This window comes from Ralstonia sp. R-29 (assembly GCF_049913345.1).
GTDB lineage: Bacteria > Pseudomonadota > Gammaproteobacteria > Burkholderiales > Burkholderiaceae > Ralstonia.
This window is the reverse complement of the sequence record NZ_CP184377.1, coordinates 1819591-2731212: the sequence shown is the minus strand read 5'-3', so window position 1 is coordinate 2731212 and position 911622 is coordinate 1819591. Positions and strand designations below refer to the sequence as shown.

The window sequence follows — 911622 nt, the reverse complement described above, 5'->3', positions numbered from 1 at the left end:
CCAGCCAGGATCGTCACCGCAGCCCGCTGCTGCTGGCCTGCGTGGAGGACTACCTAGCCGGCAAGCGTTATCCGCTCGAGGTCATCCACACGCACGCCAGCGTGTACGGCTTGGGAGTGGAGCAATGAGCAAGAAGCGCGTGGTCGTCGGCATGTCTGGCGGCGTGGATTCCTCCGTCACGGCATGGATGCTCAAGCAGCAGGGCTACGACGTCGTCGGTCTGTTCATGAAGAACTGGGAAGACGATGACGACAGCGAATACTGCTCGACCCGGCAGGACTGGATCGACGTGGTGTCGGTGGCCGACCTGATCGGCGTGGACGTGGAAGCCGTCAACTTTGCTGCCGAATACAAGGACCGCGTATTTGCGGACTTCCTGCGCGAATACTCGGCCGGCCGCACACCCAACCCAGACGTGCTCTGCAACGCCGAGATCAAGTTCAAGGCCTTCCTCGACCACGCGATGGCGCTGGGGGCGGACACGATCGCCACCGGCCACTACGCCCGCGTGCGCGAAGTCGATGGCCGTTTCGAGCTGCTCAAGGCGTTCGACCACACGAAAGATCAGAGCTACTTCCTGCACCGGCTGAATCAGTCGCAGCTCTCGCGCACGCTGTTTCCGCTGGGCGAGATTCCGAAGACGAAAGTGCGGGAGATTGCAGCCGAGATCGGCCTGCCGAATGCCAAGAAGAAGGATTCCACCGGCATCTGCTTCATTGGCGAGCGGCCGTTCCGCGACTTCCTGAACCGTTACCTGCCGACTAAGCCCGGCCCGATCAAGACGCCCGACGGCAAGACCATCGGTGAGCACATTGGTTTGGCGTTCTACACGCTGGGACAGCGCAAGGGCATCGGCATCGGCGGCAGCCGCGATGGCAACGGCGATGCGTGGTACGTGGCGCGCAAGGACATGGCGGCCAACACGCTGTACGTGGTGCAGGGCCATGACCACCCATGGCTGTTGGCGCATACCGTGCACGCCGAGGACCTCAGCTGGGTCGCCGGCCATGCGCCGGCCGAAGGCACACAGATCGGCGCCAAGACCCGCTACCGCCAAGCCGATGCGCCATGTACCGTCGCGCGTGCTACCGATGGCGCGCTCACGCTGACCTTCCCCGAGGCGCAGTGGGCCGTCACGCCCGGCCAATCCGCCGTGCTGTACGACGGTGAGATCTGCCTGGGTGGTGGGATTATTTCTGCGGCTGAGCCCGCCATCGTCGAAAAAGCCGTCGCCTGACCGGTTTTCGCAACACTGCGTTGTGACGGCTGCGGCGGTGGCGGCGGTCGTTTAAGCTTGCGCCCTGTTTTGTCTTCCACAGGGTTTGTCATGCTGCCACGTCGCTACTGGGCCTTTGCGGGCGTTGTGCTGTTGTTTGCCGTCACCGCTGGGTTTGCAGCGGTGGGGCGCCTGCACTGGGTCTGTGCGGTCATTCCGGGCCTGTTCGTGATCCTGGGCGTGCACGACATCACGCAGACGCGCCATTCGGTGCTGCGTAACTATCCGCTCTGGGGGCACTTCCGCTTCCTGTTCGAATTCATCCGCCCGGAAATCCGCCAGTACTTCGTCGAGGACGACACCGACGAGCGCCCTTACTCGCGCGCCCAGCGCAGCATCGTCTACCAGCGCGCCAAGGGCGAAGTCGATAGCCGCCCATTCGGCACCGAAGTCGACGTGAAGGTGGCGGGCCACGAGTGGATCGGCCACTCGCTCGCGCCATCGCGTATTGCCTCGTCGGACTTCCGCGTGACGGTGGGCGAGGGCCGCGCTCAGCCGTATTCGATGTCGGTGTTCAACATCTCGGCGATGAGCTTTGGGGCGCTGTCGGGCAACGCCATTCGCGCGCTCAACCGCGGCGCGAAGCTCGGCAACTTCATCCATGACACGGGCGAGGGTTCGATCTCGCCGTACCACCGCGAAGAGGGCGGCGACCTGATCTGGGAAGTCGCCTCAGGTTATTTCGGCTGCCGCGATGCCAATGGCCGCTTTGACCCGGACAAATTTGCCGAGCAGGCGCGCAACCCGCAGGTGAAGATGATCGAGGTGAAGCTGTCGCAGGGCGCCAAGCCGGGGCACGGTGGGGTCTTGCCGGCCGCGAAGGTGACGCCCGAGATTGCTGCCACGCGCGGCATTCCGATCGGGCAGGACTGCATCTCGCCGGCCGCGCATTCGGAATTCAATTCCCCGCTGGGGTTGCTGCAGTTTGTGGACCGCTTGCGCACGTTGTCTGGCGGCAAGCCCACTGGTTTCAAGCTGTGCATCGGCCACCCGTGGGAGTTCTTCGGCATCGTCAAGGCGATGCTCGAGTCGGGCATCCTGCCGGACTTCATCGTCGTGGATGGGGCGGAAGGCGGCACGGGCGCGGCGCCGCTGGAGTTTACCGACCACGTCGGCACGCCGCTGCAGGAAGGGCTGCTGCTGGTGCACAACACGCTGGTCGGTACCAACCTGCGCGACAAGATCAAGATCGGTGCGTCGGGCAAGATCGTCACGGCGTTTGACGTGGCCCGCACGCTGGCGATGGGCGCCGACTGGTGCAACGCCGCACGCGGCTTCATGTTTGCGCTGGGCTGCATCCAGGCCCAGAAGTGCCATACCGACCGCTGCCCGACCGGCGTGGCCACGCAAGACCCGTCTCGCCAGAAGGCGCTGGTGGTGCCCGACAAGGCTGAGCGCGTGCACCAGTATCACAAGCACACGCTGCATGCGCTGCTGGAGTTGACGCAGGCGGCCGGCCTGCAGCATCCGGCGGATTTCCGCGCGCACCACATCGTGCGGCGCGTGTCGGGTAACGAGGTGCAGTTGCTTTCCGCGTTGCTGAAGTACCTGGAGCCCGGCGATCTGCTGGCCGGGCGCTATCGTTATCAGCTGTACGAGCGGTATTGGCCGATGGCCCAGGCCGACCGGTTTGAGCCGGTGGCCGTCTAGCGGAAGGGGATTACTGCGGCTGGGTTTCGATGAAGCTCGGCCGCTTTTCCATGCGCGCGTAGAACGTCGCCAGGTTGGCGTGACGTTCGCGCCAGTCGATCTGCGGCTGGCGGAAATCCAGATAGGCAAGTGCACAACCGACAGCGATGTCGGCCAGTGTCAGGTGGTTGCCGTTGCACCACATCTTGTCGGCCAGGCCCTGCGACATGGCTTTCAGCGCGTTGTGGATCTTGTGGTTCTGGCGCGCGAGCCAAGTTTCGCTGCGCTGCTCGGGCGTGCGCTGCGTGTGTTCAATGCGCAGCATGAGCGCGGCGTCGAGCAGGCCGTCGGCCAGCGCTTCCCAGCAGCGCACTTCCACACGCTCGCGGCCCGAGGGCGGAATTAGCCGCGCCACGGGCGACAGCGTGTCGGCATACTCGGCAATCACGCGCGAGTCGAACAGGGCGCCACCATCGTCCATCACCAAGCAGGGCACTTTGCCCAGCGGGTTGAACTGGTGGATCTGCGTGTCGGCGCTCCAGACGTCTTCCAGCACGAACTGGTAGTCGATTTTCTTTTCGGCCAGGACCACGCGCACCTTGCGGGTGTACGGGCTGGCGTGCGATCCGATCAGTTTCATAGGCATGTCATGTTGGAGGCCGAAGTATAGCTGCGCGCTCTTTCGCGTGCGCTGGGCGGCGCTTCCACCAAACGGAGGCTTGCCTTCCATGGTTAATCTGGCCAGATTGGCCATGGAAAGCAGGTGCCGGATGGTAAAATCGCGCGTTTACCGGGTGCGTGCCGGGTGCGCATGTGCACCTTGGTTCAACGCTCGATGCAGCGTCCGGGTTGTCCGGATTGAGTTTCCCTTCACATTTTTTCCCGCCTGCCATGTCGTCGCTTTCTGCCCTGACCGCCCTGTCTCCCATCGATGGCCGCTACGCTGCCAAGGCCGATCCGCTGCGTGAGTGGCTGTCCGAAGCCGCTTTCATGCGCAATCGCGTGAAGGTGGAGGTGCACTGGCTGATCGCCCTGTCGCAGGCCGGCCTGGCGGAAATCCCGCGTTTCTCGGCGGCTGCCGAAGGCGCGCTGCTGGCCCTGGTCGAGAACTTTGCCGAGGCAGACGCTGCCCGTATCAAGGAAATCGAAGCCGTCACCAACCACGACGTGAAGGCCGTCGAGTACTGGATGAAGGAGCGCGTGAAGGGCAACGCCGAGCTGGAAGCCGCCAGCGAGTTCATCCACTTCGCCTGCACCTCGGAAGACATCAACAACACCTCGCACGGCATGATGCTCAAGGGCGCGCGCGACACGGTCATCGTGCCGACGCTGCGTCGTGTGCAGGCCCGCCTGGTGGAACTGGCCCACGCCAACGCCGATGTGCCGATGCTCTCGCGCACGCATGGCCAGCCGGCTTCCCCCACCACGCTGGGCAAGGAAATGGCCAACGTGGCAGCCCGCTTGGACCGCGCCATCCGCCGCATCGAAGCGGTCGAGCTGCTGGGCAAGATGAACGGCGCGGTGGGCAACTACAACGCGCATCTGTCGGCGTATCCGTCGCTGGACTGGGAAGCCTTCTCGAAGAATGTGATCGAAAGCCGCCTCGGCCTGACGTTCAACCCGTACACCATCCAGATCGAGCCGCACGACTACATGGCCGAGCTGTTCGATGCCGTGGCGCGCGCCAACACGATCATCCTGGACTTGGACCGCGACGTCTGGGGTTACATCTCGCAGGGCTACTTCAAGCAGAAGACCAAGGCCGGCGAGATCGGCTCGTCGACCATGCCGCACAAGGTCAACCCGATCGACTTCGAAAACTCCGAGGGCAACGTCGGCCTGGCCAACGCGGTGCTGCGCCACCTGTCGGAAAAGCTGCCGGTCTCGCGCTGGCAGCGTGACCTGACGGATTCGACCGTGCTGCGCAACATCGGCGTGGCGTTCGGCTACAGCCTGCTGGCGTACGATGCCTGCCTGCGCGGCCTGGGCAAGCTGGAAACCAACCCGTCGCGTCTGGCGGAAGACCTGGACGCCTGCTGGGAAGTCCTGGCCGAGCCGGTGCAGACCGTCATGCGCCGCTACGGTATTGCCAACCCGTACGAGCAGTTGAAGGAACTGACGCGCGGCAAGGGCATCTCGCGCGAGGCGCTGCGTGACTTCATCGGCACCCTGGCGATTCCCGAAGACGCCCGCAAGTTGCTGCTGGACATGACCCCCGGCAGCTATATCGGCAAGGCAGACGAACTGGCGCGCCGGATCACCGCCCAGTAATCGTTTCGAAAATTTGGTGGCTGCACCAAAAAACGGCCCCCTCCGTAGCGCTACGGAGGGGGCTGTTTTGCTATGTGCGCTCGGTAGAATGAGCCGCCTTGTTATGTCAGCGGCTTCGCCAAGTTCATCAAGAAATTTGAATTTCTCGATGAACTTGGGGCGGTCCTGCGCGATCTGATCAGGCAAATAATGCACAATCGTTTGGCGCTGCAGTCCTCACCGACAACGCGCGCCTTCTTCACCGAGGAAACCGATGTCCCACGCTGCTCAATCGAATTTCGCCGTGCGCCGCGCCGCTGATGACGGCGCCTATGGCAAGCCTGCCATCGCGTTGCACTGGATCATTGCGCTGCTGATCTTCGCAGCGTTCGGGCTGGGTCTGTACATGACCGACATTCCGGGCTTTACGCCCACCAAGCTGAAGCTGTACTCGTATCACAAGTGGATCGGCATCACGGTGCTGATCTTCGCGGTGCTGCGCGTCCTGTGGCGCCTGACGCATCCGGCGCCGGGTCCGGTGGCGGGCATGCCGAAGTGGCAGCACAAAGCGGCCGAAGGCGCGCATCTGGCGCTGTATCTGCTGATCCTGGCGGTGCCGCTCACGGGGTACCTGCTGAGCGTGGCGGCCGGTATCAAGGTCGTCTACCTTGGCGTGTGGGAGCTGCCCATGCCGTTCGACAAGAGCGACGCGCTCAAGGACATCTTTGCGATGGCGCACGAATGGTTGAACTGGACCATGGCGACCATCGTCGTGCTGCACATCCTGGCCGCGCTCAAACACCACATCATCGATCGTGACGGCACGCTGCGTCGCATGCTGCCTTTCTTGCGCTGAATTCCTTCGGTGATTCGCGCTCCCCTGATTTTCAAATGCACCGGTGTGTGCCGGTGCACCTTGCTTCTCCATCCTGACCAAGACTGCCGGCACCGCCCGGCCTGAACGAAGGAGTCTGACGATGAAACGTTTCGTGCGCCCCCGCGCGATTGCCCTGGTTGCCGCTGGCGCGCTGTCGATTGCGGCGCTGTCGGCGTCGGTTTCCGCTTTTGCCCAGGTGGATGCTGCCAAGAGCAGCGTCACGGCCACCGGCAAGCAGCTCGGCGTGCCGATGGACATCAAGTTCGGCAAGTTCGACGCCACCGTGAACTACAACCCGGCCAACGTGGCGGCGTCCACGGCCAAGGTGGACATCGACATCAACAGCGTCGATGTGGGCGACAAGGCCTACAACGACGAACTGAAGAAGAAAGACTGGTTTGACGCCGCCAAGTACCCCAAGGCAACGTTCGTATCGTCGGCATTCAAGCCGGGCGCCAATGGCAAGGTGGACGTGGTCGGCAAGCTGACCATCAAGGGCGTGACGCAAGACATCACCGCGCCGGTCACCTTCAAGCAGGACGGTGCCAATCAGGTGTTTGAAGGCGCGCTGCCCATCAAGCGCAATGCATTCAAGGTCGGCGACGGCGAGTGGAAGGACACCTCCGTTGTTGCCGATGACGTGACGATCAAGTTCCGCGTCGTCATTGCCAAGAAGTAATCCAAGTTTTTCCTCCCCTTTATTTGCTGCTTTTCTCCGCAGGAGTTCTCATGAAATTGCGTTCCCTCGTTGCCGCCCTGTCTGCTGTTGCCGCCACCGCTGCATTTGCTGCCCCCGCCACGTACCAACTGGACCCGAGCCACACGTACCCGAGCTTTGAAGCCGACCACATGGGTGGTCTGTCGAAATGGCGCGGCAAGTTCGAGAAGTCGAGCGGTACCGTCACGCTGGATCGCGAAGCCAAGAAGGGCACGATTGATGTGACCGTGCAGACCGACAGCGTCGACTTCGGCCATGCCAAGATGAACGAGCACGCCAAGAGCGCCGAGATTTTCGACGTGGCCAAGTACCCGACCGCCACGTTCAAGGGCAACTTCACCAAGTTCAAGGGCGACGTGCCGACCGAAGCCGAAGGCCAACTCACGCTGCATGGCGTGACCAAGCCGGCCAAGCTGGAAATCGACGCATTCAAGTGCATGCCGCATCCGATGATGAAGGTCGAGGTGTGCGGTGCTGACGCTGAGATGAAGTTCAACCGCGCCGATTTCGGCATCGACTTCGGCAAGGCCTACGGCTTCAACATGGAAACCAAGCTGAAGATCCAAGTCGAAGGTCTGAAGCAGGACACCAGCGTCGCCAAGCAATAAGCGCGTACGCAACCAACAAAAAACCCCGCAAAGTTTCGCGGGGTTTTTTGTTGCCTGACGGCCGGAGCAGGGCGCTCAGACCTGCGCGCCGAAGTTCGGATCGTCTTCCTTCGGGCCACCGGCCTTCTTGTCGGACTTGACCAGATCTTCGCGCTTGACGCCCAGCCACATGCACAGCGCGGCTGCCACGAACACCGACGAGTAGATACCGAACAGGATACCGATCGTCAGCGCCAGGGCGAAGTAGTGCAGCGTCGGGCCGCCGAACACCAGCATCGACAGCACCATCATTTCGGTCGAGCCGTGGGTGATGATCGTGCGCGAGATGGTGCTGGTGATTGCGTGGTCGATCACCTCGTGCGTGTTCATCTTGCGGTACTTGCGGAACGCCTCACGGATCCGGTCGAAGATCACGACCGATTCGTTGACCGAGTAGCCGAGCACCGCCAGCACCCCCGCCAGCACCGACAGCGAGAACTCCCACTGGAAGAAGGCGAAGAAGCCCAGGATGATCACCACGTCGTGCAGGTTGGCGATCACGCCCGCCACGGCAAATTTCCACTCGAAGCGGATCGACAGGTAGATCACGATGCCGATCACCACGAACAGCAGCGCGAGCAGGCCGTCGGTGGCGAGCTCCTTGCCGACCTGCGGGCCGACGAACTCAACGCGCTGCAGCTTGGCATCGGGGTTGGCGGCGTTCAGGGCCGTCATCACCTGCTGGCTTTGCACGGCCGAGGCGATGGGCTTGCCGTCCGGGCCGTTCTTGAGCGGCAGGCGGATCATCACGTCGCGCGAGGTGCCGAAGTTCTGCACCTGGGCGTCGGCATAGCCGAGCTTTTCAACGTCGCCGCGGATCTTCGGCAGATCGGCGGGCTGGGTGTAGGCAACTTCCATCACCGTACCGCCGGTGAATTCCACCGACAGGTGCAGCCCCTTGTGGAACAGGAAGAAGACAGCGGCGATAAACGTCAGGAACGACAGCGCGTTGAGGATCAACGCGTGCTTCATGAACGGAATGTCGCGGCGGATGCGGAAAAACTCCATGGTCTGCCCTTTGTGGCGACCGCCCCATCGTGTCGGGGGCGGTGCCGGTTATGCGAGATTCAGTGTTGGGTGGGCCGTGCTTACTTGGCCGGCGTTTGCGGCGTGCCGGTATTGCCCGGCTTCCACACCTGCCCGATGGCAACGCTCTGCAGCTTCTTCTTGCGGCCGTACCAGAGGTTCACGAGGCCACGGTTGAAGAACACCGCCGAGAACATCGAGGTGCCGATCCCCAGGCAGTGCACGATCGCAAAGCCGCGCACTGGGCCCGAGCCGAAGGCGATCAGCGCCAGGCCGGCGATGAGCGTCGTCACGTTCGAGTCCAGGATGGTCGCCCACGCGCGGTCGAAACCGGCGGCGATGGCCATCTGCGGCGACGCGCCGTTACGCAGTTCTTCACGCACGCGCTCGTTGATCAGCACGTTGGCGTCAATCGCCATACCGAGCGCCAGCGCAATAGCAGCGATACCGGGCAGCGTGAGCGTGGCCTGCAGCATGGAGAGCAGGGCGATCAGCAGGAACACGTTGACGCCCAGCGCCGCCACCGAGAACGCACCGAACAGCATGTAGTACAGCACCATGAACACCGAGATGGCCAGGAAGCCGTACAGCGCCGAATCGAAGCCTTTCTTGATGTTGTCGGCACCCAGCGACGGGCCGATGGTGCGCTCTTCGATGATCTCCATCGGCGCCGCCAAGGAGCCTGCGCGCAGCAGCAGCGCCAGGTCCGATGCCGCTTCGGTGGAGCCCATGCCGGTGATCTGGAAGCGCGAGCCCAGTTCAGACTGGATGGTCGCCACCGTCAGCACTTCGCCCTTGCCCTTCTCGAACAGCACGATGCCCATGCGCTTGCCGATGTTGTCGCGCGAGACATCGCGCAGCATGCGGCCGCCCTGGCCGTCGAGCGTGATGTCGACCGACGAGTTGTGGTTCTGGTCGAAGCCCGCCGAGGCGCTGGTGATGCGGTCACCCGTAAAGATCACCTGCTTCTGCAGCAGCACCGGGGCGCTGCGGCCTTGCGTGAAGAGCTCGTCGCCCAACGGCACCGGATCGCCGGCACGCGGCGCGAGCGGTGCGTTCGGGTCAGCCAAGCGGGCTTCCAGCGTGGCAGTGCGGCCGATGATGTCCTTGGCCTTGGCGGTGTCCTGGACGCCGGGCAACTGCACGACGATGCGATCCGGGCCTTGCTGCTGGATCACCGGCTCAGCCACGCCGAGTTCATTCACCCGGTTGTGCAGCGTGACGATGTTCTGCTTGACCGCGTTGTCCTGCACTTCCTTCATCGCAGCGGCGGTGAAGGTGCCGGTGAGCGTGGCGCCGTCGGCCGTTTTGTCGACGGTGTAGGCCAGTTCGCGGGTCGAGTCGGACAGCAGGCTGCGGGCGCGGTCAGCGTCGTCAGCGCTGCTGAACTTGATGGTGATGGTGTTGCCGGCGCGGTCGATGCCGCTGTGGCGGATGTTCTTGTCACGCAGTTGCGTGCGGATGTCGCCGGCCAGCGAGTCGAGCTTCTTCGTCACTGCGCCGTTCATGTCGACCTGCAGCAGGAAGTGCACGCCACCGCGCAAATCCAGGCCCAGGAACATTGGCTTGGCAAAAAGCGGCGCGCCGCTCAGCCAGCGCGGCGAACCCGGCAGCAGGTTCAGCGCAACGATGTAGGTCGGATCGGTCTGGTCGGTGTTCAGGCCGCGGGCCAGGACGTCCTTGGCCTTGAGCTGCGTGTCGGTATCGGCAAAGCGCACGCGCACGCTGGCGGAGGTGCCGTTGTTGTCGAAGAACACGCCATTGGGCTGGATGCTGGCTGCGGCCAGCAGGCTTTCGACCTGCTTCTGGACGTTCAGGTCGACCTTGACGGTGGCCTTGCCCGAGGACACCTGCACGGCAGGCGCCTCACCGAAGAAGTTCGGCAGCGTATAGAGGAACCCGATGGCAAGCGCCACCAGGATCACAAGGTATTTCCAGAGCGGATAGCGATTCATCTTGGAAAGGCAATGAGGCGACGCCGAGGGGCGCGGGCGCGGATTCTTAGAATAGGCGCTGCCTGGGGTTCCGGCGCCAGCGCAATCGTGCGCGGCGCCGGGATGGGCCGATTACAGCGCCTTGAGCGTGCCCTTGGGCAGCACGGTCGAGACGGCGCTCTTCTGGACGGTGATTTCGGTGTTGGCGGAGACTTCCACGGTGACGTACTGCTCGGCCACCTTGGTCACCTTGCCCAGGATGCCGCCTGCGGTGACGACTTCGTCGCCCTTGGCCAGGGCTTCGAGCATCGCCTTGGTTTCTTTCTGGCGCTTCATCTGCGGGCGGATCATGATGAACCACAGCACCACAAACATCAGGATGATGGGCAGGAAGCTCATCAGGCCGCCTGCAGCACCACCTGTCGGTGCGGTTTGCGCGTAAGCGTCGGAAATGAGGAACACGTCAGAACTCCGTAATGGTTCGTCAATCGGTCAAAAATCGGACCGGACATTCTACCATTGCGGTGCCCCGGCAAATGGGCGCGCCGGGCGCCCTGTGGCGCGAGGTTAAAGGGCGCCGCGTGCGCGATCCGCAGCAAAGCGCGCCTGGAATGCCGCAAAGCCGTGCGACTCAATGGCGGCGCGCATTTCGGCCATCAATTCCAGGTAGTAATACAGGTTGTGAATGGTGTTCAGGCGGGCGCCCAGGATCTCGCCCACGCGCTGCAGGTGGTGCAGGTAGGCGCGCGAGAAGTTGCTGCAGGTGTAGCAGCCGCAGGTCTCGTCCAGCGGGCGCGGATCGTTGCGGTGCACGGCGTTCTTGATCTTGATGTCGCCAAAACGGGTGAACAGCCAGCCGTTGCGCGCGTTGCGGGTCGGCATCACGCAGTCGAACATGTCGATGCCGGCGGCGACGCCTGCAACCAGGTCTTCCGGCGTGCCCACGCCCATCAGGTAGTGCGGCTTGTTCGCAGGCAGTCGCGGCGCCACATGCTGCAGCACGCGCATCATGTCTTCCTTCGGCTCGCCGACCGACAGGCCGCCGATGGCGTAGCCGCCAAAGCCTTCGCCACCCGCATCGGCATCAATCGCCTGCAGCCCGGCCAGCGACTCGTCGCGCAGGTTTTCGAACATGCCGCCCTGCACGATGGCGAACAGCGCGTTGGGGTTGTTCTCACGCGCGAACTCGTTGCGCGAGCGTTGCGCCCAGCGCAGGCTCATGCGCATCGAGGCGGCGGCTTCAGCCTCCGTGGCGGGGCGATCGCCGATCTTGTACGGCGTGCACTCGTCGAACTGCATGACGATGTCGGAGTTCAGCCGGCGCTGGATCTGCATGGAGATCTCGGGCGACAGGAACAGCTTGTCGCCGTTGATGGGCGAGGCGAATGTCACGCCTTCTTCGGTGATCTTGCGCAGATCGCCCAGCGAAAACACCTGAAAACCACCGGAATCGGTCAGGATGGGCTTATCCCAGCCGTTGAAGCCGTGCAGGCCCTTGTGCGCATCCATCACATCCAGCCCCGGGCGCAGCCATAGGTGGAAAGTGTTGCCGAGGATGATCTGCGCGCCGATGTCCTTCAGCTCCGCCGGCGACATCGCCTTGACCGCGCCATACGTGCCCACCGGCATGAAGATGGGCGTTTCCACCACGCCGTGGTTCAGGGTCATGCGGCCGCGCCGGGCGAGGCCATCGGTGGTGAGGAGTTCGTACTTGAGCATGATCAGGCGGAAATGGAGTCTGGTTCGGCGCGCGTGAGGAACATGGCGTCGCCGTAACTGAAGAAGCGGTAGCGCTGGGCAATGGCGTGCCGGTAGGCGGCGCGGATGGCCTCCGTGCCCGCAAACGCCGACACCAGCATCAGCAGCGTCGACTTGGGCAGGTGGAAGTTGGTCACCAGCGCGTCGACCAGGCGGAAGCGGTAGCCGGGGGTGATGAAGATGTCGGTGTCGCCGCTGCCGACGTGGATCGTGCCATCGGCTTGCGCCGCCGATTCCAGCGCACGCATCGACGTGGTGCCCACGGCGATGACGCGTCCGCCTGCTGCGCGCGTGGCGCGAATGGCGTCCGCCAGCGCGGGCGTGATTTCGTACCACTCGCTGTGCATGCGGTGCTCGGCGATGTTTTCCACGCGCACCGGCTGGAACGTGCCTGCGCCCACGTGCAGCGTCAGGAAGCCAAGCTGGATGCCCATGGCGTCCAGCTTGGCGAACAGCGCATCGTCGAAATGCAGGCCGGCCGTGGGTGCCGCGACGGCGCCCGGGTTGCGCGCATAGACGGTCTGGTAGCGCGTTTCGTCAAAGCTGTCGGGGTCGTGCTCGATGTACGGCGGCAGGGGCAGGCGGCCGTATTGCTCGATCAGGTCCAGCGCCGGTTGCGGGAAGCGCAGCGTGAAGAACGGCTCGGCGCGCGGGCCGACCGTCACATCAAACGCGTCGGCCAGGCGCAGCGTGGTGCCCTCGACAGGCGACTTGCTGGAGCGGATCTGCGCCAGCACCGTGTGCTCGTCCAGCAGGCGCTCGACCAGCACCTCGACCTTGCCGCCGCTGGCCTTGTGGCCGAAGAAGCGCGCCTTGATGACGCGCGTGTCGTTGAAGACGAGCAGGTCGCCGGGGCGCAGGTAATCCACCAGATCGGCGAACTGGCGGTCGTCAAAATGCACGCCATCGTCCGCGCGGCGGACAGCCAGCAGGCGGCTCGCGGTGCGGTCGGGCAGGGCGGTTTGCGCGATCAGCTCGGGCGGCAGATCGAAATCGAAATCAGACAGCGTCAGCATGAATGGGGCGCGGTTGAAGAATCGCGCCAAGTGAAGAGAGCGGCGCCGGTACAATCGGGCGACTCGCAAAGTTCGCCATTGTAAACGTCCTGTGCCGCCCCGCGCCCGCTCCGCCGCCGATACTGCTTCTCTGCCCGACGCTGATACTGCGCCGGCAGCCCAGCCAAAACGCGCAGCCACAGCGGACAAGCCGGCCAAGACCGCGCGCCCGGCCGACAAACTCGCCAAGCTGGGCCTGCACCGCGATGTCGACCTCGTCCTGCATCTGCCGATGCGCTATGAGGACGAAACCACGCTCCTGACCATTGCCGAAGCTACCGCTCGCGCCAACACCGGCTGGGCGGCGCAGGTGGAAGGCACCGTCACCTGCAACGAAGTGGCGTTTCGGCCGCGCCGGCAGCTAGTCGTGCATATCGCTGACGACTCCGGCGAACTCGTGCTGCGCTTCCTCAATTTCTACGGCAGCCAGGTCAAGCAGATGGCCGAAGGCGTGCGCCTGCGTGTGCGCGGCGAGGTGCGCGGCGGTTTTTTCGGCGCGGAGATGGTCCACCCTACCGTGCGCGCCGTGGCGGAGGACGAACCGCTGCCCGATCGGCTGACGCCGGTGTATTCGACCGTGGCGGGCGTGCCGCAGGCGTATCTGCGCAAGGCGATTCTGAACACGCTCACGCGCACGCCGCTGCCGGAAACGCTGCCGAACAGCCTCATCAACGGGCCGCTGGCGCCGCTCAAGCTGATGGCCCCGGCCGAAGCGGTGCAAGTGCTGCACCAGCCCACGCCTGATGTGGACGAACACAGCCTCGTCGAGCGCACGCACCCCGCGTGGCTGCGCATCAAGTTTGATGAGCTGCTATCGCAACAACTCTCGCTCAAGCGTGCGCAGGCCGCGCGCCGCATGCGCAATGCGCCCGTGCTGCGCGACGGTGGCGAGGACGGCCTGCTCGCGCGCTTCATGGCTGCGCTGCCGTTCAAGCTGACGGGTGCGCAGGCCCGCGTATGGGACGAGATCCGCGCCGATCTCGCGCACCCGTACCCGATGCAGCGGTTGCTGCAGGGCGACGTGGGTAGCGGCAAGACCGTCATCGCCGCACTGGCTGCGTGCCAGGCCATCGACGCTGGCTGGCAGGCCGCGCTGATGGCACCGACGGAACTGCTGGCCGAGCAGCATTACCGCAAGCTATCCGCATGGCTTGGGCCGTTGGGTGTGGATATCGTCTGGCTGGCCGGCAGCCTCAAGCGCAAGCAGAAGGACGAGGCGGCGGCGCGCGTGGCGGCCGGAACGGCGCAGCTCGTGATTGGTACACATGCGCTGATTCAGGATGCGGTCACGTTCGCGCGCCTCGGCCTGGCCGTGGTGGACGAACAGCACCGCTTTGGCGTGGCGCAGCGCCTCGCTCTGCGTGGCAAGGCGAGCAATGGCGATGCACCGGTCACCGCCAACGCGCAGGTGCCGCACCAACTGATGATGTCCGCCACGCCGATCCCGCGCACGCTGGCGATGACGTACTACGCCGATCTCGACGTCTCGGCCATCGACGAATTGCCGCCCGGCCGCACACCCATCGTCACGCGCCTGGTGAACGACGCGCGCCGCGACGAGGTGATTGAGCGCATCTACGCTGCCGCGCGCGAGGGGCGGCAGGTCTACTGGGTTTGCCCGCTCATTGAAGAGAGTGAGGCGCTGCAATTGCAGACCGCCGTGGAAACGTTCGAGACCCTGTCGCAAAGTCTGGAAGGGCTGAAGGTCGGTCTCGTGCACGGCCGCCTGCCTTCCGCCGAGAAGGCCGCCGTGATGAGCGCCTTCGCCGGTGGGGAGTTGCACGTGCTGGTGGCCACTACCGTCATCGAAGTGGGGGTGGACGTGCCCAATGCCTCGCTGATGGTGATCGAACACGCCGAGCGTTTCGGCCTCGCGCAGTTGCATCAGTTGCGCGGGCGGGTGGGGCGCGGCACGGCGGAATCGGTGTGCGTGCTGCTGTATCAGGCGCCGCTGTCGCCCACGGCCAAGCAGCGCCTGCAGACCATGCGCGAGACCACCGATGGCTTCGAGATCGCGCGGCGCGATCTAGAGATTCGCGGCCCGGGTGAATTCCTCGGCGCCCGGCAATCGGGCGAGGCCATGCTGCGCTTTGCTGATCTGAACCACGATGCGTGGCTCGTCGAGTTTGCCCAGGGCGCGGCGGACACCATGCTGGCGCGCTTTCCTGAGGCCGTGGAATCGCACCTCAAGCGCTGGCTTGGCGAGCGGGAGCACTACCTGCGGGTTTGATCGGCGCGCCGCGCTGCACGCCAGCGATAGTGCAGCCTGCTCACCGATTGGCCTCGATGTATTCCTATTTCGGCATCAAGGACCGGCCGGCGTACAGCGCCAGCAAGGGCGGCATTGCGCAGCTCACACGCTCGCTTGCGCAGGCATGGGCAGATCGGGGAATCCGCGTCAACGCGGTCGCGCCCGGCTGGATTGCCACGCCGCTCAGTGGTGGACTGATGGCCGACGCGCAGGCCTCCCAGCGCATCCTGGATCGCACCCCGCTGGCCCGGTGGGGCACAGCCGACGAAGTGGCAAACGTGATCCTGTTTCTATGTTCCGGCGCCGCATCGTTTGTGACAGGGGCGGTGGTACCGGTGGATGGCGGGTATTCGACGGTCTAGTGGCGCCGATCTGATCGCGGAAAAACTGTGGATCGGATCGATGCTCCGCCGGCCCAAGCGGGGAGCGTTCAGCAAGCGGTGTCGTCATAGCGAAGTAAATTAGAAAAAACGACCCGCTAGATTGAATAAATAGCGAAGTAGCTTGTGATGGTCATGGGTCGCCCTTCTTCTCTGCGCTGCGTCGTTGCCAAACCACTTAGGCGCACAGGCAAAAGCGTGGTAGCCCTATATGGTCAACAGGTCGCCTCAATTCAGTAACGACGCCATCAGAGCAGGGGCCTGCGCCTACGGCGTAGCAGCCGCTAGCGATATCGCTTACCACGCCAGTTCAGGCTCAGGACGAAATCGTCAACTCATGTATGGGACTGTGTCGGGAGATGCGGAGACATCTCTACACACGATGGCCCCACGTTCACGGCTGACGCGCATTGCTCGCCAACCCCACTTCATGCACGAAGCTGAACAACTCGGCTTCGCTTTTCGCGCCGAGCTTGCGCATTGCGTTGATCTTTTGCGCGCTGACAGTCTGCTTGGTGCGATGAAGCCGCGTTGCTATCTCATTGATTGACAAGCCGTTCAAGTACAGACGTAGCACTTCGGTTTCGCGCTTGGTCAGGTTGTGAGACGGCGGCGAACTCTTTCGATCGACTGCCGCTGCGCTCAGCGACGTCGCCACGGGCGATGCAGTGAAGTAAGACGCTCCGGAGTGGACGGCGTGAATTGCAGAGATGAGATGCCCAATATCACCGCCTTTGTCGAGAACGGCACTAATGCCCATCCGTTTCATTTCCCCGATCAATATAGCGTTACTGATGACCGTCACTACAATTACCTTCAAGTCGGGGTAACGCCGGCGCAGAAACGACAACATGGCTAGGCCATCACCAAATTCACCGCCGGGCATTGAGTAGTCCGTGACAAGAATGTCGCATGGAGAGTGCGCCAGAATCTCGTTGATTTCTCCGGAGTTTCGGGCCACGCCGATAATGTCCAGCGTATAGATCGGGCTCAGGGTATATTGAAGGCCGGCGATTACTGCAGGGTGATCATCCGCCAGAATCAGTTTGATTTTCATGTTGATGCGACAGCCAAGATCGTTTGGCTGAAATCAGAATTGATAATGAGGACAATGTAGCGGCCGGTGTTCTAAGCCGTAATCTGACTTGTCTTGAGCACCTGAAAATCTCATCTGACTAGTCATATTTTTGGCATCGCCACCAACAGACGGCGTCAGTAGCCCCAGATTGCGGTTGAGCGATCACGTGCCGAACCGGAGCGGAATAGGATGCGTGGCACATCCAATCGCGAGAACGAGGAAGGCGAGACGGGGCGTGCTAGCAGGCGCGTGAGAAAGCCACCAACACGAGGAAAAGAATGGGGGCGAAGGGCGCTACGGAAGGTCGAATCGGTGCGAGAACGAGTTCATTTGACCGGTTGGTCGCCGTGTCCCGCCTGAAGCATGAGTTCCCACTGCGCGACCAGAGATTTGCGACCGGCGGGCGATGCCATCAGGAATTCGTTCATTTGGTTAATGAATCGCCGCTGATTGGGTTCGTTTAAACGTGCGAACTCCATCAGGACGCATTGGGCTACGAGATAATGCTGCTTTGCCATGAGTTCCTCTCCTAGAGCACGCGCATTAGCCGTCACTGTGTGAACTCGTTTCAACAATAGGAATCACGCATTCCGGCTGACGAGTGCCATATCGGTTCAGTTGGATTGACTGAAGGCACTGTAGGTCAATGCAGCGTGCTGTTCTATTTGACGGGTCTCAAATAGCGGGCGCGTAGGGAAAACTCAGGATGATCTTTTTGCAAGACACATCTGTCGCGCGCTTAATGCGTATCGAGTTTTTTGGGTTCAGTTGCGGTCGCGATCCCAATCTCTGCCGCGTACTGGCTCAGGTCAACATCGTTCTTGGCGCCCAGCTTCTTCATCGCGTTGAGCCGTTGCGCACTGACCGTCTGTTTTGTGCGGTTCAGTTGCTTGGCGATCTCGTCGTTCGACATGCCCGTCAGATACAGACGCAGCACCTCAATTTCCTTGACGGTCAACGTTTTGGCCTTTTCGGCAAAGTCAGGCGCGGGCGCGTCGGCGGTTTCCATGTCGGCGCGAAGCTTGGGCGAGAAAACGAAATCGCCGCCGTAGTACGTGCGCCGGATTGCGTCAACGAGGTGCTCCATTGCATCCGCCTTGTTCAACATGCCGTTGATGCCCATGGTCGACAGCTTTTGCGCAATCGCCGCGTTGCTCATGGTTGCGAAGACGAGAATCTTCAACTCCGGATAGGTCCGCCGCACGATCGACAGCATGTTCACACCATCGCCAAACTTGCCGCCAGGCATGGCGTAGTCGGTAACGAGCACATCGCAAGGCGTGCAGGCAAGCTTCTCCATCAACTCAGTTGAGTCATACGCTTCACCAATGACCTGGAGGTCGCTGCTGTAGCTGGCCAGTACCACCTTGAGCCCGGCAAGCAAGGCAGGGTGATCATCGGCAAGGAGGAGGCGGATGGGCATGGTGTTTGAGGTCGTCGTGGGCGGGAATCCATACTTTTTCAAGAATTTACCGTAACCGACGTTGCCCGGGAACCTTCCATAAACGCAATCTCCCGGCGGGTCGGAAAGTCCGTACCAGTGCGACAGACAGGTAATCTTGCGCTACGCGCCCATGTTGGCCAAGGGACCACGGGAGTGATGCGGCGTTCCGGCTCGTTGGAAAATGCACTCTCATCTAGCCCCGGTACGCGTGGACTGCGCGTGTAGACCCTCGGCCCGCCGCTTTCACCTTTGATTGACGATTGACGCCATGCCCCAACCCTTGCAGCGCAACGTACTCGGAAGGTTTCGCCGCTATCAGCGCATGTTGATGTATGGCGGTGCGGCCGTGATCACGGCCGTCGCCTTGGTTGCATTCGCCGCGCAGTCGATGGCTTCGCTGCGAGCGTATGTGGTGGGGGGGTACCGTGATCTCGGGTACGAGATGCAGCGTACGTCCAACTTCAACGCGCAGTCAGCGACGTTCATCCACAGCTACATTCTGAACGCCGAGCTGAATTGGCAGCGCGGTGAAACCGCCGACGCCAAGCTCGTGGCGCAGTTTCATGAGGCCGGCGGGCTGCTGCGCATTCAACCCGAGCCGGGCACGATGTCCGTTCTGTTTATCGGGCGTGATGGCACCAAGATTGACGATGCAGAACTGGGTCGCTACATCCGGCTCGTGCAGCAGGGGGCCTCCGCATTGGCCATTGCCGCGGCGGGCACCCATGGTCAACTGAATGCCTACCTGTTCAGCCCGGATCGCCGGCTACTGGTGTTGCCGATTGGAAGCCCGGAGACTGATGCCAACGTTGCATCGGCGCTCAAGCATCGCGAGGCACTGTTTGATGCACTGACGACCGTGGGTGGGGCACCGTTGATCCCGCCGGACGCACCGTTGCGCGCGCCGGGGCCTATGCAACACCCGTTGTACTGGCTGCTGCCATATGACAGCGCGCTGACTGTTGATTTGCACCGAATCCTGACCCACCCGAGGTAGGTTTTTGCATCGAATGTTGACCCACGTATAGAACACTGTCCCGCTCGGCAACGAGCGGGAGATCGGAGTGATCGACGTGGCCATACTGAGCATCATTCGACGCTGGCATCTTCGCGACCAGATCCCGCTGCGCGAGATCGCCAGACGCCTGGGCATCTCCAGGAACACGGTCAGGCGCTATCTGCGCGCTGACACCACGGCACCGGCCTATCCTGCACGGCAGAGTCCGAGCAAGCTCGACGGCCATGCCGCCAAGCTCTCCGCTTGGCTCAAGACCGAGGCCAACAAGCCACGCAAGCAACGGCGCACACTCAAGCAGATCCACACTGATCTGTGTGCCTTGGGCTTCACCGGCTCCTACGATCGCGTTGCCGCATTCGCTCGCCGCTGGCGCCAGGAGCAACAGGAGCAAGCCCGCACGTCGGGGCGAGGCACCTTTATCCCACTGCGCTTCGCAGAGGGTGAGGCCTTCCAGTTCGACTGGAGCGAGGACTGGGCGGTCATCGCCGGCGAGCGCACCAAGCTGCAAGTGGCTCAGTTCAAGCTCAGCCACAGCCGCGCATTCTTCCTGCGCGCGTATCTGCTGCAGACCCACGAGATGCTGTTCGATGCCCATCACCACGCCTTTGTGGCCTGGGGCGGTATCCCGCGTCGCGGCATCTACGACAACATGAAGACCGCCGTGGATCGCGTGCGCCTGGGCAAGTTGCGTGACGTCAACTTGCGCTTCAGCACCATGGTCAGCCACTACCTGTTCGACGCCGAGTTCTGTAACCCGGCCTCGGGCTGGGAGAAGGGGCAGATAGAGAAGAACGTGCAGGACAGCCGTCACCGCATCTGGCAACGCATCCCTGCATTCGGCTCTCTGGCGGCACTTAATGACTGGCTGGCCGACCAGTGCGTACGGCTGTGGCAGCAGACCCGCCATCCTGAGCTGGACATGACCCTCTGGGAGGCCTGGTCGCTGGAGCGGCCACACCTGATGCCCGTGGGGCAGCCGTTCGATGGCTTTGTGGAGCACACCAAGCGCGTCTCACCAACCTGCCTGGTGACCTTCGAGCGCAACCGCTACAGCGTACCGGCGTCGTTTGCCAACCGGCCCATCAGTCTGCGCGTCTATGCCAATCGGCTCGTGTTCGTGGCCGAAGGCCAGGTGATTGCCGAGCACGTGCGGCACATCGACCGTAGCCATCTTCCGGGGCGCACAATCTATGACTGGCACCACTACCTCGCGGTGCTGCAGCGTAAGCCCGGTGCGCTGCGTAACGGCGCACCGTTCGCCGAACTGCCAGAGGGCTTCCGACGCCTGCAATCCACACTGCTCAAACGCCCTGGTGGCGATCGCGAGATGGTCGAGATCCTGGCGCTGGTGCTGTTGCACGACGAACAGGCCGTACTCACTGCGGTGGAGCTCGCACTGGAGGCGGGTGCCCCGTCCAAGCAAACCATCCTGAACATCCTCAGCCGCCTCCTGGAAGGCGAGCCCGTGGCACCGATCACCTCACCACAGGCACTGGCGCTGCACGTCGAACCGCAGGCCAACGTCGGCCGCTACGACAGCTTGCGAGATCGGGAGGTGCATCATGCAGCATGAAGTCATGTTGGAGATGCTCAAGTCGTTGAAGCTGCACGGCATGGCACAAGCGCTGGGCGACCTGGCGGCGCAGGACTCGCCGGCCTACCAGTCGGCCGTGGCCATCCTGTCGCGTCTGCTCAAGGCCGAGCTCACCGAGCGCGAGGTGCGCTCGCTGGCCTATCAGATGAAGGTGGCGCGCTTCCCAGCCTACCGAGACCTGACCGGCTTCGACTTCAGTTGCAGCGGGGCCAACGAAGCACTGGTGCGGCAGCTTCACCGCTGCGAGTTCCTCGAGTCGGCGCACAACATCGTGCTGGTCGGCGGCCCAGGTACGGGCAAGACCCATCTCGGCACCGCCATCGGCGTGCAGGCCGTGGAGCACCATCACCGTCGAGTGCGCTTCTTCTCGACCGTGGAGCTCGTCAACGCGTTGGAACTGGAGAAGGTCTCAGGCAAGCCGGGACACCTGGCCACGCGACTCATGTATGCCGACCTGGTGATCCTCGATGAGCTGGGCTATCTGCCGTTCAGCCAGACCGGCGGCGCATTGCTGTTCCACCTGATCAGCAAGCTCTACGAGCGCACCAGCCTCGTCATCACCACCAACCTGAGCTTCGGCGAATGGTCCAGCGTCTTCGGGGACGCCAAGATGACCACCGCGCTATTGGATCGCCTCACGCACCACTGCCACATTGTTGAAACCGGCAACGATAGCTATCGTTTCAAGCACAGCACCACCCAGCCCAAGAAGGAGAAACGCACCGCCAAACAACCCGCACAAAGCGACACCTAACAGCCTTTGGGGTGGGTCAGTTTTCGATGCAAATCCTGGGTCAGGATTCGGTGCAAATCAACACCCCGACCTAGCTGTCGGGACAGCACGGCCTCGAATCCCGCGCTGGGGGAGCATTTCCCCGAGGTTTGTCGCATCGCCAACCCCTCGCGCTCTGCACACATTGAAGGTGGATCACCCACTGCGCTCCTGTGCAAAAGCGCCATTTTCTGACCCGTCAAATATCGCCATTGGCCTCGCATTCATAGACTGCATGTGTCGGGAACAGATGCGAATACGAATGCGAATGCACTGCCCGGTGACGTGTCACTTCGACCCGTTCTTCATCAACCAACGGTAAGGACTCATATCATGAAAAAAACGATCTTCGCTCTCGCCGCAATCGGTGTTGGTGCCCTGGGCCAAGCAGCCTACGCTGCCGACGGCACGATCAACATCACCGGCAACATTGTTGGCACCACTTGCACCATCAACGGTGGCAAGACCAACGTTGACGTCGCACTGCCGCCGGTGTCGACCACCGCACTGGCTGCTGCCGGTCAAACTGCGGGTTCCACGCCGTTCCGCATCGCCCTGACCAACTGCTCCGCTGACCAGAAGGTGTCGACTCACTTCGAGGCAGGCCCGACCGTGAACCAAGAGACCGGCCGTCTGATTGTTGACGCTGGCGGCGCAAAGAACGTGGAAATCGGCCTGCTGAACGACGCGCACCAACCGATCGTGGCAGGTGCCGCACACGCTTCGCAAAACTCGCAAGAAGTCGACATCGTGGGTGGCGTCGCCAACCTCGACTACTTCGCACGCTACGAAGCCACGGGCGTTGCAGGCGCCGGTGCAGCGAACTCGCGCGTTCAGTACACGCTGGTGTACCAATAAATACGCATCGGGCCAGTGATCGCCTTCAATGGGTAGTTGCTGGCTGTGCGTAGCTTCTCAAGCCGTTTCGTCGGTGCGAGAGACGGCTTCTGAAGATACGCATCCAACAAAAATACTCTTCACGGAGGTCTCACATGAAACCACTGGTTCGCAAAATGATGGCGCTGGCCGTGCTGACCGCAGGCGTCTTTGCTGCACACGCACAGGCAAGCGTGGTAATTGCCGGCACCCGGGTCATCTTTCCCGCTCAAGAGCGCGAAGTGACGGTTCGCTTGACCAACGATGGGAAAACGCCCGCCCTGGTACAGACCTGGGTGGATAACGGCGAGGCAAACGAGACGCCGGAGAAGATCAGCACACCGTTCCTGCTGTCGCCGCCGCTCTTCCGCCTGGACCCGAGCAAGGGGCAGACGCTGCGCCTGGTCTACACCAAGGAGCCGCTGGCGCAGGACAAGGAAAGCTTGTTCTGGCTCAACGTTCTGGAGGTGCCGCCCAAGGGTGCAGCCGAGGACGATGCCAACAAGCTGCAGATCGCTTTCCGCACACGCATCAAGGTGATCTTCCGCCCGCAGGGCCTGACGGGCAGCGCGGATGAGGCCCCGGAAAAGGTGCGCTGGGAAATCGTGCGCGATGGAAATGAGTATGTGTTGAAAGGGACCAACTCCACGCCGTACATCGTGAATCTCGGCACGCTGTCACTCAAGTCTGGCGGCAAAACGTACGACGCTGGCGCTGGCCATATCAAGCCCGGAGAGACCGCGTCATTTGCTGTGAAGGAACTGCATTCCGCCCCGGCCACGGGTTCGGAGGTGGAATACCACAGCATTAACGACTGGGGCGGCAGCGTAGCCGGCAAGCAACCAGTCGCTGCGCAAGATCATTGAGCTGCGTGTTCAACGAATCCGGGTTCCCTTAGTTTTCAGTCAACGCCTGCCTTCAACGGCAGCCGGTTTGAAAAGCAAATGTGGCAACGGTGCCATCCGCTGCAGATGTCGTAGCGGTTGATTTTCCGAATGCATCAACGGTTGATACAGGGCATCAGCGTTCTGCGCCAACCATCCTGATGACGTGATCTGCCTTACCGAAAGCACCCCAGCTTTCGGGTAGGCGAGATCCGCCTCGATTCTCCAATCCGGTTGCCAAAGCACACGCTACTGAATGCGGATCGCGCATTCAGCAGGGGGACTGCTGCCCGGCGTTATGAACGCAACGATTACTGAAATTCTTCTTGGTTGATCCACGATGAAAACTACGCGTATAACAACCAAACAAGGCCGCAGCCTCGACCTTCAGCTCAAGCCGCTGAGTGCCTTGGTGCTGAGCGTGATCGGCATGTACGCCCACGCAGAGAATGCGGCTGCAGATTCCGCTGCGCCTGAGCGCACGACGCTGGCCGCCGTTGAGTTTGAAGGCGGCTTCCTGATGAACGGTGGCCATGGCGGTATTGATGTCTCCCGCTTCGAGCAAGCCAACCCCGTTCTGCCCGGCACCTACACCGTAGACGTGTACGTCAACCAGGACCGCGTTGGCCGTGTGGACGTGCCGTTCGCATCGGTCTCGGCCCGCACCAATGCACAACCAATCTTCGATAAGGCGCTGCTGCAACGCATCGGCATCGATTTCGGCAAGCTGTCGCCGGAAGTTTCAGCAAAGCTCGCCGAAGGTCAGAGCGGTCTGTTGATCGGCGAAGCCGTTGAGAGCGCAACCAGCACGTTCGAGTTCGGCGACCAGCGGCTCGACCTGAGCATTCCGCAGGCCGCGCTGAGCCGCAGTGCGCGCGGCTATGTCAGCCCCGAATTCTGGGATTCCGGCGTCAATGTCGGCATGCTGGGCTACAACTTCAACCTGTACCACTCCAAGGTCTCGGGGCTGAGCAACTCCAGCACGCAGGGCTACCTAGGTCTCAATGGTGGCGTCAATGTTGGCGATTGGCACTTCCGCCACGACGGCTCGTACACCTTCGACTCGCAGGGTAACCGCAAGTACCAGGACATCGCCACGTATGCGCAGCGCGATCTGACCTCGCTGTCGTCCCAACTGACGATTGGCGAGACCTACACCAGCGGCGAGCTGTTCGACTCGACACCGTTCCGCGGCGTGCGAGTTGCAAGTGACGATCGCATGCTGCCCGAGTCGCTGCAGGGCTACGCGCCGACCGTACGCGGTATTGCCAACACCAACGCGCGTGTCACGATCCGGCAGAGCAACGTCATCATTTACGAAACGACGGTTGCGCCGGGCGCGTTTGAGATTACCGACCTGTACGCCACCGGCTACGGCGGCGATCTGCAGGTCTCCGTGCAGGAGTCCGACGGCAGCACGCATTCGTTCTCGGTGCCGTACGCTGCGGTGCCGCTGTCGCTGCGCCCGGGCGTGAACCGCTTCAGCGCGGTGGGTGGCACGGTGCGTGACCAGCAGTTGTCCAAAAACCCGGTGTTTGTTCAGGGTACGTGGCAACGCGGTTTCACCAACCTGTTCACGGGCTACGCAGGTGTTACGGCTGCACAAGGCTATGCGTCTGGCCTGGTGGGTGGTGCGTTCAACACGGAAATCGGGGCGATAGGCCTGGACATCACCCAGTCGACCTTGTCGCTGGGTGGTGGGCATCTGACCGGCTCCAGCGTGCGCGCGAGCTACGCCAAGAACCTCCCCGCCACCGGCACCAACATCGCCGTGGCCGCCTATCGCTACTCCACGGGCGGCTTCTTCGGGCTGAACGAGGCTATGACCGCGCGCTACGCCGATGGCGCGCAGGCATCCGCCGGCAACATGACACGCACGCGCAATCGCGCGTCGATCACACTCAGCCAGCAGTTGGGCGAGCGCCGGGGGCAGATCAACATTACCGGTTCTACCGCCGATTACTGGAACCGTGGCGGCACGGATTTGAACTACGCCGTTGCCTACGCTAACACGTATAAGAACATCGGCTACAACCTCTCGGTCATGCGCCAGCGCAATGCCCTGGGCAAGATGGATACGGTGTTCTACGCGGGTGTCAGCATTCCGCTGGGCAAGACGAATCCGGTCAGCGTTGCGGCGAATTTCTCGCGCGATACCGATGGCCGCTCGCAAGCCCAGACCACGCTGTCCGGCGCCATCGGCACGGACAAAAACCTGTCCTATGGCGTGACCGCCAACCACGCTTCCGGCGGGGTCGGGAACAACGTCACCAGCGGCAGTGCAAACATGCTCTACCGAGTCCCGGTGGGTGAGTTGTCGGGCAGCATCGGCGGCGGTACGGGGTACTCGCAGGGCTCCATTGGCGTGCGCGGCGCAGTGGTGGCGCACCCGGGCGGTATCACGCTGTCGCAACCGCTGTCCGAGACCTTCGGCATTGTCGAAGCGTCCGATGCAGAGAGCGCACGCGTGCTCAGCGCGTCTGGCGTGCGTGTGAACAGCCAGGGCTATGCGGTGGTGCCGTACCTGACGCCGTATCGCATGAACAGTGTTGAGCTGGACCCCAAGGGCCTGTCCACCGACGTGGAGCTGCAAGTCACCAGCCAGCAGGTGGCACCGCGTGCCGGTTCGGCCGTGCTGCTGAAGTACGCCACCGTGTCGGGCCGCTCGGCGGTGCTGGAGGTGGAACAGGCCAATGGGCAGCCGCTGCCGTTTGGCGCCACCGTGGTGGATGCGCAAGGCAAGGAAGTGGGTGTGGTGGCCCAGGCCAGCCGCATCTTTGCGCGCGGCTTGCAAGAGCAAGGGGCCTTGAGCGTGAAATGGGGCGATGGCGCGGCCGAGCGTTGCGACATCGACTACACGCTGCCGGCGCGCGGCAAGGGCTACAAGGCCGATACGTATCAACAAGTCCAGACGCGCTGCAAGGCGCCGATGGTGTCTACTACTTTTGATAAGGCGCGCCACTCATGAAACCGATTCGTATGCTGATACCTGGAGTTGCCGTAACTCTGGGCGCGATGTCGTTGGACGCTATGGCGGCGTGCACGATGACCCCGACTGGCGGCAGCCCATCGTCCGCTCCGCTGGTTCTCCATTTGCCCGCCTTCGATTCAGGCGCATTCGATCCGACCGTCCCGAATGGCCAAGTGCTTGCGACTCGGAAGGTGTCACTCGCTGCGGTTGGAGGAAAGATGCACTGCCCCGGCGGCATCGGGCAGATGTCCTACCGTGGCACGACCGGGGCTGCCGGTGGCGCCTTCAGTACCTACCCAACATCGATTGCCGGTGTGGGCATTCGGTTTAAGTTCACGCCGCCAACATCTATCCTCGGCTATTGGCCCCGGTCGTACAACTACGGCGGCGCAGTCAATACATCTGTCAGTACGGGGGTCAGTGTCGTGGTTGACCTAGTCAAAACCGGCCCGATTACCGCGGGGGGAAGTATCACCGGCGAGGTTGCGGGGTGGTTTGCGCAGAACGACACCAGTCAGCTAACTTCCATCGTGGTTGATGGGGCAATTATCGTGCAACCAAAAGTGCCCACCTGCACAGTGAGCACGCCATCTGTGCAGGTGCCAATGGGGGCAATTTCCACCCGAACCTTTACAGGGCTGGGCTCATCCTCTGGCGCACAGGCGTTCAATATCGGTTTGCAGTGCTCAGGTGGTGATCCCAATACGTCAACCAATGCCTATGTCACGCTGACTGACGCTACCAATCCGACCAACACATCGCAAGTGTTGTCACTGACGCCCACTTCGCAGGCAAGCGGTGTTGGTGTGCAGATCTTGAATGGCACCACCGTGCTTGGCTATGGCCCCGACTCCGCTGCACCGGGCAATACGAATCAGTGGTATGCCGGAAATATCGCGGTAGGGACGAGCAGATTCACCATCCCGCTCAGTGCGCGGTATGTGCAAACAGGTGCCACCGTCACGCCGGGCACGGCCAACGCGCAGGCAACGTTCACGATGAGCTATCAGTAATCACGCTCAATCCATGAGCGGATGACCGTTCTGCGCAGTCATTCGCGCCAACGGTAGATGTACGCATTGGCGCCGGCGAAGTATCGAGGCGCAACGAACGCGGGGCAGGCATGGGGCCGTTGCATCCGCGTGCGCCGCGTAGGGGTTGTGCGACGCATCCTTCTCTATGCTGAAAAAATCCATAGAAATGACCTTGCCACGCGGCTTTCCTGCAAAGCTGTATCCGTCACAGCTTCGATATTTTCTAACCCACTTCGCTAATTTCAAATTTCCTTCGCTACGCCAACACATGGTGTTGTTCGCGAAGTCCAAGCAACATCCCACGTCATAAGGTAAAATCTATCGATACCCCAAAGCCGATTGATTGCCATGACGCTCACCGAACTCAAGTACATCGTTGCTGTTGCGCGCGAACGCCACTTCGGGCGTGCTGCCGAAGCCTGCTTCGTTTCACAGCCGACGCTGTCGGTCGCCATCAAAAAGCTGGAAGACGAACTGGCCGTGCAGATCTTCGAGCGCGGTGCCTCGGAAGTGAGCGTTACGCCGGTGGGCGAGCAGATTGTCACCCAGGCGCAGCGGGTGCTCGAGCAGACCATGGCGATCCGTGAGATTGCCAAGCAGGGCATGGATCCGCTGGCAGGGCCGCTCCGGCTGGGGGTGATCTACACCATCGGGCCGTATCTGCTGCCCGCACTGGTCAAGCAGATGATCGATTCCGTTCCGCAGATGCCGCTGATGTTGCAGGAGAACTTCACCGTGCGGCTGGTGGAGCTGCTCAAGCAGGGCGAGATCGACTGCGCGATCATGGCCGAGCCATTTCCCGAAGCCGGCTTGATGACCGTGCCGCTGTATGACGAACCCTTCGTGGTAGCGGTGCCGCGCGGCCACGAGTTGTCCAAGGTCGACGCGGTGGACCCGGAAGCGCTCAAGCAGCAGACCATGCTGTTGCTCGGCAACGGCCATTGCTTCCGCGACCACGTGCTGGGCGTTTGCCCGGAACTGTCGCGCTTCTCGCAGAATGCCGACGGCATCCAGAAGACGTTTGAAGGCTCGTCGTTGGAAACGATCCGCCATATGGTGGCCAGCGGCGTGGGCATTACCGTGCTGCCGCGCACCTCGGTGCCGAATATGCAGCCCGCCGCGACCGATCTGCTGACCTACGTGCCGTTCCAGGAGCCGGTGCCCGACCGCCGCGTCGTGCTGGCTTGGCGCAAGAGCTTCACCCGCATCGCCGCCATCGAGGCGGTGGCCAAGGCCGTCGCGCAATGCGACCTGCCGGGCATCAAGCCGCTGCCTTTCACGCCGCTCATTCACTGAGCCGTCCCTTCCCGCCCATGTGGGGAATTGTTACGCATCAAGCATAGTTATTCCCTACTGCTGCAATTTAATCAATAAATTTCCTTTATTGATCTTCCATCCATAAACTTGGTGTTCGGGTGATGCCTGAACCATGCTTTCCCCTGGAGGCGGTGATCAGGCACGTGGCTCGCCGAGTCGCCCGCAAGCAATACGGCGCGTGACGCAAGCCAAGCAACGCGCGGATTCTCAGGAGAAAAAATCATGGCGATGGTGCGGAGGTTTGTTTCGGAATGGCAGGCCTTTGCGGGCGCGGTAGAGGCGTCGCGCACTGAGGTGCCGACCCTGGCCGGTATGCCTGGCAGCGCGGCCGACAGCCGAGGCACGCGCACTGCAGAGCATGCTCGCCTGCAACGCAAGTGGATGCGCAAGCAGATCGGTCTGGCCATCGTGGCTGCCGGCGCCATGATCGTGTTTTTGCATGGCATGGTGCAGCTGACGGCGTGATGCTCGTCATGACCAAGTGACATACTCGGAACTTGTCGCGCTGGCGGCAACCGAACCACGTGCTTAAAGCAAACGCGCATGTTCGGTTTTTCCACACCACTCTCTTTCAGGGGAATCCAGATGGCTAAAAAGAATGGCGGCGCAGCGGCCGCAGCCCAGATCAACATCGGTATTGCCGACAAGGACCGCAAGAAGATCGCCGAAGGCCTGTCGCGCCTGCTGGCCGATACGTATTCGCTTTACCTGAAGACGCACTATTTCCACTGGAACGTCACCGGCCCGATGTTCAACACGCTGCATCTGATGTTCGAGACGCAATACAACGAGCTGTGGAGCGCTGTGGACCCGGTGGCAGAACGCATTCGCGCGCTGGGCTATCCGGCCCCGGGTTCGTATTCCGAGTTTGCCAAGCTGTCGTCGATTCCGGAATCGAATGGCATTCCCGAGGCGATGGACATGGTGCGCGAGCTGGTGGCCGGCCACGAGGCTGTCACGCGCACCGCCCGCAGCCTGTTCCCGGACGTCGACAAGGCTGCCGACGAGCCGACGGCAGACCTGCTCACCCAACGCATGGACATCCACGAAAAGACGGCGTGGATGCTGCGCTCGCTGCTGGCGTAAGACCGCCTGGCAGTCGTTCCGCCACCTGATGGCAAATGGCTCGACAGCAGCAAACTCTTCCCCGCTTGGCGCGTGTTGTATTGCCGGCGGGGCCGCATCAACCCCATGACCTCAAGAGAACACAATGACTTCTGAAGCCAAATGCCCGTTTTCCGGCCATGCGCAAGCTGCTCCCCATGCCTTCGGTGGCGGTACGTCCAACAAGGACTGGTGGCCTAATCAACTGCGCGTTGATCTGCTGAACCAGCATTCTGAAAAGTCCGATCCGCTCGGCAAGAACTTCAATTACCGCGAGGCCTTCAAGTCGATCGACTATGACGCGCTCAAGGCCGACCTGCGCAAGCTGATGACGGATTCGCAGGACTGGTGGCCGGCCGACTTCGGCCACTACGGCCCGCAGTTCATCCGCATGGCGTGGCACGCCGCCGGCACGTACCGCACGGGCGACGGCCGTGGTGGCGCTGGCCGTGGCCAGCAACGTTTCGCGCCGCTCAATTCGTGGCCCGACAACGTCAACATCGACAAGTCGCGCCGCCTGCTGTGGCCGATCAAGCAGAAGTACGGTCAAGCCATCTCGTGGGCTGACCTGCTGATCCTGACCGGCAACGTGGCACTCGAAACCATGGGCTTCCGCACGTTCGGCTTTGCCGGCGGCCGTGAAGATACGTGGGAACCGGACAACGACGTCTACTGGGGCAACGAGACCAAGTGGTTGGATGCCACCCGCTACACGGGCGAACGCAACCTCGCGAACCCGCTCGCTGCCGTGCAGATGGGCCTGATCTACGTGAACCCGGAAGGCCCGGAGCATGGCCACGGTGATCCGCTTGCCGCGGCCAAGGACATCCGCGAAACCTTCGCCCGCATGGCGATGGACGATGAGGAAACCGTGGCGCTCATCGCCGGTGGCCACACCTTCGGTAAGACCCATGGCGCCGGCCCCGCCAGCCACGTGGGCGCGGATGTTGAAGGCGCACCGATCGAGGCGCAGGGCCTGGGCTGGGCAAGCACCTTCGGCTCCGGCAAGGGCGCTGATGCAATCGGCAGCGGGCTGGAAGTCACCTGGACGCAGACGCCTGCGCAATGGAGCAATTACTTCTTCGAGAACCTGTTCAAGTACGAATGGGTGCAAGAGAAGAGCCCCGCTGGCGCGCTGCAATGGGTGGCAAAGGACGCCGAGGCGATCATCCCTGGCCCCGCCGCGGATTCGCCCAAGCGCAAGCCGACCATGCTGACGACCGACCTGTCGCTGCGCTTCGACCCGGTCTACGAGAAGATCTCGCGCCGCTTCCTGGACAACCCGCAGGCGTTTGCCGAGGCTTTCGCACGTGCCTGGTTCAAGCTGACGCACCGCGACCTGGGTCCGAAGTCGCGCTACGTGGGCCCGGAAGTGCCGCGTGAGGACCTGATCTGGCAAGACCCGCTGCCGGCCGCAACGCACAAGCCAACCGAAGCGGATATCGCCGATCTCAAGGCGAAGATTGCCGCCTCGGGCCTGTCGGCATCGGAATTGGTTGCGGTGGCCTGGGCTTCGGCGTCGACCTTCCGCGGTTCGGACAAGCGTGGTGGCGCCAACGGTGCGCGCATCCGCCTGGCACCGCAGAACGATTGGGCGGTCAACCAAGCCGTGGCAGGCACGCTGGCCAAGCTGGAAGCCATCCAGAAGGCCTCGGGCAAGGCATCGCTGGCCGACGTGATCGTGCTGGCGGGCAGCGTGGGCATTGAGCTGGCGGCCAAGGCTGCGGGCAAGAGCATCACCGTGCCGTTCACGCCGGGCCGTGTCGACGCCACGCAAGAGCAGACCGACGCAGCATCGTTCGGGCCGCTCGAGCCGGTGGCCGACGGCTTCCGCAACTATCAGAAGACGCAGTTTGCGGTGCCGGCCGAAGTGCTGTTGATCGACAAAGCACAGTTGCTCACGCTCACCGCGCCGGAGCTGACCGTGCTGATTGGCGGCCTGCACGCCATCAACATCAACGCCGATGGCAGCCAGCACGGCATTCTGACCGCCACGCCGGGCGCGCTGACGAACGACTTCTTCGTCAACCTGCTCGACATGAGCACCGAATGGAAGCCGGCCGGCGACATCTATGAAGGCGTCGACCGCAAGACGGGCGAGAAGAAGTGGACCGGCACGCGTGTTGACCTGGTCTTCGGCTCCAACTCGATCCTGCGCGCGCTGGCCGAGGTGTACGGCAGCGCAGACGGCAAGGACCGCTTCATCAGCGAGTTCGTGGCTGCGTGGGTCAAGGTGATGAACCTGGACCGTTTCGATCTGGCTGCGTAACGTACTTTCGGCCGGACTAAAATGGCGCCTTGCCTCGTGCAGGCGCCATTTTTCTTTTGGTGATTCCCATGCAGTCGTCCGCCGCCCAACCCAGCCGTCTTGTGCTCTATGCGCGCCTCATGCGCATGGACAAACCAATCGGCACGGTGCTGCTGCTGTGGCCGACGCTGTGGGCGTTGTGGATGGCGGCCGATGGGCATCCACCGGTTTCCTTCGTGTTGATTTTCGCGGTCGGCACGTTTCTCATGCGTTCAGCCGGCTGCGCTGTCAACGACTGGGCCGACCGGGATTTCGACAAGCACGTCAAACGTACCAAGGAGCGGCCGATCACCGCCGGCTTGATCGCCCCATGGGAGGCGCTGGCCGTGGCGGCTGTGCTGTCCATCATCGCCTTCACGCTGATCCTGCCGCTCAATGCGTTGACCAAGTGGATGTCGGTTGCCGCCATTGTGATTGCTGGCACGTATCCGTTCTTCAAGCGCTTCTTTGCGATTCCGCAGGCGTATCTGGGGATTGCGTTTGGCTTTGGTATTCCGATGGCGTACGCGGCGGTACAGGATCAGGTGCCCGTGCTGGCGTGGCTGATGCTCATCGGCAATGTGTTCTGGGCCATTGCGTATGACACCGCCTATGCGATGGTGGATCGGGATGATGATCTGCTCATCGGCATCAAGACTTCTGCCATTACCTTCGGCCGCTTTGATGTGGCGGCGATCATGCTGTGCTATGTGGCGTTCTTCGGGATCATGGCGTGGGCGGGCCATGTGATGGGGCTCGGGGTGGCGTATTGGATCGGGTTTGCTGCGGCTGTGGCGTTGGCGCTTTGGTATTACCCGATGCTGCGGACGCGGGATCGGATGAAATGCTTTTTTGTGTTCCGGCATAACAATTGGCTGGGGGCTTGTTTGTTTGCTGGGGTGGCGGTGGCTTACTTGATGCGGTGAGTTGGTTTTTATTGGCCCGGTGGTCCATCCCTTGTTTCATCCCCTGCCGGGGCTGAGTCACTTTCTTTGGTCTTGCCCAAAGAAAGTAACCAAAGAAATGCGCGCCCGAGATGGCGACACCCCCTTGAATTTTTGTGACCGTGCGGGGAAGGAGGCAAACTCGCTTCGCTCAGACAGGCCTCCTTCCTTTATCCGCCCGCTCACAAAAATTCAAGGCGCCATCTAGGGCAGAACGTCAAAAGACAAAAAACAAAGGCCAACCCGTCGTGAGGTTGGCCTTGTCGTTTGGGCTGGTACCCAGAGGGTTTGGTTTTTTTCCTTTGACTTTCCTGCCCTATGCGGCGCCTTGAATTTCTGTTGCAAGGAGGAAAAAGGAAGGGAAACTGTCTGAGCGAAGCGAGTTTTTCCCTTCCCCTCCTTGCGACATAAATTCAAGGGGAAGTCGCCGCATCGGGCGCGCCTTTCTTTTGCTTACTTTTCTTTGGAAGACAAAGAAAAGTGAGTCGGCCCCGGCAGGGGACGATACCGGGGATGGACCACTCAGCTTCAATCCTGCCCGAATTCTTCACCCATCTCTTTACCGCGCGCGGCGGCAGCATGCATGGCACGTACAAACGCGGCCTTGATGCCAGCGCCCTCCATCGAAGTCAGCGCTGCGTAGGTCGTCCCGCCCTTGGACGTCACGCGCTCGCGCAATACCTCAACCGGCTCGGTCGACTGGCCCGCCAGCGTGGCCGCGCCAATAAACGTTTCCACGGCCAGCGTGCGGCCGTCTTCCGCTGACAAGCCCAGTTCCTGCGCCGCCTGCTGCATCGCCTCGATGAAATAGAAAACGTAGGCGGGGCCGCTGCCCGAGATGGCCGTCACGGCGTCAATCTGTGCCTCGGCAGGCACCCAAACGCTCTTGCCGACAGCATTGGCGATGGCGCTGGCCGTGGCGCGATCCGCTTCAGACAGGCCGGCGTTGGCCGCCAAACCTGTCATGCCCAAGCCCGACAGCGCGGGCGTATTCGGCATCGCCCGCACGACACGTGCGTGTCCATTCAGCCAGCGCGACAGATCCTGAATGCGGATGCCCGCCGCCACTGACAGCACCAGGCTGTTACCCAGATGCGGCGCCAGTTGTGCGCACACCTCGCGCATCTGCTGCGGCTTGACGGCCAGGACGATCACGTCGCGGTCGGCCAATTCAGCGCCGGGTGCGGCGGCTGCGCGGGCGCCCCAGGTTTGCTCCGCGCGCGCACGGGCCGCTTCGGTTGGGTCTACCACCACGATGTTGGCGCCGTGCGCACCCTTGGCGATCAGGCCGCCGATGAGGGCCGCCGCCATGTTGCCGCCGCCGATGAAGCCGAGTTTCAGAGTGTCGAGCATGAGAGTGGGGGTGTGAGAGAAAACAGGAATTCAGGCGGGTGCGTTGGCATAGTGCCGCGCGCCAAAGATGGCGCTGCCGACGCGCACAATGGTGGCGCCTTCGGCAATCGCGTCTTCCAGATCGGCGGACATGCCCATCGATAGCGTATCGAGCGGGATGCCGGCCTCGCGCAGTTGATCGGCCAGGGTTCGCAGATCCGCGAAGGGCTTGCGCTGGGCGACAGGGTCATCGCTGGGTTCGGGCACGGCCATCAGGCCGCGCAACTGTAGGCGGGGCAGGGCCGCCACGGCGCGTGCCACGGCAAGCACCTCGTCGAAGTCGGGCAGCAGCCCGTGCTTGCTGGCCTGGCGGCTGATGTTGATTTCCAGGCAGACCTGCAAGGGCGGCAGGCTTTCAGGGCGCTGGGCCGACAGGCGTTCAGCAATTTTGAGCCGGTCGACGCTATGCACCCAATCAAAGCGCTCGGCTACGGCACGCGTCTTATTGCTCTGCAGCGGGCCGATGAAATGCCAGCCGATTGGATCAGCGCTGGTGCGCAGATCGGCCAGCGCGTCGATCTTGGCAATGCCTTCCTGCACGTAGTTTTCGCCGAAAAGGCGTTGCCCAGCGGCGTGGGCGGCGCGCACGGCATCGGCATCGAAGGTCTTGGAAACGGCCAGCAATGTGACACCGGCAGCATCGCGCGAAGCCAGTGTGCAGGCCGTTGTGATCCGTTGACGCACGGCTTGCAAGTTGGCGGCGATTACAGACATAATCCGGCGACGTTTGTTACAAATAAACAAGGCTGCGGCACGTTGTCAACAACGGCTGGCAGCCCCCGGGATGCGCCATTGCGACGCCTGGGCGACATAAAAAAAGTCGGGGGTCATTATAAGATGGACATCGCGCAGCTTCTGGCCTTCTCGGCCAAGAACAAGGCGTCGGACTTGCACTTGTCGGCCGGCTTGCCGCCGATGATCCGGATCCACGGCGATATGCGCCGGATCAACGTGCCGCCGCTCACGCACCAAGACGTGCACGCCATGGTGTACGACATCATGAGCGACGGGCAGCGCAAGGTCTACGAAGAAAACCTGGAAGTCGACTTCTCGTTTGAGATCCCGGGGCTTTCGCGTTTCCGGGTCAACGCGTTCAACCAGAACCGCGGCGCTTCGGCCGTGTTCCGGACGATTCCGTCGAAGGTGCTCTCGCTGGATGACCTGAAGGCGCCGGCTGTGTTTGCCGACTTGGCGATGAAGCCGCGCGGTCTGGTGCTCGTCACGGGCCCGACCGGTTCGGGCAAGTCGACCACGCTGGCCGCGATGGTGAACCACCGCAACGAAAACGACATGGGCCACATCCTCACGGTGGAGGACCCGATCGAATTCGTGCACGAATCCAAGAAAAGCCTGATCAACCAGCGCGAGCTGGGGCCGCACACGCACTCGTTCGCCAACGCGCTGAAGTCGGCACTGCGTGAAGATCCGGACGTGGTCCTGGTCGGCGAATTGCGTGACCTGGAAACCATTCGTCTGGCACTTACCGCGGCGGAAACCGGCCACTTGGTGTTCGGCACGCTGCACACCAGCTCGGCTGCCAAGACCATCGACCGGGTCGTCGACGTGTTCCCGTCGGATGAGAAAGAGATGGTCCGGACCATGCTTTCCGAATCGCTGGAAGCCGTGATCTCCCAGACGCTGCTCAAGACACGCGACGGCTCGGGTCGGATTGCAGCGCACGAGATCATGATCGCCACGCCAGCCATCCGGCACTTGGTGCGCGAGAATAAGATCTCGCAGATGTACTCGATGATGCAGACCAGCAGCGGCATGGGCATGCAGACGCTCGACCAGTGCCTGGCAGAGCTCATCAAGCGCTCGGCGATCAACTACGCGGATGCGCGCGCCATCGCCAAGAACCCGGACGCGTTCGCGAACTGACACTGACGCGCTAACCGACGACGGTTGGCGCGCAATCCATTTCTTCAGGAGGGGCACGCCATGCTGGACCGCGAAGCCGCCACCAAATACATCCACGAACTCTTGCAGTTGATGGTGAACAGCCGTGGCTCGGACTTGTTCATCACCTCCGACTTTCCGCCCGCCATCAAGGTGGACGGCAAGGTCACGCCGATCTCGCAGCAGCCGCTGAACGCAGGGCAGGCGCTGGGCTTGGTCAAGTCGATCATGAACGACAAGCAGTTGCGCGAGTTCGAAGAGAGCTCTGAGTGCAACTTCGCCATTACGGCGCCGGGGGCGGGGCGCTTCCGCGTGTCGGCGTTCATGCAGCAGGGCCGCGCTGGCATGGTGCTGCGGACCATCAATTCGAAGATCCCCACGCTGGGCGAGTTGGATCTGCCGCCGATCCTCAACGAGATCGTGATGAGCAAGCGCGGGCTGGTGATCATGGTCGGCGCCACGGGCTCGGGCAAGTCGACCTCGCTGGCGGCGATGGTGGGCCATCGCAACGCGAATTCATACGGCCACATCATCACGATTGAAGACCCGGTGGAATACGTGCACACGCACCAGAACTGCGTAGTGACGCAGCGCGAGGTGGGCGTGGATACCGAGTCGTGGCACGTGGCGTTGAAGAACACGCTGCGCCAGGCGCCGGACGTGATCCTGATCGGCGAAATCCGGGATCGCGACACGATGGAATACGCCATCCAGTACGCGGAAACCGGCCACCTGTGCCTGGCTACGCTGCACGCCAACAGCTCGAACCAGGCCATCGACCGGATCATCAACTTCTTCCCCGAGGAGCGGCGTCAGCAGTTGTTGATCGACCTGTCATTGAACCTGCGCGCGATGATTGCGCAGCGCCTGTTGCCGCGCAAAGGCAAGAAGGGGCGCGTGCCTGCGGTGGAGATCATGCTCGGCACGCCTTTGGTGCAGGACCTCATCTTCAAGGGCGAGGTGCACGAGTTGAAGGAGGTCATGAAGAAATCCCGCGAGCAGGGGATGATCTCGTTCGACCAAGCGCTGTTCGAGTTGTACGAGGCAGACAAGATCACCTACGAAGATGCGCTGCGCAACGCCGACTCGCTGAACGATCTGCGCCTGCAGATCAAGCTGCACAGCAAGCGCGGTGGCCAGACCGATCTGTCGGCCGGCACCGAACACCTCAATGTGGTCTGATGTGCGCGATGTGATGCGCCAAAACAACTACACCATTTGAGGTAATTTGCGGCGCATAACGTTTGCGCCGCTTCCCGAATCCCCCACGCTTCATCTCCATTCCTTAATATTTGCTGAGAATTGCCGTATAAACCGGCGGGCGCGTCTGTGCAGTCACTTGATGGACGCGCTACAAAACGATAAGCAACAGCAAATCCGGGTGGGTGAACAACGTGGCAAGCAAGCCTGTATGCGAGCGGGGCGAGCGCGCGCCTGTGGCGCGGGGTTTTACGCTGATCGAGGTCATGATCACGGTGGCGATCGTGGCCATTCTGACGGCCATCGCCTATCCCTCGTACGTCAGTTACATCGTGCGCTCCAACCGTGCGGCGGCCGAGTCCTACATGCAGGAAGTGGCTGCGGCACAAGAGCGCTTCCTGCTCGACAACCGGGCCTATGCGTCTGACCTCGCGACGTTGCAATACGCCAGCAACGTGCCGGCCAACGTTGCGCCCAACTACACGTTCTTGCTAAGCGCCAGCAGCACGCCGCCTTCCTACCAGCTCACCGCCAGCCCGCAGGGTGCGCAACTCGCGAACGACACCGCGTGCGGCAAGCTCACCCTGACGAACACCGGTGCCAAGAGCGCCACCGGCACGGCGTCGAACTGCTGGAAGTGAGCCATGGACATGTCGCGCAAACCGCATCGCCCAGCCGAGTCGCTCTGTCGGGGCTTCACGCTCACGGAACTGATGGTCACGCTGGCCATTCTGGCCATCCTCGTGGTGGTGGCCGTGCCGTCCTTTTCGAGCCTGATCGCCACGCAGGCCACGCGCAACGCCTCGTTCGATCTGTCCTCGGCGATGGCGCTGGCACGCAGCGAGGCCGTCAAGCAGAACACCACGGCCACGGTTTCCACCCTTTCCACCACCAGCACCTGGGCGACCGGCTGGGTGCTGACCGTGAACAGCGCCGTCGTGCGCACGTTCGGGCCCTACAACGGCGTCACCATCACGCCCAGCAGCGGCAACACGCTGGCTTTCGGCAACGATGGCCGGCCCACCGCGGGCACGGCCACCTTCCAGGTCACGCCGAGCGGGCAAGGGCAGTCCATCTCGCCGGCGTGCGTGCAGGTGGGCGGCACCGGCCGGGTCGCCATTGTGCCGGGAGCGTGCTCATGAGGCCCGCTATGCGCTTGCATCGTCGTGCGCAACAACGCGGCACCACGCTGATCGAGATCCTCATCTCGGTGGTGATTCTGCTGGTGGCCCTGCTGGGCGCGGCCGGCATGATGGCGCGCTCCAACCAGTCGGAGATGGAGTCGTACCAACGTGAACAGGCGTTGACCCTGCTGCAGGACATGACGGCGCGGCTTAACGCCAACCGGCAGGCCGCCGTGTGCTATGCCGTGGCCGGCGCGACCACCACGGCGGGCAATGGCGGCATGTCCGCACCCACCTGTGCAACGGGCACGGCTGCCCAGCAAGCCACCGTCGCGGCAGACCTGGCTGCGTGGAACACGGCCTTGCTCGGCACCGCAGAGAGCACCGCCAGCGGCACCATCGCCGTGGGCGCCATGATCGGCGCGCGCGGCTGCATTGAAGCGGTGGACACCACCAATCAGATCTACCGCATCACCGTGGCGTGGCAGGGCTTGGTCAAGACGACGGCGTCGTCGTTGCCATGTGGCAGCGGCAGCTTTGGCAATGAAGCCTACCGCCGTGCTATCAGCGTGCAGGTCCGCATGGGGGTGCTGTCATGAGGCGGATGCACGGCACGCTACGCCGGCAGCGCGGCATCTCGCTGATCGAGCTGATGGTCGGCATGACGCTGGGTCTGCTGCTGCTGGCGGCGCTGTCCAGCCTGTATGCATCGACCTCGCAGTCGCGCGTGCAACTGGGCAACAGCGCCACCCAGATCGAGAACGGCCGCTACGCGCTCGACGTCATCAATCAGGAAGTCGGGCTGGCGGGTTACCTCGGCGGTTTGAACCTGCGCGGTACGTCGGCGATCTCCACCCCAGACGTCTGCTCAATGGCCACCAATGCGCTGGGCTTTAGCAACAGCCCGGCGACCGTGCCGGTGGCCATCTATGGCTACGCAGCGGGCAGCAACCCGGCAACGTGCCTGCCCAATCTGTCGAGCAACTCCGAAATTCTAGTGGTGCGGCGCGTGTCCACTACCGCGGCGACGCTCGCCACTATGGCGGCCGGGCAGGCGTATCTGCAGGATTCCTTCTGCACGACAGATGCCGCGCCGTTCGTGTTCAGCAGCACCGCCACGGACTTCACGTTGAACGACAAGACCTGCAGCAACAAGGCTGAACTCCGCCAAGCGAGCGTGCGGGCTTTCTACATCGCCACGTGCGACCTGTGCAATGGCAGCGACAACGGCGTCCTCACGCTCAAGGTGGCGGAGCTGTCCGGCGGCGCCATGCAGGTGAAGTCCATCGCCCAGGGCATCCAGGACGTGCATTTCGCGTATGGCGTGGATGTGGATGGCAACGGCTCGCCCGATTGCTATGTCGCTGACCCCGGTGTCGACAACAACGCGATCTGCAACAACGTGGGCGGCTACAACTGGACCACGTCTGCCACCAACAACTGGAACAACGTCACGGCCGTGCGCGTGAACGTGCTCGCCAGCACGCTCAAGCCATCACCCGGCTGGACGGATAACCGGACCTATGACCTGGGGCGCGGCAACAACGTCAAGTCCGGCCCCTTCAACGACGGCTACAAACGACATGTCTACGCGGAAGTGGCGCGGGCAGTCAATGTGGCCGGCCCTCGGGAGTAAGCCATGCGGCGCTTAGTGGTACGCCAATCGGCACGCCGGTCAGCACGTCAGTCAGGCGTGACCCTCGTCGTCACGCTGATCTTCCTGGCGATCTTCATGGCCGTGGTTGTGATGATCATGAATTCGAGCGTCATCAACACCAAGATCGCCGCCAACCAGCAGTACGGCGTAGAGGCGCGCGGTGCTGCGCAGCAGGGCATCGAGCAGGTCATCAGCCAGGACTTCACGGCCAACCCCGTCGCCACCAGCGTGCCGGTGGATGTGAACGGCGACGGCAAGCCCGACTACACGGCGCAAGTGGCCGCGCCTCAATGCCTGGCAACCAAACAGATTGCCGATACGCAACTGACGACCGACCCCACCAACGCCAACTACGCCGCGGATTCCTCATGCTTCAGCGGCGTCAACAACAACTCGGACACCGGCATCCTGACCACCGCCGGCACGCCCGGCGGCATGTCGAACTGCAGCGCAACGCAGTGGGACGTGGCCGCCAGCGTCAACGATGCCAACGCGACGAGCGTCAGCACCACGCTGCACCAAGGTGTTGCCGTGCGCGTCTTGACCGGTACCGCCTGCCCCTAAGCCTGACCGCTACACAGCCAGGAAGAATCACCATGCGCTCCATTGCCCAACGACTTGCCCTGACCGCCGCAGCCGCACTCGCGCTTGTGCTCGGCGCCGCTCAGCCAGCGGGCGCCGAAGACATCGACTTGTACACCGGCCTGCAGCAGAACGCCGGCAAGCCCAACGTGCTGATCGTCTTTGACGATGGCGCCAACTCCGACGCCAATGCCAGCTTTACGTGCAATGCCACGGGTCTGACCGTTGCCAACCCGACAAAGAGCTCCGGTGCGGAACAGTGCGCACTCTATGGCGCCGCACAGTCGATCGCGAACAACGCAGCACTGCTGGGCAACGTCAACCTCGGCCTGATGATGTTCGACCCGAAGAGCCCGGGCGGGTTGTTTACGTTTCCGAGCGCGAACCCAAAGTCGTCGCAGACGCTGCAGTTGATGGACGGTGCTGGCGTGACCAGCTTTTTGTCCTACATGCAGAACCAGTTCCCCAACGACTTGAACGGCAACAACGTGCAGACCTCCGGCGCCATGCAAGAGGCCTGGGCGTTCTATGCCGGCTACAAGAACACGGGGGTGACGGGGCTGTCGGGCACCAAGTACACGTCGCCCATCACCAATCCGTGCCAGCGCAATTTCGTCATCTACATCGGCAACGCCACCAACAGCGGCCACCCCGCCGAGAGCGACACGCAGATGTACAACGCGCTGGCCGCCGCCGTACCCACACCCACATCGGCACAGCTCTCGCAGATTGCGATCAACAGCAAGTACGCGGGCAACTGGGGCGATGAGTGGGCGCGCTACATGTACCAGAGCGACCTGCAGGGCACGGCCAACACGGCCAACCCGCAGAACATCATCACCTACGCCATCACGGTGACGGACGGCAAGAACCAGGACTACGTCGACTTCGACAACAGCATGGCCACGAATGGCGGCGGCAAGGCCTATACCGTCCAGTTGGGGGACGTGCAGGCACTGCAAGATGCATTGCTGTCGATCCTGAATGAAATCCAGGCCGTGAACAGCGTGTTTGCGTCGGTCAGCTTGCCGGCCGCCGTGAATACGCAAGGCCAGTTCCTGAACCAGGTCTATATCGGCATGTTCCGCCCCGATGCCAGCGCCTCACCGCGCTGGATGGGGAACCTCAAGCAGTACCAGGTTGGGTACGACACGAACGGCAACCTCCAACTGGTGGATGCGGTCGGCAAAGCTGCGCTCAGCAATGCGGGCACCGGTTTCATGTCGCCCAATGCCGTCAGCTTCTGGACGGCGGACCCGCCGCTCTCGTTCAGTTCAAGCGGGTATGGCAGCAGCCTCACCAACTGGCCGGCCAAGGGCTTCTGGCAGAACAGTCCATCCAGTAAGGGGTGGGCATTCGATTCGCCCGACGGCGAGGTCGTGGAGAAGGGCGGTGCCGGCGAAATGCTGCGTGCGCAATTCCTGACCAGCCAAGCCGGCCGCACGCTGCTGACTTGCAACGGTGTGGGCACGTGCCCCACCACCAAGGCCATGCCGACTTTCGACACGGCCAACACTTGGCTGGCTGGCACGTCAGGGTTGAACGCCATCAATTCATACAACGGTACCAACGGCGCCCCCACCATTACATCGAGCGAGCAAACCAACTTCATCAACTGGGTGCGCGGTCGCGATGTCTTTGCGCTGGACGGCTCTACCGTAGCCGGGCAGGAAGCGGAGACGGGGCCTGGCTCGCCTGTGACGATTCGGCCGTCGATCCATGGTGACGTGCTGCATTCGCGTCCGGTGGTGGTGAACTACGGTGGCACCACGGGCGTCGTGGTGTATTACGGCGCCAACGACGGGGTCTTCCACGCCATCAACGGTAACCAGACCATGGGTATCAACGGCGTGCGCCCGGGTGGAGAGCTTTGGGGCTTCATTCCGCCCGAGTTCATCGGCAAGCTGAGCCGCCTGTATGCCAACTCGCCGGAAGTGAAGCTTTCCACCACGCCAAACGGCATTACGCCCACGCCCACCCCGCGTGACGACTTCTTCGACGGCAGTACGACCGTCATGCAAGACCAGCGCAACGCGAGCAGCCCGCGCACGATCATCTACCTGACCGCACGGCGCGGTGGCAGCCTCGTCTACGCGATGGACGTGACGGACCCGCTCAACCCGCGCTATCTGTGGTCGCGCAGCAATAGCGATATTCCGGAACTGGGGCAGACGTGGTCCAAGCCGCGCCTGATGCGTGCGGCGGGCTACGCCAATCCGCTGCTGATCATGGGGGCCGGCTATGACGCGGCCTCCGAAGACAGCGACCCGGCGCCCGGCACCGACACGATGGGCCGCGGCATTGTGGTGCTCGATGCCTATACCGGCACGCCGGTGTGGAGCGCACTGGCCAACTGCGCTGGCGTGGCGGGTGTGTGCGTCAAGAACAGCGGCCTGACCCGTTCGATCGCCTCCGATGTCACGGTGGTCGACCGCACCGGCAGCGGCTATATCCAGATGGCCTATGTGGGCGATGTGGGCGGCAACATTTGGCGCGTGGACTTCCAGCCCACCGCCGGCAATGCCCCCGCCAACTGGACGCTGACGCTGTTCGCCACGCTGGGCGGGGCAGCCAATACCAACAACGCGCGCAAGTTCTTCTACGCGCCCGATGTGGTGCCAACGTCTGGCTTCAACGCCGTCATGGCGGGTACGGGCGACCGTGAGCACCCGCTGTATTCGGCGTCTTCTGCGCCCGGCACGGCCTACAACGTGGTCAACCGGTTCTACATGCTCAAGGACCCGAACCTCGGTGCCATGCCCGCAAGCTGGACGCCGTTGACCGAGGCGAACCTCGTCGACGCCACCTCCACGGCCTACACCGGGCTCGGTTCGGGTTTCTACATCACGCTGCCCAACCCCGGAGAGAAGGTCGTGAACGCGCCGCTCACGGTGGCTGGTTACACCACGTTCGGTACCAATACCCCTGCGGTTCCCAGTGCTGGCGCGTGCTATCCGAACCTGGGCATCGCCCGCACCTACTCGGTCAGCTTCCTGACGGGCGCGGGCCAGAACCCCAATCGGTCGGTGGTGCTCGATGGCGGTGGTTTCCCGCCTTCCTCCGTGTATGGCGTGGTGCTGGTCAACAACGGTAGTGGCACGTCGTCGGTGCCGGTGTGCTTTGGCTGCGGTAACCAAAGCGGAACGGGCGGCGGTGGTTCTGCGCTGGCGCCGGTCAAGGTCACCCCGACCGGCCTTGGTAAGCGCAAGCGCACCTTCTGGTACTCCAACTCCGACAAGTAGCGTCTCCAACGGCCCGCCCAGCGCGGGCCGCTACAATTCGAGCCACGCGCGGAGCGCCCCTGTTTCCGCCGACACCCGGAGAGCGCCATGAGCAACGTCTACGCATTCGAAGCCGATTCCCTGACGGGCCAGCGCGTGCCGTTGTCGCAGTACAAAGGCAAGGTCCTGCTGATCGTGAATACGGCGAGCAAGTGCGGGTTCACGCCGCAGTACGCCGGGCTGGAGGCCGTGTACAAACAGCTACACGACAAGGGCCTGGAAGTGCTCGGTTTTCCGTGCAACCAGTTCGGCAAGCAGGAGCCGGGTGGCGCGGACGAGATCGGCGCGTTCTGCGAGAGGAATTACGGCGTGTCGTTCCCGATGTTCGACAAGATCGACGTGAATGGCGCGAACGCACACCCGCTCTACAAGTGGCTGACCGCTGAGAAGCCCGGCGTGCTCGGCATCGGCGCCATCAAATGGAACTTCACCAAGTTCCTGCTGCGCCGCGACGGCACGGTCTACAAGCGCTATGCGCCGCTAACCAAGCCAGAGGAAATCGCCAGCGATATTGAAACGCTGCTGGCAGAGCCCGATCCTGTCGCCGCCAACTGAGCCCTGAAGGCGTCCTGGCGGGGCGCAAAAGGCGAAGCCCTGGGAGTTTGACGATTCAAACCGTCGCGAATCCCGGGTTGCATCGACCCAACAAGTGACGATTACGCATCGGGGGAGGGCTATTGACACTGGTTGGCCGCATCCTCCATGATTGCGAGCGTTAAGGCTTGAAGCCGTATCTGCCGATATCACAGGCAGAAGAATCAAAAGAACGTAATCGGGTAATCGGGAATGGCGCATCTTTCACGAAGATGCGTTTGTCGTTTCAAGCAGCCGGGGGGCTATATGCACAGGGTCAAAGTCACGCCTTCGCCGTCGATCATTCTGCGGCGGTACTGACATGTCCGCGCCGCTCTGCTCCAACGCAAGCGTGCCGCGTAACTCCGATGTAGCAGGTCCCTCTTCAGCGAGAAGAGGGCGGCTGCGTCCGGCAATTGCGCGCGCTTCGGGGTTCACGCTGGTCGAACTCATGATCACGGTAGCTATCGTGGCCATCCTTGGCATGATTGCGTATCCCAGTTATACGGACTACGTCATGCGTGGCAAGCTGGCCAACGTGACGAACATGCTCGCGGGTATTCGCGCGCAGATGGAGCAGTATTACCAAGACAATCGCACCTACGCCGCAGTCGGGACGTTCACTCCACCCTGTCAGGCGATTTCGGCTGTGGCCGAGTTTTCGTTGGCTTGCAACATCACGAATAACGGTAATAGCTACGCGATGATTGCCACGGGCTCCGGAACAACGACCGGCTTCACCTACACAGTCAATGAAGCAAACGTTCAGGCGACGACTGCGGCCCCCCGCGGCTGGAACACTTCCACGACCTGTTGGGTAACCAAACGGGGCCAGTCGTGCTGATGGGCGTCGGCGCTCAGCGCCGCGGCTTCACGCTGGTCGAATTGCTCGTCACAGTTTCCCTGTTTGGCCTTCTGGCGGTCTTGGCGGCGCCCAGTTTTTCGAGCTGGATTCAGGATGCGCAGGTGCGCACTGCGGCCGAGTCTCTGCAGAACGGACTACGCGTGGCACAAGCCGAAGCCACACGCCGCCATCGACAAGTGGCGTTCGTGCTGACCAACAGTGCGCCAGCCGCCGGTGCAGCAGCAGTGACTGCCGGAGCGGCAGCACAAGTCAGTGGCAAGTACTGGGTCGTGACGGTCATCGCGAACCCGCTTGCCAATAAGCTCAACAACACGACCGCGACGCCGGTCGACGGCACGGACGTCAATACCAACCTGATGGTTCAAAGCGGTGCGCTGGGTGCGACTGCGCCCAACGCGCAGGTTAGCGTCGCGCCGCAGCAGGCTGCGATCTGCTTCAATTCATTGGGTCGGCTAACCACGCTGAATGACGGCACGTACAACTGCACTGTTCCTGCCGCCGGCACGGTGACTTACACCATCACGAACAGCCGGTTCCCGTCTGCGCGGGCGCTGAATGTGAACGTGAGCCTTGGCGGATTGATCCGTGTGTGCGATCCGAATAAGTCTCTATCGCAAGGTAGTCCAGATGCGTGCGCATAACCCCGCTTCGAACAGGGCCAGGCGCAACCGACGATCGGAGAGCGGAATGACGCTCGTCGAGGTGCTGATTGCGATGTTGCTGCTGACTGTGGCGTTGATGGCCATGGTGATGGCACAGGTCCGGGCCTCGCAGGTGTCGCTGGATGCCGAGGACCGCAATCGGGCGGCTCTGCTCGCCAATGAGCTCGCGAGCATGATGTGGCAAAACCACACGATCAATTTGCCCGCCTCATCAGTCGCCGCGTGGCAAACGATGGTGGGCACCAACGTGAGCTACCGGAGCGCCACCGCATCGAGCCCGGTAGGCAGCGGGCTGGGCGGTCTGCCCAATGGTACGGGGACGGTTGCCGTCGATAACACGACCAATATCGCGACGATCACCGTCACGTGGCAGGCGCCGTCTCACGGTGTTAACGCGACCGCCGGTATGAGCAGTACGAGCAAGTACGTGACGCAGGTGGTGCTGCCGTGATCGCCAGAACTTCAACCAAGCGGCCCTTGCGCGCCGCTCGCCAGACCGGTCTCAGCCTGATTGAGCTGATGGTGGCGTTGGTCGTCAGCATGGTCATCGTGGGTGCGGTGTTTGGCCTGATGAGTGTGTCGGAAGGGCGCAAGCGCACCACGATGTCGGTCAACGACATTAACCAAAGCGGCGTGTTCGCCCTGTACCAGTTGGATAAGGCGATTCGCAGTGCGGGGTCGGGCTATTCGCAGAACTGGCCGCTGACCTATGGCTGCCGCCTCAATGTCTATTTATCCGGGAACAAGGACCAGATCCTCCCGTTGCCGACCAGGGTTCCCGCGCCGTTTGACAAGCTTGCGACGCAGTTGGGCGGGTTCCGGTTGGCCCCGCTCTTGATCGTGCAGAACGGCACGCCGCTGACCGCAGGAAGTTCTGACGCGATCATCACGATGGCGGGCAATGCCGGCTATGGCGAGATTCCGACTGAGTTTTCCAATACGGCGCCGACGGTTTCCGGAAGCGTGGTGAACCTCAGCCTGATCAACACCATGACCTTCAACGCGGGCAACCTCGTGCTCGTGGCGGACCGCAATAACACGGCGGGCAACGTACAGCCCTGCTATATCGGGCAGGTGCAGGCCGGCTTTACTGGCAGCGTGGCAGTACAACTGCCGCTGGCCGGTGCCTATGATGCATCAGTGGGCCTGGATGGCAACGCGGGTAGCGTCTCGGCAACAGGCGTGGCTATGAACCTCGGCAATGTCGGCGGGGGCAACTTGCCGGCCTTTGGCGTGTATGGGGTAGGCGCCAATAACACCTTGATGTTCTACGACCTGCTGCAATCGGGGGGCAACGGTTATAACGCAATCCCGCTTGCCGACGGCGTGATGGAAATGCATGCCCTGTACGGCATCGATCCGAACAACACCGGCAACGTCAGCTGGCAAGCCCCGACGGGCGCATTCGACGCGGCAACGCTGTCCAACGGCTCGCAGACCGCGGCGGCCAATCTCTATGCGATCAAGGCGGTGCGGATTGCCTTGATCCTGCGGACGTCGTTGCCGGAGCGCGCACAGCAACTGGTTGGGAATGCCAGCGCCGCCACTGCAACGGGCGTGGTCAGCCCCGGGCCGCTTGTGCTGTTTGCCGATGTGCCGGGGCTGACCTACACCCGGAAGCTCCAGGGCGACGAGCAAAACTATCGTTACCGCGTCTTGGAAACCACGATTCCCTTGCGCAACACGTTGCTGCAGCGCTGACGATGCCGACCAAACCAAATATTCGTCCGGGTCGCTCCTTGCGCATTAGGTTGCGCCGGCGTCAGTCGGGCATTGTTCTGCTGATTGCACTGATTGCCGTGGTCATTTTGGCCATTGGTACCGTCGCGCTGTTCCGCTCGTCCGATGCCGCGCTGTTCAATGCGGGCAATCTCGCGTTCAAGCGGGATATGACCAACCGTGGTGAGTTGGGCATTGTTGCCGCCAAGGCAGCTCTAACAAGCGGTGCGCTCAATTCGGAGTCCGTGCGCCAGAGCGACCAGGCGGCGAGCGGCTACTACGCGACGATGCAGACCACGGACAAGCACGGTGTTCCAGACAACCTGGTCGAATTGGCAACCGCAGTCCTCAATACGAAGATCAATGGCGGCGACGGCATCACGATCTACTACATGATCGACCGGCTCTGTACCGCGACAGGCTCGACCGACCCATCCAACGCTTGCGTGGTGAGTTCGATCGGCTCGGCCAAGGGCGGGACGGTGCTGCCGTATCGCGGCCAGGCCCAGCCGCCTTCGGTGCCTGTCTACCGCATCAGCGTGCGGGTCGATGGGCCGCGCAATAGCCAGACCTTCCTCCAGACCACTGTTTCTCTCTGAGTTGCTGAACTGCCATGCACCCCACTCGTGACCGAGGTTGGAAGGCCAGCGCTTCGCGGAGCCCTTCCGTTATGACTTTCCTGCGCAGCTTGCTTGCAAGCGCCTTGTTGTTGCCTGCGATGCTGGTGTCGGCAGCGCAAACCGATCTGGCAGATCAGCCGCTGTTCAGCTCCGTGTCGGTGCCGGGCAATCTGCTGCTCTCGCTGTCGGTGGAATATCCGACTGCCAACAGCATTGCGTACGTCAGCAGCTATACGGCGGGCGTCAAGTATCTGGGCTACTTCGATCCGCTCAAGTGCTACACCTATCAGTACGACGCCAACACCGATGCGAATAACTATTTCGTGCCGGCGGCCGCAGCGGATAGCAATCTCCAGTGTGCTACCGGCAAGAGCTACTGGGCCGGCGCGTTCCTGAACTGGGCGGCGATGCAAACCATCGATCCGTTTCGATGGGCGCTGACGGGCGGCTACCGCGTCACGGATACGGCATCGCTGACCGTGCTTGAGAAGGCCTGGGCGTCTGGCCAGGGTGGCTCGGGTGAAACGCCCAACCGCACCATCAGCAGCAGTGTGGCGTCAATTACGCCGTTCAATTGGGGCAGTCTCAGTGTGCGCATCTACGGCGCCGGCAACAAGCTGTACTTCACCCAAAGCGGCAATCTGGATTCGGGCACCGTCAACACCTACAGTTCCGGCACGTCGCAAGACTCTTCCAAGGTGTGGTCGGTCTATGTGCGCGTGAAGGTGTGCGACCCATCGCAACTGGAGACCAACTGCACGAAGTACGGCAGCAACTACAAGCCGGAAGGGCTGATGCAGCAGTACTCGCAGCGCATCCGCTTTGGCGCGTTCGGTTACCTCAACGACTCCAACATCATGCGCGATGGCGGCGTGCTGCGCGCGCGGATGAAGTTCATCGGCCCCACCAAGCCTGTTCCAGGACAGAACCCCACGTCTAATACGGTGGCCGAATGGAGCGCGACGGACGGCACGATGGTGACCAATCCCGACACTTCGGATGCCACGGCAACCGGTGTGACCAACAGCGGGGTCATGAACTACCTCAACAAGTTCGGCTCGAGCTCCAAGAACTATAAGACGTATGACCCCGTTGGCGAGCTGTACTACGCGGGCATCCGGTACTACAAGAACCTCGGCAACGTGGCCAGCTATTCGTCCAATGCCACGACAGCCCAGGTGGACGGCTTCCCGGTCATCCAGACATGGGATGACCCCATCCAGTATTCCTGCCAGAAGAACTACATCCTTGGCATTGGCGACGTCAACACCCACGCGGATGCCAATCTGCCGGGCAGTACGATCGCCAACACCGCGTATGAGCCTGCGATGCCTTCGGAGGTGACAAGCGATACCACGGTCAACGTGGATTCCGCGACCACCCTCGTTGGCAAGATGGAGGGCATCGCCAGCCTCAACACGAAGTCGACGTCGGGCGACAACAACTCCTTCCTGATGGCCGGGCTTGCCTACGATTCCCACGTGCGTGACATCCGCCCGAACGACTTCAAGGACAGCCTGGGTAACAAGTCCAAGATCCAGACCATTGCCACCTATTGGCTGGATGTGCAGGAGTACCAGCAGTACAAGTATCAGAACCAGTTCTGGCTGGCTGCAAAGTACGGCGGCTTCAGTGTCCCGAGCAACTACAGCACCAGCAACACCACTGCGCTGGCGCAGTCGCTGTGGAATGCGAGCGGCAACACGGACCCGAACGGCAAGCCGATGCCGGACAACTACTATCTGGCAGGTCAGGCTGACCTGATGGTGAACGGCCTGAATTCCGCGTTCCAGAACATCTCCAACGATATTCAGGCAGCCACCACGGCGCTGGCGGTCTCTTCCGCCAACGTGAGCCTGACCGGCAATATTGGCTATTCGGCTTCCTACAATTCCTCGACCTGGACCGGGGATGTTTCGGGTAATTCGCTGAGTTTTGATCCCAAGACCGGGCTGCCCACGCAGACTCAGGCATGGTCCGCGCAGGCAAAGCTGGGCAATCAATCGAGTACGTCACGCCTGATTGCCACCAGCAATAGCGTTGGGACTGCGCAAGGTGTGCCTTTCCGATTCGCGAATCTGACGACGACCAATCAAGGCGCACTCAGCAATTCGGCCGTGAAGAACTGGAACAACCAGGACTTCCTGAATTACCTGCGCGGAGACCAGACCAACGAAGGCACGAGCGGCAAGGCGGTCTATCGCCCGCGTGCCTTCTTGTTGGGGGATATTGTTGGCTCGAAGGTGGATGCCGTGGGCCCGCCCATTGCCGTGCTGTCCAGCGCGACGAACCCGGATTACGCAACGTTCAAGAGCACCTATGTCAACCGTAAGCCGGTCGTCTACGTCGGCGCGAACGACGGCATGATGCACGCGTTCGACGGCACGGTTGGCAACACCACTAGCGGCAACGAACTGTTTGCCTATGTGCCGAGCTTCCTCTACCAAGGGCCGTGCACGTCGGGCACGTGCACGCCGACGGCCAACGGTCTGGCATCGCTGGGTCTGACGGGCACGAACTTCGTCCACCATGCCATGGTGGATGCCACGCCGCAGGCATTCGATATCGACCTGGCGCGTGCAGGGAACACCAACTGGAAAACCGTAACCACATCGAACTGGCGCACGATGCTGATCGGTGGTCTGGGCAAGGGCGGCAAGGGCTACTACGCACTCGACATTACCGACCCCACGACGATCACCACCGAAACCGCCCTGGCCGGCAAGGTGATGTGGGAATTCGGCGGCCCCTCCTCCAACGCATCGCAAGGCACCCTGGGCTTCACCTATGGTGACCCGATCGTCGCGAAGACCAAGAAGTACGGCTGGATCGTTGCAGTGCCCTCGGGTTACAACAACGCCGATGGCGTGGGGCGGCTCTTCATCCTGAACCCGACGAACGGCGCCTTGCTGGAGTCGATTTCGACGGGCGTCGGTTCCGCAAGCTCGCCCTCGGGCCTGGCCTATGCGTCTGCCTATGTGGCCGACTACACCGACAACACGACGGACTCGATCTACGCGGGCGACCTGCTGGGCAACGTCTGGCGTTTTGATCTCACGGGCACCCCCTCGTCCTATCCGGCACCGACCAAGATTGCGCAGCTGACCGACCCGAGCGGCAATGCGCAGCCTGTCACCACGCCGCCTCTGATCGAGATCCAGCCGAACTCGCTCAAGCGCTACGTCATGGTGGGAACGGGTCGACTGCTCGGCAGTACCGACATCGCCAGCACCCAGACGCAGAGCTTCTACGTCATCTATGACGGCGTGGTGCAGCGCTTTAACAGCAGCACCGATCTGCCGAGCGGTGTCACGTTCCCTATCCAGCGCAGCAATCTGAATGCGGACACGAACCTGTTGAAGGGCATCGGTAGCGCGCCGGCGTCGGTCATGGGCTATTACATCGACCTCGGCCAGTCGTCCAACGGCGTGGCGGAGCGCGTGAACGTGGCGCCGGTGTCGAACTTCGGTACGGTGTCGTTTGCCGCCAACTTGCCCAACGGTGACGCCTGCAACCCGTCCGGCAGCAACCGCGTGTTCTCGCTGGACATCGGCACTGGCATCAGCCGCGTGGTCAATAGCACGGGCGTGCTGCAGCCGTACTACACCGGTGGCGGCCTGGTGGTGGATCTGTCCTACCTGAACGTCAATGGCTCTGTGCGCCTGGAGGCGGGTACCGACAACAGCGCAATCAATTCCGTGCCGTTGGTGCCGACGGTGGTGCAGGCGATCCGCCAGATCAACTGGCGCGAAGTCCCCACGGCGGACTGACGGCGACTGAAACGGTAACTGGACGATGAAGGCGCCGCGCCCACGCGTGGCGCCAACGCCCAACAAGGGATCGGCTGGATGAAGCGCCTCTGGATCGTCTGCACCGTTGCTGCGGTGGGCCACTTGGCCCTCCTGCATGCTGCGGGCTTGTGGACGCCGCTGACGGTGCGGAACAACCAGCCCGCCGATCTCCGGCTGGTATGGGTCGCCCCTCCAATGCCTTCCACGGGGGAGGCCGCGATCGGCAACGGTCAACCCAGCACGGGTTCGCAACCGACGCCCACGCCGCCGGAGCCTTCCGGCATCCCACAGAAACCCAGCTTGCCCACCGAGGCGCGCCTTCCGCAGGAAGGGGCGACGCCCGGGATTCCCCGTTCCGAAGACATCGATGGCGTCCGCTTCTACACCTCAACGGAAGTAGACCGGCAGGCCTTGCCCGCAAGTGCGTTGGAGCTGCTGGACGTGATGACCTTGGTGACAGACGCGTCGCCCATGATGGTGCGCGTGTATATCGACCGGGATGGCACCGTTGCGCGTGCCGAAATCGTCAGCGCAAGTGACGCAAATCACGCTGCCGCAGCCAGGCTCGCCCTGATCCTTATGGAGACACGCTTCGTTCCCGCCAAGCGGTTGGGTGCGGATGTGGCCGCGGTGCGGGAACTGCAATTCCAGATCGAGCCTTCTGGTCAGGGCAGCCGGCCCGCGTTGGCGTCCTGACCTACCAGCTATCTGACGAGCCACCGCCGCCGCTGGAACCCCCATCGCCGGAATAGCTGCCGCTGTCGCTCGAATAGCTGGAGTCCGAACCGGAGCTGTAGCTGCCACTGCTGCCACTGCGGTCGCGCTCGGTCTCCCAGACATAGGCGGCCGAGGTGTTGTCGTAATCGGATCCGGAACGTTGCTGCCGTCTTGGTCGACGAGTTGCTTTGCTAGCGGCTTTGCGCTTCGGTGCAGCAGGGGCGGAGGGCGACAACCGGTGCCATTTATTCCACGTATGCCAGAGGGCGGCGCTGATTGCGCCACTCGTCAGCACGGTCATCGGCAAGGCGAGCAGCCAACTGGTCCACTCGTCCCCGTCGATGTTGCCGGCCAGCATGGTGCACAGGACCGCAATGGTGGGCAGCAGCCAGATCCAGCGCGATGGGCGCGCTGCCAGAGCAGGGCCAGCGCCAACACCCATGAGGATGGCCATCAGCAGCGCGAACGCTTCGTAGGAGAGATGCCCCGCTGGCACAGTCCGGGTGGGCGTCGGAACCGGCGGTGCATCACTGACGATGATGGGGGCACCCGAGCCCGGCACCAGCTCGATCAGTGCATCGACGGCGCGCTCAATGCCGTCTTGGAAATCTCCTCGGCGAAAGGCCGGTGCCATGATGTCCCGGTTGATATGGCTGGCTTTGAGATCGGTAATGCTGCCTTCCAGGCCGTAGCCCACTTCAATCCGCATCTTGTGGTCTTGCTTGGCGACCACCAGCAGCACGCCGTCGTCCACGCCGCGCCGGCCGAGCTTCCACGCCTCAAACACACGCACGGCATAGGCTTCGATGGGATCGGGCTGGGTGCTGTCCAGAATGAGTACGGCAATCTGCGCGCCGGTACGTTCTTGCAGGATGGCCAGCTTGCGTTCGACCCGCGTGCTCACGCTGCCGTCGAGCGTCCCCGTCAGGTCCGTCACGCGGCGGGCCAGTGCCGGCACCGGCTGCTGCGTTTGCGCTAGGCCGGGCGCGGCGGCGAAGACTGCCGCCAGCGCGCCAAGCAGCCACATCAAAAACGGCAGCCACACGGCAGCGCTGGCGCGCGGATAAGGCGCGTTGGGTGAACGGTGCATCGGTAGCCCGGTTAGTCGGATGCGCCCCGCACCTTGCGCATGAAATCCGCCAGCGAACGCTCGGCGGATTCGGCAAAGTGGCGCTCCAGAATGTCGACCTTGACGCAGCGATCGAGGCGGAAGGTGCGGTAGTCCTGGCGGTGCTCGCACCAGGCGGCCACGAGCCACACCTGTCCCCAGAAGAACAGCCCCAGCGGCTGGATGCAGCGCTCGGTCAGTTGGCCCTGCGCATCGCGGTAAGCGAGCCGCGCAACGGCGTGGCGGCCAAGCGCGGCATGCAGCGTGTCAAACACCTGCTTGACCTCGTTGCCCATGCCGTAGCCCGGCGCGAAGATGCGCGTGGTCTCGGCTTCGGAGCGGCGCTCGGCGGGCAGGGCGCCCATCAGTTTCTCCAGCGCCGCTTCAACGGAGCCAGCCATGGTGCCGCCGCTCCACGCCTTGATCATCCGCGCGCCGGCCACCAGTGCTTCCACTTCGTCGGGCGTGAACATCAGCGGCGCGAGGTCGTAGCCGGCACGCATGCGGTAGCCGATGCCCGCTTCGCCTTCGATCGGCACGCCCGAGACGGACAGATCGCGGATGTCGCGATACACCGTGCGTTCGGACACGCCAAGGCGGTCGGCCAGCATCGCCGCCGTGGTCAGACGGCGGCCTCGCAGGATCTGGGCAATCTGGAACAGGCGGTCGGCGCGGCGGGTCATGCGCGGCATTGTAGTGGGCTTCGGGCCCGGTGCAATGCGCGCCATGGTTTGACCCCCGCAATTACCTGATAGCCCTACGCCCCGAAGGGCGTCAGCTCGCGTTGCGGGTGGATATCCACCACATCCACCTGCTCGCCACGGCGCAGCATGCGCTTGCCCAGCCGGGGGAAATCGGCAATCTCGATATTCAGATGCTCGCCGCCGCACAGGTAGAGCAGATCGTCCTTGCCGCAGTTGCGCAGGTGGTGCGCCACGCCCACGGGAAAGGCCATGAAATCGCCCGCGCGCACGGTGAAGATGCTGTCGTCGATCTCGGCCTGCGCCTCGCCCGAGAGGATGTAGATCCATTCCTCTTCGCGCTGGTGCGAGTGATAGACGAACGACTCCTTGCCCGGCGGCACGCGCGCAAAATTCACGCCGGTGCGCTTGAGCCCGAGCAGCCGGCCCATCATGGTGCCGTGGATTTCCGACAGGCTGTTCCAGGGGTGTGAAAACGACTGCGTGCGCGCAGCAATATCCGCGGCGCGCATGAGATACGGGGACTGACTCGGCATGGTGTTTTTCTCTGTCTCGTAGGGAAGACCGGCACCCGCGTACCGGTCTTTGGGGCGCTTACTGTTGCAGTAGGTACGCCTGGGTCTTGGCATCGGGCTCGTGCAGGCCGACGCGGTTGCCTTCGGTATCGACGATGTGGGCGATGCGGCCCATGTTGTCGGGCAGCGTCATCGGGCCGAACACGCATTGGCCGCCGCTGCCGTTCACGCGCTCGAGCACGGCATCCAGGTTGGGCGCATTCAGGTAGACCACGCTGCCCTTGTCGGATGGGGCAAAGCCCTCGCCCTTGACCAGCGCGCCGTGAATCGTCGTCTCACCCGCCGGGAACACGCCCATGGTCAGGTCGCCCATGTCTTCCTGCTTGAGCTGCGTGTCGAAGACGTTCTCGTAGAACTTCACCGCACGCGGGAAATCGTTGGCGGGGATTTCAAACCAGTTGATGACGCTTGCCATGATGTTCGCTCCGATCAGTGGCGCAGGCGGTTGGGGGATGCCGTTGCCGGTTAAGGTGGAGCGATTCTGGCGGGGGGCTCCTGACAGCGTTCTGTCAGGAGCATTCAGGAGGCGAGCTTGCGACGTGCGCGGCGGCCCCGTTCATGCACACCGGAACGCCGAGAACGCCAGTCTGAGCCCCGTGAATGCACAAAAAAGCAGCGTTCATGACAATCCAAGGCTCGATAACGACAGTCTGAGGCTCGTTATTGCATAAAAAAGCAGCATTGATGAGTGTCAGAGGGGCGTGAACGACAGTCTAAGGTTCGTTAATGCATAAAAAAGCGGCATTGACGAGTGTTGGAGGGTCGTGAATGACAGTCTGAGGCTCGCTATTGCTCAAAAAAGCAGCATTAACGTCTGTCGGAGGGACGTGAATGTCGGTCAGCGGCGCGTGAATGCGCAAAAAAGCGGCATCCGCGAGGGGCAGCGCGGCGTGAGCGCGGGTGTGGCGTTCGGCCACGCCCACGACATCCGCGTGGGCGTGGCTTGGCCGTGCGTGCATTCAGTGCGGAATCCAGCCCGCCAGCAACGGCACGAGTATCGCCGTCAGCACACCGTTCAGCCCCATGCCCAGGGCCGAGAAGGCGCCCGCTTCCGGGTTGACCTGGAACGCGCGCGCCGTGCCGATGCCATGCGCTGCAATGCCGGTCGCAAAGCCGCGCACGCTGTACTCGCGAATGCGCAGCAGGTTCAGCAGCCGCGTGGTGGTGGTTGCGCCCACGATGCCGGTTATCAGCACCAGCACCGCCGTGATCGTCGGTGCGCCGCCGATCTTCTCCGAGATGCCCATGGCGATCGGGATGGTCACGGATTTCGGCGCCATCGATCGCAGCGTTTCCGGCGATGCGCCCAGCAGCCAAGCAATGCCCACTGCTGACACCACCGCCACGACCGACCCCGCCAGCAGCCCGATCATCAGCGGGATCGCATGTCGGCGCAGCTTCGCCCATTGCTGATACAGCGGTACCGCCAGCGCCACCGTCGCGGGGCCGAGCAGGAAGTGCACGAACTGCGCGCCATCGAAGTAGGTCTTGTACGGCGTATGCGTCACTGTCAGGAGCGTGCCCAGGATGACCACCGCAATCAGCAGCGGATTGACCACGGGGTTGAAGCCGCTGCGTTCGTGAAGGCGCACGCCGATCAGGTAGGCGATGAGCGTGGCGGTCAGGCCCAGCAGCGGGCTGGCGGCCAGGTAGACCCAGAGCTGGTGCAGGTTGGGTGCCATCGTGTTCATGGGGCGAGCTCCTCGTTGGCTTCGCCCTGGTCGCCCATACGGCGCATCAGTGCGCGCGTGACGAGTGCGCCTGCCGCAATCGACAGCCAAGTCGACACGACGGTCGCCACCACGATCGGCAGCCATTCCTGCCCGATGCGGTTCAGTTGCGTCATCACGCCGACGCCCGCGGGCACGAACAGGATGGTCAGGTGCCGCAGCAACTCGCTGACAGTGCCCTGCATGACCTCAAGCACACGGCCCTTGTCCACCAGCAGGTAGATGACCAGCAGCACCATGCCGATCACCGGACCGGGCACCGGCAGGTGCAGCGAATACGTCAACAGCTCCCCCACCGACTGGAACGTCAACAGGATCGCGAAGGTTTGCAGCATGGGATCTCCGAAACAAATGAGGCGGGTCGTCTGAACGTCAGGCCAGCATGCGGTCGACCAATTCGATCCAGTGCTCGACGGGCGTGTCGGTGCCGCTCTGCAGATGCGTCACGCAGCCGATGTTGGCGGTGACGATGCGCTCGGGCTGAACAGCTAGGAGGTTGCGCAGCTTGTCGTCACGCAGGCGGTAGGCGAGTTCGGGCTGCAACACCGAATATGTGCCTGCCGAGCCGCAGCACAGGTGGCTATCGGCGCAGAGCTTGACGTCCACGCCCAGCGAGCCGAGCAGCGTTTCCACCGCGCCGCGAATCTGCTGGCCATGCTGCAGCGTGCAGGGCGGGTGCCATGCCACGCGCGGGCGCTGTGCTTCGGGTTTGGCTTTCTGCACAAGCTCGGCAGAGAACGCCGGCAGTACCTCGCACAGGTCGCGCGTCATGGCCGACACGCGCGCGGCACGCTCGGCATAGGCGGGGTCGTCGCGCAGCAGGTGGCCGTATTCCTTGACCATCGCGCCGCAGCCAGAAGCCGTCATGACGATGGCCTCGGCGCCAGCTTCGATATGCGGCCACCACGCATCGATGTTGGCGCGCATGTTGCCGAGGCCGCCCACGTGGTCGTTCATGTGATAGCGGATGGCACCGCAGCAGCCGGCACGGTCTGCGCTGATGAGGTGCACGCCCAGCTTGTCGAACACACGTGCCGTGGCCGCATTGATGTTGGGCGACATGGCCGGCTGCACGCAGCCTTCGAGCAGCAGCATCTTGCGGGCGTGCGCGGTGCTGGGCCGCACACCGGCATGCGGTTGTCTGGCTGGGACCTTATTGCGCAGCACCGGCGGCAACAGCCCGCGCACCGCTTGCCCAACCTTGAGCGCGGGGCCGAACAGCGCGGGCCGCGTCAGGCTCTCGCGCAGCACCCAGCGCACGGCGCGCTCGCCCAGCGGCCGCGATTCGCCTTTCGCATCGAGTTGGTCGTCGACGATCTTGCGGCCGATCTCCACCAGGCGGCCGTAGGTCACGCCAGACGGGCAGGTCGATTCGCAGTTGCGGCAGGTCAGGCAGCGGTCCAGGTGCAGGCGCGTGGCCTGGCCGGCGGGCTGGCCCTCCAGCACCTGCTTCATCAGGTAGATGCGCCCGCGCGGGCCATCCAGCTCGTCGCCGAGCAATTGATAGGTCGGGCAAGTGGCCGTGCAGAAGCCGCAGTGCACGCACTTTTGCACGATGCTTTGGGCTTCTTCGCCGTCGGGGGTGTTGCGCAGGAACGCCGCGAGCGTGATTTGCATGATGAGCGTGCGTTAGAAGTCAGCGTACAGACGGCCGGGGTTGAAGATGCCGTGCGGGTCGAAGCTGTCCTTCAGGCGCTTGTGCACGGCCATCAGCGGCGCGGCGACGGGCGTGAAGATGTCGCTGACGCGGTCGCCATTGCGGAACAGCGTGGCGTGGCCGCCGGCCTTGTGGGCGGCATCGCGGACTGTGTCGGCGGGTGTGCTGGCGGTGTCGATCCACCAGCGTTGTCCACCACCCCATTCGACGAGTTGTTCATCAGCCGAGGCGTGGCCGAATGTCAGCGGCGGCGTAGCCGGGGGCAGGGCGATGCGCCATAGCGGCAGGCTGCCTTGCAGGGCGCGCGCAAAGAACGCATGCGATTGCTCACGCAGGTCGCGCCAGAACGCGGCAGCTTGCGCATCGTCGACACGCTCGCCGCCGAGCTTGGTGATGGCGGCGCGCACCGCCGCATCGGCACCGCTCAGACGCACCCACAGCGCACCGTCGATCCACGCAGACGCGGCAATCGGCAGCGGCTGGCCGCCCCAGCGGTTGAGCGTGTCGATGGCCTCGGCTTGCGGCATCGCAAAGCGCAGCGTCGCATCGCAGAACGGCATCGGCAGCACCTTCAACGACACCTGCACGACGAGGCCCAACGTACCGAGCGCGCCTGCCATCAAACGCGAGACGTCGTAACCGGCCACGTTCTTCATCACCTGGCCGCCGAAGTTGAGCATGTCGCCACGGCCATCCATGACCACGGCGCCGAGCACGAAGTCGCGCAGCGCGCCCACCGATTGCCGTCGTGGGCCCGACAGGCCGGACGCAAACGCACCGCCTACGGTGGCCAGCTTGCCGTTCGCAGCAAAGTGCGGCGGCTCGAAGGCGAGCATCTGCTTGTGCTCGGCCAGTGCGGCTTCGATCTCGACGAGCGGCGTGCCGCTGCGCGCGGTGATGACGAGTTCCGCGCAGTCGTAATCGACGATGCCGGACCACTCGCGTGTGTCGAGCACGGTGCCATTCGGCGCTGGTGCGCGGCCATAGAAATCTTTCGTGCCGCCGCCGCGCAGGGTCAGCGGTGTGCGGCTGTCGGCGGCCTGCGCAATGGCGTCGCGAAAGCGCGCGAGCGTGGGGGAAAGCGTGGTGTCTGGCGTGGTTGACATGTCGAATGTCCGGGCACTGCAGCTCACTGGCTGCTGGCGGTTTCCGTGGAAAGGGGCGGCAGCTTGGTCGCGCAGCGCTTGCAGAAGACGGCGTCGGTGTCGTGGCCTTCGGTGGCGCAGTGCGTGCAGGCGCGCGTCTTGGGCGAGCGCTCGCGCATGGTGTTCACCAGTTCCGCGCCGATGATGCCGGTGGGGAACGCGATGATGCTGTAGCCGAGCAGGATGGTCATCGACGTGATGAACTGGCCCAGCGGCGTCTTCGGCACCAAGTCGCCGAAGCCGGTGGTGGTGAGCGTGACCACCGCCCAGTACATGCTGACCGGAATGCTGGTGAAGCCATGCTGCGGCCCTTCCACCACGTACATCACCGTGCCCAGGATGATCGTGATGATGAATACCGTACCCAGGAACACGAAGATCTTGCGCCGAGCGTTGACCAGCGCGCGCAGCAGCACCTGCGCTTCTTCAAAGTAGATCGTGAGCTTGAGCACCCGGAACACGCGCAGCAAGCGCAGCAGGCGCACGTCCACCAGATACGCCATTTCCGGCGCAAAGACGGCCAGCCACGTCGGCAGAATCGACACGAAATCGATCACGCCGTAGAAGCTCAGCACATAGCGCCAAGGCTTGCGCACCACCAGAATGCGCATGACGTACTCGGCGGTGAACAGCAGCGTGAACAGCCATTCGAGCACCGTGAACAAAGCGCCGGCGCGGTCGTGGACGCTGGGCAGGCTGTCGAGCATCACCACCGCCACGCTGGCGACGATGGCGAGCAGCAGGACCTCGTCGAAGCGTCGGCCCGCACGGGTCTCGGCCTCGAAGATGATGATGTACCAGCGGCGGCGCCACCCGTCGTCTTCGGGTTTGCCGAGGTATTCGCCCAGGCGCGCGTTGTGGGCGTGCCAGCGGTATCGGTCGGGGCGGGATGGGTTCTGGCTCATGGCAGGCTGGGGCGGGCTCAGAAGCGCGGCAGATCGGGATGCGGCAGCAGGCCGTTGCGCACGTGCAGCTTGCCGTATTCGGCGCAGCGCGCGAGCGTGGGGATGGCCTTGTCGGGGTTCAGCAGACGCGCCGGGTCGAAGGCGGCCTTCACGCTCAGGAAGGCATCGCGCTCTTCAGTCGAAAACTGCACGCACATCGAGCTGAGCTTTTCCACGCCCACCCCGTGTTCGCCGGTGACGGTGCCGCCCAGTTCCACGCACGTTTCCAAGATGTCCGAGCCGAACAGTTCAGCGCGGTGCCATTCGTCCTGGTCTTCGCCGTTGAAGAGGATGAGCGGGTGCATGTTGCCGTCGCCCGCGTGGAACACGTTGATGCAGCGCAGGGCGTACTTCTGCTCCATCTGCTGAATGCGCCGCAGCAGCGTGCCGATGTGCTTGCGCGGGATGGTGCCGTCCATGCAGTAGTAGTCGGGCGAGATGCGCCCCGCCGCCGGGAAGGCGTTCTTGCGCCCGCTCCAGAACTTCAGCCGTTCGGCTTCGCTTTGCGACACCTGGATGCGCGTGGCGCCCGAGGCGCGCAGCACCTCGCTCATGCGCGCGATTTCTTCGGCCACCTCTTCGGGCGTGCCGTCGGATTCGCACAGCAGGATGGCGGCGGCGTTCAAGTCATAGCCGGCGCAGACGAATTCTTCGACAGCCGCTGTGGCCGGCTTGTCCATCATCTCCAGTCCGGCCGGGATGATGCCCGCGGCAATCACATCAGCCACGGCGTTGCCGCCGGCCTCCACGTCATCGAAGCTCGCCATGATCACTTGCGCCAACTGCGGCTTGGGGATCAGGCGCACGGTCACTTCCGTCACCACGGCCAGCATGCCTTCGGAGCCGATCACGGTGGCCAGCAGGTCCAGCCCGGGGGCGTCGGGCGCCTCGCTGCCGAATTCGACCACCTCGCCGTCCATCATCACGGCGCGCACGCGCAGCACGTTGTGCACGGTCAGGCCGTACTTGAGGCAGTGCACGCCGCCCGAGTTCTCGTTCACGTTGCCGCCAATCGTGCAGGCGATCTGCGACGACGGATCGGGCGCGTAATACAGCCCATGCGGGTTGGCGGCTTCCGAGATGGCGAGGTTGCGCACACCCGGCTGCACGACGGCGGTACGCGTGGTCGGATCGACCTTGAGGATGCGCTTGAACTTGGCCAGCGACAGCACCAGCCCACCCGGCGTGGGCATCGCACCGCCCGACAGGCTCGTCCCCGCGCCGCGCGGCACCACGGGCACGCCCATGCGGTGGCACACGCGCAGGATTTCGACGACCTGCGCCTCGGTGTCTGGCAGCACCACGGCGAGCGGCACCTGCCGGTAGGCGGCGAGGCCGTCGCATTCGTACGGAGTGGTGTCTTCGCGCTTCCAGAGCAGGGCCTCGTCGGGGACGATCTGCGACAGCGCGGCGGTCAACTCGGCCTGCAGGGCAGACTGATCGCGGGTGGAGGAGGGCAGCGGCGCGTTCATGGGGTGTCTCGCATGGTGGTGCCCGGCGGCGAGGCCGGGACGTAGAACACTATAGTTGCAGCGGCAGACCTGCGGCGCCTAGAGGCGGTTGCCATCAATGTAGGGCCGGGATTGCAGGATGACGATGTCGTTGCCAACGACCGCCCACTCGATGTCCTGTTCCTTGCCACCCAAAGCTTGCTTGGCCTTGTTCCCCACCGCAGCCAGCCGCGCGATCAATGCATCGGTCAGCACCTGGCGCGACCCGGTGAGCGACACTTCGCGCACGCCGCCGTTGGTCTCGGCCACCAGTTGGGTGTCTTCCTCGGAATGGCTCAGCACTTGCACCGCCTTGGACCAGCTCGAGTACATAACCTGCTCGGCTTGCCGCTTGCCTTCCACCACGCGGATGCCGAGGCCACGTTTGGCGGAGATATAGCTGATATGGCGGCGGCCTGCGTCAAACGGGTCGCGGGTGATCATCACGCCGGAGCTATCCGACGGTGCGGTCACTTGCACCAGCACCGCCATCGACACGGCATCCTGACCCAACCCCGCCGCTTGCCGCGCTTCGTACGCCTCGAAGTTGTAGACCGATGCCCAGACGGTCTGCACCGCATGGACCAGCGCATCGAATTGCGTCACGTTGGGCACGGTGGTGTACAGCCCCGCACCGCTGAAGCCTGGCAGGTCTTCCGAGTTGGACGAGCTGCGCACGAAGACGCCGCGACCGTGCAACTGGTTCTCCCATTGCGTTTGCAGGGCGTGCACCAGTGCGGCGTCGGGCGGGGCATCGGCAATTTCCGCACGCAGCGTGGCGAGCGCCTCCTTGCGTACCGCCGCATCTGTGGCGAAGCCCGGGCGTTGCTGCAACGTGGCGAGCCGCTGCGGTATGTGCAGCCGCTGCATGGCGGCCTGGAATTGCGAGAACGGAATGCAGAAACCATCCGGCACGCTGGCGGCGGGCGGCAGGGCGGATTTGAGGGTGCCGAGGTTGGCGGCCTTGCTGCCGCAATAACGGCTGCTCTGGGCGCGCAGTGCCGACAACGGTTTGAGGCTGGTGACAGACAGGTCAGGCCTGGGCAATGTGCGCGATGTCTGTGACGCTGGCTTGGGCGCGACGGCTGCGGGGCGGTCGGTCGGGTGCACCTGGTAGTCGTTGGCGCTGACATCCAACGTCACCCACTGCCCGTCGTATTGCCGCAGCGTCGCCTGCGCATCGCGCACGTAGGCATTCGGAATGTGCCAGCCCTTGGCCAGCAGGTTCGCGTGTGACAGCAGGGTAGAGGGCCGCTGCGTAATCAGACCCGCGATGGGAGGCAGGGAAATCGGCACCTCGTCCAGCACCACGATGTCTTGCGGCGAGAGGTCCATGGCCTGCTCGACCGAGGCGATGATGCGCAGCCGCCCTTGTGCGCGGCCTGTGTTCAACGGCAGGAAGGATTGTTCGCGCAGCAGTGCCTCCTGCGTGACGAAGGGCACGTTGGCGGATTGCGCAGTCTGCTCGTGCAGCGTGGAGTTCGACTTGAAGCGAATCGCATCGTAGAACGAAGCGTGCACGGCCTTGTCGGCCCGCAGCAGCATCGCCGGGGTGAGCTTGTCGCCCTCCCAAAACTCGTAGGTGTAGCCCGGCAGGTTCTGTTGCCAACTCAGGGTGCCGAACAGGAAGCGCCGCTGCGGGCTGGTGTATTGCGCGTTGAGCGTAGCCTTGTCCCACTTTGCAATGCGCTTGTCCTGCTGCACGAAGCGGTCGTGCAGCACGTAGCGCGGCGTGTTGATGTAGTCGATTCGGCCGCCGTTTTGCAGGTCAATCACGAACAGCACATGCGGCATTTCCAGTGGTGTGCCGCGGTTGTAGACCCGCGCCAACTGCATGAAATCATCACGGCTACGGATGTTCGACAGCGAGGCGGGGCCCTTCTTGCTCCGCATGTCGTCCACGGGCGAGCTCTGGCGTGCTTCGTAAGCGGACGGCTTGCGCGCGATCTGCGCGAGGGCGGCTTGATCATTCGCCACGGCCAGAAACAGCGCGCACAGCGCCATGCGAGAGACGGGGGTGTGCCGGGGGCGGCGAGGTGTACGGGTTGGATTCACGGTGTGTTGCTGGAAACAAGCGGTGCTGCAGGCCCAAGGCCAACTGCACCACCCAGGGTGCCGCACGGCGGCTGTCCTGAGCGTTGGGGTGGGAGGCACTATAGCGCCGCTACAGCGCTGCGCGCCGGGTGAAGGACTTTTGCGGCGATGAATTTGGCTCGCCCAAACGGCCAATCGCGTTCATCGCGGTGCAGCAAGGCTGCGATTGCCGAGGGCGGACCTTCAAGCTCCGCGATTGACGCTTCCACTGCCGACGGCGGAGCTCAAAGCTCCGACTTCCACACTAAAAGTTTCGAATCTGGAGCTCAAGTGCTCCGGCTGCGGAGGTCAAACGGTCAGCGTTGATGAAAAAAGCAGCAACGCCGGAGCAAAAAGAGTCGGGCTTTGGACCTCCGAGGTGCAACGTCGGACCCTCGAGGTCTGGCGCTGCTGCTTTTTGCATCAACGTCGGAGGTCGAGAGGTCCGACGTCGGTACTAAAAGTTTCGAATCCGGAGGTTTGAGGTGCGATGGCCCGCCACAGCGCGGGCGGGTTACCAATCCAGCCCGAGCAGCCAGTCCACAAAATGCTGCGCCTCGGGCTTCATCGGCGCCTGCTCGCGCTGGACGATGTAATAAGCATGCGGCGACGTCGACTCAATATCCAGCAGCCGCACAATCTGCCCCGAGGCCAGCCAGTTGCGCGCCATGGCCTGACGCACGAGCGCCACGCCCTGGTTGGACGCCACCGCCTCCAGCATCAGGCCGATGTCATTGAAGAGCGAGCCGGTAGCGGGCTCCGGTGCATCCAGCCCAGCGGCTTCGAACCACGGGCGCCACGGCTCCAGCGGGCTGCGCAGCAGCGTGAGGTTCAGCAGTTGCGAGGCTTCGGTGATGGTGTTGCCGCTGATCTGCTCGAAGTAACCGCGCCCGCACGCCGGAAACACCGGCTCGTTGAGCAGCAGCGTGGTCTTCAGGTCCGGATAGCGGCCGGTGCCATAGCGGATTTCCACATCGGTGTCCTCGGCCTTCACGTCGAGGAAGGGGATGGAGAGATGCAGCTCGACGTCGATGTGCGGATACAGCGCGTTGAACTCGGGGATGCGCGGCACCAGGTGCTGGCGCCCGAACGTGGGCGGAATCGCCACGCGCAGCCGTGCGCGCTGCTTGCTGAATTCGGGCCGCGCCAGTTCGTGCAGGGTCTTGAGCGCATCCTGCACGCTGCGCAGGTAGCGCGTGCCGGCAGCCGTCAATCGCAGCGCCGTGCCGGTGCGCACGAACAGGTCTTCGCCCCAGAGTTCTTCCAGGTTCTTGATGCGGTGGGACACCGCGCTGGGCGTGACCGACAGCTCTTCGGCTGCACGCGCGAAGCTCGCATGGCGCGCCCCCGCCTCAAAGGCAATCAGCAGATGCAGCGGAGGAACGCGCTTGAAGACGGAGGACATGCGGAGTCTGTCGCTTACAGGTGGAAGATCTTGCCGGGGTTCAGGATGTGCTTCGGGTCCAGCGCCTGTTTGACGCTGCGCATCAGGTCGATGGCATCGTTGCCGTGCTCGGCGATGAGGAAGTCCATCTTGTGCAGGCCGACGCCGTGTTCGCCCGTGCAGGTGCCGTCCATGGCAATCGCGCGCGCGACGATGCGCTGGTTGATGCGCTCGGCTTCTTCCAGTTCCTCCGGCTTGTTCGGGTCGATCAGCAGCGCGACGTGGAAGTTGCCGTCGCCCACGTGGCCGACGATGGGGGCGGGCAGACGCAACGCGCTGGCGAGCAGGTCTTTCTCGGTTTCCACCACGCATTCGGCCAGGCGCGAGATCGGCACGCACACGTCGGTGGTGACGGCGCGGCAGCCCGGCTTGAGCTGCAGGAACGCGAAGTACGCGTTGTGTCGGGCGTTCCACAGGCGGCTGCGGTCTTCGGGGCGTGTTGCCCATTCGAAGCCTTGGCCTTTATGTTCAGCGGCGATCTGCTGGACGGTCTCGGCCTGTTCCTGCACGCCATGCTCCGAGCCGTGAAACTCGAAGAACAGCGTCGGCATCTCGGGCAGCGTCAGCTTGTCATACTGGTTGATCGCGCGGATGGCGAGCGCGTCGACAAACTCCACGCGCGCAATCGGCACGCCCATCTGGATGGTGTCGATCACGGCCGACACCGCGTCGCCCATGCTCGGGAAGGCGCACACCGCGGCGGACACCGCTTCCGGTTGCGGATACAGCTTCAGCGTGATCTCGGTGATGACGCCCAGCGTCCCCTCGCTGCCGATGAACAGGCGCGTCAGGTCATAGCCCGCCGACGATTTGCGCGCGCGGTTGGCCGTCTTGATGATGCGGCCGTCGGCGGTCACCACCGTCAGGTTCAGCACGTTCTCGCGCATCGTGCCGTAACGCACGGCGTTGGTGCCGGAGGCACGCGTGGCACACATGCCGCCGATGGATGCATCGGCACCCGGGTCGATCGGGAAGAACAGGCCCGTCTCACGGATCTCGGTGTTGAGCTGCTTGCGCGTGACGCCCGGCTCGACCGTTACGGTCAGGTCTTCGGGGTGAACGGCCAGCACATGGTTCATCTGCGAGAGATCGAGGCTCACGCCGCCGGCCACGGCCAGCAAGTGGCCTTCGAGCGACGAGCCGGCGCCGTACGGAATCAGCGGAATTTCGTGCTCAAAGCAGAGCTTGGCGACGGCGGCGACTTCGTCGGTGGTCTGCGCGAAGACGACGGCATCGGGCAGCATCGGGTCGTAGGCGGATTCGTCGCGGCCGTGGTGGGCACGCACGGCTTCGGTGGTGGAGACGCGGTCGCCGAAGCGGGCACGCAGCGCATCGAGCATGGCCGGCGGAATCGGCTTGCGCACCAATCCGGGATGGGGGAGTGGGTGGTTCATGGTGTCTCGCGGTGTTGTGCGGCTCTGGCTGGCCTGAACGGTAATTCTAACGCCGGGGCCTTCCGCGGCTTGCGATAATGCGGGCATCCACCCTAGGAGACCCACCGTGGGCAACCGCTTATCCAAGATCGCCACGCGCACTGGCGACGACGGCACCACCGGCCTCGGCGACGGCAGCCGCACCGCAAAGGACAGCCTGCGCATCGCTGCGATTGGCGATGTTGATGAACTCAACTCGCACATCGGCGTGCTGCTGACGGAAACGCTGCCCGATGGCGTGCGCGCGGCGCTCACGGCCATCCAGCACGACCTGTTCGACTTGGGTGGCGAGCTGTGCATCCCGGGCTACACGATGGTCACCACCGCGCACGTGCTGCGGCTGGACCAATGGCTGGCCGATTACAACGACGATCTTCCCCGGCTGGCCGAATTCATCCTGCCCGGCGGCAGTCGCGCGGCGGCGCAGGCGCACATCTGCCGCACCGTCGCGCGCCGGGCCGAGCGCAGCATCGTCGCGCTCGGCCGTGCAGAGACAATTGGCGAGGCACCGCGCCAGTACGTCAATCGGCTGTCGGACCTGCTGTTTGTGCTGGCCCGTGTGCTGAATCGCGTGGACGGCGGCACGGATGTTTTGTGGAAGCGCGAAGAGCACAAGCCCGCGTAATCCGCATCAGCGCATCAAAACAAAACGGCCCGGTTGTGTACTGGGCCGTTTGCTTTGCAGAGAGAGTGAATCAGTTCACGCTCGTCGGCGTGGTCGTGCTCTGTGCCACGGCAGTCAGCCCGGCCAATTGCCCCGGCGTGGTGATGGTCAGCGCCTGCGACGGCGTCGGTGCCGGGAAACCGCCTTCGGCCAGTGCTTCCTTGATCGTGCGGTTGGTGTCGAAGTAGACCTGCCAATAGTTGTCGTTATGCGTGTATGGGCGCACGGCCAGCACTGGGCCGACGAGGTTGAATTCCAGAATCTCCACGTCGACGGCCGGATCGGTCAGTACGTTCGGGATGGCGGCGATCTTTTCCTTGAGCAGCGCGATGGCGGCGCGGTGGTCGGCGCTGCCGGCCAGCTGTGCCTTCAGCTCGACACGGCGGAAGGGGTTGGACGTGTAGTTCTGGATTGTGTCGGCGAAGATCTTGCCGTTGCCAACGATGGTGACGACGTTGTCCGGCGTGTTGAGCGAGGTGGCAAACAGGCCAATCTCCTTCACGGTGCCGGTGATGCCGCCGACCGTGACGAAGTCGCCCACCTTGAACGGCCGCAGCACGATCAGGAACGCGCCCGCCGCGAAGTTCGACAGCAGTCCCGACCAAGCCATGCCGATGGCCACGCCGGCCGCCGCAATCAACGCAGCAAACGTCGTCGTCTGGATGCCGAAGTAGCCCAGGATGCCGATCACCAGCAGCACGTTCAGCGTGACGGTGATGATCGAGCCGACATAGCGCAGCACAGTCGGGTCGACCTTCTGCCGGCCCAACGAGCGTTCCACCATGCGGACCGCGAAGTTGATCAGCCAGCGGCCGACCACCCAGAAGACGATGGCTGCGAGGATCTTCATGCCGACGTCGGCGGCGTACTGCTCCACGATCGCCTGGTACTTGCTTGCGGTGTTGACGGCGGTGTCCGCCAGAGTCTCTGCTGCCATGGTTGCCTCCGGGAGGTGAGCAGGGGAATTCCCTACGATATGCCAAAGACAACGCACTTGTGTGACTTTGATACGTTCTGCTCACATTTGTTATACATCCGGCGGCTCTGGCGACGCCCCACAAAAAAGGACGCCCGCAGGCGTCCTCTTCAAATCACTTCAGCGCAGATCAGTTGCCGCTGCCCGCCACCAAACGGCGCTTGCGCACGGCATCCGCCAGCGTTTCCAGCACCTTCACCGAATCGTCCCAGCCGATGCAGGCGTCGGTCACGCTCTGGCCGTAGGCGAGGTCGGACACCGGCGTGCCCTGCACGTGGTCCTGGCGACCGGCATTGATGTGCGACTCCACCATCACCCCGACGATGCGGTTGTCGCCAGCAGCCATCTGGCGGCCGATGTCTTCGCACACCGGGATCTGGTTCTCGTGCTTCTTGCTGCTGTTGGCGTGCGAGGCGTCGATCATCAGGCGTGCGGCCAGGCCCGACTTGGAGATGGCGTCGCAAGCTTCCTGCACGCTGGCGGCGTCGTAGTTGGGCGCCTTGCCGCCGCGCAGGATGATGTGGCAATCCTCGTTGCCTGCCGTCGACACAATCGCCGAGTGGCCGCCCTTGGTGACCGACAGGAAGTGGTGTGGCTGCGATGCGGCCTTGATGGCGTCCACGGCGATCTTCACGTTGCCGTCGGTGCCGTTCTTGAAGCCGACCGGGCAAGACAGGCCGGACGCCAGTTCCCGGTGCACTTGCGATTCCGTCGTGCGCGCACCGATGGCGCCCCAGCTCACCAAGTCAGCGATGTACTGCGGGCTGATCATGTCGAGGTATTCGGTGCCGGCGGGCAGGCCGAGCTCGTTGATGTTCATCAGCACCTCACGTGCGGTGCGCAGGCCGTCGTTGATCTTGAAGCTGCCGTCCATGTACGGATCGTTGATCAGGCCCTTCCAGCCGACCGTGGTGCGCGGCTTTTCGAAGTACACGCGCATGACGATTTCCAGCTCGTTCTTGAAGCGCTCACGCTGCTCGACCAGGCGGCGGGCGTAGTCCAGCGCGGCCTTGGTGTCGTGGATGGAGCAGGGGCCGATGATGACGATCAGGCGGTCATCCATGCCGTGCAGGATGCGGTGCATGGCGTTGCGGCTCTGATAGATCAGCTCCGACACGGTGTCGCTGCACGGGAATTCGCGAATCAGGTGCGCCGGCGGCGTCAGCTCTTTGAGTTCGCGAATGCGCAAATCATCGGTGTTCTTCGGCATGGAAAGCTCCTGGGGTGTCTCGTTGTATTGGAAGTATTGGAAACGTCTACTGTGTTCGGGCCATGTTTCGCGTCGGTGCCGAGGTGGGGCAAGTGACAGGGCGAAAAAAAACCGCCAGGGTTGCTGGCGGTTTTCGGTATCTGCTGGGTGCTTTATTTTTGCTGCAAGCGCCCCTCTCCTTCCGCCAGCGGTGCGAGATGCCAAAAGTAAAAGTAAAAAAACTTGGCGAAGGACATGGAGAGAAAGCTCAGTACTGCAACAAAAATCAGGGAAGCGCGGGTGACAAAACTACCGCGCCGCACCAATCGAACCGTCTTTATAGCTGCTTTTTCTGAGTGCCGCAAGCGCGGAGTTTCCGGGGCTGCGGCGCCAAAACGACGATTCCGACGCGGATCAAACCGTGCCGCCCACCGTCATGTTCTCCATGCGCAGGGTCGGCTGGCCGACGCCCACCGGCACGCTCTGGCCCTCCTTGCCGCACACGCCGATGCCCGAATCCAGGCGCATGTCGTTGCCGATCATGGTCACGTGCTTGAGCGATTCCGGGCCGCTGCCGACCAGCGTCGCGCCCTTGACCGGCGCGGTGATCTTGCCGTCTTCGATCAGGTAGGCCTCGCTGGCGGAGAACACGAACTTGCCGTTGGTGATGTCGACCTGGCCGCCGCCGAAGTTGACCGCATACAGACCCTTCTTGACGCTGGCGATGATCTCCTGCGGGTCCTTGTCGCCGCCGAGCATGTAGGTGTTGGTCATGCGCGGCATCGGCAGGGCGGCGTAGCTCTCGCGGCGGGCGTTGCCGGTCACCGGCATCTTCATCAGGCGCGCGTTGAGCGTGTCCTGCATGTAGCCGGTGAGGATGCCGTCTTCGATGAGCGTGTTGCACTGCGTGGGGTTGCCCTCGTCGTCGAGGTTGAGCGAGCCGCGACGGTTGGCGAGTGTGCCGTCGTCCACCACGGTGACGCCCTTGGCCGCCACGCGTTCGCCCATGCGGCCGGAGAAGGCGGACGAGCCCTTGCGGTTGAAGTCGCCTTCCAGGCCGTGGCCGATGGCTTCGTGCAGCAGCACGCCGGGCCAGCCCGGGCCAAGCACGACGGTCATGGTGCCGGCCGGTGCCGGCTTGGCTTCCAGATTGACGAGTGCGGAGGAGACCGCCTCGTCCACGTATTCGCGCAGCAGATCATCGGTGAAGTAGCCGTAGGCATAGCGGCCGCCGCCGCCGGAGCTGCCCATTTCGCGGCGCCCGTTCTGCTCGGCGATGACGGTGACGGAGATGCGCACCAGCGGGCGCACGTCCGCAGCGATCACGCCGTCGCTGCGTGCCACCAGCATCACGTCGTATTCACCGGCCAAGCCGGCCATGACCTGCACCACGCGCGGGTCTTTGGCGCGGGCGAGCTTTTCGATGCGTTCAAGCAGGGCGACCTTTTCGGTGGCCGTCATTGAATCGAGCGGGTCGTTCGGCGCATACAGCGAGTGGCCGCTCGGGCCACTGACCAGGCTGTTCGCCACCTTCACGCGACCGGAGCCGGCCTTGCCGATGGTGCGCGTGGCGCCGGCGGCCTGCATCAGCGCGGGCAGGCTGATGTCATCCGAATAGGCAAATGCGGTGCGGTCGCCTGAGACGGCGCGCACGCCAACGCCCTGATCGATGCTGAAGCTGCCGGATTTGACGATGCCTTCTTCCAGGCTCCACGCTTCGTTGCGGGTGTACTGGAAATAGAGGTCGGCATAGTCGACGCGGTGCGTGAAGATGTCGGCCAGCGCGCGTTGCAGGTGCGCTTCATCGAGGCCGTACGGGTCGAGCAGCACGCGGCGCGCGATGGACAGATTCTGGATGGCGATGTCGCCTGCGTTCATGGTGAGTTCTCGCAAAGAAATTCGGTTGGCTTACATCACACGGTGTTTGAGTGCTGGCAGATCGCGGCGCACCTGCGCCAGGCGCGCCGGGTCCATATCGCCGACGGCCACGCCTTCGCCTTCGGGCACGGAGGCAATGATCTCGCCCCACGGGTCGACCAGCATGGAATGGCCCCAGGTGCGGCGGCCGTTTTCATGGTGCCCGCCCTGTGCGGCGGCGAGCACGTAACACTGATTCTCGATGGCGCGGGCACGCAGCAGGATTTCCCAGTGCGCGGCGCCCGTCACGTAGGTGAAGGCCGCCGGCATCAGAATCAAGTTCAGGTTGCCTTGGGCCGACAGCGCGCGGTACAGCTCCGGAAAGCGCAGGTCGTAGCACACCGACAGGCCCACGCGCCCGCAGGGTGCACCGAAGGCGACCGGCGTGGCGCCCGGCTCGATGGTGCGGGCCTCGTCGTAGCGCTCTTCACCGCGCACGAAGTTGAACAGGTGGATCTTGTCGTAGCGTGCGACGCGCATGCCGGCCGGGTTGAACGCGAGCGACGTATTGCGCACGCGTTGTTCGTCTTCGCACCACATCGGCAGCGTGCCGCCGACGAGCCACAGCTTGTGGCGGCGTGCGGCATCGGCGAGGAACGTTTGGATCGGGCCATCCTCATCGTTCTCGCGGATGGCGACCTTATCGCTGTCCTTGCGGCCCATCTTGCAGAAGTACTCGGGCAGCAGCGCGAGTTGTGCGCCCTGCGCGGCAGCTTCGGCGAGCAGAGCGTCGGCGCGCGCCAAATTGGCATCCACTTCGATGCCTGACACGGTCTGGATGGCGGCGACGCGAAAAGGTGCGGCAAAAGGCGCATCCGAGCCGGAGGGGGTGGAAGCGGACGTCACAGTCGTGGTGGTCGTGGAAGTCATGGCGCCTATTTTGCCGAGGTTTGCGGTGCGCTGCCTGAATTGCTGCTGGACGCGATCTTTTCAATCTTCGGATCGGCCCAGCTGCCGGTGACGTGGTACTGCGTGGCAAATGCCTTCGACAACTGGTCGCCCAAGACGAGCTGCGCCGCCAGCGTGCCGAGCCCAATGGCGGGGTTGATGAACGCCGCCGCCAACGATGCGGAGGTGGCATCGACCTTGGGCGTGACCTTGACGTGCAGATCCTGCGTTTCCTCGAGGATGTTGGCCGAGCCCTGCATCGCCACCTGGAACTGCGGGCCCTTGACGGCGAAGTCTTCCGTGCGTGCGACGCCGCCGGCGATCGTGCCGGTGGCGGTCACACTGTCGAACGGCGTGCCGCGCCCCGTGGCGCTGCGCAGGTCGGTGGCGAAATGCAGCAGCCCTTGCAGGCTCAGCACGCCAGCCAGCTTGGCGAGGCCCGGATCGACCGGCAGGAACTGGCCACGCTCCAGGTTCAACGCCATGCGGCCGTTGAGGGTGGGGGTGTCGATCGACATAGGCGAGCCACGCCAGACCACGCGGCCTTCGAGCTTGCCCTTGGCACCATCGAGCACCTTGGCGAAGCCCATTTTTTGCAGCAGTTCGCCGGAGTCGCGCAGGTCCAGGTGGAAGTCGAGCAGCGTACGGCGCTCGGGGTCATCACCCCCGCCGCGCAGCCGGCGCGGGATGCGCCACGTGCCCTGCGCGGTGAGCGTGGCGGCCGGCTGCTCAATCTTGAGCGTTTCCAGCGTCCACACGGGTGCGCCATCGTTGATCTGGCTGCGCGCCTTGATTTCCAGCTTGCCGAGCGTCTTGCCGCGCAGGTCGAACTTGTCGGCAACGAGGTCGAGCGACGGGATTTCCTGCGAGCTGCTGGCCAGGGATTCGGTCAGCGCGCTTTCTTCCTTCGCGTCGGGGATGCTCATACGCGACAGGCGCATCGTTAGTTCCCCGAAGGGCACGGCGGCGCTTTCGGCATGCCAGCGTGTGTTGCCGGCGATCTCGCGCGATTCGATGGTCGATTGCCAGTTGGCGCCATCGCGCGTGGCGTCGATGCGCACGGCGTTGAAGTCGCGGCCCAGCATGTGCAGTATTTGCGCCCGCGCGTTCAGGCGGTTGGGCAGATACGCGTTGTGGCTGGCGTTCGCGCTGGCCGCGGCGTGTTCGGAGGCGATCTGGCTGGCGTTCTTGTCGGCCGAGGGCGCGGCGAAGACCTGGCGCCACGCGTCGATGTCCAACTGATCCAGCGCGAGGTTGGCCTGCACACCGTCGGTCGGTTGCGGCACGGGTTGGCGCACGCCGATGCCACCGCGCAACACCTCCACGCCGTTGCCATTGCTGCGTTGCTCGTAACGGGCGCTGACGATGTTGCCGATCTGCAGCGTCACTTCGTCGAGCGCGTTGTTGGCGGCCAGCGGCTGCATTTCAAAGCGCACCGGCAGCGGCTGCCCGGCGGCCTTGTTGAGCGGAGCGGGCAGGCGTACGGTCATCGGCGTGAGGTCGGACTGCACCTGGATGATCGGTCGATGCTGCTTGACGCCGATGGTGGCGCTGTACGGCGCGCTGCCCTCCAGCGCACGGGCAATCGCGGCGATGGGGCTACCTTCTGGCGTCGTTTCACGCAGGCCCTGGGCCGAGGCAGTGCCCGCGACCTGGATGCGGATCGTGCCATCCGGTGCGGTGCCGCCGGTCGGGCGGATTTCACCGCCGGCAAAGCGGGCGCGCAGGTTGTTGAAGCCGATGCCCTTCTGCGTGAAGGTGAGGGCGCCCGTCACGTCGGTCAGCGGCGGCGCTTGCGAAAGCAGGGTGACGTCATTGCGCAGGAAGGTGACGCTGCCCTGCGCGCGGGTGTTGTGCATTTCATGCAGCGGCAGGTCCAGCTTGAGCGCCAGCGTGGCATTGCCCTGCGCACGCGCATCCTTGGTGAAGTGGCCGATCCACCCGCCGATGGGACTGGCTTCGAGGTATTGCAGGAAGCCTTGCGTCGGACCATCACCGCGGCCTTCGATGGTCAGCAGCGGCGAGTGGTCGCCCATGTCGGGCAGGTTGCCGTTCACATCCTGCAGGTCCACGCCCATCACCTTGGCGTGCGCCACCTTGAATGCCAGTGAAGCCTTGTCAAAGATGACTGTGCCATCGATGTTGGTAAACGCAGGCCATTCGCCGGGATGCGTCGGCACAGAACCGGGTGCGTTATGCGCCGTTTCGGGCGGGGCAGACTGGTACGTCACATCCTGGATCGGCACTTCGACGCGGAAGGCGCCCTTATGCGGCGCCCGGAATGGGAATTCCAGCAGATCGCCCGACAGCGTGAAGCTGACGTTGCTGGCTGTGCCGCTTTGCAGCGCACCGGTCAGATAGTCGCGCAGATGCTGTCCGATGGACAGCGGCAGATAACGTGGCACGCGCGGTACGTTGGCGTGCTCGAGCGTGCCGGTCAGATCGATGGTGCCGACATGGCTCGTGTTGGGGGCGTGACGATAGTTGCCGCTGATGCGTGCCGACAGGTCGGCATTGGAGAACGCCAGGTTGTCGCTGGTGACGACCAACTCCTGCTTGCGATACGTCCAGTTAAAGGTGCCTTGCAGGCGGTCCAGGGGGACGCGCGGTTCCGCAAAGGTGCCGGGCAGTAGCAGGGCGGCGTCGGTGGAGTCGATGCGCAGGGTGCCGCGTTGGGTGCCTTTCTCATCTGAGAACACGGCATTGCCGGAGAGGTTTTCTACCCCCGGCACCGCGGACTCGGGGTGATGACCGGGCGGTACGGCCGGCAGTGCGCCCGGCCCAAACGACACCTGTCGTAGCGTCGCGCGGCCGGTCAGGTGCACCGGCGCCGGCGCGTTCGGGCGCCAGCGGGACACATCGCGCTGCCAATTGATGTCGAGATCGTCCAGCCGGCCGGCGGGCTGCTTGGCGCGCAGCGGCTCCAGCACGCCGGCGGGCAGCGGCAACGTGGTGGCGATGCCGCGCACGTCGGCCAGGTCCATGGTGGCGGCCTTGATCTGCAGATAGCGCAGGGCCTCGTGGCTATCCAGCGCCCAGCCTACGGTGACGTTGCGCAGCCCGCGCGGCGTGCCGGCGGGATTGAGCGGCGTGACGATACCAGGGCCGGCCAGCTCGGGCGTGGGCGGCTGGACGGCTTGCGTGGATGGGTTCAGTGGTTGCCAGAGCAGGGTGTCGACGCGCAGGGTGTGCTCACCGGTGCTCGCGCGCTGGTGCGTGGCCAGCACTTGCAGGCTGCGCAACTGCAGCGGGTCGAGGTCCTTGCGGACCTGCAGGTCCAGTTCCTGCCCTGTCAGGCGCGCCTGGCTGCGCGTGAAGACGCCATCGGCAAACTCCACCGAGCCGTCGGACGACAGCGTGCCGCTGTTGGCGGACGCCAGCACCGGCACATAACGCTGTGCGGCGGCCAGTTGCAGCGTATTGACCTGCCAGTTGGCCTGGCCGTGCCAGTGCTGCCAATCGCCTGGGCGGGCCAGCAGGTCGTGGCGGAAATCGGCGTGCAGCTTGATGGGGCCGTTGAACAGCGTGGGTGACGTGCCGCTGGCGTCCAGCCGGTGGCGGGTCGGGCCGCTGCGCAACTGGATGCGCACATTGCCCAGCGCCACCTCGGGCAGTTTCTGCTGCTCGTCGAGCCAGCGCACCGCGCCCTCGCGCACATCGATGTCGCCCTGGGAGAGCAGTTGGTCCAGGAAGCCGCTGTCGCCGCTGGTGTTGGCCGACAACGGCATGCCCGCTACCAGCAGTGCGCCCTCGGCACTGCGGCGGACCAGCACGTCGGCGCGATTGGCGTGCAGTACGGCAAACGTGATCTCCATGCGCGGCAAGGAGCGCCACGACAGCCGCGCCTGTACGTCCTGCACGGCGAAAGTGTGGCGCCCCGCAGTGTCACGGGCATCGATGCGTTGTGCGCGGAAGGCCGGATGCCAGCCTTCCCAGTAGGTTTCCAGCGAGCCGATGCTGACCGTGGCGTGCAGTGCGCTGGAGGCCTCGCGCTCCATCCACTCGCGCGCCAGGCTCACACGCGGCCACAACACAAAGCGCACCAGCAGCATGCCGAAGATGGCCAGCACGGCCAGCACCGCCAGTGTTTTCCACAGCAGGCGCCATAGCTTGCGCCAGATCGGGGCACGCACCACAGCCGCGACACCGCCACCAATAGCGCCCACCAATCGCACGAGCCACGCCCACGCAGCCGGACCGGCCGCGCGCATGCCGGTCGGGCGGGATGACAGGGTACTGGTGTGTCCGCCGTCGGACTTCGGCGATTCTGGGGGCTGGGGCGGGCGAGGCATGACCGGGATTATCCGATATTCGTGACGCGGCGCCACATCAACAAGGGTTGCGGCGGCCGCTGCAGAAGCGCCAAGCACGTGCGATACCCGCGAAAGTCTGTGACCGCCGACCGGCTTGGCGGGCATTTCAGCGAGAATGAGCGCTTCCTGTTGTTATCCCCGCTGTTGACCCGATGGTTCGCATGACTGATTCCGCCTTGTCTGCCCAGCCGTTTCTGCAAGCGCCGGCCCGTGCGCCGGAAACCTCCGCCCCCGCCCTGCCGTTTGCGCTGGCGTATTCACGTTATGTCCAGCGCCTTGCACACGCGCGCGAAGGTTGGGCCGCGCGTGCCCAGGCTGCCGCTGCAGGTGTGATCGACGTGGCGTGGCTGTCCGCGCGCTTTACCGAACTGTTCGATACCACCGCCGTGGACCTGGAGCCCGCCCTCAAGCGCGCCTTGCGGCTGCTGCGCAACGAGGTGTTTGCCGGACTGGTCGAGCGCGATCTGACGGGCGCAGCCACGCTCGACGAAGTGACGGGCACCATGACCGACCTGGCCGAATTCGCGGTGCGCGCGGCCATTTCCGTGATCGGCCGGGAGCTGGAAACGCTACATGGCCAGCCGATCGGGCAATCCTCGGGTGAGGTGCAGGAGCTGGTGGTGGTCGGCATGGGCAAGCTTGGCGGGCGCGAGCTTAACGTCTCGTCCGACATCGACCTGATCTTCCTCTACGACGACGATGGCGATACGCAAGGCGGCCCACGCCCGCTGTCCAACCACGAATACTTCACCAAGCTCGGCCGGCGGCTGATCAACGTCCTGGCCGATGTGACGGAAGACGGCTACGTCTTTCGCGTCGACATGCGTTTGCGCCCGAATGGCGACGCGGGGCCGCTGGTGTGCAGCCTGGGCATGCTGGAGGAGTACTTTGTCGTGCAGGGCCGGGAGTGGGAGCGCTATGCCTGGATCAAGGGCCGCGTCATCACCGACCCGACCAGTCCCCACGCAGCGCGCGTGATCCAACAACTGGAACGTGTGACGACGCCGTTCGTGTTCCGCCGCTATCTGGATTACGGCGTGATTGCCGCGATTCGCGCGCTGCACGCGCAGATTCGTAGCGAGGCGGCCAAGCGTAGCAATAGCGCCATTCGCCAGCATGGCCCCAGCGATGGCCAGGTGCATGCGCGTTCGCCGAACATCAAGCTCGGCCGTGGCGGCATCCGCGAGATCGAGTTCGTCGCGCAGGTGTTTCAGCTGATTCGCGGCGGACAGGATTTTGCGTTGCGCGTGCGGCCCACGCTCGAGGTGCTGCGCGCTGCAGCCGAACGCGGCCTGATCGGCGACGACGTGGTGGCGCGGCTGACCGAGGCGTATCGCTTTCTGCGCCAGCTTGAGCACCGCCTGCAATACATCGAAGACGCGCAGACGCATAACCTGCCGGGCTCGCCCGAAGACCAGCATCGCGTGGCGCGCATGATGGGCTTTGACGACTACGCCGCGCTGGTCGCCAAGCTGGAGGCGTATCAGGAAGAAGTTGCGCAGCAGTTCGAGCAGACCTTCTCGGACAAGCAAGACAGCCAGCCGCCGTGTGCGTCGATCTGGCATGCCGATCTGCTCGACGATGAGCACACCGAAGCCGCCCACGCGCAACTGGCGGACCTCGGCTATGCCGACCCCCACAGCGTACTGGAACGCCTGCGCGCCACGCGCAATTCGCCGCGCTACCGGGCGTTGTCGGAAGTGAGCCGCCAGCGGTTCGACCTGCTGATCAACCGCGCGCTCGACCACGCCGCACGGCAGACCGATGCGGATGTCACCATCGCGCGCTTTCTCGATTTCTTTGATGCGATCAGCCGACGCGCGTCGTACCTCTCCCTGCTGAGCGAATACCCGCAGGCCATGGAGCGCGTGGCACACACGCTGCACGCATCGCGCTGGGCGGCGGACTACCTCACGCGCCATCCGCAACTGCTGGATGAGCTGCTCGATATGGAGGCGCTGTCGGCCGAGCCCGATTGGCCCGCCTTCCGCGAGCGCGTGCGCGAACGCCTGCATGCAGCGGAAGACCACGTCGAAATGCAGATGGACATCCTGCGCCAGGAGCACCATGCGGAGACCTTCCGCGTGCTGCTGCTGGACTTGCAGGGGCTGCTGAGCGTGGAGCACATCAGCGATCGTCTGTCGGATCTGGCTGACGCCGTGCTCGACCTGACGCTGGAGACGGTGTGGAAGCAGGTCGGCACGCGCCATCGTGAGGTGCCGCGTTTTGCGGTCGTCGCCTATGGGCGCCTGGGTGGCAAGGAACTCGGTTATGCGTCGGACCTCGACATCATCTTTCTCTACGACGATGACGACGAACGCGCGCCGGAAATCTATGCGTCATTCGCGCGCAAGCTGATTACTTGGTTGACCAGCCACACCGCCGCCGGCACGTTGTTCGACGTGGATACGCGCCTGCGCCCGAACGGTGCGGCTGGGCTGATGGTCACGCACTTTGAGGCCTTCCGCCGCTACCAGATGCGCGAGGGCGACAACGCCGCGTGGGTATGGGAGCACCAGGCGCTCACGCGCGCACGCTTCTGTGCGGGCGATGCGGACATCGGCGAACGCTTTGAAGCGCTGCGGACCGCCGTGCTGCGGCAAGTGCGCGAAGCGGGCCCCCTGCGCGAGGAGATCGTGGCGATGCGCGAGCGTGTGTCGGAGGGCCATGCAAATCCGACGCAGTTGTTCGACCTCAAGCACGATCGCGGCGGCATGGTGGATATCGAATTCACCGTGCAGTTTCTGGTGCTGCTGCACAGCGCGGTGCATGCCGAACTCACCCGCAACAAAGGCAACATCGCGCTGCTGCACATGGCCGCCGAGCTGGGTTTGATCGACCCCACGCGCGCTGCGCAGGTGGCGGATGCCTACCGGGATTTCCGTGCACGGCAACACAAGCTGCGTTTGGATGGGCAATCCGCTGCGCGCGTCCCCGCCGGCACCTGTGCGCATGAAACCGCTCAGGTGCGCGCGTTGTGGGAACAGGTGTTTGGAGCCGCGCCAGCGCAATGAGGGTGCATCGTCAGACCTTGCAGACGTGGGGCGCATGCGCGGGTGTTGCTGCGCTGTCGGCGGTGTTTTCCTTCGTGCCGTGGCTCCATGCCGTGGGGTTGTATCAGCGTGATGCGGTGCGTGCGGGGCAATGGTGGCGCCTCGTTACGGCCATGTGGGTCCACCTCGATATGTGGCACTGGCTGGGCGACGGGATGGCGGCTGCGGGGCTGATCTTGCTGCTGGCGCGCGTGCTGCAGCCACAGGCCATCGTGGGCGTGCTGGTGGCGTGTGGTGTGCTGGTGCAGATCGTTTTGCTGAATCAGCCTGCAGTGCAGTGGTATGGCGGCCTTTCCGGCGCGCTGCACGGGCTGGCCGCGTGGGGTGGCCTACGGTTGCTACAGCCTGCGGCTGACGCGGACGAGGATCGCCTCTCACGCTGGATTGGCGTGGCGTTATGCGTGGGCGTGCTGGGGAAGGTGTGGCTGGAGCAGTCGTGGCTGTCGCCCATCGTCTATGACCCGCACTGGGGTTTTGGCGTGGTGCGCATCGCCCATGCCGTTGGCGCGGTGAGCGGGCTACTGATCTGGGTACTGGGGGAGTGGCGCGCTCGCGGTAAGCGGGTGCGTATGTGAGCAGCCGGGTGCCGGAACGGTAGGGCGGGGAGAACGCCCGCCCGCGCCCAAGAAAGGCGCGGGCTGAGAGAAACAACAGGCTTACTTCACACGACGCCGACGGCTAGCCAGGCCAGCAGCCAGCAGCAATGCTGCGCCGCCCAGGCCGATCGCGCCGCCACCGCCGCCGCTGCTGGAGGTGGTTGCTGGCGTGGTGGTGCCGGTGCTGCCGCCCGTTGCTGCAGCGGTGACTGTCACGTTGGCAGTATCCGTGGCAGTCGCGCCGGTGTTGCTGGTCAGCGTTACCGTGAAGGCGTAGGTGCCAGCGGTCGACGGCGTGAATGTTGCGGTGTAATTGCCGTTGCTATCGGGCCCTGCAGTGGTGAGGCTGACGGACGGCCCGGACGTCTGCGTCCACTGCACGCTCGCGATGGTATTGACGAGGCCTGCATTGCCGCTCGCCGTAAGCGTGACCGCGTTGTTTGCGGTCACCGTGCTTGCCGACGTCGAGGCGTGCACAATCGGATTGCCCTTCGCCAGCGCAACGGCGGCGCCCGCGTCCAGCATGCCGGCTCCGCAGACTCCCGCATGCGTCGCGCAGTACGTGCCGGCCGGGAACGGACGTGCCGACTGCTGGAGGACGGTGGCAATCTGAGCCGGCGTCAGCGCACTGTTGACCGATAGCATCAGCGCCGCGACGCCTGCCACGTGCGGCGTGGCCATCGAGGTGCCGCCTTCGGCGGTGTAATCGTCGGTGGTGGCCGTGGTTGCGCCGTCGTTCGTCAGCGACGGTACCAGTGCCCCCAGACCGCTGACCACCGAACCGTTGCCACCGCCAGGCGCACTCAGCGTCGTGCCGGTGCCGACGTTGGCGTAGCTTGCCCTGTCGCCTTCGAAGGTGTGCGCCGTGACGGCAATGGTGCCTGCGCAGTTGGCCGGTGTACCAATGGTCGTCGCGTTGCCATCATTGCCGGTTGCCACCACGATGGCAGCCCCGCGAGCGCGCGCTGCCGAGATGGCGTTTTGCGTCGGGGTATCGCAGCTGCCGACGCCGCCCAGACTCATGTTGACGACCTTGGCGGGGGCCGTGTTGACCGTGGTAACGCCAGAGACGATGCCACCCGTGGCCCAGGTCAGCGCATCGATGATGTCGGAGCTTGAGCCACCGCATTTCCCCAGTACGCGTGCCATCAACAGGCTGACGCCCGGGGCAATACCGGCGACACCTGTGCTGTTGTGTTGCGCGATGAGTTGGCCGGTGACAAACGTGCCGTGCCACGAGCTGTTGGAAGGCGACAGGCCCCCGCACATCGTCGGGTTGTTGGTGATATCCGTGCTGGTGACCCAGTCACCCGGATCGGTCGGGTCGCTGCTACGTCCGGCGCCGCCTTTGTTATTGACGAAGGGGTTCGTGACAAAGTCGTAGCCCTGCTTGATCCGTGCCCCAGACAGGTCAGCGTGGCCGGGAAGAATGCCGGTATCCAGTACGGCAACGTTGACGCTGCTCGAACCCTTCGTCGTGTCCCAGGCGGTGGTCACGTTGGCACCACCCGTCGTTGGCGCACCGTTGGCTGATGCACCGCCGCTGACCGTGACGACATTGGTGACCGTGCCGGTTTTGGGCAGCAGGTTCCATTGGAGTGGGAAGAACTGATCGGACGGCGTGGAAGCCGCGTGCCAGATCCGGTCAGGCGACACATATTCAAATTGACCGCTGGCTTCCATGCGCTGTGCCACGGCTTGAGCGTCAGACACCGACATGGTTTGCGGCAGCGTCACCACGTGGGCACCGCCAGACATGGCGCGCTTATACGTCATCGGCAACTGCGCAGCGGCCGACCAGCGTTGCACTGTCGCGACATCTACGCGCACGGCCGTTCCGGCCGATTGCAGCTCGTACGTGCCGCTGGCGCCACTCTTTTCCTTGACGATCAACTGCGACACCCATTGCGTTTGGGCGCCAACGTTTGCTGCCTGACCGACGGCGAGCGCCGGCACAGCGTGATACGAAACCAGTCCGAGCACGACCAGCGCGCGGACCATCCCCCCCGGGACAATCGCCTTCATTTGAAAAGTCCTATTGTTGTAACAAAAAGAGGCGAAATTATCTCAATATTGACGACGTGGCACGACAAAAAAAGAACTAAATACGGAATTGAAAATTTCTTACAACTTCACAAACGCCGATGCGATGGGGGGTTAGGGGATGCAACCCCACGCTTGAGGGATGCAACGTGAAAGGGCCGGCAGTCGCTTAACGGGCGCTGCGCCCAAGCCGATGCGCGAGGCCCGCTGCAAGCAATAGCGCCGCATAGGCGAGTCCGATTGACCCACCGCCACCCTCGCCGCCCGATGAAGCTCCGGTGCCTGCTCCTGTCTCCGTCCCTGGCGGGGTGGGGGCTTCTGCTACGGTCACGCTGACGGTGTCGGTCGCTGTGGCGCCTGCGCTGTTGGTCAGCGCAACGCTGAAGCTGTAGATCCCGGCAGCGGTTGGCGTGAAGGTGGCCGTGCTCGTGCCGTTGGCGTCGGGCGGGGAAGTTGTCAACGCTACGGGATTGCCCGCTGTTTGGGCCCAAACCAGATTACCCGCGCTTTGCGTGTAGCCAGGGCCGCTGACGGCGATCAGCGAGACGTTGGTATTGAGGGAGACGCTCAAAACCGATGCGCCGACGTGCACGGTCGGCTGGCCCTGCGTCTGCGCGATGGCAGAACCGGCATCGAGCATGCCCGCGCCGCACACGCCCGGGTGCGTGGCGCAGTAGGTGCCTGCTGGGAACGGACGGGCCGATTGCTTGAGGATCGCGGTGATGTTGTCAGGTGTGAGCGCCGGCTGGATCGACAGCATGAGCGCCGCCACGGCCGACACGTGCGGTGTGGCCATGGATGTGCCGATATCGTTGGCATACCGGTCGCCGCTGGGCGAGGCGACGGGCCCGTTGGTGCCCGTGTTGGACAGCGACACGATCCCAGTGCCCACGCCACGAATGACCGTCCCCACGCCGCCGCCCGGCGCGCTGATTGCCGTTTGCGTGCCCACGTTGGCATACCAGGCGCTGTCGCCCTCCACCGTATGCGCGGTCACGGCGATGGCGCCCGTGCAGTTGGCGGGCGAATCGACCGGCCCCGATTCATTGCCGGCAGCCACGACGATGGTGGCGCCCAGCGCTCGCGCCGTGTTGATGGCCGCCTGCTCGCTGCGGGAGCACGCCCCTGTGCCACCCAGGCTCATGCTGATGACCTTGGCCGGCGTCGGGTTGTTGGCCAGACGCGGGACGGTGCCGCCGGCCAGCCAGGTCATCGCGTCCATGATGTCGGAGGTGGCGCCACCGCACTTGCCCAGCGCCCGCGCCATCTGCACGCGCACGCCCGGCGCGATGCCCGCAATGCCGATGCTGTTGTGTTGCGCCGCAATCTGGCCGGCCACGAACGTGCCGTGCCAGCTGCTGTTGCTCTGACTGCCGCACAGCGTGGGAAACGATGCAGCATCGCTGTCGCTGACCCAGTCGCCGGGGTCCGATGGGTCGTAGTTGGCGGCGCTATTGTTGGCGCCGTTATTGACGAAGCCACTTGGGATGGCATTGCCGGTTTTCGGGTCGGTCAGGCCGGTCATCGCGCTGCTGCGTATGAAGTTGTAGCCCGGACCAAAGTTCACGCCCGCAAAGTCCGCGTGGTCGGCGCGGATGCCCGTGTCCACGATGCCGATGCCGACCGTCGGTGTGCCCGTGGTCGTGTCCCAGGCGGTGGTCACGTTGGCACCACCCGCAGCAGCAGCCGGGGGCAGCAGGTTCCATTGCCGGCTGAAGAGCGGATCGCCGGCCATGGCCATCGGCCGCAGGATGCGGTCTGGCGACACGTAATCAAATTGACCGCTGGCTTCCATGCGCTGCGCCACCGTTTGCGCGTCGTCCAGCGTCATCGCCTGGGGCAGCGTCACCACGTGGGCCCCGCCGGACATGGGGCGCTGGTACGTCACCGGCAACTGCGCCGCGGCAGACCAGCGTTGCACCGCAGCCGCGCCCGCATATTCGGACTGCCGCTGCAATATGCCGCTGGCCGCCGGTTTTTCCTTGACGATGAGTTGCGTGACCCACTGCAACTGGGTATTGAACGTCGCCGATTTCTCCGCCGCGAATATCGGTGTGGCCGAATACGATGCCAGTCCGAGTGCTGTCAGTGCGTGAACAAAACCCCGTGTGACCGATTTTTCCATAGGATTTTCCCTATTTTTTTGTTGATTAACGTCACGTAATTGTTGGGGTACATCGGCACTCCTCTTGCCTAAATGAATTAGGTAGAAACCTGGGTATGAATCAGACAAGGCTCGGCGCGAGCCCGAAAACCTCGGCTCGGAGAGAAACAGCGGGCAGGGAAAATCAGACGCCCGCACCGGGCGGTGCGGGCAGGCGGGAAAGGATGTCAGTCGCGGCGACGTCGTTGGCCGGCCAACCCGGCGCCCAGCAACAATGCGGCCACGGCCAGCGGCATTGCGCCACCGCCACCGCCGCCGCTGCTGCCGGAGCCGGTGGACGTACCCGAACCGGATGTGCCACTGCCGATGCCAGCGGGCGTGGTGCGCTGTGCATAGCCGACGGCCCCTGCCGTATCCAGCAGTCCGGCACCGCAGATGCCGCTGTTGACGGCGCAATACGTGCCGCTCGGGTGCGGGCGCGCCGTTGTTTGCAGGCCGGCGAGGATCTGGGCGTTGGACAACTGCGGCTGCACGCTCAGCATGAGCGCAATCGTGCCGGCCACCTCGGGCGTGGAGAAGCTCGTGCCCGCGACCTGCTTGACGACGTAGTTGCCGAGCGTCTGCGCACCGTCATTCGAGTCAGCCTGGATCACGGAAGGCGTTTCGGCGCAGGTTGACGAGTTTGTGCCCGTGATGACCTTGGAGTTGCCGCAGCCCCCACCCGGCGCAGACAGTGCGACTTGCGATCCGACATTGGCGTAGCTGGCGTTTTCGCCGCTATCCACGTGGGCGGTCACGGCGATGGCACCGGTGCAATTGGCGGGCGCATCCACGGTTTGCGCGGCTTCGTTGCCAGCGGCCGCTACCACGACAGTGCCGAGCGCTGCCAGCCGGTTCACCGCATCCTGCTCAGCCGCGGAACACGAACTCGTGCTGCCCAGGCTCACGTTCACCACACGCGCTGGGTTGCTGTTGGTGGGCACGCCAGACACGGCGATGCCGCCCGCCCAGAGCATGCCGTCCACCGTATCGGACAGCAGCGCGCCGCACTTGCCGGACACGCGTACCGGCACGAACTGGGTGTTCCAGCCCACGCCAGCGATGGAGAGCCCGTTGTTGGTGCCGGCCGCCAGCACACTGCTGACCTCGGTGCCGTGCCAGCTGCTGTTGCCGACATCGCTGCTGGTGCAGCCGGGAATGCTGGACCACTGCGTGCTGGTGACGCCGTCCCCCAGGTCATGTGCGTCCGTGCCACGGCCAGACGAATTGCCCGCGCGTGCCGGGTCGGAGATGAAGTTGTAGCCGGGCAGGATCTTGCCCGACAGATCGGGGTGATCGGTATAACCCGTGTCCACTACCGCGACCACGATGTTCGAACCCTGCGTGATGCTCCAGGCCGATGCCACGTTGATCCCGCCCGGCACGACCGTCGGCGAGGCCAGGTTGTTCTGCGAGGCAAACAGCGGATCGTTGGGGACGGTGTTGGGGTGCAGGATGCGATCCGGCACCGCATAGGCCACGCGCGCGTCTTGCGCGATCTTGGCGGCGGCGGCTTCAATGCTGGCTGAATCGGTCAGGCCGGTGCGCATGAGTTGGGCATCGGTGGCCAGCGTGCGCTTGACCTGCAGCGTGCTCCCCGCCGCTTGTGCGATCGACAGCAACCGGTTGTTCGCTTCCGTGGCCGACAACGTCTTGCGCGTGCCGCTGGTGTCGTCGCGCCATTTGATGATCAGGTCGCCTGTGTATTGCGCTTGCGCCGTGGCAGCGTTGGCGGGCAGGGCGCCAAGCAACCCGGTGGCACAGGCCATGCTCGCGCCTGCGCGGAGCCAGAACTTCAACCGGAAGAGGGAGGAGGGGGTCATCAATGCGTGCTCCGAAGCGTCTTGCTGAGATGAGAAACGTCGTCAGGATGTGATCGTTGACAAGACGTTACACAAAAGCAACGTTAGCACGCAGCTTGCCCATTTGTGATGACGGGAGGCGCCTAAGGCATGGAGGAAGGCCTCAGGCGCGTGAATCGGAGACTGCAGATGCAGCGCAGCAGACTGCTGCCGGGCGCCTGAGACGCCCCATTGTTCACAGTGTGGAGGGACGCGCCCCCTGCGATGGAGGCGCGGAAGGGCGAAGGCTTATCGCTGAATGCGCATCACGCGATCGGCATCTGCCGAGGCGATGCCCGGTGCAGCGCGCAATGCCGCGATGGCGCCATCCAGCGTGGCCGAGGCATCGCCAGAGCTGGCCCGCACCACCCAGAAGCCGCCGGACATCGGCCGCACGACAGTAAAGGCCAGGCGCGGCGTGGCGCGTGCGCCTGCAGCATCCAGCACGTTTTGCACCGTGGTCGACGAAGTCGTCGGCGTGCTCAGACCGATGATGATGTCGCCCAGGTTTTGTGCAGCCGACACGGACGCGGGTGGCTGCGTGTTGGCGGAGGCGGGGTCCATGGCAGGCGGCTGGCCCGGGTCAATGGCGGGAACCGACTTGCACGCGGCCAGCAGGCACAGGCCGAGCGTTGCAGCCAGTGCGGGCTTGGCCAGCGCTAGCAGGGATCGGTGTTGGGCAGCCGGACGGGCCATGAAATTCTCCTTGGATTCGGGTGAAGGCAGCTGCGTCAGGCAGCGCCGGAATGCAGTATGGAATGCGACACGAAGCGGCCAACGCGCTTTGACCGCTCTGATGGGTATAGGCGATCACTGCGCCACGCGCCGTGTTTTCCGTGCAGACGGAGCGGGAGCCGGCTGTGCGCGGCCTGCGGCGAGCATTTCGTCCGCATGGCGCCGCGTGGTGTCGGTGAGCGACGCGCCGCCCAGCATGCGGGCGATCTCGTCCACGCGGCCGGTGGCGTCCAGCACCAGCAGGTCGGAGCGCGTGCTGCCAGCCACGGTCTGCTTGGCGACTTGAATGTGGTGATTGGCCAGTGCGGCCACCTGCGGCAGGTGGGTCACGCACAGCACTTGGCGACGCGTGCCGAGTTCGCGCAGGCGCCGGCCAACGACTTCTGCCACGGCGCCGCCGATGCCGGAATCGACCTCGTCAAAGATCAGCGTGGGGGTCGGGCTGGCCTCGCTGGCGATCACGGAGATGGCCAGGCTGATCCGCGCCAGCTCGCCGCCCGAGGCGACTTTCGCCAACGGACGTGGCGACACGCCCGCATGCCCGGCGACGAGGAATTCGACTTGCTCGAGCCCCGCCGCGCCACCGTGCTCCAACGCATGCAGCGCAATGTCGAAACGCCCGCCGGCCATCGACAGGCCTTGCATGGCGCCCGTCACGGCTTCGGCCAGTTCGCGCGCCGCTTTGGCGCGGGCGCGTGACAGCGTCTGCGCGATGTCGACATACGCCGCACGGGTTTGCGCTTCCTGCGCCTGCAGCGCCTCCAGATCGGACGCCGCCTGCAGCGCGGCCAGTTGCGCCTGGCGCTCGGCCAGTTCAGCCGGCAGCGTTTCGGGCGCGACACGGTATTTGCGCGCCATGGTGTGCAGCGCCTGCATGCGCGCATCGACTTCGGCCAGGCGGTCCGGGTCCAGCTCCGCACGGTCCGCATAGCGGGCGAGCGAGTGCACGGCTTCCTGGATCTGCACCTCGGCCGGTTCGAGCGCGGCCAACACATCGGCCAGTGCCGGGTCGATCTCAGCCAGCTCGCGCAGCGTATGCAGCGTGGCGCCCAGTTGGGTCAGCACGGCGCCTTCGGATTCCGACAGGCCATCCAGCGCCGCGCGCGTGCCTTCGATCAGGCTGGCGGCGTGCGACAGGCGGTGGTGCTCGGCCTGTACGTCTTCCCACTCGCCGGGCTGGGGCCCGAGCTTCTGCAGTTCGTTGACCTGCCATTCGATGCGCTCGCGTTCGAGCTGTGCCTCACGCGATTGCTGCTCGGCGGCTTCGCGTAGGCGCACCACGGCCTGCCAGGCGCGATAACGCTCGCCGACGGCGCGTACGTCGTCTTCGAGGCCGGCGTGGGCGTCAAGCAGGCTACGCTGCGCATCCGTCTTGAGCAGCAGTTGATGCGCGTGCTGGCCGTGGATGTCGACCAGTTGCTCCCCCACCTCGCGCAGTTGCGCCAGCGTGACGGCGGCCCCGTTGATGAAGGCCTTGCTGCGGCCAGCGGCATCGACCGTACGGCGCAGCAGGATGACGCCTTCATCATCGTGCAGTTCGTGGGCTTCCAGCCACGCGGCCACGTGCGGATGGACGTCGAATTCGGCGGTGATGTCGGCCCGTGGCGCGCCTTCGCGCACGACGGCCGCATCTGCGCGCTCGCCCAGCGTGAGCGCCAGGGCGTCGATCAGGATGGACTTGCCCGCGCCCGTCTCGCCCGTGAAGACGGTAAAGCCGTCGGCCAGATCGAGGTCGAGCGCGTGAACGATGACGAAATCGCGGATGGTGAGGCTGCGCAGCATGGAAGCGGTGAGCGTGGAGTTTTAGAGCGTGCCCATGATCCGTAGCGAGCGGCCCGAGGTTGGCGTGACGCATTTGCCAGATTCGGCAGCCGCATATGGGTACGGCGAGCATCGCAACGTCAAGATCGGGGCGCGCAGTAGGATCATGGGCAGGTTCTTAAAGACGGTTGTCTTCGGTCGGATATTCGTGCCAGTGCAGCTTTTTGCGCAGCGTGGCGTAGTAGCTGTAACCAACCGGGTGCAGCAGATGCACGGTGCGCTCCGAGCGGCGCACGACAATGCGGTCGCCCGGCAGCAGCGACGTGAGCGACTGCATATCGAAGTTGACGCTGGCGTCGCGCCCGCTGGTGACCTGGATGACGACTTCCGCGTCGTGCGGAATGACGATCGGCCGGTTGGACAGCGAGTGCGGCGCGATGGGCACCAGCACAAAGCCCGAGAGCGCCGGATGCAGGATCGGTCCGCCGGCGGACAGCGCATACGCCGTCGACCCGGTGGGTGTGGACACGATCAAGCCGTCCGAACGCTGGTTGTACATGAAGAAGCCATCCACCGACACCGCCAGCTCGACCATGCCCGAAATGCCCGAGCGGTTGACCACCACGTCGTTGAATGCGAGGGCGGAGAAGATGACATCGTCGTCGCGCACCACCTGGGCTTGCAGGAGCGTGCGCGTTTCCGATTCGTACTGACCGGCCAGCATGGCGGGCAGCACGTTGTGCACGTCGTCGAACGGGATGTCGGTCATGAAGCCGAGCCGCCCATGGTTGACGCCGATCACGGGCACGTTTGCGCCGGCCAGATGGCGGCCGATCCCCAGCAGCGTGCCGTCACCGCCGAGCACCACGGCCACGTCGGCCTGCCGTGCCATGTCTTCGGGTGGCAGCGCCGGGTAATCCTGGACGCCGATATTGAGCGCCGTTTCGCGCTCGAACACGATATCGCGCCCGCTGGCGGCGATGCACGACGCCAGCTCCATGAGCGGGCCGGCAATGTTGGCGGCCGAATACCGGCCCACCAGCGCGACCGTCTTGAACGGCGAGGCGGGCGAACCGGGCACAGCCGGTGAACTGGGCGAACCGGAGGGGGCGGCGGGAGCTTGCGGGGCCACGGCAGATGGGGAAATCGACATGCGCGCATTACACCATATCGATATGACCCCCGCCACGTTTGACCGTGTTTGACGAGAAACGCCCACATCACCCGTAGGTTGGCGCTGATTTTGCGTAAAATTGAAGAATCATGGACAAGCGCGCCACCATCCTCCTCAAGACCCTGATCGAACGGTACATCGCCGAGGGGCAGCCTGTCGGCTCGCGCACCTTGTCGAAGTATTCGGGGCTCGATCTGTCGCCGGCCACCATCCGGAATGTGATGTCCGATCTGGAGGAGATGGGCTTTATCGCCAGCCCGCACACTTCGGCCGGGCGCATCCCGACGCCGCGCGGCTACCGCCTCTTCGTCGATACGATGCTGACCGCCAGCCCGCTGGATATGCTCAGCACGCACGACCGCATGGCGCAGCAGATGGTGGGTGCGATTGCCGAGCAGGTGCGCACGCAACTGGCGTCGCACGGGTCAGAGTCATCCCAGCGGGTGATAGCGGCGGCGGCGCAGACGCTGTCCAACCTGTCGCAGTTTGCCGGCGTGGTGATGACGCCGCGCCGCTCGCACGCCTTCCGACAGATTGAATTCCTGCGGCTGTCGGAAAACCGCATCCTGCTGATCGTCGTCACGCCCGAGGGCGACGTGCAGAACCGCATCATCTATACCGATACGCCCTACACCCCGTCGCAGCTGGTGGAGGCGGCCAACTACATCAACGCACATTACGGCGGCCTGACGTTCGATGCCGTGCGTGAGCGTCTGCGCGGTGAGCTGTCTGCATTGCAGGCCGACATGACCTCCCTGATGCAGGCGGCCGTGGAAGCCGGCAGCAGCGCCGTGTCGGACGAAGAGCCAGTCGTCATTTCCGGGGAGCGCAAGCTCCTGGATGTGGAAGACCTATCGTCGTCCATGGACAAGCTGCGCCGCCTGTTCGCCGTGTTCGAGCAGAAGACCGGCCTGCTGCAGCTGCTGGACGTCTCCAGCCGCGCCGAGGGTGTGCAGATCTTCATCGGCGGCGAAAGCAGCCTCGTGCCGCACGAAGACATGGCAGTCATCACCGCGCCGTACGAGGTGGACGGCAAGATCGTCGGCACGCTGGGTGTGATCGGGCCGATGCGCATGGCGTATGAGCGCGTGATTCCGATCGTGGACATCACCGCCAAGTTGCTATCCAGCACGCTCAGCCAATATTGATCTGCCGAGTTTAGGTCTGCATCTGGGCTGCATAAGCTCAGCCGATTTTCTTCGACGACAGCCCAGCCTGCCGTCTCACACAATCGACTCCGGCGCATGTGCGCGTTCTTCTTCTGCCGGAGTCTTTCATGGCTGGTTTCTCCATCCCCCGTTTGTTGGCTGCAGCATTGTCTGCGGCTGTTTCGCTTGCCTTGTTCGGTGCCGCCCCCGCACGCGCGGCGGACCGCGAAGTCGTCATCGCGTATCAGGACATGGTGCTGCCCTGGCGCTACGCCCAGGCCACCGGCGAGGTCGAGCGCGCCACCGGCTACAAGGTGACCTACCGCCAACTCGCCAGCGGTGCCGATGTGGTGCGCGCCATTGCATCGGGCTCGGTGCAGATTGGTGAAGCGGGGTCGAGCCCGATTGCGGCCGGTGTGTCGCAGGGTGTGGACCTGTCGCTGTTCTGGATTCTCGACAACATCAACGATGCGGAAGCGCTGGTCGCCCGCAACGGGAGCGGCGTGTCACGCGTGGCCGATTTGAAGGGCAAGACGCTCGGCGTGCCCTATGTGTCGACCTCGCATTTCCATGCGCTGGTGGCGTTGCAGCAGGCGGGGCTCGATCCGCGTGATGTGAAGGTCGTCAACCTGCGCCCGCAGGAGTTGTCGGCCGCGTGGGACCGGGGCGACGTCGATGCCGCGTTCATCTGGGACCCGGTGCTCGCCAAGGTGAAGAAGAACGGCACGGTGCTGACCACCTCGGGCAAGATCGCCGCCGCTACGGGTAAGTCGACGTTTGATGGCTTCGTGGCCGATCGCAAGTTTGCGCGTGACCATGCGGAGTTCATCGCCAAGTTTGTCGAGGTGCTGGCCAAGGCCGACGCGGCTTACCGCGACAACAAGGCTGCGTGGACGGTGACCTCGCCGCAGGTGGCGGCGGTGGCCAAGACCTCTGGCGCGACGGCGGCGGATGTGCCGGCAAGCCTGGCGCTGTATGCCTTCCCGGATGCAGCGGAGCAGGCGTCCAAGCGCTGGCTGGGTGGCGGTGCGCAGTCGGGCGCCGCGCAATCGCTGCTGGCCACGGCGCAGTTCCTGAAGACGCAGGGCACGATCCAGGCGGTGCTGCCGGATTACGGCGCGACCATCGATTCGCGCTTTGTGCAGCGTGTGGCCGGCGGCGCCAAGGCCGTGGCAACGGCAGCGCGATGAGCTGCATTGAAGTCCGCGGCCTGCGCGTCGACTACACCGATGCGCGTGGCCGTACCACCCAAGCGTTGGGCGGCGTGGACCTGTCGATCCACGCCGGTGAGTTTGTTGTCGCCCTGGGTGCCTCGGGGTGCGGCAAGACCACGCTGCTGAATTGTCTGGCCGGTTTTGTTGCGCCAACGTCTGGGCAGATCCTGCTCGACGAACGCGAAGTCGACGGCCCCGGCGCAGAGCGCGGTGTGGTCTTCCAGCGCTATGGCCTGATGCCGTGGCTGAACGTGCGCGACAACGTGGCCCTCGGTCTCAAGCTGCGCGGGGGCGATCGCAAGACGCGGCATGCACGCGCGCTGGAATTGCTGCGATTGGTCGGGCTGGAGGCGCATGCCACGTCGCCGGTGTACGCGCTATCCGGCGGCATGCAGCAGCGCGTCGGCATCGCACGTGCGCTGGCGACCGAACCGCGCGTGTTGCTGATGGACGAGCCGATGGGCGCGCTCGACGCTTTCACGCGCGAGACCATGCAGACGCTGGTGCTGGACGTCTGGCAGCGCACTGGCACCACGGTCTTCTTCATCACGCACGACGTGGAAGAGGCGTTGTTCCTCGCGACGCGGCTGGTGGTGATGTCGCCATCGCCGGGGCGCATCGTGCAGACGTTCGATCTGCCGTTCTCTCGGCAGGCGCTGGCGGGCGGCGATGCACGTGCGGTGAAGTCGTCACCGGAATTCATTGCGTGGCGCGAGCGTGTGCTGGCGCTGATCCACCACGCGCCTGAGGAACTGGCGGCATGAGCGCGATCGAGACAGCGGCCATCAGCGGCCCACCCGTTGACGCAGCGGTGCCTACGGCAATACCCCAACGCAAGCTGCGCGGTTACCGCTTGCCGGGCGAAGGCAATGCGGTCGGCCTGAGCGTGCTCTCGGTGAGCGCGCTGCTTTTGCTGTGGTGGGCTGCCACCACGTTCCACTGGATACCGCCGCTGTTTTTGCCTTCGCCGCAAGCGGTGGGGCTGGCGTTTCTCGACGCCTGGCACGGCAACATCCAAGGCGGTCAGCCGCTGGCTGCGCATCTTGGCTGGAGCGCGTTGCGCGTGTTTGGCGCGTTCGCGCTTGCGGCGGTCACGGCTGTCCCGGTGGGTTTGGCGATGGGCGTATCGCGCACCGCGCGTGGCCTGCTGGATCCGCCTATCGAGTTTTATCGTCCGTTGCCGCCGCTGGCCTATCTGCCGCTCGTGGTCATCTGGCTGGGCATTGATGAGCGCGCCAAGATCGTCGTCATCTATCTCGCCTGCTTCGCCCCGATTGCGATGGCCGCACGTGCCGGCGTGCGCAGTGCCACGCGCGAGCAGATCAACGCCGCCTACGCGCTCGGCGCGAGTTTTGCGCAGGTCGTGCGACACGTGATTCTGCCGTCGGCTCTGCCAGAAATCCTCACCGGCCTGCGCATCGCCATCGGCTTTGGCTGGACCACGCTGGTGGCGGCGGAGATGGTGGCTGCCACGGTGGGGCTCGGGCAGATGGTGCTCAACGCGTCGAGCTTTCTGCGCACCGACATCGTGGTGATGGGCATTGTGCTGATCGGCGCGATTGCTTGGGCGTTTGACCTTGCCATGCGCGCAATCGAAGCACGCGTGGTGCCTTGGAAGGGCCGCAGCTAGCGCGCCTCAGAAACTCCCCGTGAACTGATACCGCCCGCCCGGGTGCCACATGGTCGCCACCGAGGCGACCTGCCCCTGCGACAGCGTCTTCCGTCGCAACATCAGGCACGGCTCGCGCACGTCCATGTGCAGCATCTCGGCGATTTCGCGCGGGGGCAGGCGGGCCTCGATGCCGTATTCCACGCCCTGCAACGGGGCGGCGCGCATCAGATACGCGTTTGGCGTGGTCTGCGTGAAATCCTGCTCCATGTATTCGGGCGCCAGCGCGGCGTTGACCCAGCGGTCTTCCAGCTGGATCGGCAGGTCGTTCTCAAAATGCACGATCAGGGAATGGAACAGCGTGCGGCCGACCGGCACGTCAAACATGGCGGCCATGGCATCGGCGGCGCGTGCACGTTCGAGCCGGTGCAGTTCTGCGCGGTGCTTGTGGCCGCGGGCGGCAATTTCCTCGGCGATGTTGCGGATCGCCACCAGCGTCGCCTGGTACTTTTGCTGCGCAACGAACGTTCCCAAGCCCTGCACACGCGTGAGGATCTGCTCGGCGGTCAGCTCGCGCAGCGCGCGGTTGACCGTCATGCGCGACACGCCAAAGGTCTGCGCCAGCGTGGTCTCCCCCGGAATCATCTCGCCTTCCTGCCATTCGCCGCTGCCGATGCGCGCGAGGATGTCTTCCTTGATGCGCTGGAAGGCGGGCGTGGAATCGGGTGCAGGCTGAGTCATGGCGAATCGGTGGTGCGCAAACGGTGGTTCAGGGTTTACCGGAGTGTATCGGATGGTTGCGGAACTTGTATATACAACTTAGAATCTTTCGAATCTACTTGTAGAGACAAGAGCGCACGCGGCGGAGGGATCGCCAGCCAAGCGCCTCGTAATGCACTGATCGCACCAGAGGAGACCCTTCATGCAGGCTGCTGCCCCCCGTCGTTCTGCTTTTCGCTTGTCGTTTCTATCGCGCGCTGCCGTGGCGCTGGCCTTCGGTGCCGGTGCACTGGCGGCGCACGCCGAACTCCGTATCGGCCTGAATGTGCCGCGCACCGGGTTTGCGGCGGCCGATGGGCAATCCGCGCTGGAAGGCGCGCAACTGGCCGTGGCGCGTGCCAATGCGGCAGGCGGCGTGGCCAACCAGAAGATCGAACTGGTGGTGATCGACGATCAGGCTTCGCCCAAGGAGGCCGCGCCGGCTGCTACCAAGCTGGTGCAGAAGGAAAAAGTGGTGGCCGCTGTGTCGGGCTCGTACTCGGGGTCGACGCGCGCTGCTGCGCCGATCTTCCAGCGGGCCGGCGTGCCGTATGTGACGGCGTATGCGATTCACCCCGACATCACGCTGGCTGGCGACTACATGTTCCGCGTGGCCGCGATGGGCGAAGTGCAAGGCCGCGCCGGTGCCAAGCTCGTGCACGACCTGGGCAAGAAGCGCGTGGCGCTCGTCACCATGAAGAATGACTTCGGCCAGGCGCTGTCGGCGGGCTTCAAGGAAGCGGCACCCAAGTTCGGCATCACGCTGGCCGGTGAATACGAATACGGCCTGCAGGACCGCCAGTTCGGCCCGCTCGTCACCAAGCTCAAGGCGGACAACCCGGATGTGATCTACGCCTCGGGCTACTACTTCACGGCCGGCCCGCTGGTCAGCCAGCTGCGCGCGGCCGGCATCACAGCGCCGGTGATCGGCCAGGAAGGCTACGACTCCGACAAGTTCATGGAGATTGCCGGTGCGGCAGCCGAAGGCACGCTGGTGACCACGTCGCTCGATCGGGATTCCGCATCGCCTGTCACGCAGGCGTTTCTGGCGGACTTCCGCAAAGCCACCGGCCACGGCGCCGACATGGTCGCCGCCGGTGCCTACACCGCCACCAACGTGCTGATCGACGGCCTGCGCAAGACGGGCGGCAAGGGCGGCGTTGCGCTGCGCGATGCGCTGGCCACGGGCACGTTCGACACGCCCATCGGCAAGCTCAGCTTCAATGATCTGCACGAGGTGAAGAAAGACATCCAGGTGCAGGTGGTGAAGGACAAGGCTTTCCACCGCCACTCGGTCATCTCCGATGCCACGCTGCTGGCGCCGCCCACCAAGGTGGCTTCCAAGTAAGCACGGACCCACGGAGAAGGAGTAGCCATGTTGTGGCTTGAATTGGTGGCGCAAGGGCTTGTGCAGGGCAGCCTCTATGCGCTGATCGCGTTGGGGCTGACGCTCGTGTATGGCCTCTTGCGTGTGTTGCACGTGGCGCATGCCGCGTTGTTCACGCTGGGCGCCTATGCGGGCGTGCTGGTGTGCAACAGCACCGGCAGCCTGCTGCTGGGCTTTGCCGTGGCGATGCTGGTGGCGGGCGCTGCCGGCGTGCTGATGTATCGCGTGGCCTATCAACCGCTGATGGGGCAGCCGCCGTATGTGGCGCTCATTGCGTCCATCGGCTTGTACATCGCTTCGGAAGAGATCTTCCGCATCGTGTTCGGTGCGACGGGCATCTCGTTTGCCGATGCACCGCTGCAAGGCCAGGTGCCGTTGTTCGGCGGGCTGCAGTTCAAGCAGGCCGAACTGCTGGCGATGGTGGGGGCGGTGGTCATCATCACCGTGCTGGCGGTGCTGCAGACGCGCACCCGGATCGGCGTGGCGTGCCGCGCGACGGTGTCCGATCCGCAGATGGCGGAGTCGTTCGGCATCTCGTTGCGCAAGGTGCGTGACCTGAACTTCTTCGTCGGCTCTGCGCTGGCGGGGTTTGCGGGCGTGGCCGTGGCGCTGCTCAACAACCTGGTCGAACCGACCATGGGCAGCGTGCCGTCGTACAAGGCGCTGGCCATCATCGTGCTGGGTGGGTTGGGCTCGGTGCCCGGTACGTTGGCCGCCGCGCTGGTGCTGGGCGTGGTGGAGTCGTTCGGCACGATCTACATCGGCCAGTTCCTGGACCGCAATGCGATTGCCTTCGCGTTCCTGATCCTGGTGCTGATGGTGCGGCCGCAAGGCTTGTTCGCCCGTCGTTAAGGAGAGCCACATGGATTACGAAATCTCCCTGTTGACGACGATGGGCATCGCCATCCTCTTTGCCCTGTCGCTCAACCTGATCGCCGGCTTCTGCGGGCAGATCAGCCTTGGGCACGCCGCATTCCTCGGCATTGGCGCGTACACCACGGCACTGCTGGCCAAGGCGGGCATGCCGATCTTCGCGACGTTGCCGATTGCCATGTTGGTGACCGGCTGCGTGGGCGTGATTGTGGGCCTCGCCAGCTTGCGCGTGCGGGCGGACTTTCTCGCCATCACCACCATGGGCGTCGGCTTTCTGTTTGTCGGCATCGTGCGCCAGCAGGAATGGCTGGGCGGCGAGATGGGCATCGCCGCCATCCCCGAAGCCGGTGTGTCGAAGTTCGCCTTCATGGCGATTGTGCTGGCGCTGTGCGTGGCCGTGGCGGCGCTCAGCTTCTACATCCGCCGCGCCTGGATGGGCCGCGTGTTCGGCGGCATTGCGGAAGACGAAGACACCATGCGCGTGCTCGGCATTGACGTGCCGCGCTACAAGCTGGTGGCGTTCGCCATCGGCACGGCGCTCGCCGGTCTGGCGGGTGGGCTGTACGCCGCCAACCTCGGCTTCATCAGCGTGGATAGCTTCGGCTTTGTCGACTCCGTGACCGTGCTGTCGATGGTCGTGGTGGGCGGCATTGGCTCAGTGGCGGGCGTGACGATCGCGGCGGCGGTGTTGTCGGCGCTGCCGGCATGGTTCGATTTCATCGGCGACTACAAGCTGCTTGTTTACGGTGGCCTGCTGTTCCTGATGATGCGTTTTGCGCCGGGCGGCATGGCGGCCATTGCCACGCGCGTCTTCCGTGCAGGCGGCACCGCGCGCAACAGCGCTTCTCCGGCAGCCGTGAAGGGAGGGCAGCAGGCATGAGCACGCAACTGCTTTCCATCGACAACGTGACCGTGCGCTTCGGCGGCCTGACCGCCATCGACGGTGTGTCCTTCAACGTGCAAGCGGGCGAACTGCTGGGCCTGATCGGCCCGAACGGCGCGGGCAAGACGACCATGCTGCGCTCGATGACGGGCGTGGTACGCATCAGTGACGGCAATGTGTCGCTCGACGGCGAATCGCTGAATGGTCTGCCGGTGCACAAGCGTATCCGGCGCGGGCTGTCGCTCTCGCAGCAGTTGGTGAAGCCGCTGCGTGCGATGTCCGTGCTCGACAACGTGGCGCTGGCTGCAGGTTCGACGAAGACGGCGTCACCGCTGCGTGCGCTGATGAACGTCTCGCGTGATGCTGAATTGGCGGCGGCGCGTGAAGCGCTGGAGCGCGTCGGTATCGCCCACGTGGCGGACCAGGCACCGGCCATCCAGCCGCTGGGCATTCTCAAGCGCCTGGAAATGGCGCGTGCACTGGCGCTGCAACCACGTGCGCTGTTGCTCGACGAACCGCTGGCCGGTCTCAACTCGCGCGAGGCCCGCGCATTGGCCGACACCATCGCCGAAGTCAACCGCCAAGGCGTGACCATCGTGCTGATCGAACACAACCTGGGTGAAGTCATGCGCATCTGCAGCCGCCTGGTCGTGCTCGACAACGGCCGCAAGATTGCGGAAGGCGCCCCGCGCGCCGTGATGGACGATCCCGCCGTACGCGCTGCCTATCTCGGTGGTGACGCGATCTCCGCCAAAGCCGCAGACAACCCCACCCCGGAGGCCGCCCATGCTTGAGCTGCACAACCTGTCTTGCGGCTATGGCCCGTTCCAGGCCGTGCACGAGCTCTCGCTCACGCTGCGCCCGGGCACCATCACCGGTCTGCTGGGGCCGAACGGCGCGGGCAAGTCATCCACGCTGATGAGCGTGGCGGGCCATGTGGGCGTGCAGGGCGGGCACATACGCTTCGATGGCATCGATATCGCCACGCTGCCGCCCACCGAGCGTGTGCGCCGTGGCATTGCCATCGCGCCGGAAGGCCGCCGGCTGTTCAAAGAGCTGACGGTGCTCGACAACCTGCGCGTGGGTGGCGTGATCCAGCCTGCTGCCAACTTTGCGCACGACCGCGACTACGTGCTCTCGCTGTTCCCTCGGCTGGGCGAACGCCTGCACTCGCTGGCCGGCAATCTCTCTGGCGGTGAGCAGCAGATGCTCGCCATCGGCCGCGCGCTGATGACGCGCCCGCGCCTGGTGATGATCGATGAACTGTCACTGGGTCTCATGCCCAAGGTGATCGACCTCTGCTACCAGGCGCTGCGCCGCCTGCGTGAAGACGGCATGACCATCCTGCTGGTGGAGCAGAACACCGAACGCGCACTGGCCGTGGCCGACGACATCTGCGTGCTCGAATCCGGCCGCGCCGTCTGGCAGGGCAGCGCCGCCGATGCCGCGAATGACCCCATGCTTGCTCAAGCTTATTTAGGGCTGCACTGAGCGCACTGCGCCATGCACCTCGTTGAACGAAGGAGACTGAAATGAACGCCATGACCGACGCCACCCACCTGACGGATTTGACTGCGGACCCCCGCTACGACGCCTCGCGCGAAATCCGCGCCCCGCGTGGCACCGAGCTGCACTGCAAGAGCTGGCTGACCGAAGCCGCCTACCGCATGCTGCAGAACAACCTCGACCCGGATGTCGCTGAGAACCCGAAGCACCTCGTCGTGTACGGTGGCATTGGCCGCGCGGCACGCGACTGGGCCTGCTTCGACAAGATCCTGGAAACGCTGCGCGAGCTGAACGACGACGAATCGCTGCTGGTGCAATCCGGCAAGCCGGTCGGCGTGTTCAAGACGCACCCGGATGCGCCGCGCGTGCTGATCGCCAATTCGAACCTCGTCCCGAAGTGGGCGAACTGGGAACACTTCAACGAGCTGGACCGCAAGGGCTTGTTCATGTACGGCCAAATGACGGCTGGTAGCTGGATCTACATCGGCAGCCAGGGCATTGTGCAAGGCACGTATGAGACGTTTGCCGAAGCCGGCCGCCAACATTACGACGGTAAGTTGGCCGGCAAGTGGATCCTGACCGCCGGCTTGGGCGGCATGGGCGGCGCGCAGCCGCTGGCCGCCACGCTGGCGGGTGCCGTGTCGCTGAACATCGAGTGCCAGCAATCGAGCATCGACTTCCGCCTGCGTACGCGTTACCTCGACAAGCAAGCGAAGGACATCGACGACGCATTCAACCTGATCCGCCACCATTGCGAGCGCGGCGAGGCCGTGTCGATCGGCCTGCTGGGCAATGCCGCGGAAATCTTGCCGGAGCTGGTCAAGCGTGCCCGCGCTGGCGGCCTGAAGCCGGATCTGGTGACCGACCAGACCTCGGCCCATGATCTGGTCAACGGCTACCTGCCGGTGGGCTGGACGGTCGAGCAATGGCGTGCTGCGCAACGCGATCCGTCGCAGCACGCCCGCCTGTCCGACGAGGCCGCCAAGTCGTGCGCCGTGCACGTGCAAGCCATGCTCGACTTCCAAGCGATGGGCATCCCGACCGTTGATTACGGCAACAACATCCGCCAGGTCGCGTTCGACCAGGGGGTGAAGAATGCCTTCGACTTCCCGGGCTTTGTGCCGGCGTATATCCGCCCGCTGTTCTGCGAGGGCAAGGGCCCGTTCCGCTGGGTGGCGCTGTCGGGCGATCCGGAAGACATCTACAAGACCGACGCCAAGATCAAGGAACTCTTCCCGCACAACACGCACGTGCATCGCTGGCTCGACATGGCGCGTGACCGCATCGCCTTCCAAGGCCTGCCCGCGCGCATCTGCTGGCTGGGCCTGGGCGAGCGTCACCTCGCCGGCCTGGCTTTCAACGAGATGGTCAAGAACGGCGAGCTGAAGGCCCCGATCGTGATCGGCCGCGATCACCTCGACACCGGCTCCGTCGCCAGCCCCAACCGCGAAACCGAAGCCATGCGCGACGGCACCGACGCCGTGTCGGACTGGCCGCTGCTCAATGCGCTGCTCAACACGGCTGGCGGCGCGACGTGGGTGTCGCTGCACCACGGCGGCGGCGTCGGTATGGGCTACTCGCAGCACTCGGGCGTGGTGATTGTGGCGGACGGCACGGAAGCCGCTGCCAAGCGCCTGGGCCGTGTGCTCGTCAACGATTCGGGCTCCGGCGTGATGCGCCATGCCGATGCCGGCTATGAGACCGCCATCGCCTGCGCCAAGCGCAATGGTTTGAACCTGCCGATGATCGGCTAAGCAATGAATGGATCGCCTCCGCGCGGGCGGAGGCGACAATGCAACACTCGCTTTTCACTACGATAAGAATCATGAGCACGCCTACCACTCTCACGCTGCAACCCGGCGCGATGACCTTTGATGATCTGCGCCGTGTCTGGCTCGCCCCCACGCCCGTTACGTTGTCGGGCGACTGCGCTGCCGCCATCGAGGCGTCGGCCGCCACCGTGCAAGCCATCGTCGCCAAGGGCGACCCCGCTTACGGCATCAACACCGGGTTCGGCCTGCTGGCCAAAACGCAGATCCCCACGCACGAGCTGGAGCGCCTGCAACGCAACCTGATCCTGTCGCACGCCGTCGGCACGGGCGAAGACGTGAGCGACAGCGTTGCGCGCCTCGTGCTGCTGATGAAGGCCGCGAGCCTTGCACGCGGTTATTCGGGCGTGCGCCGTGTCGTGATCGACACGCTGCTGGCACTGCTGAACGCGGGCATCACGCCGTGCATTCCGTCCAAGGGTTCGGTGGGCGCTTCGGGCGATCTGGCACCGCTGGCGCACATGACGCTGGCCCTGCTGGGCGAAGGCGATGTGCGCGTGAACGGCGTGCGTACCCCGGCACGTCAAGCACTGGCCGCCGCAGGCATCGAACCGATCGCCCTGGCCGCCAAGGAAGGCCTGGCGCTCATCAACGGCACGCAAGTGTCGACCGCGCTGGCACTGAATGGCCTGTTCCTGGCCGAGCGTCTGCTGAAGGCTGCCACCGTGGCCGGTGCACTGTCGGTCGATGCGGCCAAAGGCAGCGATGCGCCGTTCGATCCGCGCGTGCACACCGTGCGTGGTCAACCTGGGCAGATCGCTACTGCTGCCGTGTACCGCAACCTGCTGGCCGGCAGCGCGATCCGCCAGTCGCACCTGGTGGGCGACAAGCGCGTGCAAGATCCGTACAGCCTGCGCTGCCAGCCGCAAGTCATGGGCGCGTGCTTCGACCTGATTCGCCAAGCCGGCGCCACGCTGCTCACCGAAGCCAACGCCGTGACCGACAACCCGCTGGTCTACGCTGAAGCCGGTGAAGTGATCTCGGGCGGCAACTTCCACGCTGAGCCGGTGGCCTTCGCTGCCGACATGCTGGCGCTGGCGATTGCCGAAATCGGCGCGCTGTCCGAGCGCCGCATCGCGCTGCTGATCGACTCCACGCTGTCGGGCCTGCCGCCGTTCCTGGTCGAGCAACCGGGCCTGAATTCCGGCTTCATGATTGCGCACGTGACGGCCGCCGCGCTGGCCTCGGAAAACAAGACGTTCGCCCACCCGGCCAGCGTCGACAGCCTGCCGACTTCCGCTAACCAGGAAGACCACGTCAGCATGGCGACCTTCGCGGGCCGACGCCTGCAGGACATGGCGGACAACACCGCCACCATCGTCGGCATTGAAGCGCTGGCGGCCGCGCAAGGCGTGGATTTCCACAAACCACTGGCCACGTCCGACACGCTGGCGCATGCGCATGGCTGCATCCGCGCGCGCGTGGCGTATTACGGCGAGGATCGTCTGTTTGCCCCCGACATCGAAGCGGCCCGCCGCCTCGTGCTCGACGGCCAACTCGGCGATTCGTGCCGCGAGCACGTGGCCGCACTCTCACTCAACTGATCCATGCTCGTTCAAGCAGAACAGAACGTCTGGCAAGGCCGCGTCGACGCGGAAGAGGGCCCGCTGGGCCTGCGTTGGCACCAGACGGTGCGCCGTATCGATGCCGAAGATGCCGGCGCGCCGCTCGCCAATACCGTTGCGCTGGCCGGTTTTGCCTGCGATGCGGGTGTCGCCCGCAACCACGGGCGCACCGGCGCGCAAGCGGGCCCGAATGCCATTCGCAAGATGCTCGCCAACTTGCCCGCGCGTGCCGGCCGCGTGGTCGTCGATGCAGGCGATGTGAAGTGCCAGGGTGATGCGCTGGAAACGGCGCAGAGCGAGTTGTCCGGCGTGCTGCACGATCTGCTGGATCGTGGCGCGTTTCCGATTGCGCTCGGCGGTGGGCATGAAATCGCGTGGGCATCGTTCAGCGGCTTGGCGCGGCATCTGGCAGCGAAATCCGATCGGCCTCCGCGCATCGGCATCCTTAACCTCGATGCGCATTTCGATTTGCGCGCGGGCGAACGCGGCAGCTCCGGCACACCGTTCCGCCAGATCGCCGAAGACTGCGCGCGGCGCGGCTGGCCGTTCCATTACGCCTGCCTGGGCGTGAGCACCTACGCCAACACCGAAGCGCTGTTCGCCCGCGCCCGCCAACTCGGCGTGCGCTGGATGCACGACGACGAGATGGACATCACGCAACTCGCCCACGTGCTGCAGGTGGTGGACGTGTTCCTGAGCCAGGTTGACCACGTGTATCTGACGATGTGCCTGGACGTGCTGCCGGCCAGCATCGCCCCCGGCGTGAGCGCACCGTCCGCACGCGGCGTGTCGATGGACGTGATCGAGCCCATCGTCGATCGCGTGATCACCTCGGGCAAGCTTTGCCTAGCGGATGTGGCGGAGCTGAACCCGTCACTCGACATCGACAACCACACGGCGCGTGTCGCCGCCCGCTTGGTTGCGCGCGTGGCCGATGGCATTGGCCTGCAAGCCACGGAAGGAGCCGCACATGACTGATCCGGCCAACCTGCACTGGGATGCACTTTGGACCAACATCCACCTCGCCACGCTGGCGGCCGATGCCGACGGCTACGGTGAAATCCGCGACGGCGCCATCGCCGTCAAAGATGGGCGCATCGCGTGGCTCGGGTACCGCGCAGCTTTGCCCGCCAACGCCCGCGCCGAGCGCGAACATGACGGCGGGGGCGCCTGGCTCACGCCTGGCCTGATCGACTGCCACACGCATCTCGTCTACGCGGGCAACCGCAGCAACGAATTCGAAGCGCGTCTGAATGGTGTGCCTTACGAAGAGATCGCGCGATCGGGCGGTGGCATTGTCTCCACCGTGCGCGCCACGCGTGCGGCCAGCGAAGACGCGTTGGCCGAAGCCAGCCTGCCGCGCCTGAACGCGCTGCGCGCCGAAGGTGTGACCACCGTGGAGATCAAGTCCGGCTACGGCCTCGATCTGGAAACCGAGCGCCGCATGCTGCGCGTCGCGCGTCGCTTCGGCCAGACGTTGCCGGTGCGTGTGCGCACGACCTTCCTCGGCGCGCACGCCGTGCCGCCTGAGTTCGCCGGCCGCGCCGATGACTACATCGACCACCTCTGCACCGACGTGCTGCCTGTGCTCGCAGCCGAGGGCCTCGTCGATGCGGTGGACGCTTTCTGCGAGACCATCGGTTTCTCGCCCGCGCAGACGGCCCGCATGTTCGACGCCGCGCAGCGCCTCGGCCTCCCGGTCAAGCTGCATGCGGAGCAGCTCTCCGACCAGGGTGGTGCGGCGCTGGTGGCGCGCTACGGCGGTCTCTCTGCCGACCACCTCGAATGCCTGACCGCTGAGGGCATTGCCGCCATGGCGCAAGCCGGTACCGTCGCGGTGCTGCTGCCCGGCGCGTTCTACTGCCTGCGGGAAACGCGCCTGCCGCCGATGGCCGCCCTGCGCGCCGCCGGTGTGCCGATGGCCGTATCGACCGACTCCAACCCCGGCACTTCGCCGCTCACGTCGCTGCTGCTGGCGATGAACATGGCGTGCACGCTGTTCCGCCTGACACCGCTCGAAGCGCTGATGGGTGCCACGCGCCACGCCGCCGCCGCGCTCGGCCTGTCCGGCACCTGCGGCGTGCTCGCCCCCGGCTGCGCGGCGGATTTCGCCCTGTGGCGCATTGAGCGACCTGCGGATCTCGCGTACGCAATGGGGCTCAACCCCTGCGCGGGCGTGGTCAAGGACGGGGTGTTGGTGTAAGGGCAGATCCGCTCAACGCTGCGCAAGTTTGCACGGCGTTGAGCGTTTAGGAGCGGCGATCATTCAGCGTCGCGTCGTCTGCGATGCCGAGGCGCGCGCGTCCCCGGGCTTCTTCTTCAGCTTTTCCTGCTCCGCAATGCCATTGCGGACCCGAGCGAGCGCCGCATTGACGTCGGCATCCGGCTTGGTCAACGCACCGTCAATTTGCTGGTATTTCGCCAGCGCTGCGTCGAGGCGACCACTGACCTCATCGCACACCGCCAGGTTGTACTGAAGCGCAAAGCTGGATGGGTTGGCGCGCGCAAGATCAGCCCACTGCGTGCACGCGCGATCCAGCCTTCCCGCATTCGCAAACTCCAAACTGCCCTTGAAGGACTCGACAGACTGCGGGTTGAGCCCGTCCGTACTGCTCTGGAATTTCACAAGCACATTCCTTTCGTACGGCGCCACATCTTCCCGCGCCTGTCGGAATGCATCGGCTGCGGCCTTGGTCACCAGAACCTGTTCAGAATCGTCGGTTGCCTGGTCGTCGCACCGGTACGAGCTGGCCAAACCGATCTTGGTGTCACTGTAGACAACGGTGCCACGCGCCACCTCAACGAGTCGCGGGGTCAATTCAAAGCGGGCGGTTTTCGTCGTGCAGCGAACCTGTGTGGTGTAGCACTTCTTGTCTTTGGGGCAGACGGAGCGAGGTTCGGTGGAGTATTTGTATGCGACCGGAGCAATGATGGCCGCACCGCCGTACAGCGCTTCAGCACCGGTGAGGCGTCCAATCTTCGAGGCCGTACGAGGATCCACCAGTCCGGTGCGCTGCAGCGCGAGTTCTCCGATGACGTTCAGCAACTGCGTCCGATCGACGATCGTGAAATACGGCTTCTGCTCGTACCTTACCGAAGCGAGCATGCTTTCGAAGTCGATGGTGGCCTTCGCGCCGCCGTCTCCGTCAAACGGCAGCACAGCGACACGGCGATACTTTGCCGCATCGGTTTTCGCCGCAAATTGCACGGACACAGGCGCAGTGTTGCTCGCACATCCGAGTAGCACCAACGGTGTCATCAGCGCAAGCATGCGCGCGATTTTTGTTGCTCCCATAAATCACCTTATTTTTGTGTGTGTCGAATGCCATGGTCGATGGCGTGGTGCATTGCTCCCTCATCGCGCGGGGGAGCCTTCTTATCCTAGAAGGCGGTGAGGCCGCCGTCACTTTCGCGGCGAGTGTAGCCGACGCTGTGGCAAGCGTTGAGCCGATCGAGCGCGCATTGCCGGACAAGCCGTACGCAATACTGCCGCTCGTATAATCGACCGGTCTATCGCGAACCCGCGCCCAATGCCCTTTTTGCCCGAACCCTTGTTCCAGCACGGCCAGCCCGATCGCACCGCGATTCTGCTCGTCAACCTCGGCACGCCCGACGGCACCTCGCCGCGCGAGGTCGGCCGCTACCTGCGCCAGTTTCTATCTGACTCGCGCGTGGTAGAAATTCCGCGGGCAGCGTGGTGGTTCATTCTCAACGTGTTGGTCGTGCCGCTGCGCTCGCGGGCATCGGCGCACAAATACGAAAGCATCTGGCTGCGCGAGGCCAACATGACGGGCTCGCCGTTGCTGGTTTACAGCGAGCGCCAGGCGCATGCTCTGCAGCAGTTGCTGAATGCGCAAGGGCACGACATCGTCGTCGCGTGTGCGATGCGCTACGGCAATCCGTCGATTCCGTCCGTGATGCAGGCGCTGCGCAAGCAGGGCGTTGAGCGCATCCTCGTGCTGCCGATGTATCCGCAGTATTCCGGCACCACCACCGCTACGGCGTTCGACGAGGTCTTCCGCGTGTTGAGCGAGATGCGCAATCAGCCGGAACTGCGGCTGGTGAAGCATTTCCACGACGACCCGGCTTATATCAACGCGCTGCATCAGCAAGTGGGGGCGTACTGGGCGCAGCATGGCGCGCCGGACTTTGCGCGCGGCGACAAGCTGTTGCTGTCATTCCATGGCGTGCCACGCCGCACGTTGGAACTGGGCGATCCGTACCACTGCGAATGCCTGAAGACCGGCCGCCTGCTGGGCGAGGCGCTCGGCCTACAGCCGGGGCAGTACCTCGTCACGTTTCAGTCGCGCTTCGGCCGCGCCGAATGGCTGCAGCCGTACACCGCGCCCACGCTTGAAGAACTCGGTCGCGTGGGCACCAACCGCGTCGACGTGTTTTGCCCAGGTTTCCCCGCTGATTGCCTGGAAACGCTGGAAGAAATTGCCATGGAAGGGCAGTCGACCTTCCGCGTCGCCGGCGGCAAGGATTTCCACTACATCCCGTGCCTGAACGACAACGAAGCGTGGATCGCCGGCATCGCCGACATTGCGTTGGCGCATCTGCAGGGCTGGCCGCTCAAGCTCACGCATCCGCACGTGCTCGAAGCCAGCCGCACGCGTGCGCAGAGCAAGGGGGCGGCAGCGTGAAGGTGAGTACCGATACCGCAGGCCGCGTGCGCATCGACAAATGGCTGTGGGCCGCGCGCTTCTTCAAGACGCGCTCGCAGGCGACGGACGCCGTTGAGCGTGGCCGCGTACAGATCAACGACCAACCCGTCCGCCCGGCCAAGGATGTGAAGATTGGTGACCGCGTGCGTGTGCACGCGCATGAACAACAGTGGGAATTGCAGGTGTTGGCGCTGGCGGAAGTGCGCGGGCCCGCGTCGGTTGCGCAAACGCTCTACGCCGAAACGGAAGCCAGCCGCTTAAAACGCGAGGAAGATGCCGACCGCCGCCGGCTATACCGCGAGCCCGCCACGCAAATCGCCGGCCGCCCGACCAAGCGGGATCGTCGTCGCATCGACAAATTGGGCGACTGACCCAAAGTGTGTGCTAACTTGATAGCCCGAGCCCGCGCGGTAACTGCATCTGCGCGGGTCTGCTGATGTAGTGCTTGAAGATGGCCTTGCCGCTGCCGTACTCCGTATAACGCGGTGTGACGGCGCCGGAGAGGCAGATGAACGTTGTGGCTGCTGTCAGAGTCAACAACAGGAGCACGGTCAGAACGGGCAGCTTGTTATGCATGGTACGAACCCTCAAAGAAGCTCGCGCCCCCCAGATTTTTCTTGCATCATAGGCGGCCAATTGAGGCCCCGCAATTGCTGTGCCGTGGCAATCAGATGAAACTTGTAACGCGATATTTCGTGATGCATGGTGCACAGTTGCCGCGCATCCTGCGCCCTTGAAAGGCGCGCCAAATGCCCCATATCGGGGAGAAATTGTTTGTGAAAATCCAGCGGATCGGTGCGCGGCACATGTTGTGCGTCGAGTACGCCGATCCCCTTATTCAGCGCTATGAAACACACTTCGGAAACCTCATCGCAACCGGATATGCAAGCCGCCCAGCCGAACCCGTCGTCTGCCGGTCAAGCCGCCAACGCTTATTCGAGTCAGGCCCAGCGCGCCAGCGCCGATGCCCAGGCCATCGCCGGTGATGAAGCCGCCGTGGCGGAAGCCGTGGCCGACGTGGACGCCGCCGAACTGCGCCGCCAACTGGAAGCCGCCGAAGAGAAGGCGCGCCAGAACTACGAAAACTGGGCTCGCGCCACGGCTGAAGGCGAAAACATCCGCCGCCGTGCGCAGGACGACGTGGCCAAGGCGCACAAGTTCGCCATCGAAGGCTTTGCCGAATACCTGTTGCCGGTCATGGACAGCCTGCAAGCCGCCCTGGCCGACACGTCGGGCGATGCCGCCAAGTTGCGCGAAGGTGTCGAGCTCACGCTCAAGCAGCTCTACGCTGCGTTCGAGAAGGGCCGTGTGACCGAACTGAACCCGGTGGGCGAGAAGTTCGATCCGCATCGCCATCAGGCCATTTCGATGGTGCCGGCCGATCAGGAAGCCAACACCGTGGTGGCCGTGCTTCAGCGTGGCTACACGCTGGCCGACCGCGTGCTGCGCCCGGCCCTGGTGACGGTCGCCGCGCCCAAGTAAGTCGATACGTCGCATGATCCAGAACACCATCACCTCGCAGGCAGCACCTGCCGCGATCCCGGTCGACAAGACCGCGTTCGCGGCGTTCGGCATGCGCGAGGTGAATGGCGAGACCATCGACGCGGCCATTGCGGCGGCGGGCGATGCGCTCGTCTGCGTGTTCTTCTGGGGCGAGGATTGCTTCAACTGCGAGATGGCCAAGCAGGCCATGCTCGCGCAGCCGGCGCCCGTGCGCGAGCTCGGGCTGCACTGGCTGCATGCCAATGTCTATGAACATTCGGAGCTCGGCCAGCGGTTTGGGCTGCATGGCGTTCCAGTGTTCCTGTTTTTTCATCGTGGCAAGAAGCTCGGCCGGGCGACCGGCTGGCATGGCCACGCGCAGTTTGCCGCCGCTGTTGCCAATGCGCGCAACAAGCTGGCCGGCAAGCCACTGGTCTGAGGCCGCATTCGCGATGACGCTTGTGCCGATGGCTGCGGCCTTCCTCTTTTCTTCGTCTTCCCGTGCCGTGCGCCCCAAGCGCGGCGCGCACGCTCAGTCGCGCGCCGCTCAGGCGATGATCGCGACCCTTGCCGCCGCCCGGCGGTCGTCATAGTGCCCTAGCGGCACCTTGCCGCCGGGCTCGCACCACCTTCATCTGCAGTTCCAGATCCGTATCACTGCCGGCCGGCGTTTGCGCCCGCTGGTGTTCTTGCCGCTGCATTGCGTTGGCCCGGAAGGCCATCGGCAGCGGTTTTACCTAGTGTTGAACACAGACCCGTAGGAGATCGACATGTCCAAACCAGCCGCCATCTACCTGACCGAGCTCGACCTCACCCGCTTGGAAAACGCCGCCGCCCGCGCCGGCAACAGCTCCCCGCTGGCAGATCTGGTCGATGACCTGATTGCCCGTGCCAATGTGGTGCCGGGCAACAAGATCCCCGCCGATGTGGTGACGATGAATTCGGTGGTGCGCGTCGTTGACGATGCGGGCGCTGAGCAGGAGTGGACGCTCGTCTACCCCGAAGACGCCAATGTGGCCTCTGCCAAGCTGTCGGTGCTTTCGCCGATGGGCGCGGCGCTGTTGGGCGCGCGCGCGGGCAAATCGGTCAAGTACTCAGCGCCCAATGGTGCCCAGCATTCTCTGCGGATCGAGCGTGTCGCTTTCCAGCCCGAGGCCAGCGGCCAGCACACGCTGTAAGCCGCCGCCCCGTTGGGCCTTAGCGCGAGAGGCTGTACCCGACACGCAACTGCGAGCCCAGCTTGTGGTTGTAGTCGAGCAGGCTCTCGCCGTAGCCGGTGAAGTACTGGATGAACAGGTAGCCGGCCGTGCCGGTGAAGATGCGGCTCATCGGGTAGCTGAGCTGCGCATCGACGCTGCCATAGGCCTTGCGTGTGCCCTTGCGCAGCGTGGTGGCCAGCTCCCAGCCATTGGGGGCGCCGTACGAGACGCGGAAGTCGCCAAAACCCCGGTAATGCGCGATGTCGGTATTGCCGGTACGCGTGAGATAGGCGTACAGCTTGGGCTCGAACTTCCAGTGGTAGTCGTTCAGGTCGCCAAAGTGGAAGGTTGGGCGCACGAAGACGGTGTTGATGGCGCGTGAGGCGTCGCCGTCTCGGCCGTTCGATTCGTGCTCGATGCCGCCCGCGAACGATAGCCGGGTGAGTGCGCCGCCCCGGATACCCGTGTCGGGCCGGTAATAGAACACGCTCGGCCGGTAGTTCGTATCGCGGAACGGTGCCGATTCCTTGCCCAGATCCCATAACGAGAACTGCGTATAGCCGAAATACAGGTTATCCAGCAGCGCAGCCGATGCCGGGTTCTCGGGCTGGAAGAGTCGGAACTTGAAACTCAACTGAAATTTGACGTTCAGGCCTTCGTGCGCGCCGACGGCGGCGAACATCGGCTCGTGGAACGTCAGCCGTGCGGTCTCCTCCGCCGGCCGAAGCGGCTCGCCTGTCCCGGCCACCGTCACGGTCGCAGGCGAGGCAACGTTTGCTTCCGTAGCCTGCGTAGTCGAGTTGGCGCCCAGGGCACCGCCCGGGCGGGCGCCATTGGCGGCGGCGTTACGGGCTGCGCCCGCCGGTGCGCCCTCGGCGGCGACTTGCCCCGCATCGGCGCCCCGTACCAGCGTCACGAGCACAGGCGCCACATCCAGGTCCGGCGCATCGATCCGGACCGTGCCGCGCAGCACCTCAGGTAGCGTGCCGACATAGGCGACGGTCCGGACTTGGCCCGGACGCAGATGTAGCGTTTCCGCTCCGGTGTCATGTCGATTTAGCAGCACTTCTACCGGGCCCTGTAGGTCGGCGGTAGCGGTGAGGCGCAAGTGGGTTGGCACCGTGTAGCTGCGCTGGGCGGTATCCCCCGAGACGACGAGGGTCAGTGTGAACGGCTGGTTGGCGTCGACGCGGCGGGCGGGTTGAAGCAGGGCGACGGCGGCATTGGCAGAGGGTACGGCGCATGCGGCAAGCACAGCGGCGCCAAGAACGGCTCGGATGGGGGGGAATGGCATGGGTACGAAGGCCACCGGGTTTCGGCGAATGGCAATGCGGGCAAGGGTACCATCCCGCCCTTTGAGGCCCGCCTGGCCCCTCCAGGGCGTTCAAAACGGCCGTTTTTGCCCGGGAGCGCACGTTTTCGGGTGCTTTCCCCAGAAAAACCGGCCAAAATGCTCAACTTTTCAAAAATCGGCCTTGAAAAGCCGGGCGGCACTCCCACATCCGAGCCAAGTTTGTATTTCAGTGCAGTCCTGACACCAGATTCGAGGAGTAAGACATGGGCAAAATCATCGGTATCGACCTGGGTACCACCAACAGCTGCGTTGCCATCATGGAGGGCAACACCCCCAAGGTGATCGAGAACGCCGAAGGCGCGCGCACCACCCCGTCGATCATCGCCTACATGGAAGACGGCGAAATCCTGGTCGGCGCCCCGGCCAAGCGCCAGGCGGTGACCAACCCGAAGAACACGCTGTACGCCGTCAAGCGCCTGATCGGCCGCAAGTTTGAAGAGAAGGAAGTCCAGAAGGACATCGGCCTGATGCCGTACACCATCACCAAGGCCGACAACGGCGACGCTTGGGTGGAAGTGCGCGGCCAGAAGCTCGCCCCGCCGCAAATTTCGGCGGAAACCCTGCGCAAGATGAAGAAGACCGCCGAGGACTACCTGGGCGAGGAAGTGACCGAAGCCGTGATCACGGTGCCGGCGTACTTCAACGATTCGCAGCGCCAAGCCACGAAGGACGCTGGCCGCATCGCCGGTCTGGACGTCAAGCGCATCATCAACGAGCCGACCGCGGCTGCGCTGGCTTTCGGCCTGGACAAGAACGAGAAGGGCGACCGCAAGATCGCCGTGTATGACCTCGGCGGCGGTACGTTCGACATCTCGATCATCGAGATTGCCGACGTGGACGGCGAGAAGCAGTTCGAAGTGCTGTCGACCAACGGCGATACGTTCCTGGGCGGCGAAGACTTCGACCAGCGCATCATCGATTACATCATCGGCGAGTTCAAGAAAGAGCAGGGCGTTGATCTGAGCAAGGACGTGCTCGCGCTGCAACGTCTGAAGGAAGCCGCTGAAAAGGCCAAGATCGAGCTGTCGAGCACGCAACAGACCGAAATCAACCTGCCGTACATCACGGCGGATGCCTCGGGTCCGAAGCACTTGAACCTGAAGATCACGCGCGCCAAGTTGGAAGCGCTGGTTGAAGACCTGATCGCCCGTACGATCGATCCGTGCCGCACCGCCATCAAGGATGCCGGCGTGAAGGTGTCGGACATCCATGACGTGATCCTGGTCGGCGGCATGACGCGTATGCCGAAGGTGCAGGAGAAGGTGAAGGAGTTCTTCGGCAAGGAAGCCCGCAAGGACGTGAACCCGGACGAGGCCGTCGCCGTGGGCGCCGCCATCCAGGGTCAGGTGCTGGGCGGTGACCGTACTGACGTGCTGCTGCTGGACGTGACGCCGCTGTCGCTGGGCATCGAAACGCTGGGTGGCGTGATGACCAAGATGATCGGCAAGAACACGACCATCCCGACCAAGTTCTCGCAGACGTTCTCGACCGCTGACGACAACCAGCCGGCGGTGACGATCAAGGTCTACCAGGGCGAGCGCGAGATGGCCTCCGGCAACAAGATGCTGGGCGAATTCAACCTGGAAGGCATTCCGCCGGCACCCCGCGGCACGCCGCAGATTGAAGTGTCGTTCGACATCGACGCCAACGGCATTCTGCACGTGGGCGCCAAGGACAAGGCGACCGGCAAGGAAAACAAGATCACGATCAAGGCAAGCTCCGGCCTGTCGGAAGCCGAGATCGAGCGCATGGTGAAGGACGCCGAGGCCAACGCCGAGGAAGACAAGAAGCTGCGCGAACTGGTCGACTCCCGTAACCAGGGCGAAGCGCTGGTGCACTCGACCAAGAAGGCACTGGGCGAGTACGGCGACAAGCTGGAAGCCGGCGAGAAGGACAAGATCGACGCTGCGATCAAGGAACTGGAAGAAGCCTTGAAGGGCACTGACAAGGCCGCGATCGACGCCAAGACCGAAGCGCTGGCAACCGCCTCGCAGAAGCTGGGCGAGAAGGTCTATGCCGACATGCAAGCCAAGGGCGAAGCCGGTGGTGCTGAGCAAGCCGCTGGCGCGCAGGCAGGCGCAGGTGCTCACGCTGGGCAAGGCGCACCGCACGACGATAACGTCGTCGACGCCGAGTTCAAGGAAGTGAACGACAAGAAGTAAGCCCCGAGTCCGCTGCGGCGGACTTGAGGTCTCGCCGGGCGGTGGTTATCGGAGTGCGGATTTCGCCACCGATGCCACGCTCGGCTTTTTTGCTATTCGACACGCAGTAAAAAACAGGCGACGAGTTAAGCCACCATGGCAAAACGTGATTACTACGAAGTGCTCGGGGTGGGCAAAAACGCGAGCGACGACGAAATCAAGAAGGCCTATCGCAAGCTCGCGATGAAGTACCACCCGGACCGCAATCCGGACAGCAAGGAAGCGGAAGAGAAGTTCAAGGAGGCCAAAGAGGCTTACGAGATGCTCTCCGATGCCGACAAGAAAGCCGCCTATGACCAGTACGGCCACGCGGGTGTTGATCCTAACGCTGGCTTTGGTGCGGGTGGTGCTGGCTTTGGCGGCGGCTTTGCAGAAGCCTTTGGCGACATCTTTGGCGACATCTTTGGTCAGGCACAGGGCCAGGGTGGCCGTCGTGGCGGCGGCCCGCAGATGTACCGCGGTGCAGACCTGCGCTACAGCATGGAGATCACGCTGGAGCAGGCCGCGCACGGCTATGACACGCAGATCCGCGTGCCGCACTGGGACGAGTGCGACCACTGTCACGGCAAGGGTGCTGAGCCCGGCTCCAGCGTGGAGACCTGCCCGACCTGCCATGGCGCCGGCCAGGTGCGTGTGTCGCAGGGCTTCTTCACGATGCAGCAGACCTGCCCGAAGTGCCACGGCAGCGGCAAGTACATTCCCAAGCCGTGTACCAAGTGCCACGGCCAGGGCAAGCTGAAGAGCCAGAAGACGCTGGAAGTGAAGATTCCGGCCGGCATCGACGAAGGCATGCGTATCCGCTCGTCGGGCAATGGCGAGCCGGGCATCAACGGCGGCCCCCCGGGCGACCTGTATGTGGAAATCCACATCAAGCCGCACTCGGTGTTCGAACGCGATGGCGACGATCTGCACTGCCAGATGCCGATTTCGTTCGCGACGGCCTGTATTGGCGGCGACATCGAAGTGCCGACGCTGGGTGGCCGTGCCTCGTTCACGGTGCCTGAAGGCACGCAGGCCGGCAAGACGTTCCGCCTGCGCGGCAAGGGCATCAAGGGTGTGCGTTCGGGCTATGCGGGCGATCTCTATGTGCACGTCAACATCGAGACGCCGGTCAAGCTGACCGAGCACCAGAAGGACCTGCTCAAGCAGTTCGACAAGTCCGTGCACGAAGGCGGCTCGCGGCACAGCCCGCAAGAGCAGTCGTGGATGGATAAGGTGAAGAACTTCTTCTCCTCATAAGCACAGCACTACCGCAGTTACCGGGGGACATCGTCATGCAGTTGCCGCAAGCCGGCGCGCCGTTTGCGCTGCTGGACGATGCCACCTCGGGCGGCGCACCGTGTTCGCGCTGGTACACCGGTTACGCCGGTGAATTCTTCCGGCCCGCTGGCGTGCTGGACGGCTTGGATGACGATCTTCGTGCTGCGTGGCACGAGGGTTTGCATGCGCTGATCGTCGCGCCGTATGAGTTTGGCGGGCCGTTGGTCGGTCTGCCGGCTTCCACGGAAGTTTCTTCTGCATTACCTGGCCACGATGGCCGCTTGCGCGTGCTGCTGTTTCGCTCGATGCAGGTGCTGTCTCCGGTCGAGATCGATGCGCTGTTCGATGCGTGGCCAGAAGCGGCCGGCGCGGCCGGTCTGTTCGACTGTGCCGCCAGCGTCGATCACGCCACCTATACCCACTCCATCGCGCGCATCCACGACTGGATTGCGGCGGGCGACACTTACGAAGTCAACTACACCTACCGCCTGCGCATGAGCGCGTTCGGCGCGCCGGCCGCGCTGTATCGGCGCTTGCGCGCGCGTCAGCCGGTGCCGTACGGTGCACTCATCGGGTTGCCGGAGGGCGGGGCGATTCTGTCGTGTTCGCCGGAGCTGTTTTTCTCGCACCACGCTGGCAAGCTGGTCGCGCGGCCGATGAAGGGCACTGCGTCTGGCACCGGCGACGTCGAAGTCGACGAGGCCCGTGCCATCGCCCTGGCTGCCGACGAAAAGAACCGTGCCGAGAACCTCATGATCGTCGACCTGCTGCGTAATGACTTGGGCCGCCTCGCGCGGCCGGGTTCGGTGCGCGTGCCGGCGCTGTTCGAGGTGACGCCGTTCGGCAGCGTGCTGCAGATGACGTCGACCGTGGAGGCGGAGATTCCGCCAGCTACCGGCCTGGCCGATTGCCTGCGCGCGTTGTTCCCGTGTGGCTCCATTACCGGCGCGCCCAAGCGGCGCACGATGGAGATCATCGATGCACTGGAGCCAGAGCCACGTGGCCTATACACTGGCGCGATCGGGTGGATCGACGCACCCACTGACGATCGCGCGATGGGCAATGCGTGCTTCTCCGTGGCGATCCGCACGCTGGTCTTGAGTGCACCCGGCACGGACGGCCTGCGCAAAGGCGAACTCGGCATCGGCTCGGGCATCGTGCATGACAGCGTCGCCGACGAGGAATACGCCGAATGCCAGTTGAAGGCGCGTTTCGTGACGGCGCTTGATCCTGGCTTGTCGCTGTTCGAAACCATGCGGGCCACGCGCGATGGTGTGCCGCTGCTGGATCGTCATCTGGCGCGCTTGGAGCGTTCGGCACGTGCATTCGGTTTCCCATTCGAGCGCGCAATGATGGTCGCCGAGGTCGCGCGCGCATGCGCGCCATTGCAAGGTGCGGACGATTTCCGCATGCGTCTATCGCTGGAGCGTGATGGCAAGTTCAGCGTGACGGCCGCGCCGCTACCGCCGTTGCAGGCGCCAGTCAGCCTGCGCGTCGCGCCGCAATCACGCGAGGCCGCGCACAGCCTGCCAAGCCACAAGACGAATCTGCGCGCCGCTTACGACGCCGCCTGGCAAGCCGCCGAGCGCGAGGGCGCGTTCGATGCCGTGTTCTTCAATGCGAACGGCACGCTGGCCGAAGGTGGGCGTTCCACGGTGCTGGTGAAGCTCGATGGCGCGTGGTGGACGCCGCCGTTGTCTGCGGGTGTCTTGCCCGGCGTGATGCGCGGCGTGTTGCTTGACGATGCGATGCCCTGGCTGGGCGGGCCGCTGCGCGAACGCGTCCTCACGCGCGCGGATGTCGCTCGCGCGGAAGCCATCGCAATCTGTAATGCCCTACGCGGCGTGGTGCCCGCGCATTTCGAGCCGCCCTTGGCCGTCGACGTGTTCTAGCTTCCACCGCGCGACGCCGGGCAGGTTGATGAGCTCGCGGTCGTGGCAGACCATCAGCAGGGCGCGGCCCTCGGCTGCCAGTTCGCCCACCAGCGCGATCACCTGTTCGCGCGCGGCACCGTCCAGATTCGAGGTGGGCTCATCGAGTAGCAGTACGTCTGTTCGCAGTGCGCGCGCCCGGGCCAGCGCCAGGCGCTGCGTTTCGCCGCCGGACAACCGTTCCGGCGGCACATCTACCACGTGCTCTAGACCGGCCCACTGGATGGCGTCGTCGACACGCGCAAGCGCTTCCGCATGCGCCACACGGTGTGGCCCTGTGGTCAGCCCATAGGCGAGATTCGCGCGTACCGACGTACGGAAGAGATACGGGTGCTGATGCACATAGGTCAGCCGTGCCCGTAGCTCAGCCGGATACGGTGATAGCGATTGACGGCCGTGTCCGAAGTCGACCGTGGCCCCATTGGCCGGCGCCAGCCCAGCCAGCATGCGCAGCAGTGTGGTCTTGCCCACGCCGTTGGCGCCGGTAATGACGATCGCGTGGCCGGCTGAGAGCGCCAGGCGTGGAATGTCGAACAGCGCGCGCGTGCCATGCTGGCAGCGCAGACTTTCAAACACCATCATCGGCTGCGAGGGCGTCATGCGCTTTCCCTCCGATAGGTTCCGGCGCCTTGCAGCCACGCGAGCACGAGGTTGACGAGCAGCGCCAGCACGATCAGCACGATGCCCAGCGCAATGCCCTGTGCGAACTCGCCCTTGCTGGTTTCCAGCGCAATCGCCGTGGTCATGGTGCGGGTGATGCCCTCGATGTTGCCGCCGACCATCAACGCAGAGCCCACCTCAGCGATGACGCGGCCGAAGCCCGCCACCACGGCCGCCATCAAGCCGAATCGCAGTTCACGGAACACCGTCAGCAGCAGGCGAATGCGGCCGGCACCGAGCACGCGGGCCGTTTCAGCGAGTCGCGGGTCAGCGCGTTCGAGCGTGGTCAGCGCAAACGCAACGATGACCGGCAGGCCAAGCACTGCTTGCCCGAGGATCATCCCGCCCTGCGTGAACAGCAGCCCGAAGCCGCCCAGCGGCCCCTGGCGAGAGAGCAGCAGGTACAGCAGCAGCCCGATCAGCACGGTGGGAAAGGACAGCGATGCCTGCGCCAGTACCACCAACGCGCGTCGCCCCACAAAGCGGTGCATGGCGATGCCATAAGCGATGAGCAAGCCCGGCGGCGCCGCCAGCAGCAACCCGGCAATCGCGACCTTCAACGACACCCAGACGATCGTCCACAGCGCCGTGTCGCCGCTGGCGAGCAGGGCGAAGGCGTCGACGGTGGCCGACCAGATTTCCATGTGGGCGCGGCTTAGGCGAAGGTGTGTTCTGGGCCGGGGAACGTGCCGTCCTTGACGGCGGCAACATACGCGGCGACAGCGCCGTCGATGGTGGTCTGCCCGTCCATGAAGTTGCGTACAAACTTGGGCCGGTGGCCGGGGAACACGCCCAGCATGTCGTGCATGACGAGCACTTGGCCCGAGCATTCCAGCCCGGCGCCGATGCCGATGGTGGGAATCGCCAGCAGACGCGTCACCTCGCCGGCCAGCGCGGCAGGAATCGCTTCCATAACGACGAGTTGCGCGCCAGCATCCTGCACGGCCAGCGCGTCGAGCTTCAACTGCTTGGCCGCTTCATCGCCGCGGCCTTGCACCTTGAAGCCGCCAAAGGCATGCACCGACTGCGGCGTGAGGCCGATGTGCGCACACACCGGAATGCTGCGTTCAACGAGGAACTTGATCGTGGGCGCCAACCACACACCGCCTTCGAGCTTCACCATTTGCGCGCCGGCCTGCATCACGCGCACCGCGCTGTGGAAGGCCTGCTCAGGCGTGCCGTATGTGCCGAAGGGCAGGTCTGAAACGAGCAACGCCTTATCGATGCCGCGCGACACGCATTCGGTGTGGTAGACGATGTGTTCCAGTGTGACCGGCAGCGTGGTCTTCTGTCCTTGCATCACGTTGCCGAGCGAATCGCCGACGAGCAGCACATCGGCGCCGTTGCGATCCATCAGGGCGGCGAAGCTGGCGTCGTAAGCGGTGAGCATGGCGATGCGCTCGCCGGCGGCGCGCATGGCCTGCAGCGACGTCACCGTAACGGCCTTGCGGTTCGATTCCTGGAGATAGCTCATGGACTGGTGTTCCGTGGGGCATCGTGACAGCCCACGCAGACCATGCGGTGCGTCGGCGATTGGCTTATCGCGTTGCCAGCTTGATGAATTCCTTGGGCCCGCGCATTGCGTCGATGCGGGTGAGCAAGGTGCGGAAATCGTCGTCGTTGCCCGCGGGGTCGAAGGCCGCTGTGTCGACGATCAGCGTCGGTGCGGCATCGTAATACAGAAACAGCTCGCCGTATGCGGCGCAGATGCGTTGCAGGTATTCGGCGTCGATGCCCGTTTCGTAAGGAACGGCGCGCTTGGCAATGCGCGGCAGCAGGTCTTCGGCGCGCGCCTGCAGGCAGATGACGAGGTCGATGCGCTGCTGCGGCAGGGCCAGCGCATTCGCCATCGCGTCGTACAGCGCGAGTTCATCGGCCGGCAGCGTCAATTGGGCGAACAGGCGATCGCGCGGCAGGAAGCTGTCAGCGACGATGCGTTCGCCCGTGAGCGTCGCCTTGTGCCACGCCTTTAAGCGCTCTGCACGCTGCAGCAGGAAGCGCAATTGCACCGGCAGCGCATAGCGCGCCGGGTCTTGGTAGAAGCGGGCGAGGAAGGTGTTGTCGTTCGGTGTTTCGAACGATGTGGCGGCACGCAGATGGTCGGCCAAGCGCCGGGCCAGCGCGGTCTTGCCCACGCCGATCGGGCCTTCAACGACGATGCGGCGCAGGTGATCAAGAGCCATCAGTAGAGGTGGTGCGTCAGGTGCAGAGAATCAGAGAGTCAGGCGGCGGGCTGCTTGGCGCGCATGCATTGGCACATCGTGGTCTTCTCGATGCGCTGGTCGGCCACGCCGGGCAGCAGTTCGGCCACTGCGCCGATGCCAGGGATCACGAGATCGGGCGCCAGCTCATGCAGCGGCAGCAGGGTGAAGGCACGTTGGCCCACGCGCGGATGCGGCACCGTCAACTCAGGTGAGGTGAGGACGTGGTCGCCGTAGAGCAGCAGGTCCAGGTCGAGCGTGCGCGGTGCGTTGTGGAACGGTCGCTCGCGGCCGAACTGGTCTTCGATGTGGTGACAGATGCGCAGCAGTTGGTCTGCCGTGAACGGCGTCTCGATGCACACGACGGCATTGATGTAGTCGTCGCCGCTCGATTCCACCGGTGCGCTGCGATACAGGCTCGATTTGCCCGTGACGGTGATGCCGACCTGCTGCGCGAGGCAGACCACGGCGTCTTTCACTGCCTGGCGTGCGTCGCCCAGGTTGGCGCCGATGCCGATGTACGCCACTGTCTTCACGTTTCCTCCGAACTTCCCGGATTGACGTCAACGACTGTATCCGATTTCGCCGGACCGCGTCGGCGGCGACGGCGCTTGCCCGCGCTGCTGGTGCCGCTGGTGCCGCTGGTGCCGGTATTGCCGATATTGCTGGCGCTGGCGGGGGCGTGCTTGGCCTGCGCCATGAGGGCGTCGCGGGTTTCGCCGTCGCCGTTCTGGAAGTTGGTCCACCAGTCGGCGAGCTCTTGCGGCAATTCGCCCGAGGCGCAGCGCAGGACGAGGAAGTCATATCCGGCGCGGAAGCGCGGCGATTCCAGCAAGCGATACGGCATGCGGCCCGAGCGCTTTTCAAAGCGCGGCTGCATGCTCCAGATTTCTTTCATGTCCGACGTGAAGCGGCGCTGGATGGCGAGCTGCTCGGTCTGGCGATCCAGCACTTCGTCCATCGCGGTGTGCAGCGCGGGGATGAGCGGCTCGCCGGCCGAGCGGCGGCGGTTCCAGTGTTCGACCACGTGGTGCCACAGCAGCGAGGCAAACAGGAAGCCCGGCGATACCGGCTTGCCGGCCTTGACGCGGTCGTCCGTGTTGTCGAGCGCAAGTTGCACGAAGCGCTGACCCATCGGCTGCTCCAGCGCCACATCCAGCAGCGGCAGCAGGCCGCGGTGCAGGCCGGCCTTGCGCAGCTCCTGCAGCGATGCCCAGGCGTGGCCCGACATCAGCAGCTTGAGCATCTCGTCGAACAGGCGGGCGGCCGGCACGTTGTGGATCAGCGGGCCCAGTTCGGCAATCGGCGCGCGCGTGTCGGGGTCGATGTCGAAGCCGGTCTTGGCCGCAAAGCGCACCACGCGCAGCATGCGGACCGGGTCTTCGCGGTAGCGCGTGAGCGGGTCGCCGATCATGCGCAGCGTGCGTGCGCGCATGTCTTCCATGCCGTGATGGTAGTCATGCACGGTTTCGTCGGCGGGGTTGTAGTACATCGCGTTGACGGTGAAGTCGCGGCGGGTGGCGTCTTCGGCTTGGGTGCCCCAGACGTTGTCGCGCAGCACGCGGCCGCTGGCATCCACAGCGTGCGTGTGGTGGTCAAGCTCGGTGCGCTTGACGCGCTTGCCGGCGGGCACCTGTTCGGCGTCCACCGCATCAACGAGCGCGCGGAAGGTCGAGACTTCGATGATTTCCTGATCGCGCCCGCCGTAGAACGTCACATGCACGATCTGAAAGCGCCGGCCGATGATGCGCGAGCGGCGGAACAGCGCCTGCACCTGCTCGGGCGTGGCATTGGTCGCCACATCAAAGTCTTTCGGCTTGATGCCCAGCAGCAGGTCGCGCACGGCGCCGCCCACGATGAAGGCGTCATACCCAGCTTCCTGCAGCGCAGACGTGACCTTGACGGCGTTGCGCGAGAGCAGCGTCGAGTCGATGCCGTGCTCTTCCACGCTCCACACGCGCGCCTGACGGGGCACGCCGCCGGCAGATTTGGTGCGCGGCTTTGGCGGCTTCGACGTTCTAGGCGCCCTGGGGGTGCGGGGTTTTTTGGCGGGGGCGGTGCCGGGCTCGACAGTCGAGGCGGGTTCTGCAGCGGTCTTCTTGCCCAGCAGACGATTGATGAGTTTCTTGATCACGCCGCGCCTTGCTCAGAAGATGTCCATGATGCGCCAGTTGCGCGCGGCTGCGAGATTGCGCAGCGTGTCATCGGGGTTGGTGGCGACGGGGTCGGTCACTTCCTCCAGCAGCGGCACATCGTTGGCCGAATCGCTGTAGAAGGTGCTGCGCTCGAAGTCGCTCCAGCCGCGGCCCATGTTGGCGAGCCACTCGTGCACGCGCGCAACCTTGCCTTCGCGGAAGCTCGGTGTGCCGAACACATCGCCGGTGAAGGCGCTGTCGGGTGTGCCGTCGGCGGTGGCCGGTTCGGTGGCGATGAGGTGATCGATGCCGAAAGCCTTGGCAATCGGCCGCGTGACGAAGCTGTTGGTGGCCGTGACCACGCAGCACAGGTCGCCCGCATCCAGGTGCTTGTAGACCAGCGCCTGCGCCTGCGGGGTGATCTTCGGCAGGATCACGTCGTGCATGAATTCAGCGTGCCACTGGGCCAGCGTGTCGCGCGAGTGCGCGGCCAGCGGTGCCAGCGCAAAGCGCAGGAAGGCGTGGATATCCAGCGTGCCGGCTTTGTAGTCGGCATAGAACTGATCGTTCTTGCGCTGGTATTCGGCTTCATCCACCACGCCGCGGCGGATGAGGAAACGCCCCCACTCGTGGTCGCTGTCGGTGGGGATGAGGGTGTGATCGAGGTCAAAGAGGGCCAGATTCATGGGGCGCGATTTTACCCGAAGGTGATGTCACCTGATGTCGCCACCCCGGCGGCCCTCCGGCTCACTTGATCGGCGCGAGCATTTCGCGCACAAGCGGCAGGGTGACGGCGCGCTTGCGGGCGAGCGAGTAGGTGTCGAGGGCGTCCAGCAAAGCCATCAGGCTCGGCATGTCGCGATAGGAGTGCGTGACAAGCCACTGGGGTACGTCGGCGGAGAGCTGCATGCCGCGCTCGCGGGCGGCTTGGCGCAGGGCTTCGACCTTGTCAGCGTCGGACAGTGGGCGCAGCCAGTAGACCAGCCCCCAGCCCAGGCGAGTGCGCAGGTCTTCCCGCAGCGGCATCGACATGGGGGCGGCTGCCCCGGCGATGGCGATGGCGGCATGCGGGTGCGCGCGCACTTCATTGACGAGATTGAACACGGCCACCTGCGCCCATTCGTCCAGGCCTTCGGCGTCGTCGATGGTCCAGACGGTGACTTCCGGGTCGAATTCGTAGGCCTCGAGCGGGGCATCGGGGGCCAGCGTGCGGACTTCGTAGCCGCCGGCCTCCGCCTGCGCACAGATGGCTTGCAGCAAATGGCTGCGCCCGCTGCCTTCTTCGCCCCACAGGTAGACGAGGCGGTCGGTGGCGGTGCCGTCTACCACCTGCGGAACCAGGGCGCGCAGGCGCAGCAACGCCTCTTCGTTGCCAGCGGCGACGAAGTTGTCGAAGGTCGGGGCCGGAGGCGCGCCGAGTTCGAGCGGTAGCTGTTCTGGTTGGGCCATGAAGCGTTAGGTGGCGGGTGAGTCGCAGTTGGCTCGCAGTTGGGTTACTCGCGGTAGAGCCTGCTGTTCAGATAAAGGTGCCGGATCTGCCGCAAACCGACCAGTAGTACGGCACTGATCGGCAGGGCCAGCAGGATACCGAAAAATCCGAACAATTGGCCAAAAGCCAGCAAGGCAAGGATGACCGCCAGTGGGTGCAGGCCAATACGCTCGCCCACCAGGCGCGGCGTCAGGTAGAAGCCTTCGAGCACTTGGCCGATGCCGTAGACCACGGCCACGGCCAGCAAGCCATAGAGATTGCCAAACTGCAGCAGTGCCGCGAGCACCGCCAGCGTCAGGCCAATGCCGAAGCCGATGTACGGGATAAACACGGCCAGCCCCGTAAAGATACCGACCGGCAGCGCCACGTCAAAGCCCGCTAGCGCCAGGCCAGAGGCGTAATACACCGCCAGCACCAGCATGACGATGACTTGCCCGCGCAGGTATTGCGACAGCAGGCCGTCGGTTTCGGCTGCCAGCTCGCGCGTCTTGGCCAACCAGCGGCGCGGCACGGCGGTTTCCAGTCGGCGCATGAGCATGTTCCAGTCCATCAGCAGGTAGAACATCACGATCGGCACCAAAAAGGCGATGGCCAGCACCTGCAGCGCCGCAGAGCCCGACACACGCAGATAGGCCAGCGCAGTGGACATCACATCCTCCGGGCCGGCAGCCAATTGGTCGGTCAACAGGCGCCGCAGGCCCGGGAAGTCGAAACGCACATGCACGCCCAGTTCCGCCAGCTTGGGAGACGCCACCGCATTGAGTTTCGCCAGCATGCCGGGCAATTGATCGCGAATGGCGGGAATCTCTTTTTGCAACACCGCCAGCACCAGCAGCGCCAGCGCCACGCCCACCACCGTCAGCAGCAGGATCATCAGGAACACCGCCAGCACGCGCGGCACGCGGTGGCGTTGCAGCCATTCCACTCCGGGGTGCAGGATGTACGACAGGATGAACGCGCAGACGAAGGGTGTGAGCGTTGGCGCCAGCAACTTGAGCAGCGCCAGGAAAATGACCGCCACGGCGATCCAAGCCAGCGTGCGCTTGGTTTCCTGCGTGAGCAACGGGGCGTTCATGGGTGGTGAGGGTTCCGATGGCGGGTGGGGGAGTCGGAAAAGCAGCCATCGGGGTGGCCGCATCCGGTAAAATCGCGATTTTACTGGACCGGCGGGTCCGAATTTTGTGCCGTCCCGCTGTGCGCCACCGGATTTCTTCTATTTACACGACTGTATGAGCGCTTCCGAAACCCCATCCGCAGGCCTGTCTTACCGCGACGCAGGCGTCGACATCGAGGCGGGTGACGCCCTGGTTGACCGCATCAAGCCGTTTGCCAAGCGCACCATGCGCGAAGGCGTGCTGGGCGGCATCGGCGGCTTCGGCGCGCTGTTCGAGCTGTCCAAGAAGTACCAGGAGCCGGTGCTGGTGTCCGGCACCGACGGCGTGGGCACCAAGCTGAAGCTGGCGTTTGCCCTGAACCGCCACGACACCGTCGGCCAGGATCTGGTCGCCATGAGCGTGAACGACATCCTGGTACAGGGCGCGGAGCCGCTGTTCTTCCTGGATTACTTTGCCTGCGGCAAGCTGGACGTCGACACCGCCGCCACCGTGGTCAAGGGCATCGCCCAGGGCTGCGAACTGGCCGGCTGCGCGCTGATCGGTGGTGAGACCGCCGAAATGCCGAGCATGTACCCGGACGGCGAATACGATCTGGCCGGCTTTGCCGTCGGCGCGGTTGAAAAGCGCAAGATCATCGACGGCACGACCATTGCCGAGGGCGATGTGGTGCTGGGCTTGGCTTCGTCGGGTGCGCATTCGAACGGCTACTCGCTGGTGCGCAAGATCATCGAGGTGTCGCGCCCGGACCTGAACGCCGATTTCCACGGCCAGCGCCTGCAGGACGCCATCATGGCGCCGACGCGCATCTACGTGAAGCCGCTGCTGTCGCTGATCGAGAAGCTGACCGTCAAGGGCATGGCGCACATCACCGGCGGTGGCCTGACCGAAAACGTGCCGCGCGTGCTGCAAGACAACCTGACCGCCGTGCTGCACAAGAGTGCTTGGACGCTGCCGCCGCTGTTCCAGTGGCTGCAGAAGGCCGGCAACGTGGCCGATGACGAAATGCACCGCGTGTTCAACTGCGGTATCGGCATGGTGGTGATCGTGTCGGCGGCCGATGCACCGGCAGCCATCGCCCACCTGAAGGACGCGGGCGAGACGGTCTACCAGATCGGCGAGATCCGCGCCCGCCAAGCTGGCGAAGCGCAGACGATCGTGGTCTGATGCGGAGTTCGCACCAACAAAAAACCGCCGATGACTTCGGCGGTTTTTTTATGCGCGGCGTTTGGCCGGCGGTTATTTCAGCGGCACGTATTCGCCCGTGGCGGGGTCGTCTTTCTGCACGGCACCGGTGGCTTTGTCGATCAGCAAGGTGACCACGCGTGGGGCGGTGTTCGGATCGCCGCCGCAGGACTGGGTATGGTTCTCCAGCACCTCAACGCTGTAATGCGTGTCGTCTGGCTGATCGGGCAGGAAGGAGAGGCACTCCTGCGGCAGGCTGGTCAGCTTGTACTTATCGATGGCGGCACGGGCGAGGTTGGTCGCCTTGGCATGTTCAGCTTCACTGAGGGCCGGGGTGCTGGCGGCCGGTGCGCTGGCCGTGGCGGGTGCGGACGCCGGCGCCTGGGCAGCGGGCTTCGGTGCCTCGCCAGATCGGTTGCAGCTGGCCAGTGCGAGGGCTGCGAGCGCTGCTATAAGCAGAGGGCGAATCATGGTGCGGACTCGATGTGCAGAGAGATCGCCACTGTACTCGCAACCCCCGCTTACGACTGCGCTTCGCGCTCCAACAACACACGCTTGCGTTCCACACCCCAGCGATAGCCCGAGGTGTTGCCGTCGCGCCGAATCACCCGATGGCACGGGATGGCCACGGCAATGTGGTTTGCCGCACAGGCCTGTGCCACCGCTCGTACCGCCTTGGGCGCCCCAATGCGCGCGGCAATCTCGGTATAGCTGGTCGTGCTGCCGGGCGGTACTTCGCGCAGGGCTTGCCACACGCGCTCCTGGAAGGCGGTGCCGCGCACGTCCAGCGGCAAATCCAGGCCAAGGGACGGCGCTTCAACGAATCCGACCACCTTGGCCACCAAGTCTTCAAAGCACGCATCGCCGCCGATGAGTTCGGCCTTGCGGAAGGTGTCCTGCAGATCGCGCACGAGGGCGTCGGGGTCGTCGCCCATCAGGATCGCGCAGATGCCGCGGTCGCTCTGCGCCACCAGGATCGAACCGAGCGAGCATTCGCCTACAGCAAAGCGGATCGTCGTCTGTGCACCGCCCGCGCGGTAGCGGCTGGGCGTCATGCCGAGCACGTTGTCTGAGGCTTCGTAGAAGCGGCTGCTGGCGTTGAAGCCGGCATCGTAGATGGCTTCGGTGACGGAGCTACCACGTCCAAGCTGCGTGCGCAGTTTGCGGGCGCGGTGTGCCGCAGCGTAGACCCTGGGCGTGAGACCGGTCACGCTCTTGAACAGGCGGTGAAAGTGATACGGGCTCAGGCCGGCTTCTTCAGCCAGCACATCGAGCGTGGGAGGCGTTTCTGCAGCCTCAATGCGGCGGCAGGCCGCGGCCACCAGCGCGGCTTGCTGCGTGCGTGCGGTGGTCTGGTCGGGGCTGGCGCGGCGGCTGGGACGATAGCCTGCGGCTTCCGCATCGGTGGGTGTGTCGAAGAACTCGACGTTCTCCGGGCGCGGCAGACGCGACGGGCTGCTCGGCTGGCAATACACGCCGGTGGTCTTGACGGCGTAGACGAACTGGCCGTCGGCGGACGGGTCACGTGCCAGCACGCGGGCCCAGCGTGGGTCGTGTTCGGTGGCGAGGGTGGGAGCGATCTTGGCGGACATGTGCATGGCATCAGTCGGTGAACATCAATGCCTGTACTGTAGGTGCGCCCCTGCGTCGGGACACTCCGGGGCTTGCGGTCAAATTCGGGGCGATGGCCATGTCACTTGCTTGGCATCCGCCACAAATACCATGCGGCGATGGTGCGATAGGGGCTCCACGCGCGGCCGATTTCGATCATCTGCTTGCGCGTCGGTGCGGTTTCCATGCGCTTGAGGCGGCGGTAGCCATCACGCACGCCGAAGTCGTCGGCGGGCAGGATGTCGGAGCGCTCCAGGGTGTAGATCAGCAGCATCTCGACCGTCCAGCGGCCGACGCCACGCAGCATTGTGAGCCGATCGATGAGCGCTTCGTCGGTCATGGCGATCGCTTGCTCGTGCGCTGGAACGATGCCCTCGAGCGTCGCTTGTGCAATGCCGCGAATGGTCGCCAGCTTGGTCGCCGAGAAACCGCAGCTGCGCAGGGCAATCTCGTCGGTCGCAAGGACCTGCTCGGGCGCGGGAAAGCTGACGCCGGGATACAGCCCCAGGAAGCGGCCGAGGATGGCGTCGCCCGCCTTGGCGTGCAGTTGCTGGTAGGCGATGGCACGCACCAGCGCTTCGTAGGGTTCGCGGGCGGGTTTGGCGGCGTGGCGGCACGGGCCGATGCTGGCAATGTGGCGCGCCCAATCGTCGTCGAGCGATGAAAGGAAATCGGCGGCCTGCCGGTAGGCGTGCTCGGACAGATCGGCAGCGATGGTCGTCATGTCAACCGGCCTTGCGGAAGGTAAGGTTGATGCGCTGGCTGCCCAGTAGCGGATGCGGATGGTCTTTGAGCGGCGCGACGCCGTGATAGCGCAGGCGGTCCGGGCCGCCCCAGATCACCACGTCGCCGTGGAAAAGGGGTATGCGCTGGGTCTTGTCGGCACGCCTGTGGCCGCCCCATAGGAACATCGCTGGCATGCCGAGCGAGACGGAGACGATCGGTGCGCCGTAGTCTTGCTCGTCTTTGTCTTGATGCAGCGACAGGCGCGCGCCGGGCGCGTAGCGGTTGATGAGGCAGGCGTCGGGCGTGAAGCCAGGGAAGCCGGCTTCGGCGGCGGCGTTGTGGGCGAGGCGCAAGAACACGTCGGGCAGCGGTGGCCACGGGATGCCAGTCAGCGGGTCATGCGTGGCGTAGCGGTAGCCGCGGCGGTCGGATGTCCAGCCCAGCGTGCCGCAGTTGGTGAGCGCCACGGACATCTCAAAGCCGCCCGGCGTGACCATGTGCCGAAACGCCGCTTGCTGTGCGATGGCGTCTACGGCGGCGAGCAACGCGGGCGCATCGGGCAACGCGAAGCCACGCAGCACGAACGCCGCCTCGCCGAGCACGATGCGTGCGTCGTCGGTGGGTACGTGGTCGGCAAACAGATCGCCGGTTGTCATGGTCACGTGGCTACAGCGCATCGTGGAAGATGATGCCGACAGTATGCCGCCGGCCCGAGCGCAGACGGCTGACGCCGTGGCGCATGTTCACCCGGTACGCGCCGCGTGCGCCCTGTACGGGGCGATGGTGCACCGCAAAGACCACCGCATCGCCTTTGCGCAATGGCACCACCTCGGGCCGCGATTGCATGCGCGGGCGCTGCTCGGTCATGACAAATTCGCCGCCGGTGAAGTCGACGCCGGGTTCCGACAGCAGGACGGCGACCTGCAGCGGAAAGACGTGCTCGCCATAGAGATCCTGATGGAGGCAGTTGTAGTCGCCGGGGCCGTATTGCAGGATCAGCGGGGTGGGGCGCAACTGGCCGGCTTCGTGGCAGCGGTGCAGGAAATCGGCGTGCTTGGGTGGATAGCGTACGTCGATGTCCATTGTCTGGTTCCAGCGGTTGGCGATGGTTGCCAGCGGTGGGTAGAGCGACGTGCGCAACTGCGCGATCAGGTCCGGCAGCGGATAGGCGAAGTACTGGTATTCGCCGCGGCCGAAGCCGTGGCGCTCCATCACCACGCGTGAGCGGTAGAGGCGCTCTTGCGGGTACAGCGCGGCCAGTGCGTGGCAGGCGTCGTGCGTGAGCAGGCCTGGCAGCACGGCGCTGCCGACGTCGTTGAGGGCGTCTTCAACGACATGCCAGTCGATGCCAGCGAGGTTGGGGTGCTGCTCCGTGCCTGTTAGCACGGTGGCGGTGGAAGGCGGCATATCCGTTCTGTCTGAAGAAGTCCGATATGCCAAGCCTACGCTCACAGCAGTGCGCGGGGCACTCCGGAGCTTGCGGTCAAATTCAGCCTTACGCGGCCAGGGCTGGCGGCATGGGAATGGCAGCCAATTTGGTCAATGCATCGCCCGTGGTGCGGCAGATGCGCCACTCGGGCAGCACATCCGCGCCCATGGCTTCATAGAAGGCGATCGACGGCGCATTCCAGTCGAGTACGCTCCACTCGAAGCGGCCGCAGTCGCGCTCCTGCGCCAAGCGCGCGAGGTGGATCAGCAGCGCCTTGCCGATGCCCAGGCCGCGATATTCCGGCTCCACGAACAGGTCTTCCAGATACAGGCCCGGCTTGCACAGGAACGTCGAGAAGTTGTGGAAGAACAGCGCAAAACCCACGGCGCGGCCGTCGACTTCTGCCAGCACGGCTTCGCAATACGGGCGCGGACCGAACAGCATCGTGGCCAGCGCCTCGGGCGTGGTCTGCACGAGGTGCGTGAGCTTTTCGTATTCGGCCAGTGCGGAGATCAGGCGAACCAGCGCAGCGCAGTCATCCGGCGTGGCGGGGCGCAGCGTGAAGGTGGTGGCGGTGTCGATCGTCGTCATTGCTGTGATTGGGATTGCAGTGAGATTTGGACCAGGCGCGCAACCTGGTCGACGTAATCGGGCGCGAGGCAATCGACCACGTGCCGCTCTGGCGTGCTGCGCAGCCACGTGATCTGGCGCTTGCAGAGCTGGCGCGTGGCGGCGATGCCTTGCTCGCGTAGCGTCGCCATGTCGATCTCGCCGTCGAGATAGGCCCACGCTTGACGATAGCCCACGCAGCGGATGGATGGCAGCGTGGGCGATAGGTCGCCGCGTTTGCGAAGCGTCTCCACTTCGTCCAGCAGTCCGCCCGCCAGCATCGCATCGAAGCGCTGCGCGATGCGTGCATGCAGCACGAGACGATCTGATGGCTCTAGCGCAATCGTCAGGTAAGGCGCAGCGGCTTCGTGCTGCTGGAACGCATTCGCACCGACCTCGCGCGCCAGCAGCGCCGACATCGGTTGGCCCGTGAGTCGATACAACTCGAGCGCGCGCTGGATGCGCTGCGCATCGGTCGTATGCAGCCGCGCGGCGGTGACGGGGTCGACCAGCGCGAGCTTGGCATGCAGCGCCGGCCAGCCGTCACGCGCGGCCTCGGCGTCGATCTCCGCACGGATGGCCGGATCGGCGCCAGGTAGATCGGACAGGCCCTGCGTGAGTGCCTTGTAATACAGCATCGTGCCGCCGACGATGAGCGGCAACTTGCCGCGCGCGCGGATGGCGTCGATCAGCGCGTTCGCATCGTTCGCAAACTGCGCAGCGGAATACGCATCGAGCGGATCGATGATGTCGATCAGGTGATGCGGCGCGATGGCCTGTTCTTCCGCGCTGGGCTTGGCGGTGCCGATGTCCATGCCGCGATACACCAGCGCGGAATCCATGCTGATGATCTCGACCGGCCAGCGCTCCGCCAGCTTCAATGCGGCAGCGGTTTTGCCGGACGCGGTGGGGCCAAGCAGGCAGATGGCGCGGGGCGCGCTTGCGAAAGACTCGGTCATCACAAACTCACTGGCCGCGCAGGAACAGACGGTCGAGGTCGGCCACCGTCAACTGAATCCACGTGGGCCGGCCGTGGTTGCACTGGTCCGCGCGTTCGGTGGCTTCCATCTGGCGCAGCAGCGCGTTCATCTCGTCGATGTTCAAGCGGCGGTTGGCGCGCACGGCGGAGTGGCAGGCCAGCGTGGCGAGCAGCTCGTTCTGGCGCTCGGCCAATACGCGCGAGCCACCATAGGCCTGCAGATCGCGCAGCACGTCGCGGGCGAGGGCCTGGGCATCCGCCTTTTGCAGCAGCGTTGGCACGGAGCGGACCGCCAGCGTGGTTGGCGACACGGCGGAGATGTCGAAGCCCAGCAGCGTGAGCGTGTCGCGGAATTCCTCTGCGGTGCCGATCTCCACCGGGCTGACGGCAAACGTGACCGGAATCAGTAGCGGTTGCACTTCCACGCGTTTGGCTTCGAGCGCGGTCTTGAGCTGCTCGTAGAGGATGCGCTCGTGCGCGGCGTGCATGTCGACGAGCACCATGCCGCGCGCGTTCTGTGCCAGCACGTAGATGCCGTGCAGTTGGGCGATGGCGAAGCCGAGCGGGTGCGCGTCGTCGTCATCGGTTTGCGGCGCGACGACGGGTTCTGCGATGGCGGTCGGGGCCTCGGCGGTTGCGGAGCTGCCGTCGAACAACGTCGAGGCGCTCGGCACATCCGCCATCCACGCTGGGCGTGATGAGGGCATCGGGGTACTGTCGCCACGCATCATCGACAGATATTGCCCGCGCGGCTGCTCGATCCCGAGTGACGTTTGCCGTGCGGCCATCTGGTTGATCCATCGCGTGGTGTTGTCTGCAGGCGAGGGCGCCGTCGTGACACCAGCAACCTCTGGCGCGTCGGCGATGTCGGTGCGCAGGCTGTCGCCCTGTTCACCAGCGTGGCGGGACAGCGCGCGCTGGATTGCGTGATAGACGAACTGGTGCACGGCGCGGCTGTCGCGGAAGCGCACCTCGATCTTGGACGGGTGCACGTTCACGTCCACGGCTTCGGGCGGCAGGTCCAGGCACAACACGTAGGCAGGGAAGCGGTCGCCGTGCAGCACGTCTTCATAGGCGCTGCGCACGGCGTGCGTAAGCAGGCGGTCGCGCACGAAGCGGCCGTTGACGTAGAAGAACTGGTGATCGGCCCGGCCGCGCGAGGCGGTCGGCAGGCCGGCAAAGCCAAAGATGCGCAGCTCGCCGGCTTCTTCTTCAAAGGGCAGGCGCGCGCGGGCAAATTCGGTGCCGAGCACGGCGGCGGTGCGCGAGTCGGCCTGCGTCGCATTCCAATGTTCGAGCGGCTTGCCGTTGTGATGCACGGAGATGGCCACATCGGGGCGTGCCAGCGCCGTGCGACGAATCACTTCCATGCAGTGACCCAGTTCGGTCTGCTCGGTCTTGAGGAATTTGCGGCGCGCCGGCGTATTGAAATACAGGTGTTGCACATCGACGGTCGTGCCGACACCGCCCGAAGCTGGCTGCACGCGCCCGCTTTGCGCGACGATTTGCGTGGCGTGGGCGTCATGGACAGTGCGCGAGGTGAGCGTCAGTTCCGCCACCGAGGCAATCGAAGCCAGTGCCTCGCCGCGAAAGCCCAGCGTTGCCACCGATTCCAGCTCTTCCAGCGAGCCGATCTTGCTGGTCGCATGCCGCATCAGCGCGACGGGCAGTTCGTCGGCCGGAATACCGCTGCCGTTGTCGGTGATGGCGATGCGCCGCACGCCGCCTTCTTCCAGCTTGATCTGGAGGTGCGTGGCGCCAGCATCCAGCGCGTTTTCCAGCAGTTCCTTGACCACGGACGCCGGCCGCTCCACGACCTCGCCGGCCGCGATCTGGCTGATCAGCTGGTCGGGGAGCGGGCGGATGGGACGGCGGGAGGCGGCGGAATCGAGGGCGGAATTCATCGCGGCATTATAAATGTCACACCCTGCGCGGCGTACCGATGCAAGCCCCACCAACGGCTAGGGGAAATCTAAGTGGCATCCGGTATCATTCCCCGCTCGCTTAGGGGGATGGTTTGGATATCGTGATGCAACTGGTCGACATCGTGCTGCATGTCGACAAATCGCTGGGCCTGCTGATTCAGCAGTATGGCGCGTGGGTGTACGTGCTGCTGTTCGCTATCGTGTTTGCCGAGACCGGCCTCGTGGTGCTGCCCTTCCTGCCGGGCGATACGCTGCTCTTCATTGCCGGCGCCATGTGCGCGACCGGCCAGATGGATCCCTGGCTGCTGACCGTACTGCTGGTGATTGCCGCAGTGACGGGTAACACCGTCAACTATTTCGTTGGCGCGTGGATCGGCCCCAAGGTATTCGACGGTCACATCCGCTTCCTCGATCACCAAGCGCTGATGAAGACGCACGGCTTCTATGAACGCCACGGCGGCAAGACGCTGGTGATGGCGCGTTTCATCCCGGTGGTGCGCACGTTCGCGCCGTTCGTGGCCGGTGTGTCGAAGATGACGTTCGCCAAGTTTCAGCTCTTCAACATGATCGGCGCCGTGCTGTGGGTCGGTCTGCTGGTGGCTTCGGGCGTGTTCTTCGGCAATCTGCCGATGGTGCGTGACCATCTGAACACCATCGTGTTGATCGGCCTGGGCGCAGCGATTGTGCCCCTGATGCTGGGCGGGCTGTGGAAGCTGCTCAAGCGCCGTCGTGGCGCCGTGGTGCAGAAGTAAGCGTTAGTTGAGGTTCTTGCTCATGGCGCGCAGCGTTGGCATGCGCTCCTTGAGCTTGGCCGTATCGGCCGCATCGGGCCGGGCGTCCACATAGGCTTCCAGGTCTTCCAGCGCGGGCCGGAAGCATTCCAGATTGGCATAGGCCAGCCCGCGGTCGCGCACCTCTTCAATCGAATCCGGCAGCAGAATCACCAGCCTTTGCTGCACCGCCAGCAAGCGTTGCCAGCGCGATTCCTGCAAGTAGATCGCCTTCAGATTGCGCAGCATGCGCGCGATGATCTCGCGGTGCGTGGCCACCTGCAGGAACACCCCGAGCGGCACCGAGTTCGGGTCTTCGATGCCTTCCTTTTCCAGGTACGGGTCGAGCATGTCCTGCAATTCTTCCTTCGACAGTGTCTGCCCGGTCAGCGGATCGAGCACGACCTCGCCCGCCGGAATGCTCATGCGCACCAGAAAGTGATTCGGGAAGGACACCCCTTTGAGCGGCAAGCCGATCTGCTGGCCGATCTCCATCAGCAGCACCGCCAATGAAATCGGGATGCCGCGCCGGCTCTGCAGCACCGCGTTCAGGTAGGAGTTCTCGGGGTCGTAGTAATCGTTGGCGTTGGGGCCGAAGCCCAGCTCGCGATAGAAGAACTGATTGAGCAAGCGCAAGCGCTGGATGGCCGGCGTGCCCTCGGCGATGCGGTTCTTGATGCGCGCGACCAGCACATCGATGGCGGCTAGCTCGCTTTGCAGGTCCAAGTCCGGATACGCATCCTGCGCAATCGACAGGGCGGTTTCGGTGAGGGGGATGCTGTCGTCGTCCGCAACTAAAGCCGAAAAATAATCGAGGACTTTTGTCGTCATCAGATGGCCTTTTTTCGGAACGTGGAGAACTTCAACCCAGTCAGCCACAGTGTACCGAAATAGACCACCGCGCACAGGACCAGGCTTGCCCCGAGCAGTGCAATGCGCACAAGCGGCTTGGCGCCCAGTCCCACCCAATCAAAATTGTGCGCAAGCCATAGCAGCAGACTCGCCAGCAACAGTACGGCCGACGTCACCTGTGCCAGAAACAGCCCCCAGCCTGGCAGCGGGTGGTAGTAGCCGCGACGGCGCAGGCCAAAGAACAGCAGCGCGGCATTGATCGTTGCGCCAAAGCTGATCGACAGCGCCAGTCCCGCATGCCCGAACACGGGCACGAAGACATAGTTGGAAAGCTGCGTTGCCGCCAGCACCACCAGCGCAATCTTCACCGGCGTGCGGATGTCCTGCCGCGCATAGAAGCCTGGCGCCAGAATCTTGATGACGATCAGCCCGATCAGCCCCACGCCGTAGGAAACCAGCGCCTGGCGCGTCATCTCGACGTCGATGCCGGTGAACTTGCCGTAGTGGAACAGCGCGGCCGTGAGCGGCGCACCGAACACGAATAGCCCCACCGCCGACGGCACCGCCAGCAGCACCGTCAGCCGCAGGCCCCAGTCCAGCAACGAGGAATACTCTTCGCGGTTGTTGTCCGCACTCGCCTTCGACAGGCTCGGCAGCAGGATCGTCCCGAGCGCCACGCCCAGCAGCGCGGTCGGGAACTCCATCAGCCGGTCCGCATAGTTCAGCCACGACACGCTGCCCGTCGGCAGGCGCGAGGCAATGTTGGTATTGATGATCAGGCTGATCTGCGCGACCGACACCGACAGCGTGGCCGGCAGCATCTGCTTGAGCACGCGCCGCACGCCGGGGTGATGCCACGCCGCCCGCACGTTGAACGACACGCGCGGCAGCATCCCGACCTTGCGCAGCGACGGAATCTGAATAGCGAGCTGCAGGATGCCGCCCACCACCACGGCATAGGCTTGCGCGTAGATGGGCGTGGCCAGGAACGGCGCCACGAACAGCGCCGCCACGATGAACGAGAGGTTCAGCAGCACCGGCGTGAACGCCGGCACCGCAAACTGCCGCCACGTATTCAAGATGCCCGAGGCCAGCGCCACCAGCGACACCAGCCCGATGTACGGAAACATCACCCGCGTCATGAAGATCGCCGAGATGTACGCCTGGCTCTCATGCTCCTTGAAGCCGGTTGCGACAGCCGTGACGATCAGCGGCGCGCCAATCACGCCCAGCGCCGAGATGACGACCAGGAACCACGTCATCACCGTGGCCACCGAATCGACCAGAGCACGCGTCTCGGCTTCGCCTTGGCGGTTCTTGAACTCACCCAGGATCGGTACGAAAGCCTGCGAGAACGCGCCCTCGGCCGAGAGCCGGCGCAGCAGGTTGGGAATGCGGAAGGCGACGTTGAAGGCGTCGGTGTAGACCGAGGCGCCGAAGGCACGGGCGATCAGCGTTTCGCGGATGAGCCCGGTGATGCGCGAGAGCATCGTCAGGCCGCTGATCGTGGCGAGGGTTTTGAGGAGATTCAAGATGAATGTGTGGTGGGGCGCCGCGCCGACCGGTTCTGCGGCGATGGCGGTCTGACCGTCGATAGCGAATTCGGGTTCGCGCAGGCGCGCGCAATTGGGGCCGTATTATAGGGACCGGCTTGCTGCGTGCCTAAAAGTGCGGCAAAAGCCGCAATCCGCTGTCATTCAGACGATTTCACAACACGGTTTGCATTGAGTGCGGAAGTCTGCGTATAATTGCCGTCTTTCACCAATTTGCGCGCTTCGGCCTTCCGTGTCTCCCGGGGCGCTTGCTACCGTTTCTTCAGGGATTTTTCCATGGCAAACACCGCACAAGCACGCAAGCGCGCACGCCAAGCCGTCGTTCAGAACGCTCACAACTCGGCTCTGCGCTCGCGTCTGCGTACCGCAATCAAGGGCGTCCGCAAGGCTGTGGCCGCTGGCGACAAGACCGCTGCTGCTGCTGCTTTCAAGACGGCTCAAAGCACGATCGACAGCATCGCTGACAAGAAGATCGTCCACAAGAACAAGGCTGCACGCGCTAAGTCGCGTCTGTCCGCTGCCATCAAGGCAATGGCTGCCTAAGTTCGGGTGATGCCGGCCTAGCCGGCATGGCGCGACACGTAACGTTGCGCTCCGACGATAAAAAAGCCCGTCTTCGGACGGGCTTTTTGCATTCTGCGCGCCGATATCGTCATCGGTTCAGCGCGCGGGGGTCGTGTGTTTCAGCTTTTTGCGGAGGCGCCGCCTTCCGGCAGGATGCAGGCTTCTACGAGTTGCAGATTGTTGTCGTGCGCGAAGTTCAGGACGAAGTCCAACGCCTTGGGTTCGATCTCGCGCAGGCGCTCATCGACGAACACGCTGCGGATGCCGCCCGACATGACGGGGCGCACGTAAGGGGAGTAGGTGAAGCGCGGGTCCCCGGTATCACCGGCGGGGCGGAACTGCGCCATGACACCGCACAGCCGATCGGCCCAGTCGCTCGGGCGGAAGGTCTTTCCGTCGCGGGTGACACCCTGAATGAAGAATTGGCGGGGGTTGGCGGCCATGGACTGCGTGGGGCTGTGGAGATTTGCAAACGACTTCGACCGAGCGGGTGCCGCAACGTTCGAACGGGGTGCACTTGTGGTGCGGATGATGCGCTTGCCCGGTTGCCGATTCATGAACCCGACGGGCCGACTTGTCGTGCCAGTTTGCGGGGGATCGGGGCATCCAGAGCAGCCAGTATTATATCTTATATAAGACTTTCATCGGCCTTTCACCGGTGCCTCGGCGGGGTCGGTGTGGCAGCGGGGCCGCCAGGGTGCGGAACTCGCCAAATGAGTGGCGATCCCGTATGATGGACTGAATCTTCAACAGACAAGGCGGCTAGGGCGACGTGCCACGGGATGTTTCCGGTGCGTCATCTGCGGGCCGCCTTCGTTGTTTTATGAACCCACCAAGCTCGATCAAGCACTATCTGCAGTTCAAGGACTTTTCGCTGGAAGAGTACGAGTACCTGCTGGACCGTTCCAAGATCCTCAAGGCCAAGTTCAAGAACTACGAGACGTGGCACCCGCTGCACGACCGCACGCTGGCCATGATCTTTGAGAAGAATTCCACGCGAACGCGCCTGTCGTTCGAAGCCGGCATCCACCAGCTCGGCGGCCACGCGGTCTTCCTCAACACGCGCGATTCACAGCTGGGGCGCGGTGAGCCGATTGAAGACGCGGCCCAGGTCATCTCCCGCATGACCGACATCATCATGATCCGCACCTTCGGGCAGGAGATCATCGAGCGCTTTGCCGCGCATTCGCGCGTGCCGGTCATCAACGGGCTGACCAACGAATACCACCCGTGTCAGGTGCTGGCCGACATCTTCACCTTTATCGAGCACCGCGGCCCGATCAAGGGCAAGACTGTCACCTGGGTGGGCGATGCCAACAACATGGCGTACACGTGGATCCAGGCGGCCGAGATTCTCGGCTTCCGCTTCCATTTCTCCGCGCCGAAGGGCTATCAGTTGGATCCGGCCATGGTGGCCGATTCCAGCCTGCCGTTCGTGCACGTGTTCGAAAGCCCGCTCGAGGCTTGCGACGGTGCCCACTTGGTGACCACCGACGTGTGGACCAGCATGGGCTACGAAGCCGAGAACGAAGCCCGCAAGAAGGCCTTTGGCGACTGGATGGTCACCGAGGCGATGATGCAGCGTGCGCAACCCGATGCGCTGTTCATGCACTGCCTGCCGGCACACCGCGGCGAGGAAGTCGAAGCGGCCGTCATCGACGGCAAGCAAAGCGTGGTGTGGGATGAGGCGGAAAACCGCCTGCACGTGCAGAAGGCGCTGATGGAATACCTGCTCTGCGGGCGGTACTAAGCCGCTACTGAGCTGAAGCCATATAAAAAGGCCGCTCCGATTGACGTCGGAGCGGCTTTTTTGCTTTGAAGCGGCAGGCAGTTACTTCTTGCCGCCGTCGAGCTGAGGCAGTGCGTTGCTGGTGCCCAGCGACAGCAGGCCGGCCTTGGAGTAGATGGCCAGCTTGTCGCGCGTGTCCATCAGGTCCAGGTTGCGCATGGTCAACTGGCCGATGCGGTCAGCCGGGCTGAACGGTGCGTCTTCGACCTTTTCCATCGACAGGCGCTCAGGCGCATACGTCAGGTTGGCCGACTCGGTGTTCAGGATCGAGTAGTCGTTGCCGCGGCGCAGTTCCAGCGTCACGGTGCCGGTCACGGCGCGGGCCACCCAGCGCTGGGCAGTTTCGCGCAGCATGATGGCTTGCGGGTCGAACCAGCGGCCTTGGTACAGCAGACGGCCCAGGCGCAGGCCGTTGATGCGGTACTGCTCGATGGTGTCTTCGTTGTGGATGCCGGTGACCAGGCGCTCGTAGGCGATGTGCAGCAGCGCCATGCCCGGGGCTTCGTAGATGCCGCGGCTCTTGGCTTCGATGATGCGGTTTTCGATCTGGTCGCTCATGCCCAGGCCGTGGCGGCCGCCGATGCAGTTCAGCTCCAGGAACATCTCGACCGGATCGGCGATTTCCTTGCCGTTGACGGCGACCGGGCGGCCTTCGTCGAAGGTGACCGACACTTCCTCGGCCTTCACTTCGACTTCCGGCTTCCAGAACGCCACGCCCATGATCGGGTTGACGATGCGGATGCCGCTGTTCAGATGCTCCAGATCCTTGGCCTCGTGGGTGGCGCCCAGCATGTTGCTGTCGGTCGAGTAGGCCTTTTCGGCGCTCATCTTGTAGCCGAAACCTTCCTTGGTCATGAAGGCGGACATTTCAGCGCGGCCACCCAGCTCGTCGATGAAGGTCTGGTCCAGCCAGGGCTTGTAGATCTTCAGCGCCGGGTTGGTCAGCAGGCCGTAGCGGTAGAAGCGCTCGATGTCGTTGCCCTTGAAGGTCGAGCCGTCACCCCAGATGTTGACGTCGTCTTCCTTCATGGCGGCGACCAACATGGTGCCGGTCACGGCGCGGCCCAGCGGCGTGGTGTTGAAGTAGGTGATGCCGCCAGTGCTGATGTGGAAGGCGCCGGCCTGGATGGCGGCGATGCCTTCATTGGCCAGCTGCGGGCGGCAGTCGATCAGGCGGGCCTTCTCTGCGCCGTACTCCATCGCCTTGCGCGGGATGGCATCGTAGTCTTCCTCGTCGGGCTGGCCGAGATTGGCGGTGTAGGCATAGGGCAGGGCACCCTTGTTCTTCATCCAGCGCAGGGCCGCACTGGTGTCGAGGCCGCCGGAGAAGGCAATGCCGACCTTCTGGCCGACGGGAACGTGTTGCAGGATGGTTTCCATAGTCTTTCTCTTCAAATGATCGCTGGCGGCTGACGGTTAGGCGTAGTGGCAGATGTAGTGATACGCCTCGGTCACGCGGATATCGAACTTCGAGTTGGCCGGGACGTGGAAGCTTTCACCGGCGGCGGAGGTTTTCCACTCGTCGGTACCGTCGAGCTTGTATTCGCAGGAGCCGCCCACGCATTCCATGATTTCGGCGGCGCCCGTGCCGAACGTCAGCGTGGCCGGCAGCACCACGCCCACGGACTTCTTGGTGCCGTCGGGCAGGGTAAAGCTGTGGCTGACGCACTTGCCGTCAAAGTACACATTGGCCTTGGTGGTGAGGCGGACGCCGTCAAAGGTTTCGGTGGTCATGGAGTGAAAAGGCGGAATGCAAAAAGCCGTGGTCTGGGGTCGAATCCGCCATTTTAGGGCATGATCCGGCCAGCGCCACGGGGGCGCCTGAATCTGGGGGAAAAAGCATGCGGAAGCTGGACGGCAAGCACATCAACCTCGCGCTGCAGGGCGGCGGCGCGCATGGGGCATTCACCTGGGGTGTGCTCGACGCGCTGCTCGAAGACGGGCGACTGTCGTATGAAGGCATCACGGGCACCAGTGCCGGTTCAATGAACGCGGTGGTGATGCTCGACGGCCTGCTCGAAGGCGGCCCCGAGCGGGCACGCGAGAAGCTGCATGCGTTCTGGTTGGCGGTGTCGACGGCCGGCTCGCCGCTCTCGGCGATGGGCGAGAACGCCAAGACGTTGTTTTCCGGCAAGCCGCTGTTTCCCGATAGCTGGCCGGTGACGGACTGGATGCGCCTATGGGATAACTGGATCAGCGCCACCGCCCAGGGCGCCCACTACAACCCGCTGCGCGATCTGCTCGCCCAGCACGTCGATTTCGACCGGCTGCGCGCCTGCGAAAGCACCAAGTTGTTCCTGGCGGCCACCGACGTCAACACCGGCAACGTGCGCGTGTTCAACACGCCCGAGATCGATGCCGAAACCGTGCTCGCCTCCGCCTGCCTGCCATACCTGTACCCGGCCATCGAGATCCACCGCCACCACTACTGGGACGGCGGCTACATGGGTAACCCGGTGCTGTTCCCGTTCTTCTACGAGACCAAGACGCAGGACATCCTGCTCGTGCACGTGAACCCGATCGTGCGCAAGGAGGTGCCCGACCAGCCGCACGAGGTGATGGAGCGCCTGAACGAGATCACCTTCAACGCGTCCTTGCTGCGCGAGATGCGCGCCATCGCCTTCGTGCAGAAGCTGATTGCGGAGGACTGGCTCAAGCCCGAATACCGCGATCGCCTGAAATACATCTACCTGCACGCCATCCGCGCCGACAAGCCGCTGGGCGATCTATCGTCATCGACCAAGCTGGTGACGGACTGGAGCTTCCTGACCATGCTCAAGGAGCGCGGCCGGCACGAGGGCAAGGCGTGGCTGCGCAAGCATTTCGACGATGTCGGCAAGCAGGGCACCGTCGACATCCAGAAGGAATACCTGCGCGGCGAGGAGATTTAAGCGATCAGATGACGACGGGTTCCGGTTCGATGCGCACGCCAAAGCGCGCATGGACCGCGTCCTGAATCTCGCGCGCCAGCGTCATCAACTGCACGGCACTGCCGCCGCCTCGGTGCACCAGCACCAGCGCCTGCTTTTCATAGACGCCCACCGCGCCACTCTGGCGGCCCTTGAAGCCGCATTGGTCGATCAGCCAGCCGGCGGCCAGCTTGTACGTGCCATCCGGCTGCACATAACCCACCAGATTCGGGAAACGCTCGGCCAGCGCATCGCGCGTGGCGGCATCGACGATGGGGTTCTTGAAGAAGCTGCCCGCGTTGCCGATCTCAGCCGGGTCGGGCAGCTTGCGGCGGCGGATGGTGACCACCGCGTCGAAGATGTTCTGCGCCGTCGGTGTGGCGATGTTCTGTGCGGCCAGCTCGCGCGCGAGTTCTGCGTAGTGCGTGTTGGGCTGCCAGTCGACGGGCAGGGCGAACGTCACCTCGGTGATGATGTAGCGATCGGCGCCGGCGCGCTTGAAGAGGCTGTCGCGGTAGCCGAAGGCGCAGTCGGCGGCGGTGAGGGTGACGAACTCGCCGGCATGGCGGTCGTAGGCGCGTAGCGACTGGAAGCGGTCTTTGATCTCCACGCCGTACGCGCCGATGTTTTGGATGGGCGCCGCGCCGACGGTACCGGGGATCAGTGCCAGGTTTTCCAGCCCAGGCAAGCCATTGGCGACGGTATGCGCGACAAGGCCGTGCCACGCCTCACCGCCGCCGGCGGTGACGGTGTGGACCTCGCGGCCATCGATCGTCGCCCGGCCGGTGGTGATGCCCGGGATCTCCATCAGCAGGACGAGGCCGTCAAAGTCACGCGTGAGCACGACGTTGCTGCCGCCGCCCAGCACCAGCACGGGCAGGCCGGGTTGATCTCGTACGCGCGGGTCGGCCAGCGCGGCGGGAATGTCCTCCGGCGTGCGCACGTGTGCCGCATAGCGCGCGGTGGCCTCAAAACGGAACGTGTTGTGCCGGCCTAGGGGATAATGCGTGTCGAGCAACGCCATGGCGCCAAATCTTCTGGGAAAGCCCGGATTATAGAAGCCATGGCGCACGCGGCACCCGCAGGAAGCTGCCGCAGCAACCCGAATTCAAGTCTGCAAGGAGAACACGATGCCGTCGTTTGACGTGGTATGCGAAGCCAACATGGTGGAAGTGAAGAACGCCGTGGAACAGGCCAACAAAGAGATTTCGACGCGATTCGACTTCAAGGGCTCGGACTCGCGCGTCGAGCACAAGGAGCAGGAACTGACGCTGTTTGCCGACGATGATTTCAAAATCGGTCAGGTGAACGACGTGCTGATGAACAAGCTCGCCAAGCGCAACGTCGACGTGCGCTTCCTGGACTACCAGGACAAGCAAAAGATCGGCGGCGACAAGATGAAGCAGGTCGTCAAGATCAAGAAGGGCGTGTCGGGCGACCTGGCCAAGAAGATCGTCAAGACGATCAAGGACAGCAAGATCAAGGTCCAGGCCAGCATCCAGGGTGACGCGGTGCGCGTGACCGGCGCCAAGCGCGACGACCTGCAAAGCGTGATCGCCATGCTGCGCAAGGACGTGAGCGACACGCCGCTGGATTTCAACAACTTCCGCGACTGATCGGCCGGCCACCGGTTGTTCCAAGCAAAACGCCCCGCACGAGCGGGGCGTTTGCATTGGCGCGGACCGATTTACTGCGACAGCTTGGTCACCTTCAACTCCGGATCGGCAGCAATGGCGGCTTGCGAGAACGGCAGCCGGTTCCAGCGCTTGGCCGAGAACTCACGCATCTGGTCGAACGCATGCGGCGAGGCCGGGTCGCTCGATTCCCCGTAGGTGAGCAGCGCGTCGGCCACCGGGCCCTGGTCGTCAAACGTGACGGTCTGGATGTAGCTGGTGCCGAAGTACACCTGCAGCCCCTTCGGCCCGATCGGCGTGCTTTGCAGCTTGTTGAGCACGCCTTCGTACTCCTCGCCGCCGTGCAGGGCGATGTCGCCGCCAAGTGCGTGTGCCGCCTGCACGGTACCCAACGGGGCATCCAGCGCAAAGCCGGCGGTGCGTACCGCGCCCACGGCGTCCTTCAGCGCTTTGAACACAGCCGTGCGCACGGTGGCATCGCTCATGCGCAAGCCGCGCGGCGTGTAGATCGGCTCAACCGGGTTGAAGTCGACGGCGTAGACATGCGGGATGTCCTTGGCGCGCATCCAGAACTCGCGGAACAGGTGGCCGGCGCGGGCGTCGACGTTGCTGGTGAGGTTCCATTGCGCGAGCGCTGCGCAGCCGTCGCGCACATCAGCATCGACGTTGGGCGTGGCTTTGCACGCGGCCAGCAGATCGTCGCGCACGAGGTGGCCGGCGAGGTTGGCATCGCGGAAGATCATCGCCTGCAGGTTCGGCAGGTTGACCTTGTTGCCCGGCAGGCCGTCGGTGCCGTTCAAGCGGCGTTCGATCTCGATGATGCCGATGCGGGTGCGCAGGCGCTGCGGCACGTCGATCGAGCCCATCACCGGCGAGAAGCCGGTCAGCTTCTGCGCCGGGTTGGTCAGCCAGGAGCTGTCGTTGCTGTTGGCGACGTAGTCATCGCGCTCCAGCACCGGCATGCGGGCGGGCGCCACCAGACCGGGCACGGGCGATGCCGGATCGACCTGCCAGTCGCACGCGCTGCGCGAGCCGTCGAGCAGCACCAGCCCCACGCCGTGGAACAGCTTGTCCGCCAGTGGCGAGGGGGCGCAGCGCTTGAGCGCATCGGCGGAAACATCCGGCGTGGTGGACACATCCGCAAACAGCGCGCGGCCGTTGCGGTCGGTGGCAATCGTGTTGACCCAGGGGATGCCGAGGTTGCCGATCGCCTGGCGGATACCCGCCACGTCCTTCGCCTGCGCAATGTGCAGCCACGTGTCGATGGAGCGCGTGTTGTTGCGGTTGACGTCGCGCAGCGTGTAGGCCTTCTGCGAGGTCCACGGCATGCCGCCTGCGGGCATCGACAGCACGGGGCCGTACACGGTGTTGTAGAAGGTGTGCGTGCGGCGCTCGATGCGGCCGTCGGGCAGCTTCACGTCAAACGCCACGGTGCGCGTGGTCATCTTGTGCGGCTTGCCGTCGATGAGGTAGGTGGTCGGGTCGCCCTCGGCCAGCTTCAGCTCGAACAGCGTGAAGCGGCGGCCAGTGGAGACGGTGTGCGTCCACGCCACGTCCTTGTTGAAGCCGATGCTGACGACGGGGAAGGCGGCAATTGATGCGCCCATCACGTCCAGCTTGCCGGGCACGGTCACGTGGACTTGGTAGAAGCGGTTGGTGGTCGTCCACGGAAAGTGCGGGTTGCCGAGCAGCACGCCGCGGCCGTTGTCGGTGGCGGCTTTGCCGAAGGCCCAGCCGTTGGAGCCGATCGGCATGTCGCGCAGTTGCAGGTCGCGGTCGAGCGCGGCGGTATCGACGGCATGCGGCGCGATCTTCGGAACAGCCTTCGACACCGGCGCACCGCCCGGCGGCTGTGCAGCAACGATGCTCGCCAACATGGCGCCTGCGCTGGCCTGGATGGCCTTCTCTTCGCCCATCCGCATCATGTCGGCCAGCGTAAGCGGCCGCACCCAGGCGGCGTTGCGGCAGGCGGCGGGGCGATTGGCGGCCGGCGTGTCCTTCAGATAGCGGTTGTAGCCGGCGATGTAGCCGCGCAGCAGTTCGCGCGCTTCGGGCGACATCTGTGCGTAGCCTGCTCGCAGGCCCGCCTCGTCGAACGCGCTTTTGAAGAACGCATCGGATTGCGTGTTCGGGATCGGCTTGAACGACACGGTGACGGTGCCTTCCGGCCCGAACGTCTTCGAACGCTCACCGTTGACGGTGACCACCTGATCAGCCAGCAGGCAGACGTTGTCCTGCGCATAGGCATAGGCCATGCCGAAGCCGAGGCTGGCGTAGTCGTTGGCGCGGACGTGCGGAATGCCGAAGCGGGTGCGGCTGATCTCGGCCGAGAGGCCGGTGTCCGAAGGCGTGGCCCAGCCACTGTCGGTGCTTGCGCAACCGGCCAATGCCGCAAGCGCGGCCATGGCGAGCGTGCCGCGCAGTGCGAATCCCTGCGTGAATTGCTGCATCGTGCGTCGTCTCCTGATCGTTGTTCTGTGATGGGGCCGCGTCTGTGCGCAGCCACCGTCGCATCCTCAATCGGACGGGTCTGAACTGAAAGAGGTATTCCCGCCAGAGTTGGGGTTAATCCCGCCACGTGGATTGGTGCCCATGCCTATACTGCGGCATGCCAAACATCGACCTGCTGACCTTTCCCGACGCCGGTTTTTCCGCGCTCGCCACCGCCGCCGACACGCTGGGCGCGGCGAATGCGTTGGCCTCCATGCAAGCCAGCAAGCGCGCCGACATCGCCAAGATGTCGGTGTTCGGCTGGCGACTCGTCGCGCGGGATCCGGCGCGTTGGCAGGCCGCCGCTGAAACGCTGGTCTGCCGCTGCGAGGCACTGCCGGCGCACGATGCGGAACTCGGTGATGCGCTGATCGTGCCGCCGCTGCATTTCGACCACATCGGCACGATGGAACAGCGCCTGGCGCTGCTGGAGGCGGAGCGCACCACGATCCGCCGCTATCTGGAGGCGGGGCGGTTGGTCGCCTCGTCATTCACGGGTGTGGCCATGCTGGCCGATGTGCTGCCGCCCGGCCAACGGCTGACGGTGACGTGGCTGATTGCTGGCTGGGTGCAGGGCAATTTCCCGCAGTTGAAGGTGGTGCCGGCGCAAGCCATCGTCAGCAGTGGCAACGTGATTACCGCGCGGGCGATGGAGCACGGCGTGGCGCTCATGCACCGCGTGGTGGGGCGGCTGGCGGATGCCAAGCTCGCGCGCACGTTGGGCAATGCGGTGCTTGATCACCCGTCACGCGGCGAGGCCATCGGCATCTGGCTGCGCAGCAAGCCGGCCATTCGCGACAGCGTGGTGCTGCGCGCGCGGCGCTACCTGCAGCAGCATCTGCACGAACCGTTTGATCTGGGGAAGCTCGCCGCCGCCGCTTCCACCAGCGAGCGCACGCTGCTGCGGCATTTCACGAAGACGGTGGGGATGTCGCCGTTGCAATTGCTGCACCGGCTGCGCGTGGAGCGCGCGTGTCACCTGCTGGAAGTTAGCATGCTGAGCCTGACGGCGATTGCCGAGCAGTGCGGCTATCAGGACATGTCCGCCTTCCGGCGGTTGATGCGGCGGCATACTGGGCTGCCGCCGGGGGAACATCGGCGCGCGCATTCGGTGCGCGCCGAGTTGCGCAATTAAGCGGCTTTCTTTTTCTCGCCGATGCGGCTTTCCTTGCCGGCGAGCAGCTTGGCGATATTGGCGCGGTGGCGTGCGATCAGCAGCACGGCCATCAGCGCAACCGCACCGGCAATCCAGTCGAAGCTGAACATCAGCACGTAGAAGAACGGCGCGAACACCGCCGACACCAGCGCCGCGAGCGACGAGTAGCGGAAGAACACGGCGATGATGATCCAGGTGGCCAGCGTCGCCAGCCCCAGCCACACGTTCAGCGCCAGCAGAATGCCGGCCGCGGTCGCTACGCCCTTGCCACCGGCAAAGCGGTGGAACACCGGATACAGGTGGCCGAGGAACACGGCGGTCACCACCAGCGCAATGCCAACCTCATCCACGCCAAAGCGCGGTGCCAGCAGTTGCGCCAGCCACACCGCCAGCCAGCCCTTAGCGGCATCACCCAGCAACGTGAGGATGGCCGCCTTCTTGTTGCCCGAGCGCAGCACGTTGGTGGCGCCGGGGTTGCCCGAGCCGTAGGTGCGCGGGTCTGCCAAGCCCATGATGCGGCTCACGACCACGGCAAACGAGACGGAGCCGATCAGGTAAGCGGCCACGGCAAAAATGACGGTTGCGACGACAGGGGACATAGCGGTTCTGTGAAATCAGGCTGCGCGATTGTAGCGTGGGCGGGTAGGGTGCCTAAGGGTGCCCCAGCCGCCGGGGCCGTTTCAATCGGGGTTTGCACAGTGGACGGGCTGCGCGTTCAGCACCGTGGTCAGCACGCTGGGCGCAATGCTCACCAGAAAGCCGCGCCGCCCGCCATTGATGTAGATGCGCTCCAGCTCCAGCACGGTCGCTTCCACATACACCGGCATCGCCTTGCGCACGCCAAACGGCGACGTGCCGCCGACCAGGTAACCGCTGTGCCGCTGCGCCACCTCGGGCTTGCACGGCTGCACGCTTTTGCGGCCGGTCTGGCGCGCGAGGTTCTTGGTGGAGACCGAGCAATCGCCATGCATCAGCACGATCAGCGGCTTGGCGTGCTCGTCTTCCATCACCAGCGTCTTGATGACGGCGTGCTCGTTCACACCGAGCTGGCGCGACGATTCGGTCGTGCCACCCTTGTCGACATAGTCGTAGGTGTGTTCGGTAAAGGCGACGCCGTGCGCCTTGAGGAACTGCGTGGCGGGCGTTTCAGAAACGTGTTTGGACTTGCTCATGGGCAAAAGGAAACAACGCTATCCGCGCGGATGGTGCTGCGCATGCAGCGTGCGCAGGCGCTCGCGCGCGACATGGGTGTAGATCTGCGTGGTGGAAATATCGGCGTGGCCGAGCAGCATCTGCACCACGCGCAAGTCTGCGCCGTGGTTGAGCAGATGCGTAGCGAACGCGTGCCGCAGCGTGTGCGGAGAGAGCGGTGCGTGAATGTCGGCGAGCAACGCGTAGCGTTTGATGAGGTACCAGAACGCCTGGCGCGTCATGCCGTCGCCGCGCGCGGTGACGAACAGGGCGTCAGCCGTGCGCTCGCCCAAGAGCGCGGTGCGGCCATCACGCAGATAGCGCCGCAGCCAGTCGCCCGCCTCGGCGCCGAACGGCACCAGCCGATCCTTGCCGCCCTTGCCGCCGATCACGCGCACCACGCCTTCGTTCAGGCCGACTTCCACCGTCTTCAATCCAACGATCTCCGACACGCGCAAGCCGCTCGCATACATCAGCTCGATCATGGCGCGGTCGCGTAGGCCGAGTGGCGTGTCGACATCGGGGGCGTTGATGAGCGCCTCGACCTGCGCTTCGGACAGCGTCTTCGGATAGCGCGGCGGTTGCTTGGCCGTGGGCAGCAGGCGCGACGGATCAGTGGTCACCACGTGTTCGCGCATCGCCCACACGAAGAAGCGCTTGAACACGGTGCGACGCCGGTTGGCGGTCGAGGCGCGGCTCTCGGCATGGCGTGCGGCGAAGTAATCGGCGAGGTCGCCGTCTTCGGTTTCAGCGATGGACTTGTTGCGCTCGGCCAGCCAGTGCGCGTAGAGCGTCAGGTCGCGTCGGTACGCATCGAGCGTGTTGCGGGCGAGGCCGTCCTCCAACCACAGTGCGTCGCAGAAGCGCTGGATGGCGTCTGCGCTTTGCGGGGGCAGGGCGGGGGCGTCGGCGTCTTTCAGTGCAGCCTTTCTCATATCAGCATCACGCCTTCGTGGCGCAGCAGCCAGTGCTTGATGTTCATCAGGTAGCCATCGGTGTGGTGTGCGAATCCGCCGATGCCCGATGCGCTCACCACGCGGTGGCAGGGGATGAGGATCGGAAACCAATTGTCGCCGCACGCCTGCCCCACCGCGCGCGGCACGCTGCCGATCTGGCGGGCGATGGTGCCGTAGGTGATGACGCTGCCGCACGGGATGGCGCGGATGGCGTTCCACACGCGGTGCTGGAAGTCCGTGCCGGCGGGCGCGAGCGGGATGTCGAACGTGGCCCTGGCGTTGCCGTAGTACGCATCGAGTTGGCGGGCCAGCTTGGCGATCAACGCGTCCGACGAATCGATGGTGGGCGTGCTCTCCGGCAGGTAGACGAGCTCACGCAGGGCGCCACCGGCCACGCGCACGCCCAGCTTGCCGAAGGGCGCGGCGAGAACGGCATCAAACGGGGAGGGCATGACAGAGTCCGGCGCGGAAAAACGATCCCGAGAATCTAGCATGCCGCCGGCGCCGGGCTCTGTCGGGAGAATGCTCAGGTGCCGAGCAATCCGCTCTTCAGATCGCGGTCGACGGGGTAATTGCCGATGAAGATGCTGAGCACGGCCTGGTAGAAATCTTCGCCAGGGATGGGCTTGGCGCGTGCCACGCCGTTGATACTGATGGTGGTGCCGGCTTCGGGCGCGTAGTCGAAGTTGATGGTGTCACCACGCTTGGTCGAGCCGATCTGGCGCATCGCGTCTTCCAGTTGCGTCAGACGGTCGGCCAGCTTTTGCATCTGGATTTCGGTCTGATTGCGATGGATGCCATCGTTCAGTGCGCGGATGAAGGTGTCGGCGCCCACGTCGCGCAGCGGATGGATCTGCAACCGCTTCGGCCCCTTCATGCCGAGGATGACCGCGGCGTTCTTGGCGCGCTCAGGCAGGTACAGCCCTGCCACGTAGCCCTTGATGACGAACACCGCGCGCAGCCCCGTGCCGTTGAGCAGCAGCTCGCGGCCAGCCACGCGGGCGGCATCGTCGAATGGCACGCCCTCGATGCTCACCGTGGCCCATGCCGGTGCCATGCTCGCCGCGCACAGCGCAGCCCCCATCACGCCGTTGCGCCACGCGCGTCGCACGAGAGGTAGGCGACCAGAAGCGCGGGCACGCACCACAGAAAGCAGTGCGCGGCGGAAATCAGCAAGAGCGGAGAACATCGAAGTGGAGGGTTTTTGAACAGCCTCTATTTTGTCGATGTTTTATCTGCAAACAATTGGTATCTGCCCGGATGCGAAACCGTTTGCATACCGCGTGGTATCAAGGTTTGCGTCAACACGCGTTAACAGTGGAATCCGGCATTTGTGTTAAGCGCGACATTGTCTGGCTTTTAAAACATTTGCGATTGGGTTTGCCGCGCAGGCATTAAAACGGCAAAGGATGGAGTGGCACTGTCAGGTCGCCAGTGCCCAAACCACGTGCTCCCGCACGAGTTCAGAAGCGTCTTCTGCCCGCGTCTGCAAGGCAGCGGTGACTTGTGTGCGAGCTGGTTCAGGCAACGGCCCGCGCAGCGCATTGCCCAGGGCCACTGCCAGGTTGCGCAGCCAGCGTTCATGCCCGATACGGCGGATTGGGCTGCCTTCAAGCCGCTGGTTGAATTCCGCTTCGGTCCAGTTGAACAACTCGATCAGGGAAGCAGCATCCAACCCATTGCGTACATCGAAGTCCGGCAGATTGGCCGGCACCGCAAACTTGTTCCACGGGCAGATGAGCTGGCAGTCGTCGCAGCCGTAGACGTGGTTGCCCATCGCAGCCCGCAACTCGACGGGGATGCTGCCCTTGTGTTCGATGGTGAGGTACGAGATGCAACGGCGCGCGTCCACCACATACGGCGCGACGATGGCCTGCGTGGGGCACACGTCGATGCAGCGTGTGCAGTTGCCGCAGTGCGGCTCCACGGGCGGGTCCACGGGCAGGGCCAGGTCGATCAGGATTTCGCCGAGGAAGAACATCGAGCCGGCATCGCGATCAAGCAGCAGCGTATGTTTGCCGCGCCAGCCCAGGCCGCCGTTGGTGGCGAGCGCCACTTCCAGCACCGGCGCGGAATCGGTGAACACGCGAAAGCCGTACGGCCCCGCGACACCGGCAATCTTCTCTGCGAGCTTCTGCAAGCGCTGGCGCAAGACCTTGTGATAGTCCCGGCCACGCGCATAGAGCGAGATGGTGGCGTCTTCCGGGCGGCGCAGGCGGTCCCACTCGATGGCGCGCCAGTCACCGCCCGCAGGTTGCGCCCCCGTGCCATGTGGCAGATACGGCATCCGCGCGACGATGGCGCGTACCGTTCCGGCAACAAGTTCGGCCGGGCGCGCGCGGAGCATGCCATGGTTCGCCATATAATCCATGTCACCGTGAAACCCCTGCGCAAGCCACGTCTGGAGCCCTTCTTCCGCGTGCGAGAGGTCGACATCGGCGATGCGGATGGCATCGAAACCGAGTTCGGCACCCCAGGAGCGGATCTGCGCCACCAGCGCGAGCATGCCGGCTTCATCGGCTGGCAAGCGCGCATCCAGGTTCGTTTCGAGTGAGGACGTGGGGGTGGCGGACATGCCCAAATTGTACGCAATGCCCACCGTGCTCCCTGCTCTCATTCGCCTGCCATGCCCTCTGTTTTGACCCCGCCGCTCGCCGAGCGCACCGTGACGCTCGGCGACGAGGCGGCCACGTCGGCCTTTGGCGCGGCGCTTGCGCAGGCCGTGCTGGCGCTGGGTCCGCGGCCCGTGCAGGTGCAACTCTCGGGCGATCTGGGCGCGGGCAAGACCACGCTTTCGCGCGCCATCCTGCGTGGCTTCGGCCATTCCGGCCGCGTGCGCAGCCCGACCTATACGTTGGTCGAACCCTACGAGGTTGCTGGAACCACTGGCACGCAGAAGGTCTATCACTTTGACCTGTACCGTTTTGCCGATCCGGAAGAATGGACCGATGCGGGCTTCCGCGATTGCTTTGCCGAACCCGCGCTGTGCCTGGTCGAGTGGCCGGAGAAGGCCCAGGCGTTGCTCGGCACGCCCGACCTGCATGTCGCTTTATCGGTCGACGTTGTGCACGAAACCTACGATGACGGCGTTGAGCATGCACCGCGTCTTGCGCATCTGAGTGCCCACACGCAGACCGGCCTTCAACTTCTACAGTCGCTGTAACCGCTGCCCCATGCTGATCAAGCATTTGCCGACCGACCAACCGGATGATCCCAACCTGCCGAGCCAGGCGCGCCGGCAATGGCTCGCGCGCATGGCAAAAGCCGGCGCGGGCACCGTCATCCTGAGCCTGGCCGGCCCGCAGCTTGCGCGCGGCGCCAACATCGTGGCGGTGCGTGTGTGGCCGGCCGAGGACTACACGCGCGTGACCATCGAATCCGATGTCGCGCTCAAGGCCACGCACCAGCTCATCACCGATCCGGACCGCTTGATGGTCGACATCGATGGGCTGGAGCTGAACCCGACGCTGCGCGAGTTGGTCGCCAAGATCACGCCGAATGATCCGTACATCCGTCAGGTGCGGGTGGGCCAGAACCGGCCCAGCGTGGTGCGCTTGGTGTTTGATCTGAAGGAGAGCGTCAACCCGCAGGTGTTCACGCTGCTGCCGATTGCGGGTTATCGCAACCGGCTCGTGTTTGATCTGTATCCGACCAATCCGCCCGACCCGCTGATGCAGCTCGTGCAGGCCACCGAAGGCAAGCAGCAGCGCTTTGCGGCCTCGGGTGGCACGCCGATGCCGACACCGGCGGAAGACGACGACCCGATCGCCGCATTGGCCCGCCGTGACAGCAGTGCGTCGAGCCCCGCCGCGCCGCCTGCAACGGCAACGACAGCGGAGTCGCGCCCAACGCTCGCCAACCGCACGCCACCACGCAAGACGCCGCCGACCACGTCAGCGAATCCACCCTCGACGCTCGCCAACGCGCCGAATACCCCGCCGCTGGACGTCGTGCCCGAGCCGCCTGTGTCGCGCACGCCATCCGGTGGCCCGCGCATGCGCCGGCTGCTGACGGTCGCCATCGACCCCGGTCATGGCGGCGAAGACCCGGGCGCCACGGGCGGTGCTGGCACGCACGAGAAGGACGTGGTGCTGTCGATCGCCCGCATGCTCAAGGCCAAGATCGACGCTCAGCCCAACATGCGCGCCATGATGACGCGCGATTCAGACTACTTCGTCCCGCTGGGCGTGCGTGTGCAGAAGGCGCGGCGCGTGCAGGCTGATTTGTTCGTCTCCATTCACGCCGATGCGTTTGTCACCCCAGAAGCGCGTGGTGCCTCGGTGTTCGTGCTGTCCGATCGAGGGGCGTCGAGCGCGCAAGCCAAGTGGCTCGCCAACAAGGAAAACGCGGCGGACATGATCGGTGGCGCGAACCTCGGCTCCAAGGATGCGCAGGTCACGCGCGTGCTGCTGGATCTGTCGACCACCGCGCAGATCGGCGACAGCATGAAGGTCGGCCGCGCCGTGCTGGAGCAGATTGGTGGCATCAATCGGCTACACAAGGGGCAGGTGGAGCAGGCCGGGTTTGCGGTGCTCAAGGCGCCGGACATTCCCTCGATCCTCGTCGAGACGGCCTTCATTTCCAACCCGGAAGAAGAGGCCAAGCTCAACGACCTGGGCCACCAGAACCAATTGGCCGACGCCATCCTGCGCGGCATCCGCGCGTACTTCGCCAAGAACCCGCCGCTGTCTCACAACCCCGGCGTTTGATAGCCCTACGCTGATCAAGCCGTGCGTCGTGCCGGTGCCCCTTCCTGGACCTTGGCATCGGCCTCGGCATGTGCGACGCGATCTGCATACTTGCGCGCCAGCGCCGAGCACACGATCAACTGCAACTGGTGGTAGATCATGGTGGGCAGCACGATCAGGCCCAGCGCGGGGTTACCGGCAAACAGAATCTTTGCCATCGGGATGCCGTTGGCGAGGCTCTTCTTGGAACCGCAGAACACGGCGGTCACCTCATCCGCCAGCGCAAAGCCGGCACGCCGCGACAGCCACGTCGTCGCGCCCAGCACCACGAACAGCAGCGCGCCGCTCATGATGGCCACGGCCACGATGGTCTCCCACGGGTACTTCGACCACACGCCAGCGTGCGTGGAATCGGCAAACGAGTTGAAGACAATCAGCAGGATCACCACGCGGTCGACCTTGTTGATGATGGTCTTGTACTTGTTGATGAGGCCGCCAATGGCCGGGCGCAGCAACTGACCGAGCACGAATGGCAGCAGCAATTGCTCGGCCACGCCCAGCAGCGCTTTACCCACCGACAGATCCGCACCCGACGCGTGAATCACGAAGCTCATCAGCAGCGGCGTGGCGATCATGCCGATCAGCCCCGAGATGGTCGCGTTGAAGATGGCGGCCGGCACGTTGCCCTTGGCCATCGCCGTCATCGCCACGGAAGACGACACCGTGGACGGCAGCGCGCACAGGTAGAACACCCCCAGCAGCAGCTCGGCGGGGATGAACGGCTTGCACGCAAACAGAATCGCCGCGCCGATCAGCGGGAACAGGATGAAGGTGCAGCTCTGCACGAACAGGTGCAGGCGCCAGTTGCGCGCGCCCTCGATGATCTTCTCGCGAGAGAGCGCCGCGCCGTGCAGGAAGAACACCAGCGATACGCCAAGAATGGTGACGACGTCCAGATGCAGCGGGCCATCGCTTGCGCCCAGCGCGGGAAAGAACAGGGCCAGCAGCACCATGACCAGCATGGCCTGGATGAACCCATCAATGCGGGAGAGCAGCGGAATCTTCATGTGCAAGTGCCATCACCATGACGCGATAGCGGAAGAAAATGCGGGGAAGGCGTTATTGCACAGCATCGGCATCTAGAATACAAATGCATTGATCGAATCAATTCATACGGTGGTGGCATGAATGTGACGCTGCGGCAGTTGCGGGTGTTTCTGGCGGTAGCACGTGCGCACAGCTTCAGTCGTGCCGGCGACACGATCGGGCTGACGCAGCCCGCAGTGAGTCGGTCGATCTCGGAGCTGGAAGGCGAACTGGGTCTCAAGCTGCTCGACCGCACCACGCGCGAGGTCGTCCTGACGGAGGTCGGGCGCTCGCTGGCCACCGCGCTTGATCGCCTGATTGCCGATCTGGACGATACGCTGCATCAAGCGCGCCAGGTGGGGGAGCAACGACGGGGGCGGGTGGTGGTGGCATCAAGCCCGACCGTATCGACGCGCCTGATGCCCGTGTACGTGGCCGAGTGCGTGACGCGCTACCCGGACATCCGCATGATCGTGCGCGACTCGGTGCAGGTCGACACGCTGCAACTCATTCGTACCGGCGGGGCGGATTTTGGCGTGGTGGTGGAGCCGCTCGATACCGAGGGCCTATGGACGGAGCCCGTATTGACGGACCCGTTCTGCCTGGTCTGTCGCCGCGACCATCCGTTCGCCCAGCGCAGCAGCGTGCGCTGGAAAGACCTGCATCGCACCGCAGTCGTGCTGCTCGATCACGCTTCAGGCAGCCGACCGCTCATCGATCGCATCTTCCTGCGCCATGGCGTGCATCCTGATGTGGCGCAGGAGATGGGCCATAGCAGCGCCGTGTTCGGCATGGTGGAGGCTGGCATCGGCGCGGGTGTCGTGCCATCGCTGTCGTTGCCGCTGCCATCGTCGTCGCCCTTGGTGGCGGTGCCGCTCACGCCCAAGGAAACGCGCGCCATTGTGCTGGCGCGCCGGCAGGACCGATCGCTCTCGCCGGCGGCCGAGGCGGCGTGGCAGATGATTCGTCGGATGGCGTTGCCTACCACCTAATGGCCGCCTGATCGCGCCGCTTACTTCGGCTGCATGCGGATGGCGCCATCCAGGCGGATGGTTTCGCCATTGAGCATCGGGTTCTCGACGATCGCGCGCGCGAGTTGCGCATACTCCGCCGGCTTACCCAGGCGCGGCGGGAAGGGCACCATCTTGCCCAGCGCGTCCTGCACTTCCGGCGGCATGCCCAGCAGCATCGGCGTCTCGAAGATGCCCGGCGCAATCGTCATTACGCGGATGCCGTCACGCGACAGGTCACGCGCAATCGCCAGCGTCATGGCCACCACGCCGCCCTTGGACGCCGCATAGGCCGCTTGGCCGATCTGCCCGTCAAACGCTGCTACCGATGCCGTGTTGATGATCACGCCGCGCTCGCCACCGGCGTTGGGCGCGTTGCCGGCCATGGCCGTCGCGGCCAGACGGATCATGTTGAACGTGCCGATCAGGTTGATATTGATCACGCGTGCGAACTGGTCCAACGGATGCGGCCCCGTCTTGCCCACCGTGCGCGAGGCGGTGGCGATGCCTGCGCAGTTCACTAGCCCACGCAGCGTGCCCAGCGATGTAGCGGCCTCCACCACGGCTTGCCCGTCGGCCTCAGAGGTGACGTCACAGCGCACGAAGCGGCCGCCCAGTTCCTGCGCCAGCGCGGTGCCGGCGGCTTCGTTCAGATCGGCAATCACCACCTTGCCGCCGGCTTCCGCCAATGTGCGCGCGGTACCAGCCCCCAATCCCGACGCACCGCCGGTGATGATGAATACCTGGTCGCGAATCTCCATGCCGTGTCTCCTTGTGTGTGGTCTGCGAGTTACTTGACGTTTACGTCAACGTCATATGTTAGCGCGAAGCGGCCGGAGACCGGGCAAAAAAAATGGCGCCTCATAATCGAGGCGCCATTTTTCCTAGCGGGTCTGTTGCGGAGTTTGCTCAGTCCTGCAGGGCACCGAACACACGAGCAGTGATCTCGTCGACATTGCCCACGCCGCTGATCTTGCGGTACTTCGGCGGTGCTACCTTGGCGGCGCTATTGCCGTTGGCCGCCCACTGCGAGTAGTAGTCCACCAGCGGACGCGTCTGGTTTTCATACACGTCCAGGCGCTTGCGCACGGTTTCTTCCTTGTCGTCGTCGCGCTGGATCAGCGGTTCGCCGGTTTCGTCATCCACGCCTTCGGTCTTGGGCGGGTTGTACTTGACGTGGTAGGTGCGGCCCGAAGCCACATGCACGCGGCGGCCGCTCATGCGCTCGATAATGGCGTCGAACGGCACGTCGATTTCCAGCACATAGTCGATCGCCACGGCGGCATCCTTCATGGCTTCGGCTTGCGGGATGGTGCGCGGGAAACCATCGAACAGGTAGCCGTTCTTGCAGTCTGGCTGTTGCAGGCGGTCTTTCACCAGGCCGATGATGATGTCGTCCGACACTAGGCCGCCGGCGTCCATGACCTTTTTCGCTTCGATACCCAGCGGGGTGCCGGCCTTGACGGCTGCGCGCAGCATGTCGCCGGTGGAGATCTGCGGAATACCGAACTTCTCGCAGATGAATTTGGCTTGCGTACCTTTGCCGGCGCCGGGCGCGCCCAACAGAATCAACCGCATGGTGACGAGTTCCTCAAGTTTTCAATCTTGTCGCGCGATCAAGCAGCGTGAAGCGCGTTGGGAATCGGTCCGAGCGGGCGGATTCCCAATACGCCTGAATGCGCGCCTGAATGCAGGCTTCTGGCGACACAATCGACGCAAACAGGCAGCCTAGCGGGCGAAGTTGACGCCAGCCTTACCGGGACACTGAATGGAAGAGGCGCCCGCCGAACGGCAGCACCCCATGGCTCGATTTGTCTCCCTGCTGCCGCTGTCTCGCCTTGCGTGGGCGAAGGCATGCGACCTGTCGTTTGCACGATTACGTCTTCGCGATTATGCCACGGCGCTGGCGGGGTTTTAGCGCCGGGGCGGCAAAGTTCAGAGAAATCGCGGGCTCAGGGGCCGTCCTGGGCGAGCAATTCGGCCCAGGCGGCGCGCACGCGGGCGAGGTCTTCGGGCGTGTCGACACCGGCGGCGGGGGCGTCATCGGTGGTCAGCACGGCGATGCGCTCACCGTGCCACATCGCGCGCAACTGCTCGAGCTGCTCGGTCTGTTCGATCGGTGCGGCGGCCAGTTGCGGGAAGCGGCGCAGGAAACCGGCGCGATACGCGTAGATGCCGATATGGCGCAGCATGGGCATGGCCGGCAGCGGGCGTTCCACCACGGAACGCGCCATCACGGCAGGCGTCCAGGTGTCGCGGGCCCAGGGCAACGGCGCGCGGGAGAACAGCAAGGCGCGGTCTGCCGCATCGAGCACGACCTTGACGACGTTCGGGTTGAACACGTCAGCGGGGTCGTGGATGGGGTGGGCCGCAGTGGCAATAGCGCAGTCCGGGTGGTCGCGCAGGTGGGCGGCCACGTTGTCGATCAGCGTCGGGGCGATCAGCGGTTCATCGCCTTGCACGTTGACGACGATGGCGTCGTCGGGCAGCCCGAGCACGGTGGCGACTTCGGCCAGGCGGTCGGTGCCGGAGGCGTGGTCGGCGCGCGTGAGCACGGCTTCGACGTGGTGCTGCATACAGGCGTCGGCAACCGACGCGGCATCGGTGGCGACCACCACGCGCGCGGCAGACGACTGGTGCGCGCGTTCAGCCACGCGCACCACCATCGGCTTGCCGTCGATGTCGGCCAGCGGTTTGTTGGGCAGCCGCGTGGACGCCAGCCGCGCGGGAATGACAGCGATGAACGGCGCGTGCGACATGGTGATCAACCTTGATGCATCAGGCCGGATCGACCGGCGTACCTTCCACGGTCTGGCGGGCTTCATCGGCCAGCATGACGGGGATGCCGTCGCGGATCGGATAGGCCAGCTTGTCGACGTGGCAGATCAGTTCGTTGTTGGCGCGGTCGTGTTGCAGCGTGCCCTTGCACAGCGGGCAGACGAGGATTTCGAGCAGGCGATTGTCCATGGCGGTAGAGGCTCCGTGGCGGCTGCTCAGAGGGCAGGGCAGCGCGCCGGTACAGCGGATGGGGTGGCGTTATTGTGCGCCGGCTTTGGCGGTGGCGCGATCGGCCAGGGCGCGTACGCGCTGGCAGACCTGTTCGACCAGTGCCGGGTCGACCACCGGTGTGGTCGGCACCACCCAGATGCGCGGGTCGTCGAGATGGCCGCATTTTACGGCATCCTTTTCGGTGATCAGGATCACCTCGGCGTGGCTGTCGGCGAACGGGTTGTCGGTGAAATCGTAGTGGTCAGGCAGCGGCAGGGTGCTCGGCTTGAGCCCGGCGGCGCGCAGCGAGGCGAAGAAGCGCTCGGGGTTGCCGATGCCGGCAGCAGCCAGCAATTGCTCGCCTTCCACGCGGGCGAATTGCGCGAGCGGGCGGCGCAACGCTGGGTCGGCCAGGTTGTACGCGTCCTGCAATTCGAGGTGCATGCCGAAGATGTTCGGGCGATCCGGCGTGGCGCGGTAGTGCGGGTCGTTGATGAGTGTGGCGTCGCGCTTGCGGGTCATCGGCTCGCGCAGGGGGCCGGCGGGCAGCAGGAAACCGTTGCCGCCCATGCGGGCGTCGAACACGATGATCTCGATGTCGCGGCGCAGGCGGTAGTGCTGCAGACCGTCGTCGCAGACGATCACGTTGCAGCCGGGATGCGAGGCCAGCAGCGTCTGCGCGCACAGCACGCGGTCGGGGAAGACCCACACGGGCAAGTCGGTGGCGCGGGCGATGAGCAGGGGTTCATCGCCAACGTCTTCTGCGCGGGAGTGCTCGCGCACGGGGCGCGGATGCTTCAGTTGCGCACCGTAGCCGCGCGAGACGATGCCCGGGCGCAGACCGGCTTCGGCCAGTGCGGACGCCAGCGCAATCACGGCGGGCGTCTTGCCGGCACCGCCGACGGTGACGTTGCCGATGACGACCACCGGCATCGGCAGCCGTACCGAGCGCAGCCAGCCCATACGAAACAGCAACCGGCGCAGCGCGCTCACGCCGCCAAACACCCACGACAGCGGCCACATCACCCATGCAAACCAGCCGCGTTGCTGCCATTGGCGGGTGACGAAGCTGGCGAGGCGATGCTGGGCGACGGGCATGCAGTGTGGGTAGTGAGTTAGAGACCGTTGCAAAATGAAGCGAAGCAGTTCTGACGGTTCAGTCCCGACGCAGACAGTACACAAGGTACGGCAAGGCGGGGCTGGGCCGTCAGAATCATTTTTCAGCGGTCTCTTAGCGGGCGTTACCGGTTTGTGTAGCAAAGGTCAGGTGCGACAGCCCGGCCACGCGCGCGGCTTCCATGACATTGACCACGGCCTGGTGCGCGGCTTGCGCATCGGCGTTGACGATGACGATGGGCTCGCGGCCACCGGCCTTGTCCGCCGCAGCGTGCAGGGCATCGGCGAGGCTGGTCACGTCACGGGTGTCGAGCACCTGCTTGTCGACCGAGTAGACGCCGTTGGCGGTGATGGACACGACGATCTGGCCCGGGCGCTCGGTGGCTTTCTCGGCCTCGGCGGTGGGCAGGTTGACCTTCAGTTCGGTGTAACGGGAATACGTGGTCGTGATCATCAGGAAGATGAGGATCACGAGCAGCACGTCGATCAGCGGGATCAGGTTGATCTCCGGCTCTTCGCGGGCACGGCGCGGGCGGAAGCGCATGGCGGTTTTCTGTCAGCGTTGCCCGGATCAGCCGCGCCGCGGCGGCAGGATCGCGTCGAGGTACGTGGTGGACAGATGCTCCAGCTCGACCACGTAGTTATCGACCACGCCACGGAAGTAGCGCCAGAAGATCAGCGTCGGGATGGCCACAACCAGGCCCAGCGCGGTGTTGTACAGCGCGACGGAGATCCCGTGCGCAAGCGCCTGCGGGTTCGTGCCGGCGGCGGTCTGGCTGCCGAAAATCTCGATCATGCCGACCACGGTGCCGAACAGGCCCATCAGCGGCGCCACCGAGGCAATCGTGCCGAGCGCGTTCAGATAGCGCTCCAGGCGGTGGGCAACGTTCTGGCCGGCTTCTTCCACGACTTCCTTAGCGGCGTCGCGCGTGGTGTTGGGATGCAGCACCACGTGGCGCAGCGCGGCGGCCAGCAGGCGGCCCAGCGGCGAGCCCTGCTCCAGCGTGTTCACCACTTCCGGCGTGGCTTTGCGCTGGTGCGCGACGGCCAGCGCCTCGTCATACACCTTGGGCGGAATGATCTTGTTGCGTTGCAGGGCGACGAAGCGTTCGATGATGAGCGCGAGCGCGAGCACCGAGGCAATCAACAGCGGCCAGATCGGCCAGCCGGCGGCTTGAATGATGGAAAACACTGGACAACCCGTTTTGTCGTTGTGGAAGAAGTGCGGTGGTGGGCGTAATGCTAGCCCGGCCGCTGTTCGTGCCGATCGCGTCCCCGAACGCGGTCCGTTGCGGCAAAAACAGGCAGCACTCTAGCGCGTCGGGTCAGCCTCGGCAACACGATGGCGTACCGGGGCAACGTATGGGGCAACGTGTGGAACGATCGTCAAGGCGTTGTCACGAGCAATGTCGGCCCCACAATCCACAGCCGGGCGGGACAGTCTTGTGGACGGGTTGTGGACATTGCCCGGACAAGCACGCTAAGTCATTGATAGCAAAGGGACTTGCCGGTCTCGCCTAAAAAATGGGCACGCCACCTGAATAGGGGTGATTCGGTGAAAAACGCCGCCGGGCCACGGTTTGCGACCGAGTAATCCACACGCAAGGCGGACAGTCTTGTGGATCGATTGTGGACAGAGTCCGAACAAGCTAGCTAAGTCTTTGATTTTTAAGGTCTCTATCGGGGCTGCTTAAAAAGCGGGCAATGGGCCTTTCCGGCACCGACTTTGCGGAAAAACGCGGTGTAGTGCGGTTTGCAGCCCCATAATCCACATCCGGCCGGGACAGTCTTGTGGACGGGCTGTGGACATTGCCCGGACAAGCACATTAAGTGGTTGATTCAAAAGGATGTTTGATGTGCTGCTTAAATAATGAGCAGAACGGTTTTCCGCGGATAACCGATGTGCGAGGCTGTTGACGCCCGCGTGGGTGGGCGGCGATTTATCCACCGCGCCGACGTCACTTTGCGGTTTTCCAGCATGGCTGTGGATAACTTTGTGAACATCCTTGGGGCGCATGCGCTAAATGCTTGACGCACAACGAAATTACTTACGCTGCTGAAATTTTGACAAAGGCGGTTTCTTCAACAGAATCAAAGGGTTGCATGAAAATGCCGAGAGCGCGTCACGCGGGCGCTGTCAAGCTTGACAAGGGCGTTATGCTGTGGACAGGTCGCCGGCCCGTCGCTAACCGTCTCCCTCATTCAAGGTAGAAGTTGCCTCGGGGCCCCTTTGCTTGCGCCGCTTTCATCACCTATGACCACGCCGCCATCTTCCCGCCGTCCGTTCTGGATGGACGCTCCCGCTCCAACGCCCGCGCCATCGGCCAGCCCGGCGCCGACCCCATCTGCACCGAGCCGGGGCGGGCAGGATGTGTTGACCGTCACCGAGGTCAACCGACGCATTGCCGGGCTGCTCGAGCGCAACTTTCCGCTGGGCTGGGTGCGCGGAGAAATTTCCAACTTCACGCGGGCGGCCAGCGGCCATTGGTATTTCTCGCTCAAGGATGCGGGCGCGCAGATCCGCTGCGTGATGTTCAAGGGCCGCAACCAGTACGCCGATTTCACCCCGCGCGAAGGCGAAGCGGTGGAGGTGCGGGCCTTGGTCACGATGTACGAGGCGCGCGGCGAGTTGCAACTGAGCGTGGAAGGCATTCGCCGTGCCGGCCTGGGCAACCTGTATGAGGCCTTCCTGCGGCTGAAGGCCGCGCTCGAGGCCCAGGGGTTATTCGACGCCGACCGCAAGCGGCCCCTGCCGCGCCATCCGCGTGCGATTGGCGTGGTGACATCGTTGCAGGCTGCGGCCTTGCGCGATGTGCTGACCACGCTGCGCCGGCGTGCGCCGCATGTGCCGGTGGTGGTCTATCCCGTGCCGGTGCAGGGTGTTGGCGCGTCCGAGCGCATCGCGGCGATGCTGGAACGGGTCAATGCCCGGGCAGAGGTCGACGTCGTTATCCTGTGCAGGGGCGGTGGGAGCATTGAAGACCTGTGGGCGTTCAACGAAGAGCCGGTCGCCAGGGCCGTGGCAGCTTCCCAGATTCCCATCGTGGCGGGCGTTGGACATGAAACGGACGTCACCATCGTCGATTTTGTGGCCGACGTGCGGGCGCCCACGCCAACCGGTGCTGCGGAACTCGTCAGCCCCGACCGCGCCCGCATGCTGCGCGATGTGGGGCGCGACTGGGATGCGCTCTCCGCGCAGTTCCGCCGCCAGCTGGATCGCCGCGCCCAGACTGTCGATTGGCTCGCACGCCGTCTGCGCAGCCCGCAGGCGCAGATGCGCGAACGCCGCACACAGCTGTCGCATCTGGAAGGGCGCCTGCGCTTTGCTCTGACGGGGCGCGTGCAGCGCGCCGAGCATGTGCAGCGGCTGCTGAGCATGCGCCTGAGTGCAGCCCGCCCCGACATTACGCAGGAACGCGTTGACCTGGAACGCACCGAGGCCGCGCTGGCACGCGCCATGCGTGACACCTTGGCTCGCGCGCACGATCGCCTGGCACGCCAGCACACCGGCCTGGAGCTGCTGGCACCGCAACGCACCCTGGAGCGCGGCTATGCGGTTCTACTCGATGCCCGCGGCCACGCGATCCGCGATCCGAACGCACTGCACGCGCGTGCGCGTATCGAGGCCCGGCTGGCGCAAGGCACGGTCGACATCGAAATCGCCCAGGCGCAGCCCAAGCTCGATATGTGACCAGCGCATGACCATGGTACGAATCGGATCGATTCCGCACCTGTTTCACGGGTATTCCGACTATTTGGCGTGCGGTTTGCGCCGGTTTTGCAACTCTCCTACAATCGTCGCTCCCGAGTCACGCAACCCCATACACAACCCACAGAAGGGAAAATCCACATGGCCCACACGCTCCCCCCGCTGCCGTACGCACTCGACGCCCTGGCGCCGACCATCTCCAAGGAAACGCTGGAGTTCCACTACGGCAAGCACCACCAGACCTACGTCACGAACCTGAACAACCTGATCCCGGGTACCGAGTTCGAAAACCTGAGCCTGGAAGACATCGTCAAGAAGTCCTCAGGCGGCATCTTCAACAACGCCGCACAGGTGTGGAACCACACGTTCTACTGGAACGGCCTGAAGCCGAACGGCGGCGGTGCTCCGACCGGCGCGCTGGCTGACGCCATCAACGCCAAGTGGGGCAGCTTCGACAAGTTCAAGGAAGAGTTCACCAAGACGGCCGTTGGCACCTTCGGTTCGGGCTGGGCCTGGCTGGTGAAGAAGGCCGACGGCTCGCTGGACCTGGTGTCCACCTCGAACGCCGCCACGCCGCTGACCACCGACGCCAAGCCGCTGCTGACCTGCGACGTGTGGGAACACGCTTACTACATCGACTACCGCAACGCGCGTCCGAAGTACGTCGAGGCGTTCTGGACGCTGGTGAACTGGGACTTCGTTGCAGCAAACTTCGCCTAAAGCGAATCGCTCCGGCGACCCAAGAAAAAACCTCCGCACTGCGGAGGTTTTTTTATGCGCGCACGCTGCCCAACATGTCGTGCAACTCGTGACTCATCATCGCCAGAAAGACCACCAAGCCGATGTAGTACACCGTGTAGGTCAGGCGCGACTCGTTGGAGATGCTGTAGTAGGCACGGTTTTCCGGGGCATGCGGGTCGTAGTGCCAGGCCTTTATCAACTGCGGCACGGCCAGCACCGCAATCAGGATCAAGATCGGGCTCGGCCGCCAAATGAACAAAGCGACCAGCACCGGCACGCCCAGAAACCAGATCCGCGGCGACAGCACCGCCGTGATGCGCCCGCCATCAAACGGCGAGAGCGGGATCAGGTTGAACAGGTTCAGGAAGCAGCCGGCGTAGGCCAGGGCGAGGAGCAACTGGCTGTCGGTGTAGCGTGCGAGGCCGTAGCAGAGCATGGCGCCCACCGTACCGGCCACCGGCCCGGCGAGCCCGATGTGGGCTTCGGTCTCGACATCCATCGGCTGCTCTTTCAGGTCGATCCACGCCCCGACGAATGGGATGAAGGTGGGTGCACCCACCGCCAGCCCGCGTTGGCGCGCGGCCATGAAGTGCCCCATCTCGTGGATGAACAGCAGCACCACGAAGCCCACCGCATAGCGCCAGCCGAACACAAAGGCATACGCCGCCACCGACAGCAGCATCGTGCCGCCGGTGGTCAGCAGTTTGCCGAATTTCAGCCCCGAGAACAGCAGGATCAGCAGTTTGGCCATGATGTTCGCGTCAGGCGCTCGGCTTGCGCTTGAAGAACTTGGCGATGGCCGCACCAAAACCCGCCACCGCCAGGATTGCTATCTTGGCGAACTTGGCCAAGAACGCGGCAATCACGGCAAACAGGCCCAGCTTCTTGACGGCAATACCACCCACCAGCGCGGCCAGACCGTACTCCGCGATCTTGTCAGTCTTCGAGTTGAAATCTGCATAGCGTTTGCCGTCCTTGAAGTCGAGATCGGCCAGCAGCTTTTGGACGGCGGGCTTGTCAGCGTTGACGTGGTCGCCGGCGGTGATCAGGTTCAGGCTGATGTAGCCGTCGCGGCCCAGCGCGTAGGTGTTGTAGTTGACCGAGCCCGGATCGTTGGCGGGCTGCCCCTGCGAGCGCGCCGCCATCGACCAGATCAGGCGGTGCGTAGCGGCATCGTAGTGCGGGCGCTCGACCCAGCCCTGGATCTCCAGCGCGGGGATGCCACGCTTGGCGCGCTCTTCGTTGGCGGCGGCGGTGCCTTCCTTGAGCGACTTGAACAGATCGTCGACGTTCCAGTCCTTGGCATCGTCATCCTTGATGTAGCCGGAGGCTTCGTACTTGGCAACGACCATCCATTCCTCGTCGTCGCTGGTGGGCATGACGAGGCCGAGCATGTCGGGGTTGTTGCTGTTGCCCATGGCGTGCATGAGCTGGCCGGCAGCCGGCTGCGGAATGAAGACCTCGTCCTTGCCGATCTTGAGCGTGGCTTGGTCGCGCAGCTCGATCGACGTCGGGCCGACCTTCGAGGCCGCCTTGGCGGCCGCCCAGGCCTGCTTCATTTCCTGTTCCGGATTGCTGGCCTGTTGCGCGTACGCGGCCGAGACACCCATGAACGACACGCAAGCAAGCGCGCCTGCGCAGGCACGCAGTGCGCCCTGAAACCCCATTCCCATGTGCTTCTCCTGAAGACTTTTTGTGTGTTGATTGGCTCGATGCTTCTACTGTTTTGGCAGTCGCTAAGCGGTCTGCAAGCTGGGCCGAAGCATAGCGGGCGCAGGGGCCTGGGCTGTTAATGGGCGTTAATGAAGTTGTGTGGATTACGGTTGAAGACCCATCTGCCGCAGCAGCGTCTGGTTGTCTTCCAGGTGCCAGTTTTCGGCGATCTTGCCGTCGGCAATGCGGTACAGATCGAAGGCCTGGAAGTCGATCGGCTGGTTCTGGCCATGGGTGCGGCCGAACTCACCCGTGAAGTGTCCGCGGAAGCGCAGGTGTACCGTCACGCGGTCTGCGGCGACGACCATGTCTTCAATCTCCACGCGCATGTCGGGCACGGCCGCGCGGAAGGCCTTGGACGCATCCAGCGGCCCCTGCGCACCCTGCACACGCCCAGCCGGCAGCGTGCGATCGGCAAAGTTGGGCGACAGCGCGGCGGTGGCGTAGCGCGCATCGCCCGTGTGCCAGAAGGTGGCGTAGCGACGTGCGGCCAGCACGGCGGCGGCGGCTTGCGGCGTGTCGGGCGCGGCCAGGTGGTCGGGGTGAATGAGGTCTGCGTCGTCGTCGGCGGCCCATGTCGGGAGTGAGATCAGCGCAGACACCAGCGCCAAGGCGGCAGCAGTCAACGGGGCGGGGCGAGCAAACATGGTGGATTCCGGTGAGTTGTGATGCGCAGCACTGTAGATAGCTTCCAGGGCACGATAAACGGCCTTTGCGTCGATCCGGTTTCAATTGCGGTTTGATGATCCCGGTTTGACGGTGGGTGGGCATGCCCGACGCTCACGCAAACGCAATGCCGCGCACGTGATACCCGATATGCCGTATTCGGCGGCGGTCAGATGACCCGCGCCACGCCGGCTTTTTCTAGACTGCCGCATCACCACATCCACAGTCAGGAAAACGGGAGGGGAGACGATGGACCTGAGCCATATCCTGTCGCGCACCGAGCGCGGCGTGCAGGAGCTGCAGACACGCAGCGGGCAACTGACGCATCGGCAGCGCGCCATGCTGCTGCTGGTCAACGGCGCGCGGCCTGCGGCGGAGATCCTCGCGCAGTTGCGCAGCGCCGGCCCCGATGAAGACGACCTGCGCCATCTGCTGACCGAGGGCTACGTGGTGGCACGGGCCCCGGCGATTGCGGCGCCGCCCAAGCCAAAGCCCGTCCCGCCAGCGCCGGTGGTGGCGCGCCATACCCGGCAGGCGTCGATTGCCGATTGGCGCTTGAGCCAGGCGGGCGCGTTCTCCGCGCTGCAGCGCTATCTCGCCGAAGGGCCAGAGGCGCCGGCCGATTTTCTCAACGGCCTCGCGGCACCCTTGTACGCCGCGCTGGCGACCTGCCGCAGCGAGGCTTCGGCGCACGCCGTGGTTGCATTCCTTGAGGCGCGCCTCGATGCAGAAGGCAACAATGTGATCGAATCGTCCTAAGTGTAAATACTGAATTTCGACGTTTTTCTCATAACTTGGGAATGATGCGTTGATGTAGTGAGAAAACCGTCGCATCCTCCGTCGCACTTGCTGATTCCACGCCACGGAGTGTTTTGCGATGACCGCGTCCGGTTCCGCCCCGCTTGCAGCCCAGCCCGCCGCCGCGACCAGCGGTTCGGACCGCGTGCTGATGGTGCTGGCCACCATCGCGCGCCACGGGCGTCCGGTGGCGGCGCGTGAGCTGGTCGAACTGACCGGTTTGCCGCAGAGCACGCTGTACCGCCAGGTGGCGATGCTCAAGCGCTGGGGCTTCGTGCTCGAAGCCGCCGGCACCTATGCGCCGGGGCCGATCAGCCTGCAACTCGCGCTGGGTTTCGATCATGCCTCGCACCTGGTGCAGGAGGCGCGCATCGGCATGGCCAAGCTGGTCGCCGAGTCGGGCGAATCGGTCGGGCTGGTGGTGGCCGTCAAGGACCAGGCCGTGTGCCTGGAGATGGTCGAAAGCCAGCAATCGCTGCGGTGCTCGTTCGAGAAGGGGCGCGGCGTACCGCTGCTGGCCGGCGCCTCGGCCAAATCGTTGCTCGCATTCATGCCGCCCACGGCCGCGCGCGCCATCCTCGCTGACTTGCTGGCCGTCGATCCGGACCACCAAGCGCAACTGCAATCTGAACTCGCTGAGATCCGCGCTGCGGGCTACGCGCTGTCCGAAGGGGAAGTCGACCCGGGCGTGTGGGGCGTGAGCGCGCCGGTGTTCCGCATGCCCGGCCATGCGCTTGGCTCCATTACGTTGATGGCGCCGGCCACGCGCGTGCGCGGCAAGGAGCAGCGCCTGATCGACATGACTCTCGCTGCGGCCAGGTCCATTTCCGCACGGCTACAGGACATCTGAGGCTTCGTCTTTTTTTCTCACCCCACAGGCATACAAGGAGACCACTCATGGGGAATCGCCGTCGTTTCATGCATTCGATGCTGGCTGGTGCCGTGGCGCTGTCTGCTGCGGCGTCTTTCGGGCCAGTTGCTCACGCTGCGGGGGAGCCGCTGCGTGTGGCCACCGATGCCACCTTCGCGCCGATGGAGTTTGTCGAAAACGGCAAGCACACCGGCTTTGATATCGACCTGATCGAAGCGCTCGCGCGCACCATGGGCCGCCCGGTCGAATGGACCGACATCGACTTCAAGGGGCTCGTGCCGGGTTTGATCTCGCGCCGCTTCGACGTGGCCATCTCGGGCATCTACATCACGCCCGAGCGCAAGAAGGTGGTGGACTTTACCGAGCCGTATTACCACGGCGGCCTGGTGGCGATGGTCAAGCAGGGCAACACCGCCATCAAGACGCCTGCGGACCTTGCCGGCAAGAAGGTGAGCGTGCAGGTGGGCACCAAGTCGGTCAACTACCTGAAGGAAAACTACCCGCAGGTCGAGCGCGTGGAAGTCGAGAAGAACGAGCAGATGTTCAACCTCGTCGAGATCGGCCGCGCTGATGCGGCGGTCACAGGGCGCCCCGCTGCTGCGTACTACGTGAAGATGCGCCCCGGCCTGCGTCTGGTCGAACCCGCGCTGACGACCGAGGAATACGGTATCGCCGTGCGCCGTGACCAGCCCGAACTGACCAAGGCGCTGAACGCCGCACTCGCCAAGATCAAGGCCGACGGCACGTACGACCAGATCCTCAAGAAGTGGTTTGGCGCTGCCGCCAAGTAACGACGACCGGACACACTGATGGAATTGGATTTTTCTCCTGTCTGGGCGGGATGGGCCGACATCCCCCACGGGGCGCTTGTCACCGTGGAGGTGACGGCCGCCGCGCTGGTGCTGGGCTGCGTGCTCGGCTTGCTGGTCGGCATTGGCCGGCTGAACCCGCGCCGGCGCTTCATCTACGGCATCTGCACGGTGTATGTGACGTTCATCCGTGGCACGCCGCTGCTGGTGCAGCTCTTCCTGCTGTTCTTCGGGCTGCCGCAGTTCGACATCCTGTTGCCGGCTTTCGTATGCGGCGTGCTGGGGCTGGGCGTGTATTCGGGCGCCTATGTGTCGGAGATCGTGCGCGGTGCGATCCAATCGGTCGATCGCGGGCAGATGGAAGCGGCGCGCTCGATCGGCATGTCGTCGGCGCAGGCGATGCGCGCGATCATCCTGCCGCAGGCCGTGGTGCGGATGATCCCGCCGTTGGGCAACGAGTTCATCGCGCTGATCAAGAACTCCGCGCTGGTGTCGCTGCTCACGATCCACGACCTGATGCATGAGGGGCAGAAGATCATCAGCGTGTCGTATCGCTCGCTGGAGGTGTATCTGGCGATTGCGCTGGTGTATCTGGTGCTCACGAGCGCCGCGAGCTATCTGCTGCATCGCCTTGAACGCAACATCCGTGCGGGAGGCATGGTGCAATGAACGTGAACCCGCAAACACTCAAATCCGCACTGGATGTTCCCACGATCCAGATCCGCGGGCTGACCAAATCGTACGGCGATCACACTGTGCTCAAGGGCATCGACTTTGAAGTCGACGCCTCGCAGGTGGTGGTGGTGATCGGCCCCAGCGGCTCGGGCAAGAGCACGTTCCTGCGCTGCTGCAACGGGTTGGAAGTGCCCGAGGGCGGCACCATCGACATCTGCGGCAAGCGGCTGATCGACAACGGCACGATGCTGCCCGAGAGCGACCTGAACCACCTGCGTCAGCAGGTCGGCATGGTGTTCCAGTCGTTCAACCTGTTTCCGCATCTTTCGGTGCTGCACAACGTCACCATCGGCCCGCGCATGCTGCGCGGCAAGTCGAAGCACGAAGCCGAAACCGAAGCGCGTGAGCTGCTGCAGAAGGTGGGATTGGCACACAAGGCTGATGCGATGCCCGCGAGCCTCTCCGGCGGCCAGAAGCAGCGTGTGGCGATTGCCCGCGCGCTGGCGATGCAGCCGAAGGTGATGCTGTTCGACGAGCCCACGTCCGCGCTCGACCCCGAACTCGTCGGCGAGGTGTTGCAGGTGATGAAGCTGCTCGCCAAGGAAGGCATGACGATGCTGGTCGTCACGCACGAGATGGGCTTTGCGCGCGAAGTGGCCGACGTGGTGGTGGTGATGGACGGCGGCGGCATCGTCGAGGCCGGTCCACCGTCGGTCATCTTCGGTGAGCCCAAGGAAGCGCGTACGCGTTCGTTTCTGCAAGCCGTGCTCACGCGCTCATGACGACGATGTTCGATGCTTCCATCTGGCAAGGCCGTAACGACACGGGCGAGCGCGGCGACGTCACGCGCCTGTTCCAGATCGTGCAGCCGGCCGGTGCGATGAACCTGTCGGGCGCGCCCGCCGTGCTCGGCTTTGCCTGCGATGCGGGCGTGGTGCGCAACCACGGCCGCGCCGGTGCCGCGCAAGGCCCGCGAGAGATTCGCCGTGCGCTGGCCAACGTGCCTGCGCACGGCCTCACGCAACTGGCCGACGCTGGCGACGTAACGTGCGATGACGGCGACCTAGAACGCGCGCAGACCGCACTCGGCAAAGCGGTCTTCCGCCTGCTCGATGCCGGTGCGCGACCGGTCGTGCTCGGCGGTGGTCACGAAGTGGCGTTCGGCACCTATCAGGGGCTGCGCCAGCACTGGCAGAAGCAGGGCTGGCGAGGGCGCCTGGCCGTCGTCAATTTCGACGCGCATTTCGACCTGCGTACGAGCCGTCCCGGCAACTCCGGCACGCCGTTCGACCAGATCGCTGAAGACTGCGCCGCGCACGGCATCGACCTGACGTATTGCTGCCTGGGCGTGAGCCGCCTGTCCAACACGCCCGCACTGTTCGACCGGGCCGACGCACTGCACGCGCATTACGTGGAAGACACCCACGTGCATGAGCGCCACCTCGATGCACGCATGGCGGATTTGACCACTTGGCTGGCCGATGTGGAGCACGTCTATCTGACCATCGACATGGATGTGCTCGCGGCGGCCGTGGCGCCCGGCGTGTCCGCGCCCGCTGCCTACGGCATCACGCTGCCCGTGCTCGAAACGCTGGTGCAGCACGTGTGCGCCACGGGCAAGGTGCGCGTGACGGACATCGCAGAAACTAACCCCGCATACGACCAGGACCGCCGCACCGTACGTGTGGCGGCACGCTTGGCCTATCACTTGTTGCGACGCGCATGAAGCTGATTCCTGCTAGCGCTATGCGCCGCATGCCGTGGAAGAACGGCGGCGGCGTCACCACCGAAATCGCCATCGCCCCCGCAGGCGCCACGCTCGACAACTTCGACTGGCGCATCAGCACCGCGCAGGTGGAGGCTGCCGGGCCGTTCTCGCGCTTTGCCGGCATCGACCGCTCGCTGGCGGTGATCGCAGGCGGGCGGCTGACGATGCATCGCGCCGATGCCGATGCTTTAACGCTCGCTCCCGGCGAGGCACCCGCGCGCTTCCCTGGTGAAGCGGAAGTCCACGCGACGCTCGATGCGCCGTTGTCGGATTTCAATGTGATGACGCGGCGCGACACGTGGTCGCATCACAGCGAGGCGATTGCACTGGCGGCCGGCGAGCGACGCGCGTTGCCGTGCGCGCATCCGGGCATGCAGTGGCTGGTGTATTGCGTGCAGGGCCTGCTGTCGATCGGCGCCAACGACGTGGTGCAGGGTGCCGCCGGCTGGCTCGATGCACCCGATGATTCCGATACGCTAGTCGCGCGAGTCGGCTCCGTCGGTTACCTCGTCGGTTTGTGGCCAGTGGCCTGACCTGCGCCAGATCAAGCACACCAAAAGAAAAGGGACCCCGTAGGGTCCCTTGCAAGTCTCCCGGCTCCGCACGTATGCGGGGCGCGGCAGAAGACTCTTACTTCTTCTTGTTCACGGCGTCCTTGAAGCCCTTGCCAGCCGTGAACTTCACGGTCTTGGTTGCCGGGATCTTGATGGCTTCGCCGGTGCGCGGGTTGCGGCCGGTGCGTGCTGCACGCTTGCCCGACGAGAACGAACCGAAGCCAACCAGCGTGATGGTGCCGCCCTTGGCGACGGTCTTCTTGATGTTGTCCAGCGCGGAGTTCAGCGCGCGCTCTGCGGCGGCGTTGCTCAGTTCAGCGTCTTTCGCAATGGCGGCTACGAGTTCGGATTTGGTCGTCATGTCAGTTCCCCACTTCAGGTTTGTTGGACAGCGTTGTACTGCGACCCGTTTTATATCACCGTTGCAGAAGGTTGCACATCCCCTACCTGCAAGGGTTTGCGGGCCGTTGCTCGCAACCGACACTTGTCCTGCCTAGGTTTGCGGGCGGCTATCCGGGAAAAACCTGATACCGACAGGGTTTGTTTGCATTTCAGTCAGTCTTTCACGCACCGAAAACGCGCAGACGGCGCCCCCAAGAACACGCGCGCCAGCCGCCGTACACTGTCCTTTTCCGATCCGCGCCAACCTCACGGAGACCATCATGTCGAGTTCGCAAGCGCCTGTCGCACAAGGCTCGGAGGTGCAGGACGATGCCGCGGAGCCGCCGGGCGGGCCCGCTGTGCTGGTGGCGGGAGCCAATGGATTGGTGGGGCGTGCGGTCGTGCGCCGCCTGGTGGCGCAGACTTGGGCGAGCTGCGTGACGGCACTGGTCAGGCGGCCGGGGGCTTTGGCATCGGGGCAGGCGATGCCGGGTCGGTTGCGTGAGTGCGTAGTCGATTTCGAGCGGCTGGACGCGCCTGAAGCGCAGGGTGCGCTGGCGGCTGACATCGTGATCTGCGCGTTGGGCACGACCATCCGGCAGGCGGGTTCGCAGGCGGCGTTCCGGCGCGTGGACGTGGACTATCCGGCGGAACTGGCGCGTCGTGCGTTTGCGGCAGGCGCCCATCATTTCCTGCTGGTGACGGCGCTCGGGGCGGACACGCATTCGAGCGTGTTCTACAACCGCTGCAAGGGGGAAGCAGAGGCCGCGATCCTGTCGGTCGGCTTTCCGTCCGTCACGATCGTGCGGCCCTCGTTGATGCTGGGCCCGCGTGCGGAGCGCCGCCCCGCAGAACGTGTTGCACAAAATCTATCGAAGATACTCGGCTGGATGGTGCCGGCCACCTGGCGGCCCGTGTCTGCGGAGTCGGTGGCGGCGGCGCTAGTCAACGCGGCCCGCGTGGATGCGCCGGGTGTGCGCGTACTGGAGAACGCAGCGTTGCTGGCCTCCAAAGACGAACGGCCGGTGGGTTGAGCCACCGGCCGTGATCACCGCATCGGGTTCAATTGATTACTTCTCGATCGGCTTGCCTGTGCGATCGTGCATCAGCGACAGCGCAAACACGCTGATGACGGCCGCCACCATCACGTAGTACGACGGCGCCAGCTTGCTGCCCGTGCTGGCAATCAGCCACGTCACGATCAGCGGCGCAAAGCCGCCGAAGATCGTCACCGCCAGGTTGTACGAAATCGACAGGCCGGTGGAGCGCACGGCAGTCGGGAACTGCTCGGCCAGCACGGCCGGTGCGGGCCCCGTGAATGCCGCCAGCAGCACGCCCAGGATCACCTGCACCTGCAGCAGCGTCTGCACGCTCGGGCTGACGTTCAACCAGTGGAAGAGCGGGTACGCCACGGCGGCAATCACCAGCGCCACCGTGCCGAGCATGCGCTTGCGGCCAACGCGGTCCGACAGCGTGCCCATGAGCGGGCACAACACCAGGATGATCGCGCCGCACAGCGCGGTGGACTGGAACGTTGCGCCCAGCGGCAAGCCGAGCTGCTGCTTGGCGTACGTCGGCATGTAGAACACCAGCGTGTACGTGCAGACCGTCCACAGGATGGTCACGCCCAAGCCGCCAAGCACCTCGCGCGGATGATCGCGAAACACCTGCGACAGCGGCGCCAGGCGCGATTCTTTTGCTGCCTTTGCCTTCTGCGCTTCAAACGCGGGCGGCTCGTGCAGGTGCGAGCGGATGTACATACCCACCGGGCCGATCAGCAGGCCGAACAGGAACGGAATGCGCCAGCCCCAGGCGTCGATCTGCTCGGGCGTGAAGCTGTTGGTGACGATCGCGCCCATGGCCGCGCCGAGCATGAACGAAATGCCCTGGCTGGCCTGCTGCCAGCTAGCGAAGTAGCCGCGCTTTTCATCCGGCGCGTATTCGATGAGGAACGCCGTGGCGCCGCCCACTTCACCGCCGGCCGAGAAGCCCTGGATCAGCCGCGCGATCACGATCAGGATGGGTGCGCCGATACCGATCTGCGCATACGTGGGGGCGAGCCCGATGATGGCCGTGCCCAGCGCCATCAGCAGGATGGTGAGCGTGAGCGCCGCCTTGCGGCCCACGCGATCGGCATAGACGCCGAGCACCACCGCGCCGACCGGTCGCATGAAGAACCCCACGCCAAACGTGGCGACCGTCAGCATGAACGAGGTGAAATCATTGCCAGTGGGGAAGAACAGCTTGGCGATGATGACGGCAAAGAAGCTGTAGACCGTAAAGTCGAACCATTCGAGGCCGTTGCCGATGGTGGCGGCGATGATGGCCTTGCGTCGGGTGGCGGCAGAGATGGCCGGTGCCGGTGCACGATTGCCCTGGGCGGGCGCCGTCGTGGCTTCGGTGGCTTGCATGGATGTGTCCTCCAGTGTGTGTGTGTGTGTGGGCATCGCCAGCCGCGTTCTCTCTCCCCCGCGCGACAGGCGAAGCGGCCATGGTAAGTGATCCGGCAATGATTCACAGCGCACCGGTATACGAAGTCCTTGGAATTGAACACCTCCAACATGGTCGAACGCATATCCGACTATCCATATGCATTCAACGGAGCACATCATGAACCCGACACCGCAACCGGCGCGCCGTTCAGCGGCAACCTTCGCGCCCGCTCTGGCCCTCTGCGCGGCGACGTTGCTGGCCGGCTGCGTGGTCGCGCCTTACTACGACGCCTATGGCAATCCGATCGCACCTGCGGCGGTGGCACCCGTGGCCGCGTATCCGGTCTACCCGGCCTATCCCTACGATCCGTATGCCTACTACGGTCCGGCCGTGTATCCGGCGCCGGTGTACGGCAGCGTGTGGATTGGTGGGGGCGGGTGCTGGGGCTGTCACCGCGGTTGGGGCGGGCGGGGATGGAGTGGCCGAGGTTGGGGACACGGTGGCTGGGGGCACCATCACTGAACGCGCGCCACTCATCGCCAACGTGACGCAAAGGCCCGCCGGGCGCGGTTGAAACGCCAATTCCGCCGTCAGTTCAATACGCGTGATTGCGTAACGGAATCTGCTGCATCGCGACATACAATCCCTCGCTCATAAAACCAAAACAATGTGCGAGGAGATTGTCGATGTCCGTCATCGTCGTGCTGGCCGCGCTGGCATTCCTGATGTTTGCCGCGTATCGCGGTTACAGCGTCATCCTGTTTGCACCGCTGGCTGCCCTGGGCGCGGTGCTCCTGACCGATCCATCTGCCGTGGCGCCGGTCTTTGCCGGCATCTTCATGGAGAAGATGGTCGGCTTCGTCAAACTGTATTTCCCGGTGTTCCTGCTCGGTGCCGTGTTCGGCAAGGTGATCGAGCTGTCGGGGTTCTCGCGCTCGATCGTGGCGTCGGTCATCCGTGTGGTGGGGGCCAAGCGCGCGATGCTGTCCATCGTGCTGGTGTGCGCGTTGCTCACTTACGGTGGCGTGTCGCTGTTCGTGGTGGTGTTTGCGGTGTACCCGTTTGCGGCGGAGATGTTCCGTCAGGGCAACATCCCCAAGCGCCTGATTCCGGGCACGATTGCGCTGGGTGCATTCTCGTTCACGATGGATTCGCTGCCCGGTACGCCGCAGATCCAGAACATCATCCCGACCACGTTCTTCCACACCACGTCGTGGGCTGCGCCCTGGCTGGGCACGATCGGCGCGCTGTTCATCATCGTGGTGGGCATGTCGTATCTGGAGTGGCGCCGCCGCGTGGCCGCACGCAATGGCCACGGTTACGACCACGGCCTGACCAAGCTCGTCAACGAACCTGAAACCGCCGAGGGCGGCAAGCTCGCGCACCCGCTCGTCGCGCTGCTGCCGCTCGTGCTGGTGGGGGTGATGAACCTGCTGTTCACGCGCTGGATCCCGACGTGGTACGGCAAGGTCGTCACCGTCGCGCTGCCGGGTCTGCCCAAGCCGCTGACGGTGGAAGCCGACAAGATGACGGCGATCTGGGCCGTGGAAGCGGCACTCCTGATCGGCATCATCGTAGTGATTGTGTTTGGCTTCCGTGCGGTGAAGGATCGCTTTGCTGAGGGCAGCAAGTCGGCCGTGGCCGGTGCATTGCTGGCGGCCATGAATACCGCGTCGGAATACGGCTTCGGCGGCGTCATCGCTGCGCTGCCGGGCTTCCTGGTGCTGGCTGGAGGCTTGCGTGCGATTCCGAATCCGCTCGTCAATGAAGCGGTGACGGTCAGCACGCTCGCGGGCATCACCGGCTCCGCGTCGGGCGGCATGAGCATTGCGCTCGCGGCGATGGCCGATCAGTTTGTGCAAGCCGCGCAGGCCACGGGCATTCCGATGGAAGTGCTGCACCGCGTGGCGTCGATGGCGTCGGGCGGCATGGATACGCTGCCGCACAACGGCGCCGTCATCACGCTGCTGGCGGTGACGGGCCTGACGCACCGCGAGGCGTATCGCGACGTGTTCTGCGTCACCATCATCAAGACGCTGGCAGTGTTCTTTGTGATTGCCGTGTTCTACGCGACCGGCATCGTGTGATACCACCGTTGCTGCAACAAAAAAGCCACCGAACTTCGGTGGCTTTTTTACTGGTGCGCAGCGTAATTGGTCGATCGGCCTCTTACTGGCCGTTCACCGCTTCGGAACTGCGGTCACGGCAAACGCGCTGCGCTTCGCCGACCAGCGAGTCGCATTGGTTGGCGCGACGTGACCAGAAGGCGCGGTCTGACGATGTCTGCGCGCTGTCCTTGCCCTTGCGATGTGTGACGTGCTTGTCGACCCACTTGTCGGTCTTCACATGCGCGCGGTGCACTTTCTGCTTGAGCGTCCCCGGCGTCGCCTGCGGCTGGGCGCCGCTGGTGCTGTTGTGATAGCCGGGGTTCTCGGCCGCATCGGCGTTGCGCTGGACTTGCGTGCGCGGGCCTTCCATGGGGCTGTCGACCCCCGTCACGGCGCTGTGATCCTTCTGCTGTGCGTGCGCGGGCGCCACACCGATCCACGCACAGGCGGCCACGGCGATGAGGGAGGCTAGCGTCGACATCTTGCGTGCTTGCATACTCGTTCTCCTTGTTGTGAACGGGAGCGGACTCCACGACACGCATGCGACGTGCCATCGAGGCGCTCGCCCCGAACGTCACAATAGGAAAGCGGCCATCCGGCCAACAGTAGGACGTTGGCGGAACCGGCTGTCGGACAAACGCCGTCAATGTGCCAACAACGCGGTGCCGCTTAGAGCCGCTAACAAAACTGTCCTGGCTAGGCGTGCCGACGCAGACAGTACAAGTAGTACCGAATGTTCGTCACTGCGGGATGCGCAACGACGCCAGGGCGGTCTTGTTAACGGCTCTCAGGCGCGCAAGAACAGCCAGACCGTCAGCACGATACCGACGATGACGACGAAGCCGCGCAGCACCTTCTCGGGCAACCGATGCAGCAGCCACGCGCCGGCGAATCCGCCCGCGATGCCGCCGATTCCCAGCGCCAGCACGGCCGCCCAGTTCACCTGCGGCGAAAACGCGAACACCGCCACGGCGGAGGCATTCATCGTCATGGCGAGCACGTTCTTGGTGGCGCCTGCCATGCGCACCTGCTGGCCCGCCACGGTGAGCGCGGCCAGCATCAGAAAGCCGATGCCGCCGCCGAAGTACCCGCCGTAAATGGCAATCGCAAACTGGATCGTCGCCAACGTGGTGGTCGACATGCCGGCCGCTGCGTGCAGCGGTTTGCGCCGGAAGCTGCCCCACGCAAACACGCTCGTCGCAAACAGCACGAGATACGGCACCAGCCTGGCAAAGAACGACGGCGGCGTCGCCAGTAGCAACAGCGCCCCGAGCACGCCCCCGATGAGGCTGATGACGATGAGCTGCTTGAGCGAGAGGTGGTGCTCGCCGGCATCCACGCCGCCGGCCAGTTTGCGCCCGGCAATCGACGAGGTGATCTGACTGGGAAACAGCGCGATGGTCGACGTCATGTTGGCTGCCAGCGGGTTCAGCCCCGCCAGCAGCAGCGCCGGAAACGTGATGAACGACCCGCCGCCCGCGAGGGCATTCTGCGCGCCGGCATAGACGCCGGCCGCTGCGACGAGCAGGGCGGTGGAAAACGAAAGCGTGGTCATGGGGAGGTGGCAGGTGCGGCGCGGCTGGAAACACCGCGCATGGTAATGGAACGCCCCGCCCCGCGCTTGCTACCGGAGTGGGGTGCCACTGCGCCGGCGCAGCCACCACTCCACCGCCTCGAATGCGCCCTGCACGAGCAACGCCAGCACCGCCGCGGGGATGGCGCCCGCCAGCAGCGTTGCACTGTCGTTGAGCGCCAGCCCCGTCGCGATGCGCTCGCCATAGCCGCCCGCACCGATGAACGCGGCGATGGTCGCCGTGCCCACGCTGATGACGGCGGCTGTCTTGATGCCGGCGAGGACAACGGGCAGCGCCAGCGGCAAGTCCACCACGCGTGTGCGCTGCGCGGGCGTGAAGCCGAGCGCGAGCGCCGCATCGCGCAAGCCATTGGGCACCTGTTCCAGGCCGACGATGGTGTTGCGCACAATGGGCAGCAGCGCGTACAGCGCCAGTGTAATTAGCGCGGGCACCACCCCGATCGACCCGACGATGGGGATGAGCATTGCCAGCAGGGCCAGCGATGGAATGGTCTGCAGCACGCCCACCACCGCGAGAATCGGCTGCTTGATCGGCCGCCGCGCGGCAAGGAGCCCTAGCGGTACACCGAGTAGCACGGCCACGCCGGTCGAAATGCCCACCAGTGCAAGATGCCGCTGCGTGAGTCGCCACAGACCCTCGGTGAGTTGCAAGAGCAAGGCGTGGCCCGGCGCGGCGGTCGGTGCATTGCCACGCCCCGTCAGAAAATGCCGTGCGACTTGCGAGAAGGATTGCCCTTCCAGTTCCACCGCTGCGTTCATCCCCACCATGTCATCGCGCTGGATGCGCCCAGTCAGTGTGGTGATGGCCTGCCATTGCGCGGCATGTTTTTGCGGTATGTCGGCGCGGTACAGCAGCACGGCGTCGTAGCGCGGGAAGACGTGGTCGGGGTCGTCCAGCACGCGCAGATGTTCGCGGCGGATCTTGGCGTCGGTGGAGTAGATGTCGATCCCGTCGACCTGATTGGCGCGCAACGCATCGTAGGCGACGCCGTGGTCCAGACCCGTGGGGCGCTGCGGCAGCTTGTAGCGGCTGGCAATCGCCGGCCAGCCATCGGCACGACCGAGGAACTCGTGCGACAGGCCCAGGCGCAGTGCCGGGTGTGCGGCCAGGTCCGCCAGCGTGCGGATGTGGTCGCGCTCTGCATCAGCCTCGCGCAAGGCGAGTGCATAGGTGTCTTCGAAACCCAGCGGTACGCCGACCGCCAGCCCAAGGGGCGCGAGCGCCCGGTTGACGTCCGCCAGCAGCGCGGCCTGGTTCGGGTTGGCGGCTTGTTCGGCCGGCAAGTGCAGGATTTCGGCGGCGATGGTGCCGAGGTAGTCCGGGTAGACGTCGATGCTGCCGTTCTTCAACGCCGCAAAGACGATGGCGGTATTGCCCAGCCCCGGCACGTGTTCGGCGGGGGCGTGCGGGCTTGCCGTCTGCGTGAGGATTTCACCCAGCACGTACGACTCGGTAAAGCGCTTGGAACCGATGCGGAGCGGCGGTTCTGCGAATGCCGATGCGGTGCACATCAGCCAGCCCAGCGCGATCCCGATGAGGAGGCGCCGGGTGAAGGCACTACGGATCAGTCGCCGTGTATCCAAAGGTCGTTGAGGTCGGTCAGGCCCCAGTCGCGGGGTTCTTCTCTTGAGACGATCTGGTCGCCGGTCTGCGCCAGGTCGATCAGCTCGGGCGCAATCCGCGTGCCCGAGCTGATGGAGAAGAATACCTTGACCGTGGGCGTGAGCAATGCCCCGGGCACGTGTTGCATGACCACCGCCAGCCGCCCGGACTTGAGCCGCACCAGCGAGCCGACCGGATAAATGCCCACGCTTTTGACGAAGGCGTTGAACACCGCCGGGTCGAAATGGTTGCCGCGCCAGTCCACCATGCGCTGCACGGCGTAGGCGGCTTCCCACGCTTTCTTGTACGGGCGGTCGGAGGTGACCGCGTCATACACATCGCAGATCGCGCCCATGCGGGCAAAGAGCGAAATGCCTTCGCCGGCCAGTTTGTGCGGATAGCCGGTGCCATCCATGCGTTCATGGTGGTGCAGGCACACGTCGAGCGCGATGTCGCACATGTCGGAGTCGCCCACCAGAATGTCGTGACCGGCCTGCGGGTGTACGACCACGCTGCGGAATTCATCGGCGGTGAGCGCGCCGGGCTTGTTCAGCACCTCGGGCGGAATGGCGATCTTGCCGATGTCATGCAGGAGCCCCGCCAAGCCTGCGTCGCGCACTTCGTCGTCTGACAGGCCCAGCTGGCGGCCGAGCGACACCATCAACGCGCACACGGCCACGGAATGCAGGAAGGTGTAGCGGTCTTTCGCTTTCAGGCGAACCAGGCTCACCAGCGCGCTCGGGTGGCGGTCGACCGAGCCGGAGATGGCTTCCACCAGCGGCAGCGCATCACGCGCCTCGATGATGCGGCCCATACGCGCATCGGCAAACATGGTCTGCACGGCCAGCTCGGCTTTGCTGATCAGGCGCGCGGCGCGGCGCATCTCTTCCGCATAGGTGACGGGGCGCGGGGCGATGGCCGCTTCGGCCGAGGTCGGCGGCGGCGCGGGGGGCTCGGGTGCGGCGGGTGCAGCCTGGGCGGCGGCCACGTCGGTGCCACGCGCGGTGTCGATCCACACCTCGCGGACGCCGCTGGCCCGGATGCGTTGCAGTTGAGTGGCATCTTCCACGCGAAAGCGGGCCCGCCAGAACGGGTGTTCCAGCCAGGAGCCGACAAATTCGTCCAGGTACATGCCCACCCGCAGGTGTTCGATGGCGATGCGCTTGCGCATGTTGTTGGGGGTTACATCCACACAGTCCAGATTCACGGCCGGCAAGAGTGCGCAAGGAGACGCTGCCGTGCCAATGGGTGCCTTCCCTTTTATCGGACGACAGCGCACGGGTCTTGAGGGGAAATCGTGAAGACTCACACTGCGAAGCCCTTTCGGGGGCAGTGGGTACGGCGCGGACAAAAAAACAGGCGGCCGGTAAGGGCCGCCTCGGGAAGCCGTTACCGGCGCCAAATGGCGCGCGGCAGCGGGGAGGGAGACTGAATCAGTCGGGGGAAGACAGAAGCGTGATGCGCTTATTGACCGTCGGTGAATGGGTCAGCCTTGCCGACCAGGGCGCCGTCCGTGTACGGGTCAGCCTTGCGGAGTTGGCCGTCGGTGTACGGATCAGCCTTGCGCAGGGCGCCATCGGTGTAGGCGTCGGCCTTGCGCGCGCCGTCGGTGTACGGGTCAGCCTTGGTCACGGCTTGGCCATTGGTGTACGGGTCCTTGCTTTGCACGCCGGCAGCAAAGGCGGGAACGGCGGCAACAGCGATCAACGAGGCGAGAATCAGGTTCTTGGTTTTCATGATGAGCTCCACAGTCGGGGGGTGAGCGTTACTGCCTGGGCGGGTCCGCTGCAGTGCGGTAACGCGATGGCATAAGCTTAGTCGTTGCTTGGTGAGGGAAAAAGCAGTTCTCTTAAACTCTTTGTTCAAAAAATAAGAACAATAGTGACCTTCCAAGCACCCTCATCGCCACATAAGTCATTGATCTGACACGAAAATATGGGATGCGGGATAACCCTAATGCGAAACGTCAGATGAGCGGCGCTGAAAAAAATTCCGCGCGAGCGGGCTGCCGATTGTTGCGTTGCATTACAAGCATGGGGATTTCCCCAGCCTCCGGTCGGACGCCTTAGCGCTAAACATTCCGCGGCAATGGTCGTTGTTGCAGGTACGGGCGGCGTTTTCCGCCCCTCTGCAGCAAGAAGGAAGGCCATCATGCCCATCAACACCGCTTCCATCGCCCGTTTTGAAGTTGACGGCGTCGCCTACCAGGCGCGTCTGTTTGCCATGCCATTCCACGTGCCGGAAAACGGCCGCGTGCGCGCGCATGCGCTGGGCCGGCCGGAGATGCCCTTTGGCGGCGTGCATGTATTGGCCAAGTGGCTGGAAGAACGGGTGCTGCCGGAAGGCGTGGGTCTGGTGATGGCCGATCGCCTTTTCTCGCATGGCGCGGTGGACCAATGGTCGGGTGCCGATGGCGCGCGCGCGGCCAAGGTGCTGTCACAGGTGGCGCTGGGCGCCAAGAGCAGTCACCGGCTGTGGCGCAACACCGCGGCCGGCGGGTTTCGGGATGAGACGGCGTTTTTCCTGGGCGCCGCGTTCGTACAGACCGACGCCGCTGTCGACGACATTCGCCTGCTGGGCGATCTGATTCCCGCGCAGGAGTGGGCAAGCGTGGCCGATGCCGCATCGACCATGATGGGCCTGCACCTGTATCGGCCCGACGAGCCGGAAACGCTGGTCAACTGCGCGCTGCTGGCGCCGTCCTGGACGGAAGCTGCTGTGGAACGCGCCGACGGCTATCGCGCGCTTACGCTGCTGCATTCCTTTACTGAAGATGACGAGGAGATCCACGTCGACATCGAACTGCTGCCGCCGGGCCAGGTCGTGTTGCAGGTGGAATCGTGCTCGACACGCTTCTCAGCGCGGTTTGACCCGGAACTGCTGGGCCGCGATATGACCGATGCGCTGTTGCGCGACGCGCTCGCGTTGCAGCACGGCGAGCGCGCCAATCTTCACTGAGGCAGGCGCCTACTTCGCGGGCGCATTCCACGGATACGCCAGCCACGCATCAAAGCGCTTGGCGAATTCACCGCTCTCCATGGTTTGCCGCAGCCACTGGTCGACAAAGTTCTTGAACACCACGTCGCGCGGCAGCAGGTAGGCCTTCTCCGAGAAATCGAACGGCGCCTCCGGGTGTACCGCACACAGTTCGGGGTGCAGCTTCTGCTGTAGCTTGGTCTCCACCGCGTCGGTCATCATCAGGTCGGCGCGGCCCGCCACGATCTCGTTGAAGATCGTCACGTTGTCCGGATACACGCGGATCTGCGCCTGCTTCAGATTCGCACGCGCGAACTTCTCGTTGGTGCCGCCCGGGTTGACCACCGCACGCACGTTCGGCTGATCAATCTGCGCGAGCGTCTGGAACTTGCTCTGGTTTTCGCAGCGTGTGATCGGCGTTTTGCCGTCGCGCTGATACGGAACCGAATAGAACGCCTTCTTTTGGCGGTCCAGCGTCACCGACACACCGCTCATGGCGATGTCGTAGCGGTCGGCGGCGAAGTCCTGCATCAGCGTCGACCAGGTGGTCGGCACCACTTCCAGCTTCACGCCCAGCGCCTTGGCCAGGCTTTCGCCCATCTCCACGTCCAGACCGATGAAGCGGCCGTCAGCCGGGTTCTTGTAGCTGAAGGGTTTGTAGTCGCCGGTGGTGCCGACGCGCAACGTGCCGCGCGCGATGATCTCGTCGAGCCGGTTGGTGGTTTGTGCCAGCGCAGGCACGGTCAGGGCTGTACACAGTGCAAACGCACCGGCACGGACGAAGCGATTCAACATGAGATTCCCCATCGAGAAAATGAAAAAGGCGCGGTCGCTGTAGCGCCGCGCCAGGACTTGATGCAGGTCTATTGGCCTGATGCTTTGTTCCACTGCAGCGCGTTGAGCACGGCCAGCGACATCGCCGTCACGCCCGTCTTGATGGACGGCTCCGGCACCGGCGCGAACAGCGGCGAATGATTGGTCGGCAGCGGCTTGGCGCCCGGCTTGAGCGAGGCAAAGAACGTCTGCGGGTCGTTCACGCCGATGAAGAAGAACATCGACGGAATGCCCGCGTCAACAAACGCCGAGAAATCCTCGCTGGCCGTAATCGGCGGCACGCGCAGCACGCGGTCGTTGCCGAAAGCGGCCTTGAACATCGCCTCGGTGCGCGCGACCACGGTCGGGTCGTTGTTGACCGCCTTGCCGCCCTCCGTGATCTTGATCTCGGCGTCCGGCGCGCCCGACATCTCCGTGACGGCCTTGGCTGTGCGGCGAATGCCGTCGAGCATCTTCTGACGCACCACCGGCTTGTATGAGCGGATCGTCCCGCGCAGCAGCACGCTGTCGGGGATGATGTTCTCGGCGCTGCCGCCCTGGATGGCGCCGATGCTGACCACGCCAAATTCCTGCGGGTCTTTCTCGCGGCTGATCACGCTTTGCAGATCGACCACGAAGCGCGCGGCCATCATCACCGGGTCGATGGTCTTGTCGGGCGCCGAGCCGTGGCCGCCGCGGCCCTTGAAGGTGATTTCCAGTCCGTCGGAGTTGGACGTGACCGGGCCGCTATTGAAGACGATCGAACCATACGGCCCCGGGCCCGTATGCAGCGCAAACGCATAGTCGGGTTTGGGGAAGCGCTTGAAGAAGCCGTCGTCGATCATCGCTTGCGCGCCGCCGACCACTTCCTCGGCCGGCTGGGCCACGAAGACCAGCGTGCCGTGCCAGCGGTCCTTGAGCGACACCAGCGTCTTGGCGGTGCCGACCCACGACGCCATGTGCACATCGTGCCCGCAGCTGTGCGCCACGCCGACGTCTTCGCCGCGCCATTTGGTGTGCACGTGGCTGGCGTAGGGCAGGCCAGTCTTTTCTTCCATCGGCAGCGCGTCGAGCTCGGTGCGCACCAGGATCGTCGGGCCTGCGCCGTTGCGATACACCGCCACCACGCCGGTCTTGCCTACGTGCTCCGTCACCTCAAAGCCGATCTTGCGCATCGTCTCGGCCAACTTGGCGGCGGTGCGCGTTTCCTCGAACGCCAGTTCTGGGTGCGCGTGAATGTCTTTGTAGAGCGTATCGAGCTGGCCATATTCCGCATTGACTGCGGCATCCACCGCCGGCTTGATCTGCCCGACGTCAATGCTGCTGGCGGCCGGCGTTTGCGCCAGGGCCGGAACGGCAACACCTGCCATCAGCCAGGCCAGCGCGGTGCGCTTGAAACGAGTGGGGCGAAGGGTCATGAGGTCTCCTGCTTTCTGCGGCGTGATGGGCGGCGTGATGGGTGTTCGATACGGCATCGTTGCTTCGTCAACCGTCCTGATTATGCAGTCGCATACACGCCTGCGCACCCCGGGGCAGCCCGAATAGGCAGAGGACGTGGCGCACCACGATGCCACGAGAGTTGGCACCGGCCCTATGCTTGCCTAGACTGAGTCGGGTGTGCCGCTCTCAGGAATCGCAACTCGAAATGACGCCGACGATGTGCCTTCAGCTCTCGTTTCGCGATGCCCCGCCTGGAGAGACGGCGATTCGCGCGGCCCTGGAAGCCGCGCAGCGGGTGCTTGAGTTTAGCGGCGTCGCGCCGCGCGAGGCCTTTGCCGCCTATCAGGCATTCGCCAGCGGGGCGGGGAGCCCCGATGTCCTGGCGTTGGCGTTCGCCCGTGCCGAAGCCGAGGCGATGGATACGCTGGCCGCGCACGGCTATGCGCGCTACGGCACGGTCAGCTTGGCGGCGCTGTAGGTCTCGCTGTAAATCTCAATTAGCCTGCTTCAGATCTCTGCGGTTTTCCCGCCTAGCCGACGCGCCGTCTCCGACACGTGGCGGTGGATGCGCGCGAGAAAATCGATCTCAGCCGCCCGCGTGGGCGAATGCCCCAGGGCTTGCGACAGATGCGTCGCCACGAACGACGACTGCGGCGCCAGCATGCTGATCAGGCGCAGCAGTTCGCGGCGGGCCTGCGCGGCGTCGTAGCCGAGGTGGTCCGCCAGCGCGAGCAGCGCATCCTGGTCAATGGCGTCGTAGCGCGCCTGCGCATCGGCGGGCAACGCATCGGCATCCCACTCCTTGGCGTAGACGGCGGCGCAGAACAGATGATCGTGCGCGGCCAAGCGAATGCCGTCGGGCCCGATGTGGAAATGCAGCGTACCTGCAGACGCATTGCGCCCGCCAATCAGCAGACAGAACACCATCCAGCGGAAAAGCGATGCCGTGGCGGCCGTCGGGTCGGCGCAGAGGCGCGCGCATTGGGCGACTTGTTCGACAGTGATCGGCAAGAAACGGTGCTTGGGCGAGAGCCCGAGCAATTGCACAGCGGAGACGACGTAGCGCGCTTGCACCAGTGCGGTGTCGTCGCTCTTGCAGCGCAGCGTGCGATCCAGCCGCTGCACCACGGCCGCGGTTTCCGGAAACTGCCGCAAGCCCAGGAATGGCGTCTCCAGCCCGATGCTGCGGCCGAGCAGCGTGGCCCAACAGTGATTGATGGTGGCGTACGGAAGCTGAGCGCCTTCGCCCAGATCCAGCCGCACAAAATGGCTCGATTGTGCGGCGGTGGCCGGTGCAGAAAACCGGCCCAGCCACATGGAGACCGGCAGGCCGTTGGAGGCCAGGAAGGGCAGGCGGATCTCGTCCGAATCGGGCGCGGCTTGTGGCATGCCGTAGTGGGCACGCGGTTCGGCCACGCGCAGCGCCGTCGGCCGGCTCGGACGTCCAACGCTTTGCTGGAACTGCAGCACGACATCGCGTTCGGACAAACCATCCGCGCGGCCGTTGTAAGGCTTGAGGCCCGTCGGCACCAACGACAGCGGGCCGTCCAAGTTGGGCGCGGCCTGGGCGAGATGCTCCAGTGCGGCAGCCGCGGTCTTGGGCACCTCGCGCGTGGCTTCTGGCAGCAGGTATTCAAAGAAGTAGCGCACCGGCTGCGCCTTCGCCGTATCGACGATGGTGCCGGCTGCGCGCGGCAGGTGCGGGCTCAGATCAAAGCCCTGCGAGGATGCCTGCCATCGGGTGTCGTATTCGAACGCCCAGCCGCTGCGACCGCACGACAGTTGGCCGATCAGGTGTTTGTTCAGGTAGATGTCCAGCATGCGCGTATCCAACGTATTTGATGGAGCGTGCTTGGTCGGCCGTGCTGCGGAGGACCCGCCAGCAATCGGAAATCATCGATACGCAGATGCACCGCGGAGATTTCTTTGCACGCCCCTCATCGACCGAGGCCCGAGCATAACAAAGAAAATCTGCTAAACCACCCGGGAAAGATGTTTTCAATGATGCAGATTTCTGAAATCCGATTATCAGATTGCTAATATCAAGTGCGTTCGAGCTGATGTTTGAATTTTCTATTTCAGGATTGAAAGTATTTAAAATCGCCCATCAAACCTTGTGGTGGCGCCATGGAAAGAACTACCTGCGGCGAGCGATCGACGAGAATTTATTGCAATGCAACGATTTATCGCATTCTTGTGGGCAAATTGTCGCGCTGCACGAACTGGTGCCAAAGTGCGCCGACAATGTGCAGGTCGACCCCTGAAATACACGGCATTACCAATAAACTCGTGCGCGGATTTAAGCGTCGACTTCAGGCTCGGGTTTTCCACGACGAGTCGGGTTGTCCGACAGAATGGCGGGCGTTGTGGCCATCGGGGGATGGCGATCTCTGATGGGGTGAGATTTGCCTCGACTCGGTGGCCGGCAACGCTTGCAATCAGCGGCCCGAACGCAACAGCGGATCTTTCTCGTTGGCAGTGCCGTTTGCGTTGGCCTTCTTGCGCGACGCCAGCACGCCGGTCGATAGCGACGTGCCGAGCAGGATCACCGCGCAGCCGATCACCATGTTCAGCGTCAACTGTTCAGCCAGGAACAGGATGCCCCACAGCACGCCAAACACGGGGATCAGGAACGTGACGGAAGCCGCGCGTGTCGGCCCGACATGGGCGATGAGCCGGAAGAACAGGATGTACGCAACGCCCGTGCAAGCGATACCCAGGGCAATGACGTGGAACCAGACATCGCCGGTGGGCGTTTGCGCGGGCCATAGCCAGATGGCCAGCGGTGTCAGCACGATCGTGGCCGCCAACTGGCAGCCCGTTGCGGTGGCCAGCGGCGGTACGCCGGTGAGGTGGCGCTTGGTATAGCTGGCAGCCAGCCCGTACAGCACAGTCGCCCCGAGTGCTGCCGCCACCGCCAAGCCGCCCTGTTTAGCGTCGATGACGGACGAACCGCCCACCAGCACGATCACCCCCACGAACCCGATCGCCAGCCCCAGCACGCGCCATGACGACAGCCGATCACCCAGCCACAGGAAGGTGACGATAGCAGTGAACAGCGGTGTGGCCGCGTTGAGCACTGACGTAAAGCCCGCCGTGAGCGTGAGCTCCGCATAGGCAAACAAACAGAAGGGAATGGCCGAGTTGAGCACCCCTACGGCCAGCAGATGTGGCCAATGCGTCCACAGCGCCCCAAGCCCGCCGCGCCAGGCCAGCACCGGCACCAGAAAGCACGATGCGATGCCCACGCGCAGCGCAATCAGCGCCACGGGCCCGAACTGCGGCGCGGCTACGCGCATGAACAGGAAGGAGCCGCCCCACAAAGCGGCAAGCGTCAGGAGTTCGACCACATCGGAGCGGCGCATGAAGGTTGTCTCGTTGGCGTGTGTGAGTGTTGTGTGAGCGTGATGTGCGCGCATTGTCCGCGCGATTGGCATTTCATGCAGGCGTGAGCGCCAGCGTGCCTTGGCGAGCATCAGCCGGCATCGGCAGGCGTGCGCCAACGTGCGCGGGGTGGCCCTCAATGCGCAGCAGTGCGGCTTTGCGTGGCAGGCCGCCGGCGTATCCGGTGAGCGCGCCATCGGCACCCACCACGCGGTGGCATGGGATGGCGATGGAGATCGGGTTGCGGCCCACGGCGGTGCCCACCGCGCGCGCATGTTCCCGCGTGAGACCGAGGCGCGCTGTGATCTGGCCGTAGGTCGTGCGCTCGCCGAAGGCGATCTCGCACAGCAGGCGCCACACGTCTTGCTGAAACGGCGTGCCTGTAGGCGCCATCGGCACATCGAACACCTGCAGCCGGCCAGCAAAGTACGCCTCGAACTGCGCCTGCGCTTCACGGATGACCGGCACGCTGGCACCGGACGACATGCGCGCAGCATCCACGGGAATCGTCTTCTGCCCGGTGAAGAATGCGCCGGTCAGGTGGGTGTCATTGGCGATCAACAGCAGGTCGCCAAGCGGGCAGGGGACGGTGTGGCGGTACATGGTCGTCAGTCCGATGGGGTGGTCGCGAGCACGTCCTCGCGGTGCCAGAGGTGCATGGCGGCGTAGGCGCGCCAGGGGGCCCATGGTTCTGCGCGCTCGACCATGGCGCGGCGCGTTGGCAACGTACCGTCGCCGTTGGCCAGGCGCTTGCGCAGCACGTAATCGCCAAACGGAAATGCGTTGGGCCAGCCCAGCGCGCGCATGGCAACGTATTGCGCCGTCCATTCGCCAACGCCGGGCAGCGCTTGCAATGCGGTCAGCGTGGGGCCGAGCGGCACGAGGGGTTCAAGCTGCAGGCGGCCGCTGTCCATGGCGCGGGCGAGTTCCACCACGGCGGCGGCGCGGCTGGCTTGCAGGCCGGTCTGTGTGGATAGGGTGTGTGGGTCGATTTGCGCCAGCGCGGCGGCGGACGGAAACGCTATCGACAGCTTCGGCCGGCTGCCATGCGGCTGCGTCAGTGGCGTGCCGTACGTCGCGGTCATGCGCGCGAGAATGCGCCGCGCTTGCGCGAGCGAGATCACCTGCCCGGCAATGGCCCGCACGGCAATCTCAAAACCATCCACGGCGCCGGGCACGCGCAAGCCCGGTGTTTCAGCGGCGAGTGGGCCGAGGTGGGCGTCCACCAAGTCGGGCCGACAGTCGAGATCGAACAGCCGGCGCGCGCGGGCCAGCACGGGCGGCATGGCGTGCAGCAGGCTGGGCGACAGCGTGAGCGCCACCGCATGGCGCTGCGGCACGTCGCGCGCATGCAGCCAGCCGGTGTGCCGCACACCGCCATAGTCCACGGTGAGGGTGCGGGCGTAGCTGTCGGCATCCACCACCTCCACGCCGTCGATGGCACGGGCACGCAGAAAATCGAGCAACGCATGCCATGCGAAAGGCGGCCGATAGCCCAGCATGAGCGTGGGGCCGTCTTCGTAGCGCGCGGCGGTCGTGCGTGTGCGCAAACGCGACGGCGCAAAGCCATAGTGCTCGGCGAATCCACTGTTCAGGCGCCGCACGCTGCCAAAACCGGCGGCAAAGGCGATCTCGCCGACTGGCATGGCGGTGTCCGTCAGCAACTGCTTGGCCAGCAGCAAGCGCTGCGTTTGCGCGTATTCGACCGGCGACACATCGAACTCTGCGCGGAAGATGCGGCGCAGATGGCGGTCGGTCACGCCCACCGCAGCGGCCAATGCAGCCAGGTCGTGTTCCTGCAGAAAGCCCTCGTCGATCATGCGGGCGGCTGCGCGTGCCAGGTTGGAAGACATCTCCGCCAGGCTGTGCCCGGGCGCCAGCTCCGGTCGGCAGCGCAGGCAGGGCCGAAAGCCCGCGCGCTCGGCGGCGGCGGGTGTCGCAAAGAAGCGGCAATTTTTCTGCTGCGGCGTGCGAACAGCACAAACGGGCCGGCAATATACGCCGGTGGATGTCACGCCGACGAAGAACCAGCCATCAAAGCGCCGGTCGCGCGATTGCACCGCGTGGTAGCAGGCGTCGTGGTCGAGTTGCATGGTGGTGATCCGATGACTTGGCAGCTAGTCTAGCCCTGACAGGCGGGGTGCGTTCGCCGGAAACGGACATCTCCCTCGGTGCTGGAAAAACGAACACGCGGTCGGTACACCGGCACAATGCGAGCACAACAACACCTCGGGAGACTCGCATGTCAAAGACCATCGTCATCACCGGCGGCAGCCGGGGCATCGGCCGCGCCACGGCGGTGCTGTGCGCGCAACGCGGCTGGTCTGTCGCGCTGCAATATCGCGGCAACCGGCAGGCGGCGGAAGAGACGGTGGCCCTCGTCGAACAGGCTGGCGGCCACGCACTCGCGGTGCAGGGTGACGTGTCCAACGACGAGGATGTGATCGCGCTGTTCGAGGCGGCAGCCGGACGTTTTGGCGCGCTGCACGGGGTGGTCAACAACGCCGGCATCGTCGCCGAAGCGCAGGACGTGGCCGACATGACCACGTACCGCCTCCGCACCATGTTCGAGACCAATGTGTTGGGAGCCTTCTTGGTAGCGCGCGAGGCGGCGCGGCGGTTGTCCACGTCGCGCGGCGGGGTGGGTGGTTCGCTTGTGAATGTGTCGTCGGCGGCATCGCGGCTGGGGTCGCCGCACGAATACGTGGACTACGCAGCCTCCAAGGGTGCTGTCGATACCATGACGCTGGGCCTGGCGCGCGAACTAGCCCGCGATGGCGTACGCGTGAACGCCGTCCGCCCCGGCCTGATCGAGACCGACATCCATGCCTCGGGCGGCCAGCCCGATCGCGCGCAACGGCTGGGCGCCAGCACGCCCATAGGCCGGCCCGGCACGCCGACAGAAGTGGCCGAATCGATCGTCTGGCTGCTGTCCGACGCAGCGTCTTATGTAACAGGCGCATTACTGGATTGCAGCGGCGGCCGCTGACGGCTGCACGGACATCTCCGCAAGAAGGCCGAGCCCTAAAAATGGCGTGCCAGGCGGCACGCCCTTTTTTATTGCGGACTTAAGCGTCCGCGCCGGCGCGGAAGGTATCGCACTGGCGGATGTCGCCGGCGTCGAAGCCCTGGCGGAACCAGTGCATGCGTTGTTCCGATGAACCGTGCGTGAAGGCATCGGGTGTGACGCTGCGGCCGGCGTTGCGCTGCAGGGTGTCGTCGCCGATGGCGTGCGCGGCGGTGAGCGCCTGTTCCAGATCCCCCCGCTCGAGCAGCCCGCGCTGCTGTGCGTAGTGGCCCCACACGCCGGCCAGGCAATCAGCCTGCAACTCCAGCTTGACCGACAGCGCGTTGGACGCCGCCTGCGATTTGCCGGCCTGTGCGCGGCTGACTTTCTCCGACACGCCCAGCAGGTTTTGCACGTGGTGCCCGACTTCGTGCGCGACGACATACGCGGCGGCAAAGTCGCCCGGCGCGCCAAAGCGGCGGCGCAGTTCATCGAAGAAGCCGAGGTCCAGATAGACCTTGGTATCGGCCGGGCAGTAGAACGGGCCCACCGCCGAGGTGGCATCTCCGCAACCCGAGCGGATGCCCGCGCGGAACAGCACCAGCTTGGGCGGCTGATACGCGCGGCCGGCCTGCTTGAACAGTTGCGACCATGTGTCTTCCGTGTCGCCCAGCACGTGCGAGACCAATTGCTTGCTGCGATCGTTGTCCGTCTCGCCGGTGGGACGGGCGGGTGCGTGCTGCGCGGAGGGTGCCGGCGCGTTCTGCGACACCTGCATCACCATGCCGAGGATTTCCAGCGGGTTCTTGCCCATCAGCAGGCCGACGACCGCCACGATGGCAATGCCGCCAATGCCCAGCCGCATGCCGCCGCCGCCAAAGCCGCCGCCACCCGAGGACGCGCGTTCATCCTCGACGTTATTACTTTCGCGCATGTCATCCCAACGCACGTGTTTCTCCTTGATGCCCTGGCCCCGGCGTTACACCCGGTAAACTGTGCAAAGTCTACCTGCCTTGCAGGCTGGCGGGGGTGCGGGGCGCGGCCGGAATCGTCTGCGTTTTTTCGGGAACGTAGCACTGGCAAGGGTTTGCAGCGGTTTGTGGCGTTGCACAAAGTCCGGCAGGAAATTTGCTAACCAAAGCTGCTCATCCCAACGCCGCGCTGTCACGCGCGTGTCACGCGGCGATTTTCGAATCACGATCGGCAGCGCACCACGCTGCCGACTGAACGACCCGAGTGTTCGCCATGCGCTTGCCTGCTTCGATTACCGCTCAAGCTCCAGATACTGCACAGACACCGCCGCTCGCTTCCACACATGTCGACCCGACTGAGGTTTCCGACGTGCAGAGCCAGCCCCCCGCAGCCGAACGCAAGCCCTGGTGGGCACGTGTGCCGGCTGCCATCGTGGGCAGCGCGTTCACCAACGTGGCAGCGGCTCTGATTGCCGTGACGGGGGCCGTGTACGTGGGGATGTATCACGCGCCTTGGGTGAAGAGCCTTGCGAACCACACCCCCACGGCGGAGCAGGCGGGCGATGCAATGGGTGTTGCGGTGGCCGCGGCACCTGCCAGTGCGGCGCCATCGGCTTCCGCGACACCTTCGGCCTCCGCGGTAACGGCGGCAACGGTCGCTCAGTCGGAGCCCGCGCAACCGGCGTCACCTGAGCGCGTGGCCGCGGCGCGCGATCGCATGGAGCAGCGCATTTATTCCCAGGTGCCCGCCCGTGCACGCACGGTGGCCGGAAGCGAAACCATGAACGATGAGGCACCCGCACTCGAAGGCGATGGCCGCGCAAGCCGGGGCACGCGTCGCCACCATCGCGGCGTCCGTCATGGTGGGCATGGTGCGCCGTGGAATGCGGCCTGGTACAAGGGCGCGTGATTGATCGAGGTTACTGCGGGCAAAAAAATGCCCTGATCGCGTCAGGGCATGTGATACGTATTTTTGAGCCAGCCGCTTAGTTGGCGTCGCCGCCTTCTCGCAACTGGACGAACTCCGATTCCACCGTGTAAGGCCGCGCAGCCTGGATATCGCGCGTGTTCTTCTGCACGGCAATCGCGCCAAACAGCGCCAGATCAACACATCAGGGAACGCGGTGAGCGTTCCGGGTGGCAGCGATCCTGATGGCGGAGACAACGTCTGTTCGTTAAATATTGGTAATGGAGCACATCATGCTGGCCGCGCCGCCGTGCGATGGCGCAGCGCGATGAGGGTGAGCGAAACACCGCTCACCACGGCCGCCGTCAGCACGTAGTAGCTCGGTGCCAGCGTATCGCCCGTGGTGTGGATCAGCCACGTGACGATGAACGGCGCGAACCCGCCGAACAGCGTCACGCCCAGGCTGTAGCCGAGCGACAGCCCGGTCGAGCGCACGCGCGTGGGGAAGATCTCCGACATCAGCGCGGGCATTGGGCCGGAATACGCCGCCTTGAAGATGCCCGACACCGCTTGCAGTGCGAGGAGTGCACCGATGCTCGGATGCGCACGCAGCAGGGCAAACATGGGGTAGATCAGCAGGATCATCAGCACCGATGTGGTGAGCATGATGCGGATGCGGCCGATGCGATCTGACAGCGCGCCAAACAGCGGCGAGAGCAGAAACTGCAGCCCGCCATTGAGCACCACCACCCCAAACGACTGCGCCGCCGGCAAGTGCAATTGCTTGACGGCGTACGTCGGCATGTAGAGCTGCAGCACGTACACCGACACGGTGGACTGCGCCACCACGCCCACAGCCAGCAGCAGGTTGGTCCACTGCGCCTTGAATGACGCTTGCGGATCGATCGTCGTCTTCTTCTGCTCGGCGACAAACTCCGGCGTTTCGTCTAGGTGCCGGCGGATGTAGAAACCGACCGGGCCGACCAGCAGACCAAAGAAGAACGGCAAGCGCCAGCCCCAGCTCTCCAGTTCCGAGGGGAACAATGTGGCCGTGAGCAGTGCGCCAAGCCCGGCTGCCAGGATGGTCGCAATGCCTTGGCTGGCGAACTGCCAACTCGCGTAATAGCCGCGACCGCGTTTGCTGTGCTCCACCATGAATGCGGTGGCGCTACCGAACTCGCCGCCCACCGCAAAGCCCTGGACCAGGCGTGCAAGCAAGATGGTGATGGGCGCGACGATGCCAATCTGCTGATAGCTCGGCATGACGGCAATCGTCAGCGTGCCGACGATCATCAACAGGATCGACAGCGTCAGTGCCGCCTTGCGCCCCTTCCTGTCTGCATACATGCCGAGCACGATGGCACCCACCGGCCGCGTGATGAACGACACGCCAAAGCTGCCCACCGCAAACAGCAACGATACCCACTCGTCATCCGCCGGAAAGAACAGCTTGCCGATCACGGACGCAAAGAAGCCGTAGACGAGAAAGTCGTACCACTCCAGCGCATTGCCGATCGACGACGAAATGACGATGCGGCGCGCGTGGGCAGACGTGAGTGGCGAGTGTGTTGGCGCGGCTGCACTCGCCGCAAGCGGGGCGGTCATGGTGAGGTTTCCTTTGGTGCTGGCCGGGTTCGTTTTTATGGAAGCTGCAGCACGCTGCCCGCCCGGTCCTGCGGGGCGGCGTGCTGGGGTACTGGGTTTAGAAGCCCACGGCGTGCCCGTCGCGGCGGCTGTCGCTGGCGGCCACGTAGCCGTGGTCGGCGTCGTCTGACAGGCGCCAGATGAACTGGCCCGAGCCGAAATCCATATACGGGTCGGCCACCGATTTGAGTTTGTGCCCGCGCGCTTCCAGCGCGGCCACGGTGTCCGCGTTCATCGTCGCTTCCACGTCGAGCGTGAAATCGCGGTTGACCTTCCAGCGTGGCGCGTCGCATGCAGCCTGCGGCTGCTGGTTGTAATCGAGCATGCGCACGAGCGTTTGCAGATGGCCTTGCGGCTGCATGTCGCCGCCCATCACGCCAAAGCTCATCTGCGGCTGGCCGTCCTTGGTGAGGAACGCCGGGATGATGGTGTGGAACGGCCGCTTGCCGCCTTCCACCACGTTGGCCGAGCGCGCATCCATCGAGAAGCCGAAACCGCGGTTCTGCAAGCTGATGCCGGTGCCAGGCACCACCACGCCCGAGCCGAAGCCCATGTAGTTGGACTGGATGAACGAGACCATCATGCCGTTCTCGTCCGCCGCCGTCAGGTACACCGTGCCGCCCGCGCGCGGCATGCCGAAGGTCGGCACCTGTGCGCGGCCCATGTCGATCAGCTTGGCGCGTGCATCGAGGTACGCATCGTCGAGCATCTGCTCGGGCGTGACTTCCATGCTGCGCGGGTCGGCCACGTATTTGTAGAGATCGGCAAACGCCAGCTTCATCGCTTCGATCTGCAGGTGCTGCGAATCGGCGGAGTCGAGGGGCAGGGCGCCGAGGTCGAAGCGGTCAAGAATGCCCAGCGCGATGAGCGCGGCGATGCCCTGGCCATTCGGCGGAATCTCGTGCAGGTCATAGCCGCGGTAGCGCTTGTTGACCGGCTTGACCCACTCGGGGCGATAGTCGCGCAGGTCTTGCGCGGTCATGCCGCCGCCGCATTCACGCGAATACGCGGCGATGCGCTCGGCGAGTTCGCCTTCATAGAAATCGCGCCCGTTGGTCTGGCCGATGCGGCGCAGCGTGGTGGCGGCATCCGGCAGCTGGAATTTTTCGCTCACCTGCGGCGCACGGCCATGCGGCATGAAGGCCTGCGCATAGCCCGGTTGATTCTGCAAATCAGGAATCGCTGCCGCCCACTTGTGCGCAACGATGGGCGCGATGGTGTGGCCGCGTTCGGCAATCTCGGCGGCGGGTTCGAGCACGTCGGCAAATGGCAGCTTGCCGAAGCGCGTATGCAAAGCAGCCCACGCGGACACCGCACCGGGCACCGTCACAGCATCCCAGCCGCGCGTGGGGCGCTTCGGGTTGCCGTTGGCGTCTTCGCCGTACTTGTTGCGGAAGTAATCCAGGTTCCACGCCTGCGGCGCCGTGCCGGAGGCGTTCAGGCCGTGCAGCTGTTTGCCGTCCCACAGGATGGCAAACGCGTCGCTGCCGAGGCCGCACGACACGGGCTCGACGATGGTCAACATGGCCGCCGCCGCGATGGCCGCATCTACGGCGCTGCCGCCGGCCAACAGCATGCGTAATCCGGCCTGCGCGGCCAGTGGATGCGAAGTCGATACCACGTTGCGCGCAAACAGCGGAATGCGCACGGTCGGGTAGGGGTTCTGCCAATCGAAACGGTGGGACATGGTGCGCAAAGCGGGATGGTTTGACGATTGATTATTTGCGGTGCGATGAATTTAATAAAGTTAAAATTCATTTGATATTGCTTAAGAAAATCTTGAGGATCAGCGCGTGAGCACCGTCCGCTTTCTCCGCACCTTCGTCGCCGTGGCGCGACACGGTTCGCTCGCCGCCGCAGCCGAGCGCGTGGCGCTCACGCAGGCCGCCGTAAGCCTGCAGATGCGCGCGTTGGAAGCGGAGTTGCGCCGCGATCTGTTCGATCGCTCCGGGCGCACCGTTACGCTCAATGCGCACGGCCGTGCGTTGCTGCCGCAAGCCGAACATCTGCTCGCCCTGTACGACGCCATGCGCATCGGCGATGAACCACAGACGGAGCTGTCCGGCGCGGTGGCCATCGGGGCAGTGGTGTCGGTGATGGGTTCGCTGGCGCACGCGGTGGCGGGGCTCAAGCAGGTGCACAAGGGGCTCGACGTCAAGCTCATCACCGGCAAGTCGGGTGAACTGGCCGAGCAGGTAGAGGCGGGCGAGCTGGATGGCGCGCTGGTGGTCGAGCACCTGGAGCGGTTGCCGGCCAACCTCGCGTGGCATCCGCTGTACACCGAGCCGTTGGTGGTCGTGGCCGGCCGCAACACGCGCGGCCGTGCAGAAGAGGTTTTGCGCACGCACCCCTTCCTGCGATTCGACCGCGCGGTGCGCACCGGCGCGCTCATCGACCGCGCCTTGCGCAAGACGCACATGGCGGTCAACGAGTTCATCGAAGTGAATTCGATCGAGGCGATTGTCGAGCTGGTGCGCCAGCAGGTGGGGGTGACGCTGGTGCCACGCCTGCGCCGCGCCAGTTGGGAGAGCGACCCCGCGCTGCGTGTGCTGCCCATGCCGCCGCGGACGCCCGTGCGCGCCGTCGGCATGATCGAGCGGAAAGAGCACGTGCGGCACGGTGTGATTCAGGCGGTACTCGATGCGCTCGAAACCACACTTGGCAAATCCAGCGCCTAGACTGCTATCACCGAAACCCGCCCTGGAGGCCGCAAATGGACGCGTTCATCGAACGTTGGCGCAACGAGCTGATGCTGCTCGCCCGCATCTTCATGATGGTGCTGTTCGTGATGTCCGGATGGGCCAAGCTGACGGGCTTTCAGGGCACCGTCGGCTACATGGCCAGTACGGGAGCGCCCATGCCGACCGTGGCAGCCGCTGTTGCCGTGGTCATGGAATTTGGGGTGGGCATCGCCTTGCTGATCGGCTTCTGGACGCGGCCGCTGGCGCTGTTGTTGGCGTTGTTCGTGCTCGGCACGTCGTTCATTGCTCACAGCTACTGGAGCATGGAAGGCGCCATGGAAGCCGCCAATAAAATCCAGTTCTATAAGAACCTGACCATCATGGGCGGGCTGTTCTTGCTGGCCGCCGTGGGGCCGGGCAAGTACGCGGTGCAGAAGTCGTAGCGCGCACGGCTTAGCGCAGCGACCGCTGCACCAGCACTAACACGGCAAACACGCCACACGCCACGGCAAACCAGCTGAAGAGTTGCGTGCCGGCCAACAGCGTCGCCTGCCGATCAATCTCGGCCGACAGGCTCGCCAACCGTTCGGGGGTGAGCGGGTTGGCGGCTTGCAGGTCTGACGTGAAGCGTGTGACATGCGCCACGATCAGCGAGCGCGATTCCGCCTGCTGGGTCTGCAGCGACACCGCCGCCAGCCCGGTGCCCACGGCAGTCGCAAATTGCCGCGCGATGTTCTTCATCTGATAGCCGTGCGCGAAGTCTTCGCGGTCCAGGTCGAGGTAGGTCATCATCGCCACCTGGATCATCACCGCGCCCGGCGTCATCCCTTCCAAGATCGACACGGGGAAGAACGCGTAGTCCGGCGCGCCCGGCATCAGGCTCGTGCCCAGCAACAGCGCTGCCGCTGCGTACACGCCAAAGCCGATGGCGATGAAGCGGCGCTTGCGGAAGAAGAACGGCAGCCACACCGTCATCGCCACGGCCACCACCATCGAGACCGCACCGCTGATCATGAGGAACAGCGTAGTCGTGCGGAACGTGAAGCCGAGTCCGCCCTGCGACACCGCCGGCCACAAGTAAGACCAATACCCACTCATCAGGTAATAGACGCCGTAGAAGCCGATGCCCCACAGGTAACGGCGGCCGTTCAGGCGCGATAAGTCGAGCCACGGATCGGGGTGCGTGCGCAGGCGATGGATGGCGAGCAACAGCGACGCCGTGCCGCCCAGCAGCAACAGCGGGATCGCCGGCGAGGCGGTCAGCCGGTTGTAACGCAGCTCCGACAGCCCCATCAGGAACGACAGCGCACCGAGGGCCATGGCGCCCACGCCGATCCAGTCCCACTGGGCATCCACCGGCGGCGCCTCATGCGGGCGCCGTGCGGCGCGCGTGCGTGGCTGGTGATGCTCCGGCGGCAGGAAGAACATGGCAAACCATGCGATGACGGCAAGCCCGAGTTCCAGCCAGAAGATCACGCGCCACTCGCTGTATTCGAGCACCTCAGCACAGATCCACGGCGCAATCGTCGTCAGCCCGAACAGGCCGACGCTGAACATCAGCATGGGCGGGATGCGCTCGTCGGGCTCGGTGGTGAGCTGCACCAGAATGCGCGAGGCCGAGAAGAGCCCACCCGCGCCCAGGCCCTGAATGGTCCGGCCAATGACGAGCTCGCCGATGTTGTTGGACTGCGCACAGACCACGCAGCCGATGCCGAACAGCACGATGCCCACCAGCGAGAACATCCGGTAGCCCACGTGCGCGGCGATGCGCCCGATGGCGAGATTGGCCACCACTGCCGCCACGGCATAGGCGGTGACGGCGTACAGATACGCATCCGGGCTCGCATGCACACCACCCTGGATATGCTGACCCGCCACGGCCATCATCTGCGAAGAGACGAAATCGAGCCCCGTGGACAGGCCCACCGCCAAGCCGAAAGCGTGAATGCGAGCGGACGAAAAATGTGGGAACGCCCGCAGAGAAGCAGGCCTGAGGATTTGCAGCGACATGTGGCCGAGCATAAACTTGCCCGCCAGCCGGATAAACGGCCAACTCTAGGAACACTGTCCAGTCATGCGAACAATGGAGTGGAACGACTGGGAGACCTTCTGCCGCGTGGTGGAGGCTGGCAGCTTCACCGCTGCTGCCGAGGCGCTGGGCATCCCCAAATCGACCGCCAGCGCTGCTGTGTCGCGGCTGGAAGCGACGCTCGGCGTGCGGCTCATGACCCGCACCACGCGCCAGTTGCGCCTGACCGAAGCGGGCTCGCACTTCTACGACGACATCGCGCCACTGTTCGAGCGCCTGCGTGAAGTGCACGCCGACACCACCGCCGCCAGCGAGACCGTGGCCGGCACGCTGCGCATCGCCGCACCGTACGAGGTGGGCGCCCAGCACCTCACCGAGCCGGTGTGCCGCACGCTGGAGAAATATCCCCATCTGCAGATCCAGGTGCACATCTCGTGGGAGCAGCCCGATCTGCTCGCCAGCGGCTACGACATCGTCTTCGTGATGGTGGATCAGGTGCTGCCGGATTCATCACTGGTGGCGCGCCGTGTGGTGATGATCCCGCGCGCGTTGTACGCCTCGCCGACCTTGCTGGCGGAACGTCCGCCGCTCAAGACGCCGGCAGACCTGGTGGGCTGGCCGTGCCTCTCCGGCCCCGACGATGCGAGCTGGGCCTTTCGCCCCGCTGGGGAGCCGACTGCCGAGCCGATCGAAATCCCCATCCAGCCGCGCCTGCAGACGTTGAACGCCGAGATGCGTGCCCGCGCCGCCGTGCGTGGCCTGGGTGTGGCGCGCATGGCCCGTTCCGTGGGCGATGCGGAGGTCGCCACGGGTCGTCTCGTTCGTGTATTGCCGGATTTTGAGTTGACCGCGCTGCGCGTCTACGCACTCATGCCCGCGCGCAAGCTTGTGCCGCGCAAGGTGCGCGTCTTTCTGGACGCCCTGGAGGCGGAGGGCGCATCCGCCACACCGGCCCCTACCTAGCCGAAGAGCGGCGCCCAGTGTCACAATCGGCGCTTACCCATTCGGATTGTGAGGACCGGCGGCCATGCGCCTGCGCCAGATCGAAGTCTTCCGTGCCGTGATGCTCGTGGGCACCGTCAGCGAGGCGGCGCGCATGCTGAATGTGTCGCAACCCGTGGTGACGCGCGTGTTGCAGCACACGGAGTTGCAGCTCGGCTTCCGCCTGTTCGATCGCACCAAGGGCCGACTGCAGCCCACCGCCGAGGCGTTCGAGCTGTTTTCTGAGGTGGAGCGCTTGTACCAAGAGGTCGAGCGCGTGCGCCGTGTGTCCGCAAATCTGCGTCACAAGGGGGCAGGGCGATTGCGCGTGGCGGCCACGCCCAGCCTGGCGCCCAGCATCCTCGCGCCCGCCGTGCGGCGCTTCTCGCAGCGTCATCCCGATACGCTGGTGCGCGTGTTCACGCACCACACGGCGGAGATCGTGCAGGGGTTGCTCTCGCAGGACATTGATGTCGGCTTTGCATTCGCACCGCCTGTGCATCCCGCAATTTCCACCACGCCGGTGGCGCAGGGGCGCATCCTGCTGGCGGCGCCGCGTGCGTGGGTCGGCGGCAAGGCGGATGGACGCGCGCTGCACAAGCTCGTCGCCGAGAAGCCGTTCATCGGGCTGGAAGATCAGATCTCGCTCGGCTCGCTGGTGGGGCAGACGCTCGCACGCGGCGGACTGGCCCCGCAGTCGACGCTGGAGGTGCAAACGTACTCGCTGGCGCGCTCGCTGGTGGAGGAATCGCTGGGCGTGACGATGCTCGATCAGTTCACGGCAGCCACTGGCAGCATGGAACGCATCGCGCTGTTTGCGCTGGAGCCCGCGCAGACATTCGATGTGCGCGCCATGCGGGCCGAGCATCACGCGCCGTCATCGTTGGCGGATGCGCTCGTGCAGTGCTTCGCGGAAGCTGCGCGCGCGCTGTCCGATGAGCTACCGCAGCGCCTGGAGCCGACACCGTTCGTGCTCAAGCCCACGGAACCCGATCGCGACGCAGCCGACTAACCGGCTTCCACCGATTTCCCGAGGAGACCGATCCATGCGTCGTTTCGCAACCGCAGTGATGTTCGGTGCAGCGCTGTGCGCCGGTGTATTCAGCGGCATCGCCACCGCGCAGCAATCATCGCAATCGCCCGTGCCCGGAATGTCGACCGACGATCTGAATACCGCGCTCGACTTTGCCAAGGCTGGCCTGAACAAGGCAATCGACCAGGCGCGCGCGTATTCCGCGTTGCCGATTAAAGACCCACACGATGTGCGCTACACGTGCGAGGGCGGCAAGACGCTTCTCGTGAAATACATGACGGTGGGGGACTCGCCGCTCGCGTCCATCGTGCTGGATGGCAAGACGCTTGTCTTCGCCAACGTGATGGCCGCGTCCGGTGCGCGCTATGCGTCGGGTCAGTATGTGTGGTGGACGAAGGGCCCCACCGGCTTCCTAGTCGATGAGACCCTGCCCAGCCATCGCAATCAGCTTTACCGTGATTGCAATGAGGCCACGAGCGGCCGTCCTTAAACTTCCAGCAGATCGCGCCCGACGATGATCTCGCCCTTGAAGTGCGGGCGCACGGCATCGAGCCACACTGAATCTTCCAGGAACGGATAGCCGCCCGGCACGAAGTGCGACAGCACCAGCGTTTTCACCTTGGCTTCGGTGGCGATGCGGCCGACGTCTTCGGTGGAGGTGTGGCTTGCCAGCAGATGCTCGCGCAGCGTCTTGGCGTTGCGCTCGGTGGAAAGCAGCTTGTCGAGCGAGGGCAGATGCATGACCTCATGCACCAGCACGTCAGCGCCATAGGCCAGGCGCACGAGGTTTTCGCTCGGCGCCGTATCGCCGGAGATAACGATGGAGCGGTCGGCCGCATCAAACCGGTACGCAAATGCCGGCGACACCGGCGGGTGTTTCACCAGCGCGCTCGTTACCTTCACGTTGGCGTCTTGCATGACCAGTCCGCCCTCGGTGATCTCGTGCGGGTGGAGCATTGGCGCCAGGGGCGGGCGGCCTTCGTCGGCGATGCGGGTGCGGATGTCGTAGTCGTACAGTTCGAGGAACTTGGTCGTCATGGCGGCCAGCGGGGGCGGGCCCCAGGCGTCGACGGGGCCCACCAGATCCGTGCCCCAGGCGAGCAGCATCAGGGCGCCGTAATCTGCGTTGTGGTCCGAATGCTGGTGCGTGATGAAGACGTGGCGGATGTCCTTGAGCTTGAGGCCGGCCATCACGTACTGGCGGGCGACGCCGTTGCCGCAATCGACTACGTATGACACCCCGTTGATGACGATGACCTGCGCTGGCGCCGAGCGGTTCTTCTTGGGGGTTGGCCCGCCGCCGGTGCCCAGCAGGATCAACCGCGTGCCTTTGGGCGCATCAGCGGCCGAGGCTGCCAACGGCCAGCCCGCGGACGCAGCGCCCGCACCCACGGCCAGCGCGCCAGCCTGCCGCATCCAGCGGCGACGGTTGTTGTCGAAAGCGTGCATGCGGCGATCCCCTCTCTGTTGTTGTCTGTGTTGGCTTGTTAGCGAGGCAGGCCGCCCACCTTCATGCCGGGCTTGATCCCCTTGCGCGCAAACCAGCCTTTGTTCATCTCCAGCGCATAGCTGCCGGCCTTGGTCGGGCAATGGTTGTCTTCGGTCTGCGGCTTCATCTCGGCAATGTCGGAGATGGTGCCGTCGTCGGTGATGAAGGCGATCGACAGCGGCAGATCGGTGTTCTTCATCCAGAAGCAGTGTCCGGCGGACTCATCGAACACAAACAGCATGCCGGTGGTGTCGGGCATCGTCTTGCGGAACATCAGGCCGGTTTCGCGTGTTTGCGGGGTGGCGGCCACTTCGGCTTTGACCTTGTACATGCCGATGGTCAGGTCGGCGACGGGCAGCCCAACGTTGGGGCCGGTGGGGGTTTGCGCAAGCACGCCCGAGGCGGCTGCGGCCAGCGAGAGCGCGGCAAAAATGCGGGACAGGGTGGTCATGGCGCGATTGGTGTCGGAAAACGAAACGCTCCATGATCGACACTCGGCCCGCCGCCGTCAATGAGACGGCGCCGAAGGGCGGAACGAAGTTGTTACCGCGTGTTTGCGGTGCGGATTGGCGCCTTGGGCGCGTGTGCGGAGCGTGCCTTGTCCGCCACCGGGTCCGGCATTAGCGCCACATACCGCGCATCGGTGAGCGTGCGCAGGAAGGCGACGATGTCGTCGATTTCGTCTTCCGTGAGCGCGGGCGCGGTGCCGGGGCGGCGGTTCATCGGTACGGCGTTCACGTTGATGTTGCCTTGGTACTTGGTGGGCACGTCATCGAAGCGCTTGCCACCGGGGTACCACTGCGCCGGGTCGGTCGAACGCGTGGCATAGAAGGCGACCGTGTCGCGCAGCGTATGGAACACGCCGTTGTGCATGAAGGTCTGGCGCACGGCCACGTTGCGCAGCCCCGCCGTGCGGAAGTAGCCGCACCACTGATCGGGCTCGGGCCACTTGAGTTTGTGAGCGGTCTGGCACAGGCCGACGTCGAAGTGCTTGGCGTCCTTGTTGGCGGGCAGCAGCGGATTGCGCGGCACGGCAATGGCGTCGTAGCCGAAATCGGTGAAGAGCGAGCGCTCGGGCCGCGACGAGGATTCCACCATCAGGTGGCATGACGCGCAGTTGCCCTTGTCCGGGTTACGGAACAGGGCGAGTCCGCGCATCTCGGCAGGGGAGAGCGGCGTGCGCTTGCGCAAGAAATCATCAAAGCGCGAGCTGAACGGCGCCATCTCGTCGCTCTGGAAATAGGCCTCCAGCGCCTTGCCGAGGGCGCCGATAAGACGCTCAGGATCGCGCACCGCATCGGCACCAAACTGCTTTGTCAGCGCTTGACCGAGGTCGGTACCGGCGACCTTGCGGTGCAGCGTCTGCGGCGAGCGGTTGCCCATCTCATCCGGATTGAACAGGGGGCCGCTGATCTGTTCCGGGATGGAACCGGCGCGGCCATCGGCAAAAAAGCCGCCGAACGGCGACGGAAAGCTCGCGTCGTCGTCTTGGAAGAAATAGCGATGCGGGACGTACCGCAGATACAGCAGCGACGGCGCATTGCGCGCCGCCCCGTGCCCGGGGCGGCTGCCAGCCGGTACGCCGATGCGCAGCGCCTCGCCCTTGAGCGTGGGCGCAAAGGCGCGGCCCGGATCGTGGCACGCCGCGCACGACGTACCTTGCGGTTCCGACAGGCGCGGGTCAAAGAACACCCGCTTGCCGAGCGCGACGAGGTTCGGATCTGGCTTGAACGATGTCGATTCAGTGGGTGGCGGCACGGCGTCCAATTTGGGCGTCATGCCGATCGATTCAGCCACCGCCGCACTCGAGAAGAGCGCGGCGGCAACGAGCAACGTGGAACGCAGGCGCTTCAAGGTGCAACGAAGCCCGTCTTGTCGCACACCAGGCTCGTGCCGTTTTGCGTGCAGGTGGTCAGCAGCTTGCCGGCCACGGTGTACGCCTTGAACAGCCAGCCCTTGGCCGGTGCCGGCTGACGATCCATCACCATGAAGCCGAACGAGTTGTTGTGCGAGATGCTGCCAACCGTCACGCCCGAGGCCGGGCTGATGGCCGGGAACGGATCGGGCAGCGCCACGTCGAGCGAATCGCCCGCATTGCCCGCCACGATGGTTGCCGGATGGTTGCTGGTGAAGTTGATGGCCTGGAAGTCATGCACGTGGCCATGCAGCGCCACCTGCACGCCCGGCGGGTAATAGGCTGTGGCGTTCAGGCTGTTCATGACCGACAGCAGCGCGGCGTTGCCGCCCAGCGGCGTGCTGCCCGCGATGGGCACGAAGCCCAGGATCGGGTGGTGGTTGGTGAAGATCGACATCACGCCCGGTTTGGCGGCCAGCGTGCCCACCGTGGCGAACTGCTTCTGGTAGGTCTGGAACCACGGGTCGGTGGTCGCCAGTGCCGTCGTGCCGGCCTTGGCTGAATCGAACACGATGACCTGCGTGTCGTTGCCGATGGCCACGGCATACGGGTCCGAGGCGTTGGCGGCGGTGTCGTTGGTCGGGTCGTCGCACGAGCGGGTGGCGGAGTAGGGACGCGGGTCCAGGAAGCGGTACCAGCCCTGGCCGGCGCGCGCGCATTCTTCGTGGTTGCCGCGCACCAGCACCCAAGGGGCGGCGGCCATCAGCGGGGCGGCGGGCTGGAACAGGTCCGCCTGCCACGTATCCCAGCCGTAGCCCCACGGGCTGCCCTGGCAGCCGGCCACGTCGGGCGGGCAGGCGTTTTCTCGATAGTGGTAGTCACCCACGTGCAGGACGAGATCCGGGTTCATCGCCGCAGCCGTGGTGGCCGCATTGGCGAATGGCCACGACAGCGGGTCGTTACACGATTGGAACGTGTTGCTCGACTTCTTCATCCGGCAGCCGGTGTCCGCCAGGATCACCACGCGCTGCGGGTTGGCCTTCGGCAGCGGCAGTACGCGCGAGCCGATCGACGCAGCCTTGGCGGTCGATGCCACCGTCGCCTCGCAGGCATTCACGGGGAAGGCGGAAGCTTTCGAATCGCTGGCGGCGCTGGCCGTGGTGCGCTGTGCGGGCGTGCCGGCCGCCACGCGCAGGCTCATGCGTGTGGCGGTGCCGTCCACCGTCAGCAGTGGGCAGACGGAGTTGTCGGCGAGGGAGGCGCTGTTTGTATACGTGGTGACGGCGCGCACGACCGTCTGGTTGCTGTCCCCGATTTCTACCCAGGCCGCCTGGATGTTGGCGTCAGCCGTGGCCGCGTCGGACGGTGTAGCGGTCGACGTGGTCGTCGAGTCGGACGATGAACCGCCGCAACCTGCAATCACGGCGGCGGCAGCCAGCGCGGCAAGAGAGAGCATCGTGAGCACGGTGCGCTTGCGGCCCACCGGAGCGAACATCGATCGGAAATCCATTGCGCCATCCCTGTTTCTTGTTGTGAGGAAGGCGCAAGGTACCCAAAGCAGATGGCGCTATTTTGACAGCCCCGCCCGACGGCTCGGGATTGGGCAAAACGCGGGCAAAAAAAAAGCAGATGCATAAGCATCTGCTTTTTCTGGTTCGGCCGAGCCGCGAGGGCCCGGCAGAAACACAAGCTTACTGCTTGGCAGCGTCAGCAGCCGGAGCCGAAGCGTCAGCAGCCTTCTTAGCTGCCTTCTTGTGGTGGTGCTTCTTGGCCTTCTTGGCCTTCGGTGCAGCCTTTTCAGCAGCAGCCGGAGCAGCTGCGTCAGCAGCCGGGGCGGAGGCTTGAGCGAACACACCGGTGGCGAACAGGCCGGCGATCAGAGCAGCGATCAGCTTCTTCATGGTGAATCCTTTTATAGATCAGTGAGTTAACCAACGACCCGCTAAATGAGTCATCTGCAATAACGCAGGCAGTTACAGCCGCGTTGACACGTTGTGCTGAAATTTTTGAGGTCGTATTGCGAGGGGGCATCGGCGTGTGGTGGATGGTGCGCTGCGCAAAAAAGGTGCCTGCCACCCTGATGTTTAAGACGGGTCTGATTGGACGCGCACCCAAGGGCCTTGAGAATGCGAGCGGACTTCGTTTTACCTCTGCCTCAAGCCCCACCGTGTCGCCCCCTCCGCTGTCGCATCCCCTCAAGCCTGCGCGTTTTCGTCGTCGCGATGTTTTTCTTGGCGGCGGCGCGTTGCTGGCGCTCGCCGTGGCGGCAGGGCTACGTCGCCCCGTCGAGGGGCCTGCCTCAAGCCTGGACGACTTCATGCTGGTCTCGCAGACGGTCTCCGGCATGACGCTGGACCGTCAAGTTGGTCTGCACTGTTTCGCCGCGCTCTACCAATCCGACATCCGCTTCGTGGATCACATCCGTACGCTCGCCTGGCTGGTGCGCCATTACCCCGAATTGGACGGGGCTGGCATCGCGGGGCTACTCCAAGCTGACAACCATGCGGAATTGCGCGCCGCCCTCGGCCGCTTGGTCGATGCCTGGACCACTCAAGTGGGCGCCACGCCTGCGCTGGCCGACGCCCGTGCACAGATCGAACGCCGCGCCGACGCAGACCTGCCGAGCACCTGATCCGCCGTTTTCACCATGCGCAGGACTATGGCGGATGGTGAAATTTTCCGGCATAATGCGGAATTCACTCTTGTGTCTTATATAAGAGTTGAAGTTTGTGCGGTGCATCGTGAGAGTGTCATCGCGCACCGTTAGAATCACCAGTTCATTGCAGTGCGCCGCACCGGTCAACCCAGGGCGGCGCATTGTGCTGTCAACCTCATCGTCCACCCGCTCACCTGCGGTTTGCACTGGAGTCGTCCATGTATCAACACATCAAGGTCCCGGCCGGCGAGAAGATCACCGTCAACCAAGACTTCTCCCTGAACGTCCCCGACAACCCCATCATTCCTTACATCGAGGGCGACGGCACCGGCTTCGACATCACCCCGGTGATGATCAAGGTGGTGGACGCAGCAGTTGAGAAGGCCTACGCCGGCAAGCGCAAGATCTCGTGGATGGAAATCTACGCTGGCGAGAAGTCGACCAAGGTGTACGGCCCGGACGTGTGGCTGCCGGAAGAAACCCTGCAAGTCCTGAAGGACTACGTGGTGTCCATCAAGGGCCCGCTGACGACGCCGGTGGGCGGCGGTATCCGTTCGCTGAACGTGGCGCTGCGCCAAGAGCTGGACCTGTACGTCTGCCTGCGCCCGGTGCGCTACTTCAAGGGCGTGCCTTCGCCGGTGAAAGAGCCGGAGAAGACCGACATGGTGATCTTCCGTGAGAACTCGGAAGACATCTACGCCGGCATCGAATTCGAAGCCCAGAGCGACAAGGCCAAGAAGCTGATCAAGATTCTGCAGGACGAGTTCGGCGTCAAGAAGATCCGCTTCCCGGAAACGTCGGGCATCGGCGTCAAGCCGGTTTCGCGCGAAGGCACCGAGCGCCTGGTGCGCAAGGCCATCCAGTACGCGATTGACAACGACAAGCCGTCGGTCACGATCGTGCACAAGGGCAACATCATGAAGTTCACGGAAGGTGGTTTCCGTGACTGGGCCTACGCGCTGGCACAGAAGGAATTCGGCGCCGAGCTGATCGACGGTGGCCCGTGGTGCAAGTTCAAGAACCCGAAGACGGGCAAGGAAATCATCGTCAAGGACGCGATTGCTGATGCCTTCCTGCAGCAGATCCTGCTGCGTCCGGCCGAGTACTCGGTCGTGGCGACGCTGAACCTGAACGGCGACTACATCTCCGACGCCCTGGCTGCACAAGTTGGCGGTATCGGTATCGCCCCGGGCGCGAACCTGAGCGACTCCGTTGCCATGTTCGAAGCCACCCACGGTACGGCTCCGAAGTACGCTGGCAAGGACTACGTGAACCCGGGTTCCGAAATCCTGTCGGCCGAAATGATGCTGCGCCACATGGGCTGGACGGAAGCCGCTGACCTGATCATCTCGTCGATCGAGAAGTCGATCCTGTCGAAGAAGGTCACGTATGACTTCGCCCGCCTGCTGGAAGGCGCGACCCAAGTGTCGTGCTCGGGCTTCGGTCAGGTGATGATCGACAACATGTAAGCACGTCGCTCGCGGCTTCGGCCGTGAGGGATGTGAAAAACCCCGGCAGCTTCGGCTGGCCGGGGTTTTTTGTTGCTCAGCGCTCGGCGGTTGGCAACTTCCCGACGTCTACGTCTTGGCGTCGCCGCCCAAGGTGGGCCAGGGTCTTCCGGTCTGCACAACGTCCACCAGCGCCTGTGAGGCTGCGGAATGGGTGCGCCCCTTCAGGCTGGCCATGTAGACCCCGTCACGAATCGATGGCGTGGTCAACGGGGTGAAATGTGTTTGCCGGGGGTCCAGCGTGCGCGCGACGTGGGAAGGGCAGATCGCCACACCGAGCGCGGCTTGGGCCAGCCCCAGGGCCGTTCCGATATAGCCGACTTCGTATTCGGGCGCCTGCGTGACGCCCGCGTTCAGCAAGGCCTGCGAGACCAATTGCCGAAAGGCGCTGTCACGGCTGAGCAGAATCAGCGGCTCTTGCGCGAGTTCACGCCATCGCACCTGTCGACGCTGTGCCAGGCGGTGTTCGCGGTGCACGACCACGCCGACGCGGCTGCCTTCGATGAGCGTGAGCGCGATATCGTCATCCACGGCCCCGAAGTTGCCGATGGCGAGATCGGCTTCGCCCCGGCGGACGCTCTCGAGGTTGGCGGCGGCCAATCCATCTTTGACTTGCACACGCAGCCCGGGATACTGCGCGCGCATGGCAGCGCAAACGCCCGGCATAAACCCTGCCGCCAGCATTGGCGTGACCGCCACGGTCACGATGCCCTTCCGCTTGAGCCCCAGATCACGTACCGAACCCAGGCCACTTTCCAGATCGCGCAACACGCGTTGGGCGACGGGTAATAGATCGCGGCCGGCAGCGGTGATGTTCACGCTGCGTGTGGTGCGGTCAAACAAACGCGCGTCCACTTCGCTCTCCAACTCGCGCACGAGTGCACTCAGGGCGGATTGCGTCAGGTGCATCTGCTTGGCCGCTGCGGTAAAGCTTTCTGTCTCGGACAGCACGACGAAGGCTTGTAGCTGGCGCAGCGTGACGTTGGCGCGTGTCCAAGTGGAGGCTGTGAATGCGCCTGTTGCGGGGTTCGATGGAAGACCGCTCATAAGATGAGGCATCAGTTGATGACCAGAGAGACGCGACGATACCTCAATGGCCCGCCGAGCCGGCCTTTCGGGTGTGCGCCGCATTGATAAAGCCAGGTGCTGAATCGATGAGAAAAATGCGTTTGTGGGTCGGAGGAAGTGCCGGTCAAATGGCGACATCCTTTGCTCTGCCCCATGCGATCGATGCCATCTCGCCGCACACCACCGCCGCTACGCGTTGCCCTGATCGGCCGGGGCACCATTGGATCGGCGTTACGCGAGGCGCTGCGGGGCATCCCCGAGCAAGCCATGATTTGCGGGACGTTGGTGCGGACAGCGTCGGCAGCGGACGACGGCTACTGCACGTCACTGGACGCACTCCTGGAGCGCCAGCCTGACGTGGTGGTGGAGTGTGCCGGCCATCAGGCGGTGGACGCCTACGCCGAGCAAGTCCTGAAGGCGGGACATGACATGCTGCTGGTGTCTGCGGGCGCGCTGGCAGATGCCGCACGGTACGCCCGGCTGCGTGTGGCGGTGGAGCACAGCGGCAGCCAGTTGCTGGTGGCATCTGGCGCGGTCGGTGGGCTCGATATTTTGACCGCCGCGCGCCGTGCTGGCCTGCACCGGGTCCACTATCGCTCGCGCAAGCCGCCGGCGGCCTGGCAGGGCACGTCGGCTGAAGACCATGTCAACCTGAGCGCATTGACAGCACCCCACGCGTTCTTCCACGGGTCGGCTCGGGCTGCGGCGCTGCAGTACCCCAAGAACGCGAATGTGGCCGCCACGATTGCGTTGGCCACCCTCGGTTTCGACGAGACCCAGGTGGAGCTGATGGCAGACCCCGGGGTGGACTGCAACGTGCACGAAATTCTGGCGGACGGCGTCAGCGGGCGCATCAGCTTTCGCATCGAAGGACGGGCAGCGCCCGGCAACCCAAAAACCTCCATGGTGACGGCCCATAGTCTGGTCAACACACTCCTGACCCGCACCGGTGCATTATTGGTTTGAGTTTGGGTATTAATAAAGATTAATAATAAAACCTATCTGCATATTTTTATGTGTAGGGCAGTGATATATCGGATGATGCAACGCCGTGCGTATTGATGTGAGAATGCAGATATTAAAATTATTCAGTTGCAGTCACCCTGTTTGATAAGGCAAATTTCGGCCCCCGATCCCGATTAAGCAAGGCACTCCCGAATATTGAAATGGGGCATGTCTCGCAGATGATCGTTGTGTGGAAAGGGTTTGTAGGGCGATCCCACGCTGATGGCGGTCCGCCTTTTCCTTGAGATTCGCCGCTGGCCATCCGCTGCGGCCACATTCTCAAAAATAATCAATTATCCCGATAAGCGTATCCCAGGTGATTTTCACCTTGGGAGGCCGATATTTATCTACTCAGGACGAATTCATCCTATGAAATTCGATGTACTGGTCGTTGGCGAAGGGTTGGCTGCACTCACGATGTTGCTGCATTTGCCGCCTACGCTGAAAGTCGGCGTGATTTCCCGCAACAAGCATGACGAGCCGTCGAGCTACTGGGCGCAAGGCGGGATCTCGGCGGTGTTTTCCCTGGACGACGACCACGAGAAACACGTTCAGGACACCCTGGCAGCTGGCGACGGCCTGTGCGATGAAGTCGCCGTGCGCGAGATTGTGGGCGAGGGTACCAGCGTGCTGACATGGCTCATTGACCAAGGTGTGCCCTTCACGCGCGAAGACGGCGAAATCCATTTGACGCGAGAGGGCGGACACAGCGCGCGCCGCGTTGCGCATGTCGACGACATGACCGGGCGCGGCATCATGCGCACCCTGCAGGCCAAAGTTGCGCTGCTGCCGAATGTCACCTGGATTCGCCAGTGTGAAGTGGTGGAGGTGATCTCGAATGGCGAGGCGGTCAGTGGTGTGGTGGCCGAAAGCCTGGTGGATGGCGACGTCACGGTGTTCAGCGCGCCGATCGTCGTGCTGGGGACCGGCGGACTCACCGGGCTGTACCAATACGCCACCAACCCGCACGCCAGCAAGGGCGAGGCGATCGCCATGGCGTGGAGGGCAGGGGCATCGGTCGAGAACCTGGAATTCGTTCAGTTCCACCCGACCGCGTTCCAGTTTGAGGGCCGCGTCATCAGCCTGATTACAGAAGCGGTTCGCGGTGAAGGCGGGCTGCTGTACAACGTGGCCAACGAACGCTTCATGCCGCGCTACTCCAGCCAACTGGAGCTTGCACCGCGCGATATCGTGGCGCGCGCCATCTACTCCGAAATGCAGGCGCATGGTGCGTCCTACGTCTGGCTCGACATCACGCATCAGGGCAAGGATTTTGTCGAGCAGCATTTCCCCAATCTGGTGGAGATCACGAAAGCCTACGGCTGCGATCTCGCCACGCACCGCGTTCCGGTGTCACCTGCGGCGCACTACACCTGCGGCGGCGTGGCGGCGGACGTCCGCGGACGAACCAGCGTCAAAGGGCTGTATGCCATCGGTGAGGTCTCGAACTCCGGTCTGCACGGGGCCAACCGGCTGGCCAGCAATTCGCTGCTGGAATGCGTGGTCATGGGCAAGGCGTGTGCTGAGGCCGTCAGTGGCGAGGTCGGTCCGACCACCCGCGCGCATGTCGCGCTGCCGACGGTGATCGAGACCCCGTTCCAGCCGAACTTGCTGTCGGAATTGCGCTGCATTCTTTGGAATCACGCCGGCATTGTGCGAAGCGACGCAGGCATTGCGCGTGGCGTGCAGAACATCGAGCGCCTGAACGACAACCCGCCGAGCGTCCTGCCGTACGGCCAGGCATTGCGTGCCCGCAACATTTACGACGCCGCTCACCTGATCTTGCGCAGCGCCGCGCTCCGCAAGGAATCGCGCGGCGGGCATTTCAATACCGACCACCCTGCAAAAGCCGCGCCGCAGACGACCCGGATCGACGGTGAATGTCTGAACTTCTGGGCACACCGCGAAGACTCGGCCAGCGAGGCCCAACTCGCTACCGCCTGACTCGCCTGACAACCCGCGAGGGGAGGCCGCTGCGCGGCTTTCTCCTCCATTCCATTTGCGGTGCATTTCTATGCTATTTGGCTTTTTCTTGTTGGCCGGCGGGGTCGCTGGCTTCTTTGCGGGCATGTTTGGCATTGGCGGCGGCGCGATCGTCATCCCGATCCTTGTGCACGTGTATCGCTCCAACGGCATGGAGATGACCGAAGCGATTCGTCTGGCCTTCGGTACATCGCTCGCGACGATGGCGTTTACGGGGCTGTCTTCCTTCTTGAGCCACAGCAAACGCGGCAACGTCGACTATGCGTGGCTTAAAAAGCTGGCGGTGCCGGCGGGTATCGGTGCGTTGGTGGGTGGCCTGATTGCCTCTCGCGTACCAGGTGGTTGGCTGGCGCTCGGGCTGTCGCTGATGCTGGGCTACTTCGGCATCAAGCTCCTGGTGCAGAGGAGTGACGCGATTGCCGTGTGGCCGTGGCTGGAAAAGCTGCGCTACGTCGCGGGCTTCTTCTCTGGCCTGACGTATTCGCTGGCCGGCATGGGCGGCGCCTCCGTGGTCACGTTCTATTTGACGAAGGTCGGGCTGTCGCTACGCACGGCGATTGGCACCGCAACCGGTGTGTTGCTGCCCACGTCGGTGGGAGCCATCATCGGCTTTGGGCTGACGGCCGGCATGCCGCACGACTGGCGCTGGGGCTACATCGATTTGCGTGCGCTCATTGCGCTGAGCGTGTGTTCGGTCATCGCCTCGAAACTGGGCGTCAAGACGGCAGCCCGGATGCCGATCGCCCTGCTGAGAAAAGGCTTTGGCTTTTTCATGTTTGCGCTGGCAGGCAAAACGTTGCTGGCGACGATGGTCTGAACGATCGACCGCCCGCGGCTCTGGCCGTGATGGACGACAAAACCCCGGCAGCTTCGGCTGGCCGGGGTTTTTTGTGCGCCGCGATCGACAATTCACTCGGAAAAAGCGTTTGTCAGTCACTTCAGCCCTGACTAGACTGGTTTTTCATGTGACTTCATGTGACTTTTTGGCCGCCCAATCGATTGCCCGACCTGTGAGCCCCAACGACCGCCGACTCGTCCGCCATTTGCTCATCGTCGTCACCCTTAAGGTGGCGGTGTTGGCTGCGCTGTGGTGGGTGTTCGTGCGGGACGTCCGCGTGCCGGTCGATGCCGAGCGGGCCGCTGATCGTCTTGGCGTGACACCACCAGCGCAGGGAGGGCATCCGTGATATCCGAGCATTTGGTCGATCTATCCAGGCTGCAGTTTGCGGCCACGGCGCTGTACCACTTCCTGTTCGTGCCGCTCACGCTGGGCATAGTCTGGCTGCTGGTGATCATGGAAAGCGTCTACGTGATGACCGACAAGGTCGTCTGGAAGGACATGACGCGCTTCTGGGGCAAGCTGTTCGGTATCAACTTTGCCCTGGGTGTGACGACGGGTATCACGCTCGAATTCCAGTTCGGTACCAACTGGGCGTACTACTCGCACTACGTGGGCGACATCTTCGGCGCGCCGCTGGCCATTGAAGGGTTGATGGCGTTCTTCCTGGAATCCACCTTCATCGGCCTGTTCTTCTTTGGGTGGGATCGCCTGTCCAAGACGCAGCACCTGCTGGTGACGACGCTCATGGCGATCGGCACCAACCTCTCCGCGCTGTGGATCCTGATCGCCAATGGCTGGATGCAGAACCCGGTGGGCGCCGACTTCAACTGGCAGACCATGCGCATGGAGATGTCGGATTTCTGGGCGGTGGTCTTCAACCCCGTGGCGCAAGCGAAGTTTGTGCACACCGTGTCGGCCGGTTACGTGACCGGCGCGATGTTCGTGCTGTCGATTTCGAGCTGGTATCTGCTGCGCGGGCGCGATGTGGAGTTTGCGCGCCGCAGCTTCCGCGTGGCCGCGGCGTTCGGCTTGGCCAGTGTCTGCTCGGTGATCGTGCTGGGCGATGAATCCGGCTACACCGTGGGCGAAGCCCAGGAAACCAAGATGGCCACCATCGAGGCCATGTGGGAGACCGAGCCCGCGCCGGCCAGCTTCAATGTGATCGCGTCCATCAACGAGCGTGAGCAGAAGAACAACTGGGCCGTCGAGATCCCATGGGTGATGGGCCTGATCGGTACGCGCTCGGTGTCCAAGCAGATTCCGGGCATTCATGAGATCAAGAAACGCAACCGAGGCCGCATTCTGAGCGGCATCGAGGCCGTGGCGGCGCTGGAAACCCTGCGCAAGCATCCGGACGACGCGCCGGCACATCAGACGTTGCAGATCCATCAGCAAGACCTGGGCTTCGGCCTGCTGCTCAAGAAGTACGTGGCCGACGTGCGGCAGGCTACGCCCGAGATGATCGACAAGGCGGTCAACGACACCGTGCCGCGCGTGTGGCCGATGTTCTGGAGCTTCCGCGTCATGGTCGGGCTGGGCTTTCTGATGCTGGCGCTGTTTGGGCTGTCGTTCTGGAGCACGCTGCGGCCGCAGCGCAAGGCGCCGGCCTGGTTGCTGCGCTGGGCGCTGTGGATGCTGCCCGCGCCGTGGATTGCTGCAGAACTCGGCTGGGTGGTGGCGGAGTATGGCCGTCAGCCCTGGACGATCTACGGCGTGCTGCCCACGCACCTGAGCGTATCGACGCTGTCCGAGGCCAGCCTCTACGGCTCGCTGGCAGGCTTCATCGGTTTCTACACGCTGCTGCTGATCGCCGAGATGTACCTGATGGTGAAGTTCGCCCGTCAGGGCCCCGGCAGCCTTGGCACTGGGCGCTATCAGTTCGAACCCACCCACGCTTGAGGAGGACGACATGCTCGACTATCCAACCCTCAAGGTCATCTGGTGGCTGCTCATCGGCGTGTTGCTGATCGGCTTTGCCATCATGGACGGACACGACATGGGCGTCGGCACGCTGCTGCCCTTTGTCGGCAAGACCGACGATGAGCGCCGCGTTGCCATCAACACCATCGCCCCGCACTGGGACGGCAACCAGGTCTGGTTCATCACCGGCGGTGGCGCGATCTTCGCGGCGTGGCCATTGGTGTATGCCACGGCATTCAGCGGCTTCTACTGGGCGATGCTGGCGGTACTGTGGGCGCTGTTCTTCCGGCCCGTCGGGTTTGACTACCGCAGCAAGATCCACAACGCCACGTGGCGCAAAGCGTGGGACGTGGGGCTCTTCATCGGGGGCGCGGTGCCGCCGCTGATCTTTGGCGTGGCGTTCGGCAATCTGCTGCAGGGCGTGCCGTTCCATTTCGACAGCTTCATGGTGGTGACGTACACCGGCACGTTCTGGCAACTGCTAAACCCGTTTGCCATCCTCACGGGCGTGGTGTCGAGCGCGATGATCACCATGCACGGCGGCATCTACCTGGCGCACCGCACCGAGGGCCTCATCCAGCAACGCGCCATCCGCGCTGCAACCGGGGCCGCCATCGTGGCAGTGGTGGCCTTCATCGCGGCCGGCGCGTGGTTGCGCTGGGGTGGCATCGAGGGCTATGTCATCAGCTCGGCCATCGACCCGGCCGGGGTGTCGAACCCGATGGCGAAGACGGTGGTGCGCGCCGCTGGCGCGTGGTGGCACAACTATCAAGTGCAGCCGCTGCTGTGGTTGCTGCCGATCATCGGCGTGGTGGGTGCGCTGCTGGCGGTGCGGCTGGCACGGGCAGGGCGTACGTTGGTGGCATTCGTGCTGTCGTCGCTGTCGCTGGTGGGCATCATCGCCACGGCAGGGGCGTCGATGTTCCCGTTCGTCCTGCCGTCCTCCAGCATGCCGGCCGCGAGCCTGACCGTGTGGGACAGCGTGTCCAGCCACTTCACGCTGGGTCTCATGTTCTGGGCGGCGCTGATCTTCACGCCCATCGTGTTGGCTTACACCAGCTGGTGCTACCGCGTCATGCGCGGCAAGGTGACGGTCGCCCATATCCGGGCCAACGAGCATTCGGTCTACTGACCCAGGGAGGACATGACATGTGGTACTTCACTTGGGTTCTGGGCGTCGGCTTTGCAGTGTTGCTGGCCGTGCTGAATGCGATGTGGGGCGAGGTGAGCGATGCCCGCGCAGCCGGCACCACCGCCGACGAGGACCGCGCGTGAGCCCCGCAGACAAGCCGCGCTTGCACCCGGCCAGCCTGGCTGCCGGGTTGCTCGTCATGGCGGTGGGCACGGTCTATCCGTACATCGCAGCCAACCGCGCGGGGCACGCCGATCACACGCTCGCCATGCTGCTGTTCTGGGCGATGAGCGCAGGGCTGGTACGCGGCGTGGGGTTTGTTCCCCAGCACAAGGTGTGGCGCGTGGTGTTTTCCGGGTGGTCTTGCGCGCTGGCCTTGGCGCTGTTCGGGCTCCTGCGCGCGTTCGGATGATGCGCTAGCGTGGCAGCCGCGTCGTCCGGGCGGCTGGCGATTCAGACGCGCGGCCGCGCAACGCATCGCGCAGATGCCGCACACCGCGCCATAGCTTGGGCAACAGCCACACCGACACCAGCAGCAATAGCCCCAGCACCACCAGAAACGCGACGGGCAGGAAAAACGCCATCAGCAAACCACTGGTGGCCGCCACGTCTTCACTGAACGACGCCACCCAGTTCGAGAACGGCTCGGGCGATGTATTGATCAGCGCACGGGTGCCCGCCTTCGTGGCATGTGCGGTTCCAGCCAGCGTGCCGCCAATCAGCCCAGCCGCCACCATCCACTGCGGATCAAGCTGGCCGAACGCCGCTGCCGCCAGAATGGCGCCCGCCGGCACGCGAATGACCGTCTGGATGCCGTCCCACACCGAGTCAAAGCCCGGAATCTTGTCTGCCAGAAATTCCGCCACGGCCAGTACGCCGGCCAAGCCGATCACCCACCACGATTCCAGCATCTGCAAGCCCGGCGGCAAATGCAGCCAGCCCGCGCGTCCCAGCATGCCGGCGGCAAACACGGCCAGATAGAGGCGAAATCCGCTGGTCCAGGACAAACCTGCGGCCAGCGCAGCGGTTTCAAGCATGCGGTTCCTTGGCGAGCTTCCCGTAGTGATTCACCGTAGTGCAATCCGCACGGAAATGACATGTTGCGTGCGGTGAGATGTCGCCGTCATTGTCCTGCGCCAGGGCAACAAAAAACCCGGCATGTCGCCGGGTTTTTTGCATTTGGGCACCGCCGCCGAAGACAGGGTGCCCTACAACACCAATCAGGCAGCCTGGATATTGGTGGCCTGCTTGCCCTTCGGGCCCTGCGTCACTTCAAACTGCACGCGCTGACCTTCCTTGAGCGTCTTGAAGCCGGCCATCTGGATCGCCGAGAAGTGTGCGAACAACTCTTCGCCACCTTCGTCAGGCGAGATGAAGCCGAAACCCTTGGCGTCGTTGAACCACTTAACCGTACCAATTGCCATGAAAACCCCTCCGTGGAAACACAAGTCCGAGCCGGGAAGGTTTGCCTGTCGTGGCAGTGGCAGAGCGGTACCGCAGCGATCGCCAAGCCGCGCCTGGGGCACGACAAAAGGCGCGGTCGGAACCGCGCCTCCAGCGATTGGTCTTCTTGTGGCAAAACGCCACAACCTGGAGCGGTTGTCGATCTGTCGTCGACTGGTGTGAGGCCTCCCGGGCTCACCATTCATGAGGCGCGATGCCAACGGTTTGCGGGGCAGTGGCGCGCACATGTTGAATTCGATTGTTCGAGGAAAGTCACAGACTGTCAAGGCTGCCGAAGGTGGGTTTGTGGCGAAAAACGGTCAGTTTTTGAAGAGGTTTTGCTCGAAATCGGCCGGATCGTCCCTATTTGCGGAAAACGGTTGAACGCGCGATGTGCCGATACCCCCTTGATCGCCCTGGGCGCGTGTCTTGCGCCCAGCAGCAGGCAGATCGGCATGCGTTCGTCCAAACCGTTTGTAGACCTTGAACTCGGCGTTATTTCCCCAAATTGCGAATGCGAAAGGAGTGGTTAGAATAAGACCATGGCAATCCGGCAAGCGACCACTCCACAACACGATGCAGGCACCGTCCTGGAGCGGAAAGAGCAAGCGCTCAAACCGCCCGCGATGTACAAGGTGCTACTGCTCAACGACGACTACACCCCGATGGAATTCGTCGTGATGATCCTTCAGCAATATTTCAGCAAAGACCGGGAGACTGCCACGCAGATCATGCTGACTGTGCATCGGGAAGGTAGGGGCGTGTGCGGTATCTACACCCGGGATATCGCCGCGACGAAAGTGGAATTAGTATCAACCCATGCACGGCAAGCGGGTCACCCGCTGCAGTGCGTGATGGAGGAAGCATGATCGCGCAAGAACTGGAAGTCAGCCTGCACATGGCGTTTGTTGAAGCCCGCCAGGCTCGCCACGAATTCATTACGGTGGAGCACCTGCTGCTTGCGCTGCTGGACAACCCGACGGCCGCGGAGGTGCTGCGCGCCTGCGCCGCCAACATCGAAGACCTCCGCACGCATCTGAAGAACTTCATCGCCGACAACACCCCGGTGGTGCCCGGCACGGACGAGGTGGACACGCAACCCACGCTGGGCTTCCAGCGTGTGATCCAGCGCGCCATCATGCACGTGCAGTCCACCTCCAACGGCAAGAAAGAGGTGACGGGCGCGAACGTGCTGGTCGCCATCTTCGGCGAGAAGGATTCGCACGCGGTGTACTACCTCCAGCAACAGGGCGTGACCCGGTTGGACGTCGTCAACTTCATCAGTCACGGCATCCGCAAGGATCAGGCAGAACCGGCCAAGCACGGTGACGCCAACCCCGAAGGCGAAGCTGGCGACGGCAAGGAAAGCCCGCTGGAGCAGTTCACCCAGAACCTGAATGCGCTGGCCAAGGCAGGCAAGATCGATCCGCTGATCGGCCGCGAGCAGGAAGTCGAGCGCGTGGTGCAGGTGCTGTGCCGCCGTCGCAAGAACAACCCGCTGCTGGTCGGCGAGGCGGGTGTCGGCAAGACGGCCATCGCGGAAGGCCTGGCATGGCGCATCACCAAGGGCGAAGTGCCGGACATCCTTGCGAAGTCCGTCGTCTACTCGCTGGACATGGGCGCGTTGCTGGCCGGTACCAAGTACCGCGGTGACTTTGAACAACGCCTGAAGGGCGTGCTGAAGTCGCTCAAGGACAACCCCAACGCGATCCTGTTCATCGACGAGATCCACACGTTGATCGGTGCGGGCGCTGCTTCGGGCGGCACGCTGGACGCGAGCAACCTGCTCAAGCCGGCGCTGTCCTCAGGTGCGCTCAAGTGCATCGGCGCGACCACGTTCACGGAATACCGCGGCATCTTCGAGAAAGACGCAGCGCTGTCCCGCCGCTTCCAGAAGATCGACGTGGTGGAGCCGTCCGTAGACCAGACCGTGCAGATTCTGCGTGGGCTGAAGTCGCGCTTTGAAGAGCACCACGGCGTGAAGTACGCATCGTCGGCGCTGACCGCTGCGGCGGAACTGTCGGCACGCTTCATCACCGACCGCCACCTGCCGGACAAGGCGATCGACGTGATCGATGAAGCGGGTGCGGCGCAACGCATCCTGCCGAAGTCGAAGCAGAAGAAGACGATCGGCAAGAGCGAGATCGAAGACATCGTCTCGCGCATCGCCCGCGTCCCACCGCAAAGCGTGTCGCAGGATGATCGCAGCAAGCTGCAGACGCTGGAGCGCGATTTGAAGTCGGTCGTGTTCGGGCAGGACCCGGCCATCGACGCGCTGGCTTCGGCCATCAAGATGTCGCGTGCCGGCCTGGGCAAGACGGACAAGCCGATCGGCTCGTTCCTGTTCAGCGGCCCGACCGGCGTGGGCAAGACGGAAGTCGCCAAGCAGCTCGCTTTCATCCTCGGCATCGAGCTGATCCGCTTCGACATGTCGGAGTACATGGAGCGCCACGCGGTGAGCCGGCTGATCGGCGCGCCTCCGGGCTACGTGGGCTTCGACCAGGGCGGCTTGCTGACGGAGGCCGTGACCAAGAAGCCGCACTGCGTGCTGCTGCTGGATGAAATCGAGAAGGCGCACCCGGACATCTTCAACATCCTGCTGCAGGTGATGGACCACGGCGCGCTGACGGACAACAACGGCCGCAAGGCGGATTTCCGCAACGTGATCATTGTCATGACGACCAACGCGGGCGCCGAGACGATGAACAAGGCGACCATCGGCTTCACCACGACGCGCGAACAGGGCGACGAGATGGCCGACATCAAGCGCATGTTCACGCCGGAGTTCCGCAACCGTCTGGATGCGACCATCAGCTTCCGCTCGCTGGATGAGGAAATCATCATGCGCGTGGTGGACAAGTTCCTCATGCAGTTGGAAGAGCAGTTGCACGAGAAGAAGGTGGACGCCATCTTCACCGAGAAGCTGCGCCGCTTCCTGGCGAAGAAGGGCTTCGACCCGCTGATGGGTGCACGCCCGATGCAGCGCCTGATCCAGGACATGATCCGCAAGGCGCTGGCCGACGAGTTGCTGTTCGGCAAGCTCACCAACGGCGGCAAGGTGATCGTGGATCTGGACGATGCCGATGCGGTGAAGCTGGAGTTCTCCGAGAACGAAGCGCCGCCGGCACCTGCACAGGAAGAAGCGGAAGCCTGACGAGTCTGTCGCTCCAAACAAAACGGCCCGGAACTTATCCCGGGCCGTTTTTTATTGCGTAGACGCTACTTAGTGGCGGCCAGTGCTGCCGAAGCCACCGGCACCGCGCTCGCTCTCGGCAAAGTCGTCGACGATGTTCAGCTCGGCTTGCACCACCGGCACGATCACGAGCTGCGCAAGGCGCTCCATCGGGTTGAGCACGAAGGCTGTGTTGCCGCGGTTCCACGTGCTGACCATGAGCTGACCCTGGTAATCCGAATCGATCAGGCCGACCAGGTTGCCCAGCACGATGCCGTGTTTGTGGCCCATGCCAGAGCGCGGCAGGATCAACGCCGCGTAACCCGGATCAGCCAGGTGGATGGCCATGCCGGTCGGGATCAGGTGCGTGGTGCCGGGCTCAATGGTGAGCGGGGCGTCGACGCAGGCGCGCAGGTCCAGCCCGGCGCTGCCGGTGGTGGCGTACTGCGGTAGCTGTTCGTGCAGGCGGGCGTCGAGGATCTTGACGTCGAGTTTCATGCGGGGCAGGCCGAAGATGGATTGGCTGAGGTGACGGAAGCCGGAGATGGTAGCGCAAACGCCTCGGCCAGCAGCTCGTACGAGCGCATGCGGGCCTTGTAGCTGGGCGCGACGGTCAGCACGATCAGTTCGTCGGCGACGAAGCGTTCCTTGAGCGCGTGCATTTGGTCGGCGATCGATTCCGGTGTGCCGATGATGCTGCGCGGGCGCTCGCGCATGACGATGGCTTGGTCGCGCTCGGTGTAGACGTGCGCTTCGCCTTGTTCGACGGTCGGGATCGGGCCGTTCGCGCCGAGCGCCATTTGCACGCGGCGCAGGTCGACGGCGGCTTCATAGCGGCGGGCTTCCGCGTCCGTATCGGCTGCAATCACGAAGATGGCAGCGGCGCTGTATGGGCGCGCGTCGAAGCCGGGTTCAAAGTCCGTGCGGTATTGCTGCGCGACGATGTGGCCGACGTGCGGGTTGATGAAGTGCGCGAACGCGAAGCGGATGCCGAGACGTGCCGCCAATGCGCCGCCAAAATCGCTGGAGCCGAGCACCCACAGTTCCGGCTTCGTATCGATCTCGGGTTGCAGGAGGACGCCGTAGGCCGGGTGGTCGGACGGCAGCGTGCCGGTCAGGTGCCAGATCAATTCCTGCACCTGCTGCGGGAAGATGTCGCCGCGGTTGTAGTCGCCCATGGCGACGGCTTGCGCGGTGCGCATGTCGCCGCCGGGTGCGCGACCGACGCCCAGGTCGATGCGGTTCGGGAACAGCGCCTCCAGCAAACGGAACTGCTCGGCCAGCTTGAACGGGCTGTAGTAGGGCAGCATCACGCCGCCGGAGCCCACGCGCAGGTGCTGCGTGGCGCTCGCCACGCGGGCAATCATCACTTCCGGCGCAGGGTTGCTGACGCCGCGCAGGCCGTGGTGCTCGGCGCACCAGTAGCGCGTGTAGCCGAGGGAATCGGCGAGCTGTGCCAGGTCGACCGTCGCGGCAATCGCGTCGCGCGCGCTGTGGCCGTAGATGACCGGGCTTTGGTCGAGAACGGATAGGCGGATTGGTGCGCTCATGGCCGCGCTCCGTGCACGCGGTCGGCGATGGCGGCGACGATCTGCCGCGCGAGCGTCAGCTTGTCAGCGCGCGGCAGGTGGGTGATGCCCTTGGCGTCGAACAGCGCGACTTCGTTGTCGTCGCGGCCGAAGGTTTTCTGACCGAGATTGCCGACCAGCAGCGGAATGCCTTTCTTCTGGCGCTTGGCTTCGCCAAATTCTTCGAGCCGCTCGGTCTCGGCCGCAAAGCCCACGCAGAACGGTGCGTTCGGGCGGCGAGCAACACCAGCCAGGATGTCCGGGTTCTGCGTGAATGTCAGGGCCGGTACGTCGGAGTCGTTCTGCTTCTTGAGTTTGTTCTCGGCGGCTTGCGCGACACGCCAGTCGGCCACGGCGGCCACGGCGATGAAGATGTCGTTCTTGCTCGCATCCAGTTCACGCATCACCGTGTCGTGCATCTGCTGGGCGGTCTGCACGTCGATACGCAATACGCCTGCGGGCGTGTTCTGGTGACAGGGTCCAGCGACCAGCGTGACTTCCGCACCGGCCTGCGATGCGGCACGCGCCAGCGCAAAGCCCATCTTGCCGCTCGATAGATTCGTGATGCCGCGTACTGGGTCGATCGGCTCGAAGGTCGGGCCGGCCGTCAGCAGCACGCGGTGGCCGCGCAGCAGCTTGGGTTGGAAGAAGCCAATGAGCCGCTCGACGATGTCTTCCGGCTCCAGCATGCGGCCGTCGCCGACTTCGCCGCAGGCCTGATCGCCGGCGTCGGGGCCGAGCAGGGTGACGTCATCGGCGCGCAGTTGGGCGGCGTTGCGCTGCGTGGCAGGCGCGGCCCACATCTGCCGGTTCATGGCGGGGGCGACCAGCAGCGGGCAATCGCGCGCGATGCACAGCGTGGAGAGCAGATCGTCGGCCATGCCATGCGCAAGCTTGGCGAGGAAATCCGTCGATGCCGGGGCGATGACGATGGCGTCGGCCTCACGCGAGAGGTCGATGTGCGCCATGTTATTGCCGATGCGGTTGTCCCATTCCGACGTGAAGACCGGGCGGCCCGAAAGCGCCTGCATCGTCACCGGCGTGATGAAGTGCGTGGCGGCGTCGGTCATGACCACCTGCACGGTGGCGCCGGCCTTGGTCAGCAGCCGCACCAGTTCGGCCGACTTGTAGCACGCGATGCCGCCGGTCAGGCCGAGCACGAAATGTTTGCCTTGCAGTTCCATAAGTGTCCGCCCGGGATGGCGGTTGATGCGGGAAGTGTGGCGATGATACCGGCTTGGCCTCCGGCGCGTTCACACGAGGCTCAAAGCCCTGATGGCGACGTGTAAAGCTCCAACGATGGGGTTCAGAGCTCCGACATTGCTGAAAAAAGCAGCATCGTCGGACCTCCATCGCCTCAACGTTGATGAAAAAAGCGGCAGCGATGGAGCACTGAGCATCATCGATGCTGAAAAAAGCATCAACGGTGGAGCCTGAGGGGTCCGGCGACGCCCCTTTTAGGTGCATGCGCGGGGCTCGGAGGTCCGTTGATGAAGCTCAGAGCCTCGACGATGAAGGTCAGCGGTCCGGCGACGGCTCTTTTGGGGCCGCGTGTGGGCTAAATCCGGTCGACCGCCGCGCAGGCAAAACAAAACCCTCGCGCCAGGCGAGGGTTTGTCGGGGTGGCGAGCGATCGGTTATCGCCGCACGCGCCGCAGCTCATCCACAATCAGCAGCACCGCACCGATGGAGATGCCGCAGTCCGCCACGTTGAAAGCTGGCCAGTGGTAGTTGTGCAGGTAGATATCCAGGAAGTCCACCACGTGGCCGTAGATGACGCGGTCGATCACGTTGCCCAGCGCGCCGCCCAGAATGAGCGCCAGCGCGAAGCAGAACATCTTCTGTCCGCTGTGCCGCTTGAGCAGCCAGATGATGAACACCGCCGCCGCCACGCCCAGGCCTGTGAAGAACCAGCGCTGCCATCCGCCCGCTGCCGCGAGGAACGAGAACGCCGCGCCCCGGTTATAGGCCAGCACGAGGTTGAAGAACCCGGTGATGGGGCGCGATTCGCCGTAGGTGAAGGTCTTGAGGATGGCGACCTTAGTCAACTGGTCCAGCAGGATCCAGATGACGGCCAGGCCCAGCCACGGGCCCAGCCCATGGCCACCGCCACCGCTCTTCTTCAACCCGACCGATTTGCTCTTGCCGTTGTTACGCGTCGCCATTTATGCCGCGCTCCGTTGTTCACCGGCGCCGAACAGATTGTCGGTGCAGCGCTTGCAGAGGGTCGGGTGGGCGTGGTCGTGGCCGACGTCAGCGCGGTAGTGCCAGCAGCGTTCGCACTTGGCGTGCGTTGACGGCACCACGCTGATGAGCAGATCGCCGCCCTCCGGCGCGCGTTCCAGCTTGGCGGCCGACGTGATCAGCACAAAGCGGAGGTCGTCGCCCAGGCTCGCCAGCGCGTCGTACACCGTGTCACCGGCGGAGACCGTCACTTCCGCCTGCAGCGACGAGCCGATCTTGCCGTCGACGCGCAGCGTTTCCAGTTGCTTGGTCACTTCGCCGCGCACGTTGCGGATGGCGGCCCACTTCTCCAGCAGCGCGCTGGCGCCTTGCGGCATCGGGGCGTCGTAGTAGGTGCTGGTGAAGATGGTGTCGGTGTGCTCGGTGCCGTGCGCGAACACCTGCCACGCTTCTTCGGCCGTGAACGACAGGAACGGCGCCATCCAGTGCAGCATCGCCTGGGTGATGTGATACAGCGCGTTCTGAGCCGAGCGGCGCGCCACGGAATCCGGCGCCGTGGTGTACAGGCGGTCCTTCAGCACGTCGAGGTAGAAGCCGCCCAGGTCTTCCGAGCAGAACGTCTGCAGCTTGGCGACCACCGGGTGGAATTCGTACACGTCGTAGTGCGACAGCACTTCCTTCTGCAGCGCGTCCGTCATCGCCACGGCGTAGCGGTCGATTTCGAGCCATTGCTCGGTCGGCAGCGTGTGCTTGGCGTGGTCGTAATCCGTCAGGTTGGCGAGCAGGAAGCGCAGCGTGTTGCGGATGCGGCGATAGCTTTCCACCACGCGCTTGAGGATCTCATCCGAGATGGCGAGTTCGCCCGAGTAGTCGGTCGAGGCCACCCACAGGCGGATGATCTCGGCGCCCATCTTGTTGGCGATTTCCTGCGGCGCGATCGTGTTGCCGATCGACTTGGACATCTTGCGGCCTTCACCATCCACCGTGAAGCCGTGCGTGAGCAGGCCCTTGTATGGCGGTTTGCCATACAGCATCGAGGCGGTCAGCAGCGACGAGTGGAACCAGCCGCGGTGCTGGTCCGAGCCTTCCAGGTACAGATCGGCCAGGCGGCCATCGGGCAGCTCGGCCGAGGCGTCATATAGATCGGCCGCGTGCGAGCCGCGGATGACGTGCCAGTGCGTGGTGCCCGAGTCGAACCACACGTCGAGCGTGTCGCGGTTCTTCTCGTACATGTCGGCTTCATCGCCGAGCAGCTCGCGCGGGTCGAGCGACTGCCAGGCTTCGATGCCGCTCTTTTCGATGCGCTGGGCGACTTGCTCCAGCAGCTCGGGCGTGCGCGGGTGCAGCGCGCCGGTTTCCCTGTGCACGAAGAAGGCCATCGGCACGCCCCATTGGCGCTGGCGCGAGAGCGTCCAGTCCGGGCGGTTGGCGATCATGTTGTGCAGGCGCTGCTTGCCCCACGACGGGTAGAACGCGGTGGCGTCGATGCCGGCCAGCGCCGTCTCACGCAGCGTGGCATTGCCGTCGTTGGGCTGCACGTCCATCCCCGCGAACCACTGCGAGGTGGCGCGGTAGATGATCGGTGTCTTGTGGCGCCAGCAGTGCATGTAGCTGTGCGGGTGCTTGTGTGCGTCGAATAGGTTGCCCGAGTCGCGCAGCACTTCGACGATCTTCGGATTGGCATCCCAGATCATCTGGCCGCCGAACAGCGGCAGCGTGGATGCGTACACGCCGTTGCCCATCACCGGGTTGATGATGTCGGCGTCGACCATGCCGTGCGACTTGCACGACTGGAAGTCTTCCACGCCGTATGCGGGCGCGGAGTGGACGATGCCCGTGCCGGTGTCAGTGGTCACATAGTCGCCCAGGTAGACCGGCGAGGTGCGGTCATAGCCCGCGTCCATCTTGGCGAGCGGGTGGTGGAAGCGCACGCCCGAGAGCGCCGCACCTTCGCACGTGGCCAGCACGGTGCCTTCGAGCTTCCAGCTCTGCAGGCAGGCCTCGACGCGCTCCTTGGCGACGATCACGAGGCCGCGCGTCGTATCGACCAGCGCGTATTCGATTTCCGGGTGCAGGTTCAGCGCCTGGTTGGAGGGGATCGTCCATGGCGTGGTGGTCCAGATCACGATCCAGCCCGGCTTGGCCTTGAGCACATCGGCGCCCACGTGGAAGGCGCTGGCCAGTGCGTCGATATCCGCAAACGGGAAGCCGACGTCGATCGACAGGTCGGTGCGGTCTGCGTATTCGACTTCGGCTTCCGCCAGCGCCGAGCCGCAATCAAAGCACCAGTTGACCGGCTTCAGGCCGCGGAAGACGTAGCCCTTTTCCAGGATCTTGCCCAGCGCCCGGACCTCATCCGCCTCGTTGCGGAAGTTCATGGTCAGGTACGGATCGGCCCAATCGCCCAGCACGCCCAAGCGCTCGAAGTCCACCTTCTGGCGGGCGATCTGGCCGGTGGCGTAGGCGCGCGCCTTCTCTTGCACTTCCTTGACGGGCAAGCCCTTGCCGAACTGCTTTTCGATCTGGATCTCGATCGGCATGCCGTGGCAATCCCAGCCCGGCACGTAGACGGCATCAAGCCCGGTCAGGCCGCGCGCCTTGATCACCATATCCTTGAGGATCTTGTTGACCGCGTGGCCGATGTGCAGGTCGCCGTTGGCGTATGGCGGGCCGTCGTGCAGGATGAACTTCTTCGCGCCCTTGCGCGCGGCGCGGATGGTCTTGTAGAGCTGCTTGTCCTGCCATTGCTTGACCCATTGCGGCTCGCGCTTGGGCAGATCGCCGCGCATGGGGAAGGGGGTGTCCAGCAGGTTGACCGGGTACTTGCTCTTCTCCGGCGTGGGCTTTTTGGACTTCGGGGAATCGGACATGGTGTGATGTGGGGCAGATTCGGGCAAATCGGATCGGGGCAGCGCGCCTATCAGGGCAGGGCGCGTGCGCGGCGTAGCTTTCGGGCGGCGAGTGCGTCAGCCGCCTACTGAATTCGGTCGGTAGCTGAGGTGGCGGAATTGGCAAACTGCGCGCGCCGCAGGGCTGGCGATTCGCCGTCGGCAGGCACAGCCAGGCCGAAGAAATGGCGCGCGTCGATGCAGTCCTGCGCGATGGCATCTTTCAGCGCATCGAGCGAATCGAAGCGGGCCTCGTCGCGCAGCTTCTTCATGAATTCCACGCGGACCAGCTTGCCGTAGACGCTGGCGTGGTAATCGAAGATATGCACTTCCAGCAGCACGCGGCCGGAATCATCCACGGTCGGGCGCACGCCGATGCTGGCGACGGCCGGCAGCGGTTTCTCGGCCAGCCCGTGCACCTGCACGACAAAGATGCCCGATACCGCTGGCTTTTTATGCGAGATGCGCAGGTTCAGCGTCGGGAAGCCCAGCGAGCGGCCGAGCTTCTGCCCGTGCACCACATGCCCGCTGATCGCGTAACCGTGGCCGAGCAAGCGGCGCGCGTGTTCCAGGTCACCAGCGGCCAGCGCCTCGCGCACGGCCGAGCTGGAGATGCGGATGCCGGATTCCGACACCGAGCCCATCTGCTCGACCTCGAAGCCGAACTGGGCGCCCGCTGCCTGCAGATAGGTAAAGTCGCCCGCGCGCTTGGCGCCGAAGCGGAAATCATCGCCCACCAGCAGCCAGCGCGTGTGCAGGCCGTCGACCAGCACGTTGCGCACGAACTCGTCCGGCGTCTGGCCGGCGAAATGCGCGTTGAAGTGCTCCACGACGATGCGATCGACGCCCTGTTTGCGCAGGCTTTCGAGCTTGTCGCGCAGCAGTGCGATGCGGGTGGGGGCGCGGTCCGGCATGAAGAATTCGCGCGGATGCGGCTCGAACGTCATGACCGTGAGCGGCAGCCCGCGTGCGTCGGCCGCCGCGCGTGCACGGGCCAGCAGAGACTGGTGCCCGCGGTGCACGCCGTCGAAGTTGCCGATGGTCAGCGCGCAGGGCGCGCGACTTTCGGCGTTGGGCAGGCCGCGAAAGACTTTCACGAGAGACGTTGGTGTCGAGAAAAAGGAAACGCTTGGATGCCGGATCGGGCCCGTTCGCCGCGAAAATCCAGCAAAACGCACATTATATAAGGGATTGCCCCAGCGCCTGCGCGCCTCAAGGTGTTGCGTAATTGCCCGAAGAATGTGTTCGATTGTGACGGGCTTGCGGCACAATCCGTTATTCCCTCTCTTCTTGTCGACCCTTGAACGCCCCGTTGCGCATTTTCTTCGCCAAGTTTGGGCTCGCCAGCCGCGCACCGCTTGAACTGGACGCCCGAGCCAAGCTGCTCGCGGCCGTGCATCGCGGCGCGCCCATGGGGATCGCCGCGTCGGTGGTGCTGCCCGCCCTGACGGTCGCCGCGTTCTGGGGCGCCCCCAACCGGCTGGTGCTGCTGGGCTGGTGCCTGATCATGCTGTGCCTGACGGCGTCAGGCCTGCGCTTCTATTTTGGTTACCGCTACGACCTGACCCGCATGACGCTGGCCGCGCACACCCGCAAGTGGTGGACGAGCATGCACGTCATGTCGGCAGTGGGCGGGGTGGCGTGGGGGTGCTCGGCGGGGCTCTATCTGATGTCGCCGTCGCTGGAGTTCAGCAGCCTACTGATGATCGTGATCATCGGCGTGGCGGCGGCGGCGGTGCTGTCGCAGGCGCCGGTGCCATCAAGCCTGCTGATTCTGGGGACGGGCATTCTGGCGCCGCACTTTGCGCTGGCGGAACAGGCATTTCCAGGGCACGGGCTGTACTTGCGCGGCGCGCTACTGTTCTTTGCAGCGCTGCTGACGCGGCACGCCGTGAACATCCACAACACGCTGGTGCGCGAAATCCAGCTGGAAAACGAGAGCCGCCAGCTGGCGCGCCGCTATCAGGACGAAAAGCAGCGCGCGCTGTCGGCATCGGAAGAAAAATCGCGCTTTCTGGCCGCCGCCAGCCACGACTTGCGCCAGCCGGTACACGCGATCGTGCTGCTGGTGGAGGCGCTGCGGGCGCGCAATCAGTCCGAGTCGCTGGCGCCGCTGGTGGAGCAGCTTGCCTCGGGCGCGGCCACGATCGATCTGCTGTTCCGCTCGCTGCTGGATCTGTCGAAGCTGGAGAGCCGCAAGACCTCGCCGACGCTGGAGCCGGTCGATCTTGGCGAGGTCATCACCGAGGTGGTCCAGCAGTTCATGCCGGATGCGCGCGCCAAGGGGCTGACGCTCACGTCACGCATTCCGCCGCTGCCGGTGTTCGGCATGGCCGAACCGGTGCTGCTGCGCCGGGCGCTGTTCAACCTGCTGCAGAACGCACTGCGCTACACCGAGCGTGGTGGCGTGATGGTGGCGCTGCGCGTGCGCCAGAAGTACCTGCGCATCGAGGTGTGGGACACCGGCATTGGTATTGCGCCCGAGCATCAGAAGGACATCTTCTCGACGTACTACCAGGTCGAAAACCCCGAGCGCGACCCGAGTCAGGGGCTGGGGCTGGGCCTGTCGATCTACAAGGAATGTGTGCGCCTGCTGCGCGGCACGTTTGGCGTGCGTTCGGTGCCGGGTCGCGGCTCGATGTTCTGGATGGCGCTGCGCCCCGTGCCCGCCGACATCAAAGCGCCGCTCGCTGCGGAGCCGCGCGCGCAGCAGAAGCGCGCGGTGCTCGATCAGCCGCGCTTCTCGGGCGTGGTGCTGGTGGTGGATGACGACGCGCAGATCCGCAAGGCGTGGCACGCACTGCTGGAAGCCTGGGGCGTGGAAGTGCACAGCGCCGCCGACGGCACCGCCGCCGAGCAACTGCTGTCGAAGGGCTTGCGCCCGCAGATTATCTTCTGCGATCTGCGCCTGCCTGGGAAGGAAGACGGTTTGCAGCTGCTGGAGCGCTGGCAGGTGAGCCACCCCGATGCTCATGCCGTGCTGCTGACCGGCGATCGCAACTCCGAAGCCCTGGCCCGCGCCGAAGAAGCCGGCTACCTGCTGCTCGCCAAGCCGATGGACCCGAACATGTTGCGCGTGCTGCTCAAGCGCTGGCTGCGCGGCCGCGCAGCCGAACCGCAGATCGCGTACTAGGCGAACAGACCCTAGATCAGGCGGCGCCCGTCAGGCGGAAGCGCTCCATGCGCGAAATGATCTGGATGCGCGTGCGTACGCCCAGCCGCTGCAGAATCGCCGAGACGTGTTCCTTGACGGTGTTTTCCGTCAGGCCCAGTTGGCGCGCGATGGATTTGTTCGGCAGGCCTTCCAGCAGCAGTGCCAGCACCGAGCCCTGACGCGGCGTCAGGCCCAGTTCGGCCGGCGTGATGGGGATACCGTGCGAGGCGTTGCCCTTGCCGTTGATGCCGCCCAGATCGTCTTCCGATGGGAACGACGTATCACCGCCGAAGATGCCGGCAACCGCCTTGGAAAACGCGTGCGCATCGGCGTGCTTGCCAATGAAGCCGATGGCGCCCAGGGCCTGGGCCTTGGCGACAACCTCGGGTGTGTTTTCGGCCGACATGAAGGCAAAGCGCGCTTCAGGCAGCTTGCTGCGCAGTTCGCGCATGGCATCGAAGCCGGTGCAGTCCGACAGCCAGACATCCAGTAGCACGACATCCGGGCGGACGCCGTCATCCACCAGCGCCAGCGCTTGGCGCCGGCCAATGGCCGCATGCACCTGAACTTCCGGCAAAGCTTGTGCAAGAAAGGTGGTCGTGCCAGACAAGGCGAGAGGGTGGTCGTCAACCACCAGCAGGCTACGCAGCGAGCTCGTCATTCTTATTCCCCGGTGAGGGCATTGCCCTCTTGTTGTTGTACGCGTGCCGACCCGGCGCGGGCGGTGGCGTTTCGGGCCGGGTTTGCCACCCCTGCACCGATTTGCCGTCACGGTTACCGTCCACGCGATGTTGCGGCGCACGATGAAACGAGGCGCAATGCGCGTCGGACCACCGCTGGCCGCCCTCCCGACCCCTGGGGCGCGGACAATTATGGTGTCGAGATTATCAGAGCGCGGCATCGCTCGCCAACGTTCGACCGCGCGTTTGTGCTGGTGCGGCAAGGTTTTTGCTGTTGCGCGTCGGCTAAATACCACGCTGTCGGCAAAGCCGCCTGCGAGGCCGCCGCGCGGGCGTCACTCCGCGCTGCACACCCGATTTTCATGGGGGAGTGCGGCGCACTTGATAAAATGCCGCGATGAAAAATATCGTCATTCTCATTTCCGGGCGGGGCTCCAACATGGAAGCCATCGTCCGAGCCTGTCAGGCCGAAGGCTGGCCAAGCCGCATTGCTGCTGTCATTTCTAATCGGCCCGATGCGGCCGGACTTGAATTTGCCGCCTCGCACGGCATTGCCACCGCGGTGGTTGACCACAAGGCGTTTCCTGATCGCGACAGTTTTGATGCTGCGCTGGCGCAAGCCATCGACGGCTTCTCGCCGGACCTAGTGGTGCTGGCCGGCTTCATGCGCATCCTCACGCCGGGCTTCGTCAAGCACTACGACGGGCGCATGCTGAATATCCATCCGTCGCTGCTGCCGTGCTTCCCAGGGCTGCATACGCATGAGCAGGCGCTGGCCATGGGCGTGAAAGTGCACGGAGCGACGGTCCATTTCGTGACCGCCGAGCTGGACCACGGCCCGATCGTGCTACAAGCCGCCATCGAAGTCCGCCAGGACGACACGCCCAAGACGCTCGCCGCACGCCTGTTGACGCAGGAACACGTGATCTATCCGCGTGCCGTGCGCTGGTTCGTGGAAGGGCGCCTGACCGTTGAGCAAGGCGTGGTGCGCGTGTCTCCGGATGCGTCGCAGCTTGTGATTGGCGCAGACGCGCGGGAGGCAGCATGAGTCAGGATCGTCAGCGCCCGCGCAATGGCGGCGGCAACAACAAGCGTTCGGGTTCCGGTGGTGGCGGTTGGTATCGCGCGCCGCAGGGCAAACCGGCGCAACGCAGCGCCCCGCGTCCTCGCACGGGCGTGCACGGCAGCCATTTCGAGCATCTGGACAAGGTGCTCGCGCGCCTGCTGCACTTTGCCGCGCCGGCCGACATGGTCGTCAGCCAGTACTTCCGCGAGCACCACGAACTTGGCCACCGCGAGCGCGGCATCATCGCCGAGGCGGCCTTTGCCGTCTTGCGCCGTAAGACCGAATTCGGCCAGTTTGCCGAGAGCGGTACGGGCCCCGCGCGTCGCCGCCTGGTGCTGCTTGGCCTGCTGCAGACTGCGGGCCGCGAGGCCATCGCGCCGTTTCTGAGCCCCGCTGAAGCCGAGTGGCTGGACCGCTGGGAACTGCGTGACCGCGCTGCCTTGGCGCCGCGTGTGCGCGCCAATTTGCCGGATTGGCTGTTTGATGCGCTCGTCGCGCAGCACGGCGCCGACTTTACCGAGGCGCTGGCGCAGGCTTGGTTGACGCCGGCTCCGCTGGACCTGCGCGTCAACACGCTCAAGGGCGATCGTGAGGCGGTGCTGGCGACGCTGGCAGAGGCCGGCATTGAGGGCGCTGCAGCGCCGCTGTCGCCAGTGGGCATTCGCCTGGCTGGCAAGCCCGCGCTGAACAAGCTGGAGATCTTCACCAACGGTACGGTCGAGGTGCAGGACGAGGGCAGCCAACTGCTGTGCCAATTGCTGGCGCCGAAGCGCGGCGAGATGGTGGTCGATTTTTGCGCTGGCGCGGGCGGCAAGACGCTGGCGATTGGCGCGGCGATGCGCTCGACGGGGCGCTTGTACGCCTTTGACGTGTCGGAAAAGCGTCTGTCGAACCTGGGTCCGCGCCTGGCGCGCAGCGGTTTGTCGAACGTGCATCCGAGCCGCATCGACAGTGAGCACGATGCCAAGGTCAAGCGACTGGCCGGCAAGATCGACCGCGTGCTGGTCGACGCGCCTTGCAGCGGCCTGGGCACGCTGCGCCGCAATCCGGACCTGAAGTGGCGCCAATCCGCGCAAGCGGTGGAAGAGATGTCGGCCAAGCAGCAGTCGATCCTCGCGTCTGCGGCGCGGCTGCTGAAGCCGGGTGGCCGTCTCGTCTATGCAACCTGCAGCGTGCTTGCGCGCGAGAACCAGCAGGTGGTGGAGCAGTTCCTGGCTGCGCACGAAGACTTCGCGCTCGTGCCCGCTGGTGAGGTGCTGGCGGCGCAGAAGATTGCGCTCGACATGGGGCCGTATCTGGAGCTGTATCCGCAGGTACATCAGACCGACGGCTTCTTCGCCGCCGTGCTGGAGCGCCGCGCATGATGGTGCGCCGATGGGGTTGGCTGCTGATTGCCGTGTTGGCATTCAGTGCCGGCGGAGTCGCCCAGGCGCGCAATGCACCGCCAGTGCTGCCGGCCAAGGGTACGGTACAGGCCGCGTTCACGCCGGACGACGATATCGAAGGCCTGCTGGCCGATGCCATTGACGAGGCGCGCGAGCAAGTGCTCGTGCAGGCGTATCTGCTGTCGAACAAGGCCATCGTGCGCGCGCTGCTGGCGGCGCATCAGCGCGGCGTGGATGTGCGTGTGCTGGCCGACCGCGAGCAGATGATGCGCGCCAACGGCAGTCGCGTGCCCGAGATCGCCAACGCGGGCATTCCGGTCTGGCTGGAGGTGCGCTACAAGAACGCGCACAACAAGGTCATCGTGATCGACGCGCGGGGTGCGCACCCGGTCTTGGTGACAGGCAGCTTCAACTTCACGCAGACCGCGCAGCGCGGCAACGCCGAAAACGTGCTGATCGTGCGGGGCGATGCTGACCTCGCGCAGCGCTACGCCGCCAACTGGCAGAAGCACGTGGGCGACGCGTTGCCCTACCGATCGCAATAGGAATGCAATAACCGGTCGCTCCAATGGACGGATTGCCGTTGAACCTGAACCACATCGCGCTGGGCCACATGATCGGTGACATCGTCGCCGACCTTGGTGGCCCGCGCTTCATCTGGCAGCTGGGCGTGCTCGTGTTGCTGCTGGGCGTTGCGTGGCTGCTCGCTGGGCCGATCGCGCGGCGCCTGCATGCCCGTCATGTCAACGACACGTTTGCGCTGCGCTTTGCGTGGTCGAGCCTGGAGCGCGCGATGTTCCCGCTGATCGGCTGGCTGCTAGTGCTGGGCGCGCGCTATGCGCTGGTGGGCACCATGCCGATCAGCGTGTTCCGGCTGGCGGCGGTGCCGCTGTTTGGCCTGGCGATGCTGTACCTCGCGTTTTATGTGCTCCGGCGCGTGCTGTCCGCCAACGGCGAGTTGCACGGCATGCTGGTGCTGGTCGAACGCGTGCTGACCACGCTGATGTGGATTGGCATGGTGCTCTACGTGCTCGGCGTGCTGGGCGATGTGGTCGATTACCTAGACGGCATTCGCTTTGCCGTGGGCGGCAAGCAGAAGATCAGTCTGGCAGCCATGCTGATGGGCGTGGTGTGGATTCTGCTCACCGTGCTGGTGGCGATGTGGTTCGGCTCGTGGCTGGACAATCGCATTACGCGCGCCGCGGCGCTCGATGCCAATCTCAAGGTCGTGCTCTCGCGCGTGGCCAAGGCGATGCTGCTGCTGATTTCGCTGCTGTTGAGCCTGTCGCTGGTGGGTATCGACCTGACGGTGCTGTCGGTGTTTGGCGGCGCGCTGGGCGTGGGCCTCGGTTTGGGCCTGCAGAAGATCGCCAGCAACTACGTGTCGGGCTTCATCATTCTGCTCGAGCGCTCGCTCAAGCTGGGCGACCAGATCACGGTCAGCTCCTACACCGGCATCGTCACGCAAATCCGCACGCGCTACACCGTGGTCCGCAACGGGGATGGCGATACGCTGGTGCCGAACGAGCTGATGGTCGCGCAGGCGGTGCAGAACCATAACGAACGCGGCACCGTGCGGGTGGCTGTGCGCGTGCAGGCGTCGTATGCGGCCGACCCGGAAGGCGTGCTCGCGTTGCTGGTGCAATGCGCCGAAGGTGTTCCGCGCGTGCTGGCCGAGCCGGCGCCCGCTGCGTTCATGGTGCTGTTTGCCGACAGCGGCATCGAGTATGAATTGGGTGTGTGGATCGCTGATCCCCACAACGGCAAGCTGGGCGTGCAATCTGAGTTGAACCGGGCGATTTATCGTCGCTTTAAGGCGGCGGGGATCGACATTCCGTATCCGCAGCGCGAGGTGCGGATGCTGGCGCCGGTCACGGTTCAGCAGGATGCGTCAGGTGATGCTGACGCCGCTTCCGACCGTGCTTCCGCGCCGGCCTAACATAGGTCGGCCGGGAACGGTGCTCGCTTGTTCTGGGTCAAATTGGCGGTTTTCCCCCATGGATTAGAGGGGGTATTCGGTTAGAATGCTAGCTTCTCCCACGAAGGATGAGACGGCGCCGTCGCAAAGGCTTTTGGCTTGTGACAAAGTGCCGCGAATGGCTTGCATTGCGCAGGGCGGAGGTCATATGACCGGCACGGCTTCAGGGCCGCCGATGTGACGCGCAAGCCGGGTGCCGACACGTTCGATGCCCGATTCCCCGCCAAAGACGACCCCGCTGTTGCATGCATGTGACAGCGGATGGCCTGACGAGGCAGCATTGTCCCTCCCGACCTAGGCTGCTTCCATCACCCCCGAGTTGACCACGGAGAGCACTTTGATCGACTCCATTCTGAATTTCCTTGCCAACGGCACCCTCGACTGGGCGTGGTGGCAAATCCTGATTTTCACGCTGGTGGTGACCCACATCACCATCGCCAGCGTCACGATTTTCCTGCACCGGTGCCAGGCGCACCGAGCACTGGATCTGCACCCGATTCCCGCGCATTTCTTCCGTTTCTGGCTGTGGCTGACGACCGGCATGGTCACGCGTGAATGGACCGCCATCCACCGCAAGCACCACGCCAAGTGCGAAACCGAAGAGGATCCGCACAGCCCGCAGACCCGCGGCATCCGCAAGGTGCTGTTCGAGGGCGCTGAGTTGTACCGCGCCGAGGCGAAGAACCAAGAGACCATCCAGAAGTTCAGCCACGGCACGCCGGACGACTGGATCGAACACAACCTGTACTCCAAGTTCACGTGGCAGGGCGTTGGCTTGATGCTGATTCTGGACGTGCTGATGTTCGGTGCGCTGGGTCTGACGGTGTGGGCGGTGCAGATGCTGTGGATCCCGATCCACGCTGCCGGCATCATCAACGGCCTGGGTCACTACTGGGGCTACCGCAACTTCGATTGTGAAGACGCGTCGACCAACGTGTCGCCGTGGGGCATCATCATCGGCGGTGAAGAGTTGCACAACAATCACCATACGTACGCGACGTCGGCCAAGTTCTCGGTCAAGTGGTACGAGTTCGACATCGGTTGGGGCTACATCCGCGCGCTGGAAATCGTGGGCTTGGCCAAGGTGAAGAAGGTGGCGCCCAAGGCCCGTTTTGTTGATGCCAAGCCGGTTGACCAGAACACGCTGGAAGCCATCATCGCCAACCGTTATGACGTGATGGCGCGTTACGCCAAGGCCGTCAAGACCGCTTACCGCGAGGAACTGGCCAAGCTGAAGGCCTCGCGGGATACGGAATACCGTGCGCTGAAGCCGGCCCGCAAGTGGTTCCATCGCGACGAGGCCAAGCTGGGCGCACCGCAGCGCGAGCAGCTCTCGCAAATCGTGTCGGACCACTCGTCGCTGCACACGTTCGTGGAAATGCGCCGCGAGCTGGGTGCCCTGTGGAGCCGCTCGAATGCCACGCGCGAGCAACTGCTGCACCAACTGCAGGACTGGTGCAAGCGCGCTGAGGAAAGCGGCATTCATGCCCTGCAGGAATTTGCCGTGCGCCTGCGCCGCTACGCCTGATTTTTCTGTTTCATAGATGAAGCCCCGCTCCGCAGCGGGGCTTTTCTTTTGGGTAAACTGCCCCAATTCACATTTTTAACAGGTCGCGACAACGTATCGCGGCACGAGTCCTCCTCACACACCGTCCAGTTTCATTGCCGCGCCAGCTTTTCTGACGCTCTAATGGCATGAAGGGACGGGGAGACCACCATGGAAACCCACATCAAGACGGTTGAATTTGAGCGCCCGGATATGCTTGCTGAGGCGCAGTCCGGCGCAAGTTGCGTTGCCCACGCCTGGGCAAAGGTGCCGCCCGTGCTGTCGCGCGAGGAACGCGATGAGCTGAAGGCGCGCATCAAGCGCCTGCTCAAGGAACGCGAGGCCGTGCTGGTCGCGCATTACTACGTTGATGCCGACCTGCAAGACCTGGCCGAAGAGACCGGCGGCTGCGTGTCGGATTCGCTGGAGATGGCGCGTTTCGGCCGCGACCATTCGGCCAAGACGCTGGTGGTGGCGGGCGTGCGCTTCATGGGCGAGACGGCCAAGATACTGAGCCCCGAAAAGACTGTGCTGATGCCCGATCTGGACGCAACGTGCTCGCTCGACCTGGGCTGCCCGCCGGACGAATTCGCGGCGTTCTGCGATGCACACCCGGATCGCACCGTGGTCGTCTATGCCAATACCAGCGCCGCTGTGAAGGCGCGGGCGGATTGGATGGTGACGTCGTCCATCGGCTTGAAGATCGTGCAGCACCTGCATGCGCAGGGGAAGAAGATCCTGTGGGCGCCGGATCGGCACCTTGGCAGCTATATCCAGAAGCAGACCGGCGCAGACATGCTGATGTGGCAGGGCTCGTGTCTGGTGCACGACGAGTTCAAGGGCGTGGAGCTCGACCTGCTGCGCGCGGAACATCCGAACGCGAAGATCCTCGTGCATCCGGAATCGCCGGAATCGGTGGTGGCGCAGGCGGATGTGGTTGGCTCAACGTCGCAGTTGATCGCGGCGGCGCAGTCCCTGTCGGCCAACGAGTTCATCGTGGCGACGGACAACGGCATCCTGCACAAGATGCGTATGGCCGCGCCAGGTAAGCGTTTCATCGAGGCCCCGACGGCCGGTAACAGCGCCACCTGCAAGAGCTGCGCGCACTGCCCGTGGATGGCGATGAACGCGCTGACCAATCTGGCCGAGGTGCTGGAAACCGGCCGCAACGAAATTCACGTTGACCCGGCCATTGGCAAACAAGCCGTGGTCTGCATTGACCGCATGCTCGACTTTGCCGCGCAGGAGAAGGCCGCGGTTCGCCCCCAAGGGGATTTGGCCGCCAATGCGCAACTCTTTCAAGGAATCGGCCCGGCATGACGGCGACTCACATCAACCCGAGCGCCACGCAGGCGATTTTTGACAGCTTTGGTCCCGCGCTGCGCGAGGCGCTGGCAGCGAACGTAGCCGCTGCGATTGCCGAGGATGTCGGCACGGGCGACCGTACCGGCTTGCTGATCCCCGCCGACTGCCATGCACGTGCGCGCGTGATCGTGCGCGAGAACGCCGTGCTCTGCGGCACGCCGTGGTTTGACGCTTGCATGCGCGCCGTTGACCCGGCGCTGCGCGTGACGTGGCGCCAGCAAGAGGGCGATCGCATGGCGCCCGACTCCGTGGTGTGCGAGATCGAAGGTCCGGCTCGGTCGCTGCTGACGGCGGAGCGCCCGTCGCTGAATTTTCTGCAACTGCTGTCCGGCGTAGCGACGACCACGTCGCGCTATGCCGAGGTCATTGCCGGTACGCGCGCCCGCGTGCTCGACACGCGTAAGACGCTGCCCGGTCTGCGCCTCGCGCAGAAGTACGCCGTGCGCATCGGTGGCGGCGAGAACCAGCGCCTGGCGCTATACGACGGCATCCTGATCAAGGAAAACCACATCGCTGCAGCGGGTGGCGTGACCGCGGCGCTGCGTGCGGCGCAAGCGCTGAATGCCGGCGTGACGATTCAGGTTGAGGTGGAAACGCTGGCGCAGTTGGATGAAGCGCTGGCAGCAGGCGCCACGTCCGTGCTGCTCGACAACTTCGAGCCGCCCGCCATGCGCGAAGCCGTGCGCGTGACCGCCGGCCGTGCCTTGCTGGAGGTGTCCGGCGGCGTGAACATCGACACGATCCGCGCGTTTGCCGAGACGGGTGTGGACCGCATCTCCGTCGGCGCGCTCACGAAGGACGTGCGCGCAACCGACTATTCGCTGCGGATCATTGAATAAAGCCTAGCGTTTGCGCGCAATCTGCCGATGGGTCGGCTGCATGACCGTCGGCAGTGCCTTGGGCAGCGTCTCGGGATAGTCGCGCGAGAAATGCAGCCCACGGCTTTCATGCCGTGACAGCGCGCTGTCGACAATGAGCGAGGCCGCCTCGACCAGGTTGCGCAGCTCCAGCAAGTCGTGCGTCACGCGGAAGTTGGCGTAGTACTCGGTAATCTCCTCGCGCAGCAGGGCGATACGGTGCTGCGCGCGCTCCAGCCGCTTGTTCGTGCGCACGATGCCGACGTAGTTCCACATCATGCGGCGCAGTTCGTCCCAGTTGTGCGAGACGACGACTTCCTCATCCGCATCGGTCACGCGGCTCTCATCCCAAGCGGGAATCTGAACTGAAGTCGGCTGCGATTGCGGCTGCGCGAGGATATCTTCCGCGGCGCCGCGCCCGATCACCATGCATTCCAGCAGCGAGTTGCTCGCTAGGCGGTTGGCGCCGTGCAGGCCCGTGTAGGCCGTCTCGCCCACGGCGTACAGGCCGGCAATGTCCGTGCGACCGAGGTGGTCCGTCACCACGCCGCCGCACGTGTAGTGCGCCGCCGGCACCACCGGAATCGGCTCGCGGGTGATGTCGATGCCCAGTTCCATGCAGCGCGCCAGAATCGTCGGGAAGTGCTCCTTCAGGAATTCCGGGCTCTGGTGGCTGATATCTAGGTACACACAATCCAGGCCGCGCTTCTTCATCTCGAAGTCGATGGCGCGGGCGACGATGTCGCGCGGGGCCAACTCGGCGCGTTCATCATGCGCGGGCATGAAGCGCGTGCCATCGGGCAGGATCAGCTTGCCGCCTTCGCCGCGTACGGCTTCGGTAATCAGGAACGATTTGGCGAACGGGTGATACAGGCAGGTCGGGTGGAACTGGATGAACTCCATGTTCGCCACGCGGCAGCCCGCACGCCACGCCATGGCAATACCATCGCCGCTGGCTGTGTCCGGATTCGTCGTATAGAGGTAGACCTTGCCCGCGCCGCCCGTGGCCATCACGGTCTGGCTGGCAGTGAGTGTCTTGACGTGGCCCGACGCAACGTCGAGCACATACAAACCGTGGCAGCGCATGCCGGGCAGACCCAGCTTCGCATCGGTAATCAGGTCGATTGCGAAATGGTCTTCCAGCAGCGTGATGTTCGGGTGATTGCGCACCTTTTCCACCAGCGTCGTCACCACGGCATGGCCGGTGGCATCCGCTGCGTGGATGATGCGGCGATGGCGGTGGCCGCCTTCGCGCGTCAGGTGGAAACCGAGTTCCGCCTGTTCATCGCGCGTAAAGGGCACGCCGTGGCCAATCAGCCATTCGATCGCCTCGCGTCCGTTCTCGACGATGTAACGCGTGGCCGCTTCATCGCACAGGCCCGCGCCGGCGATGAGCGTGTCGTCGACGTGCTCATCATGGCTGTCGCCGGAATCGAGCACGGCGGCAATGCCGCCCTGCGCCCAATCGCTGGCGCCTTCCGGCAAGCTGCGTTTGCTGATGACGACCACACTGCGGTGATCGGCGAGGTGCAGGGCGACGGTCAGGCCCGCCAGACCGCTGCCGACGACGGCAACATCGAAATTCATGGAAGACGCGAGAGTCTGAGCAGACGCGGCTGCTGGCTAGCACAGTCGCGTGTCAATCGGAAACATCGGAAAGAGAAGCAGTGTACACCGCAGCCCTCGCCGAATGACAGGCAACAAAAAACCCGCCTGGAAGCGGGTTTCTGTTGTCGGTCATGCCGACGGAAACAAGACGCGTAATCGCGAGGATTACTTGATCTTGGTTTCCTTGTAAGCGACGTGCTTGCGGGCGACGGGATCGAACTTCATGATCTCCATCTTTTCCGGCTTGGTGCGCTTGTTCTTGGTGGTCGTGTAGAAATGACCCGTACCTGCGGTCGATTCCAGCTTGATCTTGTCGCGTCCGCCTTTGCTGGCCATGATTTAACTCCTAATTAGACTTCGCCGCGTGCGCGCAGGTCCACGAGCACTTCGTCGATGCCTTTTTTATCGATCAGGCGCAGACCGGCGTTCGAGACGCGCAGGCTCACCCAGCGGTTTTCGGATTCAACCCAGAAGCGACGGTTCTGCAGGTTCGGCAGAAAACGGCGCTTGGTCTTGTTGTTTGCGTGGGAAACGTTATTGCCGACCATCGGCGCTTTCCCGGTCACTTGACAGACGCGTGCCATGGAGCACTCCTAACTAAATTCGTTGGCTACAGTTTGCGACCGGGCGCTGGGACCAAAACCAAGCGCAGCGCCACTGTAGAGGTGGGACTTCAGCGAAACGCGGATTATACACACAAAACTGCTGGCAAATCAACGAGATCGATCGATTGCCGTTGGGCGCCACGCGATGCGGCGTCGGCGCTACATCTTGCCGTGTTCCAGAAAGCCATACACCGTGGTACGCCCGACGATCATGTGATCCAGCACCATCACGTCCAGCAGGGCCAGCGCGCGGCATAGCTCACGGGTCAGGGTGATGTCGGATTCGCTGGGCTCGGCGTGGCCCGTGGGGTGGTTGTGCGCGAGGATGACGGCGGCAGCATTGTGATGCAAGGCGCGTTTGGCGATCTCACGTGGGTAGACGCGGGCTTCCGTCAGCGTGCCGCGGAACAGTTCCTCCCACGCGATCAGGCGATGCCGTACATCTAGAAAGAGACAGGCGAACACCTCGTGCGGGCGGTGGCCGAGGGTCAGGCGCAGGAAATCCTTCACGCTTTGTGGGGATTCGAAGGTCTGGCCGTGGGTGATGTCTTCTTTGAGGGCGCGGCGAGCGACCTCCAGCAGTGCGTGCAATTGCGCGTATTTGGCGGGCCCCATGCCGTTGATCGACGAAAACTCCTGCTGGGACGCGTGGCACAGCCGCCCCAGCGAGCCAAAGTGCGTCAACAGCTCGCGCGCGAGGTCGACCGCGCTTTTGCCGGGCATGCCGACCCGCAGGAAGATGGCCAGCAGCTCCGCATCGGAGAGCGCGCCAGGGCCGTGGGCGAGCAGTTTTTCACGGGGCCGCTCGTGGGCGGGCCAGTCGACGATTGCCATAAGGGGGAACGAGGATGGAAAAGCCCTATAGATATAGATGTGCGGCAGGCGCCGCGCCTGCGGCCGCCGGAAGGGCTGACGTACAATAACGGGTTACTTTTTGGTCAAGCAGGTTGAGCGTGCAAAATTTGGTGAACGAGGCGTCCACGGCGACGTCAGGCGATGCAGGCAAGGTGGTTGGCCCGGATTCTTTTCTGACGCTGCACTACCGCATCGCGCTGGAAAACGACACGGATATCGTGACGACCTTCGGCGAAAAGCCGGCCACGCTGCTGCTGGGCCAGGGCCAGATGGCGCCCACGCTGGAGCAGGCGCTGCTCGGTATGCGTGAGGGCGAGCGCACGACGTTCCGCCTGGCGCCCGAGCATGCGTTCGGACCGCGCAATCCGGAGCTGCTGCAGCGCGTGTCGCTGGCCACGCTGCGCGAGAACTCTTCGTTTGAAGAGGATTACCAGCCGGGCGATCTGGTCGAATTCAACGCGCCTAGCGGCGGCAAGTACGCCGGCGTACTCAAGGAAGTCGGTGAGACCTCCGCGCTGTTCGATTTCAACCACCCGCTGGCCGGCCAGACCATCGTGTTTGAAGTCCAGCTGATCGGCATTCTGTAATGAGCAACGCTGTGACCGCCCCCATCGATCCTGTTACCCAAGCCGACGCCGAAGTCCTGCTGGCGCAGCCGCGAGGCTTTTGCGCCGGCGTGGATCGCGCCATCGAGATTGTCGAGCGCGCGCTCGAGCTGTTTGGCGCGCCGATCTATGTACGCCACGAGATCGTGCACAACGCCTACGTGGTGAGCGATCTGCGTAACAAAGGCGCGGTGTTCGTGCAGGAGTTGGATGATGTGCCGGTGGGCGGCACGGTCATCTTCAGTGCGCACGGCGTGTCGCGTGCGGTGCGCGAGGCGGCTGAGGCGCGCGGATTGCGCGTGTTCGATGCGACGTGCCCGCTGGTGACGAAGGTGCACGTTGAAGTGTCGAAAATGCGTGCGCAGGGCTTCGAGATCATCATGATCGGCCACAAGGGGCATCCCGAGGTGGAAGGCACGATGGGCCAGGCCAACGACGGCATGCTGCTGGTGGAGTCCGTTGACGATGTCACGCATCTCGTGGTGAAGGACCCGACCCGCCTGGCGTATGTCACGCAGACCACGCTGTCGGTGGATGAGACGCAAGAGATCGTGGCGGCCATCAAGGCGCGCTTCCCGGCGGTGCACGAGCCGAAGAAGCAGGACATCTGCTATGCCACGCAGAATCGCCAGGACGCGGTGAAGTTCATGGCGCCGCAAGTGGAAGTGGTGATCGTGGTCGGCAGCCCGAATAGTTCCAACTCCAACCGGCTGCGCGAACTGGCCGAGAAGCTGGGGGTGCCTGCCTATATGGTAGATACGCCGGAACAGGTGAAACCCGAATGGTTGGCCGGCAAACGGCGTGTCGGCCTGACGGCGGGCGCCTCGGCGCCGGAAGAGCTGGCTCAGTCGATTGTCGACCGGCTCAAGGCATTGGGCGCGCGTACGGTGCGCCCGCTGGACGGCATTCAGGAAAACATGTCCTTCCCTCTACCGAGGGGACTTCAAACCAATTGAACGCCTTTATGTAAATGCCCACTTAACAGTGGGAAAGAAGTGCACAAAGACAGTGCGCCCTAATGCGGTGCATAAAGCGCTTTTCGATAGCCAACGGCCACTCAAACCAGAGTGGCCGTTTCATTTTGTGCATTGCAAAAACGGCTTCAACGCCCGCGAAGCCTTGATTTACCGTGCATATCTCCCGCCAAGCCGCATGGCTCCGGGGTTTTCCCTAGTCTGGCACGCTTCTTGTTATGACCTTTCGCCTATCGCGAATGCCTGCGCGAAATGACGCCTGTTTGGGCATTGGGGAAAGCCCGTAAAACGGCGTAATTACGGTAAAAATCGTTGTTGCGACGCGTATTGCATCCGCAAAAAAAGGGGATACAATTCGCGCGTTTCAAATTGAAACAATTCGGCGCAGGGGGAGCGGCCGGGAGGCAGGACGCTCTTCTTGCTCTTGCGAGATCTAGGAGATCACTCATGCAAATTAAGTTTGCCAAAGTTCTGCCGCTTGCGGCTGCCGTGGCACTCGTAGCAGCTTGCGGTAAGAACGAGGAAAAGCCCGCAGACCAAGCTGCTGCACCTGCAGCAACGTCGGCTCCGGCCGCCGCTGCCGGTGGTGGCGAGACCGTCGTCAAGATCGGTCATGCTGCACCGCTCACGGGCGGGATTGCCCACCTTGGCAAAGACAACGAAAACGGCGCACGTCTGGCCGTTGAAGAGGCCAACAAGGAAGGCCTGACCATCGACGGCAAGAAGATCAAGCTGGAACTGGTCGGTGAAGACGATGCGGGCGACCCGAAGACTGGCACTGCCGTGGCGCAGAAGCTGGTCGACGAGAAGGTTGTCGCCGTTGTTGGCCACCTGAACTCGGGCGTTTCGATCCCGGCCTCGAAGATCTACAGCGATGCAGGCATCGTGCAGATCTCGCCGTCGTCGACCAACCCCGACTACACCAAGCAAGGCTTCAAGACGACCTACCGCGTGGTTGCGACCGACGCGCAGCAAGGTCCGGCACTGGCGAACTACGCTGCCAAGACCCTGGGCGCCAAGACCGTGGCCATCGTTGACGATGCCACCGCCTACGGTAAGGGCCTGGCCGACGAGTTCGAGAAGACCGCGAAGGCCGGCGGCGTGAACGTCGTGGCACGTGAAGCCACCAACGACAAGGCGACCGACTTCAAGGCCATTCTGACCAAGATCAAGGGCAAGAAGCCGGACGTGATCATGTACGGCGGCATGGATGCCACCGGCGGTCCGTTCGCCAAGCAGGCCAAGGAACTGGGCATCACGGCCAAGATCGTTGGCGGCGACGGCGTGTGTACCGACAAGGTTGCTGAACTGGCTGGCGACGCCATCGACAACATCGTCTGCTCGGAAGCAGGCCTGGCACTGTCGAAGATGGAGAAGGGCGCAGACTTCGAGAAGAAGTACCAAGCGCGCTTCAACACGCCGGTGCAGATCTACGCACCGTTCACGTATGACGCCGTCAACGTGATCATCGATGCGATGAAGCGTGCCAACTCGACCGATGCTGCCAAGATCCTGGCTGCCATGCCGGCAACCAACTACAACGGCGTGATCGGCAACATCGCGTTCGATGCCAAGGGTGACCTGAAGGAAGGTTCGATCACCCTGTACAACTACAAGGACAAGAAGAAGAGCGTTCTTGACGTTGTGAAGATGTAATCGAAGGGTTACCGCCCTAAAAACGGCACCGCGCCTACCCTAGCGGTGCCGTTTTTTATAGCCTCGCCAGTTACACAAGGCCCTCACCATGGGCGCGTTCGGCAGGCCGCTTACCAGCAACCTCACCTTACCCATCCGATTGATCGCATACCTTGCGGGCACGCCACAGCGTCGTCTACAACAAAGCAAGGCATAGCAGGAGCTGTTCTCATGGATATCTTTATCCAGCAGATCGTGAACGGTCTGGTGCTCGGCAGCATTTACGCGCTGATCGCACTTGGCTACACCATGGTCTACGGTATTCTCGGCATCATCAACTTCGCCCACGGCGATGTCCTGATGGTCGGTGCAATGTCCGCGTTGACCGCCATCAACTTCCTACAAAAATACTTTCCCAATCTGCCTGACTGGCTCACGCTCGTCTTCGCACTGCTGTTTGCCATGCCGGTTTGCGCCATCGTGGCTTACACCATTGAACGGGTCGCTTACCGGCCGCTGCGCAATGCGCCGCGTCTGGCGCCGCTGATCACCGCCATTGGCGTGTCGATCGTGCTGCAGACCCTGGCCATGATGATCTGGTCGCGCAACCCGCTGACCTTCCCGCAGTTGCTGCCTTCGAGCCCGATTGATATCGGCTCCACGGGCGCGACCATCACGGGCAAGGAAATCGTCATCATCCTGGTGTCGATCCTGGTGATGGTTGGGCTGATCCTGCTGGTCAACCGCACCAAGCTCGGCCGCGCCATGCGCGCCACCGCCGAGAACCAGCGTGTGGCAGGCCTGATGGGCGTGAACCCCAACTTCGTGATCTCCGCCACGTTCATGATCGGTGCTGCCATGGCAGCGGTCGCGGGCGTGATGATGGCGACCAACTACGGCAATGCCCACTTCTACATGGGCTTCATCCCTGGCCTGAAGGCGTTTACCGCTGCAGTGCTGGGCGGCATCGGCAACCTGGCGGGCGCCATGGTTGGCGGCATGCTGCTGGGCCTGATCGAAGCACTGGGTGCCGGTTATATCGGTGACTTGACTGGCGGTGTGTTCGGTTCGAACTACCAAGATGTGTTCGCATTCATCGTGCTGATTGGCGTGCTGCTGTTCCGTCCGTCCGGCATCATGGGTGAACGCGTTGCGGACCGCGCATAAGAAAGGGGAGCGCCATGACAGAAACTGCAACCGAATTCAAGGCTCCGAAGAAGACGCGCGCTGCGCTCTACGGCTTCCTGATTCTGGCCCTGTTCGCACCGTTCATCGTCGGTGCCGCAGGTGGTAACTACTGGGTGCGCGTGCTCGACTTCGCGCTGCTCTACATCATGCTGGCCCTGGGCCTGAACATCGTGGTGGGCTTTGCCGGCCTGCTCGATCTGGGCTACATCGCGTTCTATGCGGTGGGGGCGTACATGATGGGGCTGCTGGGTTCGCCGCATCTGACCAACCAGTTCGAGTGGATTCATCAACTGTTCCCCAACGGGCTGCACCTCATCGTCTGGTGGGTGATTCCGCTGGGCGCGGGTCTGGCGGCGTTGTTCGGCATCCTGCTGGGTGCGCCGACGCTGAAGCTGCGTGGCGACTACCTCGCCATCGTGACGCTGGGCTTTGGTGAAATCATCCGCATCTTCATGAACAACCTCGACCGCCCGGTGAACATCACCAACGGTCCGAAGGGCATCAACCTGATCGAGCCGGTCAAGATCCTCGGGTTTGACTTCTCGAAGCGCCACGACTTTTTCGGCATCCGCTTCGACTCGGTCTACATGTACTACTACCTGTTCGTGCTGCTGGCCGCGATCATCATCATCGTGTGTCTGCGCCTGCAGAACTCGCGTATCGGTCGTGCATGGGTTGCCATCCGTGAAGATGAAATCGCTGCCAAGGCGATGGGCATCAACACCCGCAACGTGAAGCTGCTGGCCTTTGCCATGGGCGCATCGTTCGGTGGCGTGTCGGGGGCGATGTTCGCGTCGTTCCAGGGCTTCGTGTCGCCGGAATCGTTCGTGCTGTGGGAGTCGATCTACATCCTGGCGATCGTGGTGCTGGGCGGCATGGGCCATATCCCGGGCGTGATCCTGGGCGGCATTCTGCTGGTGGGCTTCCAGGAGCTGCTGCGTGCCCTGGCCGAGCCGATCCAGAACAAGCTGTTCGGCCATGTGATCGTGGAAGCGGAAGTGCTGCGTCAGTTGCTCTTCGGCCTGGCGATGGTGGTGGTGATGCTGTATCGCCCCGCGGGCCTGTGGCCCTCGCCGCGCAAGGAAGACCGTCCGCAGAAGGCGCGGGTCGGTGGGTTGTCCCGCATCTGATTGGAGGCACGCAACATGAGCAACAACAACGTCCTCCTCTCGATCCGAGGAGTGAGCAAGCGTTTCGGCGGCCTGCAGGCATTGTCCGACGTGAACCTGGAGATCCGCGAAGGCGAGATCTACGGCTTGATCGGCCCGAACGGCGCCGGCAAGACCACGTTCTTCAACGTCATCACGGGCCTGTACACGCCGGACGCCGGTGACTTCGTGCTGGGTGGCATCCCCTACCAGCCGACCGCCGTGCACGAAGTGGCCAAGGCCGGTATCGCACGCACGTTCCAGAACATCCGTCTGTTCGGCGACATGACCGCGGCGGAAAACGTCATGGTCGGCCGCCACGTGCGTACCAAGGCCGGCCTGCTCGGCGCGGTGTTCCGCACCAAGGCTGCGCGTGAGGAAGAGGCGTCCATCGAAGACTGGGCGCACGACCTGCTGGAGTACGTCGGCATCGGCAAGTACGCCAACTACACGGCGCGCAACCTGTCGTACGGTCACCAGCGTCGTCTGGAAATCGCCCGCGCCCTGGCCACGCAGCCCAAGCTGCTGGCCCTGGACGAACCGGCTGCCGGCATGAACGCCACGGAAAAAGTGGAACTCCGTGGCCTGCTGGACAAGATCCGTTCCGACGGCAAGACCATCCTGCTGATCGAACACGACGTGAAGCTGGTGATGGGCCTGTGCAACCGCTTGACCGTGCTCGACTACGGCAAGGTGATCGCACAAGGTCTGCCGCAGGAAGTGCAGAGCAACCCGGCCGTGATCGAGGCCTACCTCGGCGCATCGGCGCACTGATGCAGAGGAACGGAACAATGAAACCAGTGATGTTGAAGATCGACAGTCTGAAGGTCGCTTACGGCGGCATCCAGGCAGTCAAGGGCGTGGATCTGGAGATCCGCGAAGGCGAGCTCGTTACGCTGATCGGTGCCAACGGTGCCGGCAAGACGACCACCATGAAGGCCATCACCGGCCTGCAAGGCTGGGCGGGCGGCGACGTGCAGTATCTGGGCAAGTCCATCAAGGGCGTGCCGAGCTACAACCTGCTCAAGCAGGGCTTGGCGATGGTGCCGGAAGGCCGCGGCGTGTTCGCGCGCATGACCATCACCGAAAACCTGCAGATGGGCGCCTTCACGCGCAACGATGATGCGCAGATCAAGGTCGATATCGAACGCATGTTCGGCATCTTCCCGCGCCTCAAAGAGCGTGCCAACCAGCTGGCCGGCACGATGTCGGGCGGTGAGCAGCAGATGCTGGCCATGGCGCGCGCGCTGATGAGCCAACCGAAGCTGCTGCTGCTGGACGAACCGTCGATGGGTCTCTCGCCGATCATGGTGGAGAAGATCTTCGAGGTCGTGCGCGACATCTCGGCGCAAGGCGTGACCGTGCTGCTCGTCGAGCAGAACGCGCGCTTGGCACTGCAGGCAGCACACCGCGGCTACGTGATGGACTCCGGTCTCATCACCATGAGCGGCGAAGCCAAGCAGATGCTGGACGATCCGAAGGTGCGTGCCGCTTACTTGGGTGAATGAGTGGGCGAATAAGCTCCATCAAGCGTCATGAGAAAGCCCCGCAGTTGCGGGGCTTTTTCTTTGCGCATGACCAACGTCTCAGGCAGTTGCCGCTGTGTAGATGTTCGGTCGATGCAGTTGCATGAAGCCGACGCCATCGGGTACATCGGTAAAGCCATGCTTGCGATAGAGCCAGTTAGCACCCGTGGTGACCAGCACCGTGCGGCGCAGGGTCTGCAGTTCCGGATGCTCACGCAGAAACTCCATCAGCGCGTGCGAGACACCCTTGCCGCGCCATTCCGGCAGCACAAACACATCGCAGAGATAGCCAAACGTTGCGCGATCGGTGACGACGCGTGCGAAGCCCACGAGATCCCCATGCGAGCCATCGTCTAGGCGATAGGCGGCGAAGCACAGCGAGTTGGCGATCGATCGGTCGAACACTTCGCGCGGCAGACCGCGAGCCCAAAATGTTTCCTGCGAGAGAAAGCAGTAGATTTGGTCCAGCGGGAGCCACGCGGAATCATCCGACAAAACGATCCCCGTGGCCGGAACTGCAAGCGTCACGGCCATGGCAAACCTCGAGGTGGAAACAGCGGTGGAGCGGTGAAGGGCGACGCATTGCGCGCCGCCCTGGTGTGATGCGATGAAGCTTAGGCGTGCGCCTTGAGCAGCGTGCGCAGCATGCCGATCATCGTGTCGATTTCTTCGGTCGTCACGTTCAGCGCGGGCATGAAGCGCAGGATGTTCGGGCGCGGCGCGTTGAGCAGCAGGCCCGTCGGGTTCATCTCGCGTGCGGCTTCCACCAGTTGGCCGCCGATGTCCTTGCCGAGCAGCAGGGCGCGCAGCAGACCGTTACCGCGCTCGCCCGCCAAGCCGAATTCTTCCGACAGTTGCAGCAGTTGCTTGCGCAGATAGGCGCCGCGTTCTTCCACGCCGGCCAGGAAGCCGGGGGCCAGCAGTTGCTCGATCACCGAGCAGCCGACGGCCGTCATCAGGGGGTTGCCGTTGTAGGTGCCGCCCTGGTCGCCGGCTTCGAAGCTGGCGACTTCATCCGTGCACAGCAGCGCCGACAGCGGCACGCCACCACCGATGCCCTTGCCCAGCGTCATGATGTCCGGCTCGATGTTCGAGAGCTGGTAGGCGAAGAGGGTGCCGCAACGGCCGCAGCCCGCCTGCACTTCGTCAACAATCAGCAGGATCTTATGCTTCTTGGTGAGTGCGCGCAGTTGCTGCATGAACTCCGGCGTGGCCGGCAGCACGCCGCCTTCGCCTTGCACCGGCTCGAGCATCACGCCGACGGTGTCATCGGTGATCAGCGCTTCCACCGAAGCGATGTCATTCAGGATCGCCTTCGGGAAGCCCGGCACCTGCGGCGCGAAGATGGTGTCCCAGCCGGCCTTGCCCGACGCGCTCATGGTCGCGAGCGTGCGGCCGTGGAAGCTGTGGTCGAACGTGATGATCTGGAACGCGCCGTTCTTATGCTTCTTGCCCCACTTGCGCGCGAGCTTGATGGCGCCTTCATTGGCTTCTGCACCGCTGTTGGCGAAGAACACCTTGTCGAAGCAGCTGTGCGCGGTCAGCAGGCCGGCCAGCTTGGCCATCGGCTCGTTGTAAAAGGCCGGGCTCGGGTTGATGAGCTTTTTGGCCTGCGCGTTGAGCGCTTCGATCATGCCGTCGTTCGAATGGCCCAGGCAGTTGACGGCCCAGCCTTGCACGAAGTCCAGATATCGCTTGCCGTTGTGGTCCGTCAGCCACGAGCCCTTGCCTTCGGTGAAGACGATTTCGGGCCGGTTGGTGATGTACATCAGGGACTGGACGGGGTAGTCAGCAAACGCCATGGCAAAGCTCCAGAAAAAGGCGGCAGGAAGATGAAAAAGCGGAAAAACGCGAGTTGGAAAAAGACAAAGGCCACGGGGGTTGCCCCGTGGCCTTGTGATCGTCGAATCCTGTGAACCCGATATGCAATCAGCAGACAGCCGCGCGGCTTCCCGGAGGGAGCAACGTACGGCGGCGTCGGAGGTGCAGGGCTTGGTTCATAAGGCGCAAGAATAAGACGGATGCCAAGTCAAGTCAAAACGAAATTTTGACGCGCTTTGGATTTGTGCAACGTCAGCCTCAGCCCCCGACGGGGTGCAGATCCGCCTCCGAGGTGAAGGAATCGGCAAAGAACGCGTCCGGGTGCATCTTGCACTGCGCGGCAAAGTCCGCGCGGGCCGAGTTGATCACCACCGGCGCGCCGCAGGCATACACCTCGTGGTTCGACAGATCGGGGTGGTCGGCCATCACCGCCTGGTGGACGAAGCCGGTGCGGCCGGTCCAGGCGTCTTCGGGCAGGGCGTCGGAGACCACCGGCACGTACGTGAAGCCGGGGATCGTGCGCGCCCATTCTTCCGCCTTGGCGTGCATGTACAGGTCTTGCGGGCGGCGGCCGCCCCAGTACAGCGTCATCGGGCGCGTGCTGCCGATGAACTGGGCATGCTCGACGATGGCCTTGATGGGCGCGAAACCCGTGCCCGAGGCCAGCAGGATGATCGGCTTGTCCGATTCTTCACGCAGGAAGAAGCTGCCCAGCGGCCCTTCGAAGCGCAGGATGTCGCGTTCCTTCATGGCCGGCGCGCCTTCCTTGGCCCCGAACACGTAATCGGTGAACGCGCCACCCGGCATGTGACGGATGTGTAGCTCGATCGGGCCTTCTTCGTGCGGCGGGTTGGCGATCGAGTAGCTGCGGCGCTTGCCGTCGCGCAGGATGAATTCGACGTACTGGCCGGCCAGGAATTGCATACGCTCGGTGGCAGGCAGTTGCAGCTTGACGATGGCGACGTCCGGCGCGGCCTTTTCCAGCGACGCAACGCGGCACGGGATCTTCTTGATGGGCACATCGCCGGCGCCTTGCACTTCGCGCACTTCAATGGTGATGTCGGTGGCGGGCGTGGCGCAGCAGAACAGTGCGCGGCCTTCGGTCGCTTCCTGGGCGGACAGTGCGTTGGGCGAGTGGTTGCCCTGCACGATAGAGCCTTCGCGCACGTGGCCCTTGCACGAGCCGCATGCGCCGTTCTTGCAGCCGTACGGCAGGCCGATGCCCTGGCGCAGCGCCGCTGCAAGGATGGTCTCGCCGTCTTCGGCCTGGAACTGCCGGCCGCTGGGCAGCACGTTGATCTGATAAGCCATACTACAATTCCGAATATGTTGAAAAGAGTGTCTGGTCGCGTTGCTGCGTCACGTCCGATGGTGAATCTGTCAGTCGCCCCGCCATCCAAATCTGCCAAATCGACGCGGAGCCTGGGGCTTCCGCGCGTGCTGATCGTCGGCTGCGGCGATGTTGGGCAACGCTGCCTGACGATACTGCGCACGCGTTTCCGCGTCTTTGCCGTCACCTCGCGCGAGGCGGGGCGTGCAGCGTTGCGAGAAGCCGGTGCCGTGCCCGTGGTTGCCAATCTGGACGATGCCGCTTCGCTGCGCCGCTTGGCAGGCTTAAGCCCGCGCGTGCTGCATCTCGCACCGCCGCCGACGGTCGGCAACGATGACCCGCGTACCGCCGCATTGCTGCACAAGCTGGCGCGTCCGGCTCAACTGCCCCGAGCCACAAAACGTCGCATTTTACCCGAGCGGGCGGGCAGGTCTGGTCGCTTGACGGGCCGCTTGAAAACCCGCCTCCAAGCGCATGCGTTTGTGTATGCCAGCACCAGCGGTGTGTACGGCGATGCGGGCGGCGCCTGGGTCGACGAATCCCGCCCGGTGAACCCCACTACCGCACGCGCCCAGCGCCGCGTAGCCGCCGAACGCCGCGTGCGCTGGTTTGGCGCGAGCGGCGGCTGGCGCACGTCGATTGTGCGTATCCCCGGCATCTATGCGGCCGAGCGCTTGCCTGTTGCTCGGCTGGAGCGGGGTACGCCCGCTTTGCGCGCGGAAGACGATGTCTACACCAACCACATCCACGCCGATGATCTGGCGCGCGCGTTGATTGCCGCGCTGTTCCGTGGGCGGTCGCAACGCATCGTGCACGCCAGCGATGCGTCGGAGCTGCGCATGGGCGATTACTTCGATGCCGTGGCCGATGCGCGTGGCTTGCAGCGTCCGCCGCGTATTTCGCGGGCGGAAGCCGTTGCGCAGATCGAGCCATCGCTGCTGTCGTTCATGAGTGAATCCCGTCGGCTGCGCAACACACGGTTGACGCGCGAGCTGCGCGTGGCGCTGCGCTATCCGACCGTGGCAGATTTTCTGCGTTACGAGCCTTGAGATGAACGCGCCTGCATCGCACACACCGTCTCTCGCGCCCGCCAAGCGTGCGCGCGCCGTGCGGCTAGCCCTCGTGCTGGCGGGCGCGGCGATCGGGGTGGCACTGTGCTGGTTTGCCGCCAATACGGTGGCGGGGGTAATGGGGGCGCACGATGTACGGCAGATGGTCGAGACGCGGCGCCAGCTGGCGGCGCAAGTGGCCGAGGGCATGTCCAGCCAGATCACCGCCGATGTGGCGCTGCTGCGGGCGGTTCCGCAAACGCTTGCGCAAATCGACACCGTCCCGCGGGCCGTGGCGCGTGTCGACACGCGACGCTGGAGCCTGATGGACCAGGGCTCGCGCGCCAAAGAGGCGATGTCGCACCAGGAGGTGATCGACAGCAGCGCATTCCTCAGTACGACCGCGGGCAACCTCGGGCTCGATTACGTGTGGGTGATCGACCAGCGCGGCTATGTGGTAATGGCCAATAACGCGGGCCGTGCTGATTCGTTCCTGGGCGTGCAGTCGAGCATGCAGTCCTATATCAAGGAGGCCATGCTGGGCGGCCTGGGCGAGCAATTCACCGTTGGGCGAGTGACGGGGGTGCCGGGCCTGTTCTTTGCCGCACCGGTGTATGACGACGGAGGCTATCTCGTGGCCGTCATGGCCACCAAAGTGAGCCTGACACGCCTGCAGCATTGGGTGTCACATCCGACATCGCTGGTGACGGATCAAAATGGGCTGATCATCCTATCGACCGATGCGTCTCTGGTAGGCAAGGCCTGGCCGGGCGCGCGCCTGCAGAGCATGAGTCCGAGCGATCGCTACAACGCGTATCAGCGCGTCGATTTCGATACATGGCCGTATCTGCCGACAGCCCAAGCGCAGCGCAACGTGCCGGAATGGGTGCCAGCCGAGGTGCGCGATGCGCTGGTGTGGCGCGAGGGCAGTGCGATGCCTTCGCTCACGATCTCGCGCAGCGCCAGTGCGGATCTCACCGTCATGGTAGTAGAGCCGCTGCCCGCCTGGGGCCAGCACATGGCGACGCATGATCGCAACCGTACGATCGCGTTTGTGTTGTTCGTGAGCGTGTTGCTGACCTTTGTGTTGGGGGTGTGGTCCTTGGCACGCGAGCGGCAGCATCACCGCCTGCAGCGCCACCTGAACCAGCGGTTGCAGCGTACCAATAGCGCGCTCGCCAACGAGGCGCACTTCGATCATCTGACTGGCGTGCTGACACGGCGTCGCTTTCTGGCGCTGTTCGACACGGCGCTCATGCGCTCCCACAACCGCAACGAGCCGCTTGTGCTGGTGCTGGCCGATCTGGACCACTTCAAGCGGATCAACGACACGTGGGGCCACGCGGTGGGTGACCTCGCGCTGCAGCGCTTCGCATCGCTGGCGACAAGCGTGCTACGCAGCAGCGACCTAGTGGGCCGGCTGGGCGGGGAGGAGTTCGCCATCGTCATGGGCCGCACCACGCTGGAGGCCGCCGCCGAAGCGGTGGAGCGCCTACGGGCCGCTGTGGCCGAATCCGACGAGACGTTCCCTACCGGGCTGACGATGACCGTCAGCATGGGCATGACCGCCTGCCGGCCGGGCGATACGGCTTCAGAGATGCTCAAGCGCGCCGATCTGGCGCTGTATCGGGCCAAGGAAAGCGGGCGCAACCGGCATGTCGCAGGGTGAGCTAGCGTACTCGGCCCGCACGCCGACGACGTAGTGCCAACTGCGTGCGCGCGCCGGATAACGGCACACGACGAAAGCGCTCGCGGCGCTGCTCCTCATCAAAGAACGCCAGCGACGGCTTGACCAAGTCGCTGCGCGAGACAATGCCCACCAGTTGCCGCGATTGCGAATCGGCCACCACCGGTAGCCGTTCCAACCCATGCACCGCCAGGCGCGTGGCGACGATGCGGCAGGTCTCGCCCGGGAGCGCCATCACCGGGGCGTTGGTGCCAAAGAGTTCCGCAGTGGTGAGCGCGCCGCGCGCTTGGCCGGCTAGCAAGGCATCGCGGTCGAGCATGCCGATGAGCGCGCCGCCACGCACCACAGGAAAAGCGCGATGGGCCTGCATTGGGCCGAATCGCTCGGCCAGGACGTCGGCCACGGACGCCGCGGCGTCAATGGTTTGCACCGCACGCGTCATCACTTCATCGACGGCGTGGCGTTCCAGCGGATCGACGGCGTATTCGCGGTAGATGTGGAAACCGCGCCGCGCGATCTTCTCGGTCATGATCGAGCGCGGCATGGTCAACACCACAAAGCCATAGGACACCGCAACGGCCAACAGGATCGGAAGCAGGGCGTTGACATCATGCGTGAGCCCGAACGCGAACACGATGGCGGTGAGCGGGGCGCCCAGCACGCCGGCCAGCATGGCCGCCATGCACACCAGCGGCCACAGGCCTGGATCCCCACCCGGCAGCACGGGGCCGATCAGCGCGCCCAGGCCCGCACCCATCATCAAAAGCGGCGCCAAGACGCCGCCCGAAGTGCCCGAGCCCAGCGCGATGACCCAGATGATGGCTTTGACCACCAGCAGCGCCAGCGCCACGCGAATGGCCAGATGGTTGTGCAGGAGATCGCCGATGACGTCGTAGCCGACCCCCAGTGCACGCGGCTCGAAATAGCCGCCAATGCCGACGGCCAATCCGCCGATGGCCGGCCACCACATCCAGTGGATCGGCAGGCGGCCGAACAGGTCTTCCGTTTTGTACAGCGCCATCGACAGCGAGCGCGCCAGCGCGCCGCAGAGCAAGCCGGCGATCACGCAGGAGCCGAGCGCGGGGAGGGCAGCCGGTGCGGTCTCCAGCGGGAAGATCGGGCCGGCCTCTAGCACCAGTACGCGCAGGAAACCCGCCACCGCGCACGCGACCGCCACGGGCAACATGCTGCGCGGGCGCCATTCAAACAGCAGCAGCTCCACGGCCAGCAGTAGCGCGGCCACCGGCGTGCCGAACACGGCGGTCATGCCCGCCGTGGCGCCGGCCACCAGCAGCGTCTTGCGCTCGGCCGCCGTCAGCTTGAAGAACTGCGCCAGCAGCGAGCCGATCGCACCGCCCGTCATGATGATCGGCCCTTCGGCGCCGAAGGGTCCGCCGCTGCCGATCACGATGCCCGACGACAGCGGCTTGAGCACCGCCACCTTGGGCGACATCTTGCTCTTGCCGAAGAGGATGGCTTCGATGGCCTCGGGGATGCCGTGGCCGCGAATCTTTTCCGAGCCGAAACGCGCCATCAGCCCGACGATCAACCCACCGATGACGGGCACCACGATCACCCACAGCCCGAGCGTGTTGGTGGACGCAGAGCGGTCGGTCAGCGACAGCGTCTGGAAGAAGAGCAGATTCGTGAAGAAGCGGATCAGGTTGAGCAGCACCACGGCCGCCAGCGTGGCAAATGCCGCAATCACCACAGCCAGCGCGCAGGTGCGGAACAGCGTGGTATCGGTCGCAAAGTCGCGCCGGTGTCCAAGGGTTTGCATGGCGGGCTACGGATCGAGATGGGGAATCTTGAAGGCGCGACTGAAGGCCGCCAGCTCGCTCTGGTGCAGCGCGGCCAGCAGGGCGACGAGGCGATCGCCCTTTTTTGTAAGGTGGACTTCCACCTGCCGCGCGTCGGCATCGCTGGGACGGCGCTCGACCAGGTCGATTTCTTCGCAACGCGTGACAAGCGCCGCCGTGCCGTGTGGCGCGGCTTGCAGGCGTTCGGCCAATTCACCCACGGTGGCCCATTCGCGGCCGGCAAACCCCTTGATGTGCAGCAGCAACTGATATTGCAGCGGCGTGATCCCCTTGGACTGGATCAGGTTTTCAGATGCGCGCAGAAAGCGGCGCAGGTGGTAGCGGAAATCGGACAGGGTCTCGAAATCCTGCTTGGACAGCAGACGTGGAGGGGCGGACGACATGCGATTTTGCTGTGACAGGTTTTTGCGGAATATATCATAACGTGACATATTCAGGCGTGCCTGTCGCCCGGGCAATCGTGGTGTCAGCCTGATTGGGCCGCTTGCGAAAGCCTTGCGCTAGCTTGAGTGGGTTGTGTGTTGCTCGGCAACGGCCTCTGGCACGGCACATTCTGCGGGCGCGCCGCAGTAGGGGCACCGGGGGGCATCGGCGTCCACCGGGATGGACTGTTCTGGTTGCGCGGGTTGCTGTTGTTGCCGATGGCGCTCCAGTGCGCTGGCCACCAGTTCCGCCCCCATGATGCCGGTGGGGAACGCGATGATGCCGTAGCCCAGCAGGATCGCGCATGAGGTGATCAGCCTGCCGAGCCCAGTCTGCGGTGTCAGGTCGCCGTAGCCGGTGGTGCTCATCGTCACGGCCGCCCAGTACACGCCCACGGGAATGCTGGTGATGCCGTTTTCCGGGCCCTCCACCAGGTAGATGACCGTGCCCAGAATGACCACCAGCACGAACATCCCGCCAATGAACACGAAGATCTTGCGCCGCGCCCGCGTGATCGCCCGGATCAGCATCTGGCCTTCTTCCAGATAGATCGACAGCCCCAGCAAGCGGAACACCCGCAGCAGCCGCAGCGAGCGCACGTCGATCAACGCATGCAGCCCGGGGAAGAAGAACGCGAGGTACGTCGGCAGGATGGAAACCAGATCGACAATGCCGAAGAAGCTGCGCGCATAGGTGACGGGCTTGGGCGCCGTCAACAGTCGGAACAGGTATTCGGCCGTGAACAGCAGCGTGAACGCCCATTCGGCCACGTACAGCGCGTTGCCGTACCGATCGTGCAGGTCTTTCACGCTGTCGGCCATCACGACCAGCACGCTGGCGACGATCAGGGCGAGCACGGTGATGTCCAGCGTGCGCTGGAACTTGGCGGGGCTTACGGCGTCGCCGGCGGCGTGGCGCCATCTGCTCAGGGATTGTCGGATCCGCGTTTTCATGCGGGCGAGTCTACAAAGCAGGGTGGGCCACGCCTATGGGATCGGTCCGATTTGGCCGCGTGCGCCCGGTGACCGTGAATGCGCTTCGTTGGTCAGCGCTGAAAGCGTTGTTGCAGCGCGTCTTTGAGGCGCGCGGCGGTGAGTTCACCCATGTGGGAGTCCACCAGCTTGCCTTGTGCATCAAAGAAGAGCGTGGTCGGGAGGCCGCGCGAGCCAAAGGTTTGCAGCGATTCAGACAATGGGTCGAGCAGCACGTGGTCGAACGCCAGGCCTTTTTGCTGGAGAAAGTGCGTGACCGTGGAAGCCTGCTCGCCCTGGTTGACCATCAGGAAGACAACGCCGGGATAGTCGCGCTGAGCCTGCGCGAGCACGGGCATTTCGCGTTGGCAGGGCGGGCACCAGGTCGCCCACAGGTTCAGAACGACGGGTTTGCCGATGTAGTGGCCAACCGATGCGGATGCGCCGTCCATGCTCTCCAGTTGCAGTGCCGAGAGTGACGGCGTGGCGCGCTTCAGCACCGCCAATGTGGCTTGCGCACCCGTCCATGCCAGCATGCCAGCCGCAATACCGATCAAGGCGGGGCGCCTCAACGCGTGTGCACGGCGCGACCTCCAAAGAACAAAGGCGAGGGCCACCGGCAGTCCGGCCCACCAGTCGAATCCGCCATCGGCAATGGCCACGATGGATGCGGGCGTAGCGACGTACTCCGGCAGCCAGCGGACCACGTAGCCGATGCGCGCCGCCACCAGGCCCACCAGCAGCGCATCCAGTACCAGGCCGGCGGCTGCCGTGCGCGGCGCATGGCGATGCAGCCCGCGCGCCACGAGCCACGCAATCAACGCTGCCAGCGCCACGATGACCATGTGGACAGAGAAGGGGCCGATGCTTGTCATGGAGAATCCGCGGTCAGAGAGAAGAACGGCATGCTAGACCGGCATCGCGTGGCGGTGGTTTCCGTGCGTGACCAAAAAGAAAAAAGCCGCTCCGAAGAGCGGCTGTGGCGCGAACAGGCGTGGTTCGTCAGTCGTCGAGCTGCGACAGGTCGCGCACCGCGCCCTTGTCGGCCGACATGACCAGCTTGGCATACGCCTTGAGCGCCGCCGACACCTTGCGCGGACGTGCCTTCGCAGGCTTCCAGCCCTTGGCGTTCTGCTCTTCGCGGCGACGCGCCAGTTCTTCATCCGACACCAGCACGTTGATCGTGCGATTCGGGATGTCGATGCGGATCTTGTCGCCGTTGCGCACCAGACCGATAGCGCCGCCCGCAGCCGCTTCCGGCGAGCAGTGGCCGATCGACAGGCCCGACGTACCACCCGAGAAACGGCCGTCCGTCAGCAGTGCACAGGCTTTGCCCAGGCCCTTCGACTTGATGTAGCTCGTCGGGTAGAGCATCTCCTGCATGCCGGGGCCACCCTTCGGGCCTTCGTAGCGCACGACCACCACGTCGCCAGCCTTGACCTTGTCGGCGAGGATGTTCTCCACCGCTTCGTCTTGCGATTCGGTCACGTGCGCCGTGCCTTCGAAGACGAGGATGCTCTCGTCCACGCCGGCGGTTTTCACCACGCAGCCGTCCAGCGCGATGTTGCCCCGCAGCACGGCCAGACCGCCTTCCTGCGAGAACGCATGGTCGTTCGAGCGGATGCAGCCTTCAGCGCGGTCCAGGTCCAGGCTCGGCCAGCGCGTGTTTTGGCTGAATGCCACCTGCGTGGGGATGCCAGCCGGGCCCGCACGGTAGAACGTCTGCACAGCTTCGTCCGAGGTGCGGACGATGTCCCACTGGTCGAGCGCGTCCTTCATCGTGGGGGTGTGCACGGTCGGCACGTCGGTGTGCAGCTTGCCGGCGCGATCCAGCTCGCCCAGGATGGCCATGATGCCGCCCGCGCGGTGCACGTCTTCGATGTGGTACTTGTTCGTGTTCGGCGCGACCTTGCACAGCTGCGGCACGACGCGCGAGAGGCGGTCGATGTCGGCCATCGTGAAGTCGATCTCGGCTTCCTGTGCGATGGCCAGCAGGTGCAGGATCGTGTTGGTCGAGCCGCCCATGGCGATGTCGAGCGTCATGGCGTTCTCGAACGCCTTGAAGCCGACCGAGCGCGGCAGCACGCTTTCGTCGTCCTGCTCGTAGTACTGGCGGGCCAGTTCCACGATGCGACTGCCAGCGCGCTTGAAGAGCTGTTCGCGGTCTGCGTGCGTGGCGACCACGGTGCCGTTGCCCGGCAGCGACAGGCCCAGCGCTTCGGTCAGGCAGTTCATCGAGTTGGCCGTGAACATGCCCGAGCACGAACCGCAGGTCGGGCACGCCGAGCGCTCGACTTCGGCCACTTCCGCGTCGGAATACTTGCTGTCGGCGGCAATCACCATCGCGTCGATCAGGTCGAGCTTCTTGATCTCGATGGCCTTGGTGACGGGGTTGGCAAGCTTGGTCTTGCCGGCTTCCATCGGGCCGCCCGACACGAAGATCACCGGGATGTTCAGGCGCATGGCGGCCATCAGCATGCCCGGGGTGATCTTGTCGCAGTTGGAGATGCAGACCATGGCATCGGCGCAGTGCGCGTTGACCATGTATTCGACCGAGTCGGCAATGATGTCGCGGCTGGGCAGCGAATACAGCATGCCGTCGTGGCCCATGGCGATGCCGTCATCCACGGCAATCGTGTTGAATTCCTTGGCGACGCCACCGGCGGCTTCGATCTCACGCGCGACGAGCTGGCCGAGGTCCTTCAGGTGCACGTGGCCGGGCACGAACTGGGTGAACGAGTTGACGACCGCAATGATCGGCTTCTGAAAGTCTTCGTCTTTCATGCCGGTGGCGCGCCACAGCGAGCGCGCACCTGCCATGTTGCGGCCGGCGGTGGAGGTTTTGGAACGGTAGGTGGGCATGGTGGGGTGCTGAAGAAGGTTCAAAACTGAACGGGCCACGCGGATACAGGCCCTCGCGCGCCGGTGCGAACAACCTCTTGAGCCACGCCCGGGCAAAACGTCATTATCCCACGGCTAGGGAGGAGCGTTGTGGGTGGGCGCCCGATGCACATCCAAATGCGCGCCCAATGAAAAAGCCGCTTCTGCGTGAACAGAAGCGGCTTGGAATCTGGTGCCCGGGGCCGGAATCGAACCGGCACGCCTTGCGGCGGGGGATTTTGAGTCCCCTGCGTCTACCAATTTCACCACCCGGGCAGGTGCGATGAGCCGGCAATTATGCCAGAAGTCTGGCAGACCTCACAAGGCGGGCTCAGCCGATGGGTCAATCCAGTCAATCCGGCTTCCGTTCGTTCTGCAGCTCGAGCACGCGCAGCAGCGACGCCGTGTCGTCATACCCCCAGCCGTTGGCGACCAGCGTGTTGAGCTGAGACGCCACCAGCTCCATCGCCGGCATCTGTAGGCCGAGCTCGTGGGCAATCTCGCGCACGAGGCCGAAATCCTTGTCGTGCAGGCGCGCTTCGATACCGGCGGCAAAGTTGCGCTCGGCCATCTTCGGGCCTTCCATATCGAGCATCTTGCTGCCCGCAAAGCCCGGCCCGATGGCCGCTAGCACGCGTGACGGGTCGGTGCCCTGCGCGCGCGCAAACAGCATGGCTTCGGCAATGCCCTGGATGTTGATGACCTGCACGATCTGGTTGCACGCCTTCGCCACCTGGCCCGAACCGTGGCCACCGATGTGCGTGATGGTGGTGCCAAGCAGTTGCAGCAGCGGGCGTACGCGTTCCAGCACTTCCGGCTTGCCGCCCACCATGATCGACAGCGTGGCCTTCTGCGCGCCCATGGTGCCGCCGGAGACGGGCGCATCCAGGAATTCCAGTCCAGCCGCTTCCAGCTCGACCGCAATGCGGCGCGTCGCTGCGGGGGAGATCGTGCTGTGGTCGATACACACCGCGCCACGGGGGGCGCCGTGGATCACGCCATCCGGCCCCAATAGCACGCCCTCCACATCAGCCGTGGAGGTGACGTTGGTAAAGATGACCTCGGCGTCGCGCGCGGCTTCTGCAGGCGTGTTGACCGGCTCGGCGCCGATGGCGCGTGCGTTGTCCGCGGCTTCGGGGCGACGCACGTAAGCGCGCACGGTGTGGCCGGCGGCGATCAGGTGCTGGACCATCGGCGTGCCCATGTTGCCGAGGCCGATGAAGGCAATGCGTGTCATGGCGGGTGTCTCGTTGTCTCTTTACTTTGGGCCGGCGTAAGCAAAGCGGCCGTTCCTGATGATGCCCATCACGCGCGAGCGTTGGTCGAAGCCCTGGTGATCCTGGGCATTCAGGTTCAGCACGCCGTTGGGCACCGTCAGGTTCTGGGTGGTTTCGAGCGCATCGCGCAGGGCGGCACGGAAGGCAGGGGTGCCGGGCTTGGCACCGGTTTTCAGCGCACGGGCCGTGGCGTTGTCGAGCAGTTGATAAGCGCCCCAGGCGTCACCGGCAAATTGCGTGACGGTGTTCGCGCCGTACTTGGCTTCGTAGCGGTCAGCAAATTCCACGGCGACCTTGCGCACCGGATGGCTGGCCGGCAACTCGCGCGCCACCACCACCGGGCCGGTCGGGAAGAGCGTGCCTTCCACATCCTTGCCGCCCACCTTCAGGAACTCGGTGCTGGCGATGCCGTGCGTCTGATAAATGCGGCCCTTGTAGCCGCGCTCGACCAGCGTGCGCTGGGGCAGGGCGGCGGGCGTACCGGCGCCGGCAATCAGGATGGCGTCGGGTTTGGCCGCCATCAGCTTGAGCGCCTGGCCCGTCACGCTGGTGTCCGTGCGCGCAAAGCGCTCGTTGGCGACGACCTTCAGCTTGCGCACCTCGGCCAGCTTCGAGAATTCACGCCACCAGCTTTCGCCATAGGCATCCGTAAAGCCGATAAAGCCGACGGTGTGCACGCCGTTGTCCGCCATGTGCTGCGTGACCAGCGTGGCCATCTGCGAATCGTTTTGCGGCATCTTGAATGCCCAGCGGCGCTTGGCATCCTGTGGCTCGACGATGGATGCCGACGCGGCCAGCGTGATCATCGGCGTTTGCCCTTCGGCCACGGCATCGAGCGAGGCCAGCGCCGTCGGCACGATCGTCGGGCCGACGATCACGTCCACCTTGTCTTCGGCGATCAGCTTGCGCACGTTGCGCACGGCCATCGAGGGGTCGGACGCATCGTCCAGGATGGTGATTTGTGCGCGCTGGCCGCCAATCGTGGCGGGCCACATCTGCACAGTGTTCTTGCTCGGGATGCCGATGGCGGCAGCGGGGCCGGTGGTCGACAGCACCACGCCCACCCGAATATCGGCGTGGGCGGGCAGGGCGAGGGCGGCAGCGCTGGCAAACAGCGCCAAGCCGCACAGCAGGCGACGTCGGGTCGTCATGAAAGCTCCGGGAAGTTCGGCAAGTTACAGGCGAATCACAGCTCGTAAGCTTCGTGATCGCCGGACATGAGTTGCTCGACCAGCTTGCGCGTGAGCGTGGGCGCAAACAGTTCGATGAAGGTGTAGACGAAGCCACGCAAGTACGCGCCCTGCTTGATGCCCAGATGCGTGACGTTGGTGCCGAACAGGTGCCCGGCCGGAATCGCGCGCAGGTTGCGGTCGCGCTCGGCGTCAAACGCCACGCCGGCCACGATGCCCACGCCCAGACCGACCTCCACGTAGGTCTTGATGACGTCGGCATCGATGGCTTCCAGCACGATGTCCGGCTTGATCTGGCGCAGCTCGAAGGCGTGGTCGATCTTGGGCCGACCGGCAAAGTGCTGGTCGTACGTGATGATCGGGTAACCCTTCAGGTCTTCCAGCGTCAGATGCTGGCGCGAGAGAAGCGGGTGATCAGGAGGCGTAACCACCACGTGCTGCCACTGGTAGCCCGGGATCGAGATCAGGTCCTTCACATGCGACATGCCCTCGGTGGCGATGGCGATGTCGGCCTGGTCATGCAGCACCATCTCGGCAATCTGGGCGGGCGTGCCCTGCTGAATAGACAGGCGCACCTTGGGGTACTTGCGGGTGAACTCGGCAATCGCCTTGGGCAACGCGTAGCGCGCCTGCGTGTGCGTGGTGGCGATGGTGAAGTTGCCCTGGTCCTGCGCGGCGTAGTCCTTGCCGACGCGTTTCAGCGTCTCCACCTCTTCCAACACGCGCTCGACCGAGGCCAGAATGCGCCGCCCAGGCTCCGTGAGGCCCCGGATACGCTTGCCGTGCCGTGTGAAGATGTCGACACCCAGCTCTTCCTCCAGCTCGATAATGGCTTTGGAGACGCCGGGTTGTGATGTATAGAGCGCTTTTGCCGCTTCGGTCAGGTTGAATTTCTGCCGCACGGCCTCGCGAACGAAGCGAAATTGGTGAAGGTTCATGGCTGGCGATCGGATGCAAGAAAAGCGAGCGATCAGATCGTTACTTATAACCGAGCCCATATAAACAAACAATTTTTTATTGGTTTGCGATATGAGGCGGCGTCATTACGATGCTCGAACTCCGTGATAACACGCCCTCACTGCCCCTTTTCTCCTGCGCTATGACGCTTGCCTATACGGTTTCCGGTTTGCTGGTCGGCCTGTTGGTCGGCTTGACGGGCGTGGGCGGCGGTTCGCTGATGACCCCGCTGCTGACGCTGATGTTCGGCTTCTCGCCGGCCACCGCAGTGGGTACTGACTTGGCATTTGCGTCGCTGACCAAGGGCGTCGGCACGATTGCCCATCGCAGCCACGGCCATGTCCGCTGGGACATCGTCAAGCGGCTCTGCTTGGGCAGCCTGCCCGCCGCGCTGGTGACGGTGCTGGTGCTCAAGAGCGTGGGCACCCTCGATGCGGAGTGGATGCACATCATTCGCGTGACGATTGGCGTGTCGGTCATTCTGACGGTGATTTCGCTGTTGTTCCGCCAGCGCGTGCTGGGCTGGCTGGCCCGCAACCCGCGCTATCGCCTGCAAGGCGCGGCACTGGCCGCGGCCACGGTGTTCGTCGGCGTGGTGCTGGGCGTGCTGGTGACCGTGTCGTCCATCGGCGCGGGTGCCGTGGGCGCGACGCTCATTCTGATCCTGTACCCCGAATTGAAAAGCGCCGAAGTGGCCGGCACCGACATCGCCTACGCCGTGCCGCTGACCGCTGTTGCGGGCCTGGGCCATATGTACCTGGGCACGATCGACTGGAACCTGCTGCTGTCGCTGCTGGTGGGCTCCATCCCGGGTATCTGGCTGGGTGCGCGCCTGTCCAAGAATCTGCCGGAACGTCTGGTGCGCGGCGCGCTTGCCGCCACGCTGACGATCACGGCCATCAAGCTGGTGTCGTGATGCGGGACGCTATGCCGATCCGGTCCATGCCGACCCTGCTTGGTTGTTGCTGCTGTCGTTGAATCGACGGCAACAGCCACACAAAGAACCGTTTCCCCCAAATTGAATCGCACGCCGGCACAGACCGGATTGGACTGAACAGTCATGTACCAATACGACGCTTACGATCACCGCCTTGTCGCCGACCGCGTTGAGCAGTTCCGCGACCAGGTGCGCCGCCGTATCTCGGGCGAACTGACGGAAGAAGAATTCCTGCCGCTGCGTTTGCAGAATGGTCTGTACTACCAGCGCCACGCCTACATGCTGCGCGTGGCGATTCCCTACGGCCACCTGCGCGCCAACCAGATGCGCATGCTCAGCCACATCGCCGCCGAGCACGATCGCGGCTACGGCCACTTCAGCACGCGCCAGAACATCCAGTACAACTGGATCAAGCTCGAAGAAGTGCCGGACATCCTAAGCAAGCTGGCCTCGGTGGAAATGCACGCCATTCAGACGTCGGGCAACTGCATCCGCAACATCACGACCGACCAGTTTGCGGGCGTGGCGCCGGATGAGGTGATCGATGCGCGCCCGCTGGCGGAAATCCTGCGCCAGTGGTCGACGTTCATCCCCGAATTCGCCTTCCTGCCGCGCAAGTTCAAGATTGCCGTGTCGGCCTCGCGCGAAGATCGCGCTGTGACGCAACTGCACGACATCGGCGTCTACGCGTATGAGAAGGACGGTCAGACGCTGCTGCGCATCCTGGCCGGCGGCGGCATGGGCCGTACCCCGATCCTGGGCGCGATCATCAAGGAAGACCTGCCGTGGCGGCACCTGCTGTCGTACATCGAAGCCGCCGTGCGCGTGTACAACCGCTACGGCCGCCGCGACAACAAGTACAAGGCGCGCATCAAGATTCTCGTGAAGGCCATCGGCGCGGAAGAATTTGCCCGCCAGGTGGAAGAAGAGTGGCAGCACATCAAGGACGGTCCGTCGACTATCACGCAGGCCGAGTTCGACCGCGTGGCGCAGTTCTTTGCGCCGCCCGCGTATGAAAAGCTGGCCGACACCGATGCTGGCTATGAGAAGGCCCTGCTGGAGAACAAGGCGTTCGCGCGCTGGGTGAGCCGCAACGTGCATCCGCACCGCGTGCCGGGCTATGCCGCTGTCACGCTGTCGCTGAAGCCGGGCGCGGCACTGCCGCCGGGCGATGCGACGGCCGAGCAGATGGCATTGGTGGCTGACTGGTCCGAGCGCTTCGGCTACGGCGAACTGCGCGTGGCGCACGAGCAGAACTTGATCCTGCCGGACGTGAAGAAGCACGATCTGTTCGACCTGTGGCAACTGGCCAAGGAACACGGCATGGCCACCGCCAACATCGGCCTGCTGACCGACATCATCGCGTGCCCGGGCGGCGATTTCTGCTCGCTGGCCAACGCCAAGTCGATCCCCATCGCACAGGCGATTCAAGCGCGTTTCGATGACCTCGATTACGTGCACGACCTGGGCGAGCTGTCGCTCAACATCTCGGGTTGCATCAACTCGTGCGGCCATCACCACGTCGGCAACATCGGCATCCTGGGTGTCGATAAGCACGAAGAAGAGTGGTATCAGGTGTCGCTGGGCGGCGCGCAGGGCAACGACTCGGCGATCGGCAAGATCATCGGCCCGTCGTTCAAGGCAGAAGAGATGCCCGACGTGATCGAACGCATCATCGATACCTTCGTCGCCAACCGCACGGAAGACGAACGCTTCATCGACACCTACAACCGCATCGGCATGGCCCCGTTCAAGGAACGTGTCTACGCCCGTGAAGAAGCCTAATGCCGAGGGAAACGAACATGAGCAAGATCATCAAGCTGCAAAACGGTGCCCCCCAGATCGTGGCTGACGACTGGACGGTGCTGCGTGCACCCGAAGGTGGTGAGCTGACGCAAGCCGATGTGGATGCCGCCACGCACGCCATCGTGCCGCTGGCCTTCTGGCAAGCCAATCGCGACGCGCTGCTGACGCGCGCCCGCGCCGGCACGCTGGCCGTGTGGCTGGCCCCGGATGACGAGCCGTTTGCGTTGGAGGCCGATCTGCCGAACCTGTCGCTGGTGGCGGTGGATTTCCCCGTCTTCCGCGATGGCCGTGGCTACAGCACGGCGTTCCTGCTGCGCCAACGCCTGGGCTTCACGCGTGAGCTGCGCGCCATCGGCGACGTGCTGCGTGACCAACTGGACTTCATGCGCCGTTGCGGTTTCGACGCCTACGCCGTGCGCGCCGACAAGAACATCGAGGATGCCCTGAATGGCTTCGGCGAAATCAGCGTGCGGTACCAGGGCGCTGTCGATGAGCCGCGTCCGCTGTTCCGCCGCGAGCGTGCGTCTGAGGCGAGCGCAGCATGAGCGATACGCAAGACATCGTCGTGTCTGAAGTGCCGGTGTCCGCAATCGGGCGCCCGGTGCTGTGGACGCGTCCGGTCTACACCGGCACGGCCGAAGCCCTGGCTGCGAAGGAAGCCGCGTTGTTCGAGCGCCTGGCCGAGATTGCCGCCAAGCACGGCGTGGCGAAGTTCGCCACCAGCCTGGCCGCCGAAGATATGGTCGTGACTGACGCGATCCTGCGCAGCCCCGAAGCCGTGCGTGCGCATCTGCCGATCTTCACGCTGCAGACGGGTCGCCTGCACGCCGAAACGCTGGCGATGCTCGACCGCATCCGCGAGCACTACGGTTATGCGATCGAGCAGTACACGCCGGACGCCCGCGCAGTGGAAGCCTACGTGCGTGACAACGGCCTGAACGCGTTCTACGACAGCATCGAACTGCGCAAGGCCTGCTGCAACATCCGCAAGGTGGTGCCGCTGAATCGAGCACTGAAGGATGCCGACGCATGGCTCACCGGCCAGCGCCGCGAGCAGGCCGTCACCCGTGCCGATCTGCCGTTTGCCGAAGACGACGATGCTCGCGGCATCGCCAAGTACAACCCGCTGTTCGACTGGTCCGAGGCTGAAGTCTGGGCCTACCTCGAACAGCACAACGTGCCCACCAACGCGCTGCACGACAAGGGCTATCCCAGCATTGGCTGCGAGCCCTGCACGCGCGCGGTGCGCGCTGGTGAAGATGTGCGCGCCGGCCGCTGGTGGTGGGAATCGCGCGATAGCAAAGAATGCGGTTTGCATGCGACCAACGTGTCGCAAAAGAGCTAAGGAAAGGAACATGGGAGTCATGAGCGAAATCCCCGGCACGGCACTGACGCCCGTGCAGAACGAGCACCTCGACTGGCTGGAAGCCGAGTCGATCTACATCATCCGCGAGGTGGTGGCCGAATGCCGCAACCCGGCGCTGCTGTTCTCGGGCGGCAAGGATTCGATCGTCATGCTGCACCTGGCGCTCAAGGCCTTCCGACTGGGCGATCGCAAGATCGAACTGCCGTTCCCGCTGGTGCATATCGACACGGGCCACAACTACCCGGAAGTGATCCAGTTCCGCGATCAGCGCGTGGCTGAACTGGGCGCGCGTCTGGTGGTTGGCCATGTGGAAGATTCCATCAAGCGCGGCACGGTCCGCCTGCGTAAGGAAACGGATTCGCGTAACGCTGCGCAAGCCGTCACGCTGCTCGAGACGATTGAATCGCACGGCTTTGACGCCCTGATGGGCGGCGCCCGCCGCGATGAAGAGAAGGCGCGCGCCAAGGAGCGCATCTTCTCGTTCCGCGACGAATTCGGTCAGTGGGATCCGAAGGCTCAGCGCCCGGAACTCTGGAGTCTGTACAACGCCCGCATGGCGCAAGGCGAACAGATGCGCGTGTTCCCCATCTCCAACTGGACGGAACTCGACGTGTGGCAGTACATCGCCCGCGAAAACCTCGCCTTGCCGCCGATCTACTACGCGCATCAACGTGAAGTTGTGCGCAAGAACGGCCTGCTGGTGCCGGTCACGCCGATCACGCCCAAGGCCGATGGCGACGAAAGCGAAATCCTGTCGGTGCGCTTCCGCACCGTGGGCGACATCAGCTGCACGTGCCCGGTGGCGAGCACCGCTGCCACGCCGGCTGAGATCATCGCCGAGACGGCCATCACCGAGATCACCGAACGCGGCGCCACGCGCATGGACGACCAGACGAGCGAAGCCTCGATGGAAAAGCGCAAGAAGGAAGGGTATTTCTGATCATGAGCAACCAAACATCGCACCAAGGGCTGCTGCGCTTCATCACCGCTGGTTCCGTCGACGACGGCAAGAGCACGTTGATCGGTCGTCTGCTGTACGACAGCAAGGCCGTGCTGACCGACCAGTTGCAAGCATTGACCCGTGCCAAGAACAAGCGCACCGCCGGTGAAGACATCGACTTCTCGCTGCTGACCGACGGCCTGGAAGCCGAGCGCGAGCAGGGCATCACGATCGACGTGGCGTACCGCTATTTCTCGACCGCGCGCCGCAAGTTCATCATTGCCGACACGCCGGGCCACGAGCAGTACACGCGCAACATGGTGACGGGCGCCTCGACCGCGCACGCCGCCATCATCCTGATCGACGCCACGCGCGTGACGACCGTGGATGGCAAGGCGCAATTGCTGGCCCAGACCAAGCGCCATTCGGCCATCGTCAAGCTGCTGGAGCTGCAGCACGTGATCGTGGCCGTCAACAAGATGGACCTGGTTGACTACAGCGAAGCGCGCTTCAACGAAATTCGCACCGCTTACGATGCGCTGGCCGCACAGCTGGGCCTGAAGGATGTGCGTTACGTACCGGTGTCCGCCTTGCGCGGTGACAACATCGTGCATGCCTCCGAAGCCATGCCGTGGTACCAAGGCGAGCCGCTGCTGGCGTTGCTGGAAGACCTGAAGGTGGAAGAGACGGCGCCGACCGGCGACGACGCACTGCGCTTCCCGGTACAACTCGTGGCGCGCCAGGATGGCTCGCAGGCCGATGACTTCCGTGGCTACATGGGCCGCGTGGAAGCCGGCACCGTGCGCGTCGGCCAAGCCGTGCGCGTGCTGCCCGCCAACCGCGAAACGACTGTTGCTGAAGTGCTGACGCCCAATGGCGCAGCCGATTCCGCCGGCCCCGGCGAGACCATCACCGTGCGCCTGGCGGACGATGTGGACATCTCGCGCGGCGATACCATCGTCGCCGCCCCGACGACTGCCGCCAACGCCGCCAAGAAGCTGCACGCCGATCTCTGCTGGTTCGACGAACACGAGCTGAACCCGGCTCGCAAGTACGTGCTCAAGCACACGACCGCCACCGTGTTCGCACGTGTGTCGGAAGTCGAGCGCGTGCTGGACGTGCATACGCTGTCGCACGAAACCGGCCGCAAGCAGATCGCGCTGAACGACATCGGTACGGTCAACATCAGCCTGCAGAAGCCGATCGTCTGCGATGCGTACGGCGACAACCCGGCCACCGGCGCGTTCATCCTGGTGGACGAAGCGACGCACCATACGGTGGCGGCAGGCATGATCCGTGCATTTTCCTAAAGTAAATGGGGTGCCGCATGTTACAAACTCGTCTGCGCCCCGCAGGAAAAAAGCAAAGGAAGCTAGGCAAATGGAAGCGAAGACCCCCAAAACCCTCGGCCGCGTGAGCCTGATTGGTGCCGGCCCTGGCGCCGCAGACCTCATCACGGTGCGTGGCGCACGGTTGTTGGGCGAAGCCGAGGTCGTGCTGCACGACGCATTGGTCTCGCCCGAGGTCTTCCAGTATTGCCCGCAGGCCGTGCTGATTGCCGTCGGCAAGCGGTGCGGCAAGCGCTCGACCGCGCAGCGCTTCATCAACCGCCAGCTCGTCGATCTGGCGACCAAGTACCAGCGCGTGGTGCGTCTCAAGGGTGGTGACCCGATGCTGTTCGGCCGTGCCGATGAGGAATTGCAAGCGCTCGAGCAAGCCGGCATTGACTACGAAGTCGTGCCGGGCATCACTGCGGCGCTGGCAGCAGCATCCGCGATTCGCCAGCCGCTGACCAAGCGCGGCGTGGCCCGCAGCGTGGCGTTCGTCACCCAAGCCAAGGCGGCCGATCCAGACACACCGCAGCCCGAGGGTGTGACGCCCGAAGCTGCCGCACAGGCCGATTCGCTCGTCTATTACATGGGCCGCGACCAGGCCGCCTCCATTGCGGCTGACCTGATCGCCCGTGGCCGTGCGCCTTCCACGCCTGCGTGGGTGGTCGAGGCAGCCACCACGCCCGAGCAACGTTCGGCGCGCTTCACGCTGCAGCAGATGGCCGATGGCGCGGCGGCCGAGTGGATTAACCCGGATCACCCGAGCCTGTTGATGATCGGCGATGCATTTGCCGCCCGGGCCACGGCAACGGCACCGGACGTGCCCGCCAGCGAGCGCCACGTCCTGGCCGCCTGAGCGCGGTTCAAAACGCCAGCGCCAGCTTTCCAAAGACGTTCCCAGCTTCCATCATGCGGAACGCCTCCGGTGCGTTCTGCCAAGGCAGCACCTGATCGACGATCGGGTGCAAGCCGTTCACCGCCAGCGCCCGGTTCATCGCTTCGAACGACGCCCGCGAGCCGACCGACGCAGGCCGGATCACCGCCTTGCGCGCAAAGATCTCCAACGGACTCACGCTGCCTTCGCGCCCGGCCAGATAGCCGACTAGGTGGATCTGCCCGCCCACGCGCAGCGCCTTCAACGAGCGCTGTAGCGTCCCGCCACCACCCACTTCGATGACGTGATCGACGCCGCGGCCATCCGTGCGCGCGAGCACGGCTTCGTGCCAGTCAGGCGTGGTGCGGTAGTTAATCGTGTCGGATGCGGGCACGCCCAGCGTCTGCACGCGTTCCAACTTTGCATCGCTGCTCGACAGCACGAGAGGGCGCGCCCCGGCCATCAGCGCAAACTGCACCGCGAACATCGACACACCGCCCGTGCCTTGCACGAGCACGGTCTCGCCCGGCTGCAGGCTGCCCGCTTCGATCAGGCAATGCCACGCGGTTAGGCCGGCGCAGGGCAGGGTGGCGGCTTCGGCGTCGCTCAGGTGGGGCGGCACGACCACCGCGCCACCCGCGTCGAGGCGCATGGTGTCCGCCAGCCACCCGTCGATGGGGCCGCCGAGCATGCGGCGCGTATCGGCGTTGCAGAAATCGCCGCCATCCCAGCGCTGCCAGAACGTGCCGGCGACACGGTCGCCAAGGCGCACGCGCGTGACGTTTCGGCCGACGTCAACCACCTCGCCCACGCCGTCCGACAGCGGAATCAGCGGTAACGGAAAGCGTGTGAAAAACGTGCCGGAGACGATCTCCAGGTCGCGGTAATTGAGCGACGCGGCGCGGGTGCGCACGATGATTTCGTCGGGGCCGGGCGTGGGGTCGTCGCGCTCGACGGTGCGCAGGGCGTCGATGCCGTAGCCGTCGGTCAATGCCAAAGCTTTCATGGTGTTCTCGCGGTGGGAGTGAAGGAAAACGCAAGGCGAAAGGCCTATGGCGATACTGTGGCGCGTCACTTAATATGAATCCAATTCAATTTGTTCAGGCCGAACATAACAATTGGGAATGTCGTCATGCTGGAGGAAATGCGTACCTTCGTGCTGTTGGCGCAGACCGGCTCGATTGCCCGTGTGGCTGAGCGCCTGCCGCTCACGCAGCCAGCCGTCACCAAGCAGATTCAGCGGCTGGAGCGCGCGCTCGATACCGTGTTGTTTGATCGACGCGTCAAGCCGTTCCGGCTCACGGCGGAAGGCGAGGCAGTGCTGGCACGCTGCCGCACCATCGTTGGCGAGTTCGAAGCGCTACGGGGCAGCGTGCGCGCCAGCGGTGAACCTGAAGGCGTGCTGCGCGTAGGTGTGAGCCACGCGGTGGGCGATGCCCGGTTTGCGCGGCTGCTGTCGGGGGTGCGGGAGCGCTATCCGGCCGTGTCATTCCGGCTGAGCTGCGAATGGGGTGGTGTGCTGCGCGAGCGCCTCAAACGCGCCGAACTCGATGTGGCGCTATGGCTGGCGCCGTCCGGTGCGCGAGGTCACCACACGGATGCGGACATCCGCGTCATCGGTACCGAACCCGTCGGCCTGATTGCCGCGCCGGCGCGTAAGCTGCCGCACGCGCTGTCGATGGCGCAGGTGCGGGACGAGGCCTGGGTGCTCAACCCCGCCGGCTGCGAGATGCGGGCCTGGCTGCTGGGCCGTTACGAGGCCGATCGCCTGACGCCAAACGTGGCCGCCGAGGTGCAATCCGTGCCGTTGCAGCACGCGTTGGTGGCCGAGGGTTTTGGATTGGGGTTTGCGCCTGTGCGGCTGATTGGCGCCCAGATTGCCGAGGGGGCGCTGTCCCTGCATCGGCTGGCATCGGCGCCGGCCGAGTGGGATGTCTGCGTTCAACGTGCCCCGTCGCTTGGCCGTTTGGCGCGGGTAGTGGATGCACTCGAGACGGCGCTGTCCACTGAAGGCGCTGTGGCGCGTTAATCACCTCATCCCATCTTCCGAATGCCCCTGCGATGCCGCACATCATCATTGAATACACCGCCAATGTCGAAGCGGATGCGCGCATTCCGGAGCTGATGCGCGTGGTCAATGACGTCCTCATCGGCCATGCGAATGCGTTTCCCATCGGCGGCATCCGCACGCGTGCTTTGCGGCTGGAGCACTATCGGATGGCCGACGGCGCGGAAGACGACGCGTTCATCCACGTGACGTTCCGCATCAAGGCGGGCCGGCCCAAAGCGGTGACAGGGCCGGTCTGTGCGGAGATGTTCGGGGCCATGCGTGCACATCTCGCAGACGTGTTCGCGCGCCGCTACCTCGGGCTGACGCTGGAGCTGGTGGAGTTCGATACCCACGGCTTTCACGTCGAGAACAACGTGCACGCGCGTTTTGCACGCGTCGCCGAGCCGCAGTAAGAGATCGCTCAGCCGAGCTGGCGCACGCAGTAACCGGCGATGGCGTCGAGCACGGCATCGTCCTCGCCCACGGCATCTGCGCAGCGGATGGAGAGGGAGGGGTGAGCCTGCGCACACTGCGCAACCAGTGCGGGCAGATCGCGCCGCAAATGGCCGCCCTGGCCGAAGAACACGGGTATGACGGTGACGCTTTGCGCGCCACCGGCGGCCAGATCGTCAATCGTGCCCGGCAGATCGGGCATCATCAATTCGAGAAAGGCGAGGCGGACGTCGACGCCCGGTTGCTGAGCAGAGAGCCGCTCTTTCAAGCGATCAAACGGCTCGCGCCAGCGGGCATCACGCGCGCCGTGCGCAAACAGAACGAGCGCGCGCGTAGCCATCAGTGGCGCTCCACCCAGCGCAGCGATACCAGTGCGAGCGCGAGATACAAGGCGCCCGGCACGATCGCGGTAAAGATGGCCGGCCACGTATTGAGCAGGCCCACGTGCGAGAACAGGTTGTTCACCAACTGGAACGACAGACCCAGCATGATGCCGCCGAACACCTTCAGGCCGACCGCGCCGGCACGCGCATGCAGATACGCAAAGGGCAGGGCCAGCGCCATCATCACCAGCACGGTGAAGGGGTAGACCACCTTCTTCCACAGGGCGATCTCGTAGCGCTGCGTGTCCTGCTTGTTGTCGCGCAGGTGGCGGATGTACTGGAACAGGTCGAGCGTGGCCATGCGGTCAGGCGTCACCATCAGCACGGAGAGGATCTGCGGCGTGAGCTCGGAGCGCATCTCCTGTTGCGGCAGCTTGACCTGCTCGCCACGGAAATCGGGGGCCAGTGCATCGGGTGCGCCCGGCACGGCCTGGACCGTGTCTTGCGGCGTCACCGAGCCGGCTTTGCGCGGGAACTCGATAAAGTGCGTTTCGGTAACGTCGCTCAATTGCCAGTTCTGGTGCCCTTGATAGCGCGCTTGCTGCGCCACGCGAATCGAACTCAGCCGGTAGTCCGCATCGAATTCATAGATGCGCAGGCCTTTGATGGACTGATCCGGCTGCAGGCTGCCCACGTTGACGAAACGCGTGACTTCGCCGCCGCTGCCGTCCGCCTTGGCGGGGCCACGGTCCTTCACCCACACGCCCGAGCGGAACCCCGCCGACACCGTCGCGCCCAGCGCTTCCAGGCGAACCTTCTGCGCGTATTCCTCCGCCTTGGGGCCGATGAATTCACCGAAGATGTACGTCACCAGTGCCAGCGGCAGCGCAATCTTGAACAGCGACAGCAGCGCACGCTTGGTGTCGAGCCCTGCTACGCGGAAGATCGTGAACTCCGACTGGCTCGCCATCTGCGAGAACACGTAGATGGCGCTGATGAGCGCTGCCACCGGAATCACTTCATACACGCGCGTCGGCGCTTGCAGCATCACGTGGAAGAAGGCGATCAGCGTGGTGTAGCGTCCGACCACCGAGCCCAACTCACCCAGCATGTCGAAGAAGATGAACAGCGCCAGCACCGCAAACAGGATGAAGACGAACACGCCGTAGATCTGGCGCGCGAAGTACTTCTCGTAGACCGGCATCTTCATCACGCACCCGCCTTGGTTTGTGCCGATCGGGGCGCAAAGCCCAGCAGGGCGAAGATGCCCTTCAGGCCCGCTGCGCTGTAATGGCGGAAGCGGAACAGCAGCATCGCGCAGATGAAGGCCGCCAAGTGGATGGGCCACCAGGCCATGAAGACGTTCATCTTGCCCTGCGAGACCCACGCCTGCGACAGGTTCAGCAGGTTCGAATACGTCAGGTAGATCAGTACGGCAAAGATCATGGGCGTGTAACGACCCAGACGCGGGTTGACGTAGGCCAGCGGAATGGCGATCAGCACGAAGTTCAGCGCCAGCAGCGGCAGGCCGATGCGCCAGACCAGTTCGCCGAGGTTTTCGGGCGTCGGGTTGCTGAGCAGGTCCGCCGTCGAGCGGCTCTTGGTCGGCAGGTTGGCGTCGGTCTGTGGCGGCTTGTTGGCCACCTTGACACCGTATTTGTCGAATTCGACGATGCGGTAGTCGAGCTTGCCGGGCGTGCCTTCATAGCGGCGGCCCTTGTCGAGCACCACGAAGCGGTCACCGTTGGGCGTGGTCGTGAACTCGCCCGTCTTGGCCAGCGCTACGCCGATCTTGTCCTGTTCCGCGTTGGCGACGAACAGGTTGCGGGCGTGCTTCATGCCGTTATCGACGCCCTCGATGAACAGCACGTAGTTGCCGTGCGCGGGCTCGATGAAGCGGCCGGCGGAGATCATCGACAGCACATCGCGCTGCTCGAAGCGGTCACGGAACAGCGCGCTCTGCTGGTTGGCCCACGGCCAGCCGAACAGCGCCAGCAGCGCCACCAGCACGATGAACGGCAGCGAAAAGCGCAGCACCGGGCGGATGAAATCCGTCAGGCTGATACCGGAGGTGAACCACACCACCATCTCGGAATCCTTGTACCAGCGCGTGAGCACCAGCAGCACCGAGATGAACAGCGTGGCGCACAAGAGAATCGCAAGATAGCCCAGCGAGGCCAGGCCGATGAGGAGCAGGACGTCGTTCGGGTTGGCTTCGCCGTTGGCAGCCATGCCGAGAATGCGGATCACCAGAGTGGTCAGCATGAACGTCAGCAGCACGAGGAAGACGGCGCCGGCGGTGAAGGACAGCTCGCGTCGCAGGGCTTGTTCGAAAATCATGCGGATGCTGGAAGGGTGGGCGAGGTCTAGACCCAGGTTGGGACCGCAGTTGGGACGATAGGTGCCCCATCTGGGTTCCATCGGAGCCCCCGCGCAAAATCGCGGATAATGTGGGCTTTCGTTGACTCGCCTCATAGAGAGAAGCGCGATGGAATTTAGCACAAAAGCCCTGGACTGGGCCAAAGCGGGCGCCCTGGCGGCCAAGAGCGATTGCCTCGTGATCGGTCTGTTCGAGTCGCAGACCCTGGCCGGCGCCGCCAAGGCGCTGGACGTGGCCACCAAGGGCCTGGTCACCCGCCTGATCAAGCTGGGCGACTTTGAAGGCAAGCGCGGCACGTCGCTGCTGCTGCACGAAGTGGCCGGCGTGGGCGCCGCCCGCGTGCTGCTGGTCGGCCTCGGCAAGGAAGCCGACTTCACCGACCGCGCCTACGCCGAAGCCGTGCGCACCGCACTGCGCGCGCTGGCCGGCACCAAAGCCGCCAACGTGACGTGGACGCTCACGGAGCACGCTGCGCGCGACAAGGACACCGCCTGGGCCGTGCTGACCGCCGTCACGCTCATCCGCGAAACCAGCTACCGCTTCATCGAGCGCCACCCAGAACTCAAGAGCAAGCGCGACAAGAACGGCGCCTCCAGCAGCCTGCGCAAGGTCGTGCTGGCCGTGCCGGCGGCGGACGCCAAAGCCGCCAGCGTGGCCGCCGCGCGCGGCACCGCCATCGCCAACGGCATGGACCTGACGCGTGACCTGGGCAACCTGCCGTCCAACATTTGCACGCCGACGTACCTGGCCAACACCGCCCGCAAGATCGCCAAGGATTTCAAGCTGAAGGTCGAGGTGCTCGGCCGCAAGCAGATCGAAGCCCTGAAGATGGGCGCCTTCCTGGCCGTGACCAAGGGCAGCGAAGAGCCGCCGCAGTTCATCGTGCTGCGCTACGAAGGTGGCCCCGCCAAGCAGGCGCCGGTGGTGCTGGTCGGCAAGGGCATCACGTTTGATACGGGTGGCATCTCGCTCAAGCCCGGCGAGGGCATGGACGAGATGAAGTACGACATGTGCGGCGCGGCCTCGGTGCTGGGCACGCTGCGTGCCGTGGCCGAGATGGGTCTCAAGCAGAACGTCATCGCCGTGGTGCCGACCTGCGAGAACATGCCCAGCGGCATCGCTACCAAGCCGGGCGACGTGGTCACCAGCATGTCGGGCCAGACCATCGAGATTCTGAACACCGACGCCGAAGGCCGCCTGATCCTGTGCGACGCGCTGACCTACGTGGAGCGCTTCAAGCCGGCCGTGGTGATCGACGTGGCAACGCTCACGGGCGCCTGCATCATCGCGCTCGGCCACATCAACACGGGCATGTACGCCCGCAGCGATGCACTGGCGGATGCGTTGACCGCCGCGGGCAAGCAATCGCTCGACACCGCCTGGCGCATGCCGCTGGACGAGGAGTACCAGGAGCAGCTCAAGTCCAACTTTGCCGACATGGGCAATATCGGCGGCCGCCCGGCCGGCAGCGTAACGGCCGCCTGCTTCCTGGCGCGCTTTACCGAGAAGTACGACTGGGCCCACCTAGACATCGCTGGTACCGCCTGGAAGAGCGGCGCGGCCAAGGGCGCCACGGGCCGCCCGGTGCCGCTGCTGACGCGCTTCCTGATGGACCGCGGTTGATCAATCCGAGGCGAAGCACCGTATGACCCGCGTCGATTTCCACAGCAACGTGCCCGGCAAGCTGGCCTACGCCTGCCGGCTCGTGCGCAAGGCTTACGGCGCGGGCCAGAAAGTGATCGTGGTGGGCGATCCAGCGGCGCTGCAAGCGTTCGACACGCAGTTGTGGACCTTCAGTCAGCTCGATTTCCTGCCGCACTGTGGCCTGCGGCAGCCGCTGGCTGACCAGACCCCCATCCTGCTGGCCGACGTTTCCGAGCCGCTGGACGACGCCCCGCATCACGACATCCTCGTCAATCTGTCGAGCGAGCCGCCGCCGCTGTTTGCGCGCTTCGAGCGGCTGATCGAAATTGTCGGTGACGACGATGCAGACCGCGCCGCCGCAAGAGACCGCTTCCGCTTCTACCGCGATCGGGGCTATCCGATCCAACACCACGACGTGGGGCGCGCATGAACGATCCCAAATCGCACGCGGACAACAACATCCCCGTTCTGACGGAAATCGTCGACCTGGATGACACCACGCCGGTGGCCGCGCCGGTTGCAACGCCGGCTGCGCATGCACAATCTGCCGATGGGGTTCCGCCCCCGCTGCGCGAGCAGGGCCTGGCGCCAACTTCCGCCATGCCGCCCGCCGGCACCGATGCCGCGCGCGTCATGGGCCACGTGATGTGGCGCTTCCAAACCGAATGGCCGGCGCTGATTGAAACGCAATGCCGCGAGGCGCTGGAGTCGCGCCTGTCGCTGCTGACCGAGCAACTGGCGGCGGACCTCACCCGCACGCTGGAAGCACGCTTGATGGAGTGGCTTGGCGCCGCGCTGGAAGACGCGCTCTCGACGCACCGGCACACGCCGCAGCGCTGACACCATTCCCGGCTATCATGCCGCGCACAGCGGCGGGGATGCCTCCACGCGCACCGTGATGCAACCTGCCGCGGAGCGTCGTGGTCTACCTCCAACGCGCTACGCCGACCCGGTCATCGGGCACGAACACTTAACCTGACCCCCGGATTCATGCTCATCCATCCGCAATTTGACCCTGTCGCCCTGCATCTCGGGCCGCTCGCCATCCGCTGGTACGGCCTGATGTATCTGGCGGCATTCATCATGTTCCTGTGGTTCGGCCGGCTGCGCACGCGCCAGTCGCACATCGCCGCCGAAGGTTGGACCAGCCGCGATCTCGACGACATGCTGTTCTACGGCGTGCTCGGTGTGATCCTGGGCGGGCGCTTGGGTTACGTGCTGTTTTACAAGGCCGATTGGTACTTCGCCCACCCGCTCGACATCTTCAAGGTGTGGGAGGGCGGCATGGCCTTCCACGGCGGCTTCCTCGGGGTGGTCATTGCGATGATGGTGTATGCGCGCATGCGTGGCCGCTCGTGGATGCAGGTGACGGACTTCATCGCGCCGATGGTGCCGTGCGGCCTCGCAGCGGGGCGCCTGGGCAACTTCATCAACGGCGAGCTGTGGGGGCGTGTGTCATCGCCCAACCTGCCGTGGGCCGTGATGTTCCCGCAGGCCCAGGGCGAAGATCGCGAGTGGCTGCTTTCGCATGCGCAGCAGGCGGTCACGAGTGGTGTGCAGGCCGTGTTCGACCAGTACCACATGCTGCCGCGCCATCCGTCGCAGCTCTACCAGTTCGCGGGCGAGGGCGTACTGTTCTTCATCCTGCTGTGGCTGTATGCGCGCAAGCCTCGGCCGATGGGCGCGGTGTCGGGTGCGTTTCTGCTCGGCTACGGCGTGTTCCGCTTCGCCGCTGAATTTGCGCGCGAGCCGGACAACTTCCTCGGCCTGCTCGCGGCAAACCTGTCGATGGGCCAGTGGCTGTCTCTACCGATGATCCTGGCGGGTATTGCGATGCTGGTGTGGGCTTACCGACGCGCCCGTCGTGACGGCACAAACGCGCAGGCACACGCCTGACGCGGCATCGATGCAAAGAAAAAGCCACCGAACTTCGGTGGCTTTTTTCATGAGCGCGTGGCCGCTTATTTGAGCATTTGCACTGCGCCGGACACTGTCACCGTCACTTGTGCTTTGCCGCCTTCGATGGGCACCGGTGCCGAATCAAACGACGCTGGCGCCGCTGCCATCCGCGCCATCATCGGGCGTGGGCCCGGGTTGTTGCTGCCCTCGCTCACGTGTACGTCGCGGATCGTATAGCTCGTGTAGCCGAACAGCTTGGTGGTCGCCAGCGCCTTGTCGCGGAAGGCGCTTACCGCCTGGTCGATCAGCTTGGCTTCTGCTGCAGTGCGTGCCTCGCGCGAGAGCGTGAAGTTGACGTTCTGCACCTGCATCTGGTTGGCCAGTTGGCCCGCCAGCTTGGAGGCCGCCGCAAAGTCCTTCGACGTGATGCGCACTTCAGCGCGGCCGCGCCAGACGCTGATCTTGCCGTTGCGATCGGTGTTCGGATAGATGTTGAAGCCGCCCGTTTCCGCCTGTACCCCCGACGTGCGCTTGGCCTGCGAGATGACATCGTCCGCCTTGCGCGACAGCGCGGTGGAGATCGCACCCGGGTCCGCGCCTTCCTGCTCGGCACCCAGCGTGAGGGTGACGGTGTCGGTGGGCACTTCTGCCACGGCCTGCGCGTCCAGCGACAGTACGCCTGAATGCGCGCCCGAATGGTTCGTCTCCGGTGCGGCTTGTGCGAAAGCAGTCGTCATCATTGCAGTCCCCAAAATAGTTGCGGCCAAGACGGACTTCATTGTGTTCTCCCAGAAAAGCAATGTGATGCGTCTGACCGGCGCCTAGGCGCATCGTTCATCACGTTTGTAACAAAACCCATCGCGAGTGGGCGATTCACTCAGGATCGCGCATCAATTTGGTGGTGATGTAGCGCCATTGCGCTGGCGTGACCGGCGTGATCGACAAGCGGTTGCCGCGCTGGAGTACCGTCATGTCGGCGAGCGGCTCCTGCGCGCGCAGTGTGGGCAGGTCGATCAGCGCGCATTTGCGCACGAACTTCACGTCGACGAGCATCCAGCGCGGCGCTTCAGGCTTGGATGCTGGATCGTGATAGTGGCTCTTGGCGTCGAACTGGGTGGGGTCGGGGTAGCTGGTGGAGCAAACTTCCGCCAGCCCCGCGATGCCCGGTTGCGGACATGAGGAGTGATAGAACAGCACGCCGTCGCCGATACGCATGCGGTCGCGCATGAAGTTGCGCGCTTGATAATTGCGCACTCCGGTCCAGGGAAGGGTGCCTTCGGTTTGCAGCGTATCGATGCTGGCCTCGTCGGGCTCGGACTTCATCAACCAGTATTGGGCGGCCATCGGGAGGGGCGTACGGGCGGCGACGGAAGTGACGGTGTGCGCAGCATAGCAACACCGCTAGGGCCTTGCCATTGGCGACGCGGCCAACGCGGACACGCCGGCAGCGCGCAAAGAAAAAGGCGGTAGCGCACGTACATGCACTACCGCCTTTGTTGGGTCCCCACCTTGGCCGCTAGACCCGCATCCTGAACCCAAGTGAGGTTCAGAGTGGCAGCGGAAGCCGCATTTTGGGTACATCACCGGCACAGGGAGCACACGACTTGCGTCGCACGCTATGCGCTGGAAGACGCGCTCGCCCACACGGCATATCCCGCACCAAGCAAATGCTTATCGGTTCAAGGAATTAATGGCCATGGCGAACCAGGCAGGGAAACTGTCAGACGCATCACCACGAGGGGCCATGATGATGCGTCTGAGAGATTCATTGCAGGCAACCGGTTTGCTGACCCTGTAGCCGCTAAAGCCTTATGCTGTAAGGGTTTGCGGGAGCTGGCCGGTAGCCATTGGGTGACACTATACACCCCTTCGCATCCGAACCCAAGCCCGGATGCGATCCGGTTACAAAGACGTTGTGTTGCGTCAATTGACGGGTGAAAGGCCGCTTAAATGGCTTCTCCGTACTGACGCAGGGCCTCGTCGGCGCGGGCGTTCAGTTCGACCAGTTTGGCGCGGATGGAGTCGATCGGCAGGGCGGCATCGGAGGCGGCCTGGCGCTGCATCGAGAGCAGGTCCGATGCGATGCTGATGGCGGCCATGACGGCGATGCGCTCGATGCCCTTGGTGTTCGAGCCGTTCTTGATGCGCGTCATCTGGTTGTCGACCATGGCGGCGGCTTCACGCAGCGCGGCTTCGTTGTCGGCAGAGACGGCAAACTTGTAGGCCTGCCCGGCGATGTTCACTTCAATTTGCTTGCTGCTCATGCTCAGGACTCCGAGTGCGGGGCGGGGGCGGGCGTCGCGTCTTCGGCGCCGGCGGCCTGGCCGAGGAGGTCAAGCTGGCGGGCATCGGTGGCCGTGGGCAGCTTGTCGAGAATCGATTGGATGCGCAGTTGCGCTTCTTCGATCTTGGCATTGAGCACGCTGCGATCGGCGACCATGGCGTCGCGTTCGGTCTTGGAGACTTCGGCTTCTGCGGTCAGCCGCTCGACTTCTGCGCGCAGGCGCTGGTTCTCGGCGGCAAGCGCATCGGCGTGACGGAGCACGCGCGCGAACTTGTCGGCAAGGTGTTCGAGTTCGTTCAGCATTGGGTGTCAATCAGAATCGAGTGGGGGGATTTTAGCCGATCGTTGCTGTTGCGCCTGTCCTCCATATGGATGCGCGAAGCCAGGCGGCAAAGGGGTGACGGGATAAACACAACGCGCGGCCGGGCTGTTGGGTGGACCTTTTCCGGTAAACTGCCCGGCGTCCTGGTGCTCGCAGCACCATCTGCAGTTAAACGGGAAGCAGGGAGCGCCCACCCTAAGTGACGCGCCAACCTGCGCTGCCCCCGCAACGGTAAGCGAATGTCGCGTGTGCCCGCCATCTCTCGCAAGAAGAGGAGGGCGCCGCGCGGATTGTCCAGACAGCCACTGTTTCCTCGGGAATGGGAAGGCGGACAGGCCGCTTCGCCAGCCCGGATACCGGCCAGGACGGTGGATCTCAACGAACCAGTCCACGATCCTACTGCGCGGCCCGATCTTGGCCCTGCGATGCTCGCCGCACTCATGTACGGCTGCGCTTCTCGGGCCAATCTCGGACCGCTCGCGACGGATCATGAACCGGTTCTGAGCCGATGTGTGACCTGGGAGGGAACCGCATCGAGATCCTGCTGCCAACGACCTGCGGGGGAACGGGTCCGGCTGATGCTTCTTTCTTTTCAACATGAGCTTGATAACAAAGCGGCCACTCTGGAAGACCCAGACGGCCACGCGCGCGCTTGCCAGCGCGCTGACGGGGGTTCTGGCGGGTGCGGTTGCACCTGCCCTGGCACAAACCAACACCCAGACGGCAGCCACGCCGGTGGGTGAACTCAATCCGACGGTGGTGACGGCGTCACGGAGCGAGCAGCGCTTGTCCGACGCGCTGCCGCACACCACGGTCATCAGCCGTGCGGACATCGAGCGTTCGCAACCACCCGATGCCGTAACGCTGTTGCGCCGCGAGGCCGGCGTCGAGATTGCGCAGAGCGGCGGCCCGGGCGCGACCGCCAGCCTCTTCATGCGCGGCGCAAATTCCAACCAAACGCTGATTCTGATTGACGGCGTGCGCGTGAGTTCCGGTACGCTGGGCACTACGCAGATCGCGCAGCTGATGGCCGACCAGATCGACCATATCGAGATCGTGCGCGGTAACGTGTCGGCGCTCTATGGCTCGGACGCGATCGGTGGTGTGGTGCAGATCTTCACGCGCAACGGCCGTGGGCATGCGCCGCTGGCCAATGCGGAGATTGAGTATGGTGCGCGCAACACGAAGCGTGCACAGGCGGGCATCAGCGGCTCGCTGGGCGAGGGCGGCGATACGTCGTTTGCGGTGTCGGTGTCGGAACTCAAGACGACAGGCTTCTCGAGCATCAACCCACAGCAGGCGCCCAAGGCCAACCCGAACGACAACTACTACACGAACAAGAGCGTGTCGGCGCAGTTGTCGCATCGGTTCTCTGCGGACTGGCAGGCGGGGCTGACGTACTTCCAGACTTGGGGTGACGTCAGCTACGACAACGCCGGCTTCGGGAGCAAGCAGACCGACATCAACATCGCGCACAACCAAGTGCGTTCGATGTCGGCCTACGTGGATGGCAAGATCTCGCAGGATTGGAAGACGCGCCTGACGCTCTCGCAAGGCGACGACAAGAACCTCAACTTTAAGAACACGGTACAGAACGGGCGCTTCAACACGCGCACCCAGCAGGCGAGCTGGCAGAACGATTGGGCGTTCATGCCCGAACAGTTGCTTAAGATGGGCCTGGAGCTCGCGCAGACCAATATCGACAGTGATGCGTATGACGCGCCATCGCGCCGTGTCGACTCGGGCTACGTGGGCTACGAGGGCAAGTTTGGTCCGCACCAGTTGCAGTTGAACCTGCGCCGTGACCGCTACTCGGATTTCGGCAGCGCCAACAGCTATTACGCGGGTTACGGCTTCGCATTCACCCCGCAGTGGAAGGCCGTGGCGAGCCTGAGCAACGCGTTCCGTGCGCCAACGTTCAACGATCTGTACTTCCCCAACTACGGCAACCCGAACGTGCAGCCTGAGAAAGCACGCTCGGTGGAAGGGGGCGTGGAATACAGCGGCGCGATCGGCTTGGTACGTATGACGGTGTTCGAGACCGACTACAGCAACCTCATTACCTCGCAGTGTGATGCTGCGTTCAACTGCACCGCCGCTAACGTGAACCGCGCGCGGGTGAACGGGCTGGAAACCTCGTACCGCGGTGCGATCTATGGCGTGGATGTGCGTGCCAGCTTTACCATGCAGAACCCGCAGGACTTGTCGGCCACGCCGAACCAGGTGCTGCCGCGCCGTGCGCGGCACTTCGGTAGCGTGTATCTGGGCAAGACCTTCGGGTCGTTCTCCGCGGGTGCGGAATGGAACGCGAGCGGCGATCGGCGCGATTCGTCGTTCTCGTCCAACGTGATGGGCGGTTATGGCACGGTGAATCTGATGGGTCGTTATCAAATCACGCCGGATTGGGCGCTGTCGGCGCGCTTAGAGAACCTGTTCAACAAGAGCTACCAGACGGCCTATAGCTACAACACACCGTCGCGTGGGGTGTTCTTCACGCTGTCGTGGCAACAGCACGAACCGAAACGATGAGCACACCTGCACTGCCCGCACGCGGCTTTGCCTGGCGACTGTGGTCGCTGCTGGCGCTCGCGTGCGTGGTGGTGCTGGTGGCATCGTTGATGCTCGGCAGCGTGAGGTTGTCGCCCGCCGAGGTCTGGCGGGCTTTGGTTGGCGGTGGTGATGGCTTGGCTGCAGGCATCGTCACCGAGTTGCGCCTGCCGCGTGCAGGTGCCGCCTTTGCTGCTGGCGGGCTGCTGGCCTTTGCGGGGGCGTTGATGCAGATGCTGTTGCGCAATCCGCTGGCCGATCCGTATGTGCTGGGGGTGTCCGGCGGCGGGGCGGTGGCGGCGCTTACGGCGATGCTGTTTTCGCTGCCGTGGTGGGGCGTGCAAGCCAGCGCTGGTGCGGGGGCATTGCTGTCGATGGCGCTGGTGGCCGCGTTGGCGCGTCAGCACCTGTGGCGCGGCGAGCCGGGCGAGGCGAACGCACGTTTGCTGCTGGGCGGCGTGGTAATGGCCTCTGGCTGGGTCGGGTTGATTACGTTGATTTTGACCGTTGCGCCTGAGAACAAGCTGCGCGGCATGATTTTCTGGATGGTCGGCGACCTCGGTGGCGCCGATCGTTATGTGGGTGCGTTGGTTGCGCTCGCTGCAGCGGTGGCCGTGGTGCTGCCGCATGCGCGTGATCTGAACGTGCTGCTGACGGGCGAGACGCGCGCCCGCGCCCTGGGCGTGCCCGTGGCGCGCGTGCGGGCGTTGATCTACGTGGTCGCCTCGCTGTGCACTGCGGTGGCGGTAACGATTGCCGGCTCCGTCGCCTTTGTCGGCCTGCTGGTGCCGCACATGGTGCGCCTGGCGTGGACGCGCGACGTGCGCATCCACCTGCCTGCCACGGCGATGGCGGGCGGCGGTCTGCTGATGCTCGCGGACCTGATCGCCCGCACGCTGATGGCCCCGACGCAACTGCCCGTGGGCGTGATCACCACCATGCTGGGCGTGCCGACGTTTCTCTACCTGCTGATGCGGAGTGGGCGATGAGCTGGCTGCGCCGTGTGCCCACGCCCGACGTATTCGCGCACATGGACGCGCCGCCTGAACTCGCGCTGCATGATCTGCGTGTCACCGTGGATGGGCGAGTGTTGATTGAGCGCTTGTCGATGACGGCTACTGCCGGCCAGCTCTGGTGCGTTGTCGGCCCAAACGGCGCGGGCAAATCGACGTGGCTTTCCGTGCTGGCAGGCCTGCGCGCGCCGGATGGCGGCAGCGTCACGCTCGACGGCATGCCGCTTGCCGACTGGCCCGCGTTGCCGATGGCCCGCCGGCGGGCGTTCTTGCCGCAGACGCTGCATGACACCTTCCCGATCACCGTGGTCGACGCGGTGATGACGGGCCGCCACCCGCACCTCGCGCGCTGGGAGTGGGAGGGCGATGCCGATGCACACGCTGTTGATGCAGCACTGTCCGCGCTGCAGTTGCAGTCGCTGGCCCAGCGTGACGTACGCACGCTCTCCGGCGGCGAGCGCCAGCGCGTGGCCATGGCGGCCGTGGTGGCGCAGGATGCGCGCGTGCTGTTGCTCGACGAGCCCGTCGCACACCTCGACTTGCATCAACAGATTGCCGTGCTCCGCCTGCTGCGTGAAGGCTGTCGCAAGCACGGCTGGCTGGTGGTGCTGACGGTGCACGATTTGAATCTGGCGCATCGCTTCGGCACGCATGCCTTGTTGATGGACGGCGAAGGCCACACGATTGCTGGCCCCGCCGCCAATGTACTCACGCCCGAACACTGCGCGCGCGTGCTACGCACGCCCATTGTCGAGGTGGCGGACGGCCACCGCACGGCGCTGATTCCGGATGATCCCGATGACGATGTCTGACATGCAAATCCCTTCCTTTGATCCGACGCTGAACACCCGCTTGCGGGCGATTGTGGATAGCAAGACCAAACCGCTGGGTGCGCTGGGCCGGCTGGAAGCGCTGGCGGTGCAGATCGGCCTGATCCAAAACACCGAATCGCCGGTGCTCACGCGCCCGGCCACGGTGGTCTTTGCCGCAGACCACGGCATCGCGCACGCGGGGGTGAGCGCTTATCCGCAGGCGGTGACCGCACAGATGGTGCTCAACTTCATCGCAGGCGGCGCGGCCATCAACGTGTTCTGTCGTCAGCATGGGTTTGCGCTGGAAGTGGTGAACGCCGGCGTGGCGGCACCACTGTGGACGCCCGATACGCCGGGCCTGGTCGATGCGCCCATCGGCCCCGGCACACGCAACTTTGCCGAGCAGCCCGCCATGACCGCCGACGAGCGCGACCGTGCCATGGCACTCGGCGCGCAACGTGTGGCCCACCACGCGGGGCGGGGCACCAACGTCATCGCGCTGGGCGAAATGGGCATCGCCAACACGGCTGCCGCCGCGTGCCTGATGGCGCGTTTGTGCGAGCTGCCGGTAGCGCAATGCGTTGGACGCGGCACAGGGTTGGATGATGACGGCGTGGCCCACAAGCGCGCCGTGCTGGAGGCTGCGCTGGCCAAACATGCCGACGCGCGCGCGCCGCTGGACGTGCTGGCCTGCGTTGGCGGGTTCGAAATCGCGGCGATGGTGGGCGCAGTGATTGAGGCAGCGCAGCGGCGCATGGTCATCCTCGTCGATGGGTTTATTGCGACGGCGGCGGTCCTGGTGGCAGCGCGTGTGGCGCCCGATGTGCTGCGCTTCTGCGTGTTCGGTCACGCGTCGGATGAGCGCGGGCATCGTGCGCTGCTGGAGGTGCTGGATGCGCGGCCGCTGCTGTCGTTGTCATTGCGTTTGGGCGAGGGGACCGGCGCGGTACTTGCGTATCCGCTCGTCGTGTCGGCGGTGGCATTCCTGCGCGAGATGGCGACGTTTGCCAGCGCAGGCGTGAGCGAGCGCTCGGCGTCATGAGCGCCCTGCGAGAGCACTGGCAGGCGTTGTGGACGGCGGTCGGGTATTTCACCCGCATCCCCGTACCGGCGTCGGTGGGGTTCTCGCAAGCGGGTTTGAATCGCGCGGCGCGTTACTTTCCGTTGATCGGCTGGCTGGTCGGGACGGGGGCCGCTGCGGTGTATTGGCTGGTGTCGCACACGGCGCCGGCGGCGGGCGTGGCGGTGGCCGTGTCGATGGTGGCTACGCTGTTGTTGACGGGCGCCTTCCACGAAGATGGCCTGGCCGATTGCGCCGATGGTTTTGGCGGCGGCTACACGCCCGAAGACCGGCTGCGCATCATGCACGACTCGCGCATCGGCGCGTTCGGGGCCATTGCGGTGTGTATGACGCTGCTGCTCAAATGGCAACTGCTGACGGCGATGGCGCCGCACGGGTTGGCGATCCTCGCCGCGATGGTGGCGGCCCATGCCGCGAGCCGCGCCGCCGCTGTCAGCTATTTGCTCACGCACGATTACGTGCGCGCTGAGGGCAAGGCCAAGCCCGTCGCACAACGCATGCGTTGGAGCGATGCGCTGTGGGCGGGTGTCTTCGGCGTCGCGCCGTTGTTGTGGTTTGGGTGGGTGTGCGCGGTGCTTGTCGTTATCGGACTGATCATCGCGCGCTGGCTCCTGGGCCGGTACTTCGTGCGCCGCATTGGCGGCATCACGGGCGATTGCCTGGGGATGGCGCAGCAAGTGTTCGAGTTGCTGATTCTGTGGGGGCTGTTGGCATGGATTTCATCCTGATCCGCCACGCGCGGCCCGCCATGACGGCCGGCCTCTGCTATGGCCGCACCGATCTGCCGTTGGAGGAGCCGATGGACCCGCATCCCTCGGCCATCGTCGACAAACTCAGCGCGCATCCGCCACACCGTTTGCTGGCCAGCCCGCTGCAACGCAGTCACCTGACGGCGCAGGCGATCGCGCAGGCGGCCGAATTGCCACCGATCGAGATCGAGGCACAATTGATGGAGCTCGATTTCGGCACCTGGGAAGGCTGCCAGTGGGACGACATCCCCCGCGCAGAAATCGACCGCTGGGCGCGTGACCTCGTGCATGGCAATCCGCATGGCGGGGAATCGGCAGCGGAGTTGCTGGCTCGCGTGACGACGTGGGCGGATGCCGTGGCAAGCGCGCCCGCGCCCGACTCGTGCGTCTGGGCGGTGACGCATGCAGGGTGCATGCGCGCGTTGGCAGCGTATTGGTTGCAGCGCCCGCTGGCGGAGACGCTGCAATGGCCGCTGCAATGGGGCGGGGCCTGCGGCTTTCGCGTGCAGCCGGGCGGCGTGCCGGTCTTGCTGTTCTGGAACCGTTGATGCGGATGCGGATCGGTTAGTGGCGCGCCGCGTTCGCGGCTTGCGTGCCCAGGCGGCGCGTGCGTGCCAGTTCCAGGTCTTCACACAACTGCGCGGCAGCATCGACGAGGCGCGGGCCGAAGCGGTTCATCAGATCGCCATTGATGCTGAACAAGTTGCCGCGCTGCACGGCCAGCAGGCGCGGCCAGCGCTTCCACCCGTCGAGCGTGTCGATGGGGCGATTGCCTTGCGTGGCGCCCATGCTGGCCGTCAGCAACACTTCGGGGTTGGCGGCAATGACGGCCTCGGTCGACACGGTGGGCACCAGCAGCGGCTCGCTGGCGAACACATTGCGCCCACCGCACAGGGCAAGCATGTCCGAGAAGATGTGCTGGCCGTTGAGCGTCATCAGCGGCTGTTCCCAAACCTGATAGAACACCGACACTGGCGGCCGGCTCGCATAACGATTGCGCAGCGTGTCAACGCGTTGGCGGAATTGCTGGGCGGCGTCGTGGGCGCTGGCGCGGGTGTCGAGCAGCGTGCCGAGCGCCTCAATCGAGCGGGGAATATCGCCCATGCGATGCGGCTCAGAGAAGAACAGCGGAATGCCCAGCGCGCGCAGACGATCAATCTGCTTTTGCGCATTCCCGTGGCGCCAGACCACGACGAGATCGGGCTTGAGGGCGGCAATACGCTCCAGGTCGAGCGAGCGGTTGTCACCCACGTGGGGAATGTCGCGCGCGGGCGGCGGGTAGTCGCTGTAGCTCACGGTACCGACGATGCGCGCGCCGCCGCCCGCTGCAAACAGCAACTCAGTTGCGTGCGGCGCCAGGCTAACAATGCGCTGTGCCGGGCGTTGGAGCGTGACGGTGGCACCGCTGTCATCGTTGACGGAAATGGCGGCAAGCGCCGGTGCCGTAGCGAGCAACGCAGCCAAGCCAAGCGCGGCCACATGGCCGGCAAGACGGGAAAGACGGACGATCATCAAGGGGACGGTCAAACGGAATGCGACAGCGATGCTAACGCATCGCCAAGGCGTTGCCATCCGGGTTCATCCGCAGGCAAACCGAAGCGCAGTCCGGCCATGGGGGCATCGAAGCGGCGCGTCCAGACGCCCCGGCGCGCCAGGCTTGCGTGCAGCGTGGGTGCGTGTGCTGTGGGTGCCCAGGCAAAGAGCGGCGTCGCGGCGTTCGGCAGACCGTGGCGATCCAGCAACGTGTGCAGCCTCGCGCCCTCGCACTGCAGGCGATGGCGGGTTGCCGCCTGCCAGGCAGTATCCGCCAGGGCTGCGCGTACGACGGCGCGAGCGGGGCCGTTGACGGTCCAGTGCCCCAACGCATCACGCAGCGCCGCCAGCACATCGGGCGCCCCCAGCACGAAGCCGATGCGGGCGCCGGCCAGCCCATAGAACTTGCCGATCGAGCGCAGCACGACAAGCCCGGGCGTGCCCGCCAAAGGCGCAAGCGTTGGGCCCGTGTCGAAGGCCTCGACGAACGCTTCGTCCACGATCAACGTGCCACCGCGCGCGTGCAGGCGCGCATGCCAGTCGCGCAATCGCTCGGCCGGTAACAGGCGCGCAGTCGGGTTGTTCGGGTTGACGACGACGAGGTGGCGGACGTTGTCAGGCAGGTCGCCCAAGAAGGCGGATTCGGGCAACGGCACAACATCGTGCCCGGCGCGTGCAAAGGCGGGCGCGTATTCGCTGTAGCCGACTTGCGCCACGCCGACGCGGCCGTGCGGCAACAGGGCCGGCAGTGCACGAATGGCCGCCTGCGAGCCCGCAACGGCCAGCACGGCGCGCGCATCGCTCACGCCGTAGTGCGTGGCAGCCTGTGCCTCCAAGCCATCGTCTTCGGGCAAGCGCAGCCATGCGTCCGAGGGAATCGGCGGGACGGGATAGCCGCGCGGGTTGATACCGGTCGACAAATCCAGCCAGCCACCGGCAGGTTCCCCATATAGCGCGCGCGCGGTCGCAAGATTGCCGCCATGGACGATGCCGCTCATGGCAAGCCCCGTACGATGGCCGCGGCGAGCATCAGCACACCGAGCCACAGCCACAACGTGCGTGACACCAGCGTCAGCGCGCGGGTGATGTCTTCCGCGATTGCGGGTTCGCCGGTGCCCAATACGGGGCGCGCTTCGTCCACGCCTTCATAGCGCGCCGTGCCGCCCAGCCGCACACGCAAACTGCCCGCACCGGCGGCCATGACGGGGCCGGCATTCGGGCTGGACCATTGCGGCGCCTGCCTGCGCCAGCAGCGCAGTGCATCGGCAGTTTGGCCAAGTAGGGCATAGCTCATCGCCGTTAGTCGCGCGGGAACCCAGTTGAGAACGTCGTCGATGCGCGCTGCCGCCCAGCCGAAACCGGTGAAGCGCGCATTGCGGTACCCCCACATCGCGTCGAGCGTGTTGGCGAGCCGGTACAGCACCACGCCTGGCGCGCCGGCCACGACCAGCCAGAACAGTGGTGCGAAGATGGCGTCGCTGCCGTTTTCCAGTGCGGATTCCACGGCGGCGCGGGCGATGGGTTCATCGGTTGCCTGTGAGAGATCGCGTGAGACGATGCGTGAAGCGAGGGCGCGCGCGCGGGGCAAATCCGCATCACGCAGCGCATGTGCAATCGGCGCGATGTGGTCGTGCAGGCTGCGCGCGCCGATGGCGAAATACAGTGCGATGGCGTCGAGCGCGACCACCAACCATGGGGAGGCGCTCCACACCGAGACGAGAAGCCATACCGCCAGCAACACGAACGGCAACACGGTGATCGCCCACGCCGTCAGCCCGATGAGGCGCGACCACGCCAGCGCGCCAGGCCGGCGGTTCATGGCGCGTTCCACGGCGATGGCGACGCGACCGAAGCAGACTAGGGGATGCCAGCGCGGGACTTCGCCGAACATCCGATCGAGCAGCACACCCGCCAGCGCGGCCAGCGCCACGAGTGGCCATCCTAAGTCGAACACCCCGCCCAGACTCACGATGCCGTGCCGAGCGCCGGCCCTTTGACCACCATTGGGATGCCGGCCACGAGCAAGTGCACATTGTCGGCCAGCGCGGCCAGGCGCTGGTTCAAGCGGCCGAGTTCATCGACATAGAAGCGCGTGATGGCGCCCATCGGCACCACGCCCAGGCCGATCTCGTTGCTCACGAGGATGACCTCGCCGGGCAGGAGCGGCAGCGCGGTCAGGAGCGCGTCGATTTCAGCCGTCCACGCTTCAGGCGGCGTGATAAGACCGGTTTCCGGATATTCGTGATGCCCGGAGAAGAGCAGGTTGTTGAGCCACAGCGTGATGCAGTCCACCAGCACGCAGCCCCCGTGCTGCGCGTGCGTGTACAGCGCCTCGGCCAGGCGCGCGGGTTCTTCAACCAGGGCCCAGTGCTCGGGGCGACGTGCACGGTGCAGGGCCACGCGCAACTGCATCTCTTCATCGCCCTCGCGCGCGGTGGCGATGTACGTGACCGGCCCGGCGCACTGCAGGGCGAGTTGTTCAGCGTGGTGGCTTTTGCCCGAGCGGGCACCACCGAGGACGAGTGTGAGACGGCGTGACATCCCGCTATTTTAGCCGTGAGCCGATGGTCTCGAATGCGATAATCCGCGCATGTCGAAGCCTCCGTTTTCTGTGCCGGCGCCCACGTGGCGGGGCACGCTGATGATCCAGGGCACCACGTCCGACGCCGGCAAGAGCACGGTGGTCGCCGGGTTGTGCCGCGTCGCGCATCGCGCCGGTGTACGCGTGGCCCCGTTCAAGCCGCAGAACATGGCGCTCAACAGCGCCGTCACCGCAGATGGCGGAGAGATCGGCCGTGCGCAGGCGTTGCAGGCGCAGGCCGCCGGCCTTGCGCCCACGGTCGACATGAACCCCGTGCTGCTCAAGCCCAACAGCGACACCGGCGCACAGGTCATCATCCACGGCCAGCCGCGCTGCGACCTGAATGCGCGTGCGTATCACGCCTACAAGCCGACCGCCATGGCTGCCGTGCTGGAGTCGCACACGCGCCTGCGCGCGCAATACGACCTCGTGCTCGTCGAAGGCGCCGGCAGCCCGGCCGAGATCAACCTGCGCGACCGCGACATCGCCAACATGGGCTTTGCGGAAGCGGTGGATTGCCCGGTGGTGCTCGTCGCGGACATTGATCGGGGTGGTGTCTTTGCTCACCTCGTGGGCACGCTCGCCTGCCTGTCGGACAGCGAACGCGCGCGCGTGTCCGGCTTCATCATCAACCGGTTTCGCGGCGACATTTCGCTGCTGACGCCGGGGCTCGACTGGCTGACCGCGCAGACAGGCAAGCCGGTGTTGGGGGTGCTGCCCTATCTGCAGGGCTTGCATCTCGACGCGGAAGACGCTGTGCAGACATCGCAGCGCGCTGCTGCAGGCGACGCGCTGCGCGTGGTCATTCCGGTGTTGCCGCGCGTGTCCAACCACACCGATTTCGACGCGCTGCGCGCACACCCGCAAGTGGACGTCCGCTTGATCGGCCCCGGCCAGCCGATTCCGCCTGCCGACCTCATCATCCTGCCCGGCAGCAAGAGCGTGCAGGCGGACCTTGCCTGGCTGCGCGCCAACGGCTGGGAAGCGGCCATCGCGCGGCACCTGCGTTATGGCGGCAAGCTGATCGGCATTTGCGGTGGCATGCAGATGCTCGGGCGCCGCCTGCACGATCCGCAGGGCCTGGAGGGCGCACCCGGCAGCATCGATGGCCTCGGCTATCTGGACTTCGAGACCACGCTGGAAGCCGCCAAGCAACTGCGTCAGGTGCGCGGCAAATTAGCGGAAGGCGGCGCAGCCATCCACGGCTATGAAATCCACATGGGCGTGACCGATGGACCCGCGCTCGCGCGGCCGGCTGTGCTGGTGGACGATGGCCGTGCGGATGGCGCCATCTCCGCCGATGGGCAAATTCTTGCCACCTACCTGCACGGGCTGTTCGATGCGCCTGAAGCTTGCCGCGCATTGCTTGCCTGGGCCGGCGTGGCGGATGCTCGGGCGCAGGACTACGCCGCCCTGCGCGAAGCCTCGCTCGAACGCCTGGCGGACATGTGCGAGGCGCACCTTGACCTCACCGCGCTGTTCGGCGCACTGCCACGTGCGGGCTGAGCCATAATTACTGGATGGATAGAATCGTCGAGTGATGAATTCGACACACGGTTCAGCGATCGCGCGATGTGGACAAGGAGGCAGGCATGCCGGTGGCCGTTGTAGCGAATCCGAAGGGCGGGGTGGGCAAAACCACGTTGGCGACCAATCTGGCCGGCTACTTTGCCGCGCAGGACCACGCCGTCATGTTGGGCGATACCGATCGCCAGCAGTCCTCCCGGGAGTGGCTGGCCTTGCGGCCCGAGACCGCCAAGCCCATCCGCACGTGGGAAATCAACGCCGACCACATCGCCAAGCCGCCCAAGGGCACCACGCACGTGGTGCTCGACACGCCGGCCGGGCTGCACGGCTGGCGGCTGACCGACCTCATCAAACTGTCGGACCACGTGATCGTGCCGCTGCAGCCGTCGATGTTCGACATCCTTGCTACGCAGACCTTCCTGCGCAAACTGGCCGATGAGAAGCCCATCCGTCACGGCGACGTCAAGCTGGGCGTGGTCGGCATGCGTGTGGACATGCGCACCCGCGCCGCAGAACAACTGCAGCGCTTCGTGCAGGGGTTGGAGGTGCCGATCCTCGGTTATCTGCGCGACACCCAGAACTACGTGCAATTGGCCGCGCATGGCCTGACGCTGTGGGACGTGGCGCCATCACGCGTGGCAAAGGACGTGGAGCAGTGGGGCGGCATCCTCGATTGGTTGGGGGATGCGCCTCCGCAAACCGTGCCAGCCGAGACGTCGGCGGCCGCATGAAAAAAGCCCGGCAATTGCCGGGCTTTGTCGTTGGGCGATGCCTCGCTCAAATCTCGAGGTTATCGATCAGGCGCGTTTTGCCGAGCTTGGCGGCGGTCAGCACCACCAGCGGCTCGCCTGCGGCGATGTTGTCCGGGGTCGGCACTTGCAGGTCGGAGCGGCGGCGCACTGCCACGTAGTCCGGCTGCCAGCCGCGGCCACGCAGATAGTCCATTGCCTTGTTGGTCACCTCTTCGTGCGAGGCTTGGCCTTGGAGCACGGTCTCCAGCACGTCCTGGCGGACCTGGTGCAGCGTGCGGTACAGCTCAGGCGCCTCGGCGCGTTCATCGCTGGAGAGATAGGCGTTGCGCGACGACAGCGCCAGGCCATCTTCCGCGCGCACCGTCTCCGCCGGGATGATGTCAACCGGCAGTGCAAACTGATGGGCCATGCGGCGCACGATCATCAACTGCTGGTAGTCCTTCTTGCCGAACACCGCCACGCGCGGCTGCACGCAGCAGAACAGCTTCATCACCACTGTGCACACGCCCTTGAAGAAGCCGGGGCGGAATTCGCCTTCAAGCGTGTCGCCCAGGTCGTGCGGCGGCTCGACGCGGTATTCCTGCGGCTCGGGGTACATGTCGCGCTCGGTGGGTGCGAACAGCACGTACACGCCTTCCTTCTGCAGCTTTTCGATGTCGTCTTGCAGGGTGCGCGGGTATTTATCGAAGTCTTCGTTCGGGCCGAACTGCAGGCGGTTCACGAAGATGGATGCCACCACCGGGTCGCCATGCTGGCGCGCCAGGCGCATCAGGCTGAGGTGGCCCTCATGCAGGTTGCCCATGGTCGGCACGAAGGCGACGCGATTCTGGCCGCGCAGCTGGTCGCGCAGTTCCTGGATGGACGAGATGACTTTCATGCAGTGTGGTGGTGAGCTAACGCCTAATGTCGGCCAATGACGTAGGCCGAATTACGTCGGTGAATAGGCAAGGCGCACGTAGATGGGCGCGTACGGTTCGGCCTGGGTGATCTCGAGCAGCGATTCGCGCGAGAGCTCCAGCATGGCGACAAAGTTGACCACCACGATGGGCGCGCCCTTGCCCGACTGGATCGCTTCTTCAAACAGCTCGGTGAACTCCATGAACCGCGCGTGCTGCAGCTTGCGCAGGATCTGGCTCATGTGCTCGCGCACGGACAGTTCCTCGCGCGAGATCTTGTGGTGCTGCGTAAGTTTGGCCCGGCGCAGCACGTCGGCCCACGCCACGCGTAGGTCGTCGGAATTGACGTCGGGGTAGCGCGGCGCGAGGCTCTGCTCGATGTAGACCTGTGCGCGCAGGAAGTCGCGGCCGAGCTGCGGCAGCGTATCGAGCTTCTGCGCGGCGAGTTTCATCTGCTCGTATTCGAGCAGGCGGCGCACCAGTTCGGCGCGCGGGTCTTCGGGTTCTTCGCCGGAGTCGGTCTTCTTGACCGGCAGCAGCATGCGCGACTTGATCTCGATCAGCATAGCCGCCATCAGCAGGTATTCGGCAGCCAGCTCCAGGTTGGTCGCGCGGATCTGCTCGATGTAGGCCAGGTACTGCCGCGTGACCTGCGCCAGCGGAATGTCCAGCACATTGAAGTTCTGGCGGCGGATCAGATACAGCAGCAAATCCAGCGGGCCTTCAAACGCTTCGAGAAAGACCTCGAGCGCGTCGGGCGGGATGTACAGATCCTGCGGGAGCTTGAACAGCGGCTCGCCATAGAGCCGTGCAAAGGCGAGGCCGTCGACCTGCGCGGGCGTGGAGTCCTGATCGGGCCCCACGCTGGGCAGCTCGACGGGCAGCGGCAGCTTGTCCTGCGCGGTGGTGGTCATGCGGCGATGCGCCTGGGAACCCGTTGGCCGATCAGTCCAGCGAGTAGACGTACGGCTTTTGCGGCACGCGGGCGGTCTTGGCGCGTGCGCGCTCTTCCAGGTCGATCGGGTCCTTGTCCCACAGCAGGGCACGACCTTGGCGCTGTTGCGTTTCCAGGTCGGGCTTCTGGGTCTTGAGTTCTTCCAGGAACTGGGTGATCTCGGACTTGTACAGGGCCATGGCAGTCGGTGAGGTTGGGTGATCTTGCCCGCACGGGAACGTTCCGGGCGGAAAACAGCGCATTTTACCGTATTGGCCGACGGGCACGGCCCCTGCGAAGGCATTCGGATTGGTCTGAAAGGACCTCTCTGTTGCATTTGCCTGGGCACCCGTCAGGACCGGTATGGTCAAATACGGCTTCTTTCCGACTCAGCCGGCCCACGGGGCGGCGCCACGCTTGCCACGATGATTGGCCCCCAGCGACCATCGCGACCGTCACGTTTTCCCCGTTCCGTCTTGCATGCGGCCACACTCGCTGCCGGCTGCGCGCTGGCGCTCGTCTGCGCGCCGGCGAGCGCGGAGTATGACGTCAAGATCGAGGCGCCCAAGGCCATCCGCGACTTGCTGGAGCGCCATCTTGATCTGTCGCGCTACAAAGACCGCAAGGACATCACCGAAGATCAGCTCCAGTACATGGTCGAAACGATTGGCGACCAGGTCACCAAGCTGACAGCGACCGAGGGCTACTTTGTGCCCAAGGCCACCGCGAAAATCGAAGGCCCGCCGGACCACCATGTGATCAACGTGAAGGTCGAGCCCGGCCCGCGCACCACCATCGATAACGTGGCGCTGGACTTTACGGGCGCCATTACGCAAGACCCTAAGCGCATCGACGAACTGAAGAAAGCGTGGGGCCTTTCGCATGGCACGGCCTTCCGCCAGGCGGGCTGGGACAAGGCCAAGGACGACAGCCTGGCGGCGCTGCAGAGCAAACGCTATTACGCGGCCAAGCAGACGGATTCCCAGGCGCGTATCGACCCCGACGAGAGCAAGGCTGATCTCTCCGTTGCTTACGATAGCGGCCCGGCGTACACGCTGGGGCCGCTGGACGTGCAGGGTTTGTCGCGTTATCCGCGTGGCATCATCGACCATGTCAACCCGCTGCGCGTGGGCGAGGATTATTCCGCCGACCGGTTGCAGGCGTTGCAGGCGGCCATTCAGGGTCAGCCGTATTTCTCCAACGCGATTGTTGATCTGGGCGACGATCCGAAGACCCCGGTCAACGCACCGGTGCGCGTGCGCGTGCGGGAGTACCCGCCCAACCGCATCACCAGCGGCGTAGGTTATGGCACCGACACGGGTGCCTCGCTCGAAGGGCGTTATCAGTACCTGAACCTGTTCAACAAGGCCTGGGTGCTGGACACGCAGGCGCGTATCGAACAGCGCCGCCAATACCTGTTCAGCAGCGTGACCTTGCCGCCAGATGACAGGCAATACGTCAACAGCATCTACGGCAGCATGGACCGCACCGACACCTCGGGCACCGACACGCGCAGCTACCGCTCCGGCTTCAAACAGACGCGTGTGCGCGGCATCTATGAGACGTCGTTCACGGTCGACTTCTACTACGACGACTTGCGCCCCGACGGCGCCGAGCGTCAGTTGAGCAAGGCGCTGGTGCCCGGCTTTGCCTGGACCCGCCGCGATGTGGACGACCCGCTGTTCCCGCGCCGTGGCAACATCATCACCACGCAGATCGGAGCGGCGGTCAAGGGCGTGCTGACGGACCAATCGTTCGTGCGTTCGTACAGCCGCATTCGCCAGTTCGTGCCGGTGGGGCAGCGTGACATCTTTGTCGCGCGGGGCGAATTGGGTGCCGTCATCACGTCGGGCCCCGGTGATGGCGTGCCAGCCACGCTGCGCTTTCGTACGGGCGGTACGCAATCGGTGCGCGGCTACGACTTCCAGAGCATCGGTAACGATGTCAACGGCAGCACGTTGCCGGCCAAGTTTCTCGTCACTGGCGGGTTGGAATATCAGCGCTGGTTCCTGCCGCAGTGGGGCGCCGCCGTGTTTTGGGATACCGGCACGGCCACCGACAACTGGACGCAGCGCCGCTGGTTCAACGGTGTCGGCGCTGGCGTGCGCTGGAAAAGCCCCGTGGGGCCGATCCAGGTGGATCTGGCCTATGGCATCCAGCAGAAGCAGTTCCGGCCGAGCGTATCGCTGGGCATCGCGTTCTGAGCATGACGATGACCGACTCGCAAACGCCAGATCCCAAGCAGCCCGAAGCACCACGTCCCACGCAGCGCTGGGGCCGCCGCACGCTGCGGTGGTTCGGAGGCTTTGTCGCTCTTGTCCTGGTGATCGTGCTGGCACTGGCCGGCTGGCTCGTCTGGGCTATCCATTCTCAGATGGGCACGGCGCAGTTGTGGTCGCTTGCCACGCGTTTCGGTCACGCCTATGTGTCCGGCAAGCTGGAAGGCGGCACGGTGCGCGAGGGCTTGTCGCTGCGTGATCTGCACGTGCGCGCGGGCAGCACGGAAGTGCGTATCGACCATGTGGAAGGCCGCTGGGCCATCACGCGCGGCCCGTGGCATGCGCACTTCGCGTATCTGCGCGCCGGCAATGTCGACGTAATCCTGCATCCGACGCCTCCGTCGCCGCCGAGTGGCCCGCCGGACTCGCTGGTGCTGCCGCTGGCACTGGATGTGGATCGACTGGCCGTGGATCGGCTCGCCATCCGCGAGGGCGCATCCACCACTGAACTAAAGGCGATTGCCGGCAGCGTGCATACCGATGGCACGCACCACAACGTGCTGCTCGACGGCATGGAAACGCCCGCCGGCAAGTTGGCCGCGACGCTGCACATGACGGGCACGCGGCCGTATCCGCTCACCGGCGCAGCCACACTGGCCACGCAGTTTGAGGCGAATGGCCAGAAGCAGGATGCATCGGTGTCGGCGCAATTGTCGGGCTCGTTGGAAGCGCTGCATATCGATGCCACCGGTACGGGCGCCAAGCTGACCGCGCAGGCACAGATTGACGCCACGCCGTTCGGCGCGCTGCCGCTGTCGCGCGCCGTTGTATCGGCGGAGCACGTGAATCCGCGTGCGTTTGCACCGGGTGCGCCCGAAGCGTCGCTGTCCATCCACGCGGATCTGCGTCCGGACGACAAGGCCAAGACGCTGACGGTGGCGGGCCCCATCCAGATCGATAACGCGCAGCCTGGCACGCTCGGCAAGCAGAAGCTGCCGCTCCAGTCTCTGCGCGCGCAAGTGCGGTTGAATGAAGACGATCAGCAGCTCACCGGGCTGGACGTGCGCCTGCTCGGCGGTGCGCAGCTGAGCGGCAGCGCGGACGTCAAGAAGGGCCACGGCACGTTGCGTGTCGATGTGCGCCAGCTGGATCTGCAAGCACTGCATGCCTCGCTGGAGAAGACGAAGCTCGCCGGCCCCATCACCGTGGATTTTGCGGGCGGCACCCAGCACGTGGCGCTCGATCTGGCCGGCGGCGATATGCGCGCACAGGCGGAAGCGGTGCTCGATGCGACGCAGGTGGCGGTGGAGAGCGCGCAGGTGTCGCTCGGCCGCTCGCGGCTGACGTTGGCCGGCATGCTCAAGCATGACGACGCGCAGTCGTTCGCCTTCAAGGGCAATCTGGCGGAGTTCGACCCGTCGCGGCTGGCGAAGGTGGCCAAGGGCCGCATCAATGCAGAGTTTGATGCGCGCGGCACGCTGGCGGAGCCCGTTGATGCGGCCATCAAGTTTGCCGTACGCGACAGCGATTACGCCGGTCTGCCCATGACCGGCGACGGCAATGTCCACCTGCTTGGTGAACGCCTGTTGCCCAGCGATGCCAAGCTGGATGTGGCCGGCAACAAGGCCAGTCTGCGTGGCAGCTTCGGCGCGGCGGGCGATCGCTTGCATGTCGAGGTCGATGCGCCGCAGCTTGCGCGCCTGCAGCTTGGCGTGAGCGGGGCACTCAGCCTGTCCGGCGATGTGTCCGGCACGATCAAGCGGCCGCAGGTGGATGCTACGTTCCGCGCCAACCAGCTCGCCTATCAGGGCAACAAGATCGAACTGGCAAATGGCCGTGCGCAAATGCGCGATGGCATCGACGGCCCGTTGCAGTTCGAACTGACCGCGCAACGCGTGACGGGGCCGAGCCTGTCGCTGCGCGAGGTGCACGCCACGCTGGACGGTACGCGACGCGCCCACCGCTTCCGTGCCGATGCCGACGGCAATGTGCGCAACCAGCCGTTCAAGTTCGCGCTGGCAGGCGACGGTGCCCTCACGTCCGGGAACGGCGGCGATGCGTGGGACGGCACGATCTCGACCCTGTCCGCGCAAGGCGCGCCCAATCTGCAATTGAAGGCGCCGGTGCGGGTGTCGGTGGCGCCCGGTCGTCTGGTGGTTGGCCGCACGGACCTGACGCTGGATCAGACACCCATCCACATCGAACGGGTCGAATCGAACCAGGGCCACCTGCGTAGCGCCGGCCGGTTCGACGGTTTGCAGATCTCGCGCGTGCTGGAGCTGGTGCGCACGTGGACGGGCCAGTCACCGCCTGTGCGCACGGATCTCGTCATCGACGGTCAGTGGGATCTTGACCTCGGCAGCACGGCGACCGGCACCGTCCACATTGCGCGGCGCAGCGGCGATCTGTCGATCAACGCCGGGCGCGGCTTTACTCCACTGGGGCTAACCGAAGCCACGGTGGACGTGCGCGGCGAAGGCATGCGCCTGGCGCTGCGCGGCACCGTGCAATCTACGCGCGTAGGCAATGCCTATCTCGACGCGGGTATCGGATTGACGCGCGATGCCGCACCGGGCGCGTTGGCGTTGACATCGCCGGCCTCGCCACTGAGCGGCGGGTTGACGATCAGCCTGCCGCACCTCAAGGGCATTGGCGATCTGCTCGGGCCGGACGTGGCGACGGAAGGCCAACTTGCGGCGAGCTTGACCTTTGCTGGCACGGTGGGTGCGCCCAAGGTGAGCGGCTTCCTGACCGGTCAGGACATCGAAGTCGCGCTGTACGACCAGGGTATCCGCCTGACCGGCGGTCTTGTGCGCGTGGCGCTGGACCAGAACGTGGTCGACCTGCAGCAGGTGGTGTTCCACGGCGGAGAGGGCACCGTGCGGGCGCAGGGTCGTGTGCAGCTTGGCGAGGCGAATCCGAACCTGGCCGGCACCATCGTCGCGGACAAGCTCCAGCTGTTTGCTGATCCGGACCGCACGCTCGTACTGTCTGGCCAAGCGCGCATTGCCAACGACAACGACCGCGTGGCCATCACCGGCAAGTTCAAGGTGGACCGTGGCCTGTTCGATTTGCCCAAGGATGGCGCGCCAGCTCTGGGTGACGACGTGGTCATCGTCCGCCGTGCCGATGCTGCACGCAACCAGGCTGAACGTGGCGTCAAGCGCGAAGAAAAGCCCGCCGGCCGCTTCAGCCCGGTCGTCGATGTCGATGTGGATTTTGGCGACAACTTCCGCTTCAAGGGCGCCGGCGCAGACCTGTCGCTGGGCGGCCAGATGCACGTGCACAGCGAGCCGCTGGTGCCTCTGCGCGGCACCGGCACGATCTTCGTGCGCCAGGGCAGCACCTACGAAGCCTTCGGCCGCAAGTTGGCGATCGACCAAGGCGTGCTGAACTTCATCGGGCCGATCAACAACCCATCGTTCAATATCATCGCCATGCGCCGCAACCAGGAGGTCGAGGCCGGCGTGCAGGTGACCGGCACCGTGCGCCAGCCGCGCGTGAAGCTGGTCTCCGAGCCCAATGTGCCCGACGAAGACAAGCTTTCGTGGTTGATGTTCGGCTACAGCGCGTCGAATGCGGGCCTGGGCCAACAGCAGGCGATGTCCGGCGCGGCGCTGGGCCTGCTGGGTAACGTGGCGGGCAAGAACGTGGCGCGGCGCTTCGGGTTGGATGAATTCTCGATCGGTGCGTCCACCTCGGGCCTGACCGATCCGCAGGTGGTGAGCCTGGGCAAGGCGATTTCGGAAAGCATTTCGGTGGGCTATGAGCAGAGCCTGTCCACCGCCGATTCCATCGTCAAGCTGACGTGGCAGTTCTCGCGGCGGTGGTCGGTTGTCGCGCGCGGCGGCACGATCAACGGGGCGTCGGTGCTGTTCAACAAGCGTTGGTAATTGGGCTACCCGGCTGCCAGGATGGCGACGGATAGACGTTTCGAACGAGAGGGTTCCATGCCGCATCATCGTCAACTCGCACAAGTGGGAGTCACCGTGGGCATTCTGGCGTCATTGCTGGGGTTGTTCGGCTGCGATCAGCAGAAGGTCGATGAGGCCGTCGGCAAGGTTGGCGACGCGGCCAAGCGGGCGTGGCAATCGGCCAAGCCGGACAACCTGCTGTTCAAGGGCATCGTGGCCGGGCAATCGACCGAGGACGATGTGAAGGCCACCGCCGGCCAGCCCGAGATGATCTGGGAGAACGAAGGTGGCACACGACAGCTGGAGTATCCGCGCGGGCCGGAAGGGACTTCAACGTGGATGGTGACAATCGGCCCCGACGGTCGTGTACAGAAAATCGATCAGGTGCTGACTGCCGAGAACTTCGGCCGCGTGCGTGCTGGGCAGACCAAGGACGACATCCGCCGGATGCTGGGGAAGCCGGGCAAGGTCGAGGCATTCAAGCTGAAGCAGGAAGAGGTCTGGGGCTACAAGTGGATGGAAAGCCCGACCGAGAAGGCGTTCTTCAATGTCCACTTTGGGCCGGATGGCCGGGTAACGACGACGTCGCGTAGCGATAACCGGCTGAATGGAGCCTGACCGCGTACCGACCGCGTGATGCGTCAACAGACAAAGGCCAACCCCATGGGGTTGGCCTCGTTGCTTCTGGCGTGTGTTCAGCGCATCAACGCACGCGCATCCCCGGCACCGCTCCGGAATGCGGTTCAAGGATGTACAAGCCCGGCTGCGCCTTTTCATCCGCCGCCGAAGCCGCTAGCACCATCCCCTCCGACATCCCGAACTTCATCTTGCGCGGCGCGAGGTTGGCCACCATCACGGTCAGCTTGCCCACGAGGTCTTCCGGCGCATATGCGGATTGAATGCCCGAGAACACGTTGCGCGTCTGACCTTCACCCACATCCAGCGTGAGTTGCAGCAGCTTGTTCGAGCCCTCCACGCGCTGGCAGGCCACGATCTTGGCGACACGCAGGTCGATCTTCGCGAAGTCGTCGATGGTGATTGTCTCGGCCATCGGCTCGATCGCGGCAGCGCCGTTGGCGGCGGCGACGGGAGCATCGGCTGTGGCCTGCAGCGACTGACGATTCGCCTCAACCAGCGCATCCACCTGCTTCTTGTCCACGCGCGTCATCAGGTGCGAGTAAGGCTGGATCGGCTTGGCCGACGACAGTGCCGAATCAATCGCACGCCAGGTCAGCGGCTCGACGTTCAGGAAGGCTTCGATGCGCTCGACCGTGGTCGGCAGAATCGGCTTGAGGTACACGGCCAGCAGGCGGAAGGCCTCCAGCGCGATCGAGCACGCGGCGTGCAGCTTTTCGCGGTTGGCTTCGTCCTTGGCCAGGTCCCACGGCTTTTCCGTGTCGACGAAGGCGTTGACGGCATCGGCCAGTTCCATCACGGCACGCAGCGCCTTGCTGTATTCGCGCTTCTCGTACAGATCCGCAATCTGCGGGGCGGCTTCGCGCAGTTGCACCATCAGCGGATGGCCGAGCGCGGCGTCGTTCACGCGACCCTCGAAGCGCTTGACCAGGAAGCCCGCCGAGCGGCTGGCGATGTTGACGAACTTGCCAACCAGGTCGCTGTTCACGCGGGCGATGAAGTCGTCCAGGTTCAGGTCCAGATCTTCCATCGTCGCGTTCAGCTTGGCGGCGAAGTAGTAGCGCAGCCATTCCGGGTTCAGGCCCGTGTCGATGTAGCTTTGCGCGGTGATGAAGGTGCCGCGCGACTTGCTCATCTTGGCGCCGTCCACGGTCAGGAAGCCGTGCGCGAACACGTTGGTCGGCGTGCGGTGGCCCGAGAACTTGAGCATGGCCGGCCAGAACAGCGTGTGGAAGTACAGGATGTCCTTCCCGATGAAGTGGTACTGCTCGGTGGTGGAGTGTTCGTTGGTCCACGCATCGAAGTCGAGGCCAAGCTTGCCGCAGAGGTTCTTGAAGCTCGCGTAGTAGCCGACCGGTGCATCCAGCCACACATAGAAGTACTTGCCCGGCGCGCCCGGGATCTCGAAGCCGAAGTACGGCGCATCACGCGAGATGTCCCAGTCCGACAGCTTGGCTTCGCCATCGTCGCCCAGCCATTCGCGCATCTTGTTGGTGGCTTCCGGCTGGGCCAGGTCGGCGACCCATTCGCGCAGGAAGGTTTCGCAGCGCGGGTCCGACAGCTTGAAGAAGTAGTGTTCCGACGACTTGCGCACCGGCGTCGCGCCCGACACCACGGAGTATGGGTTCTTCAGGTCGGTCGGCTGGTAGGTCGCGCCGCACACTTCGCACGAGTCGCCGTACTGGTCTTTCGCGCCGCACTTCGGGCACTCGCCCTTGATGAAGCGGTCCGGCAGGAACATCTCCTTGACCGGGTCGAAGAATTGCTCGACCTCGCGCACGTCGATCAGGCCGTTTTCCTTGAGCTGGAGGTAAATGCGCTGCGACAGCTCCTTGTTCTCGTCAGAGTCGGTGCTGTAGTAGTTGTCGAAGGAGACGAGGAAGTTGTCGAAATCGCGCTTGTGCTCCGTCCAGACACGTTCAATGAGCTGGCGCGGGGTCAGGCCTTCCTTTTCTGCGCGCAGCATGACGGGCGTGCCGTGGGTGTCGTCGGCGCCCACGTAGTAGGTCTCATGCCCGCGCATGCGTTGGAAGCGCACCCAGATATCGGTCTGGATGTACTCGACCAAGTGGCCGATGTGTATCGGGCCATTGGCATAGGGCAGGGCGGAAGTGACGAGGATGCGACGTTCGGACATGGGCAGGCCAGAAAGGTGCGGGCGGGCCGCAAAACGAGGGCGGCGCGCGGAGAAACGCGTATTTTAGCGCGCCCGGCGGCGTGAGGCCGGTCACAAGTGAATGCCAGGGCGTGGCGGGCAGAACCCATGCGGCACGTTGCCGCACGTTTCGCGAGACAAAAAAAAGCGCCGGTCTGAGCCGGCGCAGCTTTCCACAACGGAAAAGGAGGAGAAATCAGGCGCCGCCCGGGAGGTCAGCCATGCATCGCGAGCCAGCAACGTATGGCAAGCGGCACCCGTTTTTTATGACTGGTCACCCCTGAATTGGTTTCAAATAAATTTCGACGCGGCGATTTTGTGCGCGGCCGGCCTCGGTGCCATTGTCGGCAACAGGCTGCGTCTGGCCGCGGCCCTCGGCGGAGAGGCGGTTGCGGGCGACGCCGCGGTCGGTCAGGTAGCTGGCCACGCTTTGGGCGCGCTTCTGCGACAAGGTCATGTTGTAATTCGGGTTGCCCGTGCTGTCCGTGTGGCCGACCACGTTGGCAGCCAGTTCCGGATGCTGCGTGAGCGTCTGCGCCACGCTATCCAGCGGACCACGGAATGACGGCTTGATCACCGCGCTATCGGTATCGAACGACACCTGGCTCGGGATGTTCAGCTTGAGCGAACCATCGGGCTGTTCGGTGATCTGCGTGCCGGTACCAGCCGTGTCGCCGCTCAGCTTTGACTTGATCGCGCCCCAGTTGTAGCCGGCCGCCGCGCCCGTGGCCGCGCCAATCGCACCGCCAATGGCTGCGCCCTTGCCGTTACCGACCAGCGCACCGATGCCGGCACCCACGGCCGCGCCGACGCCCGTGCCGATGGCGGTCTGGTTCTGCTGCTCGGTGGCGCAGCCGGCCGCCAACAGGGCGATGAGCGAGACGGAAATAAGCTTGGCTTTCATAATTTCTCCAAAATAACGGGTCGGTTCTTGTCTGGTTTGCCGATGGCCGGCGGCCTGACGGTTCTTGGGGGGAATCGGGCGAATGTCGCGCCGGCAAAATACAATAGCAAATCAGCACATAGAGTGGCGGATGCATTGCAAAGTTCACGCGGCGCCGCTGATGGGCCGTCCCCTGACCCGTAGTAGACGCATAGATTTCTGGAGCCAATGTTGAGCGTAACCATCGAACAGATCACCGAAGCCCTGCGCGGCGTGGTGGATCCCAATACCGAGCGCGACCTTGTGTCGTCCAAATCGGTGCGCAATATCCGGGTCGATGGCGGCGAGGTGTCGCTCGACGTGGAACTCGGCTACCCCGCCAAGAGCCAGTTCGAGCCGATCCGCAAGCTGGTGATCGGCGCCCTGCGCCAGGTGCAAGGTGTCGAAAATGTGAGCGTGCAGGTGTCGATGAAGATCGTCGCGCACGCGGTGCAGCGCGGCGTGCACCTGATGCCGAATGTGAAGAACATCATCGCCGTGGCGTCGGGCAAGGGTGGCGTGGGCAAGTCGACCACCGCCGTGAACCTGGCGCTGGCGCTGGCCGCGGAAGGCGCCAACGTCGGCATTCTCGACGCCGACATCTACGGCCCGAGCCAGCCGATGATGCTGGGCATCCAGGGCCAGCCCGAGTCGGCCGACGGCAAGACGATGGAGCCGATGGAAGGCCACGGCATCCAGGCCAACTCGATCGGTTTCCTGATCGAGCAGGACAACCCGATGGTCTGGCGCGGCCCGATGGTCACCTCCGCGCTGGAGCAACTGCTCAAGCAGACCAACTGGCGCGACCTAGACTACCTCATCGTCGACATGCCGCCGGGCACGGGCGATATCCAACTCACGCTGTCGCAGAAGGTGCCCGTGACGGGCGCGGTGATCGTCACCACGCCGCAGGATATCGCGCTGCTCGACGCCAAGAAGGGCCTGAAGATGTTCGAGAAGGTGGGCATTCCCATCATCGGCGTGGTTGAGAACATGGCGGTGTACTGCTGCCCGAACTGCGGCCATACGGAGCACATCTTCGGCGCGGGCGGCGGCCAAAAGATGTGCGAACAGTACGGCGTGCCGTTCCTGGGCAGCCTGCCGCTGAATCTCTCCATCCGCGAGCAGGCCGATTCGGGCCGCCCGACCGTGGTGGCCGACCCGGACGGTGCGATTGCCGGTGTCTACAAGCAGATTGCGCGCCGCGTTGCCATTGCCGTCGCCGAGAAGGCGAAGGACATGACGAGCAAGTTCCCGTCGATCGTCGTGCAGAACACGTAAGCCATGGACACCAACACCACCGAGCCGCTGCCGACCGAGCGCCCGTCCGTACGGATGGCGGTGGTGTTGTGCCGCAGGCCGACGGCCAACCGCTGGCAGCCGTTCCAGTGGCGGCTGGAGGCGGTGGTGCCGGATCTGGGCGAATACGGCAGCGCACCGCGCTGTCTCGATCGCTCGGACACTGAAGAGCGCTGGCTCACGCCCGGTTTCGACGTCACGCTGTTCCGCGACGAGGCCGAGGGCTACTACCTGAACGTGACCTCTGCCGCGCCCTGCTGGTTTGTGCTCTGGCGATTGGGCGAGGCCGGCACGGCTGACGAGGGCAGGGCGATTCCGCATACGGTTTCGCTTAGCTACAACGAGGCCGGCCGCTGGCTCGACGGCGGCGAGACGGTCGAAAACGTGCCCTTGGACGCCGCCGCACTCGAGTGGCTGCAGGCGTACGTGGCCGAGAACTACCGGCCCGAGCCGAAGAAACGGCGCCGGCCCGAGTCGTTCCTGCCGCCGGAAGAGCGCGCGAAGTTCTGAGCGAGGCTGCCGTGAGCGACGAATCTTTCCTCTCGCGCTGGTCGCGCCGCAAGTCGGCGGAACGGCGCGGCGAGCCTGAGCCGGAGGCGCCGCCGCCTGTCGAAGTCGCGCCGGTTGCCGCGCCCGAGCTTGCGCCGTCCGAACCTGTAGCCGAGGCGCCTCCGCCGCTCACGCTGGAAGATACCGCCAAGCTGACGCCTGCCGACGATTTCTCCCCATTTGTCGCGCAAGGCGTGGACGAGACCGTCAAGCGTGCCGCACTCAAGAAGCTCTTCGCCGACCCGCATTTCAATGTGATGGACGGGCTCGATACGTATATCGACGATTACTCCCAGCCCGACCCGATTCCCCCCGACATGCTGCGCGAGCTGCGCCATGCGGCGAGTTTGCGGCTGTTCGAACCGTTGGATGAAGATGTGGCGGAAAGGGCGGCTTTCGAACCCGACACCGAGGCAGCACCTACCGGGGCAGGCGAGACGCCGCCCGAGTCCGCCGAGCCGCCCGTGGTCGATGACACCGCCCAGGCAACCCCGCATGGCGGCCCTAAGCCGCCGTCCGTAGAATAACTAAGAGGACCGCGCGGCTACGAGCCGGGCGGCCGTGTCCCCACAGCCCGTGCGACAGACGCGGGTGCTTACGCAAGATTCCATGCCCACGCTGGTCTGCAGTTGCAATCACACCATGCCGCTTGATGCCGATGCATTGAGCGACGCCCTGCGTGCGTCCGACGCCGCCATCGACGTGCCGGGCAAGACGCACCATCTGCTCTGCCGCCGCGAGATCGGCGCCTTTACCCAGGCGCTGGACGGCACGGAAGACGTCATCGTCGCCTGCACGCAAGAGAAGGCGCTGTTTGCTGAGGTGGCCGCGCAGCAGGAGGGCGTGACCGCGCCGATCCACTTCGTCAATGTGCGCGAGACGGGCGGTTGGTCGGCGGGTGCCAAGCGGGATGCGCGCGGTTTCCATGCCAAGACGGCGGCGCTGCTGGCCGTGGCAGGGCTCCCAGCGCCGGAGCCGGTGCCGGTGGTGGACTACCGCTCCGATGGCAACTTGCTGATCGTCGGCCCGGCCGAGCGCGTGATGCCGTGGGCCGAACGTCTGGCCGGCCAACTGAGCGTGACTGTGCTCGCCACCGGCCGTGATCGCGCCATCGGGCCGCTGTCGGTGCCCATGGAACGCCGCTGGCCCGTCCACGCCGGCGAACTGGCGGAGGTGAAGGGCTGGCTCGGCGCGTTCGAGGTGCAGTGGCGCAACAGCAATCCGATCGACCTGGACCGCTGCACGCACTGCAACGCCTGCATCGATGTGTGCCCCGAAGACGCCATCGACGCGCTCTATCAGATCGACCTGGACCGTTGCCGCGACCACCGCGCCTGCGTGAAAGCCTGCGGCGAAGCGATGGCCATCGACTTTGGCCGCGTGGATGTGCCTCAGACGCTGTCCGGCCAGTTCGACTTGATCTTTGATCTGAACGACACACCCGTCTTCCCGCAGCACCAGCCGCCGCAGGGCTACTTCCACGCCGGTGCGAACGCCGGCAAGCAGTTGACTGCCTCATTGGCGCTGCTGCAGATGGTGGGTGAGTTCGAGAAGCCCAAGTTCTTCCAGTACAAGGAATCGATCTGCGCGCACGGGCGCAATGGCCAGGTGGGCTGCGATGCGTGCGTGCAGGTGTGCTCGGCGTCGGCGATCTCGTCGCAGTGGAAGGACGGGCGCGGCAGCGTGCAGGTCACGCCCAATCTGTGCGTGGGCTGCGGCGCGTGCACGACGGCGTGTCCGACGGGTGCCATCACCTATGCCTACCCGAGCGCGCCGTACCAGGGGCGCAAGCTCAAGACGTTGCTGAATACGTATGCGTCGGCGGGCGGGCGTGATGCCGTGGTCCTGCTGCACAACGGGGAGCGCGGTCGTGCGTTGATCGAGCAACTGGGCCACGCCGCGCGCATCGGCAAGGCGCAGGGCGTGCCGGTGAATGTGCTGCCGGTCGAGATATTTCACGCCGCATCAACGGGTCTGGACTTGTGGCTTTCGGCACTTGCATATGGGGCCGCGCGCATCGCCATCCTGCTCACCGAAGACGACGCGCCACAGTACCGCGCCATGCTCGCCGAGCAGGTGGCCGTGGCGCAGGCGGTGCTTGAGGGGCTTGGCGAGCCAGCGGATTCGCCGGCCGTGGTGCTGATCGATGCGGCCGATGCCGCTGGGCTGGACGCTCGCCTGAATGCCGCCGATGTGTCGGGCCCGCTGCGCGGTTTCCGCCGCGACATGCCGACTGCGACCTTCGCGGTGGCGGCGGCCAAGCGGGAGACGCTGGATTTCGCGCTGGATCATCTCGCGCGTCACGCCAAGGTCGCCGAAGCCGTCATCCCGCTACCGGCCGGCGCGCCGTTTGGCGCCATCACTGTGAATCGCGAACGCTGCACGCTCTGCATGGCCTGCGTAGGCGCATGCCCCTCGCAGGCGTTGCGCGACCAGGCTGAGCGGCCCGTGCTGTCCATGATCGAGCGCAATTGCGTCCAATGCGGCCTGTGCGAAACCACGTGCCCGGAAGATGCCATCGCCCTGGTGCCGCGTTTGAATCTATCTGAGCAAGCGCGTCAGCCCGTCACGCTCAACGAAACGCAGCCGTTTCACTGCGTGCGCTGCAACAAGCCGTTTGGGACCGCACAGATGGTGACCACGATGCTGGCCAAGCTCGGTGGGCACCCGGCGTTCTTCGGCGCCGCGGCCGAGCGCCTGAAGATGTGCGGCGACTGTCGCGTGATCGACATGATGGAGCGCGGCGAACGCCCCGGCTCCACACACTGAACCGAACGAACCCGATGACCGACGCCCAGCCTTTGCAGTTTCAGCCCGCCGCCACGCCTGCCGACAGCGCCGAGGATCTCGCCCGTGCCGATCTGTACGGCCTGCTGGCGACGCTGTTCTTCCACGCGGCGGACGCCGATTTGCTGCAGCGCATTGCCGCCGCCCCGCAAGACCCGGCGGGCGACGCGGACGCTGACCCAGCCGATGCGCAGGCCGCCGCCAGTAGCGCTCTCACCCAGGCCTGGCGTCGCCTGGTCGCCCGCGCCGGCCAGACCACGGCGGAACAAGCCGACGACGAGTACACCGAACTCTTCATCGGCGTCGGCAAGCCCGAAGTCTTCCTGTACGGCTCGTACTACCAAGCCGGCTTCCTGAACGAGAAGCCGCTCGTGACACTGCGCGACGACTTGCGCCGCTACGGCCTTGAACGCGCCGAGGGCATCACCGAAACCGAAGACCACCTCGCCACGCTGTGCGAGGTCATGCGCTACCTCATCGCCGGGGATGACACTGCCGTCGCCCACACTCAAGAGCAGCGCGCCTTCTTCCAGCGCCATCTGGCGCCCTGGGTCGACACCGCGTGCGATGCTGTATTGCAGCATCCGCGCGCCCGGTTTTATGCCGACGTGGCGGGTTTGGCGAAAGCCTTCTTTGAAGTCGAGCGGCTCGCGCTCGAACTGGCGTGACGGTACGTCAGACGATTGCCTAAGAAATAAGCACTCGCTCAAGAACGAGACCCCGCCCGCGTCACCACGGGGTGGGGCAACTTGTGTCGATTGAAAAAATTCATCGGCAAATCGTCAGGAAAACCCGGGGGTGAGGGTGTTTCGGCATGGTTTTCCCCTGCCGTTACTTCTAAAATGTGTCGAATATTTCCTATTACATTCGGTCATCGGTTTGACTGAGCCGGGGAGCATCGACATGCCCAATCCGAACGCCGCGAACACCGCGAACGCCGTCCCTCACGCCCAACTCCAGTCGGAATCCGCTGAGTCCGCCCCCACGCGCCGCCGCTTCCTGATGGGCGCTGCGGTGGCGGCTGCGGCAGCCGGCACGGCCGCTACGGCAAGCCATCTGGCGCAGACGCCAGCCGCTTCCGTGGTGCCGCAGGCCGAGCCCGCCGACGATGGCGCCACCGGCTACCGCCTGACCGAACACATTCGCAAGTACTACAAGACGACGTGGATCTGACGCGGCTGCCCACGCAGCCGTGCTCGCCATCTCACGCACCCCACATCTTCAGGTGACCCCATGCTTCTGACCCGCAAACCGGCGGTACAGGACACGAAAGCCACATCGGCCCGCCGCCAGAGCGCGTCGTCGCTGGCCGGTAGTCTGGCGCGCAGCCTGGCCGGCACTGTGCCGACCATGGATCGCCGGACCTTCCTCAAGCGCTCCGGCATTGGCGTCGGCGCAGGGCTGGCAGCTACGCAGCTCTCCCTGGTGAAGAAATCCGTCGTGGGTGAGGCGCAGGCCGCCGAGGGCAAAGGCGACATCGTTGTACGCCGCACGGTGTGCTCGCACTGCTCTGTCGGCTGCTCGGTGGATGCCGTGGTGCAGAACGGCGTGTGGGTGCGCCAGGAACCGGTGTTCGATTCCCCCATCAACATGGGGGCGCACTGTGCCAAGGGCGCTGCCCTGCGGGAACACGGCCACGGCGAATATCGCCTCAAGACGCCGATGAAACTCGTCGACGGCCGCTACCAGCGCATCAGCTGGGAGCAGGCGCTCAACGAGATCGTTGCCAAGATGAAGACGATCCGTCAGGAGACCGGGCCGGATTCGTTCTTCTTCGTCGGCTCGTCCAAGCACAGCAACGAGCAGGCGTACCTGCTGCGCAAGTGGGTGTCGTTCTTCGGCACCAACAATTGCGACCACCAGGCGCGCATCTGCCACAGCACCACCGTGGCCGGCGTGGCCAACACGTGGGGCTACGGCGCGATGACGAATTCGTACAACGACATGCAGAACGCCAAGTGCGCGTTGTACATCGGCTCGAACGCGGCGGAAGCGCACCCGGTGTCGATGCTGCATCTGCTGCATGCCAAGGAAACCGGCTGCAAGGTCATCGTGGTCGACCCGCGTTACACGCGCACGGCGGCCAAGTCTGACGAATACGTGCGCATCCGCTCGGGCACCGACATCGCGTTCCTGTTCGGCGTGCTGTACCACATCTTCAAGAACGGCTGGGAAGACAAGCAGTACATCCACGACCGCGTCTACGGCATGGACAAGGTGCGCGAGGAAGTGCTCGCCAAGTGGACGCCGGACAAGGTCGAAGAGGTGTGCGGCGTGCCCGAGGCACAGGTGCACAAGGTCGCCGAGATGATGGCGATGAACCGCCCGAGCACGCTGGTGTGGTGCATGGGCCAGACGCAGCACACCATCGGCAACGCCATCGTGCGTGCGTCGTGCATCGTGCAACTGGCGCTGGGCAACATCGGCAAGTCTGGCGGTGGCGCCAACATCTTCCGCGGCCACGACAACGTGCAGGGCGCGACGGACGTTGGCCCGAACCCCGATTCGCTGCCGGGCTATTACGGTCTGGCCACCGGCGCGTGGAAGCATTTCGCCAAGGTGTGGGACGTTGATTACGACTGGATCAAGGGCCGCTTCGCCTCGCAGGCGATGATGGAAAAATCCGGCACCACCGTCTCGCGCTGGGCCGATGCGGTGCTCGAAAAGAATGACCTGATCGACCAGGACAACAACGTCCGCGCCGTCTTCTACTGGGGCCACGCACCGAATTCGCAGACGCGCGGGATGGACATGAAGCGCGCGCTCGACAAACTCGACTTGTTGGTGGTGGTGGACCCGTATCCGTCGGCCACGGCTGCGATGGCCAACATGCCCGCCGCTGACGGCACCCCGCCGAATCCGAATCGCGCCGTCTACCTGTTGCCAGCCGCCACGCAGTTCGAAACGTCGGGCTCGTGCACGGCGTCCAACCGCTCGCTGCAATGGCGCGAGAAGGTGATTGAGCCGCTGTTCGAATCGCAGCCCGACCACGTCATCATGCAAGCCTTTGCCGATCGCCTCGGCTTCGGCAACGAGTTGAGCAAGGGTTGCAAGATCACTGAATACAAGCGCGCCGGCATGACCTGGCGCGAGCCGGAGATCGAATCGATCCTGCGCGAGATCAACCGCGGCAACTGGACCATCGGCTACACCGGCCAATCGCCAGAACGCCTGAAGGCCCACATGCGCAACATGCACTTGTTTGATGTGCGCACGCTGCGCTGCAAGGGTGGCAAGGACCCGGAAACCGGCTACGACCTCACCGGGGACTATTTCGGCCTGCCGTGGCCGTGCTACGGCACGCCGGAGTTGAAGCACCCCGGCTCGCCCAACCTGTACGACACCAGCAAGCACGTGATGGAAGGTGGCGGGAACTTCCGCGCCAACTTTGGCGTGGAGCGCGACGGCGTGAGCCTGCTGGCTGAAGATGGATCGCATTCGCTGGGCGCGGATCTGACCACCGGCTACCCCGAGTTCGACCACGTCTTCCTTAAGAAACTCGGCTGGTGGGATGACCTGACCGACGCGGAGAAGAAGGCCGCCGAAGGCAAGAACTGGAAGACTGATCTGTCCGGCGGTATCCAGCGCGTGGCGATGAAGCACGGTTGCCATCCGTTCGGCAATGCCAAGGCGCGCGCCATCGTGTGGAACTTCCCCGACGGGATTCCCCAGCACCGCGAGCCACTGTATTCCACGCGGCCTGACATGGTCGCCAAGTACCCCACGCACGACGACAAGAAGGCCTTCTGGCGCCTGCCCACGCTGTACAAGACGGTGCAGCAGCGCAATATCGAGAACAAGGTCTACGAGAAATTCCCGATCATCCTGACCTCTGGCCGCCTTGTGGAGTACGAGGGCGGTGGTGAGGAAACGCGCTCCAACCCGTGGCTGGCCGAGCTGCAGCAGGAGAACTTCGTCGAGATCAACCCGAAGGCTGCATCGGACCGGGGCATCCGCCACAACGACTTCGTCTGGGTCAAGACGCCGACCGGCGCCCAGATCAAGGTGCGCGCGCTGGTGACGGAGCGCGTGGGTGTCGACCACGCCTTCATCCCGTTCCACTTCTCGGGCTGGTGGCAGGGCAAGGACCTGCTCGACTACTACCCGGAAGGCGCCCACCCGATCGTGCGCGGCGAGGCCGTCAACACGGCCACCACCTACGGCTACGACGCGGTGACGATGATGCAGGAAACGAAAACGACGGTCTGCCAGATCGAGCGGTTCGCTTAAAGGAACGGGGAGATCAACATGGCACGCATGAAATTCATCTGTGACAGCGAGCGCTGCATCGAATGCAACGCCTGCGCCACGGCCTGCAAGAACGAGAACGAGGTGCCCTGGGGCGTGAACCGGCGCCGCGTGGTCACCATCAACGACGGCATGATCGGCGCAGAGAAATCCATCTCCGTGGCGTGCATGCACTGCTCGGATGCGCCGTGCATGGCGGTCTGCCCGGTCGATTGCTTCTACCGCACCGAAGACGGCGTGGTGCTGCATGACAAGGACGTCTGCATCGGCTGCGGTTACTGCTCGTATGCGTGCCCGTTCGGCGCGCCGCAGTTCCCGAGCCAGGGCACCTTCGGCGTGCGCGGCAAGATGGACAAGTGCACGTTCTGCTCCGGCGGCCCCGAGAAGAATGGCAGCGAAGAGGAGTTCGAGAAATACGGCCGCAACCGTCTTGCCGAAGGCAAGCTGCCGCTGTGCGCGGAAATGTGCTCGACCAAGGCGCTGCTCGGCGGCGATGGCGATGTGATTTCCGACATTTTGCGTAACCGCGTGATGAAGCGGGGGAAGGGCGCGGAGTTGTTCGGGTGGGGCACGGCGTATGGTGGTGCGGGCGGTGCGCAGGGCAAGGGTGGCCAGGCAGCGCCGGCTACACCCGCGGCGCCTGGTGCACCTTCGGCGCCTGCTTCGACTCCGGGAGCGCAGTCATGAGCCCGCGCACAATTTCGACCAGCTTGTTGATCGCCCTGGGCGCCGTGTTGTTGCTCGGCGCTTGTGGTGAGCGTTCGCAAACTGCAATGGCCTCGCACCGCAAAGACGACACGCCGGCTTACAAGGGCGCAGAGGGCGACCCGTTCATGGCGAAGAACTGGACTCCCGGTGACCGCACGAGCTGGCAGAACCAGATCCGCGCACGCGGCCAGTACCAGAACGAGTACAACAAGACGCCGTGACGCCATGACACGTACGAGCGGAGGTTCGTCCATGAGCGCTTCCTGGAAACACGTTGTGATGGCGGCGCTGCTTGGTGGCGCGGCCATGCTCGCCAGCGCGCAGCAGCCGGCCAGCGCACCAGCCACCAAGGCGCAGCCCGTCAATCCGGCTGTGCAGCCGGCGCAGCCGTTCTCCAACATCGTCTCGGAGAATGTGTTTGACGTGCAGAAGCGCGACCTCGCCAAGGAGGCGCAGGACCAGAAGGCGCGCCGCGTCGGGCAACCGGGCAACAACGCGCCCGTCTGGCGCGAGGTCAATTCCGACCAAGCCCATTACGCCAGCATCCCCGGTCTGGAAGCCGGCGTGCTGATCCAGCGCACCGGCCAGAAATGGCGTCTGTTCCGCAACGGCGTCATTACCGTGTGGGGCGGCTGGCTGGTGGTGCTCGTGCCGCTGGCCATCCTCGGCTTCTTCCTGTGGAAGGGCCCGATCCGCCTGAAGGAGGCGCCCACCGGCCGCAAGATCGAACGCTTCACCCCCACCGAGCGCTACGTGCACTGGACCATGGCGATCTCGTTCGTCACGCTGGGCGTGTCGGGCATCGCCATGCTGTGGGGCAAGCATTTTCTGCTACCGCTGATGGGTCATCAGTTGTTCGGCTGGCTGACGTATGTGCTGAAGAATCTGCACAACCTCGTCGGGCCGCTGTTCACGGTCAGCATCATCGTGGCGTTTGTGATGTGGGTGCGGGACAACCTTCCGCGTGCCATCGACCTGCAATGGCTTCTCAAAGGGGGCGGTCTGTTGGGTGGCGCGCATGAGCCGCCATCCCACCGGTTCAACGCCGGCGAGAAGCTGTGGTTCTGGGGCGGTCTCGTCCTCTTTGGGCTGATCCTGTCGGCGTCGGGCTGGGTGCTGGATCGCATCGTTCCAGGCGTGGATTACTACCGCAGCACGATGCAACTGGCTGAGATCATCCACGCGATTGCGGCGGTGGGCATGATCTGCATGGCGCTGGGCCATATCTACATGGGCACGATCGGCATGGAAGGCGCCTACCGCGCCATGCGCGAGGGCTACGTCGATGAGGCCTGGGCCAAGGAGCACCACGAACTCTGGTACGACGATATCCAGGCCGGCAAGATTCCGGCCCAGCGCTCTCAGCCGCCCGCACCCCGCACCCCCAGTGAACAACCTGCCAAGCCCTGACGTCATGGATTCAAGGAACCTCACCATGCATGCACTTGCGATGACGCGCGCCGCGGGTATGACGCTTGCTGCCGCATTGACCCTGACGAGCGGGCTGGCGATGGCCAAACTGCCGGCACCGACCCCCGAGCAACAAGCCCAGGCCGACCTGACCAAGGCCAAGGCTGCCTGGAGCGACAAGGTGGCCGCATACCAGTTGTGCAAAGCGCAGGACAAGGCTGCGGCCGCCTACCAAGCGGGCGGTAAAGGCGCGCATACGCAACCAAGTGCGCAGTGCGTGGATCCAGGCCCGTTCGCGGCGCCGGCACCGGCCGCGAAAGGCTGAGCTGGTGCTGATGTTGCGCATTCATCATCCGGCAGTACAATCGTCCGCTCCCCGAGTGAACCCTGACTGGAGGTGATACATGAAGCAACTTGCGATTGGACTCGCCGTGATCGGCCTGATGGCCGGCTGCGCATCGAATACCACGTCGACGGCCAAGGCGGCTAGCGCAGGCGACGGGGCCATGGCGGCTTCGGCCGTGCTGGCACCCAAGAGCGGCAGCACCGTGCAAGGCAGCGTGAAGCTCGTGCAGCAAGGCGACAATCGGGTTGCCATGGCGGTGGACATTTCCGGCTTGCCCGCCAACGGCATGTTCGGTTTCCACGTGCACGAGAAGGGCGACTGCTCCTCGGCTGACGCCATGAGCGCAGGCGGCCACTTCAATCCGACCAGCCAACAGCATGGTGACCCGCGCGCTGGTGCGCACCACGCTGGCGATATCCCGATGCTGCAATCCGACGCCAACGGCAAAGCCGTCGGCTCGATCGTTCTTTCCGGCGTGACGCTGTCGCCTGGGCCCACCAGCCTGGTCGGTCATGCGCTCGTCGTCCACGCTGGCAAGGACGACTACGTCACCCAGCCCACCGGCAATTCCGGCGGGCGCGTCGCCTGTGGCGTGATCGTGGCGAACTGATCGTCCGCACGCAGTACCTGCCCCGACCGACGGCTAGGGCAGGTACCCGCCACATGCATATGCGCACGCTTGCCGTGCGCATTTTTGTTTGAATGAAGAGATCGATGCCGCTGCGCCCTGAACTGACCAACGCTTCCGTTCCCCTGCTCGATGAAGTTGAAGTCCTCGACGAGCTGGGCCGCGCGCGCGCCGTCTACATCCCCGGCGAACGGCCGCTCACGGTCTATCTCGACAAGCGCGAACTCGTCACGCTGATGACGCTGGGCGGCGCACCCGAAGCCCTGGTGCTCGGCTACTTGCGCAATCAGCGCCTGGTCGGCAGCGTCGAAGACATCGCCTCCATCCAGGTCGACTGGGAAACCGAATCCGCCGCTGTCACCACGCGCGCGGGCATTGCCGATCTGGACGAGAAGACCGCGCGCCGCACCGTGACCACCGGTTGCGGGCAGGGCACCGTGTTTGGCTCGCTGATGGACGAGATCGATGCCATCCACTTGCCGCCCGAAGCACGCATGACGCAGACCACGCTGTACCGCGTGGTTGACACCATCCGCCTGCAGCAATCGATCTACAAGCAGGCGGGCTCGGTACACGGTTGCGCGCTGTTCGATGCGCAAGGCGAGCTGCTGCACTTCATCGAAGACGTGGGCCGCCATAACGCCGTCGACGCTATCGCCGGCCGCATGTGGCTCGACGGCATGGGCGGCGGCGACAAGATCTTCTACACCACCGGCCGCCTGACCTCCGAGATGGTCATCAAGGGCGCGCAGATGGGCATTCCGTTTCTGCTCTCGCGCTCGGGCGTGACGCAGATGGGCTACCAAATGGCCCAGCGCGTCAATTTGAGTCTGTTTGCGCGGTGCACTGGGCGGCACTTTTTGCTCTACACCGGGCGCGAACGCTTTATCGCCGAGCCAGAGATGACCGGTGTGGTCGGTCCGCGCGGTGATCTGCCTAAGGTGGCGGCGCAGTGATAACTAGGAGCAACGTCTCCGAACCAAACGTCAATGCCCCCGGCTCGCCTGAAGCGCCGTTGCCGAACGCGCTGGTGACCGTGGCGCAGGTGACGCAGATTCGCCAGCAACTGCCGTGGCTGAGCCTCTGCCTGGCGCTGCTGGGCATGCTGCCGTCCGCGACTTTGTTGTCACGCTTCGCCTCTGCCGGCCCGTCGGCGCATTGGCGCGGTTATGTGGACACAGGTATTGCGCTTTGGAGGGCGATCGCGCTGTTGGGCGTGGGTTGCTACCTGGGCATGTACTTTGGGCCGAGGCTCCAGCGGCGCCTGCAAGCGTGGGTCGGCACCGCGCCGATCGATGCCCCGATGCGTGTGCGAGTGGATTCCGCGGGCGTCCTGATTGAGGGACTTGCCAGCATTCCGTGGTCGAGCGTCCGGCGCCACGAAGTGGCGGAAGCGGAGGGCGACTCGGTGCCTGGCTCGGAAGCCGTTCTGGATCTGGACTCGACGGAGCGCGGGCGGATACGGTTGGGTCTGGATGCTCAGGCAGTGGAGCCCCTGCTGGCCCGCTACTACCAAGACCCTTACGCCGTGCCGTGGCGCCTCGACAAGTAAAACGGGCTGACGGGCGGTGCCTGAAAACCGTTGGGAACGGCCGACGCCGTCATGGGTTTTCCGTCACGGGTTTGGGAGTACAATCCGCGTTCCAAAACCGGGCCAAAGATCGACCGCCTGGCCGGCATGACCAAATGGGGACAGTTTTCGCACCGCGAAGCCTGCCCCCATTTGTTCATCCAAGGTATCTGGACGCTCCATGAGCATCAAATCCGACAAGTGGATCCGCCGCATGGCCGAGCAGCACGGCATGATCGAGCCGTTCGAGCCCGGTCAGGTGCGCGAATCCGAAGGGCGCCGCATCGTCTCCTACGGCACGTCGAGCTACGGCTACGACATCCGCTGCGCCAACGAATTCAAGATCTTCACCAACATCAACAGCACCATCGTCGACCCCAAGAACTTCGACGAGAAGTCGTTTGTCGACTTCAAGGGCGATGTGTGCATCATCCCGCCGAACTCGTTCGCGCTGGCCCGCACGATGGAGTACTTCCGCATCCCGCGCACGGTGTTGACCGTGTGTCTGGGCAAGAGCACGTACGCGCGCTGCGGGATCATCGTCAACGTGACGCCGTTCGAGCCCGAGTGGGAAGGCTACGTGACGCTGGAGTTCTCCAACACCACGCCGCTGCCCGCCAAGATCTACGCCGGCGAAGGCTGCGCGCAGGTGCTGTTCTTCGAGAGCGACGAGGAGTGCGAAACCTCGTACAAGGACCGTGGCGGCAAGTACCAGGGCCAGCACGGCGTGACGCTGCCCAAGACCTAGTTTTTGTAGTCCGTTTCCGAGTTTCCGGAGCGGTGTCTTCTATTTCATCTGTCAAGGAACCACGATGAAATTCCGCTTTCCCGTCATCATCATCGACGAGGACTTCCGCTCCGAGAACGTCTCCGGGTCGGGCATTCGCGCGCTGGCCCAGGCCATCGAGCAAGAGGGCATGGAGGTCACGGGCCTCACCAGCTATGGTGACCTGACCTCGTTCGCGCAGCAGTCGAGCCGCGCGTCGACCTTCATCGTCTCGATCGACGACGACGAATTCATCAACCCGGACAACGACAAGCCGGAACCGGAAGCGGTCGAAAACCTGCGCAGCTTCGTCGCTGAAGTGCGCCGCCGCAACGCCGACATTCCCATCTTTCTGTACGGTGAGACGCGCACCTCGCGCCACCTGCCGAACGACGTGCTGCGCGAGCTGCACGGCTTCATCCACATGTTCGAGGACACGCCGGAGTTCGTGGCCCGACACATCATTCGTGAAGCGCGCAACTACCTCGATTCGCTGCCGCCGCCGTTCTTCAAGGCGCTGATCGACTACGCACAGGACAGCTCGTATTCGTGGCACTGCCCGGGGCACTCGGGTGGCGTGGCGTTCCTGAAGAGCCCGGTGGGCCAGGTGTTCCACCAGTTCTTTGGCGAGAACATGCTGCGCGCTGACGTCTGCAACGCGGTGGAAGAACTTGGCCAACTGCTTGACCACACGGGGCCGGTGGCTGCGTCGGAGCGCAACGCTGCGCGCATCTTCGGCTCGGACCACATGTTCTTCGTGACGAACGGCACGTCCACGTCGAACAAGATGGTGTGGCACGCCAACGTGGCGCCCGGCGACATCGTCGTGGTGGACCGCAACTGCCACAAGTCGATCCTGCACGCGATCATGATGACGGGCGCGATTCCCGTGTTCCTGATGCCGACGCGCAACCACTTCGGCATCATCGGCCCGATCCCGAAGAGCGAGTTCGAGCCGGAGACGATCGCCAAGAAGATCGCCGATCACCCGTTCGCCAGCCAGGCCAAGAACAAGAAGCCGCGCATCCTGACCATCACGCAGGGCACGTACGACGGCGTGCTGTACAACGCCGAGATGATCAAGAACATGCTGTCGACGGAAATCGACACGCTGCACTTTGACGAAGCGTGGCTGCCGCACGCGTCGTTCCACCCGTTCTACGAGAACATGCACGCCATCGGCCACGGCCGCGCGCGCAGCAAGGACGCACTGGTGTTCGCCACGCAGTCCACGCACAAGCTGCTGGCCGGCTTGTCGCAGGCCTCGCAGATCCTCGTGCAGGATTCCGAGACGCGCAAGCTCGATACGTACCGCTTCAACGAGGCGTATCTGATGCACACGTCGACCAGCCCGCAGTACTCGATCATCGCCTCGTGCGACGTGGCCGCCGCGATGATGGAAGCGCCGGGCGGTACCGCGCTGGTGGAAGAGAGCATTGCCGAAGCACTGGACTTCCGCCGCGCCATGCGCAAGGTGGAGCAGGAGTACGTCGGCACGAATGGCGGTAACGGGCGCGGCGATGACTGGTGGTTCAAGGTCTGGGGCCCGAACGACCTGTCCGACGAAGGCATCGAAGACCGCGAAGCGTGGATGCTCAAGGCCAACGAGCGCTGGCACGGCTTTGGCAACCTGGCCGAAGACTTCAATCTGCTCGACCCGATCAAGGCCACCATCATCACCCCAGGCCTGGACGTGGACGGCAAGTTCAGCGATTCGGGCATCCCGGCTGCCATCGTCACGCGCTACCTGGCCGAGCACGGCATCATCGTCGAGAAGACCGGCCTGTACTCATTCTTCATCATGTTCACCATCGGCATCACAAAGGGCCGCTGGAACTCGATGGTGACCGAGCTGCAGCAGTTCAAGGACGACTACGACAACAACCAGCCGCTGTGGCGCGTGTTGCCGGAGTTCGTGCGCCAGTATCCGCAGTACGAGCGCATCGGTCTGCGCGAGCTGTGCGACAGCATCCACAGCGTCTACCAGGCCAACGACGTGGCCCGCGTGACGACCGAGATGTACCTGTCTAACATGGAACCGGCGATGAAGCCGTCGGACGCGTGGGCCAAGATGGCCCACCGCGAAACCGAGCGCGTGGCGATCGACGAGCTGGAAGGCCGCATCACCGCCATCCTGCTGACGCCGTACCCGCCGGGCATTCCGCTGCTGATTCCGGGCGAGCGCTTCAACAAGACGATCGTGCAGTACCTGCAGTTCGCACGTGAGTTCAACAAGCTGTTCCCGGGCTTCGAGACGGACATCCACGGGTTGGTGGAAGAAGAGGTCGATGGCCAGATGGGGTACTTCGTCGACTGCGTGCGCTGACGTTCAGCTGCACAAAAACAAAAACGCCGCGCAGAGATTGCGCGGCGTTTTTGTTGGGCGCGTGCAAACGCGATGGCAATCAGAAGAACGCCTGAATACCCGTCTGCGCACGGCCGAGGATCAGCGCGTGGATATCGTGCGTGCCTTCGTACGTGTTCACCACTTCCAGGTTGACCACGTGGCGGATCACACCGAATTCATCCGAGATGCCGTTGCCGCCAAGCATGTCGCGCGCCACACGGGCGATGTCGAGCGACTTGCCGCACGAGTTGCGCTTCATGATCGAGGTGATTTCCACGGCGGCCGTGCCTTCGTCCTTCATGCGCCCCAGGCGCAGGCAGCCTTGCAGGCCGAGCGTGATTTCGGTCTGCATGTCGGCCAGCTTCTTCTGGATGAGCTGGTTGGCAGCGAGTGGGCGGCCGAACTGCTTACGGTCCAGCACGTACTGGCGCGCGCGGTGCCAGCAGTCTTCCGCCGCACCCAGCGCACCCCACGCGATGCCATAGCGCGCCGAGTTCAGGCACGTGAACGGCCCCTTCAGGCCACGCACGCCGGGCATCAGGTTCTCTTCCGGCACGAACACTTCGTCCAGCACGATTTCGCCGGTAATCGAGGTGCGCAGGCCGACCTTGCCGTGGATGGCCGGCGCGCTCAGGCCCTTCCAGCCCTTCTCCAGTATGAAGCCGCGGATCTCGTCTTCGCCGTTGTCGTTTGGCAGCTTGGCCCACACGACAAACACATCGGCGATGGGCGAGTTGGTGATCCACATCTTCGAGCCCGACAGCGAGTAGCCGCCGTCGACCTTCTTGGCACGCGTGATCATCGAGGCCGGGTCGGAGCCGTGGTTTGGCTCGGTCAGGCCGAAGCAGCCGATCCACTCGCCGGTGGCCAGCTTGGGCAAGTACTTCTGCTTCTGCGCTTCGCTGCCGAATTCGTAGATCGGCACCATCACCAGCGACGACTGCACGCTCATCATCGAGCGGTAGCCCGAATCCACACGTTCCACTTCACGCGCGATCAGGCCGTAGCTGACGTAGTTCAGGCCTGGGCCGCCGTACTGCTCAGGAATCGTCGGGCCCAGCAGGCCCAGTTCGCCCATCTCACGGAAGATCGACGCATCGGTCTTCTCATGCCGGAACGACTCCAGCACGCGTGGCAGCAGCTTGTCCTGGCAGTACGACGCGGCGGCGTCGCGCACCATGCGCTCGTCGTCGGTCAGTTGTTGGTCGAGCAGCAGCGGGTCGGCCCAGTTGAAGGCATTGCGAGCAGTCACAGCAGTCGTCTCCGAGTCTTTTTTGTTCCGATATACGGAACACAGTTTCGAAATTTAGAGCTATGATAGCCCAATCGCCGATGATTTCCAGCCGTTTTTCACGATGAGCACGACACGTCTCCCCGACCCCGAGTTCGACGCCTCGCCCGCTGAGTCGAGCGACCCGAACTTCGTCACGGCACTCGCACGCGGGCTGGAACTGCTACGCGCCTTCCGCCCCGGTGACACGCTGCTCGGCAACCAGGAATTCGTGCGCCGCACGGGCTTTCCCAAAGCCACGGTCAGCCGATTGGCGGGCACGCTCGTCTCCCTCAGCTACCTGCGTTACGACGAGGCGCTCGGCAAATACGGGCTCGACGCCGGCGTGCTGGCGCTCGGCTTCGCGTACCTCGCCTCGAGCGACGTCATCCAGCTCGCGCGCCCGCACATGAGCGCGTTTGCGCAGAAGTACGGCGTGTCGATCTCGCTGGGCAAGCGCGACCGGCTGGACATGGTCTATTTGGAGACGATTCGCCACGACAGCCCGTCGATGAGCGGCTCGTCGGGTTTGGGCGTGGGCTCGCGGTTGTCGTTGCTGTCGAGTTCGATGGGGCGGGCGTATCTGGCCTCCTTATCCCCTGCAAAGCGGGAGCGCCTCTACGAGGCACTGCGCACGCAACAGCCCGCGCAATGGGCTACGGAAGGTGCGGCAGCAGACGATGCCGTGAAAGCCGGCGTGCGCGACGGCTATGCCGTATCGCTGCGCGACTGGCATCCGGCCATCCATGCGTGTGCCGTCGCGTTCCTCGTGCCGAGTCAGCGTGAACCGTATGTGGTGAGCTGCAGCGCGCCGTACGCGGTGGCCGATGTCGAGCGCATCCGAGACGAACTGGCGCCCGCGCTGCGCGAGTTTGCGGCGCGGCTCGGCAAGGTGGTCGAGCCAGCCATGTAGGCCCCGAGCGATCTAGCGGAGATCGCTCCAACGACAGCACGGGCACCGCGACGGTTTGGCCGTTGATGCCCTAGATGGCGCCTTGAATTTCTGTTGCAGAGAGGGAGTGCAGGCGTGTCTGAGCGAAGCGAGTTGCCTGCACTCCCTCTCTGCGACATAAATTCAAGGAATGGGTCGCCATCTCGGGCGCGCCTTTCTTTGCTTACTTTCTTTGGCAAGACAAAGAAAGTGAGTCAGCCCCGGCAGGGGATGAAACGAGGGATGGTCCACCAACCCCAATCACAAGTCAGTCCGCAACTTCCAAAGCTCCGGAAACAGCACCACATCCAACATCTTCCGCAGATAGCCCACACCTTCAGTGCCGCCGGTCCCGCGCTTAAAGCCAATCACCCGCTCCACCGTAGTCACATGCCGGAACCGCCATTGCCGGAACGCATCTTCCAGATCAACAAACTTCTCAGCCAGCTCATACAACTCCCAGTGGTGCGTAGGGTCGCGATAGACCTCCAACCAAGCCGCTTCCACTGATGCGTTGTAAGTCACCGGCCGCGACCAATCCCGTTCCACGCAATCCGCATCAAACGCAAAGCCATGCCGCGCCATGTAGCGCACGGCTTCGTCATACAGCGACGGTGTTTCCAGCGCCGTTTTGACCTGCTCGTAATGCTCAGGCCGATGCGCATGCGGCTTCAACATCGCCGCGTTCTTGTTGCCGAGAATGAACTCAATCTCGCGGTACTGATACGACTGAAAGCCCGACGACTGCCCCAGGTGCGGCCGCATGGCCGAGTACTCTGGCGGCGTCATCGTGGCGAGCACGTTCCACGCCTGTACAAGCTGATCCATGATGCGCGACACGCGCGCCAGCATCTTGAACGCCGGCGGCAGGTTGTCGTTGCGCACGCAGTCACGCGCGGCACGCAGCTCATGCAACATCAGCTTCATCCACAGCTCGGTGGTCTGGTGCTGCACGATGAACAGCATCTCGTTGTGATCCGGCGAACGCGGGTGCTGTGCGTTCAGGATCTGGTCGAGCGCGAGGTAGTCCCCATAGCTCATCGACTTCGAGAAATCGAGCTGCGCGTCGTGCCAGCCTTCGCCTTGGTTGCCGTGCATGGGGCAGCCGGATGCTGCGGGTTGATTCGGATTCGACATCTCAGGTCACCAGCGTACGTTCGTTGAATTGGGCCGATTGCCACGCGCCGGTTTCCAGCACGTCGCGCAGGATTTCCACGGCATCCCACACATCGGCAAAGCTTGTGTACAGCGGCGTGAAGCCGAAGCGCATGATCTTTGGCTCGCGGTAGTCACCGATCACGCCGCGCGCGATCAGTGCCTGCACCACGGCATAACCGTTCGGGTGTTCGTAGCTGACGTGGCTGCCGCGCACCGCGTGGTCACGCGGCGTGGCCAGCGTGAGCGGGAAGCCCGCGCAGCGCGTTTCCACCAGCGTGATGAAAAGATTGGTCAGCGCGAGCGACTTGGCGCGCAGTTCGGTCATCGAGGTCTGCGCAAAGATGTCGAGCCCGCATTCGACCATCGCCATCGATGTGATCGGCTGCGTGCCGCAAAGAAAACGGCCGATGCCCGCGCCAGCGTCGTAGCGCGATTCCATCGCGAACGGCCGTGCGTGGCCCCACCAGCCTGACAGGGGCTGCCAGAAGCGCTCACGCAGAGCTGGCGTTACCCACACGAAGGCCGGCGAGCCGGGGCCACCGTTCAGGTACTTGTATGTGCAGCCGATGGCGTAATCGGCGCCGCCTGCGTGCAAATCCACCGGCACGGCGCCAGCCGAGTGCGCCAGGTCCCAGATCGCCAGCGCGCCATGCTTGTGCGCCAGCGCCGAGACGGCGGCCATGTCGTACATGTGCCCGCTCTTGTAGTTCACGTGCGTGAGCATCGTCACGGCAACGTCGTCACCCAGCGCGCCGTCCAGTTCGTCGGGCGAATCGATCAGGCGCAGCTTGTAGCCGTCACGCAGCAAGTCGGCCAGGCCTTCGGCGATGTACAGGTCGGTCGGAAAGTTGTGTGTTTCCGAGACGATGATCTTGCGATTCGGCGCGTCTTCACGCTGCACGCGGATCGCAGCAGCCAGCACCTTGAACAGGTTGATCGACGTAGTGTCGGTAACGACCACTTCGTCCTCGCGTGCGCCGATCAGCGGGGCAAGCTTGTTGCCCAGGCGGCGCGGTAGTTCAAACCAGCCGGCCGAATTCCAACTGCGGATCAGGCCGTCGCCCCATTCATTGGCGACCACTTCCTGCGCGCGAGCCAGCGCAGCTTTGGGGCGGGCGCCGAGCGAATTGCCGTCCAGGTAGATCACGCCGTCGGGCAGCGCAAAGGCGTCACGCAGCGGGGCGATCGGGTCAGCCGCGTCACGTTCGAGACAGGAGTTGCGGGTCAAGGTCATGGTGAGTGTGGGGCGATGAATGCGTGGGTGTTCTGTGGATCAGGGCAGACTGCGTAGCACGGCGCGCACGGGGCTCGCATCGAGCGTGGCGAACTTCAGCGGTAGGGCGATCAGTTCGTAGTCACCGGCCGGCACGGCGTCGAGCACCAGCCCTTCGAGGATGGCGAGGCCGTGTTTGCCGACGGCGTGATGCGCGTCCATGGTCTTGGAGGTCTGCGGGTCGAGCGAGGCAGTGTCGACGCCGATCAGCTTGACGCCGTGCGAGGCCAGCAATTCGATGGTTTCAGGCGCGACGGCGGCGAAGTGGTCGTCCCACGCGGTCTGCGGCATCTGTGCGTACGTGCGCAGCAGCACGCGGGGCGGCGTGTCAGCGAGCGCATCACGCACGTGTTCCGGCTCGACGCGGGTGACGCCCACGCAATGGATGACGCGGCAGGGGCCAAGGTAGGCATCCAGCGGCACTTGCCCGATGGCAGCGCCGTCCGCGTGATAGTGCAGCGGCGCATCGGCATGCGCGCCCGTGTGCGGCGACAGCGTGATGCGCCCGACGTTGACCGGGCAGTCACCTTCGAGCTTCCACGCAATTTCCTGCGAAAAGGGCGTGTCGCCGGGCCAGGTGGGCGTGGCGGCGGAAAGGGCGGGGCTGATGTCCCACAAAGTGCGTTCCAAGGCGGCTCCGAGGCAGAAAACGCGGGTGAAAAAGCGTGAATCCGTGCCGAAATGATAGGGAAATCCACGCGCAATGGGTTTGCATATTCGTGCGTGCAGTTTCGTTGGATTCGCATAAAATTCAACGTATTAAAAAAATCACGCAAAGAACCACGATAGATGCAACTCGATACCACCGATCTGCGCATTCTCCAGGTCTTGCAGGAGGACGGCCGCATTAGCAACCAGGACCTGGCCGAGCGTGTGGCGCTGTCACCGTCGGCTTGCCTGCGGCGCGTGCGGATGCTGGAAGAGGGCGGCGCCATCACCGGTTACCGGGCGCAACTGGGCCGGGCAGCGCTGGGGCTGGAGCTGGAGGCGATCGTGCAGGTGTCGATGCGGCAGGACGTGACTGGTTGGCACGAGACCTTCATGGCCGCCGTGCAGAGTTGGCCCGAGATCGTGGCCGCCTACATCATCACCGGGGATTGCAACTACATCCTGCGCGTGCAGGCGCCCACGCTGCAGCACTACTCGGAGTTCATCATCGAGCGGCTGTACAAGACGCCGGGCGTGATGGACATCCGCTCGAACATCGTCCTGCGCACGATCAAGGACCGCGAAGGCGGGCTGGCGCTGCTGATGGAATCGCGCGGTGTGCGGCCGTTGGAGGGAGGGAAAGGCGGAGCAGGCGCCGCGAAGCGCCCGAAGGGGACAAGCTAGTCGATCGCCTTGAGTGACGAAAATGCGCCGCGATGGAATAGCAGCGGTGCGCCGTCCGGATCGACCACGCCGCAGCGCTCCACCTCGCCCACGAAGATGACGTGGTCGCCTTCGTCGTAGCGGCTGCGGTTATGGCACTCGAACCACGCCAGCGACTGCGCGAGGATCGGCAGGCCCGTCGGGCTGAGCGCGTAATCGACGTTGGCAAAGCGGTCGCCCTTGAGCGTGGCGAAGCGCTTGCACAAATCCAACTGATCAGCGGACAGGATGTTGATGACGTAGTGCGAGCCGCTGTGGAACAGCGGAAACGAGTTCGCCTGCGTGCCGAGGCTCCAGAGCACCAGGGGTGGGTCCAACGACACCGAATTGAACGAGCTGGCCGTCACGCCGACGAACGCCGGCTTGCCATGACCACCTTCCGCGCGCGTGGTGACCACGGTCACGCCGGTGGCAAACTGAGACAGCGCGTGCCGGAAATGCGCAGCGTCAAAATCAGGCGGGGTGGCGCTGCTCTGTTGACGTCGATGTGCCGACGGCTTGCGCGCAGAAGATTCGCTGTCGCGCGCATCCATGGGAATGGCTCCGTGTTGATCCATGCAAACGACCGAAAGTAATGCCCCAATTGTAACGGACGCCCGATAGCCGCGCGGAGGTAGGGTTTTGCGTGATGCCGTGCACACATGGCCGCGCGCATGCCCACGCCTGTGTCAGGATAAGCGCCCTTGGCCGACCAATGGCATCCCATCCAACCCAGCAGGAGAAACAGAATGACTGAACAACGTGCTCTCGAGACCGCCGTCCTGGGCGGAGGCTGCTTCTGGTGCCTGGAGGCCGTGTTCCAGCAGGTGCAGGGCGTGCGCAGCGTCGTGTCTGGCTATGCCGGCGGCCACGTCGATCACCCCAGCTACCGTGCTGTCTGCAACGGCGATACGGGCCACGCTGAAGTGGTGGCCGTGCAGTTTGACCCGGCGGTGATTTCGTATCGCGAGATTCTCGACATCTTTTTCGCCATTCACGATCCGACGACGCCAAACCGCCAGGGCAACGATGTCGGCCCGCAATACCGGTCCGCCATCTTTGCGCAAACGCCCGAGCAATTGGCGACGGCCCGCACGGCCATCGACGAACTCGGCGGCAGCGACGTCTTCGAAGCGCCCATCGTGACCGAGCTGGTGGACGCCGCGGACGGCAAGGTGACGTTCTGGCGCGCTGAGGATGAGCACCAGAACTACTTCCGCGATCACCCGGCGCAGGGCTATTGCGCGTTCGTCATTTCGCCCAAGGTGGCGAAGTTCCGCAAGCAGTTCGCGCACCGCTTGCAGGGCTGAGGGCGGAAATCGAGGCTACGCTGCGTCGGCCGGCAGGCGCGCGGCAATGGCCTCGGCCAGCTTAATGCACGACAGCGGGGACGATCCTTCCGCCTTGTTGCTGACCAGGATCGTCACCTTGCGCCCGGCAGCGAGCGCGGCCACGGCCATGTCGGCCAGCGTGTCGCGCGAGAACGGGTCTTCATCGACGAGCTTGTTGAACGGCTTGTACGCCGCTTCGGCTTGCGCGTAGCGATAGCGGCTGTTCAGGTTCCATCGCACCACTAGCGGGCCGCCCGCGCCCTCATCCAGCAGCGCAACGGCAGCAGCTTGCCGATCCGCTGCGGGCATCCGCTCATGCAATCCCACGCAATAGCGCACGCCGGCTGCGCGCAGCATCTTGATGAAGCGTGGTGTGAGCAGCGCCGCATCCCGCAGTTCCACTGCATACACGGCATCGGGATTCAATTGCGGATCAAGCGGCGGCAACGCGGTCAGGAAGGCTTCAAGCCGCTCCACAAAGCCAGTGGCATCCTCCGCCAGCGCGCCGAGCGGTGAGAGCTGAAACACCAGCGGCCCGCACCGCACGCCCAGCCCGCGCGTGGCCGGGTCGACAAAATCGCGGATGGCAAATTCGGCGTTCAAGAAGGCGGGGTTGGCCATGCGGCCGCGGCCATCCGACTCACGGATCCAGGCATCGCACACGGCGGACGTTGCCTTGATGGCAAAGCGGAAGTCTTCCGGCACGCTGGCCGCGTAGGCCACGTAATCGGCCAGCGGAATCGGCGAATAGAAGCCACGATCAATGCTGACCGTGCGCAGCAGCGGATGCTGGGCATAGGCCGCCAACCCTTTGCGCGCGAGCATGGAATCGGAATACTCGCCCGCATACACCAGCCCATCCCAGCCGGGATACGACCACGACGATGTGCCAATGCGCAATCCAGGCGCCCCGCGCAGCAGACGCTGCGCAAGCGCTGTCACCTCGGGCGCGACCGTGGCCGGCTGCACGCCTTGTCGCGCAGGGGAACGCTTGGGTTTGGCGGCAGGTTTGGCCGCTGAGTCCGTCGGTTCGGCTGCCGCCGTGTCATTGAGCGCGGGCGGCGTGCCGAACAGATCGTCGATGGGTGGTGTGGTGGTCAAGCAATCAATCGTAGATATAGCGGCGCGACCACGGAATCGATGTCGCCGACTTGCCAGCCTTTTGCAGCACGGTCTGGAAGATCGAGATCTCGTCGGCATCGAAGGCGTGCGCACAACCGGCCAGGTAGACGCGCCAGATGCGATACTTCTTCTCGCCGACCATGTTGCGGATGGTCTCGCCGTTGGCTTCGAACCGCTCGGCCCAGTGCTCGAGCGTGCGCGCATAGTGGCGGCGCAGGCTTTCAACGTCAAGCGCCTCCAGGCCGCCTTGCTGCGCGGCTGAGAGCGCCAGCGAGATGTGCGGCAGCTCGCCCTGCGGGAAGACGTAGCGATCAATGAAATCGCCGCCGCCCAAGGCCGTTTCACCCCCGGCCGGGTCGGAAGAGGTGATGCCGTGGTTCATGGCGACACCGTCATCGGCGAGTAGATCATGCATGCGGCGGAAATAGCCCGGCAGGTTCTTGCGCCCGACGTGTTCGAACATGCCGACGCTGGTGATGCGGTCGAACTGGCCGCTGAGGTCGCGGTAATCCTGGATGCGGATTTCGATCTGGTCTTCCAGGCCGGCCGCCTTGACGCGTTCACGTGCCAGGTCGTACTGGTTTTGCGACAGCGTCACGCCCAGGCAGCGCGCGCCATACTTCTGCGCGGCACGCAGCACTAGCGCACCCCAGCCGCACCCGATGTCGAGCAGCGTCTGTCCGGGTTGCAGGCGGATCTTGGTGAGGATGTGGTCGATCTTCTTGAGCTGCGCCTCGTCGAGTGTCTCGTTGCCGCTTTCGAAGTAGGCGCACGAGTAGACCATGTTCTGGTCCAGCCACAGCTTGTAGAAATCGTTGGAGACGTCGTAGTGGTACTGGATTGACTCCTTGTCGCCTTCCTTGGTGTGGGAGAAGTGGCGTACCACGCGGGCCAGCGCATTGCCGCTCTTGGCGGCCGCCGCAGAAGCCAGCCCGTAGCTCACGCTGATGATGTCGGCCAGCTTGCCTTCCAGGTCGATCTTTTCCTGGACGTACGCTTCGCCAAGGTTGTTGAGTGTGGGGGAGAGCAGCAGCGGCAGGGCGCTGGCTTCACGCACCGTGAGGGTGACGCGCGGCTGGTCGAAACGGCCCAGCTCGTACTGGTCACCATTCCATAACCGCAGGCGTATCGGGAGGTTTGCGGACTCGCGGATGTCGTGAATCCACTGTTCGAGCTTGCGGTCAATCGCCTGTTGGAAAAACATGTCGACGCCTCCCGGATGTGCACGGTTTCGGGGCGGCCATCGGATTGCCGCCCGAACGGATCACATTAGCTTACGACAAACTTTCCCATTGTGCTGTGCGGGTCTTACAGGCGCTGGCCGCGTCAGTCCGCTGGCAGCAAGCGCCATGCCGGGCATGCCGCAATGCGCAATAACGCGTTGCGCTCAGCCGTTCGGGTGGGTGTCAGGGCGCGAGGCGGACGATCTGCCAGGTGCCATCGGCCTGTTTGCGATATTCCAGCCGATCGTGCAGCCGCGACGGGCGGCCTTGCCAGAATTCCAGCCGCTCGGGCAGCAGCCGGTAGCCGCCCCAGTGCGGCGGGCGGGGCGGGGCGTCGCCGAAACGCTGCTTGTATTCGGCCTCGCGGGCTTCCAGCGTGGCGCGGTCCGGCACTTCGCTGCTTTGTTCCGAGGCCCACGCGCCCAGGCGCGAGCCGAGCGGGCGCGAGTGGTAGTAGGCGTCGCTTTCCGCCTCGCTCACCTTTTCGACGATGCCCTGAACGCGCACTTGCCGCTCCAGCCCGATCCAGTGGAACAGCAGCGCAGCGCGCGGGTTGGCGGCGAGCTCTTCGCCCTTGTGGCTGGCGTAGTTGGTGAAGAAGGTGAAGCCGCGCTCGTCCAGATTCTTGAGCAGGACGATGCGGACGGATGGCTGGCCGTGCGCATCGACCGTAGCCAGCGACATGGCATTGACCTCCGCCACCTCGGCCTTCAGGGCTTCGTCAAACCAGCGGCGGAACTGGCGCAAGGGGTTGGCGTCCACGTCGGCAATGTCGAGCGAGGCGCGGGCGTATTCGGTGCGGATATCGGCAATGGAAGTCATATGCGGCAAGGGAGCAACATGCGAACGGGCCGAGTATAGACAAACACGGCCCGCCGCCCTTTGCGCGCACGCAAGGGGCTGGCACGTTTCGCGCTTCGGCTGCGGTTCTGGCGCTCCGTTGCGTGCCGCCTATATTGGCTAGTCAAGGGCCGCACGGCAGACGGCGGCCCAGACGGTAGCCCGATTCCCCCCGCAGAAGTTTCAACAGGATGTCGAAATGGCCCCCCATTCCCATTCTCCTGACACCCCCGACACCCCGGCCGGCCTGACGCGCCGCCAGTGGCTGCAGGGCACGCTGGCGTTGGCTGCGGCCGGGCTGGTGGGCTCGCAGGTGCTGCACGCGGTGGCCCAGGCGCCCGGTGAATCGCTGGATGCGTTCATGGCGTTGTCACAGGCGCTGACGGCGCGGCCTGCGCTGGATCGCGCTGTCGGCACGCGGCTGTTGGCGGCGCTGGGCAAATCAAGTGCGGACTTTGCCGCGCAATTGAGGCCGCTGGCGCAGGCACTGTCGGCGGGCGCGTTGTCGGATGCGCAGCAGAAGACGGCGCTGCAGATTCTGGAAGCGTGGTACATGGGCGTGGTCGACGGCAACGTTGTCACGTACGAGCAGGCGCTGATGTACGGCGTGGTGTCCGACACGCTGGTCATCCGCACGTATTGCCCCAACCAGCCGGGCTTCTGGGCTGCGCCACCTGTCGAGAGGCAAGCCTGATGCCTGATACCCAACAAGCCGCCCAACAGGCGGATATCGTGGTGGTGGGCTCCGGCGTGGCCGGGGCACTCGTGGCGTACGAGCTGGCCCGCGCCGGCAAGTCGGTGCTGATGCTCGAAGCCGGGCCGCGCCTGCCGCGCTGGGAGATTGTCGAGCGCTTCCGCAACCAGGCCGACAAGATGGACTTCATGGCGCCGTATCCGTCCACGTCTTGGGCGCCGCATCCGGAGTACGGCCCGCCCAACGATTACCTGATCCTGAAGGGCGAGCACAAGTTCAACTCGCAATACATCCGCGCGGTGGGCGGCACGACGTGGCACTGGGCGGCCTCCACCTGGCGCTTTCTGCCGAACGATTTCAAGCTGCGCAGCGTGTACGGCATCGCGCGGGATTGGCCGATTCAGTACCAGGACATTGAGCGCTACTACGGCCTGGCCGAAGAGGCGCTCGGCGTATGGGGGCCGAACGACGAGGAATTGGGCTCACCGCGCAGCCAGCCGTATCCGATGGCGCCGCTGCCGCTCTCCTTCAACGAGCGCACGATCAAGGAAGCGCTCAACGCGCACGACGCGAGCTTCCACGTGGTGACGGAACCGGTGGCCCGCAACAGCCGCCCGTACGACGGCCGCCCCACCTGCTGCGGTAACAACAACTGCATGCCGATCTGCCCGATCGGCGCGATGTACAACGGCATCTTTCACGTCGAGAAAGCGGAGCAGGCCGGCGCGCGGTTGATCGAAAACGCCGTGGTCTTCAAGCTCGAAGTCGGCCCCAACAAGCGCATCGTGGCGGCACGCTACAAGGACGCGAAAGGCGCCGAGCACCGCGTGGAAGGCAAGTGGTTTGTGCTGGCCGCCAACGGCATCGAAACGCCCAAGCTGATGCTGATGTCGACCAGCCAGGATTTCCCCAAGGGCGTGGGCAACAGCTCGGACATGGTTGGCCGCAACCTGATGGACCACCCCGGCACCGGTGTGAGTTTCTATGCCGACCGCAAGCTGTGGCCGGGGCGCGGGCCGCAGGAGATGACCTCGTTGATCGGTTTTCGCGATGGGCTGTTCCGCGCCACACAGGCGGGCAAGAAGCTGCACCTGTCGAACATCTCACGCATCGAGCAGGAGACCGCGCGCATCTTCAAGGAAGGCAAGCTGATCAAGCCGGCGGAGCTGGATGCGCGCATCCGTGACCAAGCCGCGCGCTACGTGCAGTTCGACAGCTTTCACGAGATCCTGCCGCTGCCAGAAAACCGCATCGTGCCGAGCGCGACGGAGGTGGATGCCATCGGCATTCCGCGCCCGGAGATCACGTATCACATCGACGATTACGTCAAACGCAGCGCGGTCCACACGCGTGAGGTGTATGCCACGGCGGCCCAGGTGCTGGGCGGCACCAATGTCGAGTTTCACGACGATTTCGCGCCCAACAACCACATCACCGGCGCCACCATCATGGGTGCGGACCCAAAGGATTCCGTGGTCGACAAAGACTGCCGCACGTTCGACCATCCGAACCTGTTTATCAGCAGCAGCTCGACCATGCCGACAGTGGGCACCGTCAACGTGACGCTGACCATCGCGGCGCTCGCGCTGCGCATTGCTGACCAACTGAAGAAGGAGGCGTGAGATGAAAGCAGTCGCCTCCTTTTCGTTGCTGTTGCTCACGGGGCTGGTGGGCAACGCGTGGGCCAAGGACACACCGGCCGACGCCGCGCAGATCAAGCGGGGCGAATACCTCGCCATTGCCGCGGATTGCGCAGCGTGCCACACCGCGCCGGGCGGCAAACCATTCGCGGGAGGGTTGCCGATGCAGATCCCGATGCTGGGCACCATCTACAGCAGCAACATCACGCCCGATGAGAAGACCGGCATCGGCAAATGGACCTACGAAGAATTCGAGCGCGCCGTCCGCAAGGGCGTGGACGATGACGGCGACAACCTGTATCCGGCCATGCCGTATCCGTCGTACGTGAAGATCAACGATGCGGACATGCGCGACTTGTATGCGTACTTCCGCAACGGCGTAACAGCGGTCGAACACCGTCGGCCGAAGAGCACCATCCGCTGGCCGTTGAACATGCGCTGGCCGCTCAAGCTGTGGAACCTGATCTTCCTCAAGACTGAACCGTATGTGCCCAAGGCCGACAAGTCACCGACGTGGAATCGCGGCGCGTATCTGACGCAGGGCCTCGCCCACTGCGGCACGTGCCACACGCCACGCGGTTTCGCCATGCAGGAGAAGGCGCTGGACGAGCGCGGCAAGGGCTACTTGGCCGGCTCCACGTTGGCGGGTTGGACGGCGTTCAACATCACGTCTGACCCGACCAGCGGTATCGGCGCCTGGAAGCCCGAACAGCTCGTGCAATATCTGCGCACAGGCAGCGTGCCGGGCGTGGCACAAGCCGCAGGGCCAATGGGCGAAGCGATCCAGCACAGCTTTTCGCGCATGACGATGCAGGATGTCGCCTCCATCGCCGAATACCTGCGTACCGTGCCTGCGGTGAGCAATAACCTCGAACGTGCGCGCCAGGACTGGGGCAAGCCCGCCACCGATGTCACCGCGCTGCGCGGCAAGCCGATCGAAACCACCATCGATGCCGCGCGCCTGTACCTCGGCAACTGCGCGACGTGCCACCAGGCGGATGGCCGCGGTACGCCGGATGGCTACTACCCGCCACTGCTGCACAACTCTGCCGTTGGCGCGCGGGATTCGACCAACCTCGTGCAGGTGATTCTGTTTGGTATCGAGCGCAAGGCCGGCGACAAGCACATCGGCATGCCGGCATTTGGGCGGCAGCTCTCCGATGCGCAACTCGCCGCGCTCACCAACTACGTGACGCGGCAGTTTGGCGACCCCGCCACGCCGCAGATGACGGCGGAGGCGATTGCGAAGCGGCGGTCAGCGAAATAGGAAACCGGCAGGTGCTCAACCGCCGGTCGTCATCGAGTCGCGCGCAGGAAGCGACGGCCGCGCGGTAGGGGCGGGAGAGGCAGAAGGCGGGGCAGGCTGCGTTGTTTTGAGATCGCCTTCCGGCGTGCGCCCGGGCTTGCTGCTGCGATATGTCTTGCCCGGTGGCGGCGCGGTGGGGCGTTGCCGCACGTCGGCGAGCAGCTTGCCGCAAGCACTGTCCGGTGCGGGCTTGAGTTCCAGCACCGGCAACACCGCTGCCACCGGCGCGGCAAACGCCAGCGCCACGGCGCCACCGGCACGCAGCGCCACCACGGCCGGGTTGATCGACACATCCGGATGCTTGTAGGTGCCCTTCACATACAGCGGCGTGCGCAGTGACAACACGCGCAGCCCCTTCGAGTCCGGGTGGATGGTGAAGTCCAGCGCCTCTTGCTTGAAGCTCGTCGCGCCCGTCACGTCAATGACGGCATCCTGCGTGTCCACCACAAACGTGCGTGCCTGCGCCAGCCCGTTGCTCACGGCAAAGTCGCCCGCCGCGCAGTTGATGGTGACCTGCTTGTCGCCGAAGAGCTTGGTGAGGATCACGTTCCCCACATTCAGCCCCATGGCTTCGAGGAGGAACTTGCTGATCGTGCCTTGTTCGACGAGGATCTTCATCTCGCCGTTGGACGCGCCGAGCAGCGCAGCCACCGAGTTGCCGGTGGCGGTCAGCCGCGCGTCGCTGTTGATCTCGCCCACGCTGGCGCGCATCGTTTCCGCCTTCGGGAACAACTGCTTGAGCTTGAAGTGCCGCGCCGCCAGCGCTGCACGCGCCTGCATCGGCGTGGCGCGGCCGTCGAGTTGAATGTTGGAGGTAAGCGTGCCGCCCGCAATGCCGAAGTTGAGCGGGTCGAGCGTGAGCACCGCGTCCTGCAGCTTGACGTGCGTGACGAGGTGGTTGATTGGCAGCTCGGCGGTTTGGACGATGCGCTCGCCGGTAAACTTCACGTTGGCGTCGATGGCGTTCCAGCGGTTGGTGCGGAAGGGCTCGACCGGCAGTACCTTGTCGGCGGGCTGGCGCACGGCCTTTTCGTCGGCCTCCGCGCCGGGGTCGGCACGTCTTGCCTTGCTGGCGTTGGAGTCCGCACCGATGATCGGGGCCAAGTCGGTAAACAGCAGTTGGTGCGAGACCAGCTCGCCAGTTAACAGCGGGCGAGGCTCGCGCATCGCGAAGGTGAGCGATCCGCTCAGGTCGGAGCTGCCCACGCGGCCAGTGAACTTCTCGTAGCGCCAGCTTGAGCCCTGTTTGCGCAGCTCGCCGATGAGGCGGCCGCGTGTGTCGAAGGGCGGCGTATCGGGCAACACCACGCCGGTCAGCGGATACAGGTGCGCCATGCTCGCGCCCGAGAGATGCAGGCGCAGGTCCAGCGCGGTTAGGCTAGCCGGGTTGGTGAGCGTGCCCGCCAGGTCAATGCGCGTTTTGCCGACGGTCACGTCAGCCTGCAGTGGGTAGGGCCGGCCGGCATCCTGCAAGCGCAGCACGCCGCCAGCCTTGCCACTGCCGGTGATAGCTGCGTTGTTGTATGTGCCCTTGACCGTCCAGGCGATGCCGTAAGGTTGCTGCGGATCAGGCGCGACCGGCGCCTTGGCGGCCGCATTGGAGGCTGTGGGGCCGGAAGTGGTAGGCACCTGGGCAGGTTGCTCGTCGCTCTTGATGACGGTGCCGTTGGCCGCGGTGTACAGCGTCTGGTTATCCACCGTGTCTACGGTGGCGGCCAGGTGGATGCGCTTGATGTCATCGTCCAACGCCAGCGCGCCCTTGCTGAAAGCGATTTCCTGCAGCTCCAGCTTCCAGTCGGACGGCTTCTTGTCTGGGCCCTCATTGCCAGTCAGGTCGAACGTCCAGTTGTTGCGGTTCTGCTTGTCGCGCTCCAGCGCAATGGCGGGCGTGTCCAGCGTCACGCTGGGGATGACGATGCGATGCGCCAGCAGCGGCAACGCCTCCAGCACAAATGTGAGTTGGTGGATCGTCGCCACGTGCGGCTGCTTGGTCCAGTCCGGGTTGCCGACCGTGATGTCGTTGGCTATCAGCCGAGGCCACGGCACAAACGCACGCCAGCCCGATTCGCCCTGCGGTTTCTTCCACGTGAGCATCAAGTCGCCGTTGATGGCGAAGGGGCGGCCGAGCGCTTGCGAGACGCGATCGTTCAGATAGGGCTTGGCGCGGTTCCAGTCGAACGTCAGCACAAAGATGACCGCCGCCGCCACGATGACGATGGGTGTGATGACCAGTCCGAGGGCGAGCTTGCCGGGTGTACGCATCGTTTTCTTGTCGGTATGAGCACAAAATCGGACTGCGCGCATTGTTATATAGTTCGGCGCAACCACGATTTCATTGTGTCATGAGCCAAGTAGCAATCAGCGCGCCCGCGCATCCGCCCGTCCTCGATGATGAATACGCCCGCCGGTTTGGCGGTGTCGCGCGCCTCTATGGTCCGCAGGCGCTGGAGCGGTTTGCGGCGGCGCACGTTTGCGTGATCGGCATCGGCGGCGTGGGCTCGTGGGTCGCTGAGGCACTTGCGCGCTGCGGTATCGGCAAGATGACGCTGATCGACCTCGATCACATTGCCGTCTCCAACACCAACCGCCAAATCCACGCGCTCGGTGACGCCTATGGCATGGCCAAGGTCGATGCCATGGCTGAGCGCATCCTGCAGATCAATCCGCGCGCGGAGATCAGCCGCATTGACGACTTCGTGACGGTGGAAAACGTCGAGGCACTGCTCGGCCACGCGTTCGACTACGTGATCGACGCCATCGATGCGGTGAAGGTGAAGACCGCCATCCTCGCGTTCTGCAAGCACACCGGCAAGCGCGTGGTGACATGCGGCGCTGCCGGCGGGCAACTGGACCCGACGCGCATTCGCGTGACCGATCTCGCGCGCACGATTCAAGACCCGCTGCTCGCCAAGGTGCGCGGCAATCTGCGCCGTCAGCACGGCTTCTCGAAAAACCCGAAAGCCAAGTTCGGTATCGATGCTGTGTTCTCGGATGAGCCGCTGCGTTACCCGGAACCGGAGCAGCAGGCCTGCGCCGTTGCGCTGCCCGTCGAGTCGAGCCACGCCGGCATCGACGACCTGGCTGCGGCGGGTGAGATCGAAGTGGTCAACGCCCCGCCGGCGCCGCAACCCACGCAAGGGCCGCAGGGCTTGGCTTGCGCGGGCTTCGGGTCATCCGTGTGCGTAACGGCAGTGTTCGGGATGGTGGCAGCGTCCACGGCGCTGCGCGCGATCGCCGCCGTGTAACAAACCACGCGCGTAACAACTCGGCTCCGCGCGTTATCGCGGGATGAACTGGTCCAGCTTCTCGCGAATCTTGTCGGCGTAGACCCTCGACCATTCCTCGCGCGGCTGCTTGTGATCGAAGACCACAAACGCCGGCATGACGGACACGCCGTACCGGTCTGCCGTGCCCTGGTTCTCGTCAAAATCCATCGTGACGAAGGTGGCGCGCCCCGCGTAGCTCGATTCCATTTTTTCGAGACTGGCGACTGCGCACTGGCTCGGGTGGCTCCACTCCGCGGCAAAGCACACCACCACGGGCTTGCTTTGCGAGGCATCGATCACGTCGGATTGAAATGAGGCATCGTTGACGATCTTCATGGGCACTCCTACTGGGGGGCGCCCGCGCAACGAAGGCCTGCGGGCAGGGCCACTCTGACTCTAGGCAGGGCCAGCCCGATCGACAACCCGCGCTTATTCGACGTGCGCGATGTTGCCCACGGGGTTGCCAATCTGGGCCAAGTACGTCGTCATCATCCGGTCCATCACATCCACATGCTGGGCGAACCACGCGGGCAGTTCTGCCACCAGGCGGCGGCCTAGTTCCATTTCACCTGCAGCGGCGCGCTTGCGCACTTCGCGGCAGAGCGCCAGCACGTTCTCGTGTTCGCCACGATGGCAATGGCGCGGGGGAAATTCCACGGCGTCCATCCAGCCGTTCTCGTCGGCAAAGTGCACGTCGGTGTGCGCGATAAAGGCATCGAGCTCGGCGATGAAGTTGTCGTCTGACGCGTCGGCCACGGCGTTGAGCAGCGCGCAGAACTCAGCGTGGTTGGCGTCAGTGGCGGCGTCTCCGAGCTGGAGCGCCTCGGACCATTCGATCACGGGCATGGCGGGGCGAGAATGAGGTGGACGAGGCTGCCAGCTTAGCGACGGCCGGCTCGCCCCGGTTTGATGCGGGGCAAACGGATCAGTCGGGATCAGCCGGCACTCGGCGCGGGATGCTGCTGTAGCACTTCCACGGCGCGCGCATAGAGCGCCGCAGACGGCGCATAGCCGCGCCCGATCTGATACAGCGTGCCGCCTTGTTCAGCCAGCAGGCTGGGAAAGCCGTTGATGCCCCAGCGACGCGACAGGCGGAAGTCTTCGCGGGTTTCGTTGCGCAGCGCTTCCGTGTCGAACGTCGCATCGAAGTGTGCTGCTTCCACACCGTGAGCGAGGGCGACTTCGCGCAACACGTCGGCCTGCGTGGTGTCGCGGCCCTCTGCGTAGAACGCGTGCTGGATGGCGTGGAAGAGGGTGAGCACGCGCTCGTCGTCTTCACCCCAATGCTCGCGTGCAAGCACGGTGGCGCGGCACGCAGGCTCGGTGTCGTAGACAAAGCCCTCGCGGCGCATGGCCACGTCGGGCGACTGGTCGAACGGCATGCCGCTGCGTTCGGCCACGGCGTGCCAGTGGTGCAGGATTTCATCGCGCTTGTCGGCGGCCAGGGGCTCGCGCTGGCCGGGGCGCAGGCCGCCCGTGATGAGCGTCACGGGCACCGGCGCGCCGAGCGTATCGCTCAAGCGCTGACGCAAATCTGCAAGCTGCGGGCCGAAGCCGTAGCACCAAGAGCACATTGGGTCGGCAACGTAGATCAAGCGCATCGTCGTTCTCAGTTCAGTTTGGAGGCGAGTTGCCGACGCCAGTGCGACACCGCTTGCGGCATGTCGCGCATCATGTCGAACACCGACACCATGGTCTTGCGCGCGATGTCATCGCGGAAGGTGCGGTCACGCTCCACGATGGCGAGGAGCTGTTCGAGTGCGGCTTCGTATTGCTGGCTGGCGATGTACTGCTGGGCCAGGTCCAGGCGGGCCTGCAGGTTGTCCGGTTCGGCTTCCACCAGCGAGCGCAGGGCGTCGGCGTCGGGTAGCGCGTCGGCGCGTTCGGAGGCGTTCAGGCGGGTTTGCAGCGGGGCGTAGCGTTCGTCCTGCGGGGCCTTGGGCGACAGCAGTGCGAACTCGCCTTGCGCGGCCCGCACGTCGCCACTGTCCAACAGCAGGTGGGCCAACGCAAAGCGCGCAGCATCCAAGCCCGGATCCAGCGCCAGGGCGTTCTGGAATGCCTCGCATGCGTCTTCGATTGCGCCCGCTTGCTGCGCCGCCAGCCCCTGACGGTAGGCGATGTCCGCCGGCTGCGGAATCACGCGGTCCAGGAATGCGCGGAGCTGCCCCTCGGGCAGCACGCCCACGAACTGGTCGACCGGCTTGCCATCCACAAATGCCACCACGTACGGAATGCTGCGTACATGGAACTGCGCGGAAAGCTCGGGGTTGTCATCCGAGTTGACCTTGGCGAGCTTCCACTTGCCGGCATATTCGGTTTCGAGTTTTTCCAGCATCGGGCCCAGCGTGCGGCATGGGCCACACCAGGGCGCCCAAAAATCCACCAGCACGGGGACTTGGCGAGAGGTTTCGATCACTTCCTGCGCGAAATCTTGCGAGGTGACGTCGCTCATCGTCGGGTTTCTCCTAGGAAAAAAGCCGCCGGCAGTGCATGCCGGCGCGGTCTTGTCCCATTCTACTTGGGGGCATCCGCGGCCGTTTTCATGCCCGCCGAAATAACTGTCCTGACAACGGTTGAAAATAGAACGATCGTTCGGATACCATCCGGTAAAAACAACAGACAGATTCACGGAGACATGGCATGACACGACCGCACTTCCAGTTCTGGCCCCGGCGTTTGCCGCACAACATCCACTCGCCGCAAACGAGCCTTTGGTACAACCTGGAAGTGTCTGCCCGACGCTATCCGGACAAGGACGCGATCATCTTCTACGGTCGGCACACGACCTTCCGCGAGCTACACGACGATGCACTGGCCGTGGCGGGCTGGCTGCAGCAAGTGGCCGGCGTGCAGAAGGGCGACCGTGTGCTGCTGTACATGCAGAACTGCCCGCAGTTCATGGCCGCGTATTACGGCATCCTGCGCGCCGACGCGGTCGTCGTGCCGGTCAACCCGATGAACCGGCCGGAAGAGTTCAAGCACTACATCACCGATGCGGGCGCGGCCACGGTCATTTGCAGCGCCGACCTGGCTGTCAACGTGACGGCCGCCAACGCCGATCTGCCCGAAGCGCAGCGCACGAAGCATCTGCTGGTCACGTCTTACGCCGACGCACTGCCGGCTACCTATGAATACCCGGAAGACGCGCCGCCTGCGTGGATCACAGCAGAGCATCCAGCCCAGCCCGGTGCGGTGGCGTGGAAGGGCGTGCTGGCCCAGCGCCTGCAACCCGGCCCGCATACGGCGGGGCCCGACGATCTGGCCGTGATGCCCTACACCTCCGGCACCACCGGGTTCCCGAAGGGCTGCATGCATCCGCACCGCACCGTCATGCACAACATTGTCGGTGGGTCGTTGTGGTCGGGGGGGACGATGGAGGGCGTGAGCCTGTCGATCATCCCGCTGTTCCATGTGACCGGCATGCAGTACGGCATGAACGCGCCGATCTACATGGGCTCTACCGTAGTGATGTTGCCCCGTTGGGATCGTGAAGTTGCCGGGCGGCTGATCTCGCGCTACAAGATCACGCACTGGACGAACATCCCGACCATGGTGATCGACTTCCTGGCGAGCCCCCAGTTGGCGGAGTTCGACCTGTCGAGCCTGACCTACATCGGCGGCGGTGGCGCGGCGATGCCGCAGGCCGTGGCAGAGCGCTTGTTGAAGGATTTCAACCTGGCCTATCAGGAAGGCTACGGCCTGTCGGAAACGATCGCACCCACGCACAGCAACCCGGCCGACCGGGCGAAGCAGCAGTGCCTGGGCATTCCCGTGTTCAACACCGATGCGCGCATCGTCGATCCGCAGACGCTGCAGGAGCTGCCGATTGGCGAGGTGGGTGAGATCATCGTCAGCGGCCCGCAGGTGTTTCTGGGCTACTGGGGCAAGCCGCAAGCCAGCGCCGAGGTCTTCATCGAGTTCGAGGGCAAGCAGTTCTTCCGCACCGGCGACCTCGGCAAGATGGACGAAGACGGCTACTTCTTCCTCACGGACCGCCTGAAACGCATGATCAACGCGTCGGGCTTCAAGGTGTGGCCAGCCGAGGTGGAGAGCCTGCTGTACAAACACCCGGACGTGCAGGAGGCCTGCATCATCGGCACGCGCGATGCGTATCGCGGCGAGTCGGTCAAGGCGGTGGTCGTGCTCAAGGCGCATGCCAAGGGCAAGACCACGGAAGACGACATCATCCACTGGGCGCGCGACAACATGGCCGCCTACAAGTACCCGCGCGTGGTGGAGTTCGTGGATGCGCTGCCCAAGTCCGGTACGGGCAAGGTGATGTGGCGCACTCTGCAGGAGCAGGAAAACGCCAGGAACGAAGCCGCCGAGAAGCCGGCAGCCGCATAAGAGAAAGGGGCCCGAGTGGCCCCTTTTTCAATGTCCGCGCGCTTTGAAAAGCAGCGCGCCGATGCCGTGGAAACCGCGTTGGCGCGCATGCCGCATCGGCGTCATGCCGCCTCGGTCGGGCAGGTTGGGGTCGGCGCCGCCGTCGAGCAGCAGTTGCACGGTCTTCTCGTACTTCTCGCTGCCGTCGCCCAGGGCCACGGCTTCGATCAGGGCGGTCAGGCCCAGGTTGTTGGTCGCATCGGGTGGCACGCCGGCTTTGACGAGTTCGTTCACGACTTCCACATAGCCGCGGTGTGCGGCGGGGATGAGCGCGGTGTCGCCATCGGCGTTGGTGGCGCGCACGTTGGCGCCGTGGGAGAGCGCCAGGCGTACGGTTTCCGCATCGCCTTGGGCGGCGGCGAGCAGGAAGGCGCTGTTCTGCGCGTTGTCCTGCAGGTTGACGTCGGCGCCAGCCTGGATCAGCAGGCGCGCGGCGGCACCCATGTGCGCGGCCACGGCGGCGATCAGCGCGGTGCGGCCGTCGGCATCGCGCGCTTTGAGGTTGGCGCCATCGGCCAGCAGCGCCTGGATGGCCATGGTGTTGCCGGTCTGCGCGGCCACGATGAGGTCGCGGTCGCGCGTGGCGGGGTTGCTTCGGTGGCTTGGCTGCGTAACAGGCGCTGCGCCAGGGCTGGCTTTGGCACTGGAGCCCGCCGCCACACGCAGTATCGGCAGATGTTGCTCCTGCCACGCGTTGGCCATGTCGCCCACGGCCAGCGCCAGCCCGAGCATGACGCCGATGAGCTGGTTGATCGCAGGATGCGGGGCGAGGAGCATGGTGGGCGCGCGCTCAGGCGCTCAGGTAGGGATCGGGCAGCGGCGCGTTGTCCGTTGCAGCGGAAGGCGCGTTGGCGGCGTCCATGGCTTGCAGCCGTGTCCACAGACGGTCTAGGTACGCATCGTGCAGCCCGTTGCTGGCCAGCCCGATCAGCGTGCGCTGCAGATATTCACGTGCCGGGCCGTATAGCCCGACGGCCTCGCGCAGGCAGCCGACCACGCGTTCGTCGGGCAGGCGGCCGGCATAGGCCTCGTGCGCGCGGTTCATGACGAAGGCCAGCGCGTAGACGCGGCGCCCGTTGATCTCGGTCGGCAGCCAGCGCGGCAGGTAGGCGCCGGTCAGCATCTCGCGGCGCCACAGCACGCGGAATTCATGCTCGGCATGCTCGCGCGGCACGCGAAAGGCCACGCCCCGGCAACTGCCGCCACGGTCCAGGCCGAGCACCAGCCCCGGGTTGTCCCAGGTGCCACGATTGATGCGGGAGTAAAGGTAGAAGCCGCGGTGATACCCGTGCACCGTGGCGGGGGCCGCCTCGGTGTGGAAAATCATCGGGTTCCAGATGAGCGAGCCGTAGCCGAACACCCAGGCGTCCTGGCACTCGCAGGGCGCAGCCGACAACCGCGCGAGCGTCGATGCAAGCGACGCTTCCAGCGCAGCCTCGGTCAGCAACGACGACGCGACGGGCGAATCACCCAGGGCGGCGCGCAACCGGTTCTGTTCGAGATCCTCTCGGGTGACGGCCATGTCGCAAGCATAGAGCAATCGTTACGAGTGGTCACGCGGGCAGGCGGCCGATGGCGCGGAAACAGTGCGTTGCGAGGCTTGGGGGCGTCTGACTATGGCGCGGCCGCAACGGTGGAGTCTGTGCAGCCGGAAACTTGGAGGCGGGGGAACGGAATTGAACCGTCTTATACGGCTTTGCAAGCCGCAGCATTGACCACTCTGCCACCCCGCCAGGGGAGGGGGGCTTGCGACGCATCGTGTGACGTATCGCAAGCCGGGTGCGGATTCTAGCGCAGGATCAGACTTCCAGCAGATCGACTTCGAAAAGCAATGTTGCGTTCGGGGGGATCACGCCGCCGGCGCCGCGTGCGCCGTAACCCAGGGCCGCCGGGATGATCAGCTTGCGCGTGCCGCCGACCTTCATGCCTTGCACGCCTTCATCCCAGCCCTTGATGACCATGCCGCCGCCCAAGTGGAAGGCGAACGGGTCGTTGCGGTCCTTGCTGGAGTCGAATTTCTTGCCGACTTCGCCCGAGTCGTTGTCATACAGCCAGCCGGTGTAATGCACGGTGACGTACCGGCCGGCCGTGGCCTCGGCGCCGTCGCCGACGACGACGTCTTCATATTGCAGACCGCTTGCAGTGGTTTCGATGGTCATGGTGAGCCTCGTGGGTAATGACGGGGTGAGAGACAAACTCAGGCTTGTGCGGCCTTGAGCGTTTCGAGCTGGACGTGGACGTTGTCCGCGTCGTTGGCGATCCAGATGTCGCCGTCCTGGATGGTGACTTGCAGACGCATGGTGCGTTCCACCATGGCGGCCAGCGCGGCGACGGTGTCCGCCGCCACTTCGTACACCGACACGTTGGCAAAGCGTGTGATCTTGGTCTCGGTCTGTTGCCACCACACGCGGCTGGCGTTGCCGCTATACGTATACACGGCGACCTGCTCGGCGCGGTTGCTGGCCTTGCGGATGCGGGTTTCGTCGGGGTTGCCGAGGTCGATCCACAGCTCGATGGCGTCGGTCAGGTCGCGCTGCCAGAGTTCGGGTTCATCAGGCTCGGACAGGCCGCGCGTGAAAGCGAGCGATTCGCTGGCGTGGCGGGCAAAGGCGAGCACGCGCACCATCATGCGTTCGTCGTTCTCGCTGGGGTGGCGGGCGACGGTCAGCGCGTGGCTGGCGTAGTAGTGGCGATCCATGTCGGCGATCTGCAGATCGACCTTGTAGATCGTGGATTTCAGGGCCATGCGGGTGGTCGGCTGGTTGGCCGGCAGAAGGGCCGTTTTCGGCAAAGCGCGCATTGTCGCACGGGCGGATGACGCGTTTGTCATGACGCTCTGCAGTTTGGTGCATTCCCAATGGCCCCCGTTTGCGGTATACGCAAGCGGTGCATGCGTTTCCGGCCATGTCGGGTCGCCGGAAGCGCAGGGGGTATGCACGACTCTTTCCTATCCCAACAGGACAATCAGAACGATGCGTTGGATATTCGGAATCGTGGGTCTCGTGATCGGGGCCCTGGGCGGTGGCGTTGTCGGCGCGTTTTTTGGGGCGCTGATCGGTGTCGGACTGGCTTCGCTGATCTTGCATATGGACAAGCGGGCCAGTTCGCAATGGGCCAGCCCGCCCACCGGGGGTGAGACTGCCGAGCAAGCTTCGGCAACTGTGCCGGGAACCGCCACGATGCAGGAACGCGTGGCGCGGCTGGAGCACGAGGTGTCGCTGCTGCGCTGGCAGATCGCAGAAATCAGGGGCGGAGCGTTTGCTGCGCCGGCCCCTGTGGAGGAGGCCGCCGAGCCAGCGCCGGCTGTGGTGGAGGCGTTGCCCGCGGTGGAAGCGCCTGCGGTATCGGTGCCGACCGCGCCCGTGGCGGTTCCGCAGCCCACTCCACAGCCAGTTCCGCAGCCGACGGCAGCCCCGGTGTTGGAACCGTATGAGCCCGACTGGGTCGAGCGCGCGGTGGGTGCCGCCCGCGACTGGCTGCTGGGCGGCAACAGCGTGGTGCGGGTCGGCATCCTGATCTTGTTCTTCGGCGTGGCCTTCCTGCTCAAGTACGCGGCGGACAACAGCCTGCTGCCGGTGGAATTTCGCCTGGCGGGTGTGGCGGTCGGGGCCATTGTGCTGCTGGGCATCGGGTGGCGCCTGCGCGAGAAGCGCCCCGGCTACGCGCTTGTGCTGCAGGGTGGCGGGGTCGGCGTGCTGTATCTGACGGTGTTTGCGGCCACGCGCATGGTGCCGTTGCTTTCGCCGGGGATGGCGTTTCCGCTGCTGGTGCTGATCTGCGCGTTGGCAGCAGGCCTGGCGGTCAAGCAGAACGCACCGGCATTGGCGTTCACCGGCAGTGCGGGCGGCTTTCTCGCGCCGATCCTGATCTCCACGGGGCAGGGCAGCCATGTGGCGCTGTTCAGCTATTACGCGCTGCTCAATGCGGGCATCTTCGCCATTGCGTGGTTCCGCGCGTGGCGGGCGCTGAATCTGCTCGGCTTCGTCTTCACGTTTGGCATTGCCACCGCGTGGGGCGTGTTGCGCTATCAGCCCGCGCTGCTGGCCAGCACCGAGCCGTTCCTCATCCTGTTCTTCCTGATGTATGTGGGGATTGCGCTGCTGTATGCGCTGCGTCGTCACGTCAGCCTCAAGCACTACGTGGATGGCACGTTGGTGTTCGGCACACCGCTGGTGGCGATGGGGTTGCAGGCCGGGCTGGTGCACCACATTCCATTCGCCGTGGCCTGGAGTGCTGCGGCGCTGGCCGCGTTCTATCTGGCGATCGCGGCGTGGCTGACGCCCAGGCGCGCAAGCCTTGGCCTGCTGTACGAATCGATGTTCGCGCTGGGCGTGATCTTCATCACGCTGGCGATTCCGCTTGCCTTCGACGGCCGCACCACCAGCGCCGTGTGGGCGTTGGAAGGCGCCGCCGTGGTGTGGCTGGGTGTGCGCCAACAGCGTCGTGTGGCGCTGGCGGCGGGCTTGCTGCTGCAGTTGGCGGCGGGGGTGGCCTTTGCTGTCGATGCGGTGTTCGATTGGGCGCCGGCCGGCGGCTGGGTGGTTCTGAACAGCCGCTATATCGGCGGGTTGCTCATCGCGCTGGCGGGCGTGTTCAGTGGCTGGCGGCTGCACGGTAAGGCCGAGGCCCGCGCTTGGCTGAAAGCTGCGCCGGTCCTGGGCATCGCGGCCGCCGTGTGGGGTTTGCTGTGGTGGCTCGGCAGTGGCAGTGCAGAGATTGACCGCTGGGCCTGGCGTGCCGCCACCAAGGCAGTCGACCGGCCCGACATTCCGCTGTACGCCGCGTTTGCCGTGCTGACGGCGTGGGCAGCGCACGCCCTGCGTCGCAAGCTCGATTGGGCGCTGGCGGAGTGGCCCGCTTTGGCGTTGTCGCCAGTGCTCGCCTTGGTCGCGCTTGCGGCAATCGAGCACTGGCGTCCGTCGCCGCTGGCCGGCTGGGGCGGGTTGGTGTGGATTGCATCGATCGTGCTGGCCTTCGTGCTGCTGCGTCGCCAAGAGTCCGATGTGAAAGATGCCATCCTGGCGCCGCTGCACACCGTGCTGTTCTGGCTGATCTGCGGCGTGCTGGCCACCGAGGGCTACTGGCGCCTGGATGCCTACGTGCCCGAAGGCACGTGGAGCTTCGCCGCGTGGGCCTATGCGTATGGCGCGCTGCTCGCACTGTTGGCCGGGGTGGGCTGGCGCATCCGCTGGCCGATTGCTCGTTTTGAGCGCGCTTATCTCTTGTGGGGCGCAGCCCCGCTGGCCGCGCTGCTGTGGCTGTGGAGCTTGGCGAGTGCGGGCAGCGACGGCAATGCCGCACCGCTGTTCTACCTGCCGATCCTCAATCCGCTGGATGTGGCGCAGCTGCTGGTGTTCCTCTCCATCGCGCTGTGGATGCGCCGCGTGGCGTTGCAGAAGCTCGTGCCGGAGCCCATGGTGATCGGCTACGCAATCGGCGCGACGCTGTTCATCTGGGCCAATGCCGTGTTGCTGCGCACGCTGCACCACTGGGCGCACGTGCCGTACACGCTCGATGACCTGGGTGACTCGATGCTGGTGCAGGCGTCGCTGTCGATGTTCTGGACGGTGCTGGCGCTGGCGGTGATGGTGGTCGCCACGCGGCGTGCGAGCCGCGCGCTGTGGTTCACGGGCGGCGCATTGCTGGGCGTGACGGTGGTCAAGTTGTTCCTGTTCGACCTGTCGCGCGTGACCGGCGTCGAACGCATTGTTTCGTTCATCGCCATTGGCGTGCTGTTGCTGTTGATCGGCTACCTGTCGCCGCTGCCGCCCAAGTCCCAGGGCGAGGCAGAGACCGAGAGCGAATCCAAGGAGGTTGTGTGAAGAAGCTTGTTTTAGCGATGGCCGCGGCGTCGTTGCTTTGCGCGCCGGCCTGGGCTGAGCGCTTTGCGTTGACGGGCACGCCCGGTGCTGCGTACTACGCCGTCACGCTCAATGAAGACGTCTACGCCCATGCGCACGAGGCCAGCCTGGCGGACTTGCGCATCCTGAATGGCGACGGCGAGCCTGTGCCATTCACCATCGATATCCCGCGTGACCCGGCGCCGCAGGCCCGCACGCTGCAAGACGTGCACTGGTTCACCACGCCCATCGACGATGCGCAGCAGCCGACCGCCGCCGGTGTGGTACTCGGCCCCGATGGCGTGCTGCGCGCGACGGGTGCTGCGCCCGCACAGGCCGCTGCGCGCGCGTGGCTGGTGGATTTGAGCCAGCTCCGCGATACGGTGACGGCGCTGGTGGTCGGCCTGCCGACGGCTGAGTACCAGAGCGGCGTGACCGTGCAAGCCAGCGATGACTTGCAACACTGGAGCCCCGTCGCCCAAGCGACGTTGTTTCGGCTATCCAACCAGGGCAGCCTGCTCGTGCAGGACCGCATCGAGTTCACCGGCTTGCACGCGAAGTACCTGCGTCTGACGTGGCAAGGCAAGCCGCCCGCGCCCGAAAGCGTGCGTGCAGAGCTGGCTGCGGGCGCGCCCGCATTGGCCGCCGATAGCGCGATCCAGTGGCGCACCGGTCTGGCGCCGGTACAGACGCCGGCTGCGGGCGACTATCAATTCGACACCGGGGGCGTGTTCCCCGTTGAACGCTTGAAGATCCGCCTGCCGCAGCCCAACACCGTCGCGCAGGCCACCGTGTATGCGCGTGCCGATGCGCAGGCACCCTGGCGGCCGGTGACGTCTGCGCGCTTGTTCCGTTTGGCCGGTGCCGGTAGTCAAGGCGAGCAGGAAAACGCGGCCATCGTCGTGCCCGCCAGCGGCGAGCGCTACTGGCGCTTGCAGGTCGACACGCGTGCCGGTGGCCTGGGAGCCGGCGCGCCGCAACTGTCGATCGGCTGGCGCCCCGCCACCGTGACGTACGCGGCGCGCGGTAATGTGCCCTTCGTGCTGGCGGTGGGGGAGGTGGCGCGCAGCAGCCCGATCGCGCGGGCGGACTTGCTTGCCGGCGCGTCCCCGGCGGTCGCGCCCGCACAACTCGGCACGATGAGCGACTCCCCGGCGGATGCGCTCACGGCAGAACCGCCAGGCGGCCGGACACGCCAATGGGTGCTGTGGGGCGCGCTGCTGGCTGCAGTGGCCGTGCTGGGCGGCATGGCGTGGCGATTGTTCAGGGCGTCAGCACCGCCGGCAGACACATCGCACTGAAGCAGGGAAGCTCAAAAAAAAACGGCGCCACCAGAGCGCCGTTTTTTTTTTGAGTGAGACGTCGTATCAATGCACGAACGCCGGCTGCACAAAGAGTGCGATGGTGATGGCGAACCCGACCGTCCACACCGCCGAGCGCAGCGGCGGCCAGTCCGCCAGATAGCAGACCGTGTACACCGCCCGCGCGGCCACGAAGCCGATGGCCAGCCAGTTGACGCGATCCACCGGGCTGCCGCCCAGAATGGCCACTAGCACCGCCACCGCAAAGAACGGGAACACCTCGAGGTGGTTGCTGTGGGCACCATTGGCGCGTCGGGCGAGGCCGGTCAGGTTGGCCGACCATTCGCGCGGGTTATGGTTGTCGCGCTTCGGCCCCGAAGCACGCGCGATACCCATGCAAACATAGGGCAGCACGGCGGCAATCAGAACGCACCAGAGGGCGATCGGCATAGTCAGTTTCCTAGGCGAGAGTCTGGGTGCCGAACCGTAGCACAGGCCGCGCGTTCAAACACTCCCCCAAACGCTACTCGGCCCCGTGCACGGCGATGCGGATATCGCCCAGCATGACCACCTGGCCCGAGCGGATCTTGGCGGTCTTGCGCAGCTCCGGTTCGCCGTCGACGGTAACGGCGCCATCGGCAACGACCGCCTTGCCGGCGCCGCCGCTATCCACCACGCCAGTGAGCTTGAGCAGCTTGTGCAGCTCGATGTAGTCGGTGGTCAGGGCGAAATCGATATTGGGCATAAATGAACTACGTAGCTTATTGAGGCGTGGCTTCCACGCTGATGTCGAGGTCGACGCGGTCGCCCACCTCAGGCAGGAAGCGCGTCATGCCAAAGGCGCTGCGGGCAATGGCGAGATGGAAGTCGCCGCCGCACACGTGGCGCGTGCTGCCGGGCATTTTCTCGTCGCCGCAGCTGAAGCGGCGCACGTCCAGGCGCACAGGTTGCGTCACGCCATGCAGCGTCAGCTTGGCCTCGATGGCGACGAGCTTGCCGCCTTCCACGACAAAGCGGTCGCTACGCAGGCGGATGATGGGAAACTGCGCCGCATCGAGAAATTGCTCGGATTTCAGCACGCCATCCAGCACCCGCAGGCGCGTGTTGATGGAAGCGGCATCGACGGTGAAATCGAGGCCGCCTTGGCTGCTGGCTTCATTGAAATCGATGGCGCCGTCGATCTTGTCGAAGCGGCCACGCACTGTGGTGCGATCGAAATGCGATGCGCCAAAGTAGACGGATGTGTGCGTCAAGTCCGGCGCAAATGGCGCGGCCACGGCGGGGAGGGCGGACGCGGTGAGTGCGCCCGCCAGCAATAGAATCCATGCACGCATGGTGCCTCCTTGATGAGGCCCACGCGCGCATGGGCCTGTGCTTACTTACCCCAGCTGTCCTTCAGGCCGACCACGCGGTTGAACACGGGCTTGCCCGGTTGCGAGTCGATACGGTCGGCGACGAAGTAGCCGTGGCGCTCGAACTGGAAGCGGTCTTCCGGCTTGGCCGTTGCCAGCGTGGGCTCCAGGTAGGCCTTCACGATCTTCTTGGAGTCCGGGTTCAGGGCATCCAGGAAGTTCTTGTCGCCCGAGTCCGGCTGCGGGTCGCTGAACAGGCGGTCGTACAGGCGCACTTCGGCTTCCAGTGCGTGTGCAGCGCTCACCCAATGGATGTTGCCCTTCACCTTCACGCTGTCAGCACCCGGCGTGCCACTCTTCGTGTCCGGGATGATGTTGGCGTGCACGGCGGTGATGTTGCCGTCGGCATCCTTATCGCAGCTGGTGCACTCGATCACATAGCCGTAGCGCAGGCGCACCTTGTTGCCCGGGAAGAGGCGGAAGTAGCCCTTGGGCGGCGTCTCGGTAAAGTCTTCGCGCTCGATCCATAGCTCACGCGTGAGCGGGAATTCGCGGCGGCCCAGTTCCGGTTGCTTCGGGTGCACGGGGGCGGAGCACGGCTCGTTGAAATCTGCCGGCACGTTGTCGAGCACGAGCTTGACCGGGTCCAGCACAGCCACCGAGCGCGGCGCACGCGCATCGAGGTCGTCGCGCACGGCGCCTTCCAGGATGCTCATGTCGATCCAGCTGTCGGCCTTCGACACGCCCACGCGCTCGCAGAACAGTTGGATCGATTCCGGCGTGTAGCCGCGGCGGCGGATGCCCACCAGCGTCGGCATGCGCGGGTCGTCCCAGCCGTCGACGCGCTTTTCATTTACCAGTTGCAGTAGCTTGCGCTTGCTGGTGATGGCGTAGGTCAGGTGTAGACGCGCGAATTCGTACTGATGCGGCAGCGTTGCGGGCAGGGCGCCGGCATCGCGCAGGTGGTCGAGCACCCAGTCATACAGCGGGCGGTTGTTTTCGAACTCCAGCGTGCACAGCGAATGCGTGATGTTCTCCAGCGCATCCGAAATGCAATGCGTGAAGTCGTACATCGGGTAGATGCACCATGCGTCGCCGGTGCGGTGGTGATGCGCGTGGCGAATGCGGTACAGCACCGGATCGCGCATCACGATGTTCGGCGCAGCCATGTCGATCTTGGCACGCAGGACGAGCTCGCCGTCCTTGTACTTGCCGGCGCGCATGTCGCGGAACAACGCGAGGTTCTCGTCCACCGAGCGGTCGCGATACGGCGACGGCGTGCCAGGCCGGGTGAAGTCACCACGGTTGGCGGCGATCTGCTCGGCGCTCTGGCTGTCGACGTAGGCCACGCCGCGCTGGATCAGCACTTCGGCAAAGCCGTAGAGCTGCTCGAAGTAGTCGCTGGCGTAGTAGAGGTGCTCGCCGCCTTCGTCGCTCCACGAATAGCCGAGCCAGTGCACGGCGTCGATGATGGAGTTGACGTATTCGGTGTCTTCCTTGACGGGGTTGGTGTCGTCAAAGCGCAGGTGGCAGCGGCCGTTGTAGTCCTTGGCCATGCCGAAGTTCACCCAGATGCTCTTGGCGTGGCCGATGTGCAGGTAGCCGTTGGGCTCGGGCGGGAAGCGCGTGACGACGGGCGGAATCGGCTGGCCGGCGGCGTCCTTGCGGTTGGCGTAGGTGCCTTGTGCGAGGTCGCCATCAATGATCTGGCGCAGGAAGTTGGACGTGGGGGCGGCGTTCGCCCCGGTAGCGTTGTCTTGGCTCATGGGAGTGCGTGATTCGGCAATCCCGGGATTTTACCGTGCCCGGCGGTCGGCGCCTGTGGTGGCCTATCGACGCTGGGCCAGACCGTCCAGCGCTTGTGCGCGCAACAGCTCATTCGGGGCGGTGAAGGTCTGCTGGCGCAACTGGGCGATCTGGGCGGCGCGGTCGGCGGCCGACAGGCCAGTAAAGGCGTTGATGCGGTCGCGTTCGCGGGCGTAGGCGTCGTAGCGGGCGCGCCAGTCGGCTTCTTCGCGGTTGCCCTGGATCAGGCGGTCGGCCACCACGGCGTCCACGCCCTGGGCGGACAGCCGCTGGCGGATCTGCGCATCGCTCAGGCCCTGTTTGAGCCAGGCGTCCATGTCGTTGGCGAGCTTGGCCGGGGCGGAGGCGTCGCGGCGGGCTTGCTGCACGGCCGGGGGCAGGTTGGCGTCGATGGCCGCGATGCGGGCAGCGCGCTGGTCTGGGGTGAGCGATGTATCGGTCATCACGGCCAGACGTTCGAGCTCGGCAGCGTCCACCGCATCCGCATCGCCGTACCAGGCTTGGGCGACTTCCATGCCGAGGACCTGGCGACGCAGCGCGGCGCGGGTGGCGAGCTGTTGACGCAGCGTGGCGATCATCTCCGGGCGTTGCCGAAGCTGCGAGAGGGTCGGCTTGCTGCGTTCCACATCGCCTTGTGCGGCCAGTGCTTTGCGATACGCGAGATAGCGTTGCAGCAGCGATTGCGCCTCGTCCAGCGCGGGCGATACCAGTTTTGCGCGCAAATGCGCTTCGGCCATCGACATGCGCTGCGCTTCAGACAGCGAAGCCGGCACGTCAAGGAAGTAATCGAACACCGCGCGGTTGGCGGCTTCGATGACGAGGTGGCCACGCGCATCGACGTGCAAGCCGTCGGGCGCCTGCGTGTCGGCCAGTTCCGGCGCCGCCGCCGTGGCCGCCGGTTGCGTGGCGCCGACACTGCCGATGGAGGCGCCGCGGGCGGAGGCGGGCGCCTCTGCCGTGGGCGCCGGTGCACTGCCTGACACGTGCCACCAGAAGACGCCGCCCGCCGCCGCCATGGCGACCAGCACCGCAGCGATGAACGTCATGGGTTGCATGGGCGACGCGCGGGTCTTCATGGCGGCGGGGCGCTTATAGGCCGGCTTGCTTCAACCGATTGGCCTGCGTGCGGATGACGGCCACCGGGTCCGCTGCGCCCCAGCCGATCAGGCCAAGCAACTGGTTCACCTCGTCCAGATGGTTCCACGCGTAGTCGGTCGACAGCACCTGCCCGAACTTCGCGCTGCATACCGAGACCAGCCCATCGTTGGTGCCCGAGCCGCGCGCCTGCATGACGCCGCCGCTGAACACCAGCACGGGGTCGAACACGTCGAGGAGGTTGGTGGCGGTGGAGCGGCCCGTCCACGAATACAGTTTTTGCACGTTGCCGTTGCGCACGTCAGTGCCGCTGCCGGTATTGCAGCCGCTGGCCAGGCCCGCACTCGGGAACGCCTTGTTGAAATCGGCCGCCCCCGCCGTCGACAGGACATGCAGTGCGGCAAAGCCGTCCTGCGGGTTGCTGGCACCGTTGAACCAGCCGAGCACCGAGCCGAAGATGTCCGCGCCCAGGCTCACCAGCGCCTGGAACGGCTGCGGTGTGCTCTCCACAAAGTCCGCAAACTCCGAGCCCTTGTGCGGGGTGCCGATGGTGGTGACAGAAGCCACGAGGTTCGGCACCACGGCCGCTGCATAGCGCGAGGTCAGCCCACCCTGGCTGTGCCCGATCAGGTTGACCTTGGCCGCGCCGGTGGTGGCCAGCACGGTGCGGATCTGGCTGATGAGCTGCTCGCCGCGCACGGTTTCATCGTTGAAGGCAGACACATCGGCCACGTAGACGTTGGCACCGTTGGCGCGCAGGTCTTCGGGGATCTGATACCAGTAGTCCACCACGCCGAGGAACTTGCTGGTGCCCGACAGGCCATGCACCAGCACGATCGGATACTGGGTGGCGGCATAGGTGCTGGCGGCCTGGGCCGGCGCGACCGCGCCCAAGGCGAGGGCGGACGTGGCTAAGATGGCGGCGGCCGCGTGCGTGCGCAAAAAGCCGCGCACCGCGCGGACCACGGAAGTGTCTGACATTCGGTTGTCTCCTGGACATTGGATGGATGGTCGACCTCTGTGGGTCGATCGCCCTCCGTTATCCGAAGCGACGCATCGGGCGTCAACCGAAGTGGAAGTTAGGCTCTAATGCTGCAACGCCGCGTGCGCAAAGCAAAACCGGAGGGCAAGCCTCCGGTTGATTGGTGTGCGACGCAGCAAGGTCTTACTCTTCGTGGAACGCCTCCTCGCGCTTTTTTCGGATGGCCGGCAACACCACGAGCAGCATCAGGACCGCCGCCGCTATCAACAGCCCTAGCGACAGCGGCCGCGTAACGAACGTCGAGAAATCCCCGCGCGAAAACTGCAGCGCGCGGCGGAAGTTCTCTTCCATCATCGGGCCGAGCACAAAGCCGAGCAGCATCGGCGCGGGCTCGCAGCGCAGCTTCACGAACACGTAGCCGATCAGCCCGAAGAGCGCCGTTTGAAACACGTCGAACGTGGTGTTCGAGACCGAATACACGCCAATGCAGCAGAACACCAGGATGGCCGGATACAGAAAGCGATAGGGCACCTTCAGCAGCCGCACCCACATGCCGATCATCGGCAGGTTCAGCACGATCAGCATCAGGTTGCCGATCCACATGGAAGCAACGAGCCCCCAGAACAGCGCCGGGTTGCTGGTCATCACCTGCGGGCCGGGCTGGATGTTGTGGATGGTCATGGCGCTCACCATCAGCGCCATCACCGCGTTGGGCGGAATGCCCAGCGTGAGCAGCGGGATGAACGAGGTCTGCGCCGCCGCGTTGTTGGCGGACTCCGGGCCGGCCACACCTTCAATGGCGCCCTTGCCGAATTCGTGGGCGTATTTCGACGCCTTCTTTTCCAGCGAATACGACGCGAACGACGCCAGCGTGGCGCCGCCACCCGGCAGGATGCCCAGGGCCGAGCCCAGCGCCGTACCGCGCAGCACGGCTGGGATCATGCGCCGGAAGTCTTCGCGGCTGGGCCAGAGATTGCGCACATGGTTGACGAAGGTTTCGCGGTGCTCCTTCTGCTCCAGGTTGACGATGATCTCGGCAAAGCCGAACAGGCCCATCGCCACGGAGACAAAGCTCAACCCATCCGCCAGCTCCGGCACGTCAAACGAATAGCGCGCTACGCCTGAGTTGACGTCGGTGCCAACCAGACCCAGCAATACGCCCAGCACGATCATCGCCAGCGCCTTGGGCAACGACCCCGAGGCCAGCACGACCGCGCCAACCAGGCCCAGCACCATGAGCGAGAAGTACTCCGCCGCGCCAAAGTGGAAGGCGAGTTCCGACAGCGGCTTGGCGAACGCCGCCAGGATGACCGTGGCGACGCAGCCCGCGAAGAACGAGCCGAGGCCCGCGGTGGCCAGCGCCACGCCAGCACGGCCCCGACGCGCCATCTGATAGCCATCGATGGTGGTGACCACGGACGACGATTCCCCTGGCAGGTTGACCAGGATGGCCGTGGTGGACCCGCCGTACTGGGCGCCGTAGTAAATGCCGGCCAGCATGATGAGCGCGGCCACGGGCGGCAGGGCGTAGGTGGTCGGCAGCAGCATCGCGATGGTCGCGATGGGGCCGATGCCCGGCAACACGCCGATCAACGTACCGAAGATGCAGCCGATCAGCGCGTAGATCAGGTTCTGCAGGGACAGCGCCGTGGAGAAGCCCAGCGCAAGATTGGCAAAGAGATCCATCGCGTGCGCCTTAACCGATGAAGGCGGGCCAGAGCGGAATCTGCAGATTCAGCAGCCACACGAACGTGCCCCAGCCGATGAGCACCATGACACCCGCAGTCGCCAGGGCCCCGCGCCAGCCGAACTCGTGGCTCGCCAGGCTGGAGACCACCACCAGCGCCACCACCGAGAGCACCAGCCCGAGCGGCTGCAGCAACAGCCCGAATAGCACCACCGAGCCGAGAATCCACAGCAGCGTCTTCACATCCAAACGCGGAATGCGATCCGCCACGCCCTTGCGCGACAGCGATTGCACCAGCACGACCACGCCCAGCAGCACCAGCACGAGGCCCAGCCAGAACGGAAAGTAGCCGGGGCCCATGCTGCTGGCCGTGCCCATGCGGTAGTTGCGCGCCAGGATGGCAAACGCCGCGCCCGCGACGATGAACATCAGGCCGGACGCAAAGTCCTGATGGCTGCGGATGAGGGGGCGGTTGTGTGGCGCGTTCTGCAAAACGGTTCTCCTGGGGCGCGAATTACATTCCGCGCATTACAACCCGCGCATTACAACCCAATCCCGCGCGCCATCAACACCGCTGCCAGCGGAATGAAGACGATCAGGTGCGATTCGATCATCACCCAGCGGCGCGTCTTGGCGATTTCCGAGGGCGGGGGCACGAAGTCGGGCAGCGTCTTGGCCTGCTTCTTCCAGCGCAGGATCGTCACTGTCGGCATGATCGACAGCAGCCCCACCAGGATGAACAAGCCGACTTTGACGTGGAACACCGGGTTGTGAAGATAGAACCCATAGCCCTTGGCGCCATAGGCCAGGCGCAGCCCGCCGGTGACGAGTACCGCCAGCGCAGCAAAGCCGTACACCGCGTCATAGCGCACCAAACGTTGGCGGATTTCAGGCGTCATGCCGGGGCGCAGCACCACGGCCTCGGCGGTGAGGAAGACGATCAGCGTGAAGATCGAGATGTAATGCAGGTAAGCCAGCAACGCATCAAGCCACATGTTGACCTCGTAGGGGTGGGGGAAGGGTTGGCGGGTTCAGATCACGCCGCGCGTGCGCAGCGCTTCGATCTGTTCGGCGTTCAGGTCGAGCACGTCGCGCAGCACGGCTTCCGTATGTTCGCCAAGCAGCGGCGGGTGGCTGGCAGCCTTGGGCGGCGTGGCGCTCATCTTCACTGGGCTGCCGACCAGCTTGACGGTGCCGGCACTCGGGTGGGGCAGGTCGACGCGCAGGCCGCGTGCTTGCACCTGTTCGTTGTCGAACACCTCGTGGAGATCGTTGATCGGGCCGCAGGGCACGCCGGCGGCTTCGAGCTTGTCGATCCATTCGCCCTTGCTGAAGCGCTTGACCATCTCGGCCAGGATCGGCACCAGCACATCGCGGTTGGCCACGCGCTGCGGGTTGGTGGCGAAACGCGAATCGTCGGCCAGTTCGGGCATGCCGCCGGCATCGACAAAGCGACGGAACTGCCCGTCATTGCCCACTGCGACGATGATCCAGCCATTCGATGCCTGGAACGTCTGGTACGGCACGATGTTCGGATGCGCGTTGCCCCAGCGCTTGGGTGCCTGGCCGCTCGCCAGGTAGTTGGTGTTCATGTTGGCCAGCATGGCGACCTGCACGTCAAGCAGCGCCATGTCGATGTATTGGCCTTCGCCGGTGCGGTCCCGGTGCGCGAGTGCGGCCAGCACGGCGACCGTGGAATACATGCCGGTCATCAGATCCGAGATGGCGACGCCGGCCTTCTGCGGGCCGCCGCCGGGCAGGTCGTCGCGCTCGCCGGTCAGGCTCATGAAGCCGCCCATGCCTTGCACGATGAAGTCGTAGCCGGCGCGCGCGGCGTAAGGGCCGGTCTGGCCGAAACCGGTGATGGAGCAGTAGATCAGGTCCGGTTTGACGGCCTTTAGCGATTCATAGTCGAGCCCATACTTCTTGAGCTGGCCGACCTTGTAGTTCTCCAGCACCACATCGGCATGCGCGGCGAGCTTGCGGACGATGTCCTGGCCCTCGGGCGTGCTGATGTCGACGGTGATCGAGCGCTTGTTGCGGTTGGCGGCCAGGTAATAGGCGGCTTCGGCGGTGTCTTGCCCGGCTTCGTCTTTGAGCCACGGCGGGCCCCAGGTGCGGGTGTCGTCGCCGGCGCCGGGGCGTTCCACCTTGATGACGTCGGCGCCGAAATCGGCGAGGTTCTGCGCGCACCACGGGCCGGCGAGCACGCGCGTGAGATCGAGAACACGGAGATGGCTGAGAGCGCCCATGGATAACGAATCTGCACAATCGGAACGGGTGCACTCTACACCACGCCTCGGGGTCCCTCTAACCCCATGCGACGAATGGGCGCGAATAGGGCACGAACCCCGTATAATCAACGGTTTGCACTAATCCAAGGCGCTCCGGAGCCATCGCTCCCGGGCGCAATGCTGACTCCGGCACCCCGCGACATGAAAGCCTCCGATATCCGCCAAAAATTCCTGACCTTCTTTGAGGGCAAGGGCCACACCGTGGTGCGCTCCTCGCCGCTGGTGCCGGGCAATGACCCGACGCTGCTGTTCACCAACTCCGGCATGGTGCAGTTCAAGGACGTCTTTCTCGGTACCGACAAGCGCCCGTACGTGCGTGCGGCCTCTGTGCAGCGCTGCCTGCGCGCCGGCGGCAAGCACAACGATCTGGAAAATGTCGGCTACACCGCGCGTCACCACACGTTCTTCGAGATGCTCGGCAACTGGTCGTTCGGCGACTACTTCAAGCTCGACGCCATCACCTGGGCGTGGGAACTGCTGACCAAGGAATACAAGCTGCCGGCCGACAAGCTGTGGGCCACCGTCTACCAGACCGACGATGAGGCCTACGACATCTGGACCAAGGTGATCGGCCTGCCGCCCGAGCGCGTCGTGCGCATCGGCGACAACAAGGGCGCGCCGTACGCCTCCGACAATTTCTGGCAGATGGCCGAAACCGGCCCGTGCGGCCCGTGCTCGGAAATCTTCTACGACCACGGCCCGGACGTGTGGGGCGGCCCCCCGGGAAGCCCGGAAGCCGACGGCGACCGCTACATCGAGATCTGGAACAACGTGTTCATGCAGTTCGACCGCCAGCTCGATCCGGCTACCGGCGAATACACGCTGACTCCGCTGCCCGCGCCCTGTGTGGACACCGGCATGGGCATGGAGCGCCTGGCTGCCATCCTGCAGCACGTGCACAGCAACTACGAGATCGACCTGTTCCAGGCGCTCATCGCTGCCGCCGCGCGTGAGACCAACACCAAGGATCTGTCGAACAACTCGCTGCGCGTGATTGCGGACCACATCCGCGCGTGCTCGTTCCTGATCGTCGACGGCGTGATCCCGGGCAATGAAGGCCGCGGCTACGTGCTGCGCCGGATCATCCGCCGCGCCATCCGCCATGGCTACAAGCTGGGTTGCCGCACGCCGTTCTTCCACAAGCTGGTGGACGACCTCGTCGCGCAGATGGGCGAGGCCTATCCGGAACTGCGCGACGCGCGCGACCGCGTGGTCGAGGTGCTGCGCACGGAAGAAACGCGCTTCTTCGAGACCATCGAGCACGGCATGTCGATCCTCGACGCCGCGCTGGGCGAACTGAAGACGTCGGGCGCCAAGATGCTCGACGGCGAACTCGCCTTCAAGCTGCACGACACCTACGGTTTCCCGCTGGACCTGACGCAAGACGTCTGCCGGGAGAACGACGTGATCGTCGACGAAGCCGCCTTTGACGCCGCCATGAACCGCCAGCGCGAGCAGGCACGCGCCGCCGGCAAGTTCAAGCTGGCTGCCGGCACGCTCGACTACACCGGCGACAAGACCACCTTCCACGGCTACGACCAGCTCGTACGCGACACCGCGCGCGTGACGGCGCTGTTTGTCGACGGCGCGTCGGTCAAGGAAATGCACCCGGGCCAGACCGGCGTGGTGGTGCTGGACCACACACCGTTCTATGCCGAATCGGGCGGTCAGGTGGGCGACCAAGGCACGCTCAAGGCTGCCACCGTCTGGTTTGACGTGGCCGACACGCTCAAGGTGCAGCCGGAAGTCTTCGGCCACCACGGCGAGTTGCGCACCGGCGTGCTGAAGGTTGGCGATGCCGTGGCCGCGGAAGTGGACGCTGTGCGCCGTGCACGCACCATGCGCAACCATTCGGCCACCCACCTGATGCACAAGGCGCTGCGCGAAGTGCTGGGCAGCCACGTGCAGCAGAAGGGCTCGCTGGTCGATGCCGACAAGACGCGTTTCGACTTCTCGCACAACGCGCCGATGACGCCGCTGCAGATCCGCGAAGTGGAAGCACGCGTCAACGCCGAAATTTTCGCCAACGCCGCCACCAGCGCCCAACTCATGGGCTTTGACGATGCGGTCAAGAACGGTGCGATGGCCCTCTTCGGCGAGAAGTACGGCGACGAAGTGCGCGTGCTGTCGATCGGCACGTCGAAGGAACTGTGCGGCGGCACCCACGTGGCGCGCACCGGTGACATCGGCCTGTTCAAGATCGTGGGCGAATCGGGTGTGGCAGCAGGTATTCGCCGCGTGGAAGCCATCACCGGTGACAACGTGCTGCACTACCTGCAGACGCTCGACACACGCATCAACGAAGCCGCTGCCGCACTGCGTGCGCAGCCGTCGGAGCTGACGCAGCGTATCGGCCAGGTACAGGATCAGGTCAAGACGCTGGAGAAGGAACTGGAGCGCCTGAAGTCGAAGCTGGCCGCCAGCCAGGGCGACGAATTGGTGAGCCAGGCCGTGGACGTGGCCGGTATCAAGGTGCTGGCCGCCAAGCTCGACGGTGCCGATGCCAAGACGCTGCGCGAGACCATGGACAAGCTCAAGGACAAGCTGCAGACCGCCGCCATCGTGCTGGGCAGCGTGAGCGACGGCAAGGTCGCGCTGATTGCGGGCGTGACGGCTGACGCCACGGCCAAGGTCAAGGCCGGCGAGCTGGTCAACTTTGTCGCCCAGCAGGTTGGCGGCAAGGGCGGTGGCCGCCCGGACATGGCCCAGGCTGGCGGTACCGAGCCGGAGAAGCTGCCGCAAGCGCTGGCCGGTGTGGCCGCATGGGTGCAGCAGAAGGTGTGATGTTGTAACGCTTTCAATCGGATGCGCTGAACGGCGCGCGTTCCCGGCAACGGGGCGCGCGCCGTTTTGTTTTGGGGCTCAACCGGAGGTACAGCGCACGCGAAGGTGACTTGTATAGGGCGACAAAGCAAGTTGTGGTGCTGATGGCAGGGAGTGGAGGGCGGTTGTGCCATCGCCTATACCGGGGAAACGCAGCCGCTTCTGTCGTGATTGCGTGCCTCCGTGATAACTGGCAGGCAACTTGCATCGGTTGCGCGCGCTGTTCCCCGCAGCGCTGGTGTACCCATCCCTATCCCCAAATCCGAGGAGAACCATGAGCGTCCTATCCGAGAAGGTCGACGCTGTGCCGCCCGAGCCATCGGCCTCGCGGCGCAGCAAACGATTGCTACGGGCGATCGCTGCCGGTGTATTGGTGGCGGCCGGCATTGGCGCGTCGACGCAGCCTGTGGCGCAACTCGCGCCCGAGTCGCACGCACGCAAGGTCAAGGTGCTGATCATCAGCATGTTTGCGCCCGAGGCGCAGCCGTGGATCGACAAGCTGGGCCTCACGCAAGACGTGCCAGTGCCGGGCCTGTCGGTCGACTACCCGAACGTGCACTGCAACGCCAACGATGTCTGCCAGCTCACCACCGGCATGGGCAAGGCGAATGCCGCGTCGTCGGTGTCGGCGCTGATCTACAGCGGACAGTTTGACCTGCAGCGCACGTACTTCCTGGTGGCGGGCATTGCCGGGATCGATCCGTCGCAAGGCACATTGGGCTCGGCTGCGTGGGCGCGTTACCTAGTGGACAGCGACCTCGCCTGGGAGATCGATGCGCGCGAGGTGCCCGCCAACTGGCCCAACGGTTTCATCGGCATCAACACGCAAGGGCCGGGGCAAAAGCCGCCGCTGGACTACAAGACGGAGGTCTTCCGCGTGAACGAGGCGCTGCTGCAGCAAGCGCTGGCGCTCTCAAAGAACGCGGTGCTGGATGACAACGCCACCGCGCGCGCCTATCGCGCCAATTACCCGAGCGCCCCGGCCAACCAGCCGCCCAAGGTCGTGCAGTGTGATACGGCTGCCGGCAATACCTACTGGCACGGCGCCAAGCTGGGCGAGCGCGAAGCCGCGTGGGTGAAGCTGCTGACTGACGGCCAGGGCACCTACTGCACCACGCAGCAGGAAGACAACGCCACGTTTGAAGCGCTCACGCGTGGGTCCAAGGCTGGCTTGCTCGATCTGCAGCGCGTGGCCGTGCTGCGCACTGCGTCGAACTTTGATCGACCGTATCCGGGGCAGACGCCGTATGACTCGCTGGTCAACAGCAACTCGGGCGGGTTCGTGCCGTCGCTCAACAACCTCTATCTGGCGGGCGGTCCGCTGGTCAACGAGATCGTCACGCGCTGGAGCGTGTGGAAACACGGAGTGCCCTCGCCATGATCGATTCCCGACTCAAGATGCCCATGCCTCGTTTGCGTACGATCGCCAAGCTGTGCGCCGTGGGCGCGGCAGCACTCACGTTGAACAGTTGCGCGTATGACGGCGTGAAAGTCATCGTCATCAACATGTTCCAGGGCGAAGCCCAGCCCTTTATTGACCGCTATGACCTGAAGGAGAAGGTCGCAATCTCTGGCCTGTCGCCCGACGCGCCCAACATGCTGTGCAACTACGACGGCATCTGCCAGGTGACCACGGGCATGGGTTACGCGAATGCGGCGTCCACCATCTCTGCGCTGCTGTATCGCAGCAAGCTCGACCTGACACACACCTACTTCGTCATCGCCGGCATTGCGGGCATCGACCCGGGGCAGGGGACATTGGGCTCGGCGGCGTGGGCACGCTATGCGGTGGACTACGGTTTGTCGCACGAGATCGACGCACGTGAAATGCCCGCCGGCTGGCCGTACGGCTACTTCGGCATCGGCACCAAGGGCCCGGGCGAGAAGCCGCCGATGGACTACCGCACCGAGGTGTTCCAGCTGAACGAGACGCTGTTGCAGCGCGCCTTTACGTTGTCGAAATCCGCCACGCTGGAAGACAGCCCCGAGGCCGTCGCCTTCCGCAAGAACTACGCATACGCGCCGGCCAACCAGCCGCCCGCGGTCATCCAGTGCGATGTGGCTTCCGCCGACACATGGTGGGCCGGCCGCAACCTGGGTCAGCGCGCACGTGACTGGGTGAAGACGATGACCGACAACAAGGGCACCTACTGCACCACCGCGCAGGAGGACAACGCCACGCTGGAAGTGCTCACGCGCGGCGCCCGTGCGGGCAAGGTGGATTTCAGCCGCGTGGCGCTGCTGCGCTCGGGGTCTGACTTTGACCGCCCCTACGATGGCCAGACCGCTTCCGATGGCCTCATCAACTACGCGCAGCAGGGCGGTTTCGTGCCGGCCACGCACAACCTCGTCAACGCGGCCAAGCCGTTGCTGGACGACATCGTGAACCGCTGGCCGCAATGGAAGCAGGGGGTGCCAGCGAATTGAAATTGACGATCTAACCGTTGCTTACATCACACTTCAATGTTTATAATGCGAATCATTCTCATTTGATGGGTGGCGCAGGTATCTAGCCTGATCGCTGGCCATCGCTTCTACCGGGCGAGCCAGCGGGTTTTCACCTGCCAGCCAATGGATCGACGCGCTGTGTTGTATTGCGGCGCATTTTTCTTTTCCCAGCGCATTGCCGCGCGCCCGGTTTCGCCAATCCTGATTGATCCGTTGCCTGCGATGACCTGCCGTCTCGTGGCCCGCGCATTGTCCTGCGCGCTTGCCGCCATTCCTCTCGCCGTTTCCACGTTGGCCCGCGCTGACGAAGTCCAACCCGCCGCCGACCTCGCCAAGGTCGACCTGGACGAAACCACCGTCACCGCGCGCAGCCAACGCGGCTTTGCAGCCACCACGGCCGAGGTAGGCGCGTTTCGCGGCATGGCCCTGCGCGACATCCCTGCCACGGTGAACGTGGTGACGCGCGAGGCGCTGGATGCGCAACAGGACGCGTCACTGTTTGACGCGCTTCGTAACACGGCGGGCGTCACGCGCCAGCAGCTTTCCGGCGAAACCTTCGACAACCTTGCCATCCGAGGCGTCACGCTGGAAAACCGCACCAACTTCCGCTTCAACGGCTCGATGCCGATTCCGGCGCTCACGGCCATTCCGCTGGAAGACAAGGAACGTGTGGAGGTGCTCAAGGGCGTGTCGGCGCTGTACTACGGCTACACCACGCCGGGCGGCGTCGTGAACCTCGTCACCAAGCGCGCGGGCAATACGCCCGTCACTACGCTGGGCATGCAGATCGACGGCAACGGCACGGCCATCGGCACCGTTGACGTGGGCCGCCGCTTCGGTGAAGACAACCAGTACGGCATCCGCTTCAACGCGGCCGGCGGTTCGCTGCAATCGCCCACGAGCGGCATCGACGGCACGCGCCAACTGGCTGCTGTGGCGCTCGACTGGAAGGTCAACAGCCGCCTGAACCTGAAGGCCGATGTGGAGTACTCGCGCAAGGTCGTCACCGAGCAATCCGTGGTGACGTTGCCAGCCGCCAGGAACGGCGTGATTGCCCTGCCTGCAATGCCGGACCCGACCAAGCGCATCGCGCCCGGCTGGGCCGACTTTGACGGCAACAACACCAACGCATTGCTGCGCGCCGACTACGCGCTCAACGATGCGTGGCTGCTGACGGTGGAAGGCGGCATGTCGGAGACCGCACGCTCGCGGGCATTCTCGGAATTTCGCCTGACGAACCCGGTGACGGGCGCGGGCACGCTGTCCGGCCAACGCCAGAGCGGCCGCTGGAACACCAGCCACGTGCGCGCCGACATCAACGGCACCGAGAAGACGGGCTGGATCACGCACGACCTGACCTTTGGTGTGGCGCGTTCTGACATGCGCCAGGCGGCGGTGTATTCCGATCGTTTTAGCGGTGCGCAGAACCTGTACAACCCGGTCGACCTCGGCTGGCTGCCCACCACCGGCACCGGCTTTACCGCCGAGCAACGCGCCGTCGACACGGGCGTCTACGCGATGGACCGCATGACCTTGTCGGAGCACTGGCAGGTGATCGCCGGCCTGCGCTACACGCGTTACACCAGCGAGCAAGCGCCCAACCGCTACGAAGCCAGCAAGACCACGCCGCTGGGCGCGGTCATCTACAAGTTCACGCCGACGTTGTCAGCGTATGCGTCGTACGCGCAAGGCCTGGAAGCCGGGGCACGCGCACCGAATACCGCCGCCAACGCCAACGTGGCGATGCCGCCCGCATTGAGTGAACAGAAGGAAGTGGGCGTGCGTTACGAAACCCCAGCCGGCACGCAACTCGCCGCCGCCGTGTACGACATCGACCGCGCCGCGAGCTATACCAACGACGCGAACCTCTTTGTGCAAGACGGCCGCGAGCGCATCCGCGGTGTCGAGTTGACAGCGCAAGGCCGCGTCACCAAAGACCTGTCGCTACTCGCTTCTGCCGGTTGGACAGATGCCAAGTTCCGCGGCGTTGGAAACGGCCTCGACGGCAAGACACCCGAGAACACACCACGCAGCACCGCCAGCCTCTTCGCGGAATACACGCTGCCGATGCTGCGCTCGGTGTCGCTCAACGCTGGCGCCTACTACCTCGGTCCACGCCCGGTGAATGATGCCAACCAAGCCGAGCTCGGCGGCACCACGCTCTTCAGCGCCGGCGTGCGCTACGTCACGCGCCTCTCGGGCAAACGCACCACGCTGCAATTGAACGTCGACAACCTGACCGACAAGCGCTACTGGGCAGGGGCGGGTAACAACCGCCTGTCGATGGGCGCCCCGCGTCTGTTCAAGCTAGCCATGAAGATCGACCTGTGATTGCAGGGCGGGGCAGGGCAGTGCAACGCGCTAACCGTCGCGCTAACACTCGCATGGAGATGGTGTGGCCTTTGACGTTCCTGCCCTATGCGGCGCCTTGAATTTTTGTGAGCGGGCGGAAAAAGGAAGGAGGCTTGTCTGAGCGAAGCGAGTTTGCCTCCTTCCCCGCACGGTCACGGAAATTCAAGGAGTCTTTCGCCGCATCGGGCGCGCCTTTCTTTGCTTACTTTCTTTGGCAAGACAAAGAAAGTGAGTCAGCCCCGGCAGGGGATGAAACAAGGGATGCACCACTAACGCTCAACCGAAACACTAACCCTTCTTCAAAGCCCCCAACACCTCCATCGGCAACGGAAACACAATCGTAGAACTCTTATCCCCCGCAATCTGCGTCAACGTCTGCAGATAGCGCAGCTGAATCGCCTCAGGCTGCTGCGCCAGCATCCGCGCCGCCTCCAGCAGCTTCTCCGAAGCCTGCAGTTCCCCTTCAGCATGAATCACCTTGGCCCGCCGCTCGCGCTCGGCTTCAGCCTGCCGCGCAATCGCCCGGACCATCGATTCATTCAAGTCGACATGCTTGATCTCCACATTGGCAATCTTGATTCCCCACGGGTCGGTCTGAATGTCGAGCACCTTCTGAATATCAAGGTTCAGTTTCTCGCGCTCCGCCAGCATCTCATCCAATTCGTGCTTACCGAGAATCGCCCGCAGCGTGGTCTGCGCAAGCTGGCTGGTCGCTTCCAGAAAATTGGCGACTTGAATAATCGCGCGCTCCGGATCGACCACCCGGAAGTACACCACCGCATTCACCTTGACCGACACGTTGTCGTGCGAGATCACATCCTGCGGCGGCACGTCCATCACCACGGTGCGCAGGTCCACGCGAACCATCTGCTGAATAGCCGGCACGATCAGCACCAGCCCTGGTCCCTTCACACGCCAGAACCGGCCGAGCAGAAACACCACCCCGCGCTCGTACTCACGCAGCACCCGAAACGACGAGATGACCAGCAGCACAGCCAGAAAGATCAGGCCGCCTGCGCTGAAAAATCCGTAGACCATGTTGTTTCTCCTTATGCGGAAGCCGCCACGGGTTCGGCGGGTTCCACCAGCAGCGTCAAGCCATGTCGCGCGACCACGCGAACCTGATCGCCACGCGCCATGCCAGCGTCGCAGCGCACACGCCAGCGTTCGCCGTGGATGCGCGCCCAGCCGTCGCTGTCGGCATCGACGCCCGATGTATCGACGTCAACCACTTCACCCGTCATGCCGATGAGCGTGTCGCCGCCCGTGACCATCGGCCGGCGTCGCGCACGCACCGCCAGGCTGGAGACCGCCAGCACGACGGTCAGGCTCACAAAGGCCAGCCCGATGATGAGCGGCAGCGGCACACCAAAGCCGGGCGTTTGCGTATCGATCAACATGACCGCGCCAAGCACGAACGCCACGATGCCGCCTACGCCCAGCGCGCCAAACGTCGGCAGAAACGCCTCGGCCACCATGCAGCCCAGGCCTAGCGCAATCAGCGCCAGCCCCGCGTAGTTGATCGGCAGCATCTGCAGCCCATACAGCGCCACCAGAATGCACATCGCGCCCAGGATGCCGGGCACCACCATCCCCGGCGTCGAGAACTCGAAGATCAGCGCATACACGCCCACTGTCAGCAGCAACAGCGCGAGGCTCGGGTCCGTAATGACGCCGAGGAAGTGGTTGCGCCAGTCGGGCTCCAACACAAGGGTTGGTGCGCTAGCCGTGTGCAGCGTGACGAGACCGGCAGACGTACGCAGCGCGCGCCCCTCCACTTGCTTGAGCAGGTCGGGGATGTCGCTGGCGATGAGGTCGATCACGTGCAGGTTCGCGGCTTCGGGCGCGTCCAGGCTGACGGCCTCGCGGACGGCGCGTTCGGCCCAGTCGGCGTTGCGGCCACGCAGTTGCGCGAGGCCGCGGATGTACGCCGCCGCGTCGTGCATCTGCTTGCGGGCGAGGGTCTCTTCGTTGCTGGACGATGCAGCGGGGGCGCTGGCCGGTTTGGCTGCATCCCCCGGACTTGGCGGACTGGGCGCATGCCCACCGATGCCAATGGACACCGGCGACGCCGCGCCCAGATTGGTGGCTGGCGCCATCGCGGCAATGTGGCAGGCGTAGAGGATGTACGTGCCGGCGCTTGCCGCCCGTGCACCACCCGGCGCCACATAGCCTGCGACCGGCACCGGCGAGGCAAGGATCGCCTGGATGATTTGCCGCATCGACGCATCCAACCCGCCGGGCGTATCCATCTGCAGCACGACAAGTTGTGCGCCTTGCTCGCGCGCCTGCTGCAACCCGTGGACGACATAGGCCGCGCTGGCCGGCCCGATGGCGCCGTTGAGCGGCAGCACCACCACCGGCGCGGCTGCCATGGCAAGGCTGCTCCACGCGGCAATGATGATTGCCGCTAGCCTGCCCACCCATTGCCGCGTCCACTCTGACACCGTTGACGGTCGCATAGGCGCCTCCGTCGTACTTGCCGCGCTTGACAGATTAGACCGGCGGCGCGGTCCACGTGCTCCATTCAGTTTAGGCAGCAATGGCCTCGCTGATGGGCGTACCTGCCTCGGCATGCGGTTCGCGCAGCACCTGCAGCAGCGCTTGCAGGGCGGGGCCGGTCATGTCGCGGTGCCAGGCCAGCACGGTGTCGACGCGGCCCGGTTTGCCGAGCGCGTGCACGCTGATCTCCGGCGCATTGGTGTACAGCTCCAACACCGAGCGCGGCACCAGCGCCACCCCAATGCCCGCCGCCGCACACGCGATGATGGCGTGGTACGAACCCAGCTCCAGCACGCGCGACGGCACCACGCCGTCGGCAGCGAACCAGTCTTCGATCAATTGCCGATACGCGCAGCCGGGTTCGAAACCAAGGAGGGCGGCGGTTTGCACGTCAGTGGCGCGGCGGATGGGCGGATGCGCGCGGTGGGCGATCAGTACCAACTCTTCGGCAAAGGCGGGCAACGTGGTCATCGCCGCGCGCGTGTTGGCCAGGCAGGCGGTTTCGGCCACGAATGCGCAGTCCACCTCGAAGTTCGATAGCGCTTGAAGCGACTGGCGCGTGGTCATCGTCACCAGTTCAAGCTGTACGCGCGGCCAGCGCTGGTGCAGCGTGGCCAGCAGGGTAGGCAGGCGGCTGGCGGCGGTGCTTTCCATCGAGGCGATGCGCAAGCGCCCATGCGGCTCGCTCGGCTGCACGGCCTGCCGCGCTTCGGACGCCAGTCGGAGGATGTCGTCGGCGTAGGTCAGCAGCGTCTGGCCGGCGGGGGTGAGCACCATGCGTTTGCTCTCGCGCACGAACAGCTGCACGCCGAGCGAGGCCTCCAACTGGCGGATGCGCGTCGTCACGTTCGACTGCACGCGGTTCAACTGCTGCGCCGCACGTGTGACGCCGCCTTCGCGCACTACCGTGCGGAAAATCTCGAGCGAGGCCAGATCCATGATGTATCTCAAATGCTAATGGGTTCGTTCAATATAATTCATTTTTCATGATGATCGGTGCTGCGTACGATGCAGTACCGATGCCGTCATCCCGAGCTATTCCATGGAGCACACCCTGTCGTCGCCCTCGACCTTTGCCGCTGCGCAGCACCAGCGCGCCACCGCCTGGCGCGTGGCGATCGCGGGCATGGTGGCGCTGTCGGTGGCGATGGGCATCGGTCGTTTCGCCTTTACGCCGATCCTGCCGATGATGCTGCGCGACGGCAGCCTGACGCTCGCGCAGGGGAGTTGGCTGGCCACCGGCAACTACCTGGGCTATTTCGTGGGTGCGCTGGCCTGCATGGCGTTGCGCGGCGACGCGGCGCGTTTCATTCGTATTGGTCTGGCAGCGACGGTCTTGCTTACGGCAGGGATGGGCGTGCTGCAAGGCCAGCCCGCGTGGCTCGCGCTGCGCTTTGCGGCCGGCATGATCAGCGCGTTGGTCTTCGTGTTCACCGCGGGCTGGTGTCTGCACAAGCTGACCGAACTTGGGCATGCGGCGCTGGGCGGCATCATCTTTTGCGGGCCGGGGCTGGGGATTGCCCTTCCAGGCCTGGCGGCCAGCGGCATGGTGGCGTTGGGCTGGCATGCGACATCGGCGTGGCTGGCGTTCGGTGCGCTGTCGGCGCTGCTCTCGGCTGCGGTGTGGCCAACCATCCGGCCGCAAGCCCGCTCGCATATTGGGCCCGCACGGACCACATCTGGCGCGACGCCCGGCCTGGATGTATCTACCACGGCCATCACGCTCGCCTATGGCCTGGCCGGTTTCGGCTACATCATCACCGCGACGTTCCTGCCGGTGATTGCGCGCAAGGTGCTGCCAGCCGGGTCCATCTGGCCCGATCTGTTCTGGCCGATGTTCGGCGCGGGCGTGGCACTCGGCGCATTTCTTTCCACGCGGATCAGCCTTGCACGCGACAACCGCGCGCTGCTGGCCACCGCGTATGCCATGCAGGCGGTTGCCGTGACAGTGAGCATCGTCTTGCCGACAGTGGCGGGGCTGGCGCTCTCCAGTACGCTGCTCGGTCTGCCATTCACTGCCATCACGCTGTTCGCCATGCGCGAGGCGCGTCGCCTGTGGCCGCATGCCGCGCCGCGTCTGATGGGTTTGATGACGGCGGCATACGGTATCGGTCAGATCGTGGGGCCGCCGCTGGCAAACCGGCTGTTTGCGGCCACGGGCGGCTTCAATGCCTCGCTGGCGGTGGCGGCGGTGTCGCTGGTGGTGGGCGTGGCGATCTTCATCGCCGTCAAGCGTGTTTCCCCCATACGTGCGTGATGGACACCATGTAGCGCGCGTGGCTACACGATCGGCACGCACGTTCTAGAATGCCTCCTCCATTGGAGGAGCCCCATGTCTTTTGCCCTGCGCCCCGGCGCTGTCGTGCCCGGGGGCGAGATCAGCGAGGCCGAGCGCGCCGTGCGTGTCGACTTGGCAGCCGCCTATCGTCTGGCCGCGCTCAACGGCTGGGATGACCTGATCTACACGCATCTCTCGGCCACCGTACCGGGCGAGCCGGACCACTTCCTCATCAACGCCTTTGGCTTGTCGTTCGACGAGATCACCGCATCCAACCTGGTGAAGATCAACGGTGCGGGCCAGCTCGTCGGCAATTGGCCCGATGCCGTCACGCGTCCGTCCGTCAACGTGACGGGCTTTGCGCTGCACGCTGCCGTGCACGCCGCGCGGCCCGATGCGCATTGCGTGATCCACCTGCACAACACGGCGGGCATTGCCGTGTCCGCGCAGACGCACGGGTTGCTGCCGCTGTCGCAGCATGCGCTGCGTTTTCACAAGCGCATCGCGTATCACGACTACGAGGGCCTCGCCTTTACGCGGGAAGAGGGCATGCGCCTGACCGCATCGCTTGGGGCCCAGTTCGCTATGCTGCTGCGCAACCACGGCACACTCACCATCGGGCGCACCGTGGCCGAAGCGCACGTGCTGATGGCCACCCTCATCAAGGCGTGCGAAATCCAGATCCAGGCGCTGACGGCCGGCGAGGTTGTCTCGCCCACACCGCAAGTGGCCGACCGCGCTGCCGAACAACTCGAAGACGGTGGCGCCATCGAGGGTGTGATGGAGTGGCCAGCCCTGTTGCGCAAACTGGATAAAATCGACGCTTCCTATCGAGACTGACGACCGGAGACCCCATGCCGACTTTCCATATCGAGATGTTCGAAGGCCGTACCGTCGAGCAAAAGAAGAAGCTCGTTGAAGAAGTGACGCGCGTGACCTGCGAAACCCTCGGCTGTGCCCCGGGCGCGGTCGACATCATCATTGCCGAGGTCAAGCGCGAGAACTGGGCCACCGGTGGCGTGTTGTGGTCTGAGCAGAAATAATTCGCACGCTTATCCCATGCCTGCCGCCATGCAACACTTCGCCTCCGACAACTATGCGGGCTTCTGCCCGGAATCGCTGAAGTACTTCCTGGAAGCCAACGGCAGCGGCCACGAGCCCGCGTATGGCGATGATTCCTGGACGCAGCGCGTGTGCGATCGCATCCGTGACCTGTTCGAGACCGACTGCGAAGTCTTCTTCGTCTTCAACGGCACGGCGGCCAATTCGCTGGCGCTGTCATCGCTGTGCCAGTCGTACCACTCGGTTATCTGCCACGAGCTCGCGCATATCGAGACGGACGAATGCGGTGGCCCCGAGTTTTTCTCCAACGGCTCCAAGCTGCTGACCGCCAAGGGCGAGAACGGCAAACTCACGCCCGACGCAGTGGAAGCGTTGGTCACGCGCCGCACGGATATCCACTACCCCAAGCCCAAGGTTGTGTCGCTTACGCAGTCGACGGAAGTGGGCACGGTCTACACGGTGGAAGAAGTGCGCGCGATTGCGGCAATCGCCAAGCGCCGCCAGTTGCGTGTACACATGGACGGCGCGCGCTTCGCTAACGCGGTGGCGTCGCTCGGCGTACATCCCTCGGAAATCACCTGGCGCGCAGGCGTGGACGTGCTCTGCTTCGGCGGCACGAAGAATGGTCTGCCGGTGGGCGAGGCGGTCGTCTTCTTTGACCGCCGTCTGGCTGAGGACTTTGCCTATCGCGTCAAGCAAGCGGGGCAACTCGCTTCCAAGATGCGCTTCATCTCCGCGCCGTGGCTCGGTTTGCTGGAGAACGACGTGTGGTTGCGCAATGCGCGCCACGGCAACGCGATGGCGCAGTTGCTGCATTCGCGCATCCTCGATGTGCCCGGCGTGCGCATCATGTTCCCGACCGAATCCAACGCGGTGTTTGCCGAGTTGCCGCTGCCTGCCATCGAAGCGCTGCGTGCGCGTGGCTGGAAGTTCTACACGTTCATCGGTGCGGGCGGTTGCCGCCTGATGTGTTCGTGGGACGTGCAGCCCGAAACGGTGGAAGCCTTCGCCGCCGACATCCGGCTTGCGTGCGAGCAAGCCGCCTGATTCAACGTCGTCAACCCGCTGACCTCATCACCATGAGCTTCGACTACCGCTTTTGCCCGCAATGCGCCACGCCGCTTGTCGAGCAACACAACGCCGGCCGCCTGCGCATCGCATGCCCGGCACCGGACTGCGGCTTCGTCCACTGGAACAACCCGTTGCCGGTGCTGGCGGCGGTGGTGGAGTATCGCGGACAGATGTTCCTGGCGCGCAATGCGCAGTGGCCCGAAGGCATGTTCGCGCTTGTCACCGGCTTCATGGAGCGCGATGAGACGCCGGAAGAAGGCATCGCGCGCGAGCTGAAGGAAGAGACGAATCTCGATGCGCAGTCGATCTCATTGATCGGCGTGTACGAGTTCATCCGCAAGAACGAACTGATCATCGCGTACCACGTGGTGGCCGATGGCGAGATTGCGCTGTCGGAAGAGCTGGCCGAATACCGCCTGAAGCCGTTCGACAAGGTGCGCCCGTGGCCTGCGGGCACCGGTTATGCCGTGGCGGATTTCCTGACGGCACGCGGCTTGCCGGTCAGCTACATCGACATTCGCACCGGCGAACCCGCCGAGCCGCAGCCGCGTCAGTGGCAGCCGACGCGGCTCGTTACAATAGCTGAATGATTCACGTGGGCGGCACGCTGCTGCTCACCCGCACCACAGAGGAAGACATGGAGTTCCAGAAGGAAGTTGACGCGCGTGGCCTGAACTGCCCGCTGCCCATCCTGCGCACGAAGAAGGCGCTTGCCGACATGCAAAGCGGCGACGTGCTCAAGATTCTCGCCACCGACCCGGGCGCAACGCGCGACTTCCAGGCGTTCGCCAAACAGACCGGCAACGAACTGCTGGAGCACAGCGAGCACGATAAGGTTTTCACGTTCTACATGCGCCGTCGCTAAACGCGCAGCGCACAAAAACACTGCGGGGCGATCCGGACCACTTGCCGGATCGCCCCGCAGTCGTTTGGAGCGCGGGTTTGTGCTTTGTTGGCGTTACTTGCGTGCTTCCATCGCCATGCGCAGCGCTAGGCCGGTCAGCACCGAGCCCATCAAATAGCGTTGCATCGACAGCCAGCTCGGCTTGCGTGACAGGAGCGCGGCAATGCTGCCGGCCGTGGCGGCGATCATGGAATTGACCGTCACGCTCACGCAGATCTGCGTGATGCCGAGGCAAACCGACTGCACCAGCACGCTGCCGTGGTTGCCTTGTACCGGCTCGATGAACTGCGGCAGCAGCGACAGATACAGCACTGCCACCTTCGGGTTGAGCATGCTGGTCAGCAAGCCCATGGTGTACAGCTTGCGCGGGCTATCCACCGGCAGCTCACGCACCTGGAATGGCGCGCGACCACCCGGGCGCACCGCCTGCCAGGCGAGGTACAGCAGATAGATCGCGCCACCGAAGCGCAGCGCATCGTAGGCAAACGGCACCGCCATCAGCAGTGCCGTGATACCGAATGCGGCGCAGAGCATGTAGAAGACGAAGCCCGTCGCGATGCCTGCCAGCGAGATCAACCCCGCATTGCGCCCCTGGCAGATCGAACGCGAGATCAGATAGATCATGTTCGGGCCGGGCGTGAGCACCATGCCGAGTGCGACCAGGGCGAAGGTAAGCAGGTTGGTGAAGGTGGGCATGGTGGAGCGTGCAAACGAGAGGAAGAGCTTGCAGGCTAGCACCCGCCACGAATCGACCAACAGGTACAGAAATTCAGAAAATTGACCGATTCTGTATCGGTCCTTGCCGCGTGGTTAGCGCACCAGCGTGACCGGCACGGGCGACAAGCGGATCAATCGATTCGATAGCCGCGCCGCCATGAAGGAGCCCATGGGCGTGCGTCCGGCCGTGCCCATCACGATCATGTCGCACTGGTTGGCGGCCGCGGCTTGCGCAATCGTTTCTGCCACCGGGCCGATCTTGATCTGGGCGACGTAGGGTGCGTCGGCATCATCAAGGATGTAACGGGCCGGGCGCAGGGCGTCTTCACCGCTTTGTTCTTCGAGTTTTCGCAAAGTCTCCAGGCAGTGGTAGGCGCTGGCGCGGCCCATCTCGATTGGAGTTTGCACGTTGAGCAACACGATGTCGGATGCACAGTGGTCGCGGTAGAGAAACGCCGCATGGCGCACGGCGTCCAGCGCGTGTTGTGAGCCATTGACGGGGACCAGAAGCTTGAGCATTGCGGGTTCCTTGAACGGTGGATGTGCGGCGGCGGGTTAGGTCGGGTTCGCCCGCGCTTGCCGGGAGTGGCTTCGTTATACGGATCGCCGCACAAAGATGCTGTAAAGAGATCACGCGCCATATAAAAAGCGCGTAAATGGGGCGCAACGGAAGGGCAAGGCACGCAGGGGCCAACTGGCGAATGGCGCACAAATCTTCCGTTACATCCTTAACCGCATTGGTGACAGCCCTGGCGGGTCGTTGGGCCTAGACTGCAAGCGAGGTCTGGCATGGACCGGACGCTTCATGGGAGAACATCAATGCAGAAAGCCAAGATCCTGACGTCGCTGATGCTGGCCATTTCGGCACTTGTGCCGCTGGCCGGCCACGCACAAGACCGCGACCGTGATCACCGCTGGGACCGCGAGCGCCACGACGAGCGCGTCGACATGGACCGCCGCGCCGATCGCATGGAGTATCACCGCTGGAATCGCGGCGAGCGTATTCCGCCGGAATACCGCGATCGCCAATACATGATCGACAACTGGCGCGAGCACCGGCTCGCACCGCCGCCGCGCGGTTACCATTGGGTCGGCGTGGGCGGCGACTACTACCTGGTCCGCCCGGATGGGTTCGTCTTTAACGTGACGATTGGCGGATAGCACTGCGGCCGTTGCGCAAAAGAACACCCGCGATTGCGAAGGCATCGCGGGTTTTTTGTAAGCGGCGCGCCGTCAGCGCAAGAATGCGGAGCAGCACAAGCATGAATGAAGAGAACAACGGCAGCACAGCAACCATGCCACGACGGGTCAGCCGCTTTCTGCTGACGGCGCTGTCGCTGATGGCGGGTTTGCACCTTTACATCGGTTGGCGCCTGCTGCCCGATCTGGGCCTGGGCGTCGCGGGGTGGACTGCGGGCGTGGTGTTTTTGTGCGTATCGGCTTTGATGATTCCGTTTGGCATGGCGGCACGCTTTGTCGTGCGATCGACCGAACTGGCAGATCGCATCCATTGGCTGGGCGCGTTGCTGATGGGGCTGTTCTCATCACTGCTGGTGTTGACGCTGCTGCGAGACATCGCGCTGCTTCTGACGCCCGCGTCGTGGCGCCATGGCTTGACGCTAGCGGTGCCGGCGCTGGCCGCATTCGTGACGCTCGTGGGCTATGTCAACGCACGGCGCATTCCCCGTGTTGCGCATGTGGCGGTGCCGATCGACGGGCTACCGGAGCCGCTGCACGGCTTCACCATCGCGCAGATCACCGATCTGCACGTCGGGCCGACGATCAAGCAGTCGTATGTTGCTGGTGTGGTTGAGCGGCTTAACAGCCTGGGCCCGGACTTGATTGCGGTTACGGGAGACTTGGTGGATGGGGACGTGGAAGTGCTGCGGTCCCATATTGGGCCACTGGCCGATATGCGCGCACGCCATGGCGTGTTTGCGGTGACAGGCAACCACGAGTACTACTCCGGCGTGGCGCAGTGGGTGCCGGAGTTTGAGCGTCTTGGCATGCGGGTGCTGATGAATGAGCACGCTGTGCTCGAGCACGAAGGCGCGGTATTCGTCGTAGCCGGTGTGACCGATTTCAGCGCAGGAAAATTCGATGCGTCCCAGGCCAGTGACCCGGCTCGGGCGCTGTCGGGCTCACCGGGCGGCGTGGTGCCGGCGATTCTGCTCGCGCACCAGCCGCGCAGCGCGCCTGCGGCGGAAGAGGCTGGCTTTCACCTGCAGCTTTCCGGGCACACGCATGGCGGTCAGTTCTGGCCGTGGAGCCTGTTTGTGCCGCTGCAGCAGCCTTTCACTGCAGGCCTGCATAAGCTCGGGCGGCTGTGGGTCTACACCAGCCGCGGTACCGGCTATTGGGGGCCCCCCAAGCGATTCGGCGCGCCGTCGGAAATCACGCTGCTGCGGCTGGAAAAGGCAGCGCAATGACGGCCGGCGTGGCCCTAGCGGGGATGGGCGTGGGTGCGCGGTTCATCTTCTGCCGACACGGCTTCTTCCAATGACGCCCACAAGTCCTGCATCGTCGGGTTGGTATTCGATACCGCGCGATAGGAGCGAATCTCCAGTTGCGTGCTCCATTCATCGCCACCCGCGCGCACCAGTCGGCCGGCTTCGATCTCGTCGCGAACCGCGCTGAAGGGTAGCCACGCCACACCGTAGCCTTCCACGACCATCTTCATCAGCAGCATCGCCATGTCGGCCTCGTAGCAACTGCGCAGGTGGTGGGGGCGATCCGCGCTATTCAGGATCATGTCGACCACGCGGCCCATGAACGTGGTTGCGGTGTAGGCGAGATAGGGCAGCGGTGCGGCGGCAGAGCCGGGCAGGGCGAACAGCGGTGCGCCGCGCAGGCCCGGCGCGGACACGGGGATGAAGTCTTCACGGCCCAGGGTCAGGCTCGCAAATTTGTCGCGATCCAGCAGGATCGGCGCCAGCGGATGGTGGTAGCCGATCATCAGGTCGCAACTGCCTTCGGCCAGCGCGATGACCGCGTCATGCACATTGGCGGCCACCACGCGAGCGTTGAAGTCGCCGGTTCGCTGATGAAATTGCTGGAGCCATTTCGGCAGAAATGTGAGCGAGAGCGTGTGCCCGGCCACAATCTGGATCGAGCGCCCCGGCATCTTCGCTTCGAGCCGCAGGTGAGAGCGCAGGTCCGTCAGCGCTTCAACCGATTCCTTGCTCTGCTCGCAGAACCGCTTGCCGGCAGGGGTGAGTTCGATCGGGTAGGTGCCGCGATCCACCAGCTCCACGCCCACCCATTCCTCCAGCGATTTCACCCGGCGGGACAACGCTGACTGCGTGACGAAGCGCAATTCCGATGCCCTGGAGAAACTGCGCGTCTGCTCGATGGCGAGGAGGTCTTCGATCCACTTGAGTTGCATAAAGAACGCTCGGAAAGGCGAAGGAAGCCCCTAGCTTATCGTCGGATCGGGTGCATTTCCATAACTATGCGAAAGTGGAATGACTTCAGCGCGCATCCTCATCAAGTTATTTGTTTTGCGCTCCTAGAATCCGAATGCGCCAAGGAGGCGCATGGACGAGGAAGGCGATGGCTATTCAAGAAAAGGTAAAGGGGGCGCGGCGCGAGCACGACTTGTTGGGGTACCGCGAGGTCCCTGCCGAGGCGTATTACGGCATTCATACGCTCAGGGCGCTGGAGAATTTTCCGATTTCGGGAGACCCGATCTCGAAATATCCGGAGCTGATCGTCGCGTTGGTCGACATCAAAGAGGCCGCCGCGCTGGCCAACCATGAGCTTGGTTTGCTCGACGACATCCGCTGCCAGGCGATCGTCGCTGCGTGCAAGGCCATTCGGGCCGGCCAGCATGCCGACCAGTTCGCGGTGGATCTGATCCAAGGCGGTGCGGGCACGTCGACCAACATGAACGCCAACGAGGTCGTATGCAACAAGGCGCTCGATCTGCTCGGCCACCCGCGCGGCACGTACGAGGTCTTGCACCCGAACGAGCACGTCAACATGAGCCAGTCGACCAACGACGTGTACCCCACGGCGCTGAAGATGGCGACGTATCGCAGCGCGCAGCGCCTGCTCGAGCAGATGGCGTTGCTCGAAGCGTCGTTCGAGCGCAAGTCGGCGGAGTTCCGAAGCTTTCTGAAAGTCGGCCGCACGCAGCTTCAAGACGCGGTGCCCATGACGCTTGGGCAGGAGTTCGGCACGTACGCGGTCATGCTGGGCGAAGACCGCCAGCGGCTCGGTGAAGCGCTGCCGTTGATTTGCGAAATCAACCTGGGTGCCACGGCGATTGGCACTGGCATCAACGCGCATCCGGACTATGCGGTGCTGGTGCGTAAGCATCTGTGCGCGGTCAGCGGTTTGCCCTTGCATACCGCGCCTTACCTAATTGAGGCCACGCAGGATTGCGGTGCGTTCGTGCAGCTCTCGGGTGTGCTCAAGCGCATTGCGGTGAAACTGTCGAAGGTGTGCAACGACTTGCGCCTGCTCTCCAGCGGGCCGCGCGCGGGGTTTGGTGAAATCAACCTGCCGCCCATGCAAGCCGGCTCCAGCATCATGCCTGGCAAGGTCAACCCGGTGATTCCGGAAGTCGTGAACCAGGTGGCGTTCGAAGTCATCGGCAACGACATGACCATCACCATGGCCGCCGAGGCGGGGCAACTGCAGCTCAACGCGTTCGAGCCGATCATCGCGTACTCGCTGTTCCGCAGCATCAGCCACCTGACGCAGGCCTGCGCCACGCTGGACGAAAAGTGCGTGCGCGGTATCACGGCCAATCAGGACCATATGCGCGACGTGCTCGACCGGTCGATCGTGCTGGTCACGGCGCTCAACCCGTACATCGGCTATGCCAACTCGACGGAAGTCGCGCGCGAGGCGCTGGAGACCGGCCGCAAGGTCGCGGACATCGTGCTTGAGCGTGGCCTGCTTTCCGCCGCGGCTTTGGCGGAGATCCTGCGCCCCGAGGTGCTGACCGCACCGCGTGCACCGATCACGCTCAACCAATAAATAACACCGGAACGCATCGACGTTCCGGAACACATCACCCACAGGTGGAGGACAACATGAATACAAAGAAACTGACCACGCAGATCGTGGTCGCCATGGTGGCGGGCGTTGCCGTCGGCTGGCTCTGTCATGCGGTTGCCAAGGACGCGCAAGCCGCAAAGGACATCGCCAGCTACTTCGGCATCGTCACGGACATCTTTCTGCGCATGATCAAGATGATCATTGCGCCGCTGGTTTTCGCCACGCTCGTGGGCGGTCTGGCGAGCATGTCGGACGGCAAGGCGGTGGGGCGCATCGGGCTGAAGGCCATGGTGTGGTTTGTGTCGGCTTCGGCGATTTCGCTGGCGCTGGGCATGCTGCTCGTCAACGTCTTCCAGCCGGGCGCGCATTTGAACCTGGCGTTGCCCGACGTGGCTGCCGCCACCAATTTGAAGACGGGTGATTTCAGCCTGAAGGGATTCTTCACCCACGTGTTTCCGAAGAGCATCTTCGAGGCGATGGGCAACAACGAGATCCTGCAGATTCTCGTGTTCTCGCTGTTCTTTGGCGCGGCGCTGGCTTACGTGAAGGGCACCGGCAAGTCGACCATCGTCAGCTGCATCGAAGAGCTGACCAAGGTGATGTTCCGCATGACCGACTATGTGATGCGCTTTGCACCGGTGGGCGTGTTTGCCGCCATGGCTGCCTCGATTACCGTTGAGGGCATCGGCGTGCTGGTCAGCTACGGCAAGCTGGTCGGCGAGTTCTACCTCGGCCTGGCCATCCTGTGGGTCATCCTGTTTGGCGTGGGCTACCTGTTCCTCGGCCGGGGCACGGGCCGCTTGGCCAAGCTGATCCGCGAGCCGATCCTGCTGGCGTTCTCGACTGCGAGCAGCGAGTCTGCCTACCCCAAAACGATTACCGCGCTGGAGCGCTTTGGTGTGTCCAAGCGCGTGTCGAGCTTCGTGTTGCCGCTGGGTTATTCGTTCAATCTGGATGGGTCGATGATGTACCAGGCCTTTGCGGTGATGTTCATTGCGCAGGCCTACAACATCGAACTGAGCTTCACGCAGCAGTTGACCATCCTTCTGGTGCTGATGGTGACGAGCAAGGGCATGGCCGGTGTTGCGCGTGCGTCGCTGGTGGTTGTGGCGGCAACATTGCCGATGTTCCACCTGCCGGAGGCGGGCCTGCTGCTCATCATCGGCATTGACCAGTTCTTCGACATGGGCCGCACGGCGACGAACGTGGTCGGCAACAGCATCGCCACTGCGGTGGTCGCCAAGCTGGAGAATGAAACTTCGCCCGTGACCGACGTGGATGGCACGCAGGCTGAGCCGGCCATCCACCCGGCGTCCATCGTGTAGGCTGAATGAGATCGCGCCAACATCGGCCAGGACAACGATCCATCCCACAGCATGCAAGACCTCACTTTCGGAATCATCGGCGGCCTCGGCACGCTTGCCGGGGCAGACCTCTTCCTCAAGCTCGTGAAGAGCCGCGCCGTCATGGCGGATCAGGGCCGCTACCACTTTCTGTTCGAGCAGCACCCGTTTCGCGATGTGACGTTGCCGCTCACGCGCGATGTGAGCATGACGGGTCGCAAGCTCTATGTGTTCAAGACCTGCCAGTCTTTCGAGGCGAGGAAGGTCGACGCGGTGCTGATGCCGTGTTTTGCCTCGCATACGTTTCGCGAAGAGCTGCAGGCGGAGCTGTCCGTGCGCATCGTCAACATGATGGATGCGCTGGCACGCGCGCTGGACGATGCATTACCGAATGGCGGCAAGATCGGCGTTCTGGCGTCGGACTATGTGCGCCACGCGCGCCTGTTTGAAGGTCGGTTTGGCGAGCGTTTCGAGATCGTGTATCCGACCGAGGCGATGCAAGCCAAGCTCATGGACGCCGTGTACGGGGCGGACGGCATTCGCGCGGGCAACACCGAAGGGCTTGGCCTGGAATACGTGCATCAGGCATGTCAGGAGTTGGTGGAGGCGGGCGCTGCCATGATTGTCCCGGGCATGACCGAGCTGTCGCTGGTGGCCCCTGCGCTGCAACGGCGCGGCATCGCGATCATCGACGTCAACCAGGCCTACGCAGACTACGCCACATCGTTGGTGGATGGGCGTGTCGATGTGGCGTTCAAGCTCGGCATCGTTGGTGGAGTGGGGCCGGCCGCCACCGTGGATTTCATGGGTAAGGTCGTCAAGAACACCAAGGCAGCCAAGGACCAGGACCACATCAAGATGGTCGTGGAGCAGAACCCGCAAATTCCAGATCGAACCGCGAACCTGCTGCGCCAGGAGGCCGACCCGACCGTCGCGCTGTACGCGACCTGCAAGCGGCTGGAATCCGAAGGCGCCAACGCTATCGCCATCCCGTGCAACACGGCGCATGCGTATGTGGAGCGCATCCAGTCACATCTCTCGGTGCCCATCGTCAACATGCTGACCGAGACGGTGCGGCACATCGTTGCCAAGTACGGGCAGGGCACCAGGGTCGGCTTGCTGGCCACCTCCGGCACAGTGGAAAGCCGCGTGTATCACGATGTGGCAGCCGGGCAACTGGAGCTCATCGCGCCCGAGCCGGTGTTCCAGGCGCAGGTGATGGAGGCGATCTACGGTGCTGAGGGCGTGAAGGCAGGTCACACGGAAGGCCGCTGTGCCGAGCAATTGCGTGCTGCTATCGCGCACTTGCAGCATCGCGGTGCCCAGGTGCAGATACTCGGTTGCACGGAGCTGCCACTGATCTTTGCGCAGACGGATGCGTTTCCGGTGGAGGGTGCTACCGTCGCGCTAGTCGATCCGACGGATGTTCTGGCCAAGCGGTGTGTGGCGCTGGCCCAGCCCTCCAGGGCATGACCAAGAGGATGAGCAAGAAAAAACCCGCGACGCTTTCGCAGTCGCGGGTTTTTTTGCTTCGGAATGCTGGTGGAGCCGGCGGGAATCGAACCCCGGTCCATGCGCCCGCAAAACCATACAGAGCAACGTTTTCTGAGTTTCGCCATTTGCTGCGTGTACTCTACGTGTACTTTTAGGCTTGGCGGGTGGCGCGCCCCTGGCTCCAGTCATTGGCGAACCGATACGCGTTGGTCTGGTTCTCGGGTATCCATTTGCCGTAGTGGCGGAAGATCATTTCAACGTCCACATGGCCCATCTGACCAGCTAGCCACCACGCGTTTTCGCCGGCCGACAGCAGCGTCGAGGCGTACGTGTGCCGCGTCTGGTACGGGTTCCGGTATCGCACGCCGGCGCGCTTCAAGATGTACACCCAGCAGGTCTTGCGGATTTGCCCATCGGTTTCCCAAGGTTGACCAGTACGCGGGTTGTGGAACACCCGCTTGCCTTCCAGCAGCGTGTACGCCTTTTGCGCTTCCAGCGCCGCGCGCGCGAGCGGCAGCAGGATGACGTCCCGTGTACCTGCCTCGGTCTTTGTTTCCTTCTCAGTCTTCACTACGACCGCGCGCTGCACGCGCACAAAGCCGTTGATCCAGTCGATGTCGCCCCATTCCAAGGCGATCAGCTCAGAGGTGCGCAACCCTGACCAAAAAGCGAATTGGAAGAGGTTCTTGGCCTGGCCTTCTGCGGCGGCCAGGATCGCTTCTTTCTCGGCGGTATCGAACGGGTCCGGCTCGTAGGCGGACTTCTTGGTCGTGCGGCTCAAGAGCTTCTTGAGCGCGATTTGATCCAGCGGGTTGCGCGGTATCAGCTCATCGTTGACGGCATCGTCCAGCGTGGAGCGGAAGACAGACAGGATGTTGCGAGCTGTCTTCGCCGTGACGCCCAACGAGGCGACCCACTCACGCAGCACGGATGGGGCGAGCTGAGCAACCGGCGTGGTATCGAACTCGGTCAGCAGCCTGCCGTTGATGATCTTGGCGTAGCCGTCTGCTGTCGATGGCGACATTTGACCGTTGGCCACGGCCAACTCGTAGGCCTTCAGTTGGCCGCGTAGCAGGTCGCCCACCGTCTTCTTTGTCACGACGTGGCCGAACAGCCTGGCGCGCGGCGAGTCGGGGAAATAGTCCCCGTACTTGAATGAATCGTTCGCGATGCGGCGCTGAATCTCGGCGCGCAGGCCCTCGGCAAATTTGATGTTGGGGCCGGTGGGCTCAAGCCGCAGGCTCTCGCGGCACCGCACCCCCTTGTAGACAAAGAAAATCTGCAGCGACTTGACGTTCGCGTGTTCGCGGATCGTTACCCCGCGCGCAGGGCGCTTACTGTCGCCCGATCCCCTTGTTCCACCCATTTATCTACCGCTTCCGTGTTGATCCACAAGTTGCCGTCTGCGGCGACTTTGCAGTGAACGCCGTCCAGCCAGCTCCCTTTCTTCCGCTTTGCGTGCACTGCCGCCGAGGTGTCGCCGGACAGCTCACAGTACTTCTTCAGCTTTACCCACTTCACCGGGCACCTCCGTTGTAGCCGATTTCTTTCGCTCGCGTGGGGACCACACGCAGCGCAACTCGTGGATCCGTGGATGCCCACTCTTCGTCGCATAAGTCATTGATCGCAAAGGCTTTCCATTCCACGGATTTCCACGGGTTGGTCCTTTCCGATCTGTGGAATCCGTGGATGAAAAAATAGGCAGGGGTCCGAACCCGTGGAAAAACGCCCTCAACCCGTGGATACCCTTGCGCGCGCCCTGCCTGCTTCCTTCCCTGTTCTTTCTTCTTCTCTTTCAATGATTTAGAGAGAGAGAAAGAAGGGGCGGCGGGGCGAACGGCCGAAACGCGACCTGTGGAGAAATGGCCGTAACCTGTGGAAAAGCGCCCCCAACCTGTGGACGGCATCGCTTCCAGAATCAATGACTTAGCGGGACCGAGGGTCGATTTCCACGGGTTTTCTGCGCTGCCCGTGTCCCTCCATTGAAAAAACCTATGCGCGCCCCTTGCTTCCAGCGCCTGGCCGAAGGCTCCCGGCCGGCTCTCTCTCGAAGGGGGTACGGGGGAGACAGCAACCAGGTCGCCGCCGGCGCCGTACCTCGTCACCTGCAGGACGCTGCCGCACGGCACGCCGTGGGCGCCAGACAAAGCCACAACGCGGCCGCAGGCCGGCAGACTGAAGTGCGCCAGGGCGCAGTTGACGAAGCGGCCTGCGGCCGCATGGAACGGGGAAGGCACGGTGGCCAGCGTGATGGCGTCAGGCATGGACATGGGCATCCTCCCGAACCGCGACCGACAGGCCGTAGCCCGCCAGGCGAGTGAGCGAAATCGGCGTCAGGTGCGCCACGCGACGGCTGAAGATGGTGCGCTCGACTTCCTTCTCGCCCGCGACCACGCCGGCACCATAGAGCTGCTTCTTGAACACGCGGTCGGACTTCACCGGCAGGCTGTTCCACTTCTCGCGCAGCGGGTTGCTGTGCGCGATGTGGTCCATGATGTGGCTGGTGCGCAGCAGGATGCAGCGCTCGCCCTCCACGGTGTCAAAGGCGTGCGGGAACGAGAACTTGCCGGCGTCCACTTCCGACAGCGCGGTCTCCATGATCCACACCCAGGGCTCGCGGTCGGCGCTGGTCTCGGCGATGTGCGTGTTCATCTCGGCCAGCAGGTCGTTGATGAAGTTGCCGGTGCTGTGGTGGACGCCAGCGAACTCCGCCAGGTAGTACCAGGCCGTCATGACCGCCGCATAGTTGGTCAGCATGCGCCTGGCGCCCTCGTCCTGGCCCGAGGCCCGGGCCATGCGCGTGCAGTAGGCGTGGATCTTCCGGTACTCGGCCAAGACAACGGCCTTGTCCAGGCTGGCCAGGAACTGCAGCCACTGCTTGACGGGGAAGCGTGGCAGGTCGTCGGGCATGATCGGCCCCTTCTTGCCGGTGAGCGTAGTGCGCACCAGCTTGCCGAGCAGGCTGCGCACGGGCACGTCTTCACCGGCCAGCATCACAGGCGCGCTGATGAGGTATTCCGTCATGTCGGTGCCGCGCTTGGTGACGGTGTACTGATAGTTCTCCTGCAGCAGGCCCACGGCCTTGTCGATGATCTCCTGCCGGCGGGCGGACAGCTCTTCCCAGCCCACCGGGTGGCTGGTGTGCGACACGCTGGTGAGCAGGCGGAACTCGGTCTGCAGGCTCTGGCCCGAAAACATCGTGAAGGCCAGAGCGCGCTCCAGGCGCTTGATGAGCGTCGATTTGCCCGCGCCCTTGTCGGCCTGCACCGTCATGTGCGGCCAGAAGCCCAACAATGCCTTCAGGTGGCCACCGAGCGCCCACACCAGGGGGATGGTGGCGGCGTTCTGCTTAAACGTCGCCTGGAAAGCCTCCAGCACCGTGCGGGCGTCCTGCTTCGGGCCGCTGGGGAAGGTGAGGTTGTGATACGGGCACTGCTTCTCTGGCTCAGTGAAATAGCAGTCCGGCCCCTCGTTGACGATCAGCCGGCCATCGCGCCAGGCCAGGCCCACGAAGTTGGCCGCATCGCGTGCGCCGAGGTCGGCCGTGCGCTCCAGGATGTTGACCATGCGCTTGAACGGCGCCGGCGCCCAGATCGGGCCGAACTTGCCCCACAGGTCGGTGTTGTGGAGCTGGTCGTCCATCATCACGCGGCGGATCAGCTTCGCGCCGTGGCGCGGCGCCTGCACGGACACCGCGAAGTACACCGTGGGCGACTGGTCGGGATCGCCCGTCATGGTCGACGTGGCGCTGGCCACCGACACGCGGCTGATCGACGCAACGCGAAAGCCGCAGAGGTCGGTGTACACCGGCGTTTCCACGTCGCCCTCGCCTTGGCGGTCCATCTTGGTGATGTAGCTGGTGAAATCCGTCTTCACACGGAAGCGCCAGTACTGCGCAAAGTCATGCGCCGGCAGGTAGACGCGCGGCCGGCCGCGACGCGTCTCGTCGCCCGCCATGCCGGCGATGATCCACGGCTCGAACTTGTCCAGTGCCCGGGCAAGCCGCTCGGCGCCGTGCTCTTGCAGGTAGTCGTTCACGTCGTTGATCGACTCGGCCGACGTTTTGTCGTCGTTCAGCCCACGCACCCACTCGGTTTGGTCGACCAGCATGGCGCTGATGTTCAACGCGGTCAGACGTTCGTACAGCACCCATGCGGCCTCTGGGCCGGGGCGTTGGCCAGCGCGCGGGTGCCCGCTCTCGAACGGCGCATCGTTGTCCATGCAGATGACGCACTGCTTGCCCTGCAGGAACGAGAAGTCGATGCCGTCGACGTTGGACAGGCCGCGCAGGGCAAACGCTGCTGCGCCTGGCAGATTGCACGTGTCGATCGACAGCGCGTTGATGGCGGACTCGACCAGGAACACGCGTCGGGCACGCGCCAGGCGTGCGGGGTCTGAGGTCCAGCCGTGCCCGGTTTTCTCGCCCTGGCTCTGCGTCTTGACGTTGCCGTTCTGCACCGGGTCCAGGTAGCGCATGTCGACGGCCACCACCTGGCTGGTGTTGAGCGACTTGACAATGAAGGCAGCTGCAGGCCCGCCGTGGCCGACCGAGCCGGCAGGCACCGTCGAGCTGGTCCAGGCGTTGTAGCCAAGCGTGCGGGCTCGGAAGGCGGCGTCAATGGCCGCATCGGAAATGCCGCGGCCCTTCAGGTACTCACGCGCATGCTCGCGGTCGGCGTGGCAGCGATCGGCGATGTACTCGGCCTTGGACTTCTCGCGGCGTTCCTGCTGGCCCGTGGGCACGTCACGCGGAATGGCGTAGGCGTCGTGCAGCCACTTCACCGCCTCCGACACATCGCAGCCGTGCGTCAGCATCACCAGGTCGATGCAGGAGCCGCCTTCGCCCGAGCTGTGGTCTTTCCAGCCCGTGCCGTGCGTGGGATGGTTGACAAAGATGGACAAGGACGGCGTCTTGTCTGCGTGCAGCGGTGAGTGATAGAGCGCCTTGTCGCCGCCCGGGCCGCGCTTGATGCCCAGGCGCTCGGCCAGGTCATGCAGGTCGATGCGTTGTTTCAGTTCTTCGATCGAGGCCATTGAATGAAGCGTTCCTCTTGGTATTTCAGAATTCAGTTGTCAGCGCGCCGGAAGGCGTGATGAGCATCACGTCCACCGGAAAGTCGTAGCAACTCATGCACTCGTGGGCGCCCGTGAGAGTCGACGCATAGTCCTCAATGCGCTGGAACAAGGTTCCGGGGTTGGAGACCACAGCAAAGCGTGCGGCTGGTGGGTGCGATGGGCGCCTTTGGCAAAGGATTTCTGCGCTCATGCCGTCACCGGTCGAAACTGAAGCACCCACACATAAGGGTTGTCTTCCCATGCACCGGCGCCGTTCAGGCTGTTCCAGAGCCACCGGTAATGCTCTCGTGGCGTAGCGTGGTAGGGGTAGCCGGGGATCGATCCATGGCCGCCCGCGCAGCCTTCGGCCAGACAGTCCAGCTCGCTGATGTCCTGCAGGCGCTCTTCATGCAGGCTGGTGATTTCCAGCGTGATGCGAGACGCCGCACGTGGCATGTGGATGCTTGGTCGCCACTGGCGGCGAATGCCATCAGGTGACCGCTCCAGATTCGGCCCTAGAGGATCGTCCAAGTAGTCAGCGCGATAGAACGTCTCGCAGCCGGGCTCATATGGCCCGTATGGGTGGTTGCTGTGCTGCCACGTTTCTCGGACCCACAGCCGGTCGCCCGGCAGGCCATAGAAGCAGCGACGGGTCTCGTGAGCCACCAAGCAACCTTCCCCATCGGAGTCGTACTTGATACTGATGATGTCGGACTCCTTGATGAGCCTGCGCGTCTGCGTTTTTCGACCGTGAAGAATGGCGCGCACCATGTCGCCGGAAAACAAGATCGGGCGCTCCTTGTGATTGCTCTCTTTGTTCTCTTTCATCGTGTTGGCGGCACGCATCACAGCACCTCCGGCCATGTCGACTGCGCTGCTGGGCCTTCCTCCCACGCGGTGCCGTTCCAACGAGCAAACCGTATGAGCTGCTGGTGGTAGTAGTCCCGGCCCTGGACATTCCAGACCGGCACGGGAACGCCACGCAGCCAGCGGAGAATGATTTCGCGGCCGATGTGCTCCACCAGCACGCCGGCGTCGTGGTCGGCGTGGGGTGCCGGGTTGACCTGGGCGATGTGCCAGAGCGCCGCGATGTATTCGTCGCTATAGCTCTGCAGGCGGTCGGTATCGATGTTGAAGGTGATGGCTGTTTTCATAGTCTTGTCTCGATGAAGGTCAGTCGTCCAGGTCGCCGGCGGCGCGGCGTTTGAAATCGATTCGGGCGGCGGCGTAGGCGAGGGGCAAGCGCGGCGGCAGTTGCGGCCACTGCCTTGCGTACCGGCGCCGACAGCGCCTCAAAGGGCACCGACAAACGCAGGTAGCGGTGCGCCCACCGCTCGTCGTCTTCTGTGATGACGGGCCTAGCCATGGCGGGCGCCCATCACGAAGCCACGCCACACGCCGTGGCCGTAGCAGACTGTGAAGAAGAGGCTGGCGGTGAACATGCCGGGCTCGCCTGTGACGTGGGTCAGGTACAGCCAGGCCGGCTGGCCGAGGAGGCCCACCAGGGCGCCCCAGCGCTGCGTGTGCGGGGCGTAGTTCAGCAAGGCGATCGACACCAACGCCGTGGCGAGCATCCAGAGGTTGACGAGTGCAAGCATCACGCGGCCCTCCGTGCAGGGCGGGCAGACGCGCCACGCGGATCAACGCCGCGCCGGCCAAGTACCAGGAGCAGTGCATCGATGCTTGAGCGGGCGAGGACGAGGAAGCGCTGGCGCACGCCGGTGGTGCTGGTGACGCGGACCACGAAAGCAAGTACGGGCTGTTGCATAGCGGTGACTCCAAAACGCCGCAGTGCGGCAAATTCAAGGCAAAAGGAGTCCCCCGCGCCTAAAGAGGCGCGAAAACAAACGCGGGGGACGGGATTGGGCTAGGCCGTCAGTCGGTCAGCAGATCGAGCTGGTGGGGGTTCTGCGGTAGCCGGGTTGTTCTGCCTACCGGCACGAACACCATCGGGTTCGGGTTGAGGCTGGGCACGATCTGGTGGGTGATCGATGCCAGGACGCGGCAGGTGAGACCGCAAAAAATGTTCGGGCACTGGAGGTATTCCTCGCCCGACAGCAGGGACAGCGGCCGGCTGGTACGCGTCACCATGCGCGTCTTGCAGTGGGGGCAGTAAAACCTCATTGCGTGTTCCTCCCGCATTCACCCAGGCCCTGACGCGCGCACTCGCACGACATGCCGACTTCACCGAGAGTCGCCACGGCATCCAGGTACTTACAGGTGACGAGGATGTAGCCCACGGCACGGACGAGGATGTCCATCTTGTCGATGGTGATGCCCTGGTCGCCATTCAGGAAGCGACTCATGGCTGCGTTGTCCCAGCCGACTGCCTGGGCCACTTCCTGGCGCTTCGGCCCTGACAGTGCGCGGCGCAATGCATGCTCGATCAGTTGAGGTGGTCGCATAGCTCAGTCCTCCGCAATCGAAGTTGTGTGACGTTGCGTGACAGCAGGCGTAGGCTGTTTCTCGCCAGCGGCCATCCCGCGAAGGATCAGGATGCGAGCCATGGCAGAGCGAGTGAGGTGTTCGCGTTCGGCATGCGCATCAACAGCCAACAGTTCTGCTGACATGAGGGCCGTATAGATGCGCTCCTTTGAGCAACCTCTTGGAGCCCGCTTTCGCGGGAGGGATGGCATACCCATGGCGATATACTTTTCCGAGTTAGTGATGCACTACGGCGCAAGTATGGTACAGAAAACTGATACGGTCAACGATGAAAGCACAGAAAAAAGAACTCTCATCGGTGCTCGTCTAAAAGAAGAGCGCGAGCGCCTGGGCTTCTCTCAGCCGGCATTCGCTGCCATCGGTGGAGCATCAAAAGGCTCCCAACTCGCATGGGAAAAGGGCACTGCAACGCCCAACGCGGAGTTCCTGCTTGAAGTGGCACGGGTCGGCGTGGACGTGTTGTACGTCGTCACTGGCCGTCGCAATTTGGCTGAGTCGTTACCCGAAGAAGAAATGGTGCTGGCGGGTTATCGCAAGCTTGACGCACGCGGCCGCGCCGGTGTCCTGGCACTCATAGGCGGCATGCAGTCCCAAGGTGGAACTTCGATCAAGGTGCAGGGCAGTGTCGGCCAGTATGTCGATGGGCCTATCAACACACCGTTCACGATCGACATGAGCAAGGGGAAGAAGAAGCGGTAACAACGAGCGATGCGCGTACGCGCGACATCGCCGACAGCACAGGCAGTAAGGAGGCCCGCCCAAAGCACCAAAAACCGGCGGGCCTTTTCAATTGGGGAGCGTTCTTGCAGAAGGTGTTTAACGCCCGGCCACGGGGCGGTCTATGACAACAACAGATGCAAGAGAAGCAAATTTCAGTTCAGGGGGATGCAGGTCAGGTTGTTGCTGGCGATGCCACGCACGACGGCGCAACAGCCAACAACCAGATGCGCAACGTGATCAACATTCACCACCACGGCTCTGCCGTGAACGATGCCAGGTCCCTCACGATGCAAGGTCGTATGAATCGGCCGGCGCCATGCCCGAGCTGCGCCGCCACACAGCAACACCATGCGCGTCTGCGCCAATGGTTGATCGCCACGGGCGCGTTAGCGCTGGTGGCTTGTACCGTCGCCGGCTATGCGGCGATAGCTGGCGGACAAGCTCCAGACCTAGCACAGACGATGCAGGGCAGCTTGTGTCACTACGAGGGCAAGGCGCATTCACCAGGTGGTGTTGCTCGCATGGCAGACAGCCAGCTCTACGTCTGCGCGCCGCCGGCGGAAGGAGGTGTTGCCTCCTGGGAGCCTGCCGAGGAAGCGGCCAAGCGTCGCAACGCAAGTTCGTGATACGCGGGTTCCAGCTCGCACCCAATCCACTTTAGGCCTGCCTCCTTCGCAGCAACGAGGAACGTGCCAGAGCCGGCAAACGGGTCGCACACGATGCCACCTGACTGCACCAGGCGAACGACTTCGCGGGCCATGCCGATCGGCTTTTCGGTCATATGCTGCTTGGGGAAAGCCAAGCGATCAGGGAACACGCCGGGCAGGTACACACCGGCGTTCGGCAGCATTGGGCCCTTCGTTGCCCACACTAGGAACTCCGCTTGTTGCGAGAAGCCGCCGGCACGCGGCCGCGCGCGCCCCGGTGTCTTATCCCACACGGCTACCCCACGCCAAATGTAGCCGGCGCTTTGAATGGCATCGGTCAGGCTCGGCAGTTGCCGCCAGTCAGTGAAGCACGCGAGGTAGCCGCCGTCTTTCGTTGCTCGGTAGGCCTCGGCAAGCCAGGTCATGCACCAGAACGTCCAAGAGCGCTGGTCCTTGTTGTCGTGCGAGAAGGTTGGGTATTTGTCGCGGCTTGCGTTGACGTACTTTTGTCCTGGCGCCTGCGTGCGCGCCCCGCTGTGTAGGCCACCTGACGAATACGGCGGATCGGTGAACACAAGGTCGATGCTGGCGTCGGGCAGGGCACGCAAAACGGTGATGGCGTCAGCGCGGTGAAGGTGGTTGAGCTGCGCGTGGGCGCGAGCGGTCGTGCTCATGGGTGGGGTCTCCACTGTACGAAGCTCGACGGCTCTCTGGTGCGGGGCTCTCGGCCCTCAGAACGTTGAATGTCCCGCAGCGCGGGCACTTGATGGAGAGGCGCAGATACTGTCCTGCGCCGAGCTTGCGGAAACACTGTCCGCATCGGATGTCCTGCATGTACTACGTCCTGCTTACAACGAGGCGGCAGAGTAGCCGCGCGCGCGCCAGATTTCACGTCTGGCGTGTTGTAGAGGCAGGTTCGACAACGGTGTGCAAGCGTTTGCGTGATGCAGGCTTAGACCGATTTCCTTGAAATGCCGGTGCCATCCCCCTCTATTGATGGATTCAACCGCCTGCCAAATCAACAATACTGAATTCACGCAGGGTTGCCCGGTTCTCTCCTGTCACCCGCGTTTGAGACGCCAATGAAGGGGGGGCGTCTGCGCCCGGTGTGCAGGGCGCTTTTTTTTGCGCGCGCAAAACGTTATCAGCCCGCTACGCTGCTTCTTCCAGTTTGTCCGGCTTGATCTCTAGCTCAAGCGAGGTCGTGAATCCGTTGGTATTGAGCCGATGGATCACGCGACCAACGCTCCATTCCGTGTTGTCGATCTGTGGCTTCCAGCCCTTCAGCTTCGCATGCAGAGAAGGGAACAGCTCGGCCCGGCCGTGCGCCAGCGTAATGCTGAAAGTCGCCACGCCGCGCTGAATCTTCCGCCACTCGCCACGGGCGCCGCGCTCTGCGTTTGCCTTCGATGCATACGTGTGGCGCAACACCTTCACGTTTTCCGGGTTGGGACTGGTCTCAACCGTATTACGCGCCTTCTGGCCCTTGGGCGCCGGCTTTTCTTTGCTGACGGTAGCGTTGGAAGCGTCGATGATGACCTCGCCGCGCACGCCGGCGCGCGTGTCCTGGTAGTAGGCCTTCACGCCGTTGTAGTTCTCGGTGTCCGCAACAAGGAAACGGTGCTTGTCCCCCGATGCACGAGTGATGCTGACCGTGGGCAGCACCAGGCCGGAACCGCTCGTCGGCTCGCCCGCCGGAATGAAGAGCAGCGTGCCATTTTTCACGGTGGCGATGGCGTCGAACTCTTTCGCCAGGCGCGATAGAAAGTTCGCGTCCGACTCGCCGGTCTGGTCAACGTGGGCAATGACATGGTCGGAGAGCGTCTTGCCTACCAGCCACCGAAGCCGGTTGCGCAGTGCGATCGCCTGCACAACCTGGCTAAGCGTCTTGCCCACGTAGGAGTTCTCACGACGCGTGGTAAGGCCTCCGTCCATCTCCGCACTGCGCGCGCGGATGGTGAGCCGATCCGGCGGCCCAGTGTGCTCGAGCTCGTCCACCTTGTACGTGCCCTTATCGACCACGCCCGAATGCGCCCAGCCGAGAGCCAGCGACAACCGTACCCCTTTCTCGGGCAGGTTCAGCTTGCCGTCCGTGTCGTCGAGCTCGATGTCGAGCTGGTCCGCCTCAAAGCCGCAGTTGTCGGTGAGCGTGAGCTCGATCAGCCGATCCCGGAAGCGGCGGGTGACGTCCTTGTTGCCGACCTTCAGGCGATAGATGGGGCGCGGCTCTCGGCCGGCGGTCAACAACTCTTCAATCACAGCAGCGCCTTGGTGACCGTCGAGAGAACCTTGGACAGCAGGCCGTCGTCCACGCGCGTCAGCTTGACCGTGAAGTCACACACGCGCGCCTTGCCGTCCTGGAAGAACACGGACTTCTTCGTGTCCAGGCTGTCGATGACGAACTGGCCGTAGTAGCGGCCGGTGCCCTCGATGAGCGTGTAGGAGTCGCCCGTGTCGCCCATGAGCTCCAGCACGGCGAGCGTCAGGTCGCCGCCCGTCAGCTCGGGCATGAGCTTGCCCGACAGCGTGATGGTTTCATCGTCCGGCCCGATGAACTGGTGCGACGGCCGGCGGCCGACGCGGCTGTTGCCGGGGTGGCGCCAGCCAACCTGGCGTTGAAACTCGGAATAGGGGGCCGTGTCCAGGCTGAACACGAACAGGCCCAGTGCCATCATCATGGTCAGTCCCTGTCGGTGTAGCGCGAGCGCGCACGCGCCGCGTTCTGGTTGTCGATCTTGCGCAGCTCGTCTTGCACCGCGCGGGCGATTGCCTGCGGATCGGCGCCGGCGGCCGGGTAGATGTTGATGGTGATGGGCGCCGCTGCTGCAGGCGCCGCGGTTGCTCCGCCGCTGCTCGTGGTGAGCGCCGGGCGGGTGTCGAACGACACCGGCGCGGCGATCGCGGGGGCACTGCCGATCGCAATGCCAGCGCCCATGCCGGCGAGCTTCGATGCCATGCGCTGCACGGTGCCCAGCGGGCCGCCCTCGCCATCGGCAAGACCCTCCTGCAGGCCGGCCATGGTGAAGCCGCCCAGCTCGGCAAAGACACGGCTTGGCGAGTGAATGCCAAGCTTTTCCTTGAAGAGCCCGATGGTGCGATCCGCTACGCCGCTCACAGCATCCACAACCCAGCCGATGGCGCCTTTGATGCCGTTGGCCAAGCCCTGAATCATGTTCGTGCCGAACTCGGTGAACTTGGTCGGCATGTCGATCCCGAACCACTGCAGCACCGTGGCAAATGCAGCGTGGAAGAGCCCCAGCGGTGACCAGTTGAGCAACAGCGCGCCCACGCCGAGGATGCCGCCGTTGAATGCCTCCTTCACCTGGCCCCACAGGCTCAGGAAGAACCCCTTGATGGGCTCCCAGTATTCGTAGATCAGGTAGGCCGCGACGGCGATTGCCGTTACCGCCAGGCCGATGGGATTCATCAGCAAGGCGCGGCCCAGCAAGCCGACCGCGCGCATGACCCACGTGAAGGCGGTCCCCAGGCCCTGCAGAACGCCCGACAGCATGCCGCCAGCGCCACCCACGCCTCCCATCACGAGGGATAGCATTGCGAACGGCCCCAGCACAGAGGCGATGGCGAGCATGATGGGGCCGAGAATCAGCAGGGCAGCGGCTAACACACCGACGCCGATAGCCATGGCCTTGGCAACGCCGGGGTTCTCCTGCATGAACTTCGTCACGCGGTCGGCCGCCTTCGCAACCCACTCCAGGGCGCCGGCGTACAGCGGCAGGACCTTCTCGCCGATCTCCTTCTGCAGGTCGCGGACTTTGGCGAGCGTTTCCGCTTCCTTGCCCTGCGGCAGCTCCTTTGCGCGTGCGTCGAGCTGGTCGATGCTGTCGGCGCCCTGATTGAGGCGCATGTTCTTGTGAATCTGGTCACGCTGCAGGTACATCTGCGACATCAGGCCGGACGCCGTCCGGTTGGAGAAGATGCCGCCGATGGCGTCCAGCACCTCGTCGCGGCCGGTAATGCCTTTCTCCGCCAGCGTGGGCAGCAGCACCGTTTCCATCCACTCGAATTGGCTCCGGCGGAACACGTCCGCGCCCTTGAGCGCGCCGGGGTCCATGAACGAGATTTGGCCGGCCTTGTCCTCTTTGACCTTGCTGCGGTCGGCAATGAGGCCCAGTCGGTCCAGGTTGCCCAGCGTGCGCTTGGTCGTCTTGCCCTGGTACAGGTTCTGGTACGCGCTCATCATCGCGGTGCCGACCGTATTGCCGCCCATTTCCTGCACCAGCGGTTCCAGCGCGTAGTAGAAGGACTCGTTCTCCATGCCCTTGGCGGCCAGGCCACCGCGCTTGATGACCTGCAGCCACTGGTCGGACTGCACGCGGCCACCGGTAGCGGTAATGACCCGCTGCACCATGTCGGCCTGCTTCTTGAACTCTTCGGGGCTGGAGAGGCCGCCACGCAGCTCCACGACTTTGAGCAGGTCCAGGAACATGCGTTCGTTGTCTTCGCCCTGTGCCTGGCCGAACACGGCCTTGTTGGCGAATTTCATCTTGGCGAGGGTGGGCAGCACCATCTCTGCATGGTGGGCGTCGGCAAACACGCTCAGTGCGTCGCGCATGAGCTCGGCCTTCTCGACCTGGCTCACGCCGTACGCCTTCATCTGCCTGGCGAACTCGATGGATTCCTTGGTCGCGGCATCGCCCAGGCCGAGCGCGCCCATGCGGGCTTTCTCCAGCTCGTAGTGCTTCGATTCGCCGAGGCCCTTCCAGATGGGAGCGCCGGTGGCCATGCCGGCGACCGACGCGCCTGCGCCGGCGGCGGCCAGGCTGCCGGCGCGAGCGCGGATCCTGTCTGCGGTCTGCTGGGCACCGGCTTGCGCGCGTGCACGTGCGTTGTGTGCCTTGAGGCGGGCGTCCTGTTCGGCCAGGGCGCGCGAGGCGTCCCTGGTGGCCGTCCGCAGTTGTTCCTGGTACTGCGCCATGGTCTGTGTGCCGCGCCCGGCGTCCTGCAGGCCTTGGCGCACTTCCACGAGCTGGGCACGCTGCGCCTGGAATTTCCGGGTCAGCCGTTCAGCCTCTGCCGTCGCCTTGCCAAGGTTTTGCGTCAGCCTGGCGCTGGGCGACTCGGCCGCCTGCATCGCCTGGGTGAGGCGACCAACACGCTCGCGGGCCTCACGCAGCGCCGTAACGGTCTCGCGGATGCCGCCGCGCAGCTTGCTAAACTGCTCGGTCAGGCCTTGCGCGCGCTCAAGCGCCTTCATGTGGTCGCGCGTGGCTTTCATCGAGCGGGCCAGCTCGTTGTTGGTCTTCAGCAAGCTGCGGAACGGGCGCGTGGCCCGGTCCACAGCCTGCAGAACGACCTCCAGGCGCAGGCGTCGCGCATCGCTCATTCCTGCGCCTCGCTACGCTCGCGGGCGCGCTCGCGCCATTCCATCAGCTCCATGACGCCCATGGCGTATAGCTCCTCCAGGCGGAAACCGAAAATCACTGCAACGTCGGCTGCGGCGTCTTCGATTCGGTCGGGTAGCCGTCCTCCTTGGCTTCCTTCGGCAGCAAAAAACTCGTCACCTCGCTGGCGAGCTTCACCAAGTCGGCCGGATCCAGCTTGCTCACATCCGCTGTGGTCAGTGTCGGGTGGGTGATGCGCGGGAGCACCGTGTGCAGTGCCGTCACATCCATGCGCATCAGGTCCATGAGGCTCACACCGCGCAGCTCGCCGGAGCCCGGCTTGCGTACGGTGATGACGTCGATCATCTGTTCGCCGCGCTTGATCGGCGAGTCCAGGGTGATGGTGGTGTTCATTTGTTCCATGGTGGTTTTGGCTGTGAGAAGACATGGGAGGCCCTTGTGGGGCGAGCGACCCGCAGCAGGCGGGCCGTGATGCGATTACCGGTGTCAGAGGCCGATGGCTTTGCGCTGCGCGGCCAGGCGGTCTTTGCCGAACACGCGCTCGATGAAGTTCACGTGGTCAATTTCGATCCACTCTTCGCCGTTGACGGTCAGCTTGTAGTAGGTCAGTGCCGACTTGACCTTGAACGGGTCCTTGCTGCCCGCCTTGCCCTTGCCGAAGGTGATTTCGGTGTGACGGCCGCGCACGACGATTTCGACCGAGTCGATTTCGCTGGAGTCTTCGCGCTGATAGGCACCGGCAAAGCGCAGCATCGCGCCATCGACGGTGGTCGTGCCGTACTGCTGCAGGATTTCGCGCATCAAGCCGCCGTACGTGGTTTCCAGCTCGAGCTTGTCGTTGCCAAGGTCGATTTCGACGGGGCCGTTCATGCCGCCGGCGCGGTATTCCTCCACCTTGCGCGTGAGCTTGGGCAGGTCGATTTCTTCCACCTCGCCGGCGTGCGACACGCCATCGGCGAAGACGTTGAAGTGCTTGAGGATGCGGGGAAGTGCCATGTTCGTTCCTTGTCAGATGGGTTGGCGCTGGCCGCTCAAGCCGCCTTCACGGCGTCGGCGAACTGCATCAGGTAGCGGTCGGTGATGCGCTGGCGGAAGGTGAGGTCTTCCAGCGGCGGCACCGGCGTGTAGTCGTAGTCAATGGCCAACTTGCCGGCCTTGAGCGTGTCCTTGTCATTGGCGGTCGGGTCGTACCAGGCCTCGCCGCCAAGCAGATAGCCGTTGCGCACCATGTTGCGCAGCTTCGCGTTGATCTGCTCCAGGATGTCGCGCACGAGAGAGGGCGTCATCGGCTTGTCGATGGCCCACATGTGCGCCTCCGCCATCGTGTCGGCCAGCACCTGGGCCGTGCGTGTGTAGTTCTCGAAGGCGTACAGCTTGTCGCTGCTGCAGGTGCGTGAGCCCCAGAAGCGGAAGCCGTCTTGGCGGATCAGCGTGGTCACGTCGTGCGCGTTGAGATAGCCGGCATCGGTGGCCGGGTTCTGCAGGTCCCAGTACACGTCGCGCGACAGGCCGGTTACCCCATTGACCGGCACGTTGGAGAGCGTTTTGTGCCAGCCGGTCTCGTTGTCGATCTTGGCGCGCAGGCCCACGGCGCGGGCGGTGGCCCACAGCGTCTGCTCGGCGTTGGAGGCGGTGTTCCAGCCGACGAACTCAGGCCACAGCACCATGAGCTCGCGCGCGGCGAAGTTCTGCCGGTACGTGGCGGTCTCTTCCTTGGTGGCGCAGCCGGTCGCGTTCACATAGGCGAAGGCGCGCAGCTTCTGCGCGATGCTGACCAGCTCGGTGGCTACCGGCAGTGTGTCGAGGCCTGGCACCGCGAGGATGCGCGGCGTGACGCCGAGCTGGTTGCGTGCGGCCAGCAGGGCTTTGAGGCCGGTGAAGCGGCCTTCGGCCGTGGTGGTGCCGATGATGTTGGTGTTGGTCTCGCCCTCGGCCTTGCCCTCGGCGACGCGCACGACGACGGTCAGCGGGCTGGTTTGGTCGGCAATGGCTTGCAGCGTGCGCGCCAACGTGCCCTTGGTGCCGGCGCGGCCGATTGCGGCCTGCACGTTGGTCAGCAGAACCGGTTTGTTCAGTGGGAAGGTGGCGATGTCCGCATCATCGGCCGTGCACACGACACCGACCACGGCGGTCTCGATGGTGCGAATGGGGCGGGTGCCTTCGTTGATTTCAACGACGCGTACGCCGTGGTGATAGTCGCTTGGCATGCAGTCTCCAGCAGGTGGATGGGTGTACCTGCAGGATGCTGTGCACGCGCGCGAAAGTCGCGCTGGAACTGTTGTGCAGCGGGCGGCCACAACAACCGCCCGCGCGGAACCTACTCAGTGAGGGACGCCGGCATCTCAGGCCATTCGACGGCATCTGGAAAGCCGGCCTGTTGGGGCACGTCGCGCAGGGCTTTGCGATATCGACGTGCTGCCGAGAGTTTCTCGGTGTCCTCCGCATCCTCCGCCTTCATCACCAGGCGGTCGGCCTCGGCCAGCAGGGCATCCCGCTTGGTGCGCATCTCGGCGCCAAGTACGTGGCGGGTCGCGGCCTCGCCGTGCACGGACCAGAGGCGGGCGATGTCGTCATCGGTGGGCTTGGGTGGATCGGTTGGTATCCACTCCGGAATCCATGCGGGGCCGATCTGTTCCAGCGTGGTGCTGTCCACCGGGTGCGAGACCCAGTAGTCCCGCCAGCGGGCCAGCGTTGGGTAGGCCTGTGCAAGAACATACGCCAGGTGTTCCACGGTCATCATCGGTCAGACTCCTTATTGATTGCGCATCCAGTCGCCATACACGGTGATGGCGTTTGCGGTGCCATTGCCCGGCCCCGTTAGGCCCACGACAACCCATGGGTGAGGAAGTACCGGGTTGCCGGAGATCACTCCGAACGATTGCGTGGCTCCGGCACGTTGGCATTGCGCCCCGACGGCGGCTTTGCCGTTGTTCAGGTTGGTGAGGTAGGTGGACAGCCATTGCCCGGCCCACGGCATGTACACGTTGCCGTCGCCCGACAGGGCGCCGCCGGCGCCGACATACAACATGCCTTGAATAGCGATGTCGCCGTTGCCGTTAAAGGTGAAAGCATTTGCCCGGCCGCCAACGTGCATCGACAGCACAGGGACAGAGCCATTGCTGCCGCCGGCATAACAATCGATCGCCGCCAAATGCCTGGCGCCCCATTGGGTCCAGCGCAGGCCCATGTACGCCGCCTGGTTGTTCGGGCAGTCGATCTGCAGCGCAGGGGCGCGCGTGGCCGACCATTCGCCATGTGAGCCGCCAATGCTGTCCGCACCGACCGGCGAAACCGTGAGTGCTGTGCGGCCGTAACCAGCGCTGAAATTGAAGCCCTTGTTGGCGTTGAGCGGTCCACCTTCGGCCGTCAGCGGATTGACCAGGTTCTTTGTGTCGTACGGCGTGGCCCCGTTGAACGTGGGGCGAGCGGTAAAGCTCGCCTGACCGCTCGCGTAGTTGATGACCAGCGGCGTGTCTTTGTGGCTGCCGTCAGCGTTGTACGTGTTGAAGACCAGGTTGCCCGATGCGCTGACCGCGTACAGGCGCCAGGCCGGCGAATCGCCGCCGAACTCCAAGAAGCCCTTTCCGTCGTTGTTGTAGGCAGGGAGGCTGACGTTGGTTCGCGTCTTGAAGCCGTTGCCCGTGACGCTGCCGGCCAGGGCTGCATTCCCAGAACCATCGACCTGGAGCATTCGCAGGTAGGTGGAGAAGTCGCCGGCGGCGGCAGTATTGCGATCGAGCACGAAGCTGCGGCCAGCAGCCACCATCCGGAAACGCCCCGCCGTCACAGGTTCTACCGCGTCGGTGAACTGCAGCTCGCCCGCCGGGCCTTTCACGTTGACGGGACCGGTGACATCGCCGCCGCTGGATGGCACTGCCGCTTCGGCTGTTTTGAGGGCACGGGCGGCCGTGTCCTTGGCGTCCTTGACTGCCGCCGGCGTGGCGTAGCGCTCGTCGGCCTGGCCGAGGGGGACGGCATGCTCGACGGCCGCAGCGCTTGCCACCGCGAAGGCCTGTTTGTTGGACCCGGCCAGGTCGGCTTTCTTGGTGAGCTGTGCGGCGAGCTTCTTGGGGGTCACGGCCTTGGCGTCGTCTTTGCCGGCCACGACTTCCGGATCGGTGGCGAGCTGCACGATGCCTGTACGGCTCTCCGTGCTCGTCCGGGCGGCCAGCGCAGCAGGCGTGACCGCGCGCAGCTTGTCGGTGCCATCCTGCGTTTCCTGGTCGGTGGCCAGCTCCACCACGCCCACGCGTTCAGTGGTCGCTGGCGGGTTCGTGAAGTTGGTCTCGCCAACGGTGAGCGCCGTCACGTCCAGCGACTTGAACACCACGTCGACGGCCAGCAGCAGGATGGCCACTGGCGACTTCTCCATGATGGGCGCAGCCTGGCAGTACGTGCCGAGCAGCACGCCGTTATCCAGATAGAGCCCAAAGCCGTACAGCTTGAACTGGTCGGCGCCATCGTCTCGGATCGTGACGTGGATGGTGTCCGGGGCGATGTTCTCGCCGGCGATGGTGGAGACCCGCTTGAGCTCGCTCGGCAGTACCTGGAGGGCTGGGGAGAAGTCGAACGGTGCGGTTGCAAAGCCGACCTGTACGACCTTGCGCGCGTTGGTGCCGGTGTGGTCGCCAGCAATGAGCGCCGCGCGGCCGGCGTCGGTGATATTGAGGGTCGTTCCTGCCATGTCAGGCGTCCGTGAGTGAGAGGCGAACAAAGAGGGCAGGGCGGATCGCTACGGCAACGCCGAGTCCCCCCCGCCGGTTAAACCCTTGGGTGAAGGTGTAGTGGGCACGCACCGGCTTCGTGCGGTCGATCTCGGCCACGATGTCCGCCACAAAATCGGCTGTTGATGGGATGTCGTCGCGCTCGCTCACCGTCATCACCAGCTCGAAGGTGTGCGGCGGCCCCTTCGGCTCGATCTGCCACCACTCGCGCAGCGCGATGTTGGCGCCGAAGGACGCCACGACCTCGCGCACCGCAGCGGCCGTGCCCTTCTTGCGAGCGATCGAAATGGCCGCGCGCACACGGGCACGCTTGACCTGGTCGGGCCAGTAGTCCTTCCAGGCGTCGATTCCCAGGTGCCACGCCAGCCACGGCAGCAGGTGCGCGGGGATCGTGTCCGGATCAATCAGCGAGCGCAGCGGCAGCGGTAGATCGCTGATGGTGCCCGCCACGGCCGTGGCGTTGCGCTCCAGCTCTGTGGCGTTGGGTGGCAACAGGCTACGCACGCTGGGCTCCCGATTTGACGTCGACGCCAATGCAATAGGGGGCTTGGGTCAGATCGGCGCGAATGTCGTCTGCGGGGTACTGCAGGTCCACGCGCTCGACGCCTGCCACGTGCAACGCAGCATCCAGGCCCGAGCGGGCCACCACGCGGCCCAGGCGGTGGCAGACCTCCACGTAGATCGCCAGGCGCCTGCGCGCTTCGGCCACCACGACGCTGGAATCGGGGCCAGGGAAGAGGTGGAGAATCGCCACAACGTCATAGGGCAGGATCGCCGCCGATTGCACCGTCACGAAGTCCGTCAGGGGACGGACGTCATCTGAACGCAGGGCGGCCTCGACCTTCGCCAACAGGTCAGCCGGGGCCGTACCGTCGCCCTCGCGCGAAAGGACCGTGACACAGACCTCGCCAGGCGTGGGGCTGGTGGCCGAGGCGTCCAGCACGCGGCCGTCTGCATCACGCGCATGCGAGCGGTAGGCACCCTCCGGGCCGGCGACAGAGAACGACTGCGGCGCGAGCTGCACGCGCTGGCGCAGGTCGGCATCGCTCTCCATCATGGCCGGCGTGCCGGCGATCGGGTCTGCGGGCTTGATGACCAGGCGGAACACGCCGAATAGCGCCGCAATGTGCTCCAGGTCTGCACCCTGCGCATAGGCCAGCATCACCGCGCGTGCGGCCTCATTGATGCGCTGGCGCAGCAACAGCTCGCGGTACGCCGATTCCTCCAGGAACTTGGTCAGCGGTTCGGATTCGAGCGCCAGCACGGCGGCCACATCGGCCTGCTTGTCAGCGGGGTAGCGTGCGACAAGCGCCGCCTTGCGCTGGGCAAGGATGGTCTCGTAGTCCAATGCCTCCACCACGTTCGGCGGCGGCAGTTGCGACAGGTCGATGAGAGCGCCCATGGTCAACCTCCCAGCGGGATGCTGAGCGCACCCAATGACTCGCGGCGCGGCCCGTCGATTCGCTCGGCTTCCACATCGAGCACGGGCTTACCGCCGGCATCGATCCAGAAGCGCACGGAGCTCACGCGCACGCGCGGCTCCCAGCGCACGATCGCCGTTACGGCCGCCGACATGGTGCGCAGGCGTGTGGCTGGGTTCAGCGGCTGGTCGATGAGGTCAGGCACCTGCGAGCCATAGTCGCGGCGCATGACACGCGAACCGATGGGTGTGGACAGGATGTCGCGCATCGACTGTGCGATATGCGCGGCGCTCTCTAGCGCGCGGCCGGTGGTGGCGTTCATACCGGTCATCGCGTGCCCTCGGTCCAGGCGTCGCCGGGCTTGATGCCACCGTGGCCGTGGTTGTCGAGCACGACGCCGTTGGACGACAGCTTGCCGCCCTGGTGGGTGACGTCGCCCTTGATGACGTTGCCGTTGTCGCCGCCCTGGCCGGCAATGCCGTTCATGAACGAGAGCAAGCCTTTGACCGTCACCGAGCCATCGAAGGTGGTGTCCGGGCACTTCACCAGCACGCTGGTGGCGGCCTCCAGGAATACTGTCTTGACGCCCTGGACGCTGAGCATGCCGGCGCTGTGGTCGTACTTCACCAGCGCGCCATCTGGGTACAGCGTGAGGGTTTCGTTCGGCGCGTGGCTGGGCACATCGTTGGCGTCCGATGGGATGGCGCACAAGACGATGCCGTTGGCCGGGTCACCGCTCGGGCACAGCAACACAACCTGTTCGCCTTTGCTGGGCGGGTTCCAGGTGCGGGTGCCGCCGGCGCGACGCTCGCACCAGGGCAACCAGGTAGTGGTGATACCGCCGGCGGAGACACGAACGGCCGGCGGCGCGCTGTGGCGCACGTCGGCCACGGTGCCGATGCGGATTAGGTTTTCGAGGAGGCGGGCGAGTTCTGCGAGGTCCATGCCTGCAGAGTGCCGTGCGCGCGCGTGTGGGTCACGCTGTGGTTGTTGTAGTGCTGTGAGCTACAACACCAAAGATCAGACTTCAGCCGCGAGGGCTAGTCTGCAGCATTGATGAGACGTGCCAACTCGGAGGTTCGAATTCTAGCCGCGATGTTCGCGTCGGTAAGGGTCCAAAGATCGTGTTGAGTAGCGCGACTGAATCGAGTCGGTTGGTCCGCAACGTCCATTTGCATGGTGGTGGCGGCCCACACACCAAGACATCTTCCGTCCTTCACCGCCTTTTGAAAGTAGCTGCGATGGCGATCAATGAAGGCGAGGTTGAACGAATGCAACATGCTCATGCCTTCTTCTGCGTTCTCGACTCGCAGAATTCGTCCACCAGGTATCAGGTCATCAAGATTGAAGGCGACCATACCGACGCCGGAATATGGCTTTAGTTGAGCGAGTCCTTTTGAGAATTGCTTCTCAACCGACTCCTCCGAATAGACCTTCTTGCATGCGATGCCGACGTCTCCGAGCATGTCAGGGAGGGGGATTTCAAGGTCGGGAGGGTCCTTGAAAGTCGTGGTCACCCCTCGAAGTCGAAGAAACTCCCGCAACGACAATTCCCACAAGGCGTCTTTGCCCTGCGAGGAATGGCGTTGCGAAAGACGCATATCGCTTTTTGCTATCCGGCGAATTGCTTGATGCGAACCACGCTCGTCAATCGCCCCGAGGATTGCGTCCGCTATCCACGCTGCCTCGTCTGTCGCGCAGAGTGTCAAGACGTCCTCGCTGTCGTCTTGTGCGATCCAAGCTCTGTTGAGCCGGTCCGCCTTGGCGAACAGTTGGCTCAATGCGCTATTTGGCTTGATCGTCAATCCGATGTCGGCAAGAGCACGCCGGCATGCGTCGATGCGAGCTGCGATCTCTGCATACGTGGAAACACGATCAGAGTGCGAAACGTCGCGAAGCCGGAGGAGGGAGGGAATCGAGAGAGTTGCCATTGGCGTCCTGATCAACCGCTGCTTTGCATGCCACCTCATTGCATTTGAATAGCTTCTAAGCACCCAGTTCCGATGTCTGTGCACCGGCACGGTTGTATGCGGCACAAGTGTCTGCAAATGGGCACCGGAAGCGATCGTCTTTATCGAACCAATTGCGGGCAATGCAGGTGCCACTATCGAAGGTGATCGGTGGCGTAGATGGCAGTTTTCTCATGTAGATGCGGCTGGAGAAGATGCCGCAGACTTCGTCGACGACCTGGGGCTTGAGCTGTCCGTTCAGATGGGTGAAAACCTGGGTCAGGAACGCATCAACGCTCTTGCACAGGCTGATTGCATGCTCAATGACATGGTCAATGACGAGAGGCTTCCCCGCTTTCTCGATGTCATTGTGCATGTAGTAAATTTCCTTGGTTGCCCGGTCGATATGGCAAGTCCCAATGTTGCGGTGGGTGAGCGCATCTCTAAGGAACAGCAGGTCGGCGTACCACTCCGCGTCAAGAATTGCTCGTCTAAGTGGCGCGGGAAAATCGGTACTGATCGTCCCCTCAGTGACAGCGCGAAACAGTTTGCGGGTCGATTTTGTCGGCATGCCTTTGCAGCCTTGATTCGTTGCAACAATGACGAACCGGGCGCAGTCAATCGAGGAGTACAGCTCGGTAAAGACTTCCTCGATCACCGCCGAAAATTCCTCGGCATTCACCGCAGGGGTGTAGCCCTGCGTATTTATCTGGTGAAGATCAATCTCCAGCTGTGGCGCCAGTCTGCCTGCCAAACTGAGCAAAACGTGCGCTTTACGGAAATGGCTGGTCACTCCTCGCAAGGCCTTCTCGTCCTCCGACTTCAATTGATACGTACCGGCGTAGAACTTCTTGAAGTAGTCGACTTCTTTCCATTGTTCCGGTGCAAACGTACGGAGAAATACTGTGGGGGGAGCGATACTCATAGCGCACCATGGCTGATCTCTGTGTGGGCGATCTTAGACGACAAGTTGAGCTAGCACCAATTCAGTGAGCGCCCCTACATCGCCATCATCGAAACCCAGCAGTTCGCGCTCGGGATACTTGGTCATCAAGCCATTCTTGCTAACTCGATCGCGGAGCCCGAAGTGGTGGACTGTCGCGATGCGCAACGCGGTGCCGGCGAAGGTGATGGCGGCCACGTTTGGGTCTGTCTCGATGCGCATGTAACGCGCCATCCGCAGACGCGTGAACATCTTGCGACGGATGCCACCGCGCTTGTGCCGCAGTTGCGGCTTGCGCGGCTCGTATGGCGTGCCGTCCGGGTTGCGCTGCGCGGCAATGCGCGCTGACTGCCGGCGGCGCAGCTCCACGGCAACTTCCCGCGCCAGCGCCCGGCGCTGCGGCGCTTCCAGCTTGGCAAGCAATCCGGCCAGGTAGGCGTCGAGCTCGTGTAGACCGCTCACGCAGGCCTCCAGGTCGCCGGGTCGTCGTTCTCGTTGATCGGCTCGGGGTGGTGCTCCACCTGGTAGCCGTGGCCTGCCACGGTCACCGTGACCCGTTCCGTGAGCTGCAGCTTGATGGAGATGTCGACCGCCTCATGGCTGAGGATCTCCGCCTCAAACTTGAAAGCATCCAGCCGCTTGTCTGGGTCGGTGAAGGCGTCGGGCTGGTTGGTGCGCAGCCAGGCCAGGGTGGGCACGACGATCGTGTCGGAGCTGTGCGGGTAGTCAGTGACAATCAGCGTGAGCGTGTACTGATACTCGAACCCCAGCGAGCGCGCGCCGGTTCCGACCACGCGGCCCTCATCCACAAACACGTGCAGCGCGTCCGGGTGGGCGGCCAGGTGCGGCACGGCCACCGTCAACGCCTCGCGCAGGCTGGTGGCCTTCATCATGGCGCGGTACCCTCACCAATGATCGTCACGCCCTGGTCGCGCAACGCCTGCTGCAGCGTGCTCAATTGCTCGCTGTTGGCGTGGCTGTCGGTGTAGTTGCCGGTGACGGTGCTGGCGACGGCAGAGAGCGCAATGCCCGAGGCGGCCGCATCAACATCTCCGGCACCTGAATCTGGCACTGTGCCGGCGGCTGCGGCGTCGTGCAGGCGCACAAAGCCGCGAGGAACGACACAGGCAGCGTCAGCTTGAGCAGGGACATAACGGGGCACCTCCTTGATGATCGTGTCGCCCTTGAGGCGGATAACGCGCTCACGGTCCACGTACTGCGTGACGGTGACTGTTGCGGCCTTGGCGTTCCGAAGTTGGTCGTGCAGTTTCTCGTTAGCGTCTTCGGCCTCTTCAGCTCGCGCAACGGCTGAGTTGTACTGGTGGCCCACCCACAACCCGATGAGCGTGCCCAGCAGCGCCAGCAACGGTAGGACGCGGTTCATGCCGCCACCTGTTCGTCGGCCTGGTAGCGCTCGAATGCCCGCTCCATCTTCACATCGTGCAGGTTGGTCTTGTAGGCCGGGCCGTTGTAGCCGGCAGAGAACGCGGCCCACTTCCTGCCGGCGAGCGCCTTCTGCAGCGCAGGATCCGCAGCAATGAAACGCACGAACGCCTCGAGCTGCGCGGCCTCGCTGGTCCGCATGGCCGTAGCGAACTCCTGCACATCGCGGTACTCCAGGCGTCGGGCGTGGTAACCCATGATCTGGAACAGGCCCCAGCTCGCGGACGAGAGGGCGCAGGTTTCGTCAATCTGGATGGCTTGGGCCAGGCGCATGTACTCGCCGGCCTTGCCGACATAACCGCCGCGGACCTTGTTGACCACGTTCGGAAACTGGAGCGCCAGCGCGTCGGCGTCCTTGCCGGCCTTCTTGAGCTGGTCGTACATCACGTGACGCTCAAACAGGATCACCGGCCGGCCATCAGCCAGGAAGCCGCTGCCGAGACTTTCTACCTCGTTGACGGCGCGCACAGCGGCCAGGGGCACCTTGAGCGTATCTGCCGCCGCTTGCAGGTCGGCAGCCGTCAAGTGGCGCGGGCTGCGTAAGCCAGACTGCAGAGCGGCCACCGTCTTGGGGCCGGCGATGCCATCGACTACCAGGCCAAAGCGCTGTTGCACGGCGCGCACGGCTGCTGCTGTGTCGGGGCAGTAGACGCACGAATCAGGGGCGTTGAAGCCGGCGGCGATCAGCAGGCGCTGCAGCTCGTGCACCTCCGCCCCAATCATGCCTTCACGCAGGATGCTCACGTAGACCTCCGGAGAAAACGGACAAACCGGGACTGGTCGGGGCCGCCCATGCGGAAGAGCTCGACCACGTTGCCGCGCACGGCAAAGACTGCGATACACAGCACAGCGGTGATGCCGTTCTGTGCTGCCAAGGCCCAGTCGTAGCGGCCGAACAGCACGCCAATCGTGACGGCACCAGTCAGCACAACCAGGCAGTAGGCCAGGCGTGCGGCCCACGGGCGATGCGCGGCGCCGTCACGCTTGAACAGCAGCAGGCGCAGGGCGATGAGCGCGCAGAGCGCCGCCTGCACGATGAACAGAGCTTTCATGGTTGGTTGCCTCCCTTGTCGCCGTTGCCCGGCATGCCCTTGAAGATCGCGCCCAGGCGGTCGCCGTTGTCGGCCAGGCGGATGAGCGCCAGCAGCAGCTTCACCACGACGGCGGACGCCACCAGCGCGCCCACGGCCTGGCTGACTTCGGTGTTGGTGGGCAGTGCTTTGGCGATCAGCGCGGCGGCCAGCGGTGCCGACAGCAGGCCGGCCACGATCGACGCAACCAGGAAGCCCAGCTTCTTCACGGTGCCGAGCTCGCCGCTGTTCAGCACGAACACGGCCGCGCCAGCGAACGCACCAAGCACGGCGCCCGGGTCGACGCCAGGCAGAAAGATGGACAGCGCGCCGACGCTCGTCACAGCGAGCGTGGCGGTGGTGCTGGTGGAAATGGGTTCAGCCATAGGGGTTCCTTGGGTTCAGTCCCAGAGCTGGACCATGGGCACGGCCGGCTGCGGGGAAATGTCGGGCATGTCGAGCTCGGTGCCATGCGGCAGGACCGGCCCGAGGTCGGCAATGCCCGGGTTGGCCAACAGGACGGCTTCGGTGACGCCTGCCGTGCGGCCGTAGACCCGCAGGCAGATGGCGTCCACGGTGTCACCCTGGAGGGCCCGTAAGCGCATCAGATGAGCTCCACGGTCGTGCGGGCGACGCCCATCAGGTCACTGATCGCCCAGCGCGCGTCGCGGCGCAGATCGTCCACGCCCAGGTTCTCCGCGTCGGCCTTTCGGTCGCCGGCGGCCGTGGCGTCGATGGTTCGGTACCGCTCGATCAGCCAGGCGGCCGCCATGCAGTGGACCGCGCGGTGGTAGCGGTGCAGGTGTGCGCTCTTGCCGTCGATCTTCGGCGCCGGCACATCGGCCAGGGTCAACCGGCCGAATGCCACTTGCGCCGTCTTCCAGGCCTCCAGCTCGGCATTGACCGAGATGACAGCTTCCACCAGCGAAGCGCGCAGGCGTTGCGGCGTGACGGTGCCATCCAGGCGCATGGCCGCGTATGCCTGGTCGACGTCGATATTGGGGAAGAAACCGTCGTTGATGACAGGCGCGCCGCCAGGCTGTGCCGGCGCGGGTACGGGTGCGGCTGCAATGAAAGAAGACATGGGTTCAGTTGGCTGGGAGGCGGTGGACGGGGCGAGACTTCGCGGCACGCCGGAAGACTGCCCCGTGCCGCCTGATGCGCGGGGTCACGCTCGGTGTCAGCGCTTCCCGTCGCCCTCCTGGGCGCCGGGCGGGGCTGCGTTCTTGATCTCGCGCTCGATGCGCTCGATGTCCTTCTTCACGCCGGATTTGTCGTGCAGCTCCAGCGCGCGGCGGAGGTGCGCAAGCGCCTGTGTCTGCAGCTCGCGGAAGGTGGCCGCGTCCATGCCGGTGCCAGCCTGGCTGATCGCATAGCCCAGAGCCTTGTGCAGCTTGGCGCGTACCTCGTCGGGCATGTCTTCATCGCTCACCAGGGCTTCCAGCTCCACCAGCGCGCCCACATCTTCTGGGCGAATTGCATCGGGCGCCTTGAGCACCAGGTTCGCGAACTCTTCCGCGATCAGGCATGCCGTCGTCCGCTGGTACTGATCCGGCATGGACAGCTTGTGGCGGATGGCATAGGCGGCCATGGGCAGGGCAGCAGCGAAGTCGCCCGCGTCGATGTGCCAGACCATGACGGTCATGAAGACTTCGTCTTGCACGCCGCTGTCGGCCTCCAAGACGCCGGCCACCCAGGCGGCGTACTCGGGCAGCATCTTGCGTTTGGCCTCGGCCTTGCGCTCGACTGACTGCACTTGCTTGAGCGCGCGCTTGTGCTCGCCGAGCTGCGCGAGCATGAGCTCGTAGCCCGTTGCGTGTCGCAGCGGGTTGGCGTCCTGCTGGGCCTGCGCCGCGAGGGCGGCGGAGGCCCGCAAGAAATGGTTGCGGGCCGGGCTGCTCATTACGCGGCCAACGTGATGTTCTCGACCAGCGCGGCGCAGCCGAGTTCTTCCAGCACGTAGTCGTCGTTGCTCGACTCGTAGTTCTCAATGCGATCGCGCTTGGCGTTGTCCACGATCGTGCGACGGCGGCTGCCTTCCTGGAAGTAGATCGAGAGGTTGTCCAGACGCGTCACCAACAGACCATTGGCCGGGAAGTAGGGGACGCGTACCGCCGGCAGATTGCCGATGCGCTTCTGGCTGACGATCATGTCGACGGCCATTGCGTCGGTGGGGCGGTTCGTCTGGTTGATGATGGGGAAGTACTTGTCGGCCAACAACTGGCGACCGCACACCACAACCAGCTCCGGATCTTCGGCGTACCACGGGTCAATCATGTGGTTCGTCACGTCGTAGACCAGGGCGTCCAGATTGGCGTAGTCGCCGCCCGCGCCACCGATGACGATCTTCCCGGCGGTCTTGCCGTCCTTCATGACGCGCTGCGGCGCCTGCTCGCGCATCTCCTGCAGCCAACCCTTGTTGACGTCCTGCAGCATCGGATTGGCGGCACGGTCGGAAGTCGGTGCGCGCTTCACCCCGTGGAAGCCGATCATGATGCGGTCCAGTGCCTGGCGCCGAATGATGGCGTCGCGGATGCGCGTCTGGAAGTCCGGGAATTTGGCCCAAGCGTCCAGCTTCGTGTAGGTGATGTGGGTGTCCGAGTTGGTCTGGTCGCAGCGATAGCGGCGGCCATCCAGCGTGGAGATGTCCGATGTCTGACGGTCCTGCTTGGTCGTGTCGGTCGTGCTTGCCACCGGCCCCGAGACGCCCAGGCCGACTTTCTCGCCTTCTTGCTCGGTCACACCGTGGATGTTGATCTTCTGCAGGAACTCGCTCGATTCCTGGATCTTGTCTTCCAGGCGTTGTTGCACGGTCGGCTCGACCGAAAACTTCACGTCGACGCGGTCGACGCCGTTCAGCTTGGCGACTTCGGCCGTATAGGCGTCGAAGAGGCGGCGGGTGTTGTTACGCATGTGATGACTCCGGTGTGTGGTCTTGGGGTGGTGCGGGGTCCGGTGGCCGGATCAGCAGTCAGTCTTGATGGCGGCCGCGCTGTCGCCGCCTGTGGCCGGCGGGCGCGAGGTGAAGGCCTGCGTGCTCTCCAGGCCGCCCTTCAAGGTGTTGAAGGCCTGGTCGCGCTGCTCGCCTTGCGTCTTGAGTGCGGCGAGTTGGTCGTTGATGCTCTTGAAGCCGGTGACAACCTGTTCGCCCATGGTCTGCACCTGTGCGGCGACAGTCTGAATCGCTTCCTCTGTGTCAGCGAAGCGCGCTTCGGTGTTGGCGTCTGTCTTGTCCTGCTTGGTGAACAGTCGCTTGATCGACTCGGCGAACCCGTTGGGCTGAGTCACGGCGGAGTAGGCGGTGGCCGGTGCCGGTGAGAAGTCCCAATCCACTTCCACCGCTTCGGTGATTAGGTTGCCGGGGCTCTGCTTGCGGGCGGCCAGTGGGTTCACCTTGGCGGTAGCGCTGAACTGGAGCACTTCACAGCCCAGGCTGGCGGGGTTGTCTGTGACAGCCAGTCCGACGAGGTACGCCTCGTTTGTGTCGGCAAACTGCGGCTGAATCTCCATCGATGAGTAGATTTTCTGGCGGGCCTTGGTGAGGGCCACCAAATCGGAGGTTGGGTCGAGCTGTGCGAACAGGGCAAGCTTCTTCTTGCCAGCCAGATCGATCTCTTCAGTCTTCAGCGCGATCACGTCGCCGTATGCCTTGAATGGGCCGTCCGGCGTGTATCCACGGATGTGTTCCATGTTGATGCGCGCGCCGTATACCTTCGGGTCGTAGTTCTTCGCCATCTGCAGGAGGTCTGCGCGTTCAATAACGCGGCCGTCGCTCGTCGCGCCTTCGGTCGCAATGCGGAAAAACTTGTCGGTCTTTACGGCCATGGGTTCCTCTGTGGTCAGTGGTTCGGTGGTGATGCCATCTTCTGCGCTGGGGGTCGCGCGGACAACGCGTTGATGTTGTGGAAACCCGCGCCACAACAGGCGCCGCGTGGCACGCGCGCGCGCGGCCGGTAGCGTTGCGGCATGACTACGCTGCCGCCCATTGCCTCCCTCACGATCGACCCGGAAAAGGACCCGCGACGCATCGCACGTACCCTGTACTGGCAGGGCTATCGCGTCGCGCGCATCGCCGAAATGCTCGGCGTCAAGGCGGTAACGATCCACAGTTGGAAGCGCCGCGACGGGTGGGCGGACACGACACCTGATGAGCGCGTTGCGTTGACGATCGAAGAGCGCTTGATGCGCCTGGTGGCGAAGGAGCAGAAGGAAGGGCGCGACTTCAAAGAGATCGACCTGCTGAACCGTCAGCTCAACAGCGTGGCGCGGCGCGAGCGCTACCGCGACGGCGGCAACGAGACCGACCTCAACCCGAAGGTGGCGAATCGCAACGCGGGGCCACGCAAGAAGGCCGAGCGTAATGCCGTCAGCCCGGATGAGCAGAGGCAGCTCGTTGAGGCCTTCCGCGATTCATTGTTCGGCTATCAGGAGGTGTGGCACCGCGCCGGCCAGGCAGAGCGGATCCGCAACATCCTCAAGTCGCGGCAGATCGGCGCGACTTGGTACTTCGCACGTGAAGCCTTCATTGATGCGCTGACGACGGGGCGCAATCAGATTTTTCTTTCGGCCAGCAAGGCGCAGGCGCACGTCTTCAAGCAATACATGGTGCAGTTCGCCAAGGACGCTGCCGGCGTGGAGCTGAAAGGCGACCCGATGGTGTTGCCCAATGGCGCCACGCTGTACTTCCTGGGCACGAACGCGCGCACCGCGCAGAGCTACCACGGCAACCTGTATTTCGACGAGTACTTCTGGGTGCCGCGCTTCCAGGAGCTGCGTAAGGTCGCCTCCGGCATGGCGATCCACAAGCACTGGCGGCAGACGTATTTTTCGACGCCCTCCAGCCTGGCGCACGAGGCCTACCCGTTCTGGTCAGGGACGCTGTTCAATCGCGGCAAGCCGAAGGACAAGCAGATCAAGATCGACGTGAGCCACGCCGCGTTGCGCGATGGCATGCGCTGCGCAGACGGCCAGTGGCGACAGATCGTGACGGTGGAGGACGCGCTGCGCGGCGGCTGCAACCTGTTCGACCTCGATCAGTTGCTTCGCGAATACAGCGACCTCGACTACGCCAACTTGCTCATGTGCGAGTTTGTGGACGACACGGCGTCGGTCTTCCCGCTCTCGATGCTCATGCGCGGGATGGTTGATAGCTGGGAGGTGTGGCCGGACTTCCGGCCGTTCGCGCCGCGCCCATTCGGTGCGCGCGAGGTGTGGGTCGGCTATGACCCGAACGGTGGGGGCGGCGACAGCGCCGCGCTGGTGGTGGTCGCGCCGCCGGCGGTCGCGGGCGGAAAGTTCCGCGTCCTCGAGCGCCACCAGTTCCGTGGCATCGACTACGAAGAGCAGGCCACGGCCATCCTGCGCGTGTGCGAGCGATACAACGTTGCCTTCATCGGCATCGACCGCACCGGCATTGGCGACGCCGTGTACCAGCTCGTCACGAAGTCGCGGCCGGACGCGCGTGGCTACACGTACTCGGTGGAGGTGAAGATCCGCCTCGTGCTGAAGGCCTTCGATGTCATCAGCAAAGGCCGCCTGGAATTCGACGCCGGCTGGACCGACTTTGCCGCGTCCTTCATGTCCATCAAGAAAACCGTCACCGCTTCCGGTGGCCGCGTCACCTACCAGGCGGGCCGATCGGAAGAGACCAGCCACGCTGATATGGCGTGGGCCTGCATGCATGCGCTTTCGCACGAACCACTCGAAGGCGCCACATCCACCAATTCAAGCATCCTGGAGTTCTCATGAGTCGAAACAAGAATCGCCGCGGCGCTGGCGCCAACACGGCACACGTCCGGAATGCCAAGGCGCGGGCATCGGAAGCGCGACACACCGATCGCGCTCCTCGGGCCGAGGCGTTTTCGTTTGGCGACCCGATAGAAGTGCTCGACCGCCGCGAGCTGTTGGACTACGTGGAGTGTATGCGGGTGGGCAAGTGGTTCGAGCCGCCGATGCCGCTCGATGGCCTAGCGCGCTCGTTCCGCGCGGCCGCGCACCACAGCTCCGCCATCTTCGTGAAGCGCAACATCCTAGTGAGCACGTTCGTTCCGCACCTGCTGCTGTCGCGCCAAGCCTTTGAACGGTTCGTGCTCGACTGGCAGGTGTTCGGAAACGCGTACCTGGAGAACCGCGTCAGCCGGGCCGGCACCAGCACGGGGCTGCAGCCGGCGTTGGCCAAGTACATGCGGCGAGGGCTGGATCTTTCGACCTACTACTTCGTGCAGAACTGGCAGCAGCCGCATGAGTTCGCACCCGGCACCATCTTTCACCTGCAGGAGCCGGACATCAACCAGGAGGTGTACGGCTTGCCGGAATACCTCTCGGCGCTCAACGCCACGTGGCTGAATGAATCTGCCACGCTGTTTCGTCGGCGCTATTACAAGAACGGATCGCACGCGGGCTTCATCCTGTACATGACCGACGCGGCGCACAGCCAGGACGATGTGAACAAGCTGCGTGAGGCGATGAAGAGCGCGAAGGGGCCGGGCAATTTCCGCAACCTGTTCATGTACGCGCCCAACGGCAAGAAGGACGGGATTCAACTCTTGCCGGTGTCGGAGGTGGCCGCGAAAGACGAGTTCTGGAACATCAAGAACGTGACGCGCGACGACCAGCTTGCCGCACACCGAGTGCCGCCGCAACTCATGGGGATCATTCCGTCGAACACCGGCGGCTTCGGGGACGTGGAGAAGGCAGCCAAGGTGTTTGCGCGCAATGAGGTGAAGCCGCTACAGGACCGGTTGCTGGCAATCAACGATTGGGTGGGGGAGGAGGTGGTGCGATTTGCACCGTACACGCTGGACGGGACTCAGCCCGCCGCAGCGTGAGCTCTTCAAGGGCCGGACTCTAGTACGCCTTGACCTCGACAATCTTTGCGCTGGCCACGTCCCTGTATGGCGACATGGCTTCGAAGCGCCACGACTGCCCGGGTTCGAGCGCCGTTGTGCTCGCCATGGTAATGCCCAGTTGTGAGCCTGCGGCATCAAGGAGCGCAAAGGTGATGAAGATTTGGCGAGTCTTCTGGCCGGTTTTGTTGTGCAGGACGCCTTGCACTGCCGGGAGGCCTGCCGGAGTCATGACCAGCGTCATGTCCGTAACGGGAAGGTTGGCAACCTGTGCGTGCGCGCTGCAGAGCGACGTTGCTGCTGCAATGGCCACGATGGCGTGTTGATAACGCATGTCCTATTCCTTTAGAAAGGGGTGAGGGGAACAATGGATCGCTGTTCGCCGTGACAGGCTCAAAAATCTGCGTAGCGCTGACCGCGAGCGGCGGAGAGGGTTTAGCGAATCTCGGGCGGAACGGTCAGGTGTCTCTTTCCCAAAAATAGCCGCCTACGATTGGCGAATCCGCTCGATTATTTGCTCAGGATGCGCAATCAAGAAGGGTTCGCCGAGCGTTTCGATCATGCTTTCATGGAGATGCTGCCTAGCATCCTCTCTACCAATCACGAGCGAGTTCTCGCCTGGCCAATAGAGCGCGGAGTGCGTTGCCTGAAGAATCATCAGCAACGACTCATAGAACCGAATGTTGCCCGCTGGGCCTGCAGCCATGAATCCGCCAGTCCGCTCACCAGTTGCGTCCACCGAGATATACAAGTCCGAACTATCCTGCACCAACACGGGGTATTCACGTCCATCCATAACGATGGTTTTCGGCATGTCTGGAGGCTGCTCGGCTTCATACTCCACTCGCCAGAATAAAGAGCCGTCTGCACTAACCTCCCGAAGCTTGATTGCCGCACCGAACGCCGATTCCAACAAGGACATCGGGATCAGTTCAGCAGGCTCGCCACGGTCATAGCTGTTGAGAAAAACTTCAAAGCCCATGGTCACAAGTCCATGAGACGAGGCAGCAGGTCTTGGTCCACTAGGCGGACCTCGATCTTGTTTGCGATCGCCACGTGCTCGGGATTGTCGGACGAGAACGGCTCGTCTGCCACGCTCACGATGATGGTGCCGGTCTGCTTCTTCTTCTCGCCGAGCACCGGGATCAGCGCGCCGGCTTCGGGCACTTCCTGCGCCGTCAGCACTTGCGGTAAGTACAGCATCCAGCCAACGCCTGGGCGATCCGGGAACACCTGCTGCATGGTGCCGTACTTGTAGGGATGGACCTCAAGAGTCATCGCAGGCCAGATTTCCAGAAGGCTCAAGACAAGCGGTAACACGAGTTCTTTGTTGCTGAATGAGTCTATGCGTTTGGTGCTCAGATTGAACGTACAGCGGAACGGCTTCGATGCCGTGGTGAGCGAACTCGTAAAGAGCGCTCCTCCAGTTCCCTCGGTGCCATTCCATACAGCTGCCTCACGCCATCCTGGTAACTCCTTTTCTTGATTCTGTGCTTTCAAGATAGACACTGCGGCTTGCGTTGGGCCCGTCTCATCGAATGCCTTGTTAAGGAGGGAGTGCTCCGGAGTATCGGCAGGCGGGTACCAACCGTGGAGTGGGAGGCCAAGCGGCTCGAGCAACTTGGCAACTCGCCACAGATCTTGGAGTTGCTGTGACTCTGTCGGCAGCACTTGCTGGTCAAGACGGAACGTTGATGTGATTTCCATGGTTACGGCTGGAGTAGAGTGGCAGCCACTACGCCCTCGCGGCCGAAACGCCGCGTGAAATAGCGATACGACAGGGGTTGCATGAAATACCAGTTCAATCGCGTCGGTGAGCTGGCAATCACGATGGCGGTTTGTGCCTGGGCTTGCCGAACAATTTTGCGATCACCGCCGCTGAGGCGGAAGAAGAATTTCGGTTCTCCGTCCTCCGGGTCAAAGAATTGGTCGTAGAGCGCCTTTGCTTCCTGCAGTAAGCACTGTGACGAGCGGAAGCCGTCGAAGTCCACGCCACCGAAATTCCACTCAGTGTACGGCGCAAAGCCGGTGATGCGCGCTTGGTAGGCGCGCGATACGTCAGACATGTTCCACCTGCGTGTTACCAGGGTTCCCTTGTCCGGCGGGCAGTCTTTGCACTTTTCCTTCGTCTTCGTTTTGGTCTGCGCCTCAGTCTGCGAGATGGGTGCGGTGCGAGCCTCGTCCGCTTCTTCTTTGCGCTTGCGCACCTCGTCAATGGCGGCGCCGCCGGCGACTGTGAGGCCTAGGGCGACCAAGAGGCGCGTTAGCGCCGCCTCAATGAGTACGGGCGCGGCGGCGACCATCAGAGGCCTCCTTCGAGTTTCTTTCGCAAAACAGCCTCCAAATCATCAAATCTTTGCTCGGGCGTTGCGCCCGGTTTGGCCAGATACGTTTCGATGACGGGATCGGTCACAAGGGTCGGCGCGTCGGCTGCCATGTACATCAGCCAGACAATGTGCGGCGTTGAGGTGAACCCAATGCGCTCCGCATAGTCGTGCGCGGCCTGCATGCGGCCTAGGATCGCCTCTCGGCCCGGGGCTCTCACCAACTCCGGCCGCTTGGCGAGAAATTGGTCACACACCGCACCGACAAACTGGCGGGCGTCGAGCGCCTGCAGCGCTTGCCATTGGTTTTCATCAAGCGTCAGCACGAGCCCTCCCAATGTGGACGCGTTCGCCATTGCGCAGTAGGTGCCATTCGTGAATGTGGGCGAAGAAGGTTTCGCGTTGCTCCGGGTTCAACACAGTGACCAGCTCAGCGAGTACGCGCGGATCCCAGAAACGCACCAGGGCGATGCGCCCGTCAGGCAGCCGGGCGTCGAGTTGCAATTGCAGCAGTTGCGCCAAGCCATGCTGGTCAGCCTCAGAAATGAGCCAAGTTACTGAAGGCGCTTCCCGTTCCAGGCGCGCAAGGTCCGCTGTGACGCCATCGCCCACGGCTTCGACATCCACCAGCCACGGCCCCGCGTGTGCGAGAGCGCTGTCAGGTGTGCCATGGAAGAGGGAGGCGAAGCCGTGCCGGCTGTCCAGGCGTTCACCACGATGTGTCTCGTATTGCAGGCCGTCGACCAAGCCATACAGGCGCAAGGCCGGATTGCGCGTTTGCAGTTGCGCCAGGCGCTCAGCAACGTCCAGCGTCATCGTTAGCCCCGCATCACGGTAGAGCTGCCGCTGGCGGCAGCCTTCATCAGGCATTCCAGGCAGACGCCGGAGGTGGTCGGTGCCGCGATGCTGGCGGCCTGGGCCGCCAATTCGCCGGTGTGGCTGGCACTTTCACTTCCCGACACCATATCGCTCGCCGTTCCAAGCGACTGGCTGGCGAGCAGGTGTGCCCCGCACGCGGTCTTATCCATGTGGCGGACGTAGGTGTTGCCCGCTCCGTCGATCACGATGCTGCTGCTTTTGAGGATAGGGAAGGTGCCTTTGCACTTCGGGCAAACCGTCATGTCGCCTGAGCGCGCCATGGCCTTCCCATACATGGTGGAAGTTATGTCGCCAGTGACGACGGTGCCGCCGTGGGAGGTCTTGTCTCCCACGACGATAAAGGGCTTACCTGCGGACATGGATTCCCTCAGTTGTGCGTGTTGCACCTGCCACTACTGGGCCGGGCGCGACATGCTAGCGGGCGTTGGTTCCGCTGGCTGCTGAAAGAATTTGAAATCTGATTTGAACAAGCTTCAGGCGGGCGTCACATTCATGTGGCGTCGCGGTGTGTGTAGTACACCGGCAGCTTGTCGCTCAAGATCGCGTCGGACGCCTCCAGGTCCCTCGCGTCGGGATTCAACCAGGCATCAATGTTTTCCGGCTTGATCGCGATGGGGCAGCGGTCGTGGCCGGCTTCGGAAATCTCTGGCGGCGGATCGTCGGTGATGATGGCAAAGGACAGCAGGTCTTTTTCTCCCGGCTTCGTCCATCGGGACCACAAGCATGCGACGAGCATGGTCTGCGGTGGCTCGGGCCGGAATTCCAGCACGACGCTTTTGCCTTCTGGCCCAGCAACATTCTCAAAGAAGGCATCCACCAGCACGAGGCCGTGCGTGTGGCCGTATTGGCCCTTCCAGAAGCCGCGCAGGTTGTCTCGGCGGGCGTTGTAGGTGCGTGGGAACTGTGTGTCGTAGAACGCCGGTTTGCCGGCGGGGCGGCATTGGTAGCGCATCGGCTTGACGACGCGCCGACCATTCTCCATGACCATGACGGGTGCGTACCAGCCGGGGAAGATGCGCGCGTCGCGCGGCGTGATTTCCTTGCTGTTCAGCTCTTCCAGCTTGCCCTTGATCCACGCGATCTTGTTGGTAGCGATCCGCGCGTCTTCGGAGGCCTTCTTGGTCGCCTTAACTGCAAGGGCTTGCTGGGCATTCTCCAGGCGTTCTGTTTGCTTCGCCAACTCCTGCAGCAGCTCGAGTTCGTCGGCCGCCATGCGGGCACGTATCACTTCGGCAATCTTGCGCTCCTCGTCGGTCTCGGGTGATTCGAGGAAGGGCGCGGTCAGAGCTTTGGGGACCCGCATCTTCGGATTGTCGAAGTACGCGACCACCATCCGCGTGAATTCGTCCAACGACATGATGGCGCCGTACTCGTGGACGAAGCGTCGATAGTCGGCCTCGATTTGGGCGGAGTAGCACATGGGCGCAGGCCTCCCGGATGGGCTGTCTCATCATACGCCGGGCGACAGTTCACCATTGGCCGCCAGGTGGTCTGCGCCCATTGATCTTCGCAATCATTTCGGACAGCCAATGCTCCTGCTGCAACGACCTGCGCAAATCGAAAAGTGCAGCGCCGAGGGGGTTATCCGGGTAGACGAAATGCTGTTCGACATCCACGCGCCAAGCGTGATAGGCCACGTCGTGGAGCGCGCGGATCTCCCATAGGAGGCGCGTCACGGTCTCGTTGTCACGATTCTCTTCGGCAAGCTGATGGAGCTCGCCAAGCGACAGCGCGGCAAAGCGCTCACGAATTGGTTTCGACATCGGCACGCCGTCATGGTTTGCGCGCGCGCCGCGCTGCGCGCTCGTGATGCTCCGACACGTCGCCGGCGGCGAGGCGGTCACGGTAGGCCTGCCGCTCAGCAAGGTCTTCCTGGAACCACGTTTCGGCCTCCAGCTCGCGGTGTAACGCTGCAGTTGCCATTCCGAACACGTCGGTTCGATTGCCTGGCCCCGCTGCTTCCGCTACCTGGTACGCGCGGCGGACGATCACCTGGAGCGCGCGTACTTCGACAAGCAGCCGATGCACGACGGGATCGGCGCCGTATCGGTCGCTGATCCGCCGGAGCTGCTCCCGCGAGAGGGCCGGGTATTGGATGCGGAGGGGGTAGGGCATGGCGTGATCACTGTATATGCATACAGTATCTGAGCCACCGGCAAGTCCGTCAACGTAGACATTGCAGACGTGGCTCAGACTGCACCTGCGGCCCTATGAGCGCTTTGCGGACGCACCTAGCACGGGCGCTGTCCGGCGTGCGTTCGTCGCTCTGTGGCCCATTTGGGCGGCGGGAGGGCCATCGGCGCGGGGTGGTGGGGGTGCTCTCCGGGGCTCAAAACGGCCCAGCGCGCGCGGTTGGGACCCCGCCTCACCTGCGCGCTTCATTGAGTGGTTTTTATGCAGGTGCATGGAAGCGCTGAAACGGCTCGCAGCAAGGCGCGGCAGGGTGTCCGGTACCCTGGGAGAATTATGCGGATTTATGCATTCAGCCTGTGCAATTGCTAGACTCCAGCTGCAGCATTTGGCGGGGGGGAGAAGATGAAGGGAGTAGTTTTGGCTTTGTCGCTTGCATGCATTGCAAATATGGCTCTTGCATCGAACTGGACGCCAATCGGAGAAAGTAAGTTTGAGCGAGTGGAAGTCGAAAGAGACTCGATGCGACGAGACGGATCTCATGTGCAAGTGTGGGTCCGCGAGATCTTTGTCTCGCCGCGTAACGGTCCTGCTGGAAAACCCTTCGACACCCTGATGTATCGGCAGTCCATCGACTGCATGCAAGGGACCACCACGGTTTCGACCATGACTTGGAATTTGAATGGAAACCTAGTGGAGAGCCGGAACCAATCGGATAGCTTCGACATCGTTCCAGACAGTGTTCCAGAATTCGTTGAGCATGCAGTCTGTCCAACGAAGTGAGCAGGGTGCCCTATCAGGGCGCGGCCCCATGGTGTCGCTCTGCGTGCACTCCACGTGTACTTTGCGTGGACTTTCAAGGGCCATGGGAGACCATCAACGACAACACCGCACAAATGAAAAACGGGCCCGAAGGCCCGTCAAATCAACAGCTTAGATTGTCTTTCGTAATCTTTGGTACTGCGGTGTATTGGTGGAGCCGGCGGGAATCGAACCCGCGTCCGCAAGCCCTCCACAGAGAGTTCTACATACTTAGTTCTGTCATTTGATTTAACCGCCGCATCGCGGACGAACACGCTCTACGACGGCGATTCACTAGGTTTTCGTCTCTAGGCCCGTGACTCACCTAAAGCTTATCTGACGTAAATGACCTCGCTGGTCTTGCGACCCTAGCCCGTCAGCGAGCCAGTGCGAGGACGGCGGCCCTTAGGCTGCCAGTGCGTAACGTTCGTCGTTAGCAGTTATTGCATTCCCATTGATTAACGAGGTGACGGGTCCTCGGTATGCCCTCACTGCTTCGCAACCCACGTCGAAACCAGGTCGGCCCCAGTAAAGAAGAGAAGATTATCCCATAGATGGGCTACTTCAGCGAGAAATCAACCCGTGTCGTCTTGCCCTTGTCCTTGATGCCTTCGGCCGTGAGCTTGGGCGCCACCACGAAGAGACGGCCCGGGTCCACACGTTCGGCCAGCGCCACATGCACGGCGTTGGCACGGCGCTGGGCCAGCTCGCGCAGGTCCGCATCGGTCACTTGCACGTTGGTCTCCATCAGCTTGCGCATCTCATCCGGCGGGAGCGATTTCGCCAGGCCGATTACGTTGCGCGGCTTGGGGAACTTGGCGGCCTTGTAAGCGCGTTCAAGGTACTTATTCTCCTCTTCGGGCTTGACGGTGGTGTCGGCCTCGGCGGCGTCACCTGCGTCCTTGAGCTTCTGTTCGCGGATCTGGCGGTTCACGGCTTCGCGGCGCAGGCCGTCGCGGTCGAATTCCGGGTCGACGCGGCCGACGATGTCGAGCTTGAGCGACGGACGATCCTTCAGCGCGGTGGCCAGCTTGTCGAGCTTGGCGACCGATGCCTGGCTGATGTTTGACGTGCCGGGGTCGAACTCGATGTAGCCGAGTTCTTCGCCACCGCCGCCGAATGCGCTGGCTAGCAGCGAGAACGGCGCCGTCACTGCACGCGCGATCAGGTTGACGAACGCACGCAGGATCACCCCGCCGATGCTGAATTGCGGATCATCGAGCGAGCCCGACACCGGCACGCGCACGTCGATCTCGCCGCGCGAGTTTTTGAGCAGCGCCACCGCCAGGCGCACCGGCAGGTTGGTCGCGTCCTTGCTCTCTACACGGTCACCGAAGGTGAGCTGGTCAATGAAGATGTGGTTGTCGGCCGTCAGCTTGCCGCCGTCCAGCAGGTAGTGCAGGTCCATCGTCAGCTTGCCCTTGGTGATCGGGTAGCCGGCGTATTTGGCGGAGTAGGGCGTGAGGTTGGTCAGCTCCACGCCGTCGGCCTTGGCGGTCAGGTCTACAAAGGCCGTGGGCGCGAGCGGGTTGACCTTGCCGTGGATGTCGACCGGCGCCGTGCCGTCGACGCTGCCGCGTAGCGTGACGTCCGCGGGCGGCTGGTTGGCAGCGGTGCTGATCGTGCCGACGTTGCCCCCGATGGCCGTCAGGTTGGCGGTGTAGTTCGGTTTGACGAAGTTGTCGGTGAAGCGGATGTTGCCGTCCTGCAGCGTGATGGCGTCGATGCGCAGATCGGCGCCGCCGGCCTTGGGCGCCGGTGGGTTGGAGACAACGGCCGAGGCCGGCGTGCCTGCCGGCGCGGAAGCGGCCACGGGCGCGGCAGGTGTAGAAGCCGATGCTGGTTCAGCCTGCGTCAGCGAACGGCGTTCCTCTTCCGGTTTCACGCGGATGTCCTGCAGGTTCAGGCGACCGTTCGGATTGATGATGACCCGTGCGTAGAACGTCGAGAGCGCCACTGCGCCCACGCGCACGTGCGGCGTGTTGCCGTCGTAGTTGGCTTGGATGCGGTTGAGCGCGAGTGAGCGCCAGCGCAGGAAGTCGTCTGAGCTCACGCGGTCCTGCAAGCGAACGTTGCCCAGCGTGGCGTTGCCCTGGTAGTTGACCGTCAGCGCCTTGCCCTGATTGAGCACGAGGCGTCCGTCCATCGTCAGCAGCGCGCTGGTGATCGACGCATTCAGCGACTTGTCGAGATACGGATCGAAGCCCGCCAGCGACAGGTTCTGCGAGTTCACCCGCAGGTCGGCCTTGAGCGGTTGCGGCACGACATCGCCGCGCACGTCGAGCTTGCCCTTGCTGCCAAGCCCCGCGCTGATCTGCACGTTGACCGGCTTGCCGAGGTCGCTCGAGGCGTTCTGGACGACCACGTTCAACGGTTCGACACGCACCTTCACCGGATGCGCGTTGGTCTGGTCTTCAAAGCCGACGGCGCTGTTGTCCAGTTTCAGCGTCTGCACGGTCACGGCCCATGGCTTTTCTGCCGGCGCGTTGGCTTTGGCCGGCGGTGCGACGGGTTTGGTCGCAGCCGGTTGGGGGCCGTCGAGCAACGTTAGCGTGGTGGTGCCGTCTTTCTTGCGCAGCGCGTCGACCTGGAGCCCGTCAGCGCGTACTTCGTTCAGGGCGATGGTGCGAGTGGCCAGGTCGAAGCTCTTCACGTCAGCGCGCAGTACCTTGGCGCGCAGCGCGGTGTCTTTGCCGGATGCCGGTGCCATCGATACGTCGGCGAGGGCTGCCGTCAGCGGCTCTGCGCGGACGTTGAATTTGTCCGGGCCGAAGTCGAGCGCGACCTTGCCGTCCGCCGACAGCGCCCCGTTCTGCAATTGCGGCGCGCCGGCCTGTCGCAGATACGGGCCGATACCAGCCAACTTCACGCCGTCGAGTTTCAACTCCAGTTCGCCGTTGTTCTTCTCCAGCGACGTGTTGCCTTTGACATTCAGCGTGCCACCCTGGGCGAGCTTGGCGCCCACATCAAATGTGCTGGGTGCGCCAATCGTGCGCACGGCCACATCGCCGTGGAGGTCTTCCAGCGTCAGATCGGCGGCCGGTTGCGTGGTGGCATCGCGCCAGTGGATGCTGCTGTTGGCGAGTTGGAGCTTGCTGACCGCTACGTCCAGCGGCTTCGGTTTTGCAGCGGGTGCCGGCTCCGGTTTGGCGGGTTTCGCTTCAGCTGGTGCAGGTTTGCCACCCAACTGTGCAAAGTTGATGGCGCCATCCGCACCACGCGCGGCATCGACGCGCACACCGTCGAGCGTCAGCGCATCGAGGTGGAAGACGTTGTCGAGCGGGCGCACGTCGACGAGCGTCGCGCGCACTTGCTTGGCGGCGACCAGCGGTGCCTTCTTGGCGTCGGTCACTTCCAGGTTGTCCAGGCCAGCGGTGCCATGCACGCGCAGCACTGGGGCGCCGGTCTTGGGTTTCTGGAAGTCGATCGTCAGGTCGGTTGTCAGCTTGCCTTGCGGCACGGTCACCGGCAGCGGGCCGGGCACGTAGCCGAGGTAACGGGGCAACTCTAGGCCGTCGATCTTGATGTTCAGGTTCGATTCCAGCGAATCGGCAAACGGCTTCGTCTTGCCGGCAAAGTGCAGCGGTGCGCCGTCAATGGTCGCTGCCAGCAGCGGCTGCACAAAGATGTCCACATCCGCCGGCAGGCTCGCGAGGAAGGGCACGCCAATCTGCAGCCCCTCCACCTTGTGCTGCGCGCCGAGCGGCTGGTCGACAAAGTCGATGGCACCGTTGGTCAGTTGCAGGTTGGCGAACACAAAGCGCGCCGGCTCGGTGGACTTCGGCTTGGGCGGGTTCTCCGGCTGGCTCAGCTTGTCGACGATGTCGGAGAAGTTGAAGCGCTGTTCGGCGGTGCGCACGAGGTGCACGCGGGGCGCGTCGATGCTTAATTCTTCGATGACGGGTGCGCGGCGGAAGATCGAGCTCCACGATGCATTGACGTGCAGATGGCCCACATCGACGAACGGCGTTTTGCCGTCGCGCTCGGCAATGTGGAGCTGATCCGCATCCACCCGCAGCGTGTATGGGTTGATGCTGATCTTGCCGACAGACACCGGCCGATCCAGCAGTTTGCTGAGCTGGGTTTCCGCCAGATGATGCAGCAACGGCGGCCCACCGAACGCGCCCAGCAGCCCAAACACCACTAGAAAGATCAGTACGCCCAGCCCGATGCGTTTGGTGCGCCGTGAGGTGCCGACCTGTGTTGCCGCTCCACGCACGCGTTCAAGTCGTGTACGCCAGCCGCTGGTGTTCGATGGCAGATCAGGACGCGAATCGGAGGAGGTGCTCATGCTGGTGTCAGTCCGGCCACGGCGTGGCGTGCTTCGTCAGTCGGTCGACCGCCGTGTCCTGGGGAGGAGGCGGCGGTCATGAAAGGTGCCGGGCATAGGCCCGGGAGTCCCGCTTAGGTGCGCTGCGATTCGAGCAGCAGCGGAATCAGCTCGGTGGCACTCGCGATCAGTGCATCGGCCTGCCACTCAACGGGCGACGGTCCATTACCACAATAGCCGTAACTGGCCGCAATGGTAGGCATGCCAGCGGCGCGGCCGGCTTCGATATCGCGCAGGTCGTCGCCCACGTAGACGATTTGCCGTGCGTCGATCCCAATCGATTCGGCCGCATGCAGCAGCGGAGCGGGGTGGGGTTTGGCATGCGGCGTAGTGTCGCCCGCGACCACGCAGGCTGGCGGTACCGGGAACGTCAGTTGTGCCACGAGGGGAACGGTCAGCCGCCCCGATTTATTGGTGACGATGCCCCACGGGATACCGGCCCGGCCGAGTTCGGCGAGCACGTCATGCATGCCCGGAAACAGCCGCGTGTGCACGCAGATGTCGGCTTCATAGTTGGCCAGAAAGGCCAGCCGCAACGATTCGAATTCCGCATCCCCCGGCCCCACGCCGAAGGCAACGCCAATCAGCCCACGCGCACCGTGTGAGGCGACCGGGCGAAAGGCCTCGTAGGCCAGCGGTTCGAGGCCACGGTCGGTACGGACCTTGTTGGCTGCCGCGGCCAGGTCCGGCGCGGTGTCGGCCAGCGTGCCATCCAGATCGAACAGCACCGCGCCCAGCGGATTCGGAAACTTGCCGGCCGTCATGTGTTATCGGGGCGGCGCGTGGCCATCAGGTAGTTGACGCTGGTGTCGTTCGTGAGCGCGTAGCGGCCGGTGATCGGGTTGTATTCGAGACCGCGCATCTGTTGCGGCTCCAACCTCGCCGTGCGGATAAAGCCGGCGAGCTCTGACGGGCGGATGAACTTGGCGTAGTCATGCGTACCGCGCGGCAGCATGTTCAGCACGTATTCCGCACCAATCACCGCCAGTAGATACGCCTTCGCGTTGCGGTGGATGGTCGAAAAAAACACATAACCGCCCGGCTTCACCAACGTCGCGCAAGCGCGCACAACCGATGCCGGATCCGGCACATGTTCGAGCATCTCCATGCAAGTCACCACGTCAAAGCTGGCCGGCTCGCGGGCCGCCAGCGCTTCTGCAGCGATCTCTTCGTATTCGACCGCCACGCCGGCTTCCAGGCTGTGGAGATCGGCCACCCGCAATGCTTTGCGTGACAGATCGATGCCTTTGACGCTGGCCCCGGCACGCGCCATGCTCTCCGAGAGGATGCCCCCGCCGCAGCCGATGTCGACGACGCGCTTGCCCGCCACCGGCGCGATCGACTGGATCCAGTCAAGCCGCAGCGGGTTGATTTCGTGGAGGGGTTTGAACTCGCTGTTCGGGTCCCACCAGCGGTGGGCGAGTTCACTGAATTTTTCGAGTTCGCCGGGATCGGCGTTCGCGTGAGTGGTGGTCATGTTGCGCTGCGCCTGGGCGGTTCGGCTAGGTGAGGAAATGTACCAAAAAGCACCGTCCCCACCAAATGACGCACACCAGGAAAAAGGTTTCACATTGAAACAGAGGTGAACAAACGCGCATGCGCTTTCTCCAACTGTCACCCTTCCTTCAAGGAGAGATCATGAAATCCAAACAAATTCTGGCGGGACTCGGGATTGTGGGCCTGACGGTGCTGGCTGGTTGCGCCGCGCCAGGTTATGGCGGCGGATATGGCGGTGGCGGGTATGCTCCGCCGCCGGCCTATGGTGGCCAGCCGCAGCAGCAGCCGGGCGCATTGTACGGTCGGGTGGAGTCGATCCAGCCGATGCAGGTGCCAGCCAATAGCCCGGGCATCCTGGGCACGATCATTGGTGGTGTGGCGGGCGGTATTTTGGGCCATCAAGTGGGCGGCGGTACGGGTAACACAGTCGCGACCATCGGTGGCGCGGCACTCGGTGCCTACGCAGGTAACCAGGTCGAGCAGCGGGCGGGTGCCGGCGGGCAGACGGTGTATCGCATCAGCGTGCGCCTGGATGATGGCCGCGTAGCCACCGTCACGCAAAAGAACCCGAACAACCTCCGCGTTGGTGATCGCGCCATGGTCGCCAACGATCAGGCGACGCCGTCCTACTAATAGAGATAGAGCAGGTAGAAGTCCGAGCGGTGGCGCATGCGCGTCACCGCCTTTTTGCAGCCTCGCATGTCGGCGAGCTAAGCAACGCATCGGCGCCCGACACGCGGGCAAAAAAAAGCCCAGCGAAAGCTGGGCTTTTTCTTTGGCAGGAACCGAATTACTTCTTGGTGCCGACCACTTCCACGTCCACGCGGCGGTTCGGTTGCTGGCAGGCGATTTGTGCCTTGCGAGCGCCCTTGCACGACTTCGGATCCACCTTCAGCTGGCGCTTGCCCTTGCCTTCCGTGTACACGCGGTTGGCTTCGATGCCCTTGCTGACCAGGTAGCCCTTGACGGCTTCAGCACGACGGACCGACAGGCGGTCGTTGTACTTGTCCGAACCGAACGAGTCGGTGTGGCCAACGGCGATCACGACTTCCAGGTTGATGCCTTGCAGCTTCGAGACCAGGTCGTCCAGCTTGGCCTTGCCTTCCGGCTTCAGCACAGCCTTGTCGAAGTCGAACAGCGTGTCAGCAGCGAACGTGACCTTCTCGCTGGTCGGGGCAACCGGCGTCGGAGCCGTCGGCGTAGCAGCCGTCGGAGCAGCTGCCGGAGCCAGTGCGCCATCGCACTGAGCGTTGGCCGTTGCCGGCGTCCAGAAGCCATTGCGCCAGCACAGTTCGTTCGTGCCGTTCTTCCAGACCCACTCGCTCGTGCCGTTACCCCAGTTGTCGTTGACGGCCTTCTTTTCGTAGGGCACCGACTGAGCGTAAGCGGACGCAGCCATGGCTACCGCAGCTGCAGCGAACGCGAGCTTGGCAAATTTTTTCATATTTCTCCTCTCAGGATGAGATCACCGCAGAAGACTGCGAGCAGATGGGACGAAAACAAGTCATACATTCTTCGGAGTGTAGCATCCTCGATGTAGCGAATTCGCCACTTCGAACAATGTCTGCCTCTTCGCTGGGGGATTGTGCCACAAGCACGCACTCCTAAAAAGCAAATATAAGCGATTCGAACGGGGCACCACGGCCTTGTGGTGTGTACGCAACAAGGCAGCAAACGGCTCGCAAACCCTTATGGGGATTGGGTCGGCGGTTTTGGTCTCCTTCGCAGGGAACGTGCCCGGGTTGAGCATGCGCCGCACGTCTGTGTGAGGGGAGGGGGCTTGCGGCATGGTAAAATGTTCTGTTATTCGCGCAACCGCAGCGCCTTGTAGTGCTCACGATCGTGGTCACTGCCGGGCCTCCCACCGTTCGCCCAATGGATCAATTCGCCAAAGAGACACTCCCGGTATCGCTCGAAGAGGAAATGCGCAGTTCGTACCTCGCTTACGCCATGAGCGTGATCGTGGGCCGCGCCCTTCCAGATGTACGGGATGGTCTCAAACCGGTGCATCGTCGTGCGCTCTACTCGATGCACGAGCTGAACAATGATTGGAACCGTCCCTATAAGAAGTCCGCACGTATCGTCGGGGATGTGATCGGTAAGTATCACCCCCACGGCGACACTGCTGTATACGACACTATCGTGCGGATGGCGCAGAACTTCTCGCTGCGCTACATGCTGGTCGACGGGCAAGGTAACTTTGGCTCGGTCGACGGCGACAACGCCGCAGCCATGCGGTACACCGAAATCCGCCTGTCGAAGATCGCCCACGAACTGCTGGCCGACCTCGACAAGGAAACCGTCAATTTCGAGCCGAACTACGATGGCAGCGAAAGCGAGCCCTCGGTCCTCCCGGCGCGCATTCCGAACCTGTTGGTCAACGGTTCGTCCGGCATCGCGGTCGGTATGGCGACCAACATTCCGCCGCATAATCTGAACGAAATTGTCGACGGTTGCCTGCATCTGCTGCGTAATCCGGACGCAACGGTGGATGAGCTGATCGAGTTGATCCCCGCGCCGGACTTCCCGACCGCCGGCATCATCTACGGTATCTCGGGCGTGCGTGAGGGTTACCGCACCGGTCGTGGCCGGGTGGTGATGCGCGCCAAAACGCACTTCGAGGATATCGACCGCGGCCAGCGCCAAGCGATCATCGTCGACGAGCTGCCCTATCAAGTTAACAAGCGCACGCTGCTCGAGCGCATCGCCGAGCTGGTGACGGAGAAGCGCATCGAGGGCATCTCGGACATTCGCGACGAGTCGGACAAGTCCGGCATGCGCGTGGTGATCGAACTCAAGCGCGGTGAAGTGCCGGAGGTTGTGCTCAACAACCTCTATAAGAATACGCAGCTGCAGGATACGTTCGGCATGAACATGGTTGCGCTGGTCGACGGCCAGCCGCGCCTGCTGAACCTGCGTCAGATGCTGGAGTGCTTCCTGCTGCACCGCCGCGAGGTGGTGACACGTCGCACGGTGTTCGATCTGCGCAAGGCGCGCGAGCGTGGTCACATCCTGGAAGGCCTGGCCGTAGCGCTGGCCAACATCGACGAGTTCATCGCCATCATCAAGGCTGCACCGACCCCGCCGGTCGCTAAGGCTGAACTGATGAGCCGTAGCTGGGATTCCGGTCTGGTGCGTGAAATGTTGTCGCGTGCCGAAGGTGAAACCGCGGGCGGGCGTGACGCCTATCGCCCGGAAGGTCTGCTGCCCGCATTTGGCATGCAAGGCGATGGCTTGTACAAGCTGTCGGACACGCAGGCGCAGGAAATTCTGCAGATGCGCCTGCAACGCCTCACCGGGCTGGAGCAGGACAAGATCGTTCAGGAATACCGCGAAGTCATGGCGCAGATCGCCGATCTGCTGGACATCCTGGCGCGCCCGGAGCGCATTACTGCGATCATCGTCGAGGAACTTACCGCCATCCGCGCGGAATTCGGCGATGGGCGTCGCTCGCAGATCGAGCACAATGCCACGGAGTTGGATACAGAAGACCTCATTACGCCGCAAGATCTGGTGGTGACGTTGTCCCACAGCGGCTATATGAAGAGCCAGCCGATTTCCGAGTACCGTGCGCAGAAGCGCGGTGGCCGTGGCAAGCAAGCCGCCGCGACGAAGGAAGATGACTGGATCGACACGCTGTTTGTCGCCAACACGCACGATTACATCCTCTGCTTCTCGAATCGCGGCCGTCTGTACTGGCTGAAGGTGTGGGAAGTGCCGGCTGGCAGCCGCAACTCGCGTGGCCGCCCGATCGTGAATATGTTCCCGCTGTCGCCGGGCGAGAAGATCAACGTGATCCTGCCGGTCAAGCAGTTCGACGAGCAGCATTTCGTGTTCATGACCACCTCCAAGGGTACGGTCAAGAAGACGGCGCTGACCGATTTCTCGAACCCGCGTAAGGCCGGCATCATCGCCGTGGATCTGGACGAGGGCGACTTCCTGATTGGCGCCGCCATTACCGATGGCCAGCACGACGTGATGCTGTTCTCGGATGCAGGCAAGGCCGTGCGCTTTGATGAGAACGATGTGCGTCCGATGGGTCGCCAGGCGCGCGGCGTGCGCGGCATGAACCTGGAAGAGGGTCAGCAGGTGATCGCCATGCTGGTGGCGCCGGCTGAGACGGAAGCCGAAGGCGAGGGCGCGCAGACAAGCATCGGCAGCGTGCTGACCGCCACCGAAAATGGCTACGGCAAGCGTACGCCGATCTCCGAGTACACCCGTCATGGTCGCGGCACCAAGGGCATGATCGCGATCCAGACCTCCGAGCGTAACGGCAAGGTGGTGGCTGCCGCCCTGGTGGCGCCGGAAGACGAAATCATGCTGATCACGACCGGCGGCGTGCTGATCCGCACGCGTGTGGACGAGATCCGCGAAATGGGCCGCGCGACGCAGGGCGTGACGCTCATCTCGGTGGGCGAGGGCAACAAGCTGTCCGGGCTGCAGCGCGTGGTGGAGTCCGATGCAGAAGGGTCTGAGAGTGTCGAGGACGCTGATGCGGCAGAGGCTGCGCCCGACGCGGACGCACAGTCGGATGACAGCAGCGAGACATAATTAGAAACATCTTTTGCTTGCCGCAGAGCGCAGTTCTGTCATGATGCCGGACCTGTGCGCGGCAAGGGATTGGAACTTTTACATCACCCGCCCGGCCCAACGGCAACGCTTATCTTAAGGGAGCAACAATGCACAAGAGTCTCAAACTGAAACATCTGATCGTGGTGGCCGGCTTCGCTCCGCTGTTTGCTTTCGCCCAAGCTGGCGATGCCGACAAGACGGCAGCCATCAAGGACCTGCTGACGACGATGAACGTCGACGCAGCGATCAAGGGTCAGGGTGAAGTGCTGGCTAATGGCGCCAAGCAGGAAGCCCCGCTGGTGCTGGAGCAGGCTCTGGTCGAAAACAAGACCCTGAACGACAAGCAAAAGCAGGCTGCCGTTGAAAAGCTGAAGAAGAACGGCGCTGTGCAACGTATGACTGACGGTGCTGGCAAGGACTTCGATACCGATGCGTTCCGCAAGGATGCTCTGCAAGCCCACTATGACTCGCTGGGTAAGGTCTACACCACGCAACAAATCAAGGATCTGACGGCATTCCTGAAGACGCCGAGCGGCCAAGCCTTCATGCAGAATCAAGGCAAGGCCATGCAAGACGTGTGGGGCAGTGTGATGCAAAAGTATGGTCCGCAAGTCGGCAAGAAGATGCGCGACATGGCTGACAAGGAAGTTTCCGCGGCTTCGAAGTAATTGACTGACATAGGTGGACGATTGGGGCGCAATCCCCGTCGCGCCGCCAGTTGGTAGATAATGGCTGTTTGGGTTTGCGCCCAGACAGCCATTTTCTTTTGTCCTTCGCCCCATGAACCAAGCGGATCGAGCTCTCCAAGCCAGCCACGCGCGCGTGTACAACTTTTCGGCAGGTCCGGCGGTGCTGCCGGCCGAAGTGCTGGAACAGGCGAAAAAGGAGATGCTCTCCTGGCATGGCAGCGGCATGAGCGTGATGGAAATGAGCCATCGCGGCCGCGAGTTCGAAAGCATCTTGGCCGCAGCCTTTGGTGATCTGCGCGAGTTGCTGGCGGTGCCCGAGAACTACGAGATCCTGTTCCTCCAGGGTGGTGCCATCGCCGAGAACGCCATCGTGCCGCTGAACCTGATGCGCCGGCTGTCGGTGGATGCGCCGAAGGCCGACTACGTCGTTACCGGCACGTGGTCGGTGAAGTCGCAGCAGGAAGCGCGCAAGTACGGCGACGTGAATATCGCCGCCACCAGCGAGGCCGAGCGGTTCCACAAGATTCCCGATGTGTCGACGTGGCAGTTGTCGAGCGATGCGGCCTACGTGCACTTGTGCACGAACGAGACGATCGTCGGGGTGGAATATCAAGAGACACCGGATATCGGCCAATCGCACGGGCGCGTGGTGGTGGCCGACGTGTCGAGCCACATCCTCTCGCGACCGATCGACTGGAACGGTTACCAGGTCCTGTATGGCGGCGCGCAAAAGAATATCGGCCCCGCTGGCCTGACCATTGCCATCGTGCGCAAGGATTTGCTGGGCCATGCGCACCCGCTGTGCCCATCGGCGTTCAACTGGCGCCTCGTGGCCGAGAACGGCTCGATGTACAACACGCCGCCCACCTACGCCATCTATATCGCCGGGCTCGTGTTTCAGTGGATCAAGCGCCAGGGCGGCGTTGAGGCGCTGGAGACGCGCAACATCATCAAGTCGAAGATGCTGTATGACTTCATCGACGCCAGCAGCTTCTATCGTAACGAAATCGATCCGACCTGCCGTTCGCGCATGAACGTGCCGTTCTTCCTCAACGACGAATCCCGTAACGAGGCGTTCCTCACGCAGGCGCGCGAACGCGGGTTGGTGCAACTCAAGGGCCACAAGTCCGTGGGCGGCATGCGGGCGAGCATCTATAACGCGATGCCGCTGGAAGGTGTGGAAGCGCTGGTCGACTTCATGCGCGAGTTTGAGCGGGCCTCCGCTTAAGCTGCACGTCAAACCACGGCAGAACATTGCGCGAAGCGCCCGCTTCGCGCGGCAATTTGCAATCCGTTGCCGAACCCGATTCTTACAATGACCAGTCAGTCAGACGATACGAAACAAAACAAGGACGCCGCATTGTCGGCGGAGTTGGCACCGTTGCGCACGCAGATCGATGCCATCGATAGCCAACTGCTGACCTTGCTCTCGGACCGCGCCAAGGTGGCGCAGGAAGTGGGTGAGGTGAAGAAGCGCTATTCGTCGCCGGCGTTCCGGCCGGACCGTGAGCTGCAGGTCATCCGCAAGATGCAATCGAGCAACGCGGGTCCGCTGCACGACGAGAGCATCGCCGCGATCTGGCGTGAGGTGATGTCCGCCTGTCGCGGCCTGGAGCAGGCGCTGCGCATCGGTTATCTCGGCCCGGCGGGCACGTTCTCGGAACAGGCGGTGATCGCGCATTTTGGCCACGAGATTCAGCCGGTGCCGTGCCCGAGTATCGACGAGGTGTTTCGTGCGGCGGAGTCAGGCTCGGTCGATTGCGGCGTGGTGCCGGTCGAGAATTCGACGGAAGGCGTGGTCTCGCGCACGCTGGATCTGTTCTTGCAGACGTCGCTGAAGATCAGCGGCGAGATTGCGCTGCGGGTGCACCACAACCTGCTGCACAAGACGGGCGACATGTCGCAGGTGAAGGTGGTGTGCGCTCACGCGCAGGCCTTGGCGCAGTGCCAGCGCTGGCTGAACACGCACTATCCGCATCTGGCGCGCGAAGCGGTGTCGAGCAACGCCGAGGCCGCGCGCATGGCAGGTGAAGACGAGACGGTTGCGGCGTTGGCTAGCGTGCAGGCAGCCAACCGCTACGGTTTGCATGTGGTGCGCGCCAACGTGGAAGACGATCCGCACAATCGCACGCGTTTCGTCGTCATCGGCAACTACGAAACCGAGCCGAGCGGGCGCGATCACACCTCGCTGATCCTGTCGGTGCCGAATGAGGCCGGTGCGGTCTACAAACTGTTGGCGCCGCTGGCGGACAACGGCGTGTCGATGTGCCGCTTCGAGTCGCGGCCGGCACGCAGCGGCGCGTGGGAGTACTACTTCTACGTCGACGTGGAAGGCCATCAGCGTGACCCGCAGGTGGCGCGGGCGCTGGAAAAGCTGCGTCATGACGCAGCGTATTTCAAAGTGCTGGGGTCGTACCCCTCGGCACACTAGCGGGAACGAGGCAAACCGGCGCTGGTTTGCAGCGCTCCCGAGGGATTCAGAAGCGCGCCTCGCATGGGCGGGGCGCCGATACCAAAGGAGCACCCGATGTCTTTGCAGTTCGGCCCTGAGTATGTCCGCGCCATCGCCCCCTATGTGGCCGGCAAGCCGATTTCCGAAGTGGCACGCGAGTTCGGCCTGGATGCGGCGCGCATCATCAAGCTCGCATCCAACGAAAACCCGCTGGGCATGCCGCAATCGGCCAAGAACGCGATGGCCGCTGCGATTGACGAACTGGCGCGCTACCCCGATGCCAACGGTTTCAGCCTGAAGGCTGCGCTGCATGCCAAGTTTGGCGTGCCCGAAACGTGGATCACGCTCGGCAACGGCAGCAACGACATTCTCGAACTCGCAGCACGCGCGCTTGTGGAACCCGGGCAGGGCGTGATGTACGCGGAGCATTCGTTTGCCGTGTATGCGCTGGCAGCGCAGGAAGTAGGCGCGCGCGCCATTGAAGTGCCGGCCCGCGACTATGGCCACGATCTTGATGCGATGGCTGCCGCTATCACGCCGGACACGCGCCTGATCTACATCGCCAATCCGAACAATCCCACTGGCACGTTCCTGTCGGCCGACGAGATTGCCGGGTTCCTGGCCAAGGTGCCGCCGACCGTGGTCGTGGTGCTGGACGAGGCGTACAACGAATTCCTGAAGCCCGAGCAGCAATACGACTCGACGGCCTGGGTGCGTCAGTATCCGAACCTGCTGGTGTCGCGTACGTTCTCCAAGGCGTACGGGCTGGCCGGTTTACGCGTGGGCTACGGCATTGCGCAGCCGCAATTGACCGATCTGCTCAACCGCATTCGTCAGCCGTTCAACGTCAACAGCTTGGCGCAAGCTGCAGCCGTTGCTGCGCTCAATGACGCGGAATTCCTACGTCAATCGGCGGAACTGAATGCCGCTGGCTATGCGCAATTGACCGAGGCGTTCGATCGTCTGGGCCTGGAGTACGTGCCGTCCTCGGGCAACTTCGTGCTGGTGCGCGTGGGCGACGACAATAGCGCCGGTGCGCGCGTGAACGTTGCGCTGCTTAAGCAGGGCGTCATCGTGCGTCCGGTCGGCAACTATGGTCTGCCGCAGTGGCTGCGCATCAGCATTGGATTGCGCGAAGAGAACGCCACGTTTATTGAGGCGCTGGAAGTGGCGCTGGCGCAGGAAAAAGCCGCCGCGTAACTTCTGTTGCGCCCCCCGCGCGGGCATCGGGCACCGCGCACATCGGGCTACAATGCCGCTTTGCTTTTTTTCTGGCAGGGCGGTGTTGTGGCCTCTTCTTTTTCCAGTTCCCGGTTGGTGATTGTCGGCGTTGGCCTGATCGGCGGTTCGCTGGCACTGGCGTTGCGCCGTGCGGGTGTGGTCGGGCATATCGTTGGCGTCGGGCGTTCGGCCGCGTCGCTGGAAGCAGCGATCCGCCTGGGCGTGATCGACGAGGCGCTGCCGATGGAAGAAGCCGTGCGGGGCGCCGACATGGTCGTGCTCTGCGCGCCGGTGGCGCAGACGCTGCCGCTGCTGCTCGCCATGCAGCCGCACCTGGGCCCGGACACCATCGTCACGGATGCCGGCAGCACCAAGTCCGACGTCATCATGGCTGCCAAAACGGCCCTGGGCGACCAGGTTAGTCAGTTCGTGCCGGCGCATCCGATTGCCGGCCGCGAGTTGAACGGCGTGGAAGCCGCGCTGGCGGATCTCTACGTCGGCAAGAAGACTGTGCTGTGCCCGCTGCAGGAAAACCGCCGCAGCGATGTCGCCCGTGTGCAGGCGATGTGGGAAGCGGCTGGTGCGTATTGCCACATCATGTCGGCCGTGCAGCACGACGCGGTGTTTGCTGCTGTCAGCCATCTGCCGCATGTGCTGTCGTATGCGCTGGTCGCGCAGATCATCAATGCCGAAGACGCCGACCTTAAGCTGGATTTCGCCGGCGGCGGCTTCCGTGATTTCACGCGCATCGCTGCTTCGTCGCCCGAGATGTGGCGCGATATCTGCCTGTCGAACCGCGAGGCATTGCTGCGCGAATTGAACACCTACGAAGCCGTCATCGGTCGCCTGAAAGCGATGATTGCCGAGCGCGACGGCGCGGCGCTGGAACGCGTGTTCCGCCGCGCCAGCGACGCGCGTCTGGCCTGGCCGCAGCGCGTGGCATCAGGAAATGGCGCCGACACGCAACCCGAATAACGTTTGTTTTGAACTCACTGGATTCATGGAACATCTCGACGTCGGTCCGCTGAAGACGGCGCGCGGCACCATCAAGCTGCCGGGCTCGAAGAGCATCTCCAATCGCGTGCTGCTGCTGGCTGCGCTCGCGCAGGGCGAAACCGTTGTGCGCGAACTGCTGGATTCTGACGACACGCGCGTCATGCTGGCTGCACTCGACAAGCTCGGCGTCTCGGTCGAGCGCCTGGGCGAGAATGATTACCGCGTCGTCGGCACGGGCGGCCGTTTCCCGAGCAAGTCCGCGGATTTGTTCATGGGCAACGCCGGTACCGCCATCCGCCCGTTGACTGCGGCGCTCGCCCTGCAAGGCGGTGAGTACACGCTGCACGGCGTGCCGCGCATGCACGAGCGGCCGATTGGCGATCTGGTCGACGGCCTGCGCCAAGTCGGTGCGCGCATTGACTACACCGGCAACGAGGGTTACCCCCCGCTGGCGATCCACGCCGCCTCCGTCAAGATCGACGCGCCGATCCGCGTGCGCGGCGACGTGTCGAGCCAGTTCCTGACCGCGCTGCTGATGGCCTTGCCGCTGGTGGAGTCCGCCGGCACTGTCACGATCGAAGTCGTCGGCGAGTTGATCTCCAAGCCCTACATCGAGATCACGCTGAATCTGATGGCGCGCTTTGGCGTGCAGGTCGAGCGTGACGGCTGGGCATCGTTCACCGTGCCGACGGGCGTGGCGTACAAAGCGCCGGGCGAGATTTTCGTGGAAGGCGATGCCTCGTCTGCTTCGTACTTCCTGGCTGCGGGCGCGCTTGGTGGCGGGCCGGTCCGCGTGGAGGGCGTCGGCATGTCGAGCATTCAGGGCGACGTCCGTTTTGCCGACGCGCTCAACCGCATGGGGGCCAACGTCATGGCCGGCGACAACTGGATCGAAGTCCGTGGCGTCGAGCGCGACGACGGCAAGCTCCACGCAGTCGAGTTGGATTGCAACCACATCCCCGATGCGGCGATGACGCTGGCCGTGGCCGCGTTGTTTGCCGACGGCACCACGACGCTCACCAACATCGCCAGTTGGCGCGTCAAGGAAACCGACCGCCTGAGCGCGATGGCGACCGAACTGCGCAAGCTCGGCGCCGAAGTGGAAGAGGGCGCCGACTACATCCGCGTGACGCCCCCATCGCAATGGACCCCGCCCGCTGGCGGCATCGACACCTACGACGATCACCGCATGGCGATGGCGTTTTCGCTTGCCGCGTTTGGCCCGGTGCCGGTGCGGATCAACGACCCGCGCTGCGTCGCCAAGACGTTCCCCGAATATTTCACGGCGTTCGGCAGTATCGCTGCTTGAAACGCAATTAACCGACAGCATTTCATCATGTCCGACACCGCTGCTTCCACGCCGTACCCGGTCATCACCATCGACGGCCCGACCGCATCCGGCAAGGGCACGGTCGCGCACCAGGTTGCCGATTTGCTCGGCTTCCACCTGTTGGACAGCGGATCGTTGTACCGCTTGGTGGCGCTCGTCAGCATGCGCGAGAACGTCGATGATCACGACGTCGCCAGTCTCGTCCGCATCGCCAGCGAACTGGATGTGCGCTTCAAGGCAGATCACATCTGGCTCAAGGGCGAAGATGTGAGCTTGGCGTTACGTCATGAGTCGGTGGGTAACCAGGCTTCCGCGATTGCGGTGCACGGCGCGGTGCGCGAGGCGTTGCATGCACGTCAGCGCGCGTTCTTGGAAGCACCCGGCCTCGTGGCTGACGGCCGCGACATGGGCACGGTGGTTTTCCCCGAAGCGGTGCTCAAGGTGTTCCTCACGGCAAGCGTGCAGGCACGCGCCGAGCGGCGCTATAAACAATTGATTGCAAAGGGTTTTTCTGCTACAGTGGAAAGTCTTTCGCAGGACTTGGAAGCGCGTGATTTGCGGGATCGCACCCGCAGTGTCGCGCCGCTGCGTCCGGCGCAAGATGCGCGGCAACTGGATTCGTCCGACATGTCGGTCGATGAAGTGGTTGCGCAGGTACTGGACTGGTACCGGCAGGTGCAGGGCGCCAACAAGGCGAGCTGACCCGGCTGAATTGGTCCGATCGGTGCCGGTGGCATGTTGCTGCTGGCGGTTGTTCAACTCGTAACCCCGCATGCGCGTGTCTTCGCCAATTCGTCATTGAGCGAACGCTCTGCGAGGCATGTTCTGCGGATGCCTATTTTTTATGTCCCAAATTAACGAATCTTTTGCCGCCCTGTTCGAAGAGTCGATCGCCAAGTCCAATATGAAGGCTGGCGAAGTGATCTCTGCGGAAGTTGTGCGTATTGACCACAACTTCGTCGTTGTGAACGCGGGCCTGAAGTCTGAAGCATTTGTTCCGGTCGAAGAATTCCTGAACGACCAGGGCGAGCTGGAAGTGCAAGTCGGCGACTACGTTTCGGTCGCAATCGACGCACTGGAAAACGGCTACGGCGACACCATCCTGTCGCGCGACAAGGCCAAGCGCCTGGCTTCGTGGCTGAACCTTGAGAAGGCACTGGAATCCGGCGAGATCATCTCCGGTACCGTGACCGGCAAGGTGAAGGGCGGCCTGACCGTCATGGTCAACGGTATTCGTGCATTCCTCCCGGGTTCGCTCGTCGACGTGCGTCCGATCAAGGACACCACGCCGTACGAAGGCAAGACCCTCGAATTCAAGGTCATCAAGCTGGACCGCAAGCGCAACAACGTTGTGCTGTCGCGCCGTGCCGTGGTTGAAGCCACGCTGGGCGAAGAGCGTCAGAAGCTGATGGAAACGCTCAAGGAAGGCGCGATCGTCAACGGTATCGTCAAGAACATCACCGACTACGGCGCGTTCGTGGATCTGGGTGGCATCGACGGTCTGCTGCACATCACCGACCTGGCATGGCGTCGTGTGCGTCACCCGAGCGAAGTGCTGTCGGTTGGCCAGGAAATCACCGCCAAGATCCTCAAGTTCGACCAAGAGAAGAACCGCGTCTCGCTGGGCGTGAAGCAGCTGGGCGAAGATCCGTGGGTCGGCATCTCGCGTCGTTACCCGCAAGGCACCCGCCTGTTCGGCAAGGTGACCAACCTGACCGACTACGGCGCGTTCGTTGAGATCGAAGCCGGCATCGAAGGTCTGGTGCACGTGTCGGAAATGGACTGGACCAACAAGAACGTGGCTCCGTCGAAGGTTGTCCAGCTGGGCGACGAAGTGGAAGTCATGGTTCTGGATATCGACGAAGACAAGCGTCGTATCAGCCTGGGCATGAAGCAGTGCAAGGCCAACCCGTGGGACGATTTCGGCCGTAACCACAAGAAGGGCGACAAGCTGTCGGGTCAGATCAAGTCGATCACCGACTTCGGCGTGTTCATCGGTCTGCCGGGCGGCATCGACGGCCTGGTGCATCTGTCGGACCTGTCGTGGCAAGAAACCGGCGAAGAAGCCGTTCGCAAGTACAAGAAGGGCGACGAGGTGGAAGCCGTTGTGCTGGCCATCGACATCGACAAGGAACGCATCTCGCTGGGTATCAAGCAACTGTCGGGCGACCCGTTCAACAACTTCGTGTCGACCAACGACAAGGGTTCGATCGTGAATGTCACGATCAAGACCGTTGATCCGAAGGGCGCCGTGGTGCAACTGGCTGACGACGTGGAAGGCTACCTGCGTGCCTCGGAAATCTCGAGCGACCGCGTGGAAGATGCCCGCAACGTGCTGAAGGAAGGCGAACAGATGACCGCGATGATCGTCAACATCGATCGCAAGTCGCGCAACATCAACGTCTCCATCAAGGCGAAGGACAGCGCTGACCAACAAGAAGCGATGCAGAAGTTCTCGGCGGATACCGGCACGGCTGGTACCACGAACCTCGGCGCGCTGCTGAAGGCCAAGCTGAACGAAACCAACCAGTAAGCATCCACCGGGTCGACCCTACAGAACGACGAGGACGCGCGCACGATGCCCATGACCAAGTCCGAACTCGTGGAAAAGCTGGCCGCCCGCTTTCCGCAGCTGTTGCTGCGGGATGCGGACATCGCGGTCAAGACGATCCTGGATGCGATGTCCGACGCCCTGGCGGACGGCCATCGCATCGAGATCCGCGGATTCGGCAGCTTCGGTTTGAATCGTCGTCCGCCCCGTGTCGGTCGCAACCCCAAGTCTGGCGAGAAGGTGCTGGTCCCCGAAAAGCGGGTGCCGCATTTCAAGGCAGGCAAGGAGTTGCGCGAACGGGTTGACCGCAGTCTGGAGCGACAAGGTGAACTCTCTTCGGAGGGCGAGCCAGCGGTGTCGCTGACGGCAGTGAAGGCTGCTCGACAGGCTGACAGCAATCGCCAAGCCGCTGCATTTTCGGCGGACACGGCAGTGCCGCTGGTCATGTCGCGGTGAGCCTTGGTTGCAAAGAGGTTTCAGAAACGCCCCGGTTTGCCGGGGCGTTTTTTTATTGGCGCAGCCCGCGTGCGTACGCGCTCGTGCGTGGCTGGCTGACAGATGAATCCGCTACAATGCGGCACAACCCGGCATTCGCACGCTCAGTCGCTGCACCGCCGTCCGCTTCCGAATCCGCATGAAATTTCTCGTCTGGGTCATCCGCATCCTGTTGTTTGTGCTGCTCTTTGTGCTGGCACTGCATAACACGGCGGAAGTCTCGCTGGTGCTGCCGTTTGGCGTGACTTGGCGCGCGCCGTTGATCTTGATTGCGCTGGTCTTTTTCGCTGCTGGCATCCTGCTGGCCATGTTGGCGATGGCGCCGCGTGTGATGCGGCATCGCTTTACCGCAAGCCGCCTGCGTCGCCAGATCGGCCGTATGAAAAAGGCTGAAGAGACGGTGACACCGGCTGAAGTGTCTGGCCCCGTCGTTGCCGATTCCCCGTATCACGTTCCCGGCCCCAAGGTCTGACGCATGGATTTTGATCTCTGGTGGCTGTTGGCCATCCCCCTGGTGTTTGGCTTGGGCTGGGTGGCTGCCCGCCTTGATGCTCGCCAGTTGCGCACCGAGCAGTCCTCGCTGCCGCGCTCGTATTTCAAGGGGCTGAACTTCCTGCTCAACGAGCAGCCCGATAAGGCGATCGACGCCTTCATCGAAGTCGCACGCCTGGATCCGGAAACCACTGAACTGCACTTTGCACTGGGCAGCCTGTTTCGCCGCCGTGGCGAGACCGAGCGAGCAATCCGGGTGCACCAGAACCTCGTCAACCGCCCCGACTTGCCGGCCAACGAGCGTGATCACGCGCTGTACGAGCTGGGGCAAGACTTTCTGCGTGCAGGCTTGCTGGACCGTGCGGAAGAGTCCCTGCGCATGCTGATGGAAGGCGCGTTTGCAGAGCCGGCCAAGCGCGTGCTGCTGGAGCTGTACGAAATCGAGAAGGAGTGGGGCAAGGCCATCGACGCGGCCCGCGAGCTGCAGGCACTGCAAGGCAAGGATTATTCCGTGCAGGTCGCGCAGTTCTGCTGTGAGTTGGCCCAGGAAAAGCTGCAACGCAAGGATGTGGCGACTGCGGTGGAATGGCTTGAACGTGCGCTGCATGAGAACCCCAAAAACGTGCGCGCCACCATCCAACTCGGCGATGTGGCGCAGGGTCAGGGCGATGTTGAAGGCGCCATCAAGCGCTGGCGCAGCATCGAGCAGCAGAATCCGTCATTCCTGCCGCTGGTGGCTGAGCGGCTGATGAAGGCGTATGTGCAACTTGGCCGAGCGGCTGAGGGGCTCGCATGGCTGCGCTCCAAGATGGATGCGCGCCTGGGCCCTGAATTGCTCGATACGGTCTACAAATACGAGTTGGATGTGCACGGCATTGATGATGCCGTGGCATTGATGCGTGAGCAGATCCGCCGCCAGCCCTCGTTGATGGCGTTGACGCGGCTGGTGGAGGCCGAGGCATCGCGCGCATCGGAGGCGGTGGGTCATGAAGCGCCGGCGACCGCAGATGTGGCCGAGAGTGCGCTGGCCGATCCGGTGGAAGCGGGCAGCAACGCCGACATCCAGCGCGCGCAGGATCTCGGCGCCATCCGCGATCTGCTGCAAAGCCGCACCCGCAATCTGGCGCGCTATACGTGCCAGGAGTGCGGCTTCCGCGCGCGCCTGTTCTATTGGCAGTGCCCCGGCTGCAACCGCTGGGAAACCTACGCGCCGCGCCGCACCGAGACACTCGGCGGCAGCGGTGGGGCCAGCATGTAATTCAGTCCGGTGCGGCTTGCTTTCGTGCTCCGCGCCGGCGCTTTTTCAATCATTGAAGTGTTCGTATGAAAATCACCATCATCGGTAGTGGCTATGTCGGTCTGGTTACCGGCGCCTGTCTGGCGGAACTGGGCAACGACGTGTTCTGCCTCGACGTCGACCAGAAGAAGATCGACCTGCTCAACGCCGGCGGCGTGCCCATCTACGAGCCTGGCCTGAAGGAACTGATCGAGCGCAACCGCACCGCGGGGCGCATCCAATTCTCGACCGATGTGGCGGCCAGCGTGGCACACGGCGACGTGCAGTTCATCGCCGTCGGCACGCCGCCCGATGAAGACGGCTCGGCGGACCTCAAGTACGTGCTGGCCGCGGCACGCAACATCGCCCAGCACATGACGAGCTTCAAGGTGATCGTCGACAAGTCGACGGTGCCGGTTGGGACGGGTGACAAGGTGCGCGATGCCGTGAGTGAAGTGCTGGCAACGCGCGGCAAGTCCGACGTCGGTTTCTCGGTGGTGTCGAACCCCGAGTTCCTGAAGGAAGGCGCGGCGGTGGACGACTTCATGCGCCCGGACCGCATCGTGCTCGGCACGTATGGTGACGCCGACGGCCTGAAGGCCAAGGCGATGATGCGCACGCTCTATGCACCGTTCAATCGCAACCACGAACGCACCTTCTACATGGACGTGCGCTCGGCCGAGTTCACCAAGTACGCCGCCAACTCGATGCTGGCCACGCGTATTTCGTTCATGAACGAGATGGCCAACCTCGCCGACAAAGTGGGCGCCGATATCGAACTCGTGCGCCTAGGTATCGGCTCCGACCCGCGCATCGGCTACAGCTTCCTCTACGCCGGTACCGGCTACGGCGGCTCGTGTTTCCCGAAGGACGTGCAGGCGCTGGTGCGCACCGCGCAGGAATACGGTCAGACACTGCACGTGCTGGAGGCAGTCGAGGCCGTCAACGACAAGCAGAAGGAAGTGCTGGTCGCCAAGATCGAAGACCGCATGGGCGCGGACCTGACCGGCCGCACGTTCGCGATCTGGGGTCTGGCCTTCAAGCCGAACACTGACGACATGCGCGAGGCGCCGAGCCGCATCCTCATCGCGGCACTGCTCTCGCGCGGCGCACGCGTGCAGGTGTATGACCCGGTTGCGATGGAAGAGGCGCGTCACGCATTGGCGCTCGATCTTTCTGCCGAACAGTTGGAACGTGTGACGTTCTGTGCAGGTCAGATGGACGCGCTCAAGAACGCCGACGCGCTGGTCATCGTGACCGAGTGGAAGGCGTTCCGCAGCCCGGACTTCAATGCCGTGAAAGCGCTGCTGAAGACGCCGATGGTGTTCGACGGCCGCAATCTGTTCGAGCCGCAAGCCATGCGCGATGCGGGCTTTGAATACCAGGCCATCGGGCGCTCCACTCAATCGTAATCGCTGTGACCTCGGCTGCTGCCGACACCCTAGACTCATGACTACGTCCGCTTCCGAACAGATCCACGCCGCCCGCATTCTCGTGGTTGGCGACATGATGCTCGACCGCTACTGGTTTGGCGACGTCGATCGGATTTCGCCGGAAGCGCCGGTGCCTGTCGTGCAGATCAAGCGCCAGGATGAGCGCCTGGGCGGCGCCGCCAACGTGGCACGCAACGTCGCGGCGCTCGGTGCGCAGGCCGGCATGCTCGGCGTGATTGGCGACGATGAACCCGGCCGCAGCATCGAAACGCTGCTTGGTGAGAGCCGCGTCACTGGCCATCTGCATCGCGATCCGGCCGTCAACACGACGATCAAGCTGCGCGTGCTGGCGCGTCAGCAGCAGTTGATCCGCGTCGATTTTGAGAACGCGCCCACGCATGAAGTGCTGATGTCGGTGCTCGATCGTTTCGGCGCGCTGGTGCTGCAGCACGACGTGGTGGTGCTGTCCGACTACGGCAAGGGCGGCCTCACGCACGTGGGCAAGATGATTGAGGCCGCGCGCCAAGCAGGCCGCCGCGTGCTGGTTGACCCGAAGGGCGACGACTACTCGCGCTACAAGGGCGCGACCATGATCACGCCCAACCGTGCGGAAATGCGTCAGGTGGTCGGCACGTGGAAATCGGAGCAGGACCTCACCATCCGCGCACAGAATCTGCGTCGCGAACTGCAGCTCGAAGCGCTGCTGCTCACGCGCTCAGAAGAGGGCATGACGCTCTACACCGAACACGAAGTCCTGCATGTATCGGCACAGGCGCGCGAGGTGTTCGACGTGTCGGGCGCAGGCGACACCGTCATCGCGACGCTGGCCACAATGCTGGGCGCAGGCGCCAACATCAAGGAAGCCGTGCAGTACGCCAACCGCGCGGGCGGCATCGTGGTCGGCAAGCTGGGCACGGCCGTCGTTACTCACGCAGAACTTTTCTCTCAAGCATCATGACCATCATCGTTACCGGCGCAGCGGGTTTCATTGGCGCCAACATCGTCAAGGGCCTGAACGCGCGCGGCGAGACCGACATCATCGCCGTCGACAACCTCACGCGCGCCGACAAGTTCAAGAACATCGTCGACTGCCAGATCAGCGATTACCTGGACAAGACCGAATTCGTCGAACGCTTTGCACGCGGCGATTTCGGCAAGGTCCGCGCGATCTTCCACGAAGGTGCCTGCTCCGACACCATGGAGACCGACGGCCGCTACATGATGGACAACAACTACCGCTACACGCTGGCGGTGATGCGCGCGTGCCTGGACCAGGGCGTGCAGTTCCTCTATGCGTCGTCAGCGGCCACGTATGGTGCGTCGGAAACCTTCCGCGAGGAGCCCGAGTTCGAGCGCCCACTCAACGTGTACGGCTACTCCAAGCTGCTGTTCGACCAGGTCGTGCGTCGCGTCATGCCGACGGCGCTGTCGCAGATCGTCGGTTTCCGCTACTTCAACGTGTACGGCCCGCGCGAGCAACACAAGGGACGCATGGCGTCCGTGGCGTTTCACAACTTCAACCAGTTCCGCGCGGAAGGCACGGTCAAACTGTTCGGCGAGTACAACGGCTACCCGCAGGGCGGCCAGATGCGTGACTTCGTGTCGGTGGAAGACGTGGTGAAGGTCAACCTGTTCTTCTTCGACAACCCGGACAAGTCGGGCATCTTCAACCTCGGCACCGGTCGTGCGCAGCCGTTCAACGACATCGCCACCACGGTGGTGAATACGCTGCGTGGGGCGGAAGGCAAGCCGGTGCTCTCCACCGAAGAGCTGGCACAGGAAGGCCTGATCGAATACGTGAAGTTCCCGGATGCGCTGCGCGGCAAGTACCAGTGCTTTACGCAAGCCGATCAATCGCGCCTGCGCGAGGCGGGTTATACGGCGCCGTTCCTGACAGTGCAGGAAGGCGTCGAGCGCTACTGCCAGTGGTTGCTGAAACAACCGGCTTGATCTGCCGCTCGATCAGACAGCGCGTCACTTTTTGTGCGCACGCAGCAGCATCTTTGCGATGCTCTTTAAGATGATCTGAAACCGTCACCTCGTGTGGCGGTTTTCTTTTCTCTTACCCCAAAATATCTGGAGGAGCCTATGTTGAAGAAGCTGTTGGCCGCTGCGTTGATGTCGTTGTCCATGCTGTCGGTTTCATGGGCAGCGGTGGATGCAAATACGGCAGACCAAGCTGCATTGGAGACCTTGTCGGGCGTTGGCCCCAAGCGTTCCAAGACCATCATCGAAGAGCGCACCAAGAACGGCCCCTATAAGGACGCCGCCGACTTCAAGGCACGCGTGCCGGGCATTGGCGACAAGACGCTCGCCAAGCTGGAAAACGCTGGCCTGACGTTCGGTGCGGTGGCACCCGCACCTGCACCGGCAGCCGCCAAGAAGGACAGCAAAGACGCGAAGAAGAAATAAGCGCCGCATTTTCTGACCGCCGCAACGCCCCGCCCATGCGGGGCGTTTTGCCATGCGCGGGGCAGGGTTGTCCTGCTGCATTACAATGGTTCGATTCCATTCCCTACGCACCATGGCTTATCCCACCATTGAAGACACCATCGGCAATACGCCGCTGGTGCAGCTCCAGCGCATTCCTGGCGAAGCCAATGCGCGACGCGGCAACGTCATCCTCGGCAAGCTGGAAGGCAACAACCCGGCTGGCTCGGTCAAGGATCGTCCCGCGCTGTCCATGATCAAGCACGCGGAAGCACGCGGCCGCATCAAGCCGGGCGATACGCTCATCGAGGCCACGTCGGGCAATACCGGCATTGCGCTGGCCATGACGGCTGCCATCCGCGGCTACAAGATGGTGCTGATCATGCCGGAAGACCTGTCGGTGGAGCGCCGTCAGAGCATGGCCGCCTATGGCGCGGAGATCATCCTCACCCCCGTTAAGGGCGGCATGGAATACGCGCGGGACTTGGCTGATGCGATGGAGAAGGAAGGCAAGGGCGTCATCCTCGACCAGTTTGCCAACCCAGACAACCCGCTCTCGCACTACGAGACCACCGGCCCCGAGCTGTGGCAGCAGACCGAGGGACGCATTACGCATTTCGTTTCGGCGATGGGCACGACGGGCACCATCACCGGCGTTTCGCGCTTCCTGAAAGAGAAGAACGCGGCCATCCAGATCGTCGGCGCGCAGCCGGAGGAGGGCTCGCGCATTCCGGGCATTCGCAAGTGGCCGGAAGCGTATATGCCGAAGATCTACGATCCGAAGTTTATTGATCGCACCGAACCCGTGAGCCAGTCTGACGCCGAACACATGGCACGTCGCATGGCGCGCGAAGAGGGCATCTTCTGCGGTATCTCGGCAGCCGGTGCACTGTGTGTGGCGCTGCGGATTGCGGAAGAAGTCGAGAACGCGACGATCGTGTTCGTGGTGTGCGATCGTGGCGATCGCTACTTGTCGACGGGTGTGTTCCCGGCCTGATGACTCACCACGTCGCATAAAAAAGCGCAGCCGAAGCTGCGCTTTTTCTTTGCCCGGATGCTGGCGTTCAACCGCGCATCGCTTGTCGTACGGCCTGGCCGAGTTCGTACACCGCCGCTGCATAGAAGAAGCTGCGGTTATAGCGCGTGAGCACGTAGAAGTTGCGCAGGCCGACGCGGTATTCGGTCGGCTGGCCGGGTGTGGGCAGGTCGATCATCAGCACCTCGGTTTCCTGCTCGCGAGCGGTATCCACGCCGGGTGCCAGCGCCAGCCCAGCACGCGTGAGCTTGGACAGCGTCATGCGCGGATACGGTTGACCATCGGCCGCTGCAGCCGCAATGCCCTGGCTGTCCGCATCGCCGGCGATGTTCCACATCACCGGGCGGTTCGGCTCCCAACCGTGCATCTGCAGGAAGTGCGCGACGCTGCCGATGGCGTCCACCGCGCTGTTGCGCAGGTCGATGTGGCCATCCTTGTCATAGTCCACCGCGTATTCGCGAATGCTGGTCGGCATGAACTGCGGAATGCCCACCGCGCCGGCATATGAACCCAGCACCGAAAACGCATCCGTGCCCGTGTCGCGGCACCAGAGCAGGTAGTCCTTGAGCTGGTTGCGGAACATCGTGCTGCGGTCTTCGCGGTTGGGCGTGTCGGGGTAGTCGAAGGCAAGCGTGGACAGCGCGTCCATCACGCGGAAGTTGCCCATGTCGCGACCGTAGATGGTCTCCACGCCCAGGATGCCGACGATCACATCGGCCGGCACGCCAAATTCGGTCTCGGCACGGCGCAGCGTGTCGCCGTATTGCTGCCAGAACTGCACGCCCGCGTTGATGCGAATGGGCTCGATGAAACGGCCGCGATAAGCGGTCCAGCTCCGGCGTGCAGGTGTGGCCGGCGGCAGGATCAGCCGGGCAACGGTGGCGGAGTACGCCGTACCCGCAAACAGCGCATCGAGCGATGCACGATCGAAGTTGTACTTGCCGACCAACTCGTTGACGAAGGCCTGCGTCTGCGGATTGTTGCGGTAGCGATCCGGGTCGATCTCTTCTTCATGCACGGCAACGCGGCGCTTGGGCGACTTGCTCGCTTTCTTGGCCGCCAGCGACAGCGCCGGGAAAGACAGTGCGGAAAGCGCGGCACCCGCCATCAGGGCGCGCAATACGGGACGACGGGAAGAGGGCGATTGGCTCATGGGCAGGCTTCAAACAGGATCGGGGCATTGTAGCGGATGGCTCTGGTGGATCGCCCCGTCGTGCGGCGTTGTCGCGCACCCGTGCTAACGTAGCGGCTGGAGACACCGAAGCACCCGGATCACAACACCAACATGGCGACCGGCCTCTACACGCATCCCGAATTCCTCCGGCACGAGATGGGCCCGCACCATCCCGAATGTCCGGACCGCCTGCGCGCGATCGAAGATCAGCTCATCGCCAGCCGCATCGACCAATTGCTCGTGCCGTGCGAGGCGCGGCCTGCCACCGAGGCGCAATTGTGCCGCGTGCACCGCCCCGAGTACCTGCGCGAGTTGGTATCCAGCGTACCGATTGCCGGCTACATGCCGATCGACCCCGATACCTCGATGAACCCGCACACCTACATGGCCGCTGTGCTGGCGGCAGGTGCGGCGGTGGATGCGACGGACAGGGTCATTGCCGGCGAACTGGAAAACGCCTTCTGCAGCGTGCGCCCGCCTGGCCACCATGCCGAGCCCGGCCGCGCGATGGGCTTTTGCTTCTTCAACAACGTGGCCGTGGCCGCGCGCCATGCGCTGGAACACCACGGCCTGCAGCGCGTGGCGATCATCGACTTTGACGTGCACCACGGCAATGGCACCGAAGCGGCCTTCCGCGACGAGCCCCGCGTGATGATGTGCAGCATCTTCCAGCACCCGTTCTATCCGTATTCCGGCACGGAAGCGGTGGCGGCCAACATGGTCAACATTCCGCTGCCCGCCTATACGAATGGCCTGACGGTGCGTGAGGTGGTGGAAACGATCTGGCTGCCGCGCCTGGAAGCGTTCAAGCCGGAGATGTTGTTCATCTCCGCCGGCTTTGACGCGCACCGTGAAGATGATCTCGGCCAGATGGGCCTGGTCGAAGCCGACTACGCCTGGATCACACAGCAGCTCATGCAGCTGGCGCGCGTGCACGCCAAAGGCCGCATCGTCAGCTGCCTGGAGGGTGGCTACAATCTCAGCGCTCTCGGCCGCAGCGTGGTTGCGCACGTGAAGGCGCTGGCCGAGCTTTAGGCGATGGACGCCAACGATTCATCAATGTCATTCGTAAAAGTAATAAAGACATCGTTAAAGAATCGTTCCTCGCATGTAGTGGCTGCCTTACACTAGCGCCTCATTCAAATAAGAAAGAGACGGCAACGGCCTGGTTTCGCGGCGGTTGCCGTTTTTGTATGGACTCATGATCGAACTCAAGGGGATCTCGCAGCACTTCCGGGGGGCGGGCGGCGCCGACGTCCACGCGCTGCGCGACGTTGACCTCACCATCGAGCGTGGTGAAGTCTTCGGCATCATCGGCCGTAGCGGCGCGGGCAAGAGCACGCTGGTCCGCGTCATCAACCTGCTGAACAAGCCGACCGCCGGCACCGTCACGGTGGCGGGGCAGGAACTCACCGCACTCAACGCCGACGGTTTGCGCCAGGCGCGCCGCAAGATCGGCATGATCTTCCAGCACTTCAACCTGCTGACGTCGCGCACGGTGTATGACAACGTGGCCCTACCGCTGGAATTGGCCGGCACCTCGCGCGAGCGCATCCGCGAGATTGTGCTGCCGCTGCTGGACCTGGTTGGCCTGTCCGCGTTCAAGGACCGCTATCCGGCGCAACTTTCGGGCGGGCAGAAGCAACGCGTTGGTATTGCGCGCGCGCTTGCGAGCCAGCCGGAAGTGTTGCTCTGTGATGAGGCAACCTCCGCGCTGGACCCGGAGACGACGCGCTCCATCCTCGACCTCCTGCGCAAAATCAACCGCGAGCTGGGCCTGACCATCGTGCTGATCACGCACCAGATGGAAGTCATCAAGCAAGTCTGCGATCGCGTGGCGGTGCTCGATGCCGGTCGCGTGGTCGAACTCGGCCGCGTGATCGACGTGTTCCTGCAGCCGCATCACGACGTGACGCGCGCGCTGATCGGCGAGGTCATCTCGCAAGAACTGCCGCCGTCGGTACTGGCGCGGGTTGAAAGCCGCTTGGTTGCCCGCGAACACGGCGGACGCGACCACCTGTTCCGACTCGCCTTTACCGGCGAGGGTGTGGACCAACCCGTGCTGGCGCAAGCCGTCCGCACTTACGGCTTCGACTTCAACATCCTGCACGGCCATATCGACGAGATTCAGGGCCAGGCCTTCGGCTCGCTGGCGATCCTGGCCACGGGTGAAACGGCTGACATCAACAACGCGATGCACTTCCTGCGCGAGCAAGGCGTGGTGGTCGAGGAGATCAATCATGTGGTCTGACCTGACCGATCTGTTTCTGCCGGCCTTCTGGGAAACGCTGGCGATGGTGGGCGTGTCCGGCGGTATTGGGGCGCTCTTTGGCGTGCCGCTGGGTGTGCTGCTGTATTTGACGGCCTCGGGTGGCGTGCTGTCGGCGCCGGTGTTCAATCGCGTCGCTGGCTTGATCGTCAACGCCGTGCGCTCGGTGCCGTTCATCATTCTGCTGGTGGCGGTGATTCCGTTCACGCGCCTGCTGGCGGGCTCGTCCATCGGCACGGCCGCGGCCATCGTGCCGTTGACGATTGCGGCGATTCCGTTCATCGCGCGCCTGGTGGAAACCGCCCTGCGTGAAGTGGATCGCGGCCTGATCGAAGCCGCCCAATCGATGGGCGCGACCACCGGCCAACTTGTCTACAAGGTGCTGCTGCCCGAGGCGATGCCCGGCATCCTGGCTGGCCTGACGATCACCTTCGTCAGCCTGGTCGGCTACTCGGCGATGGCGGGCACCATTGGTGGCGGCGGCCTGGGCGATCTGGGCATCCGCTACGGTTATCAGCGCTATGAATCGGACATCATGCTGGCGGTCGTCGTCATCCTGATCGTCTTTGTGCAAGCGGTGCAATCCACGGGCGATTGGCTCGTGCGCCGCCTGAGCCATCGTTAAAGGAGACGCCGCAAAACTACTGCGCGTCCCGATCTTGGCGCTGCGATGCTCACCGTACTTACGTACGGTTGCGCTTCTCGCACCAACCTCGGCACGCTCGCTACGTTTTGCGACGCCTCCTTCATCAATTCACAGACAAGGGGAACACAATGAATCGTCGTCAACTGCTGCAATGGTCCGCGAGCCTGGGTGCTGCGCTGGCACTGGCAACCGGCGCCGCAATGGCGCAGAGCAAGCCGATCAAGATCGGCGTGACCGCCGGCCCGCACGCCGAGATCATGGAAGAAGTGAAGAAGGTCGCCGAGAAAGACGGCCTGAAGCTCCAGATCGTCGAATTCAACGACTACATCCAGCCGAACGCCGCCCTGGCCTCCGGTGATCTGGACGCTAACAGCTACCAGCATCAGCCGTATCTGGACGACCAGATCGCCACGCGCGGCTACAAGTTTGTGAGCGTTGGCCAGACCATCACCTTCCCGATGGGCGTCTACTCGAAGAAGATCAAGTCGCTCAAGGAATTGAAGGATGGCGCGCGCTTCGGCCTGCCGAACGATCCGACCAACGGCGGCCGCGCGCTGTTGCTGCTGCAGTCGCAGGGCGTGATCAAGCTCAAGCCGAACGCCGGCTTCAAGGCTACGCCGCGCGATGTGGCGGAGAATCCGAAGAAGCTGAAGTTCGTCGAACTGGACGCCGCCCAACTGCCGCGCTCGCTGGACGATCTGGATGCCGCCGCGATCAACGGCAACTACGCCGAGAAGGCTGGCCTGGACCCGACCAAGGACGGCATCGCCATCGAAAGCCCGAAGGGCCCGTATGCCAACGTGCTGGCCGTGCGTGCAGCCGACAAGGATCAACCCTGGGTTGCCAAGCTCGTGAAGGCGTATCATTCCGACGCGGTCAAGGCCTTCGTGAAGACGAAGTACAAGGACGCCGTGATTGTGGCTTGGTAACCACTTTGTGATCGCTTGGGCGATCCGATAGAGGGCTCTACCAAACAGATTGCCGGACGTTTTACTGGCGTCCGGCAATTTTTCACGGTTAAAATAGCACGACCGTTCGGAAATTTAACGCGGCCGACCGGCCCCCCTTATAATGGCCGGCGTTTTGCAAAATCGTCTTATCAATTAGTGGAGTGAGCGCATGAAAGTCCTGGTCGCAGTCAAGCGCGTGATCGATTACAACGTGAAGGCTCGCGTGAAGGCCGACGGCAGCGGTGTCGATCTGGCCAACGTCAAGATGAGCATGAACCCGTTCGACGAGATCGCCGTGGAAGAGGCGGTTCGTTTGAAGGAAGCGGGTGTGGCTACCGAAGTGATCGCCGTGTCGTGCGGCGTGACGCAGTGCCAGGAAACCCTGCGCACCGCCATGGCCATCGGCGCCGATCGCGGCATCCTGGTCGAGACCACCGAAGAACTGCAGCCGCTGGCTGTCGCCAAGCTGCTCAAGGCGCTGGTCGACAAGGAACAGCCGCAGCTGATCATCCTGGGCAAGCAGGCGATTGACGACGATGCCAACCAGACCGGCCAGATGCTGGCTGCGCTGGCCGGCCTGCCGCAAGCCACGTTTGCCTCGAAGGTGCAGGTTGCCGACGGCAAGGCCTCGGTCACCCGTGAAGTGGACGGCGGTCTGGAAACCCTGTCGGTCAAGCTGCCGGCCGTGGTCACCACCGACCTGCGCCTGAACGAGCCGCGCTACGTGACGCTGCCGAACATCATGAAGGCGAAGAAGAAGCAGCTCGACACGGTCAAGCCGGAAGACCTGGGCGTAGACGTTGCGCCGCGCCTGAAGACGCTGAAGGTGGTTGAGCCCGCCAAGCGCAGCGCCGGCGTGATGGTGCCCGATGTGGCCACGCTGGTGTCCAAGCTCAAAACGGAAGCCAAGGTGCTGTAAGCGGTTGTTCCGCAACGCACGCAACTTCAAGCACACCGAACAGGCAGATCAAGATGACCGCACTCGTTATTGCTGAACACGACAACCAATCCATCAAGGCCGCGACGCTGAACACCGTGACGGCCGCCGCCCAATGCGGCGGCGATGTCCATGTGCTGGTGGCCGGCGCTGGCTGCGGCGCAGCCGCCCAGGCCGCTGCGCAGATCGCCGGCGTGACCAAGGTGCTGGTGGCCGACGCCCCCCAGTTTGCCGATGGCCTGGCCGAAAACGTCGCCGAGCAGGCCCTGGCCATTGCCGGCAACTACAGCCACATCCTGGCGCCCGCCACCGCCTACGGCAAGAACATCCTGCCGCGCGTGGCCGCCAAGCTGGACGTGGCCCAACTGTCCGACATCACCAAGGTCGACAGCCCCGACACCTTCGAGCGCCCGATCTACGCCGGCAACGCGATCGCCACCGTGCAATCGGCCGACAAGGTGAAGGTGATCACCGTGCGCGGTACGGCGTTCGACCCGGCTGCCGCCACCGGTGGCTCGGCCGCAACCGAAGCCCTGACTGCCGTGGCTGACGCTGGCATCTCGCAATTCGTCTCGCGTGAAGTGACGAAGAGCGACCGCCCGGAATTGACTGCCGCCAAGATCATCGTGTCGGGTGGCCGTGGCGTGGGCTCGGGCGAGAACTACACCAAGGTGCTGACGCCGCTGGCCGACAAGCTGGGTGCTGCACTGGGTGCCTCGCGCGCCGCAGTGGACGCCGGCTTCGTGCCGAACGACTATCAGGTCGGCCAGACCGGCAAGATCGTCGCGCCGCAGCTGTACATCGCCGTCGGTATCTCGGGCGCGATCCAGCACTTGGCCGGCATGAAGGATTCCAAGGTGATCGTGGCGATCAACAAGGATCCGGAAGCGCCGATCTTCCAGGTGGCCGACTACGGCCTAGTGGGCGATCTGAACACCGTGGTGCCGGAGCTGGTGAGCGCACTGGGCTGATCGAACCACGCGATGCGTCTGATGTAAGGCGCATCGCAATGCCCCACGCAAAGCCGTTTCCGACCCGTTTGGAAACGGCTTTTTTATACGTGAGCGCCATCAGAAGAGCGCGTCATGCGCCACCCGCCGACGCCCTGTCCTGATCGCGCTTAACAAGAGTTGGAGAGAGACATGACCTATCAAGCCCCCGTCAAGGACATGCTGTTCGTGATGAACGAACTCGCAGGCCTGGACAACGTCGCCAAGCTGCCCGGCTTTGAAGACGCCACTGCCGATACCGCGCAGGCTGTGCTGGAAGAAAGCGCGCGCTTTACCGGTGAAGTGGTCGCGCCGCTCAATGTGGAAGGCGACCGCAACCCCAGCAGTTGGAAGGACGGTGTCGTCACAGCTACACCTGGTTTCAAGGAAGCCTTCGCGCAGTTCGGCCAGGGCGGCTGGCAGGGCGTGCAGCACCCGCTGGAATACGGCGGCCAGGGCCTGCCGAAGCTGATCGCCACAGCGTGCATCGAGATGCTGAACGCGGCCAACCTGTCGTTCGCGCTGTGCCCGCTGCTGACCGACGGTGCCATCGAGGCACTGCTCACCGCCGGCACAGAAGAGCAAAAGCAACTGTTCGTGCCCAAGCTCATCTCCGGCGAATGGACCGGCACGATGAACCTGACCGAGCCGCAAGCCGGTTCCGACCTGGCACTCGTGCGCACGCGCGCCGAGCCGGTGGGCGACGGCACGTTCAAGATCTTCGGCACGAAGATCTTCATCACGTGGGGCGAGCACGACATGGCCGAAAACATCGTCCACCTCGTGCTGGCGCGTACGCCGGGTGCGCCGGAGGGCGTGAAAGGCATCTCGCTGTTCGTGGTGCCGAAGTTCATGGTCAATGCAGACGGCTCGCTGGGCGCGCGCAATGACGCGCATTGCGTGTCGATCGAACACAAGCTCGGCATCAAGGCGAGCCCGACGGCCGTGCTGCAATTCGGCGACAACGGCGGTGCGATCGGTACGCTGGTCGGCGAGGAAAACCGCGGGCTGGAATACATGTTCATCATGATGAACGCCGCGCGCTATGCGGTGGGCATGCAGGGCATCGGTGTGTCGGAGCGCGCGTACCAGAAGGCCGTGGCGTATGCGCGCGAGCGTGTGCAGAGCCGCCCCGTGGATGGCTCGGCCGCCAAGGCGGTGCCGATCATTCATCACCCGGATGTGAAGCGCATGCTGCTGACGATGCGCGCCATGACGGAAGGCGCTCGCGCGCTGGCCTATGTGGCCGCTGCCGCATGCGATGCCGGCCATCACGCTGCCGATGACGCTGCACGCAAGCAGAACGAAGCGCTGTACGAATTCCTCGTGCCGATCGTGAAGGGCTGGAGCACCGAGATGTCGATCGACGTGACGAGCCTCGGTGTGCAGGTGCACGGCGGCATGGGCTTCATCGAAGAGACGGGCGCTGCGCAGTACTACCGTGATGCGCGCATTCTGCCGATCTACGAAGGCACGACGGCGATCCAGGCGAACGACCTGATCGGCCGCAAGACGGTGCGTGATGGTGGTGCCGTCGCGCTGGGCATCTGCGCTGAGATTGCCAAGGTGGAAGCCGCGCTCGCCGCCAAGGGCGGTGCGCATTGCGAAGCGATGCGTGCACGTCTGGCCGCGGGCCGCGAGGCAATGGAATCGGTGGTGCGCTTTGTGGTCGCGCAGACCAAGGCGCAGCCGAACGCCGTGTTCGCGGGCAGCGTGCCGTATCTGCGCCTGTGCGGCATCGTGCTGTCGGGCTGGCAGATGGCGCGTGCGCTGCTGGTGGCCATCGATCGTGAGAGCGAAGACCCGAACTTCTACGGTGCGAAGATCGCCACGGCGCGCGTGTTTGCCGACGTGCTGCTCACGCAGGCGCCTAGCATTGCACAGAGCGTGCTGAGCGGCGGCGAGACCATCGGTGCGGTGCCGGAAGTGCAGTTCTAAGCGGTACGTGTGAACGTCAGAAAGGGAGGCTTCGGCCTCCCTTTTTTGCTGGCGCAACGCAAATCAGACCGGCGTGATGGTGAGGTGCAACGGTGGATCTGGCCGCAGCGTGACGTTCATCACTGGGCGCGGTGCAGGCATGCCGTCTGGCGCGGACAACTTGAAGCGCTGCAATAGCATCGCGGCAATCACCGTCATCTCCGACATGGCCAGATGTTGTCCGAGGCAGACGCGCGGGCCAGTGCCGAAAGGAAGGTATGCGCCACGCGGCACCTCCGGCGCCTCGTCGGCAAAACGTTCGGGGCGGAATGCCAACGGCTCGGGAAACCAGCGCGAGTCGTGGTGCATCAACTGCACCGGAATCAGGAACATGGTGCGCGCTGGTAATTGCCATGCGCCCAGGGCGATGGGCTGCGTGCTCCGGCGGCTGATGAGCACTGGCGCCGCAGGGTAGAGGCGCAGTGTCTCTTTGAGTGTCTGCGTGAGGTAGGGCAGTGAGCCCAGCGTGTCGGCGCTCGGTGCGTGGCCTTGGAGGGCTCGCTGGACTTCTTCGCGCGCAAGCGCCTGCGCGGCCGGATTGGCCGCCATGCACCAAGCCCACCAGATCAGCGTGGCCGCGGTGGTTTCATGTCCTGCAAGGAACGCGGTCATGCATTCGTCGCGCACGGCGTGCAGGGGCCATGCCGCGGGGTCGTCCGAGTGGAGTTGCAGCAGGCGCGTTAGCAGGTCGTTAGGCCGGGCATCTCGCGGCAGGGCCAATCGCGCTTGCAGGTGGCGATCGATCAAGCCATGCAGCGCCGTGAGGGCGCGCCTCTTCGCGCGCTTCCAGGGCACCCAGTCCGGCAAGCTTGCGGGCCAGTAGAACTCGGCATTGGCGGCGGCTCCGACCACGCGGACGGCTTGCTCCGCAATACGGGCCTCGTCGCCGATTTCGCTGGAGAACATCATCCGTGTGATGACGTCCATGGTCAGTGATGTGATCGCGCTCTCGATGGGCCAGCGCGCATCGCGTTTCGGCCACTGCGCGAGCGTCTTGCCGGTGGCGGCGGCAATGGTGGGCACGAAGGCCTGCACGGCCTTGGGCGTGAAGCTCGGTTGCAGGGCATGCCGCTTGCCACGCCAGGCGTCGCCCTCGGCAATCAGCACGCTGTGCCCATGCAACTGCGCGAACACGCGGATGCCGCGCTCCCAGCGGACGAGGGCATCGTGATGCGTCACCAATAGCTCACGCACGAGCGCTGGGTCGGTCACGACGATCTCGTGTTCGGGCCAGAAACGCAGATGCACCACGTCGCCGAAGTCGCGCTGCCACGTCGCCAATGACCCCAGCAAGTCGCGCGACATGCGAGCGAGCAGGCTCCAGCCGGTCAGCCCGGCAGATGGCCCGGGTGGCCACACGCCCGGCGGATGGAGGGTGGTGGCGGGCGAGGGTGTCGTCCCGTGGAAGGGACATTGGCTGGATGAGGTCGAGTCCATTCGGGCCTCCAGATGCGTCTTGGGATGGCTGGTATTGTTCGCCTGCTGGCGCGGCCTGTCTTGAACGCAAACGACATCGACACCACCCGCACGCCTGCCTATACTGCGCCGCCATGGCTGCCCCTTTCGACTGTCCCGATCCCCTTACGCGAGCGCCGCTTGCGACGCGTGACGGCTGCGTGCCGGCCTCGCGGTTGTATCTTGCGCCGCCTGCTTTGCAGGGCGCCATCGTGGCGATTCTCTGCCGCGATACACGGGGTTTTGCGCTCACCGATGCGCAGCGCCTGACGCATTTCCCGGCTTCGCCGATGGTGTCGCTGTCGTGGTATCAGGGCTGCAACGGTGGGCTTGTCGAGCGCACCGAAAGCGGCGCGCAATGGCGCTCGTTTGGCGCGGCGGCCGTGCTGTCGGGCAGCCAATCCCAGCCGACGGTGAGTTGGGCCCCCACCACAGGGCGTGGCGGCATGGTGTGCTTTACGGCGGATGTTGCGCAGACCTTGTTCGGTATCGACGTGGCTGCGGCAGCCGATCGCTTTGTCGACGCTGATGCCGCACTGGGCACGACGTGGCGGCCGTTGTTGGATGCGTTGCTCGATACCCAGGACGATGCGGCTGCGCTAGCTGTGCTGGAGCAGCATCTTGCCCCGCGCTGGCACGCCATTGCGGGGCAGGGCGCCGTGATGTCGACGCTGCGCCGAGCGGGCCGTCATTGGGTGGAGCGTCTTGCATGGCAGGCGCATGAGTGGCGACGCACCCATAGTCCGCGCCAGGTGGAGCGGCGCATCAAGTCGTTCAGCGGACGGTCTTTACGCGAGTGGCAAGCACTGGTGAAAACCGAGGGCGCTTACTTTGCGGCGATGGATCGGCACGCCGCCGGCTTGCCGTTCGACTGGGCCAGGCTGGCCCAGGATGAGGGCTTTGCCGACCAGGCGCATTTCAGCCGCACGGCCAAACGCATCACGGGCTTCTCGCCCGGCGAGTTCGCCGAGCGCTTTGTCGAAGACGAAGCGTTCTGGGCGTACCGGTTGTGGGTTTGAGCACGAAAAAAAGAAAGGGAGGCTAAGCCTCCCTTCTTTGTTGATGCTGTGTCGTCGGCGATCAGGCCAGTGCAGGCTTGCCCGCCGGTGCTGGCGTACCGCCCATGTAGCGATACACCGACAGATCATCCGCGCGAATCGCCGGCGAGCGGCCCGACACCAGATCCGACAGCAGCTTGCCCGAGCCGCACGCCATGGTCCAGCCCAGCGTGCCATGACCCGTGTTGAGCCACAGGCCGCGCACCGGCGTTTGGCCGACGATCGGCGTGCCGTCCGGCGTCATCGGGCGCAGGCCGGTCCAGAACGATGCGCGCGACACATCGCCCGCACCCGGGAACAGATCGTTGACCACGAACTCCAGCGTCTTGCGCTTGCCCGGGTCCAGGCGCTTGTCGTAGCCGACGATCTGCGCCATGCCGCCCACGCGGATGCGGTCGTCAAAGCGCGTCACGGCCACCTTGTAGGTTTCGTCCAGGATGGTGGAGACCGGGCTCTTTTCAGCATCCGTCATCGGCACGGTGATCGAGAAACCCTTGAGCGGATACACCGGCACGTTCACCAGGTTCTTCAGGAACGGCGTGCTGTAGCTGCCCAGCGCCACGACCACGAGGTCGGCTTCCATCGGTTGGCCATCGACCAGCGCGCCCCGCACCGCGTCATTCTTGAAGATCAGGCTGTTGATCGTGCTGTTGAAACGGAAGCGCACGCCCAACTGCTCGGCCATCGCGGCCAAGCGCGTGGTGAAGAGCTGGCAATCGCCCGTTTCGTCATTGGGTAGGCGCAGGCCGCCAGCCAGCTTGTGGCGGGTGGCGGCCAGGCCTGGTTCACTGCGCACGAGGTCTTCGCGCGAAAGCAGTTCGTAGGGCACGCCGGCGCGCTCGAGCACGGCGATGTCGTTCGCGGCGCCGTCGAGCTGTTGCTGGGTGCGGAAGATTTGCAGCGTGCCTTGCTGGCGGCCTTCGTAGGCGATGCCGGTGTCGGCGCGCAGCTCGCGGATGCAGTCGCGGCTGTATTCAGCCAGACGGACCATGCGTTCCTTGTTTTGCGCATAGCTGGCAGCGTCGCAGTTGCGCAGCATCTGCCACATCCACTTGAGCTGGAACAGCGTGCCATCGGGGCGGATGCTGAGCGGCGCGTGCTCCTGGAACATCCACTTGATGGCCTTGAGCGGCACGCCCGGCGCGGCCCACGGCGATGCATAGCCCGGCGAGATCTGGCCTGCGTTGGCAAAGCTGGTCTCCAGCGCCGGGCCCGCTTCGCGGTCGACGACGGTGACTTCATGGCCGGCGCGAGCGAGGTAATAGGCGCTGGTTACGCCGATCACGCCACTGCCAAGAACGAGCACGCGCATGGTGATACTCCCCGGGGATGCATATACGATAGATGTCGCTATCGTATTCGTACCTAACCAGTCATTGTTTCTGTATATTTCATGAAAACAGGAACAACTGTGGTTTTGGAGCGTTTTGCCTCATGCGGACCCAACGCAAGCCCGTCCGAGCCCTCGATAAGCTCGACCGCCGCATCCTCGACCTGCTGCAGAAGGATGGGCGGCTCTCCATGAAAGACCTGTCGGATGCGGTCGGACTGACCATCACGCCATGCATCGAGCGCGTCAAACGCCTGGAGCGCGAGGGCTTCATCCTTGGCTACTACGCGCGGCTGAATCCGGCCATGCTGGGGGCCTCATTGCTGGTGTTCGTGGAAATCAGCCTGGGCAGCAAGGCCGGCAACATGTTCGAGCAGTTCCGGCGCGAGGTGCTGCGCATTCCGGAGGTGCTGGAGTGTCATCTCGTCTCGGGCGATTTTGATTACCTCATCAAGGCGCGCATCCGCGAGATGAGCGAATACCGGCGCCTGCTGGGCGACATCCTGCTGCAGCTGCCGGGCGCCGTGCAGTCCAAGAGCTACATCGTGATGGAAGAGATCAAGGAGACGCTCGCCATCGACGTGACGGAAGAGGGGGCGTGACGTAACCCTGTCACGGAAGCGCCTTACGCTGGCCGGCATGTCCATCCCGTATGTCGATGCCATGTCCGACCAGCCCATCTTCAAGCCGACCCGCCGCACGCTCATCAAAGGTCTTGTTTCCGCCAGCGGCACCGCGCTGCTGGGCTCGCGCATCGGTGACGTACTGGCGCAGGGTGTCGCGCCAGCCGCGGTGACCGCCGAGCGTTTGCGCCCACAACTGCCCGGCGGCGTGATGAGCGGTGACATCACCGCCGACAGCGCCATCGTTTGGAGTCGCACCGATCGCCCGGCGCGCATGATCGTCGAATATTCGACCGATGCCGCCTTCAAGAAAGTCGTACGCCGTGTCGGCCCGGCAGCCACCGAAGCCAGTGGTTTCACCGCACGTGTCGACCTCGCGGGGTTGCCTGACGGTGCCGACCTGTTCTATCGGGTGCGCTTCCAGGATTCGGTCCACGACAAGGCGTTCAGCCAGCCCGTCACCGGTCGCTTCCGCTCGGCACCGGTGCAGGCCAATCGCCCGATCTGCTTCGTCTTCTCCGGCGACGAGGCCGGCCAAGGCTGGGGCATCAACGAGCGCTTTGGCGGCTATCGCCTGTACGAAGCGATGCGCCGCGAATCGCCCGACTTCTTCATCCACTCCGGCGACCAGATCTACGCCGATGGCCCGATCCAGGCCGAAGTGAAGCTGCCCGATGGCTCGCTGTGGACCAACCTCGTCACCGAAGCGAAGTCGCACGTCGCGCAAACGCTCGACGATTACCGCGGCGCCTTTGCGTACAACCAGCTCGACAAGAACAAGCGCCGCTTTGCTGCCGAAGTGCCATTCCTCGTGCAGTGGGACGACCACGAAGTGCGCAACAACTGGTACCCCGGCCAACAGATCGGCCCCGAGGAAAAGCGATACCAGGAGCGCAGCGCATCGGTGCTGGCAGCGCGCGCGAAGCAGGCGATGTTCGAATACAACCCGTTCCGCTTCAACCCGATCGACCCCGAGCAGATCTACCGCGCATTCCAGTACGGCCCGCTGCTCGACGTGTTCATGCTGGATGAGCGCAGCTATCGCGGCCGCAACTCGCCCAACCGCCAGGCCACGCTGGATGCCGATTCCGCCTTCCTCGGCCCGAAACAGACAGCGTGGCTCAAGCAATCGCTAAAGCAGTCGAAGGCCACGTGGAAGGTGATTGCGAGCGACATGCCGATCTCGCTGGTCGTGCCAGATCTGAACCCCGACGTGCCCAAGGGCACCTACGAAGCGTGGGCGAATGCCGATGACGGCGCGCCGTCCGGCCGCGAGCTAGAGCTGGCCGAGATCCTGCGTTTCATCAAGCAGGAGAACATTCAGAACGTGGTGTGGGTGACGGCCGATGTGCACTACGCGCAGGCTACGTACTACCACCCGTCGCGCGCGAAGTTCACGGAGTTCAAGCCGTTCTGGGAATTCGTCGGCGGCCCGATCAACGCGGGCACGTTCGGGCCAAACGAGGTCGACCAGACCTTCGGGCCGGATGTGCGTTACGTCAGCATCCCGAAGGACAATCCGCAGAACCAATCACCCGCCGCGCTGCAGCAGTACTATGGCCGCGCGAAGATCGATCCTGCCACGCGCACGATGCATGTGTCGCTGCACGATCTCGATGGCAAATCGCTCTGGGAAGTGAAGCTCGATCCGGAGGCGTAGCCCGCGTCACTCACAGCGGAGCAAGGGCGGATGCGATACGATCAGCAAGCCCCCGCATCTGATCCGTTCCGCTGTGTCCGACATGTCCGACCGCCACGTTCCTCGCAAGGGACGCGGCGCCACCTCTAACCTGCAAGGCCGTTTTGAACGCGATGAACGCTCACGCGTCGATGACGGCTGGCAACCGCTTGTCGGGCAGCTTGATCCCGACGACGCACCGCCGCGCATTGAGACCACCGTCTCCGTCGAACGCGCGCGCTCCATCCTGAGCCACAACCAATCGCCGGACATTCCGTTTGGTGTGTCGCTCAATCCATATCGCGGTTGCGAGCATGGGTGCGTGTACTGCTTTGCGCGACCCACGCATGCGTATCTGGAGCTATCGCCGGGCTTGGATTTCGAGACCAAGCTGTTCGCCAAAGCCAACGCTGCGGAAGTGTTGCGCGAAACGTTCGCCAAGCCCAGCTACCGCTGCGAGGCGATTGCGCTGGGCGTGAACACCGACGCCTATCAGCCCATCGAGCGAGAACTGCGCATTACGCGTGATGTGCTGCAGGTGCTGCACGATTGCGATCACCCGGTCGGGCTGATCACCAAGTCCTCATTGATCGAGCGCGACATTGATCTGCTCGCGCCGATGGCCGCCAAGAACCTCGTCGTCGCCGCCGTGACCATCACGACGTTGGACGCTGATCTCGCGCGCAAGCTCGAGCCGCGCGCTGCCACGCCATCGCGCCGCTTGCGCACGATTCGCACATTGGCTGAAGCGGGTATTCCCGTGGGCGTGAGCGTCGCCCCGATGATTCCCTTCATCACCGACGATCACATGGAGCAGATCCTGGAAGCGGCGCGCGGGGCAGGGGCCACCTACGCGAGCTACATCGTGCTGCGCCTGCCGAATGAGCTGAACGCCGTGTTCCAGGATTGGCTGATGGCGCATTTCCCCGACCGCGCGCAACGCGTGATGAACCGCATCCGCGATCTGCACGGCGGGCAAGACTACAAGGCGGATTTCGCCACGCGCATGCGCGGCACGGGCATCTGGGCAGACCTACTACGGCAGCGCTTCTATAAGGCGGCCGACAAGCTCGGCTTCCACTACCACCGCTACAACGAACTGGTGCTCGACACGTCGCAGTTCAAGCCGCCGGCACGTGCAGTCAAGCCAAGAAAGCCCGTTGACGATCGGCAGGGCAGTTTGTTTTGACGGCGGATTACTGCGATAGCTCTTTCGCTGCCTGCACCTGCGTCTCGAAGTAGGTCTGGAACGTGATGGCGAGGCCGGCCATCAACAGGCCGGTGCCGATCATCAGCGTGAGGATTGTCAGCAGAACGACCGGCCAGCCTGAGCGCGTGGGCGTGCCGTCTGCATTGAATTGCGCATCCCATTTGTCGTCAGGGCGTAGGCCATACACCAGTGCCGATAGAAACCCCGCCAGCACCGACGCCCCGCCGATAATCGCGCAGGCCCAGCCCGGCACACTCGCCCGTTGGGTGGACCACAACAGCGCCACGCCAATCGCCCCGAGCACCATCGCAAACACCTGCGACCACGCCCAGAAGTCGCGTCCGCCTTTGAGATAGAAACGATGCGCGCCCACGCTTCCGAACAGGAAGGCGAGCAGCACGGTCAGCAGTTTGGATTTTTTCTGGAGAGCGGTCGTAGACATGGCAGGCGGAGAACACACGGCAACACAACACAGCGCCGCGCATTCTACGCCCAACATCATCCGCGACGCGGCCAGATGGCGGCGTCGGGAACGCGTCCTAAAGACGCATCAGCAGTTCGGGGAATTGGCCGTCAGTTCGGTCGGACGCGCGCAGCGTTGAGAGTCGCCTGCGGCGGGTGGGGTAGGGTCACTAAATCGGCACCAGACGCGGAGCGGACACGCTCGTCGACGCCATCAAATCTTGCAGCAGTTGGGGCGCGCGTTGGCGCAGGCTCACCTCACCATAGAGCAGGTGAGCAAGCATCAGCATGAAGGCAGAGGTCCATATCAGACCGAGGATCAGCCGCACATGGCGGTGGAGTAAGGACAGCATAGGGGCACCTATTGTCGTTGTGATGGGTGTGATGAATGGCGCACTGCAAACGTGTGTCATTCATCGTCCAATACGACAGAGGCGCCCGCCGGCAAGTTCCGGGATGTGAAATGCGGGGCGGAGAATCAGCCCCGGCGCGAGCCGCGCCAGTTGCCGCCTTGATCGCCGTTACCGCGTTCCTGGCGGAAGCGTTCCTGCTGCTGCCAGTCGCCGCGGCCACCGCTCTCGTGCGGTTGCACGCGGCCGTTCAAGCGGTCATCGGCGCGGGCACGCGCTTCCATGCGTTCCATCTGCTCGCGGATGCGTGCAGCCTGCTCGCCACGGGAATCCACGAAGAAGATTTGCGCTACCGCTCGGGGTGCGCGCGGTGCGGCCTCGGTGGCTTGCGTCCACGCGGGCATGACGGATTGTGCAAAGGCAGCGGCGGCCTGACGCGCCGATGCGTTGGCAGCCACAGCGCCCGCAGAGGCGACGATCAGAACACCCGCAGCCAAGGGGCGAAGCAATGCGCGGATCGGCATGGCTATCTCCTATCGGGCGAGGGTTCGAAAGCGCCACGCGCCGCTGGCTGATATGCGAAAAAGAGGTCGGCAGCGCGTGTTCATGCCTGTCAATGTAAGGCTTCACTCAGCAGGCATCCACTGTCCGAACGTTACCCATGTAACGAGATGTTTCCCGCACGCGTTGCCCAGGCGGCAGGCGTCGTGCGCGTCATTTTCCGGTGTAGCGGATGCGATACACGGCCCCCGCTTCGTCGTCGGAAACAAGCAGGCTGCCGTCGGGCGCAACAAGTACATCGGCGGGGCGGCCCCACGCGCGCTCCCCTTGCAACCAGCCATATACGAACGGTTCCTGCCTAGTGACGTTGCCGGTCGCATCCAGTACGAGACGCACGACGCGGTAGCCGACCTTGGACGATCGATTCCACGAGCCATGCTCTGCGATGAAGATGTTGTTGCGATACGCCGCCGGAAAACTGCTGCCCGTGTAGAAGCGCATGCCCAGCGCTGCCACATGCGCCCCCAGCTTGGCAACGGGCGGTACGTATTGGCTGCACGGGTGTCCCGCGCCGAACTCCGGGTCCGGGATGTCGCCCGCATGGCAGAACGGATAGCCGAAATGCGGGTTGGGTTTGCTGATGCGGTTGAGCTCGTCGTCGGGCACGTCGTCGCCCATCAGGTCACGCCCGTTGTCGGTGAACCACAACTCGTGCGTGATGGGGTGCCAGTCGAAGCCCACGGTATTGCGGATGCCGCGTGCAACGAGCGCCAGGCCGCTGCCGTCGGCGTTCATGCGCATGAGGTTGGCGTAACGGTTCTCGTCAAGATGGCAGACATTGCACGGCGCCCCCACTGGCACATACAGCTTGCCATCTGGTCCGAATGCGATGAATTTCCAGCCGTGATGCGTTTCGGTCGGCAGCTTGTCGTTGACGACGATAGGCTCAGGCGGATTGTCGAGTCGCCTGTCGATGCCATCGAGCCGTACCACGCGCGACACGGCCGACACGTAGAGATTGCCGTCGTGCCAAGCTACGCCCACCGGCAGCTGCAACCCTGAAGCCACCACGTGCACGCGTGCGCCGGGTGCTTGTAATGGCAACGCGTACACCTTGCCCGCCCGGCTGCCGACATACAGGATGCCGGCCGGGGAGAGCGCCATTTCACGTGCTGCAGGCATCGCATCCGTCAGCACCTCGACCTGAAAGCCCGGCGGTACGCGCAACGTGTCGATGGGTAGCTTGGCCTGTGCAGGCAGCGCCACTGCAAGCCAAGCCGCAAGCACAAACGCCTCGCCAATATGCCGGGCAAGCCATGTGCGCCAGCCGCGCTGCCGCCGGGTTGTAGCTAAGTGTTTGTTTGGTCTGGAAAATTGGGCTATACTTGCGTGTTTCTCTGTACGCATACCCAGTTTTTCAAGGAAAAGATCCATGGTCGTGATCCGTCTGGCCCGCGGTGGCTCCAAGAAGCGCCCGTTCTTCAACATCGTTGCGACTGACTCGCGTAACCGCCGTGATGGCCGTTTCATCGAGCGCGTCGGTTTCTACAACCCGCTCGCCGGTGAAGGCGAAGAAGGTCTGCGCATCGTGCAAGACCGCCTGACCTACTGGGAAGGCGTGGGCGCGCAGCTGTCGCCGACGGTCGCCCGTCTGGTGAAGCAAGGCGCCAAGAAGGCAGCCGCCTAAGTTTTAGCATGCGTCGATCGTCGGTGCCGTCCGAGCACATTCTGCTGTGACGCGCGCTGCATCGACACGGCCTGGTCCCGTGGCAGTGGCAACGCAAGCGACCTCGCAAAAGGTCGCCGAACGCTTGCAGGCCATGCGTCCAGGCACGGGCGCCAACCCCGCGCTCCCCGATGACCTCATCGAGGTGGGTTACGTGGGTGGTGCCTACGGTATTCGTGGTTGGATCAAGGTCCAGCCGCACGGCGACGCAGATGCGCTGCTGAATGCCAAGGTTTGGTGGCTCAAGCCAGCAACCGGTGCACTGGCAACGTCAACGGACTGGCGGGTGTTTCCCGTCGATACGTCCCGCGAGCATAGCGGCACGGTGGTGGCAGGTTCGCCTGCTGCGCCCGACCGCAATGTTGCCGAGGCGCTGCGCGGATGTGTCGTGTGGGTCAGCCGAGCCGACTTTCCCGAGCCGGATGATGACGAGTTCTACTGGGTCGATCTGATCGGCGCCACGGTCGTCAACGAGCAACAGGAAACGCTGGGCACGGTGGCCGGCCTGATCGACAACGGCGCGCATCAGATTCTGCGCATCGTTGATGAGGGCGGGGTCGAGCGGCTCGTGCCGTTTGTCGAGGTTTACGTGAAGTCGGTGGATGTGGCTGGCAAGCGCATCGTCGTCGACTGGGGTCTGGATTACTGAACATGCGGCCGGAGAATTCGGCGATGCAGTTCGATGTCATCTCGTTGTTTCCGGACATGTTCCGGGCGCTGACGGACTGGGGCATCACCAGCCGCGCAGCCAAACAGCAGGTGTACACGTTGCGCACCTGGAACCCACGCGACTTCACGACGGACAATTACCGTACCGTGGACGACCGGCCTTACGGCGGCGGCCCCGGCATGGTGATGCTGGCTAAGCCACTGGACGCTGCACTGGATGCCATTGCCGAGGCGCAAGCCCCGGCAGCGTCGCATGTGGTGCTGTTGTCGCCGCAAGGCAAGCCGCTCACGCACAAGCGGGTGATGGAGTTGGCGCAACTGCCGGCGCTCACGCTGCTGTGCGGACGCTACGAGGCGATTGATCAGCGCTTGGTCGATCGCCGGGTGGATGAGGAAATCAGCCTTGGCGATTTCGTCCTCTCCGGTGGCGAGATTGCGGCGATGGCCATCATCGACGCGGTTGTGCGCCAGTTGCCCGGCGTGTTGGGTGATGCGCAGTCGGCGGTGCAAGACAGTTTCGTCAATGGCTTGCTGGATTGCCCACACTACACGCGCCCGGAAGAGTACGAAGGTGTGCGTGTGCCCGATGTGCTGCTGGGCGGCCACCACGCCGAGATTGAAAAATGGCGCCGCCAGCAGGCGCTGTTGAATACCATGCGCAAGCGGCCCGATCTGATCGATGCCGCGCGCGAGCAAGGTTTGTTGTCCCGCAGCGATGAGGTCTTCCTCGCTGCCGCGGCGATAACGGCAAAGGGGTCGGAAGCTTCCACACCGGAAGCCTCGGCCAAGTGATGTTCCCATCCTCTACCGGGGCCGCGATCAATCGATCAGGCAAAACGCCGGCATGATGGTCAAGGAGAAAAAGATGAATCTCATCGAGCAAATCGAGCAGGAAGAAATCAAGCGCCTGACGGCCAACAAGACGATCCCCCCGTTCGCCCCTGGCGACACTGTGATCGTCAACGTGAACGTCGTTGAAGGCAACCGCAAGCGTGTGCAGGCGTATGAAGGCGTCGTGATTGCCAAGCGCAATCGTGGCCTGAATTCGTCGTTCATCGTTCGCAAGATCTCTTCGGGTGAAGGCGTGGAGCGTACGTTCCAGCTGTACTCGCCGCTGCTGGCCAGCATCGAAGTGAAGCGTCGCGGTGATGTGCGCCGTGCGAAGCTGTACTACCTGCGCGAGCGCTCGGGCAAGTCGGCTCGCATCAAGGAGAAGCTGACCTTCAAGCGCAAGGAAGCCGCTGCGGAGTAATCTGCGCGCGTTGCGAAAAGGCACCTTCGGGTGCCTTTTTTCTCTTTTGCGGTGGAAGATTGCCCTCACGTGTCGTTAGTAACGCTATGCATCTTCCACTGACGATCATTCCATTCTTGCCCCATGCGCCGTCCCGTGTTCGACCCTGAGCAGTTGCCGGTGTTGCCGTCGTCAACACCGCTGCCGGCGCTTGAGGTTTCGCGGTTGACGGCCGATTTCGTGCGCGAACGCTTGCGTACGCAACCTGCGTGGGAGCCGGAACATACTGACGAATCCCGCCTGATCGACGCATCGCTCAAGCTGCGCGAAGCGGCCGTGCTGGTGCCGTTGGTGCAGCGCGAGGTGGGTCTGGCGGTGCTGCTGACCCAACGCAATGCGTCGCTCAGCCAGCATGCCGGTCAGGTCAGCTTCCCGGGCGGCGGGCGTGAGGCGGTCGATTCCGATGTGGTTGCCACCGCGCTGCGCGAGACGGTGGAGGAGGTCGGCATTGGCCCGGAATTCATCGAGGTCGTCGGCCGACTGCCTGACTACATCACCGGAACTGGTTTTCACGTGAGCCCCGTTGTCGGGCTCCTTTCCCCCGATTTCACGCTCAACCCGGACCCGAGCGAAGTGGCCGAGGTGTTCGAGGTGCCGCTCGCTTTCCTGATGGATCCGGCCAACCACGAAGTGCGCGAGCTTCGCTGGGAAGACCGCGTGCGGCGTTTCTATGCGATGCCGTATCGGAAGTCCGATGGCGGCTACCACTTCATCTGGGGCGCGACGGCGGGCATGCTGCGCAACCTTTATCACTTGCTGGCAGCGTAGCGCGCAAGGCACGGTGCGCTGTGACGCGCACGCCGTGTGCTATCGTCATGCACATCGCATTCACGGCGTGAAACGCGCCTCGCAACACCCTTCCCATGACCTTTTTCTCCGTACTCTGCGCGCTCATCCTCGAGCAATTCCGTGCGCTCAGCCGGGATAACCCGATCTACGATGTTGTGCGCGTGCTGGCTGCACGGGCCGAAGAATGGTTCGATACCGGCCATCGCCGCGATGCTGTGCTCGCTTGGTGCGTGGTCACGCTGCCGGCTGTGTTGGTTGTGGCGCTGGTGCACTACCTGCTCTCGTCGATCAGCCTGGGGCTCGCGTTTTTGTGGAACGTGCTGATGGTGTACCTGACGCTCGGGTTCCGCCAGTTCAGCCACTATTTCACGGACATCCACGAGGCGCTGCGCAGCGACGACATCGTCACCGCACGGCTGCTGCTCAATGAGTGGTCGGGGCGCGACACGACCGACATGCCCGTCAACGAGGTCGTTCGCCACACGCTCGAATGCGCGATCGTGGCGGCGCATCGTCACGTGTTTGGCGTGTTCTTCTGGTTCTTGGTGCCGATGGGTCCGGCGGGCGTCGTGCTCTACCGCGGTGCCGAATATCTGGCGCGCCATTGGAGCGATACATCGACGGAGCGCAGTCCGGCACTGGGCCTGTTTTCGCGTCAGGCGTTCTTCGTCATCGACTACGTTCCTGCGCGGTTGACCGCGATCGGCTTCGCCATCGTCGGCAACTTCGAGGATGCCGTCTACGCCTGGCGCAATCGCGCGGCCAAGTGGAGCGATGAAGTGAACGGCATCCTGCTGGCCGCTGGTGGCGGTGCGCTGGGCGTACGCCTGGGCACGCCGATCGCGCAGCGTGATTCCGCAGAGAGCATTGCCGATGAGGACGGCGCCTATCCGATGGAAGTCGGGCAGGAGCCCAATGTGCGCACGCTGCAGTCGGCGGTCGGCCTAGTGTGGCGCGCCGTGGTGCTGTGGATGCTGCTGCTGGCGATGCTGTCGATCGCCGTGTGGCTGGGTTGAGACGGCAGCGCGTCTGGTTCTAAAGGCTCAGGCCGCATCTTCGCGGTCTTTGCCGCAGCGCCAACACTGGGCGAACTGCGGCTCATGCAGCTCTTCACAATGGGCGCAGCGCCAAGCAGGGCCGCTTGGCGGATGACGCGCCTGATCGAGCAGCGCTTGCGCCTGCGCTTCCTGCGCCGGGTTCAACAACCAGACCTGCGCCGCGCAATCTTGTGGCGGAACATCCCCCGCCACGCTGCTTAGATAGATGTTGCGCAGCTCGGTACGGATGCCAGCAGCCGACAGCACGTTCTGCCAGTGTGCTGCCATGCCAAGCGATGGACTGCTGATCAACAGTTTCATCCCAGCCTCCCCGAACTTCGTTTCCCCGTTACCAGGGCTTCTGCTGCTCTGATTCGTGCAACAACTGCGCGTAGAGCTGATGCCGGCGCGGATCGATCTTGCCGTCGGCCATGGCTCCCAGGATGCCACAGCCGGGTTCCTGGAGATGGCGGCAGTTATAAAAGCGGCATTCGGTCAAGCGCGGGCGGAATTCAGGGAAAGCGCGTTCCAACATGCCTTCGCTCAGGTGGTGCAGGCCGAATTCCTGGAACCCCGGCGAGTCGATCAGCACGCCGCCCTGGCCCCATTCAACAGGCAGGTGATAGAGCCGAGTGAACGTGGTCGTGTGCTTGCCGGAGTCGAGCTTTTCAGAGATCTCGCGCGTTTGCGCATCCACCCCGGGGATCAGCAGATTCAGCAGCGACGATTTGCCCATGCCAGATTGCCCAATCAGGATCGACGCACGCCCAGCCACGTGGGGCTCCAACGTGGCATGCGCGGCTTCCGGCGCGCCATGCACCGTCAATTCGACGATCGTGTAGCCAAGCTCCCGGTACAGTGCCAGCCGCGAGCGGGCCGTCTCCAAGCGTGCGGTCAGGTCGATCTTGTTGAGCAGGATCAGCGGTGTGATGCCGAGCGATTCTGCGGCCACCAGTGCGCGGCCGAGCAGGTCTTCGGAGAAGCTCGGCTCGGTGCCAAGCATGATGATGACCTGGTCGAGGTTGGCCGCGAGCATCTTCGACTTGAACTGATCGGAGCGGTAGAGCAGGTTGCGGCGCTCATCCACTCGTACGACCACACCTTGATCTACTGCGGTGGCTTCAAAAACGACCCGATCGCCGACGGCGCATTCGCTGCGCTTGCCGCGCGGGAAGCATTGCAGAAAGCCGCCGCCTTCGCGTTCAACCAGATAGTGCCGGCCGTGGGCGGCGATCACGAGCCCGTGTTCGCCCGCAGGAGCCTTCTTCGGGGTGCGGCCCGGTTTGCTGTGCAGGTTGTTGCCCATCAGGCGCTAGCCTGCACAAGGCGTGCGACACGCTGCGACGCTGTCGGGTGCGAGTAGTAGAACGTCGAGTAGACCGGGTCTGGCGTGAGCGTCGAGGCGTTGTCCTGGAAGAGCTTCACCAGCGCCGAGACGAGTTGCTTGGCGTCCGCATGCTCGGCGGCAAAGGCATCGGCTTCGTATTCATCCTTGCGCGAGGACAGGCTTGCCAGCGGCGAGACGAAGAACGTGAACACCGGCAGCACCAGGAAGAACAGCATCAGCGCGAGCGCGTGATTGTCGGAGAGCAGGTTGGGCGCCACGCCCAGGCCCAGGTAGAACCACGTGCGTGTCATCAGCCAGCCGAGCAGCGCCAGCGCGCCCAGGCTCAATACGAACGTCACGGCGATGCGCTTGGTGATGTGGTGGCGCTTGAAGTGGCCCAACTCGTGCGCGAGCACCGCCTCCATCTCCGATGGGTTCAGCCGCTCGAGCAATGTGTCGAAGAAGACGATGCGCTTGGTTGCGCCAAAACCGCTGAAATAGGCATTGCCGTGCGCGCTGCGGCGGCTGCCGTCCATGACGAACAGGCCCTTGCTGGCAAAGCCGCAGCGTTTGAGCAGGCTCTCGATGCGCGCGCGCATTTCCTCGTCCTGCAGCGGGGTGAACTTGTTGAAGAGCGGCGCGATGACGTTCGGGTAGATCGCCTGCACAAACAGCATGAACGCCATCCAGACGATCCAGGTATAGAGCCACCAGTACGTGCCCATCTTGTTCATGAGCCAGAGCACAGCCAGCAATAGCGGCAAACCAAGCACGGTGCCGATGGCCATCCCCTTGAGGTTGTCGGCCAGCCAAAGCTTCCACGTCATGCGGTTGAAGCCGAAGCGCTCTTCGACCACGAACTGCGCATACAGCGAGAACGGCAGTTCGATGACGCTGCTGAGGACGATGACTGACACGATGAGCGCTACGCCATACGCATAGCCCGGCCCGAACACACCCAGCCAGGCCTGGTTGATCCAGTTCAGCCCACCGAACAGCGTGAGCGCGATCAGTAGGGCGGCCTGAACCGGTACTTCCAGCATCGCCAGGCGGGTGCGGGCGATGGTGTAGTCGGCGGCCTTGCGGTGCATGTCCAGCGTGATGGATTCGGCAAATTGCGCGGGAACGGCATCACGGTGGCGCGCCACGTGACGGATCTGCCGCGCGGCCAGCCACAGCCGTGTGGCGGACATCAATACAAGGGCAAGCAGGAAGACGACAGTAAAGGCGGGCATGTGGGGAAACACCTATCAGATATGCGAAAATTATAGCCTTCAGTCATTTTCTCAAGGCATTCCGTGAGTACTTCTGCACCCCAGCCAGCCGCATCGTCCGCGACCCCCAGCCGTGTTGCCGCCAAGAGCGATAACAACCTGGTCTGGCTCGACATGGAGATGACCGGCTTGAGCCCCGAGAACGATCGCATCATCGAAGTGGCCGTGGTGGTGACGGATTCGGAGCTGAACATCGTGGCGGAAGGCCCCGTGCTGGTGATCCATCAGTCCGACGAACTGCTGGACGGCATGGATGCCTGGAACAAGGGCACGCATGGCCGCTCGGGGCTGATCGACAAGGTCAAGGCGTCGACCACCACGGAAGCCGAAGCCGAAGCGGAACTGCTGGCCTTCCTCAAGAAGTGGGTGCCGAAGAGCAAGTCGCCGATGTGCGGCAACTCCATTTGCCAGGACCGCCGCTTCATGGCGCGCTACATGCCCAAGCTGGAGGAGTATTTCCACTACCGCAACCTGGACGTCTCCACGCTCAAGGAGCTGTGCAAGCGCTGGCAGCCGGCGATTGCCAAGGGCTTTACCAAGCACCAGCGGCACACCGCCCATGCGGACATCATCGAGTCCATCGAAGAGCTGCGTTACTACCGCGAGCACTTCATCCGCGACGAGCGGCAGGCACCGGAGGCCGAAGCATTGGCCTCCTCGGTCGCTCCCTAAGCCTGCAACGGCTTGGCACGGACAGCGTGCTTGGGCCGCCAGACTTTGACCACGCTGTCGTTTGTTTCGACATACGGGCCGCCGATCAGGTCGATGCAGTAGGGCACGGCTGCAAAGATGCCCGGCACCGTGGCGCGGCCTTCCACATCCTTCAGGCCTTCCAGCGTTTCCTTGATGGCACGCGGTTGGCCCGGCAGGTTGATGATCAGCGCCGCCCGTGACGGTGTTTCACGGATCACCGCCACCTGACGCGACAAGATCGCTGTCGGTACGAAATGCAGGCTGATTTGGCGCATCTGCTCGCCGAAGCCGGGCATTTCCTTGGTGGCGACCGCCAGCGTGGCTTCGGGTGTCACGTCACGGCGGGTCGGGCCGGTGCCACCTGTGGTGAGCACCAGATCGCAGCCAGCATGGTCGACCAGGTCGATCAGCGTTTCGGCAATCGTTGCCTGGTCATCTGGAATCAGCCGTTCCACCCCTTGCCACGGCGACGACAGCGCGGCGCCAAACCAGTCGCGCAGCGCCGGAATCCCTTCATCCTGATACGTCCCTGCCGAGGCGCGGTCCGAAATCGACACAAAGCCGACGATCAGCTCGTCAGCGTGGCGGCGGGTGAGTGGAGCGGAGGCGGTCATGCTTCGTCGTCTTCGGCTTCGGGTTGGTCGGCGTCGTCGTCCTCACGGTCGTTGCCTTCCAGGGCGTGTTTAACCATCTGGAAAATTTCGCGCGACGACTTGGGCGGCTTGGCGAGCTGTGCTTCCTTGCGCGCGTTGCGCACCAGCGTGCGCAGGGCCTGCACGTCGGTGTCCGGGTGGGCGGCGATGAACTCGGTGATGGCGTCGTCACTTGCGATCAGGCGGTCGCGCCAGCGCTCGATGGCGTGCAGGCGCGCCGTTTCGGCCTTGGAGGCGCCAACGAAGGTGGCCAGTACGCGGCGGATGGCTTCGACTTCTTCGTCGGTCAGGGCGCGCATCAGCTTGCCGATGTACTGCATCTGGCGGCGCTTGCCTTCGTGGGCAGTGGTGCGCTTGGCTTCGCGCAGGGCGTCCACCAGCTTTTCGGGCAGCGGTACCTTGGCGAGTTTGTCCTTGGGCAGCGCTTCCAGGGCGGTGCCCAGGTCTTGCAGGGCGTTGACCTCGCGCTTGCGCTGCGATTTGCTCTTGGGCGTATCCGGATCGTCCTCGTCGCCAATGTCCAGGCGCACGACGGGTTGCAGATACGTTGGGTTGTGTCGGGATGCTCGGCTCATGGCGCGCATTGTATCTTGCTATGATGGGCGCTTCCGCCCACTTGTGCCAAAATCGCGGCCCGTTTTCCCCCTTCCTCGCCTATGTCTCAAACGCTCGATTCCAAGACTGCCCCCGTGTTTGCCTACCGCCGCGAACAGCTCGAAGAGATGGCCACCGATGTGTTGCGCATTGCACGCGAACTCGGCGCTACCGACGCCGCGACGGAAATCTCCGAAGGCCAGGGCCTGTCGGTCACGGTGCGCAAGGGCGAGATCGAGACCATCGAGCAGAACCGCGACAAGATCGTCGGCGTGACGGTCATGCTGGGCAAGAAACGCGGCAACGCCAGCACGTCGGATTTCTCGCCGGCGGCATTGCGCTCCACGGTTGAGGCCGCATACAACATCGCCCGTTTTACGGCCGATGACGACGCTGCCGGCCTGGCCGAAGAAGAACTGCTGGAGAAGCATCCGCGTGACATGCAGCTCTATCACCCGTGGATGATCGATGCCGAGGAGGCTGTCGAAATCGCCCGCGCCGCAGAAGCCGCCGCCTTTGCCGTGAGCCCGAAGATTCGCAACAGCGATGGCTCGAGCATTTCCGCCCAGCATTCGCATTTCGTCCTGGCCACGTCCCGCGGGTTCATGGGCGGCTATCCGTATTCCCGGCACTTCATTTCGGCCGCGCCGATTGCTGGGTCGGGCGCGCATATGCAGCGCGACGACTGGTATTCGTCCAAGCGTTCGCCCAAGGATTTGGCCGCGCCGGAGGCCATCGGCAAGTACGCAGCGGAACGTGCGCTGGCACGTCTGGGTGCACGGCGCCTGACCACGCGCAAGTGCCCGGTGCTGTTCGAGGCGCCGCTGGCGGCAGGCTTGCTGGGTGCGTTCGTGCAAGCGGTGTCGGGTGGTGCGCTGTATCGCAAGTCGACGTTCCTGCTCGATACGCTGGGCAAGGAAGTGTTCGCGCCGCACGTGCAGATCAAGGAAGATCCGCACGTTCCGGGCGGCATGGGCAGCGCGCCGTTCGACGAAGAAGGCGTGCGTACGCAGCGCCGCGATGTGGTGAAGAACGGCGTGGTCGAGGGCTACTTCCTGTCGACGTATTCCGCACGCAAGCTCGGCATGCAGACCACCGGTAACGCGGGTGGCTCGCACAATCTGACGCTGTTCTCCGACAAGACGAAGCCGGAAGACGACTTCGCCGGCATGCTGCGCCGTATGGGCACGGGCCTGCTGGTGACCGAACTGATGGGCCAGGGCGTGAACTACGTGACGGGCGACTATTCGCGCGGCGCGTCGGGCTACTGGGTCGAGAACGGCGTGATCCAGTATCCGGTGGAGGAGATCACCATCGCCGGGAACCTGCGCGACATGTTCCGCCAGATCGTGGCCATTGGCGCGGATGCGCTGGTGCGCGGTACGAAGGAAACCGGCTCGATCCTGATCGAGCAGATGACGATTGCCGGCGAATAAACTGCCGCAGCCGAAATGAAAAACGCGCTCGAAACTGAGCGCGTTTTTTGTTGCCTGCGGTGGGTTACTGCTCGTCCGAAGGCGGACGTTCATACGTGACGAAGGCGTAGTCGAAATCGTTGGGCGCGGCCGCATGATGCGTCTCGCGCGCGACTTCGTGCCAGACCTTCGGATCCAACTCCGGGAAGTGCGCATCGCCCTCGAAATCCGCGTCGATCTCGGTGACGATCAGGCGATCCGCACTCGGCAAGGCATCCGCATACAACTGTGCGCCACCGATCAGGAAGATCTGCTCAACACCGACACACAGGCGTTGCGCATCTTCCAGCGAATACGCGATCTCGCAGCCCGGCAGTTCCAGCTTGGCATTACGCGTGACGACGATGTTGCGGCGGCCCGGCAGCGGTCGGCCGATCGAATCGTACGTCTTGCGCCCCATCACGATGGGCGCGCCCATGGTGGTGCGCTTGAAGTGTGCGAGGTCTTCGGGCAGGCGCCAGGGCAGCGTGTTGTCGCGGCCGATCACGCCGTTGCGGGCGCGGGCGACGATAAGCGTGAGGATCGTCATACGTTTATACGGCCACCGGTGCTTTGATCGCAGCGTGGCTCTGGTAGCCGACGATCTCGAAGTCTTCGTACTGGTAGTCGAAGATGCTCTCCGGCTTGCGCTTGATGAGCAGCTTCGGCAGCGGTAGCGGTTCGCGTGCGAGTTGCGTCTCCACCTGTTCGAAGTGGTTGTTGTAGAGATGGCAGTCGCCGCCGGTCCAGACGAAGTCGCCCACATCCAGGCCGGTCTGCTGCGCCACCATATGTACGAGCAGCGCGTAGCTGGCGATGTTGAACGGCACACCGAGGAAGATGTCGGCGCTGCGCTGGTAGAGCTGGCACGACAGCTTGCCGTCAGCCACGTAGAACTGGAAGAACGCGTGGCAGGGTGGCAGCTTCATGCGCGGGATGTCGGCCACGTTCCAGGCCGAGACGATCAGCCGGCGTGAATCGGGGTCGCGCTTGATCTGCGCGATGAGTTCGGCAATCTGGTCGATGTGTTCGCCGTTGGGCGTCGGCCAGGAGCGCCATTGGGACCCGTAAACCGGGCCCAGTTCGCCGTCGGCATCGGCCCATTCGTCCCAGATGGTCACGCCGTTGTCCTGCAGCCAGCGCACGTTGGTCGAGCCCTGGAGGAACCACAGCAGTTCATAGACGATGGACTTGATGTGGACCTTCTTGGTCGTCACCAGCGGAAAGCCCTCCTGCAGGTTGAAGCGCATCTGGTGGCCGAACACGGAGCGCGTGCCGGTGCCGGTGCGGTCGGCTTTGTCGGTGCCATGTTCGTAGACATGGCGCATCAGGTCGAGATAGGGCTGCATTGCGGCTCGGCGGCGTCTAACGACGATCTAAAAAAGATTGAGCCGCATTGTAACTTGGCCGGCGCGGCCCCGACTGTACCGGCAGTGTCCGGAAACTGGCCTGGTCGAACGGGCAGCCCAGTTGGGGTGACGGACTGCCGAATTGTCGATGTTCCGAGGCATCGCAGGCGGGCAAGATGAGGCCATTACTTCTCACTGTCTGCTGGAGACCGTCATGCTGTCTACCCACCCCGTTTCACTCGACCGCGCTGCCGAATTGCGCCGTCTGCGCGCGGCCGCTGAGGTCGTTCATGCGGTGGTGGCTCCCACACCGCAGTACGATTGGCCACTGCTCTCGCGGGCGCTGGCCGCGTCAGTGTGGGTGAAGCACGAGAATCACACCGAAGTGGGCGCCTTCAAGATGCGTGGCGGTCTGACCTATCTGCACGCGCTGCGTCGCCGTGAACCGCTGCTGTCCGGTGTGATTGCAGCGACACGCGGCAACCATGGTCAGTCGATCGCCTTGGCGGCACGCCGGTGCGGCATGACGGCCACGATCGTCGTGCCACACGGCAACAGCACGGAAAAGAACGCCGCCATGCGGGCGCTCGGCGCCGAACTGATCGAAGCGGGCAACGATTTCCAGGCAAGCCGTGAATTGGCCGAACAATTGGCCGCCGACCGTGGCTTGCACTTTGTGCCCTCGTACCACGAGGACCTGGTTGCCGGGGTGGCGAGCTACTGGCTGGAGTTTTTTGAAGCGACGCCGCTGGACGTGGTCTACGTGCCGATCGGCATGGGCTCGGGTATCAGCGCAGCCGTGCAGGTGCGCGATGCGTTGGGGTTGTCGACGCAGATTGTTGGTGTCGTGTCAGCGCACGCACGATGCTATGAACTCGCGTTCGCGAGTGGCGCTGTGGTGTCGGCGCCCGTGTCGACGCTGTTGGCCGATGGGCTGGCTTGCCGTACGCCGGATGCGGAGGCACTGGAGGTGATCCGTGCCGGCGTCGATGAGATTGTCGCGGTGACAGACGATGAGGTCGCGGAAGCCATCCGCTTGTATTTTTCGACCACGCACAACGTGGCGGAAGGCGCTGCTGCCGCGGCCCTGGCGGGTGCATGGCAGCAGCGCGAGCGGATTGCCGGCTTGCGCGTGGGTTTGCCGCTGACCGGCGGCAACATCGACCGTGCCTTGCTAGCGCGGGTTCTCGCCGGTCAGTCGTTTCAGGCTTAGGCCTGCTGTGCCTGCTCCTGGCGGCGACGCTGCACCAACCAGCCGCCGCCCAGCACCACCACGAATACCAGGGCATACACGGCCCACTTCAGCGGCTGCTGCTCAGCAAAGAAGGCCTTGAGGACGGGCTCGGCCACGATCATGTGTGCCGCCGTGTAAGCCAGCACCGCAGCGCCGCCGTAGATGATGACGGGAAAGCGTTCAATCAGGCGCAACACCACGCCGCTGCCCCACACTACAACCGGCACGCTGATCAGCAGACCCAGCACCACCAGCAGGAAGCTGCCGTGCGAGGCGCCGGCAATGGCGAGCACGTTGTCGATGCCCATGACAGCGTCGGCGATGATGATGGTTTTCATTGCGCCCATGAGCGTGGTGCTGCCGGCTCCGTGTTCGCCGTCGTCCTGGCCGTCGTCGGCCAGCAGCTTCCAGGCAATCCACACCAGCGCCAGACCGCCCACCAGCATCAGGCCGGGGATCTTCAGCAGCCATACGACCGCTAGCGTCATCAAGGCACGCACGACAATCGCGCCGGCTGCCCCCCAGAGGATGGCCTTCTTCTGCAGCTCGGGCGGCAGGTTGCGCGCGGCCAGCGCGATGAGGATGGCGTTATCGCCCGCCAGCACAAGGTCGATCACGATGATCGATGCCAGCGCTGCCGCAAACTGCATGGTGAAAATGTCAGACAACCATTCCATGGTGGCTCCAGGTCAAAACAACAATAAAAACCGGTTGACCGAATTGCATGGAATGCTGGGGCGAGACGCTTTGCAGACCATGAAATCCGGTTGCAAAGGTCTTGCTCGACACAAACAGGTTGGGAACCTGCTGAGCCGACACGACCGGAGGCGATTTTTTGCCTCGTCTTGACGATCGTGCCTGGGGCTGAAGAACCCCCGAGCTACTCCCCTTTGAGGAAGCCCGTATTGTAACGCAACAGATTCATGTTGCGCTGCAAAAATGCGACGTCGGCGTTGCAAAGCGATCTGCGTGCTTTTTTCAGCGGCAGTGCCGATTTTTACGCTCGCCGACATGCAACGTTGCCGCGTTCTCGGGTGAAAGAACGGTGGCGCTGTCACAAGGCGGCGTCTACGCTGCAATTTTGCCGGTGCCGTCCAGTGCACTGGACGCGCGGAGCCCCTTGGCACATTTCTCGCTGCCAGCGGCCCTCATGACCATGCAACACCGTGCCGTTCCACCCAGGGGAGAGACCATGCAGGCCACCAAGCCGTCCGCCGATGCCTATGCCCGCCGCGCGCTGGCCAGGTTGATCCAGCCGCAGCCGACCGTCGACGCCGTCGGCGCAGGGCTGACCTTCTACCAGCTCTTTACCGAAGATGATGCGGCGCTGCGTGCCGAGGCCGAGGCGGGCTTGCTCGGGCCTGTTGCGAGCGTGAGCCCCAAATTTTTCTACGATGCGCTGGGCTCGCGCCTGTTTGAAGCGATTACCGATCTGCCTGAGTACTATCCGACGCGTACCGAGGCTGCCATCTTCAGCCTGCACGCCGCAGAAATTGCCTTGCGTGTCGGGCGCGGCGCCACGCTTATCGACCTGGGCGCCGGTAATTGTGAGAAGGCGGCGCGCTTGTTCCGTACGCTCGCGCCATCGCGCTACGTGGCGATTGATATCTCGGCCGATTTCCTGCGCGATACGTTGCGTGCATTGGCGCGCCAGCATCCGCAGTTGCCGATGGTGGGCATCGGGGCCGATCTGTGTGCACCGCTGGTGTTGCCCGATGCGGTGGGTGATGGCCGACGCGTGTGGTTTTACCCCGGTTCGAGCCTGGGCAATTTCACGCCGGAAGAGGCGCGGGCCTTTCTCTCTCGGCTTCATGACGCGTCCGCGCCGGGCGATAGCGTGCTGATCGGCATCGATCTCATCAAGGACGCCCGGCGGCTCGAAGCCGCATATGATGACCCGCTTGGCGTAACGGCAGCGTTCAACCTCAACGTGCTGCGCAATCTGAATCGCCTGCTCGGGGCAAACTTCGACGTGCGCGATTGGCGACATGTCGCGCTGTACCGCGTCGACGCTCACCGTATCGAGATGCATCTGGAAGCCCGGGGCGATGTCACGGTGCGCTGGGGCAAACGAACTCGCGCCTTTGCCGCCGGCGAGCGCCTGCACACCGAGAACTCCGTCAAATACGACTTGCCAAGCCTGCAGGCGCTGTTTGCTGACGCCGGCTTCGAAGACTTGCACGCCTGGACAGATGCGGGCGGCGACTTTGCCGTCTGCCATGCCAGTGTCGGCCGGTAGCGCGCGAGCGCGATGATCCGGAGGCAGGGAGGGGCGGTGCGATAATGAACCGATCCCTGCCCGAGGTGTGCCGCGATGGCTGAATTCTTCATGCTCCCCGATCCGACCTTTATCGGATCACTTTCTGACTGGACCGACGGCCGGCGCCTGCCACGCCAGGGCATTGCACACAGCCTGGTCGACGCGCGCAACCGCACGCTGGCGTTGCTCGCCGCGTTTGGCGATACGCAGCGCGGTTGGCAGATCGAACGTGTCGAACACCACGCGCCACCGCTCTGGACGCTCGGGCAGCTTGCCTGGTTTGCGGAGTTCTGGTGCCTGCGCGAGCCACGCCGCGTCAAGAACGAAACCATCGAAGACGGCACTGGCGCGGAGTGGGCCGTGCCGCGCTGGCAAGCCACGCTGCCCGCCGCGCTCGATGGCGCAGACAGCTTCTTCGACATGGACCGCATGCCGCCCGACGCCTGCTGGGAGCTGACGCTGCCCGGCATTGCGCTGATCAAGCAATACGCGCACGACGTGCTTGACCGCGTGCTGCGCAAGCTGGCCACGCTCGGCACCGATGATGACGCAGCCCTGGAGCCGTTCCGCTGGGCCGTCTTTCATGAAGACCTACGTGCCGAACATCTCCACGGTTTGCTGCAGATGCTTGGCTTGCAGCCCGCAGGGCAACCGCCACTGGCTGCCGTAGCGGTTCCCGCCGCGCAGACACTCTCGCTGCCCGGTGGCCGCTTCCAGATGGGCTGGCCGGATGCGGATGGTTTCTTCTTCGACAATGAGCGCCCGCCGTATCGCACGTACGTGCCGGCCTTCGAGATCGACGCGCAGCCCGTCACCAACGCTCAATACCTGGAGTTCATCGAAGACCGTGGCTACGACCATCCGCAATGGTGGTCGCCAGCCGGTATGGAGTGGCTGATGATGCAGGAGCGGTCTGCGCCGCTGGGCTGGCAGCGTAGTCTGGACGAAGGGGCCACGCGCACATGGCAGGCGCTGCGTTACGGCGAGGCCCGCACGCTCAACCGCGATGAACCCGTGCGCCACGTCAGCCTGTACGAGGCGCAGGCATGGTGCCGCTGGGCAGGTCGGCGCCTGCCGACCGAAGACGAATGGGAACTGGCGGCCGTGCAGGGCCGCGCCGGTTTTCATTGGGGCCAAGTGTGGGAGTGGACCGCGTCGCCGTTCAAGCCCTATCCCGATTTCACGCCCGGGGCACCTCATGGGCGCGTGGCGCGCTTGTCGGTGCCGCACTTCATGACGATGCAGTCGGTGCGCGGCGCTGCTGCCCACACACCGCAACGTGCACGGCACGTTCGCTTTCGGGGCTTTCTGCTGCCGGAACGCGATGATGTTTTTGTCGGCTTTCGAACGTGTGCGCTTTGAGATCGCGTTTGGCACAGGCAAAAGAAAAGGTCCCCGGAGGGACCTTTTTTATTGGGGCGATGCGTTCAGTCGATCAACGATCGAAGTCGCGCGAACGGCCCTTGCTGCCGTAGCTGTCGCGGTTACCGTCGCGATTGCCATAGCTACTGTTGCTTCGGCGGGCGGCGCCATTGCCGTTGTCGTTGCCAAAGCGGCTGCCACCATTGTTGTCGCCAAAGCGACGCGGTGCGGCTTCGCGGTTGCCGAAGCCCTCGCGGTTGCCGTCACGGTTGCCATAGCCGCCACCGTTGCCGCCGGTGCTGTTGCCGTAGCCACGGTTGCCGTCTTGCGTGCGGGCCGGGCGCTGCTGCCAGTCGCCACGGTTTTGCTGGCCCTGGCCGTACGACTGACGCGGGGCGCGGTCGTCGCGGCTCCATTCACGTTGGCCACCTTGGTAGCCGCCGCCGTTGCCGTTGCGGTCATCGCGGCGCGGGGCGAAGCCTTCGCGGTCGCCGCCGAAGCTGCGCTGGAAGCGGCCTTCGCTGTTGCCGCCATTGCCACCGTTACCGCCTTGGCGTGCGCCGTAACCTTCGCGCTGGCCGCGGTAGCCGCCGCCATTGCCGCCACCGTTTCCACGGTAGCCGCCACGGTCACCACCGGCACGCGGGCCGCCGGTGCGCGGCTTGGGCGAGCGCTTCGGCTCCAGGCCTTCCACCACGGAGGCGTCGATGCGGCGATCCACGAAGCGCTCGATGCGGCGCCATTGGAACGTGTCGTTGTGGTTCACCAGGTTGATGGCGATACCGCTACGGCCGGCACGGCCCGTACGGCCGATACGGTGCACATAGTCTTCGGCTTGCTTGGGCAGGTCGAAGTTGACCACGTGCGTGATGTCCGGCACGTCGATACCGCGGGCGGCCACATCGGTGGCCACCAGCACGCGCAGCTGGCCGCGGCGCAGGGCCGTCAGCGTGCGGTTGCGCGCGCCTTGGTGCATGTCGCCGTGCAGCGCGCCAGCGGAGAAGCCGTGCTCGGTTAGGCGATCAGCCAGCGAGTCGGCGTCACGCTTGGTCGCCGTGAAGACGATCGCTTGCTTGAGCGATGCATCGCGCAGCAGGTGGTCGAGCAGTTGCTGCTTGTGCGAGACGTCGTCGGTGAAGTGCAGGCGCTCTTCGATGTTGCTCTGGTCAATCTTGGCGGCAGCGATTTCGATACGTTGCGGGTCGCGCATCATGCGCTCGGCCAGTTGTTCGATGCGGCGGTCCATGGTGGCCGAGAACATCAGCATCTGACGCGTTGCGGGCGTCGCACCGACGATGGCTTCGATGTCGTCAGCGAAACCCATGTCTAGCATGCGGTCGGCTTCATCGAACACCAGCATGTTCAGCGCCGACAGGTCGATGCGGCCCGAATCAATGTGGTCGAGCAGGCGGCCCGGCGTGGCGATGATGATGTCCGGCATGCGTGCCAGCATGTCGAGCTGCTTCGGGTAGGGCATGCCGCCCAGGATGCTCGCGCAGACGATACGGCGCATATGGCGGCCATATTGCGACGCGGCGGTCGTCACCTGCAGGGCGAGTTCACGCGTGGGCGTGAGCACCAGCAGCGACGGCTTGGCCGGGGCCGGGCGGGGGCGGCGGCCCTTCATGCGTTGCGGCGGACCGTCCATGCGCGGGCGTTGCGGCTCGGGCTGCTCGCTGATGCGCTGGATGGCCGGCAGCATGAAGGCTGCGGTCTTGCCCGAGCCGGTTTGGCTCGTGACCAGCAGGTCACTGCCTGCCAGCGCGGCCGGAATGGCTTGCGCCTGCACCGGCGTCGGGTTGGTGTAGTTCACTTCGCCCAGCGCGCGGACGATGCGTTCGTCCAGGCCCAGCGCGGCAAAGGCGCTGGCACGGGTCGCGGCGTCGGCGATGAGGTTGTCGGAATTCGGGGTAATCGTGGTTTCAGCGTGCGCAATAGCGCCGCTGCCGTCTTGAGGCTGCGTCATGTCGAATAGCTTTTAAGTAAGGCTGCCGCGCCAACCGCATCAATGGATGCGAACGGCGGAAATGGGATACGGCGACCGGTTAATCACGGGCGTCGGCGCCAATCGGATAAGGCCGGTTCGACAGACGGGCTGCAGAACGGACAGGCGGGGGAGTGGGCCGGCCTCAAGCTGAATGTGAGTCACATGGATCAGCGAGGTGGGGCGGCGGTCCCTTCGGCGTGATGTGAATCCACGCGGGAGATCGGAGACGATGCCAAGCACAGTGGCAATCGGCTGCGCATGCACTCAGGGCAGTAAGCAGCCAAGTTGCGGACTATAGCACGATTTTTTGCAGTGCGTCAAAGGAATATTGCGACGGTTGCCGGATCGGATGCGCGGCCTATACTCGAAACACCGGCCACCTACGGCCGCTAAGGGGCGGATGATGGAATTCCCGATGGCCTTCTCCAACCTGTACCTGTTGCTCGCCGTCTGCGTGGCGGGCGTGATCGGACTGGCGTCCGCGCCACTGGTGATCCGAGGTGCGCGGGTAGGGATCCGCGTGCTGCTGACGATCATCGGGGTGCTGATCGGGCTGCTCCTGCTCGAAGCGCTGCCGGTGTTGACCTAGGGTTGACCCAGACTGGCCCGGGGCCATCCGCAACCATAGGCCCGCCCGCTGGTGGCGGGCCTCGTCGTTTCTGCGGCCGCAAAAAACAAAAGCCAGGCGATCTGCCTGGCTTTGTTGCCTGTGTGTGGTCCCGCCGACAGGAATCGAACCTGTATCTCACGCTTAGGAGGCGCGTGCACTATCCATTGTGCTACGGCGAGTGACCTACCCGAGTGACGCGCAAGGCCGCCCGAGCGAGCGGCGATTCTACGCAATTTGCGCGACCAAGACCAGACAACCCCGGGGGTACCTCCTGTGCATGAAAGGACGATGACGCCCCAGATTCTGTGGGCAATGTCCCACGCTCGACCCTTGGTTTCTCCAGCGCAAACGCTAAATAAAACGAACGATCGGCGAAAGAAACAGATTTAAGTATTACGAACTTTGCGCAAATGTTCACCGAAGTTATGCTTCTCGCCCAATCCAGACTTCCCTGAGCGACGAACATGCTGACATCCGAAGAGCGGGACGATCCGTGGACGGTGGAGCCGTCGTTGGAGAGCGTGCTCCCTAGGCAGCGGCACGGCACCGTTGCCCGGCCCATCTACTTTCGGCACACCGACACGCCTGACGGCCACGTCATCAAACAATTCCCCGACGGCTCGCGTCAGCTCGTGCGCTTTGTCGGTTTGGAAGAGCAGGTCGTTAAGCACTTCCTGTAACCCGGCGCATACGCGCCGCGCATTGCCGTGGTGGCATGTCTGTCACTGCAATGTTGTGTCTTTCGGCGATGCACTGAGATGGTGAACGCACTATCATTCGCGATTATTTAAGTCAGTGCGTGATTCGTGTATGAGCAGTCTGCAACCGGGGTTTGTGCCCACCCAACCTGTACCGCGTGAGCCATTTGCGGCAGATGAAGCCGCGCCTGTGACAGCGCCGACCATTGACATGGTCGTGCCATGGCCGGTGCGTGAGTGGGCGCCTGCCGTGACGCTCAACGAAGCCGCTGCGATGCGCACTGCGCTGGAGCGCGGCAACGTGCTGCATTTTCCGGCGTTGGATTTTCCCCTCAATGCACGCGAGCAGCGCTTTCTCGACGCACGCTGGTCTGACGGCAAAACGAAGAACATCAATCTGCGCGCCAATGACACGTCGGTGCGCGGTGCTGTCGGCGCGCCGGCCGATCTGCGTGACTTGGCAGCGTTGATCCGCCGTTATGCCGATGCGGCAGAGCGTCTCGTGCTGACGCTATTTCCCGATTACGGCCCGCACCTCAAGCGCGCCGGCACCTCCCTGCGCCCCGCAGAGATTGCCGGGCGCCCGGTGAGTTGGCGCAAGGACGATACGCGCTTGCACGTCGATGCATTTCCGTCGAATCCGCTGCATGGTCAGCGGCTGTTGCGCGTGTTTCACAACGTTGATTCGGATGCTTCGCGTGTCTGGCGCGTTGGCGAGCCGTTTGCGGACTTTGCCCAACGCTTTGTGCCCAAGACGCGCGGCATGCTGCCGGGTCAGTCGTGGCTGATGCACAAGCTGCGCATCACCAAGCGCCCGCGTTCGGAATATGACCATCGCATGCTGCAATTGCATGATCTGGCCAAGGCCGATCTGCACTATCAGCAAAGCGCCCCGCAGCAGATGTTCGAGTTTGCACCTGGCGCAACGTGGGTGGTTTTCAGCGACCAGGCATTGCACGCAGCCATGCGTGGCCGCGCGATGATGGAGCAGACCTTCTATCTGGACCCGGTAGCGATTGCCGATCGCACGCATTCGCCCGAAGCGGTGCTTTCGCGCATGCTCGGCAAGCCGATGCTGCCGTCGCAGCGTTGAAACGCGCATCCATAAAAAACGCCTCCTGGTATGGCGGCGTGGACGGCTCACACGGCTTCGTTCAGTCTGCGACCTTGTCGCTCGGATACTTGAACGAATCGCGCAGCAGGAAGTTCATCGGAATGTCGAGCTTTGCGCCCTTGGGCGGAATCGGCTGCTGGAACCATTTCTTGTAGAGCTTATCGGCTTCGTAGTCGAGGATAACGTTTGTCATCGCGCGATCGACAAGCCGCTTGAACTCCGTGTCGTCCTTGCTGAGCATGATCGCGTACGGCTCGACCGTCAGCATGTCGCCAACGACGGCGTAGTCGCCCGGGTTCCTGGCGTTGGCGCGAAAGCCGTAGAGCAGCACGTCGTCCATTGCAAAGGCATCGGCTTTGCCGCTCTCAACCATGGCAAGGGCTTCGGCGTGGTCTTTCGCTTCGAGAATCTTCATGCCCAGCACGCGGGCATCGTTCACCTTGCGCAGTTCGGTGATATTGGTGGTGCCTTTGGTGGACACCACGGTTTTGCCGCGCAAATCGTCCCACTTGTGGATACCCGAAGACGTTTTCACGATCATCCGGCTGCCGGCGATGTAGTGCGGGATGGTGAATGCCACTTTTTCGCGGCGCTCGCGGGTGTTGGTAGTCGAGCCGCATTCGAGTTCGGCCTTGCCCTCGGCGATGGTCGGAATCCGCGAAGACGACGTGACCATGACGTACTGCACTTTGAGGTCTGGCCGCTTCAACTCCGTGCGCAGCTTGTCGACCACGCGCAGACACAGGTCGACGGCATAGCCGATGGGTTTTTTGTCGGCATCGTAGAACGAGAAGGGCACGGAGCTTTCGCGGTGTGCGATGCGGATGACGCCCGTGTCGCGGATGCGGTCGAGCACCGGTGTGGAAGACGCCAGTGCTGCGCTGGGCGCAAGCGTGGACAGCGAGACAGAAAGCAGCGCGGCGCAAGGCAGCGTGCGCTTGAAGTACAGCATGGTTGTATCCCCCGGAAAGAAAAATGGCGGCCCGCCTTATCGTTATGCCCGGCTCATGGCCGGAGGGCCTGCCGCATGATAAGACGCGATGGCGCAACGTGCTGGCCCCGCTTTTGTAGTGTTGTAAGCAGGCAGCAAGGCCGATTGAACCCTCTAGAAGCCGAGCTTGAGACGGTCGCCCCGTTATGGTGCGCAGCGCGCACATCGTGTGTAAAAACTGCTCGCCAGCGGGGACGCTCGACACGCTCGCGGTGCGCCATGCGCATGCTTGACGCGGCATGCGTTGTTGCGGTGCAAACCCGCATAGTGCTTGGCGTTGCGGAAAGAAACCGGCGTTTTTCCCTACCGGGTTTGTCCTGACTGCCCGAGAGTGGAAAGGGGCGCTATGCTCCGCCCATGTCTTGTTCGCAAGGCATCGAGGAGAGACTCTTCCGGCCCGCCGAAAGCGGGCCGTTTTCTTTGGTGCGTTCGCTTCCTAACGTTGGTCGGGCAGCACGTTGCCAGGCAGGGGCGACTGCCTCGGCCAGGTCGAGAACGCGAAGATCCACAGCGCAATCAAATTCACCAGCGGCACAACCACCAGCAGTGCCCACCATTGAGAGAAGCCGGTGCGCAGCAAGATCTGCCGCACCGGAATGCCTGCCACGATCAGGATGATCAACAGCCCGAACAGTCCGCGCATGGGTGCCCCCTGGCTTGATGTGGATGGGCGCCGCGCAAAAGGGCACGCGGCGGCACAAGCGTTATAGCACCCGCGCAGGCAAGCGCAATGGCGGCGGCCGTACAATACGCGCCTTCCGGCCCCATCCGGCCCGCACCCTTTTCACTCCAGCATGGCCCTGTTTTCCATTACCGATGCACAACTGGCGTTCGGCCACGTGGCGCTGCTCGACCATACCGATTTCTCGCTGGAAGCTGGCGAGCGCGTCGGCCTGATCGGCCGCAACGGCACCGGCAAGTCTTCGCTGTTGAAGATCGTCGCTGGCACGACGGCGCCTGACGACGGCCTGATCGCGCGCCAGAGCGGCGTCACCTCCGCCTACGTACCGCAAGAGCCCGTGTTCGACCCCGACCAGACCGTGGCCCAAGCCGTGGCGATGGGCGTGCCGCATGCTGCTGGCCTGCTGGCGGAATACGAAGCGCTCGTCGCGTCGATGGGGGAATCCCACGACGAAGAGGCGCTGCACAAGCTGCATGCCCTGCAGGCGCAACTCGACGCGGCGGATGCGTGGCAACTGCACACGCGCGTGGAAACCACCATCGCGCAACTTGGCCTGCAGCCCGGTGCGCGCATCGGTTCGCTCTCAGGCGGGCTGACCAAGCGCGTAGCGCTGGCGCAGGCGCTGGTGGGCGCGCCCGACATCCTGCTGCTGGACGAGCCGACCAACCACCTCGACTACGACTCCATCCGCTGGCTCGAAGACCTGCTGCTCGCCTTCCGCGGCAGCGTGCTGTTCATCACGCACGATCGCGCGTTCCTCGACCGCGTTGCCACGCGCATCATCGAGCTGGATCGCGGCAAGCTGCGTTCGTACCCCGGCAACTTCACCGCGTATCAGGAGCGCAAGGCGCAGCAACTTGAGGCCGAAGCGCTGGAAAACGCCCGCTTCGACAAGTTGCTCGCGCAGGAAGAAGTGTGGATCCGCAAGGGCGTGGAAGCGCGCCGCACGCGCAGCGTCGGCCGTGTTGCGCGGCTGGAGCAGATGCGTGTGGAGCGCCAGGCACGTCGCGAGGTGCAGGGCAACGTGAAGCTTGAGGTCTCGCAGGGCGACCGCTCCGGCAAGATCGTCGCCGAGTTGACGGACGTGACCAAGCGCTACGGCGACAAAACGGTGGTCGACAACTTCACTGCGACCATCATGCGCGGCGATAAGGTCGGCATCCTGGGGGCCAACGGTGTCGGCAAGACCACACTGCTCAAGCTGATCCTCGGCGAACTGGCGCCGGATTCGGGCACGGTGCGCAACGGCACCAATCTGCAGGTCGCGTATTTCGACCAGATGCGCGCGCAGTTGGACCTCAACCGCTCGTTGGCCGACACCATCAGCCCGGGCAGCGACTGGATCGAAGTCAACGGCCAGCGCAAGCACGTGATGAGCTACCTGGGCGACTTCCTCTTCGCACCCGAGCGTGCGCGCTCGCCGGTGGCGTCGCTGTCGGGCGGCGAGCGCAACCGGCTGCTGCTGGCGCGTCTGTTCGCACGTCCGGCCAACGTGCTCGTGCTGGACGAACCGACCAACGATCTGGACATCGACACGCTGGAACTGCTGGAAGAACTGCTGCAGGAATACAGCGGCACGGTGTTCCTGGTCTCGCACGATCGTGCTTTCGTCGACAACGTCGTCACCTCGGTGATCGCGGCCGAAGGCGAGGGCCGCTGGCGCGAATATGTGGGCGGGTTCTCGGACTGGCAGACGCAATCGGCACGTTCGGCGCAACTTGCGCAGGCCGCCAAGCCTGTCGCCGAGGAGAAGAAGCTCGAGGCGGCCAAGCCACGCGAGCGCGCCACGGTCAAGCTCAGCTACAAGGAGCAACGCGAGCTGGATGCGCTGCCTGCCACCATCGAGGCGCTGGAGACCGAGCAGAAGCAGGTCGGCGCCGAGCTGGAAGACGGCACGATCTATGGCCGCGACCCGGAGCGCGCCCAGAAGCTGGCCGAGCGCCACGAAGCCATCGAGCTGGAACTGCTGGAAGCGCTTGAGCGCTGGGAAGCACTCGAAGGCAAGCGTGCCGGTACGGCCTGATCGTCCGGACCCCCTCAATATGTCAACGGGATGTCGGTCATGCGCCGCATCCCGGAACTGACAATCCCTCCGCATTGTTCAAGACAGCTTCCTTTACAATGCGCGCTGCATTCCCGGTGCCTGTGGACAGACCCAGGCCTGGTCAGTTTTTCCGCCTTCCATGAGCAAAACCTCCCAATACAGCGAATCGTCGATCAAGGTCCTCAAGGGCCTGGAACCGGTCAAGCAACGACCGGGCATGTACACGCGCACCGACAACCCGCTGCACATCGTGCAGGAAGTCATCGACAACGCCGCTGACGAGGCGTTGGGTGGCTTCGGCAAGTTGATTGCGCTGACGCTGCACAAGGACGGCAGCGTCAGCGTGGAAGACGAGGCGCGCGGCATTCCTGTCGGCATTCACCCGGAAGAGGGTGTGTCGGTGGTCGAGATCGTCTTCACGCGCCTGCATGCGGGCGGCAAGTTCGACAAGGGCCGCGGCGGCGCGTACGCGTTCTCCGGCGGCCTGCACGGCGTGGGCGTGTCGGTCACGAACGCGCTGTCGACGCGGCTGGAGGTGACGGTCTGGCGCGATGGCCAGGTGTCGACGCTCACGTTCTCCGGCGGTGACGTCATCGAGCCGCTCGCCACCCGCAAGGCCGAGCGCGGCGAGAAGAAGAACGGCACCCGCGTGCGCGTGTGGCCGGACGCCAAGTATTTCGATTCCGAGAACATCCCCCAGGCTGAGCTGCAGCGTTTGCTGCGCAGCAAGGCCGTGCTGCTGCCGGGCGTGAAAGTCACGCTCACGCAGGAAAAAACCGGCGAGACGATCGAATGGCAATACGACCAGGGCCTGCGTGGCTACCTGGTCGAATCGCTTGCACAGGGCAGCGGCGCCGAGCCGGTGATCCCACTGTTTGAAGGCGAGCACTTTGCCGACCCCGACAAGCCCGGCGAAGAAGGCTTTGCCTTCGGCGAAGGCGCATCGTGGGTGGTGGCGTGGACGGAAGAGGGCTCGCCGGTGCGCGAGTCGTACGTCAACCTGATCCCGACGCCGGCCGGCGGCACGCACGAATCCGGCTTGCGCGAAGGCCTGTTCCAGGCCGTCAAGAGCTTCGTCGAGATGCACGCGCTGCTGCCCAAGGGCGTCAAGCTGATGCCCGAAGATGTGTTTGCGCGTGCCTCGTTCGTGCTGTCGGCCAAGGTGCTGGACCCGCAGTTCCAGGGCCAGATCAAGGAACGCCTGAACAGCCGCGACGCGGTGCGCCTCGTCTCCACGTTCAGCCGCCCCACGTTGGAGCTGTGGCTGAACCAGCACGTCGAGCACGGCAAGAAGTTGGCCGAACTCGTGATCAAGCAGGCGCAGGCGCGTACGCGCGCGGCGCAGAAAGTCGAGAAGAAGAAGGGCTCCGGCGTGGCCGTGCTGCCCGGCAAGCTGACCGACTGCGAATCGGACGACATCACCCGCAACGAACTCTTCCTGGTGGAAGGTGACTCCGCCGGCGGCTCGGCCAAGATGGGCCGCGACAAGGAATACCAGGCCATCCTGCCGCTGCGCGGCAAGGTGTTGAACACGTGGGAAACCGAGCGCGACCGCCTGTTTGCCAACAACGAAGTGCACGACATCGCGGTCGCCATCGGTGTCGACCCGCACGGGCCGACCGACACGGTTGACCTGTCCGGCCTGCGCTACGGCAAGATCTGCATCCTGTCCGATGCTGACGTGGACGGTGCGCACATCCAGGTGCTCTTGCTCACGTTGTTCTTCAAGCACTTCCCGCAATTGATCGACCGCGGGAATGTATGCGTGGCGCGCCCGCCGCTGTATCGTGTCGATGCGCCAGCGCGCGGCAAGAAGCCCGCGCAGAAACTCTACGCGCTGGACGACGGCGAACTCGAAGCCATTGAAGACAAGCTGCGCAAGGACGGCGTGAAGGAAGGCGCCTGGCAGATCTCCCGCTTCAAGGGCCTGGGCGAAATGAGCGCCGAGCAGCTCTGGGAAACCACCATGAACCCCGACACGCGCCGTCTGCTGCCCGTGGCACTGGGCGCGCTGGATCAGGACCAGACCATCAACATGATGAATATGCTGATGGGCAAGGGCGAAGCCGGCGCACGCCGCACGTGGCTGGAAGCGCGCGGCAACGAAGTCGAAGCCGACATCTGACATCCAACCGATCACGATGAAACTGTTCCGACGTTCCGCTTATGTGTTCACGGCGCTGGCCTTGCTGGCCAGCCAGCCGGCGCGCGCGGACGTCTACGGCTACATCGACGAGAACGGTCTCGCGCATTTCGCTTCCGAACGCGTGGATGATCGCTACGTGCTCTTCATGAAGGGCGCCGCCGTAGCTGGCAAGGCCGACAAGGCAGACGAGAAGGCCGACACCGCCATCGCGCTGCCCGCTACTGAACTGCCCGACGCGGACGCCTACCTCAACGCCAGCAAGCGTGATGCGCTCGACAACGCCGGCATGCGTCAGCGCCTCGTGCGCGCGGTGCTGCAGCACCCGAACGTGCCGACGGTCGAGCCGCTGATCCGCCAGGCGGCCAGCAAGCACGGCATCGACCCTGCACTGGTGAAAGCGGTGATTGCCGCCGAATCCGGTTTCAACCCGCAGGCCGTGTCGCCCAAGGGCGCGATCGGGCTGATGCAGGTGATTCCGGATACCGGCGCGCGCTACGGCGTGACCGGCGACGCGCGCCGTACGGCCGCGCAGAAACTAGCCGACCCGAAGATCAACATCACCACCGGCGTGCGTTATCTGAGCGACCTGCTGCGCATGTTCTCGGGCAACCTTGAACTTGTGCTGGCCGCCTACAACGCGGGCGAGGGCGCGGTGCAGAAGCACGGCAACGACATTCCGCCCTACGCCGAAACGCAGAACTACGTGAAGACGGTGTTGCAGTTCTATCGCTACTACAACCCGGTTGCGGCTGTGCCCGGCTTGATGAACGTGAGCGCCAACGGCGTCATGGCCACGCGCAAGCCTGGCCGCACGGGCCGGCCGGCGCGTATCGAACTCGTGCTGGACCCGGCCACCGGCGTGGCCACCAACATCCCCCAACATTGATCCTGGCGGCGCCGCCATGTTGAAGTGCGCCGCTTTCGCTTGAGCCTCCATGGAACAACAAGACATCCTCTTCGACCCTAGCGAGCCGGCCGAAGCGCTCACGCTTGGCGCCTATGCCGAGCGCGCCTACCTCGACTACGCCATCAGCGTGGTCAAGGGCCGCGCACTGCCCGAGGTGGCCGACGGCCAGAAGCCGGTGCAGCGCCGCATCCTGTTTGCGATGCACGAGATGGGCCTGCGCGCCGATGCCAAGCCGGTCAAGTCGGCGCGTGTGGTGGGCGACGTGCTCGGTAAATACCACCCGCACGGTGATCAATCCGCATACGACGCGCTGGTGCGCCTGGCGCAGGATTTCTCGCTGCGTTACCCGCTGATCGACGGCCAGGGCAACTTCGGCTCGCGCGATGGCGACGGTGCTGCGGCGATGCGTTACACGGAAGCGCGCCTGACGCCGATCTCGCGCTTGCTGCTCGAAGAACTGGACCAGGGCACGGTCGATTTCGTCCCGAACTACGACGGTTCGATGGACGAGCCGAAGCTGCTGCCCGCGCGCTTGCCGTTCGTGCTGCTCAACGGCGCATCGGGCATCGCGGTGGGCATGGCCACCGAAATCCCGTCGCACAACCTGCGCGAAGTGGCAAACGCTGCTGTGGCGCTCATCCGCGACGACAAACTCACCAGTACCGACCTGATGCAGCACATGCCGGGGCCGGACTTTCCGGGCGGCGGGCAGATCATTTCGTCGGCGGCGGACATCGCGCAGGTGTACGAAACCGGACGCGGCAGCCTGAAAGTGCGCGCGCGCTGGAAGATCGAAGAACTCGCACGCGGCCAGTGGCAACTGGTGGTCAACGAACTGCCACCCAACACCTCGTCGCAGAAGGTGCTGGAAGAGATTGAAGAGCTGACCAACCCGAAGGTGCGTACCGGCAAGAAGTCGCTGTCGCCGGATCAGCTCACCATGAAGCAGACCATGCTCGGCCTGCTGGACGCGGTGCGCGATGAGTCGGGCAAGGATGCGCCGGTGCGCCTGGTGTTCGAGCCCAAGAGCAAGAACATCGACCAGCAGGAATTTGCCAACGCGCTGTTGGCGCACACGTCGCTGGAGTCGGGCGCCGCCATCAACCTGGTGATGATCGGCACGGATGGCCGGCCGCGCCAGAAGGGCTTGCGCGACATCCTCGTTGAATGGATTCAGTACCGCTTCGCCACGGTCACGCGCCGCACGCGCCACCGCCTGGGCAAGGTGGAAGACCGCATCCACATCCTCGAAGGCCGGCAGATGGTGCTGCTGCGCATCGAGGACGTGATCCGCATCATCCGCGAGAGCGACGAGCCGAAGGCCGCGCTGATCCAGGTCTTCAATCTGAGCGACCGCCAGGCGGAAGACATCCTGGAAATCCGCCTGCGCCAACTCGCACGCCTGGAAGCCATCAAGATCGAGCAGGAGCTGAAGAACCTGCGCGAAGAACAGTCCGATCTCGACGTGCTGCTGAAGTCCGAGACCATGATGCGCCGTCGCATCATCAAGGAGATCGAGACCGACGCGAAGCAATACGGCGACGACCGCCGCACCTTCATCCAGGAAGAGCGCCGTGCCGCCGCCGAGGTGAAGGTGGTCGACGAGCCGGTGACGGTGATCGTTTCGCAGAAGGGCTGGGTGCGTACGCGTCAGGGCCACGGCCACGATGCCACGCAGTTCGGTTTCAAGGCGGGCGATACGCTGTATGACACCTTTGAATGCCGCACGACGGATGCGCTGCTGATCTTCGGCACGCGCGACGACAAGGGCACGGGCCGCGTCTACTCGGTCGCCGTGGCCAACCTGCCGGGCGGCCGTGGCGACGGTGTGCCGCTCACCACGCTGATCGAACTCGCCCCGGGCACGCATATTGCCCACACGTTCGCCGGCCATGCCGAGCAGAACCTGGTGATCTCCACGCGCGGCGGCAACGGCTTCCTGGCCAAGGTGGGCGACATGGTCGGCCGCCAGAAGGCGGGCAAGGCGTTCCTGACGCTGGATGAGGGCGACCAACCGAACAAGCCTGCGCCGGCGCCTGCCGATGCCTATGGCGTGGCCTGTCTGTCGGAGGGCGGGCGCATGCTGCTGTTCCAGATTAGCGAGCTGAAGACGCTCGCCAGCGGTGGCCGTGGCGTGATCCTGATGGAGCTGGAGAAGAACGAAACGCTGCTGCAGGCGCTGGCCTTCGGTGCGGCCGGCTTCGTGCTTTCGGGCACTGGCCCGCGTGGCGGCAAGGCAGTCGAACAGACCATGACGACCCGCGCGCAAGAGGCCTACGCCAGCAAGCGTGCACGCAAGGGCAAGACGCTCGAGCCCAAGCTGCGTGACGCGAAGCTCTCGCTGACCAAGCCCGCACCCGAAGCCGCCTGATCCGATGCGCGACCCGCACGCCGAGCCTGAAGCCGTTGCAGACGCAAAGGCCAACGTTCCATCGTGCCGCACCCTCTTCACCGAGTTTGCGCGCATGGGCCTATCGGGCTTTGGCGGCGTGTTGCCGTTTGCGCGTGCCGGCATTGTCGACCGCAACGGGTGGCTGTCCAACGCCGAGTTTGCTGAACTGCTGAGCCTTGGGCAGGTGCTGCCCGGCCCGAACGTCGTCAATCTCTCAGTGATGCTCGGCTACCGCTACCACGGCGTGCGCGGCGCGGCTGCGGCGATGGGTGGCCTGGTGATGGTGCCCGCCGTGCTGCTGTTGCTGATCGTGCTGGTGTACGACCACTTCAGCGCGCTGGCTTTTACGCAGAACCTGCTCAAGGGCATGGCGGCCGTGGCGGCGGGGCTAGTGCTTTCAACCGCGGTCAAACTGGCGCAAGGGCAGTCGCGCACGTGGCGCGCTGTCGGCATTGGCCTGGCGGTGTTCCTCACGATTGGCGTGCTGCAGTGGCCGTTGCTACCGGTCATGCTGGTGCTGATTCCGCTCGCGCTGGTGCTGGAGTGGAGGGCCATGCGATGACGTATCTCACCACCGTCTTCGATCTCTTCTGGCACTTCCTCGTGCTGTCGTTTCTGGCCATTGGCGGAGCCAGCTCGACGTTGCCGGACATGCACCGTTTCCTGGTCGACACGCGTCACTACATGACGAGCGAGCAGTTGAGCGCCATGTACGCCATCTCGCAGGCGGCTCCCGGGCCGAACGTGCTCTTCGTTGAGTTGTTTGGCTGGCAGGCAGCCGGGCTGGGTGGGGCGATTGCCTCGCTGGTGGGTATCTGCGGGCCGTCGTGCGTGATTGCCGCGGTGATCGCGCGGGTGATGGATCGCAAGCCCGATGCGCGATGGATTGCGCTGGTGCGGCGGGGGCTGGCGCCGCTCACCATCGGGCTGATGTTCGCCACCGGGTGGGTGCTTGCGCGTGGGGCTGATAACAGTGTTGGCACGATTGCGTTGACGGTGGCGACCGTCCTCGCTTGTACTTTTACGCGGGTGCATCCGCTGGCGCTGGTAGGGATTGGGGCGTTGGTGGGGGGGATGGGGTGGGTTTGATTTGCTCAAGGTGTGGGTTTTTGCCTTGGTGGTTCATCCCTTGTTTCATTCCCTGCCGGGACGGCCTTGTTGGTCCATCTCCGTTTCACCCTCTGCCGGGGGCGACTCACTTTCTTTGTCTTGCCAAAGAAAGTAAGCAAAGAAAGGCGCGCCCGAGATGGCGACTTCCCCTTGAATTTATGTCACCGGGCGGAGACGGGGAAAACTCGCTGCGCTCAGACAGTTCCCCGTCTTTTTTCCGCCCGCTGACAGAAATTCAAGGCGCCATCAAGGGCAGGAACGTCAAAGGCCAAACCGACGGGACACTCGTGCGAGCGCCAGGGCGAAAGGGGTACGCATAGCGCCGCCCTCAATGGCGACGAAGTGGCGCGCTGGCAATCGAGGGTTTGCTTTTCCCTGCCCTATGCGGCGCCTTGAATTTCTGTTGCAAGGAGGAAAAAGAGGGGAGGCTTGTCTGAGCGCAGCGAGTTTGCCTCCTCTCCCTCCTTGCGACATAAATTCAAGGAGTGTGTCGCCGCATCGGGCGCGCCTTTCTTTGCTTACTTTCTTTGGCAAGACAAAGAAAGTGAGTCAGCCCCGGCAGGGGATGAAACAGGGGATGGACCGCCAAGGCCAAAACAAAAGGTCATTCCTACCCAATCCCCCCTCAATCCACCCCCACAAACCCCCCCGTCTGATGCGCCCACAACCGCGCATACAGCCCACCCTGCGCCAGCAGCTCAGCGTGCGTGCCGCTCTCAACAATCCGCCCACCATCCAGCACCACCAGCCGGTCCATCCGGGCAATGGTCGACAGTCGATGCGCAATCGCAATCACCGTCTTGCCCTGCATCAGCGTTTCCAGGCTTTCCTGAATCGCGGCTTCGACTTCCGAGTCGAGTGCTGAGGTGGCTTCGTCCAGAATGAGGATCGGCGCATCCTTGAGCAGCACCCGCGCAATGGCAATGCGCTGGCGCTGACCACCCGAAAGCTTCACCCCGCGTTCGCCCACCAATGCATCAAAGCCATGCCGGCCTTGTGCATCCGACAAGTGCGGAATAAATCCATCCGCCCGCGCGCGGCGCACAGCTTCCATCAATTCGGCCTCGCTGCTATCGGGTTTGCCGTAGCGCAGGTTGTCGCGAATCGAGCGGTGCAGCAGCGACGTATCCTGCGTGACCATGCCGATCTGCTCGCGCAGGCTTTCCTGCGTGACGGCGGCAATGTCCTGGCCGTCCACCAGAATCCGGCCGCGCTCGACGTCGTACAGGCGCAGCAGCAAGTTGACCAGCGTCGATTTGCCTGCACCCGACGGGCCCACTAGGCCAATGCGTTCACCGGGGCGGACCACGAGGTCCAACCCTTCGATGACACCGCCGCCCTTGCCGTAGTGGAAGCCCACCTGTTCGAACCGCACCTCGCCTTGGCTGACATGCAACGGCTTGGCATCCGGCCGGTCGGTCACGGTACGCGGCACGGCAATCGTCTGCATGCCGTCCTGCACCTGCCCGACGTTTTCAAAGATGCCGTTGACCACCCACATGATCCAGCTCGACATGTTGTTGATGCGGATCACCAGGCCCGTGGTCAGGGCGATGGTGCCGGCGCTGACGCGGCCTTGGCTCCATAGCCACAGGGCCAGCGCTGACGTGCTGACGATCAACAGGCCGTTCAGGGTGATGATGGTGAAATCCATGGCGCTGATCATGCGCCCGGACAACTGCGTCTTCTCGGTCTGATCGGCCATGGCATCGCGCGCATACGCTTCTTCCAGCTGCGTGTGGGCGAACAGTTTTAGCGTGGTGATATTGGTGTAACCGTCCACAATGCGACCCATCAGCTGCGAGCGCGATTCCGTGGCGATGACCGAACGTGCCTTGACGCGCGGTACGAAGTACGACGTGGCGGCCACATAGCACACGATCCACAGCAGCAGCGGCACCATCAGGCGCCAGTCCGCCTGCGCAAACAGCACCAGCGCGCTGACGGCGTAGATCACCACGTGCCAGAGTGCTTCCACCGTCTGTACTGCTGAGTCTCGCAGCGAGAAGCCCGTCTGCATGATCCGCTGTGCGATACGGCCCGCAAAGTCGTTCTGGAAAAACGCCAGGCTTTGCTTGAGCACGTAGCGGTGGTTTTGCCAGCGGATCAGGTTCGACAGGTTCGGGTTGATGACCTGATGCACGAGCGCATCGTGCAGGCCGAAGATGATCGGGCGGGCGATCAGCGCCACGAACGCCATCCACAGCAACTCATTGCGGTGGCGCGCGAAGAAATCCGCGCTTGGCGTGCTCTGTGCAAGATCGACCAGCCGGCCCAGGAAGTCGAACAGCGCGACTTCGATCAGCGAGCCCAACAGTCCTACCACCAGCAGGAACACGAAGATGCCGCGCACCTCGCGCAGGTAATAGGCATAGAAGCGCCAGACGCCGGACGGTGGCTGGCTGTCAGGCAGGGGGTGAAACGGGTCGACGAGCTTTTCGAGGCGGCGCAATGGCATGGGGCACGGCGAACCGGGCGGGGCGGTGCCTCGGAGCGGGACGCGCAAAAAGGCGGGAGGAGGCATGATACGCGCCCGCTGCCACCCTTGCCTGACACAGGGTGGCAGTCAGGCCGACCCGATGGGCCGCCGGCTTGGGCACCGGCGAGCCCTTCATGGCAAAGGCTGTTACACCACGTCGCCGTCGTCGTCGTCCGTCTTTTGCTGTGGCACCTGCGGGCTGCTGGCCGCCAACATAGAAGCGGAGTCGCTGTCTGCCTGCGTGGGGTCTTGCCCCGCAGGGGATTGCGCGGGATCTTCCAGTCGACTCTTCAGGCCGGCGAGATAGTTTTCCGCATAGCCTTGTGCCTGCGATACCGCCATGTCCATGCCGGCATTGATGGCCTTCTCGGCGATGATCTTGGTGATGCCTTCCTTCATCGCCAGCCGAACCTCGGGGCCGCCGATGTTGCCGATGGCGGCGGCGGCCAGATTGAGGCCCGCTTCCTCCAGCGCTTTCTTCACGTTGCCGCCGCTGACCATCGTATGCAGGATGTTGCAGCCTTGAGACTCGGCTTCCAACGCCGTGGATGCCGCGTCCGCCAGTTCGCCCACGCCGGGAATGAAACTCAGCGCGCCAACCGCCATGGATGCCCAATCCAGCAGCTTGCCTTCGACCTTGAGTGCTTCGTCGATCGCGTGCATCAGGAAACCGCCGTTGTGCTTGGGCGACTTGATCTCGGGCTGGTCAGCAGTGCCCATCAGCATGCAGGCGACCGCATTCTTGTCGGCGTCGGTTTTGGGCGTATGGATCTGCGGCTTCTGAACCGTCTGGTTGGCTTGCGACAGGTTGCCGTAGAACTTCTGGAAGTCGCGGCCCGCGATATTGCCGGAGTCGACCGTATGGCCACCGCCGAAATCGAAGAAGCCGTGGTGCGTCTTGTAACCCGTGATGGCGTTATTCAGCAGGCTGAACAACACCGGGTCTTGCTGCAGATGGGTCGCTGCCTGGCGGACATTCGCGTCGAGTTGCTTGTTGTTCGCCATGCTCGCCAGCTTGTCGCGCGTGAGGTCGCCATCGCCGAAGAACGCTTGCTGGCTGCCGTTCATCGTCTTGAGCGTATTCAACTCGCTCTGCGTCAGGCTCATGGACGACGACGCGGCCTGCAAGAAGTCTTCCTTCTTGACTTCGCCGCCACCGGTCAGGCGGTTCCAGGCGTCCTGATGATCGAGAAAGTACTGTGCTGCGGCAATGACTTGCGGTGGCGTCTTGCCGGTCTTGGCATCGCCATCCACGATCTGCTGGAACTCGTCCTGCCCGAGCTTTTTGGTCAGGTTGTCGGAATACTTGTAGAGCTCGCGCAGGGCATCGCTTTCCGTCATGACGGAGGGCTGGCCATTCGCGTTGCCGTCCGAAGGGATGTAGTTCTGCTCGAAGCTCTTGGCCTGCTGCTCGTTGAACGCGCTGACCTGCGCGTGCTCGGCAGTGAAGGCATCCAGGTCATTGGCCTTGATCTTGCCGCCGCAACGGCCGTCGCCTTGCGATCCGATAGCGATGAACAAACGCTGGTCTTGCGCCAGCCCCTGCAGCGCCGCTTTCAAATCGGGCGGCGTGGACGGGTCGTTGATCTTGTCCTGAAGGCCATCCCAACTGAGCGGGCACTGGTCCTTGTGCCGATCCAGAACCGACACGATTTGCACCTCCGTCTGGCTCAGCGTGCCGCCGTTCCAGGTCACGGTGGATTGCTGCGACTGAGCCTGCTGTGGCTGAGCCTGCTCAGGCGCTGCCGAGTTGGGCGGCGTCGCCACATGCCGGTTGCCGCTGTTTTGCGTGACATCGTCGTCGTCATCGTCGTCATCGTTTTCGTTGCTGAGCGATGCGGCCAGCTTCGCGCTGATGCCTTGGTAGAGGCTCAGCTGTGTCGGGTCGGACGGGCTTTGCGGGTTGGGGGTGCCTCCAATGCCGGCAAAGGACGCCGCGGTGTCCAGTGCAGCATTGGCGTAGTCGCCTAGCGAGGCGTGCTTCGCTTCGCGGCTGGCGGTATTGGATGAGGGCATATGAACTGACATACCTGCTCCTGTTTGAAGGGTGGGCGAGTGGTTCAAGGGCGTGCTGGCTGCGCAAAACAGCCCGAAGAGCGGGGATGCAGTCGATCCGGCTAAGCAGCCACCGGGATGCGGCCGCAACCCAGGGCAGCGCTCGGACTGGGGCGTGAGCGTGCTCGGCGTCCGGCAGCGTCAGCCCCGGTCGGGCCGCATCACGGTGTTATCCAAAAGCCGCCAGAGTGCGAGCCTAGTGGTGCCCCGCCGGACGCGATGGAGGCTGAAGCGAAAACGTGTCGAGGCTGGCGAACCGGCCGCTCCACATATCCATCGCACCATGAAAAAAGCCGCTCGGTGGAGCGGCTTGTTCGTGCGTTGAAGCGTTGGAGGTCAGTGCACCACCATCCGCGTGAATGGCTCCACGTAGGCCTGCAGGGTGATCATCAGCCCCACCAGGAAGGCCAGCGCGATTGAGTGGAAGAACACGTAGCGCAGGATGTCGCCTTCGTGGCCGTACCACTTGGTGGCGGTGGAGGCCACCACGATGGACTGCGCGTCGATCATCTTGCCCATCACGCCGCCCGAGCTGTTGGCCGCCGACATGAGGATCGGCGACAGGCCAAGCTGCTCGGCGGTGGTCTTCTGCAGGCCGCCGAACAGCACGTTCGATGCCGTATCCGACCCCGTGAGCGCCACGCCCAGCCAGCCCAGCATGGTGCCGAACAGCGGATACAGCACGCCGGTGTGCGCAAAGGCGAGGCCCAGCGTGGCGTCCAGTCCCGAGTAGCGGGTCAGGTAGCCGATGCCGAACATCGCGCAGATGGTCAGCAGCGAATAGCGCGTGAGCTTGATGGTGTTCCAGTATTCCTTCGCCATGCGCGGCAGCGAGTAGCCCATCAGCAGGCCGCCCACGATGGCCGAGACCAGAATGCCGGTACCCGCCATCGACAGCACGTTGAAGTTGAACACCGCGCCTTCGGCAATCACCTTGGGCACCACCGGCGGGCCCTTGAGCACCATTTTGTCCAGCCCCGGGATGGCGAACTTGAACGCCCACAGGCCGTCGGCAAAGGCCTTGAACTGCGGCACGCCCCAGATGAACACGAACACGGTCAGGATCACCCAGGGCAGCCAGGCTTGCGCGCGGCTGATCTTGCCGTCGGTGCCCGTGGTGGCTTGGCGCGCTTCTGCGGCGGCTTCGGGGTCGACGCGGGAGTTGTCTTCGCGGTTGCGCAGGGCGGTGGACGTCCAGATCATCTTGGGCTTCCACACCTTGAGGAACAGTGTGAGCGAACCCATCGACACCAGCGCGGCAATCACGTCCACCAGCCAGGGGCCGTGGAAGTTCGACACCAGGAACTGCGGAATGGCGAACGACACGCCGGCCACCAGGATCGCCGGCCAGATCTGCAGCATGCCGCGGAAGCCCGCAAACGCCCAGATCAGCCAGAACGGCACCAGCACCGAGAAGAACGGCAACTGGCGGCCGACCATGGCCGAGAGCTGCAGCAAGTCCAGCCCCGTCACCGAGGCCAGCCCGATGAGCGGCGCACCCAGCGCACCATAGGCCACCGGCGCGGTGTTGGCGATCAGCGCCAGGCCCGATGCCGCCAGCGGTGAAAAGCCCAGCCCGATTAGGATGGCGCCCGTCACCGCCACCGGCGTGCCGAAACCCGCCGCGCCTTCAAAAAACGCGCCAAAGCTGAACGCCACCAGCAGCAGTTGCAGGCGGCGGTCTTCGGTAATGCCGGAAATGGAACTCTGCAAGACCTTGAATGAGCCGTTCAAGGTGGTGAGCCGGTGCAGGAAGATGATGTTGAGGACGATCCAGCCGATCGGGAACAGGCCCGAGACGATGCCCAGCCCCGCCGCCTTGCCCGCCATCGCAGCCGGCATGCCGAAGATGAAGGCGGCGATGCCCACCCCGACAATCAACGCGAGGCCCGCTGCCAAGTGGGCCTGCATATGAAAGAACGCCAGCGAACACAGCAGCACGGCTACCGGTACCCCGGCCGCAATGGTTGACCACACGGCACTGCCGAGCGGGTCATAGACTTGATTCCACATCTTGGTCTCCTCCTGTTTGGGCGTTTCAGTTCTTCTCGATACCGAACGTCTTCTGTCGCCCCTTTTCTTTTAAGAGGCAACCGCGGATTGTAGGAACAAGCGTGTCCGGGTCTGGGCAATATTCTGTCACTTTCGCCCTGAAAAGTATTCATCGGCGCCCGTGCCTGCTGCGATGCGGTGCAGGCAATTGCACCGGGTAAATCCCGGTTGTGGAATCATTGCGCCTGCAACTTCGCCCCTAACCAGAATCGTCCCTCACGCCATGGCTTTCCAGACGGGCTCTTTGATTCGCCGCCACGGGTCTCGGCTGGTCGCCGCCGTGCTCCTGCTTGCCGCACTGTCGCCCGCCCATGGCCAGGGCGTGGCACCCGGCCAACCGGGAGCGGAGCCGGCGCGGCCGCGCATCGGCCTGGTGCTGTCGGGTGGCGGAGCGCGCGGCTATGCGCATATCGGCGTGTTGAAGATGCTGGAGCGCATGCGCATTCCCGTGGACGTGATTGCCGCCACCAGCATGGGCGCGGTGGTGGGTGGGCTGTACGCCAGCGGCCTGCGTGCGGATGAGCTTGAGCAGAAGCTTTCGCAGGTGGATTTGAGCGACATCGCGTTTGACCGCAACGAGCGCGCCAAGCTGCCGCAATCGCTGCGCGAGGACGATTTCCAGTATCCGATCGGGCTGTCCGCCGGCTATGGCGAGGGCAAGTTCAAGCTGCCCACGGGGCTGGTGCAGGGCAACCGGCTGCTGGCACTGCTCAAGAACTGGACGGCCCGCTGGCCCGACAACACCGATTTCGCGCGGCTGCCGATTCCGTTCAAGGCCATGGCGACCGACCTGGCCACGGGCGATGGGGTGATCCTCGACCATGGCTCGCTGCCGCTGGCGATGCGCGCCAGCATGGCGGTGCCGGGCCTGTTCGCACCCATCGAGGTGGACGGGCGCACGCTGGTGGATGGCGGGCTGGTGAGCAACCTGCCGGTGCAATTGGCGCGCGACATGGGCGCAGACATCATCATCGCCGTCAACATCGGCACGGACTTGCAGCGGCCGGAAGACCTGGCCTCGCCAGCGGCGGTGACGCAGCAGATGATCACCATCCTTGTCGGCCAGAACGTGCGTGCGCAGAAGGCGTTGCTGCGCGGCCGCGACGTGTTGATTGAGCCGGAGTTGAAGGATTTGTCGCTCACCGACTTTGCCAAGGGCGCGCAGGGAGTGCGGGAGGGCGAGCGTGCTGCACAGGGCGTGGAAGCCAAGCTGGCGGGGCTGTCGCTCTCGCCGCAGGCCTATGCCGCCTATGTCTCGGATCGGGCCACACAGGCGTCGCAGGGCACGCTTGCGCAGGGCACGCGCATCGACGCCATTGACGTGACCACCAGCGGCCGCGTGCCCGTGGCGCGCGTGCGCCAACTGCTGAACGTGCACGAGGGCGATGCATACGACGTCGAGGCGCTCAACCGTGACCTCTCTGCCCTGGCTACCACCGGCGACTTTGAAACCGTCACGCAGCGGCTGGTCGACGAGAACGGCGTGCACACGCTCAAGATCGACGCGCATGAAAAATCGTGGGGCAACCAGTTCTTCCTGTTCGGGCTGGGCATGTCGACCAACTTCGACGGGCGCGGCGCGTTCAACGTCAACCTGGGGCACCGGTATCCGTGGCTCACGCAGAGCGGGCTGGAGTGGCGCAACGACATCGTGCTGGGCAGCAACCGGGCCAGTCTCCACACCGAACTGCGCCAGCCGCTGTGGCAGGCGCGCGGCTTCTACGTCGCACCGTATGCCGAATATTCGCGCCGCCGCTCGGATCTCTATTTCGACGACGAAGCACCCACCCGCGACGCCAAGCCGTTCAATGCCGTGACCATCGAGACCGCGCGGGCGGGTGTGGATCTGGGCGTTCCCCTGGGCCGCAAGGGTGAATTGCGCCTGGGCGTGAACTACGTGAGCAAGACCGCCACGTTCAACTACCTGTCGTTGGAGACGGACGCGTCGGGCACTCCCGTCGGTGCGTTTGACTTGCCGACCCTGCGCGCGCAGCAGCCCGCCTTCCGCGCGCAGCTGACGGTGGACCAGCTTGACGATGCGCTCTTCCCACGCCGGGGCTACTACCTCTTCAGCAGCGTGGAGACAGGCTTCGGCTCGCTGGAGAAGAAGTACAACACCGCACAGGCGAAGGGCCTGTGGGCGACCAGCTACGGACGCCACACTTTCAATGTGGCGCTGGAGGGTGCAGGGCAGTTTGGCGCCAACAGCCCGACACGAGAGAACGGCGGCAACAGCGGCAGTGGCGCCAACGAGGGGTTCTTTCTGGGCGGTTTCCAGCACCTGTCGGCGTATGCGCAAGACCAGTTCAACGGGCAGTACCTGCTGTACGGTCGGCTCACGTATCTCTACGACTTGCGCATCGACGATCTGCTCGGCCTGCGCGCGCCGGTATTCGGCGCCAGCGCGGAGGCGGGGAATGTCTGGCAGTTGCGCAACAACTTCGGCAGTGGCGGCTACCTGAAGAGCGGCAGCCTGTTCGTGGGCGGCAACAGCCCGATCGGGCCGCTGTACTTCGGTTTTGCGGTGGCGCCGCAGGGCGTGTGGAACGTCTATCTGCAGCTGGGCCGCGTGTTCTGAGCGAACGCTGCCACGTGGCATTGCCGGCCGCGATGGCGGGGGTGCGTCGCCGGCCGGGGTGGTCGTAAGGCCTTGATCAGATTGGGAAATCGATCGGTCAGGTTGCGGCAAACGTGCGTGCTAGCCTTGCGCTCCGTTTGTTCAAGACCTCGAGCGCGGTCGCGCCCAGCCCCCTTCCCATGATGTTCTCGCTGTTGTCCCACCGTCTTCGCTCGTCCCGATGGCTGTTGTGCGCGTGCGCGCTGGCGGCGTTGCAAGCCTGTGGCAAGTCGTCAGACCACGCCGCCAAGCCCGATGGCCCGCCGGAAGTCGAATTTGCCGTGGCGCAGCGTTCCGATGCGCCGCTGGTGACCGAGCTGCCCGGCCGCATCGAGCCGTATCGCACGGCGGAAGTGCGTGCGCGCGTGGATGGCATCGTGCTCAAGCGCGCGTACGAAGAGGGGCAGGTGGTTAAGGAGGGGCAAGTGCTGTTCCGTATCGATCCGGCACCGCTCAAGGCCCAGGTGGATGCGGCACAAGGCGCGCTGGCGCGTGCGCAGGCCCAGGCGGCCATCGCACATGACAAAGCCGCGCGCTACAAAGGCCTGGCCGCCACACGCGCGGTAAGCGAACTCGAATACGCCGAAGCGCAAGCCACCGAGCGACAGGCGGCGGCCGATGTCGTCTCCGCCCGCGCTGCGCTGGAGACCGCGCAACTGCGCCTCGGTTACGCCACGGTCACGGCGCCCATCGGCGGCCGTTCGCGTCGTGCGCAGGTCACCGAAGGCGCGCTGGTCAAGGAAGGCGCTGCCACGCCGCTCACCACTGTTGAGCAGGTCGACCCCATCTACGTCGACTTCGCGCAACCCGCCGCTGAAGTGCTCGCCCTGCAGCGTGCGCTGAAGACGGGGCAGGCGTCCGCGCTGTCCGGCCAGGACATCGGCGTGCAGGTGATCCTGAGCGACGGTGTTGCGTATGAGCGCCCGGGCCGGCTGCTGTTCTCCGACTTGGTGGTCGATCGCGCGACAGACAACGTGTCCATGCGCGCTGTGCTGCCCAACCCGGATGGCCTGCTGCTGCCCGGCATGTACGTGCGTGTGAAGCTATCCCACGCCGTGCAGCAGGGCGCGGTGACGATCCCGAAGAGCGCGTTGCAGCGGGATCGCCATGGTGCGTCGGTATTCGTGGTGAAGGCAGACAACACGCTGGCCGCCCAGCCCGTTACGGCGCAAACGCTGGCCGGCGATCAATGGCGGGTGACGAGCGGCCTGGCCGGCGGTGAACGCGTCGCCATCCCCGGCATGCAGACGCTGGAGGCGGGTATGGCCATCAAGCCCATCGAAACGAAGCCAAGCAAGGGCTGACCATGGCACGTTTCTTTATCGACCGCCCGGTCTTTGCCTGGGTGATTGCGCTGGTCATCATTCTGGCCGGCCTGCTTGCGCTGCCGCGCCTGCCGGTGGCGCAGTACCCGACCATCGCGCCGCCCAACGTCAGCATTTCGGCCAACTATCCGGGCGCTTCCGCACGCACGGTGCAGAGTGCCGTCACGGCCATCATCGAGCGCGAGATGAACGGCGCGCCGGGGCTGCTGTACATGTCGTCGTCGTCGGATGCGGCGGGCAATGTGTCGATCAACCTCGCGTTCAAACAGGGCACCAGCCCGGACCTGGCCGCGGTGGAGGTGCAGAACCGCCTGAAGATCGTCGAGGAGCGCCTGCCCGAAGTGGTCCGACGCAACGGCATCCGCATCGAGAAGGCCGCCGAGGATTACATGATGTACCTGTCGTTGGCGGCGGATAGCGGCCGCTTCGACGGCATCGACCTTGGCGATCTGGCGTCGTCCGACCTCATCCCGCAACTGCGCCGCGTGCCCGGCGTCGGCACTGCGCAATTGTTCGACGCCGAATACGCCATGCGCATCTGGCCCGATGCGGACAAGCTCACCGCGCTCGGCCTCACGCCCGGTGATCTGAGCGACGCCGTGCGCCGCTACAACGCGCGCATTACCGTGGGCGAGATCGGCAGCGGGGCGGTGCCGGGCAGCGCGGCCATCAACGCGAGCGTGACCGGCGACGATGGGCTGACCACGCCCGATGCGTTCGGGCAGATTCCGCTACGCGCGGACGCACAAGGCCGCATGGTGCTGCTGCGCGACGTGGCGCGCGTGGAGTTGGGCGGCAGCGATTACCTCTACCTGTCGCGCATGAACGGCAAGCCGGCGACGACCATCGGCATCAAGCTCGCGCCGGGTGCCAACGCTGTCGGCGTGGCCAAGCGGGTACGCGCGGTGCTGGACCAGGCGCAGACGCATTTCCCGCCGGGCGTGCGCTACGAGGTGGCGTACGACAGCTCACGCTTTGTCGGCATCGCGATCGAGCAGGTGGTGAAGACGCTGCTCGAAGCCGTGGTGCTGGTGTTCCTGGTGATGATGCTGTTCATGCAGAACCTGCGCGCGACGCTCATCCCCACGCTGGTGGTGCCGATCGCATTGCTGGGCACGTTTGCGGTGATGTTGCCGATGGGCTTCTCCATCAACGTGCTGACGTTGTTCGGCCTGGTGCTGGCCATCGGCATCTTGGTCGATGACGCCATTGTGGTGGTGGAGAATGTCGAGCGTGTGATGCATGACGAAGGGCTGTCGCCGCGCGAGGCGACGGCCAAGGCGATGCGGCAGATCAGTGGGGCGATTGTCGGCATCTCGCTGGTGCTGACGGCGGTGTTCGTACCGATGGCCTTCTTTGGCGGTGCGGTGGGCAACATCTACCGGCAGTTTTCGTTGTCGCTGGTGGTGTCGATGGTGTTCTCGGCGTTTCTGGCGCTGACGTTGACGCCGGCCTTGTGCGCCACGTTGCTCAAGCCTGTTCAGCCGGGCCACGGCACGGAGCGCAAGGGGTTCTTCGGGGCGTTCAACCGGGGTTTTGGGCGCCTCACGACGCGCTACCAGGGCGGCGTGGCCCGGCTGCTGAATCGCACAGGCCGTGCGCTTGTCGCATACGGGGCGGTCATCGGTGTGGTGGTGTTGCTGTTCACGCAGCTGCCGACCGCCTTTCTGCCGGAAGAGGACACGGGCCAGTTCATGACCATCGTTCAGTTGCCCGCCGGTGCCACGCAGGCGCAAACGCTCGACATCGTGCGTCAGGCCGAGCAGTACTACATGACGAACGAACCCGCTGTGGCTTCCACGCTCGCCATTACCGGCTTCAGCCTGTATGGCAACGGGCAGAACGCAGCCATGCTGTTCCTCACGCTCAAGGATTGGACGCAACGCAAGGGTGTTGAACAGCACGTCGATGCCGTGGTGGGGCGCGCCAATGCCGCGTTTAGCAAGATCAAGGACGCCACGGTCATGGCGATGAACTCGCCCGCGCTGCCCGAACTCGGCAGCAAGCCCGGATTTGACCTCCGCCTGCAGGATCGCGGCAGCGCCGGCTACGAGCGCTTGGCGCAGGCGCGTGACCACATGCTCGCGGAGGCGGCGAAGCATCCGGCGCTGTCGGAGGTCACGTTCGCCGGCCAGGGCGACGCGCCACAGATCCTGATCGATGTGGATCGCAAAAAGGCGCTGTCGATGGGCGTGGCCATTGACGACATCAACCGCACGCTGGCGGTGATGTTCGGCTCCGACTACGCGGGCGATTTCGTCTACCGCAACCAGGTGCGCCGCGTGATCGTGCAGGCCGAGGGCAAGCAGCGCGTGTTGGTCGAGCAGCTTGGCCGCATGCACGTGCGCAATGCTGCGGGCGGCATGGTGCCGCTCTCCGCTTTTACCACCGCAACGTGGACCGTCGGGCCGCTCAAGCTGGACCGCTACAACGGTTTTCCGTCGATGACGATCACCGGTTCGCCCGCGCCCGACCACAGCTCCGGCGAGGCCATGGCTGCGATGGAATCGATCGCACGCGGGCTACCCGACGGCTTTGGCTATGAGTGGACCGGCCAGTCGTTTGAGGAGCGCTTGTCAGGGGCACAGGCGCCTGCGCTGTTTGCGCTGTCGATCCTAGTCGTGTTTCTGTGCCTGGCGGCGCTGTATGAGAGCTGGTCGATTCCATTGGCCGTGCTGCTGGTGGTGCCGCTGGGGGTGCTCGGTGCGCTGCTGGGGGCCACGCTGCGCTTCCTGCCGAATGACATCTACTTCAAGGTCGGCCTGATTGCGACGATCGGCCTGTCGGCCAAGAACGCGATCCTGATCATCGAAGTCGCCAAGGACTTGCATGCGCAGGGCGTGGGGCTGATCGACGCCACGCTGGAAGCCGCACGCCTGCGCTTCCGGCCGATCGTGATGACGTCGTTGGCGTTTGCCTTTGGTGTGGTTCCGCTGGCCATGGCGAGCGGTGCTGCGTCGGCCAGCCAGCGCGCGATCGGCACCGGTGTGCTGGGCGGCATCATCACGGCGACCGTGCTGGCGGTGTTTCTGGTGCCGGTGTTCTTTGTGGTGGTGCGGCGCGTGTTCAAGGCCAGCGAGCGGCAGCGCAAGCTGGACGCCGCGCATGAGCACGAGGCAGCGGGGCCTGCTGCCTGATCTGCCGCTTGATCTACCGATCAATCGGCAATGGCGGGGCTCTTGCGCTTGACCGTTGCCGGATCGAATCCGAAGAAACCCAGCACCTCGGCCGCGACCTGATCGCGGTCGTTGTCCACGCAGATCATGTGGTAGCTGTTTTCCAGCACCACGGTACGTGCGTTGGGTAGGGTGGCTTGCAGTGTGTCGGCCGAACGCAGGCTGGTGAGTTCGTCTTCCCGGGCGTGGATCACCAGCGTGTGGCAATGCGTTTGCGGCGCGGCGGCATGCGCCCACGCGCGCAGCCGATCTACCTCGCGAATGCACGTGAGCGGCACCCACGGGTAGTGGAAGCTGTCGCCACGGGCGAGCTTGGCCTTGATGATCCGTCGGAGCAACGGGTTCTTGATGCCGAATGGCTCGTCTTCTTCCACACGCATGCGCGCAGCCATGCCGGGGACGCGATACACCACGTGACGCAGCGCTCGATACCAGGGTGTCGACCAGCCGTCGACGTACATGGGCGTGGCCAGCAGCGCGAGCTTGCCGGGCGCGTGGTCCACGCCGTGCCGCACGCGCTGCGCCAGCACCAGTGCCAACAGTGAACCCATGCACATGCCGGCGATGTGCACGGTGTCGTGTTCGGCGATGAGCTGGTGATACGTTTGCGCGAGCGTTTCAAGCCACGCCTCGGCAGGCGTGCCAATCAAGTCTTCCGGGTGCGTGCCGTGGCCGGGCAGGGTGGGCGCGTACGTGACCGCGCCGGCATTGCGCAGCGCCTTTTGCAGCACGCCCAGGTCATAGGCCGTGCCGCCCAGGCCGTGGATCAGCAGCACGGCGGTGCTGCCGTGCAGAGTGGATGTCACAGCGCGGTCTCGACCGACCACGTCCCGGCCACCAACGCCGTGTTGCCCATGGCATCCGTGAGTGGCCCGCCCGTATCGACGACGGTGTGCAACGTGCCATCCCGTGCGGTGATGCGCAGTGTCTGGCGACGCGCGGGCGTCGAGGCTTCGTCGTCGAGCGAGGTTGCCCCCAGCCAGCGCGCCCGCAGCGCGTCGTGGTCATCGGGGTGCACGAGCTGCAGCACGGTCGATACGGAAGCCATGCTCTCTGGCGCATGCCCGAAGGCGAGGACCACATCGCCGCCCCACTCGATACGGCCACTGGCCGGGTCAATGGTGTAGACGAGCTGGCTCGATGCCGCGAGCGCCAGTTCCACGCGGTTCTGCCATTGCGCGCTTTGTTCGTGCAGTTGCTCGCGCGTGGTTTTGAGCGCGCTCACCAGCAGCACCAGCAGCGCGGCAATGCCCAGGTACAACTGCGCTTCCAGCAGCGACTGGCCGTAGTGGCGATCGAGCACGGCGAACGGTCCGTCGCCTTCGGCGGTTTGCATGAGCGCCACCAGTGTCAGCAGCAAGACCGCCATCGAACCACCGCGGCCACCCCACAACAGCGCCACCACCACGGCAAAGAACAGGGGCACATAGGTCAGCGCAAAGCCGACGCCACTGCCGAATTTGGTGACGCTGTTGCCGTCGAAGATCGCGTACGCCGACAGCGCCAGCGCAACGAACGCTGCCAACCCGAGCAGGAAATCGGCGCGGTCCGTGCCGCCCGAGCGAAACGCGCGAAAGCGCGACCATGCCGCCAGCACCGGCGTGACGATCAGCACGCCCAGGAAGTCCGAAGCGCCCCAGATGCGGAACACGTGCCCAAAGGCGCCGCCCTGCGACCACGCAAACCAGGCCGCCCCAAACAGCGCCCCGGAGACCGCACTGATGGCGCCGGCCACCAACATCGCCCGCACGAAGTACAAGCCTTCGAGCGGTACCCGTGCCAGTCGCACCAGGGCCACGGCCAGCGCCGCGCTGCCTGCCTCGTCGAGCACGAACAGCATGGCGTGCGCCGGGTTGGTGCGCTCGATGGCGGCCAGCGCCAGTTGCGCCACGGCAAACGCAGCGCCCAGCCCCGCCCATTCCCGGTAGGACCGCAGCATGAACGCGGCCATGGCCACGCCCGCCGGCAGCCAGACATACCCCGTCATGTCGACAGGCCCGTTCAGGCGGTGTGACACGATGGCGGCAACCAGGTAGAGCGCGCCCCACAGGAGGGTGGCGACGGTGGTGGAAGCTTTCTGGAATGGCATTCGAGGTTCCCTCGATCGAAACAAAAAACCGCGCCGGTGGCATGCACCGTGCGCGGTTGAGGATGCTACCGCAGGTGGGTTGGGCGGAGGCTTACACCACCGGCAACGCCAGCACTTCCTGCGCCGCCCGCCGATCCCGCAGTTGGGTCATCCAGCGTTCAAGGTTGGGGCGTGCGGGGCGGTCGATCGGCAGACCCAGCCAGCGGTGCGTGGCGCAGCCGCAGGCGATGTCTGCCATGGTGAAGCGCTGGCCGGCGACGTAGGGTTGCTTGGCTAACACCGCATCGAGGATGGCGGTGGTACGTTCCGCTGCCTTGCGCGAGCGCTCGATCAGCGCGGCGTCGCGCTGGTCTTCCGGCGTGCGTACGAGCTGCAGGAATGCATCCACCATCGAGGGGCTGTACGTCGTGGTCTGCCAATCCATCCAGCGGTCGGCGTCGGCGCGTTCATGCAGTTCGAGCGGATAGAGGTTGCCCGGGCCATAACGTGCCGACAGATACCGCACGATGGCGTTGGATTCCCACAGCACGAAGCGCGTATCGCCGGAATCGTTCAGGCCGTCTTCGATGACGGGGATCATGCCGTTCGGGTTCATCGCCAGGAATTCCGGCGTATTGACGCCCCCGAAGGCGCCGCCGACGTCGATACGCTCATGGTCCAGCGATAGCTCACGCGCGCACCAGACCACTTTCTGCACGTTGACCGAAGAGAGTCTTCCCCAGATCCGCAACATCGACGACGGCTCCTTTCTTGATTGAGTGACGTACTGACTTGATTTAGGCAGCCTTGGGCGTGAGCGCTGCAATTTCCGCGCCTAGCAGTTCGCCCAGCACGGTGATGCCTTGTTCGATGCGCTCCGGCGGGACGGTCACAAAGGCCAGGCGCAGCGTATTGCGGCGCGGCGCATTGGCGTAGAACGGCGCGCCCGGCACGAATGCCACGTTGCGCGCGACGGCCTTTTCAAGCAGCGCCATCGTGTCGATGCCTTCCGGCACTTCCACCCAGATGAACATGCCGCCTTCCGGACGGTTCCAGTGCACGCCGGCCGGCATGTGGCGCTTGAGCGAATCGAGCATCGCTTCGCACTGCTTGCCGTAGAGGTCACGGATGGTCGGGATGTGCGTGTCGAGCAGCCCCGTCTTCAGCACTTCGTACGCCACGCGCTGCGTGAAGCTCGGCGTGTGCAGGTCGGCAGCCTGCTTGGCCTGCACGAGTTTGAAGTGGATAGGCTCGGGCGCAATGATGTAGCCCAGGCGCATGCCCGGTGCCAGGATCTTCGAGAACGAGCCCATGTAGACCACGCCGTCCGGATTGAGCGAGCGCAGCGAGGGCAGTTGATCGCCGGTGTAGCTCAGTTCGCCGTACGGATCGTCTTCCACCAGCAGCACGCCGAGTTCCTTTGCGCGGGCCACCAGGGCTTGGCGGCGGTCCAGCGGCAGGCGGCGGCCAGTCGGATTCTGGAAGTTCGGAATGGTGTAGAAGAAGCGCGCGCCGGCGGTCAACTCGGGCGTGAGCGCTTCGGGTAGCAGGCCCTTGTCGTCGCTGGGCACCGATGCGTAGGCCGGCTCGAACAGCGAGAACGATTGCAGCGCACCGAGGTAGCTGGGCGTTTCGACCATCACCTTGCTTTGCGGGTCGATGAAGATCTTGCCCAGCAGGTCCAGGCCCTGTTGCGAGCCCGTCGTGATCAGCACGCGCGACGCCGTGGTGCCATGACGCTGGGCGATCCATTCACGCAGGCCCGACAGTCCTTCGGTCGGGCCGTACTGCAAGGCCGCCTGCGGGTTGTCCGCAAACATGCGGGCGCACGCCGCCTGAATCGCCTCGACCGGGAAGGTGACCGGCGAAGGCAGGCCGCCGGCAAACGAAATCACCTCGGGGCGTTCGGTGATCTTCAGGATTTCCCGGATCGCCGAGCTGGTCAGTTTTTGCGCACGGCTGGAGAAGGTGCAGGCGGTGTGGTCCATGGTGTGGTCCTAGTGTTGCGCGGCGCCCACCTCGTGAGCGGGCGCCACAGGTGGGCAAAACGAAAAGAATAGCAGGGGATGCCCCGGCGTTGCACGGGCAGTGCGGGGCAAATGCGGGCTTTAAGCGACTTCTGCAATCAGCTCGATCTCGACGCAGGCGCCCAGCGGAACCTGCGCGACGCCGAAGGCGCTGCGGGCGTGCTTGCCGGCGTCGCCAAACACTTCGGCCAGCAGTTCCGATGCGCCGTTGGTCACTAGGTGCTGCTCGGTGAACTCCTGCGTGGAATTGACCAGGCTCATGACCTTGACGATGCGCTTGACGCGGGCGAGGTCGCCGCCTAGGTGGGTGTTCAGCGTGGCCATCAGGTCGATGGCGATGCTGCGTGCGGCGGCCTTGCCTTCTTCTGTGGTCATGTCCGCACCGAGCTTGCCGACCCAGGGCTTGCCGTCTTTCTTGGCAATGTGGCCCGACAGGAAGACCAGGTTGCCGGTTTGCGCGGCCATGACGTAGGCAGCGGCGGGCGCGCCGGCAGCGGGCAGTTCGATGCCGAGTTGCTTGAGCTTGGCCTGGGCGTCGTGCGAAGCGGTCATGAAAACTCCTTGGTGTGTTGGGGTGAGACGGAGAGATGACGCTAGCGGCGCACCGAAGTCCGCCGGCCGATGCCGACCACGGCAATCACTGCCAGCGCAAACAGCACGGTAGCCACGTCGAGCGACTCGCCCAACAACAGCCAGCCGCCGATCAGCGTCATGAAAGGTTGCAGCAATTGTATCTGGCCGACCCGTGCCACACCGCCCGCGGCTAGGCCCGAATACCAGAACAGGAAGCCGATGAACATGGAGAAGGCTGACACGTAAGCCATTCCGATCCAGGCGCGGGACGACGCGTGCGCCAGTGCTTCGGCCTGATGCGTTGACGGCAGCCACGCCAGCGCGCCCACCATCGGCAACAGCACCGGCAGCGAGACGACCAGCGCCCAGGCAATCGTCTGCGTGCCGCCCAGTTCGCGGGCGAGCCGGCCGCCGGTCGCATAGCCGAGAGCGCCCGTCACCATGGCGGCGAAGAGCAGCCAGTCCGCCCGGTGCAGGGTGCCGGCACCTCGCAGCAGCGCAAACGAGACGACGAGCACGCTGCCCACCACCGCGCACAGCCAGAACCCCGTCGATGGCCGCTCGCGCCCGAACCACGCGGCAAAGATGGCAGTCGCCAGTGGCAGCAGGCCGGTGATGATGGCGCCATGCGCGGCCGGCACATCGCGCATTGCCAGCGATGAGAACAGCGGAAAGCCGACCACCACGCCCATCGCCGTGACAGCGAGTTGCCACCATTGGGCGCCGCGCGGCCGTTTGGCGGCGGAGAACGCGCCGGTGGCCGCCAAGAGACCGAGTGCCAGCACACTCGCCAGCACCGCGCGCGCCAATGCGACGAAGGTGGCATCCAGCTCGGCGACAGCCATGCGCGTGAATGGCAGCGTCTGGCTGAAGATGGCCACGCCAATGAAGCCGAGCAGCAAGCCGCGGCGTTCGGCGTGGTCAGGCGTGTGGTGCAGGGGCAGGGTGGCGGATTTGTTCATGGGGCGCGTGCGTTCAATCGGCAAACGCCACCGCCACGCGGCGGTTCTGGCGGCTCTTTTTCTCGATCTTGGTGACGACCACGCGGCCGATTTCGCCGGTGGCGCGCACGTGGGTACCGCCGCAGGGTTGGCGGTCGATGCCGTCGATATGGATGATGCGGATGGCCGACGCGCCCGCCGGCGGCGCAGCGCCGATGGTGCGCACGAGTTCCGGCTGCGCTGCCAGCTCTTCCGGCGTAATCAGGTCGATGCGCACCGGCGTATTGCGGCCGATGAGCTCGTTGAGTTGCGTGGTGAGCGTGTCGCGGTCGAGCGTCGATTCGGGCAGGTCGAAATCGATGCGGCCCGAATCCGGCGAGATGCCGCAGCCCGTGACCGGCACCGGGATCAGCGAGCCCAACAGGTGCAGGCACGTATGCAAGCGCATCAGCCGGTGGCGGCGCTCCCAGTCGATGGAAGCGGTGACGGGCGTGCCGGGGATGAGTCGGCTCACGTCCGCGCCCTCAGCCGGCACGTGCAGCACGGTCTGCCGATCGGAGCTGTAGACGGTGTCGGCAATCGCGATAGTTTGGCCGTCGCCCAGCGCGAGGGTGCCGGTGTCGCCGGCCTGGCCGCCGCTGCGGGCGTAGAACACCGTGGCGTCCAGTTCGATGCCCTCCGGGTGTACGGCAACAACGGTGGCGTCGCAGGTGGTGCGGTAGGCGTCTTCGTCGAAGCGTTTGAGCGTTGGCATGGCGGGGTCTCCGATTCGCTGGGGGCGGATTTCTGACCTTGATCGTACCGAAGTGTGTCTGTACAGTACCTGTACACTTTGTCGTGGCGCTTTCTGTACAGTTTTCGGTTCCTCCTTGCCCACCTTGTCATGACCGCTTCCTCCCAAATCGTCAGCCTGGATGCCCGGCGAGCGGCTGCCCGCCCGGCGGCAGAGCAGTTGCCCGACCCGATCCCCTCGGCGCAGATGACGCTGGTGGATCAGCTGACCGAGTGGGCACGCATGCGCATCGACGAGCGTGTTTTCCGAGCCGGCATGCGCATGCCGTCGATCCGGCAATTGGCGCAGGAGAAAAGCATTTCGCGCTTCACCGTGGTGGAGGCGTACGAGCGGCTGGTGGCGCAGGGGTATCTGGAATCGCGCCGCGGCTCGGGTTTCTATGTGAAGGAGCGCCAAACGCCGCTGCCCGAGGAGCCCGCCCCGCCGCTGCAGGCAGTCGGGCGCAAGATCGACGTGACCTGGCTGTTGCGCAACATGTTTCTGTCGGCCGAGCCGCGCAAGTCGCCGGGCATCGGCTTTCTGCCCAACGGCTGGCTGGACGGAGAGTTGATCGCCAACGCCTTGCGCACGCTGGGCCGCCAGAACGGCAACCAGTTTCTGGCGCCGGGTTTGCCGCAGGGCTTCTTGCCGCTGCGCCAGCAGTTGCAGACGCGTCTGGCGGAATTGGAGATTGGCGCGCGCCCTGAGCAGATTGTCGTGACCTCGGGCATCACCTCATCGCTGGACTTGATTGCGCGTCAGTACGTGCAGCCCGGCGATACGGTCCTGGTGGGCGATCCAGCATGGTTCCTGATGTTCGGCCGCTTTGCCGCGCAGGGCGCACAGGTGATTGGCGTGCCGTACACCACGGAAGGGCCGGACCTGGTTGCGCTGGAGGGCTTGGTGCAGGTGCGCCGGCCCAAGCTGCTGATCATCAACTCGATCCTGCATAACCCGACGGGCACGTCGCTCTCCGCCGCAAAGGCGTTCCAGTTGTTGAGGCTGGCCGAGCAGTACGGCTTTCTGATTGTCGAAGACGATATTTATGGCGACCTCGCGCCGCCCGGGCACCAGGGCACGCGCCTGGCAAGCCTCGACCAGTTGCGCCGGGTGATCTACCTGAGCAGCTTTTCCAAGACGCTCGCGATCAACTTGCGCGTGGGGTTTATCGCCTGCCACCCGGAGTTGGCCAAGAATCTGACCGACGGCAAGCTGCTGGCGGGCCTGACCACGCCCGAGATCAACGAGCGCGTGCTGTACAAGATCCTCACCGAAGGCCAGTACCGAAAGCATGTCGACCGGGTGCGCGGCCGCTTGGACCGCGCTCGGGATGGCGTTCAGCGCAATCTGGAACGCATGGGCCTGAAGCTGTTTGCCCAGCAGGGCGCAGGCATGTTCCTCTGGGCGGATACCGGGCAGGATGCCAACGCCATCACCCGGGCGGGGCACGAGCAGGGCTACGTGTTTGCCCCGGGGAGCCTGTTCTCGCCGTCGCAGATGCCGTCCACGTGGATGCGCTTCAACATCGCCACCAGCACGGACCCCGACATGCTCCGCTTCTTGGCCGAGCAGCTCGATCGCGGGGCTTGAAAACCGAGCCATCCGCCTTATCTAGCCTCACAAATTCATGCGGGCGCACGCGCAAGGTGTAGCCCGCTTCTCTTTCCACTTTTCTGACTTTTTACGCACACCATGAGCGCACCGCACGAGAAGATGGCTTTCCAGGCAGAAGTGAAGCAGCTTCTGCATCTGATGATCCACTCGCTGTACAGCAACAAGGAAATCTTCCTGCGGGAGTTGGTTTCCAATGCGTCGGATGCGGTGGACAAGCTGCGCTTCGAAGGCATCGCCGATCCGTCGCTACTCGAAGGCGGCGGTGAGCTGGGTATCCGTATCGGCTTCGATGCCGCCGCGCGCACCATCACGATTGCCGACAACGGCATCGGCATGAGCCGCGACGAGGCCATCCGCAACCTCGGCACCATCGCCCGCTCGGGCACGCGCGAGTTCTTCAGCCAGCTCTCGGGCGATCAGCAGAAGGACGCCGCCCTCATCGGCCAGTTTGGCGTGGGCTTCTACTCGGCCTTCATCGTGGCCGACCGCGTGGCCGTGGAATCGCGCCGCGCCGGCGTGGCCGCCAATGAAGGCGTGCGCTGGGAAAGCACCGGCGACGGCGAATTCACCGTCGACACCATCGAGCGTGCCGAACGCGGCACCACCATCACGCTGCACCTGCGCGAGGGCGAGGACGATTTTCTCTCCGCCTGGCGCATCAAGTCGGTCGTGCAGAAGTATTCGGACCACATCTCTCTGCCGATCCAGATGCGCAAGGAAACGTGGGACGAAGAGAAGAAGGCGATGGTCCCCCAGGACGAATGGGAAACCATCAACCAAGGCAGCGCCCTGTGGGCCCGCCCGCGCGCCGACGTGACCGACGAGCAGTACATCGCCTTCTACCAGCACATCGCGCACGAAAACGGCAAGCCGCTGGCCTGGACGCACAACCGCGTGGAAGGTCGCAGCGAGTACACGCAGCTGCTGTACCTCCCGACCAACGCGCCGTTTGACCTGTGGGACCGCGAGCGCCGCAGCGGTCTGAAGCTGTACGTCAAGCGCGTGTTCATCATGGACGACGCCGAGCAACTGCTACCGGGCTACCTGCGCTTCGTGAAGGGCGTGATCGACTCGGCCGATCTGCCGCTGAACGTGTCGCGCGAAATCCTGCAGGAAAGTCGCGATGTGAAGGCCATCCGCGAGGGCTCGACCAAGCGCGTGCTCGGCATGCTCGAATCGATGGCCGAGTCGGATGACGCCGCCGAGAAGGAAAAGTACGCCACCTTCTGGCAGCACTTCGGCCAGGTGCTCAAGGAAGGCATCGGCGAAGACCACGCCAACAAGGACCGCATCGCCAAGCTGCTGCGCTTTGCCTCTACGCACAACGAAGACAGCGCCCAGACCGTCTCGCTGACGGACTACATCGGCCGCATGAAGGAAGGCCAGGACAAGATCTACTACGTGACCGCCGAGAACTGGACGGCCGCCAAGTCGAGCCCGCACCTGGAAATCTTCCGCAAGAAGGGCGTGGAAGTGCTGCTGCTGACCGACCGCGTGGACGAGTGGATGCTCTCGTTCCTGCACGACTTCGAAGAGAAGGAACTGGTGTCGGTCGCGCGTGGCGATCTGGACCTGGGCGCCATGGAAGACGAAGCCGAGAAGGCCGAGCACGCCAAGGTGGAAGGCGAGTTCAAGGCGCTGGTCGAGCGTGCGAAAGCGGTGCTGACTGACAAGGCCAAGGACGTGCGCATCACGCATCGCTTGACGGATTCGCCGTCGTGCCTGGTGGCGGACGAGGGCGATATCAGCGGCACGCTGGCACGCCTGCTCAAGCAGGCTGGTCAGCAAGCGCCTGATAGCAAGCCGGTGCTGGAGCTGAACCCGACGCATCCGCTGGTGCGCAAGCTCGCATTGCTAGAAACCGTCACGAGCAGCGAGACGGATCGCGCTGCGTTTGAAGATCGTCTGCACGTGCTGTTCGATCAGGCTCTGCTGGCTGAAGGCGGCTCGCTGACGGACCCGGCGACCTACGTGCAACGCGTGAACCGTCTGCTGGCCTAACGACCAACGTGACGCTCAAGCGATGCTTCCCACCCGTGGTCGACGCGCATACACGCGTGTTGATCCTGGGCAGCCTCCCCGGCGAAGCATCGCTTGCGCAAGCGCAGTACTACGCCTACAAGCACAACAAGTTTTGGGAGCTTGTTGGCGACGTCATCGGCGAGGACCTGCGTGGCATGCAATATGCCGCGCGGTTGCAAACGCTGCTGGCGCATCACGTTGGATTGTGGGACGTGGTGGCCGAAGCCAAGCGCGAGGGCAGTCTGGACAGCAAGATCAAAGACCACGCCGGCAATGATTTGGTGGGCTTAATCGAATCGCTACCGAAGCTGTCTGTGATTGCTTTCAATGGTGGGACTGCTGAACGCATTGGTATAACGGCGCTCGGGCAGCATGGTGATCGGCATCACATCCTGCGGCTTCCTTCCAGTAGTCCGGCGTATACGGTTCCGTACTCCGAAAAGCTGCGCGTTTGGCGGCAACTGCGGTCATGGCTGGATATGCCTGACTGACAGCGTCTGGGCGAATACAGCCAAGGCAGCAAGCCCAGCGCGGCGGCGGCTTCTCGTTCTTGTCGTCCGACCGCGGACTGCGCCCGCGTCTTTTCCATCCCGTACCCAATCAGCTTGGTGCGCGACTGCACTGCATGTCCCATCGGTATGTCTTGCCCTCGATGTTTGCCCCTTCACTCGAAGCATGTGGACGGGTTGGAACGGCGTTTGCTCCTGGGTCATCACAGTCCCCTAGGAACCTCACCTGAGTGCCCTGGGAAGACTGATCACCCAAAAGATGGAGGACCACATGAGGAAGACAACTTCAATCAGTGCACTTGCATTTGTCATCGCCAGCGTTCTGGCCGGCTGTACTGCCGCCGGTAGCGGAACGGGTTCGGCTGCAGGCTCAGGGAGTGTGACGCCTGGGGGCTCGATGTCTCAACCGGGATATGGGACTGGCACAAGCTCAAGCGGCAGCGCGAGCGGGGCAGCTACTGGGTCCAGCAGTACGGCGCCACGCTAAGCGAAACGACGTTTGCACAACTGTCCATCGACGGGCCCCCACGTACTTATAAAGCGGGGCCCGGTTTTTTTGCGGGCATAGTCGACACGTGAGCTGTGGCTGACTGCCACGCAATGCCGACCATCGCCTCTGTGTGACACGCGCGAACAGGTACGCGCCATGCTGCCCATTGTGCCTACTGCCAACCTATTCGGCAGGACGAGGAGGCGAGATGGCAACCTGGACTGGAAGCTGGCGGAACCAATACGGCTCCGTCGTGACGTTGAACGAAGAAGGTAACCGCCTGTCCGGCACATTCCGGACCGCGCTGCATGACAGCGGTTTCTTTGGACGGGACTACGAGGTGGTCGGAACGTGCCATGGCGATTGCATTGCGTTTGCGTTCGCCGGGTCGACGCCCAAGGGCGACATGGTGTGCGCGTTCACAGGCGTATTGCGCGAGGGCAAGATGCAGACCGTCTGGCACGTTGTGTCGGACAAGCAGGCGTGGCCGCATGCGGTCGTGACTAACGCAGACACCTTCGAGCGTATCCCCGGGTAGGGTAGGTAGGTCGGCGATTCGGGGTTCCGATGCTCGTGTTGCTGGCGTGGCACGCGCCGGTCCTCAGTGAACGCTGATAGCGCTTCGTGCCCCTTGCTCCGCTGTGGATGCATCGAGCGGCGATCTGACCCTCCGCCTACACTGTGCGCTGCGCGCCAACGCGCAACGCCAGGCAAGTACCGCCGGCCACATCCATTACACAAGGAGCGCTTTTCACATGACCACCCCGTCGATGTACGAATTTCTGGTGCCCACCGTCAACCGCATGCTCGGCAACCTGACCGCGCTGCTGGACAAGGCTGCCGCGCATGCCGAAGCCAAGAAATTCGACCCGGCCAATCTGCTGAACGCGCGTCTGGCGCCCGACATGCATTCGTTCACGCGACAGGTGCAGATTGTGTGCGATATGGCCAAGGGTGGCGCCGCACGCCTGTCGGGCACCGAGGTGCCGTCGTATGCCGACACGGAGGCGTCCATTGATGAGCTGAAGGCGCGTATCGCCAAGACGCTGGCGTTCGTCAACAGCATCGACGCGGCGGCCTTTTCCGGCAGCGAAGATCGTCAGGTCACGCTCAAGAGCCCCACGCGCGAACTGCAGTTCAATGGACTCGACTACCTGCGCAGCTTCGTGCTGCCGAACTTCTATTTCCATATCACCACGGCCTACGCGCTGCTGCGGCATAACGGCGTGGAGATCGGCAAGCAGGACTATCTCGGCCGCGCCTGAATGCGGCAGCCCTGGCTCGCGCGGGCCCGAAGGGCTGCGCGCGTGTCACAATCGCGCCCGTGGCCGGCACGGGGGGTGTCGGCGCTGTCTGTTATCGGGCCTTAACATGCCGTTTCTTGGAATCGGGTTTCACGTCATCGTCGCGCTGTTCTTTGCCGTGCACGTCGTGCGCAGCAACCAGAACATGTACTGGCTGTTCATCCTCTTTGCCTTCCCGCTGTTTGGCAGCGTGGTGTATTTTTTCGCGATCTACTTGCCGGAGATGCGCCACTCGCGTGGTGCCCGCGTTGCTAGCCGCGCCGTCACGCAACTGATCGACCCCAAGCGTGCCGTGCGAGAAGCGCGCAACGACTTCGACCGTGCGCCGACCGTGCAACACCGCCTTCGCCTGGGCGAAGCCTTGCTGGAAGCCGGCGATGCCAAGGAAGCGCGCGAGCACTTCGAGCAGGCCGCGACCGGCCCCTTTGCTGGCGACCCGGCCGTGTTGTTGGGCTTGGCCCGCGCGCAGTTCGCCACCGGCGATGCAGCGCTCACCAAGAGCACGCTCGACACCCTGTTCGAAGCGCACCGCGTGACGCGTCAGCAGCCCGATCCGACATTGCTGTACGCCCGCGCGCTGGCCGCGACGAACGCACCCAACACCCGCGAGGCCTTCGAGCAGGCCCTGACGTGCGCCAACGATGCCGCCGCCCGCTGCCTGTTCGGCGAATGGCTGCTCGCCCAGAACAACGACGCCGACAAACAGCGCGCCCAGGCCCTGTTTGAAGAGATCCTGCGCGATGCCAAACACTGGACGCGCTACGCCAAAGACCACAATCGCGAATGGCTGCAGCGCGCGCAAGCTGCCCAATCGTCTTCCCGTTGATCCGCCTGAATCGTTTTATGACGCTGTTGAAACGCAAATCCATCGAGGCAGTGGCCTCGCGCCGCCCGGCCCGCGCCAAGCGCGAAGACCGCCTGGACCACGATGACGAACCGAAGCGCATGGCGCCGCGCTTTGCCCCGGTCACGTTCTCTGAACTGGCTGGCGTGCGCTATCTGCACTTTGGCACCGAGTGGGTGCAGGGTGCCATGCGCCTGTCCAAGCCCGACGCCATCGAGCTGGAGTACGCCCGGCAGATGATGGCGTGGCTGCTGTTTCTTGACCCGGCTTCGCGGCCGGATTTCCATGTCGTGCAGCTTGGGCTGGGCGCAGCGGCGCTCACCAAGTTCTGCCACCGCCAACTCGCGCCCGCGCAGGTGACTGCGGTGGAGTTGAATCCCTCGGTCATCGTCGCGGCACACAGCATGTTCAACATGCCGTTCAACGATGCGCGCCTGAACGTGTTGGAGCAGGACGCCTACGATTGGGTGATGGATGCCAACCACCATGGCACTGTCGATGCGTTGCAGATCGACCTGTACGACGCCACGGCGCGTGGGCCGGTGCTGGATACGCCCGCGTTCTACAAGGCCTGCCGGCAGGTGCTGCGCTCACCGGGTGTGATGACCATCAACCTGTTTGGTGACCACACCAGCTTCCCGCGCAATATCGAGCGGATTTGCGATGCGTTTGATAACCGCGTGCTGGTCTTCCCCGAAGTCCATGACGGGAATGTGATTGCGCTGGCGTTCAATGGGCCGCCCCTGCAGGTGAGTTGGGAGGCCGTGCAGGAACGTGCTGCTGCGCTGCAGGCTTCGCTTAAGTTGCCGACTAAGGGGTGGGTTGAGGGGTTGCGTAACGCTAATGCTGGTCAAGAGGACGCGCTGGCGATTTGATTTTTTGTTGGTGGTCCATCCCCGGTATCGTCCCCTGCCGGGGCCGACTCACTTTTCTTTGTCTTGCCAAAGAAAAGTAAGCAAAAGAAAGGCGCGCCCGAGATGGCGACAGACTCCTTGAATTTGCGTAACCGTGCGGAGGCCGGGAAAACTCGCTTCGCTCAGACAGTTCCCGGTCTTTTTTCCGCCTGCTTACGAAAATTCAAGGCGCCATCAAGGGCTCAACGTCAAAAGAAAAAGGCCAACCCATCGTGAGGTTGGCCTTGTCGTTTGGGCTGGTGCCCCGAGGGTTTGGCTTTTGTCCTTTGACTTTCCTGCCCTATGCGGCGCCTTGAATTTCTGTTGCAAGGAGGAAAAAGAGGGGAGGCTTGTCTGAGCGCAGCGAGTTTGCCTCCCCTCCCTCCTTGCGACAGAAATTCAAGGAGGTTGTCGCCGCATCGGGCGCGCCTTTCTTTGCTTACTTTCTTTGGCAAGACAAAGAAAGTGAGTCAGCCCCGGCAGGGGATGAAACAAGGGATGGACCACCAAGGCCCAAACCCCAAATCACAGCCCATCACTTCGACAGCAGTCGCATCGCCGATTCCAACCCAGCAATCGTCACCGGATACATCCGCGTCTTCACGATCTGGTTGATAACCGAGATGGACTGCCGGTACTCCCACAAGCCCTCCGGCTCCGGGTTGAGCCAGACAAACTTCGGAAACTGCTCAATCAACCGCTTAAGCCACACCGCACCGGCCTCAGCGTTGTTGTATTCCACCGAGCCCCCGGCCTGCAGAATCTCGTACGGGCTCATCGTCGCATCGCCCACAAAGATCAGCTTGTAGTCGGGCGGGTACTTGCGGATGACGTCCCACGTGGAGAAGCGCTCCGCATGGCGGCGCCGGTTGTTCTTCCACAAATGCTCGTACACGCAGTTGTGGAAGTAGTAGTACTCCAGGTGCTTGAACTCGGTCTTGGCCGCAGAGAACAGCTCTTCCACGCGCTTGATGTGGTCGTCCATCGAGCCGCCTACGTCCATCAGCATCAGCACCTTGACGTTGTTGTGCCGCTCGGGGCGCATCTTGATGTCGAGCAGGCCGGCGTTGGCGGCGGTGGAGTGGATGGTGTCGTCCAGGTCCAGTTCGATATCTGCGCCATCACGCGCGAACTTGCGCAGGCGGCGCAGCGCGACCTTGATGTTGCGCGTGCCGAGTTCGACGGTGTCGTCGTAATCCTTGTAGGCGCGCGCTTCCCACACCTTGACCGCCGTGCGGTTGCCCTTGGATGGCCCGCCGATGCGGATTCCCTCAGGGTTGTAGCCGCCGTGCCCGAACGGTGACGTGCCGCCGGTGCCGATCCACTTGTTGCCGCCTTCGTGGCGCTCGTGCTGCTCGTTCAGCAGTTCCTTCAGCCGCTCCATCAGCTTGTCGAGGCCGCCCATGGCTTCGATCTTCGCTTTCTCTTCCGGCGAGAGTTCACGCTCGAGCTTCTTGGTGAGCCAGTCCAACGGAATGTCCGCACGCCAGTCGACTGCGCCTTCCACGCCCTTGAAGTACGCGCCGAAGGCCTGGTCGAATTTGTCGAAGTGCTTTTCGTCCTTCACCAGCGTCATGCGCGCCAGGAAGTAGAACTCGTCGAGTGACGGTGCGATGACCTGCTGCTTGAGCCCTTCGAGCAGCGTCAGGTATTCCTTGACCGAGACCGGCAGCTTGGCGTGCCGCAGGGTAAAGAAGAAATCGATGAGCATGGGGATCCTCCGGCGTTCAGCCGCGCGGCTGCTCCAGCTTGTATTGCAGATGGCGTTTCACGGTCAGCCATTCCGATTCGATGATCGAGAACACCACCGTGTCGCGGAAGCTGCCGTCGGGCATGCGCTGGTGATTGCGCAGCACGCCGTCTTGCTTGGCGCCCAGGCGGGCAATGGCGGCGCGGCTTTGGTGGTTCATCCAGTGCGTGCGGAATTCCACGGCAATGCAGCGCAGTGTCTCGAACGCATGCGTAAGCAGCAGCAACTTGCATTCGGTGTTGATGGCCGTGCGCTGCACCGATTTGGCATACCACGTGTGGCCGATTTCCAGCCGGCGGTTGGCCTCATCCACGTTGAAGAAGCGTGTGGCGCCGACCACCTTGCCGGGTTGCCCGTCGCGCATCTCGCGCACGACGAAGGGCATGGCACCCAGGCGCTCGCGCATGTCCAGCGCAGTGGCCAGCCAGTCGACGGTCTTATCTGGCGAAGGTACGGAGGTGTACCAGAGCTTCCACAAATCGCCGTCGGCGGCTGCGGCGCGGACTTCGTCCACGTGTTCGGCGCCGAGCGGCTCCAGCCAGGCGTGCTGGCCCGACAGCGTGACGGGTTCGATCAGGCGTGACATGTTGCGGCCCAGCTCAGCGGTTGGCGCGGTTCATGAAGACCAGGCGCTCGAACAGATGCACGTCCTGCTCGTTCTTGAGCAGCGCGCCGTGCAGCGGCGGAATGGCCGCGTTCTTGTCCTGGCTGCGCAGCGATTCCGGCGGAATGTCTTCAGCCAGCAGCAGCTTGAGCCAGTCGATCAGCTCGGAGGTCGAGGGCTTCTTCTTCAGCCCCGGCAGGTTGCGCATCTCGTAGAACGCGTCCAGCGCGGCCTTGACCAGCGCCGGCTTGATGCCCGGGTAGTGCACATCCACGATGGCTTGCATCGTTTCCGCATCCGGAAACTTGATGTAGTGGAAGAAGCAGCGGCGCAGAAAGGCGTCGGGCAGCTCCTTCTCGTTGTTCGACGTGATGATGACCAGCGGGCGGTGTTTGGCGCGGATGGTTTCGCGCGTCTCGTACACGTAGAACTCCATGCGATCCAGCTCGCGCAGCAGGTCGTTCGGGAATTCGATGTCGGCCTTGTCGATCTCGTCGATCAGCAGCACGACGGGCTGGTTCGCCTCAAACGCCTGCCACAGCACGCCCTTGACGATGTAGTTGCGGATGTCGTGGACTCGTTGGCTACTTTCCTTGTCGCCCAGTTGCGAATCGCGCAAGCGCGAGACGGCATCGTACTCGTACAGGCCTTGCTGCGCCTTGGTGGTGGATTTGACGTGCCATTGCAGCAGCGGCATGCCCAGCGCGGCGGCCACTTCCTCGGCCAGCATGGTCTTGCCCGTACCCGGCTCGCCCTTGATGAGCAGCGGGCGCTGCAACGTCATCGATGCGTTGACGGCGAGCTTGAGGTCATCGGTGGCGACGTACTGTTCGGAGCCTTCGAAGCGCGCACGCTGGCCGGATGCGGCAGGCGAGGTAGTGGTGTTCATCGTCAAGCCTACTGAGCGGTAAAAGATTGGGAAACGGCCAGTATAAGAGCATTTGGCCGTTTGCCGCCGGGCGCTGGGGGCGTGCTTATTGGGCGTGCCGGGCGCGCCATTCCCCGCTGTCAAGTCACGGGACCCCTAACTGGACTGAGAAAAAAACCGTGCGTTACAATGCGCCGGTTTGACGCACCTCAAACGACCGTCTTATGGCTAGAGTCAGCAGACCGCAGCCAGCAGCCGGTCAAGGCGCCCAAAGAGACAGCCAGCAGACAGTGAGGCGGGCAGGGCGGGCAGGATTCTGAAACTCCACGCTTAAGAACGAGATGAAAAAGATCCTCACCATGGTGGCCGCATTGGGCGCATTGGGCGCATTGGGCGCATTAGGCGCGCTGGCCGCCGCCAACACCGCCACCGCAGCCGACGTTCAGGGCAACGCGGCCGCTGCCGAAAACAAGGTCGCCATGTGCATCGGCTGCCATGCCATTCCGGACTACAAGACGTCGTTCCCCGAGGTGTATCGCGTGCCCTATCTGGGTGGCCAGAACGCCAAGTACATCGAAAGCGCGCTGCATGCGTATCAGAAGGGTGATCGCAAGCATCCGACCATGCGCGCCATCGCTGGCTCGTTGAACGATCAGGACATCGCCAACCTCGCTGCGTACTACTCGCAGCAGACGGCCGCGACCCAGAACAACCCCCAGAAGTGACGAGGACGAATATGAAAAAGATCTCGCTTGGTTTGGGCGTGTTGATGCTGGCTGCCGCTGTTTCGGCGCAAGCCGCTGATCTGGAAAAGGGCAAGCAACTGGTGGAGAAGGGCGGCTGCGTGGCTTGCCATGGTGCCGGCCTGAATGCGCCCATCTCGCCGGACTATCCGAAGCTCGCCGGCCAGCATGGTGATTACATCTACCACGCACTGCTGGCCTATCAGACCAGCAACAACCCGCTGATGGGCCGCAGCAACGCCATCATGGCGGGTCAAGTGAATGCCAATCCTTCCAAGAACGACAAAGACGGCAAGCCGCACCCGTTCACGCAGGCAGAGTTGAAGGACATGGCTGCTTACATCGAATCGCTGCCGGGTTCGCTGGTGCTCAAGAAGTAATCGGGCAATCCGCAGGCAAAGAAAAACCGCTCTTCGGAGCGGTTTTTTATTGGCGGATGCGGTTGCTTAACGGGCGGTGGCGCGTTTGCGCACACATTCGATGTAGGCCTCGCCATTCGGCGGCAGACCGGTGCGCTGCGCCGTCCACAGCATCTGGCCAAGGCACTCCATCACCTGATGCTGGGCTTCGTGCGGAGAATCCAGCCGCTGAGCCAGCGCTTCATACGCAGCACGGATGCCGCGCGGCTGGTCCACCGACACCTGTTCGCTGATCGACAGATGCATCGACAAGTGCAGGAACGGGTTGCTCTGGCCGCTCTCGGGCGTGTAGTCATGGGCGAGGGCTTCGTCGCCGGCTTCCAGGGTGTCGTGGTATTCGGGATGCTGCTGCATCCAGTCGACCGCCATGGCTTCGAGCGGCGTGAGGATTTCAGCCTGACGGTGCTTGCGCCAGGCGCCGCAAAAGAATTGGCGAACTTCGTCGCGGGAGGGATTGAACATGATCCCGCTATTGTACTGGCGTGCCCCGCTGCGTGCCGGTGCGACGCCAACGCTACAATGGCCGTCCACACCGCAGACGGCACGCCCACCATCAATGCCGCACACCATGAGACCACTCGCCGATTCCCCTCTCGCTGCACGCGCGGCCGACAAGCTGCTCGGCGTGCTGCTGATTGCCGTGTCCGCCGCGTCATTTGGCGCGATGGCTATCTTCACGCACTACGCCTATGCGAGCGGTGCCAATGTGGTGGGCCTGTTGATGGTGCGTTTCGTCATCGCAGCCGCGGCGCTGATGGTGGTGATGCGCGTGCGCCGCATCGGTATCCCGCCGTGGTCGCGTGTGGCGGGGCTGGCGGCGATGGGCGGCATTGGCTATGCCGGGCAGTCGTTCACGTTTTTCTCCGCGCTGAACTACGCTCCGGCCAGCTTAGTGGCGCTGCTGCTGTATCTGTATCCAATGTTCGTGACGGTGCTGGCGGCCATCTTCCTGCGTGAACGATTGACCGCGACGGCCATCATCGCGCTCGTGCTGTGCTCGGTTGGCGCTGGGCTGACGGTGGGCGGCGCGGGCCTGACGGGCGGCAGCCTGCTTGGCATTGCGCTGGGCGTGACGTCGGCGGTGATCTACTCGATCTACATCACGGTGGGTGCACGGGTGACGCGCGGGCTCGATCCGCTGGCGTGTACGACGGTCATCTGCACTGCGGCGGCCGTGGTGTACACGGGCATGGCGCTGGTCGGCGCGCCTGCACATCTGCCCGGCACGTTCGGCGGGTGGGCGGCGGCCGTGGCGATTGCCGGTCTGTCGACGGTGGTGGCCATCCTGACGTTCTTTGCCGGGCTGCAGAAGCTGGGCGCGGCGCAGGCGTCGATGCTGTCGACGCTGGAGCCCGTGGTGACCGTGCTGCTGGCGGCGTTGCTGCTGGGCGAATCGATTGCACCCATGCAGATGACGGGCGGCGTGCTGATCCTAGTGGGCGTGCTGTGGCTCACGCGTGCAGATGCCAAGCCTGCCGGCCATGGGTCAGAAGACATGGCCTGACGCCGGCGCGATGTCCAAACAAAAACCGCCCGACCAGGCCTGAACCCGGTCGGGCGGTTTGCGTTTCAGCCTTCAGGCGATTACTTCTTCGGCCCGCTCGGCAGGCGTTGCAGGCTCTGCACCCGCATCAGCGCCGGACGATCCGCCAACACGCCATCGTAGAACGACGCCAGGTCACCCTTGAGCGCGGTGCGCGACGCATCGTTCAGATAGATCATGTGGCCCGAAGGGTAATTCTTGATCGTCAGGTTCTTCGCCTTGATGGTCGGGTCGAGCGGCATCTGCGCCAGCGTCAGCTCGCTCTGGTGGAACGGCGTGACGGCGTCGAAGTAGCCACTGGCCTGCAGCACCTTCAGGTCGGGGTTCAGGCTCATCGTCGAGGCCAGGTCGCCGGCGGTGTACAGCGTGTTGCCGCCGCCCTTGTTGGCACCCGTCGGGTCGATGTGGCTGAAGTCCCAGTTGTTGAACACGGCGTCGTTCAGGTCCACGAACGACGAGGTCGACGTGTACTTGAGCTGGGTGTTCAGGTAGCTGTTCCACAGCACCGTGTACACGCCGCCGATGTTGGAGATCGACGGATCGTTGCTACCCGAATTCGGCAGGATGAACGGTGCGATGCCTTTGCCCGTGTAGTTGGCGCGGCCGTCATACTGGCCGATCTGGATGCCCGGGTTCAGCGTCAGGAAGAACGTGTACGGCGGGTTGTTGTTCTGCGATGGCACGTTGCCCAGCGCCGCCGGATTGCCGAACGTCTGGATCAGCGAGAGCGGATCGGTGCCGATGTACGAGCCCATCGTCTGCGCCGTCGCCAGGTTCAGGTTCAGGCGCACGTTGACGAAGCCGCCGTCCGCTGCGCTCGGTGCCTGTGCCAGCGGTGCGAGCGTGTTGTCCGCGTAGTCGCGCGCCTGGGCCATATAGCTGTCGAGATCGGCGGGCGGCGGGTTCACCGTCGTCTTCTTCCAGTACCACGCGTCTGCAGCGAGCGTCGGGAAGGTGCCGACGGCCGAGAGCGCATTCGCATAGTCGAGGATCGACGACTGCAGCGTGATGCCGTTCAGCTCGATGCCGTCTTCATGCAGCACCCACGACACCACCGCACTGCGCGCCGTGCCATACGACTCGCCGAACAGGAACTTGGGCGAGTTCCAGCGCGAGTACTTGGTCAGGTAGCGCTGGATGAAGCGGTCGATCGAGCGTGCGTCCTGATCCACGCCCCAGAAGTCCTTGTTCTTGGCCGGTGCAATGGCGGCCGAATACCCGGTGCCGACCGGGTTGATGAACACCAGGTCGGATCGGTCGAGCAGGCTGTCGGGGTTGTCGGGCAGCTTGTACGGTGCAGGCGGCGTGAAGTTCGGGAACGACGACTGCAGCCGCTTCGGCCCAAACGAACCCAGCAGCAGGAACACCGACGACGAACCCGGGCCGCCGTTATAGAAGAACGTAACCGGGCGCGGCTTGGACGGGTCGGGATTGTCCTGCGTGTAGGCCACGTAGAACATCGTCGCGTTGGACTGCGAGGTGACCGGGTCGATGGTCGTCAGGTGGCCGGCGGTGGCGGTGTAGGCGATGCTCTTGCCGCCGATGGTGACTGTGTGGTGCGTGATGGCAGCGTTTTCGCCCGGATCGGCAGCGAGCGCGTCGTTGGGGCCGGTGCCGTAGACGTTCGGGTCCACATAAGGCTGGTCGGGCGGCACGGCGGCCGTGACCGGTTGCGTGGTCGCGTTGCCCGCGTTGGCGGCAACGCCGCTGGGGCTGGCGCTGGCGGATGAGTCTCCACCGCCGCAACCCGCCAGCAGCACGGCGGACAACGCCGCTGCCACAAACGATGCGCCCATGGCTCTGGGCAAACCTGCAAAATCACTGGTCGATAACCTGGATTTCTTCATGGCGATAATGGCCTTTTTCAGGGTGACGAACGCCATCACTTAAAACGGATGGTTTTAAGTGGGCTCCATATCCGGATTGCGTTTTGTAATTTCTATCCGGCGCAAAGCGGATATTCTGGTTTCCCGTATATTGATGGGAAATTAATGCAATGATTTTCGATTGGGCAAGGCTTCTCCCTGAAACTCATCAGAGTCTCAAAACAAAGCATTCCATAGAGTCAATACGCAGGCGCGTTTGCGCAAAGTTGATTGCTGCTATGCGAAAACGTTAGCGCGAATATGTCCGTCGCTTCATTTAAATGAAAGCGCCGGCCGAACGTCTCCAGACCTCGGGTAATTCAACGACGAACCAAAAAGTAGTTCGTAAGGAAACCGTTGTAAAGGTCTGTTTTTCGTCGCATGCGGCTGGCTGGTAAAAAAGACATTCGTGATTCTGTTCGGTGTTATCAAAAGGCGATTAACTACAAGCCGCGCATGTCATTTTTCACCGCCTTAACGATGGGATCGCCCCATCTTGGTGCCCGAACGGGGCCTGCGGAGCGCGGCACAGCGCATTACAATGCGCTCCTCAACTCTTCCTGGAGCGCCTAGCAATGCCCATGCTTGAACCGTCCGTGCTGGACCAACTGTTCCACGCAGCCCGCACTCACAACGTGTGGCTGGACAAGCCGGTCGACGACGAACTGCTGCACACCCTGTATGACACCGTGAAGTACGGCCCGACCGCCGCCAACAGCACGCCGGCGCGCTTCGTGTTCGTCAAGAGTGCGGCTGCCAAGGAGCGCCTGGTGCCGTGCATGTCGGCCGGCAACCAAGAGAAGACGCGCCTGGCACCCGTGACCGTGATCGTGGCGTACGACACGCAGTTCCACGAGCAACTGCCCAAGCTGTTCCCGCACACCGATGCGCGCTCCTGGTACGCCGGTGACCAGGCCAAGATCAACGCCGCCGCGCTGATGAACAGCTCGCTGCAAGGCGGCTATCTCGTGATCGCCGCACGTGCGCTGGGCCTGGACTGCGGCCCGATGGCCGGTTTCGACGCCGACAAGGTCAACGCAACGTTCTTCGCCGATGGCCAGTGGAAGGTCAACTTCATCATGAACATCGGCTACGGCGATGCGGAGAAGCTGCACCCGCGCAACCCGCGCCTGTCGTTTGAAGAGGCGTGCAAGATCGCCTGATCGACAGCGATCGTGCAAAGAAGAAACGGGGGATGTTGAGTCCCCCGCTTTTTTTTATTCCTTCGGCGCTGGCGTCTTCGGTTTGAATTCGCACAGCGGCTCGATCGCGCAGTGCCAGCATTCAGGCTTGCGCGCTTTGCACACGTAGCGCCCGTGCAGGATCAGCCAGTGGTGGGCGTCTTGGCGGAATTCTTCGGGCACCACCTTTAGCAGTTTCAGCTCGACTTCCAGCACGTTCTTGCCGGGTGCCAGCCCGGTGCGGTTGGCCACGCGAAAGATATGCGTATCCACCGCAATCGTCGGTACGCCAAAGGCCGTGTTCATCACCACGTTCGCCGTTTTGCGGCCCACGCCGGGCAGGGATTCCAGCGCGGCCTGGTCGCGTGGCACCTCGCCGCCGTACTGGTCGAGCAGGATGCGGCACGTCTGCAGGATGTGCTTGCCCTTGGTGCGGTACAGGCCGATGGTCTTGATGTATTCCGTCAGGCCTTCCTCGCCCAAGGCCAGTATCTTGGCCGGTGTATTGGCCACCGGAAACAGCTTGCGCGTGGCCTTGTTCACGCCCACGTCCGTTGCTTGCGCCGACAGCAGCACCGCAATCAGCAACTCGAACGGCGTGGTGTATTCCAGCTCGGTGGTTGGCGTCGGGTTGTTCTCGCGCAGGGTCTCGAAGATGGCGTGGCGCTTGGCGGGATTCATCGTCGGGGCGTTAGGTGTGGTCGGCGTCGGGTTTGGCGCGGTGCTCGATCTGCTCAGCGATGCGCTTGCGGCGGGCCTCGGCTTCGTCGATCTGCGCTTGCACGTCGGCCGGCACATCGGTCACGTTACGCGGACCTTGCCCGCGCGCCGCCATCTCGGCCTGCTTCTGGCGTGCGCGTTCGATGGCGGCCTGGATGATCGCCTTCTTGCGCGCTTGTGCTGCCAGTTCTGCTTCATCAGCGGGCTGCTCCGCGCTCACGGCAGCCAGCTTGGCGGCGGCCTTGGCGGCGAGGCGGGCTTCGTTCTCGGCCTGCTCGCGCTTGAGGCGCGCGTTGCGGAAGACGTAGCGGTCGCGGGCGATGTCGGCTTGTTCCTGGCTCCACGCGTTCCACCCCGTGCGGTCGCCCGTGACGGGCACCATGTCGATGCAATCGACGGGGCAGGGCGCAACGCACAGGTCGCAGCCCGTGCACCAGTCTTCGAGCACCACGTGCATCGCCTTGGGCGCGCCGACGATGGCGTCGACCGGGCAAGCCTGGATGCATAGCGTGCAGCCGATGCAGCGTTGCGGATCGATGACGGCGATTGCGCGCGCTTGTTCGACGCCGTTGGCTGGGTCGAGCGGCAGCAGTTCACCTGTGCGGCCGAGCGCATCGGACAGGCGGCGGATGCCCTCCACGCCGCCCGGGGGGCAGCGGTTGGGCAGCGCTTCGCCGTTGGCCATGGCCTCAGCGTAGGGGCGGCAGCCGTTGTAGCCGCACTTGGTGCACTGGGTTTGCGGCAGGAGGTTTTCGAGCCGGTCGGCTAAGGAAACCACGATGGGACTTGTCGTTTGAATAGCCCGCCATTATCGCCGATTTGCCGGGCGCGCAAGGGGTGCATGCCCTGACGCCGCTTGCGCCAAGTCACCCGTTGACCATGTGACATAATTCTTTCGTTCTAAACGGACCGACGTGCCATGTCGTCTTACCCCGCCGCGCCGTTCTCCGACGTCGAAGCCATCGACTCCCCCAGCGATCCCGCCACGCCACGCGTACGCCGCGATCCGGCCGGCACGCGCCGCCGCATCCTCGCAGCGGCGCTCGAGGAGTTCTCGCGTGGCGGCTTTGCCGGTGCCCGCGTCGACGCCATTGCCAAGCGCGCGGAGACCAACGAGCGCATGCTGTATTACTACTACGGCAGCAAGGAGAAGCTCTTCCTCACCGTGCTCGAGCACATGTATTTCCGCTTCAAGCAGGCGGAGGAACAGGTGCAGATCGAGTCATCCGACCCGCGCGAAGCCGTCATCCAGCTCGCGCGTTTCGTCTGGGATTTCTATTACGAAAATCCCGAGTTCATCCGCCTGCTCAACAGCGAGAACCTGCACGAGGCACGGCATTTGAAGACCTCGCCGCACCTGGGCGAACTGGTCAATCCGGTCATCGATGTGCTGCGCGGCGTGGTCGAGCGCGGGCAACGTAGCGGCGTTTTCAGCGAAGATGTCGACGTGTCCCGGTTGTATCTGACGATTTCAGCGCTGGGGTATTACGTGCTGTCCAACCGCTACACCATCAGCGCGGTGGTGGGCCGCGACATCGCCTCGGCGGATGAGCACGAGGCCTTCGCGCAGTTGCACATCAAGATGCTGTTGGCCTATCTGGAGCGGCCAAAAGGCTGATCTGCGCGCCACTGCAAACAAAAAAGCCTCGCGATCTGCGAGGCTTTTTCGTGGGTACGTCCTAGTGCGTCTGGCTTAGGCGACGGCCTTGATGCGCGGCGTGTTCTGGTCGTACTGGCGGATGAAGTCGCGCAGTTGCGGATAGACCTGCTCGCGCCAGCGGCGGCCAGAGAAGATGCCGTAGTGGCCGCACTTGGGCGCCGTCAGATGCTGTTTGCGCGCTTTCGGGATGCCGGAGCACAGCTCATGCGCGGCTTCGGTCTGGCCACTGCCGGAAATGTCGTCCAGCTCGCCCTCAATGGTGAACAGCGCCGTGTTCTTGATGTCCTGCGGGCGCACCGGCTTGCCTTCGATCACCCACGTGCCATTGGCTAGGTGGAATTCCTGGAATACGTCACGGATGGTTTCCAGGTAGTAATCGGCGGCCATGTCGAGCACGGCGTTGTACTCATCGTAGAAACGCACGTGGGCTTCAGCGTCTTCCGTGTCGCCTTCGATCAGGTTCAGGTAGTAGTCGTAGTGCGACGACAGGTGGCGGTCCGGGTTCATGGCGACGAAGCCGGCATGCTGCAGGAAGCCCGGATACACCTTGCGGCCGTGGCCCGGGTAGTTGGCCGGCACCGTGTAGATCACGTTGGTCTCGAACCAGCTATGCGACTTGTTGGTCGCCAGCGAGTTGACGGCGGTCGGACTCTTACGCGCATCGATCGGGCCGCCCATCATGGTCATGGTGCGCGGCGTCTTTTCGCCGTCCGAGGCCATCAGCGAGATGGCGGCCAGCACCGGCACGGTCGGCTGGCACACCGAAATCACGTGCAGCTTCTCGGCGCCAATGTGGTTGATGAACTCGCGGATGTAGTTGATGTAGTCCGACAGGTGGAACGCGCCTTCTTCCAGCGGCACCATGCGGGCGTCGATCCAGTCGGTCACGTACACCTTGTGGTCCTGCAGCAGCGTGCGGACGGTGTCGCGCAGCAGCGTGGAGTGGTGGCCCGACAGCGGGGCGCACACCAACACCACGGGCTCGTCCTTGAGCAGCTTGATGGTCTCGGCGTCGTCGGCGTAGCGCTTGAAGCGGATCAGGCGGCAGAACGGCTTTTCGATGATGGTCTGCTCGACGATCGGGATGTCGCGGCCGTTGGATTTGACGGAGCGGATGCCGAATTCCGGCTTCTCGTATTCCTTGCCTAGGCGATACAGCAGTTCGTAGCCTGCGGCGTAGCGTTGCGCGCCGGGCACCATGGACAGCGGGCTGAGCGGGTTGGTGAAAGTCTTGGCGGTCGCTTGAGCCCAGGCCGTCATCGGGCTGAGCAGGGCGCGCTGGAATTCGTGGAGCTGGTAAAGCATGGCTGGACCGGTCTGTGGTGGCGAGGGCAAACGCAAACGATTATGCGCTCAGGTGTATGTTACTGCGATGCAGCACAAACCCTGATAACAGAGTGTTGCGCGGCTTATATGATGCGCCCGTGTCAGTTGCCCTCTATCCAGCAAAAAAGCGGCCGAAGCCGCTTTTCTTTTTGCAATTGCGCCTACCGCGTGGCGCTTGCAGCACCTTACAGCACGTCGGCGATGGCGTTCACTACGGCGTCGATGTTGTGCGTGTTCAGCGCGGCCACGCAGATGCGGCCCGTCGACACAGCGTAGATGCCGTGCTCGTTACGCAGGCGATCCACTTGTGCCGAGGTCAGGCCCGAGTACGAGAACATGCCGCGCTGCGCCTTCACGAACGAAAAGTCGGTCTTCACGCCCTTGGCAGCCAGCTTGTCGACCAGCGCATTGCGCATCGACTTGATGCGGTCGCGCATTTCGCCCAGTTCCTGCTCCCACATGGCGCGCAGTTCGGGGCTGTTCAGCACCGTGGCGACCACCGTGCCGCCGTGCGTGGGCGGGTTGGAGTAGTTGGTGCGGATCACGCGCTTGACTTGCGACAGCACGCGGGTGGCTTCGTCCTTGCTGGTCGTCACGATCGACAGGGCGCCGACGCGCTCGCCGTACAGGGAGAACGACTTCGAGAACGAGCTCGACACGAAGAACGGCAGGCCCGATTCCGCAAACAGTTGCACGGCCAGGCCGTCTTGTTGGATGCCGTCGGCAAAGCCTTGGTAGGCCATGTCGAGGAACGGGATCAGATTCTTGGCCTTGATGACTTCGACGACCTGCTTCCACTGGTCGGCAGTCATGTCCACGCCGGTCGGGTTGTGGCAGCAAGCGTGCAGCACGATGATGGTGTTCGCTGCGTAGCTGTTCAGCGAATCCAGCAGGCCAGCGAAGTTCAGGCCGTGCGACGGGGCATCGTAGTACGCGTAGTTGACGACTTCGAAGCCAGCCGATTCGAACAGCGCGCGGTGGTTTTCCCAGCTCGGGTCGGAAATGGCGACCTTGGCGTTCGGGTACAGGCGCTTGAGGAAGTCGGCGCCGATCTTCAGTGCGCCGGTGCCGCCCAGGGCTTGCGCCGTGACTACGCGGCCTTCGGAGATGAGCGCAGAATCCGCACCGAACAGCAGCTTCTGCACGGCCTGGTCGTAGGCGGCAATGCCTTCGATGGGCAGGTAGCCGCGCGGAGCGACAGTCGCCAGGCGAGCCTTTTCGGCTTCCTGCACGGCGCGCAGCACCGGAATTTTCCCTTCGTCGGTGAAGTACACGCCCACGCCCAGATTCACTTTGGTGCTGCGGGTATCGGCGTTGAAAGCTTCATTCAGGCCCAGGATGGGGTCGCGCGGGGCCAGTTCGACGGCGGAGAAAAGCGACATGAGATGTGTCTCGATCGGTTGGTTCGGAATTCGGTGGAGTGCTGCAGGCGGTGCGCCGCAAGCGGTCGGCAGGGCTGCCGACGCCGAATGCATGAAGCGGGCACAAGACCGAATTGTACCGAATACAGGCTCTAATCGCCCGAAAAATCCTTGCAGAACAGGGGCATAAAGCGATTTGGTGGGCGGTACAGATGCGGCATTCCAGACCTCCAAACGATTGCCAGAGCGGCACGCTACACTAGACGATTGGTTGCAATTGCCGCCGCCGCCCTCATTTGCTGGGGACGTGCGAGTCACTTTGTCGACTTCCTGCGCTGCCATCCACCCCCGCCGCCATGACCGATCTGAGCCAAGTCCCCCATCAGCACGACAACTCGCACGACGAGTCGAAATTCGTGACGTTCGAGGGCTCGCCGTTCCAGTTGTACCAGCCGTATCCGCCGGCCGGCGACCAGCCCGAGGCCATCCGCCAGCTCGTCGAGAACATTGAAGACGGCCTGTCGTACCAGACCCTGCTGGGCGTCACGGGCTCGGGCAAGACCTACACCATGGCCAATGTGATCGCCCGGGTGGGGCGCCCGGCCATCGTGTTTGCGCCCAACAAGACGCTGGCGGCGCAGCTGTATTCGGAGTTCCGCGACTTCTTCCCGCGCAACGCGGTCGAATACTTTGTCTCGTACTACGACTACTACCAGCCTGAGGCCTATGTGCCGCAGCGCGATCTCTTTATCGAGAAGGATTCGTCGATCAACGAGCACATCGAGCAGATGCGGTTGTCGGCTACGAAGAGCCTGCTGGAGCGCCGCGACGTGGTGATCGTGGCCACCGTGTCGGCCATCTACGGTATCGGTAACCCGAGCGAATACCACCAGATGATCCTGACGCTGCGCGCGGGCGACAAGGTCAGCCAGCGCGACGTGATCGCGCGCCTGATCGCCATGCAATACACGCGCAACGAGACGGATTTCCAGCGCGGCACGTTCCGCGTGCGCGGCGACACGGTCGACATCTTCCCCGCTGAACACGCCGAGATGGCCGTGCGCCTGGAGCTGTTCGACGACGAGGTCGAATCGCTGCAACTGTTCGACCCGCTCACCGGGCGCGTGCGACAGAAGATTCCGCGTTTCACCGTCTACCCGTCCAGCCACTACGTGACGCCGCGCGAGACCGTGTTGAAGGCCATCGAGACCATCAAGGTGGAACTGCGTGAGCGGCTCGATTTCTTCTACAAGGAAAACAAGCTGGTGGAAGCGCAGCGGCTGGAACAGCGCACGCGCTTTGATCTGGAGATGCTGCAGGAGCTCGGCTTCTGCAAGGGCATTGAGAACTACTCGCGGCATCTGTCTGGCGCGGCACCGGGCGAGGCGCCGCCGACGCTGGTCGACTACCTGCCGCCCGATGCGTTGATGTTCCTGGACGAATCGCACGTGCTGATCGGCCAGCTCAACGGCATGTACAACGGCGACCGCGCGCGCAAGGAAACGCTAGCCGAATACGGCTTCCGCCTGCCTTCCGCGCTCGATAACCGGCCGCTCAAGTTCGCCGAGTTCGAGACCAAGATGCGGCAGGTCACGTTCGTGTCCGCCACGCCGGGCGACTACGAAAAGAGAACCGCCGGTACCGAGGTGGTCGAGCAAGTCGTGCGCCCCACGGGCCTGGTCGATCCGACCATTGAAGTGCGTCCGGCCACGACGCAGGTCGACGATCTGCTCTCCGAGATCCACCTGCGCGTGGAAGCGGGCGAGCGCGTGCTCGTCACCACGCTGACCAAGCGCATGGCCGAGCAGCTGACCGAGTTCTTGTCGGAAAACGGCGTCAAGGTCCGCTACCTGCATTCGGACATCGACACCGTGGAGCGCGTGGAGATCATCCGCGACCTGCGCCTAGGCACGTTCGATGTGCTGGTCGGCATCAACCTGCTGCGCGAGGGCTTGGATATTCCCGAGGTGTCGCTGGTGGCGATTCTGGATGCGGACAAGGAAGGCTTCCTGCGCGCCGAGCGCTCGCTGATCCAAACCATCGGCCGTGCGGCGCGGAACGTGAACGGCACCGCCATCCTCTACGCCGACCGCATCACGGATTCGATGAAGAAGGCCATTGGCGAAACCGAGCGCCGCCGCGCCAAGCAGATCGCGCATAACGAGGCGCATGGCATCACGCCGCGCGGGGTGGTCAAGCGCATCAAGGACATCATCGACGGCGTGTACAACGTCGACGATGCGCGCGCCGAGCTCAAGGCCGCGCAAGAGGCCGCCAAGTACGAAGACATGAGCGAGAAGCAGGCGTCCAAGGAAATCAAACGCCTCGAGAAACAGATGCTCGACCACGCCAAGAACCTCGAATTCGAAAAGGCGGCGCAGGTGCGCGATCAACTGGCCAAGCTCAAGTCGCAGCTCTTCGGGGCGAGCGGCGAAGACCACATCGTTCCGGCCGCCTGAATTTCGCGACCGCATGGGTTGTCGGATACCCGCCGCGCTGCTGCGAAGCCGTCGGCGGGTTGTCGTTGACACAATTTCAGATCAAATTCAGGCGCAGCGCGTCGCCTGATTGGGGAACCGGCACGTTAAGTCGCCATCGGCACACACGTGCCTGTCATCAAGGGAGTTTGATGTTCAAATTTTTGCTGAATCCGTGGCGCAAATGGCGCGCTTCCCGACACGCCAGTCACCAGCTCGACGCCATCCTGGCGCAGTTCGAACCCACGCGCAGCCTGGCCGAGCGCAATGAATGGCTGATCGAACTGGCCTACTGGCTGCGCCGCGCGGATAGGCCTGAGGGGGCGACCTCTGAGTCCTGGCGCTACGCGCGTCTGCGCTATCTGTTGCAGGTGCTGGAAAACAACCCGACGCTGGCGGCCCGCGTTGGGCAGACGCTGCGCACCATCGTGCAGGACAACGACCCGGTGTCGCTGCTGTGCGATACGGGGCTCTCTTCGCGTTCCGGTTTCTGGGGTGAATTGATTGATCGCTGGCAGGCGCGTTTCCTGCCGCCCGCACCGAACGAGCCCCAGTTGGCCGCGTTGTTCGCGCTGCTGTTTGTCGGCCCGTACGACGCTGCCTGGGTCGATGGCATGGACGATGAACTGGTGACGCGTCTGCATGCGCTGTTCCGCGCCGGCTTGAACGATGCCGATGAACTCGCCGGCCAGACGCGGCTGGAGCGCAGCCTGGGCATCGGCATCCAGATCCTGATCAGCCAGGTGCGGGCGGCGGGGCTGTCACGCGCGATCCGCAGCCGCATGGACCATGGCGACGTGACCGAATTGCCGTTCTACCGGCTGGCGGATGCGGCCAATGCCATTTTTCTGGAGCGCCCCGACGAGGCGCCTGCCCGGCCCGAACAGTTCGCGCAGCAACTCAACTATTTCCGCGCGGTGCTGGATCAATGTCGCACGGCTACGGCCAGCGTCTACCAGCACCTGGATGAGAATGGCGTGTCGGTCGAAGTGGTGTTCCAGGTGGAGCGGATGAAGGCGTGGCTGGGCCGCATTGATCTGCTGCTGACCGCCTGGGCCGATACGCGCGCCACGCGCCGCTTCACCCATCTGACGGCGGAACTCGTGTCCGCCAGCCAGCACCGCCGCAGCGTGGGGTATCTGGTGCGCGCCACGTTTGCCGACCTTGCGCGCAAGGTGGTCGAGCGTTCTGCCGAGAGCGGCGAGCACTACATCACCCGCGACGGCAAGGAATACGGTGCGATGGTGAAGGCGGCGGCCGGCGGCGGCGTCATCACGGCCGCCACGGTGTACATCAAGTTCTTCATTGCCGGGGCGCACCTGTCGCGTTTTACCGAGGGCTTCTTTGCGTCGATCAACTACGCGGTCAGCTTTCTCGGCATCCACTTTGCGCACTTCACGCTGGCCACCAAGCAGCCGGCCATGACGGCGCCCGCGCTGGCGCATCGGCTGGACCAAGTCGGCCGCCCCGAGGGCCTGGAGCGCTTCGTGGACGATACCGTTGCCATGATCCGCACCAACGCGGCGGCGATCTTCGGCAACCTCGTGGCGGTGGCGCCCGTGGCGTTTGTGGTGCAGTGGCTGGCGGGGCGGTTCTTCCACGCGAACCTGATTTCGCCCGAGAAGGCGGTCGCGACCATCGATTCGTTTTCCATCCTTGGGCCGACGCCGCTGTATGCGATTTTCACGGGCGTGCTGCTGTGGGCGTCGAGCCTTGCCGCCGGCTGGGCCGACAACTGGTTCGCGCTGCACCGCGTGCACGACGTGATTGCCTTCCACCGGCGCCTGCGCTTCATGGTGGGCACGCGCGGCGCGCAGCGTATTGCCGGGTTCTGGAAGCGCAACCTGTCGGGCATCGTGGCCAACGTCTCGCTGGGGTTCATGCTCGGGCTGGGTCCGGAGATCGTCTCGTTCTTCGGGCCGCACGTGGAGGTGCGCCACGTCACGCTGTCGACCGGCGCGGTTGCCACCGCCGTGGGCGTGCTGGGGCCGGCCGTCATGCATACGGCGCCGTTCTGGCTGGCCGTGGCCGGCATTGCGCTGATGGGCGTGCTGAATGTGCTGGTGTCGTTTGCGCTGGCGTTCAACATGGCGATGCGCTCGCGCAATCTGCGTGGGCTGGATCGCAAGCGCATTACCGGGGCGGTGTGGCGGCGCATTCTGCGTGACCCGCTGTGCCTGCTGGTGCCGCGCCCGGCGACCGAGGCCACGCCGCCCGGCAGCAGCACACCGGCCTGAGTACGTGCGGTACGTCGCTCCAGTGCGCCGGTGCTGGAGCGCTGAACCTCGCCGCTGAGGTTCTGAACCGCAATGTCGGAGCAAAAAGAGACACCTATGGCGTTCAGAACCCCAACGATGCCCCTAAAAGATGGGCTCGCGAGGGTTTGAGGGCCGGCATCGGTGTTCGGAGCCCCGGCGTCGGAGCTTGAAGGTCCGACCGTGAGGTTGCCGAGGTCCAGGCTTGCACCTAATAGGTGCGGTCCTGAGCGATTGAGGTCCGCTTTCGAGGTTCGGGACGTCGACGTCGGAGTTCAGAGGCTCGTCGGTCCTGCTTAAAGACTCGATGCGATGCACCGATCCGGACCATGCATGCGCTTCGGAGGTCCATCGATGGTGTTCGGCGCTCCGTTGCCGGGGTTCGGAGCCCCAAGGCTGGAGTTCTGAACCCCACGACCGTGCTAGCTCGGCTGTGCGGCCAGCACCGCGATTTCGCTGCGGAAGGGGATGGACGGTTGCGCGCCCAGCCGCGTGACGGAGACCGCTGCCGCCGCCTGCCCAAACTGGATGGCGGCATCGGCTGATGCGCCTTCGGCCAGTGCCGTGGCCAGCGCGCCGACGAACGTGTCGCCGGCGGCGGTGGTGTCCACGGCCTGCGCGCTGGGGGCGGGCAGCAACAGTCGCGTGGCGGCATCGGCATAGGCAATGCCGCGTGCGCCCAGGGTGATGATCACGTGTCGGGCGCCTTGTGCGTGCAGGTCCGTGGCGGCATCCAGCGCGGCTTCCGGGGAGTCGACCGGGCGGGCAGTCAGCAGCGCCGCTTCGGTTTCATTCGGGATCAGGTAATCGCAGGCGGCCAGCCATGGCGTGGGCAACGGGCCGAGGGCCGGCGCCGGGTTCAGGATGACCGTCTTGCCCAGCCGCCGGCCGAGTTTGAGCGCGCATTCCACCGCGTCGGGTGGGGATTCCAATTGGCAGACGATGACGCGGGCCCGCTCGAACGCGGCGCGCTGCGCTTCGACCATGGTGGGCGTGAGCAGCTCGTTGGCTCCCGCCACGATGACGATGGTGTTCTGTCCACTGTCGGCCACCGTGACGCAGGCGATGCCGGTGGTGACGCCGGCGTGGGCGGACACCATCGCGGTATCCACGCCTTCACGGCGCAGGCCATCGCGCAGGGCGATGCCGTGCGCATCGTCGCCCACGCAGCCGAGCATGGCGACACGGCCCCCCAGGCGGGCCGCAGCCACGGCCTGGTTGGCGCCTTTGCCACCCGGGATGGTCTCCAGAGCCGGGCTCGCAACCGTTTGCCCAGGCGACGGCAAACGAGGTGTGCGGATGACCAAATCCATGTTGAGACTGCCGACGATGAGCACGTCGGCAGCCGCGTGGGCGAGAGAGGCGGAAGGGCGCTTGGCCACCATGGCGGGACTACGTTAAGAGAGCAGGAATGGGTTGGACCAGGTTGGGTGTCACGCAGCGCGGGCAGGGCGTGCCGGCTCAGCGGTCGACTCGCGCAGCGACAACCGCGGTGGCAGCACGATGCGGCGGGGCTTGCGTTCATCCACCGGATGGCGCATGGCGGCGTCGGTCAGCTGTTGCAGCAGGGTTTGCGCGGTGGTTTCGCCAAGCTGACGGATCGACTGGCCCACGGTGGATAGCGCCGGATAGACGTAGCGGCTCAACTCGATGTCGTCAAAGCCGATGATCGACAGCGCCTTCGGCACGGGAATCCCCAGCTCGGCAGCGGCACGCAGCGCGCCAATGCCCATCAGGTCGTTGCTGGCGAAGATGGCGGTCGGCTGTTCGCCTTCGGTTAGCAGTTGGCGCGCAGCGCGGTAACCGCCCGGGCTGGTGAAGTCGCCTTCCGCCACGCGGGCAGAGCCCTCCGGCACGCCGGCTTCGCGCAAGGCACGGTGAAAGCCCGCCAGACGGCCTGCCGTCACGCTCAGGTCCGCAGGCCCGCTGATGCACGCAATGCGTCGGTGGCCGAGTTCCAGCAGGTGCTGGGTGGCCATATGGGCGCCTTCTTCGTGGTCGACCTGCACTTGATCGGCCTGGATGCCTTCGGTCGGGCGGTCAACCATCACCACGGGCAGAAAGGATTCGCCTAGCGCGTCGATGAGCGCAGTGTCGGGCCCGGCGCTGCTGACGATGATGCCGTCCACGCGTTTTTCCATCAGCACGCGCAGGTAGTCGCGCTGCTTGCGCGGGTCGTCGTCGGAGTTACACAGGATGACGCTGTAGCCGGCAGCGGCGCACACGTCTTCAATGCCGCGCGCTAGCTCCGCAAAGTAGGGGTTGGTGGCCGTGGGCACCAGCACGCCGATGGTGCGCGTGGTGCGGTGCTTGAGCGAGCGCGCCACGGCGCTGGGCACGTAGCGCGTGGCGCGGATGGCCTCTTCCACGCGCTTGCGCGTTTCTGCGTTCACAGGGCGCGTGTTGTTGATGACATGCGAGACGGTGGTGAACGAAACCCCCGCCAACGCTGCGACGTCCTTGATCGTTGCCATGTTGAAGCTCCCTGTGTCGTTCTAATGTGTGGTGACCCGGTTGCGCCGGGTTCGATAGGTATCCATGACCACGGCCGCAACGATGACCGCGCCCGTGATGATCCGTTTGGTGGGCTCGGAAGCGCCGATCTGTGCGAGGCCCGATTCGAGCACCGAGATGATCAGCACGCCAAACAGCGTGCGCACCACCGACCCGCGCCCGCCCATCAAACTGGTGCCACCGATGACCACGGCCGCGATCACTTGCAATTCCATGCCGACGCCGGCGTTCGGGTCTGCGGCCTCCAGGCGCGACACCTGGAACATCGCCGCCAGGCCGGACAGCAATCCCATCAGCGCGAACACCGCAATCTTGTACGGGCGCGGGTTCACGCCGGCCAACCGCACGGCTTCTTCGTTGGTGCCGATGGCGACGAGGTAGCGTCCGAACACCGTGCGCACCAGCACGATCTGCCCGATGACCGTGATGGCAATCGCGATCAGGAACGACGGCGCAATGCCCAACGCGATCGGGTTGGCCAGCCAATCGACCGCGCTGCCGATATATACGGTACGCGAATCCGTGAGGCTGTAGGCGAGACCGCGCGCCATTTCCAGCACCCCGAGCGACACGATGAACGACGGAATGCCCCAGTGCACCGTCACTGCGCCAGTGAGCGCACCGGCTGCCGTGGCAAGCAGCACGCCGGCGAGCGCGGCCGGCAGCAGCCCCCAGCCGAACTTTGTCATGGCAATCGACAACACCGACGCGGCCAACGCCAGCACTGACCCCACCGAAAGATCGATCCCGCCGATCATCAAAATGAACGTCATGCCCACGGCCATCACCAGCAGATCGGGGATCTCGTTGGCGATGGTCGTGAAGGTGGGCACCGAGAAGAACGTCGGCGACAGCGTGCTGAACAGCACCAGCATGGCAACGAGCGCCGCAAGCAGCCCGCCGATGGCGCCGAGCGAGATACCCAGCAGGGCCCGCGTGCCCTGCTGGGTGGCAGGCGAGGGTGGCAGGGTGGAGTCAGAGCGCATCTGCGGTCTCCGAAGACGATGGGGAAGCCGGCGAGTCGCGCTGGTCCAATTCGGCCGACTCACCGAAAGCGGCGGCGAGCAGGGCGTCCTGGCTCCAGCTACCGCGTTGGAAAATGTGGGTGAGCCGTCCGCCGCGCATCACGCCGATGCGATCGCACAGCTGCATCAGCTCGCGCAGGTCGCTGGACACCACGACGAGCGCCTTGCCGCGCGCGGCCAGCGCATCGAGCAACGCATAGATGTCGAACTTGGCGCCCACGTCTACGCCGCGTGTGGGTTCGTCGAACAGCAGCACTGGCGTGTCACGTTCCAGCCAGCGGGCAATCGCCACCTTCTGCTGGTTGCCGCCCGAGAGTTCGCCCACGGGCTGCTCTGGCCCGCCGCAACGGATGCGCAGCGCGCCGATGTGCCGCTGCGCCAGCGCACGTTCGCGCGCGGGTTGCAGCCAGCCGTGGTTCGTCACCGTGGCCATGTTGCCCAGCGCGATGTTGGTGGCGATGGGCAGGCTCAGCATCAGGCCTTCGTCCTTGCGGTCTTCGGTGAGCAGGCTGATGCCGTGGCGCACCGCGTCGCCGGGCGAGTGGATGCGCACGGGTTTGAGCGGCGAGCCCACTTCGATGGTGCCGGCGTCCGCGCGGTCCGCGCCGAAGATCAGCCGCAGCAGCTCCGTGCGCCCCGCGCCCACCAGGCCGGCGATGCCGAAGATCTCGCCTGGCGCGACCTCAAAGCTCACGTCGCGCACGGCTGGCGCACGTGTGAGGCCGGTCACGCGCAATGCGGGCGTACCGTCGCCGGGCAGGGGTTCGCGTGCGGTGCGCTCGGTATCCGAAGCACCGCCCTCAGCTGGCACCGCGCGCCCGACCATCGCCTGGATCAGCGCATCTTGCGTGACCGTCGCGGCTGGTGCGTCGGTGATGAGCTTGCCGTCACGCAGCACGACAATGCGGTCGGCAATGCGCGCCAGTTCATCCAACCGGTGAGAGATGTAGACGATCGCCACGCCTTCGCGGCGCAGCGCGTCGATGCGCGCGAAGAGCGTCGCGCTTTCGTGCGCGCTCAGCATGGCGGTCGGCTCATCCAGGATCAGCACGCGACAGGCGCTGGCCAGCGCGCGCGCAATCTCGATCATCTGCCGGTGGCCGATGCCCAGCGTATGCACGGGCGTCCATGGATCGAGGTCGAGCCCGACACGCGCCAGGGCCTGCTCTGACTGGCGCTGCAGCGTCGGCCGATCCACGAAGCCCAGCTTGCGCGGCAGTTCGCCCAGGAACAGGTTTTCCGCCACCGTGAGCGTGGGCACCATGCTGAGTTCCTGCAGCACCATGCGTACGCCCAGGGCCTCCGCCGCGTTGCGCGAAGCGGGGGCATACGGCGCGCCGGCCAGCGACATCGAGCCGGACGTCGCCGTCTCCAACCCGCAGAGGATCTTGGAGAGCGTGCTCTTGCCTGCGCCGTTCTCGCCCGTGAGGGCAAGCACCTCGCCGGCGTGTACGTCGAGATCGATCTCGCGTAGCACCGGCGCGGCGTAGTGCTTGCTGACGGCGGAGACGCGCAGCAGCGGCGTGCGCGGTTCTTGGCTGGTGGACATGGCTGGCGGCGGCTGGCCTGTCGGGGCGCGTTACGAGCGCGTCACGAGGTTGACGGGTGTCTCGACGACACCCGACAGCTTCGCCTGCGGTGTTTTGCTGGCCAGCGCCTTCAGGGCGGTCTCGATGCCGAAGACGGCTTGCTGATCGGCGTGCTGGTCTGCCGTGGCCACCACGCGCCCATCGGCGAGCATGGCCTTGATGGCGTCGATGTTGTCGTACCCGCCAATCAGCACCTTGCCGATCTTGCCGGCTGCGCGCACCGCAGACACTGCGCCGATCGCCATGTTGTCGTTGCCGCACAGCAGGGCCTTGAGCTCGGGCTGGGCGCGCAGCATGGCGGCCGCCACCTTGTTGCCCTTGTCGATTTCCCACTCGCCCGATTGCACGCCGACGATCTTCAGCTTGGCGGCTTCAGCGGCATCCTTGAAGCCGGCGGTGCGCTGCTGTGCATTCGTCGTCGTCGGGATGCCTTCAATAATGCCAACCGCATCGCCCGGCTTGAGCGATTTGGCGACGAAGTCACCGACGAGCCGTGCGCCCTTGCGATTGTCCGGGCCGACGAAGGGCACGTTCAGTCCCTTCTCCTTGAGCGCCGCCGGGTCAAGCCGGTTGTCGATGTTGATGACGAGGATGCCCGCGTCCACGGCCTTCTTGACCACCGGCACCAGCGCCTTCGAATCGGCCGGTGCCAGCACTAGCGCATCCACCTTCGACACGATCATCTGCTCGACCAGGCGGATCTGGCCGCTGGTGTCGGTTTCATCACGAATGCCATTGGCCAGCAATGTGTAGTCCGACGCATGTTCCTTCTGGTGCTTGCGCGCACCGTTCTCCATCGTCAGGAAGAACTCGTTGGCGAGCGACTTCATCACCAGCGCCACCTTGGGCGGCTGGTTGGCGGCGTGCGCCAGGGAAAACGGCAGGGGCAGGGCAAGGGCGACGGCAGAGCCCGCGCCAAGTTGCAGCGCGCGGCGACGGCGGATATCCATGGTGTCTCCTCCAGGAAGAGGCCGGTCTAAGAGGGATTGCGGGCGTCGCTGTCCTAAGCCATTCAAAAGGGCAATCGCGCCACAGTGTTCGCAAACGTTTGCGTATCCAGTAGTCTCGGTTGCCGCGTAACAAAAGTCAATGGATTTAAGTTGGCCGCAGCATAAGTGGAAACCCGCATGTGCTGCGCTGGCGCACGACATTCGCAAGCTGCGCTGCAAGATGCGGCGTGATAGCCCTATCCGACGTGGTTGATTGTTTTAGTCCACAATACGGCCTGCCGCGCGCTGCCCGTCGCAGTTTCCCAACTGAGCGGGACCAGCAAATCCCCTTGCTGCGACGCGGAATCCCCCGACACCTTAGTTGACCGATTTTGTCGGGTTCCTTTATACTTGAGCAAAACGATCAGGTATTTCCCCGACGCCCATGAGATTGACCACCAAAGGCCGCTTCGCGGTCACCGCCATGATTGACTTGGCGCTGCGCCAAGAGCAGGGTCCGGTCACGCTGGCCGGCATCAGCCAGCGCCAGAAGATTTCGCTGTCGTATCTTGAGCAGCTGTTCGGCAAGCTGCGCCGCCACGAAATCGTGGAAAGCGTGCGCGGCCCGGGCGGCGGCTACAGCCTGGCGCGCCGTGCGGATGACGTCACGGTGGCCGATATCATCATCGCCGTGGACGAACCGCTGGACGCCACCCAGTGCGGTGGCAAGGGCAATTGCGGCGAAGAACACAACGGCCAGGCCGGCCGCTGCATGACGCACGACCTGTGGGCCACGCTCAACCAGAAGATGGTCGAGTACCTCGATTCGGTGTCGCTGCAGAACCTGGTCGATCAGCAACGTGAGCGCCAGCCCGATGTGATTCAGGACATGCGTGAAGCCCGTCCGGCACGTCGTGAGCGCACACCGGCCCGTGCCCGCGGTGCGGATGCGCCTGCCACCGCAGTGCCGGCAGAGCCGGTCAAGCGCGCGCCGCTAGTCAATTCCGTTTTCAGTCTGGCGCAGTCGTGATCGCATGATTGCCCCAGCGTGAGGTCCGGCCAAGACGCCGATCCCACATATAGAACATCGCCCCCCACACAAGGCAGACAAGACAATGAGCACCCTGCATCTTCCCATCTACATGGACTATTCCGCGACGACGCCGGTGGATCCGCGCGTGGTCGACAAGATGATTCCGTACCTGCGCGAGAGCTTCGGCAACCCAGCATCGCGCAGCCATCCGTTTGGCTGGGAAGCTGAAAAAGCTGTTGAGACCGCACGCGAACAAGTCGCTGCGCTGGTGAACGCTGACCCGCGCGAAATCGTGTGGACGTCGGGCGCCACCGAGTCCGACAACCTGGCGATCAAGGGTGCCGCCAACTTCTACAGCAGCAAGGGCAAGCACATCATCACCGTTAAGACCGAGCACAAGGCTGTGCTGGACACGACGCGTGAGTTGGAGCGCCAGGGCTTCGAAGTGACGTATCTGGACGTGAAGGACAACGGCCTGATCGATATCGAAGTCTTCAAGCAAGCCATCCGCCCGGACACCATCCTCGCCTCGGTGATGATGGTCAACAACGAGATCGGCGTGATTCAGGACATCGAACAGCTCGGCGAGATCTGCCGCGAGAAGGGCGTGATCTTCCATGTGGATGCTGCGCAGGCGACGGGCAAGGTTGAGATTGACCTGCAGAAGCTGAAGGTCGACCTGATGTCGTTCTCGGCGCACAAGACGTATGGCCCGAAGGGCATCGGCGCACTGTACGTGCGTCGCAAGCCGCGTATCCGCATCGAAGCGCAGATGCACGGCGGTGGCCACGAGCGCGGCATGCGTTCGGGCACGCTGGCCACGCACCAGATCGTCGGCATGGGTGAAGCCTTCCGCATCGCCAAGGAAGAGATGGCGACTGAGAACGAGCGCATCCGTATGCTGCGTGATCGCCTGTATCGCGGCCTGAACACGATGGAAGAGGTGTACGTGAACGGCGACATGGAAGCCCGTGTGCCGCACAACCTGAATATCAGCTTCAACTTTGTGGAAGGCGAGTCGCTGATCATGGCGATCAAGGATGTCGCCGTGTCGTCGGGCTCGGCTTGCACGTCGGCCTCGCTGGAGCCGTCGTATGTGCTGCGCGCCCTGGGCCGCAACGACGAACTGGCGCACAGCTCGATCCGCTTCACGGTGGGTCGCTTCACCACGGAAGAGGAAGTCGACTACGTGGTCGAACTGCTCAAGAGCAAGATCGGCAAGCTGCGCGACCTGTCTCCGCTGTGGGAGATGTACAAGGACGGCGTGGATATCAGCAGCATTCAATGGGCGGCGCACTAAGCGCGGCGTTTGACGAACAATGGGCGCCCCCGCGCCAGCCAACGATTGAAAGAGGTGTGAAATGTCTTACAGCAACCAAGTTCTGGATCACTACGAAAACCCCCGTAACGTCGGCTCCTTCGAAAAGGGCGACGACACGGTCGGTACCGGCATGGTCGGCGCGCCGGCTTGCGGCGACGTGATGAAGCTGCAGATCAAGGTGAACGAGCAGGGCGTGATCGAAGACGCGAAGTTCAAGACCTACGGCTGCGGCTCGGCCATCGCTTCGTCGTCGCTGGTGACGGAGTGGGTGAAGGGCAAGACGCTGGACCAAGCGCTGGAGATCCGCAACACGCAGATCGCCGAAGAACTGGCGCTGCCGCCGGTGAAGATCCACTGCTCGATCCTGGCGGAAGATGCCATCAAGGCGGCCGTGGCCGACTACAAGGACAAGCACGGCGCCGCTGCCGAGCAGAAGGTTGCTTGAGCCAGACCGATAGAAAGGATGCAGCATGATCACCCTGACCGATAAGGCCGCGCAGCACGTTACCCGCTACCTGACCCGCCGTGGCAAGGGCGTGGGCCTGCGCGTGGGCGTGAAGACCACCGGTTGCTCGGGCCTGGCTTACAAGCTCGAATATGCGGATGAGATTGCCGCCGAAGACCAGGTGTTCGAATCCAATGGCGTCAAGGTGATCGTCGATCCGAAGAGCCTGCCGTACATCGACGGTACCGAGTTGGACTTTGCACGCGAAGGGTTGAACGAAGGCTTCAAGTTCAACAACCCGAACGTGAAGGACGAGTGCGGCTGCGGCGAGTCGTTCCGCGTTTGAGCGGGCCAGCTTGAAGCAAGCGATTGTCGGTTTCGAGCGGGACGAGGAAGGCCACTGGGTCGCCCGTCTCGCCTGCGGACATGGGCAGCACATGCGCCACGATCCGCCCTGGCAACAGCGGCCCTGGACTGAAACCGAAGCGGGGCGCGCCAGCAAGATCGGCGTGGTGGTGGAATGCCTGAAGTGCGATCGGGGTGAACCGCGAGGTTGAGCCGCGCAGTTGAGCCGATCAAGTCAGCAACACCAAGGCGGCGCGGCCGCTTTTTTTATTCATGAATCCTGCGAGTACGCATTTCTCCCTCTTCGGCCTGCCCGAGCACTTCGAGGTCGACGACGACGCATTGAACGCTGCGTACCGCACCGTGCAATCGCAGGCGCACCCGGACCGCTACGCGCATGCAGGTGACGCTGAGCGCCGTGTCGCCATGCAATGGGCCACGCGCGCCAACGAGGCGTATCAGACGCTGCGTGACCCGCTCAAGCGGGCGACGTATCTGCTGCACCTGCGCGGGATCGACGTGCAGGCTGAGAACAACACGGCCATGCCACCGGCGTTCCTGATGCAGCAGATGGAGTGGCGCGAAGCACTGGGCGATGCCAAGGCCGAGCGCAACGTGGATGCGCTGGACGATCTGCTCGGCATGCTGCGCAAGGAAAAGCGCGCGCGCTATCAGGCGCTGTCCGGCTTGCTCAATGGCGATGGCAACAACGCGGCTGCGGCGGATGCCGTGCGCCAGTTGATGTTCATCGAAAAGATCGAACGCGACACCGCCGAGGCCATCGACCGGCTGGAAGACTAGAACCCAGAATTTGCGACAATGGCGGGTTTGCCGAGGCCGGCATCCTGCGTATTCCGCGCAATCGAGACATCCCCATGGCTTTACTGCAGATTTCCGAACCCGGCGAATCCCCCGCACCGCACCAGCGCCGTCTGGCGGTAGGTATCGACCTGGGCACGACCAACTCGCTGGTGGCTGCTGTGCGCAGCAGCGTGCCGGAAGTGCTGCCTGACGATCAGGGTCGGCCGCTGCTGCCTTCCGTGGTGCGCTATCTGCCCACAGGCGGCGCGCATATCGGCTACAAGGCCCAGGCCGAAGCCGTGCGCGACGCGAAGAACACCATCATCTCGGTCAAGCGCTTCATGGGCCGTGGCCTGAAGGATGTCGCCCACATTGAGAACACGCCGTACGACTTTGTCGACGCGCCCGGTATGGTGCAGCTCAAGACCGTCGCCGGCGTGAAGAGCCCGGTGGAAGTGTCGGCGGAGATTCTCGCCACGCTGCGCCAGCGCGCGGAAGACACGCTCGGCGATGAACTCGTCGGCGCGGTCATCACGGTGCCGGCGTATTTTGATGATGCGCAACGCCAAGCCACGAAGGACGCCGCCAAGCTGGCCGGCCTGAACGTGCTGCGCCTGCTGAACGAGCCGACTGCAGCGGCCATCGCCTATGGCCTCGACAACGCGGCCGAGGGCGTCTACGCGGTCTACGACCTGGGTGGCGGCACGTTCGATATCTCCGTGCTCAAGCTCACCAAGGGCGTGTTCGAGGTGATGTCGACGGGTGGCGATTCAGCGCTCGGCGGTGATGACTTCGACCAGCGCATCGTGTGCTGGATCGTCGAGCAAGCCGGTCTGCAACCGCTGTCTGCCGAAGACACCCGCCTGCTGCTGAACAAGGCGCGCGCCGCCAAGGAATGGCTTTCCACCGCCGACAGCACCGAGATTGACGCGATGCTCTCCACCGGCGAGACCGTGCACCTGGTACTGAGCGCCGAGACCTTCGCCGAGCTGACTGCCAACCTCGTCCAGAAAACGCTGTCGCCGGTGCGTCGTGCACTGCGCGATGCCGGTGTGACGGTTGAAGAGGTGAAGGGCGTGGTGCTGGTCGGCGGCGCGACGCGCATGCCGATCATCCGCCGAGCCGTGGGTCAGCTGTTTGGCCGCACGCCGCTGACGAATCTGGACCCGGATCAGGTGGTCGCCATCGGCGCCGCCATGCAGGCCAACCTGCTGGCCGGCAACCGTGCACCGGGCGAAGACTGGCTGCTGCTCGACGTGATCCCGCTGTCGCTGGGCGTGGAGACGATGGGCGGCCTGGTCGAAAAGATCATCCCGCGCAACAGCACGATTCCCGTGGCACGCGCGCAGGAATTCACCACCTTCAAGGATGGCCAGACCGCCATGGCGATCCACGTGCTGCAGGGCGAGCGCGAACTGGCGAGCGACTGCCGCTCGCTGGCGCGCTTCGAGCTGCGCGGCATTCCGCCGATGATGGCCGGTGCCGCACGTATCCGCGTGACGTATCAAGTGGATGCCGATGGCCTGCTGTCGGTGGCTGCACGCGAAACGGTGTCGGGTGTGGAAGCGTCGATTACCGTGAAGCCGTCGTACGGCCTGGCCGATGACGACATCGCGCGCATGCTGCAGGAAGGCTTCCAATCGGCTGAAGACGACATGCGCCGCCGCGCGCTGGCGGAAGAGCGTGTGGAAGCAGAGCGCCTGCTTGAAGCGTTGTCACAGGCGCTGGCCGCCGATGGCGACCTGCTGTCGCCCGAAGAGCGCGCCGCCATCGACACCGAAATCGCCGCGCTGCGCACCACGATGCAGAGTGAAGACCACCGCGCCATCAAGGACGCCGTGGATGCGCTGTCGCACGGCACCGACGAATTCGCCGCGCGCCGCATGGACCGCGGCATCCGCAAGGCGCTCGCCGGCAAACGCATCGAGGAGCTCGGCTGATTGCCGATCGCGTCCCCAAACACCCTTATCGAACGAGTTTTTCATGCCTCAAATCGTTGTCCTTCCTCACGTCGAATACTGCCCGGAAGGGGCCGTGATCGAAGCCAAGACCGGCACGACCATCTGCGATGCGCTGCTGGGCGCCGACATCGAGATTGAGCACGCCTGCGAAAAATCGTGCGCCTGCACGACCTGCCACGTGATCGTGCGCGAGGGCTTCAACTCGCTGGATGAGGCTTCGGAGAAGGAAGAAGATCTGCTCGACAAGGCCTGGGGCCTGGAGCCGAACTCGCGTCTGTCGTGCCAAGCCAAGGTGGCGGATACGGACCTGACGGTCGAGATCCCGAAGTACACGATTAACCACGCCAAGGAAAACCACTGAGAACCTGCTCACGATCCTACTGCGCGGCCCGATCTTGGCCCTGCGATGCTCGCCGTACTCATGTACGGCTGCGCTTCTCGGACCAACCTCGGACCGCTCGCTACGGATTGTGAACAGGTTCCAAACGGTGAGAGAGAGCCCCATCATGAAATGGAACGACATCCAGCAGATTGCCGAAGCGCTGTACGACAAGTACCCCGACGTTGATCCGACGCGCCTGAATTTCGTCGACCTGCACAACAAGGTCGTCAGCCTCGATGGCTTTGACGACGACCATAAGCGCGGCGGCGAGAAGTTTCTCGAGGCGATCCAGCAAGCCTGGATCGACGAGGCAGAATAAGCGCACAGCCTCAAGCGCTCGCGCATGAAAAAACCGGCCCGAAGGCCGGTTTTTCTTTGGGTGCGAAGCGGATGCCGGATCAGCCGGCCACCAGCGAGCCGTCTTCGATGTGTACGCGATCACCCGGCTGGAAGCCCGGGGCAGCCTTGTAGGTGAAGCTGCGGTTGGTGCCGTTGTCCATGCGCACGTTCACACGGTATTCGGTGTCGCGGTGGTAGTAGTTCTCCGCCACGTGACCGCCGTAACCGCCCGCCAGCGCACCGCCCACCGTCGCGAGGGTGCGGCCATTGCCGCGGCCGACCTGGTTACCCAGCAGGCCACCCACCACTGCACCGCCGATCATGCCGAGACCGGTTTCCTTGGCTTGCGTGGTGATTGGGGTGATCGACGTCACGCGGCCGGCATACGGGCTGGCCGATTGGCGCGGCTGCGTTTGTGCGTAGTGCGGACTGGTCGACGGGGCGCGTTCGGCATACGAGGGCTCACGCGCACGTGCCGGGGCGGGAGCGGGTGCCACGTTTTGCGCCGGATACGGCGCGGCCTGATTCGGCTGCGTCGTTTGGCCCGGAGCGGCCAACGCCATGGGAGCGGAGGCCCCCGGCATCGCTGCTGCAGACTGGGCTGCCACGTTCGGATCGGTGCCGCCTTGCGTGGCCTTCGACGTCGGCAGGACGCCGGTGATGGCGGCCACCGCCGTCAGGCTGGCGATGATCACGGCCACAGCGGCCGTCGTCATCAGCGGATGCATGCGGCGCGACGACGGCGGCACTTGGCCCGGCGACGGGGCGGCATATTGTTGACCTTGGTTCGATTGGACGTTGTTGTTCATCTTCGCTCTCCTGCGCCGTGATCGGTTCGGCGTTTTGATGATCACAGTGTGGTGCATCGCCCAAACGGATGCCGTTTTAATTTGTAAGCATCTGTAGTCCTATTTTTCTATTAAAAATCAATGGGTTGCCGGGTTTTGATACATGTTGTGGCATCGTGGGGATGTTACAAATAGCAGGGTAGACGTGTCGATTGCGCGGCTGCGCGCCCAACAAAAACGCCCCCGAAGGGGCGTTCTCTGAGACAGGCTTTCCGGCCAATCAATCTTCGCGGCGCAGGTGCGGGAAGAGGATTACGTCGCGGATGTTCGGGCTGTCGGTCAGCAGCATCACCAAGCGGTCGATGCCGATGCCGCAGCCGCCCGTCGGGGGCATGCCGTATTCCAGCGCGCGGATGTAGTCGGCGTCGTAGAACATGGCTTCTTCGTCACCGGCGTCCTTCTGCTCGACTTGCTTGCGGAAGCGCTCGGCTTGGTCTTCCGCGTCATTCAGCTCCGAGAAACCATTGGCGATTTCGCGGCCGGTAATGAACAGTTCGAAGCGCTCGGTGATGCCTGGCTGCGTATCGGAGGCGCGCGCCAGCGGCGAGACTTCGACCGGGTAGTCGATGATGAATGTCGGTTCCCACAACTGCGACTCGGCCGTCTCTTCAAACAGCACCAGTTGCAGCGTGCCCACGCCGGCGTTCAAGAACTGCGGCGCGTTGGTGTCGATCTTGAATTTCTTCAGTTCGGCGCGCAGGAAGTCGACGTCGGCCAGTTGTGCGTCGGTGTACTGCGGCGCGTACTTCTGGATGGCCTGGCAGATCGTCAGGCGATGGAACGGCTTGGACAGATCCAGCTCGCGGCCTTGATACGTCAACGTGGCGGTGCCAGAGGCGTCGATCGCGGCTTGGCGAATCAGCTGCTCGGTGAAGTCCATCAACCAGCGGTAGTCCGTGTAGGCCGCGTAGAACTCCATCATCGTGAACTCGGGGTTGTGTCGCGGCGACACGCCCTCGTTACGGAAGTTGCGGTTGATTTCGAACACGCGATCAAAGCCGCCGACGATCAGGCGCTTGAGGTACAGCTCCGGCGCGATGCGCAGGAACATCTGCATGTCCAGCGCGTTGTGGTGCGTGATGAACGGCTTGGCCGCCGCGCCGCCCGGAATCGGGTGCAGCATCGGCGTTTCCACTTCCATGAAGCCGTTGCCAGCCATGAAATTGCGCAGCGAGGCCATGGCCTTGGTGCGGGCGCGGAAGGTGTCGCGCGTTTCTTTCGAGACGATCAGGTCGACGTAGCGCTGGCGGTATTTCACTTCTTGATCGGCCAGACCATAGAAGTCGCCCGGCAGCGGGCGCAGGCTCTTGGAGAGCAGGCGCAGTTCCGTCACGGCCACCGACAGTTCGCCGGTCTTGGTCTTCATCAGCGTGCCGCGGGCAGCCACGATGTCACCCAGGTCCCACTTCTTGAAGCTGGCGTAGACGTCTTCGCCCACCGCGTCGCGGCTGATGTAGAACTGGATGCGGTCGGTGCTGTCCTGCACGGTGGCAAAGCTGGCCTTGCCCATCACGCGCTTGAGCATCATGCGGCCGGCGATGGCCACCTGCACCGGCTCGGCTTCCAGCGCGGTCTGCTCGAACTCACGGTACTTGGCTTGCAGATCGCCAGCGTGATGCGTCGGGCGGAAATCGTTGGGGAAGGCGACGCCGTGCTGGCGAATCTCGGCCAGCTTCTCGCGGCGCTCGGCAATGATCTTGTTGTCATCCTGCGCCGCGACTGGTGCTGTGGCCGGGTTGTTCTGTTCGGTCATGATGGTGATGAGAGGAGAGTCTTGTCAGGCGCTGGTTAGGCGTAGTTGCGCAGGTCGTCGATCTCGGTCGCGCCAAAGTCGGGGCGGACGAGGTAGGCGGCGATGCGCGCGGCGGCGTCTTGCGGCGAGACCAGCTCGCCGTGCGCGTGCAGATCGCGGAAGCGCTGCACGCCGGCAAATTCGGCGCCACGGATGGTGCGTTGCATGTCGGTGTCGATCACGCCCGGGGCCAGCGCTACGGCGCGCACGCTGGCGTCGCCATCGGCGTTGAGCGCGCGCACGAACATGTCGAGCCCGGCCTTGCCCGTGCAATACGCAGCCCAGCCGGCGATCGGTCGGCGCGCAGCGCCCGACGAGATCGCCAGCACGCGGCGCTGCGCATTCCAGGCAGCGGTGCCGCGTAGCAGGGCAGCCGTCAGCGCCATTGGGCCAGCCAGGTTCAGTTGCAGGTGCGGCAGCAGGGTATCGGCGCGCAGCGTGTCGATGGTGCCGATCGGCTCAACCGCGCCGGCGTTGAGTACCAGCGTCACGTTGGCAAAAGCGGGCAGGGCGGCCAGCGTCTTGGTCATCCAGGCCTCGGCGGCGTGCGCGTCGGACAGGTCGACCTGATGCCAGTCGAGTGCAACGCCAGCGGCAGCCGCCTGCGCGCGCAACTCGGCGTTGTCGCCGCGCGCCACGCAGATCAGACGATTGCCCGGCTGCATCAGCGCCTGGGCCAGCGCGGCGCCCAGGCCGCGCGAGGTGCCGGTCAGGATGAACAAAGACGTGTCAGACATGGCGGTCGCTCGGGCTCGGTTAGACGCCTTGCTTCAGGCTGGCCTGAATGAAGGGGTCCAAATCGCCGTCCAGCACCTTCTGCGTGTTGGAGATTTCTACGTTCGTGCGCAGATCCTTGATGCGGCTCTGGTCCAGCACGTACGAGCGGATCTGGTGGCCCCAGCCAACGTCGGTCTTGGCGGCTTCCTGCGCGTCGGCAGCGGCCTGGCGCTTGCGCAGCTCGTGCTCATACAGACGCGATTTCAGCATCGTCATCGCCTCGGCGCGGTTGCGGTGCTGCGAGCGGTCGTTCTGACACTGCACGACGATGCCGGTCGGGATGTGCGTAATCCGCACGGCCGAATCGGTCTTGTTGATGTGCTGACCGCCCGCGCCGGACGCGCGGTACGTATCGACGCGCAGGTCCGCCGGGTTGACCTCGATTTCGATCGAGTCATCCACTTCCGGATACACGAAGATCGACGAGAACGACGTGTGACGACCACCCGCCGAGTCAAACGGCGACTTACGCACCAGACGGTGCACGCCGGTTTCGGTGCGCAGGAAGCCGAACGCGTATTCGCCCTCGACCTTGATCGAAGCGCTCTTGATACCGGCCACGTCGCCTTCGGACTCTTCCAGTACTTCGGTCTTGAAACCCTTGCGCTCGCAGTACTTCAGGTACTGGCGCAGCAGCATCGACGCCCAGTCGCACGCCTCGGTGCCGCCGGCGCCGGCCTGGATGTCGATAAAGCAGTTGGCGGCGTCCATCGGGCCGGAGAACATGCGGCGGAATTCCATGTCTTCGACAATGGCGCGCATGCCGGCCGTGTCGGCTTCGATGGCTTCGATGGTGTCGTCGTCGCCTTCTTCGCGGGCCAGCTCGAACAGCTCGGCGCCGCCCGTCAGGTCTTCGTCGAGCTTGGTCAGCGCCAGCACGACGGTTTCCAGCGATTTTTTTTCGCGGCCCAGCTCCTGGGCGCGTTTGGGGTCGTTCCAGACCTCGGGGTTTTCGAGTTCCTTGTCGACTTCAACTAGACGTTCAGATTTGACGTCGTAGTCAAAGATACCTCCGAAGGTCGTCGGCACGCGACTTCAGGTCGGCCAACGTGTTCTGGATGGCGTTGAGGCGTTCTGCTTCCATGGTGCAAAAATCCGGTCGGAAACCAGAAATTATAGCGGAATCAAGGGGTTCCCCGTCTGCGCGGGCCGGTAAAAGCCGTGTTTTGGAAGAGATTTGTACGCCCCATCTGGCGCCCGGCTGGGGTTCGGTTAGCATGACGCCCACTTCCCGTGGTTTTTGGCGTTGCCCAGATGATCATCCGCTCGCTGCTCGATACCGATCTGTACAAATTCACGATGATGCAGGTGGTGCTGCATCACTTTCCCGGTGCGCACGTTGAATACCGCTTCAAGTGTCGCAACGCCGGCGTTGATCTCGTGCCGTTCATCGAAGAGATCCGCGCGGAAATCCGCCAGCTCTGCACCTTGCGCTTTACCGAGGCCGAGCTCGATTACCTGCGCGGTTTCCGCTTCATCAAGAGCGATTTCGTCGATTTTCTCGGCCTCTTCCACCTCAACGAGAAGTACATCGAGGTGCGTCCGGCGCCGAGCAATGACGGGCAGATCGAGATCGTCATCGCCGGGCCGTGGCTGCACACGATCATGTTTGAAGTGCCGGTGCTGGCCATCGTCAACGAGGTCTTCTTTAGCCGTACGCAAAGCCACCCGCAGTGGGAGGAGGGCAAGCGCCGCTTGACCGAGAAGCTGGGCTCGCTGATGCGCCCGGGTCTGGAGGCATGCCGCATCGCCGATTACGGCACGCGCCGCCGCTTTTCGCACACGTGGCATGAGCACGTGCTGATGGAGACCCGCACGCAACTCGGCGCCCAGTACGCCGGCACCAGCAACGTCTACTTCGCTATGAAGCACAACATGACGCCGCTGGGCACCATGGCGCACGAATACCTGCAGGCCTGCCAGGCGCTGGGCCCGCGCCTGCGCGATTCGCAAACCTTCGCGCTGGAGACCTGGGCCAAGGAATACCGGGGCGATCTCGGCATCGCGCTGTCGGACACCTACGGTTTCGACGCCTTCCTGCGCGATTTCGACATGTTCTTCTGCAAGCTCTTCGACGGCGTGCGGCATGATTCCGGCGACCCGTTCGAGTGGGGCGAACGCATGCTCAAGCACTACGAAGAGATGCGCGTCGAGCCAAAATCCAAGGCGCTGATCTTCTCCGATAGCCTGGATATGCCCAAGGTGATCGGCTTGTACGAACGCTTCCACGATCGCTGCAAGCTGGCCTTTGGCGTGGGGACAAACCTCACCAATGATCTCGGCTACACGCCGCTGCAGATCGTCATCAAGATGGTTCGCTGTAACGGGCAGCCGGTCGCCAAGTTGTCGGACGCACCCGAAAAGACCATGTGCGACGACCCGGCCTACCTGACGTATCTGAAGCAAGTCTTTGGCGTGCAGTAGTTTTGCGTGCAATCGGGCTCACGCCGACGCCGAATAAGTTTCACCGGCGTTGGCGGACCGAGCTGAACGCGGCTCGTATAATCGACCGATCTTTCGGAGCCGCCATGGAATCACGACCGGATACCCCCGTCGACCCGCTCGACACGACCCGCGCCCGCGACGCCATCTTCGCGCGCATCCGCAACGCGCAGCATCGTCCCGCGCAGCCGACCCAGGGCGAACGCGATGCCGTGGCGGACTACCTGGCGCGTCATCCGGCAGGCCCGCGTCCACCCATCCCGGAAGATGTCGCCGCTCACTTTGCCGAGCAGGCGCTGAAGATGGCGTCGACACTGGAGTCGGTCGCCATGCTGGCCGATGTTCCGGCTGCCGTGGCGCGCTATCTGGCCGGCCTGGACCTGAAGTCAACCGCTGTGGCGTGGACCACGCTGCAATCCCTCGATTGGGCGGCAGCCGGCATCACCGTCGAATTCCGCCCCCCGGTGTGCGAACCCCAAGCGGACCACGACCACGGCGATCTCGTCGGCATTACGGGCTGTTTCTGCGCGATTGCGGAGACGGGTTCGCTGATGCTGTTGTCCGGGCCGGAGAATGTCGCGTCCACGGCGCTGTTGCCGGAGACGCATATCGCCGTGGTGCCGCGTTCGCGCATCGTCGCCAACCTGGAAGATGCCTACGCGCTGGTCCGTACGGAGCGCGGAGAATTGCCGCGCGCCACCAACGTCATCAGCGGGCCGTCGCGTACGGGCGATATCGAGCAGACCATCGTACTGGGCGCCCACGGCCCGTACCGCGTTCACGTGATCGTTGTGACGGAGGCCTGAGGCCATCAGGTGTATTGGGCCAATTCGCCCCGTTGCGCTGTCAAACATGTGTGGACGTTTTCCGAGCAACGCGACCTAGGCGTTTACACTGGCGTCTTTGCCCGTGAGGCGCGCCTGGCTTGGCTGCGCGCCGCTGCTAAGGAGAACGCCCACGTGAAACGCCTCTGGCCCCTTGTCTTCCTGTTTGTCTGTGGTTTCGCGCGCGCCGCTGATGTGAATGGCGCCGAGTTGCCGCTGTGGTGGGGCGTGCCGTTCGCGGGGATTCTGCTGTCGATTGCGATTGCGCCGCTGGTGGCGCCCAAGCTGTGGCACGACCACTACGGCAAGATTGCGGCCGCGTGGGCGCTGGCGTTTCTGGTGCCGTTCGGCATCGGCTTTGGCGGCGAGGCGGCGATCGCTTCCGTCGTTCACGCGGCGCTTGCCGAATACATTCCTTTCATCGCTCTGATTGCCGCGTTGTACGTGGTGGCAGGCGGCATCTGCATTCGCGGCAACATCCACGGTACACCCAAGCTCAACACGGGTTTGATTGCACTCGGCACGGGCCTCGCCAGCATCATGGGTACGACCGGTGCCGCCATGTTGCTGATCCGTCCGCTGCTGCGCGCCAACGAGGCGCGCCGGCATCGTGCGCACGTCGTCGTGTTCTTTATCTTTCTGGTGGCCAACGCGGGTGGGGCGCTTACGCCTCTGGGCGATCCACCGCTGTTCCTTGGTTTCCTGCAAGGCGTCGATTTCTTCTGGACCGCGAAATTCCTCTGGCGCCAGACGCTGACGATGTGGGTGTTGCTGCTGGCCGTCTTTTTCGTCGTCGATAGCTACTACTACCACACGGGTAAGGAAGAGTTGCCCAACATCACCGACGCCACGCCCGACGACGCGGGCCCGCTGCGCTTCGAGGGCAACATCAACTTTGTGCTGCTGGGCGGCATCCTGGGCCTCGTGCTGATGAGCGGGTTGTGGAAGCCGGGCATCGTCTTCCACGTGATGGGCACGGAAGTGCTGCTGCAGAACGTGGTGCGTGATGTCGGTCTGGTCCTCATCGCGCTGTTGTCGTTGTGGCTCACGCCCGGTAGCGCGCGCTCGGGCAACGAGTTCAACTGGGAGCCCATCCTGGAAGTGGGCAAGCTGTTCGCGGGCATCTTCATCACCATCGGCCCTGTGATTGCCATGCTCAAGGCGGGGGTGGACGGCCCGTTTGCCGCGATCGTGCATCTGGTGAACGACGGCACCGGCCAGCCCAACAACGCCATGTACTTCTGGGCGACGGGCCTGCTGTCGTCGTTCCTCGACAACGCGCCGACGTATCTCGTGTTCTTCAACACTGCCGGCGGTGACGCCCAAATGCTGATGAGCGAGGGTGCCGCCACGCTGGCCGCCATCTCGGCCGCGGCTGTGTTCATGGGCGCCAATACGTACATCGGCAACGCGCCCAACCTGATGGTCAAAGCCATTGCGGAAAGCCGTGGCTTGCAGATGCCGAGTTTCTTCGGCTACATGCTGTGGTCGGTGGGGATTCTCGTGCCGATCTTTGTTTTGATGACTTTCGTGTTCTTCCGCTAACCGGACGTGTTGAACGTATGAAACCCGGAATCCTTGTCACCCGCGCGATGTTCCCGGAAGTGCTGGAGCGCCTGCGTGAATCCTTCGATGTGATCGACAACCAGGCGGATGTCGTCTATCCGCCCGAGGCATTGGCCGAGCGCTTGCAAGGCCGCGTGGGCCTGCTTGCCAACGCTGCCGACACGATCAACGCCGAGTTGATCGCCCGTGTGCCCACGCTGCGTGCGGTTGCGAACATGGCGGTCGGCTACAACAACCTGGACCTGCCGGCGATGACGCGCGCGGGCATCCTGGCCACCAACACGCCGGACATCCTGACCGAGACCACCGCAGACTTTGGTTGGGCCTTGCTGATGGCCGCCGCGCGCCGCGTGTCGGAATCCGAACGCTGGTTGCGCGCAGGGCAGTGGCAGCGGTGGACGTACGACGCCTTCCTCGGCGCCGAGGTGTTCGGCAGCACGCTGGGCATCCTCGGCATGGGCCGTATCGGCCAGGCGTTGGCGCGGCGTGCGAGCGGCTTTTCGATGCGGGTGATCTATCACAACCGCAGCCGCCTCGCACCCGAGATCGAGCAGGACACCCGTGCCACGTATGTCAGCAAAGAGGAACTCCTGAAGCAGGCCGACCACCTCGTGCTGGTGCTGCCGTATTCCAAGGAGAGCCATCACGCCATTGGCACGGCAGAGTTGGCGCAGATGAAGCCGACGGCCACGCTGGTCAACTTGGCGCGCGGCGGCATCGTCGATGATGCGGCGCTGGCGCAGGCACTGGCGAACAAGCGCATCTTTGCGGCTGGGCTGGACGTGTACGAGGGCGAGCCGAACGTGCATCCGGCGTTGCTGGAGGCAGAACACGTTGCGCTCACGCCGCATATCGCCAGTGCCACGCACGGCACACGCCTGGGCATGGCGAACCTGGCGGCCGACAACCTGATTGCCGCGCTGGGTTTTGGCCCGCATGCAGGGCAGCCGCCCAACTTGTTGAACCCGGACGTGCTGGCGGTCCAGCGCGCCTCTTCCTGATCGAATATCTCCATGGATTGGTTGGCTTTGTTGACGCTGCTGGGCGTGGCCCTGGTGGCGGTGCTGTGTGTGCTGATCTGGCGCGGTGTGTCGCGTCCGGCGGCCAACGATGTGTCGCCGATGCTCGCCGCGTTGCGCGATGAGCTTGCACGGGGCAACGAACGCGTGGAGCGCGAACTGCGCGGCGAAATCGCAGAGACGGCCCGCATCGGCCGCAGCGATGTCACACAGCAACTCGGGCAGTTTCAGCAGGTGCTGGCCACGCAGCTCACCAGCGTCGCCACGCTGCAGAACAACCAGATCGACACGTTCGCACAGCAGCTGACCAAGCTGACCGAGACGAACACGCAGCAGCTCGAGGCGGTGCGCCAGAGCCTGCAGCAGCAGGCCCAGCAGGCGCGCGAAGAGCAGGGCAACGCGCTGCGCCGCTTCGGCGAGACCATGCAGCAGCAGCTCGCCCAACTGGGCGAGGGCAACGAGCGCCGTCTGGCTGAGGTGCGTGCCACGCTGGAGCAAAAACTCAAGGACATCGAGGCCAACAACGCGACCAAGCTCGACGAGATGCGCCGCACCGTCGACGAAAAGCTGCACGCCACGCTGGAGCAGCGCCTGGGCGAATCGTTCAAGCTGGTGTCGGACCGTCTCGAGCAGGTACACCGCGGCCTGGGCGAAATGCAGGCGCTGGCCCAAGGCGTGGGCGATCTGAAGAAGGTGCTGACCAACGTGAAAACGCGCGGCACCTGGGGCGAAGTCCAGCTCGAGATGCTGCTCGAACAGATGCTCACGCCCGAGCAGTACGACAAGAACGTCGAGACCGTGCGCGGCACCGGTGCGCGCGTGGAGTTCGCCATCCGGCTGCCCGGCAAGACCGATGCGGACCGTGACGCGACGGTCTGGCTACCCATCGACGCCAAGTTCCCCAAAGAGCAGTACGAACGCTTGCTCGACGCGCAGGAGCGCGCGGATGCCGAGGCCGCCGCTGTCGCAAGCCGTGAGTTGGAAGTGGCGGTGCGCAAGGAGGCGCAGACCATCCACGAGAAGTACATCGCACCGCCGGCCACGACCGACTTTGCGATCCTCTTCCTGCCGACGGAAGGCCTCTACGCCGAAGTGCTGCGCCGCCCCGGCCTGACCGATGAACTGCAACGCAAATTCCGCGTGACGGTGGCGGGGCCCACTACGCTCACGGCCATCCTGAACAGTCTGCAGATGGGTTTCCGCACGCTCGCGCTGGAAAAGCGCTCCAGCGAGGTGTGGCAAGTGCTGGGCGCGGTGAAGAGCGAATTCGGTAAGTTTGGCGACGTATTGGCCGCGACCAAGAAGACCTTGGAACGCGCTGTCAGCAACATCGAACAGGCCGAGGTGCGCACGCGCCAGATGAACCGCAAACTCAAGGCGGTAGAAGCGCTGCCGAGCGATTCTGCACAGAACGTGCTGGGGCTGGAAACGGCGCCGGCGTTGAATGGGCAGGATGATGAAACCGAGGCTGAGTAACAGCCGTCGGCATCAGCAAAAGCAAAGGGGCGGAAATTTCCGCCCCTTTTTTTATCCGTAGATACCGAGATCAGGCTTCTTCCGGCACGTCGCGCAGCGCGATCTCGATACCGCCGAAGCGTGCAGCCACCCAGTTATAGGCGTGGCAACCCAGCCAGAGTGCGCCAAAACCGATCAGCGCGTTAAGAATCAGGCCACTCAAGATGGCAATCGCCGGCAGTTCGCCTGTGCGAACAAAGCCGGTAAAAAAGACCAACCCCACGATCGGGAGCGAGAAGCACAGGTACACCAACATCAGCGCACGCGCAGTGTGGGCCGGGTGGAGGTAAACAATCTCCTGTTTCGTCATGGCATTACTCAAACGTGGGCAAGCTCAAAGCATTCAAATTGGCGCAAAGTGTAGCGAATCGACCGACGCGCCGATACCCGCGCCCAGAGGGTGACGCAAAAAACCGACAGCGCCGTGCACTACCGTGGGGCGCGCTTCCGCTACACCAGGCCGTCGAACAGCAACACCTGCACCGAATCCCCCGCGTTGACCTGGCCTTGCTCATGCGCGAGCACGACAAAGCAGTTGGCCTCGCTCATGGAGCGCAGCACGCCGGAGCCTTGCTGGCCCGTCAAGCGCACTTCCAACTGCCCGCGGTCATTCAAGGCGGCGATGGCGCGTTGGTATTCGGTCCGCCCTGGGCGCTTGCGGATGGGCGTTGCGCTGACGGCCGGCACCAGCGGCGCACCGGATTCGGTGGCACCCATCATGCGCAGCAGCGCGCCGCGCACGAAGTGATAGAACGTCACCATGACCGCCACGGGGTTGCCCGGCAGGCCGAACAGAAACGCGTTCTGCCCGTTCGAGTTGATTCGCCCGAAAGCCATTGGCCGGCCGGGGCGCATGGCGATCTTCCAGAACGTCACATCGCCCAGCTTGGCCATCATCTGTTTGGTGAAATCCGCTTCGCCAACGGAGACGCCGCCGGATGTGATGATGGCATCAGCGTTTTCGGCGCCAGTGCGGAAAGCGGCTTCCAGCGCGGCCGGGTCGTCGCGCACGACGCCCATGTCGAGCAACTCCACGCCCAGGCGCGAGAGCATGCCGTGCAGCGTGTAGCGGTTGGAGTCGTACACGCAGCCGGCGTCGAGCGGTTCACCGATGGAACGCAGCTCGTCGCCAGTGGAGAAGAACGCCACGCGCAGCTTCCGGCGCACCGGCACTTCGGCGATGCCAAGCGAGGCAAGCAGGCCGATGTCGGCGGGGCGGAGGATGCGGCCAGCGGACAGTGCCGCGCTGCCACAGGCGAGGTCTTCGCCACGCAGGCGGCGGTTGTCACCAGCGCGTACGGCATCGCGGGCAAAGTGCACGGTGGTGGCATCACCTTGCGTGAATTCCTGCGGGATGACGGTGTCGCAGCCGGCCGGCATGACAGCACCGGTCATGATGCGTACGGCTTCGCCTGTGCCCGGTGCGTCGTCGAAGGCCACGCCTGCGTACGCGGTGCCGATCACCTTCAGCGTGACTTCTCCGCCAATATCGTCGTTATTGCGCGCCAGTTCGGCGCTGGAGAAGGCGAAACCATCCATCGCGGAGTTGTCGTGCGAGGGCACGTCGATGGACGACAGGATGTCTTCGGCCAGCACGCGGTCGAGCGCGCTGCGAATCGGCACGCGCGCAAAGCCGCTTACGGGCTGCACGAAGCCGCGCATGATGGCTTGGGCCGTTTCCACGGGCAGCGCGTTCGGATCGTAGTCGGACAGGCAGGAGACGACGGAGGCGAGGGTGGTCATGTCGAAGGTAAGTGCATCTGCGGCGCTCTAGCGGCGCTCGGCCAGCGTATGAAGTTCTGCCAGCGTGTTGATATTGGCGAAGGCGGCGCTGTCATCAAACAGCACATCTACCGTGGCGTGGCGGGCGGTCCAGGTTTCAATCTTGCGCCCACCGCTTTGCAGGTAGGCAGTCAGGTCGTCGGCCAGTCGCGCATCGATTAAACAGAATACCGGCTGCACCTGCCGGCGGGGTTGACCCTGCGCATCCGGCTCCAGCGTGACAGGCATGGCGATGCGCGCGTCGGCATCTTCCAACGCTTGGGCCAGCTTGGCGGCCAGGTCGGTCGGCACGAACGGCGAATCGCATGGGGCCGTCAGCAGATAGGGCGTCTGGCATTGCTCCAACCCCGCCAGGATACCCGCCAGCGGCCCTGCAAAATCCGGGACGGAATCCACCACCACCGGCACGCCGAACGATTCGTACGCAGCGAGGTTGCGATTGGCGTTGATGAGCACGTGATCGACCTGTGGCGACAAGCGCATCAACGTATGCATCGCCATCGGCGCACCACGGAACGTCTGCAAGCCCTTGTCGACGCCGCCCATACGGCTGCCCCGGCCGCCGGCCAAGATCAGGCCGGTAATGTCGGATGTGGAAATCATGTGAAGTGAAACGGCCGGCCGTCAGCCGCCGATGTAGGACATTTCGATGCGTCGCCCGGCCGAGGCGGGTGCTTGTCCGCTGGCGCGCAGCTCGGAGTAGCGGTCGGCGCGGCCTTGCCAGATCGTGCGGATGGCATTGGACAGTTCGATGTCGCTCGCGCCGCCTCGCAGCAGGGCACGCAGGTCGAACCCCTCGGTGGCGAACAAGCAGAGATACAGTTTGCCTTCGGTCGACAGCCGCGCGCGGGTGCACTCGTGGCAGAACGCCTGCGTCACGCTGGAGATCACGCCGATCTCGCCCGCACCATCTATGTAGCGCCAGCGCTCGGCGGTTTCGCCGTTGTAGTTGGCGCTCAGCGGTTCCAGCGCAAACTCGCTCGACAGACGTCGGATCACCTCCGCCGACGGCACGACGGAGCGCATGTCCCAGTGGTTGGTCGTGCCCACGTCCATGTATTCGATAAAGCGCACGATGATGCCGCTGCCCCGGAAGTGGCGCGCCATCGGCACGAGCTGGTCATCGTTATCGCCTTTCTTGACGACCATGTTGACCTTGATCGGCGCCAGCCCGACCTGCTGCGCGACTTCGATGCCGTTCAGCACCTCGCTGACGGCAAAGTCGACGTCGTTCATGCGGCGGAAGGTCGCATCGTCGATGCCGTCCAGACTGACGGTGACGCGGCTGAGGCCGGCGTCCTTGAGCGACTGCGCCTTGCGTGCGAGCAGGGCGCCATTGGTGGTGAGCGTGATGTCCAGCGGTTTGCCATCAGCCGTGGTCAGGCGCGCGAGCATTTCCACCAGGCGTTCGATGTTCTTGCGCAGCAGCGGCTCGCCGCCGGTCAGGCGGATCTTTTCGACACCGTGCTCGATGAACAGCCTTGCCATGCGCTCGATCTCTTCGAACGACAGCAACTCGGAGTGCCGCAGGAACCGGTAGTCCTTGTCGAACACATCCTTCGGCATGCAATAGACGCAGCGGAAGTTGCAGCGGTCCGTCACCGAGATACGCAGATCGTGCAGGCGGCGGCCGCGCGTATCGGCCAGCCAGCCCTGCGCGGGGACAAGCGTGTCCGGCACGGCGGGCACCGTAGCGCGATGGTGCTGACCATCACGCAGGTCATAGATGGGGATGACGGTTTCGGTCATGGTGCGGTGCGGCGCGTCAGTCCACGGGGCGGGACGGTTGCGCTCGATACAAGGTCGAGTGTAGCGCAGCCCCTGTTTGAAGCGGGGAGCACAGTTCAGGCCCCGCGTGTCGCGCACAGGAAAAAGGGCGGCCGAAGCCGCCCCTTGCAATGTGCCAGCGGTTGCCCGCCGGGAACATCACGGATTACTTATTGCTGGTCTGCGCCACCTGCCGGACGGCTGGTCTCGACCAGAACCATCGGGCCTTGCTGGACCGGCGGCAGCGGCTTGCGCTCGCGCGGCACGCGCGGCGGGGTGACGGCGCGGGCGGCTTCGGCTTGCGCAGCCTCCAGCTTCTGCGCATCCGTGTGCACCCACGTCATGCCAGCGTTGTCCAGCACGCTTTGCAGCGTTTCGATCGGCAGCGGCGATGCCTGTGCTACCGTGCTGACCGGGGCCGGCACTTCAGCAAAGGCCGTCACGATGGCCACTTCTGGCACCTCGGCCACTTCCACGGCGGCAGGTGCGGGGGCGGCTACCGGTTCGGTCGGCTGCACATCGGGCAGGGCGGAGACAGGTGCCACGGCTTCCGTCGTGGGCACGGGCTCATGCACCACCGGAGCCACTGGCTCGATCGGCGCGAACGATGCCGTCTGCACCGGCTCCGTCACGGTCGTGTGCAGCGCGGGCTCGACATGTTGGCCACCTTCCGGCGCAGCATGCAGTTCGGCAACGGCGTCTTCCGTGCTTTCGGCGTCTTCAGCTTCACCTTCCGCACGCACGCCTTCCGCACCTTCGCGGTCACGACGATAGCGGTTGCGGCCACGGCGACCACGGCGGCGGCGTTCTTCACCCTCGCCGTTACCTTCTGCGCCCGGGGTCACGCCTTCTGTCACGACGCCTTCTGCCGGGGCAGTGGTGTCGAGCAGCGGTTGCGGCACCTGCGGTGCGGCTGTCGGGTCGATCAGGCTTTCGGTTGCAACGGCTGCGGCTTCCTTGGCTTGCTGATCGCGCTCGCGAGGTTCACGCGGTTCGCGGGCCTCGCGGGGCTCACGACCCTCTCGCGGCTGGCGCTCACGGCGTTCCTGGTTGCGCTCGCGGCGGCCTTGGCCCTGATTTTGGCCTTCAGCGCGCGGTTCCTGACCTTGTGCCGGTTGACGGGCTTCTGCCGTTTCGCGGGCAGCGCCTTCGACCTGGGCTGGCTGGCGATTGCGATCACGGTTGCCGCGCTGACCTTCGCGTTGGCCTTGTTGCTGGCCCGATTGCTGACCATCACGGGCTTCGTTGCGGTCGCGGCCTTGGCGGTTGCCGTCGCGGCCGTTCTGGCCTTGACCTTGGCGCTCGCCACGGTCGCCGCGTTCACCACGCTGGCCACGGCCGCCGCGGTCTTGGCGATTGCCACGATCACGGCGGTTGCCGTCTTCCGCACGTTGCTTCGGCGCTTCGGCAGGCGCGGCGACCACCGGCTCAGCCGGCTTGCCGCCAAACAGCGACTTCAGCCACGAAACAAAGCCACCCTGGGCCGGCACCGGAGCCGGCGCTTGCGGCGCAGGTGCTGCAGCCTCGGTACGGGGCGGACGCTCAGCGCGCGGCACCGACACGGGTGCCGGTTGTTCCGGCGTGATGCCCTTGACGGCCGCTTCCTGGCGCGGCTTGGCCGCTTCCTTGCGGGTGCTGTAGGCGGTGTCGGCTTCCAGTTCCTTGGCGGCTTCCTCGGCCATCTTGTAGCTGGCCTTGGTGTCGTCCAGACGCGGATCGTCGTGGCGCAGGCGCTCCAGCTTGTAGTGCGGCGTCTCCAGATGCTTGTTCGGGATCAGCAGGACGTTGACCTTGAAGCGCGTCTCGATCAGGTTGATGTCCGGGCGCTTTTCGTTGAGCAGGAACGCAGCCACTTCCACCGGCACCTGGCAGTGGATCGCGGCGGTGTTTTCCTTCATCGCCTCTTCCTGGATGATGCGCAGCACCTGCAGGGCAGACGATTCGGTATCGCGGATGTGACCCGTGCCGTTACAGCGCGGGCAAGTGACGTGCGAGCCTTCCGACAGCGACGGACGCAGGCGCTGGCGCGACAGTTCCATCAGGCCGAAGCGGCTGATCTTGCCCATCTGCACGCGGGCGCGGTCGTGGCGCAGCGCGTCTTTCAGGCGGGTCTCGACGTCCTTCTGGGCCTTGCTCGACTCCATGTCGATGAAGTCGATCACGATCAGGCCGCCCAGGTCGCGCAGGCGCAACTGGCGGGCGATCTCGTCGGCGGCTTCGAGGTTGGTGCGCGCGGCAGTTTCCTCGATGTCAGCGCCCTTGGTGGCGCGGGCCGAGTTCACGTCGATGGCGACCAGCGCTTCGGTGTGGTCGATCACAATGGCGCCGCCCGAGGGCAGCATGACCATGCGCGAATACGCCGATTCAATCTGGTGTTCGATCTGGAAGCGCGAGAACAGGGGAACGTCGTCGCGGTACTTCTTCACCCGATTCATGTTGTCGGGCATCACCACGCTCATGAAGGCGCGGGCCTGATCGTAGATATCGTCCGTATCGATCAGGATTTCACCGATATCCGGCTGGAAGTAATCGCGAATCGCGCGGATCACCAGGCTGGATTCGAGGTAGATCAGCAGCGGGGCCTTGTTGTCGACGGCAGCGCCATCCACGGCTTTCCACAGCTGCATCAGGTAGTTCAAGTCCCACTGCAGCTCTTCCGCCGAGCGGCCGATGCCGGCGGTGCGGGCGATGATGCTCATGCCGTCCGGCACTTCCAGCTGCGCCATGGTTTCGCGCAGTTCCTGGCGGTCTTCGCCCTCAATGCGGCGCGACACGCCACCACCACGCGGGTTGTTCGGCATCAGCACCAGGTAACGGCCGGCCAGCGAGATGAACGTGGTCAGGGCCGCGCCCTTGTTGCCGCGTTCTTCCTTCTCAACCTGGACGATCAGCTCCTGGCCTTCGCGCAGCGCATCCTGGATGCGCGCATTGCGCACGTCCACGCCTTCCTTGAAATAGGCGCGGGCGACTTCCTTGAAGGGGAGGAAACCGTGCCGCTCTTCGCCGTAGTTGACGAAGCAGGCTTCCAGCGACGGTTCGATGCGGGTGATGACACCCTTGTAGATATTGCCTTTGCGCTGTTCGCGCCCGGCGGTTTCGATGTCGATGTCGATCAGTTTCTGACCGTCGACAATGGCGACGCGCAATTCTTCTTGCTGCGTCGCATTGAACAACATGCGTTTCATTGCAACCTCACTCCAATGCCGTGCAAGCACGGCGCTTCATGGAGCACGCAAAGGCGGAGCGGGTGGTCAACGAATTGCCAGGGTATCGGCCGATACAGATGCGGCGCGACGGGGCACGGGCGAAAGAAATGAGGACGTCACGGATGGCAGGGCGGGAGTTGCGGGCGCGGTCAGCGCCGCGTTTCGCTGTATTGCACGTCCTGTCACTCGTGCCACGGGTCAGCGCGTTCGTTGTACGGGCGGCGGACCGGCGGCGGCGAGTCGCGTGAAGCGACCACAAAGAGCGAATTGACGGACGGCCTGTCCGGACGAAACCCGCGGCGGGCAGATCGGGCGGCATGCTGCTTGTTAGAGTTTTGCCGCCGGACCGCCATGGCAACGCGGTAACCGGATACTCAGCCGGCCGGCACCAACTTTGGTGCGGCAAGGGCTTCTTTCACCAAGCGGGCGCCGTATGGATGACCATGTGGCGCCCGCTTTTGAATTCTGTTCTACCAGCTGCTCGTTCTACGCTGGCCGACGTTGCCGACGTGATCTTTGGTTCGCGTCTTGCAGAGAGGGACAGCGGTGCGTGCTGCTTTCGTGCCGATCGAGTCGGCCACGTGTTTAGCTTTGTAACACAAGTGGGCGAGACATCGGCACGTTCCGGACGATTCCAGACGAAAACGGTGGCTGTGTACAATACCTGTTGTTTCGTCCCGACCGGCTCTTGCTGGCGCTTGTACGACTGTCCAGCGAGAAAATTATATTGAAAATGAATGAGTTACGCCATCCATTTGATGGCCGCATTCAAGAGGCCGTGCGTGACGCACTCGACGGCAAATCGGTCGCCTATGTCGAGATCGGCGAGGACGCCGAGGGCCAGCGCATCGACAATTTCCTGATGCGGCTGGCCAAGGGCGTACCCAAGAGCCATATCTACCGCATCCTGCGCTCCGGCGAGGTGCGGGTGAACAAGGGCCGCATCGACGCGGAATACCGCCTCAAGCTGGGTGATCTGGTGCGCATTCCGCCGCTACGGATTGCGCAGCAGGCAGAAGCGCCGCGCGCCGTGCCGGCCGCCGAGTTCACGATCCTCCACGAAGATACGCACCTGCTGGTCATCGATAAGCCGGCGGGTGTGGCCGTGCACGGTGGCTCGGGGGTGGCGTTCGGGGTGATTGAGCAGCTGCGTCAATCGCGTCCGGAGGCCAAGTTCCTGGAGTTGGTGCACCGGCTGGACCGCGAAACCTCCGGCGTGCTGCTGCTTGCCAAGAAGCGTTCGGCGCTGGTGGCGTTGCATGAGCAGATCCGAGAGGGGCGCCTGGATAAGCGCTATTTCGCGGCGGTGAAGGGCGTCTGGCCCCATCAGCGTCAGCACATCAAGGCGCCGCTGCACAAGTTCACCACGCCTGAGGGCGAGCGCCGCGTGCGCGTGCAAGCCGACGGACAGGCTTCCCACACGATTTTCAACAAGGTGGGTGTGTTCGGGCCGTACACGTTGCTGGAAGCCGAATTGAAGACCGGACGCACGCACCAGATTCGCGTGCACCTGGCACATGCAGGCTTCCCGATCCTCGGGGACGACAAATACGGCGATTTCGCGCTGAACAAGGCGCTTTCGCGTGCAAATGCCTCGCCCCGGCTGGGGCGGATGTTCTTGCATGCGCATCGCTTGCAGCTGATCCATCCGCAAAGCGGCGAGACGGTCACGTTCAGTGCGCCGTTGCCTGCTGAATGCGCCGAGTTTCTGAAAGCCTTCCAACCCGAGAGCCCCGATTCCGATGCCGCAACAGCGCTTTGACCTGATCGTCTTCGACTGGGATGGCACGTTGATGGACTCGACGTCGGCCATTACGCGGTCGATCCAGCTTGCGTGCCGGGATCTCGAACTGCCTGTGCCGGACGATACGCGCGCCAGCCATGTGATCGGCCTTGGCCTTCGAGATGCGCTCGAATACGCAGTTCCGACGCTTGATCCCGCCGATTACGGCAAGCTGGCGGAGCGTTATCGCTTCCATTACCTGAGCCGCGATTCGCAACTGGTGCTGTTTCCCGGCGTGCGCGAGATGCTGGAGGCACTGCGCCGCGAAAACTACCTGCTGGCGGTGGCCACGGGCAAGTCGCGCATTGGCCTGCAGCGTGCGATGGAGGCGACCGGGCTGACGGGCGTGTTCGATAACACCCGCTGCGCCGATGAAACGTTTTCCAAGCCCCACCCTGCGATGCTGCTGGAGCTTACGCGTGACCTTGGCATGGACGTCGAGCGCACGCTGATGATTGGCGATACCACGCACGATCTGCAGATGGCTGCCAATGCGGGCACGGCGGGCGTGGCCGTCACTTACGGCGCCCATCCGGCTGACGTGCTGCAAGCGCTTACGCCACTGTATTCGGCCAAATCGGTGCCGGATCTGCATGATTGGTTGTTGCAACATGCCTGATACGGCGGGCGTGGTTCGCATTTGCGAGGGTGCTGCGCTGGAGGATGGCGGGGTTGGTGTGCGCTTTTCCGTAGACGTGCGCGGCCGTACGGTAAGCGCCTTTGTCGTTCGCTACGCTGGTGACGTGCACGGCTATCTGAACCAGTGCGCGCACGTGCCGATGGAAATGGACTGGCAAGAAGGCCAGTTCTTCGAAAGCTCCGGGCTGTATTTGATGTGCGCCACGCACGGCGCCATTTACGAGCCGGATACCGGCCGCTGTGTGGGCGGCCCATGCCGAGGCGCCCATCTGTCAAAGCTGGATATCACCGAGCGCGATGGGGCGGTCTGGTGGCAACCCGATGCGCTGTTCCGCGCGCCAGCCCCGTCGGTTTGACGGCGTGGTTCTTCTTTTCGATCGTTTTTACTCTCGTCTATGACCGACTCGATTCCGCCGAAAGGCCCTGAAGACGCGCCCAAGCACGGCGACGGCAAGCCCGAAGCACTGGAAGTCACGCAACACGCCGATCACCCGCTCGAAGCCGAATTGCGTGATCCGGCGGCAGGCAAGCCCGCGTCTCCAAAGATCTCGGCGGCGTCCGCTCAGGCGGGCGGCTGGGAGCGTGAGGTGCTCGAAAAGGTACTCATGGCGACCGTTCGGGAGCAGCGTGCCGCGCGTCGCTGGCGCATTTTCTTCCGCTTCGTGTCGCTGGCCATTGTTGGGCTGATTTTCTATGCCTTCGCTACGTTCGAGGGGGAAACGGTCAGTACCGGGCGTCACACTGCGGTGGTCGCGCTCGATGGCGAAATCGCCGCGAACACGAACGCCAGCGCAGAAAACATCAACGCCTCGCTGCAGGCGGCATTTGCTGACAACAACACGGTCGGCGTGATCCTCAAGATCAACTCGCCTGGCGGCTCGCCGGTGCAGGCGGGCATGATCAACGACGAGATCCGTCGCCTGCGGGCCAAGTACAAGACCATTCCGCTGTACGTGGTCGTGGAAGAGATGTGCGCGTCGGGTGGTTACTACGTGGCCGCTGCCGCCGACAAGATCTATGTCGACAAGGCGAGCATTGTCGGCTCGATTGGCGTGCTGATGGATGGCTTCGGCTTTACCGGCCTGATGGACAAAGTGGGCGTGGAACGCCGCCTGCTGACCGCCGGCTCGAACAAGGGGATGCTCGATCCGTTCTCACCCGTGTCGTCGCAGCAGAAGCAGTTTGCGCAGGAAATGCTCGACCAAGTGCATCAGCAGTTCATCGATGTGGTCAAGCAAGGCCGTGGCAACCGCCTGAAGGACGATCCGACACTCTTTACCGGTTTGTTCTGGACGGGCGCCAAGGCGGTGGATCTGGGGTTGGCTGATGCCATCGGCAGCGCAGATTTCGTTGCGCGCAGTGTCATCAAGGCGCCGGACGTGGTCGATTACACCGTCAAGGAAAACTTTGCTTCGCGCGTGGCACGCAAACTGGGCACGGCCATGGGCGCAGGCGCGATCAAGGCGCTGGCCGATACCGGCCAGCTCAAGCTCTTGATGAAGGAATAACGCACTTATCTCGCCAGCAATGAGAAGATGGCCGGCCGTTTGTGCAGATCCATGCGGTCGGCGCGCCACTCACTCACGGGAAGCGTCACCACCTGCTCGCTGGGCAGCGTCAGGTCCACCGCAATCGACAGCAGCGTGCCGGGCGCGCAACCGGCCTGGATGGTTTCTAGTAGAGCGCCGTTGCGATAGGGCGTTTCAATGAATACCTGAGTTTGTCCCGCCGAGCGGGATAGCTGCTCGAGCGCGCGTAGCCTGGTTTTGCGCTCCGCCGTGTCCACCGGCAGATAGCCGTTGAACGCAAAACTCTGGCCGTTCAAGCCCGAGGCCATCACGGCCAGCAGGATTGAACTCGGTCCCACCAGCGGTTTTACGCGTACGCCACGCCGATGCGCGAGGCGTACGAGATTCGCACCCGGATCGGCGACTGCTGGCACGCCGGCTTCCGACATCAGCCCTGCGTCCTGCCCCGCAATGACCGGCGCCAGCAGGGCTTCCAGTTCCGAATCTGGCGTTTTGACGTTCAGTTCGCGGATGGTGATTTCCTGCAGCGGGCGCGCTAGCGGCGTGGTTTCGCCCAGCTTCTTCAGCAGTGCGCGCGCCGTCTTAGCGTGCTCGGCCACAAAGTAATCAAGCTGCGCCGTGATCTGCTGAACGCCTGCGGGAATCACATCGGGCAGCGGGTCGGCTGCATCGCGCAAGCCGAGCGTATTGGGAATGAGGTAGAGCGTGCCGGCCATGGCTTAAACGAAGAGCGGGTAGTGCACGTTGCGCAGCATGCTGGTCAGTGCGATCAGGGGCAGCCCGACCAGCGCAGTCGGGTCTGACGATTCCACGCGTTCGAGCAGCGCGATACCCAGGCCTTCTGACTTGGCGCTGCCGGCCACGTCGTATGGGTGTTCCAGGTGCAGGTAGGCGTCCAGCTCCTCGTCAGAGAGGTCGCGGAAGGTCGCCAGCGTACGAATGTCTTCACTCTGATGCTGACCGGTGCGCCCGTCGTACAGACACAGCGCCGAATGGAATGTGACGGTACGGCCACGCATCCAGTGCAATTGCGCCAGTGCACGGGCGTGGTCGCCGGGTTTGCCGACCTGCTTGCCGTCCAGCGTGGCGACTTGGTCGGAGCCGATCACCAGCGCCCCCGGGTATCCGGCTGCGACCTTTTCCGCCTTTTGTCGGGCCAAGCGCAGTGCGGTCTGGTCTGGCGATTCGCCGGGGGCGGGCGTCTCATCGATGTCCGGCACCACGATCTCGAACGGCAGGCGCAGGCGCTCCAGCAATTCACGTCGATACGGCGAACTGGAGGCGAGAATCAGCGGCGGACGCGAAGCAGAAGTCATAAGTGCTTGAAGATGCAGTGATTTTGAGCGAAAACCTTTTGACGCCAGAGGTTTTTTCCCGCTATAATCCCGCGTTTCGCGGTTTGGCCGCGCAGTGTCGCAAACCATGCGTTCAGGCGCAAGGGATGGCAGTCGCTGCAGGCGGTCTATCCGGTTCGCGCACCAACACAGCGCCAAGTCAGGCAACGCGTTCAGCAGGTTCGATTCGTGGGTTTTCGTACATTCGATCTTTTCGCGTTCATCCGGGCGGGTGAGCAGGTCAGCGGCACGGTCAGTCTGACCGATATGCATCGTCTGCTTGCCGAGCAGGCTGCCGATGCGCCGGCGAATGCCAATACGCAGTTCCGTTGGCAGATGCGGGGTTTGGTGCAGGAGGAGGCTAGCGCGGGTCAGTTGCCGCGTCAGCGGCTCTTCGTCGATCTGGAAGTGGATGGCGCGGTTTGGCTGCAATGCCAGCGGTGCCTGAAAGCTTACGAGCAACCCCTGCCGGTGCGTACGCGCCTGGAGGTCATGCGCTCGGAGGCGGAAGCCGATGCGGCCCCCCTGGATGACGACGAAGCCGATGTCATCGTCGGCTCGCGCAGCTTCGATCTGATCACGCAGATTGAAGACGAGTTGCTGCTGGCGTTGCCCGTGTCGCCGCGCCATGCAGTCTGTCCGGATGAGGTCTTACCGGAAGCCGCTGAAGCTGAAAAAAAGCCATCGCCGTTCGCGGTGCTGGCCACACTGAAGACCAAACATTAAGCGTGCGCGTCTGGCGCACGCCGATGTGGCGAATTCATGCAGTACGTTTCACACGCCTACCGGAATGGCTACGCTCCGGCTCCGTGTGATGTGATAAAATCGATCAAATTGCTTAGGAGTCAGTCATGGCTGTTCAACAAAACAAGAAGTCGCCGTCCAAGCGCGGCATGCATCGTTCGCACGATTTCCTGACGGCGGCCCCGATCGCTGTCGAGCCGACCACCGGCGAAGTGCACCTGCGTCACCACGTGAGCCCGAACGGTTACTATCGCGGCCGCAAGGTTGTGAAGACCAAGAACGACTGATGCGTTTTGCCAGTCCTCTGGCAAGCGTGTTGGGTTGGTCTGAACACACAGGTTCATGATGCAAGCAGAAAAGCGGCAAGCAAAATTGCCGCTTTTTTGTTGATCAGAATCCGGCAATGCGTGTACCGGTTTGTGTACCATACGCGCGCAAAATGCTGGAGCCGCACGTGAAACCGCAACTCAGACTCGCATGACCATCAAGCTTGCCATCGACTGCATGGGCGGCGATCACGGTGTTGGCGTGACGATCCCTGCAGCGATCCAATTTCTTGCCACGCACGACGACGTCGAAATGCTGCTTGTCGGGCAGCCCGATGTCATCGCGGCGCAGCTCAAACGACTCCGCGCCACCGCGAACTCCCGCGTCCATGTCGTTCCCGCCTCTGAAGTGGTGTCGATGGACGATCCGGTCGAGGTCGCGCTGCGCAAGAAGAAAGATTCTTCGATGCGCGTAGCCATCAATCAGGTCAAGGAAGGCGCCGCCCACGCGTGCGTTTCCGCCGGCAATACCGGCGCGCTGATGGCGGTGTCGCGTTACGTTCTCAAGACGCTGGATGGCATCGATCGTCCTGCTATCGCCACGGCAATCCCGAACGAGAAGGGCGCCGGTACCACGGTGCTGGATCTTGGCGCCAATGCCGACTGCGAACCCGAGCACCTGCTGCAGTTTGCGCAGATGGCCTCGGCGATGGTGTCGGTGGTCGAGCATAAGCCGCGCCCGACCGTGGGCCTGCTCAACATCGGCGAAGAAGTCATCAAGGGCAACGAAGTCGTCAAGCAGGCGGGCGAGTTGCTGCGCGCGTCGGATCTGAACTTTTTCGGCAACGTTGAAGGCAACGACATCTTCAAGGGCACGACCGACATCGTTGTCTGCGACGGTTTTGTCGGCAACGTGGCGCTCAAGAGTACCGAGGGCCTCGCCAAGATGATCGGCGAGATGCTGCGCGAAGAATTTAGCCGCTCCTGGTTCACCAAGCTGCTGGCCATGGTGGCGATGCCCGTTATCGTCAGCTTGAAGCGACGCATGGACCATCGGCGCTACAATGGCGCCGCGCTGCTTGGCCTGCGCGGGCTGGTCATCAAGAGCCATGGTTCGGCCGATGCCTATGCGTTCGAATGGGCCATCAAGCGTGCCTACGACGCGGCCGCCAATGGCGTGATCGCCCGCATTGCGCAGGCGTTCGAATCGCACCACGACGCGGCGGTCGCTGCGCCAGTCCCTACTTCCACTCCGGCCGCTGACGCAGCTTGAACGCGTTGCTGCCGAGTCAGATTTCACCCCACCGCACATGACACGTTACGCAAGGATCATCGGCACGGGCAGCTACCTGCCGCCCAAGCGCGTCACCAATGATGAGTTGGCCGCGCAATTGGCCGAGAAGGGCATCGAGACGAGCGACGAATGGATCGTTTCGCGCAGTGGCATCCGCGCGCGCCATTTCGCCGAGTCCGATGTTGCATGCAGCGACCTCGCCGTGAAGGCGGCTGAGCGGGCGATCGAGGCGGCTGGTATCGATCGCTCGGAGTTGGATCTGATCCTCGTGGCCACGTCCACGCCGGATTTCGTGTTCCCGAGCACCGCATGCCTCGTGCAGCAGAAGCTGGGCATCACCAATAATTGCGCCGCGTTTGACGTGCAGGCCGTGTGTTCGGGCTTCGTGTACGCACTGGCTACCGCCGACAAATTCATCCGCTCGGGCGCGTACCGCAACGTGCTGGTGATTGGCTCGGAGGTCTTCTCGCGCATCATCGACTTCAACGACCGCACCACGTGCGTGTTGTTTGGCGATGGTGCCGGTGCCGTGGTGCTGCAGGCGTCTAACGAGCCGGGCATCCTGTCGACCGCCTTGCATGCCGATGGCAGCCACGCCAACATCCTGTGCGTGCCTGGCAATGTGGCAGCGGGTGTGGTTCAGGGCAGCGCCTTCCTCTACATGGACGGCCAGGCCGTCTTCAAGTTGGCCGTCAACGTGCTCGACAAGGTCGCGCGCGAAGCGCTGGCTGCCGCCGAGATCGATGCCTCGCAGGTCGACTGGCTGATCCCGCATCAGGCCAACATCCGCATCATGCAAGGCACCGCCAAGAAGCTGGGGCTGTCCAACGACCGGATGGTCGTCACCGTGGACGAGCACGGCAACACGTCGGCCGCTTCGATTCCGCTGGCGCTCGACGCCGCGGTGCGCGACGGACGTATTCAGCGCGGCCAGCTCGTGATGCTTGAGGGCGTGGGCGGCGGCTTTACGTGGGGCGCGGCACTGCTGCGCTTCTGAGCGACGAATTTCCAGAACGAAAATACGCCATGACATTCGCTTTCGTCTTTCCCGGTCAGGGTTCCCAATCAGTCGGCATGCTCAACGCGTTTGCTGATCATCCTGTCGTGGCTGCCACGCTGGCCGAGGCATCCGACGCGCTGGGTCAGGACATCGGCAAGCTGATCGCCGAAGGCCCCGCCGAAGATCTGAATCTGACCACCAACACGCAACCGGTTATGTTGACGGCTGCCGTTGCTGTCTATCGCGCATGGCAGGCTGCGGGCGGTCCGGTCCCGACCGTCGTGGCCGGTCATAGCCTGGGCGAATATTCCGCGTTGGTGGCGGCTGGCGCCATCGCTTTCAAGGATGCGGTGCCGCTGGTGCGCTTCCGCGCCAAGGCGATGCAGGAAGCCGTGCCGGTGGGCGAGGGCGGCATGGCCGCGATCCTTGGCCTGTCGGACGATGATGTGCGTGCAGCATGCGCTGAGGCGTCGGCCGCTGGCGTGGTCGAAGCCGTGAACTTCAACGCGCCGGCGCAGGTGGTGATCGCCGGCGCAAAAGCTGCCGTCGAGAAAGCCTGCGAGATCGCCAAGGCCAAGGGCGCCAAGCGTGCGCTGCCGCTGCCGGTGTCGGCGCCGTTCCACTCGTCGCTGCTGAAACCGGCATCGGATCGACTGCGTGAATACCTGGCCAACGTGACGGTCAGCGCGCCCGTCATCCCCGTTATCAACAACGTGGACGTGGCTGTTGTGAGCGATCCCACTGCCATCAAGGACGCCCTGGTGCGCCAGGCAGCGTCGCCGGTGCGCTGGGTTGAAACCATCCAGAAGATGAAGGTGGATGGCATCACGCGTGTGGTTGAATGTGGCCCGGGCAAGGTGTTGGCTGGTCTGACCAAGCGTATCGATGGCGACATCGTTGGGGATGCGATCTTCGATCCGGCAACGCTTGAAGCCGTGCTGGGCCAACTCAAATAATCAACAGGATTCGCATGACCCAAGCATTGAACAATCAAGTCGCGCTCGTGACCGGCGCCTCGCGCGGCATCGGCCGTGCCATTGCATTGGAGTTGGCGCGCCAGGGCGCGACGGTGGTCGGTACGGCCACGTCGGAAGCTGGTGCACAGGCTATCTCCGCCTACTTCGCCGAAGCTGGCGTGAAGGGTGCGGGCGTGGTGCTCAACGTGAATGATGCCGCGCGCTGCGAGGCCGTGATCGACGAAACCATCAAGACGCACGGCGGTTTGAATATCCTCGTCAACAATGCCGGCATCACGCAGGACAACCTGGCGATGCGCATGAAGGACGAAGAGTGGGTGTCGGTCATCGACACGAACCTCTCCGCGGTGTTCCGTCTGTCGCGCGCGGTGCTGCGTCCGATGATGAAGGCGCGTGGCGGCCGCATCATCAACATCACCTCGGTGGTCGGCTCGGCCGGCAACCCGGGGCAAGCCAATTACGCTGCAGCCAAGGCCGGCGTGGAAGGCATGGCTCGTGCCCTGGCACGAGAAATCGGCAGCCGCAACATCACCGTCAACTGCGTGGCGCCAGGTTTTATCGATACCGATATGACGAAGGTCCTGTCGGAAGAGCAGCATATCGCGCTGAAAGCACAGATTCCGCTGGGCCGCCTGGGCGCACCGGAAGATATCGGCAACGCGGTGGCCTTTTTGGCGTCACCGGCTGCAGGCTACATTACGGGCTCGACGTTGCACGTCAACGGCGGCATGTACATGGGATAAGAAGCCGTCCCGGCGGCGATTGTGCAGGGCCTTGCGCGTGCGCGAGATCGTGCGGAATCGCTGAATTAACTGGCTTTTAGCATCATGTTGGGCGCACTTTTTGCATGGATTTCGGCGCGGTTTTTCGCCGCGCAAACCTGCTAGAATGCGCGCACTTTTTGTCGAATACTTCCCTGGAGGGTTAAATGGACAACATCGAAGCACGCGTCAAGAAGATCGTCGCGGAACAACTCGGCGTGGCCGAAGCGGACATCAAGAACGAGTCGTCGTTCGTGAACGATCTGGGCGCGGATTCGCTCGATACGGTTGAGCTGGTGATGGCACTGGAAGACGAGTTCGGCATGGAAATCCCGGACGAGGAAGCCGAGAAGATCACCACGGTGCAACAAGCCATCGACTACGCAACCGCCCACGTCAAGGCGTAAGCGTTAATCGATCTCTTGACATCGCGGGCCACAGAAAGGGCTGTTATCCGGTTTGACCGGGTGGCGCGCTTTCTGTGGCCTTTGTCGCTGATACAGAGTTGCAGGAAAGCATAGTGAGCCGTCGTCGCGTCGTCGTAACCGGCCTTGGGCTGGTTTCTCCGGTAGGAAACTCGGTCGCCGAGGGGTGGGCCAATCTGGTCGCCGGCAAGTCCGGGATCGCCACCGTCACCAAATTCGATCATTCCAATCTGGCTGTGCACTTCGCTGGTGAAGTGAAAGGCTTCAACGTCGAGGAGTACATCCCGGCGAAGGAAGCCCGCAGCATGGATACCTTCATCCACTACGGCATTGCCGCCGGGGTGCAGGCGCTCAAGGACAGCGGGCTGGAAGTGACCGAGGCCAACGCCGAGCGCATCGGCGTGCTGGTCGGTTCTGGCATTGGCGGTCTGCCAATGATTGAAGATACCCACGCTACCTTGGTAGAGCGCGGCCCGCGCCGGATTTCGCCGTTCTTCGTGCCGGGTTCAATCATCAACATGATCTCGGGCCACCTGAGCATCATGCACGGTCTGAAGGGCCCGAACCTAGCCGCCGTAACGGCCTGTACGACGGGTCTGCACAGCATCGGTCTGGCTGCACGTCTGATTCAAGCGGGCGATGCCGACGCGATGGTCGCGGGCGGTGCCGAGTCGACCATTTCGCCGCTGGGCATCGGCGGCTTTGCCGCGGCGCGTGCGCTGTCCACGCGCAATGATGATCCGGCCACTGCATCCCGCCCCTGGGACAAAGACCGAGATGGCTTTGTGCTGGGCGAGGGCGCCGGCGTCATGGTGCTCGAGGAATACGAGTCTGCCAAAGCCCGCGGCGCCAAGATCTATGCGGAGTTGGTCGGTTTCGGCATGAGCGGTGACGCGTACCACATGACGGCGCCGAACATGGACGGCCCGCGCCGCTGCATGCTGAACGCGCTGCGCGATGCCGGCGTGAATACCGATCAGGTTCAGTACCTGAACGCGCACGGCACATCCACGCCGCTGGGCGACAAGAACGAATCCGACGCCATCAAGGCTGCCTTCGGCGAGCACGCCGGCAAGGTCGTGGTGAACTCCACCAAGTCCATGACCGGCCACTTGCTGGGTGGTGCCGGTGGTCTGGAATCGGTGTTCACGGTACTGGCGTTGCACCATCAGGTGTCGCCGCCGACCATCAACATCTTCAATCAAGATCCCGAGTGCGATCTCGATTACTGCGCGAACACCGCGCGTGACATGAAGATCGACGTGGCCGTGAAGAACAACTTCGGTTTCGGCGGTACAAACGGCACGCTGGTGTTCAAGCGTCCGTAAGACAAACGCGGCGCGTGGCCTGAAGGTCCGCGCCGCTGTCATTTTCACCTTGGTTGTCGAACACATCACCTTCCCGACTTCATATCGGCGCTTATGCCTGATTGGTCGGCTCGGCACGGCAGGTTTGCTCGGCATTGCCTTGTTCTGGTTGATCGTCGCATGGGGCTTTGCCCTCCCGACCGTGATGTGGTTCGTGCTCGGGGTGCTGACGATTGCGGCTGCCATGCCTCTGTTGGTCAACCGTTCGCCACTTGCCATGGAACTGATGTGGCGGGCGCGTCTCAAAGGGGATGGCGAGCCGGGGCAACCACGCTGGCAAGTCAAGCTACAGCTGCCTCAGGCGTTTCGGACGGCGCCGCTGTTATGGGTATGTCCTCTCGGCGAACGAATTCTGATCCTCGGGCTTGCGCATGGCGGATGGTGCCCACAAATAGTCGTGCTGATGTCGCCGTGGTTTGCTGCCGGGCAACTGCGCCGACTGAGAAGTCTGTTCCGCCTCGGCCCGCCCCCGCTGGTGTCCGGTGTGTCGTAGGTAAAATACAACGTTTCCAAGTCACAAAAATTCAAGGCGATACACTGCAGGTGAAGAATCCGTGAGTGAACGCGAAGCCGACCAGATCCTCGTCGAGCGCGTCCAGCAAGGCGACAAGCGGGCGTTTGAACTCCTAGTGGTCAAATACCACCGGAAGATCATCCGTCTCGTTTCGCGTTTGATCCGTGACGCCGCCGAAGTCGAGGATGTGGCACAGGATGCCTTTATCAAGGCTTACCGTGCGCTACCCCAGTTCCGGGGCGAGTCCGCGTTCTATACGTGGCTGTATCGCATCGCCGTCAATACGGCCAAGAATTATCTGGCAACCCAGGGCCGGCGCCCGGAATCGTCCAGCGATATCGACACCGAAGAGGCTGAAACTTTTGCCGACGGTGAGCTACTAAGGGATATCAATACGCCGGACTCCATGCTGCATACCAAGCAGGTGGCCGAAACGGTCAACCGTGCAATGGAAGCGCTGCCCGAGGAATTGCGAACCGCAATCACCCTTCGGGAGATCGAGGGTCTGAGCTATGAGGAAATCGCCGAAGCGATGGAGTGCCCGATCGGAACGGTCCGTTCGCGAATTTTCCGGGCGCGCGAAGCGATTGCCGAGAAATTGCGTCCCCTGCTGGGAACGGTAGAGGGCAAACGGTGGTAGCCAGCCGATATGAAAAACCGGCGGTCGGAGTTGGAAATGGCCGCAAACGGTGAAACCTCGGGAAGTCTTCTCTCGGATCGTTGATTGGACGTTGGAGTTTTTGGGGTTGGGAAATGGGTCAGGCTCAAATGCAGACGACAGAAGCGGAGTTCGCGCAGCGCATCTCCGCCTTGATGGACGGTGAAGTCGCGGTGCACGAGGTGTCATCGGCCGTAGAACTCGCCAAGGATGGCGAGGGTGCGGCGCACTGGCGCGAGTATCAGTTGATCGGCGATGCGCTTCGGTCGGAAGAGTTGCTGCACGCACGTTCGTCCGAGGATTTTCTTAGCCGGTTCTCCGCCAAGCTTGAGGCTGAGCCGCATTTGCTCGTGCCCACTGTGGCGCAGCGAGCGAAAGCCCAAGAGAGGCACCGTTTCCTTGTTAGTCCCGCCTGGGTCCGCCGGATCATGCCGTCGACCGCTGTGGCGGCGGCGGTGGCGGCCGTTAGCTGGGTCGTCGTGCCGCAACTACGCGGCCCCGTTGATGGCGCTGACGGTTCGCCTGCACTGGTCGCAAAGGCCACGCCGGGCGCTGGTGTGCAAGCGGTGACGGTAGCTGCTGCCGACGCGACGCCAATGATTCGCGATGCACGTCTGGATGAATACCTGAGTGCCCATCGTCAATCCGCTACCAATGGCATGGTGGTTCCGTATCTGCGCGCAGTGGCCAATGGGGTGGCAAACACCCAGGACTCCAATCAGGAATAATGCGGGCATCCATGTCGAAGGTGTGGCACCCCGTTGCCGGGGCAGGCGCCCGCAAGTTGCTGGCTATTCGCCGGTCTGTTTTTCTTCTTCTGTGTGTTTCGGCGCTGGCGACGGCTGCACAGCCGCAGCCCGATCCCATGCCGCGCAAGGAGGCCGCTTCCTGGCTGACCAAGATCCACCGCGCGGCCCTCAAGCAGAACTATGTCGGCACGCTGACGTATCAGCGTGGTACCGGCATGCACTCCACACGCATCCAGCATTACGCTGATCTGTTCAACAACGAGTACGAGCGTATCGAGACGCTCGACGGTAAGCAGCGCGAAATGCTGCGCCAGAATGACGTCGTCCGGAACTTGATCTACGACGTCAAACTCGTTGTGACCGAGAAGCAGGAGCACAAAGATAGTTTCCCCGCGTTGCTCGCGACGACCAACGGTGACGTGCTTGACCAGTACGACATGCGCCATCTGCCCGCGGAGCGGGTGGCCGGTATGGATTGCGAAGTTTTCCAACTGGATCCGAAGGATGGCTTCCGCTATGCCTACCGAATCTGGGCGGAGCGCAACAGTGGTCTGTTGATGCGCGCCCAGACCATCGACGAAGATGGCAAGGTGCTTGAACAGGTTGCGTTCTCACAGGTCGCGCTGGGCGTGCCGTCGGACAAGCAGAAGATCGTTTCTGCGTTCAAGAACGTGAACGGTTGGAATCAGTACGAGATCATCACGCAACCGATCAATCTGGCCGAGCAGGGCTGGACGATCGGCATCCCCATCAAGGGCTTCCAGAAGATCCGTGAAGTTCGCCGTCCGTTGGGCGACATTGCCCCGGCGGGTAAGGGAAGCTCGGCCTTCGAGGTGCAGCAGGTCGTGTTCAGCGATGGGCTGGCGGGGTTGTCGCTGTTTATCGAGCCGGTGTCTGAGAAGCGCACGCGCCGTGAGGGCTTCATCTCGCAGGGGGCCACGCACGTGATGGTGCGTCGCATTGCTGATTTCTGGCTCACGGTGGTGGGTGAAGTCCCCTTTGCTACCATCAAGCAGTTTGGCGCAGCGGTCGACTATAAGCCCGTCTCCGCCAACGCAGTGACCGGGACTAACCGGCCGACGACCAGCGCGCCGCAGTAGTCGGGCAACTGCCTCAATTGCGCGGTATGCCCGCGCAGCACATTTCTCTATCTGTTTTCGTTCCGGGGAGCCTCCATGCGTACCGCTCGATCCGTCTACGCTTTGCGTTTGCTGTGTGTTGCCGCTGCTCTGGCGGTGGGCGGTGCGCTTGCGCCAGCCTATGCGCAGAACGCCACCGGTAGCACGGCGACGGGCACCTATGGCTTGCCCGACTTCGCCGATCTGGTGGAAAAGGTCAGCCCGGCTGTCGTCAATATTCGCACCACCGAGAAGGTGCGCATGCGCAATGGCCCGAGCGATGACGACATGGCCGAGTTTTTCCGTCGCTTCTTCGGCGTGCCGATGCCGGGCATGCCGGGTCAGGGTGGCCAAGGGCAAAAACGCCGAAACGCGCCTCCGCAGCAGGAAGAAGAGCAAAGCCGTGGCGTAGGCTCCGGTTTCATCATTTCGGGTGACGGCTACGTTTTGACCAATGCGCACGTGGTCGAAGGTGCGGAAACCATCTACGTCACGTTGATCGACAAGCGCGAGTTCAAGGCCAAGGTGATTGGCGTAGACAAGCGGACCGACGTAGCGCTCGTCAAGGTGGATGCCACTGGGCTTCCGAGTCTGAAGCTGGGCGATTCCGACAAGGTGCGCGTGGGCGAATGGGTGTTGGCGATTGGCTCGCCGTTTGGCCTGGACAATACGGTGACTGCGGGCATCGTGTCGGCCAAGGGGCGCGATACGGGGGATTACCTGCCGTTCATTCAATCCGATGTGGCCGTGAATCCGGGCAATTCGGGCGGCCCGCTGATCAACCTGCGCGGCGAGGTGATCGGCATTAACAACCAGATCTACAGCCAGAGCGGCGGCTACATGGGCATCTCGTTCTCGATTCCGATCGATGAAGCGATGCGTGTGGCGGATCAGCTCAAGGCGCTGGGTCGCGTGACCCGTGGCCGCATTGGGGTAGCCATCGACAACGTGCCGAAGGATGCGGCGGAATCGCTCGGCATTGGCCGTGCGCGCGGCGCGTACGTGGGCAACGTTGAGTCGGGTGGTCCGGCGGAAAAGGCTGGCATCGAGGCTGGCGACATCGTCCTGAAGTTCAACGGCCGCGACGTCGAGAAGGCTGGCGATCTGCAGCGCCAAGTCGGCGAGACCAAGCCCGGCACGCGCGCGACCGTACAGGTCTGGCGCAAGGGTGCAACGCGTGACTTGACGGTGACCGTGGCCGAGCTTCCGTCGGATACCAAGGTCGCCCAGCGAGGCAAGGGCACGCAGCCGGACAACAGCCAGCAGGGCCCGGGTAAGCCGAATGCACTGGGCCTGGTGGTGGCCGATCTATCGGATGGTGCCCAACGCGAATTCAAGACCAAGACCGGTGTCGAGGTGCAGGTGGCCGAAGGGCCCGCAGCGCGTGTTGGTATTCGGCCGGGGGATCTGATCCTGCGCGTGGGTGATACCGATATTACGGGCGCCAAGCAGTTCAATGACGTGGTCGCCAAACTCGACAAGAACCGTATGGTGGCCGTGTTTGTGCGCCGTGGCGATGCGACCCAGGTGGTGACGATGCGTCCGAGCACTGCGCGTTCGGGCAGTGGCCAGTGATTGAGCTGACGCTATACGGCCGCTCGTACTGCCATTTGTGCGACGACATGAAGGTCGCGCTGGAGCCGTTCCAGCGCGGCTTTTCGTTTGTGCTGCATGAGGTGGATGTTGATAGCGATCCCGCGTTGGAAGCGCGCTTCGGTGAGCTTGTGCCGGTGCTGATGACGGGCGCGCCGGACGCGCCGCCGGGCGGGGCACAGGAGTTGTGCCACTACTTCCTGGATGCGTCTGCCGTGCAGGAGTGGCTCGCGCAACAGGTGGCGCGCGGCTGACGCGTCGCTGCCGCAAAAAGAGGCGCGGGGAGCCCCCGGAAATCCGGTAAAATCGCCTGTTAGCGCCGATTTTTGCAGTGCACGATTTTCGTGCCGCAGCCTCGGCTTGGAATCCAATACCTCCCGCTGGCGCCGTCTCACGTGCGCTGGCCATGCCGGAATCGCTTCGCGCCCGGCAGATGCGCCCGGGATGGGCGCTTTTCGACGCATTCGATGGACAATATCCGTAATTTCTCGATCATCGCCCACATCGACCACGGCAAATCGACGCTGGCCGATCGCATCATCCAGTTGTGTGGTGGCCTCTCCGACCGCGAGATGGAAGCCCAGGTGCTGGACTCGATGGATATCGAGAAAGAGCGCGGCATCACCATCAAGGCCCAGACTGCCGCGCTGTCGTACAAAGCGCAGGACGGCAAGGTCTACAACCTGAATCTGATCGACACCCCGGGGCACGTCGACTTCAGCTATGAAGTCAGCCGCTCGCTGTCCGCCTGCGAAGGCGCGCTGCTGGTGGTCGATGCCTCGCAGGGCGTGGAAGCGCAGACGGTTGCCAACTGCTATACCGCCATCGAACTGGGGGTGGAAGTGGTGCCGGTGCTCAACAAGATCGACTTGCCGGCCGCCGACCCGGAAAACGCCATCCAGGAAATCGAAGATGTGATCGGCATCGACGCAACCGACGCGACGCGCTGCTCCGCCAAGACGGGTGTAGGCGTGGCGGACGTGCTGGAAGCGCTGATCGCCAAGGTGCCGGCGCCCAAGGGTGACCCGGCCGCGCCGCTGCAAGCGTTGATCATCGACTCGTGGTTCGACAACTACGTCGGCGTGGTGATGCTGGTGCGCGTGGTGAACGGCACGTTGCGCGCCAAGGACAAGGTCCTGTTGATGGCCACCGGCGCGCAGCATCTGGTGGAGCAGGTCGGTGTGTTTTCGCCGAAGTCGATGCCGCGCGAATCGCTGTCGGCGGGGCAGGTGGGCTTCGTCATCGCCGGCATCAAGGAACTGAAGGCCGCGAAGGTGGGCGACACGATCACGCATGTGGCGCCGCGCAAGGCCGAAGCGCCGCTGCCGGGCTTCAAGGAAGTCAAGCCGCAGGTGTTCGCCGGCCTGTATCCGGTGGAAGCCAACCAGTATGAAGCGCTGCGCGAATCGCTGGAAAAACTCAAGCTGAATGACGCGTCGCTGCAATACGAGCCGGAGGTGTCCCAGGCGCTGGGCTTTGGCTTCCGCTGCGGCTTCCTCGGCCTGCTGCACATGGAGATCGTGCAGGAGCGCTTGGAGCGCGAATTCGACATGGATCTGATCACCACTGCGCCGACGGTGGTCTATCAGGTGCAGCTGCGCGACGGCACCATGATCCAGGTGGAAAACCCGGCCAAGATGCCGGCGGACCCGAGCAAGATCGAGGCGATTCTCGAGCCGATTGTCACGGTCAATCTGTACATGCCGCAGGACTACGTCGGCGCCGTGATCACGCTGTGCGAACAGAAGCGTGGCTCGCAGATCAACATGAGCTACCACGGTCGCCAGGTCCAGCTCACGTACGAAATCCCGATGGGTGAGATCGTGCTGGACTTCTTCGATCGCCTGAAGTCCGTCTCGCGCGGCTATGCGTCGATGGACTACGAGTTCAAGGAATACCGTGTGTCGGACGTGGTCAAGGTCGACATCCTGATCAACGGCGACAAGGTCGATGCGCTGTCCATCATCGTGCACCGCTCCAACAGCACGTATCGTGGTCGTGAAGTCGCCGCCAAGATGCGCGAGATCATCCCGCGCCAGATGTACGACGTCGCCATCCAGGCCGCCATCGGCGCCAATGTGATTGCGCGTGAGAACGTCAAGGCGCTGCGCAAGAACGTGCTGGCCAAGTGCTACGGCGGCGATATCTCGCGTAAGAAGAAGCTCCTCGAGAAACAGAAAGAGGGCAAGAAGCGCATGAAGCAGGTCGGCACCGTTGAAATTCCGCAAGAGGCCTTCCTGGCCATCCTGCGCGTCGAAGAAAAATAACCCGGACACCGCTCGGACGATCTCTCCTCCATGAACTTCGCCCTGATCCTGTTTATTCTCGTCGTCATCACCGGTATTGCGTGGGTGGCTGACAAGCTCGTATTCCAGCGCCAGCGTCAAGCCGCAGCAGCAACTGCGCTGGCTGAATTCGATGCGCGCGCCCAGGTACAAGCGCAGTACGGCGGCGCTGGCGACATCGGTGCCGCGCGTCTGCAGTTGGCTGACGAGAAGCTGCGCCAGCCGTGGTGGCTGGAGTACACCGCAAGCTTTTTCCCGGTGATCGCCGCGGTATTCCTGCTGCGCTCGTTCGTGATCGAGCCGTTCAAGATTCCGTCGGGCTCGATGATCCCGACGCTGCAGATCGGTGACTTCATCCTCGTCAACAAGTACACGTACGGCATTCGCCTGCCGATCGTGAACAAGAAGATCGTCGCGCTGAATCAGCCGCAACGCGGTGATGTGATGGTCTTCCGCTACCCGAAAGATGAGTCGATGGACTACATCAAGCGCGTGGTTGGCGTGCCGGGCGACGTGGTGAAGTACGACAACAAGCGGCTGACGGTGAACGGCCAGCCTGCCTCGTACACGCCGCAATCGGACTACCTCGACGGCGAGCGTCTCACGTATTCCAAGCAGTATCAGGAAACGCTCGGCAACGTTTCCCACAACATCCTGAACGACGCCGATCGCCCCGCCTATGTCTCCGGCCCGGACGATTTTCCGTTCCGCGAAAACTGCACTTACAATCAGGCCGGGTTTACCTGCAAGGTACCTGAGGGTCACTATTTCATGATGGGGGATAATCGCGACAACAGCGCGGACTCCCGTTATTGGGGCTTCGTGCCGGACAAGAACATCGTCGGGAAGGCGTTCTTTATCTGGATGAACCTGGGTGACCTGAAGCGGATTGGCAGCTTCCGTTGATCCACGAAAGTGATCACTAAGTCTCTTATTTAAACTCGGCACTTGCACAACGGGGGAAATGCAATGCGGATTCGTCAGGCTGGGCTGAAACGCCCGTCGCGCGGGATTACGATGTTCGGCATTCTGATCGGCATCATCGTGCTGATCACGGCTGTGTTGCCGGCGATCCGGTCCATTCCGAGCCTGATGGAGTACCAGGCCATCACGCGTGCGGTGAAGCAAGCGCGCGAGCGTGCGTCTACGCGGCAGGACATTACCTCCGCTTTTGACAAGCAAGCGGCGATCGACGACATCACGTCGCTCAAGGGTGAAGACCTCGAAGTGCTGGATGCCGGCGGTTCCATTCAGGCTGTGCACTTCTCGTACAAGCGGGAAATTCCGCTGTATGGCCCTATTGGCATGGTGATCACCTTCTCGGGGACCCAGCGTTGAGATGAGTTTGGAAGCACTACAGCAACGTCTTGGCTACCGCTTCAGCAAACCGGAGTTGCTGCAGCAGGCGCTCACCCATCGCAGCCACAGCGCGATGCACAACGAGCGCCTGGAATTTCTTGGCGATTCGATCCTGAATTGCGCCGTTGCCGACATGCTCTACGGCATGTTCGGCAAGCTGGATGAAGGCGATCTCTCCCGCGTGCGGGCCAACTTGGTCAAGCAGCAGGCGCTGTACGAGATCGCGCAGATGCTGCAGTTGCCTGATGCGCTGCGGCTGGGCGAGGGCGAATTGAAGAGCGGCGGTTTCCGTCGGCCGTCCATCCTGGCGGATGCGCTGGAAGCCATCTTCGGAGCGGTGTTCCTCGATGGCGGTTTCGACGCTGCCCGCACACTGATCCGCAAGCTCTACATCCCGATCCTGGAGCAGGTCGACCCGCGCACGCTTGGCAAGGATGCCAAGACGCTGCTGCAGGAGTACCTCCAAGGTCACAAGATCGCGCTGCCGCTGTACACGGTGGTTGCCACCCACGGCGCGGCGCATAATCAGCAATTCGAGGTCGAGTGCACGATCCCGAAGCTGGAGATTCGCGTCTCCGGCAGCGGTGCATCGCGGCGCGCGGCCGAACAATCGGCGGCCAAGTTGGCTCTGGAAGAAGCGCATCGCTTGGTGCCGCAGCTCGTCAAGCGCAGCCGCGCCGAGCGCACCGGCAAGACGCGTAAGCAAGCCACGCCGCCCGATCCGCAGTTGTCTCTCAGGTTGAAGGAATAATCAGGTAAATGAGCGACACCCCATTGCAGCCTCCGCAGCCAGAATCTGGCGTGCCGGAGGGGTTCCGCTGCGGCATGGTCGCCATTGTTGGGCGGCCGAACGTCGGCAAATCCACGCTGATGAATGCCCTGGTGGGCCAGAAAGTCAGCATCACGTCGCGCAAGGCGCAGACTACACGCCACCGCATCACCGGCATCCAGACGACGGAAGACGCGCAGTTCGTCTTCGTCGATACGCCGGGCTTCCAGACGCGCCACGCCACGGCGCTGAACCGATCCCTCAATCGCGCCGTCACGTCCACGCTGACTTCGGTGGACGCCGTGTTGTTCGTGGTCGAAGCCGGTCGCTATGGCCCGGACGACGAGAAGGTACTCTCGCTGCTGCCGCGCGAAACGCCCGTGATCCTGATCGTCAACAAGGTCGATCGGCTGGATGGTTACACGCGTGCCGAGATGGTGGCCACGTTCCTGCAAGACATGGCGCAGGTGTTTCCGTTTGCCGAAATCGTGCCGATGTCCGCCAAGAATCGCGACGATATCGACCGCCTGCTCGGCATCGTGCGCCCGTACCTGCCGGAAGGCGAACCGATGTACGACCCGGAAGCGCTGACTGATCGCAGCGAGCGCTTCCTGGCTGCCGAGATCGTGCGCGAGAAGGTCTTCCGTTGGACGGGCGATGAGCTGCCGTATTCCAGCACCGTCGTCGTCGACAAGTTCGAGACCGAAGGCCGCTTGCGCCGCGTGTTCGTGACCATCCTGGTCGACCGCGACGCGCACAAGGCGATGATCATTGGCGCCAAGGGTGCCAAGCTCAAGCAGATCTCCACCGAAGCCCGCATGGACATGGAAAAACTGTTCGACGGCAAGGTGTATCTGGAGGTCTGGATCAAGGTCAAGAGCGGCTGGGCCGACAACGAAGCCGGCCTGCGCGCTTACGGCTACGAATAACTGCGCAGCCACGCCACTCCATACACGCTCGATGGCGGGACGATCCGATCCGATTCCGGACGAGGCGGCGGAATGGCTGGCCGAGGAAGGCGTGGCTGGCGCCGCGCCGCGCAAGAGCTTTCCCGCTGGGCGTTCGGACACGCGGGTCGCGGCACAGCCAGCCTTCGTGCTGCACAGCTACCCGTACCGCGAAACCAGTCTCATCATCGACGTCTTCACGCCCGACTACGGGCGCATGGCGCTGGTTGCCAAGGGCGCAAAACGGCCGCATTCCGCATTGCGCGCGGTGCTACAGACGTTTCAACCGTTGTCAGTCTCCTGGAGTGGTCGCGGTGACGTGCGCACGCTCACGCGTGCCGAGTGGGTGGGCGGCATGCTGCCGCTGGGCGGGGAAGGCCTGCTCTCCGGTTTCTATCTGAACGAACTGCTCGTCAAGTTCGTCGCCCGCGAAGACGGCCACCCGGTGCTGTTCGCGCACTACGTCGAAACGCTCAATAAACTGGCGCATGGTGAGCCTGCGGCTTTTACGCTGCGTGCGTTCGAGCGCGTGCTGTTGCGCGAGACCGGCTTTGCCGCGCAGCTCGATCGCTGCATTGATGGCGAGCCGGTGCAAGCCGATGGCGACTACGTCTATCACCCCGAACGCGGCATCCGGCGCACGCTGCCGAGCGATCCATCCTCGTGGCCCGTATTGCGCGGCCAGACGTTGCTCGATATGGAGCGCGATGATTACGCGTCGCGCCCGACGACTGCCCAGCAGAGCCGTAGCCTGATGCGTTTCCTGCTGCATTATCATTTGCACGGCACGCCGCTTTCGACGCGCCAGATCCTCATCGACTTGCAGAAACTATGATCTTCCATGCCTCGCCGGGGGTCATCGACCTGGGCGTCAACATCGACCACGTTGCCACGCTGCGCAACGCACGCGGCACCGTCTATCCGGATCCGATCGCGGCGGCGCTGTTGGCCGAAGAGGCCGGCGCCGATCTCATCACCCTGCATCTGCGTGAAGACCGTCGTCACATCAAGGACGCCGATGTGCGCACGCTGCGCCCCCAATTGCGTACGCGCATGAACCTCGAATGTGCGGTCACGCAAGAGATGCTCGACATCGCGTGCGACATCGGCCCGCAGGACGTTTGCCTCGTGCCGGAGCGTCGTCAGGAAGTGACCACCGAGGGCGGGCTGGACGTGGTGGGCGGTTTCGCCAAGGTGCAGGCGGCGTGCAAGCAACTGGCCGATGCGGGCATCCGCGTGTCGCTGTTCATCGATCCGGATGCCGCGCAGATTGAGGCAGCCGCTGCCGCAGGCGCGCCCGTCATCGAACTGCATACCGGCCGTTATGCCGAAGCCACCGACGATGCCGAAGTGAAGGCTGAACTCGTACGCATCGAAACGGCGGTGGAAGAGGGCATCCGCTGGGGTGTGCGCGTGAATGCCGGGCATGGTTTGCATTACACGAACGTGCAGCCGGTTGCGGCCATTGCCGGCATCCATGAACTCAATATCGGCCACGCCATCGTGGCGCACGCGGTGTTTGCCGGCTGGCAGAACGCGGTGCGCGAGATGAAGGCGATCATGGTGGCAGCGCGGTTGTCGTCGACAACGCCGGCCGCCGCACACCCAGGCGTGCCCGTATGAACACGCCGGCTGCAGCCGCCTCGGTGTCCGGCACCATCTACGGCATCGGCACCGACATCATCCAGATCGAGCGTGTCGAAGGCGTCATGCAGCGGACCAACGGCCGCTTCGCCGAAAAGGTGCTCGGGCCCGATGAGCTGCGCGTCTACCATGCCCGTAAGGTGCGCTCTGAACGGCGCGGCCTGGCGTTTCTCGCCACGCGTTTCGCTGCCAAGGAAGCGGTGTCCAAAGCCATCGGCCTGGGCATGCGCTGGCCGATGACGTGGCGTGCGGTGCAGACGCTTAACCTGCCCTCCGGCCAGCCGGTGGTGCGCTACAGCGGCGAACTGGCCGACTGGATCGCCCAGCATGGCCTCCATATCCAGATCAGTGTGACGGACGAGCGCGACTACGCAGTTGCTTTCGCTGTCGCCGAGTTGCAAACGAAACCTTCCGCATGACTTCAACCAACAAGCAAAAGCGTCCTGGCCCGATCGTCCTCGATGTGGCCGGCCTCGAACTCGGCCCCGATGATGTCCGTCGCATCGCGCATCCGCTGACGGGCGGCGTCATCCTGTTCGCGCGCAACTTTGAATCGCGTGCGCAGCTGACGGCGCTCACCAAGGCCATCCGCGCCGTGCGTGAAGACGTGCTGATCTGTATCGACCACGAAGGTGGCCGCGTGCAGCGCGCGAAGACTGACGGCTTCACACATCTGCCCGCCATGGGTGCGTTGGGCAAGCTGTGGGACACCGACGTGCTGGCCGCCACGCGCGCCGCCACTGCCTGCGGCTACGTGCTGGCCGCCGAGCTGCGCGCATGCGACATCGACTTGAGCTTCACGCCCGTGCTCGACCTCGACTATGGCACCAGCAGCGTGATCGGCGATCGCGCCTTCCACCGCGACCCGCGTGTGGTGACGATGCTGGCGAACCACCTGACGCTCGGCCTGCGTCTGGCCGGCATGGCCAACTGCGGCAAGCACTTCCCCGGCCACGGTTACGTGCAAGCCGATTCGCACATCGCCGTGCCGGTGGATGTGCGCCCGCTCGAAGCCATCTTGAACGACGACGCACAGCCCTACGGCTGGATGGGCATCGGCCTGCAATCGGTCATGCCGGCGCACGTCATCTACTCGGCGGTGGATCCGAACCCGGCCGGCTTCTCGCGCTTCTGGCTGCAGGACATGCTGCGCGCGCATTTCAATTTCGATGGCGTGATCTTCAGCGATGACCTCAGCATGGAAGGTGCGAGCGTCGCTGGCTCGGTGGTCGATGGTGCGCGTGCAGCGCTGACGGCTGGCTGCGACATGGTGTTGATCTGCAACGCGCCGGACAAGGCCGATCGGCTGCTGGGCGAGTTGGATGCGACGATCGGCAAGGCGTCGCTGCGGCGCGTGCGCCGGCTGTTCGGCGGCAAGGCTGTGAAGGACTGGGCAAAGCTGCAGCAACAGTCGGCTTACAAGCAGGCGCTGCGTACGTTGCGGGAGGCGAAACTCATCGCATAGTCCCAATGCGCAACAAGCGCGATCGCAAAAGAAAAGGCTCCCGAGGGAGCCTTTCTCATTCCTGCGACGCCAGCTTACTTGGCGCGGCTGCGGTACTCGTCGGTACGCGTGTCGATTTCGATCTTGTCGCCGGTGTTGCAGAACAGCGGCACTTGGATCTTGAAGTCGGCGTTGTCGTTGATCTGGGCGGGCTTCAGCACCTTGCCCGAGGTGTCGCCCTTGACAGCCGGTTCCGTGTAGATGATTTCGCGGACAACCGTGGTCGGCAGTTCGACCGAGATGGGGTTGTCGTTGTACAGCGTCACTTCCACTTGCATGCCGTCTTGCAGGTAGTTCAGCGCGCTGCCCATGTTTTCGGCGTCCACTTCGTATTGCTCGCCGGTGCCCATGTTCATGAACACATAGCGCGAGCCGTCGAAGTACGAGTACTCGGCTTCCTTCTTGTCCAGGATGATCTGGTCGAACTTGTCGTCGGCGTTGAAGACCGATTCGCTCGGTGCGCCAGTCAACAGGTTCTTGTACTTCATCTTGATGACGGCACCGGAACGACCCGAGCGGCTGTACTCGGTTTTTTGCACGACCATTGCGTCGTTGCCGATCATGAACACGTTGCCTGCGCGGAGTTCTTGCGCGATTTTCAAAGCCATTTCACAGTTCCTGAGAGTAAGAGGGTTCGATGCGCGCCAAGCAACGAAGCACCGCGCGATACCCTCGGGTCGCGCGAATCAGGTCAAAGCCGGGGCCGCATACAAATCAGCCCGCTATTTTACCTGTTTTTCGCAAAATGCCACCAAATTCGCGGCGAGATCGCCCAGTTGCATCAAGCTTTGCTCCCACGTGATCGCTCGGGTACGCAGGCTTGGCGCAGCGGCGACGAAGTCGGTCCAGTTGAGTGATGCGGGCGCCCCATTCCAGGCATGCCAGAACGCGATGAACGCATCAGCTTCGGCCTGGGGCAGGGCAGCGGTATAGCGGGCCAGGAATGCGTCGAGCTTGGTGAGGTGTACGTCGTCGCTTTGCGGATAGATGTGCCAGACAAACGGCCGCAGCGCCCATTGGGCACGCACGAACGAATCTTCGCCGCGCACGAAGTTGATGTCGCACGCCCAGAGGAGCGGGTCATAGTGCTCCTGCTGCACAAACGGCACTACGGCGACAATCAGGTTGCCGCGCGACCAGCGGGCGCCAGCTTTTGCGGCGCCGGCGTTGCCCAAAAGGGCGGCGATCTGCGTGGCCGCCAAGCCCTCCGGCACGAGGCAGAGGATCGGCTGGGGCGATGCCTCCCACTGGGCCACGAGCGGGGCCAGGGCTTCGTTGGCGTAGGCAAACAGGCTGACGCGCAGGGCGTCGGGGTGCTCGCGCATCAGATCATCTACGCCGAGGCGATGCCAGAGCGCTTGGTGGGCTGCGGGGCTTGCCTCGAATGTTGCGCGTTGGGCGCCGAGGTGCGATTCGCGGAGTACGCCGCCCGTGTTGCGGGCGAAGCCTGGGAAGAAGAAATGCTTGACCAGCGGCAGGCGCGAATGTGGCGATTGCATCGCGTGGTGCTCGGCGACCCAGTTCTCTGCGCTGAGATATTCCAAGTTGATCCAGACCGGCGCGGTGCCGTGCGCGGCCTGCTCGGCCATGTGCGTCAATATCGGCTCCGGGGTCGGGCATGCAAAGGCGCCAACTACCACGTCATACGGTGCGGGATGCGCATCGGCGGCAAGCAGCGTTGCCACTTGGGCATCGTCGCCCCAACGGCGGATGTCGACACCCGAGACGCGCTGCGCGTCGGCCGCAGCGTCCACGGCGGGGCAGAGCTTTTCGAATGACCGCAGGTCATCCACCCACAGGCGAACGGTATGACCATGCTCCTGTACGAGTTGCCGGGCCAGGCGCCAGCACACGCCGATGTCGCCATAGTTGTCGACGACGCGGCAGAAGAGATCCCAGGACGTGATGGTGCGCATGCGGCAAGGTGAGGAGAGCGAGATGGCCCGACATTGTAGTCGGCGGCTTGTTCTACACTGACGGCCTCTGAGCTTGCGAACGCCATGCCATCCGACACCCCCGAGACGCCCCAGAGCGCCCCCCCGAACGAACCCGCGAATGTGCCTGATTTCGACGCGAAAGCGCACATCGCGCGCCTGCCGAACTTGCCGGGCGTGTATCGCTATTTCGATGCGCAGGGCAATGTGCTCTACGTGGGCAAGGCGCGTGACCTGAAGAAGCGCGTCTCCAGCTATTTCAACAAGACGCTGCTGTCTCCACGCATCGCGATGATGGTCGCGAAGATCGCCCGCATCGACACCACCGTCGTGCGCAGCGAGGCAGAGGCGCTGCTGCTGGAGAACAACCTCATCAAGGCGCTGGCGCCGCGCTACAACATCCTGTTCCGCGACGACAAGTCGTATCCGTATCTCAAGCTCACGCAGCATGCGTATCCGCGCATGGCGTACTACCGCGGCGCGACGGATCGCAAGCATCAGTACTTCGGCCCCTTCCCGAGTGCGCATGCGGTGCGCGAGAGCATGCAGATCCTGCAGAAGGTGTTCCAGCTCCGCACGTGTGAAGACACGGTCTTCAACAACCGCACGCGCCCCTGCCTGCTGCATCAGATTCACCGCTGCAGCGGCCCGTGCGTGCAGGCGATCAGCGCTGAAGACTACGCCCGCGACGTCGGCAACGCGGCGGGCTTTCTGCTGGGCCGTCAGGACGAGGTCATGCAGACGCTGCAGGGCAAGATGCTCCGCTATTCGGAGGTGCTGCAGTTCGAGCAGGCCGCCATCGTGCGCGACCAGATTGGTGCGCTCTCGGCGGTGCTCACGCAGCAATCCGTGGAAGAGGTCGGTGCCGCCAGCGACATCGACATCCTGGCTGTCGCTATCAAGGGCGGCCACGCCTGCGTGAACCTTGCGATGGTGCGCGGCGGGCGGCACCTGGGCGACAAGGCCTACTTTCCGACGCACGTGGAGGAAGGCGCCGCCATCGTCGGTGAAGACCTAGAGGCCGAGGTCGAGGCCGCGACCGACGCCGAAACCCCACGCGACCCCGAGCGCATGGCCAGCGACATTCTCGAAGCGTTCGTCGCGCAGCACTACCTGGATCAGTTCGTGCCGCCGGTGCTGGTGGTCAGCCACCCCATTCACGCGACCGAGCTGATTGACGCGCTGGCTGAGCAGGCCGGGCGCCGTGTCTCGGTGGTGCGCCAGCCACAGAGCGGCCGTCGCGCGTGGCTCGAGATGGCGCAGAAGGGGGCGGAGCTTTCGCTCATGCGCCGGCTTTCCGAGCAAGGCAGCCAGCAGGCTCGCACGCGCGCACTGGCCGAGACCATCGGCATCGATCTTGAAGATTTGGCCGCCCTGCGCGTCGAGTGCTTCGACATCAGCCACACCGCCGGCGAGGCGACGCAAGCCTCATGCGTGGTCTTTCACAGCCACGACATGCAGAACGGCGAATACCGCCGCTACAACATCCAGGACATCACCCCCGGCGACGACTACGCGGCCATGCGCCAAGTGCTCACGCGCCGCTATCAGAAGATCGTCGAGCAGGCAGGCGAAGGTGCGCCCAACATGCCGACCATCGTGCTGATCGACGGCGGCAAGGGTCAGGTGGAAGTCGCACGGCAGGTGTTTGAAGAGCTGGGGCTGGATATTGGCTTGCTCGTCGGCGTGGCCAAGGGGGAGGGCCGCAAGGTCGGCCTCGAAACGCTGGTCTTCGCCGACGGCCGCCCGTCGCTGGAACTCGGGCAGGGCAGCGCCGCGCTGATGCTGGTTGCGCAGATTCGTGACGAGGCGCACCGCTTCGCCATCACCGGCATGCGCGCCAAGCGGGCAAAGGCACGCAACACCTCGCGACTGGAAGAGATCGAAGGCATCGGTGCCAAGCGCCGGCAGCGGCTGCTGGCGCGCTTCGGCGGGCTGCGCGGCGTGATGGCCGCCAGCGTGGATGAACTCGCCACGGTCGAAGGCATCTCCCAGACGCTCGCCGAAGAAATCTACCGTCAGCTGCATTGATCGGCGACAATGCCCAATCTTGCCGCGCCGGGTTGGGCCCGCGCGGCAGTTGTCCTCTCGATTTGCCATGCCTTTCAACTTCCCGATCCTCCTGACCTGGCTGCGTGTGGCCATGATCCCGCTGGTGGTGGGCGTGTTCTACGTGCCGGACACCTGGATGGCGCTGCCCGCCAAAAACCTGACCGCCGCGGTGTTCTTCATCGTCGCGAGCCTGACGGACTGGTTCGACGGCTTCCTCGCACGTCGCTGGAATCAGACCTCCGCTTTTGGCGCGTTCCTGGACCCGGTGGCAGACAAGCTCATGGTGGCCGCTGCGCTGCTGGTGCTGCTGGCACTGGGCCGTGTGTCAGACGTCATCGCGCTCATCATCATCGGCCGCGAGATCACCATCTCGGCCCTGCGCGAGTGGATGGCACAGATCGGTGCGTCAAAGAGCGTAGCCGTCAATATGCTCGGCAAGCTGAAGACCACCTTCCAGATGATCGCGATTCCGCTGCTGCTGTTTCAGGACAGGCTGCTCGGCGTGATCGACGCGCAGGTGTGGGGCACGTGGCTGATCTACGTGGCGGCGGTGCTCACGCTGTGGTCGATGGCGTACTACATGAAGCTCGCCTGGCCGCAGATCCGTGAGCGCGCGAAATGAGCCTGCAAAAACTCTTGCGCAAAAGTGTTGACGAGCGCGATTCTTTTTTGCCATAATCTCTTTCTCGTTGCAGCGATGTGACGAAACGGTCTGGCAGCACAAAGGTAGTACGGCAGTGCTGGTAGCCAAAATGCGGGAATAGCTCAGTTGGTAGAGCGCAACCTTGCCAAGGTTGAGGTCGCGAGTTCGAGCCTCGTTTCCCGCTCCAGTTTGAAATGTGTGGCCGTGTTGAAGTGGTGGCGCGGCGGCATAACCGGTTACGCGGGAATAGCTCAGTTGGTAGAGCGCAACCTTGCCAAGGTTGAGGTCGCGAGTTCGAGCCTCGTTTCCCGCTCCAATCCCGAAGGGAAGCCTTGCTTCCCTTTTTCTTTATCGGCACGGCCCAGACGCAGTTCGCTACGAATTGCTACAATGCGGTGCTGAACCCTTGGCGGGGTAGCAAAGTGGTTATGCAGCGGCCTGCAAAGCCGTGTACGCCGGTTCGATTCCGGCCTCCGCCTCCAGAATGCAAAGCCAAAAGCCCCGACATGTTCGGGGCTTTTTGTTTGCCGCTCCCCAGCTGTCCTTTCTTCGGCCTCGTTCCTCCCTGGGTGAGGCTGCGGCCATCTATGTGGCGCTTGAATAGCCCCCGCATCTTGTTCTGTCGTAACAAAAAGTGATAGAACGACACCCATATCCGCGCCGAGCGTGCTTTTTACATTTGTTTTGAGTGCGGCGGGGCTGTGCTTCTAGGATGGCCTCGGTTCCAGCTAGCAGCTGGATCGCGCAGGAGAGGGTGGGGCTCGTACAACAATGTGCCGGCGCTAAGCCGATAACAACGACAGAGACCCATAACGGTGGCCGGGGCCGACAACGCGGCCAGGTCAGAAACGGGGAAAAGGGCAGTCCAGATGGCGATACGAATTGCCTCGGTGGAAGACAATCAGGCGCAATCGGAGTTGATCCGAGAAATCCTGACGTCGTCCGGATACGAATGCGAGAGTTTCAGTAGCGGGGATGCCTTCGTCAAAGCGCTGCGGGATCGCACGTTCGATCTGCTGTTGCTGGACTGGCAGTTGCCCGACATCAGCGGCATCCAGTTGGTGAGTTGGGTGCGGCAGACGGTCGGCCCGGCGCTGCCGGTGCTGTTCCTGACCAACCGCTCGCTGGAAGACGATGTGGTGCGCGGGCTGGCGGCCGGTGCGGATGATTACGTCATCAAGCCGGTGCGCCGCGCGGAGCTGGTCGCGCGCGTGGGTGCGTTGCTGCGCCGCGCCGCGCCGCGTACGGGCGAATCGGTGGAGCGCATTCACGTGGGGCCGTATGCGGTGGACCCGGTCGGGCGCGCACTGATGCTCCATGGCTCGCCGGTCGAGTTGTCGCCGCGCGAGTTTGATCTGGCGCTGTACCTGTTCCGCAATATCGGCAAGCTGGTGCCGCGCGAGCTGATCGAGCAGGCGGTCTGGGGGCGCAGCATCGGCCCGGATTCGCGCACGCTGGCGACGCATATTTCCAAGTTGCGGCTCAAGCTCGATCTCAATCAGAAGAATGGCGTGCGGCTGGTGTCGGTGTATTCGCATGGCTATCGACTCGAAACCATGCAGGAAGAGAGTGAAGCCAACTGACGCTACACCAAAGCCTCGGATGGGACGCGCCGCGTGTGTCGGCGCGTTCGTTATTTTTGCGGGCGCGTGGCAATGCGTCATGGCGCAGCCCTCGGGCGCCGATGGGGCGGAGTTCCTCTATCGCGTGCAGCAGGGCGACACGCTCATCAGCCTGGCCGACCGCTATATGGATAGCGTCGAAGGCTGGCGCCTGCTGCAGCAGCGCAACCACGTGGCTGACCCCTACCACCTGAAGCCTGGCTCGGTGCTGCGTATTCCGTTCGACCGCATTCCCGTGGTGCCGGCGACAGCGCAGGTGGTGTTTGCGCGGGATGCCACCACGGGCGGCAGCAAACCGCTGCAAGCCGGCATGAAGCTGGCTGAAGACGCACAGATCGATACCGGTGACAAAGGCGCCGTGACGCTCGCGTTTGATGACGGCACGCGGGTGACGGTGCCGCCGGGCAGCCATATCACGCTGTCACGCGTGCGTGCGTTTGCGCGCGCCGGGTTGATCGACGTGCGCATGCATGTGAAGCAGGGCGAAGCCGAATCGACGGTGTCGCCCAAAAAGCGCGGCGTGGGTCGTTACGAGATTTCGACGCCCGCGTTGGTGACAGGCGTGCGCGGAACGCGATTCCGCGTACAAGCCAGTGAATCGGGATCGACCAGTTCCGTGCTCGAAGGCGAGGTGGCCGCCAAGGCGGGCCATCAATCGCAGGCGGTGAAGGCGGGGTTTGGTGTGCAGGCCGCAGATGGCCGCATCAAGCGTGCGGCGTTGCCAGCCACACCCAAGCTCAATGCGATGCCGGAGCTGGTGCAGACGCCGTGCTGGCGGGCAACGTGGGAGCCGGTGAAGGGCGCGGTGTCCTACCGTGCCGCCGTGGCGCGCGATGCTGCGTTGACCGAACTGAGCGCCTATCAACTCAGCAAGACGCCCGGCGCAACGCTGTGCGGCGACGAGGACGGCGATTACACCCTGGTCGTACAGAGTGTCGATGCACTCGGGCTGACGAGCGTTTCGGCCACGCGGCCGTTTACCGTGCGCCTGCATCCGGAGGCGCCGTACACGATTCAGCCGGCACGCAGCAAGGCTTATCGCAGCGGCGATGTGGCTTTCGCCTGGGCGGAGGTTTCCGACGCGCGCAGCTATGACCTGGAAGTGGCCGATGCGCAGGCCTTTACGTCGCCGACTGTCCAGCAGCACGGACCGGATGTCCGCGTGATCAAACCGCTGGCCGCGGGTACGTGGTGGTGGCGCGTGCGCTCGGTGGCCGAAGATGGCAAGACGGGCCCTTGGAGCGATGCGCTGAACTTCCGGGTGGTCGACGTGCCACCAGATGCCGCGCCCCAGGCTTCTGTCGATGCTGCGGATGACGGCAAGCTGCACGCCCATTGGCCCGCGCTGGCGCCGGAGTTGTCGGCATCTGGCGCCCATACGCGCCTGCAGCTTGCTGCCGAACCCACCTTCGCCAAGCCCATCGCCGATATCGTCAGTGATGGCAATGAGGCGGTCATTCCGCAGCCGCCGGCCGGCGTGTATTACCTGCGCACGGGTGTGGACCTCGGTGATGCGGCGTCGGTGATCTATGCCAAGCCGCAGCGCATCGATGTCGGCAGCTTTGTCGGCGATTCATCGCGCAGCCCGGTGCAAAGCGGGGGCGGCAACCTCTTGCTCAATGACTGGTCCCGTTGATCCGGCGCCGGTGAGCCCGGCCGCGCCGCGATCGGCGCTGCGCTCGCTGGTGGAATGGGTCGTGTTGGTGGCGCTGGCTGCACTGCTGACGGTCGGTGCGGTGCGCTGGAGTGTGGTGGCGCGGTTGGATGCGGCGCTGTATGACGCCGTTGCCACGCTGCATGGACATGCGCCGCGTGACGACATCGTCATCGTGGCCATCGACGATCAAAGCCTTGACGCCGTGGGCCGCTGGCCCTGGCCTCGCAGCCGACTCGCTGAGCTGATTGCGCGAGTAGGACAAGCGCGGCCGCGCGGCATCGGCATCGATATTCTGCTGATCGAGCCCGATCTTGCCCACCCGGAAGGCGACCGAGCCCTGACGGCGGCCATCGCGCAGGCGGGGCATGTCATTTTGCCCGCACTGCCGGAGCGCACCGAGCAGGCGCGCGTCTATCACTATCCGTTCCTGGGTCTCGGTGCCGCGGTCGCACATATCAATGCGGCACCGGATGCGGACAGCGTCGTGCGCGGCGTCTATCTGGCCGAGGGGCCGCGTGAGCATGTGCTTGACCATCTAGCGATGCAGCTTGCCCGGCAGGCAGCGCGACCGCCGGTCTCCATGTTGGCCCCAGCGGATGCAGAAACCGATGCCGAGGGCTGGACGCGCCGCACGCCGATCCGTCTGAATTTTGCGGGCCCGGCCGGTACCTTCCGCCACGTGCCGGCGCTGGACGTACTCAACGGCCGCGTCGGCCCGGAAGCCTTTGCCGGCAAGCTGGTATTGATCGGGGCGACGGCGTCTGGCGTGTCGGATATTTTTGCGACGCCCACCTCGCGCACGATGAGCGGGGTGGAAGTGCTGGCCAACGCTACGCAGACGGTGCTCGACGGCAGCGCGATTCTGCCAGTGGCGCCTGAGCTGTTCTGGATCATGACGCTGCTGCCGTTGCTAATGGCGGCCTGGGCGGTGCGTTGGCTGACGCCGCGCATGGCCCTGGCGGTGTCGTTGGCCGGCGCGGTCTTGGTATTGCTTGGGGCCGTCTTCGCGTTGGTGGGGCTGCATCGCTGGCTGCCGCCGTTTGCTGCGATGGTGGGGCCGCTGGTCCTGTACCCGCTGTGGAGTTGGCGCCAGCAAGAGGCCGCGTTGCGCTTTTTGCGTGAGGAGATGCAGCACCTGGCGAGCGAGCCTGGCGTCCTGGCCGATGCACCGCTGGCCCGTACTGGCCGCACGCTGGGTGCCCACATGGATGCCGTCGCCTCGCTGACGGACAAGCTGCGCGGCCTGCGCCGCTTTCTGGCCGATGCGCTAGAGAGCCTCCCCGATGCCACCGTCATCTGTGCGCCCGATGGCGCAATCCTGCTGGCCAATGGCCGCAGTGCGGACCTTGCTGGCCAGTTGCACACATCGGGGCAGAATCGCGCCGCTGCGCTGCGTGACTTGCCCACGCTGCTAGCGCTCGCGTTTCCAGACCCTGCCGCCGGCCAACAGTACTGGGCGCGGTGGCAAGCCGAACCGGGCGTGACGCTGGAACCCATCGAACTGCGCACGCATGACGGCCGCTCGATGCTGATGCATGCCGCCGCCTTGCGCGATGACGCGGGCCAGCCCATCGACATCATCGTCAGCTTTGCTGACATCACGCCGGTGCGACAGGCCGAGCGCCACCGCGAAGAAGCCCTGCGCTTCATCTCGCACGACATGCGCTCGCCGCAGAGCGCCATCCTCGCGCTCATCGAGCTGCAGCGTGATACGTCTCGCGCGTTGGATCGGGAAGCGCTGCTGTCGCGAATCGAGCAGTTGTCTTCGCGCACGCTTGAGCTGGCCGACACCTTTATCGATCTGGCGCGCGCAGAATCGCAGGCGCTCAGGCTGCAGGATGTCGACTTGGTGGGGCTAGTGCTCGACGCTGCCGATGAGGTGTGGGCACTGGCGAATCGCCATCACGTGGAAGTGCGCGTGGTGGCTGACATTGAAGCGCCCGTGCGTGGTGATCCGCGCCTGCTGGTGCGGGCGTTGGTGAATCTGCTCAACAACGCTATCAAGTTCAGTGCCGAGGGTTCGGTCGTTGCCGTGTCGCTGGGCGAGGACGAGACGATGTTCACTGTGGCGGTCGCAGATCAGGGGGTTGGCATTGCACTGGCCGATCAGCCCCGGCTGTTCCAGCCGTTTCATCGCCTGCACGAAGGGACGGCCAATGCCCCAGCGGGCAGCGGGCTCGGGCTTGTGTTCGTGAAGACGGTGGTCGACCGTCACGGCGGGCGCATTGCCGTCCAAAGCGCGCCGGGCCTGGGTTCCACCTTTACCGTATTGCTGCCGCGCGCGCCGCAACACCGCGACGCCTGATCGCCGGGCACTGCGGCGCACTCCACTGTGGCGTTTGCCACATGCCCTTTTCAATCATTTGCATTCCGGGTCCCTGGCGGCCCTACATTGCATTGGTCGACCGGCACAACATACGCGGGCCACACGCCCGAACGAGAGATGGCGCCATCTGGGCGAGAACCGGCAGCACAGGCATAGCAACCGATGCATTACCGGCCACCCAGGCGCTACGTATGTTGAGCAAGACCGCAACCGATGTGCTGAGCGAATGCGATTACGAACGCATTCGCACGCAACTGCACCACGCCCTGCATGGCGACGGGAACCCATCGCGGGGTGTGCGCGTCTGGCAGGCCGGTCGGCTTTTATCCAAACCGTGTGCCGCAGACGAGGAGTGGGCCCATGCATACCATGACCATCACGCCTCGGTTTGATCGCGCGGCGCACGGGCATTCCAGACACCAAGCCATGAAAATCGGCCTGATCGACACACATATCAGCCGCCAGCAGGCGATTCATTCCGCGCTGCAGCCGTCGCGCTTTGAATGCGTTCCGCTGTTTCTTTCCCGCCAGGTGTTCGAAGCAATCGACGTGCATGGCATCAATCTGCTGATGGTGGGCGCGCACGCGCACGACGTGCCGGGCCTATCGCTGGTGCGCAGCGTGCGCGAGCGCGTTGGTGCCGGCATGGCCATCGTCTACCTGGGCGACGGACACGCCGACACCGAAACCGCCGACGCGCTCAACCATGGCGCTGACCTGTGCTTTCAGGGCGAGATTCGTCCGTCCGAGCTGCTTGCACGGCTTGATGCGCTGATCCGCCGCTTTGCGGTCAGCCGCGCGGTTCGCGTATCGGAAATCCAGCTGGGGCCGTACACGATTGATCGCCAGAACCGATCCATCCGCGTGCACGATACCGCCGTGCCAGTGCATGCTCGCGAGTTCGAACTGGCGCTGCTGCTGTTCGCCAACGCGGGTCGGGTGCTGTCACGCGCGGATATCGAACTGGCATTGTGGGGCCGCGAACTGAGCCCCTATTCGCGGACGCTCGATACGCATGTCTCGCGGCTGCGTAAGAAGCTGGCGCTGGGCGCCGCAAACGGCCTGCGCCTGCGGGCAATCTATGGGCAGGGCTTCTGCTTGGAGCGCGTTATGGAACGCGCGACCGCCTACTGACCTGACCGCGTTTTACGGCAATGAAAAGGCCCCGAATATCGGGGCCTTTTCATTGCTGAAGCAGACACCGAGGAAGGACCCAAAAGAAACGCCCTGATACTCAAAGCAGCAGCATCAGGGCGAAGTAGGCCGCAGCTCTCTCTTCTGCGGCCGGAGCGCACCCACGAGGGTAGGTACAGGCACAGATTACGTGGCTGGGAGTGGAGGAATGCAAACCTTTATCAACAGCTGTCTCGGAGGGAGCGAGGGCACAAGACACCTCCGGCCATAAGACATCGTACAACCGGGCGGGATTTCGGGTCCTGACCTTGGTTCAGGCCAAAGTTGACTGCATCAGCTTGCTAGCCGTCTCGTGCGCGTGGCGCAGGCGTTCCCGGCTGTTGGAGAGGTGCATGCGCATCGCCGCACGGGCGGCTTCCGGGTCCTTGCGCGCAATGGCTTCGAAGATGCTGTGGTGCTCGCGGTTGACCGTGGCGCGGAGCTCCGGGGCGTTCAGGTAGCCCACTTGTGCCAGGCTCATCCGCGTGCGGGGAATCAGCGTTTTGCCGAGCTGGGCGAGGGCGCCCACGAAGTGCTCATTGCCGGTCGCACGGGCGATGCTCAGGTGGAACTGCAGGTCGGAGGTCGCGCTGTCGTTGCCATCCGCCTGGTCTTGTTCGATGGCTTCGAGCGCGGCACGCAAGGTGTCGATCTCGTCCGCGGTAATGCGTTGCGCGGCCAACCCGGCGCATTCCGTTTCAATGGCCATGCGCAGTTCCAGCATGGACAGGATGTCGTGCAGCGTGGAAGCGTCGCCTAGCTGGATGCTGTTGTCGGCGCGCGGTGGCAACACAAAGCTACCGATGCCGTGGCGCGTTTCAATCAAACTCTTGGCCTGCAAGCGGGAGATGGCTTCGCGCACCACCGTGCGGCTGACGCCAAGCGCTTCCATGAGCGCGGATTCCGTCGGCAGCTTGTCGCCGGGGCGCAGCGATTCCGTCGCAATGCGCCCTTTGATGTGGTCCACCACCACGTCCGCCAGGCTTTGGGTACGGCGCACAAGCGTTGCGGGGGAGCTGCCGGACATGCGATCTCCGATCGTGGGGGGCTGGAATTTCGGGTTTACCAGGGCTGGCCCAGTAGGAATGCGTCAATTATATTCCCGTTCCATGTTGTACGACGACTGATGACATACGTGACGACCATGAATCACCTCTCTGCTGAAACGCGCACGCCCCGTATTACCCGCCTCCAAGTCATCCCGGTTGCCGGGCGCGACAGCATGCTGTTGAACCTGAGCGGTGCGCACGGCCCGTTCTTCACGCGCAACATCGCCATCCTGGAGGACTCCGAAGGCCACATCGGCGTGGGCGAAGTGCCGGGGGGCGAGGCGATTCGCAAGACCATCGAAGACGCGACACCGCTGGTTGTCGGACAACCGATCGGCGCCTACAACAATGTGCTGAACACCGTGCGCCATCAGTTTGCCGACCGTGATGCTGGTGGGCGTGGCCTGCAGACTTTCGATTTGCGCACCACGGTGCATGCCGTGACCGCGCTGGAAAGCGCATTGCTCGATTTGCTCGGCCAGCACCTGGGCGTGCCCGTGGCGGCGCTGCTGGGGCAGGGTCAACAACGTGCCAAGGTGCCGGTGCTGGGCTACCTGTTCTTCGTGGGCGATCGCAAACGCACCAACCTCGATTACGCCGACGGCAGCGACGCCACCGACGACTGGACCCGACTGCGTCATGAGGAAGCGCTCACGCCGGAAATGGTAGTGCGCTTGGCTAAGGCGGCGTATGCGCGCTACGGCTTCAAGGATTTCAAGCTCAAGGGCGGCGTGTTGAGCGGTGATGACGAGATGGTCGTGACCACCGCGCTGGCCGAGGCGTTTCCCGATGCTCGCGTCACGCTGGACCCGAACGGCGCGTGGTCGCTGGCGGAGGCTATCCGCCTGTGCCGCGACAAGCACGACGTGCTGGCCTACGCCGAAGACCCGTGCGGCGCCGAGGGCGGCTACTCCGGTCGCGAGGTGATGGCCGAATTCCGCCGCGCCACGGGCCTGCCGACCGCCACCAACATGATCGCCACCGACTGGCGCCAGATGGGGCATGCCATCCAACTGCACTCGGTCGATATTCCGCTGGCCGATCCGCACTTCTGGACGATGCAAGGCTCGGTGCGCGTGGCGCAGATGTGCGACGACTGGGGCCTGACCTGGGGCTCGCACTCTAACAACCACTTCGATATCTCGCTGGCGATGTTCACGCACGTGGCCGCAGCCGCGCCGGGCAACATCACCGCCATCGACACGCACTGGATTTGGCAAGACGGTCAGCGCTTGACGCGTGAGCCGTTCCAGATCGTTGGCGGCGAGATCGATGTGCCGGCCAAGCCGGGCCTGGGTGTGACGATCGACATGGAGCAGATCGAGAAGGCGCATGCACTGTACAAGCAGCACGGCCTGGGCGCGCGCGACGATGCGATTGCCATGGGCCAACTGATTCCCAACTGGAAGTTCGATAACAAGCGTCCCTGCATGGTGCGCTGAAGCTGTGTGATGTCTGGGCGGCCCGAGGCTGCCCATCAAAACTACAAAGATATTTGGAGACGAAACCGTGAAGACCATCAAGGGCTTGCGCTGGTGGATCATCGTGCTGGTGTGTCTGGGCACGATCATGAACTACCTGGCGCGCAACTCACTGGGCGTGCTGGCACCCACGCTCAAGCAAGAGCTGTCCATGACCACGCAGCAGTACGGCTACGTGGTGATGGCGTTTCAGTTCGGCTACACGCTCATGCAGCCGGTGTGCGGCTTCATTGTCGACTTGATCGGCTTGCGCATCGGCTTTGCACTGTTTGCTGTGTTGTGGTCGTTCGCCGGTGTGCTGCACGCGGGGGCAACGGGTTGGCTGTCGCTGGCGGGCTTTCGTACGTTCATGGGGTTGACGGAAGCCGCGGCCATTCCGTCCGGCATGAAGGCGGTGGCGGAGTGGTTTCCTGACAAGGAAAAATCCGTGGCCACGGGCTGGTTCAACGTGGGCACGTCGTTTGGGGCCATGCTGGCGCCGCCGCTGGTGCTGTTCCTGTCGATGCGGCATGGCTGGCAGTCCGCGTTTGTGGTGACGGGCGCGCTGGGTTTCTTCTGGGCGGCGCTGTGGTTTGCGTTTTATCGCTCGCCGCAGCAGCATCCTCGTCTGTCCAGTGAGGAGCTGAAGACTATTACCGACGGGCAATTGCGTTCGGCGGGCGACAAGCCGGCTGAGAAGCGCTCGATCGGCAAGATCATCGGTGCGCGCCGTTTCTGGGCGATTGCGCTGGCGCGTTTCTTTACGGAACCCGCGTGGCAGACCCTGAGCTTCTGGATTCCGCTGTACTTCTTCAAGGAGCGCGGCATGGACCTGAAGCAGATCGCCATGTTTGCGTGGCTGCCGTTCCTGGCGGCTGACTTGGGCGGGATGGCCGGTGGGTATCTGTCGCCGTTCCTGATGAAGTTTGGCAAGCTGCCGCTCATCTGGTCGCGCGTGGGCGGCGTGGTGATTGGCGCGTTGATGATGATCGGCCCGGCATGCGTGGGTTTGGTGGCGTCGCCGTACACGGCCATCGCGCTGTTCTGCGTGGGCGGCTTTGCGCACCAGATGATCTCGGTGTCGGTCAACACGCTCTCCGCAGACGTGTTTGACCCGCAGGAAGTCGGCACCGCCAATGGCTTTACTGGTATGTCTGGCTGGATTGGCGGCCTGGCCTTCACCGCTGTGGTGGGCGCTTTGGCCGACACGGTTGGCTACGGCCCGCTGTTCGGCCTGCTGGGTGCGTTTGACCTGATCGCTGCCGTGCTGCTGATCGTACTGATTCGCGGCCAGTCGGCGGAAGAGCGTGCTGCACGCAAGATGAATTTGTCTGCCTCAAATTGAGCTGAAAACGATGTCCATGTTGCATCCTCCCCGTTTTGAACTTCAAGCGCGCGAAGGCAACCGCCTGCGCTTGGCCAGCAGCGCAGGCGCTGCGATCGAACTCTTCGTGCTGGAGGAGGACATCGTTCGCGTACTGGTGCTGCCGCAGGGCGATCTGCGCGGCCCCGCCACGTGGTCGATCGCACCGGGCGGTGACGATACGCCGCTGGAAGGGCGTGACCGCCGTGACCTCCGCGGTTTCTCGCTGCCGGGGTTCGAAGTGCAATCCGATGCCGACACGCTGCGCATCGAAACGAGCAAGATCCGTTTGACGGTTGCTCTGGCCGGCGGCTTCTGCAACTGGGAAATCCGCCGTGCCGGGCAATGGCACGCCGTGCTGCACGATCGCGCCACGCAGGCCTATAACTTTGGCTACTGGGACGAGCAGGTCTACCACTACGTGCGCCGCGAACCGGGCGAGATGTACTTCGGCCTCGGCGAGCGCGCCGGCGACACGAACCGTGCGCACCAACGCTACGAGATGCGCAACATCGACGCGATGGGCTACAGCGCCCGCACGACCGATCCGCTGTACAAGCACATCCCGTTCTACGTGACGTGGCAGCCGGAGAACGCCACCGGCTTCGGGCTGTTCTACGACACGCTGTCGGATTGCAGCTTCGACATGGGCCGCGAGCTGGATAACTACCACGGCCTCTATCGCTACTTCGTGGCGCCGCATGGCGATCTGGATTACTACTTCATTGCGTCGCCCGACACGCCGCTCGATGCCACGCGCCGCTTCACGTGGATGACCGGCCGCCCGGCGTGGATGCCGAAGTGGGGCCTGGGCTATTCCGGCTCGACCATGACGTACACCGACGCACCGAACGCGCAGGAACAAATGGGCGAGTTCATCAAGGGCTGTCGTGAACACGACATCCTGTGTGATTCGTTCCACCTGTCGTCGGGCTACACCTCCATCGGGCCGAAGCGCTACGTCTTCAATTGGAACACGGACAAGTTTCCCGATGCGCGCGGCTTCGTTCAGAGCTATCTGGATGCTGGCATTCGCCTGTGCCCGAACATCAAGCCTTGCCTGCTGCAAGACCACCCGAAGTTTGCCGAGGCCAAGGAAGCCGGCCTGTTGATCTGCGACGACAAGGGCGAGCCGGCTTGGGTGCAGTTCTGGGATGAGGTGGGCGCGTATCTCGATTTCACCAACCCGAAAACGCTCGATTGGTGGAAGACGAACGTAAAGAGCGCATTGCTCGACTACGGCATGGCCTCCACCTGGAACGACAACAACGAGTTCGAAGTCTGGACGCCCAACGCGTTCGCGCATGGCTTCGGCAAGAAGGCACCGATCCGCGAGGCGAAGGTGCTGCACACCATGCTGATGATGCGTGCGTCGCGCGAGGCGCAACTGGAATACGCGCCGCAGCGTCGGCCGTTCCTCGTGTCGCGCTCGGGCGGCGTCGGCATGCAGCGCTATGTGCAGACGTGGTCGGGCGACAATTACACCTCGTGGGAAACGCTGCGCTACAACCTGAAGATGGGGTTGGGGCTGGCGCTGTCGGGCGTGTCGAACATTGGCCACGACATCGGCGGGTTTGCTGGCCCGGCCCCGTCGCCGGAATTGCTGGTGCGCTGGGTGGCGTTTGGCGTGTTCATGCCGCGCTTCTCCATCCACTCGTGGAACGATGACAAGACCGTCAACGAGCCGTGGATGTATCCGCAGGCCACCTCGCAGATTGCTTCGCTGATCAAGCTGCGCTATCGGTTGATTCCGTATCTATATGAGCTGCTGTGGCAGTCGACGCAGGCTTACGAGCCGGTGCTGCGTCCGACGTTTGCCGAGTTCCCCGCAGACCGCCGCTGCTATGAAGAGTGCGACGACTTTATGCTCGGCACGTCGCTGCTGGTGGCGCCGACGGTGGAAGAAGGGCAGACCGAACGCACGGTATATTTGCCGGCCGGCCAGCGCTGGGTGTCGTACTGGAGCGGCGAGGCGTTTGAAGGCGGGCAGACCGTGACCTTGCCCGCGCCGTGGGATCAACCAGCGATGCTGATCCGCGAGGGCGGTGTGATCGCCTTGAACGTTGCCGAGCAGCATTTCGACCAACGTGCTGATCAACGCGGCTTCCTGGTCGTGCCGATGGCAGGCGCCGGTGAGGCCCAGGGCGGCAGTATCGAAGACGATGGCGAAACGGAAGCCTGGCGCAATGGCGAGCACGGCCGCTGGAACGTGCGTGCCGTGTCGGATGCGCAAACCGTGGTGCTGAATGTGACGCGCGAAGGCCGGATGCCCACGCAAGCGGATACCATTGAAATTCATCTGCCGGCTGCGGAAACGCGGCAGTTGCAGACCCCGCAGGCCCGCGTTGTCGGGCAGGCTGTTTCGGGCGGATGGCGTCGGCTGACCTTGCAGTTGCAGCCGTAACCACACTGCCTACCTGTGCGCTTTGGCGGGGCGAGGAGAGCCCCGCTGCTGCGCGATTCCCCGGTGCTGGAGACCACCACAGAGAACGATGAAAGCTATGAAAACTGCACGAGCCAAGTTCACCATCAAGCCGGTTTGCGCGTGCGTCGCGCTGCTGTCCGCAGGACTGTCCATGCACGCATCGGCGCAAAGCACCGTGACGCTGTACGGCGTGGTCGACAACGCCATCGCCTATTCGAGCAACCAGGGTGGGCATTCCAACGTCTACATGAATTCCGGCGCGCTGGCCGCCAGCAAGTTCGGCCTGTATGGCACGGAAGACCTGGGCGGCGGTACCCAAGCGCTGTTCCGCCTGGAAAATGGCTTTGCAGCCGACACGGGCGCGCAAAGCAAGGCGAACTTCGTCTTCAATCGCCAGGCCTATGTTGGCCTGACCAACAAGGCCTACGGCCAGATCACGATGGGCCGTCAGTACACGCCGTACTTCCAGTACGTGGCCGCACTCGGGCCGACCAATGTGCTGACTGGCGCCGTCGGCGCGCACCCGGGTGATATCGACGCGATGGACACCACGCTGCGCGTGCCGAATTCGATCACCTATACGACGCCCACGTTCGGTGGTTTCCAGGGCGGCCTGCAATACGGCATGGGCGAGCAGGCGGGCAGCATGTCCAACGGCAGTGCCTTCAGCGCGGCGCTGCGTTATGACTATCAAGCGTTTGCGTGGTCGGCCGGCTATATCCGCCTGAAGAACGTTCCGACCTTCCAGAGCAACAGCGGTGACTTCGCCAACAACGCCCCCATCAACAAGGGCTACGCAACGGCCGACAGCGCGCAGATCATCGGTACCGCAGCCCGTTACACCGTGGGCAACCTGATGATGGGGTTGAACTACTCCAACGTGCAGTACAAGCCGGGCGCGACGTCGCCGGCAGGGTTTGCGCAGACGGCGAGCTTCAACACGTTCGGTGCCATTGCCACCTACGCGCTCACGCCCGCGCTGACCGTGGCGGCCGGCTACAGCTACACCGCCGAGAACAAGCGCAACGGTGTCGACCAGGCGGCGCGCTATCACCAGTTCACGATGGAGCAGGTGTATTCGTTCTCCAAGCGCACGGCGCTCTATGCGATTGAGGCCTATCAGAAGGCGAGCGGCCAGACGCTGAGTTCGACGGGCGGCATCGTCAATGCCGTGGCGTCGGTGGGCGACTCGCAGAACGGCACACCGTCGAACGGCCCGAGCCAGTTTGTCGGCATGGTCGGCATTCGCCACTTCTTCTGATGACGTCGGCAGCGTGGCTGGCGCCTGGCCCAGTGCACACGCTGCGCGCCGGCGCGCTGACGATGGATGTCGCGCCGGCCGCGGGTGGCCGCATTGCCTCGCTGGCTTCGGCCAGCGAGGATGGTCACCGCATCGACTGGCTGGCGCCGATGTCCGAGGCGTGCCTGCGTGACGGCTTCGACGGTCTGGCATGGCCAAAGACGGGCTGCTATCCGTTGCTGCCGTTCTCCAACCGTATCCGCGATGGCCGCTTTCAGTGGGGCGGGCGTGAGGTCCGTCTCGCGCCGCACCCTGGCCAGCCGCACGCCATGCATGGTTTGGCGCATGCGCGTGCGTGGACGGTCGAGCAGCTCACTGCGTCGTCGATCGTGCTCGGCCTGCGCTACACGCCGCAGGCCGACAACTGGCCTTGGCCATTCACGGCCGCGCAGACGCTGGTGCTCAGCCCTGGAGGTCTGGAGGCCGTCATGACGCTGCGCAATGATGGCGATAGCGACATGCCCGCTGGCGGCGGTTTCCACCCGTACTTCACGCGCACGCCGGGCATGCGTGTGCAGTTCGACGCCGCAACGATGTGGCCCACCGATGCCGACGAAGTCGCCATCCGCCGGGAGCCCATCACAGCACGCGAGGATTTCCGCCATGCACGCGTGCTGCCCAACACCGGCCTGAGCGTTTACTACAGCGACTGGCGCCAGCAAGCCGTCGTGTCATACGAAGGCGGCGCCACACTGACGCTGAGCGCAAGCGATCCGCTCGATCATTTCATTCTGCATGCCCCGCAAGGGCAGCCGTATGTCTGCCTGGAGCCGATTTCGCACGTGGCCGATGCCATCAATCTGGCCGAGCAGGGCTGGGAGGGGACGGGCCTGCGCGTGCTCGAGCCCGGCGAAACACTCAGTCTGAGGATGCGCTTACGCATCCACTTTGACAATTGAAAGAAAACGTCTCCATTGAAACGGCCCGGATTATTCGGGCCGTTTTGTTTTGTGTGAGAAAAATTGAGGGTGGCGACGATTATGATTGAATTTATGTACGGCGTTGCATGTGTCGCGATTTACATTGAAGTGAGATAAAAGTACATCGAATTTGCGATCGGTCGTTCGCTTGGGAATAATGCCGAGGAAACCAACCGCGACGTTCCAGTCTGCAACAATCAACCGAGAGCCCAACTGATCGAGTTGGTGAATCGGGCTGAGTGCGTCGTATGCCGTACGCAGTCTTTCTGGATTGGTATTGCCATGCAGTCCTTTAGTCTTGCGCCCCTTGCCATCGACCCGTATCGATGGTGGTCCGCCTGTGGCGGGCCGGCCTGGCTCGCTGGCCTCAATATCGGCGGGTCGGGTGACCCCCTTCATCATCCCAGGACGCTGCGTCGACGGCGTTCTTAGTGCGCATCAAACGTTTGCCGTAGCGTTCAGCTAGCGGCGCCGACATCCAACCCATTCAGCATTTTTGAATCGATGCTTTAGCGTCGCGTGGATGCGTTCGCCCATCGCAAACTGCAATACCTTCGGTGGGTTTGAAAATAGGAAAAGGGATGCCCAGATCATGCCAATCAAGTGGCGTGGGAGATGGTGTTTCTTACAAAAACAAAATTGGGGGATTCAATTGAGATATTCATGGAGAGTGCAGGATGACTAATCCCGTGGTAATCGGCCAGGCATTTACGGTATTCAACTCCGATGGCTCGGAATTCGGGCGAGGGTGCTTCAGTTATCACGGCACGCCGGGCGCCGTCACGCTGGAGCACCCAGGTCCAGGCCCCACCAAGATCGAGAACTTCTGGTACCACGATTCTGTTGTTGGCACGCTGGGTCTGCTTGATCTGGATACGCTGGAGTTCAGCACGGAGGGCTCGACGCGTTTCTCTTTCGCGGCGGCGCGTGCGGGCGAGGTTGGCATTACCACGATAGCGGCGTCCAAAGAGTCTGCCGGCACGGTATCGGTCCATCGGGGCGTGGACGGAGACTATGCCAACCAGGGTCGCACCGTTGGCTTCCCGCGTGAAAACATCGTGCCAGAAGGCGAGTTGATCGTGCCTGCGGTGGACCTAGTGGTGCTGATCGACACCAGCTATTCGATGATGGACGAGGCGCAATACCTGAGCCAGGCCGTCAGCAAAGCCATTGAAACCGCCGAGAGCACTTGCCCCTCCGACTTGCGCGTGACCTATCTGGGCGTCGAAGGCTGGTTTACCGATACGAAGTTCGATCAGACTGCGCGCAAGTATCTGACCACCCAAGGCACGGTCAAAGGAAAAGAGAGTGAACTCCTGATGCGCACGAAGGAGCAGGTGGAGAAAGCCGGGTTGTTCCAAGGCTCGCAGCGCGAGGATGGCGGGCGCGCAATTCAGGACGTGGTGCGCTTCCACGATTGGAGGTCGGACGCACTGAGGGCGATCTTCTACCTCACCGATGAAGCGTTGGATGGCGGTAGCGGATTGAAACCAGAAGAGGCGGTGGACGCGGGGGACATTGCCGTAGCGAATGACGCCATTCGGGCCGCGAAGGAAGCGGGTGTCCGTCTTCATACCTATATGGGTAAGACCTGGCTCAGGAAAGAGGGTGCCGAAAAGCTTCGCGCGGAGCTTGCGCGCGTCGCACAGGAAACCGGCGGTCAAGCCTTTGCCTACGCCGGGTCGGATGCCTACACCAGCGGCAGTGGTCCGGCCAAAGAAAACGACGTCAAGAACCTGAGCGCCGACGATCCGAAGACGCTGGCAGATTTCCAGAGCATGCTGCAAAAGGTCATCTGCGGCAGCCGCGCGCCCGCGCCGGAACCGGTGGTGGAAGAGCGCGAAGAGCTGATCGTGCCGAAAGTGGACTTGGTGATCGGCATCGACACCAGCGCGTCGATGAAGGATGAAGCGCAGGAGTTGAGCGATGCCGTGAGCGCTGCAATCGACGCGGCCAGCAAGCACTGCCCGTCCGACTTGCGCGTGGTCTATCTCGGGCTCGAAGGCACGTTCAAGGGCACCAAGTTTGACAAGACGGCGCGCGACTACCTCGTCAAGACGGTGGGCGTGAACGCCGCCAAGCTGCGGCAGCGCCCGCGCGGCAGCGTGATCGAAGGCGGTGCGCAGGAAGACGGCGCGCGCCTGATCGAAGACATTGCCACACTGTTCGACTGGCGGCCCGAGGCCCGTCGCGCAATGCTCTATCTCAGCGACGAAGGCATGGAAGGCGGTGGCCGCGTCGACGAAGAAGATATTGCTGCCGCCACCCAGGCCATCGCCGTGGCTCAGCGCAACAACATGCGCGTGCATACCTATCTGGGCGATGTCGCCTACAAGAAATCCGACCAGGAGAAGCTGGCCGCCGAGTTTGCGCGCGTGGCCAAGGAAACCGGCGGGCAGGCCTTTACCAAGGCCTCCGCGTTGTCGGGCTTGAAGGACGTGCTGGAAAAGGTGATCTGCGGCAGCAAGCAGAAATACACCATCACCACGCCGTGCTGCGCGTGCTGTCAGGAGCTGGTGACCGGCTTCAAGGCGCCCGCAGCCACCCCCAACGCAGCGAAGTGATCCACTTGCCCGCAGGCCGTGGGGCGTGCGGGCTTTCCATCGAATCAATCTAGGAGTCATTTGATATGGCCGATACAAATGCGGGCGGTTCGTCCGTTCCTGCGGTGGACCTCGTTGTGGTGATCGATACCAGCGCCTCCATGCGCGATGAAGCCGTCGCCCTGAGCGAGGCGGTGAGTGGTGCCATTGCGGCTGCCAAGGACCATTGCCCATCGGACCTGCGGGTGGAATACCTTGGCGTGGAAGGTACGTTTGGCAAGACGAAGTTCACGACCAGCGTGCGCAAGTACCTGACAGGCAAGGCCAAGGTGGACCCGGCCAAGCTCAAGGGCCGGCTCAAGGGCACGGTGGCCGAGGGCGGCGCGCAGGAAGACGGCGCACTCGCCATCGAAGACGTCACGAACCACTTCGATTGGCGGCAAGGTGCCAAGAAAGCCATTCTTTATCTCACCGATGAAGCGCTATATGGCGGTGGCCTGGTCGATCAGGACGATGTCAAAGCCGCCACCGACGCAATCGAGACTGCGAAGGCGGGCGAGGTGCGCGTGCATACATACCTCGGCACCAGCAGCGCAAAGGCTGCGGAGCGCAAGAAGCTGGCATCGGAGCTTGCACGTGTGTCGAGCGAAACGGGCGGTCAAGCCTTTACCGACAAGGATGCGCTCGGCGGTTTTCAGGCGTTGTTGGAGAAGGTGATCTGCGGCAGCCGCACGACGCCCGGCAGCAAAGACGACGTACCGTGCGAAGACTGCGGCAAGCCCGAAGCCCCGGTGAAGGAGGACCCGCCGGCGCAGAAGGAACCGCCGCGCGTGGTGAACGACGACCTGTACGCGATCGTGCTCATCGACCGGGTCGGTTGGCACGCTAACAATGCTGCCGACAACTGCGATATCTACGTCCACGATGCCAGGACGGGCCAGATCAAGCGGAAGATCGACAACGGGCAGGCCATGGGGCAGAGCAACGCCATCACATCCGATGGCTGGAGCTACTACATCTGGAACCTCACCACTGTCTGGCGAGAGAAAGCCGGCAGACAGCAGAAGCTGGCGTCGCTTTCTCTCAACATGGGTTATTCAACCGACGGCTTCGCTTTCCGCAAAGACGACCGGGGTTTCATTCTGCATATGAAGAACCCGCAGATCGCGCATTTCCAGCACGACCCGAACACAACCAACATCGGCATTCAGCGACTGACCGTTCGGCATCAAGGCGGCGGGCCTGCGCTTCTGGGTAGCAACGAGAATCAATGGACGACCGACCTCGCCTTCGACGGAGACGATCGAGCCTACTTCCTCGGATATCACGGAGACATCTGGGTGGTGGACGACACGCGCTCGCTCACCAACTGGACGGCGCGCCACATGTGCCGTGTTGGCTCCCTGCCGTTGCCGGGGCATGCCCGCTACCTCGGCATCGCGTTTGATGCGCAAGGCACGGTGTACCTGTCCGGCGGGGTGACGGAGACCCCGCAGCCAGTGAGGGTTGGAGGACTGTTTTCACGCCAGTTCGAACGATGGTCGCGACGCTTCATCGCCAAGTTCCCGATGGGCTCCCCCGGCAAGTTGCAGCTCGTCTATGACGGCGGCGCCAGGTCGGGCTCCTACGGCGATCTGGCATCGCAGGCATTCCCGAAATTCGCCAAGGTGTGATCGGGCCATCCATCGAGCATTTCTTTCGAACCTATTAGGAGGCAGAGCATGGCCGACACAAAAGCAGGCGCTTCGTCCATCCCGGCGGTGGACCTAGTGGTGGTGATTGATAGCAGCGCGTCCATGCGCGATGAAGCGGTGGACCTGAGCAAAGCGGTGAGCAGTGCCATCGAGGCGGCCAAGGTGAGTTGCCCGTCGGACTTGCGGGTGGAATACCTTGGTGTGGAAGGCACCTTCTCCGACACGAAGTTCACGACCACCGTGCGCAAGTACCTGACGGACAGGGCCAAGGCTGACCCGGCCAAGCTCAAGGGCCGGCTCAAGGGCAAGGTGGGCGATGGGGGCGCACAGGAAGACGGCGCGCTGGCCATCGAAGACGTGACGAACCACTTCGATTGGCGGCAAGGTGCCAAGAAAGCCATTCTTTATCTCACCGATGAAGCGCTGTATGGCGGTGGCCTGGTCGATCAGGAGGACATCGACGCTGCCACCGCCGCAATCAAGACTGCAAAGGCCGGTGAGGTGCGCGTACATACGTACCTCGGCACCAGCAAAGTGAAGGCTGCGGAGCGCAAGAAGCTCGAGTCCGAACTTGCACGTGTATCGAATGAAACGGGCGGTAAAGCCTTTACCGCCAAGGATGCGCTCAACGGCTTTCAGAAGTTATTGGAGGAGGTGATCTGCGGCAGCCGCACCACGCCCGGCAGCGCCGAGGATGTGCCTTGCGAAGACTGCGGCAAGCCCGAAGTTCCACCCAAAAAGGAATCGCCAGCTGCGCCGCCTCCTGAAAAGGAACACGTTGAGGCGGCCGCCACCGAGTTGTACGCGATCGTCATGGTCGACAACCGGTATCAATGGAAAGGCAACAGCGATGACAACGGCGACATCCATCTGCACGACGCCCTGACTGGCAAATGGAGGCACAAGCTCGTCAATAACCAAGCCGCCATTGGGCAAAGCAACGGCATTACATCGGATGGCTGGCACTACTTCGTCTGGAACATGACCCAAATCTATCGGAGGAGGATTACAGACGAGAAGGCGCAGCGGCTGTCAGCCTTGGATAAGTTGGGTGGATGGCCGTCGATCGATTCGATGACATTCCGGAAGGACGACACGGCATTTGCGTTCTATGCACAAAAGCCGGAGGTCATTCATTTCAAACATGATCCGTCGGCCGCGCCGCAGTTTCAGCGCAAGCGCTTGGTCATCAAACCGGCTCCCGGCACGCGGCCGGTGCCGTTTGGGTCGCAGCGGTCAAGCTGGGTCACCGATGTTGCCTTTGATGGTGACGATCGTGCTTACTTGATTGGCAACGAAGGTGCCATCTGGATCGTAGACGACACGCGTTCCGAGACCGAATGGATCGCGCGGCTTCTATGCACGGCACCGGGGTTGCCCGGAGGTGACGCGCATTACACCGGTATCGCCTTTGGCCCCGATGGCGGGGTGTTCCTCTGCGGTGGGCTGGTCGAAAGCCGCGTGTCGTGCCGACGCTTCATTACACGACTTGAGTTGAACAAGCCGGCTTCAATGGAGTTGGTTTACGACGGTGGCCCCAGATCCGGTAGTTACGCCAACCTGTCTTCCCGGGCGTTTCCGAAGATCAGCAAGGTGTGACGAAGTGGCGTCGTGCGCCGCATCTGCGGTGCCGACAGATGTCTGTGATCGAACTGGCTGGCGCGTCGCAACGTGCCGCCATAGCAAGGAGGTATCGCATGAGCACCACCACATACCTGAGCGCACAGGAGGCCGCCAAGGCCATGCTTGCTGCCCTCGTGCACCAGAAAGGCAAAGACGGCGCCCAGAAAACGCGTCTGGCGGACAGCGCCTCGCAATGGATGCGCGACACGGTTCGCAAGATCCACGACGCGCGCGAGTTTGATGATCCGGATGACTTCAAGTACGACGCCATCGACTATTACCTCGGCGCGTTGACAGACTCCGAAGAATCCGAGTGGGACGCGTTCGACATCGACGCCGTAGCCGATTCGTTTGGCGACGATGGTTCCTACAGGTGGCTATGCACCTCGTCCTATCGTTTGAGTTATCTGGACGAGGTTCGGAAAGACGCACGCACCATGCTCAGCGCGCTCGATCGTGCCCAACTGCTGGAGCACCGCGAGATATTCAAGCTGCTGGTGTCTGCGTTGCGAGCTGAGGTCGAGAGCAAACCTGTCGCCAAGGCATCTGCAAAAGCGCCCGCAGCCAAGCGCACCACGAAGAAAACGAAGGCATCTGCCGTGGCGTAGGGGGACCTTCCGCAAGGGCGCTCCCGGGCGGGGGCGCTCGACATCCGGCCAACGGCCATCGCAGTTTTCTGTCCGAAGTTCATGAATCGCATTGCAGTCACCGTTCTCTTGAACCTTCTTATTGCGAGCACCAGCCATGGCGCCTCCGTCGCAGCTTATGGCGACAGCTCCATCAACGCTGGCGAAGTCATTGCCGATTTGATTTCCACCGATTTCAGCCAAGTGCTGGACACATCCGGCCTGGTGGTCGTCGTGCAATACGATTCAACGATGCTCGGCGCCGATCGTGTTTGTCACGCCATCACCGGCCTGAGCCGCCGCCCCGAGCCCGACGTGACCGCACAGGTGCCCGCATTCCGGGCAACGCACACCACGCTTATGCGAAACGTCTCCGCGGAAGATGGGGCGTCGCAGCGCACATGCATGGTCGAAGCGGTGCGAGGCGCCGTGAAGACGTTGACCGGCATCCCGATCGACGTGCTGTTGCGCGGGAGCAAGGCGTCGGTGTCTGACCGGGCGCCCAGGCAGCAGAGCAAACCGGCGCTCGTGATTTGATGGGAGGAGTGGGGTGGCTAGATGTATGCCGCCCGCTAACGAGTTTTGCTGTGCGCAAAAAGCAAAAAGCCCAGTCGGTGAGGACTGGGCTTTCTACGCGAGTTCTGGTGGGGCGTGAGTGACTCGAACACTCGACCTACGGATTAAGAGTCCGCTGCTCTACCAACTGAGCTAACGCCCCGCGAAGAAATGAGACTATATCAACCTTTTTCAGATCGCGCTAGTCCCTCGTGCAATTTTTTTCGAGTCGCGCGCATGGACGTGTAGCGCATTGATGAATTGGGCGACGCCGTGTGTCGGATGTTTGTCGCGGTGGCGCACGATGAGCAGCGGTCGGGCGATGCGGGGCAGGCCGCTGTTCACCTCCACCAAGCGGCCGTCGCGCAACGCATCGGCCACCACGTGGCGCGACAGGCAACTGATGCCGTAGCCCGCAGCCACCGTGCGCTGGATGGCTTCGGAGTGGCCGAGCTCCAGCGCTACGTGCAGGGGCCCAACCACCGAGGCGATACGGCTGTCGACAAGCTCACGCGTGCCCGAGCCCGGCTCGCGCATCAGCCAACCGGCTTCGCGCAGCGCAGCGTGCGAGACGGGGGTTCCAGCCTGCGTGAGCGGGTGCCCTGGGGCGGCCACGATCACCATTTCATCGTCGAGCCACGTTTCGATTTCCAGCGCCTCGCCGCGACAGGTGCCCTCGATCAGGCCGATATCCACCTCGAAGCGCTGCACGGCGTCGACCACATCCTGCGTATTGCCGATCAGCACGTCGAGCTGGCTGCCAGGCGCGATCTGCTGCTGAAAGCTCGCGAGCAGGGCGGGCAATACGTAGTTGCCGATCGTGCTGCTGGCGGCGAGCTTGAGCCGCACGCTGGCGTGTTGCGTAGCGTGTTCGAGCGCATCGGCGTGGTCGAGCAGCGCCTGCGCCTGCGGCAGCAATTGGCGGCCGAGCGCATTCAGATGCAGACGGCGCGCGTGCCGGTCGAACAGCGGATGCCCGAGCGTGGTTTCCAACTCCGCCAATGCGGCACTCACCGCCGACTGCGACAAGCCGAGTTGCTCGCCGGCAGCGGAGGTCGTCTCGCACCGGGCGATGGCCGAAAACGTGGCCCATTGACGCAGGGTAACGCGCGGGGCTTTGTTATCCATAAAACTGGTTGTTATTATAAAAATTACCTGTTTTACATGTTATCACACGCTGCATATTGTTATGCGTATAGCGAATAAGCAAGGCGGATGTGATGACAATTGCACAGAAACAGCTGGCACCCCAAGGCATCGCCCCGTGGTTCGATGGTCGCGCGTTGGTGGGTATCGGCGTGCTGTTCGGATGCGCGGGGGTGGCGGTTGTGCTGGGTGGGATGGCGTGGACGGGCCGGCTGGGTTTGAGCGCGCTCACGTTGGCCATCTTGCTGGGGATGGCCGTGGGGCACGTGCCGGGGCATCAGCGCTGGCTAACGCCAAGTGCCATCCAGTTTGCGCGCCACACGTTGCTGCGCGCCGGGGTGGTCCTCTACGGGGCGCGGCTGACGCTGACGCAGATCCACGACCTCGGCGCTTCGGGCGTGGCGATCCCCTTGGTGGTGTTGGCGCTGACCATGGCGGCCGGTTCGTGGATCGGTACGCGTTGGTTTGGCCTTGCTCGCACGCAGGCGATGCTGGTGGCGGCTGGCAGTGCCGTGTGTGGTGCGGCTGCAGTGTTGGCCGTGGCCCCGGTTGTCAGGGCGCAGCCGCGCGAAACCGCTGTGGCGATTGCCAGTGTGGTGCTGTTCGGCACGGTGGGCATCTTCCTGTATCCGTGGCTGTATGGGCTGCTGCCGCATGCCGGCATGGCCATCGCGCCGGAGCACTTTGGCGTCTATATCGGCTCGACCGTGCATGAGGTTGCGCAAGTCATCGCGGCAGCGCGGCCGCTGGGCGATGACGCGACGAATGCGGCCGTGGTGAGCAAGATGGTGCGCGTGCTGGCGTTGGCCCCGCTGCTGGTGGTGCTGGCATGCACGACGCCGGCCGAGGGCAGCGGGCCGGTCAGTGAGTCCCGCCCGTCGCGTAAGGCTGCGCTGCGCAAAGCCGCCGGTCACGCCTGGAAAGCCATGCCGTGGTTCGCTGTCGGGCTGCTGGGCGTGACGCTGCTGAACTCGGCAGGTGCCATTCCTGCCGCATGGCACCCCCCCATCGACGCCATCGACACCGCCATGCTGGCTTGCGCGATGTTCGCCATCGGCACGCAGACGCATGTGCTGATGCTGCTGAAGTCTGGCGTGCGGCCGCTGCTGTGTGCGGCCGTGCTGTGGGTGGGGCTAGTGGCGGGCGGCGCGCTCATCAATGTGGGTGTGCGCTGGCTGCTGGGGTGACCGTGCGTGCGCTGCATACGTGCAGCGACGGCAAATTCTCTTGGAAGACGAGCAAGTCGCTTGGTGGCACGCGGGGCTGATGTTTTTCGAAGATGCGACCTAGTATGAAAGCCTCCCGGAGAAACGGAGGCTCACCATGCCGCAGCATCCCGTGGTTTCAAGAGACGAATGGCTCATCAAGCGTCGGGCACTGCTGGCCCGCGAGAAGGAAGCGATCCACCTGCGCGACGCCATCAATGCGGAGCGCCAGGCGTTGCCGTGGGTGAAGGTCGATACGCAATACGTGTTCGATACGCCCGAAGGCAAAAAGACCCTCGCTGAGTTGTTCGCCGGGCGCAGCCAGCTGATGGTCTATCACTTCATGCTCGGGCCCGATTGGGAGGCTGGATGCCCTGGGTGCTCGTTCCTCTCCGACCATGTCGATGGAATGCTTCCGCATCTAAACCATCATGACGTGACATTCACCGCAGTCTCCCGCGCGTCGATGGATAAGATCGCGGCTTACAAGAAACGCATGGGGTGGCGGTTCCCGTGGGTGTCATCGTTTGGCACAACCTTCAACCATGACTATCGCGTGAGCTTCACGCCCGAAGAACTGGCCAGCGGCTCGGTCGACTACAACTACACCGCCACGCCGCGCGAGCAGGCGCACGACGAGTTGCCCGGCATGAGTGCCTTCTATAAGGATGAGGACGGCAACATCTTCCATACGTATTCAACGTATGCGCGTGGGTTGGAAGACATGGTTGGCACGCTGCTCTTGCTTGATCGCGCGCCGCTGGGCCGCAACGAGACCGGCCCCATGTCATGGGTGCGCCGTCACGACGAATACGAAGACACACCGAAACCGCACGCGTGCTGCACGTCGTAAGACAGAGGGGAGGAGAAGGCGGGAAAGGGATTGGTGCCCGGAGCCGGGATCGAACCGGCACGCGCCGATTAGGGCGCAGCGGATTTTAAGTCACAATGCATCTCTAGCACTGACGCGGTGTTCTGGAAGAAAACTGAATTAATGGGACAAATCCGGGACACCCCTTGACAAGGGCAGGGAGAAATTTTGGCAACGATCACGAAGCGCGGGGATCTGCAGTGGCAGGCAAAGATTCGACGCAAGGGCTATCCACCGCAGTCCCGCACGTTCGCGGCAAAGGCAGATGCGGAGGCTTGGGCCAGGGATGTCGAGCGCGAGATGGATCGCGGCATCTTCTTGGATCGGTCTGAGGCCGAAGCGACCACGCTGCGCGACGCCTTGGGGCGCTACAGCCGCGAGGTTACGCCGAGAAAGAAGGGGGCCAGAGCAGAGCTCAGCCGCATCAAACGTTGGCAGGAGCGCCCGCTGGCCAGTTGCTCGCTGGCGAGGATTCGAGGCAAGGATCTCGCCAAGTTCCGCGATGATCGACGCGCCGAGGGCAAGGCCGAGAACACCATTCGGCTGGACCTTGCGCTACTTTCCGCCCTCTATGAGACGGCCCGCAGAGATTGGGGCATGGAGGGGCTTGCGAATCCGGTGAGGATGATTAAGGCCCCCGGCGGCAGCAACAAGCGTGAGCGGAGGCTGCTGCCAGACGAGGAAGCATGGCTGCTGACCGGCATCGAAGTGGTCATGCCACGGACTGCCAACATGCGAGCACTGATTCGTTTGGCGCTGGAGACTGGAATGCGTCAGTCCGAGCTTCTCAAGATGGAGTGGGAGGACGTGGATTCGAAGCGCAAGTTTATCCGCCTAGCCGACACGAAGTCAGGAGATCCTCGCGATGTCCCCTTGTCGCCTGTGGCGCTGGACGTGTTGCACGGCTTAGCCCGTCCAATCGCTGGGGGAAGAGTTTTTGAGGTCAGCCAGGACCGGCTCATCCGGGCATTCAACCAGGCCTGCAAGAAGGGGCGCGAACTTTACGAACAGCAGAGCGGGAAAGCGCCTGCCGTCGGCTGGCTCCAGAGCCTCAGATTTCACGATTTGCGGCATGAGGCTGCAAGCAGATGGGCTGCCGTGCTCGCCGCTCAGGAGCTGGCAAAGATGTTCGGCTGGCGTACCTTGCAGATGGCATTGCGGTACTACCACCCGACGGGCGAAAGTCTCGCCGAGAAGTTAGCCAAGTCGCAACAGGCCGCGTGATGGTGCCCGGAACGGGAATCGAACCCGTACCCCTTGCGGGCGCGAATTTTAAGTCCGCTACGTCTACCAATTTCGTCATCCGGGCAAGCTCTCTAGTTTACCGCGCCGCGATATGCAGTGCACCTCATTTTCTCGCAGCGGAGGAAATGAATATGCCTCGACCCCTAGCTCTCCTTGTACTGACGCGGCTCTTCATGTGGACAGCCGCTGCGCGGCGCGTGTGGATAACCTGATGTGCAGGCTGATGGACAACCCTGTGGGTTGCCCACGACCCTGCCCACGAGGTTGTCCACACTTGCCCACACTGCGTGCCTTGCCTGACCGGCGATGTATGTGCGTGCCCCCAAGAAAGGCAAACCTGAAAAATGATCTTGTTCCTCGACTTCGATGGTGTTCTTCACCCGTCGCAGGCCTACATGGGGCGGCATGGCCCCGACTTGGCTGGGGAAGGCTCGTTGTTCATGTGGGCGGACTTGCTGGCCGAAGAGCTTACCGACTATCCCCGTGTGCAGATTGTCTTGAGCACGAGCTGGGCGAGGCATCTGCCGTACATGCAAGTGCGCGGCTATCTGCCGCCGGACCTACGCGACCGCGTCATCGGCTCGACTTGGCACCGCATTCGCACAGAACCCGCCTATAGAGATGGCTTCCAGTTCTCGTACTGGCAAACCGCGAGCCGCTACCAGCAAGTGCGGCGATGGGTCGACCTATACCGCGTCACGCGATGGCTTGCCATCGACGACGACATCGTCGAGTGGGCCGATGCCGATCGATGCCACCTGGTGGTTACCGATGGCCAACTGGGGCTCTCGGACGTGAGCGTGCAGCAAGAGCTGCGGAGCAAGCTTGAAAAGTTCAACGTCGGCATTTCGCCGCGCGCAAGTGACTGATTTAGTGGATTGTTCTACTAGAACATCGCCGACACGATTATTTGCAAACGCATTGGCACTCAAAAAATCAACTCATAAACTCAACTCACCGGATGCGAGACTCAAGATGATCGTGCTTGTGGCAGCAGAAAAAGGTGGCGTCGGCAAATCGACGATAGCGAGCAATCTGGCGGTCTACCTGGCCCACAAGGAGGTGGACGTGGTCCTGTTGGACACGGACGAGCAAGCAACTTGCGCGCGCTTCGTCGAGCGGAGGGATGACAGCCTGTTGATTTGCACCGAATCCTGACCCACCCGAGGTAGGTTTTTGCATCGAATGTTGACCCACGTATAGAACACTGTCCCGCTCGGCAACGAGCGGGAGATCGGAGTGATCGACGTGGCCATACTGAGCATCATTCGACGCTGGCATCTTCGCGACCAGATCCCGCTGCGCGAGATCGCCAGACGCCTGGGCATCTCCAGGAACACGGTCAGGCGCTATCTGCGCGCTGACACCACGGCACCGGCCTATCCTGCACGGCAGAGTCCGAGCAAGCTCGACGGCCATGCCGCCAAGCTCTCCGCTTGGCTCAAGACCGAGGCCAACAAGCCACGCAAGCAACGGCGCACACTCAAGCAGATCCACACTGATCTGTGTGCCTTGGGCTTCACCGGCTCCTACGATCGCGTTGCCGCATTCGCTCGCCGCTGGCGCCAGGAGCAACAGGAGCAAGCCCGCACGTCGGGGCGAGGCACCTTTATCCCACTGCGCTTCGCAGAGGGTGAGGCCTTCCAGTTCGACTGGAGCGAGGACTGGGCGGTCATCGCCGGCGAGCGCACCAAGCTGCAAGTGGCTCAGTTCAAGCTCAGCCACAGCCGCGCATTCTTCCTGCGCGCGTATCTGCTGCAGACCCACGAGATGCTGTTCGATGCCCATCACCACGCCTTTGTGGCCTGGGGCGGTATCCCGCGTCGCGGCATCTACGACAACATGAAGACCGCCGTGGATCGCGTGCGCCTGGGCAAGTTGCGTGACGTCAACTTGCGCTTCAGCACCATGGTCAGCCACTACCTGTTCGACGCCGAGTTCTGTAACCCGGCCTCGGGCTGGGAGAAGGGGCAGATAGAGAAGAACGTGCAGGACAGCCGTCACCGCATCTGGCAACGCATCCCTGCATTCGGCTCTCTGGCGGCACTTAATGACTGGCTGGCCGACCAGTGCGTACGGCTGTGGCAGCAGACCCGCCATCCTGAGCTGGACATGACCCTCTGGGAGGCCTGGTCGCTGGAGCGGCCACACCTGATGCCCGTGGGGCAGCCGTTCGATGGCTTTGTGGAGCACATCAAGCGCGTCTCACCAACCTGCCTGGTGACCTTCGAGCGCAACCGCTACAGCGTACCGGCGTCGTTTGCCAACCGGCCCATCAGTCTGCGCGTCTATGCCAATCGGCTCGTGTTCGTGGCCGAAGGCCAGGTGATTGCCGAGCACGTGCGGCACATCGACCGTAGCCATCTTCCGGGGCGCACAATCTATGACTGGCACCACTACCTCGCGGTGCTGCAGCGTAAGCCCGGTGCGCTGCGTAACGGCGCACCGTTCGCCGAACTGCCAGAGGGCTTCCGACGCCTGCAATCCACACTGCTCAAACGCCCTGGTGGCGATCGCGAGATGGTCGAGATCCTGGCGCTGGTGCTGTTGCACGACGAACAGGCCGTGCTCACTGCGGTGGAGCTCGCACTGGAGGCGGGTGCCCCGTCCAAGCAAACCATCCTGAACATCCTCAGCCGCCTCCTGGAAGGCGAGCCCGTGGCACCGATCACCTCACCACAGGCACTGGCGCTGCACGTCGAACCGCAGGCCAACGTCGGCCGCTACGACAGCTTGCGAGATCGGGAGGTGCATCATGCAGCATGAAGTCATGTTGGAGATGCTCAAGTCGTTGAAGCTGCACGGCATGGCACAAGCGCTGGGCGACCTGGCGGCGCAGGACTCGCCGGCCTACCAGTCGGCCGTGGCCATCCTGTCGCGTCTGCTCAAGGCCGAGCTCACCGAGCGCGAGGTGCGCTCGCTGGCCTATCAGATGAAGGTGGCGCGCTTCCCGGCCTACCGAGACCTGACTGGCTTCGACTTCAGTTGCAGCGAGGCCAACGAGGCGCTGGTGCGGCAGCTTCACCGCTGTGAGTTCTTGGAGTCAGCGCACAACATCGTATTGGTCGGTGGCCCCGGGACCGGCAAGACCCATCTCGGCACTGCCATCGGCGTGCAGGCGGTGGAGCACCATCACCGCCGGGTGCGCTTCTTCTCGACCGTGGAGCTGGTCAACGCGTTGGAACTGGAGAAGGTCTCCGGCAAACCAGGCCATCTGGCCACACGTCTCATGTATGCCGACCTGGTGATCCTCGATGAGCTGGGCTATCTGCCGTTCAGCCAGACCGGCGGTGCATTGCTGTTCCACCTGATCAGCAAGCTCTACGAGCGCACCAGCCTCATCATCACCACCAACCTGAGCTTCGGCGAATGGTCCAGCGTCTTCGGGGACGCCAAGATGACCACCGCGCTATTGGATCGCCTCACGCACCACTGCCACATTGTTGAAACCGGCAACGATAGCTATCGTTTCAAGCACAGCACCACCCAGCCCAAGAAGGAGAAACGCACCGCCAAACAACCCGCACAAAGCAACACCTAACAGCCTTTGGGGTGGGTCAGTTTTCGATGCAAATCCTGGGTCAGGATTCGGTGCAAATCAACAGGTGATGCGCGCCTGGTAGGCCCGCGAGACATCGGACATGCTCCAGTTGCGCGGCACCAGCGTGCCTTTGTCCGGCGGGCACTCCTTACACTTTTCCTTCGCCTTGGTTTGCGACTCGGCTTTTGCGATTGGCGCAGTTCGAGCGTTGTCAGCTTCCTCCTTCCGCTTGCGTATTTGGTCAACGGTGGCGTCAGTCGCCACGGTCAGGCCCAGCGCAAGGAGCAGACGCCCAAGCGCAGCCTCGATAAACGGTGCAGCTGCTGCCGCCATCAGAACCCTCCTTCCAGCTTCTTTTGCAACACAGCTTCTAAATCATCGAGGCGTTGCTCCGGTGTGGCGCCAGGCTTGCGGAGATAGGACTCGATTACTGGATCGCTCACAAGCGTGGGGGCATCGGCCGCGATGTACATCAGCCAAACGATATGCGCAGTAGAGGTGAAGCCAACGCGCTCCGCATAGTCGTGCGCAGCCTGCATGCGCCCAAGGATGACCTCGCGGCCGGGGGCCGTCACCAGCTCGGGTCGCTTTGCAAGAAATTGGTCACAGACGGTAGCTACAAACTGGCGTGTGTCGCAGGCCTGCAGCGCACGCCATTGGCTTTCGTCAAATGTCAGCATCCGCCCTCCCGATGTGGACGCGTTCGCCATTGCGCAGCAGGTGCCATTCGTGAATGTGGGCAAAGAAGGTTTCGCGTTGCTCGGGTGTCAACACATTGACCAGCTCGGCGAGTACGCGTGGATCCCAGAAGCGGACCAAGGCGACGCGCCCATCAGGCAGCCGAGCGTCGAGCTGGAGCTGCAGCAGTTGCATCAGGCCGTGCAGGTCCATCTCAGTGATGAGCCAGGTCACAGAAGGAAGCTCACGCTCCAGGCGTGCCAAGTCGGCAGTAACTGCGTCGCCTGCCGCTTCGGCATCTACTAGCCACGGTCCGGCGTGTGCGAGAGCAGCGTCCGGCGTGCCATGGAAGAGCGGGGCGAAGCCGTGTCGGTGGTCGAGGCGTTCGCCTCGAAGGGTCTCGTACTGCAGGCCGTCGACTAGGCCGAACAGGCGCAAGGCTGGGTTGCGCATGCGCAGGTGCGCAAGGCGATCAGCAACATCCAGCGCCATCGTCAGCCTCGCATGACCGTGGAGCTGCCGCTGGCGGCAGCCTTCATCAGGCATTCCAGGCAGACGCCGGATGCGGTAGGCGCCGCGATGCGGCTGGCCTGCGCTGCAATATCGGCGGCGTGACCGGCACTGCCGCTGCCCGACACCATATCGCTCGCCGTTCCAAGGGACTGGCTGGCAAGCAAGTGTGCCCCGCAGGCAGTCTTGTCCATGTGGCGAGCGTAGGTGTTGCCCGCGCCATCGACAACGATGCTGTTGCTTTTGAGAATCGGGAAGGCGCCTTTGCACTGGGGGCAAATAGTCATGTCGCCAGAGCGTGCCATGGCTTTGCCGTACATGGAGGAGGTGAGGTCGCCGGTGATGACGGTGCCGCCGTGGGTGGTCCTGTCTCCCACGACGATAAAGGGCTTGCCTGCGGACATGGGATTCCTTCAGTTGCGCGATTCGCTCCTGCCCCTATCGGGCTGGGCGCGACATGCTAGCGGGGGCTTGGCCCTGCTGGCTGCTGAAAGAAATTGAAATCTGATTTGAATGTCGAAAAGGTCTGCGGCCCACCACGTACAGGCGATCAAGCATCAAGCGGCTTCGCAGTGCTGGGTAATACGGCCGCATCCTGTCTTCGCGGATTACGTCCTGCGCCTCCAGAGTTGATGGGGCAGGGTTCAGTCAGGCGTCAATGTATCCGGGCAACCTAGCCAAAAAACGGCACCATCCTGGGCGATGCTGGCCAGCAATGCCGGATCGCGCAAGCGCGCATAGTGGCCGCGTGCCGGCGACCCATGAACCGGCACCAGGACTTTCAATTCGTCGCGGGTTATGGTTGCTTCTTCGATTTCTTCTTGCTGACAAGGGATAGTGACAATGGGGCATCAAAGTTGTGCTGCACTCGAACTCGACCTTTAAGTCTCCCCAATCGGCGCACTGCCTTCGCTCGCCCTGAGTGTTCGTACCCGCTACGGCCTTCTGCCATGAAGTCCGCTCCGAATGCCGCGAACTTCCCCAGGCGCGGATGGCGTGCAAAGTCGGTGTCTTCCCCAACATTTGGCATGCGGGCTAGCGCTTCCGCCATCGTACCAATCCGCTGGTCCGATGCCGCGACAGGCGAAAGTGCGTCGTCCGGCGCCGTACTCGCCTCTTTGGCGGAGGCCGCCACGCGCTCGGCCATCGCGTTGAGCTCTTGCGCGCATTCAGGCTGGGCGATGCGCAACCACTGGCCCAGCACTTCCCGTACGCAGTGCTGACACAAGTCGAGGCTGACTGTATTGCGGTCGCCAAACACTGACTCGAAACCGCATGAATGGTCAATCGACAGACGCTCCTGCCACTCGCCAGGTTCATCGGGCGTTAGGCGACGCAGGCAACGGTCGCAGGTACACGAGGCCAGCTCTTGGACGGTGAGGGGTTGGTATTTGCGCGTCACGGGGTGCCTTTGTAGGGGTATCTCTCAATCGTAGCAAGGCAAGGCCCGCAGTGTGGGCAAGTGGGCAAGCGGTGGGCGGCGCGTGGGCAACTCGAAGAGTTGTCCATCGCCGTCCACGGTTTGTCCAACGGTCCGGCCGCTAGGTCGGATGTCCACCCGTAGGGGCGCGTCAGCCTGTTGGCCGCATATCGGAGTGCAGATTCTCGCCACGCCCTAAGTGTTGAACTCGGACATCTTTCCCAGGAGCGCCCTCACGTACATAAGCCGCTCGGTTTACCGTTACGAGCATATCGGCCGGTCGCATGACTCGGACCACTGCAGCTTCTTCAAGCCATTTGACAGCTGCGAGCACGCAGACTACCTTACCTGCCAACACAGTTTTGACCACCGTCTAGGTGGGGCGCGACCCGAGAAGAAGCGGCAGTTCAGCAGCTCAACAAACGGCTCAAGCCCCCAGTTCTTGAAGGCCCTGCATAGCAGGGCCTTTTTTGTCATATGAACGGAGCCAAGCGCGGACATCTCTTCCGTGAGCGCTCTGCAGCCAGGATGGCAGTCGCAATTTGCGACTATCTAGAAATCAACAACTTAGCGGCGAAGGAAGAACGAATGCTGCAAAAGAGTATCAAGGATTACCGCACGTTTCGCGCGCGGATTATTGAGTCACCTGCGGTTCAGCGTCAGATCGAAGACTCGTGGGCGAAGGCGTCCGTCAACGCAGACCCTTGGGCGTATGGACCGCTGCCCGCACAAGGCCTTTCCTACGGTCGTCATGTCATCCATGCATTTCGCTCTGAAGTTGCAGACACCTTGGGACCGATCGCAACAGGCCTCTCTGGGCCAAGGTTGGACAGCTTGCTCGCAAGACGCGCGCTGCGGCTGCCGGCTGATGTGCCGCTGCAGTTGCCGCGTCGGGTCAGCGCAGCATTTCAGCTCCTTTGGACGTTGGCACGAATGTCGTGGTGGCGCCGTGTCGCAGCGCGCTTGCGTCAAATCGGTACGCCACAAGCTCGCCGTCAGGTATTCCGGAACTACGCGAGGACCCTGTGGATTGATCCTCCTAGCTACGGCGACGGATTGGATTTTGTGCTGCGTCACTTTGCGCTACCAATCTCGGACAAGGTCCTCAATGATGTCGCGTACCTGGATCTTAGGAGCGCCCGCAACGCATGGCTGCTCGGGGTACGCAATGTGGAGACACTCAAGGTTTTTCAGGATGCGTGGGGCAGATTTCCGTCCGAGAAGCTGGCAGTCTTCATAGAACTCGGCGCGATACGCACGGTAGAGGAGCTCGCATGGCTTGAGCCGTGGCGCAACAAGCGGGACGACGGGGGCAACAAGGTCGCAGGGTCCGCGCCCGTGCGGCGCTCAATGGGACGATTGCTAGCGTTGGGGGTACCCCGGCAGAGCATGCCTAAGTTGCTCGACTTCTGGGGTGGGTGTGGATTAGACGACTTGAATCGTTCTCTGGTGGCACTTGCTGCGCGGGGGTATACGGACAAAGCGGGACTTTTTGAGGCGCTCGGCGAGTCACTATGGCGTGCGCGCCATGCACGCAATTGGGATTTCGTGATCGACGTGATCGGTGCGAGCGAGATCCGAGAGATTGCACTTTTTGATCAGCTACTTGGAGCGGACACGTTGCCGAAGCCGGAAGTAGTCCATGCGCTCCTTGCGCGCGGGGCCACTTTGGATGACTTGGCGTACCTGCAATCGTTTCTGCTGACTGTTTCCGACCGCTGCCAGGCACCCAATGAGGCAATTGGTCTGTTGATGTCTGAACCGCACGCGCTAAGCTTACGGCACCTAGCAGATTGTCGAGGTTACGTGTCACAGCGGTGCGAAGACGACCTTCGCTCGTTTCTGGCATATCTCGCACGCTATGGCTTTCGCTCTGCCGACGCCGTGCTCTCGTTCCAGGATGCCTACCGCTCCTGGCTCGCGATGCCAAACATCGGCCGCCTATTGGCCCTCCATGGCGGATTGAGAGACGCCCACACAGATCCAGCGGTAGCCTGCGCTTGGATTTGTGATGTTGGAGAGAAGTACCTCGACTCGCTCGAATACCTTGTTCAAGCCCTGAACATCAGTGATCGCTTGGCTTTTCAGGAGATCCGTCCATTTGCACGCATCGCGAAGAGCGTGCTCGTGTGGGCCGTTGAGGAGCGTAGGTTATCGACGGCCGAAGCGCTGCGCGCTTGGCGTCGCACATCCCGTGGCGTCGAGCAGGTGAAAGCGTATGAGCAGGACGATCCGGTGTTCTTGCTTCTGCTGGAGGATGCCATGGCGCGCGGGTATTTTGGCCACATCAATCGCAACATGAGCGCGTTTTGGACGGCGCAGTGGGCTGAGGTCGAAACGGTTCTCGGCCGTTTGCCTGTTGGAGCCGATCAAGCGAGCCGCAATGACTATTGGGTACGACGCAGCCAACTCGAAGCCGAACTTTGTCGGCGAGCGCTGCCTACACTGCGGCACCAACTACAAGCTACAGGGGGCCTGTTAGCCAAACGACTGGTTCTCGCCGCCTGGAAAGACGCACAAGCGCAGGTAGGAGAGCTTGGCTCGTTTAACCGCGAAGTTGCTTCATTGCTTGATGGCCAGGGACCGCACTCTTCAGAGCTGAACGAATTGCAGGCCGACGCCATATCGGCTGTATTCGGCATCGATCTGCGGACGGATGATGCGCGCTGGGCTGAGGTGGTTGGGCTTGATCACCATGTTGAACAGCTGGCGTTGCGGTCGTACCCGATGAGCTTTGCGCGGCAGCACGTTGAACTGAAACATCCAATTGACCGCAAGGGGCTGGCCGCCTTCGTTGATGCGATTCACTATGGCCAGAACTTTCGGGAGGCCATCAGTGCCGATGTCGACCGGGCGTGGCAAAACCTCTCGCCAAAGCAAATGCGTCAAGGGGGGCGAGTAGCGAGCATGGAAACACTCCATCGACATCTTGGAGTGCTGCTCGGCATGCTGCCAGAAGCCAAGAGCGACGCACTAGCCAATGAAGTCGAGGCGCTTGGCCTCGAATCACATGAGGCAGCGCGACGCAAGGAGGCAGTGCGTCGTCTCCGCGATTGGTTTGACGTCCAGCTCGGCGATCTACTGCCTCAAGCGGTCAAGGTGCTAGCGGAGCAAATCGGTGAGGTGGCCGCTGGCAGGCTTGCGCGACGTCTAGTCGACGAACCGGCGCATGGTCTTGGGATGCAGGACGGTCTGGATGCTGCACTAGTACAAACCGCCGCGCGTGTACGAGCAGTCTATGGCCGTTGGCTCTACCGGCAATCCGAGAATTTTTCCGGCACATCAGAATCCCTCGGCACGCGCGAGTATCGCGCTGTCGTCTCCAAACATGGCGCCGCCTATTTTTCCAAGGTGAGCGCAGATATTTGTTCGAAGGAGAACGTGGCGATGTGGCGAGAATCTCGCCATTCCCACTTGCTCGTTTTCGAAATGGAGAGCCGACGCCTTGTTGCCATGGCGATGCTCTACGTCCAGCGCCTCATAACGATTAATGCTGAACGTCCAACCCTTGTGATGCGGGCGATCAACACAATTCCTGATGTGGATATGGAGCACGATGCTGATTCGATCGTGCAGGCGTTCCTAGCGGTGGGATGTCAACTCGCAGAGGCCAATGATCTGGCCGCGTTTGCCGTTCCCGACGACACCGATCAGCATCTGCTCTCGAATCGCAACGATATCGCCGCCTGTATCAAGGCCCGTTGCACTCCTGCGCGAAGGCGCCGTAGCGAACGTTACGACTCTCAATCACAGGAGAGTGTGCTGCCCTATGCCGTGAGGCTGGATGCGCGGGAGCAGTTCTATGGCTATGAGCACGGCCGCGCTCCCGTTGACACCCTGTACGTGCTGTGGGCGCCTCCGTCGGCATCGTCGTTGCCCGGCAACGTTGTCGGTGGCCTTGATAGAGCAGTGATGACACGAAGCGCTGTATAGGTCCAGGCACTTAGACAAGGAGGAGGATTTCAGGGATAGGTCTTGCGTTTGCGCTGTCCCGCCCCACCATGAGTCGCCAAGTAGCCCCGCAGCAGTTTGGCTGTTATCTAGGCTGCTGGTGCTCGTCAGCGAGCACCTTGATCCCACTTGTAGCGTTCCACTGCAAGTCGTATCACAGGCTCAATCGGATAGGTAGGATCGAGGATGCGCGCGCGTGGGGAGGCCCCGCCGAGCGCTACATTCGGGCGGAGCAGGAAACTGTGAATTACCCAGCAACTGGCTTCGGCCCGCACGAATGGCTGAAGAACCGCCGCCATTCTCTCCGGTTCAGCGCCGAACTGCCACTGTGGGTATCGGTATCCGAAGTCTTTGCCGGGAAGCGCGAGTGCATACAGGCGCCCTTGCTGCCGTTCGTCATTGATTGCCCGATCGGAGCGACCAGCATATTCGGCAGCCGCTTCGAGCGGGAGGTTCTCAGGCTTTTCCCATTCCGCTGCCGCTCGGTGCTCGCCGCGATTGCGTGCGGCCTGCAGCGGATCGGCCGCAACTGCATCAGTTGTGTGCATCTCGTTGGGATGCCGCCGGTGCTTGATCATAAGGAAGCTAGAAGTGATTGTGGGGCGTCGTGACGCTCTTCTGCGGCCCTATTGAGGGCAAAGCCACGCTCAGCTGTACTCCAGTGGGAATCGCCATGAAATCAGGCGCTTAGTAGTTGGGCTGCCGAACTCTTTTGCACGCGGCGCCAAAATGGGCGGATCACGTTGGGTCGCCTGGCGGCGATATCCACAGAAATCTTGGTTTCTACTACAAGTGACATACAGGTAACAGCATAAAGGATCACATACAGGGGGATGACCGAGAAAATCGCGTGATGCCGCACCAGCATTGGCTCAGCAGGTAGTTGGCTGCATGAGAGCTGAGAGTTGTTCATCATGACTCGCGAGAGTTGTTCATCACAATCAGCGAGAGTTGTTCATCACGCCATTTTGTGGGTAAGTCCTGTGGCGCATTGATTTGTTTGGGTTTTTCCGTGGGAGTTGTTCATCATGGATAACTCGGCTTGTCCACAAGGCGTTTCCACATGCGCCGGCGGTTCCCGTGAGAGTTCTTCATCACGGGCCTTGCATGGCTGCTACTGTTGGCGCGGACGGGGAGTGGGAGCGGCAGCCAACGCCATCGCTTGCTGCAACGCACGGAACTCGATTGGCAGTGGATGGAAATCATCCCGCTTGCGGACAGCGGCGGTCAGAACAGTTCCGTTTGCTTTGGAATGTGCGGAGGCGACGGCAGCAGAATCACCCCGTTGTCGGCAATTTCGACTTTGGCAGTTGGGTAGACGATTTGCACAGTCTTCAGCGCAGCCAGGAAGGCCTTCTTGAAGTCCAGCACGGCGCGACTAGGTGCTGTCATATAGTTGCTGCCTACCTGACCCATAAGGGCTTCCCAGCGGATCGGCCGGCTACGGCGTTGCGTGTAGCTCATGCGATACGTCAACCAAGTGTAGACGTCCATGGCTAGCGGCGAACCGCGCAGCGCCTTGTACGCGCGCAAGTCGATTGGCACTGGGCGATCAACGCATTCGCGGAAGAAGTTTTCCGACAGGCGCACCTTACTTTTCCATGTGCCTGCTAGCTCACTAACTTGTGGCGTCCAAAGATGGTTACCGTCGGTGGTCGACTGCGTACTGCCATCCAGGGAGTCGAGCTGTGATTCAAAGGACTGCTCGTCCAAGTCCATGCCGTCGGCGATGATAACGTTACGCAAGCTGAAGCCGCGCCCTCGCATACCGCCGATGTATTGAGCGGTGATCAGCGAGCCGAATAGGCGCTTCATCTGCTCGGCCACGCGCGTGGAGCTGCCGCGCTTGCCGCCGCCTGGCTGGATGTTGAGGACATCGCGCAGAAAGTTGGTTAACGAGTTGCCGAGCTCAATGACTGGCTCTTTGGTGCGCACGGCCTCTGTTGCCACCCAGGACATTAGAAGGCGGGGGTAGATGCCATACGGAATCCCGCCTTCGTAGCCAGCGACGATGCGCAAGTGGAACTCGCCGTTTTCGCGCTTGTACACATCTGCCTTGGGGTCTTTGTACGGCAGGGTGGCATTCACCAGCGCGCGCGCCATGTAGCCCAGGGCACCAGCACTCTTGGCGTCTTCGGCCTCGATCGCAAGGTGCGTCTCAATGACCTCCAGAATCCATGCCGGTACCTTATCGGCGCGGTAGTCGATTTCGATAGGGGCTTTTCGCAGTGCCATATTGGAAGCCCCCTCTTACTGCGTAGCTCTCCACTCTTTCACTGTAAGCCCGACCCTTTTTGCAGCTGCGCGCTCAGCTTTGGTCGATGGGCCAGGGCCAAATTTCTTCTTGTTGGCGCAGGGCTGAATGGGCGTCGCCATGGCCATCCAGGCCAGGACTTCATCCCTGTACCAGCACAGTCGGCGGCTGCTTGGCAGCTTGAACGGGCGGGGGATGAGGTGGGCGTACTTCTTGTTCGTGGCGCATGTGCGGATTGTCGTCGGTGCCTTTCCAATCAGCGCTGCCACATCTTCAATCCGGAGCACTTCAGGCAGCCCGTTCAGCTTCCTGAGTGCCTCGGGCAATTCGGTCGGGTCCATCTTCTGCATGTCCATCCCCTGTGTATTGAATGGACTCAATCTATTGTTAATAATGTCCTATGCAAAGGCCAATAAAATAGGGGGATTAGTCGATGCAGGTGATATTATTTGTTCCTACCATGTGTGGAGGAAAAAATGGTTCAAAGGCGTGGTCGACCAAGGCTGGCTGACGAGGAGCGTGATAGGCGGCGAGACATCTGTCGCTTGTGGGCGGCAGAGGTGAAGCGGAACTCTGGGCTCTCGGCAAAAAGTCTTGCGAGGGAGTTGGGCTATGGCAGCGGTACCGAAGATGCGGATGGCCGCGCTTGGCGGGCGTTGGCGTCGGGTACTAGGGCACCAGCTCCCGAGACCTTTCAGAGGATGACCGCGCAAGCGTCAAAGAACGGCTGGCTCGATCCTTTGGGCTATCTGCGATACAGCCAATACTGGTCACCGACCGACGATGACGGCGCTCCTGACTATGACTCCGGGGTTCAATATGAGCAGCACTGGCGGGGCGGCACCCTGGGTAGGGCACTGCTGATCTTGCTGGCCCACGCAAGGCGCTGCGGCGTCGAACAGGAACAATTCTTCCTTGAAGCGCGTGCAACCATGGACCAGATGGAGTCGTCGCTGGTTAAGCTGGGCGACGACGAGATTGAGAGGCGAGCTCGGAGTGTTGCCGTTGATGTCGTTCGGAGGCTCTTGGACGGTCCTGAGTATCCCCTCACTAGCTTGGTTCTGGAGGGCGGTGCAGGGGAGGATCCGTTGATTTAGCGTCGCTCAGATTGGGACGCGGCTGGGACAGTGAGGCGGCAATTTCACGGTCCTGCTAGGCATTCATGCGAGTGTTGAACAACTCAAGTAACTGCCTGTGCCCGCTGATATTGCTTGGCATGCATGCCTATCTAGCGGTAGTCCTGAGCTTGCGCTTCTTTGGATTTTAAGTCCGCGGTGTCTACCAATTTCACCATCCGGGCATGGCAGCCGATGCAAGACAATACATGCACCAGCGCCACAAAAGAAAACGCCCCGCACGAAGCGAGGCGTTTTCTATTATTTGGCTCCCCGACCTGGGCTCGAACCAGGGACCTACGGATTAACAGTCCGGCGCTCTACCGACTGAGCTATCGGGGAATCGCTGTAGCAGCGAAGAAATGAATTCTAACTAGTTTCTGATCTGGCCGTCAACACCTTTTTTGCGCTGACGGTAAAAATTGGAGATCAGCGTTCGAGGTACTGCTCCTTGTCCTTCACGTCCTTCCAGTCGTCGGCGTCGGGCAAGGGTTGCTTGGTCTTGGTGATGGACGGCCAGCCGGCTTGCGCGAGGTCGGCATTGATGGCGATCCACTTCTGCTGATCGGCCGGCACGTCTTCTTCGGCGTAGATGGCGTTGACCGGGCACTCGGCCACGCAGACGGCGCAGTCGATGCACTCGTCCGGATCGATGGTCAGGAAGTTCGGGCCTTCGCGGAAGCAGTCGACGGGGCAGACGTCCACGCAGTCGGTGTACTTGCAGCGGACACAGCTTTCGGTAACGACGTGAGTCATTTCGCTTGGAGTTGAAGCTAGGAATTCGTGGGGAGCACGGTCGTGGCGGGTGCCAAGCCGGCAAACACGCATTGTAACGCAGCCGCCGTGCCTAGCCGGTGCGTCATCCGTGCACCGTCAGACAGTTTTGGCATGTGGATATGCGTTGGCGCAAGGTTCGGCGCGGTGCTTATTGCGCATGCTCGATCACCATCTGCACGCGTGTGATGCCGTTGAAGGTGTTGTTATCGAGCCGGTAGGCCACGTAGGCGGACCCGCCAAGCGGCTCTGCGTGGTTGAACCAGATGGCGTCGAAATGCTGCTTGCCTCGGCCCAGCTTGAGCTTGAGGTGCTTGTCTTTCAGTACGGCTTGCGACAGCACGTCGAATTCGCCGCAGAAGCTCGGCGCCGGAAAGCCCTGTCCCCAGACGTGGTTTTCGAGCAGCTCAACGAACTGCGGCGTGAAGCATTCGGGGTCGGCCTCGCCATCCGTTTCGAGCACGCGCGAGAGCAGCGCCTCGGTCAGCCATTCGCGGCCGACGGCTTCAAAGATGGCGACGAATTCGTCGAAACCGTCTTCGCGCAGCGTAAGGCCGGCCGCCATCGCATGGCCGCCGAATTTGACGATCAGCCCGGGGCAGCGCTTGTGCACGGCATCCAGCGCGTCGCGCAGGTGGAAACCAGGAATGGAGCGGCCGGAGCCTTTGATGACGCCATCGTCGCCGGGCGCGAAGGTGAAGACCGGGCGATGGAATTTGTCTTTGATGCGCGAGGCCACGATGCCGATCACGCCTTGGTGCCAGGTCTCGTTGTAGACGGCGATGGTGTGGCGGCCGGCGCCATCCATGGCAGCCATGCTGTCCAGGATGGCCAGCGCTTCCTGCTGCATGCCGGCTTCGATTTCGCGGCGCTCGCGGTTCATGCCGTCGAGTTCGGCGGCGATGGCCATGGCGCGATCGTAGTCATCGGTGAGCAGGCATTCGATGCCGAGCGACATGTCGGCCAGCCGCCCGGCAGCATTCAAACGCGGGCCGAGGCCGAAGCCGAGATCGAACGTCGACGCACGCCGTGCCTCGCGGGCCGCCACGCGGAAGAGCGCGGCGATGCCCGGGCACATCCGCCCGGCGCGCATGCGCTTGAGGCCCTGCGCGACCAGCAGGCGGTTATTGGCGTCGAGCTTGACGACGTCGGCGACGGTGCCGAGCGCCACCAGGTCGAGCAGCGCATCGAGGCGCGGCTGTTCCTGCTGCGTGAACGCGCCGCGCTTGCGCAACTCCGCCCGCAGCGCCAGCAGCACGTAGAACATCACGCCCACGCCCGCCAGGTTCTTGCTCGGGAAGCCGCACCCCGGCTGGTTTGGGTTGACGATCACGCGCGCCTCGGGCAACTGCGCGCCCGGCATGTGGTGATCGGTGACGACGACGTCGATACCCAACGCATTGGCCGCCGCCACGCCTGCCACATCGGCAATACCGTTGTCGACGGTGACCAGCACGTCCGGCTTCTCGCGCGCGGCCAGCGCCACGATCTCGGGCGACAGGCCGTAGCCGTATTCAAAGCGGTTCGGGACGATGTAGCTGACCTGCGCGCCGAGCATGCGCAAGCCACGCACGCCGACGGCACAGGCGGTGGCGCCGTCGCAGTCGTAGTCGGCAATGATCAGCAGGCGCTTCTTGGCGGCGATGGCGTCGGCCAGGTAGCGCGCCGCCTCGTCGATGCCCTTGAGCTGCGAGGGCGGGATCAAGTCGGCCAGCTCGGTCGACAGCTCATCGGGCCGGGCGACGCCGCGAGCGGCCAGGATGCGCGCCAGAACAGGATGGATGCCGTGGCCGGCCAGCGTATTGGCGGCGTCGGTGGAATGCGAACGGACAGCGATGCGGGTCATGCGGGATCAGGCTCAGGCGGCCATCGAGAGAGGGGACAGCGCATCGCGCAGGGTACGGGCGCGGCTGAATCGGCGCAGCCAACCGGTCAGGTTTTTACGGGTGGCGCGGTAGTGGGCGTAGTGCGAATCGCCGGTCAGCACGAGCGAGACCGCGTCGATGCGGCCGTCGGCCAGCGCATCGGCGGCAGGGGTGAACCAGTCGCGGTCGAACGCGCGCAGGGTTTCGATCCAGTCGTACCAGTCAGCGGAAAGATGCGGTTTGCTGGCGGCGTCAAGCAGTACGGCCGCACGGGTGTCGTCGAACGGCACCGCGGCCAGCGTCTCGGCACACAGCTCGGTGGCATTGGCGGCGTGGCACAGGCCGGCGAAGAACGCGTCGTTGCCAATCATGCGCTCGGCAATCGAGCGGGTATCGACCAGCGCGCCCTGGCCGAACAGCCAGACAGAGTTGACCGGCAGCAGGCCGCGCGCCTCGCGTGCCTGGTTGACGGGGTGGTCGTACCACGTCATCTGGATCTCGTTCTGGAACTTGCGCCAGGCGCGCTCCTGCTCGCCCTTGTGCATCCAGATATCGATGTTGTGGCCAGATGCCCGCTGCGGGGCGGCGGCAATGAGGTCGCCAAAGGGTGAGTCGGCGACGTACCATCGCGCGGCGTGCGTGGCGTCGAGCGTGATGCCCATCTCGGCCACCAGCGGCGCAATGGCGGCACGCAACGCTTCGGCGTCGGCGGCTTCCAGGCGGAGCTGGGCCGGGTCGAGCATCACCAGATGGTCCCGCGCGGCATGGATGTGCACCGGCTGCAGGCAGGCCCAGATGCGCGTGTCGGCGGTGCCGCCGTCGGCCAGGCGCATGTACGGCGCGGAGGGCAACGGCGCAATGGGCAGCCCGGCATGCTTGGCCAGCCAGCGCTCGTGCGGCAGCGTGGGCAGGTAGGCGTCGTCGTGGCGCTCGCGTTCTGCCTCGCGTGCGCGGGCAAGCAACCTTTCCAGGCCCGGCAAGGTCAATTGACGGTAAGCGTCGTCCGCTACCTCGGCGGCGGGCGCGCAAAACGGGACAATCAGGGTGAGTTCAGGAATCATGGCTCCGAGATTGTAAACTTCCGGCTCGTCGGCCAGTGAGCCGGCAGAATCACATCAAATTGCACCCACGGGGAATCCCCTTTGAAATTTCCATACGAATGGCAGATCGGCTGGCGGTATACGCGTGCAAGCAAGCGCGCCAGCCGCAACAGCTTCATCTCTTTCATCTCGCTCATCTCGATGCTCGGCATTGCGCTGGGGGTGGCGGCGCTGATCATCGTGCTTTCGGTCATGAACGGCTTCCAGAAGGAAGTGCGCGACCGCATGTTGTCGGTGCTGGCGCATATCGAAGTGATGGCGCCGAACAGCCTGCCGGACTGGCAGCGCACGGCCAACGAGGCCATGCAGAACAAGGAAGTCATCGGTGCGGCGCCGTATGTGGGCGCGCAGGCGATGATCACACGCGACGATGCGGTGCGTGGCGTGCTGCTGCGCGGCGTGTCGCCGGCTGATGAGCCGAAGGTGTCGGACATCGGCAAGGACTTCAAAGCTGGCAGCATGGACGACCTGAAACCCGGCGAATTCGGCATCGCGCTGGGTAAGGAACTGGCGCGCGGCTTGGGCGTGCAGGTGGGCGACAAAGTCACGCTGCTCGCGCCGCAGGGCACCATCACCCCGGCCGGCGTGCTGCCACGCCTGAAGCAGTTCACCGTGGTGGGCACGTTTGAATCGGGCCACTACGAGTTCGATAGCTCGTTGGCATTGGTCAACATGGAAGATGCGGAGCGCCTGTTCCGCCTCGATGGCCCGACGGGCGTGCGCCTGAAGCTGGTCGACATGGACCGCGCGCCGCAGGTGGCCGAGGCACTGTCCCGCACGCTGACCGGCGAGCTGTACATCCGCGACTGGTCGCGCCAGAACCGCAACTGGTTTGCCGCCGTGAAGACCGAGAAGAAGATGATGTTCATCATCCTGACGCTCATCATTGCCGTGGCGGCGTTCAACCTGGTCTCCACGCTGGTGATGACGGTGACGGACAAGCAGGCCGACATCGCCATCCTGCGCACCATGGGCGCGCAGCCGGGCTCGATCATGAAGATCTTTATCGTGCAGGGCGTGGCGATCGGCTTTATCGGCACGTTGCTGGGCGTGGGGTTTGGCACGCTCATCGCTTACAACATCGACGTGATCGTGCCGTTCATCGAGCGGCTCTTCCACGTGCAATTCCTGCCCCGCGATATTTATTTCATCAGCGAACTGCCCTCGGACCCCCGCGTGAACGACATTGCAACGATCGGCATCATTTCCTTCATCCTGGCGTCGGTGGCGACGCTGTATCCGAGCTGGCACGCCTCGCGCGTGAACCCGGCGGAGGCCCTGCGCTATGAGTGAGGCCGTCATGACTTCCATGGAAGCGCCGGCCGCCGCACCGCAGGGTGTAGTGGTGCAGGCAGAAGGGCTGTCGAAGTCGTTCCGCCAGGGCGGCTTGAATGTTGACGTGCTCAAGGGCGTCGATATCCGCATCGGCGTGGGCGAGAAGGTCGCCATCGTGGGCGCGTCTGGCTCGGGTAAGAGCACGCTGCTGCATGTGCTGGGCGGGTTGGATGAGCCGACGTCAGGCCGCGTCTCGCTGCTCGGCAAGCCGTTCACCGCCATGAAGGAGCGCGAGCGCAACACGCTGCGCAATCAGGCGCTGGGCTTCGTCTACCAGTTTCACCATCTGCTGCCAGAATTCACCGCGCTGGACAACGTGGCCATGCCGCTGCGCATTCGCGGCGTGGAAGAGTCGCAGGCGCGTCATACCGCGCAGGTGATGCTCGAGCGCGTGGGCCTGGGCCCGCGTACGGCGCATCGCCCGGGCGAGCTGTCCGGCGGCGAGCGCCAACGCGTGGCCATTGCGCGCGCACTGGTCGGGTCCCCCGCTTGCGTGCTGGCCGATGAGCCTACCGGCAACCTGGATGACCACACCGCTGGCGACGTCTTCGACCTGATGCTGGAACTCACGCGCACGCTGGGCACCAGCTTTGTCATCGTCACGCACGACATCGACTTGGCCGGTCGTTGCGACCGCGTCTTGCGCCTGCGCGACGGCCATCTGCATCAGGAGCGCTGATCGGGCGGCATTATCGGAATTGGCGGATTCCAGCGCGTCTGCCTTTCCTGTACGTTGCCGGTTTTTCCAACGCAGAACCGACCATGTGGATCGACACCCATTGCCATCTCGACGCCCGTGAGTTTGATGCCGACCGCGACACCGCGGTGGCGCAGGCACATGCGGCGGGGGTGAACCACATTGTCGTGCCGGCGGTCGCGCGCTTGAATTTCGATACCGTGCGGGTGCTGGCGCATCGGCATGCCGGCTGCAGCTATGCACTCGGTATCCACCCCATCCATGCCGCTCAGGCCAGTGACGACGATCTTGCCGAACTGCGCCGGCAGGTGGCTGCATCGATGGGCGATCCGCGCTTCGTGGCCATCGGCGAGATCGGGCTCGATTTCTTCATCCCCGATCCGAATGTCGAGCGGCAGAACGCCGTGTTCCAGGCGCAATTGCGCATCGCGCGCGAATTCGATCTACCAGTGTTGATGCACGTGCGCAAATCGCAGGATCAGGTTGGCAGCGCGGCCATCAAGGCCGGCGTGCGCGGTATTGCGCATGCCTTCAATGGCAGCCCGGAGCAGGCCCGGCGCTTTGTCGATGCCGGCTTGAAACTCGGTTTTGGCGGCGTGTTCACGTTCTCTCGCGCCAACCGCGTGCGCCGGCTCGCAGCCGACTTGCCGATCGAGGCGATCGTGCTCGAAACCGACGCGCCAGACCTCGCGCCATCCTGGCTGTCCGACGATCAGTTTGGCGAGCAGGCTGGGGTGCGCAATGCCCCCGCAGAGGTGGCTCGCATTGCCGCAGCGCTGGCGGAACTGCGTGGTATTTCCATCGAGGCGCTGGCCGAACAGGCGCGTCGCAATAGCATCGAGGCCATTCCTCGCCTGGCACCGCTGCTGCAAGCCTGACGCGCCACATGCGGTTGGGTTTGATCGGCTTTGTGGCCGGCTGCATGGTGCTGCAGACGCAAGCCGCGCTTGCACCCATGTGGCAACCGATGGCTGTGCTGGCGCTGTGCCTGCTGCTGGTGTGTATGGCGAGACGCTGGGTGCGTCTCCTCCCCGTGTTGTTCGTGGCATCTGCCATTGCCGCCGGCTTCGGCTGGGCGGACTGGCGTGCGCAGCAACGTCTGTCTGTTGTGCTCAGCCCGGCGTGGGAAGGCAAGGACATCCTCGCGACAGGCGTGGTGGCTGATTTGCCGCAAGTCGATGACGAGGCGACGCGCTTCCTCTTCCAGATCGAATCCAGCGATGCAGGCGACGCCCTGCCGCCGCGCGTGCGGTTGTCTTGGTATGGCGCGCGCGGTTGGGGTAAGACGGACGAGGAGGGCGCCGAACCCGATCGGCGTGCCGGCATTCCCGACCTGCAACCCGGCCAACGCTGGCAGTTGACCTTGCGCGTCAAGCGCCCCCACAGCCTCATCAACCCGGGTGGTTTTGACGGCGAATACGCGCTGCTCGCCAACAACATCCGCGCCACGGGCTACGTGCGCACCGGCAAGCGCGCCCAGAACACGCCGCTAGAAGATGCCAAAGCAGGCTTCTGGCTAAGCGTCGAACGCCGGCGGGCAGCAGTGCGTCGCCACATCCTGGCCGCACTGCCTGATGCACGCTACGCACCGGTGATCGTCGCCCTGGTGGTGGGCGATCAAAGCGGCATTGCCCGTGAAGAGTGGGAGCTGTTCCGTCGCACTGGCATCAGCCATCTTGTGTCGATTTCGGGCCTGCACATCACGATGATTGCGGGCCTGTTCGCCACGCTCTGGATGGCCTTATGGCGCCGCTCCTTCGGTCTCGCGCGCTGGTTGCGCATGCCGTTGCCGCTGCGCATGCCGACGCCGCGCGCAGGTGCCATCGCGGCGATGCTGGCAGCGTTTGGCTACTGCCTGCTTGCCGGGATGGGCGTACCGGCGCAGCGCACGTTGCTGATGCTCTCGACGGTTGCCGTCGCCCGGCTGACCGATCGCAATGAGCCGGTCAGCCTATCGCTGTGCTGGGCTGCCGCCGTGGTGGCGGTGGTAGACCCGTGGGCGGTCATGTCAGCGGGGTTCTGGTTGTCGTTCGGGGCGGTGGCGATCATTTTTCTTGCCGCGCAGATGGTGCTGGAGGGACGGCGCAGCTGCGAAGCGCAGCCCTGGTGGGGCCGTGTGCAACGCGGTGTCTCCGGCGCAACGCGCATTCAATTTGCCGTCACGTTCGGTTTGTTGCCGCTGACGTTGCTGCTGTTTCAACAAACCTCCGTGGTATCGGTGGCGGCCAACGGGCTGGCGATTCCGGTGGTGAGCTTTGTGACCACGCCGCTGGCGTTGATCGGTGCGGCGCTGCCCGATCCACTGGCGCAACCGGTGCTCACGCTGTCGGAAGCGAGCTTCGCTTGGCTGGTCGACTGGCTTGAATGGCTGGCGCGACCGGTCTGGTCGGTGTGGGTGGCACCGATTGCGCCGCCGTGGGCATTGGTCCTGGCAATGGGCGGGGTGGTGCTGCTGCTGGTTCCGGGTGGGTTTCGCGCGTGGGCTTGGCGAGCGCAGGGCGCCGTGCTGCTGGTGCCGCTGGTGCTGGCGCGCGTGCCAGTGCCGCCGCCGGGCGAATTCCGCGTGGTGGCGTTCGACATCGGCCAGGGTGCCGCCACGCTGGTTGAAACCGCCAGCCACCGCCTCCTATTCGATACCGGTCCACGTTATGGCGATGACGCGGATGCCGCAGCCCGCGTTATTAACCCGTACTTTCGCGGGCATGGCGTGGACGAGCTCGACACACTCGTCATCAGCCACGAAGACAGCGACCATGCCGGCGGCACCGAAACGGTGATGGACGCGGTGCCGGTACGCACCATGTTGGCGTCTTTGCCCGAGAAACATGCCCTACACGACGTGGCCGAAACCCATGGCATCGGGCTGACAGCCTGCGTGGCGGGGCAAGCCTGGACGTGGGATGGCGTGGACTTCGAGGTGCTTCACCCGGTGCAGGCGCCCGTCGATGGTGCGGCCATCTCCAGCAACGCCCGCAGTTGCGTGCTGCGGGTTGGCAACGGCCGCCATGCCGCCTTGCTGACGGGCGATATCGAGAGTGCCCAGGAGGCGGCGCTGGTGTCCGCCGAACCGGAGCGGCTGATGGCAGACATCTTGCTTGTACCGCATCACGGCAGCAAGACAAGCTCCAGCGGCGCGTTCTTGGACGCGGTTTCCCCGCAGGTGGCGATTTTCCAGGTCGGCTACCGCAACCGGTACGGACATCCGCACCCGCAGATATGGCAGCGCTACGTGGCGCGCGACGTTGAGCGGCTGCGCACGGACAAGACCGGTGCCGTCGTCATCCAGACGCACGGCGATGCACTGGAGGTGCAGACGGCGCGGTCCATGCGGCCACGCTATTGGTCCTCCGCGCAGGAAGTGGAAGCCCTGGCGACAGCCATAGTGCCGAATGGTGCGCTGCCGTAAAACTTGGTTGCACAGCGGGTTGGCCCCATTGTGGCGCACAAAACCGCCGTGCTATAAAAACCGCATGTCGCGCAACCGCGTGGCATGGCAGTCCGTCAGGGGAGAAAAGCATGGCAGTCCGGTTCTACGATGAAATGCTTAACTGGCATGGGGAACCCAATCCCCACGCTGCCGAACCGGCCCCGGCTGCGCTCGTCCAGCAGGGCGAGGTACGTGGCCACTACGGGCGCTTCGCCGAATGGCTGGGCGCGCAGTCGGCCACCACGCTGCAAAACAAGCGTGCCGAGGCCGACCTGATCTTCCGCCGCGTCGGTATCACCTTTGCCGTGTATGGCGACAAGGACGAATCGAACAGCGGCACCGAGCGCACGATCCCGTTCGACATCATCCCGCGCATCTTTCCGGCCAGCGAATGGGCCACGCTGGAGCGCGGCCTGCGACAGCGCGTCGACGCGCTCAACCGCTTCCTGCGCGACATCTATCACGAGCAGGACATTCTGCGCGCCGGGGTCATCCCGCCCGAACAGATCTACAACAACGCGCAATATCGCCCGGACATGCTCGGCGTGAACGTGCCGCGCGACATCTACGCGCACGTGGCCGGCATCGACATCGTGCGGGCGGGCGAGGGCGAGTTCTACGTGCTGGAAGACAACCTGCGCGTGCCGTCTGGCGTGTCGTACATGTTGGAAAACCGCAAGATGATGATGCGGCTGTTTCCAGAACTGTTTGCACGCAATCGTGTGGCGCCGGTCGCCCACTACCCCGACTTGCTGCTCGACATGCTGCGCAGCGTGTCGCCGCAGAACATTGCCGACCCGACGGTGGTGGTGCTGACGCCGGGTATGTACAACTCGGCGTATTTCGAGCACGCGTTCCTGGCCCAGCAGATGGGCGTGGAACTGGTGGAAGGGCATGACCTGTTCGTGCAGGACGACCACCTCTACATGCGCACCACGCAGGGGCCGCAGCGCATCGACGTCATCTACCGTCGCGTGGACGATGACTTCCTCGACCCGCTGGTGTTCCGTCCGGATTCTTCGCTTGGCGCGGCCGGTCTGCTGTCGGTCTATCGCGCGGGCAACGTCACCATCTGCAATGCGATTGGCACCGGTGTGGCAGACGACAAGTCGATCTACCCGTATGTGCCGGACATGATCCGCTTCTACCTGGGTGAGGAGCCGATCCTGAACAACGTGCCGACCTACATGTGCCGTCGTCCGGACGACCTCCAATACGTGCTCGACCACATGGGTGAACTGGTGGTCAAGGAAACGCACGGCGCGGGCGGCTACGGCATGTTGGTCGGCCCGGCCGCCACGAAGGAAGAGATTGCAGCGTTCCGCGAGGTGGTGAAGGCGCACCCCGACCAGTACATCGCTCAGCCGACGCTGGCGTTGTCGACGTGCCCGACGTTTGTGGAATCGGGTATCGCGCCGCGCCACATTGATCTGCGGCCGTTCGTGCTGTCCGGCAAGGACGTGCGCATGGTGCCGGGCGGCCTCACGCGCGTGGCGCTGCGGGCAGGCTCGCTGGTGGTCAACTCGTCGCAGGGGGGCGGGACGAAAGATACGTGGGTGCTGGAGCGCTGAGCGCTCGCACATTGTCGCAGCTCGCAATCGACAAATCGAATACGCAAAGGGAACGCCATGCTCAGCCGCACCGCAGACCATCTTTTCTGGATGGCGCGCTACACCGAACGGGCCGAGAACACTGCCCGCATGCTCGACGTGAACTATCAGACCTCGCTGCTGCCGCAATCGGCGGAAGTGGCGGAGCAGGGCTGGTGGGCGATGCTCGATATCTCTGAACTCACGCGCGTCTTTGACGAGCGTTACGGTTTGCTCTCACGCGATGATGTGATCGACTTCATGGTCCGCGACATGACCAACCCGTCGTCGATCATGAGCTGCCTGCGCGGCGCACGCGAGAACGCCCGCGCTGTGCGCGGCTCCATCACCACCGAGGTGTGGGAGACCATCAACACCACCTGGCTGGAGGTGCAGCGCCTGATTGGCGAAGGCATGCTGCGCGATGATCCGTCGCAGTTCTTCGAGTGGGTGAAATTCCGCTCGCACCTGTCGCGCGGCGTGCAGCTCGGCACCATGCTCAAGGACGACGCGTTTTACTTCATGCGCCTGGGCACCTTCCTGGAGCGCGCCGACAACACGGCGCGGATTCTCGACGTCAAGTTCCAGTCGACGCCCACACGCGACGAGAGCGCCGCCGAACACGCAGATTTCTATCACTGGGCGGCGATCCTGCGCTCCGTGTCGGGCTTCGAGGTCTACCGCAAGATCTACCGCAACGTGATCACGCCCACTCGGGTGGCCGAACTGCTCATCTTGCGCAGCGACATGCCGCGCTCGTTGCTGGCCAGCATGGATGAGGTGGTTGGAATCCTGTCCACCGTGCGCAACAGTCAGTCCGCCGAGACCGAGCGTCGCGCTGGTAAACTCCACGCCGACCTGCGGTATGCCCGCATCGAAGATATTTTTGCGGTTGGCCTGCACGCGTGGTTGACCAACTTCCTGGAGCGCATTGGCGACCTGGGTAACAGCATCAGCCAGGACTTCCTGGTGCCTCTCGATGTGGTGTGACGCGCAGGGCATTTTGTCTTTATCAAGGCGCGGCCTTTGGGCTGCGCCTGTGCCATCGTGAAATACCAAATTCGACATACGACGGTCTACCGTTATGCCGAGCCGCTGCGACATAGCGTGCATGAACTGCGCTTGACGCCTCGCAGCGGCCCCTTGCAGCAAGTGGATAGCTGGCAGATCCACGCCCCAGGCAACCTGACACGCGCCACCGACGGTTTTGGCAATGTGGTCCACCACTTCACGCTCGGCGGCCGCACAGATGATGTGACCATCGACGCATACGGCATCGTCGAGGCGTTTCCAGCGCACGCTTCGAGTGGTCACCATTTTGTGGATGCACCCGGCCACGGCCGCTATTGCGTCTCGCCGCTGTACTTTCTCGCCACAACACCGTTGACTTCCGCCACGCCGGAAATGCGCGCATTTGTGCACGAACACGGGGTGGTGCCAGGCGATGCGGACTCGGCATTGAATCTGGCGCGTGCCATCGCGCAGCGTGTGCGCTACAAGCCCAATACCACCGACGTCGGTACCACCGCTGCCGAGGCATTCAACCTGGGCGCGGGCGTCTGCCAGGACCAAGCGCAGGTGATGGTGGCGTGCTGCCGGGCGGCGGGCGTGCCCGCACGCTACGTGAGCGGCTATTTCCATGCCGTTGGCGAAGAAGACCTCGCCAGCCACGCATGGGCAGATATCTGCGTCGATGCCGAAACGCATACCTGGTGCAGCATCGACGTGACCCATCAATGCTTTACCGACGGGCGCCACATCCGCCTGGCGGTGGGCCGCGATTACCAATCTGCGGCGCCCATTCGCGGTATCCGCGAGGGCGGTGGGGCGGAGACGCTGGACGTCAGCATCTCGATCGAACCCCTGCCCGCCGAGGCCGCCTGAGTGAACTGAGCACCCCTTCCAAGCGCGACAACCGGTTGTGGTTGGCGCGCTAGAATCCTCCCAACCCGATTTCGTCTGTTGCTTCGCCCATGACTTATTGCGTTGCCATGCGCCTGGACGCTGGCCTGGTCTTTCTGTCGGATTCCCGCACCAATGCGGGCGTCGACGCCATTTCCACCTTCCGCAAGATGACGGTGTTCGAGCGCGAGGGGGATCGGGTCATGGTGTTGTTGACCGCCGGCAATCTCGCCATCAGCCAAGCGGTGCGCCAGGTGCTGACGGAGGCGCGCGACAAGCCGCGCTCGCTGTGGACGGCCCGCGATATGTTCGAAGCCGCCACCATCGTCGGCGAGGCCGTGCGCGAGGTGTATGACCGCGACGCGGCCGCCCTGGCCAAGGCGAAGATCGACTTCAACGTCAGCATCATTTTTGGCGGGCAGATTGGCGAGGAGCGGCCGCGTCTGTTCAACGTGTATGCGGCCGGCAATTTCATCGAGGCCACGCCTGAGAACTGCTATTTCCAGATCGGCGAGGCCAAATACGGCAAGCCCATCATCGACCGTGTGGTCACCCCGGTCATGCCGCTTGATGAAGCTGCAAAGTGCGCGCTGATCTCCATGGATTCGACGCTGAAGTCGAATATCTCGGTGGGTTTGCCGCTCGATCTACTGGTGTACGAGACCAATTCCCTGCGCGTGACGCGCTTCGTCGCCATTGACGAAGAGAACCCCTATTTCGCAATGATCCGCAGCACCTGGGGCAAGCGTCTGCGCCAGGTGTTTGCGGAAATCGATGATCCGGATTGGGAAACCCACGCCGAACCCGGGCACCCGTTGCGCCGCGAGGGCCATCCGTCGACGCAGGTCGAGCCCGTCCGCATTGCGCCCCCGTTTGCCGATGCGCCCGCCGTGCCGCAGCGCGCGCCGGGCCCGGTGCTGGAGCAAGTCACCACGGTGCAACGCGTGGCGGGCGGGACGAAAGACTCGCACTGACACCGCCCAGGAGCCGCCCCGATGTGCGATGTGATGCTGTTCTCCCATGCCAACGGTTTCCCGGTCGGCACGTATCGCAAGATGCTGGGCGTGCTGAGCGACGCATTCGATATTCGCGCGGTAGAGCGCTTCGGCCATGACCCGCGCTTTCCCGTCACGCGTGCGTGGCCAGGGCTCGTCAAGGAGCTGCTGGCCGAGATTGACGCGCAGCCCGAGCCGGTCTGGCTCGTCGGGCATTCACTCGGTGGCTTTTTGAGCTTGATGGCCGCGTTGCGCCGGCCCGAGCGCGTGCGTGGCGTGGTGATGCTGGACTCGCCGGTGATTGCCGGTTGGCGTGCCAAGCTCCTGCGCGTGGCGCAATGGTTGGATATTGATGACCGCCAGTCGCCGGCGGCATCGACCAAGAACCGGCGCAATCTGTGGCCGGATCTCGATTCCGTGTGGAGTCACTTCAAAGCCAAGAAGAAATTCGACCGTTGGGACGAGGACGTGCTGCGGGATTACGTGCAACACGGCACCGAGCCCACCGGCCGTGACGGGGAGCGCACGCTGCGCTTCTCGCGCGAGGTCGAATACGAGATCTACCGCACCTTGCCGACCAACATGGGCCGTAAAGTGGCTGGCGGCACGCCGTTTCCTGTCAGCTTTATTGCGGGCACGCGCTCACGGGAGATTCGCCAAGTCGGCTTGGGCGCGACCCGCCGCTTGGTCGGTAGCCGGCTGCGCTGGATCGAAGGCAGCCATCTGTATCCCATGGAAAAGCCGCTGGAAACCGCCGCGCTGATCCGCCAGATGATCAACGAAATGCGCGCTAACGCAGGCGCCATGCGGCACGCTGCCTGAACGAGCGCGCCTGCGGCAAATTCCACCGATCTGTCACGGATGGGGCAGAGCACCTTTGGTATAATCCGGCTTTCCTCGGCAAGCTAGGTCATGACCAAGTTCGTATTCGTTACCGGTGGCGTAGTGTCCTCACTCGGCAAGGGCATCGCCGCCGCCTCGCTCGCGGCCATTCTCGAGTCGCGCGGCCTCAAAGTCACCCTCCTCAAACTCGATCCCTACATCAACGTCGACCCGGGCACCATGAGCCCGCTGCAGCACGGCGAGGTGTTTGTGACCGAGGACGGCGCAGAAACCGACCTCGATCTTGGCCACTACGAGCGCTTCGTCTCGGCCAAGATGCGCAAGTCGAACAACTTCACCACCGGTCAGGTGTATGAGTCCGTGATCCGCAAGGAACGTCGTGGCGAATACCTGGGCAAGACGGTGCAAGTTATTCCGCACATCACCAACGAAATCCAGGCGTTCATCGAGCGCGGTGCCGCTGCCTCGCACGATGGTAAGGCTGACGTGGCGATCGTGGAAATCGGCGGTACGGTGGGCGATATCGAATCGCTGCCGTTCCTGGAAGCCGCACGTCAGATGAGCCTGCGTCTGGGCCGCAACCAGGCCGCATTCATTCACCTGACGCTGGTGCCGTTCATTGCCAGCGCCGGCGAACTGAAGACCAAGCCGACCCAGCACTCGGTGCAGAAGCTGCGCGAGATTGGCGTGCAGCCGACCGCGCTGCTGTGCCGCGCTGACCGCCCGATCCCCGATGATGAGCGCGCGAAGATTTCGCTGTTCGCCAACATGCCGCAGGACGCAGTCATCTCGGTGTGGGACGTCGACACCATCTACAAGATCCCGCAGATGCTCAACGAGCAGGGGCTGGATCGCATCATCTGCGAAGAGCTGCGCATTAATGCGCCGCCCGCGGACCTCTCGGTGTGGGCACGCATGGTGCACACGCTGGAGAACCCGCAGCACGAAATCACCATCGGCATGGTCGGCAAGTATGTCGATTTGACCGAGTCGTACAAGTCGCTGATCGAAGCGCTGCGCCACGCCGGCCTGCACACCTCGACGCGCGTCAATATCGAGTACATCGATTCCGAAGAGTTGGAGTCGGGCCACATGGACGTGCTCAAGTCGCTGGATGCGATCCTGGTGCCGGGCGGCTTCGGCAAGCGCGGTACGGAAGGCAAGATCCGCGCGATTCAATACGCCCGTGAGAAGGGCGTGCCGTACCTGGGCATCTGCCTGGGGATGCAATTGGCCGTGATCGAATTCGCCCGCCATCTGGCCGGCATGAACGACGCTAACAGCACGGAATTCAACGACGCGACCGAACACCCGGTGGTGGCTCTCATCACTGAGTGGCTGGATCGCGACGGCGCGGTGGAAAAGCGTTCGGCCGACTCTGACCTGGGCGGCACGATGCGCCTGGGCTCGCAGCGCGTGCCGGTGCAGCCCGGCACCAAGGCGTCGACGATCTACGGCGCGGAAGTCAACGAGCGCCATCGTCACCGCTACGAGGTGAACAACCACTACGTGCCGCAGCTGGAAAAGGCCGGGATGATCATCTCGGCGCGCACACCGTCGGAAAACCTGCCGGAAATGATGGAGCTGCCGAGCTCGATGCACCCGTGGTTTGTCGGCGTGCAGTTCCACCCGGAATTCACCTCGACGCCGCGCGATGGCCACCCGCTGTTCAAGGCCTACGTGGAAGCTGCGCTCGCGCATCACCAGCAGACCGCACAACGCGCTGTCGCCTAAGGCGCCGGTGCACAGGAACATCATGAAACTCTGCGATTTCGAAGTCGGCCTCGACAAACCGTTCTTCCTGATTGCCGGCACCTGCGTGATCGAATCGGAGCAGATGGCGATCGACACCGCCGGTACGCTCAAGGAGATCACGGGCGCGCTGGGCATTCCGTTCATCTACAAGTCGTCGTTCGACAAGGCGAACCGCTCGTCGGACACCTCGTTCCGCGGTCTGGGCATGGAAGAGGGCCTGCGTATCCTGGCGGAAGTCCGCAAACAGGTGGGCGTGCCGGTGCTGACCGACATCCACGAGATCGATGAGATCAAGCCGGTGGCCAGCGTTGTGGACGTGCTGCAGACGCCGGCGTTCCTGTGCCGCCAGACGGATTTCATCCGTGCCTGTGCGCAGAGCGGCAAGCCCGTCAACATCAAGAAGGGCCAGTTCCTCGCGCCGCACGACATGAAGAACGTCATCGACAAGGCGCGTCATGCGGCCCGCGATGCCGGTCTGCCGGAAGACAACTTCATGGCATGCGAACGCGGTGTTTCGTTCGGCTACAACAACCTCGTGTCGGACATGCGCTCGCTGGCGATCATGCGCGAGACGGGTGCTCCGGTGGTGTTCGACGCCACGCACTCGGTGCAGTTGCCGGGCGGTCAGGGCACCAGCTCGGGCGGTCAGCGTGAATTTGTGCCGGTGCTGGCCCGTGCGGCCATTGCCACGGGCGTGTCGGGCGTGTTCATGGAAACGCATCCGGACCCGGCATGCGCGAAATCAGACGGTCCGAATGCCGTGCCGCTGCGTCGCATGAAAGACTTGCTGTCAGTACTGAAAGAACTGGATGCGCTCACCAAGCGCAGCGGTTTCCTGGAAAATCAGTTCGACTGATTGACTGATCCCACCCCGACCGGCGGCAGCGTATGCTGCCGTCGTCGTTTCGTTTCAGCTTCCGGAGAGAGACAGATGGCCGCTGGCTACATCCTCGCGTACGTGGACGTGACGGACCCCGTGCAATACGAGCAATACAAGGTGCTGTCGACCAAGGCCATGCAGGCCCACGGCGCCGAGCCGCTGGTGCGCGGCGGCAAGACCGAACAACTGGAAGGCGAGTGGGCCCCCACCCGCATCGTTGTGCTCAAGTTTCCGAGCTATGACGCCGCCAAGGCGTTCTATGACAGCGAGGAATACCGCGCTGCGCGCGACGCTCGCGCCAACGCCGCCAAGATGAACATGATCGTGGTCGAAGGCCTCTGAGTATCCGAGCCACCGATCGCTTGCATTACCTGCTTTAAAAGACCAAGAGGGATTTTCATGAGTGCCATCGTAGATATCATCGGTCGCGAAGTGCTGGACTCGCGCGGCAACCCCACCGTCGAATGCGACGTGCTGCTGGAATCGGGCGTGATGGGCCGCGCCGCGGTGCCGTCGGGCGCCTCCACCGGCTCGCGCGAAGCCATCGAACTGCGTGACGGCGACAAGTCGCGCTACCTGGGCAAGGGTGTGCTCAAGGCCGTCGAGCACATCAACACCGAAATCTCCGAGGCCATCATGGGCCTGGACGCATCGGAACAGGCCTTCCTGGACCGTACCCTGATCGACCTGGACGGCACCGAGAACAAGAGCCGCCTGGGCGCCAACGCCATGCTGGCCGTGTCGATGGCCGTGGCCAAGGCTGCCGCTGAAGAAGCTGGCCTGCCGCTGTACCGCTACTTCGGTGGCTCGGGCGCGATGCAGATGCCGGTGCCGATGATGAACATCGTCAACGGTGGCGCACACGCCAACAACAGCCTGGACATCCAGGAATTCATGGTGATGCCGGTTGGCCAGCCGAGCTTCCGCGAGGCCCTGCGCTGCGGCGCCGAGATCTTCCACGCGCTGAAGAAGATCCTGGCGGACAAGGGCATGAGCACCGCCGTGGGCGACGAAGGCGGTTTCGCACCGAACTTCGCCAGCAACGAAGAGTGCCTGAACACCATCCTGTCGGCCATAGAGCAAGCTGGCTACAAGGCTGGTGAAGACGTGCTGCTGGCGCTGGACTGCGCCGCGTCCGAGTTCTACAAGGACGGCAAGTACCACCTGGAAGGCGAAGGCCTGCAACTGTCGTCGGAAGACTTTGCCAACTACCTGGCGAACCTGGCCGACAAGTTCCCCATCGTGTCGATCGAAGACGGCATGCACGAGAGCGACTGGGCCGGCTGGAAGGCGTTGACCGACAAGCTGGGCAAGAAGGTCCAACTGGTGGGCGACGACCTATTCGTCACCAACACCAAGATCCTGAAGGAAGGCATCGAGAAGGGCATCGCCAACTCGATCCTCATCAAGATCAACCAGATCGGCACGCTGACCGAAACCTTCGCCGCCATCGAGATGGCCAAGCGTGCCGGCTACACGGCTGTGATTTCGCACCGCTCGGGCGAGACGGAAGACAGCACGATCGCTGACATCGCCGTTGGCACGAACGCTGGTCAGATCAAGACGGGCTCGCTGTCGCGCTCGGACCGCATGGCCAAGTACAACCAGCTGCTGCGCATCGAAGAAGACCTCGGTGATATCGCCAGCTACCCGGGCAAGTCGGCGTTCTATAACCTGCGATAATCGCTCGCAGTTTCGCCTCATGTGACTGTGCGACCGCCGCTCTGGCGGTCGCGTGGCATTTGGGGCCTGAGTGCCGCCAACGCTTGTCCCTATGCGCCTGATTACGCTGTTTCTGCTGCTGTTGCTACTTGCCATCCAGTATCCGCTCTGGCTGGGCAAAGGCGGCTGGCTGCGCGTGTGGGATATGCAGAAACAGGTGACCGCGCAGAATCAGCGCAATGCTGAACTGAAGCAGCGCAACACCAAGCTCGAAGGCGAAGTGAAGGACCTGAAGGAAGGCACGGGCGCCATCGAAGAGCGCGCGCGCTATGAACTGGGGATGGTGAAGGACGACGAAGGCTTCGTGCAGTTTGTCGCGCCGGCGCCGAAGACCAGCCAAACGCCACCGCCACCACCGCCTCCTGCGGGCCAGCAGGCGCATCACTGAGGCGGCTTTGCGAACGCGTCGTGGATGACGCGCTCGTTTTCAAGGCAATTTCCCGGATTTACCAGTAGTACGGATAGCCCCAGACAGGCGCACCGTAGCTCACACCCCAGCCACCATGGTGGCGCCACCCACTCCCGTAGTAGACCGAATAGCTCCCGTAGTACGGATAGGGCGCGTAGTAGGGCGTTGCCGCGTAGGCGCGTGCCTCGGCATCACGCTGAATGGCTTGGTCGGACTCACGCAGCGCTTTGGCGTTCAGCTCATCCAGTTTTTTGCGGTCTTCCGCTGACAACGGAGCGGCTGTGGCCGATGGCGTGTCGGCCGGCAGGCGTGCGGTGTAAGGCGTGCCGCCCGGGCCACGTGGCACGGCGACGCAGGCAGACGCCAGCAACGTCACGACGATGGGCAATACCAGCGCGCCAACGCGGGACAGATTCAACGACTGGAAGGTGGAGTCAGACATGATGCGCTCCGCAGTAAGCGGCAGATGACGAAACTGGCGACTTAGAGCGCGGGCGGCCCCCTGAAGTGCCGCGCGCCATGCATCTTCATACTATGTCGCAGCGTTCAATGGCGCTGTTCCGATGCGCCCTGAATACCCTGCGCGACGGTGTCCTGCGCAAAGAGCTGTGCACAGTCCACCGCGTCGAAGCTGTAGTGCTGGCCGCAGAACTCGCAGTCGATTTCCACTTTCTCGCGCTCTTCCAGAATGCTCTCGACCTCGGCTTGGCCGAGCGTGCGCAGCATGGCGCCCACGCGCAAGCGCGAGCACGAGCAGCGGAAGTGCGGGTTCAGCGGTTCGAACATGCGGATGCCAGCGGCTTCCATTTCTTCCCAGTACAGGCGCTTGATGAGCGTGTCGATGGGCTGCTCGAGCAGTTCATCGCGGCGCAGGGTCTTGCCGAGCTGGCAGACGCGTTCCCACGTATCGAGGTCCTGCTCCTGCACGTCCCTGTGCAGCGGCTGACCGGTCTCGCCCACTTGCGCAGGCGCGTGACCCGTGCGGCCTTCCATCGCGCCACCATAGGAGGGCAGGCGCTGCAGCAGCATGCCGGAGGCAGCTTTGCCGTCCGCCGCCAACCACAGGCGTGTATCGAGCTGTTCGGAGCTCTGCATGTAGTGCTCGAGCACCTCGGTGATGGTGGCGAGCGGCCCGTTTTCGTCTGCGAGGGGCACGATGCCTTGGTACGGCTGCTGACCCGGCAGCTTGTCTTGCGGATCGAGCGTGATGGCAAAGCGGCCGTGGCCGTGTACGTTGACCATCTCAGCCAGCGTGGCATCGTCGGCAATCTCGGCGCCTTCGGCGATCTTGGCGGTGGCGCGCATCGACAGGTCGGAGTTGCACTCCACGACCAGCATGCGCACGGGGCCATCGCCGTGCAACTGCATGACGAGCGCGCCATTGAACTTCAGGTTGGCCGACAGCAACGCGGCAGCAGCCATCATCTCGCCCAGCAGCGTGCTGACTGGGGCGGGGTAGCGGCGACGGCGCAGCACCTCTTGCCACGTGCCTTCCAGGCGCACCAGTTCACCGCGCACGGGCGCGGCGTCGAATACAAATTTCTTCAGCTCGTCAGTCATCCATCAATCCGTTTCAGTTGCTGCTTGTACATCGCCTGGCGCACCGCGTACGTCTCGGTATTCAGGTGCATCTTGGCAATGTCGTCTTCCGTCAGTTTGCGCACGGCCTTGGCGGGCGCGCCCAGGATCAGCGTGCCGTCTTCGAAGACCTTGCCTTCGGTGACGATCGCCCCCGCACCCACCAGGCAGTTCTTGCCGATTACCGCGCGATTGAGCACCACCGCCTGGATGCCGATCAGCGAGCCTTCGCCGATGGTGCAGCCGTGCAGCATGGCCTGGTGGCCGATGGTCACGCGGTCGCCGATGTTCAGCGGGCAGCCCGGGTCGGTGTGCAGCACCGAGCCTTCCTGCACGTTGCTGGCCTCACCCACCGTAATCGGCTCGTTGTCCCCGCGAATGACGGCGCCCGGCCACACGCTGGCGCGTGCCTTGAGCTCCACGCGGCCGATGACGGTCGCTTCGGGTGCCACATAGGCGTTTTCGTCGATGGTCGGGGCAACGTCGCCGAGTTGGTAGAGGGCCATGCGATCGGTCTCCAGAATCTATGTAGATGGGGAAATTGCGCGCGTCTTCAAGCCTGCCGGGCGGGGCGCGGCCGACACGTCGATTTAAAATGGCGGAAAGCCAGAATTGTACGCCGATGACCGCTTCACAGCCTTTCCCCCAGCCGCCCCCCGACTCCCTGCGCCACGCCGCGTTGGCCGCCTTGTGCCTGACCGATCCTGCCGCCAAGGTCGACGCCACATTGCGCCTGGGCGAACGCGCCCAAAACGCTGACGACGCAAGTTGGGGCATCGAACAGGCGATCGCGGCACCGGAGAGCGGCGTCCCGGGCCGGCCAGAAGCGCCGGTCCTCGTGCCGCCGTCCCAGGTGCCGCGTCGGCGTGCGATCGATACGCCGCGTGGGCGCGCCGCGCTGCTGCATGCGCTGGCGCATATCGAATTCAACGCCATCAACCTTGCGCTCGACGCGGTGTGGCGTTTTGCTGGCATGCCGGTCGCCTTCTATCAGGACTGGATGCGCGTGGCTGCCGAAGAGGCAACGCATTTCTCGTTGCTGTCTGCGCATCTGGCCACGCTCGATTGCCGTTACGGCGATCATCCGGCCCACGACGGCCTCTGGCAGATGACCGAAAAGACCGCGGCCGATCCGCTTGCACGCATGGCCCTGGTGCCGCGCACGCTGGAGGCGCGCGGGCTTGATGCCTCGCCACCGATTCGCGCCAAACTGGCGCAGGCGGGCGATATGGCGGCTGCCGGCATCCTCGACATCATCCTGCGCGACGAGATTGGCCACGTGGCGGTCGGCAACCGCTGGTACCGCTGGCTGTGCGATCGGGCGGGGCTGGATCCGGTGCCAACGTATCGCCAGTTAGCCGAGCAATACGGTGCGCCACGGCTGCGCGGGCCGTTCAATCTCGACGCCCGCCGCCAGGCCGGTTTTGACGACGACGAGATCGCTGCGCTGGAAGCTTCGTTCTAAGCGCCACGGCGCTGTCCGTCCGCCGCTATAATCGTCAGAAAAAGAACGATCGTTCGATTTCTATTTGTTCGGTGACGGAAACCATGGACTCCACCTCGCAGCCGGCCGCGCGCCAGGCTTCCCGCTCCACCTACCTGCCTGTGCGCGGCCTGCGCTATCACATCCGCGAATGGGGCGAGCCCGGTGCGCCCATCCTGTTCCTGTTCCACGGGTGGATGGATGTGTCGGCATCGTTTCAGTTTCTGGTCGATGCGCTGCGTGAGCGTTGGCACATCGTGGCGCCCGACTGGCGCGGCTATGGCCAGTCGGCCCGGTCCACGGATGCGCCGGGCGTCGAAAGCTACTGGTTTGCCGACTACGTGGCCGATCTCGAAGCCATCGTTGATCACTATCAGCCGGACGGGCAGGTCACGTTGGTCGGCCACAGCCTGGGTGCGAACGTCGTGTGCCTGTATGCGGGCATCCGGCCCGAACGGGTGCGTCGCGTGGTCGATCTGGAGGGCTTCGGCATGTCGGCGTCCAAGGCATCGCAGGCGCCACGCCGGTATGCGCGCTGGCTGGATGAGCTGAAGGACAAACCGCGCATGAACACCTACGCCTCTGTCGAAGATGTTGCCGCGCGCCTGCAGAAGACCAATCCGCGCTTGCCTGCCGACAAGGCAGCATTCCTGGCGCAGCATTGGTCGAGCCGCAACGCCGAAGGCCGTTGGGAAATCCTCGGCGATCCGGCGCACAAGATCATCAATCCGCAGCTCTATCGGCTGGACGAGGTGATGGAGATCTGGCGTCGCGTCACCGCGCCGGTGCTGCATGTCGAGGCGGTCGATTCGCCCACGTTGAAGGCGATTGCGGGCGATGTGCCGCTGCCCGAGTTCAAGGCGCGCTTCGCTGCATTTCCTGATTTTCGTGAGGTGCTGATTGCGGATGCCGGCCACATGCTGCATCACGATCAGCCCGAGCAGGTGGCCGCGCTGATCGAAGAGTTCTGCCTGCCGCGCTGAGCGCTGGGCTCAATTGAGAAACCGCTGTGCCGCGTCCGGCGGCGGCACGATGCAGGTTTCCGAGCGGCCAAACCATCGATAGCGATTGCGCGCGACGCCGCGATAGAGCGCGTCGCGCAGCGGCGCCGGGATCAACCCACCGACCCACGCCAGCCGCCACGGCCAGCCGAGCGTATGCAAGATGCGCAGCACGGCAGCGCTCTCGCGCCACGCATGGCCGCCTCGCACGAACAGCACGGTGTTCACGTCATCCGGATTCACGCCCGCCTGCGTTAGAAGGCGGCGTCCAGTCTCACCTTGCATGGACGCGAAGCGCAGCACGCCTTGCCGATCGTGTCGTAACAGAAACTGGATGGAGCCGCTGCACAGCAGGCAGTGCGCGTCGTAGACGACGATCATTCGCGCTCCAGCGTCGTCAGGTCTAGATAGCCGCGATAGGCGGCAACGACGCCCAGCAGCGGCACGCTGGCGCGTATGTTGAAGTGGAAGCGATCATCGTTGCCGCTTTCTTCGGCCAATACGTCAGGCCGCAGCCATCCGGGGCAGGGGATGCCGAGGAAGCGCAAGCCCTCCAGGCGCATCTGCAGCACGCCGCGCTCCGCTTCCAGCGCAAAGAACAGACGCACGGCGCCGAGCCGTTCCATGATGCGCCCCTGATGTAGCGACAACGTCGAACGCATCGTCTGGCGCGGGAAATGGCGCGTCCAGGTCTCCTGCAGTGGCGTGGCGTCGAGCGTGAAACGGATCGGGCCGCGTGTTGATGTACGTGGAGTACGGATGCACCACGCAAGCCAGCGTGCCACGCGTGAGGCGGGCGGTTCGGTCTCGACCTCGCCGTCCAGTACGACGCGTCCTGCAATGTGGTGGAACGCCTGCACCGCCGGTGCCAGTTCAGCGTACTGCGCGCCGAGGATGGTTTCGTAGAGCGAGGCGGTCATGCGTGCGCTTCTTGCATCGTGATTGCCAGACCGTCGGTTTCGCGCGCAAAGTCGTCCAAGGTCAGCAGGCCGACGCAGGGCATGGCGCCGCGTTGCGGCAACGTGCCTTCCCGAAAGCGGCGCACCAGTGCGGCAGCGGCCAGCGTTGGCACGTACGGGCCGTCACCGCGGAGGGCGATCAAGTGCCACAAGCGTGCGCGCGATGTGCCGTCCGCCAGCAGCCCATCGACGCGCAGGTGCATACCGCCCACGTCCGAGCCCCAGTTCAGGAACCAGTCGGACGCCGCCTTCAGCCAGCGCGTGTGGCGTGCCCAGTTGTTGACCAGCCCCGCCCGCGCCAGTGCGGCCATCACGTTCATGCCGCGATGCAGGAAGCGCAGTTCCAGCCCAGCGCCGAAGCGCACGTGCGGTGTTCCCGGATAGCATTGGGGAAACAGCGCCAGATCCGGCACGTCGCACGGCGACATCAACCGCTCACCCACGGGCGCAGGGTAGGTGTGGCGCCATGTTCCGCTCCAGCCGAAGACCGGCTCGCCCGCTCCCGCAGATGGCAGCGGCTTGCCGCAGTACGTCAGGATCGCCTGGATGGTCGACAGCCCACGCTCCGTGCGGTTGCCCGGGCTGATGCCGATATCAATGGATTGCACCGAGGCCATGTCGCGCGTCAGGTGGTCGACGGCCGCACCCGACAGCGCCGGCACCGAACTCGCGCCGCTGACGACGAGTACACCGGCTTGCTTGGCCGCCGCGTCCAGCGTGGCAATGTCCTGCACAAAGGCACGCCCATCGGCCAAGTCGATGTAGTGCACGCCCGCAGCGATACACGAACGCGCGACGTGGTAGTCCTGCCCTTGGAACGGTCCACCGGTATGGATCAGCAGGTCCGGAGCAAGCATGCGCAGAGACTGATCGAAACTGGGGGCATGGATATCGATGGCCTCGGCGCGCAGGGTGGCGCGTGCCTTCGGTTGCAAGGCGGCGACCAAGGCTTGCGCCTGTGGCAACGATCGCCCGGCAATCGTCACGGTCATCGAGTCGTGGGCAGACAACCGCTCGACCAGCCTCCGCCCAAAAAAGCCATAGCCGCCGATGACAACGACGTGCATGTCGCGCAGCGGTGCGGTCATTCCGCGGCCACATGCAGCTTCGTCTGTAGCCCCGCATCGTTGCTCGAATGCGTATGCACGAGCGTCTTGTCTGGATTCGCGTAGCGGTAAGCGCGGCGCAGCGCCATCGCCACTTCATGAAAGCCCGACAGAATCAGCTTCTGCTTGTTCGGATACAGCGCGATATCGCCCGCCGCAAAGACGCCTGGGCGTGAGGTCTCATACGCCGTGGTTTCCACGGTGATGCGGCCGGCGCGCATCTCCACGCCCCAGTTGGCGATCGGCCCCGGTTCCGACACCAGGCCGTATAGCGCGATCAGCTCATCGCAGGGCAGGACAGTTTCGCCGTCGCGCCCGCGAATGGCCGCGCCGGTGAGTGTGCCGTCGGGCGTGCTGTCCAAACGAGAAAGCATGCCGAGCACGAAATCCATCTCGCCAGCGGCCACGGCTGCGCGCATTTCGGCGATGCTCGCATCGGCCGCCCGAAAGCCCTCTCGCCGATGCACCAGCGTCACGCGCGCAGCCAACTTGCGCAATGCCAGCGCCCAGTCGAGCGCAGAATCCCCGCCGCCGGCAATAACGACGCGTTTGCCCGCAAACCGGGCCGTGTCGCGCACGGCGTAGTGAAGGTGGCGGCCTTCCAGCGCGGCGGCTTCGGGCAGGGCCACGCGCTGCGGTGTGAAGGCGCCGTTGCCTGCGGTGATGAGCACGGCGGCGCAGTCGAATACGTCACCGGCGCTCGTGGTCACGCGGAAGCGTTGGCCGTGCTCGGCCTCCAGCGTTTCGACGGTTTCCGCGCGGCGGTTGCACAGGATCGGGTAGTTGAACGGCGCGCACTGCGCCAGCAATCGATCGACGAGTTCCTGCGCGGTGCATGACACCAGCGCAGGGATGTCGTAGATCGGTTTTTCTGGATACAGCTCGGTGCATTGGCCACCGGGGCGGTCCAACGCATCGACCAGTACGCACGACAGCCCCAGCACGCCGGCCTGAAACGCCGCAAACAACCCCACCGGCCCGGCGCCCACGACAAGTACGTCGATGCGTTGCGCGATGGGCGGGGCGGATTCAGCGGGGAGGGTAGCGACGGAAGTCATGGCAAAGCGTCGGGAACGAAACAATGGGCGCACTATAGCGTGCAGCAACCGGCGCGCCGCGAACACCGCCACGGGCAGTCGGGTCTTCCCCCGGGGGCCGTCCGGTCGTTGGGGGGGTGCCCACGGTGACGCGCCGCAGCAGTAAAATGGCGGAATGCTAAATGTCTCCACCGCCTCCGCCCGAAACGCCGATCTGCACTGCCATTCCACGGTGTCCGACGGCATGCTTGCGCCCCAAGAGGTGGCCGCGCGTGCCGCCGCCCACGGTGTGACGCTCTGGGCGCTGACCGATCACGATGAAGTGGGTGGCCAAGCCGCCGCGCGCGAGGCCGCCACGTCGCTTGGCATGGCCTATCTGCCGGGCGTGGAAATCTCCGTCACCTGGGCGGGGCGCACGCTGCACATCGTTGGCCTGGGCATCGATCCGGAGAACGCCGATCTGGTGCAGGGGCTCGAACGCACCCGCTCCGGCCGCTGCGCCCGTGCCGAGGACATCGGCGCTGCGCTGGCCAAACTCGGCATCGAAGGCGCGTACGAGGGTGCGCTGCGCTACGCCGGCAATCCCGACATGGTCTCGCGCACGCACTTCGCGCGTTTCCTCGTTGAGCACGGCCATTGCAGCGATATCTCCGAGGTGTTCGACCGCTACCTCGGTGACGGCAGACCCGGCTACGTGCCGCACCGCTGGGCGCGCCTGGCTGACGCAATCGGCTGGATCAAAGGCGCCGGCGGTGTCGCGGTGATGGCGCATCCGGGGCGGTACACGCTCTCGCTGGTTGAGCACAGCGCGCTGTTCGACGAATTCAAGGACCTGGGCGGCGAGGGCGTCGAAGTGGTGACGGGCAGCCACACGCCCGATCAATACGCTTTGTACGCAGATGTGGCTCGCCGCTATGGTCTGTTGGCGTCGCGCGGGTCCGATTTCCATGGTCCCGGTGAAGGCCGCATCGAACTGGGCGAGTTGCCCCCGCTGCCTGACAACCTCACGCCGGTGTGGAGCCGGTGGATGTCGTAGGTTTTCGTACCGTACCTCGTACCCACCCGCGCCCCGCATGTCCCAGTTCTTCCAGATTCACCCGACCACGCCGCAAGGACGCCTGATTCGCCAGGCGTCCGACATCATCCGCGCCGGCGGTTTGGTCGCGCTCCCAACAGATTCCTGCTACGCGCTTGCCTGCCACCTCGACGACAAAGCGGCCGTCGAACGCCTGCGCCGCGTGCGCGGCATCGACGAAAAACACCACCTCACGCTGATGTGCCGGGATTTGTCCGAGCTGGCCACGTTTGCGCGCGTCGACAACAAGCAATACCGCGTGCTGAAGGCGGCCACGCCGGGCCCGTTCGTGTTCCTGCTGGAAGCGACCAAGGAAGTGCCGCGCCGGCTCTCGCACCCGTCGCGCAAGACCATCGGCCTGCGCGTACCCGAACACCCGATTCCATTGGCGCTAATGGCCGAGCTGGGCGAGCCGCTGCTCTCCGCCACGCTGCAACTGCCCGGTGACGATGAGCCGCTCAACGAGGCCGAGGCCATCCGCGAACGGCTGGAAAAACAGCTCGAACTCGTCATCGATGGCGGCCCGGCGCCGGCCGAACCCACCACCGTCATCGATCTGACCGGCGGCGAGCCTGAACTCGTGCGCCGGGGCCGGGGCGATCCGGCCCGCGTGGGCCTGTAAGCATGCGTTGGCGGCCGGCGTGCGGCCGCGCGCGCTTGCTACAATAGCCCGCCTATGGACCCCACCCTGATCCAAAACATCGCGGTTTACGCGATTCCCGTCCTGTTTGCCATCACGCTGCACGAGGCGGCGCATGGCTATGTCGCCAAGCATTTCGGCGACGATACGGCCTATGTCATGGGCCGCATCAGCATCAATCCGCTGCGGCACATTGACCCGATCGGCACGATCGCGATGCCGCTGCTGCTGTATTTCGCGACCAATGGCGCGTTCGTCTTCGGCTATGCGAAGCCGGTGCCAGTGCGCTTCGGCCGTCTGCGTGATCCGCGCTGGCATGGCATGTGGGTGGCGCTGGCCGGGCCGGCCACCAACTTTGTCCAAGCGATCCTCTGGGGTGTGCTGGCGGTGCTGTTTGCTGTGGGCGGCGTGAATGAGCCCTTCCTGATTGGCATGGCGCGCGCCGGCATTCTGGTGAACATGGTGATGGCCGCGTTCAACATGTTCCCGCTGCCGCCGCTCGATGGCGGGCGCGTGCTGGCCGCGCTTCTGCCGCCGCGCGCCGCGCTGGCGTTGTCGCGCATCGAACCGTTTGGCTTCTTTATCGTGATGGCGCTGATCATTTCCAACGTCATCACCAACGTCTGGATGCGCCCGATCATGGCGCTGCTGTTTCACATGCTGCAGTGGATTTTGAGTCCGCTGCAGGCGCTGTTTTCCTGAATTCCTGAGTCTTCAACTCCATTTCCCACATGTTTCCTGACCGCGTTCTCTCCGGCATGCGTCCGACCGGTGCCCTGCACCTGGGGCACTACCACGGCGTTCTGAAAAACTGGGTCCGGCTGCAGGCCGAATACCCGTGCTATTTCTTCGTCGCGGATTGGCATGCGCTGACCACGCACTACGAGTCGCCCGAGGTGATCGAGGAATCCGTGTGGGAAATGCTGATCGACTGGCTTGCCGCCGGCGTTGATCCGACGCAAGCCACGCTGTTCATCCAGAGCCGCGTGCCCGAGCACGCCGAGCTGTTCCTGCTGCTCTCGATGGGTACGCCGCTGGGTTGGCTTGAACGCGTGCCGACCTACAAGGACCAGATTGAGAAGCTCAAGGAGAAGGACCTCTCCACCTACGGCTTCCTCGGTTACCCGCTGCTGCAGGCCGCCGACATCCTGATCTATCGCGCCGGCTTCGTGCCCGTGGGCGAAGACCAGGTGCCGCACGTTGAAATGACGCGCGAAGTCGCCCGCCGCTTCAACTACCTGTACGGCCGCGAGCCCGGTTTCGAAGAGAAGGCGCTGGAAGCGGCCAAGAAGCTCGGCGGCAAGCGCGCCAAGCTGTATCTGGAACTGCGCACTGCCTATCAGGAGCGCGGCGAGGACGAAGCCCTGGAGCAGGCCCGCGCACTGCTGGCCGAATCGCAAAGCCTGTCGATGGGCGATCGTGAGCGCTTGTTCGGCTATCTGGAAGGCGCCCGCAAGATCATCCTGCCCGAGCCGCAGGTGCTGCTGACCGAAGCGTCGCGCATGCCCGGCCTCGACGGCCAGAAGATGTCCAAGTCGTACGGCAACACGATCCGCATGCGCGAGGACAAGGAAACCGTCGAGAAAAAGGTTCGCACCATGCCGACCGACCCGGCCCGCGTGCGCCGCACCGATCCGGGTGATCCGGACAAGTGCCCGGTGTGGCAGCTGCATCAGGTCTACTCGGATGCGGATACGAAGGAGTGGGTGCAAAAGGGCTGCCGCAGCGCCGGCATTGGCTGCCTGGAGTGCAAGCAGCCCGTGATCGACGGCATCCTGCGCGAGCAGCAACCCATGCTCGAGCGCGCCCAGAAGTACATGGACGATCCGTCCCTGCTGCGCGCCATCATCGCCGACGGCTGCGACAACGCCCGCAAGGTCACGCAAGAGACCATGCGCGAAGTGCGCGAGGCGATGGGCCTGGCCTATAGCTGACGCGCGGGCGATGTCAGCCGCTGCATTGGATTCGCACACGCTCGCTGCGCCGTCGCCGTGGGTGACGCGCTGGGCGGCTGGACTGCCGGCCAGCGCGTCCGTGCTGGACGTGGCGTGCGGCAGCGGCCGTCATGCGCGCTGGCTTGCGGCGCGCGGCCTGCGCGTGACCGGCATTGACCGCGATGCGGCAGCGCTCGCGGGTCTCTCCGGCGTCGCCGAAACCATCGTCGCCGACATCGAGGGCGGTCCGTGGCCGTTGTCGCCCGGCGCCACGTTTGATGCCGTCGTCGTCACGAACTACCTGCACCGCCCGCTCTGGCCGCACTTGCTGGCGGCCGTTGCCCCGGGCGGACGGTTGATCTACGAAACCTTCGCCGTTGGAAACGAAACCGTCGGAAAACCGTCCAACCCGGCATTCCTGCTGGCGCCGGGTGAACTGCTCGATGCCGTGCGAGGTCAATTGCGGGTGATCGGCTACGAAGACGGCTTCCTGGCATCGCCCCGAAACGCCTATGTGCAACGGATTTGCGCGGTGCGCGAGCGGGCCGGGGTACAGGCGCCGCGCTACGCACTTTGAACTTGCTGAGGACGGCCGCTTACCCGTCTCGAGGCGGGGTTCAGATGTGGCGAATCCGTTCTGACGATCCGGTACAATCCGACTGTTTACGTTCACGCTTTTGTCTGCTTTCGAAACCATGACCCAGATTTCCGGCAGTCTTGTCGCCATCGTCACGCCCATGCACGAGGACGGCAGCCTTGATTTCCCGTCGCTGCGCAAGCTGATCGATTGGCATATCGCCGAGGGCACCGACGGCATCGTGATCGTCGGCACCAGCGGTGAATCCCCGACCGTGTCGGTGGAAGAGCACCGTGAGCTGATCCGCGTGGCGGTCGAGCAGGCCAACAAGCGTGTGCCGATCATCGCCGGCACCGGCGGCAATTCCACCACCGAGGCGGTCGAGCTGACGGCCTACGCCAAGCAAGTCGGTGCGGATGCCTCGCTGCAGGTCGTGCCGTACTACAACAAGCCGACGCAGGAAGGCATCTACCTGCACTTCCGCAAGGTCGCCGAATCGGTGGACCTGCCGGTCATCCTGTACAACGTGCCGGGCCGCACCGTGGCCGATATGACGGTCGAAACCATGCTGCGCCTGGCCGACGTGCCGGGCATCATCGGCGTGAAGGAAGCCACCGGCAACATCGACCGCGCCGCGCAGCTCATCAAGGCTGCACCGGCCTCGTTCAAGATCTACAGCGGGGACGACCCGACCGCCATCGCACTGATGCTGCTGGGTGGTCACGGCAATATCTCCGTGACGGCCAACGTGGCGCCGCGCGCCATGCACGAACTGTGTGCCGCTGCCATGCGCGGCGACGTGGAAATGGCCCGCCGCATCCATATGCAACTGCTGTCGGTGCATAAGAACCTGTTCGTGGAATCGAACCCGATTCCCGTCAAATGGGCCCTCCAGGCCATGGGCAAGATGGAAGGCGGCATCCGCCTGCCGTTGACCCCGCTGGCGCCCCAGTATCACGAGGTCGTGCGCGCATCCCTGAAGGATGCCGGGCTGCTCTCCTGATGTTCAACGGCTCTTCCTTGGTTACTCAAGCCATCGTTCTCGTTTGAAGGATCGCAAGTCAATGAAACTGCACCAAACCCGTCGCGGGGCTGTGGCGACGTCTGCTCATCTGTTGCTGGCCGCGCTGTCGGTTGCCCTGATTTCCGGTTGCGATACCGTCAATGAGGTGATGCAGCCGGATCGCATCGATTACAAATCGCAGGCCAAGAAGGGCCCGACGCTGGAAGTTCCACCTGACCTGACCAGCATCCAGGCGGATCGCCGTTATGCCGCGCCGGACACGGGCACGACCACGTTGTCGGCCTACACGTCGACGGCGCCGAAGGTCACCACGCCGGGTTCGGGCGCGGACAACGTGCTGCCCGCCGTGTCCGACATGCGCATCGAGCGCGATGGCAATCAGCGCTGGCTGGTCGTCAAGACCACGCCGGATGCGCTCTGGCCGCAGCTGCGCACGTACTGGCAGGAGCTTGGTTTCCTGCTGGTGATCGACTCGCCCGAGACCGGCATCATGGAGACCGACTGGGCTGAGAACCGCGCCAAGATTCCGCAGGACATCCTCCGTCGCACGATCGGCAAGGTGTTCGATGGCCTGTATTCGACGGGCGAGCGCGACAAGTTCCGCACCCGTATCGAGAAGGGCCCGAACGGTACGGTGGAGGTCTATATCTCGCACCGTGGCGCACAGGAGCAACTGGTCGGTTCGTCCAAGGACCAGACCGTGTGGACGCCGCGTCCGGCGGATCCTGAGCTCGAAGCCGAGTTCCTCTCGCGCCTGATGCAGCGTCTGGGCGCCAGCAAGGATGCCGCGCAGCAGAAGCTCGCGCAAACGCAGGCAGCACACCCGGTGGAAGAAGGCGGAAAGGCGACGGAAGGAGTCCAGGCCGCACGCGTTGCCGGGCCGTCGCTGCTGGCGCAGGCAAATGGTCAGCCGGTGCTGAACGTGCCGGAGCCTTTCGACCGCGCGTGGCGTACCGTGGGTCTGGCCCTCGATCGCGTGAACTTCACCGTGGATGATCGCGATCGCGCGCAAGGCGTGTACTTCGTGCGTTACGCTGACACCAAGGCCGAAGCCAACGCACCGGGTTTCTTCTCGCGCCTGTTCTCGGGTACGAAGATCGAAGACCTCAAGCGTGCCAAGCGCTATCGCGTGGTGGTCAAGGACGCCGGCAATGCGTCGACTGTTATCGTGCAGAACGACGACGGCTCCGCGCAGACGGGCGACATCGGCAAGCGCATTTTGTCGCTGCTCGACGAGCAACTGCGCTGATCAGCGTGATGCAGTACCGCTGCTGTGTGGGCTGAGCGATGACCCTGCGATTCGCCAGCCTCGGCAGCGGCAGTGAAGGGAATGCGCTGCTCGTCGAGTCCTCCGATGGAACGACGTGCACGCGCATCCTGCTCGATTGCGGATTCGGCATCCGCGAAACCGTGCGCCGGCTGGAACGTCTTGGCTGTGCAGCGGAGTCTCTCAGCGCCATTCTCGTCACGCACGAGCACGGCGATCATGTCGGCAGCGCCTATGCCGTTGCCGCCAAATTCAACATCCCCGTTTGGACCAGCCACGGCACCTATCGCGCGACTGAAAAATTGCGCGGTGCGGATCGCGCTGCCGTGCGCTTTTGCCGCGCCGACGACGTGTTTAGTGTTGGTGACCTGCAGATCTTGCCCTATACCGTGCCGCACGACGCGCGCGAACCCCTCCAGTTTGTCTTCAGCGACGGCGCGCGACGCCTGGGTGTGCTGACGGATGCGGGCATGTCGACGGAATATCTGTGCGCGCATCTGGAGGGTTTGCACGCGCTCGTGCTGGAGTGCAATCACGACCGCGAGATGCTGGCCAATTCGCCGTATCCGTGGTCATTGAAGCAGCGCATCGGCGGGGATTTCGGGCACCTGGCCAACGACATTGCCACCGCGATCCTCACGCGTGTTCGACACGACGCCTTGCATACGGTGGTGGCCGCACACTTGTCCAAGCAGAACAACACGCCGTTGCTAGCTGGGGAAGCCATTGCGGTCGCGCTAGGCATTGATGCCCACGATGTACCCATTGCGGATCAGGAAGAAGGGCTACCCTGGCGCACCGTATAAGCGGCGCTTTGCTTGTCTTGTAAGATTCGGAAACAACTTGGAGTGGCAACCGGACGATCGAGATGTTGCCTGGCGCGCGCCCATGAAAAAAGCCGACCCGAAGGTCGGCTTTTTTGTCTCGCGAGAAACGCGATTATTGCTTAGCAGCCGGAGCCGAAGCAGCAGCGTCCGAAGCAGCGGCAGCCGGAGCCGAAGCAGCAGCGTCCGAAGCAGCGGCAGCCGGAGCAGCAGCGTCCGAAGCGGCAGCAGCCGGAGCCGAAGCAGCAGCGGCCGGAGCCGAAGCTTCCGGAGCAGCAGCCGGAGCAGCGGCTTCTTCCTTCTTACCGCAAGCAGCCAGAGCCACAGCAGCCATCAGCGAGGCGATCAGGAGAGACTTTTTCATTTTTTCGATCCTTAAACTGAATATGGAAAGCGAACAACAGAAAGGGCGATGAATAATTACCGGTAATTATCGCTCTGGTACGACTTCTTCTATGCCAGCCGCCAGCTCGCACAGGGGCGCCTTGGCAGCAAGCTAACGCTGGATTATAGCGGCGTTTGACTACCCTGTGTAGCGGAGTGGGGCCAGCCGCACGCTCAAGTTCTGCGCTTTTGTAACCATGTGTTTCAATGGGATTCAGCGCGGGGCTGGGCCTGCCAACCGCAACCAGCCTTCTTCATACCAGGCGTGCAGCGTATCCATCAGATCAGGCAGGTCGGCGGCCGCGTCAACCGATGCCGCAATCGCACGCCGCTGGTCCGCCAACGCGCAAAGCCACGCAAGCAATGTTCCTGATGGCTCGAACGTGTCGCCGTTGATCCAGAAGCGTTGATTGTCATACAGCGCTTGCGTGCGGGCGTCGAGCACGATGCCTTCCTTGCGCGCACGAGCAGTGAATCGCGCCAGCGGCAGCCGCGGCTGCGTCACGAAGTCCACGTGATCCTTGGGCTCGGACAGATAAGCACCGAGGAATTCGCCGACCAGCTCTGGCGTCCAGCGCAGCGCGTTCAGCTTTTGCGCGAGAGCCTTGACCATGGCGGCGGGCAGTTCGCCGGGGTGCTCCGTGGGTTTCTGATCCGGATCGGCGTAGCGGCCCTCGAAGTTGGGGTCATCTTCCAGCGTCTGCGACAGGAACCCGAGGAAGTGGCCCGCGAGCTCGCGGTACGCCGGTGAGCGGAATCCGATCGAGTACGTCATGCAATCACCCTCGGCCACACCGTCGTGCGCGTAGTGCGGGGGCAGATACAGCATGTCGCCGGGTTCCAGTACGAATTCTTCTTCGGGCTGGAAGTTGGCGAGAATCTTCAGCGGCAGATCCGGCACCAGGGTGAGGTCGTCTTGCGCGGAAATTCGCCAGCGACGTTTGCCATGGGCCTGCAGCAGGAACACGTCGTACGAATCGAAGTGCGGGCCGACGCCACCGCCGTCAGTGGCGAAGCTGATCATCACATCGTCGAGTCGTGCGTCTGGGATGAAGCGAAAGCGGTGCATGAGCGCTTCGACGGCGGGTTCCACAAGATTCGCGCCCTGCACGAGCACCGACCAGTTGCGTGTCTTGCGCGAGGGCAGGGGGCGCTCGTCGAAGGGGCCGTGATTGAATGACCACCGCCCACGCGATTGCGCGATCAGGCGCGATTCCACATCGGGGCGTTCGGCCAGCGCCAGCACGCGCTCGGGAGACAGCGGAAAGTGCAGCGAACGCATCTCTTCAGGCGAGAGTGCTTGCCGGATCAGCAGAGGCTTTTTCTGCCAGTGCGTGCGCATGAATTCGCGTGGCGACAAGCCGCCCAGCAACTGTGCGGGCTGACTCACTGGTAGCGCAGTTTGGACACTGCCTTGGACGCCGCCATTGGCAGCGTATAATGAGACTTCGTTCATGGAGTGCGCAATTGAAAATCGCGAAGAATACGGTGGTGTCGGTGGCTTACAAACTGTCCGACGCGCAGGGCAACGTCATCGAGGAATCCGATGAGCCGATGGTGTATTTGCACGGCGGCTATGATGGCACGTTCCCCAAGATCGAGGAAGCGCTGGACGGCCATGAGCAAGGCTTCGAGACGAAGCTCCAGCTTGAGCCGGACGATGCTTTCGGTGATTACGATCAGGAACTGATCAAGATCGAGCCGCGGGACCGCTTCCCCGAGCCGCTCGAAGTCGGCATGCAGTTCGAAGGCGTGCCTGAAGATGGCGACGAGGAAGATGCCATCGTCTACACCGTCACGGATGTGGCGGAAGACAAGGTGGTGCTGGACGGCAATCATCCGCTGGCCGGCATGGCGCTGCGCTTTGAGCTGAAAGTGACGGACGTGCGCGAAGCCACGGCTGAAGAGATCGAGCACGGCCACGTGCACGGTGAAAACGGCCTCGAAGTGGTGGATGAGGACGAAGACGACGACAAGCCGCACACGCTGCATTGATCGTCTGGCGCGCATATGAAAACGGGAGCTTCGGCTCCCGTTTTTCATTGCATCGGCGCAGGGGCGATCTCTGGTGCCGGGGCAGGGGTGTTATCGATACGGCGGCTGCGGATGTGAAAAAGCGGCGTGCGGCCCGGCGTGACGGACACCTCCAGCCAACGATCGAGCACTGGCGAGCCATACGTGCGTGCGCGCATGACATGCGGATCGGGGCGCCCGTCCTCATCCTTGAGCGGTCTGTCGAGGATGAGGGTCTGGCTGGCACCATGGACGAGGAGCACGGCCCCATCGTATTCACGCGTGAGGGCGCGCAATTGGCGCTTGAGCCCGAGATAGCCATCGTGTGGACGCCGGCGCAGCAGTCCATCGAGCAGGTTCGGCGCGCGACGCCGCTCCCAGCCATCTTCGAACAGCGGATCGGCTTGCATCATGATCACCACGCCGGCCAGTTTGTGCTGGCGGGCAACCGTGAAGGCGCGTGTCAGCCATTGGCGGTTGGCTTCCAGGCGGTCTTCATATTCGCCGTTGCGTCCGCCGGCGGTCTTGTAGTTGTTGTTGTCGCCGGGCACGTTGAGGGTGACGAACAGCACGCCGCCGGTTTCCCACCGCGTGTTTTCGCGATAGCTGCGGAACTTGGCCTGGTCGGACTGGCGCATCACCTTCATCGTGCGCTGGCCGAGCGTGTTGTCATCGGGGTAGAACAGTTCGCGCACGCGCAGCAGCCGCTCGATGGGGTCAAAACCACCGGCGGCGGGGCGCTGGCAATCGCTCCAGTCGTGGTCGCCGGGGATGTAGACGACGGGCGAGATCAGGCTGTCGAGCAGATCATGGCGCGCTTCAAGCAGCGTATCGGCGCACGATTCATCGCGGCCCTTGAGGTTGCCCAGGTGGACGACGAAGGCCGGGTGTTCGGCGTCAATGGCATCGAGCAAGGTACGCGCGGCGCCGACATCCTCACCGCGTTCGGGCACGTTGCCGATGACGGCGAAGCTGAATCCATTCGCTGCGCCTGCCCGGTTTGCAGACGCAGCGTGCACGGCACCGCCCGCCAGCAGCGCCAGTGCGATGGCGAGGCATTGCAGCGAGCGAGGCAGCCCGAGGCGCTTCATCAGGCAGGCGGGTTCGACAGCGCCTTGAGCCGATACAGCGCATCGAGGGCTTCGCGCGGTGTCAGATCATCGGGGTCGATGCTGGCGAGGGCCTCCGTGAGCGCGCTGTTGGGCGGCTCGGCTGGCGCGTCGTCTTCATCTTCGATGGGCGTGTCAGCGGCGAGTGCGAAGAGGTCGAGCTGCGGCGTGGCGCCGGTGTCGGCGGAATGCTGCTCCAGCCATGCGAGGCGTTTGCGCGCGGCGCGGATGACAGGCTGCGGCACGCCTGCCAGTTGCGCAACCTGCAAGCCGTAGCTCTGGCTGGCCGGGCCTTCCTGCACGGCATGCAGAAAGACGATGCCGTCGCCGTGTTCCACAGCGGAGAGGTGCACATTGGCCGCCTGCGCAAACTCCTGCGGCAATTGCGTCAGTTCAAAGTAGTGCGTGGCGAACAGCGTGTGGCTGCGGTTGTGCGACAGCAGGTGGCGCGCAATCGCCCAGGCGAGCGCAAGGCCGTCGAACGTGCTCGTGCCGCGTCCGATTTCGTCCATCAGCACCAGGCTGTTGGGCGTGGCGCGGTGCAGGATGGCGGCGGCTTCGGTCATTTCGACCATGAAGGTCGAGCGCCCGCCCGCCAGGTCATCCGCCGCGCCGATGCGCGTGAAGATGCGATCGATCGGGCCGATGGTGGCGGCCTCCGCTGGCACGAAGGCGCCCACGTAGGCCAGCAGGACGACCAATGCGGTCTGGCGCATGAAGGTCGACTTACCGCCCATGTTCGGGCCGGTAATGAGCAGCAGCTTGCGTGTGTCCTGTAAGACGCAGTCGTTGGCGACGAACTGTTCGACTTGCTGTTCGACCACCGGATGCCGCGCGCGCGTCAACTCGATGCCAGGTGCGTCCGTCAGCGTCGGGCGCGCCCACGACAGTGCGTGTGCACGCTCGGCCAGTGTGGCGAGCACGTCGGCCTGCGCCAGCGCAGCCGCAATGCGTTTGAACTCGGCCAGATGCGGCAGCAGTTTTTGCAGCAGTTCTTCGTAGAGCACCTTTTCGCGCGACAGGGCGCGGTCTTGTGCGGAGAGCGCCTTGTCTTCAAACGCCTTCAGCTCGGGCGTGATGTAGCGCTCGGCGTTCTTGAGGGTCTGGCGGCGGCGGTAGTCGTCGGGCACCTTGGCGGCCTGGCCATTGGTGACTTCGATGTAGAAGCCGTGCACGCGGTTGTATTCCACGCGCAGGTTAGCGATGCCAGTGCGCTCGCGCTCGCGGGCTTCCAGGTCGACGAGGAACTGGCCGCAGTTTTCGGAGATGTCGCGCAGCTCATCGAGATCGGCATCGTAGCCGCGGGCGATGACGCCGCCGTCGCGCACCATGGCGGCCGGCTCCGCCATGACGGCGCGCTGGAGCAGGGCGTGGGCATCTTCAGGCAGCGTGAGCGCGGCATACAGCTCGGCCAACAGCGGGGCGGCATCGCTCTGCGGTAGCTCTTCGCGAATTTCCGGCAGGCGCGCGAGCGTGTCGCGCAGCGACGATAGATCACGCGGGCGTGCCGACAGCAACGCCAGTCGGCCGGTAATACGCTCCACATCGGACAGCGTACGCAGCGTTGCGCGCAATGTTTGCCAGTCGCTGCCCAGCAGCACTTCGATGGCCTGTTGGCGCGCTTGCGGTATCGCGCGATCCCGCAGCGGGTGGTGCAGCCAGTGACGCAGCAGGCGGCTGCCCATGCTGGTGGCGCACGTGTCGAGCAGTGAGAACAGCGTGGGCGATTCCTGCCCGCGCAGCGTCTCGGTCAGCTCCAGATTGCGGCGCGTGGCGGTGTCCAGGCCAATGAATTCGCTTTCGTGTTCGACCGTCAAGCCGATCACGTGGCGCAGCGACTGGCCTTGCGTGGCGGCCGCGTAGTTCAGCAGCGCACCGGCCGCGGCGAGGGCCGCCGTCAACGTTTCCGCACCGAAGGCGACGAGGCTGGCCACGCCCAGTTGTTCACGCAGGCGGCGCGCGCCGGCTTCCACATCAAAGTGCCAATCGGGCAGGCGTGTGCGGGCAACGTCGGCTTGGATGGCATTGAGCGTGGCATCGTCGGCCAGCACTTCGGCGGGGCGGATGCGCTCCAGCTCGCGATCGAGCTGGTCGGGGCTGCATTCCATCACGCGCAATTCGCCGCCAACCAGATTCAGCCATGCCAGGCCGGTCAGCGGTGCGGCACCACGCTTGCCCGGCAATTGCGCGATGGCCAGCAGGTGGTTGTCGACCTTGTCGGAGAGCAGTGCGGCGTCCGTCAGCGTGCCGGGGGTGACAACGCGCACGACCTTGCGCTCAACGGGCCCCTTGGTGGTGGCCGGGTCACCGATCTGTTCGCAGATGGCAACCGATTCGCCCAGCTTGACGAGCTTGGCAAGGTATTGCTCCACCGCGTGGAAGGGAATGCCCGCCATGCGGATCGGCTGCCCGTTGGAGCTGCCGCGCGCGGTGAGCGTGATGTCGAGCAGGCGGGCGGCCTTCTCGGCGTCTTCAAAGAAGAGCTCGTAGAAGTCGCCCATGCGGTAGAACACCAGCGTATGGGGATGGCCCGATTTCAACCGAAGATACTGTTGCATCATCGGTGTGTGTTTATCCAACGGGCCGTATTTCGGGTCGATCTCCAGAGCCGGAGCGGCGGACTGTTCAGCCATGCGGTGCAAATGGGTACTCAGGCGCGGCGCGATCAATCGGTCGCGCGCGGAAGGTGTGGAATCGCGCAATTGTTGCATACCCGCGATGCGCTTTCACCGCACATTGTCTGCCGCGTCATCCGCGAGCCGGGCTTCCAGATAGTCGAGAAAGCACGCAATGCGTGAGGCCAGCTGCGTATTGCGGTAGTAGACCGCGTGAATGGGTTGCTGTACCTCGACGGTGGCGTCGGGCAAGACCTGCACGAGGTTGCCGTTGCGCCGGTCTTCAGCGGTCATGAAATCGGCCAGGCAGACGATACCGGCGCCTTGCAAGGCCAGCTGCCGCAGGGTTTCGCCGCTGGAGGCTTTGAGCGTGGGTTCAATGTGCAGGCGATCGCCATGCGGGCCGCGCAGGGGCCAGTGGTTCAGCGATTCGGGCTGAACGAAGCCGAGCAGGGTGTGTGTCTGCAGATCATCGACGCTGCGCGGCCGGCCGTTTGCCTTCAGATAAGCGGGACTCGCCAGCACGCGCAGCCGCCGCGTGCCGAGCAGTCGCGCCCGCAGGGTGGAGTCGCGCAGCGTGCCGATGCGGATGGCGACATCGGTGTCTTCTTCCAGCAGATCGATAATCAGGTCGTTGGTGTTCAGCTCCAGGTCGATCTGCGGAAACTGCGCGCGGAAGTCGGGCACCAGTGGCGCGATCACGTGCAGCATGAACGGCATGGCGGCGTTCACGCGCAGGCGCCCCGCAGGCTGTTGGCGGCGCAGGGCGATGTGCTCTTCGGCCTCATCCACGGCGGCCAGAATCTCACGCGCGCGGGCCAGGAAGGCAGTGCCCTCGTCGGTGAGCGCTAAACGGCGCGTGGTGCGCGAGAGCAGGGTGGTTTCCAGCTTCTCTTCCAGCCGGCGCAGGGCGCGGCTCACGCCCGATACCGTCTGGCCGAGCTGTTCGGCGGCGGCCGTGACGGAGCCGGTGTCCACCACGGTGCGGAAGGCCAGCAGTTCTTCGAGCGTTGTTTTCATCGTCGATTATCAATTCCCAGTCAAAAGTATTCTGCACAACACGGGGTTTTTTGCAAAGACGCGCGCGCCCACACTCCGGTCATCGATTGAACGGAGGGCACCATGCCTATTGCTTTGCTTGCGCTCACCTTGAGCGCGTTTGCCATCGGGACGACGGAGTTCGTCATCGTTGGTCTGATTCCCACGGTGGCGGTGGATTTGAGCATCACGCTGCCGTCTGCCGGGTTGTTGGTGAGCCTGTATGCGCTGGGCGTGGCGGTGGGCGCGCCGGTGTTGACCGCGCTGACCGGGCCCCTGCCGCGCAAGACGCTGCTGCTGTCGTTGATGGCGCTGTTCACGCTGGGCAACCTGCTGGCGTGGCGTGCGCCCACGTATGAATCGCTGGTACTGGCGCGCGTGCTGACGGGGTTGGCGCACGGCGTGTTCTTCTCAATCGGCTCGACCATCGCCACGAGCCTAGTGCCGAAAGAAAAGGCCGCAAGCGCCATCGCCATCATGTTCACGGGGCTGACCGTGGCGCTGGTGACGGGCGTGCCGCTGGGCACCTTCATCGGCCAGCACTTTGGCTGGCGCGAGACGTTCCTGGCGGTGTCCGCGTTGGGGGCGATCGCCTTTGTGGGCAGCCTGCTGTTCGTGCCGCGCAAACTCGCGCAGTCGGCACCGGCGTCGCTGATGCAGCAGGCCAAGGTGCTGGCGCAGCCCCGCCTGCTGATGGTGTACGCCAAGACGGCCATCGGTTATGGCGGTTCATTCATCCCGTTCACTTTCCTGGCGCCGATTCTGCAAGACGTGGCTGGCTTCAGCGCTGGGGCGGTGGGCTGGGTGATGCTCGTCTATGGTGTATCGGTGGCGGTGGGCAACCTGTGGGGCGGTCGCCTGGCCGATCGCAAGGGGCCGATTGTTGCCCTGCAGATCATCTTTGCGTTGCTGGCGGCGGTGCTCTTGCTGTTCACGTTCACTGCTCACCATCCGTGGACGGCCGTGGCGACGGTGCTGCTGTGGGGCGCGGTGGCGTTCGGCAACGTGCCGGGGCTGCAGGTGTATGTGGTCAAGCAGGCGGAGCGCTATACCCCGCAAGCCGTGGATGTGGCGTCGGGCCTGAACATTGCGGCCTTCAACCTTGGCATTGCCGGGGCGGCGTGGGCCGGCGGGCTGATCGTCACGCATCTGGGCCTGATGCATACGCCGTGGATTGGCGCACTGGTGGTGCTGGTGTCGCTGGGCCTGACGACATGGAGCGGTGTGCTCGACCGCCGTAACGGCGTCGGCCCGTGCTTTGATGGCCCGATGCCGGCCGCTCACTGATTCCCTTCCTCTTCAAGACAAGGACAACGCAATGACCAATGCTTTCAACGTGCCCGCCTTTGGCGTGGGCACCTTCCGCCTGAAGGGCCAGACCGTGATCGACTCCGTGCGCACTGCGCTGGAACTCGGCTACCGCGCCATCGATACCGCGCAAATCTACGAGAACGAGGCCGAGGTCGGCCAAGCCATTGCGGAATCGGGCGTGGCCCGCAAGGACCTCTTCCTGACGACCAAGATCTGGGTCAGCAACTTTGCAGCGGACAAGCTCATCCCCAGCTTGAAGGACAGCCTTGCCAAGCTGCGGACCGAGCAGGTGGACCTGACGCTGATCCACTGGCCGTCGCCCAAGGGCGAAGTGCCGATGGCCGAATACCTTGGCGCGCTGGCCGAGGCCAAGCGGCAAGGACTGACACGCGCGCTGGGGGTGTCCAATTTCACCGTGCCGCTGCTCAAGGAGGCCATTGGCATCGTGGGGGCGGACAACCTCGCCACCAACCAGATCGAGCTGCATCCGTATCTGCAGAACCGCAAGGTCGCGGCCTTTGCGCGGGAGCAGGGCGTCCACATCACTTCCTATATGACGCTGGGCGTGGGCAAGGTGCTGGCCGATCCGGTCATCGCCGACATCGCCCAGGCACACGGCGCGACGCCCGCCCAGGTGGCGCTGGCCTGGGCGCTGCAGCAGGGCTATTCGGTCATTCCGTCGTCCACCCGGCGCGCCAATCTCGAAAGCAACCTGGCCGCCCGCACCCTGCGTCTGACCGATGCCGACATGGCGCGTATTGCCGAGCTGGACCGGGGCGAGCGCATTGCCAACCCATCGGGCATCGCACCGGCCTGGGATTGATCCAGATCAACTCAAGGGGGCTGGCCCTCCACAAGCTGACCACCAGCGGGCTGCCGACGACTCAAGATTGTTGAGGATGTTGCCGATAGACCATCCGGAACTCTAAAAATCAAGGGGATGTCTCGCGCACTTTTGCGCAGGGCTCCCACTCCGGAGACTCTGGAATGAGTAAGCTCAGCTTCCGTCAAAAGCTCTGGCTGCCGCTGGTGATCAGCCTCGTGGCCCTGACATTGATCTCGGTGATCAACGCGTATCAGGCGCGCGCTATCCGCATGGATGAACGCAAGAACAACCTGGTCAGCGTGAGCAGCATGGCGCTCAACCTCGCCAAACAGTACGACGATCTAGCCAAGAGCGGCGCGCTGACAAAAGAGGAGGCCCAGAAGCAAGCGCTGGACCGCTTCAAGGCGCTGCGCTACGGGAAGGACGGCTACTTCACCATCACCAGTTCTAACAACGTGGTGGTGATGCACCCGATCAAGCCCGAGTTCATCGGCAAGGATCAGTCCGGCTTCAAGGATGCGCAGGGCAATGCGGTGTACGTTGGCCTGACCAACGCCGCCAAAGATCCGAACGGCGGCTTTACCAGCTATGTCTGGCCCAAGGTCGGCGGCACGGAGCCGGTGGACAAGACCGCCTTCGCCATCCGTTACGAGCCATGGGACTGGGTGTTCTCGACTGGCGTCTACATCGACGACATCAACGCGGCGTTCATGACGTCGCTGTACCAGACCGGTGGCCTGCTGGCGGTGGTCGGCATCATGCTGATTGCGCTCGGCACCCTTGCCAACCGGGGTCTGCAGAACACGCTGGGCGGTGACCCGGCGTACGCGGCAGAGGTAGCCAACCGCATTGCCGGCGGCGACCTCACGGTCGACATTGCCACCCGCCCGGACGACCGTCACAGCTTGCTCTACGCCATGGGCCGCATGCGCGGCGCGCTGGTGCAGACCATCGGCAGCATCAAGGGTGCGTCGGACACCATCGGTACCGCCACGCGTGAAATCGCCAGCGGCAACCTGGATCTCTCTTCGCGCACCGAGCAGCAGGCCAGTTCACTGGAAGAAACGGCCTCGGCGATGGAACAGCTCATGTCGACCGTGCAGCAGAACGCCGACAACGCGCAGCAGGCCAACCAACTCGCCGTGTCCGCCTCGGATGTGGCCGTGCGCGGCGGCGACGTGGTGACGCGCGTGGTGGAGACGATGGGTTCGATCAACGCGTCCTCGCGCAAGATCGTCGACATCATCGGCGTGATCGATGGCATTGCGTTCCAGACCAACATCCTCGCCCTGAATGCCGCTGTGGAAGCGGCACGCGCAGGCGAGCAGGGCCGCGGCTTTGCCGTCGTGGCCGGCGAGGTGCGCAGCCTCGCGCAGCGCAGCGCGGCAGCGGCCAAGGAGATCAAGGGGTTGATCGACGATTCCGTAGCCAATGTCGATGCCGGCAGCGTGCTGGTGGAAGAGGCTGGCGAGACCATGCGCGAAGTGGTGGCCAGCGTGAAGCGCGTGACCGATATCGTGGGCGAGATCTCGTCGGCCAGCCAGGAGCAGCGCTCGGGCATCGAAGAAGTCAGCCACGCCGTGACACAGTTGGACGATGCCACGCAGCAGAACGCCGCGCTGGTGGAGCAGGCCGCTGCCGCTGCGCAGTCGCTGGAAGAGCAGGCGGTGAGCCTCACGCAGATCGTGGCGCAATTCCGTTTGCACGCCGATGCGTTGCGCACGGCGCCCGCACCGGTGACGAGGGTGGCGCCGACCGTTGCACCGGTGGCCCCAGCTGCCCCGGTCGCGCCAGTTGTCGCCAAGGCCGACACGCCGCGTCGCCAGCCCGCCAAGCCGAGCCCCGGTGCGGCCAAGCCTAAGCTGACATCGCGCAAGGCGCCCGTATTGAGCAAGCGTGAAGACCAGCCGGCCAGCAAACCGGCCGAGAAAGCACCCGAGAAAGCGCCCGCCGCCGTGCCGGCAAGCCTCGTCAAGGCCAAGCCGCTGGTGGCTGCGGGTGACGATTCCGACTGGGAAACCTTCTAATCAGGCGTCCAACGCTGGGCCATCGATGCGCTTGGCCCAGCTCTCCACCTCGCCGCGCGCAAGCCGGCCTTCCACCAGCTTGCGCCACGACGGCGTGAGCGGCAGCGCCAGCATGGTTTCCAGCGCGGCGCGGTCGAGCATGTTGCGATAGAGCACATCCAGCACGCGTGCCAGCGACCACTGCGGCCAGGGACGTTCGAGCCATTCGAGCGTATCGCCCGCGCGCAGCGTGCCACCTTCCAAGACCCGGTAGTACCAGCCCGTGCGCCCCGTGTGTTGTACGCGGCGTGCCATGTCGCGTGTGCCAAAGCGGTCGTTGAGTTTCCAGCACGGCTGGCGCAGTTGCGACACCTCCAGCACCACACTGCCCGCACGCAAGCGGTCACCCACGCAGACATCGGCTTCGGTGATGCCGACGGTGCTCAGGTTCTCGCCAAAGGCGCCGGGTTGGGCGAGCAACGCTTGGGCGCCGATGTCCGTGCGCCACGCGGCATAGTGGTCGAAGGGGTAGTGGTGGATTGCCTTGTCCGGGCCGCCATGCACGCGCAGGTCGCCCTGTTCATCGCCAACGATGCCGTTGCTGTCGACCTGCACCGCGTCGGCCACCGGGCGCTTGTTGATGGCACTGCGTGAACCGGGCCGCGTGTAATCGACAGCGCGACCGGTGAGGATGGTGTCGATGCGGATGGGGGTGGGGGGCGTCATGCGGCCTCCGCGCGATCCAGCCAGGCGGTGAACACGTCGCCGGCACGCTGCGACAAGCGCTGCGCCACCGCAGGTGCCTGAGCCCGCAGCACGCGCGGGTCGATGCCCGCCGCGCCGAGCTCTGCGGCATGGCCGATCAACCAGGCCTCCAGTTCATCCAGATTCGCCTCCAGATGGAATTGCAGCCCCAACGCGTGGTTGCCGATGGCGAAGGCCTGCTCTGCGCAGGTGGCCGTAGAGGCAAGCCGCAGCGCGCCGGGTGGGAGCTCATACCGATCGCCATGCCAATGCAGTACCGGTGTGCCATCGGCCAAGGGTGCAAGCGGCGAATCCTGGCCCGCAGCCGTGAGCGTGATGGGTGCAAAGCCGATCTCCTTCACACCCATCGGCTTGACCGATGCACCCAGCGCCCGCGCCATCAACTGCGCACCCAGGCAGATGCCGAGCAGGGGTTTGTGTGCGGCCAGACGTTGGGCGATCGCCTCCGCCTCCGCGCGCACGAAAGGGTAGGTCTCATCGTCATACGCACCGATCGGGCCGCCGAGCACGATGACCAGATCTGCGGTGGCGATGTCGGTTGCCGGTAGGGGCTGCACACCAACATCCACGTAGCGGACCGTGTAGCCGCGCGCGTGGAGCAGCGGTTGCAGCAGGCCGAGGTGCTCGAATGGAACGTGACGCAGGGCGAGGGCGGTTTTCATGGTCTGCGGGCGGCTGAGCGTGAAAGATCAGGCGCATTGTGACGGACGGGCGCGGCCAGCAAAACCCGTGCGGTAAGCGAGGGTTTGTCGCCGGCGCGATCCGACCTCAGCGCGCCACTTGCCGGCCTCAAAGGGGCGAGCGCCAAGCTAAAAGGTCCACGCATGGAGCTCGGAGGTCCGACGGTGGACCAAAAAGCTCCATTCACGGACCTCGGAGGTCCGAGCGCGGAGCAAAGAAGGTCCATTCGCGGAGCTTGGAGGCCCGACGGTGGAGAAAAAAGGTCCGCTCACGGACCTCGGAGGTCCGCGCGTGGAGCAAAAAGGTCCATTCACGGAGCTCGGAACTCTGACGGGGGAGCACAGAAGGTCCGTTCATGGAGCTCAGAGCTCCGAGGGTGGACCAAAAGGGTTCGCTTATGGAGCTTCGAGGTCCGACGGTGGAGTAAGACGCTCCATTGACGCGGAGCGTGTCAGGCCTGTCGGGAGTGTCAGAATTTCCGTGTTCGAGGCTGCGACGCGGCAACAAAAAAGCCCGCGCGATGCGGGCTTTTTCTTTGGGCAAGACGGCTATTAAGCCTCAGCCTTCGACCGCGAGAACGGCGACGTGATCTTGATCATCTGCACAAACGCCTTGGGGTTGCCGGCCAGGATTTCGCCTTGGTCCAGGTAGCCCGATTCACCGGTGTAGTTGCCCACCAGGCCACCGGCTTCCGTCACCAGCAGCGAGCCGGCGGCCATGTCCCACTTGCTCAGGCCTTGCTCGAAGAAGCCGTCGAGGCGGCCACACGCCACGTAGGCGAGGTCCAGCGCGGCGGCACCCGGGCGACGCAGGCCGGCGCAGTTTTCCGTCATGGTGGCGAACAGGCGCGTGTAGTCGTACAGACCTGCCATGTCGCGGTAGGGGAAGCCCGTGCCGATCAGGCAGTCGGCCAGCTTGTCGCGGCGCGTGACGCGGATGCGGCGGTTGTTCAGGAACGCGCCGCCGCCCTTGGTGGCGGTGAAGAGCTCGTCGCGGGTCGGGTCGTACACCACGGCCTGCGTGACCACGCCACGCTGCATCAGTGCGATCGACACGCCGTATTGCGGGAAGCCGTGGATGAAGTTGGTGGTGCCGTCCAGCGGGTCGATCACCCACACGTTTTCGCTGACGGTTTCGCCGTCGGCCCAGGATTGGCCGGACTCTTCCGCTAGAATCGCGTGATCGGGGTAGGCAGTCTTGATGACTTCGATGATCGCGGCTTCAGCCGCGCGATCGACTTCGGTGACGAAATCGTTGTGTTGTTTGCGCTCGGTGCGCAGGCTATCGACGTCGAAGGACGCGCGATTGATGACGGTACCGGCCTTGCGAGCAGCGCGGACGGCGATATTGAGCATCGGATGCATGACGGATCTCCGCGCCTGGTGCGTCTTTAGCCCCAGGCGAACAACACAGCGAATTGTGGAAGAACGAACGGCGGACAAGATTCCGCCGTCAAAAGAGTGGCCGTATTGTATATGAACCCCGCCTCCGCCGCCCCGGAAACCATACCAACCCCCACCCCAGCCGACCCCGAAACGTTGCGCCAGCGCGCCGCGCGCTGCCGTTTCGTGCTGGTCGAAACCAGTCACCCGGGCAATGTCGGCTCCACGGCACGCGCGCTCAAGACAATGGGCTTCGGGGATACCGGCAGCTTCGTACTCGTGCGCCCGCGCGAGGCGCATGCCCAATCCCACGCCGATGCCGTTGCCATGGCAAGCGGCGCAGATGACGTCCTGGCGGGCGCCCGCGTGGTCGATGACATTGGCGAAGCGCTGGCCGGTGCGTCGCTCACAATTGCGTTGACCGCCCGCCCACGCGAGTTTGGCCCGCGCCGCATCGGTCCGCGCGCCGCTGCGGAAGAGGTGGCCGCCTTGCTGGCCGCGCCGGATACGACCGTCGCTTTCGTCTTCGGCAACGAGCGTTTCGGCTTGCCGAACGAGGTGGTGGAGCGCTGCCATGTCGTCACGCACATTCCGGCCAATCCGGCGTATGCATCGCTGAACCTGTCGCAAGCGGTGCAGTTGATTGCGTATGAGGTGCGCATGGCGCTGCTGGCCGATACCGGCACGGGCGACACCCGGATGGAAGGCGTCGGCTTTGTCGGCGAGCCTGCCACCGCCGAGCAGATCGACGGCATGTTTGAACACCTGGAGCAGGGTCTCGTCGAGATCGGTTTTCTCGACCCCGCCCAGCCGAAGAAGCTGATGTCGCGCCTGCGGCGTCTGTTTGCCCGCACGCAGTTGGAGACCGAAGAGGTCAACATCCTGCGTGGGATCGCCAAGCGCATGCTCGGCCGCCGTGCCGAAGCCTCTACGCCGCCCGCGCCACCCACTGGCGCTGCCGACGACTGTCGCTGAGTGCTTAGAAGCCGCCCGTTGTTGACCACACGCGGCGGCAATCCCCTGCATGTCGGGCCAAAAACCCTTGCCGTAGCGCGGTAGGCGGATGCCTTACACTGCCCTCAGCGCATCGCGCATATCGATATAACGATCCACCCACACCACCAAGATGTTCACACGCATTCGCGAAGATATTGCCGCCATCATGGAGCGAGACCCGGCCGCGCGCAGCCGCTGGGAAGTGCTGACCTGCTATCCGGGTCTGCACGCCGTCATCGTCCATCGGGTCGCGCATGCGTGTTGGCACGGCGGCTTCAAGCTGATGGGGCGGTGGTTCTCGCACCTCGGGCGCTTCTTGACCGGCATTGAGATCCACCCGGGTGCGACGATCGGCCGCCGCGTGTTCATCGACCACGGCATGGGCGTGGTGATTGGCGAGACGGCCGAGATCGGTGACGATTGCACGATCTACCAGGGCGTGACGCTGGGCGGCACCTCGCTGTACAAGGGTGCCAAGCGGCACCCCACGCTCGGCAAGGGCGTGGTAGTGAGCGCGGGCGCCAAGGTGCTCGGCGGCTTCGTCATTGGGGATGGCGCGCGCGTGGGGTCGAATGCGGTGGTGCTCAAGCCGGTGCCGCCGGGTGCCACGGCGGTGGGCATTCCCGCGCGCATCATCGAACGCGATGCGGCCGCCGAGGCCAAGTCGGCGCTCAAGCAGGAGTTCTCGGCCTACGGCATCACGCCGGATGCGGACGATCCGGTGTCGCTGGCGCTCAAGCGCTTGATCGACCACAGCGAACTCCAGCAGGAGCGCATCGAGTCGATTCTTTCTGCGTTGGATCGCCTGGGCGCGCACCTTGAGAACTCGCCGAACGATCCGTTCGATGCGAGCGAGCTGAAGCGGATGCTCAAGTAAGGAAGGGCGGGTGGCGGCGCGAGGTTACATCAACCTACGCTGTCACTTGTTCGACTGTTAGCGCGCCGTTTTCAAGTTTGAGAAAACTACCGCGCGGTTGTGGCGTGTCGAAGTCCCAATCGGAGAGGACCCAGCGTTCACCGCTCGGCTCGTGATGCAATTGCGGGCGGTGCGTGTGGCCGTGGATCAGCGTGGATGTGCCGGACGCCTTGAACAGCGCATGCACGGCTTCGGGGGCGACGTCGCCCATCATCGCAGCGGCACGCGGCTCGCCTGCCACGTTGGCGGACATGGCGCGGCCGGCTTCGCTTTCTGCGCGCATCTTTTGCGCGATCTTCAGCCGCCAGCGCAGCGGCATCGTCAGGAATATGCGTTGCACCCAGCGCTTGCGCGTCCAGTGGCGAAAGCGCATGTACGCCGTATCGCGCGTGCAGAGGGCGTCGCCGTGGGCGAGCACGATGCGCTGGCCGTGGCCATCGTTGACCTCCAGCACGCTGGGGTCGGGCAGCAGCGTCGCGCGCGCGGCGGCCAGGAAGCGCTTGCCGAGCAGGAAGTCGCGGTTGCCGTGCATGAACAGCACGCGCGTGCCGGCGTTCGCCAGTTCAGCGAGCAGGTTGGCAACGTGCTGGTGGAACGGATCGTCCAACTCTTCATCGCCGACCCAGTATTCGAAGAAATCACCCAGGATGACGAGCGTGCGGGCCTCGCGGGCACGCGTGCGCAGGAAGCGCTCGAACGCGGCGGCGGTGGCCGGCATGCTGGCCGTGAGGTGCAGATCCGAAATAAAAAACACCGGCCCGGAAACCCGGACCGGTGTCTTCAGCGCGGAGGCCTGTGAGGCGTGCGCTGCGTCACTCATTCGATCACTTCAGCGCTTTCGATGATCACGTCTTCCATCGGCACATCCTGGTGGAAGCCGCGGTTGCCCGTGCGCACCGAGCGGATCTTGTCGACCACATCCATGCCTTCGGTCACTTTGCCGAACACGGCGTAGCCCCAGCCTTGCGGCGTCGGCGAGGTGTGGTTCAGGAAGTCGTTGTCGACCGTGTTGATGAAGAACTGGGCCGTGGCCGAGTGCGGATCGTTGGTGCGTGCCATGGCAATGGCGCCGCGCTCGTTCTTCAGGCCGTTGTTGGCTTCGTTGTCGATCGGGGCCTTGGTGGGCTTTTGCTTCATGTCGTTGCCCGGCTCGAAGCCGCCGCCCTGGATCATGAAACCTTTGATGACGCGGTGGAACACGGTGCCGTTGTAGTGGCCGTCCTTCACATAAGCGACGAAGTTGGCGACCGACTTGGGTGCCTTTTCCGCGTCCAGCGCGAGGGTGATGTCGCCGTGGTTGGTGTGCAGCTTGACTTGGGTCATGGTGAATTCCTTGGGTGGGGCAAAAAACGTTGTTCGGGCGTTACTTGGAGACGACGGTGGCCGATTCAATCACGATTGGCTTCACGGGCACATTCTGGTGCGGGAACTTGGTGGTGGTTTCCACCGCCTTGATCTTGTCGATGGTGTCGGTACCGTCGACCACCTTGCCGAAGACGGTATAGCCGAATCCGTCCCGACCAGGGTAGTTCAGCATGTTGTTGTCGGCCACGTTCACATAGAACTGCGCGGTGGCGGAGTTCGGGTCCATCTTGCGGGCCATGGCGATCGTGTACTTGTCGTTCTTCAGGCCGTTATTCGCTTCGTTCTCGACAGGCGGGCGGGTGTCCTTCTCCTTCATGTCGGCTGTGAGGCCGCCGCCCTGGACCATGAAGCCGTCCATCACGCGGTGGAAGATCGTGCCTTTGTAGAAACCGTCCTTCACATACTGCAGGAAGTTGGCGACCGTCTTGGGCGCTTTGTCCGGATACACCTCAACGGTGAAGCTGCCCATCGACGTCTTGAACTGCACGCGCGGTGCAGGGGTTGCGGCGGCGGTGGCGGTTACGGCCAATGCGCATACGAGTCCGGCAAAGAGGGAGCGAATACGGAGCATGGTCTGGATGGGGAGAGCTTGGGGGTGGGAAAACGTGTCGGCTGCGTCTTCTTAATGACGCTTGGCCGGCTTGGCCTTCACGCCGCTGGCAGCGGGCAGTGTGTTGTCAGCGGGTTGGGCGGCCGCTGGGTGCACGCCCGGCAGGTCAGGCAGGGCATCCAGGCGCGCGCGCGCCGTGGCGTTCTTCGGATTCAGTTTGATCGCACTCTGATACGACTGTGCGGCGAGGCGAACGTAGACATCGCCCAGGCTGGATTGGGCTAGCGCATTTTCCGGCGCCACGCGGGTCGCCATGATGAGGGTGTCACGGGCGCGGAGCAGTTCACCACGCTCGGCATACAGCGCCGCCAGGTTGATGTATGGCTCGGGCAGTTCAGGAAAGTCCTGCGTCATCTGGCTGAAGGCGACGATGGCGTCGTCACTGCGGCCCAGGCCGGCAAGCGCCACGCCGCGTTGGAAGCGGGCCTGCGCATTGCGCGGCTGCGAGGCGACGTCCTTGTCGAGTTCAGCCAGTGCCTGGGTGTACTGCTTCTTGGCCAGCTCGTCATCAATGCGCTTCTGACGCACGACCTGTGGTGGCGTCTGCGTGCTGGGGGTCAGGTCTGCTGGCAGGGCAATGCCGGCGGTCTGCGCCAGGGCGGGTCCCGCCGATACAGCGAGCAGGCAAGTCAGGGTGGCAGCGCACAGGGTGGCAGCGTGCTCGCGCAGCGGTCTGGTCATGAGAATCGGTTCCGTTATACTCCGCCGCATTCTAACAAACCGTCTTTGCGCGCAGCAGTGGCAACGCGCGCCGGAAAAGGTTCTTGATTGGGAGCAGACCGATCGCACGGCCGGCCAACCCATCGGGGCAGTTCCGGTAAAATGTGCCGCTTATTTGCGCTCGCGCATCAGCCGCACATGGCAATTGCGCCCGCCGGCATCCAGCCCAGTACCTCAGTACGTGGCGGCGCGCTGAATCTCCCGACACCGATTCATGGAATCACTCAAGATCTACAACACGCTCGCGCGTGAGAAACAGACGTTCGTCCCCATCGAGCCCGGCCGCGTGCGCATGTACGTGTGCGGGATGACGGTGTACGACTACTGTCATGTGGGGCATGCGCGGGTGGTGGTGGTGTTCGATATGGTGCAGCGCTGGCTGCGTGCGTCGGGTTACGACGTGACCTACGTGCGCAACATCACCGACATCGATGACAAGATCATCAAGCGGGCAGTCGAGAACGGCGAGACCATGAGCGCGCTCACCGGCCGCTTTATCGACGCGATGCACGAAGATTTCGCGGCGCTCGGTACGCAGCGCCCCGACCACGAGCCGCGCGCCACCGAATACGTGCCGCAGATGCTGAGCATGATCGGCAAGCTGCAGACCAAGGGCCTGGCCTACCAGGCCACCGATGGCGACGTGAACTACGCCGTGCGCAAGTTCCCCGGCTACGGCAAGCTCTCGGGCAAGTCGCTCGAAGACCTGCGCGCCGGCGAGCGCGTGGCCGCCAACGATGCCAAGCAGGATCCACTGGACTTCGTGCTATGGAAGTCCGCCAAGGTGGATGAGCCGGCCGAATCGCGCTGGGCTTCGCCGTGGGGCGAGGGTCGCCCGGGCTGGCATATCGAGTGCTCGGCGATGAGCTGTGAACTGCTGGGTGAGCATTTCGACCTGCACGGCGGCGGCGCGGATCTGCAATTCCCGCACCACGAAAACGAAATCGCGCAATCCGAAGGCGCCACCGGCAAGACCTTCGTCAACATGTGGATGCACAACGGCTTTGTGCGCGTGAATGACGAGAAGATGTCGAAATCGCTCGGCAACTTCTTCACCATCCGCGATGTGCTGAAGGTGTATGACGCGGAAGTGGTGCGCTTCTTCATCCTGCGCTCGCACTATCGCAGTGACCTCAATTACAGCGACGCCCACTTGGACGACGCCCGCCATGCGCTCACGCGCCTGTACACCGCGCTCAAGGACGTGCCCGCCACGCCCGGTGCAAAGCCCGATTGGAACGAACCGCACGGCAAGCGCTTCCTCGAGGCGATGAACGACGACTTCAACACGCCGGTCGCCGTGTCGGTGCTGTTCGAGCTGGCGAGCGAAGTGAACAAGACGCGCTCCCCCGAGTTGGCCAATCAGCTGTCTGCCTTGGCCGGCGTGATGGGGTTGCTGGGCCGCGATCCGCATGCCTTCCTGCAAGGCGGTGTATCGGCTGATGGCCTGGACGCTGCAGAAGTGGAAGCCCACATCGAAGAACGCCGCGCCGCCAAGGCGGCCCGTGACTTTGCTCGTGCCGACGCTATCCGTGCCGATCTGCTGGCCGCTGGCATCGTGCTGGAAGACAAGCCGGGTGGCGTCACTGAGTGGAGACGCGCATGAACGCGGCGGCCAAGAAGGCCAGTAAGGTCAGCGTTGGGCGCAGTACGACCGCCAAAAAAGCGCCGCCGGTGAAGGCGCCAGCTGTCAAAAAACCGGCAGCCAAGAAGGTCGACGGTGTCGCGAGCAAGACAGTCGCAGCCAAGGCGCCGGCTAAACGTGCGCCGGCATCCAAGGTGCCCCTGCCCGAAACGCTCGCTACGAACGAGGCGATGCCCGTGCCGGCAGAGGTGGTGTTGTCCGGCCCGCCGGAGTACTGGCAGGAAGCTTGCGCGGACTTGATGAAGCGGGATCGCATTCTGCGCAAGATCATCCCCGCGTACGGCCCGGCGCACTTGGCCTCGCGCGGTGATCCGTTTGTGACCCTGGCACGCTCGATCGTCGGCCAGCAGATTTCGGTCAAAGCCGCGCAATCGGTGTGGGAGCGCGTGGTGGACGTGTGCCCCAAGCTGGTGCCCGCACAGTTCATCCGTGCTGGTCAGGAGAAGCTCGCCGGCTGCGGTCTGTCCAAGCGCAAGGCCGAGTACATCCTGGATCTGGCCGATCACTTCCGCAACGGCACGGTACACGTGGCCAAGTGGGCTGAGATGGAAGACGAGGATGTCATTGCTGAGCTCACGCAAATCCGCGGCATCGGCCGGTGGACGGCCGAGATGTTCCTGATGTTCAATTTGATGCGCCCGAATGTGCTGCCGCTGGACGACATCGGGCTCATCAATGCGATTTCGCAGAATTATTTCAGTGGCGAACCCGTCACCCGCAGCGAAGCCCGCGAGGTGGCCGCCAACTGGGAACCGTGGCGCACCGTGGCCACGTGGTACATGTGGCGCAGCCTCGATACGGCGACCACCTATTGATCTGTTAATTTCGATGAAACGTGGCGCGCCGATCGGCGGTCAAAATCCGGTAGAATGCGCGCCTTCAAGTGCCTTTCAGAAGATCCATGAAAACAACCTTCCTGGAGTTCGAGCAGCCGATCGCAGAACTTGAGGCGAAGATCGAAGAACTTCGCTTCGTGCAAGACGATTCCGCTGTCGACATTTCTGAAGAAATTTCCCGCCTGGCTTCCAAGAGCCAGCAGCTCACCAAAGATTTGTACGCCAACCTGACCCCGTGGCAGGTCGCGCAGATTGCACGTCACCCGCAGCGTCCGTACACGCTCGATTACGTCCGCGAAATCTTCACCGACTTCCACGAACTGCACGGCGACCGCACCTTCGCGGACGACCTGTCGATCGTGGGTGGCTTGGCGCGCTTCAATGGCCAGCCTTGCATGGTGATCGGTCACCAAAAGGGCCGCGACACGAAGGAGCGCGCGCTGCGCAACTTCGGCATGTCCAAGCCCGAGGGTTACCGCAAGGCCAAGCGCCTGATGGAACTGGCGGACAAGTTCGGCCTGCCGATCTTCACCTTCGTCGATACGCCGGGCGCATTCCCGGGCATTGACGCGGAAGAGCGCGGGCAATCCGAAGCCATCGGCCACAACCTGTTCGTGATGGCCGGCCTGAAGGTGCCCCTGATCGCCACCATCATCGGTGAAGGCGGTTCGGGCGGTGCACTGGCCATCGCCATGGGCGATTCGGTGATCATGCTGCAGTTCGCCACGTACGCCGTGATCTCGCCGGAAGGCTGCGCGTCGATTCTGTGGAAGACGGCAGAGAAGGCACCGGAAGCCGCCGAGGCACTGGGCCTGACCGCACACCGCCTGAAGGCGCTGGGCTTGATCGACAAGATCGTCAACGAGCCGCTGGGCGGCGCGCACCGCGATCCGAAGGGCATGGCGACGATGCTCAAGCGTGCACTGGCCGAATCGCTGCGCCAGTTCCAAGGCATGAAGACGTCTGAACTGCAGGCCCGTCGTCACGAGCGCCTGATGGCCTATGGCAAGTTCAAGGAAACCGACGCGCGCTGATTCGGCTGCGCTGCTGGTCAACAAGGTCGCACAACGCGTTGCCGCGTGTGCGGCCTTTGTTGTTTCTGGCGAGGCCGATGCGCCGACGGTGGCGATTGCGTTGTCGGGTGGCCGGGATTCCGCCGCGCTGCTGCACGCGTGTGCCGCGTGGCGCGATGCGGGTGCCCGCGTGCGGCTCGTCGCGCTGCACATCCACCACGGCTTGCAGGACGATGCCGATGCTTGGCAATGCGCCTGCGAGCGCATGGCGGAGGCGGCCGGAGTAGCGTTCCATGCGCGCCGCGTCCACGTGGCAACCGACGCGGGACAGGGCGTTGAAGAGGCCGCACGCGATGCGCGGTACGCTGCCCTGGAGGCGCTTTGCGCGCAGGCGGGCGCGTCAATGCTGCTGACGGCGCATCACCAAGACGACCAAGCCGAAACCGTGCTGCTGCAATTGATGCGCGGCGCTGGCGTCGACGGCCTTGCTGCCATGCCGGTTGTTCGCGCGGGCGCTGTCACGCTGCTGCGCCCGTGGATCGACGTGCCGCGCAGCGAAATCGAGCTGTACGCGCACACGCACGCGCTCACGTGGATCGAAGATCCGTCCAATCGCGATGCACGCTATGCACGCAACGCGCTGCGCCCGCTGTTGACCGGCATGGCTGAGCATTTCCCGGCGTATCGCGAGGCGCTTGCACGCAGTGCGACGCATCTGGCGGATGCCGCAGCGTTGATCGACGAGATTGCGCAGGCGGATTTGGCGCGCACTGCCTCGTCAGACGGGCTCGATGTCGCAGCGCTGGCTGCCCTATCCATGCCGCGTCAGCGTGCGGTGTTGCGGGCATGGTTGGCGCATGCGGGCATGCGTGCCTTGTCTACCCGCCGCCTGGAGGATGTGCGCACCCAATTGATTGACGCACGTGACGATGGCGCGCTGTGCATTGCATTGCCGGCAGGGCAGATCAGGCGCTATCGCGGCCTTGCGTGGATCGAGACCCGCGCCAGCGAGGTGATTGACCCGGTTGCAGTCACCGTTGATGCTGGGGAGTTCGATGCGGCACATCGGGTCGAGCAGCGGGTGAATGTGGGTGAATGGGGCGGGGTGCTGGTGTTTTCACCTGTGGCGGCCGGCGGAATCGACGCCGAAACGTTGCGGGCGCCCTTGTCGTTGGTGCCTCGACGCGGCGGCGAGCGCATCGTGCTGCGCCCCGGTGGTCCATCGCGCGCGCTCAAACAGGCATACCAGGAAGCGGGCATCCCCGCCTGGGAGCGCGGGCGTTTGCCGCTACTGTATGCGGGGGAAACGCTGATCTTTGCTGCCGGGGTGGGCATGGACCACGCGACGGTGAGGAGCGGCCCGGGCTGGCGGATCACGTGGGCCGCCGGGCAATGAGTGCCTTCTGACACACATTTTGACTGGCCGCAATCCGCCGTTTTCTTGCCGATCGCTGCAAATTGCTGTATTTTCAAAGGCTTTTGCACCGCTTCGCCTCCTCTCGATCTTTCCAAGATGGCTCTCATCGTTCACAAATACGGTGGCACCTCGATGGGTTCAGTTGAACGCATCAAGAACGTCGCCAAGCGCGTTGCCAAGTGGCACCGTGCAGGTCACCAGATCGTGGTCGTTCCGTCGGCCATGTCCGGCGAAACCAACCGCCTGCTGGGTATGGCCAAAGAGATTTCGGCCCAGCCCGACCCGCGTGAACTCGACATGATTGCCTCCACCGGCGAGCAGGTGAGCGTGGGCCTGCTGGCCATCGCGCTGCATGCAGAGGGCATCGATGCGCGCAGCTACACCGGCTGGCAAGTGCCGGTGAAGACCGATTCCGCCTACACCAAGGCCCGCATCCAGTCGATCGACGACGAGCGCGTGCGCGCCGATCTCGATGCCGGCCGCGTGGTCGTCATCACGGGCTTCCAGGGTATCGACGGCGAAGGCCATATCACGACGCTGGGCCGTGGTGGCTCGGATACGTCGGCCGTGGCGGTTGCAGCCGCGCTCGAAGCCGACGAATGCCTGATCTACACCGACGTCGACGGCGTGTACACGACCGACCCGCGCGTGGTGGACGACGCCCGCCGCCTGGACAAGATCACCTTCGAAGAGATGCTGGAAATGGCCAGCCTCGGCTCGAAGGTGCTGCAGATTCGCTCGGTGGAGTTTGCCGGCAAGTACCGCGTGAAGACCCGCGTGCTGTCGTCGCTGACCGACCCGCTGATGCCGCTCGACGTCGAGATGAACTCGGGCACGCTGATTACTTTTGAGGAAGATTCGAACATGGAAGCCGCCGCCATTTCCGGCATCGCCTTTGCTCGCGACGAAGCCAAGATCACCGTGATCGGTGTGCCGGACAAGCCCGGCATCGCGTATCAGATCCTGGGCCCGGTCGCCGACGCGAACATCGACGTCGACATGATCATCCAGAACCAGTCGGTGGAAGGTAAGACGGACTTCACCTTCACCGTGCCGCGCGGCGAATACCAGCGCGCCCTGGCGATCCTGAACGACAGCGTGAAGGGACACATCGGCGCAGCCAGCGTGTCGGGCGATCCGAAGGTGTCGAAGGTGTCGGTGGTGGGCGTGGGTATGCGCTCGCACGTGGGCATCGCCAGCAAGATGTTCCGCACGCTGTCGGAAGAGGGCATCAACATCCAGATGATCTCCACCTCCGAAATCAAGATCTCGGTGCTGATCGATGAGAAGTACATGGAGCTGGCCGTGCGCGCGCTCCACAAGGCGTTCGAGCTGGATCAGGCGTAATCGGCTGAACCGTCACCGGACGGCTGGGGTGGCGACCCCGGGGGCTACAGATTCTCACCGCGTGTCATTCTGTTGTCGTTGACCGGGTGAGGTGAAGTGGCTAGAATACGCGCTTCGTTGCACGGGCTCCTTCGTGTGACGGTCAGTTTGGGAGACGTGGCCGAGAGGTCGAAGGCACTCCCCTGCTAAGGGAGCATCCGGGCCAAAACCTGGATCGAGGGTTCGAATCCCTCCGTCTCCGCCAGTTTGGCGCTTCTCGCGGGAAGCGCACACAACAGGCGGATGCGAGTCGAGTTGACGTGACGGCTCGCATTGCACTGCACGTCAAAAAGCCCGCATGGTTTGCGCCATGCGGGCTTTTTCTTTTTCTTTTTCGATTGCAGCATCGACTTTGCATGCGCCACCCGAAGATGGCGCACACGTCGTGTCAGCGCAATCAGTCTTGGCCGACGCTTTCCGGCACGCCTGCAGTCACGTTGAAGCCGCAGTCGACGTAGGTGATCTCGCCGGTCACGCCGCTTGCCAGATCCGACAACAGGAACGCAGCCACGTTACCGACTTCGTCGATGGTGACGTTACGGCGCAGCGGGGCCACGTCTTCCATGTACTTCAGCAGCTTGCCGAAATCCTTGATGCCCGAGGCGGCCAGCGTCTTGATCGGGCCGGCCGAGATGCCATTGGCGCGGATGCCCTTCGGGCCCAGTGCGCCGGCCAGGTAACGCACGCCGGCTTCCAGCGAAGCCTTGGCCAGACCCATCGTGTTGTAGTTCGGGACGATGCGCTCCGCGCCCAGATAGGTCAGCGCGAGCAGCGAGGCGTTGGGCGACAGCATCGGCAGCGCAGCCTTGGCCAGCGCCGGGAAGCTGTATGCGGAGATGTCGTGCGCGATGCGGAACGACTCGCGCGACAGGCCGTCGATGAAGTTGCCGGCAATCGCTTCGCGCGGTGCAAAGCCAATCGAGTGCACCAGGCCATCGAAGTGGCCCCAGTGTTGGCCGAGGTCTTCGAACACCTTGGCGATCTGCTCGTCGCTACCGACGTCGCAGTCGAACACCAGCTTGCTGTCGAACTCGTTGGCGAATTCGGTAATGCGGTCCTTGAAGCGTTCGCCGACGTAGGTGAAGGCCAGTTCAGCGCCTTCGCGCTTGCAGGCGTTGGCGATGCCGTAGGCGATCGAGCGATTGGACAGAAGGCCGGTAATCAGAATGCGCTTGCCAGCGAGGAATCCCATGGTTTCTCCGTACAAATGTGGGCAACGTCGCTCCGGTATGCCACTGCGGTCACTCCGTGGCGGCATGTGGGGCGGTTTTGTCGGCGCGATCATACCGGAAAGCTTCGGCCCACTCGTGCTTTTGCGCAGTGCCGCAGATGCTCGCCATCCTTGTCAATGCGGGACGATCCTCGGGGGCGATTTGGCGGGACTGCGTCGACAGGGCGTTAGAATCGTCCGAAACACGCTTTCAGACTGCGGTGGAGTGGAGTCAAGACATGCAAGAACAACGGGGGCACGAGGCGGCATGAGCGTGCTTGCAGCGGCATACAAGCTGTACGGGCGGTTTCCCGCGGCACTGGCTTGCCTGTTGGCGGCCCTGGGTGCAGCACCGAGCTGGGCGGCACACGGCTATGCCGAATACGGGGATCTGAAATATCCCGCCGGCTTCTCGAACTTCGGTTACCTGAACCCGAAGGCGCCCATCGGCGGCATGCTGCTGCTGGGCAATCCTGACCGCCGTACGAGCTTCGACAAGTTCAACCCGTTCACCATCAAGGGGACGTCCGCGCCGGGGCTGACCCAGTTGGTATTCGAGAGCCTGCTGATCGGTAGTTGGGACGAGACGGCCAGCGGCTACGGGTTGTTGGCCGACGACGTGGCGGTCGCGCCGAATGACCTTTCGGTGACCTTCCACATCAACCCGCGTGCACGCTTTTCCAATGGCGACCCGGTGCGCGCGTCGGACGTGAAGTACTCGTACGACATGCTGATGGGCAAGGGCGCGAGCCCTGCGTATCGCAGCATGACCGCCGATGTGGCGAAGGTGACGGTGGTGGATGCCGCCACCATCCGCTACGACTTCAAGCGTAAGAACAAGGAGCTGCCGCTCATCGTCGGTGGGCTGCCGGTGTTCTCGCCAAAATGGGGCAAGGGCAGCGGCAAACCGGAAGACCCGAACGAAGGCAAGGATGTCGCGTTCGATAAGCTGACATTCCAGGAGCCGGTGGCCAGTGGCCCGTACCTGATCGAACGGTTTGATCCGTCGCGGGGCATCACCTTCCGCCGCAATCCGAATTACTGGGGACGCGATCTGAATGTGCGTCGCGGCTCGTTCAACTTCGAGCGCATCCAGTACAAGCTCTACAAGGACGAAACCGCGCGCCTGGAGGCCTTCAAGGCCGGTGAGTATGACGCCATGGTGGAGTACCGCGCCAAGAATTGGGCCAAGAGCTACGTCGGCGTGAAGTTCCGCAGCGGCGAACTCATCAAAAGCGAGTTTCCGCATCGCAATGGCGCCGGCATGCAGGGTTTTGTGATGAACCTCCGGCGGCCGCTGTTCAAAGACCTGCGGGTGCGCAAGGCATTGTCGTTGGCGCTGGATTTTGAATGGCTGAACCGGCAGCTCTTCTACGGCGCCTATCGCCGGCTGGACAGCTATTTCGCCAACAGCGAACTGGCTGCAGCCGACTCGCTCACCGGTACGCCGAGCAAGGGCGAACTTGCGCTACTGGAGCCGTTGCGCAGCAAGGTGGATCCCGACGTATTTGGCGTGTTGGCCGCGCCGCCCTCGACTGATCCGCCGAGTTCGCTGCGCGACAATCTGCGCCAGGCGCGCCGCCTGTTGGCACAGGCGGGGTGGACGTACGACGACGGTGCACTGCGCAATGCCAAGGGCGAGCCCTTCGTCTTTGAGATGCTCGATGACGGTGGCGCAATGAGCCGCGTCATGGCCGCGTATGCGCGCAATCTGGAAAAGCTGGGCATCCAGGTGAACCAGCGCGTGACGGATTTCGCGCTCTACCAGAAGCGGCTGGAAGAGTTTGATTTCGACATGATCTCGCTGCGCTTTCCCGATTCGCAAAGCCCCGGCAACGAGCTCAAGGATCGGTTCGGCTCCGCTGCGGCCGACGAGCCCGGCTCGGACAACGTGATCGGCCTCAAATCGCCTGCCGTGGATGCGCTGATCGACGACGTATTGCGTGCTGACGACCGCGATGAACTGATCACCGCATCCCGCGCGCTTGATCGGGTGCTGATGCACGGCTGCTATGTGATTCCGCACTGGTACTCGCCCACGCACCGTGTGGCCTACAACAAGAACCTGATGTATCCGGATCGTCTGCCGTATTACTACTCGGCGGAAGCCTGGGTGCTGACGGCGTGGTGGCGCATTCCCGCGCCCAGCCATTGAACGTTTCGCGCTAACGTGACGTCGCCATGTTTGCCTATTTGATCAAACGGCTGCTGCTCCTGATTCCAACGCTGATTGGCGTGATCACGCTCACCTTTGCGGTGATCCAGTTTGTGCCCGGTGGCCCTGTCGAGCAGATGATGATCGAGATGAAAGGGCGGGGCGCCGGCGGCGAGGCCAGCGGCGGCGGCGCCTTCGACTACCGTGGCCGACGCGGCGTGGATGCCGAGAAGATCAAGGAGATTCGCGCGCTGTATGGCTTCGACAAGAGCCCGGTGGAGCGTTACTTCCTGATGCTTGGCCGCTTCGCGCGCTTTGATCTGGGCGAGAGCTACTTTCAGCATCGCAGCGTGTGGGAGCTCATCAAGTCCAAACTGCCGGTATCGATTTCGATCGGGTTGTGGACGTTCTTTCTCACGTATCTGATCGCGGTGCCGCTGGGGATTGCCAAGGCGGTGCGGGCGGGCAGCCGGTTCGATCTGGTGACCAGCATCATCGTGTTGGTGGGCTACGCCATTCCGGGCTTTGTGCTGGGTGTGCTGTTGCTGGTGCTGTTCGGTGGTGGCACGTTCTTCCAATGGTTCCCGATTCGCGGCATTACGTCGGACAACTGGGATCAACTGAGTCTGCTTGGCAAGGTGACGGATTACCTGTGGCACATCACGCTGCCCGTGGCCGCGTCGGTGGTGGGCAGCTTTGCCGTCATCACCATGCTGACGAAGAACGCGTTCCTGGAGGAAATCCGCAAGCAGTACGTGCTGACGGCGCGCAGCAAGGGCTTGTCGGAGCGGCGCGTGTTGTGGAAGCACATCTTCCGCAATGCGCTGCTGCCGCTCGTGACGGGCTTTCCGACGGCATTTATCGGCGCGTTCTTCACGGGTTCCCTGTTGATCGAGCAACTGTTCTCGCTCGACGGCATGGGTTTGCTCTCGTATGAGGCCGTGATGCGGCGCGACTATCCGGTCGTGCTCGGCACGCTGTACCTGTTCACGCTGATCGGGTTGGCGGCGCGGCTGATTTCGGACGTGTGCTACGTGCTGGTGGATCCGCGTATCCACTTCGGCTCGGTTGGGCGATAGGCGAACCAGCGACATGACTCAGTACTCCCGCACTTCCGCCCATCCGTCCAACGTCGCGGCGCCGCACGCGGTGCGCCATTCGCCGTCGCCGCTCAAGCGCGCGTGGCGGCGGTTCAAGCAGCACCGCCTCGGTTATTGGAGCCTGATCCTGTTCGTGGCGCTGTTCGTGCTCAGCCTAGGCGGCGAACTCATCTCGAACGACCGGCCGCTGGTCGTCCGCTATCACGGCACGTGGTATTTCCCCATCGTGAAGACCTACCCGGAGACAGCCTTCGGCGGCGATTTCCCCACGCCCACCGATTACCTCGATCCGTACATCCGCGACAAGTTCAAGGAGCCGGGCAGCTTTGCCGTCTACCCACCCAATCCGTATTCATACGAGACGCTGAACTACTTCTCAAAGGAGCCCAACCCCGCGCCGCCGTCGGCAGAGAACTGGCTCGGTACGGATGACCGCGGGCGGGATGTGTTTGCGCGGCTGCTGTATGGCTTTCGGGTGTCGGTGCTGTTTGGGCTGGCGTTGACGGTGATTGGGGTATTGGTCGGCACGCTCACCGGCGCCTTGATGGGCTTCTTCGGCGGCCGCTTCGACATGCTCTCGCAGCGGTTGATCGAAATCTGGAGTTCGATGCCTGAGCTGTACCTGCTGATCATCTTCGCGTCCATCTTTACGCCAAGCCTGGGGTTGCTGATCATCCTGCTGTCGCTGTTCGGCTGGATGGGGCTTTCGGACTACGTGCGCGCCGAGTTTTATCGCAATCGCTCGCTGGACTACGTCAAATCGGCGCGTGCGATGGGGCTGTCGAACTGGCAGATCATGTGGCGCCATATCATGCCCAACAGCCTGACGCCGGTGATCACCTTCTTGCCGTTCCGCATGAGCGCGGCCATCCTCGCGCTCACTAGCCTGGACTTCCTCGGCTTGGGCGTGCCGCCCTCCACCCCCAGCCTGGGTGAGTTGTTATCGCAGGGCAAAGCCAACCTGGATGCGTGGTGGATTTCGCTATCGACCTTCGTGGTCCTTGTGCTGACCCTCGTACTGCTGACCTTCATGGGTGATGCCCTGCGCGATGCCTTCGACACGCGCCTGTCGTTCGCGCAACTGCGGGCGCGCCAGAAGCCGACGGAGGGCAAATGACCCGCGTCGATCTGCGTTCAACCGCACCCAAATACGACGGCCCGCTGCTTCGGCTCGATGATCTGTGCGTGCACTTCGACTCCGAGCACGGCGAGACGACCGACGCCGTCAAGCACGTCTCGCTGGACCTGCATGCCGGCGAGCGTTTTGCGTTGGTGGGCGAGTCAGGCTCGGGCAAGTCCGTCACGGCGCTGTCGATCATGCGTCTGCTCGCGGATGCGCGATACAGCGGGCGCATCCTGCTGGAGGGCCGTGACCTGCTGGCCGCCAGCGAGCGCGAAATGCGCGGCCTGCGTGGCGCGGACGTCGCCATGGTGTTCCAGGAGCCGATGACGGCGCTCAACCCGCTCTACACCATCGGTAACCAGATCGTTGAAACGCTGGAACTGCACGAAGGCCTGGACAAGCGCGCCGCCAAGGCCCGTGCCATCGCGCTGCTGGAGCGCACGGGCATCAAGGAGGCGCCGCGCCGGTTTGACGCGTTCCCGCATCAGCTGTCGGGCGGCCAGCGTCAGCGCGCCATGATTGCCATGGCGCTCGCGTGCTCGCCCAAGCTGCTGTTAGCTGATGAACCGACGACCGCGCTCGATGTGACGGTGCGCATGCAGATCCTGCAACTGCTGCGCGAGCTGCAAGCCGAGTTTGGCATGGCCATCATGCTGATCACGCACGACCTGAACATGGTGCGTGCCTTCGCAGAGCGCGTCGGCGTGATGGAGCAGGGCGTGCTGGTCGAAACTGGCAATACGGCCGACGTGTTTGCCGCGCCCAAGCACCCCTACACCGTGCGTCTGCTGGAAAGCCGCCCGCAGCGCGATGTGCTGCCGCTGGTGCCGCTCGCGCCCGTGCTGCTCGAAGCCGACAAGCTGACCGTCACCTACGAGCGCCATCGCCCCGGTTTTGCCGGCTGGTTCCGTAGCGATCCATTCACCGCGGTCGATGCCGTTTCGCTGCAACTGCGCGAAGGCGAAACGCTCGGCATCGTGGGGGAGTCCGGCTCGGGCAAGACCACGCTTGCACAGACGTTGCTGGGCTTACAGACGCCCAAAGGCGGCGATTTGCGGTTTCTCGGCAACTCGCTGCTGCGTATCTCGCGCGAAGACCGTCAAGCGGTGTGCGCCCGCATGCAGGTGGTCTTTCAGGACCCATACGGCTCCCTCTCGCCGCGCATGACGATCGAGGAGATCGTCGGGGAAGGGCTGGCGTTGCACCAACCCCACATCAATGCCACCGAGCGGCGCCACCGCGTGATCGAGGCGTTGCGCGAGGTCGGGCTGGACCGCACCGCATTGGGGCGCTATCCGCATGAATTCTCCGGCGGCCAGCGCCAGCGCATCGCCATCGCGCGCGTGCTGATCCTCAAGCCGCAGGTGCTGGTGCTCGATGAGCCGACGTCCGCGCTCGATGTGTCGATCCAGCAGCAGGTGCTTTCGCTGCTGTCGGCCCTTCAGAAAAAGTACAACCTGTCGTATCTCTTCATCAGCCACGACCTCGCCGTCATTCGCGCCATGTCACATCGCGTGGTGGTGATGAAGGATGGAAAAGTGGTGGAAGAGGGCGACACTGAGGCGGTGTTGGCGTCACCTTCCCACCCCTACACCTGCAAGCTGATGGCGGCCGCCTCCCTCGTCCCGGCGCGGGATAACCCGTAAAAACCGGCACTTCGCGCACCAGTTCGGTGCGGTTGCGATGCACCATTTTTGTAAGGATGCGCATCTAAAGTGATGCGTAAGTGCTTGATTCGGCTGTGAATTTAAGCCAATTTGTAACGACCTTTGACAAGTCAAGGTGTCACTTTTATCATCCTGCGAGATTGTTTTAACAGGATTCGGACTGGCCTCATTCGCGCTGTCACATGTCGGTGCGATCATTGTGAGTTTCCGAGGGAGAACCAATGCAGCACTTCGTACTTCATTCCATGGCGCGCCTAGCGGTAGGGGTTGTGATCGGCTGCGGCGTGATCGTGTCGAATGGCGTACAGGCTGATACGGTCTTCAAGGACACCGAAGTCCGCGCCGACGCCAAGCCGGAAGCCAAGCCCGGCCTCATCTCCAACGTGATGAGCAAAACCAGCGACGTGGTCATGAACGCGCTGGGCATGATTGGCCTGCGCTACCGTTTCGGCGGCAACACGCCGGAATCGGGCCTCGACTGCAGCGGCTTCGTTCGCTACGTCTTCAACGACACCTTTGGTTTCCTGCTGCCGCGCCGCGCCGTGGAAATGAGCCGCGTCGGCACGAGCGTCGACATGGCGGAACTGCGCCCCGGCGACCTGGTGTTTTTCAACACCATGCGCCATACGTTTTCGCACGTCGGCATCTACATCGGCGACAACAAGTTTGTGCACGCACCGTCCACCGGCAGCAAGATCCGCGTGGATGACATGACCGCCTCGTACTGGGTGTCGCGTTACAACGGTGCACGCCGCATCGAAGGCAATTCCGGCACGTCGATCAAGGAAGGCGCCGACAACTTTGTCGAGCAACTCAAGCGCGTTGACCCGAATGCATCTGGCAAGCCCCTGGCGTTGTACGGCGGCTGATTCGCTGGTACGTCGACTGAAAAAAAGACCGCCGCGGCGGTCTTTTTTGTTGTCTGTGTGGTGTGTTCAGTGCGCCGGCTGCGGGGAGGCGGCTGTTGTTTGCGGCAGGCGCAGCTTTTCGCGCAGCAATGGCATAGCTGCCTGGGCTGCTTGCTCTCCGGCCAGGATCGCTTCGTTGCGGGCCGTAAAGTCGCTGCCCTTCACGAATGGCAGCGATGGCGTGATCACCACGTCAGCCTGCGCCAGTTCGGTCTTGTTGATGCTCTGGCCCATGATGGCCGTCGTTTGCAGCAGCATGCTGGCCTGGCCCGACACCGACTGGTTGGACGGATCCGCCGAGATGTTCACCGCAATCACAAACGTTGCGCCCATCTGCTTGACGTAGGTGACGGGCACCGGCGCCACCAGGCCGCCATCCACGTACTGGCGGCCGCTGATCGTCACTGGCTGGAACACGCCCGGGACGCTGCACGATGCGCGCACAGCCTGGCCGGTGTTGCCGCGGCGGAACAGGATCGGCTTACCGCTGGTGAGGTCCGTGGCGACAATGCCCAGCGGAACGCGCATCTGCTCAATGCTCTTTTGCTTGACCAGGCGGTTGATGTAGTTCTCCAGCGCTTCGCCCTTGAGCCAGCCGCCAAAGCGGGTGCCGAAGGGCAGTGCCCAGTCCGCGATCATGGCCTCGTCCATCTTGAGCGCCATGCGGTTCATTTCCAGCCCCGACATGCCCGACGCGTAAATCGCCGCCACCACGCTGCCCGCGCTGGTACCGGTGATGTAGTCGATCTGGATGCCCTGCGCCTCCAGCATCTTGATGACGCCGATGTGTGCGAAGCCCCGCGCGGCGCCGCCCCCCAGCGCCAGGCCGATACGCACCGGCGGTGTGGCCGATTGCGACGACGGCGGCAATACAGCGGTGGATGGTGTCACCGGCGTTTCGGTCTTGCCGGACGAAAAGCCCGTCACGGTACAGGCGGAGAGCAGGGAGGCGCCGGTGGCACCTAGAAAGAGGCGGCGTTGCATGAGCGTTGGGGCGGTTCGGTGGTGCGCGCGGATACGCGCTGTAGTCGGCCGCCATTGTGCCAAAGTTCGGCGGCAGGCCGGTCAAGTCCTGGGGACGCGGTTGCTATAATTTCGGTTTTGATGAAGGCCGCTCACGATCCATCATGGATCCCATCAGGCGGCCTTGTTCGTTCCAGCCATTCCTATGACACAGCGCGTCCGTACTCGTTTCGCTCCCAGCCCCACTGGTTTCATCCACCTCGGCAACATCCGCTCGGCACTCTACCCGTGGGCCTTCGCCCGCAAGATGAAGGGCGACTTCATCCTGCGCATTGAAGACACCGATGTGGAGCGCTCCAGCCAGGAAGCCGTCGATGTGATCCTGGAAGCGATGGACTGGCTGGACATGGACATCGACGAAGGTCCGTTCTACCAAATGCAGCGCATGGACCGCTATCGCGAAGTCATCGCGCAGATGGTGGAAAAGGAACTCGTCTACCCGTGCTACATGAGCACCGAAGAGCTCGACGCCCTGCGCGAAGCGCAACGCGAGCGCGGCGAAAAACCCCGCTACGACGGCACCTGGCGCCCCGAGCCCGGCAAGGTCCTGCCGACGCCGCCCGCAGGTGTGCAGCCCGTGATGCGCTTCAAGAACCCCATCGGCGGCAGCGTGGTGTGGGACGACGCCGTCAAAGGCCGCATCGAAATCTCCAACGATGAGCTCGACGACCTCGTCATCGCGCGCCCCGACGGTACGCCCACGTACAACTTCTGCGTCGTCGTCGACGACATGGACATGCAGATCACCCACGTGATCCGCGGCGATGACCACGTCAACAACACCCCGCGCCAGATCAACATCCTGCGCGCCCTGGGCGGTACGCCCCCGGTCTACGCGCATTTGCCGACCGTCCTCAACGAGCAGGGCGAGAAGATGAGCAAGCGCCATGGTGCCATGAGCGTGACCGGCTACCGCGACGCCGGCTACCTGCCCGAAGCCATCGTCAATTATCTCGCCCGCCTGGGTTGGGCGCACGGCGATGCCGAAATTTTCTCGCGCGAGCAGTTCATCGAATGGTTCGACTTGGAGCACCTGGGTAAGTCGCCCGCGCAATACAACCCCGAGAAGCTCGCTTGGTTGAACAACCACTACATCAAGCAGGCGGAAAACGTGCGCCTCGCTGGCTTGGTGAAGCCCTTCATCGAAGAGCTGGGCGGCAAGGTCGACGGCGGCCCTGTGCTCGCCGACGTCGTTGCGCTGGTGAAGGACCGCGCCAACACGCTGCGTGAAGTTGCGCAGACGGCGTTGCTGTTCTACCGCACCGATCTGGCCATCGAACCGGAACTCGCCGCGCAGCACCTCACGGACGACGTGCGCCCGGGCATTGCAGCACTGGCCGAAAAGCTGGGCGCATTGCCGGAGTGGAAGCGTGAAGCCATCAGTGCCGCCTTCAAGGAAGTGTTGGCCGCGCACGGCTGGAAGATGCCGAAGCTGGCGATGCCGGTGCGCTTGCTGGTGGCGGGACAACTGCAAACGCCGTCGATCGACGCCGTGCTAGAACTGTTCGGTCGCGACGTTGTTCTGCGCCGTTTGGCCGCGTGACGCAGCCGTCGCAAAAAAATTTGCGAAAGGGTATTGCCAAGCGCTAATTACTTCCCCTATACTCTTGTTTTCGCTGCAACACGAAGCGAAACGCAGCAAGAAGCCAGCAGTAAGAAGTAGTTAGCAGTACTTGGGGCTATAGCTCAGCTGGGAGAGCGCTTGCATGGCATGCAAGAGGTCAGCGGTTCGATCCCGCTTAGCTCCACCAAAATGCCGGAAGATTCGATTCAAAAATAAATTTGAAAAGAAGCTTCCAAAATGCTGAAAAGTTCGATATAGTAGCGGACTTCGCAGCGTAAGACAGAAAGCGTTGCAAAACAGTTTCTGTCCCCTTCGTCTAGAGGCCTAGGACATCACCCTTTCACGGTGAGTACAGGGGTTCGAATCCCCTAGGGGACGCCATAACAAGAGCTTAACCAGAAGCTCACTCGCAAAGCCAGTCTCTAGCTGGTTTTGCAACCGACACGGAGCGGTAGTTCAGTCGGTTAGAATACCGGCCTGTCACGCCGGGGGTCGCGGGTTCGAGTCCCGTCCGCTCCGCCAAATCAAAACCCGCTGCTTGCAGCGGGTTTTTTCTTTTGTATTTCCCGTTTCAATTACCTCCCCGCTTCCCTTTAAACGCGCATTCAGCAGGATGCGCGTGGCGTTGGAATGGAGAAGTTAATCGGGAAGGCGGCTGACGCGATTGAAATAGCTGACCAGCAGGGCGCCTGCCACCATCAAGCTCAGGCCATTGGCAGCCCAGAAACCTGCGGCACCACGCAGCGTCGCGGCTGTATCGCCCAACAACCCGAAGCCCAAGACATAGCCGCCGCCCAGACCCACGCCCCACAGCGAAAGGGCGTAGATCACGGTTGGGATCAATGCGATCTTGTACGCGCGCAGAATGAACGCCGCCATCACCTGCAGCGCGTCGAACATCTGATAGAACGCGATGAAAGGCAGCAGCGGTACAGCGATGGCCATCACCGTCGCGTCGCGCGTGTACAGGCCGACCAGTCCATGCCGCAAGAAAAGCACCGCTGCGCCGACGATGGCCGCACAGAGGACGGCCAGCTTGATCCCATTCAATGAAATCCGCCGCGCGGCGACGCGATCGCGAGCGCCGATGGACTGTGCAGCCAGTGTCGACGTAGCGATCGACAGGGACAGCGGCACCATATAGGCGACTGCACCCAGGTTCGCGGCGATCTGGTGGCCGGCCAGCACGACCGTACCCAGACGCGCAATAAAGATCGCCATCAGCGTGAACGAGGTGATCTCGATCAGGTAAGTGAAACCCATCGGCACGCCCAGGCGAATCAGCGCCCACAATCGCGCCCGGTTTGGCGGCGAGTAATGCGTGAAGATCGAGAACGGCGTGTATGCGGGGTTGCGTATCAAGATGGCGGCCGCTGCGATGAACGACAACCAACTGATGATCATCGATGCAAGCGCACAGCCGGGGCCGCCCATTGCGGGGAGCCCCATGCCGCCGTATAGGAACAGCGCGTTGAGCGGAAACTTGAGAACGAGCCCGGCCAGTTGCAGCACCGTCACCATGACCGGGCGGGACAGCGCGTTGTTCAGCGCAGAGTAGATGCGGAACCCGAGCGCTGCCGGCAAGGCGAGCGCTTCGTAGCGCAGATAAGCAGTCGCCTTTTCGGTTAGCTCGGGCGTGGCGTCCGCCAGGCGCAGCAGCGGGGCGGGGAACCAGAGGATCAGCATGCCAATGGCCGCCAGAAGCAGTCCGAGCCAGATGGCCTGGCGCACTTCCTCGCCAATCTCGCCGTGCTTTTGTGCGCCGTAGAGTTGCCCGGCGATGGGGGAGAGCGCCTGCAACACTCCCATCAGGCTGATGTACACCGTCACGTAGATCGAGCCGCCGAGCCCGATGGCGGCAAGATCGGCAGCGGAGGCGCGCCCGGCCATGGCCGTATCGAGCACGCCGAAGGTGATCACGGCCAACTGGCCAATCAACACCGGCCAGGCCAGTGCAGTTATGCGGCGAACGTCGGCGAGAAACATTGGCGGATTAGGCGCGACGTCGTTACTGGCGCAGCTTGCGCCGGCGCGTCGTAGTCGGGGCGGGCGGGGGATGCGTTGCGGCGGCAGCCTCGGTCAGGCGATACATGCGGAAATGCTCGTCGCGGTCAGCGGGGCGGCGGCCTTCCCAGATCAGGCGCCACTCGTAGTTTGAGATGCTCGACGGCGCGCCGTAGTCGTATTGGTCGTGACGCAGCAGGATGTCGCAGTTGTCTTCCGCGTTGCCGAAGCGGATGTGGCCGAAGTAGGCGAACGAGGCAAGCTGCGCATCGCCCATGCGGATCGGCTGCACGCACGTATAGGTGCGCGGCAGTGCGAGCGCGGCCGATTGCGCCACGTCACGGTAGGTCTTCGCGTAGTTGATGGTGGGCAGCCACAGCGTCATCATTAGCACCCACATCAGCGTGGTGCCGGCGGCGGAGATCACCACGGCACGCCAGATGGCCTTGGGCGCGCGCGATGTGCGCCACGCAACGATGAGTATCCACGCAGCCGTCACCAGCAGGGCCCAGGCCAAGGCCGTCCAGCTGAACTCGGGGCGATAGCCCGGCACGATGCGGTAGACGTTGCGCGCCAGCTGCGGCGGAAAGCCCGTCATCTTGGCGATCCACAACAGCCACACCGTGCCACCCAGGATGGTAAAGGCCAGGAGCGCAAACCAATCAATGGCGCTGATCACGCCGCGCTGCAACGTGGGCAGGGCAAACGCGGCCAGCACAGCCATCGGTGGAATCAGCAGCAGGAAACTGTCGTCGCCCGGTGCCGGTTGCAGCAGCAGGAGCAGCAACTGCGGCACCAGCATAGCCAGCGGCAGCGCGATATGCGGGGCGGTGCGCATGCCGCTCCAGCTTCGCCATGCCCAGGCGGCCAGCGGCCACACGGGCCATGCAAACAGCGGCAGGTTGCGCGCGATAAAGCCAAGCGAATGGGCGGTCGGGCCGGCGTACTGGTGGCGATCAAAACGTGCCCATTCGCGGATGTACGTCACTGCGTCCGTCGGATTGGTCGCCAGCAGATAGGCGATGGCCGGCCACGACCACCCGAGTGCCAGCGATACCGGCAGCGCGATCGTCAGAAGCGGGCGCACGGGCAATACACGCGTGGCCTGCGCGACCACCAGCACGGCAACCGTGATCACCAGTGGCAGAATCGGCCCGCCTGCCAGTGACAAACAGCCGATGCCGATGCCGTAGATGAGGCTGCCGCGCACGGGCTTGTCGAGCGCGCGAATCAAGCCATACACAGCCACCGCTACGAAGCAGAGCGCGCCGACCAGCGGCGTGGTTTCGTGCCCCCGCTGCGCCAAGCCAACGCAGGCGAGGAAGATCAGCAGCGCGCCATCGGCGAGCGTGCGGCCATAGTCGCGCGTATTCGGTTGGCCGCCGAAGACAAACTCAAAGGGCTGCACCTCTGCCCGGCGGCCGAGCAGGTAGGCGCCGTACCAGATGCAGGCGCAGGTGATGAAGAAGAACAGGGCGGTGGCCAGGCGCGACGCGTCTGATGGGCCGAGCCATTGCCCGAACACGCGGATGAACGCCCCGCCGATCCAGAACACCAGGGGCCCCGACTGCACGACCGGGCGCCCGACGATGTTCGGCATCAGCCAGTCCTGCGTGTTGCCGGTGGCCAGCGTCCACATGGCGCCGAAGCCGGCGGCGTCTTCGTTCTTCCACGGGTCGCGCGAGAACAGGCCCGAGAGGCCGTAGATCACGCAGATGGCGAGCAGCAGCCAGCGCGGCAGTTCGCGAGTGGCTGCAGCAGTCAGGCGGATGCGCGAGACGCGGGTGGTGTTCATCGGGTGTCAGACCAGGCGAACCTAGCCAGGGTTGCACGACAGCGTGCCGATCGTAAGAGGAGCGGGCGCAAACGCCCAGCCGGATGCCCACAAACAAAAAAGGCAGCCGCAGCTGCCTTTTTTTTTGACCAGTGAGACGGGCCATGTAGTGAGCCGTCTCCGGCGCCGATATTACTTGGCAGCCTTGCCGATTTTGCTGCCGAACTTGTTGCGGAACTTTTCGACGCGGCCGGCCGTATCCAGAACCTTTTGCTGGCCCGTGTAGAACGGGTGCGATTCGGACGAGACTTCGATCTTGGCCAGGGGATATTCCTTGCCGTCTAGCGTGATCGTTTCCTTGGTTTGGATGGTCGAGCGGGTGATGAACTTGAACTCGCTGGACATGTCCTGGAACACGACTTCGCGGTAATTCGGGTGAATGCCTTCTTTCATGATGGGCCCTGGGGTTGAGGTAGCCAATTCGGGGCGCGCTTCAGGTGCTCGGGTAATCAGAACACCGTGCGACCAGCCGTCGAATCACTTGCCGGGTGGAGAAACGACGATTATGCCAGAGAAACAAAGGCTTGGGCAACGCGCCGCTGGCAAAATGCGCAAGGTCCGCTGGACGAAAAGCAATCCATTCATCACTTGTTGTGGCGAAAATCCGACCCGGCCACCTCCGCACGCCATGTCCGCCGCGCCGGGTCCTGCAGATAGAAGGCCTGCAGCAGCGCGTACAGGGTCGGCAGCGTGTCGAGCAAGGCCCCAGGCTCGACGAAGAACACTTCGGACGCCACCGCAAAGAACTCCGCTGGATGCTGCGCACCGTATGGGTCTAGCAACGCCAGGATGGGATCCGTCGCCCACCGATGTTCGGGAAGGTGGTCACATCGATCGGCAAAGGCATCGTATTCCGCGTAGAGCGCGTCGGCCCACGCTTCACGATCGAGATTGCCGTGCAATTGCGACGAGAAGGCAGGAATGCCGTCGGACTCGCCATTGCGCATGTCGAGTTTGTGCGCAAATTCGTGGATCACCACGTTGTACGGCTGCGCATCGTGGGCGGCCAATGCGCCGCCGAGTTCGATGTCTTGACACGACAGGATGACCGGGCCGTGTTCCCATGCCTCTCCGGCGGCTTCTTCTCGTACGTGGTGAACGACGCCATCTTCGTCCATCACCTCTTTGCGGATCACGAACTCGCCCGGGTAAATGACCACGCCGTGCCAGCCGCCATACCACGCGATGCCGAGCTCCAAGATCGGTACGCTCGCCTGCGCGGCAATGGCAACCACCATCTCATCGGTGAGCGGCAAGCCGTGCGCGGTGGTGAATTCCTTTTCGGCGATGAAGAGCGTTGCGGTTTCACGCAGGCGCGCGAGATCCGCTTCGGGCCAATCCAGCAGGAAGGGCAGGCCGGCCAGTGTGCGTGACCACAGCGTGTCGGAGATGGCGTAGCGCGCCAGGCGCCGCGACCGTGCGCGGCCAGAGAACCAGCGGAAGACGGACGAAAGCATGCGCCCAGTATATCGACACCCCGCCCGCGGCTTTGCGACGCAGGCTTGGGTCCTGACGCGAGGGTCAGGCGACGGAGAGCAGCCGCGCGCCGCGCTGGTTGGCAACGTAGACCGCCTCGGTGCGGCTACGAACCTTCAGGCGCCGATACAGCGTGCTGATATGCGCCTTGGCGGTGGCCTCGGAGATGTTCAGCATGCGGCTGATGGTCTTGACGGGATGTCCGCGCGACAGCAACACCAGAATCTCGTACTGGCGCGGCGTGATGCCGAGCAGCTTGGGATCAGTCTGCGGATCGCCGGCCAGTGCCGGGTTGGGCGCGCCGTCCAGGCGGGATTCGGGCAGTAGCGCGCTGGCCGGAATGTACTGCCCGCCCACCAGCACCAGTTCCAGCGAGGCCGCGATGACCTCGCCCGGCGAATGCTTGAGCGTGTAGCCCGACAAACCCATCTGCATGAGCGTGCGGATGATGTCGGGGGATTCGGATTCGGCCAGCACGACCACGTGGCGCGCGTGCGGCCGATGCATGATCTCGCCGATGGCGGACAGCTCGTCCAGATGCGGCAGTGGCAGGCCAATCACAAGAAGACCAGCGTCGGCATTAGCTTCGATGGCGTCAAACATGCCGTCGTCCGGTTCGACGACAGTGACGCCGGTGACGCCTTTGAGCGTCCGTAGCAGGTGCGCAATGCCCGTACGCACCAACGGATGGGCTTCGATCAAAACAGTGTTCATCGTTGTTCTCGACCTGTTACCGATCTTGCGAACATCCTTGTCGCCCCGGACGATGCAGCAGGCCGGAGCAGACCCCCGTTCCGAATCATTCTAGTGGCGTATCAAGAAAATGACAGTTGCCACGGTCATGCCTCGGGACCCTTGCCGATACGCCTTAGCCACTGTAGGTCAGTGTGTGCCGGGGCGCGTAATCCACTCGTTACGAAGCGGGTCGACGCGATGGCGTGGTTTTGTGGCGGCTCTTGTTTCAGGCGCGACACAAAAACGCGTGCCAACTTGGCGCGATCCCTCTTCCGGGCGCGGAATATCCCGTAAAAACAAGGCGTTAATCATCATGGCATGGATGTCGCTCTATGCCCCGTGGGGAGGAGAGAGCCATGCCAACCATTGCGCAGCGCTGTGCTCGGCGTTGGTCGTTGCGGCGGACGGTCGATTGGACGGGAGTGGTTGCGAGCCTTGCGGCCATGGCAGTCATGGTGCCCGCGCTCGCAATAGGCAGCGATTTCGCCATTCGTGGCGCTTTCACCGATACGTTGCCGGTGCGAACCGCCATCGGTCCTGATCCCACCCGCGCATTCGATCCATCCATCGGTTTCGCTCAGCCCGTGTTCTGGGCCGGCGAACAGAGTACGTCGCATGCGTGGCTTCACCATCCTCCGCCAAGGGGCATGTGCGCAACCCCCCCGGAAGTGGGGGTGCAACCGCCCATGGCACCGGGCTTGGGCATGACCCACGCAGAATTGCCCGCCGGATACGGGTGACGCACGGACAACACCTTCGCTGCGCGCTCCGTACACATTGATGTGGCGTTGGCGCAACGTAGGGCATGGCGGCAGGGCTGCGCCGCATGGTTTTGTGCTCCGTCCCCCGGCGGGCACTCTTTTCTAACGGAAGGCAGGAGGGGTGTTCGATATGCAAACGACACCGACCGCACGTGCGGCACCCGGGCCACCCCTCGGCCGCTGACCGGTCGTATCCAGTGCGGTTGGGCAAAGAAATGGTGGGGCACAGCGCCAAGCTGTACCCCGCACGGGAGGAGGAATGTCGGCGTCAGGCTGTATGCAGCGGGTGTTCAGCGCGGATGCCGTGCTTTTGCATCAGCCGATATAGCGTCACGCGGGATACCGCCAGCTCGCGCGCAGTCATGCCCATATGAAAGCCATTGCGTGCGATGGCGGTGCGGATGGCGTCGGATTCAGCGCCTTCGCGCGCTTCTTCCAACGTCTGGCCCGAGATCGAGGCATAGCCTTCCAGATGCAGATCGGCTGCGGAGATCTTGCGGTTGTCCGTCATTACCAGCGCGCGGCGTACGCGGTTGATCAGCTCACGCACGTTGCCGGGCCAGGGGTAATGCATCATCGCGTGCAGTGCGCAGGGCGTGAAGCCGCGGATGCGGTGCGAGGCCTCATTGGCGTGCTGGGCGAGGATGTGCTCGGCCAGCAGAACGATGTCACTGCCGCGCTCGCGCAGCGGTGGCACGGAAAGCGTGAGCACGCAGAGCCGGTGGAAGAGGTCGGTGCGGAATCCACCGTGGTGCTGCGCGGCTTCCAGGTCCACGTGTGTGGCCGAGATGATGCGGATATCCAGCGGAATCGCCTGATGCCCGCCCAGCCGCGTAATCGTGCCTTGTTGCAGGAAGCGCAGCAGGCTCACCTGACTCTCCAGCGGCAAGTCGCCGATTTCATCCAGAAACAGCGTGCCGCCATTGGCGCGCTCTACCCAGCCGATATGACGCTGGTGGGCGCCGGTGAACGCGCCTTTCTCATAGCCGAACAATTCGGACTGGATCAGGTGCGGGGGAATCGCACCGCAATTGATGGCGATGAACGGCCCGCCGGCCCGCGCCGATGCCTCGTGAATGGCCTGTGCGGTCAACTCCTTGCCGGTGCCGGACTCGCCTGCAATGAACGCCGGGGCGCTGTTTTGTGCGACCTTACGGATCGCGCGGAACAGGTTATGCATGGCCGGGCATTCGCCGAGCATGCGGGCGCTGTTGGGTTTGGGTGTCGGCGTGGACTCTTGCGCCAGCGCGGCCATGCCCCAGGCGTGCCGCAGCGAGTAGGCGGCTTCGTCCGTGCGCAGCGGCATCTGTACGTAATCGACGCAGTAGTCGCGCACGAGTTGGCGCACGCGTTCGTGGTTCAGCAAGTTGGCCGGCAGTGCGGCTACCCATCCCACGTGCGGCACCTGCATGCAGCGCTCCAGCAAGTCCAGCTCGGGGGCGGAGAACCCGCTGCCAAAGTCGATCAGCCCGGCCTTGGGCACGCCATCGCGGATCGCGCAGCCGAGCTCGCGCACCGACGTGACACGCCGTACGTGCCAGTCTGCGCCCAGCACCGTTTCGTCGATCTCCCCCATCCCCGCGCGTGACGCAACCACGACGGTTCGGCACGCACTTGTACATTCCAGCGACGGTTCGCGCATGGTTTTCCCCCGTTCGTTTTTCGTGGTCTTTCCCCTGCTGCCCAGGCGGCTCAGCCCAGGCAGGTTTGCAGTATGGTTGCCGGGGTTGGCTTTTGCGATGACGTTTAAGGACGAGGGCGGCAAACGCTTGCGGGCGGCGCACGTAATGCAAATGAACTAGCAAGTTTCACAGCGGTGACGAGAAAATCCGCTGCTAAATCAAGCCATTGCCGAAGCAATAAAAAAGCGCACCACATTGGGTGCGCTTTTCGATACGTGGCTAGACCGTCTGAAGAGACTTAGCCGCCCCGTTTCATCATGTCGAAGAACTCGGCGTTGTTCTTGGTCGACTTGAGTTTGTCGAGCAGGAATTCCATCGCTTCGACTTCATCCATGTCGTGGATGAACTTGCGCAGGATCCACACCTTTTGCAGGATGTCCGGCTTGATCAGCAGTTCTTCGCGGCGCGTGCCCGACTTGTTCAGGTTGATGGCGGGGTAGACGCGCTTCTCGGCCAGACGGCGCTCGAGGTGCACTTCCATGTTGCCGGTGCCCTTGAACTCTTCGTAGATCACGTCGTCCATGCGGCTGCCGGTTTCGATCAGCGCCGTGCCGATGATGGTGAGCGAACCACCTTCTTCCAGGTTACGTGCCGCACCGAAGAAACGCTTCGGGCGCTGCAGCGCGTTGGCGTCGACACCACCGGTCAGCACCTTGCCCGAGGTCGGCACCACGGTGTTGTAGGCGCGAGCCAGACGCGTGATCGAATCCAGCACGATCACCACATCCTTCTTCAGTTCAACCAGGCGCTTGGCTTTTTCGATGACCATTTCGGCCACCTGCACGTGGCGCACGGCGGGTTCATCGAACGTCGATGCCACCACTTCGCCGCGCACGGTGCGCTGCATCTCGGTCACTTCTTCCGGGCGTTCGTCGATCAGCAGCACGAACAGCTCGGCTTCCGGGTGGTTGGTCGCGATGGCATGCGCAATGTGCTGCAGCATCACGGTCTTACCCGATTTGGGCGATGCCACCAGCAGCGCGCGCTGGCCGCGGCCGATCGGGGCAATCATGTCGATGATGCGGCCGGTGATGTTCTCTTCGGCCTTGATGTCGCGTTCGAGGATGAGCGGCTTGTTCGGGTGCAGCGGCGTCAGGTTCTCGAACATGATGCGGTTCTTGACCGCCTCAGGAGGCTGCGTGTTGACCTTGTCGACCTTCACCAGCGCGAAGTAGCGCTCGCCGTCCTTGGGCGTGCGGACTTCGCCTTCAATCGTGTCACCGGTGTGCAGGTTGAAGCGGCGGATCTGCGACGGGCTGATGTAGATGTCGTCGGTGCTGGCCAGATACGAGGTTTCCGGCGAGCGCAGAAAACCGAAGCCGTCGGGCAGCACTTCGAGGGTGCCATCACCGAAAATCGTTTCCCCCTGTTTCGCCTTCTTTTTCAGGATGGCAAACATCAACTCTTGTTTGCGCATGCGCTGCGCGTTGTCGATCTCCAGCTGTCCCGCCATTTCCAGCAATTGGGACACGTGCAAGGATTTCAGTTCTGTCAGATGCATAGACGAAAGAATGGGAAGGGCCCGAACGGGCGGCGAAACGAGAAACGGGGGAGGGGGGAAAGGTCGAGCGAACGCTCGGAGAAACAGATTGGCTGCAATCTTAGCACAACGCTGGCGGGCTTCCAGGCGGAAGTGCGCCAGCGTCTGTGTAGGCAGCGCGACGGATCGCGCGCTACCCCCAAATACGGCTTACAGGTGGCTGTCCAGGAATGCCGTCAGCTGCGACTTGGACAGTGCGCCAACCTTCTGCGCTGCCACGGCACCGTTCTTGAACAGGATCAGCGTCGGGATGCCGCGAATGCCGAACTTGGCCGGCACACCCTGGTTTTCATCCACGTTGATCTTGGCGATCTGCACTTTCTCGCCGTAGTCCTTGGAGACTTCGTCCAGGATCGGGGCGATCATCTTGCAGGGACCGCACCATTCGGCCCAGAAATCGACGAGCACGGGTTTGTCGGACTTGAGCACGTCGGCCTCGAAGGACGCGTCGCTCACATACTTGATCTGGTCGCTCATGGCGGGAACCTCTGTTATTTCGTAAAAGCTGGCGACGTGCGCCAAACCCATACATTACACGATTACGCGAACCGGCGTGTATTGGGGCCACTGTCGGTGCGGGTGCTGCTGATATAGTACCGGCGCCCCCTTTTTCAACTGTTGATTGTCGCTATCAGGCCGATAGCGATAGCTGCAGTTTGTCGTCACCTGTTCTCCGCTGCATGCAGACGCTCGCTTTCGCGCCCGGCCCAGCATTCCTCTCACGTGCCGCCGATGCGGCGTGGCGCTTTCTCGACGCGCATCCGCAATCTTCTGGCGCTGCCACCGTTGTTGTGCCGACCGCCGCGCAAATCCCCGGCGTGCGTAGTGCGCTGCATGCCAGCGCGCAGGCTGCCGGCACACCGCGTTTGCTGCCGCGTATTGTGACGTTGGGTCACTGGCTGCTGGATTTGCCGCCCGAGCCCGGATTGCCCGCCGCACGCACCGCGCTGTCGCGATTGCTGGCCGTGCAGCAGGCGCTCAAGACGCAAGCGTGGCTGCGCGAAGCACTCGGTGCGCAAGACGATGCGGCGCTCTGGGGCGTGGCGCAGGTGCTGGTGACCGTGTCCGATGAGTTGTCTCAGCGGTGGCTGACGCTCGATGCGGCGGATAGCGATGCTGAAGGCCGGCAGGATCAACTGGAAGGTGCGCTTGCCGAGGCGCTCGAGCGCACGTATGCACAGTTGTCGGAGCTTTTTTTGGGTACCGAGTCGCGCATCGTGCTCACGTTCTGGCGCTTGCTCTCGAGTGCGGCAGACCCGATTCCGGTGCGATTACGTGCGATGCGGCGTTTGCTCGACGCGTTGCGCGGGCCGATTGTGTGGATGAGTCCGACAGATCCCGAAGCCGTCGATCTGGATTTTCTGCAGCGCGCCGCCGAGCGCGTACCGGTGCTGAGCATTGGCTACGACTGGAATGCGGCGCAGGCATCGTCTGCGGAGACGGCGACGCATGCGGATTTCCGCAACCTGCTGCTCCACGCGTGGCCCGAATGTGCGACACCCGCACAGGCCGCGGACGATGACGCCGATCGCCAGATTTCCGCGCCGGTCCTGCGCATCGCTGGTGCGGCGCGTTTTGAGGACGAAGCCGCGTTTGCCGCCCATACGCTGGTCGATTGGCTGAACGCTGGGCGTCGTTCGTTGGCACTGGTGGCGCAGGATCGCATCGTTGCGCGGCGGGTGCGGGCGCTGCTTGCACGCGTGAACGTGCCGGTGCGTGATGAGACCGGCTGGAAACTCTCCACCACGCGCGCCGCTGCTGCGTTGATGCGCTGGGTGGATGTCGTGCAGGGCGACGGCGATACTGCCGCGCTGCTCGACCTCATCAAGAGCCCGTTTTGCCTGCGCGATGCTGACACTGGCACCGGTGCTGGCACCCCCGCGCCCGCGTGGGTCACGGAGCTGGAGCGCCGTGTGCGCCGGCACAACGTCACCGGTGGGTGGGGACGTTTGCGGCGCCTGGTGGTGGATCGCCCGGCCGACGATGCGGATGGCGAGCCGCAAGTCAGTCGCTTGGCCGATCGGCTGGGCGTGCTGGCCGATGAAGCAGCGCTGTGGCGCCGCGCGGGCAATGCCACGCTCGACGCCTGGATGACCTTACTGTCCGGCACGCTCGATCGGTTGCACATGCGCACCGGGCTGCAGAACGACGATGCTGGCCGCCAATTGCTGGATTGGATCGACCGCTTGCGCACCTCCGTGCATGGCAGCGCGGATGCTGGAGCGCGTTTCTCGTTGGTCGAATGGCGCGCGTTGCTATCGATGTTGCTGGAGTCGGCTGTCTTCAGCGAGCCTGCACCGCCGGCGGACCGGCGCGTCGTCATCCTGCCGCTGAACGGCGCGCGCATGCGGCGCTTTGATGGCGTGGTGGTGGTGGGTTGTGATGACGCGCAGTTGCCCTCCGCGCAGCCGGAGTGGCTCTTTTTCTCCAACGACGTGCGCCGCGAACTGGGGTTGCCCGACCGCGCACAGCGTTTCGCCCAGCAGGCACGCGACCTGGCCGAAGTGCTGCTCAATCAGCCGGAGGTCGTGCTGAGTTGGCAACGCCATGGAGGGCGCGGCGAGCCCAATCGTCTGTCCGGTTGGCTCGAGCGCTTGCAGCGCCGGCTGGCCGTTGGCGGCATGCGCATCGATACCCCCGTCATGTTGCCAAGCCTGCAGACGACCAGCCAGCCGACCGACATGCCCGCGCCCGTAGCGCCCACGCTGGTGCCCGGCACGCTCAGCGCTGCTGCTTACAACAGCCTGCGCCGCTGCCCGTATCAGTTCTTTGTCGGTCGCATGCTGCGGCTGGGCGAGTTGGAAGAAGTGTCCGACGAGCTGGAAAAGCGCGATATCGGCGAGATCCTGCACGCGATCCTGCATCGCTTTCACCGGCAGTTGCTGGAGACGCCGATGCACGACGCAGCGGATCGCCGGGCGCTGCTGCAGACCATCACCGATGAGCTGTTCGGCCGGTTGCTGGCCGAGGATGGCAACGCGCTGCGGTTCTATCGCCGCTGGCTGGGCGTGATGCCGTCGTACTTGGCATGGCAGGCCGCGCGCGAAGCCGACGGGTGGCACTTCGACGCCGGGGAGGTGGAAGTGGACACGTCCATTACCCTGCCGAATGAACGCCCGCTGCGCTTGCGGGGCCGCATCGATCGCATTGATGTACACGCAGAACGCGGTGTGGCGGTGCTGGACTACAAGACGCAATCGCCCATGGTGCTGGTGCGTCGCGCCAAAACGCCGTTCGAGGATTGCCAGTTGCCGTTCTATGGCGTGCTCGATGCGCGCGCGGATCGGGGTGGTTGGGTCTCGCTCGATGGCGAGGCGCGCGGTGACAAACGCGATGTTGAACTGCCGGATTTCACGCAGGTTGTCGACTGGTTGATCGAGCAAATGCAGAAAGACATGACGGCCTTGGCGGCGGGTGCGCCGCTGCCGGCTTTTGGTGATGAATCGGCGTGTCGCTACTGCGCGGCGCGCGGCCTTTGCCGCAAGGGGTATTGGACCAACGGCGCCCCGCGTGACCCGGAGGGCCAGGCATGAGCGACCACGCTTACGAACGCGACGGCGCCGCTGTCTCGCCCGAGGATTTTTCGCGCGCCGCGTGCGATCCGCTGCGTTCTGTCGTGGTGGAGGCGTGCGCGGGCAGCGGCAAGACGTGGCTGCTCGTTACGCGCATGCTGCGCTTGCTGTTGGTGGGCGCCGCGCCGGGCGACATTCTCGCTATCACGTTCACGCGCAAGGCGGCCGAAGAGATGCGGCAGCGCTTGCTGGACATCCTCGCGCAACTGGCGAGCGCAGACGATGACGGCGTCGTGCGCGAACTGATCGCGCGCACGGTGGATGAGCGTGATGCGCCAGCGCTGGTCGAGGCAGCGCGCGGGTTGTACGCGCGTGTGTTGGAGTCGCCGCAACGCATGGCGATCGATACTTTCCACGGTTGGTTTGGCTCATTGCTGCGCGGGGCGCCGTTGTCGTCGGGCGTACAGCAGGGCGCCTCGTTGCGTGAGGATGCCGGTCGGCTGCGGCGTGAGGCGTGGGCGCCGTTCTGGCGCGGTCTGCTGTCGGAGGATCATGCCGAGTTGCGCGCGGCATACGAAACCCTGGCTGACTTGGTCGGCGACTTCCAGGCCGGTCGATTGCTCGATGCGATGTTTCACCAGCGCAGTGACTGGTGGGCCTACAAGACGCAGGCGGGCGACCGCCCGTTGGATGCACTCGACACACTGCTTGGCGACGACGCGACGATCGATCCATTGATTGAAGCATTGCAGGATGCGGCGTTGCAGACCGACATGCTGCGCGTATCAGGCTGGCTGGGGCAGGGCGGCGCGGCTGAAGGCAAGCGCGCGGTGGCGATCGAATCTGCGGTGACGGCCGCGCGCGGGATCGATCTGTCGGACGAATCGGCACGCGCGCAGGCATTTGATGCGTTGTTTGCCGCCTTCCACACGCAGGCGGGCAAGGCGCGCGCCTGCAAGCCAACCAAGGCACTCATCAAGGTCATTGGCGATGACCACGCGCAAACGCTGGTGACCCTGCACGCCATGCTGTGCGAAGCGCTGACCACCATTCAGGCGCGCCGGCAGGAAGCTCACGTGCGTGCCGTTAACGCTGCATTGTTTGCGCTGGGCGATGCGCTGATCGACCGCTACCAAGCCTACAAGCGCCAGGCGCGCGCCATGGACTTCACCGATCTCGAATGGGAAGCCGCCCGCCTGATGCAGCAAGAGGACACGGCGGCCTACCTGCAGGTGCGGCTCGACGCGCGCTACAAGCATCTGCTGCTCGACGAATTTCAGGATACGAACCCGATGCAGTGGCGCATCCTGCAAGGCTGGCTGGCCGGCTATGCAGGCACCGGCACGCAGCCGAGCGTGTTTCTGGTGGGCGATCCCAAGCAGTCCATCTATCGCTTTCGCCGTGCGGATGCGCGCTTGTTCGACGCCGCGCGCGACATGCTCGTTGCCGAGTTTGGCGCCACCGTGCTGCGCACCAACCGCACGCGCCGCAACGCGCCGGCCGTGCTGGAATGGGTCAATGCCGTGTTTCTGCAAGCGCGCGTGCGCGGTGATTACCCGATCTACGCCGAGCAAAGCACCGCCGTGGATGCGCCCATCGGGCAAGCGCTGCTGTTGCCGCTGGTGCCTGTGCCCGAGGCTGCGGAGGTGGATGGAACTGCCCCGCGCGACACGCTCACCGAGCCGCGCGAAGAGACTGGCGATTCGCAGCGCTACGATGAGGGACGACAGGTCGCCGCTTGCCTGCGCGCATTGCACTCCAGCGAACGCATTCGCGAAGGCGGCATGGAACGCCCCGCGCGCTGGAGCGATTTCCAGCTGCTCGTTCGCCGCAAGCGCTACCTTGCCGACTACGAGCGCGCTCTGCGTGACGCCGGTGTGCCCTACATCAGCCCACGCCGGGGCGGCTTGCTCGCCACGCTCGAAGCGCTAGACCTGTGCGCGCTGCTCGATTTCCTGATGACGCCGCAGGCGGATCTTTCGCTCGCGCATGTGTTGCGCAGCCCGATGTTTGCCGTCACGGATGACGATCTGATCGCCATCGCGCAGGCTGGCGACAGTACGTTCGCGCCGACGTGGTGGGAACGCCTGATCGCACTGTCGAATCAAGCAGATGCCGCTCCGGCATTGCGCTATGCCCATCGCATGCTCGCGCGCTGGTTGGCCGTCGCGCCCACGTTGCCCGTGCACGATCTGCTCGATCACATCGTCTACACCGGCGAGCTCAAGCGCCGCTACGCAGAACGTGCGCCAGCGGCCAATCGCGACCAGGTACTCGCCAACCTCGATGCATTCCTCAAACTCGCGCTCGACCTAGATGGCGGCCGCTACCCAAGCCTGCCCAAGTTCATGGCCGAGCTGCGCGCCATCCGTCAGGGTGACGAGGACGAAAGCCCCGACGAAGGCACGCAAGCCGATGCAGAAGCGCCAGACGCCATCGACGCCGAAGTCGCCAGCGAAGGCCTGGATGCCGTACAAATCCTGACCGTACACGCGTCGAAGGGGCTCGAGGCGCCGTTTGTGGTGCTGCTCGACACCCATCACAGCGACACCCGCGCTGATAGCGCAGGCATCCTGATCGACTGGCCCCCCGGCGCTGAGGCGCCCACGCACTTCTCCGCATTCGGCAAGACCGCCGAGCGGGGCCGCGCGCGCGATCCGCTGTTCGCGCAGGAAAACGCGCTTGCCGAGCGTGAAAACTGGAACCTGCTCTATGTGGCGATGACGCGCGCCCGTCAGGCGTTGATCGTCTCCGGCGTTGCCAACAAGCGCGACGCGACGGCAGCGCAATCGGTCGATGAGGGTGATGTGCCCGACGTGGACGGCACCGCCAGCTGGTACACGCTGTTGGCGACAGCCGGAGTCGCCTCCCCAGCGCCGATGCTTGACGACGCGGTGGCCCCAGAGGGCAGGGCCGCCGAGCGCGAAACTGTGTCGTATCACGACTTCCGCGCGCCGCTCACGGTGACGGTGCGCGTCGGTGGCGCCGGTGCCCAAGCCGAAGGCGCCGATATCGTGTTTGATCAAGGTGCTGTCGCCCAGGGCGAACTGCTGCATGCCGTGCTGGAACGCCTGACGCGCCATGGTTTGCCAGAACAAGCGCCGGACGCCGACACCATCACACGTTGGTTCGGGGCGACCGGCACCACGCAAACCGAGGCCAGCCGAGCCGCGGAAGCGGTGCGCCGCATTCTCGCAGCCGATGCCCTGGCGCACGTATTTGACCCCGCGCATTTCGATGCGGCTCACAACGAAGTCGAACTGTTTAGCCCTGATGGCGCGCTGCTGCGTATCGATCGCCTGATCGAGCGGGGCAACGAAGTCCTCGTGGTGGACTACAAGCTGCGTCTGCTGCCCGTTGAGCGCACCGCTTACGCAGAGCAGTTGCGCGGCTACATCGCCGCAGTCACGCCAATGTATCCCGGTCGTACCGTTCGCGCCGGCGTAGCAACTGCACAAGGTGAATGGATCGATCTGGAAGCGTTGCCCAAGCCGACACAGCCATCACACGACGACAGCCAAGGCGCGCTGTTCTGACGCGGGCGAAACAAGCACAAAAAGGGAAGGGGGATGCGGAGGGAAAAGAGAAGGGGGACGAGCCTGACCCTCGGCACTGGCAGGAAACGGCTGTGGCTGCTTCGTTCCCGACCTGACCAGGTTGACCGCGCCACCATGCGAGGAGGCCCGTCCGACCGCCATTGTAACCGACTCGCGCATCCCCACCTGAATATCCTTGCAATTCGCTCGGCGTGTGCGAGGTTTGGCCCCTCGGAATGCACGTCGGAAATCCACACCGCTTTGCTACAATCCGCCGCATGAGTTATCAAGTGCTCGCCCGCAAGTGGCGCCCCCGCGATTTCACCACGTTGGTCGGTCAGGAACACGTGGTGAAAGCGCTCACGCATGCGCTCGAACAGCAGCGCCTACACCACGCTTACCTGTTCACGGGCACGCGCGGTGTCGGTAAGACCACGCTGTCACGCATCCTTGCCAAATCGCTCAATTGCGTGGGCGCGGACGGGCAGGGCGGTATCACCGCGCAGCCCTGTGGCGTATGCCGCGCCTGCACCGAGATCGACGCCGGGCGCTTTGTCGATTACATCGAGATGGATGCCGCCTCCAACCGCGGTGTCGATGAGATGGCACAGCTGCTCGATCGTGCGGTCTATGCACCGACGGTCGGCCGCTTCAAGGTCTACATGATCGACGAAGTGCATATGCTGACCAACCACGCCTTCAATGCGATGTTGAAGACGCTGGAAGAGCCGCCCGAGCATGTCAAGTTCATCCTCGCGACCACCGATCCGCAAAAGATTCCGGTGACGGTGCTGTCGCGCTGCCTGCAGTTCAATCTCAAGCAGATGCCGCCGGGGCACATCGTGTCCCACCTCGATCGCATCCTCGGCGAAGAAGGTATCGCCCATGAGCCGAATGCGCTGCGCTTGCTGGCGGCGGCGGCACAGGGTTCGATGCGCGACGCGCTGTCGCTGACCGATCAGGCCATCGCCTACAGCGCGGGCGAGGTGAGCGAAGCCGCCGTGCGCGGCATGCTTGGCGCGATTGATCAGAGTTACCTGGTGCGCCTGCTCGATGCGCTGGCCGACGAGAACGGCGCAGGGCTCGTCGAGATTGCCGATGAGATGGCCGGGCGCAGCCTGAGCTTTTCGGGCGCGCTGCAGGATCTCGCATCGCTGCTGCAGAAGATTGCGCTGGCGCAGGTCGTGCCCGCTGCCGTGCAGGACGATTGGCCCGAGGCCGACGATGTGCGCCGCCTGGCGGAGCGTTTCGATGCGCAATCGGTGCAACTGTTCTATCAATTCGCCAATCTGGGCCGCAATGAACTGGCGCTTGCACCGGACGAGTACGCCGGCTTCACGATGACGCTGCTGCGCATGCTGGCGTTCCAGCCCGGGCAGTCGGGTGGGGATACGACACCGCCTTCGGGCGGTGGTGGCAAGCGAGCGATGCCGCTGGCAGCGGCGCCGGCTGCATCGACACGCTCGGCGGTGACGGCGACTGCGCCGATGGCGGCGCCGGTTGCCCAGGCAGCGCCGGTGGCGGTGCGCCAGGAACCGGTGGTGGAGACGCCGCGCGCAACCTACCAGGCAAGCCCGCCGGCACCTGCGCCAGTGGCCGCGGTTGCCGAGGCGCCTGCTGCCACACCGGCCGCGCCGGTGCGTCGCTCGCCGGCCATGGAGGCCTTGGCGGCTGCGCGTCAGGCGTCAAGCCGTGGCCGTGGCGGTGCTTCGGCGCCAGCAGCGGCACCGATGGCTGCGCCTGCACCCGTCGCACGTCCAGCCGCTCCCGCTGCGGGGCCGCGCCCGAATCCTGTGAATCGCGAGAATCCGGTTGCCGCGCCGGCCTCCTCGCCGCCGCGCCGTGAACAGCCGACCGTGGCTGCCACGCCCGCCGATGATGGCCCGCCGCCCTGGGACGAAATGCCCGGCGAATTTGCGTCACCTTCGTTTGAAGAGATGGATGCCGCGTTTGCCAGCTGGGATTCCGCTTCGAGTACGCGTCCTGGCACATCGGAGCCCGTAGCGCGTCCTGCGCAGATCGAAGCACCGGTTGCGGTGCCCGCGCCGGCCAAGACTGCCGCGCCCGAGCCTGTCGCTGCGGCGACGCCACCTGACTTGAGCGCCAGCAGTCTCACCACGTTCGACGGTGATTGGCCCACGCTGGCTGCGCGTTTGCCGATGCGCGGCCTGGCCCAGCAGCTTGCGCACCAAAGTGAGCTGGTGGCTGTCGAGGGCGTGACGCTGCGCCTGCGTGTGCCGCTGCCGGCGTTGACTGAAGCCGGCGTTGTCGAACGGTTGGAAGCCGCGCTGACCGAGCACTTCGGTACGCCCGTGCGCGTAGCCTGCGATATCGGTGCGGCACGCGCCACCGCCGCTGCCGTGGACGCCGAGCTGCGGGCACAGCGCCAGCGCAATGCCGAAGACGCCATCGCCGCCAACCCGTTTGTCCAGGCGCTGGTGCGGGACTTTGCCGCGCAGGTCGTCCCCGGTTCGATTCAACCGCACGCGCACTGAACCTTTTCCACGTCTGAACACTGAACACCGGCGCACCCAACCGAGCGGCGCGCTTTGTATAACCCATTCCAAGGAGCAACGACCATGATGAAAGGCCAGATCGCCGGGCTGATGAAGCAAGCCCAGCAGATGCAGGAAAACATGAAGAAGGCGCAGGAACAGCTCGCGCAGATCGAGGTGGAAGGCGTGTCCGGCGCCGGCCTCGTGAAGGTGGTGATGACCTGCAAGAATGACGTGAAGCGCGTGTCGATCGACCCGAGCCTCGTGGCCGAAGGCGAAGACAAGGAACTGCTGGAAGACCTCGTTGCCGCTGCGTTCAACGATGCCGTGCGCAAGGCCGAGGCCACCACGCAAGAGAAGATGGGCTCGCTGACGTCGGGCCTGGGCGGCATGGCGGGCATGCTGCCGCCGGGCTTCAAGCTGCCGTTCTAAATTCAGGATCGCGCCATGGTGCTGGAATCCGCGCTGCTGCACGTCAAGCCAGGTGAGGAGGCCGCGTTTGAGGCCGCCTTTAACGAGGCTCGCCACATCATCGGCGCGATGCGGGGCTTTATTTCGTTGACGCTGTCGCGCTGCGTGGAAAAGCCCAGTGACTACCTGCTGCTGGTGCAGTGGCAGACGCTGGAAGACCACACCGTGGGTTTTCGGCAATCGGCGGAATACCAGCGCTGGCGCGCGCTGCTGCATCACTTCTATGATCCGATGCCGGAAGTGCTGCACTACACCGCGGTGGCGGAGCACCCCTGATGCGCAACAGTCCTGGCACGCCATCGGCGCTGCAAATGTTGGTCGAGGCCCTGCGCGTGCTGCCGGGCGTCGGCCCGAAATCTGCGCAGCGTATGGCGTATCACCTGCTGCAGCATGATCGCGACGGCGCGGCGCGCCTAGCGCAGGCGCTGGGCGAGGCCACCGAGTCCATCCAGCACTGCAGCCGCTGCAACACCTTCACCGAGCAGGACGTCTGCGAAACCTGTTTGGATCCGCGTCGCGATGCGTCCGTGCTGTGCGTGGTGGAAACACCGGCCGATCAGATGATGATCGAGCAGACGCTGACCTATCGCGGCCAGTACTTTGTGCTGATGGGGCGGCTCTCGCCGCTGGACAACATCGGCCCGAAAGAGATTCATCTCGAACGCCTGCTGGCCCGCGCGACCGACCCGGCGCTGGGCGGGCCGTGCGCCGAGGTCATCCTCGCCACCAACTTCACCAGCGAAGGTGAGGCAACGGCCCACTACATCGGCGAGATGCTCAAGGCGCGCGGCATCAAGGCGACGCGTCTGGCGCGCGGCGTGCCGGTGGGTGGTGAGCTGGAGTATGTGGATGCGGGCACCATCGCCCGCGCGGTGCTGGATCGGCGCCAGCTCTGAGCCGGCGCCGGTGCTGGCGCTAGCTCGTCAGAATTCGGTATGCAGGCGCGTACCGAAGAACACGGCGGGGCCACGATCCGCGTTGTAGCCGGGGTTGCGAATCCACTGCGCATCGGCACTGATCCACAGATGCTTGGCCGCCTGGAAGCTGTAGAACGCCTCGACGATCTGCTCGGGTGCGTAGTTCAGCTTGCCATCTCCCAGAAAGACGCCCATGCCACCTTGCTGCAGATAGCGACGGTGATCTGGCGACAGCATATTGATGGCTGCCGCCAGCCCGACGGTGTCTTCGGAGCGGCCCCACTTGCTGCCCTTGATCACGGCGCCGAATGACACAGCGCGGTCGATTTCCGTAAAGGCGTACGTTTCCGTCTTGCCATCTGCCCACGACGCGCGCGCAAAGACGCCGATGTCGTCATAGAGCTGCTGTTCGCCGCCAATGCCGATGCCGGTCTTGGTGTTCTCGCGCCGCACGAGGTTGATGTCCGGCGCGCTTCCGGTGGATTGGCCGAGTGCCAGGGCATCGTCATAGCGCGCCATGTTGGCCTTGTTGCGGAAGAGCATGACGCGCAGCTTACCGGGCTGGCCTGCCAGCGTATGGCTGTGCTCGACTTCGAAGACGTCTCCGTAATGGCGCCCGACGCGGGTATCCAGCGCCAGGCCGTTCGATTCAATCGGCTGGATGAAGCGGCCGAGGCGATAGGCCCAGTCGCCGTCGTAATACTCCAGCGCGGCGCCCCAGGTGTAGCCACGCGCATCGGCGGCGTAGTCGAATGCGCCGTGCGTGAGGAATGACCAGTTCAGGAACTGCGTGCGCGGGTCGTGCGCGTAGGTCACGCTGTCGAATACGTCGAGCACGGAGAAGTTGCCGGCCGTGAAGACCAGGCGGCGCTTGTCGACCGGGCCGGCAAACCGATTCATCTCGGCTTCCTGGTCTTCCCTATCGCCGCTCGGGCCACCTAGGCCGACCGTCTGACGGAAGAAAGCGCGTGCGCGGTAGACGGTGGGGTCAGGGCCGGCGGTCTTGGCCAACTCACCGTTGGTGAAGCCGCCGAGGCCGTGCAATTCCGAGAAGGCCTTGCCGAAGGCGACTTCCGGGTTGATATGCACTTCCGCGCCTTGCCACAGGCGCATGCCCAAGTCGAGCGTGGTGGTGACCGAATAGCTGGTCGTGGATCGCTCCAACAGGCTGTTCTGGCCGCTGTAAGGCGAGTGAAACGACAAGTCGTGCTGCCACACGTAGGTGGCCTGGCCGTGCACGGCAAAGCGGTCCGGATCGTTGCTCGCCCAGCTTGATGCGTTGTCCTCCGCCAAGGCGTGCCCGGCGCACAGCATCAGGGCAAAGACAGGCGACAGGGCGGTCAGGCGAGGCACTCGGAGGCGGAACGGCAGCATCATGACGACAAGCGGCAGCAAGGGGGGCGAAGGCCGTTAGAATCCTTTTCTTGGATCGGGGACGGCCAAAAGTCCGCCATGGTAACCGTGGGCGGGTGACGGCCGGATGAAACACGCACGGAACGTGCCTCGATGCCGCATCGATGTTGTGTATTTCCCACCTTCTGCGTCCACGATGAACCTCGCCCGCTTCGATCTTGTCACCCTCGGCCTGTTTGTGGCGGTGGCCCGGCTGGGCAGCATCTCGGCCGGCGCGCGGCAGTCGAACTTGGCTGTGGCTGCGGCCAGCAAGCGGATTTCCGACCTGGAAGCCGCCGTGGGTGCGCCGCTGCTGTATCGGCATGCCGCCGGCGTGGAACTGACCGAGGCGGGGCAGGCGTGCTTTCGCCACGCGGTCGGCATCCTGCAGGACGTGGAACGCATGGCTGGTGCGCTGTCGGACTTTGCCGCCGGCACGCGCGGGCTGGTGCGCGTGTGGGCCAACACCTCGTCGATTACGCAGTTTCTGGCCGATGACCTGGCCGCCTTCATGCTCGCCAATCCGGCCATCCGCATCGCCTTGGAAGAGCAGGACAGCGGCGATATCGTCGCCGCGCTGCGCGAGAACCGGGCGGACCTCGGCATCTTCGCGGCCGGCACGCCGTGCGAGGGGCTGCAATCGTTCGATTACCGCGAGGACGATCTCGCCCTCGTCACGCCGCGTGGCCATCCGCTGGCCGGGCGCAAGCAGGTCAGCTTTGCTGATGCGGTGGACTTCGATTTCGTCAGCCTGCCGCCAGGCACGTCGCTGGCCGCGCAACTCCTCGAGGAAAGTCAGCGCCTGGGCAAGCCGCTGCGTTTGCGCATCCAGGTGCGCAGCTTCGAGGCCGTTTGCCGCATGGTTGCTTCCGGTCTGGGCGTGGGCGTGCTGCCGCGCATTGCGGCGCAAGGACATGTGTCGAGCCTGCCGGGCGCTGGCCTCGCGCTGGTGCCGCTGCATGACGAATGGGCGCATCGCCGCCTGCTCGTCGGCGTGCGCGACCCCGATGCGCTGACCAGCTCCGCGCGCCTCTTGATGGCCCATCTGCTCGGCAATCCTGCCGCGCTCTGAACTCAACGTGCTTCGTACCACCATGTCGACACAGGTTTTGCAGAACATCCGCGTGCTCGAACTCGGGCAACTGATTGCGGGCCCGTTTGCCGCCAAGACACTCGCCGACTTTGGCGCGCAAGTCATCAAGATCGAACCGCCGGGGCAGGGCGATCCGCTGCGCAAATGGCGGATGCTGCATGAGGGCACGTCCGTCTGGTGGGAGGCGCAGTCGCGCAACAAGCAGTCGGTCTGCGTGGATTTGCGCGTGCCGGAAGGGCAGGACGTCGTGCGCAAGCTGGCCGCCGAGGCCGATGTGCTGATTGAAAATTTCCGCCCCGGCACGATGGAGAAGTGGGGGCTGTCGTACGCGGCGCTCTCCGCCATCAACCCGAAGCTGATCATGCTGCGCGTGTCGGGCTACGGCCAGACCGGCCCCAAGCGCGACGAGCCCGGCTTTGCGGCGATTGCCGAGGCCATGGCCGGCCTGCGCTACTTGACCGGCGAGCCAGGGCGTCCGCCCGCACGTGCGGGCCTGTCGCTGGGCGATACGATTGCCGGCCTGCACGGCGCGCTGGGCGTGCTGCTGGCCTTGTACGAACGCGATGCGCGTGGCGGCAAGGGGCAGGTGATCGACGTCGCGCTGTATGAATCGGTGTTCAATCTGACGGAAAGCCTGTTGCCGGAGTACTCGGTGTTTGGTGCGATCCGCCAGCCGGCGGGCGGGGCGTTGCCGGGCATCGCGCCGTCCAACGCGTATCGCTGTGCGGGCGGCGAGTATGTGTTGATCGCCGCCAACGGCGACAACATCTTTCGCCGCCTGATGCTGAAGATGGGGCGGCAGGATCTGGCCGACGATCCAAGCCTCGCACGCAACGATGGCCGCGCCGCCCGCGCGGAGGAAATCGATGCTGCCATCAACGCCTGGACGGGCACGCTGCCCATCGCCGATGTCTTGGTCGCGTTGCAGGAGGCCGAAGTGCCCAGCGGCCCGATCTACACCATCGCCGATATTGCCGCCGACCCACACTACCGCGCGCGCGGCGTCATCGAAACCGTGCGGGCGCAGTCGGGCATCGATGTCGAGATGCCGGGCGTGGTGCCCAAGCTGTCGGCCACGCCAGGCGCCGTGCAGGCGAGCGCGCCGCGCCTGGGCCAGCACACGCGCGACGTGCTGCGCGGCCATGGTCTGACCGACGCGCAGATCGACGCGCTGGTGTCGCAAGGCATCGTCGCCGAGGCCAAGGGCTGAGCGCTGAGCACTCAGTAGCTAGGACCATCCCGCATGTTGTGTTGCAAACCGTTGCGGTAATATCGCCGCCGAGGCAATCACCGCCGCAGAACAACGCATTTCAGGAGACGAGCATGGGGACAGGACGCATCGGCCGCTGGGCAAAATGGATGGGCGCTGCCCTGTGCGCGGCGAGCCTGCTGGCTGCGAGCCCGGCCGTTCTGGCGCAGGGCAAACCTGAAAAGAGCAAGGTCACCATCGCCGTGGGCGGCAAGGCGTTGTTCTACTACCTGCCGCTGACGATTGCCGAACGCCTGGGCTACTTCAAGGACGAAGGCCTAGATGTTGAGATCGTCGACTTTGCCGGCGGTGCCAAGGCGTTGCAGGCCGTGGTGGGTGGCAGCGCTGACGTGGTGAGCGGCGCGTACGAGCACACGCTGGTACTGCAGGCCAAGGGCCAGATGTATCAGGAGTTCGTGCTGCAAGGCCGCGCCCCGCAGATCGTGCTGGCCGTCAACAACAAGACGATGCCCAACTACAAGTCGATCGCCGATCTGAAAGGCAAGAAGATCGGCGTGACCGCGCCGGGTTCGTCGACCAACATCATGGTCAACTACGTGCTGGCGCGCGCCGGCATCAAGCCGAACGAGGTGTCGATCATCGGCGTCGGCCCGAGCAGCGGTGCGATTGCCGCCGTGCGCGCAGGCCAGATCGATGCGCTGGCCAACCTGGACCCGGTGATGTCGATGCTCACGCAGAAGAACGAAGTGCGCGTGATTTCTGACACCCGCACGCTGGCCGATACCAAGGCGGTGTTCGGCGGCAACATGCCGGCTGGCTGTCTGTATGCCTCCACCGCGTTCATCCAGAAGAACCCGAACACCACGCAGGCGATGACCAACGCCATGGTGCGTGCGCTCAAGTGGTTGCAGAAGGCGGGCCCCTCGGACATCGTGAAAACCGTGCCGGAAGCCTATCTGCTGGGTGACCGCGCGCTGTACCTGGCCGCGTGGGACAAGGTGCGCGAGGCCATCTCGCCGGATGGCACGATGCCAGCCGACGGCCCGGCCACGGCGCTGCACACGATCGCGGAATTTGACGCCGAGGTGAAGGGCAAGCCGATCAAGCTGGACCAGACCTTCACCAACACCTTCGTGCAGAAGGCCAACGCCAAGTACAAGTAAGCCTTTCGGAGTTTCACGATGCGCCCGGTCCCCACCGGGCGCATTGCTTTGGACGATTCCCCATGCCCCATCCCGCGCTTTCGTTCGATCAGATCACCTGCACCTTCCTCTCACCCGACAACCCCGGCCAGCGTTACACCGCCGTGCAGAACACGACGCTGGATGTGCAGGCCGGCGAGTTCGTCTCGGTGGTCGGCCCGACCGGCTGCGGCAAATCCACTTTGTTGAATCTAGCGGCGGGGTTGTTGCAACCGTCTTCCGGGCAGGTGAGGGTGTTTGGCGAGCCACTGGTCGGCATCAACCGCCGCGCCGGCTACATGTTCCAGGCCGAAGCGCTGATGCCATGGCGCAGCGCGCTCGACAACGTGCTGGCCGGGCTGGAGTTTCGCGGCATGCCCGACAAGGAGGCGCGCGATCTGGCGATGTCGTGGCTGGCCCGCGTGGGCCTGTCCGGGTTTGAAGACCGCTATCCGCATCAGCTGTCGGGCGGCATGCGCAAGCGCGTGAGCTTGGCGCAAACGCTGGTGCTCGATCCCGACATCATCCTCATGGACGAGCCGTTTTCCGCGCTCGACATTCAGACCCGCCAGCTGATGGAGAACGAAGTGCTGGACCTCTGGGCCGCCAAGCGCAAGGCCGTGCTCTTCATCACGCACGACCTGGACGAGGCCATCGCCATGAGCGACCGCGTGGTCGTGCTGGCAGCGGGCCCGGGCACGCACCCGATCGGCGAGTTCACGATCGACCTGCCGCGCCCGCGCGATGTGGCCGAGATCCGCGACCAGGCCGGCTTTGTCGATTTGCATTCGCGCATCTGGGATGTGCTGCGCGAAGAAGTGCTCAAGGGCTATGCGCAACACCGTCGCGTCGCTTGAACGGAATCTGATCGATCGTACCCATGGCTAATCGTCCGCTTTCCCCATTCGCGCTGCGCAGCTGGCAGCTTGGTTTGTTGGTCGTCACGCTGGGTGTGTGGCACTTCGCCACGCGCACGCAGGAAGTCGCATTCTTCTTCGGTGAACCGCTCATCGTTGCTCAGCGCATCTGGGCATGGTTCGTGACCGAAGGCGATATCTATCAACACCTTGGCGTGACGCTGGCCGAGACAGTCCTGGCGTTTGTCATCGGTACGGCTACCGGCCTCGGCGCAGGGTTGTGGCTTGCGTTGAGCCCGGCTGCCTCCGCCGTGCTCGATCCGTACATCAAGGCCGCCAACTCGATGCCGCGCGTGATCCTGGCGCCGATCTTTGGCGTGTGGTTTGGGCTCGGCATCTGGTCGAAGGTCGCGCTGGCAGTGACGCTGGTGTTCTTCATCGTCTTCTTCAACGTGTACCAAGGTGTGAAGGAAGTGAGCCCGGTGGTGCTGGCCAATGCGCACATGCTGGGCGCATCGCAGCGGCAGCTTTTGCGCTTCGTCTATCTGCCAAGTGCGACGAGCTGGGTGTTTTCGTCGTTGCATACGTCGGTGGGGTTGGCCTTTGTGGGCGCGGTGGTGGGGGAGTACCTCGGCTCTGCGCGCGGTGTCGGTTATCTGATCCTGCAGGCCGAAGGCACGTTCGACATCAACACCGTGTTTGCGGGCATCGTTGTGCTGACGGTGTTTGCGCTGGTGCTCGACTGGCTGGTCGGCCTGGTGGAAAAACGCTTGATGCGCTGGCAGCCCAAGACCGGCGAAACGGAAAAACTCTGAAGACGGAATCGTCACATCGACCCTGTATGCAGCAGGGTCATGCAACTAGACGGTCGGTCTACTACAATGCCGTCCATCATGAGCAAACATCCCGAACCCGTCACCGCTGAAGGCGCCGAAGCCCGGCATGACACCCGCGACCGCATTCTGGACGCCGGTGCCGAGCTGATCCTCGGGCGTGGGTTTTCAGCCGTGGGGCTCGCGGAGATTCTCGGCCGCGCGCAGGTGCCCAAGGGCTCGTTCTATTACTACTTCGGGTCCAAGGAAGACTTTGGCGTTGCCATGCTGGAGCGCTATTTCCAGGACTACGACGCCGGCGTTGTCAGCCTGTTCAACGACACGCGCTTGACCGGACGCGAACGGCTATTGCGCTATTTCGCCGCCTGGATCGATCTGCATGAGCGCAGCGCGTGCGAGGTTACCTGCATGGCGGTCAAGTTGTCGGGGGAGGTGTCTGATTTGTCGGAGCCGATGCGCAAAGTCTTGTCGACAGGGATGACGCGGATGGTCGATCGCATTGCCGTGGCCATCGAGGCCGCTGTGGCCGACGGTTCGCTGGCTCCGGTGGCAGACGCCCGCAGCCTGGCAGAAGGGTTGTACGCAATGTGGATGGGCGGCGCGCTGCTGGCCAAGGCGCACCGAACGGTGGACGCATTCCAGAGCTGTGTGGCGCAAACCGAAGTCCTGTTGGCCAAACCTGCACATTGATCGCAGTCGAAATGCTTTGCCAGCGAGGCGCGTTCCTCGCTTTTTCTTTCACTCCGGTTCTAGATGACCGGTCGAATAGTCCCTTTTCTAGGAGCTGATATGACCCAACAACTGCTGTCCCCCGTTCAGGCCGGTCATACGACCCTTGCCAATCGCGTTGTCATGGCGCCGCTGACCCGTTCACGCGCTGGCCAACCCGGCGATGTACCGACCGAGCTGAACGTGACGTACTACGCGCAACGCGCCAGCGCCGGCCTGATCGTCACGGAAGCGACGCAAATTTCCCGCCAGGGCCAGGGTTATGCATGGACGCCTGGCATGTACACCGACGCGCAGGAAGCCGGCTGGAAGGCCGTAGTGGACGCCGTGCACGCGAAGGGTGGCCGCATCTCGCAACAGCTGTGGCACGTGGGCCGTATCTCCAATACGCTGCTGCAGGAAAACGGCCAGGCACCGGTGGCGCCGTCGGCCATCGTCGCCAAGGGCGCGCAGAGTTTCGTCGTCCACCCCGACGGCACCCCCGGCAACGAGCCGACCAGCGAGCCGCGCGCCCTGGCCACGGAAGAAATTCCGGGCGTCATCGCGCAATACCGCCAGGCTGTGCTGCGTGCACGTCGCGCCGGTTTCGACTTTGTCGAAATCCACGCCGCCAATGGCTATCTGCTGCACCAGTTTCTTTCCACCAACAGCAACCAGCGCACGGATCAATACGGCGGCTCGCTGGAAAATCGCGCACGACTGATTCTCGAAGTGGTCGACACCGCTATCGTCGAGATCGGCGCAGACCGCGTCGGCATTCGCCTGTCGCCGCATTTCGTTGCACACGATATTGCTGATGCGCAAGCTGAAGAAAGCGCGCTGTACCTGGCACGCGAACTGACCAAGCGTGGTGTCGCCTACCTGCACATCGCCGAGCCGGATTGGGCGGGTGGCCCGGAATTGTCTAGCGATTTCCGCCGCCAACTGCGCGACGCCTTCAAGGGCACGTTGATCGTGTGCGGCAATTACACGGCGGAAGAGGGCGAACAGATGGTCGCCTCGGGCTTGGCCGATGCGGTTGCGTTTGGCCGTCCGTTCATCGCCAACCCGGACTTGGTGGCGCGCTTCCGTGCAGGCGCGTCGCTCAATACGCCGGATCGCTCGACGTTCTACGGCGGCCAGGAAAAGGGCTACACCGACTACCCGACGCTGGAAGAAGCGGCCTGAAAACCTGTCCCCGATCCCACTGCGCGCCTCGATCTTGACCCTGCGATACTCGCCGTACCCATGTACGGCTCCGTTTCTCGGGCCAACCTCGAGCCGCTCGCTACGGATCGTGAACAGGTTTTATCAATGTCCGCCAAAGAAAAAGCCGCGCTGGGTTTGCTGCCCGCGCGGCTTTTTTCCTGTTGACGGCGCTTACGGCTGAATCACCACCTTGCCCGTCACCTTGCGCGCCGCCATGTCGAGCAGCGCCTGCGTCGTCTGCTCCAGCGGGTAGCGCGCCGAGATATGCGGGCGGATCTTGCCTTCCTGCATCCAGCCGAGCATCTGCATCATGTTCGCCAGATTCGCCTTCGGCTCGCGGCGCACGAATTCGCCCCAGAACACGCCCACCAGCGATGCGCCTTTTAGCAGCGCCAGGTTCAGCGGCATCTTCGGGATCTCGCCGTTGGCAAAGCCCACCACCAGATACCGGCCGCGCCAGGCAATCGAACGGAACGCCGGTTCCGCGTAAATGCCTCCCACCGGGTCGTAAATCACGTCGGGGCCCTTGCCATCGGTCAGTTCCTTGATGCGCTCGCGCAGGTCTTCGGTCGAATAGTTGATGAGCGCATCCGCACCGTGGTCTTTGCAGACAGCGAGCTTCTCGTCGGTGGACGCCGCTGCAATCACGCGCGCGCCGATCGCCTTGCCGATTTCAATCGCCGCCAGCCCGACGCCGCCCGCCGCGCCCAGCACCAGCATCGTCTCGCCGGCCTTCAGTTGCCCGCGATCGATCACCGCGTGGTGCGATGTACCGTAGGTGAGGGTGAACGCCGCAGCGGTATCGAACGCCATGCCGGGCGGCATCGGCATCACCACTTTGGCCGATGCCTTCACTTGCGAGGCAAACGCGCCGTGGCCCAGGAAGGCGATCACGTGGTCGCCGGCCTTTACGTGCGATACACCTTCGCCCACCGCATTGACCACGCCCGCGACTTCCGAGCCCGGCGTAAACGGCAGCTCCGGCTTGAACTGATATTTATTCTGGATGATCAGCACGTCGGGAAAATTCACCCCCGCGGCCTTCACATCGATGACGACTTCGCCGGCGCCAGGCGCCAGGTCCGGCAACGTTTCAATCACCAGCGATTCGGGCGGGCCCCAGGTTTTGCAGACGACGGTTTTCATGGTGTGTCTCCTGATCAATCTAGCGTTGGATTGTTCGTCATCTCGCGCGCTTCTTACGCGATTTCGTCTGGCAGTGTAACCGAATAAAAGCACGGTCGTTCGATTCGATGATGCCCCATCTTTAGTGCCGCTTTCGAGCGTCTTGGCAATGCATTTTTGTAAGCGCGTACAACGTGCGGATGAACGCGATTCATGAACGTTGCTCGGTTACAATCCGCGCCATGCATATTCTCATCGCCAATGACGACGGATACCTCGCGCCGGGGCTCGCCGCGCTCCACCGCGCGCTGCAGCCCCTGGGCCGCGTGACGGTGGTCGCGCCGGAACAGAACCACAGCGGTGCATCCAACTCGCTTACGCTGCAGCGTCCGCTGTCGGTATTCGAAGCCTCCGAGGGGGCCCAGAAGGGCTTCCGCTTCGTCAACGGCACGCCAACAGACTGCGTGCACATCGCGCTCACCGGCATGATCGAGGAGCGCCCCGATCTGGTCGTCTCCGGCATCAATCAGGGCCAGAACATGGGCGAAGACGTGCTCTATTCCGGCACCGTCGCCGCCGCCATCGAGGGCTATCTGTTCGGTATTCCGTCGATTGCGTTCTCTCAGGTCGACAAAGGCTGGACGCATCTCGACGCCGCCGAGCGCGTCGTTCGTGAAGTGGTGGAGCGCTATTTGGCCGATCCGCTTGACGGCTCGGTGCTGCTCAACGTCAACATTCCCAATCTGCCCTACAGCGAACTTGCGGGCTGGCGTGCGACGCGCCTGGGCAAGCGGCACCAGTCGCAGCCGGTGATCCGTCAAGCCAATCCGCGTGGCGAGCCGATCTTCTGGGTTGGCGCTGCCGGCGACGCGAAAGATGCCAGCGAAGGCACCGATTTCCATGCCGTCGCCAATGGCTTTGTCTCGTTGACGCCGTTGCAGCTCGATCTGACCGACACGGCGCAATTGCGCGCTGTGCGCCGCTGGCAGACGTCATGATCGCCACGGTGGCCCATGTCTGAACGTTCGCGCGACCGGCGCTTTCCTCTGCCGCTCGACGCTGTCGTCGAGCGCAAGCCGGTGGAGCGTCAGCGTGAGACGCGTATTTCGTCCGGCGTGAGCGCTGTGTCGCGACCGACGCCTGCACGCACCGCTTCGGTCGAACGTGTGGCGGCTGGGTCTGCTTCGGCGCCCGCGCCGCAGCGCGTTGCCGGCGTCGACGCCGCGGTGGGGGCCGTTGCTGCAAGCGCCGTGCAGGCGCGTACGCAGGCAGCGCACGCGGCGGCAGGCGGCATGGCATCGGATCGCGCACGTCAGGCGTTGGTCGCCCGGGTCCAAGCGGCAGGTGTAAGCGATGCACGCGTTCTCGCAGCTATCGGTTCTGTGCCGCGTCACTTGTTTGTGGATGCCGGACTGGCTTCGCAGGCCTATGAAGATTCGGCGTTGCCGATTGGCCACCAGCAAACGATATCGAAGCCCTCGGTAGTGGGGCGCATGATCGAACTGCTGATACGCCAGCGGCCAGCGCGCCCAGGCGCACCGCTCGCACGCGTGTTGGAGATCGGAACCGGTTGCGGCTATCAGGCGGCCGTGCTGTCGCAGCTTGCCGATGAGGTGTATTCGATCGAACGCGTACGCCCGCTGCACGAAAAGGCCAAAGCGAACTTGCGGCCACTCCGTGTGCCAAACATCCGCCTGCACTACGGCGACGGCATGCTGGGCTTGCCCAAGGCGGCGCCTTTCGATGCGATCATCCTGGCCGCCGCCGGAATGGAAGTCCCCCAGGCGCTGCTCGATCAGCTCGCCGTCGGTGGCCGTTTGATCGCGCCTGTTGCTACCGAGCGCAGCGGCGGCCCAGCGCAGCAGCTCGTGCTGATCGAGCGCAGCAGCCGCTTCCAGTTTCACAGTACTGCCCTTGAAGGCGTTTTCTTTGTCCCGTTAAAATCAGGAACTGTTTAGCATGTTCATTTCCCGGAGCTTCATGACCCGTCCAAGCTCGAATCGCCTAAGCTTCGGCGCCAGCCGGCTCGCTGTGGCAATGGTGTCGACCGCGCTGCTGGCGGCTTGCGCATCCTCCGGCAACCAGGCACCTGTCTTCGACCGCACCTCGCGTGCGGGCAGCGCGAGCGCTGCATCGCAGGAGCCGCCGCCCCCCGGCTACTATCGCGTCAAGCGCGGCGATACCTTGTACAGCATCGCCCTGCGCAACGGCCAGGCAGCGCGTGATCTGACGGCCTGGAACAACCTTGCCAATCCGAATCAGATCGAAGTCGATCAGTTGATCCGCGTGGTGCCGCCCAACGCCGACGTCAGCAGCAGTGGCGCCGTCGTTACGCCGGTTCGCCCGCCCAATACGGCTACGCAACCGGTTGATTCCTCGCCTGCCAACCCGACGACGGCAGCTTCGTCCGGCTCCGCTGCCGGGGCAAGCGACAGCGCGATCGCATTGGCATGGCCCGCACGCGGTTCGCTCATCAATCGCTTTGATGACAAGAGCAATAAAGGCATCGACATTGGCGGCAAACGCGGTGACGCGGTGCTCGCCGCCGATGACGGAAAAGTGATCCACGTCGGACCCTTGCGTGGGTACGGGAATCTTGTCATCATCAAGCACAACGACACGTTCCTGACCGCCTACGGCAACAACGATAAGGTTCTGGTCACCGAGCAATCCACGGTCAAGAAAGGGCAAAAGATCGCCGAGATGGGCAGTACCGATGCGGATCGCGTGAAGCTTCATTTTGAAGTGCGCCGCAACGGCAAGCCGGTCGATCCGATGCGCTTCCTTCCGCCTCAATAGAGGAATGCATGCCGCGCCAGAAGACCGCCACGCCCGCCGCCACCCCCGCCGATGACAACATCGACGCTGCAGATGGCCAAAGCGCCCCCAACGGGCGTGCGGGGCGGCGCGCGCGCGGCGCCACACAATCCCCGTCCGAAGAGATCGAAGTCGTCGATACGCTGATCGACGACGCGCCCGTCCGCGAATCAACGGACCTCGCCGATAGCGCAGAGATCGACGAGCCCGACGAGGATGAGGAAGACGCCGAGGAGGCAGAAGAAGCCGCCCCTGAGGAAGACTTCCGCAAGGTGCTGCAAGCTGAGCTTGCTGCCGACACCGTTCAGCACTATCTGAATCGCATCAGCATCAAGCCGCTGCTGACGCCGGCCGAAGAGTTGCATTTCTCGACGCTGGCCAAGGCGGGTGAGTTTGCGGCGCGGCAGGTCATGATCGAACGCAACCTGCGCTTGGTCGTGAGCATCGCCAAGGGATACCTGAACCGCGGCGTGCCGCTGCTCGATCTGATCGAAGAAGGCAATCTCGGCTTGATGCACGCGATTGAGAAGTTCGACCCGGAGCGCGGGTTCCGCTTCTCGACCTACGCGACATGGTGGATCCGCCAAAGCATCGAGCGCGCGATCATGAACCAGGCGCGCACGGTGCGTCTGCCGGTGCACGTGATTCGCGAACTCAATCAGGTGCTGCGCGCGAAGCGCCATCTGGAGAAGTCCGGGGTCGATGGCCGCGACGCGAGCCTTGAGGACATCGCCCACTTGCTCGGCAAGACGACAGATGAGGTGCAGGACGTGCTCTCACTCAACGAGCACACGACCTCGCTTGATACGCCGTTCGACCTCGATCCGGGTACGAGCTTGCTCGATTTTCTATCTGACGAGCATGGCGCCTCGCCGGATCAGGAAGTTGCACATCGCGAGTTGTCGCAACTGATGAAGTCGTGGCTGGCGCGTCTGTCAGACAAGCACCGTTATGTGGTCGAACGCCGCTTCGGCCTCAACCACATCGAGCCTGCGACGCTGGAAGAACTCGCCGCTGAAATGGGCCTGACGCGCGAGCGTGTGCGCCAGATCCAGCAAGAAGCGCTGGTCAAGCTCAAGCGGCATTTCGCCTCGCAGGGCGTGCGCAAGGACGCGGTGCTGTAAGGCGCCGCTGCTCCGTTTCTTCGTTTTCAATCGTTTCGCAGGTCCAGCAGTATCGGCTGATGGTCCGATGCCTGCGTGGCGCTGCTCACCTCGACGCGTAACACGCGCGTCTTCAATGGCTCGCTGATCAGCATGAAGTCGCACGCGTAGGCTGGCTTAGTCCAGCCGGTGCGGTCGTGCACGCCGAAGGTCGGCGGTTGCGGTGTTGATCCGTGAGCAACTTCCCATGCGTCGAGCAGCGCCGGTTCGCGGGCGAATGGCACCGTGAGCAAGCGTTTCGGTGTGGACTCCGGCTTGCAGTTGAAATCGCCGCAGATGACGGTGGCTGTGGTTTGCGCGAGCGGGCGAAATGGGCCAGTTTCCGGCTCTGGCCCAAGTATCGGCGGGTGCGCCGCTCGCGCGCAGCCTTCAGCATGGATCGCGCGCAGTGCATCGACTTGCGCTAGCCGTTGGGTTTCGGAGTAGTACTCCAGGTGTGTCGTGACAATGCGCAACGGCCCGAACGGCGCTTGCAGGACGGCCTCGATGGCCATGCGAGGCATGGTGGGCGTGGTGTCCGGCGGGCAGGGCAACGCATGGCGCACGACATACAGCACCGGCAGCCGCGTGGCGATCGCGTTGCCGAAGCGCTGGACGCGTGCGTCATCATTGCGCTCCAGCGCAAACCCGCCGATCACGGCGTATTGCGCACCCAGCGTGTCCGCGAGTTCGCCCCATTGGTCGGCGCTTGGCCCGCCTGGCAGATGGGTGAACCCGGCGGTGACTTCCTGCAGGCACAAAACGTCGAAGTCGCCAATCGCGCGTGCTTCCGCCAGTTGCCTGGCCAGATCAGCCCGCCCGTCGACGCCCCGGCCCCATTGGATGTTCCACGTCAGGATGACGGTGCCCATGCTGGTCCTCCGGTGTCTTACAATGCCGCCCTTGTCCTCAATCACCCCAGGCTCGCCCGTGTCTCAAGCTGCACCCAACGTCACGCCTTCGTCTCCTGACTCAGCAACGGCTGCGCCCGCAAAGGCGCCGCGCGGGCGCAAAAAGCCCGAGATGCCGATTGCAGGGCCGCTGGACATCGTCTCGCTCGATGGCGAGGCCCGGGGCATTGGCCGCCTCACCAATGAGGATGGCACGCCGGGCAAGGTCGTCTTCGTGGAAGGCGCGCTGCCGGGTGAACAGGTGATGTACCGCAGCCACCGCGTCAAGCCGTCGTACGAGCAGGCGAGTGTGGTGAGCATTTTGCGCCAGTCCGCTTCGCGCGTGACGCCGCGGTGCCAGTTCTTTGGCGTGTGCGGTGGCTGCTCGATGCAGCATCTGGATGCGCGTGCGCAGGTGGCGATCAAGCAGCGCGTGCTGGAAGACGACCTCTGGCACCTCGCCAAGCTGCGTCCGGACGTCGTATTCCGGCCGGTCGCCGGGCCCGACTGGGGCTACCGCTATCGCGCGCGCTTGACTGTGCGCCACGTGGCGGCCAAGGGCGGCGTGCTGGTGGGCTTTCACGAGCGCAAGAGTAGCTATGTGGTCGACATGACCTCGTGCGAGGTACTGCCGCCGCAGGTGTCGGCGCTGCTGGTGCCGTTGCGCGGGCTGGTGGGGCGTCTGTCCATTTTCCAGCGCATGCCGCAGATCGAACTCGCGGTCGGCCAGGATGTGACGGTGCTGGTGCTGCGCAATCTGGAACCGCTCACCTCCCAGGATGAGGCTGAGCTGCGCGCCTTCGCCGACCAGTACAACGTTCAGTTCTGGCTCCAGCCGAAGGGGCCGGATACGGTCTATCCGTTCTACCCGCTGGATCGCTCGCTGACCTACACGCTGCCGGAATTCGGCATCACCATGCCATTCAAGCCGACGGATTTCACGCAGGTCAATCACCAGATCAACCGTGTGCTGATGTCGCGCGCGCTGAAACTGCTCAACGCGCAACCGGGCGATCGCTTGCTCGACCTGTTCTGCGGCATCGGCAATTTCACGCTGCCGATGGCCACGCGCGCCCGCGAAGTCATGGGCATCGAAGGCAGCGAGGTGCTGACCACGCGAGCGCTCGCCAACGCCAAACACAACGGTTTGGATTCAAAAACGACGTTTGCGTGCCGCAACCTGTTTGAAGTCACGGCGGACGATATTGCCGCGCTGGGTCAATTCGACCGCTGGCTTGTCGACCCGCCGCGTGAAGGCGCGCTGGCCGTGTCCAAGGCGTTGGCTGAGCTTGCGCAACGCGGGGGCGAGGCGACGCAGTTCTTGCCGAAGCGGATCGTCTACGTGTCGTGCAATCCCGCTACGCTGGCGCGCGACGCTGGTCTGTTGGTGCACGAGGCCGGCTATCGACTCGCCGGCGCAGGCGTGGTGAACATGTTCCCGCACACGTCGCACGTCGAGTCGATTGCAGTATTCGAGCGCGACTGAGCGAGACGTTGTAGGCAAAGAAAAACCGGCGCACCAGGCGCCGGTTTTTTGTTTCGCTAACCGCTGCGATGTGGCTTAGTCGCGATTGCCGCCGAAGATCCCCAGGATCGCCAGCAGGTTTGTGAAGATGTTGTAGACGTCCAGGTAGATCGCCAGGGTGGCGGTCACGTAGTTGGTTTCGCCGCCGTTCACGATGCGCTGCACGTCGAACAGGATGTAGGCCGAGAAGATCGCGATGGCCAGCACCGAGATCGTCAGCATCATCGCCGGCAGTTGCAGCCAGATATTGGCCACCGAGCCGACGATCAGCACCAGCACGCCCATGAACAGCCACTTGCCCAGGCCCGAGAAGTCGCGCTTGCTGACTGTGGCCACCGTCGCCATCACCCCGAAGATGATCGCCGTGCCGCCGAACGCCGTCATGATGAGCGATGCGCCGTTCGAGAAACCCAGGATCATGCCGATCAGGCGCGACAGCATCAGGCCCATAAAGAACGTGAAGCCAAGCAACAGAGCTACGCCCACGCCGCTGTTCTTAAAGCGCTCAATCGCGTAGAAAAACCCGAACGCAACAGCCATGAAGACGACGAAGCCGATCAGCGGGTTGCGCGCCATCAGGCTGAAGCCGGTGACGACGCCGATCCACGCACCGAGGATGGTAGGGATCATGGAAAGCGCGAGCAGCCAATAGGTATTGCGCAGCACGCGGTTGCGGACGGCCAACGCGCCGGCGGTGCCGGAAGCGCCAAAACCGTACGTGTTGAGTTGGTTGTCCATGCGAACTCCTTGGGTGAATGACATTGCAGACAATACGATGACGCACCGAATGTGGCATCCGAAGTGTGCTTTTGCAAGCCGCATCGTCCTTACTTGGAGGGAACAGGATGCCACGCGGTTCCGGCGCCTGGGGCATGATCCGACTAGAAAACGTGCTGTTGGGGTGACTTCTTGTGCCCTTGATAAGGCAATCCTAAGGCCTTTGGCCGCAGTTGTCGCCGCAGTCTACTGGAGTGATGGACAGGCCGCCTTTCGCGATGATCGGTCACTCCGGCGGGGTGCACCGCTTGACATTCAACCTGGCCTCGCTCCGTGTTAGAATCTAACGTTTATCTTTCACGTAACACCTTCATTTTTTGGAGTTTTTAATGGCGATCGAACGCACCCTCTCGATTATCAAACCGGACGCTGTGGCCAAGAATGTCATCGGCCAGATCTACGCCCGTTTCGAAGGCGCAGGCCTGAAGGTCGTCGCGGCCAAGATGATCCACCTGTCGCGCGCTGAAGCTGAGCAGTTCTACGCCGTGCACAAGGAGCGCCCGTTCTTCAAGGATCTGGTCGACTTCATGATCTCGGGCCCGGTGATGGTGCAGGCGCTGGAAGGCGAAAACGCAATCGCCAAGAACCGTGACCTGATGGGTGCAACCGACCCGAAGAAGGCTGAGAAGGGCACGATCCGCGCCGACTTCGCTGACAGCATCGACGCCAACGCCGTGCACGGTTCGGACGCAGCTGAAACGGCTGCCGTGGAAGTCGCTTTCTTCTTCCCGGGTCTGAACATTTACAGCCGCTAAGCGTCAACACTAGACTGGAACTGGCGGCTCTCAGGTTGCAAGACATGAACGATGTGGTGAATCTCCTCGATTTCGACGCACAGGGCCTCGTCGCGTACTGCGAGAGCCTGGGCGAGAAGTCGTTTCGCGCCAAGCAGTTGCAGCGCTGGATTCACCAGTCGGGCGCGTCCGATTTTGGCGAGATGACCGATCTCGCCAAGTCGCTGCGCGAAAAGCTTGCAACCCGAGCCAACATCCAGGCGCCGGCGGTCATTTCCGATCACCTCTCGTCGGACGGCACACGCAAGTGGCTGGTCGACGTGGGGCAGGGTAATGCCGTCGAGACGGTCTACATCCCCGAAGAGACACGCGGCACGCTGTGTGTGTCGTCTCAGGCGGGGTGTGCCGTCAACTGCCGGTTCTGTTCGACCGGCAAGCAAGGATTCTCACGCAATCTCAGCACAGGCGAGATCATCGGTCAGCTCTGGATGGCCGAGTTCGCCATGCGCAAACAGCTTGGCCGTGGCCCCAAGGACGACCGCGTCATCACCAACGTGGTGATGATGGGCATGGGCGAGCCGCTGCTGAACTACGACGCTGTGGTGCCGGCTCTGCGCATGATGCTGGACGACAACGCGTATGGTCTGTCGCGCCGCCGCGTCACGGTGTCCACCTCCGGCGTAGTGCCGATGATGGACCGCCTCGCGCGCGACGTGCCGGTGGCGCTGGCCGTGTCGCTGCATGCATCCAACGATGCGCTGCGCGATATGCTTGTGCCGCTCAATAAGAAGTACCCGCTGGCGGAACTGATGGCGGCCTGCCGCCGCTATCTCGAGTTCGCGCCGCGCGATTTCATCACCTTCGAATACTGCATGCTGGATGGCGTCAACGACACCGTCGAGCATGCCCGTGAACTGCTGCGCGTCGTGGCCGACGTGCCGTGCAAGTTCAACCTGATCCCGTTCAACCCGTTCCCGGAATCTGGGTTGAAGCGCTCGAACAACGAGCAGATCCGCCGGTTCTCGCAAGTGCTGCTGGATGCGGGCATCGTCACCACGATCCGCAAGACACGTGGCGATGATATCGATGCGGCTTGCGGTCAGCTTGCAGGCGAGGTCAAGGACCGCACGCGTCTGGCCGAGCGCGGCAAGTTCGGCAAGATCGTTTCGGTTCCTGTGGTTGGCGCCAATCCGGGAGCCGATTCCACTCAACCTATGGGTACCGCATGAAGCGTTGGTCGACTGCTGTCAGTCTGGTCTTCACGCTGGCAGCCGCCGGGTGTGCAGTGTCGCCGCCGCCGGCTCAGCCACCGACACAGACACAAGACCCCACGACGATTCCTGAGAAAGCCGACGCCGGTCGCCGTGCTGGGATCCGGCTGCAGTTGGCGATGCAATACCTCGAAGCCGGGCAGAACGCGACGGCGCTTGAGGAAATCAAGAACGCCATCGCGATCGATCCGAATGTGCCGAATGCGTATCACATTCGTGCGCTGGCTTATATGAATCTCGGTCAACGAGAGCAGGCAGACGACAGCTTTCGCAGTGCGTTGGCTGCGACGCCGCAAGACGGCGACCTTTTAAACAACTACGGCTGGTTCCTGTGCGGGCTGGGTGGCAAGCCTGATCAGGGCATGGCGATGTTGCGCCGGGCCATCGAGGCACCGGCTGCCGGCAACCCGTCCAAGCCGTGGACCAACCTGGGCGTCTGCCAGATGCGTCAGGGCGATCTGGAGGGCGCGGAGAAGAGTCTCACGCGCGCCACCTATATCGATGCCAACAATCCGCTGACCAACGTAACGTTGGCGCAGCTGTACTACAAGCGCCGCGAATACGCGCGTGCCATGCCGTTCATCGAACGCGTCAATAGCCGCAACCCGACGGCCGAAAGCCTCTGGTTGGGCGCCCGCATTGCGCGGCGCCTGGGTGACGCTTCGCAGCAGAACGCATGGAGCGCACAGTTGCAGCGCCGTTTCCCCAATGCGCCCGAAGAGGCGGCTTTCGAACGAGGAGCATGGGATGACTGACCGCGACGTGGCAAGCGCTGCTGATCTCTCCCAGGGATCGGGGTCTGCCTTGAGTTCGCCCAGCGCCGCATCGCCGGAACGCGACGATGCGTTGCGTGAGATTGCTGAACGCTTGCGTGGCGGCCGGGAGCGTCAACGCCTGACGGTCGAGGATTTGGCCACGCGCCTGAAGGTCGCACCAGGCAAGCTTGCGGCCGTGGAGTCGGCGGATGTCGGAGCATTGCCCGACATGACCTTCGCAAAGGGGCTGATCCGCGCGTATGCCCGTGCGCTACAGGTCGATGTTGACGACCAGCTGGCGCGCTTGAATGCCCGTGTTCCGGTCGCCAACATTGGTTTGCGGCCCGAGGGCGGCTTGGGCGAGTCGTTCTCCGACAAGCCGAGTTTTGCCAAGCGTCGTGGTAACCGCGGTTGGCTGATTGGTGCACTGGTGGCAGTGGTGGTGGCCGGCGGCGCATTGGCCGGCATGGACCGCTTGAAGCAGTGGTTGGCGACGCAGACTGCCGTCACTCAAACCGCAGAGCCCGCCACGAAGGAAGTCGCGCCGACGGAACAACGTGCGACAACGGAGGCGGCGCCGTCGCCCGCATCGGCACCGTCCGAAACATCGGCAGCATCGATGCCGACTCCGCTGACGCCCGTAGCGCCGTCTGCACCTGCTTCAGGCGTGGTGACTGCACCCCTGGCGCCGCCGCCTACACTTCCGCGATCGGATAGTGGGGCCGCACCCGCAGTGGCCGCGGAAGGCGCGAAGCCGGCTGTTGTCAACGTCAACATGCCTGCCAGTGAGTCTGTTAAACCGACCGAGGCGGCTGCGGGTAGCGGCACGGTTTCGGTGCGGTTCTCCGGCGCATCGTGGTACGAAATCAAGGACAAGTCGGGCAAGACGCTCGCCAGTGGCGTCGCCAAAGAAGGTGACGCCCGCGACCTGAGTGGCACGCCGCCGTTCAAGGTTGTCTTCGGCAATGCCGAGGCGGTCGAGTCGCTGACCGTGGGTGGTGCTTCGATCGACCTCCAGAAATACGCCCGCAACCGCGTGGCACGGGCCACGCTGCCCTGAACCGTTTTTGCTGAATGGCGCTGTGCCTGCCCGGTACGGCGCCTTGTCTGATCATGGAAATCTCCACGCCTCTCGATTGCGCACCCGCCTTGGCTGGTCCACTGCCGCGCCGGAATTCGCGCGGGGCAGAAATCCGCTGGGGTGCGAACGTCGTCCATGTGGGCGGCGCTGCACCCGTCTGCGTGCAATCGATGACGAACACCGATACGTCGGACGCCATCGGCACGGCGATCCAGGTGAAGGAACTGGCACGTGCTGGCTCCGAACTTGTCCGCATTACCGTGGATACGCCGGCGGCGGCGGCGGCGGTGCCTGCCATTCGTGAACAACTGGATCGCATGGGCGTGGACGTGCCGTTGGTGGGCGATTTTCACTACAACGGCCACAAGCTGCTGCAGGACTATCCCGAGTGCGCGCAGGCGCTGTCCAAGTACCGCATCAACCCCGGCAACGTGGGGCAGGGTGCCAAGCGGGACACGCAATTCGCGCAGATGATCGAGATCGCCTGCCGCTACGAAAAGCCTGTGCGCATTGGCGTGAACTGGGGCAGCCTGGACCAGGACCTGCTTGCGCGCGTCATGGACGAAAACGCTAAACGCGCGACGCCATGGGATGCCCGTGCGGTGATGGTCGAGGCGCTGATTACCTCGGCGATCCAGTCTGCGCAGAAGGCGGAAGAGCTCGGCCTGCCCGGCAAGCAGATCATCCTGTCGTGCAAGGTCTCGGCTGTGCAAGATTTGATCGCGGTGTACCGTGAGTTGGCGCGTCGCTGCACCTACGCGCTGCACCTCGGCTTGACCGAGGCCGGCATGGGCAGCAAGGGCATTGTGGCTTCCACGGCGGCGCTGTCGGTGCTGCTGCAGGAGGGCATCGGCGATACGATCCGCATCTCGCTCACGCCGGAGCCGGGTGCGCCGCGCGAGAAGGAAGTCATCGTCGCGCAAGAGATTCTGCAGACCATGGGCCTGCGTAATTTCACGCCGATGGTCATCGCGTGCCCGGGCTGCGGTCGCACCACCAGCACGGTGTTTCAGGAGTTGGCGGCGCGCATTCAGTCGTACCTGCGCGAGCAGATGCCGATGTGGAAGGTGCAATATCCCGGCGTTGAAGAGATGAACGTGGCGGTGATGGGTTGCATCGTCAACGGACCGGGCGAGAGCAAGCACGCCAATATCGGTATTTCGCTGCCGGGCACGGGTGAATCGCCTGCCGCACCGGTGTTCGTTGACGGCGTGAAGGTGAAGACGTTGCGCGGCGAGCGCATCGCAGAAGAATTTCAGACCATCGTCGATGAGTACGTGCGCACGCATTACGGCGCACAGACTGAGACGGCGTAAGGCTTCCGAGCAAGATTTGACAAGCCGGCCCACGAAAGCGGCCGGCTTTTAACGTGACATCATGAGCGATACACAAAAACAACGCGTGCAGAAGATCGCCGGCGTCAAGGGCATGAACGACCTGCTGCCCAGCGACGCCCCGCTGTGGGAGCACTTCGACAACGCCGTGCGCAGCATGCTGCGCGCCTACGGCTACCAGCAGATCCGCACGCCGATCGTCGAGCAGACGCAACTCTTCGTGCGCGGCATCGGCGAGGTGACGGACATCGTCGAGAAGGAGATGTACACCTTCACCGACGCGCTGAACGGCGAGCAACTGACGATGCGCCCGGAAGGCACCGCCGCTGCCGTGCGCGCCGTGATCGAGCACAACCTGCTGTACGACGGCCCGAAGCGCCTGTGGTACACGGGCCCGATGTTCCGCCACGAGCGTCCGCAGCGTGGCCGCTATCGCCAGTTCCACCAGGTGGGCGTGGAGGCGCTTGGCTTTGCGGGCCCGGACATCGATGCCGAAGTCATTCTGATGTGCCAGCGCCTGTGGGACGACCTCGGTCTGGTCGGCCTGAAGCTTGAGCTGAATTCGCTTGGCCAGGCGGAAGAGCGCGCCGCGCACCGCGCCGATCTCATCAAGTATCTGGAAGGCTTCCAGGACATCCTGGACGAAGACGGCAAGCGCCGCCTGTACACCAACCCGCTGCGTGTGCTCGACACCAAGAACCCTGCGCTGCAGGAGATGGCCGCCGGCGCGCCCAAGCTGATCGACTACCTGGGCGACGAGTCGCGCGCGCACTTTGAAGGCGTGCAGAAGCTGCTCAAGGCCAACAACATTCCGTTCACGATCAACCCGCGTCTGGTGCGCGGGCTGGATTACTACAACCTCACCGTGTTCGAATGGACGACCGACAAGCTCGGCGCACAGGGCACGGTGGCAGGCGGTGGCCGCTACGACCCGCTGATCGAGCAGATCGGCGGCAAGGCGGCACCGGCCTGCGGCTGGGCGATGGGTGTTGAGCGCATCATCGAACTGTTGCGCGAAGAAAAGCTGGAGCCCGAGGCGCAAGGCTGCGACGTCTACATCGTCCACCAAGGCGATGAGGCGCAGGTGCAGGCACTGGTGGCGGCCGAGCGTCTGCGCGATGCCGGCCTCGACGTCATCCTTCACGCGTCAGCGGAAGGGCGCAACGGCAGCTTCAAATCGCAGTTCAAGCGCGCCGACGCAAGTGGCGCATCCTATGCGGTTATCATTGGCGACGACGAAGTCGCCCAGGGCGTGGCGCAGATCAAGCCCCTACGTGGTGACCCGACTGCGGATGCCCAACAAACCGTGCCGTCTGATCAGCTCGTCGACCGCCTGATCGATGCCATGGTGGCAAGCAGCGACTAACCCCGGCGATTCACTCCAATATCAAGCTCGGCAAAGCATGGCCTACGACCTCGAAGAACAGGAACAACTAGAGAGCCTCAAGCACTGGTGGCGCGACAACGGCAACGTGATCACGTGGATCGCGATCGTGGTGCTGCTGGCCGTGGCGGGCTGGTTCGGCTGGAAGAACTGGCAGCGCAAGCAGGCGGGCGAAGCGTCTGTGCTATACGAACAGGTGCAGAAGGCCGTCGATGGCAAGGACGCTGACAAGATCAAGCGCGCCGCGAGCGACATGGAAGACAAGTTTGGCGGCACCGCGTATGCGCAAATGACCGCGCTGGCCACTGCCAAGGCGCTGTACGAAGCGAACGATGCGGCTGGCGCCAAGGCGCAGTTGCAATGGGCCGTCGATCACGCGCATGACGATGAATACAAGGCATTGGCGAAGCTGCGCTTGGCCGGTTTGCTTCTGGACGAGAAAGCCTACGATCAGGGCCTCGCGCTAGTCTCCGGCGACGTGGCTCCGGCTTTTGCTGCGCTGTATGCCGATCGCCGTGGCGACTTGCTTGCTGCGCAGAACAAGACGGAAGACGCCCGCGCTGCCTATAAGCTCGCGCTGGAAAAATTCGGCACGGCGGATGCCTCGGCACGCCAAATCGTGCAGTTCAAGCTGGATGCTCTGGGCGGCGCCTGATCGGCCTGGTCCACGTGCAATTCAACGCATAACAAAAGGATTCCGAATTCATGATTCACGCACTTGAGCAGGGTGGTGTCGCGCGCGGTGTTGCACGATCGGCGCGCGTGGCGGTGCTAGCGCTGGCGGCAGCAGCTGTCCTTGGCGGTTGTTCGCTGTTTAGCAGCAAGACCAAGCATGAGCCGGCCAAGCTGCAGGAAGTACAGCAGGTTCTGGGCGTGCGTCAGGTGTGGAGCGTGAGCGTCGGCAAGAGCGGTCGCTATGTGATGCAGCCTGCAGTCGCGGGCAATAACGTCTACGTGTCGGCTGCTAACGGCACCGTGACTGCATTGGAAGGCTCGACCGGCCGCACGCTCTGGCAGGGCAAGGCCGATGCGGATCTGACCACCGGCCCCGGCAGCGACGGTACGCTGACCGCCGTGGCAGGTGAGAAGGGCGCCGTGATTGCCTTTGACGAGAAGGGCGCGCAGAAGTGGAAGATTGCCGTCAACGGTGAAGTGCTGACGGCGCCGCTGGTGGGGCAGGGACTGGTGATCGTGCGAACCACGGACGGCCGCATCCTGGGCCTGGACGCCAGCAATGGCGAGCGCAAGTGGATCTATCAACGTTCGCCGTCGGCACTGAACCTGCGTACCGGCATGCCGATGGTCTTTGCCGGTGACAACATCGTTCTCGGGTTTGCCGGTGGCAAACTGGGTGCGCTGGCAGCCAGCAACGGTGGCCTGCGTTGGGAAGCCGCCGTGTCGTATCCGCGTGGCGTGTCCGAAATCGAGCGTCTGAACGATGTGACCGGTGCGCCGTCGGTTAGCGGTTCGCAAGTTTGCGCTGCGAGCTTCCAGGGTCGTATCGCCTGCTTCAATATCAGCAACGGTGCGCCACAGTGGGCACGTGACTTTTCGTCGCCGACCGGCGTGACGCAGGACGACGACGCATTGTTTGCGGCGGATGAAAAATCTGTGGTCCACGGCTTTAATGCAACGAACAGCGCAGAATTGTGGAAGAACGACGCGCTGCTGTGGCGTGACCTCGGGGCACCGCTGGCCTTTGGTCGTGCGGTCATCGTGGGTGATTTTGAGGGCTGGCTGCATTTCCTCTCGCGCGACGACGGCAAGTTCGTCGCCCGCGTGAAGACCGACAGCAGCGCCATCAACGCCGCACCCGTGGTGGCCGGCCAGACGCTGGTCGTGCAGACGAGCGGCGGTGGCGTGTACGGCTACCTGCCAAAGTAATACCCGTCGCCGCGCGCCAGTTGCTCGCGGCGACAAACGCATCACCCGGGGCGGAACAATCGCCTCGGACCCGCGCCCGCGTACCCCGCGGGCGTCTTGCATCTGTTCGGTGGGCCTGTGGGTGACCGTTGGGGTGCCAACTGCAGTTGCAACAACCGGAATTTGCCGTGACGCTATTCGCGTGCGGTACACAAGCATGAAACCAGTCATTGCCCTCGTTGGGCGGCCGAATGTCGGCAAATCGACCTTGTTCAACCGTCTGACGCGCTCGCGTGACGCGTTGGTCGCGGACATCCCCGGCCTGACGCGCGATCGTCACTACGGCGAAGGCCGCGTCGGCGATCGTCCGTTCATCGCCATCGATACCGGCGGCTTCGAGCCCGTCGCCAAGGAAGGTATCGTCGCGGAGATGGCCAAGCAGACGCGGCAGGCCGTGGTCGAAGCCGACGTGGTCATTTTCATCGTCGATGGTCGCTTGGGGCTGGCGCCGCAGGACCGTGTGATCGCCGACTACCTGCGCAAGACAGGGCGCCGCATCCTCCTCGCCGTCAACAAGGCTGAGGGCATGCGGTACACCGCCGTTGCCAGCGATTTCTACGAGCTCGGCCTGGGCGACCCCGCTGCCATCTCGGCGGCACATGGTGATGGGGTCAATGATCTGGTGGCGGAAGCACTGGACCTGGCCTTTGCTGAGCGCCCGGAGCTTGCCGAGGCAGCCGATGCGCACGACCATGGCACGCGCATCGCCATCGTCGGCCGCCCGAACGTGGGCAAGTCGACGCTGGTGAACGCGCTGATTGGTGAAGAGCGCGTGATCGCTTTCGACATGCCCGGCACCACACGCGACGCTATCTATGTGGATTTCGAGCGCAACGGCAAGCCGTACACGCTCATCGATACGGCCGGCCTGCGCAAGCGCGGCAAGGTATTCGAGGCGATCGAGAAGTTCTCGGTGGTCAAGACGCTGCAGTCGATTGCCGATGCCAACGTGGTCGTGCTGTTGTTGGATGCGCAGCAGGATATTTCTGACCAGGACGCGCATATCGCCGGGTTTATCGTGGAATCGGGCCGTGCACTGGTGATCGGCGTGAACAAGTGGGATGGCCTGACGGGCCACGCACGCGATCGCATCAAGCACGATCTGGAGCGCAAGCTGCAGTTCCTGTCGTTCGCTAACGTGCACTACATCTCGGCCAAGGAAAAAACCGGTATCGGTGCGCTCCTGAAGTCCGTGGATGCGGCGTATGCCGCCGCCATGGTCAAGTTGCCGACGCCCAAGCTCACGCGGGTGCTGATGGAGGCGGTCGAGTTCCAACAGCCGCGCCGGGCAGGCGTGTCGCGCCCGAAGCTGCGGTATGCGCACCAAGGGGGTTCCAACCCACCGATCGTGGTGATTCACGGCAATGCGCTGTCGAGTATTCCCGAAACGTATCGCCGCTTTCTGGAAGGGCGCTTCCGCGAAGCCTTTCAACTCAAGGGCACCCCGCTGCGGATCGAATTTCGTACGAACAAAAATCCGTACGCCGAATCGAAGGATTGAGCATCGAGGCGGCGGTGTTCGACAGTGGGAGCGTGTGACGCGGGGCAATCGAACGGGGGATCACCCATCGGGGCTGTCATTTCATATGGCGGAGTGACGGGTTTTCCGTTTGCTTTCCCCGATTTCTAAGGCTAAATTCTCGAGACATGGCGCTGGGTATCTGTAGACTCGGCGCCATTGGCGTCGTTTAGACCCATCTGGCCGACTCTTTTGACGAACTTTTTTTGCGTCGCCTGCTTGAACCCGGGCTTCCGAGCCCCATAACCCATCACTAAACCTATAAATCTGGAGTGTGCCATGAGCAACAAAGGGCAATTGCTACAAGACCCGTTTCTGAATGCGCTGCGTAAGGAGCATGTGCCGGTGTCGATCTATCTCGTCAACGGTATCAAGCTGCAAGGCAATATCGAGTCGTTCGACCAATACGTCGTGCTCCTGCGCAACACCGTCACGCAGATGGTGTACAAGCACGCCATCTCCACCGTGGTGCCGGCCCGTGCCGTGAATTTCCGCGTGGACGAAGCGTCCGACGCCTGATCTGCCTCGCTCCCGCCGCCGTCCGCGCGGCGGGACGCTTCCACCCTCGATTTCTCCCTCTCATTTCCTCCCTCTCATTTCCCCGCTTGGCATCCCATCCCACCTCCAATTCGGAGCCGACGCGCGCCATCCTGGTCGCCGTGGATTTCGGCAAACATGATTTTCAGGAAAGTCTGAGCGAACTGGCACTGCTGGCCTCCACGGCTGGCTCGGAGCCCGTACGCGCCGTGACCGGCAAGCGTTCCAGGCCCGATGCGGCGCTGTTCATCGGTGCCGGCAAGGCGGAAGAGGTGCGGATCGCCGCAGACGAAGAAGACGCGGAAATCGTCATCTTCAATCACGCGCTGAGCCCTGCCCAGCAACGTAACCTTGAACGCTTTTTCGGCCGCCCCGTGGTGGACCGGACGGGCCTGATCCTCGATATCTTCGGTCAGCGTGCGCAAAGCCACGTCGGTAAGGTGCAGGTGGAACTGGCGCGCGTGCGCTACCAGTCGGCGCGTCTGGTGCGGGCGTGGAGCCACTTGGAGCGCCAGAAGGGCGGGGTTGGCCTGCGTGGCGGCCCTGGCGAGCGCCAGCTCGAACTGGACCGCCGCATGCTGGACGAGCGCGCCAAGCGTCTGTCGTCCGAGTTGGACAAGCTGCAGCGTCAGCACGACACGCAACGCCGCGCACGTGCGCGTAACGATGCGTTCTCCGTCTCGCTGGTCGGCTATACCAACGCCGGCAAGTCGACGTTGTTCAACGCGCTGACCAAGGCGCGCACGTACGCGGCCAATCAGCTGTTCGCCACGCTGGATACGACGTCCCGCCGGTTGTATCTGGAGGGCTTGGGCAACGTGGTGTTGTCCGACACGGTCGGTTTTATCCGCGACTTGCCCACGCAGCTCGTGGCTGCCTTCCGCGCCACGCTGGAAGAAACCGTGCACGCCGACGTGCTGTTGCACGTGGTCGACGCCGCCAGCACCGTCAAGCATGAGCAGATGGAGCAGGTCGATCGCGTGCTCGATGAAATCGACGCCAGCGGTATTCCGCAGATTCTGGTGATGAACAAAATCGATGCGGCCGAGGAACTGCGCGCCCAGGGCCCGCGTATCGAGCGCGACGAAAACGGCGCGGTGCGGCGCGTATTTGTTTCCGCCATCGACGGAACCGGGCTGGATTTGCTGCGCGAGGCCTTGGTCGAAACCGCCATCCGCCTGCGCGAAAATCCGGCGTCGAACGGCGGGGAATTCGACCCCCGCTTTGACACGCGGCGCGATGCGCTGTCCGCACCCCGTGACGAACTGTCGCAAAACTTGCTGAACGACGGCGCTTCAGCCGAACGTGACGAGCAGGACTGATAGAATCCCCCGTTACCTCTTTAGCAGTCAGACTAGGACCCAGCCCGATCGCTCATGCCCGAGATTTCGACTCAGTCATCTTCCATGGCCTCGCAGCCCACGCCGGTGCGAGGTTTGTGGCACCGCCTGCGCGTGCTGCTTTCTCTGAATGATCCGCGTTGGGGTCGAGGCGACAAGGACAGTGACAGCGCCAACGCCGAGCGCCAGGACAAAGACGAGCCGAAACGCCAGAGCAAACCGCCCCAGGAAGGACCGCCCGATCTGGATGAACTGTGGCGCGACTTCAACCGCCGACTGAACAACCTGTTCGGCCGCAAGGACAGCGGTAACGGCGGCAATGGTGGTCCGTCCCCGCTGCGCCCGAGCGGTGGCCGCGGCGGTTCCGGCCTTGGTGTCGGCGTGTTGCTCGCTGTGCTGGTCGGCCTGTGGGCGGCCAGCGGCTTCTTCATCGTGCAAGAAGGCCAGACTGGCGTGATCCTGCAGTTCGGTCGCTTCAAGTACCTGGCGACGCCGGGTATCAATTGGCGTCTGCCGTATCCGATTGAGTCGCACGAGATCGTCAACCTGTCGGGCGTGCGTACGCTCGAGATCGGCCGCACCACGCAGATCAAGGATACGAACCTCAAGGACTCGTCGATGCTCACGCAGGACGAGAACATTGTCGACGTGCGCTTTTCGGTGCAGTACAACATTGCCGATCCGGTCGAGTACCTGTTCTTCAATCGCACGGACCGCGACGGCGACCAGGAGCTCGTGACGCAGGCTGCTGAAACGTCGGTACGCGAAATCGTTGGCCGCAACAAGATGGATTCGGTGCTGTACGAAGGGCGTGATGCCGTCAGCCGTAATCTGGCGGAGTCGATTCAACGCATTCTCTCGGCGTACAAGACAGGCATCCGCATCCTGAGTGTGAACGTGCAGAGCGTGCAGCCGCCCGAGCAGGTGCAGGCGGCATTCGACGATGTGACCAAGGCGGGCCAGGACCGCGAGCGCGCTATCTCGGAAGGCCAGGCCTACGCCAACGACGTGGTGCCGCGCGCCAAGGGTACGGCTGCGCGTCTGCTGGAAGAGGCGCAAGGCTACAAGGCCCGCGTCACGGCACGTGCAGAAGGCGATGCCGCGCGCTTTGGCTCGGTGCAACGCGAATACGCGAAGGCGCCGCAAGTCACGCGCGATCGCATCTATCTGGAAACCATGCAGGACATCTACGCCAACGCAACCAAGGTGATGGTCGATCAGAGCAACGGCAGTCTGCTGTATCTGCCGCTCGACAAGCTGATTGCGCAGACGCAGGGCGATACGTCGCGTCCCGCGTCGGCACCGGGCGCGTCGCCGCAGGACAGTGGTGCTGCGCAAGGCGTGCCTACGCCCTCTAACCCGTCGTCGATGAGTGACGCCGACTCGCGTTCGCGCGAGGCGCTGCGTAACCGCGACCGCGATTCCCGCTAAGAGGAGGGCATATGAATCGTCTGATTTCTGCCCTCGTGGCGCTGGTCATCGCCCTGGCGGTGTTCTCGTCGGTGGTGTTTGTGGTGGACCAGCGGCAATACGCCGTGGTGTTCGCCTTTGGTGAGATCAAGCAGGTCATCAAGGAGCCGGGGCTGCATTTCAAGCTACCGCCGCCGCTGCAGAACGTCGTGTTCATGGACAAGCGCCTGCAGACCATCGATGTGGCCGGCGCTGACCGCTTCATCACGGCCGAAAAGAAGAACTTGCTGGTCGATTGGTTCGTGAAGTGGCGAGTGGCCGAACCGCGCCTGTTCTACGTGAGCTTCAAGGGCGACAACCGCCTAGCGCAGGACAGCATGACGCAGAAGATCAACGCCATCGCCCGCGATGAATTTGCGCGCCGCACGGTGTCCGACGTGGTCTCCACCGATCGCGAAGCCGTGATGCAGAGCATCCTCAAGGGGGTGCAGGAGTACGGTAAGTCGGTCGGCGTGGACATCATCGACGTGCGTCTGAAGCGCGTGGACTTGCTGGCCAGCGTGACGGAATCGGTCTATCGCCGCATGGAAGCCGAGCGTAAGCGCGTGGCCAACGAGCTGCGTTCGACCGGCGCCGCTGAAGGCGAAAAGATCCGCGCCGACGCCGATCGTCAGCGTGAAGTTGTGCTGGCCGACGCCTACCGCGATGCGCAAAAGATCAAGGGCGAGGGCGATGCCCGCGCCGCCGACATCTACGCCGATGCGTTTGGCCGCGATCCGCAGTTCGCCGCGTTCTGGCGCAGCATGGAGGCCTATCGTGCATCGTTCCGCGATCGCAAGGACGTGATGGTGTTGCAGCCCAACAGCGATTTCTTCAAATACATGCGCAGTCCGAACGGTGCCGGCGCAGCCGCAGTGCCGGCTGCTCAAACGGGGCGCCATCGCTAGTACAATGCGTCGCTGATCATTTGAGGCGGACAGACCCCGGCTTGCCGGGGTTTTGTTCGTTCGCCACCCGTACCCCATGGAAGAGTCACTCCCCACCGTTTTGCTGGCCGCGTGCGCGCTGGTGCTCGTAGTTGAGGGCATTCTGCCGTTCGTCGCGCCGCAGGCCTGGCGGCGTGCCTTCCAGATGCTGACCGAGCTGCCCGACGAAAAGCTACGCGTGATCGGGTTGGTGTCGATGGCGCTAGGGCTGATCCTGCTGCGCTTGCTGCATCACTGAGCCGCAACCCGCTTTCCCTGCACCATTCGCAAATTCGCTGAAATTCTGCCGTACCGAGACTGTTGACCGAGACCGCCATGCCGACCAACTGGCTGCTGCCTGAATCCATTGCCGATGTGCTGCCCTCCGAGGCGCGCAAGATCGAAGAGCTGCGCCGCCGCATGCTCGACCTGTTCCGCACCTACGGCTACGAACTGGTCATGCCGCCGATGCTGGAATACATCGAGTCGCTGCTTTCCGGTACCGGCCATGATCTCGATCTCAAGACCTTCAAACTCGTCGATCAACTGTCCGGCCGGACCATCGGTCTGCGCGCTGACATTACGCCGCAGGTCGCCCGTATCGACGCCCACTTGCTGAACCGCGCTGGCGTGACACGCCTGTGCTACGCCGGTTCGGTATTGCACACGCGTCCGAGCGGCTTCCACGTCACGCGCGAGCCGCTGCAGATCGGCGCCGAAATCTACGGCCATGCCGGTCTGGAAGCCGATCTGGAAATTCAGGACCTGATGCTGGCGGCGCTGTCGGCCGCTGGCCTGGCCGATGTGCGGCTGGACCTTTGCCATGTCGGCGTGATCGCCGCGCTGCTCGAGCAATCGCCCGTAGCGGCAAGCGTGCAGGATGAGCTGTTCACCGCGTTGGCCTCCAAGGACGTGCCGGCGTTGCGCGCCATTACCGCGGGTCTGCCCGCAGCGCAGCGCGATGCGCTCAACTTGCTGCCGTCGCTGTATGGCGGCGTGGATGTGCTGGCTCGTGCACGTGCTGAACTACCTGCGTTGCCCGCCATCGGCCGTGCGCTGGACGATTTGGCAACGCTGGCCGAGCGCGCCGGCGGTGCCACCGTCAATATTGATCTCGCCGATCTGCGCGGTTACCACTACCACAGCGGCGTGATGTTCACCGCCTACGTGGCCGGCGTGCCCAACGCCGTGGCGCGCGGTGGCCGGTATGACAAGGTTGGTGAGGCCTTTGGCCGTGCTCGCCCTGCCACTGGGTTCTCGCTCGATTTGCGCGAAGTGGCCGGCATTTCGCCGGTGGAGGCGCGCTCCGCCGCCATCCATGCGCCCTGGTCGGGCGATGCCAAGTTGCGCGAGGCGATTGCCGCCTTGCGCGCTGCCGGCGAGATCGTCATCCAGTCCCTGCCGGGCCATCCGGAAGATCTGGAAGAGTTCGCCTACGACCGCCAGCTCGTGGAAGAGGGCGGCCGCTGGATCGTCAAGCCCCGCAACGCCTCTGCGTGAGGCTGTTGCATAACGTTCTGTAAATACCCGGTAATTTCAGGGAAGACCCTGGCAACAAGGGTAGAATACGTTTTTAACCCATCTGCAAATTCAACATGTCCGCACCAGCAGTGAGCCAAGGACGCAACGTCGTCGTCATCGGCACCCAGTGGGGTGACGAAGGTAAAGGGAAAATCGTCGATTGGCTGACCGATCATGCGCAAGGCGTGGTTCGTTTCCAGGGCGGACATAACGCAGGCCATACCCTCATCATCGGCGGCAAGAAGACGATCCTTCGTCTGATTCCGTCGGGCATCATGCGCGATGGCGCAACGTGCTACATCGGCAACGGTGTGGTGCTCTCGCCCGAGGCGCTGTTCAAGGAAATCGACGAGCTGGAAGCTGCAGGCGTGCAAGTGCAAAACCGCCTGCGCATCTCGGAAGCGACCACGCTGATCCTCCCGTACCACATCGCCATCGACAAGGCGCGCGAACTCAAGCGCGGCGCCGCCAAGATCGGCACGACCGGTCGCGGCATCGGCCCCGCGTACGAAGACAAGGTGGCTCGTCGCGCGCTGCGCGTGCAGGATCTGTTCGATCCGGCCTACTTTGCCGAGCGCCTGCGCGAGAACCTGGACTTCCACAATTTTGTCCTGACGCAGTACCTGAACCATCCGGCGCTGGACTTCCAGCAGACGCTGGACGAGATGCTGTCGTACGCCGAGCGTCTCAAGCCGATGGTGGCCGACGTGTCGGCTGAGCTGTTTGCTGCCAACGCCGCCGGCAAGAACCTGATGTTCGAAGGTGCGCAAGGCACGCTGCTGGATATCGACCACGGCACCTATCCGTTCGTCACGTCGAGCAACTGCGTGGCCGGCAACGCCGCCGCCGGTGCTGGCGTGGGCCCGGGTCAACTGCACTACATCCTCGGTATCACCAAGGCGTACTGCACGCGCGTGGGCTCGGGTCCGTTCCCGAGCGAACTGTATGACGCGGATAACCCTGCACGCCAAGACCCGACCGGTGTGCGCCTAGCCAACGTCGGCAAGGAGTTTGGCTCGGTGACTGGCCGTCCGCGCCGCACGGGCTGGCTCGATGCCGCCGCGCTGCGTCGTGCGATTCAGATCAACGGCGTGTCGGGCCTCTGCATCACCAAGCTCGACGTGCTGGATGGGTTGGAAACGATCAAGCTGTGCGTTGGCTATAAGCTCGATGGCAAGGAAGTCGACATCCTGCCGCGTGGCTCGGACACCGTGGCGCGTTGCCAGCCGATCTACGAAGAGTTCCCGGGCTGGAACACCTCCACCTTCGGCTTGAAGGAGTGGAACGCGTTGCCTGAGACTGCCCAGGCTTACCTGAAGCGTGTCGAAGAAGTGGCAGGCATTCCCATCGCCATGATTTCGACGGGCCCGGACCGCGACGAAACCATTCTGCTGCGTCATCCATACAAGGACTGACGCGCATCGCCCCGATTCGCCCGGTCACTCACCGGGCGAGTTTGTATTGGGGCGCTGCTTTATAGAACATGACAGCGGCACTCGCGCCGCATTGACGATCAAGACGAGGAACACCATGAACCAGCCGATCAACGACGACTCGCATCTGTGGGTGTCCTGGGACGACTATCACGGCCTGATCGAGCGTCTGGCGCTGGTGGTGCACGAGTCGGGCTGGAAGTTCGATCAGATTCTGTGCCTGGCGCGCGGTGGCCTGCGCGTGGGCGATCAGCTTTCGCGCATCTATGACCTGCCGCTGGCCATTCTGGCGACCAGCAGCTATCGCGAGGCGGCCGGCACGCAGCAGGGTGACCTCGATATCGCGCAGTACATCACCATGACGCGTGGCAACCTGTCGGGCCGCGTGCTGCTGGTGGATGATCTTGTCGATTCGGGTGTCACGCTGGAGCGCGTGGGCCGTCACCTGAAGGAGCGCTATCCCGCTGTGACCGACGTGCGCACGGCCGTGCTGTGGCACAAGGCGTGCTCGAAGATCAAGCCGGACTACGCTGTGCAGTTCTTGCCGACCAACCCTTGGATTCACCAGCCGTTCGAGGAATACGACACACTGCGCCCCCACAACCTTGCTGCCTGGATCAAGCGCGGCAAGGCGCGCACGGCAGGTAACGGCGACGCTCCGGCAGTGTGATTCGTTGGCGGGTTGCGTCGAAGCATGGATGGAGTGGCGTGTGCAGCTTGCGCCGTGCGTGCCACTTCGGTAACCTCACGACACGAGCTGCAACATTGGCTCGAAACCCGCGTACGGATTGGCTTTGCGGCCAGAGTGCGCGGATGATCGAAGCGCGGCGCGTCTTGATGGATGTGTCGGGCGTCGAACCCACCCAGCGCTTGGGGCAGGTGAGGCCGGTGAATCTGGCTGCGCCCTGGCGCGATAGCCAAGACACAATGCACGTCGCCCTTCGCGGAATGTCGCATCAGTTACTGAGCAACACAGATCCGATCGCGGAAAAGAAAAACGGCGCAACTTGCGTTGCGCCGTTTCTAAACTCTGGTGCCCAGGAGAGGACTCGAACCTCCACAGTGTTGCCACCGCTAGGACCTGAACCTAGTGCGTCTACCAATTCCGCCACCTGGGCAGGTGTGCGTGTACCGAAGCTGTAATTATTACGGGTTCCAGCGAACCTGTCAACACTCTAGAAGAAAAAATTGAATCAACCGACTTATCCGATCCCGAGCCGCGAGGAAATCCTCGGAGTGCTGCGCACATCGGGGTCTCCGCTGTCTGCCACCGACATCGCTAAGGCGCTTTCCGTTACGCGCAAGGAGCATGACGGCTTTATCAAACGTCTGACCGCCATGGAGCGGGATGGTCAGATCGAACTCAATCGCAAAGGGCGCTACGAGTTGGCGCATCAGCCCAATTTCATCGAAGGCCGTGTGATTGGCCACCGCGATGGCTACGGCTTCTTCGTCCGGGACGATGGCGAGCCGGACATCTTCCTGCCCGAGCGCGAGATGCAGAAAGCCATGCACGGCGACCGCGCTCTGGTGCGCGCCGTTGGCTACGACCGACGTGGGCGCTCCGAAGGGCAGATCGTCGAGATCCTGCAACGTGCCAATAAGCGCATCATCGGCCGGCTGCTGTCGGAAAGCGGCACGCTGGTGGTGGCACCTGAGGACAAGCGCCTTGGCCGCGACATCCTGATCGCGCCGAAGGGGCAGGGCAAGGCCAAGGTCGGCCAGGTGGTCAGCGTGGAGATCCTGGAATATCCGGACCGCTACGTGCAGCCGATCGGCCGCGTGGTCGAGGTGCTGGGTGAGATTGACGACCCCGGCATGGAGATCGAAATCGCCGTGCGCAAATACGGTGTGCCGCACGAGTTTTCCGAGCCGACGCAGCGCGAAGCCGAGGCGCTGCCCGACGTGGTTCGCGATGTCGATCTGGCGGGGCGCATTGATTTGCGCGACGTGCCGCTGGTCACCATCGATGGTGAAGATGCGCGTGACTTTGACGATGCGGTCTATGCCGAACCGGTCAAGATCGGTCGCAGCAAGGGCTGGCGTTTGATCGTTGCGATTGCCGATGTTTCGCACTATGTGCGGCCGGGGCATCCGCTGGATGCGGATGCGATTGATCGGGCGACCTCGGTGTACTTCCCGCGCCGCGTGATTCCGATGCTGCCGGAGAAACTGTCCAACGGCCTGTGCTCGCTGAATCCGGAAGTGGATCGCCTCTGCATGGTCTGCGACGCGGTCATCACGGCCAAGGGCGAGATCAAGGCGTATCAGTTCTATCCGGCAGTTATGCACTCGAAGGCGCGCCTGACCTACAACGAGGTCTGGGCGATCCTGTCGAACGTGAAGGGTCCGGAGGCAGCCAAGCGCGCGCCGCTGGTGCCGCATCTGCAAGACCTGTACGAGCTGTACCAGACGCTGCTCAAGGCGCGCCGCGAGCGTGGCGCAATCGACTTCGATACGACTGAGACGTACATCGTCTGCAATGCGCAGGGCAAGATCGAGCAGATCCTGCCGCGCACGCGCAACGACGCGCACCGGTTGATCGAGGAGTGCATGCTAACGGCCAACGTCTGTGCTGCGGAGATGCTGGAGAAGTACAAGCACTCGGCGCTGTATCGCGTGCATGCAGGCCCCACGGAAGAAAAGCTGCAGGCCCTGCGCGCCTTCCTGAAGACCAGCGGCCTGACGCTGGGTGGTGGCGACAAGCCCCAGGCTGCCGACTACGCGGAGGTGATGGAAAAAATTGCCGCGCGGCCTGACGCGCCGATGCTGCAGACCATGCTGCTGCGTTCGATGCAGCAAGCGGTGTATAGCCCGGACAACATCGGGCACTTCGGGCTTGCGTATCCGGCGTACGCGCACTTCACCAGCCCGATCCGCCGCTATCCGGACTTGCTGGTCCATCGCTCCATCAAGGCGATTCTGCAGCGCACGCGCTATGTGCCGGTGCTGGCGCCGGGCGTGCAGTTGAACAGTGCGCTGTCGCCCAAGGCGCGTCGCTTGCAGGCCGAGGCCGAGAAGGGCGTGCCGGCGGCGGTCGTCAACAAGGCCAAGGCCGAGGCCATTTGGCATGAGCTGGGTGTGCATTGCTCGGCCAACGAGCGCCGCGCCGATGAGGCTTCGCGCGATGTCGAAGCCTGGCTCAAGTGCTATTTCATGCGCGACAAGCTCGGCAACGAGTTCTCGGGCACGGTCAGCGCGGTCACTTCGTTCGGCATCTTCGTGCAGCTCGACGAGTTGTATGTGGAAGGCCTCGTGCATGTGACGGAGCTCGGCAGCGATTACTTCCAGTACGACGAAGCCCGCAACGAACTGCGCGGTGAGCGCACCGGCATTCGCTACCGCTTGACCGACCGCGTGCGCGTGCAGTTGCTGCGCGTGGACCTGGATGCGCGAAAGATGGATTTCCGCCTGATCCAGGAACCCTCGACGAAGGCGTTGCGTCCGGCCAAGGTCACCGGTGCACCGGAAGCTGCGGCTGCGCGCCAGCCGGCTGCCGCCACACCGGCACCGCCGGTTGGCCGCAAAAAGCCGCGTCAATTGGCGGCGCTGCTGGGCGGAACGGCCAAGCCGGAAGAGTCGTTCGACGAGACGCTGGACCGCGTTTTTGAAGAGCAGCCGGTATTCGAGCCTGGCTCGCGTGCGGTGCCGCCTGGCCATGTGCATCCCAAGCCGGCGCGCAAGAAGCAGCCTACGCGTGCAGCTAAGCCCAAGGGCGGCGCCAAAACCGCCGCGCCGCGCAAGGCGGCCGGCAAAACTACGCGGAAGCCGAAGGGGCGCTGAAATGTAGAAAGGCGGCCGGGGAGCGAGGGCAGACAGGTACAATCGCGCCATGTCTAAATCCAAGCTCCTCATCGGCTTCCATGCCGTGACCGCCCGACTGCGCCACAGCGCAAAGTCGATCGACGAAATCTACTTCGAGGCCAACCGCCGCGACCGCCGCATGCAGGATTTCCTGAAAGCGGCGGAAGCAGCGGGCGTACGCCTGATCCCCGCTGACAACGACCGCCTGCGCGGCATTGCCGGCACCGACCGCCACCAGGGCGTGGTTGCCAAGGCAGAGTCGCTGTCGCTGGCGCTCAATCTCGACGAGCTGCTCGACGGTATTGAAGGCACGCCGCTGCTGCTGGTGCTCGATGGCGTGACTGATCCGCATAACCTGGGCGCCTGCCTGCGCGTGGCCGATGCGGCCGGCGCACATGCTGTGATTGCACCGAAGGATCGCAGCGTCGGCATCAACACGACGGTGGCCAAGGTGGCCAGCGGCGCTGCTGAGACCGTTCCGTACATCACCGTGACCAACCTGGCACGCACGCTGCGCGAGTTGCAAGAGCGCGGCGTGTGGGTGATCGGCACGGCGGATGAAGCCGAGCAGGATCTCTACCAAGCCGACTTCAAGGGCCCGATCGCCATCGTGATGGGTGCCGAAGGCGAGGGCATGCGCCGCCTCACGCGCGAGACGTGTGACGCGCTGGTCAGCATTCCCATGGCAGGTAGCGTGGAAAGCCTGAACGTGTCGGTGGCCAGCGGCGTTTGCCTCTTTGAGGCGGTGCGTCAACGCGCGGCCGCACCAGCCAAGAAGTGATGCCTGCCGAACCGACGGCTGTGCCTGACGCGGCTGCGTTGGCGCAGGCACGTGCCTGGGTTGAATCTGCAGACCGCATCATGGTGCTGACCGGTGCGGGCGTGTCGGCAGAATCCGGCGTGGCCACGTTCCGTGATGCGCTCACGGGCCTGTGGGAGAAGTTCAAGCCCGAAGACATGGCCACCGAGGCTGCCTACCGCAAGCACCCGCGCATGGTGTGGGACTGGTACCAAGAGCGCCGCGAGCGCGTGCTGGAAGCGCAGCCGAATCCCGCTCATCTTGCGATTGCCGCCTTGGCCAAGCGCAAGACGGTGACGCTCGTCACGCAGAACGTTGACGGTCTGCATCAGCGCGCGGGCAGTGAGGGCGTGATCGAACTGCACGGCAACCTCTTCGCCAACAAATGGCTGGGCGGCTGCGGTAAATGCGATGTCGCTACAGCGGAGCCGGGACGGCCACCGCGTTGCGCGACATGCGGCGCGATGCTGCGCCCTGGCGTGGTGTGGTTTGGCGAGCAACTGCCGCTGGTCGCCACCTATCGCGCGGAAGAGGCGGCCAGCACGTGCGATGTGTGCCTGGTGGTGGGGACGTCCGGCCTTGTGTATCCGGCGGCCAGTCTGCCGGGGCGCGCAAAAGACGGTGGCGCCAAGGTCATCGTGGTCAATCCGCAGCCAAGCGCGCTCGATGCGACGGCTGACTTGGTGATCCACCAGCCGGCGGGCGAATGCTTGCCCGCCATGCTGGAGTAACGGCTTCCTTCTTACGCGGCCGCGCGCAGCGGCTCAATCAACGCTTCCAATTTGACCGCGTCCGCCGCAAACAGTCGGATGCCTTCGGCCAGCTTTTCCGTTGCCATGGCATCGGCGTTCATGTGCCAGCGGAACGATTTCTCATCAGCGGGTAGACGCACGATGTTGGCGGCATGCGCGTTGTCCGGCGAGAGCTTGCGCTCCACCGGCGCGTCGGATTGCTGCAACTGGGCAAGCAAATCCGGGCTGATGGTCAGCAGATCGCAGCCGGCCAGCTCGACGATCTGCGACACATTGCGGAAGCTCGCGCCCATCACCTCGGTCGCGTAGTCGAACTTCTTGTAGTAGTTGTAGATGCGCAGGACGGACTGCACACCCGGGTCGTTCGCACCGCCTTGGGCGACCGGGTCCCAATTGGCGCCAGCGTCTTTCTTGTACCAGTCGTAGATGCGGCCCACGAAAGGCGAGATGAGCTGCACGCCGGCTTCCGCACACGCCACGGCCTGCGCCAGCGAGAACAGCAGCGTCATGTTGCAGCGGATACCTTCTGCGCGCAGTTGGTCCGCCGCGCGAATGCCTTCCCACGTGGAGGCAATCTTGATCAGCACCCGCTCGCGCGCCACGCCGCGCGCTTCGTATAGCGCGATCAGGTGCTTGGCTTTGGCGACGGTCGCCTCGGTGTCGAATGACAGGCGCGCATCAACTTCGGTCGACACACGGCCCGGGATGATCGACAGGATCTCGCAACCGAATGCCACCAGCACCGCGTCGATGATGTCTTCTACGCTGTCACTACGCGCGTCGCGCACGGCTTGTTCCAGCAGCGGGCGGTACTCGGCCTTTTGCACGGCCTTCAGGATCAGCGATGGGTTGGTGGTGGCATCGTGCGGCGCATAGGCGCGCATGGCCTGGAAGTCGCCCGTGTCGGCGACGACGGTGGTGAACTGCTTGAGTTGATCGAGCTGAGTCATGAAGCGAGTCCGTGGTACGTTCCAGCGTTGCGCTGGAGGTGGAAGGATGAATCGATTGTACTCCGCGGGTTTGGCTCCGCCAGCCGGCCGAGAGCCATCGTATTGATCCGGTACACTACCGGGTTTTCCGATTCCGACCGGCTTCCTGGGGTGTTTGCGATGACGCAAGATGAACTGAAGGCACTGGTGGCGCAGGCCGCCGCAGATTACGTATTGGCCAACGTGCCCGAGGGCGCGGTATTGGGTGTCGGCACCGGTTCGACGGCCAACCTGTTCATCGACGCGATGGCGCCGCACAAGGCACGCTTTGCCGGCGCGGTGTCCAGCTCGGAGGCATCGACGCGACGCCTGCAGGGCCATGGCTTTACCGTGCTGGATCTGAACGAAGTGGATGCAATTCCCGTGTACGTGGACGGCGCCGATGAGATCGACGCCTCCGGGGCGATGATCAAAGGCGGCGGCGGTGCGCTTACGCGCGAGAAAATCGTCGCATCGGTCGCCAAGACGTTCGTCTGCATTGCCGACGGCAGCAAGTTGGTTGAAACGATGGGCGTGTTCCCGCTGCCGGTGGAAGTGGTGCCGATGGCACGTGCCGCCGTGGCGCGCCAACTCGCCGCGCTCGGCGGTCAGCCCCGTCTGCGCATGACCAAGGAAGGTCAGATCTACAAGACCGACAACGGCAATGTGATCCTCGACGTGGTGGGGTTGCGCATTGCTGATCCGAAGGGGCTGGAATCGGTGGTCAACGACATCCCTGGCGTGGTCACTGTGGGCCTGTTTGCCAAGCGTGGGGCCAACGTGCTGCTGCTGGGCACAGAAGCGGGCGTGCAGCGACGCGATTTCTGATCGCCACTCGGCCATAAGGCCACCGGGCATCAAGCGACATGCCGTTCAGTTCACGCTGAACGGCATGTTTGTTTTGGCGCCTCGTATTGATTGCCCTAGTCGCCCGGGTCACCCTCGTGCACGCCGGGTGACGCGACACCGCACGCGCGCAGCACAAGCTGCACGACCTCCTCTGTGCGCTCGGCAAAGGCCTTTTGCGTGAGTGCGCGCTTGCCCGAGAGCGCGCGGATCTGCGCTTCGAAATCGGCGTAGTGCTGCGTGGTCGACCAGATCAGGTACATCAGCGTTTCTGCGTCGATGGGCGCGAGTTGCCCGCGTGCGATCCAGGCGTCGATGACCTGCACACGCGTGTCGAACCACGGTTTGACGCGCTGGGCGAGGATGTCCTGCATGTGCTCCGCACCGTGGATGATCTCGTTGGCCCAGACCTTGGAGCCCAATGGCCGGCGGCGTGACAACTCCATCTTTGCGCGCACATAACCACTGATGGCCTCGGCTGGATCGTCGCTGTCTTCAAACGAGTTGGCCGCGCGGTGCCAATCTTCAAACAAGTCTTCGAGCACCCGCTTGTATAGCGCCAGCTTGGTCGGAAAGTAGTAGTGCAGATTCGCCTTGGGCAGGCCGGCGCGCTCGGCAATCATGGCGGTGCTCGCGCCTTCGAGCCCGCGCTCGGCAAACACAGCTTCGGCGCAGGCCAGCAGATGCGCTTCGTTCGAGGCGCGGATATGCGCCTTGCGCCGCCGCATTGGCGCTGCGGTTTCGGCGTTCTCTGAGGGTGCGGCTGCGGCTGGGTCGTCTCGCATGGTGGTCTCGTGCGGCGTGTCTGCGCAGGGGATGCCGCGCTGCGCCTCATTCTAGTCGCTGCGATGGCAGCACGGCATCTCTCGACAGCGCGGGCGCGTTCTTCATGTTGCGCCGCAATGGCACGCTTCTCGCTTTAAAAGCCTGTCTGCGAAAGACATTGATTTGACGGGAATCCTCGTCTACAACCTGTCCATTCGGACAGGATTTGGTTGGCGGGGAATGCCGCGAAAACGCTGTCCGAAACAACACCATCCGCATGCACCGCCCGCGTGCGGAGATGCCCCAAAACACGGCTGCCGCTGCACCGCATGAGTGTGGTTGGCGGATCAACACGGCGGACCCCAAAGGAGCGACACGCAATGAGTGCAGCACCCGAAGCGTTGGAAACGACCCGGCTCGATACGTCGGTCCAGGTCAACGGCAAGCGATTGTGGGAAAGCCTGATGACGGCGGCGAAGATCGGCGCGACGCCCAAGGGTGGCGTATGTCGGCTTGCGCTGACCGATCTCGATAAGCAAGGGCGCGATCTCATCGTCGGCTGGGCCAAGGAGGCCGGTTGCTCGGTCACCGTCGATCAGATGGGCAATGTGTTCATGCGACGCGCCGGGCGCAATCCGGACGCGCTACCCGTGATGACGGGTTCGCATGCGGACTCACAGCCGACCGGCGGCCGCTTTGATGGCATCTATGGCGTGCTCGGCGGGCTGGAGGTGATCCGTAGCCTGAACGACCACGGCATCGAGACCGAGCACCCGATCGAAGTGGTGATCTGGACCAACGAAGAGGGCTCGCGCTTTGCTCCGGCGATGGTGGCCTCGGGCGTGTTTGCGGGTGTCTTCACGCTGGAATACGGCCTCTCGCGCAAGGACGTGGACGGCAAGACCATCGGCGAAGAACTCAAGCGCATCGGCTACGCTGGCGAGGTGCCATGCGGCGGTCGCAAGCTGCACGCCGCGTTCGAGTTGCACATCGAGCAGGGGCCGATTCTGGAAGCTGAGCAGAAGACCATCGGCGTGGTGACGGACGCGCAAGGCCAGCGCTGGTACGAGATCACACTGACCGGTCAGGAGGCCCATGCCGGCCCCACACCCATGCCGCGTCGCCGCGATGCGCTGCTGGGTGCCGCGCGCGTGGTCGATCTGGTCAACCGCATCGGGCTGGACCACGCACCGTTTGCCTGCGCGACGGTCGGCATGATGCAGGTGCATCCCAACTCGCGCAACGTGATTCCCGGGCGCGTGTTCTTCACGGTAGATTTCCGGCATCCGGATGACGCGGTGCTCGCGAAGATGGACGCCGCGTTGCGAGAGGGTGTCGCCAAGATCGCTGAGGGCATCGGGCTGGAAACGCAGCTCGAACAGATCTTCTACTACGAGCCCGTCAAGTTCGATGCCGCGTGCGTGGCCTCCGTGCGGGCTGCGGCGGAGCGCTTTGGTTATTCGCACCGCAACATGGTGTCCGGTGCGGGCCACGATGCGTGCTATCTGGCGCAAGTGGCGCCCACGTCGATGGTGTTCGTGCCGTGCGTGGGCGGCATCAGCCACAACGAGATCGAAGACGCCACGCCTGAGTGGATCGAGGCCGGCGCAAATGTGCTGCTGCACGCGATGCTCTCACGCGCGTGCGAGCCCGCTTCATAGACGCATCCTGTAGTCGTCGCTTCACCTCAAAACGAAAGCCGTCCCGACCTCGCCCATGTGAGGCCGGCGGGCGCGGCTGTGTCCTCACACGGAAGAAGGAGTACCCATGGCTGTCAAGGAAACCGGCGATATTGCCGCGCACCGCCTGTCGCCGGAGCAGTTGTCGTGCGAGTTTGCCGACATTGCCCCGTTGCTCGACCCAACCGCCGCGGCAGCTGCGGCCAGCCGCTGTCACTACTGCTACGACGCGCCGTGCGTGCAAGCATGCCCGACCCAGATCGACATCCCCAGCTTTATCCGCAAGATCGGTAACGGCAACCTGAAGGGCGCGGCGGTGGACATCCTCTCCGCCAACCCACTCGGCGGGATGTGTGCGCGGGTGTGCCCGACCGAGATCCTGTGTGAGGGCGCATGCGTGCGCAACGATCAGGACTCGCAGCCGGTGGCGATTGGCGCGCTGCAGCGTCATGCCACGGATTGGGCGATGGCCAAGGGTGCGCCGCTCTTCAAGCGGGCGCCGGAAACCGGCCACCATGTCGCCGTCGTCGGCGCCGGGCCGGCGGGGCTAGCGTGTGCGCATCGACTGGCGCTGGCCGGGCACCGCGTCACGCTGTTCGACGCGCATGCCAAGCCCGGCGGCCTGAATGAGTACGGCATTGCGGCCTACAAGACCGTCGACGATTTTGCGCAGCGTGAGGTGGCGTGGCTGTTGTCGGTCGGCGGCATTGAACTGAAGACCGGCGTGGTATTGGGTGGCGACATGTCGCTCGATGCGTTGCGCAAGCAGCACGATGCCGTGTTCTTGGCGATGGGCCTGGGTGGCGTGCGCGCGCTGGCGTTGGAAGGCGAAGACCTGTCGGGCGTGATGAACGCGGTCGATTTCATTGAGCAGGTGCGCCAAGCCGCATCGCTGGGAACCGTGCCGGTCGGCCGACGCGTGGTGGTGATTGGCGGTGGCAACACCGCCGTGGATGCGGCCGTTCAAAGCCGCAAGCTCGGTGCGACCACGGTGACGATGGTCTACCGGCGCGGTGTCGAATCGATGACTGCCACCTGGGCTGAGCGCGAGTTTGCGCAGAAGAACGGCGTCACCCTCATCACGCACGCCAAGCCGGTGCGCTTGATTGGGCAGGGCGGGCAGGTGATTGGCGTGGAGTTCGAGCGCTCGGGTGAAGCCGGTGAACGGTTTACGGTCGATGCTGACATGGTGCTCAAGGCCATCGGCCAGACGCTGGTGCCGATTGGCCTGGATGGCGAACTGCTCACCGTTGACGGCAGCCGCATCGCCGTGGGCGCGGACGGGCGCACCACGTTGCCTGACGTGTGGGCCGGTGGCGATTGCGCAGCCACGGGCGGCATCGACCTGACGGTACAGGCCGTGCAGGACGGCAAGGTCGCCGCCGCATCTATCGACGCCTATCTGGCCAGCCTCACCGCCAAGGCGGCCTGAGCCAGATCTCGAACACCACTTTCCACGGAGCCGAACATGGCCGACTTGCGCTGCACGATTGCCGGAATCAAATCGCCGAACCCCTTCTGGCTGGCTTCCGCGCCGCCCACCGACAAGGCCTACAACGTCAACCGCGCGTTTGAGGCGGGGTGGGGCGGCGTGGTGTGGAAGACGCTCGGGCTAGACCCGCATGTGGTCAACGTCAGCTCGCGCTACGGAGCGGTGCAATGGAACGGCCAGCGCATCGCGGGGCTGAACAATATCGAGCTGATCACCGACCGGCCGCTGGACGTGAACCTGCGCGAGATTGCGCAAGTCAAGCGCGATTGGCCCGACCGCGCGCTGATCGTCTCGCTGATGGTGCCCTGCAACGAGAGCGACTGGAAATGGATCCTGCCGATGGTGGAAGACACCGGCGCCGATGCGGTGGAGCTCAATTTCGGCTGCCCGCACGGCATGAGCGAGCGTGGCATGGGTGCGGCGGTCGGGCAGGTGCCGGAGTACGTGGAGATGGTGACCCGCTGGGTGAAAGAGACCACCAAGCTGCCGTGCCTGGTGAAGCTCACGCCCAATATCACCGACATCCGTTTGGGCTCGCGTGCGGCGTACAAGGGCGGGGCGGATGGCGTGTCGCTCATCAACACGATCAACTCCATCGTGGCGGTGGATTTGGACCAGATGGCGCCGATGCCGACCGTGGACGGCAAGGGCACGCACGGCGGTTATTGCGGCCCGGCGGTCAAGCCGATCGCGCTGAACATGGTGGCCGAGATCGCCCGCGATACGCAGACGCCCAATCTGCCGATCTCCGGTATCGGCGGTATTTCCAACTGGCGCGATGCGGCGGAGTTCATCGTGCTGGGTGCCGGTAGCGTGCAGGTGTGCACGGCGGCCATGCATTACGGTTTTCGCATCGTGCAGGACATGACCGACGGCTTGTCCAACTGGATGGATGAAAAGGGCTACGCCACGCTGGACGACATCCGCGGCCGCGCCGTGCCCAATGTGACAGACTGGAAATACCTGAACCTGAAGTACGACATCAAGGCACGCATCGATCAGGATCGCTGCATCCAATGCGGCCTGTGCCATATCGCCTGCGAAGACACCTCGCACCAGGCCATCACGCGCGAGAAGGATGGCAAGCGCCACTTCGAGGTCATCGACGCCGAATGCGTCGGGTGCAATTTATGCATGCATGTTTGCCCGGTCGAGCAGTGCATCACGATGGAGCGTGTAGACGCGGGCGGTTACGCCAACTGGACTGAGCACCCGAACAACCCGGCGCGGGTAGGGGCCAGCGCGCCCGACGCAGGTGGCACAGAGGCGGCGCCTGCGGCCAAGGCTGCGTGATCCCACTTGTGTTGACCGGTTTTGATTCCTACAAATGAGCCTGACGCGCGCCGCAGAGCGCGCCAACAATCCGTGGAGGTCTTTCAATGAAGCAGGCAGCGCACCCAGCCGAACCGCTCGCGGCCGGCAGCAGTCTTTACAACGATGACCTGGCGCCCACCGGCGTGGCCCAGCGCACCTGGAAGTGGTACCACTTTGCAGCGCTGTGGGTCGGCATGGTGATGAACATCGCCTCGTACATGCTGGCTGCGGGATTGACGGAGCAGGGCATGTCGCCGTGGCAGGCGGTGGCGACGGTGCTGCTGGGCAACGCGATCGTGCTGGTGCCGATGCTATTGATCGGCCACGCGGGCGCCAAGCACGGGATTCCGTATGCGGTGCTGGTGCGTACCTCGTTCGGCACGCAGGGGGCGAAGCTGCCGGCGCTGCTGCGCGCCATCGTTGCGTGCGGTTGGTATGGCATCCAGACGTGGCTGGGCGGCAGTGCCATCTACACCCTGGCCAACATCCTGACGGGCAATGCCCTGCATGGCGCCGCGATGCCGTTTCTTGATATCTCGGGCGGCCAGCTTGCGTGCTTCCTGTTGTTCTGGGCGCTGCAGCTTTACTTCATCCTGCACGGCACCGATTCGATCCGCTGGCTGGAAAGCTGGTCCGCCCCCATCAAGATCGTGATGTGCATCGTGCTGGTGTGGTGGGCGACCTCCAAGGCGGGCGGTGTCGGCTCGATGCTTTCCACGCCATCGCAGTTCGTGGCGGGGGGCAAGAAAGAGGGGCTGTTCTGGGCAACGTTCTGGCCGAGTCTCACGGCCATGGTTGGCTTCTGGGCGACGCTGGCGCTGAACATTCCAGACTTCACGCGCTTTGCCAAATCGCAGCGTGACCAGATCGTTGGCCAGTCGATCGGCTTGCCGATTCCGATGGCGTTGCTATCGGTCATCTCGGTCGTGGTCACGTCGGCCACCGTGGTCATCTACGGCAAGGCCATCTGGGACCCGATCGACCTCACCAGCCGCATGACCGGTATCGGCGTGGGTATCGCGCTCATCATCCTCACGCTGGACACCATGTGCTGCAACCTGGCGGCGAACCTGGTCGGGCCCGCATACGACTTCTCCAGCCTGTGGCCCAAGGGCATCTCGTACAAGACGGGCGGGTTGATCACGGCCACCATCGCCATCGTGATGATGCCGTGGAAGATTCTGGCCACGTCCGAGGGCTACATCTTCACGTGGCTGGTGGGCTATTCCGCGCTGCTGGGGCCGGTAGCCGGCATCATGATGGTCGACTACTTCCTCATTCGCGGCACACGCCTGAACGCGCGCGAGCTGTTCGAAGAGAACGGCGAATACGCCTACACCGGCGGCTGGAATCTCGGCGCGGTGGTGGCGCTGGCCGTGGGCGTGCTGCCTAACCTGCCGGGTTTTCTGCATACCGCCTTTCCGAGCGCGTTCCCGAACGTGCCGGCGTTCTTCAACACGCTCTACACGTACGCGTGGTTCGTTGGCCTCGTGCTGGCGGCGCTGGTCTACAGCGCGTGGATGAAGCTGCGCGGCAGCCCGAGCGCCAGCGTGGCAAGCGCCTGAAGCTGGCTACCTGCACACCCACACAACCCACAAGGAGACAGCGACATGACGACCCTGATCCGTGGCGGCACGGTCATCGATGCAGACCGCACCTGGCGTGCCGACGTGCTGTGCGACAGCCCAGAGAGCGGCGGCACCATCCTGCAGGTGGCCGCGCAGATCGACGCGCCGGCCGGCGCCACGGTCATTGATGCGCACGGGCAATACGTCATGCCCGGCGGCATTGATCCGCATACGCACATGGAGCTGCCCTTCATGGGCACCACGGCCATCGATGATTTCTTTACCGGCACGGCGGCGGGCCTGGCGGGTGGCACCACCAGCATCATCGACTTCGTGATCCCCAGCCCGCGCCAGCCGCTGATGGACGCCTTTCGCGAATGGTGCGGCTGGGCCGAGAAGGCCGCTACCGACTACGGCTTCCACGTCGCCGTGACGTGGTGGGATGAGTCGGTGCATCGTGATATGGGCGCGCTGGTGCACGAGCATGGCGTCTCCAGCTTCAAGCATTTCATGGCCTACAAGAACGCGATCATGGCCGACGACGAGATCCTGGTGAACAGCTTCTCGCGCTCGCTCGAACTGGGCGCGTTGCCCACCGTGCACGCGGAAAACGGTGAACTGGTCTTCCAGCTCCAGCGCCAGTTGCTCGCGCGCGGCATCACGGGGCCGGAGGCGCATCCGCTGTCGCGCCCGCCCGAGGTGGAGGGCGAGGCCGCCAACCGCGCCATTCGCATCGCACAGGTGCTGGGCGTGCCGGTGTATATCGTGCACGTGTCGGCCAAGGATGCGGTGGACGTGATTGCCCGCGCGCGCAACGAGGGCCTGCGCGTGTTCGGCGAGGTACTGCCGGGCCATCTGGTGATCGATGAGTCGGTGTACCGCGACCCGGACTGGACGCGCGCCGCCGCCCACGTCATGAGCCCACCGTTTCGCTCGGCTGAACATCGTGAAGCGCTGTGGCGCGGGCTGCAGGCCGGCCAGCTACACACCACCGGCACTGACCATTGCACGTTCTGCGCATCGCAAAAAGCCATGGGCCGGGAAGACTTCACCAAGATCCCGAATGGCTGCGGCGGCATTGAGGATCGCCTCTCCATCCTGTGGCATCACGGCGTCAACGCGGGCCGCATCACGCCCAACGAGTTCGTGCGCATCACCTCCACCAACGCCGCGCAGATCTTCAATCTCTATCCGCGCAAGGGCGCTGTGCAGCCCGGTGCGGACGCCGATCTGGTGGTGTGGGACCCGGCGGGCAGCAAGACGATTTCCGTGAAGACGCATCACCAGAAGGTGGACTTCAACATCTTCGAAGGGATGACGGTGCGCGGCGTGGCCACCCATACGCTCACACGTGGCGCGCTGGCCTGGGCCAATGGCGACCTACGCGCCGTGCGCGGGGCGGGGCAGTACCTGAAGCGTCCACCGGCGGCGGCGTATTACGACGCCATCCGCCTTGCCAATGCGCGCCGCACACCACATGCCGTCGATCGCGCTACCGAGGCGGTGTCGACCGCAAAGTAACGCGCTATGTGTGCCAAGGCAAAGACCGCTCACTGCATGGGCGGTCTTTTTTTGTGCGGCAGGCAAATCACATTCGCGGCAGTTGAGCGTTTGCGATGTGCATATTGTTGAAAACAGAATTAAGCAATGCGTTAAGTGGTCGATAAGACGAACGCAGTGGCTCCCATGCCGCTGACATTGCCCGCATTCACAAGATGCGGTCGATGCCGTCAGCGCAATCGTCTTACCCGGAACACCATGAAACTCTCTCTCAAACTCCCCCTGGCCTTTGCCGCCGCATTGCTGTTGATGTTTGCCGGGGCGATCTACGGCATTGCCTCGCTCAATCACTCCATCGTCGAATACAACACCACCGTGCAGGCTCGCGCCGCCGACGAACGTGCAGTGACGAAGATGCTGGTCACCTTCAAGACTCAGGTGCAGGAATGGAAAGACACCCTGCTGCGCGGCCAGGACCCCGACAAGCTGGACAAGTACTGGGGCGCCTTTCTCAAGCGCGAGCAGGCGGTGAACGAGCAGGCGAAGGCGCTGCAGGCCGCGTTGCCGGCCGGCAAGAGCCGCGATCTGATTGCGCAGTTTGCCGCCGCCCATACCAACATGGGCGAGGGCTATCGCAAGGGCCACGACATGTTTGTGGCGGCGTCGTTTGACCCGAAGGTCGGCGACAAGGTCGTGGCCGGTGTGGACCGTGAACCCGCGCGCCTGCTGGACGAGGCGGCCGCTGAAATTGCCGCCGAAAGCGCAGCAGTGTCGGCCAAGACCGCAGAGACCGCGCATACCGCGCTGGTGGTCAGCGTGGCGCTGATGCTGGCTGCGTTCGGGCTGGGGCTGGGTGGCGCGTTTGTATTCAGCCGGTCGATCACGCGGCCGCTGTCCCGCGCGGTGAATGTGGCGCGCACTGTGTCGCAGGGCGATCTGGCGAACATCTATGAACCGCAGGGCACCGATGAAATTGCCCAACTGCTGATCGCTCTGAAGGACATGCAGCGCAGCCTCGCCAGTGTGGTGAGTGAGGTCCGTCGCAATGCTGAAGGCGTGGCCTCGGCCAGCGCGCAGATTGCGTCGGGCAACCTGAACCTGTCATCACGCACCGAAGAGCAGGCGGCCTCGCTGGAGGAAACCGCCGCCAACATGGGCGAGTTGACCGCCACCGTGCGCCGCAATTCGGAGAGCGCGGTGCAGGCCACCACCTTGGCCGGCCATGCGTCGGACACCGCAGCGCGCGGTGGTCAGGTGATGAGCGATGTCGTGCAGACCATGCGCGGCATCTCGGAGAGTTCGGCCAAGGTGGGCGAGATCATCGGCGTCATCGACAGCATCGCCTTCCAGACCAACATTCTTGCGCTGAACGCGGCGGTAGAAGCCGCTCGCGCCGGCGAGCAAGGCCGCGGCTTTGCCGTGGTGGCCGGTGAAGTGCGCACGCTGGCGCAACGCAGCGCATCGGCGGCCAAGGAGATCAAGGGATTGATCGGTCAGTCAACCGAGCGGGTCGAGGCAGGCGCGAAGCTGGTACACGAGGCCGGCGGCATCATCGACGACATCGTTGCCTCGGTACACCGTGTCACGCAGATCGTGGCGGAAATCTCTTCCGCTTCGACGGAGCAGAGCACGGGCATCGAGCAAGTGAACATTGCCGTGGGCCAGATCGAGGAGGTCACGCAGCAAAACGCAGCGTTGGTGGAGGAAGCCTCCGCCGCCGCGCAAGCCATGGCCGACCAGGCCGGCGCACTGCGCCGCGCCGTGGCCATCTTCAAGCTGGAGGACGCCGCCGTGCCGGCATAGTCGCCGGGCGGGTGCCCAGAAAGCAAAAAAGCCGTTCAGTTTGCGCTGAACGGCTTTTTGTTTGTCTCGGCAGATCAAGCCGACGGCGGCACGTAGCCCGAAGCCTCGTCGGCGCCTTCGCCAAAGAAGTACTTCTCGGTCTGCTTGAGCAGGTACTGGCGTGCGCGCGTATCCGCCATGTTCAGGCGGTTTTCGTTGATCAGCATGGTCTGATGCTTGAGCCAGCCGGCCCAGGCTTCCTTCGAAACGCTTTGCCAGATCTTCTTGCCCAGTTCGCCGGGCAGGGGCGGGAAGTCGAGGCCTTCGGCTTCCTTGTCGAGCTTGATGCAGTGGACCATGCGGGCCATGGGGATTCCTCTTGTGTGGCGGGAGCGCCGCTTGTGTGCGACGCAGGTGGCGTTATTGTAAAGCGGCCAACTGGCATGTTCGGGATTCCGGCATGCCAGCTAAGGGCTTGCAGCTCTTAGAGCTTCTTCATCAGCACCATCGAGCGCCGCTGCCAGTTGTAGAGCTTGCGGCGGTCTTCGGGCAGATCGTCCACGGTGGCGCGCACAAAGCCGCGCTTGAGGAACCAGTGTTCCGTCCGCGTGGTGAGCACGAACAGCTGCTTGAGGCCCAGCGCGCGGGCGCGAACTTCGGTGTGCTTGAGCAGGCGTTCGCCGTCGCCGGTGCCTTGGCTGTCGGGGGAGACGATCAGGCAAGCCATTTCGGCCATGCCGTCCTTCGGGTACGGATACAGCGCCACGCAGCCAAAGATGATGCCGTCGTGCTCGATGACCGAGAAGTTGGCGATGTCGCGCTCCAGCAGCCGGCGCTCGCGTGGCACCAGCGTGCCGTCGGCTTCCAGCGGTTCGATCAGCGAGACGATGCCGCCCACGTCATCCAGCGTGGCTTCGCGCAGGTATTCCAGATCGGTGTGCGACACCATGGTGCCCACGCCGTCGTGCAGGAACAGCTCCAGCAGGATGCTGCCATCCAGCGCAAACGGGATCACGTGTGCCCGGCGCACGCCGCCGCGCATCGCCTTGACGATGTGCTGCAGGTAGTAGGCCGTGTCGTTCGGCAGGCTGCCGTCGCGCAGGCGCTCGATGGCGGTTTCCAGCGACAGGTCCTGCTGCAGCTTGCCCACGCGGTCCATGATGCCCGGCAGCTCGGTGATGAAGATCAGCTTGTCGGCCTTGAGCGCCGTGGCGGTGTTGGCGGCCACGTCTTCCATCGACAGGTTGAACGCCTGCCCCGTGGGCGAAAAGCCCAGCGGCGAGAGCAGCACGATCTTGCGGTTGGCCAGCGAATGCTGGATCGAGTCTGCATCGATCTTGCGCACCAGCCCCGTGTGCTGGAAATCCACGCCGTTGACGATGCCCACCGGCCGTGCCGTCACGAAATTGCCCGAGACTACCGACATCCGTGCGCCGGCCATCGGCGTGTTCGGTAGGCCCTGGCTGAAGGCAGCTTCGATGTCCAGACGCAATTCGCCCGAGGCTTCCTTGGCGGACTCCAGCGCAGCGGCGTCCGTCACGCGCACGCCATCCACGAACTGGGTTTGCACGTTGCGCAGGGCGAGCTGCTCTTCCACCTGCGGGCGCGAGCCGTGCACCAGCACGATGCGCATGCCCATCGCATGCAGCAGGGCGAGGTCATTGACCAGCCAGCCGAGCATGCCGGCCTGGACCAGCTCGCCACCAAAGCCGATGACGAAGGTCTTGTCGCGGAAGGCGTGGATGTACGGCGCCACCTCGCGCAGCCAGTCCACGAACTGTTGCTGCTCAGGCGTGGGCGGGATCGGAGCGACGTCGACAGAGGCGGGCGTGTGAGCGACCAAGGAAACACCGGGCGGAACGCCAGGAGCAGGGGCGGAAGAACGAGCGGTCACGGGCGGAGGAGGGAAGGCGGCACGGGGCGCGGGAAAGATGCGCGGATTATAATCCCGCCCGATGTCAGATTCCCACGCCAAGCCGCAGTCTGCGGCGCCCTCCCGACCCCAGCCGAAAGACACCCCGCCGCCCGCGCGCAAGCCCGGCGGCAACGGTCGTCCACAGCGTCGCCCGAAGCCTACGCCGGAAGAACTCGCCGCCGCGCTGGAGGCCCGCCGCGCACGCGCCAACCGCGTTCCGCCGATCACGTTTCCTGAGGCGCTGCCCGTTTCGGGCCGGCGTGACGAAATTGCCGAGGCCATCGCCAAGCACCAGGTGGTGATCGTCTCGGGTGAGACCGGCTCGGGCAAGACCACGCAGTTGCCCAAGATCTGCCTGTCGATCGGGCGGGGCATCGGCGCGGGCGGCACCGGGTTGATCGGCCATACGCAGCCGCGCCGGATTGCCGCCACATCGACGGCTAAGCGAATTGCGCAGGAGATCGGCACGCCGGTGGGCGAGCACGTGGGCTATCAGGTGCGCTTTAACGATGTGCTCTCCGCCGGTGCGTCGGTCAAGCTGATGACCGACGGCATCCTGCTGGCCGAAACGCAGAACGATCCGCTGCTGCGCGCCTACGACACGATCATCATCGACGAGGCGCATGAACGCAGCCTCAACATCGATTTCCTGCTCGGTTACCTGAAGCAGCTCCTGCCGCGCCGGCCGGACCTGAAGATCATCATCACCTCGGCGACCATCGACGCGCAGCGCTTTGCCGAGCACTTTGCTGGGCCCAAGGGCCCGGCGCCAGTCATCGAAGTCAGCGGCCGGCTGTATCCGGTGGAAGTGCGCTACCGACCCGTCCAGCGCGATGAGAAGGACAAGGAGCGCGATCTCTACGAAGCGCTTGTCGATGCGGTGGACGAACTCGCCCGCGAAGGCTCCGGCGATGTGCTGATCTTCCTGCCGGGCGAGCGCGAGATTCGCGAGGCGGCCGAGGCGCTGCGCAAGCACCATCCCGCGCATACCGAGATCCTGCCGCTGTTTGCGCGGCTCTCCGTGCAGGAGCAGGAGCGCGTGTTCCGGCCGTCCAACGCGCGGCGCATTGTGTTGGCGACCAACGTGGCCGAGACCTCGCTCACGGTGCCGGGCATCCGCTACGTGGTCGACACGGGGCTGGCGCGCGTGAAGCGCTATTCGTATCGCAACAAGGTCGAGCAACTGCAGATTGAGCCGGTGTCGCAGGCCGCGGCGAACCAGCGCGCAGGCCGTTGCGGCCGGGTGGCTGATGGCGTCTGCATCCGACTGTATGAAGAGTCGGATTTCATCGCGCGGCCGCGTTTTACCGATCCGGAAATCCTGCGTTCCTCGCTGGCGGCGGTCATCCTGCGCATGAAGGCGCTGCGGTTGACCGATGTCGAGCAATTCCCCTTCATCGAGCCGCCGTTGGGCCGTGCGATTGCCGATGGCTACCAGCTCCTGCAGGAACTCGGTGCCGTCGACGACGAGAATGCACTGACGCCACTCGGCAAGCAGGTCGCCCGCCTGCCACTGGACCCGCGTGTGGCGCGGATGATCCTGGCCGGGCGCGACCACCAGTGCCTGCGTGAGATGCTCATCATCGCGAGCGCGTTATCTGTGCAGGACCCGCGCGAGCGTCCGCAGGAACTGCAGCAACAGGCCGACCAGGCACACCGGCAGTTTGCCGACGAGAAATCCGAATTCCTCGGCTGGGTGAAGCTGTGGAAGTGGTTTGAAGAGGCGATCGCGCACAAGAAATCGAACAAGCAGTTGCAGGAGAATTGCCGATCGCACTTCCTGTCGCACGTGCGGTTGCGCGAATGGCGTGATGTGCATTCGCAATTGCACACCACGGTGGCGGAGCAGGGCTGGAAGCTCAATGAAACCGATCCGACCTACGAGCAGTTGCATCTGGCGCTGCTGACGGGTTTGCTCGGCAACATCGGCGTGCGTATTGAAGAAGCCGATGGCAAGGGCCGCGAATACCTTGGTGCACGCGGCATCAAGTTCTTCCTGTGGCCGGGCTCGGTCATTGCGCGCAAGGCGGGCAAGTGGGTCGTCGGCGGCGAACTGATCGAGACCAGCCGCCTGTTCGGCCGCACGCTCGCGCGCATCGAGCCCGAGTGGGTGGAGAAGGTCGGCGCGCACCTGCTGAAGGTGTCGTGGAGCGATCCGCACTGGGAGAAGAAAGCCGGCCAGGTGATGGCCTTCGAGCGCGGCACGCTGTACGGGCTGCCGATCTACCAGCAGCGCCGCGTGCATTTCGGGCCGATGCAGCCGAAAGAGGCGCGCGAGATGTTCATCCGTCGCGCGCTCGTCGATGGCGAGTTTGAGACGCGCCTGCCGTTCTTCACGCACAACCAGCGGCTGGTGCGCGAGATCGAGAACCTCGAACACAAGTCCCGCCGCCAAGATGTGTTGGTGGACGACGAGCTGATCTACGCGTTCTACGACAGCCAGATCCCGGCGGACATCTACAACACGGTGTCGTTCGAGCGCTGGTATGCCGAGGCGGCCGGTGCGCAGGGCAAGAGCGGCCAGAAGCTGCTGTACCTGAATCGCGATGACCTGATGCGGCACGAAGCGGCCGGCATCACGACCGATCTGTTCCCGAAGGTGCTGCCGATTGCCGGCATCGACATGGGTCTCACGTACCACTTCGAGCCAGGCAGCCCGCGCGATGGCGTGACGCTGACGGTGCCGCTGTACGCACTCAACCAAGTGCCCGCGCAGCGCGCCGAATGGCTGGTGCCCGGCATGCTCAAGGAGAAGGTGCATCTGCTGCTCAAGAGCCTGCCGCAGAAGCTGCGCCGCCATTGCGTGCCGCTGCCCGACTATGCCGCCGGTTTCGTGTCGCGCGTGCGGCTGGGCGACGGCGACTTGCTCGATCGCCTGATCGCCGACGTGCGCGAGCAGACCGGCATCATGCTCAAGCGCGCCGACTTCAAGCTCGAAACGCTGCCCGCGCATCACTTCATGAACTTCAAGGTGATCGACGAGCACGGTCGCCAGCTCGACATGGGCCGCAACTTGGCCCAGCTACGCGCAGAACTCGGTGGACGTGCGCAGCAGACGTTCCAGTCGATTGCGGCGAAAGACGCGGCGGTCATCGGCGCGCAGGAGAATGCGAAGCCGAACAAGAGCGGCAAGGGCGAAGCGCCGTCCAATGCGGCGCTGTATTCCGGCCTCACCACTTGGAATTTCGGCGAGCTGCCCGAGCTGCTGGAGATCCGCAAAGGCAACCAAACGCTGTTCGGCTATCCCGCACTCGTCGACGCGGGCGACCACTGCGATGTCGAAGTCTTTGACGATCCGGCCGAGGCCACGCGCATCCATCGGCTGGGCCTACGCCGGCTGTTTGCGATCCAACTGCGCGAGCCGTTGAAGTACCTGGAGAAGAACATCCCGGGGCTATCGCAGATGGCCATCCAGTTCATGAACCTCGGTACGCAGGACGAACTGCGCGACCAGATTCTGGATGCCACGCTGGAACGCGCCTGCCTGCAAGACCCGCTGCCTACAGACGACGCCACTTTCGGCGCCCGCAAGGACGAAAGCCGCGCCCGCCTGACGCTGCTGGCGCAGGAAATTGCACGGTTGGTCGGCGCGATCCTGGCGGAATACGCCCAGATGCCGCGCAAGCTGCAGATTGCCAAGCCGTTCGCAGCCGCGTATGCCGATATCGACGCGCAGCTCAAGACGCTGATGCACAAGCGCTTTATCGAAGCGACGCCGTATGCGCAATTGCAGCACTTCCCTCGCTACCTGAAGGGCATCGCGCTGCGCATCGACAAGCTCAAGGCCGATCCGACGCGTGACACGCAGCGCATGCAGGAGATGGCGCCGCTCGTCCAACAGTACCAACGCGCGGAGAAGGCACTGCGCGTGCAAGGGCAGGGCGGCACCGACCCGCGCATGGAGGAGTTCCGATGGATGCTGGAGGAGTTGCGCATCGCGCTGTTTGCGCAGGAGTTGCGCACGCCGGTGCCGATGTCGATCAAGCGGCTGCAGAAGGTGTGGGAATCCATGCAGCGATAGCCTGGCTTGCTTTGTCGCCAGCCACAAAGGTTCCAACTTTCTTTTTTGATTTGTGTCAGCGACGAGGTCAGGGCGGGCGTTAGAATGATTGGCTAAGTTGCTGAATCTTCTCGCTATGTCTGCCTCGCGCGCCTCGTTTGCCCCCCGTTGGTTTTCCACGCTGGTCCTGTCGACCGCTGCTTTGATGGTCGCGCACGTGGCGCGTGCTGAAGTCGTCACCGTGCTCAATTCGGGCGACGCAAGCGTCTCTTTGATCGACAAAGATAGCCGCAAGGTGCTGGAGACCTTCCCGATCGGCAAGGAGCCACATCACCTGATCGCCACGCCGGACGAAAAATCCCTGATCGTCGCCAACGCGGTCGGCAACGATCTGGTCTTCCTGGACCCGATCACCGGCAAAATTCAGCAACGCGTGCCGCGCATTGATGACCCGTACCAGATCGGCTTCTCGCCCGACCAGAAGTGGTTCCTGACCACGGGCAACCGCCTGGACCGGGTTGACATCTACCGCTGGGACGGCCACGCACTCACCCTCGCCAAGCAAATCCCGGCAGCCAAGACGCCGAGCCATATCGCCTTCACGGCAGACAGCAAGATCGCGTTCATCACCGTGCAGGATTCCAACGAGGTGATGGCGATCGACCTGCCCACGCAGACCGTGATGTGGCGCATGACCATCGGCTCCGCGCCGGCCGGTGTGTGGGTCACGACGGATCAGAAATACCTGCTGGTGGGCATGACCGGCGCTGACTACGTTGAAGTCATCGACTGGCACACCCGCACCAGCGTCAAGCGCATCCCGACCGGCAAGGGCGCGCACAACTTCCGTGCGCTGGGTGACAAGCGCCACCTGTTCCTGTCCAACCGCGTGTCGGGCACGATCAGCATCATTGATCAGCAGACGTTGACCAAGGTCGGCGACATCACCGGCCTGCCGCCCGGCCCGGACGACATGGAACTGACCGCCGACGGCAAGCAGCTCTGGGTGACCTGCCGCTGGGCCAAGACGGTGGCGATCGTCGATGTGGCAAGCCGGTCGGTGGTGGAGAAGATCAAGGTCGGGCGCTCGCCGCACGGCATCTACTTCCGTTCGCGCGCGCCGCTCCTCTAAAGCGTGACGATCATGAAATCTGGCCTGTCGATGCTCCGCACGATGGCCGCCACGGCGGCGCTGGGACTGTGCGCGCTGGCCACGGCTGCGCCGGGTGGTGTGAACGCCGGCGCCTGCAAGGGCACTGTCTACCTGACGTTCGACACCGGCAGCATGAGCCAGGCGCAGTTGATTGCCGACACGCTGCGCCGCCATCGCATCCAAGCCACGTTCTTCCTCGCCAACGAGAAGACGATCCACGGCGACAGCACGCTCGATGACGGCTGGGCACCGTACTGGAAATCGCTCGCGGCTGATGGCCACGCCTTTGGCACGCACACGTTCGACCACGTCTACTACAAGGGCGAGGCCGGCGCTGGCAAAGTGCGCTTCCGCCCGCAGTTTGGCGAGCAGGGCGGCCGCAATGTCGTCTGGGGCGAGCCGGAATTCTGTGCAGAACTCAAACGCAGCGCGGACCGCTTCAAGGCCATGACGGGCCAGCCGATGGACCCGCTGTGGCGCGCGCCGGGCGGGCATCTTTCGACAACCACCGAAGGTTGGGCCAAGCAGTGTGGTTTTGCCCACGTGGCTTGGGCGCCGGCTGGTTTTCTGGGCGATGAATTGCCCTCCGAGCGCTATCCGAATGCCATGTTGCTCGACAAGGCTTTGGCCAACCTGCGCGATGGCGACATCACCATGGCGCACCTGGGTATTTGGTCGCGCAAAGACCCGTGGGCGCCGGCGGATCTGGACCCGTTGATCACCGGTCTGGAACGCAAGGGTTTCTGCTTCGCCACGCTGCGCGATCATCCGCAGTACAAGGCCTGGTTTGCCGCCCACCCGGCGGCGCGCTGACATGTTCGACTGGATTGCCGACACCTTCACCCAAGCGCAGGACCTGCTGTTCCAGCACGTCGTGATGCCGATCACCTACGCCATCGGCCTGGGTGGCTACGTGGAAGATGCGTACCCCGGCACCGAATGGCTGTTGATGGGGCTGGTGCAGATCGCCGTGTTGCTGCTGGTTTTTCGTCCGCTGGAGCGCTGGCGCCCGGTGGAGCCGATGCACGATCGCAAGGCCGTGCGCGCCGACATTGTCTACACGCTGTTCCACCGGCTCGGCTTCTTCCCGCTGTTGCTGTTCTTCACGCTGCAGCCGCTGATCGACGCGCTGGACGGCAAGCTGCGTTTCTGGGGCTGGGCGCACCTGAATGTGGAAGACTGGTGGCCAGGCGTCACGTCGGTCGCCATTGTCAGCTTCCTGATCTACCTGGTGCTGTTTGATCTGCTCGACTACTGGTATCACCGTCTGTCGCACAAGTTCCATTGGTGGTGGAACCTGCATTCGCTGCACCACAGCCAGCAGCAGATGACGCTGTGGTCGGACGACCGCAATCACATTCTCGACGACGTGTTGCGCGGCGCAGTGTTTGCGATCGCGGCGCTGGTCGTTGGGGTGGAGCCATCCCAGTACGTGCTGCTGGTCGCCATTTCACAGTTGCTGCAGAGCCTGCAACACGCCAATGTGCGGCTGCACTTCGGCTGGCTGGGCGAGCGGTTGCTGATCTCGCCGCGCTTCCACCGGATGCACCATGCCATCGGCCTGGGACACGAGGTGCCGGGCAAGCCGGGCGTGCTGGGCGGCTGCAACTTTGGTGTGCTGTTCCCGTGGTGGGACATGCTGTTCGGTACCGCCATCTTCTCGCCGGAATACCACGCCACCGGTATCCGCGATCAACTTCCCGCGCCGCAGGGCCGCTCCCGCGACTACGGGCGCGGTGTGTTGCGCCAGCAGTGGCTTGGCATCAAGCGGTTGTTCGGCCGCGCATAAAGTGGGGCCGGTGGCATGTCGGCCCGCTGTGCTAGGCTGTCCGCTCCCTGATTTCCCCTGTTTTCCTGCATGAACGATCTGATTCGCTCGTTTGGCCGCGCACTGCTTTCGCAGCTGCATCCGCGCATGTTGTTCCTGACAGTGTTGCCGTTCATCGTTGCCGTGGTGGCGTGGGGCGCCGTGCTGTATTTCGGCTGGGATGCCATGAACGGTATCGCCCGAAGTGCTGTTGAGAGCTGGGCGTTCATGGGCTGGATCAAGAGCGGCCTCAACACGATCGGCATGGCGGGTTTGTGGTCGGCCATTGCGCCGCTGCTGGTCATCACGTTGCTGGTGCCGGTGATCGTGGTGTCGATCCTGGTGTTCGTGAGCGTGACGGCGGTGCCGCCGGTCATGCGCTTTCTGGATCGCAGCTATCCGCAGCTCGAGCGCCGCAAGGGCGGGTCGTTGATGGGCAGCGCGGTGCATGCGCTGCTGTGCACGCTGGTGTTCCTCCTCGTGGCCATCATCACGTTGCCGCTGTGGCTGATCCCGCCGTTCTTTGCGTTGATTCCGCCGCTGCTGTGGGGCTGGCTGACCTATCGCCTGATGACCTATGACGCGCTGGCCGATCACGCCACGGCCGAGGAGCGCCGCGCGATCATGCAGCGCTACCGGTTGCCGCTGCTCGGCATTGGCGTGGCGGTTGGCATGCTGGGCTCTGCGCCGACGCTGCTGTGGGTGTCGTCGGTGGTGACGATCGTGCTGTTCCCGATCATCGCGATTGCGGTCATTTGGCTCTATGTGCTGATCTTCATCTTCTCGGCGCTGTGGTTCGGCCATTTCTGCCTGCGCGCCCTGGCCCGTTTGCGGGCAGAGGCGCCGCCCGCGCGCATGGTGGAAGCCAGCGTGATCGAAGTCACCACCATTGAATTGCCCCGCGAATAATCAGAACCATCAGAAATCAGAACCATCAGGACTGACATGGCTTTCGGCATGATCATCATCGGCGACGAGATCCTCTCCGGCCGCCGCGAAGACAAGCACCTGCGCAAGCTGATCGAAGTGCTCGGTGAGCGGGGCCTCACGCTGGAGTGGGCCGAGTACGTCGGCGACCAGCCCGCGCGCATCACCGATGTGCTCAAGCGCACGTTTGCCAGCGACGACGTGGTGTTCTGCACCGGTGGCATCGGCGCCACGCCCGACGACCACACGCGCCAATGCGCTGCTGCCGCGTTAGGCGTACCGCTGGAACTGCATCCGGACGCGCGCGAGCAGATCTCGCTGCGCATCGCCGAAACGGCGGCAGGTGATCCGGTCAAGGGGGATCTGTCCACGCCCGAAAACCAGCACCGCTTCAAGATGGGTGAGTTTCCGCAGGGCGCGCGCATCATCCCGAACAGCTACAACCGCATCCCCGGGTTCTCGGTGGCGCATCACCATTTCATGCCGGGCTTCCCGGTGATGGCGTGGCCTATGATGGAGTGGGTGCTCGATACCTACTACGCCGATCAATTCCACCGCGCGCCGCGTGAAGAGCGCTCGTTCCTGGTGTTCGGCCTGCCGGAGTCACGGCTGACGCCGCTGATGGAGCGCATCGAAGCGGAGTTCGATGGCGTGAAGGTCTTCAGCCTGCCCAGCGTGGGCGATGCCGCGCGCGGCGAGCGCTATGCCCGCTCGCACATCGACCTAGGCGTGAAGGGCGCGCCGGAAGCGGTGGCGCGTGCCTATGTGGTGCTGCGCGAAGGCGCGCTGGCGCTGGGCGGCGAGATCATCGAAACGGACGCCGCAGCGGCGTCCTGACTACGTGGGCCGGATCGGCTCACGCACCGTGCCACGGCAAGCCGCGGAAGCACCAGCCTTCCACGGTTTTGCGGTGGCCTTCGCCATCTTTGGCGCCTTCAAAACCTTCCAGCACATCCATCGCCTGCTTGTAGCCGGCTTGCGCGGCGGCTGCGGCGGCGTGCTTTGACCGCGCTGCGCTGCGGCACAGGAACAGCACCGGCGCATCCTTTGGCACGGTGGCTTCCAGGGCGCTGAGGAAGTTCGGGTTGCGCACGCCGCCCGGGTACTGGTTCCACTCCACATGCACAAACTGACCGGGCGATACGTCCGGTGTGCCGACCCAATCCAATTCCGCGCGCGTGCGCACGTCCACCAGGCGGGCTTGTGGGTCTGCAGCGAGGAGCGCCACAGCTTCTTGCGGCGACAGGGCGCCGAAATACGGCAGCTGGTCCGCTTCACGGCGGGCGGCAGCCGCTTCCAGCAGAGACTCGCGGGTGAGTGTGGTGGCAGTCATGGCGATGGCGGGAATGGAAAGCAAACATTCTAGCCCCGCCGGCCAGGGGTACAGAAGTGAATCACCGGAATGGTGCGTATTTGGTGCTGGCGCACGTAAACAGTGCTTTATCGATTGTTGGGCACTACCATGGTGCATTGGCTATGCTGGCTGGGCAGCCGGACACTGTTGGCGGTAGTGCGGTTGCACGTTCGTGCGGGTCTTTGCACCGGCCCGAGCACCGTGCCAGCCAAGGGCTGCCAAGGAGTTGCACTATTTGCGGGAGGCCATGCCCGTCCACGGGTCGTGATTGGCATGCTTTCTGCTAAGATTTCCGCGGTCTTTTTCGGGGGCGTCAGGTAATACCGGGCGGCCTGGCTGGAAAGAAGATGTTTCGGGGTGAGGGCGGTCGCACGGATCCGTCACACAACCGGCTCACAATGATTTGCGTTATTGCGCTACCAGGAGAATGGCATGTCCCAAAGCATTGCAGACGTGATGAAGCTCGTGAAGGAAAACGACGTCAAGTTCGTCGATTTCCGCTTCACCGATACCAAGGGTAAGGAGCAGCACGTCTCGGTCCCCGTTTCGCACTTCGGCGAAGACAAGTTCGAAAGCGGCCACGCGTTCGACGGTTCGTCGATCGCCGGTTGGAAGGGCATCGAAGCGTCGGACATGCTGCTGGTGCCGGATTCGAACACCGCCCACATCGACCCGTTCTACGAAGAACCGACCCTGGTGATGACCTGCGACGTGGTCGAACCGTCGGACGGCAAGGGTTACGACCGTGACCCGCGCTCGATCGCCAAGCGCGCCGAAGCCTATCTGAAGAGCTCCGGCCTGGGCGACGCCGCCTACTTCGGTCCGGAACCCGAATTCTTCATCTTCGACGGCGTGACCTGGAACATCGACATGCAGGGTTGCTTCGTGAAGATCCATTCCGAAGAAGCCCCGTGGTCGTCGGGCAAGGACTTCGAACACGGCAACTCGGGCCACCGTCCGGGCAAGAAGGGCGGCTACTTCCCGGTCGCCCCGATCGACACGTTCCAAGACATGCGCTCGGAAATGTGCCTGATCCTGGAATCGCTGGGCATTCCGGTTGAAGTGCACCACCACGAAGTGGCTGGCCAAGGCCAGAATGAAATCGGCACGAAGTTCAGCACGCTGGTGCAACGCGCCGACTGGACCCAACTGCAAAAGTACGTGATCCAGAACGTCGCGCACACCTACGGCAAGACCGCCACGTTCATGCCGAAGCCGGTCGTGGGCGACAACGGTTCGGGCATGCACGTTCACCAATCCGTGTGGAAGGACGGTCAGAACCTGTTCGCAGGCAACGGCTACGCCGGTCTGTCGGAATTCGCGCTGTACTACATCGGCGGCATCATCAAGCACGCTCGCGCGCTGAACGCGCTGACGAACCCGGGCACGAACTCGTACAAGCGTCTGGTGCCGGGCTTCGAGGCTCCGGTCAAGCTGGCGTACTCGGCACGTAACCGTTCGGCTTCGATCCGTATTCCGTACGTGGCCAACCCGAAGGGCCGCCGTATCGAAACGCGCTTCCCGGATCCGCTGATGAACCCGTACCTGGGCTTCTCGGCACTGCTGATGGCCGGTCTGGATGGCGTGCAGAACAAGATCCACCCGGGCGAAGCTGCCGACAAGAACCTGTACGATCTGCCGCCGGAAGAAGACGCAAAGATCCCGACCGTGTGCTCGAGCCTGGATCAGGCCCTGGAGTACCTGGACAAGGATCGCGAGTTCCTGACCCGCGGTGGCGTGTTCTCCAACGCCATGTTGGACGCGTACATCGAGCTGAAGATGGAAGAAGTCACGCGCTTCCGCATGACGACGCACCCGCTCGAGTTCGAGATGTACTACTCGCTGTAATTTGCGAGCGCTCCGGCCTATGTGTCGGGGCAACGCGACGGTTGTGAAAGGAGGGCGGCGAAGGTCGCCCTTCCTTTTTGTGAAGGGAAGGTTTGTGGCTAGAATGAGCGACCGCCAGAATCGGGCAACCGATTTCCGGCGCCCGATCGACATTTCCGCCAGGTTTCATTCATGCCCCGTCCTTCCTCACGCATTGCATTCGGACTGCTTGCCAGCACTGCGGTGTTTGCCGCGTTGTCCGTGCAGGCACCTGCGTACGCTGATGACGTTTATCTGTGCACAGGCCCGAATGGCGTGCCGGAATACCGCAACAGCGGCAATGTGAAGGGCTGCAAGAAGCTGACGCTGCCCGACGTGGTGACCGTGCCGGGCACCCGCAGCCCGCGCAGCGCAGGGGCTGCACCGGTGCCAGCGCAGAACAGCAATAGCAATGCGGGTGGTGGTTTCCCGCGCGTGGACAGCGCCACGCAAAAGGCACGTGACGGCGAACGCCGCCAGGTGCTGGAGGCCGAATTGGCCGAAGAGGAGCGCAAGCTCCAAGGTTTGAAGGCCGAATACAACAACGGCCAACCCGAGCGCCAGGGCAACGAGCGTAACTATCAGAAGTATCTGGACCGCACCGCGCAGTTGAAGAGCGACATCGAACGCAGCCAGGCCAATGTCGATTCCATCCGCCGGGAGCTGGGCAACCTAAGGGAGTAATACAACGATGCGTCGACTGATCCGCAAAGCGGCCCGCCGCGATGACAAGGAACAGACGACGCCCCCCGCGCCGTCCGCGTTCGCCGGTTCTGACCTCGACACCGGCGACACCATCGATGGGCCACCGCCCATTCCGTTCTCGCACAATGCGCCGCCGTCGTACCCCGGGCTCGACGCGGTGCCCAATCCCATCCTGTTCGTCCGCCATCCGTCGCTGACGATCTACTACGCTAACCCTGCCGCTGAAGCCGCCCTGGCCGTGTCCCGCCGCCAGCTGGTGGAGATCTCGCTGCATGAGCTGTTTGCAGATCCGTCCGAGTTGGCGGAAATGATCGCTACGGTGGCTGCTCGCCAGTTCGACGCCAAACGGCGCGATGTGTCGCTCGAACGCCCCGGCCATGAGCCCTTGCATGCGCACGCGGTGGTGGGCGCCCTCGACTTTGCGCCGGGCGCCGTGCTGCTGGAGTTGCTTCCCAACGAGCAGAAGATCCGCAGCGAGCGCGAAGAGCGTCTGCTGGACCTCACCTCCGCCAACAAGGAGCTGATCCGCAACCTCGCGCACGAAATCAAGAACCCGCTGGGCGGTATCCGTGGTGCGGCGCAGTTGCTGGAGTTCGAACTGCCCGAGCGCTCATTGCGCGAATACACCCAGGTCATCATCAAGGAATCCGACCGGCTGCAGACGCTGGTGGACCGCCTGCTGGAGCCGCACCGGCACCCTCATATCGTGGGCGACGTGAACATCCACGAGGTGCTGGAACGCGTGCGTTCCGTCGTGCTGGCGGAGTTTCCGCATGGCCTGCGCATCGTGCGGGATTACGACGCCAGCCTGCCGGAGTTCCGTGGGGACAAGGAGCAACTGATTCAGGCGGTCCTCAACATCGTCCACAACGCAGCGCACGCCCTCGGGCCCCGCATCGCACAGGGCGATGGCGAGATCATTTTGCGCACGCGCGTGGCACGACAAGTCACGATTGCAAAACGTCTTTACAAGCTGGCATTGGACTTGCATGTAGTGGACAACGGTCCTGGTATCCCGGACGACATCCGCGAGCGAATCTTCTTCCCGCTGGTGTCTGGACGGGAGGGGGGAAGCGGACTGGGCCTGACACTCGCGCAGACTTTCGTGCAGCAGCACGATGGCCTGATCGAATGCGAGAGCAGGCCAGGTCTGACGGATTTCCGCATTCTCGTGCCGCTGCATTGAGTGCAGCGCGCGAGGGCCCAGGCAACACGAAGTCAAGCAGACGAACCAACACATGAAGCCAATCTGGATAGTCGACGACGATCAATCCATCCGCTGGGTCCTCGAAAAAGCGCTGGCACGCGAGAGCCTGCTGTCGCGCAGTTTCACCAACGTTCGCGATGCGCTCAACGCGCTGGATGAAGAAACGCCGCAGGTGCTGATTTCCGACGTGCGCATGCCGGGCGGTTCGGGGCTGGACCTGCTGCAAGCCATAAAGACCAAGCATCCTGGCTTGCCGGTCATCATCATGACCGCATATTCGGACCTCGACAGCGCGGTGGCGGCATTCCAGGGCGGCGCCTTCGAATACCTCGCCAAGCCGTTCGACGTGGATCGCGCGGTCGAGCTGATCCGCCGTGCGCTGGAAGAGAGTCTGCGCGAAGAAGAGATCGACGATCGCCTGGGCGATTCGCCAGAAATTCTCGGCCAGGCGCCGGCCATGCAGGATGTGTTCCGCGCGATCGGCCGGCTGTCGCAGTCCAATGTGACGGTGCTGATCACCGGCGAATCCGGTACGGGTAAGGAGCTGGTGGCCCGCGCGTTGCACAAGCACAGTCCGCGCGCGAGCGGTCCGTTCATCGCTCTGAATACGGCGGCGATTCCGAAAGACTTGCTGGAATCCGAACTCTTCGGCCACGAGCGCGGCGCCTTTACCGGTGCGCAGACCATGCGCCGCGGCCGCTTCGAGCAGGCCGAGGGTGGCACGCTGTTCCTCGATGAAATCGGCGACATGCCGTTCGACCTGCAGACACGTCTGTTGCGCGTGCTGTCAGACGGGCATTTCTACCGCGTGGGCGGCCACAATCCGCTCAAGGCCAACGTGCGCGTTATCGCAGCGACGCACCAGAACCTGGAAACGCGCGTCAAGGATGGCCTGTTCCGCGAGGACTTGTTCCACCGCCTGAACGTGATCCGCCTGCGCTTGCCCGCGCTGCGCGAACGCCCGGAAGACATCACGCTGCTGGCGCGCCATTTCCTGCAGAAGAGTGCGAAGGAACTGGGCGTGGAGCCTAAGCGCATGTCGGACGATGCGCTGGCACATGTCGCCACGCTGCCGTTCCCGGGCAACGTGCGGCAGCTGGAAAACCTCTGCAATTGGCTGACCGTGATGGCGCCGGCGCAGATGATCGAAATCAAGGACTTGCCCTACGACCTCGTACGCGGGAGCGCTCAGATGCTGCCCGCAGCGGGGGACGTGGCTGCGGTGCGCCCGGTGTATGGCAGCGAGCCCTCGCACGGCGGTGAGCCGTATGGCGTGGCGCCGTCGGCAGACACGCAGGCGGTCGGTGCTTCCATTGCCGCTGGGTGGGAGCGCGCACTGGCGGGCGAGGCGAAAGCCATGCTGGAGGCCGGTCAGCCCGACGTCATGGACGTGCTGACGCGCCGCTTTGAAAAGGCCATTCTGGAGGCCGCGTTGGGTGTCACGCGCGGGCGCCGCGTTGAGGCGGCCACGCGTCTGGGCATCGGCCGCAACACCATCACGCGCAAATTGCAGGAGCTCGGCTTCGACTGACGCATCAGCGAAGCTGGCCCCACCGAATATCGTCGAGCTTGGCGATTGGGATTGGGCGGATTTCCGACGAGGGAATCCGCCTCTTTTTTTGTGCGCGGCCAGCGCGGGGCGCTCAATGCCGCTCCATGTCGCTTAATGCAGGCGGTGTTTCAGCTGCGACAACTCTTCGTGCGCCCGCATGACGGCGGTTTCCACGTCGTGGTCCACTTTGCTGCTGGCGTTCTGGCAGGCCATCTTGGCGCGGTCGGAAGCGGCTTCGAGCTTGTCGATGGCCTCGACGAAGGTTTGTTCGTCCTGTGCGTTTTCCAGGCGCGAATGACATTGGCGGGCTTGCTCGTCCAGTTGTTGGACCGATTGCTTCAGCGCGTCGGGCACATCCTTGTGCGAGGAACAGGTCCGGGCCAGTTCAGCGATGGTGCTTTCCGCATGTTCAAAACGTTGGCGCAGTTTCTGGGTTTGCATGAGGGGCTCCTGTCGGTGCGTTGAAAAAAGGCGTTGGCGCCGCTCGCACCGTTATGAGGCAATCACATGGTGCGAAGTGGTGCAACGCCCCAACAAGGCGCAAACGCCGTGCCGCGTGCGGCATGCGGCGCGACCAGAAACCTGAAGAATGGCTGAGGGCGCGGAAGCCCAGGATGCTGCCTCAGCCGCGCGGTGCGGGCAGGGCAGGGGCGCGCGCCCCAAGAATGCGCTCGGCCACTTCGGCAAAGCCGCCGCCGCCCTCTGCGGAGGTGAGGTAGGCCGGCGGCACGGGCAGCGTGTCGATCACATCCAGCACGTTGGCGACGCCCACCGAGAGCGGGAAGAACTCGAACATCGCCGCGTCGTTGGCCGAGTCGCCCACGAACACCCAGTGTTCGCGCTCGGCGTGCAGTTCGACCCCGAAGGCACGGCGAGCGAGTGCCACGCTGGCGCTCAACTTGTCGTGCTTGCCGAACCAGCCATTGACGTGGATCGAACTGACGGTCGCGTGCATGCCGTGGGTGCGCATGATGTCGACGATGTGCCGGACCGCGCTTTGGGGCAGCGGCAACACTTGCTCGGCATGGTCGATGGCGAGGTCAGCCGCGTGCCACGCCTGGTCCGACGCGAGCGCGGACCCCGGCACGGCGCGCAGGATCTCGGCGCCCACCTCGCGGATGCGTTCGAGATTGCGATGGCGCGTTTGGGCGTCGTCGACAAAATCGGTGGCCAGATGACCGCGCGCATCCACGCGCATGGCAAAGGCGCCGTTCTCACCAATGGCGGCGTCGACAGGCCACAGCCGTGCAATGACTTCGCACCAGGCAATCGAACGGCCGGTGACTGGCACGACCTTGATGCCGGCGCGGTGCAGCCGCTCCAGCGCCGCGTACGTCTGCGCCGGCAGCTTGCCCCGCGTCGTGAGCGTGCCGTCCACGTCGGTGAAGACGCCTTTGATATTGCGCAGCGCATCATCGGAGAGTTGGTGCAACGCTTGGGGAATGCGTCGCGCGGCGATGACGGGGGCGGTTTCAGGCGAATCCGGGGCGGTGGGCGTGGTGGGCGGGGCGAACATGCTGCACGTGCAATATGGGGTGGTCTCAACTCATTCTAACGGCCGTTGCAAGGCAAACCTTGGAGGGTTTTCCCAATTTCTTTGTGACAGAAAGACAAGTAACATCCCGCTGTCATAAAAGTGACCGACCGTTCGTTTAGAGTCGGCGCGCCGTGGGGCGGAGCGAGGGAGCCCGCCACAACGTCGAGGCACACGAAATCAGGAGAAACAATGACGATCAAGAAGATTGCGGGGGCAGCAGCTGTGCTGGCTGCGTGTACGTTTGCGCAAGGCGCGTACGCTGTGACGGAAATCCAATGGTGGCACTCGATGGAAGGCGCCTTGAACGACAAGGTGAACGAGATCGCCGGTAAGTTCAACGCCAGCCAGTCGGATTACAAGATCGTGCCGGTCTACAAGGGCCAGTACGATGAATCGCTGGCAGCGGGCATTGCGGCATTCCGTGCCGGCAACGCACCGGCCATTCTGCAAGTCTTCGAAGTCGGCACCGCAACGATGATGAACGCCAAGGGCGCCATTGTGCCGGTGGCCAAGATCATGAAGGATGCCGGCGAGAAGTTCGACCCGAAGGCCTATGTGCCGGCCGTGGCGGGCTACTACACGTCGAACAAGGGCGAGATGCTGTCGTTCCCGTTCAATAGCTCGACGACGATCATGTATTACAACAAGGACGCCTTCAAGAAGGCCGGCCTTGATCCGAACAAGCCGCCAGCAACGTGGCAGGAAGTGGCCATCGATGCGGCCAAGCTGAAGGCCGCGGGCTTCCAGTGCGGCTATACGACCGACTGGCAATCGTGGGTGCATCTGGAAAGCTTCTCGGCCTGGCACAACGTGTCGTTCGCCACCGAGAACAACGGCTTTGGTGGCCCAAAGGCGCGCCTGAATTTCAACGGCCCGGTGCAGATCAAGCACATCGAGAACCTGGCCGACATGCAGAAGAAGGGCTACTTCACCTACGCCGGCCGCAAGGACGAGCCGAAGGCGAAGTTCATTGCGGGTGAGTGCGCCATGCATACGGGTTCGTCGGCGGCGCTGGCGAACATCCGCAAGAGTGTGGGCACCAAGTTCGCGTTCAGCCCGGCACCGCTGCCGTACGAAGCCGGCGTGCCCGGCGCGCCGCAGAACACCATCATCGGCGGCGCCTCGCTGTGGGTGATGGGCGGCCACAAGGCCGAGGAGTACAAGGGCGTCGCCAAGTTCTTCACGTTCCTGTCACGTCCGGAAGTCCAGTCCGACTGGCACCAGGCCACCGGCTATCTGCCCGTCACCATGGAGGCGTATGAGCTGACGAAGAAGTCGGGCTACTACGACAAGAATCCGGGCGCGGATGTGGCAGTCAAGCAGATGATCGTCAAGACGACGGACAAGTCGCGCGGTATTCGTCTGGGCAACTTCCCGCAGATCCGTCAGGTGATCGACGAAGAGCTGGAATCCGTCTGGGCCGGCAAGAAGACGCCGAAGGAAGCGCTGGATGCAGCCGTTGCCCGTGGCAACGAACTGCTCGCCCGCTTCGAGAAGACCGTCAAGGAATAAGCGCAACATCGCGCTCGTCTGAACCGCCGGCCACGTGCGCTTGCACCGGCCGGCGGTGCGTTTTTGGAATGTCGCATGGAAAAACGCGTCGTCTTTCGATCGCGCTGGCTGCCGTATGTGCTGGTGGCCCCGCAGATCGTCATCACTCTGGTGTTCTTCTTCTGGCCGGCGGGGCAGGCGCTATATCAGTCGCTGCTGCGCCAGGATGCCTTTGGCATCAACCTCGAATTCGTGGGCCTGGAGAACTTTCACGACCTCTTTGCCGATCCGACCTATCTCGGGTCATTCAAGACCACGGCGGTCTTCGCCATTGGCGTGGCGCTGGTCGGTCTGGGCACTTCGCTGGCGCTGGCGTACTTTGCTGATCGCGCATTGCGCGGCGCCACGTTCTACAAGACGCTGCTGATCTGGCCGTATGCGATTGCGCCGGCCGTGGCGGGCGTGCTGTGGAGCTTCCTGTTCAACCCGTCGCTGGGCATCGTGTCGTTCGTGATCCGCAAGATGGGCGTGGACTGGAACTTCGTGCTCAACGGCGGGCAGGCGTTGACGTTGGTGGTCATCATCGCGGCGTGGAAGCAGATCAGCTACAACTTCCTGTTCTTCCTGGCGGGGCTGCAGAGCATCCCCAAATCGCTGATCGAGGCGGCGGCCATCGATGGCGCCGGGCCGTGGAAGCGTTTCTGGTCGATCGTGTTTCCGCTGCTGTCGCCCACGACCTTCTTCCTGATGGTGGTGAACGTGGTGTACGCGTTCTTCGACACCTTCGCCATCATCGATTCGGTCACGCAGGGCGGGCCGTTCAAGGCGACGGAGACGCTGGTGTTCAAGGTCTACCAAGACGGCGTGCGCGGGCTCGATATCGGCGGATCGGCCGCGCAGTCGGTCATCCTCATGGGCCTGGTGATCGTGCTGACGATCGTCCAGTTCCGCTACGTTGAACGCAAAGTCCAATACTAAAAGGAGGGCATCAGATCATGATTGAACGCCGTCCATTCCTGGACTTCCTCACCCACGTCGTGCTGATCCTGGGCGTGGTGATCGTCGCCTTTCCGGTGTACGTCGTCTTCGTCGCATCCTCGCTCACGACCGAAGAAGTGCTGCAGGCGCCGATGACGCTGATCCCGGGCTCGCACCTCATCGACAACTACCGCGAAGTACTCACGCACGGCATGGGCAACTCGGCCACGCCGGTCGGCACCATGCTGCTGAACAGCCTGATCATGGCGCTGGGCATCTCGCTCGGGAAGATCGCGATCTCCATCATCTCGGCTTTTGCGATCGTCTATTTCAAATTCCCGCTGCGCAAGACGTTCTTCTGGCTGATCTTCGTCACGCTGATGCTTCCGGTGGAAGTGCGGATTCTGCCCACGTACAAGGTGGTGTCAGACCTCGGCATGCTGAACAGCTACGCAGGGATGACGATTCCGATCATCGCGTCGGCCACGGCCACGTTCCTGTTCCGGCAGTTCTTCCTGACGATTCCCGATGAACTGGCCGAAGCCGCGCGCATCGATGGCGCCGGGCCGCTCAAGTTCTTCTGGGACGTGGTGCTGCCGCTCTCGCGCACCAGCATCGCAGCGCTGTTCGTGATCCAGTTCATCTACGGCTGGAACCAGTACCTCTGGCCGCTGCTGATCACGACCGAGAAGAGCATGACCCCCATCGTGCTGGGCGTGACGCAGATGATCTCCCGCTCCGGCGATTCCGCCACCGACTGGAACCTGCTGATGGCCACCGTGATGCTGGCGATGCTGCCGCCCGCGGCGGTGGTGATCGGCATGCAGCGGTGGTTCGTTAAGGGCCTGGTGGAAACCGAAAAATAAAAGAATAGAAGACTCAAGATGGCAAAACTGTCTCTACGCAACGTCCAGAAGCACTACGCCAACCTCCAGGTCGTGCATGGCATCGACATGGAAATCGGCGACGGGGAGTTCATCGTCATCGTCGGCCCGTCGGGCTGCGGTAAATCCACGCTGCTGCGCATGGTGGCGGGCCTGGAGCCCATCACCGGCGGCGAGGTATGGATCGGCGATCGCATCGTCAACGAACTCGAACCGGCCGAGCGCGATATCGCGATGGTGTTCCAGAACTACGCGCTGTATCCGCACATGAGCGTGTTCGACAACATGGCGTATGGCCTGAAGATTCGCGGCCTGCCCAAGAGCGATATCCAGGCGCGTGTTGAACAGGCTGCGGGCATTCTGGAGCTCGGCAAACTGCTTGATCGCAAGCCGCGTCAGCTGTCTGGTGGTCAACGCCAGCGTGTCGCCATGGGCCGCGCCATCGTGCGTGAGCCTGCTGTGTTCCTGTTCGACGAGCCGCTCTCCAACCTCGATGCGAAGCTGCGCGTGCAGATGCGCCTGGAGCTGAAGGATCTGCATCGCCGTCTGCGCACGACCAGCCTGTACGTCACGCACGATCAGGTGGAAGCCATGACGCTGGCCGATCGCATGATGGTGCTCAACGGCGGCCGGGTTGAGCAGATCGGCACGCCGCTGGAGGTGTACTCGCGCCCGGCCAGCACATTCGTCGCCGGCTTCATTGGCTCCCCGCCGATGAACCTCGTGCCGGTATCGCGCCATGCAGGTGAGGGCGCGCAGATCCGCGTCGATGGCGCGAAGGAGGGGAATGTTGCGGCAACGCTCGGCCACCTGCCAATGGGCCTGCATCTGCCCGAGCACGCTTTGATGGGTCTGCGCCCTGAGCACATTGAGCCGTGCTCGGCGGATCAGGCCATCGCATTCATTGACGTGCGCGTAGTCGAAGCGCTCGGCGCCGATGCGTTTGCCTACGGTTCGCTGGCCGGTCACCCGATTGTCGTTCGCCTGGAGCCGCACGCCAGCGTGAGGGCCGGCGATAAGCTGCCGATCACCGCCTCGGCCGATCACCTGCACTGGTTCGACCCGCAGACCACCCGCCGCATCGAGGCCCTGGCATGAGCGACGCACGCGCCTTGCCGGCTTGGCCGTATCCGCGTGTCATTGCGCATCGCGGTGCCGGCAAGCTTGCGCCCGAGAACACGCTGGCCGCGTTCCGCCACGGCGCCTCGTTCGGCTATCGCATGTTCGAGTTCGACGTGAAGCTCTCGGGCGACGGCGCTGCGGTGCTGCTGCACGATGCCACGCTGGACCGCACCACGAACGGCACCGGGCGCCTCGACGCACTGACGCTCGGCCAGATCGCGCAACTGGATGCGGGCAGTTGGCACAGCGCCGCCTACGCGGGTGAACCGGTGCCCACGCTGGCGGCCATCGCGCGTTATCTGCGCGCCAACAACTTCCTCGCGAACATCGAGATCAAGCCAGTCCCGGGCGCAGAGTGGCGCACGGGCGCAGCCGTGGCGCTCGATGCCCACTCGTTGTGGGCCGGCGCAGACGTGCCACCGCTGTTGTCCTCGTTCTCGGAAGAGGCGCTGGCCGCCGCGCGGGAAGCAGTACCGGAACTACCGCGCGCGCTGCTGCTCGACAAGCTGCCCACCGATTGGCTCGACCGCCTGCGCGCGCTCGACTGCGTGGCGCTCGACGCCAACCACCGCGAACTCACGCCCGAGATCATTGGCGAGGCACACGCTGCCGGCTTCCGCGTCTGCTGCTACACCGTCAATGACGTCGATCGTGCGCAGTTGCTGTGGGGCGCCGGCCTGGACGGCCTAATTACGGATTGGGTCGACCGGATTTCGCCTGTGGGAATGTGAGGAAAGCGATCCTTTGATGTGTCAAAACAACGGTTTCTTGGCACGTCAAGGAATCGGAATATTCGTTATAAACGTGCTATGCTTCCCGCCCGTGAAGACTTAGGTCCTTCCCGCACAACTTGTCTGTAAAAGCTGTCTCGGTGCCTCCTTTCTGCCATGCGCGATCCGGTCCGATCAGGTGATTTCAGGCGATTTAGTTTGCGATCCGCTAACCGGTCAAGCCGTGTCGCGGAAGGTTGATGAACCCGCTGAACTCCGGCAGACCCGGAGAAAAGTGAGCGCCCCATGACTGAGCTGTATAAGCAGTATCTGGACACTTCGTACCTGTCCGGCGGTAACGCCGCCTACGTTGAAGATCAGTACGAAGCGTACCTCCAAGATCCCACGTCCGTTAGCGAGGCACTGCGCGCGTACTTCGATGCGCTGCAGAACGTCCCCGCCGTCGACGGTTCCAACGCCCGGGATATCCCCCACGCCCCCATCGTTACCTCGTTCGCTGAGCGCGCCAAGTCTGGCCCGATCAAGACGATCGTCGCGTCTGCTGATTCCGATATGGGTCGCAAGCGCGTGGCTGCAACGCAGCTGGTGGCTGCTTACCGCAATGTAGGCCTGCGTTGGGCCGATCTTGACCCGCTCAAGCGTCAGGAGCGCCCGCCGGTGCCGGATCTGGACCCGGCTTTCTACGGTTTCACCGAAGCCGACCAGGACATCGTTTTCAACGCCAGCAACACGTATTTCGGCAAGGAATCGATGAGCCTGCGCGAGCTGGTCAACAACCTGCGCGAAACGTACTGCGGCTCGATCGGTGCCGAGTTCATGTACATCAGCGACCAGGCGCAAAAGCGCTGGTGGCAAGAGCGTCTGGAAACCATTCGCTCCAAGCCGACGTTCTCGGCTGAAAAGAAGAAGCACATTCTGGAACGCCTGACGGCCGCTGAAGGCCTCGAGCGCTTCCTGCATACGAAGTACGTCGGTCAGAAGCGCTTCTCGCTGGAAGGCGGCGAGAGCTTCATCGCGGCAATGGACGAGCTGATCCAGCATTCCGGCGCCAAGGGCGTGCAGGAAATCGTGATCGGCATGGCCCACCGCGGCCGTCTGAACGTGCTGGTCAACACGCTGGGCAAGATGCCGGCGGATCTGTTTGCCGAATTCGAAGGCAAGCACGTGGACGACCTGCCGGCCGGCGACGTGAAGTACCACAAGGGCTTCTCGAGCGATGTGACCACCCCGGGTGGCCCCGTTCACCTGTCGCTGGCGTTCAACCCGTCGCACCTGGAAATCGTCAACCCGGTCGTGGAAGGCTCGGTCAAGGCACGTCAGGAGCGTCGTGGCGACAAGCACGGCGCGCAAGTGCTGGCGGTGCAAGTGCACGGTGACGCGGCCTTCGCAGGCCAGGGCGTCGTGATGGAAACGCTGAACCTCGCGCAAACGCGTGGTTACGGCACGGGCGGCACGATCCACATCGTCATCAACAACCAGATCGGTTTCACGACGTCGGACCCACGCGATTCGCGCTCGACGCTGTATTGCACCGACGTGGTCAAGATGATCGAAGCGCCGGTTCTGCACGTGAACGGCGACGATCCGGAAGCTGTTGTCTTGGCCATGCAACTGGCCGTGGACTTCCGCACGGAGTTCCAGAAGGACATCGCGGTCGACATCATCTGCTTCCGCAAGCTCGGCCACAACGAGCAAGACACGCCGGCGATGACGCAGCCGCTGATGTACAAGAAGATCGGCACGCACCCTGGCACGCGCAAGTTCTACGCTGACAAGCTGGTCACGCAGAACACGCTGAAGGCTGAAGAACCGGACGCCCTGGTGCAGGAATTCCGCGCCGCTATGGACGCCGGCAAGCATACGGTTGACCCGGTGCTGTCGAACTTCAAGAACAAGTTCGCGGTGGATTGGCTGCCGTTCCTGAACCGCAAGTGGACGGACTCGGCTGATACGGCTGTGCCGATGGCTGAGCTCAAGCGTCTGGCTGAGCGTATCACCGCCATCCCCGACCACTTCAAGCTGCACCCGCTGGTTGAGAACGTCGTCAACAACCGCGCCAAGATGGGCAAGGGCGAGCTGTCGCTGGACTGGGGCATGGGCGAGCACCTGGCCTTCGCCTCGCTGGTGGCTTCGGGCTACCCGGTGCGTATCACGGGTCAGGATGCTGGCCGCGGTACGTTCACGCACCGCCACGCCGTGCTGCACGATCAGAACCGCGAGCGTTGGGACGCCGGCAGCTACATCCCGCTGCAGAACGTGTCGGAAAGCCAGGCACCGTTCACCGTGATCGACTCGGTGCTGTCGGAAGAAGCCGTGATGGGCTTCGAATACGGCTACTCGTCGGCTGAGCCGAACACGCTGGTGATTTGGGAAGCCCAGTTCGGTGACTTCGCCAACGGTGCGCAGGTCGTGATCGACCAGTTCATCTCGTCGGGTGAAGTGAAGTGGGGCCGCGCCTCGGGCCTGACGCTGATGCTGCCGCACGGCTACGAAGGCCAAGGTCCGGAGCACAGCTCGGCGCGTCTCGAGCGCTACCTGCAGCTCTGCGCAGACCACAACATGCAAGTGGTGCAGCCGACCACGCCGGCGCAGATTTTCCACCTGCTGCGTCGCCAGATGATCCGGATGTTCCGCAAGCCGCTGATCATCCTGACGCCGAAGTCGCTGCTGCGTAGCAAGGACGCTGTGTCGCCGCTGTCGGATCTGGCCAAGGGCCACTTCGAAACGGTGATCGCCGATACGGCCGAAGATCTGAACGCCGCCAAGGTGAAGCGCGTCGTGGCGTGCTCGGGCAAGGTCTACTACGACCTGGTCAACGCTCGCAAGGAGCGCGGCCAGACCGACACCGCCATCATCCGTGTGGAACAGCTCTATCCGTTCCCGCACAAGGCGTTCGCGGCTGAGCTGAAGAAGTACCCGAACCTGACCGAAGTGGTGTGGTGCCAGGATGAGCCGCAGAACCAGGGCGCCTGGTTCTTCGTGCAGCACTACATCATGGAAAACATGAACGACGGTCAGAAGCTGGGCTACGCAGGCCGCCCGGCATCGGCATCGCCGGCCGTGGGCTACTACGCGAAGCACAACGAGCAGCAGAAGGCGCTGATCGATGCGGCATTCGCCAAGCTCAAGGGCTTCGTGCTGACCAAGTAAGCGACGCGCGCATCAAGGCGGCAGCTTCGGCTGTCGCCTTGGCGCATCTTCGCACCCGAATTCCACCGTATATCGAATTGAGCGAGCCCCGCTGAGAAGGGCGCGCACACATGAATCCAAGGAACCACCGAAATGGCTATCGTTGATGTCAAGGTCCCGCAGTTTTCCGAGTCCGTTGAAGAAGGCACGCTGATCTCCTGGAAGAAGAAGCCGGGCGAAGCCGTGGCCCAGGACGAAATCCTGATCGAAGTCGAGACCGACAAGGTCGTGCTGGAAGTGCCGGCTCCGTCGGCTGGCGTGCTGGCTGAAGTGCTGGTGGCGGACGGTGCAACCGTGACGTCGGAACAGCTGCTGGCCAAGATCGACACCGAAGGCAAGGCAGGCGCTGCTGCTCCGGCCGCTGCCGCACCGGCACCTGCTGCTGCCGCTCCCGCACCTGCAGCCGCCGCGCCTGCCGCTGCTGCCACGGGTGGCGTGGCCATGCCGTCGGCTGCCAAGCTGATGGCTGAAAACAACCTGTCGGCTGGCCAAGTGGCCGGCACGGGCCGCGATGGTCGCATCACCAAGGGCGACGTGCTGGGTGCCGTGGCTGGTGGCGCCAAGCCCACGGCCACGACTGCCGCTGCTGCTCCGCAAGCTGCGCGTCCGGCGCTGCAGCAAGTGGCTGCTCCGGTGGACTTCGCTGCCCTGGGCGACCGTCCGGAAGAGCGCGTGCCGATGAGCCGCCTGCGCGCCCGTATCGCCGAGCGCCTGGTGCAATCGCAATCGACCAACGCCATCCTCACCACCTTCAACGAAGTCAACATGAAGCCGGTGATGGACTTGCGCGCCAAGTTCAAGGACCAGTTCGAGAAGACCCACGGCGTGAAGCTGGGCTTCATGTCGTTCTTCGTGAAGGCCGCTGTGCACGCGCTGAAGAAGTACCCGGTCATCAACGCGTCGGTGGACGGCAACGACATCGTCTACCACGGCTACTTCGACATCGGTATCGCTGTCGGCTCGCCGCGCGGCCTGGTGGTGCCCATCCTGCGCAACGCCGACCAGATGAGCTTGGCCGACATCGAGAAGAAGATTGCAGAATTCGGCAAAAAGGCCCAGGACGGCAAGCTGACGCTGGACGACCTGACCGGCGGCACGTTCTCGATCTCGAACGGCGGTACGTTCGGTTCGATGCTGTCGACCCCGATCATCAACCCGCCGCAATCGGCCATCCTGGGCGTGCACGCCACCAAGGATCGCGCCGTGGTGGAGAATGGCCAAGTTGTGGTTCGCCCGATGAACTACCTGGCCATGTCCTACGACCACCGCATCATCGACGGCCGCGAAGCCGTGCTGGGCCTGGTGGCCATGAAGGAAGCGCTGGAAGACCCGGCCCGCCTGCTGCTGGACCTGTAAACCTGCCCACGGTCCTACTGCGCGACCCGATCTTGACCTTGCGATGCTCGCCGTACCGATGTACGGCTGCGCTTCTCAGGCCAACCTCGGGCCGCTCGCTACGGACCGTGAACAGGTTTAAACCGATTGTTGACGTTCCCGCTTAGGCGGGAACGACGGACCAAAGGATTTCTCCATGAGCAAAGAATTTGACGTGCTGGTGATCGGCGCCGGCCCCGGCGGCTACATCGCCGCCATCCGCGCTGGCCAGCTGGGCCTGAACGTGGCGTGCTGCGAAGGCAACGCCTACGACGATCCGAAGAGCGAGCCGCGTCTGGGCGGCACGTGCCTGAACGTGGGTTGCATTCCGTCCAAGGCGCTGCTGGCCTCGTCGGAAGAGTTCGAAAACGTGAACCACCACCTGGCCGACCACGGCATCACGGTGGACGGCGTCAAGGTCGATGTGGCCAAGATGCTCAAGCGCAAGGACGACATCGTCGGCAAGATGACCAAGGGCATCGAGTTCCTGTTCCGCAAGAACAAGGTGACGCTGCTCAAGGGCTACGGCAAGTTCGTCAGCAAGACCGACGCTGGTTACCAAGTGGAAGTCGCAGGCAAGGCCGGCACGGAAGTCGTGACCGCCAAGCACGTGATCATCGCCACGGGCTCGAAGGCGCGCCACCTGCCGAACGTGCCGGTGGACAACGTGATCGTTGCCGACAACGAAGGCGCACTGAAGTTTGCCGAAGTGCCGAAGAAGCTGGGCGTGATCGGCGCTGGCGTGATCGGCCTGGAGTTGGGCTCGGTGTGGCGCCGTCTGGGTTCGGAAGTGACGATTCTCGAAGCGCTGCCGAGCTTCCTCGGCGCGGCTGACGAATCCGTTGCGAAGGAAGCCAACAAGCTGCTGACCAAGCAGGGCCTGAAGATCAACGTCGGCGTGAAGGTTGGCGAGATCGAATCGTCGGCCAAGGGCGTGAAGGTGAACTACACCGACGCTGCCGGCGCTGCGCAAGTGCTGGAGTGCGACAAGCTGATCGTGTCGATCGGCCGCGTACCGAACACCGACAACCTGGGCCTGGAAGCCATCGGCATGGCCACGGACCCGCGTGGCTTCATCGAGGTGGATGACCACTGCGCGACCAAGCTGCCGAACCTGTGGGCAATCGGCGACGTGGTGCGTGGCCCGATGCTGGCGCACAAGGCAGAAGACGAAGGCGTGGCCGTGGCCGAGCGCATCGTCGGCCAGAAGCCGCACATCGATTACAACTGCATTCCGTGGGTGATCTACACCTTCCCGGAAATCGCATGGGTCGGCAAGACGGAACAGCAACTCAAGGCCGAGGGCCGTGAGATCAAGGCTGGCCAGTTCCCGTTCATGGCCAACGGCCGTGCGCTGGGCATGGGCGCATCCGACGGTTTCGTGAAGGTCATCGCCGATGCGAAGACCGACGAGATCCTGGGCGTGCACATCGTGGCGGCCAACGCGTCGGATCTGGTCGCCGAGGCGGTTGTGGCGATGGAGTTCAAGGCTGCAGCCGAAGACATCGGCCGCATCTGCCATCCGCACCCGTCGATGTCGGAAGTGATGCGCGAAGCTGCGCTGGCTGTCGATAAGCGTCAGCTCAACATGTAATGACTCGCTGAACAGCGAGCACGGTGCCCGGCTATCCGCAAGATGCCGGGCATCGGTCCATTTGGGCCGTCGAAAGAGGGCTCACTGTTACCAAAGCAGATGAACGTCCAGGAAACCTACCTACAGGAACTGAAGGCGCGCGGCTATCAGCCCGACGAAGCGCAGCAACGTGCCGTCGATCGCCTGCAGCAGTGCTACGACGAATGGAGCGCCTACAAGGCTCGGCGCTCAAGTGCGTTGCGCAAGATGCTGGTGCGCCCGGAGCTGCCGCGCGGCGTGTACATGTGGGGCGGAGTAGGGCGCGGGAAGTCGTTCCTGATGGATGCCTTCTATAGCTGCGTGCCGCTGGTGCGCAAAACGCGCCTGCACTTTCACGAGTTCATGCGCGAGGTGCATCGCCAGTTGGAAGAGCTGCGTGGCCGCGCCGATCCGCTGGACGAACTGGCGCGCCGCATCGCCAAGAAATACCGCCTGATCTGCTTTGATGAATTCCACGTCAGCGACGTCGCTGACGCGATGATCCTGCATCGGCTGCTCGATCAGCTGTTCGCCAACGGTGTGCAGTTCGTGATGACGTCCAACTACCGGCCGGATCTGCTGTATCCGGACGGCCTGCACCGCGACCGTGTGCTGCCCGCCATTGCGCTGCTGCAAGAGAAACTCGACGTGCTGAACGTCGATGCCGGCATCGACTACCGCAAGCGCGCGATGGAACAGGTGCAGGCGTATCACACGCCGCTGGGCGCCAAGGCCAACTCGGCGTTGCGCGACGCGTTTGCTGCGGTGGCAGAGGGACCGGATGACTCGCCGGTGCTGCACATTGAACACCGTGAGATTCGTGCCGCGCGCAAGGCAGGTGGGGTGGTGTGGTTCGATTTCGCCACGCTGTGCGGCGGCCCACGCTCGCAGAACGACTACCTGGAAATCGCCTCGCGCTTCCACACCGTCATCCTGGCTGACGTGCCGAAGATGACGCCGCGCATGGCCTCTGAAGCGCGCCGGTTCACGTGGCTGATCGACGTGTTCTACGACCACAAGGTCAAGCTGCTGATGTCGGCCGAAGTGCCGGCAGACGAGCTCTATACCGAAGGCCAGATGGCCAACGAATTCCAGCGCACCGTCTCCCGCATCATCGAAATGCAGTCGCGTGAATACCTCGAGGCGCCGCGCCGCGAGGTCGATACGTCGCTGACCTGACGACTGCTGATCCGCCTAGTGCGATAGCGGCGGGTTGCGGTGCGAAGACGGCGTGGGCGCCGGCCGCAGGCTCGCGCCAAAGAAGTCCTGCGCCATGGGCTCGTTCTTGCGATTGACGTTGCGGAACGCGCCTTCCACCAGCATCGGCGCGATGTTGCTCACATCCGTCTGCGAGGCGATGGTCACATCTTCGGTAAAACCGCGTTCGCATAGTTCGCGGCCCGAAACGGAATCCAGCATCCACGCCTTCATCATTCCCGTCTGGGAGGCTTCGCGGTAGATGGCGCGGGCGGCCAGGGCCTCGGGCGACAGCGCCTGGGGTAGGAAGCCGGCCACCGTCTCCGACAGGTGATGGACGATGGCGCCAGCCGCCAGCCAGTCTTCCAGGGCAGGGCGAAGGCTGCCATCGGCCCAGCGTTCGCCGGATGCCACCACAGCCACGCGGCGACCCAGTCGAGAGGCCGCTTCCGCCACGGCGCGTGCATTGCGCAAGCAGCCAGCAAACGTCGGCGTTGACCCCGTGGCGAGTGCCAGCGTCGCCCCATTCGGCGAGGGCAGGACGAGGCTGCTGCCCATCGGCAATTCACGCAGGGAAGCGGGCGACAGCGTGTAGCCCGGTTGGCTGCGGTTGGTGCCGGCCAGCATGGCGCCCGCGCGGCGGGCAAACGTTTCGGCGCTGCCATCCCGCCACGGATACGGGTAGATACGCGCGCCGCGCGCGACGGCAACGTCCACACAAGTGCAGAAGGACAGCACGTCCACCACGATGACTACGTCGCAATGCGGTGCCAGCGCGGATGCCCCGTGCTCGCCCCATTCGCAGTGAATGTTGTACAGGCTGAATTCGGTTGCCACGGCGCCCTCCTGTTTGCCCAGTGCAGCTATTCACTATAGGCGCCGTATTTTTTTGTGGGGCCGCACCGTGTGTCTAGAGTGCCGTAAAAGGCGCTTATTCCGTTCCATTTTTAGTTGGACACGCTTGATTCGTATCAAGGGGGCCCTGGGGGATGCTGGCTAGCATCACCTCATAATGACGACGACACTCGCCCCCAATCTCCCGACCGCACCGGTTCTCGGTACAAGCTTGCCGACCCAGGCTGGTGGGACGCGCGTGTCGCATGTCACTTGCTACCACTGCGGGTCCGATCTCGACGCGGGCACCGCGCTCCACGGCGAGATTGCCGGCCAGGTCCATGACTTTTGCTGCGCCGGCTGCCAGGCGGTCGCGCAGACCTTGCACGCGTCGGGCATGGGGCACGTCTACGACGGCCCGATCGCCTTCGCCAAACCGATCGATGGCGAGCAGCGTGCGGAAGCCGAAGCCGTGTGGGCGACGTACGACTTGCCCGTCATGCGCGAGCGCTTTGTGCGCCCACGCGATGACGGCTCCGAAGACCTTTCCCTCGCCATCAGCGGCATGCGGTGCGCGGCCTGTGTCTGGCTGATCGAACGGGCGCTGTCGCGTGTGCCTGGCGTGCGCGAAGCCACTGTCAACTACGCCACGGAGCGTGCCCGCATTGTTGGCGATGCGGGCGCCGTGCGCTTGTCCGAGGTGTTTGCCGCCATCGCCAACGTCGGCTATCAGGCTTGGCCAGATCAACCGTCCGCGCGCCGCACCGCCGAAGCACGCGAGCGCCGCAGCCTGCTGATCCGCCTTGGCATCGCCATGCTGGGGATGATGCAGGTGATGATGTACGCGTGGCCGGTGTACCTCTACAGCGGCGAGATTCCGCTGGGCCAGACGCGCCTGATGCAGTGGGCCAGCCTGGTGCTGACGGCCCCCGTGGTGGTCGTGTCTGCTGGGCCGATCTTCCGTAGTGCGTGGCAGCAGCTGCGGCACGCGCATGTCGGCATGGACGTGCCAGTGGCGCTGGGCATTGGTGCAGCATTCGTCGCCAGTGTGATGGCCACGCTGCAAGGCCACGGCGAAACGTATTTCGACTCGGTGACGATGTTCGTCGCCTTTCTGTTGGCGGCGCGCTATCTGGAATTGCGCGCACGGCAGAGTGCGGCCTCTGGCGCGGAAGCGCTGGTGCGCCAGTTGCCTGCGACGTGTCGCCGTCTCGACGCCGATTCCGGCGAGCTGCAGACCATTCCCGTCGCCGCGCTTTCTGTGGGCGATTGCGTGGAGGTGCGCGCCGGCGAGGTGCTTCCCGCAGATGGCGTCATCGAACAAGGCGTGACCGAGATCGATGAATCTCTCCTGTCTGGCGAAAGCGTGCCGCGTGCGCGCAGCGCTGGCGCGGCCGTGTTGGCCGGCAGCTACAACGTGGTCAGCGCCGTGCGTGTGCGCGTGAGCCGTGTGGGTGCGCAGACACGGCTGGCCGCCATCGTCGCGTTGTTGGATCGCGCACTGAACGACAAACCGCGTATGGCTGAACTGGCCGATCGCGTGGCGGGCCGCTTCGTCGCCGTGCTTCTGGGCTGGGCGCTGTTGACGGCGATTGCGTGGTGGTGGATCGACCCGGACCGCATGTTTGCCGTGACGGTGGCGGTGCTGGTGGTGAGCTGCCCGTGCGCGTTGTCATTGGCGACACCTTCCGCGTTGGCCGCCGCCAGTGGCGCACTGGCAAGGCGCGGCGTGCTTGTCACGCGGGGGCATGCCATCGAGAGCCTGGCCGCCGTGACAGACGTGCTGCTAGACAAGACCGGGACGCTCACGGAAGGGCGCCTGCGCCTGCTCAGCATCGAAACGTTCTCCCACGTGGATGCCGAGACCTGCCTGGCGATGGCCTGCGCGATGGAGCAAGCGGAAAACCACCCTATCGCGCAATCGCTGCGCGCTGCCACATCCGAGGCCTTGACGCCACCCGCTATGGGGCCCGCCACCAACGTGCCAGGACAGGGCGTGCAGGCGCACGTGGATGGCCAACCGGTGCGGCTCGGCACGCAGGCGTTTGCCGCCTCGCGCTACGCGGATCAACCGGTCGTTTCTACCCGTTATGGCGGCGAAGCCCCCATGGAAGAGGTCCCGCCGGCAGCGGCATGCACGTCCATCTGGCTCGGCCGCGATGGCGAACCGCTTGCGCGCTTCACCCTGGCCGATACGCCGCGTGCGGATGCGCCGGCTTGCCTGGATGCGCTGCGCGCGCAGGGTCTGCGCTTGCGTCTGGTATCCGGCGATGCCCCCGAGACCGTGCGCTGGTGGGCGAATCGTCTGGGCATCGATTACGCCATCGGCGGTGCCAGCCCGGAAGACAAGCGCGCCTATGTGCGCAAGTTGCAAGCCGAGGGCGCGCGCGTGCTGGCGGTCGGCGACGGGATCAACGATGCGCCGTTGCTGGCGCAGGCGCAGGTGTCCATCGCCATTGGCACTGGGGCGCCGCTGGCCCAGGCCGGCGCCGACGCGATCCTCACCGAGCCGCGTTTGGCGGCCATCAGCGATGCCGTATCGATCGGCCGCCGGACATTGCGCGTGGTGCGCCAGAACCTCGGCTGGGCCTTTGCGTACAACGCCATCAGCATTCCGCTCGCCACGCTGGGGTGGCTGTCGCCTCTGATGGCCGGCGTGGGTATGTCCGTGTCGTCGCTGCTGGTGGCGCTCAATGCGTGGCGCCTGACGCGTGCGAGCTAACGGACGGTTGAGGAGGGGAAATGGAAACACTGTTCTTGCTGATCCCGCTGTCGCTGATGGCGGTGGTCGCCATTGTGGGGGCGCTGTGGTGGGCAGTCGGCTCGGGCCAATACGACGACATGAAGAGCCCGGCTGAATCGATTCTGCTCGACCCGGACACCCCCGCGCGAAGCGCGACACGGCGCGACTGAACTGCAGGACTGAACGACCTACGACCAATGGCTGGGGTGCCTTGATGCACGTCAAGACCCCCAAGTCGTCCGGTTCTTAACATGACCGCATCAAACCAACTACCTTGGGGAGCAAGCATGGAACCATCCAGCGCGTTGCAGCACACCCAGACCTTCAACTACCGGGTTGTCCGCCAGTTCTCGATCATGACGATCGTCTGGGGCATCGTCGGTATGGCGGTCGGTGCGCTGATCGCGGCCCAGTTGATCTGGCCGCAACTGAACTTTGGCGTGCCCTGGCTGACGTACGGCCGGCTGCGTCCGCTGCATACCAACGCCGTCATCTTTGCGTTTGGCGGTAGCGCGCTGTTTGCCACGTCGTACTACATCGTGCAGCGCACGTGCCAGGTGCGCTTGCTCTCTGACACGTTGGCCGCCTTCACGTTCTGGGGTTGGCAGGCGGTGATCGTGGCGGCGGCCATTACGCTGCCGCTGGGCATCACCAGCTCGAAGGAATACGCCGAGCTGGAATGGCCGATCGACATCCTCATCACCGTGGTGTGGGTGGTCTACGCCGTCGTGTTCTTCGGCACGATCATCAAGCGCAAGACCAAGCACATCTACGTGGCCAACTGGTTCTTCGGCGCGTACATCATCACGATTGCGCTGCTGCATATCGTCAACAACGCCGAGCTGCCGGTGTCGCTGTGGAAGTCGTATTCGGCCTACGCCGGCGTGCAGGATGCGATGGTGCAGTGGTGGTACGGCCATAACGCGGTGGGCTTCTTCCTGACTACCAGCTTCCTGGGGATGATGTATTACTTCGTGCCCAAGCAGGCTGAGCGTCCGATCTATTCGTACCGTCTGTCGATCGTCCACTTCTGGGCGCTGAACTTCACCTACATGTGGGCGGGCCCGCACCACCTGCAGTACACCGCGCTGCCCGACTGGGCGCAGTCGCTGGGCATGGTGTTCTCGCTGATTCTGCTGGCGCCGTCGTGGGGCGGCATGATCAACGGGATCATGACCCTCTCGGGTGCCTGGCATAAGCTGCGCACCGATCCGATCCTGAAGTTCCTGGTGGTGGCGCTGTCGTTCTACGGCATGGCGACGTTCGAGGGCTCGATGATGTCCATCAAGACCGTCAACGCGCTGTCGCACTACACAGATTGGACCATCGGCCACGTGCATTCCGGCGCGCTGGGCTGGGTGGCCATGATCACCATCGGTTCGATGTACTACATGATCCCGCGCCTGTTCGGCCAGCAGCGCATGTACAGCACGCGCCTGATCGAGGTGCACTTCTGGGTGGCCACCATCGGCGTGGTGCTCTACATCGCCGCCATGTGGGTTGCCGGCGTCATGCAGGGCCTGATGTGGCGTGCCACCGAAGCCGACGGCACGCTCACCTACAGCTTTGTCGAAGCGGTGAAGGCCACGTACCCGTTCTACCTCATCCGCCTGATGGGTGGCCTGTGCTTCCTCGGCGGCATGCTGCTAATGGCCTACAACGTGTTCAAGACCGTCCAGGGCAACAGGGCGGTGGACGCACCGATCCCTCAACCCGCGCAAGCTCCGCTGGTCGCGGCACAGTGAGGAGACGAACATGAGCAACCAATCCAACAATCGTTTCTTCACGCACGAGACGCTGGAAAAGAACATCGGCCTGCTGATCGTGCTGACGCTCATCGTCGTCAGCATCGCGGGGCTGGTGCAGATCGTGCCGCTGTTCTTCCAGCATTCGACCACCGAGCCGGTCAAGGGGATCGCGCCATATTCGCCGCTACGGCTGGCAGGGCGCGACGTCTACATCCGTGAAGGCTGTGTCGGCTGCCACTCGCAACAGGTGCGCACGCTGCGCGCGGAAACCGAGCGCTATGGCCACTATTCGCTGGCTGGCGAGTCGGTGTTCGATCATCCGTTCCTGTGGGGCTCCAAGCGTACGGGGCCGGATCTGGCGCGCGTTGGCAAGCGTTATTCGGATGACTGGCACCGCATCCACCTGCGTGATCCGCGCGAGGTGGTGCCGGAGTCGAACATGCCGTCGTACGCGTGGCTCGCCAAGACGCCGCTGGACAACAGCGACATCGAAAAGAAGATGCACGTGCTGCGCCAGCTTGGCGTGCCGTACACCGATGCGCAGATTGCCGGCGCACGTGAGCAGCTTGCCGGCAAGACCGAAGAAGACGCCGTAGTCGCCTATCTGCAGGGCCTGGGTGTCGAGCTGCGCAACGTGCGCGAGATGGCCGGTAAGCCCGCCGATGAATCGGCCGCCACCGTTGCCGCCAAGGAGTAAGCCATGGCCATCCTGAGTGGAATTGCGACTGCGGTTTTCCTGGTGCTGTTCGTGGCGATCAGCTGGTGGGCGTTCTCGGCGCATCGACGCGCCGCCAACGAGGAATCGGCCATGCTGCCGTTCCTGCTGCCCGATGAAGCCGAGGTCGCCAGTGGACGCGTTCGTGCGTCGCGCTCGCATCAATAAGGACACAAGATCATGAGCGACTTCATTTCCGAGTTTTGGGGGTATTACATCGCGGCGATTGCTCTGGTGGGCATCGTGTGGTGTATCTGGCTGCTGTTCTCGCAGCGGCGTATCCAGATTCCGCCGGGGCAGAGCGCCGGTGACGATACGGGCCACGTGTGGGACGGCGACCTGCGCGAGTTGAACAACCCGCTGCCGCGCTGGTGGATGTGGATGTTCCTGCTGTCGTGCATCTTCGCCCTGGGGTACCTGGTTCTCTATCCGGGGCTGGGTTCGTACGCCGGCGTGCTGGGCTTCTCAACGCGAGGTGAATTGGCCTCCCAGCGTGCAGAAGCCGATGCGAAGGTGCGCCCGCTTTACGAGCGCTACGCCAACATGGACATCAAGCAGATCGCCGCAGATCCGCAGGCGCACGAGATCGGCCAGCGCCTGTTCCTGAACAACTGCGCGCAATGCCACGGTTCGGACGCGGCAGGCTCCAAGGGCTTTCCCAACCTGACCGACGGCGACTGGCTGTATGGCGGAGATCCGGACACGATCCTTACCACCATCACCAAGGGCCGCCATGGCGTGATGCCGTCGCTGGCAGCGGTGGTGGATGGCAATCAGGCCGTCAACGTTGCCCACTATGTGCGTTCGCTGTCGGGTCTGTCGTCTGACCCGATCAAGGCGTCGCGCGGTGAATCGACGTTCAAGTCAGTCTGCGCGGCCTGCCATATGGCCACCGGCAAGGGCAACCAGGCGTTGGGCGCGCCCAACCTGACCGACCGCGTGTGGCTGTACGGCAGTTCGGAAGCGACCATCGTCGAGACCATTCTCAAGGGCCGTGACAACACCATGCCGGCACACGAGAACCTGCTCTCGCCCGAGAAGATCCGAATGTTGGCGGCCTACGTTTGGGGGCTGTCGAATAGCAATCCGAGTCACACCCAATGAGCGACCAAGAACCAGCCTGGCGCCCCATGACAACCGCTGCCGCTACATCGACCTCGGCGGCGGGTGTTGAAGATGCACCGACCGAGCAGATGCTGTATGAGGTGCGGCGCAAGATTTATCCGCGCGCCGTGACGGGCGCATTCGCGCGCTGGCGGGTCTGGCTGGTGCTGGCCACTCAGCTCGTTTTCTACGGGTTGCCGTGGCTGCAGTGGAATGGGCGCCAGGCGGTGCTGTTCGACCTGGGCGCGCGTAAGTTCTACCTGTTTGGCCTTGTGCTGTGGCCGCAGGACGTGATCTACCTGACGCTGCTGCTCGTGCTGTCGGCGTTGGGTTTATTTTTGTTTACGGCAGTGGCGGGGCGACTCTTCTGCGGCTATGCCTGTCCGCAAACGGTCTACACGGAAATCTTCATGTGGATCGAGCGGCATATTGAAGGCGACCGCTTTGCCCGCATCCGCCTGGACGGTGAGCGCTGGAGCCTGCGCAAGCTGCGCCTGAAAGCAGCCAAGCACTCTGCCTGGGTGCTGATCGCACTGTGGACGGGCTTCTCGTTCGTCGGCTTCTTCACGCCCATCCGCGAGTTGGGCATGGAAGTGTGGACGTTCTCGCTCGGGCCGTGGCAAACCTTTTGGTTGCTGTTCTACGCCTTCGCTACGTGGGGCAACGCTGGCTTCATGCGCGAGCAGGTGTGCCGCTACATGTGCCCGTACGCACGCTTCCAAAGCGTGATGGTCGACCCCGACACCTACGTCGTCACCTACGATACGGAACGCGGCGAGCCGCGCGGCAGCCGTTCACGCAGTGCAGATTTTGAAGCGCAGGGCCTGGGCACGTGCGTGGATTGCAGCATCTGCGTGCAGGTCTGCCCGACCGGCATCGACATCCGCCAGGGGCTGCAGTACGAGTGCATCGGCTGCGGCGCCTGTATCGACGCGTGCGATCAGGTGATGGACAAGATGCGCTACCCGCACGGCCTGATCCGCTACACCTCAGAGCGTGCGATGCACGAGCGCCTGACGCCGAAGCAAGCCCGCCGGCACCTGCTGCGTCCGCGTGTGCTGATCTACACGACGATCATGCTGGTGCTCATCGCCGGTTTCGTAACGGCACTGGCCATGCGCAAGCCGCTCAAGGTGGATGTGATTCGCGATCGCGGTGCCCTCGCGCGCGAAGTGGATGGCGACAAGATCGAAAACGTCTACCGCCTGCAACTGATGAATGCGTCCGAGCGTCCCGTGCGCGTAACGGTTACGGCAGAAGGCCTGCCGGCGCTGCAAGTGCTCGGTGGCAGCGGTGAATCGACCACGCTTGAACTGGCGCCCGCAGCCAATCGGTTGCTGCCTGTGCTCGTGCGCCGTCCTGCCGATGACATACCGGCCGGCTCGCACAAGATCCGTTTCGTCATCCAGGCAGATAGCGATAGCGACAGCCTTGTGTTGCGCGAACCGTCCAGCTTCATCGTGCCGCGCTAACGCGGTCTTCAGCGACATCCCCAACAGGAGGCACAGATGCACGCAACGCAAACTTCCGCCCAAGCCCGACCGTGGTGGCGTGAGCCCTGGCCGTGGCTGCTGATGGCCGGCCCCTTCGTTGCCATGCTTGGCTGCGGCGTCACCATCTGGCTGGCTGTGTCCCATCCCGACCCGGTCATCCAGGACAACGTTGTGCGACGGGGCTTGGTGATCGAAAAGAGCGCCACCGCATCGCCCGCGCATGCAGTCGATTCGGCCCACGCGGAGGTCCGATGAAACGCCGCATCCTGATGTGGATCTTGTGGCCGGCGTTCTTGTGTGCCGCGCTGGCCGAGCTGGTCGTCTTTGCGGTGGTTGACCCCGCAGACCTGCGCTTTTTCGGCGAGCAGATCACCGTGTCGGCCGAGGCGGTCTACACGGTGTCGTTCTTTGTGTTCTGGCTGTTGTGCGGCTTGTCGAGCGCGCTCACGTTGTACGTGTCGCCGGGCATTGGCAAGCTTGAAGCGCATGAACATCCGCTCATCTGAGCGGATGCCGAAAGCAGATTCAGCTGGCCTGACCGCTCATCACTTGGCGCAGGCCGGCCATGTCGATCAGCTTGACGTGGCGCTGGCGGATCTGGATCAGGCCCGCCTCGGCAAAGCGCGAGAACAGGCGGCTCACGGTTTCCAGCTTCAGGCCCAGATAGCTGCCGAGTTCTTCACGGCTCATGCGCAGCACAAACTCGGTCGACGAGTACCCGCGCTGCGCCGAACGCTTGGACAGGTTCAGCAGAAACGCGGCCAGGCGTTCCTCGGCGCGCATCGAACCGAGCGTCAGCAGCATCTGGTGGTCCTGCGAAATCTCCTTGCTCATGATCCGCAGAAACTGATGCTGCAGCGACGGCAGCCGACGCGAAAGCTGCTGCAACTCGTCATAGCGCACCACGCAGACTTCGGTGTCTTCCAGCGCCGTGGCATCCGACACATGCCGCATATCGCCAATGCCATCCAAGCCGACAATCTCGCCCGGCAGGTGAAAACCGGTGATCTGGTGGCGGCCGTCTTCCAGCGTCAGATGTGTTTTGAGTGTGCCAAACCGAATGCCATACACGCCCTCGAGCGGATCGCCCAGCGCATACAGCGTTTGTCCTTTCTTGATGCGGATGCGCTCGGTAACCAACTCGTCCATTTTGCGCACGTCATCCGAATTCATGCCCACCGGCAGGCAGATTTGCCCGAGTACGCAGGTAGAGCAACGCGAGGCTTGGTCGGAGAGCGCGATTCGTGTGAGCACGGGTGGGGGCGAGTGAATTTCGAGGAAGTGAAATGAGAAATTCTTATGGTGCAACTGGGCCGTATTATAGCGACGACCTTGTCACTATCGGACGTTTCCGATGGCGTGAATCGCGGGAAATTCATTTGATTCCCGCGCGTAAAACCATAACTTTGGTCCATATCAAAAGAGCATCAAAAAGATGAGTGCGGCTGCGCTGTTGAGCGTTTTCCTGATCGCGCTGCTTGGGGGTGTGCATTGCTTGGCGATGTGCAGTGGCATTGCGCTTGCCGCGGAGCGCGGGGCAGCGCCGGTGCGCATGGTGTCGCGCCGCCGGTTGTGGTTTGAGCAGGTGGTCATGCACGCCGGGCGGCTGACCACGTATGCGTTGCTCGGGGCGGCCATGGGCGCGCTGGGGGCCACGGTCTGGCGTCAGCAGTGGCTGCCAATCCAGCGCGGACTGTTTGCGCTGGCCAGCGCGTTGTTGCTGGCATATGGGCTTTTGTTGCTCATGCGCACAACAGGAGATGCTTGGCGCGCACCGGCGGTGGAGCGGGTGCTTGGTCGCTTGACGGGCGGTTTGTCGGGCTTGGCCGCACGGTTAGGCGGTGGCTTGGGGGCGCAACCTCCGCTGGTTCGCCGCTACGTCATCGGGCTGGCCTGGGGGTTCGTGCCGTGCGGCATGGTGTATGGCGCGCTTGCCGTCGCGTTGTTGGCGGGCAACGCAGCCTCCGGCGCGGTGGTGATGCTGGCTTTTGGTGCGGGCACGCTACCGAACCTTCTGATGATGTCGGGGCTCGCCGGCTGGCTGCGCGGATTGTCCCGCCTGCGATGGGCGCGGGGCGCAGCGGGCGCCACCATTGCCGCATTCGGTATCTGGGGGTTGGTCTGCGCCGCCTGGCTGCCAGAGATGCTCAACGCACATGGCTTCTGTCTGGTGCTGTAGCCGTTTGAAGCGCCGGAGATGGTGATCCCGCCCGGGGCGGCAGTTCAAACATCTTCCCGGTTGCGGCGCCGCCAGAAATTGCCCTACAATCGACGACAATTCGACTCGCCCTCCGCGCAAATTAACAATCCCAAGCGCGGCACCAGGCGACGCCATCCAGCGGCAATGCCGCCCTGGACCGTCGATTCGGGCAGGTGGCCAGTCTCTTCGGCAGCCGCCCGGTGCAGTATCCGTCCCCATGGCGGCGGAAGAAATTGCCCTAGTGGTGCCAGACTGGCACCGGATCAACTCGCTCCTCCGGCCCTTTTTTTGCGGGCACAGCCACTGCGTTACGGTGCATGGCCCAATTGGATCAATTGGCCATCGCGCGCCGGGCCCGGGCGGGCAACAGCATTCTGAAATGCCGCGTGCGTCGCGGCGGAACGACAAACCTCAAGCGTGACGGCGACCTGCCGCGCGCGAGCAATGACGAACCGTTCAACCTAATGAATACCCAAGAGGCGAAAATCGTCCTCGAGACCGCGCTGATCTGCGCGCAAGACCCATTGCGAGTCAATGACTTGCGCAAGCTGTTCGACGAAGATGTTTCCGCAGATACCATCCGCGTGTTGCTCGAAGAGCTGCGCCAGGATTGGCTCAATCGCGGCGTCGAGCTGGTCGCGCTGGCTTCGGGCTGGCGCCTGCAGAGCCGCCCAGAGATGCGTGTGTATCTTGATCGCCTGCATCCGGAAAAGCCGCCCAAGTACTCGCGCGCCGTGATGGAAACGCTGGCAATCATCGCGTACCGGCAGCCGGTCACGCGTGGCGATATCGAAGATATTCGCGGCGTGACCGTCAACACGCAGGTCATCAAGCAGATTGAGGACCGCGGCTGGATCGAGGTGATCGGTCATCGCGACGTGCCTGGTCGCCCCGCGCTGTACGCGACCACCAAGCAGTTTCTGGATGATCTCGGACTGCGCTCGCTGGATGAGCTGCCGCCGCTGGAGGATGCCCGCGCCCAGGCGCAGGCCAGCCTGCTGGAGCAGGGCGCTATCGAGTTCGAGGGTGGCGCCATTGCGGTGGCAGAACTGACCGAGTTGGTCAACGAAGCCCCCGATAACGGCGTACCGGAAGCCGATGGGAATGCCGATGCGCCGATTGAGGCATCGAGCGAGTCTCCCGTTGCTGACGGCGAACCTGCTGCGGAGGCCGAATCGCCCCTTGCCAGCGCGCTGAAGGGCGAATCGGAAGACGAGCACAAGACCATGGCCGAGCCATCTTCGGCTACATCGAACGAACATTCGTAATGCCATGCCAGCCGTAGAGTCGGCACGTGGCCTGATCCCTTAGATTTTTTAAAGACGTTGTGAGTACCCAGCCAGATTCCATGGATACACGTATGCCGGCCGATGCCGACGCTCAGCCGCCACGACAAGAGGGCGGTGACGGGACCGAGTCCGCGCCGCGCCGTAAAGGACTGCGCCGCGGTCTGCGCAACCTTGTGGCCTCGCGCCGCCAGCCGCAAGAGGGTCGCCCAGAAGGCGAGTCCGGCGATGCCGCAGGCACGGAGGCCGGCCAACCTGCGCAAGCCCGCAAGAGCCGTGCGCCACGGGCGCGCAAGCCAAAGGACGTCGCTGGCGAGCCTGTAGTTGTGGCTGAAGGCGCCGCCCCAGCGGAGCAGGCACCGGCAGAGGGCCAGGGTGAGCGACGTGGCCCGCGCGGCCGCTTCGGCAAGAACCGTCGTCGCCAAGGCGAAGGGCAGCCGGCTGCGGAGCGCACTGAGCGTACTGACGGCGCCACTGGTGGCAAGCAAGCCGGTGGCCGCGGCAAGGGTCAGAACCGCAACGGCAAGCCGCAAGGCAAGGCTGGCAGCCCGAGCCAGAATCGTGGCGGCAAGGGTCCGAAGGGTGGCAAGGGGTCGGAAGACGTCTTCCAGTATGTGATTTCCGGCGCGTACGACGCCGAAGTCGATGCTGGCGGCGCGCCGCAGTCCAGCAAGGTGCGCGAACTGACCGCCGAGGACGATGCGCCCAAGCTGCACAAGATCCTCGCTGACGCCGGCCTCGGCTCGCGCCGCGACATGGAAGACCTGATCCTGCAAGGTCGCGTCTCCGTGAATGGGTTGCCGGCGCACATCGGTCAACGCATTCTCGCCACCGACCAGGTGCGCGTGAACGGCAAGCTGATTCAGCGCAAGCTGCCCAATAAGCCGCCGCGCGTGCTGCTGTATCACAAGCCGGCCGGCGAAATCGTCAGCCAGTCCGATCCGGATGGCCGTCCGACCGTGTTCGACGCGCTGCCGCGCATGAAGACCGGGAAGTGGGTCGCCGTCGGCCGCCTGGACTTCAATACCGAAGGTCTGTTGATCTTCACGACGTCTGGCGACATCGCGAATCGCTTTATGCATCCGCGTTATGGCGTTGAGCGCGAATACGCGGTGCGCACGCTGGGCGAACTGCCTGAAACGGACCGTCAGAAGCTGCTGCACGGCATCCAGCTCCAGGATGGCGAAGCCAATTTCCTGCGTTGCGCCGACGGCGGTGGTGAGGGCGTCAATCACTGGTACCACGTTGCGCTCACGGAAGGCCGCAATCGCGAAGTGCGTCGCATGTTCGAAGCGGTCAACTTGACCGTGTCGCGCCTGATCCGGACGCGTTATGGCAGTTTTGTGCTGCCGCGCGGCCTCAAGCGTGGGCGCTGGCAAGAGGTCTCGCCCGAAGATGTGCGCACGCTGATGGGCACGCTGGGCATGAAGGTCCCGACCGCCAGCTCGGGTGAGAAGAGTCGCCAGGGTGATCGTCGTCGCCAGCCGGCGCCGGTGCTGATGGGGCCGATGTCGTCGGGCTTTACCGGCGAAGCGAACTTCCAATCACGCGGCATGGGCATTGAGAATGGCAACCGCGCTCAGCCTGCGCAACGCCGTCAGTCGACCCCGCGCCAGCCGGATCCGATGCAGACGTCCATGGGCTACATCAACGTGGGCGGCCCAACGACGCTGACTGCGCGTACCCGGATGGGCGCGCGCCCGGACGGGCGTGGTGGCTCTGGTGGTGTTGGCGGAGGCATGCGTGATGGCAATCGCACACCCGGCGGCAAACGCCCCGGTGGCAAGAGCGGTGGCGGCATGCCGAACGGCAACAAGGCGCCGCGCGGTGGCGGGAAGCGCGGCGGCAAGCGCTGAGCATTGTGGGTGCAATCCGCCGCACAGCGGATTCTGCGATCTCTCGGGGCAGACTTTGCGTTTTGCCCCGAGACGGATTACAATGTGAGTCTAATCAAAAGTCATCCTGCAGAAGATGGGCGAATGATATGGGCGTTGCGCCCATTTTTTTTTGCTTCAGCAGGTTGGCCAGACCGGGAAATTCTTCAGGAAAAACGTGCATCTGACTGATCTGATTGAGAAAACCCTCACCGCCATGGGTTACGAGCTGGTGGAAGTGGAACGCGCGCCGGCTGGATTGCTGCGCGTATATATCGATCAGGCGGAAAACGGTATCGTCATTGAAGACTGCGAAAAAGTGAGTCATCAGCTCACGCGCGTGTTCGAGGTTGAAAACGTCAACTACGAGCGGCTGGAAGTGTCGTCACCGGGGCTGGATCGCCCGCTGCGCACGCTGGTCGATTTCACGCGCTTCGCCGGCCTTGAGGCTAAGGTGACGCTGCGTCTGCCGGTGGGCGGACAGAAGAATTTCACGGGGATCATTCAGGCTCCGACGGGGGAGCCGGGTCAGGAACGGATCGGCCTCGAATTCGAGGGCAAGGATGGCCCGGCACTGCTGGAATTCACGCTGGCGGAGTTGGACCGCGCCCGGCTGGTGCCCGTGCTGGACTTCAAAGGAAATCGAAACAAAGGGAACAAGCAATGAGCCGCGAAGTTCTGTTGCTCGTCGATGCGCTTGCGCGCGAAAAAAACGTCGACAAGGATGTGGTGTTCGGGGCGCTGGAGGCCGCATTGGCTTCGGCGACCAAGAAGCGCTTTGAAGAAGACGTGGATGTGCGCGTGGCGATCGACCGCGAGTCGGGCGAACACGAAACCTTCCGTCGCTGGCTCGTCGTTCCCGACGATGCAGGCCTGCAGGAGCCGGACAAGCAGATTCTGCTGTTCGAAGCCAAGGAGCAGGATCCTGACATCGACGTCGACGATTTTGTCGAAGAGCAGATTGAGTCGGTCGAATTTGGCCGCATCGGCGCGCAAGCCGCCAAGCAGGTGATCCTGCAGCGTATCCGCGATGCCGAGCGCGAGCAGATCCTCAACGATTACCTGGATCGTGGCGAAAAGGTCATGACCGGTACGATCAAGCGTGCCGACAAGAAGGGCCTGATCGTTGAGACCGGCCGCGTGGAAGCGCTGCTGGCTCGCGACCAGATGATCCCGAAGGAAAACCTGCGCACGGGCGATCGCGTCCGCGCGTACATCCTGAATGTCGACCGCACCGCACGTGGCCCGCAGATCGAACTGTCGCGCACCTGCCCGGACTTCCTGATCAAGCTCTTCGAGAACGAAGTGCCGGAAATGGAACAGGGCCTGCTGGAGATCAAGGCAGCCGCGCGTGACCCGGGCGTGCGTGCGAAAATCGCAGTCGTTGCGCACGACAAGCGGATCGATCCGATCGGTACCTGCGTTGGCGTGCGCGGCACGCGTGTGACGGCGGTGCGCAATGAAGTCGGCGGCGAGGCTGTGGACATCGTGCTGTGGTCGGAAGACCCGGCGCAGTTCGTGATCGGCGCGCTGGCGCCGGCGCAAGTCCAGTCCATCGTCGTGGACGAAGAAAAGCACAGCATGGACGTGGTGGTCGACGAGGAAAACCTCGCCGTGGCCATCGGCCGTAGCGGCCAGAACGTGCGTCTGGCATCGGAGCTGACCGGCTGGCAGATCAACATCATGACGCCGGCGGAATCTGCGCAGAAGCAGGCTGAAGAAAGCTCCGTGGTTCGCCAGCTGTTCATGGCGAAGCTGGATGTGGACGAAGAGGTTGCCGACATCCTGATCGAAGAGGGCTTCAGCTCGCTCGAAGAAGTGGCCTACGTGCCGCTGCAGGAAATGCTGGAAATCGAAGCGTTCGACGAAGACACCGTCAACGAGCTGCGCAACCGCGCCCGTGACGTGCTGTTGACGATGGAGCTGGCGAAGGAAGAAAAGGTCGAGAAGGTGTCGCAAGACCTGCGCGACCTCGAGGGGCTGACCCCGGAGCTGATCGGCAAGCTGGCCGAGGGGAACATCCAGACGCGCGACGACTTGGCCGAGCTGGCCGTGGACGAACTGGTCGAAATGACCGGCGTCGACGAAGAACAAGCCAAGGCGCTGATCATGAAGGCGCGTGAACACTGGTTTTCGTGACGTTGCGACCGAGCGTTGATCGTTTTTCGCAATCTCACTTAAAACCAAGCATCGAAAGGGTTTGAATGGCAAGCACAACAGTTGCCCAACTCGCTGGCGAATTGAACCGTAGTGCTTCGGCGCTGCTGGAACAGTTGCAGGCCGCGGGCGTGCAAAAGGCGACGCCGGAAGACGTCATCACCGAATCGGACAAGACCCGTCTGCTCGACTATCTCAAGCGAGCACACGGCAGCGCCGAGGATGGCGCGCGCAAGAAAATCACGATCACCAAGCGCGAAACCAGTGAGATCCGCCAGGCGGATGCCACCGGCAAGACACGCACGGTGCAAGTGGAAGTCAAGAAGAAGCGCGTGCTGGTCAAGCGTGACGAGCCGAGCGCAGCACCGGCAGAAGCTGAAGCTGAACCGGCTGCTCCGGTGATCGACGCCGAGGAAGTTGCACGTCGCGAGGAAGAACAGCGTCGCCAGGCCGAATTGCTGGCCCGCCAGGAAGCCGAGCTGAAGGCGCGCCAGGAAGCGATGGAGCGCGAGGAAGCCGAGCGCCGCGCCCGCCAGGAAGCCGCCGAAGCCGAGCAGAAGCGCCAGGCTGAACTCGCTGCCAAGAAGGCGGAAGAGGAAGCCGTGGCTGCTCGCGCTGCGGCTGAAGCGTCGGACGAAGCCCCGCGCCGCAAGGCAGAAGAAGACGCCGCACGTCTGGCAACCGAGCGCGAAGCCGCGCAGAAGGCTGCGGACGAAGCCCGCGTTGCCGCCGACAAGATCAAGGCCGAGGAAGATGCCGCGCGCAAGCGCCGCGAAGCAGCCGAAGCCGAAGCCCGCGCCATCCGCGAAATGATGAGCGCACCGGCTCGCGTGCTGAAGACGCCCGCTGAGCGCAAGGCCGAAGAAGTCAAGAAGGCCGAGCAAATGGGCACGCTGCACAAGCCGGTCAAGCCGGCTGGCGAAGCACGCCCCGCTGCGGCTGCCAAGAAGCCCGCTGCACCGGCACCCGCTACTGCTGCACCGAGCTCGCCGTCCGGCGACAAGAAGGGCGGTCGTGGCAAGTCGGGCTGGCAAGACGATAACCGTAGCGGTAAGCGTGGCGGTCTGAAGACCCGTGGCGACACCGGTGGCGGTGCCGACGGCTGGCGTTCGGGCTCCAAGGGCGGCCGCAACCGTCATGGCGACGACAATCGCAATGCCTTCCAGGCACCCACCGAGCCGGTCGTGCGTGAAGTGCACATCCCGGAAACCATCTCTGTGGCCGATTTGGCGCACAAGATGTCGGTCAAGGCCGCCGAGGTCATCAAGCAGATGATGAAGCTCGGCCAGATGGTCACGATCAACCAGGTGCTGGACCAGGAGACCGCGATGATCGTGGTCGAGGAAATGGGCCACCAGGCGGTCGCCGCCAAGCTGGACGATCCGGAAGCGCTGCTGGTTGAGGGCGTGCAGGAACAGACCAACGCCGAAGCCGAAACCCGTCCGCCGGTCGTGACGGTGATGGGCCACGTCGACCACGGTAAGACCTCGCTGCTGGACTACATCCGCCGCGCCAAGGTTGCGGCGGGCGAAGCCGGTGGTATTACGCAGCATATCGGCGCGTATCACGTCGAAACCGATCGCGGCGTCATCACCTTCCTGGACACCCCGGGTCACGAGGCCTTCACGGCCATGCGTGCGCGCGGTGCCAAGGCGACCGACATCGTGATTCTGGTGGTAGCGGCCGACGACGGCGTCATGCCGCAGACGAAGGAAGCCATCGCCCACGCAAAGGCGGCTGGCGTGCCTATCGTCGTGGCGATCACTAAGGTCGACAAGCCCGAAGCCAACCCGGACCGCGTCAAGCAGGAACTGGTGGCTGAAAGCGTGATTCCGGAAGAGTACGGCGGTGACGTACCGTTCGTGCCGGTGTCGGCCAAGACCGGCGCAGGCATCGACAGCCTGCTGGAAAACGTGCTGCTGCAAGCCGAAGTGCTGGAACTGAAGGCACCGGTGGATGCGCCGGCCAAGGGTCTGGTGGTGGAGGCGCAGCTGGACAAGGGCAAGGGCCCGATTGCGACGGTGCTGGTGCAGAGCGGTACGCTCAAGCGCGGCGACGTGGTGCTCGCGGGCACGGCCTACGGCCGCGTGCGCGCCATGCTGGACGAAAACGGCAAGCCGGCGAAGGAAGCTGGTCCGTCGATCCCGGTGGAAATCCAGGGTCTGTCGGAAGTGCCGGGCGCTGGTGAAGAAGTGCTGGTGCTGCCGGATGAGCGCAAGGCGCGTGAAATTGCGCTGTTCCGCCAAGGCAAGTTCCGCGATGTGAAGCTGGCACGCCAGCAGGCTGCCAAGCTGGAAAACATGCTGGAGCAGATGAGCGAAGGCGACGTGAAGTCGCTGCCGCTGATCATCAAGGCCGACGTGCAGGGCTCGCAGGAAGCGCTGGTGCATTCGCTCAAGAAGCTGTCGACCGACGAAGTGCGTGTGCAGGTTGTGCACGCCGCCGTGGGTGGTATCACCGAGTCGGACGTCAACCTGGCAACCGCGTCGAAGGCCGTCATCATCGGCTTCAACACGCGGGCCGATGCTGGTGCGCGCAAGCTGGCCGAGAACCACGGCATCGACATCCGCTACTACAACATCATCTATGACGCTGTGGATGAGGTGAAGGCGGCGATGTCGGGCATGCTGTCGCCAGAGAAGAAGGAAGAAACCACGGGCCTCGTCGAGGTGCGTCAGGTCTTCCACGTGCCGAAGGTGGGTGCGGTGGCCGGTTGTATGGTGTTGGACGGCTTCGTCAAGCGCAACTCGCTGGTGCGGGTGCTGCGTGCGAACGTGGTCATCTTCTCGGGCGAGCTCGATTCGCTCAAGCGCTTCAAGGACGATGTGAAGGAAGTGAAGCAAGGCTTTGAGTGTGGCCTGTCGATCAAGAACTTCAACGACGTTCAGGAAGGCGATCAACTCGAGATCTACGAGATCACCGAGGTGGCGCGTACGCTGTAATGCGGTAGCCGGACGCTACGGTGTCCGGCTCGATTTTGCGACGGTGGCCCGGGCGCGTCCCGCGCCACCGTTTTGTCTTTTTGGGGCCGCCAGCGCGTGCTGGGTTGCCCATGTGAGGAACACACTATGCCGAAGAAATCGGGATCGGCCTCGGGCCGTAACGTGCGCATTGCTGACCAGATCCAGCGCGATCTGGCCGAGCTGATCCAGCGCGAAATCAAGAACCCGGCGATGGGCCTGGTGACGCTGCAGTCCGTCACGCTCACGCCGGACTACGCACACGCCAAGGTCTATTTCACGGTGCTGGGCGCTGAGCCCGAAGCTGCGGCGGCCATCCTGAACGAGAAGGCGGGCTACCTGCATTCGTTGCTGTTCAAGCGCCTGCACATCCACACGGTGCCGACACTGCATTTCCACTTTGATGGTTCGGTGGAGCGCGGTATCGAGATGTCGCGCCTGATCGACGAAGCCAACGCCACGCGCGCCAAAGACGACTGACGATGTCTGAGCAACACACGCCCAAGCCGGTGAAGCCGCCGCGCCGCGATGTGCACGGTGTGCTCCTGCTGGACAAGCCGATCGGCTGGTCGAGCAACGATGCGCTGATCCGCGCCAAGCGCCTGCTGTGGGCGAAGAAGGCTGGGCATACCGGTACGCTCGATCCGCTCGCCACCGGCTTGCTGCCGCTGTGCTTCGGCGAGGCGACGAAGTTTTCGCAGGATTTGCTCGACGCGGACAAGACCTACGAGACCGTCGTGCGCCTTGGTATCAAGACGAGTACTGCGGATGCGGAAGGCGAGGTGCTGAGTGAGCGCCCGGTATCCGTCACGCCGGAGCAACTGCAGGCCAGCATCGCGCGCTTTGTCGGCGAGATCGACCAAGTGCCGCCGATGCACTCTGCGCTGAAGAAGGACGGCAAGCCGCTGTACGAGTACGCGCGCGCCGGCCAGACGGTGGAGCGCGCCGCGCGCCGTGTGACGATCCACGCCATCGATGTGCTCGCGACTGATCTGGAGACTGCGGAGCCGACGGTCACGTTACGTGTGTCGTGCAGCAAGGGCACTTACATCCGCACGTTGGGCGAAGACATTGGTGAAGCGTTGGGCTGTGGTGCGCATCTGGTTGCGCTGCGCCGGACGCAAGTCGGCAACTTGACACTGGAAGGCGCGGTGACACTCGAAGCGCTGGACGCGGCCGCCGAGGATGCGCGTGCCGCATTGCTAGCGCCGGTCGATGCGCTGCTGCAGACGCTGCCGCGCGTGGAGTTGAATGCGGAAGAGAGCCGCCGCTTTTTGCATGGTCAGCGCTTGCCGTTGCGATTGGCGTTGCCGAATGCGGATCAGGTGCGCGTGTATGGCGTGCGGGATGCGGACTCGGCATCGTTGCTGGGCGTGGCAGCCTGGCAGGGCGGGGTGCTGCGACCAGAACGGCTTGTGCATCTTTAAGCTCGTCTGCGACTGCTGCGACCAACAAAAATGCCACGCGTGATTGCGTGGCATTTTTGTTTGCGCGATAGGGCTTCAGTCAGTGCGCACCGGCCGCCGCATCAGCACCGCCGCCCCCCGACTTCGCCGGCTTCGTCAGCCAGATGAACCCGATCAGCACGATGAACAGCACCGCCGAAATCCAGAAGATATCGTTGGCGCCCATCATCGCGGCTTGCTGCGAGATGATGCGCTCGATCGTGTCATTGGCTTGCAGGTTGGGCATGCCCAGTTGGGTGTATTGGTTGATCGAGGACGTGTATGCCGGGTTGTACGGGTTGGCGTGCTCGACGAGTTGCGCGTGGTGCAGGGCCGAGCGGTTATCCCACACCGTGGTCGAGATCGACGCGCCGATGCCGCCGAACATAATCCGCACGAAGTTCGACAGGCCCGACGCCGCCGGAATCCGCTCGGGCGGCAGGCCCGACAGGATGATCGACGTAAGCGGGATGAAGAACATCGCCATGGCCGCACCCTGGATGAGCGTCGGGATCATCAGCGTCCGGGTGTCGACTTGCACCGTGAAGTGCGAGCGCATCCAGAACACCAGGGCGAAGGTGACGAATGCAGCCGTGGCTACCCAGCGCGCGTCCATCTTCGGCAGGTTCTTGCCGATCACGGGCGACAGAAGAATGGCGAATATACCCACTGGCGCCAGGATCAGGCCAGCGTCCGTGGCGGTGTAGCCCACGATGGTCTGCAGCCACAGCGGCAGAATCACGAGGTTGCCGAAGAACAGCCCGTATGCCACCGAGATGGCGACCACGCCTGCGCTGAAGTTGCGTCCCTTGAACAGCGTCAGGTCCACCACCGGGTGGTCTTCGGTCAGCTCCCACACCAGGAAGAAGGCGAAGCCCACGACCGCAACCACCGTCAGCACGACGATCTCGGTGGAGTTGAACCAGTCGAGTTCCTTGCCGCGATCCAGCATCAACTGCAGCGAGCCGACCCAGATGACGAGCAGCGCCAAGCCGATCTTATCGATCGGTAGCGCGCGCGTTGGCGACTCACGATCCTTGTAGATGACCCACGTCGCATACGCGGCCCCGATCCCCACTGGGATGTTGATGTAGAAGATCCACGGCCAGGTCATGTTGTCCGAGATCCAGCCACCGAGAATCGGCCCCATGACGGGCGCGACCAGCGTGGTCATGCCCCAGAGCGCGAGCGCCATGGAACTCTTGGCCGGCGGATAGGTGGACAGCAGCAACGCCTGCGACAACGGAATCATCGGGCCGGCCACCGCACCCTGGATGATCCGCGCGGTAATCAGCATGCCCATGTTGGGCGCCAGACCGCAGGCCCACGATGCCAGCACAAACAGGAGGATCGACGTGACGAACAGGCGCACCTGCCCGAAACGCTGCGTCAGCCACCCCGTGAGCGGCACCGAGATGGCGTTGGCCACCGCAAACGAGGTGATGACCCACGTGCCCTGGTTCGGTGCCACGCCCAGGTCGCCCGAGATGGCCGGGATCGACACGTTGGCAATGGACGAATCCAGCACGTTCATAAACGTCGCCAGCGACAAGGCCACCGTACCGATCGCCAGTTTGGCGCCGGTCAGGGGCTGTAGCGGCTTGGGCGCGGCAGTTGCCATGCGTCAGACCTTGGGTGCGGGTTGCGAAGCGCGCGAGGCGGCCGCGGCCGCGGCCGGTGCCGGTGCCGGTGCCGTGGCACCACCACGGCCGGCGTTGGCCGCGATGATGCTGGCGATGACCTGATCGGCGTCCTTGCCGGCTTGGTCGTACACCGTCGTTTGCAGCGGCGAAGCAGTCGGTGCGGTGGCCAGGCTCTGGCCGCCTTCGTCGTGGATATCGACCTTGGCTTCCATCGACAGGCCCACGCGCAGCGGGTGGTCCTTCAGCTCCTTCGGGTCGAGCGACACGCGCACCGGCAGGCGTTGCACCACCTTGATCCAGTTGCCCGTCGCGTTCTGTGCCGGTAGCAGCGAGAACGCCGAGCCCGTGCCGGCCGAGAAGCCGACCACCTTGCCGTGGTATGTCACGCTGCTGCCGTACACATCGGCCACCAGTTCAACCGGCTGGCCCACGCGCATGTGGCGCACCTGCACTTCCTTGAAGTTGGCGTCCACCCAGAGTTGATCCAGCGGCACGATGGCCATCAGCGGCGTGCCCGGGGCGACGCGCTGGCCGACCTGCACCGAACGCTTGGCCACATAGCCCGTCACCGAAGCCGGCAGGCTCGTCCGCGCGTAGGCGAGGTAGGCCTCGCGCACCTTGGCGGCGGCCTGCAGCACGTTCGGGTGACGCTCCAGCGTGGTCTGCTCGGTCAGCACGCGGTTGCCTTGCAGTTGTTCCTTGGCGGCTTCCAGTGCGGATTGCGCGGCCTGCACGGCGTTTTGCGCGTGCGAGATTTCTTCTTGCGATACCGCACCCGTGCCGGCGATCTGCTTGCGGCGGGCGAGGTCGTCCTTTGCCTTGGCGAGATCGCTTTCACGCATGGCGAGCGTGGCGGTGTATGCGCTGGTGTTCGAGTACAGCGTGCGCACCTGGCGCACGGTCTGGGCGAGCGCGGCTTCGGCTTGTTCCAGTGCGACACGCGCATCGGCGCGGTCCAGTTCGATCACGGGCTGGCCGGAGGTGACGAGCTGCGTGTCGTCCGCGCGGATGGCCACCACGGTGCCGGCCACTTGCGGCGTCACCTGGACCACGTTGCCTTGCACGTACGCGTCGTCGGTCGACTCGAACCAGCGGCCGTACAGGCCCCAGTAGAGGCCATAGCCGACGCCGGCGACCACCAGTGCGGCGGCCAGCGTGGTCAGCATGCGCTTGCGCTTTCCGTTGCCATTGCCGTTCGGGGCGGCCGCGGGTGTCGCGGCTGCGGGTCCAGCTCCTGGGGCTGCGGACGGGGCGGCTTGGGGCTTGTTGTCACTCATGATGTTGGCTCGAAAGAATGCGTTGGAACGGTCAGTTCAGTTCAATTCAGGTCCGGATCAGCTATGCGATGCCGTGGTCTCGGGCTTGGCGCCAGGCAGGTCCTCAGCGGTGTAGCCACCGCCGAGCGCCTTGATCAGCGCCATCTGCGCGTCCAGGCGGCGGGCCTGCAGATCGGTGGCCAGCTTGCGTTGCTGCAGCACGGTCGTCTCGGCATTCAGCACGACGAGTTGCGTGCCGAGGCCAGCGCCGTAGCGCGTGCGCGCCAGGCTGTAGGCGCGCTCGGCTTCGCTTAGTGCGGTGCGCTGGATGGTGATCTGCGAATCGATGCTGCGTAGCGCGGTGATCTGGTCCGCGGTGTCGTGCAGGGCTTCGTTCAGCGTTTGGTTGTAGCTGGCGACGGCCGCGTCGTAGTTGGCGTACTTGCCGCGCAGGTTGGCGCGCAGCTTGCCGCCCTGGAAGATTGGCAGCTTGAGCGCCGGGCCGATACCGAGCTGACGCGATGCGCCAAGTAGCAGGTTTTCCGGCGCGATCGACGCCAGCCCCAGGAACGCCGTCAGGCTGATGTCCGGCAGGAACTCTGCTTTCGCGACGTCGATGTCCTTCGACGCGGCTTCGACACGCCAGCGCGCGGCCACGAGGTCGGGGCGACGGCCGATCAGGTCGATGGTCAAGTTGTCCGGCAGCTTGGGGGTGCCTTGTGCCAGCAGCGTCGGGCGCGTAATGGCGAGGCCGCGATCCGGGCCCTTGCCAAGTAGCGCAGCCAGCTGGTTGCGGGTCAGTGCGATCTGCTCCTCGACTTGTTCCAGCTCGGTCTGTGCGGCGGCCACATTGGCGCGCGCCTGCGTGGTTTCGACTTGCGTATCCAGCCCGGCGCGCACGCGCTGGCCGGCCAGCGAGGTCAGGTCCTTGCGTTGCGCGATGCTGCGTTCGTCCACGTCACGTTGCGCATACAGCGCAGCCAGCTTGGCGTAGGTGCGCGCCACCGTGGTCGACAGCATCAGACGCGAGGCCTGGCTCTCGGCTTCCATGGCCTTGTCGTCGGACAGTGCAGCTTCCAGCGCCGAGCGGTTCTTGCCCCAGAAGTCCAGGTCATAGCTCACGCCCAGCTGGATCTTCGATTCGGTAAACCAGTTGCCGGCCAGCGGCGTGCCTTGAAACATGTCGTACTCAGACAGGCGCTGGCGCGTCATGTCGGCGTTGAGTCCAACGCTCGGATACAGGTTGCCGCGTGCTACGTCAGCCATCGCACGTGAGGCACGCACGCGGGCAAAAGCGACTTGCAGATTCGGGTTGTCCTTGACCGCCTCGTCCACCAGCGCACGCAACTGCGGATCATTGAATTGATCCACCCAGTTCTGCGACGGCCACTGGCCGCCTTGCGAAGGCAGCGTCTTGGCGCTGGCCATTTGCCCGGGTGAGTTGAGCGTTTGCGTGCTGTGCGAATTGCCGAGGTAGGCGCAACCGGCCAGCGCAGCCAGTGCGATGGCAGACAGGGCCACGCCCAAGCGCACCGGCCATTGCGTCTGCGCGCGGCCCAGAGTCGGCAATGCCTGAGGGGCGGGGTTCGAGGCGTTCATGTTCTTTGATAGGGGAAGCAATCGGGTGGAACGTTGGGGCGGTTCGGGCGAAAGTGGGGGCAATGAGCGGCGTCAGTGGTCAGCAGTGCGCACGCGGTGGCCTTCCGGTCCGGTGCCGTTGTCGAGCACGCGTTGCAGCAGCCCGCGCAACGTTTGCACTTCAGCAGGGGAGAAGCCTGCGAAGAAGCGGTTCAGCACATGTGTATAGATGGCGGGCATCCGGTCCGCCAATTCACGGCCAGCCGCCGTGACCTCCAGATGCACCACGCGGCGATCGGATTCGCTGCGCACACGCTCAATCAGGCCGCGCTTTTCCATGCGGCTGAGCATGCGGGTGAGCGAGCCGATATCGGTGTTCAGTTCGCGGCCGAGGTCGGTGGCGGTCTGGCAGCGGCCGTTGGCGAGCAGCACCAGGCAACTGGCCTGGGAGTGCGTTACGTCCATTGCGGCAACTTCCTGCTCGATCGCCATGGACAGCGCCGTCTTGGCGCGCCCGACGAGGTAGCCCACGCTTTCGCACATGCGGTAGTCCTCCACCCGGAAGAGCGTTCCGGGAGCGATAACTTCTGTGGAGGGTCTTGTCTGTTCGGACATCTTATGTATGCACAATCATTGTCTGGACAAATATACGAATCCGCGCATCAAAGGGCAAGGTGTTGAATATGTGGTTCCAGTTTTAGAAATAATGAGTGAACTATAAGCCGCTCTCGCAACGTTCGTTCATGGATCGATCAAGGAGTGTCATCTGTTGCGCATCGCAGCATGCTAGAATGTCAGGTTATTCCGCGAGCTGTTTTTGAGCTCGTGTCACGTCTTTTCGAGTTCACATCCCATGCGCGCGCTTCGCAACATCGCCATCATTGCCCACGTTGACCACGGCAAAACCACCCTGGTCGACCAGCTCCTCCGCCAAGCCGGTACGTTCCGCGAGAACGAGCAGCTCACCGAGCGCGTGATGGATTCGAACGACATCGAAAAAGAGCGCGGCATCACGATCTTGGCCAAGAACTGCGCGGTCGAGTACAACGGCACGCACATCAACATCGTCGACACGCCGGGACACGCCGACTTCGGCGGCGAGGTGGAGCGTGTGCTGTCGATGGTTGACGGTGTGCTGCTGCTGGTGGATGCCCAAGAAGGCCCGATGCCGCAGACGCGCTTTGTGACGCGCAAGGCGCTGGCCCTGGGCTTGAAGCCGATCGTCGTGATCAACAAGGTGGACCGCCCGGGTGCACGTCCGGACTGGGTGATCAACGAGACCTTCGAGCTGTTCGATAAGCTGGGCGCCAGTGACGAGCAGCTCGACTTCCCCATCGTGTACGCCTCGGGCCTGAACGGTTACGCCGGCTTGACCGACGACGTGCGCAGCGGCGACATGAAGCCGCTGTTCGAGACCATTCTCGAGAAAGTGCCGCAGCGTGACGATGACCCGAACGGCCCGCTTCAGCTGCAGATCATCTCGCTGGATTACTCGAGCTACGTCGGCAAGATCGGCGTGGGCCGCATCACGCGTGGCCGCGTGCGTCCGCTGCAAGATGTGGTGGTCAAGTTCGGCCCGGAAGGCGCGCCGATCAAGGGCCGTGTCAACCAAGTGCTGAAGTTCCGCGGCCTGGAGCGCGAGATCGTGCCGGAAGCGGAAGCCGGCGACATCGTGCTGATCAACGGTATTGAAGAGTTGGGTATCGGCTGCACCGTGTGTGCGCCGGACGCCCAGGACGCACTGCCGATGCTGAAGGTGGACGAGCCGACGCTGACGATGAACTTCTGCGTCAACACCTCGCCGCTGGCTGGCCGCGAAGGCAAGTTCGTGACGAGCCGCCAACTGCGCGACCGTCTGGACCGCGAGCTGAAGTCCAACGTGGCACTGCGCGTGAAGGACACTGGCGACGACACGATCTTCGAAGTGTCGGGCCGTGGCGAACTGCACCTGACGATTCTGGTGGAAAACATGCGCCGTGAAGGCTACGAGCTGGCTGTGTCGCGCCCGCGCGTGGTGTTCAAGGAAATCGACGGCGTGAAATGCGAGCCGTTCGAACGCCTGACCGTGGACGTGGAAGACGGCCACCAGGGCGGCGTGATGGAAGAGCTGGGCCGCCGCAAGGGCGAACTGCTCGACATGGCGTCCGACGGCAAGGGCCGTACCCGCTTGGAATACCGCATTCCGGCCCGTGGCCTGATCGGCTTCCAGGGTGAATTCCTGACGCTGACGCGCGGCACCGGCCTGATCAGCCACATCTTCGACGACTACTCCCCGGTCAAGGAAGGCGATCTGGGCGAGCGTCACAACGGCGTGCTGATCTCGCAGGACGACGGCGCTGCCGTGGCCTACGCACTGTGGAAGCTGCAGGACCGCGGTCGCATGTTCGTGTCGCCGGGCGATGCGCTGTACGAAGGCATGATCATCGGCATTCACAGCCGCGACAACGATCTGGTCGTCAACCCGATCAAGGGCAAGCAGCTGACCAACGTGCGTGCGTCGGGTACTGACGAAGCCGTGCGCCTGGTCCCGCCGATCCAGATGTCGCTGGAATACGCGGTGGAATTCATCGCCGACGATGAACTGGTGGAAGTCACGCCGAAGAGCATCCGCCTGCGCAAGCGTCACCTAAAGGAACACGAGCGCAAGCGCGCCTCGCGTGAAGAAGCGGTCTGATCGCCAGGCGATCTGCTGATAAAAACGCCCCGAGGTTTCGGGGCGTTTTTGTTTTGGTGCTCGTGCTCAGGAAGGCGAGCCAATGCCGCTCGGTTCGGCCGTCAACGTCGAACGGGGGCTGCGCCATTCAGGCGGCTTCCACAGGTAGCGGATGTCCCGATCGCGAAACACATCGACCCACATGTCGCGCCATTCGTGGAAGGTGAGGGTGATCGGGTTGTGCGTGTGGACTTGCCGCGTGATGCCAAAGGTCGGTGCCTCTTCTTCGGGGACGAAGCTGCCGAACATGCGATCCCAGAGGGTCAGCACACCGGCGTAGTTGCGGTCGATGTACTGCGGGTTCTTGGCGTGGTGCACGCGATGTACCGACGGCGTGTTGACGTACTGCCCAAGCCATCGCCAGAAGCCCGCGTGGCGCGAATCCAGCGCGCCCAGCCGCGTATGCACGAAGAACTGGAACGCCAGGTTCAGGCCGACGGCCAGGATCACCCAATCCGGCGCGAAACCGATCCACGCCAGCGGAATCCAGAACAGCCACATTCCCGAGATCGGATACGTCAGGCTCTGGCGAAATGCAGTCGAAAAATTCATCCCTTCCGACGAATGGTGCGTCACGTGCGATGCCCACATCCAGCGCACGCGGTGGCTGGCGCGGTGGAAGAAGTAGTACAGAAAATCCTGCAGCAGCAGGAGTAGTGCGAACGACCATCCCGTCTCAGGCGCGGCGCGCAGGCCATGGTTATATGTCCACGCGTAGACCGTCTTGATCATCAGCCACAGGAAGAACGCGTCCGATGCCTGGTGCATGAGCGCGAGGCAGGCGTTTGAAACAGTGTCCTTGAGGCTGTAGACGGAGGGATCACGCTTGCGCCAGTACCACGCCTCCGCGCCGATGGTCAGCAGGAAGACCGGTGCAAATGCCAGCAGGATCAAGCCGGGGTCAAAACTCGACGCGGGCGCGTCATGGGTCGGGGCCATTGAATTGTTGTGATGTGGGTTGTCTCCAGCCGGCAGATATACGCCCAACACGTGCCGCGCGAAAGAGGGCGGTCTAGAGCCCGCCCTCGCAAATTGGTCTGCTCGTGTACAGTGCGACCCGTTATTCGTACAACAATCCACAACATTCAAGAGACATGGAATCCACCGCATCAACTGCCTCCGTGGCTTCGCAGGCCGATGTTCAGTCCAACGTGATCGCTGAAGTACGCGGCGGTATCGGTTGGCTCACGCTGAACCGGCCGCAGGCGCTCAATGCGCTGTCGCTGGAGATGATCCGAGCGATGTCGCACGCGCTGCTGGCGTGGCAGCACGATCCGGAGGTGCACGCCGTGATCCTGTGCGGCGAGGGCGGCAAGGCCCTGTGCGCTGGCGGCGATATCCGTTTTTTCCACCGCGCTGCGACGGCGGGTGACCCGCAGCTCATCACGTTCTTCACCGAGGAATACCGCCTCAACCACTTGATCTTCAGCTATGCCAAGCCCTACATCGCGTTGATGGACGGCGTGGTGATGGGCGGCGGCATGGGGATCTCGCAAGGCGCATCGCTACGCGTGGTGACCGAGCGCACGAAGATGGCCATGCCTGAAACCAACATTGGCCTGTTCCCGGACGTGGGCGGCGGCTGGTTCCTGGCGCGTGTGCCGGGCAGCGTGGGCGAATACCTCGGGGTGACCGGGCAGATGATCGAAGCGGCGGATGCGCTGTCGGTGGGGCTGGCCGATTGCCACGTCACTAGGGACGCACTGGCCGCTGTTGTGCAGCGCCTGCGCGACGGCAATTGGCACAGCGCCGAGCAGATCGCCGCGTGCTTGACGGATGCGGCGACCGAGCCGGATGCATCCAAATCCATCGTCGCCGCGCATCGCGACGCAATCGATGCGTGTTTTAACCAGGACACCGTGCAAGGCATCCTGGCCAACCTGGCGGGCAGCGCCGACACCGAATGGGCCGCGCAAACCGCCGCTCACATAGCCAAACGCTCGCCGCTGATGATGGCCGTCACGCTGGAGCTGATCCGCCGCGGCCGGCACACCACGCTGGCTGACGAGCTGCGCCGCGAACTGGACATGATGACGCACGTGTTTGCTGAAGGTGACGGCATCGAAGGCATTCGCGCGCTCGCCATCGACAAGGACCACGCGCCCAAATGGAAGCACGCCAACGTTGACGCCGTACGTGCTGACGAGGTGGCTGCGTTCTTCGTCTCGCCGTGGCGCCGCGAGCAGCATCCGCTGCTGGGGCTGTCGGACTAGAACCGGTAAACTGCGCGCCTGAATTGAATTGTTGATCCTGCTGTGACCGCTGAACGCCCCACCATAAACCCGCGCCGCCTGTCCGTTGCCCCGATGATGGACTGGACGGATAGACATTGCCGCTACTTCCACCGCCAGATCTCGCGCCACACCTGGCTGTACACGGAAATGGTGACGACCGGCGCGCTCCTGCACGGCGATGTGCCGCGCCACCTCGATTTCAATGGGGTGGAACATCCCGTGGCGCTGCAGCTTGGCGGCAGCGAACCCGACGACCTAGCCCAGGCCGCCCGGCTCGGGGAAAAGTGGGGCTACAAAGAGATCAACCTCAACTGCGGCTGCCCATCGGAGCGCGTGCAGCGCGGTGCCTTCGGTGCTTGCCTGATGGCGGAGCCCAAGCTCGTCGCGGAGGGCGTCAAGGCAATGCGTGATGCGGTGTCGGTTCCCGTGACGGTCAAGCACCGCATCGGCATCGACGCGATCGAAACCTACGATTTTGTGCGCGATTTCGTTGGCACCATCGCCGAGGCCGGCTGCGAGACCTTCATCGTCCACGCGCGCAACGCCATCCTGAAGGGCCTGAGCCCCAAGGAGAACCGCGAGATTCCGCCGCTGCGCTACGAAGTCGTCTACCAGCTCAAGCGGGATTTTCCGCGCCTGGAAATCCTGCTCAACGGCGGCGTGCAGACGCTCGAACAGATCGACACGCATCTCGCACACATTGACGGCGTGATGATCGGCCGCGAGGCGTATCACCATCCGTATTTGATGGCGGCGTTCGATGCGCAGTACTACGGTGCAGACGCGGACACGCCAACGCGCGCCGAAATTGAGGGCGCGATGATCGACTACGTCGGCCGCTGGGTGGAGCGGGGCGGTTATGCCGGCGCGGCGGTGCGCCACATGCTGGGGCTGTATCGCGGCGTGGCGGGTGCGCGTGGGTGGCGGCGCGTGCTGTCGGACTCCAAGGCGCTCGGCCGCGTCAAGACGCTGGCCGATGCGCACGCGTTGTTTGACGAGGCGCGGGCCTATCTGCGGCGTGGCGATGAATCCAATGAAGAGGTGGCTGCCGCATAATTTTCGCTGCCCCCTAGTCACGCTGGAAGAATGTTTGTATAATCTCATTTTTCGTCGGGCAGCAATCAGTTCAAGCTGTTCGTACTACGGTGGCCGTAGCTCAGTTGGTAGAGTCCCAGATTGTGATTCTGGTTGTCGTGGGTTCGAATCCCATCGGTCACCCCAAAAGGTTTCAGTAAAAAAGCCCGCTTTTTGCGGGCTTTTTTACGTCTATACATCAGCCACTACTGTCCCCTGGTGGAACGCCACCTTCCAGCCATCAGCTGTCCGCCGCCACAACGACGCCCGACGCGTGATGCGATTCGATTGCACCAGCGTGTAAGTCAGCAGGTAATTATCCGGCGCGATTTCCTGGCAGCGAAAGTCACGCGTCTGCCAGAAGTCTTCGCCGATGTGGCCGCGCCGCGCTTCCAGCACGCCGAGCACGTAGTTGCGGCTGTAACGTTGGCCAGAGGCGCCGACCTCCCAGAAGTCTTCCGTGATCATCCGCTCGAAATCCTCGCGGCGGGTCGCGCGTTCGGGACGGTGGAAGATCGGTTCGAGCCGCTTCAGTTCCTCAAGCACCCCAAGCAGGGCAGGGTCGGTATCCAGACGCGGTTCCATGTGGCAGGCCTCCCGGGAAAGCTCCAGCATAACGTGCGCCGATGCAGCTGCGCGCTTTTTGCGCCGCACAATGCGCGCAGCCGGCATCGCCCCTATGATGGCGCCTTCCCTTTTCTGGAACCGCATCGATGCAACGTTCTGCCCGTATTGGCTTGTCCACCCTGACGCTTGCGCTGTCGCTCACCCTGAATGGCGGCGCTTTTGCTGCCACGCTTCAGAAGCCACAGTTGGATGCGTTGATTGCCGCCGAGCAAACCAAGGCGTCGGACAACCTGAACCGTTTTCTGTCGGCGGCCGCCAAGGCCGACCCGCAAGTTGCGCGTAGCGTTGCTGCGTATCGCAAGAAAGCGCCGCTGACGGGGGATGACCTTGTCAACGTTGGCCGCTTGCTCGGCGTGTACAACCGTCTGCACAACCAACAGGCGGTGATCGAATCCATCGAGAAAATGGTCGCGCTGCCGACGGTGCGCGATGACAAGATCCCGCAGCACGAGAACCCCGCCATCGTGGCCTTCGGCAAGTTGGTCGAGGGGATGGCGCACGATTTCGGCCTGAAATTCCGCAACGTCGACAACCGCGTGTTCGAAGTGACGCTGCCGGGCACCGGCTCGGATGAGTTCGGCATTCTGACCCACGCCGACGTCGTGCCTGCAAAGGCTGAAGAGTGGGTACTCGGCGATGGCACCAAGCTTGATCCGTTCAAGGTCACGCGTGTGGGCAATCTGCTGTATGGCCGCGGCACGATCGATGACAAGGGCTCGATTGCCGCCGCGATGTACGCCATGAAGACCGTCAAGGACAGCGGTGTGCCGCTCGCCCGCACGATCCGCTTGATGATCGAGACCACCGAGGAAACCGGCGGCGACGGCATGAAGTACTACCGCGAGCGCACGCAATTGCCCGCGTACAACATCGTGCTCGACAGCAAATACCCCGCTGTCGTGGCAGAGAAGGGTTCGGGCGCATTGAAGGTATTCTTCCCCGCGCAGGCTGGAGATGCGGCCCGCACGGCCATCGTGTCGATGAGCGGCGCGGCCTCCGCCAACGCCGTTCCGCAAACGGCGACGGCTACGCTCAAGGGCGGGGATCTGGGTGTCGCGGCGGCTGCGCTTGAAGCCAAGCGCGATGCGTTCGTCAGCAGCCTGGCAGCGCAGGGCAAGTTCTCAATCGACATCACACGCAATGCAGACAGCATTGTCGTGAAGGTCACCGGCACGTCGGCCCACGGTTCGCGTCCGGAAGAGGGGGTCAACCCGTTGCCTCGCCTGGCGCTGTTCCTGCGCGCAGCCGATCTTGGCTTGGCCGACAACGCCTACGCCCATGCCGTGCGCTACATCACCGACCTGTATGGCACCGACTATCTCGGCAGCACCATGGGCCTCGCCTACAAGGACGACTTCATGGGGCCGCTCACCATGTCGCCCAACGTGATCGGCGACAAGAACGGCCGCGTCGAGGTGACCGCCAACGTGCGCATGCCGCGCGGCAAGACGCCCGATGCGTTGCGCGGCGAGGTTGCCGACAAGATCAACGCGTGGGCCAACACCAACCACATCGCGCTGGAGATCAGCTACGACCAGGGCAACTGGATGGCACGTGACCCGAAGGGCGCTTGGCTGTCGACGCTGCTCAACATCTACGGCGATACGACCGGCCTGGACGCCAAGCCCGTGCCGACCGCCGGCAGTACCACTGCCAAGCTGATGCCGAATGCCATCAATTTTGGCCCGGCCATGCCCGGCAAGAAGTACACCGCGCACAACGCCAACGAGTACAAGGAAGTGCCGGACCTCGACCTCGATATGCAGATGTTCACCGAGATGCTGGTGCGCATCGGCAATCTGCAGTCGATGCAGTAATCGCCACGCGATCGCCATGAAGATCATCCGCGCCAAATCGTTTACCGCCGAGCGTGCATGGGGTGCACTCGACATCGCCAACATGGGCGGCATCACCACGCGCCTGCATTGGACGGATCAGCCCTACCGCTGGCACGTGAACGACGGCGAGGAGGTCTTCGTGGTGCTCGATGGCACGGTCGACATGCACTACCGCGAAGCCGGAGAGGAGAAAGTCGCGACGCTACAAGCGGGCGACATCTTCTTTGCAGGGGTTGGCTGCGAGCATGTGGCCCACCCACGCGGCGAGGCGCGGATTCTCGTTGTCGAGAAGGCGGGGAGCGTTTAGCGCCGGCCGGCCGTAGAAAAAAAAGAGCCCGCGACGTGCGGGCTTCCAATTCAGCGATCTCATTGCCCCTGAGGGCATTGGCAATACTACTGTCACGCGCGGCAAACAACATCCGGGTAAACGTCCGTGTTGTTGGGAAGCATTCGCCAATGTGCCGCAGCATCGACACGAGACTGAAAAAACAGCCCGCTCAAATGGCGGGCCGAAAATCAGTTGAAGAAAGCCCTGTCCTCAGGGCTCGGCCAGTGTATGAAATCAGTTGCGGCGACAGCATTGGGGTATGCCCTGATCGCTGTCGTAGCGCGCTTCAAACAGTTCAAAAAACCTCAACACCGGCTGCGCGCGAGGCTGCGGGAATCGCATCCAGCATTCGGCAGATGGCCTCCATGCTGCCGACCATCGTGCGGCGCTGTTCCCCTTGATAGATGCGCACGCCCTGGGTTTGGCGGAAGGGCACCGGATGAACCGGGCGGCGGCGGGAAGACATCGATCCGAGTCGCATGGCAGACCTCGTAGGTTCGGATGGAAAGACGAGCGGCAAAAATCGACAGCAAGCAGCCGCCCTGGCGAGCCGGTGGCTCACCTCCAAGTTGGGCAAAACAGCGAAAGAGTTGGCGCGATATGCGCCGCAGACTTACGGAGCAGCAGGCCGGATCAGACCGACGGCCAAGCCCTCCAAGTGAAACTCATCGCGATCCAGATTCACGTGGATCGGCTCGAAATCGGGGTTCTCGGCAATCAGTTCGACATGACGCCCCTTGCGCTGGAATCGCTTGACCGTCACGTCATCGCCCAGGCGCGCGACGACGATCTTGCCGTTGGCCGCCTCCGTGGCGCGTTGCACCGCCAGCAGGTCACCATCCAGAATGCCCGCATCGCGCATGCTCATGCCACGGACCTTCAGGAGAAAATCGGGCTGCGCGGAAAAGAGGGACGGGTCCACCTGGTATTGGCGGTCGATATGTTCGGCCGCCAGGATCGGGCTGCCGGCAGCCACACGGCCCACCAGAGGCAGCGTCAACTGCATCAACCCCATGGATGGCAACGAAAACTGGTGCTGTGCTGCATCGCCCAACGTGCGCAACCGAATCCCGCGTGAGGCGCCCGGCGTCAGCTCGATCACCCCCTTGCGCGCCAGCGCCCGCAAATGCTCCTCGGCGGCATTGGGCGAGGAGAACCCGAACTCCGCGGCGATCTCTGCGCGCGTTGGCGGAAAGCCGGTGCGTTGGATCGTCTGATGGATCAGGTCAAAAATCTGCTGCTGGCGGGGAGTGAGGGTGGCCATCGGCGTACTGTATATCTGAACAGGTGCTGTGATTTTATACAGTGACACGGGAAGCGCAAGTGATTTTGTTGTGACTTGTTGCTGGAGGCGTGAATCGTCGGTGCGCGTACGGCTGATCCACGTCAAAACCCATGCGGCTGGTTAGAAGCTTATGCGCAATCCATGCAGGCGCGACCGTGGCGAATCGCATAAAATCAAGGCCTTGACCGTATTCCGCACTGCCACATAGGCTCACAGGCCGGCCCGAACATCATGTCCGCTTTCAATCAAGAGACCGTTCTGAGCGTCCACCACTGGAACGACTCCCTCTTCAGCTTCAAGACGACGCGCGACCAAGCGCTGCGCTTCCACAATGGCCATTTCGTGATGATTGGCCTCGAAGTCGAAGGCAAGCCGCTGATGCGTGCGTACAGCATCGCCAGTCCGAACTATGAAGAACACCTGGAGTTCTTCAGCATCAAGGTGCAGAACGGCCCGCTGACGTCGCGCCTGCAGCATCTGAAGGTGGGCGACAAGCTGCTGGTGAGCAAGAAACCCGTCGGCACGCTAGTGCTGGACGATCTGCTGCCCGGCAAAAACCTCTACCTGTTCGGCACGGGCACCGGCCTGGCGCCGTTCATGAGCATCATTCAAGACCCCGAAACCTACGAGCGTTTCGAAAAGGTCGTGCTGCTGCACGGCGTGCGCCAGGTGAGTGAGTTGGCCTACGCCGACTTCATCACCAGCGAGCTGCCGAACAACGAGTTCTTTGGCGACCAAGTCCGCGAAAAGCTGATCTACTACCCGACCGTCACGCGTGAGCCGTTCCGCAACATGGGCCGTCTGACCGATCTGGCCGATAACGGCAAGCTCTCCGCTGACATCGGCCTGCCGCCGCTGGATCCGGCTGTGGACCGCGCCATGATCTGCGGTAGCCCCGCGATGCTGGAAGACACCTGCAAGCTGCTCGACGCGCGCGGCTTCAAGATCTCGCCGCGCATGGGCGAGGCGGGGGATTACGTCATCGAACGCGCCTTCGTCGAGAAATAAGCGACACCGCATCCGCTGCAAACGCCGGCCCATATGTCACCTGGGTCGGCGTTTTGCGTTTGTGGCGGGGCGAGGGCAAATCCGCGTCGGCAAAGGCGTGACACGCGGATACAATGCGCGGCTTCCTCATCACGGATCCCTGCAACGATGTCCTTGCCTACCATCGCCATCCTCGCCACCGGCGGCACGATCGCCGGTTCCGCTGACGACGCTGGCTCCGCCGCACGCTACCGCGCCGGCGCCGTTCCCATCGATCAACTGCTCGCGGCGAGCAAGCTCGGTCTGGAGCGCATTGCCAATGTGCGCGCCGAGCAGGTCGCCCAGATCGACAGCAAGGATCTGACTTTCGATGTCTGGGAAAAGCTGGTCGCTCGCATTCGCCACTGGATTGACGTGGAGCGGGTAGACGGTGTGGTCATCACACACGGTACGGACACGCTCGAAGAAACCGCCATGCTGCTGCACCTGACGCAGCAGGGCGATACGCCTATCGTGGTCACTGCAGCGATGCGGCCGTCGACGTCGCTGTCGGCCGATGGCCCGCTGAACCTGCTGAACGCGGTGCGGCTCGCGGCGAGCCCGGCCTCGCGGGGGCGTGGGGTGCTTGTGGCGCTGAATCAACGGGTGCATGCCGCACGTGATGTGCAGAAAGCCCATACCTACGCGGTGGAGGCGTTTGTCTCGCCGGACGTTGGCCCGGTGGGCTTCGTGCTCGATACCCAGGTGCAGTTTCAACGTGTCGCTCAGCGCCCGGAGTCGGCGGACGTGTTGCCGATGCCGTCCGTCGGCCAGTGGCCGTGGGTGGAGGTACTGGTCAGCTATGCGCAGCCGGATGCGCGGGTCGTCGATGCGCTGGTCGCTGCAGGCGTGAAGGGGTTGGTGGTTGCCGCGACCGGCGCCGGTTCCATTCACGTGAATCTGGAAGCTGCGCTCAATCGCGCCAGCGAGCAGGGCGTTTTTGTGCTGCGTTCAACACGTACAGGTGCGGGTATCGTGCCGGCGCAACATGACGTACGGGGTTGGGCGTCGACTGGCACGCTCAACCCGTACAAGGCGCGTGTGCTGCTGATGCTGCTCATTGCTGCAGGGCGCGCCCAGGCAGAAACTGCTTCCCTGCAGCAAGTCATTGATCGGTATTGAAAAAATCGGATGAGTCTGCGTATAATGGCAGGCTATTCAACCTTGCTGCACCGGAGTGTGACGCCCGGGCGGCTTAATCCACAAGGAGCGTCAATGCGTCATTACGAAATCGTATTCATCGTCCATCCGGACCAGAGCGAGCAAGTGCCCGCGATGATCGAGCGCTACAAGAGCACGGTCACCACGCAAGGCGGCCAAGTGCACCGCGTCGAGGACTGGGGCCGTCGTCAACTGGCCTACATGATCCAGAAGCTGGCCAAGGCTCACTACGTTTGCCTGAACATCGAGTGCGGCAAGGAAACCCTGGCTGAACTCGAGCACGCGTTCAAGTTCAACGACGCCGTGCTGCGTCACCTCATCGTTCAGACCAAGAAGGCTGAAACGGCGCCGTCGCCGATGATGAAGGAAGTCGCACGCGAAGAGGCCAAGAAGGCCGCCGCTCAGACCGAACAGGCCGCCTGATGTTGCGCGGTGCGGTGCCATGTCATCACGCACCGCGAGCATGAACGAAACCTTCGGGGACAACGCTATCAACCGTCTGCAGCTCGTCGCCACATTGGTCGAGCGCGAGGTGATGCGGTACACCCCGGCCGGCGTGCCCATCGTCAATTGTCTGCTGAACTACAGCGGGCAGGCGATGGAAGCGCAGACAGTGCGACAGATCGAGTTTTCGATGGAAGCGCTGGCAGCCGGCAAGATGGCTTCTGTTCTGGATCGGATTGCGCCAGGCACTGTCCTGGATTGCGTCGGGTTCCTGGCTCGCAAGCACCGCAGCAGCAAGACAGTGGTCTTTCACATCTCCGGATGTAACGTATTCGTAAAGGATTGAATCATGGCATTCATGAACAAGAAGCAGCGCGACGCGAAGAACAAGAAGCGCTTCCAGCAGCAAAACCCGTTGTTCAAGCGCAAGAAGTTCTGCCGCTTCACCGTGGCCGGCGTTGAGCAGATCGACTACAAGGATCTGGACACGCTCAAGGACTTCATCGGCGAGAACGGCAAGATCACGCCGGCCCGCCTGACCGGCACGCGCGCGATCTATCAGCGCCAACTGGACACGGCCATCAAGCGTGCACGTTTCCTCGCGCTGATGCCCTACACCGATCAGCACAAGCACTAATCAAGCGGGATAAGGAGAACTCACAATGCAAATTATTCTGCTCGAGAAGGTCGTCAACCTGGGTAACCTGGGCGACGTGGTGCGCGTGAAGGACGGTTACGCTCGTAACTTCCTGATCCCGAACAAGCAAGCCCGCCGTGCTACCGATTCCGCCATCAAGGAATTCGAAGCCCGCCGCGCTGAGCTGGAAAAGCTGGCCGCTGAAAAGCTGGCAGCCGCACAAGCCGAAGGCGAAAAGCTGAACGGCCTGACGCTGCAACTGTCGCAAAAGGCTGGTGTGGATGGCCGTCTGTTCGGCTCTGTCACCAACCACGACATCGCCGATGCGCTGAACGCACAAGGCTTCAAGGTCGAGAAGGCGCAAGTGCGTCTGCCGAACGGCCCGCTGAAGACCGTGGGCGAGCACGCGGTCGTTGTGTCGCTGCACACGGATGTGGCAGTTGACGTGACCGTGTCGGTGCAAGGCGAGACCGTCTAAGCACGTACGCTTTAACTCGCGGCGCCCGGGAAATCGGTCAGCGCGAGTCAAGAAGGCAGGGACGAAAGTCTCTGCCTTTTTTGTTGTCCTTTGTTCAGGGGTGCAGATTGAAGACCGAGCAGCGCCGTTATAATCCCGCCATGAACGCGCCCTCCGATCCCCAGCTCGATTCCCTCAAGGTGCCTCCGCATTCCATCGAGGCCGAACAATCGGTGCTCGGCGGGTTGCTGTTGGATAACGCCGCCTGGGATCGCATTGCCGATTTCATCAACGAGCACGACTTCTACCGCTACGACCACCGGCTGATCTTCCACAACATCGGCAAGCTGATCTCGCAGGCCAAGCCGGCCGACGTGATCACGGTGTATGAGCAGTTGCAGGCGGCAGGCAAGGCGGAAGAGGTGGGCGGCCTGGCCTATCTGAACGCGCTGGCACAGAACACGCCGAGTGCGGCCAACATCCGCCGCTATGCGGAAATCGTCCGCGACCGCGGCGTGTTGCGTCAGCTGGTGACGATTGCCGACGAAATCTCTGCGGGTGCCTTCAACCCACAAGGGCGCGACGTGCGCCAACTGCTGGACGAGGCCGAGTCCAAGGTGTTCGCGATTGCTGAAGAGGGCGCTCGCGGTCAGAAGGGCTTCCTGGAAATTCAGCCGCTGCTGACACAGGTGGTCGAGCGCATCGACGAGCTGTACCACCGCGACAACCAGAGCGATATCACCGGCGTGCCGACGGGCTTTGTCGACCTCGACCGCATGACCAGCGGTATGCAGGGCGGTGACCTGATCATCGTTGCCGGCCGTCCCTCGATGGGCAAGACCGCGTTCTCACTGAATATCGGCGAGCACGTTGCGGTGGAGCAGGGTCTGCCGGTGGCCGTGTTCTCGATGGAAATGGCGGGTACGCAGCTCGCGATGCGTATGTTGGGTTCCGTCGGTCGGCTGGATCAGCACCGCCTACGGACCGGCCGCCTGCTCGACGAAGATTGGCCACGCCTGACGCACGCCATCCAGAAGATGAACGATGCGCAGCTCTTCATCGATGAAACGCCGGCGCTGAACCCGATGGAATTGCGCGCGCGGTCACGTCGCTTAGCGCGTCAGTGCGGGCAGCTCGGCCTGATCGTTATCGATTACTTGCAGCTGATGTCGGGCTCGGGCAGCGGCGAAAACCGCGCGACCGAAATCTCGGAAATCTCCCGTTCGCTCAAAGGCTTGGCGAAGGAACTCAACTGCCCGGTGATCGCGCTGTCACAGCTGAACCGAAGCCTGGAACAGCGCCCGAACAAACGCCCGGTGATGTCCGACTTGCGGGAATCCGGCGCTATCGAACAGGATGCCGACGTGATCCTGTTTATCTATCGCGACCAGGTCTACAACCCGGATTCGCCGGACAAGGGCACCGCCGAAATCATTATCGGTAAGCAGCGTAACGGCCCCATCGGTACCGTTCGCCTGACCTTCCTGGGTGAATACACGAAGTTCGACAACTTCACCGGCGGCAACGCTTTCTTCGATAACGACACATAATCGTCTTTTCATGTCGGACCGCCACAACGTGCCACGCATGGCACGGGGCCGGTTCCGGTAAAATATTGCGTTTTAATGACAGCGCCGACGGTGATCCCGTTCGGCGCTGTTTTTACGACTCCTGCTTTTCCCGTTCCCAAGGATCATCATGTTCGGTCGCTTCATGCCCACCGAAGGCAAGTTCTTCGAGTATTTCAACCAGCACGCCGAGTGCGCCGTCAAAGCGGCCCATGCGCTCAAAGAGCTGGTCAATGACTTGCCCAATGCTGAAATGCATGCACGCAATGTGCAGAACTTCGAGAAGAAAGCCGATCGCATCACGCATGACACGGTTGAGCTGCTGCACAAGACCTTCATCACGCCGCTGGATCGCGATGAGATCCACAAGCTGATCACGACGATGGACGACATCCTCGACTTGATGGAAGACGTGTCGCTCACCATCTCGCTGTACGACGTCACCAACGTGACGGACGAGGCGCGCCAGCTTGCCACCATCTGTGTGGCGTGCTGCGAAGAGGTTCGCAAGGCCGTGGCGTTGCTCGACGACATGAATAACGGCCGCCAGATTCTGACCATTGCGCAGGAAATCGACCGACTGGAGTCGGAAGCTGATCGCGTGATGCGCGCCGCCATGGCCAAGTTGTTCCGCACGGAAAACGACATCAAGCTGCTGATCAAGCTCAAGGCCATCTACGAGCAACTGGAGAGCGTCACCGATTGTTGCGAGGATGTCGCCAACATCATCGAAGGCATCGTGCTCGAAAACGCCTGACGAGACGACGCCTCATGCATACGCTTCAGATCAGTCTCTGGGTGATCGTCCTGCTGGTGGCGCTGGCCATCGTGTTCGACTTCATGAATGGCTTCCACGACGCGGCCAACTCCATCGCTACGGTGGTGTCGACCGGCGTGCTCAAGCCACAGCAGGCGGTGGCGATGGCCGCGGCCTGCAATGTGATCGCCATTTTCATCTTCCACCTCAAGGTGGCCACGACGGTGGGGCGGGATACGATCGACCCGTCCATCGTTGATCACTACGTCATCTTCGGCGCCTTGGTGGGTGCCATCGCGTGGAACATCATCACGTGGTACTACGGCATTCCGTCCAGCTCGTCGCATGCGCTGATCGGCGGGCTGATCGGCTCGGCGGTGGCCAAGTCGGGCACGGGCTCGCTGGTGGCGAGCGGTTTGCTGAAGACGGTGGCGTTCATCCTGATTTCGCCGCTGCTGGGCTTCATCTTGGGCTCGCTGTTGATGGTGGCAGTGTCGTGGTTGTTCTTCCGAACGCCGCCTTCGAAGGTGGACCGGTGGTTCCGGCGCTTGCAGTTGCTCTCGGCTTCGCTGTACAGCCTGGGCCACGGCGGTAACGACGCGCAGAAGACCATCGGCATCATCTGGATGCTGCTGATCGCGGGCGGTTATGCGTCCGCAACGGCCGAGACGCCGCCGGTGTGGGTGATCGTCTGCTGCTATGTGGCGATTGGCCTGGGCACGTTGCTGGGCGGCTGGCGGATTGTGCGCACGATGGGCCAGAAGATCACCAAGCTTAAGCCGGTGGGCGGTTTCTGCGCTGAAACTGGTGGTGCATTGACGCTTTTCTTCGCTTCGGCGCTGGGCGTGCCAGTATCGACGACGCACACGATTACCGGCGCCATCGTCGGTGTGGGCGCGGCGCAGAAGGCATCCGCGGTGCGTTGGGGTGTGGCAGGCAACATCGTCTGGGCGTGGATCCTGACGATTCCCGCGTCGGCCTTCATGGCGGCGATTGCCTGGTGGATCGGCAAGCACGTGCTGTAAGTCTGCTCGCATCACCTAAAACGAAACGCCCACCATTCCGGTGGGCGTTTTGCATTGGCGGGTGCGAAGAAGCGTTACTGCGCGCTACTGCGTGGCGAAGCGGGCGATGGGGTCATCGTCCGCCGGCGCGGCGACGACAGCTGTTGCGCTACGGGTGCGCGCCAAGGTGCCGAGCGGATCCTCATCGATCGGGCGCGCAGGGGTAGCCGGCGCAGGGATTGGCGTACTCGAAGGGCCGGGCGCATCTGGCAGGTTGCTGACCGCCACCACGCGGCGTGCGCCCATGTAGCGGCTCGCCCAATACGACTTGGTCATGTCTTCCAGCCGGACGGTGCCGCCCGTGGCGGGCGCGTGTACGAAGCGGTTTTGGCCGACATAAATGCCGACATGCGAGTTCGCCTGGCCGGTCGTGTTGAAGAACACCAAGTCGCCCGAGGCAACGTCGCGGCGCTCGAGTGCCGTGCCGCGTCGGCCCATTTCGGCGGCGGTGCGCGGGAGGTTCACAGCGGCGGCCCGCTGTACGACGTAGCGGACGAGCCCGCTGCAATCGAAGCCGCTGTCTGGCGTGTTGCCGCCGTAGCGGTACGGCGTGCCGACCAGCGCCATGGCCTCGATGGAGATTTCTTCGAGGCCGGCGCTCGGGTCGTTGATGGGGGCGCCTCGCGTGCGAAGCGCACCAGGGTCGCGCGAAGCCGTCGAGCGCGTTGGCGTGGACGAGCAAGCAGACAGCAGGCACACCAACGCCAGCAGGGCTGCGCCTGCCAGTCGCGTGTCGCTGTGAAGAAAGCCGTGCTGCTTCGGCATGCGCCATCAGAAAAGTCCGGATAGGTCGCATGCTATGCGCGCGGCGCGAGAATGCCAAACCAGGCGGCGCGGCGTGTTGGTGGGGCGCAACGCCAAGCGGGGAGCGGGTCTGCGGACTTTGGCCCGATGGCGTCGCGCTTTGCGGGCAGCGTTACCAGCGAAGCTGGACGTTGCGCGTGCTGCCGGTCTGCACAGTGGCGCGTTTGGTGGCGCCCTCGTAGGTGGCGATCACGTTATAGCTCGCGGGCGGTGCTTTGATGAGGCAGCGCGGGCCGTCGGCGTGGAAATTGGCGACCTCCTTGCCGTGTCGCGTGAGTTGAACGTTCACGTCGGAGAGATATTCACCGCGTGGCCCCTGCGTAAACAGGAGCGACAGGTTGTAGTTGCGCGCCTCCGCGTTCAGCGCCTGCTGCTCGTCCTCTGCAACGCCGCCGCAGACGTAGCTGATCTGGCCGGAGGTCTGCGGGGTGAGGTTGTCGGCAAGCGCCACGGAGGCGCCGGCGGACAGCATCATCGCCAGCGCCGCCGACATCAAGGTCATGCGCGATCGGGTCTGCAGATTTCGTTGCATGGGCATCATTGGGCCTCCATGAGAAAAAGGGAGAGGTGCCCAATACGCAGCAAGAAAAAGGCCGCGCAAATGCGCGGCCTAGATGGCACAAGGGTTGGCGGCGGGCGGATTTGCTGTCGTGTGGTACTTACAGCACGTCCGACGCGTGATCCGCCAGTCGCGAGCGCTCGCCGCGCGCCAGCGTGATGTGGCCGCTGTGGCTCCAGCCCTTGAAGCGGTCCACCACGTACGTCAGGCCCGACGACCCCTCTGTCAGGTACGGCGTGTCGATCTGCGCGATGTTCCCCAGGCAGACGATCTTGGTGCCCGGGCCCGCACGCGTGACCAAGGTCTTCATCTGCTTGGGCGTCAGGTTCTGTGCCTCGTCGATGATCAGGAACTTGTTGACGAAGGTGCGGCCGCGCATGAAGTTCATGCTCTTGACCTTGATGCGCGAGCGGATCAGCTCCTGCGTGGCCGCGCGGCCCCATTCGCCGGCGTTGTCATCGGACTTCTGCAGCACCTCGAGGTTGTCATCGAAGGCGCCCATCCATGGCTGCATCTTTTCTTCTTCCGTGCCGGGCAGGAAGCCGATGTCTTCACCCACGGGCACGGTGGCGCGCGTGATGATGATCTCGTTGTAGAGCTTTTGGTCCAGCACCTGCTCCAGGCCTGCGGCCAGCGCCAGCAGCGTCTTGCCCGTGCCGGCCGAGCCCAGCAGCGTGACGAAATCCACCTCCGGATGCATCAGCAGGTTCAGCGCGAAGTTCTGCTCGCGGTTGCGCGCCGTCACGCCCCAGACGTTGTTCTTCTGGTGCGTGAAATCCTTGAGCGTCTGCAGCACCGCTGTCTTGCCGTTCAACTCGCGGACCTGTGCGTACAGCGGCAGGCTGCCGTCATTCGGCTCCAGGAAGACAAACTGGTTGACCAGGAACGATGGCACCAGCGGCCCCGACAGGCGATAGAACGTGGTGCCCGTCTTCGGATCCTGCCAGCTCTCGATATTCTTGCCGTGCTTCTGCCAGAAATCCGCCGGCAGGGCCATCACACCGCTATAGAGCAGGTCGGTGTCTTCCAGCACGCGGTCGTTGAAGTAGTCCTCCGCTGGCAGGCCGAGGGCGCGCGCCTTGATCCGCATGTTGATGTCTTTCGACACCAGCACGACATGGCGATCCGGCCGCTGTTGCTGCAGCGCCGACACCACGCCCAGGATCTGGTTGTCCGCCTTACCTTGCGGCAAGCCGTCGGGCAGCTTGATGTCGTTCAGGCGCGTCTGGAAGAACAGGTGCCCCTGCGCATCGCGGTTGCCGAGCTTGGCCAGCGGCAGGCCGTCGTCCATCGTGCCTTCGGTACCGGCCACCAACTGGTCCAAGGTGCGGCTGACCGTACGGGCATTACGCGCGACTTCGCTCATGCCCTTCTTGTGATTGTCCAGCTCCTCCAACGTCATCATCGGCAGATAGACGTCGTGCTCTTCAAAGCGGAAGAGGGAGGACGGATCGTGCATCAGCACATTGGTGTCGAGCACGAACAGCTTGGTCGGGCCCTCATCGCGGCGGGCGCGGCGGCGGGGCGCGGCTTCGGTTGACTTGCCGGTCGCGGGCGTCTTGTCGACGGCCTTGAGAATGCTGGCAGGGCGCTGGCGAGCCTCTTCCTTGGCGACTGGAGAGGATTCCCCCGCGCGTGCCTGGGCCGCGCCACGTTTAGGCTGCGCTCGGCCGGTTTCGGACAGTGCCTCGCGTTCGAGTGCGGGCACTGGTTTTCGAGGTTCCTGACCCGCCTTGGGCTTTCCGGCTTTGCCGAAAGGCTTGAATTCAGCCGGGTCGAGCAATTGGGCTGGCTGGGTGGGCATGGTCGGCAGCGGCATGCTTCGATTACCTCTCTGGAGGAAACAACGACGAAACACCGCACTCGTTGATGGCGAGGCGATGCTGATGGAAAACGCTGAGGGAAGTGGCGGCGCGCCGCGTGCATGAACGCGTGAGCGACGGCCACAAAAAAGCCGCCATGACCTGCGAGAGGTGGGGCGGCCTAGATGAACGCCACAACAAGCTGCACGATTCGGACGTTCTGCCCAGCCTTGCCGCTGGGGAAAACGCCGATGCGGTATCAGGCCAACTTGGCCGCCGGTACCGTCGTGGGCAATCGGAATGGCATCCGGATTTCGTACTCATCGGTTCCGACTGTATCGGAAGCTTTTGGTATTTGCAATCTGTGACATGTGACGTCTAGCGCCGCGTTGCAGTCCCGCGAAACTGCCCCTTAGGGGAAGCGCCAGGGTGCCCTGTGCGGCGCTTTCGTGACCCATCGGCAACCCGCTGCGGGTTACAGCGCGCGCACCGCCGCCAGCACGTCGTCCACATGGTTGGGGACCTTCACGCCGCGCCATTCCTTGCGCAGTACGCCCTTGGCATCGATCAGGAACGTACTACGTTCGATACCGCGCACGTCCTTGCCGTACATCTTCTTCATCTTGATGGTGTCGAAGAGGTTGCAGACGGCTTCGTCCGCGTCGGAGATCAGCTCGAACGGCATCTCTAGCTTGGCCTTGAAGTTCTCATGCGATTTCAGGCTGTCGCGCGAGATGCCGAACACCACGGCGCCTGTGGCTTCAAAGGCGTCGTACTGGTCGCGGAAGTTCATCGCCTCGGTGGTGCAGCCGGGCGTGTTGTCCTTCGGATAGAAATACAGCACGACGATCTTGCCGCGCTGCGACGCCGGCGAGAACGTGATGCCGCTCGTGGCGGGCGCGGAGAACTCGGGAAGAGGCTTGTCGAGAGTGACGGGCATGGTGGTATTCCGGAAAACCCCAGAGAAGGACTGCAAGCTCGCGGATGGGGAAAGTGCAGCCCGCCCGCAGCCGATCAATGCAGATCAGGCCGGCTGAACGATGAGGCTGCCGCTGCGGCCGGCAATTTCGCCCCACGTGACGGGCTGCACGGGCAGGGTGCTGCGATCGAGCGTCGCGTAGTAATCGCCCATCGACGCCAGCCGATGGCCCTGCGCGCGCCAGCCCTGCAGCAACTGGCGAAAGATCGGGGCGAGTTTCTGGCCTTCAAGCTCCGCGTGCAAGGTAAACACCTGATCACGGTCGGATTCGGTCATCTTGAGGATGTGCCGGGCGACGTTGTCGAGGGTGATGTCATCCACGCCGATGAGTTCGTCCAGCGTCGGCAGCGTGGTCGGCAATTGCACGTGGTTGAGCGCCTGTCCATCGACGCTCGGAATGTATGGATGCGTGCCGCGGCCGTCGGAGGCGTAGGCCATGCCCCAGGCGTCGATTTGGCGGAAAGCGTGGTCGTTCATCTGCCAGCCGGCGGCGCCGTGCGTAACGGGCGGCTGGCCGAAGACCTGCACGAAGCGCGCGTGCGCGGCGCTCATCTGGCGGGCGGTCCAAGCGGCGTCGCGCTGGCGGACGTTGTCTTGCCAGCGGACGTGGTCCCACGTGTGGATGCCGGTCTCGAAACCTGCCTCCGCAATGGCACGCATCTCGGCAGCAGCCTTGCGGCCGATGTCGGGCCCGGGCAGCAGCACGCCATACATCAGCGTGCGCAAGCCGTAGTGCTCGACCACGGACGTGCGGGAAACTTTCTTCAGGAAGCCAGGGCGGAATGCCCGGCGCAGCGCCCAGCCGGTGTGATCCGGGCCGAGGCTGAAGAGGAAGGTCGCGCCTGCCTCGTGCTCACGCAGCATGCGCGAGAGATTGGGCACGCCTTCGCGGGTGCCGCGCAGGGTGTCGACGTCGATCTTGAGAACGATGAGAGCCATGGACCTGCGCGGGGTGGTGCTGTTACTTGTTGCCGTTGCCTTCTTCGACCAGGCTGCGGGCGTCGGCCACGTGCGTGCGATACGCTTCGAAGATGTTCGCCAGCGCGTCCTGCATCGTGGTGGTCGGCTTCCAGCCGAGTTCGTCCATGGTGTTGGCGATCTTCGGCACGCGGTTCTGCACGTCCTGGTAGCCGTTGCCGTAGTAGGCGCCGGAGGTCGTTTCCACCAGTTGGACTTGCTTGGCGGTGTCCTTGTACTCGTCGATCTTGGCGGCTTGCTCCAACATCATGTTGGCCAGCTCGCGCACCGAGTAGTTGTTCGACGGGTTGCCGATGTTGTAGATCTTGCCCGAGGCGACGCCATCCTTGTTGGCGATGATGCGCACCAGCGCGTCGATGCCGTCATCGATGTACGTGAAGGCGCGTTTCTGGCTGCCACCGTCGACGAGCTTGATGTTCTCACCGCGCACGATGTGGCCGAGGAACTGCGTCACAACGCGCGACGAACCTTCCTTCGGGGTGTAGATCGAGTCCAGGCCCGGGCCGATCCAGTTGAACGGGCGGAACAGCGTGAAGTTCAGGCCTTCCATGCCGTAACCCCAGATCACGCGATCCATCAGCTGCTTGGAGCAGGCGTAGATCCAGCGCGGCTTGTTGATCGGGCCATAGATCAGCGGCGAGGCTTCGGGATCGAATTCCGAGTCGCTGCACATGCCGTAGACCTCGGAGGTCGACGGGAAGACTAGGTGCTTGCCGTACTTGGCAGCCGAACGAACGATCGGCAGGTTGGCTTCAAAGTCCAGCTCGAACACGCGCAGCGGATCTTTGACGTAAGTCGACGGCGTGGCGATGGCCACCAGCGGCAGGATCACGTCGCACTTCTTCACGTGATACTCGACCCACTCCTTGTTAATGGTGATGTCACCCTCGAAGAAGTGCATGCGCGGGTGGTTGACCAGGTCGCCCAGGCGCTCGGTCTGCATGTCCATGCCGTAGACCTCCCAGTCGGTGGTCTCCAGGATGCGTTTGGACAGGTGGTGGCCGATGAAGCCGTTGACGCCGAGGATTAGTACTTTTTTCATGAGGGCAAACCGAAAATCAGAAGAGGGCGAGCTGGCTGGCGAGCTGCTGCGCGGTCACGACGGACGTACCGCTGGCAGCTTGGGGCTCGACGCGCCAGAGCTCGTGAATGGCGATGGCTCCCCCATCGCCGCACACGCCGAACATCGCATTATCCACGACGTGCAAGCCTGGGGGCAAATTCGTGAAGGTTTGATGCGCCAGACGCGCGCGCGCGACGATGTAGCGCGCGTTGGCGTCACCTTTGCCGGCATCCGTAAATGCACCAGGGTAGGGCGGCGCGACGGCGCGGATCAGGTTGTAGACCTGCTGCGCCGATTTGGACCAATTGATGCGGCCGTCTTCGGGCTTGCGGCCGCCGAAGTAGCTGCCGTCGGCGAGCACATTCGGGTGCTGCGGGATTTGCCCGGCAATCATTGTGGGCAGTGCGCGCCACAGCGTTTGTTCGGCGGCCACGGTGGCCTTTTCGAACACGTCATGTGCGGTGTCGTCCGGCAGGATCGGCACGATTGTCTGGTCGACGATGTAACCGGCATCCGGCTTTTCCACCATTTCATGCAGCGTGGCACCGGTTTCGGTTTCGCCATGCAGCACCGCCCAGTTGATCGGCACGCGGCCGCGATACTTGGGCAGCAGCGACCCGTGCATGTTGAACGCGCCGAACTTGGCGAGGCTCAACAGCGACATCGGGATCATGTGCCGGTAGTAGAACGAGAAAATGAAGTCCGGCGCGATGGCGGCGATGCGGGCGTGGAGGCCTTCCCCGTTGGCGTTGTCCGGCGTGACGAACGGGATGCCCAGTTCCTGTGCCGTGGCGCGCACGCTGCCGAACCAGATGTTCTCGGCAGCGTTGTCTTCATGCGTGACAACGAGTTCGACCTGAATGCCGCGTGCCGCGAGCACGCGCAGGCAGCGCACGCCAACGTTGTGGTACGCAAAGACGACCGCGCGGCGCTTGATGTCACCGCTCATGCGACGCCTCGTTGCGAGCCCGGCTTCAGATCTGCTGCGCCGGCTTCGTGCAGGTGGGGCGTGTCTTCCAGCACGCCCTGCACCAGATAGCGCGGACGTTCACGCACTTGCTGGTAGATGCGGCCGATGTATTCGCCCAGCAGGCCAATGCCGAACAGCAGCACGCCCATCAGGAAAAACGTAATGGCGAACAGCGTGAACACGCCCTGGACTTCTGCGCCGAGGATAAAGCGGCGCACCACCAGCAGAATGAACAGAATGGCCGAAGCGAACGACAGCAGCATCCCGATCGCCGAGAACCATTGCAGCGGGATCACGGAGAAGCCCGTCACCAGATCGAAATTCAGGCGCACGAGCTTGTACAGCGAATACTTCGATTCGCCCGCAAAGCGTTCTTCGTGATCGACTTCGATTTCGGTCGGGTTCTTGCAGAACGAGTAAGCCAGTGCCGGGATGAAGGTGTTGACTTCGCGGCAGCGGTTGATGGTGTCGACGATGGTCCGGCTGTAGCCACGCAGCATGCAACCCTGGTCCGTCATCTTGATGTGCGTGATGCGCTCGCGCAGGGAGTTCATGGCGCGCGACGCCGTGCGGCGGAACCAGCTGTCCTGGCGGTTGCGGCGGATGGTGCCGACGTAGTCGTAGCCCTCGTCGAGCTTTTCGACCAAGCGGCCAATTTCTTCCGGCGGGTTCTGCAGGTCGGCGTCAAGCGTGATGACGCGTTCGCCGCGCGCGTGTTCGAAGCCGGCCAGGATAGCCATGTGCTGGCCATAGTTGCCGTTGAACAGCACGACGCGCGTGCTGTCCGGCCGTGCGCGGAATTGCTCGGCCAGCATGGCGGCGGAGCGGTCGCGGCTGCCGTCATTGACGAACACGACTTCGTACGAAATGCCGAGCGCATCGAGTGCGGGATACAGGCGCGCAAACAGCGCAGCGAGCCCGTCTTCTTCGTTGTAGACAGGAATGACGACCGAGAGAGCGGGTGTCTTCATTATTGGCTTATTGGTACTGGGCGCAAAGTTGGCGGACCGCGTTGACCACGCGATCCACGTCGGAATCTTCCATGGCAGCGAACATCGGCAGCGTGACGATGGCGCGGCCGATGCGTTCGGCCACCGGGAACATGCCCGGTTTCCAGCCGAGTTCGCGGTAGAGCTTGAACAGGTGGATGGGCGGATAGTGCACGCCCGCGCCGATGCCCAGCGCCTTCAGCCCGGCCATGAAGCCGGCGCGATCGACCTTCAGGCGATCCAGTGGCAGCACGATCTGGAACATATGCCAGTTCGTGTGCGTGAAGTTTTCCACCGGCAGCTCGACGCCGAACGATTCGATGTCGGCGGCGCGCATGGCGGCAAAGTAGCGGCGGGCGAGGGCAGCGCGGCGAGCGGTGATGGTCTCCAGTTGCGCAAACTGGCCCAGCCCGATGGCGGCATTCACGTCTGTCAGGTTGAACTTGCCGCCCACCAGGTCGACTTCCATGCCGTCGAAGCCGGTGCGTACGACGCCTTGCAGGCGGTACTTCTCGGCCAGCACGGCTTCCTCGGGCGTGTTCAGCACGAGCGCGCCGCCCTCGATGGTGGTGATGTTCTTGTTGGCCTGGAAGCTGAAGCTGACCAGATCACCAATCTCGCCGATGCGCTTGTTGCCCCAGCGCGAGCCGATGGCCTGCGCCGCATCTTCCACCACGCGCAGCTTGTGGCGGCGCGCGATGTCGTACAGGCGGTCCATGTCGACCGGCAGGCCGGACAAGTAGACCGGGATGATCGCCTTCGTGCGCGGCGTGATGGCGGCTTCGACTTTGTCCAGATCGATGTTGCGCGTGACCGGATCGACATCAACGAAGACCGGCTTGGCGCCGACGGTCAGCACCACATTGGACGTGGCGACCCACGAGATCGGCGTGGTGATGACCTCATCGCCGGGGTCGATGCCCGCAATGCGCAGCGCGACTTCCATCGTCGCTGTGCCGTTGGCGAAGGTGCGGACGATGCGGCCACCAAAGTATTCCGACAGCGCGGCCTCAAATGCAGCCACTTTGGGGCCCGAGGTGATCCAGCCCGAGCGCAGCACGTCGGCCACGGCGGCGATGGTCGCCTCGTCAATGGTCGGGCGCACAAAGGGCAGGAACGGTTGTTCGGTTGCGGTGGTTTGCGTCATTGGGCAGATGCGGACTTGAATGAGGTTGGATGCACAGGCGGCCGGCTTACGAGCGCGCCAGCACAAACACGCCGATGAGGATGATCCCGATACCGATCAGGCGCTGCATGGTCAGCACTTCGCCAAACAGATACCACGCCAGGAAGGCATTGACCACGTAGCCCAGGGACAGCATCGGGTACGCGATGGTCACGTCCACCCGAGACAGCCCGAGGATCCACACGACCACGGAAATCACGTAGCACGACAGCCCGCCGATGATGGGCCACTGCGTTGCAAGCTTGATGCCGATCGGCACGATGTTGTCGGCCGAAAACGCAAAGCGACCGATGTTGTTGACGCCCGCCTTGAGCAGCAATTGGGCACAGGCATTGAGCATGACGCCCGTCAGGATCAACCCGAAAGTGACCAGATTCATGTGTTGTTTTGGTGTTTTACGACAGCAGCGCTTGCCCCGCGACTGCGCTGCAGGGGCGCATGTTACGACAAATCCGCTTGCACGCTTCTTTCAATTCCGCGGCGGGTGAAACCTAGTTGCGCCTGACGACCACGCGGCGGGCGTCTCGGGCGATCACGATCATCGGCACGCCTCGAGCGGCCAGTCCGTCATACGTGCCCGGCCCCATCATGGCGACGGCTTGGCCGCCTTCCTTCCAGCGGGCCACGAAAGCGTCGGTGGTTGGAATCCACTTGGCGGGCTCCTGCTGCACGCCAAATGCCAGTTCATCCGGCTCCTGCACCATGGTGGTGGGCGTGCCGAGGTAAAACGGCATTGTATGGTCCAAGCGCTCCACCGCATAGAACGGCACACCCGGCTTCAACCAAGGCTTGACGGCTGAAACGAGATCGATACCCGACATCGAGCGCCCGAACGCCTCGTGCCCCAGTGTGGCCGCCGTGAACGTGAGGAACCACGCACAGGCAAACGCCCCCAGGCTTTCGAAGCGTCGGCTCGCTAGGCGCAGCGCAAGCCACGTGAACACCGCGCCAGCCGCGAACGCCACCGCCAGAAACACCGCGAAGCGCGAAAACACCGCATTCGGGTACATGTCCGAAGACATCGTCGCCACGTAGCCGCTGGCCGCCAGGCCAATCACAGCAAGCGCCAAGAACGCCTTGAGCTGCCAGCGCCATGCATGTTCACTGGTGCGCTCCAGGACGAGTGCGGCGAGCATCGCCAGCGCTGGGATGATCGGGAAGATGTAGCCCGGCAGCTTCGAATCCGAGATGCTGAAGAACGCGAAGATCAGGGTGGCCCACAGCCCAAGCATCAGCGTGGGGCGGAAGCCGTTGGAGGCGGTCTCTGTGCGCGCGAAGGTCAGGCGCGCCGCGGCGGGCAACTGTGCCAGCCAAGGCAGGAACCCTGCCAGCAGCAGCGGCACGAAGTACCAGAGCGGCGCGTTGCGGTTGTGCACCGTCGACGTAAAGCGCTGGAAGTGCTCATGCACAAAGAAGAACCAGGCGAATTCTGGGTTGCGGGCCGAAATCAGCACGAACCAGGGCGCGCTCACGGCGAAGAACACGATCAACCCAGTCAGCAAATGCAGGCGTTTCCACAGTGCCCAATCGCGCGCGACCAGCGTGTAGACCACCAGCACAAAACCCGGCAGCACCACGCCGATCAGGCCTTTGCTCAGCACCGCCAGCGCCATCGACGCCCAGCACACCCACATCCAGTTGCGTTGCTGGGCGCGTGTGGCGTCCGGGTGTTGCGCCAGCAGCAGCGCGCCAAGGGCCATCGTCATGCAGCCCGCCACGCCCATGTCGAGCGAGTTGAAGTGCGAGCCGACATTCCACATCGGCGCACTTGCCAGCACCAACCCGCTGATGACGGCGGTTCGCTTGCCCCACCAGCGGGCCGTCGCCAGCATCGTAAAGACAATGCCGACGATGCCGGAAAGCGCCGTGAACAGCCGCGCTTGCCAATCGCCGATACCGAAGAGCGTATAGGCCAGCGCCGTGCCCCACATCTGCAGCGGCGGTTTCTCGAAGTATTTGAGCGCGTTGTAGCGGATGGTTACCCAGTCGCCGGAGGTGAACATCTCGCGGGCGATTTCGGCGTAGCGGCCTTCGTCGGTGGGAATCAGGTGGCGGTAGCCCAGCGTGCCGAGCCAGATGGCAAGAAACGCGGCGGCGAGCAGCCACAGGGAAGCATTGCGCCAGGGCAGGGCAGGCGCGTTGGCGGAACGGTTGATCGGCATGCGGTGTCAGGCGCGCTCGATCAGCAACGCTGCAGCCACCTTGCGGCCTTCCAGCATCAGGATGTTGTAGGTGCGTCCGGCCGCCTGGATGTCCATGGCCTCCACGCCGATGCGCTTGCCTGTGAGCGGCGCAGTCAGACGCGGATGCGGGAAACGCAGCTTGTTGCCGGTCCCGAAGATCACCACTTCGGCGCCCATCTCCAGCAGGTGGGCGAAATGCTCGGGCGTGAGGTCTTCAAAGTGCGCTACGTCCCACGGTACGACGGCACCTTCGGGCATGACCAGCACCGAGTGCTCGTAGCGCACTTTGTTGACTTCGATGTAGCCGTCACCGTAGCCGGTGACGGTATTGAGGACGGTGGACGAATCGGATGAATGGAGCTTCAAGGCGGGAATCCCATCGGGCGCGATGGCTGCGGCACATATGGACGCATACGGCGGCAGGGGCGCTAGGTTTCAGACTTTCGGGGCCATCTCGCTGCGTTGCAAAAATGCCCGCCGAAGTCTGTCATAATGGGCTAAATTATATCTTTTTCTCTCCTTTGCCCGCCGCGCCACAAGCGACGCCCGGCAAGGAAGAGCGCAGCGCTTGCCCGCACAAGCAGTGCCACCCCGGCTGCCTTGCTGCAATACAAAATCTCCGCAATCCCAAGCCCGCTCAATCGCCCGTGAAAACGATCCAGAAATCCGCCAAGCTCAACAACGTCTGCTATGACATTCGCGGCCCCGTGCTCGAAAAGGCCAAGCAGATGGAAGAAGACGGCCACAAGATCATCAAGCTGAACATCGGCAACCTGGCCGTGTTCGGTTTTGATGCCCCGGAAGAAATCCAACTGGACATGATCCGCAACCTGCCGAATTCGGCCGGCTATTCGGATTCCAAGGGCATCTTCGCGGCGCGCAAGGCGGTGATGCACTACACCCAAGAGCAGGGCATCAAGAACGTCACGCTGGATGACATCTACCTGGGCAATGGCGCATCGGAGCTGATCTCCCTGGCGACCAACGCGCTGCTCGACGAGGGCGATGAACTGCTGCTGCCCGCGCCCGACTACCCGCTGTGGACGGCGGTGACCAGCCTTTCGGGCGGCACGCCGGTGCATTACATCTGCGACGAAGCCAACGGCTGGATGCCGGATCTGGACGACATTCGCGCCAAGATCACGCCCAACACCAAGGGCATCGTCGTCATCAATCCGAACAACCCGACGGGCGCGCTGTATTCCGATGATCTGCTGCGCGGCATCATTGCGATTGCGCGCGAGCACGGTCTGGTGATCTTCGCCGACGAGGTGTACGACAAGGTCCTGTTTGACGACAACAAGCACACAGCGCTCGGTTCGCTGTCGGAGGATGTGCTGACCATCACGTTCAACAGCCTGTCGAAGAGCTATCGCTCGTGTGGTTACCGTGCGGGCTGGATGGTCGTCTCCGGCGACAAGCGCCCGGCCAAGGATTACATCGAAGGCCTGAACATGCTGTCGTCGATGCGTCTGTGCGCCAACGTGCCGGGCCAGTGGGCGATCCAGACCGCGCTGGGCGGTTATCAAAGCATCAAGGATCTGGTGGCGCCGGGCGGCCGCATGCGTCGTCAGCGTGATCTGGCGCACGAGCTAATCACTGCTATTCCGGGCGTGACCTGCGTGAAGCCCAAGGCCGCGCTGTACATGTTCCCGCGCCTCGATCCGGCTGTGTATCCGATCGAAGACGATCAGCAATTCATCCGCCAACTGCTGGAAGAGGAGCGTGTGCTGCTGGTGCAGGGTACGGGCTTCAACTGGCATTCGCCGGACCACTTCCGCATCGTCTTCCTGCCGCACGAAGATGACCTTCGTGAAGCGATTGGCCGAATTTCGCGCTTCCTGGAGCGGTACCGTCAGCGTCACGGTACTGGCATCCGGGCAGCCTAGACTCGGTCGTCCGCCAGATCAGTTGTTATAGCGGGGCAGACCGAAGCGTCTGCCCCTGTTGTTTTTTGCTTTCAGTTTTAACGATACGTCCCATGAATCCCATCAAGATCGGCCTGCTCGGGCTCGGTACCGTCGGTGGCGGTACGCTCAAGGTTCTTCAACGGAACCAGGAAGAAATCCGTCGTCGCGCGGGGCGCGGCATTGAAGTCGCCCTGATTGCGGTGCGCAACGTCGAAAAGGCGCGCGCCATCGTGCAAGAAGCCGGCGCGACCGTGCCGGTGGTCAACGACCCGTTTGCCGTGGTGGATTCGCCCGAGATCGATATCGTGGTGGAGCTGATCGGCGGCTATGACCTGACGCGCGAGCTGGTGCTGCGCGCCATCGCCAACGGCAAGCACGTCGTCACCGCCAACAAGGCGCTGCTGGCCGTGCATGGCAACGAAATCTTCAAGGCCGCGCAGGACAAGGGTGTGATGGTGGCGTTCGAGGCCGCAGTGGCTGGCGGCATCCCCATCATCAAGGCGCTGCGCGAGGGCCTGACGGCCAACCGTATCGAGTGGATTGCCGGCATCATCAACGGCACCACGAACTTCATCCTGTCGGAGATGCGCGACAAGGGCCTGGACTTCGATACGGTGCTCAAGGAAGCCCAGCGCCTGGGCTACGCCGAAGCCGATCCGACCTTTGACATCGAGGGCTTTGACGCCGCGCACAAGCTCACGCTCATGAGCGCCATCGCCTTCGGCGTGCCGGTGCAGTTCGAACGTGCCTACGTGGAAGGCATCACCAAGCTGGAAGCCGTCGACATCCGCTATGCCGAAGAGCTCGGCTACCGCATCAAGCTGCTCGGCCTGACGCGTCGCACCGAAGCCGGTATCGAGCTGCGCGTGCACCCGACGCTGGTGCCGTCCAAGCGCCTGATCGCCAATGTGGAAGGCGCGATGAATGCCGTGGTCGTCAATGGCGACGCAGTGGGCCCGACGCTGTACTACGGCAAGGGTGCTGGCGCCGAGCCGACCGCCTCGGCTGTCGTTGCCGACCTGGTGGACGTGACGCGCCTGCACACGGCTGACCCGGAACACCGCGTGCCGCACTTGGCGTTCCAGCCGGACGCGCTGTCCGACACGCCGGTGCTGCCGATCGACGAAGTGCGTTCGAGCTATTACCTGCGCATCCGCGTGGCCGACCAGACTGGCGTGCTGGCTGATATCACGCAGATTCTGGCCAAGACCGGCATCTCGATCGACGCCATGCTGCAGAAGGAATCGCGCGAGGGCGAGCCGCAGCCGCAGACCGACATCATCATGCTGACGCACACGGCCGTCGAGAAACACGTGAACGGTGCCATTGCCGCCATCGAAGCGCTGCCGACCGTGCTGTCGAAGGTCAAGCGTATCCGCATGGAAGAACTGAACTGAAAACCTGCTCATGATCCTACTGCGCGGCCCAATCTTGGCTCTGCGATGCTCACCGTACTCATGTACGGCTGCCGATTCTGGTCAATGCGTCGAACCAACCTTGAGCCGCTCGCTACGGATCATGAACAGGTTTAAGCGCCACCACGCTTTTTCGAGATAGCCATGAGCATGCAATACCGATCGACCCGCGGCCACAGCGAGCCGCAGAGCTTCTCCCGCATCCTGCTGGGCGGCCTGGCGCCGGACGGCGGCTTGTACCTGCCGGAGCAGTATCCGCAAGTCAGTGTTGAAGAGCTGACCCGCTGGCGCGACCTGCCGTATGCCGATCTCGCGTTCGAGATCCTGCGCAAGTTCGCCACTGATATCCCCGAGGATGACCTGCGCGCGCTGACCCGCCGTACCTACACGGCCGAGGTCTACAGCAACGCACGCCAGGGTGACAACACGGCCGACATCACCCCGCTGCACAAGCTGGGCGATGAGGGCGGTACATCGCTGTCGCTGCTGTGCCTGTCCAACGGCCCGACGCTGGCCTTCAAGGACATGGCGATGCAGCTGCTGGGCAACCTGTTCGAATACGCGCTCGACCGCGAGCACGCCGAGCTGAACATCCTCGGCGCCACCTCCGGCGACACCGGCAGCGCGGCCGAATACGCCATGCGCGGCAAGCGCGGCGTGCGCGTGTTCATGCTGAGCCCGCACCGCAAGATGAGCGCGTTCCAGACCGCGCAGATGTTCAGCCTGCAAGACGCGAACATCTTCAACATCGCCATCGAAGGCGTGTTCGACGACGCGCAGGACATCGTCAAGGCGGTGTCGAACGATCATGAGTACAAGGCGCGCCAGAAGATCGGTACGGTCAACTCGATCAACTGGGCGCGTGTGGTTGCCCAAGTCGTCTACTACTTCAAGGGCTATCTGCTGGCCGCCCCGAAGATTGGCGACAAGGTGTCGTTCTGCGTGCCGTCGGGCAACTTCGGCAACGTCTGCGCCGGCCACATCGCGCGCATGATGGGTTTGCCGATCGACAAGCTGGTCGTCGCCACCAACGAGAACGACGTGCTCGACGAGTTCTTCCGCACCGGCACCTACCGCGTGCGTTCGGCCGCGCAGACATATCACACGTCGAGCCCGAGCATGGACATCAGCAAGGCGTCGAACTTCGAGCGCTTCGTGTTCGACCTGCTCGACCGCGATCCGGCGCGCCTCACGCAGCTCTTCCGCGACGTGGACGAGAAGGGTGGCTTCTCGATGACCGGCAAGCCGGAGTTCGACCGCATCGCCGAGTTCGGCTTTGTCTCCGGCCGTAGCTCGCACGAGGACCGCGTCAACACCATTCGCGACGTGTTTGCCCGCTACGGCACGATGATCGACACGCACACTGCCGACGGCGTGAAAGTGGCGCGCGAAAACCTGACGCCGGGCGTGCCGATGGTGGTGCTGGAAACCGCGCTGCCGGCCAAGTTCGGCGACACCATCCGCGAAGCGCTGGACCGTGAGCCGGAGCGTCCGGCGGGCTATGCGGATATCGAATCGCTGCCGCAGCGCTTCGAGGTCATGCCGGCCGATGTGGATCGCGTGAAGGCCTACATCGCGCAACACACGGGTCTTTAAAACGATGGAAGCAGGGCCGGATGACGTGGCTGGAGCAGCATTCGAGCGCTGCCTACACGACATCCGCGCCTGCCGCGAATGCAAGGGCGCGCTGGCGCACGAGCCTCGCCCCGTCGTGCTGGCCGACCGCCGTGCCCGCTTGCTGATCATCGGGCAGGCGCCTGGGCGCATCGTCCACGAAACGGGCATCCCGTGGAACGACCGTTCTGGCGATCGCCTGCGCCAGTGGCTGCAAATCCCGTACGACGATTTTTACTCAGACCAGCGCATCGCCGTGGTGCCGATGGGGTTCTGCTTTCCCGGCACCGGCGCGAATGGGGACTTGCCGCCGCGTCCCGAATGTGCGCCGAAATGGCATCGCCCCTTGCTGACGGCCATGCCTGAAGTGAAGCTCGCGCTACTGGTCGGCACCTATGCGCAGCGTCACTACCTTGATGTACCGCGCGACTGGTCACTCACCGATGTGGTCCGCAATGGGCCCGTGCAGGACGGCGAAGGCCGTGTGCTGTTTCCGCTGCCGCACCCGAGTCCGCGCAATCTCGCCTGGTTCAAGCACAACCCATGGTTCGATGTGAGCATCGTGCCGGCGTTGCGCGGGGCACTGGCCAGCGCATTCGCGTGATATGCCGGCGCTGATGCATGGCGCTGTCATAGAACCGATACAATCAAAATCTGTCCCCTGATACCGCTTTCCGCATGTCCGCCAACGATGCTCCCGCCGTCAAACCGTCTTTGCTGACGCTCGATGCGGCGCTGTCGCAACTGCTCGCCGCCGTGCGCCCGTTGCACGAAACCGAAACCGAAACCGTGCCGACGCTGCACGCCAATGGCCGCATCCTCGCGCAAGCCGTGCACAGCAGCCTGAATGTGCCGCCCGCAGACAATACGTCGATGGACGGCTACGCCGTGCGCGCCGCCGACATTACCGCCCCGGGCACGCGCCTGAAGGTGGCGCAGCGCATTCCCGCAGGGCATGTGGGTCAACCGCTCAATGCTGGCGAGGCGGCGCGTATCTTTACCGGTGCGATGATTCCGCCGGGCGCTGATGCGGTGGTGATGCAGGAGCAATGCAAGGCCGATCCGGACGCGGGCACGGTTGTCATCGACCACGTACCGGCATCGGGTGAATGGATCCGCCGCGCAGGGGAGGACATCGCCGCTGGCGCCGAAATCCTGGCGCGCGGCACGCGCCTGGGCGCGCAGCAGTTGGGCTTGGCAGCTTCCGTCGGTTGCGCCAATCTGCACGTGGTGCGCCGCCCACGCGTGGCCGTGTTTTTTACCGGCGATGAACTCGCCATGCCCGGCGAGCCGCTCAAGCCTGGCGCTATCTACAACTCCAACCGCTTCACGCTGCGCGCGCTGCTCGAAAACCTTGGTTGCGACATCACCGATTTCGGCATCGTGCCCGATACGCTGCAAGCCACGCGCGAGACGCTGCGCGAAGCCGCGGAGGCGCACGATCTGATCATCACCTCCGGTGGCGTATCGGTGGGCGAGGAAGACCACATCAAGCCCGCCGTGGAAGCCGAAGGGCGCCTGAACCTGTGGCAGATCGCCATCAAGCCAGGCAAGCCGCTGGCTTTTGGCGAGGTGCGTCGGCCGGAAGGGATGGTGGGTGGGCCGACGGCATTCTTCATTGGCTTGCCGGGCAATCCGGTGTCGAGCTTCGTCACGTTCCTGCTGTTCGTGCGGCCGTTCATCCTCCGTCTGCAGGGTGTAGAAGATGTCGCGCCGAAGCGCATCCCGATGCGCGCCGACTTTGCGTTGCCCAAGGGTGATCGCCGCAACGAATTCCTGCGTGCACGCATCAACGCCAACGGCGGGCTCGACTTGTTCCCCAACCAAAGCTCGGGCGTGCTGACCTCCACCGTGTGGGGCGATGGCCTGATCGACAACCCGCCCAACCAGCCGATTGCGCCGGGCGATGTCGTGAGCTTCCTGCCGTTTGCGGAGTTGGTGTAAGGAGCGATGACCGTGCAGATTGAATTGCGTTTCTTTGCCAGCGTGCGCGAGCAATTGGGTGTCTCTCAGGAGAAGGCCGTGGTGCCCGACACCGTTCGCACCCTGGGTGACGTGCGCGCCTGGCTGGCCCAGCGCGGCCCGGTGTGGAGCGAAACGCTGGCCCAAGGCCGTGCCTTGCGCATGGCGCTGGACCACCAGATTCTTCCGGCCGACACCGCCTTGCATGAGGGCTGCGAAGTCGCGTTTTTCCCGCCCGTCACCGGCGGCTGAGCGGAGGAAAACGACCATGCCTGTCCGCGTGCAAGAAGCCGACTTCGACCTCGGCGCCGAGATTGCCGCGCTGCGTGCCGGCCGCCCGAGCATCGGCGCAGTGGCCAGTTTCATCGGGACCGTGCGCGACATCAACGAGGGCAGCGGCGTCTCGGAGATGGAGCTGGAGCACTATCCCGGCATGACCGAGAAGGCGCTCGCCAACATCGTCAGCGCGGCCATGGAGCGCTGGGAGCTGATCGATGCGCTGGTCATCCACCGCGTCGGCAAGCTCAAGCCCGAAGACCAGATCGTGCTGGTGGCCGTGGCCTCGAAGCATCGCGGCGAGTCCTTTGCCGCGTGCGAATTCATCATGGATTACCTCAAGAGCGAGGCGCCGTTCTGGAAGAAGGAGCAGACGCCCGAGGGCGCGCGGTGGGTGGATGCGCGTGTGACGGACGACAAGGCGCTCGCCCGCTGGGGCATCACCACGAACAATGCTGCGGGCGGCCAGGGGGTGCCTGCCCAGCCAAACGACTACGAATAACAAGGAGCAACCGCATGAGCGGGATGGGGTTTGTGGCAGTGGGCGTGGGCGCTGCACTGGGAGCATGGCTGCGCTGGCTGTTTGCTGTGCTGTTGAATGCAATCAACCCGGCGCTGCCATATGGCACGTTGCTGGCCAATTTGCTGGGCGGCTATCTGATTGGCGTGGCAGTGGGCTTCTTTGATACCCACACCGGTCTGCCGCCGGAATGGCGCTTGCTTACAGTGACAGGCTTCCTCGGCGGGCTGACGACGTTCTCTACCTTCTCCAGCGAGGTCGTCGGCAACATTCTTGCCGGCGACTACATGGTCGGCGTGCTGCACATCGTGGCGCATCTGGGCGGCTCGCTGTTCCTGACGCTGCTGGGGCTGTGGACGGTGCGCACGTTCAGTTGAGTGGATCGCCGGCCTGTTCGGCACGCGACGCTTTCGCCGCATTGAAGCGGTGATCTAATCACATGGAAAGCGTTGGGACGGCGGCACGGCCAGTTGGCGTGCCGCCGTTTGTTCTGGCGCAAATTCGCATCAAAACCCGCGCTCTTGCGCTTGAAATGCCACTGAAGCTCCCTATCTTTCGGAGCAGTGAAACATTTTCCGCAAGGGGTTTTTAATGCGTTTGGACAAATTGACCACCCGCTTCCAGGAAGCGCTGGCCGACGCGCAGAGCCTGGCGCTGGGCAACGACAATCCGTACATCGAACCGATCCACCTGCTGCTGGCGATGCTCCGCCAGCCGGATGGGGCCACCAAGAACCTGCTGGCCCGCGCCGGCGTGAATACGGGTGCGCTGGACACCGCGCTGGACCGCGCCATCAAGCACTTGCCGCAAGTGCAAGGTGGCGAGCAGGTGCAGGTCGGCCGTGATCTGGGCAGCCTGCTGCAACAGACCGAGAAGGAAGGCATCAAGCGCGGCGACCAGTTCATTGCCAGCGAGCTGTTCCTGCTGGCCGTCGCCGACGACAAGGGCGAGGCCGGCCGCATCGCACGCGAACATGGCTTGGCGCGCAAGGCACTGGAATCCGCCATCGATGCCGTGCGCGGCGGCCAGACCGTCGGCAGCGCTGAGGCCGAAAGCCAGCGTGAAGCGCTCAAGAAGTACACCATCGACCTCACCGAGATGGCCCGCATCGGCAAGCTCGATCCGGTCATCGGCCGCGACGACGAGATCCGCCGCGCCATCCAGATCCTGCAGCGCCGCACCAAGAACAACCCGGTGCTGATCGGCGAGCCGGGTGTGGGCAAGACGGCCATCGTCGAAGGGCTGGCGCAGCGCATCGTCAACGGCGAGGTGCCCGAAAGCTTGAAGAACAAACGCGTGCTGGTGCTCGATATGGCAGGCCTGCTGGCCGGTGCCAAGTACCGCGGCGAATTCGAAGAGCGCCTGAAGGCCGTGCTCAACGATATCGCCAAGGAAGAGGGCCAGACCATCCTCTTCATTGACGAGATCCACACCATGGTGGGCGCGGGCAAGGCCGAAGGCGCGATGGATGCCGGCAACATGCTCAAGCCGGCGCTGGCGCGCGGTGAGCTGCATTGCATCGGCGCGACCACGCTGGATGAATACCGCAAGTACATCGAGAAGGATGCCGCGCTGGAGCGCCGCTTCCAGAAGGTGCTTGTCGATGAGCCGAGCGTTGAGGCGACCATCGCCATCCTGCGCGGCCTGCAAGAGAAGTACGAACTGCACCACGGCGTGGAGATCACCGACCCGGCGATCGTGGCCGCGGCTGAACTCAGCCACCGCTATATCACCGACCGCTTCCTGCCGGACAAGGCCATCGACCTGATCGACGAAGCGGCCGCGCGCATCAAGATGGAAATCGACTCGAAGCCCGAGGCGATGGACAAGCTTGACCGCCGTCTGATCCAGCTCAAGATCGAGCGCGAAGCGGTGAAGAAGGAAACCGACGAAGCCTCGCAGAAGCGCCTGGAGCTGATCGAGCAGGAAATCGAACGCCTGCAGAAGGAATACGCCGACTTGGATGAAATCTGGAAGGCTGAGAAGGGCGCCGCGCAAGGTGCGGCTGCGCTGAAGGAAGAGATCGAGAAGATCAAGCTGGAGATCGCCAAACTGCAGCGTGAAGGCAAGCTCGACAAGGTGGCCGAACTGCAATACGGCAAGCTGCCCGAATTGGAAGGCAAGCTGAAGGCCGCCACCGCTGCCGAAGCGACTGGCCAGAAGCAGCCGAACAAGCTGCTGCGCACGCAGGTGGGCGCCGAAGAGATTGCCGAAGTTGTCAGCCGTGCCACGGGCATCCCCGTGTCGAAGATGATGACCGGCGAGCGCGAGAAGCTGCTCAAGATGGAGGATCGCCTGCACGAGCGCGTGGTTGGTCAGGACGAGGCTGTGCGTTTGGTGTCGGATGCCATCCGCCGCTCGCGTGCCGGCATTGCGGACGAGAACAAGCCCTACGGCTCGTTCCTGTTCCTCGGCCCCACGGGTGTCGGCAAGACCGAGCTGTGCAAGGCGCTGGCCGGCTTCCTGTTCGATTCGGAAGAGCACCTGATCCGCATCGACATGAGCGAGTTCATGGAGAAGCATTCCGTGAGCCGCTTGATCGGCGCGCCTCCGGGCTACGTCGGCTATGAGGAAGGCGGCTATCTGACCGAAGCCGTGCGCCGCAAGCCGTACAGCGTGGTGTTGCTGGATGAGGTCGAGAAGGCTCACCCAGACGTCTTCAACGTGCTGCTGCAGGTGCTGGACGATGGCCGACTCACGGATGGCCAGGGCCGCACGGTTGACTTCAAGAACACGGTGATCGTGATGACGTCCAACCTCGGCTCACAACTCATCCAGCAGATGGCGACCGAACCGGCGGATGTGATCAAGGGTGCGGTGTGGCAGGAAGTGAAGACGCATTTCCGGCCCGAGTTCCTGAACCGGATCGATGAGGTTGTGGTGTTCCACGCGCTGGACCAACGCAACATTGAATCGATCGCGCGGATTCAGCTCAAGCGGCTGGCAGCGCGGCTGGCGCATATGGATCTGGCGCTGGAGATCAGCGACGAGGCGGTGGCCAAGCTGGCATCCGCGGGCTACGACCCAGTGTTTGGGGCGCGGCCGTTGAAGCGGGCGATCCAGCAGCAGCTTGAGAATCCGGTGGCACGGATGATTCTGGAGGGCAAGTTCGCGCCCAAGGATGTGGTGCCGGTGGATTATCGGGATGGGCAGTTTTCGTTTGAGCGCGTGGTGCACTGAGCCACACGCCAGTCGCTGCAATGGAAGAGCCCGGCCCGCGCCGGGCTTTTCTTTGCGCGTTTGTTGCTGGAGTGCTGCTAGTAGGCATTTCCGTTCGACCAACCGCCAATGGCGGTGCGCGCGATGATCGACAAATCCATACGGAACGACCAGTTGCGGATGTAGTACAGATCGTATTCCACGCGGCGGGTCATTTTGTCCACGGTTTCTGTTTCGCCGCGCAGGCCGTTGATCTGTGCCCAACCCGTAATGCCTGGCTTGACGCGGTGCCGCAGCATGTAGTGTCTGACCTGGTCTTTGTAGAGGTCGTTGTGGGCCATGGCATGCGGGCGCGGGCCGACGACGGACATTTCGCCGCGCAAGACGTTGATGAACTGAGGCAGTTCGTCCAGGCTCGTGCGCCGCAGGATGGCGCCCACCGGGGTGACGCGTTTGTCGCCGCGCTTGGCTTGCGTGACGCCCCCCGCGTCATGATGGATATGCATGGTGCGGAACTTCAGCACATCGAATGGCCTGCCATCCATGCCAAGGCGCTGCTGACGAAACAGCACTGGGCCCGGGCCGGACAGGCGTATTGCCAGCGCAATCAGTAACAGGAGTGGGCTCAGCGCAAGCAAGGCCATCGCGGCGAAGGCGCGATCGAAGGCGCCTTTTGCCAGGCCTCGGATGCCATGGCTGGGTGGCACCGTCAGGTCAATGCAGGGCACGCCAAGCACTTCATTGGAGCGGTGCGTGAGCAAGTTCAAATCGCTCAGGTCAGGCAACCAGCGTACGTCAAAGAAGTCGTTGCGCAGGGCATAGAGCAGCTCACGCATGTGCTGTGATTGCTTCAAGGGCCATGTCACCCAGATTTCATCCACATGATGAGCGCGGCAGTAAGCGCGGACGGCATCTAGGCTGAGCAGGCGGTCCAGATCTGGAGGAACGTCCGCGTCGGGGTCATCCGCCAACACGGCGCGCAACTCCACCCCGGCAGCCGGATTGCATGCGACGTGCCGGTAAAGCCTCCGACCCTGATCTCCAAAACCGACAAGCACCACGCTGCGCTTATCGCGCCCGCACGTACGTAGCCACCGCAGCACGGCATAGACCAATGCACGACCGCCCAGCAGCAATCCCGCAGTGATACCGAGCCACAGGCCCGACCATATTCGAGAGAGCGCCCCGATCTGATGTGTTGCGAAGCACACCAGGATGGTCGCGAGCCAGATGGCAAACCATGCGCCCACCCCCCGAAGCATGCCAGCCACAAAGTACGGCCGGCGTGCTCGGTCTTCCTGCCACAGATAGGCGTAGACCAGCATGCCGAACGCGACTGCCATTGACAGCATGGTCTCATGCGGCGGCTCGCTGGGCAGCGCGTCGCCAAAGCGCATGTAGGTTGCAAGCATGCCGCCAGCCAGGATGGCTGCCATATCGAAAATCAACGTCAACGCGGCATAAAACCTGACGCTATTTTTGCCTCGCTTCTTGGGCGAGGTTTGGCGGTGAGGGGGGCATAACAAAATTGGCTGAGTCATTTTTCTATGAGGTTAGTTTTATTAAATAGATCTTATGCTGAATTAAGAAAATTTGACAAATGCACGAATGCCGATGGAGGGTTTGTTTGAATACCATATAGAAAAGGACGTGAGTGATTGGGTTGCACTGCGCCGGGCTAATGGATGTCTATGCTTGAGATTCTCAAAAGATGCTGCACGGCATGTTGGCTGTTGCTGGCAGGATGTGTGTTTGCCCCCGGAATGCGCGGGCCCCAAGGCGATTGGCAGCCAGTTGAGGCCGCGCCGCCTCACATCACGCCGATTTCCGCAGAGGTGATCGATAAGATTAAGAAAAAGCGGACGGCCGCGAGCGCGGGTGGATTATATGAGTTGGGTAAAATTCTTAATTCAGCGTCAGAATTTTCTTATTTTATTCAAGCTGGGGATATTGTTTCCGTGGTGGTGTGGGACCACCCGGAACTCGCTTTGCCGACAGTCACATATAGTCTCGGTATTGGCACAACACAAGCCACATTGCCCGCCAACGGATTTGTTGCGCAAGGTTATGTTGTTGGGCGGGACGGCAATATCCAATATCCGTACGCTGGGTTGATTCAATTGGCGGGGCAGACGCAGGAACAGGCCCAACGCACGGTCACACAGGCGTTGTCGCCCTATCTGAACAAGCCCCAAGTGAGCGTGCGGGTGGTGTCGTACCGCAGTCAACGCGTGTACCTGGAGGGGCGTGTGCAATCGCCCAGGGCCGTGGCGCTCAACGATGTTCCGCTCAACCTAGCCGATGCGATTGCGCAGGCCGGCGGTGCGGCGGAAGACGGGGACCTGGCCTTCGTGTCATTGCGCCGCGGCGGGCGGAGCTATGTGTTGGATCTGATCGGGCAGCGGCAGTCTGGCTTAGACCCGACTCGCGTGATGCTGCGCGATGGTGACGTGGTGCGCATTGCGGCCCGGCAGGATCGCAAGGTGTTCGTGATGGGCGAGGTCAGCCGGCCGGCCACGCCTACGCTGCGCAACGGCCGCCTGAGTCTGAACGAGGCGCTGGCCGAGGCCGGCGGGCCGTTGTCGACCACCGCCAACCCTCGGCAGATTTACGTGATACGCCGCGCCGCCGCGCCTGGCGCCGATACCGAGGTCTACCACCTGGACGCGCAGTCTCCGGTGGCACTGGCGCTGGCCGAGGGGTTTGAGTTGCAGCCCAAAGACGTCGTCTACGTGGATGCCGCCCCTATCGTGCGTTGGAGCCGGTTCATCAATCTGCTGCTGCCGACCACCAACTCCCTCTTCACCAGTGTGAGCGCCACCAAATGAAGCGGCTGGATATCGGCCCTCTTGTGGCAGGCAACCTTGCTGGCGAGGCGGCGGGGCTCGAACTGCGTCGACTGGTACGCGCGTGCGCAGCGCAGCCCGGAAGGATTGCCGGCTGCCTGCTGCTGGCGGCGTTGCTGGGCGCGTTGTATGCGCTTCTGTCACAGCCTGTATATGAGGCCAACCTGATGCTGCAGGTGGAAGAACCGGTCGAGGCCCGGCAGGGCCTGATGGGCGATGCGTCGGCGTTGTTCGAGATCAAGGCAGAGGCTGCGGGTGAGGTGGAAGTGCTGCGCTCGCGGCGTGTGGTGCTGCCCGCCGTGCAGGTGTTGCATCGGGGCATTCGTGCGGTACCGAAGCGCTTTCCACTGATTGGCCGTGCGCTTGCTCGCTACGCCGGTGGATTGTCCACGCCGGGCGTGTTTGGGTGGGGGGGCCATGCGTGGGGGCGTGAATCCATTGTGGTGTCGCGCCTGGATGTACCGGCGTCGCGCTTGGACCAAGTCTTCGAGTTGACGGTGCTGGGTGCGCAACGTTATGCGTTGCGGGTGCCGGGGTATGCGCTGCCCGTGACTGGCGAAGTGGGCGTACCGCTGCGGATTGATCTGACGGGCGGGTCTGTCATTTTGGCGGTGGACCACATGTTGGCGCAGCCGGGCGCAAGCTTCATGCTCGCGCGGCAATCCGATCAGCAAGCGCTGGACGCACTGCAGCGTGCCCTGTTCATTCAGGAGCTGGGCAAGCGATCAGGTGTGATCAGCCTGGCACTGCGCGATGAAGACCCGCGGCGCGCCGCAGACACGCTCAACCAGATCGCCAGCGAATACCTGCGCCAGAGCATTGAGCGCAAAGAGCGTGAAGCTCGCCATGCCTTGGCGACGCTGGATGAAACGCTGGTGCAACTTCGGGTCAAGCTGCAAACGGCAGAGGGGCAATACAGTGCGCTGCGCACCCAGTATGGTGCCGCCGATCTAGTGGAGGAGGCCCGGGTGCTGATTAAGCGCTCAACCGATGCGCGTGCCGAGTGGGTGGCACTGCGCCAGAAGCGCGCAGAGTTGGCCGCACGTTTTGCCGCAGAGCATCCGAGCATTCAGGCAGTGGATGCGCAGATTGCAGAGCAGTCACGCGAGTTGAGCCGGCTGGACACACGCCTGCAGGCATTGCCTCGCCAGGACGAGCTGGTCCAGCGTGCCGCGCGCGACGTGCGGGTCAATAGCGAACTCGTGCAATCGCTGGCGTTGGCCATCCAGCAGGTGAAGCTGGTGGGTACGGGCAAGGCTCGGTCGGTCCGCGTGGTGGATGCGTCGATTGCGCCGGAAACGCCAGTGAAGCCGAAACGTCTAGCGGTGATTGCAGTATCGGCACTGGCGGGCGGCGTGCTCGGCGTCGCCTGGGTGGTGATGCGCGAGCTGTTCCGCCGAGGCGTACGCTGGCCCGCACAGATTGAGGAGGCCACAGGCGAGCGCGTGTGCGGTGTGGTGCCCCGCGCCGATCCGCCCATGGGCAGCGCCAGCGTGGTACCGATGCCTGCCAATTTGGTGGCATCCCACGCCCCGTATTCGCCTGCAGGCAAGGCGTTGGTGGGTGTGGCGGCAACGCTGCGCTTCATGATGCAAAGCGCCGGCGCCAAGGCAATTGGGGTTGGTGGGGCATCGGCGGGGTCTGGCGCGGCATTCCTTGCCGTCAATCTGGCCGCCATGCTGGCCAATCAAGGGCAGCGGGTCTTGTTGATCGATGCGGCTGGCGCTCCTGGGCGCGTCCATGCCTGGTTTGATGTGCCCTCTGCCCCGGGGTGGTGCGATGCCTTGCAAGGTAATAGCGCACTGAAGGCTTATACGCATGAGACCACCGTCCACAACGTGGATGTCCTGCCGTGCGGTGTCCAGCCCTACGCATTGCCGCACTACGCGACCAAGCGGCTCTCCAGTCTGCTGGCCGAGGCCGTCACACGCTACGACATGGTTCTACTGGTGTTGCCAGCCATCCTGGCCGGTGGCGATGCGCAGGCGCTCGTGCCGGCTGCCAACTGGCTTTTGCTGACGGCACGTGCTGGGCGAGATGGCGCCACGGAACTGCGCGAAGCCGTACATCGTTGGCGATTGGCTGGCGGCAAAGTGATGGGCACCGTGCTGAACGATGTGCCATCGCTCATTCAGCGCCGAGCCACGTTGGCGCCCGTACAACGAAGAGGGGCCAGCGCATGAAGCGCGTTCTTGCGGTATTCGGCACCCGGCCCGAGGCGATCAAGATGGCGCCGTTGGTGCATGCGCTCAGTCAGACGCCCGGCATCTCGTGCCAAGTGTGCGTGACGGGGCAGCACCGGCAGATGCTCGATCAGGTCATGGCGCTGTTCAACCTGCGCGCAGATCATGACCTCGATGTCATGCGCCCCGGGCAGCAGTTGCCGGGGCTGACGTCGTCCATCCTCACGGGCATGCGGCAAGTGCTGGCGGACCTGGCACCGGATATGGTGCTCGTGCACGGCGATACCACGACCACATTTGCGGCCGCGCTGGCCGCGTTTTATCAGCGCATTCCCGTTGGCCATGTGGAGGCCGGTTTGCGAACGGGAAACCTCGATTCCCCCTGGCCGGAAGAGGCAAACCGCAGGCTCACATCGGTCCTCACGCGGTTGCATTTCGCCCCAACTGCGCAGGCGCGCGACAACCTTATCCGCGAGGGGGTTGGAGCGTCAACCATCCATGTCACGGGCAACACCGTGATTGATGCCCTCATGCTGATCCATGGCCGGCTTCGTGATGAGCGCGGGTTGTCGGAACAGGCATGGTCAGCAATTCCGTATCGCCCGACACAGCGGCGCATGGTCTTGGTGACGGGGCATCGGCGAGAGAGCTTCGGTACGGGGTTTGAGCGCATCTGCCAGGCGCTGGCACAACTCGCGCTGGCGCGGCCCGAGATCGACATCGTGTACCCGGTGCACCTCAACCCGCTGGTGCGGGAGCCGGTCGCGCGCGTGTTGGGTGGCATCCCCAATATCCACCTGCTTGAGCCGCTCCACTACCTGCCGTTCGTGCAACTCATGATGCACGCCCACTTGGTGCTGACCGACTCCGGCGGCATTCAGGAGGAAGCGCCTTCGCTGGGTAAGCCCGTGCTCGTCATGCGCGAGAACACCGAACGTCCCGAGGCGGTTGCGGCGGGCACTGTGCAGTTGGTCGGCACGGACACCGCAGCCATTGTCGGGGCAGTTGTCGCATTGCTTGACGACACCGAGCGCCACCGTGCCATGCGCCGCGCGCACAACCCCTATGGCGATGGCCATGCCTGCGCGCACATCTGCCGTGTTCTTGCCGCAGAGCTGCATGCCGGCACGGCGCCCTGGCCCCCGATTCCGCTTGGATCTGCTCTTGCATAACACCCACATGGCTTTTGAAACCATTTCTGTTCTTGGGCTCGGCTATATCGGCCTGCCGACTGCTACCGTTTTCGCATCACGCAAGCTCAAGGTGATTGGCGTTGACGTCAACCCACATGCGGTGGAGACAATCAATCGTGGCCAGGTACACATCGTCGAGCCTGATCTCGACATGTTGGTGCAGGCGGCCGTGTCGCAAGGCTATTTGCGTGCGGTCATGCAGCCCGAGCCAGCCAACGCGTTCCTGATTGCCGTGCCCACGCCGTTTGACGATCAACGCAAGCCGAATCTGTCGTACGTGATGGACGCGGCGCGCGCCATTGCCCCCGTGCTCAAGCGCAGTGACCTGGTGGTGTTGGAGTCCACCTCGCCGGTCGGCACGACCGAGCAGATGGCGCAGGTGCTGGCCGAGGCGCGGCCGGATCTGAGCTTCCCGCAGCAGCGTGGCGAGCAGTCGGATATCCGCATTGCGCACTGTCCGGAGCGGGTGCTGCCTGGACACGTGTTGCGCGAGCTGGTCGAGAACGACCGCGTGATCGGCGGCATGACGGCGCGCTGTGGCGAGGCGGCGCAATCGCTGTACGAGGTATTCCTGCGCGGCAACTGCCACCTCACCAGCGTGCGTACTGCCGAGATGTGCAAGCTCACGGAAAACGCCTTTCGCGACGTCAACATCGCCTTTGCCAATGAGCTGTCGATGATCTGCGACGCGCTGGACGTGAACGTGTGGGAGTTGATCCAGCTCGCGAACCGGCATCCGCGCGTTGATATCCTCCAGCCCGGTCCGGGCGTGGGTGGGCATTGCATTGCGGTGGACCCGTGGTTCATTGTCGACTCCGCACCAGAGCGTACTCCGCTCATTCGCGCGGCGCGGTCGGTCAATGACCTCAAGCCGGGCTATGTGGTGGACCGCATTCGCCAAGTCGCTGGCCGCCTGAAGAACCCGGTGATCGCCTGCCTGGGATTGGCCTTCAAGGCCAATATTGACGACCTGCGTGAGAGCCCGAGCGTGGATATCCTGCGCGCGCTGCTGCAGGCAGATGTGGGTCGCGTGCTCGTGGTGGAGCCGCATGTCAAATCGCTGCCGCCCGAGCTCGCACAGGCAGAGTTGACCGATCTGCCACAGGCGATGGCCCACGCTGACGTGATTGTGCTGCTGGTCGACCACAAGGCATTTGCCGGGGTGGATACAGACCGCCTCCAAACCAAGGCAGTGATCGACACACGCGGCATGTGGTCGTCCAGGCGGGCGACACTGGCACGGGTGTAAGCCATGCGTGTGCTGCGCGGTCGTTTGCGGTTGCCGTCATTGGGCCGCAACTTTGTCGCCATGGTGATGTGGCAGGCCGGCACCTATCTGGTGCCGCTGCTGACGTTTCCCTATCTGACGCGCACGCTGGGCGTTGAAGCCTACGGCGCGCTAGGCATCGGTATGGCGGTGTCGACCTATGCGCTCATCTGGACCGACTGGGGCTTCAACCTTAGCGCCTCGCGTGCGATTGCTCAGATGCGTCAGGATCGGGAAGCCGTTACCGCGCTCTTCTGGAACACGCTGATGGCAAAGGCAATTCTGGCACTGCTTTCCCTGATGGCATTGCTGTCGGCGCTGGCATGGTTGGCTGCGTTGCCCGGCTTGCGTGCGGCCGCCGCGGTCACGCTGGCGTGCTGGCTGTGCGTGCCGGGCAGCGTGCTTTGCGTGTCATGGCTCTTTCAGGGGTTGGAACGCTTTGAGCTGTTTGCCACCGTCACGCTGGTGGGCAAGCTACTGACCTTGCCGATGACGTTCTGGTTGGTTCGCGGGCCTGACGATGCGTGGATTGCTGCATCGGTGCAGGCCGCTGGCGTGGCTGTCACCGGCGGGTTGTCGCTTTGGATGGTGCGCAGGCAGCGCTTGGTGGGGCCAATTGCGGTGACGTGGACGGGCATGCTGGCGCAGTGGCGCGGCGGGTGGCATGTCTTCGTCTCCACGGCATCGGTCAGTCTGTTTGCGGCCAGCAATATCGTCATTCTGTCGGCGACGGTGGGTGCGGTGGGCGCCGCGTTGTATGCAGCGGCAGATCGCCTCAAGACGGTGGCCAATCTGATGCCCGCGCAGATCAATACTGTGTGCTACGCACGCGTCAACACCTTGTTTGCCGCACATCCGGACCAGGCGGCCGCGCTCACGCGTCGGGCGCTGGCTGCCACGGTTGGCGTTACGTTGGTTGGGGTCGTTGCCGTCTGGACGTTGGCTTGGTGGGCGGTGCCCTGGGTGCTGGGGCGCGAGTTTTCCGGTGTGACGCCGGTCCTTGCATGGCTGACGCTGGGTACGTTGTTCGGTAATGCAGCGTACTTGCTCGGCTTGCAGGTACTGCTGCCTTTCCAGCGCGCAGGCCTGCGGACGGGCGTCATGTTTGCCGCCGGGGTTTTGAACCTGGCGCTGGCGGGCGCCTTGAGCCTTCGTTGGGGTGCGACCGGCGCAGCTGCCGCCATTGTGCTGGCAGAGGCGGCCATTCTCGTGGCCTTCGCCTGGACGATCCATCACACACCGGCCATGCGCGCACATCTCTGGCGCCGTCCGCCGGTAGCGGGAGTGGCCCATGCATGACATCTATATCGTGTCGCTCGAGCGCGCGGGCAGACGCGAGACCATTGCGCGCCAGTTGGCGGCGTTCGGCCTGCGCTACCAGTTTTGCGATGCCGTGGACGCGCAACAACTATCGCCCGAGCACATCGTAGCGGTGCATGACGCGACAGCAACCCATCTCCGTTACGGACGCGGACTGACGGATGGCGAGGTGGCCTGCTTCCTGAGCCACCGTGCAGTGTGGAACCGAATCGTCAGCAGTGGGCGGCCGGGTATCGTGCTCGAAGACGATGCATTGCTCATGCCGGGCTTCGCGCGGCTGCTTCGGGCGTTGGACGATCATGACGAGGCCCGGTTGCCAGACGTCCTCCTGCTCGGGCGCTCGAAGCTCGTACGACGGCGGCGGTGGTCTGTGGCGTTCTACGAGCCGCTGCGCAACGTAGTGCGTATCGCCGGTTTCAGTATCGGTGCGCCATTCAAATTGTGGACTTCGGGTGCGGTCGGCTACCGGCTTACCCCGGCTGCTGCTGCGCGCATGGTGCAGGCCTGCTCGCATCGCATGACGGCACTGCTGGATGATTGGCCATACCACGCCATGGCCGCACCGGTGCGGGTGGCAGAGATACGGCCCTACGTCGTGTGGGAGGACTACGAGCGCATCAGCAGCTCGCTTGAGCCAGAGCGGCAACGGCTGAGCGGGGCACGAGGGCGCGGATGGCGGGCCGTTGTGCTGCCACCGTTGCGCGTGGGGCGTGCATTGGTGCGCTGGTTGTGGGTGCTGTCCCTGCGGATGGTCGGATGACAGTCGTGCTCCCGTTTCACGCGTCGCCGACATTTCTCGCGCCCGCGCGCGCGCCCAGTGCGGCCCTGCGGCAGAGCATCTACCGGGTACTGTGCGTGGGGATATCGCTGGGGCCCGTGGCGGACTTTCTTTCGGTATGGGCCGGGGGTGGCGTGGCAGGGGCTGGGGCGCGCGTGTCGTTGCTGCTGCGCGCGGCAGTGACGGTGGCATTGTTCGGCCTGTTGTTGTCTCGAGGCCGGCTTTCGCGTGAAGGGCTCCGCCTGGCATGCGCCGCGCTTTACTGCGTGGTCGTGGCGGCCTGGTTGTGGGCCGATTCTGTGTACGCCGCCGGGGCACTGTTCGAGCAGATGGTGTTCGTTGTCAAAGTGTTCTCCGTATTCGTCTACGGCGCGGCCATGGCTACACTAGACCCGCGAGAATTTCGTGTCGTTGGCGTGCTGGGAGGGGTAACGCTGGCCGTCTACGCGGCAGCCATTCTGGCAGGAGCGGGGCTGTCCATCGACATGTTCCGCAGCTATCAGGCTGACGTACAGATCCGCTCGGGCTACAAGGGCATCTTCGTGGCACAGAATGAGGTGTCTGCACTGATGGCAGTCGCGCTCGCCACCGCTTATCTCTTGGTCTTGCGAGGTGGCTGGAGCGCGTATCGCGCCGCGTTCGTCGGTGTGGTGGTGCTGGCCTCGATGTGCGTTGGCACCAAGGCCGCCATCGGCAACGTGGCTTTAATGACGTTGGCCTACCTAGTCGCGCAACGTGGCTGGCATGGGGCGGTCTTGCCGGCTCTGGCGATTCTGCTGGTCGGTCTGGCCGTCATGTTTTCCGCCTATGGGCTGGTGCCTTCCGTGCGCGAAGCTGCTGACGTGACCTTGGCCTATTTCACGGATCGCTATCAGCCCGGCAACGCCGACAGCGTGGTCGGCATGGTGGCCTCTGGGCGCAACGTCAAGTTGCTCGAGGTGTGGCAGACCCTTGCACAGTCCATCTGGCTGCCGCTGCTGGTTGGCGGGTATCCCGCCGCATCGTATCTGGTGGAGATGGATTTTCCCGACCTGGCCATCGTCCTGGGCTTGCCTGTCTTGACGATCTACCTGGTGGCGTGGTGCGCACCGTTTCTTACACGAACAATCCCAGTAACGCATCGCCATGACCTCTATGGACGGCTCGTCTTGGTCATCCTGTTGCTGCTCGCCAATCTGGCCGGCCACGTGCTTGCGTCGGGCGGCGTTGCGCTGTATCTGGCGCTGCTCGGGCAAACGCTGCGGCGCGGTGCGCGGGGCGAGGTATGACCATGCGAACGGTCTTGCATGTTGGTCCGGGGTATGGGCAGCGCGGCGGCGTGGCCTCCGTCATTGACGAGGTCTGTGCATGGCAGCCTGCGTTTGCGCAGGCGGGTATTGCCGTTATGCATTTTCCGACGCACGGTTTTCGCTCCATGGCGGGGTTGCCATTGTTCTTGCTGCTGGATGTGCCGCGCTTTCTGGTCCATTTGTTGCGCGTGGAGGTCGTGCACTTGCACGTCAGCGCCCGGGGCTCACTGGTGCGCAAGCTGTGTTTGTTCACGTTGGCGCGTCTGCTGCGCAAGGCCACCGTGTTTCACGTTCACGGCGGTGATTTTCCTGACTACATGCAGCGTTTGCCGGCGTGGTTGAGCCGCGTGGTCCTCCGCTGTATCGATGCATGCGACGCGGTCGTGACCGTGTCACACCCCATGGCCGAGGCGTTGCGCCAGCGCTGTAGCGTGCGCGAGCCCATTCGCGTGATTCCAAACACGGCGGCTGCCTTCGAGCAGCGCTTTAACACGTCGCGGCCCACTGCGCCCGCGACGGGCTATGTGCTCTTTGCGGGCCGGTTGACGCGGCAGAAAGGTCTGGATGAATTGCTGCAAGCCATTGGCATCCTGCGTGCACGCGGCTGCGCGCCCCGGCTTTGTGTAGCAGGTAGTGGCAACCTGACACACTGGATGCGGCGGGCGCACGACCTGGGCGTTGCCGACCTGCTGACCTGGGCGGGCTGGGTGGAGGGGCCGGAGAAACAACGCCTGTATCAGGACGCTGCGCTTTTCTGCATGCCAAGCCACCATGAGTCGTTCGGGATCGCCGCGCTGGAGGCGATGTGGGCAGGTCTTCCCGTCATCGGTACGGACGTTGGCGGGTTCCCAGACGTTGTGGTGCGTGGCGAAACCGGCTGGTTGGTACCGGTAGGCGATGTTGTTGCGATTGCCGATGCCGTGCAGCATTTGCTGAGCGATGCAAATGCCGCCCAGCGCATGGGTATGGCGGGGCGGGAACGTGCCGCCCAATACTTCTCTTCCCGAGTTGTTCTGCAGCAATACATTGCGTGCTATCAGGAGATCGGCCGATGACACCGCGGCGGCTGTGCTTGATGTTTGCGGCAATGCTGGTGAGCCATAAGCCCCTGGCCGCAGCCGCAGAACGACTGCTGTTTGAAACCGACTGGCGCGCAGGAGTTGATGTGCGCCTCGGTGTGCAAGCCGCCGCGCCCAGCGACGTTTGGGTGGAACACGCTCTCGGCATGCAGATGCCGGCGCACCGCTTGCATGTGCGCATCCGGCGCGATGCCGATTTCAGTCGCGTTGCCAATGGCGCGCCGCGCGCGGAAGCCGTGTTTTCCAACGTGGCGCGTTTTGCGTCGGGCAAGCGCTACGTCATTGCGTGGCAGACGTGGATTCCTCCGGACTACTCGCTCGACGGCATGCACACGGAAATCATGACGCAAATTCACCAACGCCAAGCCAGCGGTCCGCCGCCGGTCATGCTCACGCTCACCGGTAGCCAGTACACCATTTCCGTGCGTGGCGGTGTGCATACGCAGCACGGCGCAGGCGTTGCAATCTGCTGTGCTGACGCTGACCGCGGCAAGTGGGTTACGTGGAGGCTCGACTATCAGCCCGACAGCACTGGCAAAGAGGCCCTCACCGTACTGCGCAAAGGAGGGCGGGTCGTCTATGACGGTGCGGGCAGGCCGAACGCTTATCCGGCTGAGAGCCAGGCCTATCTCAAGATCGGCCTGTACGACCCGGACCATTGGCAAAAGGCGCCCGAAGCCGTTATCAGCCGCACGCTGGTCTACGGTCCGGTGCGCATTCTCGAAATCACGCAAGAGGGGAAACCATGAACGAGGCACGCTACGGTACGCCGAGCCATCTGTTTGGTGCCAAGTTTCACGCCATCGGCATGCAAGACACCGTGCACTGGATCGATACGCGTATTTCGGCCCGGCGTTTTACACAGCATGTGGTGATCAACGTGGCCAAGCTGGTGTCCATGCAGAAGAACGCGGCGCTGGCAGAGTCAGTCAACGGGTGTGACATCGTCAATGTGGATGGCATGGGCGTGGTATGGGGCGCGCGCTGGCTTGGCAAGAGCGTGCCCGAGCGCGTGGCCGGCGTAGACCTCTTTGAAGAACTCATCGCGCTGGCAGCCAGCCGTGGGTATCCGGTGTACTTGCTCGGTGGCGTGGAGGGCGTTGCCGATGCCGTAGCCGTGCGCCTGCGGGGGCAACACCCGACCCTGCAGATTGCCGGCATCCACCACGGCTATTTCTGGGAGGACGAGGCGGCCATGGTGGACACCATCCGACAATCTGGCGCCCGCATGCTGTTTGTGGCGATCACGTCGCCCCGCAAAGAAGTGTTCATTCAACGCTGGCGCACGGGCCTGGGGGTGGATTTCGTTATGGGCGTGGGCGGCACGTTTGACGTGGTGGCAGGGCGTATCAAGCGCGCGCCACGGTGGATGCAACGCACGGGGCTGGAGTGGCTATTTCGGCTGGCGCAGGAGCCCCGTCGGATGTGGCGCCGGTACCTTGGCACCAACGCCGTGTTTGCCTGGATGCTGCTCAAGGCCAAGACTCGCCGCACCCGGAGCTGATGCGTGGTGTCGTGGACATCGATCACCCATCTTGGGGATATCGCTGTACTGGTGCCTGCGGCACTCGCAGTTTCGTTGGCCATCGGGCAGCGGGCCGGGCTACGGTCGACCGTGATCTGGTTGATGGCCGTGGGTGGAGCGGGTTTTTTCGTGTTATGCAGCAAGCTGGCGTTCATGGGGTGGGGCATCGGGAGTGCCATGATGGATTTCACTGGGTTCAGCGGCCACGCCATGTTTGCGTGCCTGGTGCTGCCGGTCGTGGCTTGGCTGCTGGCGCCGGGCGCGTCCTTGCGTTGGCAGTGGGCGGCTGCTGTTGCCGGCGTGGGGCTCGGGCTGAGCGTTGCTTACTCCCGCGTGCATTTGCATTACCACTCTCTGGCTGAAGTGGTGGCGGGTGTGGTGCTAGGGCTGGTCGTTGGTGTTGGTTTTCTGGGCATGACGCACTGGCGGCGAGAGTGCAGCCCTGCGGCGGCAGCCGTGATGCTGTGTGTGCTCATGCTCATGGGGGTTCAGCACGGCGAGCGCACCCCCACGCAGGGCTGGCTCACTGAATTGGCAGTGGCGCTCTCGGGCCACCGCACGGCCTATACGCGAGCCGATCTGCAGGCTGGCGGTCTCTGAGCAAATGGGCGCAGCACCCTCATACCTCCTTGAGCGCATGAACGACCCTGCTGTGGCATCGCTAGGGAAACTTCGGCTGCTCGTGCTATGGGCGGTAACTCGGTGCAGAGCGTGTCTCTGGGCATGTACCGCACGCTCGGATCTCAATGGTCTCAACTTAAACCAACCGGCCTCCTCGAAAGCCGGGGCGGTTCATTCAACGCTCGGCTACGTCAGTCCGATGCCGTTTGAGCAAGCTTGAGAAGCTTAAGTCGGTGTCCACTTAACCGGCAGCAGCCCAAGTTTGAATTCATGCATCGCCGAGGGCGTGGTTCGCTTTCATGCCGGCACGGCTGGCTTCCCTCAAGACCTGATTCACCTGCCGGATGAATCGCCAGTGAACAATCCAGAGTGGCAAGGCCAAAACCCCCGCTATCGAGCCCACGTCGTTTGGGAGCAAAGAGATGATCTGTGCGGTGCACCAGCCCATGCCGGACACCATGCCGAAACGCTGGAACGGATGAAGCGCACGATTGTGTTGCGCCTCTCTCCGTAAGGAATTGGCCACGTTAGCGATGATGAAAAAGTCCTCAACGAAGTTGTAGGGCAGCAGAAACATGAGCCAAACACTTCGCGGGGATGCCGTTCGCGCACTCGGGCGTACCAAGGAAAGGGATCGAAAAAGATCGCGGCAATACAGAAAGATCAATGTGAAAAAAGCGATCACAAGGACGGCGCCCCAGAACACGCCAAGCAACTCAACTTCCTTGAAAACGCCGCCAGCTGCGGACGCGTTGAAGAATGGGTAAGCCAACGCGTATGCCACCGGAACGGTGAGTGCGATCTTGATAAGGACGAGGAGGGCGTTTCGGCTCATAGGCTCCAGGGCTGTCGATGCGGGTGAAAGTGCAATGCTATCAACTTGGCGGTGCCTATAGGACGGTCTTCGCCAAGACGCACCCAATCGGTCTGATGGCGCAGGACGGCCAAGAGGCGGTTAAGTTTGGTTTGCACGGCCGGGAGTGGGACGCCGAGGGGCCTGCAGATCGGTGACATGACGGGCGTGCCTCTATATGCAAAAACCGATGAACATTCCCTGAATTCATTCGTTCCCCGTACAAGGCCCGCTCGGTAGTCTTGCTCGTATTCCAAATCCATCAAAGATAAGAAACGGAGTCAGCAAGATGATTCGCAAGTTTGTGTTTAGCACCATTGCGGCTGCCATTGTGGTGGGGGCCACGGTGCATGCGGTAGGTGCGCACGCGGCAACGACGCTGCTGAACGTGTCGTACGACCCGACGCGCGAGCTGTACAAAGAGATCAACACCGAATTCGCCAAGCAGTGGAAGGCGCAGACGGGTGAGGACATCACCCTGCGCGCGTCGCACGGCGGCTCGGGCAAGCAGGCCCGCTCCGTGATCGACGGGCTGGATGCCGATGTGGTGACGCTGGCCCTCGGCTACGACATCGACGCCATTGCCGAGAAGGGCCTGACGGGCAAGGACTGGCAGAAACGCCTGCCGCACAACGCGTCGCCGTACACGTCGACGATCGTGTTCCTGGTGCGCAAGGGCAACCCGAAGGGCATCAAGGATTGGAACGATCTGGTCAAGCCGGGCATTGCCGTCATCACGCCTAACCCGAAGACGTCGGGCGGCGCACGCTGGAACTACCTGGCCGCGTGGGCGTATGCGCTCAAGCAACCGGGCGGTTCGGACGCGACGGCCAAGGATTTCGTGCAGAAGCTCTACAAGAACGTGCCGGTGCTCGATTCGGGTGCGCGTGGTGCGACCACGACGTTTACCGAACGCGGTATCGGCGACGTGCTGATCGCGTGGGAAGACGAGGCGCTGCTGGCCGCGCGCGTGGAAGGCAAGGACAAGTTTGACGTGGTGGTGCCGTCGATTTCCATCCTGGCCGAGCCGCCAGTGGCGGTGGTTGACAAGGTGGCCGACAAGAAGGGCACCCGCAAGGCAGCGGAGGCGTATCTCAAGTTCCTGTACACGCCGCAAGGGCAGGAGATCGGCGCGAAGAATTTCTACCGCCCGACCGACCCGGCTGTGGCCAAGAAGCACGAGAGCGAATTCCCGAAAGTGAAGCTCGTGACCATCGACGACACGTTCGGCGGCTGGCAGAAGGCGCAGAAGACGCACTTTGCCGACGGCGGCCAATTTGATCAGCTCTATCAACCGGGCAAGTAAGCCCAAGCAACCCACAGGTGTGTCCGCATCATGAGCATTCTCACCATCTCCGGCAGCCCTTCGGCGCAATCGCGGTCTGCGCGCTTGCTGGGCCACGTGCGTGCGCAGCTCGAGCGCGCCGGTGAGACCGCGGACCACCTGGACTTGCGCAGCCTGCCGGCTGATGCGCTGCTGGGCGCGCAGGTGTCCGACCCCGCCATCGCTGATGCGGTGGCGCGGGTGGAAGCGGCAGGCGTGGTGATCCTGGCCACGCCGGTCTACAAGGCCGCCTACAGCGGCCTGCTCAAAACGTTTCTCGATCTGCTGCCGCAGACGGGGCTGCGCGACAAGGTCGTGTTGCCGATCGCCACCGGTGGCAGCCTCGCCCATACGCTGGCGATTGACTACGCGCTGCGTCCCGTGCTGACGGCGCTGGCGGCCAAGTCGATCCTGCCCGGCATCTTTGCGGTCGATTCGCAGATCGTCGTGGAAGACGATGGCGTGGTGGTCGATCCATCGCTGCAACAACGCTTGGATGATGGCGTGGAGCGCGTGCACCAGGCCCTGGCGTTGGCACGGCACCCGGCCGTGGCGCAGGTGATCGTTTCCAGCCGCAGCGCGGTGCGCGCCACGTTCCAGGCTCCCGACGCGGACCGAATGCGATGTCTGGCCTGATGCGCTGAGCGCATCCCGGTTCTCCACGTTTCCTGTTGTTGTCATGCCGCGCAGCGTCTGCGCGCGGATCGTGCCGCCCCTATCTCCCGCATCGACTGAATCATGAAAACCCACTCGCCCCTGCGTAGGACCTTCACCCGCATTTCCGTGACCCTCGCGACGGTGCTCGCCACGCTCGGCGCACCCACCGTGTTTGCCAACAGCGACGCACCGCCGCCGACCGCCGCCAAACAACTCCGCATCGGCTACCAGAAGTACGGCACGCTGACCGTGCTCAAGGCGCGCGGTACGCTGGAAAAGCGCCTGGCCGCGCAAGGCATCGAGGTGAAGTGGACGGAGTTTCCTGCCGGCCCGCAGTTGCTCGAGGGCCTGAACGTGGGCGCCGTCGATTTCGGTACCACGGGTGAAGCGCCGACGATCTTCGCGCTGGCTGCGGGCGCGCATCTCGTCTACGTCGGCAACCAGCCGCCCGCACCGGCTGGCGAGGCCATCATCGTGCCGAAGGGTTCGCCACTCAAGAGCGTGGCCGACCTGAAGGGCAAGCGCGTCGCCTTCAACAAGGGGTCGAACGTGCATTACCTGCTGGTCAAGCTGCTGGAAAAGGCCAACGTGCCCTACAGCGACATCCAGCCTGTCTACCTGACCCCCGCCGATGCGCGTGCCGCCTTCGAGCGTGGCGCCGTCGATGCGTGGGTGATCTGGGACCCGTTCTTCGCCGCCGCAGAACATCAACTTGGCGCGCGCGTGCTGGCCGACGGTACGGGCGTGGTCAACAACTCGCAGTACTTCCTGGCTTCGAAGGGGTATGCAACCGCACGGCCCGATGTGCTCAACATCGTGTTGGACGAGCTGAAGAAGACCGACACCTGGGCCGCCGCCAACCCGAAGGATGTGACGACGATCCTTGGCCCGCAACTCGGCCTGGAACCGGCGGTGGTGGCTCGCTCCGTCTCGCGCATCGCTTACGGCATCCAGCCCGTGAGTGCGGAAGCCCTGGCGGATCAGCAGCGCATTGCCGATACGTTCCACGCGCTCAAGCTGATTCCGCGCCCGGTCAAGGTGGCGGATTCGGCGTGGAACCCGAGCGCACAACCGACCACGCCACCGACCACACAACAAGCGGCTCGCTGATCGCCATGACCATCGATATTCAACGCCGCCGTTTGCTGACGGCTTCGGCTGCAGGTGCATCGCTGGCGGCGCTTGGCTCCGTCGCCCATGCGGCGAACGCTGCTGGCACCCCGGCCAACCTGCCGAAGATCACGCCGCCTGCGCAACTCCGCATCGGTTTTCAGAAAAGCGCCGTCAACCTCGTGATCGTCAAAGAGAACCGCGCGCTGGAGCAGCGCTTTCCAGGCACGAAAGTGAGCTGGCTGGAGTTTCCGGCCGGGCCGCAGCAACTGGAGGCGCTGTCCGCCGGCAGCCTGGACCTGGCGATTACCGGCGACACGCCGCCCGTGTTTGCGCAGGCGGCCGGCAAGGACTTGCGCTACGTGGGCGTGGAGCCGCCCAAGCCGGACAGCTCGGCCATCCTCGTGCAGCAGGATTCGTCACTCAAGACGCTGGCCGATCTGAAAGGCAAGCGCGTGGCGCTGCAGAAGGGCTCGAGCGCGCATTTCCTGATCGTGCGCGGCCTGCAAAAGGGCGGCCTGACCTTTGCCGACATCCAGCCTGTGTACCTGACCCCCGCCGACGCGCGTGCCGCCTTCGAGCGCGGCGCCGTGGACGCCTGGGGCATCTGGGACCCGTACTACGCCGCCACGGAACTCGCCATCAAGCCGCGCGTGCTCGCGACGGGCCGCACGCTGTCGTCCAACAACTCGTTCTACTTCGCGCCGACGGCCTTTACCGAGAAGCACGGCGACACCATCGCCGCGATTTTTGCGGAGCTGTCGCGCGCGGATCGGCTCGTGCAGGAGAACCGCAAGGAGGCTGCGCAGCGCATTGCGGATTTCTCTGGGCTGTCGCTGGCGACGGTGCATCTGTTCCTGTCGCGGCGGCCGCCATCGCCTGTGCGGCCGGTCACGCCTGAGGCGATTGCCGAGCAGCAGCGCGTGGCGGATGCCTTCCACGGCCTGGGGCTGATTCCCCGCGCGGTCAAGCCACTGGACATCGTGTGGCATCCGACACCGGCGCAATTGGCCATCGCCCGCGCGTGAGTTGATCTGAGAACAACACAATCCAAGGAAACCATCATGCAAGTCTTCTGGTTTATCCCCACCCACGGCGACAGTCGCTATCTCGGTACTGCCGAAGGCGCGCGCCAGGTCGATCATGCCTATCTGCAGCAGGTGGCCGTGGCCGCCGATACGCTCGGCTATGAGGGTGTGCTCATTCCCACCGGCCGTTCGTGCGAAGACCCGTGGATCGTGGCCGCCAGCCTGATCCCCGCGACGAAGCGCCTGCGCTTTCTGGTGGCGGTGCGCCCCGGGCTGATGGCGCCGACGCTGGCCGCGCGCATGGCGGCCACGTATGACCGCCTCTCGAACGGGCGTCTGTTGGTGAACCTCGTCACGGGCGGCGACCCGGGCGAGCTGGCGGGCGATGGCCTGTTCCTGGATCACGCGCAGCGCTATGAGCAATCGGAAGAATTCATCCGCATCTGGCGCGAAACGCTGGCTGCGAGCCATGAAGGCGCGGCGCTGGACTACACCGGCAAGCACCTCAGCGTGAAGGGCGCCAAGGTGCTGTATCCGCCGGTGCAGAAGCCGCATCCGCCGGTGTACTTCGGTGGCTCGTCGGAGGCAGCGCATGAGCTGGCCGCCGAGCAGGTCGAGACGTACCTGACGTGGGGCGAGCCGCCTGCCGCTGTGGCCGAAAAGATTGCCGACGTGCGCAAGCGCGCCGCCAAGCATGGCCGCAAGGTGACCTTCGGCATCCGCCTGCATGTGATCGTGCGTGAGACGGAAGATGAAGCCTGGGCCGCTGCCGACCAGCTCATCAGCAAGCTGGATGACGACACCGTCGCCCGAGCGCAGGAGGCCTTCCGCAAGATGGATTCGGCTGGCCAGCAGCGCATGGCCGCGTTGCATGCGGGTGGCGCCAAGCGTAGCCGCGCCGATCTGGAGATCAGCCCGAACCTGTGGGCAGGCGTGGGCCTGGTGCGCGGCGGTGCCGGCACGGCGCTGGTGGGCGACCCCGAAACCGTGGCGGCGCGCATGAAGGAATACGCCGATCTGGGCATCGATACGTTCATCTTTTCGGGCTATCCGCACCTGGAAGAGGCATACCGCTTTGCCGAGCTGGTGTTCCCGCTGCTGCCGCGCTCAGTGCGTGACAAGCTGCCGGGCAACGTGCTGAATGGTCCGTTTGGCGAGGTGATTGCCACGGGCATCGTGCCCAAAGTGGCCGCAAGCTGAAGGAGCGCACTATGGCCTCCGAATCGAAATCCGCAGCCAGCACCTTTCTGCGCAGCGCACGTCAGCGGTTGACGCCGTGGATCGTGCCGCTGGTGTTACTGGTGCTCTGGCAGGCATCGGCCCAGTGGGGCTGGCTGTCGAATCGCATCTTGCCGGCGCCGCTGGACGTGGCGAAATCCGCCATCGCCCTGGCGCGTTCCGGCGAGTTGTGGACGCACGTGGCGGTGAGTACGTGGCGCGCACTGGTGGGCTTTGCGATTGGCGGCTCGCTGGGGTTGGCGCTGGGGCTGCTGACCGGCACCTTCCGCACGGCAGAAACGCTGCTCGACACGACCTTGCAGATGGTCCGCAACATCCCCGTGTTGGCACTGATTCCGCTGGTCATCCTGTGGTTCGGCATTGATGAATCGGCCAAGTTGTTTCTGGTGTCGCTGGGCGTGTTCTTTCCGATCTACCTGAACACGTATCACGGTATCCGCTCGGTGGACCCGGCGCTGGTGGAGATGGCGCGCAGCTATGGCCTGTCGCGTGCGCAACTGTATCGCGAGGTGATCCTGCCTGGCGCGCTGCCGCAGATTCTCGTGGGCGTGCGCTTTTCGCTCGGGCTGATGTGGGTGACGTTGATCGTCGCCGAGACAGTCTCCGCACAAGCCGGCATCGGCTACATGACGATGAACGCGCGCGAGTTCCTGCAGACCGATGTGGTGCTGCTCGGCATCCTGCTGTACGCGCTGCTGGGCAAGCTGGCCGACTTGCTGTCGCGTGCCCTGGAGCGCTTCTGGCTGCGCTGGCACCCCGGCTATCAAGCCGCTGCCTGAGGAGAACATGATGCAAAGCAACGCTACCGAACACGCCGCGCTGGCCGGCACGGCCTTGCATATCGAACGGGTCGTCAAACGCTATGGCGATCGTGAAGTGCTGCACGGCATCGATCTCGACATTACGCCGGGCGAGTTTGTGGTCATCGTCGGGCGCAGCGGCTGCGGCAAGAGCACGCTGCTGCGGTTGATTGCCGGGCTGGAAGGCGTCGATGACGGTCACCTGCGCCGCGATGGCGACGCCGAAGATGGCCTGCATGACGATGCGCGCGTGATGTTCCAGGACGCACGCCTGCTGCCGTGGAAAAAGGTGCTCGACAACGTCGCGCTCGGCCTTCCAAAGACGCAGCGTGCACAGGCCGCCGAAGTGCTTGCGCAAGTGGGCCTGGCCGAGCGGGCAGGGGAGTGGCCGGCGCGCCTGTCGGGCGGACAGCGCCAGCGTGTTGCACTCGCCCGCGCGTTGGTGCATCGCCCACGCTTGCTGCTGCTCGACGAGCCGTTGGGCGCGCTCGATGCGCTCACCCGCATCGACATGCAGAACCTGATCGAAGGTCTATGGCAGCGCCTGGGCTTTACTGCAGTGCTGGTCACGCACGATGTGGCCGAGGCGGTGGCGCTGGCCGACCGCGTGGTACTGATCGAAGACGGCCGCATTGCGCTGGATGAACGCATCGATCTGCCGCGTCCGCGCCACCGGGGTTCACCGGCGTTTGCGCGGCTGGAAGAAGCCATCCTCAACCGCGTGATGCAGCGCAAGGTCGATCCGAGTGAGGTGGCCAATGAAGTGACCGATGTGCGCTCGCACACGGCGTGGGCATCACCCCTGGACGTGCCGGCGACGGCCGTGCGCTGGGCGGTGTAAGACGCAGCAAACCTTTCTCCTGAAAACATTCATTGGCACGTTGTGTCGTTGTCATCTAAGAAGGAACATCATGAGCATCCAAGCGATTAACGTACGCAACCAATTTCGCGGGCAGATCAAAGAGATCATCCGGGGCGATGTGCTCTCGGAGATCGACGTGGAGACCCCGGCTGGCATCGTCACCTCGGTCATCACCACGCGCTCGGTCGATAGCCTGGGCCTGAAGATCGGCAGTGAAGTGGTGGCGCTGGTGAAGGCGACAGAAGTGTCGATCGCCAAACTGTGAGGACGGGGAGGAGACGGCGACCTCGTAGGAACATCCAGGAGCCTCACCCATGAGCCTGATGCATACCACCGCACTCGCACAATTTCTCGGCACGCTGCCGAGCGCGCCCACGCCAGATCGTCAACTGTGGCGTGACGCCCGTGGCCGCGTGCAGGGCCAGTTCTTCCATAGCTCGCTCACCAGCCTGTTTGAACCGGTGTGGCAGCTTGCCGCTGACGGCACGCTTGCCCCTGCCGGCCACGAAGCGCTGATGCGCACCTGGACGCGCGACGGCGATCTGGGCCTGAACCCGTGGAAGGTGTTTTCGCTGGCGTCGGACGACAGCACGCTGGTGGAACTCGATCGCCTGTGCCGGTTGATGCATACGCTCAACTACTTTGTCCGCACGGATGCCAAGCGGCTGGTCTTGAATGTGCACGGTCGCCTGCTGGCGGCAGTGGCGGCTGACCATGGCAAGGCATTTCAGCGCGCGGTTACGGCGCTGGGGCTGTCGCCCGAGCAGTTCGTCATCCAGGTGCCGTCCACGGCCAATGATGACCTGGGGCTGCTGCTGTTCGTGGTGGACAACTATCGGCGAAACGGGTTTGCCGTGGCGGTGCAGGCATCCGACCCGGCCGAAGCGGGCGCGTTGCTCGTGCACGCCAAGCCGGCGTATCTGAAGCTCGATGCGCGGCGTGATTGGGTGACGCGGCACGTGGTGTCGCTGGCCGAATCTGCGCGAGAGTTGGGTGTGACGCTCGCGCTGCGCCGCTGCGAACGGCCGGGCGATCTCGAACTGGCCCGTGCCGCGGGGATTGCCTACGTACAAGGCACCATCCTGCCGGGTGCCGAACCCGAGGCCGATGCGGAAGCCGCGCCCACGCCGCTGGTGGTACCGATGGCGCAGGCACCCGTGGTGCAACAGCAGCAGTGCGCCAGCCTTTTTCTGACGGAGTGAGCACGACGCCATGGCACGCAGCGCACTCGCAACTTCATCGGCACCGACCGATTGGCACTGGCCGGCCGACGTAGCCATCGTGACCGTTCCCGGTTTGTACGGAAGCGGCCCCGAGCACTGGCAGACACGCTGGGAAGCGCGTTTTCCGGACTGGCGCCGCGTCGAACAGAGCGATTGGTCCACGCCCGACCTGCCGCGCTGGTCTGCCCGGGTGGGCGAGAC

At 63.9% G+C, this 911622-nt stretch carries 854 protein-coding genes, 15 tRNA genes, 3 other RNA genes, 3 pseudogenes and 1 riboswitch (2 of these 876 cut by a window edge); of the genes and pseudogenes, 500 read left to right on the top strand and 375 right to left on the bottom strand.

Annotated features, from left to right (window positions below):
• The 3 genes from ACN9M1_RS12875 to ACN9M1_RS12865 form a co-directional block, all read left to right on the top strand.
• Positions 1–128: the 3' end of an NUDIX hydrolase gene (locus tag ACN9M1_RS12875; protein WP_426394916.1), read on the top strand. It extends 367 nt beyond the left edge of the window; 128 of the gene's 495 nt are visible here — the last part of the coding sequence; its start codon lies off the left edge, out of view; the stop codon is at positions 126–128.
• Positions 125–1237 carry a tRNA 2-thiouridine(34) synthase MnmA gene (gene mnmA / locus ACN9M1_RS12870; RefSeq protein ID WP_426394914.1) on the top strand — a complete coding sequence of 371 codons (1113 nt, stop codon included), beginning with the start codon at positions 125–127 and terminating at the stop codon, positions 1235–1237. Before ACN9M1_RS12875 ends, mnmA begins: the two co-directional genes overlap by 4 nt.
• A 90-nt stretch (positions 1238–1327) precedes the next feature.
• The gene (locus ACN9M1_RS12865) at positions 1328–2926 is read left to right on the top strand and encodes an FMN-binding glutamate synthase family protein (protein ID WP_426394912.1); all 1599 of its coding nucleotides are present in this window, start codon (positions 1328–1330) and stop codon (positions 2924–2926) included.
• A gap of 10 nt (positions 2927–2936) precedes the next feature.
• Here the strand turns inward: ACN9M1_RS12865 and ACN9M1_RS12860 are convergent, their stop codons facing one another.
• Positions 2937–3545, bottom strand: coding sequence for a glutathione S-transferase (locus tag ACN9M1_RS12860; protein WP_426394910.1), 609 nt, complete (start codon positions 3543–3545; stop codon positions 2937–2939).
• A 251-nt stretch (positions 3546–3796) separates the two neighbouring features.
• Here ACN9M1_RS12860 and purB point away from each other — a divergent pair, with 251 nt between their 5' ends.
• The 4 genes from purB to ACN9M1_RS12840 all read left to right on the top strand — a co-directional run bounded on the left by purB (position 3797) and on the right by ACN9M1_RS12840 (position 7358).
• Positions 3797–5176, top strand: a complete 1380-nt coding sequence (gene purB, locus ACN9M1_RS12855) for an adenylosuccinate lyase (RefSeq protein WP_426394908.1) — start codon at positions 3797–3799, stop codon at positions 5174–5176.
• A 253-nt stretch (positions 5177–5429) separates the two neighbouring features.
• Positions 5430–6011: a cytochrome b gene (locus tag ACN9M1_RS12850; protein ID WP_426394906.1), complete on the top strand. Its 582-nt coding sequence runs from the start codon at positions 5430–5432 to the stop codon at positions 6009–6011.
• A gap of 121 nt (positions 6012–6132) precedes the next feature.
• Positions 6133–6711 (top strand): YceI family protein, encoded by a 579-nt coding sequence (locus tag ACN9M1_RS12845; RefSeq protein ID WP_426394904.1) that lies wholly within the window; start codon positions 6133–6135, stop codon positions 6709–6711.
• Between the two features lie 50 nt (positions 6712–6761).
• A complete protein-coding gene (locus ACN9M1_RS12840; RefSeq protein ID WP_426394902.1) occupies positions 6762–7358 on the top strand; it encodes a YceI family protein in 597 nt (198 codons plus the stop codon).
• A 75-nt stretch (positions 7359–7433) separates the two neighbouring features.
• Here ACN9M1_RS12840 and secF read toward each other — a convergent pair whose 3' ends face one another.
• The 5 genes from secF to queA all read right to left on the bottom strand — a co-directional run bounded on the left by secF (position 7434) and on the right by queA (position 13131).
• On the bottom strand, positions 7434–8405 hold the full coding sequence (gene secF / locus ACN9M1_RS12835) for a protein translocase subunit SecF (RefSeq protein WP_426394901.1): 972 nt from the start codon (positions 8403–8405) through the stop codon (positions 7434–7436).
• 80 nt (positions 8406–8485) lie between these two features.
• The gene (gene secD / locus ACN9M1_RS12830) at positions 8486–10378 is read right to left on the bottom strand and encodes a protein translocase subunit SecD (protein ID WP_426394899.1); all 1893 of its coding nucleotides are present in this window, start codon (positions 10376–10378) and stop codon (positions 8486–8488) included.
• A gap of 111 nt (positions 10379–10489) precedes the next feature.
• On the bottom strand, positions 10490–10819 hold the full coding sequence (yajC, locus tag ACN9M1_RS12825; RefSeq protein ID WP_426394897.1) for a preprotein translocase subunit YajC: 330 nt from the start codon (positions 10817–10819) through the stop codon (positions 10490–10492).
• Between the two features lie 105 nt (positions 10820–10924).
• The gene (gene tgt / locus ACN9M1_RS12820; RefSeq protein WP_426394895.1) at positions 10925–12076 is read right to left on the bottom strand and encodes a tRNA guanosine(34) transglycosylase Tgt; all 1152 of its coding nucleotides are present in this window, start codon (positions 12074–12076) and stop codon (positions 10925–10927) included.
• A gap of 2 nt (positions 12077–12078) precedes the next feature.
• Positions 12079–13131, bottom strand: coding sequence for a tRNA preQ1(34) S-adenosylmethionine ribosyltransferase-isomerase QueA (gene queA, locus ACN9M1_RS12815; RefSeq protein ID WP_426394893.1), 1053 nt, complete (start codon positions 13129–13131; stop codon positions 12079–12081).
• A 91-nt stretch (positions 13132–13222) separates the two neighbouring features.
• Between queA and recG the strand changes: the two genes are divergently transcribed.
• Positions 13223–15400 (top strand): ATP-dependent DNA helicase RecG, encoded by a 2178-nt coding sequence (gene recG, locus ACN9M1_RS12810; RefSeq protein WP_426394892.1) that lies wholly within the window; start codon positions 13223–13225, stop codon positions 15398–15400.
• 47 nt (positions 15401–15447) lie between these two features.
• Positions 15448–15783, top strand: a pseudogene (locus tag ACN9M1_RS12805) (SDR family NAD(P)-dependent oxidoreductase); the annotation flags it as partial.
• A 412-nt stretch (positions 15784–16195) separates the two neighbouring features.
• Here the strand turns inward: ACN9M1_RS12805 and ACN9M1_RS12800 are convergent.
• The 3 genes from ACN9M1_RS12800 to ACN9M1_RS12790 form a co-directional block, all read right to left on the bottom strand.
• Positions 16196–16858, bottom strand: coding sequence for a response regulator (locus tag ACN9M1_RS12800; RefSeq protein WP_426394890.1), 663 nt, complete (start codon positions 16856–16858; stop codon positions 16196–16198).
• A 347-nt stretch (positions 16859–17205) separates the two neighbouring features.
• The gene (locus ACN9M1_RS12795) at positions 17206–17397 is read right to left on the bottom strand and encodes a hypothetical protein (protein WP_426394888.1); all 192 of its coding nucleotides are present in this window, start codon (positions 17395–17397) and stop codon (positions 17206–17208) included.
• Between the two features lie 221 nt (positions 17398–17618).
• Entirely contained in the window at positions 17619–18302 is a 684-nt protein-coding gene (locus ACN9M1_RS12790; protein WP_426394886.1) for a response regulator, read from the bottom strand.
• Between the two features lie 289 nt (positions 18303–18591).
• Here ACN9M1_RS12790 and ACN9M1_RS12785 point away from each other — a divergent pair, with 289 nt between their 5' ends.
• From ACN9M1_RS12785 to ubiA, 12 genes are all read left to right on the top strand, one after another.
• Positions 18592–19320: a hypothetical protein gene (locus ACN9M1_RS12785; RefSeq protein WP_426394884.1), complete on the top strand. Its 729-nt coding sequence runs from the start codon at positions 18592–18594 to the stop codon at positions 19318–19320.
• A gap of 67 nt (positions 19321–19387) precedes the next feature.
• Positions 19388–20914: an IS21 family transposase gene (gene istA / locus ACN9M1_RS12780; RefSeq protein WP_012760797.1), complete on the top strand. Its 1527-nt coding sequence runs from the start codon at positions 19388–19390 to the stop codon at positions 20912–20914.
• On the top strand, positions 20904–21689 hold the full coding sequence (gene istB, locus ACN9M1_RS12775) for an IS21-like element helper ATPase IstB (protein WP_426394882.1): 786 nt from the start codon (positions 20904–20906) through the stop codon (positions 21687–21689). The genes istA (ACN9M1_RS12780) and istB (ACN9M1_RS12775) overlap by 11 nt, the downstream gene beginning before the upstream one ends.
• A gap of 351 nt (positions 21690–22040) precedes the next feature.
• Entirely contained in the window at positions 22041–22565 is a 525-nt protein-coding gene (locus tag ACN9M1_RS12770) for a fimbrial protein (RefSeq protein ID WP_426394880.1), read from the top strand.
• Positions 22566–22699: 134 nt separating this feature from the next.
• Positions 22700–23449, top strand: coding sequence for a fimbrial biogenesis chaperone (locus tag ACN9M1_RS12765; RefSeq protein ID WP_426394879.1), 750 nt, complete (start codon positions 22700–22702; stop codon positions 23447–23449).
• A gap of 358 nt (positions 23450–23807) precedes the next feature.
• Entirely contained in the window at positions 23808–26435 is a 2628-nt protein-coding gene (locus tag ACN9M1_RS12760; protein WP_426394877.1) for a fimbria/pilus outer membrane usher protein, read from the top strand.
• Positions 26432–27451, top strand: coding sequence for a fimbrial protein (locus tag ACN9M1_RS12755; RefSeq protein ID WP_426394875.1), 1020 nt, complete (start codon positions 26432–26434; stop codon positions 27449–27451). Before ACN9M1_RS12760 ends, ACN9M1_RS12755 begins: the two co-directional genes overlap by 4 nt.
• Before the next feature lie 369 nt (positions 27452–27820).
• A complete protein-coding gene (locus tag ACN9M1_RS12750) occupies positions 27821–28768 on the top strand; it encodes a LysR substrate-binding domain-containing protein (protein ID WP_426394873.1) in 948 nt (315 codons plus the stop codon).
• Between the two features lie 243 nt (positions 28769–29011).
• Positions 29012–29254, top strand: a complete 243-nt coding sequence (locus tag ACN9M1_RS12745) for a hypothetical protein (RefSeq protein WP_426394872.1) — start codon at positions 29012–29014, stop codon at positions 29252–29254.
• 120 nt (positions 29255–29374) lie between these two features.
• Entirely contained in the window at positions 29375–29875 is a 501-nt protein-coding gene (locus ACN9M1_RS12740; protein WP_426394870.1) for a Dps family protein, read from the top strand.
• Positions 29876–29999: 124 nt separating this feature from the next.
• Positions 30000–32162, top strand: a complete 2163-nt coding sequence (gene katG / locus ACN9M1_RS12735; RefSeq protein ID WP_426394869.1) for a catalase/peroxidase HPI — start codon at positions 30000–30002, stop codon at positions 32160–32162.
• 68 nt (positions 32163–32230) lie between these two features.
• Positions 32231–33106, top strand: a complete 876-nt coding sequence (gene ubiA, locus ACN9M1_RS12730; protein ID WP_426394868.1) for a 4-hydroxybenzoate octaprenyltransferase — start codon at positions 32231–32233, stop codon at positions 33104–33106.
• Positions 33107–33652: 546 nt separating this feature from the next.
• Here ubiA and proC read toward each other — a convergent pair.
• Together proC and ACN9M1_RS12720 are read right to left on the bottom strand one after the other, a co-directional pair.
• Positions 33653–34477: a pyrroline-5-carboxylate reductase gene (gene proC, locus ACN9M1_RS12725; protein WP_426394866.1), complete on the bottom strand. Its 825-nt coding sequence runs from the start codon at positions 34475–34477 to the stop codon at positions 33653–33655.
• Positions 34478–34507: 30 nt separating this feature from the next.
• On the bottom strand, positions 34508–35230 hold the full coding sequence (locus ACN9M1_RS12720; protein WP_426394864.1) for a YggS family pyridoxal phosphate-dependent enzyme: 723 nt from the start codon (positions 35228–35230) through the stop codon (positions 34508–34510).
• A 123-nt stretch (positions 35231–35353) separates the two neighbouring features.
• Here ACN9M1_RS12720 and ACN9M1_RS12715 point away from each other — a divergent pair, with 123 nt between their 5' ends.
• The 16 genes from ACN9M1_RS12715 to ACN9M1_RS12640 all read left to right on the top strand — a co-directional run bounded on the left by ACN9M1_RS12715 (position 35354) and on the right by ACN9M1_RS12640 (position 53185).
• Positions 35354–36397, top strand: a complete 1044-nt coding sequence (locus ACN9M1_RS12715; protein WP_426394862.1) for a type IV pilus twitching motility protein PilT — start codon at positions 35354–35356, stop codon at positions 36395–36397.
• 60 nt (positions 36398–36457) lie between these two features.
• Positions 36458–37597, top strand: a complete 1140-nt coding sequence (locus ACN9M1_RS12710) for a PilT/PilU family type 4a pilus ATPase (protein ID WP_426394860.1) — start codon at positions 36458–36460, stop codon at positions 37595–37597.
• Positions 37598–37809: 212 nt separating this feature from the next.
• Positions 37810–38256 carry a type IV pilin protein gene (locus ACN9M1_RS12705; RefSeq protein WP_426394858.1) on the top strand — a complete coding sequence of 149 codons (447 nt, stop codon included), beginning with the start codon at positions 37810–37812 and terminating at the stop codon, positions 38254–38256.
• Between the two features lie 3 nt (positions 38257–38259).
• A complete protein-coding gene (locus tag ACN9M1_RS12700; RefSeq protein ID WP_426394856.1) occupies positions 38260–38757 on the top strand; it encodes a GspH/FimT family pseudopilin in 498 nt (165 codons plus the stop codon).
• An 8-nt stretch (positions 38758–38765) separates the two neighbouring features.
• Positions 38766–39338: a type IV pilus modification protein PilV gene (gene pilV, locus ACN9M1_RS12695; protein ID WP_426394854.1), complete on the top strand. Its 573-nt coding sequence runs from the start codon at positions 38766–38768 to the stop codon at positions 39336–39338.
• Positions 39335–40375: a PilW family protein gene (locus ACN9M1_RS12690; RefSeq protein WP_426394853.1), complete on the top strand. Its 1041-nt coding sequence runs from the start codon at positions 39335–39337 to the stop codon at positions 40373–40375. Before pilV ends, ACN9M1_RS12690 begins: the two co-directional genes overlap by 4 nt.
• 3 nt (positions 40376–40378) lie before the next feature.
• Positions 40379–40960: a pilus assembly PilX N-terminal domain-containing protein gene (locus ACN9M1_RS12685; RefSeq protein ID WP_426394851.1), complete on the top strand. Its 582-nt coding sequence runs from the start codon at positions 40379–40381 to the stop codon at positions 40958–40960.
• Positions 40961–40992: 32 nt separating this feature from the next.
• Positions 40993–44220, top strand: a complete 3228-nt coding sequence (locus ACN9M1_RS12680) for a pilus assembly protein (protein WP_426394849.1) — start codon at positions 40993–40995, stop codon at positions 44218–44220.
• 87 nt (positions 44221–44307) lie between these two features.
• Positions 44308–44814 carry a glutathione peroxidase gene (locus ACN9M1_RS12675; protein ID WP_426394847.1) on the top strand — a complete coding sequence of 169 codons (507 nt, stop codon included), beginning with the start codon at positions 44308–44310 and terminating at the stop codon, positions 44812–44814.
• A 340-nt stretch (positions 44815–45154) separates the two neighbouring features.
• Complete coding sequence (locus ACN9M1_RS12670) at positions 45155–45676, top strand: type IV pilin protein (protein ID WP_426394845.1); 522 nt, start codon at positions 45155–45157, stop codon at positions 45674–45676.
• The gene (locus ACN9M1_RS12665; RefSeq protein WP_426398862.1) at positions 45676–46338 is read left to right on the top strand and encodes a pilus assembly FimT family protein; all 663 of its coding nucleotides are present in this window, start codon (positions 45676–45678) and stop codon (positions 46336–46338) included. The genes ACN9M1_RS12670 and ACN9M1_RS12665 overlap by 1 nt, the downstream gene beginning before the upstream one ends.
• A 46-nt stretch (positions 46339–46384) precedes the next feature.
• On the top strand, positions 46385–46810 hold the full coding sequence (locus ACN9M1_RS12660; protein WP_426394843.1) for a type IV pilus modification PilV family protein: 426 nt from the start codon (positions 46385–46387) through the stop codon (positions 46808–46810).
• Between the two features lie 89 nt (positions 46811–46899).
• Positions 46900–48060, top strand: coding sequence for a PilW family protein (locus ACN9M1_RS12655; RefSeq protein ID WP_426398861.1), 1161 nt, complete (start codon positions 46900–46902; stop codon positions 48058–48060).
• Between the two features lie 2 nt (positions 48061–48062).
• Positions 48063–48677 (top strand): pilus assembly PilX family protein, encoded by a 615-nt coding sequence (locus tag ACN9M1_RS12650; protein ID WP_426394841.1) that lies wholly within the window; start codon positions 48063–48065, stop codon positions 48675–48677.
• A gap of 71 nt (positions 48678–48748) precedes the next feature.
• A complete protein-coding gene (locus tag ACN9M1_RS12645; RefSeq protein WP_426394839.1) occupies positions 48749–52468 on the top strand; it encodes a pilus assembly protein in 3720 nt (1239 codons plus the stop codon).
• A 78-nt stretch (positions 52469–52546) separates the two neighbouring features.
• Positions 52547–53185, top strand: coding sequence for a hypothetical protein (locus ACN9M1_RS12640; protein WP_426394837.1), 639 nt, complete (start codon positions 52547–52549; stop codon positions 53183–53185).
• A 1-nt stretch (position 53186) separates the two neighbouring features.
• Here the strand turns inward: ACN9M1_RS12640 and ACN9M1_RS12635 are convergent, their stop codons facing one another.
• The 13 genes from ACN9M1_RS12635 to ACN9M1_RS12575 all read right to left on the bottom strand — a co-directional run bounded on the left by ACN9M1_RS12635 (position 53187) and on the right by ACN9M1_RS12575 (position 67467).
• The gene (locus tag ACN9M1_RS12635) at positions 53187–54296 is read right to left on the bottom strand and encodes a TPM domain-containing protein (RefSeq protein WP_426394835.1); all 1110 of its coding nucleotides are present in this window, start codon (positions 54294–54296) and stop codon (positions 53187–53189) included.
• Positions 54297–54307: 11 nt separating this feature from the next.
• A complete protein-coding gene (locus tag ACN9M1_RS12630; RefSeq protein ID WP_426394834.1) occupies positions 54308–55006 on the bottom strand; it encodes a helix-turn-helix transcriptional regulator in 699 nt (232 codons plus the stop codon).
• A 65-nt stretch (positions 55007–55071) separates the two neighbouring features.
• On the bottom strand, positions 55072–55551 hold the full coding sequence (locus tag ACN9M1_RS12625; RefSeq protein ID WP_426394833.1) for a cupin domain-containing protein: 480 nt from the start codon (positions 55549–55551) through the stop codon (positions 55072–55074).
• Between the two features lie 58 nt (positions 55552–55609).
• Positions 55610–56005 (bottom strand): VOC family protein, encoded by a 396-nt coding sequence (locus ACN9M1_RS12620; protein WP_199032449.1) that lies wholly within the window; start codon positions 56003–56005, stop codon positions 55610–55612.
• A gap of 544 nt (positions 56006–56549) precedes the next feature.
• Complete coding sequence (locus ACN9M1_RS12615; RefSeq protein WP_426394831.1) at positions 56550–57281, bottom strand: LrgB family protein; 732 nt, start codon at positions 57279–57281, stop codon at positions 56550–56552.
• On the bottom strand, positions 57278–57655 hold the full coding sequence (locus ACN9M1_RS12610; protein WP_426394829.1) for a CidA/LrgA family protein: 378 nt from the start codon (positions 57653–57655) through the stop codon (positions 57278–57280). The genes ACN9M1_RS12615 and ACN9M1_RS12610 overlap by 4 nt, the downstream gene beginning before the upstream one ends.
• A gap of 37 nt (positions 57656–57692) precedes the next feature.
• Complete coding sequence (gene glcF, locus ACN9M1_RS12605; protein ID WP_426394827.1) at positions 57693–58937, bottom strand: glycolate oxidase subunit GlcF; 1245 nt, start codon at positions 58935–58937, stop codon at positions 57693–57695.
• A 12-nt stretch (positions 58938–58949) separates the two neighbouring features.
• On the bottom strand, positions 58950–60083 hold the full coding sequence (gene glcE / locus ACN9M1_RS12600) for a glycolate oxidase subunit GlcE (RefSeq protein ID WP_426394825.1): 1134 nt from the start codon (positions 60081–60083) through the stop codon (positions 58950–58952).
• A gap of 23 nt (positions 60084–60106) precedes the next feature.
• The gene (locus ACN9M1_RS12595) at positions 60107–61027 is read right to left on the bottom strand and encodes an ion transporter (RefSeq protein WP_426394823.1); all 921 of its coding nucleotides are present in this window, start codon (positions 61025–61027) and stop codon (positions 60107–60109) included.
• A gap of 17 nt (positions 61028–61044) precedes the next feature.
• Positions 61045–62538, bottom strand: a complete 1494-nt coding sequence (locus tag ACN9M1_RS12590) for an FAD-linked oxidase C-terminal domain-containing protein (protein ID WP_426394821.1) — start codon at positions 62536–62538, stop codon at positions 61045–61047.
• A gap of 78 nt (positions 62539–62616) precedes the next feature.
• A complete protein-coding gene (locus tag ACN9M1_RS12585) occupies positions 62617–64560 on the bottom strand; it encodes a PEP/pyruvate-binding domain-containing protein (RefSeq protein WP_426398860.1) in 1944 nt (647 codons plus the stop codon).
• A 583-nt stretch (positions 64561–65143) separates the two neighbouring features.
• Entirely contained in the window at positions 65144–66034 is an 891-nt protein-coding gene (locus tag ACN9M1_RS12580; RefSeq protein WP_426394819.1) for a LysR substrate-binding domain-containing protein, read from the bottom strand.
• A gap of 14 nt (positions 66035–66048) precedes the next feature.
• Positions 66049–67467: an FAD-binding oxidoreductase gene (locus ACN9M1_RS12575; RefSeq protein WP_426394817.1), complete on the bottom strand. Its 1419-nt coding sequence runs from the start codon at positions 67465–67467 to the stop codon at positions 66049–66051.
• Positions 67468–67573: 106 nt separating this feature from the next.
• Between ACN9M1_RS12575 and ACN9M1_RS12570 the strand changes: the two genes are divergently transcribed.
• Complete coding sequence (locus ACN9M1_RS12570) at positions 67574–68131, top strand: cob(I)yrinic acid a,c-diamide adenosyltransferase (protein ID WP_426394815.1); 558 nt, start codon at positions 67574–67576, stop codon at positions 68129–68131.
• 70 nt (positions 68132–68201) lie between these two features.
• On the opposite strand, the gene ACN9M1_RS12565 is transcribed toward ACN9M1_RS12570, so the two are convergent.
• Positions 68202–69107, bottom strand: a complete 906-nt coding sequence (locus ACN9M1_RS12565) for a mechanosensitive ion channel family protein (protein ID WP_426394813.1) — start codon at positions 69105–69107, stop codon at positions 68202–68204.
• Between the two features lie 169 nt (positions 69108–69276).
• Complete coding sequence (gene aroG / locus ACN9M1_RS12560) at positions 69277–70356, bottom strand: 3-deoxy-7-phosphoheptulonate synthase AroG (protein ID WP_426394811.1); 1080 nt, start codon at positions 70354–70356, stop codon at positions 69277–69279.
• Between the two features lie 62 nt (positions 70357–70418).
• On the opposite strand from aroG, the gene ACN9M1_RS12555 reads away from it, so the two are divergent.
• A complete protein-coding gene (locus ACN9M1_RS12555; RefSeq protein WP_426394809.1) occupies positions 70419–70691 on the top strand; it encodes a hypothetical protein in 273 nt (90 codons plus the stop codon).
• A 58-nt stretch (positions 70692–70749) separates the two neighbouring features.
• On the opposite strand, the gene tldD is transcribed toward ACN9M1_RS12555, so the two are convergent.
• The 3 genes from tldD to ACN9M1_RS12540 are packed head-to-tail and all read right to left on the bottom strand — an operon-like array spanning position 70750 to position 77432.
• Positions 70750–72213, bottom strand: a complete 1464-nt coding sequence (gene tldD, locus ACN9M1_RS12550) for a metalloprotease TldD (protein WP_426394808.1) — start codon at positions 72211–72213, stop codon at positions 70750–70752.
• 30 nt (positions 72214–72243) lie between these two features.
• A complete protein-coding gene (locus ACN9M1_RS12545; protein ID WP_426394806.1) occupies positions 72244–73122 on the bottom strand; it encodes a carbon-nitrogen hydrolase family protein in 879 nt (292 codons plus the stop codon).
• Positions 73123–73127: 5 nt separating this feature from the next.
• Positions 73128–77432, bottom strand: coding sequence for a YhdP family protein (locus tag ACN9M1_RS12540; RefSeq protein WP_426394804.1), 4305 nt, complete (start codon positions 77430–77432; stop codon positions 73128–73130).
• A 182-nt stretch (positions 77433–77614) separates the two neighbouring features.
• Between ACN9M1_RS12540 and glnE the strand changes: the two genes are divergently transcribed.
• Both glnE and rrtA read left to right on the top strand, forming a co-directional pair.
• The gene (gene glnE, locus ACN9M1_RS12535; RefSeq protein WP_426394802.1) at positions 77615–80467 is read left to right on the top strand and encodes a bifunctional [glutamate--ammonia ligase]-adenylyl-L-tyrosine phosphorylase/[glutamate--ammonia-ligase] adenylyltransferase; all 2853 of its coding nucleotides are present in this window, start codon (positions 77615–77617) and stop codon (positions 80465–80467) included.
• On the top strand, positions 80464–81081 hold the full coding sequence (rrtA, locus tag ACN9M1_RS12530) for a rhombosortase (RefSeq protein WP_426394801.1): 618 nt from the start codon (positions 80464–80466) through the stop codon (positions 81079–81081). The genes glnE and rrtA overlap by 4 nt, the downstream gene beginning before the upstream one ends.
• 81 nt (positions 81082–81162) lie before the next feature.
• On the opposite strand, the gene ACN9M1_RS12525 is transcribed toward rrtA, so the two are convergent.
• From ACN9M1_RS12525 to ACN9M1_RS12500, 6 genes are all read right to left on the bottom strand, one after another.
• A complete protein-coding gene (locus tag ACN9M1_RS12525; RefSeq protein ID WP_426394799.1) occupies positions 81163–83127 on the bottom strand; it encodes a S8 family serine peptidase in 1965 nt (654 codons plus the stop codon).
• A gap of 187 nt (positions 83128–83314) precedes the next feature.
• The gene (locus ACN9M1_RS12520) at positions 83315–85270 is read right to left on the bottom strand and encodes a S8 family serine peptidase (RefSeq protein ID WP_426394798.1); all 1956 of its coding nucleotides are present in this window, start codon (positions 85268–85270) and stop codon (positions 83315–83317) included.
• Between the two features lie 206 nt (positions 85271–85476).
• Positions 85477–87111, bottom strand: a complete 1635-nt coding sequence (locus ACN9M1_RS12515) for a S8 family peptidase (RefSeq protein WP_426394796.1) — start codon at positions 87109–87111, stop codon at positions 85477–85479.
• Between the two features lie 267 nt (positions 87112–87378).
• Positions 87379–87825 carry a hypothetical protein gene (locus tag ACN9M1_RS12510; RefSeq protein ID WP_426394794.1) on the bottom strand — a complete coding sequence of 149 codons (447 nt, stop codon included), beginning with the start codon at positions 87823–87825 and terminating at the stop codon, positions 87379–87381.
• 114 nt (positions 87826–87939) lie between these two features.
• On the bottom strand, positions 87940–89646 hold the full coding sequence (gene recN, locus ACN9M1_RS12505; RefSeq protein ID WP_426394792.1) for a DNA repair protein RecN: 1707 nt from the start codon (positions 89644–89646) through the stop codon (positions 87940–87942).
• Positions 89647–89803: 157 nt separating this feature from the next.
• Positions 89804–90778: an NAD kinase gene (locus ACN9M1_RS12500; RefSeq protein ID WP_426394790.1), complete on the bottom strand. Its 975-nt coding sequence runs from the start codon at positions 90776–90778 to the stop codon at positions 89804–89806.
• A gap of 110 nt (positions 90779–90888) precedes the next feature.
• On the opposite strand from ACN9M1_RS12500, the gene hrcA reads away from it, so the two are divergent.
• The 4 genes from hrcA (at position 90889) to ACN9M1_RS12480 (ending at position 94791) form a co-directional block, all read left to right on the top strand.
• Positions 90889–91947, top strand: coding sequence for a heat-inducible transcriptional repressor HrcA (gene hrcA, locus ACN9M1_RS12495; protein WP_426394789.1), 1059 nt, complete (start codon positions 90889–90891; stop codon positions 91945–91947).
• Between the two features lie 128 nt (positions 91948–92075).
• A complete protein-coding gene (gene tauA, locus ACN9M1_RS12490) occupies positions 92076–93137 on the top strand; it encodes a taurine ABC transporter substrate-binding protein (protein WP_426394787.1) in 1062 nt (353 codons plus the stop codon).
• Entirely contained in the window at positions 93134–93925 is a 792-nt protein-coding gene (locus tag ACN9M1_RS12485) for a taurine ABC transporter ATP-binding protein (protein ID WP_426394785.1), read from the top strand. The genes tauA and ACN9M1_RS12485 overlap by 4 nt, the downstream gene beginning before the upstream one ends.
• Positions 93922–94791, top strand: coding sequence for an ABC transporter permease subunit (locus ACN9M1_RS12480; protein ID WP_426394783.1), 870 nt, complete (start codon positions 93922–93924; stop codon positions 94789–94791). Before ACN9M1_RS12485 ends, ACN9M1_RS12480 begins: the two co-directional genes overlap by 4 nt.
• A gap of 6 nt (positions 94792–94797) precedes the next feature.
• Here the strand turns inward: ACN9M1_RS12480 and hutC are convergent, their stop codons facing one another.
• Complete coding sequence (gene hutC, locus ACN9M1_RS12475) at positions 94798–95511, bottom strand: histidine utilization repressor (RefSeq protein ID WP_426394781.1); 714 nt, start codon at positions 95509–95511, stop codon at positions 94798–94800.
• Positions 95512–95692: 181 nt separating this feature from the next.
• Between hutC and ACN9M1_RS12470 the strand changes: the two genes are divergently transcribed.
• The 9 genes from ACN9M1_RS12470 (at position 95693) to hutI (ending at position 105775) form a co-directional block, all read left to right on the top strand.
• Positions 95693–96877, top strand: a complete 1185-nt coding sequence (locus ACN9M1_RS12470; RefSeq protein ID WP_426394779.1) for an ABC transporter substrate-binding protein — start codon at positions 95693–95695, stop codon at positions 96875–96877.
• 27 nt (positions 96878–96904) lie between these two features.
• Positions 96905–97768 carry a branched-chain amino acid ABC transporter permease gene (locus ACN9M1_RS12465; RefSeq protein ID WP_426394777.1) on the top strand — a complete coding sequence of 288 codons (864 nt, stop codon included), beginning with the start codon at positions 96905–96907 and terminating at the stop codon, positions 97766–97768.
• 10 nt (positions 97769–97778) lie between these two features.
• Positions 97779–98669 carry a branched-chain amino acid ABC transporter permease gene (locus tag ACN9M1_RS12460; protein WP_426394775.1) on the top strand — a complete coding sequence of 297 codons (891 nt, stop codon included), beginning with the start codon at positions 97779–97781 and terminating at the stop codon, positions 98667–98669.
• Positions 98666–99466: an ABC transporter ATP-binding protein gene (locus ACN9M1_RS12455; RefSeq protein WP_426394773.1), complete on the top strand. Its 801-nt coding sequence runs from the start codon at positions 98666–98668 to the stop codon at positions 99464–99466. Before ACN9M1_RS12460 ends, ACN9M1_RS12455 begins: the two co-directional genes overlap by 4 nt.
• Positions 99459–100163 (top strand): ABC transporter ATP-binding protein, encoded by a 705-nt coding sequence (locus tag ACN9M1_RS12450; protein WP_426394771.1) that lies wholly within the window; start codon positions 99459–99461, stop codon positions 100161–100163. Before ACN9M1_RS12455 ends, ACN9M1_RS12450 begins: the two co-directional genes overlap by 8 nt.
• A gap of 41 nt (positions 100164–100204) precedes the next feature.
• A complete protein-coding gene (gene hutU, locus ACN9M1_RS12445) occupies positions 100205–101932 on the top strand; it encodes a urocanate hydratase (protein ID WP_426394769.1) in 1728 nt (575 codons plus the stop codon).
• Between the two features lie 62 nt (positions 101933–101994).
• A complete protein-coding gene (gene hutH, locus ACN9M1_RS12440) occupies positions 101995–103551 on the top strand; it encodes a histidine ammonia-lyase (RefSeq protein WP_426398859.1) in 1557 nt (518 codons plus the stop codon).
• Positions 103552–103554: 3 nt separating this feature from the next.
• On the top strand, positions 103555–104550 hold the full coding sequence (gene hutG / locus ACN9M1_RS12435; RefSeq protein ID WP_426394768.1) for a formimidoylglutamase: 996 nt from the start codon (positions 103555–103557) through the stop codon (positions 104548–104550).
• Positions 104543–105775 carry an imidazolonepropionase gene (gene hutI / locus ACN9M1_RS12430; RefSeq protein WP_426394766.1) on the top strand — a complete coding sequence of 411 codons (1233 nt, stop codon included), beginning with the start codon at positions 104543–104545 and terminating at the stop codon, positions 105773–105775. Before hutG (ACN9M1_RS12435) ends, hutI begins: the two co-directional genes overlap by 8 nt.
• A 63-nt stretch (positions 105776–105838) precedes the next feature.
• On the opposite strand, the gene ACN9M1_RS12425 is transcribed toward hutI, so the two are convergent.
• On the bottom strand, positions 105839–106843 hold the full coding sequence (locus tag ACN9M1_RS12425; RefSeq protein WP_426394765.1) for a CsgG/HfaB family protein: 1005 nt from the start codon (positions 106841–106843) through the stop codon (positions 105839–105841).
• 259 nt (positions 106844–107102) lie between these two features.
• On the opposite strand from ACN9M1_RS12425, the gene hemH reads away from it, so the two are divergent.
• Complete coding sequence (gene hemH / locus ACN9M1_RS12420; protein WP_426394763.1) at positions 107103–108218, top strand: ferrochelatase; 1116 nt, start codon at positions 107103–107105, stop codon at positions 108216–108218.
• A complete protein-coding gene (locus ACN9M1_RS12415; protein ID WP_426394761.1) occupies positions 108215–108610 on the top strand; it encodes an RNA-binding S4 domain-containing protein in 396 nt (131 codons plus the stop codon). Before hemH ends, ACN9M1_RS12415 begins: the two co-directional genes overlap by 4 nt.
• Positions 108611–108623: 13 nt before the next feature.
• Here ACN9M1_RS12415 and ACN9M1_RS12410 read toward each other — a convergent pair whose 3' ends face one another.
• Positions 108624–108815: a hypothetical protein gene (locus ACN9M1_RS12410; RefSeq protein WP_426394759.1), complete on the bottom strand. Its 192-nt coding sequence runs from the start codon at positions 108813–108815 to the stop codon at positions 108624–108626.
• An 11-nt stretch (positions 108816–108826) separates the two neighbouring features.
• Positions 108827–109045 carry a hypothetical protein gene (locus ACN9M1_RS12405; protein ID WP_426394757.1) on the bottom strand — a complete coding sequence of 73 codons (219 nt, stop codon included), beginning with the start codon at positions 109043–109045 and terminating at the stop codon, positions 108827–108829.
• Between the two features lie 40 nt (positions 109046–109085).
• Between ACN9M1_RS12405 and grpE the strand changes: the two genes are divergently transcribed.
• From grpE to rnk, 3 genes are all read left to right on the top strand, one after another.
• On the top strand, positions 109086–109721 hold the full coding sequence (gene grpE / locus ACN9M1_RS12400; RefSeq protein WP_426394756.1) for a nucleotide exchange factor GrpE: 636 nt from the start codon (positions 109086–109088) through the stop codon (positions 109719–109721).
• Between the two features lie 13 nt (positions 109722–109734).
• Positions 109735–110160 (top strand): thioredoxin family protein, encoded by a 426-nt coding sequence (locus ACN9M1_RS12395; RefSeq protein WP_426394754.1) that lies wholly within the window; start codon positions 109735–109737, stop codon positions 110158–110160.
• Positions 110161–110491: 331 nt separating this feature from the next.
• The gene (gene rnk / locus ACN9M1_RS12390) at positions 110492–110899 is read left to right on the top strand and encodes a nucleoside diphosphate kinase regulator (protein WP_426394752.1); all 408 of its coding nucleotides are present in this window, start codon (positions 110492–110494) and stop codon (positions 110897–110899) included.
• A 19-nt stretch (positions 110900–110918) separates the two neighbouring features.
• On the opposite strand, the gene ACN9M1_RS12385 is transcribed toward rnk, so the two are convergent.
• The gene (locus ACN9M1_RS12385; protein WP_426394750.1) at positions 110919–112214 is read right to left on the bottom strand and encodes a phospholipase A; all 1296 of its coding nucleotides are present in this window, start codon (positions 112212–112214) and stop codon (positions 110919–110921) included.
• Positions 112215–112477: 263 nt separating this feature from the next.
• On the opposite strand from ACN9M1_RS12385, the gene dnaK reads away from it, so the two are divergent.
• The 3 genes from dnaK (at position 112478) to ACN9M1_RS12370 (ending at position 117627) form a co-directional block, all read left to right on the top strand.
• Complete coding sequence (gene dnaK, locus ACN9M1_RS12380; RefSeq protein WP_426394748.1) at positions 112478–114436, top strand: molecular chaperone DnaK; 1959 nt, start codon at positions 112478–112480, stop codon at positions 114434–114436.
• Positions 114437–114571: 135 nt separating this feature from the next.
• Positions 114572–115714, top strand: a complete 1143-nt coding sequence (gene dnaJ, locus ACN9M1_RS12375) for a molecular chaperone DnaJ (RefSeq protein ID WP_426394747.1) — start codon at positions 114572–114574, stop codon at positions 115712–115714.
• A 35-nt stretch (positions 115715–115749) separates the two neighbouring features.
• The gene (locus ACN9M1_RS12370) at positions 115750–117627 is read left to right on the top strand and encodes a chorismate-binding protein (protein WP_426394745.1); all 1878 of its coding nucleotides are present in this window, start codon (positions 115750–115752) and stop codon (positions 117625–117627) included.
• Here ACN9M1_RS12370 and ACN9M1_RS12365 read toward each other — a convergent pair.
• The 9 genes from ACN9M1_RS12365 to ACN9M1_RS12325 form a co-directional block, all read right to left on the bottom strand.
• Entirely contained in the window at positions 117571–118266 is a 696-nt protein-coding gene (locus ACN9M1_RS12365) for an ABC transporter ATP-binding protein (RefSeq protein ID WP_426394743.1), read from the bottom strand. The genes ACN9M1_RS12370 and ACN9M1_RS12365 overlap by 57 nt on opposite strands.
• Positions 118263–118970, bottom strand: coding sequence for an ABC transporter permease (locus ACN9M1_RS12360; protein ID WP_426394741.1), 708 nt, complete (start codon positions 118968–118970; stop codon positions 118263–118265). Before ACN9M1_RS12360 ends, ACN9M1_RS12365 begins: the two co-directional genes overlap by 4 nt.
• An 11-nt stretch (positions 118971–118981) precedes the next feature.
• Positions 118982–119800, bottom strand: coding sequence for a 3-methyl-2-oxobutanoate hydroxymethyltransferase (gene panB, locus ACN9M1_RS12355; RefSeq protein WP_426394740.1), 819 nt, complete (start codon positions 119798–119800; stop codon positions 118982–118984).
• A gap of 64 nt (positions 119801–119864) precedes the next feature.
• Positions 119865–120509 carry a deoxynucleoside kinase gene (locus ACN9M1_RS12350; protein ID WP_426394738.1) on the bottom strand — a complete coding sequence of 215 codons (645 nt, stop codon included), beginning with the start codon at positions 120507–120509 and terminating at the stop codon, positions 119865–119867.
• Positions 120510–120547: 38 nt separating this feature from the next.
• Positions 120548–121063, bottom strand: coding sequence for a 2-amino-4-hydroxy-6-hydroxymethyldihydropteridine diphosphokinase (folK, locus tag ACN9M1_RS12345; RefSeq protein ID WP_426394736.1), 516 nt, complete (start codon positions 121061–121063; stop codon positions 120548–120550).
• The gene (gene pcnB / locus ACN9M1_RS12340) at positions 121060–122661 is read right to left on the bottom strand and encodes a polynucleotide adenylyltransferase PcnB (RefSeq protein ID WP_426394734.1); all 1602 of its coding nucleotides are present in this window, start codon (positions 122659–122661) and stop codon (positions 121060–121062) included. The genes folK and pcnB overlap by 4 nt, the downstream gene beginning before the upstream one ends.
• Positions 122662–122673: 12 nt before the next feature.
• Positions 122674–123348, bottom strand: coding sequence for an HAD family hydrolase (locus ACN9M1_RS12335; RefSeq protein ID WP_426394732.1), 675 nt, complete (start codon positions 123346–123348; stop codon positions 122674–122676).
• 61 nt (positions 123349–123409) lie between these two features.
• Complete coding sequence (hda, locus tag ACN9M1_RS12330) at positions 123410–124111, bottom strand: DnaA regulatory inactivator Hda (protein ID WP_426394730.1); 702 nt, start codon at positions 124109–124111, stop codon at positions 123410–123412.
• Positions 124112–124155: 44 nt separating this feature from the next.
• A complete protein-coding gene (locus tag ACN9M1_RS12325; RefSeq protein ID WP_426394729.1) occupies positions 124156–125226 on the bottom strand; it encodes an AI-2E family transporter in 1071 nt (356 codons plus the stop codon).
• A 154-nt stretch (positions 125227–125380) separates the two neighbouring features.
• Here ACN9M1_RS12325 and purM point away from each other — a divergent pair, with 154 nt between their 5' ends.
• A complete protein-coding gene (purM, locus tag ACN9M1_RS12320; RefSeq protein ID WP_021195872.1) occupies positions 125381–126430 on the top strand; it encodes a phosphoribosylformylglycinamidine cyclo-ligase in 1050 nt (349 codons plus the stop codon).
• A gap of 72 nt (positions 126431–126502) precedes the next feature.
• Here purM and ACN9M1_RS12315 read toward each other — a convergent pair whose 3' ends face one another.
• The 8 genes from ACN9M1_RS12315 to mutL all read right to left on the bottom strand — a co-directional run bounded on the left by ACN9M1_RS12315 (position 126503) and on the right by mutL (position 133706).
• Entirely contained in the window at positions 126503–126919 is a 417-nt protein-coding gene (locus ACN9M1_RS12315) for a hypothetical protein (RefSeq protein ID WP_426394726.1), read from the bottom strand.
• Between the two features lie 50 nt (positions 126920–126969).
• Positions 126970–128040: a bifunctional DNA-binding transcriptional regulator/O6-methylguanine-DNA methyltransferase Ada gene (gene ada / locus ACN9M1_RS12310; protein ID WP_426394725.1), complete on the bottom strand. Its 1071-nt coding sequence runs from the start codon at positions 128038–128040 to the stop codon at positions 126970–126972.
• Positions 128041–128141: 101 nt separating this feature from the next.
• A complete protein-coding gene (locus tag ACN9M1_RS12305) occupies positions 128142–128783 on the bottom strand; it encodes a DNA-3-methyladenine glycosylase family protein (protein WP_426394723.1) in 642 nt (213 codons plus the stop codon).
• A 1-nt stretch (position 128784) separates the two neighbouring features.
• Positions 128785–129441 carry a DNA oxidative demethylase AlkB gene (gene alkB, locus ACN9M1_RS12300; protein WP_426398858.1) on the bottom strand — a complete coding sequence of 219 codons (657 nt, stop codon included), beginning with the start codon at positions 129439–129441 and terminating at the stop codon, positions 128785–128787.
• Positions 129442–129451: 10 nt separating this feature from the next.
• Positions 129452–130192 carry a 2OG-Fe(II) oxygenase gene (locus ACN9M1_RS12295; protein ID WP_426394722.1) on the bottom strand — a complete coding sequence of 247 codons (741 nt, stop codon included), beginning with the start codon at positions 130190–130192 and terminating at the stop codon, positions 129452–129454.
• Between the two features lie 88 nt (positions 130193–130280).
• Positions 130281–130805, bottom strand: a complete 525-nt coding sequence (locus tag ACN9M1_RS12290; protein WP_426394720.1) for a GNAT family N-acetyltransferase — start codon at positions 130803–130805, stop codon at positions 130281–130283.
• Entirely contained in the window at positions 130802–131782 is a 981-nt protein-coding gene (gene miaA / locus ACN9M1_RS12285) for a tRNA (adenosine(37)-N6)-dimethylallyltransferase MiaA (protein WP_426394718.1), read from the bottom strand. Before miaA ends, ACN9M1_RS12290 begins: the two co-directional genes overlap by 4 nt.
• A gap of 7 nt (positions 131783–131789) precedes the next feature.
• Entirely contained in the window at positions 131790–133706 is a 1917-nt protein-coding gene (gene mutL, locus ACN9M1_RS12280) for a DNA mismatch repair endonuclease MutL (RefSeq protein WP_426394716.1), read from the bottom strand.
• Positions 133707–133831: 125 nt separating this feature from the next.
• Here mutL and ACN9M1_RS12275 point away from each other — a divergent pair, with 125 nt between their 5' ends.
• A complete protein-coding gene (locus tag ACN9M1_RS12275) occupies positions 133832–134479 on the top strand; it encodes a VTT domain-containing protein (protein WP_426394715.1) in 648 nt (215 codons plus the stop codon).
• A gap of 3 nt (positions 134480–134482) precedes the next feature.
• On the opposite strand, the gene ACN9M1_RS12270 is transcribed toward ACN9M1_RS12275, so the two are convergent.
• Both ACN9M1_RS12270 and murJ read right to left on the bottom strand, forming a co-directional pair.
• Positions 134483–135328 carry a SirB1 family protein gene (locus ACN9M1_RS12270; protein WP_426394713.1) on the bottom strand — a complete coding sequence of 282 codons (846 nt, stop codon included), beginning with the start codon at positions 135326–135328 and terminating at the stop codon, positions 134483–134485.
• Positions 135328–136881 carry a murein biosynthesis integral membrane protein MurJ gene (gene murJ / locus ACN9M1_RS12265; RefSeq protein ID WP_426394711.1) on the bottom strand — a complete coding sequence of 518 codons (1554 nt, stop codon included), beginning with the start codon at positions 136879–136881 and terminating at the stop codon, positions 135328–135330. The genes ACN9M1_RS12270 and murJ overlap by 1 nt, the downstream gene beginning before the upstream one ends.
• A gap of 297 nt (positions 136882–137178) precedes the next feature.
• Between murJ and rpsT the strand changes: the two genes are divergently transcribed.
• Positions 137179–137445, top strand: a complete 267-nt coding sequence (rpsT, locus tag ACN9M1_RS12260) for a 30S ribosomal protein S20 (protein WP_004631753.1) — start codon at positions 137179–137181, stop codon at positions 137443–137445.
• A 140-nt stretch (positions 137446–137585) separates the two neighbouring features.
• Here rpsT and ACN9M1_RS12255 read toward each other — a convergent pair whose 3' ends face one another.
• Positions 137586–137909 (bottom strand): DUF3579 domain-containing protein, encoded by a 324-nt coding sequence (locus ACN9M1_RS12255; RefSeq protein ID WP_426394708.1) that lies wholly within the window; start codon positions 137907–137909, stop codon positions 137586–137588.
• Between the two features lie 380 nt (positions 137910–138289).
• Between ACN9M1_RS12255 and argF the strand changes: the two genes are divergently transcribed.
• Positions 138290–139216, top strand: coding sequence for an ornithine carbamoyltransferase (gene argF / locus ACN9M1_RS12250; protein ID WP_426394706.1), 927 nt, complete (start codon positions 138290–138292; stop codon positions 139214–139216).
• Positions 139217–139297: 81 nt separating this feature from the next.
• Here the strand turns inward: argF and argG are convergent, their stop codons facing one another.
• Together argG and ACN9M1_RS12240 are read right to left on the bottom strand one after the other, a co-directional pair.
• Positions 139298–140635: an argininosuccinate synthase gene (gene argG, locus ACN9M1_RS12245; protein WP_426394705.1), complete on the bottom strand. Its 1338-nt coding sequence runs from the start codon at positions 140633–140635 to the stop codon at positions 139298–139300.
• 36 nt (positions 140636–140671) lie between these two features.
• Positions 140672–140989, bottom strand: a complete 318-nt coding sequence (locus tag ACN9M1_RS12240) for a pyrimidine/purine nucleoside phosphorylase (RefSeq protein ID WP_426394703.1) — start codon at positions 140987–140989, stop codon at positions 140672–140674.
• A 107-nt stretch (positions 140990–141096) separates the two neighbouring features.
• On the opposite strand from ACN9M1_RS12240, the gene ACN9M1_RS12235 reads away from it, so the two are divergent.
• Entirely contained in the window at positions 141097–142146 is a 1050-nt protein-coding gene (locus tag ACN9M1_RS12235; protein WP_426394702.1) for a patatin-like phospholipase family protein, read from the top strand.
• Positions 142147–142150: 4 nt separating this feature from the next.
• On the opposite strand, the gene murB is transcribed toward ACN9M1_RS12235, so the two are convergent.
• Entirely contained in the window at positions 142151–143188 is a 1038-nt protein-coding gene (gene murB / locus ACN9M1_RS12230; RefSeq protein WP_426394701.1) for a UDP-N-acetylmuramate dehydrogenase, read from the bottom strand.
• A gap of 106 nt (positions 143189–143294) precedes the next feature.
• Between murB and ACN9M1_RS12225 the strand changes: the two genes are divergently transcribed.
• A complete protein-coding gene (locus ACN9M1_RS12225; RefSeq protein WP_009241389.1) occupies positions 143295–143780 on the top strand; it encodes a YajQ family cyclic di-GMP-binding protein in 486 nt (161 codons plus the stop codon).
• A 71-nt stretch (positions 143781–143851) separates the two neighbouring features.
• On the opposite strand, the gene ACN9M1_RS12220 is transcribed toward ACN9M1_RS12225, so the two are convergent.
• Positions 143852–146248, bottom strand: coding sequence for an acylase (locus tag ACN9M1_RS12220; protein WP_426394698.1), 2397 nt, complete (start codon positions 146246–146248; stop codon positions 143852–143854).
• 158 nt (positions 146249–146406) lie between these two features.
• On the opposite strand from ACN9M1_RS12220, the gene ACN9M1_RS12215 reads away from it, so the two are divergent.
• Positions 146407–147423 carry a GlxA family transcriptional regulator gene (locus tag ACN9M1_RS12215; protein ID WP_426394697.1) on the top strand — a complete coding sequence of 339 codons (1017 nt, stop codon included), beginning with the start codon at positions 146407–146409 and terminating at the stop codon, positions 147421–147423.
• Here the strand turns inward: ACN9M1_RS12215 and plsY are convergent.
• The 6 genes from plsY to queG form a co-directional block, all read right to left on the bottom strand.
• Positions 147420–148043 (bottom strand): glycerol-3-phosphate 1-O-acyltransferase PlsY, encoded by a 624-nt coding sequence (gene plsY, locus ACN9M1_RS12210; RefSeq protein WP_426394695.1) that lies wholly within the window; start codon positions 148041–148043, stop codon positions 147420–147422. The two genes, ACN9M1_RS12215 and plsY, sit on opposite strands and share 4 nt — an antisense overlap.
• Before the next feature lie 81 nt (positions 148044–148124).
• Complete coding sequence (gene ybaK, locus ACN9M1_RS12205; RefSeq protein WP_426394693.1) at positions 148125–148616, bottom strand: Cys-tRNA(Pro) deacylase; 492 nt, start codon at positions 148614–148616, stop codon at positions 148125–148127.
• 18 nt (positions 148617–148634) lie between these two features.
• A complete protein-coding gene (gene xerD / locus ACN9M1_RS12200) occupies positions 148635–149570 on the bottom strand; it encodes a site-specific tyrosine recombinase XerD (protein ID WP_426394691.1) in 936 nt (311 codons plus the stop codon).
• Entirely contained in the window at positions 149567–150043 is a 477-nt protein-coding gene (locus ACN9M1_RS12195; protein ID WP_426394689.1) for a methylated-DNA--[protein]-cysteine S-methyltransferase, read from the bottom strand. The genes xerD and ACN9M1_RS12195 overlap by 4 nt, the downstream gene beginning before the upstream one ends.
• Positions 150044–150117: 74 nt before the next feature.
• On the bottom strand, positions 150118–150780 hold the full coding sequence (locus tag ACN9M1_RS12190; protein ID WP_426394687.1) for a chalcone isomerase family protein: 663 nt from the start codon (positions 150778–150780) through the stop codon (positions 150118–150120).
• A gap of 234 nt (positions 150781–151014) precedes the next feature.
• Positions 151015–152166, bottom strand: a complete 1152-nt coding sequence (gene queG / locus ACN9M1_RS12185) for a tRNA epoxyqueuosine(34) reductase QueG (RefSeq protein ID WP_426394685.1) — start codon at positions 152164–152166, stop codon at positions 151015–151017.
• 51 nt (positions 152167–152217) lie between these two features.
• On the opposite strand from queG, the gene tsaE reads away from it, so the two are divergent.
• Together tsaE and ACN9M1_RS12175 are read left to right on the top strand one after the other, a co-directional pair.
• Positions 152218–152754, top strand: coding sequence for a tRNA (adenosine(37)-N6)-threonylcarbamoyltransferase complex ATPase subunit type 1 TsaE (gene tsaE, locus ACN9M1_RS12180; RefSeq protein ID WP_426394683.1), 537 nt, complete (start codon positions 152218–152220; stop codon positions 152752–152754).
• A gap of 10 nt (positions 152755–152764) precedes the next feature.
• On the top strand, positions 152765–154300 hold the full coding sequence (locus ACN9M1_RS12175) for an N-acetylmuramoyl-L-alanine amidase (protein ID WP_426394681.1): 1536 nt from the start codon (positions 152765–152767) through the stop codon (positions 154298–154300).
• Between the two features lie 14 nt (positions 154301–154314).
• On the opposite strand, the gene ACN9M1_RS12170 is transcribed toward ACN9M1_RS12175, so the two are convergent.
• Entirely contained in the window at positions 154315–155346 is a 1032-nt protein-coding gene (locus ACN9M1_RS12170) for a bile acid:sodium symporter family protein (RefSeq protein ID WP_426394679.1), read from the bottom strand.
• A 117-nt stretch (positions 155347–155463) separates the two neighbouring features.
• Here ACN9M1_RS12170 and ACN9M1_RS12165 point away from each other — a divergent pair, with 117 nt between their 5' ends.
• On the top strand, positions 155464–156357 hold the full coding sequence (locus ACN9M1_RS12165) for a LysR substrate-binding domain-containing protein (RefSeq protein ID WP_426394677.1): 894 nt from the start codon (positions 155464–155466) through the stop codon (positions 156355–156357).
• Positions 156358–156377: 20 nt separating this feature from the next.
• Here ACN9M1_RS12165 and ACN9M1_RS12160 read toward each other — a convergent pair whose 3' ends face one another.
• The 7 genes from ACN9M1_RS12160 to ACN9M1_RS12130 form a co-directional block, all read right to left on the bottom strand.
• Positions 156378–157136 carry a 3-hydroxyacyl-CoA dehydrogenase gene (locus tag ACN9M1_RS12160; RefSeq protein ID WP_426394675.1) on the bottom strand — a complete coding sequence of 253 codons (759 nt, stop codon included), beginning with the start codon at positions 157134–157136 and terminating at the stop codon, positions 156378–156380.
• A 148-nt stretch (positions 157137–157284) separates the two neighbouring features.
• On the bottom strand, positions 157285–157953 hold the full coding sequence (adk, locus tag ACN9M1_RS12155; RefSeq protein ID WP_027680670.1) for an adenylate kinase: 669 nt from the start codon (positions 157951–157953) through the stop codon (positions 157285–157287).
• Positions 157954–158327: 374 nt separating this feature from the next.
• Positions 158328–159134, bottom strand: coding sequence for a 3-deoxy-manno-octulosonate cytidylyltransferase (gene kdsB / locus ACN9M1_RS12150; protein WP_426394673.1), 807 nt, complete (start codon positions 159132–159134; stop codon positions 158328–158330).
• Positions 159135–159153: 19 nt separating this feature from the next.
• Positions 159154–159342, bottom strand: coding sequence for a Trm112 family protein (locus ACN9M1_RS12145; RefSeq protein ID WP_004631803.1), 189 nt, complete (start codon positions 159340–159342; stop codon positions 159154–159156).
• Between the two features lie 69 nt (positions 159343–159411).
• Complete coding sequence (lpxK, locus tag ACN9M1_RS12140) at positions 159412–160461, bottom strand: tetraacyldisaccharide 4'-kinase (protein ID WP_426394670.1); 1050 nt, start codon at positions 160459–160461, stop codon at positions 159412–159414.
• Positions 160462–160594: 133 nt separating this feature from the next.
• Positions 160595–161023, bottom strand: a complete 429-nt coding sequence (locus ACN9M1_RS12135; RefSeq protein WP_426394668.1) for an ExbD/TolR family protein — start codon at positions 161021–161023, stop codon at positions 160595–160597.
• Between the two features lie 27 nt (positions 161024–161050).
• On the bottom strand, positions 161051–161671 hold the full coding sequence (locus ACN9M1_RS12130; protein WP_426394666.1) for a MotA/TolQ/ExbB proton channel family protein: 621 nt from the start codon (positions 161669–161671) through the stop codon (positions 161051–161053).
• 1098 nt (positions 161672–162769) lie between these two features.
• On the opposite strand from ACN9M1_RS12130, the gene xseA reads away from it, so the two are divergent.
• Together xseA and sodB are read left to right on the top strand one after the other, a co-directional pair.
• Positions 162770–164170, top strand: a complete 1401-nt coding sequence (xseA, locus tag ACN9M1_RS12125; RefSeq protein ID WP_426398857.1) for an exodeoxyribonuclease VII large subunit — start codon at positions 162770–162772, stop codon at positions 164168–164170.
• Positions 164171–164329: 159 nt separating this feature from the next.
• Complete coding sequence (gene sodB, locus ACN9M1_RS12120; RefSeq protein WP_021195830.1) at positions 164330–164908, top strand: superoxide dismutase [Fe]; 579 nt, start codon at positions 164330–164332, stop codon at positions 164906–164908.
• Positions 164909–164960: 52 nt separating this feature from the next.
• Here sodB and ACN9M1_RS12115 read toward each other — a convergent pair whose 3' ends face one another.
• The 3 genes from ACN9M1_RS12115 to ACN9M1_RS12105 form a co-directional block, all read right to left on the bottom strand.
• Entirely contained in the window at positions 164961–165680 is a 720-nt protein-coding gene (locus ACN9M1_RS12115; protein WP_426394664.1) for a site-2 protease family protein, read from the bottom strand.
• Positions 165681–165690: 10 nt separating this feature from the next.
• Positions 165691–166602, bottom strand: a complete 912-nt coding sequence (locus ACN9M1_RS12110; RefSeq protein WP_426394662.1) for a DUF2167 domain-containing protein — start codon at positions 166600–166602, stop codon at positions 165691–165693.
• 144 nt (positions 166603–166746) lie between these two features.
• A complete protein-coding gene (locus ACN9M1_RS12105) occupies positions 166747–167289 on the bottom strand; it encodes an ester cyclase (RefSeq protein WP_426394661.1) in 543 nt (180 codons plus the stop codon).
• Between the two features lie 268 nt (positions 167290–167557).
• Here ACN9M1_RS12105 and ACN9M1_RS12100 point away from each other — a divergent pair, with 268 nt between their 5' ends.
• From ACN9M1_RS12100 to ACN9M1_RS12070, 7 genes are all read left to right on the top strand, one after another.
• The gene (locus ACN9M1_RS12100) at positions 167558–168067 is read left to right on the top strand and encodes a hypothetical protein (RefSeq protein WP_426394660.1); all 510 of its coding nucleotides are present in this window, start codon (positions 167558–167560) and stop codon (positions 168065–168067) included.
• A 118-nt stretch (positions 168068–168185) separates the two neighbouring features.
• Positions 168186–168956 (top strand): IclR family transcriptional regulator, encoded by a 771-nt coding sequence (locus tag ACN9M1_RS12095; RefSeq protein ID WP_426394658.1) that lies wholly within the window; start codon positions 168186–168188, stop codon positions 168954–168956.
• Between the two features lie 47 nt (positions 168957–169003).
• On the top strand, positions 169004–169768 hold the full coding sequence (locus ACN9M1_RS12090; protein ID WP_426394656.1) for a glutamine ABC transporter substrate-binding protein: 765 nt from the start codon (positions 169004–169006) through the stop codon (positions 169766–169768).
• 18 nt (positions 169769–169786) lie between these two features.
• Positions 169787–170455 (top strand): amino acid ABC transporter permease, encoded by a 669-nt coding sequence (locus tag ACN9M1_RS12085; protein ID WP_426394654.1) that lies wholly within the window; start codon positions 169787–169789, stop codon positions 170453–170455.
• Positions 170452–171243, top strand: coding sequence for an amino acid ABC transporter ATP-binding protein (locus tag ACN9M1_RS12080; protein WP_426394652.1), 792 nt, complete (start codon positions 170452–170454; stop codon positions 171241–171243). The genes ACN9M1_RS12085 and ACN9M1_RS12080 overlap by 4 nt, the downstream gene beginning before the upstream one ends.
• Positions 171240–172187 carry a formimidoylglutamase gene (hutG, locus tag ACN9M1_RS12075; protein ID WP_426394650.1) on the top strand — a complete coding sequence of 316 codons (948 nt, stop codon included), beginning with the start codon at positions 171240–171242 and terminating at the stop codon, positions 172185–172187. The genes ACN9M1_RS12080 and hutG (ACN9M1_RS12075) overlap by 4 nt, the downstream gene beginning before the upstream one ends.
• Positions 172184–172762 (top strand): HutD/Ves family protein, encoded by a 579-nt coding sequence (locus tag ACN9M1_RS12070; RefSeq protein ID WP_426394648.1) that lies wholly within the window; start codon positions 172184–172186, stop codon positions 172760–172762. The genes hutG (ACN9M1_RS12075) and ACN9M1_RS12070 overlap by 4 nt, the downstream gene beginning before the upstream one ends.
• A gap of 97 nt (positions 172763–172859) precedes the next feature.
• On the opposite strand, the gene ACN9M1_RS12065 is transcribed toward ACN9M1_RS12070, so the two are convergent.
• Positions 172860–173144: an HU family DNA-binding protein gene (locus ACN9M1_RS12065; protein ID WP_426394646.1), complete on the bottom strand. Its 285-nt coding sequence runs from the start codon at positions 173142–173144 to the stop codon at positions 172860–172862.
• A 301-nt stretch (positions 173145–173445) separates the two neighbouring features.
• Between ACN9M1_RS12065 and ACN9M1_RS12060 the strand changes: the two genes are divergently transcribed.
• Complete coding sequence (locus tag ACN9M1_RS12060; protein ID WP_426394644.1) at positions 173446–174198, top strand: oxidoreductase; 753 nt, start codon at positions 173446–173448, stop codon at positions 174196–174198.
• Positions 174199–174234: 36 nt separating this feature from the next.
• Here ACN9M1_RS12060 and ACN9M1_RS12055 read toward each other — a convergent pair whose 3' ends face one another.
• A complete protein-coding gene (locus ACN9M1_RS12055; protein ID WP_426394642.1) occupies positions 174235–175575 on the bottom strand; it encodes an MFS transporter in 1341 nt (446 codons plus the stop codon).
• 199 nt (positions 175576–175774) lie between these two features.
• Between ACN9M1_RS12055 and ACN9M1_RS12050 the strand changes: the two genes are divergently transcribed.
• A complete protein-coding gene (locus ACN9M1_RS12050) occupies positions 175775–176119 on the top strand; it encodes a hypothetical protein (RefSeq protein ID WP_426394641.1) in 345 nt (114 codons plus the stop codon).
• Positions 176120–176283: 164 nt separating this feature from the next.
• On the top strand, positions 176284–177684 hold the full coding sequence (locus ACN9M1_RS12045) for a GntP family permease (protein ID WP_426394640.1): 1401 nt from the start codon (positions 176284–176286) through the stop codon (positions 177682–177684).
• An 82-nt stretch (positions 177685–177766) separates the two neighbouring features.
• Here the strand turns inward: ACN9M1_RS12045 and ACN9M1_RS12040 are convergent, their stop codons facing one another.
• The 5 genes from ACN9M1_RS12040 to ACN9M1_RS12020 all read right to left on the bottom strand — a co-directional run bounded on the left by ACN9M1_RS12040 (position 177767) and on the right by ACN9M1_RS12020 (position 182639).
• On the bottom strand, positions 177767–178201 hold the full coding sequence (locus ACN9M1_RS12040; protein WP_426394638.1) for a hypothetical protein: 435 nt from the start codon (positions 178199–178201) through the stop codon (positions 177767–177769).
• A 291-nt stretch (positions 178202–178492) separates the two neighbouring features.
• The gene (locus ACN9M1_RS12035; RefSeq protein WP_426394636.1) at positions 178493–179260 is read right to left on the bottom strand and encodes a sulfite exporter TauE/SafE family protein; all 768 of its coding nucleotides are present in this window, start codon (positions 179258–179260) and stop codon (positions 178493–178495) included.
• Positions 179261–179329: 69 nt separating this feature from the next.
• Positions 179330–180883, bottom strand: a complete 1554-nt coding sequence (locus ACN9M1_RS12030) for a glycine betaine ABC transporter substrate-binding protein (protein WP_426394635.1) — start codon at positions 180881–180883, stop codon at positions 179330–179332.
• Entirely contained in the window at positions 180865–182073 is a 1209-nt protein-coding gene (locus ACN9M1_RS12025; RefSeq protein ID WP_426394634.1) for an HD-GYP domain-containing protein, read from the bottom strand. The genes ACN9M1_RS12030 and ACN9M1_RS12025 overlap by 19 nt, the downstream gene beginning before the upstream one ends.
• A gap of 293 nt (positions 182074–182366) precedes the next feature.
• The gene (locus ACN9M1_RS12020) at positions 182367–182639 is read right to left on the bottom strand and encodes a hypothetical protein (RefSeq protein ID WP_426394633.1); all 273 of its coding nucleotides are present in this window, start codon (positions 182637–182639) and stop codon (positions 182367–182369) included.
• Positions 182640–183053: 414 nt separating this feature from the next.
• Here ACN9M1_RS12020 and ACN9M1_RS12015 point away from each other — a divergent pair, with 414 nt between their 5' ends.
• Positions 183054–183860, top strand: a complete 807-nt coding sequence (locus ACN9M1_RS12015; RefSeq protein ID WP_426394632.1) for a hypothetical protein — start codon at positions 183054–183056, stop codon at positions 183858–183860.
• Between the two features lie 9 nt (positions 183861–183869).
• Here ACN9M1_RS12015 and ACN9M1_RS12010 read toward each other — a convergent pair whose 3' ends face one another.
• Positions 183870–184673, bottom strand: a complete 804-nt coding sequence (locus ACN9M1_RS12010) for a transporter substrate-binding domain-containing protein (protein WP_426394631.1) — start codon at positions 184671–184673, stop codon at positions 183870–183872.
• A gap of 68 nt (positions 184674–184741) precedes the next feature.
• Positions 184742–186109, bottom strand: coding sequence for a M20 family metallopeptidase (locus ACN9M1_RS12005; protein WP_426394630.1), 1368 nt, complete (start codon positions 186107–186109; stop codon positions 184742–184744).
• A gap of 227 nt (positions 186110–186336) precedes the next feature.
• Here ACN9M1_RS12005 and ACN9M1_RS12000 point away from each other — a divergent pair, with 227 nt between their 5' ends.
• The gene (locus ACN9M1_RS12000; RefSeq protein WP_426394628.1) at positions 186337–186609 is read left to right on the top strand and encodes a hypothetical protein; all 273 of its coding nucleotides are present in this window, start codon (positions 186337–186339) and stop codon (positions 186607–186609) included.
• Between the two features lie 29 nt (positions 186610–186638).
• Here ACN9M1_RS12000 and ACN9M1_RS11995 read toward each other — a convergent pair whose 3' ends face one another.
• On the bottom strand, positions 186639–187952 hold the full coding sequence (locus ACN9M1_RS11995; protein ID WP_426394627.1) for a HipA N-terminal domain-containing protein: 1314 nt from the start codon (positions 187950–187952) through the stop codon (positions 186639–186641).
• Between the two features lie 239 nt (positions 187953–188191).
• Between ACN9M1_RS11995 and ACN9M1_RS11990 the strand changes: the two genes are divergently transcribed.
• Positions 188192–188395: a hypothetical protein gene (locus ACN9M1_RS11990; protein ID WP_426394625.1), complete on the top strand. Its 204-nt coding sequence runs from the start codon at positions 188192–188194 to the stop codon at positions 188393–188395.
• Positions 188396–188569: 174 nt separating this feature from the next.
• On the opposite strand, the gene ACN9M1_RS11985 is transcribed toward ACN9M1_RS11990, so the two are convergent.
• The 3 genes from ACN9M1_RS11985 to ACN9M1_RS11975 form a co-directional block, all read right to left on the bottom strand.
• Positions 188570–189496, bottom strand: coding sequence for a DMT family transporter (locus tag ACN9M1_RS11985; protein WP_426394623.1), 927 nt, complete (start codon positions 189494–189496; stop codon positions 188570–188572).
• 73 nt (positions 189497–189569) lie between these two features.
• Positions 189570–190118, bottom strand: a complete 549-nt coding sequence (locus ACN9M1_RS11980) for a methylated-DNA--[protein]-cysteine S-methyltransferase (RefSeq protein WP_426394621.1) — start codon at positions 190116–190118, stop codon at positions 189570–189572.
• 5 nt (positions 190119–190123) lie between these two features.
• The gene (locus tag ACN9M1_RS11975) at positions 190124–191608 is read right to left on the bottom strand and encodes an AlkA N-terminal domain-containing protein (RefSeq protein ID WP_426394620.1); all 1485 of its coding nucleotides are present in this window, start codon (positions 191606–191608) and stop codon (positions 190124–190126) included.
• A 149-nt stretch (positions 191609–191757) separates the two neighbouring features.
• Here ACN9M1_RS11975 and ACN9M1_RS11970 point away from each other — a divergent pair, with 149 nt between their 5' ends.
• Positions 191758–192504, top strand: a complete 747-nt coding sequence (locus ACN9M1_RS11970; protein WP_426394618.1) for an SDR family oxidoreductase — start codon at positions 191758–191760, stop codon at positions 192502–192504.
• 79 nt (positions 192505–192583) lie between these two features.
• On the opposite strand, the gene ypfJ is transcribed toward ACN9M1_RS11970, so the two are convergent.
• Positions 192584–193471, bottom strand: a complete 888-nt coding sequence (gene ypfJ / locus ACN9M1_RS11965) for a KPN_02809 family neutral zinc metallopeptidase (RefSeq protein WP_426394617.1) — start codon at positions 193469–193471, stop codon at positions 192584–192586.
• Between the two features lie 296 nt (positions 193472–193767).
• Between ypfJ and ACN9M1_RS11960 the strand changes: the two genes are divergently transcribed.
• Positions 193768–194403: a hypothetical protein gene (locus tag ACN9M1_RS11960; protein WP_426394616.1), complete on the top strand. Its 636-nt coding sequence runs from the start codon at positions 193768–193770 to the stop codon at positions 194401–194403.
• 288 nt (positions 194404–194691) lie between these two features.
• Here ACN9M1_RS11960 and ACN9M1_RS11955 read toward each other — a convergent pair whose 3' ends face one another.
• Positions 194692–196005 (bottom strand): MFS transporter, encoded by a 1314-nt coding sequence (locus tag ACN9M1_RS11955; protein ID WP_426394614.1) that lies wholly within the window; start codon positions 196003–196005, stop codon positions 194692–194694.
• Positions 196006–196102: 97 nt separating this feature from the next.
• Positions 196103–197731 (bottom strand): gamma-glutamyltransferase family protein, encoded by a 1629-nt coding sequence (locus tag ACN9M1_RS11950; RefSeq protein ID WP_426394613.1) that lies wholly within the window; start codon positions 197729–197731, stop codon positions 196103–196105.
• Positions 197732–197837: 106 nt separating this feature from the next.
• On the opposite strand from ACN9M1_RS11950, the gene ACN9M1_RS11945 reads away from it, so the two are divergent.
• Both ACN9M1_RS11945 and ACN9M1_RS11940 read left to right on the top strand, forming a co-directional pair.
• Complete coding sequence (locus tag ACN9M1_RS11945) at positions 197838–198722, top strand: LysR family transcriptional regulator (protein WP_426394611.1); 885 nt, start codon at positions 197838–197840, stop codon at positions 198720–198722.
• Positions 198723–198757: 35 nt separating this feature from the next.
• Positions 198758–199168, top strand: coding sequence for a DoxX family protein (locus ACN9M1_RS11940; RefSeq protein ID WP_426394609.1), 411 nt, complete (start codon positions 198758–198760; stop codon positions 199166–199168).
• A gap of 10 nt (positions 199169–199178) precedes the next feature.
• On the opposite strand, the gene ACN9M1_RS11935 is transcribed toward ACN9M1_RS11940, so the two are convergent.
• Positions 199179–200735 (bottom strand): MFS transporter, encoded by a 1557-nt coding sequence (locus ACN9M1_RS11935; RefSeq protein ID WP_426394607.1) that lies wholly within the window; start codon positions 200733–200735, stop codon positions 199179–199181.
• 73 nt (positions 200736–200808) lie between these two features.
• Between ACN9M1_RS11935 and ACN9M1_RS11930 the strand changes: the two genes are divergently transcribed.
• From ACN9M1_RS11930 to ACN9M1_RS11920, 3 genes are all read left to right on the top strand, one after another.
• Positions 200809–201717 carry a LysR family transcriptional regulator gene (locus tag ACN9M1_RS11930; protein WP_426398856.1) on the top strand — a complete coding sequence of 303 codons (909 nt, stop codon included), beginning with the start codon at positions 200809–200811 and terminating at the stop codon, positions 201715–201717.
• A 64-nt stretch (positions 201718–201781) separates the two neighbouring features.
• Positions 201782–202747, top strand: a complete 966-nt coding sequence (locus tag ACN9M1_RS11925) for a LysR family transcriptional regulator (RefSeq protein ID WP_426394606.1) — start codon at positions 201782–201784, stop codon at positions 202745–202747.
• A gap of 34 nt (positions 202748–202781) precedes the next feature.
• Entirely contained in the window at positions 202782–203258 is a 477-nt protein-coding gene (locus ACN9M1_RS11920; protein WP_426394605.1) for an MliC family protein, read from the top strand.
• On the opposite strand, the gene ACN9M1_RS11915 is transcribed toward ACN9M1_RS11920, so the two are convergent.
• From ACN9M1_RS11915 to ACN9M1_RS11895, 5 genes are all read right to left on the bottom strand, one after another.
• The gene (locus tag ACN9M1_RS11915) at positions 203255–204217 is read right to left on the bottom strand and encodes an MBL fold metallo-hydrolase (protein ID WP_426394603.1); all 963 of its coding nucleotides are present in this window, start codon (positions 204215–204217) and stop codon (positions 203255–203257) included. The genes ACN9M1_RS11920 and ACN9M1_RS11915 overlap by 4 nt on opposite strands.
• A gap of 38 nt (positions 204218–204255) precedes the next feature.
• Entirely contained in the window at positions 204256–204708 is a 453-nt protein-coding gene (locus ACN9M1_RS11910; RefSeq protein WP_426394602.1) for a DUF192 domain-containing protein, read from the bottom strand.
• 92 nt (positions 204709–204800) lie between these two features.
• Positions 204801–206111: a cytochrome-c peroxidase gene (locus ACN9M1_RS11905; RefSeq protein ID WP_426394601.1), complete on the bottom strand. Its 1311-nt coding sequence runs from the start codon at positions 206109–206111 to the stop codon at positions 204801–204803.
• Entirely contained in the window at positions 206108–207622 is a 1515-nt protein-coding gene (locus ACN9M1_RS11900) for a metallophosphoesterase (protein ID WP_426394600.1), read from the bottom strand. Before ACN9M1_RS11900 ends, ACN9M1_RS11905 begins: the two co-directional genes overlap by 4 nt.
• Before the next feature lie 181 nt (positions 207623–207803).
• Positions 207804–208013 carry a hypothetical protein gene (locus ACN9M1_RS11895; protein ID WP_426394599.1) on the bottom strand — a complete coding sequence of 70 codons (210 nt, stop codon included), beginning with the start codon at positions 208011–208013 and terminating at the stop codon, positions 207804–207806.
• A 266-nt stretch (positions 208014–208279) separates the two neighbouring features.
• Here ACN9M1_RS11895 and ACN9M1_RS11890 point away from each other — a divergent pair, with 266 nt between their 5' ends.
• Both ACN9M1_RS11890 and icd read left to right on the top strand, forming a co-directional pair.
• On the top strand, positions 208280–208744 hold the full coding sequence (locus ACN9M1_RS11890; protein ID WP_426394597.1) for a sugar dehydrogenase complex small subunit: 465 nt from the start codon (positions 208280–208282) through the stop codon (positions 208742–208744).
• A 242-nt stretch (positions 208745–208986) separates the two neighbouring features.
• Entirely contained in the window at positions 208987–210237 is a 1251-nt protein-coding gene (icd, locus tag ACN9M1_RS11885) for an NADP-dependent isocitrate dehydrogenase (protein WP_426394595.1), read from the top strand.
• A gap of 108 nt (positions 210238–210345) precedes the next feature.
• On the opposite strand, the gene ACN9M1_RS11880 is transcribed toward icd, so the two are convergent.
• Positions 210346–211323, bottom strand: coding sequence for a LysR family transcriptional regulator (locus tag ACN9M1_RS11880; protein WP_426394593.1), 978 nt, complete (start codon positions 211321–211323; stop codon positions 210346–210348).
• Positions 211324–211506: 183 nt separating this feature from the next.
• Between ACN9M1_RS11880 and ACN9M1_RS11875 the strand changes: the two genes are divergently transcribed.
• The 8 genes from ACN9M1_RS11875 to ACN9M1_RS11840 all read left to right on the top strand — a co-directional run bounded on the left by ACN9M1_RS11875 (position 211507) and on the right by ACN9M1_RS11840 (position 218637).
• Positions 211507–212310 carry an aspartate dehydrogenase gene (locus tag ACN9M1_RS11875; RefSeq protein WP_426394591.1) on the top strand — a complete coding sequence of 268 codons (804 nt, stop codon included), beginning with the start codon at positions 211507–211509 and terminating at the stop codon, positions 212308–212310.
• A 261-nt stretch (positions 212311–212571) separates the two neighbouring features.
• The gene (nadB, locus tag ACN9M1_RS11870; RefSeq protein ID WP_426394590.1) at positions 212572–214293 is read left to right on the top strand and encodes an L-aspartate oxidase; all 1722 of its coding nucleotides are present in this window, start codon (positions 212572–212574) and stop codon (positions 214291–214293) included.
• Between the two features lie 70 nt (positions 214294–214363).
• On the top strand, positions 214364–215149 hold the full coding sequence (locus ACN9M1_RS11865) for a sulfite exporter TauE/SafE family protein (protein ID WP_426394588.1): 786 nt from the start codon (positions 214364–214366) through the stop codon (positions 215147–215149).
• Positions 215150–215342: 193 nt separating this feature from the next.
• The gene (cydP, locus tag ACN9M1_RS11860; protein ID WP_426394586.1) at positions 215343–215519 is read left to right on the top strand and encodes a cytochrome oxidase putative small subunit CydP; all 177 of its coding nucleotides are present in this window, start codon (positions 215343–215345) and stop codon (positions 215517–215519) included.
• The gene (locus ACN9M1_RS11855) at positions 215516–217072 is read left to right on the top strand and encodes a cytochrome ubiquinol oxidase subunit I (RefSeq protein ID WP_426394584.1); all 1557 of its coding nucleotides are present in this window, start codon (positions 215516–215518) and stop codon (positions 217070–217072) included. The genes cydP and ACN9M1_RS11855 overlap by 4 nt, the downstream gene beginning before the upstream one ends.
• 10 nt (positions 217073–217082) lie before the next feature.
• Positions 217083–218225, top strand: a complete 1143-nt coding sequence (gene cydB, locus ACN9M1_RS11850) for a cytochrome d ubiquinol oxidase subunit II (RefSeq protein WP_426394583.1) — start codon at positions 217083–217085, stop codon at positions 218223–218225.
• Positions 218226–218242: 17 nt separating this feature from the next.
• Complete coding sequence (cydX, locus tag ACN9M1_RS11845) at positions 218243–218368, top strand: cytochrome bd-I oxidase subunit CydX (RefSeq protein WP_426394581.1); 126 nt, start codon at positions 218243–218245, stop codon at positions 218366–218368.
• Complete coding sequence (locus ACN9M1_RS11840) at positions 218365–218637, top strand: cyd operon YbgE family protein (protein ID WP_426394580.1); 273 nt, start codon at positions 218365–218367, stop codon at positions 218635–218637. Before cydX ends, ACN9M1_RS11840 begins: the two co-directional genes overlap by 4 nt.
• Before the next feature lie 4 nt (positions 218638–218641).
• Here ACN9M1_RS11840 and ACN9M1_RS11835 read toward each other — a convergent pair whose 3' ends face one another.
• Both ACN9M1_RS11835 and ACN9M1_RS11830 read right to left on the bottom strand, forming a co-directional pair.
• Positions 218642–219262, bottom strand: a complete 621-nt coding sequence (locus tag ACN9M1_RS11835; protein WP_426394579.1) for a DUF4126 domain-containing protein — start codon at positions 219260–219262, stop codon at positions 218642–218644.
• A 183-nt stretch (positions 219263–219445) separates the two neighbouring features.
• Complete coding sequence (locus tag ACN9M1_RS11830) at positions 219446–219649, bottom strand: cold-shock protein (protein WP_426394577.1); 204 nt, start codon at positions 219647–219649, stop codon at positions 219446–219448.
• Positions 219650–220210: 561 nt separating this feature from the next.
• Here ACN9M1_RS11830 and clpS point away from each other — a divergent pair.
• Together clpS and clpA are read left to right on the top strand one after the other, a co-directional pair.
• Positions 220211–220537, top strand: a complete 327-nt coding sequence (gene clpS, locus ACN9M1_RS11825; protein ID WP_011002382.1) for an ATP-dependent Clp protease adapter ClpS — start codon at positions 220211–220213, stop codon at positions 220535–220537.
• Positions 220534–222822: an ATP-dependent Clp protease ATP-binding subunit ClpA gene (gene clpA, locus ACN9M1_RS11820; RefSeq protein ID WP_426394576.1), complete on the top strand. Its 2289-nt coding sequence runs from the start codon at positions 220534–220536 to the stop codon at positions 222820–222822. Before clpS ends, clpA begins: the two co-directional genes overlap by 4 nt.
• Positions 222823–222891: 69 nt before the next feature.
• On the opposite strand, the gene dut is transcribed toward clpA, so the two are convergent.
• From dut to ACN9M1_RS11790, 6 genes are all read right to left on the bottom strand, one after another.
• Positions 222892–223338 carry a dUTP diphosphatase gene (gene dut / locus ACN9M1_RS11815; RefSeq protein WP_426394574.1) on the bottom strand — a complete coding sequence of 149 codons (447 nt, stop codon included), beginning with the start codon at positions 223336–223338 and terminating at the stop codon, positions 222892–222894.
• Entirely contained in the window at positions 223335–224390 is a 1056-nt protein-coding gene (locus ACN9M1_RS11810) for an LLM class flavin-dependent oxidoreductase (protein WP_426394572.1), read from the bottom strand. The genes dut and ACN9M1_RS11810 overlap by 4 nt, the downstream gene beginning before the upstream one ends.
• A complete protein-coding gene (coaBC, locus tag ACN9M1_RS11805) occupies positions 224387–225592 on the bottom strand; it encodes a bifunctional phosphopantothenoylcysteine decarboxylase/phosphopantothenate--cysteine ligase CoaBC (RefSeq protein ID WP_426394570.1) in 1206 nt (401 codons plus the stop codon). The genes ACN9M1_RS11810 and coaBC overlap by 4 nt, the downstream gene beginning before the upstream one ends.
• Positions 225593–226045: 453 nt before the next feature.
• On the bottom strand, positions 226046–226573 hold the full coding sequence (lspA, locus tag ACN9M1_RS11800) for a signal peptidase II (protein ID WP_426394568.1): 528 nt from the start codon (positions 226571–226573) through the stop codon (positions 226046–226048).
• A complete protein-coding gene (gene ileS / locus ACN9M1_RS11795) occupies positions 226574–229462 on the bottom strand; it encodes an isoleucine--tRNA ligase (RefSeq protein ID WP_426394566.1) in 2889 nt (962 codons plus the stop codon).
• Between the two features lie 104 nt (positions 229463–229566).
• Positions 229567–230577 carry a bifunctional riboflavin kinase/FAD synthetase gene (locus ACN9M1_RS11790; protein ID WP_426394564.1) on the bottom strand — a complete coding sequence of 337 codons (1011 nt, stop codon included), beginning with the start codon at positions 230575–230577 and terminating at the stop codon, positions 229567–229569.
• Between the two features lie 203 nt (positions 230578–230780).
• Between ACN9M1_RS11790 and ACN9M1_RS11785 the strand changes: the two genes are divergently transcribed.
• On the top strand, positions 230781–232613 hold the full coding sequence (locus tag ACN9M1_RS11785) for an ATP-binding protein (protein WP_426394563.1): 1833 nt from the start codon (positions 230781–230783) through the stop codon (positions 232611–232613).
• Positions 232614–232629: 16 nt separating this feature from the next.
• Here ACN9M1_RS11785 and ACN9M1_RS11780 read toward each other — a convergent pair whose 3' ends face one another.
• Positions 232630–233295, bottom strand: a complete 666-nt coding sequence (locus ACN9M1_RS11780) for a response regulator (RefSeq protein ID WP_426394561.1) — start codon at positions 233293–233295, stop codon at positions 232630–232632.
• Between the two features lie 416 nt (positions 233296–233711).
• Here ACN9M1_RS11780 and purN point away from each other — a divergent pair, with 416 nt between their 5' ends.
• The 7 genes from purN to nadC all read left to right on the top strand — a co-directional run bounded on the left by purN (position 233712) and on the right by nadC (position 241493).
• Positions 233712–234362 carry a phosphoribosylglycinamide formyltransferase gene (gene purN / locus ACN9M1_RS11775; RefSeq protein WP_426394559.1) on the top strand — a complete coding sequence of 217 codons (651 nt, stop codon included), beginning with the start codon at positions 233712–233714 and terminating at the stop codon, positions 234360–234362.
• A complete protein-coding gene (locus ACN9M1_RS11770) occupies positions 234359–235744 on the top strand; it encodes an RsmB/NOP family class I SAM-dependent RNA methyltransferase (protein WP_426394557.1) in 1386 nt (461 codons plus the stop codon). Before purN ends, ACN9M1_RS11770 begins: the two co-directional genes overlap by 4 nt.
• Positions 235741–236310: a phospholipase D family protein gene (locus tag ACN9M1_RS11765; RefSeq protein ID WP_426394556.1), complete on the top strand. Its 570-nt coding sequence runs from the start codon at positions 235741–235743 to the stop codon at positions 236308–236310. The genes ACN9M1_RS11770 and ACN9M1_RS11765 overlap by 4 nt, the downstream gene beginning before the upstream one ends.
• A gap of 23 nt (positions 236311–236333) precedes the next feature.
• Entirely contained in the window at positions 236334–237704 is a 1371-nt protein-coding gene (locus ACN9M1_RS11760; RefSeq protein ID WP_426394554.1) for a mechanosensitive ion channel family protein, read from the top strand.
• A 376-nt stretch (positions 237705–238080) separates the two neighbouring features.
• Positions 238081–239271, top strand: a complete 1191-nt coding sequence (locus ACN9M1_RS11755; RefSeq protein WP_426394552.1) for a DesA family fatty acid desaturase — start codon at positions 238081–238083, stop codon at positions 239269–239271.
• A gap of 189 nt (positions 239272–239460) precedes the next feature.
• Entirely contained in the window at positions 239461–240609 is a 1149-nt protein-coding gene (gene nadA / locus ACN9M1_RS11750) for a quinolinate synthase NadA (RefSeq protein WP_426394550.1), read from the top strand.
• Complete coding sequence (gene nadC / locus ACN9M1_RS11745; RefSeq protein ID WP_426394548.1) at positions 240606–241493, top strand: carboxylating nicotinate-nucleotide diphosphorylase; 888 nt, start codon at positions 240606–240608, stop codon at positions 241491–241493. Before nadA ends, nadC begins: the two co-directional genes overlap by 4 nt.
• 3 nt (positions 241494–241496) lie before the next feature.
• Here nadC and nadB (ACN9M1_RS11740) read toward each other — a convergent pair whose 3' ends face one another.
• The 4 genes from nadB (ACN9M1_RS11740) to radC form a co-directional block, all read right to left on the bottom strand.
• A complete protein-coding gene (gene nadB / locus ACN9M1_RS11740) occupies positions 241497–243098 on the bottom strand; it encodes an L-aspartate oxidase (protein WP_426394546.1) in 1602 nt (533 codons plus the stop codon).
• Positions 243099–243284: 186 nt separating this feature from the next.
• Positions 243285–243455 (bottom strand): 50S ribosomal protein L33, encoded by a 171-nt coding sequence (rpmG, locus tag ACN9M1_RS11735; protein WP_003262397.1) that lies wholly within the window; start codon positions 243453–243455, stop codon positions 243285–243287.
• Positions 243456–243469: 14 nt separating this feature from the next.
• Complete coding sequence (gene rpmB, locus ACN9M1_RS11730) at positions 243470–243703, bottom strand: 50S ribosomal protein L28 (protein ID WP_004631999.1); 234 nt, start codon at positions 243701–243703, stop codon at positions 243470–243472.
• 180 nt (positions 243704–243883) lie between these two features.
• Positions 243884–244558, bottom strand: a complete 675-nt coding sequence (gene radC / locus ACN9M1_RS11725) for a RadC family protein (protein WP_426394545.1) — start codon at positions 244556–244558, stop codon at positions 243884–243886.
• A gap of 119 nt (positions 244559–244677) precedes the next feature.
• Here radC and ACN9M1_RS11720 point away from each other — a divergent pair, with 119 nt between their 5' ends.
• The 7 genes from ACN9M1_RS11720 (at position 244678) to ACN9M1_RS11690 (ending at position 251637) form a co-directional block, all read left to right on the top strand.
• Positions 244678–245166 (top strand): FKBP-type peptidyl-prolyl cis-trans isomerase, encoded by a 489-nt coding sequence (locus ACN9M1_RS11720; RefSeq protein ID WP_426394544.1) that lies wholly within the window; start codon positions 244678–244680, stop codon positions 245164–245166.
• Complete coding sequence (gene ispH, locus ACN9M1_RS11715) at positions 245166–246140, top strand: 4-hydroxy-3-methylbut-2-enyl diphosphate reductase (protein ID WP_426394542.1); 975 nt, start codon at positions 245166–245168, stop codon at positions 246138–246140. Before ACN9M1_RS11720 ends, ispH begins: the two co-directional genes overlap by 1 nt.
• 465 nt (positions 246141–246605) lie before the next feature.
• Positions 246606–247814 carry a branched-chain amino acid ABC transporter substrate-binding protein gene (locus ACN9M1_RS11710; RefSeq protein WP_426394540.1) on the top strand — a complete coding sequence of 403 codons (1209 nt, stop codon included), beginning with the start codon at positions 246606–246608 and terminating at the stop codon, positions 247812–247814.
• Between the two features lie 210 nt (positions 247815–248024).
• Positions 248025–248960: a branched-chain amino acid ABC transporter permease gene (locus ACN9M1_RS11705; protein ID WP_012436246.1), complete on the top strand. Its 936-nt coding sequence runs from the start codon at positions 248025–248027 to the stop codon at positions 248958–248960.
• 14 nt (positions 248961–248974) lie between these two features.
• Positions 248975–250111: an ABC transporter permease subunit gene (locus ACN9M1_RS11700; protein WP_426394538.1), complete on the top strand. Its 1137-nt coding sequence runs from the start codon at positions 248975–248977 to the stop codon at positions 250109–250111.
• 15 nt (positions 250112–250126) lie between these two features.
• A complete protein-coding gene (locus ACN9M1_RS11695) occupies positions 250127–250903 on the top strand; it encodes an ABC transporter ATP-binding protein (RefSeq protein ID WP_426394536.1) in 777 nt (258 codons plus the stop codon).
• 17 nt (positions 250904–250920) lie between these two features.
• Positions 250921–251637 (top strand): ABC transporter ATP-binding protein, encoded by a 717-nt coding sequence (locus tag ACN9M1_RS11690; protein WP_426394534.1) that lies wholly within the window; start codon positions 250921–250923, stop codon positions 251635–251637.
• Between the two features lie 78 nt (positions 251638–251715).
• Here the strand turns inward: ACN9M1_RS11690 and ACN9M1_RS11685 are convergent, their stop codons facing one another.
• The 3 genes from ACN9M1_RS11685 to ACN9M1_RS11675 all read right to left on the bottom strand — a co-directional run bounded on the left by ACN9M1_RS11685 (position 251716) and on the right by ACN9M1_RS11675 (position 254787).
• A complete protein-coding gene (locus ACN9M1_RS11685) occupies positions 251716–252189 on the bottom strand; it encodes a GNAT family N-acetyltransferase (RefSeq protein ID WP_426394533.1) in 474 nt (157 codons plus the stop codon).
• Between the two features lie 80 nt (positions 252190–252269).
• The gene (locus ACN9M1_RS11680) at positions 252270–253457 is read right to left on the bottom strand and encodes an acetylornithine transaminase (RefSeq protein WP_426394531.1); all 1188 of its coding nucleotides are present in this window, start codon (positions 253455–253457) and stop codon (positions 252270–252272) included.
• A gap of 277 nt (positions 253458–253734) precedes the next feature.
• Complete coding sequence (locus tag ACN9M1_RS11675; protein WP_426394529.1) at positions 253735–254787, bottom strand: CDP-6-deoxy-delta-3,4-glucoseen reductase; 1053 nt, start codon at positions 254785–254787, stop codon at positions 253735–253737.
• 57 nt (positions 254788–254844) lie between these two features.
• Between ACN9M1_RS11675 and ACN9M1_RS11670 the strand changes: the two genes are divergently transcribed.
• Positions 254845–255855, top strand: coding sequence for an NAD-dependent epimerase/dehydratase family protein (locus ACN9M1_RS11670; protein WP_426394528.1), 1011 nt, complete (start codon positions 254845–254847; stop codon positions 255853–255855).
• A 1-nt stretch (position 255856) separates the two neighbouring features.
• Entirely contained in the window at positions 255857–257524 is a 1668-nt protein-coding gene (locus ACN9M1_RS11665) for a sensor domain-containing diguanylate cyclase (RefSeq protein WP_426394527.1), read from the top strand.
• Position 257525: 1 nt separating this feature from the next.
• Here the strand turns inward: ACN9M1_RS11665 and ACN9M1_RS11660 are convergent, their stop codons facing one another.
• The 9 genes from ACN9M1_RS11660 to ACN9M1_RS11620 all read right to left on the bottom strand — a co-directional run bounded on the left by ACN9M1_RS11660 (position 257526) and on the right by ACN9M1_RS11620 (position 267041).
• A complete protein-coding gene (locus ACN9M1_RS11660) occupies positions 257526–259322 on the bottom strand; it encodes a chloride channel protein (protein WP_426394525.1) in 1797 nt (598 codons plus the stop codon).
• Positions 259323–259328: 6 nt separating this feature from the next.
• Positions 259329–259745: a MarR family winged helix-turn-helix transcriptional regulator gene (locus tag ACN9M1_RS11655; protein WP_426394523.1), complete on the bottom strand. Its 417-nt coding sequence runs from the start codon at positions 259743–259745 to the stop codon at positions 259329–259331.
• Between the two features lie 117 nt (positions 259746–259862).
• Entirely contained in the window at positions 259863–260738 is an 876-nt protein-coding gene (locus ACN9M1_RS11650; RefSeq protein WP_426394521.1) for an ion transporter, read from the bottom strand.
• A 92-nt stretch (positions 260739–260830) separates the two neighbouring features.
• Positions 260831–261631 (bottom strand): prolipoprotein diacylglyceryl transferase family protein, encoded by an 801-nt coding sequence (locus ACN9M1_RS11645; protein ID WP_426394519.1) that lies wholly within the window; start codon positions 261629–261631, stop codon positions 260831–260833.
• Between the two features lie 127 nt (positions 261632–261758).
• The gene (ilvD, locus tag ACN9M1_RS11640; protein WP_426394517.1) at positions 261759–263618 is read right to left on the bottom strand and encodes a dihydroxy-acid dehydratase; all 1860 of its coding nucleotides are present in this window, start codon (positions 263616–263618) and stop codon (positions 261759–261761) included.
• Between the two features lie 209 nt (positions 263619–263827).
• Positions 263828–263912 (bottom strand) — tRNA-Leu (locus ACN9M1_RS11635).
• A 76-nt stretch (positions 263913–263988) separates the two neighbouring features.
• Positions 263989–264873 (bottom strand): NAD(P)-dependent oxidoreductase, encoded by an 885-nt coding sequence (locus ACN9M1_RS11630; RefSeq protein WP_426394516.1) that lies wholly within the window; start codon positions 264871–264873, stop codon positions 263989–263991.
• 21 nt (positions 264874–264894) lie between these two features.
• Positions 264895–266064 (bottom strand): ABC transporter substrate-binding protein, encoded by a 1170-nt coding sequence (locus ACN9M1_RS11625; protein WP_426394514.1) that lies wholly within the window; start codon positions 266062–266064, stop codon positions 264895–264897.
• 35 nt (positions 266065–266099) lie between these two features.
• The gene (locus ACN9M1_RS11620) at positions 266100–267041 is read right to left on the bottom strand and encodes a CysB family HTH-type transcriptional regulator (protein ID WP_426394512.1); all 942 of its coding nucleotides are present in this window, start codon (positions 267039–267041) and stop codon (positions 266100–266102) included.
• 161 nt (positions 267042–267202) lie between these two features.
• Between ACN9M1_RS11620 and ACN9M1_RS11615 the strand changes: the two genes are divergently transcribed.
• The 7 genes from ACN9M1_RS11615 to cobA all read left to right on the top strand — a co-directional run bounded on the left by ACN9M1_RS11615 (position 267203) and on the right by cobA (position 274296).
• The gene (locus ACN9M1_RS11615) at positions 267203–267976 is read left to right on the top strand and encodes a sulfite exporter TauE/SafE family protein (RefSeq protein WP_426394510.1); all 774 of its coding nucleotides are present in this window, start codon (positions 267203–267205) and stop codon (positions 267974–267976) included.
• Positions 267977–268120: 144 nt separating this feature from the next.
• On the top strand, positions 268121–269782 hold the full coding sequence (locus ACN9M1_RS11610; RefSeq protein WP_426394508.1) for a nitrite/sulfite reductase: 1662 nt from the start codon (positions 268121–268123) through the stop codon (positions 269780–269782).
• Positions 269783–269799: 17 nt separating this feature from the next.
• Complete coding sequence (locus tag ACN9M1_RS11605) at positions 269800–270348, top strand: DUF934 domain-containing protein (RefSeq protein ID WP_426394506.1); 549 nt, start codon at positions 269800–269802, stop codon at positions 270346–270348.
• Positions 270345–271148: a phosphoadenylyl-sulfate reductase gene (locus ACN9M1_RS11600; protein WP_426394505.1), complete on the top strand. Its 804-nt coding sequence runs from the start codon at positions 270345–270347 to the stop codon at positions 271146–271148. Before ACN9M1_RS11605 ends, ACN9M1_RS11600 begins: the two co-directional genes overlap by 4 nt.
• A 10-nt stretch (positions 271149–271158) precedes the next feature.
• Positions 271159–272109: a sulfate adenylyltransferase subunit CysD gene (cysD, locus tag ACN9M1_RS11595; protein ID WP_426394503.1), complete on the top strand. Its 951-nt coding sequence runs from the start codon at positions 271159–271161 to the stop codon at positions 272107–272109.
• 2 nt (positions 272110–272111) lie between these two features.
• Positions 272112–273419, top strand: a complete 1308-nt coding sequence (locus ACN9M1_RS11590) for a sulfate adenylyltransferase subunit 1 (protein WP_426394501.1) — start codon at positions 272112–272114, stop codon at positions 273417–273419.
• A 70-nt stretch (positions 273420–273489) separates the two neighbouring features.
• Positions 273490–274296 (top strand): uroporphyrinogen-III C-methyltransferase, encoded by an 807-nt coding sequence (cobA, locus tag ACN9M1_RS11585; protein WP_426394500.1) that lies wholly within the window; start codon positions 273490–273492, stop codon positions 274294–274296.
• A gap of 7 nt (positions 274297–274303) precedes the next feature.
• On the opposite strand, the gene ACN9M1_RS11580 is transcribed toward cobA, so the two are convergent.
• Positions 274304–275320 (bottom strand): zinc-dependent alcohol dehydrogenase family protein, encoded by a 1017-nt coding sequence (locus tag ACN9M1_RS11580; protein WP_426394498.1) that lies wholly within the window; start codon positions 275318–275320, stop codon positions 274304–274306.
• A gap of 126 nt (positions 275321–275446) precedes the next feature.
• Between ACN9M1_RS11580 and ACN9M1_RS11575 the strand changes: the two genes are divergently transcribed.
• Positions 275447–276343 (top strand): LysR family transcriptional regulator, encoded by an 897-nt coding sequence (locus ACN9M1_RS11575; RefSeq protein WP_426394496.1) that lies wholly within the window; start codon positions 275447–275449, stop codon positions 276341–276343.
• Positions 276344–276375: 32 nt separating this feature from the next.
• A complete protein-coding gene (locus tag ACN9M1_RS11570; RefSeq protein ID WP_426394495.1) occupies positions 276376–276777 on the top strand; it encodes a 5-carboxymethyl-2-hydroxymuconate Delta-isomerase in 402 nt (133 codons plus the stop codon).
• Between the two features lie 8 nt (positions 276778–276785).
• Here the strand turns inward: ACN9M1_RS11570 and ACN9M1_RS11565 are convergent, their stop codons facing one another.
• Genes ACN9M1_RS11565 through lptF form a run of 3 tightly spaced genes read right to left on the bottom strand, consistent with a single transcriptional unit; the run spans position 276786 to position 279480 of the window.
• Positions 276786–277157 (bottom strand): sirohydrochlorin chelatase, encoded by a 372-nt coding sequence (locus ACN9M1_RS11565; RefSeq protein WP_426394493.1) that lies wholly within the window; start codon positions 277155–277157, stop codon positions 276786–276788.
• Positions 277157–278350, bottom strand: a complete 1194-nt coding sequence (gene lptG, locus ACN9M1_RS11560) for an LPS export ABC transporter permease LptG (RefSeq protein ID WP_426394492.1) — start codon at positions 278348–278350, stop codon at positions 277157–277159. The genes ACN9M1_RS11565 and lptG overlap by 1 nt, the downstream gene beginning before the upstream one ends.
• Complete coding sequence (gene lptF / locus ACN9M1_RS11555; RefSeq protein ID WP_426394491.1) at positions 278350–279480, bottom strand: LPS export ABC transporter permease LptF; 1131 nt, start codon at positions 279478–279480, stop codon at positions 278350–278352. Before lptF ends, lptG begins: the two co-directional genes overlap by 1 nt.
• Positions 279481–279628: 148 nt before the next feature.
• On the opposite strand from lptF, the gene ACN9M1_RS11550 reads away from it, so the two are divergent.
• The 4 genes from ACN9M1_RS11550 (at position 279629) to lgt (ending at position 283060) form a co-directional block, all read left to right on the top strand.
• Positions 279629–281143: a leucyl aminopeptidase gene (locus ACN9M1_RS11550; protein WP_426394489.1), complete on the top strand. Its 1515-nt coding sequence runs from the start codon at positions 279629–279631 to the stop codon at positions 281141–281143.
• Between the two features lie 22 nt (positions 281144–281165).
• Positions 281166–281594 carry a DNA polymerase III subunit chi gene (locus tag ACN9M1_RS11545; protein ID WP_426394487.1) on the top strand — a complete coding sequence of 143 codons (429 nt, stop codon included), beginning with the start codon at positions 281166–281168 and terminating at the stop codon, positions 281592–281594.
• Positions 281591–282004 carry a DUF2486 family protein gene (locus tag ACN9M1_RS11540; RefSeq protein WP_426394486.1) on the top strand — a complete coding sequence of 138 codons (414 nt, stop codon included), beginning with the start codon at positions 281591–281593 and terminating at the stop codon, positions 282002–282004. Before ACN9M1_RS11545 ends, ACN9M1_RS11540 begins: the two co-directional genes overlap by 4 nt.
• A 150-nt stretch (positions 282005–282154) precedes the next feature.
• On the top strand, positions 282155–283060 hold the full coding sequence (gene lgt, locus ACN9M1_RS11535; protein WP_426394484.1) for a prolipoprotein diacylglyceryl transferase: 906 nt from the start codon (positions 282155–282157) through the stop codon (positions 283058–283060).
• Positions 283061–283125: 65 nt separating this feature from the next.
• On the opposite strand, the gene ACN9M1_RS11530 is transcribed toward lgt, so the two are convergent.
• The 5 genes from ACN9M1_RS11530 to ACN9M1_RS11510 all read right to left on the bottom strand — a co-directional run bounded on the left by ACN9M1_RS11530 (position 283126) and on the right by ACN9M1_RS11510 (position 285650).
• On the bottom strand, positions 283126–283842 hold the full coding sequence (locus ACN9M1_RS11530; protein WP_426394482.1) for an SIMPL domain-containing protein: 717 nt from the start codon (positions 283840–283842) through the stop codon (positions 283126–283128).
• 94 nt (positions 283843–283936) lie between these two features.
• A complete protein-coding gene (locus ACN9M1_RS11525) occupies positions 283937–284407 on the bottom strand; it encodes an EVE domain-containing protein (protein WP_426394480.1) in 471 nt (156 codons plus the stop codon).
• A 153-nt stretch (positions 284408–284560) separates the two neighbouring features.
• Positions 284561–284781, bottom strand: a non-coding RNA gene (gene ssrS / locus ACN9M1_RS11520) — 6S RNA.
• Between the two features lie 228 nt (positions 284782–285009).
• Positions 285010–285327 (bottom strand): cell division protein ZapA, encoded by a 318-nt coding sequence (locus tag ACN9M1_RS11515; protein ID WP_426394479.1) that lies wholly within the window; start codon positions 285325–285327, stop codon positions 285010–285012.
• A gap of 2 nt (positions 285328–285329) precedes the next feature.
• On the bottom strand, positions 285330–285650 hold the full coding sequence (locus tag ACN9M1_RS11510; protein WP_426394477.1) for a hypothetical protein: 321 nt from the start codon (positions 285648–285650) through the stop codon (positions 285330–285332).
• A 146-nt stretch (positions 285651–285796) separates the two neighbouring features.
• Positions 285797–286048, top strand: a riboswitch (cobalamin riboswitch).
• 218 nt (positions 286049–286266) lie between these two features.
• Between ACN9M1_RS11510 and ACN9M1_RS11505 the strand changes: the two genes are divergently transcribed.
• The 6 genes from ACN9M1_RS11505 to cobC are packed head-to-tail and all read left to right on the top strand — an operon-like array spanning position 286267 to position 292419.
• The gene (locus ACN9M1_RS11505) at positions 286267–288198 is read left to right on the top strand and encodes a TonB-dependent receptor domain-containing protein (protein ID WP_426394476.1); all 1932 of its coding nucleotides are present in this window, start codon (positions 286267–286269) and stop codon (positions 288196–288198) included.
• A complete protein-coding gene (locus ACN9M1_RS11500; RefSeq protein ID WP_426394474.1) occupies positions 288195–289205 on the top strand; it encodes a FecCD family ABC transporter permease in 1011 nt (336 codons plus the stop codon). Before ACN9M1_RS11505 ends, ACN9M1_RS11500 begins: the two co-directional genes overlap by 4 nt.
• Entirely contained in the window at positions 289202–290041 is an 840-nt protein-coding gene (locus ACN9M1_RS11495; protein ID WP_426394473.1) for an ABC transporter ATP-binding protein, read from the top strand. The genes ACN9M1_RS11500 and ACN9M1_RS11495 overlap by 4 nt, the downstream gene beginning before the upstream one ends.
• On the top strand, positions 290028–291083 hold the full coding sequence (cobT, locus tag ACN9M1_RS11490; RefSeq protein ID WP_426394471.1) for a nicotinate-nucleotide--dimethylbenzimidazole phosphoribosyltransferase: 1056 nt from the start codon (positions 290028–290030) through the stop codon (positions 291081–291083). Before ACN9M1_RS11495 ends, cobT begins: the two co-directional genes overlap by 14 nt.
• A complete protein-coding gene (locus ACN9M1_RS11485; RefSeq protein ID WP_426394469.1) occupies positions 291080–291850 on the top strand; it encodes an adenosylcobinamide-GDP ribazoletransferase in 771 nt (256 codons plus the stop codon). The genes cobT and ACN9M1_RS11485 overlap by 4 nt, the downstream gene beginning before the upstream one ends.
• Entirely contained in the window at positions 291835–292419 is a 585-nt protein-coding gene (gene cobC, locus ACN9M1_RS11480) for an alpha-ribazole phosphatase (protein ID WP_426394467.1), read from the top strand. The genes ACN9M1_RS11485 and cobC overlap by 16 nt, the downstream gene beginning before the upstream one ends.
• Positions 292420–292435: 16 nt before the next feature.
• Here cobC and ACN9M1_RS11475 read toward each other — a convergent pair whose 3' ends face one another.
• Genes ACN9M1_RS11475 through cobU form a run of 4 tightly spaced genes read right to left on the bottom strand, consistent with a single transcriptional unit; the run spans position 292436 to position 295945 of the window.
• Positions 292436–293383 carry a cobalamin-binding protein gene (locus tag ACN9M1_RS11475; protein WP_426394466.1) on the bottom strand — a complete coding sequence of 316 codons (948 nt, stop codon included), beginning with the start codon at positions 293381–293383 and terminating at the stop codon, positions 292436–292438.
• A gap of 11 nt (positions 293384–293394) precedes the next feature.
• A complete protein-coding gene (gene cobD, locus ACN9M1_RS11470; RefSeq protein WP_426394464.1) occupies positions 293395–294402 on the bottom strand; it encodes a threonine-phosphate decarboxylase CobD in 1008 nt (335 codons plus the stop codon).
• Positions 294399–295334 (bottom strand): adenosylcobinamide-phosphate synthase CbiB, encoded by a 936-nt coding sequence (gene cbiB / locus ACN9M1_RS11465; protein WP_426394462.1) that lies wholly within the window; start codon positions 295332–295334, stop codon positions 294399–294401. Before cbiB ends, cobD begins: the two co-directional genes overlap by 4 nt.
• 35 nt (positions 295335–295369) lie before the next feature.
• Positions 295370–295945, bottom strand: a complete 576-nt coding sequence (cobU, locus tag ACN9M1_RS11460; protein ID WP_426394461.1) for a bifunctional adenosylcobinamide kinase/adenosylcobinamide-phosphate guanylyltransferase — start codon at positions 295943–295945, stop codon at positions 295370–295372.
• Between the two features lie 49 nt (positions 295946–295994).
• On the opposite strand from cobU, the gene ACN9M1_RS11455 reads away from it, so the two are divergent.
• Together ACN9M1_RS11455 and ACN9M1_RS11450 are read left to right on the top strand one after the other, a co-directional pair.
• Positions 295995–297491: a cobyric acid synthase gene (locus ACN9M1_RS11455; protein WP_426394460.1), complete on the top strand. Its 1497-nt coding sequence runs from the start codon at positions 295995–295997 to the stop codon at positions 297489–297491.
• Positions 297492–297577: 86 nt separating this feature from the next.
• On the top strand, positions 297578–298243 hold the full coding sequence (locus ACN9M1_RS11450; RefSeq protein ID WP_426394458.1) for an AAA family ATPase: 666 nt from the start codon (positions 297578–297580) through the stop codon (positions 298241–298243).
• A gap of 46 nt (positions 298244–298289) precedes the next feature.
• On the opposite strand, the gene panC is transcribed toward ACN9M1_RS11450, so the two are convergent.
• From panC to ACN9M1_RS11435, 3 genes are read right to left on the bottom strand one after another with little or no spacing between them, the layout of a single operon-like run.
• Positions 298290–299141: a pantoate--beta-alanine ligase gene (panC, locus tag ACN9M1_RS11445; protein WP_426394456.1), complete on the bottom strand. Its 852-nt coding sequence runs from the start codon at positions 299139–299141 to the stop codon at positions 298290–298292.
• Positions 299142–299192: 51 nt separating this feature from the next.
• Positions 299193–300074 carry a segregation and condensation protein A gene (locus ACN9M1_RS11440; protein ID WP_426394454.1) on the bottom strand — a complete coding sequence of 294 codons (882 nt, stop codon included), beginning with the start codon at positions 300072–300074 and terminating at the stop codon, positions 299193–299195.
• Positions 300075–300105: 31 nt separating this feature from the next.
• A complete protein-coding gene (locus ACN9M1_RS11435) occupies positions 300106–300294 on the bottom strand; it encodes a DUF3460 family protein (RefSeq protein WP_426394453.1) in 189 nt (62 codons plus the stop codon).
• Between the two features lie 225 nt (positions 300295–300519).
• Between ACN9M1_RS11435 and ACN9M1_RS11430 the strand changes: the two genes are divergently transcribed.
• The 3 genes from ACN9M1_RS11430 (at position 300520) to ACN9M1_RS11420 (ending at position 306845) form a co-directional block, all read left to right on the top strand.
• Positions 300520–302298 carry an autotransporter assembly complex protein TamA gene (locus ACN9M1_RS11430; protein ID WP_426394451.1) on the top strand — a complete coding sequence of 593 codons (1779 nt, stop codon included), beginning with the start codon at positions 300520–300522 and terminating at the stop codon, positions 302296–302298.
• Between the two features lie 2 nt (positions 302299–302300).
• Positions 302301–306206, top strand: a complete 3906-nt coding sequence (locus tag ACN9M1_RS11425; RefSeq protein ID WP_426394450.1) for a translocation/assembly module TamB domain-containing protein — start codon at positions 302301–302303, stop codon at positions 306204–306206.
• Between the two features lie 96 nt (positions 306207–306302).
• Positions 306303–306845, top strand: coding sequence for a hypothetical protein (locus ACN9M1_RS11420; RefSeq protein WP_426398855.1), 543 nt, complete (start codon positions 306303–306305; stop codon positions 306843–306845).
• Positions 306846–306930: 85 nt separating this feature from the next.
• Here ACN9M1_RS11420 and metG read toward each other — a convergent pair whose 3' ends face one another.
• On the bottom strand, positions 306931–309000 hold the full coding sequence (gene metG, locus ACN9M1_RS11415) for a methionine--tRNA ligase (RefSeq protein WP_426394448.1): 2070 nt from the start codon (positions 308998–309000) through the stop codon (positions 306931–306933).
• 292 nt (positions 309001–309292) lie between these two features.
• Positions 309293–309922: an OmpA family protein gene (locus ACN9M1_RS11410; protein ID WP_426394446.1), complete on the bottom strand. Its 630-nt coding sequence runs from the start codon at positions 309920–309922 to the stop codon at positions 309293–309295.
• 210 nt (positions 309923–310132) lie between these two features.
• Here ACN9M1_RS11410 and apbC point away from each other — a divergent pair, with 210 nt between their 5' ends.
• The 16 genes from apbC (at position 310133) to ACN9M1_RS11330 (ending at position 326577) form a co-directional block, all read left to right on the top strand.
• Positions 310133–311221, top strand: coding sequence for an iron-sulfur cluster carrier protein ApbC (gene apbC, locus ACN9M1_RS11405; protein WP_426398854.1), 1089 nt, complete (start codon positions 310133–310135; stop codon positions 311219–311221).
• 3 nt (positions 311222–311224) lie between these two features.
• Entirely contained in the window at positions 311225–311749 is a 525-nt protein-coding gene (locus ACN9M1_RS11400; RefSeq protein ID WP_426394445.1) for a DUF3305 domain-containing protein, read from the top strand.
• 11 nt (positions 311750–311760) lie between these two features.
• On the top strand, positions 311761–312315 hold the full coding sequence (locus ACN9M1_RS11395) for a DUF3306 domain-containing protein (RefSeq protein WP_426394443.1): 555 nt from the start codon (positions 311761–311763) through the stop codon (positions 312313–312315).
• 82 nt (positions 312316–312397) lie between these two features.
• On the top strand, positions 312398–314557 hold the full coding sequence (locus ACN9M1_RS11390) for a 4Fe-4S binding protein (protein ID WP_426394442.1): 2160 nt from the start codon (positions 312398–312400) through the stop codon (positions 314555–314557).
• A gap of 14 nt (positions 314558–314571) precedes the next feature.
• Positions 314572–315243 carry a TorD/DmsD family molecular chaperone gene (locus ACN9M1_RS11385; RefSeq protein WP_426394441.1) on the top strand — a complete coding sequence of 224 codons (672 nt, stop codon included), beginning with the start codon at positions 314572–314574 and terminating at the stop codon, positions 315241–315243.
• Positions 315244–315478: 235 nt separating this feature from the next.
• A complete protein-coding gene (locus ACN9M1_RS11380; protein ID WP_426394439.1) occupies positions 315479–315748 on the top strand; it encodes a ubiquinol-cytochrome c reductase iron-sulfur subunit N-terminal domain-containing protein in 270 nt (89 codons plus the stop codon).
• Positions 315749–315808: 60 nt separating this feature from the next.
• Complete coding sequence (locus ACN9M1_RS11375) at positions 315809–318805, top strand: molybdopterin-dependent oxidoreductase (protein WP_426394438.1); 2997 nt, start codon at positions 315809–315811, stop codon at positions 318803–318805.
• Positions 318806–318823: 18 nt separating this feature from the next.
• The gene (gene fdh3B, locus ACN9M1_RS11370) at positions 318824–319510 is read left to right on the top strand and encodes a formate dehydrogenase FDH3 subunit beta (protein WP_426394436.1); all 687 of its coding nucleotides are present in this window, start codon (positions 318824–318826) and stop codon (positions 319508–319510) included.
• Positions 319507–319752 (top strand): hypothetical protein, encoded by a 246-nt coding sequence (locus tag ACN9M1_RS11365; RefSeq protein WP_426394434.1) that lies wholly within the window; start codon positions 319507–319509, stop codon positions 319750–319752. Before fdh3B ends, ACN9M1_RS11365 begins: the two co-directional genes overlap by 4 nt.
• 31 nt (positions 319753–319783) lie before the next feature.
• Positions 319784–320941 carry a formate dehydrogenase subunit gamma gene (locus tag ACN9M1_RS11360; protein WP_426394432.1) on the top strand — a complete coding sequence of 386 codons (1158 nt, stop codon included), beginning with the start codon at positions 319784–319786 and terminating at the stop codon, positions 320939–320941.
• A 25-nt stretch (positions 320942–320966) separates the two neighbouring features.
• Positions 320967–321266, top strand: coding sequence for a hypothetical protein (locus ACN9M1_RS11355; RefSeq protein WP_426394431.1), 300 nt, complete (start codon positions 320967–320969; stop codon positions 321264–321266).
• Positions 321267–321345: 79 nt separating this feature from the next.
• A complete protein-coding gene (locus ACN9M1_RS11350) occupies positions 321346–321897 on the top strand; it encodes a superoxide dismutase family protein (RefSeq protein WP_426394429.1) in 552 nt (183 codons plus the stop codon).
• A gap of 104 nt (positions 321898–322001) precedes the next feature.
• A complete protein-coding gene (locus tag ACN9M1_RS11345) occupies positions 322002–322871 on the top strand; it encodes a formate dehydrogenase accessory sulfurtransferase FdhD (RefSeq protein WP_426394427.1) in 870 nt (289 codons plus the stop codon).
• Positions 322868–323467: a hypothetical protein gene (locus ACN9M1_RS11340; protein ID WP_426394426.1), complete on the top strand. Its 600-nt coding sequence runs from the start codon at positions 322868–322870 to the stop codon at positions 323465–323467. The genes ACN9M1_RS11345 and ACN9M1_RS11340 overlap by 4 nt, the downstream gene beginning before the upstream one ends.
• A 199-nt stretch (positions 323468–323666) precedes the next feature.
• Positions 323667–324233 (top strand): dCTP deaminase, encoded by a 567-nt coding sequence (gene dcd / locus ACN9M1_RS11335; RefSeq protein WP_426394424.1) that lies wholly within the window; start codon positions 323667–323669, stop codon positions 324231–324233.
• Between the two features lie 64 nt (positions 324234–324297).
• On the top strand, positions 324298–326577 hold the full coding sequence (locus tag ACN9M1_RS11330) for an Orn/Lys/Arg decarboxylase N-terminal domain-containing protein (RefSeq protein WP_426394422.1): 2280 nt from the start codon (positions 324298–324300) through the stop codon (positions 326575–326577).
• A gap of 79 nt (positions 326578–326656) precedes the next feature.
• Here ACN9M1_RS11330 and ACN9M1_RS11325 read toward each other — a convergent pair whose 3' ends face one another.
• Complete coding sequence (locus ACN9M1_RS11325; RefSeq protein WP_426394421.1) at positions 326657–327850, bottom strand: acyl-CoA dehydrogenase; 1194 nt, start codon at positions 327848–327850, stop codon at positions 326657–326659.
• A 103-nt stretch (positions 327851–327953) separates the two neighbouring features.
• Here ACN9M1_RS11325 and ACN9M1_RS11320 point away from each other — a divergent pair, with 103 nt between their 5' ends.
• Entirely contained in the window at positions 327954–328781 is an 828-nt protein-coding gene (locus ACN9M1_RS11320) for an IclR family transcriptional regulator (protein WP_426394419.1), read from the top strand.
• Positions 328782–329060: 279 nt separating this feature from the next.
• Here the strand turns inward: ACN9M1_RS11320 and kynA are convergent, their stop codons facing one another.
• Genes kynA through kynB form a run of 3 tightly spaced genes read right to left on the bottom strand, consistent with a single transcriptional unit; the run spans position 329061 to position 331860 of the window.
• Positions 329061–329897 (bottom strand): tryptophan 2,3-dioxygenase, encoded by an 837-nt coding sequence (kynA, locus tag ACN9M1_RS11315; RefSeq protein ID WP_426398853.1) that lies wholly within the window; start codon positions 329895–329897, stop codon positions 329061–329063.
• A gap of 40 nt (positions 329898–329937) precedes the next feature.
• Positions 329938–331191: a kynureninase gene (gene kynU / locus ACN9M1_RS11310; RefSeq protein WP_426394418.1), complete on the bottom strand. Its 1254-nt coding sequence runs from the start codon at positions 331189–331191 to the stop codon at positions 329938–329940.
• A 39-nt stretch (positions 331192–331230) separates the two neighbouring features.
• Complete coding sequence (gene kynB, locus ACN9M1_RS11305; protein WP_426394416.1) at positions 331231–331860, bottom strand: arylformamidase; 630 nt, start codon at positions 331858–331860, stop codon at positions 331231–331233.
• 159 nt (positions 331861–332019) lie between these two features.
• Between kynB and ACN9M1_RS11300 the strand changes: the two genes are divergently transcribed.
• Positions 332020–332562 carry an Lrp/AsnC family transcriptional regulator gene (locus tag ACN9M1_RS11300; protein WP_426394414.1) on the top strand — a complete coding sequence of 181 codons (543 nt, stop codon included), beginning with the start codon at positions 332020–332022 and terminating at the stop codon, positions 332560–332562.
• On the opposite strand, the gene ACN9M1_RS11295 is transcribed toward ACN9M1_RS11300, so the two are convergent.
• Positions 332559–333134, bottom strand: coding sequence for a flavin reductase family protein (locus tag ACN9M1_RS11295; protein ID WP_426394413.1), 576 nt, complete (start codon positions 333132–333134; stop codon positions 332559–332561). The genes ACN9M1_RS11300 and ACN9M1_RS11295 overlap by 4 nt on opposite strands.
• A 195-nt stretch (positions 333135–333329) precedes the next feature.
• Between ACN9M1_RS11295 and msrA the strand changes: the two genes are divergently transcribed.
• Positions 333330–333890, top strand: a complete 561-nt coding sequence (gene msrA / locus ACN9M1_RS11290) for a peptide-methionine (S)-S-oxide reductase MsrA (protein WP_426394411.1) — start codon at positions 333330–333332, stop codon at positions 333888–333890.
• Between the two features lie 15 nt (positions 333891–333905).
• On the opposite strand, the gene ACN9M1_RS11285 is transcribed toward msrA, so the two are convergent.
• The 3 genes from ACN9M1_RS11285 to pdxH form a co-directional block, all read right to left on the bottom strand.
• Positions 333906–335012 carry a DUF72 domain-containing protein gene (locus ACN9M1_RS11285; protein WP_426394409.1) on the bottom strand — a complete coding sequence of 369 codons (1107 nt, stop codon included), beginning with the start codon at positions 335010–335012 and terminating at the stop codon, positions 333906–333908.
• Positions 335013–335016: 4 nt separating this feature from the next.
• Entirely contained in the window at positions 335017–336237 is a 1221-nt protein-coding gene (locus ACN9M1_RS11280) for a class I SAM-dependent methyltransferase (protein ID WP_426394408.1), read from the bottom strand.
• A 202-nt stretch (positions 336238–336439) separates the two neighbouring features.
• Positions 336440–337078, bottom strand: a complete 639-nt coding sequence (gene pdxH / locus ACN9M1_RS11275) for a pyridoxamine 5'-phosphate oxidase (protein WP_426394406.1) — start codon at positions 337076–337078, stop codon at positions 336440–336442.
• Positions 337079–337295: 217 nt separating this feature from the next.
• On the opposite strand from pdxH, the gene ACN9M1_RS11270 reads away from it, so the two are divergent.
• From ACN9M1_RS11270 to ACN9M1_RS11260, 3 genes are read left to right on the top strand one after another with little or no spacing between them, the layout of a single operon-like run.
• Positions 337296–337790 carry a sugar dehydrogenase complex small subunit gene (locus ACN9M1_RS11270; protein ID WP_426394404.1) on the top strand — a complete coding sequence of 165 codons (495 nt, stop codon included), beginning with the start codon at positions 337296–337298 and terminating at the stop codon, positions 337788–337790.
• Positions 337790–339412: a GMC family oxidoreductase gene (locus ACN9M1_RS11265; protein WP_426394402.1), complete on the top strand. Its 1623-nt coding sequence runs from the start codon at positions 337790–337792 to the stop codon at positions 339410–339412. The genes ACN9M1_RS11270 and ACN9M1_RS11265 overlap by 1 nt, the downstream gene beginning before the upstream one ends.
• Position 339413: 1 nt before the next feature.
• Positions 339414–340697, top strand: a complete 1284-nt coding sequence (locus tag ACN9M1_RS11260) for a cytochrome c (protein WP_426394400.1) — start codon at positions 339414–339416, stop codon at positions 340695–340697.
• Positions 340698–340712: 15 nt separating this feature from the next.
• On the opposite strand, the gene ACN9M1_RS11255 is transcribed toward ACN9M1_RS11260, so the two are convergent.
• On the bottom strand, positions 340713–342998 hold the full coding sequence (locus ACN9M1_RS11255; RefSeq protein WP_426394398.1) for an AsmA family protein: 2286 nt from the start codon (positions 342996–342998) through the stop codon (positions 340713–340715).
• 80 nt (positions 342999–343078) lie between these two features.
• On the opposite strand from ACN9M1_RS11255, the gene tcdA reads away from it, so the two are divergent.
• On the top strand, positions 343079–343981 hold the full coding sequence (gene tcdA, locus ACN9M1_RS11250; RefSeq protein ID WP_426394396.1) for a tRNA cyclic N6-threonylcarbamoyladenosine(37) synthase TcdA: 903 nt from the start codon (positions 343079–343081) through the stop codon (positions 343979–343981).
• A 33-nt stretch (positions 343982–344014) separates the two neighbouring features.
• Here the strand turns inward: tcdA and ACN9M1_RS11245 are convergent, their stop codons facing one another.
• The 4 genes from ACN9M1_RS11245 to trxA (ACN9M1_RS11230) all read right to left on the bottom strand — a co-directional run bounded on the left by ACN9M1_RS11245 (position 344015) and on the right by trxA (ACN9M1_RS11230) (position 346457).
• Positions 344015–344338 (bottom strand): thioredoxin family protein, encoded by a 324-nt coding sequence (locus ACN9M1_RS11245; protein WP_426394394.1) that lies wholly within the window; start codon positions 344336–344338, stop codon positions 344015–344017.
• Positions 344339–344431: 93 nt separating this feature from the next.
• Positions 344432–344848, bottom strand: a complete 417-nt coding sequence (locus ACN9M1_RS11240; protein WP_426394392.1) for a bacteriohemerythrin — start codon at positions 344846–344848, stop codon at positions 344432–344434.
• Positions 344849–344937: 89 nt separating this feature from the next.
• Positions 344938–345603, bottom strand: a complete 666-nt coding sequence (locus tag ACN9M1_RS11235; RefSeq protein WP_426394391.1) for a DsbA family protein — start codon at positions 345601–345603, stop codon at positions 344938–344940.
• A gap of 8 nt (positions 345604–345611) precedes the next feature.
• Entirely contained in the window at positions 345612–346457 is an 846-nt protein-coding gene (gene trxA, locus ACN9M1_RS11230) for a thioredoxin (RefSeq protein WP_426394389.1), read from the bottom strand.
• 188 nt (positions 346458–346645) lie between these two features.
• On the opposite strand from trxA (ACN9M1_RS11230), the gene ACN9M1_RS11225 reads away from it, so the two are divergent.
• On the top strand, positions 346646–348352 hold the full coding sequence (locus ACN9M1_RS11225) for a long-chain fatty acid--CoA ligase (protein WP_426394387.1): 1707 nt from the start codon (positions 346646–346648) through the stop codon (positions 348350–348352).
• 27 nt (positions 348353–348379) lie between these two features.
• On the opposite strand, the gene ACN9M1_RS11220 is transcribed toward ACN9M1_RS11225, so the two are convergent.
• The 5 genes from ACN9M1_RS11220 to ACN9M1_RS11200 all read right to left on the bottom strand — a co-directional run bounded on the left by ACN9M1_RS11220 (position 348380) and on the right by ACN9M1_RS11200 (position 351137).
• Positions 348380–349168, bottom strand: coding sequence for an ankyrin repeat domain-containing protein (locus ACN9M1_RS11220; RefSeq protein ID WP_426394386.1), 789 nt, complete (start codon positions 349166–349168; stop codon positions 348380–348382).
• Positions 349169–349181: 13 nt separating this feature from the next.
• Positions 349182–349913: a gamma-glutamylcyclotransferase gene (locus ACN9M1_RS11215; protein ID WP_426394384.1), complete on the bottom strand. Its 732-nt coding sequence runs from the start codon at positions 349911–349913 to the stop codon at positions 349182–349184.
• 135 nt (positions 349914–350048) lie between these two features.
• Positions 350049–350124 (bottom strand) — tRNA-Cys (locus ACN9M1_RS11210).
• 66 nt (positions 350125–350190) lie between these two features.
• The gene (locus ACN9M1_RS11205) at positions 350191–350550 is read right to left on the bottom strand and encodes an FKBP-type peptidyl-prolyl cis-trans isomerase (protein ID WP_426394382.1); all 360 of its coding nucleotides are present in this window, start codon (positions 350548–350550) and stop codon (positions 350191–350193) included.
• A gap of 38 nt (positions 350551–350588) precedes the next feature.
• Positions 350589–351137, bottom strand: a complete 549-nt coding sequence (locus tag ACN9M1_RS11200) for a YaeQ family protein (RefSeq protein WP_426394381.1) — start codon at positions 351135–351137, stop codon at positions 350589–350591.
• 226 nt (positions 351138–351363) lie between these two features.
• On the opposite strand from ACN9M1_RS11200, the gene ACN9M1_RS11195 reads away from it, so the two are divergent.
• Positions 351364–354213, top strand: a complete 2850-nt coding sequence (locus ACN9M1_RS11195) for a DUF2339 domain-containing protein (RefSeq protein ID WP_426394379.1) — start codon at positions 351364–351366, stop codon at positions 354211–354213.
• Entirely contained in the window at positions 354210–355532 is a 1323-nt protein-coding gene (locus ACN9M1_RS11190) for a DUF3999 domain-containing protein (protein WP_426394377.1), read from the top strand. The genes ACN9M1_RS11195 and ACN9M1_RS11190 overlap by 4 nt, the downstream gene beginning before the upstream one ends.
• 66 nt (positions 355533–355598) lie before the next feature.
• On the opposite strand, the gene ACN9M1_RS11185 is transcribed toward ACN9M1_RS11190, so the two are convergent.
• From ACN9M1_RS11185 to ACN9M1_RS11140, 10 genes are all read right to left on the bottom strand, one after another.
• On the bottom strand, positions 355599–355982 hold the full coding sequence (locus tag ACN9M1_RS11185) for an MAPEG family protein (RefSeq protein ID WP_426394376.1): 384 nt from the start codon (positions 355980–355982) through the stop codon (positions 355599–355601).
• 73 nt (positions 355983–356055) lie between these two features.
• Positions 356056–356277, bottom strand: coding sequence for an RNA-binding S4 domain-containing protein (locus ACN9M1_RS11180; RefSeq protein WP_426394374.1), 222 nt, complete (start codon positions 356275–356277; stop codon positions 356056–356058).
• A gap of 16 nt (positions 356278–356293) precedes the next feature.
• Positions 356294–356866 carry a YceI family protein gene (locus tag ACN9M1_RS11175; protein WP_426394372.1) on the bottom strand — a complete coding sequence of 191 codons (573 nt, stop codon included), beginning with the start codon at positions 356864–356866 and terminating at the stop codon, positions 356294–356296.
• Between the two features lie 41 nt (positions 356867–356907).
• On the bottom strand, positions 356908–358650 hold the full coding sequence (locus tag ACN9M1_RS11170) for a glutamine--tRNA ligase/YqeY domain fusion protein (RefSeq protein WP_426394370.1): 1743 nt from the start codon (positions 358648–358650) through the stop codon (positions 356908–356910).
• A 63-nt stretch (positions 358651–358713) separates the two neighbouring features.
• Positions 358714–359745: a lipase secretion chaperone gene (locus tag ACN9M1_RS11165; protein ID WP_426394368.1), complete on the bottom strand. Its 1032-nt coding sequence runs from the start codon at positions 359743–359745 to the stop codon at positions 358714–358716.
• 34 nt (positions 359746–359779) lie between these two features.
• Positions 359780–360766 carry a lipase family alpha/beta hydrolase gene (locus tag ACN9M1_RS11160; protein ID WP_426394366.1) on the bottom strand — a complete coding sequence of 329 codons (987 nt, stop codon included), beginning with the start codon at positions 360764–360766 and terminating at the stop codon, positions 359780–359782.
• 184 nt (positions 360767–360950) lie between these two features.
• Positions 360951–362453, bottom strand: a complete 1503-nt coding sequence (locus ACN9M1_RS11155; RefSeq protein ID WP_426394364.1) for a tripartite tricarboxylate transporter permease — start codon at positions 362451–362453, stop codon at positions 360951–360953.
• A gap of 10 nt (positions 362454–362463) precedes the next feature.
• Positions 362464–362883 carry a tripartite tricarboxylate transporter TctB family protein gene (locus ACN9M1_RS11150; RefSeq protein WP_426398852.1) on the bottom strand — a complete coding sequence of 140 codons (420 nt, stop codon included), beginning with the start codon at positions 362881–362883 and terminating at the stop codon, positions 362464–362466.
• Between the two features lie 113 nt (positions 362884–362996).
• Positions 362997–363449: a DUF2214 family protein gene (locus tag ACN9M1_RS11145; RefSeq protein WP_426394362.1), complete on the bottom strand. Its 453-nt coding sequence runs from the start codon at positions 363447–363449 to the stop codon at positions 362997–362999.
• Positions 363450–363485: 36 nt separating this feature from the next.
• Positions 363486–364706: a CaiB/BaiF CoA transferase family protein gene (locus ACN9M1_RS11140; RefSeq protein ID WP_426394360.1), complete on the bottom strand. Its 1221-nt coding sequence runs from the start codon at positions 364704–364706 to the stop codon at positions 363486–363488.
• 183 nt (positions 364707–364889) lie between these two features.
• On the opposite strand from ACN9M1_RS11140, the gene alaS reads away from it, so the two are divergent.
• The 3 genes from alaS (at position 364890) to ACN9M1_RS11125 (ending at position 369998) form a co-directional block, all read left to right on the top strand.
• On the top strand, positions 364890–367532 hold the full coding sequence (gene alaS, locus ACN9M1_RS11135; RefSeq protein ID WP_426394359.1) for an alanine--tRNA ligase: 2643 nt from the start codon (positions 364890–364892) through the stop codon (positions 367530–367532).
• Positions 367533–367845: 313 nt separating this feature from the next.
• Positions 367846–368952 (top strand): purine-nucleoside phosphorylase, encoded by a 1107-nt coding sequence (locus ACN9M1_RS11130; protein ID WP_426394357.1) that lies wholly within the window; start codon positions 367846–367848, stop codon positions 368950–368952.
• Complete coding sequence (locus ACN9M1_RS11125) at positions 368949–369998, top strand: purine-nucleoside phosphorylase (RefSeq protein WP_426394355.1); 1050 nt, start codon at positions 368949–368951, stop codon at positions 369996–369998. The genes ACN9M1_RS11130 and ACN9M1_RS11125 overlap by 4 nt, the downstream gene beginning before the upstream one ends.
• A 33-nt stretch (positions 369999–370031) precedes the next feature.
• On the opposite strand, the gene ACN9M1_RS11120 is transcribed toward ACN9M1_RS11125, so the two are convergent.
• Positions 370032–370334, bottom strand: coding sequence for a hypothetical protein (locus tag ACN9M1_RS11120; protein WP_426398913.1), 303 nt, complete (start codon positions 370332–370334; stop codon positions 370032–370034).
• Between ACN9M1_RS11120 and ACN9M1_RS11115 the strand changes: the two genes are divergently transcribed.
• Positions 370242–372350: a TonB-dependent siderophore receptor gene (locus tag ACN9M1_RS11115; RefSeq protein WP_426394353.1), complete on the top strand. Its 2109-nt coding sequence runs from the start codon at positions 370242–370244 to the stop codon at positions 372348–372350. The genes ACN9M1_RS11120 and ACN9M1_RS11115 overlap by 93 nt on opposite strands.
• 309 nt (positions 372351–372659) lie before the next feature.
• Here ACN9M1_RS11115 and ACN9M1_RS11110 read toward each other — a convergent pair whose 3' ends face one another.
• The 3 genes from ACN9M1_RS11110 to ACN9M1_RS11100 all read right to left on the bottom strand — a co-directional run bounded on the left by ACN9M1_RS11110 (position 372660) and on the right by ACN9M1_RS11100 (position 375812).
• Positions 372660–373409, bottom strand: a complete 750-nt coding sequence (locus ACN9M1_RS11110) for a slipin family protein (protein ID WP_426394352.1) — start codon at positions 373407–373409, stop codon at positions 372660–372662.
• 11 nt (positions 373410–373420) lie between these two features.
• Positions 373421–374833: an NfeD family protein gene (locus tag ACN9M1_RS11105; RefSeq protein WP_426394350.1), complete on the bottom strand. Its 1413-nt coding sequence runs from the start codon at positions 374831–374833 to the stop codon at positions 373421–373423.
• Positions 374834–374903: 70 nt separating this feature from the next.
• Positions 374904–375812 carry a LysR family transcriptional regulator gene (locus ACN9M1_RS11100; protein WP_426394348.1) on the bottom strand — a complete coding sequence of 303 codons (909 nt, stop codon included), beginning with the start codon at positions 375810–375812 and terminating at the stop codon, positions 374904–374906.
• 103 nt (positions 375813–375915) lie between these two features.
• Here ACN9M1_RS11100 and ACN9M1_RS11095 point away from each other — a divergent pair, with 103 nt between their 5' ends.
• From ACN9M1_RS11095 to ACN9M1_RS11070, 6 genes are all read left to right on the top strand, one after another.
• Entirely contained in the window at positions 375916–377130 is a 1215-nt protein-coding gene (locus ACN9M1_RS11095) for a YbfB/YjiJ family MFS transporter (RefSeq protein WP_426394346.1), read from the top strand.
• 75 nt (positions 377131–377205) lie between these two features.
• The gene (locus ACN9M1_RS11090; protein WP_426394345.1) at positions 377206–377991 is read left to right on the top strand and encodes a class II aldolase/adducin family protein; all 786 of its coding nucleotides are present in this window, start codon (positions 377206–377208) and stop codon (positions 377989–377991) included.
• Positions 377992–378005: 14 nt separating this feature from the next.
• The gene (locus ACN9M1_RS11085; protein WP_426394343.1) at positions 378006–378194 is read left to right on the top strand and encodes a 4-oxalocrotonate tautomerase; all 189 of its coding nucleotides are present in this window, start codon (positions 378006–378008) and stop codon (positions 378192–378194) included.
• Between the two features lie 28 nt (positions 378195–378222).
• Positions 378223–379260: a threonine aldolase family protein gene (locus ACN9M1_RS11080; RefSeq protein WP_426394341.1), complete on the top strand. Its 1038-nt coding sequence runs from the start codon at positions 378223–378225 to the stop codon at positions 379258–379260.
• Positions 379261–379292: 32 nt separating this feature from the next.
• Positions 379293–379874 carry an NUDIX domain-containing protein gene (locus tag ACN9M1_RS11075; protein WP_426394339.1) on the top strand — a complete coding sequence of 194 codons (582 nt, stop codon included), beginning with the start codon at positions 379293–379295 and terminating at the stop codon, positions 379872–379874.
• Between the two features lie 47 nt (positions 379875–379921).
• On the top strand, positions 379922–380149 hold the full coding sequence (locus ACN9M1_RS11070) for a sulfurtransferase TusA family protein (protein ID WP_021195565.1): 228 nt from the start codon (positions 379922–379924) through the stop codon (positions 380147–380149).
• 93 nt (positions 380150–380242) lie between these two features.
• On the opposite strand, the gene ACN9M1_RS11065 is transcribed toward ACN9M1_RS11070, so the two are convergent.
• Entirely contained in the window at positions 380243–380884 is a 642-nt protein-coding gene (locus tag ACN9M1_RS11065; RefSeq protein ID WP_426394337.1) for a LysE family translocator, read from the bottom strand.
• Between the two features lie 114 nt (positions 380885–380998).
• On the bottom strand, positions 380999–381424 hold the full coding sequence (locus ACN9M1_RS11060; RefSeq protein ID WP_426394335.1) for a universal stress protein: 426 nt from the start codon (positions 381422–381424) through the stop codon (positions 380999–381001).
• A 300-nt stretch (positions 381425–381724) separates the two neighbouring features.
• Between ACN9M1_RS11060 and ACN9M1_RS11055 the strand changes: the two genes are divergently transcribed.
• Together ACN9M1_RS11055 and ACN9M1_RS11050 are read left to right on the top strand one after the other, a co-directional pair.
• Positions 381725–382066: an RcnB family protein gene (locus tag ACN9M1_RS11055; protein ID WP_426394334.1), complete on the top strand. Its 342-nt coding sequence runs from the start codon at positions 381725–381727 to the stop codon at positions 382064–382066.
• 101 nt (positions 382067–382167) lie between these two features.
• Positions 382168–383334, top strand: coding sequence for a metallophosphoesterase (locus ACN9M1_RS11050; protein WP_426394332.1), 1167 nt, complete (start codon positions 382168–382170; stop codon positions 383332–383334).
• Positions 383335–383348: 14 nt separating this feature from the next.
• Here the strand turns inward: ACN9M1_RS11050 and ACN9M1_RS11045 are convergent, their stop codons facing one another.
• Complete coding sequence (locus tag ACN9M1_RS11045) at positions 383349–384290, bottom strand: LysR substrate-binding domain-containing protein (RefSeq protein ID WP_426394331.1); 942 nt, start codon at positions 384288–384290, stop codon at positions 383349–383351.
• 167 nt (positions 384291–384457) lie between these two features.
• Here ACN9M1_RS11045 and aspA point away from each other — a divergent pair, with 167 nt between their 5' ends.
• From aspA to ACN9M1_RS11030, 3 genes are read left to right on the top strand one after another with little or no spacing between them, the layout of a single operon-like run.
• On the top strand, positions 384458–385891 hold the full coding sequence (gene aspA, locus ACN9M1_RS11040) for an aspartate ammonia-lyase (protein ID WP_426394329.1): 1434 nt from the start codon (positions 384458–384460) through the stop codon (positions 385889–385891).
• 56 nt (positions 385892–385947) lie between these two features.
• Positions 385948–387237, top strand: coding sequence for a dicarboxylate/amino acid:cation symporter (locus ACN9M1_RS11035; RefSeq protein WP_426394327.1), 1290 nt, complete (start codon positions 385948–385950; stop codon positions 387235–387237).
• A 51-nt stretch (positions 387238–387288) separates the two neighbouring features.
• Positions 387289–388728, top strand: a complete 1440-nt coding sequence (locus ACN9M1_RS11030; protein ID WP_426394325.1) for an amino acid racemase — start codon at positions 387289–387291, stop codon at positions 388726–388728.
• A 172-nt stretch (positions 388729–388900) separates the two neighbouring features.
• Here the strand turns inward: ACN9M1_RS11030 and ACN9M1_RS11025 are convergent, their stop codons facing one another.
• From ACN9M1_RS11025 to ACN9M1_RS10975, 11 genes are all read right to left on the bottom strand, one after another.
• Positions 388901–390115 (bottom strand): Arm DNA-binding domain-containing protein, encoded by a 1215-nt coding sequence (locus ACN9M1_RS11025; protein WP_426394323.1) that lies wholly within the window; start codon positions 390113–390115, stop codon positions 388901–388903.
• Positions 390064–390363: an excisionase family protein gene (gene xisR, locus ACN9M1_RS11020; RefSeq protein WP_426394321.1), complete on the bottom strand. Its 300-nt coding sequence runs from the start codon at positions 390361–390363 to the stop codon at positions 390064–390066. The genes ACN9M1_RS11025 and xisR overlap by 52 nt, the downstream gene beginning before the upstream one ends.
• Entirely contained in the window at positions 390267–391019 is a 753-nt protein-coding gene (locus ACN9M1_RS11015; RefSeq protein WP_426398912.1) for a hypothetical protein, read from the bottom strand. Before ACN9M1_RS11015 ends, xisR begins: the two co-directional genes overlap by 97 nt.
• Positions 391006–393783 (bottom strand): toprim domain-containing protein, encoded by a 2778-nt coding sequence (locus tag ACN9M1_RS11010; RefSeq protein WP_426394319.1) that lies wholly within the window; start codon positions 393781–393783, stop codon positions 391006–391008. Before ACN9M1_RS11010 ends, ACN9M1_RS11015 begins: the two co-directional genes overlap by 14 nt.
• A 25-nt stretch (positions 393784–393808) precedes the next feature.
• A complete protein-coding gene (locus ACN9M1_RS11005; RefSeq protein WP_426394318.1) occupies positions 393809–394015 on the bottom strand; it encodes a hypothetical protein in 207 nt (68 codons plus the stop codon).
• Positions 394012–394650, bottom strand: coding sequence for a hypothetical protein (locus tag ACN9M1_RS11000; RefSeq protein WP_426394316.1), 639 nt, complete (start codon positions 394648–394650; stop codon positions 394012–394014). The genes ACN9M1_RS11005 and ACN9M1_RS11000 overlap by 4 nt, the downstream gene beginning before the upstream one ends.
• Positions 394650–394958 carry a hypothetical protein gene (locus ACN9M1_RS10995; protein WP_426394314.1) on the bottom strand — a complete coding sequence of 103 codons (309 nt, stop codon included), beginning with the start codon at positions 394956–394958 and terminating at the stop codon, positions 394650–394652. Before ACN9M1_RS10995 ends, ACN9M1_RS11000 begins: the two co-directional genes overlap by 1 nt.
• A 204-nt stretch (positions 394959–395162) precedes the next feature.
• Positions 395163–395402 (bottom strand): hypothetical protein, encoded by a 240-nt coding sequence (locus tag ACN9M1_RS10990; protein WP_426398851.1) that lies wholly within the window; start codon positions 395400–395402, stop codon positions 395163–395165.
• Positions 395402–395572, bottom strand: a complete 171-nt coding sequence (locus ACN9M1_RS10985; RefSeq protein ID WP_426394312.1) for a hypothetical protein — start codon at positions 395570–395572, stop codon at positions 395402–395404. The genes ACN9M1_RS10990 and ACN9M1_RS10985 overlap by 1 nt, the downstream gene beginning before the upstream one ends.
• Before the next feature lie 107 nt (positions 395573–395679).
• Complete coding sequence (locus ACN9M1_RS10980; RefSeq protein WP_426394311.1) at positions 395680–395928, bottom strand: ogr/Delta-like zinc finger family protein; 249 nt, start codon at positions 395926–395928, stop codon at positions 395680–395682.
• Entirely contained in the window at positions 395925–396209 is a 285-nt protein-coding gene (locus ACN9M1_RS10975; RefSeq protein WP_316854048.1) for a helix-turn-helix transcriptional regulator, read from the bottom strand. Before ACN9M1_RS10975 ends, ACN9M1_RS10980 begins: the two co-directional genes overlap by 4 nt.
• A gap of 235 nt (positions 396210–396444) precedes the next feature.
• Between ACN9M1_RS10975 and ACN9M1_RS10970 the strand changes: the two genes are divergently transcribed.
• Positions 396445–396948 carry a helix-turn-helix domain-containing protein gene (locus ACN9M1_RS10970; RefSeq protein WP_426394309.1) on the top strand — a complete coding sequence of 168 codons (504 nt, stop codon included), beginning with the start codon at positions 396445–396447 and terminating at the stop codon, positions 396946–396948.
• A gap of 559 nt (positions 396949–397507) precedes the next feature.
• On the opposite strand, the gene ACN9M1_RS10965 is transcribed toward ACN9M1_RS10970, so the two are convergent.
• The 28 genes from ACN9M1_RS10965 to ACN9M1_RS10830 form a co-directional block, all read right to left on the bottom strand.
• Positions 397508–398290 (bottom strand): DNA-methyltransferase, encoded by a 783-nt coding sequence (locus ACN9M1_RS10965; protein ID WP_426394307.1) that lies wholly within the window; start codon positions 398288–398290, stop codon positions 397508–397510.
• A complete protein-coding gene (locus tag ACN9M1_RS10960; RefSeq protein WP_426394305.1) occupies positions 398238–398450 on the bottom strand; it encodes a Com family DNA-binding transcriptional regulator in 213 nt (70 codons plus the stop codon). Before ACN9M1_RS10960 ends, ACN9M1_RS10965 begins: the two co-directional genes overlap by 53 nt.
• Positions 398451–398768: 318 nt before the next feature.
• The gene (locus tag ACN9M1_RS10955) at positions 398769–399875 is read right to left on the bottom strand and encodes a phage late control D family protein (protein WP_426394303.1); all 1107 of its coding nucleotides are present in this window, start codon (positions 399873–399875) and stop codon (positions 398769–398771) included.
• Positions 399872–400294 (bottom strand): phage tail protein, encoded by a 423-nt coding sequence (locus ACN9M1_RS10950; protein WP_426394301.1) that lies wholly within the window; start codon positions 400292–400294, stop codon positions 399872–399874. The genes ACN9M1_RS10955 and ACN9M1_RS10950 overlap by 4 nt, the downstream gene beginning before the upstream one ends.
• 2 nt (positions 400295–400296) lie before the next feature.
• Entirely contained in the window at positions 400297–402960 is a 2664-nt protein-coding gene (locus ACN9M1_RS10945; RefSeq protein WP_426394300.1) for a phage tail tape measure protein, read from the bottom strand.
• A complete protein-coding gene (locus tag ACN9M1_RS10940; RefSeq protein ID WP_201016360.1) occupies positions 402957–403058 on the bottom strand; it encodes a GpE family phage tail protein in 102 nt (33 codons plus the stop codon). Before ACN9M1_RS10940 ends, ACN9M1_RS10945 begins: the two co-directional genes overlap by 4 nt.
• Positions 403055–403381 carry a phage tail assembly protein gene (locus tag ACN9M1_RS10935; RefSeq protein ID WP_426394299.1) on the bottom strand — a complete coding sequence of 109 codons (327 nt, stop codon included), beginning with the start codon at positions 403379–403381 and terminating at the stop codon, positions 403055–403057. Before ACN9M1_RS10935 ends, ACN9M1_RS10940 begins: the two co-directional genes overlap by 4 nt.
• 84 nt (positions 403382–403465) lie before the next feature.
• Positions 403466–403975, bottom strand: a complete 510-nt coding sequence (locus ACN9M1_RS10930; RefSeq protein WP_426394297.1) for a phage major tail tube protein — start codon at positions 403973–403975, stop codon at positions 403466–403468.
• Positions 403976–404010: 35 nt separating this feature from the next.
• Positions 404011–405186 (bottom strand): phage tail sheath protein, encoded by a 1176-nt coding sequence (locus ACN9M1_RS10925; RefSeq protein ID WP_426394295.1) that lies wholly within the window; start codon positions 405184–405186, stop codon positions 404011–404013.
• Positions 405187–405296: 110 nt separating this feature from the next.
• Complete coding sequence (locus tag ACN9M1_RS10920) at positions 405297–405719, bottom strand: tail fiber assembly protein (protein ID WP_426394293.1); 423 nt, start codon at positions 405717–405719, stop codon at positions 405297–405299.
• 12 nt (positions 405720–405731) lie between these two features.
• Positions 405732–407663 (bottom strand): hypothetical protein, encoded by a 1932-nt coding sequence (locus ACN9M1_RS10915; RefSeq protein WP_426394291.1) that lies wholly within the window; start codon positions 407661–407663, stop codon positions 405732–405734.
• A 1-nt stretch (position 407664) separates the two neighbouring features.
• Positions 407665–408207, bottom strand: coding sequence for a phage tail protein I (locus tag ACN9M1_RS10910; RefSeq protein WP_426394289.1), 543 nt, complete (start codon positions 408205–408207; stop codon positions 407665–407667).
• Complete coding sequence (locus ACN9M1_RS10905) at positions 408200–409105, bottom strand: baseplate assembly protein (RefSeq protein ID WP_426394287.1); 906 nt, start codon at positions 409103–409105, stop codon at positions 408200–408202. The genes ACN9M1_RS10910 and ACN9M1_RS10905 overlap by 8 nt, the downstream gene beginning before the upstream one ends.
• 2 nt (positions 409106–409107) lie before the next feature.
• Entirely contained in the window at positions 409108–409455 is a 348-nt protein-coding gene (locus ACN9M1_RS10900) for a GPW/gp25 family protein (RefSeq protein WP_426394285.1), read from the bottom strand.
• Positions 409452–410069: a phage baseplate assembly protein V gene (locus ACN9M1_RS10895; RefSeq protein ID WP_426394283.1), complete on the bottom strand. Its 618-nt coding sequence runs from the start codon at positions 410067–410069 to the stop codon at positions 409452–409454. The genes ACN9M1_RS10900 and ACN9M1_RS10895 overlap by 4 nt, the downstream gene beginning before the upstream one ends.
• Before the next feature lie 95 nt (positions 410070–410164).
• Complete coding sequence (locus ACN9M1_RS10890) at positions 410165–411055, bottom strand: hypothetical protein (RefSeq protein WP_426394281.1); 891 nt, start codon at positions 411053–411055, stop codon at positions 410165–410167.
• A gap of 55 nt (positions 411056–411110) precedes the next feature.
• Positions 411111–411998 (bottom strand): hypothetical protein, encoded by an 888-nt coding sequence (locus ACN9M1_RS10885; RefSeq protein WP_426394280.1) that lies wholly within the window; start codon positions 411996–411998, stop codon positions 411111–411113.
• Between the two features lie 33 nt (positions 411999–412031).
• On the bottom strand, positions 412032–412478 hold the full coding sequence (locus ACN9M1_RS10880; protein ID WP_426394279.1) for a phage virion morphogenesis protein: 447 nt from the start codon (positions 412476–412478) through the stop codon (positions 412032–412034).
• Positions 412475–412909, bottom strand: a complete 435-nt coding sequence (locus ACN9M1_RS10875; protein WP_426394277.1) for a phage tail protein — start codon at positions 412907–412909, stop codon at positions 412475–412477. The genes ACN9M1_RS10880 and ACN9M1_RS10875 overlap by 4 nt, the downstream gene beginning before the upstream one ends.
• On the bottom strand, positions 412906–413400 hold the full coding sequence (locus tag ACN9M1_RS10870) for a hypothetical protein (protein WP_426394276.1): 495 nt from the start codon (positions 413398–413400) through the stop codon (positions 412906–412908). The genes ACN9M1_RS10875 and ACN9M1_RS10870 overlap by 4 nt, the downstream gene beginning before the upstream one ends.
• Positions 413397–414182 carry an N-acetylmuramidase domain-containing protein gene (locus tag ACN9M1_RS10865; RefSeq protein ID WP_426398850.1) on the bottom strand — a complete coding sequence of 262 codons (786 nt, stop codon included), beginning with the start codon at positions 414180–414182 and terminating at the stop codon, positions 413397–413399. Before ACN9M1_RS10865 ends, ACN9M1_RS10870 begins: the two co-directional genes overlap by 4 nt.
• A gap of 17 nt (positions 414183–414199) precedes the next feature.
• Complete coding sequence (locus ACN9M1_RS10860; RefSeq protein WP_426394274.1) at positions 414200–414511, bottom strand: phage holin family protein; 312 nt, start codon at positions 414509–414511, stop codon at positions 414200–414202.
• Positions 414508–414915: a putative holin gene (locus ACN9M1_RS10855; protein WP_426394272.1), complete on the bottom strand. Its 408-nt coding sequence runs from the start codon at positions 414913–414915 to the stop codon at positions 414508–414510. Before ACN9M1_RS10855 ends, ACN9M1_RS10860 begins: the two co-directional genes overlap by 4 nt.
• Before the next feature lie 15 nt (positions 414916–414930).
• Positions 414931–415134 carry a tail protein X gene (locus ACN9M1_RS10850; protein WP_426394270.1) on the bottom strand — a complete coding sequence of 68 codons (204 nt, stop codon included), beginning with the start codon at positions 415132–415134 and terminating at the stop codon, positions 414931–414933.
• Positions 415134–415613: a head completion/stabilization protein gene (locus tag ACN9M1_RS10845; RefSeq protein ID WP_426394268.1), complete on the bottom strand. Its 480-nt coding sequence runs from the start codon at positions 415611–415613 to the stop codon at positions 415134–415136. The genes ACN9M1_RS10850 and ACN9M1_RS10845 overlap by 1 nt, the downstream gene beginning before the upstream one ends.
• Positions 415614–415709: 96 nt before the next feature.
• Positions 415710–416432, bottom strand: coding sequence for a terminase endonuclease subunit (locus ACN9M1_RS10840; protein WP_426394266.1), 723 nt, complete (start codon positions 416430–416432; stop codon positions 415710–415712).
• Positions 416432–417442, bottom strand: coding sequence for a phage major capsid protein, P2 family (locus ACN9M1_RS10835; RefSeq protein WP_426394265.1), 1011 nt, complete (start codon positions 417440–417442; stop codon positions 416432–416434). Before ACN9M1_RS10835 ends, ACN9M1_RS10840 begins: the two co-directional genes overlap by 1 nt.
• 51 nt (positions 417443–417493) lie before the next feature.
• Positions 417494–418354, bottom strand: a complete 861-nt coding sequence (locus ACN9M1_RS10830) for a GPO family capsid scaffolding protein (RefSeq protein WP_426394264.1) — start codon at positions 418352–418354, stop codon at positions 417494–417496.
• Between the two features lie 141 nt (positions 418355–418495).
• On the opposite strand from ACN9M1_RS10830, the gene ACN9M1_RS10825 reads away from it, so the two are divergent.
• Together ACN9M1_RS10825 and ACN9M1_RS10820 are read left to right on the top strand one after the other, a co-directional pair.
• Positions 418496–420277 (top strand): terminase ATPase subunit family protein, encoded by a 1782-nt coding sequence (locus ACN9M1_RS10825; protein ID WP_426394262.1) that lies wholly within the window; start codon positions 418496–418498, stop codon positions 420275–420277.
• Positions 420274–421356: a phage portal protein gene (locus ACN9M1_RS10820; RefSeq protein WP_426394261.1), complete on the top strand. Its 1083-nt coding sequence runs from the start codon at positions 420274–420276 to the stop codon at positions 421354–421356. The genes ACN9M1_RS10825 and ACN9M1_RS10820 overlap by 4 nt, the downstream gene beginning before the upstream one ends.
• A gap of 19 nt (positions 421357–421375) precedes the next feature.
• Here the strand turns inward: ACN9M1_RS10820 and ACN9M1_RS10815 are convergent, their stop codons facing one another.
• The 10 genes from ACN9M1_RS10815 to ACN9M1_RS10770 form a co-directional block, all read right to left on the bottom strand.
• The gene (locus ACN9M1_RS10815; protein WP_426394259.1) at positions 421376–421708 is read right to left on the bottom strand and encodes an FxLYD domain-containing protein; all 333 of its coding nucleotides are present in this window, start codon (positions 421706–421708) and stop codon (positions 421376–421378) included.
• Between the two features lie 153 nt (positions 421709–421861).
• Entirely contained in the window at positions 421862–422356 is a 495-nt protein-coding gene (locus ACN9M1_RS10810; protein ID WP_426394258.1) for a hypothetical protein, read from the bottom strand.
• A 2-nt stretch (positions 422357–422358) separates the two neighbouring features.
• Positions 422359–422652: an Imm52 family immunity protein gene (locus ACN9M1_RS10805; RefSeq protein ID WP_426394256.1), complete on the bottom strand. Its 294-nt coding sequence runs from the start codon at positions 422650–422652 to the stop codon at positions 422359–422361.
• A gap of 431 nt (positions 422653–423083) precedes the next feature.
• The gene (locus tag ACN9M1_RS10800) at positions 423084–423677 is read right to left on the bottom strand and encodes a restriction endonuclease fold toxin 5 domain-containing protein (protein ID WP_426394255.1); all 594 of its coding nucleotides are present in this window, start codon (positions 423675–423677) and stop codon (positions 423084–423086) included.
• Positions 423677–424024 carry a hypothetical protein gene (locus ACN9M1_RS10795; RefSeq protein ID WP_426394253.1) on the bottom strand — a complete coding sequence of 116 codons (348 nt, stop codon included), beginning with the start codon at positions 424022–424024 and terminating at the stop codon, positions 423677–423679. The genes ACN9M1_RS10800 and ACN9M1_RS10795 overlap by 1 nt, the downstream gene beginning before the upstream one ends.
• Complete coding sequence (locus tag ACN9M1_RS10790; RefSeq protein WP_426394251.1) at positions 424011–424514, bottom strand: DUF4123 domain-containing protein; 504 nt, start codon at positions 424512–424514, stop codon at positions 424011–424013. The genes ACN9M1_RS10795 and ACN9M1_RS10790 overlap by 14 nt, the downstream gene beginning before the upstream one ends.
• A 2-nt stretch (positions 424515–424516) precedes the next feature.
• Positions 424517–424936, bottom strand: coding sequence for a PAAR domain-containing protein (locus tag ACN9M1_RS10785; RefSeq protein WP_426394250.1), 420 nt, complete (start codon positions 424934–424936; stop codon positions 424517–424519).
• 131 nt (positions 424937–425067) lie between these two features.
• Positions 425068–425997, bottom strand: coding sequence for an SOS response-associated peptidase family protein (locus ACN9M1_RS10780; RefSeq protein WP_426394248.1), 930 nt, complete (start codon positions 425995–425997; stop codon positions 425068–425070).
• 49 nt (positions 425998–426046) lie between these two features.
• The gene (locus ACN9M1_RS10775; RefSeq protein ID WP_426394246.1) at positions 426047–426421 is read right to left on the bottom strand and encodes a hypothetical protein; all 375 of its coding nucleotides are present in this window, start codon (positions 426419–426421) and stop codon (positions 426047–426049) included.
• Positions 426351–426692, bottom strand: a complete 342-nt coding sequence (locus ACN9M1_RS10770; protein WP_426394245.1) for a hypothetical protein — start codon at positions 426690–426692, stop codon at positions 426351–426353. Before ACN9M1_RS10770 ends, ACN9M1_RS10775 begins: the two co-directional genes overlap by 71 nt.
• 420 nt (positions 426693–427112) lie before the next feature.
• Here ACN9M1_RS10770 and ACN9M1_RS10765 point away from each other — a divergent pair, with 420 nt between their 5' ends.
• Complete coding sequence (locus ACN9M1_RS10765; protein ID WP_426394243.1) at positions 427113–427490, top strand: surface-adhesin E family protein; 378 nt, start codon at positions 427113–427115, stop codon at positions 427488–427490.
• 188 nt (positions 427491–427678) lie between these two features.
• On the opposite strand, the gene ssrA is transcribed toward ACN9M1_RS10765, so the two are convergent.
• From ssrA to ubiG, 4 genes are all read right to left on the bottom strand, one after another.
• Positions 427679–428035: a transfer-messenger RNA gene (ssrA, locus tag ACN9M1_RS10760) on the bottom strand.
• Positions 428036–428067: 32 nt separating this feature from the next.
• Positions 428068–431799, bottom strand: a complete 3732-nt coding sequence (locus ACN9M1_RS10755) for a DUF748 domain-containing protein (protein WP_426394241.1) — start codon at positions 431797–431799, stop codon at positions 428068–428070.
• 113 nt (positions 431800–431912) lie between these two features.
• Entirely contained in the window at positions 431913–432602 is a 690-nt protein-coding gene (locus tag ACN9M1_RS10750) for an HAD-IA family hydrolase (RefSeq protein WP_426394240.1), read from the bottom strand.
• Positions 432599–433315 (bottom strand): bifunctional 2-polyprenyl-6-hydroxyphenol methylase/3-demethylubiquinol 3-O-methyltransferase UbiG, encoded by a 717-nt coding sequence (gene ubiG, locus ACN9M1_RS10745; protein WP_426394238.1) that lies wholly within the window; start codon positions 433313–433315, stop codon positions 432599–432601. Before ubiG ends, ACN9M1_RS10750 begins: the two co-directional genes overlap by 4 nt.
• 161 nt (positions 433316–433476) lie before the next feature.
• Here ubiG and ACN9M1_RS10740 point away from each other — a divergent pair, with 161 nt between their 5' ends.
• Positions 433477–433968 (top strand): glycine zipper 2TM domain-containing protein, encoded by a 492-nt coding sequence (locus tag ACN9M1_RS10740; RefSeq protein WP_426394236.1) that lies wholly within the window; start codon positions 433477–433479, stop codon positions 433966–433968.
• Positions 433969–434125: 157 nt separating this feature from the next.
• On the opposite strand, the gene ompA is transcribed toward ACN9M1_RS10740, so the two are convergent.
• Positions 434126–434779, bottom strand: coding sequence for an outer membrane protein OmpA (gene ompA, locus ACN9M1_RS10735; protein ID WP_426394234.1), 654 nt, complete (start codon positions 434777–434779; stop codon positions 434126–434128).
• A gap of 431 nt (positions 434780–435210) precedes the next feature.
• Here ompA and gyrA point away from each other — a divergent pair, with 431 nt between their 5' ends.
• The 17 genes from gyrA to cysM all read left to right on the top strand — a co-directional run bounded on the left by gyrA (position 435211) and on the right by cysM (position 454269).
• Positions 435211–437886 carry a DNA gyrase subunit A gene (gene gyrA / locus ACN9M1_RS10730; RefSeq protein ID WP_426394232.1) on the top strand — a complete coding sequence of 892 codons (2676 nt, stop codon included), beginning with the start codon at positions 435211–435213 and terminating at the stop codon, positions 437884–437886.
• Between the two features lie 128 nt (positions 437887–438014).
• Positions 438015–438575 (top strand): DUF2059 domain-containing protein, encoded by a 561-nt coding sequence (locus ACN9M1_RS10725; RefSeq protein ID WP_426394230.1) that lies wholly within the window; start codon positions 438015–438017, stop codon positions 438573–438575.
• A 112-nt stretch (positions 438576–438687) separates the two neighbouring features.
• Positions 438688–439824, top strand: a complete 1137-nt coding sequence (gene serC / locus ACN9M1_RS10720) for a 3-phosphoserine/phosphohydroxythreonine transaminase (RefSeq protein ID WP_426394228.1) — start codon at positions 438688–438690, stop codon at positions 439822–439824.
• 87 nt (positions 439825–439911) lie between these two features.
• Positions 439912–441027, top strand: a complete 1116-nt coding sequence (gene pheA / locus ACN9M1_RS10715) for a prephenate dehydratase (RefSeq protein WP_426394226.1) — start codon at positions 439912–439914, stop codon at positions 441025–441027.
• 96 nt (positions 441028–441123) lie between these two features.
• Positions 441124–442248, top strand: a complete 1125-nt coding sequence (gene hisC / locus ACN9M1_RS10710; RefSeq protein WP_426394224.1) for a histidinol-phosphate transaminase — start codon at positions 441124–441126, stop codon at positions 442246–442248.
• An 87-nt stretch (positions 442249–442335) separates the two neighbouring features.
• Positions 442336–443244, top strand: a complete 909-nt coding sequence (locus ACN9M1_RS10705) for a prephenate dehydrogenase (protein WP_426394223.1) — start codon at positions 442336–442338, stop codon at positions 443242–443244.
• Positions 443245–443269: 25 nt separating this feature from the next.
• Complete coding sequence (gene aroA, locus ACN9M1_RS10700) at positions 443270–444574, top strand: 3-phosphoshikimate 1-carboxyvinyltransferase (protein ID WP_426394221.1); 1305 nt, start codon at positions 443270–443272, stop codon at positions 444572–444574.
• Between the two features lie 27 nt (positions 444575–444601).
• Complete coding sequence (gene cmk, locus ACN9M1_RS10695) at positions 444602–445297, top strand: (d)CMP kinase (protein ID WP_426394219.1); 696 nt, start codon at positions 444602–444604, stop codon at positions 445295–445297.
• Between the two features lie 142 nt (positions 445298–445439).
• Positions 445440–447128: a 30S ribosomal protein S1 gene (gene rpsA, locus ACN9M1_RS10690; RefSeq protein ID WP_426394218.1), complete on the top strand. Its 1689-nt coding sequence runs from the start codon at positions 445440–445442 to the stop codon at positions 447126–447128.
• Between the two features lie 45 nt (positions 447129–447173).
• On the top strand, positions 447174–447602 hold the full coding sequence (locus ACN9M1_RS10685; RefSeq protein ID WP_426394216.1) for an integration host factor subunit beta: 429 nt from the start codon (positions 447174–447176) through the stop codon (positions 447600–447602).
• 178 nt (positions 447603–447780) lie between these two features.
• Positions 447781–448113 carry a LapA family protein gene (locus ACN9M1_RS10680; protein WP_426394214.1) on the top strand — a complete coding sequence of 111 codons (333 nt, stop codon included), beginning with the start codon at positions 447781–447783 and terminating at the stop codon, positions 448111–448113.
• 3 nt (positions 448114–448116) lie between these two features.
• Complete coding sequence (gene lapB / locus ACN9M1_RS10675; protein ID WP_426394212.1) at positions 448117–449391, top strand: lipopolysaccharide assembly protein LapB; 1275 nt, start codon at positions 448117–448119, stop codon at positions 449389–449391.
• Positions 449392–449456: 65 nt separating this feature from the next.
• On the top strand, positions 449457–450821 hold the full coding sequence (locus ACN9M1_RS10670; protein ID WP_426394210.1) for a UDP-glucose dehydrogenase family protein: 1365 nt from the start codon (positions 449457–449459) through the stop codon (positions 450819–450821).
• A gap of 37 nt (positions 450822–450858) precedes the next feature.
• On the top strand, positions 450859–451800 hold the full coding sequence (rfaE1, locus tag ACN9M1_RS10665; protein WP_426394209.1) for a D-glycero-beta-D-manno-heptose-7-phosphate kinase: 942 nt from the start codon (positions 450859–450861) through the stop codon (positions 451798–451800).
• Positions 451797–452792, top strand: coding sequence for an ADP-glyceromanno-heptose 6-epimerase (gene rfaD / locus ACN9M1_RS10660; protein ID WP_426394207.1), 996 nt, complete (start codon positions 451797–451799; stop codon positions 452790–452792). The genes rfaE1 and rfaD overlap by 4 nt, the downstream gene beginning before the upstream one ends.
• A gap of 138 nt (positions 452793–452930) precedes the next feature.
• Positions 452931–453254, top strand: a complete 324-nt coding sequence (locus ACN9M1_RS10655) for a ComEA family DNA-binding protein (protein WP_426394205.1) — start codon at positions 452931–452933, stop codon at positions 453252–453254.
• A gap of 112 nt (positions 453255–453366) precedes the next feature.
• Positions 453367–454269: a cysteine synthase CysM gene (gene cysM, locus ACN9M1_RS10650; RefSeq protein WP_426394203.1), complete on the top strand. Its 903-nt coding sequence runs from the start codon at positions 453367–453369 to the stop codon at positions 454267–454269.
• 67 nt (positions 454270–454336) lie between these two features.
• On the opposite strand, the gene mltB is transcribed toward cysM, so the two are convergent.
• The gene (gene mltB, locus ACN9M1_RS10645) at positions 454337–455461 is read right to left on the bottom strand and encodes a lytic murein transglycosylase B (RefSeq protein WP_426394201.1); all 1125 of its coding nucleotides are present in this window, start codon (positions 455459–455461) and stop codon (positions 454337–454339) included.
• Positions 455462–455593: 132 nt separating this feature from the next.
• On the opposite strand from mltB, the gene ACN9M1_RS10640 reads away from it, so the two are divergent.
• The 7 genes from ACN9M1_RS10640 to ACN9M1_RS10610 all read left to right on the top strand — a co-directional run bounded on the left by ACN9M1_RS10640 (position 455594) and on the right by ACN9M1_RS10610 (position 463211).
• Complete coding sequence (locus tag ACN9M1_RS10640) at positions 455594–456517, top strand: histone deacetylase family protein (protein WP_426394199.1); 924 nt, start codon at positions 455594–455596, stop codon at positions 456515–456517.
• Positions 456518–456683: 166 nt separating this feature from the next.
• Positions 456684–457733: a methionine ABC transporter ATP-binding protein gene (locus ACN9M1_RS10635; protein WP_426394197.1), complete on the top strand. Its 1050-nt coding sequence runs from the start codon at positions 456684–456686 to the stop codon at positions 457731–457733.
• Positions 457723–458376, top strand: a complete 654-nt coding sequence (locus tag ACN9M1_RS10630) for a methionine ABC transporter permease (RefSeq protein WP_426394195.1) — start codon at positions 457723–457725, stop codon at positions 458374–458376. Before ACN9M1_RS10635 ends, ACN9M1_RS10630 begins: the two co-directional genes overlap by 11 nt.
• 149 nt (positions 458377–458525) lie before the next feature.
• Positions 458526–459326 carry a MetQ/NlpA family ABC transporter substrate-binding protein gene (locus tag ACN9M1_RS10625; RefSeq protein ID WP_426394193.1) on the top strand — a complete coding sequence of 267 codons (801 nt, stop codon included), beginning with the start codon at positions 458526–458528 and terminating at the stop codon, positions 459324–459326.
• 190 nt (positions 459327–459516) lie between these two features.
• The gene (locus tag ACN9M1_RS10620; protein ID WP_426394191.1) at positions 459517–460266 is read left to right on the top strand and encodes an electron transfer flavoprotein subunit beta/FixA family protein; all 750 of its coding nucleotides are present in this window, start codon (positions 459517–459519) and stop codon (positions 460264–460266) included.
• 53 nt (positions 460267–460319) lie between these two features.
• Positions 460320–461255, top strand: coding sequence for an electron transfer flavoprotein subunit alpha/FixB family protein (locus ACN9M1_RS10615; RefSeq protein ID WP_426394190.1), 936 nt, complete (start codon positions 460320–460322; stop codon positions 461253–461255).
• Positions 461256–461426: 171 nt separating this feature from the next.
• Positions 461427–463211: an acyl-CoA dehydrogenase gene (locus tag ACN9M1_RS10610; protein ID WP_426394188.1), complete on the top strand. Its 1785-nt coding sequence runs from the start codon at positions 461427–461429 to the stop codon at positions 463209–463211.
• A 63-nt stretch (positions 463212–463274) separates the two neighbouring features.
• Here ACN9M1_RS10610 and ACN9M1_RS10605 read toward each other — a convergent pair whose 3' ends face one another.
• On the bottom strand, positions 463275–464555 hold the full coding sequence (locus ACN9M1_RS10605) for a cytochrome P450 (RefSeq protein WP_426398849.1): 1281 nt from the start codon (positions 464553–464555) through the stop codon (positions 463275–463277).
• Between the two features lie 245 nt (positions 464556–464800).
• Between ACN9M1_RS10605 and ACN9M1_RS10600 the strand changes: the two genes are divergently transcribed.
• Positions 464801–465724, top strand: coding sequence for an AraC family transcriptional regulator (locus ACN9M1_RS10600; RefSeq protein WP_426394186.1), 924 nt, complete (start codon positions 464801–464803; stop codon positions 465722–465724).
• Positions 465725–465785: 61 nt separating this feature from the next.
• Here ACN9M1_RS10600 and ACN9M1_RS10595 read toward each other — a convergent pair whose 3' ends face one another.
• A complete protein-coding gene (locus ACN9M1_RS10595; RefSeq protein ID WP_426394184.1) occupies positions 465786–467075 on the bottom strand; it encodes a D-amino acid dehydrogenase in 1290 nt (429 codons plus the stop codon).
• A 122-nt stretch (positions 467076–467197) separates the two neighbouring features.
• Between ACN9M1_RS10595 and ACN9M1_RS10590 the strand changes: the two genes are divergently transcribed.
• From ACN9M1_RS10590 to ACN9M1_RS10580, 3 genes are all read left to right on the top strand, one after another.
• Complete coding sequence (locus ACN9M1_RS10590; protein WP_426394182.1) at positions 467198–467695, top strand: Lrp/AsnC ligand binding domain-containing protein; 498 nt, start codon at positions 467198–467200, stop codon at positions 467693–467695.
• A gap of 61 nt (positions 467696–467756) precedes the next feature.
• Positions 467757–469376, top strand: a complete 1620-nt coding sequence (locus tag ACN9M1_RS10585) for an alkaline phosphatase D family protein (protein WP_426398848.1) — start codon at positions 467757–467759, stop codon at positions 469374–469376.
• A gap of 82 nt (positions 469377–469458) precedes the next feature.
• Entirely contained in the window at positions 469459–470583 is a 1125-nt protein-coding gene (locus tag ACN9M1_RS10580; protein ID WP_426394181.1) for a PA0069 family radical SAM protein, read from the top strand.
• Between the two features lie 7 nt (positions 470584–470590).
• On the opposite strand, the gene ACN9M1_RS10575 is transcribed toward ACN9M1_RS10580, so the two are convergent.
• The 4 genes from ACN9M1_RS10575 to ACN9M1_RS10560 all read right to left on the bottom strand — a co-directional run bounded on the left by ACN9M1_RS10575 (position 470591) and on the right by ACN9M1_RS10560 (position 473204).
• Entirely contained in the window at positions 470591–471046 is a 456-nt protein-coding gene (locus ACN9M1_RS10575) for an NINE protein (RefSeq protein WP_426394179.1), read from the bottom strand.
• Positions 471047–471236: 190 nt separating this feature from the next.
• Positions 471237–471419 (bottom strand): hypothetical protein, encoded by a 183-nt coding sequence (locus ACN9M1_RS10570; protein ID WP_426394177.1) that lies wholly within the window; start codon positions 471417–471419, stop codon positions 471237–471239.
• A gap of 125 nt (positions 471420–471544) precedes the next feature.
• Positions 471545–471940, bottom strand: a complete 396-nt coding sequence (locus ACN9M1_RS10565) for a hypothetical protein (protein ID WP_426394175.1) — start codon at positions 471938–471940, stop codon at positions 471545–471547.
• A 190-nt stretch (positions 471941–472130) separates the two neighbouring features.
• Complete coding sequence (locus tag ACN9M1_RS10560; protein ID WP_426394173.1) at positions 472131–473204, bottom strand: PQQ-dependent sugar dehydrogenase; 1074 nt, start codon at positions 473202–473204, stop codon at positions 472131–472133.
• A 145-nt stretch (positions 473205–473349) separates the two neighbouring features.
• Here ACN9M1_RS10560 and rpsP point away from each other — a divergent pair, with 145 nt between their 5' ends.
• From rpsP to ACN9M1_RS10530, 6 genes are all read left to right on the top strand, one after another.
• Positions 473350–473604: a 30S ribosomal protein S16 gene (rpsP, locus tag ACN9M1_RS10555; protein WP_004629147.1), complete on the top strand. Its 255-nt coding sequence runs from the start codon at positions 473350–473352 to the stop codon at positions 473602–473604.
• A gap of 46 nt (positions 473605–473650) precedes the next feature.
• Positions 473651–474292: a ribosome maturation factor RimM gene (rimM, locus tag ACN9M1_RS10550; RefSeq protein ID WP_426394171.1), complete on the top strand. Its 642-nt coding sequence runs from the start codon at positions 473651–473653 to the stop codon at positions 474290–474292.
• Between the two features lie 23 nt (positions 474293–474315).
• On the top strand, positions 474316–475104 hold the full coding sequence (gene trmD, locus ACN9M1_RS10545; RefSeq protein ID WP_426394169.1) for a tRNA (guanosine(37)-N1)-methyltransferase TrmD: 789 nt from the start codon (positions 474316–474318) through the stop codon (positions 475102–475104).
• A 73-nt stretch (positions 475105–475177) separates the two neighbouring features.
• Complete coding sequence (gene rplS, locus ACN9M1_RS10540; RefSeq protein WP_045786360.1) at positions 475178–475564, top strand: 50S ribosomal protein L19; 387 nt, start codon at positions 475178–475180, stop codon at positions 475562–475564.
• Positions 475565–475687: 123 nt separating this feature from the next.
• Complete coding sequence (locus ACN9M1_RS10535) at positions 475688–476371, top strand: CoA pyrophosphatase (protein ID WP_426394167.1); 684 nt, start codon at positions 475688–475690, stop codon at positions 476369–476371.
• A 95-nt stretch (positions 476372–476466) separates the two neighbouring features.
• Positions 476467–477408: a CobD/CbiB family protein gene (locus ACN9M1_RS10530; protein ID WP_426394166.1), complete on the top strand. Its 942-nt coding sequence runs from the start codon at positions 476467–476469 to the stop codon at positions 477406–477408.
• A 27-nt stretch (positions 477409–477435) separates the two neighbouring features.
• On the opposite strand, the gene ACN9M1_RS10525 is transcribed toward ACN9M1_RS10530, so the two are convergent.
• Genes ACN9M1_RS10525 through ACN9M1_RS10515 form a run of 3 tightly spaced genes read right to left on the bottom strand, consistent with a single transcriptional unit; the run spans position 477436 to position 479991 of the window.
• Positions 477436–477750 (bottom strand): hypothetical protein, encoded by a 315-nt coding sequence (locus ACN9M1_RS10525; protein ID WP_426394165.1) that lies wholly within the window; start codon positions 477748–477750, stop codon positions 477436–477438.
• A gap of 28 nt (positions 477751–477778) precedes the next feature.
• Positions 477779–478735 carry a ribosome small subunit-dependent GTPase A gene (gene rsgA, locus ACN9M1_RS10520; protein ID WP_426394163.1) on the bottom strand — a complete coding sequence of 319 codons (957 nt, stop codon included), beginning with the start codon at positions 478733–478735 and terminating at the stop codon, positions 477779–477781.
• A complete protein-coding gene (locus ACN9M1_RS10515) occupies positions 478735–479991 on the bottom strand; it encodes a M48 family metallopeptidase (protein WP_426394161.1) in 1257 nt (418 codons plus the stop codon). The genes rsgA and ACN9M1_RS10515 overlap by 1 nt, the downstream gene beginning before the upstream one ends.
• A 63-nt stretch (positions 479992–480054) precedes the next feature.
• Here ACN9M1_RS10515 and orn point away from each other — a divergent pair, with 63 nt between their 5' ends.
• Positions 480055–480702: an oligoribonuclease gene (gene orn, locus ACN9M1_RS10510; RefSeq protein ID WP_426394159.1), complete on the top strand. Its 648-nt coding sequence runs from the start codon at positions 480055–480057 to the stop codon at positions 480700–480702.
• On the opposite strand, the gene mog is transcribed toward orn, so the two are convergent.
• Both mog and yjgA read right to left on the bottom strand, forming a co-directional pair.
• Entirely contained in the window at positions 480699–481337 is a 639-nt protein-coding gene (gene mog, locus ACN9M1_RS10505) for a molybdopterin adenylyltransferase (RefSeq protein WP_426394157.1), read from the bottom strand. The genes orn and mog overlap by 4 nt on opposite strands.
• Complete coding sequence (gene yjgA, locus ACN9M1_RS10500; RefSeq protein WP_426394155.1) at positions 481334–481951, bottom strand: ribosome biogenesis factor YjgA; 618 nt, start codon at positions 481949–481951, stop codon at positions 481334–481336. The genes mog and yjgA overlap by 4 nt, the downstream gene beginning before the upstream one ends.
• Before the next feature lie 81 nt (positions 481952–482032).
• On the opposite strand from yjgA, the gene pmbA reads away from it, so the two are divergent.
• Positions 482033–483406, top strand: a complete 1374-nt coding sequence (gene pmbA / locus ACN9M1_RS10495) for a metalloprotease PmbA (RefSeq protein WP_426394153.1) — start codon at positions 482033–482035, stop codon at positions 483404–483406.
• A gap of 64 nt (positions 483407–483470) precedes the next feature.
• On the opposite strand, the gene ACN9M1_RS10490 is transcribed toward pmbA, so the two are convergent.
• Both ACN9M1_RS10490 and ACN9M1_RS10485 read right to left on the bottom strand, forming a co-directional pair.
• Positions 483471–483974 carry a dihydrofolate reductase gene (locus tag ACN9M1_RS10490; RefSeq protein WP_426394151.1) on the bottom strand — a complete coding sequence of 168 codons (504 nt, stop codon included), beginning with the start codon at positions 483972–483974 and terminating at the stop codon, positions 483471–483473.
• Between the two features lie 4 nt (positions 483975–483978).
• Complete coding sequence (locus tag ACN9M1_RS10485; RefSeq protein ID WP_426394149.1) at positions 483979–484773, bottom strand: thymidylate synthase; 795 nt, start codon at positions 484771–484773, stop codon at positions 483979–483981.
• 214 nt (positions 484774–484987) lie between these two features.
• On the opposite strand from ACN9M1_RS10485, the gene ACN9M1_RS10480 reads away from it, so the two are divergent.
• Positions 484988–485986: a threonine dehydratase gene (locus ACN9M1_RS10480; protein ID WP_426394148.1), complete on the top strand. Its 999-nt coding sequence runs from the start codon at positions 484988–484990 to the stop codon at positions 485984–485986.
• Here the strand turns inward: ACN9M1_RS10480 and ACN9M1_RS10475 are convergent.
• Positions 485983–486684 carry a TerC family protein gene (locus tag ACN9M1_RS10475; protein ID WP_426394147.1) on the bottom strand — a complete coding sequence of 234 codons (702 nt, stop codon included), beginning with the start codon at positions 486682–486684 and terminating at the stop codon, positions 485983–485985. The genes ACN9M1_RS10480 and ACN9M1_RS10475 overlap by 4 nt on opposite strands.
• 515 nt (positions 486685–487199) lie before the next feature.
• On the opposite strand from ACN9M1_RS10475, the gene egtD reads away from it, so the two are divergent.
• Both egtD and ACN9M1_RS10465 read left to right on the top strand, forming a co-directional pair.
• On the top strand, positions 487200–488246 hold the full coding sequence (egtD, locus tag ACN9M1_RS10470) for an L-histidine N(alpha)-methyltransferase (protein ID WP_426394145.1): 1047 nt from the start codon (positions 487200–487202) through the stop codon (positions 488244–488246).
• A gap of 75 nt (positions 488247–488321) precedes the next feature.
• Complete coding sequence (locus tag ACN9M1_RS10465; protein WP_426394143.1) at positions 488322–489629, top strand: SUMF1/EgtB/PvdO family nonheme iron enzyme; 1308 nt, start codon at positions 488322–488324, stop codon at positions 489627–489629.
• Positions 489630–489702: 73 nt separating this feature from the next.
• Here the strand turns inward: ACN9M1_RS10465 and ACN9M1_RS10460 are convergent, their stop codons facing one another.
• Positions 489703–491595 (bottom strand): DEAD/DEAH box helicase, encoded by a 1893-nt coding sequence (locus ACN9M1_RS10460; RefSeq protein ID WP_426394142.1) that lies wholly within the window; start codon positions 491593–491595, stop codon positions 489703–489705.
• A gap of 421 nt (positions 491596–492016) precedes the next feature.
• Here ACN9M1_RS10460 and ACN9M1_RS10455 point away from each other — a divergent pair, with 421 nt between their 5' ends.
• Positions 492017–492205, top strand: a complete 189-nt coding sequence (locus tag ACN9M1_RS10455; protein WP_009277350.1) for a hypothetical protein — start codon at positions 492017–492019, stop codon at positions 492203–492205.
• 125 nt (positions 492206–492330) lie between these two features.
• Here the strand turns inward: ACN9M1_RS10455 and ACN9M1_RS10450 are convergent.
• A tRNA-Arg gene (locus tag ACN9M1_RS10450) sits at positions 492331–492405 on the bottom strand.
• A gap of 285 nt (positions 492406–492690) precedes the next feature.
• Between ACN9M1_RS10450 and ACN9M1_RS10445 the strand changes: the two genes are divergently transcribed.
• The gene (locus ACN9M1_RS10445) at positions 492691–492906 is read left to right on the top strand and encodes a hypothetical protein (protein WP_426394140.1); all 216 of its coding nucleotides are present in this window, start codon (positions 492691–492693) and stop codon (positions 492904–492906) included.
• A 130-nt stretch (positions 492907–493036) separates the two neighbouring features.
• Positions 493037–494017 carry a Kdo hydroxylase family protein gene (locus tag ACN9M1_RS10440; protein ID WP_426394138.1) on the top strand — a complete coding sequence of 327 codons (981 nt, stop codon included), beginning with the start codon at positions 493037–493039 and terminating at the stop codon, positions 494015–494017.
• Between the two features lie 61 nt (positions 494018–494078).
• On the opposite strand, the gene ACN9M1_RS10435 is transcribed toward ACN9M1_RS10440, so the two are convergent.
• Together ACN9M1_RS10435 and ACN9M1_RS10430 are read right to left on the bottom strand one after the other, a co-directional pair.
• Positions 494079–494990: an amino acid ABC transporter substrate-binding protein gene (locus tag ACN9M1_RS10435; RefSeq protein WP_426394136.1), complete on the bottom strand. Its 912-nt coding sequence runs from the start codon at positions 494988–494990 to the stop codon at positions 494079–494081.
• A 475-nt stretch (positions 494991–495465) separates the two neighbouring features.
• Positions 495466–495672, bottom strand: coding sequence for a hypothetical protein (locus ACN9M1_RS10430; protein WP_426394134.1), 207 nt, complete (start codon positions 495670–495672; stop codon positions 495466–495468).
• 151 nt (positions 495673–495823) lie between these two features.
• Between ACN9M1_RS10430 and ACN9M1_RS10425 the strand changes: the two are divergent.
• The 8 genes and pseudogenes from ACN9M1_RS10425 to ACN9M1_RS10390 all read left to right on the top strand — a co-directional run.
• Positions 495824–496657, top strand: a pseudogene (locus tag ACN9M1_RS10425) (ABC-F family ATP-binding cassette domain-containing protein); the annotation flags it as partial.
• 201 nt (positions 496658–496858) lie between these two features.
• Positions 496859–497170 (top strand): annotated as a pseudogene (locus ACN9M1_RS10420) (ATP-binding cassette domain-containing protein); the annotation flags it as partial.
• A 33-nt stretch (positions 497171–497203) separates the two neighbouring features.
• Positions 497204–497734 (top strand): hypothetical protein, encoded by a 531-nt coding sequence (locus ACN9M1_RS10415; protein ID WP_426398847.1) that lies wholly within the window; start codon positions 497204–497206, stop codon positions 497732–497734.
• Positions 497735–497894: 160 nt separating this feature from the next.
• Positions 497895–499880 carry a DNA topoisomerase IV subunit B gene (locus ACN9M1_RS10410; protein ID WP_426394132.1) on the top strand — a complete coding sequence of 662 codons (1986 nt, stop codon included), beginning with the start codon at positions 497895–497897 and terminating at the stop codon, positions 499878–499880.
• A gap of 16 nt (positions 499881–499896) precedes the next feature.
• The gene (locus ACN9M1_RS10405; RefSeq protein ID WP_426394130.1) at positions 499897–500787 is read left to right on the top strand and encodes a lytic transglycosylase domain-containing protein; all 891 of its coding nucleotides are present in this window, start codon (positions 499897–499899) and stop codon (positions 500785–500787) included.
• Positions 500788–500836: 49 nt separating this feature from the next.
• Positions 500837–503179: a DNA topoisomerase IV subunit A gene (gene parC / locus ACN9M1_RS10400; protein ID WP_426394128.1), complete on the top strand. Its 2343-nt coding sequence runs from the start codon at positions 500837–500839 to the stop codon at positions 503177–503179.
• Positions 503180–503183: 4 nt separating this feature from the next.
• A complete protein-coding gene (locus ACN9M1_RS10395) occupies positions 503184–503762 on the top strand; it encodes a chromate transporter (protein ID WP_426394126.1) in 579 nt (192 codons plus the stop codon).
• Positions 503759–504289 (top strand): chromate transporter, encoded by a 531-nt coding sequence (locus tag ACN9M1_RS10390; RefSeq protein ID WP_426394125.1) that lies wholly within the window; start codon positions 503759–503761, stop codon positions 504287–504289. Before ACN9M1_RS10395 ends, ACN9M1_RS10390 begins: the two co-directional genes overlap by 4 nt.
• Before the next feature lie 646 nt (positions 504290–504935).
• Here ACN9M1_RS10390 and ACN9M1_RS10385 read toward each other — a convergent pair.
• From ACN9M1_RS10385 to ACN9M1_RS10375, 3 genes are all read right to left on the bottom strand, one after another.
• A complete protein-coding gene (locus ACN9M1_RS10385) occupies positions 504936–506768 on the bottom strand; it encodes an ABC transporter ATP-binding protein (protein WP_426394123.1) in 1833 nt (610 codons plus the stop codon).
• A gap of 168 nt (positions 506769–506936) precedes the next feature.
• Positions 506937–508817, bottom strand: coding sequence for an HrpF/NolX family T3SS translocon protein (locus ACN9M1_RS10380; RefSeq protein WP_426394122.1), 1881 nt, complete (start codon positions 508815–508817; stop codon positions 506937–506939).
• Between the two features lie 363 nt (positions 508818–509180).
• Positions 509181–510857 (bottom strand): L-lactate permease, encoded by a 1677-nt coding sequence (locus tag ACN9M1_RS10375; RefSeq protein ID WP_426394120.1) that lies wholly within the window; start codon positions 510855–510857, stop codon positions 509181–509183.
• 262 nt (positions 510858–511119) lie between these two features.
• On the opposite strand from ACN9M1_RS10375, the gene ACN9M1_RS10370 reads away from it, so the two are divergent.
• The 3 genes from ACN9M1_RS10370 (at position 511120) to ACN9M1_RS10360 (ending at position 517975) form a co-directional block, all read left to right on the top strand.
• Positions 511120–513474, top strand: coding sequence for a patatin-like phospholipase family protein (locus ACN9M1_RS10370; RefSeq protein ID WP_426394118.1), 2355 nt, complete (start codon positions 511120–511122; stop codon positions 513472–513474).
• Positions 513475–513653: 179 nt separating this feature from the next.
• Positions 513654–514817 (top strand): efflux RND transporter periplasmic adaptor subunit, encoded by a 1164-nt coding sequence (locus ACN9M1_RS10365; protein ID WP_426394117.1) that lies wholly within the window; start codon positions 513654–513656, stop codon positions 514815–514817.
• A 2-nt stretch (positions 514818–514819) separates the two neighbouring features.
• Positions 514820–517975: a multidrug efflux RND transporter permease subunit gene (locus tag ACN9M1_RS10360; protein WP_426394115.1), complete on the top strand. Its 3156-nt coding sequence runs from the start codon at positions 514820–514822 to the stop codon at positions 517973–517975.
• Positions 517976–517995: 20 nt separating this feature from the next.
• Here ACN9M1_RS10360 and ACN9M1_RS10355 read toward each other — a convergent pair whose 3' ends face one another.
• From ACN9M1_RS10355 to ACN9M1_RS10325, 7 genes are all read right to left on the bottom strand, one after another.
• On the bottom strand, positions 517996–518808 hold the full coding sequence (locus ACN9M1_RS10355; protein ID WP_426398846.1) for an alpha/beta hydrolase: 813 nt from the start codon (positions 518806–518808) through the stop codon (positions 517996–517998).
• Between the two features lie 8 nt (positions 518809–518816).
• On the bottom strand, positions 518817–520103 hold the full coding sequence (locus ACN9M1_RS10350; RefSeq protein WP_426394114.1) for an MASE1 domain-containing protein: 1287 nt from the start codon (positions 520101–520103) through the stop codon (positions 518817–518819).
• 91 nt (positions 520104–520194) lie between these two features.
• The gene (locus ACN9M1_RS10345; protein WP_426394112.1) at positions 520195–520836 is read right to left on the bottom strand and encodes a glutathione S-transferase family protein; all 642 of its coding nucleotides are present in this window, start codon (positions 520834–520836) and stop codon (positions 520195–520197) included.
• Positions 520837–520879: 43 nt separating this feature from the next.
• Positions 520880–522070 (bottom strand): PLP-dependent aminotransferase family protein, encoded by a 1191-nt coding sequence (locus ACN9M1_RS10340; RefSeq protein WP_426394110.1) that lies wholly within the window; start codon positions 522068–522070, stop codon positions 520880–520882.
• Positions 522071–522190: 120 nt separating this feature from the next.
• Complete coding sequence (locus tag ACN9M1_RS10335) at positions 522191–522661, bottom strand: RidA family protein (RefSeq protein WP_426394109.1); 471 nt, start codon at positions 522659–522661, stop codon at positions 522191–522193.
• Between the two features lie 41 nt (positions 522662–522702).
• Positions 522703–523644 (bottom strand): DMT family transporter, encoded by a 942-nt coding sequence (locus ACN9M1_RS10330; RefSeq protein ID WP_426394107.1) that lies wholly within the window; start codon positions 523642–523644, stop codon positions 522703–522705.
• A gap of 13 nt (positions 523645–523657) precedes the next feature.
• Complete coding sequence (locus tag ACN9M1_RS10325) at positions 523658–524377, bottom strand: alanyl-tRNA editing protein (protein ID WP_426394105.1); 720 nt, start codon at positions 524375–524377, stop codon at positions 523658–523660.
• A 54-nt stretch (positions 524378–524431) separates the two neighbouring features.
• Between ACN9M1_RS10325 and ACN9M1_RS10320 the strand changes: the two genes are divergently transcribed.
• The 7 genes from ACN9M1_RS10320 to ACN9M1_RS10290 all read left to right on the top strand — a co-directional run bounded on the left by ACN9M1_RS10320 (position 524432) and on the right by ACN9M1_RS10290 (position 532053).
• On the top strand, positions 524432–525985 hold the full coding sequence (locus ACN9M1_RS10320) for a PLP-dependent aminotransferase family protein (protein ID WP_426394103.1): 1554 nt from the start codon (positions 524432–524434) through the stop codon (positions 525983–525985).
• 102 nt (positions 525986–526087) lie between these two features.
• On the top strand, positions 526088–528010 hold the full coding sequence (gene htpG / locus ACN9M1_RS10315; protein WP_426394101.1) for a molecular chaperone HtpG: 1923 nt from the start codon (positions 526088–526090) through the stop codon (positions 528008–528010).
• Between the two features lie 8 nt (positions 528011–528018).
• On the top strand, positions 528019–528522 hold the full coding sequence (locus tag ACN9M1_RS10310) for a DNA-deoxyinosine glycosylase (protein WP_426394100.1): 504 nt from the start codon (positions 528019–528021) through the stop codon (positions 528520–528522).
• A 716-nt stretch (positions 528523–529238) separates the two neighbouring features.
• The gene (locus ACN9M1_RS10305; RefSeq protein ID WP_426394098.1) at positions 529239–529568 is read left to right on the top strand and encodes an avidin/streptavidin family protein; all 330 of its coding nucleotides are present in this window, start codon (positions 529239–529241) and stop codon (positions 529566–529568) included.
• Positions 529569–529785: 217 nt separating this feature from the next.
• Positions 529786–530295 (top strand): DUF1993 domain-containing protein, encoded by a 510-nt coding sequence (locus ACN9M1_RS10300; RefSeq protein ID WP_426394097.1) that lies wholly within the window; start codon positions 529786–529788, stop codon positions 530293–530295.
• A 106-nt stretch (positions 530296–530401) separates the two neighbouring features.
• Complete coding sequence (locus tag ACN9M1_RS10295) at positions 530402–531160, top strand: tetratricopeptide repeat protein (protein ID WP_426394095.1); 759 nt, start codon at positions 530402–530404, stop codon at positions 531158–531160.
• A gap of 17 nt (positions 531161–531177) precedes the next feature.
• Positions 531178–532053, top strand: a complete 876-nt coding sequence (locus tag ACN9M1_RS10290; RefSeq protein ID WP_426394093.1) for a spermidine synthase — start codon at positions 531178–531180, stop codon at positions 532051–532053.
• Between the two features lie 553 nt (positions 532054–532606).
• On the opposite strand, the gene ACN9M1_RS10285 is transcribed toward ACN9M1_RS10290, so the two are convergent.
• From ACN9M1_RS10285 to ACN9M1_RS10275, 3 genes are read right to left on the bottom strand one after another with little or no spacing between them, the layout of a single operon-like run.
• Entirely contained in the window at positions 532607–533782 is a 1176-nt protein-coding gene (locus ACN9M1_RS10285; protein WP_426394091.1) for a vWA domain-containing protein, read from the bottom strand.
• 16 nt (positions 533783–533798) lie between these two features.
• A complete protein-coding gene (locus ACN9M1_RS10280) occupies positions 533799–534407 on the bottom strand; it encodes a GNAT family N-acetyltransferase (protein WP_426394090.1) in 609 nt (202 codons plus the stop codon).
• A 13-nt stretch (positions 534408–534420) separates the two neighbouring features.
• Positions 534421–535314, bottom strand: a complete 894-nt coding sequence (locus tag ACN9M1_RS10275; protein ID WP_426394088.1) for an AAA family ATPase — start codon at positions 535312–535314, stop codon at positions 534421–534423.
• Between the two features lie 320 nt (positions 535315–535634).
• On the opposite strand from ACN9M1_RS10275, the gene ACN9M1_RS10270 reads away from it, so the two are divergent.
• Together ACN9M1_RS10270 and ACN9M1_RS10265 are read left to right on the top strand one after the other, a co-directional pair.
• On the top strand, positions 535635–536018 hold the full coding sequence (locus ACN9M1_RS10270) for a c-type cytochrome (RefSeq protein ID WP_426394086.1): 384 nt from the start codon (positions 535635–535637) through the stop codon (positions 536016–536018).
• Between the two features lie 11 nt (positions 536019–536029).
• Positions 536030–536416: a c-type cytochrome gene (locus ACN9M1_RS10265; protein ID WP_426394084.1), complete on the top strand. Its 387-nt coding sequence runs from the start codon at positions 536030–536032 to the stop codon at positions 536414–536416.
• Between the two features lie 66 nt (positions 536417–536482).
• On the opposite strand, the gene ACN9M1_RS10260 is transcribed toward ACN9M1_RS10265, so the two are convergent.
• Positions 536483–536917 (bottom strand): DUF1841 family protein, encoded by a 435-nt coding sequence (locus tag ACN9M1_RS10260; protein WP_426394082.1) that lies wholly within the window; start codon positions 536915–536917, stop codon positions 536483–536485.
• Between the two features lie 106 nt (positions 536918–537023).
• On the opposite strand from ACN9M1_RS10260, the gene ACN9M1_RS10255 reads away from it, so the two are divergent.
• Positions 537024–537959: a DMT family transporter gene (locus ACN9M1_RS10255; protein WP_426394081.1), complete on the top strand. Its 936-nt coding sequence runs from the start codon at positions 537024–537026 to the stop codon at positions 537957–537959.
• Between the two features lie 80 nt (positions 537960–538039).
• On the opposite strand, the gene ACN9M1_RS10250 is transcribed toward ACN9M1_RS10255, so the two are convergent.
• The gene (locus ACN9M1_RS10250; RefSeq protein WP_426394080.1) at positions 538040–539794 is read right to left on the bottom strand and encodes a S10 family peptidase; all 1755 of its coding nucleotides are present in this window, start codon (positions 539792–539794) and stop codon (positions 538040–538042) included.
• Positions 539795–540438: 644 nt separating this feature from the next.
• Between ACN9M1_RS10250 and ACN9M1_RS10245 the strand changes: the two genes are divergently transcribed.
• On the top strand, positions 540439–541026 hold the full coding sequence (locus ACN9M1_RS10245; RefSeq protein WP_426394079.1) for a malonic semialdehyde reductase: 588 nt from the start codon (positions 540439–540441) through the stop codon (positions 541024–541026).
• Between the two features lie 54 nt (positions 541027–541080).
• Here the strand turns inward: ACN9M1_RS10245 and nth are convergent, their stop codons facing one another.
• A complete protein-coding gene (nth, locus tag ACN9M1_RS10240; RefSeq protein ID WP_426394077.1) occupies positions 541081–541725 on the bottom strand; it encodes an endonuclease III in 645 nt (214 codons plus the stop codon).
• A gap of 10 nt (positions 541726–541735) precedes the next feature.
• Entirely contained in the window at positions 541736–542545 is an 810-nt protein-coding gene (gene rsxB, locus ACN9M1_RS10235) for an electron transport complex subunit RsxB (RefSeq protein ID WP_426398845.1), read from the bottom strand.
• Positions 542546–542683: 138 nt separating this feature from the next.
• On the opposite strand from rsxB, the gene ACN9M1_RS10230 reads away from it, so the two are divergent.
• Positions 542684–543382, top strand: a complete 699-nt coding sequence (locus ACN9M1_RS10230; RefSeq protein ID WP_426394076.1) for a TetR/AcrR family transcriptional regulator — start codon at positions 542684–542686, stop codon at positions 543380–543382.
• Between the two features lie 75 nt (positions 543383–543457).
• Here the strand turns inward: ACN9M1_RS10230 and ACN9M1_RS10225 are convergent, their stop codons facing one another.
• Together ACN9M1_RS10225 and ACN9M1_RS10220 are read right to left on the bottom strand one after the other, a co-directional pair.
• Positions 543458–544729 (bottom strand): polyhydroxyalkanoate depolymerase, encoded by a 1272-nt coding sequence (locus ACN9M1_RS10225; protein WP_426394074.1) that lies wholly within the window; start codon positions 544727–544729, stop codon positions 543458–543460.
• A gap of 206 nt (positions 544730–544935) precedes the next feature.
• Positions 544936–546132 carry an amino acid aminotransferase gene (locus ACN9M1_RS10220; RefSeq protein WP_426394072.1) on the bottom strand — a complete coding sequence of 399 codons (1197 nt, stop codon included), beginning with the start codon at positions 546130–546132 and terminating at the stop codon, positions 544936–544938.
• A gap of 335 nt (positions 546133–546467) precedes the next feature.
• On the opposite strand from ACN9M1_RS10220, the gene uvrB reads away from it, so the two are divergent.
• Positions 546468–548570: an excinuclease ABC subunit UvrB gene (uvrB, locus tag ACN9M1_RS10215; protein WP_426394071.1), complete on the top strand. Its 2103-nt coding sequence runs from the start codon at positions 546468–546470 to the stop codon at positions 548568–548570.
• 170 nt (positions 548571–548740) lie between these two features.
• A complete protein-coding gene (locus ACN9M1_RS10210) occupies positions 548741–550825 on the top strand; it encodes a site-specific recombinase (RefSeq protein ID WP_426394069.1) in 2085 nt (694 codons plus the stop codon).
• 440 nt (positions 550826–551265) lie between these two features.
• On the opposite strand, the gene rbsK is transcribed toward ACN9M1_RS10210, so the two are convergent.
• The 5 genes from rbsK to ACN9M1_RS10185 are packed head-to-tail and all read right to left on the bottom strand — an operon-like array spanning position 551266 to position 556921.
• Positions 551266–552228 (bottom strand): ribokinase, encoded by a 963-nt coding sequence (gene rbsK, locus ACN9M1_RS10205; RefSeq protein WP_426394067.1) that lies wholly within the window; start codon positions 552226–552228, stop codon positions 551266–551268.
• Positions 552229–552276: 48 nt separating this feature from the next.
• A complete protein-coding gene (locus tag ACN9M1_RS10200) occupies positions 552277–553317 on the bottom strand; it encodes a LacI family DNA-binding transcriptional regulator (protein ID WP_426394065.1) in 1041 nt (346 codons plus the stop codon).
• Positions 553318–553338: 21 nt separating this feature from the next.
• Positions 553339–554343, bottom strand: a complete 1005-nt coding sequence (locus ACN9M1_RS10195) for an ABC transporter permease (RefSeq protein WP_426394063.1) — start codon at positions 554341–554343, stop codon at positions 553339–553341.
• Positions 554333–555931 (bottom strand): sugar ABC transporter ATP-binding protein, encoded by a 1599-nt coding sequence (locus ACN9M1_RS10190; RefSeq protein WP_426394061.1) that lies wholly within the window; start codon positions 555929–555931, stop codon positions 554333–554335. Before ACN9M1_RS10190 ends, ACN9M1_RS10195 begins: the two co-directional genes overlap by 11 nt.
• Before the next feature lie 30 nt (positions 555932–555961).
• Complete coding sequence (locus ACN9M1_RS10185) at positions 555962–556921, bottom strand: sugar ABC transporter substrate-binding protein (RefSeq protein WP_426394059.1); 960 nt, start codon at positions 556919–556921, stop codon at positions 555962–555964.
• A gap of 424 nt (positions 556922–557345) precedes the next feature.
• On the opposite strand from ACN9M1_RS10185, the gene iscR reads away from it, so the two are divergent.
• The 9 genes from iscR to iscX all read left to right on the top strand — a co-directional run bounded on the left by iscR (position 557346) and on the right by iscX (position 563507).
• A complete protein-coding gene (iscR, locus tag ACN9M1_RS10180; RefSeq protein ID WP_426394057.1) occupies positions 557346–557930 on the top strand; it encodes a Fe-S cluster assembly transcriptional regulator IscR in 585 nt (194 codons plus the stop codon).
• 85 nt (positions 557931–558015) lie between these two features.
• Entirely contained in the window at positions 558016–559233 is a 1218-nt protein-coding gene (locus ACN9M1_RS10175) for an IscS subfamily cysteine desulfurase (RefSeq protein ID WP_426394056.1), read from the top strand.
• Positions 559234–559294: 61 nt separating this feature from the next.
• Positions 559295–559699 (top strand): Fe-S cluster assembly scaffold IscU, encoded by a 405-nt coding sequence (iscU, locus tag ACN9M1_RS10170; protein WP_426394054.1) that lies wholly within the window; start codon positions 559295–559297, stop codon positions 559697–559699.
• A gap of 25 nt (positions 559700–559724) precedes the next feature.
• Positions 559725–560045, top strand: a complete 321-nt coding sequence (iscA, locus tag ACN9M1_RS10165; protein WP_021195403.1) for an iron-sulfur cluster assembly protein IscA — start codon at positions 559725–559727, stop codon at positions 560043–560045.
• Positions 560046–560055: 10 nt separating this feature from the next.
• Positions 560056–560256, top strand: coding sequence for a DUF3565 domain-containing protein (locus ACN9M1_RS10160; RefSeq protein WP_426394051.1), 201 nt, complete (start codon positions 560056–560058; stop codon positions 560254–560256).
• A 61-nt stretch (positions 560257–560317) separates the two neighbouring features.
• Positions 560318–560845 carry a Fe-S protein assembly co-chaperone HscB gene (gene hscB, locus ACN9M1_RS10155; RefSeq protein WP_426394049.1) on the top strand — a complete coding sequence of 176 codons (528 nt, stop codon included), beginning with the start codon at positions 560318–560320 and terminating at the stop codon, positions 560843–560845.
• A gap of 74 nt (positions 560846–560919) precedes the next feature.
• Positions 560920–562785, top strand: a complete 1866-nt coding sequence (gene hscA / locus ACN9M1_RS10150) for a Fe-S protein assembly chaperone HscA (protein WP_426394047.1) — start codon at positions 560920–560922, stop codon at positions 562783–562785.
• Positions 562786–562828: 43 nt separating this feature from the next.
• A complete protein-coding gene (gene fdx / locus ACN9M1_RS10145; RefSeq protein ID WP_426394045.1) occupies positions 562829–563167 on the top strand; it encodes an ISC system 2Fe-2S type ferredoxin in 339 nt (112 codons plus the stop codon).
• 145 nt (positions 563168–563312) lie between these two features.
• Complete coding sequence (iscX, locus tag ACN9M1_RS10140; protein WP_021195398.1) at positions 563313–563507, top strand: Fe-S cluster assembly protein IscX; 195 nt, start codon at positions 563313–563315, stop codon at positions 563505–563507.
• Positions 563508–563586: 79 nt separating this feature from the next.
• Here iscX and ACN9M1_RS10135 read toward each other — a convergent pair whose 3' ends face one another.
• The 4 genes from ACN9M1_RS10135 to prfB all read right to left on the bottom strand — a co-directional run bounded on the left by ACN9M1_RS10135 (position 563587) and on the right by prfB (position 568028).
• Complete coding sequence (locus ACN9M1_RS10135; RefSeq protein ID WP_426394043.1) at positions 563587–564336, bottom strand: glycine zipper 2TM domain-containing protein; 750 nt, start codon at positions 564334–564336, stop codon at positions 563587–563589.
• A 259-nt stretch (positions 564337–564595) separates the two neighbouring features.
• Positions 564596–566128, bottom strand: coding sequence for a lysine--tRNA ligase (lysS, locus tag ACN9M1_RS10130; protein ID WP_426394041.1), 1533 nt, complete (start codon positions 566126–566128; stop codon positions 564596–564598).
• Positions 566129–566163: 35 nt separating this feature from the next.
• Positions 566164–566904, bottom strand: coding sequence for an SDR family oxidoreductase (locus tag ACN9M1_RS10125; RefSeq protein WP_426394040.1), 741 nt, complete (start codon positions 566902–566904; stop codon positions 566164–566166).
• A gap of 19 nt (positions 566905–566923) precedes the next feature.
• A protein-coding gene (prfB, locus tag ACN9M1_RS10120; protein ID WP_102064856.1) for a peptide chain release factor 2 occupies positions 566924–568028 on the bottom strand; the annotation gives its coding sequence in 2 pieces (ribosomal slippage) (positions 566924–567946 and positions 567948–568028; 1104 coding nt in all).
• 170 nt (positions 568029–568198) lie between these two features.
• Between prfB and pncB the strand changes: the two genes are divergently transcribed.
• The 5 genes from pncB (at position 568199) to ACN9M1_RS10095 (ending at position 574271) form a co-directional block, all read left to right on the top strand.
• Positions 568199–569368, top strand: a complete 1170-nt coding sequence (gene pncB, locus ACN9M1_RS10115; protein WP_426394038.1) for a nicotinate phosphoribosyltransferase — start codon at positions 568199–568201, stop codon at positions 569366–569368.
• Between the two features lie 104 nt (positions 569369–569472).
• Positions 569473–570192 carry a LutC/YkgG family protein gene (locus ACN9M1_RS10110; protein WP_426394037.1) on the top strand — a complete coding sequence of 240 codons (720 nt, stop codon included), beginning with the start codon at positions 569473–569475 and terminating at the stop codon, positions 570190–570192.
• 153 nt (positions 570193–570345) lie between these two features.
• A complete protein-coding gene (locus tag ACN9M1_RS10105) occupies positions 570346–571755 on the top strand; it encodes a sodium:proton antiporter (protein WP_426394035.1) in 1410 nt (469 codons plus the stop codon).
• A 17-nt stretch (positions 571756–571772) separates the two neighbouring features.
• Positions 571773–572777, top strand: coding sequence for a 2-hydroxyacid dehydrogenase (locus ACN9M1_RS10100; protein ID WP_426394034.1), 1005 nt, complete (start codon positions 571773–571775; stop codon positions 572775–572777).
• Between the two features lie 12 nt (positions 572778–572789).
• Positions 572790–574271 (top strand): DNA recombination protein RmuC, encoded by a 1482-nt coding sequence (locus ACN9M1_RS10095; RefSeq protein WP_426394033.1) that lies wholly within the window; start codon positions 572790–572792, stop codon positions 574269–574271.
• A gap of 70 nt (positions 574272–574341) precedes the next feature.
• Here ACN9M1_RS10095 and ACN9M1_RS10090 read toward each other — a convergent pair whose 3' ends face one another.
• The 5 genes from ACN9M1_RS10090 to ACN9M1_RS10070 form a co-directional block, all read right to left on the bottom strand.
• Positions 574342–574620, bottom strand: coding sequence for a hypothetical protein (locus ACN9M1_RS10090; RefSeq protein WP_426394031.1), 279 nt, complete (start codon positions 574618–574620; stop codon positions 574342–574344).
• Positions 574621–574760: 140 nt separating this feature from the next.
• Positions 574761–576053: a gephyrin-like molybdotransferase Glp gene (gene glp, locus ACN9M1_RS10085; protein WP_426394030.1), complete on the bottom strand. Its 1293-nt coding sequence runs from the start codon at positions 576051–576053 to the stop codon at positions 574761–574763.
• Positions 576054–576080: 27 nt separating this feature from the next.
• Positions 576081–576695: a molybdenum cofactor guanylyltransferase MobA gene (mobA, locus tag ACN9M1_RS10080; protein ID WP_426394028.1), complete on the bottom strand. Its 615-nt coding sequence runs from the start codon at positions 576693–576695 to the stop codon at positions 576081–576083.
• 21 nt (positions 576696–576716) lie between these two features.
• Positions 576717–577841, bottom strand: a complete 1125-nt coding sequence (gene moaA, locus ACN9M1_RS10075; RefSeq protein ID WP_426394026.1) for a GTP 3',8-cyclase MoaA — start codon at positions 577839–577841, stop codon at positions 576717–576719.
• Positions 577842–578029: 188 nt separating this feature from the next.
• Positions 578030–581044, bottom strand: a complete 3015-nt coding sequence (locus ACN9M1_RS10070) for an Rne/Rng family ribonuclease (RefSeq protein WP_426394024.1) — start codon at positions 581042–581044, stop codon at positions 578030–578032.
• Positions 581045–581798: 754 nt separating this feature from the next.
• Here ACN9M1_RS10070 and ACN9M1_RS10065 point away from each other — a divergent pair.
• From ACN9M1_RS10065 to ACN9M1_RS10050, 4 genes are read left to right on the top strand one after another with little or no spacing between them, the layout of a single operon-like run.
• On the top strand, positions 581799–582827 hold the full coding sequence (locus tag ACN9M1_RS10065; RefSeq protein ID WP_426394022.1) for an RluA family pseudouridine synthase: 1029 nt from the start codon (positions 581799–581801) through the stop codon (positions 582825–582827).
• Entirely contained in the window at positions 582808–583467 is a 660-nt protein-coding gene (locus tag ACN9M1_RS10060) for an HAD-IA family hydrolase (protein ID WP_426394021.1), read from the top strand. The genes ACN9M1_RS10065 and ACN9M1_RS10060 overlap by 20 nt, the downstream gene beginning before the upstream one ends.
• Positions 583460–583843 (top strand): Rieske (2Fe-2S) protein, encoded by a 384-nt coding sequence (locus tag ACN9M1_RS10055; protein ID WP_426394020.1) that lies wholly within the window; start codon positions 583460–583462, stop codon positions 583841–583843. Before ACN9M1_RS10060 ends, ACN9M1_RS10055 begins: the two co-directional genes overlap by 8 nt.
• Positions 583844–583882: 39 nt before the next feature.
• Complete coding sequence (locus ACN9M1_RS10050; protein ID WP_426394018.1) at positions 583883–584995, top strand: S49 family peptidase; 1113 nt, start codon at positions 583883–583885, stop codon at positions 584993–584995.
• A gap of 5 nt (positions 584996–585000) precedes the next feature.
• On the opposite strand, the gene ACN9M1_RS10045 is transcribed toward ACN9M1_RS10050, so the two are convergent.
• Positions 585001–585732: an SAM-dependent methyltransferase gene (locus ACN9M1_RS10045; protein ID WP_426394016.1), complete on the bottom strand. Its 732-nt coding sequence runs from the start codon at positions 585730–585732 to the stop codon at positions 585001–585003.
• A gap of 3 nt (positions 585733–585735) precedes the next feature.
• Positions 585736–586332: a Maf-like protein gene (locus tag ACN9M1_RS10040; protein WP_426394014.1), complete on the bottom strand. Its 597-nt coding sequence runs from the start codon at positions 586330–586332 to the stop codon at positions 585736–585738.
• Between the two features lie 207 nt (positions 586333–586539).
• On the opposite strand from ACN9M1_RS10040, the gene ACN9M1_RS10035 reads away from it, so the two are divergent.
• The 23 genes from ACN9M1_RS10035 to nagZ all read left to right on the top strand — a co-directional run bounded on the left by ACN9M1_RS10035 (position 586540) and on the right by nagZ (position 606285).
• Entirely contained in the window at positions 586540–587076 is a 537-nt protein-coding gene (locus ACN9M1_RS10035; protein ID WP_426394012.1) for a YceD family protein, read from the top strand.
• 125 nt (positions 587077–587201) lie between these two features.
• Positions 587202–587381 (top strand): 50S ribosomal protein L32, encoded by a 180-nt coding sequence (gene rpmF, locus ACN9M1_RS10030; RefSeq protein WP_009238536.1) that lies wholly within the window; start codon positions 587202–587204, stop codon positions 587379–587381.
• A gap of 190 nt (positions 587382–587571) precedes the next feature.
• On the top strand, positions 587572–588633 hold the full coding sequence (plsX, locus tag ACN9M1_RS10025) for a phosphate acyltransferase PlsX (protein ID WP_426394011.1): 1062 nt from the start codon (positions 587572–587574) through the stop codon (positions 588631–588633).
• 37 nt (positions 588634–588670) lie between these two features.
• The gene (locus ACN9M1_RS10020; protein WP_426394009.1) at positions 588671–589651 is read left to right on the top strand and encodes a beta-ketoacyl-ACP synthase III; all 981 of its coding nucleotides are present in this window, start codon (positions 588671–588673) and stop codon (positions 589649–589651) included.
• 29 nt (positions 589652–589680) lie between these two features.
• Positions 589681–590610, top strand: a complete 930-nt coding sequence (gene fabD, locus ACN9M1_RS10015; RefSeq protein ID WP_426394007.1) for an ACP S-malonyltransferase — start codon at positions 589681–589683, stop codon at positions 590608–590610.
• A gap of 14 nt (positions 590611–590624) precedes the next feature.
• Positions 590625–591374: a 3-oxoacyl-ACP reductase FabG gene (gene fabG, locus ACN9M1_RS10010; protein ID WP_426394005.1), complete on the top strand. Its 750-nt coding sequence runs from the start codon at positions 590625–590627 to the stop codon at positions 591372–591374.
• A gap of 185 nt (positions 591375–591559) precedes the next feature.
• Positions 591560–591799, top strand: coding sequence for an acyl carrier protein (gene acpP / locus ACN9M1_RS10005; protein ID WP_199030069.1), 240 nt, complete (start codon positions 591560–591562; stop codon positions 591797–591799).
• Positions 591800–591912: 113 nt separating this feature from the next.
• Complete coding sequence (gene fabF, locus ACN9M1_RS10000; RefSeq protein ID WP_426394003.1) at positions 591913–593145, top strand: beta-ketoacyl-ACP synthase II; 1233 nt, start codon at positions 591913–591915, stop codon at positions 593143–593145.
• Positions 593146–593194: 49 nt separating this feature from the next.
• Positions 593195–593677 (top strand): hypothetical protein, encoded by a 483-nt coding sequence (locus tag ACN9M1_RS09995; RefSeq protein WP_426394001.1) that lies wholly within the window; start codon positions 593195–593197, stop codon positions 593675–593677.
• A gap of 61 nt (positions 593678–593738) precedes the next feature.
• Positions 593739–594338 carry an RNA polymerase sigma factor RpoE gene (gene rpoE, locus ACN9M1_RS09990; protein ID WP_426393999.1) on the top strand — a complete coding sequence of 200 codons (600 nt, stop codon included), beginning with the start codon at positions 593739–593741 and terminating at the stop codon, positions 594336–594338.
• 113 nt (positions 594339–594451) lie between these two features.
• The gene (locus ACN9M1_RS09985; protein WP_426398844.1) at positions 594452–595084 is read left to right on the top strand and encodes a sigma-E factor negative regulatory protein; all 633 of its coding nucleotides are present in this window, start codon (positions 594452–594454) and stop codon (positions 595082–595084) included.
• Positions 595085–595095: 11 nt separating this feature from the next.
• Positions 595096–596205 carry a MucB/RseB C-terminal domain-containing protein gene (locus ACN9M1_RS09980; RefSeq protein WP_426393997.1) on the top strand — a complete coding sequence of 370 codons (1110 nt, stop codon included), beginning with the start codon at positions 595096–595098 and terminating at the stop codon, positions 596203–596205.
• Between the two features lie 75 nt (positions 596206–596280).
• Complete coding sequence (locus tag ACN9M1_RS09975; protein WP_426393995.1) at positions 596281–597798, top strand: DegQ family serine endoprotease; 1518 nt, start codon at positions 596281–596283, stop codon at positions 597796–597798.
• Positions 597795–598070, top strand: a complete 276-nt coding sequence (locus ACN9M1_RS09970; RefSeq protein WP_426393994.1) for a glutaredoxin family protein — start codon at positions 597795–597797, stop codon at positions 598068–598070. Before ACN9M1_RS09975 ends, ACN9M1_RS09970 begins: the two co-directional genes overlap by 4 nt.
• A 213-nt stretch (positions 598071–598283) precedes the next feature.
• Positions 598284–600083, top strand: a complete 1800-nt coding sequence (gene lepA, locus ACN9M1_RS09965; RefSeq protein WP_426393992.1) for a translation elongation factor 4 — start codon at positions 598284–598286, stop codon at positions 600081–600083.
• A gap of 30 nt (positions 600084–600113) precedes the next feature.
• Positions 600114–601007 (top strand): signal peptidase I, encoded by an 894-nt coding sequence (lepB, locus tag ACN9M1_RS09960; RefSeq protein WP_426393990.1) that lies wholly within the window; start codon positions 600114–600116, stop codon positions 601005–601007.
• Positions 601008–601070: 63 nt separating this feature from the next.
• Positions 601071–601439 carry a DUF4845 domain-containing protein gene (locus tag ACN9M1_RS09955; RefSeq protein WP_426393989.1) on the top strand — a complete coding sequence of 123 codons (369 nt, stop codon included), beginning with the start codon at positions 601071–601073 and terminating at the stop codon, positions 601437–601439.
• A 1-nt stretch (position 601440) separates the two neighbouring features.
• Entirely contained in the window at positions 601441–602211 is a 771-nt protein-coding gene (gene rnc / locus ACN9M1_RS09950; RefSeq protein WP_426393987.1) for a ribonuclease III, read from the top strand.
• Positions 602212–602219: 8 nt separating this feature from the next.
• Complete coding sequence (gene era / locus ACN9M1_RS09945) at positions 602220–603158, top strand: GTPase Era (protein WP_426393984.1); 939 nt, start codon at positions 602220–602222, stop codon at positions 603156–603158.
• A gap of 31 nt (positions 603159–603189) precedes the next feature.
• Positions 603190–604011, top strand: a complete 822-nt coding sequence (gene recO / locus ACN9M1_RS09940) for a DNA repair protein RecO (protein ID WP_426393982.1) — start codon at positions 603190–603192, stop codon at positions 604009–604011.
• Positions 604008–604799 carry a pyridoxine 5'-phosphate synthase gene (gene pdxJ / locus ACN9M1_RS09935; protein WP_426393980.1) on the top strand — a complete coding sequence of 264 codons (792 nt, stop codon included), beginning with the start codon at positions 604008–604010 and terminating at the stop codon, positions 604797–604799. The genes recO and pdxJ overlap by 4 nt, the downstream gene beginning before the upstream one ends.
• Positions 604796–605239 (top strand): holo-ACP synthase, encoded by a 444-nt coding sequence (gene acpS / locus ACN9M1_RS09930; protein WP_426393978.1) that lies wholly within the window; start codon positions 604796–604798, stop codon positions 605237–605239. Before pdxJ ends, acpS begins: the two co-directional genes overlap by 4 nt.
• Positions 605236–606285, top strand: a complete 1050-nt coding sequence (nagZ, locus tag ACN9M1_RS09925) for a beta-N-acetylhexosaminidase (RefSeq protein WP_426393976.1) — start codon at positions 605236–605238, stop codon at positions 606283–606285. The genes acpS and nagZ overlap by 4 nt, the downstream gene beginning before the upstream one ends.
• Positions 606286–606359: 74 nt before the next feature.
• Here the strand turns inward: nagZ and efp are convergent, their stop codons facing one another.
• Together efp and earP are read right to left on the bottom strand one after the other, a co-directional pair.
• Positions 606360–606926, bottom strand: a complete 567-nt coding sequence (gene efp, locus ACN9M1_RS09920) for an elongation factor P (protein ID WP_426398843.1) — start codon at positions 606924–606926, stop codon at positions 606360–606362.
• Between the two features lie 120 nt (positions 606927–607046).
• Positions 607047–608240 carry an elongation factor P maturation arginine rhamnosyltransferase EarP gene (gene earP, locus ACN9M1_RS09915; protein ID WP_426393975.1) on the bottom strand — a complete coding sequence of 398 codons (1194 nt, stop codon included), beginning with the start codon at positions 608238–608240 and terminating at the stop codon, positions 607047–607049.
• Between the two features lie 84 nt (positions 608241–608324).
• On the opposite strand from earP, the gene uvrC reads away from it, so the two are divergent.
• The 9 genes from uvrC (at position 608325) to ACN9M1_RS09870 (ending at position 617692) form a co-directional block, all read left to right on the top strand.
• Entirely contained in the window at positions 608325–610289 is a 1965-nt protein-coding gene (uvrC, locus tag ACN9M1_RS09910; RefSeq protein WP_426393974.1) for an excinuclease ABC subunit UvrC, read from the top strand.
• 67 nt (positions 610290–610356) lie between these two features.
• Positions 610357–610932, top strand: a complete 576-nt coding sequence (gene pgsA / locus ACN9M1_RS09905; protein WP_426393972.1) for a CDP-diacylglycerol--glycerol-3-phosphate 3-phosphatidyltransferase — start codon at positions 610357–610359, stop codon at positions 610930–610932.
• A gap of 132 nt (positions 610933–611064) precedes the next feature.
• Positions 611065–611140 (top strand) — tRNA-Gly (locus tag ACN9M1_RS09900).
• Between the two features lie 53 nt (positions 611141–611193).
• A tRNA-Gly gene (locus ACN9M1_RS09895) sits at positions 611194–611269 on the top strand.
• A 92-nt stretch (positions 611270–611361) separates the two neighbouring features.
• Positions 611362–611435: transfer RNA gene (locus ACN9M1_RS09890), tRNA-Cys, on the top strand.
• Between the two features lie 387 nt (positions 611436–611822).
• Positions 611823–612536: a response regulator transcription factor gene (locus ACN9M1_RS09885; RefSeq protein ID WP_426393970.1), complete on the top strand. Its 714-nt coding sequence runs from the start codon at positions 611823–611825 to the stop codon at positions 612534–612536.
• Positions 612537–612555: 19 nt separating this feature from the next.
• On the top strand, positions 612556–614211 hold the full coding sequence (locus ACN9M1_RS09880; RefSeq protein ID WP_426393968.1) for a FecR domain-containing protein: 1656 nt from the start codon (positions 612556–612558) through the stop codon (positions 614209–614211).
• Positions 614195–616537 (top strand): CHASE2 domain-containing protein, encoded by a 2343-nt coding sequence (locus tag ACN9M1_RS09875; RefSeq protein WP_426393967.1) that lies wholly within the window; start codon positions 614195–614197, stop codon positions 616535–616537. Before ACN9M1_RS09880 ends, ACN9M1_RS09875 begins: the two co-directional genes overlap by 17 nt.
• A 447-nt stretch (positions 616538–616984) precedes the next feature.
• Positions 616985–617692 (top strand): response regulator transcription factor, encoded by a 708-nt coding sequence (locus ACN9M1_RS09870; RefSeq protein ID WP_426398842.1) that lies wholly within the window; start codon positions 616985–616987, stop codon positions 617690–617692.
• Between the two features lie 313 nt (positions 617693–618005).
• On the opposite strand, the gene ACN9M1_RS09865 is transcribed toward ACN9M1_RS09870, so the two are convergent.
• Positions 618006–618758 carry a FadR/GntR family transcriptional regulator gene (locus ACN9M1_RS09865; protein WP_426393966.1) on the bottom strand — a complete coding sequence of 251 codons (753 nt, stop codon included), beginning with the start codon at positions 618756–618758 and terminating at the stop codon, positions 618006–618008.
• Between the two features lie 99 nt (positions 618759–618857).
• Here ACN9M1_RS09865 and gudD point away from each other — a divergent pair, with 99 nt between their 5' ends.
• The 5 genes from gudD (at position 618858) to ACN9M1_RS09840 (ending at position 626227) form a co-directional block, all read left to right on the top strand.
• Positions 618858–620222: a glucarate dehydratase gene (gene gudD / locus ACN9M1_RS09860; protein ID WP_426393965.1), complete on the top strand. Its 1365-nt coding sequence runs from the start codon at positions 618858–618860 to the stop codon at positions 620220–620222.
• A 67-nt stretch (positions 620223–620289) separates the two neighbouring features.
• A complete protein-coding gene (locus ACN9M1_RS09855) occupies positions 620290–621585 on the top strand; it encodes an MFS transporter (RefSeq protein ID WP_426393963.1) in 1296 nt (431 codons plus the stop codon).
• Positions 621586–621595: 10 nt separating this feature from the next.
• Entirely contained in the window at positions 621596–624007 is a 2412-nt protein-coding gene (locus ACN9M1_RS09850; RefSeq protein ID WP_426393962.1) for a TIM-barrel domain-containing protein, read from the top strand.
• Positions 624008–624104: 97 nt separating this feature from the next.
• Positions 624105–625289 carry a porin gene (locus ACN9M1_RS09845; protein WP_426393960.1) on the top strand — a complete coding sequence of 395 codons (1185 nt, stop codon included), beginning with the start codon at positions 624105–624107 and terminating at the stop codon, positions 625287–625289.
• Entirely contained in the window at positions 625289–626227 is a 939-nt protein-coding gene (locus tag ACN9M1_RS09840) for an aldose 1-epimerase (RefSeq protein WP_426393958.1), read from the top strand. The genes ACN9M1_RS09845 and ACN9M1_RS09840 overlap by 1 nt, the downstream gene beginning before the upstream one ends.
• 30 nt (positions 626228–626257) lie before the next feature.
• Here ACN9M1_RS09840 and ACN9M1_RS09835 read toward each other — a convergent pair whose 3' ends face one another.
• Positions 626258–626650, bottom strand: coding sequence for a hypothetical protein (locus ACN9M1_RS09835; RefSeq protein WP_426393957.1), 393 nt, complete (start codon positions 626648–626650; stop codon positions 626258–626260).
• A gap of 275 nt (positions 626651–626925) precedes the next feature.
• On the opposite strand from ACN9M1_RS09835, the gene ACN9M1_RS09830 reads away from it, so the two are divergent.
• The 5 genes from ACN9M1_RS09830 (at position 626926) to ACN9M1_RS09810 (ending at position 633271) form a co-directional block, all read left to right on the top strand.
• Positions 626926–628812 carry a hypothetical protein gene (locus tag ACN9M1_RS09830; RefSeq protein ID WP_426393955.1) on the top strand — a complete coding sequence of 629 codons (1887 nt, stop codon included), beginning with the start codon at positions 626926–626928 and terminating at the stop codon, positions 628810–628812.
• Between the two features lie 65 nt (positions 628813–628877).
• The gene (locus ACN9M1_RS09825; RefSeq protein ID WP_426393953.1) at positions 628878–630464 is read left to right on the top strand and encodes a vWA domain-containing protein; all 1587 of its coding nucleotides are present in this window, start codon (positions 628878–628880) and stop codon (positions 630462–630464) included.
• 48 nt (positions 630465–630512) lie between these two features.
• On the top strand, positions 630513–632084 hold the full coding sequence (locus ACN9M1_RS09820; protein WP_426393951.1) for a vWA domain-containing protein: 1572 nt from the start codon (positions 630513–630515) through the stop codon (positions 632082–632084).
• A 44-nt stretch (positions 632085–632128) separates the two neighbouring features.
• The gene (locus ACN9M1_RS09815; protein ID WP_426393949.1) at positions 632129–632716 is read left to right on the top strand and encodes a hypothetical protein; all 588 of its coding nucleotides are present in this window, start codon (positions 632129–632131) and stop codon (positions 632714–632716) included.
• An 81-nt stretch (positions 632717–632797) separates the two neighbouring features.
• The gene (locus ACN9M1_RS09810; protein WP_426393947.1) at positions 632798–633271 is read left to right on the top strand and encodes a hypothetical protein; all 474 of its coding nucleotides are present in this window, start codon (positions 632798–632800) and stop codon (positions 633269–633271) included.
• Positions 633272–633376: 105 nt separating this feature from the next.
• Here ACN9M1_RS09810 and ACN9M1_RS09805 read toward each other — a convergent pair.
• Positions 633377–633452, bottom strand: a tRNA-Lys gene (locus ACN9M1_RS09805).
• Between the two features lie 29 nt (positions 633453–633481).
• Complete coding sequence (locus ACN9M1_RS09800; protein WP_426393945.1) at positions 633482–634417, bottom strand: LysR family transcriptional regulator; 936 nt, start codon at positions 634415–634417, stop codon at positions 633482–633484.
• 92 nt (positions 634418–634509) lie between these two features.
• Between ACN9M1_RS09800 and ACN9M1_RS09795 the strand changes: the two genes are divergently transcribed.
• The 3 genes from ACN9M1_RS09795 (at position 634510) to ACN9M1_RS09785 (ending at position 637735) form a co-directional block, all read left to right on the top strand.
• On the top strand, positions 634510–635622 hold the full coding sequence (locus ACN9M1_RS09795; protein WP_426393943.1) for a YeiH family protein: 1113 nt from the start codon (positions 634510–634512) through the stop codon (positions 635620–635622).
• A gap of 136 nt (positions 635623–635758) precedes the next feature.
• Entirely contained in the window at positions 635759–636493 is a 735-nt protein-coding gene (locus tag ACN9M1_RS09790) for a DUF899 domain-containing protein (RefSeq protein WP_426393941.1), read from the top strand.
• 186 nt (positions 636494–636679) lie between these two features.
• Positions 636680–637735, top strand: a complete 1056-nt coding sequence (locus tag ACN9M1_RS09785; RefSeq protein ID WP_426393940.1) for a tyrosine-type recombinase/integrase — start codon at positions 636680–636682, stop codon at positions 637733–637735.
• Here the strand turns inward: ACN9M1_RS09785 and ACN9M1_RS09780 are convergent.
• A tRNA-Leu gene (locus ACN9M1_RS09780) sits at positions 637736–637820 on the bottom strand.
• Between the two features lie 280 nt (positions 637821–638100).
• Here ACN9M1_RS09780 and ACN9M1_RS09775 point away from each other — a divergent pair.
• The 4 genes from ACN9M1_RS09775 to istB (ACN9M1_RS09760) all read left to right on the top strand — a co-directional run bounded on the left by ACN9M1_RS09775 (position 638101) and on the right by istB (ACN9M1_RS09760) (position 641297).
• The gene (locus tag ACN9M1_RS09775; protein ID WP_426393939.1) at positions 638101–638625 is read left to right on the top strand and encodes an HAD domain-containing protein; all 525 of its coding nucleotides are present in this window, start codon (positions 638101–638103) and stop codon (positions 638623–638625) included.
• 106 nt (positions 638626–638731) lie between these two features.
• Positions 638732–638914 carry a ParA family protein gene (locus ACN9M1_RS09770; protein WP_426393937.1) on the top strand — a complete coding sequence of 61 codons (183 nt, stop codon included), beginning with the start codon at positions 638732–638734 and terminating at the stop codon, positions 638912–638914.
• Between the two features lie 81 nt (positions 638915–638995).
• A complete protein-coding gene (istA, locus tag ACN9M1_RS09765) occupies positions 638996–640522 on the top strand; it encodes an IS21 family transposase (protein ID WP_426393936.1) in 1527 nt (508 codons plus the stop codon).
• Complete coding sequence (gene istB, locus ACN9M1_RS09760; RefSeq protein WP_426393935.1) at positions 640512–641297, top strand: IS21-like element helper ATPase IstB; 786 nt, start codon at positions 640512–640514, stop codon at positions 641295–641297. The genes istA (ACN9M1_RS09765) and istB (ACN9M1_RS09760) overlap by 11 nt, the downstream gene beginning before the upstream one ends.
• A gap of 57 nt (positions 641298–641354) precedes the next feature.
• Here istB (ACN9M1_RS09760) and ACN9M1_RS09755 read toward each other — a convergent pair whose 3' ends face one another.
• The 5 genes from ACN9M1_RS09755 to ACN9M1_RS09735 form a co-directional block, all read right to left on the bottom strand.
• Entirely contained in the window at positions 641355–641630 is a 276-nt protein-coding gene (locus tag ACN9M1_RS09755; protein ID WP_426393933.1) for a hypothetical protein, read from the bottom strand.
• Positions 641630–641977: a hypothetical protein gene (locus ACN9M1_RS09750; RefSeq protein ID WP_426393932.1), complete on the bottom strand. Its 348-nt coding sequence runs from the start codon at positions 641975–641977 to the stop codon at positions 641630–641632. The genes ACN9M1_RS09755 and ACN9M1_RS09750 overlap by 1 nt, the downstream gene beginning before the upstream one ends.
• Positions 641964–642467, bottom strand: coding sequence for a DUF4123 domain-containing protein (locus ACN9M1_RS09745; RefSeq protein ID WP_426393931.1), 504 nt, complete (start codon positions 642465–642467; stop codon positions 641964–641966). Before ACN9M1_RS09745 ends, ACN9M1_RS09750 begins: the two co-directional genes overlap by 14 nt.
• Before the next feature lie 2 nt (positions 642468–642469).
• Positions 642470–642889 (bottom strand): PAAR domain-containing protein, encoded by a 420-nt coding sequence (locus ACN9M1_RS09740; protein WP_426393929.1) that lies wholly within the window; start codon positions 642887–642889, stop codon positions 642470–642472.
• A 392-nt stretch (positions 642890–643281) separates the two neighbouring features.
• Positions 643282–643887 carry a hypothetical protein gene (locus ACN9M1_RS09735; RefSeq protein WP_426393927.1) on the bottom strand — a complete coding sequence of 202 codons (606 nt, stop codon included), beginning with the start codon at positions 643885–643887 and terminating at the stop codon, positions 643282–643284.
• A 546-nt stretch (positions 643888–644433) separates the two neighbouring features.
• Between ACN9M1_RS09735 and ACN9M1_RS09730 the strand changes: the two genes are divergently transcribed.
• Positions 644434–647838, top strand: a complete 3405-nt coding sequence (locus ACN9M1_RS09730; protein WP_426393925.1) for a hypothetical protein — start codon at positions 644434–644436, stop codon at positions 647836–647838.
• A 125-nt stretch (positions 647839–647963) separates the two neighbouring features.
• On the opposite strand, the gene ACN9M1_RS09725 is transcribed toward ACN9M1_RS09730, so the two are convergent.
• From ACN9M1_RS09725 to ACN9M1_RS09715, 3 genes are all read right to left on the bottom strand, one after another.
• Positions 647964–648434 (bottom strand): integrase, encoded by a 471-nt coding sequence (locus ACN9M1_RS09725; RefSeq protein ID WP_426393924.1) that lies wholly within the window; start codon positions 648432–648434, stop codon positions 647964–647966.
• A 649-nt stretch (positions 648435–649083) separates the two neighbouring features.
• Positions 649084–650091 (bottom strand): replication protein RepA, encoded by a 1008-nt coding sequence (locus ACN9M1_RS09720; RefSeq protein WP_426393922.1) that lies wholly within the window; start codon positions 650089–650091, stop codon positions 649084–649086.
• A 15-nt stretch (positions 650092–650106) separates the two neighbouring features.
• Positions 650107–650460, bottom strand: coding sequence for a helix-turn-helix transcriptional regulator (locus tag ACN9M1_RS09715; RefSeq protein ID WP_426393920.1), 354 nt, complete (start codon positions 650458–650460; stop codon positions 650107–650109).
• Positions 650461–650811: 351 nt separating this feature from the next.
• Between ACN9M1_RS09715 and ACN9M1_RS09710 the strand changes: the two genes are divergently transcribed.
• Entirely contained in the window at positions 650812–651207 is a 396-nt protein-coding gene (locus tag ACN9M1_RS09710; RefSeq protein ID WP_426393918.1) for a hypothetical protein, read from the top strand.
• Positions 651208–651491: 284 nt separating this feature from the next.
• On the opposite strand, the gene ACN9M1_RS09705 is transcribed toward ACN9M1_RS09710, so the two are convergent.
• From ACN9M1_RS09705 to ACN9M1_RS09690, 4 genes are all read right to left on the bottom strand, one after another.
• Positions 651492–651567 (bottom strand) — tRNA-Asn (locus tag ACN9M1_RS09705).
• 87 nt (positions 651568–651654) lie between these two features.
• Positions 651655–651981, bottom strand: a complete 327-nt coding sequence (gene fdxA / locus ACN9M1_RS09700; RefSeq protein ID WP_296224831.1) for a ferredoxin FdxA — start codon at positions 651979–651981, stop codon at positions 651655–651657.
• 169 nt (positions 651982–652150) lie between these two features.
• Entirely contained in the window at positions 652151–653845 is a 1695-nt protein-coding gene (gene recJ, locus ACN9M1_RS09695; RefSeq protein ID WP_426393916.1) for a single-stranded-DNA-specific exonuclease RecJ, read from the bottom strand.
• Positions 653846–653857: 12 nt separating this feature from the next.
• Positions 653858–654925 (bottom strand): hypothetical protein, encoded by a 1068-nt coding sequence (locus ACN9M1_RS09690; RefSeq protein WP_426393914.1) that lies wholly within the window; start codon positions 654923–654925, stop codon positions 653858–653860.
• 81 nt (positions 654926–655006) lie between these two features.
• Here ACN9M1_RS09690 and ACN9M1_RS09685 point away from each other — a divergent pair, with 81 nt between their 5' ends.
• From ACN9M1_RS09685 to ftsB, 14 genes are all read left to right on the top strand, one after another.
• Positions 655007–656257: a lipoprotein-releasing ABC transporter permease subunit gene (locus ACN9M1_RS09685; RefSeq protein ID WP_426393912.1), complete on the top strand. Its 1251-nt coding sequence runs from the start codon at positions 655007–655009 to the stop codon at positions 656255–656257.
• Positions 656250–656978, top strand: a complete 729-nt coding sequence (lolD, locus tag ACN9M1_RS09680; protein WP_426393910.1) for a lipoprotein-releasing ABC transporter ATP-binding protein LolD — start codon at positions 656250–656252, stop codon at positions 656976–656978. The genes ACN9M1_RS09685 and lolD overlap by 8 nt, the downstream gene beginning before the upstream one ends.
• An 83-nt stretch (positions 656979–657061) precedes the next feature.
• Positions 657062–657874: a TatD family hydrolase gene (locus ACN9M1_RS09675; RefSeq protein WP_426393908.1), complete on the top strand. Its 813-nt coding sequence runs from the start codon at positions 657062–657064 to the stop codon at positions 657872–657874.
• An 8-nt stretch (positions 657875–657882) separates the two neighbouring features.
• A complete protein-coding gene (locus tag ACN9M1_RS09670) occupies positions 657883–660402 on the top strand; it encodes a DNA internalization-related competence protein ComEC/Rec2 (RefSeq protein ID WP_426393907.1) in 2520 nt (839 codons plus the stop codon).
• Between the two features lie 110 nt (positions 660403–660512).
• A complete protein-coding gene (locus ACN9M1_RS09665; protein ID WP_426393905.1) occupies positions 660513–661994 on the top strand; it encodes a circularly permuted type 2 ATP-grasp protein in 1482 nt (493 codons plus the stop codon).
• Positions 661995–662051: 57 nt separating this feature from the next.
• Positions 662052–663002, top strand: a complete 951-nt coding sequence (locus ACN9M1_RS09660) for an alpha-E domain-containing protein (RefSeq protein ID WP_426393903.1) — start codon at positions 662052–662054, stop codon at positions 663000–663002.
• Positions 663003–663059: 57 nt separating this feature from the next.
• A complete protein-coding gene (locus ACN9M1_RS09655) occupies positions 663060–663896 on the top strand; it encodes a transglutaminase family protein (RefSeq protein WP_426393901.1) in 837 nt (278 codons plus the stop codon).
• 89 nt (positions 663897–663985) lie between these two features.
• Entirely contained in the window at positions 663986–664888 is a 903-nt protein-coding gene (locus ACN9M1_RS09650) for a peptidase (protein ID WP_426393899.1), read from the top strand.
• A gap of 21 nt (positions 664889–664909) precedes the next feature.
• Positions 664910–665731, top strand: coding sequence for an alpha/beta fold hydrolase (locus ACN9M1_RS09645; protein ID WP_426393897.1), 822 nt, complete (start codon positions 664910–664912; stop codon positions 665729–665731).
• Positions 665732–665821: 90 nt separating this feature from the next.
• On the top strand, positions 665822–667486 hold the full coding sequence (locus ACN9M1_RS09640; RefSeq protein WP_426393895.1) for a CTP synthase: 1665 nt from the start codon (positions 665822–665824) through the stop codon (positions 667484–667486).
• Between the two features lie 22 nt (positions 667487–667508).
• The gene (kdsA, locus tag ACN9M1_RS09635; protein ID WP_426393893.1) at positions 667509–668363 is read left to right on the top strand and encodes a 3-deoxy-8-phosphooctulonate synthase; all 855 of its coding nucleotides are present in this window, start codon (positions 667509–667511) and stop codon (positions 668361–668363) included.
• A gap of 75 nt (positions 668364–668438) precedes the next feature.
• Positions 668439–668729, top strand: a complete 291-nt coding sequence (locus ACN9M1_RS09630) for a DUF1330 domain-containing protein (RefSeq protein ID WP_426393891.1) — start codon at positions 668439–668441, stop codon at positions 668727–668729.
• Between the two features lie 57 nt (positions 668730–668786).
• On the top strand, positions 668787–670070 hold the full coding sequence (eno, locus tag ACN9M1_RS09625; protein ID WP_048934213.1) for a phosphopyruvate hydratase: 1284 nt from the start codon (positions 668787–668789) through the stop codon (positions 670068–670070).
• 91 nt (positions 670071–670161) lie between these two features.
• Positions 670162–670497: a cell division protein FtsB gene (gene ftsB, locus ACN9M1_RS09620; protein WP_426393890.1), complete on the top strand. Its 336-nt coding sequence runs from the start codon at positions 670162–670164 to the stop codon at positions 670495–670497.
• Positions 670498–670555: 58 nt separating this feature from the next.
• Here the strand turns inward: ftsB and ACN9M1_RS09615 are convergent, their stop codons facing one another.
• The 3 genes from ACN9M1_RS09615 to ACN9M1_RS09605 all read right to left on the bottom strand — a co-directional run bounded on the left by ACN9M1_RS09615 (position 670556) and on the right by ACN9M1_RS09605 (position 672602).
• The gene (locus tag ACN9M1_RS09615; RefSeq protein ID WP_426393888.1) at positions 670556–670960 is read right to left on the bottom strand and encodes a hypothetical protein; all 405 of its coding nucleotides are present in this window, start codon (positions 670958–670960) and stop codon (positions 670556–670558) included.
• Between the two features lie 104 nt (positions 670961–671064).
• A complete protein-coding gene (locus tag ACN9M1_RS09610; protein ID WP_426393886.1) occupies positions 671065–672078 on the bottom strand; it encodes an Hsp33 family molecular chaperone HslO in 1014 nt (337 codons plus the stop codon).
• On the bottom strand, positions 672075–672602 hold the full coding sequence (locus ACN9M1_RS09605; RefSeq protein ID WP_021194083.1) for a gamma carbonic anhydrase family protein: 528 nt from the start codon (positions 672600–672602) through the stop codon (positions 672075–672077). The genes ACN9M1_RS09610 and ACN9M1_RS09605 overlap by 4 nt, the downstream gene beginning before the upstream one ends.
• A gap of 89 nt (positions 672603–672691) precedes the next feature.
• On the opposite strand from ACN9M1_RS09605, the gene ACN9M1_RS09600 reads away from it, so the two are divergent.
• A complete protein-coding gene (locus ACN9M1_RS09600) occupies positions 672692–673561 on the top strand; it encodes a ferritin-like domain-containing protein (RefSeq protein ID WP_426393884.1) in 870 nt (289 codons plus the stop codon).
• 83 nt (positions 673562–673644) lie between these two features.
• Positions 673645–674562 carry an alpha/beta fold hydrolase gene (locus tag ACN9M1_RS09595; protein ID WP_426393882.1) on the top strand — a complete coding sequence of 306 codons (918 nt, stop codon included), beginning with the start codon at positions 673645–673647 and terminating at the stop codon, positions 674560–674562.
• Between the two features lie 9 nt (positions 674563–674571).
• On the opposite strand, the gene ACN9M1_RS09590 is transcribed toward ACN9M1_RS09595, so the two are convergent.
• Genes ACN9M1_RS09590 through ACN9M1_RS09575 form a run of 4 tightly spaced genes read right to left on the bottom strand, consistent with a single transcriptional unit; the run spans position 674572 to position 677703 of the window.
• Complete coding sequence (locus ACN9M1_RS09590; protein ID WP_426393880.1) at positions 674572–674961, bottom strand: thiol-disulfide oxidoreductase DCC family protein; 390 nt, start codon at positions 674959–674961, stop codon at positions 674572–674574.
• Entirely contained in the window at positions 674958–675500 is a 543-nt protein-coding gene (locus ACN9M1_RS09585; protein ID WP_426393878.1) for a DUF4166 domain-containing protein, read from the bottom strand. Before ACN9M1_RS09585 ends, ACN9M1_RS09590 begins: the two co-directional genes overlap by 4 nt.
• A complete protein-coding gene (locus tag ACN9M1_RS09580) occupies positions 675497–676627 on the bottom strand; it encodes a saccharopine dehydrogenase NADP-binding domain-containing protein (protein ID WP_426393876.1) in 1131 nt (376 codons plus the stop codon). The genes ACN9M1_RS09585 and ACN9M1_RS09580 overlap by 4 nt, the downstream gene beginning before the upstream one ends.
• Positions 676624–677703, bottom strand: coding sequence for an NAD(P)/FAD-dependent oxidoreductase (locus ACN9M1_RS09575; RefSeq protein WP_426393874.1), 1080 nt, complete (start codon positions 677701–677703; stop codon positions 676624–676626). The genes ACN9M1_RS09580 and ACN9M1_RS09575 overlap by 4 nt, the downstream gene beginning before the upstream one ends.
• A gap of 154 nt (positions 677704–677857) precedes the next feature.
• On the opposite strand from ACN9M1_RS09575, the gene ACN9M1_RS09570 reads away from it, so the two are divergent.
• The 8 genes from ACN9M1_RS09570 (at position 677858) to ACN9M1_RS09535 (ending at position 685005) form a co-directional block, all read left to right on the top strand.
• Positions 677858–678718, top strand: coding sequence for a 3',5'-nucleoside bisphosphate phosphatase (locus tag ACN9M1_RS09570; RefSeq protein ID WP_426393872.1), 861 nt, complete (start codon positions 677858–677860; stop codon positions 678716–678718).
• A 37-nt stretch (positions 678719–678755) separates the two neighbouring features.
• Positions 678756–679379 carry an L-threonylcarbamoyladenylate synthase gene (locus tag ACN9M1_RS09565; protein WP_426393870.1) on the top strand — a complete coding sequence of 208 codons (624 nt, stop codon included), beginning with the start codon at positions 678756–678758 and terminating at the stop codon, positions 679377–679379.
• A gap of 54 nt (positions 679380–679433) precedes the next feature.
• Positions 679434–680099: a site-2 protease family protein gene (locus ACN9M1_RS09560; RefSeq protein ID WP_426393868.1), complete on the top strand. Its 666-nt coding sequence runs from the start codon at positions 679434–679436 to the stop codon at positions 680097–680099.
• A 29-nt stretch (positions 680100–680128) separates the two neighbouring features.
• Positions 680129–681331, top strand: coding sequence for a tryptophan--tRNA ligase (locus tag ACN9M1_RS09555; RefSeq protein ID WP_426393866.1), 1203 nt, complete (start codon positions 680129–680131; stop codon positions 681329–681331).
• A gap of 10 nt (positions 681332–681341) precedes the next feature.
• On the top strand, positions 681342–681908 hold the full coding sequence (locus ACN9M1_RS09550) for a class I SAM-dependent methyltransferase (protein WP_426393864.1): 567 nt from the start codon (positions 681342–681344) through the stop codon (positions 681906–681908).
• A gap of 118 nt (positions 681909–682026) precedes the next feature.
• A complete protein-coding gene (gene dapA, locus ACN9M1_RS09545) occupies positions 682027–682911 on the top strand; it encodes a 4-hydroxy-tetrahydrodipicolinate synthase (RefSeq protein WP_426393862.1) in 885 nt (294 codons plus the stop codon).
• A gap of 61 nt (positions 682912–682972) precedes the next feature.
• Positions 682973–684181, top strand: a complete 1209-nt coding sequence (gene bamC, locus ACN9M1_RS09540; protein WP_426393860.1) for an outer membrane protein assembly factor BamC — start codon at positions 682973–682975, stop codon at positions 684179–684181.
• Positions 684182–684219: 38 nt separating this feature from the next.
• A complete protein-coding gene (locus tag ACN9M1_RS09535; RefSeq protein ID WP_426393858.1) occupies positions 684220–685005 on the top strand; it encodes an MBL fold metallo-hydrolase in 786 nt (261 codons plus the stop codon).
• Between the two features lie 133 nt (positions 685006–685138).
• Here the strand turns inward: ACN9M1_RS09535 and ACN9M1_RS09530 are convergent, their stop codons facing one another.
• On the bottom strand, positions 685139–685387 hold the full coding sequence (locus ACN9M1_RS09530) for a hypothetical protein (RefSeq protein WP_426393857.1): 249 nt from the start codon (positions 685385–685387) through the stop codon (positions 685139–685141).
• Between the two features lie 234 nt (positions 685388–685621).
• Positions 685622–686863, bottom strand: coding sequence for a JmjC domain-containing protein (locus ACN9M1_RS09525; protein WP_426393855.1), 1242 nt, complete (start codon positions 686861–686863; stop codon positions 685622–685624).
• An 11-nt stretch (positions 686864–686874) separates the two neighbouring features.
• On the opposite strand from ACN9M1_RS09525, the gene ACN9M1_RS09520 reads away from it, so the two are divergent.
• A complete protein-coding gene (locus ACN9M1_RS09520) occupies positions 686875–687402 on the top strand; it encodes an FKBP-type peptidyl-prolyl cis-trans isomerase (protein WP_252678826.1) in 528 nt (175 codons plus the stop codon).
• A 44-nt stretch (positions 687403–687446) separates the two neighbouring features.
• Here the strand turns inward: ACN9M1_RS09520 and ACN9M1_RS09515 are convergent, their stop codons facing one another.
• The 3 genes from ACN9M1_RS09515 to ACN9M1_RS09505 form a co-directional block, all read right to left on the bottom strand.
• Complete coding sequence (locus ACN9M1_RS09515; RefSeq protein WP_426393853.1) at positions 687447–688511, bottom strand: hypothetical protein; 1065 nt, start codon at positions 688509–688511, stop codon at positions 687447–687449.
• Complete coding sequence (gene mutS, locus ACN9M1_RS09510; protein ID WP_426393852.1) at positions 688511–691162, bottom strand: DNA mismatch repair protein MutS; 2652 nt, start codon at positions 691160–691162, stop codon at positions 688511–688513. Before mutS ends, ACN9M1_RS09515 begins: the two co-directional genes overlap by 1 nt.
• Before the next feature lie 93 nt (positions 691163–691255).
• The gene (locus ACN9M1_RS09505; protein ID WP_426393850.1) at positions 691256–692164 is read right to left on the bottom strand and encodes a LysR substrate-binding domain-containing protein; all 909 of its coding nucleotides are present in this window, start codon (positions 692162–692164) and stop codon (positions 691256–691258) included.
• 102 nt (positions 692165–692266) lie between these two features.
• On the opposite strand from ACN9M1_RS09505, the gene ACN9M1_RS09500 reads away from it, so the two are divergent.
• From ACN9M1_RS09500 to ACN9M1_RS09490, 3 genes are all read left to right on the top strand, one after another.
• Entirely contained in the window at positions 692267–693469 is a 1203-nt protein-coding gene (locus ACN9M1_RS09500; protein WP_426393848.1) for an MFS transporter, read from the top strand.
• Positions 693470–693500: 31 nt separating this feature from the next.
• Positions 693501–694316 carry a 2,5-didehydrogluconate reductase DkgB gene (gene dkgB / locus ACN9M1_RS09495; RefSeq protein WP_426393846.1) on the top strand — a complete coding sequence of 272 codons (816 nt, stop codon included), beginning with the start codon at positions 693501–693503 and terminating at the stop codon, positions 694314–694316.
• A 164-nt stretch (positions 694317–694480) separates the two neighbouring features.
• On the top strand, positions 694481–696346 hold the full coding sequence (locus tag ACN9M1_RS09490; RefSeq protein ID WP_426393844.1) for a methyl-accepting chemotaxis protein: 1866 nt from the start codon (positions 694481–694483) through the stop codon (positions 696344–696346).
• On the opposite strand, the gene ACN9M1_RS09485 is transcribed toward ACN9M1_RS09490, so the two are convergent.
• The 3 genes from ACN9M1_RS09485 to ACN9M1_RS09475 form a co-directional block, all read right to left on the bottom strand.
• On the bottom strand, positions 696347–697051 hold the full coding sequence (locus ACN9M1_RS09485) for an MOSC domain-containing protein (RefSeq protein WP_426393843.1): 705 nt from the start codon (positions 697049–697051) through the stop codon (positions 696347–696349). It abuts the gene before it with no gap.
• Positions 697048–697752 (bottom strand): glutamine amidotransferase, encoded by a 705-nt coding sequence (locus tag ACN9M1_RS09480; RefSeq protein ID WP_426393841.1) that lies wholly within the window; start codon positions 697750–697752, stop codon positions 697048–697050. Before ACN9M1_RS09480 ends, ACN9M1_RS09485 begins: the two co-directional genes overlap by 4 nt.
• 570 nt (positions 697753–698322) lie before the next feature.
• The gene (locus ACN9M1_RS09475) at positions 698323–699135 is read right to left on the bottom strand and encodes an inositol monophosphatase family protein (protein ID WP_426393839.1); all 813 of its coding nucleotides are present in this window, start codon (positions 699133–699135) and stop codon (positions 698323–698325) included.
• A 111-nt stretch (positions 699136–699246) separates the two neighbouring features.
• Between ACN9M1_RS09475 and ACN9M1_RS09470 the strand changes: the two genes are divergently transcribed.
• Both ACN9M1_RS09470 and cysE read left to right on the top strand, forming a co-directional pair.
• Complete coding sequence (locus tag ACN9M1_RS09470; RefSeq protein ID WP_426393837.1) at positions 699247–700128, top strand: RNA methyltransferase; 882 nt, start codon at positions 699247–699249, stop codon at positions 700126–700128.
• A 151-nt stretch (positions 700129–700279) separates the two neighbouring features.
• On the top strand, positions 700280–701026 hold the full coding sequence (cysE, locus tag ACN9M1_RS09465) for a serine O-acetyltransferase (RefSeq protein WP_426393835.1): 747 nt from the start codon (positions 700280–700282) through the stop codon (positions 701024–701026).
• Between the two features lie 34 nt (positions 701027–701060).
• On the opposite strand, the gene ACN9M1_RS09460 is transcribed toward cysE, so the two are convergent.
• Genes ACN9M1_RS09460 through ACN9M1_RS09445 form a run of 4 tightly spaced genes read right to left on the bottom strand, consistent with a single transcriptional unit; the run spans position 701061 to position 703721 of the window.
• Positions 701061–701885, bottom strand: coding sequence for a UDP-2,3-diacylglucosamine diphosphatase (locus ACN9M1_RS09460; protein WP_426393833.1), 825 nt, complete (start codon positions 701883–701885; stop codon positions 701061–701063).
• A complete protein-coding gene (locus ACN9M1_RS09455; protein WP_426393831.1) occupies positions 701882–702388 on the bottom strand; it encodes a peptidylprolyl isomerase in 507 nt (168 codons plus the stop codon). Before ACN9M1_RS09455 ends, ACN9M1_RS09460 begins: the two co-directional genes overlap by 4 nt.
• Positions 702389–702428: 40 nt before the next feature.
• Entirely contained in the window at positions 702429–703001 is a 573-nt protein-coding gene (locus ACN9M1_RS09450; RefSeq protein ID WP_426393830.1) for a peptidylprolyl isomerase, read from the bottom strand.
• A 51-nt stretch (positions 703002–703052) separates the two neighbouring features.
• Complete coding sequence (locus ACN9M1_RS09445) at positions 703053–703721, bottom strand: tetratricopeptide repeat protein (protein ID WP_426393828.1); 669 nt, start codon at positions 703719–703721, stop codon at positions 703053–703055.
• 253 nt (positions 703722–703974) lie between these two features.
• On the opposite strand from ACN9M1_RS09445, the gene cysS reads away from it, so the two are divergent.
• The 6 genes from cysS to ACN9M1_RS09415 all read left to right on the top strand — a co-directional run bounded on the left by cysS (position 703975) and on the right by ACN9M1_RS09415 (position 710262).
• Complete coding sequence (gene cysS / locus ACN9M1_RS09440; RefSeq protein WP_426393826.1) at positions 703975–705366, top strand: cysteine--tRNA ligase; 1392 nt, start codon at positions 703975–703977, stop codon at positions 705364–705366.
• Entirely contained in the window at positions 705363–706220 is an 858-nt protein-coding gene (locus ACN9M1_RS09435; protein WP_426393825.1) for a DNA-3-methyladenine glycosylase 2 family protein, read from the top strand. The genes cysS and ACN9M1_RS09435 overlap by 4 nt, the downstream gene beginning before the upstream one ends.
• An 86-nt stretch (positions 706221–706306) precedes the next feature.
• Positions 706307–707275: an acetyl-CoA carboxylase carboxyltransferase subunit alpha gene (locus ACN9M1_RS09430; RefSeq protein WP_426393823.1), complete on the top strand. Its 969-nt coding sequence runs from the start codon at positions 706307–706309 to the stop codon at positions 707273–707275.
• The gene (gene tilS / locus ACN9M1_RS09425) at positions 707244–708650 is read left to right on the top strand and encodes a tRNA lysidine(34) synthetase TilS (protein ID WP_426393822.1); all 1407 of its coding nucleotides are present in this window, start codon (positions 707244–707246) and stop codon (positions 708648–708650) included. The genes ACN9M1_RS09430 and tilS overlap by 32 nt, the downstream gene beginning before the upstream one ends.
• 117 nt (positions 708651–708767) lie before the next feature.
• Positions 708768–710018, top strand: coding sequence for an aspartate kinase (locus ACN9M1_RS09420; RefSeq protein ID WP_426393820.1), 1251 nt, complete (start codon positions 708768–708770; stop codon positions 710016–710018).
• A gap of 150 nt (positions 710019–710168) precedes the next feature.
• Positions 710169–710262, top strand: a tRNA-Ser gene (locus tag ACN9M1_RS09415).
• Positions 710263–710454: 192 nt separating this feature from the next.
• Here the strand turns inward: ACN9M1_RS09415 and fabI are convergent.
• Positions 710455–711249, bottom strand: coding sequence for an enoyl-ACP reductase FabI (fabI, locus tag ACN9M1_RS09410; RefSeq protein ID WP_426393819.1), 795 nt, complete (start codon positions 711247–711249; stop codon positions 710455–710457).
• Between the two features lie 286 nt (positions 711250–711535).
• On the opposite strand from fabI, the gene ACN9M1_RS09405 reads away from it, so the two are divergent.
• The 5 genes from ACN9M1_RS09405 (at position 711536) to ACN9M1_RS09385 (ending at position 718181) form a co-directional block, all read left to right on the top strand.
• Entirely contained in the window at positions 711536–713422 is a 1887-nt protein-coding gene (locus tag ACN9M1_RS09405) for an extracellular solute-binding protein (protein ID WP_426393817.1), read from the top strand.
• A 26-nt stretch (positions 713423–713448) separates the two neighbouring features.
• On the top strand, positions 713449–714501 hold the full coding sequence (locus tag ACN9M1_RS09400; protein WP_426393815.1) for a microcin C ABC transporter permease YejB: 1053 nt from the start codon (positions 713449–713451) through the stop codon (positions 714499–714501).
• A 13-nt stretch (positions 714502–714514) separates the two neighbouring features.
• Positions 714515–715639, top strand: coding sequence for an ABC transporter permease (locus ACN9M1_RS09395; protein ID WP_426393813.1), 1125 nt, complete (start codon positions 714515–714517; stop codon positions 715637–715639).
• The gene (locus tag ACN9M1_RS09390; protein ID WP_426393811.1) at positions 715636–717291 is read left to right on the top strand and encodes an ABC transporter ATP-binding protein; all 1656 of its coding nucleotides are present in this window, start codon (positions 715636–715638) and stop codon (positions 717289–717291) included. The genes ACN9M1_RS09395 and ACN9M1_RS09390 overlap by 4 nt, the downstream gene beginning before the upstream one ends.
• A 242-nt stretch (positions 717292–717533) precedes the next feature.
• Positions 717534–718181 carry a C40 family peptidase gene (locus ACN9M1_RS09385; RefSeq protein WP_426393810.1) on the top strand — a complete coding sequence of 216 codons (648 nt, stop codon included), beginning with the start codon at positions 717534–717536 and terminating at the stop codon, positions 718179–718181.
• A 66-nt stretch (positions 718182–718247) separates the two neighbouring features.
• On the opposite strand, the gene ACN9M1_RS09380 is transcribed toward ACN9M1_RS09385, so the two are convergent.
• Positions 718248–719204 carry a patatin-like phospholipase family protein gene (locus ACN9M1_RS09380; RefSeq protein ID WP_426393808.1) on the bottom strand — a complete coding sequence of 319 codons (957 nt, stop codon included), beginning with the start codon at positions 719202–719204 and terminating at the stop codon, positions 718248–718250.
• Between the two features lie 184 nt (positions 719205–719388).
• Between ACN9M1_RS09380 and gltX the strand changes: the two genes are divergently transcribed.
• From gltX to ACN9M1_RS09360, 4 genes are all read left to right on the top strand, one after another.
• The gene (gene gltX / locus ACN9M1_RS09375; protein WP_426393806.1) at positions 719389–720786 is read left to right on the top strand and encodes a glutamate--tRNA ligase; all 1398 of its coding nucleotides are present in this window, start codon (positions 719389–719391) and stop codon (positions 720784–720786) included.
• Between the two features lie 132 nt (positions 720787–720918).
• Positions 720919–720994 (top strand) — tRNA-Ala (locus ACN9M1_RS09370).
• A gap of 118 nt (positions 720995–721112) precedes the next feature.
• Positions 721113–721188 (top strand) — tRNA-Glu (locus ACN9M1_RS09365).
• A 64-nt stretch (positions 721189–721252) separates the two neighbouring features.
• Positions 721253–721329: transfer RNA gene (locus ACN9M1_RS09360), tRNA-Asp, on the top strand.
• A gap of 117 nt (positions 721330–721446) precedes the next feature.
• On the opposite strand, the gene ACN9M1_RS09355 is transcribed toward ACN9M1_RS09360, so the two are convergent.
• The 8 genes from ACN9M1_RS09355 to trxA (ACN9M1_RS09320) form a co-directional block, all read right to left on the bottom strand.
• Positions 721447–722793, bottom strand: a complete 1347-nt coding sequence (locus ACN9M1_RS09355) for an MATE family efflux transporter (RefSeq protein ID WP_426393804.1) — start codon at positions 722791–722793, stop codon at positions 721447–721449.
• A gap of 22 nt (positions 722794–722815) precedes the next feature.
• On the bottom strand, positions 722816–724606 hold the full coding sequence (locus ACN9M1_RS09350; protein ID WP_426393802.1) for an ArnT family glycosyltransferase: 1791 nt from the start codon (positions 724604–724606) through the stop codon (positions 722816–722818).
• Positions 724607–724777: 171 nt separating this feature from the next.
• On the bottom strand, positions 724778–725038 hold the full coding sequence (locus tag ACN9M1_RS09345; RefSeq protein WP_316659081.1) for a type B 50S ribosomal protein L31: 261 nt from the start codon (positions 725036–725038) through the stop codon (positions 724778–724780).
• Positions 725039–725229: 191 nt separating this feature from the next.
• On the bottom strand, positions 725230–726102 hold the full coding sequence (locus ACN9M1_RS09340) for a zinc-dependent peptidase (protein WP_426393800.1): 873 nt from the start codon (positions 726100–726102) through the stop codon (positions 725230–725232).
• Between the two features lie 64 nt (positions 726103–726166).
• A complete protein-coding gene (locus tag ACN9M1_RS09335; protein WP_182570844.1) occupies positions 726167–726835 on the bottom strand; it encodes a LuxR C-terminal-related transcriptional regulator in 669 nt (222 codons plus the stop codon).
• Between the two features lie 1050 nt (positions 726836–727885).
• Positions 727886–729259 carry a sigma 54-interacting transcriptional regulator gene (locus ACN9M1_RS09330; protein WP_426393798.1) on the bottom strand — a complete coding sequence of 458 codons (1374 nt, stop codon included), beginning with the start codon at positions 729257–729259 and terminating at the stop codon, positions 727886–727888.
• A 278-nt stretch (positions 729260–729537) separates the two neighbouring features.
• Positions 729538–730800 (bottom strand): transcription termination factor Rho, encoded by a 1263-nt coding sequence (rho, locus tag ACN9M1_RS09325; protein WP_048934259.1) that lies wholly within the window; start codon positions 730798–730800, stop codon positions 729538–729540.
• 189 nt (positions 730801–730989) lie between these two features.
• Positions 730990–731316 (bottom strand): thioredoxin TrxA, encoded by a 327-nt coding sequence (gene trxA / locus ACN9M1_RS09320; protein ID WP_426393796.1) that lies wholly within the window; start codon positions 731314–731316, stop codon positions 730990–730992.
• Between the two features lie 203 nt (positions 731317–731519).
• On the opposite strand from trxA (ACN9M1_RS09320), the gene ACN9M1_RS09315 reads away from it, so the two are divergent.
• Together ACN9M1_RS09315 and ACN9M1_RS09310 are read left to right on the top strand one after the other, a co-directional pair.
• Positions 731520–734372, top strand: coding sequence for a PD-(D/E)XK nuclease family protein (locus ACN9M1_RS09315; protein ID WP_426393794.1), 2853 nt, complete (start codon positions 731520–731522; stop codon positions 734370–734372).
• Positions 734369–737887 carry a UvrD-helicase domain-containing protein gene (locus ACN9M1_RS09310; RefSeq protein WP_426393793.1) on the top strand — a complete coding sequence of 1173 codons (3519 nt, stop codon included), beginning with the start codon at positions 734369–734371 and terminating at the stop codon, positions 737885–737887. Before ACN9M1_RS09315 ends, ACN9M1_RS09310 begins: the two co-directional genes overlap by 4 nt.
• Before the next feature lie 53 nt (positions 737888–737940).
• On the opposite strand, the gene ffs is transcribed toward ACN9M1_RS09310, so the two are convergent.
• An RNA gene (gene ffs, locus ACN9M1_RS09305) (signal recognition particle sRNA small type) lies at positions 737941–738039 on the bottom strand.
• A 126-nt stretch (positions 738040–738165) separates the two neighbouring features.
• Here ffs and ACN9M1_RS09300 point away from each other — a divergent pair.
• From ACN9M1_RS09300 to recR, 4 genes are all read left to right on the top strand, one after another.
• Complete coding sequence (locus ACN9M1_RS09300; RefSeq protein ID WP_426393792.1) at positions 738166–740382, top strand: DNA polymerase III subunit gamma/tau; 2217 nt, start codon at positions 738166–738168, stop codon at positions 740380–740382.
• A gap of 84 nt (positions 740383–740466) precedes the next feature.
• Positions 740467–740814 carry a YbaB/EbfC family nucleoid-associated protein gene (locus tag ACN9M1_RS09295; protein ID WP_426393791.1) on the top strand — a complete coding sequence of 116 codons (348 nt, stop codon included), beginning with the start codon at positions 740467–740469 and terminating at the stop codon, positions 740812–740814.
• A gap of 15 nt (positions 740815–740829) precedes the next feature.
• Positions 740830–741129, top strand: a complete 300-nt coding sequence (locus ACN9M1_RS09290; RefSeq protein WP_426393789.1) for an antibiotic biosynthesis monooxygenase family protein — start codon at positions 740830–740832, stop codon at positions 741127–741129.
• Positions 741129–741749: a recombination mediator RecR gene (gene recR / locus ACN9M1_RS09285; RefSeq protein ID WP_426393787.1), complete on the top strand. Its 621-nt coding sequence runs from the start codon at positions 741129–741131 to the stop codon at positions 741747–741749. Before ACN9M1_RS09290 ends, recR begins: the two co-directional genes overlap by 1 nt.
• A gap of 27 nt (positions 741750–741776) precedes the next feature.
• On the opposite strand, the gene ACN9M1_RS09280 is transcribed toward recR, so the two are convergent.
• A complete protein-coding gene (locus ACN9M1_RS09280; protein WP_426393786.1) occupies positions 741777–743147 on the bottom strand; it encodes a carbohydrate porin in 1371 nt (456 codons plus the stop codon).
• A 172-nt stretch (positions 743148–743319) separates the two neighbouring features.
• Here ACN9M1_RS09280 and ACN9M1_RS09275 point away from each other — a divergent pair, with 172 nt between their 5' ends.
• The 7 genes from ACN9M1_RS09275 (at position 743320) to ACN9M1_RS09245 (ending at position 750232) form a co-directional block, all read left to right on the top strand.
• The gene (locus tag ACN9M1_RS09275) at positions 743320–744234 is read left to right on the top strand and encodes a LysR substrate-binding domain-containing protein (RefSeq protein WP_426393784.1); all 915 of its coding nucleotides are present in this window, start codon (positions 743320–743322) and stop codon (positions 744232–744234) included.
• A gap of 22 nt (positions 744235–744256) precedes the next feature.
• Positions 744257–745465, top strand: a complete 1209-nt coding sequence (locus tag ACN9M1_RS09270) for a CaiB/BaiF CoA transferase family protein (RefSeq protein ID WP_426393782.1) — start codon at positions 744257–744259, stop codon at positions 745463–745465.
• A 113-nt stretch (positions 745466–745578) separates the two neighbouring features.
• Positions 745579–746628, top strand: a complete 1050-nt coding sequence (locus ACN9M1_RS09265; protein ID WP_426393780.1) for an ABC transporter substrate-binding protein — start codon at positions 745579–745581, stop codon at positions 746626–746628.
• Between the two features lie 62 nt (positions 746629–746690).
• Complete coding sequence (locus ACN9M1_RS09260) at positions 746691–747503, top strand: ABC transporter ATP-binding protein (RefSeq protein ID WP_426393779.1); 813 nt, start codon at positions 746691–746693, stop codon at positions 747501–747503.
• 23 nt (positions 747504–747526) lie between these two features.
• Positions 747527–748318 (top strand): ABC transporter permease, encoded by a 792-nt coding sequence (locus ACN9M1_RS09255; RefSeq protein WP_426393777.1) that lies wholly within the window; start codon positions 747527–747529, stop codon positions 748316–748318.
• Positions 748319–748396: 78 nt separating this feature from the next.
• On the top strand, positions 748397–749026 hold the full coding sequence (locus tag ACN9M1_RS09250; protein ID WP_426393775.1) for a TetR/AcrR family transcriptional regulator: 630 nt from the start codon (positions 748397–748399) through the stop codon (positions 749024–749026).
• A 99-nt stretch (positions 749027–749125) separates the two neighbouring features.
• A complete protein-coding gene (locus ACN9M1_RS09245; protein ID WP_426393774.1) occupies positions 749126–750232 on the top strand; it encodes an alkene reductase in 1107 nt (368 codons plus the stop codon).
• A 192-nt stretch (positions 750233–750424) separates the two neighbouring features.
• On the opposite strand, the gene ACN9M1_RS09240 is transcribed toward ACN9M1_RS09245, so the two are convergent.
• Positions 750425–751399 (bottom strand): NADPH:quinone oxidoreductase family protein, encoded by a 975-nt coding sequence (locus tag ACN9M1_RS09240; protein ID WP_426393772.1) that lies wholly within the window; start codon positions 751397–751399, stop codon positions 750425–750427.
• 221 nt (positions 751400–751620) lie between these two features.
• Here ACN9M1_RS09240 and surE point away from each other — a divergent pair, with 221 nt between their 5' ends.
• From surE to rpoS, 4 genes are read left to right on the top strand one after another with little or no spacing between them, the layout of a single operon-like run.
• On the top strand, positions 751621–752376 hold the full coding sequence (gene surE, locus ACN9M1_RS09235) for a 5'/3'-nucleotidase SurE (RefSeq protein WP_426393770.1): 756 nt from the start codon (positions 751621–751623) through the stop codon (positions 752374–752376).
• A 15-nt stretch (positions 752377–752391) separates the two neighbouring features.
• Positions 752392–753336 (top strand): protein-L-isoaspartate(D-aspartate) O-methyltransferase, encoded by a 945-nt coding sequence (locus ACN9M1_RS09230; protein ID WP_426393769.1) that lies wholly within the window; start codon positions 752392–752394, stop codon positions 753334–753336.
• A gap of 1 nt (position 753337) precedes the next feature.
• A complete protein-coding gene (locus tag ACN9M1_RS09225) occupies positions 753338–754177 on the top strand; it encodes a peptidoglycan DD-metalloendopeptidase family protein (protein ID WP_426393767.1) in 840 nt (279 codons plus the stop codon).
• An 8-nt stretch (positions 754178–754185) separates the two neighbouring features.
• Positions 754186–755319, top strand: coding sequence for an RNA polymerase sigma factor RpoS (rpoS, locus tag ACN9M1_RS09220; protein ID WP_426393765.1), 1134 nt, complete (start codon positions 754186–754188; stop codon positions 755317–755319).
• A 26-nt stretch (positions 755320–755345) separates the two neighbouring features.
• On the opposite strand, the gene ACN9M1_RS09215 is transcribed toward rpoS, so the two are convergent.
• Complete coding sequence (locus ACN9M1_RS09215; protein WP_426393764.1) at positions 755346–756209, bottom strand: endonuclease/exonuclease/phosphatase family protein; 864 nt, start codon at positions 756207–756209, stop codon at positions 755346–755348.
• A gap of 151 nt (positions 756210–756360) precedes the next feature.
• On the opposite strand from ACN9M1_RS09215, the gene rlmD reads away from it, so the two are divergent.
• Positions 756361–757713 (top strand): 23S rRNA (uracil(1939)-C(5))-methyltransferase RlmD, encoded by a 1353-nt coding sequence (gene rlmD, locus ACN9M1_RS09210; RefSeq protein WP_426398841.1) that lies wholly within the window; start codon positions 756361–756363, stop codon positions 757711–757713.
• Positions 757714–757788: 75 nt separating this feature from the next.
• On the opposite strand, the gene ACN9M1_RS09205 is transcribed toward rlmD, so the two are convergent.
• On the bottom strand, positions 757789–758490 hold the full coding sequence (locus ACN9M1_RS09205; RefSeq protein WP_426393762.1) for a Bax inhibitor-1/YccA family protein: 702 nt from the start codon (positions 758488–758490) through the stop codon (positions 757789–757791).
• A 368-nt stretch (positions 758491–758858) separates the two neighbouring features.
• Between ACN9M1_RS09205 and ndk the strand changes: the two genes are divergently transcribed.
• From ndk to ACN9M1_RS09120, 17 genes are all read left to right on the top strand, one after another.
• Positions 758859–759284 carry a nucleoside-diphosphate kinase gene (gene ndk, locus ACN9M1_RS09200; protein ID WP_199031140.1) on the top strand — a complete coding sequence of 142 codons (426 nt, stop codon included), beginning with the start codon at positions 758859–758861 and terminating at the stop codon, positions 759282–759284.
• A 44-nt stretch (positions 759285–759328) separates the two neighbouring features.
• Entirely contained in the window at positions 759329–760492 is a 1164-nt protein-coding gene (gene rlmN / locus ACN9M1_RS09195) for a 23S rRNA (adenine(2503)-C(2))-methyltransferase RlmN (RefSeq protein WP_426393759.1), read from the top strand.
• Positions 760489–761289, top strand: coding sequence for a type IV pilus biogenesis/stability protein PilW (pilW, locus tag ACN9M1_RS09190; protein WP_426393758.1), 801 nt, complete (start codon positions 760489–760491; stop codon positions 761287–761289). The genes rlmN and pilW overlap by 4 nt, the downstream gene beginning before the upstream one ends.
• Positions 761282–762349 (top strand): RodZ domain-containing protein, encoded by a 1068-nt coding sequence (locus tag ACN9M1_RS09185; RefSeq protein WP_426393756.1) that lies wholly within the window; start codon positions 761282–761284, stop codon positions 762347–762349. The genes pilW and ACN9M1_RS09185 overlap by 8 nt, the downstream gene beginning before the upstream one ends.
• Positions 762350–762402: 53 nt before the next feature.
• A complete protein-coding gene (ispG, locus tag ACN9M1_RS09180; protein WP_426393755.1) occupies positions 762403–763686 on the top strand; it encodes a flavodoxin-dependent (E)-4-hydroxy-3-methylbut-2-enyl-diphosphate synthase in 1284 nt (427 codons plus the stop codon).
• Between the two features lie 61 nt (positions 763687–763747).
• Complete coding sequence (gene hisS, locus ACN9M1_RS09175; RefSeq protein WP_426393753.1) at positions 763748–765070, top strand: histidine--tRNA ligase; 1323 nt, start codon at positions 763748–763750, stop codon at positions 765068–765070.
• A gap of 37 nt (positions 765071–765107) precedes the next feature.
• The gene (locus tag ACN9M1_RS09170; protein ID WP_426393751.1) at positions 765108–765743 is read left to right on the top strand and encodes a YfgM family protein; all 636 of its coding nucleotides are present in this window, start codon (positions 765108–765110) and stop codon (positions 765741–765743) included.
• A gap of 50 nt (positions 765744–765793) precedes the next feature.
• Entirely contained in the window at positions 765794–766972 is a 1179-nt protein-coding gene (gene bamB / locus ACN9M1_RS09165) for an outer membrane protein assembly factor BamB (RefSeq protein WP_426393749.1), read from the top strand.
• Positions 766973–767168: 196 nt separating this feature from the next.
• A complete protein-coding gene (gene der / locus ACN9M1_RS09160) occupies positions 767169–768512 on the top strand; it encodes a ribosome biogenesis GTPase Der (protein ID WP_426393747.1) in 1344 nt (447 codons plus the stop codon).
• 297 nt (positions 768513–768809) lie between these two features.
• A complete protein-coding gene (gene hfq, locus ACN9M1_RS09155; protein WP_003263868.1) occupies positions 768810–769049 on the top strand; it encodes an RNA chaperone Hfq in 240 nt (79 codons plus the stop codon).
• Between the two features lie 86 nt (positions 769050–769135).
• Positions 769136–770389, top strand: a complete 1254-nt coding sequence (gene hflX, locus ACN9M1_RS09150; protein WP_426393745.1) for a GTPase HflX — start codon at positions 769136–769138, stop codon at positions 770387–770389.
• A gap of 54 nt (positions 770390–770443) precedes the next feature.
• Entirely contained in the window at positions 770444–771838 is a 1395-nt protein-coding gene (hflK, locus tag ACN9M1_RS09145; RefSeq protein ID WP_426393743.1) for an FtsH protease activity modulator HflK, read from the top strand.
• 11 nt (positions 771839–771849) lie between these two features.
• Positions 771850–772764 (top strand): protease modulator HflC, encoded by a 915-nt coding sequence (hflC, locus tag ACN9M1_RS09140; protein WP_426393741.1) that lies wholly within the window; start codon positions 771850–771852, stop codon positions 772762–772764.
• 76 nt (positions 772765–772840) lie between these two features.
• Positions 772841–773041 (top strand): DUF2065 domain-containing protein, encoded by a 201-nt coding sequence (locus ACN9M1_RS09135; RefSeq protein WP_426393739.1) that lies wholly within the window; start codon positions 772841–772843, stop codon positions 773039–773041.
• Positions 773042–773118: 77 nt separating this feature from the next.
• Positions 773119–774282 (top strand): ATP phosphoribosyltransferase regulatory subunit, encoded by a 1164-nt coding sequence (locus ACN9M1_RS09130; RefSeq protein ID WP_426393738.1) that lies wholly within the window; start codon positions 773119–773121, stop codon positions 774280–774282.
• A 95-nt stretch (positions 774283–774377) separates the two neighbouring features.
• Positions 774378–775718 carry an adenylosuccinate synthase gene (locus ACN9M1_RS09125; protein WP_426393736.1) on the top strand — a complete coding sequence of 447 codons (1341 nt, stop codon included), beginning with the start codon at positions 774378–774380 and terminating at the stop codon, positions 775716–775718.
• Positions 775719–775833: 115 nt separating this feature from the next.
• On the top strand, positions 775834–776406 hold the full coding sequence (locus ACN9M1_RS09120) for a phosphoribosyltransferase (RefSeq protein WP_426393735.1): 573 nt from the start codon (positions 775834–775836) through the stop codon (positions 776404–776406).
• Between the two features lie 361 nt (positions 776407–776767).
• On the opposite strand, the gene ACN9M1_RS09115 is transcribed toward ACN9M1_RS09120, so the two are convergent.
• Positions 776768–776854: transfer RNA gene (locus ACN9M1_RS09115), tRNA-Leu, on the bottom strand.
• 70 nt (positions 776855–776924) lie between these two features.
• Here ACN9M1_RS09115 and rnr point away from each other — a divergent pair.
• The 3 genes from rnr to ACN9M1_RS09100 are packed head-to-tail and all read left to right on the top strand — an operon-like array spanning position 776925 to position 781070.
• Positions 776925–779519, top strand: coding sequence for a ribonuclease R (rnr, locus tag ACN9M1_RS09110; RefSeq protein WP_426393733.1), 2595 nt, complete (start codon positions 776925–776927; stop codon positions 779517–779519).
• Positions 779520–779568: 49 nt separating this feature from the next.
• Complete coding sequence (gene rlmB / locus ACN9M1_RS09105; RefSeq protein ID WP_426393731.1) at positions 779569–780321, top strand: 23S rRNA (guanosine(2251)-2'-O)-methyltransferase RlmB; 753 nt, start codon at positions 779569–779571, stop codon at positions 780319–780321.
• Positions 780321–781070 (top strand): SIR2 family NAD-dependent protein deacylase, encoded by a 750-nt coding sequence (locus tag ACN9M1_RS09100; RefSeq protein ID WP_426393729.1) that lies wholly within the window; start codon positions 780321–780323, stop codon positions 781068–781070. The genes rlmB and ACN9M1_RS09100 overlap by 1 nt, the downstream gene beginning before the upstream one ends.
• Before the next feature lie 11 nt (positions 781071–781081).
• Here the strand turns inward: ACN9M1_RS09100 and tal are convergent, their stop codons facing one another.
• The gene (gene tal, locus ACN9M1_RS09095) at positions 781082–782041 is read right to left on the bottom strand and encodes a transaldolase (RefSeq protein ID WP_426393727.1); all 960 of its coding nucleotides are present in this window, start codon (positions 782039–782041) and stop codon (positions 781082–781084) included.
• Between the two features lie 159 nt (positions 782042–782200).
• Here tal and rpiA point away from each other — a divergent pair, with 159 nt between their 5' ends.
• Positions 782201–782887, top strand: a complete 687-nt coding sequence (gene rpiA, locus ACN9M1_RS09090; RefSeq protein ID WP_021194207.1) for a ribose-5-phosphate isomerase RpiA — start codon at positions 782201–782203, stop codon at positions 782885–782887.
• Between the two features lie 95 nt (positions 782888–782982).
• Here rpiA and ACN9M1_RS09085 read toward each other — a convergent pair whose 3' ends face one another.
• The gene (locus tag ACN9M1_RS09085; RefSeq protein WP_426393725.1) at positions 782983–783690 is read right to left on the bottom strand and encodes a TetR/AcrR family transcriptional regulator; all 708 of its coding nucleotides are present in this window, start codon (positions 783688–783690) and stop codon (positions 782983–782985) included.
• Positions 783691–784050: 360 nt separating this feature from the next.
• On the opposite strand from ACN9M1_RS09085, the gene ACN9M1_RS09080 reads away from it, so the two are divergent.
• The 6 genes from ACN9M1_RS09080 to ACN9M1_RS09055 all read left to right on the top strand — a co-directional run bounded on the left by ACN9M1_RS09080 (position 784051) and on the right by ACN9M1_RS09055 (position 793026).
• Complete coding sequence (locus tag ACN9M1_RS09080; RefSeq protein ID WP_426393724.1) at positions 784051–785331, top strand: Zn-dependent hydrolase; 1281 nt, start codon at positions 784051–784053, stop codon at positions 785329–785331.
• Positions 785332–785437: 106 nt separating this feature from the next.
• Entirely contained in the window at positions 785438–786781 is a 1344-nt protein-coding gene (locus tag ACN9M1_RS09075) for an NAD(P)-dependent oxidoreductase (RefSeq protein WP_426393722.1), read from the top strand.
• A gap of 36 nt (positions 786782–786817) precedes the next feature.
• A complete protein-coding gene (gene preA, locus ACN9M1_RS09070) occupies positions 786818–788134 on the top strand; it encodes an NAD-dependent dihydropyrimidine dehydrogenase subunit PreA (RefSeq protein ID WP_426393720.1) in 1317 nt (438 codons plus the stop codon).
• An 86-nt stretch (positions 788135–788220) separates the two neighbouring features.
• Complete coding sequence (locus ACN9M1_RS09065; protein ID WP_426393718.1) at positions 788221–789720, top strand: NCS1 family nucleobase:cation symporter-1; 1500 nt, start codon at positions 788221–788223, stop codon at positions 789718–789720.
• 45 nt (positions 789721–789765) lie between these two features.
• Positions 789766–791244, top strand: coding sequence for a dihydropyrimidinase (gene hydA, locus ACN9M1_RS09060; protein ID WP_426393716.1), 1479 nt, complete (start codon positions 789766–789768; stop codon positions 791242–791244).
• 237 nt (positions 791245–791481) lie between these two features.
• Positions 791482–793026, top strand: coding sequence for a methyl-accepting chemotaxis protein (locus tag ACN9M1_RS09055; protein WP_426393714.1), 1545 nt, complete (start codon positions 791482–791484; stop codon positions 793024–793026).
• Between the two features lie 74 nt (positions 793027–793100).
• On the opposite strand, the gene ACN9M1_RS09050 is transcribed toward ACN9M1_RS09055, so the two are convergent.
• Together ACN9M1_RS09050 and argA are read right to left on the bottom strand one after the other, a co-directional pair.
• Positions 793101–793373, bottom strand: a complete 273-nt coding sequence (locus ACN9M1_RS09050; protein WP_426393713.1) for an oxidative damage protection protein — start codon at positions 793371–793373, stop codon at positions 793101–793103.
• Between the two features lie 116 nt (positions 793374–793489).
• Positions 793490–794899, bottom strand: coding sequence for an amino-acid N-acetyltransferase (argA, locus tag ACN9M1_RS09045; protein WP_426393712.1), 1410 nt, complete (start codon positions 794897–794899; stop codon positions 793490–793492).
• A gap of 61 nt (positions 794900–794960) precedes the next feature.
• Between argA and hrpA the strand changes: the two genes are divergently transcribed.
• The 6 genes from hrpA to ACN9M1_RS09015 all read left to right on the top strand — a co-directional run bounded on the left by hrpA (position 794961) and on the right by ACN9M1_RS09015 (position 803644).
• Positions 794961–798941 carry an ATP-dependent RNA helicase HrpA gene (gene hrpA / locus ACN9M1_RS09040; protein WP_426393710.1) on the top strand — a complete coding sequence of 1327 codons (3981 nt, stop codon included), beginning with the start codon at positions 794961–794963 and terminating at the stop codon, positions 798939–798941.
• Positions 798942–799056: 115 nt separating this feature from the next.
• The gene (locus ACN9M1_RS09035; RefSeq protein WP_426393709.1) at positions 799057–800052 is read left to right on the top strand and encodes a cytochrome D1 domain-containing protein; all 996 of its coding nucleotides are present in this window, start codon (positions 799057–799059) and stop codon (positions 800050–800052) included.
• Between the two features lie 12 nt (positions 800053–800064).
• Complete coding sequence (locus tag ACN9M1_RS09030; protein ID WP_426393707.1) at positions 800065–800886, top strand: polysaccharide deacetylase family protein; 822 nt, start codon at positions 800065–800067, stop codon at positions 800884–800886.
• Between the two features lies 1 nt (position 800887).
• On the top strand, positions 800888–801862 hold the full coding sequence (locus tag ACN9M1_RS09025; RefSeq protein ID WP_426393705.1) for a sterol desaturase family protein: 975 nt from the start codon (positions 800888–800890) through the stop codon (positions 801860–801862).
• Between the two features lie 69 nt (positions 801863–801931).
• Complete coding sequence (locus tag ACN9M1_RS09020) at positions 801932–802789, top strand: EI24 domain-containing protein (RefSeq protein WP_426393703.1); 858 nt, start codon at positions 801932–801934, stop codon at positions 802787–802789.
• 36 nt (positions 802790–802825) lie between these two features.
• Positions 802826–803644: a competence/damage-inducible protein A gene (locus ACN9M1_RS09015; RefSeq protein WP_426393701.1), complete on the top strand. Its 819-nt coding sequence runs from the start codon at positions 802826–802828 to the stop codon at positions 803642–803644.
• 19 nt (positions 803645–803663) lie between these two features.
• Here the strand turns inward: ACN9M1_RS09015 and ACN9M1_RS09010 are convergent, their stop codons facing one another.
• A complete protein-coding gene (locus tag ACN9M1_RS09010) occupies positions 803664–804140 on the bottom strand; it encodes a rhodanese-like domain-containing protein (protein ID WP_426393699.1) in 477 nt (158 codons plus the stop codon).
• A 453-nt stretch (positions 804141–804593) separates the two neighbouring features.
• On the opposite strand from ACN9M1_RS09010, the gene ACN9M1_RS09005 reads away from it, so the two are divergent.
• The 4 genes from ACN9M1_RS09005 (at position 804594) to ntrC (ending at position 809470) form a co-directional block, all read left to right on the top strand.
• Positions 804594–806009: a 3-hydroxylaminophenol mutase gene (locus ACN9M1_RS09005; RefSeq protein ID WP_426393697.1), complete on the top strand. Its 1416-nt coding sequence runs from the start codon at positions 804594–804596 to the stop codon at positions 806007–806009.
• 171 nt (positions 806010–806180) lie between these two features.
• On the top strand, positions 806181–806711 hold the full coding sequence (locus ACN9M1_RS09000) for a DUF4124 domain-containing protein (protein ID WP_426393695.1): 531 nt from the start codon (positions 806181–806183) through the stop codon (positions 806709–806711).
• Between the two features lie 7 nt (positions 806712–806718).
• Positions 806719–807918, top strand: coding sequence for a nitrogen regulation protein NR(II) (gene glnL / locus ACN9M1_RS08995; protein WP_426393694.1), 1200 nt, complete (start codon positions 806719–806721; stop codon positions 807916–807918).
• Positions 807919–807970: 52 nt separating this feature from the next.
• A complete protein-coding gene (gene ntrC, locus ACN9M1_RS08990; protein WP_426393693.1) occupies positions 807971–809470 on the top strand; it encodes a nitrogen regulation protein NR(I) in 1500 nt (499 codons plus the stop codon).
• Positions 809471–809602: 132 nt separating this feature from the next.
• Here ntrC and ACN9M1_RS08985 read toward each other — a convergent pair whose 3' ends face one another.
• Together ACN9M1_RS08985 and ACN9M1_RS08980 are read right to left on the bottom strand one after the other, a co-directional pair.
• A complete protein-coding gene (locus ACN9M1_RS08985) occupies positions 809603–809932 on the bottom strand; it encodes a hypothetical protein (protein WP_426393692.1) in 330 nt (109 codons plus the stop codon).
• Positions 809933–810113: 181 nt separating this feature from the next.
• Positions 810114–811007: an HAD family hydrolase gene (locus ACN9M1_RS08980; RefSeq protein ID WP_426393690.1), complete on the bottom strand. Its 894-nt coding sequence runs from the start codon at positions 811005–811007 to the stop codon at positions 810114–810116.
• A 210-nt stretch (positions 811008–811217) separates the two neighbouring features.
• Here ACN9M1_RS08980 and ugpB point away from each other — a divergent pair, with 210 nt between their 5' ends.
• The 9 genes from ugpB (at position 811218) to zapE (ending at position 823588) form a co-directional block, all read left to right on the top strand.
• A complete protein-coding gene (gene ugpB / locus ACN9M1_RS08975; protein WP_426393688.1) occupies positions 811218–812540 on the top strand; it encodes a sn-glycerol-3-phosphate ABC transporter substrate-binding protein UgpB in 1323 nt (440 codons plus the stop codon).
• A 75-nt stretch (positions 812541–812615) separates the two neighbouring features.
• The gene (ugpA, locus tag ACN9M1_RS08970) at positions 812616–813497 is read left to right on the top strand and encodes a sn-glycerol-3-phosphate ABC transporter permease UgpA (RefSeq protein ID WP_252678639.1); all 882 of its coding nucleotides are present in this window, start codon (positions 812616–812618) and stop codon (positions 813495–813497) included.
• A 17-nt stretch (positions 813498–813514) separates the two neighbouring features.
• Positions 813515–814363 carry a sn-glycerol-3-phosphate ABC transporter permease UgpE gene (gene ugpE, locus ACN9M1_RS08965; protein WP_426393687.1) on the top strand — a complete coding sequence of 283 codons (849 nt, stop codon included), beginning with the start codon at positions 813515–813517 and terminating at the stop codon, positions 814361–814363.
• 18 nt (positions 814364–814381) lie between these two features.
• Entirely contained in the window at positions 814382–815479 is a 1098-nt protein-coding gene (locus ACN9M1_RS08960) for a sn-glycerol-3-phosphate import ATP-binding protein UgpC (protein WP_426393685.1), read from the top strand.
• Positions 815476–816234 carry a glycerophosphodiester phosphodiesterase gene (gene ugpQ / locus ACN9M1_RS08955; protein WP_426393683.1) on the top strand — a complete coding sequence of 253 codons (759 nt, stop codon included), beginning with the start codon at positions 815476–815478 and terminating at the stop codon, positions 816232–816234. The genes ACN9M1_RS08960 and ugpQ overlap by 4 nt, the downstream gene beginning before the upstream one ends.
• A gap of 285 nt (positions 816235–816519) precedes the next feature.
• A complete protein-coding gene (locus tag ACN9M1_RS08950; RefSeq protein WP_426393681.1) occupies positions 816520–819384 on the top strand; it encodes a 2-oxoglutarate dehydrogenase E1 component in 2865 nt (954 codons plus the stop codon).
• A gap of 132 nt (positions 819385–819516) precedes the next feature.
• Positions 819517–820779 carry a 2-oxoglutarate dehydrogenase complex dihydrolipoyllysine-residue succinyltransferase gene (gene odhB, locus ACN9M1_RS08945; RefSeq protein WP_426393679.1) on the top strand — a complete coding sequence of 421 codons (1263 nt, stop codon included), beginning with the start codon at positions 819517–819519 and terminating at the stop codon, positions 820777–820779.
• Positions 820780–820954: 175 nt separating this feature from the next.
• Positions 820955–822391, top strand: a complete 1437-nt coding sequence (gene lpdA, locus ACN9M1_RS08940; protein ID WP_426393678.1) for a dihydrolipoyl dehydrogenase — start codon at positions 820955–820957, stop codon at positions 822389–822391.
• 99 nt (positions 822392–822490) lie between these two features.
• Entirely contained in the window at positions 822491–823588 is a 1098-nt protein-coding gene (zapE, locus tag ACN9M1_RS08935) for a cell division protein ZapE (RefSeq protein ID WP_426393676.1), read from the top strand.
• A 15-nt stretch (positions 823589–823603) separates the two neighbouring features.
• Here zapE and ACN9M1_RS08930 read toward each other — a convergent pair whose 3' ends face one another.
• Positions 823604–824443 carry a 2-phosphosulfolactate phosphatase gene (locus ACN9M1_RS08930; protein ID WP_426393674.1) on the bottom strand — a complete coding sequence of 280 codons (840 nt, stop codon included), beginning with the start codon at positions 824441–824443 and terminating at the stop codon, positions 823604–823606.
• 175 nt (positions 824444–824618) lie between these two features.
• Here ACN9M1_RS08930 and ACN9M1_RS08925 point away from each other — a divergent pair, with 175 nt between their 5' ends.
• From ACN9M1_RS08925 to ACN9M1_RS08885, 9 genes are all read left to right on the top strand, one after another.
• The gene (locus tag ACN9M1_RS08925; RefSeq protein WP_426393673.1) at positions 824619–827162 is read left to right on the top strand and encodes a heavy metal translocating P-type ATPase; all 2544 of its coding nucleotides are present in this window, start codon (positions 824619–824621) and stop codon (positions 827160–827162) included.
• Positions 827163–827182: 20 nt separating this feature from the next.
• A complete protein-coding gene (gene ccoS / locus ACN9M1_RS08920; RefSeq protein WP_426393671.1) occupies positions 827183–827353 on the top strand; it encodes a cbb3-type cytochrome oxidase assembly protein CcoS in 171 nt (56 codons plus the stop codon).
• Between the two features lie 117 nt (positions 827354–827470).
• Positions 827471–828928, top strand: coding sequence for a cytochrome-c oxidase, cbb3-type subunit I (gene ccoN / locus ACN9M1_RS08915; RefSeq protein ID WP_426393670.1), 1458 nt, complete (start codon positions 827471–827473; stop codon positions 828926–828928).
• Between the two features lie 10 nt (positions 828929–828938).
• Entirely contained in the window at positions 828939–829628 is a 690-nt protein-coding gene (gene ccoO / locus ACN9M1_RS08910; RefSeq protein WP_426393668.1) for a cytochrome-c oxidase, cbb3-type subunit II, read from the top strand.
• Positions 829629–829631: 3 nt separating this feature from the next.
• The gene (locus ACN9M1_RS08905) at positions 829632–829814 is read left to right on the top strand and encodes a cbb3-type cytochrome oxidase subunit 3 (RefSeq protein WP_426393667.1); all 183 of its coding nucleotides are present in this window, start codon (positions 829632–829634) and stop codon (positions 829812–829814) included.
• Positions 829815–829826: 12 nt separating this feature from the next.
• A complete protein-coding gene (gene ccoP, locus ACN9M1_RS08900) occupies positions 829827–830750 on the top strand; it encodes a cytochrome-c oxidase, cbb3-type subunit III (RefSeq protein ID WP_426393665.1) in 924 nt (307 codons plus the stop codon).
• Entirely contained in the window at positions 830747–832222 is a 1476-nt protein-coding gene (ccoG, locus tag ACN9M1_RS08895; RefSeq protein ID WP_426393663.1) for a cytochrome c oxidase accessory protein CcoG, read from the top strand. The genes ccoP and ccoG overlap by 4 nt, the downstream gene beginning before the upstream one ends.
• A gap of 36 nt (positions 832223–832258) precedes the next feature.
• Positions 832259–832498 carry a FixH family protein gene (locus ACN9M1_RS08890; RefSeq protein ID WP_426393662.1) on the top strand — a complete coding sequence of 80 codons (240 nt, stop codon included), beginning with the start codon at positions 832259–832261 and terminating at the stop codon, positions 832496–832498.
• Positions 832495–832749, top strand: a complete 255-nt coding sequence (locus ACN9M1_RS08885) for a hypothetical protein (RefSeq protein WP_426393660.1) — start codon at positions 832495–832497, stop codon at positions 832747–832749. The genes ACN9M1_RS08890 and ACN9M1_RS08885 overlap by 4 nt, the downstream gene beginning before the upstream one ends.
• 19 nt (positions 832750–832768) lie before the next feature.
• Here the strand turns inward: ACN9M1_RS08885 and fnr are convergent, their stop codons facing one another.
• Positions 832769–833497 carry a fumarate/nitrate reduction transcriptional regulator Fnr gene (gene fnr / locus ACN9M1_RS08880; protein ID WP_426393658.1) on the bottom strand — a complete coding sequence of 243 codons (729 nt, stop codon included), beginning with the start codon at positions 833495–833497 and terminating at the stop codon, positions 832769–832771.
• A gap of 181 nt (positions 833498–833678) precedes the next feature.
• Here fnr and ACN9M1_RS08875 point away from each other — a divergent pair, with 181 nt between their 5' ends.
• From ACN9M1_RS08875 to truB, 8 genes are all read left to right on the top strand, one after another.
• Complete coding sequence (locus ACN9M1_RS08875) at positions 833679–834422, top strand: sulfite exporter TauE/SafE family protein (protein ID WP_426393656.1); 744 nt, start codon at positions 833679–833681, stop codon at positions 834420–834422.
• A gap of 485 nt (positions 834423–834907) precedes the next feature.
• On the top strand, positions 834908–835711 hold the full coding sequence (scpB, locus tag ACN9M1_RS08870) for an SMC-Scp complex subunit ScpB (RefSeq protein WP_426398840.1): 804 nt from the start codon (positions 834908–834910) through the stop codon (positions 835709–835711).
• A 92-nt stretch (positions 835712–835803) separates the two neighbouring features.
• A complete protein-coding gene (gene rluB / locus ACN9M1_RS08865) occupies positions 835804–837585 on the top strand; it encodes a 23S rRNA pseudouridine(2605) synthase RluB (RefSeq protein WP_426398839.1) in 1782 nt (593 codons plus the stop codon).
• Between the two features lie 196 nt (positions 837586–837781).
• Positions 837782–838270: a ribosome maturation factor RimP gene (gene rimP, locus ACN9M1_RS08860; RefSeq protein WP_426393654.1), complete on the top strand. Its 489-nt coding sequence runs from the start codon at positions 837782–837784 to the stop codon at positions 838268–838270.
• Complete coding sequence (gene nusA, locus ACN9M1_RS08855; RefSeq protein ID WP_426393652.1) at positions 838267–839742, top strand: transcription termination factor NusA; 1476 nt, start codon at positions 838267–838269, stop codon at positions 839740–839742. Before rimP ends, nusA begins: the two co-directional genes overlap by 4 nt.
• Before the next feature lie 65 nt (positions 839743–839807).
• Positions 839808–842702, top strand: coding sequence for a translation initiation factor IF-2 (gene infB, locus ACN9M1_RS08850; protein WP_426393650.1), 2895 nt, complete (start codon positions 839808–839810; stop codon positions 842700–842702).
• Positions 842703–842828: 126 nt separating this feature from the next.
• Complete coding sequence (gene rbfA / locus ACN9M1_RS08845) at positions 842829–843200, top strand: 30S ribosome-binding factor RbfA (RefSeq protein WP_045786654.1); 372 nt, start codon at positions 842829–842831, stop codon at positions 843198–843200.
• Positions 843201–843202: 2 nt separating this feature from the next.
• The gene (gene truB, locus ACN9M1_RS08840) at positions 843203–844147 is read left to right on the top strand and encodes a tRNA pseudouridine(55) synthase TruB (protein ID WP_426393648.1); all 945 of its coding nucleotides are present in this window, start codon (positions 843203–843205) and stop codon (positions 844145–844147) included.
• Positions 844148–844226: 79 nt separating this feature from the next.
• Here the strand turns inward: truB and ACN9M1_RS08835 are convergent, their stop codons facing one another.
• From ACN9M1_RS08835 to ACN9M1_RS08820, 4 genes are all read right to left on the bottom strand, one after another.
• The gene (locus ACN9M1_RS08835; RefSeq protein WP_426393646.1) at positions 844227–845786 is read right to left on the bottom strand and encodes a DHA2 family efflux MFS transporter permease subunit; all 1560 of its coding nucleotides are present in this window, start codon (positions 845784–845786) and stop codon (positions 844227–844229) included.
• A gap of 3 nt (positions 845787–845789) precedes the next feature.
• Positions 845790–847085 (bottom strand): HlyD family secretion protein, encoded by a 1296-nt coding sequence (locus tag ACN9M1_RS08830; RefSeq protein WP_426393644.1) that lies wholly within the window; start codon positions 847083–847085, stop codon positions 845790–845792.
• Between the two features lie 57 nt (positions 847086–847142).
• Positions 847143–848663: an AdeC/AdeK/OprM family multidrug efflux complex outer membrane factor gene (locus ACN9M1_RS08825; RefSeq protein ID WP_426393642.1), complete on the bottom strand. Its 1521-nt coding sequence runs from the start codon at positions 848661–848663 to the stop codon at positions 847143–847145.
• A gap of 72 nt (positions 848664–848735) precedes the next feature.
• Positions 848736–849257, bottom strand: coding sequence for a MarR family winged helix-turn-helix transcriptional regulator (locus ACN9M1_RS08820; protein ID WP_426393640.1), 522 nt, complete (start codon positions 849255–849257; stop codon positions 848736–848738).
• Positions 849258–849495: 238 nt separating this feature from the next.
• On the opposite strand from ACN9M1_RS08820, the gene typA reads away from it, so the two are divergent.
• Positions 849496–851316, top strand: a complete 1821-nt coding sequence (gene typA, locus ACN9M1_RS08815) for a translational GTPase TypA (RefSeq protein ID WP_426393638.1) — start codon at positions 849496–849498, stop codon at positions 851314–851316.
• A gap of 66 nt (positions 851317–851382) precedes the next feature.
• Here the strand turns inward: typA and ACN9M1_RS08810 are convergent, their stop codons facing one another.
• Positions 851383–852294 carry a sterol desaturase family protein gene (locus tag ACN9M1_RS08810; RefSeq protein WP_426393637.1) on the bottom strand — a complete coding sequence of 304 codons (912 nt, stop codon included), beginning with the start codon at positions 852292–852294 and terminating at the stop codon, positions 851383–851385.
• A gap of 155 nt (positions 852295–852449) precedes the next feature.
• On the opposite strand from ACN9M1_RS08810, the gene ACN9M1_RS08805 reads away from it, so the two are divergent.
• From ACN9M1_RS08805 to ACN9M1_RS08795, 3 genes are all read left to right on the top strand, one after another.
• Entirely contained in the window at positions 852450–853568 is a 1119-nt protein-coding gene (locus ACN9M1_RS08805) for an enoyl-CoA hydratase/isomerase family protein (RefSeq protein WP_426393636.1), read from the top strand.
• A 93-nt stretch (positions 853569–853661) separates the two neighbouring features.
• Positions 853662–854645: a tRNA dihydrouridine(20/20a) synthase DusA gene (dusA, locus tag ACN9M1_RS08800; RefSeq protein WP_426398838.1), complete on the top strand. Its 984-nt coding sequence runs from the start codon at positions 853662–853664 to the stop codon at positions 854643–854645.
• Between the two features lie 89 nt (positions 854646–854734).
• A tRNA-His gene (locus ACN9M1_RS08795) sits at positions 854735–854810 on the top strand.
• A gap of 45 nt (positions 854811–854855) precedes the next feature.
• Here the strand turns inward: ACN9M1_RS08795 and ACN9M1_RS08790 are convergent.
• The gene (locus ACN9M1_RS08790; protein WP_426398837.1) at positions 854856–855248 is read right to left on the bottom strand and encodes a DUF4440 domain-containing protein; all 393 of its coding nucleotides are present in this window, start codon (positions 855246–855248) and stop codon (positions 854856–854858) included.
• 128 nt (positions 855249–855376) lie between these two features.
• Between ACN9M1_RS08790 and ACN9M1_RS08785 the strand changes: the two genes are divergently transcribed.
• Both ACN9M1_RS08785 and ACN9M1_RS08780 read left to right on the top strand, forming a co-directional pair.
• On the top strand, positions 855377–857107 hold the full coding sequence (locus tag ACN9M1_RS08785; protein WP_426393634.1) for a dipeptidase: 1731 nt from the start codon (positions 855377–855379) through the stop codon (positions 857105–857107).
• Positions 857108–857123: 16 nt separating this feature from the next.
• Positions 857124–857435: a cupin domain-containing protein gene (locus tag ACN9M1_RS08780; protein WP_426393632.1), complete on the top strand. Its 312-nt coding sequence runs from the start codon at positions 857124–857126 to the stop codon at positions 857433–857435.
• 316 nt (positions 857436–857751) lie between these two features.
• Here ACN9M1_RS08780 and ACN9M1_RS08775 read toward each other — a convergent pair whose 3' ends face one another.
• Together ACN9M1_RS08775 and lexA are read right to left on the bottom strand one after the other, a co-directional pair.
• Positions 857752–857937, bottom strand: a complete 186-nt coding sequence (locus tag ACN9M1_RS08775) for a hypothetical protein (protein WP_426393630.1) — start codon at positions 857935–857937, stop codon at positions 857752–857754.
• Between the two features lie 132 nt (positions 857938–858069).
• Positions 858070–858720 (bottom strand): transcriptional repressor LexA, encoded by a 651-nt coding sequence (gene lexA / locus ACN9M1_RS08770; RefSeq protein ID WP_426398836.1) that lies wholly within the window; start codon positions 858718–858720, stop codon positions 858070–858072.
• Positions 858721–858972: 252 nt separating this feature from the next.
• On the opposite strand from lexA, the gene ACN9M1_RS08765 reads away from it, so the two are divergent.
• The 9 genes from ACN9M1_RS08765 (at position 858973) to ACN9M1_RS08725 (ending at position 865816) form a co-directional block, all read left to right on the top strand.
• Complete coding sequence (locus ACN9M1_RS08765) at positions 858973–859749, top strand: ferredoxin--NADP reductase (RefSeq protein WP_426393628.1); 777 nt, start codon at positions 858973–858975, stop codon at positions 859747–859749.
• 147 nt (positions 859750–859896) lie between these two features.
• Positions 859897–860889 carry an asparaginase gene (locus ACN9M1_RS08760; RefSeq protein WP_426393627.1) on the top strand — a complete coding sequence of 331 codons (993 nt, stop codon included), beginning with the start codon at positions 859897–859899 and terminating at the stop codon, positions 860887–860889.
• A gap of 93 nt (positions 860890–860982) precedes the next feature.
• A complete protein-coding gene (gene rpsF, locus ACN9M1_RS08755; RefSeq protein WP_027677553.1) occupies positions 860983–861351 on the top strand; it encodes a 30S ribosomal protein S6 in 369 nt (122 codons plus the stop codon).
• 40 nt (positions 861352–861391) lie between these two features.
• Entirely contained in the window at positions 861392–861718 is a 327-nt protein-coding gene (priB, locus tag ACN9M1_RS08750; protein WP_426398835.1) for a primosomal replication protein N, read from the top strand.
• 12 nt (positions 861719–861730) lie between these two features.
• On the top strand, positions 861731–862009 hold the full coding sequence (gene rpsR / locus ACN9M1_RS08745) for a 30S ribosomal protein S18 (protein WP_037022304.1): 279 nt from the start codon (positions 861731–861733) through the stop codon (positions 862007–862009).
• Between the two features lie 25 nt (positions 862010–862034).
• Positions 862035–862487, top strand: a complete 453-nt coding sequence (gene rplI, locus ACN9M1_RS08740; protein ID WP_426393625.1) for a 50S ribosomal protein L9 — start codon at positions 862035–862037, stop codon at positions 862485–862487.
• Between the two features lie 140 nt (positions 862488–862627).
• Complete coding sequence (locus ACN9M1_RS08735; protein WP_426393623.1) at positions 862628–864016, top strand: replicative DNA helicase; 1389 nt, start codon at positions 862628–862630, stop codon at positions 864014–864016.
• Positions 864017–864164: 148 nt separating this feature from the next.
• Entirely contained in the window at positions 864165–864791 is a 627-nt protein-coding gene (locus ACN9M1_RS08730; protein ID WP_426393622.1) for a DUF47 domain-containing protein, read from the top strand.
• Positions 864792–864805: 14 nt separating this feature from the next.
• Entirely contained in the window at positions 864806–865816 is a 1011-nt protein-coding gene (locus tag ACN9M1_RS08725; RefSeq protein ID WP_426393620.1) for an anion permease, read from the top strand.
• Between the two features lie 84 nt (positions 865817–865900).
• On the opposite strand, the gene ACN9M1_RS08720 is transcribed toward ACN9M1_RS08725, so the two are convergent.
• The 12 genes from ACN9M1_RS08720 to ACN9M1_RS08665 all read right to left on the bottom strand — a co-directional run bounded on the left by ACN9M1_RS08720 (position 865901) and on the right by ACN9M1_RS08665 (position 877734).
• A complete protein-coding gene (locus ACN9M1_RS08720) occupies positions 865901–866620 on the bottom strand; it encodes a C40 family peptidase (RefSeq protein WP_426393618.1) in 720 nt (239 codons plus the stop codon).
• Between the two features lie 151 nt (positions 866621–866771).
• Entirely contained in the window at positions 866772–867197 is a 426-nt protein-coding gene (locus tag ACN9M1_RS08715; RefSeq protein WP_426398834.1) for a hypothetical protein, read from the bottom strand.
• Between the two features lie 121 nt (positions 867198–867318).
• Positions 867319–869037: a PhoH family protein gene (locus tag ACN9M1_RS08710; protein WP_426393617.1), complete on the bottom strand. Its 1719-nt coding sequence runs from the start codon at positions 869035–869037 to the stop codon at positions 867319–867321.
• A 458-nt stretch (positions 869038–869495) separates the two neighbouring features.
• Positions 869496–869960 (bottom strand): peroxiredoxin, encoded by a 465-nt coding sequence (locus ACN9M1_RS08705; protein WP_426393615.1) that lies wholly within the window; start codon positions 869958–869960, stop codon positions 869496–869498.
• An 84-nt stretch (positions 869961–870044) separates the two neighbouring features.
• Positions 870045–870938, bottom strand: coding sequence for a 4-deoxy-4-formamido-L-arabinose-phosphoundecaprenol deformylase (locus ACN9M1_RS08700; RefSeq protein WP_426393614.1), 894 nt, complete (start codon positions 870936–870938; stop codon positions 870045–870047).
• Positions 870939–870960: 22 nt separating this feature from the next.
• Positions 870961–872019: a bifunctional UDP-4-keto-pentose/UDP-xylose synthase gene (locus ACN9M1_RS08695; protein WP_426393612.1), complete on the bottom strand. Its 1059-nt coding sequence runs from the start codon at positions 872017–872019 to the stop codon at positions 870961–870963.
• 16 nt (positions 872020–872035) lie between these two features.
• Positions 872036–872977 carry a formyltransferase gene (locus ACN9M1_RS08690; RefSeq protein WP_426398833.1) on the bottom strand — a complete coding sequence of 314 codons (942 nt, stop codon included), beginning with the start codon at positions 872975–872977 and terminating at the stop codon, positions 872036–872038.
• An 8-nt stretch (positions 872978–872985) separates the two neighbouring features.
• Positions 872986–873981 carry a glycosyltransferase gene (locus ACN9M1_RS08685; RefSeq protein ID WP_426393611.1) on the bottom strand — a complete coding sequence of 332 codons (996 nt, stop codon included), beginning with the start codon at positions 873979–873981 and terminating at the stop codon, positions 872986–872988.
• A 7-nt stretch (positions 873982–873988) separates the two neighbouring features.
• Complete coding sequence (locus ACN9M1_RS08680) at positions 873989–875146, bottom strand: DegT/DnrJ/EryC1/StrS family aminotransferase (protein WP_426393609.1); 1158 nt, start codon at positions 875144–875146, stop codon at positions 873989–873991.
• A gap of 46 nt (positions 875147–875192) precedes the next feature.
• A complete protein-coding gene (locus ACN9M1_RS08675) occupies positions 875193–875564 on the bottom strand; it encodes an EamA family transporter (protein ID WP_426393608.1) in 372 nt (123 codons plus the stop codon).
• A 112-nt stretch (positions 875565–875676) separates the two neighbouring features.
• Positions 875677–877347, bottom strand: coding sequence for a glycosyltransferase family 39 protein (locus tag ACN9M1_RS08670; RefSeq protein WP_426393606.1), 1671 nt, complete (start codon positions 877345–877347; stop codon positions 875677–875679).
• 6 nt (positions 877348–877353) lie between these two features.
• Entirely contained in the window at positions 877354–877734 is a 381-nt protein-coding gene (locus ACN9M1_RS08665) for an Mth938-like domain-containing protein (protein ID WP_426393604.1), read from the bottom strand.
• A gap of 281 nt (positions 877735–878015) precedes the next feature.
• Between ACN9M1_RS08665 and ACN9M1_RS08660 the strand changes: the two genes are divergently transcribed.
• The 9 genes from ACN9M1_RS08660 (at position 878016) to clpB (ending at position 888245) form a co-directional block, all read left to right on the top strand.
• Positions 878016–879257 carry a pyridoxal phosphate-dependent aminotransferase gene (locus tag ACN9M1_RS08660; RefSeq protein ID WP_426393602.1) on the top strand — a complete coding sequence of 414 codons (1242 nt, stop codon included), beginning with the start codon at positions 878016–878018 and terminating at the stop codon, positions 879255–879257.
• 92 nt (positions 879258–879349) lie between these two features.
• Complete coding sequence (locus ACN9M1_RS08655; protein ID WP_426393601.1) at positions 879350–880675, top strand: homoserine dehydrogenase; 1326 nt, start codon at positions 879350–879352, stop codon at positions 880673–880675.
• A gap of 168 nt (positions 880676–880843) precedes the next feature.
• Positions 880844–882289, top strand: coding sequence for a threonine synthase (gene thrC / locus ACN9M1_RS08650; RefSeq protein ID WP_426398832.1), 1446 nt, complete (start codon positions 880844–880846; stop codon positions 882287–882289).
• Positions 882290–882293: 4 nt separating this feature from the next.
• Positions 882294–882911 carry a uracil-DNA glycosylase family protein gene (locus ACN9M1_RS08645; protein WP_426393599.1) on the top strand — a complete coding sequence of 206 codons (618 nt, stop codon included), beginning with the start codon at positions 882294–882296 and terminating at the stop codon, positions 882909–882911.
• A gap of 74 nt (positions 882912–882985) precedes the next feature.
• Positions 882986–884251: a gephyrin-like molybdotransferase Glp gene (gene glp / locus ACN9M1_RS08640; RefSeq protein WP_426393597.1), complete on the top strand. Its 1266-nt coding sequence runs from the start codon at positions 882986–882988 to the stop codon at positions 884249–884251.
• A gap of 12 nt (positions 884252–884263) precedes the next feature.
• Positions 884264–884521, top strand: coding sequence for a molybdopterin converting factor subunit 1 (gene moaD / locus ACN9M1_RS08635; RefSeq protein WP_426398831.1), 258 nt, complete (start codon positions 884264–884266; stop codon positions 884519–884521).
• Between the two features lie 16 nt (positions 884522–884537).
• Positions 884538–885047, top strand: coding sequence for a molybdenum cofactor biosynthesis protein MoaE (locus ACN9M1_RS08630; protein ID WP_426393595.1), 510 nt, complete (start codon positions 884538–884540; stop codon positions 885045–885047).
• A gap of 14 nt (positions 885048–885061) precedes the next feature.
• A complete protein-coding gene (gene crcB, locus ACN9M1_RS08625; protein WP_426393593.1) occupies positions 885062–885442 on the top strand; it encodes a fluoride efflux transporter CrcB in 381 nt (126 codons plus the stop codon).
• Positions 885443–885656: 214 nt separating this feature from the next.
• Positions 885657–888245, top strand: a complete 2589-nt coding sequence (gene clpB / locus ACN9M1_RS08620; protein ID WP_426393591.1) for an ATP-dependent chaperone ClpB — start codon at positions 885657–885659, stop codon at positions 888243–888245.
• Between the two features lie 77 nt (positions 888246–888322).
• Here the strand turns inward: clpB and ACN9M1_RS08615 are convergent, their stop codons facing one another.
• Positions 888323–889765, bottom strand: a complete 1443-nt coding sequence (locus ACN9M1_RS08615) for an undecaprenyl-phosphate glucose phosphotransferase (protein ID WP_426393590.1) — start codon at positions 889763–889765, stop codon at positions 888323–888325.
• 150 nt (positions 889766–889915) lie between these two features.
• Here ACN9M1_RS08615 and ACN9M1_RS08610 point away from each other — a divergent pair, with 150 nt between their 5' ends.
• The 11 genes from ACN9M1_RS08610 (at position 889916) to ACN9M1_RS08560 (ending at position 902304) form a co-directional block, all read left to right on the top strand.
• On the top strand, positions 889916–891052 hold the full coding sequence (locus ACN9M1_RS08610) for a polysaccharide biosynthesis/export family protein (protein ID WP_426393589.1): 1137 nt from the start codon (positions 889916–889918) through the stop codon (positions 891050–891052).
• Entirely contained in the window at positions 891049–893253 is a 2205-nt protein-coding gene (locus ACN9M1_RS08605; protein ID WP_426393588.1) for a GNVR domain-containing protein, read from the top strand. The genes ACN9M1_RS08610 and ACN9M1_RS08605 overlap by 4 nt, the downstream gene beginning before the upstream one ends.
• The gene (gene wecB / locus ACN9M1_RS08600; protein WP_426393586.1) at positions 893250–894425 is read left to right on the top strand and encodes a non-hydrolyzing UDP-N-acetylglucosamine 2-epimerase; all 1176 of its coding nucleotides are present in this window, start codon (positions 893250–893252) and stop codon (positions 894423–894425) included. Before ACN9M1_RS08605 ends, wecB begins: the two co-directional genes overlap by 4 nt.
• A gap of 7 nt (positions 894426–894432) precedes the next feature.
• Positions 894433–895695 (top strand): UDP-N-acetyl-D-mannosamine dehydrogenase, encoded by a 1263-nt coding sequence (gene wecC, locus ACN9M1_RS08595; protein ID WP_426393584.1) that lies wholly within the window; start codon positions 894433–894435, stop codon positions 895693–895695.
• A 3-nt stretch (positions 895696–895698) separates the two neighbouring features.
• Complete coding sequence (locus ACN9M1_RS08590) at positions 895699–897012, top strand: oligosaccharide flippase family protein (RefSeq protein ID WP_426393583.1); 1314 nt, start codon at positions 895699–895701, stop codon at positions 897010–897012.
• The gene (locus tag ACN9M1_RS08585) at positions 897005–897793 is read left to right on the top strand and encodes a glycosyltransferase family 25 protein (RefSeq protein WP_426393581.1); all 789 of its coding nucleotides are present in this window, start codon (positions 897005–897007) and stop codon (positions 897791–897793) included. The genes ACN9M1_RS08590 and ACN9M1_RS08585 overlap by 8 nt, the downstream gene beginning before the upstream one ends.
• Positions 897790–899079, top strand: coding sequence for a hypothetical protein (locus ACN9M1_RS08580; protein ID WP_426393580.1), 1290 nt, complete (start codon positions 897790–897792; stop codon positions 899077–899079). The genes ACN9M1_RS08585 and ACN9M1_RS08580 overlap by 4 nt, the downstream gene beginning before the upstream one ends.
• Positions 899076–900155, top strand: a complete 1080-nt coding sequence (locus ACN9M1_RS08575; protein WP_426393578.1) for a glycosyltransferase family 4 protein — start codon at positions 899076–899078, stop codon at positions 900153–900155. The genes ACN9M1_RS08580 and ACN9M1_RS08575 overlap by 4 nt, the downstream gene beginning before the upstream one ends.
• A 38-nt stretch (positions 900156–900193) precedes the next feature.
• Positions 900194–900928, top strand: a complete 735-nt coding sequence (locus ACN9M1_RS08570; protein ID WP_426393576.1) for a heparin lyase I family protein — start codon at positions 900194–900196, stop codon at positions 900926–900928.
• The gene (locus ACN9M1_RS08565; protein ID WP_426393574.1) at positions 900925–901683 is read left to right on the top strand and encodes a WecB/TagA/CpsF family glycosyltransferase; all 759 of its coding nucleotides are present in this window, start codon (positions 900925–900927) and stop codon (positions 901681–901683) included. Before ACN9M1_RS08570 ends, ACN9M1_RS08565 begins: the two co-directional genes overlap by 4 nt.
• A 198-nt stretch (positions 901684–901881) precedes the next feature.
• Positions 901882–902304, top strand: a complete 423-nt coding sequence (locus tag ACN9M1_RS08560) for a phosphatase PAP2 family protein (RefSeq protein WP_426393573.1) — start codon at positions 901882–901884, stop codon at positions 902302–902304.
• A gap of 289 nt (positions 902305–902593) precedes the next feature.
• Here ACN9M1_RS08560 and ACN9M1_RS08555 read toward each other — a convergent pair whose 3' ends face one another.
• Positions 902594–903160: a hypothetical protein gene (locus ACN9M1_RS08555; RefSeq protein ID WP_426393571.1), complete on the bottom strand. Its 567-nt coding sequence runs from the start codon at positions 903158–903160 to the stop codon at positions 902594–902596.
• Between the two features lie 307 nt (positions 903161–903467).
• Between ACN9M1_RS08555 and ACN9M1_RS08550 the strand changes: the two genes are divergently transcribed.
• From ACN9M1_RS08550 to ACN9M1_RS08505, 10 genes are all read left to right on the top strand, one after another.
• Positions 903468–904484 (top strand): sulfate ABC transporter substrate-binding protein, encoded by a 1017-nt coding sequence (locus ACN9M1_RS08550; protein ID WP_426398777.1) that lies wholly within the window; start codon positions 903468–903470, stop codon positions 904482–904484.
• Between the two features lie 30 nt (positions 904485–904514).
• Positions 904515–905138 carry an NADPH-dependent FMN reductase gene (gene ssuE, locus ACN9M1_RS08545; RefSeq protein ID WP_426398776.1) on the top strand — a complete coding sequence of 208 codons (624 nt, stop codon included), beginning with the start codon at positions 904515–904517 and terminating at the stop codon, positions 905136–905138.
• A gap of 102 nt (positions 905139–905240) precedes the next feature.
• Complete coding sequence (locus ACN9M1_RS08540) at positions 905241–906269, top strand: sulfonate ABC transporter substrate-binding protein (protein WP_426398775.1); 1029 nt, start codon at positions 905241–905243, stop codon at positions 906267–906269.
• A gap of 5 nt (positions 906270–906274) precedes the next feature.
• Positions 906275–907297, top strand: a complete 1023-nt coding sequence (locus ACN9M1_RS08535; protein ID WP_426398830.1) for a sulfonate ABC transporter substrate-binding protein — start codon at positions 906275–906277, stop codon at positions 907295–907297.
• A gap of 36 nt (positions 907298–907333) precedes the next feature.
• A complete protein-coding gene (gene ssuD, locus ACN9M1_RS08530) occupies positions 907334–908497 on the top strand; it encodes an FMNH2-dependent alkanesulfonate monooxygenase (protein WP_426398774.1) in 1164 nt (387 codons plus the stop codon).
• Between the two features lie 11 nt (positions 908498–908508).
• Positions 908509–909315: an aliphatic sulfonate ABC transporter permease SsuC gene (ssuC, locus tag ACN9M1_RS08525; RefSeq protein ID WP_426398773.1), complete on the top strand. Its 807-nt coding sequence runs from the start codon at positions 908509–908511 to the stop codon at positions 909313–909315.
• Positions 909316–909325: 10 nt separating this feature from the next.
• Complete coding sequence (locus ACN9M1_RS08520) at positions 909326–910177, top strand: ATP-binding cassette domain-containing protein (protein WP_426398829.1); 852 nt, start codon at positions 909326–909328, stop codon at positions 910175–910177.
• A 70-nt stretch (positions 910178–910247) separates the two neighbouring features.
• Positions 910248–910463 (top strand): TOBE domain-containing protein, encoded by a 216-nt coding sequence (locus ACN9M1_RS08515; protein ID WP_004626558.1) that lies wholly within the window; start codon positions 910248–910250, stop codon positions 910461–910463.
• A gap of 49 nt (positions 910464–910512) precedes the next feature.
• Positions 910513–911400, top strand: a complete 888-nt coding sequence (locus ACN9M1_RS08510) for an EAL domain-containing protein (RefSeq protein ID WP_426398772.1) — start codon at positions 910513–910515, stop codon at positions 911398–911400.
• 10 nt (positions 911401–911410) lie between these two features.
• Positions 911411–911622, top strand: partial view of an RBBP9/YdeN family alpha/beta hydrolase gene (locus ACN9M1_RS08505; protein ID WP_426398771.1) — the 5' end (the start) only. Its footprint extends 463 nt past the window's final position; 212 of the gene's 675 nt are visible here — the first part of the coding sequence; it begins with the start codon at positions 911411–911413; its stop codon lies off the right edge, out of view.

Excerpts from the sequence above, each read along its gene's own strand:
- mnmA (WP_426394914.1), top strand. The coding sequence starts at position 125 with ATGAGCAAGAAGCGCGTGGTCGTCGGCATGTCTGGCGGCGTGGATTCC.
- ACN9M1_RS12865 (WP_426394912.1), top strand. The coding sequence starts at position 1,328 with ATGCTGCCACGTCGCTACTGGGCCTTTGCGGGCGTTGTGCTGTTGTTT.
- ACN9M1_RS12860 (WP_426394910.1), bottom strand. The coding sequence starts at position 3,545 with ATGAAACTGATCGGATCGCACGCCAGCCCGTACACCCGCAAGGTGCGC.
- purB (WP_426394908.1), top strand. The coding sequence starts at position 3,797 with ATGTCGTCGCTTTCTGCCCTGACCGCCCTGTCTCCCATCGATGGCCGC.
- ACN9M1_RS12850 (WP_426394906.1), top strand. The coding sequence starts at position 5,430 with ATGTCCCACGCTGCTCAATCGAATTTCGCCGTGCGCCGCGCCGCTGAT.
- ACN9M1_RS12845 (WP_426394904.1), top strand. The coding sequence starts at position 6,133 with ATGAAACGTTTCGTGCGCCCCCGCGCGATTGCCCTGGTTGCCGCTGGC.
- ACN9M1_RS12840 (WP_426394902.1), top strand. The coding sequence starts at position 6,762 with ATGAAATTGCGTTCCCTCGTTGCCGCCCTGTCTGCTGTTGCCGCCACC.
- secF (WP_426394901.1), bottom strand. The coding sequence starts at position 8,405 with ATGGAGTTTTTCCGCATCCGCCGCGACATTCCGTTCATGAAGCACGCG.
- secD (WP_426394899.1), bottom strand. The coding sequence starts at position 10,378 with ATGAATCGCTATCCGCTCTGGAAATACCTTGTGATCCTGGTGGCGCTT.
- tgt (WP_426394895.1), bottom strand. The coding sequence starts at position 12,076 with ATGCTCAAGTACGAACTCCTCACCACCGATGGCCTCGCCCGGCGCGGC.
- queA (WP_426394893.1), bottom strand. The coding sequence starts at position 13,131 with ATGCTGACGCTGTCTGATTTCGATTTCGATCTGCCGCCCGAGCTGATC.
- ACN9M1_RS12800 (WP_426394890.1), bottom strand. The coding sequence starts at position 16,858 with ATGAAAATCAAACTGATTCTGGCGGATGATCACCCTGCAGTAATCGCC.
- ACN9M1_RS12795 (WP_426394888.1), bottom strand. The coding sequence starts at position 17,397 with ATGGCAAAGCAGCATTATCTCGTAGCCCAATGCGTCCTGATGGAGTTC.
- ACN9M1_RS12790 (WP_426394886.1), bottom strand. The coding sequence starts at position 18,302 with ATGCCCATCCGCCTCCTCCTTGCCGATGATCACCCTGCCTTGCTTGCC.
- ACN9M1_RS12785 (WP_426394884.1), top strand. The coding sequence starts at position 18,592 with ATGCCCCAACCCTTGCAGCGCAACGTACTCGGAAGGTTTCGCCGCTAT.
- istB (WP_426394882.1), top strand. The coding sequence starts at position 20,904 with ATGCAGCATGAAGTCATGTTGGAGATGCTCAAGTCGTTGAAGCTGCAC.
- ACN9M1_RS12770 (WP_426394880.1), top strand. The coding sequence starts at position 22,041 with ATGAAAAAAACGATCTTCGCTCTCGCCGCAATCGGTGTTGGTGCCCTG.
- ACN9M1_RS12765 (WP_426394879.1), top strand. The coding sequence starts at position 22,700 with ATGAAACCACTGGTTCGCAAAATGATGGCGCTGGCCGTGCTGACCGCA.
- ACN9M1_RS12760 (WP_426394877.1), top strand. The coding sequence starts at position 23,808 with ATGAAAACTACGCGTATAACAACCAAACAAGGCCGCAGCCTCGACCTT.
- ACN9M1_RS12755 (WP_426394875.1), top strand. The coding sequence starts at position 26,432 with ATGAAACCGATTCGTATGCTGATACCTGGAGTTGCCGTAACTCTGGGC.
- ACN9M1_RS12750 (WP_426394873.1), top strand. The coding sequence starts at position 27,821 with ATGACGCTCACCGAACTCAAGTACATCGTTGCTGTTGCGCGCGAACGC.
- ACN9M1_RS12745 (WP_426394872.1), top strand. The coding sequence starts at position 29,012 with ATGGCGATGGTGCGGAGGTTTGTTTCGGAATGGCAGGCCTTTGCGGGC.
- ACN9M1_RS12740 (WP_426394870.1), top strand. The coding sequence starts at position 29,375 with ATGGCTAAAAAGAATGGCGGCGCAGCGGCCGCAGCCCAGATCAACATC.
- katG (WP_426394869.1), top strand. The coding sequence starts at position 30,000 with ATGACTTCTGAAGCCAAATGCCCGTTTTCCGGCCATGCGCAAGCTGCT.
- ubiA (WP_426394868.1), top strand. The coding sequence starts at position 32,231 with ATGCAGTCGTCCGCCGCCCAACCCAGCCGTCTTGTGCTCTATGCGCGC.
- proC (WP_426394866.1), bottom strand. The coding sequence starts at position 34,477 with ATGCTCGACACTCTGAAACTCGGCTTCATCGGCGGCGGCAACATGGCG.
- ACN9M1_RS12720 (WP_426394864.1), bottom strand. The coding sequence starts at position 35,230 with ATGTCTGTAATCGCCGCCAACTTGCAAGCCGTGCGTCAACGGATCACA.
- ACN9M1_RS12715 (WP_426394862.1), top strand. The coding sequence starts at position 35,354 with ATGGACATCGCGCAGCTTCTGGCCTTCTCGGCCAAGAACAAGGCGTCG.
- ACN9M1_RS12710 (WP_426394860.1), top strand. The coding sequence starts at position 36,458 with ATGCTGGACCGCGAAGCCGCCACCAAATACATCCACGAACTCTTGCAG.
- ACN9M1_RS12700 (WP_426394856.1), top strand. The coding sequence starts at position 38,260 with ATGGACATGTCGCGCAAACCGCATCGCCCAGCCGAGTCGCTCTGTCGG.
- pilV (WP_426394854.1), top strand. The coding sequence starts at position 38,766 with ATGCGCTTGCATCGTCGTGCGCAACAACGCGGCACCACGCTGATCGAG.
- ACN9M1_RS12690 (WP_426394853.1), top strand. The coding sequence starts at position 39,335 with ATGAGGCGGATGCACGGCACGCTACGCCGGCAGCGCGGCATCTCGCTG.
- ACN9M1_RS12685 (WP_426394851.1), top strand. The coding sequence starts at position 40,379 with ATGCGGCGCTTAGTGGTACGCCAATCGGCACGCCGGTCAGCACGTCAG.
- ACN9M1_RS12680 (WP_426394849.1), top strand. The coding sequence starts at position 40,993 with ATGCGCTCCATTGCCCAACGACTTGCCCTGACCGCCGCAGCCGCACTC.
- ACN9M1_RS12675 (WP_426394847.1), top strand. The coding sequence starts at position 44,308 with ATGAGCAACGTCTACGCATTCGAAGCCGATTCCCTGACGGGCCAGCGC.
- ACN9M1_RS12670 (WP_426394845.1), top strand. The coding sequence starts at position 45,155 with ATGTCCGCGCCGCTCTGCTCCAACGCAAGCGTGCCGCGTAACTCCGAT.
- ACN9M1_RS12665 (WP_426398862.1), top strand. The coding sequence starts at position 45,676 with ATGGGCGTCGGCGCTCAGCGCCGCGGCTTCACGCTGGTCGAATTGCTC.
- ACN9M1_RS12660 (WP_426394843.1), top strand. The coding sequence starts at position 46,385 with ATGACGCTCGTCGAGGTGCTGATTGCGATGTTGCTGCTGACTGTGGCG.
- ACN9M1_RS12655 (WP_426398861.1), top strand. The coding sequence starts at position 46,900 with ATGGTCATCGTGGGTGCGGTGTTTGGCCTGATGAGTGTGTCGGAAGGG.
- ACN9M1_RS12650 (WP_426394841.1), top strand. The coding sequence starts at position 48,063 with ATGCCGACCAAACCAAATATTCGTCCGGGTCGCTCCTTGCGCATTAGG.
- ACN9M1_RS12645 (WP_426394839.1), top strand. The coding sequence starts at position 48,749 with ATGACTTTCCTGCGCAGCTTGCTTGCAAGCGCCTTGTTGTTGCCTGCG.
- ACN9M1_RS12640 (WP_426394837.1), top strand. The coding sequence starts at position 52,547 with ATGAAGCGCCTCTGGATCGTCTGCACCGTTGCTGCGGTGGGCCACTTG.
- ACN9M1_RS12635 (WP_426394835.1), bottom strand. The coding sequence starts at position 54,296 with ATGCACCGTTCACCCAACGCGCCTTATCCGCGCGCCAGCGCTGCCGTG.
- ACN9M1_RS12630 (WP_426394834.1), bottom strand. The coding sequence starts at position 55,006 with ATGCCGCGCATGACCCGCCGCGCCGACCGCCTGTTCCAGATTGCCCAG.
- ACN9M1_RS12625 (WP_426394833.1), bottom strand. The coding sequence starts at position 55,551 with ATGCCGAGTCAGTCCCCGTATCTCATGCGCGCCGCGGATATTGCTGCG.
- ACN9M1_RS12620 (WP_199032449.1), bottom strand. The coding sequence starts at position 56,005 with ATGGCAAGCGTCATCAACTGGTTTGAAATCCCCGCCAACGATTTCCCG.
- ACN9M1_RS12615 (WP_426394831.1), bottom strand. The coding sequence starts at position 57,281 with ATGAACACGATGGCACCCAACCTGCACCAGCTCTGGGTCTACCTGGCC.
- ACN9M1_RS12610 (WP_426394829.1), bottom strand. The coding sequence starts at position 57,655 with ATGCTGCAAACCTTCGCGATCCTGTTGACGTTCCAGTCGGTGGGGGAG.
- glcF (WP_426394827.1), bottom strand. The coding sequence starts at position 58,937 with ATGCAAATCACGCTCGCGGCGTTCCTGCGCAACACCCCCGACGGCGAA.
- glcE (WP_426394825.1), bottom strand. The coding sequence starts at position 60,083 with ATGTCAACCACGCCAGACACCACGCTTTCCCCCACGCTCGCGCGCTTT.
- ACN9M1_RS12595 (WP_426394823.1), bottom strand. The coding sequence starts at position 61,027 with ATGAGCCAGAACCCATCCCGCCCCGACCGATACCGCTGGCACGCCCAC.
- ACN9M1_RS12590 (WP_426394821.1), bottom strand. The coding sequence starts at position 62,538 with ATGAACGCGCCGCTGCCCTCCTCCACCCGCGATCAGTCTGCCCTGCAG.
- ACN9M1_RS12585 (WP_426398860.1), bottom strand. The coding sequence starts at position 64,560 with ATGGCGCTGTGCGCGCTGTTTCTGGCCGTGGCGAATGATCAAGCCGCC.
- ACN9M1_RS12580 (WP_426394819.1), bottom strand. The coding sequence starts at position 66,034 with ATGTCCTCCGTCTTCAAGCGCGTTCCTCCGCTGCATCTGCTGATTGCC.
- ACN9M1_RS12575 (WP_426394817.1), bottom strand. The coding sequence starts at position 67,467 with ATGAACCACCCACTCCCCCATCCCGGATTGGTGCGCAAGCCGATTCCG.
- ACN9M1_RS12565 (WP_426394813.1), bottom strand. The coding sequence starts at position 69,107 with ATGGCAGCAGAGACTCTGGCGGACACCGCCGTCAACACCGCAAGCAAG.
- aroG (WP_426394811.1), bottom strand. The coding sequence starts at position 70,356 with ATGCCGAAGAACACCGATGATTTGCGCATTCGCGAACTCAAAGAGCTG.
- ACN9M1_RS12555 (WP_426394809.1), top strand. The coding sequence starts at position 70,419 with ATGTTTCGCGTCGGTGCCGAGGTGGGGCAAGTGACAGGGCGAAAAAAA.
- tldD (WP_426394808.1), bottom strand. The coding sequence starts at position 72,213 with ATGAACGCAGGCGACATCGCCATCCAGAATCTGTCCATCGCGCGCCGC.
- ACN9M1_RS12545 (WP_426394806.1), bottom strand. The coding sequence starts at position 73,122 with ATGACTTCCACGACCACCACGACTGTGACGTCCGCTTCCACCCCCTCC.
- ACN9M1_RS12540 (WP_426394804.1), bottom strand. The coding sequence starts at position 77,432 with ATGCCTCGCCCGCCCCAGCCCCCAGAATCGCCGAAGTCCGACGGCGGA.
- glnE (WP_426394802.1), top strand. The coding sequence starts at position 77,615 with ATGACTGATTCCGCCTTGTCTGCCCAGCCGTTTCTGCAAGCGCCGGCC.
- rrtA (WP_426394801.1), top strand. The coding sequence starts at position 80,464 with ATGAGGGTGCATCGTCAGACCTTGCAGACGTGGGGCGCATGCGCGGGT.
- ACN9M1_RS12525 (WP_426394799.1), bottom strand. The coding sequence starts at position 83,127 with ATGAAGGCGATTGTCCCGGGGGGGATGGTCCGCGCGCTGGTCGTGCTC.
- ACN9M1_RS12520 (WP_426394798.1), bottom strand. The coding sequence starts at position 85,270 with ATGGAAAAATCGGTCACACGGGGTTTTGTTCACGCACTGACAGCACTC.
- ACN9M1_RS12515 (WP_426394796.1), bottom strand. The coding sequence starts at position 87,111 with ATGACCCCCTCCTCCCTCTTCCGGTTGAAGTTCTGGCTCCGCGCAGGC.
- ACN9M1_RS12510 (WP_426394794.1), bottom strand. The coding sequence starts at position 87,825 with ATGGCCCGTCCGGCTGCCCAACACCGATCCCTGCTAGCGCTGGCCAAG.
- recN (WP_426394792.1), bottom strand. The coding sequence starts at position 89,646 with ATGCTGCGCAGCCTCACCATCCGCGATTTCGTCATCGTTCACGCGCTC.
- ACN9M1_RS12500 (WP_426394790.1), bottom strand. The coding sequence starts at position 90,778 with ATGTCGATTTCCCCATCTGCCGTGGCCCCGCAAGCTCCCGCCGCCCCC.
- hrcA (WP_426394789.1), top strand. The coding sequence starts at position 90,889 with ATGGACAAGCGCGCCACCATCCTCCTCAAGACCCTGATCGAACGGTAC.
- tauA (WP_426394787.1), top strand. The coding sequence starts at position 92,076 with ATGGCTGGTTTCTCCATCCCCCGTTTGTTGGCTGCAGCATTGTCTGCG.
- ACN9M1_RS12485 (WP_426394785.1), top strand. The coding sequence starts at position 93,134 with ATGAGCTGCATTGAAGTCCGCGGCCTGCGCGTCGACTACACCGATGCG.
- ACN9M1_RS12480 (WP_426394783.1), top strand. The coding sequence starts at position 93,922 with ATGAGCGCGATCGAGACAGCGGCCATCAGCGGCCCACCCGTTGACGCA.
- hutC (WP_426394781.1), bottom strand. The coding sequence starts at position 95,511 with ATGACTCAGCCTGCACCCGATTCCACGCCCGCCTTCCAGCGCATCAAG.
- ACN9M1_RS12470 (WP_426394779.1), top strand. The coding sequence starts at position 95,693 with ATGCAGGCTGCTGCCCCCCGTCGTTCTGCTTTTCGCTTGTCGTTTCTA.
- ACN9M1_RS12465 (WP_426394777.1), top strand. The coding sequence starts at position 96,905 with ATGTTGTGGCTTGAATTGGTGGCGCAAGGGCTTGTGCAGGGCAGCCTC.
- ACN9M1_RS12460 (WP_426394775.1), top strand. The coding sequence starts at position 97,779 with ATGGATTACGAAATCTCCCTGTTGACGACGATGGGCATCGCCATCCTC.
- ACN9M1_RS12455 (WP_426394773.1), top strand. The coding sequence starts at position 98,666 with ATGAGCACGCAACTGCTTTCCATCGACAACGTGACCGTGCGCTTCGGC.
- ACN9M1_RS12450 (WP_426394771.1), top strand. The coding sequence starts at position 99,459 with ATGCTTGAGCTGCACAACCTGTCTTGCGGCTATGGCCCGTTCCAGGCC.
- hutU (WP_426394769.1), top strand. The coding sequence starts at position 100,205 with ATGAACGCCATGACCGACGCCACCCACCTGACGGATTTGACTGCGGAC.
- hutG (WP_426394768.1), top strand. The coding sequence starts at position 103,555 with ATGCTCGTTCAAGCAGAACAGAACGTCTGGCAAGGCCGCGTCGACGCG.
- hutI (WP_426394766.1), top strand. The coding sequence starts at position 104,543 with ATGACTGATCCGGCCAACCTGCACTGGGATGCACTTTGGACCAACATC.
- ACN9M1_RS12425 (WP_426394765.1), bottom strand. The coding sequence starts at position 106,843 with ATGCTTGCGCTGATGACACCGTTGGTGCTACTCGGATGTGCGAGCAAC.
- hemH (WP_426394763.1), top strand. The coding sequence starts at position 107,103 with ATGCCCTTTTTGCCCGAACCCTTGTTCCAGCACGGCCAGCCCGATCGC.
- ACN9M1_RS12410 (WP_426394759.1), bottom strand. The coding sequence starts at position 108,815 with ATGCATAACAAGCTGCCCGTTCTGACCGTGCTCCTGTTGTTGACTCTG.
- grpE (WP_426394756.1), top strand. The coding sequence starts at position 109,086 with ATGAAACACACTTCGGAAACCTCATCGCAACCGGATATGCAAGCCGCC.
- ACN9M1_RS12395 (WP_426394754.1), top strand. The coding sequence starts at position 109,735 with ATGATCCAGAACACCATCACCTCGCAGGCAGCACCTGCCGCGATCCCG.
- rnk (WP_426394752.1), top strand. The coding sequence starts at position 110,492 with ATGTCCAAACCAGCCGCCATCTACCTGACCGAGCTCGACCTCACCCGC.
- ACN9M1_RS12385 (WP_426394750.1), bottom strand. The coding sequence starts at position 112,214 with ATGCCATTCCCCCCCATCCGAGCCGTTCTTGGCGCCGCTGTGCTTGCC.
- dnaK (WP_426394748.1), top strand. The coding sequence starts at position 112,478 with ATGGGCAAAATCATCGGTATCGACCTGGGTACCACCAACAGCTGCGTT.
- dnaJ (WP_426394747.1), top strand. The coding sequence starts at position 114,572 with ATGGCAAAACGTGATTACTACGAAGTGCTCGGGGTGGGCAAAAACGCG.
- ACN9M1_RS12370 (WP_426394745.1), top strand. The coding sequence starts at position 115,750 with ATGCAGTTGCCGCAAGCCGGCGCGCCGTTTGCGCTGCTGGACGATGCC.
- ACN9M1_RS12365 (WP_426394743.1), bottom strand. The coding sequence starts at position 118,266 with ATGACGCCCTCGCAGCCGATGATGGTGTTTGAAAGTCTGCGCTGCCAG.
- ACN9M1_RS12360 (WP_426394741.1), bottom strand. The coding sequence starts at position 118,970 with ATGGAAATCTGGTCGGCCACCGTCGACGCCTTCGCCCTGCTCGCCAGC.
- panB (WP_426394740.1), bottom strand. The coding sequence starts at position 119,800 with ATGAGCTATCTCCAGGAATCGAACCGCAAGGCCGTTACGGTGACGTCG.
- ACN9M1_RS12350 (WP_426394738.1), bottom strand. The coding sequence starts at position 120,509 with ATGGCTCTTGATCACCTGCGCCGCATCGTCGTTGAAGGCCCGATCGGC.
- ACN9M1_RS12335 (WP_426394732.1), bottom strand. The coding sequence starts at position 123,348 with ATGAATCTGGCCCTCTTTGACCTCGATCACACCCTCATCCCCACCGAC.
- hda (WP_426394730.1), bottom strand. The coding sequence starts at position 124,111 with ATGGCCCAACCAGAACAGCTACCGCTCGAACTCGGCGCGCCTCCGGCC.
- ACN9M1_RS12325 (WP_426394729.1), bottom strand. The coding sequence starts at position 125,226 with ATGAACGCCCCGTTGCTCACGCAGGAAACCAAGCGCACGCTGGCTTGG.
- purM (WP_021195872.1), top strand. The coding sequence starts at position 125,381 with ATGAGCGCTTCCGAAACCCCATCCGCAGGCCTGTCTTACCGCGACGCA.
- ACN9M1_RS12315 (WP_426394726.1), bottom strand. The coding sequence starts at position 126,919 with ATGATTCGCCCTCTGCTTATAGCAGCGCTCGCAGCCCTCGCACTGGCC.
- ada (WP_426394725.1), bottom strand. The coding sequence starts at position 128,040 with ATGTCCGCCAAGATCGCTCCCACCCTCGCCACCGAACACGACCCACGC.
- ACN9M1_RS12305 (WP_426394723.1), bottom strand. The coding sequence starts at position 128,783 with ATGACGACCATCGCTGCCGATCTGTCCGAGCACGCCTACCGGCAGGCC.
- alkB (WP_426398858.1), bottom strand. The coding sequence starts at position 129,441 with ATGACAACCGGCGATCTGTTTGCCGACCACGTACCCACCGACGACGCA.
- ACN9M1_RS12295 (WP_426394722.1), bottom strand. The coding sequence starts at position 130,192 with ATGCCGCCTTCCACCGCCACCGTGCTAACAGGCACGGAGCAGCACCCC.
- ACN9M1_RS12290 (WP_426394720.1), bottom strand. The coding sequence starts at position 130,805 with ATGACGACGATCGACACCGCCACCACCTTCACGCTGCGCCCCGCCACG.
- miaA (WP_426394718.1), bottom strand. The coding sequence starts at position 131,782 with ATGACCGAGTCTTTCGCAAGCGCGCCCCGCGCCATCTGCCTGCTTGGC.
- mutL (WP_426394716.1), bottom strand. The coding sequence starts at position 133,706 with ATGAATTCCGCCCTCGATTCCGCCGCCTCCCGCCGTCCCATCCGCCCG.
- ACN9M1_RS12275 (WP_426394715.1), top strand. The coding sequence starts at position 133,832 with ATGCAACTGGTCGACATCGTGCTGCATGTCGACAAATCGCTGGGCCTG.
- ACN9M1_RS12270 (WP_426394713.1), bottom strand. The coding sequence starts at position 135,328 with ATGACGACAAAAGTCCTCGATTATTTTTCGGCTTTAGTTGCGGACGAC.
- rpsT (WP_004631753.1), top strand. The coding sequence starts at position 137,179 with ATGGCAAACACCGCACAAGCACGCAAGCGCGCACGCCAAGCCGTCGTT.
- ACN9M1_RS12255 (WP_426394708.1), bottom strand. The coding sequence starts at position 137,909 with ATGGCCGCCAACCCCCGCCAATTCTTCATTCAGGGTGTCACCCGCGAC.
- argF (WP_426394706.1), top strand. The coding sequence starts at position 138,290 with ATGAACCCACCAAGCTCGATCAAGCACTATCTGCAGTTCAAGGACTTT.
- argG (WP_426394705.1), bottom strand. The coding sequence starts at position 140,635 with ATGGAAACCATCCTGCAACACGTTCCCGTCGGCCAGAAGGTCGGCATT.
- ACN9M1_RS12240 (WP_426394703.1), bottom strand. The coding sequence starts at position 140,989 with ATGACCACCGAAACCTTTGACGGCGTCCGCCTCACCACCAAGGCCAAT.
- ACN9M1_RS12235 (WP_426394702.1), top strand. The coding sequence starts at position 141,097 with ATGCGGAAGCTGGACGGCAAGCACATCAACCTCGCGCTGCAGGGCGGC.
- murB (WP_426394701.1), bottom strand. The coding sequence starts at position 143,188 with ATGGCGTTGCTCGACACGCATTATCCCCTAGGCCGGCACAACACGTTC.
- ACN9M1_RS12225 (WP_009241389.1), top strand. The coding sequence starts at position 143,295 with ATGCCGTCGTTTGACGTGGTATGCGAAGCCAACATGGTGGAAGTGAAG.
- ACN9M1_RS12220 (WP_426394698.1), bottom strand. The coding sequence starts at position 146,248 with ATGCAGCAATTCACGCAGGGATTCGCACTGCGCGGCACGCTCGCCATG.
- ACN9M1_RS12215 (WP_426394697.1), top strand. The coding sequence starts at position 146,407 with ATGCCAAACATCGACCTGCTGACCTTTCCCGACGCCGGTTTTTCCGCG.
- plsY (WP_426394695.1), bottom strand. The coding sequence starts at position 148,043 with ATGTCCCCTGTCGTCGCAACCGTCATTTTTGCCGTGGCCGCTTACCTG.
- ybaK (WP_426394693.1), bottom strand. The coding sequence starts at position 148,616 with ATGAGCAAGTCCAAACACGTTTCTGAAACGCCCGCCACGCAGTTCCTC.
- xerD (WP_426394691.1), bottom strand. The coding sequence starts at position 149,570 with ATGAGAAAGGCTGCACTGAAAGACGCCGACGCCCCCGCCCTGCCCCCG.
- ACN9M1_RS12195 (WP_426394689.1), bottom strand. The coding sequence starts at position 150,043 with ATGCCCTCCCCGTTTGATGCCGTTCTCGCCGCGCCCTTCGGCAAGCTG.
- ACN9M1_RS12190 (WP_426394687.1), bottom strand. The coding sequence starts at position 150,780 with ATGTTCTCCGCTCTTGCTGATTTCCGCCGCGCACTGCTTTCTGTGGTG.
- queG (WP_426394685.1), bottom strand. The coding sequence starts at position 152,166 with ATGTCCGCCACCCCCACGTCCTCACTCGAAACGAACCTGGATGCGCGC.
- tsaE (WP_426394683.1), top strand. The coding sequence starts at position 152,218 with ATGCCCTCTGTTTTGACCCCGCCGCTCGCCGAGCGCACCGTGACGCTC.
- ACN9M1_RS12175 (WP_426394681.1), top strand. The coding sequence starts at position 152,765 with ATGCTGATCAAGCATTTGCCGACCGACCAACCGGATGATCCCAACCTG.
- ACN9M1_RS12170 (WP_426394679.1), bottom strand. The coding sequence starts at position 155,346 with ATGAAGATTCCGCTGCTCTCCCGCATTGATGGGTTCATCCAGGCCATG.
- ACN9M1_RS12165 (WP_426394677.1), top strand. The coding sequence starts at position 155,464 with ATGAATGTGACGCTGCGGCAGTTGCGGGTGTTTCTGGCGGTAGCACGT.
- ACN9M1_RS12160 (WP_426394675.1), bottom strand. The coding sequence starts at position 157,136 with ATGGAGATTCGCGACCAGGTATTCATCATCACCGGCGGTGCGTCGGGA.
- adk (WP_027680670.1), bottom strand. The coding sequence starts at position 157,953 with ATGCGGTTGATTCTGTTGGGCGCGCCCGGCGCCGGCAAAGGTACGCAA.
- kdsB (WP_426394673.1), bottom strand. The coding sequence starts at position 159,134 with ATGTCGCACGCGCCGTTCATCGCTGTCATTCCCGCGCGGCTGGCGTCC.
- ACN9M1_RS12145 (WP_004631803.1), bottom strand. The coding sequence starts at position 159,342 with ATGGACAATCGCCTGCTCGAAATCCTCGTCTGCCCGCTGTGCAAGGGC.
- lpxK (WP_426394670.1), bottom strand. The coding sequence starts at position 160,461 with ATGCCCGTCGCCCAGCATCGCCTCGCCAGCTTCGTCACCCGCCAATGG.
- ACN9M1_RS12135 (WP_426394668.1), bottom strand. The coding sequence starts at position 161,023 with ATGCGCTTCCGCCCGCGCCGTGCCCGCGAAGAGCCGGAGATCAACCTG.
- xseA (WP_426398857.1), top strand. The coding sequence starts at position 162,770 with ATGGACGCTCCCGCTCCAACGCCCGCGCCATCGGCCAGCCCGGCGCCG.
- sodB (WP_021195830.1), top strand. The coding sequence starts at position 164,330 with ATGGCCCACACGCTCCCCCCGCTGCCGTACGCACTCGACGCCCTGGCG.
- ACN9M1_RS12115 (WP_426394664.1), bottom strand. The coding sequence starts at position 165,680 with ATGGCCAAACTGCTGATCCTGCTGTTCTCGGGGCTGAAATTCGGCAAA.
- ACN9M1_RS12110 (WP_426394662.1), bottom strand. The coding sequence starts at position 166,602 with ATGGGAATGGGGTTTCAGGGCGCACTGCGTGCCTGCGCAGGCGCGCTT.
- ACN9M1_RS12105 (WP_426394661.1), bottom strand. The coding sequence starts at position 167,289 with ATGTTTGCTCGCCCCGCCCCGTTGACTGCTGCCGCCTTGGCGCTGGTG.
- ACN9M1_RS12100 (WP_426394660.1), top strand. The coding sequence starts at position 167,558 with ATGGACCTGAGCCATATCCTGTCGCGCACCGAGCGCGGCGTGCAGGAG.
- ACN9M1_RS12095 (WP_426394658.1), top strand. The coding sequence starts at position 168,186 with ATGACCGCGTCCGGTTCCGCCCCGCTTGCAGCCCAGCCCGCCGCCGCG.
- ACN9M1_RS12090 (WP_426394656.1), top strand. The coding sequence starts at position 169,004 with ATGGGGAATCGCCGTCGTTTCATGCATTCGATGCTGGCTGGTGCCGTG.
- ACN9M1_RS12085 (WP_426394654.1), top strand. The coding sequence starts at position 169,787 with ATGGAATTGGATTTTTCTCCTGTCTGGGCGGGATGGGCCGACATCCCC.
- ACN9M1_RS12080 (WP_426394652.1), top strand. The coding sequence starts at position 170,452 with ATGAACGTGAACCCGCAAACACTCAAATCCGCACTGGATGTTCCCACG.
- hutG (WP_426394650.1), top strand. The coding sequence starts at position 171,240 with ATGACGACGATGTTCGATGCTTCCATCTGGCAAGGCCGTAACGACACG.
- ACN9M1_RS12070 (WP_426394648.1), top strand. The coding sequence starts at position 172,184 with ATGAAGCTGATTCCTGCTAGCGCTATGCGCCGCATGCCGTGGAAGAAC.
- ACN9M1_RS12065 (WP_426394646.1), bottom strand. The coding sequence starts at position 173,144 with ATGACGACCAAATCCGAACTCGTAGCCGCCATTGCGAAAGACGCTGAA.
- ACN9M1_RS12060 (WP_426394644.1), top strand. The coding sequence starts at position 173,446 with ATGTCGAGTTCGCAAGCGCCTGTCGCACAAGGCTCGGAGGTGCAGGAC.
- ACN9M1_RS12055 (WP_426394642.1), bottom strand. The coding sequence starts at position 175,575 with ATGCAAGCCACCGAAGCCACGACGGCGCCCGCCCAGGGCAATCGTGCA.
- ACN9M1_RS12050 (WP_426394641.1), top strand. The coding sequence starts at position 175,775 with ATGAACCCGACACCGCAACCGGCGCGCCGTTCAGCGGCAACCTTCGCG.
- ACN9M1_RS12045 (WP_426394640.1), top strand. The coding sequence starts at position 176,284 with ATGTCCGTCATCGTCGTGCTGGCCGCGCTGGCATTCCTGATGTTTGCC.
- ACN9M1_RS12040 (WP_426394638.1), bottom strand. The coding sequence starts at position 178,201 with ATGCAAGCACGCAAGATGTCGACGCTAGCCTCCCTCATCGCCGTGGCC.
- ACN9M1_RS12035 (WP_426394636.1), bottom strand. The coding sequence starts at position 179,260 with ATGACCACGCTTTCGTTTTCCACCGCCCTGCTCGTCGCAGCGGCCGGC.
- ACN9M1_RS12025 (WP_426394634.1), bottom strand. The coding sequence starts at position 182,073 with ATGCGCAAGCGCATCGCCATCGAACACCTGCGGGTGGGCATGTACCTG.
- ACN9M1_RS12020 (WP_426394633.1), bottom strand. The coding sequence starts at position 182,639 with ATGAAAACCAAGAACCTGATTCTCGCCTCGTTGATCGCTGTTGCCGCC.
- ACN9M1_RS12015 (WP_426394632.1), top strand. The coding sequence starts at position 183,054 with ATGCCCATCAACACCGCTTCCATCGCCCGTTTTGAAGTTGACGGCGTC.
- ACN9M1_RS12010 (WP_426394631.1), bottom strand. The coding sequence starts at position 184,673 with ATGTTGAATCGCTTCGTCCGTGCCGGTGCGTTTGCACTGTGTACAGCC.
- ACN9M1_RS12005 (WP_426394630.1), bottom strand. The coding sequence starts at position 186,109 with ATGACCCTTCGCCCCACTCGTTTCAAGCGCACCGCGCTGGCCTGGCTG.
- ACN9M1_RS12000 (WP_426394628.1), top strand. The coding sequence starts at position 186,337 with ATGACGCCGACGATGTGCCTTCAGCTCTCGTTTCGCGATGCCCCGCCT.
- ACN9M1_RS11995 (WP_426394627.1), bottom strand. The coding sequence starts at position 187,952 with ATGCTGGACATCTACCTGAACAAACACCTGATCGGCCAACTGTCGTGC.
- ACN9M1_RS11990 (WP_426394625.1), top strand. The coding sequence starts at position 188,192 with ATGTTTGAATTTTCTATTTCAGGATTGAAAGTATTTAAAATCGCCCAT.
- ACN9M1_RS11985 (WP_426394623.1), bottom strand. The coding sequence starts at position 189,496 with ATGCGCCGCTCCGATGTGGTCGAACTCCTGACGCTTGCCGCTTTGTGG.
- ACN9M1_RS11980 (WP_426394621.1), bottom strand. The coding sequence starts at position 190,118 with ATGTACCGCCACACCGTCCCCTGCCCGCTTGGCGACCTGCTGTTGATC.
- ACN9M1_RS11975 (WP_426394620.1), bottom strand. The coding sequence starts at position 191,608 with ATGCAACTCGACCACGACGCCTGCTACCACGCGGTGCAATCGCGCGAC.
- ACN9M1_RS11970 (WP_426394618.1), top strand. The coding sequence starts at position 191,758 with ATGTCAAAGACCATCGTCATCACCGGCGGCAGCCGGGGCATCGGCCGC.
- ACN9M1_RS11960 (WP_426394616.1), top strand. The coding sequence starts at position 193,768 with ATGCGCTTGCCTGCTTCGATTACCGCTCAAGCTCCAGATACTGCACAG.
- ACN9M1_RS11955 (WP_426394614.1), bottom strand. The coding sequence starts at position 196,005 with ATGACCGCCCCGCTTGCGGCGAGTGCAGCCGCGCCAACACACTCGCCA.
- ACN9M1_RS11950 (WP_426394613.1), bottom strand. The coding sequence starts at position 197,731 with ATGTCCCACCGTTTCGATTGGCAGAACCCCTACCCGACCGTGCGCATT.
- ACN9M1_RS11940 (WP_426394609.1), top strand. The coding sequence starts at position 198,758 with ATGGACGCGTTCATCGAACGTTGGCGCAACGAGCTGATGCTGCTCGCC.
- ACN9M1_RS11935 (WP_426394607.1), bottom strand. The coding sequence starts at position 200,735 with ATGTCGCTGCAAATCCTCAGGCCTGCTTCTCTGCGGGCGTTCCCACAT.
- ACN9M1_RS11930 (WP_426398856.1), top strand. The coding sequence starts at position 200,809 with ATGGAGTGGAACGACTGGGAGACCTTCTGCCGCGTGGTGGAGGCTGGC.
- ACN9M1_RS11925 (WP_426394606.1), top strand. The coding sequence starts at position 201,782 with ATGCGCCTGCGCCAGATCGAAGTCTTCCGTGCCGTGATGCTCGTGGGC.
- ACN9M1_RS11920 (WP_426394605.1), top strand. The coding sequence starts at position 202,782 with ATGCGTCGTTTCGCAACCGCAGTGATGTTCGGTGCAGCGCTGTGCGCC.
- ACN9M1_RS11915 (WP_426394603.1), bottom strand. The coding sequence starts at position 204,217 with ATGCACGCTTTCGACAACAACCGTCGCCGCTGGATGCGGCAGGCTGGC.
- ACN9M1_RS11910 (WP_426394602.1), bottom strand. The coding sequence starts at position 204,708 with ATGACCACCCTGTCCCGCATTTTTGCCGCGCTCTCGCTGGCCGCAGCC.
- ACN9M1_RS11900 (WP_426394600.1), bottom strand. The coding sequence starts at position 207,622 with ATGGATTTCCGATCGATGTTCGCTCCGGTGGGCCGCAAGCGCACCGTG.
- ACN9M1_RS11895 (WP_426394599.1), bottom strand. The coding sequence starts at position 208,013 with ATGAAGAAGCTGATCGCTGCTCTGATCGCCGGCCTGTTCGCCACCGGT.
- icd (WP_426394595.1), top strand. The coding sequence starts at position 208,987 with ATGTATCAACACATCAAGGTCCCGGCCGGCGAGAAGATCACCGTCAAC.
- ACN9M1_RS11880 (WP_426394593.1), bottom strand. The coding sequence starts at position 211,323 with ATGAGCGGTCTTCCATCGAACCCCGCAACAGGCGCATTCACAGCCTCC.
- ACN9M1_RS11875 (WP_426394591.1), top strand. The coding sequence starts at position 211,507 with ATGCCATCTCGCCGCACACCACCGCCGCTACGCGTTGCCCTGATCGGC.
- nadB (WP_426394590.1), top strand. The coding sequence starts at position 212,572 with ATGGCGGTCCGCCTTTTCCTTGAGATTCGCCGCTGGCCATCCGCTGCG.
- ACN9M1_RS11865 (WP_426394588.1), top strand. The coding sequence starts at position 214,364 with ATGCTATTTGGCTTTTTCTTGTTGGCCGGCGGGGTCGCTGGCTTCTTT.
- cydB (WP_426394583.1), top strand. The coding sequence starts at position 217,083 with ATGCTCGACTATCCAACCCTCAAGGTCATCTGGTGGCTGCTCATCGGC.
- cydX (WP_426394581.1), top strand. The coding sequence starts at position 218,243 with ATGTGGTACTTCACTTGGGTTCTGGGCGTCGGCTTTGCAGTGTTGCTG.
- ACN9M1_RS11835 (WP_426394579.1), bottom strand. The coding sequence starts at position 219,262 with ATGCTTGAAACCGCTGCGCTGGCCGCAGGTTTGTCCTGGACCAGCGGA.
- ACN9M1_RS11830 (WP_426394577.1), bottom strand. The coding sequence starts at position 219,649 with ATGGCAATTGGTACGGTTAAGTGGTTCAACGACGCCAAGGGTTTCGGC.
- clpS (WP_011002382.1), top strand. The coding sequence starts at position 220,211 with ATGGCAATCCGGCAAGCGACCACTCCACAACACGATGCAGGCACCGTC.
- clpA (WP_426394576.1), top strand. The coding sequence starts at position 220,534 with ATGATCGCGCAAGAACTGGAAGTCAGCCTGCACATGGCGTTTGTTGAA.
- dut (WP_426394574.1), bottom strand. The coding sequence starts at position 223,338 with ATGAAACTCGACGTCAAGATCCTCGACGCCCGCCTGCACGAACAGCTA.
- ACN9M1_RS11810 (WP_426394572.1), bottom strand. The coding sequence starts at position 224,390 with ATGAGCGCACCAATCCGCCTATCCGTTCTCGACCAAAGCCCGGTCATC.
- coaBC (WP_426394570.1), bottom strand. The coding sequence starts at position 225,592 with ATGGAACTGCAAGGCAAACATTTCGTGCTCGGCCTGACCGGCGGCATC.
- lspA (WP_426394568.1), bottom strand. The coding sequence starts at position 226,573 with ATGGCGACGCGTAACAACGGCAAGAGCAAATCGGTCGGGTTGAAGAAG.
- ileS (WP_426394566.1), bottom strand. The coding sequence starts at position 229,462 with ATGTCCGATTCCCCGAAGTCCAAAAAGCCCACGCCGGAGAAGAGCAAG.
- ACN9M1_RS11780 (WP_426394561.1), bottom strand. The coding sequence starts at position 233,295 with ATGACGAGCTCGCTGCGTAGCCTGCTGGTGGTTGACGACCACCCTCTC.
- purN (WP_426394559.1), top strand. The coding sequence starts at position 233,712 with ATGAAAAATATCGTCATTCTCATTTCCGGGCGGGGCTCCAACATGGAA.
- ACN9M1_RS11770 (WP_426394557.1), top strand. The coding sequence starts at position 234,359 with ATGAGTCAGGATCGTCAGCGCCCGCGCAATGGCGGCGGCAACAACAAG.
- ACN9M1_RS11765 (WP_426394556.1), top strand. The coding sequence starts at position 235,741 with ATGATGGTGCGCCGATGGGGTTGGCTGCTGATTGCCGTGTTGGCATTC.
- ACN9M1_RS11760 (WP_426394554.1), top strand. The coding sequence starts at position 236,334 with ATGGACGGATTGCCGTTGAACCTGAACCACATCGCGCTGGGCCACATG.
- nadA (WP_426394550.1), top strand. The coding sequence starts at position 239,461 with ATGGAAACCCACATCAAGACGGTTGAATTTGAGCGCCCGGATATGCTT.
- nadC (WP_426394548.1), top strand. The coding sequence starts at position 240,606 with ATGACGGCGACTCACATCAACCCGAGCGCCACGCAGGCGATTTTTGAC.
- nadB (WP_426394546.1), bottom strand. The coding sequence starts at position 243,098 with ATGAATTTCGATGTTGCCGTCGTCGGCAGCGGTCTGGCGGGCCTGACC.
- rpmG (WP_003262397.1), bottom strand. The coding sequence starts at position 243,455 with ATGGCCAGCAAAGGCGGACGCGACAAGATCAAGCTGGAATCGACCGCA.
- rpmB (WP_004631999.1), bottom strand. The coding sequence starts at position 243,703 with ATGGCACGCGTCTGTCAAGTGACCGGGAAAGCGCCGATGGTCGGCAAT.
- radC (WP_426394545.1), bottom strand. The coding sequence starts at position 244,558 with ATGGCAATCGTCGACTGGCCCGCCCACGAGCGGCCCCGTGAAAAACTG.
- ispH (WP_426394542.1), top strand. The coding sequence starts at position 245,166 with ATGAGCAACGCTGTGACCGCCCCCATCGATCCTGTTACCCAAGCCGAC.
- ACN9M1_RS11710 (WP_426394540.1), top strand. The coding sequence starts at position 246,606 with ATGCAAATTAAGTTTGCCAAAGTTCTGCCGCTTGCGGCTGCCGTGGCA.
- ACN9M1_RS11705 (WP_012436246.1), top strand. The coding sequence starts at position 248,025 with ATGGATATCTTTATCCAGCAGATCGTGAACGGTCTGGTGCTCGGCAGC.
- ACN9M1_RS11700 (WP_426394538.1), top strand. The coding sequence starts at position 248,975 with ATGACAGAAACTGCAACCGAATTCAAGGCTCCGAAGAAGACGCGCGCT.
- ACN9M1_RS11695 (WP_426394536.1), top strand. The coding sequence starts at position 250,127 with ATGAGCAACAACAACGTCCTCCTCTCGATCCGAGGAGTGAGCAAGCGT.
- ACN9M1_RS11690 (WP_426394534.1), top strand. The coding sequence starts at position 250,921 with ATGAAACCAGTGATGTTGAAGATCGACAGTCTGAAGGTCGCTTACGGC.
- ACN9M1_RS11685 (WP_426394533.1), bottom strand. The coding sequence starts at position 252,189 with ATGGCCGTGACGCTTGCAGTTCCGGCCACGGGGATCGTTTTGTCGGAT.
- ACN9M1_RS11680 (WP_426394531.1), bottom strand. The coding sequence starts at position 253,457 with ATGGCGTTTGCTGACTACCCCGTCCAGTCCCTGATGTACATCACCAAC.
- ACN9M1_RS11675 (WP_426394529.1), bottom strand. The coding sequence starts at position 254,787 with ATGGCTTATCAGATCAACGTGCTGCCCAGCGGCCGGCAGTTCCAGGCC.
- ACN9M1_RS11670 (WP_426394528.1), top strand. The coding sequence starts at position 254,845 with ATGGTGAATCTGTCAGTCGCCCCGCCATCCAAATCTGCCAAATCGACG.
- ACN9M1_RS11665 (WP_426394527.1), top strand. The coding sequence starts at position 255,857 with ATGAACGCGCCTGCATCGCACACACCGTCTCTCGCGCCCGCCAAGCGT.
- ACN9M1_RS11660 (WP_426394525.1), bottom strand. The coding sequence starts at position 259,322 with ATGCAAACCCTTGGACACCGGCGCGACTTTGCGACCGATACCACGCTG.
- ACN9M1_RS11655 (WP_426394523.1), bottom strand. The coding sequence starts at position 259,745 with ATGTCGTCCGCCCCTCCACGTCTGCTGTCCAAGCAGGATTTCGAGACC.
- ACN9M1_RS11650 (WP_426394521.1), bottom strand. The coding sequence starts at position 260,738 with ATGAAAACGCGGATCCGACAATCCCTGAGCAGATGGCGCCACGCCGCC.
- ACN9M1_RS11645 (WP_426394519.1), bottom strand. The coding sequence starts at position 261,631 with ATGACAAGCATCGGCCCCTTCTCTGTCCACATGGTCATCGTGGCGCTG.
- ilvD (WP_426394517.1), bottom strand. The coding sequence starts at position 263,618 with ATGCCCACCTACCGTTCCAAAACCTCCACCGCCGGCCGCAACATGGCA.
- ACN9M1_RS11630 (WP_426394516.1), bottom strand. The coding sequence starts at position 264,873 with ATGACACGCATTGCCTTCATCGGCCTCGGCAACATGGGCACGCCGATG.
- ACN9M1_RS11625 (WP_426394514.1), bottom strand. The coding sequence starts at position 266,064 with ATGACGACCCGACGTCGCCTGCTGTGCGGCTTGGCGCTGTTTGCCAGC.
- ACN9M1_RS11620 (WP_426394512.1), bottom strand. The coding sequence starts at position 267,041 with ATGAACCTTCACCAATTTCGCTTCGTTCGCGAGGCCGTGCGGCAGAAA.
- ACN9M1_RS11615 (WP_426394510.1), top strand. The coding sequence starts at position 267,203 with ATGACGCTTGCCTATACGGTTTCCGGTTTGCTGGTCGGCCTGTTGGTC.
- ACN9M1_RS11610 (WP_426394508.1), top strand. The coding sequence starts at position 268,121 with ATGTACCAATACGACGCTTACGATCACCGCCTTGTCGCCGACCGCGTT.
- ACN9M1_RS11605 (WP_426394506.1), top strand. The coding sequence starts at position 269,800 with ATGAGCAAGATCATCAAGCTGCAAAACGGTGCCCCCCAGATCGTGGCT.
- ACN9M1_RS11600 (WP_426394505.1), top strand. The coding sequence starts at position 270,345 with ATGAGCGATACGCAAGACATCGTCGTGTCTGAAGTGCCGGTGTCCGCA.
- cysD (WP_426394503.1), top strand. The coding sequence starts at position 271,159 with ATGGGAGTCATGAGCGAAATCCCCGGCACGGCACTGACGCCCGTGCAG.
- ACN9M1_RS11590 (WP_426394501.1), top strand. The coding sequence starts at position 272,112 with ATGAGCAACCAAACATCGCACCAAGGGCTGCTGCGCTTCATCACCGCT.
- cobA (WP_426394500.1), top strand. The coding sequence starts at position 273,490 with ATGGAAGCGAAGACCCCCAAAACCCTCGGCCGCGTGAGCCTGATTGGT.
- ACN9M1_RS11580 (WP_426394498.1), bottom strand. The coding sequence starts at position 275,320 with ATGAAAGCTTTGGCATTGACCGACGGCTACGGCATCGACGCCCTGCGC.
- ACN9M1_RS11575 (WP_426394496.1), top strand. The coding sequence starts at position 275,447 with ATGCTGGAGGAAATGCGTACCTTCGTGCTGTTGGCGCAGACCGGCTCG.
- ACN9M1_RS11570 (WP_426394495.1), top strand. The coding sequence starts at position 276,376 with ATGCCGCACATCATCATTGAATACACCGCCAATGTCGAAGCGGATGCG.
- ACN9M1_RS11565 (WP_426394493.1), bottom strand. The coding sequence starts at position 277,157 with ATGGCTACGCGCGCGCTCGTTCTGTTTGCGCACGGCGCGCGTGATGCC.
- lptG (WP_426394492.1), bottom strand. The coding sequence starts at position 278,350 with ATGAAGATGCCGGTCTACGAGAAGTACTTCGCGCGCCAGATCTACGGC.
- lptF (WP_426394491.1), bottom strand. The coding sequence starts at position 279,480 with ATGATTTTCGAACAAGCCCTGCGACGCGAGCTGTCCTTCACCGCCGGC.
- ACN9M1_RS11550 (WP_426394489.1), top strand. The coding sequence starts at position 279,629 with ATGGAATTTAGCACAAAAGCCCTGGACTGGGCCAAAGCGGGCGCCCTG.
- ACN9M1_RS11545 (WP_426394487.1), top strand. The coding sequence starts at position 281,166 with ATGACCCGCGTCGATTTCCACAGCAACGTGCCCGGCAAGCTGGCCTAC.
- ACN9M1_RS11540 (WP_426394486.1), top strand. The coding sequence starts at position 281,591 with ATGAACGATCCCAAATCGCACGCGGACAACAACATCCCCGTTCTGACG.
- lgt (WP_426394484.1), top strand. The coding sequence starts at position 282,155 with ATGCTCATCCATCCGCAATTTGACCCTGTCGCCCTGCATCTCGGGCCG.
- ACN9M1_RS11530 (WP_426394482.1), bottom strand. The coding sequence starts at position 283,842 with ATGAAGTCCGTCTTGGCCGCAACTATTTTGGGGACTGCAATGATGACG.
- ACN9M1_RS11525 (WP_426394480.1), bottom strand. The coding sequence starts at position 284,407 with ATGGCCGCCCAATACTGGTTGATGAAGTCCGAGCCCGACGAGGCCAGC.
- ACN9M1_RS11515 (WP_426394479.1), bottom strand. The coding sequence starts at position 285,327 with ATGAGCAGCAAGCAAATTGAAGTGAACATCGCCGGGCAGGCCTACAAG.
- ACN9M1_RS11510 (WP_426394477.1), bottom strand. The coding sequence starts at position 285,650 with ATGCTGAACGAACTCGAACACCTTGCCGACAAGTTCGCGCGCGTGCTC.
- ACN9M1_RS11505 (WP_426394476.1), top strand. The coding sequence starts at position 286,267 with ATGAGCTTGATAACAAAGCGGCCACTCTGGAAGACCCAGACGGCCACG.
- ACN9M1_RS11500 (WP_426394474.1), top strand. The coding sequence starts at position 288,195 with ATGAGCACACCTGCACTGCCCGCACGCGGCTTTGCCTGGCGACTGTGG.
- ACN9M1_RS11495 (WP_426394473.1), top strand. The coding sequence starts at position 289,202 with ATGAGCTGGCTGCGCCGTGTGCCCACGCCCGACGTATTCGCGCACATG.
- cobT (WP_426394471.1), top strand. The coding sequence starts at position 290,028 with ATGACGATGTCTGACATGCAAATCCCTTCCTTTGATCCGACGCTGAAC.
- ACN9M1_RS11485 (WP_426394469.1), top strand. The coding sequence starts at position 291,080 with ATGAGCGCCCTGCGAGAGCACTGGCAGGCGTTGTGGACGGCGGTCGGG.
- cobC (WP_426394467.1), top strand. The coding sequence starts at position 291,835 with ATGGATTTCATCCTGATCCGCCACGCGCGGCCCGCCATGACGGCCGGC.
- ACN9M1_RS11475 (WP_426394466.1), bottom strand. The coding sequence starts at position 293,383 with ATGATCGTCCGTCTTTCCCGTCTTGCCGGCCATGTGGCCGCGCTTGGC.
- cobD (WP_426394464.1), bottom strand. The coding sequence starts at position 294,402 with ATGAGCGGCATCGTCCATGGCGGCAATCTTGCGACCGCGCGCGCGCTA.
- cobU (WP_426394461.1), bottom strand. The coding sequence starts at position 295,945 with ATGTCACGCCGTCTCACACTCGTCCTCGGTGGTGCCCGCTCGGGCAAA.
- ACN9M1_RS11455 (WP_426394460.1), top strand. The coding sequence starts at position 295,995 with ATGTCGAAGCCTCCGTTTTCTGTGCCGGCGCCCACGTGGCGGGGCACG.
- ACN9M1_RS11450 (WP_426394458.1), top strand. The coding sequence starts at position 297,578 with ATGCCGGTGGCCGTTGTAGCGAATCCGAAGGGCGGGGTGGGCAAAACC.
- panC (WP_426394456.1), bottom strand. The coding sequence starts at position 299,141 with ATGAAAGTCATCTCGTCCATCCAGGAACTGCGCGACCAGCTGCGCGGC.
- ACN9M1_RS11440 (WP_426394454.1), bottom strand. The coding sequence starts at position 300,074 with ATGACCACCACCGCGCAGGACAAGCTGCCGCTGCCCGTCGAGCTGCCC.
- ACN9M1_RS11435 (WP_426394453.1), bottom strand. The coding sequence starts at position 300,294 with ATGGCCCTGTACAAGTCCGAGATCACCCAGTTCCTGGAAGAACTCAAG.
- ACN9M1_RS11430 (WP_426394451.1), top strand. The coding sequence starts at position 300,520 with ATGATTGGCCCCCAGCGACCATCGCGACCGTCACGTTTTCCCCGTTCC.
- ACN9M1_RS11425 (WP_426394450.1), top strand. The coding sequence starts at position 302,301 with ATGACGATGACCGACTCGCAAACGCCAGATCCCAAGCAGCCCGAAGCA.
- metG (WP_426394448.1), bottom strand. The coding sequence starts at position 309,000 with ATGTCCGAACGTCGCATCCTCGTCACTTCCGCCCTGCCCTATGCCAAT.
- ACN9M1_RS11410 (WP_426394446.1), bottom strand. The coding sequence starts at position 309,922 with ATGAAAGCCAAGCTTATTTCCGTCTCGCTCATCGCCCTGTTGGCGGCC.
- ACN9M1_RS11400 (WP_426394445.1), top strand. The coding sequence starts at position 311,225 with ATGGACACCAACACCACCGAGCCGCTGCCGACCGAGCGCCCGTCCGTA.
- ACN9M1_RS11390 (WP_426394442.1), top strand. The coding sequence starts at position 312,398 with ATGCCCACGCTGGTCTGCAGTTGCAATCACACCATGCCGCTTGATGCC.
- ACN9M1_RS11385 (WP_426394441.1), top strand. The coding sequence starts at position 314,572 with ATGACCGACGCCCAGCCTTTGCAGTTTCAGCCCGCCGCCACGCCTGCC.
- ACN9M1_RS11380 (WP_426394439.1), top strand. The coding sequence starts at position 315,479 with ATGCCCAATCCGAACGCCGCGAACACCGCGAACGCCGTCCCTCACGCC.
- ACN9M1_RS11375 (WP_426394438.1), top strand. The coding sequence starts at position 315,809 with ATGCTTCTGACCCGCAAACCGGCGGTACAGGACACGAAAGCCACATCG.
- fdh3B (WP_426394436.1), top strand. The coding sequence starts at position 318,824 with ATGGCACGCATGAAATTCATCTGTGACAGCGAGCGCTGCATCGAATGC.
- ACN9M1_RS11365 (WP_426394434.1), top strand. The coding sequence starts at position 319,507 with ATGAGCCCGCGCACAATTTCGACCAGCTTGTTGATCGCCCTGGGCGCC.
- ACN9M1_RS11360 (WP_426394432.1), top strand. The coding sequence starts at position 319,784 with ATGAGCGCTTCCTGGAAACACGTTGTGATGGCGGCGCTGCTTGGTGGC.
- ACN9M1_RS11355 (WP_426394431.1), top strand. The coding sequence starts at position 320,967 with ATGCATGCACTTGCGATGACGCGCGCCGCGGGTATGACGCTTGCTGCC.
- ACN9M1_RS11350 (WP_426394429.1), top strand. The coding sequence starts at position 321,346 with ATGAAGCAACTTGCGATTGGACTCGCCGTGATCGGCCTGATGGCCGGC.
- ACN9M1_RS11345 (WP_426394427.1), top strand. The coding sequence starts at position 322,002 with ATGCCGCTGCGCCCTGAACTGACCAACGCTTCCGTTCCCCTGCTCGAT.
- dcd (WP_426394424.1), top strand. The coding sequence starts at position 323,667 with ATGAGCATCAAATCCGACAAGTGGATCCGCCGCATGGCCGAGCAGCAC.
- ACN9M1_RS11330 (WP_426394422.1), top strand. The coding sequence starts at position 324,298 with ATGAAATTCCGCTTTCCCGTCATCATCATCGACGAGGACTTCCGCTCC.
- ACN9M1_RS11320 (WP_426394419.1), top strand. The coding sequence starts at position 327,954 with ATGAGCACGACACGTCTCCCCGACCCCGAGTTCGACGCCTCGCCCGCT.
- kynA (WP_426398853.1), bottom strand. The coding sequence starts at position 329,897 with ATGCACGGCAACCAAGGCGAAGGCTGGCACGACGCGCAGCTCGATTTC.
- kynU (WP_426394418.1), bottom strand. The coding sequence starts at position 331,191 with ATGACCTTGACCCGCAACTCCTGTCTCGAACGTGACGCGGCTGACCCG.
- ACN9M1_RS11300 (WP_426394414.1), top strand. The coding sequence starts at position 332,020 with ATGCAACTCGATACCACCGATCTGCGCATTCTCCAGGTCTTGCAGGAG.
- ACN9M1_RS11295 (WP_426394413.1), bottom strand. The coding sequence starts at position 333,134 with ATGGATGCGCGCGACAGCGAATCTTCTGCGCGCAAGCCGTCGGCACAT.
- msrA (WP_426394411.1), top strand. The coding sequence starts at position 333,330 with ATGACTGAACAACGTGCTCTCGAGACCGCCGTCCTGGGCGGAGGCTGC.
- ACN9M1_RS11280 (WP_426394408.1), bottom strand. The coding sequence starts at position 336,237 with ATGTTTTTCCAACAGGCGATTGACCGCAAGCTCGAACAGTGGATTCAC.
- pdxH (WP_426394406.1), bottom strand. The coding sequence starts at position 337,078 with ATGACTTCCATTGCCGATATCCGCACCGAATACGCCCGCGCCTCGCTC.
- ACN9M1_RS11270 (WP_426394404.1), top strand. The coding sequence starts at position 337,296 with ATGGCCCCCCATTCCCATTCTCCTGACACCCCCGACACCCCGGCCGGC.
- ACN9M1_RS11265 (WP_426394402.1), top strand. The coding sequence starts at position 337,790 with ATGCCTGATACCCAACAAGCCGCCCAACAGGCGGATATCGTGGTGGTG.
- ACN9M1_RS11260 (WP_426394400.1), top strand. The coding sequence starts at position 339,414 with ATGAAAGCAGTCGCCTCCTTTTCGTTGCTGTTGCTCACGGGGCTGGTG.
- ACN9M1_RS11255 (WP_426394398.1), bottom strand. The coding sequence starts at position 342,998 with ATGCGTACACCCGGCAAGCTCGCCCTCGGACTGGTCATCACACCCATC.
- tcdA (WP_426394396.1), top strand. The coding sequence starts at position 343,079 with ATGAGCCAAGTAGCAATCAGCGCGCCCGCGCATCCGCCCGTCCTCGAT.
- ACN9M1_RS11245 (WP_426394394.1), bottom strand. The coding sequence starts at position 344,338 with ATGAAGATCGTCAACGATGCCTCATTTCAATCCGACGTGATCGATGCC.
- ACN9M1_RS11240 (WP_426394392.1), bottom strand. The coding sequence starts at position 344,848 with ATGCCCGTGATCGAATGGTCCGAGGCGCTCCAGCTCGGAGACGCCGCC.
- ACN9M1_RS11235 (WP_426394391.1), bottom strand. The coding sequence starts at position 345,603 with ATGCGCTTGATCTACGTTGCCGACCCAATGTGCTCTTGGTGCTACGGC.
- trxA (WP_426394389.1), bottom strand. The coding sequence starts at position 346,457 with ATGAGCGACGTCACCTCGCAAGATTTCGCGCAGGAAGTGATCGAAACC.
- ACN9M1_RS11225 (WP_426394387.1), top strand. The coding sequence starts at position 346,646 with ATGACACGACCGCACTTCCAGTTCTGGCCCCGGCGTTTGCCGCACAAC.
- ACN9M1_RS11220 (WP_426394386.1), bottom strand. The coding sequence starts at position 349,168 with ATGCTCCTCGCCCCGCATCCTGCGATCAACCAGCTCATCGGCGTCATG.
- ACN9M1_RS11215 (WP_426394384.1), bottom strand. The coding sequence starts at position 349,913 with ATGGCCGTCACCCGAGAGGATCTCGAACAGAACCGGTTGCGCGCCGCC.
- ACN9M1_RS11205 (WP_426394382.1), bottom strand. The coding sequence starts at position 350,550 with ATGACCATCGAAACCACTGCAAGCGGTCTGCAATATGAAGACGTCGTC.
- ACN9M1_RS11200 (WP_426394381.1), bottom strand. The coding sequence starts at position 351,137 with ATGGCCCTGAAATCCACGATCTACAAGGTCGATCTGCAGATCGCCGAC.
- ACN9M1_RS11195 (WP_426394379.1), top strand. The coding sequence starts at position 351,364 with ATGCGTTGGATATTCGGAATCGTGGGTCTCGTGATCGGGGCCCTGGGC.
- ACN9M1_RS11185 (WP_426394376.1), bottom strand. The coding sequence starts at position 355,982 with ATGCCGATCGCCCTCTGGTGCGTTCTGATTGCCGCCGTGCTGCCCTAT.
- ACN9M1_RS11180 (WP_426394374.1), bottom strand. The coding sequence starts at position 356,277 with ATGCCCAATATCGATTTCGCCCTGACCACCGACTACATCGAGCTGCAC.
- ACN9M1_RS11175 (WP_426394372.1), bottom strand. The coding sequence starts at position 356,866 with ATGCGTGCATGGATTCTATTGCTGGCGGGCGCACTCACCGCGTCCGCC.
- ACN9M1_RS11170 (WP_426394370.1), bottom strand. The coding sequence starts at position 358,650 with ATGAGCCAAGACAACGCTACCGGGGCGAACGCCGCCCCCACGTCCAAC.
- ACN9M1_RS11165 (WP_426394368.1), bottom strand. The coding sequence starts at position 359,745 with ATGCAACCCATGACGTTCATCGCTGCGGTGCTGGTCGCCATGGCGGCG.
- ACN9M1_RS11160 (WP_426394366.1), bottom strand. The coding sequence starts at position 360,766 with ATGTCAGACACTTCCGTGGTCCGCGCGGTGCGCGGCTTTTTGCGCACG.
- ACN9M1_RS11155 (WP_426394364.1), bottom strand. The coding sequence starts at position 362,453 with ATGGATCTCTTTGCCAATCTTGCGCTGGGCTTCTCCACGGCGCTGTCC.
- ACN9M1_RS11150 (WP_426398852.1), bottom strand. The coding sequence starts at position 362,883 with ATGTTCATCGTCGCGGGCGCGGCGTTTGCCATCCTGGCGCGCAACTAC.
- ACN9M1_RS11145 (WP_426394362.1), bottom strand. The coding sequence starts at position 363,449 with ATGTGGCTTGATGCGTTGCTGGCTTACCTGCATTACATCTCGATCTTC.
- ACN9M1_RS11140 (WP_426394360.1), bottom strand. The coding sequence starts at position 364,706 with ATGGGCGCTCTCAGCCATCTCCGTGTTCTCGATCTCACGCGCGTGCTC.
- alaS (WP_426394359.1), top strand. The coding sequence starts at position 364,890 with ATGAAAGCCTCCGATATCCGCCAAAAATTCCTGACCTTCTTTGAGGGC.
- ACN9M1_RS11130 (WP_426394357.1), top strand. The coding sequence starts at position 367,846 with ATGAGCGTCCTATCCGAGAAGGTCGACGCTGTGCCGCCCGAGCCATCG.
- ACN9M1_RS11125 (WP_426394355.1), top strand. The coding sequence starts at position 368,949 with ATGATCGATTCCCGACTCAAGATGCCCATGCCTCGTTTGCGTACGATC.
- ACN9M1_RS11115 (WP_426394353.1), top strand. The coding sequence starts at position 370,242 with ATGACCTGCCGTCTCGTGGCCCGCGCATTGTCCTGCGCGCTTGCCGCC.
- ACN9M1_RS11110 (WP_426394352.1), bottom strand. The coding sequence starts at position 373,409 with ATGGTCTACGGATTTTTCAGCGCAGGCGGCCTGATCTTTCTGGCTGTG.
- ACN9M1_RS11105 (WP_426394350.1), bottom strand. The coding sequence starts at position 374,833 with ATGCGACCGTCAACGGTGTCAGAGTGGACGCGGCAATGGGTGGGCAGG.
- ACN9M1_RS11100 (WP_426394348.1), bottom strand. The coding sequence starts at position 375,812 with ATGGATCTGGCCTCGCTCGAGATTTTCCGCACGGTAGTGCGCGAAGGC.
- ACN9M1_RS11095 (WP_426394346.1), top strand. The coding sequence starts at position 375,916 with ATGGAGCACACCCTGTCGTCGCCCTCGACCTTTGCCGCTGCGCAGCAC.
- ACN9M1_RS11090 (WP_426394345.1), top strand. The coding sequence starts at position 377,206 with ATGTCTTTTGCCCTGCGCCCCGGCGCTGTCGTGCCCGGGGGCGAGATC.
- ACN9M1_RS11085 (WP_426394343.1), top strand. The coding sequence starts at position 378,006 with ATGCCGACTTTCCATATCGAGATGTTCGAAGGCCGTACCGTCGAGCAA.
- ACN9M1_RS11080 (WP_426394341.1), top strand. The coding sequence starts at position 378,223 with ATGCAACACTTCGCCTCCGACAACTATGCGGGCTTCTGCCCGGAATCG.
- ACN9M1_RS11075 (WP_426394339.1), top strand. The coding sequence starts at position 379,293 with ATGAGCTTCGACTACCGCTTTTGCCCGCAATGCGCCACGCCGCTTGTC.
- ACN9M1_RS11070 (WP_021195565.1), top strand. The coding sequence starts at position 379,922 with ATGGAGTTCCAGAAGGAAGTTGACGCGCGTGGCCTGAACTGCCCGCTG.
- ACN9M1_RS11065 (WP_426394337.1), bottom strand. The coding sequence starts at position 380,884 with ATGCCCACCTTCACCAACCTGCTTACCTTCGCCCTGGTCGCACTCGGC.
- ACN9M1_RS11060 (WP_426394335.1), bottom strand. The coding sequence starts at position 381,424 with ATGCTCAAGCTTCTGGTCCCCGTCAATGGCTCACAACACGCGCTGGAC.
- ACN9M1_RS11055 (WP_426394334.1), top strand. The coding sequence starts at position 381,725 with ATGCAGAAAGCCAAGATCCTGACGTCGCTGATGCTGGCCATTTCGGCA.
- ACN9M1_RS11050 (WP_426394332.1), top strand. The coding sequence starts at position 382,168 with ATGAATGAAGAGAACAACGGCAGCACAGCAACCATGCCACGACGGGTC.
- ACN9M1_RS11045 (WP_426394331.1), bottom strand. The coding sequence starts at position 384,290 with ATGCAACTCAAGTGGATCGAAGACCTCCTCGCCATCGAGCAGACGCGC.
- aspA (WP_426394329.1), top strand. The coding sequence starts at position 384,458 with ATGGCTATTCAAGAAAAGGTAAAGGGGGCGCGGCGCGAGCACGACTTG.
- ACN9M1_RS11035 (WP_426394327.1), top strand. The coding sequence starts at position 385,948 with ATGAATACAAAGAAACTGACCACGCAGATCGTGGTCGCCATGGTGGCG.
- ACN9M1_RS11030 (WP_426394325.1), top strand. The coding sequence starts at position 387,289 with ATGCAAGACCTCACTTTCGGAATCATCGGCGGCCTCGGCACGCTTGCC.
- ACN9M1_RS11025 (WP_426394323.1), bottom strand. The coding sequence starts at position 390,115 with ATGGGTGGAACAAGGGGATCGGGCGACAGTAAGCGCCCTGCGCGCGGG.
- xisR (WP_426394321.1), bottom strand. The coding sequence starts at position 390,363 with ATGCGACGAAGAGTGGGCATCCACGGATCCACGAGTTGCGCTGCGTGT.
- ACN9M1_RS11015 (WP_426398912.1), bottom strand. The coding sequence starts at position 391,019 with ATGTCCATGCCTGACGCCATCACGCTGGCCACCGTGCCTTCCCCGTTC.
- ACN9M1_RS11010 (WP_426394319.1), bottom strand. The coding sequence starts at position 393,783 with ATGGCCTCGATCGAAGAACTGAAACAACGCATCGACCTGCATGACCTG.
- ACN9M1_RS11005 (WP_426394318.1), bottom strand. The coding sequence starts at position 394,015 with ATGAGCGCAGAAATCCTTTGCCAAAGGCGCCCATCGCACCCACCAGCC.
- ACN9M1_RS11000 (WP_426394316.1), bottom strand. The coding sequence starts at position 394,650 with ATGCGTGCCGCCAACACGATGAAAGAGAACAAAGAGAGCAATCACAAG.
- ACN9M1_RS10995 (WP_426394314.1), bottom strand. The coding sequence starts at position 394,958 with ATGAAAACAGCCATCACCTTCAACATCGATACCGACCGCCTGCAGAGC.
- ACN9M1_RS10990 (WP_426398851.1), bottom strand. The coding sequence starts at position 395,402 with ATGCTTGCACTCGTCAACCTCTGGATGCTCGCCACGGCGTTGGTGTCG.
- ACN9M1_RS10985 (WP_426394312.1), bottom strand. The coding sequence starts at position 395,572 with ATGCAACAGCCCGTACTTGCTTTCGTGGTCCGCGTCACCAGCACCACC.
- ACN9M1_RS10980 (WP_426394311.1), bottom strand. The coding sequence starts at position 395,928 with ATGAGGTTTTACTGCCCCCACTGCAAGACGCGCATGGTGACGCGTACC.
- ACN9M1_RS10975 (WP_316854048.1), bottom strand. The coding sequence starts at position 396,209 with ATGCGACCACCTCAACTGATCGAGCATGCATTGCGCCGCGCACTGTCA.
- ACN9M1_RS10970 (WP_426394309.1), top strand. The coding sequence starts at position 396,445 with ATGGCGATATACTTTTCCGAGTTAGTGATGCACTACGGCGCAAGTATG.
- ACN9M1_RS10965 (WP_426394307.1), bottom strand. The coding sequence starts at position 398,290 with ATGAGCACGACCGCTCGCGCCCACGCGCAGCTCAACCACCTTCACCGC.
- ACN9M1_RS10960 (WP_426394305.1), bottom strand. The coding sequence starts at position 398,450 with ATGCAGGACATCCGATGCGGACAGTGTTTCCGCAAGCTCGGCGCAGGA.
- ACN9M1_RS10950 (WP_426394301.1), bottom strand. The coding sequence starts at position 400,294 with ATGATGATGGCACTGGGCCTGTTCGTGTTCAGCCTGGACACGGCCCCC.
- ACN9M1_RS10945 (WP_426394300.1), bottom strand. The coding sequence starts at position 402,960 with ATGAGCGATGCGCGACGCCTGCGCCTGGAGGTCGTTCTGCAGGCTGTG.
- ACN9M1_RS10935 (WP_426394299.1), bottom strand. The coding sequence starts at position 403,381 with ATGGAACAAATGAACACCACCATCACCCTGGACTCGCCGATCAAGCGC.
- ACN9M1_RS10930 (WP_426394297.1), bottom strand. The coding sequence starts at position 403,975 with ATGGCACTTCCCCGCATCCTCAAGCACTTCAACGTCTTCGCCGATGGC.
- ACN9M1_RS10925 (WP_426394295.1), bottom strand. The coding sequence starts at position 405,186 with ATGCCAAGCGACTATCACCACGGCGTACGCGTCGTTGAAATCAACGAA.
- ACN9M1_RS10920 (WP_426394293.1), bottom strand. The coding sequence starts at position 405,719 with ATGATGACCGTGGAACACCTGGCGTATGTTCTTGCACAGGCCTACCCA.
- ACN9M1_RS10915 (WP_426394291.1), bottom strand. The coding sequence starts at position 407,663 with ATGGCAGGAACGACCCTCAATATCACCGACGCCGGCCGCGCGGCGCTC.
- ACN9M1_RS10905 (WP_426394287.1), bottom strand. The coding sequence starts at position 409,105 with ATGGGCGCTCTCATCGACCTGTCGCAACTGCCGCCGCCGAACGTGGTG.
- ACN9M1_RS10900 (WP_426394285.1), bottom strand. The coding sequence starts at position 409,455 with ATGACCGGTATGAACGCCACCACCGGCCGCGCGCTAGAGAGCGCCGCG.
- ACN9M1_RS10895 (WP_426394283.1), bottom strand. The coding sequence starts at position 410,069 with ATGGACCTCGCAGAACTCGCCCGCCTCCTCGAAAACCTAATCCGCATC.
- ACN9M1_RS10890 (WP_426394281.1), bottom strand. The coding sequence starts at position 411,055 with ATGGCAACTCTCTCGATTCCCTCCCTCCTCCGGCTTCGCGACGTTTCG.
- ACN9M1_RS10885 (WP_426394280.1), bottom strand. The coding sequence starts at position 411,998 with ATGAGTATCGCTCCCCCCACAGTATTTCTCCGTACGTTTGCACCGGAA.
- ACN9M1_RS10875 (WP_426394277.1), bottom strand. The coding sequence starts at position 412,909 with ATGATGAAGGCCACCAGCCTGCGCGAGGCGTTGACGGTGGCCGTGCCG.
- ACN9M1_RS10870 (WP_426394276.1), bottom strand. The coding sequence starts at position 413,400 with ATGAACCGCGTCCTACCGTTGCTGGCGCTGCTGGGCACGCTCATCGGG.
- ACN9M1_RS10865 (WP_426398850.1), bottom strand. The coding sequence starts at position 414,182 with ATGATTGGGGCGGAGGTGCACGAGCTGCAGCGCCTGCTGATCGCCGCC.
- ACN9M1_RS10860 (WP_426394274.1), bottom strand. The coding sequence starts at position 414,511 with ATGAAAGCTCTGTTCATCGTGCAGGCGGCGCTCTGCGCGCTCATCGCC.
- ACN9M1_RS10855 (WP_426394272.1), bottom strand. The coding sequence starts at position 414,915 with ATGGCTGAACCCATTTCCACCAGCACCACCGCCACGCTCGCTGTGACG.
- ACN9M1_RS10850 (WP_426394270.1), bottom strand. The coding sequence starts at position 415,134 with ATGCGCTTACGGGCCCTCCAGGGTGACACCGTGGACGCCATCTGCCTG.
- ACN9M1_RS10845 (WP_426394268.1), bottom strand. The coding sequence starts at position 415,613 with ATGTCTTCTTTCATTGCAGCCGCACCCGTACCCGCGCCGGCACAGCCT.
- ACN9M1_RS10840 (WP_426394266.1), bottom strand. The coding sequence starts at position 416,432 with ATGAGCAGCCCGGCCCGCAACCATTTCTTGCGGGCCTCCGCCGCCCTC.
- ACN9M1_RS10835 (WP_426394265.1), bottom strand. The coding sequence starts at position 417,442 with ATGCGTAACAACACCCGCCGCCTCTTCGACGCCTATACGGCCGAAGTC.
- ACN9M1_RS10830 (WP_426394264.1), bottom strand. The coding sequence starts at position 418,354 with ATGGCCGTAAAGACCGACAAGTTTTTCCGCATTGCGACCGAAGGCGCG.
- ACN9M1_RS10825 (WP_426394262.1), top strand. The coding sequence starts at position 418,496 with ATGACTACGCTGCCGCCCATTGCCTCCCTCACGATCGACCCGGAAAAG.
- ACN9M1_RS10820 (WP_426394261.1), top strand. The coding sequence starts at position 420,274 with ATGAGTCGAAACAAGAATCGCCGCGGCGCTGGCGCCAACACGGCACAC.
- ACN9M1_RS10815 (WP_426394259.1), bottom strand. The coding sequence starts at position 421,708 with ATGCGTTATCAACACGCCATCGTGGCCATTGCAGCAGCAACGTCGCTC.
- ACN9M1_RS10810 (WP_426394258.1), bottom strand. The coding sequence starts at position 422,356 with ATGGGCTTTGAAGTTTTTCTCAACAGCTATGACCGTGGCGAGCCTGCT.
- ACN9M1_RS10805 (WP_426394256.1), bottom strand. The coding sequence starts at position 422,652 with ATGACTCTTGAGGTCCATCCCTACAAGTACGGCACCATGCAGCAGGTG.
- ACN9M1_RS10800 (WP_426394255.1), bottom strand. The coding sequence starts at position 423,677 with ATGGTCGCCGCCGCGCCCGTACTCATTGAGGCGGCGCTAACGCGCCTC.
- ACN9M1_RS10790 (WP_426394251.1), bottom strand. The coding sequence starts at position 424,514 with ATGACGCTGGACGTTGCTGAGCGCCTGGCGCAACTGCAAACGCGCAAT.
- ACN9M1_RS10785 (WP_426394250.1), bottom strand. The coding sequence starts at position 424,936 with ATGTCCGCAGGTAAGCCCTTTATCGTCGTGGGAGACAAGACCTCCCAC.
- ACN9M1_RS10780 (WP_426394248.1), bottom strand. The coding sequence starts at position 425,997 with ATGTGCTACTCCGCCCAAATCGAGGCCGACTATCGACGCTTCGTCCAC.
- ACN9M1_RS10770 (WP_426394245.1), bottom strand. The coding sequence starts at position 426,692 with ATGCCCTACCCCCTCCGCATCCAATACCCGGCCCTCTCGCGGGAGCAG.
- ACN9M1_RS10765 (WP_426394243.1), top strand. The coding sequence starts at position 427,113 with ATGAAGGGAGTAGTTTTGGCTTTGTCGCTTGCATGCATTGCAAATATG.
- ACN9M1_RS10755 (WP_426394241.1), bottom strand. The coding sequence starts at position 431,799 with ATGAGCACCTCCTCCGATTCGCGTCCTGATCTGCCATCGAACACCAGC.
- ACN9M1_RS10750 (WP_426394240.1), bottom strand. The coding sequence starts at position 432,602 with ATGACGGCCGGCAAGTTTCCGAATCCGCTGGGCGCGGTGCTGTTCGAT.
- ubiG (WP_426394238.1), bottom strand. The coding sequence starts at position 433,315 with ATGACCACCACTCACGCGAACGCCGATCCCGGCGAACTCGAAAAATTC.
- ACN9M1_RS10740 (WP_426394236.1), top strand. The coding sequence starts at position 433,477 with ATGAAATCCAAACAAATTCTGGCGGGACTCGGGATTGTGGGCCTGACG.
- ompA (WP_426394234.1), bottom strand. The coding sequence starts at position 434,779 with ATGAAAAAATTTGCCAAGCTCGCGTTCGCTGCAGCTGCGGTAGCCATG.
- gyrA (WP_426394232.1), top strand. The coding sequence starts at position 435,211 with ATGGATCAATTCGCCAAAGAGACACTCCCGGTATCGCTCGAAGAGGAA.
- ACN9M1_RS10725 (WP_426394230.1), top strand. The coding sequence starts at position 438,015 with ATGCACAAGAGTCTCAAACTGAAACATCTGATCGTGGTGGCCGGCTTC.
- serC (WP_426394228.1), top strand. The coding sequence starts at position 438,688 with ATGAACCAAGCGGATCGAGCTCTCCAAGCCAGCCACGCGCGCGTGTAC.
- pheA (WP_426394226.1), top strand. The coding sequence starts at position 439,912 with ATGACCAGTCAGTCAGACGATACGAAACAAAACAAGGACGCCGCATTG.
- hisC (WP_426394224.1), top strand. The coding sequence starts at position 441,124 with ATGTCTTTGCAGTTCGGCCCTGAGTATGTCCGCGCCATCGCCCCCTAT.
- aroA (WP_426394221.1), top strand. The coding sequence starts at position 443,270 with ATGGAACATCTCGACGTCGGTCCGCTGAAGACGGCGCGCGGCACCATC.
- cmk (WP_426394219.1), top strand. The coding sequence starts at position 444,602 with ATGTCCGACACCGCTGCTTCCACGCCGTACCCGGTCATCACCATCGAC.
- rpsA (WP_426394218.1), top strand. The coding sequence starts at position 445,440 with ATGTCCCAAATTAACGAATCTTTTGCCGCCCTGTTCGAAGAGTCGATC.
- ACN9M1_RS10685 (WP_426394216.1), top strand. The coding sequence starts at position 447,174 with ATGCCCATGACCAAGTCCGAACTCGTGGAAAAGCTGGCCGCCCGCTTT.
- ACN9M1_RS10680 (WP_426394214.1), top strand. The coding sequence starts at position 447,781 with ATGAAATTTCTCGTCTGGGTCATCCGCATCCTGTTGTTTGTGCTGCTC.
- lapB (WP_426394212.1), top strand. The coding sequence starts at position 448,117 with ATGGATTTTGATCTCTGGTGGCTGTTGGCCATCCCCCTGGTGTTTGGC.
- ACN9M1_RS10670 (WP_426394210.1), top strand. The coding sequence starts at position 449,457 with ATGAAAATCACCATCATCGGTAGTGGCTATGTCGGTCTGGTTACCGGC.
- rfaE1 (WP_426394209.1), top strand. The coding sequence starts at position 450,859 with ATGACTACGTCCGCTTCCGAACAGATCCACGCCGCCCGCATTCTCGTG.
- rfaD (WP_426394207.1), top strand. The coding sequence starts at position 451,797 with ATGACCATCATCGTTACCGGCGCAGCGGGTTTCATTGGCGCCAACATC.
- ACN9M1_RS10655 (WP_426394205.1), top strand. The coding sequence starts at position 452,931 with ATGTTGAAGAAGCTGTTGGCCGCTGCGTTGATGTCGTTGTCCATGCTG.
- cysM (WP_426394203.1), top strand. The coding sequence starts at position 453,367 with ATGGCTTATCCCACCATTGAAGACACCATCGGCAATACGCCGCTGGTG.
- mltB (WP_426394201.1), bottom strand. The coding sequence starts at position 455,461 with ATGAGCCAATCGCCCTCTTCCCGTCGTCCCGTATTGCGCGCCCTGATG.
- ACN9M1_RS10640 (WP_426394199.1), top strand. The coding sequence starts at position 455,594 with ATGGCGACCGGCCTCTACACGCATCCCGAATTCCTCCGGCACGAGATG.
- ACN9M1_RS10635 (WP_426394197.1), top strand. The coding sequence starts at position 456,684 with ATGATCGAACTCAAGGGGATCTCGCAGCACTTCCGGGGGGCGGGCGGC.
- ACN9M1_RS10630 (WP_426394195.1), top strand. The coding sequence starts at position 457,723 with ATGTGGTCTGACCTGACCGATCTGTTTCTGCCGGCCTTCTGGGAAACG.
- ACN9M1_RS10625 (WP_426394193.1), top strand. The coding sequence starts at position 458,526 with ATGAATCGTCGTCAACTGCTGCAATGGTCCGCGAGCCTGGGTGCTGCG.
- ACN9M1_RS10620 (WP_426394191.1), top strand. The coding sequence starts at position 459,517 with ATGAAAGTCCTGGTCGCAGTCAAGCGCGTGATCGATTACAACGTGAAG.
- ACN9M1_RS10615 (WP_426394190.1), top strand. The coding sequence starts at position 460,320 with ATGACCGCACTCGTTATTGCTGAACACGACAACCAATCCATCAAGGCC.
- ACN9M1_RS10610 (WP_426394188.1), top strand. The coding sequence starts at position 461,427 with ATGACCTATCAAGCCCCCGTCAAGGACATGCTGTTCGTGATGAACGAA.
- ACN9M1_RS10605 (WP_426398849.1), bottom strand. The coding sequence starts at position 464,555 with ATGTCGCGCGACTTGCTGGGGTCATTGGCGACGTGGCAGCGCGACTTC.
- ACN9M1_RS10600 (WP_426394186.1), top strand. The coding sequence starts at position 464,801 with ATGGCTGCCCCTTTCGACTGTCCCGATCCCCTTACGCGAGCGCCGCTT.
- ACN9M1_RS10595 (WP_426394184.1), bottom strand. The coding sequence starts at position 467,075 with ATGCGCGTGCTCGTTCTTGGCAGTGGCGTGATCGGCGTAACCAGCGCC.
- ACN9M1_RS10590 (WP_426394182.1), top strand. The coding sequence starts at position 467,198 with ATGCGGACCCAACGCAAGCCCGTCCGAGCCCTCGATAAGCTCGACCGC.
- ACN9M1_RS10585 (WP_426398848.1), top strand. The coding sequence starts at position 467,757 with ATGTCCGACCAGCCCATCTTCAAGCCGACCCGCCGCACGCTCATCAAA.
- ACN9M1_RS10580 (WP_426394181.1), top strand. The coding sequence starts at position 469,459 with ATGTCCGACCGCCACGTTCCTCGCAAGGGACGCGGCGCCACCTCTAAC.
- ACN9M1_RS10575 (WP_426394179.1), bottom strand. The coding sequence starts at position 471,046 with ATGTCTACGACCGCTCTCCAGAAAAAATCCAAACTGCTGACCGTGCTG.
- ACN9M1_RS10570 (WP_426394177.1), bottom strand. The coding sequence starts at position 471,419 with ATGCTGTCCTTACTCCACCGCCATGTGCGGCTGATCCTCGGTCTGATA.
- ACN9M1_RS10565 (WP_426394175.1), bottom strand. The coding sequence starts at position 471,940 with ATGCCGATCCGCGCATTGCTTCGCCCCTTGGCTGCGGGTGTTCTGATC.
- rpsP (WP_004629147.1), top strand. The coding sequence starts at position 473,350 with ATGGTCGTGATCCGTCTGGCCCGCGGTGGCTCCAAGAAGCGCCCGTTC.
- trmD (WP_426394169.1), top strand. The coding sequence starts at position 474,316 with ATGCAGTTCGATGTCATCTCGTTGTTTCCGGACATGTTCCGGGCGCTG.
- rplS (WP_045786360.1), top strand. The coding sequence starts at position 475,178 with ATGAATCTCATCGAGCAAATCGAGCAGGAAGAAATCAAGCGCCTGACG.
- ACN9M1_RS10535 (WP_426394167.1), top strand. The coding sequence starts at position 475,688 with ATGCGCCGTCCCGTGTTCGACCCTGAGCAGTTGCCGGTGTTGCCGTCG.
- ACN9M1_RS10530 (WP_426394166.1), top strand. The coding sequence starts at position 476,467 with ATGACCTTTTTCTCCGTACTCTGCGCGCTCATCCTCGAGCAATTCCGT.
- ACN9M1_RS10525 (WP_426394165.1), bottom strand. The coding sequence starts at position 477,750 with ATGAAACTGTTGATCAGCAGTCCATCGCTTGGCATGGCAGCACACTGG.
- rsgA (WP_426394163.1), bottom strand. The coding sequence starts at position 478,735 with ATGGGCAACAACCTGCACAGCAAACCGGGCCGCACCCCGAAGAAGGCT.
- ACN9M1_RS10515 (WP_426394161.1), bottom strand. The coding sequence starts at position 479,991 with ATGCCCGCCTTTACTGTCGTCTTCCTGCTTGCCCTTGTATTGATGTCC.
- mog (WP_426394157.1), bottom strand. The coding sequence starts at position 481,337 with ATGACCGCCTCCGCTCCACTCACCCGCCGCCACGCTGACGAGCTGATC.
- yjgA (WP_426394155.1), bottom strand. The coding sequence starts at position 481,951 with ATGAGCCGAGCATCCCGACACAACCCAACGTATCTGCAACCCGTCGTG.
- pmbA (WP_426394153.1), top strand. The coding sequence starts at position 482,033 with ATGTCTCAAACGCTCGATTCCAAGACTGCCCCCGTGTTTGCCTACCGC.
- ACN9M1_RS10490 (WP_426394151.1), bottom strand. The coding sequence starts at position 483,974 with ATGACGATCCTCACGCTTATCGTCGCCCGCGCCCGCAACGGCGTGATC.
- ACN9M1_RS10485 (WP_426394149.1), bottom strand. The coding sequence starts at position 484,773 with ATGCAGCCCTATCTCGACCTGATGCGCCATGTCTACGAACATGGCACC.
- ACN9M1_RS10480 (WP_426394148.1), top strand. The coding sequence starts at position 484,988 with ATGCTGTCTACCCACCCCGTTTCACTCGACCGCGCTGCCGAATTGCGC.
- ACN9M1_RS10475 (WP_426394147.1), bottom strand. The coding sequence starts at position 486,684 with ATGGAATGGTTGTCTGACATTTTCACCATGCAGTTTGCGGCAGCGCTG.
- egtD (WP_426394145.1), top strand. The coding sequence starts at position 487,200 with ATGCAGGCCACCAAGCCGTCCGCCGATGCCTATGCCCGCCGCGCGCTG.
- ACN9M1_RS10465 (WP_426394143.1), top strand. The coding sequence starts at position 488,322 with ATGGCTGAATTCTTCATGCTCCCCGATCCGACCTTTATCGGATCACTT.
- ACN9M1_RS10460 (WP_426394142.1), bottom strand. The coding sequence starts at position 491,595 with ATGACGCAGCCTCAAGACGGCAGCGGCGCTATTGCGCACGCTGAAACC.
- ACN9M1_RS10455 (WP_009277350.1), top strand. The coding sequence starts at position 492,017 with ATGATGGAATTCCCGATGGCCTTCTCCAACCTGTACCTGTTGCTCGCC.
- ACN9M1_RS10445 (WP_426394140.1), top strand. The coding sequence starts at position 492,691 with ATGCTGACATCCGAAGAGCGGGACGATCCGTGGACGGTGGAGCCGTCG.
- ACN9M1_RS10440 (WP_426394138.1), top strand. The coding sequence starts at position 493,037 with ATGAGCAGTCTGCAACCGGGGTTTGTGCCCACCCAACCTGTACCGCGT.
- ACN9M1_RS10435 (WP_426394136.1), bottom strand. The coding sequence starts at position 494,990 with ATGCTGTACTTCAAGCGCACGCTGCCTTGCGCCGCGCTGCTTTCTGTC.
- ACN9M1_RS10430 (WP_426394134.1), bottom strand. The coding sequence starts at position 495,672 with ATGCGCGGACTGTTCGGGCTGTTGATCATCCTGATCGTGGCAGGCATT.
- ACN9M1_RS10410 (WP_426394132.1), top strand. The coding sequence starts at position 497,895 with ATGAGCAAAACCTCCCAATACAGCGAATCGTCGATCAAGGTCCTCAAG.
- ACN9M1_RS10405 (WP_426394130.1), top strand. The coding sequence starts at position 499,897 with ATGAAACTGTTCCGACGTTCCGCTTATGTGTTCACGGCGCTGGCCTTG.
- parC (WP_426394128.1), top strand. The coding sequence starts at position 500,837 with ATGGAACAACAAGACATCCTCTTCGACCCTAGCGAGCCGGCCGAAGCG.
- ACN9M1_RS10395 (WP_426394126.1), top strand. The coding sequence starts at position 503,184 with ATGCGCGACCCGCACGCCGAGCCTGAAGCCGTTGCAGACGCAAAGGCC.
- ACN9M1_RS10390 (WP_426394125.1), top strand. The coding sequence starts at position 503,759 with ATGACGTATCTCACCACCGTCTTCGATCTCTTCTGGCACTTCCTCGTG.
- ACN9M1_RS10385 (WP_426394123.1), bottom strand. The coding sequence starts at position 506,768 with ATGCCATTGCGCCGCCTCGAAAAGCTCGTCGACCCGTTTCACCCCCTG.
- ACN9M1_RS10380 (WP_426394122.1), bottom strand. The coding sequence starts at position 508,817 with ATGTCAGTTCATATGCCCTCATCCAATACCGCCAGCCGCGAAGCGAAG.
- ACN9M1_RS10375 (WP_426394120.1), bottom strand. The coding sequence starts at position 510,857 with ATGTGGAATCAAGTCTATGACCCGCTCGGCAGTGCCGTGTGGTCAACC.
- ACN9M1_RS10370 (WP_426394118.1), top strand. The coding sequence starts at position 511,120 with ATGGCTTTCCAGACGGGCTCTTTGATTCGCCGCCACGGGTCTCGGCTG.
- ACN9M1_RS10365 (WP_426394117.1), top strand. The coding sequence starts at position 513,654 with ATGATGTTCTCGCTGTTGTCCCACCGTCTTCGCTCGTCCCGATGGCTG.
- ACN9M1_RS10360 (WP_426394115.1), top strand. The coding sequence starts at position 514,820 with ATGGCACGTTTCTTTATCGACCGCCCGGTCTTTGCCTGGGTGATTGCG.
- ACN9M1_RS10350 (WP_426394114.1), bottom strand. The coding sequence starts at position 520,103 with ATGCCATTCCAGAAAGCTTCCACCACCGTCGCCACCCTCCTGTGGGGC.
- ACN9M1_RS10345 (WP_426394112.1), bottom strand. The coding sequence starts at position 520,836 with ATGTTGCGGATCTGGGGAAGACTCTCTTCGGTCAACGTGCAGAAAGTG.
- ACN9M1_RS10340 (WP_426394110.1), bottom strand. The coding sequence starts at position 522,070 with ATGGACCACACCGCCTGCACCTTCTCCAGCCGTGCGCAAAAACTGACC.
- ACN9M1_RS10335 (WP_426394109.1), bottom strand. The coding sequence starts at position 522,661 with ATGACCGCTTCGCACGACGCCCAGGCCAAGCTCAAGCAACTCGGCATC.
- ACN9M1_RS10330 (WP_426394107.1), bottom strand. The coding sequence starts at position 523,644 with ATGAACAAATCCGCCACCCTGCCCCTGCACCACACGCCTGACCACGCC.
- ACN9M1_RS10325 (WP_426394105.1), bottom strand. The coding sequence starts at position 524,377 with ATGCCAACGCTCAAACGCTTCGACGAAGACGCCTACCGCACCACCTGC.
- htpG (WP_426394101.1), top strand. The coding sequence starts at position 526,088 with ATGAGCGCACCGCACGAGAAGATGGCTTTCCAGGCAGAAGTGAAGCAG.
- ACN9M1_RS10305 (WP_426394098.1), top strand. The coding sequence starts at position 529,239 with ATGGCAACCTGGACTGGAAGCTGGCGGAACCAATACGGCTCCGTCGTG.
- ACN9M1_RS10300 (WP_426394097.1), top strand. The coding sequence starts at position 529,786 with ATGACCACCCCGTCGATGTACGAATTTCTGGTGCCCACCGTCAACCGC.
- ACN9M1_RS10295 (WP_426394095.1), top strand. The coding sequence starts at position 530,402 with ATGCCGTTTCTTGGAATCGGGTTTCACGTCATCGTCGCGCTGTTCTTT.
- ACN9M1_RS10290 (WP_426394093.1), top strand. The coding sequence starts at position 531,178 with ATGACGCTGTTGAAACGCAAATCCATCGAGGCAGTGGCCTCGCGCCGC.
- ACN9M1_RS10285 (WP_426394091.1), bottom strand. The coding sequence starts at position 533,782 with ATGCTCATCGATTTCTTCTTTACCCTGCGGCACGCCAAGCTGCCGGTC.
- ACN9M1_RS10280 (WP_426394090.1), bottom strand. The coding sequence starts at position 534,407 with ATGTCACGCCTGATCGAACCCGTCACGCTGTCGGGCCAGCACGCCTGG.
- ACN9M1_RS10275 (WP_426394088.1), bottom strand. The coding sequence starts at position 535,314 with ATGAACACCACTACCTCGCCTGCCGCATCCGGCCAGCGTGCGCGCTTC.
- ACN9M1_RS10270 (WP_426394086.1), top strand. The coding sequence starts at position 535,635 with ATGAAAAAGATCCTCACCATGGTGGCCGCATTGGGCGCATTGGGCGCA.
- ACN9M1_RS10265 (WP_426394084.1), top strand. The coding sequence starts at position 536,030 with ATGAAAAAGATCTCGCTTGGTTTGGGCGTGTTGATGCTGGCTGCCGCT.
- ACN9M1_RS10260 (WP_426394082.1), bottom strand. The coding sequence starts at position 536,917 with ATGTTCAATCCCTCCCGCGACGAAGTTCGCCAATTCTTTTGCGGCGCC.
- ACN9M1_RS10255 (WP_426394081.1), top strand. The coding sequence starts at position 537,024 with ATGAGACCACTCGCCGATTCCCCTCTCGCTGCACGCGCGGCCGACAAG.
- ACN9M1_RS10250 (WP_426394080.1), bottom strand. The coding sequence starts at position 539,794 with ATGGGCGCATCGTTTGTGGCAGCGGCGTTGTCCGCCGTGCTGCTGGCG.
- ACN9M1_RS10245 (WP_426394079.1), top strand. The coding sequence starts at position 540,439 with ATGCCCATGCTTGAACCGTCCGTGCTGGACCAACTGTTCCACGCAGCC.
- nth (WP_426394077.1), bottom strand. The coding sequence starts at position 541,725 with ATGAATCCCGCCAAGCGCCACGCCATCTTCGAGACCCTGCGCGAGAAC.
- ACN9M1_RS10230 (WP_426394076.1), top strand. The coding sequence starts at position 542,684 with ATGTCGTCTTACCCCGCCGCGCCGTTCTCCGACGTCGAAGCCATCGAC.
- ACN9M1_RS10225 (WP_426394074.1), bottom strand. The coding sequence starts at position 544,729 with ATGCTTTACCAGCTCCACGAATTCCAGCGCGCCCTGCTCAGCCCGATG.
- ACN9M1_RS10220 (WP_426394072.1), bottom strand. The coding sequence starts at position 546,132 with ATGTCGCTTTTCTCCGCCGTCGAACTGGCCCCGCGCGACCCCATCCTG.
- uvrB (WP_426394071.1), top strand. The coding sequence starts at position 546,468 with ATGACCGATCTGAGCCAAGTCCCCCATCAGCACGACAACTCGCACGAC.
- ACN9M1_RS10210 (WP_426394069.1), top strand. The coding sequence starts at position 548,741 with ATGTTCAAATTTTTGCTGAATCCGTGGCGCAAATGGCGCGCTTCCCGA.
- rbsK (WP_426394067.1), bottom strand. The coding sequence starts at position 552,228 with ATGGTGGCCAAGCGCCCTTCCGCCTCTCTCGCCCACGCGGCTGCCGAC.
- ACN9M1_RS10200 (WP_426394065.1), bottom strand. The coding sequence starts at position 553,317 with ATGGCAACGATCAAGGACGTCGCAGCGTTGGCGGGGGTTTCGTTCACC.
- ACN9M1_RS10195 (WP_426394063.1), bottom strand. The coding sequence starts at position 554,343 with ATGCGCTCTGACTCCACCCTGCCACCCTCGCCTGCCACCCAGCAGGGC.
- ACN9M1_RS10190 (WP_426394061.1), bottom strand. The coding sequence starts at position 555,931 with ATGTCCACCAGCCAAGAACCGCGCACGCCGCTGCTGCGCGTCTCCGCC.
- ACN9M1_RS10185 (WP_426394059.1), bottom strand. The coding sequence starts at position 556,921 with ATGGATATCCGCCGTCGCCGCGCGCTGCAACTTGGCGCGGGCTCTGCC.
- iscR (WP_426394057.1), top strand. The coding sequence starts at position 557,346 with ATGAGATTGACCACCAAAGGCCGCTTCGCGGTCACCGCCATGATTGAC.
- ACN9M1_RS10175 (WP_426394056.1), top strand. The coding sequence starts at position 558,016 with ATGAGCACCCTGCATCTTCCCATCTACATGGACTATTCCGCGACGACG.
- iscU (WP_426394054.1), top strand. The coding sequence starts at position 559,295 with ATGTCTTACAGCAACCAAGTTCTGGATCACTACGAAAACCCCCGTAAC.
- iscA (WP_021195403.1), top strand. The coding sequence starts at position 559,725 with ATGATCACCCTGACCGATAAGGCCGCGCAGCACGTTACCCGCTACCTG.
- hscB (WP_426394049.1), top strand. The coding sequence starts at position 560,318 with ATGAATCCTGCGAGTACGCATTTCTCCCTCTTCGGCCTGCCCGAGCAC.
- hscA (WP_426394047.1), top strand. The coding sequence starts at position 560,920 with ATGGCTTTACTGCAGATTTCCGAACCCGGCGAATCCCCCGCACCGCAC.
- fdx (WP_426394045.1), top strand. The coding sequence starts at position 562,829 with ATGCCTCAAATCGTTGTCCTTCCTCACGTCGAATACTGCCCGGAAGGG.
- iscX (WP_021195398.1), top strand. The coding sequence starts at position 563,313 with ATGAAATGGAACGACATCCAGCAGATTGCCGAAGCGCTGTACGACAAG.
- ACN9M1_RS10135 (WP_426394043.1), bottom strand. The coding sequence starts at position 564,336 with ATGAACAACAACGTCCAATCGAACCAAGGTCAACAATATGCCGCCCCG.
- lysS (WP_426394041.1), bottom strand. The coding sequence starts at position 566,128 with ATGACCGAACAGAACAACCCGGCCACAGCACCAGTCGCGGCGCAGGAT.
- ACN9M1_RS10125 (WP_426394040.1), bottom strand. The coding sequence starts at position 566,904 with ATGTCTGACACGTCTTTGTTCATCCTGACCGGCACCTCGCGCGGCCTG.
- pncB (WP_426394038.1), top strand. The coding sequence starts at position 568,199 with ATGATCATCCGCTCGCTGCTCGATACCGATCTGTACAAATTCACGATG.
- ACN9M1_RS10110 (WP_426394037.1), top strand. The coding sequence starts at position 569,473 with ATGGAATCACGACCGGATACCCCCGTCGACCCGCTCGACACGACCCGC.
- ACN9M1_RS10100 (WP_426394034.1), top strand. The coding sequence starts at position 571,773 with ATGAAACCCGGAATCCTTGTCACCCGCGCGATGTTCCCGGAAGTGCTG.
- ACN9M1_RS10095 (WP_426394033.1), top strand. The coding sequence starts at position 572,790 with ATGGATTGGTTGGCTTTGTTGACGCTGCTGGGCGTGGCCCTGGTGGCG.
- ACN9M1_RS10090 (WP_426394031.1), bottom strand. The coding sequence starts at position 574,620 with ATGACGAAACAGGAGATTGTTTACCTCCACCCGGCCCACACTGCGCGT.
- glp (WP_426394030.1), bottom strand. The coding sequence starts at position 576,053 with ATGACCACCCTCGCCTCCGTCGTCTCCTGCCTGTCCGACTACGATCCG.
- mobA (WP_426394028.1), bottom strand. The coding sequence starts at position 576,695 with ATGATTTCCACATCCGACATTACCGGCCTGATCTTGGCCGGCGGCCGG.
- moaA (WP_426394026.1), bottom strand. The coding sequence starts at position 577,841 with ATGACCGAAACCGTCATCCCCATCTATGACCTGCGTGATGGTCAGCAC.
- ACN9M1_RS10070 (WP_426394024.1), bottom strand. The coding sequence starts at position 581,044 with ATGAAACGCATGTTGTTCAATGCGACGCAGCAAGAAGAATTGCGCGTC.
- ACN9M1_RS10065 (WP_426394022.1), top strand. The coding sequence starts at position 581,799 with ATGAATGAGTTACGCCATCCATTTGATGGCCGCATTCAAGAGGCCGTG.
- ACN9M1_RS10060 (WP_426394021.1), top strand. The coding sequence starts at position 582,808 with ATGCCGCAACAGCGCTTTGACCTGATCGTCTTCGACTGGGATGGCACG.
- ACN9M1_RS10055 (WP_426394020.1), top strand. The coding sequence starts at position 583,460 with ATGCCTGATACGGCGGGCGTGGTTCGCATTTGCGAGGGTGCTGCGCTG.
- ACN9M1_RS10050 (WP_426394018.1), top strand. The coding sequence starts at position 583,883 with ATGACCGACTCGATTCCGCCGAAAGGCCCTGAAGACGCGCCCAAGCAC.
- ACN9M1_RS10045 (WP_426394016.1), bottom strand. The coding sequence starts at position 585,732 with ATGGCCGGCACGCTCTACCTCATTCCCAATACGCTCGGCTTGCGCGAT.
- ACN9M1_RS10040 (WP_426394014.1), bottom strand. The coding sequence starts at position 586,332 with ATGACTTCTGCTTCGCGTCCGCCGCTGATTCTCGCCTCCAGTTCGCCG.
- rpmF (WP_009238536.1), top strand. The coding sequence starts at position 587,202 with ATGGCTGTTCAACAAAACAAGAAGTCGCCGTCCAAGCGCGGCATGCAT.
- plsX (WP_426394011.1), top strand. The coding sequence starts at position 587,572 with ATGACCATCAAGCTTGCCATCGACTGCATGGGCGGCGATCACGGTGTT.
- ACN9M1_RS10020 (WP_426394009.1), top strand. The coding sequence starts at position 588,671 with ATGACACGTTACGCAAGGATCATCGGCACGGGCAGCTACCTGCCGCCC.
- fabD (WP_426394007.1), top strand. The coding sequence starts at position 589,681 with ATGACATTCGCTTTCGTCTTTCCCGGTCAGGGTTCCCAATCAGTCGGC.
- fabG (WP_426394005.1), top strand. The coding sequence starts at position 590,625 with ATGACCCAAGCATTGAACAATCAAGTCGCGCTCGTGACCGGCGCCTCG.
- acpP (WP_199030069.1), top strand. The coding sequence starts at position 591,560 with ATGGACAACATCGAAGCACGCGTCAAGAAGATCGTCGCGGAACAACTC.
- ACN9M1_RS09985 (WP_426398844.1), top strand. The coding sequence starts at position 594,452 with ATGGGTCAGGCTCAAATGCAGACGACAGAAGCGGAGTTCGCGCAGCGC.
- ACN9M1_RS09980 (WP_426393997.1), top strand. The coding sequence starts at position 595,096 with ATGTCGAAGGTGTGGCACCCCGTTGCCGGGGCAGGCGCCCGCAAGTTG.
- ACN9M1_RS09975 (WP_426393995.1), top strand. The coding sequence starts at position 596,281 with ATGCGTACCGCTCGATCCGTCTACGCTTTGCGTTTGCTGTGTGTTGCC.
- lepA (WP_426393992.1), top strand. The coding sequence starts at position 598,284 with ATGGACAATATCCGTAATTTCTCGATCATCGCCCACATCGACCACGGC.
- lepB (WP_426393990.1), top strand. The coding sequence starts at position 600,114 with ATGAACTTCGCCCTGATCCTGTTTATTCTCGTCGTCATCACCGGTATT.
- ACN9M1_RS09955 (WP_426393989.1), top strand. The coding sequence starts at position 601,071 with ATGCGGATTCGTCAGGCTGGGCTGAAACGCCCGTCGCGCGGGATTACG.
- rnc (WP_426393987.1), top strand. The coding sequence starts at position 601,441 with ATGAGTTTGGAAGCACTACAGCAACGTCTTGGCTACCGCTTCAGCAAA.
- era (WP_426393984.1), top strand. The coding sequence starts at position 602,220 with ATGAGCGACACCCCATTGCAGCCTCCGCAGCCAGAATCTGGCGTGCCG.
- recO (WP_426393982.1), top strand. The coding sequence starts at position 603,190 with ATGGCGGGACGATCCGATCCGATTCCGGACGAGGCGGCGGAATGGCTG.
- pdxJ (WP_426393980.1), top strand. The coding sequence starts at position 604,008 with ATGATCTTCCATGCCTCGCCGGGGGTCATCGACCTGGGCGTCAACATC.
- acpS (WP_426393978.1), top strand. The coding sequence starts at position 604,796 with ATGAACACGCCGGCTGCAGCCGCCTCGGTGTCCGGCACCATCTACGGC.
- nagZ (WP_426393976.1), top strand. The coding sequence starts at position 605,236 with ATGACTTCAACCAACAAGCAAAAGCGTCCTGGCCCGATCGTCCTCGAT.
- earP (WP_426393975.1), bottom strand. The coding sequence starts at position 608,240 with ATGCGCACCATCACGTCCTGGGATCTCTTCTGCCGCGTCGTCGACAAC.
- uvrC (WP_426393974.1), top strand. The coding sequence starts at position 608,325 with ATGCCATCCGACACCCCCGAGACGCCCCAGAGCGCCCCCCCGAACGAA.
- pgsA (WP_426393972.1), top strand. The coding sequence starts at position 610,357 with ATGCCTTTCAACTTCCCGATCCTCCTGACCTGGCTGCGTGTGGCCATG.
- ACN9M1_RS09885 (WP_426393970.1), top strand. The coding sequence starts at position 611,823 with ATGGCGATACGAATTGCCTCGGTGGAAGACAATCAGGCGCAATCGGAG.
- ACN9M1_RS09880 (WP_426393968.1), top strand. The coding sequence starts at position 612,556 with ATGGGACGCGCCGCGTGTGTCGGCGCGTTCGTTATTTTTGCGGGCGCG.
- ACN9M1_RS09875 (WP_426393967.1), top strand. The coding sequence starts at position 614,195 with ATGACTGGTCCCGTTGATCCGGCGCCGGTGAGCCCGGCCGCGCCGCGA.
- ACN9M1_RS09870 (WP_426398842.1), top strand. The coding sequence starts at position 616,985 with ATGAAAATCGGCCTGATCGACACACATATCAGCCGCCAGCAGGCGATT.
- ACN9M1_RS09865 (WP_426393966.1), bottom strand. The coding sequence starts at position 618,758 with ATGTCCGGCAGCTCCCCCGCAACGCTTGTGCGCCGTACCCAAAGCCTG.
- gudD (WP_426393965.1), top strand. The coding sequence starts at position 618,858 with ATGACATACGTGACGACCATGAATCACCTCTCTGCTGAAACGCGCACG.
- ACN9M1_RS09850 (WP_426393962.1), top strand. The coding sequence starts at position 621,596 with ATGTCCATGTTGCATCCTCCCCGTTTTGAACTTCAAGCGCGCGAAGGC.
- ACN9M1_RS09845 (WP_426393960.1), top strand. The coding sequence starts at position 624,105 with ATGAAAACTGCACGAGCCAAGTTCACCATCAAGCCGGTTTGCGCGTGC.
- ACN9M1_RS09840 (WP_426393958.1), top strand. The coding sequence starts at position 625,289 with ATGACGTCGGCAGCGTGGCTGGCGCCTGGCCCAGTGCACACGCTGCGC.
- ACN9M1_RS09835 (WP_426393957.1), bottom strand. The coding sequence starts at position 626,650 with ATGATGAAGGGGGTCACCCGACCCGCCGATATTGAGGCCAGCGAGCCA.
- ACN9M1_RS09830 (WP_426393955.1), top strand. The coding sequence starts at position 626,926 with ATGACTAATCCCGTGGTAATCGGCCAGGCATTTACGGTATTCAACTCC.
- ACN9M1_RS09825 (WP_426393953.1), top strand. The coding sequence starts at position 628,878 with ATGGCCGATACAAATGCGGGCGGTTCGTCCGTTCCTGCGGTGGACCTC.
- ACN9M1_RS09820 (WP_426393951.1), top strand. The coding sequence starts at position 630,513 with ATGGCCGACACAAAAGCAGGCGCTTCGTCCATCCCGGCGGTGGACCTA.
- ACN9M1_RS09810 (WP_426393947.1), top strand. The coding sequence starts at position 632,798 with ATGAATCGCATTGCAGTCACCGTTCTCTTGAACCTTCTTATTGCGAGC.
- ACN9M1_RS09800 (WP_426393945.1), bottom strand. The coding sequence starts at position 634,417 with ATGGATAACAAAGCCCCGCGCGTTACCCTGCGTCAATGGGCCACGTTT.
- ACN9M1_RS09795 (WP_426393943.1), top strand. The coding sequence starts at position 634,510 with ATGACAATTGCACAGAAACAGCTGGCACCCCAAGGCATCGCCCCGTGG.
- ACN9M1_RS09790 (WP_426393941.1), top strand. The coding sequence starts at position 635,759 with ATGCCGCAGCATCCCGTGGTTTCAAGAGACGAATGGCTCATCAAGCGT.
- ACN9M1_RS09775 (WP_426393939.1), top strand. The coding sequence starts at position 638,101 with ATGATCTTGTTCCTCGACTTCGATGGTGTTCTTCACCCGTCGCAGGCC.
- ACN9M1_RS09770 (WP_426393937.1), top strand. The coding sequence starts at position 638,732 with ATGATCGTGCTTGTGGCAGCAGAAAAAGGTGGCGTCGGCAAATCGACG.
- istB (WP_426393935.1), top strand. The coding sequence starts at position 640,512 with ATGCAGCATGAAGTCATGTTGGAGATGCTCAAGTCGTTGAAGCTGCAC.
- ACN9M1_RS09755 (WP_426393933.1), bottom strand. The coding sequence starts at position 641,630 with ATGGCGGCAGCAGCTGCACCGTTTATCGAGGCTGCGCTTGGGCGTCTG.
- ACN9M1_RS09750 (WP_426393932.1), bottom strand. The coding sequence starts at position 641,977 with ATGCTGACATTTGACGAAAGCCAATGGCGTGCGCTGCAGGCCTGCGAC.
- ACN9M1_RS09745 (WP_426393931.1), bottom strand. The coding sequence starts at position 642,467 with ATGGCGCTGGATGTTGCTGATCGCCTTGCGCACCTGCGCATGCGCAAC.
- ACN9M1_RS09740 (WP_426393929.1), bottom strand. The coding sequence starts at position 642,889 with ATGTCCGCAGGCAAGCCCTTTATCGTCGTGGGAGACAGGACCACCCAC.
- ACN9M1_RS09730 (WP_426393925.1), top strand. The coding sequence starts at position 644,434 with ATGGCAGTCGCAATTTGCGACTATCTAGAAATCAACAACTTAGCGGCG.
- ACN9M1_RS09725 (WP_426393924.1), bottom strand. The coding sequence starts at position 648,434 with ATGATCAAGCACCGGCGGCATCCCAACGAGATGCACACAACTGATGCA.
- ACN9M1_RS09720 (WP_426393922.1), bottom strand. The coding sequence starts at position 650,091 with ATGGCACTGCGAAAAGCCCCTATCGAAATCGACTACCGCGCCGATAAG.
- ACN9M1_RS09715 (WP_426393920.1), bottom strand. The coding sequence starts at position 650,460 with ATGCAGAAGATGGACCCGACCGAATTGCCCGAGGCACTCAGGAAGCTG.
- ACN9M1_RS09710 (WP_426393918.1), top strand. The coding sequence starts at position 650,812 with ATGACCGCGCAAGCGTCAAAGAACGGCTGGCTCGATCCTTTGGGCTAT.
- fdxA (WP_296224831.1), bottom strand. The coding sequence starts at position 651,981 with ATGACTCACGTCGTTACCGAAAGCTGTGTCCGCTGCAAGTACACCGAC.
- recJ (WP_426393916.1), bottom strand. The coding sequence starts at position 653,845 with ATGACCCGCATCGCTGTCCGTTCGCATTCCACCGACGCCGCCAATACG.
- ACN9M1_RS09690 (WP_426393914.1), bottom strand. The coding sequence starts at position 654,925 with ATGATTCCTGAACTCACCCTGATTGTCCCGTTTTGCGCGCCCGCCGCC.
- lolD (WP_426393910.1), top strand. The coding sequence starts at position 656,250 with ATGAGTGAGGCCGTCATGACTTCCATGGAAGCGCCGGCCGCCGCACCG.
- ACN9M1_RS09675 (WP_426393908.1), top strand. The coding sequence starts at position 657,062 with ATGTGGATCGACACCCATTGCCATCTCGACGCCCGTGAGTTTGATGCC.
- ACN9M1_RS09670 (WP_426393907.1), top strand. The coding sequence starts at position 657,883 with ATGCGGTTGGGTTTGATCGGCTTTGTGGCCGGCTGCATGGTGCTGCAG.
- ACN9M1_RS09665 (WP_426393905.1), top strand. The coding sequence starts at position 660,513 with ATGGCAGTCCGGTTCTACGATGAAATGCTTAACTGGCATGGGGAACCC.
- ACN9M1_RS09660 (WP_426393903.1), top strand. The coding sequence starts at position 662,052 with ATGCTCAGCCGCACCGCAGACCATCTTTTCTGGATGGCGCGCTACACC.
- ACN9M1_RS09650 (WP_426393899.1), top strand. The coding sequence starts at position 663,986 with ATGACTTATTGCGTTGCCATGCGCCTGGACGCTGGCCTGGTCTTTCTG.
- ACN9M1_RS09645 (WP_426393897.1), top strand. The coding sequence starts at position 664,910 with ATGTGCGATGTGATGCTGTTCTCCCATGCCAACGGTTTCCCGGTCGGC.
- ACN9M1_RS09640 (WP_426393895.1), top strand. The coding sequence starts at position 665,822 with ATGACCAAGTTCGTATTCGTTACCGGTGGCGTAGTGTCCTCACTCGGC.
- kdsA (WP_426393893.1), top strand. The coding sequence starts at position 667,509 with ATGAAACTCTGCGATTTCGAAGTCGGCCTCGACAAACCGTTCTTCCTG.
- ACN9M1_RS09630 (WP_426393891.1), top strand. The coding sequence starts at position 668,439 with ATGGCCGCTGGCTACATCCTCGCGTACGTGGACGTGACGGACCCCGTG.
- eno (WP_048934213.1), top strand. The coding sequence starts at position 668,787 with ATGAGTGCCATCGTAGATATCATCGGTCGCGAAGTGCTGGACTCGCGC.
- ftsB (WP_426393890.1), top strand. The coding sequence starts at position 670,162 with ATGCGCCTGATTACGCTGTTTCTGCTGCTGTTGCTACTTGCCATCCAG.
- ACN9M1_RS09615 (WP_426393888.1), bottom strand. The coding sequence starts at position 670,960 with ATGTCTGACTCCACCTTCCAGTCGTTGAATCTGTCCCGCGTTGGCGCG.
- ACN9M1_RS09610 (WP_426393886.1), bottom strand. The coding sequence starts at position 672,078 with ATGACTGACGAGCTGAAGAAATTTGTATTCGACGCCGCGCCCGTGCGC.
- ACN9M1_RS09605 (WP_021194083.1), bottom strand. The coding sequence starts at position 672,602 with ATGGCCCTCTACCAACTCGGCGACGTTGCCCCGACCATCGACGAAAAC.
- ACN9M1_RS09600 (WP_426393884.1), top strand. The coding sequence starts at position 672,692 with ATGGCGGAAAGCCAGAATTGTACGCCGATGACCGCTTCACAGCCTTTC.
- ACN9M1_RS09595 (WP_426393882.1), top strand. The coding sequence starts at position 673,645 with ATGGACTCCACCTCGCAGCCGGCCGCGCGCCAGGCTTCCCGCTCCACC.
- ACN9M1_RS09590 (WP_426393880.1), bottom strand. The coding sequence starts at position 674,961 with ATGATCGTCGTCTACGACGCGCACTGCCTGCTGTGCAGCGGCTCCATC.
- ACN9M1_RS09585 (WP_426393878.1), bottom strand. The coding sequence starts at position 675,500 with ATGACCGCCTCGCTCTACGAAACCATCCTCGGCGCGCAGTACGCTGAA.
- ACN9M1_RS09580 (WP_426393876.1), bottom strand. The coding sequence starts at position 676,627 with ATGACCGCACCGCTGCGCGACATGCACGTCGTTGTCATCGGCGGCTAT.
- ACN9M1_RS09575 (WP_426393874.1), bottom strand. The coding sequence starts at position 677,703 with ATGACTTCCGTCGCTACCCTCCCCGCTGAATCCGCCCCGCCCATCGCG.
- ACN9M1_RS09570 (WP_426393872.1), top strand. The coding sequence starts at position 677,858 with ATGCTAAATGTCTCCACCGCCTCCGCCCGAAACGCCGATCTGCACTGC.
- ACN9M1_RS09565 (WP_426393870.1), top strand. The coding sequence starts at position 678,756 with ATGTCCCAGTTCTTCCAGATTCACCCGACCACGCCGCAAGGACGCCTG.
- ACN9M1_RS09560 (WP_426393868.1), top strand. The coding sequence starts at position 679,434 with ATGGACCCCACCCTGATCCAAAACATCGCGGTTTACGCGATTCCCGTC.
- ACN9M1_RS09555 (WP_426393866.1), top strand. The coding sequence starts at position 680,129 with ATGTTTCCTGACCGCGTTCTCTCCGGCATGCGTCCGACCGGTGCCCTG.
- ACN9M1_RS09550 (WP_426393864.1), top strand. The coding sequence starts at position 681,342 with ATGTCAGCCGCTGCATTGGATTCGCACACGCTCGCTGCGCCGTCGCCG.
- dapA (WP_426393862.1), top strand. The coding sequence starts at position 682,027 with ATGACCCAGATTTCCGGCAGTCTTGTCGCCATCGTCACGCCCATGCAC.
- bamC (WP_426393860.1), top strand. The coding sequence starts at position 682,973 with ATGAAACTGCACCAAACCCGTCGCGGGGCTGTGGCGACGTCTGCTCAT.
- ACN9M1_RS09535 (WP_426393858.1), top strand. The coding sequence starts at position 684,220 with ATGACCCTGCGATTCGCCAGCCTCGGCAGCGGCAGTGAAGGGAATGCG.
- ACN9M1_RS09530 (WP_426393857.1), bottom strand. The coding sequence starts at position 685,387 with ATGAAAAAGTCTCTCCTGATCGCCTCGCTGATGGCTGCTGTGGCTCTG.
- ACN9M1_RS09525 (WP_426393855.1), bottom strand. The coding sequence starts at position 686,863 with ATGAACGAAGTCTCATTATACGCTGCCAATGGCGGCGTCCAAGGCAGT.
- ACN9M1_RS09515 (WP_426393853.1), bottom strand. The coding sequence starts at position 688,511 with ATGAAGCGCCTCGGGCTGCCTCGCTCGCTGCAATGCCTCGCCATCGCA.
- mutS (WP_426393852.1), bottom strand. The coding sequence starts at position 691,162 with ATGGCTGAACAGTCCGCCGCTCCGGCTCTGGAGATCGACCCGAAATAC.
- ACN9M1_RS09505 (WP_426393850.1), bottom strand. The coding sequence starts at position 692,164 with ATGAAAACAACGCTCGAAGAACTGCTGGCCTTCCGCACCGTGGTGGAC.
- ACN9M1_RS09500 (WP_426393848.1), top strand. The coding sequence starts at position 692,267 with ATGCCTATTGCTTTGCTTGCGCTCACCTTGAGCGCGTTTGCCATCGGG.
- dkgB (WP_426393846.1), top strand. The coding sequence starts at position 693,501 with ATGACCAATGCTTTCAACGTGCCCGCCTTTGGCGTGGGCACCTTCCGC.
- ACN9M1_RS09490 (WP_426393844.1), top strand. The coding sequence starts at position 694,481 with ATGAGTAAGCTCAGCTTCCGTCAAAAGCTCTGGCTGCCGCTGGTGATC.
- ACN9M1_RS09485 (WP_426393843.1), bottom strand. The coding sequence starts at position 697,051 with ATGACGCCCCCCACCCCCATCCGCATCGACACCATCCTCACCGGTCGC.
- ACN9M1_RS09480 (WP_426393841.1), bottom strand. The coding sequence starts at position 697,752 with ATGAAAACCGCCCTCGCCCTGCGTCACGTTCCATTCGAGCACCTCGGC.
- ACN9M1_RS09475 (WP_426393839.1), bottom strand. The coding sequence starts at position 699,135 with ATGCATCCGATGCTCAATATCGCCGTCCGCGCTGCTCGCAAGGCCGGT.
- ACN9M1_RS09470 (WP_426393837.1), top strand. The coding sequence starts at position 699,247 with ATGAACCCCGCCTCCGCCGCCCCGGAAACCATACCAACCCCCACCCCA.
- cysE (WP_426393835.1), top strand. The coding sequence starts at position 700,280 with ATGTTCACACGCATTCGCGAAGATATTGCCGCCATCATGGAGCGAGAC.
- ACN9M1_RS09460 (WP_426393833.1), bottom strand. The coding sequence starts at position 701,885 with ATGAGTGACGCAGCGCACGCCTCACAGGCCTCCGCGCTGAAGACACCG.
- ACN9M1_RS09455 (WP_426393831.1), bottom strand. The coding sequence starts at position 702,388 with ATGACCCAAGTCAAGCTGCACACCAACCACGGCGACATCACCCTCGCG.
- ACN9M1_RS09450 (WP_426393830.1), bottom strand. The coding sequence starts at position 703,001 with ATGCTCCGTATTCGCTCCCTCTTTGCCGGACTCGTATGCGCATTGGCC.
- ACN9M1_RS09445 (WP_426393828.1), bottom strand. The coding sequence starts at position 703,721 with ATGACCAGACCGCTGCGCGAGCACGCTGCCACCCTGTGCGCTGCCACC.
- cysS (WP_426393826.1), top strand. The coding sequence starts at position 703,975 with ATGGAATCACTCAAGATCTACAACACGCTCGCGCGTGAGAAACAGACG.
- ACN9M1_RS09435 (WP_426393825.1), top strand. The coding sequence starts at position 705,363 with ATGAACGCGGCGGCCAAGAAGGCCAGTAAGGTCAGCGTTGGGCGCAGT.
- ACN9M1_RS09430 (WP_426393823.1), top strand. The coding sequence starts at position 706,307 with ATGAAAACAACCTTCCTGGAGTTCGAGCAGCCGATCGCAGAACTTGAG.
- tilS (WP_426393822.1), top strand. The coding sequence starts at position 707,244 with ATGGCAAGTTCAAGGAAACCGACGCGCGCTGATTCGGCTGCGCTGCTG.
- ACN9M1_RS09420 (WP_426393820.1), top strand. The coding sequence starts at position 708,768 with ATGGCTCTCATCGTTCACAAATACGGTGGCACCTCGATGGGTTCAGTT.
- fabI (WP_426393819.1), bottom strand. The coding sequence starts at position 711,249 with ATGGGATTCCTCGCTGGCAAGCGCATTCTGATTACCGGCCTTCTGTCC.
- ACN9M1_RS09405 (WP_426393817.1), top strand. The coding sequence starts at position 711,536 with ATGAGCGTGCTTGCAGCGGCATACAAGCTGTACGGGCGGTTTCCCGCG.
- ACN9M1_RS09400 (WP_426393815.1), top strand. The coding sequence starts at position 713,449 with ATGTTTGCCTATTTGATCAAACGGCTGCTGCTCCTGATTCCAACGCTG.
- ACN9M1_RS09395 (WP_426393813.1), top strand. The coding sequence starts at position 714,515 with ATGACTCAGTACTCCCGCACTTCCGCCCATCCGTCCAACGTCGCGGCG.
- ACN9M1_RS09390 (WP_426393811.1), top strand. The coding sequence starts at position 715,636 with ATGACCCGCGTCGATCTGCGTTCAACCGCACCCAAATACGACGGCCCG.
- ACN9M1_RS09385 (WP_426393810.1), top strand. The coding sequence starts at position 717,534 with ATGCAGCACTTCGTACTTCATTCCATGGCGCGCCTAGCGGTAGGGGTT.
- ACN9M1_RS09380 (WP_426393808.1), bottom strand. The coding sequence starts at position 719,204 with ATGCAACGCCGCCTCTTTCTAGGTGCCACCGGCGCCTCCCTGCTCTCC.
- gltX (WP_426393806.1), top strand. The coding sequence starts at position 719,389 with ATGACACAGCGCGTCCGTACTCGTTTCGCTCCCAGCCCCACTGGTTTC.
- ACN9M1_RS09355 (WP_426393804.1), bottom strand. The coding sequence starts at position 722,793 with ATGTTTCTCGCCGACGTTCGCCGCATAACTGCACTGGCCTGGCCGGTG.
- ACN9M1_RS09350 (WP_426393802.1), bottom strand. The coding sequence starts at position 724,606 with ATGAACACCACCCGCGTCTCGCGCATCCGCCTGACTGCTGCAGCCACT.
- ACN9M1_RS09345 (WP_316659081.1), bottom strand. The coding sequence starts at position 725,038 with ATGAAAGAAGGCATTCACCCGAATTACCGCGAAGTCGTGTTCCAGGAC.
- ACN9M1_RS09340 (WP_426393800.1), bottom strand. The coding sequence starts at position 726,102 with ATGCTTTCGTCCGTCTTCCGCTGGTTCTCTGGCCGCGCACGGTCGCGG.
- ACN9M1_RS09335 (WP_182570844.1), bottom strand. The coding sequence starts at position 726,835 with ATGAACACTGTTTTGATCGAAGCCCATCCGTTGGTGCGTACGGGCATT.
- ACN9M1_RS09330 (WP_426393798.1), bottom strand. The coding sequence starts at position 729,259 with ATGCGCGAACCGTCGCTGGAATGTACAAGTGCGTGCCGAACCGTCGTG.
- rho (WP_048934259.1), bottom strand. The coding sequence starts at position 730,800 with ATGCATCTGACAGAACTGAAATCCTTGCACGTGTCCCAATTGCTGGAA.
- trxA (WP_426393796.1), bottom strand. The coding sequence starts at position 731,316 with ATGAGCGACCAGATCAAGTATGTGAGCGACGCGTCCTTCGAGGCCGAC.
- ACN9M1_RS09315 (WP_426393794.1), top strand. The coding sequence starts at position 731,520 with ATGCAGACGCTCGCTTTCGCGCCCGGCCCAGCATTCCTCTCACGTGCC.
- ACN9M1_RS09310 (WP_426393793.1), top strand. The coding sequence starts at position 734,369 with ATGAGCGACCACGCTTACGAACGCGACGGCGCCGCTGTCTCGCCCGAG.
- ACN9M1_RS09300 (WP_426393792.1), top strand. The coding sequence starts at position 738,166 with ATGAGTTATCAAGTGCTCGCCCGCAAGTGGCGCCCCCGCGATTTCACC.
- ACN9M1_RS09295 (WP_426393791.1), top strand. The coding sequence starts at position 740,467 with ATGATGAAAGGCCAGATCGCCGGGCTGATGAAGCAAGCCCAGCAGATG.
- ACN9M1_RS09290 (WP_426393789.1), top strand. The coding sequence starts at position 740,830 with ATGGTGCTGGAATCCGCGCTGCTGCACGTCAAGCCAGGTGAGGAGGCC.
- recR (WP_426393787.1), top strand. The coding sequence starts at position 741,129 with ATGCGCAACAGTCCTGGCACGCCATCGGCGCTGCAAATGTTGGTCGAG.
- ACN9M1_RS09280 (WP_426393786.1), bottom strand. The coding sequence starts at position 743,147 with ATGATGCTGCCGTTCCGCCTCCGAGTGCCTCGCCTGACCGCCCTGTCG.
- ACN9M1_RS09275 (WP_426393784.1), top strand. The coding sequence starts at position 743,320 with ATGAACCTCGCCCGCTTCGATCTTGTCACCCTCGGCCTGTTTGTGGCG.
- ACN9M1_RS09270 (WP_426393782.1), top strand. The coding sequence starts at position 744,257 with ATGTCGACACAGGTTTTGCAGAACATCCGCGTGCTCGAACTCGGGCAA.
- ACN9M1_RS09265 (WP_426393780.1), top strand. The coding sequence starts at position 745,579 with ATGGGGACAGGACGCATCGGCCGCTGGGCAAAATGGATGGGCGCTGCC.
- ACN9M1_RS09260 (WP_426393779.1), top strand. The coding sequence starts at position 746,691 with ATGCCCCATCCCGCGCTTTCGTTCGATCAGATCACCTGCACCTTCCTC.
- ACN9M1_RS09255 (WP_426393777.1), top strand. The coding sequence starts at position 747,527 with ATGGCTAATCGTCCGCTTTCCCCATTCGCGCTGCGCAGCTGGCAGCTT.
- ACN9M1_RS09250 (WP_426393775.1), top strand. The coding sequence starts at position 748,397 with ATGAGCAAACATCCCGAACCCGTCACCGCTGAAGGCGCCGAAGCCCGG.
- ACN9M1_RS09245 (WP_426393774.1), top strand. The coding sequence starts at position 749,126 with ATGACCCAACAACTGCTGTCCCCCGTTCAGGCCGGTCATACGACCCTT.
- ACN9M1_RS09240 (WP_426393772.1), bottom strand. The coding sequence starts at position 751,399 with ATGAAAACCGTCGTCTGCAAAACCTGGGGCCCGCCCGAATCGCTGGTG.
- surE (WP_426393770.1), top strand. The coding sequence starts at position 751,621 with ATGCATATTCTCATCGCCAATGACGACGGATACCTCGCGCCGGGGCTC.
- ACN9M1_RS09230 (WP_426393769.1), top strand. The coding sequence starts at position 752,392 with ATGTCTGAACGTTCGCGCGACCGGCGCTTTCCTCTGCCGCTCGACGCT.
- ACN9M1_RS09225 (WP_426393767.1), top strand. The coding sequence starts at position 753,338 with ATGTTCATTTCCCGGAGCTTCATGACCCGTCCAAGCTCGAATCGCCTA.
- rpoS (WP_426393765.1), top strand. The coding sequence starts at position 754,186 with ATGCCGCGCCAGAAGACCGCCACGCCCGCCGCCACCCCCGCCGATGAC.
- ACN9M1_RS09215 (WP_426393764.1), bottom strand. The coding sequence starts at position 756,209 with ATGGGCACCGTCATCCTGACGTGGAACATCCAATGGGGCCGGGGCGTC.
- rlmD (WP_426398841.1), top strand. The coding sequence starts at position 756,361 with ATGCCGATTGCAGGGCCGCTGGACATCGTCTCGCTCGATGGCGAGGCC.
- ACN9M1_RS09205 (WP_426393762.1), bottom strand. The coding sequence starts at position 758,490 with ATGGACAACCAACTCAACACGTACGGTTTTGGCGCTTCCGGCACCGCC.
- ndk (WP_199031140.1), top strand. The coding sequence starts at position 758,859 with ATGGCGATCGAACGCACCCTCTCGATTATCAAACCGGACGCTGTGGCC.
- rlmN (WP_426393759.1), top strand. The coding sequence starts at position 759,329 with ATGAACGATGTGGTGAATCTCCTCGATTTCGACGCACAGGGCCTCGTC.
- pilW (WP_426393758.1), top strand. The coding sequence starts at position 760,489 with ATGAAGCGTTGGTCGACTGCTGTCAGTCTGGTCTTCACGCTGGCAGCC.
- ACN9M1_RS09185 (WP_426393756.1), top strand. The coding sequence starts at position 761,282 with ATGACTGACCGCGACGTGGCAAGCGCTGCTGATCTCTCCCAGGGATCG.
- ispG (WP_426393755.1), top strand. The coding sequence starts at position 762,403 with ATGGAAATCTCCACGCCTCTCGATTGCGCACCCGCCTTGGCTGGTCCA.
- hisS (WP_426393753.1), top strand. The coding sequence starts at position 763,748 with ATGAGCGATACACAAAAACAACGCGTGCAGAAGATCGCCGGCGTCAAG.
- ACN9M1_RS09170 (WP_426393751.1), top strand. The coding sequence starts at position 765,108 with ATGGCCTACGACCTCGAAGAACAGGAACAACTAGAGAGCCTCAAGCAC.
- bamB (WP_426393749.1), top strand. The coding sequence starts at position 765,794 with ATGATTCACGCACTTGAGCAGGGTGGTGTCGCGCGCGGTGTTGCACGA.
- der (WP_426393747.1), top strand. The coding sequence starts at position 767,169 with ATGAAACCAGTCATTGCCCTCGTTGGGCGGCCGAATGTCGGCAAATCG.
- hfq (WP_003263868.1), top strand. The coding sequence starts at position 768,810 with ATGAGCAACAAAGGGCAATTGCTACAAGACCCGTTTCTGAATGCGCTG.
- hflK (WP_426393743.1), top strand. The coding sequence starts at position 770,444 with ATGCCCGAGATTTCGACTCAGTCATCTTCCATGGCCTCGCAGCCCACG.
- hflC (WP_426393741.1), top strand. The coding sequence starts at position 771,850 with ATGAATCGTCTGATTTCTGCCCTCGTGGCGCTGGTCATCGCCCTGGCG.
- ACN9M1_RS09135 (WP_426393739.1), top strand. The coding sequence starts at position 772,841 with ATGGAAGAGTCACTCCCCACCGTTTTGCTGGCCGCGTGCGCGCTGGTG.
- ACN9M1_RS09130 (WP_426393738.1), top strand. The coding sequence starts at position 773,119 with ATGCCGACCAACTGGCTGCTGCCTGAATCCATTGCCGATGTGCTGCCC.
- ACN9M1_RS09125 (WP_426393736.1), top strand. The coding sequence starts at position 774,378 with ATGTCCGCACCAGCAGTGAGCCAAGGACGCAACGTCGTCGTCATCGGC.
- ACN9M1_RS09120 (WP_426393735.1), top strand. The coding sequence starts at position 775,834 with ATGAACCAGCCGATCAACGACGACTCGCATCTGTGGGTGTCCTGGGAC.
- rlmB (WP_426393731.1), top strand. The coding sequence starts at position 779,569 with ATGTCTAAATCCAAGCTCCTCATCGGCTTCCATGCCGTGACCGCCCGA.
- ACN9M1_RS09100 (WP_426393729.1), top strand. The coding sequence starts at position 780,321 with ATGCCTGCCGAACCGACGGCTGTGCCTGACGCGGCTGCGTTGGCGCAG.
- tal (WP_426393727.1), bottom strand. The coding sequence starts at position 782,041 with ATGACTCAGCTCGATCAACTCAAGCAGTTCACCACCGTCGTCGCCGAC.
- rpiA (WP_021194207.1), top strand. The coding sequence starts at position 782,201 with ATGACGCAAGATGAACTGAAGGCACTGGTGGCGCAGGCCGCCGCAGAT.
- ACN9M1_RS09085 (WP_426393725.1), bottom strand. The coding sequence starts at position 783,690 with ATGCGAGACGACCCAGCCGCAGCCGCACCCTCAGAGAACGCCGAAACC.
- ACN9M1_RS09080 (WP_426393724.1), top strand. The coding sequence starts at position 784,051 with ATGAGTGCAGCACCCGAAGCGTTGGAAACGACCCGGCTCGATACGTCG.
- ACN9M1_RS09075 (WP_426393722.1), top strand. The coding sequence starts at position 785,438 with ATGGCTGTCAAGGAAACCGGCGATATTGCCGCGCACCGCCTGTCGCCG.
- preA (WP_426393720.1), top strand. The coding sequence starts at position 786,818 with ATGGCCGACTTGCGCTGCACGATTGCCGGAATCAAATCGCCGAACCCC.
- ACN9M1_RS09065 (WP_426393718.1), top strand. The coding sequence starts at position 788,221 with ATGAAGCAGGCAGCGCACCCAGCCGAACCGCTCGCGGCCGGCAGCAGT.
- hydA (WP_426393716.1), top strand. The coding sequence starts at position 789,766 with ATGACGACCCTGATCCGTGGCGGCACGGTCATCGATGCAGACCGCACC.
- ACN9M1_RS09055 (WP_426393714.1), top strand. The coding sequence starts at position 791,482 with ATGAAACTCTCTCTCAAACTCCCCCTGGCCTTTGCCGCCGCATTGCTG.
- ACN9M1_RS09050 (WP_426393713.1), bottom strand. The coding sequence starts at position 793,373 with ATGGCCCGCATGGTCCACTGCATCAAGCTCGACAAGGAAGCCGAAGGC.
- hrpA (WP_426393710.1), top strand. The coding sequence starts at position 794,961 with ATGTCAGATTCCCACGCCAAGCCGCAGTCTGCGGCGCCCTCCCGACCC.
- ACN9M1_RS09035 (WP_426393709.1), top strand. The coding sequence starts at position 799,057 with ATGTCTGCCTCGCGCGCCTCGTTTGCCCCCCGTTGGTTTTCCACGCTG.
- ACN9M1_RS09030 (WP_426393707.1), top strand. The coding sequence starts at position 800,065 with ATGAAATCTGGCCTGTCGATGCTCCGCACGATGGCCGCCACGGCGGCG.
- ACN9M1_RS09025 (WP_426393705.1), top strand. The coding sequence starts at position 800,888 with ATGTTCGACTGGATTGCCGACACCTTCACCCAAGCGCAGGACCTGCTG.
- ACN9M1_RS09020 (WP_426393703.1), top strand. The coding sequence starts at position 801,932 with ATGAACGATCTGATTCGCTCGTTTGGCCGCGCACTGCTTTCGCAGCTG.
- ACN9M1_RS09015 (WP_426393701.1), top strand. The coding sequence starts at position 802,826 with ATGGCTTTCGGCATGATCATCATCGGCGACGAGATCCTCTCCGGCCGC.
- ACN9M1_RS09010 (WP_426393699.1), bottom strand. The coding sequence starts at position 804,140 with ATGACTGCCACCACACTCACCCGCGAGTCTCTGCTGGAAGCGGCTGCC.
- ACN9M1_RS09005 (WP_426393697.1), top strand. The coding sequence starts at position 804,594 with ATGTCCCAAAGCATTGCAGACGTGATGAAGCTCGTGAAGGAAAACGAC.
- ACN9M1_RS09000 (WP_426393695.1), top strand. The coding sequence starts at position 806,181 with ATGCCCCGTCCTTCCTCACGCATTGCATTCGGACTGCTTGCCAGCACT.
- glnL (WP_426393694.1), top strand. The coding sequence starts at position 806,719 with ATGCGTCGACTGATCCGCAAAGCGGCCCGCCGCGATGACAAGGAACAG.
- ntrC (WP_426393693.1), top strand. The coding sequence starts at position 807,971 with ATGAAGCCAATCTGGATAGTCGACGACGATCAATCCATCCGCTGGGTC.
- ACN9M1_RS08985 (WP_426393692.1), bottom strand. The coding sequence starts at position 809,932 with ATGCAAACCCAGAAACTGCGCCAACGTTTTGAACATGCGGAAAGCACC.
- ACN9M1_RS08980 (WP_426393690.1), bottom strand. The coding sequence starts at position 811,007 with ATGTTCGCCCCGCCCACCACGCCCACCGCCCCGGATTCGCCTGAAACC.
- ugpB (WP_426393688.1), top strand. The coding sequence starts at position 811,218 with ATGACGATCAAGAAGATTGCGGGGGCAGCAGCTGTGCTGGCTGCGTGT.
- ugpA (WP_252678639.1), top strand. The coding sequence starts at position 812,616 with ATGGAAAAACGCGTCGTCTTTCGATCGCGCTGGCTGCCGTATGTGCTG.
- ugpE (WP_426393687.1), top strand. The coding sequence starts at position 813,515 with ATGATTGAACGCCGTCCATTCCTGGACTTCCTCACCCACGTCGTGCTG.
- ACN9M1_RS08960 (WP_426393685.1), top strand. The coding sequence starts at position 814,382 with ATGGCAAAACTGTCTCTACGCAACGTCCAGAAGCACTACGCCAACCTC.
- ugpQ (WP_426393683.1), top strand. The coding sequence starts at position 815,476 with ATGAGCGACGCACGCGCCTTGCCGGCTTGGCCGTATCCGCGTGTCATT.
- ACN9M1_RS08950 (WP_426393681.1), top strand. The coding sequence starts at position 816,520 with ATGACTGAGCTGTATAAGCAGTATCTGGACACTTCGTACCTGTCCGGC.
- odhB (WP_426393679.1), top strand. The coding sequence starts at position 819,517 with ATGGCTATCGTTGATGTCAAGGTCCCGCAGTTTTCCGAGTCCGTTGAA.
- lpdA (WP_426393678.1), top strand. The coding sequence starts at position 820,955 with ATGAGCAAAGAATTTGACGTGCTGGTGATCGGCGCCGGCCCCGGCGGC.
- zapE (WP_426393676.1), top strand. The coding sequence starts at position 822,491 with ATGAACGTCCAGGAAACCTACCTACAGGAACTGAAGGCGCGCGGCTAT.
- ACN9M1_RS08925 (WP_426393673.1), top strand. The coding sequence starts at position 824,619 with ATGACGACGACACTCGCCCCCAATCTCCCGACCGCACCGGTTCTCGGT.
- ccoS (WP_426393671.1), top strand. The coding sequence starts at position 827,183 with ATGGAAACACTGTTCTTGCTGATCCCGCTGTCGCTGATGGCGGTGGTC.
- ccoN (WP_426393670.1), top strand. The coding sequence starts at position 827,471 with ATGGAACCATCCAGCGCGTTGCAGCACACCCAGACCTTCAACTACCGG.
- ccoO (WP_426393668.1), top strand. The coding sequence starts at position 828,939 with ATGAGCAACCAATCCAACAATCGTTTCTTCACGCACGAGACGCTGGAA.
- ACN9M1_RS08905 (WP_426393667.1), top strand. The coding sequence starts at position 829,632 with ATGGCCATCCTGAGTGGAATTGCGACTGCGGTTTTCCTGGTGCTGTTC.
- ccoP (WP_426393665.1), top strand. The coding sequence starts at position 829,827 with ATGAGCGACTTCATTTCCGAGTTTTGGGGGTATTACATCGCGGCGATT.
- ccoG (WP_426393663.1), top strand. The coding sequence starts at position 830,747 with ATGAGCGACCAAGAACCAGCCTGGCGCCCCATGACAACCGCTGCCGCT.
- ACN9M1_RS08890 (WP_426393662.1), top strand. The coding sequence starts at position 832,259 with ATGCACGCAACGCAAACTTCCGCCCAAGCCCGACCGTGGTGGCGTGAG.
- ACN9M1_RS08885 (WP_426393660.1), top strand. The coding sequence starts at position 832,495 with ATGAAACGCCGCATCCTGATGTGGATCTTGTGGCCGGCGTTCTTGTGT.
- ACN9M1_RS08875 (WP_426393656.1), top strand. The coding sequence starts at position 833,679 with ATGAGTGCGGCTGCGCTGTTGAGCGTTTTCCTGATCGCGCTGCTTGGG.
- scpB (WP_426398840.1), top strand. The coding sequence starts at position 834,908 with ATGAATACCCAAGAGGCGAAAATCGTCCTCGAGACCGCGCTGATCTGC.
- rluB (WP_426398839.1), top strand. The coding sequence starts at position 835,804 with ATGCCGGCCGATGCCGACGCTCAGCCGCCACGACAAGAGGGCGGTGAC.
- nusA (WP_426393652.1), top strand. The coding sequence starts at position 838,267 with ATGAGCCGCGAAGTTCTGTTGCTCGTCGATGCGCTTGCGCGCGAAAAA.
- infB (WP_426393650.1), top strand. The coding sequence starts at position 839,808 with ATGGCAAGCACAACAGTTGCCCAACTCGCTGGCGAATTGAACCGTAGT.
- rbfA (WP_045786654.1), top strand. The coding sequence starts at position 842,829 with ATGCCGAAGAAATCGGGATCGGCCTCGGGCCGTAACGTGCGCATTGCT.
- truB (WP_426393648.1), top strand. The coding sequence starts at position 843,203 with ATGTCTGAGCAACACACGCCCAAGCCGGTGAAGCCGCCGCGCCGCGAT.
- ACN9M1_RS08835 (WP_426393646.1), bottom strand. The coding sequence starts at position 845,786 with ATGGCAACTGCCGCGCCCAAGCCGCTACAGCCCCTGACCGGCGCCAAA.
- ACN9M1_RS08830 (WP_426393644.1), bottom strand. The coding sequence starts at position 847,085 with ATGAGTGACAACAAGCCCCAAGCCGCCCCGTCCGCAGCCCCAGGAGCT.
- ACN9M1_RS08825 (WP_426393642.1), bottom strand. The coding sequence starts at position 848,663 with ATGAACGCCTCGAACCCCGCCCCTCAGGCATTGCCGACTCTGGGCCGC.
- ACN9M1_RS08820 (WP_426393640.1), bottom strand. The coding sequence starts at position 849,257 with ATGTCCGAACAGACAAGACCCTCCACAGAAGTTATCGCTCCCGGAACG.
- typA (WP_426393638.1), top strand. The coding sequence starts at position 849,496 with ATGCGCGCGCTTCGCAACATCGCCATCATTGCCCACGTTGACCACGGC.
- ACN9M1_RS08810 (WP_426393637.1), bottom strand. The coding sequence starts at position 852,294 with ATGGCCCCGACCCATGACGCGCCCGCGTCGAGTTTTGACCCCGGCTTG.
- ACN9M1_RS08805 (WP_426393636.1), top strand. The coding sequence starts at position 852,450 with ATGGAATCCACCGCATCAACTGCCTCCGTGGCTTCGCAGGCCGATGTT.
- dusA (WP_426398838.1), top strand. The coding sequence starts at position 853,662 with ATGATGGACTGGACGGATAGACATTGCCGCTACTTCCACCGCCAGATC.
- ACN9M1_RS08790 (WP_426398837.1), bottom strand. The coding sequence starts at position 855,248 with ATGGAACCGCGTCTGGATACCGACCCTGCCCTGCTTGGGGTGCTTGAG.
- ACN9M1_RS08785 (WP_426393634.1), top strand. The coding sequence starts at position 855,377 with ATGCAACGTTCTGCCCGTATTGGCTTGTCCACCCTGACGCTTGCGCTG.
- ACN9M1_RS08780 (WP_426393632.1), top strand. The coding sequence starts at position 857,124 with ATGAAGATCATCCGCGCCAAATCGTTTACCGCCGAGCGTGCATGGGGT.
- ACN9M1_RS08775 (WP_426393630.1), bottom strand. The coding sequence starts at position 857,937 with ATGCGACTCGGATCGATGTCTTCCCGCCGCCGCCCGGTTCATCCGGTG.
- lexA (WP_426398836.1), bottom strand. The coding sequence starts at position 858,720 with ATGGCCACCCTCACTCCCCGCCAGCAGCAGATTTTTGACCTGATCCAT.
- ACN9M1_RS08765 (WP_426393628.1), top strand. The coding sequence starts at position 858,973 with ATGTCCGCTTTCAATCAAGAGACCGTTCTGAGCGTCCACCACTGGAAC.
- ACN9M1_RS08760 (WP_426393627.1), top strand. The coding sequence starts at position 859,897 with ATGTCCTTGCCTACCATCGCCATCCTCGCCACCGGCGGCACGATCGCC.
- rpsF (WP_027677553.1), top strand. The coding sequence starts at position 860,983 with ATGCGTCATTACGAAATCGTATTCATCGTCCATCCGGACCAGAGCGAG.
- priB (WP_426398835.1), top strand. The coding sequence starts at position 861,392 with ATGAACGAAACCTTCGGGGACAACGCTATCAACCGTCTGCAGCTCGTC.
- rpsR (WP_037022304.1), top strand. The coding sequence starts at position 861,731 with ATGAACAAGAAGCAGCGCGACGCGAAGAACAAGAAGCGCTTCCAGCAG.
- rplI (WP_426393625.1), top strand. The coding sequence starts at position 862,035 with ATGCAAATTATTCTGCTCGAGAAGGTCGTCAACCTGGGTAACCTGGGC.
- ACN9M1_RS08735 (WP_426393623.1), top strand. The coding sequence starts at position 862,628 with ATGAACGCGCCCTCCGATCCCCAGCTCGATTCCCTCAAGGTGCCTCCG.
- ACN9M1_RS08730 (WP_426393622.1), top strand. The coding sequence starts at position 864,165 with ATGTTCGGTCGCTTCATGCCCACCGAAGGCAAGTTCTTCGAGTATTTC.
- ACN9M1_RS08725 (WP_426393620.1), top strand. The coding sequence starts at position 864,806 with ATGCATACGCTTCAGATCAGTCTCTGGGTGATCGTCCTGCTGGTGGCG.
- ACN9M1_RS08720 (WP_426393618.1), bottom strand. The coding sequence starts at position 866,620 with ATGCCGAAGCAGCACGGCTTTCTTCACAGCGACACGCGACTGGCAGGC.
- ACN9M1_RS08715 (WP_426398834.1), bottom strand. The coding sequence starts at position 867,197 with ATGCCCATGCAACGAAATCTGCAGACCCGATCGCGCATGACCTTGATG.
- ACN9M1_RS08710 (WP_426393617.1), bottom strand. The coding sequence starts at position 869,037 with ATGCCGCTGCCGACCATGCCCACCCAGCCAGCCCAATTGCTCGACCCG.
- ACN9M1_RS08705 (WP_426393615.1), bottom strand. The coding sequence starts at position 869,960 with ATGCCCGTCACTCTCGACAAGCCTCTTCCCGAGTTCTCCGCGCCCGCC.
- ACN9M1_RS08700 (WP_426393614.1), bottom strand. The coding sequence starts at position 870,938 with ATGGCTCTCATCGTTCTCAAGATCGACGTCGACACCCTGCGCGGCACC.
- ACN9M1_RS08695 (WP_426393612.1), bottom strand. The coding sequence starts at position 872,019 with ATGAAAAAAGTACTAATCCTCGGCGTCAACGGCTTCATCGGCCACCAC.
- ACN9M1_RS08685 (WP_426393611.1), bottom strand. The coding sequence starts at position 873,981 with ATGAAGACACCCGCTCTCTCGGTCGTCATTCCTGTCTACAACGAAGAA.
- ACN9M1_RS08680 (WP_426393609.1), bottom strand. The coding sequence starts at position 875,146 with ATGACGCAAACCACCGCAACCGAACAACCGTTCCTGCCCTTTGTGCGC.
- ACN9M1_RS08675 (WP_426393608.1), bottom strand. The coding sequence starts at position 875,564 with ATGAATCTGGTCACTTTCGGGTTGATCCTGACGGGCGTCATGCTCAAT.
- ACN9M1_RS08670 (WP_426393606.1), bottom strand. The coding sequence starts at position 877,347 with ATGCCGATCAACCGTTCCGCCAACGCGCCTGCCCTGCCCTGGCGCAAT.
- ACN9M1_RS08655 (WP_426393601.1), top strand. The coding sequence starts at position 879,350 with ATGAATCCCATCAAGATCGGCCTGCTCGGGCTCGGTACCGTCGGTGGC.
- thrC (WP_426398832.1), top strand. The coding sequence starts at position 880,844 with ATGCAATACCGATCGACCCGCGGCCACAGCGAGCCGCAGAGCTTCTCC.
- ACN9M1_RS08645 (WP_426393599.1), top strand. The coding sequence starts at position 882,294 with ATGGAAGCAGGGCCGGATGACGTGGCTGGAGCAGCATTCGAGCGCTGC.
- glp (WP_426393597.1), top strand. The coding sequence starts at position 882,986 with ATGTCCGCCAACGATGCTCCCGCCGTCAAACCGTCTTTGCTGACGCTC.
- ACN9M1_RS08630 (WP_426393595.1), top strand. The coding sequence starts at position 884,538 with ATGCCTGTCCGCGTGCAAGAAGCCGACTTCGACCTCGGCGCCGAGATT.
- crcB (WP_426393593.1), top strand. The coding sequence starts at position 885,062 with ATGAGCGGGATGGGGTTTGTGGCAGTGGGCGTGGGCGCTGCACTGGGA.
- clpB (WP_426393591.1), top strand. The coding sequence starts at position 885,657 with ATGCGTTTGGACAAATTGACCACCCGCTTCCAGGAAGCGCTGGCCGAC.
- ACN9M1_RS08615 (WP_426393590.1), bottom strand. The coding sequence starts at position 889,765 with ATGACTCAGCCAATTTTGTTATGCCCCCCTCACCGCCAAACCTCGCCC.
- ACN9M1_RS08610 (WP_426393589.1), top strand. The coding sequence starts at position 889,916 with ATGCTTGAGATTCTCAAAAGATGCTGCACGGCATGTTGGCTGTTGCTG.
- ACN9M1_RS08605 (WP_426393588.1), top strand. The coding sequence starts at position 891,049 with ATGAAGCGGCTGGATATCGGCCCTCTTGTGGCAGGCAACCTTGCTGGC.
- wecB (WP_426393586.1), top strand. The coding sequence starts at position 893,250 with ATGAAGCGCGTTCTTGCGGTATTCGGCACCCGGCCCGAGGCGATCAAG.
- wecC (WP_426393584.1), top strand. The coding sequence starts at position 894,433 with ATGGCTTTTGAAACCATTTCTGTTCTTGGGCTCGGCTATATCGGCCTG.
- ACN9M1_RS08590 (WP_426393583.1), top strand. The coding sequence starts at position 895,699 with ATGCGTGTGCTGCGCGGTCGTTTGCGGTTGCCGTCATTGGGCCGCAAC.
- ACN9M1_RS08585 (WP_426393581.1), top strand. The coding sequence starts at position 897,005 with ATGCATGACATCTATATCGTGTCGCTCGAGCGCGCGGGCAGACGCGAG.
- ACN9M1_RS08580 (WP_426393580.1), top strand. The coding sequence starts at position 897,790 with ATGACAGTCGTGCTCCCGTTTCACGCGTCGCCGACATTTCTCGCGCCC.
- ACN9M1_RS08575 (WP_426393578.1), top strand. The coding sequence starts at position 899,076 with ATGACCATGCGAACGGTCTTGCATGTTGGTCCGGGGTATGGGCAGCGC.
- ACN9M1_RS08565 (WP_426393574.1), top strand. The coding sequence starts at position 900,925 with ATGAACGAGGCACGCTACGGTACGCCGAGCCATCTGTTTGGTGCCAAG.
- ACN9M1_RS08560 (WP_426393573.1), top strand. The coding sequence starts at position 901,882 with ATGATGGATTTCACTGGGTTCAGCGGCCACGCCATGTTTGCGTGCCTG.
- ACN9M1_RS08555 (WP_426393571.1), bottom strand. The coding sequence starts at position 903,160 with ATGAGCCGAAACGCCCTCCTCGTCCTTATCAAGATCGCACTCACCGTT.
- ACN9M1_RS08550 (WP_426398777.1), top strand. The coding sequence starts at position 903,468 with ATGATTCGCAAGTTTGTGTTTAGCACCATTGCGGCTGCCATTGTGGTG.
- ssuE (WP_426398776.1), top strand. The coding sequence starts at position 904,515 with ATGAGCATTCTCACCATCTCCGGCAGCCCTTCGGCGCAATCGCGGTCT.
- ACN9M1_RS08540 (WP_426398775.1), top strand. The coding sequence starts at position 905,241 with ATGAAAACCCACTCGCCCCTGCGTAGGACCTTCACCCGCATTTCCGTG.
- ACN9M1_RS08535 (WP_426398830.1), top strand. The coding sequence starts at position 906,275 with ATGACCATCGATATTCAACGCCGCCGTTTGCTGACGGCTTCGGCTGCA.
- ssuD (WP_426398774.1), top strand. The coding sequence starts at position 907,334 with ATGCAAGTCTTCTGGTTTATCCCCACCCACGGCGACAGTCGCTATCTC.
- ssuC (WP_426398773.1), top strand. The coding sequence starts at position 908,509 with ATGGCCTCCGAATCGAAATCCGCAGCCAGCACCTTTCTGCGCAGCGCA.
- ACN9M1_RS08520 (WP_426398829.1), top strand. The coding sequence starts at position 909,326 with ATGCAAAGCAACGCTACCGAACACGCCGCGCTGGCCGGCACGGCCTTG.
- ACN9M1_RS08515 (WP_004626558.1), top strand. The coding sequence starts at position 910,248 with ATGAGCATCCAAGCGATTAACGTACGCAACCAATTTCGCGGGCAGATC.
- ACN9M1_RS08510 (WP_426398772.1), top strand. The coding sequence starts at position 910,513 with ATGAGCCTGATGCATACCACCGCACTCGCACAATTTCTCGGCACGCTG.